The sequence below is a fragment of the Pseudomonas chlororaphis subsp. aurantiaca genome, assembly GCF_013466605.1.
GTDB classification, from domain to species: Bacteria; Pseudomonadota; Gammaproteobacteria; order Pseudomonadales; family Pseudomonadaceae; genus Aquipseudomonas; species Aquipseudomonas chlororaphis_I.
Genome location: NZ_CP059162.1, coordinates 1,597,108 through 2,498,101 on the forward strand (window position 1 = coordinate 1,597,108; position 900,994 = coordinate 2,498,101).

Annotated in this window: 851 protein-coding genes, 17 tRNA genes, 1 other RNA gene and 8 pseudogenes (2 of these 877 running past the window's edge); 558 read left to right on the forward strand and 319 right to left on the reverse strand. The window is 62.5% G+C overall.

The features are described from left to right. The 3 genes from H0I86_RS07315 to H0I86_RS07325 all read right to left on the reverse strand — a co-directional run. Window positions 1-399 carry the 5' end (the start) of a vWA domain-containing protein gene (locus H0I86_RS07315; RefSeq protein WP_007926886.1) on the reverse strand. It extends 780 nt beyond the left edge of the window, so the window shows 399 of its 1,179 coding nt (coding positions 1-399); it begins with the start codon at window positions 397-399; its stop codon lies beyond the left edge, outside the window. A 12-nt stretch (window positions 400-411) separates the two neighbouring features. Then, window positions 412-1,257: an AAA family ATPase gene (locus tag H0I86_RS07320; protein WP_016705272.1), complete on the reverse strand. Its 846-nt coding sequence runs from the start codon at window positions 1,255-1,257 to the stop codon at window positions 412-414. 143 nt (window positions 1,258-1,400) lie between these two features. Then, entirely contained in the window at window positions 1,401-2,474 is a 1,074-nt protein-coding gene (locus H0I86_RS07325) for a DUF748 domain-containing protein (RefSeq protein ID WP_180924534.1), read from the reverse strand. 133 nt (window positions 2,475-2,607) lie between these two features. Between H0I86_RS07325 and cysK the strand changes: the two genes are divergently transcribed. The 4 genes from cysK to H0I86_RS07345 all read left to right on the forward strand — a co-directional run bounded on the left by cysK (window position 2,608) and on the right by H0I86_RS07345 (window position 6,608). Beyond that, complete coding sequence (cysK, locus tag H0I86_RS07330; protein ID WP_180924535.1) at window positions 2,608-3,582, forward strand: cysteine synthase A; 975 nt, start codon at window positions 2,608-2,610, stop codon at window positions 3,580-3,582. A gap of 260 nt (window positions 3,583-3,842) precedes the next feature. After that, window positions 3,843-4,781 carry an aspartyl/asparaginyl beta-hydroxylase domain-containing protein gene (locus H0I86_RS07335; protein ID WP_180924536.1) on the forward strand — a complete coding sequence of 313 codons (939 nt, stop codon included), beginning with the start codon at window positions 3,843-3,845 and terminating at the stop codon, window positions 4,779-4,781. A 343-nt stretch (window positions 4,782-5,124) separates the two neighbouring features. Next, window positions 5,125-5,988, forward strand: coding sequence for a DMT family transporter (locus H0I86_RS07340; RefSeq protein WP_025805077.1), 864 nt, complete (start codon window positions 5,125-5,127; stop codon window positions 5,986-5,988). Window positions 5,989-6,221: 233 nt separating this feature from the next. After that, entirely contained in the window at window positions 6,222-6,608 is a 387-nt protein-coding gene (locus H0I86_RS07345) for a type 1 fimbrial protein (RefSeq protein WP_124314791.1), read from the forward strand. A 169-nt stretch (window positions 6,609-6,777) separates the two neighbouring features. Here the strand turns inward: H0I86_RS07345 and H0I86_RS07350 are convergent, their stop codons facing one another. Further along, a complete protein-coding gene (locus H0I86_RS07350) occupies window positions 6,778-7,710 on the reverse strand; it encodes an autotransporter domain-containing protein (protein ID WP_258019414.1) in 933 nt (310 codons plus the stop codon). Window positions 7,711-8,139: 429 nt separating this feature from the next. Then, on the reverse strand, window positions 8,140-9,054 hold the full coding sequence (locus tag H0I86_RS07355; RefSeq protein ID WP_124314792.1) for a DMT family transporter: 915 nt from the start codon (window positions 9,052-9,054) through the stop codon (window positions 8,140-8,142). Between the two features lie 197 nt (window positions 9,055-9,251). Between H0I86_RS07355 and aceK the strand changes: the two genes are divergently transcribed. The 6 genes from aceK to H0I86_RS07385 all read left to right on the forward strand — a co-directional run bounded on the left by aceK (window position 9,252) and on the right by H0I86_RS07385 (window position 19,249). Further along, window positions 9,252-10,973 carry a bifunctional isocitrate dehydrogenase kinase/phosphatase gene (gene aceK / locus H0I86_RS07360; RefSeq protein ID WP_180924537.1) on the forward strand — a complete coding sequence of 574 codons (1,722 nt, stop codon included), beginning with the start codon at window positions 9,252-9,254 and terminating at the stop codon, window positions 10,971-10,973. A gap of 221 nt (window positions 10,974-11,194) precedes the next feature. After that, complete coding sequence (gene hrpA, locus H0I86_RS07365) at window positions 11,195-15,106, forward strand: ATP-dependent RNA helicase HrpA (RefSeq protein ID WP_180924538.1); 3,912 nt, start codon at window positions 11,195-11,197, stop codon at window positions 15,104-15,106. 340 nt (window positions 15,107-15,446) lie between these two features. Continuing rightward, on the forward strand, window positions 15,447-16,568 hold the full coding sequence (locus tag H0I86_RS07370; RefSeq protein ID WP_180924539.1) for a beta-ketoacyl-ACP synthase III: 1,122 nt from the start codon (window positions 15,447-15,449) through the stop codon (window positions 16,566-16,568). Window positions 16,569-16,636: 68 nt separating this feature from the next. Beyond that, on the forward strand, window positions 16,637-17,251 hold the full coding sequence (locus H0I86_RS07375; RefSeq protein WP_180924540.1) for an RNA polymerase sigma factor: 615 nt from the start codon (window positions 16,637-16,639) through the stop codon (window positions 17,249-17,251). After that, window positions 17,245-17,478: an anti-sigma factor family protein gene (locus tag H0I86_RS07380; RefSeq protein WP_180924541.1), complete on the forward strand. Its 234-nt coding sequence runs from the start codon at window positions 17,245-17,247 to the stop codon at window positions 17,476-17,478. Before H0I86_RS07375 ends, H0I86_RS07380 begins: the two co-directional genes overlap by 7 nt. A 427-nt stretch (window positions 17,479-17,905) precedes the next feature. Then, the gene (locus H0I86_RS07385; protein WP_124310563.1) at window positions 17,906-19,249 is read left to right on the forward strand and encodes an OprO/OprP family phosphate-selective porin; all 1,344 of its coding nucleotides are present in this window, start codon (window positions 17,906-17,908) and stop codon (window positions 19,247-19,249) included. Window positions 19,250-19,346: 97 nt separating this feature from the next. Here the strand turns inward: H0I86_RS07385 and mtr are convergent, their stop codons facing one another. The 8 genes from mtr to H0I86_RS07425 all read right to left on the reverse strand — a co-directional run bounded on the left by mtr (window position 19,347) and on the right by H0I86_RS07425 (window position 28,319). Continuing rightward, window positions 19,347-20,624: a tryptophan permease gene (gene mtr / locus H0I86_RS07390; RefSeq protein WP_180924542.1), complete on the reverse strand. Its 1,278-nt coding sequence runs from the start codon at window positions 20,622-20,624 to the stop codon at window positions 19,347-19,349. A 97-nt stretch (window positions 20,625-20,721) separates the two neighbouring features. After that, window positions 20,722-22,065 carry an amidase family protein gene (locus H0I86_RS07395; RefSeq protein WP_180924543.1) on the reverse strand — a complete coding sequence of 448 codons (1,344 nt, stop codon included), beginning with the start codon at window positions 22,063-22,065 and terminating at the stop codon, window positions 20,722-20,724. Window positions 22,066-22,101: 36 nt separating this feature from the next. Then, entirely contained in the window at window positions 22,102-23,811 is a 1,710-nt protein-coding gene (locus H0I86_RS07400; protein ID WP_180924544.1) for an NAD(P)/FAD-dependent oxidoreductase, read from the reverse strand. A gap of 18 nt (window positions 23,812-23,829) precedes the next feature. Beyond that, window positions 23,830-24,300: an aromatic-ring-hydroxylating dioxygenase subunit beta gene (locus H0I86_RS07405; RefSeq protein ID WP_180924545.1), complete on the reverse strand. Its 471-nt coding sequence runs from the start codon at window positions 24,298-24,300 to the stop codon at window positions 23,830-23,832. After that, window positions 24,293-25,594 carry a Rieske 2Fe-2S domain-containing protein gene (locus H0I86_RS07410; protein ID WP_180924546.1) on the reverse strand — a complete coding sequence of 434 codons (1,302 nt, stop codon included), beginning with the start codon at window positions 25,592-25,594 and terminating at the stop codon, window positions 24,293-24,295. The genes H0I86_RS07405 and H0I86_RS07410 overlap by 8 nt, the downstream gene beginning before the upstream one ends. A 13-nt stretch (window positions 25,595-25,607) precedes the next feature. Then, window positions 25,608-26,555, reverse strand: a complete 948-nt coding sequence (locus tag H0I86_RS07415) for a flavin reductase family protein (protein WP_180924547.1) — start codon at window positions 26,553-26,555, stop codon at window positions 25,608-25,610. A 14-nt stretch (window positions 26,556-26,569) separates the two neighbouring features. Beyond that, complete coding sequence (locus tag H0I86_RS07420) at window positions 26,570-26,971, reverse strand: DUF4440 domain-containing protein (protein ID WP_180924548.1); 402 nt, start codon at window positions 26,969-26,971, stop codon at window positions 26,570-26,572. Continuing rightward, window positions 26,952-28,319, reverse strand: coding sequence for an MFS transporter (locus tag H0I86_RS07425; RefSeq protein WP_180924549.1), 1,368 nt, complete (start codon window positions 28,317-28,319; stop codon window positions 26,952-26,954). Before H0I86_RS07425 ends, H0I86_RS07420 begins: the two co-directional genes overlap by 20 nt. 118 nt (window positions 28,320-28,437) lie before the next feature. Between H0I86_RS07425 and H0I86_RS07430 the strand changes: the two genes are divergently transcribed. Next, on the forward strand, window positions 28,438-29,325 hold the full coding sequence (locus H0I86_RS07430; protein WP_180924550.1) for a LysR family transcriptional regulator: 888 nt from the start codon (window positions 28,438-28,440) through the stop codon (window positions 29,323-29,325). Between the two features lie 45 nt (window positions 29,326-29,370). Further along, entirely contained in the window at window positions 29,371-30,495 is a 1,125-nt protein-coding gene (locus tag H0I86_RS07435) for a GNAT family N-acetyltransferase (protein ID WP_180924551.1), read from the forward strand. Window positions 30,496-30,510: 15 nt separating this feature from the next. On the opposite strand, the gene aqpZ is transcribed toward H0I86_RS07435, so the two are convergent. The 5 genes from aqpZ to H0I86_RS07460 form a co-directional block, all read right to left on the reverse strand. Then, window positions 30,511-31,209, reverse strand: coding sequence for an aquaporin Z (aqpZ, locus tag H0I86_RS07440; protein ID WP_009047606.1), 699 nt, complete (start codon window positions 31,207-31,209; stop codon window positions 30,511-30,513). A 315-nt stretch (window positions 31,210-31,524) separates the two neighbouring features. Beyond that, window positions 31,525-33,357 (reverse strand): ABC transporter ATP-binding protein, encoded by a 1,833-nt coding sequence (locus tag H0I86_RS07445; RefSeq protein WP_180924552.1) that lies wholly within the window; start codon window positions 33,355-33,357, stop codon window positions 31,525-31,527. A gap of 88 nt (window positions 33,358-33,445) precedes the next feature. Then, window positions 33,446-34,009: a peptidylprolyl isomerase A gene (locus tag H0I86_RS07450; RefSeq protein ID WP_007920626.1), complete on the reverse strand. Its 564-nt coding sequence runs from the start codon at window positions 34,007-34,009 to the stop codon at window positions 33,446-33,448. Between the two features lie 3 nt (window positions 34,010-34,012). After that, complete coding sequence (locus H0I86_RS07455; RefSeq protein ID WP_180924553.1) at window positions 34,013-34,816, reverse strand: alpha/beta fold hydrolase; 804 nt, start codon at window positions 34,814-34,816, stop codon at window positions 34,013-34,015. Window positions 34,817-34,859: 43 nt separating this feature from the next. Beyond that, window positions 34,860-35,783, reverse strand: coding sequence for a PA3225 family LysR-type transcriptional regulator (locus tag H0I86_RS07460; RefSeq protein WP_007920628.1), 924 nt, complete (start codon window positions 35,781-35,783; stop codon window positions 34,860-34,862). A 49-nt stretch (window positions 35,784-35,832) separates the two neighbouring features. Here H0I86_RS07460 and H0I86_RS07465 point away from each other — a divergent pair, with 49 nt between their 5' ends. The 3 genes from H0I86_RS07465 to H0I86_RS07475 all read left to right on the forward strand — a co-directional run bounded on the left by H0I86_RS07465 (window position 35,833) and on the right by H0I86_RS07475 (window position 38,159). Continuing rightward, window positions 35,833-36,147: a 3-phosphoglycerate kinase gene (locus H0I86_RS07465; protein WP_180924554.1), complete on the forward strand. Its 315-nt coding sequence runs from the start codon at window positions 35,833-35,835 to the stop codon at window positions 36,145-36,147. A 149-nt stretch (window positions 36,148-36,296) separates the two neighbouring features. After that, window positions 36,297-36,896: an FMN-dependent NADH-azoreductase gene (locus tag H0I86_RS07470; RefSeq protein WP_180924555.1), complete on the forward strand. Its 600-nt coding sequence runs from the start codon at window positions 36,297-36,299 to the stop codon at window positions 36,894-36,896. Between the two features lie 399 nt (window positions 36,897-37,295). Then, window positions 37,296-38,159: a carboxylate/amino acid/amine transporter gene (locus tag H0I86_RS07475; protein ID WP_180924556.1), complete on the forward strand. Its 864-nt coding sequence runs from the start codon at window positions 37,296-37,298 to the stop codon at window positions 38,157-38,159. A 133-nt stretch (window positions 38,160-38,292) separates the two neighbouring features. Here H0I86_RS07475 and H0I86_RS07480 read toward each other — a convergent pair whose 3' ends face one another. Then, entirely contained in the window at window positions 38,293-39,591 is a 1,299-nt protein-coding gene (locus tag H0I86_RS07480) for a mechanosensitive ion channel family protein (protein WP_038581308.1), read from the reverse strand. 192 nt (window positions 39,592-39,783) lie between these two features. Here H0I86_RS07480 and H0I86_RS07485 point away from each other — a divergent pair, with 192 nt between their 5' ends. Further along, a complete protein-coding gene (locus H0I86_RS07485) occupies window positions 39,784-41,124 on the forward strand; it encodes a DEAD/DEAH box helicase (protein WP_180924557.1) in 1,341 nt (446 codons plus the stop codon). Window positions 41,125-41,180: 56 nt separating this feature from the next. Here the strand turns inward: H0I86_RS07485 and H0I86_RS07490 are convergent, their stop codons facing one another. Next, complete coding sequence (locus tag H0I86_RS07490) at window positions 41,181-41,456, reverse strand: hypothetical protein (RefSeq protein WP_180924558.1); 276 nt, start codon at window positions 41,454-41,456, stop codon at window positions 41,181-41,183. A 285-nt stretch (window positions 41,457-41,741) separates the two neighbouring features. Here H0I86_RS07490 and H0I86_RS07495 point away from each other — a divergent pair, with 285 nt between their 5' ends. Genes H0I86_RS07495 through H0I86_RS07505 form a run of 3 tightly spaced genes read left to right on the forward strand, consistent with a single transcriptional unit; the run spans window position 41,742 to window position 55,750 of the window. Beyond that, complete coding sequence (locus H0I86_RS07495) at window positions 41,742-43,448, forward strand: ShlB/FhaC/HecB family hemolysin secretion/activation protein (protein WP_180924559.1); 1,707 nt, start codon at window positions 41,742-41,744, stop codon at window positions 43,446-43,448. Between the two features lie 24 nt (window positions 43,449-43,472). Next, window positions 43,473-55,427, forward strand: a complete 11,955-nt coding sequence (locus tag H0I86_RS07500) for a two-partner secretion domain-containing protein (RefSeq protein ID WP_258019415.1) — start codon at window positions 43,473-43,475, stop codon at window positions 55,425-55,427. Between the two features lie 5 nt (window positions 55,428-55,432). After that, entirely contained in the window at window positions 55,433-55,750 is a 318-nt protein-coding gene (locus tag H0I86_RS07505; protein WP_180924560.1) for a hypothetical protein, read from the forward strand. A 255-nt stretch (window positions 55,751-56,005) separates the two neighbouring features. On the opposite strand, the gene H0I86_RS07510 is transcribed toward H0I86_RS07505, so the two are convergent. After that, entirely contained in the window at window positions 56,006-56,278 is a 273-nt protein-coding gene (locus tag H0I86_RS07510) for a hypothetical protein (protein ID WP_180924561.1), read from the reverse strand. A 409-nt stretch (window positions 56,279-56,687) separates the two neighbouring features. Here H0I86_RS07510 and H0I86_RS07515 point away from each other — a divergent pair. From H0I86_RS07515 to H0I86_RS07535, 7 genes and pseudogenes are all read left to right on the forward strand, one after another. Then, window positions 56,688-57,716: pseudogene (locus H0I86_RS07515) on the forward strand (DUF637 domain-containing protein); the annotation flags it as partial. A 77-nt stretch (window positions 57,717-57,793) separates the two neighbouring features. Then, window positions 57,794-58,945 (forward strand): annotated as a pseudogene (locus H0I86_RS07520) (IS3 family transposase). Between the two features lie 57 nt (window positions 58,946-59,002). Continuing rightward, the gene (locus H0I86_RS07525; RefSeq protein WP_258019454.1) at window positions 59,003-59,260 is read left to right on the forward strand and encodes a polymorphic toxin type 43 domain-containing protein; all 258 of its coding nucleotides are present in this window, start codon (window positions 59,003-59,005) and stop codon (window positions 59,258-59,260) included. Continuing rightward, complete coding sequence (locus H0I86_RS07530; protein ID WP_180924562.1) at window positions 59,257-59,514, forward strand: hypothetical protein; 258 nt, start codon at window positions 59,257-59,259, stop codon at window positions 59,512-59,514. Before H0I86_RS07525 ends, H0I86_RS07530 begins: the two co-directional genes overlap by 4 nt. Window positions 59,515-60,108: 594 nt before the next feature. After that, entirely contained in the window at window positions 60,109-60,540 is a 432-nt protein-coding gene (locus H0I86_RS32650; protein WP_444547652.1) for a cytidine deaminase-like fold-containing protein, read from the forward strand. Further along, window positions 60,518-60,673 carry a cytidine deaminase-like fold-containing protein gene (locus H0I86_RS32655; protein WP_444547653.1) on the forward strand — a complete coding sequence of 52 codons (156 nt, stop codon included), beginning with the start codon at window positions 60,518-60,520 and terminating at the stop codon, window positions 60,671-60,673. Before H0I86_RS32650 ends, H0I86_RS32655 begins: the two co-directional genes overlap by 23 nt. Continuing rightward, a complete protein-coding gene (locus H0I86_RS07535) occupies window positions 60,670-61,119 on the forward strand; it encodes a DUF6911 family protein (protein WP_180924563.1) in 450 nt (149 codons plus the stop codon). Before H0I86_RS32655 ends, H0I86_RS07535 begins: the two co-directional genes overlap by 4 nt. 61 nt (window positions 61,120-61,180) lie before the next feature. Here H0I86_RS07535 and H0I86_RS07540 read toward each other — a convergent pair whose 3' ends face one another. Continuing rightward, window positions 61,181-61,441 (reverse strand): hypothetical protein, encoded by a 261-nt coding sequence (locus tag H0I86_RS07540; RefSeq protein ID WP_180924564.1) that lies wholly within the window; start codon window positions 61,439-61,441, stop codon window positions 61,181-61,183. A 752-nt stretch (window positions 61,442-62,193) separates the two neighbouring features. Between H0I86_RS07540 and H0I86_RS07550 the strand changes: the two genes are divergently transcribed. Genes H0I86_RS07550 through H0I86_RS07560 form a run of 3 tightly spaced genes read left to right on the forward strand, consistent with a single transcriptional unit; the run spans window position 62,194 to window position 66,105 of the window. After that, the gene (locus tag H0I86_RS07550; RefSeq protein WP_506551577.1) at window positions 62,194-63,300 is read left to right on the forward strand and encodes an RLV_5639 family protein; all 1,107 of its coding nucleotides are present in this window, start codon (window positions 62,194-62,196) and stop codon (window positions 63,298-63,300) included. Between the two features lies 1 nt (window position 63,301). Further along, on the forward strand, window positions 63,302-64,726 hold the full coding sequence (locus H0I86_RS07555; protein ID WP_180924566.1) for a DUF6384 family protein: 1,425 nt from the start codon (window positions 63,302-63,304) through the stop codon (window positions 64,724-64,726). Beyond that, window positions 64,726-66,105, forward strand: coding sequence for a coiled-coil domain-containing protein (locus tag H0I86_RS07560; protein ID WP_180924567.1), 1,380 nt, complete (start codon window positions 64,726-64,728; stop codon window positions 66,103-66,105). Before H0I86_RS07555 ends, H0I86_RS07560 begins: the two co-directional genes overlap by 1 nt. 76 nt (window positions 66,106-66,181) lie before the next feature. Here H0I86_RS07560 and H0I86_RS07565 read toward each other — a convergent pair whose 3' ends face one another. After that, window positions 66,182-67,129, reverse strand: a complete 948-nt coding sequence (locus tag H0I86_RS07565; RefSeq protein ID WP_180924568.1) for an AraC family transcriptional regulator — start codon at window positions 67,127-67,129, stop codon at window positions 66,182-66,184. A 126-nt stretch (window positions 67,130-67,255) separates the two neighbouring features. After that, window positions 67,256-67,993: a DUF899 domain-containing protein gene (locus tag H0I86_RS07570; RefSeq protein WP_180924569.1), complete on the reverse strand. Its 738-nt coding sequence runs from the start codon at window positions 67,991-67,993 to the stop codon at window positions 67,256-67,258. Window positions 67,994-68,194: 201 nt separating this feature from the next. On the opposite strand from H0I86_RS07570, the gene H0I86_RS07575 reads away from it, so the two are divergent. Continuing rightward, window positions 68,195-68,587, forward strand: coding sequence for a transcriptional regulator (locus tag H0I86_RS07575; RefSeq protein ID WP_180924570.1), 393 nt, complete (start codon window positions 68,195-68,197; stop codon window positions 68,585-68,587). Between the two features lie 88 nt (window positions 68,588-68,675). Here H0I86_RS07575 and H0I86_RS07580 read toward each other — a convergent pair whose 3' ends face one another. The 3 genes from H0I86_RS07580 to H0I86_RS07590 form a co-directional block, all read right to left on the reverse strand. Further along, a complete protein-coding gene (locus H0I86_RS07580) occupies window positions 68,676-69,545 on the reverse strand; it encodes a DUF6279 family lipoprotein (RefSeq protein ID WP_180924571.1) in 870 nt (289 codons plus the stop codon). Window positions 69,546-69,625: 80 nt separating this feature from the next. Further along, window positions 69,626-70,339: a TorF family putative porin gene (locus H0I86_RS07585; protein ID WP_180924572.1), complete on the reverse strand. Its 714-nt coding sequence runs from the start codon at window positions 70,337-70,339 to the stop codon at window positions 69,626-69,628. A gap of 196 nt (window positions 70,340-70,535) precedes the next feature. Further along, window positions 70,536-70,724, reverse strand: coding sequence for a PFL_1563 family small protein (locus H0I86_RS07590; protein ID WP_016702300.1), 189 nt, complete (start codon window positions 70,722-70,724; stop codon window positions 70,536-70,538). Between the two features lie 350 nt (window positions 70,725-71,074). On the opposite strand from H0I86_RS07590, the gene H0I86_RS07595 reads away from it, so the two are divergent. The 3 genes from H0I86_RS07595 to H0I86_RS07605 all read left to right on the forward strand — a co-directional run bounded on the left by H0I86_RS07595 (window position 71,075) and on the right by H0I86_RS07605 (window position 74,872). Next, window positions 71,075-71,911: a CvfB family protein gene (locus H0I86_RS07595; RefSeq protein ID WP_023968236.1), complete on the forward strand. Its 837-nt coding sequence runs from the start codon at window positions 71,075-71,077 to the stop codon at window positions 71,909-71,911. Between the two features lie 436 nt (window positions 71,912-72,347). Further along, window positions 72,348-73,796 (forward strand): NCS1 family nucleobase:cation symporter-1, encoded by a 1,449-nt coding sequence (locus H0I86_RS07600; RefSeq protein ID WP_180924573.1) that lies wholly within the window; start codon window positions 72,348-72,350, stop codon window positions 73,794-73,796. A 152-nt stretch (window positions 73,797-73,948) separates the two neighbouring features. Further along, on the forward strand, window positions 73,949-74,872 hold the full coding sequence (locus H0I86_RS07605; RefSeq protein WP_180924574.1) for a DMT family transporter: 924 nt from the start codon (window positions 73,949-73,951) through the stop codon (window positions 74,870-74,872). Window positions 74,873-74,880: 8 nt separating this feature from the next. Here H0I86_RS07605 and H0I86_RS07610 read toward each other — a convergent pair whose 3' ends face one another. Further along, on the reverse strand, window positions 74,881-76,041 hold the full coding sequence (locus H0I86_RS07610) for an MFS transporter (protein WP_180924575.1): 1,161 nt from the start codon (window positions 76,039-76,041) through the stop codon (window positions 74,881-74,883). A 104-nt stretch (window positions 76,042-76,145) separates the two neighbouring features. Here H0I86_RS07610 and ptrR point away from each other — a divergent pair, with 104 nt between their 5' ends. Together ptrR and H0I86_RS32070 are read left to right on the forward strand one after the other, a co-directional pair. Continuing rightward, entirely contained in the window at window positions 76,146-77,027 is an 882-nt protein-coding gene (ptrR, locus tag H0I86_RS07615; protein WP_180924576.1) for a putrescine utilization regulator PtrR, read from the forward strand. 138 nt (window positions 77,028-77,165) lie between these two features. Next, window positions 77,166-77,294, forward strand: coding sequence for a PA1414 family protein (locus H0I86_RS32070; RefSeq protein ID WP_009042667.1), 129 nt, complete (start codon window positions 77,166-77,168; stop codon window positions 77,292-77,294). 143 nt (window positions 77,295-77,437) lie between these two features. Here H0I86_RS32070 and H0I86_RS07620 read toward each other — a convergent pair whose 3' ends face one another. The 6 genes from H0I86_RS07620 to speB form a co-directional block, all read right to left on the reverse strand. Then, window positions 77,438-77,689, reverse strand: a complete 252-nt coding sequence (locus H0I86_RS07620) for an acyl carrier protein (protein ID WP_180924577.1) — start codon at window positions 77,687-77,689, stop codon at window positions 77,438-77,440. Window positions 77,690-77,759: 70 nt separating this feature from the next. Further along, on the reverse strand, window positions 77,760-78,485 hold the full coding sequence (locus tag H0I86_RS07625) for an MBL fold metallo-hydrolase (protein WP_180924578.1): 726 nt from the start codon (window positions 78,483-78,485) through the stop codon (window positions 77,760-77,762). Between the two features lie 85 nt (window positions 78,486-78,570). Beyond that, window positions 78,571-79,950 carry a sodium:solute symporter family protein gene (locus H0I86_RS07630; protein ID WP_180924579.1) on the reverse strand — a complete coding sequence of 460 codons (1,380 nt, stop codon included), beginning with the start codon at window positions 79,948-79,950 and terminating at the stop codon, window positions 78,571-78,573. Between the two features lie 140 nt (window positions 79,951-80,090). Further along, window positions 80,091-81,602 (reverse strand): purine-cytosine permease family protein, encoded by a 1,512-nt coding sequence (locus H0I86_RS07635; protein ID WP_180924580.1) that lies wholly within the window; start codon window positions 81,600-81,602, stop codon window positions 80,091-80,093. Window positions 81,603-81,656: 54 nt separating this feature from the next. Next, window positions 81,657-82,079, reverse strand: coding sequence for a YybH family protein (locus tag H0I86_RS07640; RefSeq protein WP_180924581.1), 423 nt, complete (start codon window positions 82,077-82,079; stop codon window positions 81,657-81,659). 9 nt (window positions 82,080-82,088) lie between these two features. Next, window positions 82,089-83,039 (reverse strand): agmatinase, encoded by a 951-nt coding sequence (gene speB / locus H0I86_RS07645; RefSeq protein ID WP_007920678.1) that lies wholly within the window; start codon window positions 83,037-83,039, stop codon window positions 82,089-82,091. Between the two features lie 373 nt (window positions 83,040-83,412). Between speB and H0I86_RS07650 the strand changes: the two genes are divergently transcribed. Together H0I86_RS07650 and H0I86_RS07655 are read left to right on the forward strand one after the other, a co-directional pair. Continuing rightward, window positions 83,413-84,306, forward strand: a complete 894-nt coding sequence (locus H0I86_RS07650; RefSeq protein WP_180924582.1) for a LysR family transcriptional regulator — start codon at window positions 83,413-83,415, stop codon at window positions 84,304-84,306. 10 nt (window positions 84,307-84,316) lie between these two features. After that, window positions 84,317-84,934, forward strand: a complete 618-nt coding sequence (locus H0I86_RS07655; RefSeq protein ID WP_180924583.1) for a tRNA-uridine aminocarboxypropyltransferase — start codon at window positions 84,317-84,319, stop codon at window positions 84,932-84,934. Window positions 84,935-84,960: 26 nt separating this feature from the next. Here H0I86_RS07655 and H0I86_RS07660 read toward each other — a convergent pair whose 3' ends face one another. Genes H0I86_RS07660 through H0I86_RS07675 form a run of 4 tightly spaced genes read right to left on the reverse strand, consistent with a single transcriptional unit; the run spans window position 84,961 to window position 90,348 of the window. Then, the gene (locus H0I86_RS07660; protein ID WP_180924584.1) at window positions 84,961-86,316 is read right to left on the reverse strand and encodes an HlyD family type I secretion periplasmic adaptor subunit; all 1,356 of its coding nucleotides are present in this window, start codon (window positions 86,314-86,316) and stop codon (window positions 84,961-84,963) included. Between the two features lie 10 nt (window positions 86,317-86,326). Further along, on the reverse strand, window positions 86,327-88,486 hold the full coding sequence (locus tag H0I86_RS07665) for a type I secretion system permease/ATPase (protein WP_180924585.1): 2,160 nt from the start codon (window positions 88,484-88,486) through the stop codon (window positions 86,327-86,329). Between the two features lie 19 nt (window positions 88,487-88,505). Further along, the gene (locus H0I86_RS07670) at window positions 88,506-89,864 is read right to left on the reverse strand and encodes a TolC family outer membrane protein (protein ID WP_180924586.1); all 1,359 of its coding nucleotides are present in this window, start codon (window positions 89,862-89,864) and stop codon (window positions 88,506-88,508) included. Between the two features lie 58 nt (window positions 89,865-89,922). Further along, window positions 89,923-90,348, reverse strand: a complete 426-nt coding sequence (locus tag H0I86_RS07675; protein WP_180924587.1) for a hypothetical protein — start codon at window positions 90,346-90,348, stop codon at window positions 89,923-89,925. 104 nt (window positions 90,349-90,452) lie between these two features. Here H0I86_RS07675 and H0I86_RS07680 point away from each other — a divergent pair, with 104 nt between their 5' ends. Beyond that, entirely contained in the window at window positions 90,453-96,830 is a 6,378-nt protein-coding gene (locus H0I86_RS07680; RefSeq protein ID WP_180924588.1) for a retention module-containing protein, read from the forward strand. Window positions 96,831-96,892: 62 nt separating this feature from the next. Here H0I86_RS07680 and lapD read toward each other — a convergent pair whose 3' ends face one another. The 4 genes from lapD to H0I86_RS07700 form a co-directional block, all read right to left on the reverse strand. After that, on the reverse strand, window positions 96,893-98,833 hold the full coding sequence (gene lapD, locus H0I86_RS07685) for a cyclic di-GMP receptor LapD (RefSeq protein ID WP_180924589.1): 1,941 nt from the start codon (window positions 98,831-98,833) through the stop codon (window positions 96,893-96,895). Between the two features lie 18 nt (window positions 98,834-98,851). Further along, the gene (locus H0I86_RS07690; RefSeq protein ID WP_180924590.1) at window positions 98,852-99,559 is read right to left on the reverse strand and encodes a transglutaminase-like cysteine peptidase; all 708 of its coding nucleotides are present in this window, start codon (window positions 99,557-99,559) and stop codon (window positions 98,852-98,854) included. A gap of 108 nt (window positions 99,560-99,667) precedes the next feature. Next, entirely contained in the window at window positions 99,668-100,063 is a 396-nt protein-coding gene (locus H0I86_RS07695; RefSeq protein WP_016702286.1) for a YbaN family protein, read from the reverse strand. 10 nt (window positions 100,064-100,073) lie between these two features. Further along, window positions 100,074-100,661, reverse strand: a complete 588-nt coding sequence (locus tag H0I86_RS07700; protein ID WP_007929756.1) for a UPF0149 family protein — start codon at window positions 100,659-100,661, stop codon at window positions 100,074-100,076. 415 nt (window positions 100,662-101,076) lie between these two features. Between H0I86_RS07700 and recQ the strand changes: the two genes are divergently transcribed. The 3 genes from recQ (at window position 101,077) to H0I86_RS07715 (ending at window position 105,125) form a co-directional block, all read left to right on the forward strand. After that, a complete protein-coding gene (recQ, locus tag H0I86_RS07705) occupies window positions 101,077-103,203 on the forward strand; it encodes a DNA helicase RecQ (protein WP_180924591.1) in 2,127 nt (708 codons plus the stop codon). Between the two features lie 124 nt (window positions 103,204-103,327). Continuing rightward, complete coding sequence (locus H0I86_RS07710; protein ID WP_007929752.1) at window positions 103,328-103,762, forward strand: MarR family transcriptional regulator; 435 nt, start codon at window positions 103,328-103,330, stop codon at window positions 103,760-103,762. 73 nt (window positions 103,763-103,835) lie between these two features. Then, complete coding sequence (locus H0I86_RS07715) at window positions 103,836-105,125, forward strand: type IV pilus assembly protein FimV (protein ID WP_258019416.1); 1,290 nt, start codon at window positions 103,836-103,838, stop codon at window positions 105,123-105,125. Here the strand turns inward: H0I86_RS07715 and H0I86_RS07720 are convergent. Next, window positions 105,098-107,287, reverse strand: coding sequence for a patatin-like phospholipase family protein (locus H0I86_RS07720; RefSeq protein ID WP_180925801.1), 2,190 nt, complete (start codon window positions 107,285-107,287; stop codon window positions 105,098-105,100). The two genes, H0I86_RS07715 and H0I86_RS07720, sit on opposite strands and share 28 nt — an antisense overlap. 71 nt (window positions 107,288-107,358) lie before the next feature. Here H0I86_RS07720 and H0I86_RS07725 point away from each other — a divergent pair, with 71 nt between their 5' ends. Beyond that, a complete protein-coding gene (locus tag H0I86_RS07725; protein ID WP_180924592.1) occupies window positions 107,359-107,649 on the forward strand; it encodes an Rdx family protein in 291 nt (96 codons plus the stop codon). Here H0I86_RS07725 and H0I86_RS07730 read toward each other — a convergent pair. Both H0I86_RS07730 and H0I86_RS07735 read right to left on the reverse strand, forming a co-directional pair. Further along, window positions 107,643-108,533: a DMT family transporter gene (locus H0I86_RS07730; protein ID WP_180924593.1), complete on the reverse strand. Its 891-nt coding sequence runs from the start codon at window positions 108,531-108,533 to the stop codon at window positions 107,643-107,645. The two genes, H0I86_RS07725 and H0I86_RS07730, sit on opposite strands and share 7 nt — an antisense overlap. 93 nt (window positions 108,534-108,626) lie before the next feature. After that, window positions 108,627-109,385, reverse strand: a complete 759-nt coding sequence (locus H0I86_RS07735) for a helix-turn-helix transcriptional regulator (protein WP_180924594.1) — start codon at window positions 109,383-109,385, stop codon at window positions 108,627-108,629. Between the two features lie 132 nt (window positions 109,386-109,517). Between H0I86_RS07735 and H0I86_RS07740 the strand changes: the two genes are divergently transcribed. Then, on the forward strand, window positions 109,518-110,339 hold the full coding sequence (locus H0I86_RS07740) for a UDP-2,3-diacylglucosamine diphosphatase (RefSeq protein ID WP_101337141.1): 822 nt from the start codon (window positions 109,518-109,520) through the stop codon (window positions 110,337-110,339). A 94-nt stretch (window positions 110,340-110,433) separates the two neighbouring features. On the opposite strand, the gene H0I86_RS07745 is transcribed toward H0I86_RS07740, so the two are convergent. Then, window positions 110,434-111,024 carry an HD domain-containing protein gene (locus H0I86_RS07745; protein ID WP_180924595.1) on the reverse strand — a complete coding sequence of 197 codons (591 nt, stop codon included), beginning with the start codon at window positions 111,022-111,024 and terminating at the stop codon, window positions 110,434-110,436. 98 nt (window positions 111,025-111,122) lie between these two features. Next, window positions 111,123-111,434: an Mpo1-like protein gene (locus H0I86_RS07750; protein WP_007929744.1), complete on the reverse strand. Its 312-nt coding sequence runs from the start codon at window positions 111,432-111,434 to the stop codon at window positions 111,123-111,125. Window positions 111,435-111,595: 161 nt separating this feature from the next. Between H0I86_RS07750 and H0I86_RS07755 the strand changes: the two genes are divergently transcribed. Next, entirely contained in the window at window positions 111,596-112,657 is a 1,062-nt protein-coding gene (locus H0I86_RS07755; RefSeq protein WP_124337830.1) for an AraC family transcriptional regulator, read from the forward strand. On the opposite strand, the gene H0I86_RS07760 is transcribed toward H0I86_RS07755, so the two are convergent. Then, on the reverse strand, window positions 112,614-114,068 hold the full coding sequence (locus tag H0I86_RS07760) for a TrkH family potassium uptake protein (RefSeq protein ID WP_180924596.1): 1,455 nt from the start codon (window positions 114,066-114,068) through the stop codon (window positions 112,614-112,616). The two genes, H0I86_RS07755 and H0I86_RS07760, sit on opposite strands and share 44 nt — an antisense overlap. Window positions 114,069-114,188: 120 nt before the next feature. Here H0I86_RS07760 and H0I86_RS07765 point away from each other — a divergent pair, with 120 nt between their 5' ends. Beyond that, complete coding sequence (locus tag H0I86_RS07765; protein ID WP_180924597.1) at window positions 114,189-114,755, forward strand: nitroreductase family protein; 567 nt, start codon at window positions 114,189-114,191, stop codon at window positions 114,753-114,755. A 70-nt stretch (window positions 114,756-114,825) separates the two neighbouring features. Here H0I86_RS07765 and H0I86_RS07770 read toward each other — a convergent pair whose 3' ends face one another. The 6 genes from H0I86_RS07770 to H0I86_RS07795 form a co-directional block, all read right to left on the reverse strand. Further along, on the reverse strand, window positions 114,826-116,166 hold the full coding sequence (locus H0I86_RS07770) for a sensor histidine kinase (protein ID WP_180924598.1): 1,341 nt from the start codon (window positions 116,164-116,166) through the stop codon (window positions 114,826-114,828). A 208-nt stretch (window positions 116,167-116,374) separates the two neighbouring features. Next, complete coding sequence (locus tag H0I86_RS07775) at window positions 116,375-116,812, reverse strand: Spy/CpxP family protein refolding chaperone (RefSeq protein WP_180924599.1); 438 nt, start codon at window positions 116,810-116,812, stop codon at window positions 116,375-116,377. Window positions 116,813-117,044: 232 nt separating this feature from the next. Then, entirely contained in the window at window positions 117,045-117,722 is a 678-nt protein-coding gene (locus tag H0I86_RS07780) for a response regulator transcription factor (protein ID WP_009047656.1), read from the reverse strand. Window positions 117,723-117,729: 7 nt separating this feature from the next. Continuing rightward, complete coding sequence (locus H0I86_RS07785) at window positions 117,730-118,140, reverse strand: SH3 domain-containing protein (RefSeq protein WP_180924600.1); 411 nt, start codon at window positions 118,138-118,140, stop codon at window positions 117,730-117,732. 112 nt (window positions 118,141-118,252) lie between these two features. Then, window positions 118,253-118,552 (reverse strand): YciI family protein, encoded by a 300-nt coding sequence (locus H0I86_RS07790; protein ID WP_180924601.1) that lies wholly within the window; start codon window positions 118,550-118,552, stop codon window positions 118,253-118,255. Between the two features lies 1 nt (window position 118,553). Then, entirely contained in the window at window positions 118,554-119,150 is a 597-nt protein-coding gene (locus H0I86_RS07795; RefSeq protein WP_180924602.1) for a septation protein A, read from the reverse strand. Window positions 119,151-119,237: 87 nt separating this feature from the next. On the opposite strand from H0I86_RS07795, the gene H0I86_RS07800 reads away from it, so the two are divergent. From H0I86_RS07800 to rluB, 5 genes are all read left to right on the forward strand, one after another. Further along, window positions 119,238-120,101, forward strand: a complete 864-nt coding sequence (locus tag H0I86_RS07800; protein ID WP_180924603.1) for a PHP domain-containing protein — start codon at window positions 119,238-119,240, stop codon at window positions 120,099-120,101. Window positions 120,102-120,114: 13 nt separating this feature from the next. Continuing rightward, window positions 120,115-120,744, forward strand: coding sequence for an L-threonylcarbamoyladenylate synthase (locus H0I86_RS07805; protein ID WP_009042694.1), 630 nt, complete (start codon window positions 120,115-120,117; stop codon window positions 120,742-120,744). After that, the gene (locus H0I86_RS07810) at window positions 120,745-121,563 is read left to right on the forward strand and encodes a segregation and condensation protein A (RefSeq protein WP_490618442.1); all 819 of its coding nucleotides are present in this window, start codon (window positions 120,745-120,747) and stop codon (window positions 121,561-121,563) included. It begins immediately after the preceding gene. Window positions 121,564-121,575: 12 nt separating this feature from the next. Continuing rightward, on the forward strand, window positions 121,576-122,676 hold the full coding sequence (scpB, locus tag H0I86_RS07815; protein ID WP_180924604.1) for an SMC-Scp complex subunit ScpB: 1,101 nt from the start codon (window positions 121,576-121,578) through the stop codon (window positions 122,674-122,676). A gap of 313 nt (window positions 122,677-122,989) precedes the next feature. Further along, window positions 122,990-124,204 carry a 23S rRNA pseudouridine(2605) synthase RluB gene (gene rluB / locus H0I86_RS07820; RefSeq protein ID WP_016702275.1) on the forward strand — a complete coding sequence of 405 codons (1,215 nt, stop codon included), beginning with the start codon at window positions 122,990-122,992 and terminating at the stop codon, window positions 124,202-124,204. A gap of 113 nt (window positions 124,205-124,317) precedes the next feature. Here rluB and H0I86_RS07825 read toward each other — a convergent pair whose 3' ends face one another. Together H0I86_RS07825 and H0I86_RS07830 are read right to left on the reverse strand one after the other, a co-directional pair. After that, entirely contained in the window at window positions 124,318-125,277 is a 960-nt protein-coding gene (locus H0I86_RS07825; protein WP_180924605.1) for a CgnE/CgnB domain-containing protein, read from the reverse strand. Window positions 125,278-125,347: 70 nt separating this feature from the next. Then, the gene (locus H0I86_RS07830; RefSeq protein ID WP_180924606.1) at window positions 125,348-125,485 is read right to left on the reverse strand and encodes a hypothetical protein; all 138 of its coding nucleotides are present in this window, start codon (window positions 125,483-125,485) and stop codon (window positions 125,348-125,350) included. 1,042 nt (window positions 125,486-126,527) lie between these two features. Here H0I86_RS07830 and H0I86_RS07835 point away from each other — a divergent pair. Next, window positions 126,528-127,949, forward strand: a complete 1,422-nt coding sequence (locus tag H0I86_RS07835; protein WP_009042698.1) for an amino acid permease — start codon at window positions 126,528-126,530, stop codon at window positions 127,947-127,949. Window positions 127,950-128,053: 104 nt separating this feature from the next. Further along, the gene (arfB, locus tag H0I86_RS07840) at window positions 128,054-128,467 is read left to right on the forward strand and encodes an alternative ribosome rescue aminoacyl-tRNA hydrolase ArfB (protein ID WP_029526192.1); all 414 of its coding nucleotides are present in this window, start codon (window positions 128,054-128,056) and stop codon (window positions 128,465-128,467) included. Between the two features lie 22 nt (window positions 128,468-128,489). On the opposite strand, the gene H0I86_RS07845 is transcribed toward arfB, so the two are convergent. The 6 genes from H0I86_RS07845 to phhA all read right to left on the reverse strand — a co-directional run bounded on the left by H0I86_RS07845 (window position 128,490) and on the right by phhA (window position 132,844). After that, the gene (locus H0I86_RS07845) at window positions 128,490-129,689 is read right to left on the reverse strand and encodes an MFS transporter (protein ID WP_180924607.1); all 1,200 of its coding nucleotides are present in this window, start codon (window positions 129,687-129,689) and stop codon (window positions 128,490-128,492) included. Between the two features lie 113 nt (window positions 129,690-129,802). Next, complete coding sequence (locus H0I86_RS07850; RefSeq protein WP_180924608.1) at window positions 129,803-129,985, reverse strand: hypothetical protein; 183 nt, start codon at window positions 129,983-129,985, stop codon at window positions 129,803-129,805. Window positions 129,986-130,066: 81 nt separating this feature from the next. Next, complete coding sequence (locus H0I86_RS32075; RefSeq protein ID WP_258019417.1) at window positions 130,067-130,198, reverse strand: hypothetical protein; 132 nt, start codon at window positions 130,196-130,198, stop codon at window positions 130,067-130,069. A 230-nt stretch (window positions 130,199-130,428) separates the two neighbouring features. Then, complete coding sequence (locus H0I86_RS07855) at window positions 130,429-131,625, reverse strand: amino acid aminotransferase (protein ID WP_180924609.1); 1,197 nt, start codon at window positions 131,623-131,625, stop codon at window positions 130,429-130,431. Beyond that, the gene (locus H0I86_RS07860) at window positions 131,625-131,981 is read right to left on the reverse strand and encodes a 4a-hydroxytetrahydrobiopterin dehydratase (protein WP_180924610.1); all 357 of its coding nucleotides are present in this window, start codon (window positions 131,979-131,981) and stop codon (window positions 131,625-131,627) included. The genes H0I86_RS07855 and H0I86_RS07860 overlap by 1 nt, the downstream gene beginning before the upstream one ends. Before the next feature lie 71 nt (window positions 131,982-132,052). Continuing rightward, window positions 132,053-132,844, reverse strand: a complete 792-nt coding sequence (phhA, locus tag H0I86_RS07865; RefSeq protein ID WP_007930098.1) for a phenylalanine 4-monooxygenase — start codon at window positions 132,842-132,844, stop codon at window positions 132,053-132,055. A gap of 306 nt (window positions 132,845-133,150) precedes the next feature. On the opposite strand from phhA, the gene H0I86_RS07870 reads away from it, so the two are divergent. The 65 genes and pseudogenes from H0I86_RS07870 to H0I86_RS08190 all read left to right on the forward strand — a co-directional run bounded on the left by H0I86_RS07870 (window position 133,151) and on the right by H0I86_RS08190 (window position 202,868). After that, window positions 133,151-134,716 carry a sigma-54-dependent transcriptional regulator gene (locus H0I86_RS07870; RefSeq protein WP_180924611.1) on the forward strand — a complete coding sequence of 522 codons (1,566 nt, stop codon included), beginning with the start codon at window positions 133,151-133,153 and terminating at the stop codon, window positions 134,714-134,716. A 323-nt stretch (window positions 134,717-135,039) separates the two neighbouring features. After that, window positions 135,040-135,780: a flagellar basal body rod protein FlgF gene (locus H0I86_RS07875; protein ID WP_180924612.1), complete on the forward strand. Its 741-nt coding sequence runs from the start codon at window positions 135,040-135,042 to the stop codon at window positions 135,778-135,780. 45 nt (window positions 135,781-135,825) lie between these two features. Beyond that, complete coding sequence (gene flgG / locus H0I86_RS07880) at window positions 135,826-136,611, forward strand: flagellar basal-body rod protein FlgG (RefSeq protein WP_180924613.1); 786 nt, start codon at window positions 135,826-135,828, stop codon at window positions 136,609-136,611. A 51-nt stretch (window positions 136,612-136,662) separates the two neighbouring features. Further along, entirely contained in the window at window positions 136,663-137,358 is a 696-nt protein-coding gene (gene flgH, locus H0I86_RS07885) for a flagellar basal body L-ring protein FlgH (protein ID WP_180924614.1), read from the forward strand. Window positions 137,359-137,385: 27 nt separating this feature from the next. Next, entirely contained in the window at window positions 137,386-138,474 is a 1,089-nt protein-coding gene (locus H0I86_RS07890; protein WP_180925804.1) for a flagellar basal body P-ring protein FlgI, read from the forward strand. Window positions 138,475-138,484: 10 nt separating this feature from the next. Further along, window positions 138,485-139,747, forward strand: a complete 1,263-nt coding sequence (flgJ, locus tag H0I86_RS07895; protein WP_180924615.1) for a flagellar assembly peptidoglycan hydrolase FlgJ — start codon at window positions 138,485-138,487, stop codon at window positions 139,745-139,747. 10 nt (window positions 139,748-139,757) lie between these two features. After that, on the forward strand, window positions 139,758-141,809 hold the full coding sequence (flgK, locus tag H0I86_RS07900; RefSeq protein WP_180924616.1) for a flagellar hook-associated protein FlgK: 2,052 nt from the start codon (window positions 139,758-139,760) through the stop codon (window positions 141,807-141,809). A 13-nt stretch (window positions 141,810-141,822) separates the two neighbouring features. Continuing rightward, window positions 141,823-143,394 (forward strand): flagellar hook-associated protein 3, encoded by a 1,572-nt coding sequence (locus H0I86_RS07905; RefSeq protein ID WP_180924617.1) that lies wholly within the window; start codon window positions 141,823-141,825, stop codon window positions 143,392-143,394. A 119-nt stretch (window positions 143,395-143,513) separates the two neighbouring features. Next, window positions 143,514-147,086, forward strand: a complete 3,573-nt coding sequence (locus H0I86_RS07910; RefSeq protein WP_180924618.1) for a glycosyltransferase — start codon at window positions 143,514-143,516, stop codon at window positions 147,084-147,086. Window positions 147,087-147,404: 318 nt separating this feature from the next. Then, window positions 147,405-148,178 (forward strand): glucose-1-phosphate cytidylyltransferase, encoded by a 774-nt coding sequence (gene rfbF, locus H0I86_RS07915; protein WP_180924619.1) that lies wholly within the window; start codon window positions 147,405-147,407, stop codon window positions 148,176-148,178. Further along, entirely contained in the window at window positions 148,160-149,242 is a 1,083-nt protein-coding gene (rfbG, locus tag H0I86_RS07920; RefSeq protein WP_180924620.1) for a CDP-glucose 4,6-dehydratase, read from the forward strand. The genes rfbF and rfbG overlap by 19 nt, the downstream gene beginning before the upstream one ends. Beyond that, complete coding sequence (locus tag H0I86_RS07925) at window positions 149,239-149,799, forward strand: dTDP-4-dehydrorhamnose 3,5-epimerase family protein (protein ID WP_180924621.1); 561 nt, start codon at window positions 149,239-149,241, stop codon at window positions 149,797-149,799. Before rfbG ends, H0I86_RS07925 begins: the two co-directional genes overlap by 4 nt. Then, window positions 149,796-151,022 (forward strand): class I SAM-dependent methyltransferase, encoded by a 1,227-nt coding sequence (locus H0I86_RS07930; RefSeq protein WP_180924622.1) that lies wholly within the window; start codon window positions 149,796-149,798, stop codon window positions 151,020-151,022. The genes H0I86_RS07925 and H0I86_RS07930 overlap by 4 nt, the downstream gene beginning before the upstream one ends. A gap of 5 nt (window positions 151,023-151,027) precedes the next feature. Continuing rightward, complete coding sequence (locus H0I86_RS07935; protein WP_180925805.1) at window positions 151,028-151,885, forward strand: NAD-dependent epimerase/dehydratase family protein; 858 nt, start codon at window positions 151,028-151,030, stop codon at window positions 151,883-151,885. Then, window positions 151,875-152,945 (forward strand): class I SAM-dependent methyltransferase, encoded by a 1,071-nt coding sequence (locus H0I86_RS07940; protein ID WP_180925806.1) that lies wholly within the window; start codon window positions 151,875-151,877, stop codon window positions 152,943-152,945. Before H0I86_RS07935 ends, H0I86_RS07940 begins: the two co-directional genes overlap by 11 nt. 19 nt (window positions 152,946-152,964) lie before the next feature. Beyond that, the gene (locus tag H0I86_RS07945) at window positions 152,965-153,702 is read left to right on the forward strand and encodes a cephalosporin hydroxylase family protein (protein ID WP_124307930.1); all 738 of its coding nucleotides are present in this window, start codon (window positions 152,965-152,967) and stop codon (window positions 153,700-153,702) included. A 50-nt stretch (window positions 153,703-153,752) separates the two neighbouring features. Next, window positions 153,753-156,701, forward strand: coding sequence for a TIGR00180 family glycosyltransferase (locus H0I86_RS07950; protein WP_180924623.1), 2,949 nt, complete (start codon window positions 153,753-153,755; stop codon window positions 156,699-156,701). 30 nt (window positions 156,702-156,731) lie between these two features. After that, entirely contained in the window at window positions 156,732-157,733 is a 1,002-nt protein-coding gene (gene pseB / locus H0I86_RS07955; protein ID WP_180924624.1) for a UDP-N-acetylglucosamine 4,6-dehydratase (inverting), read from the forward strand. Then, window positions 157,730-158,902 (forward strand): UDP-4-amino-4,6-dideoxy-N-acetyl-beta-L-altrosamine transaminase, encoded by a 1,173-nt coding sequence (gene pseC, locus H0I86_RS07960; protein ID WP_180924625.1) that lies wholly within the window; start codon window positions 157,730-157,732, stop codon window positions 158,900-158,902. Before pseB ends, pseC begins: the two co-directional genes overlap by 4 nt. Beyond that, entirely contained in the window at window positions 158,899-159,606 is a 708-nt protein-coding gene (gene pseF, locus H0I86_RS07965) for a pseudaminic acid cytidylyltransferase (protein WP_180924626.1), read from the forward strand. The genes pseC and pseF overlap by 4 nt, the downstream gene beginning before the upstream one ends. After that, a pseudogene (gene pseG, locus H0I86_RS07970) lies at window positions 159,603-160,646 on the forward strand (UDP-2,4-diacetamido-2,4,6-trideoxy-beta-L-altropyranose hydrolase); the annotation flags it as partial. The gene pseF and the pseudogene pseG, both read left to right, overlap by 4 nt. An 82-nt stretch (window positions 160,647-160,728) precedes the next feature. After that, complete coding sequence (gene pseI / locus H0I86_RS07975; protein ID WP_096373369.1) at window positions 160,729-161,781, forward strand: pseudaminic acid synthase; 1,053 nt, start codon at window positions 160,729-160,731, stop codon at window positions 161,779-161,781. A 225-nt stretch (window positions 161,782-162,006) separates the two neighbouring features. Then, window positions 162,007-162,933 (forward strand): ketoacyl-ACP synthase III, encoded by a 927-nt coding sequence (locus tag H0I86_RS07980; protein WP_180924628.1) that lies wholly within the window; start codon window positions 162,007-162,009, stop codon window positions 162,931-162,933. Window positions 162,934-163,014: 81 nt separating this feature from the next. Next, window positions 163,015-164,307 carry a motility associated factor glycosyltransferase family protein gene (locus tag H0I86_RS07985; RefSeq protein ID WP_180924629.1) on the forward strand — a complete coding sequence of 431 codons (1,293 nt, stop codon included), beginning with the start codon at window positions 163,015-163,017 and terminating at the stop codon, window positions 164,305-164,307. Continuing rightward, window positions 164,304-164,573: a hypothetical protein gene (locus H0I86_RS07990; protein WP_180924630.1), complete on the forward strand. Its 270-nt coding sequence runs from the start codon at window positions 164,304-164,306 to the stop codon at window positions 164,571-164,573. The genes H0I86_RS07985 and H0I86_RS07990 overlap by 4 nt, the downstream gene beginning before the upstream one ends. 250 nt (window positions 164,574-164,823) lie before the next feature. Next, window positions 164,824-165,675: a flagellin domain-containing protein gene (locus H0I86_RS07995; RefSeq protein WP_023968304.1), complete on the forward strand. Its 852-nt coding sequence runs from the start codon at window positions 164,824-164,826 to the stop codon at window positions 165,673-165,675. 72 nt (window positions 165,676-165,747) lie between these two features. Further along, window positions 165,748-166,113: a flagellar protein FlaG gene (locus H0I86_RS08000; RefSeq protein ID WP_124350002.1), complete on the forward strand. Its 366-nt coding sequence runs from the start codon at window positions 165,748-165,750 to the stop codon at window positions 166,111-166,113. An 82-nt stretch (window positions 166,114-166,195) separates the two neighbouring features. Continuing rightward, a complete protein-coding gene (gene fliD, locus H0I86_RS08005; RefSeq protein WP_180924631.1) occupies window positions 166,196-167,614 on the forward strand; it encodes a flagellar filament capping protein FliD in 1,419 nt (472 codons plus the stop codon). Between the two features lie 128 nt (window positions 167,615-167,742). After that, complete coding sequence (fliS, locus tag H0I86_RS08010; protein ID WP_038581122.1) at window positions 167,743-168,138, forward strand: flagellar export chaperone FliS; 396 nt, start codon at window positions 167,743-167,745, stop codon at window positions 168,136-168,138. A gap of 10 nt (window positions 168,139-168,148) precedes the next feature. Further along, a complete protein-coding gene (fliT, locus tag H0I86_RS08015; protein ID WP_180924632.1) occupies window positions 168,149-168,445 on the forward strand; it encodes a flagellar protein FliT in 297 nt (98 codons plus the stop codon). Between the two features lie 173 nt (window positions 168,446-168,618). Continuing rightward, window positions 168,619-170,094 carry a sigma-54 dependent transcriptional regulator gene (locus H0I86_RS08020; protein WP_007922638.1) on the forward strand — a complete coding sequence of 492 codons (1,476 nt, stop codon included), beginning with the start codon at window positions 168,619-168,621 and terminating at the stop codon, window positions 170,092-170,094. 128 nt (window positions 170,095-170,222) lie between these two features. Continuing rightward, complete coding sequence (locus H0I86_RS08025; protein ID WP_180925807.1) at window positions 170,223-171,416, forward strand: sensor histidine kinase; 1,194 nt, start codon at window positions 170,223-170,225, stop codon at window positions 171,414-171,416. Between the two features lie 5 nt (window positions 171,417-171,421). After that, the gene (locus H0I86_RS08030; RefSeq protein WP_180924633.1) at window positions 171,422-172,831 is read left to right on the forward strand and encodes a sigma-54-dependent transcriptional regulator; all 1,410 of its coding nucleotides are present in this window, start codon (window positions 171,422-171,424) and stop codon (window positions 172,829-172,831) included. Window positions 172,832-172,959: 128 nt separating this feature from the next. Continuing rightward, on the forward strand, window positions 172,960-173,286 hold the full coding sequence (fliE, locus tag H0I86_RS08035; RefSeq protein ID WP_007922633.1) for a flagellar hook-basal body complex protein FliE: 327 nt from the start codon (window positions 172,960-172,962) through the stop codon (window positions 173,284-173,286). 15 nt (window positions 173,287-173,301) lie between these two features. Continuing rightward, window positions 173,302-175,089 carry a flagellar basal-body MS-ring/collar protein FliF gene (gene fliF, locus H0I86_RS08040; protein WP_180924634.1) on the forward strand — a complete coding sequence of 596 codons (1,788 nt, stop codon included), beginning with the start codon at window positions 173,302-173,304 and terminating at the stop codon, window positions 175,087-175,089. Beyond that, complete coding sequence (gene fliG, locus H0I86_RS08045; protein ID WP_007922630.1) at window positions 175,082-176,101, forward strand: flagellar motor switch protein FliG; 1,020 nt, start codon at window positions 175,082-175,084, stop codon at window positions 176,099-176,101. The genes fliF and fliG overlap by 8 nt, the downstream gene beginning before the upstream one ends. A 9-nt stretch (window positions 176,102-176,110) precedes the next feature. Further along, complete coding sequence (gene fliH, locus H0I86_RS08050; RefSeq protein ID WP_180924635.1) at window positions 176,111-176,932, forward strand: flagellar assembly protein FliH; 822 nt, start codon at window positions 176,111-176,113, stop codon at window positions 176,930-176,932. Next, a complete protein-coding gene (gene fliI, locus H0I86_RS08055; RefSeq protein WP_180924636.1) occupies window positions 176,922-178,280 on the forward strand; it encodes a flagellar protein export ATPase FliI in 1,359 nt (452 codons plus the stop codon). Before fliH ends, fliI begins: the two co-directional genes overlap by 11 nt. A 6-nt stretch (window positions 178,281-178,286) precedes the next feature. Continuing rightward, the gene (gene fliJ, locus H0I86_RS08060; protein WP_009047704.1) at window positions 178,287-178,736 is read left to right on the forward strand and encodes a flagellar export protein FliJ; all 450 of its coding nucleotides are present in this window, start codon (window positions 178,287-178,289) and stop codon (window positions 178,734-178,736) included. A gap of 119 nt (window positions 178,737-178,855) precedes the next feature. Next, window positions 178,856-179,161 (forward strand): STAS domain-containing protein, encoded by a 306-nt coding sequence (locus tag H0I86_RS08065; RefSeq protein WP_009047705.1) that lies wholly within the window; start codon window positions 178,856-178,858, stop codon window positions 179,159-179,161. Window positions 179,162-179,166: 5 nt separating this feature from the next. After that, window positions 179,167-180,873 carry an ATP-binding SpoIIE family protein phosphatase gene (locus H0I86_RS08070; protein ID WP_180924637.1) on the forward strand — a complete coding sequence of 569 codons (1,707 nt, stop codon included), beginning with the start codon at window positions 179,167-179,169 and terminating at the stop codon, window positions 180,871-180,873. A gap of 30 nt (window positions 180,874-180,903) precedes the next feature. Then, on the forward strand, window positions 180,904-181,248 hold the full coding sequence (locus H0I86_RS08075) for an Hpt domain-containing protein (RefSeq protein ID WP_180924638.1): 345 nt from the start codon (window positions 180,904-180,906) through the stop codon (window positions 181,246-181,248). 110 nt (window positions 181,249-181,358) lie between these two features. Next, complete coding sequence (locus H0I86_RS08080; protein ID WP_180924639.1) at window positions 181,359-182,723, forward strand: flagellar hook-length control protein FliK; 1,365 nt, start codon at window positions 181,359-181,361, stop codon at window positions 182,721-182,723. A 167-nt stretch (window positions 182,724-182,890) separates the two neighbouring features. After that, on the forward strand, window positions 182,891-183,394 hold the full coding sequence (fliL, locus tag H0I86_RS08085; RefSeq protein WP_053277964.1) for a flagellar basal body-associated protein FliL: 504 nt from the start codon (window positions 182,891-182,893) through the stop codon (window positions 183,392-183,394). A 9-nt stretch (window positions 183,395-183,403) separates the two neighbouring features. Continuing rightward, window positions 183,404-184,372 (forward strand): flagellar motor switch protein FliM, encoded by a 969-nt coding sequence (fliM, locus tag H0I86_RS08090; protein ID WP_009042741.1) that lies wholly within the window; start codon window positions 183,404-183,406, stop codon window positions 184,370-184,372. 54 nt (window positions 184,373-184,426) lie between these two features. Beyond that, window positions 184,427-184,894, forward strand: coding sequence for a flagellar motor switch protein FliN (gene fliN / locus H0I86_RS08095; RefSeq protein WP_124334229.1), 468 nt, complete (start codon window positions 184,427-184,429; stop codon window positions 184,892-184,894). Next, window positions 184,895-185,332, forward strand: coding sequence for a flagellar biosynthetic protein FliO (gene fliO / locus H0I86_RS08100; RefSeq protein WP_180924640.1), 438 nt, complete (start codon window positions 184,895-184,897; stop codon window positions 185,330-185,332). Continuing rightward, on the forward strand, window positions 185,332-186,081 hold the full coding sequence (fliP, locus tag H0I86_RS08105) for a flagellar type III secretion system pore protein FliP (protein WP_009042744.1): 750 nt from the start codon (window positions 185,332-185,334) through the stop codon (window positions 186,079-186,081). The genes fliO and fliP overlap by 1 nt, the downstream gene beginning before the upstream one ends. A gap of 24 nt (window positions 186,082-186,105) precedes the next feature. Then, the gene (gene fliQ / locus H0I86_RS08110; protein ID WP_003184009.1) at window positions 186,106-186,375 is read left to right on the forward strand and encodes a flagellar biosynthesis protein FliQ; all 270 of its coding nucleotides are present in this window, start codon (window positions 186,106-186,108) and stop codon (window positions 186,373-186,375) included. Between the two features lie 3 nt (window positions 186,376-186,378). Further along, window positions 186,379-187,161, forward strand: coding sequence for a flagellar biosynthetic protein FliR (gene fliR / locus H0I86_RS08115; protein ID WP_009042745.1), 783 nt, complete (start codon window positions 186,379-186,381; stop codon window positions 187,159-187,161). 3 nt (window positions 187,162-187,164) lie between these two features. Further along, window positions 187,165-188,301, forward strand: coding sequence for a flagellar biosynthesis protein FlhB (gene flhB / locus H0I86_RS08120; protein WP_009042746.1), 1,137 nt, complete (start codon window positions 187,165-187,167; stop codon window positions 188,299-188,301). A 167-nt stretch (window positions 188,302-188,468) separates the two neighbouring features. Beyond that, the gene (flhA, locus tag H0I86_RS08125) at window positions 188,469-190,598 is read left to right on the forward strand and encodes a flagellar biosynthesis protein FlhA (protein WP_180924641.1); all 2,130 of its coding nucleotides are present in this window, start codon (window positions 188,469-188,471) and stop codon (window positions 190,596-190,598) included. An 11-nt stretch (window positions 190,599-190,609) separates the two neighbouring features. Further along, window positions 190,610-191,926, forward strand: coding sequence for a flagellar biosynthesis GTPase FlhF (flhF, locus tag H0I86_RS08130; RefSeq protein WP_009047715.1), 1,317 nt, complete (start codon window positions 190,610-190,612; stop codon window positions 191,924-191,926). Between the two features lie 118 nt (window positions 191,927-192,044). Continuing rightward, window positions 192,045-192,875: a flagellar synthesis regulator FleN gene (gene fleN, locus H0I86_RS08135; RefSeq protein ID WP_007922506.1), complete on the forward strand. Its 831-nt coding sequence runs from the start codon at window positions 192,045-192,047 to the stop codon at window positions 192,873-192,875. After that, window positions 192,872-193,612 carry an RNA polymerase sigma factor FliA gene (gene fliA, locus H0I86_RS08140; protein ID WP_007922505.1) on the forward strand — a complete coding sequence of 247 codons (741 nt, stop codon included), beginning with the start codon at window positions 192,872-192,874 and terminating at the stop codon, window positions 193,610-193,612. The genes fleN and fliA overlap by 4 nt, the downstream gene beginning before the upstream one ends. Window positions 193,613-193,772: 160 nt before the next feature. Further along, window positions 193,773-194,144 (forward strand): chemotaxis response regulator CheY, encoded by a 372-nt coding sequence (locus tag H0I86_RS08145; RefSeq protein WP_003183998.1) that lies wholly within the window; start codon window positions 193,773-193,775, stop codon window positions 194,142-194,144. A 30-nt stretch (window positions 194,145-194,174) separates the two neighbouring features. Then, a complete protein-coding gene (locus tag H0I86_RS08150; protein WP_009042749.1) occupies window positions 194,175-194,963 on the forward strand; it encodes a protein phosphatase CheZ in 789 nt (262 codons plus the stop codon). A 27-nt stretch (window positions 194,964-194,990) separates the two neighbouring features. Beyond that, on the forward strand, window positions 194,991-197,276 hold the full coding sequence (locus H0I86_RS08155) for a chemotaxis protein CheA (RefSeq protein ID WP_180924642.1): 2,286 nt from the start codon (window positions 194,991-194,993) through the stop codon (window positions 197,274-197,276). A 49-nt stretch (window positions 197,277-197,325) separates the two neighbouring features. Next, entirely contained in the window at window positions 197,326-198,453 is a 1,128-nt protein-coding gene (locus tag H0I86_RS08160; protein WP_180924643.1) for a protein-glutamate methylesterase/protein-glutamine glutaminase, read from the forward strand. Beyond that, window positions 198,453-199,193, forward strand: coding sequence for a flagellar motor protein (locus tag H0I86_RS08165; RefSeq protein ID WP_007922500.1), 741 nt, complete (start codon window positions 198,453-198,455; stop codon window positions 199,191-199,193). The genes H0I86_RS08160 and H0I86_RS08165 overlap by 1 nt, the downstream gene beginning before the upstream one ends. 10 nt (window positions 199,194-199,203) lie before the next feature. Further along, window positions 199,204-200,088 carry a flagellar motor protein MotD gene (gene motD, locus H0I86_RS08170; RefSeq protein WP_009047719.1) on the forward strand — a complete coding sequence of 295 codons (885 nt, stop codon included), beginning with the start codon at window positions 199,204-199,206 and terminating at the stop codon, window positions 200,086-200,088. A 50-nt stretch (window positions 200,089-200,138) separates the two neighbouring features. After that, the gene (locus H0I86_RS08175) at window positions 200,139-200,927 is read left to right on the forward strand and encodes a ParA family protein (RefSeq protein WP_007922498.1); all 789 of its coding nucleotides are present in this window, start codon (window positions 200,139-200,141) and stop codon (window positions 200,925-200,927) included. 84 nt (window positions 200,928-201,011) lie between these two features. Beyond that, window positions 201,012-201,914 (forward strand): CheW domain-containing protein, encoded by a 903-nt coding sequence (locus tag H0I86_RS08180; protein WP_180924644.1) that lies wholly within the window; start codon window positions 201,012-201,014, stop codon window positions 201,912-201,914. 78 nt (window positions 201,915-201,992) lie between these two features. Continuing rightward, a complete protein-coding gene (locus tag H0I86_RS08185) occupies window positions 201,993-202,475 on the forward strand; it encodes a chemotaxis protein CheW (protein WP_007922496.1) in 483 nt (160 codons plus the stop codon). Continuing rightward, on the forward strand, window positions 202,476-202,868 hold the full coding sequence (locus H0I86_RS08190) for a DUF2802 domain-containing protein (protein WP_180924645.1): 393 nt from the start codon (window positions 202,476-202,478) through the stop codon (window positions 202,866-202,868). Between the two features lie 124 nt (window positions 202,869-202,992). Here the strand turns inward: H0I86_RS08190 and H0I86_RS08195 are convergent, their stop codons facing one another. Further along, entirely contained in the window at window positions 202,993-203,322 is a 330-nt protein-coding gene (locus H0I86_RS08195) for an EscU/YscU/HrcU family type III secretion system export apparatus switch protein (protein ID WP_016702240.1), read from the reverse strand. Then, window positions 203,319-204,890 carry a flagellar hook-length control protein FliK gene (fliK, locus tag H0I86_RS08200; RefSeq protein ID WP_180924646.1) on the reverse strand — a complete coding sequence of 524 codons (1,572 nt, stop codon included), beginning with the start codon at window positions 204,888-204,890 and terminating at the stop codon, window positions 203,319-203,321. Before fliK ends, H0I86_RS08195 begins: the two co-directional genes overlap by 4 nt. A gap of 198 nt (window positions 204,891-205,088) precedes the next feature. On the opposite strand from fliK, the gene ccmA reads away from it, so the two are divergent. The 11 genes from ccmA to H0I86_RS08255 all read left to right on the forward strand — a co-directional run bounded on the left by ccmA (window position 205,089) and on the right by H0I86_RS08255 (window position 213,724). Beyond that, window positions 205,089-205,724 carry a cytochrome c biogenesis heme-transporting ATPase CcmA gene (gene ccmA / locus H0I86_RS08205; protein ID WP_180924647.1) on the forward strand — a complete coding sequence of 212 codons (636 nt, stop codon included), beginning with the start codon at window positions 205,089-205,091 and terminating at the stop codon, window positions 205,722-205,724. Continuing rightward, window positions 205,721-206,389: a heme exporter protein CcmB gene (ccmB, locus tag H0I86_RS08210; RefSeq protein ID WP_007922033.1), complete on the forward strand. Its 669-nt coding sequence runs from the start codon at window positions 205,721-205,723 to the stop codon at window positions 206,387-206,389. The genes ccmA and ccmB overlap by 4 nt, the downstream gene beginning before the upstream one ends. A gap of 76 nt (window positions 206,390-206,465) precedes the next feature. Then, on the forward strand, window positions 206,466-207,221 hold the full coding sequence (locus tag H0I86_RS08215; protein WP_009047726.1) for a heme ABC transporter permease: 756 nt from the start codon (window positions 206,466-206,468) through the stop codon (window positions 207,219-207,221). Further along, window positions 207,218-207,394, forward strand: coding sequence for a heme exporter protein CcmD (ccmD, locus tag H0I86_RS08220; protein WP_180924648.1), 177 nt, complete (start codon window positions 207,218-207,220; stop codon window positions 207,392-207,394). The genes H0I86_RS08215 and ccmD overlap by 4 nt, the downstream gene beginning before the upstream one ends. Continuing rightward, on the forward strand, window positions 207,391-207,846 hold the full coding sequence (gene ccmE, locus H0I86_RS08225; protein ID WP_009047728.1) for a cytochrome c maturation protein CcmE: 456 nt from the start codon (window positions 207,391-207,393) through the stop codon (window positions 207,844-207,846). The genes ccmD and ccmE overlap by 4 nt, the downstream gene beginning before the upstream one ends. Before the next feature lie 3 nt (window positions 207,847-207,849). Further along, window positions 207,850-209,838 (forward strand): heme lyase CcmF/NrfE family subunit, encoded by a 1,989-nt coding sequence (locus H0I86_RS08230; protein ID WP_023968332.1) that lies wholly within the window; start codon window positions 207,850-207,852, stop codon window positions 209,836-209,838. Beyond that, entirely contained in the window at window positions 209,835-210,371 is a 537-nt protein-coding gene (locus H0I86_RS08235) for a DsbE family thiol:disulfide interchange protein (protein WP_180924649.1), read from the forward strand. The genes H0I86_RS08230 and H0I86_RS08235 overlap by 4 nt, the downstream gene beginning before the upstream one ends. Further along, the gene (locus H0I86_RS08240; protein WP_180924650.1) at window positions 210,368-210,838 is read left to right on the forward strand and encodes a cytochrome c-type biogenesis protein; all 471 of its coding nucleotides are present in this window, start codon (window positions 210,368-210,370) and stop codon (window positions 210,836-210,838) included. The genes H0I86_RS08235 and H0I86_RS08240 overlap by 4 nt, the downstream gene beginning before the upstream one ends. Then, on the forward strand, window positions 210,835-212,037 hold the full coding sequence (gene ccmI, locus H0I86_RS08245) for a c-type cytochrome biogenesis protein CcmI (protein WP_180924651.1): 1,203 nt from the start codon (window positions 210,835-210,837) through the stop codon (window positions 212,035-212,037). Before H0I86_RS08240 ends, ccmI begins: the two co-directional genes overlap by 4 nt. Before the next feature lie 11 nt (window positions 212,038-212,048). Then, the gene (locus tag H0I86_RS08250) at window positions 212,049-212,453 is read left to right on the forward strand and encodes a hypothetical protein (RefSeq protein ID WP_180924652.1); all 405 of its coding nucleotides are present in this window, start codon (window positions 212,049-212,051) and stop codon (window positions 212,451-212,453) included. A 128-nt stretch (window positions 212,454-212,581) separates the two neighbouring features. Next, a complete protein-coding gene (locus tag H0I86_RS08255; RefSeq protein WP_180924653.1) occupies window positions 212,582-213,724 on the forward strand; it encodes a hypothetical protein in 1,143 nt (380 codons plus the stop codon). A gap of 18 nt (window positions 213,725-213,742) precedes the next feature. On the opposite strand, the gene H0I86_RS08260 is transcribed toward H0I86_RS08255, so the two are convergent. Then, window positions 213,743-214,648, reverse strand: a complete 906-nt coding sequence (locus H0I86_RS08260; protein ID WP_180924654.1) for a LysR family transcriptional regulator — start codon at window positions 214,646-214,648, stop codon at window positions 213,743-213,745. Between the two features lie 71 nt (window positions 214,649-214,719). Next, a complete protein-coding gene (locus H0I86_RS08265) occupies window positions 214,720-215,928 on the reverse strand; it encodes an MFS transporter (protein WP_180924655.1) in 1,209 nt (402 codons plus the stop codon). Between the two features lie 262 nt (window positions 215,929-216,190). On the opposite strand from H0I86_RS08265, the gene H0I86_RS08270 reads away from it, so the two are divergent. Further along, window positions 216,191-216,820, forward strand: a complete 630-nt coding sequence (locus tag H0I86_RS08270; RefSeq protein ID WP_180924656.1) for a DUF5666 domain-containing protein — start codon at window positions 216,191-216,193, stop codon at window positions 216,818-216,820. 103 nt (window positions 216,821-216,923) lie between these two features. Further along, window positions 216,924-217,373, forward strand: coding sequence for a RidA family protein (locus H0I86_RS08275; protein ID WP_180924657.1), 450 nt, complete (start codon window positions 216,924-216,926; stop codon window positions 217,371-217,373). Between the two features lie 53 nt (window positions 217,374-217,426). On the opposite strand, the gene H0I86_RS08280 is transcribed toward H0I86_RS08275, so the two are convergent. The 8 genes from H0I86_RS08280 to gcl all read right to left on the reverse strand — a co-directional run bounded on the left by H0I86_RS08280 (window position 217,427) and on the right by gcl (window position 227,074). After that, on the reverse strand, window positions 217,427-218,425 hold the full coding sequence (locus H0I86_RS08280) for a sulfate ABC transporter substrate-binding protein (protein ID WP_180924658.1): 999 nt from the start codon (window positions 218,423-218,425) through the stop codon (window positions 217,427-217,429). Between the two features lie 108 nt (window positions 218,426-218,533). Further along, window positions 218,534-219,379 (reverse strand): ion transporter, encoded by an 846-nt coding sequence (locus H0I86_RS08285; protein ID WP_180924659.1) that lies wholly within the window; start codon window positions 219,377-219,379, stop codon window positions 218,534-218,536. Between the two features lie 21 nt (window positions 219,380-219,400). After that, window positions 219,401-220,324 (reverse strand): urea transporter, encoded by a 924-nt coding sequence (locus tag H0I86_RS08290; protein WP_180924660.1) that lies wholly within the window; start codon window positions 220,322-220,324, stop codon window positions 219,401-219,403. Between the two features lie 180 nt (window positions 220,325-220,504). Next, window positions 220,505-221,920 (reverse strand): pyruvate kinase, encoded by a 1,416-nt coding sequence (gene pyk / locus H0I86_RS08295; protein WP_180924661.1) that lies wholly within the window; start codon window positions 221,918-221,920, stop codon window positions 220,505-220,507. After that, window positions 221,910-223,190 (reverse strand): glycerate kinase type-2 family protein, encoded by a 1,281-nt coding sequence (locus tag H0I86_RS08300; protein WP_180924662.1) that lies wholly within the window; start codon window positions 223,188-223,190, stop codon window positions 221,910-221,912. Before H0I86_RS08300 ends, pyk begins: the two co-directional genes overlap by 11 nt. A gap of 186 nt (window positions 223,191-223,376) precedes the next feature. Beyond that, window positions 223,377-224,267, reverse strand: a complete 891-nt coding sequence (locus H0I86_RS08305; RefSeq protein WP_180924663.1) for a 2-hydroxy-3-oxopropionate reductase — start codon at window positions 224,265-224,267, stop codon at window positions 223,377-223,379. A 111-nt stretch (window positions 224,268-224,378) separates the two neighbouring features. Beyond that, entirely contained in the window at window positions 224,379-225,161 is a 783-nt protein-coding gene (hyi, locus tag H0I86_RS08310) for a hydroxypyruvate isomerase (RefSeq protein WP_180924664.1), read from the reverse strand. A gap of 137 nt (window positions 225,162-225,298) precedes the next feature. After that, on the reverse strand, window positions 225,299-227,074 hold the full coding sequence (gene gcl / locus H0I86_RS08315; protein WP_180924665.1) for a glyoxylate carboligase: 1,776 nt from the start codon (window positions 227,072-227,074) through the stop codon (window positions 225,299-225,301). A gap of 264 nt (window positions 227,075-227,338) precedes the next feature. On the opposite strand from gcl, the gene H0I86_RS08320 reads away from it, so the two are divergent. Next, on the forward strand, window positions 227,339-227,779 hold the full coding sequence (locus H0I86_RS08320; protein WP_180924666.1) for a GlcG/HbpS family heme-binding protein: 441 nt from the start codon (window positions 227,339-227,341) through the stop codon (window positions 227,777-227,779). Window positions 227,780-227,899: 120 nt separating this feature from the next. On the opposite strand, the gene H0I86_RS08325 is transcribed toward H0I86_RS08320, so the two are convergent. Further along, entirely contained in the window at window positions 227,900-228,508 is a 609-nt protein-coding gene (locus H0I86_RS08325; protein ID WP_180924667.1) for a TetR/AcrR family transcriptional regulator, read from the reverse strand. A 136-nt stretch (window positions 228,509-228,644) separates the two neighbouring features. Between H0I86_RS08325 and H0I86_RS08330 the strand changes: the two genes are divergently transcribed. Further along, on the forward strand, window positions 228,645-229,571 hold the full coding sequence (locus tag H0I86_RS08330; protein ID WP_180924668.1) for a DUF808 domain-containing protein: 927 nt from the start codon (window positions 228,645-228,647) through the stop codon (window positions 229,569-229,571). A 51-nt stretch (window positions 229,572-229,622) separates the two neighbouring features. On the opposite strand, the gene H0I86_RS08335 is transcribed toward H0I86_RS08330, so the two are convergent. Beyond that, complete coding sequence (locus tag H0I86_RS08335; protein WP_009047750.1) at window positions 229,623-231,038, reverse strand: aminotransferase-like domain-containing protein; 1,416 nt, start codon at window positions 231,036-231,038, stop codon at window positions 229,623-229,625. Between the two features lie 274 nt (window positions 231,039-231,312). On the opposite strand from H0I86_RS08335, the gene H0I86_RS08340 reads away from it, so the two are divergent. The 10 genes from H0I86_RS08340 to H0I86_RS08385 all read left to right on the forward strand — a co-directional run bounded on the left by H0I86_RS08340 (window position 231,313) and on the right by H0I86_RS08385 (window position 241,885). Further along, entirely contained in the window at window positions 231,313-232,317 is a 1,005-nt protein-coding gene (locus H0I86_RS08340; protein ID WP_180924669.1) for an SGNH/GDSL hydrolase family protein, read from the forward strand. 185 nt (window positions 232,318-232,502) lie between these two features. After that, the gene (locus H0I86_RS08345; RefSeq protein WP_180924670.1) at window positions 232,503-234,680 is read left to right on the forward strand and encodes an iron-containing redox enzyme family protein; all 2,178 of its coding nucleotides are present in this window, start codon (window positions 232,503-232,505) and stop codon (window positions 234,678-234,680) included. A gap of 16 nt (window positions 234,681-234,696) precedes the next feature. Then, a complete protein-coding gene (locus H0I86_RS08350) occupies window positions 234,697-235,740 on the forward strand; it encodes an inosamine-phosphate amidinotransferase 1 (protein ID WP_180924671.1) in 1,044 nt (347 codons plus the stop codon). A gap of 14 nt (window positions 235,741-235,754) precedes the next feature. Beyond that, window positions 235,755-236,381 (forward strand): LysE family translocator, encoded by a 627-nt coding sequence (locus tag H0I86_RS08355; protein ID WP_009047754.1) that lies wholly within the window; start codon window positions 235,755-235,757, stop codon window positions 236,379-236,381. Between the two features lie 65 nt (window positions 236,382-236,446). Next, on the forward strand, window positions 236,447-238,288 hold the full coding sequence (locus H0I86_RS08360) for a carbamoyltransferase family protein (protein ID WP_124312949.1): 1,842 nt from the start codon (window positions 236,447-236,449) through the stop codon (window positions 238,286-238,288). Window positions 238,289-238,322: 34 nt separating this feature from the next. Next, on the forward strand, window positions 238,323-238,466 hold the full coding sequence (locus tag H0I86_RS08365) for a hypothetical protein (protein WP_007931463.1): 144 nt from the start codon (window positions 238,323-238,325) through the stop codon (window positions 238,464-238,466). A 27-nt stretch (window positions 238,467-238,493) separates the two neighbouring features. After that, window positions 238,494-239,816, forward strand: coding sequence for an aspartate aminotransferase family protein (locus tag H0I86_RS08370; protein ID WP_180924672.1), 1,323 nt, complete (start codon window positions 238,494-238,496; stop codon window positions 239,814-239,816). Between the two features lie 61 nt (window positions 239,817-239,877). Next, entirely contained in the window at window positions 239,878-240,480 is a 603-nt protein-coding gene (locus H0I86_RS08375) for a formyltransferase family protein (protein ID WP_180924673.1), read from the forward strand. 80 nt (window positions 240,481-240,560) lie between these two features. Further along, on the forward strand, window positions 240,561-241,190 hold the full coding sequence (locus H0I86_RS08380) for a LysE family translocator (protein ID WP_007931466.1): 630 nt from the start codon (window positions 240,561-240,563) through the stop codon (window positions 241,188-241,190). Window positions 241,191-241,279: 89 nt separating this feature from the next. Beyond that, window positions 241,280-241,885: a LysE family translocator gene (locus H0I86_RS08385; RefSeq protein ID WP_009042782.1), complete on the forward strand. Its 606-nt coding sequence runs from the start codon at window positions 241,280-241,282 to the stop codon at window positions 241,883-241,885. Window positions 241,886-241,952: 67 nt separating this feature from the next. Here H0I86_RS08385 and H0I86_RS08390 read toward each other — a convergent pair whose 3' ends face one another. The 3 genes from H0I86_RS08390 to mlaY form a co-directional block, all read right to left on the reverse strand. Next, window positions 241,953-243,983, reverse strand: a complete 2,031-nt coding sequence (locus tag H0I86_RS08390; RefSeq protein ID WP_180924674.1) for an FUSC family protein — start codon at window positions 243,981-243,983, stop codon at window positions 241,953-241,955. Between the two features lie 166 nt (window positions 243,984-244,149). Next, window positions 244,150-244,938 carry an MlaA family lipoprotein gene (locus H0I86_RS08395; protein WP_180924675.1) on the reverse strand — a complete coding sequence of 263 codons (789 nt, stop codon included), beginning with the start codon at window positions 244,936-244,938 and terminating at the stop codon, window positions 244,150-244,152. Then, window positions 244,931-246,229 carry a lipid asymmetry maintenance lipase MlaY gene (gene mlaY, locus H0I86_RS08400; RefSeq protein WP_180924676.1) on the reverse strand — a complete coding sequence of 433 codons (1,299 nt, stop codon included), beginning with the start codon at window positions 246,227-246,229 and terminating at the stop codon, window positions 244,931-244,933. Before mlaY ends, H0I86_RS08395 begins: the two co-directional genes overlap by 8 nt. A gap of 242 nt (window positions 246,230-246,471) precedes the next feature. Between mlaY and H0I86_RS08405 the strand changes: the two genes are divergently transcribed. Then, window positions 246,472-246,843, forward strand: coding sequence for a hypothetical protein (locus H0I86_RS08405; RefSeq protein WP_081362322.1), 372 nt, complete (start codon window positions 246,472-246,474; stop codon window positions 246,841-246,843). A gap of 52 nt (window positions 246,844-246,895) precedes the next feature. On the opposite strand, the gene H0I86_RS08410 is transcribed toward H0I86_RS08405, so the two are convergent. After that, window positions 246,896-248,449 (reverse strand): glycoside hydrolase family 17 protein, encoded by a 1,554-nt coding sequence (locus tag H0I86_RS08410; RefSeq protein WP_180924677.1) that lies wholly within the window; start codon window positions 248,447-248,449, stop codon window positions 246,896-246,898. Window positions 248,450-248,790: 341 nt separating this feature from the next. Between H0I86_RS08410 and H0I86_RS08415 the strand changes: the two genes are divergently transcribed. From H0I86_RS08415 to H0I86_RS08425, 3 genes are all read left to right on the forward strand, one after another. After that, a complete protein-coding gene (locus tag H0I86_RS08415; protein ID WP_180924678.1) occupies window positions 248,791-249,642 on the forward strand; it encodes a glycine betaine ABC transporter substrate-binding protein in 852 nt (283 codons plus the stop codon). 192 nt (window positions 249,643-249,834) lie between these two features. After that, complete coding sequence (locus H0I86_RS08420; protein WP_007931481.1) at window positions 249,835-250,146, forward strand: DUF485 domain-containing protein; 312 nt, start codon at window positions 249,835-249,837, stop codon at window positions 250,144-250,146. Further along, on the forward strand, window positions 250,143-251,801 hold the full coding sequence (locus H0I86_RS08425) for a cation acetate symporter (protein WP_016702212.1): 1,659 nt from the start codon (window positions 250,143-250,145) through the stop codon (window positions 251,799-251,801). The genes H0I86_RS08420 and H0I86_RS08425 overlap by 4 nt, the downstream gene beginning before the upstream one ends. A 312-nt stretch (window positions 251,802-252,113) precedes the next feature. On the opposite strand, the gene gltA is transcribed toward H0I86_RS08425, so the two are convergent. Continuing rightward, window positions 252,114-253,403, reverse strand: coding sequence for a citrate synthase (gltA, locus tag H0I86_RS08430; RefSeq protein WP_124319858.1), 1,290 nt, complete (start codon window positions 253,401-253,403; stop codon window positions 252,114-252,116). 351 nt (window positions 253,404-253,754) lie between these two features. Here gltA and sdhC point away from each other — a divergent pair, with 351 nt between their 5' ends. The 12 genes from sdhC to H0I86_RS08490 all read left to right on the forward strand — a co-directional run bounded on the left by sdhC (window position 253,755) and on the right by H0I86_RS08490 (window position 268,164). Then, window positions 253,755-254,141 (forward strand): succinate dehydrogenase, cytochrome b556 subunit, encoded by a 387-nt coding sequence (sdhC, locus tag H0I86_RS08435; protein ID WP_169915034.1) that lies wholly within the window; start codon window positions 253,755-253,757, stop codon window positions 254,139-254,141. Continuing rightward, the gene (gene sdhD, locus H0I86_RS08440; protein ID WP_007931497.1) at window positions 254,135-254,503 is read left to right on the forward strand and encodes a succinate dehydrogenase, hydrophobic membrane anchor protein; all 369 of its coding nucleotides are present in this window, start codon (window positions 254,135-254,137) and stop codon (window positions 254,501-254,503) included. Before sdhC ends, sdhD begins: the two co-directional genes overlap by 7 nt. A gap of 3 nt (window positions 254,504-254,506) precedes the next feature. Further along, window positions 254,507-256,279, forward strand: a complete 1,773-nt coding sequence (gene sdhA / locus H0I86_RS08445; RefSeq protein ID WP_180924679.1) for a succinate dehydrogenase flavoprotein subunit — start codon at window positions 254,507-254,509, stop codon at window positions 256,277-256,279. 12 nt (window positions 256,280-256,291) lie between these two features. Then, window positions 256,292-256,996, forward strand: a complete 705-nt coding sequence (locus H0I86_RS08450) for a succinate dehydrogenase iron-sulfur subunit (RefSeq protein WP_011060051.1) — start codon at window positions 256,292-256,294, stop codon at window positions 256,994-256,996. Window positions 256,997-257,258: 262 nt separating this feature from the next. Continuing rightward, the gene (locus H0I86_RS08455; protein WP_180924680.1) at window positions 257,259-260,090 is read left to right on the forward strand and encodes a 2-oxoglutarate dehydrogenase E1 component; all 2,832 of its coding nucleotides are present in this window, start codon (window positions 257,259-257,261) and stop codon (window positions 260,088-260,090) included. A 42-nt stretch (window positions 260,091-260,132) separates the two neighbouring features. After that, window positions 260,133-261,356, forward strand: a complete 1,224-nt coding sequence (gene odhB, locus H0I86_RS08460; RefSeq protein ID WP_038581006.1) for a 2-oxoglutarate dehydrogenase complex dihydrolipoyllysine-residue succinyltransferase — start codon at window positions 260,133-260,135, stop codon at window positions 261,354-261,356. Between the two features lie 112 nt (window positions 261,357-261,468). After that, window positions 261,469-262,905, forward strand: a complete 1,437-nt coding sequence (gene lpdA / locus H0I86_RS08465; RefSeq protein ID WP_007931507.1) for a dihydrolipoyl dehydrogenase — start codon at window positions 261,469-261,471, stop codon at window positions 262,903-262,905. A gap of 224 nt (window positions 262,906-263,129) precedes the next feature. Then, complete coding sequence (sucC, locus tag H0I86_RS08470) at window positions 263,130-264,296, forward strand: ADP-forming succinate--CoA ligase subunit beta (RefSeq protein WP_007931510.1); 1,167 nt, start codon at window positions 263,130-263,132, stop codon at window positions 264,294-264,296. Continuing rightward, window positions 264,296-265,177 (forward strand): succinate--CoA ligase subunit alpha, encoded by an 882-nt coding sequence (gene sucD, locus H0I86_RS08475; RefSeq protein WP_007931513.1) that lies wholly within the window; start codon window positions 264,296-264,298, stop codon window positions 265,175-265,177. The genes sucC and sucD overlap by 1 nt, the downstream gene beginning before the upstream one ends. Window positions 265,178-265,536: 359 nt before the next feature. Continuing rightward, on the forward strand, window positions 265,537-266,850 hold the full coding sequence (gene brnQ, locus H0I86_RS08480) for a branched-chain amino acid transport system II carrier protein (RefSeq protein WP_180924681.1): 1,314 nt from the start codon (window positions 265,537-265,539) through the stop codon (window positions 266,848-266,850). A 175-nt stretch (window positions 266,851-267,025) separates the two neighbouring features. Continuing rightward, a complete protein-coding gene (locus H0I86_RS08485) occupies window positions 267,026-267,763 on the forward strand; it encodes a DUF599 domain-containing protein (protein ID WP_009047770.1) in 738 nt (245 codons plus the stop codon). After that, window positions 267,763-268,164 (forward strand): MAPEG family protein, encoded by a 402-nt coding sequence (locus H0I86_RS08490; protein WP_180924682.1) that lies wholly within the window; start codon window positions 267,763-267,765, stop codon window positions 268,162-268,164. Before H0I86_RS08485 ends, H0I86_RS08490 begins: the two co-directional genes overlap by 1 nt. Before the next feature lie 65 nt (window positions 268,165-268,229). Here the strand turns inward: H0I86_RS08490 and H0I86_RS08495 are convergent, their stop codons facing one another. Then, complete coding sequence (locus H0I86_RS08495; protein WP_007931529.1) at window positions 268,230-268,481, reverse strand: hypothetical protein; 252 nt, start codon at window positions 268,479-268,481, stop codon at window positions 268,230-268,232. 158 nt (window positions 268,482-268,639) lie between these two features. Here H0I86_RS08495 and H0I86_RS08500 point away from each other — a divergent pair, with 158 nt between their 5' ends. From H0I86_RS08500 to H0I86_RS08515, 4 genes are all read left to right on the forward strand, one after another. Further along, window positions 268,640-269,116 carry a PaaI family thioesterase gene (locus H0I86_RS08500; RefSeq protein WP_124298803.1) on the forward strand — a complete coding sequence of 159 codons (477 nt, stop codon included), beginning with the start codon at window positions 268,640-268,642 and terminating at the stop codon, window positions 269,114-269,116. Beyond that, the gene (locus tag H0I86_RS08505) at window positions 269,113-269,565 is read left to right on the forward strand and encodes a PaaI family thioesterase (RefSeq protein ID WP_180924683.1); all 453 of its coding nucleotides are present in this window, start codon (window positions 269,113-269,115) and stop codon (window positions 269,563-269,565) included. The genes H0I86_RS08500 and H0I86_RS08505 overlap by 4 nt, the downstream gene beginning before the upstream one ends. Before the next feature lie 88 nt (window positions 269,566-269,653). Further along, complete coding sequence (htpG, locus tag H0I86_RS08510; protein WP_180924684.1) at window positions 269,654-271,558, forward strand: molecular chaperone HtpG; 1,905 nt, start codon at window positions 269,654-269,656, stop codon at window positions 271,556-271,558. A 67-nt stretch (window positions 271,559-271,625) separates the two neighbouring features. Next, the gene (locus tag H0I86_RS08515) at window positions 271,626-272,354 is read left to right on the forward strand and encodes a dienelactone hydrolase family protein (RefSeq protein ID WP_180924685.1); all 729 of its coding nucleotides are present in this window, start codon (window positions 271,626-271,628) and stop codon (window positions 272,352-272,354) included. 93 nt (window positions 272,355-272,447) lie between these two features. On the opposite strand, the gene H0I86_RS08520 is transcribed toward H0I86_RS08515, so the two are convergent. From H0I86_RS08520 to H0I86_RS08535, 4 genes are all read right to left on the reverse strand, one after another. After that, window positions 272,448-273,626 carry a trans-sulfuration enzyme family protein gene (locus tag H0I86_RS08520; RefSeq protein ID WP_180924686.1) on the reverse strand — a complete coding sequence of 393 codons (1,179 nt, stop codon included), beginning with the start codon at window positions 273,624-273,626 and terminating at the stop codon, window positions 272,448-272,450. Beyond that, complete coding sequence (locus H0I86_RS08525) at window positions 273,623-274,999, reverse strand: pyridoxal-phosphate dependent enzyme (protein ID WP_124319868.1); 1,377 nt, start codon at window positions 274,997-274,999, stop codon at window positions 273,623-273,625. The genes H0I86_RS08520 and H0I86_RS08525 overlap by 4 nt, the downstream gene beginning before the upstream one ends. 211 nt (window positions 275,000-275,210) lie before the next feature. Beyond that, entirely contained in the window at window positions 275,211-276,098 is an 888-nt protein-coding gene (locus H0I86_RS08530) for a pirin family protein (RefSeq protein WP_180924687.1), read from the reverse strand. Between the two features lie 62 nt (window positions 276,099-276,160). Continuing rightward, window positions 276,161-276,577, reverse strand: coding sequence for an OsmC family protein (locus tag H0I86_RS08535; RefSeq protein ID WP_007931549.1), 417 nt, complete (start codon window positions 276,575-276,577; stop codon window positions 276,161-276,163). Between the two features lie 136 nt (window positions 276,578-276,713). Between H0I86_RS08535 and H0I86_RS08540 the strand changes: the two genes are divergently transcribed. The 4 genes and pseudogenes from H0I86_RS08540 to H0I86_RS32450 all read left to right on the forward strand — a co-directional run. Beyond that, window positions 276,714-277,715, forward strand: a complete 1,002-nt coding sequence (locus H0I86_RS08540; protein WP_180924688.1) for an amidohydrolase family protein — start codon at window positions 276,714-276,716, stop codon at window positions 277,713-277,715. Between the two features lie 112 nt (window positions 277,716-277,827). Beyond that, entirely contained in the window at window positions 277,828-278,304 is a 477-nt protein-coding gene (locus H0I86_RS08545) for a DUF3859 domain-containing protein (RefSeq protein ID WP_124350070.1), read from the forward strand. A gap of 200 nt (window positions 278,305-278,504) precedes the next feature. Continuing rightward, window positions 278,505-279,164, forward strand: a pseudogene (locus H0I86_RS32445) (MCP four helix bundle domain-containing protein); the annotation flags it as partial. Window positions 279,165-279,470: 306 nt separating this feature from the next. Further along, window positions 279,471-280,067 (forward strand): annotated as a pseudogene (locus tag H0I86_RS32450) (methyl-accepting chemotaxis protein); the annotation flags it as partial. 83 nt (window positions 280,068-280,150) lie between these two features. Here H0I86_RS32450 and fabB read toward each other — a convergent pair. From fabB to H0I86_RS08575, 5 genes are all read right to left on the reverse strand, one after another. Beyond that, complete coding sequence (gene fabB / locus H0I86_RS08555; RefSeq protein ID WP_038580984.1) at window positions 280,151-281,371, reverse strand: beta-ketoacyl-ACP synthase I; 1,221 nt, start codon at window positions 281,369-281,371, stop codon at window positions 280,151-280,153. An 11-nt stretch (window positions 281,372-281,382) separates the two neighbouring features. Continuing rightward, window positions 281,383-281,898, reverse strand: a complete 516-nt coding sequence (fabA, locus tag H0I86_RS08560) for a 3-hydroxyacyl-[acyl-carrier-protein] dehydratase FabA (protein ID WP_007931558.1) — start codon at window positions 281,896-281,898, stop codon at window positions 281,383-281,385. Window positions 281,899-282,146: 248 nt separating this feature from the next. Continuing rightward, window positions 282,147-284,048 carry an ATP-binding protein gene (locus H0I86_RS08565; RefSeq protein WP_009047784.1) on the reverse strand — a complete coding sequence of 634 codons (1,902 nt, stop codon included), beginning with the start codon at window positions 284,046-284,048 and terminating at the stop codon, window positions 282,147-282,149. Next, complete coding sequence (locus H0I86_RS08570; RefSeq protein ID WP_180924690.1) at window positions 284,045-284,974, reverse strand: ABC transporter substrate-binding protein; 930 nt, start codon at window positions 284,972-284,974, stop codon at window positions 284,045-284,047. Before H0I86_RS08570 ends, H0I86_RS08565 begins: the two co-directional genes overlap by 4 nt. Window position 284,975: 1 nt before the next feature. Beyond that, complete coding sequence (locus H0I86_RS08575) at window positions 284,976-287,099, reverse strand: TonB-dependent receptor plug domain-containing protein (protein WP_180924691.1); 2,124 nt, start codon at window positions 287,097-287,099, stop codon at window positions 284,976-284,978. Window positions 287,100-287,293: 194 nt separating this feature from the next. Here H0I86_RS08575 and H0I86_RS08580 point away from each other — a divergent pair, with 194 nt between their 5' ends. From H0I86_RS08580 to H0I86_RS08625, 10 genes are all read left to right on the forward strand, one after another. After that, window positions 287,294-288,319, forward strand: a complete 1,026-nt coding sequence (locus H0I86_RS08580; RefSeq protein ID WP_180924692.1) for an NAD(P)H-dependent glycerol-3-phosphate dehydrogenase — start codon at window positions 287,294-287,296, stop codon at window positions 288,317-288,319. A gap of 18 nt (window positions 288,320-288,337) precedes the next feature. Next, the gene (locus H0I86_RS08585; RefSeq protein ID WP_124319875.1) at window positions 288,338-288,685 is read left to right on the forward strand and encodes a DUF4389 domain-containing protein; all 348 of its coding nucleotides are present in this window, start codon (window positions 288,338-288,340) and stop codon (window positions 288,683-288,685) included. Beyond that, window positions 288,682-289,131, forward strand: a complete 450-nt coding sequence (sixA, locus tag H0I86_RS08590; RefSeq protein ID WP_023968385.1) for a phosphohistidine phosphatase SixA — start codon at window positions 288,682-288,684, stop codon at window positions 289,129-289,131. Before H0I86_RS08585 ends, sixA begins: the two co-directional genes overlap by 4 nt. A 225-nt stretch (window positions 289,132-289,356) precedes the next feature. Continuing rightward, on the forward strand, window positions 289,357-291,024 hold the full coding sequence (locus H0I86_RS08595) for an AMP-binding protein (RefSeq protein WP_180924693.1): 1,668 nt from the start codon (window positions 289,357-289,359) through the stop codon (window positions 291,022-291,024). A gap of 30 nt (window positions 291,025-291,054) precedes the next feature. Next, window positions 291,055-291,498, forward strand: coding sequence for a hotdog fold thioesterase (locus H0I86_RS08600; protein WP_180924694.1), 444 nt, complete (start codon window positions 291,055-291,057; stop codon window positions 291,496-291,498). 114 nt (window positions 291,499-291,612) lie between these two features. After that, the gene (locus H0I86_RS08605; protein WP_038580965.1) at window positions 291,613-292,419 is read left to right on the forward strand and encodes an alpha/beta fold hydrolase; all 807 of its coding nucleotides are present in this window, start codon (window positions 291,613-291,615) and stop codon (window positions 292,417-292,419) included. After that, window positions 292,416-293,270: an alpha/beta hydrolase gene (locus H0I86_RS08610; protein WP_180924695.1), complete on the forward strand. Its 855-nt coding sequence runs from the start codon at window positions 292,416-292,418 to the stop codon at window positions 293,268-293,270. The genes H0I86_RS08605 and H0I86_RS08610 overlap by 4 nt, the downstream gene beginning before the upstream one ends. A gap of 50 nt (window positions 293,271-293,320) precedes the next feature. Then, on the forward strand, window positions 293,321-293,980 hold the full coding sequence (locus tag H0I86_RS08615; protein WP_180924696.1) for a glutathione S-transferase family protein: 660 nt from the start codon (window positions 293,321-293,323) through the stop codon (window positions 293,978-293,980). Window positions 293,981-293,988: 8 nt separating this feature from the next. Next, complete coding sequence (locus tag H0I86_RS08620; protein ID WP_180924697.1) at window positions 293,989-294,795, forward strand: DUF4892 domain-containing protein; 807 nt, start codon at window positions 293,989-293,991, stop codon at window positions 294,793-294,795. An 83-nt stretch (window positions 294,796-294,878) separates the two neighbouring features. Continuing rightward, entirely contained in the window at window positions 294,879-295,931 is a 1,053-nt protein-coding gene (locus H0I86_RS08625) for an AI-2E family transporter (protein ID WP_180924698.1), read from the forward strand. Window positions 295,932-296,084: 153 nt separating this feature from the next. On the opposite strand, the gene H0I86_RS08630 is transcribed toward H0I86_RS08625, so the two are convergent. Continuing rightward, window positions 296,085-297,128 (reverse strand): sensor histidine kinase, encoded by a 1,044-nt coding sequence (locus H0I86_RS08630; protein WP_180924699.1) that lies wholly within the window; start codon window positions 297,126-297,128, stop codon window positions 296,085-296,087. Then, the gene (locus H0I86_RS08635) at window positions 297,128-297,892 is read right to left on the reverse strand and encodes a response regulator (RefSeq protein ID WP_180924700.1); all 765 of its coding nucleotides are present in this window, start codon (window positions 297,890-297,892) and stop codon (window positions 297,128-297,130) included. Before H0I86_RS08635 ends, H0I86_RS08630 begins: the two co-directional genes overlap by 1 nt. Before the next feature lie 316 nt (window positions 297,893-298,208). Between H0I86_RS08635 and pyrF the strand changes: the two genes are divergently transcribed. Next, complete coding sequence (pyrF, locus tag H0I86_RS08640) at window positions 298,209-298,907, forward strand: orotidine-5'-phosphate decarboxylase (RefSeq protein ID WP_007931610.1); 699 nt, start codon at window positions 298,209-298,211, stop codon at window positions 298,905-298,907. A gap of 85 nt (window positions 298,908-298,992) precedes the next feature. Here the strand turns inward: pyrF and H0I86_RS08645 are convergent, their stop codons facing one another. Further along, the gene (locus tag H0I86_RS08645) at window positions 298,993-300,000 is read right to left on the reverse strand and encodes an NADP-dependent oxidoreductase (RefSeq protein WP_180924701.1); all 1,008 of its coding nucleotides are present in this window, start codon (window positions 299,998-300,000) and stop codon (window positions 298,993-298,995) included. 233 nt (window positions 300,001-300,233) lie between these two features. On the opposite strand from H0I86_RS08645, the gene H0I86_RS08650 reads away from it, so the two are divergent. From H0I86_RS08650 to H0I86_RS32460, 3 genes and pseudogenes are all read left to right on the forward strand, one after another. Further along, a complete protein-coding gene (locus tag H0I86_RS08650; RefSeq protein ID WP_180924702.1) occupies window positions 300,234-300,995 on the forward strand; it encodes an SDR family oxidoreductase in 762 nt (253 codons plus the stop codon). A 1,209-nt stretch (window positions 300,996-302,204) separates the two neighbouring features. Then, window positions 302,205-302,255, forward strand: a pseudogene (locus H0I86_RS32455) (hypothetical protein); the annotation flags it as partial. 207 nt (window positions 302,256-302,462) lie between these two features. Next, a complete protein-coding gene (locus H0I86_RS32460) occupies window positions 302,463-303,167 on the forward strand; it encodes a methyl-accepting chemotaxis protein (RefSeq protein WP_371923087.1) in 705 nt (234 codons plus the stop codon). Between the two features lie 87 nt (window positions 303,168-303,254). Here the strand turns inward: H0I86_RS32460 and H0I86_RS08660 are convergent, their stop codons facing one another. After that, the gene (locus tag H0I86_RS08660; RefSeq protein ID WP_180924704.1) at window positions 303,255-304,025 is read right to left on the reverse strand and encodes a hypothetical protein; all 771 of its coding nucleotides are present in this window, start codon (window positions 304,023-304,025) and stop codon (window positions 303,255-303,257) included. 365 nt (window positions 304,026-304,390) lie between these two features. On the opposite strand from H0I86_RS08660, the gene H0I86_RS08665 reads away from it, so the two are divergent. The 5 genes from H0I86_RS08665 (at window position 304,391) to H0I86_RS08685 (ending at window position 306,300) form a co-directional block, all read left to right on the forward strand. Then, a tRNA-Glu gene (locus tag H0I86_RS08665) sits at window positions 304,391-304,466 on the forward strand. 2 nt (window positions 304,467-304,468) lie between these two features. Next, window positions 304,469-304,544: transfer RNA gene (locus H0I86_RS08670), tRNA-Gly, on the forward strand. Between the two features lie 106 nt (window positions 304,545-304,650). Next, a tRNA-Glu gene (locus H0I86_RS08675) sits at window positions 304,651-304,726 on the forward strand. 3 nt (window positions 304,727-304,729) lie between these two features. Continuing rightward, a tRNA-Gly gene (locus H0I86_RS08680) sits at window positions 304,730-304,805 on the forward strand. Between the two features lie 280 nt (window positions 304,806-305,085). Then, window positions 305,086-306,300 carry a sugar transporter gene (locus H0I86_RS08685; protein ID WP_180924705.1) on the forward strand — a complete coding sequence of 405 codons (1,215 nt, stop codon included), beginning with the start codon at window positions 305,086-305,088 and terminating at the stop codon, window positions 306,298-306,300. 129 nt (window positions 306,301-306,429) lie between these two features. Here H0I86_RS08685 and H0I86_RS08690 read toward each other — a convergent pair whose 3' ends face one another. Then, window positions 306,430-309,498, reverse strand: a complete 3,069-nt coding sequence (locus H0I86_RS08690; protein ID WP_180924706.1) for a two-partner secretion domain-containing protein — start codon at window positions 309,496-309,498, stop codon at window positions 306,430-306,432. A 1,325-nt stretch (window positions 309,499-310,823) separates the two neighbouring features. Here H0I86_RS08690 and H0I86_RS08695 point away from each other — a divergent pair. Both H0I86_RS08695 and H0I86_RS08700 read left to right on the forward strand, forming a co-directional pair. After that, entirely contained in the window at window positions 310,824-313,700 is a 2,877-nt protein-coding gene (locus tag H0I86_RS08695) for an ATP-binding protein (protein ID WP_180924707.1), read from the forward strand. Between the two features lie 431 nt (window positions 313,701-314,131). Continuing rightward, window positions 314,132-314,953, forward strand: a complete 822-nt coding sequence (locus tag H0I86_RS08700; RefSeq protein ID WP_180924708.1) for an alpha/beta hydrolase — start codon at window positions 314,132-314,134, stop codon at window positions 314,951-314,953. A 77-nt stretch (window positions 314,954-315,030) separates the two neighbouring features. Here the strand turns inward: H0I86_RS08700 and H0I86_RS08705 are convergent, their stop codons facing one another. From H0I86_RS08705 to H0I86_RS08715, 3 genes are all read right to left on the reverse strand, one after another. Continuing rightward, complete coding sequence (locus H0I86_RS08705) at window positions 315,031-315,669, reverse strand: LysE family translocator (RefSeq protein WP_180924709.1); 639 nt, start codon at window positions 315,667-315,669, stop codon at window positions 315,031-315,033. A gap of 1 nt (window position 315,670) precedes the next feature. Beyond that, a complete protein-coding gene (locus H0I86_RS08710; RefSeq protein WP_180924710.1) occupies window positions 315,671-316,441 on the reverse strand; it encodes a 2OG-Fe(II) oxygenase in 771 nt (256 codons plus the stop codon). Between the two features lie 101 nt (window positions 316,442-316,542). Then, window positions 316,543-317,169 carry an alanyl-tRNA editing protein gene (locus tag H0I86_RS08715; RefSeq protein ID WP_180924711.1) on the reverse strand — a complete coding sequence of 209 codons (627 nt, stop codon included), beginning with the start codon at window positions 317,167-317,169 and terminating at the stop codon, window positions 316,543-316,545. A gap of 91 nt (window positions 317,170-317,260) precedes the next feature. Here H0I86_RS08715 and H0I86_RS08720 point away from each other — a divergent pair, with 91 nt between their 5' ends. After that, on the forward strand, window positions 317,261-318,244 hold the full coding sequence (locus H0I86_RS08720; protein WP_180924712.1) for a LysR family transcriptional regulator: 984 nt from the start codon (window positions 317,261-317,263) through the stop codon (window positions 318,242-318,244). 76 nt (window positions 318,245-318,320) lie between these two features. Here the strand turns inward: H0I86_RS08720 and H0I86_RS08725 are convergent, their stop codons facing one another. Together H0I86_RS08725 and H0I86_RS08730 are read right to left on the reverse strand one after the other, a co-directional pair. Next, window positions 318,321-318,728: a PA2817 family protein gene (locus tag H0I86_RS08725; RefSeq protein WP_007931642.1), complete on the reverse strand. Its 408-nt coding sequence runs from the start codon at window positions 318,726-318,728 to the stop codon at window positions 318,321-318,323. Window positions 318,729-318,812: 84 nt separating this feature from the next. Next, a complete protein-coding gene (locus H0I86_RS08730) occupies window positions 318,813-321,260 on the reverse strand; it encodes an acyl-CoA dehydrogenase (protein ID WP_180924713.1) in 2,448 nt (815 codons plus the stop codon). A 245-nt stretch (window positions 321,261-321,505) separates the two neighbouring features. Between H0I86_RS08730 and H0I86_RS08735 the strand changes: the two genes are divergently transcribed. From H0I86_RS08735 to H0I86_RS08750, 4 genes are all read left to right on the forward strand, one after another. Further along, on the forward strand, window positions 321,506-322,165 hold the full coding sequence (locus H0I86_RS08735) for a transglutaminase-like domain-containing protein (RefSeq protein WP_180924714.1): 660 nt from the start codon (window positions 321,506-321,508) through the stop codon (window positions 322,163-322,165). Between the two features lie 42 nt (window positions 322,166-322,207). Beyond that, on the forward strand, window positions 322,208-322,831 hold the full coding sequence (locus tag H0I86_RS08740) for a glutathione S-transferase family protein (RefSeq protein ID WP_150085130.1): 624 nt from the start codon (window positions 322,208-322,210) through the stop codon (window positions 322,829-322,831). A 132-nt stretch (window positions 322,832-322,963) separates the two neighbouring features. Next, entirely contained in the window at window positions 322,964-323,896 is a 933-nt protein-coding gene (locus H0I86_RS08745) for an ABC transporter ATP-binding protein (protein WP_150085131.1), read from the forward strand. Beyond that, the gene (locus tag H0I86_RS08750; protein ID WP_007931651.1) at window positions 323,893-324,672 is read left to right on the forward strand and encodes an ABC transporter permease; all 780 of its coding nucleotides are present in this window, start codon (window positions 323,893-323,895) and stop codon (window positions 324,670-324,672) included. Before H0I86_RS08745 ends, H0I86_RS08750 begins: the two co-directional genes overlap by 4 nt. A gap of 50 nt (window positions 324,673-324,722) precedes the next feature. Here the strand turns inward: H0I86_RS08750 and H0I86_RS08755 are convergent, their stop codons facing one another. After that, window positions 324,723-325,238 (reverse strand): DUF2062 domain-containing protein, encoded by a 516-nt coding sequence (locus tag H0I86_RS08755; RefSeq protein WP_025804355.1) that lies wholly within the window; start codon window positions 325,236-325,238, stop codon window positions 324,723-324,725. Between the two features lie 148 nt (window positions 325,239-325,386). Between H0I86_RS08755 and H0I86_RS08760 the strand changes: the two genes are divergently transcribed. The 12 genes from H0I86_RS08760 (at window position 325,387) to H0I86_RS08815 (ending at window position 336,854) form a co-directional block, all read left to right on the forward strand. Beyond that, window positions 325,387-327,618, forward strand: a complete 2,232-nt coding sequence (locus tag H0I86_RS08760) for a DNA internalization-related competence protein ComEC/Rec2 (protein ID WP_180924715.1) — start codon at window positions 325,387-325,389, stop codon at window positions 327,616-327,618. Window positions 327,619-327,720: 102 nt separating this feature from the next. Beyond that, window positions 327,721-328,356, forward strand: a complete 636-nt coding sequence (gene pocA, locus H0I86_RS08765; protein WP_180924716.1) for a flagellar polar localization protein PocA — start codon at window positions 327,721-327,723, stop codon at window positions 328,354-328,356. After that, window positions 328,353-328,781: a flagellar polar localization protein PocB gene (gene pocB, locus H0I86_RS08770; protein WP_180924717.1), complete on the forward strand. Its 429-nt coding sequence runs from the start codon at window positions 328,353-328,355 to the stop codon at window positions 328,779-328,781. The genes pocA and pocB overlap by 4 nt, the downstream gene beginning before the upstream one ends. Then, window positions 328,781-329,791 carry a tetraacyldisaccharide 4'-kinase gene (gene lpxK, locus H0I86_RS08775; protein WP_180924718.1) on the forward strand — a complete coding sequence of 337 codons (1,011 nt, stop codon included), beginning with the start codon at window positions 328,781-328,783 and terminating at the stop codon, window positions 329,789-329,791. The genes pocB and lpxK overlap by 1 nt, the downstream gene beginning before the upstream one ends. 23 nt (window positions 329,792-329,814) lie before the next feature. Beyond that, entirely contained in the window at window positions 329,815-330,000 is a 186-nt protein-coding gene (locus tag H0I86_RS08780) for a Trm112 family protein (RefSeq protein WP_007931663.1), read from the forward strand. Further along, entirely contained in the window at window positions 329,997-330,761 is a 765-nt protein-coding gene (gene kdsB, locus H0I86_RS08785; protein WP_180924719.1) for a 3-deoxy-manno-octulosonate cytidylyltransferase, read from the forward strand. Before H0I86_RS08780 ends, kdsB begins: the two co-directional genes overlap by 4 nt. After that, a complete protein-coding gene (locus H0I86_RS08790; RefSeq protein WP_007931667.1) occupies window positions 330,761-331,225 on the forward strand; it encodes a low molecular weight protein-tyrosine-phosphatase in 465 nt (154 codons plus the stop codon). The genes kdsB and H0I86_RS08790 overlap by 1 nt, the downstream gene beginning before the upstream one ends. Further along, window positions 331,222-332,241, forward strand: coding sequence for a UDP-N-acetylmuramate dehydrogenase (gene murB, locus H0I86_RS08795; RefSeq protein ID WP_180924720.1), 1,020 nt, complete (start codon window positions 331,222-331,224; stop codon window positions 332,239-332,241). Before H0I86_RS08790 ends, murB begins: the two co-directional genes overlap by 4 nt. Window positions 332,242-332,489: 248 nt before the next feature. Next, window positions 332,490-332,960: a (2Fe-2S)-binding protein gene (locus tag H0I86_RS08800; protein ID WP_180924721.1), complete on the forward strand. Its 471-nt coding sequence runs from the start codon at window positions 332,490-332,492 to the stop codon at window positions 332,958-332,960. Continuing rightward, window positions 332,957-335,269: a xanthine dehydrogenase family protein molybdopterin-binding subunit gene (locus H0I86_RS08805; protein ID WP_180924722.1), complete on the forward strand. Its 2,313-nt coding sequence runs from the start codon at window positions 332,957-332,959 to the stop codon at window positions 335,267-335,269. Before H0I86_RS08800 ends, H0I86_RS08805 begins: the two co-directional genes overlap by 4 nt. Next, window positions 335,269-336,264, forward strand: coding sequence for an XdhC family protein (locus H0I86_RS08810; RefSeq protein WP_180924723.1), 996 nt, complete (start codon window positions 335,269-335,271; stop codon window positions 336,262-336,264). The genes H0I86_RS08805 and H0I86_RS08810 overlap by 1 nt, the downstream gene beginning before the upstream one ends. After that, window positions 336,261-336,854 (forward strand): nucleotidyltransferase family protein, encoded by a 594-nt coding sequence (locus H0I86_RS08815; RefSeq protein WP_180924724.1) that lies wholly within the window; start codon window positions 336,261-336,263, stop codon window positions 336,852-336,854. Before H0I86_RS08810 ends, H0I86_RS08815 begins: the two co-directional genes overlap by 4 nt. Window positions 336,855-336,956: 102 nt before the next feature. On the opposite strand, the gene rne is transcribed toward H0I86_RS08815, so the two are convergent. After that, window positions 336,957-340,148 (reverse strand): ribonuclease E, encoded by a 3,192-nt coding sequence (gene rne / locus H0I86_RS08820; RefSeq protein WP_180924725.1) that lies wholly within the window; start codon window positions 340,146-340,148, stop codon window positions 336,957-336,959. A gap of 716 nt (window positions 340,149-340,864) precedes the next feature. Between rne and rluC the strand changes: the two genes are divergently transcribed. Genes rluC through H0I86_RS08835 form a run of 3 tightly spaced genes read left to right on the forward strand, consistent with a single transcriptional unit; the run spans window position 340,865 to window position 343,483 of the window. After that, on the forward strand, window positions 340,865-341,821 hold the full coding sequence (gene rluC / locus H0I86_RS08825) for a 23S rRNA pseudouridine(955/2504/2580) synthase RluC (RefSeq protein ID WP_007928042.1): 957 nt from the start codon (window positions 340,865-340,867) through the stop codon (window positions 341,819-341,821). After that, window positions 341,811-342,473, forward strand: coding sequence for an HAD-IA family hydrolase (locus H0I86_RS08830; protein WP_180924726.1), 663 nt, complete (start codon window positions 341,811-341,813; stop codon window positions 342,471-342,473). Before rluC ends, H0I86_RS08830 begins: the two co-directional genes overlap by 11 nt. A 20-nt stretch (window positions 342,474-342,493) precedes the next feature. Beyond that, entirely contained in the window at window positions 342,494-343,483 is a 990-nt protein-coding gene (locus H0I86_RS08835; protein WP_180924727.1) for a S49 family peptidase, read from the forward strand. Window positions 343,484-343,537: 54 nt separating this feature from the next. Here the strand turns inward: H0I86_RS08835 and H0I86_RS08840 are convergent, their stop codons facing one another. Beyond that, window positions 343,538-344,116 carry a Maf family protein gene (locus H0I86_RS08840; protein WP_180924728.1) on the reverse strand — a complete coding sequence of 193 codons (579 nt, stop codon included), beginning with the start codon at window positions 344,114-344,116 and terminating at the stop codon, window positions 343,538-343,540. A gap of 105 nt (window positions 344,117-344,221) precedes the next feature. Here H0I86_RS08840 and H0I86_RS08845 point away from each other — a divergent pair, with 105 nt between their 5' ends. The 12 genes from H0I86_RS08845 to H0I86_RS08900 all read left to right on the forward strand — a co-directional run bounded on the left by H0I86_RS08845 (window position 344,222) and on the right by H0I86_RS08900 (window position 354,121). Beyond that, window positions 344,222-344,749: a YceD family protein gene (locus tag H0I86_RS08845; protein ID WP_009047832.1), complete on the forward strand. Its 528-nt coding sequence runs from the start codon at window positions 344,222-344,224 to the stop codon at window positions 344,747-344,749. 13 nt (window positions 344,750-344,762) lie between these two features. After that, entirely contained in the window at window positions 344,763-344,945 is a 183-nt protein-coding gene (gene rpmF / locus H0I86_RS08850) for a 50S ribosomal protein L32 (RefSeq protein WP_003179396.1), read from the forward strand. A 3-nt stretch (window positions 344,946-344,948) separates the two neighbouring features. Further along, a complete protein-coding gene (gene plsX, locus H0I86_RS08855; protein WP_180924729.1) occupies window positions 344,949-345,959 on the forward strand; it encodes a phosphate acyltransferase PlsX in 1,011 nt (336 codons plus the stop codon). A gap of 126 nt (window positions 345,960-346,085) precedes the next feature. After that, window positions 346,086-347,024, forward strand: a complete 939-nt coding sequence (fabD, locus tag H0I86_RS08860; RefSeq protein WP_180924730.1) for an ACP S-malonyltransferase — start codon at window positions 346,086-346,088, stop codon at window positions 347,022-347,024. Window positions 347,025-347,040: 16 nt separating this feature from the next. After that, on the forward strand, window positions 347,041-347,781 hold the full coding sequence (gene fabG / locus H0I86_RS08865; RefSeq protein WP_180924731.1) for a 3-oxoacyl-ACP reductase FabG: 741 nt from the start codon (window positions 347,041-347,043) through the stop codon (window positions 347,779-347,781). A 197-nt stretch (window positions 347,782-347,978) separates the two neighbouring features. Continuing rightward, the gene (gene acpP / locus H0I86_RS08870) at window positions 347,979-348,215 is read left to right on the forward strand and encodes an acyl carrier protein (protein ID WP_003175607.1); all 237 of its coding nucleotides are present in this window, start codon (window positions 347,979-347,981) and stop codon (window positions 348,213-348,215) included. Between the two features lie 111 nt (window positions 348,216-348,326). Then, a complete protein-coding gene (gene fabF / locus H0I86_RS08875; protein ID WP_180924732.1) occupies window positions 348,327-349,571 on the forward strand; it encodes a beta-ketoacyl-ACP synthase II in 1,245 nt (414 codons plus the stop codon). Continuing rightward, entirely contained in the window at window positions 349,571-350,386 is an 816-nt protein-coding gene (gene pabC / locus H0I86_RS08880; protein ID WP_180924733.1) for an aminodeoxychorismate lyase, read from the forward strand. Before fabF (H0I86_RS08875) ends, pabC begins: the two co-directional genes overlap by 1 nt. Before the next feature lie 3 nt (window positions 350,387-350,389). After that, window positions 350,390-351,622: an endolytic transglycosylase MltG gene (mltG, locus tag H0I86_RS08885; RefSeq protein ID WP_180924734.1), complete on the forward strand. Its 1,233-nt coding sequence runs from the start codon at window positions 350,390-350,392 to the stop codon at window positions 351,620-351,622. Between the two features lie 19 nt (window positions 351,623-351,641). Beyond that, window positions 351,642-352,274 carry a dTMP kinase gene (tmk, locus tag H0I86_RS08890; RefSeq protein WP_053278067.1) on the forward strand — a complete coding sequence of 211 codons (633 nt, stop codon included), beginning with the start codon at window positions 351,642-351,644 and terminating at the stop codon, window positions 352,272-352,274. Further along, a complete protein-coding gene (locus H0I86_RS08895) occupies window positions 352,267-353,253 on the forward strand; it encodes a DNA polymerase III subunit delta' (protein WP_180924735.1) in 987 nt (328 codons plus the stop codon). Before tmk ends, H0I86_RS08895 begins: the two co-directional genes overlap by 8 nt. A gap of 82 nt (window positions 353,254-353,335) precedes the next feature. Further along, complete coding sequence (locus H0I86_RS08900) at window positions 353,336-354,121, forward strand: TatD family hydrolase (RefSeq protein WP_180924736.1); 786 nt, start codon at window positions 353,336-353,338, stop codon at window positions 354,119-354,121. A gap of 217 nt (window positions 354,122-354,338) precedes the next feature. Here H0I86_RS08900 and H0I86_RS08905 read toward each other — a convergent pair whose 3' ends face one another. Continuing rightward, a complete protein-coding gene (locus tag H0I86_RS08905; RefSeq protein WP_180924737.1) occupies window positions 354,339-355,472 on the reverse strand; it encodes an aminotransferase class V-fold PLP-dependent enzyme in 1,134 nt (377 codons plus the stop codon). Between the two features lie 78 nt (window positions 355,473-355,550). On the opposite strand from H0I86_RS08905, the gene H0I86_RS08910 reads away from it, so the two are divergent. The 8 genes from H0I86_RS08910 (at window position 355,551) to H0I86_RS08945 (ending at window position 363,054) form a co-directional block, all read left to right on the forward strand. Further along, window positions 355,551-356,189 carry a TetR/AcrR family transcriptional regulator gene (locus H0I86_RS08910; RefSeq protein ID WP_007928069.1) on the forward strand — a complete coding sequence of 213 codons (639 nt, stop codon included), beginning with the start codon at window positions 355,551-355,553 and terminating at the stop codon, window positions 356,187-356,189. 139 nt (window positions 356,190-356,328) lie between these two features. Next, window positions 356,329-357,297, forward strand: coding sequence for a GTP 3',8-cyclase MoaA (locus H0I86_RS08915; protein WP_180924738.1), 969 nt, complete (start codon window positions 356,329-356,331; stop codon window positions 357,295-357,297). 235 nt (window positions 357,298-357,532) lie between these two features. Next, on the forward strand, window positions 357,533-358,135 hold the full coding sequence (locus H0I86_RS08920) for a DUF4823 domain-containing protein (protein ID WP_180924739.1): 603 nt from the start codon (window positions 357,533-357,535) through the stop codon (window positions 358,133-358,135). Between the two features lie 21 nt (window positions 358,136-358,156). After that, entirely contained in the window at window positions 358,157-358,720 is a 564-nt protein-coding gene (locus H0I86_RS08925; protein ID WP_180924740.1) for a DUF1285 domain-containing protein, read from the forward strand. 70 nt (window positions 358,721-358,790) lie between these two features. Further along, window positions 358,791-359,504 carry a GntR family transcriptional regulator gene (locus H0I86_RS08930; RefSeq protein ID WP_180924741.1) on the forward strand — a complete coding sequence of 238 codons (714 nt, stop codon included), beginning with the start codon at window positions 358,791-358,793 and terminating at the stop codon, window positions 359,502-359,504. Next, on the forward strand, window positions 359,501-360,499 hold the full coding sequence (locus H0I86_RS08935; protein WP_180924742.1) for an ADP-ribosylglycohydrolase family protein: 999 nt from the start codon (window positions 359,501-359,503) through the stop codon (window positions 360,497-360,499). Before H0I86_RS08930 ends, H0I86_RS08935 begins: the two co-directional genes overlap by 4 nt. 163 nt (window positions 360,500-360,662) lie before the next feature. Then, entirely contained in the window at window positions 360,663-362,129 is a 1,467-nt protein-coding gene (locus H0I86_RS08940; protein WP_180924743.1) for a purine-cytosine permease family protein, read from the forward strand. Next, window positions 362,122-363,054, forward strand: coding sequence for a PfkB family carbohydrate kinase (locus H0I86_RS08945; protein ID WP_180924744.1), 933 nt, complete (start codon window positions 362,122-362,124; stop codon window positions 363,052-363,054). Before H0I86_RS08940 ends, H0I86_RS08945 begins: the two co-directional genes overlap by 8 nt. Window positions 363,055-363,130: 76 nt before the next feature. Here H0I86_RS08945 and H0I86_RS08950 read toward each other — a convergent pair whose 3' ends face one another. After that, the gene (locus H0I86_RS08950; protein WP_180924745.1) at window positions 363,131-363,511 is read right to left on the reverse strand and encodes a termination factor Rho; all 381 of its coding nucleotides are present in this window, start codon (window positions 363,509-363,511) and stop codon (window positions 363,131-363,133) included. A 399-nt stretch (window positions 363,512-363,910) separates the two neighbouring features. On the opposite strand from H0I86_RS08950, the gene H0I86_RS08955 reads away from it, so the two are divergent. Beyond that, window positions 363,911-364,891, forward strand: a complete 981-nt coding sequence (locus H0I86_RS08955; RefSeq protein ID WP_180924746.1) for a DUF3829 domain-containing protein — start codon at window positions 363,911-363,913, stop codon at window positions 364,889-364,891. Between the two features lie 69 nt (window positions 364,892-364,960). Here the strand turns inward: H0I86_RS08955 and H0I86_RS08960 are convergent, their stop codons facing one another. From H0I86_RS08960 to H0I86_RS08975, 4 genes are all read right to left on the reverse strand, one after another. Then, window positions 364,961-365,215, reverse strand: coding sequence for a hypothetical protein (locus tag H0I86_RS08960; protein ID WP_009042865.1), 255 nt, complete (start codon window positions 365,213-365,215; stop codon window positions 364,961-364,963). 36 nt (window positions 365,216-365,251) lie between these two features. Next, window positions 365,252-365,560, reverse strand: a complete 309-nt coding sequence (locus H0I86_RS08965; protein WP_180924747.1) for a hypothetical protein — start codon at window positions 365,558-365,560, stop codon at window positions 365,252-365,254. An 86-nt stretch (window positions 365,561-365,646) separates the two neighbouring features. Beyond that, a complete protein-coding gene (locus tag H0I86_RS08970; protein ID WP_180924748.1) occupies window positions 365,647-366,858 on the reverse strand; it encodes an MFS transporter in 1,212 nt (403 codons plus the stop codon). 108 nt (window positions 366,859-366,966) lie between these two features. Then, window positions 366,967-367,617, reverse strand: a complete 651-nt coding sequence (locus tag H0I86_RS08975; protein WP_180924749.1) for an HD domain-containing protein — start codon at window positions 367,615-367,617, stop codon at window positions 366,967-366,969. A gap of 257 nt (window positions 367,618-367,874) precedes the next feature. On the opposite strand from H0I86_RS08975, the gene H0I86_RS08980 reads away from it, so the two are divergent. The 6 genes from H0I86_RS08980 to H0I86_RS09005 all read left to right on the forward strand — a co-directional run bounded on the left by H0I86_RS08980 (window position 367,875) and on the right by H0I86_RS09005 (window position 373,811). Further along, a complete protein-coding gene (locus H0I86_RS08980) occupies window positions 367,875-368,354 on the forward strand; it encodes a GNAT family N-acetyltransferase (RefSeq protein WP_180924750.1) in 480 nt (159 codons plus the stop codon). Between the two features lie 376 nt (window positions 368,355-368,730). After that, window positions 368,731-369,729, forward strand: a complete 999-nt coding sequence (locus tag H0I86_RS08985) for a 2-dehydro-3-deoxygalactonokinase (RefSeq protein WP_180924751.1) — start codon at window positions 368,731-368,733, stop codon at window positions 369,727-369,729. Between the two features lie 13 nt (window positions 369,730-369,742). Further along, window positions 369,743-370,363 (forward strand): 2-dehydro-3-deoxy-6-phosphogalactonate aldolase, encoded by a 621-nt coding sequence (locus H0I86_RS08990; protein WP_180924752.1) that lies wholly within the window; start codon window positions 369,743-369,745, stop codon window positions 370,361-370,363. Window positions 370,364-370,411: 48 nt separating this feature from the next. Beyond that, window positions 370,412-371,560 carry a galactonate dehydratase gene (gene dgoD, locus H0I86_RS08995; protein ID WP_180924753.1) on the forward strand — a complete coding sequence of 383 codons (1,149 nt, stop codon included), beginning with the start codon at window positions 370,412-370,414 and terminating at the stop codon, window positions 371,558-371,560. An 87-nt stretch (window positions 371,561-371,647) separates the two neighbouring features. Beyond that, the gene (locus H0I86_RS09000; RefSeq protein ID WP_180924754.1) at window positions 371,648-372,958 is read left to right on the forward strand and encodes an MFS transporter; all 1,311 of its coding nucleotides are present in this window, start codon (window positions 371,648-371,650) and stop codon (window positions 372,956-372,958) included. Between the two features lie 55 nt (window positions 372,959-373,013). Then, on the forward strand, window positions 373,014-373,811 hold the full coding sequence (locus H0I86_RS09005) for an IclR family transcriptional regulator (protein ID WP_180925808.1): 798 nt from the start codon (window positions 373,014-373,016) through the stop codon (window positions 373,809-373,811). Between the two features lie 100 nt (window positions 373,812-373,911). On the opposite strand, the gene H0I86_RS09010 is transcribed toward H0I86_RS09005, so the two are convergent. After that, window positions 373,912-374,964, reverse strand: a complete 1,053-nt coding sequence (locus H0I86_RS09010) for an NAD(P)-dependent alcohol dehydrogenase (protein WP_180924755.1) — start codon at window positions 374,962-374,964, stop codon at window positions 373,912-373,914. 180 nt (window positions 374,965-375,144) lie between these two features. Between H0I86_RS09010 and H0I86_RS09015 the strand changes: the two genes are divergently transcribed. After that, window positions 375,145-376,035: an AraC family transcriptional regulator gene (locus tag H0I86_RS09015; protein ID WP_023968450.1), complete on the forward strand. Its 891-nt coding sequence runs from the start codon at window positions 375,145-375,147 to the stop codon at window positions 376,033-376,035. A gap of 181 nt (window positions 376,036-376,216) precedes the next feature. Here H0I86_RS09015 and H0I86_RS09020 read toward each other — a convergent pair whose 3' ends face one another. Beyond that, window positions 376,217-377,881 carry an electron transfer flavoprotein-ubiquinone oxidoreductase gene (locus tag H0I86_RS09020; protein WP_096373456.1) on the reverse strand — a complete coding sequence of 555 codons (1,665 nt, stop codon included), beginning with the start codon at window positions 377,879-377,881 and terminating at the stop codon, window positions 376,217-376,219. Window positions 377,882-378,427: 546 nt separating this feature from the next. Between H0I86_RS09020 and H0I86_RS09025 the strand changes: the two genes are divergently transcribed. The 11 genes from H0I86_RS09025 (at window position 378,428) to H0I86_RS09075 (ending at window position 386,431) form a co-directional block, all read left to right on the forward strand. Then, window positions 378,428-379,177: an electron transfer flavoprotein subunit beta/FixA family protein gene (locus tag H0I86_RS09025; RefSeq protein WP_007928126.1), complete on the forward strand. Its 750-nt coding sequence runs from the start codon at window positions 378,428-378,430 to the stop codon at window positions 379,175-379,177. Then, entirely contained in the window at window positions 379,178-380,107 is a 930-nt protein-coding gene (locus H0I86_RS09030; RefSeq protein WP_038631151.1) for an electron transfer flavoprotein subunit alpha/FixB family protein, read from the forward strand. 81 nt (window positions 380,108-380,188) lie between these two features. After that, the gene (locus tag H0I86_RS09035) at window positions 380,189-381,013 is read left to right on the forward strand and encodes a substrate-binding periplasmic protein (protein ID WP_180924756.1); all 825 of its coding nucleotides are present in this window, start codon (window positions 380,189-380,191) and stop codon (window positions 381,011-381,013) included. Window positions 381,014-381,022: 9 nt separating this feature from the next. Further along, window positions 381,023-381,379: a DUF4398 domain-containing protein gene (locus H0I86_RS09040; RefSeq protein ID WP_180924757.1), complete on the forward strand. Its 357-nt coding sequence runs from the start codon at window positions 381,023-381,025 to the stop codon at window positions 381,377-381,379. Further along, window positions 381,376-382,188, forward strand: a complete 813-nt coding sequence (locus H0I86_RS09045) for an OmpA family protein (protein ID WP_180924758.1) — start codon at window positions 381,376-381,378, stop codon at window positions 382,186-382,188. The genes H0I86_RS09040 and H0I86_RS09045 overlap by 4 nt, the downstream gene beginning before the upstream one ends. A 200-nt stretch (window positions 382,189-382,388) precedes the next feature. Further along, window positions 382,389-383,828: an aminotransferase-like domain-containing protein gene (locus tag H0I86_RS09050; protein ID WP_009047866.1), complete on the forward strand. Its 1,440-nt coding sequence runs from the start codon at window positions 382,389-382,391 to the stop codon at window positions 383,826-383,828. Window positions 383,829-383,907: 79 nt separating this feature from the next. After that, window positions 383,908-384,420 (forward strand): translation initiation factor 2, encoded by a 513-nt coding sequence (locus tag H0I86_RS09055; protein WP_180924759.1) that lies wholly within the window; start codon window positions 383,908-383,910, stop codon window positions 384,418-384,420. Between the two features lie 168 nt (window positions 384,421-384,588). Beyond that, window positions 384,589-384,843, forward strand: a complete 255-nt coding sequence (locus H0I86_RS09060; protein ID WP_180924760.1) for a YkgJ family cysteine cluster protein — start codon at window positions 384,589-384,591, stop codon at window positions 384,841-384,843. A gap of 42 nt (window positions 384,844-384,885) precedes the next feature. Beyond that, window positions 384,886-385,494 carry an START domain-containing protein gene (locus H0I86_RS09065; protein ID WP_180924761.1) on the forward strand — a complete coding sequence of 203 codons (609 nt, stop codon included), beginning with the start codon at window positions 384,886-384,888 and terminating at the stop codon, window positions 385,492-385,494. A gap of 115 nt (window positions 385,495-385,609) precedes the next feature. Further along, complete coding sequence (locus H0I86_RS09070) at window positions 385,610-385,867, forward strand: hypothetical protein (protein ID WP_180924762.1); 258 nt, start codon at window positions 385,610-385,612, stop codon at window positions 385,865-385,867. 222 nt (window positions 385,868-386,089) lie between these two features. Next, window positions 386,090-386,431 (forward strand): ribonuclease E inhibitor RraB, encoded by a 342-nt coding sequence (locus H0I86_RS09075; RefSeq protein WP_009042886.1) that lies wholly within the window; start codon window positions 386,090-386,092, stop codon window positions 386,429-386,431. A gap of 405 nt (window positions 386,432-386,836) precedes the next feature. On the opposite strand, the gene H0I86_RS09080 is transcribed toward H0I86_RS09075, so the two are convergent. Beyond that, on the reverse strand, window positions 386,837-387,649 hold the full coding sequence (locus H0I86_RS09080) for a c-type cytochrome (RefSeq protein WP_180924763.1): 813 nt from the start codon (window positions 387,647-387,649) through the stop codon (window positions 386,837-386,839). Between the two features lie 686 nt (window positions 387,650-388,335). Between H0I86_RS09080 and H0I86_RS09085 the strand changes: the two genes are divergently transcribed. The 3 genes from H0I86_RS09085 (at window position 388,336) to H0I86_RS09095 (ending at window position 392,544) form a co-directional block, all read left to right on the forward strand. Continuing rightward, window positions 388,336-389,541 carry an acetyl-CoA C-acetyltransferase gene (locus H0I86_RS09085; RefSeq protein WP_180924764.1) on the forward strand — a complete coding sequence of 402 codons (1,206 nt, stop codon included), beginning with the start codon at window positions 388,336-388,338 and terminating at the stop codon, window positions 389,539-389,541. A gap of 25 nt (window positions 389,542-389,566) precedes the next feature. Beyond that, the gene (locus H0I86_RS09090; RefSeq protein WP_180924765.1) at window positions 389,567-391,711 is read left to right on the forward strand and encodes a 3-hydroxyacyl-CoA dehydrogenase NAD-binding domain-containing protein; all 2,145 of its coding nucleotides are present in this window, start codon (window positions 389,567-389,569) and stop codon (window positions 391,709-391,711) included. Between the two features lie 104 nt (window positions 391,712-391,815). Further along, on the forward strand, window positions 391,816-392,544 hold the full coding sequence (locus H0I86_RS09095) for an amidotransferase (protein ID WP_180924766.1): 729 nt from the start codon (window positions 391,816-391,818) through the stop codon (window positions 392,542-392,544). 78 nt (window positions 392,545-392,622) lie between these two features. Here the strand turns inward: H0I86_RS09095 and H0I86_RS09100 are convergent, their stop codons facing one another. The 3 genes from H0I86_RS09100 to H0I86_RS09110 form a co-directional block, all read right to left on the reverse strand. Continuing rightward, entirely contained in the window at window positions 392,623-393,594 is a 972-nt protein-coding gene (locus H0I86_RS09100; RefSeq protein WP_124319972.1) for a magnesium and cobalt transport protein CorA, read from the reverse strand. A 131-nt stretch (window positions 393,595-393,725) separates the two neighbouring features. After that, window positions 393,726-394,448 (reverse strand): 1-acylglycerol-3-phosphate O-acyltransferase, encoded by a 723-nt coding sequence (locus H0I86_RS09105; protein WP_180924767.1) that lies wholly within the window; start codon window positions 394,446-394,448, stop codon window positions 393,726-393,728. A gap of 214 nt (window positions 394,449-394,662) precedes the next feature. Then, window positions 394,663-395,352: a crotonase/enoyl-CoA hydratase family protein gene (locus tag H0I86_RS09110; RefSeq protein ID WP_180924768.1), complete on the reverse strand. Its 690-nt coding sequence runs from the start codon at window positions 395,350-395,352 to the stop codon at window positions 394,663-394,665. A 318-nt stretch (window positions 395,353-395,670) separates the two neighbouring features. Between H0I86_RS09110 and H0I86_RS09115 the strand changes: the two genes are divergently transcribed. The 9 genes from H0I86_RS09115 to H0I86_RS09155 all read left to right on the forward strand — a co-directional run bounded on the left by H0I86_RS09115 (window position 395,671) and on the right by H0I86_RS09155 (window position 399,800). After that, window positions 395,671-395,760, forward strand: a tRNA-Ser gene (locus tag H0I86_RS09115). A gap of 323 nt (window positions 395,761-396,083) precedes the next feature. Continuing rightward, entirely contained in the window at window positions 396,084-396,368 is a 285-nt protein-coding gene (locus H0I86_RS09120; protein ID WP_180924769.1) for a hypothetical protein, read from the forward strand. Window positions 396,369-396,410: 42 nt separating this feature from the next. Continuing rightward, entirely contained in the window at window positions 396,411-396,878 is a 468-nt protein-coding gene (locus tag H0I86_RS09125; RefSeq protein ID WP_232006531.1) for a cupin domain-containing protein, read from the forward strand. A gap of 224 nt (window positions 396,879-397,102) precedes the next feature. Further along, window positions 397,103-397,291, forward strand: coding sequence for a hypothetical protein (locus H0I86_RS09130; RefSeq protein WP_038580788.1), 189 nt, complete (start codon window positions 397,103-397,105; stop codon window positions 397,289-397,291). 347 nt (window positions 397,292-397,638) lie between these two features. Next, a complete protein-coding gene (locus tag H0I86_RS09135) occupies window positions 397,639-398,052 on the forward strand; it encodes a hypothetical protein (RefSeq protein ID WP_124319978.1) in 414 nt (137 codons plus the stop codon). 113 nt (window positions 398,053-398,165) lie between these two features. After that, window positions 398,166-398,324, forward strand: coding sequence for a hypothetical protein (locus H0I86_RS09140; protein WP_180924770.1), 159 nt, complete (start codon window positions 398,166-398,168; stop codon window positions 398,322-398,324). A gap of 42 nt (window positions 398,325-398,366) precedes the next feature. Further along, entirely contained in the window at window positions 398,367-398,555 is a 189-nt protein-coding gene (locus H0I86_RS09145) for a hypothetical protein (protein WP_180924771.1), read from the forward strand. After that, complete coding sequence (locus tag H0I86_RS09150; protein ID WP_180924772.1) at window positions 398,552-398,914, forward strand: hypothetical protein; 363 nt, start codon at window positions 398,552-398,554, stop codon at window positions 398,912-398,914. Before H0I86_RS09145 ends, H0I86_RS09150 begins: the two co-directional genes overlap by 4 nt. 190 nt (window positions 398,915-399,104) lie before the next feature. Then, entirely contained in the window at window positions 399,105-399,800 is a 696-nt protein-coding gene (locus tag H0I86_RS09155; protein ID WP_180924773.1) for an HAD-IA family hydrolase, read from the forward strand. A gap of 160 nt (window positions 399,801-399,960) precedes the next feature. Here the strand turns inward: H0I86_RS09155 and H0I86_RS09160 are convergent, their stop codons facing one another. Continuing rightward, on the reverse strand, window positions 399,961-400,707 hold the full coding sequence (locus tag H0I86_RS09160; RefSeq protein WP_180924774.1) for a 3-oxoacyl-ACP reductase family protein: 747 nt from the start codon (window positions 400,705-400,707) through the stop codon (window positions 399,961-399,963). Between the two features lie 125 nt (window positions 400,708-400,832). Here H0I86_RS09160 and H0I86_RS09165 point away from each other — a divergent pair, with 125 nt between their 5' ends. Next, on the forward strand, window positions 400,833-401,756 hold the full coding sequence (locus H0I86_RS09165) for a LysR family transcriptional regulator (RefSeq protein ID WP_180924775.1): 924 nt from the start codon (window positions 400,833-400,835) through the stop codon (window positions 401,754-401,756). A 57-nt stretch (window positions 401,757-401,813) separates the two neighbouring features. Here H0I86_RS09165 and H0I86_RS09170 read toward each other — a convergent pair whose 3' ends face one another. From H0I86_RS09170 to H0I86_RS09180, 3 genes are all read right to left on the reverse strand, one after another. Then, window positions 401,814-402,542, reverse strand: coding sequence for an aspartate/glutamate racemase family protein (locus tag H0I86_RS09170; protein ID WP_180924776.1), 729 nt, complete (start codon window positions 402,540-402,542; stop codon window positions 401,814-401,816). 55 nt (window positions 402,543-402,597) lie between these two features. After that, complete coding sequence (locus tag H0I86_RS09175; protein WP_180924777.1) at window positions 402,598-404,127, reverse strand: NCS1 family nucleobase:cation symporter-1; 1,530 nt, start codon at window positions 404,125-404,127, stop codon at window positions 402,598-402,600. Between the two features lie 525 nt (window positions 404,128-404,652). Further along, window positions 404,653-405,387: a phosphoadenylyl-sulfate reductase gene (locus H0I86_RS09180; protein ID WP_016704990.1), complete on the reverse strand. Its 735-nt coding sequence runs from the start codon at window positions 405,385-405,387 to the stop codon at window positions 404,653-404,655. Between the two features lie 169 nt (window positions 405,388-405,556). Here H0I86_RS09180 and thrH point away from each other — a divergent pair, with 169 nt between their 5' ends. Continuing rightward, complete coding sequence (gene thrH, locus H0I86_RS09185) at window positions 405,557-406,174, forward strand: bifunctional phosphoserine phosphatase/homoserine phosphotransferase ThrH (RefSeq protein WP_180924778.1); 618 nt, start codon at window positions 405,557-405,559, stop codon at window positions 406,172-406,174. Between the two features lie 99 nt (window positions 406,175-406,273). Here the strand turns inward: thrH and pabB are convergent, their stop codons facing one another. The 4 genes from pabB to rloA form a co-directional block, all read right to left on the reverse strand. Further along, window positions 406,274-407,617 (reverse strand): aminodeoxychorismate synthase component I, encoded by a 1,344-nt coding sequence (pabB, locus tag H0I86_RS09190; protein ID WP_180925809.1) that lies wholly within the window; start codon window positions 407,615-407,617, stop codon window positions 406,274-406,276. A gap of 224 nt (window positions 407,618-407,841) precedes the next feature. Further along, window positions 407,842-408,828 carry an alpha-L-glutamate ligase-like protein gene (locus tag H0I86_RS09195; protein ID WP_180924779.1) on the reverse strand — a complete coding sequence of 329 codons (987 nt, stop codon included), beginning with the start codon at window positions 408,826-408,828 and terminating at the stop codon, window positions 407,842-407,844. Beyond that, the gene (rloB, locus tag H0I86_RS09200; RefSeq protein ID WP_180924780.1) at window positions 408,828-410,360 is read right to left on the reverse strand and encodes an osmotic stress tolerance membrane protein RloB; all 1,533 of its coding nucleotides are present in this window, start codon (window positions 410,358-410,360) and stop codon (window positions 408,828-408,830) included. Before rloB ends, H0I86_RS09195 begins: the two co-directional genes overlap by 1 nt. 5 nt (window positions 410,361-410,365) lie before the next feature. Next, window positions 410,366-410,908 carry a retropepsin-like aspartic peptidase RloA gene (rloA, locus tag H0I86_RS09205; protein ID WP_007930640.1) on the reverse strand — a complete coding sequence of 181 codons (543 nt, stop codon included), beginning with the start codon at window positions 410,906-410,908 and terminating at the stop codon, window positions 410,366-410,368. Window positions 410,909-411,177: 269 nt separating this feature from the next. On the opposite strand from rloA, the gene H0I86_RS09210 reads away from it, so the two are divergent. From H0I86_RS09210 to prpD, 6 genes are all read left to right on the forward strand, one after another. Beyond that, the gene (locus tag H0I86_RS09210) at window positions 411,178-411,900 is read left to right on the forward strand and encodes a GntR family transcriptional regulator (RefSeq protein ID WP_180924781.1); all 723 of its coding nucleotides are present in this window, start codon (window positions 411,178-411,180) and stop codon (window positions 411,898-411,900) included. Then, window positions 411,897-412,793, forward strand: a complete 897-nt coding sequence (gene prpB / locus H0I86_RS09215) for a methylisocitrate lyase (protein WP_180924782.1) — start codon at window positions 411,897-411,899, stop codon at window positions 412,791-412,793. The genes H0I86_RS09210 and prpB overlap by 4 nt, the downstream gene beginning before the upstream one ends. A gap of 217 nt (window positions 412,794-413,010) precedes the next feature. Then, the gene (gene prpC, locus H0I86_RS09220; protein WP_180924783.1) at window positions 413,011-414,138 is read left to right on the forward strand and encodes a bifunctional 2-methylcitrate synthase/citrate synthase; all 1,128 of its coding nucleotides are present in this window, start codon (window positions 413,011-413,013) and stop codon (window positions 414,136-414,138) included. 186 nt (window positions 414,139-414,324) lie between these two features. Then, window positions 414,325-416,919 carry a Fe/S-dependent 2-methylisocitrate dehydratase AcnD gene (gene acnD, locus H0I86_RS09225; protein WP_180924784.1) on the forward strand — a complete coding sequence of 865 codons (2,595 nt, stop codon included), beginning with the start codon at window positions 414,325-414,327 and terminating at the stop codon, window positions 416,917-416,919. A gap of 60 nt (window positions 416,920-416,979) precedes the next feature. Continuing rightward, window positions 416,980-418,170, forward strand: a complete 1,191-nt coding sequence (gene prpF / locus H0I86_RS09230; protein ID WP_180924785.1) for a 2-methylaconitate cis-trans isomerase PrpF — start codon at window positions 416,980-416,982, stop codon at window positions 418,168-418,170. A 129-nt stretch (window positions 418,171-418,299) separates the two neighbouring features. Then, window positions 418,300-419,784, forward strand: coding sequence for a 2-methylcitrate dehydratase (gene prpD, locus H0I86_RS09235; protein ID WP_180924786.1), 1,485 nt, complete (start codon window positions 418,300-418,302; stop codon window positions 419,782-419,784). A 108-nt stretch (window positions 419,785-419,892) separates the two neighbouring features. Here prpD and ppsR read toward each other — a convergent pair whose 3' ends face one another. Further along, complete coding sequence (gene ppsR / locus H0I86_RS09240) at window positions 419,893-420,711, reverse strand: posphoenolpyruvate synthetase regulatory kinase/phosphorylase PpsR (protein ID WP_007927505.1); 819 nt, start codon at window positions 420,709-420,711, stop codon at window positions 419,893-419,895. A 173-nt stretch (window positions 420,712-420,884) separates the two neighbouring features. Between ppsR and ppsA the strand changes: the two genes are divergently transcribed. From ppsA to H0I86_RS09280, 8 genes are all read left to right on the forward strand, one after another. After that, window positions 420,885-423,260 carry a phosphoenolpyruvate synthase gene (ppsA, locus tag H0I86_RS09245; protein ID WP_009047902.1) on the forward strand — a complete coding sequence of 792 codons (2,376 nt, stop codon included), beginning with the start codon at window positions 420,885-420,887 and terminating at the stop codon, window positions 423,258-423,260. 100 nt (window positions 423,261-423,360) lie between these two features. After that, on the forward strand, window positions 423,361-424,350 hold the full coding sequence (locus H0I86_RS09250) for an alpha/beta fold hydrolase (protein WP_180924787.1): 990 nt from the start codon (window positions 423,361-423,363) through the stop codon (window positions 424,348-424,350). A 267-nt stretch (window positions 424,351-424,617) separates the two neighbouring features. Continuing rightward, the gene (gene rraA / locus H0I86_RS09255) at window positions 424,618-425,109 is read left to right on the forward strand and encodes a ribonuclease E activity regulator RraA (protein ID WP_009042919.1); all 492 of its coding nucleotides are present in this window, start codon (window positions 424,618-424,620) and stop codon (window positions 425,107-425,109) included. A 25-nt stretch (window positions 425,110-425,134) separates the two neighbouring features. Beyond that, window positions 425,135-426,130, forward strand: a complete 996-nt coding sequence (cmaX, locus tag H0I86_RS09260; RefSeq protein WP_180924788.1) for a divalent cation transporter CmaX — start codon at window positions 425,135-425,137, stop codon at window positions 426,128-426,130. 63 nt (window positions 426,131-426,193) lie between these two features. Continuing rightward, window positions 426,194-426,439, forward strand: coding sequence for a hypothetical protein (locus H0I86_RS09265; protein WP_007927518.1), 246 nt, complete (start codon window positions 426,194-426,196; stop codon window positions 426,437-426,439). 2 nt (window positions 426,440-426,441) lie between these two features. Next, entirely contained in the window at window positions 426,442-427,266 is an 825-nt protein-coding gene (locus H0I86_RS09270; RefSeq protein ID WP_007927520.1) for a mechanosensitive ion channel family protein, read from the forward strand. A gap of 88 nt (window positions 427,267-427,354) precedes the next feature. Continuing rightward, a complete protein-coding gene (gene sigX, locus H0I86_RS09275) occupies window positions 427,355-427,945 on the forward strand; it encodes an RNA polymerase sigma factor SigX (protein ID WP_009042922.1) in 591 nt (196 codons plus the stop codon). Between the two features lie 107 nt (window positions 427,946-428,052). Beyond that, a complete protein-coding gene (locus H0I86_RS09280) occupies window positions 428,053-429,039 on the forward strand; it encodes an OmpA family protein (RefSeq protein WP_007927525.1) in 987 nt (328 codons plus the stop codon). A 77-nt stretch (window positions 429,040-429,116) separates the two neighbouring features. On the opposite strand, the gene cobA is transcribed toward H0I86_RS09280, so the two are convergent. The 8 genes from cobA to H0I86_RS09320 form a co-directional block, all read right to left on the reverse strand. Next, complete coding sequence (cobA, locus tag H0I86_RS09285) at window positions 429,117-429,878, reverse strand: uroporphyrinogen-III C-methyltransferase (RefSeq protein ID WP_180924789.1); 762 nt, start codon at window positions 429,876-429,878, stop codon at window positions 429,117-429,119. A gap of 10 nt (window positions 429,879-429,888) precedes the next feature. Beyond that, the gene (locus H0I86_RS09290; RefSeq protein WP_180924790.1) at window positions 429,889-432,606 is read right to left on the reverse strand and encodes a nitrate reductase; all 2,718 of its coding nucleotides are present in this window, start codon (window positions 432,604-432,606) and stop codon (window positions 429,889-429,891) included. After that, entirely contained in the window at window positions 432,606-432,923 is a 318-nt protein-coding gene (gene nirD, locus H0I86_RS09295) for a nitrite reductase small subunit NirD (RefSeq protein WP_180924791.1), read from the reverse strand. Before nirD ends, H0I86_RS09290 begins: the two co-directional genes overlap by 1 nt. Then, a complete protein-coding gene (gene nirB, locus H0I86_RS09300) occupies window positions 432,920-435,388 on the reverse strand; it encodes a nitrite reductase large subunit NirB (RefSeq protein ID WP_180924792.1) in 2,469 nt (822 codons plus the stop codon). The genes nirD and nirB overlap by 4 nt, the downstream gene beginning before the upstream one ends. A gap of 436 nt (window positions 435,389-435,824) precedes the next feature. Further along, on the reverse strand, window positions 435,825-437,495 hold the full coding sequence (locus tag H0I86_RS09305) for a bifunctional protein-serine/threonine kinase/phosphatase (protein WP_180924793.1): 1,671 nt from the start codon (window positions 437,493-437,495) through the stop codon (window positions 435,825-435,827). Window positions 437,496-437,502: 7 nt separating this feature from the next. After that, window positions 437,503-438,714, reverse strand: a complete 1,212-nt coding sequence (locus tag H0I86_RS09310) for a nitrate/nitrite transporter (RefSeq protein ID WP_016704979.1) — start codon at window positions 438,712-438,714, stop codon at window positions 437,503-437,505. Window positions 438,715-439,048: 334 nt separating this feature from the next. Beyond that, window positions 439,049-439,624, reverse strand: a complete 576-nt coding sequence (locus H0I86_RS09315) for an ANTAR domain-containing response regulator (protein ID WP_007932173.1) — start codon at window positions 439,622-439,624, stop codon at window positions 439,049-439,051. Window positions 439,625-439,639: 15 nt separating this feature from the next. Next, window positions 439,640-440,851: a CmpA/NrtA family ABC transporter substrate-binding protein gene (locus H0I86_RS09320; protein ID WP_180924794.1), complete on the reverse strand. Its 1,212-nt coding sequence runs from the start codon at window positions 440,849-440,851 to the stop codon at window positions 439,640-439,642. A gap of 253 nt (window positions 440,852-441,104) precedes the next feature. On the opposite strand from H0I86_RS09320, the gene H0I86_RS09325 reads away from it, so the two are divergent. Beyond that, window positions 441,105-442,124, forward strand: coding sequence for a quinone-dependent dihydroorotate dehydrogenase (locus H0I86_RS09325; protein WP_180924795.1), 1,020 nt, complete (start codon window positions 441,105-441,107; stop codon window positions 442,122-442,124). A 129-nt stretch (window positions 442,125-442,253) separates the two neighbouring features. On the opposite strand, the gene rmf is transcribed toward H0I86_RS09325, so the two are convergent. Further along, the gene (rmf, locus tag H0I86_RS09330; RefSeq protein WP_002553055.1) at window positions 442,254-442,469 is read right to left on the reverse strand and encodes a ribosome modulation factor; all 216 of its coding nucleotides are present in this window, start codon (window positions 442,467-442,469) and stop codon (window positions 442,254-442,256) included. 556 nt (window positions 442,470-443,025) lie between these two features. On the opposite strand from rmf, the gene rlmKL reads away from it, so the two are divergent. Both rlmKL and H0I86_RS09340 read left to right on the forward strand, forming a co-directional pair. After that, the gene (gene rlmKL / locus H0I86_RS09335) at window positions 443,026-445,290 is read left to right on the forward strand and encodes a bifunctional 23S rRNA (guanine(2069)-N(7))-methyltransferase RlmK/23S rRNA (guanine(2445)-N(2))-methyltransferase RlmL (RefSeq protein ID WP_180924796.1); all 2,265 of its coding nucleotides are present in this window, start codon (window positions 443,026-443,028) and stop codon (window positions 445,288-445,290) included. 126 nt (window positions 445,291-445,416) lie between these two features. Continuing rightward, window positions 445,417-447,816, forward strand: coding sequence for a sensor domain-containing diguanylate cyclase (locus tag H0I86_RS09340; RefSeq protein WP_180924797.1), 2,400 nt, complete (start codon window positions 445,417-445,419; stop codon window positions 447,814-447,816). A gap of 61 nt (window positions 447,817-447,877) precedes the next feature. Here H0I86_RS09340 and dacB read toward each other — a convergent pair whose 3' ends face one another. After that, window positions 447,878-449,338 carry a D-alanyl-D-alanine carboxypeptidase/D-alanyl-D-alanine endopeptidase gene (gene dacB, locus H0I86_RS09345; protein ID WP_180924798.1) on the reverse strand — a complete coding sequence of 487 codons (1,461 nt, stop codon included), beginning with the start codon at window positions 449,336-449,338 and terminating at the stop codon, window positions 447,878-447,880. A gap of 233 nt (window positions 449,339-449,571) precedes the next feature. Between dacB and H0I86_RS09350 the strand changes: the two genes are divergently transcribed. Continuing rightward, window positions 449,572-449,916 carry a YggL family protein gene (locus tag H0I86_RS09350; protein WP_007932191.1) on the forward strand — a complete coding sequence of 115 codons (345 nt, stop codon included), beginning with the start codon at window positions 449,572-449,574 and terminating at the stop codon, window positions 449,914-449,916. Between the two features lie 230 nt (window positions 449,917-450,146). On the opposite strand, the gene H0I86_RS09355 is transcribed toward H0I86_RS09350, so the two are convergent. Then, complete coding sequence (locus H0I86_RS09355) at window positions 450,147-451,337, reverse strand: benzoate/H(+) symporter BenE family transporter (RefSeq protein WP_180924799.1); 1,191 nt, start codon at window positions 451,335-451,337, stop codon at window positions 450,147-450,149. A gap of 299 nt (window positions 451,338-451,636) precedes the next feature. On the opposite strand from H0I86_RS09355, the gene H0I86_RS09360 reads away from it, so the two are divergent. Then, window positions 451,637-452,401 (forward strand): GntR family transcriptional regulator, encoded by a 765-nt coding sequence (locus tag H0I86_RS09360; RefSeq protein WP_007932193.1) that lies wholly within the window; start codon window positions 451,637-451,639, stop codon window positions 452,399-452,401. Between the two features lie 66 nt (window positions 452,402-452,467). On the opposite strand, the gene guaD is transcribed toward H0I86_RS09360, so the two are convergent. From guaD to xdhA, 4 genes are all read right to left on the reverse strand, one after another. Next, the gene (guaD, locus tag H0I86_RS09365; RefSeq protein ID WP_180924800.1) at window positions 452,468-453,772 is read right to left on the reverse strand and encodes a guanine deaminase; all 1,305 of its coding nucleotides are present in this window, start codon (window positions 453,770-453,772) and stop codon (window positions 452,468-452,470) included. Window positions 453,773-453,796: 24 nt separating this feature from the next. Continuing rightward, window positions 453,797-454,639 carry a xanthine dehydrogenase accessory protein XdhC gene (gene xdhC, locus H0I86_RS09370; protein WP_180924801.1) on the reverse strand — a complete coding sequence of 281 codons (843 nt, stop codon included), beginning with the start codon at window positions 454,637-454,639 and terminating at the stop codon, window positions 453,797-453,799. A gap of 130 nt (window positions 454,640-454,769) precedes the next feature. Beyond that, the gene (gene xdhB, locus H0I86_RS09375) at window positions 454,770-457,169 is read right to left on the reverse strand and encodes a xanthine dehydrogenase molybdopterin binding subunit (protein WP_180924802.1); all 2,400 of its coding nucleotides are present in this window, start codon (window positions 457,167-457,169) and stop codon (window positions 454,770-454,772) included. After that, the gene (gene xdhA, locus H0I86_RS09380; RefSeq protein WP_180924803.1) at window positions 457,162-458,616 is read right to left on the reverse strand and encodes a xanthine dehydrogenase small subunit; all 1,455 of its coding nucleotides are present in this window, start codon (window positions 458,614-458,616) and stop codon (window positions 457,162-457,164) included. The genes xdhB and xdhA overlap by 8 nt, the downstream gene beginning before the upstream one ends. A gap of 268 nt (window positions 458,617-458,884) precedes the next feature. On the opposite strand from xdhA, the gene H0I86_RS09385 reads away from it, so the two are divergent. From H0I86_RS09385 to H0I86_RS09405, 5 genes are all read left to right on the forward strand, one after another. Continuing rightward, on the forward strand, window positions 458,885-459,544 hold the full coding sequence (locus H0I86_RS09385) for a GntR family transcriptional regulator (protein WP_009047920.1): 660 nt from the start codon (window positions 458,885-458,887) through the stop codon (window positions 459,542-459,544). Between the two features lie 2 nt (window positions 459,545-459,546). Then, window positions 459,547-463,035 (forward strand): chromosome segregation protein SMC, encoded by a 3,489-nt coding sequence (gene smc / locus H0I86_RS09390; protein WP_180924804.1) that lies wholly within the window; start codon window positions 459,547-459,549, stop codon window positions 463,033-463,035. 261 nt (window positions 463,036-463,296) lie between these two features. Then, window positions 463,297-464,145, forward strand: a complete 849-nt coding sequence (gene zipA, locus H0I86_RS09395) for a cell division protein ZipA (RefSeq protein ID WP_007922364.1) — start codon at window positions 463,297-463,299, stop codon at window positions 464,143-464,145. A 128-nt stretch (window positions 464,146-464,273) separates the two neighbouring features. Beyond that, window positions 464,274-466,640, forward strand: a complete 2,367-nt coding sequence (ligA, locus tag H0I86_RS09400; protein WP_180924805.1) for an NAD-dependent DNA ligase LigA — start codon at window positions 464,274-464,276, stop codon at window positions 466,638-466,640. Window positions 466,641-466,841: 201 nt separating this feature from the next. Then, on the forward strand, window positions 466,842-468,008 hold the full coding sequence (locus H0I86_RS09405; protein ID WP_180924806.1) for a zinc-binding metallopeptidase family protein: 1,167 nt from the start codon (window positions 466,842-466,844) through the stop codon (window positions 468,006-468,008). A gap of 111 nt (window positions 468,009-468,119) precedes the next feature. Here the strand turns inward: H0I86_RS09405 and H0I86_RS09410 are convergent, their stop codons facing one another. Further along, window positions 468,120-468,293, reverse strand: coding sequence for a hypothetical protein (locus H0I86_RS09410; protein ID WP_180925954.1), 174 nt, complete (start codon window positions 468,291-468,293; stop codon window positions 468,120-468,122). A gap of 447 nt (window positions 468,294-468,740) precedes the next feature. Between H0I86_RS09410 and ffs the strand changes: the two genes are divergently transcribed. Next, window positions 468,741-468,837, forward strand: an RNA gene (gene ffs / locus H0I86_RS09415) — signal recognition particle sRNA small type. A 92-nt stretch (window positions 468,838-468,929) separates the two neighbouring features. On the opposite strand, the gene H0I86_RS09420 is transcribed toward ffs, so the two are convergent. Further along, complete coding sequence (locus tag H0I86_RS09420) at window positions 468,930-469,796, reverse strand: LysR family transcriptional regulator (RefSeq protein WP_180924807.1); 867 nt, start codon at window positions 469,794-469,796, stop codon at window positions 468,930-468,932. A gap of 101 nt (window positions 469,797-469,897) precedes the next feature. Here H0I86_RS09420 and H0I86_RS09425 point away from each other — a divergent pair, with 101 nt between their 5' ends. Then, window positions 469,898-470,881, forward strand: coding sequence for a DMT family transporter (locus H0I86_RS09425; protein ID WP_180924808.1), 984 nt, complete (start codon window positions 469,898-469,900; stop codon window positions 470,879-470,881). On the opposite strand, the gene H0I86_RS09430 is transcribed toward H0I86_RS09425, so the two are convergent. Next, window positions 470,815-471,189 (reverse strand): VOC family protein, encoded by a 375-nt coding sequence (locus H0I86_RS09430; protein WP_180924809.1) that lies wholly within the window; start codon window positions 471,187-471,189, stop codon window positions 470,815-470,817. The two genes, H0I86_RS09425 and H0I86_RS09430, sit on opposite strands and share 67 nt — an antisense overlap. A 142-nt stretch (window positions 471,190-471,331) precedes the next feature. After that, window positions 471,332-471,646, reverse strand: a complete 315-nt coding sequence (locus tag H0I86_RS09435; protein WP_007922376.1) for a helix-turn-helix domain-containing protein — start codon at window positions 471,644-471,646, stop codon at window positions 471,332-471,334. Window positions 471,647-472,247: 601 nt separating this feature from the next. Here H0I86_RS09435 and H0I86_RS09440 point away from each other — a divergent pair. Next, window positions 472,248-473,948 (forward strand): putative bifunctional diguanylate cyclase/phosphodiesterase, encoded by a 1,701-nt coding sequence (locus tag H0I86_RS09440; RefSeq protein ID WP_180924810.1) that lies wholly within the window; start codon window positions 472,248-472,250, stop codon window positions 473,946-473,948. 3 nt (window positions 473,949-473,951) lie between these two features. On the opposite strand, the gene H0I86_RS09445 is transcribed toward H0I86_RS09440, so the two are convergent. Then, window positions 473,952-474,725 carry a substrate-binding periplasmic protein gene (locus H0I86_RS09445; RefSeq protein ID WP_180924811.1) on the reverse strand — a complete coding sequence of 258 codons (774 nt, stop codon included), beginning with the start codon at window positions 474,723-474,725 and terminating at the stop codon, window positions 473,952-473,954. A gap of 139 nt (window positions 474,726-474,864) precedes the next feature. Between H0I86_RS09445 and dnaX the strand changes: the two genes are divergently transcribed. The 5 genes from dnaX (at window position 474,865) to H0I86_RS09470 (ending at window position 480,528) form a co-directional block, all read left to right on the forward strand. Further along, complete coding sequence (gene dnaX, locus H0I86_RS09450) at window positions 474,865-476,961, forward strand: DNA polymerase III subunit gamma/tau (RefSeq protein WP_180924812.1); 2,097 nt, start codon at window positions 474,865-474,867, stop codon at window positions 476,959-476,961. A 66-nt stretch (window positions 476,962-477,027) separates the two neighbouring features. Then, entirely contained in the window at window positions 477,028-477,366 is a 339-nt protein-coding gene (locus H0I86_RS09455; protein ID WP_009047931.1) for a YbaB/EbfC family nucleoid-associated protein, read from the forward strand. Window positions 477,367-477,543: 177 nt separating this feature from the next. Beyond that, window positions 477,544-478,578, forward strand: coding sequence for an NADPH-dependent curcumin/dihydrocurcumin reductase (gene curA / locus H0I86_RS09460; protein WP_180924813.1), 1,035 nt, complete (start codon window positions 477,544-477,546; stop codon window positions 478,576-478,578). Between the two features lie 65 nt (window positions 478,579-478,643). After that, window positions 478,644-479,246: a recombination mediator RecR gene (recR, locus tag H0I86_RS09465; protein ID WP_009047933.1), complete on the forward strand. Its 603-nt coding sequence runs from the start codon at window positions 478,644-478,646 to the stop codon at window positions 479,244-479,246. 133 nt (window positions 479,247-479,379) lie between these two features. After that, on the forward strand, window positions 479,380-480,528 hold the full coding sequence (locus tag H0I86_RS09470) for an acyl-CoA dehydrogenase family protein (RefSeq protein WP_180924814.1): 1,149 nt from the start codon (window positions 479,380-479,382) through the stop codon (window positions 480,526-480,528). Window positions 480,529-480,615: 87 nt separating this feature from the next. On the opposite strand, the gene H0I86_RS09475 is transcribed toward H0I86_RS09470, so the two are convergent. The 18 genes from H0I86_RS09475 to ccoN (H0I86_RS09560) all read right to left on the reverse strand — a co-directional run bounded on the left by H0I86_RS09475 (window position 480,616) and on the right by ccoN (H0I86_RS09560) (window position 497,204). Further along, the gene (locus H0I86_RS09475; protein WP_180924815.1) at window positions 480,616-481,164 is read right to left on the reverse strand and encodes an adenine phosphoribosyltransferase; all 549 of its coding nucleotides are present in this window, start codon (window positions 481,162-481,164) and stop codon (window positions 480,616-480,618) included. Between the two features lie 83 nt (window positions 481,165-481,247). After that, complete coding sequence (gene fnrA, locus H0I86_RS09480) at window positions 481,248-481,982, reverse strand: Crp/Fnr family transcriptional regulator FnrA (RefSeq protein WP_009047936.1); 735 nt, start codon at window positions 481,980-481,982, stop codon at window positions 481,248-481,250. Between the two features lie 308 nt (window positions 481,983-482,290). Next, window positions 482,291-483,673: an oxygen-independent coproporphyrinogen III oxidase gene (hemN, locus tag H0I86_RS09485; RefSeq protein WP_180924816.1), complete on the reverse strand. Its 1,383-nt coding sequence runs from the start codon at window positions 483,671-483,673 to the stop codon at window positions 482,291-482,293. Between the two features lie 141 nt (window positions 483,674-483,814). Further along, on the reverse strand, window positions 483,815-484,498 hold the full coding sequence (locus tag H0I86_RS09490) for a sulfite exporter TauE/SafE family protein (protein WP_009042956.1): 684 nt from the start codon (window positions 484,496-484,498) through the stop codon (window positions 483,815-483,817). Then, window positions 484,491-484,721 carry a cbb3-type cytochrome oxidase assembly protein CcoS gene (gene ccoS, locus H0I86_RS09495; protein ID WP_009047938.1) on the reverse strand — a complete coding sequence of 77 codons (231 nt, stop codon included), beginning with the start codon at window positions 484,719-484,721 and terminating at the stop codon, window positions 484,491-484,493. Before ccoS ends, H0I86_RS09490 begins: the two co-directional genes overlap by 8 nt. A gap of 24 nt (window positions 484,722-484,745) precedes the next feature. After that, the gene (locus H0I86_RS09500; protein WP_180924817.1) at window positions 484,746-487,196 is read right to left on the reverse strand and encodes a heavy metal translocating P-type ATPase; all 2,451 of its coding nucleotides are present in this window, start codon (window positions 487,194-487,196) and stop codon (window positions 484,746-484,748) included. 90 nt (window positions 487,197-487,286) lie between these two features. Next, the gene (locus H0I86_RS09505; protein WP_180924818.1) at window positions 487,287-487,826 is read right to left on the reverse strand and encodes a FixH family protein; all 540 of its coding nucleotides are present in this window, start codon (window positions 487,824-487,826) and stop codon (window positions 487,287-487,289) included. 11 nt (window positions 487,827-487,837) lie between these two features. Next, window positions 487,838-489,253 carry a cytochrome c oxidase accessory protein CcoG gene (ccoG, locus tag H0I86_RS09510; RefSeq protein WP_180924819.1) on the reverse strand — a complete coding sequence of 472 codons (1,416 nt, stop codon included), beginning with the start codon at window positions 489,251-489,253 and terminating at the stop codon, window positions 487,838-487,840. A 205-nt stretch (window positions 489,254-489,458) separates the two neighbouring features. Next, the gene (locus H0I86_RS09515) at window positions 489,459-489,869 is read right to left on the reverse strand and encodes a type II toxin-antitoxin system VapC family toxin (protein ID WP_180924820.1); all 411 of its coding nucleotides are present in this window, start codon (window positions 489,867-489,869) and stop codon (window positions 489,459-489,461) included. Continuing rightward, complete coding sequence (locus tag H0I86_RS09520; RefSeq protein ID WP_007922405.1) at window positions 489,869-490,123, reverse strand: type II toxin-antitoxin system Phd/YefM family antitoxin; 255 nt, start codon at window positions 490,121-490,123, stop codon at window positions 489,869-489,871. The genes H0I86_RS09515 and H0I86_RS09520 overlap by 1 nt, the downstream gene beginning before the upstream one ends. Before the next feature lie 165 nt (window positions 490,124-490,288). Continuing rightward, window positions 490,289-491,266: a cytochrome-c oxidase, cbb3-type subunit III gene (gene ccoP, locus H0I86_RS09525; protein WP_180924821.1), complete on the reverse strand. Its 978-nt coding sequence runs from the start codon at window positions 491,264-491,266 to the stop codon at window positions 490,289-490,291. Beyond that, on the reverse strand, window positions 491,263-491,448 hold the full coding sequence (locus H0I86_RS09530; protein ID WP_003175465.1) for a CcoQ/FixQ family Cbb3-type cytochrome c oxidase assembly chaperone: 186 nt from the start codon (window positions 491,446-491,448) through the stop codon (window positions 491,263-491,265). The genes ccoP (H0I86_RS09525) and H0I86_RS09530 overlap by 4 nt, the downstream gene beginning before the upstream one ends. Before the next feature lie 6 nt (window positions 491,449-491,454). Then, on the reverse strand, window positions 491,455-492,063 hold the full coding sequence (gene ccoO / locus H0I86_RS09535; RefSeq protein WP_009042961.1) for a cytochrome-c oxidase, cbb3-type subunit II: 609 nt from the start codon (window positions 492,061-492,063) through the stop codon (window positions 491,455-491,457). After that, on the reverse strand, window positions 492,063-493,505 hold the full coding sequence (gene ccoN / locus H0I86_RS09540) for a cytochrome-c oxidase, cbb3-type subunit I (RefSeq protein WP_180924822.1): 1,443 nt from the start codon (window positions 493,503-493,505) through the stop codon (window positions 492,063-492,065). The genes ccoO (H0I86_RS09535) and ccoN (H0I86_RS09540) overlap by 1 nt, the downstream gene beginning before the upstream one ends. 477 nt (window positions 493,506-493,982) lie before the next feature. Then, a complete protein-coding gene (gene ccoP, locus H0I86_RS09545) occupies window positions 493,983-494,936 on the reverse strand; it encodes a cytochrome-c oxidase, cbb3-type subunit III (RefSeq protein ID WP_124310727.1) in 954 nt (317 codons plus the stop codon). Beyond that, on the reverse strand, window positions 494,933-495,157 hold the full coding sequence (locus H0I86_RS09550; RefSeq protein WP_023968526.1) for a cbb3-type cytochrome oxidase subunit 3: 225 nt from the start codon (window positions 495,155-495,157) through the stop codon (window positions 494,933-494,935). The genes ccoP (H0I86_RS09545) and H0I86_RS09550 overlap by 4 nt, the downstream gene beginning before the upstream one ends. 3 nt (window positions 495,158-495,160) lie before the next feature. Beyond that, the gene (ccoO, locus tag H0I86_RS09555) at window positions 495,161-495,769 is read right to left on the reverse strand and encodes a cytochrome-c oxidase, cbb3-type subunit II (protein ID WP_009047947.1); all 609 of its coding nucleotides are present in this window, start codon (window positions 495,767-495,769) and stop codon (window positions 495,161-495,163) included. A gap of 10 nt (window positions 495,770-495,779) precedes the next feature. Beyond that, on the reverse strand, window positions 495,780-497,204 hold the full coding sequence (gene ccoN, locus H0I86_RS09560) for a cytochrome-c oxidase, cbb3-type subunit I (RefSeq protein WP_180924823.1): 1,425 nt from the start codon (window positions 497,202-497,204) through the stop codon (window positions 495,780-495,782). A gap of 99 nt (window positions 497,205-497,303) precedes the next feature. Here ccoN (H0I86_RS09560) and H0I86_RS09565 point away from each other — a divergent pair, with 99 nt between their 5' ends. Beyond that, the gene (locus tag H0I86_RS09565; RefSeq protein ID WP_258019418.1) at window positions 497,304-498,002 is read left to right on the forward strand and encodes an alpha/beta family hydrolase; all 699 of its coding nucleotides are present in this window, start codon (window positions 497,304-497,306) and stop codon (window positions 498,000-498,002) included. Window positions 498,003-498,190: 188 nt separating this feature from the next. Here the strand turns inward: H0I86_RS09565 and aer are convergent, their stop codons facing one another. The 3 genes from aer to acnA form a co-directional block, all read right to left on the reverse strand. Then, complete coding sequence (aer, locus tag H0I86_RS09570) at window positions 498,191-499,756, reverse strand: methyl-accepting chemotaxis protein (RefSeq protein ID WP_180924824.1); 1,566 nt, start codon at window positions 499,754-499,756, stop codon at window positions 498,191-498,193. A gap of 171 nt (window positions 499,757-499,927) precedes the next feature. Then, window positions 499,928-500,719 carry a CPBP family intramembrane glutamic endopeptidase gene (locus tag H0I86_RS09575; RefSeq protein ID WP_180924825.1) on the reverse strand — a complete coding sequence of 264 codons (792 nt, stop codon included), beginning with the start codon at window positions 500,717-500,719 and terminating at the stop codon, window positions 499,928-499,930. 161 nt (window positions 500,720-500,880) lie between these two features. After that, window positions 500,881-503,622, reverse strand: a complete 2,742-nt coding sequence (acnA, locus tag H0I86_RS09580) for an aconitate hydratase AcnA (protein WP_180924826.1) — start codon at window positions 503,620-503,622, stop codon at window positions 500,881-500,883. A gap of 207 nt (window positions 503,623-503,829) precedes the next feature. Between acnA and rlmM the strand changes: the two genes are divergently transcribed. Together rlmM and tusA are read left to right on the forward strand one after the other, a co-directional pair. Next, the gene (rlmM, locus tag H0I86_RS09585; protein ID WP_180924827.1) at window positions 503,830-504,903 is read left to right on the forward strand and encodes a 23S rRNA (cytidine(2498)-2'-O)-methyltransferase RlmM; all 1,074 of its coding nucleotides are present in this window, start codon (window positions 503,830-503,832) and stop codon (window positions 504,901-504,903) included. 79 nt (window positions 504,904-504,982) lie between these two features. Continuing rightward, window positions 504,983-505,234 (forward strand): sulfurtransferase TusA, encoded by a 252-nt coding sequence (gene tusA / locus H0I86_RS09590; RefSeq protein WP_180924828.1) that lies wholly within the window; start codon window positions 504,983-504,985, stop codon window positions 505,232-505,234. On the opposite strand, the gene H0I86_RS09595 is transcribed toward tusA, so the two are convergent. After that, window positions 505,231-506,637 (reverse strand): MATE family efflux transporter, encoded by a 1,407-nt coding sequence (locus H0I86_RS09595; RefSeq protein ID WP_180924829.1) that lies wholly within the window; start codon window positions 506,635-506,637, stop codon window positions 505,231-505,233. The genes tusA and H0I86_RS09595 overlap by 4 nt on opposite strands. A 179-nt stretch (window positions 506,638-506,816) precedes the next feature. On the opposite strand from H0I86_RS09595, the gene pdxB reads away from it, so the two are divergent. Then, the gene (gene pdxB, locus H0I86_RS09600; protein WP_180924830.1) at window positions 506,817-507,962 is read left to right on the forward strand and encodes a 4-phosphoerythronate dehydrogenase PdxB; all 1,146 of its coding nucleotides are present in this window, start codon (window positions 506,817-506,819) and stop codon (window positions 507,960-507,962) included. Window positions 507,963-508,043: 81 nt separating this feature from the next. Here pdxB and H0I86_RS09605 read toward each other — a convergent pair whose 3' ends face one another. Further along, complete coding sequence (locus H0I86_RS09605) at window positions 508,044-508,223, reverse strand: PA1571 family protein (RefSeq protein WP_007921326.1); 180 nt, start codon at window positions 508,221-508,223, stop codon at window positions 508,044-508,046. A 346-nt stretch (window positions 508,224-508,569) separates the two neighbouring features. Here H0I86_RS09605 and H0I86_RS09610 point away from each other — a divergent pair, with 346 nt between their 5' ends. Then, window positions 508,570-510,354 carry an ABC transporter transmembrane domain-containing protein gene (locus tag H0I86_RS09610; protein ID WP_180924831.1) on the forward strand — a complete coding sequence of 595 codons (1,785 nt, stop codon included), beginning with the start codon at window positions 508,570-508,572 and terminating at the stop codon, window positions 510,352-510,354. Window positions 510,355-510,403: 49 nt separating this feature from the next. On the opposite strand, the gene H0I86_RS09615 is transcribed toward H0I86_RS09610, so the two are convergent. Further along, on the reverse strand, window positions 510,404-512,332 hold the full coding sequence (locus H0I86_RS09615; protein ID WP_180924832.1) for a transglycosylase SLT domain-containing protein: 1,929 nt from the start codon (window positions 512,330-512,332) through the stop codon (window positions 510,404-510,406). A gap of 213 nt (window positions 512,333-512,545) precedes the next feature. Here H0I86_RS09615 and H0I86_RS09620 point away from each other — a divergent pair, with 213 nt between their 5' ends. Beyond that, the gene (locus H0I86_RS09620) at window positions 512,546-514,465 is read left to right on the forward strand and encodes an ATP-binding cassette domain-containing protein (RefSeq protein ID WP_180924833.1); all 1,920 of its coding nucleotides are present in this window, start codon (window positions 512,546-512,548) and stop codon (window positions 514,463-514,465) included. A gap of 87 nt (window positions 514,466-514,552) precedes the next feature. Here H0I86_RS09620 and H0I86_RS09625 read toward each other — a convergent pair whose 3' ends face one another. After that, a complete protein-coding gene (locus H0I86_RS09625) occupies window positions 514,553-514,990 on the reverse strand; it encodes a universal stress protein (protein WP_007921319.1) in 438 nt (145 codons plus the stop codon). A 104-nt stretch (window positions 514,991-515,094) separates the two neighbouring features. Here H0I86_RS09625 and H0I86_RS09630 point away from each other — a divergent pair, with 104 nt between their 5' ends. The 7 genes from H0I86_RS09630 (at window position 515,095) to H0I86_RS09660 (ending at window position 523,676) form a co-directional block, all read left to right on the forward strand. Beyond that, entirely contained in the window at window positions 515,095-515,532 is a 438-nt protein-coding gene (locus tag H0I86_RS09630) for a hypothetical protein (protein ID WP_180924834.1), read from the forward strand. A gap of 565 nt (window positions 515,533-516,097) precedes the next feature. Continuing rightward, window positions 516,098-518,245 (forward strand): fatty acid oxidation complex subunit alpha FadB, encoded by a 2,148-nt coding sequence (gene fadB, locus H0I86_RS09635; RefSeq protein ID WP_009047961.1) that lies wholly within the window; start codon window positions 516,098-516,100, stop codon window positions 518,243-518,245. Window positions 518,246-518,274: 29 nt separating this feature from the next. Continuing rightward, window positions 518,275-519,450: an acetyl-CoA C-acyltransferase FadA gene (gene fadA, locus H0I86_RS09640; RefSeq protein ID WP_180924835.1), complete on the forward strand. Its 1,176-nt coding sequence runs from the start codon at window positions 518,275-518,277 to the stop codon at window positions 519,448-519,450. A gap of 89 nt (window positions 519,451-519,539) precedes the next feature. Beyond that, entirely contained in the window at window positions 519,540-519,776 is a 237-nt protein-coding gene (locus tag H0I86_RS09645) for a DUF1653 domain-containing protein (RefSeq protein WP_023968538.1), read from the forward strand. Window positions 519,777-519,890: 114 nt separating this feature from the next. Beyond that, window positions 519,891-522,503, forward strand: a complete 2,613-nt coding sequence (topA, locus tag H0I86_RS09650) for a type I DNA topoisomerase (RefSeq protein WP_009047964.1) — start codon at window positions 519,891-519,893, stop codon at window positions 522,501-522,503. A gap of 141 nt (window positions 522,504-522,644) precedes the next feature. After that, on the forward strand, window positions 522,645-523,169 hold the full coding sequence (locus H0I86_RS09655) for a DUF6586 family protein (RefSeq protein ID WP_009047965.1): 525 nt from the start codon (window positions 522,645-522,647) through the stop codon (window positions 523,167-523,169). A 273-nt stretch (window positions 523,170-523,442) separates the two neighbouring features. Beyond that, window positions 523,443-523,676 carry a hypothetical protein gene (locus H0I86_RS09660; RefSeq protein ID WP_009042980.1) on the forward strand — a complete coding sequence of 78 codons (234 nt, stop codon included), beginning with the start codon at window positions 523,443-523,445 and terminating at the stop codon, window positions 523,674-523,676. Between the two features lie 103 nt (window positions 523,677-523,779). Here the strand turns inward: H0I86_RS09660 and sulA are convergent, their stop codons facing one another. Next, window positions 523,780-524,253, reverse strand: coding sequence for an SOS-induced cell division inhibitor SulA (gene sulA / locus H0I86_RS09665; protein ID WP_007921302.1), 474 nt, complete (start codon window positions 524,251-524,253; stop codon window positions 523,780-523,782). A gap of 10 nt (window positions 524,254-524,263) precedes the next feature. Beyond that, window positions 524,264-524,872 carry a transcriptional repressor LexA gene (lexA, locus tag H0I86_RS09670; RefSeq protein WP_007921301.1) on the reverse strand — a complete coding sequence of 203 codons (609 nt, stop codon included), beginning with the start codon at window positions 524,870-524,872 and terminating at the stop codon, window positions 524,264-524,266. Window positions 524,873-525,124: 252 nt separating this feature from the next. On the opposite strand from lexA, the gene H0I86_RS09675 reads away from it, so the two are divergent. The 3 genes from H0I86_RS09675 (at window position 525,125) to H0I86_RS09685 (ending at window position 527,790) form a co-directional block, all read left to right on the forward strand. Continuing rightward, window positions 525,125-525,832 carry a TetR/AcrR family transcriptional regulator gene (locus tag H0I86_RS09675; protein ID WP_009047966.1) on the forward strand — a complete coding sequence of 236 codons (708 nt, stop codon included), beginning with the start codon at window positions 525,125-525,127 and terminating at the stop codon, window positions 525,830-525,832. 204 nt (window positions 525,833-526,036) lie between these two features. Then, window positions 526,037-527,035 (forward strand): beta-N-acetylhexosaminidase, encoded by a 999-nt coding sequence (gene nagZ / locus H0I86_RS09680; RefSeq protein WP_180925811.1) that lies wholly within the window; start codon window positions 526,037-526,039, stop codon window positions 527,033-527,035. Window positions 527,036-527,046: 11 nt separating this feature from the next. Next, on the forward strand, window positions 527,047-527,790 hold the full coding sequence (locus H0I86_RS09685) for an S-methyl-5'-thioinosine phosphorylase (protein WP_180924836.1): 744 nt from the start codon (window positions 527,047-527,049) through the stop codon (window positions 527,788-527,790). Window positions 527,791-527,823: 33 nt separating this feature from the next. Here H0I86_RS09685 and H0I86_RS09690 read toward each other — a convergent pair whose 3' ends face one another. Genes H0I86_RS09690 through mfd form a run of 3 tightly spaced genes read right to left on the reverse strand, consistent with a single transcriptional unit; the run spans window position 527,824 to window position 534,552 of the window. Next, the gene (locus H0I86_RS09690; protein ID WP_180924837.1) at window positions 527,824-530,517 is read right to left on the reverse strand and encodes a DEAD/DEAH box helicase; all 2,694 of its coding nucleotides are present in this window, start codon (window positions 530,515-530,517) and stop codon (window positions 527,824-527,826) included. An 11-nt stretch (window positions 530,518-530,528) separates the two neighbouring features. Beyond that, entirely contained in the window at window positions 530,529-531,092 is a 564-nt protein-coding gene (locus H0I86_RS09695) for a CsiV family protein (protein WP_180924838.1), read from the reverse strand. A gap of 10 nt (window positions 531,093-531,102) precedes the next feature. Beyond that, window positions 531,103-534,552, reverse strand: a complete 3,450-nt coding sequence (gene mfd / locus H0I86_RS09700) for a transcription-repair coupling factor (protein ID WP_180924839.1) — start codon at window positions 534,550-534,552, stop codon at window positions 531,103-531,105. Between the two features lie 350 nt (window positions 534,553-534,902). Between mfd and H0I86_RS09705 the strand changes: the two genes are divergently transcribed. Then, window positions 534,903-536,366, forward strand: coding sequence for a glyceraldehyde-3-phosphate dehydrogenase (locus H0I86_RS09705; protein WP_180924840.1), 1,464 nt, complete (start codon window positions 534,903-534,905; stop codon window positions 536,364-536,366). A gap of 79 nt (window positions 536,367-536,445) precedes the next feature. Here H0I86_RS09705 and H0I86_RS09710 read toward each other — a convergent pair whose 3' ends face one another. Beyond that, on the reverse strand, window positions 536,446-537,744 hold the full coding sequence (locus tag H0I86_RS09710) for an MFS transporter (protein ID WP_180924841.1): 1,299 nt from the start codon (window positions 537,742-537,744) through the stop codon (window positions 536,446-536,448). A 372-nt stretch (window positions 537,745-538,116) separates the two neighbouring features. Here H0I86_RS09710 and H0I86_RS09715 point away from each other — a divergent pair, with 372 nt between their 5' ends. Together H0I86_RS09715 and sthA are read left to right on the forward strand one after the other, a co-directional pair. After that, window positions 538,117-539,094 carry an FAD:protein FMN transferase gene (locus H0I86_RS09715; protein WP_180924842.1) on the forward strand — a complete coding sequence of 326 codons (978 nt, stop codon included), beginning with the start codon at window positions 538,117-538,119 and terminating at the stop codon, window positions 539,092-539,094. A gap of 201 nt (window positions 539,095-539,295) precedes the next feature. Continuing rightward, window positions 539,296-540,690, forward strand: coding sequence for a Si-specific NAD(P)(+) transhydrogenase (gene sthA, locus H0I86_RS09720; protein WP_007926939.1), 1,395 nt, complete (start codon window positions 539,296-539,298; stop codon window positions 540,688-540,690). Window positions 540,691-540,732: 42 nt separating this feature from the next. Here the strand turns inward: sthA and H0I86_RS09725 are convergent, their stop codons facing one another. Together H0I86_RS09725 and H0I86_RS09730 are read right to left on the reverse strand one after the other, a co-directional pair. Then, a complete protein-coding gene (locus H0I86_RS09725; protein ID WP_016704935.1) occupies window positions 540,733-541,455 on the reverse strand; it encodes a glycerophosphodiester phosphodiesterase in 723 nt (240 codons plus the stop codon). A gap of 60 nt (window positions 541,456-541,515) precedes the next feature. Then, window positions 541,516-542,103 (reverse strand): PilZ domain-containing protein, encoded by a 588-nt coding sequence (locus tag H0I86_RS09730; RefSeq protein ID WP_023968585.1) that lies wholly within the window; start codon window positions 542,101-542,103, stop codon window positions 541,516-541,518. A 93-nt stretch (window positions 542,104-542,196) separates the two neighbouring features. Between H0I86_RS09730 and H0I86_RS09735 the strand changes: the two genes are divergently transcribed. The 3 genes from H0I86_RS09735 (at window position 542,197) to H0I86_RS09745 (ending at window position 545,447) form a co-directional block, all read left to right on the forward strand. Next, window positions 542,197-543,447, forward strand: coding sequence for a lipoprotein-releasing ABC transporter permease subunit (locus H0I86_RS09735; protein WP_028682987.1), 1,251 nt, complete (start codon window positions 542,197-542,199; stop codon window positions 543,445-543,447). A 7-nt stretch (window positions 543,448-543,454) separates the two neighbouring features. After that, window positions 543,455-544,138, forward strand: a complete 684-nt coding sequence (gene lolD, locus H0I86_RS09740; protein ID WP_164485326.1) for a lipoprotein-releasing ABC transporter ATP-binding protein LolD — start codon at window positions 543,455-543,457, stop codon at window positions 544,136-544,138. A 64-nt stretch (window positions 544,139-544,202) separates the two neighbouring features. Next, complete coding sequence (locus H0I86_RS09745) at window positions 544,203-545,447, forward strand: lipoprotein-releasing ABC transporter permease subunit (protein ID WP_009047979.1); 1,245 nt, start codon at window positions 544,203-544,205, stop codon at window positions 545,445-545,447. A gap of 63 nt (window positions 545,448-545,510) precedes the next feature. Here the strand turns inward: H0I86_RS09745 and H0I86_RS09750 are convergent, their stop codons facing one another. Together H0I86_RS09750 and H0I86_RS09755 are read right to left on the reverse strand one after the other, a co-directional pair. Further along, window positions 545,511-546,872: a heavy metal sensor histidine kinase gene (locus H0I86_RS09750; protein WP_180924843.1), complete on the reverse strand. Its 1,362-nt coding sequence runs from the start codon at window positions 546,870-546,872 to the stop codon at window positions 545,511-545,513. Further along, a complete protein-coding gene (locus H0I86_RS09755; RefSeq protein WP_180924844.1) occupies window positions 546,872-547,552 on the reverse strand; it encodes a heavy metal response regulator transcription factor in 681 nt (226 codons plus the stop codon). The genes H0I86_RS09750 and H0I86_RS09755 overlap by 1 nt, the downstream gene beginning before the upstream one ends. A 155-nt stretch (window positions 547,553-547,707) precedes the next feature. Between H0I86_RS09755 and copI the strand changes: the two genes are divergently transcribed. Both copI and queF read left to right on the forward strand, forming a co-directional pair. Continuing rightward, window positions 547,708-548,262, forward strand: coding sequence for a copper-resistant cuproprotein CopI (copI, locus tag H0I86_RS09760; RefSeq protein ID WP_180924845.1), 555 nt, complete (start codon window positions 547,708-547,710; stop codon window positions 548,260-548,262). Between the two features lie 68 nt (window positions 548,263-548,330). Beyond that, window positions 548,331-549,161, forward strand: coding sequence for an NADPH-dependent 7-cyano-7-deazaguanine reductase QueF (gene queF, locus H0I86_RS09765; RefSeq protein ID WP_180924846.1), 831 nt, complete (start codon window positions 548,331-548,333; stop codon window positions 549,159-549,161). A gap of 45 nt (window positions 549,162-549,206) precedes the next feature. Here queF and H0I86_RS09770 read toward each other — a convergent pair whose 3' ends face one another. After that, window positions 549,207-549,470, reverse strand: coding sequence for a DUF4404 family protein (locus tag H0I86_RS09770; RefSeq protein ID WP_007926964.1), 264 nt, complete (start codon window positions 549,468-549,470; stop codon window positions 549,207-549,209). A gap of 113 nt (window positions 549,471-549,583) precedes the next feature. Further along, window positions 549,584-550,204: an HAD superfamily inactivated hydrolase PcrP gene (pcrP, locus tag H0I86_RS09775; RefSeq protein WP_180924847.1), complete on the reverse strand. Its 621-nt coding sequence runs from the start codon at window positions 550,202-550,204 to the stop codon at window positions 549,584-549,586. Between the two features lie 201 nt (window positions 550,205-550,405). Between pcrP and H0I86_RS09780 the strand changes: the two genes are divergently transcribed. Beyond that, the gene (locus H0I86_RS09780; RefSeq protein ID WP_180924848.1) at window positions 550,406-551,089 is read left to right on the forward strand and encodes an MlaA family lipoprotein; all 684 of its coding nucleotides are present in this window, start codon (window positions 550,406-550,408) and stop codon (window positions 551,087-551,089) included. A 60-nt stretch (window positions 551,090-551,149) separates the two neighbouring features. Here the strand turns inward: H0I86_RS09780 and H0I86_RS09785 are convergent, their stop codons facing one another. Further along, a complete protein-coding gene (locus H0I86_RS09785) occupies window positions 551,150-551,449 on the reverse strand; it encodes a PilZ domain-containing protein (protein ID WP_180924849.1) in 300 nt (99 codons plus the stop codon). A gap of 277 nt (window positions 551,450-551,726) precedes the next feature. On the opposite strand from H0I86_RS09785, the gene rssB reads away from it, so the two are divergent. Then, window positions 551,727-552,908: a two-component system response regulator RssB gene (rssB, locus tag H0I86_RS09790; protein ID WP_038583855.1), complete on the forward strand. Its 1,182-nt coding sequence runs from the start codon at window positions 551,727-551,729 to the stop codon at window positions 552,906-552,908. Next, a complete protein-coding gene (gene rssC, locus H0I86_RS09795; RefSeq protein WP_007926970.1) occupies window positions 552,908-553,390 on the forward strand; it encodes an anti-sigma factor antagonist RssC in 483 nt (160 codons plus the stop codon). The genes rssB and rssC overlap by 1 nt, the downstream gene beginning before the upstream one ends. A 72-nt stretch (window positions 553,391-553,462) precedes the next feature. Here the strand turns inward: rssC and tal are convergent, their stop codons facing one another. Together tal and dusA are read right to left on the reverse strand one after the other, a co-directional pair. Beyond that, entirely contained in the window at window positions 553,463-554,389 is a 927-nt protein-coding gene (gene tal, locus H0I86_RS09800; RefSeq protein ID WP_180924850.1) for a transaldolase, read from the reverse strand. A gap of 189 nt (window positions 554,390-554,578) precedes the next feature. Continuing rightward, a complete protein-coding gene (gene dusA, locus H0I86_RS09805) occupies window positions 554,579-555,517 on the reverse strand; it encodes a tRNA dihydrouridine(20/20a) synthase DusA (RefSeq protein WP_373369407.1) in 939 nt (312 codons plus the stop codon). 175 nt (window positions 555,518-555,692) lie between these two features. Between dusA and H0I86_RS09810 the strand changes: the two genes are divergently transcribed. Together H0I86_RS09810 and H0I86_RS09815 are read left to right on the forward strand one after the other, a co-directional pair. Then, entirely contained in the window at window positions 555,693-556,820 is a 1,128-nt protein-coding gene (locus H0I86_RS09810) for a tyrosine-type recombinase/integrase (RefSeq protein WP_180924852.1), read from the forward strand. Between the two features lie 51 nt (window positions 556,821-556,871). Continuing rightward, on the forward strand, window positions 556,872-557,450 hold the full coding sequence (locus H0I86_RS09815; RefSeq protein WP_180924853.1) for a hypothetical protein: 579 nt from the start codon (window positions 556,872-556,874) through the stop codon (window positions 557,448-557,450). Window positions 557,451-557,493: 43 nt separating this feature from the next. Here H0I86_RS09815 and H0I86_RS09820 read toward each other — a convergent pair whose 3' ends face one another. The 3 genes from H0I86_RS09820 to H0I86_RS09830 all read right to left on the reverse strand — a co-directional run bounded on the left by H0I86_RS09820 (window position 557,494) and on the right by H0I86_RS09830 (window position 559,684). Further along, window positions 557,494-557,769, reverse strand: a complete 276-nt coding sequence (locus H0I86_RS09820) for a pyocin activator PrtN family protein (RefSeq protein WP_180924854.1) — start codon at window positions 557,767-557,769, stop codon at window positions 557,494-557,496. Window positions 557,770-557,932: 163 nt separating this feature from the next. Further along, complete coding sequence (locus H0I86_RS09825) at window positions 557,933-558,922, reverse strand: phosphoadenosine phosphosulfate reductase domain-containing protein (protein ID WP_180924855.1); 990 nt, start codon at window positions 558,920-558,922, stop codon at window positions 557,933-557,935. A 15-nt stretch (window positions 558,923-558,937) separates the two neighbouring features. Next, complete coding sequence (locus H0I86_RS09830) at window positions 558,938-559,684, reverse strand: DNA cytosine methyltransferase (protein WP_180924856.1); 747 nt, start codon at window positions 559,682-559,684, stop codon at window positions 558,938-558,940. 71 nt (window positions 559,685-559,755) lie between these two features. On the opposite strand from H0I86_RS09830, the gene H0I86_RS09835 reads away from it, so the two are divergent. Then, the gene (locus tag H0I86_RS09835; RefSeq protein ID WP_180924857.1) at window positions 559,756-560,367 is read left to right on the forward strand and encodes a hypothetical protein; all 612 of its coding nucleotides are present in this window, start codon (window positions 559,756-559,758) and stop codon (window positions 560,365-560,367) included. A gap of 233 nt (window positions 560,368-560,600) precedes the next feature. On the opposite strand, the gene H0I86_RS09840 is transcribed toward H0I86_RS09835, so the two are convergent. The 5 genes from H0I86_RS09840 to H0I86_RS09860 form a co-directional block, all read right to left on the reverse strand. Continuing rightward, entirely contained in the window at window positions 560,601-561,005 is a 405-nt protein-coding gene (locus H0I86_RS09840) for a hypothetical protein (protein WP_180924858.1), read from the reverse strand. A gap of 49 nt (window positions 561,006-561,054) precedes the next feature. Beyond that, window positions 561,055-561,372, reverse strand: a complete 318-nt coding sequence (locus H0I86_RS09845) for a pyocin activator PrtN family protein (protein ID WP_180924859.1) — start codon at window positions 561,370-561,372, stop codon at window positions 561,055-561,057. A gap of 158 nt (window positions 561,373-561,530) precedes the next feature. Next, the gene (locus H0I86_RS09850; protein ID WP_180924860.1) at window positions 561,531-561,815 is read right to left on the reverse strand and encodes a phage antirepressor KilAC domain-containing protein; all 285 of its coding nucleotides are present in this window, start codon (window positions 561,813-561,815) and stop codon (window positions 561,531-561,533) included. 10 nt (window positions 561,816-561,825) lie between these two features. Beyond that, entirely contained in the window at window positions 561,826-562,416 is a 591-nt protein-coding gene (locus tag H0I86_RS09855) for a hypothetical protein (RefSeq protein WP_180924861.1), read from the reverse strand. Next, window positions 562,413-562,589 (reverse strand): hypothetical protein, encoded by a 177-nt coding sequence (locus tag H0I86_RS09860; protein WP_180924862.1) that lies wholly within the window; start codon window positions 562,587-562,589, stop codon window positions 562,413-562,415. Before H0I86_RS09860 ends, H0I86_RS09855 begins: the two co-directional genes overlap by 4 nt. Before the next feature lie 180 nt (window positions 562,590-562,769). Here H0I86_RS09860 and H0I86_RS09865 point away from each other — a divergent pair, with 180 nt between their 5' ends. After that, window positions 562,770-564,053, forward strand: coding sequence for a hypothetical protein (locus H0I86_RS09865; RefSeq protein ID WP_180924863.1), 1,284 nt, complete (start codon window positions 562,770-562,772; stop codon window positions 564,051-564,053). Window positions 564,054-564,132: 79 nt separating this feature from the next. Here the strand turns inward: H0I86_RS09865 and H0I86_RS09870 are convergent, their stop codons facing one another. Then, window positions 564,133-564,780, reverse strand: a complete 648-nt coding sequence (locus H0I86_RS09870) for a LexA family protein (protein ID WP_180924864.1) — start codon at window positions 564,778-564,780, stop codon at window positions 564,133-564,135. Between the two features lie 97 nt (window positions 564,781-564,877). On the opposite strand from H0I86_RS09870, the gene H0I86_RS09875 reads away from it, so the two are divergent. From H0I86_RS09875 to H0I86_RS09900, 6 genes are all read left to right on the forward strand, one after another. Further along, entirely contained in the window at window positions 564,878-565,111 is a 234-nt protein-coding gene (locus H0I86_RS09875) for a hypothetical protein (protein WP_180924865.1), read from the forward strand. Between the two features lie 332 nt (window positions 565,112-565,443). Further along, window positions 565,444-565,962 (forward strand): phage regulatory CII family protein, encoded by a 519-nt coding sequence (locus H0I86_RS09880; protein ID WP_162094743.1) that lies wholly within the window; start codon window positions 565,444-565,446, stop codon window positions 565,960-565,962. After that, window positions 565,955-566,182, forward strand: a complete 228-nt coding sequence (locus tag H0I86_RS09885) for a TraR/DksA family transcriptional regulator (RefSeq protein ID WP_041983184.1) — start codon at window positions 565,955-565,957, stop codon at window positions 566,180-566,182. Before H0I86_RS09880 ends, H0I86_RS09885 begins: the two co-directional genes overlap by 8 nt. Next, the gene (locus H0I86_RS09890) at window positions 566,172-568,391 is read left to right on the forward strand and encodes a VapE domain-containing protein (protein ID WP_180924866.1); all 2,220 of its coding nucleotides are present in this window, start codon (window positions 566,172-566,174) and stop codon (window positions 568,389-568,391) included. The genes H0I86_RS09885 and H0I86_RS09890 overlap by 11 nt, the downstream gene beginning before the upstream one ends. Continuing rightward, entirely contained in the window at window positions 568,384-568,743 is a 360-nt protein-coding gene (locus tag H0I86_RS09895) for a PA0613 family protein (protein WP_180924867.1), read from the forward strand. The genes H0I86_RS09890 and H0I86_RS09895 overlap by 8 nt, the downstream gene beginning before the upstream one ends. Before the next feature lie 532 nt (window positions 568,744-569,275). Next, window positions 569,276-569,623 (forward strand): phage holin family protein, encoded by a 348-nt coding sequence (locus H0I86_RS09900; RefSeq protein WP_180924868.1) that lies wholly within the window; start codon window positions 569,276-569,278, stop codon window positions 569,621-569,623. Between the two features lie 42 nt (window positions 569,624-569,665). Here the strand turns inward: H0I86_RS09900 and H0I86_RS09905 are convergent, their stop codons facing one another. Beyond that, window positions 569,666-570,109: a hypothetical protein gene (locus H0I86_RS09905; protein ID WP_180924869.1), complete on the reverse strand. Its 444-nt coding sequence runs from the start codon at window positions 570,107-570,109 to the stop codon at window positions 569,666-569,668. Between H0I86_RS09905 and H0I86_RS09910 the strand changes: the two genes are divergently transcribed. The 28 genes from H0I86_RS09910 (at window position 570,108) to H0I86_RS10045 (ending at window position 591,791) form a co-directional block, all read left to right on the forward strand. After that, window positions 570,108-570,347, forward strand: coding sequence for a hypothetical protein (locus tag H0I86_RS09910; protein ID WP_180924870.1), 240 nt, complete (start codon window positions 570,108-570,110; stop codon window positions 570,345-570,347). The two genes, H0I86_RS09905 and H0I86_RS09910, sit on opposite strands and share 2 nt — an antisense overlap. Before the next feature lie 161 nt (window positions 570,348-570,508). Further along, complete coding sequence (locus H0I86_RS09915; RefSeq protein WP_180924871.1) at window positions 570,509-571,033, forward strand: terminase small subunit; 525 nt, start codon at window positions 570,509-570,511, stop codon at window positions 571,031-571,033. A gap of 43 nt (window positions 571,034-571,076) precedes the next feature. Next, the gene (locus H0I86_RS09920) at window positions 571,077-572,963 is read left to right on the forward strand and encodes a phage terminase large subunit family protein (RefSeq protein WP_180924872.1); all 1,887 of its coding nucleotides are present in this window, start codon (window positions 571,077-571,079) and stop codon (window positions 572,961-572,963) included. Between the two features lie 12 nt (window positions 572,964-572,975). Next, a complete protein-coding gene (locus tag H0I86_RS09925; RefSeq protein ID WP_124373714.1) occupies window positions 572,976-573,191 on the forward strand; it encodes a hypothetical protein in 216 nt (71 codons plus the stop codon). Window positions 573,192-573,193: 2 nt separating this feature from the next. Beyond that, window positions 573,194-574,801, forward strand: a complete 1,608-nt coding sequence (locus tag H0I86_RS09930; RefSeq protein ID WP_180924873.1) for a phage portal protein — start codon at window positions 573,194-573,196, stop codon at window positions 574,799-574,801. A 2-nt stretch (window positions 574,802-574,803) separates the two neighbouring features. Next, window positions 574,804-576,024, forward strand: a complete 1,221-nt coding sequence (locus H0I86_RS09935; RefSeq protein WP_180924874.1) for a S49 family peptidase — start codon at window positions 574,804-574,806, stop codon at window positions 576,022-576,024. 11 nt (window positions 576,025-576,035) lie between these two features. Further along, window positions 576,036-576,386: a head decoration protein gene (locus tag H0I86_RS09940; RefSeq protein ID WP_180924875.1), complete on the forward strand. Its 351-nt coding sequence runs from the start codon at window positions 576,036-576,038 to the stop codon at window positions 576,384-576,386. Window positions 576,387-576,397: 11 nt separating this feature from the next. After that, window positions 576,398-577,429: a major capsid protein gene (locus tag H0I86_RS09945; protein ID WP_180924876.1), complete on the forward strand. Its 1,032-nt coding sequence runs from the start codon at window positions 576,398-576,400 to the stop codon at window positions 577,427-577,429. Window position 577,430: 1 nt separating this feature from the next. Next, window positions 577,431-577,610, forward strand: a complete 180-nt coding sequence (locus H0I86_RS09950) for a hypothetical protein (protein ID WP_009047516.1) — start codon at window positions 577,431-577,433, stop codon at window positions 577,608-577,610. A gap of 2 nt (window positions 577,611-577,612) precedes the next feature. Further along, the gene (locus H0I86_RS09955; protein WP_180924877.1) at window positions 577,613-577,933 is read left to right on the forward strand and encodes a head-tail joining protein; all 321 of its coding nucleotides are present in this window, start codon (window positions 577,613-577,615) and stop codon (window positions 577,931-577,933) included. Next, on the forward strand, window positions 577,930-578,592 hold the full coding sequence (locus H0I86_RS09960; RefSeq protein WP_180924878.1) for a hypothetical protein: 663 nt from the start codon (window positions 577,930-577,932) through the stop codon (window positions 578,590-578,592). Before H0I86_RS09955 ends, H0I86_RS09960 begins: the two co-directional genes overlap by 4 nt. Further along, the gene (locus H0I86_RS09965; RefSeq protein WP_180924879.1) at window positions 578,585-579,118 is read left to right on the forward strand and encodes a hypothetical protein; all 534 of its coding nucleotides are present in this window, start codon (window positions 578,585-578,587) and stop codon (window positions 579,116-579,118) included. The genes H0I86_RS09960 and H0I86_RS09965 overlap by 8 nt, the downstream gene beginning before the upstream one ends. After that, on the forward strand, window positions 579,115-579,696 hold the full coding sequence (locus tag H0I86_RS09970; protein WP_180924880.1) for a phage baseplate assembly protein V: 582 nt from the start codon (window positions 579,115-579,117) through the stop codon (window positions 579,694-579,696). The genes H0I86_RS09965 and H0I86_RS09970 overlap by 4 nt, the downstream gene beginning before the upstream one ends. 43 nt (window positions 579,697-579,739) lie before the next feature. Continuing rightward, a complete protein-coding gene (locus H0I86_RS09975) occupies window positions 579,740-579,955 on the forward strand; it encodes a hypothetical protein (protein ID WP_041983216.1) in 216 nt (71 codons plus the stop codon). A gap of 2 nt (window positions 579,956-579,957) precedes the next feature. Continuing rightward, a complete protein-coding gene (locus H0I86_RS09980; RefSeq protein WP_009047523.1) occupies window positions 579,958-580,284 on the forward strand; it encodes a GPW/gp25 family protein in 327 nt (108 codons plus the stop codon). Continuing rightward, the gene (locus H0I86_RS09985) at window positions 580,281-581,162 is read left to right on the forward strand and encodes a baseplate assembly protein (RefSeq protein ID WP_180924881.1); all 882 of its coding nucleotides are present in this window, start codon (window positions 580,281-580,283) and stop codon (window positions 581,160-581,162) included. Before H0I86_RS09980 ends, H0I86_RS09985 begins: the two co-directional genes overlap by 4 nt. 1 nt (window position 581,163) lies before the next feature. Beyond that, window positions 581,164-581,772 (forward strand): phage tail protein I, encoded by a 609-nt coding sequence (locus H0I86_RS09990; RefSeq protein ID WP_180924882.1) that lies wholly within the window; start codon window positions 581,164-581,166, stop codon window positions 581,770-581,772. Beyond that, the gene (locus tag H0I86_RS09995; protein WP_180924883.1) at window positions 581,765-583,312 is read left to right on the forward strand and encodes a phage tail protein; all 1,548 of its coding nucleotides are present in this window, start codon (window positions 581,765-581,767) and stop codon (window positions 583,310-583,312) included. The genes H0I86_RS09990 and H0I86_RS09995 overlap by 8 nt, the downstream gene beginning before the upstream one ends. Window positions 583,313-583,323: 11 nt before the next feature. Further along, window positions 583,324-583,749 (forward strand): tail fiber assembly protein, encoded by a 426-nt coding sequence (locus H0I86_RS10000; protein ID WP_180924884.1) that lies wholly within the window; start codon window positions 583,324-583,326, stop codon window positions 583,747-583,749. A 98-nt stretch (window positions 583,750-583,847) separates the two neighbouring features. Beyond that, window positions 583,848-585,014 carry a phage tail sheath subtilisin-like domain-containing protein gene (locus H0I86_RS10005; protein WP_180924885.1) on the forward strand — a complete coding sequence of 389 codons (1,167 nt, stop codon included), beginning with the start codon at window positions 583,848-583,850 and terminating at the stop codon, window positions 585,012-585,014. 12 nt (window positions 585,015-585,026) lie between these two features. After that, window positions 585,027-585,536, forward strand: a complete 510-nt coding sequence (locus H0I86_RS10010) for a phage major tail tube protein (RefSeq protein ID WP_009047528.1) — start codon at window positions 585,027-585,029, stop codon at window positions 585,534-585,536. Between the two features lie 27 nt (window positions 585,537-585,563). Continuing rightward, a complete protein-coding gene (locus H0I86_RS10015) occupies window positions 585,564-585,860 on the forward strand; it encodes a phage tail assembly protein (protein WP_009047529.1) in 297 nt (98 codons plus the stop codon). Between the two features lie 131 nt (window positions 585,861-585,991). Then, window positions 585,992-588,529 carry a phage tail tape measure protein gene (locus tag H0I86_RS10020; RefSeq protein WP_180924886.1) on the forward strand — a complete coding sequence of 846 codons (2,538 nt, stop codon included), beginning with the start codon at window positions 585,992-585,994 and terminating at the stop codon, window positions 588,527-588,529. A 9-nt stretch (window positions 588,530-588,538) separates the two neighbouring features. Further along, window positions 588,539-589,384, forward strand: a complete 846-nt coding sequence (locus H0I86_RS10025) for a phage tail protein (RefSeq protein ID WP_180924887.1) — start codon at window positions 588,539-588,541, stop codon at window positions 589,382-589,384. Next, the gene (locus tag H0I86_RS10030; protein ID WP_180924888.1) at window positions 589,359-589,565 is read left to right on the forward strand and encodes a tail protein X; all 207 of its coding nucleotides are present in this window, start codon (window positions 589,359-589,361) and stop codon (window positions 589,563-589,565) included. The genes H0I86_RS10025 and H0I86_RS10030 overlap by 26 nt, the downstream gene beginning before the upstream one ends. Window positions 589,566-589,621: 56 nt before the next feature. Further along, window positions 589,622-590,674: a phage late control D family protein gene (locus tag H0I86_RS10035; protein ID WP_180924889.1), complete on the forward strand. Its 1,053-nt coding sequence runs from the start codon at window positions 589,622-589,624 to the stop codon at window positions 590,672-590,674. A gap of 23 nt (window positions 590,675-590,697) precedes the next feature. Further along, entirely contained in the window at window positions 590,698-591,249 is a 552-nt protein-coding gene (locus H0I86_RS10040; RefSeq protein WP_180924890.1) for a glycoside hydrolase family 19 protein, read from the forward strand. Next, the gene (locus H0I86_RS10045; RefSeq protein WP_124301740.1) at window positions 591,249-591,791 is read left to right on the forward strand and encodes a lysis system spanin subunit; all 543 of its coding nucleotides are present in this window, start codon (window positions 591,249-591,251) and stop codon (window positions 591,789-591,791) included. The genes H0I86_RS10040 and H0I86_RS10045 overlap by 1 nt, the downstream gene beginning before the upstream one ends. Before the next feature lie 59 nt (window positions 591,792-591,850). Here H0I86_RS10045 and H0I86_RS10050 read toward each other — a convergent pair whose 3' ends face one another. Further along, a complete protein-coding gene (locus H0I86_RS10050; protein WP_180924891.1) occupies window positions 591,851-592,285 on the reverse strand; it encodes a hypothetical protein in 435 nt (144 codons plus the stop codon). 133 nt (window positions 592,286-592,418) lie between these two features. After that, a complete protein-coding gene (locus tag H0I86_RS10055) occupies window positions 592,419-593,990 on the reverse strand; it encodes a GmrSD restriction endonuclease domain-containing protein (RefSeq protein ID WP_124301738.1) in 1,572 nt (523 codons plus the stop codon). 305 nt (window positions 593,991-594,295) lie between these two features. On the opposite strand from H0I86_RS10055, the gene H0I86_RS10060 reads away from it, so the two are divergent. Continuing rightward, a complete protein-coding gene (locus H0I86_RS10060) occupies window positions 594,296-594,484 on the forward strand; it encodes a hypothetical protein (RefSeq protein WP_180924892.1) in 189 nt (62 codons plus the stop codon). A gap of 190 nt (window positions 594,485-594,674) precedes the next feature. Here the strand turns inward: H0I86_RS10060 and H0I86_RS10065 are convergent, their stop codons facing one another. Continuing rightward, on the reverse strand, window positions 594,675-596,054 hold the full coding sequence (locus tag H0I86_RS10065) for a Shedu anti-phage system protein SduA domain-containing protein (protein ID WP_180924893.1): 1,380 nt from the start codon (window positions 596,052-596,054) through the stop codon (window positions 594,675-594,677). Window positions 596,055-596,600: 546 nt separating this feature from the next. Then, complete coding sequence (locus H0I86_RS10070) at window positions 596,601-597,239, reverse strand: FMN-dependent NADH-azoreductase (protein WP_180924894.1); 639 nt, start codon at window positions 597,237-597,239, stop codon at window positions 596,601-596,603. Between the two features lie 94 nt (window positions 597,240-597,333). Here H0I86_RS10070 and H0I86_RS10075 point away from each other — a divergent pair, with 94 nt between their 5' ends. Beyond that, window positions 597,334-598,188: a LysR substrate-binding domain-containing protein gene (locus tag H0I86_RS10075; protein WP_180924895.1), complete on the forward strand. Its 855-nt coding sequence runs from the start codon at window positions 597,334-597,336 to the stop codon at window positions 598,186-598,188. 52 nt (window positions 598,189-598,240) lie between these two features. Here H0I86_RS10075 and H0I86_RS10080 read toward each other — a convergent pair whose 3' ends face one another. Next, window positions 598,241-598,729 (reverse strand): hypothetical protein, encoded by a 489-nt coding sequence (locus tag H0I86_RS10080; protein ID WP_180924896.1) that lies wholly within the window; start codon window positions 598,727-598,729, stop codon window positions 598,241-598,243. A 250-nt stretch (window positions 598,730-598,979) separates the two neighbouring features. Here H0I86_RS10080 and H0I86_RS10085 point away from each other — a divergent pair, with 250 nt between their 5' ends. Further along, window positions 598,980-600,542, forward strand: coding sequence for a sensor domain-containing diguanylate cyclase (locus H0I86_RS10085; RefSeq protein WP_180924897.1), 1,563 nt, complete (start codon window positions 598,980-598,982; stop codon window positions 600,540-600,542). Window positions 600,543-600,545: 3 nt separating this feature from the next. On the opposite strand, the gene H0I86_RS10090 is transcribed toward H0I86_RS10085, so the two are convergent. Beyond that, a complete protein-coding gene (locus tag H0I86_RS10090; protein WP_180924898.1) occupies window positions 600,546-601,136 on the reverse strand; it encodes a GNAT family N-acetyltransferase in 591 nt (196 codons plus the stop codon). A 187-nt stretch (window positions 601,137-601,323) separates the two neighbouring features. Between H0I86_RS10090 and H0I86_RS10095 the strand changes: the two genes are divergently transcribed. After that, window positions 601,324-602,160, forward strand: coding sequence for an arylamine N-acetyltransferase family protein (locus H0I86_RS10095; protein ID WP_180924899.1), 837 nt, complete (start codon window positions 601,324-601,326; stop codon window positions 602,158-602,160). Between the two features lie 166 nt (window positions 602,161-602,326). Here H0I86_RS10095 and H0I86_RS10100 read toward each other — a convergent pair whose 3' ends face one another. Beyond that, window positions 602,327-602,746, reverse strand: a complete 420-nt coding sequence (locus H0I86_RS10100) for a hypothetical protein (protein ID WP_180924900.1) — start codon at window positions 602,744-602,746, stop codon at window positions 602,327-602,329. Between the two features lie 237 nt (window positions 602,747-602,983). On the opposite strand from H0I86_RS10100, the gene H0I86_RS10105 reads away from it, so the two are divergent. Further along, complete coding sequence (locus tag H0I86_RS10105; RefSeq protein ID WP_180924901.1) at window positions 602,984-604,522, forward strand: nucleobase:cation symporter-2 family protein; 1,539 nt, start codon at window positions 602,984-602,986, stop codon at window positions 604,520-604,522. Window positions 604,523-604,576: 54 nt separating this feature from the next. On the opposite strand, the gene H0I86_RS10110 is transcribed toward H0I86_RS10105, so the two are convergent. Both H0I86_RS10110 and H0I86_RS10115 read right to left on the reverse strand, forming a co-directional pair. Then, the gene (locus H0I86_RS10110; RefSeq protein ID WP_180924902.1) at window positions 604,577-605,734 is read right to left on the reverse strand and encodes an MFS transporter; all 1,158 of its coding nucleotides are present in this window, start codon (window positions 605,732-605,734) and stop codon (window positions 604,577-604,579) included. A 562-nt stretch (window positions 605,735-606,296) separates the two neighbouring features. Further along, window positions 606,297-606,372, reverse strand: a tRNA-Asn gene (locus tag H0I86_RS10115). Between the two features lie 270 nt (window positions 606,373-606,642). Here H0I86_RS10115 and H0I86_RS10120 point away from each other — a divergent pair. Continuing rightward, entirely contained in the window at window positions 606,643-606,876 is a 234-nt protein-coding gene (locus H0I86_RS10120; RefSeq protein WP_007923734.1) for a hypothetical protein, read from the forward strand. A gap of 6 nt (window positions 606,877-606,882) precedes the next feature. Here the strand turns inward: H0I86_RS10120 and H0I86_RS10125 are convergent, their stop codons facing one another. Together H0I86_RS10125 and H0I86_RS10130 are read right to left on the reverse strand one after the other, a co-directional pair. Continuing rightward, window positions 606,883-607,077 (reverse strand): hypothetical protein, encoded by a 195-nt coding sequence (locus H0I86_RS10125; RefSeq protein WP_123412204.1) that lies wholly within the window; start codon window positions 607,075-607,077, stop codon window positions 606,883-606,885. 134 nt (window positions 607,078-607,211) lie between these two features. Continuing rightward, entirely contained in the window at window positions 607,212-608,408 is a 1,197-nt protein-coding gene (locus H0I86_RS10130; RefSeq protein WP_180924903.1) for an amino acid aminotransferase, read from the reverse strand. Between the two features lie 335 nt (window positions 608,409-608,743). Here H0I86_RS10130 and uvrB point away from each other — a divergent pair, with 335 nt between their 5' ends. The 13 genes from uvrB (at window position 608,744) to H0I86_RS10195 (ending at window position 620,502) form a co-directional block, all read left to right on the forward strand. Further along, on the forward strand, window positions 608,744-610,759 hold the full coding sequence (gene uvrB, locus H0I86_RS10135) for an excinuclease ABC subunit UvrB (RefSeq protein ID WP_180924904.1): 2,016 nt from the start codon (window positions 608,744-608,746) through the stop codon (window positions 610,757-610,759). A gap of 240 nt (window positions 610,760-610,999) precedes the next feature. Beyond that, window positions 611,000-612,481, forward strand: coding sequence for a glutamate--tRNA ligase (gene gltX, locus H0I86_RS10140; RefSeq protein WP_180924905.1), 1,482 nt, complete (start codon window positions 611,000-611,002; stop codon window positions 612,479-612,481). Window positions 612,482-612,706: 225 nt separating this feature from the next. Beyond that, window positions 612,707-612,782: transfer RNA gene (locus tag H0I86_RS10145), tRNA-Ala, on the forward strand. Between the two features lie 78 nt (window positions 612,783-612,860). Then, a tRNA-Glu gene (locus H0I86_RS10150) sits at window positions 612,861-612,936 on the forward strand. Between the two features lie 53 nt (window positions 612,937-612,989). Then, a tRNA-Ala gene (locus tag H0I86_RS10155) sits at window positions 612,990-613,065 on the forward strand. An 80-nt stretch (window positions 613,066-613,145) separates the two neighbouring features. Then, a tRNA-Glu gene (locus H0I86_RS10160) sits at window positions 613,146-613,221 on the forward strand. A gap of 180 nt (window positions 613,222-613,401) precedes the next feature. Then, window positions 613,402-613,941 carry a TetR/AcrR family transcriptional regulator gene (locus H0I86_RS10165; RefSeq protein ID WP_180924906.1) on the forward strand — a complete coding sequence of 180 codons (540 nt, stop codon included), beginning with the start codon at window positions 613,402-613,404 and terminating at the stop codon, window positions 613,939-613,941. A 29-nt stretch (window positions 613,942-613,970) separates the two neighbouring features. Next, window positions 613,971-614,804 (forward strand): alpha/beta fold hydrolase, encoded by an 834-nt coding sequence (locus tag H0I86_RS10170; protein WP_180924907.1) that lies wholly within the window; start codon window positions 613,971-613,973, stop codon window positions 614,802-614,804. A 48-nt stretch (window positions 614,805-614,852) separates the two neighbouring features. Then, window positions 614,853-615,290 carry an acyl-CoA thioesterase gene (locus H0I86_RS10175; protein ID WP_180924908.1) on the forward strand — a complete coding sequence of 146 codons (438 nt, stop codon included), beginning with the start codon at window positions 614,853-614,855 and terminating at the stop codon, window positions 615,288-615,290. Window positions 615,291-615,409: 119 nt separating this feature from the next. Further along, entirely contained in the window at window positions 615,410-616,369 is a 960-nt protein-coding gene (locus H0I86_RS10180; RefSeq protein ID WP_180924909.1) for a tRNA dihydrouridine synthase, read from the forward strand. Window positions 616,370-616,489: 120 nt separating this feature from the next. Then, window positions 616,490-616,936, forward strand: a complete 447-nt coding sequence (locus tag H0I86_RS10185; RefSeq protein WP_007922004.1) for an Hsp20 family protein — start codon at window positions 616,490-616,492, stop codon at window positions 616,934-616,936. 186 nt (window positions 616,937-617,122) lie between these two features. Next, the gene (locus H0I86_RS10190; protein ID WP_180924910.1) at window positions 617,123-617,821 is read left to right on the forward strand and encodes a DUF1266 domain-containing protein; all 699 of its coding nucleotides are present in this window, start codon (window positions 617,123-617,125) and stop codon (window positions 617,819-617,821) included. Continuing rightward, the gene (locus tag H0I86_RS10195) at window positions 617,818-620,502 is read left to right on the forward strand and encodes a DUF805 domain-containing protein (protein WP_180924911.1); all 2,685 of its coding nucleotides are present in this window, start codon (window positions 617,818-617,820) and stop codon (window positions 620,500-620,502) included. Before H0I86_RS10190 ends, H0I86_RS10195 begins: the two co-directional genes overlap by 4 nt. Here the strand turns inward: H0I86_RS10195 and H0I86_RS10200 are convergent. The 3 genes from H0I86_RS10200 to H0I86_RS10210 all read right to left on the reverse strand — a co-directional run bounded on the left by H0I86_RS10200 (window position 620,499) and on the right by H0I86_RS10210 (window position 626,549). After that, a complete protein-coding gene (locus H0I86_RS10200; RefSeq protein WP_180924912.1) occupies window positions 620,499-622,190 on the reverse strand; it encodes a molecular chaperone HscC in 1,692 nt (563 codons plus the stop codon). The genes H0I86_RS10195 and H0I86_RS10200 overlap by 4 nt on opposite strands. Window positions 622,191-622,298: 108 nt before the next feature. Continuing rightward, window positions 622,299-625,577, reverse strand: a complete 3,279-nt coding sequence (locus H0I86_RS10205; RefSeq protein ID WP_180924913.1) for a sensor domain-containing protein — start codon at window positions 625,575-625,577, stop codon at window positions 622,299-622,301. Between the two features lie 81 nt (window positions 625,578-625,658). After that, window positions 625,659-626,549 carry a LysR family transcriptional regulator gene (locus H0I86_RS10210; RefSeq protein WP_180924914.1) on the reverse strand — a complete coding sequence of 297 codons (891 nt, stop codon included), beginning with the start codon at window positions 626,547-626,549 and terminating at the stop codon, window positions 625,659-625,661. A gap of 145 nt (window positions 626,550-626,694) precedes the next feature. Here H0I86_RS10210 and leuC point away from each other — a divergent pair, with 145 nt between their 5' ends. The 6 genes from leuC to H0I86_RS10240 all read left to right on the forward strand — a co-directional run bounded on the left by leuC (window position 626,695) and on the right by H0I86_RS10240 (window position 635,250). Further along, a complete protein-coding gene (gene leuC / locus H0I86_RS10215; protein WP_180924915.1) occupies window positions 626,695-628,113 on the forward strand; it encodes a 3-isopropylmalate dehydratase large subunit in 1,419 nt (472 codons plus the stop codon). A gap of 10 nt (window positions 628,114-628,123) precedes the next feature. After that, window positions 628,124-628,768: a 3-isopropylmalate dehydratase small subunit gene (leuD, locus tag H0I86_RS10220; RefSeq protein WP_009048098.1), complete on the forward strand. Its 645-nt coding sequence runs from the start codon at window positions 628,124-628,126 to the stop codon at window positions 628,766-628,768. Window positions 628,769-628,996: 228 nt separating this feature from the next. Then, the gene (leuB, locus tag H0I86_RS10225) at window positions 628,997-630,079 is read left to right on the forward strand and encodes a 3-isopropylmalate dehydrogenase (protein WP_180924916.1); all 1,083 of its coding nucleotides are present in this window, start codon (window positions 628,997-628,999) and stop codon (window positions 630,077-630,079) included. 54 nt (window positions 630,080-630,133) lie between these two features. Further along, window positions 630,134-631,246 (forward strand): aspartate-semialdehyde dehydrogenase, encoded by a 1,113-nt coding sequence (asd, locus tag H0I86_RS10230; RefSeq protein ID WP_007921989.1) that lies wholly within the window; start codon window positions 630,134-630,136, stop codon window positions 631,244-631,246. 184 nt (window positions 631,247-631,430) lie between these two features. Further along, window positions 631,431-632,441 carry an aspartate-semialdehyde dehydrogenase gene (locus H0I86_RS10235; protein WP_180924917.1) on the forward strand — a complete coding sequence of 337 codons (1,011 nt, stop codon included), beginning with the start codon at window positions 631,431-631,433 and terminating at the stop codon, window positions 632,439-632,441. Window positions 632,442-632,643: 202 nt separating this feature from the next. After that, window positions 632,644-635,250: a motility hub landmark protein FimV gene (locus tag H0I86_RS10240; protein ID WP_180924918.1), complete on the forward strand. Its 2,607-nt coding sequence runs from the start codon at window positions 632,644-632,646 to the stop codon at window positions 635,248-635,250. Window positions 635,251-635,328: 78 nt separating this feature from the next. Here H0I86_RS10240 and H0I86_RS10245 read toward each other — a convergent pair whose 3' ends face one another. After that, window positions 635,329-635,988, reverse strand: a complete 660-nt coding sequence (locus H0I86_RS10245; RefSeq protein ID WP_180924919.1) for a M24 family metallopeptidase — start codon at window positions 635,986-635,988, stop codon at window positions 635,329-635,331. 230 nt (window positions 635,989-636,218) lie between these two features. Between H0I86_RS10245 and truA the strand changes: the two genes are divergently transcribed. The 12 genes from truA (at window position 636,219) to H0I86_RS10305 (ending at window position 645,663) form a co-directional block, all read left to right on the forward strand. Next, entirely contained in the window at window positions 636,219-637,043 is an 825-nt protein-coding gene (truA, locus tag H0I86_RS10250; protein WP_016704910.1) for a tRNA pseudouridine(38-40) synthase TruA, read from the forward strand. A 64-nt stretch (window positions 637,044-637,107) separates the two neighbouring features. Continuing rightward, a complete protein-coding gene (locus tag H0I86_RS10255; protein ID WP_180924920.1) occupies window positions 637,108-637,731 on the forward strand; it encodes a phosphoribosylanthranilate isomerase in 624 nt (207 codons plus the stop codon). 268 nt (window positions 637,732-637,999) lie between these two features. Beyond that, window positions 638,000-638,920: an acetyl-CoA carboxylase, carboxyltransferase subunit beta gene (accD, locus tag H0I86_RS10260; protein WP_180924921.1), complete on the forward strand. Its 921-nt coding sequence runs from the start codon at window positions 638,000-638,002 to the stop codon at window positions 638,918-638,920. After that, a complete protein-coding gene (gene folC / locus H0I86_RS10265) occupies window positions 638,917-640,224 on the forward strand; it encodes a bifunctional tetrahydrofolate synthase/dihydrofolate synthase (protein ID WP_180924922.1) in 1,308 nt (435 codons plus the stop codon). The genes accD and folC overlap by 4 nt, the downstream gene beginning before the upstream one ends. Next, on the forward strand, window positions 640,208-640,894 hold the full coding sequence (locus H0I86_RS10270; protein WP_180924923.1) for an SPOR domain-containing protein: 687 nt from the start codon (window positions 640,208-640,210) through the stop codon (window positions 640,892-640,894). Before folC ends, H0I86_RS10270 begins: the two co-directional genes overlap by 17 nt. A gap of 98 nt (window positions 640,895-640,992) precedes the next feature. Continuing rightward, entirely contained in the window at window positions 640,993-641,550 is a 558-nt protein-coding gene (locus H0I86_RS10275; protein ID WP_009048107.1) for a CvpA family protein, read from the forward strand. Between the two features lie 41 nt (window positions 641,551-641,591). Beyond that, complete coding sequence (gene purF, locus H0I86_RS10280; RefSeq protein ID WP_009048108.1) at window positions 641,592-643,097, forward strand: amidophosphoribosyltransferase; 1,506 nt, start codon at window positions 641,592-641,594, stop codon at window positions 643,095-643,097. A gap of 32 nt (window positions 643,098-643,129) precedes the next feature. Continuing rightward, on the forward strand, window positions 643,130-644,341 hold the full coding sequence (locus H0I86_RS10285; RefSeq protein WP_009048109.1) for an O-succinylhomoserine sulfhydrylase: 1,212 nt from the start codon (window positions 643,130-643,132) through the stop codon (window positions 644,339-644,341). A 5-nt stretch (window positions 644,342-644,346) separates the two neighbouring features. Then, the gene (locus H0I86_RS10290; protein WP_219733791.1) at window positions 644,347-645,114 is read left to right on the forward strand and encodes an SDR family oxidoreductase; all 768 of its coding nucleotides are present in this window, start codon (window positions 644,347-644,349) and stop codon (window positions 645,112-645,114) included. A 159-nt stretch (window positions 645,115-645,273) separates the two neighbouring features. Beyond that, window positions 645,274-645,349, forward strand: a tRNA-Val gene (locus tag H0I86_RS10295). Window positions 645,350-645,408: 59 nt separating this feature from the next. Further along, window positions 645,409-645,485: transfer RNA gene (locus tag H0I86_RS10300), tRNA-Asp, on the forward strand. A gap of 101 nt (window positions 645,486-645,586) precedes the next feature. Further along, window positions 645,587-645,663 (forward strand) — tRNA-Asp (locus H0I86_RS10305). A 210-nt stretch (window positions 645,664-645,873) separates the two neighbouring features. On the opposite strand, the gene H0I86_RS10310 is transcribed toward H0I86_RS10305, so the two are convergent. Continuing rightward, on the reverse strand, window positions 645,874-647,157 hold the full coding sequence (locus tag H0I86_RS10310; protein ID WP_180924924.1) for an NAD(P)/FAD-dependent oxidoreductase: 1,284 nt from the start codon (window positions 647,155-647,157) through the stop codon (window positions 645,874-645,876). A 183-nt stretch (window positions 647,158-647,340) separates the two neighbouring features. Here H0I86_RS10310 and H0I86_RS10315 point away from each other — a divergent pair. Next, window positions 647,341-647,417 (forward strand) — tRNA-Val (locus tag H0I86_RS10315). Window positions 647,418-647,551: 134 nt separating this feature from the next. Next, window positions 647,552-648,130, forward strand: a complete 579-nt coding sequence (locus H0I86_RS10320; RefSeq protein ID WP_180924925.1) for a hypothetical protein — start codon at window positions 647,552-647,554, stop codon at window positions 648,128-648,130. Here the strand turns inward: H0I86_RS10320 and H0I86_RS10325 are convergent, their stop codons facing one another. The 4 genes from H0I86_RS10325 to H0I86_RS32080 are packed head-to-tail and all read right to left on the reverse strand — an operon-like array spanning window position 648,131 to window position 650,258. Then, window positions 648,131-649,270, reverse strand: coding sequence for a tyrosine-type recombinase/integrase (locus H0I86_RS10325; protein ID WP_180924926.1), 1,140 nt, complete (start codon window positions 649,268-649,270; stop codon window positions 648,131-648,133). Further along, window positions 649,270-649,503 carry a hypothetical protein gene (locus H0I86_RS10330; RefSeq protein WP_039593925.1) on the reverse strand — a complete coding sequence of 78 codons (234 nt, stop codon included), beginning with the start codon at window positions 649,501-649,503 and terminating at the stop codon, window positions 649,270-649,272. The genes H0I86_RS10325 and H0I86_RS10330 overlap by 1 nt, the downstream gene beginning before the upstream one ends. Window positions 649,504-649,548: 45 nt before the next feature. Next, entirely contained in the window at window positions 649,549-649,797 is a 249-nt protein-coding gene (locus H0I86_RS10335) for a hypothetical protein (protein ID WP_180924927.1), read from the reverse strand. Then, complete coding sequence (locus H0I86_RS32080) at window positions 649,785-650,258, reverse strand: hypothetical protein (RefSeq protein WP_258019419.1); 474 nt, start codon at window positions 650,256-650,258, stop codon at window positions 649,785-649,787. The genes H0I86_RS10335 and H0I86_RS32080 overlap by 13 nt, the downstream gene beginning before the upstream one ends. A gap of 542 nt (window positions 650,259-650,800) precedes the next feature. On the opposite strand from H0I86_RS32080, the gene H0I86_RS10345 reads away from it, so the two are divergent. From H0I86_RS10345 to H0I86_RS10360, 4 genes are all read left to right on the forward strand, one after another. After that, on the forward strand, window positions 650,801-651,010 hold the full coding sequence (locus tag H0I86_RS10345; protein ID WP_180924928.1) for a hypothetical protein: 210 nt from the start codon (window positions 650,801-650,803) through the stop codon (window positions 651,008-651,010). Window positions 651,011-651,047: 37 nt separating this feature from the next. Further along, window positions 651,048-651,278, forward strand: coding sequence for a hypothetical protein (locus H0I86_RS10350; protein WP_096373587.1), 231 nt, complete (start codon window positions 651,048-651,050; stop codon window positions 651,276-651,278). A 244-nt stretch (window positions 651,279-651,522) separates the two neighbouring features. Then, complete coding sequence (locus H0I86_RS10355; protein ID WP_180924929.1) at window positions 651,523-651,834, forward strand: hypothetical protein; 312 nt, start codon at window positions 651,523-651,525, stop codon at window positions 651,832-651,834. Window positions 651,835-651,860: 26 nt separating this feature from the next. After that, window positions 651,861-652,100, forward strand: a complete 240-nt coding sequence (locus H0I86_RS10360; RefSeq protein ID WP_124303182.1) for a hypothetical protein — start codon at window positions 651,861-651,863, stop codon at window positions 652,098-652,100. Between the two features lie 45 nt (window positions 652,101-652,145). On the opposite strand, the gene rhuM is transcribed toward H0I86_RS10360, so the two are convergent. Continuing rightward, the gene (gene rhuM / locus H0I86_RS10365; protein WP_180924930.1) at window positions 652,146-653,174 is read right to left on the reverse strand and encodes a RhuM family protein; all 1,029 of its coding nucleotides are present in this window, start codon (window positions 653,172-653,174) and stop codon (window positions 652,146-652,148) included. 228 nt (window positions 653,175-653,402) lie between these two features. Here rhuM and H0I86_RS10370 point away from each other — a divergent pair, with 228 nt between their 5' ends. Continuing rightward, window positions 653,403-653,876: a hypothetical protein gene (locus H0I86_RS10370; RefSeq protein WP_180924931.1), complete on the forward strand. Its 474-nt coding sequence runs from the start codon at window positions 653,403-653,405 to the stop codon at window positions 653,874-653,876. A 149-nt stretch (window positions 653,877-654,025) separates the two neighbouring features. Next, window positions 654,026-655,188 (forward strand): IS3 family transposase gene (locus H0I86_RS10375; RefSeq protein WP_180921255.1). Its coding sequence is split into 2 segments (ribosomal slippage): window positions 654,026-654,281 and window positions 654,281-655,188, totalling 1,164 coding nucleotides; the frame shifts between segments, so codons are not numbered across the junction. On the opposite strand, the gene H0I86_RS10380 is transcribed toward H0I86_RS10375, so the two are convergent. Further along, on the reverse strand, window positions 655,181-655,564 hold the full coding sequence (locus tag H0I86_RS10380; RefSeq protein WP_180924932.1) for a hypothetical protein: 384 nt from the start codon (window positions 655,562-655,564) through the stop codon (window positions 655,181-655,183). The two genes, H0I86_RS10375 and H0I86_RS10380, sit on opposite strands and share 8 nt — an antisense overlap. 121 nt (window positions 655,565-655,685) lie before the next feature. Here H0I86_RS10380 and H0I86_RS32465 point away from each other — a divergent pair, with 121 nt between their 5' ends. The 4 genes from H0I86_RS32465 (at window position 655,686) to H0I86_RS10400 (ending at window position 658,198) form a co-directional block, all read left to right on the forward strand. Further along, window positions 655,686-655,766: an Nmad2 family putative nucleotide modification protein gene (locus H0I86_RS32465; protein WP_180925812.1), complete on the forward strand. Its 81-nt coding sequence runs from the start codon at window positions 655,686-655,688 to the stop codon at window positions 655,764-655,766. 661 nt (window positions 655,767-656,427) lie between these two features. Then, window positions 656,428-656,664, forward strand: a complete 237-nt coding sequence (locus H0I86_RS10390) for a hypothetical protein (protein WP_180924933.1) — start codon at window positions 656,428-656,430, stop codon at window positions 656,662-656,664. A 57-nt stretch (window positions 656,665-656,721) separates the two neighbouring features. After that, a protein-coding gene (locus tag H0I86_RS10395; RefSeq protein ID WP_180924934.1) for an IS5 family transposase occupies window positions 656,722-657,575 on the forward strand; the annotation gives its coding sequence in 2 pieces (ribosomal slippage) (window positions 656,722-657,070 and window positions 657,070-657,575; 855 coding nt in all). Continuing rightward, window positions 657,542-658,198: a hypothetical protein gene (locus H0I86_RS10400; protein ID WP_180924935.1), complete on the forward strand. Its 657-nt coding sequence runs from the start codon at window positions 657,542-657,544 to the stop codon at window positions 658,196-658,198. The genes H0I86_RS10395 and H0I86_RS10400 overlap by 34 nt, the downstream gene beginning before the upstream one ends. A 95-nt stretch (window positions 658,199-658,293) precedes the next feature. Here the strand turns inward: H0I86_RS10400 and H0I86_RS10405 are convergent, their stop codons facing one another. Continuing rightward, window positions 658,294-658,731, reverse strand: coding sequence for a helix-turn-helix domain-containing protein (locus tag H0I86_RS10405; protein WP_180924936.1), 438 nt, complete (start codon window positions 658,729-658,731; stop codon window positions 658,294-658,296). Between the two features lie 145 nt (window positions 658,732-658,876). Here H0I86_RS10405 and H0I86_RS10410 point away from each other — a divergent pair, with 145 nt between their 5' ends. The 5 genes from H0I86_RS10410 to H0I86_RS10430 all read left to right on the forward strand — a co-directional run bounded on the left by H0I86_RS10410 (window position 658,877) and on the right by H0I86_RS10430 (window position 660,997). Continuing rightward, the gene (locus H0I86_RS10410) at window positions 658,877-659,038 is read left to right on the forward strand and encodes an Arc family DNA-binding protein (RefSeq protein WP_016704884.1); all 162 of its coding nucleotides are present in this window, start codon (window positions 658,877-658,879) and stop codon (window positions 659,036-659,038) included. Further along, complete coding sequence (locus tag H0I86_RS10415) at window positions 659,019-659,417, forward strand: DUF3077 domain-containing protein (protein ID WP_029527292.1); 399 nt, start codon at window positions 659,019-659,021, stop codon at window positions 659,415-659,417. Before H0I86_RS10410 ends, H0I86_RS10415 begins: the two co-directional genes overlap by 20 nt. An 80-nt stretch (window positions 659,418-659,497) precedes the next feature. After that, entirely contained in the window at window positions 659,498-660,208 is a 711-nt protein-coding gene (locus H0I86_RS10420) for a phage antirepressor KilAC domain-containing protein (protein ID WP_258019420.1), read from the forward strand. Between the two features lie 133 nt (window positions 660,209-660,341). Next, on the forward strand, window positions 660,342-660,686 hold the full coding sequence (locus H0I86_RS10425) for a hypothetical protein (protein ID WP_062823026.1): 345 nt from the start codon (window positions 660,342-660,344) through the stop codon (window positions 660,684-660,686). Continuing rightward, entirely contained in the window at window positions 660,683-660,997 is a 315-nt protein-coding gene (locus tag H0I86_RS10430; protein ID WP_124304706.1) for a helix-turn-helix domain-containing protein, read from the forward strand. Before H0I86_RS10425 ends, H0I86_RS10430 begins: the two co-directional genes overlap by 4 nt. Before the next feature lie 53 nt (window positions 660,998-661,050). On the opposite strand, the gene H0I86_RS10435 is transcribed toward H0I86_RS10430, so the two are convergent. Next, the gene (locus H0I86_RS10435; protein ID WP_029527289.1) at window positions 661,051-661,476 is read right to left on the reverse strand and encodes a helix-turn-helix domain-containing protein; all 426 of its coding nucleotides are present in this window, start codon (window positions 661,474-661,476) and stop codon (window positions 661,051-661,053) included. Between the two features lie 98 nt (window positions 661,477-661,574). Between H0I86_RS10435 and H0I86_RS10440 the strand changes: the two genes are divergently transcribed. The 14 genes from H0I86_RS10440 (at window position 661,575) to H0I86_RS10500 (ending at window position 669,322) form a co-directional block, all read left to right on the forward strand. Next, entirely contained in the window at window positions 661,575-661,820 is a 246-nt protein-coding gene (locus H0I86_RS10440) for a transcriptional regulator (RefSeq protein WP_180924937.1), read from the forward strand. A 124-nt stretch (window positions 661,821-661,944) separates the two neighbouring features. Next, window positions 661,945-662,367, forward strand: a complete 423-nt coding sequence (locus H0I86_RS10445; RefSeq protein WP_180924938.1) for a phage regulatory CII family protein — start codon at window positions 661,945-661,947, stop codon at window positions 662,365-662,367. Between the two features lie 225 nt (window positions 662,368-662,592). After that, window positions 662,593-663,129 (forward strand): hypothetical protein, encoded by a 537-nt coding sequence (locus H0I86_RS10450; protein ID WP_180924939.1) that lies wholly within the window; start codon window positions 662,593-662,595, stop codon window positions 663,127-663,129. Further along, window positions 663,126-663,389, forward strand: coding sequence for a hypothetical protein (locus H0I86_RS10455; RefSeq protein ID WP_180924940.1), 264 nt, complete (start codon window positions 663,126-663,128; stop codon window positions 663,387-663,389). The genes H0I86_RS10450 and H0I86_RS10455 overlap by 4 nt, the downstream gene beginning before the upstream one ends. Next, window positions 663,386-663,607, forward strand: coding sequence for a hypothetical protein (locus H0I86_RS32085; RefSeq protein ID WP_258019421.1), 222 nt, complete (start codon window positions 663,386-663,388; stop codon window positions 663,605-663,607). The genes H0I86_RS10455 and H0I86_RS32085 overlap by 4 nt, the downstream gene beginning before the upstream one ends. 3 nt (window positions 663,608-663,610) lie before the next feature. Further along, the gene (locus tag H0I86_RS10460; protein WP_180924941.1) at window positions 663,611-664,372 is read left to right on the forward strand and encodes an LvrA C-terminal domain-related protein; all 762 of its coding nucleotides are present in this window, start codon (window positions 663,611-663,613) and stop codon (window positions 664,370-664,372) included. Window positions 664,373-664,661: 289 nt separating this feature from the next. Further along, window positions 664,662-665,159: an ATP-binding protein gene (locus H0I86_RS32090; RefSeq protein WP_258019422.1), complete on the forward strand. Its 498-nt coding sequence runs from the start codon at window positions 664,662-664,664 to the stop codon at window positions 665,157-665,159. Beyond that, on the forward strand, window positions 665,156-666,526 hold the full coding sequence (locus tag H0I86_RS10470) for a replicative DNA helicase (RefSeq protein ID WP_180924943.1): 1,371 nt from the start codon (window positions 665,156-665,158) through the stop codon (window positions 666,524-666,526). The genes H0I86_RS32090 and H0I86_RS10470 overlap by 4 nt, the downstream gene beginning before the upstream one ends. A gap of 17 nt (window positions 666,527-666,543) precedes the next feature. Beyond that, window positions 666,544-666,813 (forward strand): hypothetical protein, encoded by a 270-nt coding sequence (locus H0I86_RS10475; RefSeq protein ID WP_180925813.1) that lies wholly within the window; start codon window positions 666,544-666,546, stop codon window positions 666,811-666,813. After that, the gene (locus tag H0I86_RS10480; RefSeq protein ID WP_180924944.1) at window positions 666,810-667,196 is read left to right on the forward strand and encodes an antiterminator Q family protein; all 387 of its coding nucleotides are present in this window, start codon (window positions 666,810-666,812) and stop codon (window positions 667,194-667,196) included. The genes H0I86_RS10475 and H0I86_RS10480 overlap by 4 nt, the downstream gene beginning before the upstream one ends. A 203-nt stretch (window positions 667,197-667,399) precedes the next feature. Then, window positions 667,400-667,717, forward strand: a complete 318-nt coding sequence (locus H0I86_RS10485; protein WP_180924945.1) for an FxLYD domain-containing protein — start codon at window positions 667,400-667,402, stop codon at window positions 667,715-667,717. Between the two features lie 464 nt (window positions 667,718-668,181). Continuing rightward, window positions 668,182-668,502, forward strand: a complete 321-nt coding sequence (locus tag H0I86_RS10490) for a hypothetical protein (protein WP_180924946.1) — start codon at window positions 668,182-668,184, stop codon at window positions 668,500-668,502. 197 nt (window positions 668,503-668,699) lie between these two features. Beyond that, the gene (locus H0I86_RS10495) at window positions 668,700-669,026 is read left to right on the forward strand and encodes a phage holin family protein (RefSeq protein WP_124304718.1); all 327 of its coding nucleotides are present in this window, start codon (window positions 668,700-668,702) and stop codon (window positions 669,024-669,026) included. Beyond that, window positions 669,026-669,322, forward strand: a complete 297-nt coding sequence (locus H0I86_RS10500; RefSeq protein ID WP_180924947.1) for a hypothetical protein — start codon at window positions 669,026-669,028, stop codon at window positions 669,320-669,322. The genes H0I86_RS10495 and H0I86_RS10500 overlap by 1 nt, the downstream gene beginning before the upstream one ends. 174 nt (window positions 669,323-669,496) lie before the next feature. Here H0I86_RS10500 and H0I86_RS10505 read toward each other — a convergent pair whose 3' ends face one another. Continuing rightward, entirely contained in the window at window positions 669,497-669,634 is a 138-nt protein-coding gene (locus tag H0I86_RS10505; RefSeq protein ID WP_180924948.1) for a hypothetical protein, read from the reverse strand. Between the two features lie 32 nt (window positions 669,635-669,666). Here H0I86_RS10505 and H0I86_RS10510 point away from each other — a divergent pair, with 32 nt between their 5' ends. Beyond that, window positions 669,667-669,858 (forward strand): hypothetical protein, encoded by a 192-nt coding sequence (locus tag H0I86_RS10510; RefSeq protein WP_180924949.1) that lies wholly within the window; start codon window positions 669,667-669,669, stop codon window positions 669,856-669,858. 30 nt (window positions 669,859-669,888) lie between these two features. Here the strand turns inward: H0I86_RS10510 and H0I86_RS10515 are convergent, their stop codons facing one another. After that, window positions 669,889-670,173 (reverse strand): hypothetical protein, encoded by a 285-nt coding sequence (locus H0I86_RS10515; RefSeq protein ID WP_180924950.1) that lies wholly within the window; start codon window positions 670,171-670,173, stop codon window positions 669,889-669,891. On the opposite strand from H0I86_RS10515, the gene H0I86_RS10520 reads away from it, so the two are divergent. From H0I86_RS10520 to H0I86_RS10610, 19 genes are all read left to right on the forward strand, one after another. Further along, a complete protein-coding gene (locus H0I86_RS10520) occupies window positions 670,172-670,795 on the forward strand; it encodes a putative metallopeptidase (protein ID WP_180924951.1) in 624 nt (207 codons plus the stop codon). The genes H0I86_RS10515 and H0I86_RS10520 overlap by 2 nt on opposite strands. Before the next feature lie 31 nt (window positions 670,796-670,826). Continuing rightward, a complete protein-coding gene (locus H0I86_RS10525; RefSeq protein ID WP_180924952.1) occupies window positions 670,827-671,303 on the forward strand; it encodes a DUF2280 domain-containing protein in 477 nt (158 codons plus the stop codon). Beyond that, on the forward strand, window positions 671,278-672,597 hold the full coding sequence (locus H0I86_RS10530) for a phage terminase large subunit family protein (protein WP_180924953.1): 1,320 nt from the start codon (window positions 671,278-671,280) through the stop codon (window positions 672,595-672,597). The genes H0I86_RS10525 and H0I86_RS10530 overlap by 26 nt, the downstream gene beginning before the upstream one ends. Before the next feature lie 2 nt (window positions 672,598-672,599). Next, complete coding sequence (locus H0I86_RS10535) at window positions 672,600-673,979, forward strand: DUF4055 domain-containing protein (protein WP_180924954.1); 1,380 nt, start codon at window positions 672,600-672,602, stop codon at window positions 673,977-673,979. Next, window positions 673,979-675,055, forward strand: coding sequence for a hypothetical protein (locus tag H0I86_RS10540; protein ID WP_180924955.1), 1,077 nt, complete (start codon window positions 673,979-673,981; stop codon window positions 675,053-675,055). The genes H0I86_RS10535 and H0I86_RS10540 overlap by 1 nt, the downstream gene beginning before the upstream one ends. 148 nt (window positions 675,056-675,203) lie before the next feature. Further along, the gene (locus H0I86_RS10545) at window positions 675,204-675,947 is read left to right on the forward strand and encodes a DUF6651 domain-containing protein (protein WP_180924956.1); all 744 of its coding nucleotides are present in this window, start codon (window positions 675,204-675,206) and stop codon (window positions 675,945-675,947) included. Window positions 675,948-675,967: 20 nt separating this feature from the next. Continuing rightward, a complete protein-coding gene (locus tag H0I86_RS10550) occupies window positions 675,968-676,921 on the forward strand; it encodes a major capsid protein (RefSeq protein ID WP_180924957.1) in 954 nt (317 codons plus the stop codon). A gap of 42 nt (window positions 676,922-676,963) precedes the next feature. After that, on the forward strand, window positions 676,964-677,452 hold the full coding sequence (locus H0I86_RS10555) for a HeH/LEM domain-containing protein (RefSeq protein WP_180924958.1): 489 nt from the start codon (window positions 676,964-676,966) through the stop codon (window positions 677,450-677,452). Beyond that, window positions 677,452-677,823, forward strand: coding sequence for a hypothetical protein (locus H0I86_RS10560; protein ID WP_180924959.1), 372 nt, complete (start codon window positions 677,452-677,454; stop codon window positions 677,821-677,823). Before H0I86_RS10555 ends, H0I86_RS10560 begins: the two co-directional genes overlap by 1 nt. 1 nt (window position 677,824) lies before the next feature. Then, window positions 677,825-678,208: a hypothetical protein gene (locus H0I86_RS10565; protein ID WP_180924960.1), complete on the forward strand. Its 384-nt coding sequence runs from the start codon at window positions 677,825-677,827 to the stop codon at window positions 678,206-678,208. A 20-nt stretch (window positions 678,209-678,228) separates the two neighbouring features. Beyond that, window positions 678,229-678,825 (forward strand): hypothetical protein, encoded by a 597-nt coding sequence (locus tag H0I86_RS10570; protein WP_180925814.1) that lies wholly within the window; start codon window positions 678,229-678,231, stop codon window positions 678,823-678,825. After that, window positions 678,822-679,238: a phage tail terminator-like protein gene (locus tag H0I86_RS10575; RefSeq protein ID WP_180924961.1), complete on the forward strand. Its 417-nt coding sequence runs from the start codon at window positions 678,822-678,824 to the stop codon at window positions 679,236-679,238. Before H0I86_RS10570 ends, H0I86_RS10575 begins: the two co-directional genes overlap by 4 nt. A gap of 71 nt (window positions 679,239-679,309) precedes the next feature. Continuing rightward, window positions 679,310-679,966 carry a phage tail protein gene (locus H0I86_RS10580; protein ID WP_180924962.1) on the forward strand — a complete coding sequence of 219 codons (657 nt, stop codon included), beginning with the start codon at window positions 679,310-679,312 and terminating at the stop codon, window positions 679,964-679,966. Window positions 679,967-679,969: 3 nt separating this feature from the next. Further along, a complete protein-coding gene (locus H0I86_RS10585) occupies window positions 679,970-680,350 on the forward strand; it encodes a phage tail assembly chaperone (protein ID WP_009048053.1) in 381 nt (126 codons plus the stop codon). Window positions 680,351-680,394: 44 nt separating this feature from the next. Continuing rightward, on the forward strand, window positions 680,395-680,667 hold the full coding sequence (locus H0I86_RS10590) for a DUF1799 domain-containing protein (protein WP_180925815.1): 273 nt from the start codon (window positions 680,395-680,397) through the stop codon (window positions 680,665-680,667). After that, entirely contained in the window at window positions 680,664-683,948 is a 3,285-nt protein-coding gene (locus H0I86_RS10595) for a phage tail tape measure protein (protein WP_180924963.1), read from the forward strand. Before H0I86_RS10590 ends, H0I86_RS10595 begins: the two co-directional genes overlap by 4 nt. Beyond that, window positions 683,948-684,286: a phage tail protein gene (locus tag H0I86_RS10600; RefSeq protein WP_180924964.1), complete on the forward strand. Its 339-nt coding sequence runs from the start codon at window positions 683,948-683,950 to the stop codon at window positions 684,284-684,286. Before H0I86_RS10595 ends, H0I86_RS10600 begins: the two co-directional genes overlap by 1 nt. A 9-nt stretch (window positions 684,287-684,295) precedes the next feature. Then, window positions 684,296-685,045, forward strand: a complete 750-nt coding sequence (locus tag H0I86_RS10605; protein WP_180924965.1) for a phage minor tail protein L — start codon at window positions 684,296-684,298, stop codon at window positions 685,043-685,045. A 2-nt stretch (window positions 685,046-685,047) separates the two neighbouring features. After that, entirely contained in the window at window positions 685,048-685,815 is a 768-nt protein-coding gene (locus tag H0I86_RS10610; RefSeq protein ID WP_180924966.1) for a C40 family peptidase, read from the forward strand. Here H0I86_RS10610 and H0I86_RS10615 read toward each other — a convergent pair. Next, window positions 685,812-686,102, reverse strand: coding sequence for a HigA family addiction module antitoxin (locus tag H0I86_RS10615; protein WP_373369423.1), 291 nt, complete (start codon window positions 686,100-686,102; stop codon window positions 685,812-685,814). The two genes, H0I86_RS10610 and H0I86_RS10615, sit on opposite strands and share 4 nt — an antisense overlap. Before the next feature lie 23 nt (window positions 686,103-686,125). Beyond that, complete coding sequence (locus tag H0I86_RS10620; RefSeq protein WP_180925816.1) at window positions 686,126-686,404, reverse strand: type II toxin-antitoxin system RelE/ParE family toxin; 279 nt, start codon at window positions 686,402-686,404, stop codon at window positions 686,126-686,128. A gap of 138 nt (window positions 686,405-686,542) precedes the next feature. Between H0I86_RS10620 and H0I86_RS10625 the strand changes: the two genes are divergently transcribed. The 9 genes from H0I86_RS10625 to H0I86_RS10665 all read left to right on the forward strand — a co-directional run bounded on the left by H0I86_RS10625 (window position 686,543) and on the right by H0I86_RS10665 (window position 694,683). Beyond that, window positions 686,543-686,965, forward strand: coding sequence for a hypothetical protein (locus H0I86_RS10625; RefSeq protein WP_180924968.1), 423 nt, complete (start codon window positions 686,543-686,545; stop codon window positions 686,963-686,965). Window positions 686,966-687,017: 52 nt separating this feature from the next. Then, the gene (locus tag H0I86_RS10630; protein WP_180924969.1) at window positions 687,018-687,620 is read left to right on the forward strand and encodes a tail assembly protein; all 603 of its coding nucleotides are present in this window, start codon (window positions 687,018-687,020) and stop codon (window positions 687,618-687,620) included. A 57-nt stretch (window positions 687,621-687,677) separates the two neighbouring features. Beyond that, entirely contained in the window at window positions 687,678-691,136 is a 3,459-nt protein-coding gene (locus H0I86_RS10635; RefSeq protein ID WP_180924970.1) for a TipJ family phage tail tip protein, read from the forward strand. After that, a complete protein-coding gene (locus H0I86_RS10640; protein WP_258019423.1) occupies window positions 691,133-691,456 on the forward strand; it encodes a hypothetical protein in 324 nt (107 codons plus the stop codon). The genes H0I86_RS10635 and H0I86_RS10640 overlap by 4 nt, the downstream gene beginning before the upstream one ends. Next, on the forward strand, window positions 691,456-692,136 hold the full coding sequence (locus H0I86_RS10645) for a hypothetical protein (RefSeq protein WP_180924971.1): 681 nt from the start codon (window positions 691,456-691,458) through the stop codon (window positions 692,134-692,136). Before H0I86_RS10640 ends, H0I86_RS10645 begins: the two co-directional genes overlap by 1 nt. Window positions 692,137-692,199: 63 nt before the next feature. Continuing rightward, window positions 692,200-692,958: a phage tail protein gene (locus H0I86_RS32470; RefSeq protein WP_180924972.1), complete on the forward strand. Its 759-nt coding sequence runs from the start codon at window positions 692,200-692,202 to the stop codon at window positions 692,956-692,958. 380 nt (window positions 692,959-693,338) lie between these two features. Next, window positions 693,339-693,671, forward strand: coding sequence for a phage tail protein (locus H0I86_RS32100; protein WP_258019456.1), 333 nt, complete (start codon window positions 693,339-693,341; stop codon window positions 693,669-693,671). Window positions 693,672-693,730: 59 nt separating this feature from the next. Beyond that, window positions 693,731-694,156, forward strand: coding sequence for a structural protein (locus H0I86_RS10660; protein ID WP_180924974.1), 426 nt, complete (start codon window positions 693,731-693,733; stop codon window positions 694,154-694,156). After that, window positions 694,153-694,683 (forward strand): lysis system spanin subunit, encoded by a 531-nt coding sequence (locus tag H0I86_RS10665; RefSeq protein WP_180924975.1) that lies wholly within the window; start codon window positions 694,153-694,155, stop codon window positions 694,681-694,683. The genes H0I86_RS10660 and H0I86_RS10665 overlap by 4 nt, the downstream gene beginning before the upstream one ends. Here the strand turns inward: H0I86_RS10665 and H0I86_RS10670 are convergent. After that, the gene (locus tag H0I86_RS10670) at window positions 694,661-694,900 is read right to left on the reverse strand and encodes a hypothetical protein (protein WP_028682510.1); all 240 of its coding nucleotides are present in this window, start codon (window positions 694,898-694,900) and stop codon (window positions 694,661-694,663) included. The genes H0I86_RS10665 and H0I86_RS10670 overlap by 23 nt on opposite strands. 50 nt (window positions 694,901-694,950) lie before the next feature. Continuing rightward, on the reverse strand, window positions 694,951-695,658 hold the full coding sequence (locus tag H0I86_RS10675; protein WP_180925818.1) for an SOS response-associated peptidase: 708 nt from the start codon (window positions 695,656-695,658) through the stop codon (window positions 694,951-694,953). Window positions 695,659-695,745: 87 nt separating this feature from the next. Here H0I86_RS10675 and H0I86_RS10680 point away from each other — a divergent pair, with 87 nt between their 5' ends. The 8 genes and pseudogenes from H0I86_RS10680 to H0I86_RS10715 all read left to right on the forward strand — a co-directional run bounded on the left by H0I86_RS10680 (window position 695,746) and on the right by H0I86_RS10715 (window position 701,036). Continuing rightward, entirely contained in the window at window positions 695,746-696,084 is a 339-nt protein-coding gene (locus H0I86_RS10680; protein ID WP_258019424.1) for a hypothetical protein, read from the forward strand. A gap of 140 nt (window positions 696,085-696,224) precedes the next feature. Further along, window positions 696,225-696,294: transfer RNA gene (locus H0I86_RS10685), tRNA-OTHER, on the forward strand. A gap of 619 nt (window positions 696,295-696,913) precedes the next feature. Continuing rightward, window positions 696,914-697,243: a DUF3757 domain-containing protein gene (locus tag H0I86_RS32475; protein WP_373369424.1), complete on the forward strand. Its 330-nt coding sequence runs from the start codon at window positions 696,914-696,916 to the stop codon at window positions 697,241-697,243. Between the two features lie 201 nt (window positions 697,244-697,444). Continuing rightward, entirely contained in the window at window positions 697,445-697,807 is a 363-nt protein-coding gene (locus tag H0I86_RS10695; RefSeq protein WP_180924977.1) for an NUDIX hydrolase, read from the forward strand. A gap of 156 nt (window positions 697,808-697,963) precedes the next feature. Then, complete coding sequence (locus H0I86_RS10700) at window positions 697,964-698,314, forward strand: hypothetical protein (protein ID WP_180925820.1); 351 nt, start codon at window positions 697,964-697,966, stop codon at window positions 698,312-698,314. A gap of 324 nt (window positions 698,315-698,638) precedes the next feature. Next, the gene (locus tag H0I86_RS10705; protein WP_180924978.1) at window positions 698,639-699,268 is read left to right on the forward strand and encodes a lytic polysaccharide monooxygenase auxiliary activity family 9 protein; all 630 of its coding nucleotides are present in this window, start codon (window positions 698,639-698,641) and stop codon (window positions 699,266-699,268) included. A gap of 55 nt (window positions 699,269-699,323) precedes the next feature. Beyond that, window positions 699,324-700,439, forward strand: a pseudogene (locus H0I86_RS32350) (carbohydrate-binding protein); the annotation flags it as partial. 135 nt (window positions 700,440-700,574) lie between these two features. Continuing rightward, on the forward strand, window positions 700,575-701,036 hold the full coding sequence (locus H0I86_RS10715; RefSeq protein ID WP_180924979.1) for a DUF2214 family protein: 462 nt from the start codon (window positions 700,575-700,577) through the stop codon (window positions 701,034-701,036). A gap of 74 nt (window positions 701,037-701,110) precedes the next feature. Here H0I86_RS10715 and H0I86_RS10720 read toward each other — a convergent pair whose 3' ends face one another. After that, the gene (locus tag H0I86_RS10720; RefSeq protein ID WP_009048117.1) at window positions 701,111-701,359 is read right to left on the reverse strand and encodes a hypothetical protein; all 249 of its coding nucleotides are present in this window, start codon (window positions 701,357-701,359) and stop codon (window positions 701,111-701,113) included. 346 nt (window positions 701,360-701,705) lie between these two features. Beyond that, a complete protein-coding gene (gene csrA, locus H0I86_RS10725) occupies window positions 701,706-701,900 on the reverse strand; it encodes a carbon storage regulator CsrA (protein WP_007920550.1) in 195 nt (64 codons plus the stop codon). Between the two features lie 267 nt (window positions 701,901-702,167). Here csrA and H0I86_RS10730 point away from each other — a divergent pair, with 267 nt between their 5' ends. Next, the gene (locus H0I86_RS10730) at window positions 702,168-702,524 is read left to right on the forward strand and encodes an SPOR domain-containing protein (RefSeq protein WP_180925821.1); all 357 of its coding nucleotides are present in this window, start codon (window positions 702,168-702,170) and stop codon (window positions 702,522-702,524) included. 118 nt (window positions 702,525-702,642) lie between these two features. Here H0I86_RS10730 and H0I86_RS10735 read toward each other — a convergent pair whose 3' ends face one another. The 3 genes from H0I86_RS10735 to H0I86_RS10745 form a co-directional block, all read right to left on the reverse strand. Then, window positions 702,643-703,332, reverse strand: a complete 690-nt coding sequence (locus H0I86_RS10735; RefSeq protein ID WP_180924980.1) for an endonuclease — start codon at window positions 703,330-703,332, stop codon at window positions 702,643-702,645. Between the two features lie 4 nt (window positions 703,333-703,336). Next, window positions 703,337-703,579 (reverse strand): DUF1654 domain-containing protein, encoded by a 243-nt coding sequence (locus tag H0I86_RS10740; RefSeq protein ID WP_180924981.1) that lies wholly within the window; start codon window positions 703,577-703,579, stop codon window positions 703,337-703,339. 234 nt (window positions 703,580-703,813) lie between these two features. Further along, the gene (locus tag H0I86_RS10745) at window positions 703,814-704,902 is read right to left on the reverse strand and encodes an asparaginase (protein ID WP_062823040.1); all 1,089 of its coding nucleotides are present in this window, start codon (window positions 704,900-704,902) and stop codon (window positions 703,814-703,816) included. Between the two features lie 323 nt (window positions 704,903-705,225). On the opposite strand from H0I86_RS10745, the gene H0I86_RS10750 reads away from it, so the two are divergent. The 8 genes from H0I86_RS10750 (at window position 705,226) to H0I86_RS10785 (ending at window position 712,903) form a co-directional block, all read left to right on the forward strand. Beyond that, the gene (locus tag H0I86_RS10750) at window positions 705,226-705,681 is read left to right on the forward strand and encodes a hypothetical protein (protein ID WP_180924982.1); all 456 of its coding nucleotides are present in this window, start codon (window positions 705,226-705,228) and stop codon (window positions 705,679-705,681) included. Window positions 705,682-705,928: 247 nt separating this feature from the next. Then, window positions 705,929-706,885 (forward strand): sugar ABC transporter substrate-binding protein, encoded by a 957-nt coding sequence (locus H0I86_RS10755; RefSeq protein WP_009043052.1) that lies wholly within the window; start codon window positions 705,929-705,931, stop codon window positions 706,883-706,885. A gap of 57 nt (window positions 706,886-706,942) precedes the next feature. Then, on the forward strand, window positions 706,943-708,496 hold the full coding sequence (locus tag H0I86_RS10760; RefSeq protein WP_180924983.1) for a sugar ABC transporter ATP-binding protein: 1,554 nt from the start codon (window positions 706,943-706,945) through the stop codon (window positions 708,494-708,496). Continuing rightward, entirely contained in the window at window positions 708,493-709,470 is a 978-nt protein-coding gene (locus H0I86_RS10765; protein ID WP_007920531.1) for an ABC transporter permease, read from the forward strand. The genes H0I86_RS10760 and H0I86_RS10765 overlap by 4 nt, the downstream gene beginning before the upstream one ends. Before the next feature lie 3 nt (window positions 709,471-709,473). Next, window positions 709,474-710,493, forward strand: a complete 1,020-nt coding sequence (locus H0I86_RS10770) for a LacI family DNA-binding transcriptional regulator (protein WP_016704898.1) — start codon at window positions 709,474-709,476, stop codon at window positions 710,491-710,493. Between the two features lie 22 nt (window positions 710,494-710,515). Then, on the forward strand, window positions 710,516-711,433 hold the full coding sequence (gene rbsK, locus H0I86_RS10775) for a ribokinase (RefSeq protein WP_180924984.1): 918 nt from the start codon (window positions 710,516-710,518) through the stop codon (window positions 711,431-711,433). Then, window positions 711,430-711,834: a D-ribose pyranase gene (gene rbsD / locus H0I86_RS10780; protein ID WP_180924985.1), complete on the forward strand. Its 405-nt coding sequence runs from the start codon at window positions 711,430-711,432 to the stop codon at window positions 711,832-711,834. Before rbsK ends, rbsD begins: the two co-directional genes overlap by 4 nt. 40 nt (window positions 711,835-711,874) lie before the next feature. Continuing rightward, window positions 711,875-712,903: a nucleoside hydrolase gene (locus H0I86_RS10785; protein ID WP_180924986.1), complete on the forward strand. Its 1,029-nt coding sequence runs from the start codon at window positions 711,875-711,877 to the stop codon at window positions 712,901-712,903. A gap of 34 nt (window positions 712,904-712,937) precedes the next feature. Here H0I86_RS10785 and H0I86_RS10790 read toward each other — a convergent pair whose 3' ends face one another. Then, window positions 712,938-713,150 (reverse strand): hypothetical protein, encoded by a 213-nt coding sequence (locus H0I86_RS10790; protein ID WP_009043057.1) that lies wholly within the window; start codon window positions 713,148-713,150, stop codon window positions 712,938-712,940. A 163-nt stretch (window positions 713,151-713,313) separates the two neighbouring features. Here H0I86_RS10790 and H0I86_RS10795 point away from each other — a divergent pair, with 163 nt between their 5' ends. Further along, entirely contained in the window at window positions 713,314-713,619 is a 306-nt protein-coding gene (locus H0I86_RS10795) for a hypothetical protein (protein ID WP_180924987.1), read from the forward strand. Window positions 713,620-713,779: 160 nt separating this feature from the next. Beyond that, on the forward strand, window positions 713,780-714,091 hold the full coding sequence (locus H0I86_RS10800; RefSeq protein ID WP_180924988.1) for an I78 family peptidase inhibitor: 312 nt from the start codon (window positions 713,780-713,782) through the stop codon (window positions 714,089-714,091). A gap of 72 nt (window positions 714,092-714,163) precedes the next feature. Here H0I86_RS10800 and H0I86_RS10805 read toward each other — a convergent pair whose 3' ends face one another. Beyond that, entirely contained in the window at window positions 714,164-714,376 is a 213-nt protein-coding gene (locus H0I86_RS10805) for a cold-shock protein (protein ID WP_003179963.1), read from the reverse strand. A 293-nt stretch (window positions 714,377-714,669) separates the two neighbouring features. Then, the gene (locus H0I86_RS10810; RefSeq protein ID WP_009043058.1) at window positions 714,670-714,969 is read right to left on the reverse strand and encodes a hypothetical protein; all 300 of its coding nucleotides are present in this window, start codon (window positions 714,967-714,969) and stop codon (window positions 714,670-714,672) included. A gap of 385 nt (window positions 714,970-715,354) precedes the next feature. On the opposite strand from H0I86_RS10810, the gene thrS reads away from it, so the two are divergent. The 9 genes from thrS (at window position 715,355) to H0I86_RS10855 (ending at window position 722,820) form a co-directional block, all read left to right on the forward strand. Then, window positions 715,355-717,277 carry a threonine--tRNA ligase gene (thrS, locus tag H0I86_RS10815; RefSeq protein ID WP_009048132.1) on the forward strand — a complete coding sequence of 641 codons (1,923 nt, stop codon included), beginning with the start codon at window positions 715,355-715,357 and terminating at the stop codon, window positions 717,275-717,277. After that, entirely contained in the window at window positions 717,277-717,828 is a 552-nt protein-coding gene (infC, locus tag H0I86_RS10820; RefSeq protein ID WP_169914426.1) for a translation initiation factor IF-3, read from the forward strand. Before thrS ends, infC begins: the two co-directional genes overlap by 1 nt. 60 nt (window positions 717,829-717,888) lie before the next feature. Next, on the forward strand, window positions 717,889-718,083 hold the full coding sequence (gene rpmI / locus H0I86_RS10825; protein WP_002553160.1) for a 50S ribosomal protein L35: 195 nt from the start codon (window positions 717,889-717,891) through the stop codon (window positions 718,081-718,083). A 30-nt stretch (window positions 718,084-718,113) separates the two neighbouring features. After that, window positions 718,114-718,470: a 50S ribosomal protein L20 gene (rplT, locus tag H0I86_RS10830; RefSeq protein WP_007905879.1), complete on the forward strand. Its 357-nt coding sequence runs from the start codon at window positions 718,114-718,116 to the stop codon at window positions 718,468-718,470. 109 nt (window positions 718,471-718,579) lie between these two features. Beyond that, complete coding sequence (pheS, locus tag H0I86_RS10835; protein WP_007920512.1) at window positions 718,580-719,596, forward strand: phenylalanine--tRNA ligase subunit alpha; 1,017 nt, start codon at window positions 718,580-718,582, stop codon at window positions 719,594-719,596. A 34-nt stretch (window positions 719,597-719,630) separates the two neighbouring features. Then, window positions 719,631-722,009, forward strand: coding sequence for a phenylalanine--tRNA ligase subunit beta (pheT, locus tag H0I86_RS10840; RefSeq protein WP_180924989.1), 2,379 nt, complete (start codon window positions 719,631-719,633; stop codon window positions 722,007-722,009). Window positions 722,010-722,012: 3 nt separating this feature from the next. Beyond that, window positions 722,013-722,315 carry an integration host factor subunit alpha gene (gene ihfA, locus H0I86_RS10845; protein WP_002553164.1) on the forward strand — a complete coding sequence of 101 codons (303 nt, stop codon included), beginning with the start codon at window positions 722,013-722,015 and terminating at the stop codon, window positions 722,313-722,315. Beyond that, window positions 722,296-722,652 carry a MerR family transcriptional regulator gene (locus H0I86_RS10850; protein WP_007920509.1) on the forward strand — a complete coding sequence of 119 codons (357 nt, stop codon included), beginning with the start codon at window positions 722,296-722,298 and terminating at the stop codon, window positions 722,650-722,652. The genes ihfA and H0I86_RS10850 overlap by 20 nt, the downstream gene beginning before the upstream one ends. A gap of 91 nt (window positions 722,653-722,743) precedes the next feature. Beyond that, a tRNA-Pro gene (locus tag H0I86_RS10855) sits at window positions 722,744-722,820 on the forward strand. A gap of 76 nt (window positions 722,821-722,896) precedes the next feature. Here H0I86_RS10855 and H0I86_RS10860 read toward each other — a convergent pair. Next, window positions 722,897-723,340 (reverse strand): annotated as a pseudogene (locus tag H0I86_RS10860) (phage integrase Arm DNA-binding domain-containing protein). Between the two features lie 226 nt (window positions 723,341-723,566). Here H0I86_RS10860 and H0I86_RS10865 point away from each other — a divergent pair. Then, a complete protein-coding gene (locus H0I86_RS10865) occupies window positions 723,567-723,908 on the forward strand; it encodes a BRCT domain-containing protein (protein ID WP_258019458.1) in 342 nt (113 codons plus the stop codon). Window positions 723,909-723,998: 90 nt separating this feature from the next. After that, window positions 723,999-724,208, forward strand: a complete 210-nt coding sequence (locus tag H0I86_RS10870) for a hypothetical protein (protein WP_180924990.1) — start codon at window positions 723,999-724,001, stop codon at window positions 724,206-724,208. Window positions 724,209-724,822: 614 nt separating this feature from the next. Here H0I86_RS10870 and H0I86_RS10875 read toward each other — a convergent pair. Beyond that, window positions 724,823-725,985, reverse strand: a protein-coding gene (locus H0I86_RS10875; RefSeq protein WP_180924991.1) for an IS3 family transposase whose coding sequence is annotated in 2 segments (ribosomal slippage) — window positions 724,823-725,730 and window positions 725,730-725,985 — 1,164 coding nt in all. Because the reading frame shifts where the segments join, the coding sequence is not laid out codon by codon here. A 391-nt stretch (window positions 725,986-726,376) separates the two neighbouring features. Between H0I86_RS10875 and H0I86_RS32355 the strand changes: the two genes are divergently transcribed. Beyond that, complete coding sequence (locus H0I86_RS32355) at window positions 726,377-726,673, forward strand: hypothetical protein (RefSeq protein WP_180924992.1); 297 nt, start codon at window positions 726,377-726,379, stop codon at window positions 726,671-726,673. Window positions 726,674-727,099: 426 nt separating this feature from the next. Continuing rightward, a complete protein-coding gene (locus H0I86_RS10885; protein WP_232539760.1) occupies window positions 727,100-727,561 on the forward strand; it encodes a GNAT family N-acetyltransferase in 462 nt (153 codons plus the stop codon). Between the two features lie 318 nt (window positions 727,562-727,879). On the opposite strand, the gene H0I86_RS10890 is transcribed toward H0I86_RS10885, so the two are convergent. Both H0I86_RS10890 and fabF (H0I86_RS10895) read right to left on the reverse strand, forming a co-directional pair. Next, window positions 727,880-729,688: a calcium-binding protein gene (locus tag H0I86_RS10890; protein WP_180924993.1), complete on the reverse strand. Its 1,809-nt coding sequence runs from the start codon at window positions 729,686-729,688 to the stop codon at window positions 727,880-727,882. Window positions 729,689-730,108: 420 nt separating this feature from the next. Then, the gene (gene fabF, locus H0I86_RS10895; RefSeq protein ID WP_180924994.1) at window positions 730,109-731,377 is read right to left on the reverse strand and encodes a beta-ketoacyl-ACP synthase II; all 1,269 of its coding nucleotides are present in this window, start codon (window positions 731,375-731,377) and stop codon (window positions 730,109-730,111) included. Window positions 731,378-731,491: 114 nt separating this feature from the next. On the opposite strand from fabF (H0I86_RS10895), the gene H0I86_RS10900 reads away from it, so the two are divergent. Next, window positions 731,492-731,998 carry a winged helix-turn-helix transcriptional regulator gene (locus tag H0I86_RS10900; protein ID WP_180924995.1) on the forward strand — a complete coding sequence of 169 codons (507 nt, stop codon included), beginning with the start codon at window positions 731,492-731,494 and terminating at the stop codon, window positions 731,996-731,998. A 47-nt stretch (window positions 731,999-732,045) separates the two neighbouring features. On the opposite strand, the gene H0I86_RS10905 is transcribed toward H0I86_RS10900, so the two are convergent. From H0I86_RS10905 to H0I86_RS10935, 7 genes are all read right to left on the reverse strand, one after another. Further along, window positions 732,046-732,459, reverse strand: a complete 414-nt coding sequence (locus H0I86_RS10905) for a VOC family protein (protein ID WP_180924996.1) — start codon at window positions 732,457-732,459, stop codon at window positions 732,046-732,048. Window positions 732,460-732,675: 216 nt separating this feature from the next. Next, complete coding sequence (locus H0I86_RS10910; protein WP_180924997.1) at window positions 732,676-734,139, reverse strand: GDL motif peptide-associated radical SAM/SPASM maturase; 1,464 nt, start codon at window positions 734,137-734,139, stop codon at window positions 732,676-732,678. 152 nt (window positions 734,140-734,291) lie between these two features. Continuing rightward, complete coding sequence (locus H0I86_RS10915) at window positions 734,292-734,873, reverse strand: DUF1842 domain-containing protein (protein ID WP_180924998.1); 582 nt, start codon at window positions 734,871-734,873, stop codon at window positions 734,292-734,294. A 52-nt stretch (window positions 734,874-734,925) separates the two neighbouring features. After that, complete coding sequence (locus H0I86_RS10920) at window positions 734,926-735,570, reverse strand: DUF1842 domain-containing protein (RefSeq protein ID WP_180924999.1); 645 nt, start codon at window positions 735,568-735,570, stop codon at window positions 734,926-734,928. Window positions 735,571-735,604: 34 nt separating this feature from the next. Next, window positions 735,605-735,793 (reverse strand): DUF1843 domain-containing protein, encoded by a 189-nt coding sequence (locus tag H0I86_RS10925; RefSeq protein ID WP_038580430.1) that lies wholly within the window; start codon window positions 735,791-735,793, stop codon window positions 735,605-735,607. A 275-nt stretch (window positions 735,794-736,068) separates the two neighbouring features. Beyond that, complete coding sequence (locus H0I86_RS10930; protein ID WP_180925000.1) at window positions 736,069-736,665, reverse strand: TetR/AcrR family transcriptional regulator; 597 nt, start codon at window positions 736,663-736,665, stop codon at window positions 736,069-736,071. After that, a complete protein-coding gene (locus H0I86_RS10935) occupies window positions 736,658-737,509 on the reverse strand; it encodes a 3-hydroxybutyryl-CoA dehydrogenase (protein ID WP_180925001.1) in 852 nt (283 codons plus the stop codon). The genes H0I86_RS10930 and H0I86_RS10935 overlap by 8 nt, the downstream gene beginning before the upstream one ends. A 171-nt stretch (window positions 737,510-737,680) precedes the next feature. On the opposite strand from H0I86_RS10935, the gene H0I86_RS10940 reads away from it, so the two are divergent. Then, complete coding sequence (locus H0I86_RS10940) at window positions 737,681-738,694, forward strand: AraC family transcriptional regulator (RefSeq protein WP_180925824.1); 1,014 nt, start codon at window positions 737,681-737,683, stop codon at window positions 738,692-738,694. Between the two features lie 45 nt (window positions 738,695-738,739). On the opposite strand, the gene H0I86_RS10945 is transcribed toward H0I86_RS10940, so the two are convergent. After that, window positions 738,740-740,608 carry a sigma-54-dependent Fis family transcriptional regulator gene (locus H0I86_RS10945; RefSeq protein WP_180925002.1) on the reverse strand — a complete coding sequence of 623 codons (1,869 nt, stop codon included), beginning with the start codon at window positions 740,606-740,608 and terminating at the stop codon, window positions 738,740-738,742. Between the two features lie 342 nt (window positions 740,609-740,950). Here H0I86_RS10945 and H0I86_RS10950 point away from each other — a divergent pair, with 342 nt between their 5' ends. From H0I86_RS10950 to H0I86_RS10970, 5 genes are all read left to right on the forward strand, one after another. After that, complete coding sequence (locus H0I86_RS10950; protein WP_180925003.1) at window positions 740,951-741,937, forward strand: ATP-NAD kinase family protein; 987 nt, start codon at window positions 740,951-740,953, stop codon at window positions 741,935-741,937. Beyond that, window positions 741,915-742,892, forward strand: a complete 978-nt coding sequence (locus H0I86_RS10955; RefSeq protein ID WP_038580416.1) for a thiamine pyrophosphate-dependent dehydrogenase E1 component subunit alpha — start codon at window positions 741,915-741,917, stop codon at window positions 742,890-742,892. Before H0I86_RS10950 ends, H0I86_RS10955 begins: the two co-directional genes overlap by 23 nt. A gap of 30 nt (window positions 742,893-742,922) precedes the next feature. Next, window positions 742,923-743,939, forward strand: coding sequence for an alpha-ketoacid dehydrogenase subunit beta (locus H0I86_RS10960; RefSeq protein ID WP_009043079.1), 1,017 nt, complete (start codon window positions 742,923-742,925; stop codon window positions 743,937-743,939). Continuing rightward, entirely contained in the window at window positions 743,936-745,048 is a 1,113-nt protein-coding gene (locus tag H0I86_RS10965) for an acetoin dehydrogenase dihydrolipoyllysine-residue acetyltransferase subunit (protein ID WP_180925004.1), read from the forward strand. The genes H0I86_RS10960 and H0I86_RS10965 overlap by 4 nt, the downstream gene beginning before the upstream one ends. Window positions 745,049-745,132: 84 nt before the next feature. Next, window positions 745,133-746,206, forward strand: a complete 1,074-nt coding sequence (locus tag H0I86_RS10970; protein WP_258019459.1) for a 2,3-butanediol dehydrogenase — start codon at window positions 745,133-745,135, stop codon at window positions 746,204-746,206. 100 nt (window positions 746,207-746,306) lie between these two features. Here H0I86_RS10970 and H0I86_RS10975 read toward each other — a convergent pair whose 3' ends face one another. The 5 genes from H0I86_RS10975 to H0I86_RS10995 form a co-directional block, all read right to left on the reverse strand. Further along, a complete protein-coding gene (locus H0I86_RS10975; protein ID WP_180925006.1) occupies window positions 746,307-746,936 on the reverse strand; it encodes an HAD family hydrolase in 630 nt (209 codons plus the stop codon). A 150-nt stretch (window positions 746,937-747,086) separates the two neighbouring features. Further along, complete coding sequence (locus tag H0I86_RS10980; RefSeq protein ID WP_180925007.1) at window positions 747,087-747,701, reverse strand: hypothetical protein; 615 nt, start codon at window positions 747,699-747,701, stop codon at window positions 747,087-747,089. Between the two features lie 50 nt (window positions 747,702-747,751). After that, complete coding sequence (locus H0I86_RS10985; RefSeq protein WP_180925955.1) at window positions 747,752-747,895, reverse strand: hypothetical protein; 144 nt, start codon at window positions 747,893-747,895, stop codon at window positions 747,752-747,754. A gap of 117 nt (window positions 747,896-748,012) precedes the next feature. Beyond that, window positions 748,013-749,785: an acyl-CoA dehydrogenase C-terminal domain-containing protein gene (locus H0I86_RS10990; protein ID WP_180925008.1), complete on the reverse strand. Its 1,773-nt coding sequence runs from the start codon at window positions 749,783-749,785 to the stop codon at window positions 748,013-748,015. Between the two features lie 123 nt (window positions 749,786-749,908). Then, window positions 749,909-751,531, reverse strand: a complete 1,623-nt coding sequence (locus H0I86_RS10995; protein ID WP_180925009.1) for an acyl-CoA synthetase — start codon at window positions 751,529-751,531, stop codon at window positions 749,909-749,911. A 182-nt stretch (window positions 751,532-751,713) separates the two neighbouring features. Between H0I86_RS10995 and H0I86_RS11000 the strand changes: the two genes are divergently transcribed. The 3 genes from H0I86_RS11000 (at window position 751,714) to H0I86_RS11010 (ending at window position 755,093) form a co-directional block, all read left to right on the forward strand. Further along, window positions 751,714-753,603, forward strand: coding sequence for a PAS domain-containing sensor histidine kinase (locus tag H0I86_RS11000; protein WP_180925010.1), 1,890 nt, complete (start codon window positions 751,714-751,716; stop codon window positions 753,601-753,603). Then, complete coding sequence (locus H0I86_RS11005) at window positions 753,600-754,235, forward strand: response regulator transcription factor (protein ID WP_053260452.1); 636 nt, start codon at window positions 753,600-753,602, stop codon at window positions 754,233-754,235. The genes H0I86_RS11000 and H0I86_RS11005 overlap by 4 nt, the downstream gene beginning before the upstream one ends. A gap of 93 nt (window positions 754,236-754,328) precedes the next feature. After that, window positions 754,329-755,093, forward strand: coding sequence for a hypothetical protein (locus H0I86_RS11010; RefSeq protein ID WP_180925011.1), 765 nt, complete (start codon window positions 754,329-754,331; stop codon window positions 755,091-755,093). Window positions 755,094-755,541: 448 nt separating this feature from the next. Here the strand turns inward: H0I86_RS11010 and H0I86_RS11015 are convergent, their stop codons facing one another. From H0I86_RS11015 to H0I86_RS11045, 7 genes are all read right to left on the reverse strand, one after another. After that, the gene (locus H0I86_RS11015) at window positions 755,542-755,943 is read right to left on the reverse strand and encodes a type II toxin-antitoxin system HicB family antitoxin (RefSeq protein WP_103330829.1); all 402 of its coding nucleotides are present in this window, start codon (window positions 755,941-755,943) and stop codon (window positions 755,542-755,544) included. Window positions 755,944-755,978: 35 nt separating this feature from the next. Further along, window positions 755,979-756,161, reverse strand: coding sequence for a type II toxin-antitoxin system HicA family toxin (locus H0I86_RS11020; protein WP_180925012.1), 183 nt, complete (start codon window positions 756,159-756,161; stop codon window positions 755,979-755,981). Window positions 756,162-756,504: 343 nt separating this feature from the next. Beyond that, window positions 756,505-756,786 carry a hypothetical protein gene (locus H0I86_RS11025; protein WP_009048156.1) on the reverse strand — a complete coding sequence of 94 codons (282 nt, stop codon included), beginning with the start codon at window positions 756,784-756,786 and terminating at the stop codon, window positions 756,505-756,507. A gap of 419 nt (window positions 756,787-757,205) precedes the next feature. Continuing rightward, window positions 757,206-757,562, reverse strand: a complete 357-nt coding sequence (locus H0I86_RS11030) for a DUF7079 family protein (protein ID WP_037004592.1) — start codon at window positions 757,560-757,562, stop codon at window positions 757,206-757,208. Then, a complete protein-coding gene (locus H0I86_RS11035; protein ID WP_180925013.1) occupies window positions 757,547-758,329 on the reverse strand; it encodes a hypothetical protein in 783 nt (260 codons plus the stop codon). Before H0I86_RS11035 ends, H0I86_RS11030 begins: the two co-directional genes overlap by 16 nt. Before the next feature lie 10 nt (window positions 758,330-758,339). Next, window positions 758,340-758,885 (reverse strand): PAAR domain-containing protein, encoded by a 546-nt coding sequence (locus H0I86_RS11040; protein ID WP_124313179.1) that lies wholly within the window; start codon window positions 758,883-758,885, stop codon window positions 758,340-758,342. 295 nt (window positions 758,886-759,180) lie between these two features. Then, complete coding sequence (locus tag H0I86_RS11045) at window positions 759,181-759,729, reverse strand: YniB family protein (RefSeq protein ID WP_180925014.1); 549 nt, start codon at window positions 759,727-759,729, stop codon at window positions 759,181-759,183. Between the two features lie 338 nt (window positions 759,730-760,067). Between H0I86_RS11045 and H0I86_RS11050 the strand changes: the two genes are divergently transcribed. The 10 genes from H0I86_RS11050 (at window position 760,068) to H0I86_RS11095 (ending at window position 774,396) form a co-directional block, all read left to right on the forward strand. Continuing rightward, a complete protein-coding gene (locus H0I86_RS11050; protein WP_180925015.1) occupies window positions 760,068-762,191 on the forward strand; it encodes a TonB-dependent receptor in 2,124 nt (707 codons plus the stop codon). A 177-nt stretch (window positions 762,192-762,368) separates the two neighbouring features. Further along, window positions 762,369-763,022 (forward strand): peroxiredoxin, encoded by a 654-nt coding sequence (locus tag H0I86_RS11055; protein ID WP_180925016.1) that lies wholly within the window; start codon window positions 762,369-762,371, stop codon window positions 763,020-763,022. 264 nt (window positions 763,023-763,286) lie between these two features. Further along, window positions 763,287-763,955, forward strand: a complete 669-nt coding sequence (locus H0I86_RS11060) for an ABC transporter ATP-binding protein (protein WP_180925017.1) — start codon at window positions 763,287-763,289, stop codon at window positions 763,953-763,955. After that, a complete protein-coding gene (locus H0I86_RS11065) occupies window positions 763,921-766,437 on the forward strand; it encodes an ABC transporter permease (protein WP_180925018.1) in 2,517 nt (838 codons plus the stop codon). Before H0I86_RS11060 ends, H0I86_RS11065 begins: the two co-directional genes overlap by 35 nt. Continuing rightward, window positions 766,427-767,503: a lipocalin-like domain-containing protein gene (locus H0I86_RS11070; protein ID WP_180925019.1), complete on the forward strand. Its 1,077-nt coding sequence runs from the start codon at window positions 766,427-766,429 to the stop codon at window positions 767,501-767,503. Before H0I86_RS11065 ends, H0I86_RS11070 begins: the two co-directional genes overlap by 11 nt. A 203-nt stretch (window positions 767,504-767,706) precedes the next feature. After that, complete coding sequence (locus H0I86_RS11075) at window positions 767,707-767,844, forward strand: hypothetical protein (RefSeq protein ID WP_180925020.1); 138 nt, start codon at window positions 767,707-767,709, stop codon at window positions 767,842-767,844. Between the two features lie 122 nt (window positions 767,845-767,966). After that, a complete protein-coding gene (locus H0I86_RS11080) occupies window positions 767,967-769,136 on the forward strand; it encodes an efflux RND transporter periplasmic adaptor subunit (RefSeq protein ID WP_258019425.1) in 1,170 nt (389 codons plus the stop codon). After that, on the forward strand, window positions 769,133-772,315 hold the full coding sequence (locus H0I86_RS11085) for an efflux RND transporter permease subunit (protein WP_180925022.1): 3,183 nt from the start codon (window positions 769,133-769,135) through the stop codon (window positions 772,313-772,315). The genes H0I86_RS11080 and H0I86_RS11085 overlap by 4 nt, the downstream gene beginning before the upstream one ends. Then, window positions 772,308-773,690, forward strand: coding sequence for an efflux transporter outer membrane subunit (locus tag H0I86_RS11090; RefSeq protein WP_180925023.1), 1,383 nt, complete (start codon window positions 772,308-772,310; stop codon window positions 773,688-773,690). Before H0I86_RS11085 ends, H0I86_RS11090 begins: the two co-directional genes overlap by 8 nt. Window positions 773,691-773,808: 118 nt before the next feature. Beyond that, entirely contained in the window at window positions 773,809-774,396 is a 588-nt protein-coding gene (locus H0I86_RS11095; RefSeq protein WP_180925024.1) for a hypothetical protein, read from the forward strand. Window positions 774,397-774,795: 399 nt separating this feature from the next. Here the strand turns inward: H0I86_RS11095 and H0I86_RS11100 are convergent, their stop codons facing one another. The 3 genes from H0I86_RS11100 to hglS form a co-directional block, all read right to left on the reverse strand. Beyond that, window positions 774,796-775,086 carry an addiction module antidote protein gene (locus tag H0I86_RS11100; protein ID WP_038580367.1) on the reverse strand — a complete coding sequence of 97 codons (291 nt, stop codon included), beginning with the start codon at window positions 775,084-775,086 and terminating at the stop codon, window positions 774,796-774,798. A 1-nt stretch (window position 775,087) separates the two neighbouring features. Further along, complete coding sequence (locus H0I86_RS11105; RefSeq protein WP_180925025.1) at window positions 775,088-775,381, reverse strand: type II toxin-antitoxin system RelE/ParE family toxin; 294 nt, start codon at window positions 775,379-775,381, stop codon at window positions 775,088-775,090. 234 nt (window positions 775,382-775,615) lie between these two features. Beyond that, on the reverse strand, window positions 775,616-777,010 hold the full coding sequence (gene hglS / locus H0I86_RS11110; protein ID WP_180925026.1) for a 2-oxoadipate dioxygenase/decarboxylase HglS: 1,395 nt from the start codon (window positions 777,008-777,010) through the stop codon (window positions 775,616-775,618). 264 nt (window positions 777,011-777,274) lie between these two features. Between hglS and H0I86_RS11115 the strand changes: the two genes are divergently transcribed. The 3 genes from H0I86_RS11115 (at window position 777,275) to H0I86_RS11125 (ending at window position 780,402) form a co-directional block, all read left to right on the forward strand. Then, window positions 777,275-778,399: a diguanylate cyclase gene (locus H0I86_RS11115; RefSeq protein WP_180925027.1), complete on the forward strand. Its 1,125-nt coding sequence runs from the start codon at window positions 777,275-777,277 to the stop codon at window positions 778,397-778,399. An 89-nt stretch (window positions 778,400-778,488) separates the two neighbouring features. Then, a complete protein-coding gene (locus tag H0I86_RS11120) occupies window positions 778,489-779,733 on the forward strand; it encodes a M20/M25/M40 family metallo-hydrolase (RefSeq protein ID WP_180925028.1) in 1,245 nt (414 codons plus the stop codon). Window positions 779,734-780,003: 270 nt separating this feature from the next. Further along, window positions 780,004-780,402, forward strand: coding sequence for a carboxymuconolactone decarboxylase family protein (locus H0I86_RS11125; protein ID WP_180925029.1), 399 nt, complete (start codon window positions 780,004-780,006; stop codon window positions 780,400-780,402). Window positions 780,403-780,467: 65 nt separating this feature from the next. Here the strand turns inward: H0I86_RS11125 and aruG are convergent, their stop codons facing one another. The 8 genes from aruG to H0I86_RS11165 form a co-directional block, all read right to left on the reverse strand. Further along, the gene (gene aruG, locus H0I86_RS11130) at window positions 780,468-781,502 is read right to left on the reverse strand and encodes an arginine N-succinyltransferase (protein WP_180925030.1); all 1,035 of its coding nucleotides are present in this window, start codon (window positions 781,500-781,502) and stop codon (window positions 780,468-780,470) included. Window positions 781,503-781,560: 58 nt separating this feature from the next. After that, window positions 781,561-782,577, reverse strand: coding sequence for an arginine N-succinyltransferase (gene astA, locus H0I86_RS11135; RefSeq protein WP_180925031.1), 1,017 nt, complete (start codon window positions 782,575-782,577; stop codon window positions 781,561-781,563). A 191-nt stretch (window positions 782,578-782,768) separates the two neighbouring features. Next, window positions 782,769-784,112: an APC family permease gene (locus tag H0I86_RS11140; protein WP_180925032.1), complete on the reverse strand. Its 1,344-nt coding sequence runs from the start codon at window positions 784,110-784,112 to the stop codon at window positions 782,769-782,771. Between the two features lie 194 nt (window positions 784,113-784,306). Beyond that, on the reverse strand, window positions 784,307-785,059 hold the full coding sequence (locus H0I86_RS11145; protein WP_180925033.1) for an N-formylglutamate amidohydrolase: 753 nt from the start codon (window positions 785,057-785,059) through the stop codon (window positions 784,307-784,309). Further along, on the reverse strand, window positions 785,043-786,389 hold the full coding sequence (locus H0I86_RS11150; protein WP_180925034.1) for a type I glutamate--ammonia ligase: 1,347 nt from the start codon (window positions 786,387-786,389) through the stop codon (window positions 785,043-785,045). The genes H0I86_RS11145 and H0I86_RS11150 overlap by 17 nt, the downstream gene beginning before the upstream one ends. After that, window positions 786,386-787,030 carry a cysteine hydrolase family protein gene (locus H0I86_RS11155; protein WP_081362122.1) on the reverse strand — a complete coding sequence of 215 codons (645 nt, stop codon included), beginning with the start codon at window positions 787,028-787,030 and terminating at the stop codon, window positions 786,386-786,388. Before H0I86_RS11155 ends, H0I86_RS11150 begins: the two co-directional genes overlap by 4 nt. A gap of 2 nt (window positions 787,031-787,032) precedes the next feature. Then, window positions 787,033-787,887 (reverse strand): MurR/RpiR family transcriptional regulator, encoded by an 855-nt coding sequence (locus H0I86_RS11160; protein WP_180925035.1) that lies wholly within the window; start codon window positions 787,885-787,887, stop codon window positions 787,033-787,035. Between the two features lie 170 nt (window positions 787,888-788,057). Continuing rightward, window positions 788,058-788,924, reverse strand: coding sequence for a LysR family transcriptional regulator (locus H0I86_RS11165; RefSeq protein ID WP_180925036.1), 867 nt, complete (start codon window positions 788,922-788,924; stop codon window positions 788,058-788,060). A 94-nt stretch (window positions 788,925-789,018) separates the two neighbouring features. Here H0I86_RS11165 and H0I86_RS11170 point away from each other — a divergent pair, with 94 nt between their 5' ends. The 3 genes from H0I86_RS11170 (at window position 789,019) to cobF (ending at window position 791,077) form a co-directional block, all read left to right on the forward strand. After that, on the forward strand, window positions 789,019-789,582 hold the full coding sequence (locus H0I86_RS11170; RefSeq protein WP_180925037.1) for a DUF4865 family protein: 564 nt from the start codon (window positions 789,019-789,021) through the stop codon (window positions 789,580-789,582). Window positions 789,583-789,676: 94 nt separating this feature from the next. Then, window positions 789,677-790,240 carry a histidine phosphatase family protein gene (locus H0I86_RS11175; protein ID WP_180925038.1) on the forward strand — a complete coding sequence of 188 codons (564 nt, stop codon included), beginning with the start codon at window positions 789,677-789,679 and terminating at the stop codon, window positions 790,238-790,240. A 72-nt stretch (window positions 790,241-790,312) separates the two neighbouring features. Then, window positions 790,313-791,077, forward strand: a complete 765-nt coding sequence (cobF, locus tag H0I86_RS11180) for a precorrin-6A synthase (deacetylating) (RefSeq protein ID WP_180925039.1) — start codon at window positions 790,313-790,315, stop codon at window positions 791,075-791,077. Window positions 791,078-791,157: 80 nt separating this feature from the next. Here the strand turns inward: cobF and ftrA are convergent, their stop codons facing one another. Then, entirely contained in the window at window positions 791,158-792,135 is a 978-nt protein-coding gene (ftrA, locus tag H0I86_RS11185) for a transcriptional regulator FtrA (protein ID WP_180925040.1), read from the reverse strand. 101 nt (window positions 792,136-792,236) lie between these two features. Here ftrA and H0I86_RS11190 point away from each other — a divergent pair, with 101 nt between their 5' ends. From H0I86_RS11190 to H0I86_RS11205, 4 genes are all read left to right on the forward strand, one after another. Then, window positions 792,237-792,671, forward strand: coding sequence for a rhodanese-like domain-containing protein (locus H0I86_RS11190; RefSeq protein WP_180925041.1), 435 nt, complete (start codon window positions 792,237-792,239; stop codon window positions 792,669-792,671). Between the two features lie 385 nt (window positions 792,672-793,056). Continuing rightward, a complete protein-coding gene (gene aotJ, locus H0I86_RS11195; RefSeq protein ID WP_180925042.1) occupies window positions 793,057-793,836 on the forward strand; it encodes an L-arginine-binding protein AotJ in 780 nt (259 codons plus the stop codon). Between the two features lie 340 nt (window positions 793,837-794,176). Continuing rightward, window positions 794,177-795,289 (forward strand): succinylglutamate desuccinylase/aspartoacylase family protein, encoded by a 1,113-nt coding sequence (locus H0I86_RS11200; RefSeq protein ID WP_180925043.1) that lies wholly within the window; start codon window positions 794,177-794,179, stop codon window positions 795,287-795,289. Window positions 795,290-795,376: 87 nt separating this feature from the next. Continuing rightward, complete coding sequence (locus H0I86_RS11205; protein WP_180925044.1) at window positions 795,377-796,093, forward strand: alpha/beta hydrolase; 717 nt, start codon at window positions 795,377-795,379, stop codon at window positions 796,091-796,093. A gap of 47 nt (window positions 796,094-796,140) precedes the next feature. Here H0I86_RS11205 and H0I86_RS11210 read toward each other — a convergent pair whose 3' ends face one another. The 4 genes from H0I86_RS11210 to H0I86_RS11225 form a co-directional block, all read right to left on the reverse strand. Further along, window positions 796,141-796,716, reverse strand: coding sequence for a DcrB/PsbP domain-containing protein (locus H0I86_RS11210; RefSeq protein WP_180925045.1), 576 nt, complete (start codon window positions 796,714-796,716; stop codon window positions 796,141-796,143). Between the two features lie 140 nt (window positions 796,717-796,856). Continuing rightward, window positions 796,857-797,762, reverse strand: a complete 906-nt coding sequence (gene yddG, locus H0I86_RS11215; protein ID WP_180925046.1) for an aromatic amino acid exporter YddG — start codon at window positions 797,760-797,762, stop codon at window positions 796,857-796,859. Window positions 797,763-797,822: 60 nt separating this feature from the next. Next, window positions 797,823-798,599: an AraC family transcriptional regulator gene (locus H0I86_RS11220; protein ID WP_180925047.1), complete on the reverse strand. Its 777-nt coding sequence runs from the start codon at window positions 798,597-798,599 to the stop codon at window positions 797,823-797,825. Window positions 798,600-798,710: 111 nt separating this feature from the next. Then, window positions 798,711-799,496, reverse strand: a complete 786-nt coding sequence (locus H0I86_RS11225; protein WP_180925048.1) for a hypothetical protein — start codon at window positions 799,494-799,496, stop codon at window positions 798,711-798,713. A gap of 347 nt (window positions 799,497-799,843) precedes the next feature. Between H0I86_RS11225 and H0I86_RS11230 the strand changes: the two genes are divergently transcribed. After that, a complete protein-coding gene (locus H0I86_RS11230; protein WP_373369425.1) occupies window positions 799,844-801,100 on the forward strand; it encodes an Nramp family divalent metal transporter in 1,257 nt (418 codons plus the stop codon). Between the two features lie 57 nt (window positions 801,101-801,157). Here H0I86_RS11230 and H0I86_RS11235 read toward each other — a convergent pair whose 3' ends face one another. From H0I86_RS11235 to glcD, 4 genes are read right to left on the reverse strand one after another with little or no spacing between them, the layout of a single operon-like run. Beyond that, window positions 801,158-801,559 carry a heme-binding protein gene (locus tag H0I86_RS11235; RefSeq protein ID WP_180925050.1) on the reverse strand — a complete coding sequence of 134 codons (402 nt, stop codon included), beginning with the start codon at window positions 801,557-801,559 and terminating at the stop codon, window positions 801,158-801,160. A gap of 12 nt (window positions 801,560-801,571) precedes the next feature. Further along, window positions 801,572-802,822, reverse strand: a complete 1,251-nt coding sequence (gene glcF / locus H0I86_RS11240; protein ID WP_180925051.1) for a glycolate oxidase subunit GlcF — start codon at window positions 802,820-802,822, stop codon at window positions 801,572-801,574. A gap of 15 nt (window positions 802,823-802,837) precedes the next feature. Beyond that, window positions 802,838-803,902: a glycolate oxidase subunit GlcE gene (glcE, locus tag H0I86_RS11245; RefSeq protein ID WP_180925052.1), complete on the reverse strand. Its 1,065-nt coding sequence runs from the start codon at window positions 803,900-803,902 to the stop codon at window positions 802,838-802,840. Then, window positions 803,902-805,401, reverse strand: coding sequence for a glycolate oxidase subunit GlcD (gene glcD / locus H0I86_RS11250; protein ID WP_180925053.1), 1,500 nt, complete (start codon window positions 805,399-805,401; stop codon window positions 803,902-803,904). The genes glcE and glcD overlap by 1 nt, the downstream gene beginning before the upstream one ends. Before the next feature lie 255 nt (window positions 805,402-805,656). Here glcD and glcC point away from each other — a divergent pair, with 255 nt between their 5' ends. Both glcC and H0I86_RS11260 read left to right on the forward strand, forming a co-directional pair. Continuing rightward, window positions 805,657-806,421 carry a transcriptional regulator GlcC gene (gene glcC / locus H0I86_RS11255; RefSeq protein WP_180925054.1) on the forward strand — a complete coding sequence of 255 codons (765 nt, stop codon included), beginning with the start codon at window positions 805,657-805,659 and terminating at the stop codon, window positions 806,419-806,421. Between the two features lie 103 nt (window positions 806,422-806,524). Next, window positions 806,525-806,695 carry a metallothionein gene (locus H0I86_RS11260; protein WP_062822890.1) on the forward strand — a complete coding sequence of 57 codons (171 nt, stop codon included), beginning with the start codon at window positions 806,525-806,527 and terminating at the stop codon, window positions 806,693-806,695. 48 nt (window positions 806,696-806,743) lie between these two features. On the opposite strand, the gene H0I86_RS11265 is transcribed toward H0I86_RS11260, so the two are convergent. Then, complete coding sequence (locus tag H0I86_RS11265; protein ID WP_180925055.1) at window positions 806,744-807,970, reverse strand: MFS transporter; 1,227 nt, start codon at window positions 807,968-807,970, stop codon at window positions 806,744-806,746. Between the two features lie 339 nt (window positions 807,971-808,309). Further along, the gene (locus H0I86_RS11270; RefSeq protein WP_007930743.1) at window positions 808,310-808,537 is read right to left on the reverse strand and encodes a DUF6555 family protein; all 228 of its coding nucleotides are present in this window, start codon (window positions 808,535-808,537) and stop codon (window positions 808,310-808,312) included. 222 nt (window positions 808,538-808,759) lie between these two features. Between H0I86_RS11270 and H0I86_RS11275 the strand changes: the two genes are divergently transcribed. From H0I86_RS11275 to H0I86_RS11285, 3 genes are all read left to right on the forward strand, one after another. Next, window positions 808,760-809,539 carry an AraC family transcriptional regulator gene (locus H0I86_RS11275; RefSeq protein ID WP_180925056.1) on the forward strand — a complete coding sequence of 260 codons (780 nt, stop codon included), beginning with the start codon at window positions 808,760-808,762 and terminating at the stop codon, window positions 809,537-809,539. Window positions 809,540-809,911: 372 nt separating this feature from the next. Beyond that, on the forward strand, window positions 809,912-810,085 hold the full coding sequence (locus H0I86_RS11280; protein WP_007930748.1) for a DUF1427 family protein: 174 nt from the start codon (window positions 809,912-809,914) through the stop codon (window positions 810,083-810,085). A 43-nt stretch (window positions 810,086-810,128) separates the two neighbouring features. Continuing rightward, on the forward strand, window positions 810,129-811,085 hold the full coding sequence (locus tag H0I86_RS11285; RefSeq protein WP_180925057.1) for a quinone oxidoreductase family protein: 957 nt from the start codon (window positions 810,129-810,131) through the stop codon (window positions 811,083-811,085). Window positions 811,086-811,335: 250 nt separating this feature from the next. On the opposite strand, the gene H0I86_RS11290 is transcribed toward H0I86_RS11285, so the two are convergent. Together H0I86_RS11290 and H0I86_RS11295 are read right to left on the reverse strand one after the other, a co-directional pair. Then, window positions 811,336-812,379 carry a purine-nucleoside phosphorylase gene (locus tag H0I86_RS11290; protein ID WP_180925058.1) on the reverse strand — a complete coding sequence of 348 codons (1,044 nt, stop codon included), beginning with the start codon at window positions 812,377-812,379 and terminating at the stop codon, window positions 811,336-811,338. A 23-nt stretch (window positions 812,380-812,402) separates the two neighbouring features. Then, complete coding sequence (locus tag H0I86_RS11295) at window positions 812,403-813,377, reverse strand: nucleoside-specific channel-forming protein Tsx (RefSeq protein WP_038580286.1); 975 nt, start codon at window positions 813,375-813,377, stop codon at window positions 812,403-812,405. 537 nt (window positions 813,378-813,914) lie between these two features. Here H0I86_RS11295 and H0I86_RS11300 point away from each other — a divergent pair. The 3 genes from H0I86_RS11300 to mnmH all read left to right on the forward strand — a co-directional run bounded on the left by H0I86_RS11300 (window position 813,915) and on the right by mnmH (window position 824,404). Further along, on the forward strand, window positions 813,915-822,026 hold the full coding sequence (locus H0I86_RS11300; RefSeq protein ID WP_180925059.1) for an autotransporter domain-containing protein: 8,112 nt from the start codon (window positions 813,915-813,917) through the stop codon (window positions 822,024-822,026). A 240-nt stretch (window positions 822,027-822,266) separates the two neighbouring features. Further along, on the forward strand, window positions 822,267-823,301 hold the full coding sequence (gene selD, locus H0I86_RS11305) for a selenide, water dikinase SelD (protein WP_038580280.1): 1,035 nt from the start codon (window positions 822,267-822,269) through the stop codon (window positions 823,299-823,301). Next, complete coding sequence (gene mnmH / locus H0I86_RS11310; RefSeq protein WP_180925060.1) at window positions 823,301-824,404, forward strand: tRNA 2-selenouridine(34) synthase MnmH; 1,104 nt, start codon at window positions 823,301-823,303, stop codon at window positions 824,402-824,404. Before selD ends, mnmH begins: the two co-directional genes overlap by 1 nt. 155 nt (window positions 824,405-824,559) lie before the next feature. Here mnmH and H0I86_RS11315 read toward each other — a convergent pair whose 3' ends face one another. Further along, complete coding sequence (locus tag H0I86_RS11315; protein WP_180925061.1) at window positions 824,560-825,615, reverse strand: permease; 1,056 nt, start codon at window positions 825,613-825,615, stop codon at window positions 824,560-824,562. Window positions 825,616-825,808: 193 nt separating this feature from the next. After that, window positions 825,809-826,585, reverse strand: a complete 777-nt coding sequence (locus H0I86_RS11320) for an IclR family transcriptional regulator (protein ID WP_009043140.1) — start codon at window positions 826,583-826,585, stop codon at window positions 825,809-825,811. A gap of 166 nt (window positions 826,586-826,751) precedes the next feature. Between H0I86_RS11320 and H0I86_RS11325 the strand changes: the two genes are divergently transcribed. Genes H0I86_RS11325 through H0I86_RS11340 form a run of 4 tightly spaced genes read left to right on the forward strand, consistent with a single transcriptional unit; the run spans window position 826,752 to window position 830,259 of the window. After that, complete coding sequence (locus H0I86_RS11325) at window positions 826,752-827,513, forward strand: ABC transporter substrate-binding protein (protein WP_180925062.1); 762 nt, start codon at window positions 826,752-826,754, stop codon at window positions 827,511-827,513. 60 nt (window positions 827,514-827,573) lie between these two features. Continuing rightward, the gene (locus H0I86_RS11330; RefSeq protein ID WP_009043142.1) at window positions 827,574-828,230 is read left to right on the forward strand and encodes an amino acid ABC transporter permease; all 657 of its coding nucleotides are present in this window, start codon (window positions 827,574-827,576) and stop codon (window positions 828,228-828,230) included. Then, complete coding sequence (locus H0I86_RS11335; RefSeq protein WP_180925063.1) at window positions 828,227-828,973, forward strand: amino acid ABC transporter ATP-binding protein; 747 nt, start codon at window positions 828,227-828,229, stop codon at window positions 828,971-828,973. Before H0I86_RS11330 ends, H0I86_RS11335 begins: the two co-directional genes overlap by 4 nt. Further along, window positions 828,970-830,259, forward strand: coding sequence for an NAD(P)/FAD-dependent oxidoreductase (locus tag H0I86_RS11340; RefSeq protein ID WP_180925064.1), 1,290 nt, complete (start codon window positions 828,970-828,972; stop codon window positions 830,257-830,259). Before H0I86_RS11335 ends, H0I86_RS11340 begins: the two co-directional genes overlap by 4 nt. Window positions 830,260-830,269: 10 nt before the next feature. On the opposite strand, the gene H0I86_RS11345 is transcribed toward H0I86_RS11340, so the two are convergent. After that, window positions 830,270-830,944, reverse strand: coding sequence for a hypothetical protein (locus tag H0I86_RS11345; protein ID WP_025804059.1), 675 nt, complete (start codon window positions 830,942-830,944; stop codon window positions 830,270-830,272). 330 nt (window positions 830,945-831,274) lie between these two features. Here H0I86_RS11345 and H0I86_RS11350 point away from each other — a divergent pair, with 330 nt between their 5' ends. Both H0I86_RS11350 and H0I86_RS11355 read left to right on the forward strand, forming a co-directional pair. Then, window positions 831,275-831,979 carry a glutathione S-transferase family protein gene (locus H0I86_RS11350; protein ID WP_180925065.1) on the forward strand — a complete coding sequence of 235 codons (705 nt, stop codon included), beginning with the start codon at window positions 831,275-831,277 and terminating at the stop codon, window positions 831,977-831,979. A 213-nt stretch (window positions 831,980-832,192) separates the two neighbouring features. Next, window positions 832,193-833,035 (forward strand): PhzF family phenazine biosynthesis protein, encoded by an 843-nt coding sequence (locus H0I86_RS11355; protein WP_180925066.1) that lies wholly within the window; start codon window positions 832,193-832,195, stop codon window positions 833,033-833,035. A gap of 39 nt (window positions 833,036-833,074) precedes the next feature. Here H0I86_RS11355 and H0I86_RS11360 read toward each other — a convergent pair whose 3' ends face one another. Next, window positions 833,075-834,106: an AraC family transcriptional regulator gene (locus tag H0I86_RS11360; protein ID WP_180925067.1), complete on the reverse strand. Its 1,032-nt coding sequence runs from the start codon at window positions 834,104-834,106 to the stop codon at window positions 833,075-833,077. A 194-nt stretch (window positions 834,107-834,300) separates the two neighbouring features. Between H0I86_RS11360 and H0I86_RS11365 the strand changes: the two genes are divergently transcribed. The 10 genes from H0I86_RS11365 (at window position 834,301) to H0I86_RS11410 (ending at window position 845,332) form a co-directional block, all read left to right on the forward strand. Next, window positions 834,301-836,805, forward strand: a complete 2,505-nt coding sequence (locus H0I86_RS11365) for a flavin-containing monooxygenase (protein ID WP_180925068.1) — start codon at window positions 834,301-834,303, stop codon at window positions 836,803-836,805. A 335-nt stretch (window positions 836,806-837,140) separates the two neighbouring features. Next, on the forward strand, window positions 837,141-838,076 hold the full coding sequence (locus tag H0I86_RS11370; RefSeq protein ID WP_180925069.1) for a Ppx/GppA family phosphatase: 936 nt from the start codon (window positions 837,141-837,143) through the stop codon (window positions 838,074-838,076). A gap of 224 nt (window positions 838,077-838,300) precedes the next feature. Next, window positions 838,301-838,714, forward strand: a complete 414-nt coding sequence (locus H0I86_RS11375; protein ID WP_180925070.1) for an arsenate reductase ArsC — start codon at window positions 838,301-838,303, stop codon at window positions 838,712-838,714. A gap of 286 nt (window positions 838,715-839,000) precedes the next feature. Next, window positions 839,001-839,972, forward strand: coding sequence for a Bug family tripartite tricarboxylate transporter substrate binding protein (locus tag H0I86_RS11380; protein WP_373369408.1), 972 nt, complete (start codon window positions 839,001-839,003; stop codon window positions 839,970-839,972). A 1-nt stretch (window position 839,973) separates the two neighbouring features. Beyond that, complete coding sequence (locus H0I86_RS11385; protein WP_180925071.1) at window positions 839,974-840,468, forward strand: tripartite tricarboxylate transporter TctB family protein; 495 nt, start codon at window positions 839,974-839,976, stop codon at window positions 840,466-840,468. A gap of 23 nt (window positions 840,469-840,491) precedes the next feature. Further along, entirely contained in the window at window positions 840,492-842,000 is a 1,509-nt protein-coding gene (locus tag H0I86_RS11390; protein ID WP_180925072.1) for a tripartite tricarboxylate transporter permease, read from the forward strand. Between the two features lie 236 nt (window positions 842,001-842,236). Next, window positions 842,237-843,334: a carboxynorspermidine decarboxylase gene (locus H0I86_RS11395; protein ID WP_180925073.1), complete on the forward strand. Its 1,098-nt coding sequence runs from the start codon at window positions 842,237-842,239 to the stop codon at window positions 843,332-843,334. Window positions 843,335-843,360: 26 nt separating this feature from the next. Next, entirely contained in the window at window positions 843,361-844,596 is a 1,236-nt protein-coding gene (locus H0I86_RS11400) for a saccharopine dehydrogenase family protein (RefSeq protein ID WP_180925074.1), read from the forward strand. 109 nt (window positions 844,597-844,705) lie between these two features. Further along, window positions 844,706-844,846, forward strand: a complete 141-nt coding sequence (locus H0I86_RS11405; RefSeq protein ID WP_180925075.1) for a hypothetical protein — start codon at window positions 844,706-844,708, stop codon at window positions 844,844-844,846. An 81-nt stretch (window positions 844,847-844,927) separates the two neighbouring features. Then, on the forward strand, window positions 844,928-845,332 hold the full coding sequence (locus H0I86_RS11410; RefSeq protein WP_180925076.1) for a DUF1801 domain-containing protein: 405 nt from the start codon (window positions 844,928-844,930) through the stop codon (window positions 845,330-845,332). 120 nt (window positions 845,333-845,452) lie between these two features. Here the strand turns inward: H0I86_RS11410 and H0I86_RS11415 are convergent, their stop codons facing one another. Beyond that, entirely contained in the window at window positions 845,453-845,995 is a 543-nt protein-coding gene (locus H0I86_RS11415; protein ID WP_180925077.1) for an Hsp20/alpha crystallin family protein, read from the reverse strand. A 500-nt stretch (window positions 845,996-846,495) separates the two neighbouring features. On the opposite strand from H0I86_RS11415, the gene hemB reads away from it, so the two are divergent. Then, window positions 846,496-847,470 (forward strand): porphobilinogen synthase, encoded by a 975-nt coding sequence (gene hemB, locus H0I86_RS11420; protein WP_180925078.1) that lies wholly within the window; start codon window positions 846,496-846,498, stop codon window positions 847,468-847,470. A gap of 109 nt (window positions 847,471-847,579) precedes the next feature. Here hemB and H0I86_RS11425 read toward each other — a convergent pair whose 3' ends face one another. From H0I86_RS11425 to H0I86_RS11435, 3 genes are read right to left on the reverse strand one after another with little or no spacing between them, the layout of a single operon-like run. Continuing rightward, window positions 847,580-849,100, reverse strand: coding sequence for an FAD-dependent oxidoreductase (locus H0I86_RS11425; RefSeq protein ID WP_180925079.1), 1,521 nt, complete (start codon window positions 849,098-849,100; stop codon window positions 847,580-847,582). A gap of 52 nt (window positions 849,101-849,152) precedes the next feature. After that, on the reverse strand, window positions 849,153-849,773 hold the full coding sequence (locus H0I86_RS11430) for a LysE family translocator (protein WP_180925080.1): 621 nt from the start codon (window positions 849,771-849,773) through the stop codon (window positions 849,153-849,155). Between the two features lie 33 nt (window positions 849,774-849,806). Next, a complete protein-coding gene (locus H0I86_RS11435) occupies window positions 849,807-850,175 on the reverse strand; it encodes a VOC family protein (RefSeq protein WP_180925081.1) in 369 nt (122 codons plus the stop codon). Between the two features lie 186 nt (window positions 850,176-850,361). Here H0I86_RS11435 and H0I86_RS11440 point away from each other — a divergent pair, with 186 nt between their 5' ends. Further along, a complete protein-coding gene (locus H0I86_RS11440; protein ID WP_180925082.1) occupies window positions 850,362-851,459 on the forward strand; it encodes a DUF1615 domain-containing protein in 1,098 nt (365 codons plus the stop codon). Between the two features lie 112 nt (window positions 851,460-851,571). Here the strand turns inward: H0I86_RS11440 and H0I86_RS11445 are convergent, their stop codons facing one another. The 10 genes from H0I86_RS11445 to H0I86_RS11490 all read right to left on the reverse strand — a co-directional run bounded on the left by H0I86_RS11445 (window position 851,572) and on the right by H0I86_RS11490 (window position 865,298). Next, window positions 851,572-852,129: a phage infection protein gene (locus H0I86_RS11445; protein WP_180925083.1), complete on the reverse strand. Its 558-nt coding sequence runs from the start codon at window positions 852,127-852,129 to the stop codon at window positions 851,572-851,574. 132 nt (window positions 852,130-852,261) lie between these two features. Then, window positions 852,262-853,872, reverse strand: coding sequence for an ABC transporter ATP-binding protein (locus H0I86_RS11450; RefSeq protein WP_180925084.1), 1,611 nt, complete (start codon window positions 853,870-853,872; stop codon window positions 852,262-852,264). A gap of 1 nt (window position 853,873) precedes the next feature. Continuing rightward, complete coding sequence (locus tag H0I86_RS11455; RefSeq protein WP_180925085.1) at window positions 853,874-854,896, reverse strand: ABC transporter permease; 1,023 nt, start codon at window positions 854,894-854,896, stop codon at window positions 853,874-853,876. Further along, the gene (locus H0I86_RS11460; protein ID WP_180925086.1) at window positions 854,896-855,960 is read right to left on the reverse strand and encodes a microcin C ABC transporter permease YejB; all 1,065 of its coding nucleotides are present in this window, start codon (window positions 855,958-855,960) and stop codon (window positions 854,896-854,898) included. The genes H0I86_RS11455 and H0I86_RS11460 overlap by 1 nt, the downstream gene beginning before the upstream one ends. Before the next feature lies 1 nt (window position 855,961). Further along, the gene (locus H0I86_RS11465; RefSeq protein WP_180925087.1) at window positions 855,962-857,842 is read right to left on the reverse strand and encodes an extracellular solute-binding protein; all 1,881 of its coding nucleotides are present in this window, start codon (window positions 857,840-857,842) and stop codon (window positions 855,962-855,964) included. Between the two features lie 135 nt (window positions 857,843-857,977). Further along, window positions 857,978-860,698: a TonB-dependent receptor gene (locus H0I86_RS11470; RefSeq protein ID WP_180925088.1), complete on the reverse strand. Its 2,721-nt coding sequence runs from the start codon at window positions 860,696-860,698 to the stop codon at window positions 857,978-857,980. A 207-nt stretch (window positions 860,699-860,905) separates the two neighbouring features. After that, the gene (locus H0I86_RS11475; protein WP_180925089.1) at window positions 860,906-861,307 is read right to left on the reverse strand and encodes an ExbD/TolR family protein; all 402 of its coding nucleotides are present in this window, start codon (window positions 861,305-861,307) and stop codon (window positions 860,906-860,908) included. Further along, complete coding sequence (locus tag H0I86_RS11480) at window positions 861,307-862,014, reverse strand: MotA/TolQ/ExbB proton channel family protein (RefSeq protein ID WP_009048248.1); 708 nt, start codon at window positions 862,012-862,014, stop codon at window positions 861,307-861,309. The genes H0I86_RS11475 and H0I86_RS11480 overlap by 1 nt, the downstream gene beginning before the upstream one ends. Window positions 862,015-862,064: 50 nt before the next feature. Next, the gene (locus H0I86_RS11485) at window positions 862,065-862,886 is read right to left on the reverse strand and encodes an energy transducer TonB (protein ID WP_180925090.1); all 822 of its coding nucleotides are present in this window, start codon (window positions 862,884-862,886) and stop codon (window positions 862,065-862,067) included. Between the two features lie 1,623 nt (window positions 862,887-864,509). Further along, the gene (locus H0I86_RS11490) at window positions 864,510-865,298 is read right to left on the reverse strand and encodes a DUF4349 domain-containing protein (protein WP_180925091.1); all 789 of its coding nucleotides are present in this window, start codon (window positions 865,296-865,298) and stop codon (window positions 864,510-864,512) included. Window positions 865,299-865,494: 196 nt separating this feature from the next. On the opposite strand from H0I86_RS11490, the gene H0I86_RS11495 reads away from it, so the two are divergent. Continuing rightward, window positions 865,495-865,908: a PaaI family thioesterase gene (locus tag H0I86_RS11495; protein WP_180925092.1), complete on the forward strand. Its 414-nt coding sequence runs from the start codon at window positions 865,495-865,497 to the stop codon at window positions 865,906-865,908. Between the two features lie 38 nt (window positions 865,909-865,946). Here the strand turns inward: H0I86_RS11495 and rtcR are convergent, their stop codons facing one another. Next, on the reverse strand, window positions 865,947-867,554 hold the full coding sequence (gene rtcR / locus H0I86_RS11500) for an RNA repair transcriptional activator RtcR (RefSeq protein ID WP_180925093.1): 1,608 nt from the start codon (window positions 867,552-867,554) through the stop codon (window positions 865,947-865,949). 204 nt (window positions 867,555-867,758) lie between these two features. Between rtcR and H0I86_RS11505 the strand changes: the two genes are divergently transcribed. The 9 genes from H0I86_RS11505 (at window position 867,759) to H0I86_RS11545 (ending at window position 876,519) form a co-directional block, all read left to right on the forward strand. Then, the gene (locus tag H0I86_RS11505; protein ID WP_180925094.1) at window positions 867,759-869,309 is read left to right on the forward strand and encodes an RNA-binding protein; all 1,551 of its coding nucleotides are present in this window, start codon (window positions 867,759-867,761) and stop codon (window positions 869,307-869,309) included. 434 nt (window positions 869,310-869,743) lie between these two features. Further along, a tRNA-OTHER gene (locus H0I86_RS11510) sits at window positions 869,744-869,880 on the forward strand. A gap of 125 nt (window positions 869,881-870,005) precedes the next feature. Continuing rightward, window positions 870,006-871,232, forward strand: a complete 1,227-nt coding sequence (locus H0I86_RS11515) for an RtcB family protein (RefSeq protein ID WP_180925095.1) — start codon at window positions 870,006-870,008, stop codon at window positions 871,230-871,232. A 4-nt stretch (window positions 871,233-871,236) separates the two neighbouring features. Further along, window positions 871,237-872,580, forward strand: a complete 1,344-nt coding sequence (locus H0I86_RS11520) for an amino acid adenylation domain-containing protein (RefSeq protein ID WP_180925096.1) — start codon at window positions 871,237-871,239, stop codon at window positions 872,578-872,580. A 68-nt stretch (window positions 872,581-872,648) separates the two neighbouring features. Then, a complete protein-coding gene (locus H0I86_RS11525) occupies window positions 872,649-873,437 on the forward strand; it encodes a nucleotidyltransferase domain-containing protein (protein WP_180925097.1) in 789 nt (262 codons plus the stop codon). An 8-nt stretch (window positions 873,438-873,445) separates the two neighbouring features. Next, a complete protein-coding gene (rtcA, locus tag H0I86_RS11530; protein ID WP_180925098.1) occupies window positions 873,446-874,483 on the forward strand; it encodes an RNA 3'-terminal phosphate cyclase in 1,038 nt (345 codons plus the stop codon). 40 nt (window positions 874,484-874,523) lie between these two features. Beyond that, on the forward strand, window positions 874,524-875,456 hold the full coding sequence (locus H0I86_RS11535; protein ID WP_180925099.1) for a hypothetical protein: 933 nt from the start codon (window positions 874,524-874,526) through the stop codon (window positions 875,454-875,456). A 25-nt stretch (window positions 875,457-875,481) separates the two neighbouring features. Then, on the forward strand, window positions 875,482-876,111 hold the full coding sequence (locus H0I86_RS11540; RefSeq protein ID WP_180925100.1) for a glutathione S-transferase family protein: 630 nt from the start codon (window positions 875,482-875,484) through the stop codon (window positions 876,109-876,111). A 114-nt stretch (window positions 876,112-876,225) separates the two neighbouring features. Then, a complete protein-coding gene (locus H0I86_RS11545; protein WP_180925101.1) occupies window positions 876,226-876,519 on the forward strand; it encodes a DUF3144 domain-containing protein in 294 nt (97 codons plus the stop codon). Window positions 876,520-876,623: 104 nt separating this feature from the next. On the opposite strand, the gene lysA is transcribed toward H0I86_RS11545, so the two are convergent. Beyond that, window positions 876,624-877,862 (reverse strand): diaminopimelate decarboxylase, encoded by a 1,239-nt coding sequence (gene lysA / locus H0I86_RS11550; RefSeq protein WP_180925102.1) that lies wholly within the window; start codon window positions 877,860-877,862, stop codon window positions 876,624-876,626. A gap of 136 nt (window positions 877,863-877,998) precedes the next feature. Here lysA and H0I86_RS11555 point away from each other — a divergent pair, with 136 nt between their 5' ends. Next, window positions 877,999-878,925: a LysR family transcriptional regulator gene (locus tag H0I86_RS11555; RefSeq protein ID WP_180925103.1), complete on the forward strand. Its 927-nt coding sequence runs from the start codon at window positions 877,999-878,001 to the stop codon at window positions 878,923-878,925. Window positions 878,926-878,997: 72 nt separating this feature from the next. Next, window positions 878,998-880,203, forward strand: a complete 1,206-nt coding sequence (locus tag H0I86_RS11560; RefSeq protein WP_180925104.1) for an MFS transporter — start codon at window positions 878,998-879,000, stop codon at window positions 880,201-880,203. A gap of 21 nt (window positions 880,204-880,224) precedes the next feature. On the opposite strand, the gene H0I86_RS11565 is transcribed toward H0I86_RS11560, so the two are convergent. The 5 genes from H0I86_RS11565 to H0I86_RS11585 form a co-directional block, all read right to left on the reverse strand. Next, a complete protein-coding gene (locus H0I86_RS11565) occupies window positions 880,225-880,932 on the reverse strand; it encodes a hypothetical protein (RefSeq protein WP_180925105.1) in 708 nt (235 codons plus the stop codon). A gap of 22 nt (window positions 880,933-880,954) precedes the next feature. Further along, window positions 880,955-881,545 carry a hypothetical protein gene (locus H0I86_RS11570; protein ID WP_180925106.1) on the reverse strand — a complete coding sequence of 197 codons (591 nt, stop codon included), beginning with the start codon at window positions 881,543-881,545 and terminating at the stop codon, window positions 880,955-880,957. Window positions 881,546-881,889: 344 nt separating this feature from the next. After that, the gene (locus tag H0I86_RS11575; protein WP_180925107.1) at window positions 881,890-883,068 is read right to left on the reverse strand and encodes an acetyl-CoA C-acetyltransferase; all 1,179 of its coding nucleotides are present in this window, start codon (window positions 883,066-883,068) and stop codon (window positions 881,890-881,892) included. A gap of 14 nt (window positions 883,069-883,082) precedes the next feature. Further along, window positions 883,083-883,742 carry a CoA transferase subunit B gene (locus H0I86_RS11580; RefSeq protein ID WP_016703337.1) on the reverse strand — a complete coding sequence of 220 codons (660 nt, stop codon included), beginning with the start codon at window positions 883,740-883,742 and terminating at the stop codon, window positions 883,083-883,085. Between the two features lie 33 nt (window positions 883,743-883,775). Next, window positions 883,776-884,474: a CoA transferase subunit A gene (locus H0I86_RS11585; RefSeq protein ID WP_007920583.1), complete on the reverse strand. Its 699-nt coding sequence runs from the start codon at window positions 884,472-884,474 to the stop codon at window positions 883,776-883,778. Window positions 884,475-884,632: 158 nt separating this feature from the next. On the opposite strand from H0I86_RS11585, the gene H0I86_RS11590 reads away from it, so the two are divergent. Beyond that, window positions 884,633-885,538 carry a LysR family transcriptional regulator gene (locus H0I86_RS11590; RefSeq protein WP_180925108.1) on the forward strand — a complete coding sequence of 302 codons (906 nt, stop codon included), beginning with the start codon at window positions 884,633-884,635 and terminating at the stop codon, window positions 885,536-885,538. Here H0I86_RS11590 and H0I86_RS11595 read toward each other — a convergent pair. The 3 genes from H0I86_RS11595 to H0I86_RS11605 all read right to left on the reverse strand — a co-directional run bounded on the left by H0I86_RS11595 (window position 885,535) and on the right by H0I86_RS11605 (window position 890,029). After that, a complete protein-coding gene (locus H0I86_RS11595; protein WP_180925109.1) occupies window positions 885,535-886,374 on the reverse strand; it encodes an NAD-dependent protein deacetylase in 840 nt (279 codons plus the stop codon). The genes H0I86_RS11590 and H0I86_RS11595 overlap by 4 nt on opposite strands. A 130-nt stretch (window positions 886,375-886,504) precedes the next feature. Beyond that, window positions 886,505-888,730 carry an LTA synthase family protein gene (locus tag H0I86_RS11600; RefSeq protein ID WP_180925110.1) on the reverse strand — a complete coding sequence of 742 codons (2,226 nt, stop codon included), beginning with the start codon at window positions 888,728-888,730 and terminating at the stop codon, window positions 886,505-886,507. 222 nt (window positions 888,731-888,952) lie between these two features. Beyond that, entirely contained in the window at window positions 888,953-890,029 is a 1,077-nt protein-coding gene (locus tag H0I86_RS11605; protein WP_180925111.1) for an AbrB family transcriptional regulator, read from the reverse strand. Window positions 890,030-890,157: 128 nt separating this feature from the next. On the opposite strand from H0I86_RS11605, the gene H0I86_RS11610 reads away from it, so the two are divergent. Then, a complete protein-coding gene (locus H0I86_RS11610) occupies window positions 890,158-891,060 on the forward strand; it encodes a LysR family transcriptional regulator (RefSeq protein WP_180925112.1) in 903 nt (300 codons plus the stop codon). Between the two features lie 88 nt (window positions 891,061-891,148). Here the strand turns inward: H0I86_RS11610 and H0I86_RS11615 are convergent, their stop codons facing one another. The 6 genes from H0I86_RS11615 to H0I86_RS11640 all read right to left on the reverse strand — a co-directional run bounded on the left by H0I86_RS11615 (window position 891,149) and on the right by H0I86_RS11640 (window position 895,327). Next, entirely contained in the window at window positions 891,149-891,478 is a 330-nt protein-coding gene (locus H0I86_RS11615) for a type II toxin-antitoxin system RelE/ParE family toxin (RefSeq protein WP_180925113.1), read from the reverse strand. Then, window positions 891,475-891,705 carry a type II toxin-antitoxin system ParD family antitoxin gene (locus tag H0I86_RS11620; protein WP_180925114.1) on the reverse strand — a complete coding sequence of 77 codons (231 nt, stop codon included), beginning with the start codon at window positions 891,703-891,705 and terminating at the stop codon, window positions 891,475-891,477. The genes H0I86_RS11615 and H0I86_RS11620 overlap by 4 nt, the downstream gene beginning before the upstream one ends. A 192-nt stretch (window positions 891,706-891,897) precedes the next feature. Next, window positions 891,898-892,338, reverse strand: a complete 441-nt coding sequence (locus H0I86_RS11625; protein WP_007930897.1) for a CBS domain-containing protein — start codon at window positions 892,336-892,338, stop codon at window positions 891,898-891,900. A 174-nt stretch (window positions 892,339-892,512) separates the two neighbouring features. After that, entirely contained in the window at window positions 892,513-893,652 is a 1,140-nt protein-coding gene (solA, locus tag H0I86_RS11630) for an N-methyl-L-tryptophan oxidase (RefSeq protein WP_373369426.1), read from the reverse strand. Window positions 893,653-893,723: 71 nt separating this feature from the next. Beyond that, window positions 893,724-894,248 (reverse strand): DUF2867 domain-containing protein, encoded by a 525-nt coding sequence (locus H0I86_RS11635; protein ID WP_180925116.1) that lies wholly within the window; start codon window positions 894,246-894,248, stop codon window positions 893,724-893,726. A gap of 197 nt (window positions 894,249-894,445) precedes the next feature. Beyond that, entirely contained in the window at window positions 894,446-895,327 is an 882-nt protein-coding gene (locus tag H0I86_RS11640) for a LysR family transcriptional regulator (RefSeq protein WP_258019426.1), read from the reverse strand. A 139-nt stretch (window positions 895,328-895,466) separates the two neighbouring features. On the opposite strand from H0I86_RS11640, the gene H0I86_RS11645 reads away from it, so the two are divergent. Further along, window positions 895,467-896,984: an MFS transporter gene (locus tag H0I86_RS11645; protein WP_180925117.1), complete on the forward strand. Its 1,518-nt coding sequence runs from the start codon at window positions 895,467-895,469 to the stop codon at window positions 896,982-896,984. 404 nt (window positions 896,985-897,388) lie between these two features. Here H0I86_RS11645 and H0I86_RS11650 read toward each other — a convergent pair whose 3' ends face one another. From H0I86_RS11650 to H0I86_RS11665, 4 genes are all read right to left on the reverse strand, one after another. Further along, window positions 897,389-898,486, reverse strand: a complete 1,098-nt coding sequence (locus H0I86_RS11650; RefSeq protein WP_180925118.1) for a polyamine ABC transporter substrate-binding protein — start codon at window positions 898,484-898,486, stop codon at window positions 897,389-897,391. A gap of 161 nt (window positions 898,487-898,647) precedes the next feature. Beyond that, a complete protein-coding gene (locus tag H0I86_RS11655; RefSeq protein WP_180925119.1) occupies window positions 898,648-899,532 on the reverse strand; it encodes an ABC transporter permease subunit in 885 nt (294 codons plus the stop codon). Beyond that, window positions 899,529-900,410, reverse strand: a complete 882-nt coding sequence (locus H0I86_RS11660) for an ABC transporter permease subunit (protein WP_164486554.1) — start codon at window positions 900,408-900,410, stop codon at window positions 899,529-899,531. Before H0I86_RS11660 ends, H0I86_RS11655 begins: the two co-directional genes overlap by 4 nt. A gap of 41 nt (window positions 900,411-900,451) precedes the next feature. After that, window positions 900,452-900,994: the end of an ABC transporter ATP-binding protein gene (locus tag H0I86_RS11665; protein WP_180925120.1), read on the reverse strand. It continues 600 nt past the right edge of the window; the window shows 543 of its 1,143 coding nt (coding positions 601-1,143); its start codon lies beyond the right edge, outside the window — the gene reads right to left on this strand; the stop codon is at window positions 900,452-900,454.

The following is a 900,994-nucleotide window of genomic DNA, read 5'->3' on the forward strand; positions in this document are numbered from 1 at the left end:
GCCGATCCACTTGTTGCCGCCGGCGTGGCGTTCCTTCTGTTCTTCCAGGCGTTTCTTGAACTCTTCGATCAGCTTGTCCAGGCCGCCGAGGGACTGGATCTGCGCCCGTTCCTCATCGCTCAGCGAGCGCTCGAACTCCTTGCGCAGCCAATCCTCGGGGATCAGCGCCTGCAGGTGGTCGTCGAGTTTCTCCAGGCCGTTGAAGTAGGCGCCGAACGCACGGTCGAACTTGTCGAAGTGCCGCTCGTCCTTCACCAGGATCGCCCGGGACAGGTAATAGAACTCGTCCATGTCGGCGAAGGTCACGCGCTGCTTGAGCGCGTTGATCAGGTCGAGCAGCTCGCGCACCGACACCGGAACCTTGGCGGCACGCATTTCATTGAACAGGTTGAGCAGCATGACAATGCCCTCTCAGCGGGTGCCGCGACGGCTCATGAACGCCAGGCGTTCCAGCAGTTGCACATCCTGCTCGTTCTTCACCAGGGCGCCGGCCAGCGGCGGGATGGCCTTGGTCGGATCGCGTTCGCGCAGCACCGCTTCGCCGATGTTGTCGGCCATCAGCAGCTTGAGCCAGTCCACCAGCTCGGAGGTCGAAGGCTTCTTCTTCAGGCCCGGCACCTTGCGCACGTCGAAGAACACGTCCAGCGCTTCGCTGACCAGGTCCTTCTTGATGTCCGGGTAGTGCACGTCGACGATTTTCTGCAGGGTGGTGCGGTCGGGGAAGGCGATGTAGTGGAAGAAGCAGCGGCGCAGGAAAGCGTCCGGCAGCTCTTTCTCGTTGTTGGAGGTAATGATGATGATCGGGCGCTGCTTGGCTTTGATGGTCTCGTCGATTTCGTAGACGTAGAACTCCATCTTGTCGAGTTCCTGCAACAGGTCGTTGGGGAACTCGATGTCGGCCTTGTCGATTTCGTCGATCAGCAGGATCACCCGCTCCTCGGATTCGAAGGCCTCCCACAGCTTGCCTTTCTTCAGGTAGTTGCGGATGTCATGCACCTTGTCCACGCCCAACTGCGAATCGCGCAGGCGGCTCACCGCGTCGTACTCGTACAGGCCCTGGTGGGCCTTGGTGGTGGACTTGATGTGCCAGGTGATCAGCTTGGCACCGAAGGACTCGGCCAGTTGCTCGGCGAGCATGGTCTTGCCGGTGCCCGGTTCGCCCTTGACCAGCAGCGGCCGCTCCAGGGTGATGGCGGCATTGACTGCCAGCTTCAGGTCATCGGTGGCGACGTACGCGCTGGTGCCTTCGAACTTCATCTGCAATTCCTCGAACGGTAACGCCGACGTGCATCGAGCAGGTCGGAAGAATAAAACACGAATGGCCGACTATAGCGCGGGGCCCGGTCGACTGTGAACGCAGACGCCCCATTCAGTCTCTGAATGGGGCGTCACATGGTGACTCAGTCAGTGGATGGCTTGGGGCGCTCATACTGGGCATTGAAGGCCTCGATGAAACCATTACGTAAAATCTGCAAAAAAGCCTGGAATGCGCTGACATCACGCTGATGTACGCTGCCTTTGAGTTCGACCCGGGTGGCGAACTGGTTTTTTTCCTGGTTTTTCAGCACGGTTTCGCTGCCCCCCACCAGGGCTTCCCAGATCGAGCGGAATATCCCCTTGTCCTTGCTCTCGACATCCTGCCGCCAGTTGAACACATCGACATCGCGCAACAGCGGCTTGATGTAGCCAGTGAGCTGGCCCTTGTTGGCCTCGGCTTCGATCACCAGGTCACCGTGGCCGGCGTTGAAGTCGAATTTGCCATAGGCGCCGGCGAAGTCGTTCAAGCGCTTGAGTTCGATATCCCGCACGCGCAGGCGGAACTCGAAGTCCTGGAAGTCGCTCAGCGGGTCGAAGGTGGCGTTGGTTTCCAGGGGCGCATGGCCCAGCAGCAGGGCCTTGCCTTCGAGGCGGGCGTCGCGTTTGCCCTGGGTGTCGACCACATTGGTCAGGTTGTAGGCGCTGGCGTTGACCTGGGTGGCGCTCATGTTCACCGGCGGTTTGGAGTTGAAGTTACGGAAACTGATCTTGCCGTCGCTGACCTGTACTTCGTTGAGGGTGATGGGCAGCAGCTTGTTCAGCTGGGCCCGCCAGTCGGTGCCTTCGCCGGTTTGCGAGTTCTTTTTGTTGGAACCGTCGACGAAGTTGACCTGCGGCCCGACAAATTGCACTTCGGCCACCACCGCCTGGTCGTACCACAGGGAGTGCCAGCTCACCGACAGATCGACCAGCGGTGCATTGACGAACGGCACCGGCACCTTGCCGTCGACCTTGACGATTTTCAGACCATTGATCCGGTAGGCACCGCGCCACAGGGCCAGGTCGACATCGGCGATCTGGCCGCGGTAGTCGCCCATATTGGCGAGCCGGTCATTGAGGTAGTCGCGCACCAGATAGGGCAGGGCGATGTGCAGGGCGACCAGCAGCACCAGCACCCCGGAGAGGGTCCACAGAGGCCAGCTATAGCGACGTTTCATGAGCAAGAGTCTCCAGCCATGTGCCTTATAGCGATTGACTCCCTGGCATTGCAGTCGTTCGTCCCGACTGGACGCTCATGGGTGCGAGGCATACCCTTGGACACTTCCTTTCACGCTGTACAAGGACCCAGCCATGAGCCGCATTTTCGTCGACAACGCCCATTCCATTGGCAATACGCCGCTGGTGCAGATCAACCGCATCGCGCCCCGCGGCGTCACCATCCTGGCCAAGATCGAAGGGCGCAACCCGGGTTATTCGGTGAAGTGCCGGATCGGCGCGAACATGATCTGGGACGCGGAAAGCAGCGGCAAACTCAAGCCGGGCATGACCATCATCGAGCCGACCTCGGGTAACACCGGCATTGGCCTGGCATTCGTCGCCGCGGCCCGTGGCTACAGGCTGGTCCTGACCATGCCGGCTTCGATGAGCATCGAGCGGCGCAAGGTGCTCAAGGCCCTGGGGGCCGAGCTGGTGTTGACCGAGCCGGCCAAGGGCATGAAAGGCGCGATCGAGAAGGCCGCGCAAATCCTTGCCAGCGATCCTGAAAAATATTTCATGCCACAGCAGTTCGATAACCCGGCCAACCCGGCGATCCACGAGAAAACCACCGGTCCGGAGATCTGGAATGACACCGATGGCGCCGTGGACGTGCTGGTGGCCGGCGTCGGCACCGGCGGCACCATCACCGGGGTTTCCCGCTACATCAAGAAGACCCAGGGCAAACCTATCCTGTCGGTGGCGGTGGAGCCGAGCGTGTCGCCGGTGATCACCCAGAAACTGGCCGGCGAAGAGATCAAGCCCAGCCCGCACAAGATCCAGGGCATCGGTGCCGGTTTTGTGCCGAGCAACCTCGACCTGTCGATGGTCGACCGGGTCGAGCTGGTCAGCGACGAGGAGTCCAAGGCCATGGCCCTGCGCCTGATGCAGGAGGAGGGGATCCTCTGTGGCATTTCCTGCGGCGCGGCGATGGCGGTGGCGGTGCGCCTGGCGGAAACTCCCGAGATGCAGGGCAAGACCATAGTGGTGGTGCTGCCGGATTCGGGTGAGCGTTACCTGTCGAGCATGCTGTTCAGCGACCTGTTCACCGAACAGGAAAACCAGCAGTAAGGTTGAGGGCAGGCTCCGCAGGAGCCGGCTTACCGGCGATCGAAGGTACGGCGGCTGCGGCTGCTGGGCAGATTGCAATTGTCCTGACATGCATCAGCCGGCGTTCAGCCGGGGTGTGTTAATTAGCGTTTTATTGCACGACTGTTAACACTGATTGTCGGTTTGTGCGGGTTTTTCCAGGGGCCAGGAGTGTTTATCATGGCCGGCTGCCATGCCGGATGAATGCTGCCCCGCTGGTAACTATTTCAAGGAGATATTGCATGAGCCTTTCGTTTGCCGCCAAGTCCGCGGTATTGCTGCTATTCATCGGCAGCACTCTCTACGTGCATTTACGCGGTAAGGCTCGACTGCCGGTGCTGCGTCAGTTCGTCAACCATTCGGCGCTGTTCGCTCCTTATAACGCCTTGATGTACCTGTTTTCCGGCGTGCCTTCCAAGCCTTACCTGGACCGCAGCAAGTTCCCCGAACTGGATGTGCTCAAGGACAACTGGGAAGTGATCCGCAACGAAGCCATGCACCTGTTCGACGAGGGTTACATCCGCGCCGCCGAGAAGAACAACGACGCCGGTTTCGGTTCGTTCTTCAAGAAGGGCTGGAAGCGTTTCTACCTCAAGTGGTACGACAAACCGCTGCCATCGGCCGAATTGCTGTGCCCGAAGACCGTTGAACTGGTCAGCCGTATTCCCAACGTCAAGGGCGCGATGTTCGCCCTGCTGCCCGGTGGCAGCCACCTGAACCCGCACCGTGATCCGTTCGCCGGCTCCTTGCGTTATCACCTGGGCCTGTCCACGCCGAACTCCGACGATTGCCGGATTTTCGTCGACGGCCAGGTCTACGCCTGGCGCGATGGCGAAGACGTGATGTTCGACGAAACCTACGTGCACTGGGTGAAGAACGAGACCGACAAGACCCGGGTCATCCTGTTCTGCGACATCGAGCGTCCGCTGAGCAATCCGCTGATGACCCGTATCAACCGCTGGATCAGCGGCTGGCTGGGGCGTGCCACCGCGCCGCAGAACCTCGACGACGAGCGCGTCGGTGGGATCAACCAGGCCTATGCCTGGAGCAAGCGCTTCAGCGACCGCATCAGTGGTGTGGTCAAGCAATGGAAACGCCGCAATCCGAAGCTCTACCGGGTCATGCGTCCGGTGCTGGCGGTAGTGGTCCTGACCGCCCTGGGCTACTGGCTGTTCGGATAAGGCGTTGCAATGAATATCGGGTGCTGGTTATAGTCGGCGCCCGGTGTATCAGATTCACCTTCCTCTTCAGAAAGATCAGCACATGCCTCATTCCCTCATCAACGCGGTAGTCGATTCAGCGGTCAACGCTGGCGTCGTGCCGTGCGGGAACCCGCAGCCTGTGCAGATCAGTCATTACCCCCCACCTGTCAGTAGCACGCCGGTGTGCGCCGTCGTATCACCGCCGGGCGTTGTCGTACGGGGCTGATCAGCAACCTCTGCTGTTGCCCGCGCCCGCCAGAAAAAAACTACTGAATTTCAGCCTCGGCTGAGTTGGCTATTTGCCTGATTACAGGTGGTATTCATGTTGCTCATAGCAAAAAAGTCCGCGCTTGCGGCGGCTTCCACGAGCCTGTTCGTCCTGCTCTGGAGCAGTGGGGCGATCTTCTCCAAATGGGGTCTGGCCCACGCCTCGCCCTTTGCCTTCCTGCTGTTCCGTTTCGCCATCGCCCTGTGCGGCCTGGTGCTGTTGATTCCCTTGCTCAAGCTGCGTTTGCCCCGCGGGCGCAAGCCGATGCTGTACGCGGTGGCCACCGGGCTGGTGTTGCTGGGGGCGTATCAGATCTTCTATCTGCTGGCCCTGGACCTGAAGGTCACCCCGGGCGTGATGGCCACCATCATGGGGGTACAGCCGATCCTCACCGTGGTGATCATGGAGCGTCAGCGTTCCTGGAGTCGGATGTTCGGCCTGGCGCTGGGGTTGGCCGGGTTGATCATGGTGGTCTACCAGGGCATCGGCCTGGCCGGCATGTCGTTGGCCGGGATGCTCTTCGGCCTGCTGGCCCTGGTGAGCATGACCCTGGGCTCGATCATGCAGAAGCGCATCAGCGACAACCCGCTGGGCACCCTGCCGGTGCAATACCTGGCCGGGCTGTTGCTGTGCGCGCTGTTCGTGCCGTTCCAGCCGTTTCACTTCGAGCACAGCGTCGGCTTTATCGTCCCGGCGCTGTGGATGGGGCTGGTGGTCTCGGTGCTGGCGACCCTGCTGCTGTACCGGCTGATCGCTCGCGGCAATCTGGTGAATGTCACCAGCCTGTTCTACCTGGTGCCGGCAGTGACGGCCGTGATGGACTACCTGTTCTTCGGTAATCGACTGGCGCTGCTGAGCGTGCTCGGCATGCTGTTGATCATCGTCGGGCTAGTGTTTGTGTTCCGCAAAAACAGCTGATTCAGAAAGTGCCGGGCGCAGCTTTCGATTTGATCGAGGGCTGCGCCTTTTTTGTCTGGGACGCACCCTTCAGATTGAGCAGGACTGGCCGATAGCAATAGTGGCTCATTGCCATTAATTTGTATTCGCTTTTACCCTATTTGTTACTGTTTTGGGAATAGGACAAACCTTAAAAATTAAAGATTCCTTCTACACTGACGACATACTCTTCAGGCCCAATGGAGAAAGTCAGAATGAGTACCAAGCTGGTTTTGGCAGGTGTCGGCATGTTTCTAGGCTTGAGTGGAATCTGTTCCGCAGCCCCTCAAAGCATCCAGGGAACGATCTATTTTCACGGCAGCATCGTCGAGGAGCCTTGCACACCAAGCTCGACTGCCAATGGCGGGGCTGTATTGAGCCTGCGCCAGTGCCCACAACTGTCGCGGGGTAACGACATCCGGGTGCACGGTGTCGGTCCGTCGAGCACGGTGACGGCCGTCGGCCAGTCGCCGGTCAACGTCAAGCTGGTGACGGACAGCGGCAAGGACGGGCGCTACTACGATCAGCAATATGCGCTGGTCGATGGGGCAGGCAAACCGGTGAACTCGGGGACCTACCTGATTACCCTGACGTCGCCATGACGCAGGTATAGGCCAATGCCCAGCGCTAGAGCGCCGGGTATTGAATGGCCGTCACGGATGCCCCCGTTGTTGCTGGAGGCATGCCTTGACGAAGGCAAAAAAAAAAGACCGGCAAGTGTGCCTTGTCGGTCAATCCACAATACGCAGCGGCGGGGCCGCCGCTGCGTGATCAGTACAGGGTCAGAAGCGGTAGCTGGCGTTCAGGCTCAGGCCGTGTTCGCCGGCACCGCTGCCCAGTTGCCCGCTGTAGGCGGCGCCCAGGCTCAGCTCGGGAGTCCCCGGGTTTCCCCCCGGCTTCGACCACCGCGCTGTTGCGCGAGTAAGCCGCGCCTTCGGTGCGGAACGCATCGCTGCCGTCGAAACGGTGGGTGTTGGACGGCGTGATGCCAGCCAGGGCGTGTTTCCAGCCGGCGCTGCCGAACACGGTCAGCAACTTACCGTTATCCAGCTGCTTGTCGGCGCTGGCGCGCAGACCCAGGGTGGAGAGCGTCTGCTCGTCCGACGCGTGCTTGGCGCGCAGGGCCGCGGGGCCGCCATCTTCCTTGAAGCCTTCGCTCTTGACCTGCACATAGGCCAGGTTGGCGAAGGGTTCCAGCTGTACCGAAGGGCTGAGGTCGAAGCGCCGGCCCAGCTCACCGAAGGCTTGCAGGGTATTGGCGTCATGCTTGGACTTCAGGTGGTCGCTGTAGCCGCCGTTCGCGCCGGCACCCAGTTGCAGGGTGCCGTTGCTGATCAGCATGCCGCCGTTGTAGGTGTTTTCGCCGGTGAGCACGGTGCCGCCGCCGACTTTGGCCACGCCTAGGTCGGCAGCGATGATGCTGTCCTGGCTGTTGACCTGGCTGCCGTTCTTGACCAGCAGGGTGCCATTGCCGGCGCCGCCGACCATCAGGCGCTTGTCGCTGGTCAGGGTGTCGCCCTGGGAGTAGGCTTGGGAGCCGCTTTTGAGGTTCAGGTCGGTGGAGCCGCCTTTGCCGACGATCAGGTCGCCGCCGGTGTTCAGGGTCGCGCCGTTGTTGAAGGTGGCCTTGCCCGTGGCGCCCTGTACGGTGCCCAGGGTGAAGCCGTCAGCGACGTTCAGCTTGCCGCTGCCGCCGACATTCAATTGGCCCAGGCCGTTGTTGGCGGTGCCAACGTTCAGGCTGCCGACCGTTCAGGCGCTGTCCAGTTGCGCGACCTGGTTGCTCAGCCCGGGGAGCGGTCGATCGATATTGACCGCCTCATTGCTGGCGGGAGCGCCGTTGCTCCAGTTACCACTGTGGTTTGGACGAGGGGGTAAAAGAAGGGGGTAAAAAATAAAGACGGCGGGGTAATGATTTTTTTGCTTGAGGGGATGTTTTTATTGGGAGGGTAGTATTTGTTTTTTGAAGAAGGCGATGGATTTTTTATTGTTTTAAGTTCTTTTTGCCGAAGAGTGGAAGTTGCGGTGTCCGATAGGCAGTTCGGTTCCACCCAAGCCTGATCGAGACTGTCATGCAAGTGGCGAGCGCACCCATGTTGCAAGGCCGCTCGCAATGCCGGGGAATCGACGCGATCAGCGATCCGCCAGTTCCTGGGGCGAAGCGACCCGGGCTCCCGGTTTGAGTACCAGCCACAAGGCCGCGCCGATCAGTACGCCGCCATACACGTGGGCCATGGACAGCGGCTCGTCCAGCAGCAACGCGCCCCACAACACCCCGAACGGCGGGATCATGAAGGTCACGGTCATCGACTTGACCGGGCCGATCGAGCTCAGCAGGCGGAAATACAGGATGTAGGCAAAGGCGGTGCAGGCCAGTCCCAGGCCCAGCAACGACAGCCAGACGTTCCAGCCGCCCCAGCTGGCGGGCGGCTGGCTGATGGCGCTGTAGGCGAAGACCGGCAGCAGGAACAGGCTGGCGCCGAGCATGCTGCCCAGGGCCGAGAGGCGACTGTCGAGGCCGCCGGCCTGGTCCAGCCAGCGCCGCGCGAGGAAGCCGGCGAAGCCGTAGCAGGTGGTGGCGAGCAGGCAGGCCAGCGCGCCCAGCAGCAGTTCCAGGTCGAATGTCATGGGGCCGGCGCGGGTCAGGATGCCCACGCCGAACAGGCCCAGGCTGACTCCGGCGATTTTTGTCGAGGTCAGTTTCTCGTGGAAGAACAGCCCGCCGATCAGCACGCCCATCAAGGGCGTGGTGGCATTGAAGATCGCCGAATAACCGGCCGGCAGCACCAGGGCCGCCACCGAATACATAGTGGCGGGGATGCCGGAGTTGATCACGCCGAGCAGCAGCACGGTCTTGAACTTGCCCTGGAAGTCCCAGCTGATGCGCATCAGCGCGAGGATCACCAGCAGGCCGGTGGCGGCGATGGAGACGCGAAAGAATGCCGTGGGAATGCTGCCGATCACTGGAGCGATGATGCGCATGAACAGAAAACTCGCGCCCCAGATCGCGGCCAGGGACAACAAACGCAGGGTATCGACAAGTCTCACGGCGCAACTCCTTTGACGGCCCCTGCAACGGCCCTTTTTTCGGCAGGGCGAGAGTGTTGCCGAGAGACGGGGCGCGAGCAATCGCTATCTTGCGGTCGAATTGGCGGGATCCTTCTATCCACGGAAAAATTGCACTTCTCCTGCACCCGGTTCACTGGCTAAGCTCAGGCTTCTCGAATTCCCGCAGAGGTCTCACCATGCCGCAGAAATGGCCCGCCGCCGATATCGCTCGAACGATCCTCGATGGCTTCGACGATTACCGCGAGCACTTTCGCCAGATCACCGACGGTGCCCGGGCGCGCTTCGAACAGGCGCAGTGGCAGGAGGCGCAGAAGGCCTCGGCGGCGCGGATCAACCTGTATGAGGAAAAGGTCAGCGAGACCGTGGAGCGGCTGCGCACGACTTTCGACCTGGAAACCCTGCTCGACGTCAATCAGTGGCCGCTGGTGAAAAGCGCCTATATCAGCCTGATCGACCTGCGCTTCGACGATGAGTTGTCCGAGACCTGGTACAACTCGGCCTTCTGCGGTCTGTTCAGCCACGACCTGATCAGCGACGGCTGCATGTTCATCCACACCACGCGGCCGAGCCTGCGCCGCGCCCGGGCTGCTCAGACCCGTACCTACCGGCCGCAAGGTCATCTGTCGACGATGCTCGAACAGATCTTCGTCGACTACAGCTTCAGCGAGGCCTATGCCGACCTGCCCGGCGACTTGCGGCGCCTGGAGTCGCAGTTGCGGGAGAACCTGCCGGACTGGGTGTGCAAGGACCCGGAACTGGCGGTGGAGCTGTTTTCCTCGGTGCTGTACCGCAACAAGGGCGCCTACCTGGTGGGCCGCATCTATACCCACGACGAGCAGTGGCCGCTGGTGATTCCACTGCTGCATCGCGAAGGGCGGGGCATCCAGATCGACGCGTTGATCACCGACGAAGCCGAGGTGTCGATCATCTTTTCCTTCACCCGCTCCTATTTCATGGTCGACGTGCCGGTGCCGGCGGAGTTCATCGGTTTCCTCAAGCGCATCCTGCCGGGCAAGCACATCGCCGAGCTGTACACCTCCATCGGTTTCTACAAGCATGGCAAGTCCGAGTTCTACCGGGCGCTGATCAACCACCTGGCCAACACCGACGACCAGTTCATCATGGCCCCGGGCGTGCGCGGCATGGTCATGAGCGTGTTCACCCTGCCGGGCTTCAACACCGTGTTCAAGATCATCAAGGACCGCTTCTCGCCGTCGAAAAACGTCGACCGCGCCACGGTGATCGAGAAGTACCGCCTGGTGAAAAGCGTCGACCGGGTCGGGCGCATGGCCGATACCCAGGAGTTCGCCGATTTCCGCTTTCCCCTGGGCAAGTTCGATCCGGCGTGCCTGGCGGAGTTGCTGGAAGTGGCGCCGTCGACGGTGTCGGTGGAGGGCGATACGGTGCTGATCCGCCACTGCTGGACCGAGCGGCGCATGACCCCGCTCAACCTCTACCTGGACCACGCCAACCCGGCCCAGGTGCGCGAGGCGCTGGACGACTACGGCCTGGCGATCAAGCAGCTGGCCGCAGCGAATATCTTCCCCGGCGACATGCTGCTGAAGAACTTCGGCGTCACCCGCCATGGCCGGGTGGTGTTCTACGACTACGACGAGATCTGCTTTCTCACTGAAGCCAACTTCCGCCACATCCCGGCGCCGCGCACCCCGGAGGACGAGATGGCTTCCGAGCCCTGGTATTCCATCGGCCCGCTGGACGTGTTCCCCGAGGAGTTCCCGCCGTTCCTGTTCGCCGACGCCGGGCAGCGCAAGCTGTTCGACCAGCTGCACGGCGAGCTGTACAACGCCGATTACTGGAAAGGCCTGCAGGACGCCATTCGCGCCGGCAAGGTGATCGATGTGTTCCCGTACCGGCGCAAGGACCGGGACAACGAATAAGCCTGCACCGCGCGCCCCTGTAGCCACTGGCCAAGCCTGCGTCCGAAGACGAAGTCCGCGCAAAACCGCTGCTCGCGGTACATCAGGAATACTTGGGACGCAGGTTTTACGACAGCTTCGCAGCCGAACGCAGGCTACGCCAGCGGCTACAAGGATCTCGTTCGCTCGTTAAATCTGCGACAATCCGCCCCCTGCATAAATAGACGACCCTTGCGTACCCGATGACTTCCGAATCGCCTGCAATCGACCAACTGCTGAAAAACCTCGACCAAGCCATGCTCGCCGACCGCCACCGGTTGCGCCGGCAGCTGCTTGAGCTGCGCAAGAAGCCCGACGAGGCCAAGCTTGGGCAGTGGGTCGAACGCATGCAGGCGTCCTGCGCCCAGGTGGCGGCGCGGCGCGCCAGCGTGCCGTCGATTCGCTACGACGACAGCCTGCCGATCGCAGCCAAGCGCGACGAAATCAAGGCGGCGCTGCAAAAGCACCAGGTGCTGATCATCGCTGGCGAAACCGGCTCGGGTAAAACCACCCAGTTGCCGAAGATCTGCCTGGAAATCGGTCGCGGCCAGCATGGCCTGATCGGTCATACCCAGCCCCGGCGGATCGCCGCGCGCAGCGTGGCCAGCCGGGTCGCCGAAGAGCTGGCGACGCCGCTAGGAGCCCTGGTGGGTTATCAGGTGCGCTTCGAGGACCAGAGCGACTCGAACACCCTGATCAAGCTGATGACCGACGGCATCCTGCTGGCGGAAACCCAGAACGACCGCTACCTGGAGCGCTACGACACGATCATCGTCGACGAAGCCCACGAACGCAGCCTGAACATCGACTTCCTGCTGGGCTACCTGAAGACCCTGCTGCCGCGGCGTCCGGACCTCAAGGTCATCATCACTTCGGCGACCATCGACTTGGAGCGCTTCTCCAAGCATTTCGACGACGCGCCGATCGTCGAGGTCTCCGGTCGCACCTTCCCGGTGGAAACCTGGTACCGCCCGCTGACCCTGGAGCAGGACGAAGAGGGCAACCGGGTCGAGGACGACCTGACGGTGGACCAGGCGATCCTCGCCACCCTCGATGAAATCGCCGCCCATGAGCGCAGCGAGCGCCGCAGCCCGGGTGACGTGCTGGTGTTCCTGCCGGGCGAGCGGGAGATTCGCGACGCCGCCGAAATGCTGCGCAAGGCCCAGCTCAAGCACACTGAAATCCTGCCGCTGTATGCGCGCCTGTCGCCGGCCGAGCAACAGCGGATCTTCCAGTCGCACCCGGGCCGTAGAGTCGTACTGGCGACCAACGTCGCCGAGACCTCGCTGACCGTGCCGGGCATCCGCTACGTGATCGACAGCGGCACCGCGCGCATCAGCCGCTACAGCTACCGGGCCAAGGTCCAGCGCCTGCCCATCGAGGCGATTTCCCAGGCCAGCGCCAACCAGCGTAAAGGCCGCTGCGGCCGGGTCGAGCCGGGCATCTGCGTGCGCCTGTACAGTGAAGAGGATTTCAACGGTCGTCCGCAGTTCACCGACCCGGAGATCCTGCGCACCAACCTGGCGGCGGTGATCCTGCAGATGCTCCATCTGCGCCTCGGTGAAATCACCGCGTTTCCCTTTATCGAGCCGCCGGACGGCAAGGCCATCAGCGACGGTTTCAACCTGCTGCAAGAACTCTCGGCGGTGGACCGCAACAGCCAGCTGACGCCGCTGGGCCGCCAGTTGGCGCGGTTGCCGGTAGACCCGCGCATGGGCCGCATGCTGCTGGAAGCGGCGAAGCTGGGCAGCCTGCAGGAAGTGCTGATCGTCGCCAGCGCCATGTCGATCCAGGACCCGCGCGAGCGGCCGCCGGAGCGCCAGCAGGCGGCCGACCAGGCCCACGCGCAATGGAAGGACGCCGACTCGGATTTCGCCGGGCTGGTCAATCTGTGGCGGGGTTTCGAAGAGCAGCGCCAGGCGCTGACCGCCAGCCCGCTGCGTAACTGGTGCCGCAAGAATTTCCTCAACTACATGCGCCTGCGCGAGTGGCGCGACTCCCACCGCCAGTTGAGCCTGATCTGTCGCGACCTGCAGCTGAGCTTGAACAAGGAGCCGGCCGACTATCCGAAACTGCACAAGGCGGTACTGGTCGGCCTGCTGAGCCAGATCGGCCAGAAGACCGAGGAGGGTGATTACCTCGGTGCCCGTCAGCGGCGCTTCTGGGTGCACCCGTCGTCCGGGCTGGGCAAGAAGCGTCCGCAGTGGCTGATGACCGCCGAGCTGGTGGAAACCACCAAGCTTTATGCGCGCATGGTGGCGAAGATCGAACCGGACTGGATCGAGCCACTGGCCGGGCACCTGATCAAGAAGAACCACTTCGAACCCCATTGGGAGAAGAAGCGCGGGCAGGTGGTGGCCTACGAGCAGATCACCCTGTTCGGCCTGATCGTGGTCGGCCGCCGCCCGGTGCATTACGGCCCGGTGGACCCGGTGGTGTCGCGCGAGCTGTTTATCCGCGAAGGCCTGGTGCGTGGCGAGATCCAGTCGAAGGCCAAGTGCCTGAGTGCCAACACGCGCTTGCTGGAACAGCTCGACGAACTGGAGGCCAAGGCCCGGCGCCGCGACATCCTCGCCGACGAGGAAACCCTGTTCGCCTTCTACGACGCGCGCCTGCCGGCGGAAATCCACCAGACCGCGACCTTCGACAGCTGGTACCGGGTGCACAGCCAGAAAGACCCGCAACTGCTGATCATGCGCGAGGAAGACGTGCTGGCCCGCGAGGCCAGCGAAGTCACCGCCATGCAGTACCCGGATACCTTGCAGATCGGCGATCTGGAACTGGCCCTGAGTTACCACTTCGAGCCTAACCACCCAAGGGACGGCGTAACCCTGCGGGTGCCGGCGCCGCTGCTGCCGGCCTTGCCCGCCGAGCGTCTTGAATGGCTGGTGCCGGGGTTGGTGGAAGCCAAGTGCATCGCCCTGGTGCGCAACCTGCCCAAGGCGCTGCGCAAGAACTTCGTGCCGGTGCCGGACTTCGTCAAGGCGGCCCTGGCGCGTATCGATTTCGCCCAGGGCTCGCTGCCCCAGGCGCTGGGGCGCGAGCTGCTGCGCATGACCGGTGCGCGGGTCAGCGACGAGGCCTGGGCCGAGTCGGCGCAACAGGTGGAAAGCCACCTGCGGATGAACCTGGAAATCGTCGACGCCCAGGGCAAGTTCCTCGGCGAAGGCCGCGACCTGGCCGAGCTGACCGCGCGTTTCGCCGAAGCCAGCCAGGCCGCCCTGGCCGTGCCGCAAACCGCGAAAAGCCAGCAGCCGGTAGAGGCCAAGGTGTTCGCCGCGGTGGCGGAGAAAACCCAGCAGAAGATCGCCGGGCTGTCGATGACGGTGTATCCGGCGCTGATAGAAGAAGGCGGGACCGTCAAGGAAGGGCGTTTCTCCACCCCGGCCGAGGCCGAGTTCCAGCATCGCCGCGCCTTGCAGCGCCTGTTGCTGCAACAGCTGGCCGAGCCGGCCAAGTTCCTGCGCAACAAGCTGCCGGGGCTGACCGAGCTGGGCCTGCTGTATCGCGAACTGGGGCGTGTCGACGCCCTGGTGGAAGACATCCTGCTGGCCAGCCTCGACAGCTGCGTGCTGGAAGGCGAGGACAGCCTGCCCCGGGACGGCGCCGGCCTGGCCTCGCTGGCCGAACGCAAGCGCGGCAGCTGGACCGAGCACGCCGAGCGCCTGGCGCGCCTGACCCTGGACATCCTCAAGCTCTGGCATGGCCTGCAAAAGCGCTTCAAGGGCAAGATCGACCTGGCCCAGGCGGTGGCGCTGAACGACATCAAGTCGCAGCTTGGCCATCTGGTGTACCCGGGTTTTGTCCGCGAAACCCCGGCGCAGTGGCTCAAGGAACTGCCGCGTTACCTCAAGGCCGTCGAGCTGCGTTTCGAGAAACTCGGCAGCCAGGTGCAGAAGGACCGGGTCTGGAGTACCGAACTGGCCGGCCTGTGGAACCAGTACCAGGCCCGCGCCGGCAAACACGCCCAGGAAGGCAAGCGCGACCCGCAGCTGGAGCTGTACCGCTGGTGGCTGGAGGAATACCGGGTGTCGCTGTTCGCCCAGCAACTGGGCACCAAGGCGCCGATTTCCGACAAGCGCCTGAACAAGCAGTGGAGCCAGGTGGAAGCCTGATTTCTTGCCCCCCCTGTAGCCGCTGCCGCAGGCTGCGATCGACCGGAACGGTCGTGGCGATCGTTCCAACGCAGGAAGGCCTGCGGCCTTATCGCAGCCTGCGGCAGCGGCTACAGCGATCTGTGATGGCGGCGATTACGCTTGCCGATGGGGCCAAACGCCGGCGTTTATGGCAAACTTCGCCGTTATAAATGCCGGCCCCGCGGTTTTGAGCGTTCGCCGCCCGGGCAAAGCGGAATAAAGCGATGTCAGGTCCTATTCCGCCAGTCGGGATAGACCATTTACGGTTTGGTACGACGGTGCCAATACCTTCTGCCTGGAACAGAATAGAGGAACGACCGTGCATAACGTCGTCATCAGCGGCACTGGCCTGTACACCCCGGTCAACAGCATCTCCAACGAAGAGCTGGTGGAGTCTTTCAACACCTACGTGCATCAGTTCAACGCCGACAACGCACAAGCGATCGAGCGCGGCGAGGTTCAGGCCCTGACCGAATCCAGCGCGGCCTTCATCGAGAAGGCCTCTGGCATCAAAAGCCGCTTTGTCATGGACAAGGACGGTATCCTCGACCCGCAGCGCATGACCCCGCGCCTGCCCGAGCGTTCCAACGACGAATGGTCGGTGCTCTGCCAGATGGCCATCGGCGCCGCCGAACAGGCCCTGCAACGCGCCGGCAAGACCGCCGCGGACATCGACGGGGTGATAGTCGCCTGCTCCAACCTGCAACGCGCCTACCCGGCCATCGCCATCGAAGTCCAGGAAGCCCTGGGCATCGCTGGTTTCGGTTATGACATGAACGTGGCCTGCTCCTCGGCCACCTTCGGCATCCAGGCCGCCTGCAACAGCGTGCAGCTGGGCCAGGCCCGGGCGATCCTGATGGTCAACCCGGAAGTCTGCACCGGCCACCTGAACTTCCGTGACCGCGACAGCCATTTCATCTTCGGCGACGCGGCCACCGCGGTGATTATCGAGCGGGCTGACCTGGCCACCTCGCCGTACCAGTTCGACATCATCAGCACCAAGCTGCTGACCAAGTTCTCCAACAATATCCGCAACAACTTCGGCTTCCTCAACCGCGCCGCGGAAGAGGGCATCGGCGCGCCGGACAAACTCTTCGTGCAGGAAGGCCGCAAGGTGTTCCGCGACGTCTGCCCGATGGTGGCGGAACTGATCGCCGAGCACCTGCAGGAAAACCAGTTGAACGTCAGCGACGTGAAGCGCTTCTGGCTGCACCAGGCCAACCTCAGCATGAACCACCTGATCGTCAAGAAGCTGCTGGGCCGCGAAGCCACCGAAGAGGAAGCCCCGGTGATTCTCGACACCTACGCCAACACCAGTTCGGCCGGTTCGGTGATCGCTTTCCACAAGAACCAGGACGACCTGACCAGCGGCTCGCTGGCGGTACTCAGCTCGTTCGGCGCCGGTTATTCGATTGGCAGTGTGCTTCTGCGCAAGCGTTGACAGTCTTATGGATCGCAGCCGCTGAGCGCTGGCCGGCTGCGATCCCTGATTCCGATTACGAGGCATGAATGTCCGCAGCTGACGACACGCAACTGCTTGAACGCCTGTTGGCCGGCGAGCAAAAGGCCTACAAGGAACTGGTCGGCACCTACCAGAGCGCGATGCGCGCCGTGGCCTACGCCATTGTCGGCCAGCGCCATGCCGACGAAGTGGTGCAGGATGCCTGGTTGTCGGTGGTGCGCAACCTGGCCGGTTTCCAGGGGCGTTCCAGCCTCAAGACCTGGCTGTTGACCATCACCGCCAACTCGGCGAAAAGCCGCTACAAACAGAACCGCCGGGAAGTCCTGCTGGATGACTTGCCGTCCCCCCATGGCAGCATCGGCGACGAACGCTTTTCCCCGGCTGACGGTCACTGGCTGGTGGCGCCGTTCGCCTGGCACGCCGACACCCCGGAAGCCCTGCTCACCGAGGCCGAGTTGCGCGAATGCCTGGAGCACACCTTGGCGAGCCTGTCGGAACTGCAAGGCAGCGTGTTGACCCTGCGCGAGCGCCAGGGCCTGGAGCTGGAGGAGATCTGTAATCTTCTGGACATTTCCCTCTCCAATGTCCGGGTGCTGCTGCACCGGGCGCGGCTGAAGATTTTTGCCACCGTGGAGCACTTCGAGGAGACCGGCCAATGCTGACCTGCAAGGAACAAGTGGCACGCTCCAGCGACTATCTCGATGGTCAGCTGAGCTTTCGCCAGCGCCTGATCCAGCGCCATCACCTGTTGTTCTGCCCCAATTGCCGGCGTTTCCTGCGGCAGATGCGCCTGATGCAGGCCACCTTGCGCAAGATGCCGCAAGCGTCTGTCGCCGATATCGATGCGCTGGCCGAACGCCTGGCTGCCGAGCGCAAGAGCAACGCCTGATTTCCTCGACAATCCCCCCGTAGCCGCTGAAACCTCAAGAGCGCGACCGCTTCGCGCTCGATCGCAGGCTTCGCCAGCGGCTACACCAACGCCTGCAAGGCGTACGAATTCCTGTAGCCGCTGCCGCAGGCTGTGATAAGGCCGAAGGCCTTCAGCGATCTTGAAATCGCTGCGGCCGTTCTCCGAACGCAGCCTTTGGCAGCGGCTACATTGGATCCCGTTTTTTCCCGAATCCCCCGCCCAAGGCTCTAGTACAGGCTTTTTGCCTTATTTCGTTTGGAAGTAAAAAAGTTCCGCTGTCATCAAATCTTTATCTATCAGCAACTCCCCTGAAATAACCCGCCGCCAAGATTCCCTCCCAACACAAGCGGGCCTGACTCGCGTGTTTTTTCCAGCGCTACAGACCACCAATTAGGGGAAATCTTCGATGATCCGTAAGCACTTCGCCGGTTTTGCCGCCAGCGCCCTGGCCCTGGCAGTTACCGCCCAGGCTTTCGCTGGCACCGTCACCACCGATGGCGCCGATATCGTAGTCAAGACCAAGGGCGGCCTTGAGGTCGCCACCACAGACAAAGAGTTCAGCTTCAAGCTCGGTGGTCGCCTGCAAGCCGACTACAGCCGCTTCGACGGTGTCTACACCAAGAACGGTGACACCGCCGACGCCGCTTACTTCCGTCGCGCGTTCCTCGAACTGTCCGGTGTGCTGTACACCGACTGGGCCTACACCATCAACTACGACTTCTCCCACAACACCGGTGACTCCGATAACGGCTACTTCGACGAAGCCTCGCTGGCTTACAACGGCTTCAAGCCAGTGTCGATCAAGGTCGGTCGCTTCGACCCGGACTTCGGCCTGGAAAAAGCCACCAGCTCCAAGTGGGTGACCGCGCCGGAACGTAACATCGCCTACGACATGGTCGACTGGGCCAACACCCACCAGAACGGCCTGGGCCTGCAGGCTTCCAGCACCTTCGCCGATTCCTTCTATGCCTCGGCCGGCGTGTTCAGCAAGGACACCGACGACACCGACGGCGACAGCGTCAAGCAGGTCAACGGTCGCTTCGTCTTCGCTCCGATGCACGATGCCGGCAACGTCCTGCACTTCGGTGTGAACGTGGCTTCGCGTGATGTTTCCGACACCGCTTTCGACTCCCGTTATCGCACCCGCATGGGCATGCGTGGCGTCGAGACTTTGGGTGGTAACGATGCCGGCACCAACGGCAACCGTCCGGTGCTGGGCGGCAGCTCGACTTCGCCGGCCGGTTCCTTCGACCGCGACACCGCACTGGGTCTGGAAGCCGCGTTCGCCATGGGCCCGGCCTCGATCCAGGGTGAATACATCACCCGCAAGACCAAGGCTGATTCCAGCGCTTACGAAGACATCAAGGGCCACGGTTTCTATGTGCAGGGCGCCTACACCCTGACCGGCGAATCCCGCGGCTACAAGGTTGGCAAGTTCGACGCCATCAAGCCGGCCAACAAGGCCTTCGGCGCCTGGGAACTGTTCTATCGCTACGACAGCATGACCGTCGAAGACGACAACATCACCACCGCGAGCCTGACCCGCGACGTCGGCGATGCCGAAGTCAAGGTGCACAACCTGGGTGTGAACTGGTACGCCAACGAAGCGGTGAAAATCTCTGCCACCTACGTCAAGGCCAAGACCGACAAGGTCACCAACGCCACGGCCGCCAGCGGTGGTACTCCAGCCGCGCGTACCGGTGACGACGACGGCGACGGCTTCATCGTTCGCGCGCAATACGTGTTCTGATGTCGATGCACTCGCGGTAAAGAGCTCTTTCTCATCCGTTAAAGCTCCTTTCGTTTCAGCCCCGCTTCGGCGGGGCTTTTTTTTGCCCGGCTCCCGGCTAACGCCAGACCGGCAGCAGGTCGAAGCTGAACAGCAGGTGGGCCAGGGCGTTGGCCAGGCCGAACAGCAGCACCAGGACGATCATCGGCGTGCCGCCCCAGACCCGGTACAGCGGGCTGGCGAAGCGTTTGCGCGAGGCATGGGCGAGCAGGGCCGGGGTGATCACCGCCCAGACGGTCGCCGCCAGGCCGGCGAAGCCGATGGCGAGGATGAAGCCTTCCGGCCAGATCAGCGCGCAGCCGATCGGCGGAGCGAAGGTGATCAGCGCGCTTTTCAGGCGGCCCCGGGGGCTGTCGTCGAAGCCCAGGGAGTCGGCGATGTAGTCGAACAAGCCGAGGGTGACGCCGAGGAACGAACAGGCCACGGCAAAGTTGGAGAACAGGGTCAGCAGCAGGTCGACCCGGGCGCTGTTGAGCATGCCGCCCAGGGTGCTGATCAGCACATCGATGGTGCCGCCCTGGCGGGCGATGTCCTTGAACTGTTCGCGGGGCAGGGTGCCCATGGTGCAGAGCATCCACACCGTGTACAGGACCAGGGCGATCAGGGTGCCGATCAGCAGGCAGTTGCGGATGCGCTGCGGGTCCTTGCCGTAGTGCTTCATCAGGCTCGGTACGTTGCCGTGAAAGCCGAAGGAGGTCAGGCAGAACGGCAGGGTCATGAACAGATAGGGCAGGTAGTCCGGTTGTGGGTTGCCGCGATCGAGCAGGACTTGTGGCTGCACATGGCCGAGCAGGCCGCCGAAGGTCAGGAAGAAGGCAAGGATCTTGGCACCGAATACCAGGGTGGTGATGCGGCTGACCGCCGCGGTGCTGAGCCAGACCACCAGGGCCACCGCCAGGGCGAACAGCAGGCCGCCGTTGCGCGAGGAAATCTCCAGGCCCAGGGTGTGGGCGGTGTGGCGGATCACCGAGCCGCTGGCCGAGATGTAGGCGTAGGTCAGGATGTACAGGACGAACACCAGGGTGGCGCCGTTGAACAGGCTCCAGCGCCGGCCGATCAGGTCGCGGGTGATGGTCGAGAAGCTCGCCCCCGGCCGGTAGTTGAGGTTGGCTTCGAGAATCATCAGCCCCGAGTGCAGGGTGCAGAACCACGACAGCACCAGCACCGCGAGGGAGCCTTGGAACCACAGCCCCGACATCATCACCGGCAGCGAGAACATGCCCGCTCCGACAATGGTGCCGCCGATGATCATGGCGCCGCCGATGACCGAGGGCTGGCGTTCGGCGACCGTGCGATGGGAGGTTGAAGGGGATGAAGCGATGGACGTACCGCGCATGGCAAGGCCTGCAATGAAATTGTTATTGGAGGTAGCGAGGGTGCGCCTCGGGTAGCGGGAAACCGGCAGGCCGGCTCCCGCGCACCCGGGCGACGACTCAGCGCAGAGCCAGCAGGCGGCTCAGTTGCTGCGCCATTTGCAGCAGCCGGTCGTCCTGCCCGGGCAAGGCGTCGAACGACAGCCCGACTGGCAGGCTGCCGGCGGCGGCCACCGGCACGCTGACACTCGGCGCCGCCAGGTTGCTGGCCGGGTCGGTGTTGCGCACGAAACGCTCGAAATGCTCCTGGGCGCCGCTGTCGCTCAGCAGCGGCGCGGTGCAGCTGACGGTCGGGTAGGCGATCAGGTCGAGCCGGTGCTGCTGGAACAGCCCGGCGTATTCGCGATCCAGGCGGATCTTGCTCATCAAGGCCTGCACGTAGTCCTCATAGGAAATGGCCGGGCTCTCCAACTGCGCCATAAGGGTCTTCTTGATCTGTGGGTCGCGGATCTGCGCCAGGATCTCGAGGAACCGCTCGCCGCAGCCGGCCTTGAGCAGAAAGCGCGGGAAGTCGATGAAGAACTCGAAGATCGGCAGCGGGAACTGGATGCTTTCGTTGATCTCGCCGATCAGGCGGTCGTCCACCGGCACCATCTCCACACCCTGATCGGCCAGGCAATCGATCGCCGCGCGGCAATCGCCGTGCACCTTGCTCTCCAGCTCGGACCAGAAGAACTGCAGGGGAATGCCGATGCGCAGGCGCTTGGCTTCAGTCGGCGCGGCGCAGGAAGCGCCGGTCAGATGCCGATGCACGAACAGCGCGTCTTCCAGGCTGCGGGTCAGCAGGCCCGGCGAGTCCTTGGTCTGGGACACCGGGACAATGCCGTCGCCAGGGTAGACCCCGGTGCTCGGGCGGAAACCCACCACGCCGCAGAAGGCCGCGGGAATCCGCACCGAGCCGCCGGTGTCGGTGCCCACCGCGCAGGGCACCAGGCCGGCGGCCACGGCCGCGGCACAACCGCCGCTGCTGCCGCCGGCGCTGTGTTGCAGGTGGCGCGGATTGACCACCGCGCCGTAGCTCAGGTTGGCCGAGGTCACGCCGAACGACAGCTCATGCATGTTGTTCTTGCCGGCGACCCGCGCGCCCAGCGCCTTGAAGCGCTGGACGATACCGGCGTCCGCGGCCGGGTGGTAGTCGGCCAGGCCGGGCGTGCCGGCGGTGGTCGGCAGGCCGCTGGCATTGATGTTGTCCTTGAACGAAACCGGGATGCCGTAGAGCGGCGCCTGGCGCTGCTCTGGCGTACCGGTGTCGCCGCTGAATGCCTGCGGGGCGAAGCTGATGAAGCTGTTCAGGTGCCCGGCGTCGGCGTATTGCTCGAGCAGCGCGCGGTGCCAGGAGTCCAGGCAGAGCTTGCCCTGGCGAAACCCGTCAACGAGCGCTTCGATCGAAAGCTGGCTGTACATGAAAAAGTCTCAACGAAAGTCGGTGGGGGCCTGGGCTCAGCAATAGCGGAAGTGCGATTGCAGATCGAACAGCGGGTTGCCTTCGAGCAGTTCGCCACCGAGGCTGGCGATCACCGCGCAGGCGCTGTTCAGGGCGGTCTGCACCGCGCCTTCGGCCCAGCCGCCGGTAAACGAACTGCCGCAGCCGGCCAGGTACAGGCCGGTGTCCTGCTGCGGGTCGAGGGCGGTCTTGAACTGGTAGAACAGGCGCTGGGAGTACAGGTCGTCGCCCGGGAAATTCAGCTTGAAGGCGCCCAGGGCCTGCTTGTCGGTGAGCCAGTCATATTCCAGTACGTAACGCTGGTAGTCGCCGTCCAGCGGCACCAGGTGGCGGGCGAACTCCGGCGAGCTCATCGCCAGTTCGTCCACCAGGCGCTTGCAGCGCTGGACCTTGTCGGTCATCGAAACCATTTTGTGCGAGTCGTCTTCCCAGGTGTAACTGATCAGCACCACACCCCAGGAGTCGGGATCCTGCGGGGCGTAGTCCAGGCAGTAGACGCCCTTGACCAGGGTGTCGGTCTGGATGTTCTGCGCCAGGCCATGTTTGAGCCAGAACTTGTCGCGGGTCAGGATGAACAGCTTGGACGAGCCGACCATGTGGGTTTCGTTGATCGCCCGGGCGACATCGCGATTGACGAACTGCTCGGCCTGGGTCAGGCGCATGTTGACTTGCAGGGCGCGGGTGGTGGCGGTGGTGATCACCCGGTCGCAGCCATAGGTTTCACCGTTGCAGCCCTGCAGCAGGATCTGCCCGTCGGCGCCCTTGCTGATGGATTCGATGCGGGTGCGACAGATCCGGTCGCGCAGGGCGATGCCATGGAATTCCTCGTCGGCGATCCGCTCCCAGAGCGTGGAAATGCCGTTGGGCACCAGCCGTTGGTTGACCTCGAAGGCGTTGATCACCAGGCGCAGGATCTCGGTGAACGAGGCCCGGTACACCGACTGGAAACCACCCGAACCGATGCCCAGGGAACCGAACAGGTGGAAGTCTTCCGGCTTGCGCCAGCGTTTGCCGCCCGGCGGTTTTTTCGAGGTGAAGATCTGCACCATGGCCGAGTAGAAAGAGTGATCGCCAAAGCAGTCCAGGTAGCGTTGCCACTCCGGCTGCACCTCGGCGTACTGCTGTTTTTCCAGCAGCTCGGTGAGCAGCAGCGGCGGCGCCAGGAAGGTGCCGTCGTCCAGGCGCACACCCTCCTTGAGAAAGGCGTTCCAGCCGCGGTGCACGGTGTTGAAGATCGGCGGCGGATTCTCCCCGGCCGGCCAGTGGTGGGTTTCGCCGCGGTAGTGGATTTCGGTGTCGACCACGCCAGGGTCGGGGAAGGCCTCGGTGGTGCCGATGCCGAAGCGGTCCAGGTAATGGAACAGGCCGACTTCGCTCGGCGGGAAACGCATGGCGCCCATCTCGGCGATGAACTGCGGTTGTGTTTCGTCGAAGCACTGGGTCAGGAAACGCCCGCCAAGGTGGTCTTTCGAAGCTTCGAACAGGGTGATGCGGGTGGCGCCGGCGCGCAGCAGTTCATAGGCCGCGATCAGGCCGCTGAGGCCGGCGCCGACGATGCCGATGTGCTTGTCGGCGATCACCGGTGGCAGGTGACCGATGGCCTGGGTGGCACGGCGCAGGAATTGCCCATAGTCGTACAACAGGTCGATGTTGGGGAACGAGCGGGTGCCTTGGGTTTCTTCGAAACCGGAGTGGGAGGAGTTCACAGGTAAGGGTCTCGGAAATCAGATGATGAGCTGCAGGCTTTCAAACGCGCGGGACGGATTGAGCAGGAGGACTTTCTTGCGCTGGATTTTCCACTGGCCGGCGAGGCACAGCAGTTGGTGCTCCACGGTCACCGGGTAATGCCATTCGTTGTCGCCACGGGCCTCGCAATACAGCATGGGGGTCAGGCAACGGGCGCTGAGGCCGTCCGGGTCGAGGCTGATCGCCGGTCGCTGGGCAATGTGCAGGCTGCGGCTCTTGGGCTGCTGCGAGAAATTGCGGGCGCTGGCCAGGCGGTTGATGCGCAGGGTGGTGAGGAAGCGGTCCTCATACAGCAGGGAGGATTCGCGCAACGGGCAGGGTTGATCGTGGCGCAGCGGAATCCAGTAGTGGAAGTCGTCGCACAGCAGTTGTTGCCAGGCGTCGAAATCCTGTTGGTCGAGAAGCGCGATCTCTTGGTAGATCAGCTGTTCGAGGGGCGAGTTATCCATGGGCGGTCGATCCGTCTGGGGCCTGCATCAGCTGCTGCCAGGTGTTGTAGAAGTTGCGCATGGCCCGTTCGCTGGTGCCGGACACCACCTGGGTCTGCTCATGGGATTCGCCCGGTTCGAACAGGCGGGCGACATTCACCCAGTCGTTGGCCTGGCTGCGCAGCCCGTCCATGGCCCGTTCGTACATCTCCACGTCGTCGTGGGCGACCATCGAGCATGGCGAGTTGATCAGGTTGTTGTACTGCACGGTTCTTTCCAGCAGCTGCACCGGCGCGCCCACCAGTTCGAAGATCCACGACTCGACCACGGTTTCGCAGGCCGAGATCGGGCGGATCACCCGCAGAGTCTGGATCGGTCCCTTGACCATCAGGTTGGGGAAATACACGGTGTTGTGCCGGGTATCGTCGAGGATCGCCGCGGCCTGGGTTTCGCCGTAGCTCTCGACCATCAGCTCCCAGTAACCGGGAATACTGGAGTAGGCCTTGTGGATCGAGTTGCTGACGCCGGTGTGGCCGTGGCCGTTGGGCCAGGTGCGGATGCCCATGGCGCTGAAGAACTCGTAGGACGCCATGAACGGCGAGAACAGTTCCACGGCCATCGGCGGCTGGCCGTCGTGCCCGGTTTCCTTCCACAGGCGAATGGCTTCGCCGGCCGAGGATTCATGGGCGACCATCGGGTGGCAGGTGTCGGTCTGGTTGTCGACCACCATCTTCCAGTTGCAGCGATGGCGGTGCAGCAAGGGCTGGCCGATGGCGCGCAACTGCCCCTGGGGCGAGCGCATGACCATGTTGTCCAGGGTCGACAGCGAGTCGCCGAAGAACTCGCTGAAGCCGACGCCCTGTTCCTTCAGGCGCACGAACACGAAGCCCCGGTAGTTCTCCACCGCGGCCACCGGCTGCATGCCCTTGTGGGCGGCGCAGCTGCTGAGGTCGCAGTCGTCGTATTCCTTTTTCACCGGGATGCTCAGCAGCTGGCCGTCGGTCTTGAAGGTCCAGGCGTGATAGGGGCAGCGGATAAAGCGCCCGACATTGCCTTGCGGCTCGGCCAGCACTTTCACGCCCTTGTGCGGGCAGCGGTTGTGCAGCACGACGATCTCGCCGTTTTTCTGCCGGACCATGGCCAGCGGTTGGCCGGCGATGTCGCCGGTGAAGAAGTCGCCGGTTTCCGGGACCAGGCTTTCATGGCCCAGGTAGCACCAGCTGGCGGCGAATACCTGTTGTTGTTCTCGCTCGAAGAGCGACGGATCAAGGAACAGCGTGCGATGCACTTCCTTGCCGTTGAAGTAGTTGTCCAACGAGGTTCTCTCTTTAGATGACCAGTTTCAGGCTTGGGCCTTTGGCCCGGGATACGCAGGGGTAGATCTTGTTGCTGCAGGCGGCCTGCTGCGGGCTCATGATGAAATCGCGGTGATCGACTTCACCTTCCAGCACGTCCAGTTCGCACACTCCGCATTCGCCGCGACGGCAGTCGTAGAGCGGCTCCAGGCCGGCCTCTTCGAGGGCGTCGAGCAGGGACTGGCCGGGCTGCACCTGCAGGTCGATACCGGAATCCGCGGCATGCACGGCGAAGCCGGGTTCGTCTTCCGCCAGGGTGGTGTTGAAGATTTCGAAATGGATGCGTTCGCGAGGAAAACCCAGGCTCTGGGCATGGCTGAACACGTCGTTGAGCATGGCTTGCGGGCCGCACACATACAGGCGGTCCCGGGGTTGCAGCTGGCCCAGCACCGCGGCCACCGACGGGCGCCCCTCGGCCGAGTCGGAGCAGTGCAGGCTCAGGCTGTCCTGCAACAGCTCGCGCATCTGCGCGGCGTAGGCCGCATCGTCCGCGCTCTTGGCGAAATAGTGCAGTCGCGCCGGGCGCTGTCGGGCTCGCAGATGCCCGAGAATGCCGGTCAACGGGGTGATGCCGATGCCGCCGGCGAGGGCGATGTCGGCGCCCTCACTGTCGTCCAGTTGGTAGTCGAAGGCGTTGAATGGACCGTCGAGCCGCACCTGATCGCCGACCTTCAACTGGCGGATGTAAGTACTGCTGGGCGAGTCGGGGTTCAGGCGGATGGCGAACACCAGGCTGCCCTGGGGCAGCTCATGTTCGGCCAGCTCGACCCGGGAGTAGTGACGCCATTGCTCGAGCGTGGGAATCCACCATTTGAAGTGGGCCCCGGCGGTGGCTTCGCAGGGGGCCGGCACAAGAGGCGCCAGAGTGATTTCCTTGATGCTTGGCGAGAGCATCAGGCACTGGGTGATCTGGTAATTCATGGGGTGACTCGCTGTCAGCTTAACGGTGTTTCATGCAGGTACAGCCACTGGGCCGAGTGCTCATGGATCCGGATCACCACCACCGAGAGGCGCGAGGTTTCCTTCTGCTCCAGGCGATGGGTTTCCTTGTAGCGGATCGCCGCGCTGTGACCTTCATGCCAGACGGTGTGCATGTCGCTGACGATGATCTCCAGGCCGGGGCGGGCACCGACGGCGCCGCGGAACATCTGTTCGACCTGCTCGCGGCTGACGATGGCGCCGGCGGTGGTGACCATGCTGAAGTGCTCGGCGAAGGCCGGCAGCAGGCGGTCGATGGCGGCGGCGCCGTTGCCGTCCTGGTCGGTGAAGACCGCGTGGATCAGCTCGTGGACCGCATGGATGCTGTGTTTGGCCTGTTCAACGATTGTGTTGTGCATGACATTCCTTTTGCGTGGTCAGGTTGCTCATCTGCAACAGGGGTAACAGACCCATCACCGCCGCGATGACGAAGGTCAGGTGATAGGCCGGGGTAGACGCCAGGCTGGCGAGCAGCAGGTTGTAGATCATCAGGAACAGCGCGGCGCCGATGCTGAAGGACATCTGCCGGTTGATGTTCCAGATCACGCTGCCCTTGTGGGTATCGGCACCTTCGAAGTCCATCAGCGAAGTGGTTTGCGCGGTGTTGGCGCCGATGCCGCCGCCGATGCCCATCAGGCAGTAGGCGATGACGATGATCGGCAGGTCGGCGGCGCTGTCGACCAGATACAGGGTGGCGATGCCGGCGCTGTGCAGGAGCATGCCGAGGGTGAACAGGCGCCGGGCGCCGAAGCGGTTGTAGACCCGGCCGCAGACCAGCATGGCGATGAAGGCGCCGCTGGCGTAGAGGATCATGAACATGCCGGTCAGCCTGGCGCTGAAGTGCAGGCTGTTCTGCAGGAAGAAGATGCTCAGCAGGTTGACCCCGGTGAACACCCCGGGAATCGCGTAGTAGATGAAGATCGAGGTGCTGAGCTTCTTGCTCTTGAGCAGGCTCAACTCGACGATGGCGTTGTCGCAGCGGCGGTAGTGTAGGACATACAGCACCACGCAGGTGACGCCCAGCATCAGGCAGCCCAGGGCGGCCAGCGGCGGGTAGTCGCCGCCGTACAGCGACATGCCCATCAGCAGGTTGCCCAGGGCCGCGCTGACCAGCAGCAGGCCCTTGATGTCCGGGCGCGCCAGGCTGGCGGACCGGGCTTCCTTGATCCACAGCCAGGACAGGGCGGCGGCGATCAGCGAGAACGGAATGTTGCTGTGGAACACCCAGCGCCAGGAGCTGCTGTCGACGATCACGCCGCCGATGGTCGGCGAGATGGCCGGGGCGATCAGGGCGACGGCCATTACCAGGGTGGAGATCTTGGCCCGCTGCGGGCCCTGGAACAGATTGAAGGTCAGGGCCTGGCCCACCGGGATCAGCAAGCCGCCGCCGATGCCCTGGACGAAGCGCCAGATCACCAGCTCATGGAAGCTGCCGGCCATCCCGCACATCCACACGGCGGTGCTGAACACCAGCATCGAGGCGGTGAGGGTTTCGCGGCTGCCGAAACGTCCGGCCAGCCAGGTGCTTACCGGAATGATCAGGGTCAGGCCGAGAATATAGGCATTGGCCACCCAGGCCACGGATGAAGTCGAGACGTGCATATCATGGGCAATACTCGGTAAAGCCACGGCCGACATGAATATGTTTATACAGTCGATAAAGAATCCGATGAGGAATATAAGAGCCACTTTGTAGCGATAAGTCATATGATCTCCCTTTTGCGGCGGGATCATAGGAGCGATAGACCGAGGGTGTCGATACGCCTATACTTGAAACATTGTTTGATGGAATTTGACAATGATTTACAACACGGTGAGCTATAACATGCACACGCATCTAAATCGCGTCCAGACATTCCTGGCGGTTGTCGATTTCGGTTCCTATACCAAGGCGGCCAACTACCTGTGCATCAGCAAAGCCATGGCCAGCCTGCATGTCAAGGCGCTCGAGGAAGTTTTGTCGGCAACCCTGTTGATCCGCAATACCCGCAATATATCCCTGACGGAAATAGGCCAGGACTTTTATAACGAGTTCAAGGGCATTGTCGCGGATATCGACAATGCCTTCGAAAATGTCCTGCATGGGCATAATCGTATTTCCGGAAAGTTGCGTTTCAGTTCAACTAGCGAGTATGGCGAGCGCTATATACTGCCGATCATTTCCAAGTTCACCGAACGTTATCCGGAGATCCGTCTTTGTTATAACTTCAACTCTTCGTTGAATGATCTGGTGGCGGAAAAACTCGACCTGGTGATTCGCCTGGGCAACCTCGCCGACTCGGCTTTCAAGAGCCGCAAGCTGGCTGATTACGACATCGTCCTGGTGGCCAGCCCGGACTTTCTGGCGCGCCATCCGGTGGTCGAGCCCCTGGACCTGAACAGCGTGCCGTGGATCGCCAACAGCAACCTGCAAGGGCCCACCAACTGGACCCTGAGCCACCCGCAACTGGGCCAGGTCGAAGTCAACGGGCCCAATCATTTCGAGTCCAATTCCTCCACCGCCATCCGCGCCATGACCCTGTCGTCCCTGGGGGTGTCGGTACTGCCCGGCTGGGTGGTCGAGGACGACCTGGCGAGCGGCCGGCTGGTGCGCCTGCTGCCCGACTACGCCTTGCCTTCGCAGTCGGTGAACGTGGTGTTTCCCAACAGTTCGCACCTGCCGCACAAGTCGCGGGCGTTCATCGATTTCCTGTTGCTGCACCTGGGGCAGTGATCGGCGATACTCGGCGCGTTCGTGGACACACTTGCGGGGAACCCAATGCCGTTGCAATCCTTGACCAGCCTGGCCGCCGTCGATCCGCAGCAATGGGACGGCCTGCTCAGTGACGGCCAGCCATTTCTGCGCCACGCCTTTCTCAGCACGCTGGAAGACAGCGGCAGCCTCGGCCCGCGTTCCGGCTGGCAGGCCGAGCACCTGCTGCATGTGCAAGACGGGCGCCTGATCGCGGCGTTGCCCTGCTACCGCAAGTGGCATTCCTACGGCGAGTACGTGTTCGACCATGGCTGGGCCGACGCTTGCGCCCGGGCCGGCATCGAGTATTACCCCAAGCTGTTGAGCGCCGTGCCCTTCAGCCCGGTCAGCGGCGCGCGGCTGCTGGCGGCGACCCTGGAGGATGGCCTCGAACTGCTGCAAAGCCTGCCCGGTTACCTGGAGATCGAAGGGCTCTCCAGCGCCCACATCAACTTCACCGACGCCTTTACCGATGCCGCCCTGGCCGGGCAAGACGGCTGGTTGCAGCGCCTGGGTTGCCAGTTCCATTGGCAGAACCGCGGCTATCGGGACTTCCAGGACTTTCTCGATAGCCTCAGCTCGCGCAAGCGCAAACAGATGCGCAAGGAGCGCGAACAGGTGGCGGGGCAGGGCATCGAGTTCGAGTGGCTCGAAGGCCGGCAGCTCAGCGAAGCGCAGTGGGATTTTGTCTACGCCTGTTACGCCAACACTTATGCGGTGCGGCGCCAGTCACCCTACCTGACCCGGGCCTTTTTCAGCCTGCTGGCCGAACGCATGCCCGAGGCCATCCGCGTGGTGCTGGCCAAGCAGAACGCCAGGCCGGTGGCCATGGCCTTCAGCCTGATCGGTGGCGACAGTTTCTACGGGCGTTACTGGGGCTGCCTGGCGGAGTTCGATCGCCTGCATTTCGAAACCTGTTTTTACCAGGGCATGGACTACGCCATCGCCCAGGGCATGCAGCGTTTCGACGCCGGGGCCCAGGGCGAGCACAAGTTGATTCGGGGCTTCGAGCCGGTGATTACCCGGTCCTGGCACTACCTGCGCCACCCCGGCTTGAAAGCGGCGGTGGAGGATTTTCTCCGGCAGGAGCGGGCGGGCGTGCTGGCTTACGCCGAAGAGGCGAGGGCCGCGCTGCCGTATCGGCAGGCGTGACCCTCGGGGTGGTTTTCAGCTGTCTTCCTTGCCCAGCCAGCGATAGATACCGCCGCCGACCACCGCGCCGAGAATCGGCGCCAGCCAGAACAGCCACAGTTGCTGGATCGCCCAGCCACCGACGATCAAGGCCGGCCCGGTGCTGCGCGCCGGGTTGACCGAGGTGTTGGTCACCGGGATCGAGATCAGGTGGATCAGCGTCAGCGCCAGGCCGATGGCGATCGGCGCGAAGCCCACCGGCGCGCGTTTATCGGTGGCGCCGAGGATGATCACCACGAACATCCCGGTCATCACCAGCTCGCTGACAAAACCCGCCGCCAGTGAATAGCCTCCCGGCGAATGTTCGCCATAGCCGTTGGAGGCCAGCCCGCTGGCCAGCTCGAAGCCCGGCTTGCCGCTGGCGATGAAGTAAAGCAGCGCCGCGGCGATCACCCCGCCTAGCACTTGCGCGATGACATAGGCGGGCAGTTCCTTGAGCGGAAAACGCCCGCCGACCACCAGGCCGACGGACACCGCGGGGTTGAGATGGCAGCCGGAGATATGGCCGATGGCGAAGGCCATCGTCAGGACGGTAAGACCGAAGGCCAGCGCCACGCCGAGCAGGCCGATGCCGACCTCCGGGAACGCGGCCGCCAGTACGGCGCTGCCACAACCACCCAACACCAGCCAGAAGGTACCTAACAACTCAGTGACTGAACGCTTGAACAGAGACATGAAGTTATCCTTTTAGGTCGACTATCGATGCGATAAAGCCGTGATGCAGCCATGCAGGCTGGCTGCAGGCCCTGGTCCAGAACCTAGGCTCAGTACAGCAGGCTTTTTTTACAAATCCAGTGCGAAAAAAAACGCCAGGGCCCGAGGTAAAGGGCCCTGGCGTTTTGTGTAGCCGCTGCCGAAGGCTGCGATCGACCGCGCAGCGGTCGTAAATCTTGCAACCTTGGTCTGCCTGAAGGAGCGCATTCACCGGTTTGCGACTGCTTCGCAGTCGATCGCAGCCTCGCAGGCTCGACAGCGGCTACAGGGCTACGGTCAGTCGATACCGACAAAACCTCCGGTCTGGTGCTGCCACAAACGCGCATACAGGCCACCGTGGGCCAACAGCTCGGCATGGCTGCCGGTCTCGGCGATGCGGCCTTTTTCCAGGACCACCAGGCGGTCCATGCGGGCGATGGTCGAGAGCCGGTGGGCGATGGCGATCACGGTCTTGCCCTGCATCAGGGTCTCCAGGCTTTCCTGGATCGCCGCCTCGACTTCCGAGTCCAGGGCCGATGTAGCTTCGTCCATGATCAGGATCGGCGCATCCTTGAGCAGCACCCGGGCAATGGCGATGCGCTGGCGCTGGCCGCCGGAGAGTTTCACCCCGCGTTCGCCGACATGGGCATCGAAGCCGGTGCGGCCCTGGGCGTCGGAGAGCAGCGGGATGAACTCGTCGGCGCGGGCCTTGCGCACCGCTTCCCAGAGTTCCTCGTCGGTGGCGTCGGGCTTGCCGTAGAGCAGGTTGTCGCGGATCGAACGGTGCAGCAGCGAGGTGTCCTGGGTGATCATGCCGATCCGTTCGCGCAGGCTTTCCTGGGTCACGTCGGCGATGTTCTGGTTGTCGATCAGGATGCGCCCGCTCTCCAGGTCATAGAGCCGCAGCAACAGGTTGACCAGGGTCGACTTGCCGGCGCCGGACGGGCCGATCAGGCCGATCTTTTCCCCGGGCCGGATGGTCAGGTTGAGGTCGCTGATGACCCCGGTCTTTTTCCCGTAGTGGAAATCCACATGCTCGAAACGCACCTCGCCGCTGGCCACCGCCAGGCGTGGCGCCTGCTCGCGGTCGCTGACGCTGATGGGCTGGGCGATGGTCTGCCGGCCGTCCTGGACCATGCCGATGTTCTCGAAGATGCCGTTGACCACCCACATGATCCAGCCGGACATGTTGACGATGCGGATCACCAGGCCGGTGGCCAGGGCGATGGCGCCGACCGAGATCAGCGACTGGGTCCACAGCCACAGGGCCAGGCCCGTGGTGGAAACGATCAGCAGGCCGTTCATGGCGGTGATCACCACGTCCATGCTGGTGATGACGCGCCCGGCCAGCTGGCTTTTCTCGGTCTGCTCGCCGATGGCCTCGCGCGCGTAGTTCTGCTCGAAGTGGGTGTGGGCGAACAGCTTGAGGGTGGTGATGTTGGTGTAGCCGTCGACGATCCTGCCGACCAGCTTGGAGTTGGCGTCCGAGGAAATCACCGAACGTTCCTTGACCCGCGGCACGAAGTACCAGAGCGCGCCGATGTAGCTGGCGATCCAGATCAGCAGCGGGATCATCAGGTGCCAGTCGGCCTCGGCGAACAGCACCAGGGAGCTGACCGCGTAGATCAGTACGTGCCACAGCGCGTCCACCGCCTGCACCGCCGAGTCGCGCAGCGAGTTGCCGGTCTGCATGATGCGCTGGGCGATGCGTCCGGCGAAGTCGTTCTGGAAGAAGTTCAGGCTCTGCTTGAGCACATAACTGTGGTTCTGCCAGCGAATCAGGCTGGTCATGCCTGGGCTGATGGTCTGATGCACCAGCAGGTCGTGCAGGGCGACGAACAGTGGGCGAAAGATCAGCGCGACCACCGCCATCCAGGCCAGCTCGAGGCCGTGGGTCTTGAAGATCTCGACATTGGGCGTGCCCTGGGCCAGGTCGATGATCGTGCTCAGGTAGCTGAACAGCGACACCTCGATCAGCGCGACGAACAGGCCGACCACCAGCAGGGCGACGAAGCTCGGCCAGACCTGCTTGATGTAATAGAGATAGAAGGGCAGTACGCGGTTGGGGGGAGCGGCAGTGGGAGCGTCGCGGAAAATATCGATCAGTTGTTCAAAACGACGATAGAGCATGGGATCTGACGCCCGCGTGGCGGGCTCTCCTTATCAGTAAGCAGGCGGAGCACGGGTGCAGTGCTCCGCCGGGACTCCCGTTGACGCATTAGTCGATGCGCTTGGCCGACTTGATCAGCACGGGGTCGATCGGCACGTTCTGCATGCCTTGTTTGGTGGTGGTCTGCGAGTTGACGATCTGGTCGACCACGTCCATGCCGCTCACCACTTTGGCGAACACCGCGTAACCGGCATCGCGGCCCGGATCGAGGAAGGCGTTGTCGGCAACGTTGATGAAGAACTGGCTGGTGGCCGAGTTCGGGTTCGAGGTGCGGGCCATGGACAGGGTGCCACGTACGTTATGCAGGCCGTTGCTGGCTTCGTTCTTGATCGGGTCGCGGGTTTCCTTCTGCACCATCTGCGGGGTGAAGCCGCCGCCCTGGACCATGAAGCCCGGGATCACCCGGTGAAAGATGGTGTTGGTGTAGAAGCCGCTGTCGACGTAGTCGAGGAAGTTCTTGCTGGAGATCGGGGCCTTGACCGGGTCCAGTTCGACTTCGATCTTGCCGAAGCTGGTGTCCAGCAATACGTGAGGTGCCTTGGCCGGTTGGGCGGCCATCAGGTTGGCAGCGAACAGAACGGAGCCGGCGACGAGGGCGATTTTTTTCAGCATGGGTCAGTGATCCTGGGTGGTGGTGTCGACTGCGGTTAAAAACTCGAGCAGGGTTTGGTTGAAGCGTTGCGGCTGGTCCAGCGGCGTGGCGTGACGCGAATCGGCGATCACCACCAGGCGCCCGTCGGGCAGCAGTTTCACATAGCTTTCTTTCAATGCGACCGGGGTGTAGTCACGGTCGGCGCTGATGACCAGGGTTGGACAGGCGACTTGCGAAAGTCGTTCCTGGACCCCCCAGCCAATGATGGCATCGAAGCTTGCGAGATAAGCACGTTTGTCGTTTTTTGCCCAGCGCTCGGCCATCTTTTGCCGCAGCTCGGCCTGCTCCGGCTTGGGGAACAGTTTGCCGGCCAGGGCGATGCCAATGGCTTCGAGGCTAAGCAGGCGCATCAGGCTCCAGCGCTTGAACCATTGCCAGGCATCGTTGGCGCTGCGGATCTTTACCTCGGGCGCGCTGTTGACGATGCACAGGCTTTTCAGCAGCCCGGGCTGATCCACCGCGAGCTGGAAGGCGATCATGCCGCCCATGGACAGGCCCACCAGATGCACCCGCGACAGGTTCAGGTGCTCCAGCAGGGCGACCAGGTCGGCGCTGAAACCGGCGATGCTGTAGGGCCCGCGGGGCTTGTCGGAACGGCCATGGCCACGCATGTCGGGGAGGATCAGGCGGTAATGGGCGGACAGCTCGGCGATCTGCTTTTCCCAGTCCTGGGTGCTGGAGCCAAGCCCGTGGACCAGCACCAGCGGTTCGCCATGGCCGTATTCCTCGTAGTGCAGGGTGCATCCTTCGTGTTCGAAATAGGCCATGGCTGAATTCCTGTTCAGGCGCGTGGAGGTTTCAAGTGTCGGTTCAGGCTTGTTCCGGGGCGGCGAACGGCGCGTCCAGCGGCGCGGTGTCGAAGGTGCGCAGCAGCTCGACGAGGATCTGCGTGGCCGGGCCCAGGGGTTTGTCCTTGTTCGAATACAGGTAGAAGGTCGGGTGCCGGCTGCCGCCCTGGTCCAACGGTAGCACCTTGAGCAGGCCCTCCCGGAGTTCGCGTTCGATCATATGGCGCGGCAGCCAGGCAAAGCCCAGGCCGCTGCCGACGAAGGTGGCGGCGGTGGCCAGGCTGCCGACGGTCCAGCGCTGTTCGGCGCCGAGCCAGCCGACGTCTCGCGGCTGCTGGCGGCCGGAGTCGCGGATCACCACTTGCAGCTGGCTTTCCAGATCCTGGAAATTCAGCTCGCGGTTCAGGCGGTGCAGGGCGTGTTCCGGGTGGGCCACGGCGACGAATTCCACCGAGCTCATCTCGGTGCCCAGGTAGCCGGAGATATTGAAGCCACTGATGGCCAGGTCGGCCACGCCTTCGAGCAGCACCTCTTCGACCCCGGACAGCACCTCCTCGCGCAGGCGCACCCGGCAGCCGCGGCTTTGCGGCATGAAGGCGGTCAGGGCGCGGACCAGACGCGCGCTGGGGTAGGCGGCGTCCACCACCAGGCGTACTTCGGCTTCCCAGCCCTGTTCCATGTGGTGGGCCAGGTCTTCCAGCTGGCTGGCCTGTTTCACCAGTTGCCGCGAACGGCGCAGCAATACGCCGCCGGCCTCGGTGAGCACGGCCTTGCGCCCGTCGATACGCAGCAGCGGCACGCCCAGTTGGTCCTGCATGCGCGCCACGGTGTAGCTGACTGACGATTGCGAACGGTGCAGCGCCTCGGCGGCCTGGGCGAAGCCGCCGTGGTCGACCACGGCCTGCAGTGTTCGCCATTGATCGAGGGTAACGCGGGGCGCTTTCATGAGGAGCTCCTCTTGTCCTAAGCTGGCGCTCCTTATTGGAGACTGCCGAATGAGAAAATTCTGTTGTGTGTTGCTGGCCCTGCTGCCGCTCAGTGCGTTCGCCTATCCCATCGATGTGAAGAAACACCTCGAAGGCGTGAGCATCGACTACACCGCCTACGACACCGATGCCGACATCGGTTCGATCCAGGTGAACAACTACGGCACCACCGACGCCGCCTGCACGGTGGTCTTTCGCAACGGCCCCGAAGCCCCGCGTACACGCAAGGTGGAAGTGGCGGCCGGCAAGTTCAAGAACGCCACGGCCAAGTTCAACCGCAGCATCATCAAGCTGCGCATCGACCTGACCTGTATCGCCAAGTAAGTGCAAAGCGGAGCAGGGCGCGCGACCTGCTCCGCTTATAAACGAATTTATTGATTGGTTATAGCAGTTATTTGCGCTTTTTCATCGATATGACTCTGTTTAATCTGCGCTCCATCGACCTACAGCATTCCCGATGGAGGCTACATCCCATGTCCCGCGTTCTGATCATCGAAAGCAGTGCCCGTCAGCAGGATTCCGTTTCCCGCCAGCTGACCCAGACCTTCATCAAGCAATGGCAGGCGGCCTACCCGGCCGACCAGATCACCGTGCGTGACCTGGCGGTAACCCCGGTGCCGCACCTGGACAGCAACCTGCTGGGCGGCTGGATGAAACCCGCCGAGCAGCGTAACGAGATCGAAGAGGCCTCGCTGCAGCGTTCCAACGAACTGACCGACGAACTGCTGGCCGCCGACGTGCTGGTGATGGCCGCGCCGATGTACAACTTCGCCATCCCGAGCACCCTCAAAGCCTGGCTGGACCACGTGCTGCGTGCCGGTGTGACCTTCAAGTACACCGCAACCGGTCCCCAGGGCCTGCTCAACGGCAAGCGCGCCTACGTGCTGACTGCTCGTGGCGGCATCTACGCCGGCAGCACCGCGGATCACCAGGAACCCTACCTGCGCCAGGTGATGGGCTTCATCGGCATCCACGACGTCGAGTTCATTCACGCCGAAGGCATGAACCTGGGCGGCGACTTCCAGGAAAAGGGCTTGAACCAGGCCAACGCCAAACTGGCCCAGGTCGCCTGATCCGTTAATCGCCAGATAATCGCGCAGTGGTCTAGTAGGCCCTGCGCTCCCTTTCAAGTTTGTGTGCGCATCGAACCTCCCTTTGCACTTGTTGCTCCTGAGTGCTCCTGCCCGATTGAACGCTTTGCGAGATCGGGCTTTTTTTTGCCCGCGATTTTTGATGCTTCTGTAGCCGCTGCCGGGCCCCGGCGAGGCTGCGATCGACGGCGCAGCCGTCGCCAAACCAGGTGCCGCGATATTTCTGATACACCGCGGTTGCCGGGTTCGCGGCTGCTACGCAGCCGATCGCAGCCTCGCGAGGGCTCGGCAGCGGCTACGGCAAGCACGAGGAGGCGAGGTGTTTTGCACCGGGGGGGGCAAAACCGCTATCGTCGCCGCCTCTTCAAGACGAGGCGAGCCATGGGCTATCTACTTTTTGTCACGCTGATCCAGGCGTTTTCCTTCAGCCTGATCGGCGAATACCTGGCCGGGCATGTCGACAGTTATTTCGCGGTGCTGGTCCGGGTGCTGCTGGCCGGGCTGGTGTTCATCCCGCTGACTCGCTGGCGCCAGGTGGAGCCGGCGTTCATGCGCGGCATGCTGCTGATCGGTGCCTTGCAGTTCGGCGTGACCTACGTCTGCCTGTACCTGAGTTTCCGCGTGCTGACGGTGCCGGAGGTGCTGCTGTTCACCATCCTCACGCCGCTGCATGTGACCCTGATCGAGGACGCGCTGAACCGGCGCTTCAACCCCTGGGGCCTGCTGGCGGCGCTGGTGGCGGTGGCCGGGGCGGCGGTGATCCGCTACGACCGCATCAGCCCGGATTTCTTCATGGGCTTTCTGCTGCTGCAACTGGCCAACTTCACCTACGCCGCCGGGCAGGTGCTGTACAAGCACCTGGTGGCGCGCTATCCGAGCGACCTGCCGCATTACCGGCGTTTCGGCTACTTCTACCTGGGGGCGCTGGCGGTGGTGTTGCCGGCTTTCCTGCTATTCGGCAAGCCGGACTTCCTGCCCGAAGCGCCGTTGCAGTGGGTGGTGCTGCTGTTTCTCGGGCTGGTGTCCACCGCGCTGGGGCTGTACTGGTGGAACAAGGGCGCCTGCCTGGTCACTGGCGCGACCCTGGCGGTGATGAACAACCTGCATGTGCCGGTGGGGCTGCTGATCAACCTGTTGATCTGGAACCAACACGAAGCGCTGGGGCGCCTGTTCCTCGGCGCGCTGGTGATTCTGGCGGCGGTGTGGATCAGCCGTCGCGGCACGAAGGCCGCCTCGATCCCGTAGGAGCGGCCGGTCGACGCTCGATTGCCCGCGATCCGCGTAGCGGCCTGAGTTTGCGTTGCTTGCCAGATCGCGTCGACCGGCTGCTCCTACAGAAGAGGGGGATCGCCCCAGGGGATGGGGCGATCAGGCAGGATTACAGCGCGCGTTTTTCCGCCTCGGGGATATGGCTGGCGCCCAGCACTGCCGGCAGCAGGCCGGCGCGCAGGTCGTTGCCGCTCGGCTGCTGATACAGGCTCAGGCCGAACTCCGGCATCACCGCCAGCAGGTAATCGAAGATATCGCCCTGGATGCGCTCGTAGTCGGTCCACGCCGTGGTGCGGGTGAAACAGTAGATTTCCAGCGGAATGCCCTGGGCGGTGGTCTGCATCTGGCGGACCATGCAAGTCATGTTCGGCTGGATGTCCGGATGACTCTTGAGGTACGCCAGGGCATAGGCGCGGAAGGTCCCCAGGTTGGTCATGCGGCGGCGGTTGGCCGACATGGCGGCGACATTGCCCTGGGCTTCGTTCCAGCTCTTGAGCTCGGCCTGCTTGCGACTGATGTAGTCAGTGAGCAGGTGGACCTTGCCCAGGCGCGCCTCTTCCTCATCGTTGATGAAGCGCACGCCGCTGGCGTCGATGTACAGGCTGCGCTTGATCCGCCGGCCGCCGGACTGCTGCATGCCGCGCCAGTTCTTGAACGACTCGGACATCAGGCGCCAGGTGGGGATCGAGACGATGGTCTTGTCGAAGTTCTGCACCTTGACCGTGTGCAGGGTGATATCCACTACATCGCCGTCGGCGCCGACCTGGGGCATTTCGATCCAGTCGCCGACCCGTAGCATGTCGTTGCTGGTCAGCTGCACGCTGGCGACGAACGACAGCAGGGTGTCCTTGTAGACCAACAGGATCACCGCCGACATGGCGCCCAGGCCGGACAACAGCAGCAGCGGCGAGCGGTCGATCAGGGTGGCGACGATGATGATCGCGCCGAACACGAACAGCACCATCTTCGCCAGTTGCACATAACCCTTGATCGAACGGGTGCGCGCATGTTCGGTACGGGCGTAGATGTCCAGCAGGGCGTTGAGCAGGGCGCTGATGGCCAGTACCTGGAACAGGATGGTGAAGGCCAGGGCCAGGTTGCCGAGGAACACCAGGCTGGTCTTGCTCAGCTCCGGCACCAGGTGCAGGCCGAACTGGACCACCAGCGACGGGGTCATCTGCGCCAGGCGATGGAACACCTTGTTCTGTCGCAGGTCGTTGAGCCAGTGCAAGGACGGCTGGCGGCCGAGCAGCTTGACCGCGTGCAGGATCAGGTAGCGCGCCACTCGTCCGACGAGCAGCGCCACCACCAGCAGGATGACCAGGGCCAGGCTGGAATGCAGGAGCGGGTGCTCATCGAGCGCCCCCCAGAGGTCTTGAACGTTGAGCCAGAGCTGTTTGAAATCCATGGGGTCAGAAGCTTCCTCTATGAGACGAGACGGATCGATTAGAACATTTAAGCCGTCGAAAGTTACCGTTAAGGACGAATCGCTGACAAAAACCAGTTGTTTACCGTGGTTTGCGTGAAAGAAACTCGGCCTTCGCGCCCGAAACCGTTACCCTATGCAGCTGTTTTTTTGCATATCTTCGAGGTAGCACCCGTGTTTTCCCAATTCGCCCTGCACGAACGCCTGCTCAAAGCCGTGGCCGAGCTTAAATTTGTCGAGCCAACGCCTGTGCAAGCAGCGGCCATTCCGCTCGCGCTCCAGGGGCGTGACCTGCGGGTGACGGCACAGACCGGCAGCGGCAAGACCGCCGCGTTCGTCCTGCCGATCCTCAATCGCCTGATCGGCCCGGCGAAGATCCGCGTCAGCATCAAGACCCTGATCCTGCTGCCGACCCGCGAACTGGCGCAGCAGACCTTGAAGGAAGTCGAGCGCTTCTCGCAGTTCACCTTCATCAAGGCCGGCCTGATCACCGGCGGCGAAGACTTCAAGGTCCAGGCCGCGATGCTGCGCAAGGTGCCGGACATCCTGATCGGCACCCCGGGGCGCCTGATCGAGCAACTGAACGCCGGCAACCTCGATTTGAAAGAAGTGGAAGTGCTGGTCCTCGACGAAGCCGACCGCATGCTCGACATGGGCTTTGCCGACGACGTGCAGCGCCTGGTGGACGAGTGCCCGAACCGCCAGCAGACCATGCTGTTCTCCGCCACCACCGGTGGCTCGGGCCTGCGCGAGATGGTCGCCAAGGTTCTGAACAACCCTGAGCATCTGCAGCTCAACGCGGTCAGCCAGCTGAACGACACCACCCGCCAGCAGATCATTACCGCCGACCACAACCAGCACAAAGAGCAGATCGTCAACTGGCTGCTGGCCAACGAGACCTACCAGAAGGCTATCGTCTTCACCAACACCCGCGCCATGGCCGACCGCATCTACGGTCGCCTGGTGGCCCAGGAGTACAAGGCGTTCGTCCTGCACGGTGAGAAAGACCAGAAGGACCGCAAGCTGGCCATCGACCGCCTGAAACAGGGCGGGGTGAAAATCCTCGTCGCCACCGACGTCGCTGCCCGCGGCCTGGACGTCGACGGCCTGGACCTGGTGATCAACTTCGACATGCCGCGCAGCGGCGACGAATACGTGCACCGCATCGGCCGTACCGGGCGTGCCGGTAACGACGGCCTGGCCATCTCGCTGATCTGCCATGGCGACTGGAACCTGATGTCGAGCATCGAGCGCTACCTCAAGCAGCACTTCGAGCGCCGCACCATCAAGGAAGTCAAAGGCACCTACAGCGGGCCGAAGAAGGTCAAGGCCTCCGGCAAGGCCGCGGGTGTGAAGAAGAAAAAGACCGACGCCAAGGGCGACAAGAAAAAAGCCGTGGCCAAGGCCCCGACCAAACGCAAGACCGCCAACCGGCCGAAAAGCGATGCCCTGGTCAGCCAGGACGGCATGGCGCCGCTCAAGCGCCGCAAGCCGCAGGCCCCCGCTGCCGAATAAGCCGTAGCGCCACACAAAAAGCCCGGACCCCGTCCGGGCTTTTTATTGGCCGGCGATCAGCTGTCGGCCTTCTTCTCGGCCGCGCCCAGCTCCTTCAGGCGCTGATCGATCAACTGGCACTTGTCCGGCAGATCCTTGCTGGCCGTGCTCAGGTCCATCTTCTGCAACTCGTCGTTGATCTCCTTGGCCTTGGCCGGGTTCTGCTCGGTGAGCCTGGCCACTTCCCGGGCCAGTTGCTCACGCTTGGCAGTGGCCTCGTCAAGGGTGCAGGCCCAGGCGGGCAGGGCGCAGAGCAGGGCGGTGGCGATGTTGAGGGAGAGGAGCGCTTTCATGGAGGTGGCCTCTTGATCGGGGTGGCAGGGGTATGCGGTTGAGGGCCAGGCACTTGGAAAAGTTCAGCGCTTGATCAGGTGAGGGCGATCTTGAGTTCAGGGCGGAAGCAGGCTTGGCTGGGCCTTATCGGGTCAGGCCCCTCGACGACTTGAGTTCTTCGCTGGAACCCTCGTTGCAGAGCCGCTCTCCTGCGCCAGCCGGCAGGATGAATGATTGACGCCAAAATGATGGCCAATTAACATATTGATATCATTTTGATACTAATGCGTCTCGAGGGATCGAACATGTACTCACCCGCCCTCGCGGGGAGGTTGTGCCTGGCTTTGCTGTGCTTGACTCCGCTTCACCTCGTTCATGCTGCTCCCACCCCCGGTGACACCGACCTGATTCGCGAACGCCAGGACCGCCTGCTCGAAGAGCAGCGCCGGCGCCTGGAAGAACTCAAGGACCTGCCCGGCAAAGAGGCTGCCCCCACGGCGCCGACCGCACCTGCCGACACCCGTTGCTTCCCGATCCAGAATATCGAACTCAAGGGCGCCGACAGCCTGTCCGCCGCCGAGCAGGCGCGCCTGCTCAAGCCCTATATCGGTCAGTGCCTGGGCGTCAGCCAGCTCAACGAGCTGCTCAAGGTCATCACCGACTACTACCTGGAGAAGGGCCTGGTGACCAGCCGCGCCTACCTGCCGCAGCAGGACCTGTCTGGCGGCCACTTGAAGGTGCTGGTGGTCGAGGGCCGGCTCGAAGGCTTGAAAGGCGCCGCCGACAGCCAGTTGTCCGAGCGGGAGCTGGCCATGGCCTTTCCCGGCCAGGTCGGCGCGCTGGTCAACCTGCGGGAAATCGAACAGCTGGTGGACCAGCTCAACCGCCTGCCGTCGAACCAGGCGCAAATGGAGCTGGCCCCCGGCAAGGAGGTCGGCGGCAGCGAAGTGCTGGTCAAGAACACCGCGCAAAAGCCCTGGCGGGCCGGGCTGTCGCGCAGCAACGACGGCCAGCGCAGCACCGGCGAGCAGCAGTGGGGCACCACCTTCGACTGGGACAGCCCGCTGGGGCTGGCCGACCAACTGATGCTGCGCGGTGGCCACGATGCCATGAGCGACCACCAGCACACCTCCAACAACGCCATGCTCTCCTACAACCTGCCCTGGGGCTGGTGGAACTTCAGTTACACCTACAGCCAGAGCGAGTACCGCTCCCAGGCCCAGGCCAATGGTTTCAGCTTCAAGCAGACCGGCGACAGCCAGAACCACCAGCTGCGCGCCGAGCGGGTGATCCTGCGCGATGCGCTGAGCAAGACCTCGCTGAATGCCGGGCTGGCCTACCTACGCACCAACAACTTCATCGAAGACAGCAAGCTGGCCCTGAGCAGCAATCGCCTCAGCGAAGCCCAGTTCGGCATCAACCACGGCCGGCGTATCGGCGGTGCCTTCGTCAACCTCGACCTGGGCATGCAGCACGGCATCGGTGCCTTCGACGCCCAGGACAATGGCCACCCAGGACCCGGGGAGCCGAATGCGCGCTACCGCAAATACACCGCCACCCTCAGTTACCTGCAGCCGTTCAAGCTGTGGGGCGAGTCGTTCAGCTTCAGCAGCCTGATGACCGGCCAGCGCAGCGAAGACGTGCTGTTCAGCCCGCAGCGCACCAGCCTGGGCGGGCAGTCGTCGATTCGCGGCTACAAGGACCAATCGCTGTCCGGTGACAGCGGCGGCTACTGGCGCAACGACCTGCGCTGGAGCCGCCCGGTGACCCTCGGCTGGCTGCGCCCGGTGTTCGCCGAGTACGGCAGCAGCCTGGGCTACGACCAGGGCGTGATCCGTGGCGACCGCTACAACGGCGAGCAGCACGGACGTATGTCGAGCAATTCCCTGGAGCTGTTCGCTCGCGGCCAACACCTCGCCACCAGTGTGACCTTCGCCCATTCCCTTGAGCGTCCGGATGTCCTGACTGAGCGCGAAGCGCCGATCTACTTCCGCCTGGACTTTTTTCTCTAAATCGCGTTTTTTCGAGACTTCGACATGGACGTTCGCCAATTCGCCTTCCTGGCCCGTCAGCCTTCTGCTGCCCTGAAAACCCGCGAGCGCTTCTGGGGCATGCCCAAGCGCGGCCTGGCGTTCATCCTGGCCAATGCCATGTTCTGGCAACCGCTGTGGGCCCAGGCGGAAGGCATCGTGGTCAGCGCGCCGGGCACCAGCCTGGGGCAGGCGGGCAACGGCGTGCCCATCGTCAATATCGCTGCGCCCAATGGCAGCGGCCTGTCGCATAACCAGTTCCACGACTACAACGTCGGCCAGCAGGGCGTGATCCTCAACAACGCCACCGACCGCACGCAAAGCACCCAGCTGGGCGGGATCATCGTCGGCAACCCGAACCTCAAGGGCGTCGCGGCGCAAACCATCCTCAACGAAGTCAACGGTGGCAGCCCCAGCCAGCTGCGTGGCTATACCGAAGTGGCGGGGCAGTCGGCCCATGTGATCGTCGCCAACCCCTATGGCATCAGCTGCAATGGCTGCGGCTTCATCAACACCCCGAAAGCCACCCTGACCACCGGCAAGCCAGTGATCGAAAACGGCCAGCTCAGCCGATATCAGGTCGATCAGGGGCAGGTGACCATCGAGGGCGCGACGCTCAACGCCAGCAACGTCGACCGCTTCGAAATCATCACCCGCAGCGCCAAGATCAACGCCGAGATCCAGGCGAAAAACCTGAGCATCGTCACCGGGCGCAACGACGTCAACGCCCAGACACTGAACGCCACAGCACGTGCCGACGACGGCAGCGCCAAGCCGGAACTGGCGATCGACTCTTCGGCCCTGGGCGGGATGTATGCCGGGGCGATCAAGCTGGTGGGCACGGAAGCCGGGGTGGGGGTAAAACTCGACGGCAAGCTGATCGCCAGTGGCGGAGATATCCAGCTCGACGCCAACGGGCAGTTGCGCATGGTCGAGGCCTCGGCGGCCAACGGTGCGGTCAAGGTCAAGGCCGCCAGTCTCGATGCCCAGGGGCCGGTCTATGCCGGCGGCACCCTGAGCGTGCAGACCCAAGGCGATCTGAATAGCCAGCAAAACCTGGTGGCGCGCGACAGCATCAGCCTGAGCGCCGGCGGCCGTCTGACCAACAACGGCATCATCGAAGCCGGGGTCAACGCCGACAACAGCCGCAATGCCAGCGGCGACGTCAGCCTGAACGCGCAGACCCTCAATAACAGCGGCAAGAGCGTGGTCGCCAGCCGCAACCTGACGGTCAGCGCGGCGCAAGCCTTGAATAACCAGGGTGGCACCTTGAGTGCCGGGCAGAGCGCCAACCTCAGCGCCGGAACCCTGGATAACCAGAACAAGGGCCGGGTGCTGAGCAGCGCTAACCTGAATCTCAATGCCAACCAGTTGCTCAATAGCCAGGGCGGGCTGGTAAGCAGCAATGGCGAGCTGGTCGCCAACCTGGCCGCGCTGGGTAACGCGGGGGCCGAGATTTCCAGCCTTGCCGGGGTGACTTTGAGTGTTGCCTCCCTGGATAACGTCGCCGGCCTGATTGCGGCCGGCAGCGCTCTGAATATCAATGCCAGCGGTGCCTTCAACAACCAGGGCGGTCGCTTGACCGCTGGTGCCAGCCTGACATTGAACAGTCAGGGAGCGATCAACAATGCCTCTGGTTCGATGACTTCCGGCCAAGTGTTGAAGGTCCAAGGTATCAGTCTCGACAACACCGATGGCACGTTGGCCAGCGCCGGCCTGTCGAGCCTTAAAGCGGCCAGTCTGAACAACACCCAGGGGCAACTGACCGGGGATCTCGGGCTGAGCATCGAGCTGAGCGGGGCACTGAATAACCAGGGCGGGATGCTCGGGTCCGGCAAGGCACTGACGCTGAACGCTGGCAGTCTCGACAACCGCGCCGAGGGCGTGTTGCTGGCGGTCGATGGCTCCCTGACGGGCACGGTCGCCGGCGCTTTCGATAACCGTGAACGGGGAAAACTCAGAGCCGCCGGTGGCATCGACTTGACCACCGGTAGCCTGGATAACCGTGGCGGTAGCCTGTCTGGCAAGGATCGACTGACCCTGCGCAGCGACCTGGCGGATAACCGGGGAGGGCTGATCCAGGCCGATAAGGATCTGAAACTGCTGGTCGGACAGTTGGATAACCGCGATAAGGGCGTGGTGACCGGCAAGGCGGCGATGGGCTACGAAGGCGCGCGGCTGGACAACAGCGGCGGCCTGCTCAGTGCGGTCGGTCCGGTGACGCTCAAGGCCCGGGAAGTCACCAACAGCAAAGGTCGGATTGCCAGTCAGGTCGACCTGACCGCTGCTGTCGATACCCTGAACCAGCAGGGTGGTGCGCTGGTAGCCCAAGGCAGTCTGTTGCTGACGGGCAAGGCGCTCGACAACCGTAACGGTGGCCTGGTGGGCAGCACCAACGCACTGACCCTGAATGTCGATCAGGTCGACAACCGCGCCGGGGAAATCTCCAGTACCGAAAACAGCCTGAGCTATACCGGTCAGCGTCTGGACAACAGCGAGGGCGGCAAGCTGCTGTCCGCTACCGACCTGCAGTTGGCGGTGGCGCAGTTGATCAACCAGAGCAAGGGCCGGCTGTTCGCCAAGGGCACTGCTGGCCTGACGGGGACCCGGCTCGATAACACCAGCGGCAGTTTTTCCGGCCTCAAGGGGCTGGACATTCGTCTCGATGGGGCTCTGCTCAATAACGCCGGGTTGCTCAGCAGTGAAGAGGGGTTGACCCTCAATGTCGCCACCCTGGATAACACCACAGGCAAGCTCGGCAGTGCCGGTGCCTTGTCGCTCACCAGCCTGGGGGCGTTGCTCAACCAGGGCGGTTCGATTGTCACTGACCAGGGGCTGACCCTGGCCAGTTCCAGTCTCGATAACAGTCGGGGCGGTGTGATCAACGGCAAGGGCGCGACCCATGTCGCCACCGGCCTCCTGGACAACAGCCAGGGTGGCCACCTGACCAGCGACGATACGCTGGACCTCAGTGCAACCCAGGTCGACAACGGCGCCAGCGGCCGGATTGCCAGTGAAAAAGCCCTGACGGCCAACGTCACCGGCCTGGACCAACAAGGTGGTGAACTCTTCAGCAAAACCCGACTGAACCTGGACCTGAACAACGGTCGGCTCGACAACCGGGGCGGTCTGATCAATGGCCCCGTGCTGGTGCTCAACAACCTCAAGGACGTCGCCAACCAGAACGGTGAAATCTCCAGCGCCCAAGCCTTCACGCTCGCCGCGCAAAACCTCGACAACGGCGCTGGCAAACTGCTGAGCATGCAGGGCCTGATCTTGCGTATCGCTCAGGCCTTGAACAACCAGAACGGGTTGATTTCCGCCACGTCCCTCAACAGCCGAAGCACCAGCCTGGACAACAGCCACGGCCTGATCAGCAGCCGTGGCGATGTCGACCTGGGCGTGAGCCAATCCTTCATCAATGAAAGTGGCACCCTGGTCGGCGACGGGGCCGTGCTGCTGGCCGCCAACAGCCTCGACAACCGTAACGGCTCGGTCGCCGGCAAGGCCGACGTTACGGCCACCATCAGCACCCTCGACAACCAGAACGGGCAATTTGTCGCCAGTGGCGCCCTGGGCCTGACCGGCAGCGTGCTCGACAACCGCCAGAGTGGCCTGGTCGGCGCCACAAAAGCGCTGAAGCTCGAGGTGGGCAGTATCGACAACCGGGGGGGCGAGCTTTCCAGCAGCGCCGACATTGGCCTGACCGGCAAGCGCCTGGACAACAGCGACAGTGGCCAGATCATTGCGGCCATGGGCTTGACCATGACCCTGGATCAAGTGTTGAACCGCAATCAGGGCCTGATCAATGGCAAGAGCGGCCTGACCCTGGATGGCCAGATCCTGGACAACACCGCAGGTCAATTGCGCAGCGGGCAGGATGTGCGCTTGGGCCTGGGCGGCGACCTGACGAACAATCAGGGGTTGATCAGCAGCGAAGGCAAGCTCGACCTCACCAGCGCCAACCTGAACAACACCGCTGGCAGCCTGTCGAGTGCCGGCGCGTTGAAGGTCAAGGCCAGCGCAGCGCTAGGCAACCAGGGTGGACAGCTGGTCAGTGACAGTAGCATCGAGCTGAGCAGCGCCAGTCTCGACAATCGTCAACAAGGCGTGATCAGCAGCAAAGGTTCGATGGGGGTAACTACCGGCGCTTTTGACAACAGCCAGAACGGTCGCCTGAACAGTGGCGACAGCCTGACCCTGGCAGCGGGTCAGGTCACCAACCGCAACGGTGGCGTCATCGGCAGCGCCAAGGCACTGACAGCCAGCGTCACCGGCCTCGACCAGATGGGCGGCAAGCTCTTCAGCAACACGAGCCTCATGCTGGACCTGAACCAAGGTCAGCTGAATAACCAGACGGGCCTGATCAATGCCCCATCGCTGCTGCTGCGCAACCTCAAGGGCATTGACAACCAGGGCGGCGAAATCTCCAGTGCCCAGGCTTTCAGCCTCACCGCTGACAGCCTCGACAACAGCAACGGCAAACTCCTCAGCAACCAGGCGGTGACCCTGCGGGTCAATCAGGCCCTGACCAACCTCAAGGGCCAGATTGCCGCGGCTGCCCTCGATGTACGGGCTGACAGCCTGGACAACGCAGAGGGTAGCGTTAGCAGCCGTAGCGATCTGAACCTGACTGTCGCGGGGCTGCTGAGCAACCAGAATAAAGGCCTGATCAACGCAACACAGAACCTCACGCTTGACAGCGCTGACCTGAATAACCAGGGCGGTACCCTGCTCGGTGGCAGTGCCGTGACCCTCAATGCGATGGCGCTGAACAACAGCGCCAACGGTCTGATCAACAGCCAGGGCAGTCTGGCCCTGACCGCCAGCAACCTGAACTCCAGCAACGGTGGTGAGGTCTCGGCCAAAGGCGATATCACGCTGAACCTGGGGGCGCTGACTCAGAATGGCGGGCGCCTGCTGGGCGACAGCGGCGTGCGCCTCGACCTGGCCAACGCTGACCTCGACAATCGCAACGGCCTGCTGATCGCCAAAGGTCCGTTGAGCATCAGTCGCCTGCGCGACCTGAACAATCAGAACGGGGAGATTTCCAGCAGCCTGAGCACCAATCTTATTGGTCGCGTGCTGAACAATAACGGCGGCAAGCTGATCAGCAACAATCAACTGGGGCTGACCGGCGAGACCTTGCTCAACCAGGGCGGCCTGATCTCTGGCTGGCAGGGGCTGACAGTGAGTGGGGGCAGCCTCGACAACCGCAACAACGGTACGTTGTCCAGCCGCAGCGGCGACCTGAAGGCAAGCATCAGCGGTGCGTTGCTCAACAGCAGCGCCGGCGCACTGGTCAGCCAGAAAACGCTGAACGTCAATGCGGCCAGCCTGGATAACAGCGCCGGCATCCTGTCCAGCGGCGCCGGTCAGCAACTGACCGTTGGCGGCCTGCTGAACAACAGCCAGGGTGGATCGATCGACAGCGGCGCCGCCCTGACGATGCAAGCGATGACCTTGAACAACGCCGGGACAATCAGTGCACAACAGGCCCTGGGTTTTACCGGCACGACCCTGGATAACACCGGCGGCAGCCTGGTCAGCAACGGCGCAGTGAACCTCGACCTGCTCGGCAACCTGAGTAACACCAACGGCAAGCTCGCCAGTGGCGGGCCGCTGGTGATCAGCCGTAGCAGCCAGATCAACAACCAGGGTGGCCAACTGGTCAGCCAGGGGCTGATGAGCGTGCTCGCTGGCGGCTTGGACAACCGCAATCGCGGCACCGTAGCAGCCAACGGCAATCTGCTCACCCAGGTATCGGGCGCCGTGCAAAACAATGGCGACGGCCTGATATACAGCCAGAACGGCACCCTGGAACTCAGCGCCGCGAGCCTGGGCAATGCCAAGGGCACCCTGCAAAGCCAGGGCGCGATGGACCTGGCCGTGACGGGGGATATCGACAACCAGAGCGGCCGGCTCCTGGCCCAGAACGGTGATCTCAAGGTCAGCGCCACCCACCTCGATAACCGCGGCGGTACCCTCGCCAGCCTCAAGGGCGCGCTGGAAGCCCGTATCGTCGGCGTGTTGAAAAACGGTTACGACCTGAACAATAACCGCCAGGGCGGCATCGCTCAGGCCGAGCGCCTGAACCTCAGCGTATTGGGCGGTATCGATAACTACGGTGGGCGTATTTCGGCCCAGAGCGGCGATGCACTGATCACCACCGCCAACTTCGACAACCGCAACGGTGGCCTGTATGCCAAAGGCCTGGTCAAAGTCAGCGGCAATAATTTCGACAACAGCGGTGACAACGACGGCCAGATCGCCGGTAACCGGATCGACCTCAGCCTCAATGGTCACCTGAACAACCGCATGGGCATCATCGAGAGCGACAGCAGCCTCAGCGTGCGTGCCGCCAGTCTCGACAACCAGACCGGCCAGCTTCGGGCCCTGGGGGCCGGTGGCAAGACCGACTTCCAGATCGGCGGCTTGTTCGACAACCGCAACGGCAAACTGGAAAGCGCCAACAGTGACCTGACCCTGAATGTCGCGGGCTTCCAGAACCAAGGCGGCAGCTTGTTGCATGTAGGCAACGGCACCTTCGATATCTCCACGGCCAACGTCACCAATGCCGGTGGCAGCCTCGTCACCCGGGGCGGGCTGACGCTGGCTGCCGACAGCTGGACCAACAGCAGCGTGATCCAGGCCGGGCGCCTGACCGTCAACGTCAACAACCTGGTCCAGACCGGCAGCGGGCAATTGCTGGCCACCACCAGCCTGGTGGGCAACGGCGGCAACTGGACCAACGATGGCCTGATTGCCAGTGACGGCACGGCCAGCCTGACGCTGGGCGGCAGTTATAGCGGTAATGGGCGCTACAGCAGCCTGGGCAGTCTGGGGTTGACGGCGGCTTCGATGAGTCTGGGCAGTGCGGGCAGTGTGGCCGGTGGTGGGAACTCGACGATCAGGGTCGGCGGGCCGCTGACCAACGCCGGGCGGCTGACCTCCAATGCTGGTCTGACTGTCGAGGCCGGCAGCCTTGTCAACTCCGGGACCCTGGGGGCTGCGCAGAACCTCGATCTGAAAACCCCATCGCTGCTCAACGATCACGGCCTGATTTTCAGCGGCGCGGACATGGCGTTGGGCGTCGGCAATTTCACCAACCAGAACGGCGATCTGTACGGACTCGGCAACGTGGCGATCGGCGGTTACGGCGGAGCTGCCCGGGCCACGGGTATCTACAACGTCTCCGGTTCCATGGAAAGCGGTGGGGCATTCGCGCTCAATGCCGATGCGTTCCAGAACCGTACCGATGGCGCGGTGGCGTCGGGCAGTCGCAAGCTGGTATCAGGGTTTATCGCCAATATATGTAATGACTGCAAAGGGGGTAGTTACACCTTCACGCTGGCGGCCCGTGAGGTCTACGAAAGTGTCGATAACGACACCAGCGCCTCGGCGCTACTGACCGCGGGCAAGGATCTGGTTTTCCAGGGCGGCAGCTTTCTCAATAGCAAAAGCACGGTGAGCGCTGGCGGCAATATCAACATTACGGCCGACAGCCTGCAGAACATCGGCGCGCAGAACGGGACCATCGAGCGCACGCGTCTGTACAAGGTCTACGATATGGGCTCGGGCAGTACCGGGCAGCTGTTCTCCGATGTCCTGACGCCTTACAACCAGCGCAACAACCCTGATTTCCCTTATGTGTATTACCTGGATCTGGACGACAACATCCACAAGGCCATACCCAAATCGGGTTATTACAGAGAGCCGGGGCGAGACGGTCAATCGTACAAGGTGGTGTCTCTCAAAGACGCCGATACGGGGGCAACCGTCGATACACGCAGCGCCTATAACATTGTATTTCCTGGCCTGAAATATGGCTTCGAGAACACGACGTTATCCCAGTACGACCCGAACAACCTGCTTGAACTGCCGAGCCAGTTCTCTCAGTTCACCAAGCTCAGCGACGTTGAAATCGCCAAAGACAGTAGTGGTACCGTCAGTACCAGTGGCAGCCGCAATGCGGTGATCCAGGCCGGTGGCAATGTTTCGATCACCGCCACCCAGGATCTGCAGAACAGTGTCATCCACCAGGACTACAACGCCGCCGGTGGTACCAACAAAGTCGCCGATACCAGGGCAAGCGGTACCGGCACCACCGTTGTCAGGCTCAACAGCCAGCTACCTCCCGATCTGGCCCAGCAACAGGTCAACCCGCTGAGCCTGCCCGGCTTCACCTTGCCGACAGGGCAGAACGGCCTGTTCCGTTTGAGTGGCCAAGGCGGGTCGGCTCAACAGGCGACCCAGGCCAATATCGGGCCGCAAAGCTGGACCCTGGGCAGCGCCTCGGTCAGCAGTGCTCAGCGTCAACAGAACCTGCCGGATATCCAGGCGCGTAGCTTCCAGATCGATGATGTCGCCCCAGTGGCTTCCAGCGATCGACAACTGACCCGGGTCACCCGTCAAGCCACCGACAGCAACCTGAGCGCCAGCACGATCGATGTCAGCGCCCCTGTCGACAATGGCGGCACCCTGGCGTTGTCGGGGCATGAAGGCAATGCTGGCGCGATCACCCCGGTGGCCAGTCAGGCCGTGGCCCGTGTCCAAGGCCTGCCGGATAGCTCGTTCAAGCCGAACCCGCAGAAATACCTGATCGAAACCAACCCGGTACTCACCGACCTCAAGCAGTTCATGAGTTCGGATTACCTGCTGGCGGGCCTCGGTTACGACCCGGACATCAGCGCCAAGCGCCTGGGTGATGGCCTCTACGAACAACGTCTGGTGCAGCAAGCCATCACCGCGCGCACCGGCCAGGCGTTTCTCGCTGGGCAGACCTCCAACGAGGCCCAGTTCAAGTACCTGATGAACAACGCCATCGCCAGCAAGGAGCAACTCAACCTGTCGGTCGGGGTATCCCTGACTTCGCAACAGGTGGCTGCGCTCACCCACGACATCGTCTGGCTCGAAGAGCACGAAGTGAACGGCGAGAAAGTGCTGGTGCCGGTGCTGTACATGGCCCAGGCCAATGGTCGACTCGGCCCGACCGGCGCATTGATCGCCGGTAACGACGTGAGCCTGATCGCCGGCCAGAACCTCGACAACGTCGGGACCTTGCGTGCCACCCACAACTTGTCGGCCGTAGCGGGCAAGGACCTGGTCAACAGCGGGCTGATCGAGGCCGGTAATCGCCTGGACTTGCTGGCGGGCAACAACATCACCAACAAGGCGGGCGGCATCATCGCCGGGCGTGATGTGACGATGACCACGATCAGCGGCGATGTGCTCAACGAGCGCAGTGTCACCTCGGTGGACAGCGTGGTACGGGGCTATTCGCACAAGGACTATGCCAATAGCGCCGCGCGTATCGAGGCCGCCAACGACCTGAGCATGTCGGTCGGTCGCGACATCAATAACTCCGGCGGCGTGCTGCAAAGCGGGCGGGACATGGACCTGGATGCGGGGCGCGACGTCAATATCGTCTCCACCGAGCTCAGCAAGAGCCTGGTGCTGGGCAAAAAACACTACAGCAGCGCTATCACCCAGATCGGCTCTGAGGTCAGCGCCGGCCGCGATCTGACGGTGAAGGCCGGTCGCGATATCACCGCCATCGCCAGCGAGATCGAAGCCAAGCGCAACATCGCCATGGCCGCCACCGAGAACCTGACGCTGTCCTCAGCGGCGGACGAGCAACACTCCTACGAAAAAACCAAGAAAGTCACCCGCCAGGAAGACCATGTCAGCCAGATCGCCACGACCCTCAGTGCCGGTGGCGATGTGGACCTCAGCGCCGGCAAGGACATGGCGCTGATCTCCAGCCGTATCACCGCCGGCGATGAAGCCTACCTGGTAGCCGGCGAAAACCTGGAACTGCTGGCGGCGCAAGACAGCGACTACTCGCTGTACGACATGAAGAAAAAGGGCTCCTTCGGCGCGAAGAAAACCAAACGCGATGAAGTGACCGATGTGAAAAACATCGGCAGCGAAATCAAGACGGGAGGCGACCTGACCCTGGTCAGCGGCGGCGACCAGAAGTACCAGGCGGCGAAGCTGGAGAGCGGCCAGGACATCACGCTGCAAAGCGGTGGGCAGATCACCTTCGAAGGGGTGAAGGACCTGCATCAGGAGAGTCACGAGAAGAGCAGCAACAGCCTGTCGTGGACCAGTGCCAAGGGTAAAGGCAATACCGATGAAACCTTGCGCCAAAGTCAATTGGTGGCTCAGGGCCAATTGGCGATCAAGGCGGTCGATGGCCTGAAGATCGATATCAAGCACATTGACCAGAAATCGGTGAGCCAGACCATCGATGCCATGGTGCAGGCAGATCCACAACTGGTGTGGCTCAAGGACGCCGAAAAACGCGGTGATGTGGACTGGCGCAAGGTGCAGGAGGTTCACGAAAGCTTCAAGTACAGCCACTCGGGGCTCGGTCAGGGAGCGATGTTGGCGGTCATCATCATTGTGACGGCGTTGACCGCGGGTGCTGCAAGCGCTGCCTTGGGGTCAGCGGCTGGAGCAACGGCAGGTTCCGGATCTGCAATGGCAGCAGCCGGCACCTCGGTTGCTGGTACTGCGACTGCCGCTGGGTGGGCGAACGTCGCTGCTACTGCTGTGGTGACGTCTGCTGCCAGTGGCGCGGCGATCAGTACGATTAATAACAGAGGCAATCTGGGGGCAGTTGTTAAGGATGTCACTTCCAGTGACAGCCTGAAGAGTTATGTAGTAGCTGGCGTCAGTGGCGGTATTGCTGGTCAGAATATCGGTGTTCGGCTGGCTGTGAATTCGGCCTTGAAAACGGTGGTTAACGGCGGGAAGTTCAAAGACAACCTGAGCCAGGCCGCGATCGGTTTAGCCGCCGATGCCCTGAGCGGTGCCATCTACGAAAAGGTGGGCGACAGTCTGGCTGGCAGTGGCTTGCCAACCAAGGTCGCCGTACACGCCATCGTTGGCGGGCTGATCGGTGAGGCCGCCGGAGGAAGCTTTGCTACCTCCGCGCTGGCGGCTGGTGCCAACAAGGCCCTGATTCAGATGGTTGGGGACAAGATTTTCCCAGGTGTTGCTCATGAGCAAGTGCTGGCCATGACGTCTCAACTGCTCGGCATGACTGTTGCGGCGGCTGCGGGAGGAAATGAGAAGGATCAGCAGGTTGCAGGATGGGTGGCGCAGCAGGGGACGGCTTACAACTACCTGGAGCACAATCAAAAAGAGCAGCTGGCTAAGCAGATTGAGGAGGCATGCAAGGGTAAGGTTCAGTGTATTCATGACACGCTTGACCAATGGAAACCATTGGCCGATAAGCAAAATGCCTTTACGCCTGCCGAGCAGGCTCAATATGACCAGGCCCAAGGCATTCTCACCGAAAAGCTGCTGGGGAACTGTCAGTCGGACTTCTGTAGGGCCTACACGCTAATTGAAATGAAGCAGGCAGGACTCAATTGCGGGGATATCTCCTGTCTGCGTGAGTCAGCCGGTGCCACTCAGAAGGCGCAGTACCTCAACCAAGGGCAGTGGGGTAAGCTCCTTCTGGATGCTGTAGGCGATGGTGGAGCCATTGCGGGGGCATTAGCCCCTGTTCTAGCGGGGGGGGCGAAGGCTTTCTCTAATGTTGTGCCTAGTGGGTTTGCGAATGCAAAGGAGTTTTCTAGTTTCAGCAGTAGTATCAGAGATGGTTTATCGAAGGCTGGCTATGGAAGCGTTGAGCCCATTCTTCAGGGGAGCGCTGTAACAGGTAAAAGCTATCGAACTGGACAGGCCTTTGATGTTGGAAGAACTAGTGATTTTGATATTGCGCTGGCAAGTCCAGAACTTTTGCGAAAAGCAGAATCTTTGGGGATTGGGTTAAGAAGTGGTGGTTCACGAACTGGTCCGCTAGGTACAAGGGACCTACGCGCGTTAGGTTTGAATGATCTGGCTAGCCAGCTAAGTAAGCAGTCTGGTCGAGATGTTAATTTCATGATCTATGGCTCGACACCTTCCGCAACAAGTCGAGCTCCAAGTATTATTTTTCCTAAGTGATTAAAATGACTGCTTATGATTTGTATGGTTTTAAGGGGTTGGCTATTTTGGAGGCCAAGTCAGAGATTGAAGAGAAGTTGGGTTTTTATTTTGAGGAGAGGGAGAGCTCATATCAGGGGGGGATCTATTATAAGTTTGTAAGTGATGACTCGGAAACCTTTGTTCTAAAGGGTAATGTTGATCCTTTTGATGGAGGGCCTGTTGAGCAAATGTTCTCTGGTTATCCCGTTTTACTTTATGTGGATATGACGCTGCGTTCTGAAAAAATAAAGTCTTTATTAAGTTCAGGGTTTGATTTGCTCAGACATGAATTGTTTGACTAGAAAAATTCTCGGCCAATCCGTCGATGCTTTCTTACTCTGCGGTAATCACCAGACAACCCTTAATTGTCGAAGCTTTAGTGTTCTCGTCTACATGAGATCTGCCTGCGTAACTACAACCTCTTAGCCTGATCCAGTGCATAGGCCGTACGATGATGAGGTCTGATTGGTTTTAGAAATGGGCATGGGGGAGTTAACGACGGAGCACGTTAAACCTCGAAAGGAAAAGCGGGCGACTTTAAGATCGCCCGCTATTGCTTAGGCTGAAATCTGTTCCTGTAATCTTCGTCCAGTTACATCTAGAAGATCGCAACCGTCGCGCAACAGAATAGTGCAGACCAACGTCAACTCCTGAAGAACCACAGGGTGGCTTCCAGCATTTTCAGGTTCCGCAAAGTTTTCCAGCAACTGAGTCACCGCACGAATGCGATAAGCCGCTGCATCGTGCAGCACATCGACAGGTGCCTGGGTATCGATCAGCAGGTAGGGGATGTTGCAGTCGTGGCCGGTAATAGGTATGTAGCGGTTCATATGTGTAACTCCATTCAGTTGAAAAGAGCTATCACTCAAACGTCGCCAAACGAATGGTGGCAGCTGTACGCGGGTTGGCGAGCCGGGAATGGAAAACCGACAGGCCCGAAGGCCTCCCGCGCACAACTGCCATAAAGCAGCAGCTTTGCATGTGCAAAAGCTTCTGTAATCAGAAATCTTTTGCACTCCATTCACCAGGTCGCCAAACCTAGTCGCCATCTGGGCGACCGAACGACTGTAAACCGTACTGTGGTCGGCAGAAATAAGGGGAGTGCACTGCAGGCTGTAGGGCTTTTCTGATTAGTCGAGCGAGATGTATCTGTGAGTTGAGTGCATCTGCTTTATTGCAAGCAGTAGCTCAACTTATTGCTCTGCGTTGATCTGACTTCCGAGCAGGTCGCGGCCCTGAGGCGACCTGACGCTGGTCAGCGGCGGAGACCAGAAGTACCAGGCGGCGAAGCTGGAGAGTGGCAGTGACCTGACGCTGGTCAGCGGTGGGGAGATCACCTTCGAAGGGGTGAAGGACCTGCATCAGGAGAGTCACGAGAAGAGCAGCAACAGCCTGTCGTGGACCAGTGCCAAGGGCAAAGGCAATACCGATGAAACCTTGCGCCAAAGTCAATTGGTGGCTCAGGGCCAATTGGCGATCAAGGCGGTCGATGGCCTGAAGATCGATATCAAGCACATTGACCAGAAATCGGTGAGCCAGACCATCGATGCCATGGTGCAGGCAGACCCACAGCTGGCGTGGCTAAAAGACGCCGAGAAACGTGGTGATGTGGACTGGCGCTTGGTGAAGGAAACCCACGAGTCGTTCAAGTACAGCCACTCCGGCCTTGGCCAGGGTGCGATGTTGGCGATCATCATCATCGTGACGGTGTTGACTGCAGGGGCTGCGAGTGCGGCGGTGGGAACTGCAGCCAGTGCGACGGCGGGCTCTGGAAGTGCGATGGCAGCAGCGACCACTGCTGAGGCTGTTGCCGCTGGTTGGGGAAATGTAATGGCCTCAACTGCACTGACCTCGATGGCAAGCACTGGTGCCGTGAGTGTGATTAATAACAAAGGCAACTTGGGGGGAGCCTTCAGGGACACCTTCAGCTCCAATAGCCTTAAAAATGCTGCTATTGGAGGTTTGGCTGCTGGTGCGATCAGTTATGTCGACAGTAAATGGTTCCAGGCGCCCAGTGGGGCAACGAATGGTGGCTCGAAGGTTATAGGAGCTGGTCCAGTCCAAAATCCTGGGTATTCAGGAGACATGCTCAGCTGGAGCAATGCTGAGCAAACAGTGCTTCGCAGTGGTACTCATGCTCTTATCAACAGCGGCGTTTCCACGGCTATCAACGGTGGAAGTTTTGGCAAGAACCTTGGCAGTGCAATCGCCGGGGAGGGGCTTGATCTAGCGGCCGCTGCTGGGAACAAAGGGGTAGGGGATCTTGCCGCTAAGCTGAAAGTGTAGTGGTCTAATGAAACCGGACACCCATTTAGGCGAGAATGCTCGCCAGATAGAGGTGTCTGATGACCAAGCAACGTCGTTCCTTTTCCGCTGAATTCAAACGCGAGGCTGCAGCTCTCGTGCTCGATCAAGGCTATAGCCATATCGAGGCCTGCCGCTCGCTCGGGGTGGTCGAGTCCGCGTTGCGTCGCTGGGTTAACCAACTCCAGCAGGAGCGCAGTGGTGTTACTCCGCAGACAAAAGCGCTGACGCCCGAGCAGCAGAAGATCCAGGAGTTGGAAGCCCGGATCGCTCGTCTTGAGCGGGAGAAATCCATTTTAAAAAAGGCTACCGCGCTCTTGATGTCGGAAGAGCACGAGCGCACGCGCTGATTGATCAACTGAGCACCCAAGAGCCGGTTGATTGGCTTTGATATCACTCGTTCGTGCTACTACGCCCACCGCCTCAGATGTCGAACTCCGGACGTTGAACGACTTCGGTTACGCAGTCGAGTCAATGAGTTGTTCACGCAAAGTCGGAGCGCCGCCGGCAGCCGCAGCATTGTGTCGATGATGCAGGAAGATGGCGAGCAAATCGGACGGTTCAAGGTGCGTGGTCTGATGCGGGAGCTGGCGTTAGTCAGCAAACAACCTGGATCACATGCTTACAAACAAGCGACGGTTGAGCGACCGGATATTCCGAACATCTTGAATCGAGAGTTTGAAGTGCCGGCACCCAACCAAGTCTGGTGTGGCGATATCACCTACATCTGGGCCCAAGGGAAATGGCATTATCTGGCTGTCGTGCTGGATCTCTATGCGCGCCGAGTTGTGGGCTGGGCGCTGTCGAGCAAACCGGACGCGGACTTAGTGATCAAGGCTCTGGATATGGCTTACGAGCAGCGTGGCCGGCCTCAAGGACTGCTGTTTCACTCGGATCAGGGCTCGCAATACGGCAGTCGCCAGTTTCGCCAACGGCTCTGGCGTTACCGCATGCGCCAAAGCATGAGCCGTCGTGGAAACTGTTGGGATAATGCGCCGATGGAGCGTGTGTTTCGCAGTTTGAAAACTGAATGGATACCGACCGTGGGCTACATGACGGCTCAAGAGGCGCACCGAGACATCAGTCATTACCTGATGCATCGGTACAACTGGACTCGACCGCACCAGTTCAACGATGGGCTGGCCCCGGCTCAGGCCGAGAAAAAACTTAACGTCGTGTCCGGGATTAGTTGACCACTACAATCTTCAAATGCGGTAAAAAATCTAAGCAACTCTAAACCGATTGACTTTATCTTTGATCCACAAAGTCAAAGATTTATAATGGGTAAAAATCGATTTGGGCATGATGGGATTTTGGATGCAGGAAAAATTCCATCATCTGATAGCATTCTTGGTGGCGGAATTTGGCGAGAAAATGGTGCTCTCCGCACATATGAGTGGAGTGGGCATTATGGAACGAACTGGAATCCTGAACTTCGTGAGCAGTTTAAAAAATTCATGAGTAGTCATGGCGTGGAAGTTGTCCATACTCCAGGAATATCGAGATGAAAGAAAACCTAAAAGTGACGTTTGCTAAGGATCTGGAGGCGCTCGTTATTCCATGGAATAAAAGTCCTCAGTGCGATTCTGAAAAAGCGCAAGATTACTATTGGCTGCCGATTTTTGATTTGTCAGAAGGGCGAGCCAAGGTAGGCATTACCCTTGAAGGGGTGTGGGGGATAGCTAAAGATGGTTGTATTCGAATCTTGTCTGATGAAAGGTCCTATGTTTTCTTGCTTCCTATTCTAGAAAAAAGCCCTTAAGCTGCCTTCTCGTTAATAGCTGAAGGTTTTATAAATATTGGGCTGTCTAGAGGGTATTTAGATTTGTTCCCCTTCGAAGGCGTGATTCTTGCAGCTCTTAAAAGTAATAGTGAATATTGGTCGAGTATGGGGCTGCAATGGGTTGAGTTCTTTGTCAGGACTCCCGAGTTACAAGCTTCTTTAGAGGTTTTAAGCAGGGAAGGCGCTACTCAGAAAGTTCGTCATTGGGCCAAGAAGCTTGCCAGATATAGATAGTTTGGTCTTGTTTGTGTCGTGATCTTCTGAGTGAAGTATGACGTCCCTGAAGTCGATGCGCTGATAGTCAACTAGTTCGGTAATTATCCTTATGGTCAGCGGAATGTTGGATTTTTAAGTGGCTGATAGAGGGTGTCGAAAGGTAAAGCGAGCGACTTTAAGGTTCCCCGCTATTTCTTATGCTAAAAACTATTCCATATTGGTGGCCCTGCCATTTATGGTCTTTCAGGGCCGTTAGGCACAACGATCCGGATTGCTGCCGCAGCTAACGGAGTACTCCAAGCGGGCTATGGTGTAAACCAAGCGCTCAATGGTGATACTTGAAACGCTGTTGGCAATATGGTTGCCGGGGCTCTTGGTGTTGCAAGCCTAGGGATACCTAGGGCGAAGCCGGTTGTGGGAGCTGGGGCAGCGGGGCCGGCAGGGATTTCAGCTACCTCTCCAATAGCTAAGGAGGGCTTAAAAAATGATCTTCTTGCTGCGCAAGCAAGAGACTCACGGATTGGTACAACCTTGCCCGGGGCAAAAGCACCAGTTACTGTAACAGCGGAAAGTAGTATCGGAGGGAAAACCCTGGTTGATACTAACCAGACTGCAAGGCCTACGGTAATAGCTAACCCGAACAAACCAACTTTGATTGCGGATCTGATTCCACCAGGCAAACCAAACTCTACAATGGCTAATGCTCAAGCGGAAATAGGACTAATACAGCAAGCATTCCGACGCGGGTCTGACGCGAGACCAGAATATGACGATAGTCGTCAGAGGTGAGGAGGTGTGTTCATTCTGTAAGTCAAACTTAACTGCCGCTGCTGATCGGTCGGGATTAAATAATCTTAAGGTCGTTGATACAGTAAAAGGGCGAGTTTATGAGTGGGTGCGAGGAAGAGGTTGGGAAGAATGAGTGAGAAGTGTGCTGGTTTATTTTTGGAGTTGTGTGCTCTTGATAATTCGATGAGTCCACCTGCTGAGACTACAGACAGGCCTGTTTGGGAAAGAGTTTGTGCCGCACTTGGAAATGCGTTTGATAATGGCGGATTTGTCTATCTTAGAGTAATTGGTTCTGAATCTTCCTTTGTCAAAGAATTATGCATGAAGTCCTTGCTTGGCCAATATAGGTTAATTGTTCTAACAAATTCTTCTGACCCTAAAGCTGAGCTGCAAGAGTGGTGGGAGCCGGGAGACTCTCCATTTCGAGGAACCGTTCGTTTTGGTGATGATGATTGGGATGCGCGCACGGTGTGTTCGGATCTTTCAGTTGCGCAGGCTATGTTTAGAGAGTTTTTCAATTGTGGGGATCTGCGTACAGGATTACTACATATACGTTCTCAGTGGAACCCAAAACCTTAATCATTAAATGAAATAAGTATCCCCCAGTATTGCTGGGGGATACTTGCTGTCTAGACTAAAATTATTCTTGCAACCGTCGTCCAGTCACATCCATCAAATCGCACCCGTCGCGCAATAAAATGGTGCAGACTAGTGCCAGCTCTTGAAGAACTACTGGTCTAGTGTGTGGTAGTTCAGGCTCCGCAAAGTTTTCCAGCAACTGAGTCACCGCACGAATGCGATAAGCCGCTGCGTCGTGCAGCACATCGACAGGTGCCTGGGTGTCGATCAGCAGGTAGGGGATGTTGCAGTCGTGGCCGGTGATGGGCATGTAGCGGTTCATGGTTTCTATCCTTGTGCCTGTCTGAGTATCGCTACTCATTCGTCGCCAAACGAATGGGTGGCGGCTGTACGCAGGTTGGCGAACCGGCGACACAAGAAACCGGCAGACCCGAAGGTCTCCCGCGCACAGCTGCCATAAAGCCAAGGGCTGCGCTCGCAGCGGCGTATTCTGCCTCATTGCAGAATACGCAGCCTACTTGTGTCTCTCAGGTCGCCAAACCCGGTCGCCATCTGGGCGACCCATCGACTGTAAATCGCACTGTGGTTGGCAGGAATAAGGTGAGTGCACTGTAGGCTGTAGGGCTTTTCTGATTAGCCCAGAAGGAAGCTGTCGGCTTGGTGGGCAGCTCCAATATCCAATAAAACACCCCGTGCGTTTTCCAGAGTACGGCTTCCCGCAAAAGACTCCAGGCAATACTGGCACTTTGCTAAAAGTACCGGGCTCAGATGAGAACTTTCAGCCCCAAGCTCTGTTACCATTCGGCGCGCACATCCACTAGGCAGGGCCTGTGGCGGCTGTTTCAGCGGTTCTGCCCGCTGTCTGTCTCGGGTAACGCCCTGCGCGGGATGTGCACGCAAAGCCTCCAGATTTCCAGGCGGCATCGTCTCTTTCGCGATGCTTTCGATGCTCCTGTCTGTACCCGATTCCGAGGGGTGGAAGCCCCTTCGCTTATTCACCTGTCAAAGGATGATGGAGCTTTTGAACCAAGGCTCCACACTGGGAATACGCTCATGAACTACCTCGAACGCTCCATGTCCGCCCTTCGCTCGGTCGGTATCAATTTTCCCACCCAGGATGCACCCGTGCTGGCGTTGCTGGACAAGGTGGCGGTGTATGACGCCAACCGGGTGACCAATATCGCCGCCACCCTGCAACAGTCCACGGTCTTTAATGCCTCGGTGCGCGACAAGCTGCAGAGCATGGATATCAGTACCCGGTATGCCGACATCGCCGCCAGTTTCGATTCGATCCAGGCCGACGCGCAGCAGATGATGGAGTGGATGGCCGACGGCAAGCTGCAATTCTCCGAGCGTATCCAGCTGGCCTGGCTGAACATGCGCCGTGGATCGATTCCGGATCGCTTCGAGGACATTCGCAAGCATTATCTGGCGGTGGCCAAGTCGGCCAATGAGCAGATCCAGTTGGAAACCCTGATCCTGGAGGCTTACCAGGACTATCGGCTGGCCATGAAGACGGCCGAGGTCGATGCCTGTGAGGTGCAGAAAGTGGCGCAGGCGCAGCTCGATGCCGGGCGTAAAACCCTGGCGGATGTCGGCGCGGCGCTTGAGGTGGCCGAGCTTGAGGCGGCCGAGCGGGTGAAGCTGGAGTTGGCGCGGGATGTGGCGCTGCGCAATCTGCAGGACGAGGACAAGCGTTACCAGATCATCACCGACATCGCCGATCAGCTGAAGGCGGCCTACAACGCAGCCGAGCTGGTGTTTGCGCGTTTGAGCCAGTACCACTCGGTGAAGGAGCGCTTGTACCAGCGTGCCGTAAGCTTTTTCGCCACCAATGAGATCGTGCTCACCGGCCTGGCGGCGGGCTTCACGTCCTCCGGCGGGCTGGCTGAAGTCACCAATACCCTTAATGCGATGAACGAGGGGATCAACTCCAGTCTCGAGGCGCAGGCCAAAGTGGGCGGGGAGCAGCTCAATGCCGCGCTGAAGGCGGGCTACGGTACCAACCTGAAGGTCAGTTCGGTCAAAGCGCTGGCCGAGGCCGTGGTGGAGTTCCAGGCCAGCAGCCTGAGCCTGATCCAGGAGTTGCGCAAGGAGTCTTCTGCGGCGGCGGCCGAGATCGAGTCGATCACCGAGGACAGCAAGCGTCGTTTCAGCGCGCTCCTGCAAAAGGGGCTCTGAGGTGAGCCAGGTTTCCCTCACCGAACAGATGGGGGCCATGGCCCTCATCGATGAGCTGCGGCACAGCCAGGCCGAGGTGCAGAAACATCTGGACCTGCCCAGGCACCGGCAGTTGGTGGCTGAACGGATTCGCGAGTTCTATCGATCCCGGGGGATCGAGGTCGAGGATGCTCTGGTCGAGGAGGGCGTGCGAAGTTTCTTTGCCACTCGACTGACCTACGAGGCCCAGCCGATGGGCCCATGGTCGAAATGCTTGGCGCAGGCCTATATCACTCGTGCTCAATGGCTGATGCCCCTGGCGGTGTTCTCGATCGTGAGCCTGGGCGCGATTTTCATGGCGCGGCCGGTAGCCGATTTTTTTGCCGGGGTGCGCCTGCAGGCCACCCAGACTCAGGTGGATCAGGCACGGGCCCAGGCCGATGCTCGGGGCGTGCAGTTGGATCGCCTGGAAAAACGCCTGTCGGGCCTTGAGTCGGAGGCGTTGGCCAACAATGTGCCGGCCGCGGTCCGGCTGCTTAAACCTGTCCATGAGGCACTGGAGAAGGTTCGCCTGGCGCAGCCGGTCAGCCTGCCGCCCAAAGTCACCGCACAGAGCCGGGCCGAGGATGCCGCGCTGGCGGTTTCGGTGACTGAAAACCTGAAGAAGGAGGCTGCCGACCTGCAGGCGCTGGAGCCTCAGCTGAACACGGTTGCGCAGCTTCTGGCGGCGGATACCAAGTTGAAAACCCAGGTGACGGCTGGGTCGTTCGCGGTGCTCGGCACGACCTATCCGGCGCTTGCCGCCGCGGCAACCAAGGCGCGCTCCGCATTGGATCAGGCCGACACCCAAGGCCTGCCGGCGGTCCAGTCGGCGCTTGGCCAGCTGGATGCGCTGGTAACGCAAACAAGCGTGGTCAGCCCCTATCTCACGCAGTTGCAAGAGGCCCGGGGCAACCTGCGCAAGATGGGCTTGAGCAAGGTGGATGCCGAGCAGTTCCAACCCTTGTTCGCCAAGGTCGATCAGGCCGTCAAGGATATGAATACGGCGGCTGCCGAGCATGGCCTACAGGAGATCGAACGATTGCGGACCGTCGCGGCCACGCCCTTGACCCTGGAAGTGGTCAGCCGCACCGGCGAGAAGTCGATGATCGAACGCAACTATGATCCGACTGGAGGCAAGACCTGGTATCTGCTGACCGAGGCGAGCGATGCCTCAGGCAATGTGGTCCCGGTCCCCATCACCAGCATCGAGAGCGGGGAGCGGCGTTATGCCTCGATCTTTGGCGTGCGCGTCAGCCAGGCAACCTATCAGGCAGCCAAGAATGACAAGCTTCTGGATGGTCATGTCGATGATCGCTTGATGGGTAAAAAGGCGGCCAACTCGTTGACCTTCACCTTTGTTAAAGGGCCTGTCAAAACCAAACCTGATTACATCCTGGAGTGGTAATGAACTCGAGCAGCATGATTGCGTCCCTTGGCGAGAACTCTCGGCGATACGAGGCCGAACTGCGTAGGTTCCAGCTCGAGTTGTCCAATGCCCACGAGCAGGAGCTGCGCCTGCAACAGCAGATCGCTGACGTATTTCCACAGATCGCCAGTGTTCAATTGGCCGGTGGGGCTCAGCTGTCGGGCGAGGTTCAGCGTTTGCTGGACCAGCGGGAGCGGAGCGAGTCCGGGTTGCGTGAGCAATTGGCGGTGGCGGAGGCGGGGGTTGCCAAGCACTTGCAGGAGATGTCGACGGTTTCCCAGGAAATCGAGGCCCTCGTTGCCGATGTCGACCGGCAGTTGACGGTAGATCCAGCGTACCAACAGCAAGCCGCGATCCTCGCGGAGGCTGTCGAGCGTTGCAACGAGGCAGCTGCGTCTTACCAGGAGCTGCGTGATGAATGTCGCGGCAAGCTTCGGGCCTTTCAGACCGAGCCTCTGTACCTCTACCTGAAGGGGCGCGGGTTCGGTACGGATCGTTATGTTGGCCGGACGTTTTTTCGGGAGTTGGATCGGTGGATTGCCCGCCTGTGCAATTTCCCGCAGAACAGTGCGATCGAGCAGAGCCTTCTGGCCATGCAGGAAGCCAATGAAGGAACTCAGTGGCAACGGGACAGCCACCGGGCCGTTCAGGAGGCCGAGCTGGCGCGGTTGTATCAGCAAGCCCTGGCTGGCACCCTGTTGTCGGTGCTGGAGGCGCGCCTGAAGACGGAGCGCGAGGCCGTGGAGGCCGGCAAGGCTCAGGCCAATGCCGTTCATGAGCGCCTGGGGCTGTTCGTCTCCAAGGGGGACGAGCATTTTGCTCAGGTTGCTGAGCTGTTGTCCCGGCAATTGGCCGAGATGAGTGATGCCAAGCTTGAGCACCTGGCCGGGCAGACAGCGACGCCGCAGGACGACGAGCTGGTGCAGAGGGTGCGTGATTTACGCGCTGAACTCGATGATCTGCGGTTGCGCGTGCCGTTCCTGGAGATGAAGTGCAGGGATACCGAGCGCGACTATGCGAGAGCCAAGCAGCTTGAGCGTGAACTGCAGTCGAGTGGGTCTATCAGCGGTAGCTACAGCTACTCCGCAAGTATGAATCTTGACTCTCTGGTTGCCGGGTTCATGCAGGGCGCGCTGTCCCTCTCCCAGGTGGCGAATGAGGTGGGGAGCCATCGCCGCGCAAGCAGGCCGGCCCCGAGCTTTTGGAGCGGCGGTTCCAGCGGCAGCTCGAGTAGCCGTTCCAGCAGTCGCCCGAGCAGTTCCGCAAGTAGTAGCTCAGGTTCCAGCTCAAGTTCCAGCAGCTCGTTCAGCTCCTCCCGATCGACGGGCGGCGGGTTCTCTACCAGCGACAGCCTCTAGACCGAGTATTCCTGAGACGCAAAAAAACGGGGCAGCACAAGCTGCCCCGTATCGTTTCGCCCAAGCCCAGCGCGGCTTACAACGCCTTCACCGGAATACAGATCTCACACTCCAATTCCCCCGTCTTCATGTCGTATTTCGCGTCCACCGGATAACGCTCGAACGCCGGTCGGGCGTCGAACTGCATGCCGCTCTTGGGCAGCCAGTCGCGGCACAGTTCGGTCCAGGCGTCGGCGATGTCGGGGCCTTTGCCCTGGTAGTGGGCGACGGCGTAGAGGCCGCCGAGCAGGGTGGTGACGACGGCGGGGGCGCTGGCCTTGAAGTCGGCGGGGACTTCGACGCAGGCGTCGTAGCGGCATTTTTCCGGTGGGGTGAGGTAGGGATCGTCGTGGCCGATGCCGTAGCGCACGCGGCCCAGCAGGCCGTTTTCGACCATCCAGGGGGCGACGGTGTCGCGCCAGAAGGTGCCGATGCCCGGCCCGTAGGGGCCGATGTAGCGCAGGTAGGCGACGCGGACTGGAGGCAGTTCCTTGAGAGTGACGTTCATCGTGAGTTCCTTCAGGTGGATGAAGGCGTCAGGATCGTCGAAGGCCGGGATGTGCGTCTGATCAGGATTGCTCAATTCGCGCAGGCGCCGTTCGCGGACGTCGCTGAGGCGTCGGTGCCAGCGTTTGGGTTCAGTGCTGCGCCAGGTGCTCGGGGTGACCGAGAAATGCTGCTTGAACGCCCGGGAGAACGCTTCGCCGGAGCTGAAGCCGACCTCCAGCGCCACTTCCAGGATGCTCAACTCCGGATGGCTGGCCAGCTGATAGGCGGCACAGGCCAGGCGGCGCCGGCGCAGGTAGTCGCCCAGGGTTTCGCCGACCCAGGCGGTGAACAGGCGATGGAAGTGAAAGGGCGAAAAATGCGCGACCTGCGCGAGTTCGGCCAGCTCCAGCGGCTGGTCCAGGTGTTGGTCGATATGCTCCAGCACCCGGTTCATGCGTTGGGTGTATTCGTGGAGGCTGTGGTAGGCGGGGCTCATGGAGCCAAGTTTAGCCGGGGGCCAGGCCACGGGTTTGTGCCGGCCGGGTTTTTTCCGTCGGCCGGACGAACGTGATGGCGAGCCGGCTCTATAGCAGCAGGCTGGCTCGCGATCGCCGTCTAGCGCTCAGGAATCGCCATGGCAGCAACTGGCGGCCGGTTTGTCGTCATAACGATCATGGTGCCTGACCCAGTCCATGATCTGCTCTTCGTTGCGCCCCTTGGGCGTCAGGTCCAGGTAGTTGTAGGCCCCCACCAGCAGGTCCAGGCCACGAGCGTAGGTGGAGTAGGTGTGGAAGATCTCACCGTCTTCATTGCGGTAGAACACGCTGAGGCCGGGCAGCTCTTCTTCGGCGCCGTCGGTTTTTTCGTAGTTGTAGGTGGCGGTGCCGGCGGCGACCTCGTCGGCCCGGGCGCAGACCCCGAAGTCGTAGTTGAAATCACAGCCGGCGGACGAGACCCAGTCGAACTTCCAGCCCATGCGCCGCTTGAAGGCCTGGAACTCGGCGAAGGGTGCGTGGGACACCGCCACCAGCGCGATGTCGTGGTGGGCCAGGTGCTGGTTGGCACCGTCGATATGGTCGGAGAGGAAGGAGCAGCCCGGGCAACCTTCGTCCCAGCCTTCGGCGAACATGAAGTGGTAGACCACCAACTGGCTGCGACCGCCGAACAGGTCGGCCAGGCTCAGTTCGCCGTGGGGACCCTGGAAGCGGTAGGGCTTGTCGATTTTCACCCAGGGCAGGGCGCGCCGCTCGGCGCTGAGCTGGTCGCGCTGGCGGGTGAACGCCTTTTCGTGAATCAGGTGCTGCTTGCGGGCCTGTATCCATTGTTCCCGGGATACGACCGGATGATCGTTGAGGTGCATGACGTCTTCTCCTGCGGCAAAGGTGGCGCGGCGACAGTGCCTACACAGGCTAGTCGTTTCGCCCACGGGCAAATCGACAGTCGCCGGACGGTTCCGCCCAACGGTCGCCCGCCTGCTCGACGCCGCTGAACGGCTACCGGTGGCGCCTGTCACAACCTGGGTACAGGCATCTCTCTTTTTCATGAATGGAGGCGGAACAGGATGACGACTTATAACTGGGATCTGATCGAACGATTGCTGCACGAAGTGCAGAACGGCGCGGGCCACAGTTTCACGCCGCGGCCTTATGCCGAGCAGCATGCCGCGGCCAAGGCGGCCGAGGGTGAACCCACAGGCAATCTGGATGAGCTGAAAAGCACCGCCGCCGCGTACGAAAAACTGTTGCTGGACCGGGGGTTCATCGAGCCGCGTCCCGAGGAGGAAGGCGGCAACGGTGAGAACTTCAGGCTGACGCCGCGTGGTTCCAGCCTGCTGTGCATGATCGACAGCTGCATTCCGGGCAACGATCACCCGCGCCAGGTGCTGGACGAACAGGCCGATGCGCTGGAGCCGACGGTGTTCGATGAGCTGGCGAGCAAGGCGCAGATTGCCTGACGCGTATCACGAACATCACGAGCAAGCTCGCTGCTGCGGGGGACATGCCTTGCAGCAGCGAGCGCGTTGGCGCAGGCCGCGCCGGGCGTTACTTCTGGCGTGCCGTCCTCATGCATTTCAATGCCTCGAACTCATCGCGCACATTCTGCAGCTTGTTGCGCAGATGCTCGCGCTGGGTTGGCGTGCTTTGGGCCATCACGTCCACCAGCAGGTTGCGCGACGCCTGTTCGCTGTTGGCATAGGCTTGGCGATAAGCCGGTGTCCAGAAGCTTTCGCGATCCACCAGCAGGCGTTCGATGCGTTTGTCGAAGTCACTGTTCTGGCGTTGTTCCAGCGCGGCACTGAACTGCGCCTGCCAGTTGGCCCGGTTGGCGAGCCAGAGCTGGTTCTGTTCGCCGAGGGACGTTGACCAGTCCGTCACCCGCCGGGCCTGCTCGGGCGTGAGGGGGCCGAGCCAGGTAGTCAGGCGTTTGTCCATGCGTTGGGCGCGCAGCCTGATCTGTTGTTCCAGTGGCCGCTTGAGGTATTTGCTGCGGCGTTGGCGCATGTCCTTGGCGAAGGCCGCCTTCATTTCCGCGACCTGTCGGTCGTCCAGGCCCCGCAGCAACTCGATGGCCGAAGGCGCGATCGCGCGGGCGGTCTGGGCAATGGCCTGCTTGGCTTCGCGGGTGAACTCTTGCAGTTCGGCATCGTTGACCTGATTGCGCTCGACCACCTGCTGCAGGCGGTCCAGGTAGGCCAGGTAGCCGGGCAATTGCGTGCTGCAATGCCAGCTCAGGTGTTCCTTGAGGCGCTCGTTGAACCAGATTTTCTGCTCGCGGTTCATTTCCAGGTAGTCGTTGAGCGTCCAGGGAATGATTACATCGAGGTTGCGGTAAGCCAGGCCGACCCGATTGCAGGAGGTCAGCACCAGGCTCAACAGCACGAGCAGGGTGAGGTGTTGCAGCCGGCGAGACATGGCAAGTCCTTGCGAAGGCCTGGGTTTGTAAGGCATGGGTTTCTTATCTGAACCCGGAATGCTTCCGGCAGTTCAGCCGCTCAATAGAACGAGTGCTCGGCCTTGAAGGTGAGCAGACCGTCGCATTGCGCGTTATGTCCAGAATAGGCCGAACAATCGCTGCCATTGAGGTTGGAGTCGCTGTAGATCAGTTTCAGGTCGATGCCCATCCAGGGGCGGGAGAACTTGATCGACCAGTCGTTGAAGCTGCTGACATAGCCGCTGCTCACCGAAACCGGGTTGCCCAGCTGATGAGTGGTGTACTTGATGCTGACGCCGATGCCGAAAGGCTGGTTGCCGCCCAGGTCGGCGAACAGGGTGCTGTTGCGCTTGTCCGGCTCCTGGCTGAACGCGGCGCCGAAGCGGCTGCCCAGCAGCGTCAGGCCGCCGTAGAACTCCTGGCTGTCCTGCGGGGCCAGTTGCGGGTAGTTGTACTGGATCATCCCCACTTCATAACCCAGGGTCTTATCGAAGGGGCGCTTGAAGCCCAGGTAGGAGTCCACTTCCAGGTCGCTCTCGCCCAGGCCCATGCTCGGCGACCACTGGCCGATATACCAGCCGCTGTCGTGGGTCAGGTCCAGGCCGCCATGGAACGAACCGGTGGCCGAGGGGTTGACCAGGCCCTGGGCCATGCTGCGGCTCGGGGTGCTGCTGAGCTTGAGGTCGAAGTCCCCCAGTTCGCGCTGGAAGATCTGCCCGTGGACCAAGGGGCTGGCGAGAAGGCTGGCAAGCAGCACATGAGAGGGTTTGAGCATGCTTCACTCCATGAAACGCGAGGAGCAGGAACCGCGGAACCTACTGAAATGCTCGATCTAGAGGTGTGAAAGGATACCGGCGAAACCTCGGGGATGAGGGCCGTTCGTCGATTTTTACGGGAGGGGAGGGCTCAGGACTCTAGTCCTAGCGCTTTGAGGCTCAAAGCGCATAGGGACCAGGAGGTGTTGCGGGGGATTACTTCTTGCCCAGGCTGATCTGCTTGGACGGGCCGAAAGTCTGGCCGCTGACGCCTTTGGCAATTTGCTGGATCTCGCCGCCGGATTTCAGGAAAGCAGCAATTTGATCGTTGATCGATTCGCTGGTTTCAACGGCTGGAGCTGGCTTTGCTTTGCTGTTGGATGCTTTTACACGCATGGCGGCCATTAACCTTCAGAAAATTAATTTGGCCAGCCATCATACATGAAATGCTTGATAATTGCTTGGTAAATATCCTCCTGAAATAACAGCGGAAACTCCCGAATAATCCTAAGTTGATCTCGGGAATATCCCCATAAGCTGCTGTTTTAAATAAAGACAATGGCGCAAACAAAGGCTTGCTCGGCGGCGCTGAGGCAAAAGTCGCTGCTGGTTGGCCTGACGGGCGGAGCCGGTTGCTGGCGCAAAGCCATAAAAATCAAGGCATTCAGGAAAATATCCGTTGCTATCCGGCGACTCGGGCCAACCAGGCCCGGAAAAACGGGTAGAATGCCGCCCACGCAATGAGGGTATTGGAAATGGCTTTAGTCGGGCGCTACAACAGTTTGCAAGTGGTTAAACACACCAACTTCGGTTTATATCTGGACGGCGGGGCGGATGGCGAAATATTGCTGCCCAATCGTTATATTCCCAAGGATATTCCCAGTGAAGATGAAGACTGGTTGAATGTTTTTGTTTATCTGGATAGCGCCGACAAGTTAATTGCAACTACCGAAAAACCAAAAGTTCAAGTCGGTGAGTTCGCCAGTCTTAAAGTCGTGGAAGTTAACAGCATCGGTGTGTTCCTCGACTGGGGCCTGCCCAAGGACCTGCTGCTGCCGTACTCCGAGGAAAAGCGCCAACTGACCGCTGGCGAGTATTGCGTGGTGCACGTCTATCTCGACAAGCACACCCGTCGCATTACCGCCACGGCCCGCCTGGACCGCTACCTGGACAAGGCTCCAGTGACCTACAAGGTCGGCCAGGAAGTCGATCTGCTGGTGGCCGAGAGCACCGACATGGGCTTCAAGGCGATCATCAACAACAAGCACTGGGGCCTGATCCACAAGAACGAAGTGTTCAAGTTCCTGCGTCCGGGCAAACAGGAAAAGGGCTTCATCAAAGAGATCCGCGCCGACGGCAAGATCAGTCTCAGCCTGCAACCGGTGGGCGAAGAACTGGCCAGCAGCCTGAACGCGAAGATCCTCGCCAAGTTACGGGAAAACAACGGCACCCTGCCGGTCAGCGACAAGAGCGATCCGACGGTGATCAGTGGCCTGTTCGGCGTCAGCAAGGGCAACTTCAAGAAGGCCATCGGCGCCTTGTACAAGAATGGCCAGATCGTTATTCATGCCGATCGCATTGAACTGACCTGATCCGTTCCTGCCTGGCGTAGTTGCGGTCGAAGATAAGACCGCGCCACGAGGGCGTTACCGAACAACCGCTGCCGGTTCCGGCAGCGGTTTTTTATTGCCTTTTTTCTGGCTGCTTGAGGCGGGAGTCAGGGGCTGTGTATCCGAGCAATCCCATGGGCGATGTATACAATCGATCGAGCCTTGTCGATGCACTGATATCAGGCAGCCGTGCACAACCAACGGGCATGCCTGCCTCTGATCCTGCCTGCTGATCATCGTTGTGTAGCCAAGGTCCAGCCCTTGATGGACAAGCGATCCACACCGTTCGCCTACAGGTTTTTCCGGTATGGCACGCATTCTGCGTAGAACTTCGTATACAACTAGTGCCAGCTCCCGTACGCAGTGTGGTCGCAAGGTCAATCGCGGGGGCAGGGCCTGTCCAACAAGGAGCCTTGCAATGACCGAGCAACTACCGAAGGGCTACAGCCCGCGTTTGTATAACCAGGACCTGGGGCCGCTGCCGCAGAAGTGGAACTGGTACAACATCTTCGCCTTCTGGATGAGCGACGTGCACAGCGTCGGCGGTTATGTATTCGCCGCCAGCCTGTTCGCCCTCGGGCTGGCCAGTTGGCAGGTGCTGGTGGCCCTGTTGGCGGGGATCTGTATCGTGCAACTGATCGCCAACCTGGTGGCCAGGCCCAGCCAGCAGGCGGCGGTACCGTACCCGGTCATTTGCCGGCTGGCGTTCGGCGTGTTCGGGGCGAATATCCCGGCGGTGATTCGCGGCCTGATCGCGGTGGCCTGGTACGGGATCCAGACCTACCTGGCGTCCAGCGCCCTGATCGTCGTGGTGCTGCGCTTTTTCCCGGCCATGGCGGCCTATGCCGAGCCGCATTTTGCCGGGCTGTCCTACCTGGGCTGGTTCGGTTTCCTCGCGCTGTGGCTGGTCCAGGCCCTGGTGTTCTGGGCCGGTATGGAGTCGATCCGGCGCTTTATCGACTGGGCGGGCCCGGTGGTCTACGCGGTGATGTTCCTTCTTGCCGGCTGGATCGTGTGGAAGGCGGGCTGGAGCAACATCAGCTTCACCCTTGGGGAGAAGTCGCTGTCGGGCTGGCAGGCATTCGGCCAGGTGATCGTCGCCACGGCGCTGGTGGTGTCCTACTTTTCCGGGCCGACCCTGAACTTCGGCGACTTCAGCCGCTACTGCCGCAGCATGCAGGATGTGCGGCGCGGCAACTTCTGGGGCTTGCCGATGAACTTCCTGGCGTTCTCCCTGGTGACCGTGATCATCGTCTCCGGCACCCTGCCGGTGTTCGGTGAAATGCTCCATGACCCGATCGCCACCGTGGCGCGGATCGACAATGATGTCGCGGTGCTGCTCGGCGCCTTCGCCTTTGTCACCGCCACCGTCGGTATCAACATAGTCGCCAACTTCGTCTCGCCGGCCTTCGACTTCGCCAACGTCGCCCCGAGCCGGATCAGCTGGCGCACCGGCGGCATGATCGCGGCCCTGGCGTCGATCTTCATCACTCCCTGGAACCTGTTCAACAACCCCCAGGTGATCCATTACACCCTCGACGTGCTGGCCGCCTTTATCGGCCCGCTGTTCGGCATTCTGCTGGTGGACTACTACCTGATCAAAAAGCAGCAGATCGATGTCGACTCGCTGTTCAATGACGGCCCGGACGGGCGTTATTACTACAGCGGCGGCGTCAACTGGACCGCGGTCAAGGCGCTGGTGCCGGCGACCCTGATGGGTGTGGCGATCACCTTCACGCCAGCATTGCAGCCGATGGCCAACTTCGCCTGGTTCACCGGGTGTTTCCTCGGTGGCGCGCTGTTTTTCCTCCTCGCGCGTCGTGAGGCCTCGCCATCCCTGAGGCTGAGCCCGACAGCCTCGAGCTGACGGTCAGGATAAAGGTCTTTTTCCAGGCGTTTTTTTCTGTCCGTTTGGTTGATAATCGACAGCACATCAATTCTTCGCCCCGGACCGGTTCCGGGGCTTTGTCGTTTCTGTCGAGTAACTGCCATGTCTATGAATCTGCCCGAGGGGCCGCGGTGAGCATCGAGCGGCGCAGTGCCGATGGTTTCGCACTGCAAGTGATGTTGGGGCTGTGCCTGATCTGGGGCGTGCAGCAAGTGATGATCAAGTGGGCCGCGGCGGATATCGCGCCGGTGATGCAGGCAGCCGCCCGCTCGGGCATTTCGGCGCTGCTGGTAGCCTTGCTGATGTGCTGGAAGGGCGGCTGGTCGCAGATTGGCAGTACCTGGCGCGGCGGCTTGCTGGCCGGCAGCCTGTTCGGCCTGGAGTTCCTGTTTATCGCCGAAGGGCTCAAGCTCACCAGCGCCGCGCACATGTCGGTGTTTCTCTATACCGCGCCGATCTTCACCGCGCTGGGGGTGAACTGGCTGCTGCCGAGCGAACGCCTGAGGCCCCTGCAATGGTTGGGGATCCTGCTGGCGTTCATTGGCATCGGCGTGGCCTTCGCCGGCGGCATTTCACTGGAAAACCTGGACACGCGCATGCTGCTTGGCGACGCCCTGGGCGTGCTGGCCGGCCTGGCCTGGGGCGCGACCACGGTGGTGGTGCGCGCATCGCGTCTGTCCGAGGCGCCGGCGACCCTGACCCTGTTCTATCAGTTGATCGTCGGTTTTGTCGGCCTGCTGCTGATCGCCGCGCTGAGCGGCCAGGTTACCCATGTCAGCCTGACCCCGGTGGCGGTGGCCAGCGTGCTGTTCCAGGGGCTGGTGGTGTCCTTTTTCAGCTACCTGACCTGGTTCTGGCTGCTGCGCCGTTACCTGGCCGCCAACCTGGCGGTGTTTTCCTTCATGACGCCGCTGTTCGGCGTTACCTTCGGAGCCCTGTTGCTGGACGAACCCCTGAGCCTCAACTTCGTGATCGGCGCGGTGCTGGTGTTGCTGGGCATCACCTTCGTCAGCGCCGAGCAGTGGCTGCGCCGGCGGATCCGCAGTCTGTTGTAACCCCAGGCTCAGGCGGTGGCGTGGCACTCCCGGGCAAGCGGTTGTTGGGTCAACAGCAAAACCCCCGCCAGCAGCAGGCTGCTGCCGGCGATGATCAGCGCCGGTTGCAGGCTGCCACTGAAATGGCTGCTCAGGGCCGCCAGCAGTGGCCCGCTCAACTGGCCCATGGCGAAGCAGGCCGTGAGCAAACCGGCGTTGCGCTGGGTGGCGTGGGGCGCCAGTTCCCGCGAGCGCTGCATCACCAGTTGCATGCAGGCCAGGAACGGCGTGCCGCAGAGCATCACCCCCAGCGCCAGGCCGGCGCCATTACCCAGCAGACAGGCGAAGATCCCGGCGGCTTGTAGCCACAAGGTTGCCATCAGCCAGTGCCGGGTGGCGTTCGGGCTGTGCCGGCGCAGGCTCACCAGCCCCACCCCGATGGCTGCCGCCAGACCGAAGCACGGCCAGAACAGGTCGGCCTGCCATTGCCCTTGAAAGCGCGCGCTGGCCATCTGTGACAGGAAGGTTGCCGGGATGATGTAACCCAGGCCGTACAGCGCATAAACCAGCCCGAGGCGGGGGATGCCGCTGTGGTTCGAGGCGTGTGGCATCTGGGCGGTCAGCGCGGGCATGGCGGGTTGCGGCAGGATCGGCAGGATCACCAGCAGCATCAGCAGGCCGGCCGCGGCGTACACCAGCCACAGGGTCGCGGAGCTTTGCCCCAGCAGGTTCGAGCCCAGGGCCAGCAGGCCGGTGAGGAAAATCCCCAGCCCGGGCCCGGCGAACACCAGGGCGCCCAGGCGTGGCCGGTCGGTGGCGTGTGCCAGGGGCTGGCTCAGGGCAGTGATCATCACCAGCACCCAGGCACTGGCCAGTCCGGTGCCGAAGCGCAGTACCAGATGGGACCAGAAGCCGCCGGCCCAGAACGAGGCCAGGGTCAGCAGCACGCACAGCCACAGCCCGCCCAGCAGACGTCGGCGAACCTGGGGCGGGCGGTGGGCGAACATGGTATCCAGCGCGCCGATGAAATACCCCAGGTAGTTGGCGGCGGCGATCAGGCCGGTGTCGGTCAGGTCGACCTGGCCCTCGCTCAGCAGGTGCGGCAGTTGCGGAGTGAGGGCGAAGCGACCAATGCCCATGGCCATCATCAGGGCGATGAAACTGGCGAGTAAACGAATCAGCGGTGACATGGTCCGGGCTCCGTCGAGTGGGCAATGACCGTCAGGCTAGGACTGATTGACTTTCTATAAAAATGAATAATATTGAGTAACTTGTTCGTTTTTGGAGAATAGTCGTGGAGTTCAGCCAGTTGCGCATCTTCCAGGCGGTCGCGGAGGAAGGCTCTATCACCCGGGCGGCCGAGCGCTTGCATCGGGTGCCGTCCAACCTGTCGACGCGGCTCAAGCAACTGGAAGAGCAACTGGGCGTCGAGCTGTTCCTGCGGGAGCGTCAGCGTCTGCAACTGTCACCGGCGGGCAAGGTGCTGCTCGATTACGCCGCGCGCCTGTTTGCCCTGCGCGATGAGGCCCATGGGGCGGTGCAAGGCGGTCAACCGGCCGGGGATTTCGTACTGGGCACCATGTACAGCACGGCGGCGATTCAATTGCCGGCGCTGCTGGCGCGTTACCACCGCGCCTACCCGGCGGTGAACCTGCAGGTGCAATCGGCGCCCAGCAGCGAGCTGCTCGAAGGCCTGCTGGCCGGACGCCTGGATGCGGCGCTGGTGGACGGCCCTCTGGAGCTGGCCAGCCTGGACGGAGTGCCGCTGTGCGATGAAAAGCTGGTGTTGATCAGCGAGGCGGATCACCCGCCGATCCGCAGCGCCCGGGATGTCGAAGGGCGCGCGGTATTCACCTTTCGCCGCGGCTGTTCGTATCGCCTGCGCCTGGAGTCCTGGTTCGCCCACTACCATGCGGCCATGGGGCGGGCGATAGAAATCGAGTCCTACCAGGGGATGCTGGCCTGCGTGATTGCCGGGTCCGGGGTGGCGCTGATGTCGGAGTCGATGCTCGCCAGCCTGCCCGGTCGCGAAAGCGTGGCGGTCCATCCACTGGCCGAGCCGTTCGCCAGTGCCACCACCTGGCTGATGTGGCGCAAAGGCATGCTCGGCGCCAACCTCAATGCCTGGATCGAGCTGCAACAGGCGAGTCAGACGGATCTGCGGGCGACGGCCTGAAACGGGCAGGCTGATTCAGATTAATCCGGTAACAGATCATTGCCATCCAGGTTGAGCAATGCGTGGAACTTAGCGCTATTATCAGAGCTAAGCGGCTCCAGAACCCTGCCGCTGGGCACGACCCTTAAGGGGGGCACTATGAAAGAGAAACTGCAAAACTGGCTTCACGACCTCGGGGTCGCACTGGGACTGATCGAGCCGCCATTGCAGCCGGTGCCAATCCGCACAGACGACGAACAACGGCGTCGGCAACAGCGTCGCCGCTAACCTTCGACTCGGGAGTGGAGCAGGCCTTTTCAGCCTGCTCCCGTCATTTTTCAGCCGCGCGAGGGCAGGTTCACTCGTGATCGGTTGCCGTCTTCTGATCCAAACCCGTCAACCCGCCAATGGCGCCCGGTGCGATGAAATCTTCAGCGCCGTGAGATCTTCAGCAGAAACCGGCTCAAGTCATTGGCGCTGTTCGCCGCCTTGAGCATCTGGTCTTCTTCGTGGGTGAAGGCGGTCAGTCCAAACTGATCTTCCAGGTGGAAAATCAGCTCCTCGATATCCTGCTTGTCCAACCCCAGTTCCTGCAGACTCACATCGTCGGCAAATCCGTCTTTGCCATCCAGCAGGTGGCTGATGAAGTCGTGCACGGCTTGTCGGACTTCGGCTCTATTCATGTCGCTCTTTTCGCCAGGGGCCTGCGCAGGGCTTTGAAGCGGGCGGGATTGTGTGCAGTACAGCACAGCTTCAGGGGGGCCGACGGATCCAATCCTCGATCATCGTGCGCAACTGCGCTCCCGAAAAACTGCCGAAATGGCCGCCATGCACGGTACGCACCGGCAGCTGGTACAGGCGTTCCAGGCTGGTGGCGTAGTCCTCCAGATTCGAGTGGTAGGCGTCTTCGACCAGCGGGCCGTCGTAGATGATGTCGCCGCTGAACAGGGTGCCGCTGGCGGCCTCCCAGAGGCTGATACCCCCGGGGGAATGGCCGGGCGTATGCAACACCTGGAGGCTACGGTTGCCCAGGTCGAGCACGTCGCCCTCCTCGATCAGGCGCGTCGCCGGGGCGGCCTTGACCCGATATTCGGCGTAGCACAGCGGGCAATCCGGGTGGGCCTCGAACATCGCGTCGCCGACGTAGGCGGCAGACAGGGTATTGGCGCCGTCGGGCGCGGCGAGGATCTGCGCCTCGGCCGGGTGCACCAGGCGTTCGGGGAATTCGTGATGCCCGGCGATATGGTCGAAATGGCAATGGCTGGCCACCGCCAGCAGTGGCCGTTCGGTGAGCCAGGGCAACTGCTCGCGCAAGCTGACCAGACCGGAGCCGCTGTCCAGCAGCAGGTCCCTGTCGCGGCCCTGGATATGCCACAGGTTGCAGCGATAGAACGGCCGGATATAGGGCTCGTGGATCAGCCGAATCCCGTCGCTCAGGCTTCTGACTTCGAACCAGTGGTCGCGGCTGACAATCTTCATCGACTTTCCTCCAGGCGAAAAAAAAACGGGTGCAGCCACCGACGCTGCACCCGCCGAAGAAAAATGTACGGCGTCTGACCTGAGGTTAGATCGCGTTGGCCAGGGTTGCCGGACGACGAGACAACAGGCTCACCGCCACGAAGCTGACCAGGCCGACAGCCAGGCTGTAGTAGATCGGGGTGTTGGCATCCAGGCCGTCCTTGAACATGAACACCAGCGCGGTGAGGAAGCCCAGGCCCATGCTGGCGATGGCGCCGGCGGTGGTCGCGCGTTTCCAGAAGATGGCGCCAATCAGCGGGATCAGCATGCCGCCCACCAGCAGGTTGTAGGCCAGGGTCAGGGCGCTGATCACGTCGTTGACCACCAGGGCGATGCCCAGTACCAGGATACCGGTCAGCAGGGTGAACAGGCGGTTGATGCCCAGGCTCGACTGCTTGCCGCCGCGCAGCTTGGGCAGCAGGTCTTCGGTCAGGGTGGTGGAGGCGGCCAGCAGGCCGGCGCTGGCGGTGGACATCATGGCGGCCAGGGCCGCGGCGATCACCAGGCCACGGATACCGTCCGGCAGCGAGGCTTTGACGATGGCGGCGAAGGCGTTGTTGACGTTGTCCAGGTCCGGCAGCAAAACGTGTGCGGCCATGCCGATCAGGGCACAGGCCAGGCCGTAGAGGATGCAGTAGAAACCGGCGACGGTGCCTGCGTATTGCGCGACTTTTTCGGTCTTGGCGGTGAACACCCGTTGCCAGATGTCCTGGCCGATCAGGATGCCGAAGAAGTAGATCATGAAGTAGGTGACGATGGTGTCCCAGCCGATGGTGGTGAAGCTGAAGCTGGACGCCGGCAGCTTGGCCACCAGCTCGTCCCAGCCGCCGACGCGGTACAGGCAGATGGGCAGCAGGATGAACATCAGGCCGACGGTCTTGATCACGAACTGGACGATGTCGGTCAGGGTCAGCGACCACATGCCGCCGATCGCCGAATAGATCACCACCACGCCGCCGCCCAGCAGCACCGAGATCCAGAACGGCAGGCCGAACAGCACTTGCAGCACGGTGCCGATGGCGAGGATCGAGGTCACGCCGATCATCAGCGCGTAGGCCAGCATGATCACCGCGCTGGCCTGGCGGGCCATCGGGTTGTAGCGTTTTTCCAGGACCTGGGTAACGGTGAAGATCCGCAACTTGAGCAGGGGTTTGGCCAGCAGCAGGTTGAGGGCGATGATGCCCAGGCCCAGTGCCGCGCACAGCCAGAAACCGGAGATTCCGTGGACATAACCCAGGCGCACGGTGCCGACGGTGGAGGCCCCGCCCAGTACGGTGGCGGCCATGGTGCCCATGTACAGGCTCGGGCCCAGGTTGCGGCCGGCTACCAGGTAGTCCTCGTGGGTCTTGGCCTTGCGCATGCCGTAATAGCCGAGCACCAGCATGCCGGCGGCGTAGATGAGTACGACGAGTAGATCTAAAGCCATGATGGCGTGTCTCCGATTGTCTTTCTTATAGTGGCTTGCTGTAGAAGCGAGGCTTGCCGCAATCGAGGCGACGCGATCTGGCGGACCCGTCGTGTGAGGCGTGATTGCCGGCGAGCCTGCCGCTACAGGTCATGCTTGAGTCAGGCGGCTTGGCGCATGACCGGTTTACCGAGCGAATCCGTGCTCTTGCTACGTGGATCGTTGGGGCCGTAGACCGCGGGCGGTTCCGGGAACAGGTTGAGCAGGGCCAGGTACACCAGCGAGGCCAGGCCCAGGGTCACCGGCAGGCTGATATCGATGCCGTCGGCCAGGTTGCCCAGCGGGCCGACGAACTGCCCGGGCAGGTTGACGAAGCACAGGCCGACCAGCGCGCTGGGGATCCAGGCCCCCAGGCCACGCCAGTTCCAGCCGTGCTGGAACCAGTAGCGGCCACCTTGCTCGCCACGGGTGAAGACCTGCAGGTCGTCCGGGCAGTAGAAGCCGCGACGCACCAGCAGGCCGATCAGCATGATCACCATCCACGGGGTGGTGCAGGTGATGATCAGCACGGCGAAGGTCGACACGCTCTGCACCAGGTTGGCGGCGAAGCGCCCTATGAAGATGAAGGCGATCGACAGCACGCCGATCAGCAGGGTCGCCTTGACCCGCGACAGCACCCGCGGGAACACGCTGGACATGTCCAGGCCGGTGCCATACAGCGAGGTGGTGCCGGTGGACATGCCGCCGATCACCGCGATCAGGCATACCGGCAGGAAGAACCAGCTCGGCGAGACCGCCAGCAGGCCGCCGACGTAGTTGTTGGCGGCGATGTAGTCGGGGGCCTTGATCGCCACGATGGTGGCGGTGGCCAGGCCGAACAGGAAAGGAATCAGGGTGGCGATCTGCGCGGCGATCACCGCCAGCATGATCCGGCCTTTCGGCGTTTCGCGGGGGATGTAGCGCGACCAGTCGCCGAGGAACGCGCCGAAGGAAATCGGGTTGCTCATGGCCACCAGCGCGGCGCCGATGAAGGCTGCCCAGAAACCCGCCTGGCCGAGGGCCACGGTTCCGGCGAACTGGCTGTCGAAGGCCGGCGCGAAAGCGAAGATCCCCAGCAGGAACAGCAGGCTCGCCGCCCATACGGCAATGCGGTTGACCCACAGCATGAAGCGGAAGCCGTAGATGCACACCGTCAGCACCAGGATCGCGAACAGGCCGTAGGCCAGGCCCAGGGTCAGGTCGGTTTCCGGCAGGTCGATCAGGCGCTTGGCGCCGCCCACCAGGGCATCCCCCGAACTCCACACGGAGAGCGAGAAGAAGGCGATGGCGGTAAGCAACGACAGGAACGAGCCGACGATCCGCCCGTGCACGCCGAAGTGCGCACCGGAAGAAACCGCGTTGTTGGTGCCGTTGATCGGCCCGAACAGACCCATCGGCGCGAGGATCAGTGCCCCCAGGATCACGCCCAGCACGATCGCCCAGACACCCGCCTGGAAGGACAGGCCGAACAGCACCGGGAAACTGCCGAGCACGGCGGTGGCAAAGGTATTGGCGCCGCCGAAGATCAGGCGAAACAGGTCGCTGGGCCGGGCGTCGCGTTCATGGTCGGGGATCTGTTCGACCCCGTTTGTTTCGATGTGGCTAAGGCTTTTTTCTTTGTTGTTGTTATTCATGATCTGCTCCGATCACTAGGGCGCGCTCATCGTGCGTGAGCGTCACCTTTCTGGCTAAGGGGGTGGCAGCCCTTCCGGCATTGCGGACAAATGTTCGTGGCAGGCCAGCCATAGGCCTTGTTGTTGTGTGCCGGACCCTTGTCTGCAAAAAACAATGGTCTCGCGCTCCTGGCTGAAGTGTTGCTCCCCTTGCATGCGCAGCTCGGTGGCGACGTCATGAATGAATACCGCGGTGTCCCCCAGCAGGCTGACAAAGGCGTTGCTCGAAGTGCAGGACAGCACTTCGAAGCCATCCTCGCGGCGCCAGCTGTCCCACAGCGCCTGGTAGGCGTCGCGGGACAGCAGGGGCTGGGCGAGGGTGTAGAAGACGAAGCTGGCGTCAACGCTGAACGCACCGAAGTAGGCTTCGCGATCGTTACGGGCGAAGGCTGCCACCAGGTCGGCGGCGGCTTTGAGAACCTGCTCGCGCTCGTTCATGGCCGGGCCTCAGCGACGCGCCACGCCCGGCAGTACGCAGAGCATTTCATACAGCAGGTTGGCGCCCAGCAGCGAGGTGTTGCCGGTGGTGTCGTACGGCGGCGAGACTTCTACCAGATCGCAGCCGACCAGGTCGAGGCCCTGGCAGCCACGGACGATCTCGATCGCCTGGATGGTGGTCAGGCCGCCGATTTCCGGGGTGCCGGTGCCAGGCGCCCAGGCCGGGTCGATGCCATCGATGTCGAAGCTCAGGTACACCGGGCCGTCACCGACCTTCGCCCGTACTTCGGCCATCAGCGGGTCCAGCGACTTGTGCCAGCACTCTTCGGCCTGCACCACGCGGAAACCCTGCTTGCGGCTCCAGTTGAAGTCTTCGGCGGTGTAGCCCTGGGCGCGCAGGCCGATCTGCACCACGCGGTCGCAGTCCAGCAGGCCTTCTTCGACGGCGCGGCGGAAGGTGGTGCCGTGGGCGATCTTCTCGCCGAACATGTGGTCGTTGACATCGGCATGGGCGTCGATGTGCACCAGGCCGACCTTGCCGTGTTTCTTGTGGATGGCACGCAGGATCGGCAGGGTGATGGTGTGGTCGCCGCCCAGGGTCAGCGGGATCACGTTGTGCTCGAGGATGCCGTCGTAGGCTTCTTCGATGATGCGCACGGCGTCCAGCAGGTTGAAGGTGTTGATGGCCACGTCGCCGATATCGGCCACGTTCAGCGAGTCGAAGGGCGCGGCGCCGGTGGCCATGTTGTACGGACGGATCATCACCGATTCGGCGCGGATCTCTCGGGGCCCGAAGCGGGTGCCAGCGCGCAGCGAGGTGCCGATGTCCAGCGGTACGCCGACAAAGGCGGCATCCAGGCCGGCCGGGGTCGGCACATGGGGAAGACGCATCATGGTGGCGATGCCGCCGAAGCGCGGCATTTCGTTGCCGCCCAGTGGTTGGTGGAGAATCTTGTCCACGGGATTGGCCTCATCGTTGTTTTATTTATGGGGTTTACGGCGCGGCAATGACTGCCGGCGAAACCGAGTGGGGCCGATTCTGCGAAATGTAGTGGGTGGGAAGAATCGCTACGGGCAAATACTTAGTTCAGATTTTTCTAAACTAATGGCGCTCGTAAAGGATAGACTCTGGCCCTGTGAGAGCGGTACTACCCGGACCGGAGATCATTCGCGGGCAAGCCTCGCGCCTACAGAAGCGGGAGCGAGGCTTGCCCGCGATTGGCCGCTCAGCGGTCATGATCACCGTCGCGACGCTGTTCATGAAGGAACGCCAATGAGGTCTGGATGACCCTGATACCTGATCCCCGTTGTCGATTTTCCTTGTGGAGCTCCCATGGCCAACGCTTTACCTGATCTGAAACTATTGCGCATCTTCGTCAGCGTGGTGCGGCATCAGGGATTCGCCAATGCCCAGCACGAACTGAACCTCTCCACGTCGGCCATCAGCACCTACATGAGCCAGCTCGAATCGGCCCTGGGGCTGGTCCTGTGCCACCGTGGCCGCGGCGGTTTCAGCCTGACCAGCAAGGGCGAGCTGTTCCACCAGGAAACCCTGCGCCTGCTGGGCGAGCTAGAAGGCTTCGAGCAGTACGCCGCGGCGCTCAAGGGCGAACTGCGCGGCACCCTCAACCTGGGGGTGATCGACTCGACGGTGAGTGACAAAGCCCTGCCGTTCGCTGAAGCCATCGGCGCCTACAGCCAGGAACACCCGGCGGTGCATTTGCATCTGTCGGTGCTCAGCCCCTACGAATTGCAGCTCGGCGTGCAGGACAACCGTCTGGACCTGGCCATCGGCGCGTTCTCCACGCGCATGAGCGGGCTGGTGTACATGCCGCTGTACCGCGAGCAGCACTGGCTGTATTGCAGCAACCGGCACCCGCTGTTCAACGAGCGGCGCATCCCCGAGCAGGTGATCACCCAGCAGCGCATGGTCGGCCGTGGCTACTGGAGCCAGGCCGAACTGGCTCGCCACGGCTTCAAGCACAGCGCGGCGACGGTGGAGAGCATGGAGGCGCAGCTGATCCTGGTACTGTCCGGCGCCTACATCGGCTACCTGCCGGAGCATTACGCCCAGGCCTGGGCCGACAAGGGCGACTTGCGCGTACTGCTGCCGGCCACCTTCGGCTATCAGGCGCCGTTTTCGATGATCGTGCGCCGCGGCCGTAGCCGGGAGCCGCTGATCCAGACGTTCCGCGACCTGCTCAAGGCGCAGCTCAACCAGGTCTGAGGAGGCCACTATGTCGAGAGTCCAGTGCCCGCGTTGCCTGCGCCCGAAAACCCATTGCCTGTGCCCGCTGATTCCACGGCTGGACAGCCGCACCCGGATCCTGCTGTTGCAGCATCCCAGCGAAGTGAACCACGCGCTGAATACCGCACGGCTGGCGGCGCTGGGGCTGAACAATGCCGAATTGATCGTCGGGGAGGTGTTTGACGACCTGCCGAAGCTGTTGAGCTGCCCCGGGTATCAGGCGCGCCTGCTGTTCCCGGTGGAGGACGCGCAGCCGTTGCAGGCCTATTCCAGCGCGCCGGACGAGCAGCCCTTGCTGCTGGTGGTGCCCGACGGCACCTGGCGCAAGGCGCGCAAGTTGTTGCACCTCAATCCGCTGCTGGCGGCGTTGCCCCGGGTCACCCTGGCCGAAGGCGCGGTGTCCCGTTACCGGCTGCGCAAGGCGCCGGGACCTGGGGCCTTGTCGACCATCGAAGCCATCGTCCAGGCCCTGCAGACCCTGGAGGCGCCAGCCTCGTTCGAGCCCTTGCTGAAACCTTTCGAGGCCTTGATCAACGGGCAGATCGCGGCGATGGGGGAAGACACCTATCAGCGTAACCACCTGCGGGCGCAGGACGACTCCCTGTAGCCGCAGCCTGCGGCAGCGGCTACAGGTTAACGCTCGCGCATCGCCTCGGTCCGCGCCTTGAGCACCGGCTTGAGCAGGTAGTCGAGCACGCTTTTCTCGCCGGTGATGATGTCCACCGTGGCAACCATGCCGGGGATGATCAGCAGGGGCTTGAGGTCGCCGCCCAGGTGGTTCTTGTCGGTGCGTACCTGGATCAGGTAGAAGCTGTTGCCCTTGTCGTCGGTGATGGTGTCGGCGCCGATCAGTTCCAGCTTGGCGCTCAGGCCGCCGTATATGGTGTAGTCGTAGGCGCTGAACTTGACCATGGCTTTTTGCCCGGGATGGAGGAAGGCCACGTCCTGCGGCCGCACCTTGGCCTCGATCAGCAAGTTATCCTCCAGCGGCACGATTTCCAGCATGTCGCTGCCCGGCTGGACCACGCCGCCGATGGTGTTGACCTTGAGCTGCTTGATCACCCCATGCACCGGCGAGGTCACGGTGGTGCGGGTCACCCGGTCGTCGATGGCGATGCTCGAGGCGGTGATCTTCGACAGCTCGGTGCGTTTCTCGTTGAGTTCCTTGGCCGCATCGGAACGGAAGCCCTGTTCGGACTCGTCGATCTTGCTCCTGATTTCGTTGATCGCCGATTCCGCCCGGGGAATGGCCAGGGTCGTGGCATTCAGCGAGCCGCGGATTTCCACGGCGCTGCGCTTGAGACGCAGGATCTCCACCGGTGACACCGCGCCGGTACTCACCAGCGGCGCCGACATGTTCATCTCCTGGTTGAGCAGGGCCAGGCTGGAACTGAACTGCCCCTGTTTCGAGCGGAACTCCGCCAGTTCCTGGGTCTTTTGCCGCAGCTGTTCGCTCAGGGTCCGTTGTTCGCTGGCCAGGCGGCGCTGGCGCTGTTCATATAGCGAGCGTTCGTCCTCCGCCACCTGCGGCGCCTTGGCCACCACCTCGTCGGACGGCTTGAACGGCCGGCCCTCGGCTTCGGCGGACAGGCGTTCGACCTGGGCCATCAAGGCATAGCGGTCGGCCTCGCTTTCGCCCTTGTTCGACAAAAAACGCGTGTCGTCCAGGCGCAGCAGGGTGTCGCCCTTGTTCACCATCTGCCCTTCGCGCACGAAGATCTCGGTGACGATGCCGCCCTCCAGGTTCTGCACCACCTGCACCTTGCTCGACGGGATGGCCTTGCCTTCGCCGGTGGTCACCTCCTGCAGCACCGCGAATTTGGCCCAGAGCAGGGCACTGATAAGCAGCCCGGTGGTCAGCCAGACGACAATGCGCGAGCCGCGGGGCGAGTCCTGCAACGAGGCGCCGGCGGTTTCGGGCATGAACTCGCTTTCCGCGCTTTTGCGCAGGCTGGCGAAGTAGCCGCGTGATTGCGATGAGGCAGGCATGGAGCGACTCCTAGACCGCCGCAGAGCCGACACGGCCCTTGCGCAGTGCATCGATGACCGCTTCTTTCGGCCCGTCGGCGACGATCCGTCCGTTGTCCAGGACCACCAGCCGGTCCACCAGGCTGAGCATCGAGGTGCGGTGGGTCACCAGCAGCAGGGTCTTGCCCTGTACCCAGGCGTGCAGGCGCTGGCGCAGGGCGTCTTCGCTGCTGTTGTCCATAGCGCTGGTGGGTTCGTCCAGGAGCATGATCGGCGGGTCCAGCAGCAGCGCCCGGGCCAGCAGCACCGCCTGGCGCTGGCCGCCGGACAGCAACTGGCCACGCTCGCCCACCGGCCGGTCGAAGCCCTGGGGATGCTGGCGGGCCAGTTCGGTGACCCCGGTCAGCTCGGCGACCTCGAGCATGCGCGCATCGCTGATGTAGCGGGCGCCGAGGGTCAGGTTGTCGCGCAGGCTGCCGGCCAGCAGCGGCAGGTCGTGGGCGACATAGCCGATCTGCTGGCGCAGGTCGGCCACGTCGAGCTGGCGCAGGTCGAGGCCGTCCAGCAGCAACTGGCCTTCCTCGGGGGCATAGAAACCCATGACCAGGCGTCCCAGGGTGCTCTTGCCGGAGCCGCTGCGGCCGATGATGCCGATGCGTTCGCCGGGCTGCATGCTGAAGCTGATGTTGCTCAGGGCCGCGGCATTCTGCCCCTGATAACGGAAGGTCACCTGATTGAGCGCCAGCGCGCCTTGCAGTTGCGTGCGCTCCAGCGGGCGCTGGCGGGCATCGCGTTCCTGGGGCAGGGCCATCAGGGCGTCGGTGCTGCGCATGGTCAGTTGCGCCTGCTGGTAGCGGGTGATCAGCCCGGCGATCTGCCCCAGCGGCGCCAGGACGCGGCTGCCGAGCATGTAGGTGGCCACCAGCGCGCCGACGCTGAGGTTGCCGGCGATGATGCTGTAGACCCCGGCGACTATGGTCGCCATGCCGCAGAACTGCTGGATGAACAGGGTGCCGTTGGTGGCCAGGGCCGAGAGATTGCGCGCGTGGCTGTCGAGGCGGGTGAGGGCGCCGTGGGTGCTTTCCCAGCGGTGCTGGCGTTCGCTTTCGGCGCAGCAGGCCTTGAGGGTTTCCAGGCCGCCGAGGGTCTCGATCAGCAGCGCCTGGCGTTCGGCGCCCAGGCTCAGGCTCTTTTGCACGGTGTCGCGCAGGCGGGCCTGGATCAGCATGGCGAAGACGATGGTCAGGGGAAACGCCAGCAGCGGAATCACCACCAGCCAGCCGCCGAGCAGGCCGATCACCAGCAGCATCAGCACGGCGAAGGGCAGGTCGATCAGGCTGGTCAGGGTCACGGCGGTGAGAAACTCGCGCAGGCCCTGGAAGTCATGGATGCTCTGGGCGAAGCCGCCGATGGTCGCCGGCTTGGCTTTCATCGCCATGCCGGTGATGCGCTCGAACAGGGTGGCGGAGAGGATCACGTCGGTGCGCTTGCCTGCGCTGTCCAGCAGATGGGCGCGCACCACCCGCAACACCAGCTCGAAGCCGGTGCCGATCAACAGGCCGATGGCCAGCACCCAGAGGGTCGAGGTGGCCTGGTTGGGCACCACGCGGTCGTAGGTCTGCATGACGAACAGTGGCACCATCAACCCCAGCAGGTTGATCAACAGGCTGGCGAGGATCGCGTCGCTGTACAGCCAGCGCGAGAGTTTCAGGGTGTCGCGGAACCAGGCTTCGACCCGTGGCACCAGGGAGTTGCGTAGCTCTTCCAGTTCATGGCGTGGCCGGGCGAACAGCGCCTGGCCACTGTAGTCGTCGTTCAGCTCCGCCTGGCTGACCCACTGTTCGCCGCCCTCGGCTTCGCTGGGCAGGATCAGCGCCTGGCCGTCATCGCCCCAGCGGCGCAGGACCGCGCAGCGGCCATGCTTGAGGATCAGCAGCACCGGCAGGTTGAGCTTGGAGATCGCCGACAGCTCGCGGCGCAGCAAGCGAGCCTGCAGGCTGGCGCGGGCCGCGGCGCGGGGCAGCAGGTCCAGGCTCAGGCGTTGCTGGGCCAGGGGCAGCCCCGCGCTGAGGCTGGCACGGCTGACGGTGCAGTCGTGCAGTTTGCAGAGGATCAGCAATCCGTCCAACAACGGGTCATCAAAGCTCAGGCGCGGATCGACGCCTGAGCTCCCCGGTTCCATGCTGGTCACATTGAAGTCCTCCGAGGACTTAACGCATCTCCGGCAGACGGGCGTCGCTCTTCACTTCGGTCTGGGCGATCGCTTCGGCTGGCACCACGACTTTTTCCTTGTTCAACAGCTCGCCCATGTTCGCCAGCACGCGGTACATCGAGAACTCCTCGGTGTAGCGCACTTCGGTGTAGCGGCGGTTGGCGTTGTACAGCTCGTTTTCGCTGTCCAGCAGGTCGAGCAGGGTGCGCTGGCCGAGACCGAACTGGTCCTGGTAGGCGGCCCGTACGCGGGTGGTGGTTTCAGCGTATTCGCGAGCAGTGGGGGTCTGCTTCTTGGCGTTGAGCATGGCGTTCCAGGCCAGGGTGATGTTCTCGTTGAGCATGCGCAGCGCGTTGTTGCGGATGTCCATGGCCTGGTTGATCTTGTGCGCGTCCGATTGCAGGCGGGCCTTGTCGCTGCCGCCGCGGAACAGGTTGTAGTTCATCACCACGCCCACCCGCCATTCATTGTCGTGGCCCTTGTCGCCCTGCACGTTGTCGTTGGCGCCCACCGCGGCCTCGGCGTCGAAACGTGGGTAGAACGGCGACTTGGCGACCTCGTACTGGCTCTCGGCCGCTTGCACGTCGGCCTGGGCCGATTTCAGGTAGGGGTTGTTCTCCAGCATGCTCTGCCGGGCATCCGGCAGGCTGGCGGGCATCTCGCCGCGCACCGAAGGCAGGCTTTCCAGTTCGTCGGGCATACGGCCCACGGCGCTGAAGAAGTTGGCCTCGGCGTCGGCCAGGTCGACCTGTGCGGTGTCATAGTTGTTTTCCGCCAGGGCGCGACGGGCCTTGGACTGGTCGAGGTCGGCGGTGCTGCCGACGCCGCGTTCGCTGCGCAGGCCGATCTGGTCGTTGACCCGCAGGTGTGCCTGCAGGTTGTTCTTGGCCAGGGTCACCAGTTCGCGGCGCTTGAGCACTTCCAGGTACACCTCGATGGTGCGCAGGGCCAGGCTCTCGGCGGTGCCGCGGGTGTAGTAGGCCCGCGAGTTGGAGACCGACTGGGTACGCCCGACTTCGTTGGCGGTATTGAAGCCGTCGAAGAGCATTTGCCGCAGGCGCAACTCCGACTGGGTATAGGTCAGGGTCTCGGTGTGATGGTTGCCCAACGCGCGGGTGGTGGTGTTGTCGCTGTAGCCACGGCCATAGGCTGCATTCAGGTCCAGGGATGGATAAAAGCCCCCTTTGGCGACCTTGACGTCCTCATCAGCCGACAGACGGTTGTTCTGGCTCGCGCGCAGTTCCGGGTGGTTGTCCAGCGTGCTTTGAATCGCCTCCGTCAGAGACATGGCTTGGGCCTGATGAATACAGGCCATGGCTAATAAAATCGCGCTACTGAGGGGGGTAAAAACGCGCATGAGGTACATCTCCCTGGTCCATGTATGTGCTTTGCAGTCGCCAAAAAAATGACGAAATTTATAGATCAAACCGTTTCAGGCTTGTAACAACAGAGCTAAGAACATCCTGAGCGGAAGCTAAGAAGAATTTCTCATAAGGCTTATGCTGAAAAAAACTTATGCACTCTGTGAAATCCAGCACATTGTTCAGTTCGAAAACCCCGTATTTATAGGCTCTAGGGAGCTTTTTCGGGACTTGAAAAGGTTCAACAAAATTTGCGACATAGGGCGGGAAAGGAGCGGTGAGGAGGGTGCGATACGGATTTTTGAGCGACATTTTTTTGTCGCTTGCAGTGTTTGAATCCGTGTCGCGACTTTCGCGGGAGGGCTGTCCGGAGCCGGAATGCGCTTGATTGCATTCGGTTTTGCCTTCGGCAGAAACAGCAGGCCAGCGAGGGACGAGCGAGAGGGACAGGCCGGTGCGCAGGTTCGACTGAGCAGACATCAGCGAGCCTTCAGGCTGGCGTTTCCTGTCGGTGACCCGATAACGCCATAGCACTTTTCCGTGCAACCAGATGCCGATAGCGGTCGGCAGCGGAGGAAGTGCTCATGGCTAGGTTAATCGGCGTCGTCAGTAAGGTAATCGGGCAGGTGGTAGCGGTCGCGGCGGATGGTAGCCGGCGCGTCCTGGTAGAGGGCGATCGTCTGTTTGCGGGGGATCAACTGGTGACCGGTGCGCAGGGCGCGGTGGCCGTGCATCTGCAGAACGGCCAGGAACTGACCCTCGGGCGCGACAGCAGCCTGCAATTGACCCCGCAACTGTTGGCGCACCAGGCGCCCCATGTACAGACTCCGGAAGCCGTGCCCCCCAGCGAGGCGCAGCTGACCGATGTCGAACAACTGCAGAAAGCCATCGCTGCCGGCGCCGACCCGACGCAAACCGGCGAAGCCACGGCGGCCGGTCCTGGTGCCACGGGTGGCACCGCCGGTGCCCTGGGTGGCGGGCATACCTTTGTACTGCTCGAAGAAGTCGCGGGCCGGGTCGAGCCGGTCATTGGTTTCCCCACCGCGGGCTTCAACGGAATCCCCGAATTCGTGCCTGAGCGGATTGCCGCGGTACCGCCAAGCGACGACGACAGCGGTATTGCGCCGCCGCCCCCACCGAACAACCCGGTTACCCTGGGCGGCCTGTCGGTCGCCAATGGCGAGTTGACCCTCAGCGAAGCCAATCTGCCTCAGGGCTCGGCGAGCAATCCGGCGGCGCTGGTGCAGAACGGAACCTTCAGTATTTCTGCGCCCGACGGGCTGCTCAACCTCAGTGTGGGCGGGATCGTTGTGGTCAGTAGCGGGGTGGCCGCGGGCTTTCCGCAGTCGATCACCACTGCCCTGGGCAACACCCTGACCATCACCGGTTTTGATCCTGCCACGGGTACGGTCAGCTACAGCTATACCCTGGTCGGCAACGAAATCCATTCCGCCGCCGACGGCGCCAACAACCTGAGCGAGCATTTCACCGTGCTGGCCAGCGACAGCAATGGCGATTCGGCGAGCAACTCGCTGGATATCAACATCACCGACGATGTGCCCCAGGCGTTCAACGACAGCAATGGCGTCGCCTCGGAAAGCCAGCTGGTACTCACTGGCAATGTCCTGACCAACGATGTGCAGGGCGCCGACCGGGTGCCCAGCGGACCGATCATCGCCGGTACTTTCAATGGCACCTACGGCATCCTGGTGCTGGCGGCCGACGGTACCTATACCTACACCCTGCACACAGACGATCCGGCGTTCCTCGCCCTCCAGGGCGGCGGCAGCGGCACCGAGACCTTTACCTACACCCTGACCGATGCCGACGGCGATACCAGCAGCGCCAACCTGGTGTTGCAGGTGCACAACAACGATGACCCGGTGGTGATTCAAGGCCTCAATGCCGTAGGCGGAGAAGTCACGGTCTACGAGAAGAACCTGGCGGACGGCAGCAGCCTGGATGCGGGCGCGCTGACCCAGAGCGGCACCTTCACCGTGACCGCGCTGGACGGCATGCAGACCCTGACCGTGGGCGGGATCAACGTGGTGACGGGCGGGGTGGCCGCGGGCTTCCCGCAATCGCTTACCACCGCCTTGGGCAATACCCTGACCATCACCGGCTACAACGCGGCTACCGGCGTGATCAGCTACAGCTACACCCTGGCGGACAATGAGGATCATCCAACCGCCAATGGCGCCAACAGCCTCAGCGAACACTTCAATGTGGTGGCGACCGATGCCGATGGCAGCACCGCCAGCGGCTCGCTGGATGTGAACGTGGTGGACGACTTGCCAACGGCAGTCAATGACAGCAATGGCGTCGCCTCGGAAAGCCAGCTGGTGCTCAGTGGCAATGTGCTGACCAACGACGTGCAGGGCGCCGACCGCGTCCCCAGCGGCCCGGTGACCGCCGGTACCTTCAATGGCACCTACGGCACCTTGGTTCTGGCTGCCGATGGCACCTACACCTACACCCTCAATACCGAGGATGCCGACTTCAAGGCACTGCACGGCAATGGCAACGGCACCGAGATCTTCGCCTACACCATCACCGACGCCGATGGCGACTCCAGCAGCGCCAACCTGATGCTGAATATCCATAACAACGATGACAGCGTGACCCTTGATGGCCTGGATAGCAACGGCGGCGAACTGACGGTCTACGAAAGGAATCTGTCAGATGGCAGCAGCCCCAATGCCGCGGTCCTGACTCAGAGCGGCACCTTCACCGTCACGGCCCTGGACGGCCTGCAAACCTTGACGGTGGGGGGCATCAGTGTGGTCAGCGGTGGAGTCGCCGCCGGTTTCCCACAATCGATCACCACCGACCTGGGCAATATCCTGACCATCACCGGCTACAACGCGGCTACCGGCGTGATCAGCTACAGCTACACCCTGGTGGACAACGAGGACCACCCAACCTCCAACGGCGCCAACAGCCTCAGCGAACACTTCAATGTGGTCGCCACCGATACCGATGGCAGCACCGCCAGCGGTTCGCTGGATGTGAATGTGGTGGATGACCTGCCGACAGCGGTCAATGACAGCAACGGCGTCGCCTCGGAAAGCCAGCTGGTGCTCAGTGGCAATGTGCTGACCAACGACGTGCAGGGCGCCGACCGCGTCCCCAGCGGCCCGGTGACCGCCGGTACCTTCACCGGCACCTACGGCACCTTGGTTCTGGCTGCCGATGGCACCTACACCTACACCCTCAATACCGAGGATGCCGACTTCAAGGCACTGCACGGCAATGGCAACGGCACCGAGACCTTCGTCTACACCATCACCGACGCCGATGGTGACTCCAGCAGCGCCAACCTGGTGCTGAATATCCATAACAACGATGACTGCGTGACCCTGCACTGCCTGGATATCCCCGGCGGCGAGCTGACGGTCTACGAGAAGCACCTCAGCGATGGTACCAGCCCCAATGCCCCGGCCTTGACCCAGAGCGGCTTCTTCGCCGTTATCGCACCGGACGGCCTGCAAACCCTGACCGTGGGCGGGATCAATGTGGTGACCGGCGGAGTGGCCACGGGCTTCCCGCAATCGATGATGACCGCCTTGGGCAACGTCCTGACCATTACCGGTTACGACGCCAGCACCGGTGTCGTCAGTTACAGCTACACCTTGCTCGACAATGAAAACCACCCGACGGGGCAGGGGGCCAACAGCATCGCCGAGCATTTCACTGTGTTCGCCAGCGATGGCGACGGCAGCAGTGCCTCCGGGGTGCTCGATGTGAATATCGTCGATGACCTGCCCACCGCTCATCCCGATGTGGCGATGGCCGATGAAGGCACCACCATCAGCGGTAACGTGCTGGGTAACGACGTTGGGGGCGCCGATGGGCCGGCAGCCACAGGCGCGGTGGTCGGCGTGCGGGCCGGCAGCGATACCTCGACCCCGGCCATTGGCGGCTTGAATACCACCATCAACGGCCTGTATGGCACGCTGACCCTGGACGCCTTCGGCAACGCGACTTATCACAGCTATCCGAACTCGGTCACCGCTCACGATTCGGAAGATGTGTTCGTCTACACCGTGCGTGACGCGGACGGTGATGAAAGCACCACCACCATCACCATCCAGATCTGCGACAACGAATTCAGGGCGGTCAATGACGAGGATGTCACTGTCTTCGAAAAAGCCCTGGACCTGAACAAGGACGGCCAGGACCTGGCGGCCGGCACGGTGATCGGCAGTGACCCGGGCAACACCGGCGAAACCGCCACCGGCACCCTGGTCGGCTCGGTCATCGGCGGCAGTGGGGCGATCACCTACACCCTGGTCGGCAGCGCCACCGGTACTTACGGGCAGATCCTGCTCAACCCCGACGGCACCTACCGCTACACCCTGACCTCGGCGCCGAAAACCTCGCCGAACGCCAACGACGGCCCCAACGTGCTGAGCGAAAGCTTCACCTACAAGGCCACCGACGCGCTGGGCAATACCACCACCAGCACCATCCAGATCAGCATCGTCGACGATGTGCCCAAGGCGGTCGCCAGCGAGCGTGCGGTCACTGCGCTGGAAGTCGATTCCAACCTGCTGCTGGTGATCGACGTTTCCGGCAGCATGGCCGATCCGTCGGGCGTCCCCGGCCTGTCGCGCCTGGAGCTGGCCAAGCAGGCGATCAGCACCTTGCTCGACAAGTACGACGACATGGGCGATGTGAAGGTCCAGATCGTCACCTTCAGCAGCAGCGCCACGGACAAGACGCCGATCTGGGTCGATGTGGCGACGGCCAAGTCGATCATTGCCTCGCTGACCGCGGGCGGCGGCACCAACTACGATGCGGCCGTGGCCGCGGCGAAGCTGGCGTTTGTCACCAGTGGCCAGATCAGTGGCGCACAGAACGTCGGTTATTTCTTCTCCGACGGCAAGCCCAACGATGGCCAGGAGATCGGCACCGCTGACGAAACCGCCTGGAAAGCCTTCCTCGACGCCAACGGCATCAAGAACTATGCAATCGGCCTGGGCAGCGGTGTCAGCAACAGCAACCTCGACCCGCTGGCCTATGACGGCAGCACCCACATCGATACCAATGCCGTGGTGGTCACCGACCTGAACCAGCTCGACTCGGTGCTGGCCGGTACGGTACAGGGCACCCCGGTCACCGGCTCCCTGCTCGGCGAAGGCGGCTCGTTCGGCGCCGATGGCGGTTTCATCAAGACCCTGGTGGTCGATGGCACCACCTACACTTATGACCCCAGCGGCAATGGCAACCAGGGCTCGCTGAGTTTCAGCGGCGGGGTCAACCACGGCACCTTCAACACCCTGGACAACAGCCTCAGCATCGCCACCAACAATGGCGGCACGCTGGTAGTGAAACTCGACACGGGCGACTACACCTACACCTCGCAGAAAATCACCAGCGTGGTGCTGACCGAGACGGTCGGCTTCACCGTCAGCGACAACGATGGCGACCTGGCCAGCTCGACCCTGGTGGTCAAGGTCAACCCGAACACGGCGCCGGTGGCGGGCGACGACCACATCATCACCAACATTCTGTCGGGCACTATCGTGGTGCCGGCCGATGCCCTGCTGGCCAACGACAGCGACGCCAACGGCGATCCGCTGACGGCCGCGCCGACCAGCTTCAACACCGGCTGGCTGTCCCCAGGGGCGGACTTTACCGCCGGCAGCCTGCAGACCATCGGCTTCACCGGAGGGTCCAACCAGACCCTGACCGTCGCCCGGGCCTCGTTCAATGCCAATACGGCGGCGATGACGGCAGCGGTGGTGATCAGCGGCTTCCTGGGCAGCATCAACAACGGTAATAGCAACGACGAGGATGTGATCAGCGTCAACCTGAAGCAGGGCGAGACCCTGAACCTGGATCACAACCTGACGGCGGGCCGGGTGGGCATGGAGTACGCCTTCAATGGTGGGGCCTACACCGCGATCGCCGACGGCGGCACCTTCACCGCGGGGGCGGATGGCACTTACCAGATCCATATCACCAACCTGACCAACCCCAGCGGCGGCAACGCCAACGGTTCGGAAAACTACCAGCTGACCATGACCGTCAACTACGCTGGCGGCCAGGAGTCCACGCCGGATTACCACGGTACCTACACCGCCAGCGACAGCCATGGCGGCAGCGACAGTGCGGCGGTGAGCATCAGCTATCAGGGCGGCCATACCCTGACCGGTACCGCTGGCGACGATGTGCTGCTGGCCGGCAGCGGCGACAACCTGATCAATGCCGGCGACGGCAACGACGTGCTCGTCGCCGGCAGCGGCAACAACACCCTGCACGGCGACGCTGGCAATGACCTGTTGTTCAGCGGGCCGGGCAACGACCTGCTCGACGGCGGCACGGGCAACGACACCGCCAGCTACGCCCATGCCAGTGCCGGGGTCACGGTCGACCTCTCGCTGCTCGGTGCGCAGAACACCGGTGGCGCCGGGACCGATATCCTGACCGCCATCGAAAACCTGGTGGGCTCCAACTACAACGACAGCCTGACCGGCGACAACAATGCCAACATCATCACCGGCGGCCTGGGCAACGATGTGCTCAACGGCGGTGGCGGCGACGACCTGTTGATCGGCGGGCTGGGCAACAACACCCTGACCGGTGGCAGCGGCAGCGACACCTTCCAGTGGCAGCAGGGCAACAGCGGGCATGACCTGGTCACCGACTTCACGCCGGGCACCGACAAGCTCGACCTGTCGCAACTGCTGCAAGGCGAGAACGCCAGCAGCGCATCGCTGGACGACTACCTGCACTTCACGGTCACCGGCAGCGGTCCGTCGCTGGTCACCAGCATCGATGTCAGCGCGGCGGCGGGGGCCACGCCGACCCAGACCATCGACCTGGCCGGGGTCAACCTGGCGGCGCACTACGGGGTGACGCCGGGCGCGGGCGGGGTGATCGCGGGTGGCGCGGATACCGCGACCATCATCAACGGCATGCTCAACGACCATTCGCTGAAGGTCGATACCGTCTGAGACCTGGCGGGCCCGGCGCCAGTCTCGAGCGAGGCTGGCGCCGGGACTGAGCGGGGAAGGGCCTACATCGGTTGCGGCGGGCCGATCAGCCGCCCCATGACCCCGAACAGACCCAGGGCCTTGAGGGTGTCCAATTCGCCCTGGGTCTCGACCCGTTCGGCGATCAGCGGCAGGTCGATGCTGTGGGTGGCGCGAAATATGGCCTCGATGAACAGCTGTTTGTCGCTTTGCCGGTCGATGTCGCGGATATAGCTGCCATCGACTTTCAGGTAGGCCAGGCCGAGGTGGGCGAGGTTGCCGATCTGGCTGAAGTTGCCGCCGAAGTGCTGCAGGCCGATCCGGTAGCCGCTGTCCCGCAGGCGCTGGCTCAATTGCTGCAACTCGCTGGCCGAGGGCAGTTGGCGTTCGTCGATCTCCAGCGTCAGCAACTTGGCCAGGTCGGGCAGGGCCTTGAGCTGGTCGAGGATCCGCTGCAAGGCGTCGGGGGCGCGCAGGGTGCTGCCGGATAGGCTCAGGGCCAGCGGCCAGGCATGCTCGACCAGATAATCCAGGGTGTGTTCGAGCATGGCCAGGTCGAAGCGCGCCGACCAGCCGAGACGCTCGATCCAGGGCAGGAAATGCCCGGCGGCGATGGCTTCGCCCTGTGGGTCGAGCAAGCGCGCCAGCACCTTTTGATGCAGCACCTCGCTGGTGTCGGCGCACTGCACCACCGGCTGGAAATACAACTTCAACTTGCCGTTGTTCAGGGCGTCATCGATCCAGGCGCGCCAGTCATGCTGCGGCTGGCTGGGGCCGGCGGTGAAGTCCTGCAGCAACGCCCAGGGGCGCTCGGGGTGCTGCTGGGCCTGCGCCAGCGCCTGGTCCAGGCGCAACCATACGCCGCTCAGCGGGTCGCCCGGCCGGTAGGCGACGATGCCCAGGTGCGCCACCGGCGTGCAGTCGCTGGCTCCGGTCAGGCGCAGGTTTTCCAGGGTGGCGCTGATTTCCATGGCCAGGCGCTCGGCGCCGCGGCTGTCCAGGCCCGGTGTGAGCAGGCTGAATTCGCCGCCGCGATTGCGCGCCGCCAGCCAGTGACGCCGGTCGGCCTGGGTGCCGATGCGCTTGAGCAGGTCGCCGATGCTTTTGATCAGGGCGTCGGTGCGCTGGCCGCCCAGGCGCTGGTTCAGGCCACTGAGGTCGTTGACCCGCAGCATCAGCAGGTAACCATCGCCACTCTGCTCGTTGAGCAGCAGCTGATCGCCGAGCTGTTCGTCCAGCAGGCGCCGGTTGGCCAGGCCGGTCAGGCGGTCCTGATAGGACTCGGCCCGCAGCTTTTCGCTGCGCGCGGCCTCCTCGGCGAACAGGGCTTTGAGTTTTTCCACCATCTGGTTCATGGCCTGGACCACCCGCTTGAGTTCGGGGGGGCGTGGCACCGCCGGCAGGTTGATGAACTCGCGGTGGCTGATGGCTTCGGCCTGCCTGACCATGGCATCCAGCGGTCGCAGCTGGCGCCGCAGCAGCCAGCCGCCGAACACCGCGCTGAGCAGCCCGCACACCAGCAGCCAGAGCAGGCCACCGAGACTGCTGTCCCAGAGCCTGGCCAGGGCGAACTGCGGGTTGCTCAGCACTTCCACCCGCGCCACCTGTTCCCAGCCGCGCATGACCAGGGCGTCGCCGCCTTGCGGGTGCAGGTTCACCAGCCTGACGAACCACTGGGGGACGCCCTCGACGTTGGCGGGCACCGAACGCTCCACCAGAATGCTTTCGTCTTCGATGTTCACCACCCGGATGCTGTTGTAGTAGCCGCTGTCGAAGATCGAGCTGACCATCAGTTCCATCATCGCCGGGTCGTCGACCTGGCTGGTCAGGGACAGGCCCAGGGCGGTGGCCGCATCCTGGGCGTGGGAGCGCAGCTGGCTGAGCATCTGTTCGCGGGAGCTTTCCAGGCCGACAAAAAAACTGCCGCTGAAGGCCACCAGCAGGAACAGGCAGATGGCGAGAAACAGTTGCTTGAGTAGCGACATTCGGCACTCCTTGTCGGATCAGCCATTACCCACGGTGAAGCCCTCGTCCCGCATCTTTTTCAGCACGTCCTGCCAGCGCGAGAGTTTTTTCGGATCGATGCTGCGCGTATCGCCCGTGGCTCCGGGCAGGTACAGCCCCTCGGCATTGAAGGCGTATACCGGGTTCGGGTCCTGGCGCTGGGCGGCGGAACGAATGTCGTTGCTGAGGTTATCCAGTATCAGCGGTCCGGCGCCGGGGCTGGGGTAGTAGGCCAGGACCATGTGCGGCCGGTTGCCGCGCCTGGCCTTGACGTAGGTGAGGCGCAGTTTGTCGCTGGAAACCCCCAGGCTGCGCAGGCTGAAATACTTGGCCAGCGCATAGTCCTCGCAATCCCCGGCGCCTTTGAGCAGGGCCTCGATCGGCGTGGCCCAATAGTCGCCCTGCTGCCAGATGCGCTGGTCTTCCTTGAAGCTCAGTTGCTGGTTGAAGAAGCGGTTGATGGCATTCAGTTGTACGTCTTCCGGTTGCCCGTTCACGTCCTGCAATAACTGGTTCCAGGCGTCGAGACGCTCCCGGGCCGGGCCCAGGACCTGATGACGGTGCTCGAAGGTGCTCAGGACAGAAACGAATTCCCAGTTCGCCCGGACATTGCCCGGGTCGGTCCATAAACAGACCAGCAACAGCGACCAGCCGGCCAGCCGAAGCCGGAGCAGTGTCCACTCGGGGCGGCGCGAACGTGCGGGCATGGCGGGCTGCTCGAATGCAGGTTTCTGAAGTCTAGGCGGTATTTTTCGCGAGCATGGGCAACTGGTCGGGTTGCCACGAGCAGAGGAAGGAGACGCTCAGGGTCGGGCTCAAGGCCTGTGCAGGGTCTTCTGGCGCAGGATGTAGATCGTCACCAGCACCGCGCTGGTCAACATGAAACCACGGGCCCAGGGCAGGGGCACCAGGTAGCAGGACAGGCCGATGCTCAGCCACATCAGGCCGATGGCGTAGACCTTGCCTTTGAGCGGGATGCCGTGGCCATCCAGGTAATCGCGGATCCACGGGCCGAGCCGCGGATGGTCCACCAGCCACTGATAGAAGCGCGGCGAACTGCGGGCAAAGCAGGCGGCGGCCAGCAGCAGGAAAGGGGTAGTGGGCAATACCGGGAGGAAGATGCCGGTCACCCCCAGCACTACGCTCAGCCAGCCGATGGCCAGCAGAACGTAACGCAGGATCAGGGGGCGGTTGCCTATGGGCTTGGCCATAGGCAATGACTCAGTGGTGACGGGGCTTGAGAATGGCCGGTTTTTCGTCTGGCGCGTTGCACAGCAGGTACAGCGCGGTCAGGGCTTCCGGGATCTGCACGATCATGTCGTCCATCAGGTTGGCATCGCTGGCGATGTCGGAGAACTCGGGTTGTTCGTCGAACAGGCCGGAGCCGACCATGATCGGCAGGAGCATCTCGCTGACTTCTTCCTCGGCGGTCTCGAACCAGGCCGCTTCGCGCAGGAACACGCCTTCCATGAAGCCGATGCACCAGCCGCGCAGGTCGGAGTCGTCCGGCTCGTCGCCGAGGTCGAGGTCGCACGGCAGTTCGAACTCTTCGTCGGAGGCCAGCTGGCGGGCGATATGGGCCTTGAGGGCAATCAGGGTGGATTCGATCTCTTCGCGCTGGGCGGCGTCGCTGTAGTGCGGCTCCTCGGCGAACAGGGCGTCGATCCACTCACGGTCGGGAACGCTTTCGGAACAGATGGACAGCGCAGTCAGGTAGCCGTGGGCGGCCACATAGTCCAGCGCCTCGTCATGCAGCTCATCGGCGTCGAGGAAGGCTTGCAGGCGGGTTAATTGCTCAGCGAAGGACATTGAAGGACTACCTTGGGAATAAACGATGCTGAATTCTAGGCTTTCTTGAGCGCTCAGGCCAGCCGCAGCGCAGATTTGCGCGCTTCCAGGGTTTGCAGGAAAAGTCGGCGAGCGAAGGTCAGGCAAGGCAAAAACAGGCGAGGAAGCGGAGTTTAGGTTCCTAAATGAGCATTCCGAGCCTGTTTTTAACGCAGCATGGCCGAGCGCAGCCACTTTTCATGCAGAGCCTGAAGGTTACCGGCGGTCCATTGTCGGCACCCTTCGCCGGCAAGTGCTCGGGTATACTTGCGCGTTTTTGATGCCCGGCAGGCGTCGTAACGGTCCAGGAAAAGTCCGCTAACGGATTTGTCAGTGAAAACCGTGGTCTTTTCGGCCAGCCTGCGCACAGGGATTTCAGCGATTTTTGGAGTTTTTCATGCTCGAACAGGCTCAGCGCGTCCTCAAGGACATCTTCGGCTACGACAGTTTCCGTGGCCGTCAAGGTGCGATCATTGAGCGTGTGGCCAGTGGTGGCGACGCCCTGGTACTGATGCCTACCGGCGGCGGCAAGTCGTTGTGCTTCCAGGTCCCGGCCTTGCTGCGCGAGGGCCTGGCGGTGGTGGTCTCGCCGTTGATCGCGCTGATGGACGATCAGGTCGCGACCCTGGAGGAACTCGGGGTCGCCGCGGCGGCGCTGAACTCCACCTTGAGCGCCGAGCAGCAGCGCGACCTGGCCGCGCGCATCCGGCGGGGCGAAGTGAAGATGCTGTACCTGGCGCCGGAGCGCCTGGTGCAACCGCGGATGCTGGTGTTCCTGCAGAACCTCGACATCGCCCTGTTCGCCATCGACGAGGCGCATTGCGTGTCCCAGTGGGGGCATGATTTCCGCCCGGAATACCTGCAGCTGGGCCAACTGGCGGAAATGTTCCCCCAGGTGCCGCGCATCGCCCTGACTGCTACCGCCGACAAGCGGACCCGCGAGGAGATCGTCAATCGCCTGCACCTGCAGAATGCCGAGCGTTTCCTCTCCAGTTTCGACCGTCCGAACATCTTCTATCGCATCGTTCCCAAGGAGCAGCCGCGCAAGCAACTGCTGGCGTTCCTCAGCGAACGGCGCAGCGATGCCGGCATCGTCTACTGCCTGTCGCGCAAGAAGGTCGACGAGGTGGCCGCATTCCTCTGCGAGCAGGGCTTCCCGGCGTTGCCCTATCACGCCGGATTGCCCAGCGAACTGCGGGCCTATCACCAGAAGCGCTTTCTCAACGAGGAAGGGCTGATCATGGTCGCGACCATCGCTTTCGGCATGGGCATCGACAAGCCCAACGTGCGTTTCGTGGCGCATCTGGACCTGCCCAAGTCCCTCGAGGCCTATTACCAGGAAACCGGGCGCGCCGGACGTGACGGCCTGCCCGCCGATGCCTGGATGGCCTACGGCCTGCAGGACGTGCTGATGCTCAAGCAGATGCTGCAGAACTCCGAGGGCGACGAGCGCCACAAGCGCCTGGAGCAGCACAAGCTCGATGCCATGCTGGCGTTGTGCGAGGAAACCCGCTGCCGGCGCCAGACTCTGCTGGCCTACTTCGACGAAGACATGCCACAGCCATGTGGCCATTGCGACAACTGTGTCGATGGCGTGCAGACCTGGGATGCCACCGAGCCGGCGCGCCAGGCGCTGTCGGCGATCTATCGCACCGGCCAGCGTTATGGCGTCGGCCACCTGGTGGACGTGCTGCTGGGCAAGGACACGGAAAAGGTCCGCAGCTTCGGCCATCAGCATCTTTCCGTGTTCGGCGTGGGCAAGGCCCGTAGCGAAGGCGAATGGCGCTCGCTGTTCCGCCAACTGGTGGCCCGTGGCCTGGCCGACATCGATCTGGAAGGCTATGGCGGCCTGCGTCTGAGCGACAGCTGCCGGCCGCTGCTCAAGGGCGAGGTGACCCTGGAACTGCGCCGCGACATAAAGCCGCAGACTGCCGTCAAGAGCAGCACCAGCCAGGCCAGCCAACTGGTGCGTGGCGAAGAGCGCGAACAGTGGGAAGCCTTGCGCGCCCTGCGGCGCAAACTGGCGGAAGAACATGGCGTGCCGCCCTATGTCATTTTTCCCGACTCCACCCTGCTGGAAATGCTCCGCAGCCAGCCTGGCTCCCTGGCGGAAATGGCCCGGGTCAGCGGCGTCGGCGCGCGCAAACTGGAGCGTTACGGCGAGGCGTTCCTCGAAGTGCTGGGCGGGGAGACACAGGCGCCGAAAGTGGTGGCCGACATCCGCCACGAGCTGATTACCCTGGCCCGCGCCGGCATGACGCCGCTGCAGATCGCCGGGCAATTGCAGTGCTCGGAAAAGAACGTTTACACAATGCTCGCCGAAGCCGTGGGCAAGCAGCAGCTGTCCCTGGAGCAGGCGCTGGATCTGCCGGAAGACCTGCTCGGCGAGATCCAGGACGCCTTTCTCGATGGCGAAGGCGAGCTGCCTTCGGTGAGCGAAGTGGCTGAGCTGTTTGCCGGTCGCGTGCCGGAAGGTGTGCTGTATTGCGTGCGTGCGGCGCTGGAATCGGAATTCGAGATGTGAGTCGTCCGGCGGCAAGATGTAACGATTCAGTTCATGCCAAACCTTGCCACTCGGCAACTGTCATGCTTAGCTGACTAATAATTAGTTTTTCTTGATTTTCAGTCTACTAACTCATGAGTTGTTTATGCCGTTAACCGATCAACACCGTTTTGGCATGCAGTTGGCGCAGATGTCCCGAGGCTGGCGCGCCGAACTGGATCGCCGTCTGGCCGGGCTTGGCCTGTCCCAGGCCCGCTGGCTGGTGCTGCTGCACCTCGCCCGTTTCGATGAAGCTCCGACCCAGCGTGAACTTGCCCAGAGTGTCGGCGTCGAAGGACCGACCCTGGCGCGGCTGCTCGACAGCCTGGAAACCCAGGGCCTGGTGCAACGGCAGTCGGTGGTCGAGGATCGCCGGGCGAAGAAGATCGTTCTGTGCGCCCCGGCGCTGCCCTTGATCGAGCAGATCGAAACCATCGCCACCGCCTTGCGCAGTGAATTGTTCGTCGGTGTCGATGAAGAGGATATGCGGGTATGCATGCGGGTTCACGCGCATATCCTGGCCAATCTGGAAAAGTCTTGAGGCATAACTAGCGCCGCGGATTTTTGAGCTACCGACACCGGCGGACTATAAGAAATACCAGGTCCACAGCGGCATGCGCAGCCAGCGTATCGCCGCTGTGGTCGCTTTCGGTCCTCAAAAAAGGTTGCTCATGTTCCAGAGTCTGCTGGCCGCTCTGCGCGGCTCCGTCGGGTCATCTTGCCTGGGGAATCGTCCCTGGCTCCTTCTGCCGCTGCTGGCGACCCTGTATTCGTCCCTGGCCTCGGCGGTGGGCCTGGGCGAAATCACCGTGCATTCGGCGCTGAACCAGCCGCTGGAGGCGGAGATCGCCCTGGTGCAGGCACAAGGGCCGGAGGAGGGCGAGTTGTCGGTCAGCCTGGCGACGGCCAGCGAGTTCAAACAGGCCGGCGTCGAGCGCTTGCCGTTTCTCGAAGACTTGCGCTTTACCCAGGTTTTGCAGGGCGAGCGCAGGGTGATCCGGGTGGTGTCGAGCAAGCCGGTGAACGAGCCGTTCCTGGATTTCCTGTTGCAGGTGAACCAGGCCAATGGCCGGCAGTTGCGCGAGTACACGCTGCTGATCGATCCTCCGGGCAGTCCCGAGATAGCTCCTGCCCCGCTCAGGGAAATAGCGAAACCTGAACCGGCGATTGCCACCCAGGCTCCCCCTGTGGCGGCCAAGGTGACCGACCCTGTGGCCGGACAGTTGACGCAAGCCCAGCAGGCCAACCAGCAGCAGGACCAGGCCCGAGAGCTGCGGAACACATTGCAGCAACGGGACGAACAACTGGCACGCCAGCAGCAACAACTGGTGGAGCTGCAACGTCAGTTGACCGAGGTCCAAGGTAAGCCTGCTGATAATCCCGCTCCGGCTTCCGCACCTGTACCCGCGACACCCACCGCCGTCAGCCCACCCCCGCCAGCCGAACAGGCACCAGAGGCCGAAGGCTCGAATCCCTGGCTGATGCTTGCGGCCTTGTTGTTGATGGCTTTGCTGGTGCTGCTGGTCATGCGTCGCCGTCGTCAGCCCGCAGCCGTACCGGAGGCACAGATGCCGCCCGAGAGTCGGCCCACACGAACGCTGGCCACTGCTGTGACGACGGTGGCAGCCCAGGAGTCGTTCAGATCAACGTCCCCTGTTGCTCCGGTACAGCCCGTGGCAGGAGATCGGCTAGCCGATCGCGAGCCGTCGATCGATGTCGACTGGGACCTGATCGCACCTTCCGAACCCTCCAGCGCTCCGGCGTCTCCCGCTGCCACACCGGCGCCCTTCAGTGCCGACTCGATCGTCTGGCGCCTGGAGGAGCCAGACGAGCCGGGTTCCGGCACCAAGGCCGAAGCCGAGTCGGACGCCCAGCCTCAGAACGTCTGGCCCAGGTTGAGGTAGACCGCTTTCTGGTTGTCGTCGTTGATGCCATAACTGAAGTTCAGCGGCCCCAGCGGCGTGTCGAAACCGAGGAAGACGCTGGCGGCGTTGATGTAGCCGCTGTCGAACTCGTTGTCGTTGTTCCAGGCCCGCCCTCGCTCCAGGGAGCCGCCGATATACAGCGGGAAATCCAGGGGCAGGTAGGAGCGGGGTGTCAGCCGCCGGTAGTAGACGCCCCGCATCAGGCTGACGTTCTGGCCCGAGAGGGCATCCTGGCGGAAGCCCGACAGCTGGCGGGCGCCGCCCAGCACGAAGCTTGAGGTCACCACTTCGGCCTCATCCAGGGTCCGGCCATACCGACCACCGAGGATAAAGGTGTTCGGGCCGCTGCTCAGGGCCTTGTCCAGCTTGAACTCCCACTGCCGGTAGCGCTTGTCCGAGCCCAGGCTGGGTTCGAACTGGCGCAGCGACAGACCGATGTCCTCGCCCGCGTGGGGGAAGTAGACATTGTCCAGGGAGTCGAACGAGTAGCGCAGTTCGTAGTAGCCCTCGTTGAAGCTTTCGCTGGGCAGGTCCTGGTCGCCGACGCGCACATCGGCCTTGCCCCAGGCCTCGCCGACGCCGAAGCGGATCTCGCCGCTGTTGCCGATCTGGCGCCCGATATTGAGGCCGAAACCGTAGCGCTCCAGGCGGTATTCGGCGATCGGGTCGTTATCCAGCACGGCTTCGATATTCTGCGACTCGATGCCGATGTAAGGCGCGATGAAGTAGCGCGAGCCGACATCCAATGGCTGATAGAACTCGCTGTAGAGCTCCTGCTGATCGCCGATCTGCACCCGGGTCAGCCATTCGGCGCCGAGGCTGTTGATGCCGTTGACCCGGTAGCTGGCGCCCAGGTTGAAGGCGCTGTCGCCGCGCATGTCATCGGACAGGTTCAGCCCCAGGCGCAGGTAATCGGTGCCGCTGCGTTTGCCCCGGGCGTTGATCACCAGGGTGTGGTCATCGCCTTTGTGGACCACGCGGTATTGCACCTGCTCGAAGTAGTCCAGGCCATACAGCGTGCCCATGTCGGTCTGCAGCCGACCCAGGTCCAGAGGCTCGCCGATGTGCTGGCGGATGTAGTAGCGGATTACGTCGTCGCTGACCTTCGAATCGTTTTCCACCCGGATCGCGGTGATGATCGGGGTGCGCTGGCTGGGTGTGCGTGCGGCGCTGAGTTCGGCATCCATAGGTTCGGCCCGGCGCAGCGGCGCCAGGCGTGCGTCGAGGATGCGGGTGGCGCGATAACCGGCGTCGATCATTTCCCGGGCGCGGCCGAAGTCGGTGACCCCGAAGCTGGCCAGGGGGGGCTGGATCAGCACGTCACTCTTGTGCAGGGACGCCAGTTGTTCCTCGGAGTTGCGCCGGGTCATCAGGGTGATCGACTGGTTCAGCACATCGACCACGGTCGCCAGTTGCTGGCGCGAGCGCAGCGGGGTGCCGATGTCGACCACGATGGCGATGTCCACGCCCATGTCGCGGGCCACATCCAGTGGAATGTTGTCGGTCATGCCACCGTCCACCAGCAGCCGGCCATCCATCTCCACCGGGGCGAATACCGCCGGGATCGACATGCTGGCGCGAATCACCCGGGGCAGGTGGCCCTTGCGAAACACCACCTTTTCGCCGCTGGCGATGTCCGTGGCGACCGCACGGAAGGGGATCGGCAGCTTGTCGAAGTCCCGGGTGTCGCTGGCGTGGGCGAGCATGCTTTCCAGCAGCAGCGCCAGGTTCTGGCCCTGGATGACCCCCAGCGGCAGGCCGAGGCTGCCGTCGTCACGGAAGCTGAGTTTCTGTTTGACCAGGAAGTCGCGGTCATCCTGCTTGCGGCGGAACGGTATGTCCTCCCGGGGCGGCGCGTCGGACAGCGCCTGTTGCCAGTCGATGCTCAGGGCCAGTTTTTCCAGCTCGTCGATCTTGTAGCCCGAGGCGTACAGCCCGCCGATCACCGCGCCCATGCTGGTACCGGCAATCGCATCGATCTTCACGCCTTGCTCCTCCAGGGCCTTGAGCACGCCGATATGCGCCAGGCCACGGGCGGCGCCGCCGGACAACACCAGGCCGATCTTCGGCCGTGGCGCTTCGGCGGCGTGCAGGAACACGGGGAGCAAACACAGGAGCAGGCAGGACAGCAAACGACGCATCATGGATCTCGGGGCAAGCGATAAAGGCGGCTATTATAACGACGCCCTTGAGCCCAGGAGTCGGCAGCACCATGACAGAACGTAAACCCGAAGTGGTCATCACCTATTGCACCCAGTGCCAGTGGTTGCTGCGCGCCGCCTGGCTGGCCCAGGAACTGCTGAGCACCTTCAGCGACGACCTGGGCAAGGTGTCCCTGGAGCCGGCCACCGGCGGTACGTTCCGCATTACCTGCGACGGCGTACAGATCTGGGAACGCAAGGCCGATGGCGGTTTCCCCGAAGCCAAGGTGCTCAAGCAACGGGTGCGCGACCAGATCGACCCGCAGCGCGACCTAGGTCACAACGATCGCACCACTCAGTGAGACGGGGCTTGCGCCGCTACGGTTTTTTTGCTTGAGCCGGACAGGCTGCTGGAGACCACGATGGCGAAGATGATCAAGACGCCGCCGATCAGCATGCGCAGCGTCGGTGTTTCGTTGAACAGCAGCCAGGCCACGGTAATCCCGTAGACCGGCTCCAGGGCGAACACCACCGCCGCGGTGCGCGCCTTGATCACCGCGAGGCTGGCGACGAACAGGCTGTGGGCCAGGCCGGTGCAGAAGATGCCGAGCAGGCTGATCCACAACCAGTCGATGGCGCGCACCTCGCTCAACCCTGGCGCCGCCACCGGCAGCAGGCACAAGGCAACCACCACATTCTGGCACAGTGCCGCCTGTACCGCCGGGATGCGCGCCGAGCTGGCGCGGTTGTTCAGTGACAACAAGGCAAACAGCAGGCCCGATCCCACGGCCCAGAGCAGCCCGCTGGTGGCTTGGCTGGCGAGGTCGAAGTGCGGCGTGACCAGCACCAGGCCGACGCTGACCAGCGCCACCAAGACGATTTCGTTGAGGCGGATGCGCTCGCGGAAAATCAGCCCCTCGAGGATCACTGTGAAGGCCGGGAAGCTGGTGAACCCCAGGGTTGCGATGGCCACGCCCGCGACTTTCACCGCGATGAAGAAACTCACCCAGTGCCCGGCCAGCAACAAGCCGCTGAGCAGCAGTCGCCACCAGTCCGTGGCCTGTAGCCGTTGCCAGCGGATGCTGCTGGCGCAGCGGGCGAAGAACGCCAGGGCGAGCACCGCGAACGCCGCCCGCCCGAAGACGATGATGGCCGGCGAAGCGGCGGCGAGTTTGCCGAATACACCGGTGAGGCCGAACATCAGTGCGCCGATATGCAGGGCGCCAAGGGCAGTACGCGGAGTCATTTCAATCCTTCAAGACGGTTGAGCGGAGCGGTGCCAGTCTAAAAGCCTGGCGGGATCCGGTCTGTCGCGATCCTCGCGTTTTTTGTCGACAGCCTAGCGGCGGCCCGTCGCGCGTCGCAGCTTGCCGGGGGAGACACCGAACTCGCGCAGCACTGCCGCGGCGAAAGCACTCTGGGAGCTGTAGCCGACGCGGCTGGCGATTTCGCCGATGGGCAGTGCCGAGTCGCGCAACAGGCCGGCGGCCATGTGCAGGCGTCGGCTGCGGATGTAGTCCATCGGCGTCTGTCCGCATTCGGCGACAAACCGTGCATGCAGGCGAGCGCTGGACAGCCCGGCGATCCGCGCCAGGTCGGCCACCTGCAGCGGATGGGCGGCGTGTTGGTCGATATGGGCATTCAAGGCGGCATAGGGCAGGCGTCGGCCGCCGATGCTGGCGGGGCTGGCCTGGTTGAGGCTGGCCAGCAACAGCACCGCGCCTTGCTGGGCAATCAGCGGGTCGTTGACCGGGCTGCCGGCCAGCCAGTTGACCAGTTGGCTCTGCGCCGTATCCAGGGGCAGGCGCCCGGCGTTGTCGAGCAGGCGGCGACTGGCATCGGCGTGATCGCCCAGTGATTGCACCAGCCAATGTTCGTCGGGCACGTCGAGCACCAGGCAGCGGCTGCCGTTGGGGCTGCCACAGGCATGGTGGGCGCCGGAGGGTACCACCACGAAGCTCTGCTGGATCACCTGGCTGCCCTGGCCATCGACCTCGAAGTCGAGCTGGCCCGACAGGCCGAACACCAGTTGCGCGTGTTCGTGGCTGTGGACGATCAGGTCGTGGCTGTACTGGCGTAGCGTGAGGATCGGTCTCATCGCGGTCTCCTTGGCAGAGCGGCAGTCTACACCGGCGGCCCGGGATTCAGCGCTGTCATCGGACTGCCGTATTTCTGTCACAGGCGATTAATCGCCCGGGTGCAAGCTCGCAAAAAATGCAGGAGTGTGCCCATGACCAGTGCCGAACTCGCCAGACCCAGCCGTAAACAACGCGTGCGCACCTTGTGGATTTCCGATGTGCATCTGGGCACCCGGGACTGCCAGGCAGAGCATCTGTCGCAGTTCCTCAAGGGCTATCACGCCGACCGGATCTACCTGGTCGGCGACATCATCGACGGTTGGAAGCTGCGCGGCGGCATGTACTGGCCCCAGGCACACACCAACGTCATCCGCCGCCTGCTGACCATGAGCAAGCGCGGCACCGAGGTGATCTATGTCACCGGCAACCACGACGAATTCCTGCGCCGCTATTCGAAGCTGATCCTGGGCAATATCCAGTTGGTGGACGAGGCGGTGCATGTCACCGCCGATGGCCGCCACCTGCTGGTGATCCATGGCGACCAGTTCGATGTCATCACCCGCTACCACCGCTGGCTGGCCTTTCTCGGCGACTCGGCCTACGAATTCACCCTGACCCTCAACCGCTGGCTGAATCATTGGCGGGCACGCTACGGCTACGGTTACTGGTCGTTGTCGGCCTACCTCAAGCACAAGGTCAAGACCGCGGTCAGCTTTATCAGCGACTTCGAGGAAGCCATCGCCCACGAATGCGTGAAGCGCGAGCTGCACGGCGTGGTGTGCGGGCACATTCACCATGCCGAGATCCGCAAGGTCGGCGAGGTGGACTACCTCAACTGCGGGGATTGGGTCGAGTCGTGCACCGCCCTGATCGAGCACTGGGACGGCACCATCGAGCTGTATCGCCTGGCCGACGCCCAGGCGCGGGAGGCGCAGCGCAAGGCCGAACAGGCCAAGGTCGCGGAGTTGGCTTGAGCGGCAGGTTGCTGGCCGGGCGGACATCATCGCGGGCAAGCCTCGCTCCTGCAGAAGCAGGGGCGAGCTTGCCTGCAACGACCTGCGAAAGCGCTCAGGCCGGCGCGTGTTCTGCCATGGCCGCCTTGTAGATCGAGTTTTTCGGCTGGGCGAACAGGCGTTCGAGCATGGGTTCGAAAAAGCTCAGGGGCAGGCTGTCGTAGTCCGGATCGAACGCCGCGGCGTCGTACTTGGCACAGAATTCGGCGGTCCGCAGATACAGCGGGTGGTCCTTGAATTGCTCGCGCAGGTGCCGGTCCATGCCCAGGTGATGGAAGAAGTAGTAGCCCTGGAAGATTCCGTGCTTCTCCACCATCCACAGGTTTTCGGGGCTGACGAAGGGCTTGAGGATCGCCGCGGCGATGTCCGGGTGATTGTAGGAACCCAGGGTGTCGCCGATGTCGTGGAGCAGGGCGCAGACCACATATTCCTCATCGCGACCGTCATGCCAGGCCCGGCTGGCGGTTTGCAGCGAGTGGGTCAGGCGATCCACCGGGAAGCCGCCAAAATCGCCATCGAGCAGCTTCAGGTGCGCCACGATGCGCGCCGGCAACTGCTTGGCGTAGGCGCTGAAATCCGCGGCGATGATCGCCCAGTCTTCCTGGGTGCCATCCTTCATGTGGGTGAAACGGGCGTGAGCGTTCATCGGCAATCCTCTTGTTGTTTTTTGCGCAACGATTGGAGTCTATGCCTTGGATCCAATCCTGCACAGGCTGCGCGGGACGGCTTGGTGTCCGGCCAGGCCTAGAACGGGACCTTGCCGGTCAGCATGTCGCGGTACATGACGAAATCGCCCAGAAGGCTGTAGAGCGGATGCTGGAAGGTGGCCGGGCGATTCTTCTCGAAGAAGAAATGACCGACCCAGGCGAAGCTGTAGCCGGCCACCGGCAGGGCCAGCAGCAACAGCCAGGCGCCTTTGCCGATGGCGAAGGCGAGGATGAAGATCACCAGGGTCGTGCCCACGAAGTGCAGGCGGCGGCAGGTGCTGTTGCTGTGTTCGCTCAGGTAATACGGATAGAACTCGGCGAAGCTGTTGAATTGCTTGATGTTATCCACGACTGCGATCTCTGTGGTTGTTGTTCTGTCAGCGGGACGCTCTGCGGGGAGCTTATTTGAGTCTAGAGTCATCAATGGCTGGGGCCAGTGACAATAGGCGCCACTTTAGTATCCTTGGAAAATCGGCCGTGGCATGCGGCTCATCATGTAAAGAACCCACCATGAGCGAACGAACGACTTCTGCAAGCTGGGCGATGGGAATTGTCAAAGCTCTGGAGATGGACGGCCTGGATTGCCGTGCATTGTTCAAGCAGATCGGGCTCGACTATGCCGCGCTGGAGGACCCGGATGCGCGTTTCCCCCAGGACTCGATGACGCGTCTCTGGCAGCGTGCGGTGGAACAGTCCGGCAACCCGGCGATCGGCCTGAACATGGGCAAGGTGGTGCGACCGGCCTCCTTCAACGTGGCCGGATATGCCCTGATGTCCAGTCGTACCCTGGCCGAGGGGTTCCAGCGCCTGGTGCGCTATCAGCGGATCATCGCGGAAAGCGCTGATCTGAGTTTCCGACTTTTACCTGAAGGTTATGCGCTGATTCTGACGGTGCACGGCGATCATCTGCCGCCGACCCGGCAAAGTGCCGAAGCCTCGCTGGCCTGTGCGCTGGCGCTGTGTGGCTGGTTGACCGGGCGAACGCTGCAGCCGCGCCAGGTACTGATGCAGGGGGCTGTGCCGGTCGATCTGGAGCCCTACAAGCAGGCGTTTCATGCGCCGCTGGTGTTCAACGCGCCTTACGATGCATTGATTTTCGAGCGTGCCGATCTGGAAGCGCCATTGCCGACCGCCAATGAGGCCATGGCGCTGCTGCATGACCGCTTCGCCGGTGAGTACCTGGCGCGGTTCTCCGAAAGCCGGGTGACGCACAAGGCGCGCCAGGCGCTGTGCCGGCTGCTGCCCCAGGGGGAGCCGAAGCGCGAAGCCGTGGCCCAGACCCTGCACCTTTCCCAGCGCACCCTGCAGCGGCGTTTGCAGGAGGAGGGCACCAGTTTCCAGACCCTGCTCGACGACACCCGGCGTGAGCTGGCCGAGCAGTACCTGGCGCAGCCGAGCATGACCCTGCTGGAGATTGCCTATCTGTTGGGGTTTGCCGATCCGAGCAACTTTTTCCGCGCTTTCCGTCGCTGGTTCGATGCCACGCCCGGCGAATACCGGGCGCGGTTGCAGGAGTCCGGGGCCGCGATCAGTGACGCCAGAATGCCGGAATACACAACACGAATACGGTGATGATCTCTAGCCGGCCGAGCAGCATGCCCAGGGACAGAATCCACTTGGCGGCGTCCGGCAGGGTGGCGAAATTACCGGCCGGGCCGATGGTTTCGCCCAGGCCCGGACCCACCCCCGACACCGTACTGGCCGCGCCGGTCAGGGCGGTCATCCAGTCCACACCCAGCAGCGACAGCGCCAGGGCGATCACGCAGATGGTGATGGCGAAAAAGAACGAGAAGGTCAGGATCGAACGGACGATTTCCTCGTCGAGGCGGTGACCGTTGTATTTCTGCTTGATTACCGCGCGCGGGTGGATCAGCTGGTTCAAGTTGGCCTTGAGCAGGATATAGGCGACCTGGAAGCGGAAAATCTTGATCCCGCCGGCGGTCGAGCCGGAACAGCCGCCGACGAAGCCCAGGTAAAAGAACAGCATCAGCGAGAAGTTGCCCCACAGGCTGTAGTCGCCCAGGGCGAAACCGGTGGTGGTGACCACCGAGGTGACGTTCAGCGCGACGTGACGCAGGGCTTCCAGCCAATGCAGTTGGGTAGTCCACCAGTACCAGGTGCCGAGCACCAGCCAGGTCACCAGCAGCATCCCGAGCAAGCCCTGGACCTGCTGGTCCTTGATCAGCGCCCGGCGGTTGCCGCGCAGGGTGGCGACGTACAGGGTGAACGGCAGACTGCCGAGGATCATGACCACCACCGCCACCCAGTGCACCGCCGGCTGCGGCCAGTGCGCCAGCGAGCTGTCGGAGGTGGAGAAACCACCGGTGGAAATCGCCGACATCGCGTGGTTGATCGCATCGAACAGGTTCATCCCGGCCCACCAGAAGGCCAGGCTGCCGAGAATGGTGATGCCGACATAGGCCGCCACGATCAGCCGCGCCACCATGTGCGAACGCGGCATGACCTTTTCCGAGCGGTCCGAGGATTCGGTCTGGAACAGGCGCATGCCACCGATGCGCAGCAGCGGCAGGATCGCCACCGCCATGCCGATGAAGCCGATACCGCCGAGCCAGTGCAGCAGCGAACGCCACATCAGGATGCCCGGCGACATGTTGTCCAGGCCGCTGAGCACGGTGGCGCCGGTGGCGGTGATACCGGACATGCTTTCAAAGAACGAGTCGGTGTAGCTGATGTGCTGGGTCAGCAAAAACGGCAGGGCGGCGAAGATGCACACCACCAGCCAGCTGGACACCGTCAGCAGGTACATGTCCCGCGGGCGCAGGTGCACATGCTCCGGGCGCCCCGGTATCACCAGGGCCAGGCCGGCGACGAAGGTGATCATGCTGGCCCAGAGGAACGACGGCAGGTCGCCGGTGCGCTCGAACAGCACCAGCGTCGCCATCGGAATGACCATGGCGATGGCCAGGGTGATCAGGAAAATGCCGATGATGAAACCAATGATCCGTAGGGTCGGCAACGCCATGAGGTCCGCTCGGGGCTGATAAGGAGGGCGCCATTCTACCTGCGGCGCAGAGCATGTAAACCGGCACCCGGAAGGCACTTATCGGTAGAATGGCCGGACATTTTTTTCAGGAGGTGGCCGATGGAGGCTCTCGACGCATTGCTCAACCGTGTTTCCGTACCGCGTCTGGTGGACCCGGCGCCGACGGCGGCGCAACGCGAAGCACTGTTCGCGGCGGCATTGCGCGCCCCGGATCACGGCCAGTTACGGCCTTGGCGCTTTCTGACGGTGGAAGGCGCGGCCCGTGAACAGTTGGGCGAGCTGCTGGTGGAAGCGGTGCAATTGCAGGGTGGCGAAGCGACCCAGGCGGCCCTGGACAAGGCCCGCGCCATGCCACTGCGCGCGCCGTTGGTGGTGGTTGTGGTGGCCCGCTTGCAGGAGCACGTCAAGGTGCCGAAATCGGAGCAACGGCTGGCGGCCGGCTGTGCTGCCCACGGCATTCTGCTGGCGGCCTACGCCCAGGGGATCGGTGCGGTGTGGCGTACCGGCGAGCTGTCCTATTCGCCCCATGTCGCTAAGGGCCTCGGCCTGGGCGAAGGTGAGGAAATCATCGCCTTCCTGTACCTGGGCACGCCGCTGAACGAGCCGCGGGTCGCGCCCAAGGTGGATACGGCGGAGTTCGTCAGTGCCTGGTCGGGCAAGGCCTGATCGTAGAGTTGCGGTGTAGCGGATAGTTAATCGCGGGTAAGGCGGCGATCCGACTTGCCCGCGAAGCTTCTCAGGCCTGGGCAGTAACGTCAGGCACCAACGGCAACTCCAGGCTGGCGATAAAGCCGCCCTGGGGATGATTGTCCAGGGTCAGGCTGCCGCCGTGGCGTTCCGCAGCGCGCCGGGCGATGGCCAGGCCCAGCCCGTGACCCGGCGCGGTCTGGCCCGGGGCGCGGTAGAAGGGTTCGCCCAACTGACGCAAATGTTCGGCCTCCACCCCGGGGCCGTGATCGCGCACGCTGAGCACGATCCGCTCTCCCTGACGCAATGCCTGCACTTCGATCGGCTGTCCGGCCGGGTTGAAGCGCTGGGCATTGCGCAGCAGATTGTCCAGCGCCCGTTCGATCATGGTCGGCCAGCCCTTGAGGCTGAGCGGCGATTCGGCCTGTATTCTCACCGGCTGTTCCGGGCACGCCAGTTGGGCATCCTTCTGCAGGTTGTCGAGCAGGGCGTTGAGGTCCACCTCTTCGGCGCTGGCGTTGTCGGCATCGACCCGGGCCAGCACCAGGATTTCGCTGATCAGCGCTTCCAGGCGATCGCACTCGCGGGTCAGGCGCGGCCACAGGCGCTCGCGTTCCTCGGTCGTGGCGCGTTCGGCCAGCGCCAGGGCGATGCGCAGGCGCGCCAGCGGCGAGCGCAGCTCGTGGGAGACATCGCGCAGCAACTGGCGCTGGCTGCCGATCAGGCTTTGCAGGCGCGAACCCATGCGGTTGAAATCCTTGGCCAGCACGCCGAATTCGTCGCGGCGGGCGGCCAGGCGGGCCAGGCTGTTCTGTTGGTAAGTGGTTTGCCCCAGGTCATGCACCGCACCGCGCAAACGGCTGAGGGGGCGGGTGATGGACAGGGTCACCAGCAGGCTGAACAGGGTCAGCACCACCAGCGCGATGGTCAGGGCGCTCAGCGGCCACAGCAGGCTATCGCGGTGCCAGGCGTCCAGTTCCGGGTGGGGAATGCGGTAGATCAGCAGGTAGGTGTCGCCGGTTTTCGGGCTGGTGTATTCGGCGGTCAGGCGCCGCCAGGGCAGGCGCCGGTCATCGTTGTTCTGCCGGGCCTCGAGGGCCGCCGCGCGGCGCGGGAAGGTGCCGCGGACCACCGGGTCGCCGGCTTCGTTCAGCACCTGTACGTTGACGTGGTACTGGTGCTTGCGTTGCTCGAGGATCTCCTGAGCGGCGTCTTCGCCCTGTTCTTCGTAGGTGCGCGTCCACTCTTCGGCCAGGGTATTGAGGCCCGGATGGCGACTGAGGATCCAGGCATCCTGGTTCAGCATGTGGCCAAGCAGAATCGACAGCCCTGCAACCAGGGTGATGGCCAGCCAGAAGCTGGCGAGAATGCGCCAGAACAATGAACGCACGGGAAGTCCTCAAACAAGGAAAGCCCAGTGGGGCGCCACTGGGCTATGGGATAAGCGCTAGGTTCTGTACGTAAACTGCCTGCGCGTCGATCATGCTGCGTTAAAAACAGGCTCGGAATGCTCATTTAGGCCCCTAAACTCCGCTTCCTCGCCTGTTTTTGTCTTGCCTGATCGCCGCTCGGCGACTTTCCGTACAGAACCTCGAGCATTATTGCGTTTTTTGCGGCTGTTGCGCTTTCCAGGCCTTGAATTCGGCCCATTCGGCGCGGCGCTCGGCGTGTTTCTTCTGGATGGCGTCAAACTCTTTCTGTTGTTCCGGCTTGAGCAGGGCGCGGATATCCGCTTCGGTTTTCTGGCGCTTGGCGGCGATCTCGTCCTTCAGGGCCTTCTGGTCGGCCGGCGACAGTTTTTCCAGGTACTTCTGCACCAGCTCTTTGCGCTCGTGCATCTGCTCACCCATCAGCTTGCGGATCTGCTGGCGCTGTTCGTGGCTCAGGTCCAGCTGGCTGTAAGGGCCTTTGCCGCGCATGTGTTCGCTGTGGCGCGGGCCATCCATCGGACCCATGGGACCTGCGCCTTCCGGCATGGCCATGGCCACGGTCGGCAGGGCGGCGGCGAACATCAGAGCGATCAGGGTCTTGCGCATGGTGTATCTCCTTGTCTCATTCCCGGTCAGTTCCGGATGTGTGCAGATTACGGAGATCAAGGTCAGCGGCGGTCAGCGAAGGGTAAAGCTTGGGTAAAGACGTTTTTGGCGAAACTGACATAACCCCTGTAGCCGCTGCCGAGCCTGCGAGGCTGCGACCGACCGGCACGGCCGCAGGGATCTTGCGAATGCAGGAGGGCCTGTGGCAGCGGCTACAGGCTCAGGGATCTGTTCAGAGGCTGTAGTAGTAGCCTCGGCTGCGCAGGGCGACGATGCGCGGGCGGCCGTCGGGGTGCGGGCCGATCTTCTTGCGCAGGTTGCTGACGTGCATGTCCAGGCTGCGGTCGTACAGGGTCAGTTTACGGCCCAGGGCGATCTGCGCCAGCTCCTGCTTGTCCAGCGGCTCGCCTGGCTGCTTGAGCAAGGCTTCCAGCAGGCGGCTTTCGGAAACGGTGAGGGTGATGTCCTGTTCGTCGATGCTGACTACGCCGCGTACCGGGCTGAAACACAAGTCGCCCAGCTCCATCTGGCTGGACACCGCGGTCGGGTGGCTGCGGCGCAGCACGGCGCGCAGGCGGGCCGTCAGTTCGCGTGGGTCGCAGGGTTTGGCCAGGTAGTCGTCGGCGCCCAGTTCCAGGCCGAGGATGCGGTCCAGGGGCTCGCCGCGGGCCGAGAGCATCAGCACCGGCAGGTCCGGGTGGTCGTTGCGCAGTTGCTTGAGCAGTTCCAGGCCGCTGCCGTCGGGCAGCATCACGTCCAGCACCACCGCCGCCGGGGCGTGATCGGCCAGGGCGCGCCGGGCGCTCAGGCCATCGTGGCAGGCCCGTACCTGAAAACCTTCCTGGCCCAGCCAACTGGTCAGGAGCTCGCAGAGCTCCTGGTCATCGTCAATCAGTAACAGCTCGCTCATGAATCACTCAATTTAGCCATTGTCGACGCTTCCTATGTCCACCACTGGCGAAGATACCGCAGAGCAGGGCCAATAGCGCTACCCCGGCGCCGGTGACGAACCATTGCTGCTGATCGGTCAGCAGGCGCGGCGCAGAACTGGCCTGGGCCTCGCGCAGTTGCAGTTTGAGGCGCTGGTTCTCCTGGCGCAGGCGGCTCAGCTGGGCGCTTTCGCGCTCGCTGTCGGCGCCCTGCAATTGCCGGGTCAGCTCCTCGCGCTGGTGCTCGCTGTCTTTCAGGCGTTGCTGCAATTCGCTGATCTGGCTGCCGGCACTCAGGGGCAAAGGCGTGGAATGCCCCGGCTCCGTGGTTTCTTCGGCAGAGGCGCTCGCCCCAATCGTTAACATGACCAACAACAGGCACAACGGAGCTTGGCGCATCGGAACTCCTGATTCCAATCGAGTGTTGGGCAAGTTGTCGGCAGTCAAGCGAGAATAATGAGCGATTGAGAGCGCGATGAACCCATAAGGTTCACCGCGGGGGGGAGAGGATTTACGGCAGGACTTGCTTGAACGGCTTGACCACGACGCTGGCATAGACACCGGCGGCGACGTAAGGGTCGGCATCGGCCCAGGCCTGGGCGGCGCTCAGCGAGTCGAATTCGGCGACGATCAGGCTGCCGGTGAAACCCGCGGCACCGGGATCATTGCTGTCGACGGCAGGGTGTGGCCCGGCCAGTACCACGCGACCTTCGGCCTTGAGCTGCTGCAACCGCTCCAGATGCGCCGGGCGCGCGGCCAGGCGGTTTTCCTGGGAGTTGGCGACGTCTGTAGCAATGATTGCGTAAAGCATGTCAGTCCTCGGTTTTCGAAGTGGTGGGTTCGGTGTCGTGAAGATGGCGCGACAGGTAGATGCCCTGGCCGACCAGGAACAGCACGGTCATGCCCAGGCTGCCGAAGACCTTGAAGTCGACCCAGATGCTCTGGAAGGTGAAGGCGACGAACAGGTTGGCGGCGCCGCAGAACAGGAAGAAGGCGATCCAGGCGATGTTCAGGCGGGTCCAGACCGGATCCGGCAGGGTCAGCGCGTGGCCCATGATGCGCTTGATCAGCAGGCGTTCGCCGATGAAATGGCTGCCGATAAAGGCCAGGGCGAACAGCCAGTTGACCACCGGCGCCTTCCACTTGAGGAAGGTTTCGCTGTGGAAGGCCAGGGTCAGGCTGCCGAACACCAGGCAGGCGACCAGGGTCAGCCACTGGCTTTTCTCCAGCTTGCGCTGGGAGATGAACAGCGCGCCGTATACCACCAGGGAACTGATGATCAACACCGCCGTGGCGCTGTAGATTCCGCCTACGGTCAGTTGTTGACCGGCAATGTCGACGACTCGGGGATCGATTTTGTAGACGATGAAAAACAGGAACAGCGGGATGAAGTCGATGAATTGTTTCACAGTGGCAGCCAGAAGCAGGATGTGGCGGCATAATAACAAACATCCATGGCAGCGAAAGCGCCAGCTGACTTGAGGTTGAACAGTCCCGTGAATGTTGATTTGCACTGCCACAGCACGGCCTCCGATGGCGCCCTGGCGCCCGCGGCTCTGGTTGCGCGTGCGTTCGAGAAAGGCGTGCGAGTCCTGGCCCTGACCGATCATGACACCCTGGAAGGCCTCGACGAGGCTCGCCTCGCGGCCCAGGAACTGGGCATGCAGATGGTCAATGGCGTCGAATTGTCCTGCACCTGGGGTGGGGCAACCATTCATGTGCTGGGCTACGGTTTCGACGTCAATGCGCCGTCATTGGTCGAAGCCATCGGCAAATTGCACGATGGCCGCTGGCTGCGGTCCGAAGAAATAAGCCGCAAGCTCGCGCTCAAAGGCATGCCGGGCGCCCTCGAAGGGGCCCGGGCGATCCAGCAGGAGCTGGGCGACAGCGGCAATGCGCCGGCCCGGCCGCACTTCGCCGATTACCTGGTGCGCGCCGGTTTCGTGAAGGACCGCGCCGAAGCTTTTCGCAAGTGGCTGGGGGCCGGCAAGCTGGGCGACGTCAAGCAGCACTGGCCGACCCTCGAGGAAACCGTCGAGACGCTACGCGCGGCGGGGGCCTGGGTCAGTCTGGCCCATCCCTGGCACTACGATTTCACCCGCAGCAAACGTCGCCGCCTGATTGCCGACTATATTCAAGCAGGTGGCCACGCGATCGAGGTGGTCAACGGCCATCAACCCGCCGAGCAGGTGGGTAGCCTGGCCATCCTTGCTCGGGAGTTCGGTCTGCTGGTGAGCGCCGGCAGTGATTTTCATGGCCCTGGAGGCTGGTCCGAGATAGGCGAGTATCGCCCTGTTCCGGAGGATCTGCCGCCGCTCTGGTGTCGGTTCAAACATGACCCAATTATTGCCGCCGTCTGAACAGGTAGAGAATGTGAGTCAATTTTTCCAGATTCATCCGGAAAACCCGCAACCGCGCCTGATCAAACAGGCTGTCGAAATCATCCGCTCAGGTGGCGTGGTGATCTACCCGACCGACTCGTCCTACGCCATTGGCTGCCAGATCGGCGACAAGAGCGCGGTCGAGCGCGTGCGGCGCCTGCGGCAACTGGATGACAAACACAACTTCGCGCTGATCTGCAGCGACCTGTCGCAGCTGGGCCTGTTCGCCAAGATCGATACCGGTACCTTTCGCCTGCTCAAGGCGCATCTGCCGGGGCCTTACACCTTCATCCTCAACGCCACCCGCGAAGTGCCGCGGCTGTTGCTGCACCCGAAGAAACGCACCATCGGCCTGCGGGTGCCGAGCCATCCGATCGCCCTGGCGCTGCTGGCCGAGCTCGGCGAGCCGCTGATGAGCGTCAGCCTGATCATGCCCGGCGAAACCGAGCCGATGAACGATCCTTATGAAATGCGCCAACTGCTCGAACATCAGGTCGACCTGATCATCGATGGCGGTTTTGGCGGCATCATGGCCTCCACCGTGATCAACCTGGCCGATGGCGAGCCGGAAGTGATCCGTATCGGCTGCGGCGACCCGGCTCCCTTCATGGTCGAGGCCTGAATGTCCGCAGTGGAACACGTCGACGACCAGGCCGGAGCGCAGCAGGAGCTGCCCTTCGCGATGGTCTACGGCCAGGCGGTCATGGAAATGCCGCTGGACCTGTACATTCCGCCGGACGCCCTGGAAGTCTTTCTCGAGGCCTTCGAAGGCCCGCTCGACCTGCTGCTGTACCTGATCCGCAAACAGAACATCGACATCCTCGACATCCCGGTGGCGGAAATCACCCGCCAGTACATGGGCTATGTCGAATTGATGCAGTCGGTGCGCCTGGAGCTGGCCGCCGAGTACCTGGTGATGGCGGCCATGCTGGCCGAGATCAAGTCACGCATGCTGTTGCCGCGCTCGGCCGAGGTGGAAGAGGAAGAGGAAGACCCGCGCGCCGAACTCATCCGCCGCCTGCAGGAATACGAGCGCTTCAAGGCCGCCGCCGAAGGCATCGACGGCCTGAGCCGGGTCGGCCGCGACGTCATAGTGCCCAGGCTCGACGCCCCGGAAGCCCGGGCGCGCAAGCTGTTGCCGGATGTCGCCCTGGAAGAGGTGCTGATGTCCATGGCCGAGGTGCTGCGCCGTGGCGATATGTTCGAAAGCCATCAGATCAGCCGCGAGGCGCTGTCCACCCGCGAGCGCATGAGCGAGGTGCTGGAGCGGCTCAAGGGCGGAGGGTTTGTGCCTTTTGTCGAGCTGTTCACCGCGGAAGAGGGGCGCCTGGGGGTGGTGGTGACTTTCATGGCGATCCTCGAGCTGGTCAAGGAATCCCTGGTCGAGCTGGTACAGAATGAGCCTTTCACGGCTATCCATGTGCGGGCGCGAGCCGAATAACGAGCTGAAACAATGAATCTGAATGAACCCCGCGAGCTGGCGCCACTGCTTGAAGCCTTTCTGTTGGCCTCGGGAAAACCGCAATCCATGGAGCGTCTGTTCGAGCTCTTCGAGGAAGGCGAACGGCCGGACCCCGCAGTCTTCAAGAAGGCGCTGACGATCCTTGGCAAATCCTGCGAAGGTCGGGCCTTCGAACTCAAGGAAGTGGCCTCCGGTTATCGCCTGCAAGTGCGGGAAAAGTTCGCGCCCTGGGTTGGCCGGCTGTGGGAAGAACGGCCCCAGCGGTACTCCCGGGCGATGCTGGAAACCCTGGCGCTGATTGCTTACCGCCAGCCGATCACCCGCGGCGAGATCGAGGATGTGCGGGGCGTGGCGGTCAACAGCCAGATCGTCAAGACTTTGCTTGAGCGCGAGTGGATTCGGGTGGTCGGCTACCGTGACGTGCCGGGCAAGCCGGCGATGTTCGCCACCACCAAGGCGTTTCTCGATCACTTCAACCTGAAGAACCTCGACGACCTGCCGCCGCTGGCCGAGCTGCGCGAAATCGAAACCGAGCCGGTCCTCGACTTCGACGACGTGCCGGTGCCCGCCAGCCTGCAAGCCCTGGCCGACGCCAGCGCCGAGCCGGAAGAACCGAAGGAAGAGACCAGTTTCCACACCTTGCTGCTGGAACTGGACTCGATGGAGGAGGGAATCAAGACCGACTTCGACGATCTGCATCGCGATGGCGCGGTTGAGTCGTCCGGGGACGACTCTGTTGCCGACGCCGAGGTGGACGCCGAGATCGACCCCGAAGCGCAGACTGGTACCGAAGCCGAAGCCGAAGCTGAAGCCGAAGCCGAAGCCGAAGCCGAAGCCGAAGCCGAGGTTGCAGCGCAAGTCGAGCACCAAGCGGAGCTCGAAGCCGAGCACGAGGCCGAACTCGAAGCAGACGCTGGCGATGAGCAGGAGGCCGATGAGGATGTGCTCGGCGTCGCCGAAGCCCGCGCCAAGCTGCTGGCCGCCGTGGCGGCACTGGAACCGCCTGCTCCGGAGCTGAGCGACGAAGAGGCCGAAGCCCTGGCGCTGGCCGAGGCCATCGAGAACGAAAGACGCCTGCTGGAAGACGATTGAGTCCGCCTCTGTAGGAGCGAGGCTTGCCCGCGATAAAGGCTGATGCGGTGTGCCAGACATGCCCTGGCGTTGCCGATCGCGGGCAAGTCGGATCGCCGCCCGCTCGCTCCTACAGGTCAGCCGCCCAAGTGCCTGCGCTGCCACCGGCCAGCGGAAAAACCGGTAGGCCGACACTTATCGGCTAGTCTCTGATGCGCAACCGGCGCCATGAGCGTATGATTCGCGACCCTTTGGCGATCCCTTCGCCACAAGGCCTGTTTTTACTAGCGTTCAGGCCACTCAAGCCTGAATCGACACACCGGGAGGTGCCCAGATGAGTGAAGATCAGCAAGACCAGCAGGAAATCGGCCCAGCAGGCGAAAAGCTGCAGAAAGTCCTCGCCCGTATCGGCGTCGGCTCGCGCCGTGACGTGGAGTCCTGGATCAGCCAGGGCCGGATCAAGGTCAATGGCAAAGAGGCCACCCTTGGCCTGCGCGTCGACCTGCATGACGCCATCTCCATCGATGGCAAGGTGATCAAGCGCGAAGAAGCGTCCGAATCGGTCCGCCGCGTGATCATGTACAACAAGCCCGACGGCGAAATCTGCACCCGCGACGACCCGGAAGGCCGTCCGACCGTGTTCGACAAGCTGCCGCGTCCGCGGGAAGGCCGCTGGATCAATATCGGTCGCCTCGACATCAACACCACCGGCCTGCTGATGTTCACCACCGACGGTGAGCTGGCCAACCGCCTGATGCACCCGTCCTATGAAATGGACCGTGAGTACGCGGTACGTGTGCGTGGCGAAGTCGACGACGAGATGATCGAGCGCCTGAAAGCCGGCGTAATGCTCGAAGACGGCCCGGCCAAGTTCACCGACATCCAGCAGGCTCCAGGCGGCGAAGGCTTCAACCACTGGTACCACTGCGTGGTGATGGAAGGCCGCAACCGTGAAGTGCGTCGCCTGTGGGAATCCCAGGGCCTGGTGGTCAGCCGTCTGAAGCGCGTGCGTTTCGGTCCGGTGTTCCTCAACTCCGACCTGCCGATGGGCCGCTGGCGCGAAATGAGCCAGTACGAAGTGGACGTCCTCAGCGCCGAGGTTGGCCTGACCCCGGTGGCGCTGCCGCAGCTCAACGCCAAGAGCAAGGACAAGCTGGAGCGCATGCAGCGCAAATCCTCGCGCCCGGTGGGCAAGAGCGAGCGTGTGCGGACCCTGCGTCCGGCCCATGGCGCGCCTGCCGCCGGTGCTCCGCGCCCGTCGCGCGAGCCGCAGATCGAAGGCGAGCGTCCGGGCCGCAAGCCCGCGCCACGCCAGGATGGCGAGCGCGCTCCACGGGCGCCGCGTCCGGCTGCCGGGCGTGGTGAGTCGGGTCGCGGTACGCCAGTGGCGGATCGTCCGAGCGACACCAAGCGCCCGGCCAAGCCAGCGCCGAAGTCCAAGCGTCCGGGCATCGTCCTGGTCGACAAGGACGCACCGTCGGGCAAGCGCCGTGGTGCCCCGGCCGGTTCCGGCCAACGCCCGGGTTTCGGCCGCCGCAAGCCTGAGTGAGGCAGCCTTGAGCTGCAAGCTGTAAGCAACAAGAAAAAACGCCAACCTCAGGGTTGGCGTTTTTTTTGCCTCTATGTAGCCGCTGGCGCAGCGCTGCGCCAGCGGCTACAGGCTCAGAACACAAACCTGCCATCGAACACTGGCTTATCGTCCAGCGCCAGCACCCCGCTGGCAAAGATCAGGTCCAGGTGATGGCTGCCCTTGGCGCCACCGCCCAGTCCCAGGTGCAGGCCGCAATGGCGCTCCTCGAACCCCGAGTTGCGCGCGTAGAGGTCTTTCACCCCTTCGTTGGTGCCGATGCCCAGTTCCTCGATGCGCCGGTTGGACGGGTTGGCATCCAGGTACTTGTTGAAGTCCTCCGCCAGCCCCGGCACATCGGTGGCGATGCGGCTGATGGTGGAGTTCTCGATCCACAGTTCCAGCGGCGATTGCAGCACGCCGTATTTGCGCGCGAAGGGGATGGTGCCGAGGAAGGTGCCGACGAATTTCACCCGGCCATTGATGGCCTCGCTGTGGCTGGCGATCTCTCCGGGCGCCAGATCGTAGTTGCCCACGCCGTTGATGTTGGTCCACTTCTTGATGCTGTCCAGCGGCGCTTCGAAGTACGAACCGTGGTCGTCGCGAAAGCTCAGGGTGGTGGCCTCGGACATATGCTGGATCAGGGTCGCGTTGAGCTCGGCGATGCGTTGCGGCTCGACGCTGAAGGTGTCGTAGAAGTAGTCGCCGTAGTCCTTGAACAGCAGCGATTTCTTCCAGTTTTCGGCCATCACGCCCTGCAGCGCCTGGATGAATTCCGGGCCTTGCGGGCGGGGTGGCGAGAGGGTGGAGGAGTCGTAGAAGAAGATATACAGATCGCAGTCGGCGATGGCCTGGGTCAGCATCGAGGTGGTCTCGAGGTCGAGGCGCAGGGCGGTAAAATGGAAGGGGTCGCCGGCCTGCTCGATGATGGCGGCGCTGGTGGCGGTGTACTCGGCGGTGTGGCCGATCAGGACCCTGGCGCTCTGGCGGTCGGTCAGGGCCGGATGGTGTTCGAGGTAGTAAAGGAAATGCCGGATGGCTGCGGTGTTGTCCATGGATCCTCCCTGACGGACAGCGAGTGAAGGCAGGAGCGACCGCCGGGCCGCTCCTGTCTGATGGCCGTTTTTACAAAGGCCACATCGCCGTGCCGAACGGTACTATCGCATCGGCCTGCATCATTTCCACCGCGGCCTCGTGGGTCGCTGCTTCAAACCAATCGTCCAGTTGCAGTTCAGTGTCCAAGTCTTTTTCCAGTGCTTGCATCGTGAATCTCCTAGATGACTTTTTCGGATAAAAGCAGTCGGTGAGACGGCTCGGATGTTCCACGGGGAGTGCTTGAAAACCCCAGTTGCTCAACTTGGCCGCTCGGCTTGCCGGGGGTGTGGTCCGGCAAGTGGCTGGAAACCTAGTCCAGGGTTTCTTGAAATGCAAAAAAATAATTGAATTATTTTTATTGGACTTTTTTTTCTGTTTTTTGCACTGGAAAATTATCAAGGGAAAACAAAAAACTGAGCGAGCAGACAGATAAAAAAGCACTGGCCGTCAATTTGCAGTCGCCGCTGGCGCCGATCTGAAGTGGAAAAAATACGTTCCGCCTTGTAAAGAAATACTTACGAAAAAACCGCTGTCGAGTCATGGAATCGAGCCTCGTCCAGCGCTGTAAGAAAAACCTTCCGTCGCGGCTTCGATACCGCCTGCCACCGGGCTTCAAGCCGCTTGTTCCGCGGCCTCAAGGCGGGTGTGATGCAGCCCATGCCTGTGTGCAGGTGCATAACAAGAAGGAGGCGCAATGAACGCCGTGACTCACCTCAACCGATTCCCACCGAAGGACGATCCCTGTCGTACCTTCGTCGACGACCCCGACGGGTCTGTCCCGAACCTTGCCGCCGATGCCAAGCATCGAGCAGGCCCCGTGCGATTCCGGCACCCGACGCGCTGATAAGCCGCGTCTGGCGGCAGGGAGTCAGGGGTGTACAATGCGCGGCGTTTTAACTGTGACCCAACTGCGTATCCGCGCATTTTGCGCCCCAACGACTGCTTTCGACGCATGACGAGCCCTGGCTCGAATGCTTGAGACACGCTCCCAAGGCCAATAATTTCAAGGCTATCCGCCTTGTTCACTCCGCCGCGTCACAAGCGTGGTGGGTTCGATTTCGTCACAGATAAAAACAAACAGGTGACGCATGACCGTTAAACAAACGCTGAACTCCTGGTGCCTGCGCTGGGGTTTGATCCGCGCTGCTTAAGCCTGCTGTCGGCTGCAACGTCTATCGAACATCATCAAACCTTGCGTGAGACCCTTTTCATGAGTGGACAAAACTCGCATTCAGGCGAGCTGAAACGCGGCCTGAAAAATCGCCATATTCAACTGATCGCCCTGGGCGGCGCGATCGGTACCGGATTGTTCCTGGGCTCCGCTGGCGTGCTCAAGTCGGCCGGGCCGTCGATGATCCTCGGCTATGCCATCTGCGGCTTCATCGCCTTCATGATCATGCGCCAGCTCGGCGAGATGATCGTCGAAGAGCCGGTGGCCGGTTCCTTCAGCCATTTCGCGCACAAGTACTGGGGCGGTTTCGCCGGTTTCCTCTCGGGCTGGAACTGCTGGATCCTGTACATCCTGGTGGGCATGTCGGAGCTGACCGCGGTCGGCAAGTACGTGCACTACTGGTGGCCGGACGTGCCGACCTGGGCCTCGGCCGCAGCGTTTTTCGTGCTGATCAACCTGATCAACCTGGCCAACGTCAAAGTCTTCGGTGAAGCCGAGTTCTGGTTCGCGATCATCAAGGTGGTGGCCATCGTCGGCATGATCGCCCTGGGCAGCTACCTGCTGGTCAGCGGTCACGGCGGCCCACAGGCCTCGGTGAGCAACCTGTGGGAACACGGCGGGTTCTTCCCCAATGGCGTCAGCGGCCTGGTGATGGCCATGGCGATCATCATGTTCTCCTTCGGTGGCCTGGAGATGCTCGGCTTTACCGCGGCCGAGGCCGACAAGCCGAAGACCGTGATTCCCAAGGCCATCAACCAGGTGATCTATCGCATCCTGATTTTCTACATCGGTGCCCTGGTCGTGCTGTTGTCCCTGACCCCATGGAACAGCCTGCTGGAGACCCTGAATGCCTCCGGCGATGCCTACAGCGGTAGCCCGTTCGTCCAGGTGTTCTCGATGCTGGGCAGCGACACCGCGGCGCACATCCTCAACTTCGTGGTCCTGACCGCGGCCTTGTCGGTGTACAACAGCGGCACCTACTGCAACAGCCGCATGCTGCTGGGCATGGCCGAGCAGGGCGACGCGCCGAAAGTCCTGGCGAAGATCGACAAGCGCGGCGTGCCGGTGATGTCGATCCTGGCCTCGGCGCTGGTGACCTTCGTCGCCGTGGTGCTCAACTACCTGATCCCGCAGCACGCCCTGGAGCTGCTGATGTCGCTGGTGGTCGCGACCCTGGTGATCAACTGGGCGATGATCAGCTACTCGCACTTCAAGTTCCGCCAGCACATGAACCGTACGAAACAATCGCCGCTGTTCAAGGCGCTGTGGTACCCCTACGGTAACTACGTCTGCCTGGCGTTCGTGGTGTTCATCCTCGGCATCATGCTGATGATCCCGGGCATCCAGATCTCGGTGTACGCGATTCCGGTCTGGGTCGCTTTCATGTGGGTCTGCTACGGCATCAAGAACAAGCGCAGCGCGCAGCACAGCCTGCAGGCGGCCAACGCTTCGCTGAAGTGACGCCTGCGCAATAACGGAAAACCCGGCTTCGGCCGGGTTTTTTGTGGGCGCTGCAAATCCGCAGGCGCGGTATCCTGAACGCCCTGAACGCGGATTCCTTTTCCATGCTGGTGATTTCCAACAACGTGCATCTGCCGGATGCCGAGATCGAGTTGACCGCCATTCGCGCGCAAGGCGCGGGTGGGCAGAACGTCAACAAGGTCTCCAGCGCGGTGCACCTGCGCTTCGACATTCCGGCCTCGTCCCTGCCGCCGTTCTATAAGGAGCGGCTGCTGGCGCTGCGCGACAGCCGCATTACCAGCGATGGGGTGATCGTCATCAAGGCCCAGCAATACCGGACCCAGGAGCAGAACCGCGCCGATGCCCTGGAGCGCCTGGTGGCGTTGATCCTCGATGCGATCAAGGTGGAGAAAAAACGCCGCCCGACCAAACCGACCCTGGGCTCGAAGACCCGGCGCCTGGAGTCCAAGAGCAAGCGCGGCAATATCAAGGCCGGCCGCGGCAAGGTCGATTACTAGGCTCTGTACGACAAGTACCGACCTAGTGTTCGCCGCGCTCCTCGCGATACTTCGGCGCCTGGCGGTACAGATACAGGCTCAGCAGCAAACCGCTGCAGGCGGCGAGGGCGGCGAACAGGAAGATCGAGGCAAAGCCGAAACCGGCGGCAATCGCCCCGGCCAGCGGTCCGGTGATCCCCAGCGACAGGTCGATGAACAGCGAATAGGCGCCCACCGCCGCGCCACGGCTGGAGGCGGGGACCAGGTTGACCGCTTCCACCCCCAGCGCCGGGAACACCAGGGAGAAGCCGAAGCCGCTCAACGCCGCGCCGGCCAGGGCCCAATGGGCATCCGGCGCCAGCCACAACAGCAGCAGGCCCAGGGTTTCCACCGACAGGCAGGCGATCGCCACGCGAAAGCCGCCGAGGCGGTTGATCAGGTTGCCGAACAGCAGGCGCGCGCCGATAAAGCTGGCGCCGAACAGGCTCAGGCACAGCACCGCGTTGGACCAGTTCTGGGTGGCGTAATACAGGGTGATGAAGGTGGCGATGGTGCCAAAACCGATCGAGCCCAGGGCCAGGCCGCAGCCATGGGGAAATACCCGGCCCAGGACATGGATAAACGGCAGGCGCTCACCGGCGACGATCGGCGCCGCCAGTTTCGGCCAGGCCAGTGCCAGGCCGAGGAGTGCCAGGAGGATGATGCTCACGCCCATGCTCCACAGCCCCAGGCGATCCACCAGCAGCACCCCCAGCGGCGCGCCGACGGCCAGCGCGCCATAGCTGGCGATTCCGTTCCAGGAAATCACCTTGGCGGTATTCTGCGCGCCGACGCGGCCGATGCCCCAGCCGATGGAGCCCGAACCCACCAGGCTCTCGGCGCTGCCCAGCACCAGGCGCCCGACCAGCAGGCTGGCGAGGCTCAGCACCGGCAAGCTGCTCAGCCACGCCGACAGCAGCATGAACACGCCGCTCAGGCCGCAGCCGGCCAGGCCGTACATCACCGCGCGCTTGCTGCCCAGGTTGTCGATGATCTTCCCGGCATAGGGACGGCTGAGCAGGGTGGCCAGGTATTGCACGCTGATCACCAGCCCGGCGATCACCGCGCCGAAGCCCAGCTCGCTGTGCACGTAGCCCGGCAGCACGGCCAGGGGGATGCCGATGTTCAGGTAGCCGATAAAGGTGAAAAGGACGATGGAGACGACTTGCAGCGTGACCGCCAAGGGGCGCTGGGTATCTGGCATGGGAAAGGTCCACGGACGCGGCAGAGATAGATAGGCTGCTTATGATACCGAGGGTTGAAACGGTTCAGGTGGAGAAATCGATGGGTTGGCGCAAGTTTTTGCGCGCCGCGGGCTCAGGCTTGGGCTGGGGCCAGCAATTGCGTGGTGACCAGGGCGGCCAGGACGTTTTCCTGGGTACCGAAGCGCGCCAGCAGGGCGGCCTGTTTTTCCGGCGTCAGGCGGTTCCAGATCTCGATCATCTTTTCGGCGGTGCCGATCAGCACGCTGGCTTGAGTTTCGCTGAAGGTGTCGGTCATGGAGGTGGTTCTCGAAAGCGGGTTTCAGGCGGTGTGGAAAGCGCATCAAAGAGCGCTTTCCACACTGTCTGGGTGTTGCGGTCAGTCTTCGCTGTCGGCCTTGTGGCTGGCGGCGGCTTCTTTCGGCTCGGGCTGTTGGGCGCCGGCTTGTTGCGGGGTTGTCTGCTCAGTTTCGTGCAGGCTTGGGAAGGGGAGATTAGGAATCTCGTGCATGTTCGTTGCTCCTCGCAAGGTCTGTTTTTAAATCGCTGGGTAGATCCGCGCTTTTAAAAAGCCTCGGCAGGATACAGCACTGGAAATGACAAAAAGATTTTTATCTGGGGTTTTGGGATGAAAGGTGTTTCATCGGGCGGGGGATCTTTTAACGGCATCGCGGGCAAGCCTCGAGCCTACGGAATTCAGGTGACATCCGTAGGAACGAGGCTTGCCCGCGATAGCTTTTTTCAGTTTTTGCAGACTTCGGCGATGGCTTCGGCCAGCAAGTCCAGGCGGGTGGCGTCGATACCGGCGACGTTGGCCCGGCCGGAGCTGACCATGTACACGCTGTGCTGGCTACGCAGTTTGCCGACCTGTTCCGGCGTCAGGCCGGTGTAGGAGAACATCCCGCGTTGCACGCCGATGTGAGCGAAGCGTTCGGCCAGGCCGAAGGGTTGCAACGCTTCCACCAGGCCCGAACGCAACTGGGCGATGCGCAGGCGCATGGCTTCCACTTCGTCGGCCCAGAGGCTTTTCAGCTCCGGGTCGCCGAGGATGGTGGCGACCACTGCGGCGCCGTGATCCGGCGGGGTGGACCACAGGTTGCGGGCGATGTGGGCCAGTTGGCTGCGCACGTCCAGCAGCTTTTCCGCGTCCCGGGTGCAGACGATCAGCGCGCCGGTGCGGTCGCGGTACAGGCCGAAGTTCTTCGAGCAGGAACTGGTGATCAGCAACTCGGGCAGCTCGGCCGCGAACAGGCGGACCGCCCAGGCATCCTGCTCCAGGCCGTCGCCGAAGCCCTGGTAGGCGAAGTCGATCAGCGGCAGCAGGTTGCGGCTGCGCACCACGTCCAGCACCCGATGCCAGTCATCGTGGCTCAGGTCGAAACCGGTGGGGTTGTGGCAGCAGGCATGCAGCAGCACCACATCGCCCTTGGGTACCTGGTTCAGGGTCGCCAGCATGGCCTCGACGTCGAGGCGGTTGTCGCTGTCGACGTAGGGGAAGTGGCTGACCGGGATGCCGGCGGCGGCAAAGATGGTTTCGTGGATCGGCCAGGTAGGGTTGCTCAACCACACGCCACGGCCCGGCAGGCAGTGGGCGATGAAGTCGGCGCTCAGGCGCAGCGCGCCGGTGCCGCCCGGAGTCTGGGTGGCGCCGGCGCGTCGTTCGGCGATCAGCTTCGAATCGGCGCCCAGCACCAGTTCATTGATCACCTTGCCAAAGGCCGCGTCGCCGTGGCCGCCGATGTAGATCTTGGTGGTCTGCCGGTCGACCAGGCGCTGCTCGGCCAGCTTGACCGACTGCGGGATCGGCGTCAGGCCCTGGGAATCCTTGTAGACACCGACGCCGAGGTCGAACTTGCGTGGGTTGCTGTCCGACGCATAGGCCTCCATCAGGCCAAGAATCGGGTCGCCGGGTACTCGGCCTATGGCGTCGAAATGCATTACTTGCGTCCTTCTGCGGTCTGGGCCACTTCGTCGGTGCGAGCGGCCATGATGAAGTCGTTGCGGTGCAGGCCCTTGATGGAGTGGCTCCACCAGGTCACGGTGACCTTGCCCCATTCGGTGAGCAGGCCAGGATGATGACCTTCTGCCTCGGAAATTTCACCCACTGCGTTGGTAAAGGCCAGGGCGAATTTGAAGTTTTTGAACAGGAAGACTTTTTCCAGTTGCATGACGCCATCGCGCACTTCGATGTTCCAGTCGGGGATCTGCTTGATCAGTACCGGCAGTTCCTCGTCGCTGACTTGTGGGGCATCGGCACGGCAGGCTTCGCAATGGGCTTGGTTGAGAGCGGTCATGGTGGGTTCCTGAAATCGGTTCTTGTTGTGGAAATTACGGGGTTTATGAGCGCCGCGCGAGGGCAGGGTGCTCAGGCCGCCTTGGGTTTGGGCGGAAACTTGGGGGCGTGCAGGCCCATCTGCATGCCCTGGTGAACCAGGGCCATGATGTCTTCATGGGCCAGGTCGAACAGGCGCTTGAGGTTGGGCAGCACAAAGTAGATAGGTTGCAGGATGTCGATGCGGTACGGGGTGCGCATCGCTTCCAGCGGGTCGAAGGCCTGGTGTTCGGGCACGTCGGACAGGCAGTAGACGGTTTCCTTCGGCGAGGAGAGGATGCCGCCGCCGTAGATGCGCTGGCCCTGTGGGGTGTCCAGCAGGCCGAATTCGATGGTCATCCAGTACAGGCGCGCCAGGTACACCCGTTCTTCCTTGGTGGCCTGCAGGCCGAGCTTGCCGTAGGTGTGGGTGAATTCGGCGAACCAGGGGTTGGTCAGCAGCGGGCAGTGGCCAAAGATCTCATGGAAGATGTCCGGCTCTTGCAAGTAGTCCAGTTCTTCGCGGGTACGAATAAAGGTCGCGACCGGAAACTGTTTGCTGGCGAGCAATTCGAAGAAGGTCTGGAAGGGGATCAGCGCCGGCACCCGGGCTACCTGCCAGCCGGTGGTTGCGCCCAGCACCTTGTTGATTTCGCCCAGCTGCGGGATGCGGTCGTGGGGCAGGCCGAGCTTCTCGATGCCATCCAGGTATTCCTGGCACGCACGACCCTCGATCACTTTCAGTTGACGAGTGATCAGGGTGTTCCACACCGCGTGTTCTTCATCGGGGTAGTGGATAAAACCTTGCGCGTCGGGCTCGCGGGCCACGTACTGCGTCTGCTTCATGCTGCTCTCCTGTCAGGGGCTGCTTCTTGTTATCAGTTGACGCTAGAGATAACCCAAGGTTGCAGCCCATGCAGCAGGTTGACGTGAACGTAATGGGCGGATCGGGGTTGATTTCGTAAAGTTTTCGTTACGAAATCGTCGCAGGTCCGCTATTACTGAGAATAGTCGATTTGAAAAGGCCGGTGGCTGTCACATAATCTTGACGATTATCTGCGCGACACCGCAGAAAGTTCGTGCCGGACGGTGCCAAATAAAGCCGCTTTCTGGCGTTCACGCCCTCCATTACCTGTTTCGGGCCTTTCCTTTATGCGTATCAAAGTCCACTGCCAGAATCGCATCGGCATCCTGCGCGACATTCTCAACCTGCTGGTGGAGTACGGTATCAACGTCGCCCGGGGCGAGGTGGGCGGTGAGCATGGCAATGCCATCTATCTGCATTGCCCGAACCTGATCAACCTGCAGTTCCAGGCGCTGCGGCCGAAGTTCGAGTCGATCGCCGGGGTGTTCGGGGTCAAGCGGGTCGGGCTGATGCCCAGCGAGCGGCGGCACATGGAGCTCAATGCCCTGCTCGGGGCGCTGGAGTTCCCGGTGCTGTCCATCGACATGGGCGGTTCCATCGTCGCCGCCAACCGCGCGGCGGCGCAGCTGTTGGGCGTACGGGTAGACGAGGTGCCGGGGATTCCGCTGTCGCGCTATGCCGAGGATTTCGACCTGCCGGAACTGGTGCGGGCCAACAAGTCGCGGATCAACGGCCTGCGGGTCAAGGTCAAGGGTGACGTGTTTCTGGCGGACATCGCGCCGCTGCAATCGGAGCACGACGACAGCGAGGCCATGGCCGGCGCGGTACTGACGTTGCACCGCGCGGACCGGGTCGGCGAGCGCATCTATAACGTGCGCAAGCAGGAGCTGCGTGGCTTCGACAGCATCTTCCAGAGTTCGAAAGTCATGGCCGCGGTGGTGCGCGAAGCGCGGCGCATGGCACCCCTGGACGCGCCGCTGCTGATCGAAGGCGAGACCGGCACCGGCAAGGAACTGCTGGCGCGCGCCTGCCACCTGGCCAGCCCGCGCGGGCAATCGCCGCTGATGGCACTCAACTGCGCCGGCCTGCCGGAATCCATGGCCGAGACCGAGCTGTTCGGCTACGGGCCGGGGGCCTTCGAGGGCGCCCGGGCCGAAGGCAAGCTCGGGCTGCTGGAACTGACCGCCGGCGGCACGCTGTTTCTCGATGGGGTAGGGGAGATGAGCCCGCGCTTGCAGGTCAAGCTCCTGCGCTTTCTGCAGGATGGCTGCTTCCGCCGGGTCGGCAGCGACGAAGAGGTGTACCTGGACGTGCGGGTGATTTGCGCGACCCAGGTCGACCTGTCGGAACTGTGCGCCCGCGGCGAGTTCCGCCAGGACCTGTATCACCGGCTCAATGTCCTGTCCCTGCATATCCCGCCGTTGCGCGAATGCCTCGACGGCCTGACGCCGCTGGTGGAGCACTTCCTCGACCAGGCCAGTCGGCAGATCGGCTGCGCCTTGCCCAAGCTGGCGCCGGCGGCCATGGAGCGCCTCAGCCATTACCACTGGCCGGGCAACGTGCGGCAGCTGGAAAACGTGCTGTTCCAGGCGGTGTCCCTGTGCGACGGCGGCACGGTCAAGGCCGAACACATCCGCCTGCCGGACTACGGCGTGCGCCAACCCCTTGGCGACTTCTCCCTGGAAGGCGGCCTCGACGAAATCGTCGGGCGCTTCGAAAAGGCGGTGCTCGAACGCCTGTATTCCGAACACCCCAGCAGCCGCCAGCTGGGCAAGCGCCTGGGCGTGTCGCACACCACCATCGCCAACAAGCTGCGCGAGTACGAAGTGGGCAAGGGCAACGGTCCGGAGTAGCTGCTGCCGCAGGCTGCGATCGGCCTGGCTGGTATTCCGCCGAGCCTGAAGCCGCGATCGTGGCGCCAGCCTTGCGAGTCCTTCGGCCTCGATCGCAGCCTGCGGCAGCGGCTACATGGCGGTACAGAGGCCGAGCCTTGCCGTAAGCGGCATATCTGCGCCGGTTTTTCGTCTTCGACACAATCGCCCGATTCCCTTCGACCGCCCTCAAGCTCCCGGATTTCCTGCCTTCGGCCGCCCGAAAAACAAGTTGGTGCGCTTATTGCTTATGGCTCAGCAGTACAGCGGTGGACGGCAAACGTCCGACATGCAGAGGAAAGACTGTGGACAAGTACCTTTATGTGGCCATGACCGGTGCCAGCCAGAATGCGCTGGCGCAAAAGGCGCATGCCAACAACCTGGCGAACATCTCCACCAACGGTTTTCAGCGCGACCTGGAGCAGGCGCGTTCGATGCCGGTGTTTGGTGACAGCTTTCCGGCGCGGGCCTTTGCCATGTCCGAGCGTCCGGCTACCGATTTCACCCCGGGCTCGCTGGTGGAAACCGGTCGCGACCTCGACGTGGCGGTCAGCGGCAATGGCTGGATCGCCGTGCAGGCCCCGGATGGCGGTGAAAGCTACGTGCGCACCGGCAGCCTGAATATCGACGCCCTGGGCGTGCTGCGCGCCGGCAACGGCATGCCGGTGATCGGCAACGGCGGCCCGATCGCCGTGCCGCCGGAGCAGCAGGTGGAAGTCGGCCAGGACGGCACCATCAGCATCCGCGCCATGGGCGAAGGCCCACGGGTGATGGCCGAGGTCGACCGCATCAAGCTGGTCAACCCGGACCTGAAGAACATGACCAAGGGTCTGGACGGTTCGATCCACACCAAGGACGGCAAGCCGGCAGCGGCTGACGCCAATGTGCAACTGGTCTCGGGTTTCCTCGAGTCGAGCAACGTCAATGCGGTCGAGGAAATGACCTCGGTGCTGGCGCTCTCCAAGCAGTTCGAACTGCACATCAAGATGATGAACACCGCCAAAGAAGACGACCAGGCCATGGCTCGGGTCTTGCAGATCAGCTAATTACCAGTACGTCGCGCCGTAAAACAGGCGCACGAGGAGAATCGAATGCTTCCGGCTCTGTGGGTTGCCAAAACAGGTCTGTCCGCCCAGGACACTAACCTGACCACCATTTCCAACAACCTGGCGAACGTTTCGACCACGGGGTTCAAACGTGATCGCGCCGAGTTCCAGGACCTGCTGTATCAGATCAAGCGTCAGCCTGGCGCCCAGTCGACCCAGGACAGCGAGCTGCCATCGGGCCTGCAACTGGGTACCGGCGTGCGCATCGTCGGCACCCAGAAGAACTTCACCGCCGGCAGCCTGCAGACCACCGAGCAGCCGCTGGACATGGCCATCAACGGCCGTGGTTTCTTCCAGATCCTGCAACCGGACGGCACCACTTCCTACACCCGTGACGGCACCTTCCACCTGGACTCCAACGGCCAGATCGTCACCGCCAACGGCTTCGCGCTGGAGCCGGCGATCGTCGTACCGAACGATGCCCAGACCTTCACCGTGGGCCAGGACGGCACCGTCTCGATCACCACCGCCGGCAACCCGGCCTCGCAAGTGATCGGCAACCTGCAGACCGCCGACTTTATCAACCCGGCCGGCCTGCAAGCGGTGGGCAACAACCTGTTCCTGGAAACCGCCGCCAGCGGCGCGCCGCAGGTCGGTACCCCGGGCCTCAACGGTTTCGGCACCACCCTGCAGAACACCCTGGAAACCTCCAACGTCAGCACCGTTGAGGAGATGGTCAACATGATCACCACCCAGCGCGCCTACGAGATGAACTCCAAGGTGATCTCCACCGCCGACCAGATGCTCTCGTTCGTCACGCAGAATCTGTAATCAAGTCCTGGGGCGGCCCGGCGGCCGCCTGCAACACCATGAGGTAGGGTCATGAATCGCTTTGTATCTGTTCTCGCACTGAGTGGGTTCGTCGTGCTCGGAGGCTGCGTGGCCCCGACGCCGAAGCCCAATGACCCGTATTACGCTCCGGTGTTGCCACGTACTCCGTTGCCGGCTGCGGCCAACAACGGCTCGATCTACCAGGCAGGCTTCGAGCAGAACCTGTACAGCGACCGCAAGGCGTTCCGCGTGGGCGACATCATCACCATTACCCTCAACGAGCGGACCCAGGCGAGCAAGAACGCCAACTCGCAGATCGACAAGAACAGCAAGACCGGCATCGGCCTGACGTCGTTCTTCGGTGGTGGCCTGAGCACCAATAACCCGGTGGGCGGCGGCGACCTGAGCCTGGACGTCGGTTATGAAGGCGAGCGCGCGACCAAGGGCGACAGCAAGTCCGGGCAGAGCAACAGCTTGACCGGCTCGATCACCGTGACGGTGGCCGACGTGCTGCCCAACGGCATCATCGCCGTGCGCGGCGAGAAGTGGCTGACCCTCAACACCGGCGACGAACTGGTGCGGATTGCCGGCCTGGTGCGCGCCGACGATATCGCCACCGACAACACGGTGTCCTCGACCCGCGTCGCCGATGCACGCATCACCTATTCGGGCACCGGTGCCTTTGCCGATGCGAGCCAGCCGGGCTGGTTCGACCGTTTCTTCCTCAGCCCGCTGTTCCCTTTCTAGGTGGCTACGTTGAATTTCAAACGCCTCATGCTGGCCGCGCTGTTGCTCTCGGCGGCCTGCAACGCTCAAGCCGAACGGCTGAAGGACATCGCCAGCATTTCCGGCGTGCGTTCCAACCAGTTGATCGGCTACGGCCTGGTGGTCGGGCTTAACGGCACCGGCGACCAGACGACCCAGACACCCTTCACCCTGCAGACCTTCAACAACATGTTGTCGCAGTTCGGCATCAAGGTGCCGCCGGGTTCCGGCAACGTGCAACTGAAGAACGTCGCGGCGGTCTCGGTGAGCGCCGATCTGCCGGCGTTCGCCAAGCCGGGGCAGCAGGTGGATATCACCGTGTCCTCCATCGGTAACTCCAAGAGCCTGCGCGGCGGCACCTTGCTGCTGACGCCGCTCAAGGGGATCGACGGCAATGTCTACGCCATCGCTCAGGGCAACCTGGTGGTGGGAGGTTTCGACGCCGAAGGCCGGGACGGTTCGAAGATCACGGTCAACGTTCCGTCGGCCGGTCGCATCCCTGGCGGTGCCTCGGTGGAGCGCGCGGTGCCGAGCGGTTTCAACCAGGGCAACAGCCTGACGTTGAACCTCAACCGTTCCGACTTCACCACCGCCAAGCGCATCGTCGACAAGATCAACGACATGCTCGGCCCGGGCGTGGCCCAGGCCATCGACGGCGGTTCGATCCGCGTTACCGCGCCGCTCGATCCGAGCCAGCGCGTCGACTACCTGTCGATCCTCGAGAACCTGGAAATCGATCCGGGGCAGGCGGTGGCCAAGGTCATCATCAACTCGCGTACCGGCACCATCGTCATCGGCCAGAACGTCAAGGTGTCGCCAGCCGCCGTGACCCACGGCAGCCTCACCGTGACCATCACCGAAGACCCGATCGTCAGCCAGCCGGGGCCGCTGTCCAACGGGCAGACCGCGGTCGTGCCGCGTTCGCGGGTCAACGCCGAGCAGGAAGCCAAGCCGATGTTCAAGTTCGGCCCGGGTACCACCCTCGACGAGATCGTGCGTGCGGTGAACCAGGTCGGCGCGGCACCGGGCGACCTGATGGCGATCCTCGAAGCCTTGAAACAGGCCGGCGCGCTGCAAGCCGACCTGATCGTGATTTGAGGTAGGGGCCATGGATATTCGCAAGAGCGGTCTGGTCAGCAGCGGCGATTCGGGTTCCTACTCGGACCTCAACCGGCTTAACCAGCTCAAGGTCGGCGACAAGAACAACGACGCCAACATGCGCAAGGTGGCGCAGGAGTTCGAGTCGCTGTTCCTCAACGAAATGCTCAAGTCCATGCGCTCGGCCACCGAAGCGCTGGGCAAGGACAACCCGCTCAACACCCCGGCGGCCAAGCAATACCAGGAAATGTACGACCAGCAGCTGGCGGTTTCCATGTCCCGCGAGGGCGGCGGCATTGGCCTGGCCGATGTGCTGATGCGTCAGATGTCGAAGAACAAATCCACCACTGCGGCAGCGGCCTCGACCTTGCCCGGTGCCCAGGCTGAAAAGGTCGCGACGCCAACCGCCATCGCTGCCGGCACCACGGCATTGGGCGGCCCGTTGTCGCGGGTCAATGGCCAGCGTCCGCTGTGGGCCTCCCGTGCGCTGGAGCCACAGCGCGCCGCCGACAGCGGTAGCCATAACGATATGGCGCTGCTCAACCAGCGGCGCATTTCCCTGCCGAGCAAGCTGACCGATCGCTTGCTGGCGGGCATCGTGCCTTCGGCCGACAGTGCCGCCACCAACCGGACGGCCTTGCCGGAACGCACCACGGCCGCGACCGACGCGCTGGTCAAGAACAGCTCGCGCAGCTTTGCCGCGGTGCCGCACGGACGCATGCAGATCTATGGCCGCGCCGTGGCCCAGCCACCGTTGGCGCCGGCGAAGAAAGCCTTCAGCTCGGCGGACGAATTCGTCGCCACCATGCTGCCGATGGCGCAGCAGGCCGCCGACCGCATCGGGGTCGATCCGCGCTACCTGGTCGCCCAGGCCGCGCTGGAAACCGGCTGGGGCAAATCGGTGATGCGCCAGCAGGACGGCAGCAGCAGCCACAACCTGTTCGGCATCAAGGCCGGCAGCAGTTGGAAGGGCGACCAGGCGCGGGCGATCACCAGCGAATTCAGAAATGGGCAGATGGTCAAGGAGACGGCCGAGTTCCGTTCCTATGCCTCGTATCAGGACAGCTTCCACGATCTGGTGACCTTGTTGCAGAGCAACAATCGCTATCAAGAAGTGCTGAAGGTGGCCGATAACCCCGAACAGTTTGTACGTGAATTGCAAAAGGCCGGGTATGCAACCGACCCGGACTACGCAAGCAAGATTTCGCAGATTGCCAAGCAGATGAAGAGCTACGAGAACTACGCTGCGGCGGGCGCTTCCACGAATTTATAAGGTCTGAATCATGAGTTTGCTCAATATCGGGATGTCGGGGCTGTCAGCCAGCCAAACGTCGTTGATGACCACGGGTAACAACATCGCCAACGCCGATACCGCCGGTTATTCGCGCCAGCAGACCGTGCAGGGCAGCAAGGCTTCGAACCAGTACGGCAATGTCTTCATTGGCAGCGGTACCACACTGGCCGACGTGCGCCGGGTGTACAACAGCTACCTGGATGCCCAGCTGCAGACCACCACCTCGCTGAACAGCGATGCCGCCGCCTACCTGGGCCAGATCACCCCGGTGGACAAGCTGCTGTCGGACAGCGGCACCGGCATCACCGGCGCGCTGACCAAGTTCTTTGCCTCGATGCAGAACGTCAACGCCAAGCCGACCGACGATGCCTCGCGCCAATTGCTGCTCAGTGATGCGCAAGCCCTGAGCAACCGCTTCAATTCCGTTTCCAGCCAGTTGAACGAGCAGAACGCCAACATCAACGGCAACCTGAGCAGCATGGCTGACCAGGTCAACAGGCTGGCGGCCACTGTCGCCCAGCTGAACCAGAAGATTTCCGAAGTCTCCAGCGGCGGCGGCATGCCCAACGACCTGCTCGACGCGCGCAACGAGACGCTGCGCCAGCTGTCGACCTTCGTCAAAGTGGATGTCTCGGAGCGCGGCTCGAACATCGACCTGTACCTGGGCAGCGGCCAGCCGCTGGTCGTGGGTAACACCTCCAGCAAGCTGGAAGTGGTCGCCGGCAAGACCGACCCGACCCGTTCTTCGCTGCAACTCAATCGCGGCTCGAGCGTGATCGATGTGACCTCGGTGGTCACCGGTGGCGAGATCGGCGGCCTGTTGCGCTATCGCAACGAGGTGCTGGACCCGGCGATGAACGAACTGGGGCGCGTGGCTCTGGTGATCGCCGACCAGGTCAACAGCCAGCTCGGACAAGGTATCGACAAGAACGGTGAGTTCGGCGCGGCGCTGTTCAACAACATCAACAGTGCGGCCCTGATCAGCCAGCGCAGCATTGCCAGCGGCAACAACAGCGCGGGCTCCGGCAACCTCGATGTGACCATCAAGGACACCGGCAAACTGACCATCAGCGACTACCAGGTGACCTTCACCAGCGCCACCGACTACACCGTCAAGCGCTCCGACGGCACCAGCCTGGGCGCGTTCAGCACCACCACCACGCCGCCACCGGTGATCGACGGTTTCACCCTGAGCCTCAACGGCGGGGCGATGAGCGCCGGCGACAGTTTCAAGATCACCCCGACCCGCAACGCGGCGACCACAATCAAGACCGAACTGACCGACGCCAAGCGCCTGGCCATCGCCGCGCCGCTGAATGCCGAAGTGCTGCCAGGGGCCACCGGTTCGCTGAGCATTTCAGGCCTGCCGACAGTCAAGCCGGCGCTGGACATCTACAACTCGGCCGCCAACGCGGAGATGCAGACCGCGATCAAGAATTCGGTACCGGTCAAGCTGGTCTTCGACGCCCCCGCGGGCGGTAGCCAGGGCTACAAGTACTACGATGCCAAGGGCACGTTGATGGGCACCGGTTCGATCGTTCCGGGGCAGAACAACACCCTGAACCTGCAGATCAAGATGGTCGATGCCAGCGGCAACCCGATCACCGACGGCGGCACGCCGCCGGTGCAGAAAACCTTCACCGTGGAAATGAGCGTCGCCGGCTCGCCGAAGGACGGCGAAGGGCTGAACGTCAAGTTCAACGGCGCCGGTTCCACCGACAACCGCAACGGCATCGCGTTGGCGGGGCTACAGACCAAGCAGACTGTGGATACCGGTTCGGCCAGCAAGGGCATCACCCTGGTCGACGCCTACGGCAAGCTGGTGGAGAACGTCGGTGCCAAGGCCAGCCAGGGCAAGCTCGACAGCGCGGCCACCGAGGCGATCCTGGCCAACGCCAAGGGCGCGCGGGATTCGTTGTCCGGGGTCGACCTGGATGAAGAAACCGGCAACCTGGTCAAGTACCAGCAGTACTACACCGCGTCCTCGCAAATCATCAAGGCGGCGCAGGAAACCTTCGCCACCCTGATCAACAGCCTTTAAGGAGTCGTAGTCCATGCGTATTTCCACCGCCCAGTTTTACGAATCCTCGGCTGCCAACTACCAGAAGAACTTCGCCAATGTGGTCAAGAGCAGCGAAGAGGCCAGCAGCCTGATTCGCGTCAACACCGCGGCCGACGATCCGGTAGGCGCCTCGCGCTTGCTGCAACTGGGCCAGCAGGCTTCGCTGTTGAGCCAGTATTCGGCCAACACCACCTCGATCAAGGCCTCCCTGGGCCAGGCCGAATCGGTCCTGACCAGCATCACCAGCGTTCTGGCGCGTGCCCAGGAACTGGCGAGCGGGGCCGGCAACGCCGGTTACACCGACGACGATCGCAAGGCCAACGCCGCCGAGCTGGCGCAGATCGAAGAGCAGCTGTTGAGTCTGATGAACACCCAGGACGAAAACGGCAAGTACATCTTTGCCGGTTCCAAGGGCGACACCGTGCCGTTCAGCCGCAACTCCGACGGCACCTACAGCTACAACGGCGACCAGACCACGCTGAACCTGCCAGTGGGCGACACCATGTCCATGGCCACCAACACCACCGGCTGGGCCGCCTTCCAGCAAGCCATCAACACCAGCCGCAGCCAGGTCAGCATGACCGCCCCGGCGGTGGATGACGGCCGGGTGACGCTGTCCAACGGCCAGGTGTCTTCGAATCCGAAGTACAACAGTGAGTTCCGCAGCGGCGAGCCGTACACCATCAGCTTCCTTAGCAGTACTCAGTTCAAGATCACCGACAGCGCCGGCAACGACGTGACGTCCGAAGCCAGCCAGAATGGCTCCTTCACCTCCAGCAAGGGCGCCGAGGCACAGACTGTCAGTTTCCGTGGCGTCGATCTGCGCCTGAGCATCAACCTGAAGTCCGGCGATACCAACCCAGATGCGGTGATCTCCGGTCACAGCTTCACCCTGGCGGCCAAGCCCGATTCCTTCAACGTCTCGCGCAGCCCGGGCAACCCGTCGACCGCGGTCGTGACCGGAGCCAGCGTCAGCAACAGCAACGCCTACAACGCCAGCTTCCCGAGCGGCGGTGCGATCCTCAAGTTCACCAGCGCCACCGACTACGAGCTGTATGCGTCGCCGTTGACAGCCGACAGCAAGCCGGTTTCCACCGGTACCATGGCCGGCTCCACCGCCACCGCGTCCGGCGTGGACTTCGCCTTCAGCGGCACCCCGGCGGCGGGCGACCAGTATGTGGTGGCGGTCAACAACCACCAGACCCAGAACGTCCTCGACACCATTCACCAACTGCGTACCGTGCTGGATACCCCCACCAACGGTGATCCGGTCGCCATCCAGAAACTCAACGCCGGGTTGCAGGCGGGGATGGCCAACCTGGCCAGCGGCGCCAACCAGGTGGCGAGCGCGGTCAGCGACATCGGCGGTCGGGGTTCGGCGTTGGATATCCAGAACGAGACCAATCTGAGCCTGAGCGCGGCCAACACCCAGACCCAGTCGGCGATCCGCGATTCCGACCCGGCCGAGGTGATGACCCGCCTGACCCTGCAACAGACCATGTTGCAAGCCTCGCAACTGGCCTTCAGCAAGATTGCCCAGCTGGGCCTGTTCAACAAGGTCTGAGCCTGAGCCGGCCGCTCCTTTGGGAGCGGCCGCGCCGTCGAGCCGTCAACCGTCTTCATTAAGCGGTTCCGGGGCCCGCGCCTGACCAGGCCGGGACCGCCGCTCGAGAGTTTCCCGCCGTGAATCAACGCCCTCTAGTCAGCATCGTCATCCCTGCCTTCAATCCACGCTTCTTCAGCCAGGCGTTCGAGAGTGCGCTGGCCCAGACCTGGGAGCGGATCGAAATCGTCATCTGCGACGATTCGGCCGGTGATGAGATCCGCCAGGCGGTGGACGCCATCTCCGAACCGCCCCATCCGGTGCGTTATCTGCGCAACCCGCGGCGCCTGGGTATGCAGAAGAACCTGCTGCGCTGTGTCGAAGAGGCGCGGGGCGAGCTGATCAAGATCCTCTGTGACGACGACCGCCTGTTCGCCCCGAGCATTGCCATGCAGGCCCGGGTGCTGGTCGACCACCCCGAGATCAATCTGGTCTGCGCCCTGCGCATGATGAGCGACGCCGGCAACTTCATTCTGCCGCCGCGGGTCGAGAACGCCCGGCTGTCGCCGAACGACGCCATGCTCAAGGGCGACGACATGCTGGCGATCCTCGAGAGCACGCCGCGCAACTTCCTCGGTAATTTCAGTTCGACCCTGATGCGCCGCGCCGATGTGCTGGAGCTGCTGCCGGCCTTGACGCAAGAGGGCGCGGGGTTTGTCGCGCTGCTGGATCTGGCGTTGTTCGTGTGCCTGATGCGGCGTGGCAACCTGGCGCTGCTCAATACCGTGCTGAGCACCGAACGCTTGTATCCGGAACGCTTGAGCAAGCAGCCGGAAATGCTGCGGGCGGCGAAGCTCGAATGGGACTGGCTGGCGCAGATGCTCGCCGCGCGCAGCGGCGAGTCGGCCCCGGCCTCGGGCTGGGTGCGTTGCGTCGACCTGGCGAAAATGTCGGAGCCGTCCTGGCAGTGGGAAGAGCTCTGCGTGACCCGGGTACTCGGTAACCGCAACACCGTGGTCAGTGGTCGGGTCGGCGGCGAGAGCGAAAGTTATGCCGACTTCTACCAGGAGTGGCTGGCGATCCGGCGTTTCAGCGAGATCGAGAAACGCCACCTGCCACAACGTATCGCCAGCTGGCCGGTGCGGTCGCAGATCGTGCCCATCGTGATTGACCTGGACACCGATGGCACGGCCCTGGAGTCGACCCTGCGGAGCCTGGGGCAGCAGTTGTATGCGCCGCAGGCAATCCTGGTCCTGTCCAATGCCGAATGCGCGGAGCACGAACGCGTGTTGCAACTGCCGCTGGAAACGCAGTGGCCGCAGCAGCTCAATGCGCTGGTGCCGCAACTGGAAGGTTGCCACTGGTTTTACCTGCTGCGCGCCGGCGACATCCTCCAGGAATCGGCGCTGCTGATCCTCGCCGAGCGCATCGCCGCGACGCCGGGCGCGCTGTGCATCTACAGCGATGAAGGCGCGCGGATCGAGGGCGAGTCCAGCGACCCGGTGTTCAAGCCCGACTTCAACCTGGACCTGATGCGCGGTTACCCCTATGTCGGCCGGACGCTGGCGTTCGAGCGCCAGCGCTTTCTGGCCCTGGGCGGTTTCGATCCGGCCTTCGGCGAGCTGGCCCCTCATGACGTGCTGTGGCGCCTGGTGGAAGAGGCGGGGCCGCAGACCATCGGACACATTGCCGAGATCCAGGTCGAGAGCCCGTTCAATTTCGCCGACTGGCTGTCGCTGCCCCAAGTGATCGAGGGCAATGCCGGCCTGGTCGGTGCGCATCTGGACAGGATCGGCGTCGAGTACCGGATTCGTCATGACGAATTGCCGCTGCTCAACCACATCGACTACCTGTTCCCGCAGCGGCCGCTGGTGTCGATCATCATCCAGGCCGGCGATTCGCTGGCGGCCTTGCAGCGTTGCACCGAGAGCCTGATCGAAAAGACCGCCTACAGCCATTACGAGATCCTGATCGTCGACAGCGGCAGTCGCGACCCGGCCATGGCCGGCTGGCTGCAGGCCATGGCGCAGCTGGGCGCCGACATGTTGCGGGTGGTGCCGTTCGCCGGCAGCGGCACTGAGGCGGCGGTGCGCAATTACGCGGCGCAACAGGCGCGCGGCGAGTACCTGCTGTTGCTCAGCGCCAATGCCCTGATCTGCTCCGGCGACTGGCTGGACGAGCTGCTCAATCACGCCCAGCGGCCGGAAGTGGGCGTGGTGGGGGCGCGAATACTGGGGCCGGACGGCTCGATCGCGCATGCCGGGTTGATCCTCGGCCTGGCTGGAGCCGCCAGTTCTCCGTTCCAAGGCGAGGCCGCCAGCGCCCGCGGCTACATGCAGCGCTTGCAGGTGCCGCAGAGCTGGAGTGCGGTCAGCGGCGATTGCCTGCTGGTGCGCAAGGAAGTCTTCGACAGTGTCGGCCAGCTGGACGAGGCCAACTATTCCCAGGGGCTGAGTGACGTCGACCTGTGCCTGCGAATCAATCGCGACGGTTACCTGGTGGTCTGGACGCCCTATGCCAGCGTGGTGCTTGTGCCTGCCGAAAAGGGGTCGCCGGAACCCGAGGAGCTGGCAATACGGGAGCGCGAGCACGACACTTTTTACCGCCGCTGGATGCCCCAGGTCGCCCGCGATCCGGCCTACAATCCGGCCCTGAGCCTGGGGTATTCCAGCTTCAGCCTGGAAGTGGGGCTGCGCAATAACTGGAACCCGTTCTCGACCCGGGCCTTGCCGCTGGTGCTCGGCTTGCCGGTGAACAGCTCGGCGGTGGGGCATTACCGGGTGACCGCGCCTCTGGCCGCGCTGGAAGAGGAGGGGCGGCTGATCGGTCGGTTTGCCTACGAGTCACCCGCGAGCGTGGAGATCGAGCGCCTGTCTCCTGATTCGATCATCCTGCAGTGCCGCTACAGCGATGGCGCGGTGAGCGACATCCAGCGCATGAAAAAGTACTCCAGCGCTTTACGGGTATTCGAACTGGACGACTATGTGGTCAGTGCGCCGAAGAAAAATACCCATGCGCGCAATCAGCCACTGAATACCGAAGCCATGCTGCGCCAGGGCATCGCCCTGTGCGACCGGGTGGTGGTCACCACGCAACCGCTGGCCGATGCGCTGGCGGGCATGCACAGCGACATCCGGATCGTGCCGAACATGCTGCCGGTCGACCCCTGGGGCAGCCTGGCCAGTCGTCGCGGTACCTCGAGCAAGCCGCGGGTGGGCTGGGGTGGCGGCACCAGCCATACGGGCGACCTGGAAATCATCGCCGAGACAGTGCGCGAGCTGGCCAATGAAGTCGAGTGGGTGTTCTTCGGCATGTGTCCGGATGAATTGCGGCCCTACGTCCATGAGTTCCACCCAGCGATAGGCCTGCAGGCCTATCCGTTCAAGCTGGCCAGCCTCAACCTCGACCTGGCCCTGGCGCCGCTGGAGTTCCATATCTTCAACGACTGCAAGAGCAACCTGCGCCTGCTGGAGTACGGCGCCTGCGGTTACCCGGTGATCTGCACCGACACCGAGGCCTACCGCGGCTATCTGCCCTGTACCAAGGTCGTCAGCAACAGCACCCGGGAATGGATCGAGGCGATCCGCATGCACCTGGCCGACCCCGAGGCCAGCTACCGCATGGGCGATGCATTGCGCGAAGAAGTCCTGCGCGACTACATGCTGCGGGGCAACAACTTGAATCTGTGGCTGCAGGGTTGGTTGCCGGATTAATCCGGGACGGGAACTGAACAAGCCAGGCTTTCGACGCCTGGCTTTTTTATGGCGGCGATCCAGGGAAGGGCGCGCCGGTTTTTTCGCTGCTGAAGGCGGTCGTCGTTGCGTTGCCTCCCGGACTGTCCACGGCGCCAGGGCCATGAACTGGGACCCAGGAGCTGGCTCGTTTCCTGCAAGCCCCCCTCGATATCGCCATAAAACGAGCGTTTTCGCTGACCCGCGAGACGCCGTCAACGGCACAAGGTTTTATCCAGAAGGCCCGCAAAAAGCTCGGTACAGCTTGGCAGAGCCCTGTGACGAACAAGAGGGGAGACGATGAAGGCAGTTATTTTGGCGGGTGGCCTGGGTACGCGCATCAGCGAGGAGTCCCATCTCAAGCCCAAGCCGATGATCGAGATTGGCGGCAAGCCAATTCTCTGGCACATCATGAAGCAGTACTCCGCCCACGGCATTCACGACTTCGTGATCTGCCTGGGCTACAAGGGGTACGCGATCAAGGATTTCTTCGCCAACTACTTCCTGCACACCTCCGACGTCACCTTCGACATGCGGGAAAACCGCATGGACGTTCACCAGAACTACAGCGAGCCCTGGCGCGTGACCCTGATCGACACCGGTGAGGAAACCATGACCGGTGGCCGTCTGCGCCGGGCCGGACGCTACCTGGAGAACGAAGAAGCCTTCTGCTTTACCTACGGCGACGGCGTGTCCGACCTGAATATTGGCGCCCTGGTGGACTTCCACCTGGCCCACGGCAAGTACGCGACCGTCACCGCAGTGCAGCCGCCCGGCCGTTACGGCGCCCTGGAGCGCGATGGCGACAGCGTCCTGGGCTTTACCGAAAAGCCCCGCGGTGACGGTGGCTGGATCAACGGCGGCTTCTTCGTGCTGTCGCCCAAGGTGTTGCCGCTGCTGAGCGCCGACGACACGGTGTGGGAAGCCGAGCCGCTGACCACCCTGGCCCGGCAAGGCCAGTTGCACGCCTTCCAGCACGACGGCTTCTGGCATCCGATGGACACCCTGCGTGACAAGAACCACCTGGAGCAGCTCTGGCAGAGCGGGGAGGCCCCATGGAAGCAATGGGACTGAGCCCGCAATTCTGGCGTGGCAAGCGGGTCTTGTTGACCGGCCACACCGGCTTCAAGGGCAGCTGGCTGACCCTGTGGCTGCAAAGCCTGGGGGCCGAAGTCAGCGGTTTCTCCCTGGACCCTGCGACCGAGCCGAGCCTGTTCGAGCTGGCGCGGGTCGCCGAGGGCATCAACGACCAGCGGGGCGACCTGCGCGATCTCGGCGCCTTGCTGGAGCTGATCGCCGAGACGCAGCCGGAAATCGTCCTGCACCTGGCGGCGCAACCGTTGGTGCGCGAGGGCTATCGCGACCCGCTGGGCACATACTCGAGCAACGTGATGGGCACGTTGAACCTGCTGGAAGCGATCCGCCAGGTCGGCGGCGTGCGTGCCTGCGTGCTGGTGACCACCGATAAGGTCTACGCCAACCAGGAATGGCTGTGGCCGTATCGCGAAAACGAAGCCCTGGGCGGGCATGACCCCTACAGCAGCAGCAAGGCGTGCTGCGAGTTGCTGGCGCAGTCCTATGCCGCTTCATTCTTCCCGGCCGAGCGTTATGCCGAGCACGGCCTGGCCCTGGCCACGGCGCGCGCCGGCAACGTGCTGGGTGGCGGTGACTTTGCCCCCGAACGGCTGATCCCCGATGTGCTCAAGGCCTGGTCGGCCGACGAGCCGGTGACCCTGCGCTACCCGCAGGCGGTGCGCCCGTGGCAGCACGCCCTGGAGCCATTGGCCGGCTACCTGCAACTGGCCGCCGGGCTCTACGAACAAGGGCCGCAGTTCGCCGGGGCCTGGAACTTCGGGCCAAGCGAAGCGGACATGTGCAGCGTCGGTGAAGTGGTCGAATTGCTGGCCGCACGCTGGCCGGCAGCCCCCGGCTTGCGCATCGAACCGAGCGAGCTGCACGAGGCCGGCCTGCTGCGCCTGGACAGCAGCCGCGCACGCCAGCTGCTGGCCTGGCAACCGCGCTGGTCGCTGCAGCAATGCCTGGCGCAGACCCTGGACTGGCACCTGGCCTGGCAGCGTAGCGACGACATGCGCGCCGTCACCCTGGACCAGTTGAACCTCTATCGGGGGGCGCTGTGAGCGAGTTCCTGTTGCACGCCTTGCCCCTGGACGGCCTGTTCAGTGTCCAGCACAAACGCCATGAAGATCAGCGCGGGCAGTTCTCCCGCCTGTTCTGCGAAGGCAGCCTGAGCGCCTTCGGCCAGCCGTTCCATATTCGCCAGATCAATCATTCCTGCACCCGTTTACGCGGCAGCGTGCGCGGCCTGCATTACCAGACCGCGGCGCGTCCGGAAGCCAAGTTGATCACCTGCCTGCGCGGCGAAGTCTGGGATGTGGCGGTGGACTTGCGCCATGGCTCGCCGACCTTCCTGCAGTGGCACGCCGAGCACCTGCGCGCCGGCGACGGCCGCAGCCTGCTGCTGCCGGCTGGCTTCGCCCACGGTTTCCAGGCCCTGAGCGACGACGCCGAGCTGCTGTACCTGCACAGCGCCGATTACGCCCCGGAGCATGAAGCCGGGCTGTCGGTGCTCGACCCGCGCCTGGCGATAAGCTGGCCGCTGCCTGTCAATAATCTGTCGGTCAGGGATGAGCGTCATCCCTGGCTCGATGCCGAGTTCGCTGGAGTGCGTCTATGAACTGCCGCGGTTGTGGCACCCCGTTGAGCCTGCCCCTGATCGACCTGGGCACCTCGCCGCCGTCCAACGCCTACCTGCGGGCCGAGCAGCTCGAACAGGCCGAGCAGTGGGTGCCGCTGAAGGTCCAGGTGTGCCAGGCCTGCTGGCTGGTGCAGACCGAGGACTACACCCGCGCCGACAGTCTGTTCGATGCCGACTACGCCTATTTCAGTTCTTTCTCCAGCACCTGGCTCAAGCATGCCGAGCGCTATGTGGCCGAGATGGTCGAGCGTTTCGCCCTGGGGGCCGACAGCCGTGTGGTGGAAGTCGCGGCCAACGACGGCTACCTGCTGCAATACGTGGCCAAGCGTGGCATCGCCTGTTTGGGCGTCGAGCCGACCCACAGCACTGCGCAAGCGGCGCGGGAAAAGGGCCTGGAGATTCGCGAGCTGTTCTTCGGTCGTGAGGCCGCGCGGCGGTTGCGGCAAGAGGGCTGGCCGGCGGACCTGATGGCCGCCAACAATGTGCTGGCCCACGTGCCGGACATCAACGATTTCCTCGGCGGTTTCGCCAGCTTGCTCAAGCCGACGGGCGTGGCGACTTTCGAGTTTCCGCAGTTGCTGACGCTGATGGCCGGCCAGCAGTTCGACACCCTGTATCACGAGCACTATTCCTACCTGTCGCTGACCGCGGTGCAGGCGCTGTGCGAGCGCAATGGCCTGGAAGTCTTCGACGTCAGCCAATTGCCGACCCACGGCGGTTCGCTGCGGGTCTTCGTGCAGCGCAGCGACGGCTCTCGCCGCGAGGTGCAGGCGGCGGTGCAACAGCAGTTGCAGCTCGAGCAACAGGCCGGGGTCAAGACCCCTGAGTACTACACGACCCTGGCGCCGGCCGCCGAGCGGATCAAGCATGAGTTGCTGCGCTTCCTGCTCCAGGCCAAGGCCGAAGGCAAGCGCGTGGTGGGTTACGGCGCCGCGGCCAAGGGCAACACCTTGCTCAATTACGCCGGGGTCAAGCCGGACCTGCTGGCCTGGGTCGCCGACGCCAGCCCGCACAAGCAGGGCAAGTTCCTGCCCGGCAGCCGGATTCCGGTGGTCGCGCCAGAGCGTATCGACAGCGAGCGCCCGGACTATGTGCTGGTGCTGCCATGGAACCTGTTGTCGGAAGTCAGCGAGCAACTGGCCCACGTTCGCCAGTGGGGCGGGCGTTTCGTGATCGCCGTGCCCGAGTTGAAGCTGCTGTGAGTGGCTTGAAGGTACTGGTCACCGGGGCCAGCGGTTTTGTCGGCCGGCATCTGGTCGCCGCCTTGCTGGCCCGCGGCTGCCAGGTGCGGGCGCTGGCCCGTGATCCACAAAAGCTGGCCGCCATGCCCTGGGCTGGAGCGGTGGAGCGGGTGGCCGCGGACGTGCATGCCGCCGACAGCGATATCGCCTCCCTGGTCGAGGGCGTCGATGCCCTGGTGCACCTGGCCTGGCCGGGGCTGCCGAACTACAAGTCGCTGTTTCATCTCGAGTACAACCTGATGGCCGACTACCGGTTCATCAAGGCCGCGGTCGAGGCGGGCGTGCCCCAGGTCATGATCACCGGTACCTGTTTCGAATACGGTATGCAGAGCGGTCCGCTCGACGAGCAGACACCGGCGCAGCCGAGCAATCCCTATGGGCTGGCCAAGCACAGCCTGCGGCTGTTCCTGGAAAACTTGCAGCAGCAACGGCCTTTCACCCTGCAATGGGCGCGGCTGTTCTATCTGCATGGTGTTGGGCAGAACCCCAACAGTCTGCTGGCCGCCCTGGACCGGGCGATCGACGCTGGCGACGCGGTGTTCGACATGTCCGCCGGCGAACAGCTGCGCGATTACCTGGCCATCGAGGACGCCGCCGCCAGCCTTGCGGCGCTGCTGCAACGGCGGGATTTTTCCGGGGTGGTCAACTGTTCCAGCGGCCAGCCGATATCGGTTCGTGCGCTGGTCGAGCGACGGGTGCGCGAGCGCGGCTCGATGATCCGCCTGAACCTGGGGCATTACCCCTATCCCGCCCACGAACCCATGGCGTTCTGGGGGGCGAATGAGCGCCTGCAACAACTATTGGGAGCAGAACATGGGGCATGAGTTGTATCGGGTCATGGACCTGCCGGTGCTGCAGAACCGCACCTTCGCCGACGCGCAGAGCGCCAGGGCGTCGGCCTCTGCCGACATGGTGCTGGTGCAGGACGAGGAGAGCGGCCTGATCTTCAACCAGGCTTTCGACCCCGACAAGCTGAGCTACGACAGCGACTACCAGAACGAGCAGGCCCACTCGGCGCAGTTCCAGCGCCACCTGCAGGATGTCGAGGGCATCATCGCCCGGCATTTCAAGGGCCGCGAGCTGATCGAGGTCGGTTGCGGCAAAGGCTATTTCCTCGAACTGCTGCGTGAGCGGGGTTACCGCATCACCGGCATCGATCCGGCCTACGAGGGCGATAACGCCGATGTGATCAAGGCGCCCTTTACCCGTGGCCTGGGGCTGTCGGCCGATGCCGTGGTGTTGCGCCATGTGCTGGAGCATATCGCCGACCCGCGGGCGTTCCTGGCGGAGATGGCCGAGGCCAACCAGGGCGGGCAGATCTACATCGAAGTGCCGTGCTTCGACTGGATCGTCGAGCATCGCGCCTGGTTCGACGTGTTTTACGAGCATGTGAACTACTTCCGCCTGGATGACCTGCGGCGGATGTTCGGCACCGTGCACGAGGCTGGCCACCTGTTCGGCGGCCAGTACCTGTATGTGGTGGCCGACCTCGGCACCTTGCGCGAGCCCGGCGAGACAGCGGTCGAGCGTCTGGAGATGCCGCTGGATTTCACCGCCAGCATCGAGCGGGCCAAGCAGATCATCCAGGCCCGGCCCGAGGCGGGCTCGGCGATCTGGGGCGCGTCCTCCAAGGGTGTGATCTATTCGCTGTTCCTGCAGCGCGCGGGCGTTTCGGTGGACCAGGTGGTGGATATCAATCCGGCCAAGCAGGGCCGTTATCTGCCCCTGAGCGGTGCCCGCGTGTCGTCCCCCGAAGAGGTCATGGCGACCTTGCCCGAGGGCGCCAACCTGTTTGTGATGAATTCCAACTATCTCGACGAGATCAAGCGCATGACCGATGGGCGTTATGTCTATCACGCAGTCGACAGCGCTTCGTTCAAATGACGTTTATTGAGACCCGACCATGACCGACAACAGCATTATCCAAGCCTTCGAAGCCGAGTGTCAGGAGCAGATCCGCGCCCAGGGCGAAGACCAGAAACTCAAGGGCCTGGCGCGCGATTTCTTCAACGAGTCCGCCGGCCACAAGTACAGCTATCACTTCTCCTGGATGGGCCGCCCGATCATCCAGCTGCCCCAGGACATGATGGCCATGCAGGAGATCATCTGGCGGGTCAAGCCGGACCTGGTGATCGAATGCGGCATCGCCCACGGCGGCTCGATCATCTACTACGCCTCGCTGCTCGAACTGCAGGGCCACGGCGAAGTGCTGGGCATCGACCTGGATATCCGCGCCCATAACCGCGAAGCCATCGAAAGCCATCCGATGAGCAAGCGCATCAAGATGATCGAAGGCTCGAGCATCGATCCGGCGATTGCCGAGCAGGTGCGTGCCGCGGCCGCGGGCAAGAAAGTCATCCTGGTCCTGGATTCCAACCACACCCACGAGCACGTGCTCGAAGAGTTGCGCCTGTATGCGCCGCTGGTGTCGGTGGACAGCTACTGCGTGGTGATGGACACCGTGGTCGAGGACATGCCGGCGGACTTCTTCCCGGACCGTCCATGGGGCCCGGGCGACAACCCGAAAACCGCGGTCTGGGCCTACCTGGAAGAGAACCGCGACTTCGAAATCGACTACCAGATGCAGAACAAGCTGCTGATCACCGTGGCGCCGGATGGCTATCTGCGTCGCGTTCGTTGAGTTCAATGGTTTGCAGGTAACAGCACTTTGCCGGTTGTGGGGAAACACTGATGCAGGTTCAAGACAAGGCTCAAAACACTAGCGCACCGTTGAGCGAGCGTTTCACGCTGGTGGTGATGTCCCACAATCGCAAGGCGTTCTTGCGCCGCACCTTGCAGTACTACAGCACCTACCCCTGCAAGATCCTGGTGCTGGACTCTTCTCTGCACGCCGACGAAAGCCTGGCCGGGCAGTTCCCCCAGGTCGACTACCGGCATCTGCCGCAGTACACCTACAAGGGCCTGCAGGACAAGCTGACCTACGGTGTCGGGCAGGTGACGACGCCGTACATGGTGTTTGCCGCCGACGACGACTTCCTGCTGCATGGCGCGCTGACCGAGTCGGTGGAGTTTCTCGAAGCCAACCCCGACTACGGCCTGTGCCACGGCTACGGGATGATGTACCTGGCCCGCGCCGCCGAGGTGAACTACTACCGGCGCGATTGCCGGGTGATCGAGGACTACGCCTCGGAAGATGCCGGCGAGCGGGTCATGGCGTTCATGAGCCATTTCCTGCCGCCGTTCTACGCGGTGACCCGCACCGACCTGCTGCAACAGTGGTACAGCCTGCTGCCGCCGGGGACCAGCTTCGAATGGCAGGAAATCGGCCATACCTTCTTCCTGCTGGCCTCGGCCAAGGCGCGGATCCTGCCGATCCCGTTCGCCGTGCGGGAGGTCAACTACAATGCCTCGGAGCACAACACCGATGTGTTGACGGTGCTGACCTACGGCGACGCCAAGTCGGTGGCTCAGCGCGAGGAGTTCGCCGGGTTCCTGGCATCGTTGCCCACCGGCTTGAGCGCCCAGGGGCCGCAACAGGCCAAGCAGCTTGCCCTGGACAGCTTCAGGGCCATGGCCGAGTGTCTGCTCACCGGGCGCTCGCTCAATGGCAAGATGATTTTCCGTTCGGCCTGGGTCGAGCCCGGGGCCGAGCCGGTGCGTTCGTTCGGCCCGGAACAGTTCGTCGAGATGCCGTTCTACAACAAGCCGATGTTCGACCTGTTGACCGAGTTCGAATTCCTCATGCACGCGATGCCGGCTGGCCGCCTGCAGCTCCAGGAGCTTGAAGGCGTGCTGCTCAAGCAGCAGGAACTGATGCAGGTACAACCCAACGACACCGACCGCACCCTGCGCAGCCGCTTGTGGGAGGCGCTGTCGTGCAACCTGTTCAACCTTGAGGTAGTCCGGCGTCTGGCGGCCTCGCTGCAGGCTTCCACGGAACAGGACTCCGAGGAACAGAACGATGCCCGCAAATTGCAGGCCTGGGCCGAGCGCCTGGCGTCGGTGCCGTTCCAGGACAGCCCGGGGCTGCTGGAGAACATGCCTTCGGGGCGCCTGCTGAAGTGGCTGGAGGCGCGCAACCCCGAGGCGCAACAGCTCAAGTCGATCAACGAGCACCTGGCCCGGCACAACGGTGGGCCGAGCTTCGGCATCCTGCTGCTCGACCTCGACGCGGACATGGTCAAGTTGCAGGCGACCTTCGACAGCCTGGTCAACGGCCATTGCCGGTCCTTCCAGGTGGTGGTCTTCACCACGGGCGACCTGCCGGCGACCACCACCGCCCAGGACACCGTGCATTTCGTCAAGGTCAGCACCAGCAACTATGTGGAGCGGATCAACCAGGTCGCGGCGCAATCCTCCCGTGACTGGCTGCTCCTGGCCCGTGCCGGCGAGCGTTTCACCGCCAGCGGCCTGCTGCGCGCCAGCCTGGAACTGCTTGGCGCGCAAGGGTGCCGCGCGGTGGCCATGGACGAAATCCACTACGGCGCCGATGGCGCGCTGAAGGATGTGTTCCGCCCGGGCGTCAACCTTGACCTGCTGCAAAGCGTGCCGGACATGATGGCCGGCCACTGGCTGATTCGCCGGGATGTGCTGGCGGCTGCCGGCGGCTATTCGACGGCCTTTCCACAAGCCATGGAATACGACCTGCTGCTGCGTCTGATCGAAGACGGCGGGCTGGCCGGCCTGGCCCACTTGGCCGAGCCGCTGTTGATCGGCCAGGCCGCGACAGTGGAGGAGAACACCCAGTACAGCCAGGTGTTGACCCGTCATCTGGGCAAGCGTGGCTACCGGGCCCAGGTCAGCGCGGCGCAAACCGGCGTCTACCAGATCAACTACAGCCATGGTGAGCGTCCGCTGGTCTCGATCATCCTGCGCAGCGAAGACAACCTCGAGCAGCTGCAGCGCTGCCTGGTCAGCGTGCTGCAACGCACGCGCTACCAGCGTTACGAAGTGGTCATCGGCGACAACCACAGCCAGTGCGAAGAACTGGCCAACTGGCTCACCAGCCTGGAGCAGAAGGGCGATCGTATCCGCGTGCTGCGCAGCCCACAGCGCCTGAGCGTCGCGGCGCTGTACAACGCGGCGAGCCAGGAGGCCCGCGGCGACTACCTGGTGTTGCTGGCGGCCGACGGCGAAGTGGTCAATGCCGACTGGATGGAGAGCCTGCTCAATCAGGCGCAGCGGCCGGAAGTGGGGATCGTCGGCGCGCGCCTGGTGGACGCCAAGGGGGGGACCACCTCGGCCGGCCTGGTGCTTGGGCTGAACGAGCATCTGGGCGCGGCATTCGCCGGTGAGCCGAAAGGTGCCAGCGGCTACCTGAACGGCTTGCTCGCCGAGCAGAACTATTCGGCGGTCTCCGGGGCCTGCCTGATGATTCGCAAGGAGGTCTACAACGCCGTCGGCGGCCTGGACGAAGAACACTTCGCCGAAGCATTCGCTGATGTCGACCTGTGCCTGAAGGTCGCCGAAGCCGGGTTGTTGACGGTCTGGACCCCGCAGGTGCAGATCCTCCATCCGGGTACCCTGGCGGACGATACCCAGGCCGCGGCGGCGCTGCGTGACAAATGGCAGGCCCGCTTCGAGCACGATGTGGCCTACAACCAGAACCTGAGCCGGAGCGGCAAGGGCTTCACCCCTGGCGCTCCTGCCAGTGTCGACTGGGCGCAGCTGCTCGCATAAGCCTGGCTGACAGGAAAAAGGACTCAAGGCATGTTCAACGGCAAATCGATTTTCATCTCCGGCGGCACCGGTTCGTTCGGGCGCAATTTCATCCGGCGTCTGCTGGAGCAATACCAGCCCAAGCGGGTGGTGGTGTTCTCCCGCGATGAACTGAAACAGTATGAAATGCAGCAGACCTTCAATGCGTCCTGCATGCGTTATTTCCTTGGCGACGTGCGTGACGCCGAACGTCTGCGCCAGGCCATGCGCGGGATCGACTATGTGGTGCACGCCGCGGCCCTGAAGCAGGTGCCGGCCGCGGAATACAACCCCACCGAGTGCATCCGCACCAACGTCAACGGCGCGGAAAACATCATCGCCGCGGCCATCGACAATGGCGTGAAGAAAGTGGTCGCGCTGTCCACCGACAAGGCGGCCAGCCCGGTCAACCTGTATGGCGCGACCAAGCTGCTGTCGGACAAGCTGTTCGTCGCGGCGAACAATATCGCCGGCGACCAGCCGACCCGTTTTGCCGTGGTGCGCTACGGCAACGTGGCCGGCTCCCGAGGCTCGGTGGTGCCATTCTTCAGCAAGCTGATCGCCGAAGGCGCCCGCGAACTGCCAATCACCGACGCGCGCATGACCCGTTTCTGGATCACCCTGGATCACGGGGTGCAGTTCGTGCTCGACAGCTTCTCGCGCATGCATGGCGGTGAAGTCTTCGTGCCGAAGATCCCGTCGATCCGGATCGTCGACCTGGCGCGTGGCATGGCGCAAAACCTGCCGCACAAGCAGGTGGGCATTCGTCCGGGGGAAAAACTCCACGAGCTGATGGTGCCGCTGGATGACGCGCGCATGACCCTGGAGTTCGCCGATCACTACACCATCCAGCCGTCGATCCGCTTTACCAATGTCAACGTCGACTTTGCCGTGGACGGCCTGGGCGAGCGCGGGCGACCGGTGGACGAGCAGTTCGAATACCGCTCCGACACCAATCCGCATTTCCTCTCGGTGGGCCAGATCGCCGAGCTGCATGCCGGGCTGTCGGCATGATTCCCTACGGGCGCCAGAGTCTCGACCAGGCGGACATCGATGCGGTGGTCGCGGTGCTGCAGTCCGACTGGCTGACCCAGGGCCCGACCATCGAACGCTTCGAGCAGGCCATGGCGGCGCGCTGCGAGGCCGTCCATGGGGTGGCGGTATGCAACGCCACGGCGGCCTTGCACATTGCCTGCCTGGCCGCCGGGCTGGGGCCGGGAGACCGGCTGTGGACCACGCCCAATACCTTCCTGGCCTCGGCCAACTGCGGACGTTATTGCGGCGCCGAGGTGGACTTCGTCGATATCGACCCGCGCACCTGGAACATGGATGCCCGGGCGCTGGCACACAAGCTGGAGGCCGCCGAACGCACGGGCAGCCTGCCCAAGGTGGTGGTGGCGGTGGCGTTCTCCGGGCAAAGCTGCGACATGCGGGCCATGGCGCAGTTGGCGCAGCGTTATGGCTTCGTGCTGATCGAGGATGCCTCCCACGCGGTGGGTGCCTCCTATGCCGGGCGGCCGGTGGGCTGTGGCGAATTCGCTTCGATGACGGTGTTCAGTTTTCATCCGGTGAAGATCATCACCAGCGCCGAGGGCGGCATGGTCCTGACCAACAGCCCGCAACTGGCGGACCACCTGCGGCGCTTGCGCAGCCACGGCATGACCCGCGACCCGGCGCAGATGACCGAGCCCAGCCATGGACCCTGGTACTACCAGCAGACCGAGCTGGGTTTCAATTACCGCATCACCGATCTGCAGGCGGCCCTGGGCTTGTCCCAACTAGGCAAGCTCGACGCGTTCATTGCCCGGCGCCGGCAACTGGCGGCCCGTTATGACCACTTGCTGGCCGATCTGCCGCTGACCCTGCCGCAGGCTCAGGAGCAGGCGCAGTCGGCATGGCATCTGTACGTGGTGCGCTTGCAACCCGAACGCATCCGCCGCTCCCATCGCGAGGTGTTCGAGGCATTGCGCGAGGCCGGGGTCGGGGTCAATCTGCATTACATCCCGGTGCACCTGCAGCCGTATTACCGCGACCTGGGATTCGCCGTGGGGGATTTCCCCGAGGCCGAACGCTACTACGCCGAGGCCATCAGCCTGCCGCTGTTTCCGGCGCTGGAGGATGAGCAGCAGGTGTATGTGGTCGAGCAATTGCGCCAGCTTATCCAGGAGCCCGCCCAGCCTTGAGTGCCATCGCCATCATTCCCGCCCGTGGCGGCAGCAAACGCATCGCGCGCAAGAACCTCAAGCCGTTCGACGGCGTGCCGATGATTGCCCGCTCGATTGCGACGGCGCTGCGCTCCGGGTTGTTCGATCAGGTGCTGGTCAGTACCGACGACCCGGAGATCGCCGAGTTGGCCAGGGCCAGCGGCGCCACGGTGCCGTTCATGCGCCCGGCCGAGCTGGCGGACGATTTCACCGGCACCGGGCCGGTGATCGTGCATGCCTTGAATGTGTTGCACGAGCGTGGCGAGACCTTCGATTACGCCTGCTGCATCTATGCCACCGCGCCTTTGCTGCAGGTGCGCTACCTGCACCAGGGGTTCACGGCGCTGGAGGCCCATCCCGACAAGTCCTTCGCGTTTTCCGTGTGCAGCTTTGGGTTCCCGGTGCAGCGGGCCTTGATCCTCGACGAGCAGGGCGCGCTGACCTCGCTTTATCCGGAGTTTCGCAACACCCGCTCCCAAGACTTGCCGCCGGCCTATCAGGATGCCGGGCAGTTCTATTGGGGGCGTAGCGAGGCCTGGCTGCGCGGCGACCTGGTGTTTTCCCCGCTCAGCCTGCCGGTGATCCTGCCGCGCCATCTGGTGCAGGACATCGACACCGAGGAAGACTGGTTGCGCGCGGAATACCTGTACGCGGCGCTCAAGGCCGGTGGAGAACTGGAGTGAGGGTGCTGATCCGTGCCGATGCCTCGCCGGCCATTGGCAGCGGCCATATCGCCCGCTGCCTGACCCTGGCCAGGGCGTTGCGCGAGCAGGGCGCCACAGTGGCTTTCGCCTGTCGGAGCTTGCCCGGGCAGCAGTTGGACTGTCTGGCCGAACTGGGTTTCCTGACTTTCGCCCTGCCGGCGAATTATCCAGGTGAATGCGCGCAGGACATCGAGGCGCCGTTGCCCTGGCGGGTGGATATCGCTGCCTTGCAGGCAGTGTTGCAGGATCAGCCGCGATTCGATTGGGTGCTGGTCGATCACTACGGTCTCGACCGGCAGTGGCAGCAGGCGGCACGGCAATGGGCACCGCGGATTGCCGCCATCGATGACCTGGCCAACCGGCGGCATGCCGTCGATCTGTTGCTCGACCAGAACTTCAGCGGCACACCGCAGGCCTATGCCGGCTTGATCGACGCTGAGTGCCGGGCGCTGCTGGGGCCGCATTTCGCCTTGCTGCGCGAGGAGTTCCGCTGCCCGCCGATCGCCATTCGCGAGCGAGCGAATCGGGTGCTGGTGAATTTCGGCGGTTTCGATGCGGCCAGCCAGACATACCAGGCGATGCTGGCCTTGAGTGCGTTCGACGGCCTGCAAGTGGATTTTGTCGCCGGGGCCGGTAACCCGGCCTGGGCACAGATGCAGGAACTGGCGGCCGGTCGTGGGCATTGGCGCTTGCACGCCTATGTCAGCGACTTTTCCCGCTTGATGGCCGAGGCTGACCTGTTTATCGGTGCCGGCGGCGGCACCAGCTGGGAGCGCGCCGCCCTGGGCCTGCCAACCCTGTGCATCAGCGTCGCCGGCAATCAAGAGGCCAATGCCCGGTTGTTGGCCGAGGCGGGCATGCATGTCTACCTGGGGTCCAGCGAGCAGGTGAGCGTCGAGCAAATCCGCCAGGCGGTCGCGGTGCTCGTCGGCGATTACTCGCTGCGCCAGACCCTGGCGCAACGCTCCCGGCAACTGGTGGACGGGCAGGGTGCATCGCGGGTGGCGGCGGCCCTGTTCGAGATGACCCGCAATCCATTGCGTCGCACCGGGGATGATCCGGCCACCGGAGAATTTACGCTTGAATCGAAGGAAAACCCCAATGACTAGTTTCAAGATCGGCTCGCGCTCGATTGGCGCCGGTTCGCCGCCGTTCATCATTGCCGAGATGAGCGGCAACCATAACCAGTCGCTGGACGTTGCCCTGCAGATCGTCGAGGCCGCGGCCAAGGCCGGCGCCCATGCCCTGAAATTACAGACTTATACCGCCGACACCATGACCCTGGACCTGGAGCATGGCGAATTCTTCATCAAGGATCCGGCCAGTCTCTGGGCCGGTTCCTCGTTGTATGCCCTGTATGAAAAGGCCCATACGCCCTGGCAGTGGCATGCGCCGATCTTCGCCCGCGCCAGGGAGCTGGGGATGCTGGCGTTCTCCACGCCGTTCGATGAGAGCGCGGTGGACTTCCTCGAAAGCCTCGACGTGCCGGCGTACAAGATCGCCAGTTTCGAAAACACCGACCTGCCGCTGATTCGTCGGGTTGCGGCCACCGGCAAGCCGCTGATCATTTCCACCGGCATGGCCAGCATCGCCGAGCTGGACGAAAGCGTGCGCGCCGCCCGGGAGGCCGGCTGCAAGGACCTGGTGCTGCTCAAGTGCACCAGTACCTACCCGGCTTCGCCGGAAAACAGCAACATCCTGACCATCCCGCATTTGCGCGAGCTGTTCGGCTGCGAGGTCGGTTTGTCCGACCACTCCATGGGCGTCGGGGTTTCTGTGGCCGCCGTGGCGCTGGGCGCCACAGTGGTGGAGAAACACTTCACCCTCGACCGCGCCGCTGGCGGGGTGGATGCGAGTTTTTCCCTGGAGCCGGCGGAGCTGCACAGCCTGGTGGTGGAAACCGAACGCGCCTGGCAGGCCCTGGGCCAGGTACGTTACGGCGCGACCGAGGCCGAGCGGCAATCGGTGCTGTACCGCCGTTCCCTCTATGTCACCCGCGATATGGCGGCGGGGGAGGTGTTCAGCAGCGATAACGTCAGGGCCATTCGTCCCGGCCTGGGGTTGGCTCCCAAGCACATCGACGCGATCCTCGGGCGTTGTGCGCGCCAGGCCCTCAAGCGCGGTACCGCACTGGATTGGGCATTTGTCGAATAGCCGTTTGTATGGCTGATTCGGCAAAATAGCGTGACCTGCGAGTCATAACGCGCATCTTCACTGTATTGTATTGACCGGGGAGATGGCGCCTGGCCGGTAAACGGTGCAGTGATAGCCTTCTATTTCTTCCCGCTGTCGCCCGTCAGGGGCGCCAGGATGTCTGTTTGTCGGCAGCCCCGGTCCCGGTGGTCGGGGTATTCAGCTGTTTATTATTGGGAAGCCGTAATGATTGGCATAAAGAGCATTGCGAGCTACGTGCCTGTAGCCGGCGTAGACAATTACGCACAAGGTGCAAAATTCGAGAAGGATGAAGAATTCATCCTGGGCAAGATCGGTTCGGCCTTCCTGCCGCGCAAAGACGCCGCGCAGGAAACCTCGGACCTGTGTGTCGAAGCAGTCAATACGCTGTTCGCCAACAACCCGCAACTGTCGCGCGAGTCGATCGACGCGCTGATCGTCGTCACCCAGAACGGCGACGAAGAAGGCCTGCCGCACACCGCCGCCATCGTCCAGGACAAGCTGGGCCTGCCGACCCACGTCGCGGCCTTCGATATTTCCCTGGGCTGCTCCGGTTATGTCTATGGCATCTACGCGCTCAAGGGCTTCATGGAAGCCGCGGGCCTGAAGAACGGCCTGCTGGTCACCGCCGACCCTTACTCGAAGATCGTCGATCCGAAAGACCGTAACACCACCATGCTGTTCGGCGATGCGGCGACCGCGACCTGGATGGGCGAAGACGCTCCCTGGCAGCTGGGCAAGGCCAAGTTCGGCACCGACGGTTCCGGCGCTCCGCACCTGAAAGTCACCGATGGGGTGTTTTTCATGAATGGCCGCCAGGTGTTCAACTTTGCCCTGCTGAAAGTCCCGGCGCATTTGAATGAGCTGCTGGATGAGTCCGGCCTGAAGGAGGAGCAGATCGATGCGTTCTGTATCCACCAGGGCAGTGCGGCGATCGTCGATGCCGTGGCGCGCCGTTTCGAAGGCGAGCCGGAGAAGTTCATCAAGGACATGGTCGAGACCGGTAACACCGTGTCGTCGAGCATTCCGCTGCTGCTGGAAAAGCACGTGCTCGAATCGAAGTGGCAACGTGTGGCCCTGAGTGGCTTCGGTGTAGGGCTGTCCTGGGGCTCGGCGATTATCTATCGCCCATGAGTTGATCCCGCGGCATCCTAAAATAGCGCCCAGGGTGTACCCTGAGCGCTATTTTTTTTGCATGAAGATAGGCGAGACAGCATGAGCGAAAGCTTCGAGGGCAATGCCCAGGCAATACAGGCTCGCTGGCCACGACTGCTTGAACGGTTGCTGGCGGAAGACAGTGCCGGGTTGCAGGCGGATCTGGTCGAAGGCCTGGGTTCGACCTTGAGTATTTCCGGTATTCAGCTCACCAGCCGTCACGATCGCATGGCGGAAGCACGAACCCAGGCGGCGAGCCTGCCGGCCGACAGCCCGGTGATCCATCTGTACGGCACCGGCTTGGGCGACTTGCAGCAGATATTGCTGGAAAACCCGGCGCTGCAACGCTTGCAGGTGCACATCCTGAACGGCGCGGTATTTGCGCTGGTGCTGCAATTGCTCGATCAGCAGGCCTGGTTGAACGATCCTCGAGTCGAACTGGGCTATGCCGGCGATCTGGCGGAAATCCAGTTGCCATTCTTCGCCTTGCCTTCCGAGCTGGTGCTGGCGGATGACTACAACGCCAAGATCCGCGATCGCCTGGTCAGTGAGGTACACCTGGCCTTCAATAACCGTGACTTCGTGGCCGATTCCCCGGAGGTTACCCAGCGCCTGCAATCGAGTGCCGAGCTGGTGGCCGGCGACAGTGACGTGGCCCGGTTGTTCGGCACCCAGCCGGGGCGCGAGGTCTTTGTGATTGCCACCGGGCCGAGCCTGGAACGGCATTTCGAGCGCCTGCGCGAGATTCGCGCCCAAGCCCGGCGCCCTCTGTTTATCTGTGTCGATACCGCCTACCGGCCGCTGCTCAAGCAGGGGATCGAGCCGGACATCGTGGTCAGCATCGATCACCGGATTTCCGGCTTGCACCTGCCTCCAGAAAAATCGGCAGCCATCACTCTGGTCTACCTGCCGATGGTCGATCCGCAGATTCTGGCGCTCTGGCAGGGGCCGCGGTATGTCGGGTATTCCGCCAGCCCGATTTACACACGGATGCGCGAGCAACTGCCCAAGGCGCAGCTGTATGTCGGTGGCAGCGTGATTCATCCGGCGGTGGACCTGGCGGTAAAAATGGGGGCCGAGCAGGTCACCTTGTTCGGTGCCGACTTCGCCTTCCCGATGAACAAGACGCATGCCGGCTGGCTCGACGGCGAGCTGGGACCACAGCTGGGCGCAGCCAGGCACTGGGTGCTGGATGGGTATGGCCAGCGGGTCAGGACCCAGCTCAATTTCCGCAGTTACCTGTGCGAGCTGGAGCGTTTTATCGCCGGTCATCCACGGGTGCGCTTCTATAACAGCAGTCGGGACGGGGCGATGATCGCCGGGACGACCTACCATCCGGAGTTCAGCCAATGAGCGAAATCGAGGGGTTGATCACCCGCTTGCAGCAATGCGCCCAGGGTTTTCGCCTGGGGCGTGATGTCGAGGCGGCCATGACCATGGTCCAGTTGATGGGGGCGATCCAGCCGGTGATCGATACCGCGCCGCAAGAGCCGCGCCAGGACTGGGAGGTATTACTCGGCCTGATGTTCGAATGCCAGCAAGGACAAAACTGGCTGGCCCTGGCCGACTACCTGCAATACGAATGCGTTGAAGTGCTGCGTTCCCTCTCTGCTGGCTGAAATATTCCTGCCTGCCCGGGCGATCTCTACGCTCGGGCCCTCTCCGGCATTTTTCTGGCGCCATTTTTCCACGGTTTTAAAAACGCCGAGCCCTTGATTTACGAGGGGTGGCACGCTGATGGCAAATTTTTTTGAAAATCCCCTAAAGCAACTTGCATTGCCGACGATAACTATTACGAAGGTTCTCTAGGCCATACCCGGCGGTTGCCAGGGCCGGAAGCCGCAGTACCCAACCAACGAGGAATTCGTCATGGCTTTAACAGTAAACACTAACGTCACATCGTTGAACGTTCAGAAGAACCTGAACCGTGCTTCCGACGCTCTGTCGACTTCGATGACTCGCCTGTCTTCCGGCCTGAAGATCAACAGCGCAAAAGACGACGCCGCCGGCCTGCAAATCGCTACCCGTATGACCTCGCAGATCCGCGGTCAGACCATGGCGATCAAAAACGCCAACGACGGTATCTCCATCGCTCAGACCGCTGAAGGCGCGATGCAGGAATCCACCAACATCCTGCAACGTATGCGTGAACTGGCCGTTCAAGCACGAAACGACTCCAACGGTACTGCTGACCGTGTTGCACTGAACAAAGAATTCGCTTCGATGTCGGACGAGCTGACTCGTATCGCCAAATCGACCAACCTGAACGGCAAGAACCTGATCGACGGTACTGCTGGCACCATGACCTTCCAGGTCGGTTCCAACACCGGTGCTACCAACCAGATCACCATCACTCTGGCCAGTGGCTTCGACGCTACCACCCTGAGCGTTAACTCCGGTGCCATCGCCATTACCGGTAACAGCAGCGCCACCGCTGAAGCCAGCTCCAAGGCTTCGATCGACGCGATCGACAAGGCTCTGGCAACCATCAACGCCAGCCGTGCTGACCTCGGTGCTGCACAAAACCGTCTGACCAGCACCATCTCCAACCTGCAGAACATCAACGAAAACGCCAGTGCTGCACTGGGTCGCGTACAAGATACCGACTTCGCTGCTGAAACTGCGCAGCTGACCAAGCAACAAACTCTGCAACAAGCTTCCACCGCAGTTCTGGCTCAGGCCAACCAACTGCCGTCCGCTGTACTGAAACTGCTTCAGTAATAGCTGACTAAGCTCTAGCGGGGGAGTGCGCTGGTCGTGCTCTCTCGCTTTTTACTTTAAGAGGTGATGGACATGGATATGAGCATGAAGCTGAACTTGTCTTATCCAACGGCCAAGCCGGCAACGCCTGTTGCTGACAAGCCTGTGGAGAAGCCTCAAGCGGACGTTGTGGCGCTGTCGACTGTCAAGGAAGAGAGTAAGAGTGCGCAAGCCGAGCAGGACAAACTGAAAATGGCCATTAAGGAAATTGAAGAGTTTGTGCAATCGGTCAAACGTAACCTGGAATTCTCTATCGACGAGCCTTCTGGCAAGGTTGTCGTCAAGGTCATTGCCAGCGACTCCGGTGAGGTGATTCGTCAGATCCCCAACGAAGAAGTCCTGAAGTTGGCCAATAGTTTGAATGATGCGAGCAGCTTGCTGTTCAGCGCTAAAGTCTGACAGCTGGCATGAAAATTGTTGCTATGTTCTTTTGGGCGTTGTAATGGTCAAAAGACCGGCGACACACTGAAGGGAGATCTCCATGGCAAGTCCAATTCTACCGGGTACCGGTCTAGGCTCCGGCCTCGATACCGGTGCTATCGTCAAAGCCTTGGTGAACGCTGACAAAGCGGCCAAGCAAGGTCAGATCGACCGGGGAACTGCGAACAACACCGCAAGCATCTCCGGCATCGGCACCTTGAAGTCTTTGTTGTCGACCTTTCGGACCACCATTACCGAACTCAGCAGCAAGACCAACCCGCAATTTCCCGGCTATGCCGCCACTACTTCTGACAATAAGTATGTAACAGCGGTCGCTGGCAATGCCGCGGTCAATGGCAACTATGTTGTCGCTGTGCAGAATCTTGCGACTTCCTCGAAAGTCACCAGTGCTGCCTTCGCTGGCGGTACTACAAGTGCTATTCCGACTGGTACCCTGAAAATCAGTCAAAATGGCACTAACTACAACCTCGATGTAAAAGCCGGCGCTACCCTGCAGTCGGTGCGTGACTCGATCAACGCCGACGCATCGCTCAAAAGCGCGGGTATCAGCGCGAACATCGTGACCGATTCCTTTGGATCGCGTCTGGTGGTGGGCTCGACCACTACCGGTGCGGGCTCCGATATTTCCCTTAGCGGTATTGCTGGCCTGGAAATCGACGGCAGCAATGTCGTTGGCACTTCCGGCTCGCCGATGACCGCGACCTCTGCCGGTTCCATTGGTGCCCTGGCGGTGGATGCCAAGTTCACCGTCGACGGCATGGCGCTGACCAGCAAGAGCAACTCGGTGGACAAGGCGGTTTCCGGGATGACCTTCAACCTGGTGGCTCCAGGTACCTCGACCATTACCGTCGCGGCCAACACCGACGGCTTGAAGGCTTCGATCCAGAAGTTCGTCGATGCCTACAACGCGGTGGCCAACAGTGTTACCGCGCTGACCAAGCCGTCCCTGGATGACGACGGCAAGCCGACCATCCCGGCCCAGTTGACTGGCGACTCGTTGCCGCGCTCGATCCTGGCAGCGATTCGTGCGCCACTGTCGGAAGTCGGGGCCGGCGACAAGCTGACCGTTCTGGCGCAGTTGGGGATTACCACCAACCAGAAGACCGGGGCCCTGGACTTCGACTCCACCAAGTTCACCGCGGCGATGAACGACAAAAAGCTCGGTGGCGAAGTGCAGACCCTGTTCACTGGCGAAAACGGTCTGCTGGACCGCATGGACAAGGCTATCGCGCCTTTTGCCCAGACTGGCGGCGTTCTCGATCAGCGCACCACTGCGCTGAACAAGACCAAGACTAAGCTGGCTTCGGATCAGGCTGCCCTGGATCGTCGTATCGAGACCCTGACGGCAGTACTGACCAAGAAGTACAACGACATGGACACCCTGGTGGGCAAGTTGAAGGCCACCGCCAGCAACATCACCTCGATGTTCGAGGCGTTGACCGCGCAACAGAAAGGCTGATTGATACAAGGCGCCAAAAGCCCGGCAACGTTCGCAGCGTTCCGGGCTTTTGGCTTTTGATCTAAAGTTTTTTGACGCCGGGTCGATACGCTGGTTATACGAACCCTTGAGTTTTGATGAGGTAGAACATGAATCCGATGTTAGCCCTTCGGCAATACCAGAAGATTGGTGCCCAGGCGCAGACTTCCGAAGCCAGCCCCCATCGTCTGGTGCAGATGCTGATGGAAGGCGGCCTGGATCGTATCGCCCAGGCCAAGGGGGCGATGGAACGCAAGGATATTCCCAACAAAGGTGTATTCATCAGCAAGGCCATCGGCATTATCGGCGGCTTGCGCGAAGGGCTCGACCTGGAAAACTCACCCGACACCCTGGGTGATCTGGACAGCTTGTACACCTATATGATGACGCGCCTCACCGAGGCGAACATCAAGACCGATCCAAAGATTCTCGACGAGGTCGCCGATCTGCTGCGCACCGTCAAGGAAGGCTGGGACGCCATCGCTGCGCCGGGTCCGCAGTTCTAAGGAGGTCATCATGAGTCTTGTATTGCAGCGCATCGAAGAAACCCGTGAAGCACTGGTCACCGCCCTGGCCGAGCGTAACTGGGAGGCGATCGGTCAGTTGGATCTGGCCTGCCGTTCCTGCATGGAAGACATCTTGAGTGAAGCTCCGGAAGATGAAGCCGCGTTGCGCGAGAACCTGCAGGAACTGCTTGGGGTTTATCGGCAGCTTCTTGAGGTGACGACAGGGGAGCGTCAGGCGATAGTCGACGAGATGTCGCAGATCCATCAAGCACAGAACGCGGCAAAGGTTTACCATCTGTTCGGTTAATTGACCCCTAAGTTAATCCGAATCCAGTGCGCCATAAATTTGACTGTGCACGCTTTTTTGACTTAACTAGTGGCTGTTTTCAGATTTCAGACGTCTATCAGGCTCAAAATGCCTACAAGCGTCTAGCTTGCCCTGATTCCGGGCATTGAGTTGACTAGGGAAGTTGCTATTGCATGTGGCGTGAAACCAAAATTCTGCTGATTGATGACGATAGCGTCCGCCGCCGCGACCTGGCGGTGATTTTAAATTTTCTTGGCGAAGAAAATTTACCCTGTGGTAGCCATGACTGGCAGCAGGCTGTCGGCTCATTGTCATCAAGTCGTGAAGTAATCTGTGTCCTCATCGGGACTGTAAATGCTCCTGGTGCACTGTTGGGCCTGTTAAAGACACTCTCAACCTGGGATGAGTTCCTTCCAGTTTTGTTAATGGGCGATAATTCTTCCATTGACTTGCCGGAAGACCAGCGTCGTCGAGTGCTTTCCACCCTGGAAATGCCACCCAGCTACAGCAAGTTGCTCGATTCCCTGCACCGTGCCCAGGTCTATCGTGAGATGTACGATCAGGCCCGTGAGCGCGGTCGCCATCGCGAGCCCAACCTCTTTCGCAGTCTGGTCGGCACCAGCCGGGCGATCCAGCATGTGCGGCAGATGATGCAGCAAGTGGCCGATACCGACGCCAGCGTGCTGATCCTCGGCGAGTCCGGGACTGGCAAGGAAGTAGTTGCGCGTAACCTGCACTATCATTCCAAGCGTCGCGAAGCGCCATTCGTGCCGGTCAACTGTGGCGCGATTCCGGCCGAGTTGCTGGAGAGCGAACTGTTTGGCCATGAGAAGGGTGCCTTCACCGGAGCCATCACCAGCCGTGCCGGACGTTTCGAACTGGCCAATGGCGGCACCCTGTTCCTCGATGAAATCGGCGACATGCCGTTGCCTATGCAGGTCAAGCTGTTGCGCGTGCTGCAGGAGCGTACCTTCGAGCGCGTGGGCAGCAACAAGACCCAGAGCGTCGACGTGCGGATCATCGCGGCGACTCACAAGAACCTCGAGAGCATGATCGAGGTCGGCAGTTTTCGCGAAGACCTGTACTACCGCCTGAACGTTTTCCCGATCGAGATGGCGCCGCTGCGTGAGCGCGTGGAAGACATTCCGCTGCTGATGAACGAGCTGATCTCGCGCATGGAACACGAGAAGCGCGGTTCGATCCGCTTCAACTCTGCGGCGATCATGTCTCTCTGTCGTCATGGCTGGCCGGGCAACGTCCGTGAGCTGGCCAACCTGGTGGAGCGCATGGCGATCATGCATCCTTACGGCGTTATCGGCGTGGTCGAGTTGCCGAAGAAATTCCGCTATGTCGACGACGAAGACGAGCAGTTGGTAGACAGCCTGCGCAGTGATCTTGAAGAGCGGGTGGCGATCAATGGCCACACGCCGGACTTCGCTGCCACTGCCATGCTGCCGCCGGAAGGCCTAGACCTGAAGGACTACCTCGGTGGTCTGGAGCAGGGCCTGATCCAGCAGGCGCTCGACGATGCCAACGGCATTGTCGCGCGGGCTGCGGAGCGCCTGCGTATCCGTCGCACCACGCTGGTGGAAAAAATGCGCAAGTACGGCATGAGCCGTCGTGAGGGTGATGAACAGGCGGATGATTGACGCCTGTTTTTTAACCTGTTGAAAACCGGGCGGTTTTTTTTCGGCACGGGTATTGCTAAGTCTCTCTCAACGTTCCGTTTAACTGACGGTCAGCCAAGCGAGAGAGCACGATGCCCCAAGCCGCCCAGATGTCTCCTGTTCCTGAAATCCAGGGGCAATCGTCGTCCGTAGAGCAGGCGAGCCGGCTTGGCCTTGAGCAGGCGTTCGCCTTGTTCAACCAGATGTCGAGCCAGCTTACCGACTCCTACAGCATGCTTGAGGCTCGGGTGACCGAGCTCAAGGGCGAACTGGCCGTGGTCAGCGCCCAGCGCATGCAGGAACTGGCGGAAAAAGAGCGTCTGGCCAACCGTCTGCAAAACCTCCTCGATCTGTTGCCTGGCGGCGTCATCGTCATCGACGCCCAGGGCATTGTCCGCGAAGCCAATCCTGCTGCCTGCGACCTGCTGGGCCTGCCTCTCGAGGGCGAGCTGTGGCGGCATGTGATCGCCCGTTGTTTTGCGCCACGAGAAGACGACGGCCATGAAATTTCGCTGAAGGATGGACGGCGATTGTCGATCGCCACCCGTTCGCTGGATGCCGAGCCAGGCCAACTGGTGTTGCTCAATGACCTGACTGAAACCCGTCACCTGCAAGATCAGTTGGCCCGTCATGAGCGCCTGTCGTCCCTTGGGCGCATGGTGGCGTCCCTGGCGCATCAGATTCGTACGCCATTGTCCGCCGCGCTGTTGTACGCCAGTCACCTGACCGAGCAAGAACTGCCTGTTGCCACCCAGCAGCGCTTTGCCGGGCGACTGAAGGAGCGGTTGCATGAGCTGGAGCATCAGGTCCGCGACATGCTGGTGTTCGCCCGGGGCGAGCTGCCGCTGACCGACCGAGTGACGCCCAAGGCGCTGCTGCAATCGCTGCAGGCAGCAGCCTTGACCCATGTGCAGGACGTGCCCGTGCGCTGGCAGTGCGACAGCCATGCCGGCGAGTTGCTGTGCAACCGCGACACGCTGGTGGGGGCGGTGCTCAATCTGATCGAGAACGCCATCCAGGCGAGTGCCGGCCAAGTGCGCCTGAAAGTCCATCTTTATACCCGTGGCAACAACCTGCGGCTGTGCGTCAGCGATAGCGGCAGTGGCATCGATGCTGCGGTGCTGGCGCGCCTGGGTGAACCGTTTTTCACCACCAAGACCACGGGAACCGGCCTGGGCCTGACAGTTGTCAAGGCGGTGGCGCGTGCCCATCAGGGAGAATTGCTGCTGCGCTCGCGTCCTGGGCGCGGCACATGTGCGCTGGTGGTTCTGCCACTGTTCTGTGGCGCTCAAGGAGTGGAGTGAAGGTAATGGCAATCAAGGTTCTACTGGTTGAAGACGATCGCGCCCTGCGCGAGGCCCTGGCGGATACGCTGCTGTTGGCCGGTCATGACTACAAGGCGGTCGGCAGCGCGGAAGAAGCGCTGGAGGCGGTGTCTGGCGAGTCGTTCAGCCTGGTGGTCAGCGACGTCAACATGCCGGGCATGGACGGGCATCAGTTGCTGGGCCTGCTGCGTGCGCACCAACCGCAATTGCCGGTATTGCTGATGACCGCCCATGGCGCGGTCGAGCGGGCGGTCGAGGCCATGCGTCAAGGCGCCGCCGACTACCTGGTCAAGCCCTTCGAGCCCAAGGCCCTGCTGGATCTGGTGGCGCGACATGCCCTGGGTTGCCTGGGGGCGGCCGAGGGTGAAGGGCCGGTGGCATTCGAGCCGGCCAGTGCGCAGTTGCTCGAGCTGGCGGCGCGGGTCGCTCGCAGCGATTCCACGGTGCTGATCTCGGGCGAGTCCGGTACCGGTAAAGAGGTGCTGGCGCGCTACATTCACCAGCAGTCCCATCGCTCCAGCCAGCCCTTTATCGCCATCAACTGCGCGGCTATTCCGGACAACATGCTCGAGGCCACGCTGTTCGGTCACGAGAAGGGTGCCTTTACCGGCGCCATCGCCGCTCAGCCCGGCAAGTTCGAACAGGCCGATGGCGGCACCCTGCTGCTGGACGAGATCTCCGAAATGCCCCTGGCGCTGCAGGCCAAGCTGCTGCGGGTACTGCAGGAACGCGAAGTCGAGCGGGTCGGGGCGCGCAAGCCCATTGCCCTGGATATCCGGGTGGTGGCGACCACCAACCGCGACCTGGCCGGCGAAGTGGCGGCGGGGCGGTTCCGGGAAGACCTTTACTATCGGCTGTCGGTATTCCCGCTGGCCTGGCGCCCGTTGCGCGAGCGTACCGCCGATATCCTGCCGCTGGCCGAGCGTCTGCTGGCCAAACACGTCAATAAAATGAAACACGCTGCCGCCCGACTGTCCGCCGAGGCGCAGGCATGCCTGCTCGGCTATCCATGGCCGGGCAATGTGCGCGAACTGGATAACGCCATTCAGCGTGCGCTGATTTTGCAGCAGGGCGGCCTGATCCAGCCGGAAGATTTTTGTCTCGGCGGACCGCTGGCCTGTGCGCCGTTGCCGGCCGTGGCGCCCGCCGTGGTAGCGGCGGTGCGCAGTGCGTCGGTGGAGGTCGAGGTGCCGCCAGCCGAGTCGGCGGGGGGCTTGGGCGACGATCTGCGGCGTCGGGAATTCCAGATGATCATCGACACCTTGCGGGCCGAGCGCGGCCGGCGCAAGGAAGCGGCCGAGCGCCTGGGGATCAGCCCGCGAACCTTGCGCTACAAGTTGGCGCAAATGCGCGATGCCGGAATGGATGTCGAGGCGTATCTGTTTGCAACATGAGTCGTTTAAGACTGAAGCCGTGCAGGCTTTTGTTCGGTGTCTCCGCGGAGCTGGCACCCTTGTTGCTAACACCTCACTAACCGCTGCGTGAGTGTCAAAAAATTGCGGGTCGTCGGAGAGAGTAGACCATGAGCCAAGGTATTGAATTTAATCGGTTGATGTTGGACATGCGGGCCATGCAAATGGACGCCATGGCCCAGCCAAAATCGGCCGCGGTGCCGCAGGTGAGCGGCAGCAGTTTTTCCGACATGCTTGGGCAGGCGGTGAACAAGGTCAACGACACTCAGCAGGCGTCCAGCCAGCTGGCCAGTGCCTTCGAGATCGGCAAGAGCGGTGTCGACCTGACCGACGTGATGATCTCCTCGCAGAAGGCCAGTGTGTCCTTCCAGGCGTTGACCCAGGTGCGCAACAAGCTGGTTCAGGCGTACCAAGACATCATGCAGATGCCGGTTTAAGGACGAGATTGAGTCATGGCAGAAGCAGTCGCCGATAACGTACCGGCCAAGGCCACTCCGACAGAAGGCAAGCCGCCGCTGTTCGGGTTGTCTTTTCTGGAAAACCTCTCCGAGATGACCATGTTGCGTCAGGTTGGCCTCATGGTCGGTCTGGCTGCCAGCGTGGCGATTGGTTTTGCCGTGGTGTTGTGGTCCCAGCAACCCGATTACCGTCCGTTGTACGGCAGCCTTGCCGGCATGGACGCCAAGCAGGTCATGGACACCCTGGCCTCCGCCGACATTCCCTACACCGTCGAGCCCAACTCCGGTGCCTTGCTGGTCAAGGCCGACGACCTGCCGCGCGCGCGCCTCAAGCTGGCGGCTGCGGGCGTGGCCCCGGGCGACGGCAATATCGGTTTCGAGATTCTCGATAAAGAGCAGGGCCTGGGCACCAGTCAGTTCATGGAAGCGACCCGTTACCGTCGCGGCCTGGAAGGCGAACTGGCGCGGACCATTTCCAGCCTGAACAACGTCAAGGGCGCGCGCGTGCACCTGGCGATCCCGAAAAGCTCGGTGTTCGTGCGCGACGAACGCAAGCCCAGCGCTTCGGTACTGGTCGAGTTGTATTCCGGTCGTTCGCTGGAGCCGGGCCAGGTGGTGGCCATCGTCAATCTGGTGGCGACCAGCGTTCCCGAGCTGAGCAAGTCGCAGATCACCGTGGTCGACCAGAAGGGCAACCTGCTCTCCGACCAGGCGGAAAACTCCGAACTGACCATGGCCGGCAAGCAATTCGACTACAGTCGTCGCATGGAAAGCATGCTGACCCAGCGCGTGCACAACATCCTGCAGCCGATTCTGGGTAATGACCGCTACAAGGCTGAAGTGTCCGCCGATGTGGACTTCAGCGCCGTCGAGTCGACTTCCGAACAGTTCAACCCGGACCAGCCGGCCTTGCGCAGCGAGCAGTCGGTCAACGAGCAACGCTCCAGCAGCCTGGGCCCGCAAGGCGTTCCTGGCGCCCTGAGCAATCAGCCGCCGTCGCCGGCCAGCGCCCCGCAGACTACCGGTGGCGCCACCGCTGCCGCCGGCATGGTGCAGCCAGGCCAGCCGCTGCTGGATGCCAACGGCCAGCAGATCATGGACCCGGCCACCGGCCAGCCGATGCTGGCGCCGTACCCCAACGACAAGCGTCAACAATCCACCAAGAACTTCGAGCTGGATCGCTCCATCAGCCACACCAAGCAACAGCAGGGTCGTCTGAACCGGTTGTCGGTGGCAGTGGTGGTGGACGATCAAGTCAAGGTCAACCCGGCCAACGGCGAAACCACCCGCGCACCCTGGAGCGCCGACGAATTGGCACGCTTTACCCGCCTGGTCCAGGACGCCGTGGGCTTCGACGCCAGCCGTGGCGACAGCGTCAGCGTGATCAACGTGCCGTTCTCGGCCGATCGCGGTGAAGTGATCGCCGACATTCCGTTCTACTCGCAGCCCTGGTTCTGGGACATCGTGAAGCAGGTCCTGGGCGTGCTCTTTATCCTGGTCCTGGTGTTCGGCGTGCTGCGCCCGGTGCTCAACAACATCACCGGTGGCGGCAAGGGCAAGCAACTGGCGGGACTCGGCAGCGATGTCGAACTCGGCGGCATGGGCGGCCTGGATGGCGAGCTGGCCAACGATCGCGTCAGCCTCGGTGGCCCGCAAAGCATCCTGCTGCCTAGCCCGAGCGAAGGCTATGACGCACAGTTGAACGCAATCAAGAGTCTGGTGGCAGAAGACCCGGGTCGAGTGGCCCAGGTCGTGAAAGAGTGGATTAACGCAGATGAGTGATAACCGAGCCGCTACCGCCAAACTGACCCGGGTCGACAAGGCCGCGATTCTGCTGCTGTCCCTGGGCTCCACCGATGCCGCGCAGGTGTTGCGCCACATGGGCCCCAAAGAGGTCCAGCGAGTGGGCGTGGCCATGGCGCAGATGGGCAACGTGCATCGCGAGCAGGTTGAGCAGGTGATGAGCGAGTTCGTCGACATCGTCGGCGACCAGACCAGCCTTGGCGTGGGCTCCGACGACTATGTGCGCAAGATGCTCACCCAGGCCCTGGGCGAGGACAAGGCCAACGGCCTGATCGACCGCATCCTGCTGGGCGGCAACACCAGCGGCCTGGACAGCCTGAAGTGGATGGAGCCGCGCGCCGTGGCGGACGTGATCCGTTACGAGCACCCGCAGATCCAGGCGATAGTGGTCGCCTACCTCGATCCGGACCAGGCGGGCGAAGTGCTCGGCAACTTCGACCACAAGGCGCGCCTGGACATCATTCTGCGGGTTTCCTCGCTCAATACCGTGCAGCCGGCCGCCCTGAAGGAACTCAACCAGATTCTCGAGAAGCAGTTCGCCGGCAACTCCAACGCCTCGCGTACCACCCTGGGTGGTATCAAGCGCGCTGCCGACATCATGAACTTCCTCGACAGCTCGATCGAAGGCCAGTTGATGGACTCGATCCGCGAAGTCGACGAAGACTTGTCCGGTCAGATCGAAGACCTCATGTTCGTGTTCAACAACCTTGCCGATGTCGACGACCGCGGCATCCAGGCGTTGCTGCGCGAAGTGTCTTCCGACGTGCTGGTCCTGGCCCTCAAGGGGTCGGACGAAGGCGTCAAGGAAAAGATCTTCAAGAACATGTCCAAGCGGGCTGCCGAACTGCTGCGCGACGACCTCGAGGCCAAGGGCCCGGTGCGCGTCAGCGATGTGGAAACCGCGCAGAAGGAAATCCTCACCATTGCCCGCCGTATGGCCGAAGCCGGAGAAATCGTTCTCGGCGGGAAGGGCGGCGAAGAAATGATCTAAGGTCGCGTTATGTCGTCCAGCAGTGATGAGTCCCACAGCGACCTGATTCGCGCCCGGGACGTCGGTGGTTTCGACGTCTGGGCGCTGCCCAGTTTCGACCCCCATGTACCCGAGCCCGAGCCGGAACCGGTTGAAGAACCGCCAGCGGAGATCGAGGAAGTGCCGCTGGAAGAAGTCCAGCCACTGACCCTCGAAGAGCTCGAGAGCATTCGCCAGGAAGCCTATAACGAAGGCTTCGCCACGGGCGAAAAGGAAGGCTTCCACAGCACCACGCTGAAGGTCCGCCAGGAAGCCGAAGTGGCCCTGAGCGCCAAGCTGGCGGCGCTGGAAACGCTGATGGGCAATCTGTTCGAGCCGATCGCCGAGCAGGACACACAGATTGAAAAAGCCCTGGTCAACCTGGTGCGGCACATGACGCGCCAGGTGATCCAGCGCGAGCTGGCCATCGATTCCAGCCAGATCGAGCATGTCATGCGCGAAGCCCTCAAGCTGCTGCCGCTGGGCGTGGGTAATGTGCGCCTGTACGTCAATCCGCAGGACTTCGCTCAGGTCAAGAGCCTGCGCGAGCGCCATGAGGAAAGCTGGCGTATCGTCGAGGACGAAGCCCTGTTGCCGGGCGGTTGCCGGGTCGAGACCGAGCACAGCCGTATCGACGCGACCATGGAAACCCGGATCGCCAAGATCATGGACAAGCTGTCCGACCAGCTTCACGAACAGGCTTTGCATCCCGCCGAACCGGACCTGAGCGTCGAGCTGGGGGCCGCCACGGGCAAGCCCGCCGCGGATGTCGACCCTGTCGACCTCGCGCAGGACCCCGCCGATGCGCCTTGACCGCACCAGCTTCGGCAAGCGCCTGAGCAGCTACGCCGACGCCACCGAACTGCCGAACCAGCCCATTCTCGAAGGCCGCCTGCTGCGCATGGTCGGCCTGACCCTGGAGGCCGAAGGCCTGCGGGCGGCCATGGGCACGCGCTGCATGGTGATCAACGACGACAGCTATCACCCGGTGCAGGTCGAGGCCGAGGTGATGGGCTTCTCCGGCAGCAAGGTATTCCTGATGCCGGTCGGCAGCGTCGCGGGCATCGCCCCTGGCGCCCGGGTCGTGCCGCTGGCCGATACCGGCCGCCTGCCGATGGGCATGAGCATGCTCGGCCGGGTCCTCGACGGCGCCGGCCGTGCGTTGGACGGCAAGGGCGGGATGAAGGCCGAGGACTGGGTGCCGATGGACGGTCCGACCATCAACCCGCTCAAGCGCGACCCCATCAGTCGGCCGCTGGACGTGGGCATTCGCTGCATCAACGGATTATTGACGGTAGGCCGTGGCCAGCGCCTCGGCCTGTTCGCCGGTACCGGCGTGGGCAAGAGTGTGCTGCTGGGCATGATGACCCGCTTTACCGAGGCCGACATCATCGTGGTCGGGCTGATCGGTGAACGGGGCCGTGAAGTCAAGGAATTCATCGAGCACATCCTCGGTGAAGAGGGGCTCAAGCGCTCCGTGGTGGTGGCGTCGCCAGCGGATGATGCGCCGCTGATGCGCCTGCGTGCGGCCATGTACTGCACACGCATCGCCGAATATTTTCGCGACAAGGGCAAGAACGTTCTGTTGCTGATGGATTCCCTGACCCGTTTCGCCCAGGCCCAGCGGGAAATCGCCCTGGCCATCGGCGAGCCGCCCGCGACCAAGGGTTATCCGCCGTCGGTCTTCGCCAGGCTGCCGAAGCTGGTGGAGCGCGCGGGCAATGCCGAGGCCGGTGGTGGCTCGATCACCGCGTTCTACACCGTGTTGTCCGAGGGCGACGACCAGCAGGACCCGATCGCCGACTCGGCCCGTGGCGTGCTCGACGGGCACATCGTGCTGTCGCGGCGCCTGGCGGAAGAGGGGCATTACCCGGCCATCGATATCGAGGCGTCCATCAGCCGGGTCATGCCGGCGGTGGTGACCCCGGAGCACATGACCCGCGCCCAGTATTTCAAGCAGCTGTGGTCGCGTTACCAGCAGGCGCGCGACCTGATCAGCGTCGGCGCCTATGTACCGGGCGGCGATCGCGAAACCGACACCGCCATCTCGCTGCAGCCGTCGATGGTCACCTACCTGCGCCAGGGGCTCAACGACAGCATCAGCCTGGGTGAAAGCGAAGCCCATCTGGAGATGGTTTTCGCTCCGGCGCCGGGCGGTTAATCCATCATGGCCAACAGCCGTGCCGCGCGTCTGGCGCCCGTGGTCGAAATGGCCGAAAGCGCCGAGCGCACCGCCGCACAGCGCCTGGGGCATTTCCAGGGCCAGGTGCGCCTGGCGGAAAGCAAGCTGGGGGACCTGGAGCGCTTTCGTGCCGAATACCAGCAGCAGTGGATCGAGCGGGGCAGCGGCGGGGTTTCCGGCCAATGGCTGATGAACTACCAGCACTTCCTCAATCAGCTGGAAACCGCCGTGGGGCAGCAGCGACAAAGCCTGGCCTGGCACCAGAACAACCTCAACCGCGCGCGGGAAACCTGGCAGCAGGCCTATGCCCGGGTCGAGGGCTTGCGCAAGCTGGTGCAGCGCTACATCGATGAAGCCCGCCAACTGGAAGACAAGCGTGAGCAAAAGCTGCTCGACGAGCTGTCCCAACGCCTGCCGCGCCAGGATCCGTACTGAGCGCCATTCCGTTCGTCGCCGCCAGGTGCTCGTCAGCGACGCTTCGGCGGTTCGGGTTGCCCATGCTTGTACGGGGTGCTAAACCTTGTACAGATTGCCAATCACAAGGAAGCGGTATCATGTCAGTCGTTACTGAAGTATCACCGGACGGGCAAAAACTGACGATTTCGATCAAGGGACGTTTCGATTTTGGCCGACATCAAGAGTTTCGCGAGTCCTACGAGCGCCTCAACAAAAAGCCCGAATCCATAGTGGTGGACCTGAAAGATGCCACCTACCTCGACAGTTCCGCCTTGGGCATGCTGCTGTTGCTGCGTGATCACGCGGGTGGCGACGACTCCGACGTGCGAGTGATCAACAGCAACTCGGACGTGCGCAAGATTCTCGCCATTTCCAATTTCGACAAGCTGTTTGACATCAGTTGATCGACATGCAGTCGATCGAGGCACCTCTGTGCGTGCTGATCGCCGAAGACGGCACGAGCGACCGCATGTTGCTGTCGAGCATCGTCCGGCGCCAGGGGCACGAGGTGCTGACGGCGAGTAATGGCGCCGAGGCGGTGGAACTGTTCGTCCAGGAGCGCCCGCACCTGGTGCTGATGGACGCGATGATGCCGGTGATGGACGGTTTCGAGGCCGCCCGGCAGATCAAGCGCCTGGCTGGCGAAGCGCTGGTGCCGATCATTTTCCTGACGTCGCTCACCCAGAGCGAGGCGCTGGCGCGCTGCCTGGAAGCCGGTGGCGACGATTTTCTGGCAAAACCCTACAGCCCGGTGATCCTGGCGGCCAAGATCAAGGCCATGGATCGCTTGCGGCGCCTGCAGGAAACCGTGCTGCAGCAGCGTGACCAGATCACCCAGCACCATGACTACCTGCTCAACGAGCAGCGGGTGGCCAAGGCGGTGTTCGACAAGGTGGCGCATTCCGGATGCCTGAGCGCGCCGAATATCCGCTACCTGCAGTCGCCGTACGCGCTGTTCAATGGCGACTTGCTGCTGGCTGCCTTTACCCCGACGGGCGACATGCATGTGCTGTTGGGGGATTTCACTGGCCACGGCTTGCCGGCGGCCGTGGGCGCGATGCCCCTGGCCGAGGTGTTTTACGGCATGACGGCCAAGGGTTACGGGCTGCCCGAAACCCTGCGCGAGATGAATGCCAAGCTCAAGCGCATCCTGCCGGTGGGCATGTTCTGTTGTGCGACGCTGCTGTGCCTGAGTTTCCAGCGGCGGGCGGTGGAGGTGTGGAACGGCGGCATGCCGGATGGCTACCTGCATCGCCTGGCAAGCGGGGAGCGGGTGCCACTGGTGGCGCACCATCTGCCGCTGGGGGTGCTGGGCGCCGAGGCATTCGACGACCGCACCGAAGTCTTTCCCATGGCCCTGGGCGACCGGGTGTTTCTGTTGTCCGATGGGGTGATCGACACCTGCGACGCCAACGAGCAGTTGTTCGGTGTCGAGCGCCTGCAGCAGGTATTTGCCGCCAACCGCGAGCCGGACCTGCTGTTCGAGGAGATTCAGCGGGCCCTGGGCGAGTTTGGTGGCGATGCGCGGGACGATGTGAGCATGGTCGAGGTCAGCCTGCTCGAGGCTCGGCAGCTGACGCCGCCGGCATTGGTGTATTCCGACAGCGGTCAGTCCTGCCCGCTGGACTGGTCGGTGAGTTTCGAGTATCGCGCCGCTACTCTCAAGCGCTTCAACCCTTTGCCCTACCTGCTGCAACTGCTGCTGGAAGTGCATGGCCTGCGGGCGCAGAGCGGGGCGCTCTACAGTGTGCTGGCCGAGTTGTATTCCAATGCCCTGGAGCATGGCGTATTGCGCCTGGACTCCAGTCTCAAGCGCGATGCCCAGGGCTTTTCCCGCTATTACCGGGAGCGCGCGGTACGCCTCGAAGCGTTGCAGGAGGGTTTTGTACGGGTGCACCTGCAGGTGGAGCCCCAGGGTGCCGGCGGTCGTTTGCTGATCCGGGTCGAGGACAGTGGCAGTGGTTTCGATGTCGGGCGGGTGATGGCGCGGCCCGTCGATGGCGACCGCCTGTCCGGGCGCGGCGTCAGCCTGATCCGTCAGCTCAGCCAGCGTGCCAGCTGGTCTGACGATGGTCGTAGTGCCTGCGTGGAGTTTTCCTGGGAGCCTCTGGCATAATTCGCCGATTCTTGATCAAGGAGTGAGCAAGTGGCTGATATTCATCTGGATCACGAGGTGCTGAACGCATTGCAGGAAGTCATGGAGGATGAGTATCCGTTGTTGCTCGACACCTTCCTCTGCGACTCCGAAGAGCGTTTGCGCCAGTTGCACAAGGTCGACGACCCCCGTCAACTTGTCGCCACTGCCCACAGCTTCAAGGGCAGCAGCAGCAATATGGGGGCGATTCGCCTGGCCGAGCTCTGTCATCAGTTGGAGCAGCGTGCCCAGGACTCGTCGTTGCGCGGTATCGAGCAGCTGGTGGGCGAGATCGATGGCGAATTCGCCATTGTCCGGCAGCTGTGCAAGCAGGAACGCCAGCGTTTTCACTGCTGAAAAACCGCCGCAATCCAGGCTTTTTCCCGCGAGCCAGCAAAGCTGGCTCGACCTTTGCAGTCAAGTCTCCCAACTGTACCTACGATCCCAGTGCAGCGGAGACCGTTTTCATGCCCCTTACCCCGAACATGCTGCTTCAGGCCGCCTCCCAGGCCAAGACTCAAGCGGCTTCCGCCACCCCCCAGGCCAGTGCCGCCGAGCCCGGGGATAAAGGCGCAAGCTTTGCCCGGGTGTTCGCCAAGGAAGCGCTCGGCAAGCCGGTAGCGGCTGCCGACGGCCCCATCAAGCCGGCTCGCGACAAGGGTGTCGAAACCGCTGCCAAGGTGGATCCGGGCAAGGGCAAGGCTGCCGCCCCCGAGCCGGCGGTTGCCGATAGCGGCAAAACCTTGCCTGCCGACAAGGCCGCCGCCAGTGACGACAAGGTTGCCGATGACCAGGCCGCGAGCAGCGATCAGTCGCTGGTCGGCGGCACGCCGGTCGACCCGACCCTCGATCCGGCGCTGATGCAGGCGACCCAGCCGGTGCCATTGCCGGTGCCCGAGCCGGAAGTGGCGGCAACGCCTGTTCCGGCACCGCCGCCAGTGCAGCCGCAAACGCAGCCGGTTACGCCGCTGGTGGCCAGCACCGTGGCACCGGCGCCGGTCGATCCGGAATTCGACCCTGAGGCCGACCCGCTGGACGCGCTGCCGGTAGTACGCCTGGCGATGGAGCAGAGCGGTCATGTCTCGGCTTCCAGCCAGGCGCAGAACAAGGCGGCACCGACCGTGGTGGCCGATGACGGACCGACTTCGGCCCAGACCTTTGCCAGCGGCATGGCCAACATGCTGGACCTGCAGGTGGGCAAGGACAGCACTGAACAAGGTGGCGAAAAGGCCTTCAGCGGTCTGCTCGATGACGGTCTCAAGGACCTCAAGAGCGCTGCCAGCGACACCCGCGTCGATGATTTTGCCAACCGCCTGGCGGCCCTGACCCAGGCGGCCACGCCCAAGACCGCCAACGCCGTCCCGGTGAACCAGCCGCTGGCCATGCATCAGAGCGGCTGGACCGAGGAAGTGGTCAACCGGGTCATGTACCTGTCCAGCGTCAATCTCAAGTCGGCCGAGATCCAGTTGCAGCCAGCCGAGCTGGGGCGCCTGGATATTCGCGTGAACATGGTGCCGGACCAGCAGACCCAGGTGACCTTCATGAGTGCCCATGTCGGCGTGCGCGAGGCCCTCGAAGGGCAGATGCATCGCCTGCGCGACATGTTCCACCAGCAAGGCATGGGGCAGGTGGACGTCAACGTCTCCGACCAGTCGCGCAACTGGCAGGGTGGCCAGGAGCAGGCCCAGCAGGGGCAGCATCGCAGCAACGGCACCAGTGCCAGTGGCGGGCGCCTGGATGGTGTGGATGAAGAGTTGCCGCCGAGCGCCGCTGAAGTCGCCGCCAGCACCAGCACGGTCATTGGCACCAGCGCCGTTGACTATTACGCCTGACCCGCTTCAGGCGTCATTGAACAGAAGATCGCCCGTCGCGTGGTACCGCGGCTGGCGATCTTTTGCTTTGCGCTGCCCTATCCTTTCGGTTCAGACAAATCTGGCATAACACTTGCTCTTGCCTTGCCGTGCGACTGTGAAAACCCGATTAGTGACGGATTATTGGCATGGCGAAGAGCGAAGCAGCAGAGAAAACCCCCGCCGGGAAAGGCAAACTCAAGCTTATCCTCTTGATTGTTCTGGCCTTGTTGCTGGCGATCGGTTTGTCCGTCGGGGCTACCTGGTACTTCATGCACAGCAGTGCCCAGAGCAAGCCTGCCGAGACGGCCGAGGCGACCAGCAGCGTCAAGCCGGCGGCCATCTATGAGCCCATGGCGCCGGCCTTCGTGGCCAACTACACGCAGAACGGCCGCCAGCGCTACATGCAGGTGAGCATCACCCTGCTGGCGCGCAACCAGGCCGATCTGGACGCGCTGAAAGTGCATATGCCGGTGATCCGCAACAACCTGGTCATGCTGTTCTCCGGCCAGAGCTTCGACACCCTGGCGACTCCGGTCGGTCAGGAAATGCTGCGCCAGAAGGCCACTGCCAGCGTGCAGGAAGTGGCCCAGAAAGAGGTCGGCAAAGTGGTGGTCGAGCAGTTGCTCTTTACTAACTTCGTACTGCAGTAGGAACACGACATGGCCGTGCAGGACCTGCTGTCCCAGGATGAGATCGACGCGCTGCTGCATGGCGTCGATGACGGTCTGGTACAGACCGAACACGCCGCCGAGCCCGGCAGCGTCAAAAGCTACGACCTGACCAGCCAGGATCGCATCGTCCGCGGGCGCATGCCGACCCTGGAGATGATCAACGAGCGTTTCGCCCGCTACACCCGTATCAGCATGTTCAACATGCTGCGCCGTTCGGCGGACGTGGCGGTGGGCGGCGTGCAGGTGATGAAGTTCGGTGAATACGTGCACTCGCTGTACGTGCCGACCAGCCTCAACCTGGTGAAGATCAAGCCGCTGCGCGGTACCGCGCTGTTCATCCTCGACGCCAAGCTGGTGTTCAAGCTGGTGGACAACTTCTTCGGCGGCGACGGTCGTCACGCCAAGATCGAAGGCCGTGAATTCACCCCGACCGAATTGCGCGTGGTGCGCATGGTGCTGGAGCAGGCCTTCGTCGACCTGAAGGAAGCCTGGCAGGCGATCATGGAAGTCAACTTCGAGTACATCAACTCCGAAGTGAACCCGGCCATGGCCAACATCGTCGGCCCGAGCGAAGCGATCGTGGTCTCGACCTTCCACATCGAGCTCGATGGTGGCGGCGGCGACCTGCACGTGACCATGCCGTACTCGATGATCGAGCCGGTGCGGGAAATGCTCGACGCCGGCTTCCAGTCGGACCTGGACGACCAGGACGAGCGCTGGAGCAAGGCCCTGCGCGAAGACGTGCTGGACGTGGATGTGCCCTTGAGCGCCACGGTGGCCCGCCGGCAGTTGCGCCTGCGCGACATCCTGCACATGCAGCCAGGGGATGTGATCCCGGTGGAGTTGCCTGAAGACATGATCATGCGCGCCAACGGCGTACCGGCGTTCAAGGTCAAGCTCGGTTCGCACAAGGGCAACCTGGCCCTGCAAGTGATCGAGCCGATCGAGCGCCGTTGAGCGGCGTTGTTATGAATTCGCTTTGTTAATGATTTTTTGCCCGCCGAGGACAACATGGCTGACGAACACGAAATGACTTCCGCAGAAGACCAGGCCCTGGCTGATGAGTGGGCGGCCGCCCTGCAGGAAACCGGCGATGCCGGGCAAGACGATATCGATGCCTTGCTGGCGGCCGATGCGGCCAGCGCGCCGGCGTCCAATCGCCTGCCAATGGAAGAGTTCGGCAGTGTGCCGAAGAGCAACGAGCCGGTGACCCTCGACGGGCCGAACCTGGACGTGATCCTGGATATCCCGGTATCGATCTCCATGGAGGTCGGCAGCACCGACATCAACATCCGCAACCTGCTGCAGCTCAACCAGGGTTCGGTGATCGAGCTCGATCGCCTGGCCGGCGAACCGCTGGACGTGCTGGTCAACGGCACGCTGATCGCCCATGGCGAAGTGGTGGTGGTCAACGAGAAGTTCGGCATCCGCCTGACCGACGTGATCAGCCCGAGCGAACGCATCAAGAAGCTGCGCTAAGTGAGAAAGGCACTCGCGCTGTTCCTGGCCTGGCCGCTCTGGGCGCTGGCCGCCGAGCCGGCGGCCAGCACCGCCGCGCCAGTGGTTGGCAGTAGCGGCGTGGCCGGGCAACTGACCCAGTTGGTGCTGGGCCTGTTGCTGGTGGTGGGGCTGATCTTCTTCCTCGCCTGGCTGTTGCGCCGGGTGCAGCAGGCCGGACCGGCCGGCAAGGGGCAGGTCATCGAGCTGATCGGTTCGCGAGCGCTTGGCCCGCGGGACCGGCTGGTGCTGGTGCAGGTCGGCAACGAACAGATTCTGCTCGGCCTGACGCCGGGCACCATCACTGCGTTGCATGTGCTCAAGGAGCCGGTGCAGGTGCCGAGCACCGAGCAGGCGACTCCGGAGTTTGCCCAGCGCCTGATGGAGCTGCTGGGCAAGGATCAGAAGGATAAGAAGTAATGCCGTTGCGCCTCCTCTTGACGTTGGCCTTGATGCTGGCGGCGCCGCTGGCGCTGGCGGCCGACCCGTTGTCGATCCCGGCGATCACCCTCGGCACCAATGCCGACGGCCAGCAGGAATACTCGGTCAGCCTGCAGATCCTGCTGATCATGACCGCGCTGAGCTTCATTCCGGCGTTCGTCATGCTGATGACCAGCTTCACCCGGATCATCATCGTGTTCTCGATCCTGCGTCAGGCCCTGGGCTTGCAGCAGACACCGTCGAACCAGATCCTCACCGGCATGGCGCTGTTCCTGACGATGTTCATCATGGCTCCGGTGTTCGACCGGGTGAACCAGGATGCCCTGCAGCCGTACCTGGCGGAGAAGCTCAGCGCCCAGGACGCGGTGGCCAAGGCCCAGGTGCCGATCAAGGACTTCATGCTGGCCCAGACCCGCAGCAGCGACCTGGAGCTGTTCATGCGCCTGTCCAAGCGTACCGACATCGCGACGCCGGACCAGGCGCCGCTGACCATCCTGGTGCCGGCCTTCGTCACTTCGGAGTTGAAGACCGCGTTCCAGATCGGCTTCATGATCTTCATTCCGTTCCTGATCATCGACCTGGTGGTCGCCAGTGTGCTGATGGCCATGGGCATGATGATGCTGTCGCCGCTGATCATTTCCCTGCCGTTCAAGATCATGCTGTTCGTGCTGGTGGATGGCTGGGCCCTGATCATCGGTACCCTGGCGGGCAGTTTCGGTGGTGTTTAGAACCTTGTTGGCGGGTGACGCTCAATGACGCCTGAAGTCGCAGTAGACCTGTTTCGCGAAGCGCTCTGGCTGACCACCATGATGGTCGCCATCCTGGTGATTCCCAGCCTGCTGGTGGGCCTGCTGGTGGCGATGTTCCAGGCCGCCACCCAGATCAACGAACAGACCCTGAGCTTCCTGCCGCGCCTGCTGGTGATGCTGGTGACGCTGATCGTCGCCGGTCCCTGGCTGGTGCAAACCTTCATGGAATACATCCTGCAGCTGTACGGCAGTATTCCGCAGTTGATCGGCTAAGCCATGTCTCTGCTGGCGCTTACCGATACGCAGATCAGCACCTGGGTCGCGAGCTTCATGCTGCCGCTGTTCCGTATCGGCGCCGTGTTGATGACCATGCCGGTCTTCGGTACGACCCTGGTACCGACCCGTATCCGCCTGTATTTCACCCTGGCCATCACGGTCGTGGTGGTGCCGGGCCTGCCGCCCATGCCGGCGGTCAATGCGCTGGATCTCAGCGGGCTGCTGCTGATTGCCGAGCAGATCATCATCGGCGCCTTGTTCGGCTTTTCCTTGCAGCTGTTCTTCCAGGCTTTCGTGATCGCCGGGCAGATCATTTCGACGCAGATGGGCATGGGCTTCGCGTCCATGGTCGACCCCACCAACGGCGTTTCGGCGGCGGTGATCGGGCAGTTCCTGACCATGCTGGTGACCTTGCTGTTCCTCGGCATGAACGGTCACCTGGTGGTCTTCGAGGTGCTGACCGAAAGCTTCACCACCTTGCCGGTGGGCAGCGCGCTGCTGGTCAACCATTTCTGGGAAATCGCCGGCAAGCTCGGCTGGGTGCTGGGCGCCGCGCTGTTGCTGGTATTGCCGGCGATCACCGCGCTGCTGGTGGTGAACATTGCCTTTGGCGTGATGACCCGCGCGGCGCCGCAGCTGAACATCTTCTCCATCGGTTTTCCGCTGACCCTGGTGCTGGGCCTGGTGATTTTCTGGGTCAGCCTGGGCGACATTCTCAACCAGTACCAACCGCTGGCCGTCGAGGCCCTGCAGTTGCTGCGCAACCTGGCACAGGCGCGTTGAGCCATGGCTGAGAGCGAGAGCGGTCAGGACAAGACAGAAGACCCCACGGAGAAACGTAAAAAGGATTCCCGGGAAAAGGGCGAGATTGCCCGCTCCAAAGAGCTCAACACCCTGGCGATCACCATGATCGGGGCCGCCGGCCTGCTGATCTACGGCGCGGGGGTGGCGCAAGACCTGCTGGAAATCATGCGCCTGAATTTCTCCCTGCCGCGCGAGGTGTTGCTCAGCCCGGGCGCCATGGGCCTGTACCTGCTGCACTCGGGCAAGATCGCGATTATCGCCGCGATGCCGATCCTGCTGCCCCTGGTGCTGGCGGCGCTTATCGGTCCTATCTCCCTGGGTGGCTGGCTGTTTTCAACCAAGAGCCTGGCGCCCAAGTTCAGTCGCATGAACCCGCTCAGTGGCATGAAGCGCATGGTGTCGCCGACCTCGTTGATCGAGCTGCTCAAGGCCTTCGCCAAGTTCGTGGTGATCCTGATCGTGGCCTTGTCGGTGCTGTCCTCGGATATCGACGATCTGCTGCGGATCGCCCACGAGCCGCTGGAGCAGGCGATTATCCACAGCGTGCAAGTGGTGGCCTGGAGTACCTTGTGGATGGCCTGCGGGCTGATCCTGATCGCCGCGGTGGACGTGCCGGTACAGCTGTACCAGAGCTACAAGAAGCTGCTGATGACCAAGCAGGAAGTGCGTGACGAGCACAAGGACCAGGAAGGGCGCCCGGAGGTCAAGCAGCGGATTCGCCAGGTCCAGCGCGAGATGTCGCAGCGGCGGATGATGGCGGCGATTCCCGAGGCGGACGTGGTCATTACCAACCCGACCCACTACGCCGTCGCGCTCAAGTACGACGCCGAGAAGGGCGGGGCGCCGGTGTTGCTGGCCAAGGGCAGCGATTTCCTGGCGCTGAAGATCCGCGAGATCGCCGTGGCCAACGAAGTGCTGTTGCTGGAGTCGCCGGCGCTGGCGCGTTCGATCTACTACTCCACCGAGCTGGAACAGGAAATCCCCGCCGGGCTCTATCTGGCGGTGGCCCAGGTGCTGGCGTATGTCTATCAGATTCGCCAGCACCGGGCCGGCAAGGGCAAGCGTCCCGATCCGCTCAAGGACCTGCCGATTCCGCCGGATTTGCGTCGCGATTCCTGATCCGCGCCCGGGTGTCGACGGCTCTGGAATCGCCCTTTTAAGCCGATGATGGCGCAAAGCCATAAATCAGTTTGTGTTCCAGGCCAAAGTTGGAAGGCTTCTTGCAATACCCGCCCTGCGCCGCCTCCAGGCGTCAAAAGTTTGCTTCAAGGGAACGGGGAATACCGGTGGATCGCTCTCAGTTAATCAGTACGGCTCGCACTAACCTGGCTGACCTCAGTCGGGGGAACCTGGGTGTGCCGCTGTTGCTGCTGGTCATGCTGGCCATGATGATGCTGCCGGTGCCGCCGTTCCTGCTGGACGTGTTCTTCACCTTCAACATCGCCCTGTCGATCGTCGTCCTGCTGGTCTGCGTGTATGCCCTGCGGCCGCTGGACTTCGCGGTATTCCCGACCATCCTGCTGGTGGCGACCCTGTTGCGCCTGGCGCTGAACGTGGCCTCCACGCGGGTGGTGATGCTCCACGGCCAGGACGGTCACGCCGCCGCGGGCAAGGTGATCCAGGCCTTCGGCGAGGTGGTGATCGGCGGTAACTATGTGGTCGGTATCGTGGTGTTCGCGATCCTGATGATCATCAACTTCGTGGTGGTGACCAAGGGCGCCGGGCGGATTTCCGAGGTGAGCGCGCGTTTCACCCTCGATGCGATGCCGGGCAAGCAGATGGCCATCGACGCCGACCTCAACGCTGGCCTGATCGACCAGGCCCAGGCCAAGGCGCGGCGCCAGGAAGTGGCCCAGGAGGCCGAGTTCTACGGTTCCATGGACGGTGCCAGCAAGTTCGTCCGCGGTGACGCCATCGCCGGCCTGCTGATCCTGTTCATCAACCTGATTGGCGGCATGGCGGTCGGTATCTTCCAGCACCATATGTCCTTCGGCGATGCCGGCCGGGTCTACGCCTTGCTGACCATCGGTGACGGTTTGGTGGCGCAATTGCCATCGCTGCTGCTGTCCACCGCGGCCGCGATCATGGTGACCCGTGCTTCCGGTTCCGAAGACATGGGCAAGCAGATCAGCCGACAGATGTTCGCCTCGCCCCGGGCCCTGGCTGTCGCCGCCGGCCTGATGGCGGTGATGGGCCTGGTGCCGGGCATGCCGCACTTTTCCTTCCTGAGCATGGCGGCCTTGGCGGCCGGCGCCGCGTACCTGTTCTGGAAGCGCCAGAACGTGGTCAAGGTCAAGGCGCTGGAAGAGGTCAAGCGCCAGCAGGAGTTGCTGCCTTCGCCGGCCCGCGCCATGGAAACCAAGGAGCTGGGCTGGGATGACGTGACCCAGATCGACATGATCGGCCTGGAAGTCGGCTATCGCCTGATTCCCCTGGTGGACCGCAACCAGGGTGGGCAACTGCTGGCGCGGATCAAGGGCGTGCGCAAGAAGTTGTCCCAGGACCTCGGCTTCCTCATGCCGACCGTGCATATTCGCGACAACCTCGACCTGGCGCCCAGCGCTTACCGGCTGACACTGATGGGGGTGATTCTGGCCGAGGCCGAGATCTATCCGGATCGCGAGCTGGCGATCAACCCGGGGCAGGTCTACGGCACGCTCAACGGCATCACCGCCAAAGATCCGGCCTTCGGCCTGGAAGCGGTGTGGATCGAGATCAGCCAGCGCGCCCAGGCGCAGTCGCTGGGCTACACCGTGGTCGATGCCAGTACCGTGGTTGCCACCCACCTCAACCAGATTCTGTACAAGCACTCCAGCGAGCTGATCGGCCACGAAGAAGTCCAGCAGCTCCTGCAACTGCTGGCCAAGGGTTCGCCGAAGCTGGCGGAAGAACTGGTGCCGGGCGTTCTGTCGTTGTCCCAGCTGCTCAAGGTGCTGCAGGCGCTGCTGGCCGAACAGGTGCCGGTGCGCGACATCCGCAGCATTGCCGAGGCCATCGCGAACAATGCCGCCAAGAGTCAAGATACTGCCGCTTTGGTGGCCGCGGTGCGCGTCGGATTGTCGCGCGCCATCGTGCAAAGCATTGTAGGGACTGAGTCCGAGCTGCCTGTGATCACCTTGGAGCCCAGGTTGGAACAGATTTTGCTCAATAGTCTGCAGAAGGCAGGACAAGGCTCGGAAGAGGGTGTTCTGTTGGAGCCAAGCATGGCTGAGAAGCTGCAGCGTTCGTTGATCGAAGCCGCGCAGCGCCAGGAAATGCAAGGTCAACCGGTGATTCTGCTGGTAGCCGGTCCGGTCCGCGCGATGCTCTCGCGGTTCGGGCGCCTGGCGGTCCCGGGCTTGCACGTGTTGGCTTACCAGGAAATCCCTGACAACAAGCAAGTGACCATCGTTGCGACAGTAGGGCCCAACGGCTGAGGTAGTGGGTTATGCAAGTTAAGCGTTTTTTCGCCGCCGATATGCGTCAGGCCATGAAGCTGGTTCGCGATGAGCTGGGCGCCGACGCCGCCATCATTGGCAATCGCCGCATCGCTGGCGGTGTCGAGCTGACGGCTGCCCTGGATTACAAGCTGTCGGCGCTGGCGCCCCGGGTTCCGAACATGGAGCTCGAGGACGAACTGCGCAAGACTCAGTCGCGCATCGTCACCGCCCAGGCCGAGCTGAGCCTGCGTGGCGACGGCGATGGTAGCACCAATCGCCAGCTGTTCGCCGGCCTGCCGCTGACCGCCGCCGAGCCGCTGATCGAACCGACGTTCAACGAGCCCCATCGCCCGGCCCCGGTGGCCGCCGCGCCGGCTGTCGATCAGCGGGCACTGGACTCGATGCGTTTTGAACTCAACGGCCTGCGCGAGCTGCTGGAAGTCCAGCTCGGTTCCCTGGCCTGGAGCCAGCTGCAAGGCAGCCGGCCCGAGCAGGCCAACCTCTGGCGGCGCCTGCAGCGTATCGGCTTGTCCGGTCCGCTGGCCCGCGACCTGCTGGCGCTGATCACTGAAATCGACGAACCCCGCCAGGCCTGGCGCATGCTCCTGGCCCACCTGGCGCGGATGATCGTGACCCCGGAAGTCGAGCCGTTGGAAGAGGGCGGTGTGATCGCCATGGTCGGCCCCGCCGGCATGGGCAAGACCACCACCCTGGCCAAGCTGGCTGCCCGTTACGTACTCAAGTACGGCGCGCAGAACATCGCGCTGGTGAGCATGGACAGCTACCGCATCGGCGCCCAGGAGCAGCTCAAGACCCTGGGCCGGATCCTCAACGTCTCGGTGACCCATGTCGATCCGGGCCAATCCCTGGCGCAAGCCCTCGATCCACTGCTGCGCAAGCGCGTGGTGTTGATCGACACCGCGGGCCTGCAAGCCAGCGACCCGGCCCTGCGCATGCAGCTGGAAAGTCTGGCCGGACGCGGGATCCGGGCAAAAAATTATCTGGTATTGGCAACCACCAGCCAGAAACAGGTTCTAACCGCCGCGTACCACAGCTACAAGCGTTGCGGGCTGGCCGGCTGCATCCTGACTAAACTGGATGAAACCGCCAGCCTTGGTGAGGTGTTGAGCCTGGCGATCAGTCACGAACTCCCCGTTGCCTATCTGACCGATGGCCCGCGGATTCCGGACGATCTGCACTTGCCGCGCCGTCATCAGCTGGTCAGTCGTGCGGTGAGCGTGCAGATGCAGGAAGAACCCAGCGAAGAAGCCATGGCTGACATGTTCGCTGACCTCTACCACAACCCGACCAAGCGGGTTGGCTGAGGGAATCATGAAAAGATTGCAATGTACCTACATCGATGGTCTGCCAGGCATTGTTCCGTTAGTGAACGCGCAGCCAGTTATGTGGCCCCGTCTAAGTAAGACAAGGTAAAGAACGAACATGGGCAGCATGCATCCCGTACAGGTGATCGCGGTGACCGGCGGCAAAGGTGGCGTCGGCAAGACTAACGTGTCAGTGAACTTGTCCCTGGCCCTAGCGGAGCTCGGCCGGCGCGTCATGCTGCTGGACGCCGACCTGGGTCTGGCTAACGTCGACGTGCTATTGGGGCTGACCCCCAAACGGACCCTCGCCGACGTGATCGAAGGCCGCTGCGAGCTGCGCGATGTGCTGCTGCAGGGGCCGGGTGGAATCCGTATCGTGCCGGCGGCGTCCGGCACCCAGAGCATGGTTCATCTGAGCCCGGCGCAGCATGCCGGCCTGATCCAGGCCTTCAGCGACATCGGCGACAACCTCGATGTGCTGGTGATCGACACCGCTGCCGGCATCGGCGACTCGGTGGTCAGCTTCGTCCGCGCCGCACAGGAAGTCCTGCTGGTGGTCTGCGACGAGCCGACCTCGATCACCGATGCCTACGCGCTGATCAAGCTGCTCAACCGCGACTACGGCATGAACCGCTTCCGCGTGCTCGCCAACATGGCGCAAAGCCCGCAGGAAGGCCGCAACCTGTTCGCCAAGTTGACCAAGGTCACGGACCGCTTCCTGGACGTGGCCCTACAATATGTCGGCGCCGTGCCTTACGACGAATGCGTGCGCAAGGCCGTGCAAAAGCAGCGTGCGGTCTATGAGGCGTTTCCGCGTTCGAAGTGCGCGCTGGCGTTCAAGGCCATTGCGCAGAAAGTCGATACCTGGCCGTTGCCGGCCAACCCACGTGGACATCTGGAATTTTTCGTCGAGCGGCTAGTGCATCAGACAGCGGGACCGGTGCTATGAGCGCCAGCGGCTACAACCTTTACAAAAAGTCGGCACGTGACAGCCAGTACGAATTGATCGAGCGTTATGCGCCCCTGGTCAAGCGTATTGCCTATCACCTGTTGGCGCGCCTGCCGGCCAGTGTCCAGGTCGAAGACCTGATCCAGGCCGGGATGATCGGTCTGCTCGAAGTGTCGACCAAGTACGACGCGAGCAAGGGCGCGAGTTTCGAGACGTACGCGGGTATCCGTATCCGTGGTGCGATGCTCGATGAGGTCCGTAAAGGTGACTGGGCGCCGCGTTCGGTACATCGCAATACCCGGATGGTGAGCGATGCCATTCGCGCAATTGAAGCTAAAACCGGTCGTGACGCTAAAGATCATGAGGTTGCGGCCGAACTTCAATTGAGTCTCGACGATTATTACGGGATTTTGAACGACACCTTGGGCAGTCGCCTGTTCAGCTTCGACGACCTGTTGCAGGACGGCGAGCATGAAGGGCTGCATGAGGATGGCGCGAGTGCTCATCTCGAGCCGTCGCGCGACCTGGAGGACGAACGTTTCCAGGCTGCGCTGGCGGACGCGATTGCCAATTTGCCGGAGCGTGAGCGACTGGTCTTGGCGCTGTACTACGACGAAGAGCTGAACCTCAAGGAAATCGGTGAGGTCCTGGGGGTCAGCGAATCGCGGGTCAGCCAGTTACACAGCCAGTGCGCGGCCCGTTTGCGGGGGCGTTTGGGGGAGTGGCGAGCGCGCTGACAGGCAGTGTGGGGGACACTGCGGACGAGACTGGCACGACGTTGCCGGCCTCGCGGTGTGTATTCCATGCAGTCGTTGAGTGCTCTGCCTGATTGATTGAATGGCGCGTTCAGGTGCTGGACGCGTTTAAGACTGCTTGGAGGTCGAATTGGACAAGAACATGAAAATCCTCATCGTTGATGACTTCTCAACGATGCGGCGGATCATAAAAAACCTGTTGCGTGACCTGGGTTTCACCAACACGGTCGAGGCTGACGATGGCACCACTGCCATTCCGGTCCTCAACAGTGGGAGCATCGACTTTCTGGTAACGGACTGGAACATGCCTGGCATGACCGGTATCGATCTGCTGCGCCATGTGCGCGCCGATGAAAAACTCAAGCACCTGCCGGTACTCATGGTGACCGCTGAAGCCAAGCGCGAACAGATCATCGAAGCTGCCCAGGCCGGCGTAAACGGCTATGTGGTCAAGCCCTTCACGGCCCAGGCGTTGAAAGAAAAGATCGAGAAGATCTTCGAACGCATCGGTTGAGATGTGGAACCATTCCGCCACGGGGGAGCTATGGAGCACAACGAATCTTCATTGGGCGATTTCGAATCGACCCTGAAAAAACACGCACTCGAACTGGTCGACAGCCTTGAGAAAGGCAAGTTCGGCGAAGCCGTGCAACTGATCCATGAGCTCAACCAGACCCGTGACCGCGGCCTGTACCAGGAAGTCGGCAAGCTCACCCGCGAGCTGCATAGCGCCATCGTCAATTTCCAGATTGACCCGCATATGCCGCAAGCCGAGGAAGTTTCACAGATCACGGATGCCACCGAGCGCCTGTCCTATGTGGTCAGGCTGACCGAGGCCGCGGCCAACCGCACCATGGATCTGGTCGAGAGCGCTACCCCGTTGGTCAATGGCCTGAGCAGCGAAGCCCAGGCCCTGAGCGCCGACTGGGGACGTTTCATGCGCCGCGAACTGGGCGCCGAAGAATTCCGCGACCTGGCCCGCCGGGTGGACGGTTTCCTGACCCGCAGCGAGCAAGAGACGCGCGCGGTATCGAGCAACCTCAACGACATTCTGCTGGCGCAGGACTACCAGGACCTGACCGGTCAGGTGATCAAGCGCGTGACCCAGTTGGTCACCGAAGTCGAGAGCAACCTGCTCAAACTGGTCCTGATGGCCAGCCAGGTCGATCGTTTTGCCGGCATCGAACATGACCGTGAATCGATCCTCGCTGAAAAAGATCCGCAAAAACATCTGGCCAAGGGTGAAGGTCCGCAGATTCATGCCGATAAACGTGAAGACGTTGTATCCGGTCAGGACGATGTCGACGATTTGCTTTCCAGCCTTGGATTTTAGGCTCAGACCTAGTAGGAGCACCCATTAATGAGCTTCGGCGCCGATGAAGAAATCCTTCAGGATTTTCTGGTTGAGGCCGGCGAGATTCTAGAGCAACTGTCCGAACAACTGGTCGAGCTGGAAAGCCGGCCGGACGATGCGGATCTGCTCAACGCAATTTTTCGCGGTTTTCACACTGTAAAAGGGGGCGCCGGCTTCCTCCAGCTCAACGAGCTGGTGGAGTGCTGCCACATCGCCGAAAACGTGTTCGACATCCTGCGCAAGGGTGAGCGCCGCGTCGACGCGGAACTGATGGACGTGGTGCTCGAAGCACTGGACGCGGTGAATGGCATGTTCGGCCAGGTGCGCGAGCGCACCGAGATCACCGCCGCCACTCCGGAACTGCTGGCGGCCTTGGCCCGTCTGGCCGAGCCTGCCGGAGCCGAGGAGGTCGCCGCGCCGGTGGCCGAGGTTGAGACAGTTGTTGAAACCGTTGCCGAATCGGCCGAAAGCGAGTCCGGCGATATCACCGACAGCGAGTTCGAGCAGTTGCTCGATTCGCTCAATGCCGCCAAGGCCGAGGCCGAAGCCCCGGCCGCTGTTGCTCCCGCTGTTCCCGTTGCCCCCGCGGCCGGTGGCGAAGCGGCCAGCGACGAAATTACCGACGCCGAGTTCGAGTCGCTGCTCGATCAATTGCATGGCAAAGGCCAGTTCGCACCGGATGCGGTGGCACCTTCGGCCACGGCGCCCGCCGCGGAAAAAGTCGCGGCCAGCGACGAAATCACCGATGACGAATTCGAAGCACTGCTGGATCAGTTGCACGGCAAAGGCAACTTTGCGGTAGAGGCGCTGGACTCCGCAGTGGCTGCGGCGGTACCGCCGGCTGCGCCAAGCGCGGCTGCCGCCGGTAGCGACCTGATCACCGACCAGGAATTCGAATCCCTGCTCGACGAGCTGCATGGCAAGGGCAAGTTCTCTGAAGTACCTGCCGCCGCGACCAAGGGGAGCGCAACGGCGGTCACGGCCTCGGCGCCTGCCGCTGTCGCCAAGCCGGCAGTGAAGAAAGCCGAAGCCAAGGTCGAAGCACCGAAGCCGGCAGCCGCCGCTGCTCCGGCGCCTGCTCGTGCTCCGGCTGCCGCCCCGGCGGAAAAGCCGGTCAGCGAAGCCGAAACCACCGTGCGGGTCGATACCGCGCGGCTGGACGAAATCATGAACATGGTCGGCGAGCTGGTGCTGGTGCGTAACCGCCTGGTGCGCCTGGGGCTCAACAGCGGCGACGAAGCCATGTCCAAGGCCGTGTCGAACCTCGACGTGGTCACGGCCGACTTGCAGACCGCGGTGATGAAGACCCGGATGCAGCCGATCAAGAAGGTCTTCGGGCGCTTCCCGCGCCTGGTTCGCGACCTGGCCCGCCAGCTCAAGAAAGAGATCAACCTGGAGCTGGTCGGCGAAGAGACTGACCTCGACAAGAACCTTGTCGAGGCCCTGGCCGACCCGTTGGTGCACTTGGTGCGCAACGCCGTCGACCACGGTATCGAGTCGCCGGAAGAGCGCGAGGAGGCGGGCAAGCCCCGCGGTGGCAAGGTGGTGCTGGCGGCCGAGCAGGAAGGCGACCACATCCTGCTGTCGATCTCCGATGACGGCAAAGGCATGGACCCGAACGTCCTGCGCGCCATTGCGGTCAAGCGTGGGGTGATGGACAAGGATGCCGCCGATCGCCTGAGCGACACCGAGTGCTACAACCTGATCTTCGCCCCGGGCTTCTCGACCAAGACCGAGATCTCCGACGTGTCCGGCCGCGGCGTGGGCATGGACGTGGTGAAGACCAAGATTTCCCAGCTCAACGGTTCGATCAACATCTACTCGACCAAGGGCCAGGGTTCGAAGATCGTCATCAAGGTGCCGCTGACCCTGGCGATCATGCCGACCCTGATGGTGATGCTGGGCAACCAGGCGTTCGCTTTCCCGCTGGTCAACGTCAACGAAATCTTCCATCTGGACCTGTCGCGCACCAACGTGGTCGACGGCCAGGAGGTAGTGATCGTCCGCGACAAGGCGCTGCCACTGTTCTACCTCAAGCGCTGGCTGGTCAGCTCCGCCGCTCACGAAGAGCAGCGCGAAGGCCATGTGGTGATCCTTTCGGTCGGCACCCAGCGGATCGGCTTCGTCGTCGATCAACTGGTCGGCCAGGAAGAAGTCGTCATCAAGCCATTGGGCAAGATGCTCCAGGGAACCCCGGGCATGTCTGGCGCCACCATCACCGGTGACGGCCGCATCGCCCTGATTCTCGATGTTCCGAGCATGCTCAAGCGTTACGCCGCACGGCGTATTTGAATACCGGAGGGGCGGGGCCATTTGCCTTGCCCCGCCTAACGGAGTGTTTATGGCAGTCAAGGTCCTGGTGGTGGACGATTCGGGGTTCTTCCGCCGCCGCGTCTCGGAAATTCTTTCAGCGGATATCAATATCCAGGTCGTCGGTACCGCGACCAACGGTAAAGAGGCGATCGATCAGGCTCTGGCGCTCAAGCCGGACGTGATCACCATGGACTACGAGATGCCGATGATGGATGGCATCACGGCAGTGCGGCACATCATGCAGCGCTGCCCGACGCCGGTGTTGATGTTCTCCTCGCTGACCCATGAAGGCGCCCGGGTAACCCTGGATGCGCTGGATGCCGGCGCGGTGGATTTCCTGCCGAAGAATTTCGAAGACATCTCGCGCAATCCCGAGAAGGTCAAGCAACTGCTGTGCGAGAAGGTCCACAGCATCTCGCGCAGTAACCGCCGTTTCAGCAGCTACAGCGCGCCGGCGCCACAACCGGCGGCGGCACCTGCGCCTGCGCCATCGAGCACCAGCAGTTTCAGCAGCGCGGCCCCGGCGCGTCCGGCCCCGGCGCCGATTCCTGCCCGCGCGGCGGCCACTGGCTTGTCGTCGGCCCCCAAGCGCAAGGCCTACAAACTGGTGGCCATCGGTACTTCCACCGGTGGCCCGGTGGCCCTGCAGCGGGTGCTGACCCAGTTGCCGGCCAACTTTCCGGCGCCGATTGTGCTGATCCAGCACATGCCGGCAGCCTTCACCAAGGCGTTCGCCGAGCGCCTGGACAAGCTCTGCCGGATCAGCGTCAAGGAAGCCGAGGATGGCGACATCCTGCGTCCGGGCCTGGCGCTGCTGGCACCGGGTGGCAAGCAGATGATGGTCGACGGCCGTGGCGCGGTGAAAATCCTCCCCGGCGACGAGCGTCTGAACTACAAGCCGTGCGTGGACATCACCTTCGGCTCGGCGGCCAAGTCCTACGGCGACAAAGTTCTGGCGGTGGTGCTCACCGGCATGGGCGCCGACGGTCGCGAAGGCGCGCGCCTGCTCAAGCAGGGCGGCAGCGCGGTCTGGGCCCAGGATGAAGCGAGCTGCGTGATCTACGGAATGCCGATGGCGATCGTCAAGGCGGAGCTGGCGGATGCGGTGTACGGTCTGGACGAGATCGGCAAGCACCTGGTCGAGGCCTGCCTCTGATGGATGTTCTAAGCCTCATCGGGATCATCATGGCGTTCGTCGCCATCATCGGTGGCAACTACCTGGAAGGCGGTCATCTGTCGGCCCTGGCCAATGGTCCGGCGGCGCTGATCGTGCTGGGCGGGACCATCGGTGCGGCGTTGCTGCAGTCGCCGCTGAGCGCCTTCAAGCGGGCCATGCAGATCCTCGGCTGGATCCTGTTTCCGCCGCGGGTCGACCTGCCTGGCGGCATCGATCGCGTCGTCAACTGGAGCCTGACCGCCCGCAAGGAAGGCCTGCTGGGCCTGGAAGGCGTGGCGGATGCCGAGCCCGACACCTACTCGCGCAAGGGCCTGCAGCTGCTGGTGGACGGCGCCGAACCGGAGTCCATCCGCAGCATCCTGGAAGTGGATTTCTACACCCAGGAAAGCCGCGACATCGAAGCGGCCAAAGTCTTTGAAAGCATGGGCGGCTACGCGCCGACCATCGGCATCATCGGTGCGGTCATGGGCCTGATCCATGTCATGGGCAACCTGGCCGACCCGTCGCAGCTGGGCAGCGGTATCGCCGTGGCCTTCGTCGCGACCATCTACGGCGTGGCCAGCGCCAACCTGGTGTTGCTGCCGATCGCCGCCAAGCTCAAGTCCATAGCCTTGCGGCAGTCGCGTTATCGCGAAATGTTGCTTGAAGGAATCCTGTCGATTGCCGAAGGTGAAAACCCTCGTTCCATTGAGTTGAAGCTGCAAGGCTTCATGGACTAAGGGAATAGCCATGTCACGTCGTCGCCGGCATGAGGAACACGTCAATCATGAACGCTGGCTGGTGTCCTACGCGGATTTCATCACCTTGCTGTTCGCCTTTTTCGTGGTCATGTACTCGATCTCCTCGATCAACGAGGGCAAGTACAAGGTCATCTCCGAGGCGCTGATCGGCGTGTTCACCGATTCGGACCGCGCCCTCAAGCCGATTCCCATCGGTGAGGAGCGGCCCCAGACCGTGACCCCGGCCAAGCCGCTGGTCAAGGACAGCGAGCAGACCGATGCCGGTATCGCCGGCGCCAGCGACCCGCTGAAAAGCATCGCCGACGATATCAGCGCGGCCTTTGGCGACCTGATCAGCTCCAACCAGATGACCGTGCGCGGCAACGAGCTGTGGGTCGAGATCGAACTCAACTCCAGTCTGTTGTTCGGCAGCGGCGATGCCATGCCCAGCGACCTGGCATTCAACATCATCGACAAGGTGGCGGCGATCCTCAAACCCTTCGACAACCCGATTCACGTCGAGGGTTTTACCGACAACCAGCCGATCCAGACCGCGCAGTACCCGACCAACTGGGAGCTGTCGTCGGCCCGTTCGGCGAGCATCGTGCGGATGCTGGCGATGCAGGGGGTCAATCCGCAGCGCCTGGCTTCGGTCGGCTACGGCGAGTTCCAGCCGGTAGCCAATAACGCGACGGCCGATGGCCGTGCCCGCAACCGTCGGGTGGTGCTGGTGGTGTCGCGCAATCTCGATGTACGCCGCAGCCTGACAGGCACCGGCACCGCCCACGCAACACCGGATGCGGCATTGAAGCGGGCTGGCACACAAACTGCACCTACGCCAGTCAAGACGCCGGGACGCGAGAGTGCCGTCAATTCTCCGTCACCGGCTTTATAACTGGGTGCTATTTCTCGGTCGGCCCGCGCCTGCCGGGAGGAACAAACTGAATGAGAGTCTGGGCAGTTGCCAATCAAAAGGGTGGCGTCGGTAAGACCACCAGTTCCATCGCTTTAGCCGGATTGCTGGCCGAGGCGGGCAAGCGCGTGGTCGTGGTCGATCTCGACCCCCACGGCTCCATGACCAGCTATTTCGGCTATGACCCCGACAGCCTGGAACACAGTAACTACGACCTGTTCCTGCACAAGGGCAGCGTCCCTGAGGGCTTGCCCGGGCAGTTGCTGCTGTCGACCAGCGACGAACGTATTTCCCTGCTGCCATCGAGCACCGCGCTCGCCACCCTGGAGCGCCAGTCGCCGGGGCAGAGCGGCCTGGGCCTGGTGATCGCCAAGAGCCTGGCGCAGCTGTGGCAGGATTTCGACTATGCGGTGATCGACAGCCCGCCGTTGCTCGGCGTGCTGATGGTCAATGCCTTGGCGGCGAGCCAGCAACTGGTGATCCCGGTGCAGACCGAGCACCTGGCGGTCAAGGGCCTGGAGCGCATGGTCAATACCTTGGCGATGATCAACCGTTCGCGCAAACAGGCGCTGCCGTTCAGCATTGTGCCGACTTTGTTCGACCGCCGGACCCAGGCGTCCCTGGGCACCTTGCGGGTGTTGCGCGACAAGTTCCCGGATGAAATCTGGCAGGGCTACATCCCGGTCGACACACGCTTGCGCGATGCCAGCCGGGCCGGGCTGACGCCTTCGCAATTCGACGGCAAGAGCCGTGGCGTACTGGCCTATCGCGCCTTGCTCAAGCACTTGCTGGCCCAGCAACTTGTCCCGCAGGTGGCCTGACGTGGCGGAGCATTCAAGTCTGCTGTCGGTCTGGCCGATAAACCCTACAGGTCACTGTGCTGGGTTTTATCCGTGGGCATCCTCATGAACCGTCCTGTCGACGTTACATCCCGGCCGCAGCTGGCGTTGCAGTCCTACCTGGACGCGTTGTTGCAGGACGCCACCGAAGAAGAATTCGCGGTTCCCGAGGTGCTGCCGGAGGTTCAGTCAGCGGTAGAAGAGGTGGCGGTGTCGAGCGAGGTCCTGGATGAGTTCCAGGCCGCGGTGCTCGAAGAACAGGCTCGCGATGCCCAGGTCCAGCGTACGCCGCCAGCCGCGGCTGTAGTCGCGCCGGTAGCGCGGGTCGAGGAATCCGTGGTTGTCCCCGTGCTGGAGGCGCCCGCGCCATTGCCGGCCACCTTGTCGACCGTCGCGCCCTTGCTGCAAGGCCTGGTCGAGCCGGTGGTCGAGGTGCATCGGCCGCCCAGCAGCACACCACCCCCGGTGGCGGGTGACGACCGGCCGAGCTGGGCGGCGGAACCCTTCGAATGCCTGCTGTTCGATGTCGCCGGGTTGACCCTGGCGGTGCCGCTGGTCTGCCTGGGGTCGATCTACTCCCTGGCGGGGCATGAACTGACGCCGCTGTTCGGCCAGCCGGAATGGTTCCTCGGGATCCTGCCGAGCCAGGCCGGCAACCTGAAGGTGCTGGATACCGCGCGCTGGGTGATGCCCGACCGCTACCGCGACGACTTCCGCCAGGGCCTGCAGTACGTGATCTCGGTCCAGGGCTATGAGTGGGGGCTGGCGGTGCATCAGGTCAGCCGCTCGTTGCGCCTGGACCCGAACGAAATCAAATGGCGCAGCCACCGTGGCCAGCGGCCATGGCTGGCGGGTACGGTCATCGAGCACATGTGCGCGCTGCTGGACGTTTCCGAACTGGCCGAGCTGATCGCCAGCGGCGGGGCGAAACACATGGCTATCAGCAAACCGGCGCCGAAGCCGATATAGACCAACAACAGGCTGCGCCGACGGTGCAGCCACACAGAACACACACCGTTTCCAACGGTTTTTTGAGGGGTCAGGGGTATGAATAAGTCGTCGTCTGCACAGAGTTCCGAAGATCCGATCCTGCAATGGGTAACCTTCAAGCTGGATAACGAGTCCTACGGCATCAATGTGATGCGCGTGCAGGAAGTCCTGCGCTACACCGAGATCGCGCCGGTGCCGGGTGCCCCGAGCTACGTACTGGGCATCATCAACCTGCGCGGCAACGTGGTGACCGTGATCGACACCCGCCAGCGTTTCGGCCTGGTGCCGACCGAGGTCAACGACAACACTCGCATCGTGATCATCGAAGCCGACAAGCAAGTGGTCGGGATCATGGTCGACAGCGTGGCGGAAGTGGTTTACCTGCGTCAGTCGGAAGTCGAGACCGCACCGAACGTCGGTAACGAAGAGTCGGCCAAGTTCATCCAGGGCGTGTGCAACAAGAACGGCGAGCTGCTGATTCTGGTTGAGCTGGACAAGATGATGAGCGAAGAAGAGTGGTCGGAACTGGAGAGTATCTGATTGATTCTCGAGGTTGCGGTTATTGTCCTGTTCCTCTTGTGGGCAGGCACGCTGGCGATGTTCCTGGCCTACATCCGCGCTCAGCGGCAGATTGCCGCCCAGCAGGCCCATGGCGATGCGCTGCGCGATCAGCGCATCAAGGACCTGGCCAAGCGCGTCGACGATTACCAGAACGGTACGGTGCGCATGGGCGAGGACCTGCATGAGCTGCGCGCGGTGGTCGGCCCGTTGCCGGACAAGCTGGCCCAGCTGGAGCAGCGCGATCCGTCGAGCCTGTCCTTCGCCCAGGCCGCGCGCCTGGTGGGCATGGGCGCCAGCGTCGACGAACTCACTCAGTCCTGCGGCTTGACCCAGGCCGAGGCCGAGTTGATGAGCAAGCTGCACAAGAGCTGAAATCCCTCTGTAGCCGCTGCCGCAGGCTGCGCCAAGGCCGAAGGCCTTCAGCGATCCTGAGATCCCTGCGGCCGTTCCCCGAACGCGACCCGGGCCGATCGCAGCCTGCGGCGACGGCTACAGATCAGTAATCATCCCCGCTTTGCGTCACATCCTTCTCCAGCGCCGCTTCCTGCGGCTCATGCCCGGCCGGGAACTTGCCCTTGAGGTTCCAGGCGAAGGCAATGATTTCGGCGATGGTCCGATACAACTCCTCGGGAATGCTGTCGCCCAGTTCCATGCGCGCCAGCAGCTTCACCAGCTCGGCGTTCTCATAGATCGGCACTTCATAGTCGCGGGCGATTTTCAGGATGGCTTCGGCCAGTTCGTCGTCGCCCTTGGCGGTCAGCGTGGGGGCGTGCTGGCCGTCGTACTTGAGGGCGATGGCCTGGCGTGGCGGGTTGGGATTATTCATGCGGTTTCATCGACCCAGCGTTGTTCCAGTCGGGTTTTCGGGCCTTGCGGCGGTGTGCCGAGATGGCAGTCCAGGTCGCCGACATCCAGGCCGGATGCGAGCAGCCGTTCACGCAGGCTGCCCAGATGGCTTTCTATCAGGCTCGCGGTAAACGGCCGCTCGGCCCAGAGCTGGCTGGACAGGCGGCCCTTGAGCAATTGCGCCTGCACCTGCAGCGGGCCCAGGGGTTCGAGGTCGAACGCCAGTTCGACGCGCCACAGCTGCTGTTTCGGTTCGCGTTCCTGGCGTTTTTCCTCGGGTGGTTTTTCCGCCGGGTCTTCGCGCTGGAACTTGACCTGCAAGGGCACGACGTCCTGCATCGTGCGCATCGGGATTTCCAGCTGCCAGGTGGTCAGCAGTCGGCCGTCATCGGTCAGGCCGCTCTGTTCCAGGCTCGCCAGCTGATGGCTCTGCAAGCGCGAAACGGCAGCCGCGGCCAGGCGCAGCAGATGTTCCAGGTCGCCTTCCTCTTCGAGGCTTTGCAGCAGCCGCGAGGGCAGGGGAAAGCCACTCGGCTGGGGCTTGGCGCTGACCTGGCCGAGGGTGCCCAGGGCGCTGCGCACGAAGCTCGGCAGCACCTGGGCCAGGGTATTGGCGGCGATGATCGCGTTGAAACTGGTGCTGGCCGGCAGGCCAGGCGTCATCTGGGCGATCAGACGCAGCAGGTTGCCTTTCAGGTCGCCGGCCAGGGCCGGATTGTCGCCGGCCAGCAGCCGCGATTCGAGGAAGGTGCCGCTGTTGCCCAGGGCCTGGGCCAGCGCCTTGGGGTTGCTCAGTTGCTGCAGGTCGGGCAGGCCGGCGAGCAGCTTGTCCACCGCGGCGCGCAGCTCGCTGGAGGCTCTGTCGGACGGCGGCAGATTCTGCAAGGCATTGATCAGGCCGGTCAGCGAGGCCTGGCGTCTTTGCTGGGTGGCCAGTTGCTGGGCGATCGCCAGTTGCTCCTGGCGCCCGCTCAGCGGCACCAGGCTCAAGCTTTGCGAGCCCTGCACCAGGGCGCTCAGCAGGCTGCCGATGCGCAAGGGTTGCGGGCTGTCGATGCTCAGGGTGCTGCCGCTCAGGGCGGTGTTGAGCAGGCTCACCAGCGAGCGATAGACCGCCGGCTGTCCGGCTGCCTGGGGCTGCAGCTGGGTGGTCAGCACCTTGCCTTGCAGCAGGGTGCCCACTGGAAGCTGCGCGGTGTCGAGGCGGGTCAGGGTGGCGACGCTGGCGGCAATCGCCTGCTGCACGGTGATGGCCAGGTTGCCGGCCGACGGCTGGGTCACCGCCAGGCTGGTGCCCAGGGGCAGTGGCTGGCTGCTGGTGGCCTGGACGGTGGTTTGCCGGCCGCTGTCGAGGCTCAGCTTGAGCAACAGCTGGAACGTCTGGTCCGTCTGCTTGAGCGACAGCACTTCGGCCTTGGCCGATTGGCCGGCGGCGATCAGGCCCTCCAGCGGCTGCAGCAATTTGAGCAGCTCACCGCCGATCGGCAGCGCGCGCACGGTTCCCGGCGTCAGCTGTGGCAGCGGAGGAAGGGTGATTTCGCCTGTCATCTGGACACAACCTGTGGAGAAATAAGCCCTCTTGAGAGTAGGGCATCGCATGTATAATGCCGCCCGTCTTCGGGGGGCGTGGCGAAAACATCGCAAAAGTTTGACGCAGCTCTCTGGAACAGGCCGCCGATGCGTTTATTCTGCATCTCTTTAACGGCTGCTCCACTGCCGACTTGAACCGTAAAGGCCCGCGATCATTTGACCAGTCCTCTTCTAGAAGCCGTAGCGCTTGCCTGTGAGCGCGACCTGCGGCTGCTCTTCGAAAAGCTCGAACTGCGTCTGGCCAGCGGCGACATGTTGCAGATCAGCGGTCCCAACGGCAGCGGCAAGACCAGCCTGTTGCGCCTGCTGGCGGGGCTGATGCAGCCGACCAGCGGCCAGGTGCTGCTCAACGGCCAGCCGCTCAACGCCCAGCGTGCGGAGCTGGCGCGCAACCTGTTGTGGATCGGCCATGCGGCCGGGATCAAGGACTTGCTGACCCCCGAGGAAAACCTCAGCTGGCTGTGCGCCCTGCATCAGCCCGCCGGGCGCGAGGCGATCTGGCAGGCCCTGGCGGCGGTCGGCCTGCGCGGCTTCGAGGATGTGCCCTGTCACACCCTATCCGCCGGCCAGCAGCGCCGGGTGGCGCTGGCCCGGTTGTACCTGGACAGCCCGCCGCTGTGGATTCTCGACGAACCCTTCACCGCCCTGGACAAGCAGGGCGTGGCGCAACTGGAAGAACACCTGGCCGGCCATTGCGAACGCGGCGGCATGGTGATCCTCACCACCCACCACACACTGGGCCGCATGCCGGCCGGCTATCGCGACATCGATCTGGGGCATTGGGCCGTATGAGTGTTTTCGGACTGCTGGTTGCCCGCGAATCCCGGCTGCTGTTCCGCCGTCCCGCGGAACTGGCCAACCCGCTGGTGTTTTTCGCCATTGTCGTCTCACTGTTCCCATTGGCGGTGGGACCTGAGACACAATTGTTGCAAACCTTGTCTCCAGGGCTAGTCTGGGTAGCGGCCTTATTATCGGTTTTGCTCTCGCTGGACGGGCTTTTTCGCAGTGATTTCGAGGACGGATCCTTGGAACAGTGGGTCCTTTCGCCGCACCCCCTGCCTCTTCTGGTTCTGGCCAAGGTGCTGGCACACTGGGCCTTCTCCGGCCTGGCACTGGTATTGCTTGCGCCCCTGTTGGCACTGATGCTCGGTCTGCCCACAGCCTGTCTGCCGGTGCTGTTACTGTCCCTGTTGCTGGGCACTCCGGTGCTCAGCCTGCTGGGAGCGGTGGGCGCGGCGTTGACGGTAGGACTCAAGCGTGGCGGCCTGTTGCTGGCGCTGCTGATCCTGCCCCTGTACATCCCGGTATTGATTCTCGGCAGCGGCGCCTTGCAGGCGGCCTTGCAGGGCATGCCGGCGACCGGTTATCTGCTGTGGCTTGGTAGCCTGACCGCCCTGGCAGTAACCCTGACACCTTTTGCAATAGCGGCTGGCCTGAAGATCAGCGTCGGCGAATAATGAGGTCTGATCAAATTTTGATCAGTAAAGACCCTGGCCGTGCGTGACAACGCGCGGCACCCGTGATGGAAACAGTATGAACTGGACCTGGTTTCATAAGCTCGGCTCGCCCAAGTGGTTTTACGGCATCAGCAGCAGGCTGTTGCCCTGGTTGAGCATCGCAGCGTTGCTGCTGATCACCGTTGGCGTCATTTGGGGCCTGGCCTTCGCGCCGCCGGACTATCAGCAAGGCAACAGCTTTCGCATCATCTACATCCACGTTCCCGCCGCCATGCTGGCCCAGTCCATCTACGTGATGCTGGCGGTGTGCGGGGTGGTGGGCCTGGTGTGGAAGATGAAACTGGCCGACGTCGCCCTGCAATGCGCGGCGCCCATCGGGGCCTGGATGACCGCCGTGGCGCTGGTCACCGGGGCCATCTGGGGCAAGCCGACCTGGGGCTCGTGGTGGGTCTGGGACGCACGCCTGACCTCCATGCTGATCCTGCTGTTCCTGTATTTCGGCCTGATCGCCCTGGGCAACGCCATCAGCAACCGCGACAGCGCCGCCAAGGCCTGCGCGGTGCTTGCCATCGTCGGGGTGATCAACATCCCGATCATCAAATACTCGGTGGAGTGGTGGAACACCCTGCACCAGGGCGCGACCTTCACCCTCACCGAAAAGCCGGCGATGCCCGTCGAGATGTGGCTGCCGCTGTTGCTGACGGTATTGGGTTTCTATTGTTTCTTCGGCGCCGTGCTGTTGCTGCGCATGCGCCTCGAAGTGCTCAAGCGCGAAGCCCGCGCCAGCTGGGTCAGGGCCGAAGTGCAAAACAGCCTGGAGGCCGCATCATGAGTTTCGCTTCCTTCGCCGACTTTCTCGCCATGGGCCATCACGCCCTGTATGTCTGGTCAGCCTACGGCATCTGCCTGGTGGTGCTGGCCCTCAACGTGGCGGTGCCGTTGCTGGCCCGCAAGCGTTACCTGCAACAAGAGGCGCGTCGTCTGCGCCGGGAGAACAATCAGTGAATCCGCTGCGTAAAAAGCGTCTGTTGATCATCCTTGGCGTGCTGGGCGGCGTGGGCGTTGCCGTCGGCCTGGCGCTGAGCGCCCTGCAACAGAACATCAACCTGTTCTACACCCCGACCCAGATCGCCAACGGCGAAGCCCCCCATGACACGCGGATCCGCGCCGGCGGCATGGTGCAGATGGGCTCGCTGCAACGCTCGGCGGATTCGCTGGACGTGCGTTTCGTGGTCACCGACTTCAACAAGGCCGTGACCATCACCTACCGCGGCATCCTCCCGGACCTGTTCCGCGAAGGGCAGGGCATCGTCGCCCTCGGCAAGCTCAACGCCGACGGGGTGGTGGTGGCCGACGAAGTGCTGGCCAAGCACGACGAGAAGTACATGCCGCCGGAAGTGACCAAGGCCCTGAAAGACAGTGGGCAAATGGCGCCGGCTCCGGCCAAGGAGGGCTGACCGATGACATCCGCAATCTTCATTCCCGAGCTCGGCCATCTGGCGATGATCCTGGCTCTGTGTTTTGCCCTGGTCCAGGCCGTGGTGCCGCTGCTCGGCGCCTGGCGCGGCGACCGTCTGTGGATGGGCCTGGCGCAGCCCGCGGCCTGGGGCCAGTTCGCCTTCCTGACCTTCGCCTTCGGCTGCCTGACCTACGCCTTCATGGTCGATGATTTCTCGGTGGCCTATGTCGCCAGCAACTCCAACAGCGCCTTGCCCTGGTACTACAAGTTCAGCGCGGTGTGGGGCGCCCACGAGGGCTCGTTGCTGCTCTGGGCGCTGATCCTCGGTGGCTGGACCTTCGCCGTGTCGGTGTTCTCCCGGCAGTTGCCGCAAGTGATGCTGGCGCGGGTGCTGGCGGTGATGGGCATGATCAGCACCGGCTTCCTGCTGTTCCTGATTGTCACTTCCAACCCCTTCGCGCGGATCCTGCCGCAGGTGCCCGGCGACGGCCGCGACCTCAACCCGCTGCTGCAGGACATCGGCCTGATCGTGCACCCGCCGATGCTCTACATGGGCTATGTCGGTTTCTCCGTGGCCTTCGCCTTCGCCATCGCCGCCTTGCTCGGCGGGCGCCTGGACGCGGCATGGGCGCGCTGGTCGCGGCCCTGGACCATAGTCGCCTGGGCATTCCTCGGCATCGGTATCACCCTCGGCTCCTGGTGGGCCTACTACGAACTCGGCTGGGGTGGCTGGTGGTTCTGGGACCCGGTGGAAAACGCCTCGTTCATGCCGTGGCTGGTGGGCACCGCATTGATCCACTCGCTGGCGGTCACCGAAAAGCGCGGCGTGTTCAAGAGCTGGACCGTGTTGCTGGCCATCGCCGCGTTCTCCCTGAGCCTGCTGGGAACCTTCCTGGTCCGTTCCGGGGTGCTGACTTCGGTCCACGCCTTCGCCTCGGACCCCGAGCGCGGCGTGTTCATCCTGATTTTCCTGCTGTTCGTGGTCGGCGGTTCGCTGACTCTGTTCGCCCTGCGTGCGCCGGTGGTCAAGAGCCAGGTCGGTTTCAACCTGTGGTCGCGGGAAACCCTGCTGCTGGGCAACAACCTGGTGCTGGTGGTGGCGGCCTCGATGATCCTGCTGGGCACCCTGTACCCGCTGGTGCTGGACGCCCTGACCGGGGCCAAGCTGTCGGTCGGCCCGCCGTACTTCAACGCACTGTTCATCCCGCTGATGGCGCTGCTGATGGTGGTGATGGCGGTCGGCGTGGTGGTGCGTTGGAAAGACACCCCGGTCAAATGGCTGGTGAGCATGCTGACCCCGGTACTGCTGGGCAGCGCCGCGCTGGCGGTGGTGGCCGGTATTGCCTATGGCGACTTCAACTGGGCGGTGCTGGCGACCTTCATGCTGGCGGCCTGGGTATTGCTCGCCGGGGTCCGCGATATCTTCGACAAGACCCGCCACAAAGGCCTGGTCAAGGGCCTGCCGGGCCTGACCCGCAGCTACTGGGGCATGCAACTGGCGCACCTGGGCATCGCGGTCTGCGCCCTGGGCGTGGTGCTGTCGAGTCAGAACAGCGCCGAGCGCGACTTGCGCCTGGAACCGGGCGAGTCCATGGACCTGGCCGGTTATCACTTCATCTTCGAGGGCGCCAAGCATTTCGAAGGCCCCAACTTCACTTCCGACAAGGGCACGGTGCGGGTGGTCCGCGACGGCAAGGAAATCGCCGTGCTGCACCCGGAAAAACGCCTCTACACGGTACAGAACTCGGTGATGACCGAGGCCGGGATCGACGCCGGTTTCACCCGTGACCTCTACGTCGCCCTCGGCGAGCCGCTGGGCGAGGGCGCCTGGGCCGTGCGGGTGCACGTCAAGCCGTTCGTGCGCTGGATCTGGTTCGGCGGCCTGCTCACCGGTTTCGGTGGCCTGCTGGCGGCCCTCGACCGGCGTTATCGGGTCAAGGTGAAGACCCGGGTGCGCGAAGCCCTGGGCATGACAGGAGCCACTGCATGAGACGCTGGATAATGTTGTTGCCGCTGGCGCTGTTCCTGCTGGTGGCGGTGTTCCTTTACCGCGGGTTGTACCTGGACCCGGCCGAGTTGCCGTCGGCGATGATCGACAAGCCGTTCCCGGAGTTCTCCCTGCCGTCGGTGCAGGGCGACAAGACCCTGACTCGCGCCGACCTGCTGGGCAAGCCGGCGCTGGTCAACGTCTGGGGCACCTGGTGCATTTCCTGCCGGGTCGAGCACCCGGTGCTGAACAAGCTGGCGCAGCAGGGCGTGAACATCTATGGCGTCAACTACAAGGACGTCAACGCCGATGCCCTGAAATGGCTGGCCGAGTTCCACAACCCTTACCAGCTGGATATCCGCGACGAGGAGGGCACCCTGGGCCTGAACCTCGGGGTGTATGGCGCACCGGAAACCTTTTTCATCGACGCCAAGGGCATCATTCGCGACAAATACGTCGGGGTGATCGACGAAGCGGTGTGGCGCGAGAAACTGGCCGCCAAGTACCGGGCCCTGGCCGATGAGGCCAAGCCATGAAGCGCTGGCTGGCCGCGGCCGTCCTGGGCCTGAGCATCGCTGGCGTGGCTCAAGCCGCGATCGATACCTACGAGTTCGCCAACGATGCCGAGCGCGAGCGCTTTCGCGAGCTGACCAAAGAGCTGCGTTGCCCCAAGTGCCAGAACCAGGACATCGCCGACTCCAATGCGCCGATCGCCGCGGATTTGCGCAAGGAGATCTTCCGCATGCTCGGCGAAGGCAAGGACAACCAGCAGATCATCGATTTCATGGTCGACCGCTATGGCGACTTCGTGCGCTACAAGCCGGCCCTGACCGGCAAGACCGCCTTGCTCTGGTTCGGCCCCGCCGGCCTGCTGCTCGGTGGTGTGGTGATCATCGCCGTGATCGTCCGGCGTCGGCGCGTAGAGCGCAGCGACAGCCCGAGCACACTTTCCGCCGAGGAGCGTCAGCGCCTCGACCAACTGTTGGATAAAGACCGCGAATGATTGATTTTTGGCTCGCCGCAGGCCTGCTGCTCCTGGTAGCCCTGAGTTTTCTGCTGATTCCGGTTCTACGCGGCCGTCGCGCCCAGCGTGAAGAGGATCGTACCGCGCTGAACGTGGCGCTTTATCAAGAGCGTGTGGCCGAGCTGCAAGGCCAGCAGGCCGAAGGCGTGCTCAGCGCCGAGCAGATGGACAGCGGCCGCGCCGAAGCCGCGCGCGAACTGCTGGCCGACACCGAGGGCGCCGAACCGGCCCGGGTGTCCGGCCTGGGCAAGCCGCTGCCGTTGCTGGCGGCGTTGCTGGTGCCGCTATTGGGCCTGGGCCTTTACCTGCATTTCGGTGCCAGCGACAAGGTCGAGCTGACCCGTGAATTCGCCCAGGCCCCGCAATCCATGGAAGAGATGACCCGCCGCCTCGAGCGCGCGGTCGCCGCCCAGCCGGATTCCGCCGAAGGCCTGTACTTCCTCGGTCGTACCTACATGGCCCAGGACCGCCCGGCGGACGCGGCGAAGATCTTCGAGCGCACCGTGGCCCTGGCCGGCCGCCAGCCGGAACTGCTCGGCCAGTGGGCGCAGGCGCAGTACTTTGCCGACGGCAAGAAATGGTCGGACAAGGTCCAGGCCCTGACCGACGAAGCGCTGAAGGCCGACCCGAAGGAAGTCACCAGCCTCGGCCTGCTGGGGATCGCCGCCTTCGAAGGCGAGCGTTATCAAGAGGCCATCGATTACTGGAACCGCCTGCTGGCGCAACTGCCGGCGGACGACAACTCGCGCGCCGCGCTGCAGGGCGGTATCGACCGGGCGACCGAGAAGCTGCCGGCCAGCGGCGGCAAAGTGGCCCAGGCGCCCGCGCCCAAGGCCGCCGCGCTGCTCAAGGTGCGTGTCGACCTGGCCGCCGATCTGAAAGCCAAGGTGCAGCCGGGCGACAGCGTGTTCATCTTTGCCCGCGCCACCTCCGGGCCGCCGGCGCCGCTGGCGGCCAAGCGCCTGACCGTGGCTGACCTGCCGGTGACGGTGGAGCTGGGGGATGCCGACGCGATGATGCCGCAGTTGAAACTGTCGAACTTCCCGGAAGTCCAACTGGTTGCACGCATTTCCCGCGCCGGCCAACCGACTGCCGGCGAGTGGGTCGGTCGTAGCAAGCCTTTGGCCAGCAGCACCACCGTGCCGCAACAACTGACCATCGACAGCCCGGATAAATAAGAGAAGCCGCCATGACCACCATTGCCCGCATCACCCTGTTAACACTGGTCCTGGGGTTGAGCGCCTGTGCGGTCCGGGAGCCGACGCCGCCCGAGACTCTGCCGCCGATTCCGCCGGCGCAGCCCAGCACCAAGCCGACGCCGCCCAGCACCCCGAGCAAACCCGCTACGCCGATCAAGCCGGCCAAGCCTTTGCCGCGCACTTCCGCGAGCTTCGCGCCGCCACCGGGTGGCAACAGCCACTGGGATCCGCGCCTGGGCGTCTATGTGCTGGATAACCAGACCAACACCTTCTACCGCCAGCGCACCTACTACCGCTGGAACAACGGCTGGAGCCGCTCCATCAGCCCCGACGGGCCATGGGAAGAGACCGATATCCATGGTGTGCCGTCGGGGCTGGGGCGCCAGTTCCAGTAAACGGCTTCCAGTAAGCGGCTTTCGGTAAGCCGCGACCACTGAGCGGAGCGCGGGCGGGTCCGGTTCAAGCAGCCGGTTGGATGGCCGATACCCCGGGGTGTTCCTGAGTATCGCCATCCGAGCGCCCGATGAAGAAAAGCCTGAACAAACCCTATTTCGCGCCCATGGCCTTCTGGCTCTGTGTTGTCGTTGTCCTGCTCGCCCGGCATGGCTTCGCCGATGTCGAAGTGCCGCAGCTGATCTACTTCTCCCTGGCACCGGTGTACCTGCTGGTGCTGTTCATCTTCCTCTACTACTTCTTCTGCTGGAGCTTCATCTCGGTCTTTCCCCTGGGCGAGGTCGGCTGGAAGCGCGTGGATTATGGCTGGCTGCTGCTGGCCTCGCTGGCGCTGATCAGCGAGACCCAGAACGTCAGGACCGAATGGTTCCAGAGCGACTATCGACTGGCCGAATCCCGTGAAGCCGCGACCCAGAGGCGCCTCAAGGCCGAGATCGACGATCTGTTGGGGCCGGATCATTGCCGTGCCGCCGCGACTGCCCATAGCGCCGCCGATGCCGCGCAGGTGAACGAGCTCTGTCAGCGTTTTGCCGCCCTAGAGAGAACGGCGCAGGGACAGCTGACGGCGCTCTCGGTGGGGACGGTGGTCCAGGCGCTGGATGAGCTTCGCGCCCGGTATTCGGCGCCGCCCGTCTTGGCCTGGCTCGGTCGGCTGGATGAAACCCTGGGCGACCGGCGCAAGGCCCGGGGCGAGGTGTCCAGGCTGTACCCGCTGACCCGCGCCACCAACGCCGAGATCGTCTATCGCTACTTCGTTCCGGTATTGCTGGTAATCGCCCTGGCCCTGCGGGCCTCGAAGGTCACCGGCGAGGTGCTGCTCAAGGCCCCGCGCAAGCGCAAGGTGTGGATGATTATCAACCGGCGCATGGTGATCGACGGCCTGGGTTTTGTCCGCGGCGCCCGCAGCCGCTTCGACGAAGCGCTGCACAACTGGCGCGTGGCGAAATGGGACGTGGTGCACCTGGCCTGTCCGTTCCTGCCCGAGGTCAGCCCCCAGGACACCCGGGTCGCGGTGGCGCCGGGGTTCTATGAAAACGAGTTCCAGCTAGCGTCTGTCAGTACTTTCGAGCAGTGCGGCTTCGTCGAGTGGGCGGCCAGGCAGTCGATCGAAACCCTGTACCTGGTGGGCGAGACCGACCTGGCGCTGATCGAGCGGGTGCGCCAGTGGGGCGAGACAGCCAAGGTCGAAGTGCTGGTGCGCGAGCGGATCTGAATCCGCGCGCACCCCGGCTCAGCCTTGGGCAGCGTCTGGCCCGGGGTTGGCCAGCAACTGCTGGACAAACTCGACGAAGGCCCGGGCCTTGGCGCTGGTCAGCCGCCCGCTGGGAAACACCGCCCATAGCTCCTGTCGGGGCAGCGTCCAGTCCGGCATCGCCTCGCGCACCGCGCCGCTGGCCAGCTCGGGAGCGAACATCCATTGCGAGGCCAGGGTCAGCCCCTGGTGGGCCAGCACCGCCTCGCGCAACCCCTCCGCGGCACTCACGCGAATTCGCCCGCGGACCGTCACCGACTGCTGTTCGTCACCCCGTTCGAAGCGCCAGTGGGCACCGCCGCCGAGGCTGTAGATGATCGCCTGGTGCTTGCCCAGATCGGCGGGGCAGGCGGGTTCGCCGTGGCGGGCGAAGTAGTCGGGGGTGGCCAGCACCACGCGCCGGCATTCGCCGATCCGCCGCGCGGTCAGTCCGGAGTCGCCCAAGGGCCCCATGCGCAGGGCGACGTCGATACCGGCTTCCACCAGATTGATGTTGCGGTCATCCAGCACCACGTCGATGTCGAGGTCGGGATGGCGCTCGAGAAAGGTCCCCAGGTGCGGCACGACATGCAGGCGGGCGAAGGTCACCGCGGCGCAGATCCGCAGGGTACCGCTGAGCCCCGTACCGGCCCCGCGCGCCGCGAGATCGGCTTCGTCGGCCTCTTCGAGGGCCCGCTTGGCCCGCTCGAAAAACGCCATGCCGGCCTCGGTGGGCGTCAGGCCGCGGGTCGAGCGCAACAACAGCCGTACCGCAAGCCGCGCCTCCAGCTGGGCGATGGTTTTCGACACGGCCGGCTGGCCGATATCCAGAAGCCGGGCGGCGGCGGAAAAAGACCCGCTTTCCACCACATGAACGAAGGTTTGCATGGCTGCCAGCCGGTCCATCGAGACTCCTTGTGTTTGAACGATCGGGAATGACCCCTCGGTGTTGCGCCCTGAGGAGGGCCAGGATCCACTCAGGCGGTGACGGGCAGGGCCTTCTGCGAGGTGCTCAGGAAACGCAGCAGGGCCAGCAGCGGCAAGGCACTGCCGACACCGACTATGCCCAGCCAGCCGGCGTGTTCGTACACGGCGCTTGCAATCGACGAGCCGACGGCGCCGCCGATGAAGATGCTGGTCATGTACAGCGCGTTGAGGCGGCCGCGGCTATGGGCATCCAGCGCGTAGATCGCGCGCTGGCCAAGGACCATGTTCATCTGCACGCAGAAATCCAGGACCACGCCGGTCACCGCCAGGCCGATGACGCTGTAGGCCGGGTGGATAAAAGCCGGTAGAAAACTCAGGGCGGCGAACAGCATGGCCAGCAACGAGGCGACGCGGGTATGGCCGGCATCCGCCAGGCGTCCGCTGATGGGCGCGGCGATGGCGCCGATGGCCCCGACCAGGGCGAACAGGGCGATCTGGCTTTGCGACAGGCCATGGTTGCGCGCCAGTTCCAGCGGCGCCGCGGTCCAGAACAGGCTGAAGGTGGCGAACATACAGGCCTGGTAAAACGCTCGCTGGCGCAGCACCGGTTGCTGGCGCAGCAGAGTGCCCAGCGAACCCAGCAACTGGCCGTAGGTGGCGCTGTGGGCGGGCTGGCGCTTGGGCACGGTCAGCAGCAGGACCACACTGATGGCGGCCATCAGCACCGCGGCGGCGATAAACATGGCGCGCCAGCCGAACAGGTCGGCCACCACGCTGGACACCGGGCGCGCCAGCAGGATGCCCAGCAGCAGGCCGCCCATGATGCCGCCGACCACCCGGCCACGGGATTCCTCCGGCGTCAGGTGCGCGGCCAGGGGAATCAGGATCTGCACCGACACCGAGCTGAAGCCGATCAGCAGCGAGACCAGCAGAAAGGCGTTGGGCTGCTCGGTGAACGCGGCGCCCAGCAGACTGGCGATGGCCACCAGGCTGGTGAGGATCATCAGCCGGCGGTTTTCCAGCAGGTCGCCCAGGGGCACCAGGAAGAACAGGCCCAGGGCGTAGCCGATCTGGGTCAGGGACACGATCAGGCTGGCCATGGTGCTGCTCAGGCCGATGTCTGGGGCGATCAGCTCGATGATCGGCTGGGCGTAGTAGATATTGGCGACTATGGCGCCGCAGCAGAAGGCGAACAGCAGCACCATGCCGCGGGTCATGGTCGTGGTGGCGGCAGGCAGCCGCTGGGTCGTGGCAGTCATGGCGATTCTCGTTGCAGCGAAAGGGATGCGGGCGAGGCTAAGGGGCTGGCCCGTGACGCGGTAGAAGCTGACGAGCGATAGCATTCATGCCATGCAGGAATAAATGCCTGGCGAGACCGGCGCAGAGCGGCAGACGACCGGCCTCGCGTTGCGATGATACATTTACTTACATTCAGTTCCATAGCTCGCTGGTTGTTCCACCGACGCTGGAGTGCTTTCGTTTCGACGTCTGTGCCACCTTTCATCACAGGAAGCCCGTCCCATGAATCTGTGTCTTCGCCGCCTGCTCGGCGGCGCTCAAGCGATCACCCTCGGTGCACTGCTGCTGGCCGGCCCGGCCCAGGCCCAGGACGCGCCGGGCATGCGCATCGGCGTGCGCGGGGAAATCACCAGCATCGCTGGCGACGCGGTGCGGGTCCATGTCAACAGCGGCGAGAACGTCACCATCAACCTCACGCCGCAGACCCAGGTCCGCGCCGTGACCCTGGCCAATATCGAGGACATCAAGCCCGGCAGCTACATAGGCTCGGCCGCCGTGCCGCAGGCCGATGGCAGCCTCAAGGCGTTGGAGGTCCATGTGTTTCCACCGCAGATGGCCGGTACCGGCGAAGGCCATCGGCCCTTCGACCTGGTCGAGGGCAGCAGCATGACCAATGGCCACGTCGGCGACCTGGTGGTGAGCAACGGCCGGACCCTGACCGTCAACTACAAGGGCGGCCAGCAGACGATCCTGGTGCCGGACGACGTGCCCATCGTCAACCTGGTGCCGGGCGACCGCAGCCTGCTCAAGGCCGGGGTCAAGGTGGTGATGTTCGTGTCCCAGAGCGCGGACGGCACACTCACCGCGCAGTCGATCTCCGCCGGCAAGGATGGGGTGACGCCGCCGATGTAGCTGGCAGGCTGTTGTTGCCAGGTGTTTCAACGGCCTGGTTTCGGATGGCCTTGGGATGGGGCTTGGCTTAGGGTTTGCGGTCGTCTATCGCAGCGGAGTTCCCATGCATAAATCAGTCTTCAATCCGCCCAGTGTCTTCAATTCCATGCAGTACGGTTTCAGCCAGGCTGTGGAGGTGCGCGGTGGGCGGCGCCTGCTGCTGTCCGGCCAGGTGGGTGTCGATGAGCGCGAGGTCTGCGTCGGCCCGGGGCTGTGCGAGCAGACCGAGCAGAGCGTCGACAATATCGCCCGGGTCCTGGCGGCGGCGGGCGGCGACCTGAGCCACGTGGTCATGCTGCGGATCTACATCGCCGAAGCGGCCCGCGACCGGCAGGAGCAGATCAGCCAGGTCCTGTTGCAGCGTTTCCCGCAGCAGCCGCCGGCGTCCTCGTGGATCGTCGTCAGCGGCCTGTCCCTGCCCGAGTGGCTGATCGAGATCGAGGCCGAGGCGATGTTGCCTGAGCTGCACGAGGTTCGGGGCGCCGCCCTGGTCGATGTGGCCGCCGGGCTTTAGGCGCCGGCAATAAAAAAGCGACCCGAGGGTCGCTTCTTTCATGGGCCGGCTGGTTATTTCCCGCCGTAGATCTGGTCAAAGACCCCGCCATCGTTGAAGTGGGTCTTCTGCACGGTGCGCCAGTCGCCGAAGGTTTTTTCCACCGACAGGAAGTCGACTTTCGGGAAGCGGTCGGTGTATTTGGCCAGGACTTTCGGGTCCCGTGGGCGCAGGTAGTTGTTGGCGGCGATTTCCTGGCCTTCCGGCGACCACAGGTACTTCAGGTATTCCTCGGCCGCGGCGCGCGAGCCTTTCTTGTCGACCACCTTGTCCACCACCGACACCGGCGGCTCGGCTTCGGCGGAGACGCTTGGGTAGATGACTTCGAACTGATCGCGGCCGAATTCGCGGGCGATCATTTCCGCTTCGTTCTCGAAGGTCACCAGCACGTCGCCGATCTGGTTGGTCATGAAGGTGGTGGTGGCGGCACGGCCGCCGGTGTCGAGCACCGGCGCCTGCTTGAACAGCTTGCCGACGAAGTCCTTGGCCTTGTTCTCGTCGCCGCCGTTCTTCAGCACATAACCCCAGGCCGACAGGTAGGTGTAGCGGCCGTTACCCGAGGTCTTCGGGTTCGGCACTATCACTTGCACGCCATCCTTGAGCAGGTCCGGCCAGTCTTTCAGGGCCTTGGGGTTGCCCTTGCGCACGATGAACACGGTGGCCGAGGTGAAGGGCGCGCTGTTGTTCGGCAGGCGGGTCACCCAGTTGTCCGGCACCAGCTTGCCGTTATCCGCCAGGGCGTTGATGTCGGTGGCCATGTTCATGGTGATGACGTCGGCCGGCAGGCCGTCGATCACCGAGCGCGCCTGTTTGCTGGAACCGCCGAAGGACATCTGCAGGGTGATGTTCTCGTTGTGCTCGGTCTGCCAGTGCTTCTGGAAGGCCGTGTTGTAATCCTTGTAGAAGTCTCGCATCACGTCGTAGGAAACGTTGAGCAGGGTCGGGGCCGCCTGGGCGACGCTGCCCAGTGCCAGGCCGGCGGCCAGGAGAGAGGCGCTAACGAGTTTTTTCACTGCACATTCCTTTTTGTTGAGAGTGAAGTATTCGAGAGTGAAGGCAATTTGCCGCGACTATAGCCGGGGCGGTATATCTCTTTAAAGATTAAAAAGTGCTTTGCTTATTCAGTTTTCCTGAACCCCTTTCGGGAACAACGCATTGCCACACCGCGAGCAGAACGCGGCGCCGTGCTCATGGTCGTTCTTCCTGCACACCGGGCAGTCGTGCTTGAGCTGTTCGCCGCGCAGGGCATTGGCCAGTTCCGCGGTGAAGATCCCGGTGGGCACGGCGATGATTGAGTAACCGGTGATCATCACCAGGGACGAAATCACCTGGCCCAGCGGCGTCTTCGGCACGATGTCGCCAAAGCCCACGGTGGTCAGGGTGACAATGGCCCAGTAGATGCCCTTGGGGATGCTGGTGAATCCGTGCTCGGGCCCCTCGACCACATACATCAGGGTGCCGAACACCGTGACCAGGGTCGACACGCTGAGCAGGAACACGATGATTTTCTGCTTGCTGCCGCGCAACGCCGACATCAGGTAGTTGGCCTGCTTGAGATACGGGCTGAGCTTGAGCACGCGGAAGATGCGCAGCATGCGGATCACCCGGATGATCAGCAGGTACTGGGCGTCGCTGTAATACAGGGCGAGGATCCCCGGCACGATGGCCAGCAGGTCCACCAGCCCGTAGAAACTGAAGGCATAGCGCAACGGCTTGGGCGAGCAGTACAGGCGCAGGCCGTATTCGATGGCGAAGATCAGGGTAAAACCCCATTCGATATAGGCCAGCACATTGGCGTAGTTCTGATGCACCTCGTCGATGCTGTCGAGGATCACGATCACCAGGCTGGCGAGGATGATCAGCAACAGGGTGCTGTCGAAGCGTCGACCGGCCACGGTGTCGGTCTGGAAAATCATGACGTAGAGACGCTCACGCCAGTGCTTGTCGATGGCCGTGCTGTTGTCCATGTTGTTCGCCTGAATCGAAGGTCAGCGAAGCCTAGGGGGATTGCCCCCGGTAGCGCAAGGCGTGCTGTCCACGGTGGCCTGGCGCAGGACTCGGATTGCTGCACGGACCAGCCAGCAGGCGAGGATAAAGGGCGCGGTCAGAGCGGGCAGGCCCAGCGCGGCGAAGCCCGGGGTGAGCAGCAGCGCCAGGGCCATACCCGGCAGCGCCAGCCAGGACCGGCGGCGGTCCTGGCTCAGGGCCAGGGCCACCAGGGCGCTGTTGTAGCCGCCAAGGCCCAGCAGGGCGCCGATAGGTTCCTGTTGCAGCAGGGCGAAGCCCAGGCCCGCCGCCGAACCGAACAGCGCCCAGGCAGCCGCCCGGCGATCAGCCAGCAGCAACCCCAGGGCGATCAGCACTCCGGCCAGCGGATGCTCGAGGAACATCACCTGGCCGAGCCCCTGGATCAGTGCCTGCAGCAGCCCCGGTGCATCGGGCTCGACCCAGGGCACGTCGACGCTGGCGGGCAGCGGTGCGGCCAGGCCCAGCAGCAACCAGCCGAGGCCGACAAAGGGCGCGGTGTAGGCCGGCAGGCAATATTGATCGCGGGCGCGTTTGAGCCATTGCTGGGTGAGGATCGCGCTGAGGCCGCCGCAGGCGATGATCAGCGATGGCAGCAGCACCGACCAGTCGAAGCGCAGGCTCAGGAGCAGGCCGAGCAGGACCCCGTTGTAGCTGAACAGCCCGGCTTGCCGGTCGGCCTTGGCATAACCCCGGCGCTGTGCGGTGAGCAGCCCGGCCACGCCGCCCAGCAGCGCACCGCCGAGCAGCGCCGGAGCGGTCAGCAGGATGGCCAGCATGCACAGCAGGCCGCACAGCGGATGGCGCTGGAGGAAAATCTGGCTGAAGCCGTTGAGCAGGGCGGTGGCCCAGTCGGGGCATTGGACGTTGAAGTGTTCTGAAGGCATGAGGGTGGGCTCTTGTAGCCGCTGCCGAGCACAGCGAGGCAGCGATCGGGCGCGTAGCGGCCGTCAATCAGGCAATGCCGTGTTCCAGGCAAATCCAGTGCTCGGGCCTGGCGAGGACTGCGTCGGAATGCCGCCCACCTCGATCGCAGCCTCGCTGTGCTCGGCAGCGGCTACAGAGGCTCAGATCAGGGTTTCGATGCGCAGCGAGTTGGTCGAGCCCGGCTGGCCGAACGGCACGCCCGCGGTGATCAACAGGGTGTCGCCACGTTTGGCCATGCCTTGCGCCTGGGCGATTTCCAGGGCGGTGGAGCAGACTTCGTCGACCTGGCGCAGGCGATCGTTGACCACCGAGTGCACGCCCCAGGCCACTGTCAGGCGACGCGCCGTGGACAGGTTCGGCGTCAGGTTGAGGATCGGCACCGTCGGCCGTTCCCGGGCCGCGCGCAGGCTGGAGCTGCCGGACTCGCTGTAGTTCACCAGTACCGCCACCGGCAGGATGCTGCTGATGCGCCGGATCGCGCAACTGATGGCATCGGACACCGTGGCTTCGGCCTGGGGCCGGCTGACGTCGAGCTGGGCCTGGTAGTCCGGGCCGCTTTCCACCTGGCGGATGATCTTGCTCATCATCTGCACCGCCTCCAGCGGGTATTCGCCGGAGGCGGTTTCCGCCGAGAGCATCACCGCGTCGGCGCCTTCGGCCACCGCGTTGGCCACGTCCGTGACCTCGGCCCGGGTCGGGGCGGGGGAGAAGCGCATGGATTCGAGCATCTGCGTGGCCACCACCACCGGCTTACCCAGCTGGCGGCAGGTGCCGATGATGCTCTTCTGGATCTGCGGCACGCTTTCGGCCGGCACCTCCACCCCCAGGTCGCCACGGGCCACCATGATCGCGTCGCTCAGTTCGGCGATCTCGCGCAATTGGGTGACTGCCGAGGGTTTCTCGATCTTGGCCATCAGGAACGCCTTGTCGCCGATCAGCGCGCGGGCTTCATGAATGTCCTCGGGTCGCTGCACGAACGACAGGGCAACCCAGTCCACCCCCAGCTCCAGGCCGAAGTCCAGGTCGCGGCGATCCTTGGCGGTCAGCGGGCTGAGGTCGAGCACCGCTTGCGGGACGTTGACGCCCTTGCGGTCCGACAGTTCGCCGCCGTTGAGCACCGTGGTGTCGATGGCGGCGGCGTGCTTGGCGGTGACCCGCAGGCGCAGCTTGCCATCGTCCAGCAGCAGGTCCATGCCCGGCTCCAGGGCTTTGAGGATTTCCGGGTGGGGCAGGTTGACCCGGCGCTGGTCGCCCGGGGAGCTGTCCAGGTCCAGGCGCAGGGCCTGGCCACGGTGCAGCTGGACCTTGCCTTCGGCGAACGTGCCGACCCGCAGTTTCGGGCCTTGCAGGTCCATCAGGATGCCCAGCGGGTAGTTCAGCTGTTTTTCGACTTCGCGGATCCACTGGTAACGCTGGGCGTGATCGGCGTGGTCGCCATGGCTGAAGTTGAGGCGGAAGATATTCACCCCGGCCTGCACCAGCTCGCGGATGTCGTCGATGCCGTCGATGGCCGGGCCGAGGGTGGCGAGGATTTTGACCTTTTTGTCAGGCGTCATGTTTGGGGCTCTCGAGGATCAGGATGGCGCGGAAGTCGTTGACGTTGGTACGGGTCGGCTCGGTGACGATCAACCCGTCCAGGGCCGCGAAGTAGCCATAGCCGTTGTTGTTGTCCAGCTCGTCGCTGGCATTCAGGCCCAGGGCGGCGGCGCGGGCGTAGCTGTCCGGGGCCATGATCGCGCCGGCGTTGTCTTCGGAGCCGTCGATGCCGTCGGTGTCGCCGGCCAGGGCGTAGACGCCGGGCAGGCCCTTGAGGCTCTCGGTCAGGCTCAGGAGGAACTCGGCATTGCGCCCTCCGCGGCCATTGCCGCGCACGGTGACTGTGGTTTCACCGCCGGACAGGATCACGCAGGGCGCCGCCAGCGGCTGGCCATGCAGCACCACCTGGCGGGCGATGCCGGCGTGGACCTTGGCCACCTCGCGGGACTCGCCTTCCAGGTCGCCGAGGATCAGCGGGCTGAAACCGGCCTGGCGGGCTTTCACTGCGGCGGCCTCCAGCGATTGCTGCGGCCGGGCGATCAACTGGAAGTGACTGCGGGCCAGGCTCGGGTCGCCGGGCTTGACGGTTTCCGACTCCGGGCTTTGCAGCCAGGTGCGCACCGCCGCCGGTACCTCGATGGCATAACGCTTGAGGATCGCCAGGGCCTCGGCCGAGGTGCTGGGGTCGGCCACGGTGGGGCCGGAAGCGATGACCGTGGCCAGGTCGCCCGGTACATCGGAAATCGCGTAGGTGTAGACGGTGGCCGGCCAGCAGGCCTTGGCCAGGCGGCCGCCCTTGATCGCCGAGAGGTGTTTGCGCACGCAGTTCATCTCGCCGATGCTGGCGCCGGACTTGAGCAGGGCCTTGTTGATCGACTGCTTGTCCGCCAGGCTGATGCCCGCGGCGGGCAGGGCCAGCAGGGCGGAACCGCCGCCGGACAGGAGGAAGATCACCCGGTCCTGTTCCGTCAGGTCGCTGACCAGTTCCAGCACGCGCTTGGCCACGGCCAGGCCGGCGGCATCGGGTACCGGATGGGCGGCTTCGACCACTTCGATTTTTTCGCAGGGGGCGCCGTGGCCGTAGCGGGTGACGACCAGCCCGCTGACTTCGCCCTGCCAGCAGCGTTCGACCACCTGGGCCATGGCCGCGGCGGCCTTGCCGGCACCGATGACGATCACCCGGCCGCTGCGGTCGCTGGGCAAATGGGCTTCGAGGACGTGCTGCGGGTGGGCGGCGTCGATGGCTGTGGCGAACAGCTCACGGAGGAATTGTTGCGGATCGACCGACATGGCGGGCTCCCGGATTTCTTGTTATTCGAGGTGTGGCTGTAACGCAACCTGTAGCCGCTGCCGAAGGCTGCGATAAGGTTCGAAGAACCTTCCTGCGATGTGCAAGTGCACGCCTGCTGCGTCGGAGTGCCGCCCAAGTCGATCGCAGCCTTCGGCAGCGGCTACAGGGGATTTCCTGGCGTTCTCTTACTTGTCGCGGATCGAGAAGTTCGCCATGTGTTCCAGGCCCTTGATCAGCGCCGAGTGGTCCCAGTTGCTGCCGCCGATGGCCGCGCAGGTGCTGAACACTTGTTGGGCGTTGGCGGTGTTCGGCAGGTTGATGTTCAGTTCCTTGGCGCCTTGCAGGGCCAGGTTGAGGTCCTTCTGGTGCAGGCTGATGCGGAAGCCGGGGTCGAAGGTGCCCTTGATCATGCGCTCGCCGTGCACTTCGAGGATCTTCGAGGAGGCGAAGCCGCCCATCAGCGCCTCACGCACCTTGGCCGGGTCGGCGCCGTTTTTCGCGGCGAACAGCAGGGCCTCGGCCACCGCCTGGATGTTCAGGGCGACGATGATCTGGTTCGCCACCTTGGCGGTCTGGCCGTCGCCATTGCCGCCGACCAGGGTGATGTTCTTGCCCATGGCCTGGAACAGCGGCAGGGCGCGCTCGAAAGCCTGGCTGTCGCCGCCGACCATGATGCTCAGGGTCGCCGCCTTGGCGCCGACTTCACCACCGGACACCGGGGCGTCCAGGTACTGCGCGCCTTTTTCGTTGATCCTGGCGGCGAAGGCCTTGGTCGCGGTCGGCGAGATCGAACTCATGTCGATCACCACCTTGCCTGGGCCGACGCCCGCGGCCACACCGTCGGCACGGAACAGCACGTCGTCGACCTGCGGGGTATCCGGGACCATGACGATGATGAATTCGGCTTCCTGGGCCACTTCCTTGGGGCAGGCCAGGGCGACCGCGCCGGCGGCGACCAGGTCGGCCGGGGCCGCGTCGTGGTGCTGGGACAGGAACAGGCTGTGACCGGCTTTTTGCAGGTTGGAGGCCATTGGGTGACCCATGATGCCGGTGCCGATGAATCCGATTTTAGCCATGAGAAAATCCTCTCTTGTTATTGCTCTAAAGGTCGCGGGGTGCGCGGGCATTCGTCTCGCGAGCGGGCGGCGATCCGGCTTGCCCGCGATGAACGATGACGCGGTGCCCGATCAGATTGCGTTGTGGCTCTTGAGCCAGCCCAGGCCGGCTTCGGTGGTGGTCAGCGGCTTGTATTCGCAGCCGACCCAGCCCTGGTAGCCGATCTTGTCCAGGTGCCCGAACAGGAAGTGGTAGTTGATCTCGCCGGTCCCCGGTTCGTTACGCCCCGGGTTGTCCGCCAGCTGGACATGGTTGATCGCGTCCAGGTGGCCGGATAGGGTGCGGGCCAGATCGCCCTCCATGATTTGCATGTGGTAGATGTCGTATTGCAGGTACAGGTTGCTGCTGCCGACCTGTTCGCGGATCGACAGGGCCTGGGCCGTGTTGTTCAGGTAGAAGCCCGGGATGTCGCGGGTGTTGATCGCTTCCATCACCAGCTTGATGCCCGCGGCCTGGAGTTTCTCGGCGGCGTACTTGAGGTTGGCGATAAAGGTCTTTTCCACCGTGGCATCGTCGACGCCTTGTGGGCGGATGCCGGCCAGGCAGTTGATCCGGGTATTGCCCAGCACCTGGGCGTAGGCGATGGCCAGGTCGACCCCGGCGCGGAACTCTTCGACCCGGTCCGGCAGGCAGGCGATACCGCGCTCGCCTTTCGCCCAATCGCCCGCAGGCAGGTTGAACAGCACTTGGGTCAGGCCGTGGGCGTCGAGTTGCGCCTTGATTTCGGCGGAGCTGAATTCGTAGGGAAACAGGTATTCGACACCACTGAAGCCGGCCTCGGCGGCGGCCTTGAAGCGAGCGAGGAAGTCCTGTTCGGTGAACAGCATGGACAGGTTGGCGGCAAAACGCGGCATGGTGGTCTCCTGTAGAAGTATCAATCCCTGTAGCCGCTGCCGCAGGCTGCGATAAGGCCGAAGGCCTTTGACGATCCTGAGATCTTGCGCATCCTGCGGATGCGATCGCAGCCTTCGGCAGCGGCTACATAGGGGTGTCAGTCGAGCAGGGAAATCGCGGTCGGGGCGTCGTTGCCGACCAGAGCCAGGTCTTCGAATTCGTTGACCGCGTTGATCTCGGTGCCCATGGAGATGTTGGTGACACGCTCCAGGATGATCTCGACGATCACTGGCACCTTGAACTGTTCGAGCATTTCCTGGGCCTGGCGCAGGGCCGGCTGGATGCCCGCAGGCTCGAATACCCGCAGCGCCTTGCAGCCCAGGCCTTCGGCGACCGCGACGTGGTCCACGCCGTAGCCGTTGAGTTCCGGGGCGTTGAGGTTGTCGAAGGACAGCTGCACGCAGTAGTCCATGTCGAAACCGCGCTGCGCCTGGCGGATCAGGCCCAGGTAGGAGTTGTTCACCACCACGTGGATGTACGGCAGCTTGAACTGCGCGCCCACGGCCAGCTCTTCGATCATGAACTGGAAGTCATAGTCGCCCGACAGCGCCACCACCTTGCGGCTCGGGTCGGCCTTGACCACCCCCAGCGCCGCCGGAATGGTCCAGCCCAGCGGGCCGGCCTGGCCGCAGTTGATCCAGTGGCGTGGCTTGTACACGTGCAGGAACTGCGCACCGGCAATCTGCGACAGGCCGATGGTGCTGACATAGCAGGTGTCCTTGCCGAACACCTGGTTCATCTCTTCATACACACGCTGCGGCTTGACCGGCACGTTGTCGAAGTGAGTCTTGCGTTGCAGGCTCGACTTGCGCTGCTGGCAATCCTGCAGCCAGGCGCTGCGGTTCTTCAGCTTGCCGGCGGCCTGCCATTCGCGAGCGACTTCAATGAATACGGTCAACGCCGAACTGGCGTCGGAAACGATGCCCAGGTCCGGGGTGAATACCCGGCCGATCTGGGTCGGCTCGATGTCCACGTGGATGAACTTGCGGCCCTCGGTGTAGACGTCCACCGAGCCGGTGTGGCGGTTGGCCCAGCGGTTGCCGATGCCCAGGACCACATCCGACTTGAGCAGGGTGGCGTTGCCGTAGCGGTGGGAGGTCTGCAGGCCGACCATGCCGACCATCTGCGGGTGATCGTCGGGGATGCTGCCCCAGCCCATCAGGGTCGGGATCACCGGGATGCCGGTCAGTTCGGCGAACTCCACCAGCAGTTCGCTGGCATCGGCATTGATGATGCCGCCACCGGCGACCAGCAACGGCCGCTCGGCCTGATCCAGCAGGGCCAGGGCCTTTTCGACCTGGACCCGGGTCGCCGAAGGCTTGGCCAGCGGCAGTGGCTGGTAGGCGTCGATGTCGAATTCGATCTCGGCCATCTGCACGTCGAACGGCAGGTCGATCAGCACCGGACCGGGGCGGCCGGAGCGCATTTCATAGAAGGCTTTCTGGAACGCGTAAGGCACCTGGCCCGGTTCCAGGACGGTGGTCGCCCATTTGGTCACCGGCTTGACGATGCTGGTGATGTCGACGGCCTGGAAGTCTTCCTTGTGCAGGCGGGCCCGTGGGGCCTGGCCGGTGATGCAGAGAATCGGGATCGAGTCGGCCGAGGCGCTGTACAGGCCGGTGACCATGTCGGTGCCGGCAGGGCCGGAGGTGCCGATGCACACGCCGATGTTGCCGGCTTTGGTGCGGGTGTAGCCCTCGGCCATGTGCGAGGCGCCTTCAACGTGGCGAGCGAGGACGTGATCGATGCCGCCGACCTTTTGCAGGGCGGAGTACAGCGGGTTGATGGCGGCACCCGGGATGCCAAAGGCGGTATCGACCCCTTCACGGCGCATCACCAGAACGGCGGCTTCGATTGCTCTCATTTTGCTCATTGTTTTGTACCTCTTACGTTTTGTAATTGTATACAAGTGGCTTTTTGCGGAGTGTATTCACGGCGAGCGTTGCAGGTCAATCCATTTTCTCTCGAGCTTGGATGCGTTCGTCCGGTACCGATAAACAGGCGGCTTTTCGTCGGAATCAGGAATTTGCGAAAATTATTGTATACAAAATAAAAATTTGTTGTGCTCTATTTGTTGTGTGGATCTTCTTATCGGAACACCCCGATTTCTCCCAATAACAAAATAAGGACGGCACCCATGAGCGCTTTAACCTTGAACGTTGCAGTCAGCCTGGCCGGCAAGGCCCTGGCCTTTGGCCGTGAGATCAGCGCGGCACCCTTGACCATTGCGGTGCTCGATGCCGGCGGGCATCTGGTGACCTTGCAGCGCCAAGACGGGGCCAGCCTGCTGCGGCCACAGATCGCTATCGGCAAGGCCTGGGGCGCGATTGCCCTGGGCAAGGGCTCGCGCCTGCTGGCGCTGGATGCGCAGCAGCGGCCGGCCTTCATTGCCGCGCTCAATAGCCTGGGGCAGGGCAGCGTGGTGCCGGCACCGGGCGGGGTGTTGATTCGTGATCAGCAGGGGGAGGTGGTGGGGGCGATCGGCATCAGCGGCGACACCTCGGACATCGACGAGCAATGTGCGATCAGCGCCATCGAGGCGCAGGGCTTGCAGGCGGATGCGGGCGTGAGCGCCTGATCTGTAGCCGTGTAGCCACTGCCGTAGGCTGCGATCGCACACAACGTGTGCGCAAGATCTGAAGATCGCTGAAGGCCTTCGGCCTTATCGCAGCCTGCGGCAGCGGCTACAGGGGCTGGCTTACTTGTCCGTTTCGCAGCCCTTGAGCACCAGGCGGATGATGGTCTGGGCGGCGGCTTCGTAATCGGACTCGTCCAGCTTGGTCTTGCCGGTCACCACCGAGATCTGCCAGTCGAAGTCGGCGTAAGTCTGGGTCGCGGCCCAGATGCTGAACATCAGGTGGTGCGGGTCGATGGGCGCGATCTGGCCACGATCGATCCAGGTCTGGATGCAATCGATGTTGTGCTTGGCCTGGGCGTTGAGCTGCTCGACCTGGTCCGGGCTCAGGTGCGGAGCGCCGTGCATGATCTCGCTGGCGAACACCTTGGAGGCGAAGGGCAGGTCGCGGGAGATGCGGATCTTCGAGCGGATGTATCCGCTCAGTACTTCGCTGGGCACGCCGTCGGCGTTGAACGGGGTCGAAGCCTGGAGGATCGGCTCGATGATGCTTTCCAGGACCTCGCGGTAGAGGTTTTCCTTGGACTTGAAGTAGTAGTAGACGTTGGGTTTGGGCAGCCCCGCCTTGGCCGCGATGTCGCTGGTTTTGGTCGCAGCGAAGCCTTTGTCGGCAAACTCTTCACTGGCGGCACGCAGGATCAGTTCTTTGTTGCGCTCGCGGATGGTGCTCATAAACCAGGTGATTCCTTGCCTGTTCGGGCGGTTGCGCATGGTAGCACCGGCCTTGCGCGAGGCTCAAGAATGCCCCGCCGGCCCTCGTTGCGCGCTATGCTTCGCAACAATTTATGACCTCAAGGAACCCTGATCCATGGCCGGAAGCAGTTTGCTGGTGCTGATCGACGATATTGCCACGGTACTCGACGACGTGGCGCTGATGACCAAGGTGGCGGCGAAGAAGACCGCCGGGGTGCTGGGGGACGACCTCGCGCTCAATGCCCAGCAGGTTTCCGGGGTGCGCGCCGAGCGCGAGTTGCCGGTGGTCTGGGCGGTGGCCAAGGGCTCGTTCCTGAACAAGCTGATCCTGGTGCCCGCGGCGCTGGCCATCAGCGCCTTCGCGCCCTGGCTGGTGACGCCGCTGCTGATGCTCGGCGGTGCCTACCTGTGCTTCGAAGGCTTTGAAAAGCTCGCCCACAAGTTCCTCCACAGCAAGGCCGAGGATCAGGCCGAGCACCAGCAACTGATCGAAGCCGTGGCGGACCCGGCCACCGATCTGGTGGCTTTCGAGAAGACCAAGATCAAGGGTGCGATCCGCACCGACTTCATTCTCTCGGCCGAGATCATCGCCATTACCCTGGGCACCGTCGCCGACGCGCCGTTGATGCAGCAGGTGGTGGTGCTTTCGGGCATCGCCATTGTCATGACTGTCGGGGTGTACGGCCTGGTGGGCGGTATCGTCAAGCTCGACGATCTCGGCCTGTGGCTGGCGCAGAAGCCGGGCCAGGTGGCGAAAAGCATCGGTGGTGCGATCCTGAGCGCAGCGCCCTACATGATGAAAAGCCTCTCGGTGATCGGCACCGCGGCCATGTTCATGGTCGGCGGCGGCATCCTGACCCACGGTGTGCCGGCGGCGCATCACTGGATCGAGACTGTCACGGCGTACACGGCCGAGGCGGTTGGCGGGGTTTCGCTGATCATGCCGACGCTGCTCAATGCCGTGGCCGGCATCATCGCCGGCGCCGCGGTACTGGTCGTGGTGTCGCTGGGTGGCAAGTTGTGGCGCGCGGCCAGGGCCTGATTCGTTTAAAGCCCTCGCCGCTGCAGGACGAGGGGCGGTGGCGAGGGGCTGTCAGGCGGGGAGCAGTTGCGCGACCGCCAGGCCGATCTTGTTGATCGCCTGTTCGATCTTGCGATTGGGCACGCCGGCAAAGTTCAGCCTGAGGCAATTGCGGTACTTGCCGGCCGCGGAAAAGATATTGCCGTTGGCGATCTGGATGTCCTCGGCTTCCAGCAGCCGGTTCAGGGTGTAGGTGTCGAACTCGTCCGGCAACTCGACCCACAAGGTGAACCCGCCCTGGGGTTTGCTGACCCGGGTGCCTTCCGGCAGGTAGCGGCTGACCCACTCGGTCATCAGGTCGCGATGGCGCTGGTACTGTTTGCGCATCCGCCGCAGGTGCGGCAGGTAATGACCCTTGGCAATGAATTCGGCCACCGCCAGCTGTGGCTGGGTCGCGGTGGTGCCGGAGCCGACGTATTTCATGTGCAGCACTTGTGGCAGGTAACGCCCCGGGGCGATCCAGCCGATCCTCAGGCCTGGCGCCAGGGTTTTCGAGAACGAACTGCACAGCAGCACGCGCCCGTCGTCGTCGAATGACTTCAGGGTGCGCGGCCGCGGGTAGCGGAACGCCAGGTCGCCATAGATATCGTCTTCGATGATCGGCACGTCGTAGCGCTGGGCCAGGCGGATCATCGCGCGCTTGCGATCGTCCGGCATGATGTAGCCCAGCGGGTTGTTGCAATTGGGCGTGAGCTGGATGGCCTTGATCGGCCACTGTTCCAGGGCCATTTCCATGGCTTCCAGGCTGATGCCGGTGACCGGGTCGGTGGGAATCTCCAGGGCCTTGAGGCCGGCGGCCTTGAGCAGCTGGATGATGCCGTGGAAGCAGGGGGAGGCGATGGCCACGATGTCGCCGGGTTCGCACAGCGCGCGGATAGCGATGGACAGGGCTTCCTGGCAGCCGCTGGTGACGACGATTTCCGCAGGTGTCAGGCGGCAACCGGAGTCGACGCCGAGGCGGGCAATCTGCTCGCGCAGGCTCAGCACACCTTGCAGGTGGTTGTATTGCAGGCTTGGGCTGTCACTACGCCGGCTGATCCGCGCCAGGGCGGTCAGCAGCGGCTTGAGGGTCGGCGCCGTGGTGTCGGGCATGCCGCAGCCCAGTTGAATGGCATTGGCGTTCTGCTCCTGGCGCATCAGGTCCTGCACCAGGTCCCACTGGGAAATATCCACAGGCCGCAACGACGGCCGTCCCATCTTCGGCAGTTCCGGCAAACGCCGGCCGGCCGGGACGAAATAGCCCGACTTGGGCTTGGGAATAGCCAGGCCCGAGCTTTCCAGGACCCGATAGGCCTGTTGCACGGTGGTGAGGCTGACGCCGTGCTCGAGGCTCAGGGCCCGCACCGAAGGCAAGCGCTCCCCCGGCCCGTATAACCCTTGCTCAATGCGGCTGCTGATGTATTCGGCGAGATTCAGGTATCGAGTCATGCGGGGGACTGTAGCGACTCATCTGTCGTATAAAAAGTTACAGATTTCACTTTTTTTGAAAATTTTTCAGGGTGAAAAGGCAATCTGTACTGAGAAAAATCATCCGTCGTGTACCTATAAGACAGTGATTGCCTTTGGGAAGATGGCCCGCATCGCGCTGTACTGGTTGTTCTTAAATACAGTCGCGGCGCAATTCAGAGTCTCCCGGGCAACGTGTAACGGGCTTCCCCTTCAGGCTACTTTAGACGATGACTTCTCAAGGAAGAGCAGGGTAATGACGGCAAGGATCAAACTGACTCCGCAGATGGCTGAGTACGAGCAGAAGTTCACCGATGGTGGTGAGGTTCGCTGGCTGCCTTATTTGATGTATTTCCATCCTACCGACCACCGTTCGGAGGTGGTCAATACAGATGCCTCGGGCTTCCGTTATTCGGAACTGCTGGGCATACAGTATTCAGTGGCCAATAGCCGCCATGCCAAGAGCGTGCGGGTGCTGGCCGGTAGCTCGACCGTGTTTGGCATCGGTGCCAGTTCGGACGCCTGGACACTGCCGTCGCGCCTGGCCGAGAACGATCCGGACAGCAAGCCCTGGATCAACTTTGGCGGACGCAGCTTCAACTCGACCCAGGAACTGACGCTCTTCACCCTTTACCGTCATTTGCTGCCCAAGGTCGACGAGATCGTGCTGTTTTCCGGGTTCAACAACCTGGGGCTGGCCCGCCAGCCACAAAGCAGCCGTGGCGAACACGGCGCTTTCTTCAACTGCAACCAGTTCTTCGATGCCATGCGTCCGGAGTCCCAGGCGCCCAAGCGTGGCATGTTCCGCGCCTTGCTCGGCAAGGAACAGGAAGAGCCGGCGCCCGAGCCGCCACCGACCATGGAAGAGCAGATCGAATACGCCGCCGACCTGACCCTGCGTCACCTGGATACCTGGCGCGCGCTGGCGGTCGATATGGGCGCCAAGCTGACCTTCATTCTGCAGCCGCTGGCCGGCTGGGTCCGGGAAAAGGGCTGCGACGAGGAAGAACAGCTGTTCGCCGAGCTGGATCGCGCCGGCAGTTTCAGCGAGGTCTATGGCGACATCCTGCAACCCAGCGTCTGCGAGGCCTATGCCGCCCGCCTGCGCGAGGGCGCCCAGAAGATGGGCGTGCGCTTCGTGAACATCACGCCGCTGCTGTCCGAGGCCCTGCGGCCTGAACAGTGGTTGTTCGTCGACCGTATTCACTTCACCGACCAGGGGAATGATTTCGTCTCGAAAATCATCCTCGATGTTCTTTAAAGGAGTCTGCCATGAGTTACATCAAGAGCTTGTTCCAACGCCTCTTCGGCAAGAAGAAAAAGAAGAAGCCGGACTCTTCGATCTACCCGATGTTCTGATTTCGACACCCGATGTCATTGCTTGCCGATGACTGAGGGCCGGCAATGGATTGCCTTGGTCTCCAACCTGGAAGGGAAGTAAACAGTATGTGGCGCCAGTTTTATCGATCAGTCAGCAACCCCGAGAGCTTTCTGGGGGATGTCAGTATTCGGCGCCTGATGGGCCTGGCCGCACCGGGGGAAACCGGTGCGGAGGGGCTGCCCGGGTTGCGGGTGCAGATCGAGCACTGGCGTGACGAGCAGGCCCGGGTTTACCGCGAACTGGCCAGCCAGGCTGCGGAGCTGGGCAACCAACGGGAATTCGCCGAGGCCCTGCTGGTGCACTCGGCGCCATTGGCCTCGGTGCTGGGCTGCTGGCTGCAAGGCATGAGCGCCCCCGGGGTCTTCGAGGACAGCGCGCAGCTCAAGCTCATGGAGCTGCTGGCCCACGACGTGGGCGTGGGGCGGCCCCTGGCATCGCGCGCCGATCACTTCAAATCGCTGTTGGTGCAGGCGGGGCTGACCGCCTATGCGGTTTCGCCGTTCGAGCTTTCCACGCTCCCCGACCTGCCCGACGAACTGTTCGAATTACCGGCATTGCTGCAAGCGATCAGCCGCCGCAGCGATGCCTTTGGCGACACCCTATGCGGCATCGATTATGCCTGGCGCGCCCTGGGGCTGAGCCCCTGGTGGGCGGTGCTGGACGCGCAGCAGCTGGACGTCCGCCGACTCGACCTGAACCAACTGGATGAAGGCGCGGACGACAGCTCGGCGCTGGAGATCTCCCAGTGGGTCTGCGAGCAGGTCGCCAACCAGGGCAACATTCGCCGCCTGCAACTGGAGACGGGCGCCCAGTGGTTGTTCGCGGCCCTGAAGACTTTCAACGAGCAGCTGCTGGTGCATTGTCGGGCCGCGGTATCGCCCGAGCGCCTGATGGGCAAGATGATCCAGCGCATGGCTCGGGCCGGCGCGGTCTATCACCAGGATTACAAGATGGAAGGCCGCAGCCTGGCGCAGTGGCTGCGTGAGGCCCAGGTCGACCCCGTTCCGTTGCTGGAGATGCTTTCGCGCAGCCGCCTGATCGTGCCCGGCAACGCCGAGAAGAGCCTGCTGGTCAACACCCTGGTCGCGCCGAATGGGCGCATGTTCCGGATTTTCAGCGAGGCCGACCTGAGCGTCATCCGCAAATGGATCGATGGCCTGTCCGGCCCGATCCTGCGCGCAGAAGCGGTTGAAGTACCAGCGCCAAGCCCTTGCAATACAGTGGTTCCACAGGTGTTGGGCGAGGGCATTCTGGAGCAGGGCCAGTGGCCCAGGAGCCTGCGCGAGGCCTATTTCGTCTTGCAGGGCAGGGCGCTGGCGCCGCGTACCCAGGCTTTTGCCCAGGCGTATGTGACGCGCTGGCTGGAGCAGTCGCGCCGCTCGCTGCAAAACTCCGAACGCACCTTGCCCGAGTCCTGGAATGTCGGCGTATTGCGCGAATGGCTGCTGGACAAGCACGACCGCCACGGCCAGGAGTTCGAAGAAAGCGACCCGGCGGCCATGCCGTCACGCGAAGAAATCGTCGACTCCACCCTGCAACTGGCGCCGCTGACCCTGATCGATGGAGCCTGGCTGCAGGGCTTCACCGACCTGACTCTGGCTTCATCCCATGTCGGTTACGCATTGTTCCAGACCTACTGGGACGAGCTGGGCAACGGTTCCTATGCGTTGAACCATCCGAAAATCTACCGCGACGGCCTGCGCCAGATGGGGCTGGAGCTGGCGCCTACCGGTGCCCGCGAGTTCGCCGAAGATGAGCGGCTGCGCGAGGCGTCGTTCCGCTTGCCGGTCTACTGGCTGTGCCTGGGCAAGCTGCCGGTGACTTTCATGCCGGAAATCCTCGGCATGAACCTGGCGATGGAGCTGTCGGGGGTGGGCGGCAGCTACCGCTCGGCCCGGCGCTTCCTTCGGCACTACGGCTTCAGCACGGCGTTCGTTGACCTGCACAACACCATCGATAACGTCACCACCGGGCATTCGGCCTGGGCGGTGGACGCCATCGATGCCTACATGCGCCAGGTCGCCGCGTCGAAGCCGGCGGAACTGGCAGAACACTGGCAGCGGGTCCGCGTCGGCTACGAGTCCCTGGCACCGCAGCCGGACCGCCTGACGTCCTGGTTGCAGCGCCTGGGTATCGGCTCCGCGGGCGCGGTGCTGCCCCGGAGCAAGACGCGGGGCGAGGACCAGGCGCTGTTCCATCACGAACCTATTGTCCCTGCCGCGCCGGTTGGCGTAACGGCCTGAACATCAAGGAGTGTCCATGTCTCTGGTCAACGTGCACAACGAGTGGGATCCGCTGGAAGAAATGATCGTCGGCGTCGCCCAGGGCGCGCAGGTGCCGCGCCCCGACCGTGGCCTGTTCGCGCTGGATTACAGCGAGCAGCATGACTACATCGAGGACATTCCATCCGGCCCCTATCCGCAGCAGGTGATCGAGGAAGCCAGCGAGGACCTGGACGCCTTTGCCGCCTTCCTGCGTTCCCACGGGGTCATAGTGCGGCGCCCGGACGTCACTGATCATCGCGCGGTATTCGGCACCTCCGCCTGGAAAACCGACGGCGAATACAACTATTGCCCGCGGGATGTGCTGCTGCCCATCGGCCAGACCATCATCGAGGCGCCGATGGCGCTGCGCAGCCGCTACCTGGAACCGTTCGCCTATCGCCGACACCTGGCCGAATACTTTGCCAGCGGCTCCAACTGGATTTCCGCGCCCAAGCCGCAGCTGCTGGATAGCACCTACCGGATCAACCCCAAGAACGGCTCGATCATTGCCAATGACGAGCCGATCTTCGACGCCGCCAACGTGATCCGCGTCGGCGAGGACATCCTCTATCTGGTTTCGCGCAGCGGCAACGAACTGGGTTGCCAGTGGCTGCAGCGGGTGCTGGGCGATCGTTACCGGGTGCACCCGGTGAGTGGTGTGTATGACGGCACGCACCTGGACACCACCATCACCGTGGTCCGCCCGGGGCTGGTGGTGCTGTGTCCGGAGCGGATTCGCAAGGACCAGGTGCCGGCGCTGTTCAAGAACTGGGACATCATCTGGGCGCCGGAAATGGTCGACACCGGCTATTGCTGGTCCTACCCGCGCGCGTCGATCTGGCAGGGCATGAACTTCATCATGGTCAACCCGGCGCTGGCGGTGATCAACGACCAGCAGGTGCCGCTGATTCGCGCCCTGGAGAAACACGGTATCGATGTGGCGCCGCTGAAAATGCGCCATGCCCGCAGCCTCAGTGGCGGCTTCCATTGTGTGTCGGTCGACATTCGTCGCCGCGGCACCCTTGAAGACTATCGTTGAGCGGAGCCTGGGGCATGCAGAATCTGGACTACTACGCCGTCATCCTGTTCGCGATTTCCACCTGCGTGACGCCGGGGCCGAACAACGTGATGCTGATGTCCTCCGGGGTCAACTTCGGCATCAGCCGCACCCTGCGCCACGTTGCGGGCATCAATATCGGCTTTCCGCTGATGCTGATCGCGGTGGGGCTCGGCGCCGGCGCGGTATTCCATCGTTATCCCAGCCTGCACGACATCCTGCAGGTGATCGGTGCCCTGTACATGCTGTACCTGGCCTACCGGATCGCCACGGCGCCCACGGTCGATCTCGACGATCAGGGCGGGCGCCCGCTGGGCTTCACCGGCGCGGCGCTGTTCCAGTGGGTCAACCCCAAGGCCTGGATCATGGCGGTGGGCGCGGTCCTGGCCTACACCACGCCGGTCGGTTCCTACAGTGCGCAGATCCTGCTGATCGCCTTGATCTTCTTTCTCTTCGGTTCGCCCTGCTCGATGGTCTGGGTGCTGTTCGGACGTTATTTGCGGCGCTTTCTCAGTGAGCCGAACCGGCTCCGGCTGTTCAACATTTCAATGAGTGTGTTGTTGGTGGTGTCGTTGATTCCGGCATTAAAAAGCCTGCCGGTCTCAAGTTGGTTGCACGGATGACGGATTGTGCACAGACACAGGGAATTTCCATGGATTGGCATGAAGCTATGAGGATGAGCGTTTAAATGGCTACTTACGTATTAGGGATTTCGGCGTTCTATCACGACAGCGCCGCTGCGCTGGTGAAGGACGGGGTGCCGGTGGCTGCGGCCCAGGAAGAGCGCTTCACGCGGGTGCGGCACGACGCGGCGTTTCCGGCCAATGCCATCAAGTACTGCCTGGACGCCGAGGGGATCGGCCTCGATGAGCTGACCGCCGTGGTCTACTACGAAGACCCGCAGGAAAAGTTCTCGCGGATGATTTCCTCCTTCGCCAGTGGCGGCATCAGCGGCGCGCGCACTTTCATCAGCACCATGCCGGAATGGATCCGCTGGAAGCTCAACGTGCTCAAGTTCATCGACGAGAAGCTCGAGGAACTGGGACGTGGTACCGGACCGCTCACCATCGCCTCGCAGCACCACCGTTCCCATGCCGCGGCGGCGTTTTTCCCATCGCCGTTCGAACAGGCGGCGGTGTTGTGCATCGACGGCATCGGCGAATGGCATTCGACCACGATCTGGAAGGGCGACGGCTCCAAGCTCGACCTGATGAACTCGATTTCCTATCCGCACTCGGTCGGCCTGTTCTACTCGGCGTTCACCTATTACTGCGGCTTCAAGGTCGACTCCGGCGAGTACAAGCTCATGGGCCTGGCGCCTTACGGCCGGCCGATCTATGCCGACAAGATCCGCAAGGAACTGATCAACATCCGCGCCGACGGCTCTTTCACCTTGAACATGAAGTACTTCGAGTACCTGCGTGGCGAGCGCATGGTCGGCGAAGCGTTCGAGGAACTGTTCGGCGGTCCGGTGCGCAAGCCGGAGAGCCCGATCACCCAGCGCGAATGCGACCTGGCGGCCTCGGTACAGCAGGTGACCGAGGAAGTGGTGCTGGGGCTGGCCACTGCGGCCGTGCGGCAGACCGGTTACCGCAACCTGTGCCTGGCCGGTGGCGTGGCGCTCAACTGTGTGGCCAACGGTGTGCTCAGCCGTTCCGGACGTTTCGACGCGATCTGGATTCAGCCTGCGGCCGGCGACGCCGGTTGTGCCCTGGGGGCGGCCATGGACTATTCGGTCAAGCGCACCGGGCGTCCGCACCTGGGCAGCAAGAAGCTCGACGCCATGAGCGGCAGCCTGTTGGGGCCGGGTTTTGGCGATGAAGAGATCCAGGCGTTCCTCGACGCCAACCAGTATCCGTACCAGCGCTTCGAGGGTGCCGAGCTGTATGACGAAACCGCGCGGCACCTGGCCGACGGCGCCGTGGTCGGCTGGTTCCAGGGACGCATGGAGTTCGGCCCGCGAGCCCTGGGCGCGCGTTCGATCCTCGGCGATCCACGCAATCCCGAGATGCAGCGCACCATGAACCTGAAGATCAAGTACCGCGAATCCTTCCGGCCCTTTGCCCCGGCGGTGCTGGACGAGGATGCCCAGATCTACTTCGACATCTGCGAGAAGAGCCCGTACATGCTGATGGTTTCGCAGGTCAACGACTCGATCAAGACCGCCGAGTCGTTGCAGCCCGGCGGCCCCGAGCGTGGCCTGGGCAGCATCAACTCGATCCGTTCGCAGCTGCCGGCGGTGACCCACGTCGACCTGTCGGCGCGGGTGCAGACGGTGACCGAAGAAAACAACGCGCCGTTCACCCATCTGCTGCGCAGTTTCAAGAAGCGCACCGGCTGCTCGGTGCTGGTCAACACCTCGTTCAACGTGCGCGGCGAACCGATCGTGTGCAAGCCGGAAGAAGCCTACGCCTGCTTCATGCGCACCGAGATGGATGTGCTGGTGCTGGGCAGCTTCATTCTCGAGCGCACGACCCAGCCGGAGTTCGTCGAAGAGGTCGACTGGCGCAACGAGATCCCGCTGGACTGATCGCTCACTCACTTTTTATTCAGGAGACAAGGTCATGCTCAGGTTGCTTTCGTTGTTGATGTTCGCTGTGGTGTTGCTACCGATCGGCTGGGCGCGCCGGATATTCAATTCCTCGCGCTTCAGCCAGCGTTTCCATCAAGGCTCGACGGCGTGGGACCACCCGGAAAACACCCGTTAGGCCGCATAACTGCAAGGGCTCGGATCCATGTCAACGGTCATCTACAAGAACTTGAATGCCTCACCGATTCACGCCGTCAATGGTGCTGGGGTCTGGCTTGAGGATGCTTCGGGCAAACGCTACCTCGACACGTGCGGCGGGGTGGCCGTTTCCAGCCTGGGACATGGACATCCACGGATCGCCGCGGCCATCGAGCAGCAGGCGAAAAAACTCAGTTGGGCCCATGCCGGCAGCTTCACCACGGCCGCCGCCGAGGAGTTGGCGGACCTGCTGGTGGGGGCCTCCGGCGGGTTGGCCAAGGCGCAGTTTCTCTCCGGCGGCTCCGAGGTCATGGAGCTGGCGATGAAAATTGCCTACCAATATCAGTGCGAGCGCGGGCTGCCGGGCAAATCGATCTTTATCTCGCGGCAGCAGAGCTACCACGGCAGCACCCTGGGGACCCTGGCGATTTCCGGCAACCTCCAGCGTCGCGGGGTCTTCGAGCCGCTGCTCGGGCCCGCCGAATTCGTCTCGCCCTGTTATGCCTATCGCCATCAGGGCACCGATGAAAGCGATGAGCAGTACGGGACTCGCCTGGCGCTGGAGCTGGACGAAAAGATCAGGGCGCTGGGCAGCGACAGGGTGGCGGCGTTCTTCGCCGAGACCGTGGTCGGCTCCACCAACGGCGCGGTGCCGCCGGTGCCGGGGTACTTCCGCAAGATCAAGGCGGTGTGCGAGCGCCACGACGTGCTGCTGATCCTCGACGAGGTGATGGCCGGCATGGGGCGTACCGGCAGGTTCTTCGCCTACGAAGACGACGGCATCGTGCCGGACATGGTCGCGGTCGGCAAAGGCCTGGCAGCCGGTTACCAGCCGATCTCGGCGTTGCTGGTCAGCAGCCAGGTGCATGAGGCCATGGCGGGCAACTCCGGGGTGCTGGGCAACGGCCAGACCCACGTCAACCATCCGTTGGCCTGCGCCGTTGCGCTGGAGGTGCAGCGGGTCATCCAGGACGAGAACCTGCTGCCGGCCGTGCGCTTGCGCGGCGAGCAACTGCGCCACGGCCTGCGCGAGTGCCTGGCGCGCTTCGAGCATGTCGGCGATGTGCGCGGACGCGGCCTGTTCGTCGGCGTGGAGTTCGTTCAGGACCGGAACACCCGCGAGCCCTATCACGGTGGCGGCCGTTACGCCGCGAGCCTCAAGGCGCAGGCGCTGGAACAAGGGCTGCTGATTTATCCGGGCAGCGGAACCGCCGACGGTGTTCACGGCAACCACGTGCTGTTCGCGCCGCCCTTCATCTCCAGCGAGGCGGACATCGCCGAAATGGTCGAGCGCTTCACGGCGGTAGTCGAGGCCTGCCAGCAGGGTTAGCGGGGGAGGGCGGACCGGGTGTGTTTTCGAAATGTACCAACAGCCAATAGTGGAAAAGACTATGCAGACCATCGAACCATGCAAGGACAAAGTTCTATTGTCGGTGTGCACCATGGACTGGTGCGATCACGGCGTTGAATTCGCCAAGACGGTTTTTTCCAACCTGGAAGTGTTCTGTTGGGACCCGGGCGACCCCTATCCGTATCACCTGGAAGACTGGGAGGGCGACTGGATCATTTCCTATCGCGGCGACTTCATCTTCCCGCCGAGCATCTATCAGCGGGCCCGCAAGGGCGCGATCAACCTGCACCCGGCGCCGCCCAAGTACCGCGGCCTGGGCAGCCAGTACTACGCGATCTACTACCAGGACGAAACCTACGGTTCGACCTGCCATCACCTGGCGCCCTCGGTGGACAGCGGCGACATCATCCACGTCGCGCGTTTCAACATCGCCCCGGCGGAAACCGCGTCTTCGCTGCGCCTGCACGTCGGCGCCTATTGCCTGCAGCAGTTCATCCACCTGTTGACCGACTACATCCTGCAAGGCCGTCCGCTGCCGGTGTCGCCCGAGCGCTGGGGCGAGCGGCTGTACAAGCAATCCGAACTCAAACCCTGGATGGAAAAGATCCGGGCCGAAGAACCCGATCATCGCTGCTTCAAGTAGCGAGGATGGATGCCGGCCCGCGCGGGGCGGCATCCCGGTTGGTAAACCCTGCTCCCGCGACTTCTACGAGAGACCGTCAAATGTTTGATTTATCGAGCTTTGGTGCTGCTATGGCCGTTTACGTCATCGGAACCGCCAGCCCTGGCCCGGGTAACCTAGCGATTGCCAACACCTCGCTCAGCTACGGGCGTACCCCGGGGCTGGCGCTGGCGGCCGGGGTCATTTCCGGTTCGTTGTGCTGGGGCGCGATGACGGCCGCGGGCGTCTCGGCCTTGCTGATGTCCAACACCCAGGTGCTGGTCTGGCTGAAGATCCTCGGCGCCTGCTACCTGTTATGGCTGGCCTACAAATCCATCCGCGGCGCCCTGAGCTCGAGCGCGGTCAACCTCAATCGCGCCCGGGCCAAACAGAGCCGCACGCTGGGGTTCTACCTGCAAGGGCTGGGCATCCACCTGACCAACCCCAAGGCGGCCCTGACCTGGTTCACCGTGACCACTGTCGGCCTCAGCGCCACGGCACCCTCCTGGGCCAGCTTCGTGCTGGTGGGCAGCTGTGCGGTCGCCGGCTTCGTGATTTTCTGCGCCTATGCCCTGGCCTTTTCCGCGCGTTCGGCGGAGCCGTTTTTCGTCCGCACGCGCAAGGCTTTCGGCCTGGTCTGCGGCGCGTTCTACGCGATGGTCGCCGCGGGCTTCATCGGGTCCTTGCTGTAAGCGTGGATAAGCCTCGCCCGTGGCGATCGCCGGGGCGAAAACAATGACTCAGGGCTCTGTTCGGAGCATGTACTTCTCAGGATGACTGTATGCCGTTGTCGATCGACTTGTTGTTGGCTTTCGCCTTGTTTGCCTTTGTCACCTCGGTGACCCCCGGACCGAACAACACCATGCTGCTGGCCTCGGGGGTGAATTTCGGGTTCCGTCGCACGGTGCCGCATATCCTCGGGATCAGTTCGGGGTTCCTGGTGCTGGTGCTGGCCGTCGGCCTGGGCCTGGGCGCCGTGTTCGAAGCCTATCCGGTGCTGTACAAGGTGCTGCGCTACGTCGGTGCGGCCTATCTGCTGTACCTGGCCTGGAACATCGCCCGTTCCGGGCCGGTGTCCCAGGAAGTCGACGGCAAGGGCCGGCCGCTGGGGTTCTGGGGCGCCGCGGCGTTCCAGTGGGTCAACCCCAAGGCCTGGGTCATGGCGCTGGGGGCTATCAGCACCTACACGCCGTTGCAGGGTTACTTTTTCAACGTGGTGGTGATCGCCAGCCTGTTTGCCTTGATCAACGCGCCGAGCGTCGGGGTCTGGGCCGGGTTCGGCAGCGTGCTGCGCAATGTCCTGCGCGATCCGCGCTGGCTGCGCCTGTTCAACTACGGCATGGCCTTGCTGCTGGTGATTTCCTTGTTCCCGCTGCTGCAAGCCTGAGGGGCTTTCGCAGGGCGTTATGCCGCCACCCGCCGCAACCGGCGCGTGGCGTTTTTTTTTCCGCTCATTACCCCTGGGCGACAGCCGCCACGCCGGGTTCGTGGCGAGTCAGGCGGCACCATTTGTGCCAGGTGAATTGCAGTTGCAGCAGCGCCGCCCTGGCCATTTCCCGGTCCTGTTCCGGCAGTTGCGGCGCCTGCTCCAGGGCCTTGAGCAGGGCGACGGTCGGAGCATCCAGTCGATCGGTGCGGCGTGGCGTCGGTCCGCCCGACTTGAGCTGCGTGGCGATGTTCTGCAGGTAGTGCCCGCGCTCGATGCCCAGGGCGCCGGTCGCGGCGCCCAGGCTGGCGCGCAATTGCAGCAGTTCGTCGCCCAGGTCGAGCCCGAGCAGGCCGTTGTCCCAGTGCTGGCGGCGTTCCTGGGGCAGGCTTTCGGAGTAGCGCGCCAGGCGGATCAAGCGATCGGCCATGCGCCCGCCGAACCAGCTCTCGGCTTGCTCCAGCGGGCGCGAGGTGAGTTGCGCCAGGTCGAACAGCGAGGCGCGGAACATCCGCCGATAGTGATGTTCGCCGGGGTTGAGGCTGACCAGGCGGAACACCAGGACCGCGATGCCGACGCCGACCAGGGTCGCCATGGCCTTGTTGAGGAAGTTGGCCAGGTCGTAGGTCATCAGGTTGCCGGGGCCGACGTTGTTGACGAAAAAGATGCAGAACGCCGATGCGATCGGCGCCATCCGCGGTTTGCTCATGCACAGCGAAGCGCAAAACAGCGGCACCCCGAGCCCCACGCACAGCAGCGGGAAACCGTCCCAGCCGGGCAGCAACCCAAGGCTGACGAAGCCGGCGATCGGTATTGACAGGGCGATGCCCTTGAGAAAGTTGAGGCTGGAGGCGGAAGGGTTTTCCCGGCCGGCGAACAGGCTTAGCACCACCCCGCAGATCGATACCGCGCCCAGGCCGGAGGGCCAGGCCGAGAGCACCCAGAAGCCGGCCACGGCGAGAAACGCCAGGGCGCTGCGCAGGCCGCCGAGGATGCCTTGCTCGATATCCCGGTGCCAGGACAGGGCGCCAGGCGCGCCATGGGGGACTCGGCCCTGCTCGACGGCCTGCAGGGTCCGCGCGCTGCGTTCGAGCAGAGCCGGCACCTGAGCCAATTGCATCAGACACAGATGCGCATCCTGCGACAGGCTGCGGTCCTGCAGTGCTTCTTGAAGGCGTGCCGACAGCTGGGCGATGTCTTCCTCGTGGCTGTTATCCAGGGCCGTGGCCAGTCGTTCGATCAGCGGTGCCACCGCAGCATTCGCCGCGCTGTCGAGCATCAGCCGTTGGCGGGCCACGCCGCGAGCGGCGCGCAACAGGCTCAGCAAGTCGCGACTGAGCACCCGCAGGGCCTGGGAGCGCCGACGGCCCTGAGGCCCTTCGAACCAGGCGTGATCGCGCTGGGCATCGACCGCCACCAGTTTTCCGAGGGCTTCCAGCAACCCCTTGCGCTGGTCCTGGCCGATCAGCTCGGAGGCCGCGGCGCGCATGCCGGCTTGCCACGCGAGCTTGCCCTGGGTGGCCAGCGCCTGTTCGACCCGGCGCGGCCAGAGCACGGTGCTGGCGATCGCCGCGCAGATGATGCCCAGGCTGATTTCCGAACAGCGGGCCACGGCCTGGTCGAACACCAGCAGCGGATGGGCGGTGGCGGGCAGGGCGATGATCGCCGCGGTGTAGCCGGCCAGTACGAAGCCGTAGGAAGCATGATTGCGCAGCAGCGAGGCGCCGGTGGTGCAGAAGGCCAGCCACAGCGCCATCGCCAGCAGGAACAACAGGGGCGCCTGGCCGAACAGGCCGATCAGCAGGATCGAGGCCATGGCCCCGCTAAAGGTGCCGAGCAGGCGGAAGGCGCCCTTGGCCAGGACCATGCCGCTGCTGGGCTGGCTGACGATGAACACGGTGGTCAGGGCCCATTGCGGCTGTTCGAGGTTGAAACGAAAGGCCAGGTACAGAGCGATGCCCCCGGCGATCATGTTCCTGATGGCGAACAGCAGGTCGTTGCGGCTGGGAGCCAGGACGGCCAACCAGAAATCGGGGATTCGCAGGGTGAGGCTTTTCATCGGCAAGGCATGTAGATAGCTAGCTAATGATTAGCATCATATCTACTTGCCTGGAAAATTCCAATGAGGATTTTTCCGTTTCTGGAGGGTGCAGGTGCTGAGAGGGGCGAGGGTATCGGTGGGGCGAAGAAAAGGGCCCTGCGCGGATGGCAGGGCCCTGGAGGGATCACTCGGCGATTTGCAGCTTGCGCGATTCGGTGTAGACGTAGCGGACTTTCTCGTACTCGAACGGCGAGTCCAGCTGGCCATAGCGGAAGCTGGTCTGATAGCGCTTGTCGATACTGCGCAGCACCCAGAGCTCCGGGTGGTTCGAGCTGACCTCGGAAACATTGAGGAAGTTGATCGCCGACTCGGTGGTGTAGTCCACGGCCAATCCGGCGGTATCGCGAAGGTTCGAGGGGCCGAGGATCGGCAGGACGAAATAGGCACCGCCCGGCACGCCGTAGAAGCCCAGGGTCTGGCCGAAGTCTTCGCTCTGGCGTGGCAGGCCCATGCTGGTGGCCGGGTCCCAGAGACCGCCGATACCGATGGTGGTGTTGACCAGCAGGCGGGCGGTGGTGTTCAGCGAGCGCTGGCCCTTGAACTGCAGCAGGCTGTTGACCAGGTTCGGCACGTCGCCCAGGTTGTTGAAGAAGTTGCTCACACCGGTGCGCAGGAAGCTCGGGGTGATGTAGCGGTAACCGTCGACCACCGGCAGGAACACCCACTGATCGAAGCGGTAGTTGAAGTGGTACACCCGGCGGTTCCACGACTCCAGCGGGTCGTAGACGTTCAGCGCGTTGAGGGTCGAGCGCTCGAACTCGCGCTGGTCCAGGCCCGGGTTGAACTTGAGCTGCTTGAGCGGTTGGGTGAAGCCGTCCTCGTCTGCGACCACGGGTGTCGCGGTCTGGCCGTCGTCGGCATTGGCATAGCCTGCGCAGAACAACGCAGCGATGAGCAGGAGATGTTTAGCCACGGAAGAACTCCAGCATGGCGTCGCTGTTGACGCGGTAGTTGAGGTTGCCGCAATGGCCGCCATGGGGGTAGACCGTCAGCCGGTCGCCAAAGGTCTTGCGCAGGAAACCCAGGTCGCCGGGGCCGAGGATCACGTCGTCGGCGTTGTGCATCACCGCGATTTTCGGGCTGTCCTGCAGGTAATCCTTGAGTGCGTATAGGCTCACCTGGTCGATCAGTTGCAGCACGCTGCCGCCGTCGGTGCGGGCGCGCCACATCGGGATTACCTGCTCGGTGAGGTAACAGTCGAAGTCGCACTGCAGGGCGCGCTTGAGGAACGGCGTGAGGTTGGTGCCTTCGCTGATCGGGTACTTGGGCGGGGTGATCAGGCCCCGGCGGTTGATCAGGTCCGAGGTGAAGGCGATGTCGGCGGCGGAGAAGCGGAACGAGGTGCCGATCAGCATCGCCATCTGTTCGTTGCTCAAATGCTGCTTGGACTGCTGGAAGTCATAGAGCAGGGCATCGTTGAGATCGATGTAGCCCTTCTGCTGGAAGTAGCGGGTCAGCTTGTTCAGTACCAGCTCGTAGAAGGTGGTGGTGTTATTGATGCCCTTGACCTCGGTCTGCACCAGCTTGTCGAGGTTGGTGATGGAGGTATAGAGGTTGACCGGCGGGTTGAGCAGCAGGACCTTCTTGAAGTTGAAGCTGCGCCGGGTTTCGTCCAGCTTGCTGACGAAGGCCGCGTCCAGGGCACCGAGGCTGTAGCCGGTGAGGTAGAAATCGGTGATCGGCAGTTTCGGGTTCTGCGCGCGTACCGCCTGCATCACGCGGTATATGTCTTCGGCATCGTCCTTGGTCACGCCCGGCGTGGCGAACCGCGAGGCGGCGCTGATGAAGTCGAAGCTGGTGGGCGAGGACAGTTGCACCACGTGGTAGCCGGCCTGGTAATAGAGCTTCTTCAGGTACTCGTTGAGGCTGCTGTCATAGCGCGCGCCAGTGCCGGCGATGAGGAAGATCAGCGGTGCGGCATGGTCCTGCTCGGCGATGCGGTAGGTGAGCTTCTTCACGGCCCAGAAGTTGTCCGGCAGGATGAACTCGCGCTCGGGGCGCAAGGTCAGGCTGCGGTCGGACTGATTGATATCGTCGTCACTCGGCAGCTTCGGACGCAGGTCCGGCGGAGTGGTGGCAATGGTCGCCTCGAACGGATTGGTCAAGGGGTAGCCATAGCTGGCGGCGTCGATGTCGACCGCCAGTGCGGACGCACTCGAAATAAGGCCGCCAAACAGGGCAGCGAAGCGCAAGGAACGGAGCATGACTAAATCCCTGTAGAGGAAGGTGCCGGGTGAAGTTCGCAGGCTATGACCACCGGGTTGCTGCCGAAGTGCCATGGCACGGTACAAAAAACGATCAAGGCAGGGCAAAGCCGGATCGGCGGTAATAGTCGCCAGACGATACACTTTGTCGCTGTTTGCTCAACAGTTATCTGTGCAACACGCTTGCTTACCGGCCTCGGGCGATTATGCTGGGCGCCGTTTTTCGTTTATCGGAGTGCTTCATGTCCCGCCGTCTTCCCGTGATTCTGCTGCTTGTTGTCCTGCCGTTGTGGCTGGCCGCCAGTTATGGCGTGCGCTACGGCTTCATGGAGGACGCTCGATGGGTCGGCGTCTGTGTCGACGAGGCCAGCCGCTGGGAGTGCCAGGCGCGTTCCAGCCTGGGGTTGCTGATCCACTTCAAGGTCATGGGTTGGGCGGCGCTGGCGGCATCCCTGATCGCCTTCGTGGTGCCCGGCCGTTCCGGCTGGGGCCTGGCGGTGCTGGCGCTGCTGTTCGGCTTTCCGGCGCTGGCGCTCTACAACACCAGCCTGGCGGTGTTTGCCATCGTCATCGGCGCCTTGCGGCTGGTAAGGGCGCCTCGCGCGGTGGCGTGAGGCGAATCGCCGGTAATAAAAAAGGGATGACCATGGTCATCCCTTTTTTCTGTCAGGCTTTGCGAGCCCGCAAGCTGCGCCACAGGGCGGCGACCATCAGCACGCTGACCAGGGCCCAACCCCAGGCCTGCTGGTTTTCCAGGCCTTCGCGATACAGCTGAGGGGCGATGCCGGCGCCGACGATAAAGGTCAGCAGGGCGATTTCGCGACGCGGCACCCGCACCGGGCGGCACAGGTAGACCAGGGCCGGCAGGAGCAGGGCGGCGCTGGGGAAGCTGCGATAACGCGGGTCGAACACCAGCTCCAGCATCATTACCGCGGCGGCGAAACCGGCGGCGGCGAGCAGCCAGCCGGCACGTTTTTCCAGGCTGTCGAAAGCGCGTTGGCGCCAGCCGGTTTGGGGGCTCAGGCTCAGTGCCGCGTGGGCCAGCACCAACAGGTTCAGGGCCAGCAGCAGGCCCGCCCAGAACCATTCACCGGCAAAGCGGCTGGTGACCCGCGCCAGTTCGCCCCAGGCGCCGATGGAGCAGGCGGCGAGGGCGCCGAGCAAGGGCAGGACCAAGGCCGCGCGAGTGCCACGGACCCGGCCACCGAGGATCAGGGTGGCGAGGAATATCACCCCGCCCACGCCCAGCCACAATGGCCAGTAAGGCAGGTTCGATACCGGCCCGGCGAGCACGCCCTTGTCCTGGCGATCGGCATCGAACAGCCCCCAGTAACCGCCGACCGCACCTTCGCTGGCGCGTTTCCACGGCTGGTCGAAGGCCTCGATCAGGTTGTAATGCCAGCCATTCTGTTCGGCCATGGCCACAAAACCACGGATGAACTTGGCCTCGTTGACCCGGCTCGGCAGGGCGGTTTCGCGCTGGCGGCCTTCGCTGGGCCAGCCGGTTTCGCCGATCATCACGTCCTTGGGCGCGAACTTGTTGCCGAACACCTGGCGCACCTGGGCCACATGGTTCAGCGCGGCGTCGATGTTGGACGGATCGTCTTCCCAGTAGGGCAGCAGGTGGATGGTCAGGAAGTCCACCGCCGGCGCGATTTCCGGATGCTTGAGCCAGAACTCCCAGACATCCGCATAGGTGACCGGCTGCTTGACGTGAGCCTTGACCTTGTTGATCAGCCTGGCCAGTTGCGGACCGGTGACTTCCTTGCGCAGCAGGGCCTCGTTGCCGACGATCACCGAGCTCACCACATCCGGGTTGGCGTTGGCCGAAGCGATCAGCAGGTCGACCTCTTTTTCGGTGTCCACCGGGTTGCTGTTGACCCAGGCGCCGATCATCAGCTTCAGGCCGTGCTTGCGCGCCAGGTCCGGCAGGGCTTCGAGGCCGGTCATGGAATAGGTGCGGATGCATTCGAAACGCGTCGCCAGCAGCGCCAGGTCGGCGTCCATGCGCTCCGGGCGCAACTTGAACGGCTGGTCGAAGGGCGACTGGTCCTTGTCGAACGGGGTGTAGGACGCGCATTGCAGCTTGTGACTGGCGCTGGCGACATCCGGCAGCACCACCGGTTGGCCGAGGCCGTACCAGAAACCGCAGAGCGCGAAGACTCCCAGCAGGCAGGCGAATAGATAGGGCAGGAGCGGGAAGCGGGCAATCGAGGGCATGGTCAGGCCGTCAGGAAACAAAGCCGGGCATCTTACCCGGATTTGCCGCTGCCCAGGTGGCCTGCATGATTTTGACATGCAAAGTTCGGGCGGGATTGGGCGACTGTTTTGGGCATGCCCTGATTACTGGCGAACTGGTGTCGTTGCTGAATGTTTTGAGGTCGCAGTCAGAGCAGGTCGCCTTTGGCGTCAGGTTGATGATCGACGCGTCAGGGCTCTCATAGGGCAATCGCGCTGATGTTCGAGCAAGTTGGTGGGGCGTGATGAGGGCGCTGTGCACCATAACAACAGGTTGACGCGGCTCGGCACCCGTCGGGCGCAGTACTTTCGGGGAAGCAACGATGAAGATGCGACGACTCTTAGGCGCAGGTGCCGGTCTGGTACTTGCGATCAGTTCCACCCTGGCCAGCGCCGACAGCAAAACCCTGAGCATCGGCTATGTCGACGGTTGGTCGGATAGTGTGGCGACCACGTATGTAGCCTCTGAGGTGATCAAACAGAAGCTCGGTTATGACGTGAAGTTGCAGGCTGTCGCAACCGGGATCATGTGGCAGGGCGTGGCCACCGGCAAGCTGGACGCCATGCTCTCGGCCTGGCTGCCGGTGACCCATGGCGAGTACTGGACCAAGAACAAGGACAAGGTGGTCGACTACGGCCCCAACTTCAAGGACGCGAAAATCGGCCTGATCGTGCCGGAGTACGTCAAGCCCAAGAGCATCGCCGACCTGAAGGACGACACCACCTTCAAGAACAAGATCGTCGGTATCGATGCCGGCTCGGGCGTGATGCTCAAGACCGACCAGGCCATCAAGGACTACGGTCTGGACTACAAGCTGCAAGCCAGTTCGGGCGCGGCGATGATTGCCGAGCTGACCCGTGCCGAAGATAAGCACGAATCCATCGCGGTCACCGGCTGGGTGCCGCACTGGATGTTCGCCAAGTGGAAGCTGCGCTTCCTGGACGATCCGAAAGGCGTTTACGGTGCCGCTGAAACCGTCAACAGCATCGGCAGCAAGGGCCTGGAGAAGAAGGCGCCGGAGGTTGCGGCTTTCCTGAAGAAGTTCCAGTGGGCTTCCAAGGATGAAATCGGCGAGGTGATGCTGGCGATTCAAGAGGGCGCCAAACCGGAAGCAGCGGCCAAGGACTGGGTGGCCAAACACCCTGAGCGCGTTGCCGAGTGGACTGCTAACTGATCGCGAGGCGTCTAGCTCGCAGGTCTCGAGGCCGTCGGGTGTTCGCACCCGGCGGCCTTTTGTTTTGCCTGGCGCAAAAGTTCCTGTCAGGGGGGGCTGTCGTTCTAATACTAAGGTCGTCTGGAACCGGCCCGAGAGCCGCATAGAGTGGACTACGTTCCAACTAAAATCTGTGCTGCGAGGATAAAAACAATGAACGACAGCATTTACCTCTCGATTCAAAACAGCTCGCGTTTCAAGGAGCTGGTCAGCAAGCGCGAACGATTCGCCTGGATACTGTCGGCGGTCATGCTCGGGCTTTATTCGGGCTTCATCCTGCTGATTGCCTACGGACCCCATGTGCTGGGGGCAAAACTCAGTCCTGAATCATCCATCACCTGGGGCATTCCCATTGGTGTCGGGTTGATTGTCGCGGCCTTTGTCCTGACCGGTATCTACGTGCGACGCGCCAACGGCGAATTCGACGACCTGAACAATGCGATTCTCAAGGAGGCTCAGCAATGATCCGGCGTCTATTGGCCTTTTTTAGCGTCGCGGCCTTTGCTCCAAGTCTCTGGGCGGCCGACGCCCTGACCGGCGAAGTGCATAAACAACCCCTCAATGTCTCAGCGATCATCATGTTCGTGCTGTTCGTCGGAGCCACCCTGTGCATCACCTACTGGGCCTCCAAGCGCAACAAGTCGGCGGCCGACTACTATGCCGCGGGCGGCAAGATCACCGGTTTCCAGAATGGTCTGGCGATTGCCGGTGATTACATGTCGGCAGCGTCCTTCCTGGGGATTTCCGCCCTGGTGTTCACCTCCGGCTATGACGGGCTGATCTATTCGATCGGCTTCCTGGTGGGCTGGCCGATCATTCTGTTCCTGATCGCCGAGCGCCTGCGCAACCTGGGCAAGTACACCTTTGCCGACGTGGCGTCCTATCGCCTGGGGCAAACCCAGATCCGCTCGCTGTCGGCCTGCGGCTCGCTGGTGGTGGTGGCGTTCTATCTGATCGCGCAAATGGTCGGTGCCGGCAAGCTGATCCAGCTGCTGTTCGGCCTCGATTACCATGTGGCGGTGATCCTGGTGGGTATCCTGATGGTGCTGTACGTGCTGTTCGGCGGCATGCTGGCGACCACCTGGGTGCAGATCATCAAGGCGGTCCTGCTGCTGTCCGGTGCCTCGTTCATGGCGCTGATGGTCATGAAGCATGTCAACTTCGACTTCAACATGCTGTTCTCCGAGGCCACCAAGGTTCACCCCAAAGGTGAAGCGATCATGAGCCCGGGCGGCCTGGTGAAGGATCCGATCTCGGCGTTCTCCCTCGGCCTGGCGCTGATGTTCGGTACCGCGGGCCTGCCGCACATCCTGATGCGCTTCTTCACCGTGAGCGACGCCAAGGAAGCGCGCAAGAGCGTGCTGTATGCCACCGGCTTCATCGGCTACTTCTACATCCTGACCTTCATCATCGGTTTTGGCGCGATCCTTTTGGTCAGCACCAACCCGGCGTTCAAGGACGCGGCGGGCGCTCTGCTCGGCGGCAACAACATGGCGGCGGTGCACCTGGCCAATGCCGTGGGCGGCAGCGTGTTCCTCGGCTTCATCTCGGCGGTGGCCTTCGCCACTATCCTGGCGGTGGTGGCTGGCCTGACCCTGGCCGGTGCCTCGGCGGTTTCCCACGATCTGTACGCCAGCGTGATCAAGAAGGGCAAGGCCAACGAGAAGGATGAAATCCGCGTCTCGAAGATCACCACTGTGTGCCTGGGTGTGCTGGCGATTGCCCTGGGCATCCTGTTCGAGAGCCAGAACATCGCGTTCATGGTCGGCCTGGCGTTCTCCATCGCGGCGAGCTGCAACTTCCCGGTACTGCTGCTTTCCATGTACTGGAAGAAACTCACCACCCGCGGCGCCATGATTGGCGGCTGGCTGGGCCTGGTCAGTGCCGTTGGCCTGATGATCCTCGGCCCGACCATCTGGGTGCAGATCATGGGGCATGAAAAAGCTATCTTCCCTTACGAGTACCCGGCGCTGTTCTCGATGATCATTGCCTTTATCGGGATCTGGTTCTTCTCCATCACCGACAAGTCCACTGCGGCTGACAATGAGCGGGCGCTGTTCTTCCCGCAATTCGTGCGTTCGCAGACCGGCCTGGGCGCCAGCGGGGCGGTATCGCACTAAGGCCCTTGTGTATCGGCTTCTATATATAAGCTGAGTTGCAAACCGATGCCCCTGTCGAAAGACAGGGGCATTTTTGTTGGTACAGGTAGGCATCCGCCTTCTGTCGCCGCTGGTGCAGCCTGCGGTCGAGTGCGCAACGCTCGCAAGCTCTTCATCGTGAGAGTGGCGCGGACTTGGCGTTCTACATCCGCTGTGCGGCCTAGTACAGGCTGCTACAGGGAAATAGCGGGGGTGGGGAGGCACAAACAAATACGGCCTCTATAAAGAGGCCGTATCCGCTGCAGTCAAGACGTTAGCATAAGGCAACAGGTCTTACTTGCGGTCTTCCAGCTTGGTGATGTCGCGCGACTCGTAGCCGGTGTACAGCTGGCGAGGGCGGCCGATCTTGTAAGGGCTGGAGAGCATTTCTTTCCAGTGCGAGATCCAGCCGACGGTACGCGCCAGGGCGAAGATCACGGTGAACATGCTGGTTGGAATGCCGATGGCCTTGAGGATGATCCCCGAGTAGAAGTCGACGTTCGGGTACAGCGAGCGTTCGATGAAGTATGGGTCGGTCAGGGCGATCTCTTCCAGGCGCATGGCCAGTTCGAGTTGTTTGTCATGCTTGATGCCCAGCTCTTTCAGTACTTCGTCGCAGGTCTGCTTCATGACGGTGGCGCGTGGGTCGCGGTTCTTGTAGACGCGGTGACCGAAGCCCATCAGTTTGAACGGATCGCTCTTGTCCTTGGCCTTGGCGATGAACTTGTCGATGTTCGAGACATCGCCAATTTCGTCGAGCATGGTCAGTACCGCTTCGTTGGCGCCGCCGTGAGCCGGGCCCCAGAGTGCGGCGATACCGGCAGCGATACAGGCGAACGGGTTGGCCCCCGAGGAGCCCGCCAGGCGTACGGTGGAGGTCGATGCGTTCTGCTCGTGGTCGGCATGGAGAATGAAGATCCGGTCCATTGCCTTGGCCAGCACCGGGCTGATCGGTTTGATCTCGCACGGGGTGTTGAACATCATGTGCAGGAAGTTTTCCGCGTACGACAGGTCGTTGCGCGGGTACATCATGGGTTGGCCCATGGAGTACTTGTAAACCATCGCGGCCAGGGTCGGCATCTTGGCAACCAGGCGAATCGCGGAAATTTCGCGATGCTGCGGGTTATTGATATCCAGGGAGTCGTGGTAGAAGGCCGAGAGGGCGCCGACTACGCCGCACATGACCGCCATCGGGTGGGCGTCGCGACGGAAGCCGTTGAAGAAGGTCTTCAGCTGCTCGTGAACCATGGTGTGGTTCTTCACGTTGCCGACGAATTGGGCCTTCTGTTCTGCGGTCGGCAATTCGCCGTTGAGCAGCAGGTAGCAGGTTTCCAGGTAGTCCGACTTTTCAGCCAACTGTTCGATCGGGTAGCCGCGGTGCAGCAGAATGCCGTTGTCGCCGTCGATATAGGTGATTTTCGACTCGCAGGAGGCGGTCGACATGAAACCCGGGTCAAAGGTGAAGCGGCCCGTGGCCGTCAAGCCCCGAACATCGATTACATCGGGACCAACGGTGCCGGTTAAAATGGGCAGCTCGACGGGGGCTGCGCCCTCGATGATCAACTGCGCTTTTTTGTCAGCCATGTGGCCTCCTATTTATGCTTGAAATCATCAGACAGACCCCCCACGCAGGGCCCGCACCACTATAGTGAGATAAATCCGAATGTCAATTTGCCTAAAGTCTTGCCCCAGAAGGCTTTAACCGGACTTTTTCCTCGAAATTCCCCGCCATTTACGCCTTTTGTCCGCCTAACGCAATGAGCTATTAGGGGAAGGTGATTGCGTTGTCATTAGTAGCCTAACTGTCTATACTCGGCCACCGACCGCCATGGGCTTTCGGGCCCGGTTTGATGGGGGTCGTCACTCCCTGGGTGGTGGGTACCTGACCAGTGCACTCCCCAACAACTTTGCCCTGATTGTTAGGGGCTCTTCAGTGTGAAAAAAGCCGTGAATAGCCAACGACCTGTAAACCTAGACCTAAGGACCATCAAACTCCCAGTCACTGCTTACACGTCCATCCTTCACCGTATTTCCGGTGTCATCCTCTTTGTGAGCCTTGCCATCATGCTTTATGCATTGGACAAGTCGCTCAGCTCCGAGGAAGGCTTCGGCGAGGTGAAAGCGTGTCTGACCAGTCCGCTAGCCAAGCTAGTGATTTGGGGCATCCTGTCCGCCTTGCTGTATCACCTGGTTGCCGGTGTGCGCCACTTGATCATGGACATGGGCATCGGTGAGACGCTGGAAGGCGGCAAGCTGGGCTCTAAAATCGTTATCGCCGTATCCGTGGTGGTAATCGTTCTGGCAGGAGTTTGGATATGGTAACTAACGTCACGAACCTGTCGCGTTCGGGCCTCTATGACTGGATGGCACAACGTGTGTCTGCGGTCGTTCTCGCGGCTTATTTCATCTTCCTGATCGGATACCTCGTTGCGAACCCGGGCCTTGGCTACGAGCAATGGCACGCACTGTTCTCCAACAACTGGATGCGTATCTTCAGCCTGCTGGCCATGGTTGCTCTGGGCGCTCACGCCTGGGTCGGCATGTGGACCATCTCGACCGACTACCTGACGCCGATGGCGCTGGGCAAGTCGGCGACTGCAGTACGTTTCCTTTTCCAGGCAGTATGCGGCGTTGCAATGTTCGCCTACTTCGTCTGGGGTGTGCAGATTCTCTGGGGTATCTGATTCATGGCTAACATTCCAACGATTTCTTTCGACGCCATCATCATTGGCGGCGGCGGCGCCGGCATGCGTGCCGCATTGCAGCTGGCCCAGGGCGGCCACAAGACTGCAGTGATCACCAAGGTGTTCCCGACCCGCTCGCACACTGTGTCGGCCCAGGGCGGCATCACCTGCGCCATCGCGTCGGCCGACCCGAACGATGACTGGCGCTGGCACATGTACGATACCGTCAAGGGTTCCGACTATATCGGTGACCAGGACGCTATCGAATACATGTGTCAGGAAGGCCCAGCCGCGGTTTTCGAGCTGGACCACATGGGCCTGCCGTTCTCCCGCACCGAAACCGGTCGTATCTACCAGCGTCCTTTCGGCGGTCAGTCCAAGGATTACGGTAAAGGTGGCCAGGCTGCCCGTACCTGCGCAGCTTCCGACCGTACCGGTCACGCGCTGCTGCACACCCTTTATCAGGGTAACCTGAAAGCCGGTACCACCTTCCTGAACGAGTACTACGCCGTCGACCTGGTAAAGAACCAGGATGGCGCGTTCGTCGGTGTGATCGCGATCTGCATCGAAACCGGTGAAACCACCTACATCCGCGCGAAAGCCACCGTATTGGCGACCGGCGGTGCGGGTCGTATCTATGCATCCACCACCAACGCCCTGATCAACACCGGTGACGGTGTCGGCATGGCGCTGCGTGCCGGCGTGCCGGTACAAGACATCGAAATGTGGCAGTTCCACCCGACCGGCATCGCCGGTGCCGGTGTACTGGTGACCGAAGGTTGCCGTGGTGAAGGTGGTTACCTGATCAACAAGCACGGTGAGCGTTTCATGGAGCGTTATGCTCCGAACGCCAAGGACCTTGCCGGTCGTGACGTTGTTGCCCGTTCGATGGTTAAAGAGATCATCGCCGGCAACGGTTGCGGTCCGAATGGCGACCACGTGATGCTCAAGCTCGACCACCTGGGCGAGGAAGTGCTGCACAGCCGTCTGCCAGGCATCTGCGAACTGTCCAAGACGTTCGCCCACGTTGACCCGGTTGTTGCTCCGGTTCCGGTTGTTCCGACTTGCCACTATATGATGGGCGGCGTTGCCACCAATATTCATGGCCAGGCGATCACCCAGAACGCCGAAGGCAACGACGAAATCATCCCTGGCCTGTTCGCAGTGGGTGAAGTGGCTTGCGTATCGGTTCACGGCGCCAACCGCCTGGGCGGCAACTCGCTGCTCGACCTGGTGGTGTTCGGCCGCGCTGCCGGCCTGCACCTGGAAAAGGCGCTGACCGACGGTATCGAATACGACGACGCTACCGACGCCGACATCAATGCGGCCCTGGCACGTCTGTCCGCGCTCAACGAGCGTACCGATGGCGAAGACGTGGCTACCCTGCGTCGCGAGCTGCAAAACTGCATGCAGAACTACTTCGGCGTATTCCGTACCGGCGAATACATGCAGAAGGGCATTGCCCAACTGGCCGAGCTGCGTACCCGCATCGCCAACGTCAAGATCAACGACAAGTCGCAGGCGTTCAACACGGCACGTATCGAAGCGCTGGAGCTGCAGAACCTGCTGGAAGTGGCCGAAGCCACCGCCATCGCTGCCGAAGTGCGCAAAGAGTCCCGCGGCGCCCACGCCCGTGAAGACTTCGAAGACCGCGACGACGAAAACTGGCTGTGCCACACCCTGTACTTCCCGGGTGAGAAGCGCGTTGCCAAGCGTGCCGTTAACTTCTCGCCGAAGACTGTTCCGACTTTTGAACCAAAAGTCCGGACTTACTAAAGGGTGATCGATATGTTGCAAGTCGAAGTTTATCGTTACAACCCTGACACCGACTCCGCGCCGAAAACCCAGGTTTTCCAGGTCGACACCGGTGGCAAGGATCTGATGGTGCTGGACGTACTGGCGCTGATCAAAGAGCAGGACGAAGGTTTCTCCTATCGCCGCTCCTGCCGTGAAGGTGTTTGCGGTTCCGACGGCATGAACATCAACGGCAAGAACGGCCTGGCCTGCATCACGCCGCTGTCTGCCGTGGTGAAGAAGAACAAGCTGGTTGTTCGTCCGCTGCCAGGTTTGCCGGTTATCCGTGACCTGGTCGTCGATATGAGCATCTTCTACAAGCAATACGAGAAGGTGAAGCCATTCCTGCAGAACGACACGCCGGCCCCGGCCATCGAGCGTCTGCAGTCCCCTGAAGAGCGCGAAAAGCTCGATGGTCTGTACGAGTGCATCCTGTGCGCTTGCTGCTCGACTTCCTGCCCGTCCTTCTGGTGGAACCCGGACAAGTTCCTGGGTCCAGCTGCCCTGCTGCAAGCCTATCGCTTCCTGGCAGACAGCCGCGACACCAAGACGTCCGAGCGTCTGGCTTCGCTGGATGATCCGTTCAGCGTATTCCGCTGCCGCGGCATCATGAACTGCGTCAACGTTTGTCCGAAAGGCCTGAACCCGACTAAGGCCATCGGTCACATACGTAACATGCTGCTGCAAAGCGGCGTGTGATTCAGCTGTTGTACCCGTAGGACCGCTGTACCCGTAGAGGCTACGGCGCAGGCTTCAACCGGCGCCGTAGTTTTAAGCTGAGCAGCAGCTCACAAAGTTGCCGCTCGTATTTTGAAGAAATGAGACAAGCAGGGGCATCCGGGCTGGTACCCGGACTATCAGCGTGATCCTAAGTGGCTTGTTTTGGTCGCTGCACTCGGACTTTTGCAAGTTTGCTCGGTGTCTTCGCCGGTGGTGTTCCCCTAACCGAGGGTGACCAAGCATGCAAGAAAGCGTGATGCAGCGCATGTGGAACAGCGCCTACCTATCCGGTAGTAACGCTGCCTATGTGGAAGAGCTCTACGAGCTCTACCTGCACGACCCTAACGCTGTGCCAGAAGAGTGGCGCACTTACTTCCAGAAGTTGCCTACCGACGGCAGCACTGCCATCGATGTTTCGCACTCGACAATCCGCGATCATTTCGTGCTGCTGGCAAAGAACCAGCGCCGCGCCCAGCCGGTATCCGCCGGTAGCGTGAGCAGCGAGCACGAGAAGAAGCAAGTTGAAGTGCTGCGATTGATCCAGGCCTACCGTATGCGTGGCCACCAGGCAGCCCAGCTTGACCCGCTGGGGCTGTGGCAGCGTCCTGCACCTGCAGACCTGTCAATCAATCATTACGGCTTGACCAATGCCGATCTTGATACGACCTTCCGTGCCGGCGACCTGTTCATCGGCAAAGAGGAAGCGAGCCTACGCGAAATTCACGAAGCGTTGCAGCAGACATATTGCCGCACCATCGGCGCTGAATTTACGCATATCACCGATTCCGAGCAGCGCCAGTGGTTCCAGCAGCGTCTGGAAAGTGTACGCGGCCGTCCGACCTACTCCACGGATATCAAGGGTCACCTGCTCGAGCGCGTCACCGCAGCTGAAGGCCTCGAAAAATACCTGGGCACCAAGTACCCGGGCACCAAGCGTTTCGGCCTGGAAGGCGGCGAAAGCCTGATCCCGATGCTCGACGAGCTGATCCAGCGTTCCGGTTCCTACGGCACCAAGGAAGTCGTGATCGGCATGGCCCACCGTGGTCGCCTCAACGTCCTGGTCAACACCTTCGGCAAGAACCCGCGCGAGCTGTTCGACGAGTTCGAAGGCAAGAAGAAGGTCGAGCTGGGCTCCGGTGACGTGAAATACCACCAGGGCTTCTCGTCCAACGTGATGACCACCGGCGGTGAAGTTCACCTGGCCATGGCCTTCAACCCATCCCACCTGGAAATCGTTTCGCCAGTGGTCGAGGGTTCGGTGCGCGCCCGTCAGGATCGTCGCAACGACCAGACCGGTGACAAGGTTCTGCCAATCTCCATCCACGGTGACGCTGCGTTCGCCGGTCAAGGCGTGGTGATGGAAACCTTCCAGATGTCGCAGACCCGCGGTTTCAAGACCGGCGGTACCGTGCACATCGTGATCAACAACCAGGTCGGTTTCACCATCAGCAACCCGCTGGACTCGCGTTCCACCGAGTACGCCACCGACGTCGCGAAAATGATCCAGGCGCCGATCCTCCATGTGAATGGTGATGATCCGGAAGCCGTACTGTTCGTGACCCAGCTGGCCATCGACTACCGCATGCAGTACAAGCGCGATGTGGTGATCGACCTGGTCTGCTACCGTCGTCGCGGCCACAACGAAGCGGACGAGCCAAGCGGCACCCAGCCTCTGATGTACCAGCAGATCGCCAAGCAGCGCACCACCCGTGAGCTGTATGCCGATCGTCTGGTCCAGGCCAACGTGCTCGACGCCGAGCGTGTTCAGGCGAAAGTCGACGAATACCGCAACGCGCTGGATAACGGCCTGCACGTAGTGAAGAGCCTGGTCAAAGAGCCGAACAAAGAGCTGTTCGTGGACTGGCGTCCTTACCTGGGCCACGCCTGGACCGCGCGTCACGACACCACCTTCGATCTGAAGACCCTGCAGGAACTGTCCGCCAAGCTGCTGGAGCTGCCGGAAGGCTTCGTGGTTCAGCGCCAGGTCGCGAAGATCTACGAAGACCGTCAGAAGATGCAAGCCGGCGGCCTGCCGATCAACTGGGGTTATGCCGAAACCATGGCATACGCGACCCTGGCGTTCGAAGGTCACCCGATCCGCATGACCGGCCAGGACATCGGCCGCGGTACGTTCTCGCACCGTCATGCGGTCCTGCACAACCAGAAAGACGCCAGCACCTACATTCCGCTGCAGCACCTGTATGACGGCCAGCCACGTTTCGATCTGTACGATTCGTTCCTGTCCGAAGAAGCCGTACTGGCGTTTGAATACGGTTACTCGACCACCACACCAAACGCGCTGGTGATCTGGGAAGCCCAGTTCGGCGACTTCGCCAACGGTGCCCAGGTGGTGATCGACCAGTTCATCACCAGTGGCGAGCACAAGTGGGGCCGTCTCTGCGGTCTGACCATGCTGCTGCCGCACGGTTATGAAGGTCAGGGTCCGGAGCACTCTTCGGCTCGTCTGGAGCGTTACCTGCAGCTGTGCGCCGAGCACAACATCCAGGTCTGCATGCCGACCACCCCGGCCCAGATCTACCACCTGCTGCGTCGTCAAGTGATTCGCCCGCTGCGCAAGCCGCTGGTGGTCCTGACTCCGAAATCGCTGCTGCGTCACAAACTGGCCATCTCGACCCTGGAAGATCTGGCGGAAGGTTCGTTCCAGACCGTTATTCCGGAAATCGATGCCCAGGATCCAAAGGACGTGAATCGTCTGATTCTGTGCAGTGGCAAGGTCTACTACGACCTGCTGGAAAAGCGCCGTGCCGAAGGCCGTGACGACATCGCCATCGTGCGTATCGAGCAGCTGTACCCATTCCCTGAGGACGACTTGAACGAAGTCCTGGCTCCGTACACCAACCTCAAGCATGTCGTTTGGTGTCAGGAAGAGCCGATGAACCAGGGGGCCTGGTACTGCAGCCAGCACCACATGCGCCGCATCGTTGGCAATCACGACAAGTCGCTCGTACTCGAGTACGCGGGCCGTGAAGCCTCTGCTGCACCTGCATGCGGTTACGCATCGATGCACGCCGAGCAGCAGGAAAAACTGCTGCAAGATGCTTTCACTGTTTAACGCCTTCGCGCACCTGAAACCGAATTTAAGGAACCACAGATAATGGCTATCGAGATCAAAGCCCCCACTTTCCCGGAATCGGTTGCCGATGGCACCGTTGCCACCTGGCACAAAAAACCGGGCGACGCCGTCAAGCGCGACGAACTGATCGTCGACATCGAAACCGACAAGGTCGTGCTGGAAGTTCTGGCCACCGCTGACGGCGTGCTGGGCGCTATCGTCAAGAACGAAGGCGACACCGTTCTGTCCGACGAAGTACTGGGCTCCATCGCTGAAGGCGCTGCTGCCGCTGCTGCTCCAGCCGCCGCTGCCGCACCAGCTGCCGCTCAGGCCGCAGCTCCTGCCGCCGAAGGCGAAGACGATCCAATCGCTGCTCCTGCTGCGCGCAAGCTGGCTGAAGAGAACGGCATCAACATCGCTTCCGTTGCCGGTACCGGCAAAGGCGGTCGCGTGACCAAGGAAGACGTGGTTGCAGCCGTTGCTGCCAAGAAAGCCGCTCCGGCTGCCGCGCCTGCCAAGGCTGCCGCGCCAGCCGCCGCTGCTCCGGTATTCGCTGCCGGCGACCGTGTCGAGAAGCGCGTTCCGATGACCCGCCTGCGTGCCAAGGTTGCCGAGCGTCTGGTCGAAGCCCAGTCGAACATGGCGATGCTGACCACCTTCAACGAAGTCGACATGACCGAAGTCATGGCCCTGCGTTCGAAGTACAAGGATCTGTTCGAGAAGTCCCACAACGGCGTACGCCTGGGCTTCATGTCGTTCTTCGTCAAGGCTGCTACCGAAGCGCTGAAGCGTTTCCCGGCGGTCAACGCCTCGATCGACGGCTCCGACATCGTCTACCACGGCTACGCCGACATCGGTGTTGCCGTGTCCAGCGACCGCGGTCTGGTGGTTCCGGTTCTGCGTAACGCCGAACTGATGAGCCTGGCTGAAATCGAAGGCGGCATCGCCACCTTCGGCAAGAAAGCCCGTGACGGCAAACTGTCGATGGAAGAGATGACCGGCGGTACTTTCACCATCACCAACGGTGGTACTTTCGGTTCGATGATGTCGACTCCGATCGTCAACCCGCCGCAAGCGGCGATCCTGGGCATGCACAACATTCTGCAACGTCCTATGGCGATCAACGGTCAGGTGGTTATCCGTCCGATGATGTACCTGGCTCTGTCCTACGATCACCGTTTGATCGACGGCAAAGAAGCAGTGACCTTCCTGGTTACCATCAAGAACCTGCTGGAAGACCCGGCTCGTCTGCTGCTGGATATCTGATTTCGTAGCATGGGCCGATCAGCGATGATCGGCCTTTCGCCGAAACGAACAGCTTCGTCCCACGACGGCCTCCACAAGAGGCCGTCCGGTTTGATTCGAGAAGGAATGACACATGACTCAGAAATTCGACGTGGTAGTGATTGGCGCAGGCCCTGGCGGCTATGTAGCTGCCATTAAAGCTGCACAACTCGGCCTCACGACTGCCTGCATCGAGAAATATACCGACAAGGAGGGCAAGCTGGCCCTCGGCGGTACTTGCCTGAACGTCGGCTGCATCCCTTCCAAGGCGCTGCTGGACAGCTCCTGGAAATTCCACGAAGCCCAAGATGGTTTCGCGATCCACGGTATCAGCCATGCTGGCGTGTCCATGGACGTGCCTGCGATGGTCGGCCGCAAAGCCAACATCGTGAAAAACCTGACCAGCGGTGTTGCTACCCTGTTCAAGGCCAATGGCGTGACCTCCATCCAGGGCCACGGCAAACTGCTGGCCGGCAAGAAAGTCGAAGTCACCAAGCCAGACGGCTCGGTGGAAGTGATCGAGGCCGAGAACGTCATCTTGGCGCCAGGCTCCCGTCCAATCGACATTCCGCCGGCTCCGGTCGATCAGAAAGTGATCGTCGACTCCACCGGCGCCCTGGAATTCCAATCCGTACCAAAACGCCTGGGCGTGATCGGCGCTGGCGTGATCGGTCTGGAACTGGGTTCGGTATGGTCCCGTCTGGGCGCTGAAGTGACCGTCCTGGAAGCCCTTGACACCTTCCTGATGGCTGCCGACACCGCCGTCTCCAAGGAAGCGCTGAAAACCCTGACCAAACAGGGCCTGGACATCAAGCTGGGCGCTCGCGTCACCGGCTCCAAGGTCAACGGCGAAGAAGTGGTCGTGACCTACACCGATGCCAACGGCGAACAGAACATCACTTTCGACAAGCTGATCGTAGCCGTTGGTCGCCGTCCGGTGACCACTGATCTGCTGGCTGCCGATTGCGGCGTGACCCTCGACGAGCGCGGTTTCGTGCACGTTGACGATCACTGTGCCACCACCGTACCGGGCGTTTACGCGATCGGCGACGTGGTTCGCGGCATGATGCTGGCTCACAAGGCCTCGGAAGAGGGCATCATGGTCGTCGAGCGCATCAAGGGCCACAAGGCTCAGATGAACTATGACCTGATCCCTTCGGTTATTTATACTCACCCGGAAATCGCGTGGGTCGGCAAGACCGAGCAGGCCTTGAAAGCTGAAGGCGTTGAAGTTAACGTCGGCACCTTCCCGTTCGCAGCCAGCGGCCGTGCCATGGCAGCCAACGACACCGGCGGTTTCGTAAAAGTCATCGCTGATGCCAAGACTGACCGTGTATTGGGCGTCCACGTGATCGGCCCAAGCGCGGCGGAACTGGTTCAGCAAGGTGCGATCGGCATGGAATTCGGTACCAGCGCCGAAGACCTGGGCATGATGGTTTTCTCCCATCCGACCCTGTCCGAAGCTCTGCACGAAGCAGCACTGGCAGTGAATGGCGGCGCCATCCACATCGCCAACCGCAAAAAGCGTTAAGACAATAAGAAACCACGGCGGATTGCCCGTCGTGAGCCTTGCGAGCAAGACTCACCGCGGAACGTCCGCTGGACTCGACCTCACGGGAATCTTCATGCGTTGTGCCGCAGCCCAGGCTGCGGAGGCGGGGCAGGGGAGTCCGGTGAGGAGCGGTCACAGGTGGCGCGGCACTCATCAAGAGCGCAGCGCCGAATGCGCAGTACCTAACGAAGACGGTAAAAAGCATGAATCTTCACGAGTATCAGGGTAAGCAGCTGTTCGCTGAATACGGCCTGCCAGTATCCAAAGGCTACGCGGTAGACACCCCGGAAGAAGCAGCAGAAGCTTGCGACAAGATCGGCGGCTCCGAGTGGGTTGTCAAAGCCCAGGTTCACGCCGGTGGTCGCGGTAAAGCGGGCGGCGTAAAGCTGGTTCGCAGCAAAGAAGACGCTAAAGCATTCGCTCAACAGTGGTTGGGCAAGCGTCTGGTGACTTACCAGACTGACGCCAATGGTCAGCCAGTCACCAAGATCCTGGTTGAATCGTGCACTGATATCGCTAAAGAGCTGTACCTGGGCGCTGTCGTCGACCGTTCGAGCCGTCGCATCGTGTTCATGGCTTCCACCGAAGGTGGCGTGGACATCGAGAAAATCGCTCACGACACTCCAGAAAAAATTCTCAAAGCCACTATCGATCCACTGGTTGGCGCTCAGCCATTCCAGGGGCGCGAGCTGGCTTTCCAGCTGGGCCTGGAAGGCAAGCAAGTCACTCAGTTCGCCAAAATCTTCGTAGGCCTGGCCAAACTGTTCCAGGACCACGACCTGGCACTGCTGGAAGTGAACCCGCTGGTGATCAAGGCTGATGGCGACCTGCACTGCCTGGACGCGAAGATCAACATCGACGCCAACGCCATGTACCGTCAGCCTAAGCTGAAGACTTTCCACGATCCGTCCCAGGACGATCCGCGCGAAGCGCACGCTGCCAAGTTCGAACTGAACTACGTGGCCCTGGAAGGCAACATCGGCTGCATGGTCAACGGTGCCGGCCTGGCCATGGGTACCATGGACATCGTCAACCTGCACGGCGGCAAGCCAGCCAACTTCCTCGACGTAGGTGGTGGCGCTACCAAAGAGCGCGTGACCGAAGCCTTCAAGATCATCCTGTCCGACACCAACGTCGCTGCAGTACTGGTCAACATCTTCGGCGGCATCGTTCGTTGCGACATGATTGCCGAAGGCATCATCGGTGCAGTGAAAGAAGTCGGCGTGAAAATCCCGGTTGTTGTTCGCCTTGAAGGCAACAACGCTGAACTGGGCGCTAAAGTACTGGCAGAAAGCGGCTTGAACATCATCGCTGCTACCAGCCTGACCGACGCTGCTCAACAAGTTGTCAAAGCTGCGGAGGGCAAATAATGAGCGTCCTGATCAATAAAGACACCAAAGTTATCTGCCAGGGTATTACCGGTTCGCAAGGTAGTTTCCACACCCAGCAAGCCATCGAATACGGCACCAAGATGGTTGGCGGCGTAACTCCGGGCAAAGGCGGCACCGAGCACCTGGGCCTGCCTGTCTTCAACACCGTGAAAGACGCTGTAGCTGCCACTGGCGCCACCGCCAGCGTGATCTACGTTCCAGCTCCTTTCTGCAAGGACTCCATCCTGGAAGCGGCTTTCGGCGGCATCAAGCTGATCGTCTGCATCACCGAAGGCATTCCTACCCTGGATATGCTGGATGCCAAGGTCAAGTGCGACGAGCTGGGTGTTACCCTGATCGGCCCTAACTGCCCAGGCGTGATCACTCCAGGCGAATGCAAGATCGGCATCATGCCAGGTCACATTCACTTGCCAGGCAAGGTCGGTATCGTTTCCCGTTCCGGCACCCTGACTTACGAAGCCGTTAAGCAGACCACTGACGCCGGTTTCGGTCAGTCCACCTGCGTCGGCATCGGTGGTGACCCGATTCCAGGCTCCAACTTCATCGACATCCTGAAGCTGTTCCAGGAAGACCCGAAGACCGAAGCGATCGTGATGATCGGCGAGATCGGCGGTTCGGCTGAAGAAGAAGCGGCTGCCTACATCAAGGCTAACGTGACCAAGCCGGTTGTTTCCTACATCGCTGGTGTGACTGCTCCTCCGGGCAAGCGCATGGGCCATGCTGGCGCAATCATCTCTGGCGGCAAAGGCACTGCAGACGAGAAATTCGCTGCTCTGCAAGACGCAGGCGTGAAAACCGTGCGTTCGCTGGCAGACATCGGCAAGGCCCTGGCCGAGCTGACTGGCTGGGCTGTCAAGTAAGCCTCGCGCTTAGCTTGTAACTCTGCTGACAAAGGCCACCTTCGGGTGGCCTTTGTTCGTTAAGAGCAGTTGCCAGCCTCAAGCGGCAAGCTGCAAGAGAAGCTTGTTGCTTGCAACTTGTATCTTGCAGCTGCTTTTAATACGTAAACGCGACACACCAATGTCGCTTATCGGACAGTTCGCCCTCCAACAGTGCGTTTGTCTTACAAATTCGGTAGGCTAGCCGCCTCTTTTGCGTCTGCGTCCCACAAGGAAGCTGCGCGCTAAACGGGTCAGTCCTATACGGACCGACAGCATTTCCCTCACCCATAAGGGAAATCCCTCTCTAAATTCCGATTCAGTAGTGTGGTATTTCCTTAATGAAAGTGTTGAAAGGCCAGGACATTCTGGCACTGGGTTTTATGACCTTTGCCCTGTTCGTCGGGGCCGGCAATATCATCTTCCCGCCTATCGTCGGCTTGCAGTCCGGACCTAACGTCTGGATCGCGGCGCTGGGCTTCCTGATCACCGCCGTGGGCCTTCCGGTGGTGACCGTCGTTGCGCTGGCCAAGGTCGGCGGGGCGATGGACGCGCTGAGCAGCCCGATCGGCAAAATCGCCGGTGGCCTGTTGGCGGCGGTCTGCTACCTGGCGGTCGGCCCGTTGTTCGCGACGCCGCGTACCGCGACCGTGTCCTTCGAAGTAGGCCTGGCGCCCTTGACCGGCGAAAGTCCGCTGGCGCTGTTCCTCTATAGCTCGGCGTATTTCCTGCTGGTGTTTTTCATCTCCCTCTACCCGGGACGCCTGCTGGACACCGTTGGGCGTTTCCTCGCGCCGCTGAAGATCATCGCCCTGGCTGTACTGGGCATCGCCGCGTTCGCCTTGCCGGCCGGTGATATCGGTGTGGCGACTCCCGAGTACGTCGCGGCGCCGTTCTCCCAGGGCTTCATCAATGGTTACCTGACCATGGATACCCTGGGCGCACTGGTGTTCGGCATCGTCATCGTCAACGCCATCCGTTCCCGGGGTGTCGAGTCGCCGCGCCTGATCACCCGTTACGCGATCATCGCCGGGCTGATTGCCGGTGTCGGCCTGGCGCTGGTGTATGTCAGCCTGTTTCGCCTGGGTTCGGGCAGCCACGAAGTCGCGGCCGGCGCCACCAACGGCGCGGCGGTGCTGCACGCTTATGTGCAACACACCTTCGGCTCCCTGGGCAGCGGCTTCCTGGCCGTGCTGATTTCCCTGGCCTGCCTGGTAACCGCGGTCGGCCTGACCTGTGCCTGCGCCGAGTACTTCAGCCGCGTGCTGCCGCTGTCGTACAAGACCCTGGTGATCATCCTGGCGGCATTCTCGCTGCTGGTGTCCAACCTGGGCCTGACCAAGCTGATCGCTTTCTCCATCCCGGTGCTGACCGCTATCTACCCGCCATGCATCGCCCTGGTGGCTTTGAGCTTCTGCAAGGACTTCTGGCATGAGCAAGGCCGCATCGTCGGTCCGGTGATGCTGGTGTCCTTCCTGTTCGGTCTGATCGACGCCCTCAAGGGCGCCGGCCTGGCGGACTGGATGCCAACCCAGTTGATGCACCTGCCGCTGAGCGAGCAGGGCCTGGCGTGGCTGGTGCCTTCGGTCATGACCTTGGCGGTCGCGGTGGTCTGCGACCGCCTGCTGGGCAAGCGCAGCGAAGCGATGGCCTAAACCGCTATCTGCCCGATGCCCGTCACGAGCGGGCACCGAGTAGCCATGAAAATGCCCCGTATCCGGCGATACGGGGCATTTTTTATGGGCGACGGATGGTGTCTTTTTTCCTCGATCAACGTCGAAGCAGTGCCAGTTGTATCCGCACTCTGCCAACGCCTATCCGGGAACCTGCATGTCGTTCGTCGAAGCCAACCTGATCCATCTCATCGCCGCCCTCTGGTTTGTCATCTGCTGGGGCGGCTATACCCGCTACGCCACGTGGAAGGGGCGCGACACCGCGTGCCTGGCCAGCGTGCTGCACCTGTACCGGGAGGACTGGATGCGCCGCATGCTGCTGCGCGACAACCGCATCGCCGATGCCAGCGTGATCGGCAACCTGGAGCGCAATGCCTCGTTCTTTGCTTCCAGTACCCTGATTATCCTCGCCGGTATCCTCACCGTGCTCGGCGCTTCCGAGCGCGCGGTGTCGCTGCTGGCCGACATTCCCATGGTGCAGCAGGCCTCCCAGGGCATGTCGGAGATCAAGCTGCTGTGCCTGGCCCTGGTGTTCGTCTACGCCTTCTTCACCTTCAGCTGGTGCATGCGCCAGTACAACTTCGCCGCCATCCTCGTCGGCTCGGCGCCGATGATCGGTGAGCGGCATGTTTCTGAACAGGAGCGAAAAGCCTTTGCCTTGCGGGCCGCTCGGGTGATTTCCATGGCCGCCAACCAGTTCAACTTCGGCCTGCGTTCCTATTACTTCGGCATGAGCATGCTGGCCTGGTTCGTCAGCCCCTGGCTGTTCATGTTGATGAGCGCGGGCGTGGTGCTGGTGCTGTACCGCCGGGAGTTTCATTCCGACGTGTTGGACGTAATGGTCTATACCCCTACAGAGGCGCCATTGCCCGAGGCGAACAAGGAGATAGCCTGATGAGTATCGCGTTTTGGTGTGTGTTTATCAGCGCGTTGTTGATTTACGTGGCACGGATGCCGGTGGCCAGGGCCATGAAAGAGCAGGGCGGTTACGACAATCACCTGCCACGCCAGCAACAGGCGCAACTCACGGGGTTCGGTGCCCGGGCGCTGGCGGCGCACCAGAACAGTTTCGAAGCCTTTATGTTATTCGCGGTCGGGGTCCTGGTGGCCCATACCACCCAGACTCAGGGCTGGTTGATCGACGGCCTGGCGATCGTCTTCGTCATTACGCGAGTTATCTATCTGCTGTGCTATTGGGCGGACCTGGCCTGGCAGCGCAGCCTGGTCTGGTTTATCGGTCTGCTCTGCTCATTGCTGCTGATGCTTAGTCCGACTTTTCGCAGCCTGTTGGCTTAGAAGTTATTCCAGACAAAGTAAAGCCCGCACTAGGCGGGCTTTCTTTTTGCTGCACTAAAACCGGATTAGTTGGTTTTAGGAGCGGCTTCCTTGGCAGCTTCTTCAGCCGCTGCTTTGCTCGATTCAACCTGATCTTTGGCTGCTTCGGCGTTTTCTTTTGCGGCTTCGTTCACTTTATCCTGAGCTTCGTTCATTTTCTGTTGAGCTTGCTCAGCATGTTGGTTGGCATCTTGAGCTTTGTCCTCGGATTTTTTATCGCAGGCAGCGAGACCGAGGGAAGCGGTCAGCATCAGGGCAATAGCTAAAGTCTTACGCATGGGGTGTTTCTCCTTATTGAAGATATCTTCTGGCCTTTCGAGCGTGGCTCTACAGGTTAAGTTCCTTGAAAGCTAAAGATATATAAAGTGCCAGCAATATGGAACTTTTACCTGTCTCGTCAACTGAGCGGTTTTGACATCAACTAGAGAATTACCTTATGGAGCAAAACCCTGTTTTTGAGCGTGCGACGCGGTTTTTGTCGGCGCTGCGCCATTGCCAGGTATTGGCCATGAGCGTGCACAGCGCTTCAAAAGACGGCATCACCCTGATGCTGCCTTACAGTCCGCAGATAGTCGGCAACCCTCAGACCGGAGTGATCCACGGTGGCGCGCTGACCTCGTTGATGGACACCGCTTGCGGCATGGCCACCTTGTGCGTCCTGCCGGAGTTCGAGGTCTGCCCGACCCTGGACCTGCGCATCGATTACATGCACCCGGCAGAGCCGGGCAAAAGCGTGTATGGCTTTGCCCAGTGCTATCGGGTGACCACCGACGTGATTTTTACCCGCGGTTTTGCCTATCAGGACGACCCCGAGCACCCCGTTGCCCATGTGGTGGGCACCTTCATGCGCATGGGCAAGGGCATCAAGGGCAGCAAAGGTTTTGCCGGCGCCATCAAGGGTGAGCAGCCATGAGCGACGATTTCCAGGAACAAGTGCAGCGTGCCCACCGGCAAGGCGATTACGCCGCACTGTTGCAACGGATTCCGTACGCCAGGCTGATCGGCATCGAGTGTTCGCGACAGGGTGATGAGTTGCTGTTTCGCCTGCCCGCCAACCGCGACAACATTGGCAACCCGTTGCTGCCGGCCCTGCACGGTGGGGTGATCGCCGGTTTCATGGAGTTGGCGGCGGCCCTGCACCTGTTGATTGGCACCGGCTCGCCCGGAGTGCCGAAGATCATCGACTTCTCCCTCGATTACCTGCGCGCCGGGCAATTTCGCGATACCTATGCCAGGTGCCAGGTCTGCCGCCAGGGCCGGCGGGTGGCGAACGTGGCCATCACCGCCTGGCAGAGCAGCGCAGAGGAGCCGATTGCCACCGCCCGAGCACATTTCAAGCTCGAAGAAAGTCCAGGCCCTTGAAATCTCAGGTCTAGCCCCCAACTCTGTGGACATCCCGCCGTAAGCCCTCCGGGCGCGGCTTATGCCATCTGATTGGAGTTTGATGACCATGAGTGTGGAAACTCAAAAGGAAACCCTGGGCTTCCAGACCGAGGTAAAGCAACTGCTGCACCTCATGATCCATTCGCTGTATTCCAACAAGGAAATCTTCCTTCGCGAATTGATCTCGAACGCCTCTGACGCTGTCGACAAATTGCGCTTCGAAGCCCTGTCCAAGCCTGAGTTGCTGGAAGGTGGCGCGGAGCTGAAAATCCGTGTGAGCTTCGACAAGGACGCCAAGACCGTCACCCTCGAAGACAACGGCATCGGCATGAGCCGGGAAGATGTGATCACCCACCTGGGGACTATCGCCAAGTCCGGCACTGCCGATTTCATGAAAAACCTCACGGGCGACCAGAAGAAGGATTCGCACCTGATCGGCCAGTTCGGCGTGGGCTTCTATTCCGCCTTCATCGTCGCCGACAAGGTCGATGTCTTCAGCCGTCGTGCCGGCCTCGCTGCGAGCGAAGGCGTGCACTGGTCCTCCAAGGGCGAGGGTGAGTTCGAAGTCGCGACCATCGACAAGGCCGACCGCGGCACCCGTATCGTCCTGCACCTGAAGTCCGGCGACGACGAGTTCGCCGATGGCTGGCGCCTGCGCAACATCATCAAGAAGTACTCCGACCATATCGCCCTGCCGATCGAGCTGCCGAAAGAGGTCGCTGCCGCCGAGGGTGAAGAGAAACCTGCGCAGGAATGGGAAACCGTCAACCGCGCCAGTGCCCTGTGGACCCGTCCGCGTACCGAGATCAAGGACGAGGAATACCAGGAGTTCTACAAGCACATCGCCCACGATTTCGAGAACCCGCTGAGCTGGAGCCATAACAAGGTCGAAGGCAAGCTGGAATACAGCTCGCTGCTGTACGTGCCGGCCCGTGCGCCATTCGACCTGTACCAGCGTGAAGCGCCGAAAGGCCTGAAGCTGTACGTGCAGCGTGTGTTCGTGATGGACCAGGCAGAGTCCTTCCTGCCGCTGTACCTGCGCTTCATCAAGGGTGTGGTCGACTCCAACGACCTGTCGCTGAACGTGTCGCGGGAAATCCTGCAGAAAGACCCGATCATCGACTCCATGAAGTCGGCGCTGACCAAGCGCGTGCTGGACATGCTGGAAAAACTGGCGAAGAACGAGCCTGAGCAATACAAGGGCTTCTGGAAAAACTTCGGCCAGGTGATGAAAGAAGGCCCGGCCGAAGACTTCGCCAACAAGGAAAAGATCGCCGGCCTGCTGCGCTTCGCCTCCACCCAGGGCGACGACGGCGAGCAAGTGGTGTCCCTGGCCGAGTACCTGGCGCGCGCCAAGGAAGGTCAGGACAAGATCTACTACCTCACCGGCGAAACCTACGCGCAGGTCAAGAACAGCCCGCACCTGGAGGTCTTCCGCAAGAAAGGCATCGAAGTGCTGCTGCTGACCGACCGCATCGACGAGTGGCTGATGAGCTACCTGAGCGACTTCGACGGCAAGAGCTTTGTCGACGTGGCGCGTGGTGACCTGGACCTGGGCAACCTGGACTCGGAAGAGGACAAGAAGGCCGCGGAAGAAGTCGCCAAGAGCAAGGAAGGCCTGGTGGAGCGGATCAAGACCGCCCTGGGCGATACCGTCAGCGAAGTGCGGGTTTCCCACCGCCTGACCGACTCCCCGGCGATCCTGGCGATCGGCGAGCAGGACCTGGGCCTGCAGATGCGCCAGATCCTCGAGGCCAGCGGGCAGAAGGTGCCGGATTCCAAGCCGATCTTCGAATTCAACCCGGCTCACCCGTTGATCGAGAAACTCGACGGCGAGCAGAGTGACGAGCGCTTCGGCGACCTGTCGCACATCCTCTTCGATCAGGCGGCCCTGGCCGCCGGCGACAGCTTGAAAGACCCTGCCGCCTATGTGCGTCGTCTGAACAAGCTGTTGGTTGAACTGTCGGTTTAACTACGTTGCATAAAAACCCGCTTCGGCGGGTTTTTTCATTCCGGTGTTTTTGAATCAGGAGTCTGAAATGAGCCAAGTCACTGTTCGTTCCCTGGTCTACCAGATTGATGGTCAATCCTATGAAAGCCGCCTGGCGTTCGATTCCGGCCAGCAGGGCCCGCGTCCGGGGCTGTTGATGGCGCCGAACTGGATGGGTGTCAGCGCCGATGCGGAGAAGATCGCCGAGGCGGTGGCCGCCAAGGGGTATGTGGTGCTGATCGCCGACTTGTACGGGCAACAGGTCCGTCCGAGCAACGGCGACGAGGCGGGCGCCGCCATGATGCCGCTGAAGGATGACCGGGCCCTGCTGCGCAAGCGCATGCAGGCGGCTTTCGAGGCGCTGCAAAGCCAGCAGGAAGCTGCTGTGGACAAGGCCAGGCTGGCCACCTTCGGTTTCTGCTTTGGTGGTTGCTGCTCCCTGGAGCTGGCGCGCAGCGGTGCGCCGCTGAAAGCCACGGTGTCCTTCCACGGCACCCTGGATACGCCGAACCCGGCCGACGCCCAGAACATCAAGGGCTCGGTGCTGGTGCTGCACGGCGCTTCCGACCCGCTGGTGCCGAAAGAGCAATTGCCGGCCTTCGAAGCGGAAATGAATGCCGCGGGCGTGGATTGGCAGCTGCTGAGCTACGGCGGCGCGGTGCATTCCTTCACCGATCCGCACGCCAATGTACCGGGCAAGATGATGTACGACGCCAAGACCGCGGGCCGGGCCTTCACCTCGATGCACAACCTGCTGGACGAAGTGTTCAAGGGCTGAGCCCAGGGAACCACAAGCCCGCCTGGCGATGCAATGCGGCTCTCAGTGAGCCGCCTTGTACACCAAGCGGTTTTTTTTGTGCCTGTCAGCCATTCAGATTCGCGTCAGCGCCTGGGCCAGGTCGGCGCGCAGGTCCTCGACATCCTCGACCCCCACGGACAAGCGCACCAGAGCATCGCCGATGCCGAGCTGTGCCCGGGTGTCCGCGGGAATGCTGGCGTGGGTCATGATCGCCGGATGCTCGATCAGGCTTTCCACGCCACCCAGGCTCTCGGCCAGGGCGAAGATCCGCACGTTCTCGAGAAACCGCTTGGCACCGGCCAGGTCGCAGTTCAGATCGAGGGAGATCATCCCGCCGAAAGCCTGCATCTGCCGTCGCGCCAGTGCGTGCTGCGGGTGGGACGGCAGGCCTGGGTAGTAGACCCGCGCCACCTGCGGCTGGCGTTCCAGCCATTGCGCCAGCTCCAGGGCGTTGCTGCAGTGGCGTTCCATGCGCAGCGCCAGGGTCTTCACCCCGCGCAGGGTGAGGAAGGCGTCGAACGGCCCGGCGATAGCCCCCACCGCGTTCTGCAGGAAGCCCAGGCGCTCGGCCAGGTCGGGGTTCTGACCGACCACCGCGATACCGCCGATCACGTCGGAATGGCCGTTGAGGTACTTGGTCGTCGAGTGCAGCACGATATCGAAGCCCAGCTCCAGCGGGCGCTGGATCCATGGGCTGGCAAAGGTGTTGTCGGCGACGCAGATGATGCCCCGCGCACGGCAGATGCGCGCGATGGCGGCGAGATCGGTGAGGCGCAGCAGGGGATTGCTCGGGGTCTCGACCATCACCATTCGCGTGTCGTCCTGCAGCGCCGCTTCGAAGGCCGAGAGGTCGGACAGGTCGACGAAGCCGAAGCGATGCCCGGCGCTGCGCCGGCGCACCCGTTCGAACAGGCGGAAGGTGCCGCCGTACAGGTCATTGCCGGAAACGATATGCGCGCCGGCGTCGAGCAGTTCGAGCACGCTGGAAATCGCCGCCAGCCCGGAGGCGAAGGCGAAGGCCTGGGTGCCGCCCTCGAGGTCCGCCACGCAGCGCTCCAGCGCCCAGCGCGTGGGGTTGTGCGAGCGCCCGTAGTCCAGGCCCTTGTGCACCCCGGGGCTCTGCTGGGCATAGGTGGAGTTGGCGTAGATCGGCGGCATCAGCGCCCCGGTGGAGGGGTCCGGCGTCTGCCCGGCATGGATCACCCGGGTGGCGAAGGCGCGCGGCGCGCCGGTTTCATCCTGTTGGCTCATGGCAGTGATCTCCGTAGGTGGTTGAGCATGTCGACCCGGGTAATCAAGCCGTGGAAGCCCGAGGCGTCGGCGATGATCGCCACGAAGCCACGGTCGAGTTCCGCCTCCAGTTCGGCCAGGCTGGCGCTGGGAGGCAGGGTTTCCAGCTGATCGCTCATGGCGCTGGCCACGGTCTTGCGAAAGTGTGAAGCGTCTTCGTGCACGCCCAGCAGGATGTCCGACTCGTCGATTACCCCGACCAGCCGCTGTCCGTCCACCAGCACCGGCAGTTGCGACACGTCGGCCAGGCGCATGCGCTGGAAGGCGGTGAGCAGGGTGTCGTCCGGCCCCACGCTGATCACCCGGCCGTCCTCGAAGCGCCGCGCGATCAGGTCGCGCAGGTCGCCGTAGCCTTTGCGTTGCAGCAGGCCCTGGTCGTTCATCCATTGGTCGTTGTAGATCTTCGACAGGTAGCGGGTGCCGGTGTCGCAGACGAAGCTGACCACCCGCTTCGGTTCGGTCTGCTCGCGGCAGTAGCGCAGAGCCGCGGCCAGCAGGGTACCGGTCGAAGAGCCGCCGAGAATGCCCTCGGCGCGCAGCAGCTGGCGGGCGTGCTCGAAGCTTTCTTCGTCGCTGATGGAATAGGCCTTGCGCACGCTGGAAAGGTCGGCGATGGACGGAACGAAGTCTTCGCCTATGCCTTCCACGGCCCAGGAACCGGGTGTGCCCAGGGTGCCGCTGCGGCTGTATTCGGCCATCACCGAACCGACCGGATCGGCCAGGACCATGGCCAGGTCCGGCTGCACCCGGCGGAAGAACCGGGTCAGCCCGGTCAGGGTGCCGGCCGAGCCGACGCCGACCACTATGGCGTCCACATCATGTTGGGTCTGCGCCCAGATTTCCGGCGCGGTGCTGCATTCGTGGGCCAACGGGTTGGCCGGGTTGTTGAACTGATCGGCGAAGAAGGCGTCGGGAATCTCCTTGGTCAGCCGCGCCGCCATATCCTGGTAGTAGTCAGGGTGGCCCTTGCCGACGTCGGAGCGGGTGATATGCACTTCGGCGCCCATCGCCTTGAGGTGCAGGACCTTCTCGGTGGACATCTTGTCCGGCACCACCAGGACCACCCGGTAGCCCTTGGCGCGGCCGACCAGGGCCAGGCCGAGGCCGGTGTTGCCGGCGGTGGCCTCGACTATGGTGCCGCCGGGGCGAAGGCGGCCGTCGCGCTCGGCGGCGTCGATCATCGCCAGGCCTATGCGGTCCTTGATCGAACCACCGGGGTTTTGCGATTCAAGCTTGAGAAACAGCGTACAGGGGCCGGTATCGAAACGGCTGACACGCACCAGCGGCGTGTTGCCGATCAGTTCGAGCACGGCGGGACGGGAGTCGTTTGGCATGTCGTCACCTCGCTGCGCAAAGCTGCGCTGGATGGACAGCGACCCACGGCGAATCATCGCGCGGCGGTCGCAGGCAATGCATCGCTTGGACCATAGGCCGGGATCCGGCTACCCGCAACCGCTCGCGCCGGCCGGTACCTGCTTGCGCAACCTGGCGGCGGTGGAGCCTAGGCTGGGTGCTTGACCTGCCCAGGCCTCCGAACGCCCGGCGCTACAGGGGTGACGGCGAGCCCTTGCCCTTGGGCAGTTCGATTCGTTCGCTTTCTCCCGGCACCGTCGGCCAGTCGCCGGCGGCCCAGCGCTGGCGGGCTTCATCGATACGGGCCGGGTCGCTGGAGACGAAGTTCCAGTTGATCCGCCGTGGACCGTCCAGCGGCGCGCCGCCGAACAGCACGGCGTGGCAGTCGCTGTCGGCGAACAGGGTCGGGGTGGTGCCGGCCGGCAGGATCACCAGCGCATGCGGCTCGACGGGCTCGCCGTCCAGCTGGGCGTCGCCTTCGAGCACGTACAGGGCGCGCTCCTCATGTTCGGCGGGGATCAGCAGGGTGGTCGCGGTCTGCAGCTGTATTTCGGCATACAGGGTCGGGGAGAGCACGGGGACCGGCGATTCCAGGCAGAAACCGCTGCCGGCGATCATGCGGATCCTGACCCCGAGGTTGTCGCTGACCGGCAGGGTCGCGGCCGGGTGATGGCTGTAGTGCCCCGGGCCTTGTTCATGGGGCTTGGGGGAGGCCAGCCAGACTTGCAGGCCGTGCATGCTGAAGTCGCTGTCGATCAGCGCCTGCGGGGTGCGCTCGACGTGGGCGATGGCGCTGCCGGCGGTCATCCAGCTGACATCCCCCTGGTTCACCACCTGGTCGGAACCCAGGCTGTCCTTGTGCTGGATCTGTCCCTGGAACAGGTAGGTCAGGGTCGACAGGCCGATATGCGGATGTTGGCGGATATTCATGCCCTTGCCCGCGGGGTAGCGGGTTTGCAGCATGTGATCGAAAAACACGAAGGGCCCCACGCTGCGGCATTGGGCCGAGGGCAGCGGACGCAGGATGGGTTGGCCTTCGACGTCCTCGGCGCGAGGGCGAATCACGAGCGGTGTGTTCATGGTGCATTCCAGGCTGATCGGGTGATGCCCGGGAGCATAACCCGCTTGTGCGAGCCGTGGCGCTATTGGCTGAAGGCGCCTTCGGACAGGTGGGTCTCGATGCTCACCTCGGCGGTGGTCATCAGCTTGTGCACCGGGCAGCGGTCGGCGACACGATGCAGTTCTTCACGCTGGGCGTCGGTGAGCACGCCTTTGAGGGTCAGTTTGACGTGCAGCGCGTATTTGCCTTTCTGCTCCTGGCTGTTGTCGTGCTTGACCTCGACCGTGACGCCGGTGAGCGGAATCTCTTTTTTCTGCGCGTATAGCTTGAGGGTCAGGGCCTTGCAGGCGCCCAGGGCGGCATCGAAGAAGTCGTGGGGTTCCGGCGCGGAACCTTCGCCGCCCAGGGTCTTGGGTAGGTCGGCGAACAATTGGTGGTCATCGATCTGGATGCTGTGGCGAAAACCTTCGCTGGATTCGGTATTGACGGTGATAGTCATGACGGACCTCGGGCAATGAGCAGTCGTTGAAAGGTGGTGCAGTTATAGAGCATTACGCTGGTTGTGCGTTCCCCTTTTTCTGAACCGCCACATCCGGGGCAGGGTCTACCCAGCGTGAATCGACGGGAGCCCACCCATGCACTGGATCTACCTGAGCACCTTGCTGTTGCTGCTGCCGAGCGCCTGGGCCCAGGCCCGCGACTACGCCTACAGCGATGCCCACCTGCATTACGTCGACTTCTTCCAGGAGTCGGCGGGCATGGACAAGCTGCTCAAGGCCATGGCCGACAACCGCATCGAGCATGTGATGATTTCCGGTATCCCGGTGGCCAAGAAATGGCATGAAGACGAACCCAAGCGGCCGCGCTACTACGCCGGCGACGACGCCGATGCCTACTGGTACAGCGCTACCGATGTGATTGTCGCCGCCGCGGTGAACCGCCTGACGCCCGAGCAGCGCCGGCACTTCCATCCGTTCCTGTCCGGCTTCAACCCCAACGACAAGAACTCCGAGGCCCATATCCAGCGCATGCTCGACCTCAACCCGGGGCTGTGGCAGGGCATCGGCGAGGTCTTCACCCGCCACGACGACCTGACCGCGCTGACCTCCGGCGATACGCCACGGGCCAATAACGAGGCGATGACGCGGATCTATCATCTGGCGGCGGAAAACGACCTGCCGGTGATGCTGCATTCCAACATCACCTCCAAGCGCGAAAAGAACCCGCTGTACCTGGCGGAAATCGAAGAGCCGCTGCGCAATCACCCTCACACGCGTTTTATCTGGGCCCACGCGGGCACCAGCATGGAGATCCACCGGCACCAGGTGCAGTTGAGTTTTCTCCTGCCGACCCTGGCGCGGATGCTCGAGTCCTACCCCAACCTGTACATCGACCTGTCCTGGAGCGTGCTCCGGCCGTACCTGCTGGATAAGCAGGGCGTGCCCCGGACGGAGTGGGTAAAGCTGGTGGAGCGCTTTCCCGAGCGGTTCATGCTGGGGTCGGACGTTGTCGGGCGATTCAACAAGCTGGGGCGGGAAATGCGCGGCTTCGAGCCCTTCCTCGATGCCTTGCCGGAGGACGTGGCGCGCAAGGTGGCCCGGGACAACTTCCTCGCCGTGCTGCCGCGGGCACGTTGATCCAGGGTGGCTCCAGTGCGTGGGCGTTGCCAGGGCGCTGGCGATGCAGGTTTGTCATCAGCCTGTCATGCCTGCGTCATAGGCTCGCGCAATCTCAATCAAGGAGCGCGATATGCACCTCACCCGTTTAAGCGCATTGGCGGCGCTGATGATGCTCAGTGGCCTGGGCATTTCCGAAGTTCATGCCGAAGTCCGTGTCGAAGGCCCAGTGGAATATGGTGTGTTCGAGGGGCCGAAGGCCGCGTTGCAGTCGGGTGAGCGAGTGCTGCGGCGCAGTAACGAGAACATCGAGCAGACCGAGATCGTGCCTGCGCGGCTGGGCACCAAGTTCGGCCTGCGTTATCAGCTGGCCGGCAAGGTGGCCGAGGATGTGCCGCTGACCCTGCTGTATTTCACACCGGGTATCCGCACCCCGGATGGCCAGCGTCACGACAAGCTCGAAGTGACCCAGAAACTGGTGCCGGGCGCGCCGCAGGACATCATGGCCTACGAGTTCACCGAGAGTCATGAAGTGATCCCCGGCGAGTGGCGTTTCATGGTGTTCCAGGGCGACCGTTTGTTGGTCCAGCAGCGTTTTACCGTACGCTGAATCGTTTACGCCCAGGCATCGGAGTGCTTGGGCGTTTTGATATCACGTTTTCGTCTTAAGCAAATTTTCCGCGACCCGATACTTTCAACAGCAGCCCGCTGCATGGCGAATGCAGCGCTTTTGGAAGGAACCGGAGAATGAGCATCAGGAGTCTCAACATTGCACCGCGCGCAGGCCTGGGCTTCGGCCTGCTGGCGTTGATGGTGTTCGGCCTGGGGGCGTTCGCCCTGCTGCAGATGTCGAACATGCGCGCGCAGTCCGACGAGGTCGACAACAACTGGCTGCCCAGTGTGATGTCGGTGGGCGAAATGAATCAGGACCTGCTGCGGGTCCGCGCGCTGACCATGCGCTTGCTGCTCAACCGCAATCCCCAGGCCCTGGCGCAGAACGAAAGCAAACTCAATGAGATCAAGCGCGGCATGACGGTGGCCCAGGAGCGCTATAACGCGCTGATTGTGCTGCCGGAAGAGCGTGTGCTGTTCGATCGCTACAAAGCCGCCGAGAAGCGCTACCTCGAGCATCAGAACCAGGTGATGGCGCTGTCGCAACAGGGGCGGGTCGAGGATGCGGTCGCGGTGGTCAATGGCGAGATGAGCCAGCTGGCCGATGAGCTGGCGGGCACTCTCAATGAGCTGGTGGCCCTCAACCGGCACAACGCCAACCTGGCCACCGAGCTGGCCAGGGCGGTATTCAGCAACGCCAAGGTCTGGGTGGTCGTAATGGTCGTGGTGGCTGGCCTGATGACCATCGTCCTGGCGTTGTTGCTGACCCGCAGCATTGTGCTGCCGCTCTCGCAATCGCTGAACGTGGCCGAAGTAGTGGCCGGCGGCGACCTGACCGAGGACATCCGCATCAGCGGCAAGGATGAGCCGGCGCGCCTGCTGCAGGCGCTCAAGGCCATGCAGCACAGCCTGCGGGAGACCATCCGGCGCATCTCCGACTCTTCCAGCCAGCTGGCTTCCGCTTCGGAGGAGCTCAGTTGCGTGACCGAGGACGCCACGCGCGGCCTGCACCAGCAGAGCCAGGAAATCGAGCAGGCGGCGACGGCGGTGAACCAGATGACCGCCGCGGTGGAGGAGGTGGCCAGCAATGCCGTGGCGACGTCCGAGGCCTCCCGCCAGTCCGACCTGATTGCCCAGCATGGGCGTGAGCAGGTGCGGCAGACGGTGCAGTCCATCGAGTCCCTGGCCGACGACGTGACCGCCAACGCCTCCCAGGTCGAAGAACTGGCGCAGAAGGTCTATGGCATCAGCAAGGTGCTGGATGTGATCCGTTCGGTGGCCGAGCAGACCAACCTGCTGGCCCTGAATGCCGCCATCGAGGCGGCGCGGGCCGGGGATGCCGGCCGCGGGTTCGCGGTGGTGGCCGACGAGGTGCGGGCGCTGGCTCATCGCACCCAGCAATCGACCCAGGAGATCGAGCAGATGATCGGCGGCATTCAGCAGGGCACCGAGCAGGCCGTCAGCTCCATGCAGCAAAGCAACAGCCGGGCCCGCTCGACCCTGGAGCTGGCCAAGGCGGCGGGGGCGGCGTTGGAGGAAATCGCCGGGGCGATCACCCTGATCAACGAGCGCAACACGGTGATCGCCAGCGCTTCGGAGGAGCAGGCGGCGGTGGCCAGGGAGGTGGACCGCAACCTGATGAACATCCGCGACCTGGCCATGCAGACCTCGGCCGGGGCCAACCAGACCAGTGCCGCGAGCCAGGAGCTGTCACGGCTGGCGGTGGACCTGAACACCCTGGTGGCGCGTTTTTCGGTGTAAGTGCTTCGGGAAAACAGTCGCCCAATAAAAAACGCCCCGAACCAGTCGGGGCGTTTTTCATATAGCCAGCGAAGCGGCGGGGCTTACTTGCCCTGCCAGCGCTTCAGGACCAGGGTGGCGTTGGTGCCGCCGAAGCCGAAGCTGTTGCTCATCACGGTGTTGATGGTGGCGTCTTCGCGAGTCTTGGTCAGGATCGGCATGTCGGCCACTTCCGGATCCAGCTCTTCGATATTGGCGGAACCTGCCATGAAGTTGCCTTCCATCATCAGCAGGCAGTAGATCGCTTCGTGAACGCCGGCGGCGCCCAGGGAGTGACCCGACAGGCTCTTGGTGGAGCTGATGGCCGGAGCCTTGTCGCCGAACACTTCACGCACGCCTTTCATTTCCGCGACGTCGCCGACCGGAGTCGAGGTGCCATGGGTGTTCAGGTAGTCGATCGGTGCGTCGACAGTGGACATGGCCATCTGCATGCAACGGATTGCACCTTCGCCGCTTGGCGCCACCATGTCGTAGCCGTCGGACGTCGCGCCGTAGCCAACGATTTCGGCGTAGATCTTCGCGCCGCGGGCCAGGGCGTGTTCCAGCTCCTCGACCACCACCATGCCGCCACCGCCGGCGATGACAAAACCGTCACGCTTGGCGTCGTAGGCACGGGAAGCCTTGTCCGGGGTCTCGTTGTACTGGCTGGACAGGGCGCCCATGGCGTCGAACAGGAACGACTGGCTCCAGTGTTCTTCTTCACCGCCGCCGGCGAACACGATGTCCTGCTTGCCCATCTGGATCTGTTCCATGGCGGTACCGATGCAGTGAGCACTGGTGGCGCAGGCGGAAGCGATGGAGTAGTTCAGGCCCTTGATCTTGAACGGAGTGGCCAGGCAGGCGGAAACGGTGCTGCTCATGGTCCGCGTGACACGGTATGGGCCAACGCGCTTGACGCCTTTCTCGCGCAGGATGTCCAGCGCTTCCATCTGGTTCAGGGTCGAGGCGCCGCCGGAGCCGGCGATCAGGCCGGTACGCGGGTTGGAAACCTGCTCTTCGGTCAGGCCGGAGTCGGCGATGGCGTCTTTCATGGCCAGGTAGGCGTAAGCCGCCGCGTGGCCGACGAAGCGATAGACCTTGCGATCGATCAGCTCTTCGAGATTGAGGTCAATGGAGCCGGAAACCTGGCTACGCAGACCCATTTCGGCATATTCCGGGTTGAAGCGGATGCCAGGGCGACTTGCACGCAGGTTAGCGGAGACGGTCTCTTTGTCATTGCCCAGGCACGAAACGATGCCCAGACCAGTGATAACGACGCGGCGCATGCGGATAACCCTTAGAAGTTGTCAGTGGAGGTGAAAACGCCAACCCGGAGGCCTTCGGCGGTGTAGATTTCGCGGCCGTCGACGCTGACCGAACCGTCGGCGATGGCCATGTTCAGTTTGCCCTTGAGGACGCGCTTGATATGGATGTTATAGGTGACTTTCTTGGCGGTCGGCAGCACCTGGCCAAAGAACTTCACTTCGCCCGAACCCAGGGCGCGACCGCGGCCCGGCAGGCCTTGCCAGCCCAGGAAAAAACCGACCAGTTGCCACATGGCGTCGAGGCCCAGGCAGCCCGGCATCACCGGATCGCCTTCGAAATGGCAGGCGAAGAACCACAGGTCCGGGGTGATATCCAGCTCGGCGACCAATTCACCTTTGCCGTACTTGCCACCCTCTTGGCTGATATGAGTGATGCGATCCACCATCAGCATGTTCGGGGCGGGCAGTTGCGCGTTACCTGGGCCGAACAGCTCACCGCGACTGCAGCGCAGCAGATCTTCCCGAGTAAAGGCGTTTTGTTTGGTCATGCGAGCTCCTCAATAGTCCCATGCGGCAGGGTGGGGCAAATCTTCCCGGCCGATCGAAGCGTTCATGCCTCGAGCCGGCAGCCTACTCATAGACTATTGCGTTGTGGTGAAAGTCACAGCACAAGGGACATGAATGTACACTTGTGCACTGAAATTATTGTACAGACCCTGTGAGGGGCCTGTTCGGGTGCCTAAGACTGCCGCACTTTCGCCCTTCACGCCAGTCGCAGATGGTCGATAAATGGCCGCTACTGCACCCAACGTTGGAGAATTTGCTGCAGATCCGTGCGTTTGAACGGCTTGGCCAGGTAATCGTTCATTCCCGCCGACAAACACGCTTCGCGGTCGCCCTGCAAGGCATTGGCGGTCAAGGCGATGATCGGCAGGTCGGCGCATCCGGGCAGTTGGCGGATCTGCCGGGTGGCCTCGTAACCGTCGATCAGCGGCAGCCGGCAGTCCATCAGGATCGCCTCGAAAATCAGGCTTTCGGCGCTGCGAATGGCCTGGGCGCCGTCGGTGGCGATGCTGACCGTGAAGCCCAGGCTGCGCAGCATGGCCTGGATCACGGTCTGGTTGACCGGGTTGTCTTCCACCAGCAGCACGTTGCGTCCTTCGCCATGGGCATGCCCGCTGTGCACCCGCGGTGCCAGCACCGGCAGGCTTTGCTGGTACAGCGCCAGCGGGATCTCCAGGGTGAACACCGAGCCGCGGCCCTCCTCGCTCTGGGCGCGCAGGGTGCCGCCCATGCGTTCGGCCAGGGTGCGGGCGATCGGCAGCCCCAGGCCGGTGCCGCCATAACGCCGGGAAATCGAACTGTCGGCCTGCTGGAAGGCGTTGAACATCAGTTCCAGGCTTTGCGGGCTGATGCCGATCCCGCTGTCGCGCACGCTACAGGTGAACCACAGCAGTTCATGGTCCAGGGCCTGCCATTGCGGTTCGATGGTGACGCTGCCTTGTTCGGTGAACTTCAAGGCGTTGCCGATCAGGTTCACCAGGATCTGCCGGATGCGCGTCGGGTCGCCTTTGACTTGCAGCGATTCCATGCCGGGCGGCAGCCGCAGTTGCAGGTCCAGCCCGCGCTGCGCGGCGCTGTGCTGGAAGGCCTGGGCCGAGCTGCTGATGAGTTCGGCGAGATTGAACGGGATGTGCTCCAGCTCCAGGGCCGAACGCTCGATGCGCGAGAAGTCGAGGATGTCGTTGATTACCTTGAGCAGGTGCTCGGTGGACTCGGAGGCCAGCGCCGCGTACTCGTGCTGCTCATCGGTCATTTCCGTGGTTTCGAGCAGTTGCAGCATGCCCAGTACGCCGTTCATGGGCGTGCGCAGTTCGTGGCTCATCATCGCCAGGAAGTCCGACTTGGCGTTGTTGGCTCGCTCCGCTTCTTCGCGGGTCTGGATCAATTGCGCCATGGCCTGGTGCTGTTCGCGGCTGGCCTGCTCGAGGCCGGCCGCGAGGTTGTTGATATGCCGCGAAAGATCGCCCAGCTCGGCATCGTCGACGATCGGCAGCGGAGTCTTGAAGTCACCCTGTTGAATGGCCTTGACCGCGGTGCCCATGGCGCTGATCGGCTGCGACAGGCTGGCCGCCAGGCGGCGGGCCAGGAGGAAGGTGAACAGCAGGGCGAACAGCGCGAGGATGCCGGCCTTGAACAGGATCTCCTGCTGGCGCTGGCTGAAGGCGTCGTTGGACATGCCGACGATCACCCGCCCCAGGTAGTCCTCGTTCGGGCTCACGCTGGCGCTCGGGTCGTCCTGGAAAAAGTCGTTGCTGAGCTGGATACGCTGCAGGCGTACCGGGGCCTGGAACACTTCCACCTGCTGTGAGCGGTTGTGAGTCTCCGAAGGCTGCTCGACGTACACCAGGATCTTGTTGCGGCTGTCCTGGACTTCGAGAAAACGCACATGGGGCGTGGCCAGGGTGGCCTTGAGCAGGCTCTCCAGGCCTTCGCTGTTGCCCGAAATCACCCCGTACTCGGTGGCCGGCGCCAGCTGGTTGGCGATCAACTGGCCGGTGTGGTTGAGCTCCTGGCGCAGATCCTGGATCCGCACGAAGGTAAAGAAGCTGATCAGCAGCAGGGTCAGCAGCAGCGCCGGGCCGAGGCAGATGATCTGGGTGCGGGTACTGATGTCCCAACGGCGACGGAAGGTCATGGGCGTTTTTCTCCTTCGGCCAGCTGGGTCGCCACCGATTGTTCGTCAATCGGTTCGACACCCAGGGAGCGTGCCACTTGCGGGTTGCTCAACACCTTGAACGGTTGCGGATACAGGGTACGCGGCCAGTGGGGCGTGGGCCGGTCCAGCAAATCGTCGAGCACCTGCAGCCAGTCGTCCTGGTCGCTGTAGGTGCTGGCCAGGCTGCCGGCCTTGACGAAGCCGGCATTGGGGCCGATCAGCGCCAGTTGCCGGGCATAGCTGCTCAATAACAGGTTCTTCGCGGTTTTCGGGTTGTACAGGCGCGGGTCGTCCAGCCCCAGCAAGACGTCGCTGCTTTTCAGCAGGCTTTGCAGCGGGCGACTGTCATTGGTGTCGTCCCAGCGCTCGGCGACGATTTCCAGCCCCAGGGGATGGGCGGCCTGGTGCAGTTCCTTGAGCAGGAATTCACTGTCGGCGCCGTAGAGCACGCCGATCCGCCGGGCCTGGGGGAGAATCTTGCGGATCAGTTGCAATTGTCGAGCCAGCGGCGGGTCGCTCCATAACAGGCTCAGCCGGGGCGAGGTCGTTGCCCCAAGGCGCTGTTGGGCCTGGATCCGGCCGATGCGCAGCACCAGGGTGGCCGGGCCCTGGGCCTCTTGCTGGCGCCACTCCAGGCTGGCCGGGTCGAGCAGGATCAGCCGGGTCCCCGCCGGCAATTGACCGGGGGCAGGCAGGTTGGCCAGGAGTTCGAAGCGCACTTCGTCCTGTGGCCGCTGTTGCGCCAGTGCCTGGGCGAAGGCTCGCACGCCGGCGCTGTCTTCGGCGCCGGTCAGCAACACCTGGGCCGCCCATGCGGGGAATGCACCCCAGAGGCAACAGAACAGCAGCAGGCGAACCTGGAATCGGCTCAAGGCTGGCGTCATCCCTGACTGACGGTGGCTCATGCTAGAACGTCAACTCCGCACTGAAGTAGAGGACGTGTTGCGAGTCATAGTTGTTGTCGACAAAGGTGGTGGGCTCGTCGTCGAGCCGTTGCTGGAGCACGCCGGCCAGCTCCAGGCTGCCCTTGCCCAGGGGGATGCGCTTGGCGACGCGGGTATCGACCCGTTCGAAGCGGTAACCGTTGAGCGCGCTGGAACCATAGTAGAAGAGCGCGCTGGACCAGCCCTGGCCCCAGTCGCGCAACCAGCCCGCCGAGCCGCTGTGGCGCGCGGTCAATTGCTCGTCCAGCGGGTTGCTGGCCTCGGCGTCGACATAGGCGTACGTCAGGCGCAGCCGGTCCGCCGGGTTCAGGCGCCAGTCCAGCTGGGTTTCGGTGCCGGCGAAGCGTGAGTTGTTGCTGTTGCTGGCGATGTACTGGTTGTTGCGCAGCGGCTCGCTGATCATCCCGCTGATTTCGTCGTAGAACAGCTTCACATCGAGGTTCAGCCCGAGATCGGCGAAAAAGCCGTTGTAGCCCAGCTCCCGCGAGCGCATGCGCTCCTGGTCGAGGTTGCCCGGGCCGCGGGTCTTGACGAAGTACTGGGCGCTGGGCTGGCCGTAGGCGGTCGGGCTCAGCTTGGTGACCCGGTAGCTCCAGTTGACGTTGTTCTCGAACATGTCCGGCGAGCGGATCGCTTCCGAATACACCGCCCGCAGGCCGTGGCGCGGATTGATCAGGTAGTTGACCGCCACCCGCGGGGTCAGCGAGCTGCCGCTCAGCTGCGAGTCCTCGAACATGGCGCCGCCCTGCAGCAGCCAGTGCTCGGTGGCGCGCCATTCCAGTTGGCCGAACGCGCGCCAGGTGCTGTCGTCGAGGGTGCCGTTGAAATAGGTTTCCGAGTCGGCGCGGTCGTAGCGATAGTTCAGGCCGCTGACCAGGCGCACACCGTCGGACAGGCTCAGGGTGTCCTGCAGTTCGAGGTCGTAGCGCGATTCACGGGCGCTCTGGTCGATATCCCCGCAGACCGTGCGCTTGGCGCCGTCCTTCCATTGGGTCAGCACCTGGTTCGCCAGGGCCTGTTCGGCCGCGGTGCCCGGAGGGGCGCCGGAGCCGGTGAAATTGTCCATGTGCCGGGCCAGCAGTTCGGCATAGTTCGGGTTGAGCTGCCAGAGGCGGGTCAGTTCCGGGCTGAACGACACTTCGGCGTCACAGGCGCGCCAGTTCTGCTGGCGGTCCCAGTGCTGGGCCGAGCCTTGTATATAAAGGCTGTGGTCCGGGTTGATGTCCAGGTTCCAGCGCAGCGAGCCGGCATAGTCCTTGGCGATCACGTCGGAGTTGTAGCCGGCCGAGGTGATACCGGAGAACACCGGGCGGTAGGTATAGGGGCGCTGGTTGCTGCCTTCCTTGGCACTGAGCTGCCAGTCGATGCTCTGCTGCTCGTCGAGCATCTGGCTGACCGACAGGCTGAAGCGGTTCAAACGCCGGCTGTCGCGATAGTCGGTGCCGTTGCGATCGCTGTCGAAGCCATCGTCCTCCTGCCCGGACAGCGACAGGCGCAGGTCGCCGCTGTCCCAGCCGGTGCCCTGGCTGGCGTACCAGTCGCTGATGCCGCGCTGGCCGCGGGTGACCTTGACCCGCGTGCCGTGGCTGTTGGCGGGCGAGCGGGTAATGATGTTGATCACCGCCATCAGCGCGTTGGCGCCGTAACTGACGGTATTGGGGCCGCGGAACACCTCGATGCGCTCGATGTCCTCCATGGCCACCGGAATGTCGCTCCAGTCCACGGTGGCCAGGCCCGCCCGGTACACCGAGCGCCCGTCGATCAGCACCTGCATGCGCCGCGCTTCGCTGGCATTGGTGCCGTGATAATTCACCGCGGCCTGGTTGCCGTTGATATTGCCGACCATCATCCCGGGCACCAGGCGCAGCAGCTCGCTGATGTCGCGGGCGCCGCTGGCGTTGATCAGTTCGCTGTCGAGCACGGTCATGCTGCCGGGCACGGCCGCGGGGGACTGTTTCAGACGGGTGGCGGTGAGGATTTCCGGCAGCGGCTGGTTGTCCAGGAACAGATCGTCGGCCAACGCCGGGGTGCTGCAAAGCAGCGCCAGCAAGAGCGATGGGCGGGAGAGGGGAGGGCCAGGATACACGGCACAGCCTTGATAACGGATAATTGCCGCGCATGTTAACCGAGATGACCGGGTTTTCCAGTCGATAACCCAGACAATCCGGGGTCTAATCGGTGTTTTCCCGGCATTTGTGCCTAATTGTTCACGGGGCTGGCCGCCGCAGGGCCGCCCCGTATAATGCCGCCATCGCCACTGTATGGATTGACGGATTGCATATGACTGAACAGCGCCCTATCGCGGTCCTGGGAGGCGGAAGCTTTGGTACCGCCGTGGCCAATCTGCTGGCCGAGAACGGCCATCGGGTGCGGCAGTGGATGCGTGACCCGGAGCAGGCGGAAGCCATTCGCATTCATCGCGAAAATCCGCGTTACCTCAAAGGCATCAAGATTCATCCGGCGGTGGAGCCGGTGACCGATCTGTTGGCCACCCTGAACGACAGTGACCTGTGTTTTGTCGCCTTACCCTCCAGCGCCCTGCGCTCGGTGCTGGCGCCCCATGCGCGGCTGCTCGCCGGCAAGCTGCTGGTCAGCCTGACCAAGGGCATCGAGGCGCAGACCTTCAAGCTGATGAGCGAAATCCTCGAAGAGATCGCTCCGCAAGCGCGGATCGGCGTGCTGTCCGGGCCGAACCTGGCCCGCGAAGTGGCCGAACACGCCTTGACCGCCACCGTGGTCGCCAGCGAAGACGAAGAGCTCTGCCAGCGCGTGCAGGCGGCCCTGCATGGCCGTACCTTCCGCGTCTATGCCAGCGCCGACCGCTTCGGCGTCGAGCTGGGCGGGGCGTTGAAGAACGTCTACGCGATCATCGCCGGCATGGCCGTGGCGCTGGGCATGGGGGAAAACACCAAGAGCATGCTGATTACCCGGGCGCTGGCGGAAATGACCCGTTTCGCCGTCAGCCAGGGCGCCAACCCGATGACCTTCCTCGGCCTGGCGGGGGTCGGCGATCTGATCGTCACCTGCTCGTCGCCCAAGAGCCGCAACTATCAGGTCGGTTTCGCCCTGGGTGAAGGCCTGAGCCTGGAAGAGGCGGTGGACCGGCTCGGCGAGGTGGCCGAAGGCGTGAACACCCTCAAGGTGCTCAAGGTCAAGGCACAGGAAGTGGGCGTATATATGCCGCTGGTGGCCGGATTACATGCCATCCTGTTTGAAGGTCGCACGCTGAATCAGGTCATCGAACTGCTGATGCGCGGCGAGCCGAAAACCGATGTCGACTTTATCTCCCCCAGTGGTTTCAACTGAGCAGGACAGGAGCGAGACATGAACGATACGAATTCCGAAGCCAAGTACGAATCCATCCTGCTGCGTGTGCTGTGGATGCTGGTGTTCGTGCTGGTCTGGCAAGTGGCGCAATTCATCCTCGGCGCGCTGGTGCTGGTGCAGTTGATCTACCGGCTGATCTACGGTTCGCCGAGTGCCAGCCTGATGAACTTCGGCGACAGCCTGAGCCAGTTTCTGGCGCAGATCGGTCGCTTCGGCAGTTTCCACACCGACCAGAAGCCTTGGCCGTTCGCCGACTGGCCGGCCCCGCGCGCGCCTGAAGGCGAAGCGCCGCACGTGGTGCCACCGGCGCCCCATCCGGCGCGCGACGAGGAGCCCAAGCTGTGAAGCTCTGGGTGTTGCGTCACGGTGAAGCCGAGCCGCATGCGCGCAGCGATGCCGAGCGCAACCTGACCGAGCATGGCCGCCAGGAAGCGCTGCGCAGCGCCGCGCACCTGATCGGCCAGCCGCTCAGCGCAATCATCGCCAGCCCTTATGCGCGGGCGCAGCAGACGGCGAAGCTGGTGCGCGAAGCCCTGGGCTTCGAAGCGGAAATCCGCACCGTGTCCTGGCTGACGCCGGACAACAACCCGCTGTCAGTGGTCGCCCAACTCGATTCGGTGGACAACGTGCTGCTGGTCAGCCACCAGCCGCTGGTGGGCAACCTGATCGGCCTCCTGCAGCACGGCCATCTGCGCAATCCCCAGCCGATGCACACTGCAGGCCTGGCGGAGCTCGAAGGCGACTGGCCGCTGGCCGGCCTAATGACCCTCAACAGCATCAAGAATCCCTGAACCCCTGGACTGTAGGAGCGCGGTTTGCCCGCGATAAAAGAGTGCCGCGTAGTTTCAGGTACCCCGTGTCGCTGCTCTTCGCGGGCAAGCCTCGTTCCTACGACGATCTGTTCTTTTCGCTACATTTCTTAACTTGCAGCGTTCCTTTGTGCGTGGAATAGTCGCCCGAGCAAGTGCTTGGTTGGCTAGCCTCACGATCAGAACAAAAACAAAGGAGCGAGTCGCATGTCTGCTGCTTTTCGTTTGCCGCTGGAAGTGTTCTACGAGCGCGAAGCTCGTCATCCCCGCCAACGTTTCCTGGTCCAGCCCCTGGGGGGTGGCCGGGTCGAAGAGCTGACCTGGGCCGACGTCGGCCACCAGGCCCGCTGCGCCGCCCACTGGCTGCGCGCCCGCGAGCTGCCGCCGGGCAGTCATGTCGCGATCATTTCCAAGAACTGCGCCCACTGGATCATCGCCGACCTGGCGATCTGGATGGCCGGTCACGTTTCCGTGCCGCTGTATCCCAACCTGACCGCCGATTCGGTGGCCCAGGTGCTGGAGCATTCCGAGTCGGCCCTGGTGTTCATCGGCAAGCTCGATGACTGGCCGGCGATGGCCCCCGGTGTGAAGCCCGGGCTGCCGACCATCAGCCTGCCGATCTGCCCCGAAGGCCGCTTCGACTTCACCTGGGACCAGTTGCAGCGGTGCTCGCCGATCCAGGACGACCCCAACCCCGCCGCCGAACAACTGGCGACCATCATTTACACCTCGGGCACCACCGGCCTGCCCAAGGGCGTGATGCACAGCTTCGGCACCCTGGGTTTTGCGGCGACCCGCGGCACCCAGCTGTTCGGCCTTGGGCCGACGGACCGGCTGCTGTCCTACCTGCCGCTGTGCCACGTGGCCGAGCGCATGTTTGTCGAGCTGGCGGCGATCTATACCGGGCAGACGGTGTTTTTCGCCGAGAGCCTGGAGACCTTTCTCACCGACCTGCAGCGGGCGCGGCCCACGGCGTTGTTCGGCGTGCCGCGGATCTGGACCAAGTTCCAGATGGGCGTATACAGCAAAGTTCCGGCCAAGCGCCTGGACTTCCTGCTGGGCCTGCCGTTCATCGGCAAGCGGGTCGGACGCAAGGTACTGGCCGGGCTGGGGCTGGACGCCCTGCGGGTCGCCTTGTCCGGCGCCGCGCCGGTGCCGCAGACCCTGTTGGACTGGTATCAGCGCCTGGGCCTCGATGTGCTGGAGGTGTACGGCATGACCGAAAGTTGCGGTTATTCCCATATCGGCCGCAGCGGCCAGCATGTACCCGGCTGGATCGGCCGGCCCTGCCCGGACGTCGAGGTGCGGATCGACGAGGCCGGAGAGGTCCAGGTGCGCAGCGGGGCGACCATGCTCGGCTACTTCAAGGACCCGCAGAAGACCGCGGAAACCGTCACCGCGGATGGTTTCCTGCGCACCGGCGACAAGGGCGAGCAGGACGCCGACGGCAATCTGCGCCTGACTGGGCGGCTCAAGGAGATCTTCAAGACCAGCAAGGGCAAGTACGTGGCCCCGGCGCCGATCGAGAACCGGCTGGCGGTGCATTCGCGGATCGAGCAGGTGTGCGTGGTCGGCGATGGCCTGAGTGCGCCTCTGGGCTTGTGCGTGTTGTCCGCGGCTGGACTGCAGGACGCCGCCGGCGGTGCCCGTGGCGGCCTGCATGCGAGCCTGGAAAGCCTTCTCGATGAGGTCAACGGCGCGCTCGACAAACACGAGCGCTTGCACCGCCTGGTGGTGGTGAAGGACAGTTGGGCGGTGGAAAACGGCTTTCTGACCCCGACCCTGAAGATCAAGCGCAATGTCATCGAAGCCACCTACGGCGAGCGCTTCAAAGAGTGGAGCGAGCGCTCCGAAGCGGTGCTGTGGCAGGATTGAGCGCGGATAACCACCTTAAAGGATGCAGTGATGAGCTTATGGCGTACCACCCCGAACATCGAGCAACTGAACGCGATCCAGAAAAACACCATCGGTGAGGTGCTGGACATCCGCTTCGAGTCCTTCGACGACGAATCCCTGACCGCGAGCATGGTGATCGACCATCGCACCCACCAGCCCTATGGCCTGCTGCATGGCGGTGCCTCGGTGGTGCTGGCGGAGTCGGTCGGCTCCATGGCCAGCTACCTGTGCATCGACTCCAGCAAGTTCTATTGCGTGGGCCTGGAGATCAATGCCAACCACTTGCGCGGCCTGCGTTCCGGCCGGGTGACGGCGGTGGCCAGGGCGATTCACATCGGGCGTACCACCCATGTCTGGGATATCCGCCTGAGTAGCGACGAAGGCAAGGCCAGCTGCGTATCGCGCCTGACCATGGCCGTGGTGCCGCTGGGGCAGATGCCGCCGGCACGTTGAGCGGTAACCATAGGCTGAAGCGGAGTGTCATCATTCTTGACCGTTACTGTCATTGCCGCCGGGTAATGGCGTGCGGACAATCAGCCATCGTTTTTTGTTCATGAGTTAGCCGGTATGTCGCAACAGGTGTTTTTCGCTCACGCCAACGGGTTTCCCTCGGGGACCTACGGCAAGTTGTTCGCCGCCCTGGCGCCCGAATATCAAGTGGCGCACTTGCAGCAGCACGCCCACGATCCACGCTTTCCGGCGGATGACAACTGGCTGAACCTGGTGGACGAACTGATCCACCATTTGCAACAGCAGGCCGAGCCGGTGTGGGGCGTCGGCCATTCGTTCGGCGGCGTCCTGCATCTGCACGCGGCGCTGCGTTGCCCAGAGCTGTATCGCGGGGTGGTGATGCTCGACTCGCCGGTGCTGACCCGTGCCGATCAATGGGTGATTCGCGCCGCCAAGCGTTTCGGTTTTATCGATCGCCTGACCCCCGCCGGCCGGACCCTGGGCCGGCGCGAGGAGTTCAGCGACCTGGAGTCGGCGCGCAAGTACTTTGCCGGCAAGACCCTGTTCCGCGGCTTCGACCCCGAGTGTTTCGACGCCTACCTGCAACACGGCCTGCATCAGGTCGACGGCCGTTTGCGGTTGCGCTTCGATCCGGCCACCGAGATCAGCATCTATCGCGGCGTGCCGCACACCAGCCCGGGCCGCCCCCGGCAGTTGAAGGTGCCGCTGGCGGTGGTGCGCGGGCGCCAGAGCCGGGTGGTGATGAAGCACCACGCCAGCAGTGTCGGGCGCATGCCCCATGGCGAATCCCTGAGCATGCCGGGCGGGCACATGTTTCCGCTGGAGCGCCCGCAGGACACCGCGGCCCTGCTGAAAAAACTCTTCAGCCGCTGGGAAGCCCGCGCCGAACGGAGCTGCGCATGAGCGCCGCGGTGGAAGAAGTCCGCCTGAGCCTGCCGCATATCGAGCTGGCAGCCCACCTGTTCGGCCCCGAGGACGGCTTGCCGGTCATTGCCTTGCACGGCTGGCTGGACAACGCCAACAGCTTCGCGCGGCTGGCGCCCAGGCTGCGCGGCTTGCGCATCGTCGCCCTGGACATGGCCGGGCATGGCCATTCCGGGCACCGCCCCCTGGGTGCCAGCTATGCGCTCTGGGATTACGTGTATGACGTGTTGCAGGTCGCCGAGCAGCTGGGTTGGAAACGCTTTGGCCTGCTCGGGCATTCCCTGGGCGCGATCGTCTCGCTGGTGCTGGCCGGCTCGTTGCCCGAGCGGGTGAGCCACTTGGCATTGATCGACGGGGTGATTCCGCCGACCGCCACCGGTGAGAACGCCGCCGAGCGCATGGGCATGGCGCTGCAGGCCCAGCTGGACCTGCGGGAAAAGCGCAAGCCGGTCTACGCCACCCTGGACCGCGCCATCGAGGCGCGAATGAAGGGCGTGGTCGCGGTCAGCCGCGAAGCCGCCGAACTGCTCGCGCAACGTGGCCTGATGCCGGTCCCGGGGGGCTACACCTGGCGCAGCGACAGCCGCCTGACCCTGGCTTCGCCGCAGCGCCTGACCCAGGAACAGGCCATGACCTTCGTCCAGCGCCTGTCCTGTCCGACCCATCTGGTGGTGGCGGCCGACGGCATGCTGGCCAAGCACCCGGAGTTGCTGGAGCGGCTACCCTTTAGCCGGGAACAGCTGCCTGGTGGCCATCACCTGCACTTGAATGATGAAGCCGGCGCGAGCCTTGTTGCAGACTGTTTCAATAGGTTTTTCGCCGTTTCTTGACTTGCAGCGGGCAACTGTCGAGGCTGGGCGGGTTGAAATGGGAGACAACCATGATAGATCTCTACACCGCTGCGACCCCGAATGGCCACAAGGTCTCTATCGTGCTCGAGGAACTCGGCCTGCCTTATACGGTGCATGCCCTGAGTTTCGACAAGAAGGAACAAAAGGCTCCAGGCTTTCTCAAGATCAATCCCAATGGCCGGATTCCGGCGATTGTCGACCGCACCAACGGCGATTTCGCCGTGTTCGAGTCCGGCGCGATTCTCCTCTACCTGGCTGAACTCACTGGGCAACTGCTGCCGAGCGATCCCAAGGGCCGCTCCCGGGTCATCCAGTGGCTGATGTTCCAGATGGGCGGCATCGGCCCGATGCAGGGCCAGGCCAATGTGTTCTTCCGGTACTTTCCGGAAAAACTCCAGGGCGCTATCGACCGCTACCAGCATGAAACCCGGCGCCTGTACGAGGTGCTCGACACCCGCTTGCAGGAAGTCGAATTCCTCGCCGGCGACTACAGCATTGCCGATATCGCCACCTTTCCCTGGGTGCGCGGCCATGAATGGTCCGGGGTTCCGGTGGAGGGCCTGACGGCCCTGCAACGCTGGATGGCGACCCTCGAGGCGCGACCGGCGGTGCAGCGCGGGCTGCTGGTTCCGCAGCGCACGGATGACGCCAGTGTCATCAAGGGTGCCCAGGCCATGCTGATCCGATGAGAGCATCCATGCGTTTATTCAATGTCCTGCTGCTGTCCTGTGCCAGCCCCTTGCTCCTCGCCGCCGACTTGCCCGGCAGCCATGACTTGCCGATCGTGCCGCGCATGCCTGACGCGCAGATCGTCGACTACCGCCCGGCGGCCGAGATGGAGCGGATCTATCCCATGGGCTCGATCCGCAAGATCAGCGGCCAGCTGCGTTTCGATGGCCAGGTCGGCGCGCGCGGCACCGCGACGTCGGTGACCTACGAGTTGCCGCCGGAGCATTCCTCGACCGCGGCCTTTACCGCCGCCCGCGAAGCCTTGCAGAAGCAGGGCGCCGAACTGTTGTTCTGGTGCCAGGCCCGGGATTGCGGGGAAAGCAGCCTGTGGGCCAACGAGGTGTTCGGCAACGCCAAGCTGTACGGCGCCGATGCCCAGCAGGCCTACCTGCTGTTGCGCCTGGCCGCGCCCAACGACAACTCGCTGGTGGCCCTGTACAGCATTACCCGTGGCAATCGCCGGGCGTACCTGCATGTCGAGCAGTTCGACGCCAGTACTCCCCTGGGCGAGTTGCTGCCGACCTCGGCCACCCTGTTGCGCCAGCTCAAGGACACCGGCGAACTGGACCTGCCCAAGCTTGGCGGCGAGCCCCAGCCCACCTGGCTGACCTTGCTGTCGCGCGGGTTGAACCTCGATACCACCTTGCGGGTCAGTGTTTCCGGGCCGAATGCCGAGGCCTGGCGCCAGGCTCTGATTGGCCAGGGCGTGCGGGCGGCACGCATGGAAACCGGTGGCAGCGAGGCGCCTGGCTTGCGCCTTGAACTGCTGCGCTGAATTGCTGCATTGAACGGGCGCAGGCGAACGAGTGATCCGCCGTTCGCCTACGCTGGGTGAGTTGACCTTTCTCGAGATCCTACATGCTCAATAATGATCGCCTGTTGGTGCAGATCCTGCTTCTGGTGCTGTTCGGCGCCAGCTTCTGGGTCATGGCACCGTTCTGGTCCGCATTGTTCTGGGGGGCGGTCCTGGCGTTTGCCAGCTGGCCGCTGATGCGCCTGCTGACCCGCTGGCTCAATGGCCGCGAGTCCCTGGCCGCGGCCGTGCTGACCCTGGGCTGGATGCTGCTGGTGGCGGCGCCGCTGGTCTGGCTCGGTTTCAACCTGGCCGACCATGTGCGCGATGCCACCGCTTTTATCAAGGATGTGCAGGTCGATGGCCTGCCCGAAGCACCGAGCTGGCTGGCCGGCGTGCCCTTCGTCGGTGAACGCCTGGTGGGGCTGTGGAACAGCATCGACCAGCAGGGCGCGGCGATGATGCTGGCGATCAAGCCTTACCTGGGGCAGGTCGGCAACTGGCTGCTGGCCCGCAGCGCGCAGATCGGTGGCGGGATCCTCGAACTGACCCTGAGCATTGTCTTCGTGTTTTTCTTCTATCGCGACGGCCCGCGCCTGGCGGCGTTCGTCCATGGGCTGCTGGAGCGCCTGATCGGCGACCGCGCCGGCTACTACATCGAGCTGGTGGCCGGTACGGTGCAGCGGGTGGTCAACGGTGTGATCGGCACTGCGGCGGCCCAGGCGATCCTGGCCCTGATCGGGTTCCTGATCGCCGGCGTGCCGGGCGCGCTGGTGCTGGGGATCGTCACCTTCCTGCTCAGCCTGATTCCCATGGGCCCGCCGCTGGTGTGGATTCCAGCCACCGCCTGGCTGGCCTGGAAAGGTGAATACGGGATGGCGGTGTTCCTCGGTATCTGGGGCACCTTCATCATCAGTGGCGTCGACAACGTGCTCAAACCCTACCTGATCAGCCGGGGCGGCAACCTGCCGCTGGTGATCGTGCTGCTCGGGGTCTTCGGCGGGCTGATCGCCTTCGGTTTCATCGGCCTGTTCATCGGCCCGACCCTGCTGGCCGTGGCCTACAGCCTGTTGACCGACTGGAGCACCAGCCAGGCGCGGGTCGAAGACAAGCGCTGATGCATGCAGAACGCGGGCATCCGTGCCCGCAGTCCCTGTAGCCGCTGCCGAGCAGCGCGAGGCTGCGATCGGCTTCGGCGGCACTCCGACGCAGCGGCCGTAAATCAGGCAACGGGTATGTGAGCTTTGTACCGGTCGGTACACACGGACGGTTCAGGCGCGGGGCAGGCGCACCACGGTGGTCAGGCCACCGCCTGGGGTTTCTTCCAGGTGCAGTTGCCCGCCCAGGCGTTCGGCGGCCTCGCGGGCGATGGTCATGCCCAGGCCGACGCCGCCGGAGTTGCGGTTGCGCGAGCCTTCCAGCCGATAGAAGGGTTCGAACACCGCTTCGCGCTGGTCTTCGGCGATGCCCGGGCCGTGGTCGATGACCCGGATCAGCACCTGCTCGCGGCTGTCCTGCAGGCTGATGCGGGCGTGCCCGGCGTAGCGCAGGGCGTTGTCCAGCAGGTTGTTCAGGCAGGAGCGCAGGGCCATCGGCTGCACTTGCAGGGGCGCGCAATGGCCGCTGGTCTGCACGTCGGCGCCCTGGTCCTGGGCGTTTTCACAGAGCGATTCCACCAGCGCCTGCACGTCCATCCACTGCACGGCCTCGCTGGTGCGCTGTTCGTGCAGGTAGCTCAGGGTCGCGTCGAGCATGCTGATCATGTCGTCGAGGTCCTGGCGCATCTGGCCCTGCAGCTTGTTGTCTTCGATCTGTTCCAGCCGCAGCTTGAGGCGCGACAAGGGCGTGCGCAGGTCATGGGAAACCGCGCCGAGCATGCGCCCGCGCTGCTTGACCTGCTCCTGGATGCGCCGTTGCATCAGGTTGAAGGTATGGGCCGCCTGCCGCGCTTCCCGCGGGCCGGACTCGTCCAGCGGCGGGCTGTCGAGGTCTTCGCTGAGACGCTCGGCGGCATCGCTCAGGCGCTGGATCGGCCGGGTCAGCAGCTTGGCGCCGTACCAGGCGGCGATGATCAGCGAGATGAACTGGAAGGTCAGCGGCACGATCGGCCCGCCGAACCAGGGCCGTGGCGGCCGCGGTTCGAAGCGCCCGCTGCCGGGTTGTGGCTGGCCGCTGAATTCGCTGGCCGGCGGACGCGGATGCGGATGCGGGCCGTAGAGGCGGAACCAGAAGAAGGCGAGCAGGTGGGCGAGCACGATCGCGATCAGCAATACCCCGAACAGGCGGCCGAACAGCGTATCGAAGCGCCCACGCATCAGCCGATGTCTCGGGCGTCGAACAGGTAGCCTTCGCCGCGCACGGTCTTGATCAACTGTGGCGATTTCGGGTCGTCGCCGAGCTTCTGCCGCAGGCGCGAGACCAGCAGGTCGATGCTGCGATCGAAGGCTTCGATGGAGCGGCCACGGGCGGCGTCCAGCAGCTGTTCGCGGCTCAGCACCCGGCGCGGGCGTTCGATGAACACCCAGAGCAGGCGGAACTCGGCGTTGGACAGTGGTACGACAAGACCGTCGGCGGAGATCAGCTGGCGCAGCACGCTGTTCAGGCGCCAGTTGTCGAAGCGGATATTGGCCCGCTGTTCGGTGCGGTCGTCGCGGACCCGGCGCAGGATGGTCTGGATCCGCGCCACCAGCTCCCGGGGCTCGAAGGGCTTGGCCATGTAGTCATCGGCCCCCAGCTCCAGGCCGATGATCCGGTCGGTGGGCTCGCAGCGGGCGGTGAGCATCAGGATCGGGATGTCCGATTCGTTACGCAGCCAGCGGCACAGGGACAGGCCATCCTCGCCGGGCAGCATCAGGTCGAGCACCACCACGTCGAAGTGTTCCGCCTGCAAGGCCTGGCGCATCGCCGCTCCGTCGGTCACGCCGGTGGCGTGGATATTGAAGCGGGCCAGGTAGTCGATCAGCAGTTCGCGGATCGGTACATCGTCGTCGACGATCAGCGCCCGGGTGTTCCAGCGCTTGTCGTCACCCGTGCCGGGTGCTTTCTGATCGTCAGTGAGGGGAGCTGGAGTGTTATGCATGCGTGCGATCATCTGCCAGGTAGGCTGCCAGCCACAAAGATGGGCGGCGAGGTGGTGGCTTCAGCATAGGCGTCCGGCCCTGGGGCTGGAAGTGCTGTTCGGGAGTGTTGCGGCAGGCGAGGGTAGCCGGGCTGGTTGTTGCCGACGTGTCGGGAGTGTATCGGGCTAGACACAATTGCCGCCAGGGTCGGGCATTTGGACGGTTTTATCGATACGGGAGCTGCCGTTGGCGATGAATTACCGATCATCGGGTCCCGGAGCGCCGTCGCTTGCGCTACAATCCGCGCCGATTTCGACTTGCCTGAGAGCCCCCTTCATGTCCGCTTGCCAGACTCCTATCATCGTCGCCCTGGACTTTCCCACCCGTGACGCCGCACTGAAACTGGCTGATCAGCTGGACCCCAAGCTGTGCCGGGTCAAAGTCGGCAAGGAACTGTTCACCAGTTGCGCCTCGGAAATCGTCGGCACCCTGCGCGACAAGGGTTTTGAAGTCTTCCTCGACCTGAAATTCCATGACATCCCCAACACCACCGCGATGGCCGTCAAGGCCGCCGCGGAGATGGGCGTGTGGATGGTCAATGTGCACTGCTCCGGCGGCTTGCGCATGATGGCGGCCTGCCGCGAAGTGCTCGACCAGCGCAGCGGCCCGAAACCGCTGCTGATCGGCGTGACCGTGCTGACAAGCATGGAGCGTGAAGACCTGGCCGGCATCGGCCTGGATATCGAACCGCAGGAGCAGGTGCTACGCCTCGCCGCCCTGGCGGAAAAGGCTGGCATGGACGGCCTGGTCTGTTCGGCCCTGGAAGCCCAGGCGCTGAAGGCCGCGCACCCGTCGCTGCAACTGGTGACTCCGGGGATTCGTCCGGCGGGCAGCGCCCAGGACGACCAGCGGCGCATCCTTACTCCGCGCCAGGCGCTGGATGCCGGTTCCGATTACCTGGTGATCGGCCGTCCGATCAGCCAGGCGGCGGACCCGGCCAAGGCCCTGGCGGCCGTGGTGGCCGAGCTGGCGTAAGCCGCAAAGACAATCGCGGGCAAGCCGCACTCCTGATCTTCTGTAGGAGCACGGCTTGCCCGCGATGGGTTTCAACCCTCGATGATCAACTGACCTTCAGCACCAGCTTGCCGAAGTTCTCGCCGCTGAACAGCTTCATCAGCGTTTCCGGGAAAGTCTCCAGTCCCTCGACAATATCCTCCTTGCTCTTGAGCTGCCCCTTGGCCATCCAGCCGGCCATTTCCTGCCCGGCGGCGGCAAACCGGGCCGCATAGTCCATCACCACAAAACCTTCCATGCGCGCGCGATTGACCAGCAACGACAGGTAGTTGGACGGGCCCTTGACCGCTTCCTTGTTGTTGTACTGGCTGATGGCGCCGCAGATCACCACCCGGGCCTTGAAGTTCAGGCGGCTGAGCACGGCATCGAGAATGTCGCCGCCAACGTTGTCGAAATACACATCGACGCCTTTCGGGCATTCGCGCTTGAGACCGGCGTGGACGTCTTCGCTCTTGTAGTCGATGGCCCCGTCGAAGCCCAGCTCGTCGATCAGGAACTTGCACTTGTCCTGGCCACCGGCGATGCCGACCACCCGGCAGCCTTTGATCTTGGCGATCTGCCCGGCAATGCTGCCCACCGCGCCGGCGGCGCCCGACAGCACCACGGTTTCACCGGCCTTTGGCGCACCGACGTCCAGCAGGGCGAAATAGGCGGTCATGCCGGTCATGCCCAGGGCCGACAGGTAGCGCGGCAGCGGCGCCAGTTTCGGATCGACCTTGTAGAAGCCGCGCGGCTCGCCGAGGAAATAATCCTGCACGCCCAGGGCGCCATTGACATAGTCGCCGACGGCGAAGCCGGGGTTGTTCGAGGCGATCACTTGGCCCACGCCCAGCGCGCGCATCACTTCACCGATGCCCACCGGCGGGATGTAGGACTTGCCTTCGTTCATCCAGCCGCGCATGGCCGGGTCGAGGGACAGGTATTCATTCTTCACCAGGATCTGTCCGGCCGCCGGTTCGCCGACGGGAACCTGCTGGTAGGTGAAGGTTTCGCGGGTTGCCGCGCCCACCGGGCGTTTGGCGAGCAGAAACTGGCGATTGGTCAGGGTGGTCATGGCAGGCACTCGAGGATCAATGGAACCCTAGTTGATAGACCTTCGGCCCTGATGCCGCAAGGTCTGCCGCTGTAGCGAATAGGGCGCGATCCAGAGGCGTGATGGTCGTATGGCCGCCTTCATCACCATCGCGGATAAGTGGGCAACCGGCCCTCTGATAATGCTGCCGCGTGCCCGTTGCCTGTGCCTAGACTGGGCCAATCCGATCCATGCATTCCATCGAGGGCATCACCATGAGCATGACGTTTTCCGGCCAGGTCGTTTTGGTCACCGGCGCAGCGGCGGGTATTGGCCGGGCCACGGCCCTGGCGTTTGCCGCGCAGGGGCTGAAAGTGGTGGCGGCCGACCTGGACGTCGCCGGCGGCGAAGGCACGGTGCAATTGATTCGCGCCGCCGGTGGCGAGGCGTCGTTCGTGCGTTGCAACGTCACCGACGAGGCGGATGTGCAGAACCTGATGGCCCAGGTAGTAAGCATCTATGGTCGCCTCGACTATGCCTTCAACAATGCCGGGATCGAAATCGAGAAGGGCAAGCTGGCGGACGGCACCCTGGACGAGTTCGACGCGATCATGGCGGTCAACGTCAAGGGCGTCTGGCTGTGCATGAAGCACCAGTTGCCGCTGATGCTCGCCCAGGGCGGCGGGGCCATCGTCAATACCGCATCGGTGGCCGGTCTCGGTGCTGCGCCGAAGATGAGCATCTATGCTGCCTCCAAGCATGCGGTGATCGGCCTGACCAAGTCGGCGGCCATCGAGTACGCGAAGAAGAAAGTCCGCGTCAACGCGGTGTGCCCGGCGGTGATCGACACCGACATGTTCCGCCGCGCCTACGAGGCCGATCCGAAGAAAGCCGAATTCGCCGCGGCCATGCACCCGGTCGGGCGGATCGGCAAGGTCGAGGAAATCGCCAGCGCGGTGTTGTATCTGTGCAGCGACGGCGCAGCCTTCACCACCGGCCATGCTCTGGCGGTCGATGGTGGCGCCACTGCCATCTGAGGCTTGCTTGCCTTATGGACGGCCCTGGTGAGCGAGCGTTGCCAGGGCTGTACCGGATCGACCTCGACCATTCTGAATACGACCTGAACGTAGCTTTTTGCCATTATTCCGACGCCAGATACTTGTGCTCCAGTGCAGCCCATTGCGAACCTGCAAAACTGGACAATGGCCCTGTCGCCATTGGGGACTGGAAGGGGACTGAGCGCAATGAATTCGGCCACGAACGGACGTTTTGCCAACCTCGGCATGGCGAAAAAACTGGGTGTCGGTTTCACCCTGGTGCTGCTTCTGACGGCGCTGGTGGCGGCTATAGGCGTCTGGTCCCTGCAGACCATCAGCCAGCGTTTCGATGGCCTCAAGCAGATGTCGTCGCTCAACAGCGGTCTGCTCAAGGTCCGCCTGCTCGAACAGAACTATGCCTTGCACGGCGATGCAAAAACCGCGGACGCCTTGCACGAGGGCGTCGATGGCCTGCTGGGCCTGGCGGCGCAGCTCAAGGAACGCTCGGCGGCGAACGTGCCGGTGATGACCGATGTCGAGCAGGCGCTGGGGGCTTACCGCAAGGCCTTCGATGAGTTCGTCGAGCTGACCCAGGCCAAGGACCTGGCGCTGGAAATGGCCAGTTGGTCGGTGTCCAGCGTGGCCAACAACCTCGATGTGCTGCAGGCCGGTCTGGCCGACGACGGCACCTATAGCCTCAAGGAGTCCGCCGGCAAGGAGGGCAGCGAGTTCGTCGAGCAGGCCAATCAGGTCAGCCAGGTTTCGCGCCTGATGCTGCAAGCCATGAACGAAGCCCGGGTGCGCCTGGACCAGAGCCGCAAGGGCGAGGAAGAGGTCGAGCAGGGCAAGATCGAGCAGGCCGACCAGGCCCTGGTCCAGGCCGAGCAGCTCAAGACCGTGGTCAAGGACGGCGGTTATCAGACCGTGCTCAACGAAGTGGTCGGGCATATCGGTGGCTTCAGCGAAAAGCTCGCCGAATACACCGGCTTGCTGGCGCAGGAGAAAAAGGTCTATCAGCAGCTGCATGAGCGCGCCGCGCAAGTGATGGAGCGGGTCGACCAGGCATACGGCGCGCAGGATCAGTCGATGCAGGCGGAGCTGAAAAAGAACTCGCTGTTGATCGTCGCGTCCTCGGCCCTGGCATTGCTGGTGGGCGTGCTGGCGGCCTGGATTATTACCCGCTTGATCGTCACTCCGCTGCGCAGCGTGATGCGCGTGGCGCAGCAGATCGCCGCCGGCGACCTGAGCGCGACCGTGGAAGTGACGCGCCGGGATGAAATCGGCCAGTTGATGCTGGCGATGCAACAGATGGGCAGCGGCTTGAGCAGTATCGTCAGCGGCCTGCAGGCGGGCATCGAGCAGTTGGCCAGCTCGGCCCAGTCGCTGTCGGCGGTGACCGAGCAGACCAACCTGGAAGTCAGCAGCCAGAAGGAAGAAACCGAACAGGTGGCGACAGCGATGAACCAGATGACCGCCACCGTGCACGATGTCGCGCGCAACGCCGAAGAAGCCGCGCAAGCGGCGCAGACCGCCGACGACAAGGTCGAAAGCGGCCAGCAGGTGGTGCGCCAGAGCATGCAGCGCATCGAGCAGTTGGCGGATTCGGCCAGCAGCGCCAGTTCCAGCATCGAAAGCCTCAGCGCCGAGATCCAGAACATCGGCACCGTGCTCAGCGTGATCAAGAGTGTCGCCGAACAGACCAACCTGCTGGCGCTGAACGCGGCCATCGAAGCGGCGCGTGCCGGCGAGCAGGGCAGGGGCTTCGCGGTGGTCGCCGACGAAGTACGGGCCCTGGCCAAGCGCACCCAGCAATCCACCGAAGAGATCGAGCGCCTGGTCAGTGCCTTGCGTTCGGCGGCGCAGTCCTCGGTGCAGCAGATCCAGAGCAGCGGCGAACTGGTCAAGCTGGCGGTCAGCGATGCGCTGCAGACCGAAAGCGCATTGGGCAGCATCGCCACGGCGGTGTCGCTGATTCAGCAGATGAACCAGCAGATCGCCGCGGCCGCCGAGCAACAGAGTTCGGTCGCCGAAGAGATCAACCGCAGCGTCACCAGCATTCGCGCCAGCGCCGATCAGTCGTCACTGGCCATGCAGGGCAATGCAGCGTCGAGCATCGAGCTGGCGCAGTTGGGGGCGGAGTTGAAGGGGATGGTCGGGCATTTCCGGTTGTAATGCCGCGGGTGCTTGCTACAGGCTGCGCCGCCAGGGGCGCAGCCTTATAGGCCGTGCCGAGCGAGTTGCTCGCCCGGCTGTTGCCGATCAGTCGTAAATGGCTTTCTTCTTCCAGTCGGCGTCGGCTTCGACGACTTTCAGGCCTTCGGTCAATTGGTTGACCTCGCCTTCGACCGGCTGGATGTTGGTCAACACCATCGCGTTGGAGCGGGCCAGGAGTTTTTCCAGGTACTCCAGCTGTTCCCGATAGACCGCCGGGTCCGGCTGCTTGCGCAGATACTGCACGCCACGCTCGAACGCCAGGCGCGCCTGGCCGGGTTGCTCCTGTTGCAGGGCGTACTGGCCGAGGTTGTTGAAGAACTCGATGTGCAGCAGCACCAGGATGTGGCGGATTTCCCTGATCCAGTGCTTGGCTTCGTTGGTCGGCAGGAAACCGTCCTGGGCGGCGCGGGTCACCTGGCCATGCAGGGCTTCCAGGAGAAAACGCACGTCCTTGGCCTTGGCTTCGGTCTGGATCGGGCAGGGCGGGTTGTTGACCGGGATCGATTCGCCCTGGCCGACCAGCGCGTTCAATTCGGCGATACGCGCCTTGAGCGCGGCATCGGACTTGTTCAGATTCAACAGACGCTGAACGACGTTGAGCTCCAGGCGGGTCATCAGCAGCTTGAGCGCCGGCGACATGAACTGGCCGGGGAAGGTCTCGGTGATTTCGCCGCAGCGGCGCAGGCGGTCATTGAGTTCGACCTTGGTACGGGCCTTTTCCAGTTTGTTGTTTTCCACCACATGGTTCATGTAGCCAATGGCGATCAAAAGTACGATCCCGGCTACTACTAGCAGGGTGATCATGAGTGGTGTCACCGTGTAAGACCTCTTTCTGGGGTTCGCGTACGAGTGGCGAGTGTAGTGACTTAGCCTTGGGGCGCCTAGCGCAGGTCGACGAGCAGAAACAGGCCGATTCTCTGCTTATATAGGAAATGTCTGGTTGGTTTCATATTGCCATCACCTATGGATGTGGACTATAGCGCCTTGTCGAGTGTCAGAATATAGGCGTCAAGGCACAGGCTGTACAAATGCCCGAAAGGGCTCGCAAACCACCCCGAAGTCATTGATTTAAATAAATTTATATCAGGGGGTTGACGACCCTCCAATCCATCCATAGAATGCGCGCCACTTGCAGCGTAAAGCTCACAGCGAAACGCGGCAGGGAGTGAATGTTGTAGTGTGTCCCCTTCGTCTAGTGGCCTAGGACACCGCCCTTTCACGGCGGTAACAGGGGTTCGAGTCCCCTAGGGGACGCCAATGCGGGAATAGCTCAGTTGGTAGAGCACGACCTTGCCAAGGTCGGGGTCGCGAGTTCGAGTCTCGTTTCCCGCTCCAATTTTAAACGGCACTGCTTTCGGGCGGGGCTGAGTGAAACCAGAACCAAGTCTTCGGATGCGGATCTGGACACCGAAACACACACACCATGTGTTCCGGGTAGCGTGTCCCCTTCGTCTAGTGGCCTAGGACACCGCCCTTTCACGGCGGTAACAGGGGTTCGAGTCCCCTAGGGGACGCCATTTGCGGGAATAGCTCAGTTGGTAGAGCACGACCTTGCCAAGGTCGGGGTCGCGAGTTCGAGTCTCGTTTCCCGCTCCAAACATAGAGCTACAGATTTTCAAAGGTCTGTAGTTCATCGAAAAAGGGTCCCATACGGGACCCTTTTTTCGTTTCTGTCGACAGTGGCCGAGCTTCGGCCCATTTGTCCCCTGTAGCTCGGGATGACACTGTTTTTCCCCTTGTCCTGTACGCTGGCGCCGTCCTGTTCAGCGTCTGCATGCTCCTGACCGTGTGCCCAGCCTTTGTGAGTGTGCGCTTGGCACGGGGTTTGCGACGGTCCGGGTCTGATTGACCATCGATAGCGTGGTGCAACCTTTAAATGAGTATCTCCGTGGCGACAACTAAGGGTAATTGGCGGGCAGTCATCGCACTGGCCTTGGCGGCCTTTGTGTTCAACACCACGGAGTTCGTTCCCGTCGGGTTGTTGAGCTCGATCGGCAGCAGCTTCGATCTGTCGACGGACCGGGTCGGCCTGATGCTCACCCTCTATGCCTGGATAGTGTCCCTGACTTCGCTGCCGGTCATGCTGCTGACGCGCAACGTCGAGCGGCGCAAGCTGTTGCTCGTGCTGTTCGGGATGTTCATTGTCAGTCACATCCTGTCGGGGCTGGCCACGAGTTTCGGTATGTTGTTGCTGAGCCGGATCGGTGTGGCCCTATCCCATGCCCTGTTCTGGTCCATCACCGCATCCCTGGCGGTGCGTCTGGCACCACCGGGAAAACAGGTCCAGGCCTTGGGCTTGCTGGCCACCGGTACTTCCCTGGCGATGGTGCTGGGCATTCCCCTCGGCCGGTTGCTGGGCGAGGCCATGGGCTGGCGCACCACCTTTATCGTGATTGCCAGCCTGGCTGCTGTGCTGGTGTTCTGGCTGGCCAGGAGCCTGCCGTTGTTGCCCAGCCAGAACTCGGGTTCTCTCAGGAGCCTGCCGGTATTGTTCAAGCGGCCTGCGCTGGTGGCGCTCTATGTGTTGACGGCCCTGGTGGTCACCGCGCAGTTCACTGCCTACAGCTACATCGAGCCTTTCATCAAGGGGGTGGCCGGCTTGAGTGGCGATGTGGTGACCCTCATCCTGCTGCTGTTCGGCGGTGCCGGTATCTTCGGCTCGCTATTGTTCAGCAGGTTTCACCGCTACAGCCCGCAGCGCTTTCTGCTGGTGACCGTGGCCTTGCTCATTCTGTGCCTGGCATTGCTGTTGCCCTTGAGCGGTGAAGTCTCGTATCTGGGCGGGCTCAGCCTGATCTGGGGGATGGCGATCATGGGCTTCGGGCTGGCTCTGCAATCCAGGGTCCTGGTGCTCGCTCCGGACGCGACCGATGTGGCAATGGCGCTGTTTTCGGGGATCTACAACATCGGTATCGGTGGCGGTGCGCTGCTTGGCAGCTGGGTAGGAGGCCAACTCGGGTTCGCCTATATCGGCTTGGCCGGCGGCTTGCTGGCGACCTTGGCGCTGCTGTTCTACTGCGCATCCATCTACCGTCTCACCCGGTCCAGCGTTTTGGACACCGACTGTGCCGATGCCGCGGTCGAGAAATAGCGCCCGGGAGGAGGGCGTCGAGAGAAGCCAGATAAAAAGAGGGGCAATGATTCGGCTGAATCATTGCCCCCTTTTTTTCAATCAGACATCAAGCCCTGCCCCCTGTAACGGCGGGCAGAGTTTCTACTTTCAGAACTGCAGGCCAACCTGCGGCACCTTGGTCGCTTCACCAAAGACGCTGTTGTTGGTTTGCAGATTTGGCTTGAAGTCGATGCCGACCAGGCCGCCGTAGATCTGTCCGGAGTAATAAGAACCATCGATCTTGCCGCCTGCCGATGACAGGTGCACCTTGCCAAAGTTCATCCCCACGAGACCGCCCATGCGTGCGCCATAACCGCCGCTGACGTTGCTGGTGGTTTTGGCGTTGCTGATCTCTCCTTCATTCATCCCGGCCAAGCCTCCCACACTGCTATAGCGACCACCTTTGACCGAGCCTTTGGCGGAGGAGTTGCCGACCTTGCCCTGTTGCCTGCCGACCAGGCCGCCGACCTGGCTATCGTCACCGCCGCTTACCGTGGCGGATGCCGTGGCGTTGTTGATATCGCTATCTTGGCTGTGACCGACCAGGCCGCCGACCTGGCTATTGCCGCCACCGCTCACCGTGGCGGATACCGAGGTGTTGTTGATACGACCATCCTTGCTGTAACCGATCAGGCCGCCAATGTCGGCATTCTTGCCGCCTTTCACCGTGCCCGAGACCGAAGCGTTATCGATGCGGCCGCTCTGGTTGTGGCCAATCAGGCCGCCTACATTTTTACTGTAGAGATCGGACACACTGCTGCTGGCAGAGCTGTTGGCGATCGAGCCACCCTGATTTTTGCCTACCAGGCCGCCGATCGCTTCCGTGCCATAGCCGGTTACCTCGCCACTGGCATGAGAGTTGGCCAGGGAACCCTGGTTGGACCCGACCAGGCCTCCGACCCGACCAGCCCGGCTACCCGAGACATTGGTGCTGGAGTGGGAGTTGCTGATGCGGCCATCGGCAGTATTTTCACCGACCAGGCCGCCGACGTTCAGGTTGGCGCCGGCGACATTGATCATGCCGGTGCTGGAGGCGTTGGCGATGATGCCGCCGCGGTTCGAGCCCACCAGGCCCCCGACCCCCGTGGAATCACGACTCATCATTTGACCCGAGAGGGTGGCATCGGCATGGCTATTGGAGATTTTCGCCACGCCATCGGGGTTAGAGATGTTTTCACCCACCAGGCCACCCATTGCATAGGTGTATTTGTTGCCGATCACCAGGCCGCTGGCCGAGGAGTTGGCGATGTCGCCGTTCAGGTTGAGCGCGACCAGGCCGCCCAGGGAGTTGAGATGAGACGCCCCGGTTACCCGTACATCCTTGGCCTTGACGTTGCGGATGCTACCCATGTTCAGCGCGGCAAGGGTGCCGACCTGGGTGTTGTAGTGGGTGGAAGAGGCGCCACTGGCTGAAATGCGCTCGAGGTTCAGGTTGCTGATCTGCCCCAGGTTCGCGCTGAACAGCCCGACAAAGGCGGTGGTGCCATAGATCGACAGGTCGCTGATGGTATTGCCCAGGCCATCAAGCTTGCCAGTGAAAGATTTGTTTTCGCCAAGCGTCTTGAAACGGCCTTGGCCGGTGATCTGGTTACCCAGTACAAAACGGCCATTCAAGTTGTTTTCGATATCGCGCAGTTGCTTCAGGTTCTGCACCACCTGATAGGCCTCGCCGTTGGCGCTGAAGCGGGCATCCGCACCGGAGAGTGTGACGCTCTTGTCATCCGTGAGGCTGTGGCCGTTTTGGGAGTTCAGCTCCAGGCTGGCTCCCGATCCGCTCAACGCGACATTGTCGTTCAGGCGGATGCTGCCCTGCGCGGCATTCAGGGCCAGGGCTGTACCGGCGCCGGTGGCGCTCAATGCTGAATTTACCTGGACGTCGCCGCGTTCGGCGGTCAGGCCGAGCTTGTTGCCGCTGCTCCAGGAAACCGCCTTGTTAACCGACAGGTTGCCCTTGCTGCTCAGTTCGACGTTGGTCCGGTCCAGGTTCTGGGCCAGGGTATCGGCATGCAGGGTCGGGGCAGCGCTGGTGGTGCCACCTGTTGCATTGTTGCCGTTGAGGCCGCCACCGATGACCAGGCCGCGGGTGCTGCTGTCCGCCTTGGAAACGCTCACCTCGTCCGAGCTGATCTTCCAGGTACCGGTCGCGCCCTTGTCGGTGCGGGTGTCCACTTGCGCGGCCAGTTGCACTTCGACCCTGGCGCCGCGGTTTTCCACCACGCCGCCGTTGCCCTGGCCGCCCAGGGCGCTGGCGTCCAGGCGCCCGGCCACCTGGACGATACCGGTGTCGCCACCGTCGAGGACAATCTTGCCGGCCTTGTTCTGCAAGGTCTTGGCTTCGATCACGCCCTGGTTGCTCACCACGTTTTTCAGCAGGCTGCCGGCGCTGCTGGCGGTCATCAACACCTGGCCGCCGTCGGCCTTGAGCAGGCCACCGTTTTGCACCAGAGCATCCACCGCGGCACCGTTCACCTGCAGGTTGAGCAGGCCGTTGCCGTCGAAGTTGACGCTGAAGTCCTTGCCCGCGCCCAGCGCGACGCTACCCATCTGCGCCTGGATCACCCCGCTGTTGCTGACCTGTGCGCCGAGCAGGGCGACGCTGCCGCCTTCGCTGGCGGTGATCTGGCCGGCGTTGTTCACGGCAGCGCTGGAGTTACCGGTGAAGCGGTAGGTGCCGTCGAGGAAATCCTTGTCGCTGATGTTCTGGGTGGAGGCCACCAGGCCGCTGACGTTGACCTGGGCGGACTTGCCGAAGACCACGCCATTGGGGTTGATCAGGAACACCTGGCCGTTGGCGTCGATGCGGCCCTGGATGTCACTGCCGTTGGTGCCGACCACTCGGTTGAGGGCGACCGACTGGCTGCCGGGCTGATGGAAGCTGACGCTTTCGTCGCCGGCGACGCTGAAGTCGTTCCAGTGGGTGATCAGCTTGTTGCTCTGCTGCTCGACGGTCATGTGCTTGCCGTCGTTGGTGGTGTGAATGCCGGCCTCGCCCGCGACTATCGCCGCTCCTCCCGGCAGGGCGAAGGCCGGGGCCTGGGCCAGCAGGCCCAGCAGCGAGAAGCCGGCGGCGATCACGACCTTGAGTCGGCTTGATTTGCCTCGGCGCCGGGTCCCTTCGCTGGCGACGTTCCAGCGACCAGTGGCCTGGTTCCAGATCAATGCATAGCTTTTGTTCATGGTGCATCCTCTAAATGAATACTCTGCTGATCCCCCCAGCAGAACGGGTACTACGGGTGTGGAGCGGGAATGGCGGCCTGCTCCGAAGCGATCGTGAAAGGCGGTTTATCAGTCCTCCCAAGCCATGGGGTGAGGGGGAAGGAGGGAAGAACGCCTGGTCCGTCGGGTGCTGCGCCAATACGCAATTGCGGGCTGTTTTTCTCAATCAAATTGGATTTCGTGCACTTGGGACCGATTGTTTGGATGGGGCATGAAAACCTTTATCGAGTCATGGGCTTTAAAGGGTGTTTCGTACTTTCGATATTCGATTGATTTGTTTGCTTCAAAGCATTAGTTGGCGCGGCTGTGGAGTCTTCTGGGAGTTGCTTGTATTTGCTGGTTGGGCTGGGGTGATTAATTAAGCAAAAGGCAAGGGGCAAAAAAACCAGAACTTTCTTAACTGGTGGTTAGCCCTTTCCTGTTTGAATGGGGAGACAGGAGGCTCTTGCTCGCTGCTGTCGACGCTTGTCCTGCCTCACGCCTGCACAGGGGCCGCATTGACGGGCTTTGTGCCATGTCCCGCGCTGCTTTTGTTTTGGCTGCATGCTCGGACCGCTTCTGGCTGGCCTCTTTTTTGGGGGCGGGGCGCGGCGGTATTGGGAAGTTTCAGCGTCGCTGAAAGTTTTGCGTGGTGATTGTTGGAATTGAGGTTCGGATATAAATGGCGGGGGAGTTTATTTGTCTTGAGGGAGTCGACTTATATTCGCCGGACCTCCAGGGCTTGAAGATTCTTATATTGCGTTTGTTTTTATCGGTAGTCAGGTCGATGGGGCATGAAGTTAGTAGTCATGTTATTTAAACAACGGCCGCACATTCATATCGACCTGAAATTTCCGGATTGCAAATACCCGAGGAGTTGTGACGCTGCCTGTGCTTATGATTTCCGCGCCGGATATTGGCGCGACAGGGGGCGAGATGAAGCCAGGCAAGGGCGATGCGACCATGAACTTCGTTCTCAACTACAACTGATCGTTATTGGCGGCGGGGCCCATCCTTTTGCTCGCCGACCTCTTCCCAGCCTCGGTCGGATCGCTGTCGCCAGCCCGTTGTTATCCAGCTTTTCCGAGCGCGCCAGAGACCAAATAGAAGGGCACTCGAGAGAGGCTCTCGCCGCTCGATTTCACAACAGCCGGCGCCCGGCTAGAATACCGACGGATCACTCTTGATCCATCCCCTATTTGCCACAGATCAAAGCGTCACTTTCCATAAGAGGGTGACGCTGTTGTTCGTGGGGCAATGGCCAGCTTGCGCCGGTTGCCGGGGTTCGATTTCCAGGAAGGTACTCCATGATTCGAGCGTGCTGTCGGATAGTCGTTCTCTGCCTGTTACTTGTTCCATCGCCGCTACTGCTCGCGCAGGAATCAGACATCTCGCTTATCGCAAGGGTGGCAGTGACCAGCCGACCATGGCTGAGCGAAGCAGACCGCCAGTGGCTGGCAAGCAGAGGTCCGCTCACGATCGGGGTGGCACTGCCCGACTACCCGCCGCTGGGCATGCTCGACGTCAATCGCTTTCAGGGAATCACCGCGGACTACCTGGCCTTGCTGTTCGAAGTCCCCCCTCATGTCCGTCTGTTTGCTTCCCGGCAGGCGGCGTTGACCGCGTTGCACAATGGCGAGATCGACTTGGTCGGCGGCGGCTCCGCAGTGGATGCCGAGGACCACGGCCTGCTACTGACCCAGGCCTATGAACCGAACCAGCCCGTGCTGGTAACAGCCGAGAGCCGCTCTTTCGACCCAGAGAAACCCGGCACCCGGCTGGGCGTATTTGCCGGCTATCGTATCGAGGAAAAAGTCTCCGCCATTTATCCGAACAGCCAGGTCCTGCCATTTGTCTCGACGCTGCGCGCGCTCGAAGCGTTAAGCCTGGGCGAGGTCGACGGGGTGATCGACGATGCGGTGTCGGCTCACTACCTGATCAACATCAACTACCTGCTGGACCTGCATATCGAAAACTTCGCTCCGGTGGAAAGCCGTGGCTTCGGCTTCCTGGTGCGCGCCTCCGATACGCGATTGCATGGCGTGATCGAACGCGCCTTGCCATTCATACGCTCGCGCCATAGCGAAAATATTCTGCGTAATTGGAGTGCGGGGAGCAGCCTGCGCCTGACCCAGCAGCGCGTGAAACTGACGCCCGCCGAGAACCGTTGGCTGGCGGCACACCCGGAAATCCCGGTGAGCGTCAGTGACTCTCTCGGAGCATTGGGGCAACTGGACAGCGGTGGGCAGGTACGGGGTATCGGCCCCGACTACCTCAAGTTGATCAGCCAGCGAAGCGGCCTGACGTTCCGCCCTGTCCGGGCGCAGAACTATACCGAGATGAAAACCCAGATAACCCAGGGCCAGACCCTGATGACCTCGGTCACGTCGGCAGATCCTGATACCGAGGCCGATATGGATATCCTCCTTCCTTATCTGAGGAGCTCGGTCGTGCTGATGGCCGGACCACGATCCGCACGCACCCAGGGCAGTCCTTTTCATAGCCTTGAAGACCTGCAAGGCAAGCGACTGGCCAGTGTCCCCGGCTACTTCATCAACCCGATCATCCAGCAGGACTATCCAGACATCCGGCTACAGATCTATCCCAACTTCCTGGAGGCCATGCGCAGCGTGGATGACGGGCGTAGCGACGCCTTCATCGGCAGTGACTACACCGGCCGTTTCCTGTCCGCGCAGCGTTTCAACAACCGCTTGCGCGTGATCGGCATCCTCGACGAGTTCTCCCGCCCCGTCAGCCTTGGGGTGCTAAAAGGGCAGGAAGAATTGCGCAGCATCCTGGAAAAAGCCCAGGTTGCTATCACCCCGGAGGAAGTGGCTGATATCGTGCGACAGTGGGAACCACGATTCTCTAGTAGCGGCAGCAACTTCTGGCGCGATCATCGTAGCAAGATCCTCCGGCTTGGCGGGGTCTTCGGTTTGCTGGTCCTGCTATCGCTGATCTGGGGCTTCTACCTGACTCGACAGGTGCGCAAGACCCGTCAGGCCGAAGGAGAGCTGGCGCTGGCGCGCGAGAAGGCCGAGACGGCCAACGAGGCCAAGAGCGTGTTCCTGTCCACCATGAGTCATGAAATCCGTACCCCGCTGAACGCGATCATCGGCCTGCAGGAAGTGGTGCTGCAGAAAGCCGAGCGGGGCGAACTGGACCTGGCGTCGCTGGGGATTGCGCAAGAGGCCGCGCAGGGGTTGCTGTTGCTGCTCGGCAATGTGCTCGACCTGAACCGGATCGAGTCCGGCATGATCGACTCGGCGCCCGAGGCGGTGCTGCTCAAGGCCCAGATCGAAGCGATCGCGCCCCTGGTGGCCGGCATGGCACGACAGAAGCACCTGGCGTTCGAGATGCAGTTCGCGGGCGACATGGAGCAATGGGTGCTGATCGACCCGCTGCATTTGAAACAGGTGCTGTTCAACCTGTTGAGCAACGCCATTAAGTTCACTGAGCAAGGCGGAGTAACGCTGCGTGCCTCGGGGAGCCAAGATGGCGGATATCTGCGACTGCTGCTGGAGGTCATCGACACTGGCCTCGGTATTGCCGTGCAGGACCAGGCTCGGCTGTTCCAGCCCTTCTCCCAGGTCAGCTCAGCCCAGGTCGGGCAAAGCTTCGGCAGCGGGCTGGGGCTGAATATCACCCGGCGCCTAGTTGAGCTCATGGACGGTAGCATCGACTTGAACAGCGAGCAGGGCAAAGGTTCCTGCTTCAGCGTCACCCTGCAACTGCCCCTGGCCGAGGCGCCTGCCGAAGCCAAAGTAGAAATACCGGCGACCAGCACCGGGCAGCCTTCACTGAACATTCTCGTTGCCGAGGACAATGCGTTCAGCCGGTTGACGCTGGAAGAGCAATTATTGGTTCTGGGTCATCGCGTGACGCTGGTCGAGGATGGGCAGGCGGCGTGGGAAGCCTGGCTGGCTGCCGAGTACGATGTGTTGATCACCGACAGCCAGATGCCGCGCCTGGGCGGCTATGACTTGACCCTGCGCATCCGCCAGATGGAGCGCGAGGAGGGGCGCCGGCGTTGCTGGATCCTCGGTGCGACCGCCAGTGCCGAGGATGCGGAGATCCAGCGGTGCCTGTCCGCCGGGATGGACGATGTGGTGTTCAAGCCCCTGACGCAGCAGGTGTTGCGCCAGGCGCTGGAAAATACTCAACGCGATCCTGCGCGGGCTTGAGCACGACGAGCCGGCCTCCAGGAAAGTCCCATCACGAATAATTGCGGCGCTGTCTGAGCTGGCCGGATGCACTCAGCGCCGCTGTCGTCATACCTGCCTGGCCGGCCCCGCCGATACATCTCCCCGCGCTTCACTTGGATAGGCCGCTGCCCGTTCGCTCAAGGTGGGTGGTAAGAAAAATCCTAGAAGTTTTAAGATTCGACTGATTTACGTCTGACATGGGCTCCACTCACTCTTTAACGCATTCGAGCCGCGTTCTGCCCACCTCCCTGCCTGCAGCCCCCCAATCACGCGTGGCACTCCTCTCAGAGACCAGCCGTGGACAGCGAAGCCGATCCCCTGAAGTCACCCCGGCCAATGCCGGATAGGTCCGAACGAACCGCAGATCGCTGGCCAAGCCCCTTCAAACATTCCTTCCACCGGAGATGACAATGACCATCCTCTATCGCGACATGAATCAAGCCCAACTCGATGCGGCGTACAACAATACGCAAGCGGTGCCGGATTTCCCCAGTATCTACGCTGCCTTGCAGGCGCGTAGCGCCAGTTTCTATGCCTCTGCGGCCGGTCGCCTCAACCTGCCTTATGGCAGCGGTCCCAGGCAGCGTTATGACTGGCTGCCTTGTGGAAAAACCGACGCCCCGACGCTCATCTTCATCCATGGCGGGTATTGGCAGAATTGCAGCAAGGAAGACTTTGCATTCATCGCCGCCGGGCCCCTGGCGGCGGGGTTCAACGTCGTCCTGGCCGAATACACGCTTGCGCCGCAAGCCTCGATGACACAGATCGTCAGCGAGATTGGCAGCCTGCTCGAGCATCTCCAGGCCGACGCCGATCAGCTGGGGATCACAGGGCACAAGGTGGTCTTGAGCGGGCACTCGGCAGGCGGACACCTGGCGCTGCAGTTCCGCTCGCACCCATGGGTGACCGATGTCCTGGCCATCAGCGCACTGGTCGACCTGGAACCCATCAGCCTGTCGTGGCTGAACGAGAAGCTGAGTCTCTCGGATGCGGAAATCGATGCGTATAGCCCGCTGCACCATATCGACAAGGGCGCCCGTACATGGGTGGCGGTAGGCGCCGACGAGCTGTCGGAACTGGTCCGCCAGTCCGATGAATACGCCAAGCAGGCCTTGGCTCGAGGAGAGTCTGTGCAACTGATTCACGTGCCGGGCTGCACGCACTTTTCAGTACTGGATGAAATGGCAAAACCGCAGGGAGCCTTGCTTCAGGCCCTGTCATCCATCCGTTGACCGTGGATCTGCACTGAGCAAAGCCTGGATCGAGCCGCCAGTTACCGGCGGCTCGATCAAGCAGGGCGTTGGGAGGCTTACATCGACAGGATCAGGCGCCCGGCGAACAGAATCAGGATCACCCCCATGGTCCGTTCGAACCAATGGCCCATGCGCATGAACAGCAAGCGCACCCGCGGGCTGGAAAAGAACAGCGCGACGATCACGAACCACAGCGCGTTCACGCAACACATCCACACACCGTAGAGCGCCTGCACCTTGAGGGGCGTGGTGGCGCTGATCACCGTGGTGAAAATCGCCAGGAAGAACAGCGTGGCCTTGGGGTTGGTGGCGTTGGTCAGGAAACCGGTCATGAAGGCCTTGGGCAAAGTCTGCCTTTGCGCCTGATCGTTGCCCGCATCGCTGCCTTCGATCGAGGTCTTGGGCTTGCTGCGCAGCAGGCTGACCCCGAGATAAAGAATGTAGGCACCGCCCACCACCTTGGCCACGCTCAGCAGCCATGGCGTGGTGTGCATCAGCGCACCGACCCCCAGCAGGGTGTACAGCACATGCACGGAAATCCCCGCGCCGATGCCGATGGCCGTGCCCAGCCCGACCACCCGGCCAAAGCGCACGCTCTGGCGGATGGTCACGGCAAAGTCAGGCCCGGGAGCCACCACGGCGAGAAAGTGGATGGTCGCCAGGGCCAGGAATTCGCCTAGATAGTTGGAAAGCATTTCAACTCCAGAAGGTCAGGGGGGACGAGCTGCCGCGATAGCCGACAAAAAAGGAAAGGCTCAGGCGCGGGTTGGCCACCCCTGGGGTGACGGCATGCATGCGCCTTGAATTGAACATGATGAAATCCCCGGGCTCCGGGCGGATCTCCAGCGAGGGTGTGCCGAGCAGGGCGGGATCGATGCCGTAGCTGTCGCCGCGCATCTCGTCGAACTGATCGGGTGAAATATCGTGATTCCACATCTGCAGGGCGCCGCCGGCCTCGGGCATGTTCAGGTAGAGGTTGCAGGCGAACTGTGCTTCCAGGCTGTGGGCCTGGAAGCTGTCGGGGGCGTCCTTGGCGAAGATGTCGCGATGGGCGAGGAAACACACGCCGGGCTTCACCACCCGCGACAGGCCGACGTACATCTTGCGCCCGTACAGGTTTTCCAGGTGGGCGCCGGCCGGCCAGGACTCGTCGAGCATGCAGCGCAGGGTGTCGACAGGAGAGGCGTAGGGTGCGCAGCGCGAACGCAGTTCGTCGATGTTGGCTGTGGCGCGCTCGAAATAGTCCTCGATCAGCAGCGGCTGGTTTTCCGCTTCGTAAAACGCCATGCCGATACGCCCGATGCTGGGAGCGTTGATGTAGCCCTCGAAGCCGGGAGCGAGAATCTTGTCGCCCAGCTGGATCGCCTGGGCGTGCGGCAGGAAGTTCTTGATGCGCAGGGCGAGCACTTGTTCCTGGGCCAGTTTCTTTATGCACGTCTCATCGAGACGCTCGACGTCAAGCATCATCTGCAGATCCCTCTATCCGATAATCGTCGAACCCGCGCACGCGGGTTTCCCCTGTGTCAGGCGATGCGTCGCGTGATGTGCAAGGCAACACCGCCGATGAATCAGTCCACGTGGTAGTGAACTGAAAGCATTCCTTTCTTTTGCGAGAGGGAGGCGATAGTGACGCTGCCCAATTCCTTCAGGCGCTTCACGTGGGTACCACCGCAACCATAGGCGGGAAGCTCGCCGAAACCGATTTCCCGCGAGCCTTCACGCAGCGAGATCAGGCGCGGCAGGTCGGCGGCAATCCAGTGATCGATGCCACTCTGCAGGCTGTCGACGTCGAGTTCCTGCGGGCTGTCGCCGGGCTTGAAGGACACGCGGCCCTCGCCAGGCCAGTGATGGGCCTTGACCGGAACCCAGCCGCGGGTTTCGCCGAAATGGCCGATCAGGTGCCCGGCCGAATGCATGCGGGTATTGAACTGGCGACGCTGTTCATCGACCTGGACCTGGACCATGCCCGGTTGTACCGGCTGGCTGACGTAATGAACGATCCGCTCGGGTTCCTGGACCACGCGCAATACCTGGCTGTCGCCGATCCAGCCGGTGTCGCAGGGTTGGCCGCCGCCTTGGGGATGAAAAATCGTGGCACGCAGGACCACCGCGAATTCGTTGTCCTGCGGGGTGCATTCGAGCACTTCAACGTTGGCCTTGAGTTCATCATTATGAAAAAAGAGGCGAAGCGTCATATTCCGTGCCCTTATTAAAATGTCTTTTTTAATTATATGGTGCGGCGGAATTGCGTGATAATCCGTTCAAACCTCAAAGGACTGTTGTGCTGTGAGCATAAATCTTCCCCTTCCGTTGCTGGGTGAAATGGCGATTTTCGTCAAGGTCGTCGAGGTCGGCAGCTTCTCCGAAGCCGCCCGCCAGCTGGGCTCTTCACCGTCGGCGGTGAGCCGCAGTATTTCCCGGCTGGAGAAGGCGCTGGCGATTCGCCTGCTGCAACGCACCACGCGCAAGTTACGCTTGAGCGAAGGGGGCGAGGAGGTGTTCAAGCGTTGCAGCGAGATGGTCAGCGCCGCCAAGTCGGTGATGGAAATCAGCGGTCAGTTCACCCACGAGGCCGAAGGGTTGGTACGGGTCAGCGTGCCCAAGGCCGTGGGGCGTTTTGTCGTGCATCCTTATATGCCCGAGTTTCTGCGGCGTTACCCGAAGGTCGATGTCGAGTTGTTATTGGAAGATCGCAACATCGATCTGATCGACGACAACGTCGACCTGGCCATCCGCATCACCGATCGACCGCCGGCGGGGCTGGTCGGACGCCAGTTGCTGACCATCGACCATATGCTGTGTGCCACGCCGCAGTACCTGGCCGAGCATGGAACGCCGAGCCATCCCCATGACCTGCTCAACCACAGTTGCATTTACCTGGGCGAAACCCCCAGCGATGCGCGCTGGAAGTTCAAGAACGGCAGCAAGTCGGTGACCGTCGGCGTGCGCGGGCGTTATGCGGCCAATCACACCGGGGTGAGGCTGGGAGCAGTGCTGGAACATATCGGCATCGGCAGCCTGCCGTACTTCACTGCGCGGCATGCCCTGGAGCAGGGCTTGCTGGTACAGGTACTGCCGGACTGGACGTTTCTCGCCTCCTACCATGGCGGCGCCTGGTTGCTGCATTCGCCGACCCGTTACCTGCCGCCGAAGCTGCGGGTATTCATCGATTACCTGGTGGAGTGCCTGGCCAAGGAGCCGACCTTGAGCCGGCAGGGCAAGCAGGAGGCCAAAGGCTACGAACAGCCCGAAGGTGATGGCGCCGGCTGAGCCAGCCGCTCATGGGCAGGAAAACAAAAGGCCCGCCGGTTCAACCGTGCGGGCCTTTGTAGTGTCCGGGTCGGACTCAGTGCTTGCTGTCCTGGGCGGAGAGCGCCAGCAGCTGCTTTTCCTGGTTCCAGTCGAACGGTTCATCGTTCTGCTCGGCCTCGTAGCGGCGCTCTTCAAGCGCCTGGTACAGGTCGATTTCTTCGTCGGGCATGTAGTGCAGGCAATCCCCGGCGAAGAACCACAGTAGATCGCGCGGTACCAGATGGGCGACCTGTGGATAACGCTGCATCACCTGGCACAGCAGATCCTGGCCCAGGTACTGGCTTTCGATCGGGTCGATCGGCAGTGAGGCGCGCAGTTCGTCGAAGCGTTCCAGGAACAAGGCATGGCTTTCTTCGGGAACCTGCTCGGCTTCACCCACGGCGACCAGGATACTGCGCAAATGGTCGAGCAGGACGAGATGATCGGCGACGACGTTGGACATGACATGAGTCCTCAACAGCAAAACGGGCGCGGGAGTATATAGCTCCCGCGCCCGGTTTCATAATCCGCCTGACGGTCTTGCGCCTTAGCGGGTTTTCCCTTTGCTCAGGGTCAGCTCTTCCTTGGCGAAGTCATCGACGTCGATGACTTTGCGGCGGGCGGCTTCAGCCTCGCGCAGGGTCTGGGCTTCCACCGGTTGCAATACGCCGGCTTCCAGCGCGGCGTCGATGGCATGTTCGCCGGCGACCGGTTTGACCTGGCCGCTTTTCAGCGCCTCGTGCAGTTTTTTCTGCAGAGGATGGCTGGCACTCAACAAGTCGAAGGCCTGTTGCAGGGCGCCGACCGGGTCCTCTACCGATTGTGGGCGGTAGCAGCCAGCCAGCAGCTCTTCCAGGGTCGGGTCGCCCTTGGCCCGGCCGATGATCGCGGCGACCTCGGCGTCCAGTTCATCGGACGGGCCTTTGTGACGGCGGCCGAACGGGAAGACCACCACCCGCAGCAGGCAACCCAGCACCCGGTTCGGGAAGTTCTCGAGCAGTTCGTCCAGCGCCCGTTCCGACTGACCGAGGCTTTCTTCCATGGCCCAGGTGAACAGTGGCTGCAGATGCTCCGGCGAATCCAGGTCGTGGTAGCGCTTGAGGGCGGCGGAGGCCAGGTACATATGGCTGAGCACATCGCCGAGGCGTGCCGACAGGCGTTCGCGACGTTTCAGTTCGCCACCCAGCAGCATCATGCTCAGGTCGGCCAGCATGGCGAAGGCCGCGGCCTGGCGGTTGAGGGCACGGAAATAACTCTGGCTGAGCTTGTCCCCCGGTGCCTGTTCGAAGTGCCCCAGGCCCAGGTTCAGCACCAGGGTGCTGGCCGCGTTGCTCACGGCGAAACCGATGTGCTTGAGCAGCAGGCCGTCGAATTCCACCAGCGCCTGATCGTGGTCTTCGCGATCGGCCAGGGCCATTTCCTTGAGCACGAACGGATGGCAGCGAATGGCGCCCTGGCCGAAGATCATCAGGTTGCGCGAGAGGATGTTCGCGCCCTCCACGGTGATGAAGATCGGCGCGCCTTGCCAGCTGCGGCCCAGGTAGTTGTTCGGGCCCATGATGATGGCCTTGCCGCCGTGCACGTCCATGGCGTGGCTGATGCACTCGCGGCCGCGTTCGGTCAGGTGGTACTTGAGAATCGCCGACAGCACCGAGGGTTTTTCCCCCAGGTCGACGGCATTGGCCGTGAGCATGCGCGCGCTGTCCATCAGCCAGGCGTTGCCGCCGATGCGGGCCAGGGCTTCCTGGATGCCTTCGAAGGCGTTGAGCGGGACGTTGAACTGCTCACGCACCTGGGTATATTGGCCGGTCACCAGGCTGGTGAACTTGGCCGCGCCGGTGCCGACGGCCGGCAGGGAAATGGAGCGGCCGACCGACAGGCAGTTCATCAGCATCATCCAGCCCTTGCCGAGCATTTCCTGGCCGCCGATAAGGAAGTCCAGGGGGATGAACACGTCCTTGCCGGAGTTCGGGCCGTTCATGAAGGCGGCACCGAGCGGCAGGTGGCGGCGGCCGATTTCCACGCCGGGGGTGTCGGTCGGAATCAGCGCCAGGCTGATCCCCAGGTCTTCATCCTCGCCCAGCAGGTGGTCCGGGTCGTAGGCCTTGAAGGCCAGGCCGAGGAGGGTGGCGACCGGGCCCAGGGTGATGTAGCGCTTTTCCCAGTTCAGGCGCAGGCCGATGGTTTCCTCGCCTTGCCATTGGCCTTTGCAGATCACCCCGGTATCGGGCATGGCGCCGGCGTCGGAGCCGGCCAGCGGGCCGGTCAGGGCGAAACACGGGATATCGTCGCCACGGGCCAGCCGCGGCAGGTAGTGGTTACGCTGTTCGTCGGTGCCGTAATGCAGCAGCAATTCGGCCGGGCCGAGGGAGTTGGGGACCATCACGGTGGACGCCAGGTCGCCGCTGCGGGTTGCCAGTTTCATCGCCACTTGCGAGTGGGCATAGGCGGAGAAGCCCTTGCCGCCGAACTCCTTGGGGATGATCAGGGCAAAGAAGCCGTGTTGCTTGATGTGCTCCCAGGCGGCGGGCGGCAGGTCCATGGACTGGCCGATCTGCCAGTCGCTGACCATGGCACACAGCTCTTCGGTCGGGCCGTCGATGAAGGCTTGTTCCTCTTCGCTCAGTTGCGCTTTCGGGTAGGCCAGCAGTTTGTCCCAGTCCGGACGGCCGCTGAACAGTTCACCGTCCCACCAGACCGTGCCGGCATCGATGGCGTCGCGTTCGGTTTGCGACATCGGTGGCAGGACTTTCTGGAACCAGCTGAACAGCGGGGCGCTGAAGTATTTGCGGCGCAGGTCGGGCAGTAGCAAGGGCGCCGCCACCGTGGCCAGCAATACCCAGAAGATCAGCAGCAACCAGCCCGGTGCACGGCTGAAGGCGCCCATGGCCAGCAGGTAGACGGCCACCACGCCCAGGGCGGGCAGGGGGGCGATACGGCGGTGGGCCAGGTAGGCAATACCGACCAGCAGAACCAGTATCCACAACAACAGCATATTTAAACCTCCGTGAAGCCAGGGGCAAAATCACCCAAAGAGCTTAGTCGGCATCCGACAAAAGGGGTGACAGGCAGTGCGCTTGAAGCGGTAAGTAGAAGCGGACGCAGCGCGTCAGGCATCGGGTCAGCAGCTTGTCGATCTTGTCAGGCTCGAAGCGGCAGCCTCTGATGTTTGGCCGAAACGTCGTTATCGCTGGGATGAGGCCGTCGTTAGACTCGAGACTTCACTCGGAGATCATCCCCATGCACGAGTACTTGAGTCCCAGCCGCTTCATCGATAGTGACCATCCCGCGGTGGTGGAGTTCGCGGAAACTCATCGTGGCCCCAGCAGCGATCCGCTGGAGCAGGCGGTGAGCCTCTATTACGCGGTGCGCGAGGCCGTGCGCTACAACCCCTACACCTTCAGTCGCGACCCCGAGACCCTGCGTGGCAGCCATGCCCTGGCCGCGGGCGAAAGTTACTGCGTGCCCAAGGCCACACTGCTCGCCGGTTGCGCGCGGCATTGCGGGATCGCCGCGCGCATCGGCCTGGCGGACGTGCGTAATCACCTGTCGCCCCCGCGTTTGCTGGAATTGCTGCGCAGTGACGTGTTTGCCATGCACGGTTATACCGAGCTGTACCTGCAAGGACGCTGGGTCAAGGCTACGCCGGCGTTCAACCGGAAACTCTGCGAGCTGTACGATGTGGCGCCACTGGAATTCGATGGCCGTCATGACAGCGTATTCCATCCTTTCAATCGCCAGGGCGAGCAGATGATGGAATACGTGCTGGACCACGGACAATTCGCCGATGTCCCCGAGACCTTCTTCTTCAAACACCTGGAAACGTGTTATCCGCACTTGTTCGGCGAGCAGATGCCGATGCTGCTGGGCGACATGCAGAGTGATTTGAGTCAGGTCTGATCCGGCGTAGACTGCCTCGGCATTCATCACTGAGGAGCGGTCATGCTGAAGATCTGGGGTCGGAAAAACTCGTCGAATGTCAGGAAAGCATTGTGGTGCGCCGAAGAACTCGGCCTGACCTACGAGGCGGTGGATGCCGGTGGTGCCTTCGGCGTGGTGGATACCCCGGCGTATCGGGCGATGAACCCCAATGGGCGGATTCCGCTGATCGAGGACGACGGCTTCGTGCTGTGGGAATCCAACACCATCGTGCGTTATCTCGCCGCGCGCCATGCCGCCGGTACGGCCTGGTACCCGGACGATGTGCGGGCGCGGGCCTCGGCCGAGAAGTGGATGGACTGGACCACCTCGACCTTTGCCGAACCCTTCCGCCACCTGTTCTGGGGTGTGCTGCGCACGCCGGCGGAGCAGCAGGACTGGGGCAAGATCAATGCCGCGCTGAACAGCTGCGGCGAATTGCTGGCGGTGGTCGACCAGGCCCTGGCCGAACATCCCTACCTGTCCGGCGACGAAATCGGCATGGGCGATATCCCTCTGGGCAGCTTCATTTATGCCTGGTTCGAAATGCCCATCGAGCGCCCGCCATTGTCTAATCTGCAAGCCTGGTACGCACGCTTGCAGCAGCGTCCGGCCTATCGCAAGGCGGTGATGACCGCGTTGACTTAATACTGACTATCAACACAGGTGACTGTACTTGTGCGGTGTCGGCAAGCACCATTGGGTGTATCCGGCGCCGTTGCAATGCAGGCGAACCGCCCTTACCTATAATGTTCTCCCTTCTTGGTGCGTAAATCCGATATGAGTTCCGCTCTGTCCATCCGGCAGCTAACCAAAACCTACGGCAACGGTTTCCAGGCCCTGAGTGGTATCGATCTGGATGTCGCCGAAGGTGACTTTTTCGCCTTGCTCGGCCCCAACGGTGCCGGCAAATCCACCACCATCGGCATCCTCTCGACCCTGGTGAACAAGACCAGCGGCACGGTGAGTGTCTTCGGCCATGACCTGGACCGCGAGCCCGCCGCGCTCAAGCGTTGCATCGGTGTGGTGCCGCAGGAATTCAACTTCAACCAGTTCGAGAAGACCTTCGACATCGTCGTGACCCAGGCCGGTTACTACGGCATCCCGACCAAGGTCGCCAAGGAGCGGGCCGAGCAGTACCTGACCCAGCTCGGGCTTTGGGACAAGCGCGATGTGCCGTCGCGCTCGCTGTCCGGTGGCATGAAGCGCCGGCTGATGATCGCCCGGGCCCTGGTGCACGAACCGCGCCTGTTGATCCTCGACGAACCAACCGCCGGCGTGGATATAGAGCTGCGTCGTTCGATGTGGACCTTCCTCACCGAACTGAACCAGAAAGGCATCACCATCATCCTCACCACCCATTACCTGGAAGAGGCCGAGCAGCTGTGCCGCAACATCGGCATCATCGACCACGGCATCATCGTCGAGAACACCAGCATGCGCCAGTTGCTCAGCCAGCTGCATGTGGAAACCTTCCTGCTCGACCTGAAGACCGACATGAAGGTGGCGCCGCAACTGATCGGCTATCCGAGCAAGCTGGTCGACAGCCACACCCTGGAAGTCCAGGTCGACAAGGCCGTGGGCATCACCGCTCTGTTCAGCCAGTTGGCCCAGCAAAACATCGAAGTGCTGAGCCTGCGTAACAAAACCAATCGCCTTGAGGAGTTGTTCGTGTCCCTGGTGGAGAAAAACTTGTCGAAGGTGGCGGTATGAGTTCCGAGCTACGGCCCAACCTTGTCGCGCTGAACACCATCGTCTATCGCGAAGTCCGGCGTTTTACCCGGATCTGGCCGCAAACCCTGCTGCCGCCGGCGATCACCATGGTTCTGTACTTCGTGATCTTCGGCAACCTGATCGGCCGGCAGATCGGCGACATGGGCGGTTTCACCTACATGGAGTACATCGTGCCGGGCCTGATCATGATGTCGGTGATCACTAACTCCTACGGCAACGTGGTCTCGAGTTTCTTCGGCAGCAAGTTCCAGCGCTCCATCGAGGAATTGATGGTGTCGCCCGTGTCGCCGCACACCATCCTCATCGGCTACACCCTGGGCGGTGTGCTGCGGGGGCTGGCGGTGGGGGTGATCGTGACGCTGCTGTCGCTGTTCTTCACCCATCTGCAAGTGCACCACCTGGGCATTACCTTGCTGGTGGTGGTCCTGACCGCGACCATCTTTTCGCTGCTGGGTTTTATCAACGCGGTATTTGCACGCAACTTCGACGATATCTCGATCATCCCGACCTTCGTGCTGACCCCGCTGACCTACCTGGGCGGGGTGTTCTACTCCATCACCCTGCTGCCGCCGTTCTGGCAGACGGTGTCGCTGGCCAACCCGGTGCTGCACATGGTCAACGCTTTCCGTTTCGGCATCCTGGGGGTTTCCGATATCCAGATCAGCGTGGCCATTACCTTCATGCTGGTCGCCACCGTGGTCCTGTACTTCGGTTGTGCCCGCCTGCTGGTCAGTGGTCGCGGCATGCGCCAGTAAGCTCGCACAGATACAACAACGGCCTCCCTCGGGAGGCCGTTGTTGCGTTTCTACAGCCGGCTCTGCTTGCGGCGGCGCCATTGCCGGCTGACCCACCAGCGCCAGTACAGCATGGTCAGGCAATAGGCGAGGGCGCCCAGCACCAGGCCGGCCACCACCGAGCCCAGCAGGAAGGGTTGCCAGAGGGTCGAAAGTTCGCCGCTGATCCATTCCCAGGTCAGCTCGTCGGGCAGGGTCCGGGCGGGTACGTTCATCAACCAGGCACCGACCTGATAGGTGCAGAAGAACACCGGCGGCATGGTGATCGGGTTGGTCAGCCAGACCAGGCTCACGGCAATCGGCATGTTGCCGCGCACGGAAATGGCCAGCACCGCGGCGAGCAACATTTGCGCGGGGATCGGCATGAAGGCCGCGAACAGGCCGACCGCCATGGCGCGCGCCACGGAGTGCCGGTTGAGGTGCCAGAGGTTGGGGTCATGCAGCAACGTGCCAAGAAAGCGTAAGGACTTGTGTTCCCTGATGCTGGTCGGATCTGGCATGTAACGTTTGAATAGGCGCCGGGGCATAAGGCTTCTCGGTCAGTTCAAGCGGCAAGTATGCCCGGATTCTAGAAGGCGCCCATTCAGACTTTGTGACAAATGATAAAGCTGACGCCCGGTCCGCTGAGCTAAGCCAGAGAGTGGGAACACTCAAAAACTGCTCAAGGACGGGCTTATGCGCACAGGGATGCTGGCGTTGGCGGCGGGGCTTTTGAGCCTGCGCTTTTTGCCGGCGCTGCCAGCGATCGGATGGCTGGCCGTGCTGCCGGTAGTGGCCTTGATGCTGCTGCCGTTTCGCACCTATCCATTGGCTTTTTTCCTGTTGGGCCTGGCGTGGGCTTGCATGAGCGCGCAATGGGCGCTGGACGATCGTTTGCCGGAACCGCTCGACGGACAGACCCGCTGGCTTGAGGGCCGGGTGGTGGGACTGCCGCAGCAGGCCGAGGGCGTGCTGCGTTTCGAACTGGAAGGCGGGTGGGCACGGCGCGGACGGATTCCCCAGCGCCTGCGCCTGGCCTGGTATGGCGGGCCGCCGGTGCACAGCGGCGAACGCTGGCGCCTGGCGGTAAAGCTCAAGCGCCCTGCTGGGCTGGTCAATCTGCAGGCTTTCGATCACGAGGCCTGGCTGCTGGCCCAGCGCATCGGCGCCACGGGTACGGTCAAGGATGGGCAACTGCTGGCCGCCACGCAGGAGAGTTGGCGTGCGCGTATTCGCCAGCGCTTGCTGCAAGTCGATGCCCATGGGCGCGCCGGTGGCCTGGCGGCCCTGGTGCTGGGTGACGGCTCGGGGCTGAGCCGGGAAGACTGGCGTGTCCTGCAAGACACCGGGACCGTGCACCTGATGGTGATTTCCGGGCAGCACATCAGCTTGCTGGCCGCCGTGATGTATGCCCTGGTGGCGGGGCTGGCCCGCTACGGCCTGTGGCCCGGACGTTGGCCCTGGCTGCCCTGGGCCTGTGGGCTGGCGTTCGCTTCGGCCCTGGGGTACGGATTGCTGGCGGGCTTCGATGTGCCGGTGCGTCGTGCCTGCGTGATGGTCGCCCTGGTGCTGATCTGGCGCCTGCGCTTTCGTCACCTGGGGGCCTGGTGGCCGTTTCTGCTGGCGTTGAATACGGTACTGTTGTTCGAGCCGCTGGCCAGTCTGCAGCCAGGATTCTGGCTGTCCTTTACTGCGGTGGCGGTACTGATTCTGATCTTTGGCGGGCGCCTGGGAGGCTGGCGCTGGTGGCAGTCCTGGACCCGTATTCAATGGCTGATCGCCATCGGCCTGTGCCCGGTGCTGCTGGCGTTGGGGTTGCCCATCAGCCTCAGCGGGCCGCTGGCCAATCTGCTGGCGGAACCCTGGATCAGCCTGCTGGTGTTGCCGCCGGCGTTGCTCGGGACCTTGTTGCTGGCGGTGCCTTACCTGGGCGAAGGCTTGCTCTGGCTGGCCGGTGGTTTGCTGGACGTGCTGTTCCGCGGTCTGGCGCTGCTGGCTGCCCAATGGCCGGCCTGGATAGCGCCGGCCATACCGTTCTGGGCCTGGAGCATCAGCGCGCTGGGGGCCTTTCTGCTGTTGCTGCCCGCGGGTGTGCCGCTGCGTCCCTTGGGATGGCCGATGCTGCTGTTGATGGTGTTCCCGCCGAAAAACACCCTGCCATACGGCGAAGCGGAGGTCTGGCAGCTGGATGTCGGGCAGGGGCTGGCGGTGCTGGTGCGGACTCGCGAGCACGCGATGCTGTATGACGCCGGCCCGCGTTTTGGCGACTCCGACTTGGGCGCCCGGGTAGTGCTGCCATCGTTGCGCAAGCTGGGCGTCGAGCGCCTCGACCTGATGCTGCTCAGCCACGCGGATGCCGACCATGCCGGTGGCGCCGATGCCGTCCAGCGCGGCTTGCCGGTGGCCAGGCTGGTCAGCGGCGATCCCGAGGGCTTGCCGGCCTATTTGCCGGCAGAGCCTTGCGCCAGCGACGAGCAATGGCAATGGGACGGGGTACGTTTTGCCCTGTGGCAATGGGCGGATGCGCAGAACGGCAACCAGAAGTCCTGCGTGATGCAGGTCGAGGCCAAGGGCGAGCGTTTGCTGCTGACGGGGGATATCGATGCCCAGGCGGAACGCGCGCTGTTGAATACCCCGCTGGCCGTCGAGACCCACTGGTTGCAGGCGCCACACCACGGCAGCCGTAGCTCGTCGTCCCCAGCCCTGCTCAAGGTCCTTGCGCCTTCGGCGGTGCTGATTTCCCGGGGCCACGGCAACGGCTTCGGGCACCCGCACCCGCAGGTCGTCGAGCGTTATCGCCAGCAAGGGACCGCCATTTACGACAGTGCGCAGCACGGAGCGCTGCGGTTGATGCTGGGCTCCTACACCGAACCGACGAGCCTGCGGGCGCAGCGACGCTTTTGGCGCAAATGGCCACTATCTCCTTAAATAACCGGGAGATATTAAAGCCTGAAGGCATGCGACATCAGGTTCTTCGGTGCATTCGGCCCCTATGTTAGAGTGGCGCACTTTTTCGAGGGGACTGTCACTGTGTGGGAATTGGTCAAATCCGGCGGCTGGATGATGTTGCCGATCATTCTGAGTTCCATTGTCGCGGTCGGCATCATTGCCGAGCGTCTGTGGACCCTGCGGGCCAGCCGCGTTACCCCGCCACATCTGCTGGGCCAGGTGTGGCGCTGGATCAAGGACAAACAGCTGAACAAGGACAAGCTCAAGGAGCTGCGTGCCCATTCGCCCCTGGGCGAGATCCTGGCCGCCGGCCTGGCCAACTCCAAGCATGGCCGCGAGGTCATGAAGGAGTGCATCGAGGAAGCCGCTGCCCGGGTCATCCATGAACTGGAGCGCTACCTCAATGCCCTCGGCACCATCGCCGCCATGGCGCCGCTGCTGGGCTTGCTGGGCACGGTGCTGGGCATGATCGATATTTTCAGCTCGTTCATGGGCTCGGGCATGACCGGCAACGCCGCGGTGCTGGCCGGTGGTATCTCCAAGGCGCTGATTACCACCGCGTCCGGCCTGATGGTCGGTATCCCGGCGGTGTTCTTCCACCGTTTCCTGCAACGCCGGGTCGATGAACTGGTCGTTGGCATGGAGCAGGAAGCCATCAAGCTGGTCGAAGTGGTGCAGGGCGACCGCGACGTCGATCTGGCCGAGGGCAAAGCGTGAAATTCCGCCGCAAGCCACGGGAAACCATCGATATCAACCTCGCGTCGTTGATCGACGTGGTGTTTATCCTGCTGCTGTTTTTCGTCGTGACCACCACCTTTACCCGGGAAACCCAGTTGCGCGTCGAGTTGCCGGAGGCCGTCAGCGGCTCGCCGGCCGAAGACCAGCAGACCAAACAGCTGGATATCGCCATCAGCGCCGACGGGGTGTTTTCGGTGAACAACCAGGTGCTGCCCAAGAGCGACCTGGCCAGCCTGATCGACGCCTTGCAGAAGGAGTCGGCGGGTGACACCAACCTGCCGCTGTCCATCAGCGCCGACGGCAAGACCCAGCACCAGGCCGTCATTACCGCGATGGACGCCGCCGGCAAGCTCGGTTTCAGCCATCTGCGCATGACCACCGTCGAGGCGGCGCCAGCACCCTGATGGCCATGTCCGATCGTTTGCTCGCTGCCTGGTACAACGGCCACCCCGCGCTGAAACTGCTGCAGCCCCTGGAGTGGCTCTATCGCCGGGTGGTGGTGCGCAAGCGCGAACGCTTCCTGGCCGGCGAGGGCAATGTTTATCAGCCGCCGGTGCCGCTGGTGGTGGTGGGCAACATCACCGTGGGCGGTACCGGCAAGACACCGCTGATCCTGTGGCTGATCGAGCATTGTCAGCGCAGCGGGCTGCGGGTCGGCGTGGTCAGCCGTGGTTATGGCGCCAAGCCACCGCAGTTGCCATGGCGGGTCGCCGCCGAGCAGAGCGCCGATGTCGCCGGCGACGAACCCTTGCTGATCGTCCAGCGCACCGGCGTGCCGCTGATGATCGACCCGGACCGCAGCCGCGCCGTGCGGGCCTTGCTGGCCGCCGAGCCGCTGGACCTGATTCTCTCCGACGACGGCATGCAGCATTACCGCATGGCCCGCGACCTCGAACTGGTGTTGATCGATGCCGCGCGCGGCCTGGGCAACCGGCGCTGCCTGCCGGCCGGGCCGCTGCGCGAGCCGGTCGAGCGCCTGCAAAGCGTCGACGCGGTGCTCTACAACGGCGCCAGCGACGATCGCGAGGATGGGTTTGCCTTTCGCCTGGCGCCCACCGCCCTGGTCAATCTGCAAAGCGGCGAACGCCGCGGGCTTGAGCACTTCGCGCCAGGGCAGGCGGTACATGCGGTGGCCGGTATCGGCAATCCGCAACGTTTCTTCACTACCCTTGAAACGCTACACTGGCAGCCTGTCCCGCATGCTTTTGCCGACCACGCCGAATACAGCGCGCAGGCGCTGAGTTTCACCCCGTCGCTGCCGCTGGTCATGACCGAAAAGGATGCGGTGAAGTGCCGCGCCTTCGCGGCTTCCGACTGGTGGTACCTGGCGGTGGATGCTGTGCCATCCCCGGCCTTCGTGGCCTGGTTCGATACACAGCTGATGCGCCTGTTGCCCGCTCGTCTTTTGCCTTAAACGCTTCTATCCAGGGAATTCTCATGGACACCAAATTGCTCGATATCCTCGCTTGCCCGATCTGCAAGGGACCGCTGAAGCTCAGTGCTGACAAGACCGAGCTGATCAGCAAGGGCGCCGGCCTGGCCTATCCGATTCGCGATGGCATCCCGGTCATGCTGGAAAGCGAAGCCCGCACCCTCAGCACCGACGAGCGCCTGGATAAATGACCACAGCCTTTACCGTTGTCATTCCAGCCCGATTCGCCTCCACCCGCCTGCCGGGTAAACCGCTGCAGTTGATCGCCGGCAAGCCGATGATCCAGCACGTCTGGGAACAGGCCTGCAAGAGCGCCGCCCAGCGCGTGGTGGTGGCGACCGACGATGTGCGTATCGTCGAGGCCTGCCAGGGTTTCGGTGCCGAAGCGCTGCTGACCCGCGAAGACCACAATTCCGGGACCGATCGCCTGGCGGAAGTCGCCAGCCAGCTGGGCCTGGCGGCAGACGCCATCGTGGTCAATGTCCAGGGCGACGAGCCGTTGATCCCGCCGGCAGTGATCGATCAGGTGGCCGCCAACCTGGCCGCCCACACCGAAGCAAGCATGGCCACCCTGGCCGAGCCGATCGAAGACGTCGAGACCCTGTTCAACCCGAACGTGGTCAAGGTGGTCAGTGACATCAACGGCCTGGCCCTGACCTTCAGCCGCGCCACGTTGCCCTGGGCGCGCGACGCCTTTGCGAAAAACCGCGACCTGCTGCCGGAAGGCGTGCCTTATCGCCGCCATATCGGCATCTATGCCTACCGCGCCGGCTTCCTGCATGACTTCGTCAGCTGGGGCCCGTGCTGGCTGGAAAACACCGAGTCGCTGGAGCAGTTGCGGGCCTTGTGGCACGGCGTGCGCATCCATGTCGCCGATGCCCTGCAAGCACCGCCCGGTGGCGTCGATACCGCCGAAGACCTTGAGCGCGTTCGTCGCCTGCTGGAGGCCTGATGCGGGTTCTGTTTGTCTGCCTGGGCAATATCTGCCGTTCGCCGACGGCGGAAGGCGTATTGCGCCACAAGTTGCGCGAAGCGGGGCTGGCCGATCGGGTCGAAGTCGCGTCCGCCGGGACCGGCGAATGGCACATCGGCAAGGCGCCGGACAAGCGCAGCCAGCGCGCAGCGCTGTTGCGCGGTTACGATCTGTCGGCCCAGCGCGCCCAGCAGGTCAGCAGTGCGGACTTTGCCCGCTACGACCTGATCCTGGCCATGGACGAGAGCAACCTGCGCAATCTCAAGGCGCTGCAGCCGGCCCAGGGCAAGGCCGAGCTGGACCTGTTCCTGCGCCGCTACGAAGCGGCGGTGGACGAGGTGCCGGATCCTTACTACGACGGTGAGCAAGGTTTCGAGCAGGTGCTGGACTTGATCGAGTACGCCAGCGACAGGCTGGTCATCGAGCTGAAGGGGCGCCTATGAGCTTGCATCTGCAGTCCCAGGTTTCCCTCAAGCCCTTCAATACTTTCGGTGTCGATGTGCGCGCGCAGCTGTTCGCCGAGGCCCACAGCGATGCCGACGTGCGTGAGGCGCTGGCCTATTCGGCGCAGCACCGACTGCCGCTCCTGGTGATTGGCGGCGGCAGCAATCTGCTGTTGACCGCTGATATTCCGGCGCTGGTCTTGCGCATGAGTACCCGGGGCATTCGCCTGCTGAGCGACGATGGCCAGCAAGTGGTGGTCGAGGCCGAGGCCGGCGAGACCTGGCATCCGTTCGTGCAATGGACCCTTGAGCAGGGCTTGTCCGGCCTGGAAAACCTCAGCCTGATTCCGGGGACCGTGGGCGCCGCACCGATGCAGAACATCGGCGCCTACGGGGTCGAGATCAAGGATGTGTTCGCTGGCCTGACCGCGCTGGATCGGCAGAGCGGCGAGCTGCGTGATTTCAGCCTGGAAGAATGCCAGTTCGCCTACCGCGACAGCCTGTTCAAGCAGCAGGCCGGCCGCTGGCTGATTCTGCGGGTGCGGTTTGCCCTGGCCCGCAGCGAGCATTTGCACCTGGAGTACGGCCCGGTGCGCCAGCGTTTGAGCGAGCAGGGCATCGAGCAGCCGACGGCCAGCGATGTCAGTCGCGCCATTTGCAGCATCCGCAGCGAAAAACTGCCAGACCCGGCCGTGCTGGGCAATGCCGGCAGTTTCTTCAAGAACCCGGTGGTGTCCGCGGCGCAGGCGGCCGAGATCAGGCAGCGGCATGCAGGGTTGGTGGGTTATCCACAGGTGGACGGGCAGGTGAAACTGGCGGCTGGCTGGTTGATCGAACAGGCGGGCTGGAAGGGTTTTCGCGATGGCGATGCCGGGGTGCATCGCTTGCAGTCGCTGGTGCTGGTCAACTACGGCAGTGCCACGGGCTTGCAGCTGTTGAGCCTGGCGCGAAGGATCCAGCAGGATATCGCCGAGCGCTTCCATGTTCAGCTGGAGATGGAGCCCAATCTCTATTGAGCCCGTTGAGCTAAGCTCAGAACGCACCAGCAAAGCCTTGCACGGGTTCATACCCTGCAAGGCTTTTTTGTTAATTGCGGCTTAACTTAGCCTGCTAACAATGCAACTATTTGTACCTCCAAAGGCCCGGTGAAGACGTTCCGTCTTCATAAGAGAGCCTATTAGCCTGAGTCGATCTGCTCCTGCAAGTCGTTGTACTCAACGGCAGATTGCTCGACCCCATAAACGGAAAATATGCGGGCGTGCCCATGATTACTCTGAAACTCAACGGTCAAGATCACCAACTGGATGTCACCGAGGACATGCCGCTGCTCTGGGCTATCCGCGACGTGGCGGGCTACAACGGCACCAAGTTCGGTTGCGGCATGGGCCTGTGCGGCGCGTGCACCATCCATATCGACGGCTCCCCGGCGCGCAGTTGCATCACGCCGATCGGCTCGGTGGTCGGGCAGAACGTCAGCACCATCGATAACCTACACAGCGACCCGGTCGGTAAAGTCGTGCAGCAGGCCTGGCTGGACAGCGCAGTGGCCCAGTGTGGCTACTGCCAGGGCGGGCAGATCATGTCGGCCACCGCCTTGCTCAAGGTCAACCCCAACCCCAGCGACGAACAGATCGAAGCCGCCATGGTCGGCAACATCTGCCGTTGCGGCACTTACAACCGGATCAAGACCGCCATCCGCCAGGCGTCCACCCACCTGAAGGAGGCCCAGGCATGAGCCAGCTGCCGAATGCCTTGAGCAACCTCAGCCGCCGCGGTTTTCTCAAGGGCGTCGGCGCCACCGGTGCGCTGGTGCTGGCGGCCAGCTGGGGTTGGCAGGATGCCTTTGCCGAAGAGAAGAAATTCGGTGCCGACGGCATGCCCCATGGCTGGGTCGATGACCCCAAGGTGTACGTGAGCATCGCCGCCGATGGCAGCGTGACCGTGCTCTGTAACCGTTCGGAAATGGGCCAGGGTGTGCGTACCAGCCTGAGTATGGTAGTCGCCGACGAACTGGAGGCCGACTGGGCGCTGGTGAAGGTCAAGCAGGCGCCGGGCGACGAGGCGCTGTTCGGTAACCAGGACACTGACGGTTCGCGCAGCATGCGCCATTGGTACGAGCCGATGCGGCGCTGCGGCGCGGCGGCCCGGACCATGCTCGAGCAGGCGGCGGCAGAGCAGTGGAAAGTCCCGCTGGCCGAGTGCCGGGCGCAGTTGCATAAAGTGATCCACCAACCGAGCGGCCGCGAACTGGGCTACGGCGCCCTGGCCGCCGCGGCGAGCGCCCTGGCCGTGCCGGCCCGCGACAGCCTGCGCCTGAAGCAACCAAGCGAATTCCGTTACATCGGCAAGGAGGGCACCCGCGCCATCGACGGTGCAGACATCGTCAACGGCCAGGCGGTCTACGGTGCCGATGTGCATTTCGACGGCATGCTCTTCGCGACGGTTGCGCGTCCACGGGTCTATGGCGGCAAGGTCAAATCCTTTGATGGCAGTGCGGCGCTGAAGGTCCCGGGGGTGATCAAGGTGCTGCAGATCGAGAGTCGCCCGCTGCCTTCCGAGTTCCAGCCGCTGGGTGGCGTGGCGGTGATCGCCAGCAACACTTGGGCGGCGATCAAGGGCCGCGAGGCGCTGAAGATCGAATGGGACGATGGCGTCAACGCCGGCTACGACTCGATTGTCTACCGCAAGGAGCTGGAAGCCGCGGCGCTCAAGCCAGGCAAGGTAGTACGCAGCACCGGCAATATCGACGAAGCCATGAGCAGCGCCGACAGCAGCCTGGAGGCCTCCTACTACCTGCCGCATCTGGCACAGGCGCCGATGGAGCCGATGGTCGCCGTAGCGCGGTTTCAGGACGGCCAGTGCGAAGCCTGGGCCCCGAGCCAGGCGCCACAGGTGACCCGAGAACGTATCGCCGAGCGCCTGGGCATTCCCTTCGAGAAGGTGACGGTCAATATCACCCTGCTCGGCGGGGGCTTTGGCCGTAAATCCAAGCCCGACTTCATCATTGAAGCGGCAATCCTCGCCAAGGAAGTGCCGGGCAAGGCGGTGCGGGTGCAATGGACCCGCGAAGACGACATTCACAACTCCTACTTCCACACCGTGTCGGCGGAATACCTCAAGGCCAGCCTGAACAAGGACGGCATGCCGTCCGGCTGGCTGCACCGCACCGTGGCGCCGAGCATCACCGCGCTGTTCGCCCCGGGCATGAACCATGAGGCCGCCTTCGAGCTGGGCATGGGCTTTACCAACCTGGCCTATGCGATTCCCAACGTACGCCTGGAAAACCCCGAGGCCGCCGCGCATACCCGGGTTGGCTGGTATCGCTCGGTGTCGAACATCCCCCACGGTTTCGCCATCCAGAGCTTTATCGACGAACTGGCCCATAAGGCGGGCCAGGACCCGTTGAAGTACCAGCTCAAGCTGCTGGGGCCGGATCGCCGGATCGATCCACGGACCTTGAGCGAGGAGTGGAACTACGGCGAGTCCCCAGAGCGTTACCCGATCGACACCGCCCGCATGCGTGGTGTGCTGGAGACGGCCGCCAAGGCGGCGGGCTGGGGACGCAGCCTGCCCAAGGGCCGTGGCCTGGGGCTGGCGGTGCACTACAGCTTCGTCACCTATGTGGCGGCGGTGATCGAGGTCGAGGTCAAGGATGATGGCACCTTGATTGTGCATAAGGCCGATATCGCCGTGGACTGCGGTCCGCAGATCAACCCCGAGCGTATCCGCTCGCAATTCGAGGGTGCCTGTGTGATGGGCCTGGGCAATGCGGTGGTGGGCGAGATCAGCTTCAAGGACGGCAAGGTCCAGCAGGACAACTTCCATATGTATGAAGTGGCGCGCATGTCCCTGGCGCCGAAGGAGGTTGCCGTGCATCTGGTGACGCCGCCGGGCGATGTGCCGTTGGGCGGTGTCGGTGAGCCGGGTGTGCCGCCGATCGCGCCGGCCCTGTGCAATGCGATCTTTGCCGCCACCGGCAAACGCATCCGCAACCTGCCAGTGCGTTATCAACTGCAAGGCTGGCAACAAGCGAGCAAGGCCTGATGGACAGCGTTGATCTGAATGTCCTGCGCAGCGTGCTGGAATGGCGCCGCGCGGGGCAGCGCGTGACCTTGTACAGCGTGGTCCAGACCTGGGGCAGCGCGCCGCGGCCACCGGGCGCCATGCTGGCCTTGCGCGAAGACGGCATGGTGATCGGCTCGGTCTCGGGCGGTTGTATCGAGGACGACCTGATCGCCCGTCTGCACGATGGTCGCCTGCCTCAGGACGGGCCGCCGGTACAGCTGGTGACCTATGGCGTGACCCGCGAGGAGGCCGCGCGTTTTGGCCTGCCTTGCGGCGGCACCTTGCGCCTGACCGAGGAACGGGTTGGCGATCCGGCCTGGGTCGCCGAACTGCTGGCGCGTTGCGAGGCGCATGAGATCGTCGCCCGGGAGTTGAGCCTGAGCAGCGGTGAAGTGCTGTTGAAACCGGCCAGCAAGACCGACGTGCTGAGCTTCGATGACACGACCCTGCGGGCAATCTATGGCCCGCGCTGGCGGCTGTTGCTGATCGGCGCCGGGCAGTTGTCGAGGTATGTGGCGGAAATGGCGCGGCTGCTGGATTTCGAAGTGCTGATCTGCGATCCGCGCAAGGAGTTCGTCTACGGCTGGGAAGAGCAGCACGGGCGTTTTGTGCCGGGGATGCCGGACGATGCGGTGCTGAGCATCGAGACCGACGAGCGTACCGCCATTGTCGCGCTGACCCATGACCCGAGGCTGGATGACATGGCGCTGCTGACCGCGCTCAATTCCCGGGCGTTTTACGTCGGGGCGCTGGGCTCTCGGGTCAACAGTCAGAAGCGTCGGGAGAATCTGGCCCAGCTGGGGCTGGAGCCGCAGGCCATCGAACGCTTGCACGGGCCTATCGGCCTGCATATCGGCAGCCATACGCCGGCGGAGATTGCCCTGTCGGTGATGTCGGAGATCGTCGCCATCAAGAACGGCATCGACCTGTTGCAGAAAAAGCCGTCTCAAGTCACTGCGCAGGTGAGCGCTTGAGTCAGTCGCTGTGCGCGGTGGTCCTGGCCGCAGGGCAGGGCAGCCGTTATCGGCAGGCGGCAGGGGCCGAGCAGGACAAGTTGCTGGCTCCATGCCAGGGGCGGGACAGGGTGGTCAGGCCGGTAATCGAACAGGTCTTGAGGAGCTTGCCCGCACTGTTGGCCCGAAGAGTCCTGGTGACAACGCCGAATCGTCCCGAAGTGATTGCGTTGGCTGAAGCCTATGGCTGCCAGGTGGTACTGCTGGATTCGCCGGGCATGGGTGACAGCCTCGCGGCGGCCGTTGGGGCCTGCGCCGATGCCAGTGGCTGGCTGGTGGTGCTGGGGGACATGCCCTTTATCCTGCCGTCGAGTATCGAGAGCGTGGCGCGGGGGCTGGGCGAGCGGATGATCAGGGTCCCGGTCTTCGAAGAGGACTATGGTCACCCGGTGGCTTTTGGCGCGGCTTTTGGGCAGGCGTTGCAGGGCCTGTCCGGGGATCGGGGAGCCAGGCCATTGTTTGCCACGGGGCAGGTTGTCGAGGTGGAACTGGCGGATGCCGGTGTGTTGTGGGATGTGGATGTGCCGCAGGCGTTGGTTTTTATCGGTTGAGATCGCTGTGCTCGCTTTCGCAGTAGACATGCGGACGAAGAATGGCAGGCATAAAAAAGCCCCGCCTGGGTGACCGGGCGGGGCTTTTTATCGGGCTAGGAATCAGACGAGGGGTTTAGGCTCGTGCTCTTCTTCCAGGGCCTTGGGCTTGTGCTCTACCACTTCTTCGACGGAACGCGGGGCTTCGTCGGCGGCAGGGGCAGGTTGCTCGATGACCGGTTCGGCAGCAGGAGCAGCCTCGACCACCTCGGCAACCACCGGCGCAGGCTCGGCAGCCACTACGGCTTCTACCGGAGCTTCAGCGGCGGCAGCGGCAGCCAGTTCGGCTTCCTTCTGCAGACGCTCGGCTTCGCGCTTGCGACGACGCACTTCACGTGGGTCGTTTGGTGCGCGACCGGTGCTGGTCAGGGCGCTGACCGGAGCGGCCTCGACAACCGGTGCAGCCACTTCGGCGGCAGGTGCTTCAACTGGTGCTGCCGGTGCGGCAACCACAGGCTCGGCAACTACAGGCTCAGCAGCCACGACTTCTGCGACTGGCGCAGGCGCTTCGGCAGCGAACGCCTCGGCAGCACGCTCGAAGGCACGAGGCGCTTCCAGGGCTGGCTCTGCCAATGGTGCTTCTGCGACTGGCGTTTCGATCACAGGCTCGGCAACCACTGCGGGTTGTTCTGCAACAACGGCAGGTTGCGCGGCCTGTTCTTCGCGCTGTTCTTCACGAACCTGGGCGACTTCAACAGCAGGTGCTGCTGGAATCTCTACCGCAGTGGTGGCCTCGACGACCGGTGCTTCGACGGTCGGTGCGGCTTCCCGGACGGCAGCGGTCGCACGTTCGGCCTGCTCGTGAGCCTGGGCTTCGGCAGGGGCGCTGATCACGGTGCTGGCAACAGCGGCGGTTACCGCCAGGCCTGCGGCCAGATCGGCGCTGCTTGGCTCTTCGCTGTTTTCTTCCGAACCTTCGATCACATTGCCGTTGGCATCACGCTGGCGCTCACGACGGTTGCTGCGACGACGCTGGCCACGGGAGCGGCGGCGTGGACGATCGCCTTCGACGTTCTCCTGGCCGTCTTCCTGCAGTTGCTCTTCGTTCGGCAGCAGCTCTTCTTCAGCCACGGCAGCAGCCTGTTCGGCACGCGGTTGACGCTCTTCACGCGGTGGGCGCGGTTGACGCTCTTCGCGTGGCTGGCGAGCCGGACGCTCTTCAGCGGTAGCGGCAGGAGCGGCATCCAGCGGTTCGCGCAGTTCACGCACACGCTCTTCACGCTCACCACGTGGCTTGCGGTCTTCGCGCGGTGGGCGTGGTTGACGCTCTTCCCGTGGCGGACGTGGCGCGCGCTCTTCGCGAGCGGTGGCCTGGACTTCCTCGCGAGCCTCGCGGACTTCACGTGGCTGACGCTCTTCGCGGGCTTCGCGCGGTGCGCGTTCTTCACGAGGGGCACGTTCTTCGCGCGGCTTGCGTTCTTCGTCGCGACGACCGTTACGGTTGCGGCTCTGCTGGCGACCGTTGCGGCGTTCTTCGTTGCGCGCAGGGCGCTCGGTGGCCGGTTTTTCAACCACGACCGGAGCGGCTGGTTCTTCCTTGGTGGCGAACAGGCTGACCAGGGACTTCACCAGGCCCTTGAACAGGCTTGGCTCGGCAACGGTGGCCGGAGCGGCAACAGGAGCGGCGGCAACTTCGGTTGGGACCGGTGCGTTGGCGCGGGCTGGAGCGGTCTTGACGGCCGCTTCCTGGCGAACCAGGGTGCGGGTCGCGGCGGCTGGCTGGACTTCTTCGGCTTCGGCAGCGGCAGCGGCGATTTCGTAGCTGGACTGGTTGATGCTGGCTTCCGGGCTGTCATCGCGCAGACGCTGGACTTCGAAGTGCGGCGTTTCGAGATGGTCGTTCGGCAGAATGACGATACGAGCGCGGGTGCGCAGTTCGATCTTGGTGATCGAATTGCGTTTTTCGTTGAGCAGGAAGGCCGCGACTGGAATCGGCACTTGGGCGCGAACTTCGGCGGTGCGGTCTTTCAGGGCTTCTTCTTCGATCAGGCGCAGGATCGCCAGCGACAGCGATTCGACGTCGCGGATGATGCCGGTGCCGTTGCAGCGTGGGCAGACGATGCCGCTGCTTTCGCCGAGGGATGGGCGCAGGCGCTGACGGGACATTTCCAGCAGGCCGAAGCGCGAGATGCGACCGACCTGGACGCGAGCGCGGTCGGCTTCCAGGCATTCGCGGACTTTCTCTTCCACGGCGCGCTGGTTCTTGGCCGGGGTCATGTCGATGAAGTCGATGACGATCAGGCCGCCGATATCACGCAGGCGCAACTGGCGAGCGATTTCTTCCGCTGCTTCCAGGTTGGTCTGCAGGGCGGTTTCCTCGATGTCGCTGCCTTTGGTGGCGCGAGCCGAGTTGATGTCGATGGACACCAGGGCTTCGGTCGGATCGATGACGATGGAGCCACCGGAAGGCAGTTCGACGACGCGCTGGAAGGCGGTTTCGATCTGGCTTTCGATCTGGAAACGGTTGAACAGCGGAACGCTGTCTTCGTACAGCTTGATCTTGCTGGCGTACTGCGGCATCACCTGGCGGATGAAGGTCAGGGCTTCGTCCTGGGCTTCAACGCTGTCGATCAGCACTTCGCCGATGTCCTGGCGCAGGTAGTCGCGGATGGCGCGGATGATCACGTTGCTTTCCTGGTAGATCAGGAAAGGCGCTGCGCGGTCCAGCGAGGCTTCTTTGATGGCGGTCCAGAGTTGCAGCAGGTAGTCGAGGTCCCACTGCATTTCTTCGCTGCTGCGGCCCAGGCCGGCAGTGCGCACGATCAGGCCCATGTCGGCAGGGGCTACCAGGCCGTTCAGGGCTTCGCGCAGTTCGTTGCGCTCTTCGCCTTCGATGCGGCGGGAGATGCCGCCGGCACGCGGGTTGTTCGGCATCAGCACCAGGTAACGACCGGCCAGGCTGATGAAGGTGGTCAGGGCTGCGCCCTTGTTGCCACGTTCTTCTTTTTCGACCTGAACGATGACTTCCTGGCCTTCGCTCAGGACGTCCTTGATATTGACGCGGCCTTCGGGGGCTTTCTTGAAGTATTCGCGGGAAATTTCTTTGAGGGGCAGGAAGCCGTGGCGCTCAGAGCCGAAATCGACAAAGGCAGCCTCGAGGCTTGGTTCGATGCGAGTGATACGGCCTTTATAGATGTTGGCCTTCTTCTGCTCGCGTGCACCGGATTCGATGTCCAGGTCGTAGAGGCGTTGGCCATCTACCAGTGCAACACGCAACTCTTCGGGTTGGGTTGCGTTAATCAGCATTCTTTTCATGTAGTACCGTCGGTTTCCGGGCTGCCGGAAACGGCGTTCGGCACACACGACTTCTCACGGTCGGTGTCAGGTGCGTCAGGAGCGGTTGGCCGCTCCAGTGTCTAGCGAAATCCGGCCAGTTGGGGCGAACTCGCGACTCACGCGTCCTGCTTGCTGGGGTGACAAAAGGCACCTCTTAAGCAAAAGCTCAATCAGGAGGAGGAATCAACCGGCGACTGTGGACGAGATGAAGCGTCTTGATAAAGCCTAATGCTACACAGTCCGACGGTTGTGCATCTCCACCCTACACGTATCCCTGATAATTCGGGTGCTGCCGCGCGCAGAATCCGCAGCGGGTTGGCATTTACCGTGAGCTCCGAAAGGGGAGCTCACGCATCATGGCTAATTTAGGCGGTGTTTCCGAAGCGCTCGCTCGGGTTCGTTCGTAGCTGACTGCACTTTGTGAACTGGCCGTGAATATTTGCTCGAAAGGCGAGTGGAAACTCTGCTTCTCGGCGTGCTTCAGGCCTCATGTCACCTGCGCTTGTTACAACTGCAAAACTCCACCGTTCGTAGCGAAAGCCCCGTAGGACGGCCTCGCATCCTGGTGAATTGCGTTGGTCAGGGCCGGCTGTTGGCCGTTGGTCCGCTGTCCAGGCCGCTTTTGGCGGCGTTCGCGACTATAGCAGTAATCATTAAGTGCTTCAATTCCATAAAAAATTGTTATCATTTGCGCCATGACGACTACTGCCCCCTCGACCCCAGGCGTTCAACTGCTTGAGGTCTCGCCGGAATATGCCGGCCAACGAATCGACAATTTCCTCCTCGCTCGGCTCAAAGGCGTGCCCAAGACCTTGATTTACCGCATTTTGCGCAAAGGCGAAGTGCGAGTGAACAAGGGCCGGATCAAGCCCGAATACAAGCTGCAGGCGGGCGATATCGTGCGCGTGCCGCCGGTGCGCGTGCCTGAGCGCGACGAACCTGTGCCGGTGGCACAGGGGCTGTTGCAGCGCCTGGAGGCTTCGATTGTCTATGAGGACAAAGCCCTGATCGTGATCAACAAGCCCGCCGGCATCGCCGTGCATGGCGGCAGCGGTCTGAATTTCGGGGTGATCGAAGCCTTTCGTCAGTTGCGCCCGGACGCCAAGGAACTGGAACTGGTCCACCGCCTCGACCGCGATACTTCCGGTCTGCTGATGATCGCCAAGAAGCGCAGCATGCTGCGTCATTTGCATGAAGCCTTGCGTGGCGATGGTGTCGACAAGCGCTACATGGCGTTGGTGCGCGGCAATTGGGCGACCTCGATCAAGCAGGTTCGCGCGCCGCTGCTCAAGAGCAACCTGCGTTCCGGCGAGCGCATGGTCGAAGTGAACGAGGAGGGCAAGGAGGCCTTGACCGTGTTCAAGGTGCTGCGCCGCTTCGGTGACTTCGCCACTATGGTCGAAGCCAAGCCGGTAACCGGCCGTACTCACCAGATCCGTGTGCATACCCTGCATGCCGGGCATTGCATTGCCGGCGACAGCAAGTACGGCGATGACGATTTCACCAAGGAAATTCGTGACCTGGGCGGTAAGCGCCTGTTTTTGCATGCCTACATGCTGACCGTGCCGTTGCCCGATGGCGGCGAGCTGAAATTGCAGGCGCCGGTGGATGAAATGTGGGCCAAGACTGTGGAGCGCCTGAGTGCACCCTGATTACAAGCTGCTGATCTTCGACTGGGACGGCACCCTGGCTGACTCTATTGGTCGGATAGTCGAGGCGATGCATGTGGCCTCCGATCGCTCGGGGTTTGCCCGGTGCGACGATTTTGCGGTCAAGGGCATCATCGGCCTGGGGTTGCCGGAGGCGATCCGCACGCTGTATCCGCACATCAGCGATGCTGAGCTGGTGGATTTCCGCCAGCACTATGCCGATCACTACATTGCCCTCGAGGCTGAGCCTTCTCCGTTGTTTGCCGGGGTAGTGCAGTCTCTCGAAGCTTTTCGGCGCGAGGGATATCATCTGGCGGTAGCGACCGGCAAGGCGCGTCGTGGTCTGGACCGGGTGTTGAAGGCCCATGGCTGGGAAGATTATTTCGACATCACTCGTGCTGCCGACGAAACCGCGAGCAAGCCTCATCCGCTGATGCTCGAGCAGATCCTGGTGCACTGTGAGGTGCGCCCCGAGCAGGCGTTGATGGTCGGGGATTCATCCTTCGACCTGCTGATGGCGCGTAACGCGGGCATGGCATCGGTTGCGGTCAGTTATGGCGCGCAATCGCTGGAAGCCTTGCAGGCTTATGAGCCGCGCCTGTCTATCGATAGTTTTCCTCAGTTGCATGTCTGGCTCAGCCAGCGGGGCAATTGAGTCTTTTGGGGTAAAGAAGCATGAGTGACGAATGGAAAGCGCCGAGCAAATCGGCTGCCGACAGTGCTGACGACAAGAGCTGGAAGCTGCTGGAAAAGACCCTGCTGGCCGGTGTGCAGGAGCAGCGGCGTTCGCGGCGCTGGGGGATTTTCTTCAAGCTCCTGACCTTTGTTTATCTGCTTGTGGCCCTGGTGCTGTTTACGCCGTTGATGGATATGGAAAAAACCGCCACCCGCGGGGCCGGTTACACGGCATTGATTGAGGTGACGGGCATGATCGCGGACAAGGAGTCGGCGAGTGCCGACAATATCGTGACCGGCCTGCGTGCGGCTTTCGAGGATGCAAAGGTCAAGGGCGTTGTGTTGCGTATCAACAGTCCTGGCGGCAGTCCGGTGCAGGCGGGTTATGTCTATGACGAAATCCGTCGTCTGCGCAGCCTGCATCCGGATATCAAGGTGTATGCGGTGATTTCCGATCTGGGGGCTTCCGGTGCCTACTATATTGCCAGCGCTGCCGATCAGATCTATGCCGACAAGGCGAGCCTGGTGGGCTCCATCGGTGTCACGGCAGCCGGTTATGGCTTCGTCGGCACCATGGAGAAGCTGGGTGTGGAGCGTCGTACCTACACCTCGGGTGAGCATAAGTCGTTCCTTGACCCGTTCCAGCCACAGAAGCCCGAGGAAACCCAGTTCTGGCAGGGTGTGCTGGATACCACTCATCGCCAGTTCATCGCCAGCGTCAAGCAGGGGCGTGGCGAGCGTCTCAAGGACAAGGATCATCCGGAGCTGTTCTCCGGTCTGGTCTGGTCCGGTGAGCAGGCGCTGCAGTTGGGCTTGATCGATGGTTTGGGTAGTGCCAGCTCGGTTGCCCGGGATGTGGTCGGCGAGAAGGAGTTGGTGGATTTCACCGTCCAGGAGTCGCCTTTCGACCGCTTCTCGAAAAAGCTGGGTGCCAGTGTTGCCGAGCATCTGGCCATGTGGATGGGTTTTCAGGGGCCGGCGCTGCGTTGATTGCGCTGTTTTAGAAAGAGCCGGCCCTATGGCCGGCTTTTTTAGTACGGGCGGTCAGGGGATTTCCACACCTTCGGCGAGCAGCATGTCTACCAGGCGGATCAGTGGCAGGCCGATCAGGCTGCTGGCGTCGCTGCCCTCGGTGCTGCGGAACAGGCTGATGCCCAGGCCCTCGGCCTTGAAGCTGCCGGCGCAGTCATAGGGCTGTTCGGCGTGCAGGTAGCGTTCGATGCGGGTGGGGCTCAGCTCGCGCATATGCACGGTGAAGGGAATGCAGTCGACCTGACAGTGGCCGCTCTTGCTGTTGAGCAGGGCCAGGCCGGTGAGGAAGGTCACGCTGGCACCACTGGCGGCGAGCAGCTGTTCGCGCGCCTTTTCGAAAGAGTGGGGTTTGCCAATGATGCGCTCGTCGAGCACCGCGACTTGGTCCGAGCCAATGATCAGGTGCCCGGGATGGGTGGTGGCCAGCGCTCGGGCTTTCTCTTCGGCGAGACGCTTGACCAGGTCGGTGGCGGACTCCCCGGGGCGGTGGCTTTCGTCGATATCCGGTGAGCTGCAGGTGAATGGCAGGCGCAGGCGGGTGAGCAATTCGCGACGGTAGGCCGAGCTTGAGGCAAGTAATAAAGGCAGCATGCACATCTCCTGAGACTGGCCGCGAATTCTAGCGAGGCTTGCAAGTGACGGACAGGGCTGAATTTCCTTTGACATGGCCGGGGGCATCCCTATAATGCTGCGCCTATGTTGAATGACCCGATTCCACCTCACGTTGACCCGCGCAAATTGGCTGACCGTGGCACCACCCTCCAAGGTGAACTGCTGCTGGCTGATTTGGAGAGACTCTGCGACCCGCTTTCCGACAATGTCGGTACGGTGCAGGCTAAATTCGTTTTCGAGCGTGACGAGCGTAAAGCTGTAGTTATCCACAGCTCCATCGACGTCGAAGTCAAAATGGTTTGCCAGCGTTGTCTTGAGCTGGTCACCCTGCCGATCCATAGCGAGTGCAGTTATGCTGTGGTGAAGGAGGGTGCGAATACCCAGTCGTTGCCGAAAGGTTATGACGTGCTGGAACTGGGCGAAGATCCTTTGGATCTGCAGGCTTTGATCGAGGAGGAGCTTTTGCTCGCCTTGCCCATCGTGCCTGCTCATCATCCGGAAGAATGCCAGCAGCCGGCGGGTCTCGATGAGCCCGAACCGAGCGAGGACGAGGTAACGCGGTCCAACCCGTTCAGTGTATTGGCGCAGTTAAAGCGTGACCCAAACGTTTAGGAGTTAATCAATTATGGCTGTTCAGCAGAACAAAAAATCCCGCTCTGCCCGTGACATGCGTCGTTCGCACGACGCTCTCGAGGCTAGCACCCTGTCCGTAGAAAAGACCACTGGTGAAGTTCACTTGCGTCACCACGTATCGCCAGAAGGCGTATACCGTGGTCGTAAAGTGATCGACAAGGGCGCTGACGAGTAATCCTTGTCCGCTCAAGTCATCGCGATTGACGCAATGGGCGGGGACTTCGGTCCCCGCAGCATTGTTCAGGCCAGCCTTGCTTGCCTGTCTGCCACCCCCTCGCTGCACCTGGCCCTCGTCGGTCAACCTTTCCTTCTAGAAGAACTGATATCCGGTCATTCGGCTGTGGATCGCGCGCGCCTGACGGTTGTGCCCGCCGCAGAAGTCATTGGCATGGATGAAAAGCCTTCCCAGGCTCTGCGTGGCAAGCCGGATTCCTCCATGCGGGTGGCGCTTGAGTTGCTGCGTGACGGCAAAGTCCAGGCCTGTGTCAGTGCTGGCAATACCGGTGCGCTGATGGCGTTGTCGCGTTATGTGCTGAAAACCCTTCCGGGCATCGATCGTCCGGCGATGGTGGCGGCCATTCCGACCCAGCGCGGTTATTGTCAACTGCTGGATCTGGGGGCCAATGTCGATTGCAGCGCCGAGCACCTGTTCCAGTTCGCTGTTATGGGGTCGGTGGCGGCTGAGACGCTGGGAATCGTTCGTCCGCGAGTGGCATTGCTCAACATCGGCACCGAAGACATCAAGGGCAACCAACAGGTCAAGCTGGCAGCGAGCCTGTTGCAGAATGCCAGGGGGCTGAATTACATCGGTTTCGTCGAGGGTGACGGGTTGTATCGCGGCGAGGCGGATGTAGTGGTATGCGACGGTTTTGTCGGCAATATCCTGCTCAAGTCCAGCGAGGGGTTGGCGACCATGATTGCTGCGCGTATTGAATCGCTGTTCAAGCAAAGTGTGGTTTCCCGTGTGGTCGGCGCCCTGGCGTTGCCGCTGATGCGGCGTCTGCAGGCTGATCTGGCGCCGGCGCGGCATAATGGTGCGAGCTTTCTCGGCTTGCAGGGAATAGTCGTGAAAAGCCACGGTTCGGCAGGGGTTCAAGGCTTCCAGAGTGCGATTCAACGGGCGTTGATCGAGATCCAGGAAAACCTCCCGGAGCGCCTGCGCGGCCGGCTGGAAGATCTGTTGCTTTAGGCGTTTGCACTCGGAAATGCTTAAATGTGACCGCTCAGTTCAATTGGCCATCCAACTCTCAGTTTCTTGCGTCCACCACGGTGGGGCGTCAATTCTCCGACGACAAGATCATTAGGGGCTTGTTACATGTCTGCATCCCTCGCATTCGTCTTTCCAGGACAGGGCTCGCAGTCCCTCGGCATGTTGGCCGAGTTGGGCGCGCAGTACCCGTTGATCCTCGAAACCTTCAAAGAAGCTTCCGATGCTCTGGGCTACGATCTCTGGGCCTTGACCCAAGAAGGTCCCGAAGAGCTGCTCAATCAAACCGATAAAACCCAACCGGCCATTCTGGCCGCCTCCATCGCCCTGTGGCGGCTGTGGCTGGCGGAAGGCGGTGCGTGCCCGGCATTCGTCGCCGGACACAGTCTGGGTGAATACAGCGCACTGGTTGCCGCTGGCAGCCTGACTCTGGGCGAGGCCGTGAAGCTGGTAGAGCGTCGCGGTCAATTGATGCAAGAAGCCGTTCCTGCGGGGCAGGGCGGCATGGCGGCGATTCTCGGCCTGGAAGATGCCGATGTGCTGGCCGCTTGTGCCGAAGCCGCACAAGGTGAAGTGGTCAGCGCGGTCAACTTTAACTCCCCGGGCCAGGTAGTGATCGCCGGTGCCAAGGCCGCTGTCGAGCGCGCCATCGAGGGTTGCAAGGCGCGTGGCGCCAAGCGCGCCATGCCATTGCCGGTCAGCGTGCCATCGCACTGTGAGCTGATGCGTCCGGCCGCCGAGCGCTTCGCCGAGTCGATTGCCGCCATCAACTGGCAGGCACCACAGATTCCATTGGTACAGAACGTCAGCGCTGATGTGGCGCCGGATCTCGAAACCCTCAAGCGCGACCTGCTGGAGCAGCTGTACAAGCCGGTGCGTTGGGTGGAGTCGGTGCAGACCCTGGCCGCCAAGGGTGCTACCCAGCTGGTCGAGTGCGGTCCGGGCAAGGTCCTGGCGGGTCTCAACAAGCGCTGCGCCGAAGGCGTATCGACCTCTAACCTGAACACCCCAGACGCCTTCGCTGCCGCTCGCGCAGCGTTGGTCTGAATTAGGAGAAGCCTGCATGAGTCTGCAAGGTAAAGTTGCATTGGTTACCGGCGCCAGCCGCGGTATTGGCCAGGCCATCGCGCTTGAACTGGGTCGCCTGGGCGCGATCGTTGTGGGTACCGCAACTTCCGCTTCGGGTGCCGAGGGTATTGCTGCCACCTTGAAGGAAAACGGCATTCAAGGCACCGGCCTTGAGCTCAACGTCACCAGCGACGAGTCCGTTGCTGCCGTGCTGGCCAGCATCCAGGAGCAGTTCGGCGCGCCGGCGATCCTGGTGAACAACGCCGGCATTACCCGTGACAACCTGATGATGCGCATGAAAGACGACGAGTGGTACGACGTGATCGATACCAACCTGAACAGTCTGTATCGCCTGTCCAAGGGCGTTCTGCGCGGCATGACCAAGGCTCGCTGGGGTCGAATCATCAGTATTGGTTCGGTGGTGGGTGCCATGGGCAACGCTGGCCAAGTAAACTACGCCACCGCCAAGGCTGGTCTGGAAGGTTTCAGCCGTGCTCTGGCGCGTGAGGTTGGCTCGCGGTCGATTACCGTGAACTCGGTAACTCCGGGTTTCATCGATACCGACATGACCCGCGAATTGCCTGAAGCGCAGCGTGAAGCGCTGCAAACCCAAATTCCGCTGGGTCGTCTGGGGCAGGCTCAAGAGATCGCGCAAGTGGTCGCTTTTCTTGCATCCGACGGTGCGGCATACGTGACCGGGGCTACAATCCCGGTGAACGGCGGGATGTACATGTGAGTTAAATGTGACGGATTGCTTCAAAAAAATGTCATACGAGCTGTCTAAAATCCGTTATAAAGCTGCAATCAATTTATAGGGCAGATGGCCAAAGGGTTTGAGGAGTGAAGCTTTCAGTTGAAAAGCTGAAAAGCCTTTCTATACACTTACCCACTGGCCAGCTGCCTGAATTTGTCCATTAGGAGTGAAAACAAGGTATGAGCACCATCGAAGAGCGCGTCAAGAAAATCGTTGCTGAGCAACTGGGCGTTAAGGAAGAAGAAGTTGTTAACACCGCTTCCTTCGTTGAAGACCTGGGTGCCGACTCCCTTGACACCGTTGAGCTGGTGATGGCTCTGGAAGAGGAATTCGAGACCGAAATCCCTGACGAAGAAGCTGAAAAAATCACTACCGTTCAAGCAGCTATCGACTACGTTACCAGCCACCAGGCTTAATCGTATTTAGTCGTCTTTTGCTGTCATGGAAAAACCGCACTGCCGTAACGGCGTGCGGTTTTTTCTTTAGGCCTGATGCAAAGTGTCGTCATTAGAAAAAAGGAGAGTGCTGTGTCGCGTAGACGCGTCGTAGTCACCGGTATGGGTATGTTGTCGCCACTGGGTACGGATGTTCCGAGCAGTTGGCAGGGCATTCTGGCTGGCCGCAGTGGCATTGGTCTGATCGAACACACCGACCTTTCTGCCTATTCCACCCGTTTTGGCGGCTCGGTAAAGGGCTTCAATGTCGAGGAATACCTGTCGGTCAAAGAGGCCCGCAAGCTCGACCTGTTCATTCAATACGGCTTGGCGGCCGGTTTTCAGGCAGTGCGTAATGCCGGCCTGGAAGTGACCGATGCCAACCGTGAACGAATCGGCGTTGCCATGGGGTCGGGTATTGGCGGTTTGACCAATATCGAAGAAACCAGCCGCACGCTGCATGAGTCCGGCCCGCGTCGAATTTCTCCGTTCTTCGTGCCTGGCTCGATCATCAATATGATTTCCGGGTTCCTGTCCATCCATCTGGGTGCCCAGGGGCCGAACTACGCCATTTCCACGGCCTGTACCACCGGTACCCACTGCATTGGCATGGCGGCCCGCAACATTGCCTTTGGCGAAGCCGACGTGATGATCGCCGGTGGCGCTGAAATGGCCGCTTGCGGCCTGGGAATGGGCGGCTTTGGCGCATCCCGCGCGCTGTCGACCCGCAACGACGAGCCGACCCGTGCCAGCCGTCCTTGGGACAAAGGCCGTGATGGCTTCGTGCTGTCCGACGGTGCTGGCGCGCTGGTGCTCGAAGAGCTGGAGCACGCCAAGGCCCGTGGCGCCACCATCTATGCCGAACTGATCGGTTTTGGCATGAGCGGCGACGCCTACCATATGACTTCGCCACCCGCCGATGGCACCGGTGCGGCGCGCTGCATCGCCAATGCGCTGCGTGACGCCAAGCTGAACGTCGAGCAGGTGCAGTACATCAATGCCCACGGTACCTCGACCTCTGCCGGTGACCTGGCTGAAGCCGAGGCGATCAAGAGCGTGTTCGGCGATCATGCCTACAAGCTGGCGGTCAGCTCCACCAAGTCCATGACCGGCCACCTGCTGGGTGCGGCGGGGGCGATCGAGGCTATCTTCAGCGTGCTGGCGATCAACAGCCAGGCGGCGCCGCCGACCATCAACCTGGATGAGCCGGACGAAGGTTGCGACCTGGATTTCGTCGCGCACACCGCACGCAACATGGACATCGACGTGGTGCTATCCAACTCCTTCGGGTTCGGCGGTACCAACGGCTCCCTGGTGTTCCGCAGGTTCGCCGGCTGATGGACAGCTGGGTCGACGGTCAGCCGGCTGACGTTCTGTCGCTCAAGGACCGCGGTCTGGCTTATGGCGATGGTCTGTTCGAGACCATCGCCGTGAAAGCGGGCCAGCCCTTGTTGCTGGAGCGACACCTGCTGCGCCTGGCCGAGGGCTGTTCGCGTCTGGCCATCGCTGTCGATCACGCCTTGATCCGCAGCGAACTCACCGCCTACGCCTCGCTGTTGGGGGAGGGCGTGCTCAAGCTGATCCTCACCCGTGGCGACAGCCAGCGCGGTTATACCGCTGACCCGCGGGCGCAGCCTCGACGTATCCTCCAGGGCAATGCGCCAGCGGCTTACCCGGCAGCGCATGCCGAGCAGGGGATTCGACTGTTCCCTTGTTCCACCCGCCTGTCCGAGCAGCCCCTGCTTGCCGGCCTCAAGCACCTCAACCGACTGGAGCAGGTCCTCGCCCGTTCCGAGTGGCAGAACAGTGAGCACGCCGAAGGCTTGATGCTCGACCTTTCCGGACGGGTGATCGAGGGGGTATTCAGCAATCTGTTCCTGGTGCGCGACGGTGCCTTGTTCACGGCCGATTTGAGCCGTTGCGGGGTCGCCGGAGTGATGCGCGCTGAAATATTGTTTCAGGCCGCGTCGTTGGGGATCCCCACGGAAATCGCCGATATCAGTCTCGAACAGTTGCAACAGGCCGACGAAGTCTTTGTCTGCAACAGCGTTTATGGCATTTGGCCGGTGCTTGCCTGTGGCGCGCTGTGCTGGTCGGCCGGACCGCTCACCCGTAAACTGCAACGCATTGCCCGCACGCTACTGGATGCCTGATTTGTGAGACGTAAACTATTGCTTCTGCTGGAGACCGGACTGGTTCTGGCAGGTCTGGCGCTGGGCGCCTCGGCCTGGAAGTTGAATTCGGCGCTGGAGCAGCCTCTCAACCTGACCCAAGAGCAATTGCTCGACGTGCCGGCCGGTTCGACGCCAGGCGGTACCTTCAACCGTATGGAAGCCAATGGCGTTCTCAAGGACGCGTTCTGGCTGCGCCTGTATTGGCGCTTCAACATGGAAGGGCAGCCGCTGCACAGCGGCGAATACCGCATGACTCCGGGGATGACCGCGCAAGGCCTGATCGGGGTCTGGCAGCGCGGTGAAGTGGTGCAGTACAGCCTGACCCTGGTGGAGGGCTGGACCTTTCGCCAGGTGCGCGCCGCGCTGGCCAGGCATGACAAGCTCGAGCAGACCCTGAATGGGTTGAGCGACAGCGAAGTCATGGAAAAGCTCGGCCACGGCGGGGTTTTCCCCGAGGGCCGGTTCTTTCCCGATACCTACCGTTTCGTGCGTGGGATGACCGATGTCGAACTGCTGGAAAAGGCCTACAACCGCCTGGACGAGGTGCTGGCCAAGGAATGGAACAAGCGCTCGGCCGATGTGCCGTACACCGAGCCTTATCAGGCGCTGATCATGGCCTCGCTGGTGGAGAAGGAAACCGGCGTGCCTCAGGAGCGTGGGCAGATCGCCGGGGTGTTCGTGCGCCGCATGCAGGTTGGCATGTTGCTGCAAACCGATCCGACGGTGATCTATGGTCTGGGCGAGCGTTACAACGGTAAATTGACCCGCGCTCTGCTGAAGGAAGCGACGCCCTACAACACCTATGTGATCAGTGGCTTGCCACCGACCCCGATCTCCATGGTCGGTCGCGAAGCGATTCATGCCGCGCTCAACCCGGTGCCGGGCAGCAGTCTGTATTTCGTGGCGCGTGGCGATGGCAGCCACGTGTTCTCCGACGATCTGGAGGCGCACAACAATGCCGTGCGTGAGTTCCAGCTCAAGCGTCGCGCCGATTATCGTTCCAGCCCGGCACCGGCGGGCAGCCCGGCAGCTTCCGAGACTCCGGAGTCGGCTCCGGCGGCGTCACCCGATACGGCGCCCGAGGCGGTTCCGCAGGTGGTGCCTCAGGAGCCCGTTGAGGAACCCTCTCAGGAGGCTCCCGGGATGAGCCCGGAAGCACCGCCGCAAGCACCGGTCGAAACTCCCGTCGAACCCGAGCCGAAAAGCCCGCAATGACTTTGATTAAGGACTGCCTGTGACTGGCTTGTTTATTACTCTGGAAGGCCCGGAAGGCGCGGGTAAAAGCACCAACCGCGAATACCTGGCCGAGCGCCTGCGCGCCGCCGGCATCGAGGTCTTGCTGACCCGCGAGCCGGGCGGCACGCCTTTGGCCGAGCGGATCCGTGAGGTGCTGCTGACCCCTGGCGACGAGGTCATGAATCCCGATACCGAGCTGTTGCTGGTGTTCGCCGCGCGCGCCCAGCATCTGGCCGAGGTGATTCGCCCGGCATTGGCGCGTGGCGCGGTGGTGTTGTGCGACCGTTTTACCGATTCCACCTACGCCTATCAGGGTGGTGGTCGTGGCTTGTCCGTCGAGCGCATCGCGACCCTGGAGCAGTTTGTCCAGGGTGAGCTGCGGCCCGATCTGACCCTGGTGTTCGACCTGCCGGTCGAGGTGGGGCTGGCCCGCGCCAGCGCCCGTGGTCGCCTGGATCGTTTCGAACTGGAAGGGCGGGTGTTCTTCGACGCGGTACGCCAGGCGTACCTGAAGCGTGCGGCGGCCGATCCGGCGCGTTACCTGTTGGTGGATGCTTCGCAACCGCTGTCCCAGGTCCAGCAGGCGCTGGACGCCCTGTTGCCGAAATTGCTGGAGTTGCACCGTGGCTGAGGCCTTTCCCTGGCAGGACGAGCTCTGGCAGCAACTGGCAGGCCGTGCACAGCATGCCCATGCCTATCTGCTCCATGGTCCGGCGGGCATCGGCAAGCGTGCGCTGGCCGAGCGTCTGATGGCGCGCCTGCTGTGCCAGCACCCGGCGGGGCTGGATGCTTGCGGGCAATGCAAGTCGTGTTTGCTGCTGCAGGCCGGCAGCCACCCGGACAACTACGTGCTGGAGCCGGAAGAAGCGGACAAGGCGATCAAGGTCGACCAGGTGCGCGAACTGGTCAGCTTCGTGGTGCAGACCGCGCAGCTGGGGGGGCGCAAGGTGGTGCTGATCGAACCGGTGGAGTCGATGAACATCAACGCTTCCAACGCGCTGCTGAAAAGCCTCGAAGAGCCGTCCGGCGATACGGTGTTGCTGCTGGTCAGCCACCAGCCGAGCCGTTTGTTGCCGACCATCAAAAGTCGCTGCGTGCAGCAGGCCTGTCCTCTGCCCAGTGAGGCCATGAGCCTGCAATGGCTGAGCAAGGCCCTGTCGGACTGCTCGGAAGAGGAGCGGGTCGAGCTGCTGACCCTGGCGGCCGGTTCGCCCCTGGCGGCTGTCAGCCTGCAAGCCCAGGGCGCGCGCGAGCAGCGGGCGCAGGTGGTCGAAGGGGTGAAGAAGTTGCTCAAGCAGCAACAATCGCCGACCCAACTGGCCGAAGGCTGGAATGCGATACCCTTGTTGCTGCTGTTCGATTGGTTTTGCGACTGGTCGAGCCTGATCCTGCGTTATCAGCTGACGCAGGACGAGGAGGGGCTGGGATTGGCCGATATGCGCAAAGTGGTGCAGTACCTCGCGCAGAAATCCTCTCAGGCCAAGGTTCTGGAGATCCAGGGCTGGATCCTTGCGCAGCGCCAGAAGGTGTTGAACAAGGCCAACCTCAATCGGGTGCTGTTGCTCGAAGCCTTGCTGGTGCAGTGGGCCGCACTGCCTGGCCGCAACTGACGGCGGCGCCTGGAAACAAACCGAATCGCCGGCTGCTGCTCGGGCCGGCCTGTTCATTGACCGAATGTGGTTGTCGCTTCTTATGCTTGTAGATTCCCATTGTCACCTCGATCGCCTCGACCTCGCCGCGCACGACGGCTCCCTTGACGCCGCCCTGGACGCGGCTCGTCAGCGCGGTGTCGGGCATTTCCTGTGTATTGGCGTCAGTGCCGACAATGCGGCCGACGTCAAAGCCCTGGCCGAGCGGTATGGCGATGTCGACTGCTCGGTGGGTGTCCATCCCCTGGATGTCCAGCCCGGCGCCGCGCCAGCCCTCGACTGGTTGCTGCAGGAACTGAACCATCCGCGGGTGGTGGCCATCGGCGAGACCGGCCTGGATTACCACTACGAACCGGAAGCCGCGCAGTTGCAGCAGGAGTCCTTCCGCCTGCACCTGCAAGCCGCCCAGCAGACCGGCAAGCCGGTGATCGTCCATACCCGTGGCGCGCGCGCCGATACCCTGACTCTGCTGCGCGAAGCGGCGTTGCCGCAAGCCGGGGTCCTGCACTGTTTCACCGAAGACTGGGACATGGCCAAGGCCGCGCTGGACCTGGGTTTCTACATTTCCCTGTCCGGGATCGTCACCTTCCGCAATGCCGATGCGCTGCGGGACGTGGCGCGCCAGGTGCCGGCCGATCGTTTGCTGGTGGAAACCGATTCGCCGTACCTGGCGCCGATTCCTTATCGCGGCAAGCCCAACCTGCCGCAGTACGTACGTGAAGTCGCCGAGTTCCTGGCCATGTTGCGGGGGGAGCCCTACGAGCGTTTTGCCGAGCAGACCACCGAGAACTTCAAGCGTCTGTTCCCGCTGGCGCACGTCAAGGGCTGAATCGCAGGCAAAAAAAACCCGGGTTCTGGGGGGGGAATCCGGGTTAAGACCATTAGGAGTAAAACAAAGGCACGCCATCCCTTGGTACCTTCATCGGCGCTTCACTTGGGGGAGATGTCACGCCGACATTTCAAGTATTGATCACTATTGAATTCAGTCCAGTTGGCCTTGCTCGTTTTTTAAACAAATTTGGAATACGCGCGCTTCGCTTGAGTTCTCATTGCCGGGCGATGTCAGCCACAATGGCGAGAGTTTCGTCGATCACGCGCTTTTCGGTATAGAAATGCGGTGAAAATCTGACTCCGGGGCCACGAGGGATACACGCCACCTGCTGCTGTTGCAGCGCCTCATAAACCACCTGATTATCGATGCCATCGATACTGAACGAAAAAATTCCGCCGCGTCGGGCAGGGTTGAGCGGGGTGTGCAGGCGTACGCCGGGGATAGCATTCAAGCCGTCCTGAAGCCACTGGACCCGTTCGGCGATCAAGGTCGCCACGTGCTCCATGCCCACTTCTTCCAATAACGACAGGCTGGCTTCCAGGGCCATGGCGCCGAGCATGTTCGGGCTGCCGCATTCGAAGCGCCGGGCACTCTTGGCCGGCTCCCATTCGCTGCGGCTGTAATCGCCCATGTGTTCCAGCATGTGCCAGCCGAACTCATGGAGCTTGAGCTGCACGCGCAGCTCGCTGCGGCAATAGAACACGCCGAGGCCTTCAGGCCCGAGCATCCATTTGTGGCCGTCGGCCATGGCGAAGTCGCATTGATAGGCCTGGACATCGAAGGGTTGGGCGCCCAGTTGCTGGATGGCGTCGATGCAGAACAGCACGTTCTGTTGTTTGCAGCCGGCGCCCAGGCGTTGCAGGTCCAGGCGCAGGCCACTGGCGAACTGCACCGCGCTGATCGCCATCAGCCGGGTGCGCGGCCCGCAGGCGGCCAGCAGCGCGCCTTCCGGGTCGTCGCCCTTGAGGCTGACCTGAAGCACTTCCACGCCCTGGCTGGCCAGGGCTTCCCAGACGATACGGTTGGAGGGGAATTCTTCGTCGCTGATGACGATCTGGTCGCCTTTTTCCCAGGACAGGCCAAAAGCGACGAATGACAGCGCTTCCGAAGTATTTTTGACCAGCGCGATATCATCCGTTGACGGTGCATTTAGCAGGCGCATCAGGCGTTCGCGCAGGCGTTGTTCAAGGGCCATCCAGTCCGGATAGTCCCGCGCACCCAGCAAGACGTTCTCTTTGGCGAAGCGCGCCACGGCTTCGGCGGCCCGATTCGGCCAGGGGGCGACAGCTGCGTGATTCAAATAACGCAGGCCCGGGGCCTGTACAAATTCATCAAGAAACATAGTCATGGTCGGATGATCCGTGCATTTTGGCGCAATTTAGGCATAATACGCGGCTTCGATTTTGACCCCGACAGACCTTTTCTTATGCAGAAAGAACCTCGTAAGGTCCGTGAGTTTCGTCGCCGCGAGCAAGAAATTCTCGATACCGCGCTCAAGCTGTTCCTCGATCAAGGTGAAGACAGCGTCACCGTCGAGATGATCGCTGATGCCGTTGGTATCGGCAAAGGGACCATCTACAAGCACTTCAAGTCCAAGGCGGAGATCTATCTGCGCCTGATGCTCGATTATGAGCGCGACCTGAACGAGCTGCTGCACTCTGCCGATGTCGACAAGGATAAGGAAGCCCTGTCCCGGGCCTACTTCGAATTCCGCATGCGCGATCCACAGCGTTACCGGCTGTTCGATCGCCTGGAAGAGAAGGTGGTCAAGGGCAACCAGGTGCCGGAAATGGTCGAGGAGTTGCACAAGATCCGTGCTTCCAACTTCGAACGCCTGACCTTGTTGATCAAGGGCCGCATCAGCGAAGGCAAGCTCGAAGACGTGCCGCCTTACTTCCACTACTGCGCGGCCTGGGCGCTGGTGCACGGCGCGGTGGCGCTGTACCACTCGCCGTTCTGGAGCAACGTGCTGGAAGACCAGGAAGGCTTCTTCCAGTTCCTGATGGACATCGGCGTGCGCATGGGCAACAAGCGCAAGCGCGACCCCGATAGCTCCGGCAGCTGATTCATTCAGTCGCCTTATGGCGCCATGATTTCTCTATATGGCGCAGTGTCCCAGGAATATACTCAGGCATGGGACTTGCAAAAACCTGATTTTTGAGTCAGGTTTTGGCCGGTTCACTCTTCCTCCGCCGGAGTCATCCATGATCGTTGACCGTCAAGGCAGGCGTTTTCGCAATCTGCGTATCAGCCTGACTTCTGCCTGCAACTATGCCTGTACCTACTGCGTGCCCAACGGCAAGCGGCTGGTGGCTGCCCAGGACGAGTTGTCGGCCGAGGCCATGGCGCGCGGCGTGGCCTACCTGATCGAGGCGGCAGGCATCGAGCGCCTGCGGATCACCGGCGGCGAGCCCCTGGTCAGCCCGAAACTCGAAGCCTTTATGGGCGCGGTGGGGCAAATGGGCTTGGAAGACATCAGCCTGACCACTAACGGCCAATTGCTCGCACGCAAGCTGCCGCTGCTGGTGGATGCCGGTATCCGGCGCATCAACGTTTCCCTCGACACCCTGGACGCCTCGGCTTTTCGCGGCATCGCGCGTGGCGGCGACCTGGCAACCGTGCTTGACGGCGTGGACCAGGCTCGCGCGGCGGGCATGAAAATCAAGGTCAACATGGTGCCGCTGCGCGGGCAGAACCTGGACCAGGTGATGCCGCTGCTCGACTACTGCCTGGAGCGTGGTTATGAACTGCGCTTTATCGAGCTGATGCGCATGGGCCACCTGGCCAGTGATTCCAATGCCTTCCTGCAGCAGTTCGTCAGCCTGCAACAGTTGCTGAGCCTGATCGGTGAACGCTACGAATACCTGCAGGCCGATGCCCCGGTGGATGCCACGGCCGTGCGTTATGAAATTCCGGGGCTGGGCCACTTCGGCGTAATTGCCAACGAAAGCGTGCCGTTCTGCCGGACCTGCTCGCGCCTGCGGTTGTCGTCCACCGGCTGGCTGCACGGTTGCCTGTCGTCGAGCAACCGGCATTATGTCGGCGACCTGCTGGACAAGCCGCGCCATCAAGCCTTGCCGGCCTTGCAGCGCCTGCTGGTCAAGGCCTTGGGCGACAAGCAGGATGTGGCGTTCTCCGGTGGGGCGACGGTGATGAAAATCATCGGCGGCTAAACCCCATCTCCCTGATCCCCGTCCTCTGTAGCCGCTGCCGCAGGCTGCGATCGAGGGCGCAGTCCTCGCCAATCCAGACGACCCATTTCTCTCCAGCCAATAGCCTTCACCGGGTTTGTGGCTGCTGCGCAGCCATTCGCAGCCTGCGGCAGCGGCTGCAGGCACCTGAGCTGGCGCGGAAGCTGCATCTCGTGGCCATTCGCCGGTTTTCCGTCACCGGCTTCTGGAGGGAAGGATGCGTAGCCTGGTTTTGCTGCTGGCTTTTTTGGGGCTCGGCGGCTGCATGAATGTCAGCGATATGGGTGAGGGTGTTCGCTATCACATGGGCGATGCGGGTTTCCTCGATCACAGTAATACCCAGCGCTCCAACTCGTTCCGCGTTCAACCGGACTCGTTCATTTTCATCGCCCAGGGCGCCTTTGCGCCGCCGGGCAGCGCCTACCCGCGCCCCAACGTGGTGGCCGAGGAAGCCTTCAAGGGCTTTATCGAATACTTCCCCATGGTTCGCCGCGCCCGGGCGCCGGAAGGCCTGGACCAGGCCATGGCCGAGGCCCGTGAGGTGGGTGCGCATTACCTGCTGTACACCCGTTTCGCCAAGGCCGACGACCGTATCGGCAACTCCGATGAATGGTTCGACCAGCAAGCCGTGGATCGTCTGGGGATCGACAACGGCGTGATTCAGATCATGCTGATCGAGACCAGTACCCAGTATCTGATCGACACCGCGCGGATTCGCAGTCGTGGCGGTTTACTGACGTTCCACGACAACAAGCCGGAAGACCTGCTTGGCCCGCCGCTCGAACAATACGCCCGCAGCCTGTTAGGCTTGAGCGATTAAGCCAAGCACGAGGAAAGCAGCATGAGTGGTCCGGGCAAAGCCAACGATCTGTTGGCGCAGATTCCCAAGGCGGAGAAGGGCTTGCCGCCGGTCCACCTGTGGAATCCCGACTTCTGCGGCGATATCGACATGCGTATCGCCCGCGACGGCACCTGGTACTACCTGGGTACCCCCATTGGCCGCAAACCCATGGTCAAGCTGTTCTCCACCATCATTCGCCGCGATGGCGACGACTATTTCCTGATCACCCCGGTGGAAAAGGTCGGCATCAAGGTCGATGACGCGCCTTTTGTTGCCGTCACCCTGGAGGTCGAAGGCGAGGGCGAGGAGCTGGTCCTGCGCTTTACCACCAATGTCGACGAGCAGGTCAGCGCTGGCAGCGAACACCCGCTGCGGGTGGTGATCGACCCGCAGACCCAGGAGCCGGCGCCTTACATTCACGTGCGCAGCAACCTGGAAGCACTGGTGCACCGCAACGTGTTCTACCAATTGGTGGAGCTGGCGGTGAGCCGTCCGATCGACGGTCAGAACTGGCTGGGCGTCTGGAGCGGCGGGGTGTTCTTCCCGATCGGCCTGGAGCCCTGAGCTCCGAAATACCTTGTTTCCCGAATAAATATCTTGCGACGAAGATCCCGTTTCGGGTATCAATTTGTACATGATTAGACATGTTCGATTTGACAAGAAAAAACGCGTGGTCGATGAGCTGATCCGACGCATCGAAAGCGGCCTCATGGAGGACGGTTTCCTGCTGCCGGGCGAGCATCAGTTGGCCCAGGAATTCTCGGTGAGTCGTGGCACCCTGCGTGAGGCCCTGGCCGAACTCAAACGCCGCAACTACATCGCCACCCAGAGCGGGGTCGGCTCCATCGTCACCTTTGACGGAGTGGTGCTGGACCAGCAAAACGGCTGGGCCCAGGCCCTGGCGGACAGCGGGGCGCTGATCAACACCGAGGTGCTGCGCCTGGAAGCGGTGCAGCGTCCGGACCTGCTCAGCCGCTTCGGCACCGACCAGTTCATCGCCCTGGACCGGCGCCGGCGCTCTACCGACGGCACCGTGGTTTCCCTTGAACGTTCCCTGATGCCCGCCACCGGAGCCCTGGAAAGCCTGCCGCGAGTAGGGCTGATCGATGATTCCCTGACCATTACCCTGGCCGCCTACGGCTACATCGGCGAGCGTGGCGATCAATGGATCGGCGCCGAGCCACTGGGTGAAGAAGAGGCACGACTGCTGGGACGTCCGGCCGGCAGTGTGTTTCTCAAGGCCCTGCGGACCACCTATGACCGCCGCGGGCGTTTCATGGAACAGGTGGAAAGTTTTCTCGACCCGCTGCACTTTCGCCTGCACCTGGAATTCGGAGCGCAGAAATGATCCCGCTGGATCGCGCTCTGGGCGCCTTTTACGGGTTGGCCCTGGGTGATGCCCTGGGCATGCCGACCCAATCCTTGAGCCGGCAGCAGATCAAGCAGGGTTTCGGTGCCATCCACAGCCTGGAAGACGCCGGTCCCGATCAACCGATTGCCGCCAACATGCCCAAGGGCTCGATCACCGACGACACCGAGCAGGCGATCCTGGTCGGCGACCTGCTGGTCGCGGGCAAGGGCCGGATCGAACCGGCGGCGCTGGCCCACAGCCTGATCGAGTGGGAAGCGGCGATGCAGGCCAAGGGCTCCCAGGACCTGCTGGGCCCTTCGACCAAACGCGCGATCGAGATGATCCTCGCCGGGCATACCGCGGAAGAGGCCGGGCGTTACGGCACCACCAACGGCGCGGCGATGCGCATCACCCCGGTGGGTATCGCGGCGAATGTCGACGATGCCCAGGGCTTTATCCGCGCGGTGGTAGAGGCCTGCCAGGTCACCCATAACACCACGCTGGGCATCTCCAGCGCGGCGGCGGTGGCGGCGGTGGTATCCGCCGGGATCAATGGCGTGCCGCTGGGCGACGCCTTGCAGATCGGCGTGCAGATCGCCCAGGAGGCGGAGCGGCATGGCCACTGGGTGGCCGGCGGCCGTATCGCTACGCGCATCAGTTGGGCGCGCACCCTCAGTGTCGAAAGCGACAAGGCGCTGCTGGCCGATCTGCTGTACGACCTGATCGGTACTTCCGTCGCTTCCCAGGAATCGGTGGTGGTCTCCTTCGCCCTGGCGCATCAGGTGGCCATCGGTGAGTTGCAAGCGTTCGAGGCGCTGTGCATGGCCGCCAGCCTGGGGGGCGACACCGATACCATTGCCGCGATCCTCGGCGCGATGCTCGGTGCCTGCCAGGGGATGGAGTGCTGGCCGGCCGCCTTGATCGAGCAGATCAAGCAGGTCAACGACCTGGATCTCGAACCGCTGGTGCAGGGGCTGCTGGCCTTGCGTTAAGGGCCGCGAGGCTGCATGACCAAGGCTCCCACCCCCTGTGCGCGAGCCGTCGTCGCTGAGGCCTATTTGCCATGGATAGCAGGAATACGGCGAGGAATGCCGGGACGTCTGATCGACTTCCGAAATTGCCGACAATCACAACAAAGGCAACAGGAGTGTTTTCATGAGTGCATCGAACCCCGGGCAAAGTGCCGGGCAGCTGGAAACCCGCGGCATCGAGCCGGTGCCGGAAGGCGAGTGCAACGGCCATCCGCTGCAACTGTTCTGGGTCTGGTTCGCCGCCAACATCAGCATCCTCGGCTTGCCGCTGGGCGCGACCCTGGTGGCTTTTCGCGGCCTGTCGATCGGGCAGGCGATCATCGTCGCCATCCTCGGCGCCGCCGGTTCGTTCGCGGTGGTGGGGATCATCTCCATTGCCGGGCGTCGTGGGCGGGCGCCGAGCCTGACGCTGTCGCGGGCGATCTTTGGCGTGCGCGGCAATATCGGCCCGACCCTGGTGTCGCTGATGTCGCGCCTGGGCTGGGAAACCGTCAACACCACCACCGCCGCCTTCGTCCTGCTGTCGCTGTGTTCGATCCTGTTCGGCTCGCCAGTGGAGGCCAAAAGCGCGCCACTGCTGACCCTGCTGTTCATCGGCATTTTCGTGCTGCTGACCCTGGCCGTCTCCGGCCTCGGCCACGCGACCCTCTTGGTAATCCAGAAGTGGGCCACCTATGTGTTCGGCGCGCTGAACCTGCTGGTGGGTGGCTTCCTCTGCGCCACCATCGACTGGAGCGCGGTGTTCAACGCCACCCCGGCGCCGTTGAGCGCGATGATCATCGGCGTCGGCACCATGGCCGCGGGCACCGGTATCGGTTGGGCCAATGCCGGCGCCGACATGTCGCGGTATCAGCACCGCAGCGTCAAGGCCGCGCGCCTGGTGGCGTCGGCGGCCTTCGGCGCCGGCATTCCGCTGGTGCTGTTGATTACCCTGGGCGGCCTGCTGTCGGTGGGCAACGACGACCTGGCCTCGGCCACCGATCCGATCGTGGCGATTCGCGACATGCTGCCGACCTGGATGGCGGTGCCGTACCTGATCACCGCTTTCGGCGGCCTGCTGCTGTCGAACAACCTGTCGGTGTACTCGGCCGGCCTGACCACCCTGACCCTGGGGCTCAAAGTCAAGCGGGTGTATGCGGTGGTGGTGGACATCGTGGCGATCTTCGCCGGCTCCATCTACTTCATGCTGATCGCCGAGAGCTTCTACGGGCCGTTCATTACCTTCATTTCGCTGCTGGCGGTGCCCATCACCGCCTGGGTCGGGATCTTCGTGGTCGACCTGATCCACCGTCACTACTACAGCCCCAAGGACCTGCTGGACGTCACCCCGAGCAGCGCCTACTGGTATCGCGGCGGGGTCGAATGGCGGGCCTTCGGCGCCTGGGCGCTGGCCATAGTGCTGGGTTTCAGCTTCACCACCATCGGCACCACGGCCGAGAACGTCTGGTTCGCCGGGCCGCTGGCCGATTCCTGGCTGGGCCATAACGGCCTGGGCTGGATCGTCACCTTCCTGGTGGCCGGCGGCGTGTATGCCGTGCTGGGCGGGGCCAGGGACCGCCGCGCTGCCTTTGTCGAGAATGCCAATGCCTAGAATGCTGCACACCGGCCAGGTCATGGTCGACCTGGTGATGTCCGTGGACCGCCTGCCGAGCTCCGGCGGCGACGTGCTGGCGCAGTCCGCCAGCTTCGAGGCCGGCGGCGGCTTCAACGTGATGGCTGCCGCCCAGCGTAATGGCCTGCCGGTGCTGTACCTGGGGCGACACGGCAACGGTCGCTTCGGGGATCTGGCACGGGAGGCGATGCGCGCCGAGGGCATCCAGATCGCTCTCGAGGCCAGCCGTACCGAGGACACCGGCCTGTGCGTGGCGCTGACCGAAGCCACGGCCGAACGCAGCTTCATTTCCTACATCGGGGCGGAAGGCCAGCTGTCGGCCCAGGACCTGGCCGGTGTCGCGGTGCAGGCCGACGACTTTGTCTATGTCAGCGGCTACAGCCTGCTGCATGTGGGCAAGGCCGAGGCCTTGCTGGACTGGCTGCTGGCCTTGCCACAGGCGATCCGGCTGGTGTTCGATCCGGGCCCGCTGGTGGATTCGCCGGACTCCGCGGCCATGCGCCGGCTGCTGCCGCGTATCGATCTCTGGACCAGCAACAGCGTCGAGGCCTTGCGTTTCACCGGGACCACGACCATCGCCGCAGCCCTGCGACGTTTGCATGAGGGGCTGCCGCGGGAGGTGTTGCTGGTGGTCAGGGACGGGCCGCAGGGCTGCTGGGTCAGCCAGCATGGCCACAGCGCCCATGTGCCGGGCTTCAAGGTCCAGGCGGTGGACAGCAATGGCGCTGGCGATGCCCATGCCGGAGTTTTCGTCGCGGCCCTGGCGCAGGGGCTGGAGCCGTTGCAGGCGGCGCGCCGTGCCAACGCCGCGGCGGCCCTGGCGGTGACCCGCTGGGGGCCGGCCACCGCGCCGGGCGCGGCGGAGGTGGATGCGCTGGTCAACGGGGATAACGTCCGAGCCTAGGTGTTTACCGACTGAACGAGAGCGATCGCGAGCAAGCTCATTCCCGCTGGGAGTGGGCCTGCTCGCGATCCACGGTTTATCCCGCCTTGCGCAATGCGTCGATCAATTGCTGCTTGCTCATGGTCGAGCGGCCGCGGATATTCTTCACCCGGGCTTCCTTCAGCAGGCTGTCTTTCGTCTGGGTACTCAGCGAGGCCTGGCTGTTACGGGCGTGCCCCTCACGGCTGGCGGCGGCACGCTTGGCCGAGGAGTGGCGTGCGGCGGCCTTTTCCGAGGCCGGTGTGCGTTGCCCGGAGCCGCCAGCCCGTTCCCCTCCACCGGACTGCTTGTTCACCGTGGCCCAGGCGCGCGCTTCGGCCTCGTCCTTGGGCACGCCCTTGGCTTCGTAGCCGGCTTCGATATGCGCGGCCTTGCGCTTCTGTTCGGCGGTGTATTTGGCTTTGCTTCCACGAGGCATGAGGGCTCTCCTTTGGCAATGGATACCTGAAGTTGGGGCGGGGAAAGGGCCGATAAGTGCCCGGGAATCGACGAATGGGGCTCTCGACACCGGTGCCCGAGGGGTGTGATCGCGATCACAGAAGCACGGCATTTCGCACAAAAGCGGCAGGCAGGACGGCCCGAGGTTTGCCAGGGCGGAGGAAGTCTCGCACAATGCCTGCCCCGGAAATGGATGCGTCTGACGAGTTGTCGGGCCTTTTCGCGAGATTCTCATGGATGATTCTTACGCCCCAGATCAGGGGCGGCTGATCGACACAGTACGCCCGCTATCAATCCCCTGTTGCGCAAATCCAACCCCGTCACCGGTCTGCCGCTGCCGTGCGGTGTGGTCGTGGCCTGTTTTTAAAGGAATGAACCAATGAATACCCGGATGTTTTTGGCTGCGGCCCTGTTGGGCGGCAGCGTGCTGCTGGCCGGTTGTGGTGACAAGAGTGAAAAAGTCAGCCAGCCCGCGGCACAGGTCGATGCCCGGCAGCAGGAAATCGACAAATACAACCAGTACGTCGGTGCGGCGAACAGCATCAGCGAATCCTTCCAGACGTTCTTGCAGCGTTACCAGCAGTACGAGGTGCCGGCCCTGGCGGCCAAGGCGCCGATCACCGCTTTCAGCGTCGGCAACGATATCCTCATCGATCGCCTGAGCCGGGCCCTGGATGGCGCCCTGGCCATCGATACGCCCATCCCGGAAGTGGATCTGGCGGCCCAGGCCTTTTCCGCGGCCCTGAAAACCCTCTCGCCGCTGAGCCATGAACTGCAGAACTACGCCACTTCCAAGGGCTACCTGAGCGACAACGGCGAGCTGGCCCGTCGCCAGAGCCAGGCCTATCTGGCCGCCCTGACCGCGGTCAGCGAAAAGGAGCAGGACTTCTACGCCGGCCTGGGCGCGCGCGACCTGGCGCTGACCAAGCAGGCCTTCGATGAGGCGCCGAAAGACACCGCGGCCTATTACCGTGCCGGGTTGATCTACTACGGCAAACTCAACACCGCCGATGCCGAGACGCTGTTCGCCGAACCGAACGATCCGCAGGCACTGGCGGCTTTCGAGAAGTCCCTGGCACTGGTGGCCGACGCGGCCGCGGGCTGGAATGGCAAGGTCAGCGCCCAGGCGGCACAGAGCGGCAAGTCGTGCGGTGGCGGCATGCTGGAAATCAATGAGTTCATCGGCCAGTCGCGTTCGATCATCCGCGACGTCAAGGACGGGGTGTACAAGCGCGCTCCCGAGGGCGCGATGAAGAACCTGCCGGCGCATATGCAGAGCTCGAGCATCGTTCGCTCGGCCAACCGCTACAACCGCACCTACGGCAACATGATCAATCGCTTCAACCATCCGACCTGCTGAATCGGCGCTGTCGGCACCCGCGTCGTAACGCGGGTGCCGGTGGGCGCGAACGAACGCCCGGGTCTTCGGTCAGGCGTCCAGCTTGCGGGCCGCTTCCACTCCGGAAGCGGTCAGCTTGATCGGCAGGTTCAGGGCATGTTCGCCCGCCGGGTTGAGGGTGACATGGCCCTCCTTGATCAAGCCGCGTTCCTGCAACATTGCCAGGGTGCTGGCCACGACTCTTTCGCCGCGATAGTTATCCAGCACCTCCTTGCCCAGGCCGTTGGGGTGGGCGTGCAGCAAGCGGGTGAGCACTTCTTTTTCCAGCTCTTTGTCGACGTTCATGCGGACCTCTGTGTGGGGGAAGGGTGCGTGCCTGGTTTATTGATCGGTGCCGTGGCCTTCGGAGCCTGTGCCGCCGGTGGTGGTTTTCGGCTTGCTGTCCGGCGGGTTGGTGTCCAGGGTGCCGGCGCGGCCGGTGTCGTTGCCCTGGATGCGCGGATCGGTACCCGTGGCGGGGGGCAGGGTGCTTTCATCCACCTGCGGCGGGTTGATATTGATGCTCGGCGAGCCTTGGGTGGCCGGGGACTTTGGCCGTTCCACCGGATCGGCGGGGCCGCTGGCGCCGGCGAAGGCCGCCGAGGACAGCAGCCCGGCCAGGGCGAGGAGCGTCAGCCTGGATTTGATCATGATGTCGCCTCCATTCGTTTTTAGAGTCGCTACCTGATCTTGGGCTGCCGGTGATTTTGATTGGTGCCTGATGAACGACGAACGGTTCAGGCGTTCTGCGCCACCCCGCCGGGTTTCAGCCCGCGCCAGACCAGGCGCCCGACGCTGATCAGCCAGTTCAGCAGGGCGATGCCCAGCACCGTGAGCATCAGGGCTGGCATGCCCTGTTCGACGATGATCCGGCCGGCCAGCAGCGGAAAGCCGAACACCCCGATGAAATAGGCCAGGCTGAACAGCAGCAAGGCTTGCGAGGTGTCGCCGGGCGGCGCTTCGTTGGCGGCCAGGCCGTTGATCACCGAGTAGGTCAGGCCGTAGCCGACCCCCAGGACCACGGCGGCCAGCAGATAACTCTCCGCGTCATCGACCATCAGCTGGAACATCAGGATCGATCCCAGCATCAGCCCCGAGAGCAGGCACGCCGCGCGATAGGCGTCGCGCTTGACCACAAAGCCGGCGATCAGCAGGCGGCTGCCGATGGCGGCCGCCATAAAGCCGAGAAAGAACAGCGAATAGTCCAGCGATCGGGAGGCCGCGTAGCTGGTCTGGAAACTCGACAGGCCGCCGAATACGCAGCCGCCGAGACCGACCATGAGGATCGGGAACAAGGCCTTGGACGAGAGCACCCGGGCACTGCTGGCCCAACTGATTTTCGCCGCGCCGGCCCCCAGATGGCTGGGGTGTCTTTTCAGCTGCGCGCCCAGGCGCCAGAAGATCAGCACGCCGATCAGGCTGGCGGCCGCGGCGAGCAGAAAGGCCGCAGTCAACGGGTAACCCAGGGCGTTGGCCAGCCGCCCCAGCAGCGGGCCCGAGCCGATGCCGCTCATCATGCTGCCCGACAGCAGGGCGAAGAACCTGGCCCGCTGCGCCGGCGCCACCATCATTGCCACGATGATCGGCCCCAGGGTGTAAAACACGCCCCAGCCCAGGCCCAGGGTCAGGCCGAAAAACAGCAGGGCATCGCCGAAGCCCGGCGTCAGGGCAAAGCCCAGGCTGGCGACCACCAGCAGGCAACCGAACAGGGCAATCGAGCGCGCGGCGCCGAGCAGGTCCGACAGGTGCCCCGAGAAGATCACCGCGACCAAGGTGCTGAGCATGGCGACCGAAATCACGCTGCCGGCATCGTGCTCATTGCCACCGCGCGAGCCGATCAGCAGCGAGAGCAGGAAGGTCGAGCCATAGGACAGCGACAGCAGGTAGCTGGCGACGCAGAACAGCCCGAACAGCCTGGCTGGAACCATGGGGGGGGTAGCGCTGGGCATGCGCGGGCCTCGTCTGTTGTTGGATTCATGAGGCGCCGTTCTACCATGGGCGGCTGTCGCGTTAGTTGTGATCTTGCAGGCTTCAGGATTAGCCCACAGCGGAGTAAGTCAGTCGCCGATCTCGTCAATGAACTCGTCCATGAAGCGCTTCAGTCGGGCATGCCGCACCTGCGCCAGGCGCGCGCCGGTCACGGTCTGAAAGCCCTCGGCCAGGTGCAGCAGCTTGGTGTGGAAGTGGTCGAGGGTGAAGTTCAGGTCGTCGTAACCGCGGTGCTCAGCGTGCGGGTCGTGGGGATCGTAGAAGGCTCGGTTCAACCGGCCGCCGATATAGAAGGTGCGGGCCACGCCGAGAGCGCCCAGGGCGTCGAGACGGTCGGCGTCCTGCAGGATCTTCGCCTCCAGGGTGTCGGCCTGGATGGCGGCGGAAAAGCTGTGGGCTTCGATGGCGTGGGCCACTGCGGCGATCTTGGCTTCGGGCCAGCTCAGTTGATGCAGCAGGACCGCGGCCTTTTCCGCCGACAGGCGCGAGGCCTGGGCGCGCAGCGGTGAGCTCTTTTCCACGGCGACGCAGTCGTGCAACAGGGTGGCGGCCAGCAACACCTGCAAGTCGCCGCCGTCTTCCCTGGCGATACGCCGCACATTGGCCCACACCCGCTGCAGGTGCGACAGGTCGTGGGCGCCGTCGTCGACGGGCTCCAAGGCGTGGGGTAGCAGGGTGTTGGCGAGATCGGGCAGGGGAGCAAAAGCGTGGGCGGTCATCAGGGGGAGCCATCAGCGGGTGAATAACGCGCCACTGTAGCCGCTGTCGAAGGCGGCGATAAGGCCCATGGCGCTCACACCTGCGTCCTTTGGTGGCTGGCCGGTCGGTCAGTCTGCGGCGCTGGTGGCGGGAATCGGCAATTCCGACATGGACAATCTCCCGCCACGACCTCCAGGCATATCCCTGTGAAATACCCGTGCATGTCCTTCCCCTGTCGATCTAATATGGCCGCCTGCCTTCCAACCGAGACCCGCCGATGTCCGTCGAAATCCGTCCAGCCCTGCCCAGCGATGCACCGCAAATCCTTGCCTTCATCAGGGAGTTGGCCGATTACGAACGCGCGCGCCATGAGGTCATCGCCAGCGTCGCCGACATCGAGCGCAGCCTGTTCAGCGAGGGTGCCACGGCCCACGGCCTGATCTGCCTGCGCGATGGCATGCCGATCGGTTTCGCGGTGTTTTTCTTCAGCTATTCCACCTGGCTGGGCAGCAACTGCCTGTACCTGGAAGACCTCTACATCACCCCTGCACAACGTGGCGGCGGCGCAGGCAAGCAACTGCTGCGACACCTGGCGCGGATCGCCTGCGACAACGGTTGCGGGCGCTTCGAGTGGAGCGTGCTGGAGTGGAACGAACCGGCGATCCAGTTCTACAAATCCCTGGGCGCCCAGCCCCAGGAAGAGTGGGTGAGGTACCGCATGGATGGCGATGTGCTGCGCGCGTTCGCCCAAGGCTGAGTCCATCGTCAACGCTGTAGGGGCAACCGCTCGCTATCCGGTTGCTCGCGATTCCTTGCCAGATCCCTCGCTGCCAAGACCGCCCCGTGTACTCGGGGCGGCTGTCGTTTTCCTTCGGGCTTAGGCCCGCATTCACTGCCCAGGCTCAAAAACCGATCTCACTCGTTGCCGGTTCCTGTTCCCTTGTGGGGACAGGCGGTCGACGCCTGCCTGCTCCCATGAAAACCAGACAGCAGCGGCCTGTTCTCATGCAAATCAATAAATCCCATAATATGGGAGTGATATTTATATATTGAGATTTTATTTGGGTCGGGTTTATAGTCGCCGCCATCAGCTCTTACGCACTCACTGCCAAAAACAACTCACAGGTGAAGCGATGCAGGCGCAATTGATCGCGCTCGATTGGGGAACCACCTCCCTTCGTGCTTACAAACTCGCAGCAGGCGGCCAGGTGCTGGAACTGCGCGCGTTGACCTCGGGGATCATGCAGTTGCCGAAGGTGGCGCGGATGATTGCCGGCCAGCGCTGCGACGACGGTTTCGAACTGGCCTTCGACGACGCCTGCGGCGACTGGCTCGACGCGCAGCCGGGGCTGCCGGTGATTGCCTGCGGCATGGTCGGCAGTGCCCAGGGCTGGTGCGAGGCCAGTTACTGCGAGACTCCGGCGGATGTCGCCCAGCTTGGACAGGCCCTGGTGACCTTGCGCAGCCGGCGCGGGGTGGACGTGCATATCGTGCCGGGGGTGATCCAGCGTTCGCGCTTGCCGAACGTGATGCGGGGCGAAGAAACCCAGGTGCTGGGTGTGCTGCCGCAACTGGCGGGCGGGGCAGGGGACGACGTGCTGATCGGCCTGCCCGGCAGTCATTCCAAATGGGTGCAGGTGGCCGATGGTTGCATCCTGCACTTCGACACCTTCATGACCGGCGAGCTGTTCGCCGTGCTCAGTCAACACAGCATTCTCGGCCGCACCCAAGAGCGTGGCGCGGCGTTCGCTATCGACGCCTTCGACCGCGGCGTGCAGGTGGCCTTTTCCGCCGAGGGCGAGATCGGCCCGCTGTCGACCCTGTTCAGCGCCCGCAGCCTGGGGTTGACCGGCGAACTCAGCGGCCGCGCCCAGCCGGACTATCTGTCGGGCCTGCTGATCGGCCACGAACTTTGCGCACTGGCCGCCGTGCAGCGGCGCCGCCGCCACAGCGACCAATTGCCGTCGATCGTGCTGATCGGCAATTCCCAGCTTTGCGCCCGTTACAGCCGGGCCTTGTCCGCCTGTGGTTTTCCCCGGGCAATCCTGGCCGAACAGGCCACCGAACGCGGTTTATGGCACCTGGCTGAAGCGGCCGGGCTGCTGGCGCGCGTCCCTTGCGCTCACCCTTGAAAAGAGGTCCGACATGCTCAAGCAAGCACTGGTACATAACGGCCTGATCGCCATTCTCCGGGGGCTGCGTCCGCAAGAAGCGGCGGCCATCGGCGAGGTGCTGTATCAGGCCGGGTTTCGGGTTATCGAGGTGCCGCTCAACTCTCCACAGCCCTTCGACAGCATCCGCATCCTGCGCGACGCCGTGCCTGCCGATTGCCTGATCGGCGCCGGCACGGTGCTGACCCCGGAGCAGGTCGAGCAGGTCAAGGCCGCGGGCGGCCAGGTGATCGTCATGCCCCACAGCGATCCCAGGGTGCTGCGCGCGGCCAGGGCCGCCGGCCTGTATCTGTCCCCCGGCGTGGCCACGCCGACCGAGGCCTTTGCCGCGCTGGCCGAAGGCGCCGACGTGCTCAAGCTGTTCCCCGCCGAGCAGATGGGTCCGGCGGTGGTCAAGGCCTGGCTCGCGGTATTGCCGGCCGGCAGCGTGCTGCTGCCGGTGGGCGGGATCACCCCGGACAACATGCAGGTGTTCGTCGACGCCGGGGTCAAGGGCTTCGGCCTCGGTTCCGGGTTGTTCAAGCCGGGGATGAGCGCAGCCGAGGTGGCGACTCGCGCCAAGGCCTATGTCACCGCCTGGAACGCCCTGGCTTAAGACTTTTTCTGCGCCATCGGCGCTGCATCCGACAAGAGAGACAAGCAGATGAAAATCACCAAACTGACCACCTTTATCGTTCCGCCACGCTGGTGCTTTCTCAAGGTCGATACCGACGAGGGGGTCACCGGCTGGGGCGAGCCCGTGGTCGAAGGGCGGGCGCACACGGTGGCCGCCGCCGTGGACGAGTTGGCCGACTACCTGATCGGCAAGGACCCGCGCAATATCGAGGACATCTGGACCGTGCTCTACCGCGGCGGCTTCTACCGCGGCGGCGCCATCCACATGAGTGCCCTGGCCGGTATCGACCAGGCACTGTGGGACATCAAGGGCAAGGCCCTGGGCGTGTCGGTCAGCGACCTGCTGGGCGGCCAGGTGCGGGACAAGATTCGCGTCTATTCGTGGATCGGCGGCGACCGTCCGGCCGATACCGCGCGCGCCGCCAAAGAGGCCGTGGCGCGTGGTTTTACCGCGGTGAAGATGAACGGCACCGAGGAGCTGCAGTTCCTCGACACCTTCGACAAGGTCGACCTGGCCCTGGCCAACGTGGCCGCGGTGCGTGATGCAGTCGGCCCCAACGTCGGGATCGGCGTCGACTTCCATGGCCGGGTGCACAAACCCATGGCCAAGGTGCTGATGAAGGAACTCGATCCCTACAAGCTGATGTTTATCGAAGAACCGGTGCTCAGCGAAAACTACGAGGCCCTCAAGGAACTGGCGCCGCTGACCAACACGCCGATCGCCCTGGGCGAGCGGCTGTTCTCGCGCTGGGATTTCAAGCGGGTGCTCAGCGAAGGCTACGTTGACATCATCCAGCCGGATGCTTCCCATGCCGGCGGCATCACCGAGACCCGCAAGATCGCCAACATGGCCGAAGCCTACGACGTGGCCCTGGCCCTGCATTGCCCGCTGGGGCCGATCGCCCTGGCCGCCTGCCTGCAACTGGACGCGGCCTGCTACAACGCCTTCATCCAGGAGCAGAGCCTGGGCATCCATTACAACGAAAGCAACGACCTGCTGGATTACGTCAAGGACCCGCGCGTCTTCGACTACCAGCAAGGCATGGTGAAGATCCCCAACGGCCCGGGCCTGGGCATCGAGATCAACGAGGAATATGTCATCGAGCGCGCGGCCATCGGCCACCGCTGGCGCAATCCGATCTGGCGCCACGCCGACGGCAGCTTCGCCGAATGGTGAGTTGATTCATCTCTCCCCGCCGGAGCGAACTGGCTCGCTCCCGCAGGTTATGCATTGCCCTCAATAACCATAAGAAGAGGCATTCCCATGCAACCGGAAACCTTCACCGGGCAGGCGTCGCTGGTCGCGCCGAGCCGCAAGCGTTTTTTCATCATGCTGCTGTTGTTCATCACGGTGGTGATCAACTACCTGGACCGCAGCAACCTGTCGATCGCCGCGCCGGCGCTGACCAGCGACCTGGGCATCGACCCGATCCACGTCGGGCTGATTTTCTCGGCCTTCGGCTGGACCTACGCCGCCATGCAGATCCCCGGTGGCTGGCTGGTGGACCGGATACCGCCACGCATTCTCTACACCGCGGCGCTGCTGCTGTGGTCGCTGGCGACGGTGATGCTCGGTTTCGCCGCCAGCTTTATCGCCCTGTTCGTCCTGCGCATGGCAGTGGGCGCGCTGGAGGCGCCGGCCTATCCGATCAACAGCCGGGTGGTGACCACCTGGTTTCCCGAGCGCGAACGTGCCACGGCGATCGGCTTTTACACCTCCGGGCAATTTGTCGGGCTGGCCTTTCTCACCCCGGTGCTGGCCTGGTTGCAGCATGCCTTTGGCTGGCAGATGGTGTTTGTCGTCACCGGCGCGGTGGGCATTCTGTGGGCGGCGATCTGGTACGCGGTGTATCGCGAACCACGGGATTTCAAGGGCGCCAACCCGGCGGAAATCGACCTGATCCGCCAGGGCGGCGGCCTGGTGGATATCCAGCGCGAGACGGCCAAGAGCAAGGCGCGTTTCAGCTGGACGGACCTGGGGATTGTCCTGAGCAAGCGCAAGCTGTGGGGTATTTATCTGGGGCAGTTCTGCCTCAATTCGACCCTGTGGTTTTTCCTCACATGGTTCCCCACTTACCTGGTGAAGTACCGCGGCATGGATTTCATCAAGTCCGGCCTGCTGGCGTCGCTGCCGTTCCTCGCGGCCTTTGTCGGCGTGCTGTGTTCCGGGTTCTTCTCTGACTGGCTGATCCGGCGTGGCGCCTCGGTGGGTTTTGCCCGCAAGCTGCCGATCATTGGCGGGCTGCTGATTTCCACCTCGATCATCGGCGCCAATTTCGTCGAGTCGACGCCGCTGGTGATCGCCTTCCTGGCGCTGGCATTCTTTGGCAACGGCCTGGCCTCGATTACCTGGTCGCTGGTCTCGACCCTGGCGCCGGCACGGTTGCTGGGCCTGACCGGCGGGGTGTTCAACTTCATCGGCAACCTGTCGGCGATTGCCACGCCGATCGTCATCGGTTTCCTGGCCAGCGGCGACTCCTTTGCCCCGGCCATTACCTACATTGCCGTGCTGGCGCTGGCGGGGGCCTTGTCCTACGTGCTGCTGGTGGGCAAGGTCGAGCGTATCGAGTTGTAGTGGCAGGGGGCGGGCGACCATAATGCCGCCCGTTCTCACCCTCAAAAGGCTGGATATGCAGGACGACGCAGCAAAGACCGCCAAGGATACCGCCCCCACCGGTACCCAGACATTGCTCCGCGGCCTGGCGGTGGTGCAGGCCGTGGCCAGCGGCGCCCGCGACCTCAAGGAAATCGCCCGGCTGATCGGTACCACCCGCAGCACCACCCATCGCCTGGCCAGTTGCCTGGTGGACGAGCGTTACCTGAGGGTGGTGCCGCAGGTCGGCTACCTGCTGGGGCCGAAGCTGATCGAGCTGGGTTTCCAGGCCCGCGAAGCCTTGCCGTTGGTGACCCTGGCCAGGCCATTCCTCGATGAGCTGTCGGCGTTGACCGGTGACACCATTCACCTGGCGATCCGCGAAGACGACGATGTGCTGTACCTGCACAAGAACCCGGGGCGCAACGGCCCGGAAATGCGCTCGCGGGTCGGCCATCGCATGCCGCTGGCGCGCACCGGAATCGGCAAGGCGCTGCTGCTCGATAGCTCGCCGCAAGAGTGGCAGCGCCTATATGAAGTGAGCCTGCCAGCGGGGGGCAGGAATGCGCTCTGGCCACAGCATGAAGAGCCGACCTGGGAGCAGTTCCAGCAGCGCATGCAGGAATATGTGGCGGGCGGTTATGCCTTCGACCTGGAGGACAACGAACCATCGATCCGTTGCGTGGCGGCGCCAGTCCGCGATGCCAGCGGCAAGATCGTCGCCGGCATCAGTATCGCCAGCACCGTGCCGTACATGCCGCTGGAGAAGATGGCCGAGCTGATCCCGGTGATCAGGCAGGCCGCCGCTGGCATCTCCGCCGAACTCGGCGGCTGACTTAATTCCTCTGTAGGAGCGAGGTTTGCCCGCGAGGCGGTGTACCTGATGTACCGCTGCGTCCGTATCGCCGGCAAGCCGGACTCCTACAAGATTGTGCTTATTGCTTGAGGGTCGCCATGTCGATGACGAAGCGGTACTTCACATCGCCGGCGATCATCCGCGCGTAAGCCTCGTTGATCTGGCGGATGTCGAGCATTTCGATGTCGCAGGTGATGTTGTGCTCGGCGCAGAAATCCAGCACTTCCTGGGTTTCGGCGATGCCACCGATCAGCGAGCCGGCCAGCACGCGACGGCCCAGCACCAGCTTGGCCGCGTGCACGGGCGGGTCCACCGGTTCGATCAGGCCGACCAGGATGTGTACGCCGTCAAAACGCAGGGTATCCAGGTAGGGGTTGAGGTCGTGCTGCACCGGGATGGTGTCCAGCAGAAAGTCGAAATGGCCGGCCGCGGCTTTCATCTGCTCGGCATCGGTGGAGACGATCACATGATCGGCGCCCTGGCGACGACCTTCCTCGGCCTTGCTCGCCGAACGGGTGAACAGGGTCACTTCTGCGCCCAGGGCCTTGGCGAACTTGATGCCCATGTGGCCCAGGCCGCCCATGCCGAGAATGCCTACCTTGTCGCCGGCCTTCACCCCGTAATGCTTGAGCGGCGAGTAGGTGGTGATGCCCGCGCAGAGGATCGGCGCGGCGCTGGCCAGATCGAGTTTCTCGGGGATACGCACGACAAAATGCTCGCTGACCACGATGCTGTCGGAGTAGCCGCCCATGGTGTTGCTGCCGTCGACCCGGTCCGGGGTGGCGTAGGTCATGGTCGGGCCTTCCAGGCAGTATTGCTCCAGGTTGGCGGCGCAGGCTTCGCAACGCCGGCAGGAGTCGACCATGCAGCCGACGCCGACCAGGTCGCCGATCTTGTGTCTGGTCACTTGGGCACCGACGGCGGTGACCTTGCCGACGATCTCGTGGCCCGGCATCAGCGGGTACACGGCGATGCCCCATTCATTGCGGGCCTGGTGGATATCGGAGTGGCAGACGCCGCAGTAGAGAATCTCGATGGCCACGTCGTCGGGGCGCGGGCTGCGTCGCTGAAAGCTCATGGGGGCGAGGGGCGTGGTGGCGGACTGGGCGGCGTAACCGATGGCTGTGTACATGATGAACCTCGCAAAAGCACTGACAGGTGAGGCGGGCCATTCTCGGCGCCGCTGCCTGGCGCGAACATGGCGATTCCTCGGCATGTCATGCCTATTCCTCCGCCATCGGCCATTTGCGCACGGCATTGGCGTTCAGACCTGCGATGATGTTTTCATCCCTTTTTCCGTGAAGTTTTCCCCATGTTGTTGACCCGTCATCTCGATGCCAACGCCACCCTGGTGTCCCTGATCCAGCCCCTTGCGACCCGCGACGGTTTCGTTCCCACGGAGCTGCCCGGGGTCATGGTGCTGCGGGCCAGTTGCGATGTGGCTCGCGGCCCGCAGATCTATGAGCCGAGCCTGATGATCATCGTCCAGGGCAGCAAACTGGCGTACCTGGGCCCGCGGACCCTGGAGTACGGCGCCGGGCATTACCTGATCCAGGCGCTGTCGGTGCCTTTCGAGTGCGAGACCTTCGCCATGCCCGATGCGCCGTTGCTCGGGGTGTCCATCGCCCTTGACCGGGCGTTGTTGGGCGAGCTGGTGCTGGCGATGGGCGTTGCCGCGGGGCGCAGTGCCCAGGCGCAGACCCCGGAGTCCATGACCTCGGTGGTGCTCGACGACACCATGCGCGGTTGCGTGGAGCGCCTGCTGCGCTGCCTGCACGATCCTCTGGAGTGCAAGGTCATGGGCCAGGCGCGTTTGCGCGAGTTGATGTTCACCGTCTTGCGCGGGCCGCAGGCCGATGTGCTGCGCGCGCTGGTGGAGCAGCACGGGCAGTTCGCGCGGATTTCCGCCTCGCTCAATCACTTGCACGAGCATTACACCGAGCCGCTGAACGTCGAGACCCTGGCCCGTTGCGCGAACATGAGCGCCTCGACTTTCCATGAGCACTTCAAGCGCAGCACGCTGCTGTCGCCGGTGCAGTACCTCAAGCGCCTGCGCTTGCTCAAGGCGCAGCAGTTGCTGCTGGGGGAAGGGCTGGGCGTGGCCCAGGTGGCGCACCGGGTGGGTTACCAGAGCACCTCGCAATTCAGCCGCGAATACAAGCGCTACTTCGAGCGCAATCCTGGGGATGAGCGGGCAGCCTGACGGCGTGGAGCGACACTCCTCTGTAGGAGCGAGGCTTGCCCGCGATGAATTGCGACGCAGTCCGGCAGACGCACCACAGTGATTTCATCGCACGCAAGCTGTGCTCCTACAGAAGCGAGGCAGTGGCGCGGGCAATAAAAAAGGCCCCCGTTCGGGAGCCTTTTTTCTTCCAGCGGACGCCTTACATGTTCGGGTAAGTCGGGCCGCCCGCGCCTTCCGGCGCGACCCAGGTGATGTTCTGCGCCGGGTCCTTGATGTCGCAGGTCTTGCAGTGCACGCAGTTCTGGGCATTGATCTGGAAGCGCTTCTCGCCGTCTTCCTTGGTGATCACTTCATACACCCCGGCCGGGCAGTAGCGTTGAGCAGGCTCGTCGTACAGCGGCAGGTTCTTGCCGATCGGGATGCTCGGATCGGTCAGCTTCAGGTGGCAAGGCTGTTCTTCTTCATGGTTGGTACCCGAGATGAACACCGAGCTGAGTTTGTCGAAGCTGAGCTTGCCGTCCGGTTTCGGGTAGTCGATCTTCTTGCAGTCCGCCGCTAGCTTCAGGCAGGCGTAGTCCGGCTTGGTGTCGTGCAGGGTGAACGGCAGCTTGCCGCCGAAGATGTTCTGGTCGACCCAGTTGAAACCGCCGCCGACGATGGCGCCGTACTTGTGGATCGCCGGGCCGAAGTTGCGGCTGGCGAACAGTTCTTCATACAGCCAGCTGGACTTGAACGCTTCTACATAGGTGTTCAGCTCGTCGGCGCCTTCGGAACCGGCGAACAGCGCATCGGCCACGGCGTCAGCGGCGAGCATGCCGGACTTCATGGCGGTGTGGCTGCCCTTGATCTTGGCGAAGTTCAGGGTGCCCAGGTCGCAACCGATCAGCGCGCCGCCCTTGAACACCATCTTCGGCAGCGAGTTCAGGCCGCCTTTGCAGATGGCCCGTGCGCCGTAGCTGACGCGCTTGCCGCCTTCCAGGTACTGCTTGAGCACCGGGTGATGCTTGAGGCGCTGGAATTCGTCGAACGGCGACAGGTAGGTGTTGCTGTAGGACAGGTCGACGATCAGGCCGACCACCACCTGGTTGTTTTCCAGGTGATAAAGGAAGGAGCCGCCGGTGTTCTCGGTGCCCATGATGTCCAGCGGCCAGCCGGCGGTATGGACCACCAGGCCAGGTTGGTGCTTGGCCGGGTCGACTTCCCAGATTTCCTTGAGGCCGATGCCGTAGTGCTGGGCGTCGGCGTCACTGTCCAGGTTGAAGCGCTTGATCAACTGCTTGCCGATGTGGCCACGGCAGCCTTCGGCGAACAGGGTGTACTTGCCACGCAGTTCCATGCCGGGGGTGTACAGGCCTTCCTTCGGATTGCCTTCGCGGTCGACACCCAGGTCGCCGGTGATGATCCCGCGGACCACGCCGTTCTCGTCGAACAGCGCTTCCTGGGCGGCAAAGCCCGGGTAGATTTCCACGCCCAGGTTCTCGGCCTGCTGGGCCAGCCAGCGGCACAGGTTGCCCAGGGAGATGATGTAGTTGCCTTCGTTGTGCATGGTCTTGGGCACAAAGAAGTCAGGGACTTTGGTCGCGCTGTCGGCGTTTTTCAGGACATAGATGTCATCGCGCTGGACCGGGGTGTTCAGCGGGGCGCCGAGTTCCTTCCAGTCCGGGAACAACTCGTTCAGGGCGCGCGGTTCGAACACGGCGCCGGAAAGAATGTGAGCACCGACTTCGGAGCCTTTCTCGACCACGCAGACGCTGATTTCCTTACCGGCTTCGGCGGCCTTCTGCTTCAGTCGGCAGGCGGCGGACAAGCCAGCGGGGCCGGCACCGACGATGACCACGTCGAATTCCATGTATTCGCGTTCCACTAGGCTATCTCCTACTCAAGGCTCAACGGTTTTTTTCTAATTGGAGGTTGGGTGTCGCATCGATGGTTTTCTCCGCCAAACAGGGGAGGGGACAATGAACGACTCGCCTTTATCTCTAGGCGGCGCATTATATCTACACCACTCTTAGCGTCCAATACAAACGTTTGTTTGAATTTGCTGCAGCCCATGTAAATCAAAGAAGCGCGGCTTATGACTGGCCATTTTGGCGTATTGACCAGAATAGGCGTTCCGGTCAAGATACGGTCGGTTTTGCGCTCGCCGTAGGCTGACTGTTGGTTTCAAGAGCACCTCTAAAGACAGGGCGAAAGCAGTACAAGGTGACGCAACGCGCAGTTTACACGCCGCGATAAAGAATGACCGGCCAGTCGCTACTGACGAACGGTCATCATCCCGTGAGCAGGGTCATCTGTCTGCTGTCCCAAGGGGCAATGCCAGCGTTTTTAGAGGTGCCCTTGTGCCCGATGAGCATCAACCGCCAGGTTCGCCTAGGCGACTTTCTTTTCACCGGAGAGTAACGAGGAATCCATGAAGGTTCTTGTAGCTGTCAAACGCGTTGTCGATTACAACGTCAAGGTTCGCGTCAAGGCGGACAATTCCGGCGTCGACCTCGCCAACGTCAAGATGTCGATGAACCCTTTCTGCGAAATCGCAGTGGAAGAAGCCGTACGCCTGAAAGAAAAAGGCGTGGCGACTGAAATCGTCGTCGTCTCCATCGGTCCCGCTACTGCTCAAGAGCAACTGCGTACCGCCCTGGCGCTGGGTGCCGATCGCGCCATCCTCGTCGAATCCGCTGATGAACTGAACTCCCTGGCCGTGGCCAAGCTGCTCAAGGCTGTGGTCGACAAGGAGCAGCCTCAGTTGGTGATCCTTGGCAAGCAAGCCATCGACAGCGACAATAACCAGACCGGCCAGATGCTGGCTGCCCTGAGCGGTTACGCTCAAGGCACCTTCGCCTCCAAGGTCGAAGTGTCGGGCGACAAGGTTGCCGTGACCCGTGAAATCGACGGCGGCCTGCAAACCGTTTCGCTGAACCTGCCGGCGATCGTCACCACCGACCTGCGTTTGAACGAGCCGCGCTACGCGTCCCTGCCAAACATCATGAAAGCCAAGAAGAAGCCGCTTGAAGTGCTGACTCCTGATGCTTTGGGCGTTTCCACCGCCTCTACCAACAAGACCCTGAAAGTCGAAGCGCCGGCTGCACGCAGCGCGGGTATCAAGGTCAAGTCGGTCGCTGAACTGGTCGAGAAACTGAAAAACGAAGCGAAGGTAATCTAAATGACTATCTTGGTTATTGCTGAACACGACAACAAAGTACTGGCCCCGGCCACGCTGAACACAGTGGCTGCTGCCGCCAAGATCGGCGGTGATATCCATGTTCTGGTTGCAGGTCAAGGCGCTGGCGCCGTGGCTGACGCCGCTGCGAAAATCGCTGGCGTGAGCAAAGTCCTGTCCGCTGACAACGCTGCCTACGCGCATCAACTGCCGGAAAACGTTGCCCCTCTGGTAGCAGAGCTGGGCAAGGGTTACAGCCACATCCTGGCTGCCGCCACTTCCAACGGCAAAAACATCCTGCCGCGGGTTGCCGCGCAACTGGACGTCGACCAGATCTCCGAGATCATCTCGGTAGAAAGCGCCGACACCTTCAAGCGCCCGATCTATGCCGGTAACGCCATCGCCACCGTGCAATCGAACGCCGCCGTGAAAGTCATCACCGTGCGCGCCACCGGTTTCGACCCGGTTGCCGCCGAAGGCGGTTCGGCCGCTGTCGAAGCGGTTGCTGCCGCTCACGATGCCGGCAAATCGAGCTTTGTTGGCGAAGAGCTGGCCAAGTCCGACCGTCCTGAACTGACCGCTGCCAAGATCGTCATTTCCGGCGGCCGCGGCATGCAGAACGGCGACAACTTCAAACACCTGTACGCCCTGGCCGACAAGCTGGGCGCCGCCGTGGGTGCTTCACGCGCCGCGGTCGACGCAGGTTTCGTACCCAACGACATGCAGGTTGGCCAGACCGGCAAGATCGTTGCGCCACAGTTGTACATCGCCGTCGGTATCTCCGGCGCGATCCAGCACCTGGCCGGCATGAAGGACTCCAAGGTGATCGTTGCGATCAACAAGGACGAAGAAGCGCCGATCTTCCAGGTGGCCGATTACGGCCTGGTGGCGGACTTGTTCGAAGCCGTACCTGAGCTGGAGAAGCTGGTCTAATCCAGCGGCTTCACTTATAAAGAGCCCGGTCTTTTGGCCGGGCTTTTTTATTGTCTGGGATGTGAGTGGGAGAATTTCGCCATGGATCTGCGCCGCCTGGGTGGCCTGTCAGTGCTGCTGGGCCTGACATTGATGCCGTTGCCGTCGATGGCCGCCGGCAAGTGCGAACGCCTGGTGGTGACCGGCAGTCCGGATGCCCCGCCGTATCTGTGGCGCGACCCGCAGGACCCCAGCCACCTGATTGGCGCCAGCGCCGAACTGCTGCAGCACGTGGCGCAGGAGCTGGGGATCAAGATCGAGTTGTTGTATGCCGGCAAACGCTCCGCCGCCCTGGATGAAGTGCGCAGCGGGCGCATGGACATGCTGGCCGACGCACCGCTGACGGTGAATGAGCTGGAAGCGCTGGACTACATTCATCCGCCGCTGCTGGAGAACGATTTCCTGGTCTGGACCCGCAAGGGCTCGACTCTGAGCTACAGCCAGCCGTCGGACCTGCATGGGCATACCGGCGCAGTGTCGGAAAGGGCGCGCCTGACGTCGTCCTTCGAGGCCTTCGCCAAGGACCAATTGAGCCTGACCCGCATGCCGAATCTGACCCAGGCGTTCCAGAAACTGCTGCTGGGGGAGGTGGAGTACGTACTGGCCGGACGCTACGCCGGCATGGCCCTGGCCCAGTCGCTGGGCATGGCCAACGATCTGCTGGCCTTTGAACAACCCGCCGACAAACCCGGCCTGTTCCTGGCCGTCTCGCACAACTCCGCCTGCAATGACCCATGGTTGCGCGGACAGTTGGCGAAAAAGATGACAGAATTGCCCGCGTCCGGTCTGACGGAAGCCGTGCTGCAGCGCAATCTCGAGCGGTGGAAGGCACAGCTGCAGCAACCTGTCAGCACCCCCAAACAGTAGGGATTTCTAGTGAGTATTCGACCTCTTTTCGCTGCCCTGGCCGTCCTGGCTCTGGTGGGTTGCGCAGCCGATCCGGCGCCGAATGAACAAATGCGCCTGACCGAACAAACCCTGGCCCAGGCCAAGGCCGTGGGGGCCACGGCAGAGGATGTGCCGGAAATGAAACTGGCCGAGGACAAGTTCGCCCGTGCCCAACGCAACATGCAGGAAGAGTCGTTCAAGCACGCGCGCATGCGTGCCGAACAGGCGGAACTGGACGCGCGCCTGGCCGAGGCGCGAGTCCTGACCCTGAAAAGCCAGGAACAGCTGAATCTGATCCAGACCCGCATCACTCGCCTGCGCAAGCAGTTGGGAGATGCCCAATGAATCGTATGACTCGAGTATTGGGTGGCGCCCTGTTGATCGCCTGCACCGGTCTCTACGGCTGTGCCGGGCAGCGCAGCGAAGCAGCGCTGGAACAGGCCAGCGAGGACTTCCAGAAGGTCAAGGAAGACTCCAACGTGCTGCGTATCGCGCCCAAAGATGTGATCCGTGCCGGTGAGTCCCTGGCCCGGGCCGATCGTCTGTCCAGCTACTGGGGCAGCGGTTCGGATGTGGTGCATTACGCCTACCTCAGCCAGCGCTACAGCGAAATCGCCCGCGAGCACACCAACCAGGCGCTGAACCAGGAGCAGGCGGCCAAGCTCGAGCTCGAACGCCAGCGCCTGCAACTGGCCCTGCGCGAGGCCAAGCTGCTGAGCGTGCAGCAGCAGGGCAAGTGGCTGGAGGAGCAGATCATCAACCTGGCCACGACCCAGACTGATCGCGGGCTGGTGATGACCCTGGGCGATGTGCTGTTCGACACTGGAGAAGCGGAGTTGAAAAGCTCGGCCAACCGCACTGTGCTCAAGGTCGTGCAGTTTCTCCAGCTGAACCCCAAGCGCGTGGTGCGGATCGAGGGCTACACGGACAACACCGGCGACAAGCAGAGCAATCTGGAACTGTCCCGCGACCGCGCACAGGCCGTGGCCGATATCCTGGTGGACCTGGGGGTCGAGGAGAAACGGGTCCAGGTCGAAGGTTATGGTGACGAGTACCCGGTCGAGGCCAATGCCTCGGAACGTGGGCGAGCTCAGAACCGTCGGGTGGAAATCGTCTTCTCTGACGAGAAAGGCCAGCTGGGCGCCGCGCGCTAAGACGCGGATGGTCAAAACAACCCGGTTCCCTTTGGAACCGGGTTTTTTTGTGCCTGACGATTGGCACACAAAACAGTACAGTTTTTGCTGACACTGCCCTGTACGGTCGACTATTGTGGCAACTGTCCCAGTACACTTATGAACTGTTCCGGTATCGTCATCTACAAGAATAAAATGCCGGTGAAATCGAGTGCAGCGTCATGACCAATCTCTTGCTTTATCAACGTATCGCTCAGCAACTGGCTGAAGATATCCGTCGTGGTGTGTACCAGCCCGGGGAGCGCGTGCCTTCGGTACGCAAGATGAGTTCCCAGCTCAACGTCAGCCATGCCACGGTGCTCCAGGCCTACGCCAATCTCGAGGATCAGGGGCTGATCCGCGCCCGTCCGCAGTCGGGTTATTACGTGCACCAGACTCCGGCGCTGACCGCGCCGACCCCGGACATCGCCCGGGTCGAACGGCCGGGCCTGGTGACGCGCAGCAGCATCATTCATCAGGTACTGGTGGAATCGCGCCGTGAAGGCGTGTTTCCGCTGGGCGCTGCGGTGCCGAGCGTCGATTACCTGCCGGTGCGGGCGTTGCACCAGCAACTGGCCAAGGTCACCCGTTTCCATAGTCCGCGCGCCTTCAGCTACATGTTCAGCCCCGGTTTCGAGCCGTTGCGCCGCCAGGTGGCGATTCGCATGCGCGACGCCGGCGTGGTGGTCGATCCGTCCGAAGTGGTGATCACCCACGGCTGCGTGGACGCCCTGCAGATGTCGTTGCGCGTGCTGACCCGCCCGGGCGACCTGATCGCCGCGGAGTCGCCGACTTACTACGGCCTGTTGCAACTGGCCGACCTGCTCGGGCTCAAGGTCATCGAGATTCCCAGTGACCCTTCCACCGGCATGAGCCTGGAGGCGCTGCAACTGGCGGCCAACCAATGGTCGATCAAGGCCCTGGTGCTGACCACGCGCCTGAGCAATCCACTGGGCGGCACCATGCCGGAAGAGCGGCAAAAACAATTGCTGCGCCTGGCCTCGGATTTCGATATCCAGGTGGTCGAGGACGATATCTACGGCGAACTGATGTTCGAGGTCGGTCGTACCAAGGCGCTGAAAGCCTATGACCGGCTGGATCGGGTGATCTACTGCTCGAGTTTTTCCAAGACCCTGTCACCCGGCGTGCGCATCGGCTGGATGATTGCCGGCAAGTACCAGCAGGAAATCCAGCGCTTGCAGACCTTCAGCACCCACTCGGCCTGCAGCGTCACCCAGATGGGTGTCGCGGCCTATCTGGAGAACGGCGGTTACGACCGGCATCTGCGCTTCATCCGTCAGGAGTACCGCAAGAACCTCAGCGCCTTTCAGCTGGCGGTGCAGCAGTACTTCCCGGAAGGCACGCAGATTACCCGTCCGAACGGCGGTTTCATTCTCTGGGTCAGCCTGCCGGGGCGGGTCAATACCCAGGAATTGCATGTCCGGGCATTGCAGCAGGGCATCAGTATCGCGCCGGGGCTGATCTTCAGTAATACGGAGCAGTTCAACCACTGCATTCGCCTCAACTGCGGTACCCCGTGGAATCGTGAGGCCGAGCGGGCACTGATGACCCTGGGCATGTTGGCCAGCCAGCTGTGCCAGGAGGCCGCGGGCGGTTTTTGAAGGATCGGTTGCCGCGCTTGTTTTCGCGCGGTCAACAGGCGAGCATATGGCTCTTCGCCGCCAATCCTGTTGTCTCTCTATGAAAGCGATTTTTCCTGTTGCCTGGGTCTTGGTCAGTGTCTTGAGTGCTTTCGGCACGGCCAGCGTCCTGGCGGCTCCAGCCCAGGAAAAGATCGCGGCAAGCGCCACCGCGAATAAATCGCAGAAAACCGCAGCAGCCAAGAAAGCCGCGCCGGTAAAGAAGGCGGCAGCGGCCAGCAAGGTCAAACCCAAGGCCAAGGCCCAGAAAAGGCGTGCGCCGATCGCCTCCAAGTCCAAGGCTGCCAGTGAGATCGTGAAGACGCCTTTGCCTTCGGCCAATGTGGATCTGAGCCTGCCACCGGAAATGGTCAAGCAATTGCAGCCGATCGGTTCGGTCAACCAACCCAAGCGCACTCCGTTGCTGCCGCCAATGTTCGGCGAGAAACCCAAGGACGACAGTCCGTTCCAGCTCAACGGCCGCCTGCTGAGCAACGAAATGCAGTTGCAGCTGCGCAACGACGAGCGGCGCGACGTGGAAGGTGCGGCGCTGGATTTCGAGTTCAAGCAGTAAACCCTCATCCTGACTGTGACCCGCGACCCTGACGCTTTGTCGGAGACTGGTCAGTCACGCGAGCCTGAGAGTAAAAACCAGCGGGCGGCCAATTTCAAACGGCTGTTTTAGCGGTTACTCTAGTCCGCGTCATTTCAATACTTTGCCCGTCGCGAGGAGCTTGTCGTCATGAACTGCCGTGAAGGCTGTGGCGCCTGTTGCATTGCCCCTTCCATCAGTACCCCGATTCCCGGAATGCCCAATGGCAAACCGGCCGGAGAACGTTGCATCCATCTTTCTGCCGAACTGCTGTGCGGTTTGTTCGGCCAACCCGAACGGCCCGCCGTCTGTGGTGCGTTCCAGGCCGATGTCGAAGTCTGCGGCAGCAGCCGGGAAGAGGCTATTCGCTTGTTGGGCTGGTGGGAGCAAGTGACGGCGGCGTGAAGTGTTTCAATGAACGGAACTTCAACAATAAGGAATAAGACAATGGGTTCGCTGCATCGAATTGCTGTGCTCTGTGGGTTGACCGTTCTGCTCTCGGCAACCGCCCACGCCGAAGATTGGCAAACGGCCAAGGATGAAGACGGCATCAAGGTCTCCTTGAGTGAAGTGGCTGGTTCCAAATACAAGGCCTACCGGGGCATGACCACCATGAAAACCAGCGTGGCCAAGCTGCGCGCGCTGCAGGACGATGTCACGGGCGCTTGCGCCTGGATTCACGAATGCAAGTCGCAAAAACTGCTCAAGCACGAAGGTGATCAGAGCTGGACCTACACCCAGTTCAATACCCCGTGGCCGGTTGCCCCGCGTGATTCGGTGCTGCACGTCACCACCAGCGAAGCGGCCGACGGCAGCCTGACCCGCAAGCTCGAAGGCGTACCGACCTATGTTCCCGACGAGAAAGGTTTCGTGCGTGTCGCCCAGGTCGAAGGTTTCTGGAAATTCGTGCCCAAGGGCGCGGACCAGGTCGAAGTGACCTACCAGGTGCACACCGAGCCGGGCGGCAGCGTGCCATCCTGGCTGGCCAACAAGTTTGTCGTGGATGCACCGTTCAACACCCTCAAGGCATTGAGGGCGCGCGCCGAGAAGCCGTAAGCGCCGATCGTTGCCAAAAAAGGCTGCCCCAGGGCGGCCTTTTTTAATGGCGCCGCCGGACCCTTGGTTTGAACGATTATTGGCTCTTCAGGGTCGACATCTTGTGAGTCCATCCATGGGCTTCATCAAGGAGGCACTGATGCAAAAGTGGCAAGTCACTTTCGTTGACGATCATGGTGTCCAGTCAGTGGAGCAATTCGACTGTGAGCAGCAGCCCAGTATGGAGGAGGCGGCACAATTGATTCGCGCAAAGCTCCTGCCGGTTCCGGCCGAGCTTGACCTCAACGATCTGGAAGGGCGTACCGATGACCCTACGGTCAAGAGCCTGAAAGATCAGAACAGCATTCAAATCCTCAACATTACGCCGATTTAATCTTTAATGCGCAAAGCCCTACCGAGCTTGAACCCAGACCTTGGCAGCGTCTGTGTCTTGGCGCTACTCTGCATCCGAGATCAGCGAATGAATCGCTAAGGTCTGGTCTTGTCAGCTACATGCTTGTTTCCTGGCGGCGATCTTCTCGCCGCAAGCCTGCACCGTGCGGTGACAGGCAAGGGAGTACGGAAAGTCTATCCATCGGTTTGAGGAGGACGTTTCATGAGCACAGCCTATCAAGAAGACATCAGCAGCAGCGTGCTGCGCCGCATGAAAGAAGGCGGTTTCGACTTTTCACGATTCCACCCCATCGAGTTCTACGCCATTTTCCCGGACGAGGAGCGGGCACGCAGGGCGGCAGGGCAGTTCCGCGGTGAATCCTTGAATGCCCAGGTCAGCGTGCGCGATGACGGCGCCTGGTACCTGGAGCTGAGCAAGGTGATGTACGCCACCTACGGCGGCATCGGCGATTTCGAGCAGGACTTTGAAGCGGTGGTCGCGCCCCTGGGCGGGATCATCGAGGGTTGGGGCGTGAAGCAGGAGGTTCGAGGGCGACTCGTTTAGTGCATATGAATAGCGTCAAGACTCAGCATCGGCTGACCTTCGGGTCGGCCGATTTCGTTTCTGTCCCTGGGATCTGTAGGAGCGGGCAAAAAAAAGGCCACCTGCTGAGGGTGGCCAAAAGGGAAGACCGGTAGGAGAGGAAACCGGTCGGGACATTCCGGCCCCGGCTGCCATTGGCGCCATGAAGGGGGAGCGTCGACTGCGCACCCTGGTGGCGCTGAAGTCATCTGCGCTGTTGCAGCGAATTCTGCGCAGTTTTGCCCAGGCGGTGAAATCGAGTCTGGCTATGCCGTCGATAGCCATTGCATGGCGTGGCAATGGAGCGCTTGCCGGGGAGTGCGCTCGACGATAGGCGTGAGGCTTGCCCGCGATGGCATCCTGGAGAACAACCTCGCAAGGCCAGCTTTATTGCGCCGCCTGTTTACGCCCCGCCATATGCTTCAGATACCCCACCAGCAACTCCAGCTCGGCATCCGGCAATACGCTGCTTGCGAAGGCCGGCATCTTCGCCTGTGGCCAGCGGCGCAGGCTCTGTGGGTCGCGGATATAGCGCTTGAGGAAGTCCGCGCCGAAATACTCGGTGGGGCTGTAGGGGATATTCAGGTCCGGGCCGAACTGCGAGTCGCCGGCACCGTTGAGGCGATGACAAGCCAGGCAGTTCTTCTGGAACAGGGCGAAGCCCTGGTTCACCGGGTCGCCGGCCGCCAGCGTGGGGGCCGGGCGCAGGGTCGGGAAACGTTCCGCCACTGGCGCCAGGCGCTTGATGCTCGCCACTTCGAACGGCCATTGCTCGGGGCTGATATGACCGGCCTGCGGGTTGGTCCACACCAGGTAGAAAGGCCCGGCGCTGTGCTTGCCTTCAGCCAGGGGCGGCCAGGGCTTGGCCGGGTCTTCGATGGCCAGCCAGGCCTGGGCGCCATCCTGGTTGAGCAGGGGCGCGGCGGGCAGTTCGGCGGCAAAGCCGTCCAGGGCGACGGCCTGCAGATGGTCATCGGCCTTGACGCCGGTGAGCAGGGCCGAGATCGGCACCGCGCGGTAACTCATGTCGCGTTTGTACGACACGTCATCCTTGACGGTGACGGTCCGGGCCAGAGGGTGCTTGAGCAGTTCATCGGTCTGCCAGGTACGGCTGCCGGCCCCCAGTTCCAGGGTCAGCTGCGCGGCATGCACGGGCGTGGCGAGCAGCAGGGCGCTGCATAGAAGGATAAGAGATTTCACTTGATCGCTGTTCCGTCGCTGGGGTGGAGAGCACCGCGTAGGGCCTGTCTCCAGTTTTCTGATAAGCGCGACGACGCCCTGATTCAGCGTGGCCGCGGCGTCAGAAAGAGTGGCACACAAGTGCCGGCCCCGGTAGCGAACCGGAGCACAAAGATTCGATTGCGTGACGGGATGGCCACGCCTCTAGCCGATCACTTTGGTGAGGTTCGGCAGGATCAGAAGCAAGGTGGTTGCGAACAGAATGAGCCCCGCTTGACGGACTTTCGAATGCTTGAACATGGCTGAATGCCTTTTGTTGTTATTCCTGAACATCAATTGCATGCCTGCCGCTTCACTATGGCCAGGCGATGTGTCCCTTTTCTTGCACGTGCACCGGCAAGACCCGGCTGCAACGATTCACTGCCTACAGTCCTACCTTAGGGGCCTTGTAACCCTTGGCTTAGATCCATTTCATATCAGCTAATAGGCAGATGCTTTAAAAAACGCATGAGGCCTATTGCCATCTTCTTGCCCGCCCTTTGTCTAGACAGTTCCGTTATGCGGCGGGCGGAATCCATTAGCTCACTACCGTTCGTCTGAGCGTGACCGTCAAGGTCAGTGAGCGCATCGGTCATTGAATCCGGGGTCCTCGGGGCCAAGAGTGGGAGCCCTGTCATCATTCATCTGCACAGCGGTTCGAGGACGTCATGACCCAGGCTTTGATATTCGATGCATTACGCACCCCCCGTGGCAAAGGCAAGGCCGACGGCGCCCTGTACAGCGTCAAGCCGGTGAACCTGCTGGCCGGGCTGCTCGATGCCCTGCAGCGGCGCACCGGACTCGACACCAGCCAGGTCGACGACATCGTGCTTGGTTGTGTGACACCGATCGGCGACCAAGGGGCCGACATCGCCAAGACCGCGGCGCTGGTCGCCGACTGGGACGTTAGCGTGGCTGGGGTGCAAATCAACCGCTTTTGCGCCTCGGGCCTCGAGGCGGTGAACCTGGGCGCGATGAAAGTGCGCTCCGGCTTCGAGGACCTGGTGGTGGTCGGCGGCGTCGAGTCGATGTCGCGGGTGCCTATGGGCAGCGACGGCGGCGCCTGGGTGCTCGACCCGCAAACCAACATGCACAGCCATTTCACCCCGCAAGGCATAGGCGCGGACCTGATCGCCACCCTGGAAGGTTTCAGCCGCGAGGATGTCGATACCTTTGCCCTGCAGTCCCAGCAAAAGGCCGCGCGGGCCAGGGCGGCGGGGGCTTTCAACAAGTCCCTGGTGCCGGTGCAGGACCAGAACGGCATCGTCCTGCTGGATCACGATGAATTCATTCGCGCCGATTCCACCCTCGAGGGCCTGGGCAAACTCAAGCCCAGCTTCGAGATGATCGGCCAGATGGGCTTCGACGCCACCGCCTTGCGGGTCTACAGCCATGTCGAGCGCATCCACCACGTGCACACCCCAGGCAACAGTTCGGGCATCGTCGATGGCGCGGCGCTGATGCTTATAGGCTCCGAAGCCAAGGGCCAGGCGCTGGGCCTCAAGCCACGGGCGCGGATCGTCGCCACGGCGGTCACCAGCACCGATCCGACCATCATGCTCACCGGGCCGGCGCCGGCCACGCGCAAGGCACTGGCCAAGGCCGGGCTGCGGGTCGAGGATATCGACCTGTTCGAGGTCAACGAGGCGTTCGCCTCGGTAGTGCTGAAGTTCATCAAGGACATGGCCATCGACCCGGACAGGGTCAACGTCAATGGCGGCTCCATCGCCATGGGCCACCCGCTGGGCGCCACCGGCTGCGCGATTCTCGGCACCCTGCTCGACGAGCTGGAAGCGCGGCGCCAGCGTTACGGCCTGGCGACCCTCTGCGTCGGCGGCGGCATGGGTATCGCCACCATCATCGAACGCCTCTGAGCCCTGACTTCAAGGAAACACTTTCATGACCGAAGCTATCCGTTACGAAAAGGGCCAGGACCAGATCGTCGTTCTGACCATCGACATGCCGGGCCAGAGCGCCAACACCATGAACGCGGTGTACCGCGAGGCCATGGCCGCCTGCGTGGCCCGCCTGCAAGCCGAGCAGGAATCGATTGCCGGGGTGATCGTCACTTCGGCGAAAAAGACTTTCTTCGCCGGCGGCGACCTCAATGAGTTGATCAAGGTCGGCAAGACCGAAGCCCAGGCTTTCTATGACATGGTGCTGACCCTCAAGGGCCAGCTGCGGGCCCTGGAGACCCTGGGCAAGCCCGTGGTAGCGGCGATCAACGGCGCGGCCCTGGGCGGTGGCTGGGAGATCTGCCTGGCCTGCCATCACCGGGTGGCGCTGGACGACCCATCGCTACAGATCGGCCTGCCGGAAGTGACCCTCGGCCTGCTGCCGGGTGGCGGCGGGGTGGTGCGCATGGTGCGTTTGCTGGGGTTGGAAAAAGCCCTGCCGTATCTGCTGGAGGGCAAGAAGGTTCGACCGCAGCAGGCGCTGCAAGCGGGCCTGATCGACCAACTGGCCAGCGACCGCGACGACCTGCTGGCCAAGGCCAGGGCGTGGATTGTCGCCAACCCGGCGGTCAAGCAGCGCTGGGACGTGGCCGGCTACCAGATTCCCGGGGGCACGCCGTCGCACCCGAAAGTCGCGCAGATGCTGGCCATCGCACCGTCGATCCTGCGCAGCAAGACCCAGGGTTGCCTGCCGGCGCCGGAGAAGATCCTCTGTGCGGCAGTGGAGGGCGCCCAGGTCGATTTCGATACCGCGCAGTTGATCGAAGCCCGCTATTTCACCGAGCTGACCACCGGCCAGGTGGCGAAAAACATGATCGGCACCTTCTGGTTCCAGCTCAACGAGATCAATGCCGGTGGCTCCCGTCCCCAAGGCTTTGCGCCCTATGTGACCAGGAAGGTCGGGGTGCTCGGTGCCGGGATGATGGGGGCCGGGATCGCTTACGTCAGCGCCGTGGCTGGCATTGAAGTGGTGCTCAAGGACATCAACCTGGCGGCGGCCGAGAAGGGCAAGGCCCATTCGGCGGCGCTGCTGGAGAAGAAGGTCGCCCGTGGCCATTTGAGCGCCGAGCAGCGTGACGCCACGCTGGCGCGAATCCGCACCACCGAGCAGGACAACGACCTGGCCGGTTGCGACCTGATCATCGAGGCGGTGTTCGAGGATCGCGAGCTCAAGGCCAGGGTCTCGGCGGTGGCGCAGCAGGTGGTGGGGGCGCAGGCGGTGATCGCGTCCAACACCTCCACTCTGCCGATCAGCGGCCTGGCCAAGGCGGTGCCTGATCAAGGCAAGTTCATCGGCCTGCATTTCTTCAGCCCGGTGGAAAAAATGCCCCTGGTGGAAATCATCAGGGGCGAGCAGACCAGCGACGAAACCCTGGCGCGCGGTTTCGACTTCGTCCAGCAGATCAAGAAGACCCCGATCGTGGTCAACGACAGCCGCGGCTTTTTCACTTCGCGGGTGTTCGGCACCTTCACCAACGAAGGCATCGCCATGCTCGGCGAGGGCGTGGCCGCGCCGATGATCGAGACCGAGGCACGCAAGGCGGGGATGCCGATCGGCCCGCTGGCGATCTGCGACGAGGTTTCCCTGAGCCTGCTGAGCCATATCCGCCAACAGACCGCCAAGGATCTGCAGGCCGAGGGCAAGCCGCTGCTGGAGCATCCGGCCTTTGCCGTGATCGACCTGCTGCTCAATGAATACAAGCGCCCAGGCAAGGCGGCGGGTGGCGGTTTCTACGACTACCCGGCCGGGGGGCAGAAGCACTTGTGGCCGCAGCTGAAAACCCGCTTCGAGAAAGCCGATGGGCAGATTTCGCCGCAGGACGTGCGCGATCGGCTGTTGTTCGTGCAGGCCATCGAAACCGTGCGTTGTGTGGAGGAGGGCGTGTTGCGTTCGACGGCCGATGCCAATATCGGCTCGATCTTCGGTATCGGCTTCGCGGCCTGGACCGGCGGGGCCTTGCAGTTCATCAACCAGTACGGCCTGAAGGACTTTATCGCCCGTGCCCAGTACCTGGCCGAGCAATATGGCGAGCGTTTCGCGCCGCCGGCGCTGCTGTTGGAGAAGGCCGCCAAGGGCCAGTTGTTCTGAGGCTGAAGGGATTAAAGTGATGCATCGCGGGGCTTGCCTTGATCGGGCGTTTCAAGGCAGGCTCTGGGGTGTTCATTATTCCCATCACGTGTCAGGTATTTTTTATGTCGCTACGCATCTGCATTCTGGAAACCGACATCCTGCGTCCAGAATTGGTCGATCAATATCAGGGTTACGGACAGATGTTTCAGCGCCTGTTTTCACAGCAGCCGATCGCTGCCGAATTTACCGTCTACAACGTGATGCAAGGCCACTACCCGAGCGACGACCAAAGCTTCGACGCTTACCTGGTCACGGGGAGCAAGGCCGACTCCTTCGGTACCGATCCCTGGATTCAAACTCTCAAGACTTACCTGCTGGAGCGTTATAAGCGCGGCGACAAACTGCTGGGCGTCTGTTTTGGCCATCAGTTGCTGGCGTTGCTGCTGGGCGGCAAGAGCGAACGCGCGACCCAGGGCTGGGGCGTGGGCACCCACAACTACAAGCTGGCGGCCAAGGCGCCGTGGATGAGCCCGGTGGTGGAAGAGCTGACACTGCTGATCAGCCACCAGGACCAGGTGACGGCCTTACCGGAAAACGCCACGGTCATCGCTTCCAGCGATTTCTGCCCGTTCGCGGCCTATCACATCAATGACCAGGTGCTGTGCTTCCAGGGCCACCCGGAGTTCATCCACGACTATTCGCGGGCCTTGCTGGACCTGCGCCAGCAGCACCTGGGCGAGCAGGTCTATCAAAAGGGCATCGCCAGCCTGGACCGGGATCATCACGGCAGCACCGTTGCCGAGTGGATGATGCGTTTTGTGGCGCACAAGCCGCAGGCCGGATCGGTTTGAATCCATAGGCATCGCCAGCCGGCTCGCTTCTACAAAGGCCTCAAGGCCCTTGTAGGAGCGTCCTGCCTGGCTCCGCTGTCAGAGCCATCCCGAGCGCTTGAAGCTCGCCCACAACCCGGTACAGCCCAGTACCAGGAACGCCAGCACGCCGAAGTAGCCGTAGTGCAGCTTCAGCTCGGGCATGTTGTCGAAGTTCATTCCGTAGATCCCGGCCACCGCGGTCGGGAACGCCAGGATCGCCGCCCAGGCGGCGAACTTGCGTTGCACCACGCTTTGTCGCGAGGCCTCCAGCAGCACGCCGATCTCGATGGTCTGGCTGGCGATGTCGCGCAGGGTCGCCAGGTCTTCCATCTGCCGGGTGACGTGGATCTGCACGTCGCGAAAGTACGGGCGCATGTTCTTGTCGATAAAGGGGAAGCTGAGCTTCTGCAGTTCTTCGCTGATCTCCACCATGGGCGCCACATAGCGGCGCAGGCGCAGCACATCGCGGCGCAGGCTGTGAAGGTGCTGGATATCCCGCTCGTTGAGCGAGCTGCACAACACGCTGTGCTCCAGCGCGTCGATCTCGGCATGGATCGCTTCGCTGACCGGCTGGTAGTTCTCGGTGACGAAATCCAGCAGCGCGTAGAGCACGAAGTCTTCGCCATGCTCGAGCAGCAACGGCCGTGCTTCGCAGCGTTGGCGGACGAATGCATAGGATTTGGAATGGCCGTTGCGGGCGGTGATGATGTAGCCGTTGCCGGCAAAGATGTGGGTTTCGATGAACTCCAGCTTGCCGTTTTCGCGCACGGGGGAGTAGGTGACGATAAACAGCGCGTCGCCGAAGGTTTCGAGTTTCGGACGGCTGTGTTTTTCCAGAGCGTCCTCGATGGCCAGCTCGTGCAGGTTGAACTGGCGTTGCAGATTGGCCAGTTCCTGGGCGTTGGGTTCTTCGAGGCCGATCCAGACGAAGTGCCCGGGTTTGGCGGCCCAGGCTGCCCCTTCGTCGAGGGTGATATCAGTGACTTTTCTACCTGCGCTGTAGACAGCGGCGGCAACAACTCTACCCATGGTTCCTGTTCGCTTCTTCTTATCGAAATGAGGAGTGAGACTCCGTGCAGCTTAGCCCCATGACTGATCAGAGTCAGCCTGGTGGGTGGAGTTCGCCGGCAATAAAAAAGCCCGCACGCGGCGGGCTGTTTTCAGGCGGTCTGTAGCTGGCGGTCCATCGACTCGATGCACTCGCGCATCTGTTCGCGGCATTGCTCGATCAGCCTCGGCATGTCGTCCATGCTCAGCCCGGCGGTGGGAATCGCCGGCAGCGAACGGATCAGAATCCTGCCGCTGTGCCAGCGGTTGAGGCGCATGTGGCGGATGTAGCTGCTGGCGCACACCGGGACGATCGGCACGCCGGCGGCGATGGCCATCTGGAAGGCGCCTTTCTTGAACGGCAGCAGGTCTTCGCCGAGGTTGCGGGTACCTTCCGGGAACACCCAGATCGAGGTGTCCTTGTGTTGCAGGGTATGAGTGGTGGTCAGCATCGAGCGACGCGCCTTGTGCGCGTTGGCGCGGTCGATCAGCACGTTGCCCGCCAGCCAGAACAGCTGGCCGAACAGCGGCACCCATTTCAGGCTCTTTTTGCCGATGCACACGGTGCGCTGGGGCACCACGTTGCCGAACACGAACAGGTCGTAGTTGGACTGATGGTTGGCGATGATCACGCAGCTCTTGGGCTTGTCCATCAGCGGCCCGACTTCGGCCTTGACCCGCAGGCGCAAAATGCACATGGCAGGCAAGGCATACAGGCGCGCGCACAGGCGGCTGTTATCCGGGTTGAACGGACGGCACAGCCCCAGCACCACGCCGAGAATCCCCGCTGCAATAAAATGCAGGCCCATCAATAACATACGAAACAGATACAGCATCTACAGGCCCACCGGGGACAAAAGGTGGCGCAGTGTACGGATGTGCACTGTTTTCGGCAATTACCTGTATAGAAGGGGAAGATGGCCGATGTTTAAGCGCATGTTTCCGACTCTTTGCTCAGCGGCGAGCTAGAGCATCGCGCCGGTCTTTCTCGCGCTCGGGCATAAAAAAGCCCGACGCGCAGGTCGGGCTGGTGTGCGGCAGGAACGGGCCTCAGCCCAGGTGTTCCTGATCGAGGATGATCGCGTTGTCCAGGGTTTCCAGCAGCGCCTTGCGCACTTTCAGCTTGGTGTTCTTGTGGGCGGTCATGTTGATCTTCTTCAGTTGGCGCGCGGCGGCCAGGGCGGCGCCTTGCAGCTCTTCGGCGCTCACCACCTTGTCGAGGAAGCCGGCATCCACCGCGCCTTGCGGGTCGAACATCTCGCCATTGATCACCGAGCGGTGCAGCGCGGATTTGCTTAGACGGTCACGGGCCAGCTCGATGCCGGCGTGGTGCATGGTCATGCCGATCTGCACTTCGTTCAGGCCGATGCTGAACGGGCCTTCGACGCCGATGCGGTAATCCGTCGACAGCAGCAGGAACGCGCCCTTGGCCACGGCGTGCCCAGGGCAGGCGACGATGACGGGGAAGGGGTGCGACAGCAGGCGGCGGGCCAGGGTCGAACCCGAAGTCACCAGGCTCACGGCTTCCTTGGGGCCGGCGGTCATCACTTTCAGGTCGTAGCCACCCGACAGAATGCCGGGCTGCCCGGTGATGATCACCACCGCGCGATCGGTGATGGCCTGGTCCAGCGCGGCATTGAAGGCGGCAATCACGTCCGGGGAAATGGCATTGACCTTGCCGTTGCTCAAGGTCAGGGTCGCGATACCGTCTTCGAGGTGGTAAGAAATCAACTCACTCATGACGCAATTCCTTGTATTGAAGTGGGGCAGACGTTACCCACGGTCACAGGTCAGGTAAAGCGCTGTGACTGACTGGTGAGTCAGCCCTTTCTGGCCTGACAAGCGTAGCCGGCCGCCTGGGGCGCGTATCAGCTCTGCTATATAGCTGCCCGTCAGGCCAGAGATTGGCCGGTTTGCCATGACGCTGATGTCGTCGAAGTGCCGGAATCCAGAGAAATGTCTTAAGCGCATGAAAATTCTGAAAAAAACCTTTGCCATCAGAAAAGCTTTCGACTACATTAGCGCGCCTCGACAGACTGAATCGGTTTGCCGAGACACGGTTGGGTGTCCGAGTGGCTTAAGGAGCACGCCTGGAAAGTGTGTATACAGGAAACTGTATCGAGGGTTCGAATCCCTCCTCAACCGCCATATTCGATCGACGCAAAACCCCTGATTTCCTCGAGAAGTCAGGGGTTTTGTGCTTTTCGGGTCCTGCTTGTCGCAGCCGTTGGCGAGCGGTTTCTTTGCTGAACGCCGTTTCCCCGCAGCGGTCAAAATCATTACGAGTTCGCAACAGCCAAGGCTGCTCCAGCGAGGTATCGATCACGCTGGATACCTGAGTGGTCTTTGGCTTTGTTACCCCTGCGAAGCCTGGCGGTCCGGTCACCTTGAAGGTGAGGTTTTCCGCCGATATCAGGCGGGCACCAGCGTGCGGTTTTCTGTGCCCGGTACTGGCTACGAGGAGACGCGCAATGGTCATTCACTTCAAGGTCGCCGGGCATCTGGCCTGCGGCCACAAGGGTTCCAATCTCATGTCCAGCACCGAGCCGGCGCGGGTCAAATGCCGCAGTTGCCGCAATACCGAGGTGTTCAAGGAAGCCCGCAAGAATCAGCGCAATGCGGCACGTCGAGCGGCGCGCAAGGCGAAGGCTGTGCACACGGCAAGCGATTGGCGTGCAGCCTGGACCCAACGGCTGACGGCCATGGCCGGGTTGCAGCGCCTGCCTCGGGGCTTCGATGGGCAGCCTTACGTTTAGCGTTTGTCCCGGGTACCCCACGCTTTCAGGTCTAGAATGGTCATGCGCATCGAGTGGGGCGATGCTGGCGGTCTGCGGGCGTGGGGCGATGTTGCCGGCGTCGGCAGGCTTTGCAGCTACTCAATCGAGGGCACGATCATGTCCACGCACGAACAGGTCACCGAGCATAAATCCTTCTCCGAACCGGATGAGACCCGCGAGTTTTCCAATGGCAAGGCAGAGATCCTGAAGATCGGTCAATGCGAAGTGGGGCGCTTCACTTTCAAACCGGGCTGGCGCTGGTCGAACGATATCCGGCCGCTGGCGCAGACCCCCAGTTGCCAGGCACCACACTTTCAGTATCACGTGGCCGGCAGGCTGGCGATCCTGATGGATGACGGCACCGAAATCATCGCCGGACCGGGCGATATCACCTCCCTGCCTAAAGGTCATGACGCCTGGGTAGTGGGGGATGAAACCGTGGTAGTGGTCGACTGGTTCGGGGCCAGCAACTACGCTCGTAAGGTCTAGGCGAAACACAGTCGCAAAGGAGCTGATGCAGGCCATCAGCTCCTTTTTCGGCGACGATTCGCTCTCTTGGACGAAGAGCTCCGGCTTGGGCCATTCGTCGGTCTTTTTTCCTGTGAACTGCAAGTCCGTAAATGACCGTCTAGTCTGAAGCGCCGTGACGGTCGATATTTTCTAGGCAGTCAGGTGCTTGCCGGTATTGACCGGTTGTTGGAGGGAGCAGGGAGATGAGCGATCCTTATATCGAGGACAACGGGGATGAGTTCCCAATCAACAACCTGGTGCGCTGCGGTCAGGCAGCGTTTGACAGCGAGCCACCGATCAAGGCATCGGTAGGCAAGACCAGGACCAGTGCGTTACCCAGGGTGACCCAGACAAAGTTTTTCCCGAAAGCGGCGCTTCCTAAGAGAAGATAGCCTTCATACCGAACGACCCCGCTTCCGGGCGGGGTTTTTGTTACCTGAACAATGGGCCGCCACGGTCGATTTGAATGAAGTTGGACCTTTCGTCTTATTCGTTGCACAGGGTAGCGGGGTTTTCACAATTTATTCACAAACGACTGCGTAGGCTCGACTCATCCGTTAAAGCAAATCCTATTAGCCCGTCTCCCCAGCGGGCTTTTTTTTGCCTGGGTGAAAACTCTTTGCGCAAAAATGGTCCAACCCTTCGACTAAAAGGATCACAGCGTTCTGCTGTCGCCGCTCAGCTTTAGTCAGACACCGCTATAGAATGATTCTCCAGCATCTTTTTTGAGGTTTACATCATGCGTTTAACACTGCCTGCTCTGGTTTTGGGGCTTCTGGCTGCTCAAGGTGCGATGGCCGCCGGTGATGGCACTGCTGCGGTCGGCGGCGGTTTGGGTGGCGCGCTGGGCAATGTGGTGGGACAACAGATTGGCGGCAGCACAGGCGCGGCAGTGGGTGCTGGCCTTGGCGGCGCTGCCGGCAGTGCGGTCGGTGCCCGTAAAGGCAGTCGGACCGAAGCGGCCATCGGTGGCGGCCTGGGTTCGGCCGGCGGTTCGGTGATCGGCAACAAGCTGGGCGGCAAAACGGGCTCGACCATCGGCGCAGGCCTGGGTGGCGCGGCCGGTGGTGCCTTGGGCAGCAGCATGGGTGACGATGACCATCACTCCGGCGGCAGGAAGCACAAGAATAAACACAAGCACAAGCACGATTGATTCTGCTGCAGTGCGCAAAAAGCCCGGCCCCATACCGGGCTTTTTTATGGGAACGAATATTGCTCCAGCCCCTCGAATTCAATGATGGACACACTGTGTCGACGAGGTTTGCCATGACTCCGGAAACGGCTGACAAGAAAGAAGAAGATGCTTCGGGCGTGCCCCTGGTCAACGATCCGGGCAATGAAGACCCTGGCTCGCTGATGGATGACGCCCTGGTGCCACTGAGCGATGACGATGAGGCAGGCGAGTCGGAGGAAAAACACCCGTGAAGTCTGCTTCCTGCACGTCGGCGTGACCGGTGTGAGGTGCATATGAAGCATGATCCGAAACATATCGAGCGGGATGAAACGCCCGAATATCCGCTGCCGTCCCCCACGGATGCGCTGACTCCCGAGCAGATCCTCCCGGACGCCAACGCCGAGCAGGAGCTTTCTCGACCCGAGCCGCAGCGCAAGGCGGCCAGGGGCAAGCGTCGCCCCGCCCCGGGAGGCTTGTCGTGAGCCGGGCAAAACTGCTGAGCCTGGTGCTGGTCGCCCTGGTATCGATTTTCTGTTTCTCCAGCCTGGCAGAATCCGCTGACGGACGGGCTTCAACCCATCCTTCCGGGCGCTCTTTCGAGGGTGGCTCCGGCAACGATCTCATGCTGCGACCTGGGGCCCTGGGCGGGAATGGTGTAGGTGTCACGGACAGCCGTTCCCGGGCCGACAATCCGCGCGGTTCTTCCAGCCAGGGCGGCGGCATGGGTTCCACCGGGGTCAATGGTTCCATCATGGGCGGCGGCGGTGCCGGCGGCGGAACCGGCAGCGCGGGTGGCGGCACCGGCGGTCCGGGAGGCGGTAGCGGACGGGCGGGGCGCTAGTGGGCTTTGTTCATTCATGATGTCGAGACCATCGAGCCCGGCCTGTCCGGGCTTTCGTCTGCTTGCAAGCCGACCCGAGGTTGCTCCCCGTCATCCGCCGCGGCTATGCTGCTGAACCCTTTAATCGGGCAAAAAACTGGCCGTACCTGAGCCGCTCCCCGGGATGTTTTTTGTTAACGGATCAGATGCGATGAATGCACAGTTGAATGATGTGGGCCCGATCAAGGCCGTGATTTTCGATATGGACGGTTTGCTGCTGGACACCGAAGGCATCTACACCGAGGTGACCCAGCTGATCGCCGATCGTTACGGTCGCACCTTCGATTGGACGGTCAAGCAGAACATCATCGGCCGTGGCGCCGCGGACCTGGCCCGCTACGTGGTCGAAGCCCTGGATCTGCCGATCACCCCGGAGGAGTTCCTGCTGATTCGCGAGCCGCTGATGCGCGAGCGTTTTCCCCGCGCGCTGGCGATGCCGGGCGCACAGGAGCTGGTGCAACACCTCAAGGCCAATAACGTGCCGATCGCCGTGGGCACCAGTTCTTCGCGCCAGTCTTTCGCCCAGAAAACCACCTTGCACGGCGACTGGTTCGCGCTGTTCGACACCATAGTCACCGCCGACGACCCGGAAGTGGGCGCGGCCAAGCCGGCACCGGACATCTTCCTTACCGCCGCGCGGCGCCTGGGCGTCGCCCCCGAGGATTGCCTGGTGTTCGAGGATTCGCCCTTCGGTGTCACTGCGGCGAAGGCGGCGGGGATGACCGCGATCGCCATTCCCGATCCGGCGATGGCGGACGCCAAGTACGCCCATGCCGATGCCATTCTGCGTTCGCTGAAGGGGTTCCAGCCGGCGGCCTGTGGCTTGCCGCTGCTGCAATGGAGCTGAACCTGTAGCCGCTGCCGCAGGCTGCGATAAGCCCGACAGGGCTTTAGCGGTCTCAAGTGCCGCGCCTCCTGAGGAGTCGATCGCAGCCTGCGACGGCTCCTACAAAAAAACGCCGGGCCACCTGATGAAAGTGGCCCGGCGTTTTTCATGGGCGCAGGAATCAGGCGCTGAAGCCACCATCGATGCTCAGGCTGGCGCCGGTGATGTAACCCGCTTCCGGGCCTGCCAGGTAAGCCACGAAGCTGGCGATTTCTTCCGCGTGGCCGTAGCGCCCGATAGCCATCAGCGGGATCAGGCTTTCGGCGAAGTCGCCGTGGGCCGGGTTCATGTCGGTGTCGACCGGGCCGGGCTGCACATTGTTGATGGTGATGCCCCGTGGGCCGAGGTCGCGGGACAGGCCTTTGGTCAGGCCGACCAGGGCCGACTTGCTCATGGCATAGGTACCGCCGCCGGCAAAAGGCATGCGTTCGGCATTGGTGCTGCCGATGTTGATGATGCGCGAGCCTTCGCCCATGTGTCGGGCCGCTTCCTGGGTGGCGACGAACACGCTGCGGATGTTGATGGCCAGGGTCCGGTCGAAGTCTTCCAGCTTGAAGTCTTCCAGCGGGCCGACGGCCAGGACGCCGGCGTTGTTGACCAGGATGTCCAGGCGGCCAAAGGTTTCGACCGTGCTCTCGACCGCCTGGCGGATGGCCGCGGCATCGGCGCTGTCGGCGAGGATCGCCAAGGCCTTGCCGCCGGCCTGGGTGATGCTGTCCTGCAAGGCCTGGGCCTTGGCGGTGGAACTGACGTAGGTGAAGGCCACGGCGGCGCCTTCGGCTGACAGGCGTTGCACGATGGCGGCGCCGATGCCGCGGGAACCGCCTTGAACCAAGGCTACTTTGCCGCTGAGGGATTGGGTGGTCATGTCGTTCTCCAAAAGTCCAAGGCGGGCTGCCTTGTGGTTGGAGTCGAGTATCGACCTCGGATTAGGTGCTGTGTAGATAGGAATCGCTCTAGTCTGTATAAACCAGAAGTTTAGAGTGAGGCGCCATGGAAACCTTCAGCAGCATCGAATGCTTCGTGCGTAGCGCCGAAGTCGGCAGCTTTGCCGAAGCTGCGCGACGCTTGAGCCTGACCCCTGCGGCGGTGGGTAAAAGCGTGGCCAAGCTCGAGGCCCGGCTTGGAGTCAGGTTGTTTCAGCGCAGCACCCGCCGCCTGACCCTGACCGAAGCCGGCAAGCTGTTTCTCGATGAGGTCAGCGCCAGCCTGTACACCATCCAGAACGCCGTGGCCAACCTGGCCAGCGCCGAAGGGCGCCCGGCGGGTACCCTGAAAGTCAGCATGGGCACGGTGTTCGGGCGGCTGTACATAGTGCCCATGCTCGGCGAGTTCCTGCGGCGTTTTCCGGAGATCAGCCCGGACTGGCATTTCGATAATCGCCAGGTGGACCTGATCGGCCAGGGCTTCGACGCGGCGATCGGCGGCGGCTTCGAACTGCCTCAAGGGGTGGTGGCGCGACGGCTGAGCCCGGCTCATCGCATCCTGGTGGCCTCGCCGGAGTATCTGGCGCGCTGCGCGGCGGTCGAGCAGCCCGAGGATTTGCAGCATTGCGAAGGCATCCTGATCCGCTCGCCGCAGACCGGGCGGATACGTTCCTGGGCCCTGACCGGCCGCACCCGGCAGCAAAGCCCGCTGAACCTGAAGGCGCGGATGACCATGAGCGATTCGGAAGCGGCCTGCGCCAGCGCCGCCCAAGGCCTGGGGGTGGCGCTGGTGAGCATGCCGTTCGCCGTCGGTTATCTGAATGCCGGCACCCTGCAGCGGGTATTGCCGGACTGGTACGTCGACGACGGCAACATCTCGATCTACTACGCCGAACACAAACTCTTGCCGGGCAAGACCCGGGCTTTCGTCGACTTCGTGATCGAGCAGTTCGCCGAGCTGGGCCTGGAGCAGCGCTTCAGCGCGGTTTGAAGGTGCGCGCAAACCCGCGTCCCTCCAGGAGCGGGCTTGCTCGCGATCGGCGCTGGCTCAGCGCCCGAAACGCCCTGGCCAGCCGATGATGGTCTTCGGCCGCGGCGTGGCATAGGTGCGCACCTTGGAGGTGGACAGCCCCAGCCGTACCAGGGATTCGGCGATGGTCACCGCCGCGGTCACGCCGTCCACCACCGGCACGCCGGTGCGCTGGCGGATCTGCTCGTCCAGGCCGGCCATGCCGCCGCAGCCCAGGCAGATCACCTCCGCCTTGTCTTCGCTGACCGCCAGCTCGGCCTGGCGCACGATGGCTTCCACGGCGCGCGCCGGGTCCTCTTCCAGCTCCAGCACCGCCAGCCCGCTGGCGCGTACCGAAGCGCAACGCTCGTACAGGCCGGAGAGTTTCAGGCGATCCTCGATCAGCGGCACGGTGCGATCCAGGGTGGTCACCACCGAGTAGGCGTGGCCGAGGAACATCGCGGTGCTGGCGCCGGCGTCGGTGATGTCCACCACCGGCACATTGAGCAGCTCCTGCAGGCCTTCGCGACCGTGCTCGCCATAACCGGCCTGGATCACCGCGTCGTAGGGCTGGTCGTAGGACAGCACGCGGTCCATGACGGCGATGGCGGCCAGGTAGCTTTCGAAGTTGCCTTCGACGGAGTCGGCGCCGAAGTGTGGGGTCAGGCCGACGATTTCGGTGCCGGGCGCGGCCACGGCCTGGGCCTGACGCGCGATGGCCTGGGTGATGGAGTCGGTGGTGTTGACGTTGACCACGAGAATTCGCATGGGCTGTCCTTATCGGTGAGGCATTCGGGGCCCGCCGCACGCGGGCCGTTCAAGGTTAGTGGCAGACGTTATCGACTGCGATGGATTCGCCGCTGACATCCGCATAGTGCGGCTGGCGTTTGGCGATGATCAGGTACAGCAGGCCGGCAATGCCGGCGCCGATCAGCCAGGAGAAGGGCGAGATGCTGGCAAACCCCGGCACCAGGGCCAGGACAATGGCGATCAGCGCCGACGGAATGAACGCCGCCACCGCCCGCAGGTTGACCCCGCGGCTGTAGAAATAAGCGCCTTGCGGGTGCTCGCTGTACAGCTCGGGCACGTTGATCCGGCCTTTGCGCAGCAGCCAGTAGTCGACCATGATCACCCCGTACAGCGGCCCCAGCAGGGCGCCGAGCCCGGACAGGAAGTACACGATCACCAGCGGGCTGTTGTAGAGGTTCCACGGCAGGATCAGCACCGCGATAGTCGCGCTGATCAGCCCGGCGCGGCGGAAGGTCAGGTATTTCGGCGCCAGGTTGCTGAGCACGAAGGCCGGGGCGACGAAGTTGGCCATGATGTTCACCGCCACGGTGACGATCAGGAACGCCAGGCAGCCGAGTACCAGAAAGAAGGTATTGGGGATCGAGGCGATGATTTCGGTCGGGCTTTCGATGATCTTGCCGTTGATCTGGAACTGCGCGCCGCAGAGCAATACGGTGATGGCCGCGAACACCAGGATGTTCACCGGCAGCCCCCAGAAGTTGCCGACCTTGATGGTCCGGCGGCAGGGCGAGGAGCGGGCGAAGTCGCAGAAGTTGAGGATCAGCGTGCCGTAGATCGCCAGCCACAGCGCACCGCCGGCGAAGATCTGGCGCCACATCTCGCCACCGCTCAGCGGCTCGTGGATCGACCAGGCGATGCGGGCGTTGGCCTGGGTGAACATCCAGGCGGCGAGGGCAGCAACGGTCACCAGGATCACCGGGCCGGCGAAGGCCTCGTAGCGCCGGACCATTTCCATGCCGTAGGCGAGGATCGCCAGCTGGACCAGCCAGATCGCCACGAAACACACCCAGCCCAGGCTCGACAGGCCGAGGATCGAGTTGTGGTCGTAGTCGGCGAAGCCGGGATGGATGGCCGTGAGCAATACCCGGAACACCACCGAGGCCAGGTAGGTCTGGATGCCGAACCAGGCAATGGCGATCACCGCGCGGATCAGCGCCGGAATCTGCGCGCCATGGATGCCGAAGCTGATACGGCTGATCACCGGGAAGGGCACGCCGGTCTTCTGGCCCATATAGCCGGACAGGTTCATGAAGAAGTACACCAGCGCCGCGCCGATCCCCAGGGACAAGAGGATCTGCCAGCCGCCCAGGCCCAGGGCGTACAGGCCGATGGCGAAGGAGTAATTGGCGATGTTGTGTACGTCGTTGGTCCACAGGGCAAAGATGCTGTAGCCGCCCCAGCGCCGGCCTTCGACCTTGGTCGGCGCCAGGTCGCGGTTGTGCAGGCGTGGGCTGAGGTCGACCGTGGCGGCGGTGCCGGGGTCGAGGTTGGCGTGGGAGGAGGGCAAATCCAGTGCGATGTTGTTGGCAAGGCTTGTACGCATTCCGGCAGGCTCCTGATCGCGGACCAGCGCTGACTGTGCTTGAGCGCAAGGCTCGGCAGTCTTCGGCGCGGGTCCGGGAATCACTGGGTTCTGGGCATCTGCAGGCGGATTCGGGAACCCGGCTTGCGGATGTAAGTTGTATGTATTTTTTATTTAATTTGTATACAAGATGCGAGGCGACTTAAGCCACTTCCGTGCCAGAACCCAATCTAAGCAAATGGCCGATAATTTCGGTTTGTTCTTAATAATTTCTAAGTGACTGAAACTGCGAAACTATAAATTGACCGATTGAACAGGTATTTATTTTTCGTGGGGCGAGGTGTGAGAGACGCTGCCTGGCGATGCAGGGCGCGAGGTGTAACTTTTTGGGGCATTGAAGCAGAAAGTGCACACAAAAATGGCACCTGTAGTGACGCTTGTGTGTACAGAGTTGTCGCCGCTGTAGGAGCGAAGCTTGCTCGCGAGACGGCGTACCTGACACACCGCTTCGCTCCTACAGACCAGAGGAAAGAGGAATGGGGGGCTTTAGCCCTTGCTGATGATATTGCCGGCGTGCAGGCCGCATTCCTTCTGCGTGGCTTCTTCCCACCACCAGCGGCCTTCGCGCTCGTGCTGGTTCGGCAGCACCGGACGGGTGCAAGGCTCGCAGCCGATGCTGATGAAGCCGCGCTCGTGCAGGCTGTTGTACGGCAGCTCGAGCATGCGAATGTAACCCCAGATCTCTTCGCTGGTCATCTGCGCCAGCGGGTTGAACTTGTACAAGGTGCGTTCCGGGGTGGAGAAGGCGCTGTCGATCTCCAGCACCGCCACTTGGCTGCGGGTGCCCGGGCTCTGGTCGCGGCGCTGGCCGGTGGCCCAGGCGCTGACGGTGGACAGCTTGCGGCGCAGCGGTTCGATCTTGCGGATACCGCAGCACTCGCCGTGGCCGTCCTTGTAGAAGCTGAACAGGCCTTTCTCCTTGACGAAGGGGTCGAGCTTGGCGTGGTCCGGCGAAACCACCTCGATGTCGATCTTGTAGTGCTCGCGTACCTGCTCGATGAAACGATAGGTTTCCGGGTGCAGGCGACCGGTGTCGAGGCTGAAGACCTTGACGTTCTTGTTCAGCTTCCAGGCCATGTCCACCAGCACCACATCCTCGGCGCCACTGAAAGAGATCCACAGGTCATCGCCAAACTCGGCAAAGGCCAGCTTGAGAATGTCCTGGGCGGATTTTTGGGCATAGGTCGCGGCGAGTTCAGCGACATTGAACGATGGGCTCATCAGGGCGGTTTCCTACAGGTCGGTGGCGCTGAGCGCTCTAGATACAGGCGATGGTAACAAAATCCGCCCCCGGCTGGCGCGCTCCTTGCGTTGCGTGGGTTGGGGCGAATCGCTAGAGTTCGGCAGTCCTTTTGCTCGCTCGAATAACCAATACAAATGGGAGTGTCTCGTGGAAATTGCCTGTCTCGACCTGGAAGGTGTACTGGTCCCGGAAATCTGGATCGCCTTTGCCGAAAAAACCGGGATTGAATCCCTCAAGGCGACCACCCGGGATATCCCCGATTACGATGTGCTGATGAAGCAGCGCCTGCGGATTCTCGACGAGCACGGCCTGAAGCTCTCGGACATTCAGGAAGTGATCGCCACCCTCAAGCCGCTGGACGGCGCCATCGAGTTCGTCGACTGGCTGCGCGAGCGTTTCCAGGTGGTGATTCTGTCCGATACCTTCTATGAGTTTTCCCAGCCGCTGATGCGCCAGCTGGGCTTCCCCACGCTGCTGTGCCACCGCCTGGTCACCGACGACAGCGGCCGGGTGACCGGTTACCAGCTGCGCCAGAAAGACCCCAAGCGCCAGTCGGTGCTGGCCTTCAAGAGCCTGTACTACCGGGTGATCGCGGCAGGGGATTCGTACAACGACACCAGCATGCTCGGCGAGGCCGACGCCGGCATTCTGTTCCATGCCCCGGATAACGTGATTCGCGAGTTCCCGCAGTTCCCGGCGGTGCATAGCTTTGCCGAGTTGAAGCAGGAATTCCTCACGGCGTCGAACCGTGAGTTGAGCCTGTAGGTTCGCGGCGCAGCTATCGCGGGCAAGCCTCGCTCCTACAGGTCCGCGCCGTAACCCGTAGGAGCGAGCGGGCGGCGATCCGACTTTCCCGCGATACTTTTAAAGGCTCTGCAAGGTCTCCAGCAGCACCTTCACCTTGGTGATGGACTCCTGATACTCGGCCTGCCAGTCCGAGTCCGCGACAATCCCGCCACCGCCCCAGCAGCAGACCTGCCCGTCCTTGACCAGCAGGCTGCGGATGGCGATCGAACTGTCCATCTCGCCACGCACATCCAGGTACAGCAACGAACCGCAATACAGCCCGCGTCGAGTCGGCTCCAGTTCGTCGATGATCTGCATGGCGCGGATCTTCGGCGCGCCGGTGATCGAGCCGCCGGGGAAGCTGCCGGCGATCAGGTCCAGAGCGTCCTTGTCGTCCGCCAGCTCACCGGTGACGCTGCTCACCAGGTGATGCACGTTCGGGTAGCTTTCCAGGCTGAACAGCTCCGGCACCCGCACCGAGCCGATGCGGCAGGTGCGGCCCAGGTCGTTGCGCAGCAGGTCGACGATCATCAGGTTTTCCGCGCGGTCCTTGGGGCTGGCCAGCAGTTCGGCGGCGTTCGCCGCGTCTTCGGCGGCATCCTGGCTGCGTGGGCGGGTGCCCTTGATCGGTCGGGTTTCCACCTGGCGCTCACTGATCCGCACGAAGCGTTCCGGCGACAGGCTGAGTACCGCGCCACCTTCCGGCAGGCTCTGGAACCCGGAAAAAGGCGTCGGGCAGGCCGCGCGCAGTGCGCAGTAGGCGCTCCATGGATCGCCGACGCAGGGCGCGCGAAAGCGCTGGGCGAAGTTGACCTGATAGCAGTCGCCGGCCTGGATGTACGCCTGGATACGCTCGAACGCCTGTTGATACTGCGCGGCGCTGAGGTCGGGGCGCATCGGCCCGCTGAGCTTGAAGCTGCCGTCGGTGCTGGCTGGCGCCTGGCTGAACAGGGCGATCAGGCGCTGGCGTTCGGCGGCGGCAAGGGCCGGGTGGAACACCAGTTGGCTGGTGCACTGCTGATGGTCGCTGATCAGTACCCAGTCGTAGAGGCCGAAGCGCGCATCGGGCAGCTGCAGGTCGTCCAGGGCCTGGCTGGGCAAGCGTTCCAGGTGGCGTCCGAAGTCGTAGCTCAGGTAACCGATCAGCCCGCCGGCGAAGGGCAGTTGGTAAGGCGCGGGGATCGCCGCCTGGCCCAGTTGATCCAGGTTGAGCCGCAGGCGTTGCAGGAAATCTTCGCCGCTTTCGTCCTTGAGGACGGCCAGCTGGGTCCGTGGCCAGGCGCTGAGCAGGTCGTAGCGGCCGCGCTCGGCACTGGGCCGGCCGCTGTCGAGCAGGACGGCACCAGGGGCATGGCGGATCGCCGCGAAATACTCGGCGGGGTTGGGGCGATAGGGCAGCGGGTGTACGGAGCAGGTCGACATGCGGGGTGGATCAGCCATCGGAGGAGCGCGGCTGGCGATTGTAGTCCTCTCAAGGATTTGCTCCTAGTGGGGATGTCGGGGATTGCCCGGTTTACGACGCATCGCACTGTAGCCGCTGCCGCAGGCCGCGATAGGACCGAAGGTCCTCCAGCGCTTTTAAAGGCCGCGCCCGCTTTGTGGTCGGGCGCAGCCTGCGGTAGCGGCTACAGGTCGATGCCGGTGGATCAGCCTTCCACCGCCGGGATATGGCCGAACAGGTCCTGGGCAAACTGCACGCGCTGCTCGACGGTTTCGCTGATGCCACGGGCCTTCAGTTCTCCCAGGTGCGCTTCGACCGCATGGGTGCGCTGGGTCAGGCCGCAGTCGTTGGCGATCTGGATGTTCAGGCCGGGGCGGGCGTTGAGCTCGAGGATCAGCGGGCCCTTTTCCTGGTCCAGCACCATGTCGACCCCGATGTAGCCCAGGCCGCACAACTCGTAACACCCGGCCGCCAGCTTCATGAAGCCGTCCCAGTAGGGCAGTTGCACGCCATCCACCGCATTGGTGGTGTCCGGGTGCTTGGCGATGATGTTGTTCAGCCAGGTGCCACGCAGGGTCAGGCCGGTGGCCAGGTCGACGCCGACGCCGATGGCGCCCTGGTGCAGGTTGGCCTTGCCGCCGGACTGGCGGGTCGGCAGGCGCAGCATGGCCATCACCGGGTAGCCCATGAGCACGATGATGCGGATGTCCGGCACGCCTTCGTAGCTGATGCTCTTGAAGATCTGGTCCGGGGTTACCCGGTATTCGATCAGCGCCCGGTCACGGTGGCCGCCCAGGGAGTAGAGGCCGGTGAGGATGCTGGAAATCTGGTGCTCGATTTCCTCATGGCTGATGATCTTGCCCGACACCGTGCGGTAGCGGCCTTCGAAACGGTCGGCGATCACCAGGATGCCGTCGCCGCCGGCGCCTTGCGCCGGCTTGATCACGAAGTCGTTGCGCCCGCCGATGATCTCGTCGAGCTTGTCGATTTCCTTCTCGGTTGAGATCACGCCGTACAGTTCCGGCACATGGATGCCGGCCTCGATCGCGCGTTCCTTGGTGATGATCTTGTCGTCGACGATCGGGTACAGGCTGCGCTTGTTGTACTTGAGTACGTAGTCCGCGTTACGCCGATTGATCCCCATGATGCCCCGGGCTTCCAGGGCCTTCCAGGTCTTCCACAGGCCGAACATTACGAATCAGCCTTGACGAAGGCTTTGAAACGGATCAGCTCGGTCAGGCGGTAGCCGCGGTAGCGACCCATCGCCAGCATGAAGCCCACTAGGATCAGCAGCATCGCCGGGAAGGTGAAGACGAAGTAGATCAACTCCGGCACGCTCATGATCAGGTGGGCCAGGGAGGCGGCGAACAGCGTGCCGATGGCGACTTTCATCGCATGGCCGGCGCCACGTTCTTCCCAGGTGATCGACAGGCGTTCGATGGTCATGGTCAGGATCACCATCGGGAACAGGGCGACCGACAGGCCGCGTTCCAGGCCGAGCTTGTGGCTGAACAGGCTGATGGCGGCGATCAGCACCACGACGAAGGTCAGCACCACCGACAGCCGCGGCAGCATCTGCAGCTTCAGGTGTTCCAGGTAGGACCTGAGCGACAGCCCGAGCGCGGTGATCACGGTGAACAGCACGATGCCGAAGCCCAGCTGGGTTTCGCGGAAGGCCAGGGCGATCAGCACCGGGGTGAAGGTGCCCAGGGTCTGCAGGCCGATCAGGTTGCGCAGCACCAGGATCACCAGCACGCCGATCGGGATCATCACCATGATCATGAAGGTCTGTTGGGTCTGCAGCGGCAGGCCGTACAGCGAGTATTCGAGGAAGTTGGCGTCGGTGTTCTCGTCGGTCAGCTTGGCCAGGCGAATGGCGTTCATTTCGCTGTTGTTCAGGCTGAAGGTGACGGTGGCTTTCTTGCCGCCATCGACGGTGATCAGGTTGTCGTCACCGATCCACCACAGCAGGCGGTCGCTGGGCAGGCCCTGTTCGCCGGTTTCCGGGTTGAAGTACAGCCAGTCGGTACCGTTGAAGCTGCGCAGCCACAGTTCCGGAGCCTGCGGCTGGTCGGCCACCAGGCGAATGGTGTGGACCTTTTCCATCGGTACGTGGGCGATGGACAGCAGCAGGTCGACGATCTTGGCCTTGTTCGCCGGCGACGGATCGCCCGCCAGGAGCATCTTGGCGTTGTCGTCGTTGCTGTTGTTGACCCGCTTGATGGCTTCGCTGATGAAGGTCTCGACGTCGGCCGAGTGCTGGCGGATCGGCGCGAGCAGGGCTTCGGCGGCGATCTTTTCCGGGCCTTCGACGGCGATGCTGTCGCGGAAGGTCGGGCCCTTGATCTTGGCTTTTTCCGCGGTGTAGCGCTTGGTCAGGACCAGGCGGTAGTAGAGGGTCTGGTTGCCCTTGGCGCGGCGTGCCGACCAGGTGACCTTGCGGTTGCCGTCGACGCGGTTCACCGCCACCCCGTAGTTATTGGAGATGAAACTCTCGTTCAGGCTGACGTAATCGCGGCTCAGCGGCGGCACGAACATCTGGATCTTGATCGGGTCCTTGGCGTTGGCGACGAATTCGACCTTGGCGTCGATGTTCCACAGGTCGTCGGTGGCGTCTTCGGTCACCGGGATGCCGAGCACGAAAATCTGATAGGCCGTGATCGAGATGCCCAGCACCACCAGGATGGCGATCAGGATTTTCAGATGGAGGGTAAGAGAGCGCATTGGAGTTACTCTGCGGTATGAGCGTCGGTGGCGCAGGCAGGTTTGCCAGCAGCGTATTTAAGACTGGGGTCGACCAGTGCATCGAAGCGCTTGAGCGCTTCGGAGCCGATCAAGAGCGGGTATTGGAATGCACTGCGGTCGGTCAAGTTCACTTCTATGCTGCGCAGGGCTCCGCCCATGCAGATATCCAGCTCGATGACCGGGCGCGCGGTGTACTTCTTGTTGTTTTCCTCATCGGGGTCGTAGTCGCCGGCGCGGCGCTTGATCTTGCTGACGCGGGCCAGCGGACGTTCGATGGGGTGGGAATGGGCGGCGTCGATGGCCAGGTAGAAGCGTACCCAGGACTCGCCATTGCGCTTGAAGCGCTTGATATCGCGGGCGCTGAGGGAGGCGGTCTTGGCGCCGGTGTCGAGCTTGGCGGCGACTTCCAGGTCGATCCCGGACAGCCTGGCGTATTCATTCAGACCGTAAACGGTCTTGCCGGCGGCGGCACTCAGGCCCGGCAGGCCGAGCAGGCAGAACAGTATGGAGAAGGCCTTGAGTCTCATAGATCCTGGTGCGTTGCATGGGTTCTTCAGTTCAAGGCGACTGGCATTGCTGCGCAAGCTCCCTCGTGTGCTGCCTTATTAATGTGACAGGCAAATGCGGGCGGCATTCTAGCATGCTGGTTTTATGGCGCCAGCGGCGGGGCGGGGGCTTTTGTGCCGGTTTGGTGCAAAGGGTTATTAGACGATTGTCGACAATATCTATTTTTACTTTGACTGCATGGCTTGTATTGGCTAGTTTTTGTCGCATTGATTTTCAAGGTGTCGACAATATGCTGGATCAGCTCGATCCCCCCGCCGGGACGCAGGACGATTCGGAAACCTTGTCCGAAAACGTCTTCAGGCGCATTCAGGCGGCCATCGTCAAGGGCGAGATCGCCCCGGGCAGCAAGATCTCCGAGCCGGAACTGGCGCGCACCTATGGCATCAGCCGCGGCCCGTTGCGCGAGGCGATCCACCGCCTGGAAGGCCAGCGCCTGCTGGTGCGGGTGCCCCATGTCGGGGCGCGGGTGGTGTCCCTGAGCCATGCCGAGCTGATCGAACTCTACGAAATCCGCGAGTCCCTGGAAGGCATGGCCTGCCGCCTGGCCGCCGAGCGCATGACCAACGAGGAAATCGACGAGCTGCGCCGGGTCCTCGATACCCACGAGCGCGACGCGGCGTTCCAGGCCGGGGTCGGTTACTACCAGCAGGAAGGCGATTTCGACTTCCACTACCGGATCATCCAGGGCGCGGGCAACCGCACCCTCACGCAGATGCTCTGCGGCGAGCTGTACCAACTGGTGCGCATGTACCGCATCCAGTTTTCCGCCACGCCCAACCGCCCGCACCAGGCGTTCGCCGAGCACCACCGGATTCTCGATGCCATTGCCGATCGCGACGGCGAACTGGCCGAGTTGTTGATGCGCCGTCACATCGGCGCTTCCAAACGCAACATTGCCCGTCATTACCAGGACGGCGCCAAGCAGACAGCCACTCCACGAGGTGAGTCATGAGTTCCAATAACAAGAGCACTCCAGGCCAGCGCTTCCGCGATGCGGTCGCCAGCGAACGACCGTTGCAGGTGGTCGGCGCCATCAATGCCAACCATGCGCTGCTGGCCAAGCGCGCCGGGTTCAAGGCGATTTACCTGTCCGGTGGCGGGGTGGCGGCCGGCTCCCTCGGCGTGCCGGACCTGGGCATCACCGGGCTGGACGACGTGCTGACCGACGTGCGCCGCATCACCGACGTCTGCGACCTGCCGCTGCTGGTGGACGTGGACACCGGTTTCGGTTCGTCGGCGTTCAACGTGGCGCGCACCGTCAAGTCGATGATCAAGTTCGGCGCGGCGGCGATTCACATCGAGGACCAGGTCGGCGCCAAGCGCTGTGGCCATCGTCCGAACAAAGAGATCGTCTCCCAGCAGGAAATGGTCGACCGCATCAAGGCCGCGGTGGATGCCCGCACCGACGACAGCTTCGTGATCATGGCCCGTACCGACGCCCTGGCGGTGGAAGGGCTGGAGTCGGCCCTGGACCGCGCCGCCGCCTGCATCGAGGCCGGCGCCGACATGGTGTTCCCGGAAGCCATCACTGAGCTGGAGATGTACAAGATCTTCGCCAGCCGGGTGAAAGCGCCGATCCTGGCCAACATCACCGAGTTCGGCGCCACGCCGCTGTACACCACCGAACAACTGAAGTCCGTGGATGTTTCCCTGGTGCTGTACCCGCTGTCGGCGTTCCGCGCCATGAACAAGGCGGCGGAAAACGTCTATACCGCGATCCGTCGCGACGGTACCCAACAGAACGTGATCGACACCATGCAGACCCGCATGGAGCTGTACGACCGCATCGACTACCACACCTTCGAGCAGAAGCTCGATGTGCTGTTCGCCCAGAAGAAGGGCTGAACCCGAACGCGGTTCGACTGCTGATGCAAAACCTGTAGCCGCTGCCGAAGGCTGCGATAGGACCACAGGTGCTTGGTGTTGTACCGAAGCTCCTTTAGCGCCGATAAGGGCGCCACGGTCGTACCGGCCGATCGCAGCGTGCGGCAGCGGCTACAGAAAGCAGCATTGGTTTTGACGATTTGCCGATTCCCTAACAAATTCAAGATTGGAGAGAGCAATGGCCGAAGCAAAAGTATTGAGTGGCGCTGGCCTGCGTGGCCAGGTGGCCGGACAGACTGCCTTGTCGACCGTGGGCCAGGCCGGTGCCGGGCTGACCTACCGGGGTTACGACGTCCGCGAACTGGCGGCCGACGCGCAGTTCGAAGAAGTGGCCTACCTGCTGCTGTACGGCGAACTGCCGACCCAGGCGCAGCTGGACGCCTACACCCAGAAACTGAGCAAGCTGCGCGACCTGCCGCAGGCGCTGAAAGAAGTGCTGGAGCGCATTCCGGCCGACGCCCATCCGATGGATGTGATGCGCACCGGCTGCTCGTTCCTCGGCAATATCGAGCCGGAACAGGACTTCTCCCAACAGCGTGACGTCACCGACCGTCTGCTGGCCGCGTTCCCGGCGATCATGTGCTACTGGTACCGCTTCAGCCACGACGGCAAGCGCATCGATTGCGTGACCGACGAGCCGTGCATCGGCAGCCACTTCCTGCACCTGCTGCACGGCAAGAAGCCGAGCGAGCTGCACGTCAAGGTGATGAACGTGTCGCTGATCCTCTACGCCGAGCACGAATTCAACGCCTCGACCTTCACTGCCCGGGTCTGTGCCTCGACCCTGTCCGACCTGTACTCCTGCGTCACCGCGGCCATCGGTTCGCTGCGCGGCCCGCTGCACGGCGGCGCCAACGAGGCGGCGATGGAGATGATCGAGCGTTTCGCTTCGCCGGAAGAGGCGATCAAGGGCACCCTCGGCATGCTCGAGCGCAAGGACAAGATCATGGGCTTCGGCCACGCGATCTACAAAGACAACGACCCGCGCAACGAGGTGATCAAGGGCTGGTCGAAAAAGCTCGCTGACGAAGTGGGCGACAAGGTGCTGTTCCCGGTTTCCGAAGCCATCGACAAGACCATGTGGGAGCAGAAGAAGCTGTTCCCCAACGCCGACTTCTACCATGCCTCGGCGTACCACTTCATGGGCATCCCGACCAAGCTGTTCACCCCGATCTTCGTCTGCTCGCGCCTGACCGGCTGGGCGGCTCACGTGTTCGAACAGCGCGCCAACAACCGCATCATTCGTCCAAGCGCCGAGTACGTCGGCGTCGAGCAGCGCAAGTTCGTGCCAATCGAACGTCGCTGAATGGTGGCTGCTTGAACGCCCTGGCTAAACCCAGAGCCCTGTAGGAGCGAGGCTTGCCCGCGAAGACGGACTGACATTCAACATCGATGTCGACCGTTGCGCCGCCATCGCGAGCAAGCTTTGCTCCTATCGGGGAGCGGTTTCAGCAGCACCACCTTTTGCAATCACCGTGACCGAGCCCTGACGATGAACACTGAATTTCGTAAACCGTTACCCGGTACCCGACTGGACTACTTCGACACCCGCGCGGCCGTCGAGGCGATCCAGCCCGGCGCCTACGACAGCCTGCCGTACACCTCGCGCGTGCTCGCGGAAAACCTGGTGCGTCGCTGCGATCCGGCGACCCTGACCGATTCCCTGAAACAACTGATCGAGCGCAAGCGCGACCTCGACTTCCCGTGGTTTCCGGCCCGCGTGGTGTGCCACGACATTCTCGGCCAGACCGCCCTGGTGGACCTGGCCGGCCTGCGCGATGCCATCGCCGACCAGGGTGGCGATCCGGCCCAGGTCAACCCGGTGGTGCCGACCCAGTTGATCGTCGACCACTCGCTGGCGGTGGAGTGCGGTGGCTTCGACCCGGACGCGTTCGCCAAGAACCGTGCCGTGGAAGATCGGCGCAACGAAGATCGTTTCCACTTCATCAACTGGACCAAGAAAGCCTTCAAGAACGTCGACGTGATCCCGCCGGGCAACGGCATCATGCACCAGATCAACCTGGAGAAAATGTCGCCGGTGATCCAGGCGCGCGATGGCGTGGCCTTTCCCGATACCTGCGTCGGCACCGACAGCCACACCCCGCACGTGGATGCCCTGGGCGTGATCGCCATCGGCGTCGGCGGCCTGGAAGCCGAAAGCGTGATGCTCGGCCGGGCGTCCTGGATGCGCCTGCCGGAAATCGTCGGCGTCGAGCTGACCGGCAAGCTGCAACCGGGCATCACCGCCACCGATATGGTGCTGGCGCTGACCGAGTTCCTGCGCAAGCAGAAAGTGGTGGGCGCCTACCTGGAGTTCTTCGGCGCAGGCGCCGCGGCGCTGACCCTGGGCGACCGCGCGACCATCTCCAACATGGCGCCGGAATACGGCGCCACCGCGGCGATGTTCTACATCGACCAGCAGACCATCGACTACCTCAAGCTCACTGGCCGTGAAGACGAGCAAGTGCAACTGGTCGAGACCTATGCCAAACAGGCCGGCCTGTGGGCTGACAGTCTGAAAGACGCGCAGTACGAGCGCGGCTTGCAGTTCGACCTGTCCTCGGTGGTGCGCAACATGGCGGGCCCGAGTAACCCCCACGCCCGGGTGGCGACCAGCGACCTGGCGGCCAAGGGCATCGCCGGCCAGTGGGAAGAAGTGCCGGGGCAAATGCCCGATGGCGCGGTGATCATCGCGGCCATCACCAGCTGCACCAACACCAGCAACCCGCGCAACGTGATCGCCGCCGGCCTGCTGGCGCGCAATGCCAACAAGCTCGGCCTGACCCGCAAGCCCTGGGTCAAGTCGTCGCTGGCGCCGGGTTCCAAGACAGTGGCCATGTACCTGGACGAAGCCGGACTGACCCACGAGCTGGAGCAATTGGGCTTTGGCGTCGTGGCCTTTGCCTGCACCACTTGCAACGGCATGTCCGGTGCGCTGGACCCGGTGATCCAGAAAGAGATCATCGACCGCGACCTGTATGCCACCGCGGTACTGTCGGGCAACCGCAACTTCGACGGGCGCATCCACCCGTATGCCAAGCAGGCGTTCCTCGCGTCGCCGCCGCTGGTAGTGGCCTATGCGATTGCCGGGACCATCCGCTTCGACATCGAGAAGGACGTGCTGGGCCTGGACGCCAACGGCAAGGAAATCCGCCTCAAGGACATCTGGCCGAGCGACGAAGAGATCGACGCGGTGGTCAAGGCTTCGGTGAAGCCCGAGCAGTTCCGCAAGGTATACATCCCGATGTTCGCCATTCACGAAGACACCGGGCCCAGGGTCGAGCCGCTGTACGACTGGCGCGAAATGAGCACCTATATCCGTCGCCCGCCGTACTGGGAAGGCGCCCTGGCCGGGGCGCGCAGCCTGACCGGCATGCGTCCGCTGGCGGTGCTGCCGGACAACATCACCACCGATCACCTGTCGCCGTCCAACGCCATCATGCTCGACAGCGCGGCCGGCGAGTACCTGGCGAAAATGGGCCTGCCGGAAGAGGACTTCAACTCTTATGCGACCCACCGGGGCGACCATCTGACCGCGCAGCGCGCGACCTTCGCCAACCCGAAACTGTTCAACGAAATGGTCCAGGAAGGCGGCAAGGTCAAGCAGGGTTCGCTGGCGCGGATCGAGCCGGAAGGCCAGGTCACCCGGATGTGGGAAGCCATCGAAACCTATATGCAGCGCAAGCAGCCGCTGATCATCATCGCCGGCGCCGACTACGGCCAGGGTTCGTCCCGTGACTGGGCGGCCAAGGGCGTGCGCCTGGCCGGGGTGGAAGCCATCGCCGCCGAGGGCTTCGAGCGTATCCACCGCACCAACCTGGTGGGCATGGGCGTATTGCCGCTGGAGTTCAAGCCGGGCACCGACCGCAAGACCCTGGGCATCGACGGCACTGAAACCTTCGATGTGGTGGGCGAGCGCAAGCCGCGCGCGACCCTGACCCTGGTGATCCAGCGCAAGAACGGCGAGCGCATCGAGGTGCCGGTGACCTGCCGTCTCGACACCGCCGAAGAGGTGTCGATCTACGAAGCGGGCGGTGTGTTGCAGCGCTTTGCCCAGGACTTCCTCGAATCGGCTGTCGCCAGTTAAGTGACGTACCGGGGGCGGGCCGCAAGGCGCCGCCCTCGCTCTTTATCAGGACCGAAATCCATGGCTTTCGTAGCGCAAATCAAGATTCCCGCCACCTATATGCGTGGCGGCACCAGCAAGGGCGTGTTCTTCAGCCTGCAAGACCTACCCGAGGCGGCACAACTGCCGGGCGCGGCCCGCGATGCGTTGCTGTTGCGGGTGATCGGCAGCCCCGACCCGTACGACAAGCAGATCGACGGCATGGGTGGCGCCACTTCCAGCACCAGCAAGACGGTGATCCTGTCGAAAAGCATCAAGCCCGGTCACGACGTGGATTACCTGTTCGGCCAGGTCTCCATCGACAAGCCTTTCGTCGACTGGAGCGGCAACTGCGGCAACCTGTCGGCGGCGGTCGGTTCCTTCGCCATCAGCAGCGGCCTGGTGGATGCCGAGCGCATCCCGCAGAACGGCGTGGCCGTGGTGCGTGTCTGGCAGGCCAATATTGGCAAGACCATCATCGCCCATGTGCCGATGACCAATGGCGCGGTGCAGGAAACCGGCGACTTCGAACTGGATGGCGTGACCTTCCCGGCGGCCGAAGTGCAGCTGGAATTCATGGACCCGGCGGCTGAGGAGGAGGGCGCCGGCGGTTCGATGTTCCCCACCGGCAACCTGGTGGACGACCTGGAAGTGCCGGGCGTCGGGACTTTCCAGGCCACCCTGATCAATGCCGGGATCCCGACCATCTTCATCAACGCCCGCGACATCGGCTACAGCGGTACCGAGCTGCAGGGCGATATCAACGGCGACCCCAAGGTGCTGGCGATGTTCGAGACCATTCGCGCCCACGGCGCGCTGCGAATGGGGCTGATCCAGCACCTGGACGAAGCGGCCAAGCGCCAACACACGCCCAAGGTCGCCTTTGTCGCCCCGCCGGCGGACTACCAGGCGTCCAGCGGCAAGGCGGTGAAGGCTGCGGATGTCGATCTGCTGGTGCGCGCGCTGTCCATGGGCAAGCTGCATCACGCGATGATGGGCACCGCCGCGGTGGCCATCGGCACGGCGGCGGCGATCCCCGGCACCCTGGTCAACCTGGCGGCCGGCGGCGGGGAGCGCAGCGCGGTGCGTTTCGGCCATCCGTCAGGAACCTTGCGGGTTGGCGCCGAAGCCGTGCAGGACAACGGCGAATGGAGCGTGACCAAGGCCATCATGAGCCGCAGCGCACGGGTCTTGATGGAAGGTTGGGTGCGTGTGCCCGGCGACGCCTTCTAAGGAAAAACCGCTACCCGCAGGAAGCCGCCGACCAGCGCTCCTGCGAGGGATAAAATAAGTAGACATAACCCGATCAGCCTGACCTTGAGGATGCAACCCACACCTAACCCTTGATGGAGTGAACTGCCCATGAGCGCCAACGTTGATCTGAACGAACGCCCCGATTACGACCAGGTCCTGCAGGACATTGCCGATTACGTTCTGAACTACCGGATCGAGTCCCACGAGGCTCTGGATACCGCCCGCAACTGCCTGATGGACACCCTCGGCTGCGGTCTGCTGGCCCTGCGCTTTCCGGAGTGCACCAAGCACCTGGGGCCGATAGTGGAAGGCACGGTCGTGCCGTTTGGCGCGCGGGTGCCGGGCACCCGCTTGCGCCTGGATCCGGTCAAGGCGGCCTGGGATATCGGCTGCATCGTCCGTTGGCTGGATTACAACGACACCTGGCTCGCCGCCGAGTGGGGCCATCCTTCCGACAACCTCGGTGGCATCCTCGCCGTGGCCGATCACCTGTCGCAAAAGCGCGTGGCCAATGGCGAGGCGCCGCTGACCATGCGCGCGGTGCTCGAGGCCATGATCATGGCCCATGAGATCCAGGGGGTGATCGCCCTGGAGAACTCCTTCAACCGCGTCGGCCTCGACCATGTGCTGCTGGTGAAGGTCGCCTCGACCGCGGTCACCGCCAAACTGATGGGCGCCAACCGCGAACAGCTGCTGGCGGCGCTGTCCCATGCCTTTGTCGATGGCCAGGCGCTGCGCACTTATCGGCATGCGCCGAACGCCGGTTCGCGCAAGTCCTGGGCGGCGGGGGACGCCACGAGTCGTGGTGTGCGCCTGGCGGATATCGCCCTGCGCGGCGAGATGGGCATTCCGGGAGTGCTGAGCGCGCCGCAGTGGGGTTTCTACGACGTGCTGTTCAGCCACACCAACAAGGACTTGGCGCTCAAGCCCGAAGACCAGCGCCATTTCAGCCTGTCGCAGAAATATGGCAGCTATGTGATGGAAAACGTGCTGTTCAAGATCAGCTTCCCGGCCGAGTTCCATGCGCAGACCGCCTGTGAAGCGGCGGTGACCCTGCACCCGCTGGTACGCAATCGCCTGCACGAGATCGACAGGATCGTCATCACCACCCACGAATCGGCGATCCGCATCATTTCCAAGGTTGGCCCGCTGGCCAACGCCGCCGACCGCGATCACTGCATCCAGTACATGACCGCTGTGCCGCTGGCGTTTGGCAACCTGGTGGCCGAGCACTATGAAGACGGCTTCCATGCCGCCCACCCGATCATCGATCAGTTGCGCGAGAAGATGCAGATAGTCGAAGAACCGCGCTACACCCGCGAGTACCTGGAGGCCGACAAGCGCTCCATCGCCAATGCGCTACAAGTGTTTTTCAAGGATGGCTCGAGCACCGGGCAGGTGGCGGTGGAATACCCGATCGGCCATCGCCGGCGCCGCGCCGAAGGCATTCCGCTGCTGGAAGACAAGTTCAAGGCCAACCTGGCCACCCGCTTCACGGCCCAGCGTTCGGCGCAGATCTTTGCCCTGTGCAAGGACCAGGCGCAGCTGGAAGCCACGGCGGTGCACCGGTTCGTGGACCTGTTGGTGATCTGAGGGCAGGGCGGACCGTTGGTCCGATTGCGACTAGCTCGCTCCTACAAGATTTTGTAAGCCATGGAGGAGCGAGCTTGCTCGCGATAGCGTTCTATTGGTCAGAAAAAACTATTTGAAGCGCCGCTCGACGCCTTTTTCCACGAGGATCTTCGCCGAGATCTCTTCCACCGAGAAATGCGTGGAGTTGATGTGCGGAATGTTCTCGCGGCGGAACAGGTTTTCCACCTCGCGCACTTCGAACTCGCATTGGGCGTAGCTCGAGTAGCGGCTGTTGGGCTTGCGCTCGTTGCGGATGGCGGTGAGCCGGTCGGGATCGATGGTCAGGCCGAACAGCTTGTGCTGGTGGGCGCGCAGGGCGGTCGGCAGCTGCAGGCGTTCCATGTCGTCTTCGGTCAGCGGGTAGTTGGCGGCGCGGATGCCGAACTGCATGGCCATGTACAGGCAGGTCGGGGTCTTGCCGCAGCGCGACACGCCGACCAGGATCAGGTCGGCCTTGTCGTAGTAGTGGGTACGGGCGCCGTCGTCGTTGTCTAGGGCGAAGTTCACCGCCTCGATCCGCTCCATATAATTGGAGTTGCCGCCAATGGAATGGGACTTGCCGACCGAATACGACGAGTGCTCGCTCAACTCCAGCTCCAGGGGGGCGAGGAAGGTCGAGAAGATGTCGATCATGAAACCATTGGACGTCGCGAGGATCTCACGGATGTCCTGATTGACGATAGTGTCGAAGATAATCGGACGAAATCCGTCCTTTTCGGCGGCAATGTTGATTTGTTGTACCATGGCCCGCGCTTTATCTACGCTGTCGATATACGGTCGCGTGATTTTGCTGAAGGTGATGTTTTCGAACTGCGCCAGGAGGCTCTGGCCGAGGGTTTCAGCGGTGATGCCGGTACCGTCGGAGATGAAGAAAGCAGATCGTTTCATTTGCACCTTGGGCCTTAAGCTAGTGACGAATCTTGGATATGATAGGCGCGATTTGCCGGCCTCCAATGGCCTGCATTCTCACTTATTTTCCAGGTCCAGGCCATACAGCTGGCAAGCGCTCCCCGAGCAGCCGGCTTCTGAGCTTTTCCAACACAGTTAGTGGAGAGATCACCTTGGTAGAGTACGTAGTTTCCCTCGATAAGCTCGGCGTCCATGATGTAGAGCATGTGGGGGGCAAGAACGCATCCCTGGGCGAGATGATCAGTAACCTTGCAGGCGCCGGTGTATCGGTCCCTGGAGGCTTTGCCACGACGGCCCAGGCCTATCGTGATTTTCTCGAATTGAGCGGTCTTAACGACCAGATCCACGCCGCGCTCGACGCCCTGGACGTCGATGACGTGAATGCCCTGGCCAAGACCGGCGCCCAGATCCGTCAATGGATCATGGAAGCCGAATTCCCCGAGCAACTGAATACCGAAATTCGCACCGCGTTCGCCAAGCTGTCCGCGGGCAACCCTGACATGGCCGTGGCCGTGCGCTCCTCGGCCACTGCCGAAGACCTGCCGGATGCTTCCTTCGCCGGCCAGCAGGAAACCTTCCTCAATATCCGTGGCGTCGAGAACGTCATTCGCGCCGCCAAGGAAGTCTTCGCTTCCCTGTTCAACGATCGCGCCATTTCCTACCGCGTGCACCAGGGCTTCGACCACAAGCTGGTCGCCCTGTCTGCCGGCGTGCAGCGCATGGTGCGTTCGGAAACCGGTACCGCCGGCGTGATGTTCACCCTCGACACCGAGTCGGGCTTCCGTGACGTGGTGTTCATCACCGGCGCCTACGGCCTGGGTGAAACCGTCGTTCAAGGTGCGGTGAACCCGGACGAGTTCTACGTCCACAAGGGCACCCTGCAAGCCGGTCGCCCGGCTATCCTGCGCCGCAACCTGGGCAGCAAGGCGATCAAGATGATCTATGGCGACGAAGCCAAGGCCGGTCGCTCGGTCAAGACCGTCGATGTCGACAAGGCCGATCGCGCACGTTTCTGCCTGACTGATGCCGAAGTCAGCGAGCTGGCCAAGCAGGCGATGATCATCGAGAAGCACTACAAGTGCCCGATGGACATCGAATGGGCCAAAGACGGCGACGACGGCAAGCTGTACATCGTCCAGGCCCGTCCGGAAACCGTGAAGAGCCGCACCCAGGCCAACGTGATGGAGCGTTACCTGTTGAAGGAAACCGGCACCGTGCTGGTGGAAGGTCGCGCCATTGGCCAGCGCATCGGCGCCGGCAAGGTGCGGATCATCAAGGACGTGTCGGAGATGGACAAGGTCCAGGCCGGCGACGTGCTGGTATCCGACATGACCGACCCGGACTGGGAACCGGTGATGAAGCGCGCCAGCGCCATTGTCACCAACCGTGGCGGCCGTACCTGCCACGCCGCGATCATCGCGCGCGAGCTGGGGATCCCGGCCGTTGTCGGTTGCGGCAACGCCACCGAACTGTTGAAGGATGGACAGGGCGTGACCGTGTCCTGTGCTGAAGGCGACACCGGTTTCATCTTCGAAGGCGAGCTGGGCTTTGACGTGAAGAAAAACTCCGTCGACGCCATGCCGGAGCTGCCGTTCAAGATCATGATGAACGTCGGCAACCCGGACCGTGCCTTCGACTTCGCCCAGTTGCCGAACGCCGGTGTCGGCCTGGCCCGCCTGGAGTTCATCATCAACCGCATGATCGGCGTGCACCCCAAGGCACTGCTGAACTACGCCGGCCTGCCCCATGAAATCAAGGAAAGCGTCGACAAGCGCATCGCCGGTTACAATGAACCGGTCGGTTTCTACGTCGACAAGCTGGTCGAGGGCATCAGCACCCTGGCCGCGGCGTTCTGGCCGAAAAAGGTCATCGTGCGCCTGTCGGACTTCAAGTCCAACGAATACGCCAACCTGATCGGCGGCAAGCTCTACGAGCCGGAAGAAGAAAACCCGATGCTGGGCTTCCGCGGTGCTTCGCGTTACATCAGCGAATCCTTCCGTGACTGCTTCGAGCTCGAGTGCCGCGCCCTCAAGCGTGTGCGCAACGACATGGGCCTGACCAACGTCGAGATCATGGTGCCGTTCGTCCGTACCCTGGGCGAAGCCAGCCAGGTGGTGGATCTGCTTGCTGAAAACGGTCTCAAGCGCGGTGAAAACGGCCTGCGCGTGATCATGATGTGCGAGCTGCCTTCCAACGCGATCCTGGCCGAAGAGTTCCTCGAGTTCTTCGACGGTTTCTCCATCGGTTCCAACGACCTGACCCAGCTGACCCTGGGCCTGGACCGCGACTCGGGTATCATCGCGCACCTGTTCGACGAGCGTAATCCAGCGGTCAAGAAGCTGCTGGCCAACGCCATCGCCGCCTGCAACAAGGCCGGCAAATACATCGGTATTTGCGGCCAGGGTCCGTCCGACCACCCGGACCTGGCCAAGTGGCTGATGGAGCAGGGCATCGAAAGCGTATCGCTGAACCCGGATTCCGTGCTGGAAACCTGGTTCTTCCTGGCCGAGGGGCAGGGTGCGGTCTAAGCGGAATGAAGCACCGGCCAGCCTTCGGGCTGGCCGGTGCTTTGAGATTCAAGTAGGGCGGGCTCCATCTGGAAGCCGCCCTTTTTTGTGCAAGAGCATTATGCAAAGCAGCAGCAACCTATTTCCCGTCGCCTTGATCAGTGCTGAACGTCGAGGCGACCTGAGTGAAGACGTCTACCGCCTGAAGCCTGGCAACAGCCCGGACGCCACGGTCGAGCTGGCCGTTACCCGCCTGGGGATGGCGGACGAACCCGAATCCCGTGGCGTGCCGGTGATCCTGCTGCATGGCAGCTTCTCCAATCGGCGCTTCTGGTATTCGCCCAAGGGCATCGGCCTGGGCGCGTATCTGGCGCGCATGGGCTTCGATGTATGGATCCCCGAGATGCGTGGCCACGGCCTGTCGCGACGCAATGCCGACTACCGCAAGAATCGCGTCGCCGACTATGCGCAATACGATCTGCCCGCCATCGGCGCCTTCGTGCGGGAACAAAGCGGCCAGGTTCCACACTGGATCGGTCATTCCCTGGGTGGCATTACCCTGGCGGCGGCCCTGGGCGGCCAGTACCTGGGAGAGCCGGCAGTGGCGTCGGCGGCGCTGTTCGGTTGTCAGGTCAGCCGCACCTATTGGCCGTTGAAAATCCCGGCGGTGGAGTGGGGCGGTCGTTTCATTCTCAAGCGTTTTGCCCAGTTGTCCGGCTCGCGGCTCAAGCGCGGCCCCGAGGATGAACCCATTGGCCTGGCCCTGGAAGGCATGCGCTGGTATGGGCTGTTCGGGCGTTTCGGGGATGGGCAGAAGGACTGGTGGGCCGGTTTGTCCGATGTTTCGCTGCCGGTACTGGCGGTGAGCGCGGCCGGGGATCATCAGGATCCGACCTGGGCTTGTCGCAAGCTGTTTGACCAGTTGAGTTCCGAGCACAAACAGTTTGTCTGCCTGGGGCGCGAACAAGGGTTCAGCGGCAATTTCGGCCACGTCGAGATGCTGGTGAGCAAAGCCGCCCAGGCCGAAGTCTGGCCTTTGGTGGCGCGTTGGTTGAAGGATCAGCAGAGCCCGTTGTTGGCATCGAGTACCGAACTGGCTGCCGCGAGTTGAGCTGTCAGGCTCTGACAAGAGCATTTCGTTCCGCTGCGCTTGCGGCTAAGATATGACGAATTTAGCGGTTATGGTCATATTCGGTCGCTGGTTCGGCATCCCGTTCGTGCTCATTGCCCCTGCTGAAATTGGCGTATGGTGGTGGCTGCACGGGGGGGCGAGGGCCAAGGCAAGATGTTAAACATTCGCCGCCAGCGCTCGTCACTCAGCATGAACCCTGCGAATTCCGACACCGCGACGTGTTCTTTCCATTACAGGAGTTTCTCGATGAATCATTACCTCACTCCCGACCTGTGCGACGCCTACCCGGATCTGGTACAGGTGGTTGAACCGATGTTCAGCAATTTCGGTGGCCGCGACTCCTTCGGCGGCGAAATCGTGACCATCAAGTGCTTCGAAGACAACTCGCTGGTCAAGGAACAGGTCGAGCTCAAGGGCCACGGCAAGGTGCTGGTGGTCGACGGTGGTGGCTCCCTGCGCCGCGCGCTGCTGGGCGACATGCTGGCCGAGAAGGCCGCCAAGAACGGTTGGGAAGGGCTGGTGATCTACGGCTGCATCCGTGACGTCGATGTCATCGCGCAAACCGACCTGGGGGTTCAGGCGCTGGCCAGCCATCCGATGAAAACCGACAAGCGCGGCATTGGCGATCTCAATGTGGCGGTGACTTTTGCCGGAGTGACTTTCCGTCCGGGCGAATATGTCTATGCCGACAACAATGGCGTGATCGTTTCGCCAAGCCCGCTGAAAATGCCTGAATAAGCAGTCGACCAAGCAAGGGATAAGGATGTTCGAGGAAGACAACGCGCAATGGGGGCTGGTGCATGCCCTGGTGCTGGATGGTAAAGGTGGTGCGCGTGCGATTGCCCGAACTGAACTGGACGACCTACAGTTGCAAGCCCATGAGAGCCTCTGGCTGCATTGGGATCGCAGCCATCCTCAAACCCAGACCTGGCTGCGTAAATCCAGCGGTCTGAGCGAGTTCAGCTGTGACCTCCTACTCGAAGAAAACACCCGGCCGCGCCTGTTGGCGCTGCCGGACTCCGAGTTCCTGTTGTTTTTACGCGGTATCAACCTCAATCCCGGCGCCGAGCCGGAGGACATGGTTTCGGTACGCATCTTCGGTTCGGCCCAGCGAGTGATCTCCCTGCGCCTGCGCCCATTGCGCGCGACCGATGAGCTGCTGGTGCAGCTGGGCGAGGGCAAGGGGCCGAAGACTGCCTCCGAACTCATCCTTTATATGGCTGAGTACCTGACTCATAAGGTGCAGGACCTGGTCAGCGACCTGTCGGAAGTGGTCGATGCCGAGGAAGAAAAACTGGATGCCGACGAACGGTATACTCCCGAGCACAGCAACATTCTGCAGATCCGTCGACGGGCTGCCGGACTCAAGCGTTTCCTCGCTCCGCAGCGGGATATTTTCGGTCAGCTCAGCCGCATCAGGCTGTCTTGGTTCGCCGATGACGATGGCGATTACTGGAACGAATTGAACAACAGCCTGACCCGCTACCTGGAAGAGCTCGAATTGACCCGAGAGCGCGTGGGGCTTGTGCTGGAGGCCGAAGACCGGCGCCTGAGCGTGCGCATGAACCGCATCATGTTTCGCTTCGGGATCATCACCGGGATCTTTCTGCCGATGAGTTTTCTGGCCGGTTTGCTGGGGATCAACGTCGGAGGAATCCCGCTTTCCAACAGCCCCTACGGGTTTCTGGTGGCCTGCCTGTTGATGGCGCTGGTAGCGTTGGGGCAGTGGTGGTTATTCCGACGTTTGCGCTGGGTCTGATCATGAACTATGTGACCCGGGGAATTTTGATCGCGTCTTTCACAGACATATCGAGAGGTGCGTATGCACGATCCGTTTGAACAGTCGTTGCGTGACATGCTCAAGGCCACACCGTCCACCCGGGACGACGATGCGTGCCTGGGCCGCGTACTGAAAACCGCCAACCGGCAGGTGGGGGCGGGCGATCTGTTCAGCCTGCTCGGCCGCTGGTTGCCGGCGCTGATGATTGCTCTGAATAACGGATCGGCCCATATCTCGCCGGTTTCCCGTCGTAAACCTACTGCTCGCACTGCTGATAAGGCTGATTGAATATGGAACTTGATCTCTGGACTCAGAGCCTCGTCACTGCGATGACTGCGTTGTGGACCAAGGTAGCGAACTTCATTCCCAACCTGTTTGGCGCGCTGGTCGTGCTGCTGTTGGGGTTCGTGGTCGCCAAACTGCTTGATACCCTGCTTTCCAAATTGCTCGCCAAATTGGGCCTGGACCGCTTGATGGGCGGTACCGGTTTGACCAAACTGCTGTCCCGTGCGGGCCTGCAGGTGCCGATTTCTACCTTGATCGGTAAAATCGTGTATTGGTTTGTTTTACTGATTTTTCTGGTTTCTGCTGCAGAATCCCTTGGCCTGGAGCGGGTTTCGGCTACGCTCGACATGCTGGCGCTGTATTTACCGAAGGTTTTCGGGGCCGCGCTGGTGCTGTTGGTGGGGGTGTTGCTGGCGCAACTGGCCAATGGGCTGGTGCGTGGAGCGGCCGAAGGAGTCGGTCTGGATTACGCCAGTGGCCTGGGGCGAATCGCCCAGGGGCTGGTGATCATCATTAGTATTTCCGTTGCGATCAGTCAGTTGGAGGTCAAAACCGACCTGCTCAACCATGTGATCGTGATCGTTTTGATTACCGTTGGTCTGGCTGTTGCCTTGGCCATGGGGTTGGGAAGCCGGGATATTGCCGGTCAGATTCTTGCGGGAATCTATGTGCGTGAGTTGTATCAGGTTGGGCAACAAGTGCGAGTTGGCGAGGTTGAAGGGCAGATCGAGGAGATCGGCACGGTTAAGACTACACTGCTGACCGATGAGGGCGAGCTGGTCTCTCTCTCCAATCGGATCATGCTGGAGCAGCATGTAAGTAGCCGCTAACCCGGCAAACCCTGCTAATGTATGCCGCCGCAAAATGCCCTTGTCTGGGCTGCGGTGGACATTGACCTGACTGTCGGCCCGACTCGTTTTGAATAAAGCCCAATCGCTATCCACGCGCTATGACCCCCGTGAGCTCTCTGACGAGGAGTTGGTTGCGCGCTCGCACACGGAGCTGTTTCATGTGACGCGTGCGTATGAAGAGTTGATGCGACGCTATCAGCGAACCCTCTTCAACGTTTGTGCACGTTATTTAGGGAACGATCGTGATGCTGATGATGTCTGTCAGGAGGTGATGTTGAAGGTGCTGTATGGCCTCAAGAACTTCGAGGGGAAATCGAAGTTCAAGACATGGCTCTATAGCATCACGTACAACGAATGCATCACGCAGTATCGGAAAGAACGGCGCAAGCGTCGCTTGATGGATGCGTTAAGTCTTGATCCCCTCGAGGAAGCGTCTGAAGATAAGGCGCCGAAACCTGAGGAAAAGGGCGGACTTGACCGCTGGTTGGTGCATGTGAACCCGATCGATCGGGAGATTCTGGTGCTACGATTCGTCGCAGAACTGGAGTTCCAGGAGATCGCAGACATCATGCACATGGGGTTGAGTGCTACGAAAATGCGGTACAAGCGTGCGCTTGATAAATTGCGTGAGAAATTTGCAGGCATTGCTGAAACTTAGTTCGGCGCAAATATCTCTTACGTCTAGGTAAGTTCTGATAGACTTACCGCCGAGTTGTCCCCCGGTATGTGGGACTGCTTTACAATCACCAGATGGGGATTTAACGGATGAAACTGAAAAACACCTTGGGCATTGCCATTGGTTCTATTGTTGCCGTGACTTCGTTCGGCGTTCTGGCGCAAGGCCAAGGCGCGGTCGAGGGTGAACTGTTTTACAAAAAACAGTACAACGACAGCGTTAAGCACATCGAAGACGGCTTCAACCCAGGCGCTCGTATCGGCTACTTCCTGACCGATGACCTGTCGTTGGACCTGAACTACGACAAAACCAACCACACCCGTTCGAACGACGGCACTGGCAACCAGAAGATCAAAGGTGACACCGGCAGCCTGCTGGCTACCTACCACTTCGGTCAAGCTGGCGTGGACTCCCTGCGTCCATACGTTTCGGGTGGTTTCGGTCACCAGAGCCGTACCAACGTCCTGGCTGACGGCCACAGCGGTCGCGACCAGTCGACCCTGGCTATCATCGGTACCGGTGTTAAGTACTACTTCACCGACAACCTGTTCGCTCGTGCCGGCGTTGAAGCCGACTACGCAATGGACAACGGCAAGTGGGACTACTCCGCTCTGGTTGGTCTGGGTGTGAACTTCGGCGGCAACGCTGGCAAGGTTGCTCCTGCTCCTGCTCCAGTTCCAGAGCCAACTCCAGAACCAGAAGCTCCGGTTGCTGAAGTTGTTCGTGTTGAGCTGGACGTGAAGTTCGACTTCGACAAGTCGGTCGTTAAGCCTAACAGCTACGCTGACATCAAGAACCTCGCTGACTTCATGAAGCAGTACCCACAAACCACCACCGTTGTTGAAGGTCACACTGACTCCGTCGGTCCTGACGCTTACAACCAGAAACTGTCTGAGCGTCGTGCAAACGCCGTTAAGCAAGTTCTGACCAGCCAGTACGGTGTTGAGTCGAGCCGCGTTCAATCCGTTGGTTACGGTGAGTCCCGCCCAGTTGCTGACAACGCAACTGAAGCTGGCCGCGCTGTAAACCGTCGCGTAGAAGCGCAGGTTGAAGCACAAGCTCAACAAGCTCAGTAATCTGTAGCTTGCAGCTTTGAAAAACCCGGCCTAGGCCGGGTTTTTCTTTGTCCGCGATTTGCTGAAAGAGTCTGGCGTCAGGCCGAAATTGCTGCCACCAGGGCCGCCTCGGAAAGGGCCGGCAGTTGTGCGCCGCAAGCAGCCACCTCGCCAACCACCAGGATGGCCGGGCTTTTCAGCTGGAAGGCATGGGCATCGTCCTGCATGGCGTGCAGATCGCTCCGGCACAGGCGCTGCTCGAGCAGGGAAGCGTTTTCGATCATGGCCACCGGGGTGTGTGGTGTCAGGCCGCCAGCGATCAGCTGTTCACGTATCTCACCCAGTTTGGCCACCCCCATATAGATCACCAGCGTCGTACCGCTTTGCGCCAGGGCCTGCCAGTTCAGGCTGCTGTCGTCCTGGGTATGGGCCGTCAGCAGGGTGACGCCACGGGCAACACCGCGCAGGGTCAGCGGGATCCCGCACTGGGTAGCCCCCGCCAGGCCGGCCGTGATGCCGTTCACCAGTTCCACCTCGACGCCACGTTCCTGCAGCCACTGCGCTTCCTCACCGCCACGGCCGAAGATGCATGGGTCGCCGCCCTTGAGGCGTACCACGCACTTGCCATGCCGGGCGTAGCGCAACATCAGCCGATGAATGAACGCCTGGGGCGTCGAGCGGCAGCCGCCACGTTTACCCACGGCAATGACCCGTGCCCGAGGGCAGTGCTCCAGCACCGCCGGATTCACCAGATCGTCGATCAGCACCACATCGGCGTCGCCCAGGGCCCGCACGGCCTTGAGGGTCAGCAGTTCAGGATCGCCGGGGCCCGCACCCACCAGCCAGACTTTTGCGCTCATGTTTGTTTCCTCACAGGGGGATTGCGACCGGCTGTGCCGAGCTGGCCAGCAGACGTTTTATTTCGGGGACACAGGAGCCGCATTGAGTGCCGCAGCCCAACTCCTGTTTCAGGCCATCGAGGTCCAGCCCGCGGGAGATCCCGGCACAGACCGCGTTCTGGCTGACGTTCTTGCAGTTGCACAAGGTCTTGCCGCTCGCGGCGATCAGCCCGGTCGCCCCCGGTGGCGCACTCATCGGCGCCAGCAGCCAGCGACGCAGTTGCTCATCGGCCTTGCCTTCCAGCCACAGGTTCTGCAGCCAGTGCTGGGCCAGGGTTTCACCGGCCAGGCGAATGGCGGTGATGCGCCCCTGTTCGATGCGTACCCGCTTGCCGATGGAGCGCCGCGGATCGTCATAGGCCAGTACCGGGCCTTCGTTGAGCCCCAGCAACTGGTCGATGTCCTTGAGCAACTGCGGTGCCGGCGCCTCGGCATTGGCTACCCGCAGCAGCAGGGCCGGACGTTCGCGACCGGCCAGGCTCAGGCTGACGTAGGCGAAGCTTTCGCAGAGCGGGCGCAAGGCTTCGAAGTGCCGCTGCACGTCACCTTCGATCAGGGCGAACAGCTGCCACGGCAGTTGGACCGGCTCCAGGCGTACACCGCTATGCTTGAGTTCCGGCTGTTTGGACAGTAGGTCGAACGCCGGCTGGGTCACGGCATTGACGCCGCCCTTGAGGAACCGGTCGCCCCAATGCATCGGCAGAAAAGCCTGGCCCGGGCGCACGCTGTCGTCGTCCGCCACGGCGACTATCACGCTGCCACGACGGCTTTTCAGTGACACCAGGTCTCCCGCTTGCAGGTTCTGCCGGCGCAGTTCGTCCGGGTGCAGGCTGAGGACCGCTTCGCTGACATGCCCGAACAGCTGGGCCGCGGTGCCGGTACGGCTCATGCCGTGCCATTGATCGCGCAGGCGGCCGGTGATCAGGGTCAGGGGGAAGCGCGCATCCCGCTGTTCCTTGGCCGCGCGATACGGGTCGCTGATGAAGTGTGCCCGCCCGCTGGCGGTCGGGAAGCGGCCATCAACGTACAGCCGCGCTGTCCCTTGTTCGGCGCCGGCGGGGAAGGGCCATTGCTGTGGTCCCAGTTGGTCGATCAGCGCGTGACTGATGCCGGAAAGGTCCAGGTCGCGGCCGCGGGTCAGCAGTTTGTACTCATCGAACACTTGGGCAGGCGTGTCCAGGGCGAACAGGCTGGGTTGTTGCGGGCGTAGGCGCTGTTCCAGGCGCCGGGCGAAATCCAGGGTGATGGCCCAGTCCGGGCGCGCTTCGCCCGGCGCGGCCACGGCGCGGCGCACATGGGAGATGCGCCGTTCCGAGTTGGTCACGCTACCTTCCTTCTCGCCCCAACTGGCGGCGGGCAGCAGCAGGTCGGCAAAGGCCGCGGTCTCGGTGGTGCGAAAGGCTTCCTGCAGGACCACGAACGGGCAGGCCAGCAAGGCCTCCCGCACCGCGTTCTGGTCGGGCAGCGATTGCGCCGGGTTGGTGCAGGCGATCCACAGTGCCTTGATCTTGCCGCCGCGCAGCTGTTCGAACAGCTCGATCGCGGTCAGGCCGGGGTTGGCCGGCAATTGCTCGACGCCCCAATAGGCCGCGACTTCGGCCCGATGCTCCGGGTTGGCGGCGTCCCGGTGCCCTGGCAGCAGGTTCGACAGGCTGCCGGTTTCCCGGCCACCCATGGCATTCGGCTGGCCGGTGAGGGAAAAGGGGCCGGCCCCAGGACGACCGATCTGCCCGGTGGCCAGGTGCAGGTTGATCAACGCGCTGTTTTTCGCGCTGCCGGCACTGGACTGGTTCAGCCCCATGCACCACAGTGATAGGAAGCTCGGCGAGGTGCCGACCCATTCGGCGCACTGGCGCAGTTGCTCGACGCTGATGCCGCACAGCTGCGCGACCATATGCGGGGTGTAGTCGTGGACCAGGTTCTTCAGCTCGGCCAGGCCTTCAGTATGCGCCTGGATGAAGTCGCGATCGATCCAGTCCTGCCACAGCAGCAGATGCAGGATGCCGTGGAACAGCGCGACATCGGTGCCGGGCAGGATCGCCAGGTGCAGGTCGGCCAGGTCGCACGTGTCGGTGCGCCGCGGGTCGATGACGATTACTTTCATCTGCGGCCGCAGACGTTTGGCTTGCTCCAGGCGGCGGAACAGCACCGGATGGGCGTAGGCCATGTTGCTGCCGACGATCATCACGCAGTCGCTCAGTTCGAGGTCTTCGTAGCTGCAGGGCGGGGCGTCGGCGCCCAGGCTGCGTTTGTAGCCGACCACCGCCGAGGACATGCACAGCCGCGAATTGCTGTCGATGTTGTTGGTGCCCACCAGGGCCCGGGCCAGCTTGTTGAAGGCGTAGTAGTCCTCGGTGAGCAATTGCCCGGAGATGTAGAAAGCCACGCTGTCCGGGCCGTGTTCGGCGATGGTTTCGGCAAATACGTTGGCCGCGTGCTCCAGCGCGGTATCCCAGTCGGTGCGGCTGCGCGCCAGGGCCTTGCCCAGGCGCAACTCCGGGTACAGGGCGCGGGCCGCGAGGTCGCCGGTCAGGTGCAGGGTGGAACCCTTGCTGCACAATTTCCCGTGGTTGGCCGGGTGGCTCGGGTCGCCACTGACGTCGAGGATGCGTTCGCCGTCGTGCTCGATCAGCACGCCACAGCCAACGCCGCAGTAACAGCAGGTCGAGGCGGTCGTCTGGCGGTTCATCAACCGGCATCTCGCAGGGCCAGCAGCACCCGGCCGTTTTCCACCCGCGCCAGGTGGTGATGGGCGCAGCCGATATCCGGTGCCTGCGCCTGGCCGGACTCCAGGCCGATCTGCCAGTTGTGCAGCGGGCAGGCGACCTTCTTGCCGTAGATCAGCCCCTGGGACAGCGGCCCGCCCTTGTGCGGGCAACGGTCGTCGAGGGCGAAGACTTCGTCGTCGCTGGTGCGGAAGATCGCGATGTCGCCCTTGGGGCCATTGACGATGCGCGAGCCCAGGGCGTTGATCTCGTCCAGGGCGCAGATATCCAGCCAGTTCATAGCGGCACCTCCAGTTGCTTGACGCGGATCGGCTCGAACTCTTTTTTCAGCAGCGGCTGTTCCAGGCGCTCCTTCCATGGGTCCTGTTCGAACGACAGGGCGAATTGCAGGCGCTCGTTGAGGGCCTTGCGCCGTTGCGGATCTTCGATGATGGCTTGCTTGATGTGCGCCATGCCGACCCGTTGCAGGTAGTGCACGGTGCGCTCCAGGTAGAAGGCTTCCTCGCGGTACAGCTGCAGGAAGGCGCCGTTGTATTCGCGCACTTCGTCGGCGGTTTTCAGCTTGACGAAGAACTCCGCGACCTCGGTCTTGATCCCGCCGTTGCCGCCGATGTACATCTCCCAGCCCGAGTCGACGCCGATGATGCCGACGTCCTTGATCCCGGCCTCGGCGCAGTTGCGCGGGCAGCCGGAGACCGCCAGCTTGACCTTGTGCGGCGACCACATGTTGAACAGGTCATGCTCCAGTTCGATGCCCAGCTGGGTGGAGTTCTGCGTGCCGAAGCGGCAGAACTCGCTGCCGACGCAGGTTTTAACGGTGCGGATGGACTTGCCGTAGGCATGGCCGGAGGGCATGTCCAGGTCCTTCCAGACCCCGGGCAAATCCTGCTTCTTGATACCCAAAAGGTCGATGCGCTGGCCGCCGGTGACCTTGACCATCGGCACCTGGTACTTGTCCGCCACGTCGGCGATGCGCCGCAGTTCGGAGGGGGTGGTGACGCCGCCCCACATCCGCGGCACCACCGAATAGGTGCCGTCTTTCTGGATATTGGCGTGGGCCCGCTCGTTGATCAGCCGCGATTGCGGATCATCCTTGGCCTCGCCCGGCCAGGTGGAAATCAGGTAGTAGTTCAGCGCCGGGCGGCAGGTGGCGCAGCCGTTGGGCGTGCGCCAGTTCAGGTAGCTCATGGTGCCGGCGATGGTCAGCAGGTGCTGTTCGCGGATCGCCTGGCGGAGCTGCCCGTGGTTGAGGTCGCTGCAACCGCAGATGGCTTTCTCGCTTTTCGGCTTGACGTCGGCGGCGCCACCGACGGTGTTGATCAGGATCTGTTCCACCAGGCCGGCGCAGGAGCCGCAGGAGCTGGCGGCCTTGGTGTGCTTCTTGACCTCATCGACGCTGAACAGGCCATGCTCCTGGATCGCCTTGACGATGGTGCCTTTGCACACGCCGTTGCAGCCGCAGACTTCGGCGCTGTCGGCCATGCTCATGGCCTTGTCCTGGCCCTGGTGGCCGACGTCGCCCAGGGCCTGCTCCATGCAACTTGAGCCGCCGAACATCAGGTGGTCGCGGATCTCGCCGATGGCGTGGTTCTCGCGGATCTGCCGGAAATACCAGCCGCCATCGGCGGTGTCGCCGTACAGGCAGGCGCCGACCAGGACGTCGTCCTTGATCACCAGCTTCTTGTATACGCCGCCGATGGGGTCGGAGAGGGTGATGGTCTCGGTGCCTTCGCCGCCCATGAAGTCGCCGGCGGAGAACAGGTCGATGCCGGTGACTTTCAATTTGGTCGAGGTCACCGAACCCTGGTAGCGGGCGAAGCCCAGTTGCGCCAGGTGGTTGGCGCAGACCTTGGCCTGCTCGAACAATGGCGCCACCAGGCCGTAGGCGATGCCGCGGTGGCTGGCGCATTCGCCGATGGCGTAGATGCGCGGGTCGTAGGTCTGCAGGGTGTCGTTGACCAGGATCCCGCGGCTGCACGGCAGGCCGGCTTTTTCCGCCAGCTCGGTATTGGGCCGGATACCAGCGGCCATCACCACCAGGTCGGCGGGGATGATGTCGCCGCTCTTGAACTGCACCGAACCGACACGGCCGTTGCCTGAGTCATGCAGGGCCTGGGTCTGTTCGCTCAGGCGGAATTTCAGGCCGCGGCTTTCCAGGGCGGTTTGCAGCAGTTGGCCGCTGGTCTTGTCCAGCTGGCGCTCCAGCAGCCATTCGCCGATATGCACCACGGTCACGTCCATGCCGCGCAGCATCAGGCCGTTGGCGGCTTCCAGGCCGAGCAGGCCGCCGCCGATGACCACCGCGTGCTTGTGGGTCTTGGCGGTGTCGATCATCGCCTGGGTGTCGGCGATGTCGCGGTAGCCGATCACGCCCTGCAGGTCGTTGCCGGGAATCGGCAGGATGAACGGGGTCGAGCCGGTGGCGATCAGCAGGCGATCGTATTCGGCTTCGCTGCCGTCTTCGGCGATCACCCGGCGCTTGACCCGGTCGATCTCCACCACCTTGCGGTTGAGCAGCAGCTTGATGTTGTTGTCCAGGTACCAGCTCAGGTCGTTGAGCACGATCTCTTCGAAGGTCTGTTCGCCGGCCAGTACCGGGGAGAGCAGGATGCGGTTGTAGTTGGTGTGGGGTTCCGCGCCGAAGACCGTGATGTCGTACAGCTCATTGCTCAGCTTGAGCAGCTCTTCCAGGGTGCGTACCCCGGCCATGCCGTTGCCGATCATCACCAGCTTGAGTTTCTTCATTTCGCTCTCCGCGTAGACAGGCCGTCGGGCACGCCGGGCCTGGCTCGATAAACGTTGCGCAAACAAAAAAGGCGTCCCGCCAGTTGCCTGGCAGGACGCCTTTGTCCGGTCCCGTTCTCTCGGGAAAAACCCATCCTTCGTCGTTGAAGGCCGGGTCGTATGTGCTGTTGGGAGAGTTGATGCAGTGGTTGTGCCAAGTTCCGCCGATCGCGGTTTTAGCGGGGCTGAAAGCCTGTCTCAGGCTCGGGAGGAGGGATTTTCTGCACCGATTCAAAGCGTCTTGCCCGTTTCTGGAGCAACCTGTAGCCGCTGCCGAGCCCCGTAAACCTGGCAGCTCGGTGTGCCTGACCTGCACGGTCGTCTGGCTTGGCGCCCGCTACGCGGTCGAGCGCAGCCTCGCTGCCGTTCGACAGCGGCTACAGGGTTATAGGCGCTATCAGTGATGCAGGAACAGGTACAGCAACAGCAGGTTGAGCAGCAGCGAGACCAGCGCCAGGGTGCGCCAGACCTTCAAGGGCTCGCGTTCCAGCAGCGGCCTGGGGCGCACGCTGAGGCTGCGGCGTTCGCCCTGTTCCAGCACCAGCAACCACTCTTCGGCGGTTTCATAGCGTTGGGCCGGATCGGCCTGTACCGCGCGTTCCAGGCTCTGTTCAAGCCAGTCCGGCAGGTCCGGGCGATAGCGGCTGGCGCTGACCGGGGTGGTGAAGCGCGGGCGCTGGAAGGCTTCTATTTCGCCGTAGGGAAAATGCCCGGTCAGCAAGTGGTAGAGGGTCACGCCCACGGCGTACAGGTCCTGCCGCGGTGTTGGCGCCACGCCGGTGAAAGCCTCCGGGGCGATATAGCTCGGAGTGCCGGGCAGCAGATGCGCCTGGTCCTCGGACAGGCCGGGGCAATAGGCCAGGCCGAAGTCCAGCAGGCGCAGCTCGCCGTCATCGCCGAGCAACAGGTTGTCCGGCTTGATGTCGCGGTGCAGGATCTGCCGGCGGTGCAGCAGGCCCACGGCCCGCAGCAGACGCTCGGCCAGGTCCTGCCACTGCGCCAGCGGCAAGGGGCCCTGTCGTTGCAGATAATCGGCCAGGGTCTGCCCCGGGTATTCGCGCATCACGTAATACAGATGCTGGCGGACGGTCGCGGCATGCACTTCGGGAAAGTGCCGTCCGGCCACCCGCCGCAGGAACCATTCCTCTGACAGCAGCGATTGCCCGGCCTGGTGATCGTCGTGCAGATGACCGGGCAGGGTTTTCAGCAGCCAGGGTTGTTGTTGCGCATCGAGCACGCGGTACAGCAGGGATTGCTGGCTCTGTCCGAGCACTTCGGCGACCTGCCAGCCTTCGAAGTGCTGGCCCGGCTTGAGGGCTGGCGGCAGTGGCCATTGCTGCAGGTGAATCAGGGCATCGCCAATGGAGCTTTCGCCCAGGGCCTCGACCCGCACCAGCAGGGCGCTGGCGTTGTCCTGGCTGCCGGCCAGGTGCGCGGCGCTGACCAGGGTCTGCACCGCGCTGTCGAGATCGGGCTGGTCGCGCAGGATCGCGGCGATGGCGGTGTCGCCCAGGGTGGCCCAGACCCCGTCGCTGAGCATCAGGAAACTTTCGTTTTCCCGCAGCTCGCCATCGAGGAAGTCCACCACTAGGTGCTGGTCCAGGCCCAGGGCACGCTTGAGCACGTGCTGCATGCCAGGCTGATCCCAAACGTGGTCGTCGCTGATGCGTTGCAACTGATCGGCGTGCCAGCGATAGACCCGGCAATCGCCGACATGGGCCAGGGTAAAGCGCCGGCCGCGCAGCACCAGGGCGCTGACGGTGGTCAGCAGCGGCTGACCGCCACCGTTGGCCTGCAGCCAGCGGTTCTGCGCCAGCAGCAGGCGCTCCAGGGCCTGGGCCACGGCCCAGGTTTCCGGGGTGGCGTAGTAGTCCAGCGCCAGCGCCTGCAAGGTCGAGCGCGCGGCCAGGCCGCCGTCGGCGCATTGGCTGACGCCGTCGGCGATGGCGAACAACAGGCCCTTGCTGGCGGCCAGGGTCGGCGCCGGAGTGACCAGGCGCAAGGCGTCCTGGTTTTCCGCGCGCGGCCCGATAGCGCTAGCCTGGGCGTGGCTCAGTCGCAGGCTCATGGACGGCTCAGACCCGGGCCGCGGTGACGGCGGCGGAGCCCCAGGTGGTCCGCCAGCGGCGTTTCACCCCATGCAGGCCGAACCAGGCCAGTATGCCCAGGCTGGCGAACAGCCATAGCGCCAGCTGATAGCTGCCGGTGCTTTGCTTGATCGCGCCCATGCCCGCGGCCAGGGCGAAACCGCCAATGCCGCCGGCCATGCCGATCAGCCCGGTCATCACCCCGATCTCGCGGCGGAAGCGTTGGGGCACCAGTTGGAACACCGCGCCGTTACCGGCACCCAGGCCGAGCATGGTGCACACGAACAGGGCCAGGGCCGCATAGGAACTGGGCAGGTTGAAACCGACCGCGGCGATGCACACCGCCGCGACGCTGTACATCACCAGCAGGGTGCGAATGCCGCCGAAACGATCGGCCAGCGCGCCACCCAATGGCCGCATCAGGCTGCCACCGAACACGCAGGCGGCGGTGTAGTAGCCGGCGGTGACCGGGCTCAGGCCGTACTGGTCGTTGAAGTAGCCGGGCAGGGCGCTGGCCAGGCCGATGAAGCCGCCGAAGGTCACGCTGTAGAAGAACATGAACCACCAGCTGTCGCGGTCGCCCAGGGCCTTGAAGTAGTCGGCCATGGATTTGGCCTTGGGCCGTTCCGGGGCGTTCTTGGCCAGCCAGGCGAACAGCACCAGGGTCAGGACCAGCGGGATCAGGGCGAAGCCGAACACGTTGCTCCAGCCGAAGGCGCCGGCCAGCAAGGGCGCGAACAGGGCCGCGAATACCGTGCCGGAGTTGCCGGCCCCGGCGATGCCCATCGCCTTGCCCTGGTGCTGCGGTGGATACCATTGCGAGGCCAGCGGCAGGGCCACGGCGAACGAGGCGCCGGCCATGCCCAGGAACAGCCCCAGCAGCAGGGCCTGTTCATAGCTGTGGATGCCCAGCTTCCAGGCGCAGAACAGCGCGCCGATGACGATCACCTGGCCGATCAGTCCGGCGGTCTTGGGGGACAGGCGATCGGCCAGCAGGCCCATGGCGAAGCGCAGCACAGCGCCAGCCAGGATCGGCGTGGCCACCATCAGCCCGCGCTGCTGGGTGGTCAGTTGCAGGTCGGCGGCGATCTGCACGGCCAGCGGGCCGAGCAGGTACCAGACCATGAAGCTCAGGTCGAAGTAGAGGAAGGCCGCGAACAGTGTCGGGGTGTGGCCGGATTTCCAGAAGCTTGAATTCATCGCGCACCTCAGCTGTAAAGAGTCTCGAAAGGAGTCATGAGCTTTTGCGTGGGGCGCCATTACGGCCGCTCCACCGGCCCCGGGCTGTGGGGCCAGAACGAAAAAAACGCCGCAACCCGTTTCGCGTGGGGCGAGAAGGGTGTGCGACGTCTTTGTCGTAGGTGGGGCAACCGCCGTTGGTTACCTGTGTCGATTACATAGCCAGATTTGTGCCAAGAGTTGCAGTCCCGGCGTTCCTGATCGCGGGCAAGCCTCGCTCCTGCGGAAACTCACAATCTTCTTCCGTAGAAGCGAGGTTTGCCCGCGATGGGGCCCGCGCCGATACCACGAGCTTTCAGCCCAGCAACTCGCTCATGGCGATGATCTGCTCCGCCACCTGGATCAGCTTCTGCTGCCGGCTCATGGCCTGGCGGCGCATCAGGGTGTAGGCCTGTTCTTCGTTGCAGTCTTTCATCTTCATCAACAGGCCCTTGGCCAGCTCGATGCGCTTGCGCTCGGCCAGCTGCTGGTCGCGGGCCTGCAGCTGCGCGCGCAAGGCCTGGTCGCTCTCGAAGCGGGCCATGGCCACATCGAGAATGGGCTGCAGGCGCTGGGCCTGGATGCCTTCGACTATGTAGGCACTGACCCCGGACTTGATGGCGTGGCGCATCACATCGGGGTCGTGCTCGTCGGTGAACATCACGATTGGCCGTGGCTGGTCGCGGCTGACCAGCACCACTTGCTCCATCACATCGCGGCTCGGTGATTCGGTATCGATCAGGATCACATCCGGACGCACCGTTTCGACGCGCGTCGGCAGGTCGATGGTCAGCCCCGACTCGTCGATCACCTCGAAACCGGCTTCCATCAGAGCCGCCTTGAGCCGACCGACCTTCTTGGCGGTGTCGTTGATCAGCAGGATACGCAACATGGTCTCGGGCTCCTGTCAGCGGCTGGCGAGAAGAGGCGAGCTGTCGCTCATGGCGTGCAGTTTGAAGCTGCGGGCATAGGCGGCCGGGTCCGACCCGTCCCACAGCTTGCCGTCGATCAACTGGCTGCTGCGCATGTCCTGGCCCCAGGACGCGACACCGACGGCGGTGGCGGCTTGACGATAGAGCTCGAGTTGCTGCACCTGGCGCGCGATGCCCAGGTAGTCCGGGTCTTCGCGCAGCAGGCCCCAGCGGCGGAACTGGGTCATGAACCACATGCCGTCGGACAGATACGGCAGGTTGACCGTGCCTTCATTATGAAAGCGTAGCGCGTGCGGGTCCTGCCAGCGGTTGCCGAGGCCGTCGGCATACTCGCCGAGCAGGCGCGGCTCGATGCAGCCCAACGGCGCATCGAGATACTCGCGGGCGCTCAGCAGCTGCGCGGTGCTCTGGCGGTTTTCCCGGCTCTGCTCGATGAAGCGGCTGGCCTCGAGGATCGCCATGACCAGGGCCCGCGCGGTATTCGGGTACTGCTCGACGAAGGCGCGGGTGCAGCCGAGGACTTTTTCCGGGTGGTCGGGCCAGATCGCCTGGCTGGTGGCCAGGGTAAAGCCCAGGTTCTGGTTCGCCGCGCTGGCGCTCCAGGGTTCGCCGACGCAAAAACCGTCGATGCGCCCGGCCTGCAGGTGCGCGACCATTTGTGGCGGCGGCACCACCACGCTGTCGACGTCCTGCAACGGGTGGATACCCTGGGCGGCCAGCCAGTAATACAACCACATGGCGTGGGTGCCGGTGGGAAAGGTCTGGGCGAAGGTCAGTCTTGCCCGGCTTTGGTGCACATGCAGGTAAAGCGCTTCAGGACTGGTCACGTTCAGCGCCTGCAGCTCCTGCGAGAGGTTGATGCTCTGGCCGTTCTGGTTCAGGCCCATCAGCACCGCCATGTCGCTGGCGTTGACCCCGCCGATGCCCAGGTGCACGGCGTAGATCAGGCCGTACAGGCTGTGGGCGGCATCCAGCTCGCCGCTCACCAGCTTGTCCCGCAGGTTGGCCCAGGACGCCTGGCGCTTGAGGTTCAGGGTCAGGCCGTAAGGCTGGGCGAAGCCCTGGGTGGCGGCGACCACCACCGAGGCGCAGTCGCTCAAGGCCATGAAACCGAGGTTGATCGCGGTCTTTTCCGGGGCGTCGCTGCCGTTGACCCAGGCCAGCGGGCTGACGGGGAGTTCATTCATGGGGTGGCGTCCTCCATAAAAAGCGGCCATAAAAAGCTTCCATAAAAAAACGTCGCACCCGCGCCAGGCAGAGCCGGCGGGGTAACGACGCCTTTGTCTTTCGACCCACGCCGCCATTGGCCTGGGTGCTGATGCAGGTTGTGGTGCAAGGCATATGCCATTCACCGCTGATTTCGCCGCGTGCCTCGCCTGCGAGCCCCATGCCCGGCTATAATCGCCGCCTCATTTCGCCGCCACCGAGTCAAGCCCGCCCATGTATACCCTGGCCCGCCAGCTATTGTTCAAACTCTCCCCGGAAACCTCCCACGATCTGTCCCTGGACCTGATCGGCGCGGGCGGGCGTTTGGGCCTCAATGGCTTGCTGTGCAAGGCGCCGGCGCAGATGCCGGTGAAGGTCATGGGCCTGGACTTCCCGAACCCGGTCGGCCTCGCGGCCGGCCTGGACAAGAACGGCGCGGCCATCGACGGCTTTGCCCAATTGGGTTTCGGTTTCGTCGAAATCGGCACCATCACCCCGCGCCCGCAGCCGGGCAACCCCAAGCCACGGATCTTCCGCCTGCCGGAAGCCGAAGCGATCATCAATCGTATGGGTTTCAACAACCTGGGCGTCGATCACCTGCTGGCCCGGGTGGCGGCGGCCAAGTACAAGGGCGTGCTGGGGATCAACATCGGCAAGAACTTCGACACCCCGGTCGAGCGCGCGGTGGATGACTACCTGATCTGCCTGGACAAGGTGTATGCCCACGCCAGCTACGTGACGGTCAACGTCAGCTCGCCCAACACCCCGGGCCTGCGCAGCTTGCAGTTCGGCGAGTCGCTCAAGCAACTGCTCAGTGCCCTCAGCCAGCGTCAGCAGGAATTGGCCGTGCAGCATGGCAAGCGGGTACCACTGGCGATCAAGATTGCCCCGGACATGACCGACGAAGAAACCGCCGAAGTGGCGCAAGCCCTGATCGAAACCGGGATGGACGCGGTCATCGCCACCAACACCACCCTGAGCCGTGTCGGTGTCGAAGGCATGGAGCATGGCGACGAGGCGGGCGGCCTGTCCGGCGCACCGGTGCGCGACAAGAGCACCCACACCGTGAAGGTGCTGGCGGGCGAGCTGGCCGGGCGTTTGCCGATCATCGCGGTGGGCGGTATCACCGAAGGCAAGCATGCGGCGGAAAAGATCGCTGCTGGCGCCAGCCTGGTGCAGTTGTATTCGGGTTTCATCTACAAGGGCCCGGCGCTGATTCGCGAGTCGGTGGACGCGATCGCGGCGTTGCGTTGAGTTTTTTGCGCGGCCAGTAAAAAGGGCTCCTGTAAGGAGCCCCTGGGCCGCAGCCCGCCGTCCGGATGGGACGTGCGTGGTTTAAGTCGTTACGTATTCAGATTTTGGTGTCGGAATGTGTGCCCTGTTTTAGCCGACGGCGTGAAGTTCGTTGAGTCTGTGGATTCCCGCAGTGCCGGTCATACCGTCCCAGTTGTCGCCGCGTCCTTCGCGCCAGCCATTGATCCAGGCTTGGCGTACCGACGGTAGAGTAAATGGGCAAAGCTCACGGGACTTGCCATGAACGCCATACTGATATCCGCGCAAAAATGCTCTTTCCAACGGATCACGCTTAAGTCTTCTCATAGGGTGTTTCCCTCACTTGTTGACTGTCTTATGTCCCGTCGGCCTCGTTTGAGGCCGGGCAGAATGCTTCTGCCGTTGGTGCTCGCTGCCGGCGTCGCGAGCGTGGTGTTGGCGTCGTTGCGGCGCCAACCTGAGTTGATTTCTAACCAATGCGTCACAGCGTGGGAATGATCGTTTTGTCATAAGGACGTAACGATAATGATGCTAAGGCCATAAGAACGGCCTGCTTTACATCGGGTCAGTCAGGCAAACCTCGCTCTGATCAGCCTCTTACTGGATGATGGGCTTAATGCTTTAGTGAGAATTCCACTCCGTTGCACTCAGGTATTATTCGATGAAAGGTCGAGTTATGACCTTTTGTTTCACTGACTTATTTATCTGCCCCGGCATCTAAGCTCTTTTGGCCCCCGTGGTCACCGCTAGCGGCGAGCTGAACGGCAGGGGCGGGACGGCACAGATTTGTGCCACGCGAGCGCTCTTCAAGAAAAGCGCTTGATTGAAAACCGGGCGGACGATGCGTTGTCCGTTCACTTATTGCTAAAGGCCCTGAACTCCCATGTCGGATCGCTACGAACTCTTCCTCACCTGTCCCAAAGGCCTTGAAGGCCTGCTCATCGAGGAAGCCGCCGGGCTTGGCCTTGAAGACGCGCGTGAACACACCTCGGCCGTGCGCGGCATGGCCGACATGGAGACCGCCTACCGCCTGTGCCTCTGGTCGCGCCTGGCCAACCGGGTACTGCTGGTGCTCAAGCGCTTCCCGATGAAGGATGCCGAAGACCTCTACCACGGCGTGCATGATGTCGACTGGCAGGACCACATGCTGGCGGACGGCACCCTGGCGGTGGAGTTCAGCGGCCACGGCTCGGGCATCGACAACACCCACTTCGGCGCCTTGAAGGTCAAGGATGCCATCGTCGACCGGCTGCGCACGCCGACCGGCGAGCGTCCCTCCATCGACAAGCTCAACCCGGACCTGCGCATTCACCTGCGCCTGGATCGTGGCGAAGCCATCCTCTCCCTCGACCTGTCCGGCCACAGCCTGCACCAGCGTGGCTATCGCCTGCAGCAGGGCGCGGCGCCACTGAAGGAAAACCTCGCGGCGGCGATCCTGATCCGTGCCGGCTGGCCACGTATCGCGGCCAATGGCGGCGCCCTGGCCGACCCGATGTGCGGCGTGGGCACCTTCCTGGTCGAGGCGGCGATGATCGCCGCCGACATCGCTCCCAACCTCAAGCGCGAGCAATGGGGCTTCACCGCCTGGCTCGGTCACGTCCCGGCCCTGTGGCGCAAGCTGCACGAAGAAGCCCAGGCACGGGCCCAGGCTGGCCTGGCCAAGCCGCCGCTGTGGATTCGCGGTTACGAAGCCGACCCGCGGCTGATCCAGCCAGGGCGCAACAACGTCGAGCGCGCCGGTCTCAGTGAGTGGATCAAGATCTATCAGGGCGAAGTGGCGACCTTCGAGCCGCGTCCGGACCAGAACCAGAAAGGCCTGGTGATCAGCAACCCGCCCTACGGCGAGCGCCTGGGTGACGAAGCCAGCCTGCTGTATCTCTATCAGAACCTTGGCGAGCGTCTGCGTCAGGCCTGTCTGGGCTGGGAAGCGGCGGTGTTCACCGGCGCGCCGGACCTGGGCAAGCGCATGGGCATCCGCAGCCACAAGCAGTATTCGTTCTGGAACGGCGCCTTGCCGTGCAAGCTGTTGCTGATCAAGGTACAGCCGGATCAGTTCGTCACCGGTGAGCGCCGCACCCCGGAGCAGCGGCAGATCGAGCGTGAACAGGCCGAGGCCGACAAGGCGCCGCTGGTTCCGCAGGAGCGCCAGTACAATAAGAACGGCAACCCGATCAAGCCGGCGCCAGCCCCAGTGGTCGAGCAGGCGCGCCTGAGCGAAGGCGGGCAGATGTTCGCCAACCGCCTGCAGAAGAACCTCAAGGCGCTGGGCAAGTGGGCCAAGCGCGAAGGCGTCGAGTGCTATCGCGTCTACGATGCCGACATGCCGGAATACTCCCTGGCCATCGACCTGTACCACGACTGGGTGCACGTGCAGGAATACGCCGCGCCGAAATCCATCGACCCGGAAAAGGCCCAGGCCCGTCTGTTCGATGCCCTGGCGGCCATTCCGCAAGCGTTGAACGTCGACAAGAGCCGGGTGGTGATCAAGCGTCGCGAGCGCCAGAGCGGCACCAAGCAGTACGAACGCCAGAGCGCCCAAGGCAAGTTCACCGAGGTCAGCGAAGGCGGCGTGAAGTTGCTGGTCAACCTCACCGACTATCTCGACACCGGGCTGTTCCTCGACCACCGGCCAATGCGCCTGCGGATTCAGAAAGAAGCCGCCGGCAAGCGTTTCCTCAACCTGTTCTGCTACACCGCCACCGCCAGTGTGCACGCGGCCAAGGGCGGGGCGCGCAGCACCACCAGCGTCGATCTGTCGAAGATCTACCTGGACTGGGCGCGGCGCAACCTGTCGCTCAACGGTTTCTCCGACAAGAACCGTCTGGAGCAGGGCGATGTCATGGCCTGGCTGGAGACCTGCCGCGATGAGTTCGACCTGATCTTCATCGACCCGCCGACCTTCTCCAACTCCAAGCGCATGGAAGGGGTATTCGACGTGCAGCGTGACCACGTGCAACTGCTCGACCTGGCCATGGCCCGGTTGGCCAGCGGTGGCGTGTTGTATTTCTCCAACAACTTCCGCAAGTTCCAGCTCGAGGAAAACCTGGCGGCGCGTTACTCCGTAGAGGAGATCACCGCCAAGACCATCGACCCGGATTTTGCCCGTAACGGCAAGATCCACCGGGCCTGGAAAATCACCGCCCGCTGATGTTGATTGGATCCACAGAGCCTTGATTTTCAAGGCTCTTTGCTCTAGCCAAATTAGTGGCGAATAGCTATAACTCAATGCAAGCCCATGTGACGCTCACGTTCGCTGGCGTTATGAGTTTTGCTTATGTCGTTGCACTCGGTACGCCCGAAAATCTTGGGCTTCATCAGCGAAGACGCATCGGCCTGGCTGGTCGCGCTACTGGTATTGCTGTTTGGCTGTGTATTGACCGGGCTGCTGGCCTGGTCGACCCTCAACCTGTATCAGCAGCAGTTGCGCCAACGCTTCCAGCTGTTGGCCAGCGAACGTTATAGCCGCATCGAAGAGCGCTTCGAAGATCAGGAGCAGCGCCTGGATGGTCTCAAGCGCTTCTTCATCAATTCCGGTACGGTCTCGCGCCAGGACTTCGACGGCTACACCAAACCTCTCTTGCATCGCACCCAGGCCTACGCCTGGGCGCCGCGTGTCAGTGGTGTCGAGCGGGCGTCGTTCGAGCGCATGGCGCAGGAGCAGGGAGCGCCGGATTATTTCATTGCCGACCTGAATGCCGAGGGCAAGCTGCAGCGAGCCGCCGAGCGCGATGAGTACATACCGGTGCTCTACAGCCAGACCCAAAGCCCGCTGGGTTCGCCCCTGGGGTTCGACCTGCTGGCCCAGCCGATGCGTCGCGATACCCTCGAACGGGCGAGGCAGCGCGGGGGCGTGGCGGTTTCGCAGCCGGTGCGCTTGGTCGGAGTCGAGCCTTCCTATGCACGCGGCATCATCCTGGCGACTCCCGTCAGCCCGCGCGCCGATGGGGCCATGTCGCCCCCCGAGCCATACGGTTATGTGATCGCGGTGATCAGCATGCGCCAACTGGTGGTCGATGGCCTGCCCGAGCAGAGCCAGGACAACCTGTTCGTGCAGATCATCGACCTGTCGACCGCCGAGTCGTACGGCAAGCTCTATGAATCGAGCAACGGCCCGGGGGACAGCCCGCTGGCGGTGAGCCGGGTGCTGAGCCTGGCCGATCATGATTACCAGGTGAACATCCGCCCCAGCGCGGTGTTCCTCCAGGCCAACCATTCTTCGGTGTCCAGCCAGGTGGTCCTGGGGATTCTGCTCAGCCTGCTGCTCAGCGCCTTGCTGTATGTCCTGGTCAGCCAGCGGCAGCGCGCGCTGCGGCTGGTGGAACAGCGTACCGAGGAGCTGCGGGTCAGGGAGCAGGAACTGCGCGGCACCCATGGGCAGTTGCGCAGCGTGCTCAATGCGGCGACCCAGGTGGCGATCATCGCCACGGACCTGCGGGGCGTGATCAGCACCTTCAATGCCGGCGCCGAACATATGCTCGGCTACAACAGCACCGAGGTGGTGGGCCACCTGACCCTGGAAAGCCTGCACCTGCCCGCGGAGCTGAATGCGCGCGCGCAAGCCCTCAGCCAGCGTTACGGCCGGCAGATCCCGATGTGCCAGGCGATGCTGGTGGACGGTTCCGAAGAGCGTGGCGAGGAAACCCGCGAGTGGACCCTGGTACGCCGCGATGGCAGCCACCTGGTGGTGAACATGCTGGCCACCCCGGTCCTGGACGATCACGGTTTATGGGTCGGGCACCTGGCCGTCTGCATCGACATCACCGAACGCAAACGGGTCCACGAGGCGCTGGCGGCCCGCGATCGCCTGCTGAAGAAACTCAGCGCCCATGTGCCCGGCGCCATCTACCAGTTCCAGGTGGATGCCGAAGGCCATTCCAGCTTCAGCTACGTCAGTGATGGCATCCGCGACATCTACGAGATCGATCCGCAGCAGTTGCAGCGCGATGCCAACCCGGTGTTCGAGCGTATTCACCCGGACGATGTGGCCCGGGTGCGCGGTTCGATCTGGACCTCGGCACGCAACCTCAGCCCCTGGCGCGAGGAATATCGGGTGCAGTTGCCGCAGCGCGGCCTGCGCTGGGTGCGTGGCGAGGCGACCCCGGAAAAACTGGCGGGGGGCGGGGTGCTGTGGCATGGCTATCTGTCGGACATCTCCGACCTCAAGCGGGTCGAGGAGGAGTTGCGGGCGCTGTCGGTCACCGACTCCCTGACCGGTATTCACAACCGCCGCTATTTCCAGGAGCGCCTGCAGACGGAAATGGCGCGGGTCGAGCGCGGGGTGGGCAATCTGGCGGTGATCATGCTGGATATCGACCACTTCAAGCGGATCAACGACCAGCATGGGCATGCCATCGGCGATATGGTGCTGCGCGGTGTCTGTGAGCGCATCAGCCTTCGTCTGCGCCGCACGGATGTGTTCTGCCGCTTGGGCGGTGAGGAATTCATGGTGCTGTGCCCGGACACCGATGGTCAGCAGGCTTATGTCCTGGCCCAGGAGCTGTGGCGTGGGCTGCGCAGCTCGCCGATCGATGGCGTGGGCATTGTCACGGCCAGTTTCGGCATCGCCAGTTGGCGGGAGCATGAAGGGGCCGACGGGCTGTTGCTGCGGGCGGATTCCGGGGTCTATGCGGCCAAGCAGGCAGGGCGCGACCGGGTCCAGGCCGAGATGGATTGAGGCGGAAGGGGACTGAGGAGCGGGGTGGCGCGGGGTTGCCGCGCCACCTGCGAGTGACGGCTTACAGGGTCGAAGCGGTGGTCGCCAGTTTCGGCTGGCGATACAGATCCAGCAGCACCTGGTCGAGCACCGAGGACGCGCCCCAGGGCTTCGGATCGTTGAGGATCGCCACCACGGCCCAGGTGTTGCCGTTGCTGTCACGGCTGTAGCCGGCGATGGCGCGCACGGTGTTCAGGGTCCCGGTCTTCACGTGGGCTTCACCGGACATGGCGGTGCGCTTCAGGCGCTTGCGCATGGTGCCGTCCATGCCGGCGATCGGCATCGAGCTGATGAACTCCGCCGAGTACGGGCTTCTCCAGGCCGCTTGCAGCATGGAGGCCATTTCCCGGGCGCTGACCCGTTCGGCACGGGACAGGCCCGAACCGTTCTCCATCACCAGATGCGGCGCGGTGATGCCTTTCTTCGCCAGCCACTGACGCACCACTCGTTGTGCTGCCTTGGCATCGTCGCCATCGGCTTCGGTGCGGTATTGCGCGCCGAGGCTGAGGAACAGTTGCTGGGCCATGGTGTTGTTACTGTATTTGTTGATGTCACGGATGATCTCCGCCAGGTCCGGCGAGAAGGCCCGGGCCAGCACCTTGGCGCTGGATGGCACGGCGGCCAGGCGGTCCTTGCCCTGGATGCTGCCGCCCAACTCCTTCCAGATGGCGCGTACGGCGCCGGCAGTGTAGGTCGCGTGGTCGAGCAGCGACAGGTAGGTCTGCGAGCTGCAGCCGTCGCCCAACTGGCCGTTGACGGTCACGGTGACGCCGCCGTCCGCCTGCGGGACCGGGTTGTAGCGAACGTTGCCGGTGCACTGTTTGCCGCCGACGGCCTTGACCTGATTGTCGATGCGAATGCTGGCGATCGGCGGCTCGACGGAAATCAGCACCTTGCCCGAATCGTTGCGCGCCACGAAGCGCAGGGCCTTGAGGTTGACCAGCAGGGCGTCGGGCTTGACCAGGAACGGCTTGTTCTCGTCATTGCCGTCGTCGTTGAACTGCGGCAGTTGCGGCTGCACGAAGAAGTTACGGTCCAGCACCAGGTCGCCGGTCACTTGCTGCACGCCGTTGGCCCGCAGGTCGCGCATCAGCAACCAGAGCTTTTCCATGTTCAGCTTGGGGTCGCCGCCGCCCTTGAGGTACAGGTTGCCATTGAGGATGCCGCCGCTCAGGGTGCCGTCGGTATAGAACTCGGTTTTCCACTGGTGGGTCGGGCCGAGCATTTCCAGGGCGGCGTAGGTGGTGACCAGTTTCATGGTGGAGGCCGGGTTGACCGACACGTCGGCGTTGTAGACCGTGGCCGTGCCCGGGCCGTTGAGCGGGATCATCACCAGCGACAGGGCGTTGTCTTGCAGTTTACTGGCCTTGAGGGCCTGTTGAACCTTGGGCGAAAGGGTGGTGTTGACGGGGGCGGCGGAAACGGAAATGGCCAGGGGTAGAAGAAGACCGGCAAGAAAAAGTGGGCGCAAAGATTTGATCATGTGAAGTAAAACCCTACAGCCGAGGGGAGAAAAGACGAGGGCATGACGATAAATTCCCTCAGTGGTCACGAAAGTGTCGGCATTATGCCCCAAGGTATAGCGGCTTGTGCCGTGCCGCGTCGGGCGAATCCGCTATTTTTTTCCCAATGGCCGGCCAAGGCCCTCATAGAGTCAGGCAATCGGTTGCTTAAACTGGTAAAGTGCCGCCCGTTATTACTTATGAGGATTGTTCCATGGCCACTAACCGTTCCCGCCGTCTGCGCAAAAAACTGTGCGTAGATGAATTTCAGGAGCTGGGTTTTGAGCTGAACCTGGATTTCAAAGAAGATCTGGCCGAAGAGGCTATTGACGCTTTCCTCGACGCGTTCCTCAAAGAAGCGATGGAAGCCAACGGCCTCGGCTATGTTGGTGGCGATGACTTCGGCCTGGTTTGCCTGAGCAAACGCGGTTCGGTCAGCGAAGAGCAACGTGCCAAGGTCGAAGCCTGGCTCAAGGCCCGCACCGAGCTGACCAGCGTTGAAGTCAGCCCGCTGCTGGACGTCTGGTACCCGGAAAACTCGATCAATCCGGTAGCCTGATGTGCTGAGTCGGTGGCCCGTCCGGGCCGCCGACTCATGGCTGTCGCTGTACAGCCTTTATCTGTTTATTCCCCACAGAACCTTTATATGCCTCGGGCCTGTTTCCCGGGATTTCGCGTGGGCGGGTTGTGGCCGCTGCCGGAGGCTGCGATAAGCCCGAAGGGCTTCGGCGATCCTGAGGCCTTGCGCGCCCTTCGGGCTTATCGCAGCCTGCGGCAGCGGCTACAGGCTTATTCGTTGTTCCAGTTCAGGATCACCAGGGTCAGCACGCCGGCCACGATTCCCCAGAACGCCGAGCCGACGGAAAACAGGGTCAGGCCCGAGGCCGTCACCATAAAGGTGATCAGGGCCGCCTCGCGTTCCTTCACCTGGCTCATGGCGATGCTCAGGCCGTTGATGATCGAGCCGAACAGCGCCAGGGCGGCGATCGACAGCACCAGCTCCTTGGGCAGTGCCGCGAACAAGGCCGCCAGGGTGGCGCCGAAGACCCCGGCGATGCCGTAGAAAATCCCGCACCAGACCGCCGCGGTGTAGCGCTTGTTGCGGTCTTCGTGGGCATGGGGGCCGGTGCAGATCGCCGCGCTGATGGCCGCCAGGTTGATGCCGTGGGAGCCGAAGGGCGCCAGCAGCAGGGAAGCGATACCGGTGGTGGTGACCAGAGGCGAGGCTGGCACGTTGTAGCCGTCGGCGCGCAGCACCGCGACCCCGGGCATGTTCTGCGAGGTCATGGCCACCACGAACAGCGGAATGCCGATGCTGATGGTCGCCGCCAGGGAGAAGTGCGGAGTGGTCCACACCGGCGTGGCGACTTCCAGGTGGAACTCGCTGAAGTCCAGCAGGCCCATCACTCCGGCCAGCGCGGTGCCGATCAACAGCGCGGCGAGCACCGCGTAGCGTGGCGACAGGCGCTTGACCAGCAGATAACTGAAGAACATGCCCAGCACCAGGCCGGTCCGGTGCTGCGCCGCGACGAAGATCTCGCTGCCGATCTTGAACAGGATGCCCGCCAGCAGTGCTGCGGCGAGCGAGGCCGGGATGCGCTTGACCAGGCGTTCGAAACTGCCGGTCAGGCCGCAGATGGTCACCAGCACCGCGCAGGTGATATAGGCGCCGATGGCTTCGCCGTAGCTCACCCCGGACAGGCTGGTGATCAGCAGCGCGGCGCCGGGGGTCGACCAGGCGACGGTGATCGGGGTGCGGTAGCGCAAGGACAGACCGATGCTGCACACGGCCATGCCGATGGAGATGGCCCAGATCCAGGAGGAAATCTGCCCGCTGGTCAGCCCGGCGGCTTGTCCGGCCTGGAACATCAGCACCAAGGAGCTGGTGTAGCCGGTCATCATGGCGATGAAACCGGCGACTACGGCCGAGGGCGAAGTATCGGCCAGGGGGCGTAACGGCGCGAGGGAGGCGTCGGACATGGAGCACTGTTCCTTGTTCTGATGAAGATATCTGCCACCCGAAAGCCCGGCGCAGGGGCGTTGGGTGACGAAAGCAGGGGCCAAGCCTAAACGTAAAAGTAACTATTCATTGCAATACAGCCAGGGCGGCAAATGGCCGTACAGTCGTTGCGACAGCCTGCGGACCATACAGTTATTGCGAATGGACCCCATGGGTTGTGTACAATGTGCCATTGTTTTTACGCGATACTTGTCAGCGACCCACTGTGCCGTATTACAGTCACGGTCAATTCGCCGCAGTTCTCCCGACTCGAGTGCCCATGAACGAACAGTTGCAACCCCTCAAGAAACAACCGCGAGCAGGCAAGGCCGGGCGCAGCGGGACCCAGGACGATATTGTCTACGCGCATATCTTCGAGGCCATCCTCGAACAGCGCCTGGCGCCCGGCACCAAGTTGAGCGAAGAGGCGCTGGGGGAAATTTTCGGGGTCAGCCGTACCATCATTCGTCGTGCGCTGTCGCGCCTGGCCCATGAGGGCGTGGTGTTGCTGCGGCCCAATCGCGGCGCGGTAGTGGCCAGCCCGAGTGTCGAGGAAGCCCGCCAGGTGTTCATGGCGCGCCGGCTGGTGGAACGGGCGATCACCGAGCTGGCGGTGCAGCACGCCACGGCCGAGCAGCTTGCCGAGCTGCGGCAGATGGTCAACGACGAGCGCGACAGCTTCTCCCGCGGCGATCGCGGCGCCGGTATCCGGTTGTCGGGTGAATTCCACCTGAAGCTTGCCGAGGCGGCGAAGAATGCCCCGCTGATCAGCTTCCAGCGCAGCCTGGTCTCGCAGACGTCGCTGATCATCGCCCAGTACGAAAGCGGCAACCGCTCGCACTGTTCCTACGATGAGCACACCCAGTTGATCGACGCCATCGAGGCCCGCGACGCGGAGCTGGCGGTGACCCTGATGATGCATCACATGGATCACATCGACAGCAAGCTCAACCTCGACGAAGAAAGCGCTTCGGACGACCTGCACGCGGTGTTCTCGCACCTGCTGCAAACCAAGAAGCCGGGCCGTTCTCCCGCCAAGCTGTAAGCCTCTGGCAGACGAAAAAAATCCCCCGCCTCAGTGCATGAGGCGGGGGATTTTTCGTTTCCGGGATTAGCGCTGGTGCACCAGATTGCCCGCGGCATAGGTCTGCGCCACGGTGCGGTCGTCGCCCAGGGTCATCAGCACGAACAGGGTCTCGGCGATGCTCTTGGACTGCTTCAGGCGATAGCTCAGCAGCGGCGTGGCGTTGTAGTCGAGCACCAGGAAGTCGGCATCGGTGCCCGGCTGCAGGGTGCCGATCCGCTCTTCCAGGCGCAGTGCGCGCGCGCCGCCGAGGGTGGCCAGGTACAGCGACTTGAACGGGCTCAGGCGCGCGCCCTGCAACTGCATGACCTTGTAGGCCTCGTTCAGAGTCTGCAGCAGCGAGAAGCTGGTACCGCCGCCAACGTCGGTACCCAGGCCGACATTCAGTTTGTGCTTCTCGGCCATCGGCAGGTTGAACAGGCCACTGCCGAGGAACAGGTTCGAGGTCGGGCAGAAGGCCACGGCCGAACCGGTCTGCGCCAGGCGCGCGCATTCGTCGTCACACAGGTGCACGCCGTGGGCGAACACCGAGCGTTCGCCCAGCAACTGGTAGTGGTCGTACACATCCAGGTAACCCTTGCGCTCCGGGAACAGTTCCTTGACCCATTCGACTTCCTGCAGGTTTTCGCTGATGTGGGTCTGCATATACAGGTCGGGGTATTCACCGAGTAGCTGCCCGGCGAGGGTCAGTTGTTCCGGGGTGCTGGTCGGGGCGAAACGTGGTGTCACCGCGTAGTGCAGGCGACCCTTGCCGTGCCAGCGCTCGATCAGCGCCTTGCTTTCCAGGTAGCTGGATTCGGCGGTGTCGGTCAGGTAGTCCGGGGCGTTGCGGTCCATCATCACCTTGCCGGCGATCATCCGCAGGTCGAGCTTCTCGGCCGCTTCGAAAAAGGCATTCACCGATTGCGGATGCACGCTGCCGAAGACCAGGGCGGTGGTGGTGCCGTTGTGCAGCAGTTCCTTGATGAAAATCTCCGCCACTTCCTCGGCATGGGCTTGGTCGGCGAACTGGCTTTCGCAAGGGAAGGTGTAGGTGTTGAGCCAGTCCAGCAACTGCTCGCCATAGGCCCCGACCATGCCGGTCTGCGGCAGGTGGATATGGGTGTCGATAAAACCGGGCGTGATCAGCGCATCCTGGTAGTGAGTGATCTCGGTATCGGCGGGCAGGCTGGCGAGCAATTCGCTGGCATGGCCGAGGGCACTGATCTGGCCGTTGTCGACCACCAGCAAGCCATCCTCGAAGTACTCGTAAGAGGCTTCGATGCCGACCTCGGCGGGGTCGGCGATGCTGTGCAGGATGGCGGCACGGTAGGCTTTGCGAGTCAGAGGCATGAGGCAGTCTCGGTTCGTGGCTTTTTAATGGGAGGCATGGCTGCGGCGCGAGGCCGGCAGCAGCTTGGCAATGGGTTCGGCGCGGGCACTGTGCTGGCCGAAATTGGCGTTATAGGTGGCGATGATTTCGCCGGCGATGGAGATGGCGATTTCCACAGGCAACTTGCCTTTGACTTCGCCGAGCCCCATCGGGCAGCGCATGCGTTGCAGCACGCTGTTGTCGAAGCCGCGCTCGCGCAGGCGGTGTTCGAACTTCACCCGCTTGGTCTTCGAGCCGATCAGGCCGAAGTAGGCGAAGTCGTTGCGCTTGAGGATCGCGGCGGTGAGCTCCAGGTCGAGCTGGTGATTGTGGGTCATGACGATGCAGTAGCTGCCGGCGGGCAGGTCGTCGATTTCATCGATGGGCTCTTCGCTGACGATCTTGCGCACGCCCTGGGGGAGCTGCTCGGGGAATTCCTGTTCCCGCGAGTCGATCCAGCGCACCTTGCACGGCAGGCTGGCCAGCAGCGGCACCAGGGCGCGGCCGACATGGCCGGCGCCGAAGACGGCGATCTGCGCCTGGACCTGGCCCATGGGTTCGAACAGCAACACGGTCACGCCGCCGCAGCACTGGCCGAGGCTGGCGCCCAGGCTGAAGCGCTCCAGGTGGGTATCCTGCTTGCCGCTGGCGAGCATTTCGCGGGCGATCTGCATGGCCTTGTATTCCAGGTGGCCACCGCCGATGGTGTCGAAACTCTGGGTGGCGCTGATGACCATCTTCGAGCCGGCATTGCGTGGCGTCGAACCCAGCTCTTCGATGATGGTCACCAGCACGCAGGGTTCACCGCGGGTTTGCAGGTCGGCGAGGGCGCTGATCCAGTTGTACATGTTTCACCTCAACATCGCTGTCGTCTGTTCGGCCATCATCGCGGGCAAGCCTCGCTCCTACAGGTTGTGCGTCGTTCGCGCGTTACCTGTCCGCAGGGGCGAGGCTTGCCCGCGATGGGCGCACCTCGGTCTAGAGCGGCGCCAGTTCAGACTCGGCCTCGACGGCCTTCGTCACCTTCAACTGGCGCATCTGCTCGCAGCCCCACAACACCCGCTCCGGCGTGGCCGGCGCGTCGATCCTTGGCTGGTGCCGGTAATCGCCAAGGCTGGCCACGGCGTCCTTGATCGCGCACCAGACGGCGATGCCGAGCATGAAGGGCGGCTCGCCCACGGCCTTGGAATGGAACACCGTGTCTTCCGGGTTCTTGCGGTTTTCCACCAGCTTGACCCGCAGGTCCAGCGGCATGTCGGCCACTGCGGGAATCTTGTAGCTGGCCGGGCCGTTGGTCATCAATTTGCCCTTGGCGTTCCACACCAGCTCTTCCATGGTCAGCCAGCCCATGCCCTGGATAAAACCGCCTTCCACCTGGCCAATGTCGATGGCCGGGTTCAGCGAGGCGCCGACGTCATGCAGGATGTCGGTGCGCAGCATCTTGTACTCGCCGGTCAGGGTGTCGACTATCACCTCGGCGCAGGCGGCGCCGTAGGCGAAGTAGTAGAACGGCCGGCCACGGGCCTGGGCACGGTCGTAGTAGATTTTCGGGGTCTTGTAGAAGCCGGTGCTGGACAGCGAGACCTGGGCGAAATAGGCCTGCTGGATCAGTTCCTCGAAGCTCAGGATCTGGTCGCGGACCCGCACATGGCCGTTGTGGAATTCCACATCTTCCTCGCTGACCTTGTACTGCCGGGCGGCAAATTCCACCAGGCGTTTCTTGATGGTCTCGGCGGCATTCTGCGCGGCCTTGCCGTTCAGGTCGGCGCCGCTGGAGGCGGCGGTCGGCGAGGTGTTGGGCACCTTGTCGGTGTTGGTCGCGGTGATTTGCACCCGGTCGATTTCCACCTGGAACACCTCGGCCACCACCTGCGCCACCTTGGTGTTCAGGCCCTGGCCCATTTCCGTGCCGCCGTGGTTCAGGTGGATGCTGCCGTCGGTGTAGACATGCACCAGCGCGCCGGCCTGGTTGAGGAAGCTGGCGGTGAAGGAAATGCCGAATTTCACCGGGGTCAGCGCCAGGCCCTTTTTCAGGACCGGGCTATTGGCGTTGTAGCGGCGGATCGCTTCGCGACGCTCGGCGTACTGGCTGCTGGCTTCCAGCTCGGCGGTCATCTCTTCGAGCATGTTGTGCTCGACGATCTGGTAGTAGTGGGTGACGTTGCGTTCGGTCTTGCCGTAGTAGTTGGCCTTGCGCACCGCCAGCGGGTCGAGGGCCAGATGGCGGGCGATGGCGTCCATCACTTCCTCGATGGCGACCATGCCTTGCGGGCCGCCGAAGCCGCGGTAGGCGGTGTTCGACGCGGTGTTGGTCTTGCAGCGATGGCCGTTGATGGTGGCGTCGCCCAGGTAGTAGGAGTTGTCGGCGTGGAACATCGCCCGGTCGACGATCGAGGCCGACAGGTCCGGCGAGCAACCGCAGTTGCCGGCCAGCTCCAGCTGGATGCCGTGCAGGCGCCCGGTGCTGTCGAAGCCGACGTCGTACTCGATATAGAAGGGGTGGCGCTTGCCGGTCATCAGCATGTCTTCGACCCGCGGCAGGCGCATCTTGGTCGGCTGGCCGGTGAGGTGCGCGATCACCGCGCACAGGCATGCAGGGCTGGCGGCCTGGGTTTCCTTGCCGCCGAAACCCCCGCCCATGCGGCGCATGTCGACCACGATCTTGTTCATCGACACGTCCAGCACCTCGGCCACCAGCTTCTGCACTTCGGTGGGGTTCTGGGTCGAGCAGTAGACGATCATGCCGCCGTCTTCGGTGGGCATCACCGAGGAGATCTGGGTCTCCAGGTAGAAGTGTTCCTGGCCGCCGATGTGCAGCGTGCCCTGCAGGCGATGCTGGGCGCTGGCCAGGGCCTTGGCCGAGTTGCCGCGCTGGTGGGTGTGGCTGTCGAGGACGAAATGGCGTTTGCGCAAGGCTTCGACCACGTCCAGCACCGGCTCCAGGTCCTCGTATTCGATGACCGCGGCCATCGCCGCCTTGCGTGCGGTTTCCAGATCGCGGGCGGCCACCGCCAGCACCGGCTGGCCGACGAACTGCACATCGTCGATGGCCAGCAGCGGGTCGCCGGGCAGTAGCGGGCCGATGTCTTTCAGCCCCGGAATGTCCTTGTGGGTGATGACGATACGCACACCGTCGAAGGCGTAGCAGGGTGCGGTGTCGATGCTGAGGATCTTCGCGTGGGCACGGTCCGAAAGGCGCGCGTACACATGCAGTTGGTTGGGGAATTCCAGCCGGTCATCGATGTACACCGCTTCGCCGGACACATGCTTGGCGGCGCTGTCGTGCTTGACGCTGCGCCCGACGCCGGTGGTCAGGTCCTGCTGAAACAGGGCGCTCAGTTCGGCTTGAGTCTTCTCGACTTTGTGATGATTAGACATAAGCGGTCACCCGGGTCTCGATGTGCGGTGTTTGCAGTTCGATAAAGTATTTGCGCAGCAGGTTCTGGGCGCTGAGCAGGCGGTATTCCTTGCTGGCGCGGAAGTCCGAAAGCGGGGTGAAGTCCTCGCCCAGGGCGGCGCAGGCACGTTCGACGGTGGCCTCGCTCCAGGGCGCGCCGAGCAGCGCGGCTTCACAGTGCTTGGCGCGTTTCGGGGTGGCGGCCATGCCGCCGAAGGCCACGCGGGCGTCGGCGACCACACCGTTTTCGATGCGCAGGTTGAAGGCCGCGCAGACCGCGGAAATATCGTCGTCCAGGCGCTTGGACACCTTGTAGGCGCGGAACAGTTGCCGGGCACTGGCCCGCGGCACGATGATCTTCTCGATGAACTCGCTTTCCTGGCGCGCGGTGACGCGGTAGTCGATGAAATAGTCTTCCAGGGCCAGGGTGCGGCGGGTGTTGCCTTTGCACAGGACGATCTGCGCGCCCAGGGCGATCAGCAAGGGTGGCGAGTCGCCAATGGGCGAGGCGTTTCCGATGTTGCCGCCCAGGGTGCCCTGATTGCGGATCTGCAGCGAGGCGAAGCGTTGCAGCAGTTCGCCGAAGTCCGGGTACTCGGCCTTGAGGACGTCATAGCAATCGGAGAGGGCAGTGGCGGCGCCGATTTCCAGGCGGTCGTCGAAGCGCTCGATGCGTTTCATCTCGGCGACATTGCCGACGTAAATCATCACCGGTAGCGGGCGGTGGAACTGGGTGACTTCCAGCGCCAGGTCGGTGCCGCCGGCCAGCAGCCGGGCTTGTGGGTGGGCGTCATACAGGTCGGCCAGGTCAGACACGGTCAGCGGCACCAGGCAACGTTTGTCGCCACTGTTCAGCTCGCCGGTCTCGCTGGGGGCGATGGCTTTCAGGCGCGCGATGGTCTCGGCTTCGCGGGCGTCGAACTGGTCCGGCTGCTTGCCGCAACAGGCCTGCTCGGCAGCGGCGAGGATCGGGCGGTAGCCGGTGCAGCGGCACAGGTTGCCGGCCAGGGCTTCATGGGCCTTGTGCGAGTCGGGTTGTGCGGAGTTCTTCTGCAGGGCGAACAGCGACATGACAAAGCCCGGCGTGCAGAAGCCGCACTGCGAGCCGTGGCACTCGACCATGGCCTTCTGCACGCTGTGCAACTGGCCTTGGTGCTTGAGGTCTTCGACGCTGATCAACTGCTTGCCGTGCAGCGACGAGACGAAGGTCAGGCACGAGTTGAGGCTGCGATAACGGATGTGCTCCGCACCCGTGTCGTCGGTGTGCAATTCGCCGACCACCACGGTGCAGGCGCCACAGTCGCCACTGGCGCAGCCTTCTTTGGTGCCGGGCTTGCCCAGGTGCTCGCGTAGATAGTTGAGCACCGTCAGATTCGGGTCCAGGCTGTGCTCGCTACGGAGTTCCTGGTTGAGTAAAAACTGGATCACGGAAGGCCTCGCAGACTCATTATTGTTGGTAACCGACGTAGGCCGAATTTAGTCATGTCTGACTTTTTGGTCAATTAATTTCTGACCCAAGGGTCAGGAAATTGCTTTTTGCCGATCAACAAGCGCTTTCAAACAGTATTGACCCTCCCGGGCCGCAGTGCTTTTTGCTTATTCCGTGCCAAATTCAGGCCCTTGGGCACTCCGCCATGAGGTAGCAATTGCGCTACACTGCGCCGCTTGTATCGATCTAAGAGTTTGAAGGAAAACCATGACGTTCAAGGCGCCGGACAGCCTCGCCGAGCAAATCGCTCACCACCTCGCCGAACGCATCATTCGCGGCGAGCTCAAGCCTGGGGAGCGCATTCAGGAACAGAAGGTCACGCTGGCCCTCAACGTCAGCCGCGGCTCGGTCCGCGAGGCCCTGCTGATCCTCGAACGCCGCCACCTGATCGCCATCCTGCCGCGTCGTGGCGCCCATGTGACCGAACTCACTCCGCACAAGGTGCAGAGCCTGTGCACCCTGATGAGCGAGCTGTACATCCTGCTGGGCAACTCGGTGGCCAATGGCTGGGAGCTGCAAGCCGACATGGCGCCGTTCCTGCAGATCCAGCAACGGCTGATCGCCGCCTACGAGCGCCAGGACATCCGCAGCTTCGTCGAAGACAGCTTCAACGTGATGCGCGCCGCCTATCCGTTCGCCAACAACCCATACCTGCAGGAAACCGTCGAGAACCTGCAGCCGGCGATGAGCCGTGCCTATTTCCTGGCCCTGGAGCAGCGCAAGGCGGAAATGAGCGAATTCCTCGACCTGTTCGAGCAACTGCTGGCCGCCGTGCTGGCCCGTGACCTGTCGACGATCCGCCTGGTGTTGACGGCCTATGCCCGGCGCAGTTGCGACCTGGTAGTCGCCGCCTTGACGGTTGCCTGAGCGTGCGGCTCAAGTGCATCAAGCTGGCGGGGTTCAAATCCTTCGTCGACCCGACCACGGTGAACTTCCCCAGTAACATGGCGGCGGTGGTCGGGCCCAATGGGTGCGGCAAGTCGAACATCATCGACGCCGTGCGCTGGGTGATGGGCGAGAGCTCGGCCAAGAACCTGCGCGGCGAGTCGATGACCGACGTCATCTTCAACGGTTCCACCAGCCGCAAGCCGGTGAGCCAGGCCAGCATCGAGCTGGTCTTCGACAACTCCGACGGCACCCTGGTCGGGGAGTACGCGGCCTACGCGGAAATCTCCATCCGCCGCAAGGTCACCCGCGACAGCCAGAACAGCTATTTCCTCAACGGCGCCAAGTGCCGCCGTCGCGACATCACCGATATCTTCCTCGGCACCGGCCTGGGGCCACGCAGCTACTCGATCATCGAGCAGGGCATGATCTCCAAGCTGATCGAAGCCAAGCCGGAAGACCTGCGCAACTTCATCGAGGAAGCTGCGGGGATTTCCAAGTACAAGGAGCGCCGCCGGGAAACCGAAAACCGCATCCGCCGTACCCACGAAAACCTGGCGCGCCTGACCGACCTGCGCGAAGAGCTGGAGCGCCAGCTCGAGCGCCTGCATCGCCAGGCCCAGGCGGCCGAGAAGTACCAGGAATACAAAGGCGAGGAGCGTCAGCTCAAGGCCCAGCTGTCGGCGTTGCGCTGGCAGGCGTTGAACGATCAGGTCGGCCAGCGCGAGTCGATCATCGGCAACCAGGAAGTCGGCTTTGAAGCGCTGGTGGCGGAGCAACGCAATGCTGATGCCGCCATCGAGCGCCTGCGCGACGGTCACCATGAGCTGTCCGAGCGCTTCAATCTGGTGCAGGGGCGTTTCTATTCGGTCGGCGGCGATATCGCCCGGGTCGAGCAGAGCATCCAGCACGGCCAGCAGCGCCTGCGCCAGTTGCAGGACGACTTGCGCGAGGCCGAGCGTGCACGCCAGGAGACCGAATCCCACCTGGGCCACGACCGCACCTTGCTCGCCACCCTCGGCGAAGAGCTGGAAATGCTCGAGCCCGAGCAGGAAGTCACCAGTGCCGCCGCCGAAGAGGCTGCCGCGGCCCTGGAAGAAGCCGAAACCACCATGCACGGCTGGCAGGAGCAGTGGGACGGATTCAACCTCAAGTCCGCCGAGCCGCGGCGCCAGGCCGAGGTGCAGCAGTCGCGTATCCAGCAGCTCGAAGGCAGCATGGAACGCCTGGGCGAGCGCCAGCGGCGCCTGGTGGAGGAGCGCGCGTTGCTGGCCGCCGATCCGGAAGACGCAGCGATCCTTGAGCTCAATGAACAACTCGCGGCCAGCGAGGCAACCCTGGAAGACTTGCAGGCCAGCGAAGACGGTCAAGTCGAGCGCCTGGAGCAGTTGCGCCAGGAACTGCATCAGGCGACCCAGGCCCAGCAGCAGGCCCAGGGCGAACTACAGCGTCTCAATGGGCGCTTGGCCTCGTTGGAAGCTTTGCAGCAGGCAGCGCTCAATCCGGGCACCGGCGCGGCGCAATGGCTGCAGGAGCAACAGTTGGCCGAGCGTCCGCGCCTGGCCGAAGGCTTGAAGGTCGAGGCCGGTTGGGAGCTGGCGGTGGAAACCGTGCTCGGCGCCGACCTGCAAGCGGTGTTGGTCGATGACTTTGCCGGTTTCGACCTGGCCGGGTTCGAGCAGGGCGATCTGCGCCTGCTCCAGCTGGCGGGCGAGGGCGCGCGGATACCCGGCAGCTTGCTGGACAAGGTCGATGCCCAGGTCGATCTGGCGCCCTGGCTGGGCCAGGTCAAACCGGTGGAAAGCCTTGAGCAGGCCCTCGCTCTGCGCGGTCAGTTGGCGGCCGGCGAGAGCCTGATCAGCCGCGACGGTTTCTGGGTCGGTCGGCATTTCCTGCGGGTGCGCCGCGCCAGTGAAGCGGAAAGCGGCATGCTCGCGCGCAACCAGGAAATCGAGCAGTTGAGCCAGGAGCGCGACGAGCGCGAAGCCAGCGTGGAAGACCTGGAAATCCACTTGCAGAACCTGCGTGCGCAACAGCGCCAGCAGGAGAACGGTCGCGAACACCTGCGCCGCCTGCTGCAGGACGAAGCCCGTCAGCAGGGTGAATTGAAAGCCAAGCTTTCCGCCGGCAAGGCCAAGGCGGAACAGCTGGCTCTGCGCCGTACCCGTCTGGATGAAGAAGTGGCAGAGCTGGGCGAGCAGCGCGCTGTGGAGCACGAGCAGGTGGGCGAAGCCCGTCTGCAACTGCAGGAAGCCCTCGACAGCATGGCCCTGGACACTGAGCAGCGCGAGTTGCTGCTGGCCCAGCGCGACAGTTTGCGCGAGCACCTGGACCGGGTCCGCCAGGAGGCGCGCCAGCACAAGGATCATGCTCATCAGCTGGCGGTGCGCCTGGGGTCGCTCAAGGCCCAGCACGATTCCACCCGTCAGGCCCTGGAGCGCCTGGAGCTGCAATCGGAACGCCTGACGGAGAAGCGCGAACAGCTCAGCCTGAACCTGGAGGAGGGCGCCGCACCGCTGGAAGAGCTGCGCCTGAAGCTCGAGGAATTGCTGGAAAAACGCATGACCGTCGACGTCGAACTCAAGAGCGCGCAGATCGCCATGGAGGATGCCGACCGCGAATTGCGCGATGCGGAAAAACGTCGGACCCAGGCCGAGCAGCAATCGCAATTGATCCGTGGCCAGCTCGAACAGCAGCGCATGGAATGGCAGGCCCTGAGCGTGCGCCGCAAGACCTTGCAGGACCAGTTGCTGGAAGATGGCTACGACTTGCAGGGCGTGCTTGCCACGCTGACCGAACAGGCCAGCGAGAAAGAGGCCGAGGAAGAACTCGAGCGGATTGCGGCGCGCATCCAGCGCCTGGGGGCGATCAACCTCGCGGCCATCGATGAGTACCAGCAGCAGTCCGAGCGCAAGCGTTATCTGGATGCCCAGGATGCCGATCTGGTGGAAGCCCTGGAAACCCTGGAAAACGTGATTCGCAAGATCGACAAGGAAACCCGTAATCGTTTCAAGGATACCTTTGATCAGATTAACAGCGGTTTACAGGCACTCTTTCCAAAAGTTTTCGGTGGCGGTAGCGCTTATTTGGAACTGACGGGCGAAGATCTACTCGATACAGGGGTAACGATCATGGCGCGTCCGCCAGGGAAGAAGAACAGCACCATTCATTTGTTGTCCGGTGGTGAGAAAGCATTGACGGCCCTGGCGCTGGTATTTGCCATCTTCAAGTTGAACCCGGCGCCGTTCTGTATGCTCGACGAAGTTGACGCTCCGCTGGATGACGCTAACGTTGGACGCTACGCAAGGCTGGTTAAAGAAATGTCGCAGACGGTGCAGTTCATCTATATCACCCACAACAAGATCGCCATGGAAATGGCCGATCAATTGATGGGCGTGACGATGCACGAGCCTGGCTGTTCGCGCCTGGTAGCAGTGGATGTCGAGGAGGCGATGGCGATGGTGGACGCCTGATATCCGGGCGACCAAAGCCGGTATGTAAGTGACAAGTAAGAGGTTTTTACCTGCGCCGAGTACTGGCTGATCGACATATTGAATGAAGCCGTTGCGACAGACGGTGTAAAGTTGTCTTTGGTCGTGCTAGTTTAATGTCAATTTTTCCTATACGTGGGCAAAAGGCCAGTCAGAACATAGAGTTGGCGCCACGTTTTAAAGCGGTTTGCAGTTTGCTAAACCTCTTATTTTTCAGCATTTTTCATAGAGGCACGGGATTACATGGAAATCGGTCTGCGCGAGTGGCTGATCGTCATCGGCATCATTGTCATTGCCGGTATTCTTTTTGATGGCTGGCGCCGTATGCGCGGCGGCAAGGGGAAGTTGAAATTCCGTCTGGATCGTAGCCTGTCCAACCTGCCGGACGACGACAGCAGTGCCGAACTGCTGGGCCCGCCCCGCGTTCTGGATACCCATAAGGAACCGCAACTCGATGAGCACGACCTGCCGTCGATGAGCGCACCGGCGCGCGAACCGCGCGAGTCCGGCTCCAAGCGCGGCAAGCGTGCCAGCGAGCCACAGCAGGGCGACCTGAACCTCAACCTGGATCTGGACGGCGGCCCGAGCTTCAGCAGCCGTGACGACGACTTCCCGGATGAAACCAAGGCTTCCGGTTACGCCGACAAGGATCAGCCGCAAGCCGAAGAAGTGCTGGTGATCAGCGTGATCTGCCGTGATGCCGGCGGCTTCAAGGGCCCGGCGCTGTTGCAGAACATCCTGGAAAGCGGCCTGCGTTTTGGCGAGATGGATATTTTCCACCGTCACGAAAGCATGGCCGGTAACGGCGAAGTGCTGTTCTCCATGGCCAACGCGGTCAAGCCGGGCGTGTTCGACCTGGATGACATCGACCACTTCAGCACCCCGGCCGTGAGCTTCTTCCTCGGCCTGCCAGGCCCGCGTCATCCGAAGCAGGCTTTCGACGTGATGGTGGCCGCGGCGCGCAAGCTGTCCCAGGAACTGAACGGAGAACTGAAGGACGACCAGCGCAGCGTGCTGACCGCCCAGACCATCGAACACTACCGTCAGCGCATCGTCGAATTCGAGCGTCGCGCCCTGACCCAGAAGCGCTGAGCGCTTCGCGAGCCAGCCGCTCCGGCATAACCCTTGGCCTGCCGGAGCAGGCTCGCGACAGGGTCGCAAGACCCTACAGACAAATATTGAGCAGCCTAGGCTGCTCTTTTGCTTTTTGAGAGAACACCATGAACGCCGCCGAAACCCGCATTCTTGAGTTGCGCGCTGAGCTGGATCAGCACAACTACCGCTACCACGTCCTCGACGAGCCGAACATTCCCGACGCCGAATACGATCGCCTGTTCCACGAGCTCAAGGCGCTGGAAGCCGAGCACCCGGAGCTGGTCAGCAGCGACTCGCCTACCCAGCGCGTGGGCAGTGCGGCGCTCTCGGCCTTCACTCAGGTGCGCCACGAAATCCCCATGCTCAGCCTGGGCAACGCCTTCGAAGAAACCGACATGCGTGAGTTCGATCGCCGGGTGACCGAGGGGCTCGACCTGCCGGTGGGCGACCTGTTCGGTGGCGGGGCGGCGGTGGAATACAGTTGCGAGCCGAAGCTCGATGGCCTGGCGGTCAGCCTGCTGTATCTGGACGGTGTGCTGGTGCGCGGCGCGACCCGCGGCGACGGCACCACCGGCGAAGACATCAGCGTCAACGTGCGCACCGTGCGTAACATTCCGCTGAAGCTGCATGGCAGCGGCTGGCCGGCGACCCTCGAGGTGCGCGGCGAGGTCTACATGTCCAAGGCTGGTTTCGAGCGGCTGAATGCCGCGCAGCTGGAAGTTGGCGGCAAGACCTTCGCCAACCCGCGGAACGCTGCGGCCGGCAGCTTGCGCCAGCTGGATTCGAAGATCACCGCCAGCCGCCCGCTGGAATTCTGCTGCTACGGGATCGGCCAGGTCACCGCTGACATTGCCGACACCCATATCGGCAATCTGGAGCAGCTCAAGCACTGGGGCATGCCCGTCAGTCGCGAGCTGAAGCTGGCCAGGGGCATCGACGAATGCCTGGATTACTACCGCGATATCGGCGAGCGCCGGAATGACTTGCCCTATGAAATCGATGGCGTGGTGTTCAAGGTCAACAGCATTGCCTCGCAGCGCGAACTGGGCTTCCGGGCCCGTGAACCACGCTGGGCCATCGCCCACAAGTTCCCGGCGATGGAAGAGCTGACCGAGCTGCTGGATGTGGAATTCCAGGTCGGCCGTACCGGCGCGGTGACCCCGGTGGCGCGCCTGAAACCGGTCAAGGTGGCGGGTGTCACCGTCTCCAACGCGACCTTGCACAATATGGATGAAGTGGCGCGCCTGGGCCTGATGATCGGCGACACCGTGATCATCCGCCGCGCCGGCGATGTGATTCCGCAAGTGGTGCAGGTGATCGCCGAGCGCCGTCCGGAAAATGCGCGCCAGGTGCATATCCCGGAAACCTGCCCGGTGTGTGGTTCCCATGTCGAGCGTACGCAACTGATCAAGCGCAGCAAGGGCAAGGAAACCATCAGCGAAGGCGCGGTGTACCGCTGCGTCGGTCGCCTGGCCTGTGGCGCGCAGCTCAAGCAGGCGATCATCCACTTCGTTTCCCGTCGGGCGATGGACATCGAAGGGCTGGGCGACAAGACCATCGAACAGCTGGTGGACGAAAAGCTCATCGGCTCGCCGGCCGACCTCTACAAGCTCAAGTACGAGCAGATCATCGACCTGGAAGGTTTCGCCGAGGTCTCCAGCAACAAGCTGCTCAAGGCCATCGAAGACAGCAAGAAGCCGGGCCTAGCGCGCTTCATCTACGCCCTGGGCATTCCCGATGTGGGTGAGGAGACGGCCAAGGTCCTGGCGCGCTCCCTGGCCTCCCTGGAGCGCGTGCAGCAGGCCTTGCCGGAAGTGCTGACCTACCTGCCGGATATCGGCCTGGAAGTAGCTCACGAGATTCACAGCTTCTTCGAGGACAGCCATAACCGGCAGGTCATCGGTGCCTTGCTCGATCCGCAGCAGTGCGGGCTGCAGTTGCAGGATCAGGGCGACCTCGGCGCCGAATTCGCCGCCAGCACCACCCTGGGCGGCATGCTCGACAAGCTGAACATTCCGTCGGTGGGGCCGGGTGCGGCGCAGAAGCTGGCGGACAAGTTCGGGACCCTCGAGGGTGTGGTCAAGGCGGACTGGCTGGACATGCGCCAGACCCTGCCGGAGAAGCAGGCCAAGGCGGTGCGCGAGTTCTTCGATATCACCGAGAACGCCACGCGGGCGCTGGCCATCGAGGCGCAGTTGCAAGCCTTCGGCATGCACTGGCGGAGCGAGAAAAAGGTGGTGGAAGGGCTGCCGCTGGCCGGCCAGACCTGGGTGCTCACCGGCTCCCTGGAACTGATGAGCCGTGATGTGGCCAAGGACAAGCTGGAAAGCCTGGGCGCCAAGGTCGCCGGCTCGGTTTCGGCCAAGACCCACTGCGTGGTGGCCGGGCCTGGCGCCGGCTCGAAGCTGGCCAAGGCCAACGAGCTGAACCTGAAAGTGCTGGATGAAGACGCCTTCGTGGCCTTCCTCGGCCAGCACGGCATCGCGGTCTGATCCTGTAGCCGCTGCCGAAGGCTGCGATAAGGTCCGCAGGACCTTCAGGCGCCTGGCGGCGCAACGCCCGCTACGCGGTCGATCGCAGCCTGCGGCAGCGGCTACATGGAATGGCGTTCCCCCACAGGAACGCCTTGAAAACGATGGAACAATCGTCTCCTGCCCATGATCTAGTCTTGGCAAGCCCAGGGAGAGATCGCCATGTACCGCTTCTTCGAACAGCTCAGTTCCCGTATCGCCGCGCCCTTTGTCCGTGAGAACAGCCGCAACAGCAAGATCTGGTCGTGCCGCTGCGGGCAGTCGCTGTTCTTTCGCAACAGCCAGTGCCTGGCCTGTTCGGCGGCCCTGGGTTATCAGCCCGAGCAGAGTCGCCTGTCGTCGCTGCAACCAGGGCCGGAGCTCGATACCTGGCGGCTGGACGTCGACCCGCAAGCGGGGCTGTTCCGGCGCTGCGCCAACCTCGATACCCCGGCGGCCTGTAACTGGTTGCTGCCGGCTTATGGCGCCGGCACCTTGTGCATGGCGTGCCGGTTGAACCGGACCATTCCCGATCTTGGCGTGGCGGAAAACCCCGAGCGCTGGCGCAAGGTGGAAATCGCCAAGCGCCGCCTGGTGGCGCAACTGGTGAGCCTGGGGTTGCCGCTAATCGCCAGGACCGAGGATGAAGCGGCCGGCCTGGCTTTCGATTTCCTTGGTGTCGATCAGCAGGGCAAGGCGCCCATGACCGGCCACGCCAACGGCCTGATCACCCTCGACATCAAGGAGGCCGATGACGCCTATCGCGAGCAGGTGCGGGTGCAGATGCACGAACCCTATCGCACCTTGCTCGGCCACTTTCGGCATGAGGTGGGGCATTACTACTGGGATCGCCTGATCGCCGACAGCCATTGGCTGGAACCCTGTCGCGCGCTGTTCGGCGACGAACGCGCGAGCTACGCCGAAGCCCTGGATCGGCATTATCAACAGGGCGCGCCGAACGATTGGTCGCAGGCCTACGTTAGCGCCTATGCCACCATGCACCCCTGGGAAGACTGGGCGGAAACCTGGGCCCATTACCTGCACATGATGGACGCGGTCGACACCGCGCTGGGCTTCGGCATGAGCGCCCGGGAAATGGACTTCGACTATCAGCCGTTTCCGCTGGACACCCTGTATGACCCACGGCATCCCGACGGCCCGGCGTTCCTCTCTTTCGTCAACGCCTGGATCGAACTGGCGGGCATGCTCAACGAACTGTCACGCAGCATGGGTCAGCCGGACTTCTATCCCTTCATCCTGCCGCCAGCGGTGATCGCCAAGCTGCACTTCATCCACCTGGTGATCCAGCAAGCCGGCGGCAAGGCCGACGAAGTGCTCGAACAGGCCTGAATCCACCACCTGCCTCTGTAGGAGCAAAGCTTGCTCGCGATGGCATCTATGCGGTCCTCTACCAGACCGCGTCGTCTGCATCACGAGCAAGCCAGCTCCCGGATAAGGCCGTCAGCGGCTGGTGCGCACGCCATCGAGCAGGGCGTCGACCACCGCGCGAGCCATCTCCACGGAATGCACCATGGACCAGATCAGCCCGCGTTCGATGCCGCGGCCTTGTTCGGTGATTTCATCCCAGCAGTCGCTGTTGAGCGCTGTACCAATGACTCTTCCAGACTTCCACATCCGGGTCGTTGAAACTGCAACGACCCACGCAGACTGCCCGATCAAATTCAGGGGTACAACCCGCCCAAAGGCGTTCCAGAGTTTCTAGGAAACCCCTTACAAAACAAAGCGAAAAATCGACTGCCAGCTCGCCGCAAAACTGCCACCTCGCTCATGCGCGGTCCCCTGTAGCCGCTGCCGCAGGCTGCGATCGACTGCGAAGCAGTCGCTAGCCATTTGATTGCGCTCAGCCAAAATACGGTATCACCCGCGATTGCGGCCGCTGCGCGACCGAACGCAGCCTGCGGCAGCGGCTACAGGAATCGGCGAGTGGGCGGGGGAGAAGGGTAATGATCCAAGTACTTGAAGCCGTTCAGATTTTTTAATCTTTACAGAGCGGTTGTAACTTCGCCGCAGATAGGTACAATGGCGCGGCTCACCGTCAGGTGAGCGTCGTTATGGTGACCCCATTGGTCCCCTCGCAACGATCAGCCGTGAACCCGGTCAGGCCTGGAAGGGAGCAGCCGCAGCGGTGACATTGTGTGCCGGGGTGTGGCTGGTGGGGTTGCCTCCATAACGCCTTCTGTCGGTCCTCGACGAATGTTCTGAATTCCCCCCCCTTGCTTTCATCCTGATCTGGCTCGCCAGTCGCTCGTTTCATTTCCCCAATCGTTCCTGCAACAACTGCGCAAACGCGTCCCGTGCGGTGTGGCGTTCTATTTCCTTGTTCCAGACAAAACGAATGTCGATCGGCTGCAGATCGGCGAAGCGGTAGCGCGCCAGGCCTGAGGACAGGGTGTAGCGGTCGAGCACGCCTTCCGGAGCCAGGGTCATGCCGGCGCCGGCGCTGACGCAGTCGATGATGGTGCCCCAACTGGCATAGCCGATGATGGGCGCCGTCACGTCGTGGACGTTCAGCCAATGCTCCAGGGCACGGCGGTAAGGGCAGCCGCCGGGCCACATGAACAGGGTCTGGTCCTGCAGGTCGCGCGGGTTCAGTACGGGTGCCGCATCGGCGCTGGCGACCAGCACCAGGGGCTCGCTGTAGAGGGCGGTGCGCTCCAGCTTTGGCTGGGGCGTGTCGACCGCAACCAGCGCGCCGTCGATCCGGTGGTGTTGCAGCTCTTCGAACAGCTGCGACCAGGTGCCGGTTACCAGCTCCAGGGTGACCTGTGGAAAGCGCTGATGGAATTCCGCCAGTAGCGGCGGCAGGCGCCCACCGGCGCAGGACTCGATGGCGCCGATGCGCAGGATGCCACTGGGTTCGGCCTGGCGGTCGACTGCGCGTTTGGCCTCGTCCACCAGGGCCAGGATGCGCTCGCTGTAACCGAGAAAGATTTCCCCGTCCGGGCTGATTTTCAGCCCGCGGCCGGCGCGGATAAACAGCCGCGTGCCCAGCTCGTCTTCCAGCTGCTTGAGGCGGTTGGTGATGTTGGAGGGCACGCAATGCAGTTGTTCGGCCGCCCGGGCGATGCCGCCGGTGCGGGCGACTGCTTTCACCATCTTCAACTGGCTCAGTTCCATTGCTCATTTCCAGTGAGGTTTGGCTTCAGTATCCGTTAATTGTGGTGAGTTGTGACGAGCGAGAGACTGAAGGCCTTCCTTGTGCTGCCGAGTCCTGTCTCTTGAGTATCTCCCCTGCGTTAAAGCTGGTCCTGGCGACCACCGCGGTCATTTTGTGTTGGGCTTATTCCCCGGTGGGCATCCACATCGGCCTGGAGGGTTACGAGCCCGGCCATCTGGCGTTGCTGCGGTTTCTGATCGCTTCGCTGTTCATGGGTGCCATTGCCTTGGTGAAAAGAATCGCCTTGCCACGCTGGCGCGATCTGCCCTGGTTGTTGGTGCTGGGCTTTTTTGCCATCGCCTTGCATCACCTCAGCCTCAACTATGGCCAGCAGGGCTTGAGTGCGGGAGCGTCCAGTGTGTTGGCGCAGTCGGCGCCGATCTTCAGCACCCTGATTGCGTTTTTCTGGTTGAGGGAGCCGGTCAGCGGTTGGCGCTGGGGGTGTGTCGGGCTGGGGTTGCTCGGGGCGGTCGTGGTGGTCTGGGGCGACCAGGGCGTGGCATCGATCAAGCCCCAGGGGCTGCTGGTGCTGCTGGCGGCCTTCTCCTGGGGGTTGTACTTCGTGTTGCAGCGGCGTTATTCGGGGCGCTACGACCTGTTGACCACCGTGTGCTACATGGTCTGGGTCGGCACCTTGCTGTTGAGTCTGTATTGGCCGGGGCTGACGGTCGCGGTAGTCCAGGCGCCCTGGCGGGTGAACCTGGCGGTATTGCTGCTGGGGCTGTTTCCCAGTGCGCTGGCTTACCTGGCGTGGGCCTATGTGCTGGCGCGAGTCGAGGTCAGCCGGGCGTCCATCGCCATGTACCTGATACCGCCGATCGCCATGCTGCTGGCGGCGCTGGTCCTGCAGGAGCGGGTGCATGGCGCGGTGGTGGTGGGGGCGGCTGTCGTCCTCGGCAGCGTGATGGCGATGCAGCTGGAGGGGCGTTGGTCGCGGCGTCGCTCGTTACTGCCGGATGCTATCGTCGCGACGCCCGTTCACTCCAGGGCCAGGCACAGCACCCTGAGCCGATGCCCGTCCGGGTCCAGGGCGACGAAGGTGTAGCCGAAGTCCAGGCGGGTCGGGGCCTGGGCGATGCTCACGCCGGATTCGGCCCATTGGCTGTGCAGCCGGTCGACGGTCTGGTTGTCGGTCACCGCCAGGGCCAATTCGCTGCCACCACCGGCGACCTGGGTGGCTGGCTCGACATCCTGCCTGGACCAGAGGCCGAGCTTGAGTCCCGAATCGAGGATGAACAGGGCGAAGGTCGGCGACAGCTCGACCGGCGGCCTGTCCAGCAGGCGGCTGTAGAAATTGGCGCTGGTGGCGGGGCTGTCGACGTATAGCAGAAGGTAAGTGCTGGTAGCGATCATCTGGACTCCTGGAAAGGTTGGGCTGCGCACGCCAGCTTAAGGGGCGCCGTTGTCAGTTCCTGTCAGGAGTCATCTGGGGGAAATAAAGAGGAGGCAGGCTATCGGCTTCGATAGGGCTGCCTCCTCTGCGTGTTGCTCGGCTCTAAGGCTTGGACAAGGCCAGGTCTACCGCTGCTATCAGCTTTCCCAGGTCCTTCGGGGTGGCTTTGTGAATGACACCGAACAGATACGCCCGCTGTTCGTCTTCGTCGCCCAGATCTGCGAAAAAGGCTTTCAGCTTCACTCCCAGTACATCGGCCAGCAGGAACAGCGCTTCCACACTGGGGGTGTAGGTGCCGGTTTCGAAGCGGCTGATGGTTTTAGGGTCAAAACCGGTTTTTTCGCCTAGTTCAGCCTGAGTAAGCCCCGCTACCTTGCGGTAACGCCTGATGGCTGGACCCAAACTTGAAATTTGCATCGCTCAATTCCCATTTAGAATCAAGAACTTAACGATAAATCTTTGCATTAGGCAACGCCATGATTCATCACCTTGTCTTGCAAAATGTGATGCAATTCGTAGAATCGACGCTTCGGACAGGCATTTGGTGATCTAGTTTCAGAAGATGAACTGATGAAACAAGAGCTCATTGCATTTTCCTTGTTCACCAGAATCGAGGGTATGGCACAGGCGCGAACGTCTCGCTGATGATTGCCAGTGTCCCACCCGCCAAATTCGGCTGATCCTTAAGTGATTTTAGTTGGTCTTCGTCGATTCGAAGGTCAATGACGGTGTCGGTCGCTGTACGGTTGCAATTGTGTCAGGTGGGGCAAGACGGTGCGCCATTTTCCGTGAGTCGGCCTCTTGCCGGCTTGTCTGGGCTGGCATTGTCGAATGCTGTCTATGGAGTTTTAACGTGCGTCTGAATGTGCCGGTCACCTCTGTTGAGCAGATATTTTCGGACCAGCAGCCCAGGCCTGCCTGGGATTGCGAAAATATTGAGAGTGAACGCCCAAACATCTCTTCCGGGCCCCGTGCCCTGGTCGAGCGGTTCAACCGCTAGCGACAGTGAGTCAGACTCATGGATGAGAAATACCGCAGGGCCGTGGATGCAGCCGCCATTTTTTCCGAAACCGACCTGACCGGCCGGATCACTTACGTCAACGACCAGTTCTGTTCGATTTCCGGCTACAGCCGCGAAGAGCTGCTGGGCGCCAATCACCGGATCCTCGGCTCCGGTCTGCACCCTCCCGAGTTCTTCAGCACCATGTGGCGCACCATTGCCCTGGGCCAGGTCTGGAAGGGCGAGATCTGCAACCGGGCCAAGGACGGGAGCCTGTATTGGGTCGACAGCACCGTCGTGCCCTTGCTCGATGAGGCCACTGGCCGGGTCCAGCGTTATGTGGCGATCCGCTTCGATATCAGCGAAAAACGGCGCTTGTTGCACTCGCTGCAATGGCGGGTCGGGCACGACGTGCTGACCGGTTTGCCCAACCGTTCCTTCCTTTCCGACCTGCTCAACCAGGCGCTGGATTACTCGCGCAAGGAAAACATCGCGCTGGCGGTGTGCATGCTCGATCTCGATGGCTTCAAGGCGGTCAACGATGGCTACGGGCACGCCAGCGGCGATCTGTTGCTGGTGGAGGTAGCGGCGCGCCTGCGCTCGATCATTCGCGGCGAAGACGTGGTGGCGCGCCTGGCCGGGGACGAGTTCGTGCTGATCCTGCGCCATGTGCGCGACATTCGCGAGTTGCGGGCGGCGCTGCATCGGGTGCTGGGGGTGATCTCCACGCCTTATCTGATCCAGGACAAGGAGATCAATGTCTGCGCCAGTATCGGCGTGACGCTGTTTCCCGCCGACAACGATGACGCCGACACTTTGCTGCGGCATGCCGACCAGGCGATGTACGTGGCCAAGCAGAGCGGGCGCAATCGCTTTCACTTGTTCGACGTGTCGCGGGACCGCGAGGTCAAGGCCACCCACCAGACCGTGGAACGGGTCCGGCAGGCGCTGGCGGCCGGCGAGCTGTGCCTGCACTTTCAACCCAAGGTCAATATGCGCAGTGGCGAGGTGGTGGGCTTCGAGGCATTGCTGCGTTGGCAGCACCCGCAGCGGGGCATGGTCGCGCCTCGGGAGTTCCTGCCGCTGGTGGAGGAAACCGACCTGATCATCGATATCGGCGAGTGGGTGATGGAGCAGGTCATGGCTCAGTTGCGGCAATGGCAACTGACCGGGCAGCGCTGGCCGATCAGTGTCAACATTGCTGCCCGGCATTTCCAGCGGGCGGACTTCGTCGACCGGCTCAAGGCGGTGCTCGAGCGTCATCCGCAGATTGCCCCGCAGTTGTTGGACCTGGAAATCGTCGAGGCGGTGGCGGTGGAGAATATCCAGCACGTCAGCGCTTGCCTCGAGGCCTGCCAGGCGCTGGGGGTGCAGTTTTCCCTGGGAGATTTCGGCACCGGGCATTCGTCGCTGAGCTACCTCAAGCGCTTGCGCACCCAGACCATCAAGATCGACCGCATGTTTGTCCGCGACATGCTGCACGACAAGGGCGATCTGGCGCTGACCCAGGCCTTGATCGGCCTGGCCCGGGCGTTTGACCGGCAGGTGGTGGCCGAGGGCCTGGAAAGCATGGAACACGGCGAGTTGCTGATGTCGCTGGGCTGCGACGTGGCGCAGGGTTATTTCATCGCCCCGCCCATGCCGGCCAGCGAGGTGCCGGGCTGGGTGGCAACCTTCCTGCCGCCGCTGGAATGGTGTCCGCACGACGAAGTCGGCTGACGCCTAAGGTGCCTCGTAGCTCTGCGGGGCGCTCTCGGTCGGCCTGCGGCCGGTGTACAGGCCGATGAGGTCGTCGATCTCTCCCGACATTTTCATGCGCAACAAGGTGCGCAGCACTCGTTGCACCGGCAGCGCCGGATCGTTGCGGACGACGCAGCCGACCGCCTGTTCCTGCAGGACGGCCACGCTGTGCAGTTGCTGTTCGGGCGGCAAGGTCTGATTGAACCAGTCCAGCGTCCATTGGTTGCTCACTGCGTAGCGGTAGCGGCCGGCCCAGAGTTTTTGCAGCACCTGTTCCTGGTTGCGCGCGTCGTCGCGGAGTAACTGGTGGTTGTCGAACAAGGGTTGCAGGGAAGGGTAGGTGTAGCTGAGGACGGTGCCGATGGGCTGCGTCGGCAGGTCCCGGGGCGTGACCGGGAATAAGTGTCGCTCGCGGCTGACCAACAGGTCGCGCTGAATGAACAGCGGGATGCTCCAGATGTAATCGCCGGCCTGGTTGGGCAGCCAGGACTGGGCGGCATAACAGCGGACATCGATTTCCCCATGATCCATGGCCGCCTGCACGCGGGCCCGCGCCAGGACGTGGAATTCGGCCGGGGTGCCGACCTGGGTGGCGAGGCTGGCCATCATGTCGTGGAGAATGCCCTGAGTGGGCCGGCCACGTTCGATCTGTACCACGGGCATGGCCCAGCTATCGGGGATCGAGAAGCGCAGGGCCGGTTCTGCGGCAAAACCATTCATGGCAACCAGCAGAAAGGCGCCCAAGGCTAAACGCATAGAGTCTCCGCGCAGGAAAAGGCCGCTGACGAGCCTGACAAAAAGCAGCTTAGCCAGATTAGACGAGCGCACCGGATGCAATTTCGCCCTTGCTCCGCTAGCATTACGGGCTTCCGCTTCCCAGTTGCGACGGTTTTCGATGAGTTATCAGGTTCTTGCACGTAAATGGCGTCCGCGCTCGTTTCGCGAAATGGTCGGCCAGACCCATGTGCTCAAGGCTCTGATCAATGCCTTGGACAGCCAGCGGCTGCACCATGCCTATCTGTTTACCGGCACTCGCGGGGTGGGCAAGACCACCATCGCGCGGATCATTGCCAAATGCCTGAACTGTGAAACAGGCATTACTTCCACACCCTGCGGCACTTGCTCGGTATGCCGCGAGATCGACGAAGGGCGTTTCGTCGACCTGATCGAGATCGACGCCGCGAGCCGGACCAAGGTCGAGGACACCCGCGAGCTGCTGGACAACGTGCAGTACGCCCCGAGCCGCGGACGCTTCAAGGTCTACCTGATCGACGAAGTGCACATGCTGTCCAGCCACTCGTTCAACGCCTTGTTGAAAACCCTGGAAGAGCCGCCGCCCTACGTCAAATTCATTCTGGCGACCACCGACCCGCAGAAACTTCCGGCAACGATTCTTTCGCGCTGCCTGCAGTTCTCCCTGAAGAACATGACCCCGGAACGGGTGGTCGAGCACCTGACTCATGTGCTGGGCGTCGAGAACGTGCCGTTCGAAGACGACGCGCTATGGCTGTTGGGCCGCGCCGCCGACGGTTCGATGCGCGATGCCATGAGCCTCACCGACCAGGCCATTGCCTTCGGTGAAGGCAAGGTCATGGCCGCCGATGTGCGGGCGATGCTCGGCACCCTCGATCACGGCCAGGTCTACGACGTCCTGCATGCGCTGATCAACGGCGATGCCAAGGCCTTGCTCGAGGCTGTGCGCCACCTGGCCGAACAGGGGCCGGACTGGAACGGCGTGCTGTCGGAGATTCTCAACGTCCTGCACCGTGTGGCCATTGCCCAGGCCTTGCCGGACGGTGTCGACAACGGGCATGGCGACCGCGACCGGGTGCTGGCCCTGGCCCAGGCGTTGCCGGCCGAAGATGTGCAGTTCTATTACCAGATGGGCTTGATCGGCCGGCGCGACCTGCCGCTGGCACCGGACCCGCGCGGTGGTTTCGAGATGGTCCTGCTGCGGATGCTGGCCTTCCGGCCAGCGGACTCGGCAGATGCGCCGAGACAGCCGCTAAAGCCAGTGGGGATCAGCCAGGCCACAGTTGATTCCGCCCAATCCGTGGCTGGCGCAGCCGTTGCTGCTCCGGTAAGTGTTGCCGCCGCTCCGGTTGCGGCGCCGGTGGTCGAGGCCGCTCCAGCGGTTGCCCCTACGCCTGTTCCTGCAGTGCCCGTGGCGCCTGCGCCACAGCCTGTGGTCGAGACACCAGCGCAGGCAGCGCCTGTCGCCGCCGAAGAGGTGGTCGACCTGCCGTGGAACGACCCGGTCGAACCGGTCGTCGCGCAGCAGCCGGCCGTCGAGCCCGTGCTGGAGACCGCCGCGGAGCAGCCTGAGCTGACCCCGATGCCGACGCCGACCCCGGACAGCGTGGTGCCGGATGCGCCGGAATGGGTCAGTGCCCCGGTGCCGGAGCCCAGCGTTGCCGAGGTCGATGCCGCGACACCGGGCATTGACCTGGATGACGAGCCGCCGCTGGACGAAGACTACATCGAGCCGGACATGGATTCGGCCTACAGCTACCTGGACGAACTGGCCAGCGAACACGCCGCCGATCCCGAGCCGGAACCCGAGCCGCTGCCGGCTGCCCAGCCGGCCACCGGCCTTGCGCTGGAGTGGCTGGAACTGTTCCCGAAACTGCCGATTTCCGGGATGACGGCGAGCATCGCCGCCAACTGCACCTTGATCGCCGCCGAAGGCGACAACTGGTTGCTGCACCTGGACCCGGCCCACAGCGCCTTGTTCAACGCCACCCAGCAGCGGCGCCTGAACGATGCCCTGAACCAGTATCACCAGCGCACGCTGACGGTGAGCATCGAGCTGATCAAGCCCGAGCAGGAAACTCCGGCCCAGGCCGCGTCGCGCCGCCGTGCCAATCGCCAGCGCGAAGCCGAGGAGTCGATCCACGGCGATCCGTTCATCCAGCAGATGGTGCGGGAGTTCGGCGCGGTGGTCCGTCACGATACTATTGAACCTGTCGAGGCCCTGGTCAGCCAGGGTTAATAACTGAAGGGCGCCGGGCCCTGAGGCCGGGCGCTGTTTATATCCAAGTACTTTGAGGTGATTCCCATGATGAAAGGTGGCATGGCCGGCCTGATGAAGCAGGCGCAGCAGATGCAGGAAAAGATGGCCAAGATGCAGGAAGAGCTGGCCAACGCCGAAGTCACCGGCAAGGCGGGTGGCGATATGGTCACCGTGGTCATGACCGGTCGTCACGACATCAAGCGCGTGAGCATCGACCCAAGCCTGCTGGAAGGTGTCAGCGAAGATGACCGCGAAGTGCTGGAAGATCTGTTCGCTGCCGCCGTCAATGACGCCGTGCGCAAGATCGAAGCCAACAGCCAGGACAAGATGTCCGGCATGACCGCTGGCATGCAACTGCCACCGGGTATGAAACTGCCGTTCTGATTCGCGCCAGCGCATCGGACGGACTTAAAAATGCCAGGCATCGCGCCTGGCATTTTTGTTTGTGGCGCCTGTAGCCGCTGCCGCAGGTGAGGGTAGGAGAAACATCGAACGCCGGGCGCTGTGCGATGGTCTGCACTCTGTATGGCCCGATTCAATTCTCGATAAGGAGTTGCTCTGATGTCGCAAGCATTGACCCTCAACCAGCGCATCGTTCTGGTCTCCCGGCCCCAGGGCGCGCCCGTGCCGGAAAACTTTCGCCTGGAGCGGGTGGCGCTGCCGGATCTGGCGGATGGCCAGGTGCTGCTCAAGACCCTTTATTTGTCGCTGGACCCTTATATGCGCGGGCGCATGAGTGATGCGCCGTCCTACGCCGCTCCGGTGGAAATCAACGAAGTGATGACCGGCGGCGCGGTCAGCCGGGTCGAGCGCTCGCTGAATCCGAAATTCCAGGAGGGCGACCTGGTGGTGGGTGCCACCGGGTGGCAAAGCCACAGCATTTCCGATGGCCGTAATCTGATGCCGGTGCCGGCGGGCTTGCCCAGCCCCTCGATGGCCCTGGGTGTGCTGGGTATGCCGGGGATGACCGCGTACATGGGCCTGATGGACATCGGCCAGCCCAAGGCCAGAGAGACCCTGGTGGTGGCCGCGGCCTCGGGTGCTGTGGGCTCGGTGGTGGGGCAGGTGGCCAAGATCAAGGGGCTGCGGGTGATCGGTGTGGCGGGTGGTCCCGACAAGTGCCGCTATGTGGTCGAGGAACTGGGGTTCGATGCCTGTATCGACCACCACAGCCCGAATTTTGCCGACGAGCTGGCGCAGGCCTGCTCCGAGGGCGTGGACATCTACTTTGAAAACGTCGGCGGCAAGGTGTTCGATGCGGTGCTGCCGTTACTCAACCCCAAGGCGCGGATTCCGCTGTGCGGGCTGATCGCCCAGTACAACGCCCAGGAACTGCCGCCGGGGCCCGATCGCCTGCCACTGTTGCAGCGCCAGCTGTTGACCAAGCGCGTGCGCATCCAGGGGTTTATCGTGTTCGATGACTACGGCGACCGGCAACCGGAGTTTGTCAGCGCCATGGCGCCCTGGGTGCTGCAAGGCAAGGTCAAGTTCAAGGAGGATGTGGTCGACGGCCTGGAGCGGGCGCCACAAGCCTTCATCGGGCTGCTGGAAGGGCGCAACTTCGGCAAGCTGGTGGTGCGGGTCGCCCCGGACTGAGCATTTGACGCTAATCGGAGGCGCGGGTATAAACCGCGTCTCGTCGTTTTGTCGGACCTTTACCCATGAGCTTCAGCCCCCTGATTCGCCAACTGATCGATGCCCTGCGCACTTTGCCGGGCGTGGGTCAGAAAACCGCCCAGCGCATGGCCTTGCAGCTGCTGGAGCGCGACCGCAGCGGCGGTACGCGGTTGGCCCAGGCGCTGAGCCAGGCCATGGAGGGTGTCGGCCACTGCCGCCTGTGCCGCACCCTGACCGAGGACGATCTGTGCCCGCAATGCGCCGATCCGCGGCGTGACGACACGCTGTTGTGCGTGGTCGAGGGGCCGATGGATGTCTATGCGGTGGAGCAGACCGGTTATCGCGGTCGCTATTTCGTGCTCAAGGGCCACCTGTCGCCTCTCGACGGCCTCGGCCCGGAAGCCATCGGCATTCCCCAGCTGCTGGCCAGGATCGAAGAGCAGGGCAGTTTCACCGAGGTGATCCTGGCCACCAACCCGACGGTGGAAGGCGAGGCGACCGCCCATTACATCGCCCAGCTGTTGACCAACAAAGGCCTGATCACCTCGCGTATCGCCCATGGCGTGCCCCTGGGCGGCGAGCTGGAGCTGGTGGACGGCGGCACCCTGGCGCACTCGTTTGCCGGGCGTAAGCCAATCAGCCTGTAAGCGTTTCGGCCAGCAAGCTCGCCGTTGCCAGAGGGGCTTGCTTGCTGGCCGCGCTCTGTCGCTTAAACGCGACTTTTCTTGAAAACCAAGCAAGCGCTAGGTAAGTTTCCTCAACCTTCAGAGGAGCTTGCCGATGTCTGCCTGCCAGGAATACTTCGACCCTAGCCATCAGTTGGTCCGCGACAGCGTTCGACGTTTCGTCGATCGGGAAATCCTCCCGGACATCGATCAATGGGAGGAGGCGCAAGGATTCCCCCGCGAGCTGTACCTCAAGGCTGGCGCGGCCGGCATCCTGGGCATCGGCTATCCAGAAGCCCTGGGCGGGAGCCACGAGGGCGACCTGTTCGCCAAGATCGCCGCCAGCGAGGAGTTGATGCGCTGTGGCTCCGGTGGCCTGGTGGCGGGCCTGGACTCGCTGGACATCGGTTTGCCGCCGATCGTCAAATGGGCGCGCCCCGAGGTCCGAGACCGGGTGGTGCCGCAGGTATTGGCGGGGGAGAAAATCAGCGCCCTGGCGGTCACCGAGCCCGGCGGCGGCTCGGACGTGGCCAACCTGCAGACCCGGGCGCTGCGCGATGGCGACTGCTACCGCGTCAGTGGCAGCAAGACCTTTATCACCAGTGGCGTGCGCGCCGACTTCTACACGGTGGCCGTGCGCACCGGCGAGCCTGGTTTCGGCGGTATCAGCCTGCTGCTGATCGACAAGGGCACGCCGGGATTCACCGTTGGCCGGCAACTGAAGAAGATGGGCTGGTGGGCGTCGGATACCGCCGAGCTGTTTTTCGACGATTGCCGAGTGCCGGCCAGCCACTTGATCGGGGTCGAGAACATGGGCTTCGCCTGCATCATGGGCAACTTCCAGAGCGAGCGCCTGGCGCTGGCCCTGATGGCCAATATGACCGCACAACTGGCGTTGGAGGAGAGCCTGAAGTGGGCCCGGGAGCGCGAGGCGTTCGGCAAGCCCATCGGCAAGTTCCAGGTGATCAAGCATCGTCTGGCGGAGATGGCCACCGCGCTGGAGGTGTCCCGCGAGTTCACTTATCGCCAGGCAGCGAAGATGGCGGCGGGCCAAAGTGTGATCAAGGAGATTGCCATGGCCAAGAACTTCGCCACCGATACGGCCGACCGCATCACCCACGATGCCGTGCAGATTCTCGGAGGGCTGGGCTACATGCGTGAAAGCCTGGTGGAACGGCTGTACCGCGACAGCCGCATCCTTTCCATCGGCGGCGGCACCCGGGAAGTGATGAACGAAATCATCAGCAAGCAAATGGGGCTGTAGGCCCGCTGAAGGGGTAGGGCGCTATCTCCGTAGGCGCGCAGCTTGCTCGCGATAGCGCCGGCCCGGCCTCCTTTTCTGCCGTGTGGTTTACCGTTCGCTCAACGAGAACTGCGTCAGGCAGAAGGTTGGAATGTCCATGTCTCGCAGGCGTTGCGAGCCGCCCAACTCAGGCAGGTCGATGATGGCAGCGGCTTCGTAGACGCTGGCCCCCATGCGGCGCACCAGGTTGGCCGCGGCGATCAGGGTACCGCCGGTGGCGATCAGGTCATCGAACATCACCACCGAATCGCCTTCGCACAGGCTGTCGGCATGGACCTCGAGAAAGGCTTCGCCGTATTCGGTCTGGTAACCCTCGGCAAGCACATCGGCTGGCAGCTTGCCTTGCTTGCGGAACAGGATCAGCGGTTTGTTCAACTGGTAGGCGATGATCGAGCCGATCAGGAAGCCGCGGGCATCCATGGCGCCGATGTGGCTGAAATCTTCTTCGACATAGCGCTGGGCAAAACTGTCGGCCGCCAGGCGCAAGGCCTTGGGCGACTGGAACAGCGGGGTGATGTCACGGAAGATCACGCCCGGCTTGGGGAAGTCGATGACTGGGCGGATCAGGGATTTGATGTCGAAGGAGTCGAAGGCCATCGTGGCGGTGTCCTGGCGGGCATGAAGTGGAGCGCGCCAGTATAGCCCCGCCCGAGCCGCTTGGCTCGGGCGGGGGCTCTGCCTCAGCCTTCCAGGGAGCCGCCGGCGAGGGCGCACAGCTGGATCGGGTCGAGAATGTGCACCTCTTTGCCTTCAGCGGCGATCAACGCGTTCTGCTGGAAGCGGGTGAACACCCGGGACACGGTTTCCACCGCCAGGCCCAGATAGTTGCCGATCTCGTTGCGCGACATGCTCAAGCGGAACTGGTTGGCCGAGAAGCCACGGGCGCGGAAGCGTGCCGACAGGTTGACCAGGAACGTGGCGATGCGCTCGTCGGCGGTCTTTTTCGACAGCAACAGCATCATCTGCTGGTCGTCGCGGATCTCGCGGCTCATCACTCGCATCAGCTGGCGGCGCAGCTGGGGCAACTGCAGGGCCAGTTCGTCGAGGCGTTCGAAGGGGATTTCACAGACCGACGTGGTTTCCAGGGCCTGGGCGGAAACCGGGTGGATCTCGGTGTCCATGCCGGACAGGCCGACCAGTTCGCTGGGCAGGTGGAAGCCGGTGATCTGTTCTTCGCCGCTGTCGCTGAGACTGAAAGTCTTCAGGGCACCGGAGCGCACAGCATAGACGGAGTCGAATGCGTCGCCCTGGCGAAACAGGAACTCGCCTTTTTTCAGCGGGCGACCGCGTTTAACGATCTCGTCCAGCGCATCCATGTCTTCCAGATTCAGAGAAAGTGGCAGGCAGAGGGGGGCCAGGCTGCAATCCTTGCAATGGGCCTGGTTGTGAGCGCGCAGTTTTACTGGCTCGGACATTCAATAGAATCCTTGTGGGAAAACACACATAAGCCGTAAGGGTAACTCACGGGAGGAGGTTCCGGCCAGTCCGTGCCGTATTGGCGCTTAGTCGTAAAGCTGTCCGTTTGTGGCCTCCAGGCCACTTCGGAGAAGTGCGCTCGTGCAGTCCGTTCAGGGTATTTCCAGCGCTGACCGTCACTTGCACTCGCCGATTGTCTCGGCGTCAAGTATCAGGCTTGCTTGCGCCCTGTCTCTCCCGACAGTTTTTGCCCGCAATCTGCGACAAGTTGTCGCGCCTGGTGCTCAGGTTACCGCGCCTGATGCCCCTAGATGACCCGGGAAAAACGCTGTCGATTCTGTTGCTCCAGATAAGCGTCGAACACCATGCACACCGAACGCACCAGCAGGCGCCCGGCAGGCAGGACTTCGATGCCTTCGTTGCTCAGCTTGATCAGGCTGTCTTCGGCCATGGCTTGCAGCTGTGGCCACAGCTCGCCGAAGTACCCGCGAAAGTCGATATTGAACTGCTGCTCGATGGCCTCGAAGTCGAGGCTGAAGTTGCAGATCAACTGCTGGATCACCGCGCGTCTGACGCGGTCGTCCTGATTGCATACCAGGCCGCGGCTGGTGGCCAGTTGTGCGCCGCCCAGCAGGTTCTGGTACTGGGTCAGGTCGCTGCTGTTCTGGCAGTACAGGTCGCCGATCTGGCTGATGGCCGAGACGCCCAGGCCGATCAGGTCGCAGTGGCCATGGGTGGTGTAGCCCTGGAAGTTGCGTTGCAGGGTCGACTCTTCCTGGGCGATCGCCAGCTCGTCGTCGGGCAGGGCGAAATGGTCCATGCCGATGTAGCGGTAACTGGCGGCTGTCAGTTGTTCGATGGTGCGCTGCAGCATCTGCAGTTTTTCCGCCGGCGCCGGTAGTTCGTGGCTGTTGATCCGCCGTTGCGGCATGAAGCGCTCCGGCAGGTGCGCGTAGTTGAACACCGACAGCCGGTCCGGCTGCAGGTTGATGACTTCCTCGACGGTGCGGGCGAAGTTGTCCGGCGTCTGTTTCGGCAGGCCGTAGATCAGGTCGATATTGATCGAACGAAACTGCAGGGTGCGCGCCGCTTCGATCACCGCCCGGGTTTCTTCCAGGCTTTGCAGGCGATTGACCGCGCGCTGCACCGCCGGGTCGAGGTCCTGCAGGCCGATGCTGACCCGGTTGAAGCCCAGCTCGCGCAGCAGGCCCATGGTCGACCAGTCGGCTTCGCGCGGGTCGATCTCGATGCCGTAGTCGCCCGAATCGTCGTCCAGCAGATTGAAGTGCTGGCGCAGATGAGCCATCAGTTGCCGCAGTTCGTCATGGCTGAGAAAGGTCGGGGTGCCACCGCCGAAGTGCAGTTGCTCGACCTTCTGCCCGGGGTCGAGATGGCAGGCGATCAGCTGGATTTCCTGTTCCAGGCGTTGCAGGTAGGGCAGGGCGCGCCCGCGGTCCTTGGTGATGACCTTGTTGCAGGCGCAGTAGTAGCAGATGTTCGCGCAGAACGGCACGTGCACGTACAGCGACAGCGGGCGCAGCGCCTTGCGGCTTTCGCGCAGGGCGTGGAGCAGGTCGAAGGTGCCCACCTGGCTGTGGAATTGCACAGCGGTGGGGTAAGAGGTGTAGCGCGGTCCCGCCAGGTCGTAACGGCGGATCAGATCGGTGTCCCAACGAATGGCGTCGAGCATGCGGGAATTCCCCCGGTAGGCAGGCAGTGTTCGCGAGTCTAGGGGGTTGGCGCCCAGGCCATCTTGATTTGCATCAAGGCTGGCGGGTGCGCGCTGTCTGCCGGGCGGGGCTTGTGTGGTTGCTGGCGATGGCCGGCAGCCTCAGTGCCCCATCAACCAATGCTGATGCGGACCAGGCAAGGTCCAGATGCCGAACAGGATCACCAGCAGGCCACCGGCCATGCGCACGCTGCGCCGACGCAGCAGCGCGGTGACCCGCTCCGCCGCCAGTCCGGTCGCCAGCAGCACCGGCCAGGTACCCAGGCCGAAGGCCAGCATCAGCAGGGCGCTGTCGAGGGCATTGCCCTGGCTGGCGGACCACAGCAGGGTGCTGTAGACCAGGCCGCACGGCAGCCAGCCCCAGAGCGCGCCCAGCAGCAAGGCGCGTGGCAGGCTCGACACCGGCAGCAGGCGGTTGGCCACGGGCTGTATATGGCGCCACAGGCCGCGTCCGAGGCTTTCGATACGGGTCAGACCGCTCCACCAGCCGGCCAGGTACAAGCCCATGGCGATCAGCAGCAGGCCGGCCAGCACACGCAGGGCCATGGCCGCCGGGCTGCTGGCCACGGCCCAGCCAGCCAGGCCGATCAGCAGGCCCGCGGTGGCGTAACTGAGGATGCGTCCCAGGTTGTAGGCCAGCAGCAGGCGAAAACGCCGGCTGCGCTGCTCCTGGGGAATGGCCAGGGTCAAGGCGCCCATCAGGCCGCCGCACATGCCCAGGCAGTGGCCGCCGCCGAGCAGGCCGAGGATCACCGCGGAAACCAGCAGTGGCGCCAGCTCAAGCATGGGGCGGCGCCTGGTCTTTGTGCGGCGGCTGTTCGGCCGCCGGCTGGCCCTTGGCCTCGTCGATCGCGGCGGTGTGCTTGGGGTCCTGGTCGTCGAACAGAATGCTGTGGGCCGGGCCGTCGAGGTCATCGTACTGACCGCTGTCGACCGCCCAGAAGAAGATGTAGATGGCGATGGCCACGATCAGCAGCGCCGCCGGGATCATCACGTAGAGAGCTGGCATGGGTAGGCTCCATGCCCGCGCGGCTCAGGCCGGCAGCGGGCGGGTTTGGGTCGTGGCTTCGGCCTGGGGCTGACGCGGCAGGCGAGTCAGGCGCAGGGCATTGAGCACCACGGTCAACGAACTGATGGACATGCCGATGGCGGCCCATACCGGAGTGATCCAGCCGAGGGCGGCGAACGGCAGCATGAGGCCATTGTACAGCCCGGCCCACAGCAGGTTCTCGATGATTATCCGGTGCGTGCGACGGGCCAGGCTGAAGGCCTGCACCAATGCATCCAGGCGGTTGGACAGCAGTACCGCATCGGCGCTGGTCTTGGCCAGGTCGGTGGCCGAGCCCATGGCCACGCTGATATCGGCGGCGGCCAGCACCGGGACATCGTTGACCCCGTCGCCGAGCATCAGCACTTTGCGGCCCTGGCGATGCAATTGTTGCAGTACCTGCAGCTTGTCGTCCGGGCGCAGGCCGCCGCGGGCGTCGTCGATGCCCAGTTCGGCGGCGACACTGGCGACCATCGGCGAGCTGTCGCCCGAGAGCAGCAGGGTGTTCCAGCCCCGCGCCTTGCAGGCGGCCAGCAGCGCCGGCGCATCGCTGCGCAGGCGATCGTCGAGGACAAACCAGGCCAGTGGCCCCTGGGTATCGCCCAGCAGCAGCCATTGGCCGGCTTCGTCCGGCATTGCCGGGACCGCACAGGCGCTGAGCTCGCAGACGAAGGCGGGCTGGCCGATGCGCAGGCGTTGCTCGCTCACCAGGCCTTCCAGGCCCAGCCCGGGCATACTCAGGACTTCCTCGGCGGCCAGCGGCGCGCGGCCGAAGGCCCGGGCAATCGGGTGTTCGGAGCGGTTTTCCAGGGCGGCGGCCAGGCCCAGGCACTGCTGGCTGTCGAGGTCGCCCACAGGAAGAATCGAGCGCAAGGCCAGGCGCCCCTCTGTGAGGGTGCCGGTCTTGTCGAAAATCACCGTGTCGATCTGGTTCAGGCCTTCGAGCACGTGGCCGCGGGTCAGCAGCAGGCCGAGTTTGTGCAGGGTGCCGGTGGCGGCCGTCAGTGCGGTCGGGGTGGCCAGGGACAGTGCGCAGGGGCAGGTGGCGACCAGCATCGCCAGGACGATCCAGAAGGCCCGGGAGGCGTCCAGCTGCCACCAGAGCAGACCGATGGCGGCCGCGGCGACCAGGGAGAACAGCAGGAACCACTGGGCGGCGCGGTCGGCGATTTCCGCCAGGCGCGGTTTTTCCGCCTGGGCCCGGTCCAGCAGGCGGACGATGGCCGACAGGCGTGTGTCCTGCCCCAGGGCCAGGACTTCCACGGTCAGCGCGCCCTCGACGTTGAGGGTGCCGGCGGTGACCGCATCGCCGATGCTGCGCGGTTGCGGCAGGTATTCGCCGGTGAGCAGGGATTCGTCGATGCTCGACTGGCCATCGAGGATCTTGCCGTCCGCCGGGAGGATGGCACCGGGGTGCACCAGCACCTTGTCCCCCAGGCGCAGTTCGCTGAGCAGGATGCGTTCGCTCTGGCCGTCAGTACCCAGGCGCAGGCACGAGGCCGGCAGCAGGTTCACCAGTTGCGCAGTGGCGGCTGCGGTGCGTTCGCGGGCGCGGCGTTCCAGGTAGCGCCCGGCCAGCAGGAACAGGGCGAACATGCCCACGGCATCGAAGTACAGCTCGCCGACCCCGGTGATCGAGGTCCAGATCCCGGCGATGTAGGCGGCGCCAATCGCCAGGGACACTGAAACGTCCATGGTCATGTGGCGGGTGCGCAGGTCGCGCAGGGCGCCCTTGAAAAACGGCGCGCAGCTGTAGAACACGATCGGCGTGGTGAGAAACAGCGCGACCCAGCGCAGGATGGTGTGCAGTTCGGGGCTCAGGTCGATATTGAACTCCGGCCAGGTGGCCATGGTTGCCATCATCGCCTGGAACCACAGCAGCCCGGCCACGCCCAGCTGGCGCAGGGCCAGGCGGTTTTCGCTGGCCAGTTGTTCGGAGGCGCGGTCGGCCTGGTAGGGGTGCGCTGCATAGCCGATCAAGCGCAGTTCGCTGAGCACCTGGCTCAGCGGTAGCTGGCTGTCGGCCCAGCGCACATGCAGGCGATGGTTGGACAGGTTCAGCCGCGCCTCGGCCACCGCCGGCAGGCTGCGCAGGTGTTTCTCGATCAGCCAGCCACAGGCGGCGCAACTGATGCCTTCCATCAGCAGGGTGGTTTCGGCCAGTTCGCCTTCATGCCGGACAAAGGGTTGCTGCACATCCGCGCGGTCGTAGAGCGCCAGTTCGTCCACCAGTTGCACCGGCAGGGCCTCGGGGTTGGCCGAGGCTTCGCTGCGATGGCTGTAGTAGCTTTCCAGGCCGCCGGCGACTATGGCTTCGGCCACCGCCTGGCAACCCGGGCAGCAGAACTCGCGAGGGGCGCCGAGCACGACGGCGGTGAAGCGGCTGCCGGCGGGAACGGGCAGGGCGCAGTGGTAGCAGGGCAGTGGCGTGGTCATCGCGGGTCTTTGTTCCAGGGGCGGACCTCATCGCCGACAGGCTGCTGCCTGGGAGAAGACAGCAGCCTGCCGGCGATGTACGGAGGGCGCTTACTTGTCCAGGTGTTCCGCGCCTTGCAGTGGCTCGTCACCCAGCAGCAGGTTCTTGTCGTGGCTGACCTGTTCCTCTTCGAACATGCGCCAGGTCTTGTCGCCTTCGACGCCCAGCAGTTCGACAAAACGGCGGCCATCGACCTTGTCGCTCAACTGGCCAATGTAGCGGCCCTGGTCGGTTTCGCTGCGGGCGAGGGTGATCTTGCGGTCTTTTTCCGGCTGGGTCGGCGAGATCAGGTTCAGCTCCAGGGTGGCGGGCATGCTGTTGCCGCTCAGGCGCAGGTCGACTTCGCCGGTGAGGTCATCCAGGTGCATGCTGGCGCGCAGTTGCAGGGTCTGGGCCAGAAGTTCGCGGTCCAGGGAGCGGTTGATGCCTTTGCCGGCCTCGTAGTAGTTGTCATTGACCAGGTTGTCCGGGTTGTTCACCGCAATGGTCACCATGGACAGGGTCAGGGCCACCGAGCAGGCCAGGATGCCGATGATGATCCAGGGCCAGAGGTGCTTGTACCAGGGGCTTGTGGCGGTCGCTGCGGGCATGGTGACTTCTCTTAACGAATTTGTGGGCCGATGAACCGGCTCTTGGCTTCAACGTGGACGCTTTCGTCGTCGGCGTCCTTGAGGATGAATTTCACCTCGTTGGTGCTCGACGGCAGTTGCTCCGGCGAACTCGACAGCTCGACCGGCATGCTGACGATATCGCCGGCCGCCACCTTGATCTCGCGTCGGCCCTGCAGCTTGAGGTCCGGCAGGCCGGTGGCGTCCAGTACGTAGGTATGGTCGCGCTGGTCCTTGTTCATGATCTTCAGGCTGTAGACGTTTTCGATCCGGCCTTCGGCGTTCTCGCGATAGAGTACGCGGTCCTTGCTGACATCGAAGCCCACCAGCGAACGCATGAAGAACGCGGTGACCAGCAGGCTGATCATCGCCAGCAGCACCAGCGCATAGCCGATCAGGCGTGGCCGCAGTTTATGGGTTTTCTGCCCGGACAGGTTGTGCTCGGTGGTGTAGCTGATCAGGCCGCGTGGGTAGTCCATCTTGTCCATGATGTTGTCGCAGGCGTCGATGCAGGCGGCGCAGCCGATGCATTCGATCTGCAGGCCGTCACGGATGTCGATGCCGGTCGGGCAGACCTGGACGCACATGGTGCAGTCGATGCAGTCGCCCAGGCCCATGGCCTTGTAGTCGACACCTTTCTTGCGCGGGCCGCGACCTTCGCCGCGACGCGGGTCGTAGGAGACGATCAGGGTGTCCTTGTCGAACATCACGCTCTGGAAGCGGGCGTAGGGGCACATGTAGATGCACACCTGTTCGCGCAGCCAGCCGGCGTTGCCATAGGTGGCGAGGGTGAAGAAGCTGACCCAGAAGTACGACCAGCCATCGGCCTGGCCGGTGAAGAAGTCGATGACCAGCTCGCGGATCGGCGAGAAGTAGCCGACGAAGGTCATGCCGGTGACGAAGCCGATCAGCAGCCAGAGGCTGTGCTTGCTGAACTTGCGCAGGAACTTGTTGGCGCTCATCGGCGCCTTGTCGAGCTTGATGCGCTGGTTGCGGTCGCCTTCGGTGACCTTCTCGCACCACATGAAGATCCAGGTCCAGACGCTTTGCGGGCAGGTATAGCCGCACCAGACGCGCCCGGCGTACACGGTGATGAAGAACAGGCCGAAGGCGGCGATGATCAAAAGCCCCGACAGCAGGATGAAATCCTGGGGCCAGAAGGTGGCGCCGAAAATGAAGAACTTGCGCTCCGGCAGGTTCCACCAGACGGCCTGGTGGCCGCCCCAGTTGAGCCACACCGTACCGAAATACAGCAGGAACAGGGCCGCGCCGCCCGCCATCCGCAGGTTGCGGAAGAGGCCGGTGAAAGCGCGTGTGTAGATTTTTTCCCTGGAGGCGTAGAGGTCTACGCTGTTGTTCGAATTCTTGGCAGGCGGGGTAACGTCATGTACCGGAATCTGGTTGCTCATCATTGCATCCCACGGCAGTGGAGAAATGCCCCGGTCAGTACGTGCCGACCGCGATCAAATAGGGGTGTTGCAGTGGCGCAATGATACGCCTGTCGCTCTAGCTCAAGGGTGCGACCTTTGGTCGCGTTGGGGGAAATCAATTGATGGTGTAATGACTTGAATCAATTGACTTGTGAATTATGGACGCTTTTCGCCGCGACCGCGTTCAATCGTTCCACGGATTGAGCAGTTGCACACCGCTGGACTGGAAGTCGGCGATGTTGCGGGTAACGACTGTCAGCCCGTGTTCCAGGGCGGTCGCCGCAATCAGGGCATCGCATTCATTGCTGCGATCCGGAACGTGCAATCGGGCGCAGCGCATAGCGACAGCGTGGTCAATGGCCAGTATTCGTCCGTCGAAAGCGGGCATCACGCGCAGTTCCAGCCAGGCACGCAGTAGCGCCCCTTGGGTGCGATCGCGGCGTTCCAACCGCAGGATGCCGGTTTCCAGTTCCAATAACGTAATGACTGATAAAAACAGGCTGGTTGGCGCCACGGTCTGAGCCCAGGCCACTACCTGGCGATCAGCATTGGGCTTGCGTAATTCGGACACAACGTTGGTATCGAGCAAAAACATCAGGACAGATCGATCTCGCGAGGAATGATGGTTGCGCGCTCTGTTTCGAAATCGATTTCAGGCGCTTCAGGCATGACCAGCATGTCGACGATGCTGGTGTTCAGGCCGCTCAGTTTTTCGTAGTCCTCAATGCTTAGCAGCACATGGGCGGGCCTGCCACGGTCGGTGATGATGACCGGGCCGTTTCTTGAGGCTTTTTTGGCACCACTTGTGTCCTGATTGAATTCGCGACTGGAGATGGTGGTGGTAGGCATCGTCATACCCTCGACAAAAAATTTCATGTAGCAACGTTACTACTCTTGGCGGGGAGGGGCAATCTCAAGCGGGGGCAGAGCGACGGACGTGAGGGGAGAGGAAAATAAAAAGGCCCCGCCAATGGATATTGGCGGGGCCTTTTCTGTTACCCGAAGGTGTCTGCCTTACTCGGCGTCCGCCGGCTTGTCACTGTGGGACAGGCTGTAGACGTAAGCGGCCAGCAGGTGAACCTTGTCGTTGCCTTGCAGCTGTTCCTGGGCAGGCATCTGGCCCTGGCGGCCGTAACGGATGGTCTGCTGCAGTTGGGCGAAGCTCGAGCCGTAGATGAACGCGCCCGGGTGGGTCAGGTCAGGCGCGCCCATGGCTGGGGTGCCTTTGCCGGCCGGACCGTGGCACGCCACGCAGTTGGCGGCGAAGATCTTCTGGCCGTTGGCCGGATCGGCCTTGGCGCTTTCCGGCAGCTTGCGGCCATCGAGGTTGCTCAGCACATAGGCGGCCACATCGCTGACGCCTTGCTCGCCGATGACTTCGGCCCAGGCCGGCATCACCGCGTGACGACCGCCCATGATGGTGGTCTTGATGGTTTCCGGCTCGCCGCCCCAGCGCCAGTCGGCGTCGGTCAGGTTCGGGAAGCCATAGGCACCCTTGGCGTCGGAACCGTGGCAGACCGAGCAGTTGGAGGCGAACAGGCGGCCCCCCATCTTCAGGGCTTGCGGGTCCTTGGCGACTTCCTCGATCGGCATGGAAGCGAACTTGGCGAAGATCGGACCGAACTTGGCGTCCGACTTGGCCATTTCCTTTTCCCACTCGTGCACGCCGGTCCAGCCGGTCTGGCCGTTGGCGAAGGGGGTCTGCTTTTCGGTATCCAGGTAGTTGTAGCCTGGCAGCAGGCCTTTCCAGTTACCCAGGCCCGGGTACAGCACCAGGTAACCCAGGGCGAAGACGATGGTGCCGACGAACAGCATGAACCACCATTTCGGCAGCGGGTTGTCGTACTCCTCGATCCCGTCGAAGGAGTGGCCGACCGTCTCGTCGGTCTGCTCGGCGCGCTGGCCCTTGCGGGTCGACAGCAGCAGCCAGGTCAGGGCGAAAATGGTACCCAGACTGAGGACTGTGACGTACAGACTCCAGAACGTAGTCATTCTTTGTTACTCCTAGAAGCTTGCTCGACGTGCTTGATGGCTTCGGGATCATCCGCGAACGGCAGCAAGGTCGCGTCTTCGAACTCGGACTTGCGCTTGGGGCTGAACACCCACAGTGCCAGGCCGATGAAGGCCACCATCACCACTACGGTGCCCAGGCCACGAATCATCCCGATATCCATTAAGAATCACCGTTTGCTTTTGATGATGGTGCCCAGGCCTTGCAGATAGGCCACCAGCGCGTCCATTTCGGTTTTGCCCTTCACGGCATCCTTGGCACCGGCGATGTCTTCGTCGGTGTAAGGGACGCCGAGCGTGCGCAAGACTTCCATTTTTTTCGCGGTGTCTTTGCCGTCGAGCTTGTTTTCTACGAGGAACGGATAAGCCGGCATTTTCGATTCAGGTACAACGTTGCGCGGGTTGTACAGGTGCGCACGCTGCCAGTCATCGGAGTAACGACCACCGACGCGGGCCAGGTCCGGACCGGTACGCTTGGAACCCCACAGGAACGGGTGGTCCCAGACGCTTTCACCGGCGACCGAGTAGTGGCCATAGCGTTCGGTTTCGGCACGGAACGGACGGATCATCTGCGAGTGGCAGCCGACACAGCCGTTGGCGATATAGACGTCGCGGCCTTCCAGTTCCAGGGCGGTGCGCGGCTTCATGCCTTCCACCGGCTTGTTGGTGACGTCCTGGAAGAACAGCGGAACGATCTGGGTCAGGCCGCCGATGCTGACGGCGATGACCATGAAGAAGGCCAGCAGGCCGATATTCTTCTCTACTGCTTCATGCTTCATCAGTGAGCTCCAACTACAGAGATCTGAGCGGCGGCTTCAGCTTCAGCCGGGTTCGAGGCGCGAACGGTGCGGAACACGTTGTACGCCATGAACAGCATGCCGGCGGCAAAGAACGCACCGCCCAGGGCGCGCACGATGAAACCAGGGTGGCTGGCCTGCAGAGCTTCGACGAAGGAGTAGGTGAGGGTGCCGTCATCGTTGATTGCACGCCACATCAGGCCCTGGGTGATGCCGTTGACCCACATCGAGGCGATGTACAGCACGGTACCGATGGTAGCCAGCCAGAAGTGCGCGTTGATCAGGCCGATGCTGTGCATCTGCTGGCGACCGAAGACTTTCGGGATCATGTGGTATAGGGCGCCGATGGAGATCATCGCTACCCAGCCCAGCGCGCCGGCGTGTACGTGGCCGATGGTCCAGTCGGTGTAGTGCGACAGCGAGTTGACGGTCTTGATCGCCATCATCGGACCTTCGAAGGTCGACATGCCGTAGAACGCCAGGGACACCACCAAAAAGCGCAGGATCGGGTCGGTGCGCAGCTTATGCCAGGCGCCCGAGAGGGTCATCATGCCATTGATCATGCCGCCCCAGCTTGGCGCCAGCAGGATGATCGACATGGCCATGCCCAGGGACTGTGCCCAGTCCGGCAGGGCGGTGTAGTGCAGGTGGTGCGGACCGGCCCAGATGTACAGGGTGATCAGCGCCCAGAAGTGCACGATGGACAGGCGATAGGAGTAGATCGGACGCTCGGCCTGTTTCGGCACGAAGTAGTACATCATCCCCAGGAAGCCGGTGGTCAGGAAGAAGCCCACGGCGTTGTGGCCATACCACCACTGGATCATGGCGTCGGTCGCGCCCGAGTAGGCCGAGTAGGACTTGAAGAAGCTGACCGGCAGGGAAGCATGGTTGACGATGTGCAGCATCGCGGTGACCACGATGAAGGCACCGTAGAACCAGTTACCCACATAGATGTGCTTGGTCTTGCGCTTGACGATGGTGCCGAAGAACACCAGGCCGTAGGTGACCCAGACGATGGCCAGCAGGATGGCCAGAGGCCATTCCAGTTCCGCGTATTCCTTGGTGGTGGTGTAACCCAGCGGCAAGGTAACGATCGCGCCGACGATCACGGCTTGCCAACCCCAGAAGGTGAAGGCCGCCAGGCTGTCGGAAATCAGTCGCGTTTGGCAGGTTCGCTGCACGACGTAGTAAGAAGTGGCAAACAACGCACATCCACCGAAGGCGAAAATCACCAGGTTGGTGTGCAGCGGGCGCAGGCGTCCAAAGGTCGTCCATGGCAGGCCGAAGTTCAACTCCGGCCAGACCAGTTGCGAGGCGATGAAGACACCGAGCCCCATGCCAAGGATCCCCCAGACCACCGTCATGATGGCGAACTGGCGGACTACCTTATAGTTATAAGCAGTCGGACTGATTGCTGTGCTCATTCTAAGGTTCCACGGTTTGGGTGTTTTATTAGGAGTAAAAAACGGCCGCAAGTATGGAGAAAGCGGGGGGTCATTGCAACGCGCCATGACCTGGGTCAATGCTTTCAAAAGCTGATTCTGCGGCCTTTCCATGCGCGGAGTAAGGACAAAATCGGCCCCGGACAAAATGTCGCAGCGGATGAAAAAGGCGAGGGGTACAGGTCAGTTGTAACCGGGTGTGTGGAAAGCCCTTGAACGAGCGACAGACGGTAAGTGGCGCGACAGCCGGTATAACCAGCCTTTGCGGCCTGTCCTCGAACGACGGCTTCGAATGGAGCGGCTACTTCTGGTCTGTGACCGGCCATTGCCAGTCCACTGCGAAGCAGCTTAGACGCGAATCCGGAGAGTTGAAAGGCAGGGAGTAGAGAGGGTGCGACACTTGGTCGCGCAGAGGCAGGGAACTGCCGCATCCGAGCGATGCGGCAGTGGGTGGAGCGGTTATTGCTCGCTTGGGGTTTCAGTCTGCGGCTGGTTGGCCGCGTTGTGGGACAGGCTGTAGACGTAGGCCGCGAGCAGCTGCACCTTGTCGTTGCCGAGCAGTTCGTTCTGCGCGGGCATGTGGCCCTGGCGACCGTGGCGAATGGTCTGTTGCAGCTGGGTCAGGCTGGTGCCGTAGATGAAGCCCGCCGGTTGCGTCAGGTTCGGCGCGCCCATGATTTCAGTGCCCTGGCCGTTGGCGCCGTGACAGGCGACGCAGGTGGTGCTGAAGGCTTGCTTGCCAGCGACGAGGTCGGCGCTGCTGTCGGCGGGCAACGGCAGGCCGGCGAGTTCGTGACGTACGTAGGCCGCGACATTCTTCACCCCGTCCTCGCCCAGTACTTCACCCCAGGCCGGCATGGCCGCCATGCGGCCACCCATGATGGTGGCCTTGATGGTGTCGGCGTTGCCGCCCCAGCGCCAGTTGTTGTCGGCCAGGTTAGGGAAGCCGAAGGCGCCCTTGGCGTCCGAGCCATGGCACACCGAGCAGTTGGAAGCGAACAGGCGTCCGCCCATTTTCAGCGCCTGCGGGTCCTTGGCCACTTCTTCCACGGGCATGGCGGCGAACTTGGCGAAGATCGGGCCGAACTTGGCGTCTGCCTTGTCCATTTCCTTTTCCCACTCATGCACGCCGGTCCAGCCGTTTTCATAGCCGGGCAGGATGCCTTTCCAGTTGCCCAGGCCCGGGTAGAGGATCAGGTAGCCGACGGAAAACACCAGGGTGCCGGCGAACAGCATGAACCACCACTGCGGCAGCGGATTGTCGTACTCCTCGATGCCGTCGAAGCTGTGGCCCATGGTTTGGTCGACGCTGCCCTTGGTCTCGCCCTTGCGCGTGCCGATCAACAGCCAGGTCAGGCCGATCAGGCTGCCTATGGTCAGTACGCAGATGTACGTACTCCAGAAGGTGGTCATGGCCGAATGCTCCTTGTCGCATGCTCTTCGGATTGAGCGTCATCAGATGGATTGCCGGGCACTTCCGGCGAAGGTTCGTCGGCGAAGGGCAGCAGGCGCGCCTGGGCGAACTCCGGGTTGCGCTTGGCGTTGAAGACCCAGATCGACAGGCCGATGAAGGCAATCATCACCACCAGCGTGCCGAGCCCGCGGATCATGCCGCTATCGAGTTCAAGACCCATGGCTCACCTCTTGCTCTTGATAGCAGTGCCAAGCACTTGCAGGTAGGCGACCAGGGCGTCCATCTCGGTCTTGCCCTTGAGGGAAGCGACGGCACCGGCGATATCGTCGTCGTTGTACGGCACGCCGAGGGTGCGCATGGCGCGCAGCTTGGTCTCGGTGTGGCTGCTGTCGACCGCCTGGGTGACCAGCCATGGGTAGGCCGGCATCTTCGACTCGGGCACCACGTTGCGCGGGTTGTACAGGTGCGCGCGGTGCCAATCGTCGGAGTAGCGGGCGCCGACCCGGGCCAGGTCCGGACCGGTACGCTTGGAGCCCCACAGGAACGGGTGGTCCCAGACGCTTTCGCCGGCGACCGAGTAGTGGCCGTAGCGTTCGGTCTCGGCGCGGAACGGGCGGATCATCTGCGAGTGGCAGCCGACGCAGCCTTCGCGGATGTAGATATCGCGGCCTTCCAGTTGCAGGGCGGTGTAGGGCTTCATGCCTTCCACCGGCTTGTTGGTGACGTCCTGGAAGAACAGCGGGACGATCTGGGTCAGGCCGCCGATGCTTACGGCAAACACCATCAGCAGCATCAGCAGGCCGACGTTTTTCTCGATGACTTCGTGTTTCATGGCGGACTCCTCAGGCCATCTGCGCAGCGGCGGTGATTTCGGCGGGCTGGGCCGCGCGTACGGTGCGCCAGGTGTTGTAGGCCATCAGCAACATGCCGAAGAGGAAGATCGCGCCACCGGCGAAGCGCACGATAAAGCCCGGATGGCTGGCCACCAGGGTTTCGACGAAGGAGTAGGTCAGCGTCCCGTCTTCGTTGACGGCGCGCCACATCAGGCCCTGGGCGATGCCGTTGACCCACATCGAGGCGATGTAGAGCACGGTGCCGATGGTGGCGAGCCAGAAGTGCGCGTTGATCAGGCCGATGCTGTGCATCTGCTGGCGACCGAAGACTTTCGGGATCATGTGGTACAGGGCGCCGATGGAGATCATCGCCACCCAGCCCAGGGCGCCGGCGTGGACGTGGCCGATGGTCCAGTCGGTGTAGTGGGAGAGGGCATTGACGGTCTTGATCGCCATCATCGGACCTTCGAAGGTCGACATGCCGTAGAACGCCAGGGACACCACCAAAAAGCGCAGGATCGGATCGGTGCGCAACTTATGCCAGGCCCCCGACAGGGTCATCATGCCGTTGATCATGCCGCCCCAGCTTGGCGCCAGCAGGATCAGCGACATCACCATGCCCAGCGACTGTGCCCAGTCAGGCAGCGCGGTGTAGTGCAGGTGGTGCGGACCGGCCCAGATGTACAGGGTGATCAGCGCCCAGAAGTGCACGATGGACAGGCGATAGGAATACACCGGACGCTCGGCCTGCTTGGGCACGAAGTAGTACATCATCCCCAGGAAGCCCGCGGTCAGGAAGAAACCCACCGCGTTGTGGCCGTACCACCACTGGACCATGGCGTCGGTCGCACCGGCATACACCGAGTAGGACTTGGTCAGGCTGACTGGCAGCTCCAGGTTGTTGACGATGTGCAGGATGGCCACGGTGATGATGAAAGCGCCGAAGAACCAGTTGCCGACATAGATGTGCTTGGTGTTGCGTTTCATCACCGTGCCGAAGAACACGATGGCGTAGGCCACCCAGACGATGGTGATGAGGATGTCGATCGGCCATTCCAGCTCGGCGTATTCCTTGGAACTGGTGTAGCCCAGCGGCAGGCTGATGGCCGCCAGGAGGATGACCAGCTGCCAGCCCCAGAAGCAGAACGCGGCGATTCTTGGCGCGAACAGCTGGGTCTGGCAGGTGCGTTGCACCGAGTAGAAGGAGCTGGCGAACAGTGCGCAGCCACCGAAGGCGAAGATCACCGCGTTGGTGTGCAGCGGGCGCAGGCGGCCGAAACTGGTCCAGGGCAGGTTGAAGTTGAGTTCGGGCCAGACCAACTGGGCAGCGAGAAAAACCCCGAGCCCCATGCCGACGATGCCCCACACCACCGTCATAATGGCGAATTGGCGGACCACCTTGTAGTTGTAGGCGGTACTGATAGAAGTGTTCATGGTTCCCCATCCACGGTTCAGCTGAAGTGAAAGCGACTGCGCACGGCAAGGCGCGCTCACTTCTTCTGGAGTTATAGGCAGACTAAAAGCGAGGTAAGCATGGGCAAACGGCAAGGGGCTGTTATTGACGGGGATCAATGGGCGCAGTGCGTACGGGAACGGGGCTGGCTCTGGGATATCGCGCAGCAGTCGCTGGCTGGCGAACCCCTGACCCTGATCCTGGCCCATGGCGCCGGCGCGCCGATGGACAGCGCTTTCATGAACGATATGGCCGCACGCCTTGCGGCGCATGGGGTCAACGTCCTGCGCTTCGAGTTTCCCTACATGGCCCAGCGCCGCCTCGATGGTGGCAAACGGCCGCCTAACCCGTCGCCGAAGCTGCTGGAGTGCTGGCGCGAGGTGTATGCCCAGGTGCGACCTCATGTCGCTGGGCGGCTGGCCATCGGCGGCAAGTCCATGGGCGGGCGCATGGCCAGTTTGCTGGCCGACGAACTGGGCGCCGATGCGCTGGTGTGCCTGGGGTATCCGTTTTATGCCGCCGGCAAGCCGGAGAAACCGCGGGTCGCGCACCTGGCCGAGTTGCGCACCAGGACCCTGATCGTCCAGGGTGAGCGCGACGCCTTGGGCAATCGGGTGGCGGTCGAAGCCTATGCGCTTGCACCGACTATCGAGCTGTTCTGGCTGGCGGCCGCCGACCATGACCTGAAACCGCTCAAGGCCTCAGGCTTCACTCATGAGCAGCATCTGGAGGCGGCCACGCGGAGGGTTGCCGAGGTTTTGCGCAGCCTGAATGGCTGAGCGACTCTTCTGTAGGAGCGAAGCTTGTTCACGATGCGGCCTGGCAGTCGCCATCGTTGTTGCCTTGAAAAAACAATCGCGAGCAATCGAGCGTCGACCGGCCGCTCCTACAGAAGACGCATGCGTAGGCTTGAAAACAGGCAATAAAAAACCCGGAAGGCGAACCTTCCGGGTTTTTGTTTTGCGGCTTAGCGGTTGAAGCGTTCGACCAACGAGTACTGCGTGTTGGCGGTGCGGGTCAGCTCTTCGCTGAGTTGCGCCGAATGCTGGGCCTGCTCCGAGGTCTGGTCGGCCAGCTGGGCAATGGTGCTGATGTTGCGGCTGATCTCTTCGGCCACCGCGCTTTGCTCTTCGGTGGCGGCGGCGATCTGGGTGGTCATGTCGGTGATGTTGGCCACCGCTTCGCTGATACCCACCAGCGCCTGGTCGGCTTCCAGCACCCGGGCCACGCCTTCTTCGGCCTGACGATGCCCGGCGTCCATGGTCTGTACCGCCGTGCTGGCGGTTTGCTGGAGCTTGGCGATCAGGTTGTGGATCTGTCCGGTGGACTCGCTGGTGCGTTGCGCCAGTTGGCGAACCTCGTCGGCCACCACCGCGAAACCGCGGCCCATTTCCCCGGCGCGCGCCGCTTCGATGGCCGCGTTCAATGCCAGCAGGTTGGTCTGGTCGGCGATGCCCTTGATCACATCGACCACGCCGCCGATTTCGTCGCTGTCCTTGGCCAGCTGGGTCACGGTCAGGCCGGTTTCACCCACCACCACCGACAGGCGCTGGATCGCTTCGCGGGTTTCCCCGGCGATGTCGCGCCCGCGCCCGGTGAGGCGGTTGGCTTCCTGGGTGGCGTCGGCGGTGCGCTGCACATGGCTGGCTACTTCCTGGGTGGTGGCGGCCATCTGGTTGACCGCGGTGGCCACCTGTTCGGTTTCCATGCGCTGGCGTTCCAGGCCGCTGGAGCTGTTGTGCGCCAGGGTGTCGGACTGCCGCGCCTGCTCGTTGAGGTGCTCGGCGGTGTCCTGCAGACGAGTCAGGCAGGTTTTCAGGCGGGCTTCCTGGCTGAGGATCGACATCTCCAGGCGCGCCTGGGCGCCACGGCTGTCGGTGTACATCTGGGCGATCAGCGGGTCGGAAGTGGTCTGCTCGGCCAGGCGCAGCAAGCGCTTGAGGCCACGCTGTTGCCAGCTCAGCCCGAGCAGGCCGAGCGGCACGGAAAGGCCGGCGGCGAGGGCAAAGCCCCAGGAAGAATTGAGCCAGACGCCAATCAGGAAGCTCAGCTGGCTGACCAGGATGAACGGCAGCCAGTCCTGGAGCACCGGCAGCCATTTGTCGCGTTTCGGAATCGCCGACTTGCCCTGGTTGATGCGTTGGTAAAGCGCTTCGGCCCGGCGGATCTGCTCGGCGGTGGGTTTGACCCGCACCGACTCGTAGCCGACCACTTGCTGACCTTCGAAGACCGGTGTCACGTAGGCGTTGACCCAGTAGTGGTCCCCGGTCTTGCAGCGATTCTTGACAATGCCCATCCATGGCAAGCCTTGTTTCAGGGTGGCCCACATGTGCGCGAACACCGCGGCCGGAACGTCGGGATGACGAACCAGGTTGTGCGGTGCGCGGACCAGTTCCTCACGAGAAAACCCGCTGATTTCAACGAAGGCATCGTTGCAGTAGGTGATCACGCCTTTGGCATCGGTGGTGGAGATCAACCGTTGCTGAGCCGGAAAGGTACGTTCGCGCTGGGTGACGGGCTGGTTGTTACGCATGGTTTTTCTATCCGCAAGGCTTTGATAGGTTGTCGGCGGTCTTCGCCAATTATTGAAGTTTTTTTCAGGAATTTGAGAAGTGCCTCATTGACAGAGGCCTGACTCTGCAAGGAAGGGCGAGGGAGAGCGGCGAAGCCGAGACCCGTTCAGGGAGCCCCGGCTTGGCCAGGGTCAACCCGCGAGCATCGGATAGGTGAATAGCCCGAAGTGCAGCAGGTTCAAGCCGAAATGGGTAGCCACCGCGGCGCCCAGGCCGCCAAAACGGTAGGCGAGGCCGTAACCGACCCCGGCGATGCTCGCCAGCAGCCACCATTGCCAGCCGGCGCCCACATGCACCAGGCCGAACAGCAGGGCCGCGCACATCAGCGCCAGGTTTTCGCCATAGGGCAGGTGCTTGAAGCGACGGTTCAGGCCGCCCTGGATGTAGCCACGAAACAGCGCTTCTTCCACCAGGGTGACCAGCAGCAGGTTGTTCAGCACCCACAGCCAGGCCTGGTCCGGCCATTTCGGCGCCCAGTCGATGATGCCCAGCAACACCGCGCCGCCCAGTGCCGCCAGGGCGGTCAGGGTCAAGGCCAGGGCGGTGGTATAGAGGGACAGGCGCAACGAGCGGCGGCCGATGATCCAGGGGCAGACCAGCAACAGCCAGAAGCCGATCAGCGGCTTGTCCTGGTTCAGGTACATGGAAAACGGCACGGCATCGGCGGTCAAGCGTTCCGGACCGATCGCCCGGCCATTGTAGAAACCGGGCAGCCAGTGCATGGCCAGCGCCAGGGCCAGCACCACGAACAGGCCATGTCCCAGGTAACGCGCATAAGGGCTTTTCTGCTGGCGTACGGCAAGGCCCGCGCACAGCAGCAAGGCGACGGAAACCGCCGCCAGCAGGCCCAGTTGGCCGTAGCTCAGGGCCAGGGCGTAGCCAATGGAGAGAAGTGCCAGGTACATCCATGGCAGAACAGTCATGTGAAATCCTTGTTGCGAAAAGAATGGAATCAGCCGCTCGCGCCACCTGCGTCAGCGGTTACTGGATAGAACGAGCGAGGGGCCAGTATAACGAGGCGGAGGCGATGAATAAGTGAAACAAAAACACCGCCCGTAGGCGGTGTTGGTTTTGCAGCAAGGCGTTATGCGGCGATCAGTTGCCGCAGGACGTAGTGCAGGATCCCGCCGGACTTGAAGTATTCCACTTCGTTCAGGGTGTCGATGCGGCACAGCACCTCGACCTTTTCCTGGCTGCCATCCTCGCGGGTGATCACCAGGGTCAGGTTCATCCGCGGCGTCAGTTCGACGCCGGTCAGGCCCTGGATGTCCAGGATTTCCTTGCCGGTGAGGTTCAGGCTCTTGCGGTTCTGGTCGAGCTTGAACTGCAGCGGCAGCACGCCCATGCCCACCAGGTTGGAGCGGTGGATGCGCTCGAAGCTCTCGGCGATCACCGCCTTGACCCCCAGCAGGTTGGTGCCCTTGGCCGCCCAGTCGCGGCTGGAGCCGGTGCCGTATTCCTGGCCGGCGATCACCACCAGTGGCGTGCCCGCTTGCTGGTAACGCATGGCCGCGTCATAGATCGCCAGTTTCTCGCCGGTGGGAATGTACAGAGTGTTGCCGCCTTCCTCGCCGCCGAGCATTTCGTTGCGGATGCGGATGTTGGCGAAGGTGCCGCGCATCATCACCTGGTGGTTGCCGCGGCGCGAGCCATAGGAGTTGAAGTCCCGCGGTTCCACGCCTTGCTCGCGCAGGTAGCGGCCGGCCGGGCTGTCGGCCTTGATGTTGCCGGCCGGGGAAATGTGGTCGGTGGTCACCGAGTCGCCCAGCAGCGCCAGGACCCGCGCGCCCGTCACATCCTTGATCACCGGCAGAGGGCCGGAGATGTCGTCGAAGTAGGGCGGATGCTGGATATAGGTGGAATCCGCCTGCCACACATAGGTCGCGGCCTGCGGTACTTCGATGGCTTGCCACTGGGCGTCGCCGGCGAACACCTCGGCGTACTCCTTGTGGAACATCCGGGTGTTGACCTGGGTGACGGCCTCGGCGATTTCCTGGCTGCTCGGCCAGATGTCGCGCAGGTAGACCGGTTTGCCGTCCTTGCCTTCGCCCAGCGGTTCGCGGCTGATATCGATGCGCACGCTGCCGGCCAGGGCATAGGCGACCACCAGCGGCGGCGAGGCCAGCCAGTTGGTTTTCACCAGCGGGTGCACCCTGCCTTCGAAGTTGCGGTTGCCGGACAGTACCGAGGCGACGGTCAGGTCGGCTTTCTGGATGGCTTTCTCGATCGGCTCCGGCAAGGGGCCGGAGTTGCCGATACAGGTGGTGCAGCCATAACCCACCAGGTCGAAACCCAGGGCGTCGAGGTATTGGGTCAACCCGGCGGCCTTGTAGTAGTCGGTGACCACTTTCGAACCCGGGGCCAGCGAACTCTTCACCCAGGGCTTGCGTTTGAGGCCTTTTTCCACGGCCTTTTTCGCCACCAGGCCGGCGGCCATCATCACGCTGGGGTTGGAGGTGTTGGTGCAGGAGGTAATAGCGGCGATCACCACCGCGCCGTTTTTCAGGCGATAGGTCTGGCCATTGTGGGCGTAATCGACTTCGCCTATCAGATCGGCGCTGCCCACGGCCACGCCACCACCGCCTTCGCTTTCCAGGCGGCCTTCTTCCTTGCTGGTGGGCTTGAACTGCAGGTCGAGGAAGTCGGTGAAGGCCTGGCCGACATTCGGCAGCGAGACCCGGTCCTGCGGCCGCTTCGGCCCGGCCAGGCTGGCTTCCACCGTGCCCATGTCCAGCGCCAGGCTGTCGGTGAACACCGGCTCCTTGCCCGGCAGGCGCCACAGGCCCTGGATCTTGCTGTAGGCCTCCACCAGCTTCACCACGGCGTCCGGGCGGCCGGACAGGCGCAGGTATTCCAGGGTGACGTCATCCACCGGGAAGAAGCCGCAGGTGGCGCCGTATTCCGGGGCCATGTTGGCGATGGTGGCGCGGTCGGCCAGCGGCAGGTCGGCCAGGCCATCGCCATAGAACTCGACGAATTTGCCGACCACGCCTTTCTTGCGCAGCATCTGGGTGACGGTCAGCACCAGGTCGGTGGCGGTGATGCCTTCCTTGAGCTTGCCGGTCAGTTTGAAACCTATGACTTCCGGGATCAGCATCGACACCGGCTGGCCGAGCATCGCCGCCTCGGCCTCGATGCCGCCCACGCCCCAGCCGAGCACGCCGAGGCCGTTGATCATGGTGGTGTGGGAGTCGGTGCCGACCAGGGTGTCGGGGAAGGCGTAGGTACGGCCGTCTTCGTCCTTGGTCCAGACCGTGCGGCCCAGGTATTCCAGGTTGACCTGGTGGCAGATCCCGGTGCCGGGCGGCACCACGCTGAAGTTGTCGAAGGCGCTCTGGCCCCAGCGCAGGAAGGCATAACGCTCGCCGTTGCGCTGCATTTCAATGTCGACGTTCTGTTCGAAGGCGGTGTTGCTGCCGAACTTGTCGACCATCACTGAGTGGTCGATCACCAGGTCCACCGGCGACAGCGGGTTGATGCGTTGCGGGTCGCCGCCGGCCTTGGCCATGGCCGCGCGCATGGCCGCCAGGTCGACCACCGCCGGCACGCCGGTGAAGTCCTGCATCAGCACCCGCGCCGGGCGGTACTGGATCTCGCGATCCGAGCGACGCTCCTTGAGCCAGGCGGCGAGGGCCTTGAGGTCGGCGCCGGTGACGGTCTTTTCGTCTTCCCAGCGCAGCAGGTTTTCCAGAAGGACTTTCAACGACATCGGCAGCTTGTCGAGATCGCCAAGGCGCTTGGCGGCTTCGGGCAGGCTGAAGTAGTGGTAGGTCTTGTCGTCGACTTTTAATGTTTTAAGGGTTTTCAGGCTATCGAGGGACGGCATTGAATCACTCCTTTTGGTCCGCACGGCTACGGACCTGACGGGAAGGGCAGAGCTCTTAAGCTAGCCCTGTTTTCAGTAGCTGGCTAATAACTGGACTCTATGGACAAGTCCAAGGTTCCGAACTCGGCTATCATGCGCCGGTTTTCGTGACAGGCTTTGCTACAGCGGGTTTGCGCATGATTCATTGCCAATTGCCCAGGAGATTCGATGAACACCCTCTTTATGCACTGCCGGCCGGGCTTCGAAGGCGAAGTCTGTTCCGAGATCGCCGACCATGCCGCGCGCCTGAATGTGGCCGGATACGCCAAGGCCAAGCCGAGCACCGCCTGTGCCGAGTTTGTGTGCAGCGAAGAAGACGGCGCCGAGCGCCTGATGCGCGAGCTGCGTTTCGCCGAGCTGATCTTCCCGCGGCAATGGGCGCGGGGCGTCTTCGTCGATCTGCCGGAAACCGACCGCATCAGCGTGATCCTGGCCCATCTGGCGAGCTTCCCGACCTGCGGCAGCCTGTGGCTGGAAGTGGTGGATACCAATGACGGCAAAGAGCTGTCGAACTTCTGCAAGAAATTCGAAGCGCCGCTGCGCAAAGCCCTGACGGCGGCCGGCAAGCTGGTGGACGATGCCGGCAAGCCGCGCTTGCTGCTGACCTTCAAAAGCGGCCGCGAGGTGTTTGTCGGCCTGGCCGATGCCGGCAATTCGGCCATGTGGCCGATGGGCATTCCGCGCTTGAAGTTTCCTCGTGAAGCGCCCAGCCGCTCGACCCTGAAACTGGAGGAGGCCTGGCACCACTTCATTCCTCGCGATCAGTGGGACGAGCGCCTGCACGGCGACATGACTGGCGTCGACCTCGGCGCCGCCCCGGGTGGCTGGACCTGGCAACTGGTCAACCGCGGCATGCTGGTCACCGCTGTCGATAACGGGCCGATGGCCGAAAGCCTGATGGACACCGGCCTGGTGCAGCACCTGATGGCCGACGGTTTCACCTTCAAGCCCAAGCAGCCGGTGGACTGGATGGTCTGCGATATCGTCGAGAAACCGGCGCGCAACGCCGCCTTGCTGGAAACCTGGATCGGCGATGGGCACTGCCGCGAAGCGGTGGTCAACCTGAAGCTGCCGATGAAGCAGCGTTACGCGGAAGTGAAGCGTTTGCTCGAACGTATCGAAGACGGCTTCAAGGCCCGTGGCATTCGCGTGGCCATCGGCTGCAAGCAGCTGTACCACGACCGTGAAGAAGTGACCTGCCACCTGCGTCGGCTGGATGAAAAGAAGCCCAAGGCCCGTTGAGCGCAGTTGCGGCGCAATGTCACAGATAGCGTCGATGCCGGCATTGCGCGACAATGCCGGCCAGTTTCAGGAGTGAGTTATGAGTCAAATCATCGATACGCCGGTCGACGGCACGCTGGATGCCTCCGGGCTCAATTGCCCGGAGCCGGTCATGATGCTGCACCAGCATATTCGTGACCTGCAGCCCGGCGGCCTGCTCAAGGTGATCGCCACCGATCCCTCGACCCGCCGCGACATCCCCAAGTTCTGCGTGTTCCTCGACCATGAGCTGGTCGCCCAGCAGGAAGAGGCCGGCACCTATCTGTACTGGATTCGCAAGAAGTCCGATTAAGCCGCCGCTCGGCTGATGCGGATTCGCTTGCGCGCGCTACGTGCCAGGCGGATCGACAGCATCAGCGCCGCGCAGCTCAGGCCGGCGATCAGACCTTCCCACAGCCCGCTCGGGCCGCTGGCAGGGCCGAACCAGTCGGTCAGCCCCAGCATATAACCCACCGGCAAACCGATGCCCCAGTAGGCGAGCAGCGTCAGGACCATGGTCACCCGGGTGTCCTGGTAGCCACGCAGCGCGCCTGCGCAGATCACCTGGATCGCGTCGGAGAACTGGTAGAGCGCGGCGTACACGATCAGCATCGCCGCCACCTGGATCACCGCGGTGTCCGGGGTGTAGATCGAGGCGATGGATTCGCGCAGCAGGAGGATCAGGCTCGCGGAGAACAGGGCGAAGGCCAGCGCCGCACCCAGGCCGACGCCGGCGGCGAAGCGCGCCTGATACGGGTTGCCGGCGCCCAGGGCCTGGCCGACCCGCACCGTGACCGCCATGCCCAGGGAATACGGAATCATGAACAGCAGGGAGCTGATGTTCAGGGCGATCTGGTGCCCGGCCACCACCGTGGCGCCGAGGCTGCCGATCAACAGGGCGATCACCGCGAAGATGCTCGATTCGGCGAACACCGCGATGCCGATCGGCAGGCCGACGCTCAGCAAACGCTTGATCACCGCCCATTGTGGCCAGTCGAAACGCTTGAACAGCTGGCTGCTCTGGTAGGCCGGGGCCCAGCGGGTCCAGCCGGCCATGGCCAGCATCATCGCCCACATCACGATCGCCGTGGCCCAGCCGCAACCGACGCCGCCCATGGCCGGCATGCCGAGGTGGCCATAAATGAACACGTAGTTGATGGGGATGTTCAGGGCCAGGCCGAACAGACCGATGACCATGCTCGGCCGGGTGCGCCCCAGGGCATCGCTGCAGCAGCGCAGTACGTAATACAGCGCCACCGCCGGCAGGCCGCTGGCGATGCCGTGCAGGTATTCCATGCAGGGGTCGATCAAGGTCGGGTCGACCTTCATCAAGTGCAGCACCGGCTCGGCATTGACCAGGATCAGGCTGGCGCTCAGGCCGACCGCCAGGGCCAGCCACAGCGCCTGGCGCACGATCGGGCCGATCTCGCCGTAGGTGCCGGCGCCGACCCGCTGGGCCACCTTGGGCGTGGTGGCCAGCAGGGTGCCGGTCATCAACAGGAACACCGGGATCCAGATCGAGTTACCCAGCGCCACCGCCGCCAGGTCTCGTGGGCTGACCCGTCCGGCCATCACCGCATCGACGAAGCCCATGGCCGTGGTCGCCAGCTGAGCGATCATGATCGGCAAGGCCAGGGCCAACAGGCTGCGCAGTTCAAGGCGCACTCGGGCCGGGCGGTTGAGGGAAGTGGCAGGAGTATCGGTCACGGAATTCACAGGCGAAGCGTCCACAGGGTTGATGCGCAGGGCGGCGTATTCTACGCATTGACGGATGAGTCAGGAAAAAACCTCTGTTGTCGATTTGTAAGTGCTGGCGGCGGCCGGTGAGGTGGATTGCTCGCTGGCCGAAAACAGCCTTCTACGCCTAAACTGCGGCTCCGCGAAAGGAGCCTGCCATGCTGATTGTTGCCGATGAAAATATTCCCCTGCTCGATGCCTTTTTTGCCGGCTTCGGCGAGATCCGCCGTTTCCCGGGGCGGGCCATCGACCGCGCCGCCATCGAGGGCGCCGATGTGCTGTTGGTGCGTTCGGTGACCCAGGTCAGCCGCGCCCTGCTCGAGGGTAGCCAGGTGCGGTTTGTCGGGACCTGCACCATTGGCACCGATCACCTGGACCTCGAGTATTTCCACGAGGCGGGCATCCGCTGGTCCAGCGCGCCGGGCTGCAATGCGCGCGGGGTGGTCGACTATGTGCTGGGCAGCCTGCTGAGCCTGGCGGAAATCGAAGGCGCCGACCTGACACAACGCACGTACGGCGTGGTGGGCGCGGGTGAGGTCGGTGGACGGCTGATCGAGGTATTGCGCGGCCTGGGCTGGAAGGTCCTGGTCTGCGACCCGCCACGGCAGGTGGCGGAAGGTGGCGACTATGTCAGCCTGGAACAGATCCTCGCCCAGTGCGATGTCGTCAGCCTGCATACTCCCTTGACCAAGGCCGGCGAGCTGCCGACCTGGCACTTGCTGGACAAGCGGCGCCTGCGTCAACTGCGCCCCGGCGCCTGGCTGATCAACGCCAGCCGTGGCGCGGTGGTGGATAATAGCGCCCTGCGCGAGGTGTTGCTCGAACGCGAAGACCTGCAGGCGGTGCTGGATGTCTGGGAAGGCGAACCCCAGGTCGACGTGGCCCTGGCCGAACTCTGCGTGCTGGCCACACCGCATATTGCCGGTTACAGCCTCGATGGCCGGCAGCGCGGGACGGCGCAGATCTATCAGGCGCTCTGCGATTACCTCGGCCAGCCGCAAGCGATTCATTTGCGCGACCTGCTGCCTCGGCCGTGGCTGTCGGAGGTGAGTCTCGATGCCAATAGCGACCCGGCCTGGTCCCTGGCGATGATCTGTCGGGCGGTCTACGACCCGCGGCGCGACGATGCGGATTTCCGCCGCAGCCTGGTGGGCAGCGTGGCCGAGCAGCGCGCGGCCTTCGATGCGTTGCGCAAGGGTTATCCGCCACGACGTGAAATCGATGGGCTGGCCGTGCGTATCCAGGGCGAAGCACCAGGCTTGCAGCAGATCGTATCGGCCTTGGGGGCGGTGTCGGTTCGTTGATCGGGTCTTGGGCCGGGTCGTTTCCGGCAGGCATAAAAAACCCGGCTTCAGGGCCGGGTCAAGAGGACGTGAGGCTATGTGTCAATCTTGCTGCGCAGGCTTGACCAGTCGCTTTTCCAGTTCGCGGCAGGCGTTCTGGATCATGTCTTCGGTGATCGGTACTTCGCGACCCTGAGCGTCGATGATGGCGCATCCCAGAGACTGGTCGGGGTGGGTACGAATCACTTCAATCTTGTCATTGCTGCTGTTTTGCAAGGACATGGCCTGTCTCCTCATCAGGTTGTGCGCTTACTTTAAAACCGCCAGGTGACCAAGCTGTGACAACTCCCTGCAAGGTCCCACTACGGCGTTTTCTATCCGGGGAGTCCTCAGTCCAACAGAAATGCCTGTGGACTTCCACTCGGACCTTAGACCAATAGCATCTAGGCTCTAGTGTCAGAGGACATAATTAACCTGACTCATTGTGATTTACCGAAGTTCCAGGAAAAGAAGGTTCCAGAAAAACAGGCTTCAGGAAATCGGTTCCGACAAACAGGGCTTCGCCTCATCGCTCTGCTGGATCATCCAGCGGTGGATAGGGCGGGGCCGTTCCCAGGTGTGCTCCCGGATGAACTTCATGCTTTCTTCACGTCAACGCCGGGCGATTCGCCTGGCCAGTCGTTTCATCGCGCCTTATCGCTGGCAGGCCCTGGGGGCGTTGCTGGCGCTGGTGGTGACCGCGGGCATCACCCTGTCCATGGGGCAGGGCATCCGCCTGTTGGTGGACCAGGGCTTCATGACCGGATCACCGGACCTGCTCAACCAGTCCATCGGCCTGTTTCTGCTGCTGGTGCTGGGGCTGGCGGTGGGGACGTTCGTGCGTTTCTACCTGGTGTCGTGGATTGGCGAGCGCTGCGTGGCGGATATCCGTCGGCAGGTGTTCAATCATCTGATCTACTTGCACCCGGGCTTCTATGAGAACAATCGCAGCTCGGAGATCCAGTCGCGGCTGACCGCCGACACCACCTTGCTGCAATCGGTGATCGGCTCGTCGCTCTCACTGTTTTTGCGCAATGCACTGATGGTCATCGGCGGCATCGTGTTGCTGTTTGTCACCAATCCCAAGCTCACCAGCATCGTGGTGATCGCCTTGCCTCTGGTGCTGGTGCCGATCCTGATTTTCGGCCGCCGGGTGCGCAGCCTGTCACGCTTGAGCCAGGACCGTATCGCCGACGTCGGCAGCTATGTGGCGGAGACCCTGGGCCAGATCAAGACCGTCCAGGCCTATAACCACCAGCCCCAGGATGAGCGGCGTTTCGCCCTGACGGTGGAGGAGGCGTTCAACACCGCGCGGCGGCGTATCGTCCAGCGTGCCTGGCTGATCACCCTGGTGATCGTGCTGGTGCTGGGCGCGGTCGGGGTAATGCTCTGGGTCGGTGGCATGGACGTGATTGCCGGGCGCATTTCCAGTGGCGAGCTGGCGGCCTTTGTTTTCTACAGCCTGATCGTCGGCAGTGCCTTCGGCACCCTGAGCGAAGTGATCGGCGAGCTGCAACGGGCCGCCGGCGCGGCGGAGCGGATTGCCGAATTGCTGCGTTCGGAAAACCTGATCCAGCCGCCGAGAGACGGCCTGGCCACCTTGCCCGAGCGGGTGCGGGGCGAGTTGGTGCTGGAGAACCTGCGCTTCTCTTATCCATCGCGTCCGGACAGTTATGCCGTCGATGGCCTGAGCCTGACGGTCCGCGAGGGGGAAACCCTGGCGCTGGTCGGGCCGTCGGGGGCGGGCAAGTCGACCATTTATGATCTGCTGCTGCGTTTCTACGACCCGGAGCAGGGGCGCATCCTGCTCGATGGCGTGCCCTTGACCCAACTCGATCCGCAGGATGTGCGTCGCTGTTTTGCCCTGGTGTCGCAAAGCCCGGCGCTGTTCTTCGGCAGCATCGAGGAGAACATTCGTTATGGCAAGCCCTCGGCCACCCCGGAGCAGGTCAAGGAGGCGGCAAGGATCGCCTACGCCCATGACTTCATCGAGAAAATGCCCGAGGGTTACCAGACCCACCTCGGCGATGCGGGGCTGGGGCTTTCCGGTGGCCAGCGCCAGCGCCTGGCGATTGCCCGGGCACTGCTGGTGGATGCGCCGATCCTGTTGCTGGATGAAGCCACCAGCGCCCTGGATGCCCAGAGCGAGCATTTGATTCAGCAGGCCTTGCCGAGCCTGATGAGGAATCGCACCACCCTGGTGATCGCCCATCGCCTGGCCACGGTGAAAAACGCCGACCGGATCGCGGTGATGGATCAGGGGCGGCTGGTGGCGGTGGGTACCCACCAGGAGTTGATCGCCAGCAATCCGCTGTATGCGCGCCTGGCGGCGTTGCAGTTCAGCGATGGCCAGGCTCTCCTGAGCCCGCGCTGAAAACAAAAATGCCCGCATCGCTGCGGGCATTTTTATTGGGCGTTATCGCTTACTGATCGTCGAAATACCGCTCATGCCAATCCACCAGTGGCTGTGGCGAATTGAGTTTCTGGCCGTAGATCACCGAGTAGGACAGCACGTTCTGCACGTACTGGCGGGTTTCGTCGAACGGAATGCTTTCGACCCAGACGTCGAAACTCAGGTGGTCGGCGCCCCTGAGCCATTGGCGCACGCGACCGGGACCGGCGTTGTAGGCGGCGGACGCGAGCACCCGGTTGCCGTTGAACTGGCTGTGCACCTGGCTCAGGTAGGCGGCGCCGAGCTGGATGTTCTTGTCCGGGTTCAGCACTTGCTGCGGCGAGGCCAGCGGGATGCTGAACTTGCGCGCGGTTTCCTTCGCGGTACCAGGCATCAGCTGCATCAGGCCGGCCGCGCCGACGCCTGAGCGAGCGTCGTCCATGAACGCGCTTTCCTGGCGGGTGATCGCGAATATCCAGCTCGAGTGCAGGCCGCGGACCTTGGCTTCGCGCACCAGAGTGTTGCGGTGGGCCATCGGGAAGCGGATGTCCAGGTCGTCCCAGTACTTCGCTTGGCTGATGGTGCGGATGGCCGGGAAGTACCATTTCAGGTCGTAGGCCAGCTTGGCCTGGGCGACCATTTCGTCACGGCTGAAATGACGGCTGACGTGGTACCACTCACGCCGGCCATCGACGATCTGGCCGCGGGCATGGAACTCCAGGGCGCGCCGCACGCCAGGCGTATTGCGTACCTTGTTGATCACCTGCTGGCTGAGCACCAGCGGTTTGTTGTTCAACTGATAAGGCAGCTGGGTGCGGTCGGCCGCGAGGAAACCATAGAAGTCGCGCTCGTTGGCCAGGCCCTTGTAGAGGGTCTGGGCCTGAGGGTTCTGCGGCTCGGCCAGTTCCAGGCTGCGCGCCTGCCAGTAGCGCCAGCGGTTGGTGGTCGCCAGGTCCTGGGGCAGTTTGCGGGTCAGCTGGTAGGCATCTTCCCAGCGCGCCAGGCGCAGCAACAGGCGCAAGCGCCATTCGGAGACCGTGTTGTCGCGCAGCTCGGGATCGTATTTGGTCATCACCTCCAGGCCGCGGCTGTCGAAGCGCCGCGCCAGGGTCAGGCCGATTTCCCGGGCGATCGCCACTTTTTCGTCACGGGAGAAGTGCATGCTGCTGGCATAACCGTCGAGCAGGGCCATGGCCCTGTCCGGATCCTGGCGGGCCAGGCGGCGCAGACCCAGGCCGACCACGTCGGACATGGCTTCGCTGGCCGGAGTGAAGCGCGACGGCTGGCTGAGCAGCTCGGGCTTCTGGGCAACGTCCACCAGCAGCCGGCCCTGGGGGGCGAGGGTGGTCATGCTTTTGACCAGGCTATTGGCCAGCGGATAGTTGCGGGCTTCGGCGGCCAGCTTGGCGCGCTGCCAGCGCTTCTGTTCGGTCAACTGGCCTTCGGCGGCCCACTGGGCAAACAGCGCGTCGCAGGTGGCCGGCAGGGATTTGCCGCTGAGCCAGAGCTTGTCGGTGGCGGCGTAACCTTCGGCCTTGAGGTTATGGCCTAGCTGGTATTGCGCGTTCAGGCAGTCCAGTTCGGTGAAGTTGAGCTTGGGGTCGTAATACTTGACGAAGGTGGCCCAGTCGCCGCGTTCGGCCAGCCAGCGCAACCAGCGCAGTCTCATCCAGTTGGCCTGGGGCAGGTCGCCGTGTTCACGGAGAAACTTTTCGATCTCGGCGTTGCTGGCGGTCTTTAGCCGGGCGGTCAGTTCGTCGTAGGCCAGATAGGGCTCGAGCGGGTAGTCGGCCAGGACCTGGCGGTAGCGGAAATACGGGCCGGTGTCGCCCTTGGCCAGGGCGCGTTTGGCCTCGTCGTAATATTGACGCTGGAGTGAGAGGTCCGCGGCCTGAGCAGTGTGCACGGCAGAGGCAGAAAGAAGCAGGCAGGATAAAAGACTGAAAAGGCGACTGCGCATGAGACATCCGGGCAGAGAAATCATGACAAGTGCCGACAATGCCAACACTGATTATTTCCTAGCTTAGCCTTTTGCCAGCTACGGGTGAAAGCTTTGCCGGCCTCTTGTCGCCAGTTCGCTGCAAATGTTGTTCAGGGTGCTTCAGGAGCGAAAATGCCGGCCTTCTGAGGCCTCAACTCAGGTAGAATGCGCGCCCGGTTTTTGGAGAAGCTCATGACCCTGCTCAAATTCAGCGATGTGTCCCTTGCGTTCGGCGCTATGCCGTTGTTGGACAAGGTGTCCTGGCAGATCGCCCGTGGTGAGCGGGTGTGCATCATCGGCCGTAACGGCACTGGCAAATCCAGCATGCTGAAGCTGGTCAAGGGCGATCAGAAGCCCGACGACGGTTCCGTATGGCGCGCGCCCGGTCTGAAAATCGGCGAATTGCCGCAGGAATTGCCAGTGGCCGACGAGCGGACGGTGTTCGACGTCGTCGCCCAGGGCCTCGATGGCGTTGGCGAGCTGCTGGCGCAGTACCACCACCTGAGCCAGAACATTGTCACCGATGCCGATCTGGAAAAGCTCATGCATGTCCAGCACGACCTCGAAGCCCGTGATGGCTGGCGCTTGCAGACGCTGGTGGACAGCACCCTGAGCCGCCTGCAACTGCCGGCCGACAAGACCCTCGCCGAGCTGTCCGGTGGCTGGCGTCGTCGCGTCCTGCTGGCCCAGGCCCTGGTGTCCGAGCCGGACCTGCTGCTGCTCGACGAACCGACCAACCACCTGGATATCGGCGCCATCGCCTGGCTGGAAGAAGCCTTGAAGGACTTCCAGGGCGCCGTCCTCTTTATTACCCACGACCGTTCCTTCCTGCAGAACCTGGCGACCCGGATTCTCGAACTGGACCGTGGTGGGCTGATCGACTGGAACGGCGACTACGCCAGCTTCCTGGTGCACAAGGAGGCGGTACTGGCGGCCGAAGAGACGGCCAACGCGCTGTTCGACAAGCGCCTGGCCCAGGAAGAAGTCTGGATTCGCCAAGGCATCAAGGCCCGCCGTACCCGTAACGAAGGTCGCGTGCGCGCCCTCAAGGCCCTGCGGGTCGAGCGCAGCGAACGTCGCGAGCGCACCGGCAAGGCCAATATCCAGCTGGAAACCGCGGACAAGTCCGGCAAACAGGTCATGGTGCTCGAAGACGTGAGCTTTGCTCATCCGGGCGGGCCATTCCTGGTCAAGAATTTCTCCATGGTCCTGCAGCGCGGCGACCGTATCGGCCTGCTCGGCGCCAACGGCACCGGCAAGACCACGCTGCTCAAGCTGATGCTGGGCGGCCTGGTGCCGAGCGGCGGCAAGGTCGAGGAGGGCACGCGTATCGACGTGGCGTACTTCGACCAGTTGCGTCACCAGCTGGACCTGGAAAAGACCGTGATCGACAACGTCGCCGAAGGTCGCGACTTTATCGATATCGATGGCCAGAGCCGTCACGTGCTCAGCTACCTGGGCGATTTCCTGTTCAGCCCGCAGCGTGCCCGCACGCCGGTCAAGGCGCTGTCCGGTGGCGAGCGTGCCCGTCTATTGTTGGCCAAGCTGTTCAGCAAACCGGCCAACCTGCTGGTGCTCGACGAACCGACCAACGACCTGGACGTGGAAACCCTCGAGCTGCTGGAAGAAGTGCTGCTGACTTTCCAGGGCACCGTGCTGATGGTTAGCCACGACCGGGCATTCCTCGATAACGTGGTGACCAGCACCCTGGTGTTCGAAGGCGAAGGCAAGGTTCGCGAATACGTCGGCGGTTATCAGGACTGGCTGCGCCAGGGCGGTTCGCCACGTCTGCTGGGTGTGACCGAGAACAAGTCGGGCAAGGCCGAGCTGAACTCGGCGGTGGTTGCGCCCGTCGCGGCGGCTCCTGCTGCGGCACAGGAAGCGCCTGCGGCCAAGAAGAAGCTCAGCTACAAGTTGCAGCGTGAGCTTGAGGCGTTGCCTGGCCAGATCGAAGCCATGGAACAGCAGATCGCCAGCGTGGAAGCGGAGATGGCCGACGCCGGTTTCTATCAGCGTCCTGCGGCCGAGACCACGGCGGTCATCGCCCAGTTGGAACAGCTCAACGCTGAACTGGACGTGATGGTCGAGCGTTGGGCCGAGCTGGATGCCTGAATGACCTGGCGTCAATAAAAAAGCCCGACATTCATGTCGGGCTTTTTGCAGGGCCGGGGCAGGTGAAGAGTTCTGCGGGCAGCGGGCTCAGCGTTTGACCAGGTGCACGGCCAGCACGTCGCAAGGGGCGCCGTGCAGTACGTCGTTGGCGGTCGAGCCCAATAGCAGGGCCAGGCCGTGCCGGCCATGGCTGCCGACCACGATCAGGTCGCATTCCTGTTCCTTGGCCAGATGGTGGATTTCCTGGCGTGGTTGGCCATAGGTCAGGTGGCTGTATTCCTTGGACAGTTCAGGGTATTTGGTGATGAGGCGATCGAGGCGTTCCTTGGCCTGGTCGAACTGCTGCTGTTGCAATTGGGACAGGTCCATCGGCACGTCGCCGCCGAACGCCATGGCCATCGGCTCGACAATATGCACCAGGGACAATTTGGCGCTGTTGCTGACCGAAAGCTCGCGGGCCCGGTGGATAACAGGATCGCACTCTTCGGTTAGATCTACGGCGACCAGAATATGGTGGTAGGGCATGAGGTGCTCCTCCTGAGGATTGCAATAGCTTCAAGTATGGCTGGTTTCAAGCGGATTGGTCCCGACCTGGATCAAACGGCTCATCAAGAATCGGGAGTACAGATATGACGGTCTGGATAGTGGTGTCAATCCTCGCGGTGGTGTTGAGCCCGCTGGCCTGGCTGCGCCCGTCGCGCCGCCAGAGCGGGCAGATCGCCCTGCGCATGGAGGCGCGCCGCATTGGCCTGGGTATGCAGCTGGCGCCTCAGGAATGGCCACACTGGATGGATCCGCAGCCTCCAAGCCCCTGCGCGCAATACCATCGGCCACGGCGCGGCACTCAGCCGGCCTGCTGGGCCTACTGGCAAAGTGCGCCGGGGATGTGGGTCAACCAATGGCGGGAAGCCTGTGCGGACCCGGCCTTGCTCGAGCACTTTCGCACGCTGCCGGCCAATGTGTTCAAGGTCGAGGCCGACCGGCAGATGATCGTCCTGTATTGGGGCGAACGTGGCGAAGCCAGTGTTTTGCAAGACATTGCCGCGGTGCTCAAGGCGCTGGCGTGAAGCATGACCTGCGCTGCAATGGCCAGGTTATTGAAAAACAGGCAATAAAAAGCCCGACAGGGTCGGGCTGGGTTGGCCAGGCAGGCCGGTAAATCCTTTCTGATCCCCTGGTTCTGACCGGCGGGGATAGAGTTGTCGCTGATCTTACGCCTGGTTTTCGGCCAGGCATCCATATTTTTGTTCCAGGATTGTGCCAGCGTAGCCGCGAATCGATTGTGGGGGCTACGTATTAGGGCGACTTTTCTAAAGATTGATTCTATGAATGTCCTGAGATGAGCAAGCTTGTTGATGGTGCGTGCCCGTCTGGAATGACTAAGAAGTCGCGTTTTAAACAACCTTTTGGGCGATTGACAATTGTCGGATTTTGCCTGAATGTGGCGTACCCAAATCAAACGGGCGTATGAATTGAGCGTTTGTATTACCAGACGGCTCTTCCAGAATCCCGACTATCGCGTTGGCGGGTGTGCCTGGCGGATTGGCGTAGCATCGATGGAAACGTCTTTGCCGAGTCAGAAGTTAGCGTCCGACGTGTACTGTTCAGCTTCCATATCGTGGAGATCAGTTGATGATTTACGAAGGTAAAGCCATCACGGTTAAGGCTCTTGAAAGTGGCATCGTCGAATTGAATTTCGACCTCAAGGGTGAGTCCGTCAACAAGTTCAACCGTCTTACCCTGAACGAATTGCGTTCGGCCGTAGACGCCATCAAGGCAGATGCGTCGGTCAAGGGTGTGATCGTCAGCAGTGGCAAGGACGTCTTCATCGTCGGCGCCGACATCACCGAATTTGTCGACAACTTCAAGCTGCCGGATGCAGAGCTTGTCGCAGGCAACCTCGAAGCCAACAAGATTTTCAGCGATTTCGAAGACCTCAACGTTCCGACCGTTGCCGCGATCAATGGCATCGCGCTGGGCGGCGGTCTGGAAATGTGCCTGGCAGCTGACTATCGCGTCATGTCCTCCAGCGCCAAGATCGGCCTGCCGGAAGTCAAGCTGGGTATCTACCCGGGCTTCGGCGGTACCGTTCGCCTGCCACGCATCATCGGTGCCGACAACGCCATCGAATGGATTGCCGCCGGCAAGGAAAACCGTGCCGAAGACGCACTGAAAGTCGGCGCCGTCGACGCTGTCGTCGCTCCGGAAAAACTGCATGAAGCGGCTCTGGCCACCGTCAAGCGCGCCATCTCCGGGGAGTTCGACTACAAGGCCAAGCGTCAGCCGAAGCTGGAAAAGCTCAAGCTCAACGCCATCGAACAGATGATGTCCTTCGAAACCGCCAAGGGTTTTGTCGCCGGCCAGGCTGGCCCGAACTACCCGGCGCCGGTCGAAGCCATCAAGACCATCCAGAAAGCCGCCAACTTCGGTCGTGACAAGGCGCTGGAAGTCGAGGCCGCGGGATTCGTCAAGCTGGCCAAGACTTCTGCCGCGCAGAGCCTGATCGGCCTGTTCCTGAACGACCAGGAGCTGAAGAAAAAGGCCAAGGCCTATGACGAAATCGCCCACGATGTGAAGCAGGCCGCCGTACTTGGTGCCGGCATCATGGGGGGCGGTATCGCCTACCAGTCGGCGTCCAAAGGCACGCCGATCCTGATGAAAGACATCAACGAACACGGTATCGAGCAAGGCCTGGCGGAAGCCGCCAAGCTGCTGGTCGGCCGTGTCGATAAAGGTCGCATGACCGCGGCGAAGATGGCCGAAGTGCTCAACGGCATTCGCCCTACGCTGTCCTACGGTGACTTCGGTCACGTCGACCTGGTGGTCGAAGCGGTCGTCGAGAACCCTAAGGTTAAGCAAGCGGTTCTGGCCGAAGTCGAAGACCAGGTCAAAGAGGACACCATCCTCGCTTCGAACACCTCGACCATTTCCATCAGCCTGCTGGCCAAGGCCCTCAAGCGTCCGGAAAACTTCGTCGGCATGCACTTCTTCAACCCGGTGCACATGATGCCGCTGGTCGAAGTCATCCGTGGCGAGAAGTCCAGCGAGCTGGCCGTGGCCACCACTGTTGCCTACGCCAAGAAAATGGGCAAGAACCCGATCGTGGTCAACGACTGCCCGGGCTTCCTGGTCAATCGCGTGCTGTTCCCGTACTTCGGCGGTTTCGCCAAGCTGGTCAGCGCCGGTGTGGACTTCGTGCGCATCGACAAGGTCATGGAAAAATTCGGCTGGCCAATGGGTCCGGCCTACCTGATGGACGTGGTTGGCATCGACACCGGCCACCACGGTCGTGACGTGATGGCCGAAGGCTTCCCGGATCGCATGAAAGACGATCGCCGTTCGGCTATCGATGTGCTCTACGAAGCCAAGCGCCTGGGCCAGAAGAACGGCAAGGGCTTCTACGCCTACGAGGCCGACAAGAAAGGCAAGCAGAAGAAAGTGGCCGACCCGTCGGTTCTGGAAGTGCTCAAGCCTATCGTGTACGAGCAGCGTGAAGTCACTGACGAGGACATCGTCAACTGGATGATGATCCCGCTGTGCCTGGAGACCGTTCGTTGCCTGGAAGACGGCATCGTCGAGACCGCGGCCGAAGCCGACATGGGCCTGGTATACGGTATTGGTTTCCCTCCATTCCGTGGCGGTGCACTGCGCTACATCGATTCGATCGGTGTTGCCGAGTTCGTTGCCCTGGCCGACCAGTACGCCGATCTGGGCGCGCTGTACCACCCGACCGCGAAGCTGCGCGAGATGGCCAAGAACGGCCAGAGCTTCTTCGGTTAAGCGCCCCCTACTAGAGCGAGAGTGAATATATGAGCTTGAATCCTAGAGACGTCGTGATTGTCGACTTCGGTCGTACTCCGATGGGCCGCTCCAAGGGCGGCATGCACCGCAACACCCGCGCCGAAGACATGTCGGCGCACCTGATCAGTAAATTGCTGGAACGCAACTCCAAGGTCGATCCGGCGGAAGTCGAGGACGTGATCTGGGGCTGTGTGAACCAGACCCTGGAGCAGGGCTGGAACATCGCGCGCATGGCGTCGTTGATGACCCAGATCCCGCACACCTCGGCCGGCCAAACCGTCAGCCGCCTGTGTGGTTCGTCGATGAGCGCATTGCACACCGCCGCCCAGGCGATCATGACCGGCAACGGTGACGTCTTCGTGGTGGGTGGCGTCGAGCATATGGGCCACGTGAGCATGATGCACGGCGTCGACCCGAACCCGCACATGTCCCTGTACGCGGCGAAAGCCTCGGGCATGATGGGCCTGACCGCCGAGATGCTCGGCAAGATGCACGGCATTACCCGTGAGCAACAGGATGCCTTCGGCCTGCGCTCCCACCAGCTCGCCCACAAGGCGACCGTGGAAGGCAAGTTCAAGGATGAAATCATCCCGATGCAGGGTTACGACGAGAACGGTTTCCTGAAACTGTTCGACTACGATGAAACCATTCGTCCCGAGACCACCCTGGAAAGCCTGGCGGCCCTCAAACCGGCCTTCAATCCGAAGGGCGGTACCGTGACTGCCGGTACTTCGTCGCAGATCACCGATGGTGCTTCGTGCATGATCGTGATGTCGGCGCAGCGTGCCCAGGACCTGGGCATCCAGCCGATGGCAGTGATCCGCTCGATGGCGGTGGCGGGTGTGGATCCGGCGATCATGGGCTATGGTCCAGTACCGGCCACGCAGAAAGCACTGAAGCGCGCGGGCCTGGGAATTGCCGATATCGACTTCTTCGAGCTCAACGAAGCTTTCGCGGCGCAGGCTCTGCCGGTGCTGAAAGATTTGAAAGTGCTCGACAAGATGAACGAGAAGGTTAACCTGCACGGCGGCGCGATCGCCCTGGGTCACCCGTTCGGTTGTTCCGGTGCGCGTATCTCCGGCACCTTGCTCAATGTCATGAAGCAGAATGGCGGCACCTTTGGCGTGTCCACCATGTGCATTGGCCTCGGTCAGGGGATTGCCACCGTCTTCGAACGCGTTTAAGCGTTGCGTTGATGGAAGCCGGGGCCCTGTGCCCCGGTTTTTGTTTTTCTGAAGATTTATTATTTTTTATTTTGCGCGAGGGCCAGAACATGCAATTACAACCCGGGCTCTATCAGCATTACAAGGGACCGCAGTACCGCGTTTTCAGCGTGGCGCGGCATTCCGAGACGGAAGAAGAAGTGGTGTTCTATCAAGCCCTGTATGGCGATTACGGCTTTTGGGTGCGCCCCTTGAGCATGTTCCTGGAGTCGGTCGAAGTTGACGGCGAGCAGGTGCCACGCTTTGCTTTGGTGCAGGCCGAACCCAGTCTTTTTTCACGGCCATGAGCCGAGGTCGCGCAAAACCCTGCGCTTGACCTCACCTTGTTGCCACTATATATAGCGGTGCCGCGTCAGGCGCCAACCGCCTCTCACTTCTCGAATTCAGGAATTTTCCGATCCATGGGCAAATCGCTGGTCATTGTGGAATCCCCGGCTAAGGCCAAGACCATCAACAAGTACTTGGGTAACCAATACGTGGTGAAGTCGAGTATCGGCCATATCCGAGACCTGCCCACCAGTGGTTCGGCGAGCGCCGCCAAAGAGCCTGCCGCCAAGCGTGGCAAGGCGGCTGCTGGTGAAGCACCGGCGCTGTCGGCCAAGGAGAAGGCGCGCAAGCAGCTGGTCTCGCGCATGGGAGTCGATCCGGACCACGGCTGGAAAGCCAAGTACGAGATCCTTCCAGGCAAGGAAAAAGTCATCGAAGAGCTGCGCCGGCTCGCCAAGGATGCCGACACCATCTATCTCGCAACGGACTTGGACCGCGAAGGGGAGGCTATTGCCTGGCACCTGCGGGAAGCCATTGGTGGGGATGACAGCCGCTACAAGCGCGTGGTGTTCAACGAAATCACCAAGAAGGCGATCCAGGAAGCCTTCTCCCAGCCGGGCGAGCTGGATATCGATCGGGTCAACGCCCAGCAGGCGCGTCGCTTCCTCGACCGCGTGGTGGGTTACATGGTTTCGCCGCTGCTGTGGGCCAAAATCGCCCGTGGGCTGTCTGCCGGTCGCGTGCAATCGGTGGCGGTGAAGCTGGTGGTGGAGCGCGAGCGCGAAATCCGTGCCTTCATCCCTGAGGAATACTGGGAAGTTCATGCCGACCTCGGCACTGCCAAGGGCGCCAATGTGCGCTTCGAAGTGGCCCGGGAAAACGGTGAGGCCTTCAAGCCGCTGAACGAAGCCCAGGCCATGGCGGCGCTGGAGAAGCTCAAGGCTTCGACCTACACCATCGCCAAGCGCGAAGACAAACCGACCAGCAGCAAGCCGTCGGCCCCGTTCATTACTTCCACCCTGCAGCAAGCCGCGAGCAACCGCCTGGGCTTCGGGGTGAAGAAAACCATGATGATGGCCCAGCGTCTGTATGAAGCCGGCTACATCACCTATATGCGTACCGACTCGACCAATCTCTCGGCTGATGCCCTGACGATGGCGCGGACCTATATCGAAGAAGAGTTCGGCAACAAGTACCTGCCGTCCTCGCCGAACTTCTACAGCAGCAAGGAAGGGGCCCAGGAGGCGCACGAAGCGATTCGTCCGTCCGATGTGAATACCCACCCAAGCAAGCTGTCGGGCATGGAACGTGACGCCGAGCGCCTCTACGAGCTGATCTGGCGCCAGTTCGTGGCCTGCCAGATGCTGCCGGCGCAATACCTGTCGACCACCGTCAGCGTCGCCGCTGGTGGCTTCGAGCTGCGTGCCAAGGGCCGTATCCTCAAGTTCGACGGCTACACCCGTGTCATGCCGCAGATGAGCAAGCCGGGCGACGACGATGTCCTGCCGGACATGGCGCAGGGCGATGTGCTGAAGCTGATCAAGCTCGATCCGAGCCAGCACTTCACCAAGCCGCCGGCGCGTTACTCCGAAGCCAGCCTGGTCAAGGAAATGGAAAAGCGTGGCATCGGTCGTCCTTCGACCTACGCGGCGATCATTTCCACCATCCAGGACCGTGGCTACGTGGCGCTGCACAACCGTCGTTTCTATTCGGAAAAGATGGGCGACATCGTCACCGAGCGTCTGTCCGAGAGCTTCTCCAACCTGATGGACTACGGCTTCACCGCCGGCATGGAAGAGCACCTCGATGACGTGGCCCAGGGCGAGCGCGACTGGAAAAACGTCCTCGACGAGTTCTATGGCGATTTCAAGAAGAAACTCGAAGTGGCCGAAGGCAGCGACAGCGGCATGCGTGCCAACCAGCCGGTGATGACCGATATTCCGTGCCTGACCTGTGGTCGTCCGATGCAGATTCGCACCGCCTCCACCGGTGTGTTCCTCGGTTGTTCGGGTTACAGCCTGCCGCCGAAAGAGCGCTGCAAGGCTACCGTCAACCTGGTGCCGGGCGACGAGATCGCCGCGGACGACGAGGGTGAATCCGAGTCGCTGGTACTGCGCGGCAAGCACCGTTGCCCGATCTGCAGCACGGCGATGGATGCCTACCTGCTGGACGAGAAGCGCAAGCTGCACATCTGCGGTAACAACCCGGATTGCGCGGGCTACGAGATCGAAGAGGGCAGCTACCGCATCAAGGGCTACGAAGGTCCGAGCCTGGAGTGCGACAAGTGCGGCAGCGAGATGCAGCTCAAGACCGGTCGTTTCGGCAAGTTCTTCGGATGCACCAATCCGACCTGCAAGAACACCCGCAAGCTGCTCAAGAGCGGTGACGCGGCGCCACCGAAGATGGACCCGGTGAAGATGCCCGAGCTGAAATGCGAGAAGGTCAACGACACCTACATCCTGCGCGACGGGGCCTCGGGTCTGTTCCTGGCGGCCAGCCAGTTCCCGAAAAACCGTGAAACTCGCGCACCGCTGGTACTCGAGCTGATCCCGCACAAGGACGAGATCGATCCGAAGTATCACTTCCTCTGCGAAGCGCCGAAGAAGGACCCGGAGGGTCGTCCGGCGGTGATTCGCTACAGCCGCAAGACCAAGGAGCAGTACGTGCAGACCGAAGTTGACGGCAAGCCGACCGGCTGGCGTGCGTTCTACGACGGTGGTAGCTGGAAAGTCGAAGACAAGCGTTAAGGTCCGCATCGGACGCTTCTGACGGGCCGCGTAAACTTCTAAGGGTGCGCGGCCTTTCTTTTGGGCTTGCGGTGGGCTGGAATGTTCCACGACACTGTACGGCCAGCCCGCTGTTATCTATTCGTTGTGGAGATTGCCGTCATGGCCCACGAACTCTATACCCGTACCAACCAGAAAATTTACTTCGCTGGCCTGTCGCTGGAAGCCTTGGCGCGAGCCGAAGCGGGTGGGGCAATGAATGCTCAGGCGCTGGTGCAGGCAGGGCGAGAATCGGTGTTGTTTCATCTGTACGGCGCGCTGCTTGGCTTGTGTCACGAGATTGCTGGCTTCTATCGCCTCCCGCAGGCCAATGCGCCCCGTGCCGAGCTGCTGCTGACCCGCGAGGTGCTGGAAAGCATCGCCATCCCTGAGCTGGCTGAGTTGGTGGAGCTGGCCCATAACCCGGAAACCTGGTTGGCGAAGCTGCTGGCTGCCCATTCGGCGATGTTCCAGCCACCGCGAGTGCCGCATAAACCCAAGGGCGATGTTACCCAGCCGCTGATCGTCGCAGTGAACCTCGATGAAGAAGAGCAGGCGCCGGAGCTGAGCCGGGAAGAGCTGGAGCAATGGCGTCAGAACCTCAAGGCTTTGGCTATACGCTTCCGTGACGGTCTGAATGAGTGTTGAGTGCTGGTACGACCCCACCATTCAAGGATGAGTAGGCGTTCAACAACGGCGTCCAGATGTTCCCGGGCTCGATGGTCAGTGCGCCATCAACACGAAACAGGTCATTACGCGGTTTTTCCGATAAGGAAGCCGCTGCCAGTTCTGATTGCAAACCGAATTTCTGTGACAAATGCCTGCTCGTAACCCCGGGCAAATAAAGAAAACCGTTCGGGCCCGCGCGAGGTCGGGGTGATGACTGATATAATCCCGGCCTTTCGTGGAGAACAGACCTTTATGCCAACGTCCTTTCTAGAAATTGTCGAATTGCCAGACGGTCGTATCGAGCTGCGCAGGGCTGAGGACGAGGGTTCTCTGGTCACTCTGGACTTTTCAGAGGATGCCAAAGCCTTCTTGCAAGGCCAGCATGTCGAGGTGGCCAAGGCCATGTTGAGCGTGGGTGTGCAGATGGCGGGTCGCCTGGTTGAAGGCGAATTGGAGAAGGAAGAGGGGCCGCGGATTCTTCACTGAGTCCGTTTGTCGGTTTTTTGCTGTCGTTCGTCGCCTCCTTTCGGCTTCTCAATCCTGGAGAAGCCTTGTGTCATTCAAGCGTGTCCATCGACGCTTCTAGCGGTCAGCCCAGACGAATATTCAGGCTTTGTGCGTCGCCCGTGCGGGCTGCGCTGATAAGTTGCTGACGGGCGCTGCTGTTCAACGGATTGAGCCAGCTGACGACGGTGTGGCTACGTCCCAGGCGCAGAGCCTCGCAAGCCAGCTGTTGCGCGCTTTGGGCGCCGCGCGGGTGCAGCAGCAGGATCCGTTCGCGATTCAGGCCGGCATCCCGCAACCAAGCCTGGGTCAGGCTTGCCGGCGGGGCAATCAATGTCAGCCAGCGCGCGTCCTGGTCCTGGCTCAGTTCCCTGAGAATCGGCGCCAGCAGGCTCAGGCAGTTCCCGGCGGCACCGCGTAACGACAATTCACTGAAGGCTTCCGGTTCGTTGCTCCAGGGCGATTCGACTACCTCTTTGAGGATAGGCGCCAGAGGTTGGGCCATGAAGGCTTCGAACAGTGGCAGTTGTGCATGCTGTGGTGTGTGAGGGAACTGCATAGAGCCTCCTTTAGCGGCGAATGACGCCGACACTCAAGCCTTCGATCACCAGGTCCTGATCTTTCAGGTTGACTTCGATAGGGGCGAACTCAGGGTTTTCGGCAATCAGCCAGACTTTGCTGCCTTCGCGCTTGAAGCGTTTCACGGTGACTTCGTCGCCAATGCGGGCGACGACGACCTGGCCATTGCGGGCCTCGCGAGTGGTGTGCACGGCCAGCAGGTCGCCATCGAAGATGCCGATGTCCTTCATGCTCATGCCGTGAACCCGCAGCAGGTAGTCCGCGCGTGGATGGAAGAAGGCCGGGTTGATGTTGCAGGACTCTTCGATGTGCTGTTCGGCGAGGATCGGCGCACCGGCGGCAACCCGGCCGATGATGGGCAGGCTGGAGTCGTCTGGCTTGGCTTCGAACCCCGGGATGCGAATGCCGCGGGAGGCGCCTGGAGTCATTTCGATCGCGCCCTTGCGGGCCAGCGCCTTGAGGTGTTCTTCGGCGGCGTTGGGCGATTTGAAACCCAGTTCCTGGGCGATTTCCGCGCGGGTCGGTGGGTAGCCGTTGTCTTCGAGGCAACGTTTGATAAAAGCCAGAATCTCAGCTTGGCGTGGCGTCAGTTTTAGCATATCGATCGCTCTGTCTTTTTATACAGTGACTGGAATTATATACAGTGAATGGCGCTTGGCAATCCTCCTTTTTCCAGTCGCCGCTGGACGGTCGAGTCGCCGCTGCGCCTGCCTGGTGTCGCGTGGCTGGCTACAGGATGCGGTAGGTATGGTTAAATAGCTGACTGACCGGCCGCAAAACGGACAGGCAGGCTTGACAAGGCTGGGGCTGAAACGTATGTTTCAAACAAGTGTTTGTCAGGCGGAGTAGCCATGGCCCAGTCGGAAACCGTTGAACGCATTCTCGATGCTGCCGAGCAGTTGTTCGCGGAAAAAGGTTTTGCCGAAACCTCATTGCGGCTGATCACCAGCAAGGCCGGGGTCAACCTGGCGGCGGTGAATTATCATTTCGGTTCCAAGAAGGCTTTGATCCAGGCAGTGTTCTCGCGCTTCCTCGGGCCGTTCTGCATCAGCCTCGACCGTGAGCTGGAGCGGCGTTCGGCCAAGCCGGACAGCAAGCCAAGCCTCGAAGAGCTGCTGGAAATCCTCGTCGAGCAGGCCCTGGTGGTCCAGCCTCGCAGCGGCAATGACCTGTCCATTTTCATGCGCCTTCTGGGCCTGGCCTTCAGCCAGAGCCAGGGGCACCTACGGCGTTATCTGGAAGACATGTACGGCAAGGTATTCCGCCGCTACATGCTGCTGGTCAACGAAGCCGCGCCACGCATTCCACCGATCGAACTGTTCTGGCGTGTGCACTTCATGCTGGGGGCGGCGGCATTCAGCATGTCGGGGATCAAGGCGTTGCGTGCGATTGCCGAGACTGACTTCGGGGTCAATACCTCGATCGAGCAGGTAATGCGCCTGATGGTGCCGTTCCTCGCGGCCGGCATGCGTGCTGAAACCGGCGTCACCGACGATGCCATGGCCGCGGCGCAGCTCAAGCCACGCAGCAAATCGACTCCGGCGGTCGCCAAGGCCTGACCGTCCGGGTGGGCGCGGCAGCTTACATCCGCTAAGCTAGCCGCCCATGTCGACTCTCGTTTCCCACCTCTCTTCACACCCTTCGCCGACCGTCGCTTGCCGGGCTCTGCCGCCGGCAATGGACTCGTGCGTCCGCGCCACGCCAGCACCCTTTGCGATGCCGTGTGCGCACTTCGTTACTAAGGAATTGCTATGACCACAGGCCTGCAAGGCTCCTTGATGGTGGATGTCGCCGGTACCTGGCTGACAGCTGAAGATCGCCAACTCCTGCGCCAGCCCGAAGTGGGTGGGTTGATCATCTTTGCCCGCAATATCGAGCATCCGCGGCAGGTGCGTGAGCTGAGCGCGTCCATTCGGGCGATTCGCCCGGACCTGCTGCTGGCGGTGGACCAGGAGGGCGGTCGCGTGCAACGCCTGCGCCAGGGCTTCGTGCGGCTGCCGGCCATGCGTGCTATCGCCGATAACCCGAATGCCGAGTACCTGGCCGAGCAGTGTGGCTGGATCATGGCCACCGAGGTGCTGGCCGTCGGCCTGGACCTGAGTTTCGCGCCGGTGCTGGACCTCGATCATCAGCGCAGCGCCGTGGTGGGCACCCGTTCCTTCGAGGGCGACCCCGAGCGCGCCGCGTTGCTGGCGGGTGCCTTTATCCGTGGCATGAACAGCGCCGGCATGGCGGCCACGGGCAAGCATTTCCCCGGTCACGGCTGGGCTGAGGCGGACTCCCACGTGGCGATCCCCAATGACGAGCGCAGCCTTGACGAGATTCGCGCCAAGGACCTGGTGCCTTTCGCGCGCCTGAGCAAGCAATTGGCGGCGGTGATGCCGGCCCACGTCATCTACCCTCAGGTCGATGCCCAGCCGGCCGGGTTCTCCCGTCGTTGGCTGCAAGAGATCCTGCGCGGTGAATTGCAGTTCGACGGCGTCATCTTCAGTGACGACCTGTCGATGGCCGGTGCGCATGTGGTGGGCGATGCGGCGAGCCGGATCGAAGCGGCGCTGTCGGCCGGTTGCGACATGGGCCTGGTGTGTAACGACCGGGCAGCGGCCGAGCTGGCCTTGAGCGCGGCCCAACGTCTGAAAGTGACGCCGTCGGCGCGTATCGCGCGGATGCGTGGCCAGGCGTTCGCCTGCACCGACTATCGTCAGGATCCGCGCTGGCTGGTGGCGCTCGGCGCACTCAAGGATGCTCAACTGATCGACTAAGGGTCTTTGCGATGACGGTTTACGCAATTATCGGCGGCACCGGCCTGACCCGGCTCGAAGGCTTGAGCATTCGTCAATCCTTGCCCCTGGATACCCCCTATGGCGCTCCGTCGGCGGATATCCAGCTGGGTGAATACGCCGGGCGCGAGGTGTTGTTTCTGGCGCGCCATGGCCATCCGCATCGCTTCCCGCCGCATCAGGTGAACTATCGGGCCAACCTCTGGGCGTTGAAGCAGGCTGGTGCCGAGGCGGTCCTGGCGGTCAACGCGGTGGGTGGCATTCATCCGGCGATGGGCTCCGGGCATTTCTGCGTGCCGCATCAACTGATCGACTACACCAGCGGTCGCGAGCACACCTACTTTGCCGACGACCTGGAGCAGGTCACCCACATCGACTTCAGCTATCCCTACAGCGAGTCGTTGCGCCAGCAATTGATCGCCGCGCTGGAGGCCGAAGGATGCGAATTCAGCAGCCAGGGTGTGTACGCCTGCACCCAGGGCCCGCGTCTGGAAACCGTGGCGGAGATCGCCCGCCTGGAGCGTGACGGCTGCGACATCGTCGGCATGACCGGCATGCCGGAAGCGGCGCTGGCCCGTGAGCTGGAGCTGGATTACGCCTGCCTGGCGCTGGTGGTGAACCCGGCGGCGGGCAAGTCCGCGACGGTGATTACCATGGCCGAGATCGAACAGGCATTGCAGGACGGCATGGGCAAGGTGAAGTCGACGCTGGCGCGGGTCCTGGCGGCAAGCCTGTAGCCGCTGGTGAAGGCTGCGCCAGCGGCTACAGGATCAGCGTCCACCTTTCTTGTCGGGCAGCGGGGCGAAGAGGGCTTCGATGTCTTCGCTCTGCAGCTTCCAGTCCCCGGCCTTGCGCCCATCCAGCACGCCCGCCGCCAGGTCGGACTTCTCCTGTTGCAGGTGCTGGATTTTCTCTTCCACCGTACCGCGGGCAATCAACTTGTAGACGAACACCGGCTTCTCCTGGCCGATCCGATAGGCGCGGTCGGTGGCCTGGTTTTCCGTGGCCGGGTTCCACCAGGGGTCGTAGTGGATCACGGTATCGGCTTCGGTCAGGTTGAGGCCAACGCCGCCGGCTTTCAGGCTGATCAGGAAGATCTGCAGCTTGCCGCTCTGGAAGTCCCTGACCGGCGTGCGGCGGTCGCGGGTCTGCCCGGTCAACAGGGCATAGGCGACATTGCGCCGTTTCAGCTCGGCCTCGATCAGGCTCAGCATCGAGGTGAATTGCGAGAACAGCAGGATGCGTCGCCCCTCGTCGAACAGCTCCTCGAGCATCTCCATCAGGCTGTCGAGCTTGCCGGAGGTGCTGCCTCGCGTCGGCACCACATCCCCGTTGACCAGGCGCAGGTCGCAACACACCTGGCGCAGTTTCAGCAGCGCTTCAAGAATGATGATCTGGCTGCGGGTCACGCCTTTGCGAGTGATCTCGTCGCGGACTTTCTTGTCCATGGCCAGGCGCATGGTTTCGTACACATCGCGCTGGGCTTCATTGAGCTCCACCCAATGGATGATCTCGGTCTTGGGCGGTAGCTCGGTGGCCACCTGTTCCTTGGTGCGACGCAACAGGAAGGGCTTGATCCGCCCGTTGAGGTGCTGCAGGCGCACTTCGCTGGCGTGCCTTTCGATCGGTACGCGGTAGTCGCGATTGAAGCTCTTCACGTCCCCCAGCCAGCCGGGCAGCAGGAAGTGGAACAGCGACCACAGCTCGCCCAGGTGATTCTCCAGCGGCGTGCCGCTCAGGCACAGGCGCTGCCGTGCATTGAGCGCGCGCGCAGCCTGGGCCGCCTTGCTCGACGGGTTCTTGATGTATTGCGCCTCATCCAGCACCAGGACATGCAGGGGCAGGGTGGCGAGCTGCTCGACATCCTTGGGCAGCAGCGCATAGGTGGTCAGGATCAGGTCGTAGTCGGCCAGCCGGGGGAAGTGCTTCTTGCGGCCGGCGCCATACAGGGCCAGAACCTTGAGCTGTGGCGTGAAGTGCGCCGCCTCGTCGAGCCAGTTGGGGATCAGGCTGGTGGGCATCACCACCATGCACGGCCGGTCCAGGCGGCCGGCGTTCTTTTCGCTGAGCACATGGGCCAGGCTCTGCAGGGTTTTGCCCAGGCCCATGTCGTCGGCCAGGATGCCGCCGACTTCCAGCTGGCGCAGGGACTGCATCCAGCTCAGGCCTTCGAGCTGATAGGGGCGCAGGGTGGCGTTCAGACCTTCTGGTGCGGGGGCAGAGTAATCCTTGATATCTCGCAGCCGTTGGGCGAAGGAGCGGATATGTTCGCCGCCCTCCCAGAGCAGGGGCAGGTCTTCCAGCGGATTGAGGCGGGTCGCGTCGGCACTGCTCAGGCGTAGCGTGGTTTCGCCGGGCTCCTGTAGATAGAACTCACCGAGGGTGGCCAGCACCGGCTTCAGCCGGCCGTAGGGCAGCGCCACTTGCAGGGGGCCGTTGGGCGAGTTGGGACGCCCGGGAATGTTCACCAGGATCAGCTCGTCGTCCCGGCGTTTGGCCAGGCGTTCCGGGTTGAGAATCTCGGTATGGGAGCGCATCAGGTTGAGCAGGATCGGCAGCAGGCTCAGGCGCTCGCCGTTGACGATGATGCCCAGTTCCAGGTCGAACCAGTCGCGCCCCGGCGCTTCGTCCACCGTGGCGTACCAGTCGTCCACGGCAGTCAGGTCGAAGCCGAAGTCGTCGTCGATCTGCAGCTCCCAGCCCTGGCTGCGTAGCTTGGGCAATTCGTTGAGGGTGAAGGTCAGCCAGGCGCTGTCGTTGACCATTTCATACAGCTCGCCGGCGCTTTCCGGCAGGGCCTTGCTCTGCCGGGTGGCGATCTTGAAACCCAAGGCCCGCAACTGTTCGCGATAGCGTTGTTCGACTTCCGGCTGGCGCTTGATGCGCAGGGTCTGGTGTTCCTGGCGAATCAGCACATCGGCGTTTTTCTGCCCGCTGACGTATTCCTCCAGGTAGCTGAACGACAGCGCGGCACGGTGCTGGATGTAGCGCTGCATCTTGCCGTTGCGCGGTTCGAAGGCGCTGAACTCGATGCTGGCCAGCCACAGCCGGGGTACCGGCTGCACGTTGTCCACTATCTGTTGCGGCAGCGGGGCGGGGCTGCGGTTTTCCAACACGGCCTGTAGCTTTTCCAGCAGCTCGGCGTCTTTCGCTGCCGCCGGGTAGGCCAGGGTTTCCTCGATTTTCAGCAGCACCGCGGCGATGTGTTTGCAATTGCTGCGCACCGGGCAGGTGCAGGAGGCTTCGACCATCAGCAAGGTGTTCTTGGCCGACTCGCGCAGGCTGATGGTCTGTCGATAGACGTTGCCCCCCGAACCTTCGCAACTGGCGGTGATGACGCTGCCGCCGGCCTGGACGATCCTGACGCGGTTCTCCAGGGCGTAGCGGCGGCCACGCTCCAGGGCTTGCTCCTTGAATCGGCTGACCCAGGAAGGTGCCAGGGGTTTGGTCAGGGTCGGGGGCATAGGGACTTCTGTCAGTCCACGATTTCAGGAGGTGCCTCGCGCGGCGCGGGGGCCGACAGCGAGGTGATCTTGATCAGCAGGGCCAGGTGACCATTGTCGAGGTAGTTGAGCTGGCCGTTCTTGGTGTGGCTTTCCTGCTTCAGGCGTTCGCTGGCGGTCACCAGGCCGTTGCTGTCGATCTGGTTGACCCAGAACTGCGCATCCACATCGGTGAAGCGCCCGAGCTTGAGGGTCAGGGTGCCCTCGATCGGGAACTGGCCGAACTGTTCCTGGCCTTCGCTGACAGCAATTTTCACCGGGTTTTCGTCCAGCGCCTGCTGCCAGGCCTTGTGCATCAGCACGCTGTAGTCGCCGCTGGCGGTGAGTTTCTCCACCACGCTACCCAGCGCCGGGGTGCGCTGGCTGTCGGCGCCCAGGCGTTGGGCGCCGGCGGCCCAGTCTTCGGGGGCGGCGCGGCTGACGATGGCGGGAACCGCGTTCTGCCGGACCAGAATCATTTCGACCTGATACATGTCGGCAAACGCCGAGGGAGCGACCAGGGTCAGGAGCAAGGTCAGTGAGCGAAACAGGCGCATGGGGCGTCCTTCAAGCAGTTTTCGGGGTGAGGCGCTCGAGCAGCGCCTCCAATGTGTTGAAGCGTTCTTCCGGGCGTTCCATCGGCACCATGAATTTGAACAGCGTGGCGCCTTCAAATTTGTAGCGATTGGGTTGGCCCTGGATGAGTTTGATCAATGCCAGCGGGTCCACCGGGGTATCGGCGGCGAACTCGAGACGACCACCCTGCGGGCCGCCGTCGACCTTCTTGATGCCCAGTTGCTCGGCCTGCAGTTTCAGCAGGGTCAGGCGCACCAGGTTCTTGGTCGGTTCCGGGAGCAGGCCGAAGCGGTCGATCATCTCCACTTGCAGGTCTTTCAGGCCGTCCTCGTCGGTGGCCGAGGCGATGCGCTTGTAGAGGATCAGCCGCGCGTGCACATCCGGCAGGTAGTCTTCGGGAATCAGCGCCGGTAGGCGCAGGTTGATTTCCGGACCGCCACCCAGCGGCTGGTCGAGGTTCGGCTGCTCGCCCTTGCGGATGGCTTTCACCGCGCGCTCAAGCATTTCCATATAAAGGGTGAAGCCCACCGCCTGGATCTGGCCGCTTTGGCCATCGCCCAGCAGTTCGCCGGCGCCACGGATTTCCAGGTCGTTGGTGGCGAGCACGAAGCCGGCACCAAGGTCCTGGGTATTGGCGATCGCTTCCAGGCGCTTTTCCGCGTCCGGGGTGATCTGCTGGCGCGGTGGCGTCAGCAGGTAGGCGTAGGCCTGGTGGTGGCTGCGGCCGACCCGGCCGCGCAACTGGTGCAGCTGGGCCAGGCCGAACTTGTCGGCGCGTTCGATGATGATGGTGTTGGCGCTCGGCACGTCGATGCCGGTCTCGATGATGGTCGAGGCGATTAGCACGTTGAAGCGCTTGTGGTAGAAGTCGCTCATCACCTGTTCGAGTTCGCGTTCGCGCATCTGCCCGTGGCCGATGCCGATGCGCGCTTCCGGCACCAGTTCGGCGAGCTCGGCGGCGCATTTCTCGATGGTCTTCACATCGTTGTGCAGGTAGTAGACCTGGCCGCCGCGCAGCAGCTCGCGCAGCAGGGCCTCTTTGACCGTGCTCTTGTTCTGCTCCATGACGAAGGTGCGCACCGACAGGCGTCTGGCCGGCGGCGTGGCGATGATCGACAGGTCGCGCATGCCCGACACTGCCATGTTCAGCGTGCGCGGAATCGGCGTGGCGGTCAGGGTCAGGATGTCGACCTCGCTGCGCAGGGCCTTGAGCTGTTCTTTCTGGCGCACGCCGAAGCGGTGTTCTTCGTCGATGATCACCAGTCCGAGGTTCTTGATCTTCACATCGTCTTGCAACAGCTTGTGGGTACCGATGACGATGTCGATCTTGCCTTCGGCCAGGTCGGCCACCGCGGCATTCACTTCCTTGGCGGACTTGAAGCGGCTCATCACTTCCACGGTCACCGGCCAGTCGGCGAAGCGGTCGCGGAAGCTGTTGTAATGCTGCTGGGCGAGCAGGGTGGTGGGCACCAGGATCGCCACTTGCTTGCCGCCGTGCACGGCGATGAAGGCCGCGCGCATTGCCACTTCGGTCTTGCCGAAGCCGACGTCGCCGCAGACCAGTCGATCCATCGGCTTGGCCGCGAGCATGTCCTCGCGCACCGCTTCGATGGTGGTTTGCTGGTCGGGGGTTTCTTCGAACGGGAAGCCGGCGCTGAAGGTGGCGTAGTCGGCTTTCGGGTCGGCGAAGGCATAACCTTCGCGGGCCGCGCGGCGAGCGTAGATGTCCAGCAGCTCGGCGGCGACATCGCGCACCTGTTCGGCGGCCTTGCGTTTGGCCTTCTGCCAGGTTTCCGAACCCAGGCGGTGCAACGGCGCCAGGGCGTCGTCGCTACCGGTGTAGCGGGCGATCAGGTGCAGGTTGGCCACCGGCACATAAAGCTTGGCGCCCTCGGCGTATTCGAGGGTGAGGAATTCGGCGGCCTGGTTGTCGATTTCCAGGGTGGCCAGGCCCAGGTAGCGGCCCACGCCGTGATCGATATGCACCACCGGCGCGCCTTCGCGCAGCTCGGTGAGGTTCTTGATCACCGCATCGTTGTTGGCGTCGGCGCGTTTTTCCCGGCGCCGGCGCTGCATCACGCGCTGGCCGAACAGCGGGCTTTCGGCCACCAGCGCCAGGGCCGGATCGTCCAGCAGCAAGCCTTCGTCCAGCGGCGCGATGGTGATCGCCAGGCGATCCTTGCCGGCGACGAAGTCCGGCCAGCTGTCGACGGTCTTCGGCCGCAGCTTCAGGCGCTCCAGCAACTCCAGCAACACCTCGCGGCGCCCGGCGGATTCGGCGGTGAACAGCACGCGTCCGGAGAACTCGTCGAGGAAGTTCGCCAGGGCCGCCAGCGGCTGGTTGGCCTTGGCTTCGATGGCGAGGTTGGGCAGGGTCTGCGCCGGGAAGCGCTCGCGGCCGCCACCGGCCTCGATGTCCTGCTGGCTGGCGACTACCCGCGGCCAGCTTTTCAGGCGGGCGAAGCAGTCTTCCACCGGCAGGAACAACTCGGCGGGCGGCAATAAAGGACGGGACGGATCGACGCGGCGTTCTTCGTAACGGTTGCGCACATCGTTCCAGAAGTTCTCGGCCGCCTGTTCGATGCCCGGCAGGGAGAACACCTGGGTGTCCTGGGGCAGGTAGTCGAACAGGGTCGACGTGTCTTCGAAGAACAGTGGCAGGTAATACTCGATGCCGGCCGGGGTGATTCCGCTGCTCAGGTCCTGGAAGATCGGGCAGCGGCGGAAGTCGACGTCGAAGCGCTCGCGGAAACGAGCCTTGAAGCGGGTGACGGCCTCTTTTTGCAGCGGGAATTCCTTCGCCGGCAGCAGGCGCACCGAATCGACCTTGTCGATGGAGCGCTGGTTTTCCGGATCGAAGGTGCGCAGGGTCTCGATTTCATCGTCGAACAGGTCGATGCGATAAGGCAGTTTGCTGCCCATCGGGAACAGGTCGATCAAGGCGCCGCGCACCGCGAACTCGCCGTGCTCGTAGACCGTATCGACACAGCGATAGCCGCTGGCTTCCAGGCGGGTGCGCATCTGTTCGACATCCAGCTTCTGGCCGATGTCCAGCACCAGGCTGCTGCCCAGCAGGAACTTGGTCGGCGCCAGGCGATGCAGGGCCGTGGTGATCGGCACCACCAGCACACCGTGCTCCAGCTCCGGCAGCCGGTACAGGCTGGCGATCCGCTGGGAGATGATGTCCTGGTGCGGCGAGAACAGGTCGTAGGGCAGGGTTTCCCAGTCCGGGAAGTGCAGCACGGGCAAACCCGGGGCGAAGAAACTCAACTCCTGCTCCAGCCGTTCGGCACTTTGGCTGTCGGCGGTCAGCAGCAGGGTGAAGCGCTTGGCGGCGCTGGCAGCCTCGGCAATGGCCAGGCTGAGGGCGGCACCGGGCAGATTGCCCCAGTGCTGTTTGCCGGCGGCGGCAGGGAGTTGCGGTAGACGCAGAACGGGCACGGAAGGTTGAGCTCCAGCGTTGCGACAAAGTCGGTAATTGTAGCGGTCCGGCATGCCGGCTGTCAGTTGCTGATGTGTCTATTAGGCGGTTGCGGGAAATGTAGTGGTTATGACAAAAAAACGCGTTTTTTGGCAGGAAATGTAGTGCCGAATTGGGGCGGTGTTACGGAGGGTTACAGACAACGCTGGGTTGCCGCGCAAAATGAGGCCTTTCTGAAACCCGCGTATTTACTGGGCTGGAGCGGGGCGTGTTTTTTCTGGATGGAGTTTTGTTACGTTCTGCGCGACAGGCGCGCATTGCTACGCAGGGGACTCGGCTGCATAATGTAGCCCCTTTTTTCAGCCCCTACATGTGGAAGGTTCCCGTGACTCAGAAGCCCGACCAGTGTCTTGGTGAATGGATCGACCGTGAAGCGCTCGCAGAAGCGATGATTCCGCTTATCGGTCAGCTCTACCGCAATAACAATGTGGTGAGTTCGATCTATGGCCGCAGCCTGATCAACCAGTCTGTCATCGCGATTCTCAAAGCTCACCGCTTTGCTCGCCATCGCTCTTGCGACGATAGCGAACTCTCCGTCCACGAAACATTCCCACTGCTCAAGGCCATGAGCGAGCTCAAGCTCGGCGCGGCTTCGGTGGACCTGGGCAAGTTGGCGTTCAAATTCCGCAACGAAGGCAATGGCCGCACCGCCGAGCAATTCGTTCGCGAAGAGCTGGCTGATGTGGTTGGCCAGCAAAACGCTTCGCCCCGTAAAGGCACCGACGTGGTCCTGTACGGCTTCGGTCGTATCGGCCGTCTGCTGGCGCGCATCCTGATCGAGAAAACCGGTGGCGGCGACGGACTGCGCCTGCGTGCCATCGTGGTGCGCAAAGGCGCCGAGAACGACCTGACCAAACGCGCCAGCCTGCTGCGTCGCGACTCGGTACACGGTTCGTTCAACGGCACCATCACCATCGACGAAACCAACAACACAATCACCGCCAACGGCAACCTGATCCAGGTTATCTACGCGAAGAACCCGACCGAGGTGGACTACACCCAGTACGGCATCAAAGACGCACTGCTGGTGGACAACACTGGCGTATGGCGCGACGCCGATGGCCTGGGGCAGCACCTGGCCTGCCCGGGTATCGACCGCGTCGTCCTGACCGCGCCTGGCAAAGGCAAGCTGAAGAACATCGTTCACGGTATCAACCACGCTGACATCACCGCTGACGACAAGATCGTTTCCGCTGCTTCCTGCACCACCAACGCCATCGTGCCGGTGCTCAAGGCCGTGAACGACAAGTTCGGCATCGTCAACGGTCACGTCGAAACCGTTCACTCGTACACCAACGACCAGAACCTGATCGACAACTTCCACAAGGGCAATCGTCGTGGCCGTAGCGCCGCGCTGAACATGGTGATCACCGAGACCGGTGCTGCCACCGCTGCTGCCAAGGCCCTGCCTGAGCTGGCCGGCAAGCTGACCGGTAACGCGATCCGCGTTCCGACGCCAAACGTGTCAATGGCCATTCTCAACCTGAACCTTGAGAAAGCTGCTACCCGTGAAGAGATGAACGAGTACCTGCGCTACATGGCGCTGCACTCCGATCTGCACAAGCAGATCGACTTCGTCAATTCCCAGGAAGTGGTTTCCACCGACTTCGTCGGCTCGCGCCACGCTGGTGTGGTGGACGCTGAAGCGACCATCACCCAGGATAACCGCGTTGTTCTGTACGTCTGGTACGACAACGAATTCGGTTACAGCTGCCAGGTGGTTCGCGTGATGGAAGACATGGCTGGTGTGAACCCGCCTGCATTCCCGCGCTAAGGCTTAGTAGCCGCACATGAAAACGCCCCGACTTGTCGGGGCGTTTTTGTTTGTGGCGTCTGCTCGCGATAGCGTCCTGTCAGGCGCCATCGGCTATCGCCGCCTGTGCGCTGCGCAGTTCGTGGCGATTGCCGCGGAACAGCACCAGGGTCGCGATCAGGCCCAGCACCGCCGCGCCGCTGAGCCAGATACCCGGCGCCGCCTTGTTGTCCAGCACATGGATCAGGTAGGTGCAGGCTGCCGGCGTGAAGCCGCCAAAGGTGGCGGTCGCCAGGCTGTAGGCCAGGGAGAAACCGGTGGTGCGTACTTCCACCGGCATGATCTCGGTGAGGGCCACCACCATGGCGCCGTTGTAGGAGCCATAGAGGAAGGACAGCCACAGCTCGACGATCAGCAGGTGGCTGAAGCTCGGGTTGGCCACCAGCCAGGACAGTGCCGGGTAAGCCGTCAGGATTGCCAGGGCAGTTGCCGCCAGCAGCAGCGGCTTGCGCCCGACCTTGTCCGAGACGGCGCCCATCACCGGCAGCCAGAAGAAGTTCGACAGGCCGATGCACACGGTGACCAGCAGTGCGTCGAGGTCCGACAGCTGCAGCTCGGCCTTGCCGAAGGTCGGGGTGTAGGCGGTGATCAGGTAGAAGGACACGGTGGTCATCACCACCAGCGCCATGCCGGCCAGGACGATGCCGAAGTTCTGGCCGATGGAGCGGATGATTTCCTGCAGGGTAGGGCGATGCTTGCGTGCCTGGAACTCCGGGGTTTCTTCCAGCGAGCGACGGATCATGAAGATCGCCGGCACTATCATGCAGCCCACCAGGAACGGCACGCGCCAGCCCCAGTCGCCCATTTGCTCCGGGCTCAGCCAATGATTCAGGCCCACGCCCAGCAGTCCGGCGAATACCACGGCGGCCTGTTGGCTCGCCGATTGCCAGCTGACGAAGAAGCCCTTGCGGCCCGGGGTGGAGATTTCCGCCAGGTAAACCGAGACGCCTCCCAGCTCCACCCCGGCAGAGAAGCCTTGCAGCAAGCGGCCGAGCAGCACCAGCAATGGCGCGGCGACGCCGAGGGTGGCATAGCCCGGGACGCAGGCAATCAGCACGGTACCCGCGGCCATGAGCAGCAGGGTGATGATCAGGCCCCGGCGGCGGCCATGGCGGTCGATATAGGCGCCGAGAAAGATCGCACCCAGTGGGCGCATCAGGAAGCCGGCGCCGAAGGTCGCCAGCGACAGCATCAATGACGCGAAAGCACTGTCGGCAGGGAAGAAGGTCTTGGCGATGGCCGTGGCATAGAAGCCGTAGACCATGAAGTCGAACATCTCCAGAAAGTTGCCGCTGACAACGCGAAAGATCGCCTTGCCTTTGCCCGTGGTCGTGGACATTTTATTCACTCACTTTGGCTATTTTGATAGCAATCCCTGGTCGTTACCCGTCCTGGCTGTACGATCTGGAGCGGCTAAGCTGCAGATCAGACAGTTTGTAACAATATGTGTATGAGTCTGCCGAGGCAACAAAAACTCTTAGCTTGCTTGCTAAATGGATGGAAGGCTTGGGATTTACTGCCAGCCAGTTCGCTGAACAAACCCGCAGGAGCAGCTCGCGATGAGCTGGGTTCGGCCTGCATCAAATCCGCGGTGGCTGCCGCATAATGGCCCGCCCTGATCGGCGACTGCCGAGAGGGAAATCGAGTGTCGGGAGGCGAAGTCTTGCTGGGTGGATCTTGGGTGCGAGGGTGGGTTCCTGTCGTTTTGGTCATGGTCCTGGCCGGATGTGATCGGGGCGACTCGCTGGAAAGCTTCGGCGGCCCGACCATGGGCAGCACCTACTCGATCAAGTACGTGAGGTGGGCAGGCCTGGCTGCACCGAGTGCGGTGCAGGCCGAGGTCGAGCAGATACTCGCGCAGATCGATCGACAGATGTCGACCTATCGCAGCGACTCGGACATCGAACGCTTCAACGATCTGCCGGCCAATAGCTGCCAGGCGATGCCGGCGGCGGTCCTGCGCTTGATCGAGGTGGGCCAGCGGTTGTCGCGGGACAGCCTGGGCTCCTTCGATCTGACGGTCGAGCCGTTGCTCAATCTCTGGGGCTTCGGCCCGCAGGGGCGCGGGGAGGCGGTGCCGAGTGATGAGGCACTGGCGCAGGCGCGGCAGCGGGTCGGCTATACCCATCTGCGTATCGAGGGCGACCAGTTGTGCAAGGACGCAGCGGTCGAGGTGGATTTCAACAGCATCGCCGCCGGTTACGCAGTGGACCGGATTGCCGCCAGGTTCGCGGAAATGGGCATCGACAGTTACCTGGCCGAAGCCACGGGCGAACTCAAGGCGGTCGGCAGGAAACCCGATGGTTCGGCGTGGCGCATAGCCCTGGAGGAGCCGCGGGACGACCGACAGGTGGCCGAGCGGGTCATAGCCGTCGACGGTTATGGGGTTTCGACTTCCGGCGACTACCGCAATTATTTCCAGCGCGATGGGCAGCGTTATTCCCACACCTTCGACGCCCGCACCGGCAGACCTGTCGAGCATGGGCTGGCCTCGGTCACGGTGATTCATCCAGCGGCCGTGATGGCCGATGGGTTATCGACCCTGTTGCTGATCCTTGGCCCCAAGCGCGGCTGGGACTACGCAGAAAAACACGATATCGCCGCATTTTTTGTGATTCGCGCCGATACAGGCTTCGTCACACGCAGCAACCGCGCGTTTGATCGCCTGTTTGCCGGACAAAAGCAGTAATCTTGCGCAACGCCGCGGCGCGATGTCGCAGGCAAAAGTAGCCGGCGACGCGACCAAGGGTTAATGTGCGCGGCGTTGACGCTTCTATAGACTGTGCCCGGCTTCGTAACCGAGCCAAATTGATCCTTCATGCCGCTGGCCGCGACATGATTTAGCCGCAGGTGCCACATCGGGTGCCGCGGCCTGTTCTGAGGAGTACGCATGGCTGTCTACAACTACGACGTAGTGGTGCTGGGTTCAGGCCCCGCTGGAGAAGGTGCGGCAATGAACGCCGCGAAAGCAGGACGCAAGGTAGCGATGGTCGATAGCCGTCGCCAGGTCGGCGGTAACTGCACCCACCTGGGCACCATCCCGTCCAAGGCCTTGCGTCACTCGGTCCGGCAGATCATGCAGTTCAACACCAACCCGATGTTCCGGGCCATTGGCGAGCCGCGCTGGTTCTCGTTCCCCGACGTACTGAAAAGCGCCGAGAAGGTCATCTCCAAGCAGGTCGCCTCGCGCACCGGCTACTACGCGCGTAACCGGGTCGACGTGTTCTTCGGTACCGGCAGCTTCGCCGACGAGCAGACCATCGAAGTGGTCTGCGCCAACGGTGTGGTCGAGAAGCTGGTGGCCAAGCACATCATCATCGCCACCGGCTCGCGTCCGTATCGCCCGGCCGATATCGATTTCCACCACCCGCGTATCTACGATAGCGACACCATCCTCAGCCTCGGCCACACCCCGCGCAAACTCATCGTTTACGGCGCTGGCGTGATCGGTTGTGAATACGCCTCGATCTTCAGTGGCCTGGGGGTGCTGGTCGAGCTGGTGGACAACCGCGGCCAGTTGCTGAGCTTCCTGGACTCCGAGATCTCCCAAGCGCTGAGCTACCACTTCAGCAACAACAACATCACCGTGCGCCACAACGAGGAATACGACCGCGTCGAAGGCCTCGACAATGGCGTGATCCTGCACCTCAAGTCGGGCAAGAAGATCAAGGCCGACGCCTTGCTCTGGTGCAATGGCCGGACCGGCAATACCGACCGGCTGGGCATGGAAAACATCGGGGTCAAGGTCAACAGCCGTGGCCAGATCGAAGTGGACGAGAACTACCGCACCTGCGTGCCGAACATCTACGGCGCCGGTGACGTGATCGGCTGGCCGAGTCTGGCCAGTGCCGCCCATGACCAGGGTCGTTCGGCCGCCGGCAGCATCGTCGACAACGGCAGCTGGCGCTTCGTCAACGATGTACCGACCGGGATCTACACCATTCCGGAGATCAGCTCGATCGGTAAGAACGAACAGGAACTGACCCAGGCCAAGGTGCCGTACGAAGTGGGCAAGGCCTTCTTCAAGAGCATGGCCCGTGCGCAGATCGCCGGTGAGCCGCAAGGCATGCTGAAGATCCTGTTCCACCGCGAAACCCTGGAAGTCCTGGGCGTGCACTGCTTCGGCTACCAGGCTTCGGAGATCGTGCACATCGGCCAGGCGATCATGAACCAGCCGGGCGAACTCAATACCCTGAAGTACTTCGTCAACACCACGTTCAACTACCCGACCATGGCCGAAGCCTATCGGGTCGCAGCTTACGACGGCCTCAACCGGCTTTTTTGAGCGACTCCGGCCGGTGGCCTGAGCCGGCCGGGGAGACCGATTTCAGTAACTCTCGAGCGTGGCGCTGGCCAAACCGGGAAAGTCTGTAATCAGGCTGTCTACGCCGAAGTCGGCGAGCCTGCGCATCAGCGCGGGCTCGTTGACTGTCCACACCGACACATGCAAACCCTGACGCTGCGCCCGTTGCAGCCGCTCCGGGGTGCAGAGTGTCCAGTTCAACGCCAGAATCTCGCAGCCGTAGCTTTGCGCGACCTTCAACGGGTCGAGCCAGGCGTATTCGGCGACCAGTCCGCGCGACAGGTCCGGGGTCAATTCGACAGCCGCCTTGAGCACTTCCCGTGAACTGGAGGTGACGGTGACCTTGTCCAGCAGGCCGAAACGCTGCGCCATTTCGCGAATCGCCAACACCGTGGTGGCGGCACGGGTGCGCGAGGCACTCTTGACCTCCAACTGCCAGTGCTCGAAGTCGCACTTTTCGAACAGCTCTTCCAGGCGCGGGATTGGGCAGGGCGTGACCCAGCCCGGGCCACCCTTGCGGGCGTCATAGGTCACCAGCTCTTCGGCGCTGTGTTCGACCACCTTGCCGCGGCGGTCGGTGGTGCGCTTGAGGGTTGGGTCGTGGATCACCATCAGCTCACCGTCCATGGACAGGTGCAGGTCCAGCTCGCAACGGCGCACGCCATGCTTGAGGCACTGCTGGAAGCTGGTCAGGGTGTTTTCCGGTGCTTCGCCTTTAGCGCCGCGGTGGCCATAAATCAGGGTCACGATTGCTCCTTCACGGAAATTTTTCCATTAGATGGTCGGTGCTGCGCGATGGGGACAAGGTCAGTCGGCTGCCGGGTCGTTCTGCTCTCGGGCCTGGCGACGTTCCTGGGCCTGCCGCTGCAGGATATAGCGCGCCAGCAGCTGGCGTTGGGCGTCGGTCAATGATTCGAACTCGGTACCGATTTCGAATGTGCCGAAACTGCGGGTTTCACAGTGGGTAACCTTGGCCCGCAACAACAGGCCCAATGCCTGGGGCATCAGCAGCAGCTTGACTGCCAGGTGGGTGCCGGCCGGGTAGGACAGGTGATGTTCGAACTCGATGCCGCCCTCGGAGAGAATCACCCGCTGCGGTTCGCCGAACTTGCCGAGCACGGTCTGCGCCACCACCTGGCTGAGCAGGTCGATGCGCTTGTTCATGGTCTTGAGGTAGTTGGCCAGGGTCCGGTCGCGCTCGCTGACCTGGCGCAGCAGGTGCTGCGATTCGAATTCGCTCAGGTGCAGCTCGCTGAGCAGGTTGAACAGCGGCGACGCATCCTGCAACACTTCCTTGCTCGCCGCTTCGTGGGCGGACAAGGGGCTAATTTCCAGTGCGATCGTGTCCTCGATACGGTAGTATTCGCGGCGATCTTCTTCATCTAATGTCGACATGGCGAACCCATGGTAGCGGCGGTGGTCTGAGTGTAAAGCTGCTTACCAGGACTCGCCACAAGGACGTCTTCTTTTCCTCCGAACAAGCCCGACATGTTCAGACCTCTCTTCGTATTTATTGGCACGCGTTATACCCGTGCAAAGCGTCGCAATCATTTCGTGTCATTCATTTCCCTGACCTCGATGATCGGACTCGCCCTGGGCGTGGTCGTGATGATCGTCGTGCTGTCGGTGATGAATGGTTTCGACCATGAGATGCGTACCCGCGTGCTGGGCATGGTGCCCCACGCGACCATCGAGTCCGGTGAGCCGATCAGCGACTGGCAAGGCCTGGCCGACAAGGTCAAGCAGAACCCCAAGGTGCTGGCGGTTGCGCCGTTCACCCAGATGCAGGGGTTGCTGACCAATAACGGCCAGGTGCAGAAAGTCCTGCTCAACGCCATCGATCCGGCCAAGGAACGCCAGGTTTCGATCATCGATAACTTCATGAAGCAGGGCAAGCTGGACGACCTGGCGCCCGGCAGCTTCGGCATCGTGATCGGCGACAAGGCGGCGACCAAGCTGGGGGTTGGCCTGGGCGACAAGCTGACCTTCGTCGCGCCCGAGGTCACGGTGACCCCGGCCGGGATGTTCCCGCGCATGAAGCGTTTTACCGTGGTCGGCATCTTCCATGTCGGCGCCGGCGAGCTGGACGGCTACCTGGGCCTGACCAACCTCGACGACCTGGGCCGCCTGCATCGCTGGAAGCCGGATCAGGTTCAGGGTCTGCGCCTGAAGTTCGACGACCTGTTCCAGGCGCCACGCACCGCCTGGGAAATTGCCGAGCATCTGGGCGAGAACCAGTACTACGCCCGTGACTGGACCCGTACCCACGGCAACCTGTACCAGGCCATCCGCATGGAAAAAGCCATGATCGGCCTGCTGTTGCTGCTGATCGTCGCCGTGGCCGCCTTCAACATCATTTCCACCCTGGTGATGGTGGTGAACGACAAGAAGGGCGATATCGCGATCCTGCGCACTCTGGGCGCAACGCCGGCCAGCATCATGGCGACCTTCATGGTCCAGGGCACGGTGATCGGTGTGATCGGTACCTTGATCGGCGCCGTGGTCGGGATGTTCGCGGCGTTGAACGTCAGCGCGGCGATCTCCGCCCTCGAAGGCCTGATCGGGCACAAATTCCTCAATGCCGACGTGTACTTCATCGACTACCTGCCATCGCAACTGATGGCCGAAGACGTGTTGATGGTCTGCGGTGCGGCACTGGTCCTGAGTTTCCTCGCCACCCTGTATCCAGCCTGGCGTGCCGCGCGCACCCAGCCTGCGGAGGCGCTACGTTATGAGTGAGTTGGGCATGAGTGAAAAAGCAATTCTGAGCTGCCGCGACCTGGGCAAGTCCTACGAGGAAGGTCCGGAGTCGGTGGTGGTATTGTCCGGCCTGCAACTGGAGTTGCACCCGGGCGAGCGCGTGGCGATCGTCGGCACCTCCGGTTCGGGCAAAAGTACCTTGCTCAACCTGCTGGGTGGCCTCGACACGCCAACCAAGGGCAGCGTCTGGCTCGACGGTGAAGAGCTTTCGGCACTGAGCGAGAAGGGGCGCGGCCTGTTGCGCAACCGCTCCCTCGGTTTCGTCTACCAGTTCCACCACTTGCTGCCGGAATTCACCGCCCTGGAAAACGTCTGCATGCCGCTGCTGATCGGCAAGACCGCGATCCCGGAGGCCCGTCAGCGGGCCACGGCCTTGCTGGAGCGGGTAGGGCTGGCTCATCGTCTGGAGCACAAGCCGGCCGAACTGTCCGGTGGCGAACGCCAGCGTGTGGCCATTGCTCGCGCCCTGGTCAACAAGCCAGGACTGGTGATGCTCGACGAGCCGACCGGCAACCTCGATTCCCACACCGCGCAAGGCATTCAGGACTTGATGCTGGAACTCAGCACCTCGATGCGTACCGCGTTCCTGGTGGTGACCCACGACATGAACCTGGCTCGCCAGATGGATCGCGTCCTGCACCTGCAGGAAGGTTTCCTGACGCCCATCTGACTGGCTGCAACCCGGCGCCTGAAGCAGGCGCCGGGTCTTTAATTTCCATACGGTGCCCCAGCGAATGTTCAGACCGTTATCGATCTTTATCGGCACGCGCTATACCCGCGCCAAGCGCCGCAATCGCTTTGTTTCCTTCATCTCCATGACCTCGATGATCGGCCTCGCCCTGGGCGTGCTGGCGATGATCGTGGTGTTGTCGGTGATGAACGGTTTCCAGCGCGAAATGAGCTCGCGCATCCTCGGCATGGTGCCCCACGCCACCATCGTCGGCGTCAAGCCGATCGACGACTGGCAGCCGGTGGCCGCCGCGGCGATGAAAAATCCCGAAGTGACGGCCGCGGTGCCGTTCACCGAGATGGAGGGCATGCTTTCCTACAAGGGCTCGATGCAGCCGATCCAGATCAGCGGCATCGACCCGGCCCAGGAAGGCAAGGTCTCCATCGTTGCCCAGCACATCGTGCAGGGTCGTCTGGATGCCCTGAAGCCGGGCGAGTTCGGGGTGGTGATCGGTGAGATCACCGCACGGCGCTTCCGCCTGAATGTCGGCGACAAACTGACCCTGATCGTGCCGGAAATCAGCTCCGCGCCGGGCGGCATCACCCCGCGCATGCAACGCTTGAACGTGGTCGGTGTGTTCAAGGTCGGGGCCGAGCTCGACGGTTCCATGGGTCTGATCCATGTGGCCGATGCCGCCGAAATGCAGCACTGGCAGCCGAACCAGGTGCAGAGCGTGCGCCTGGCGGTCAAGGACTTGTACGCCGCGCCCAAGGTTTCCAGCGACATCGCGGCCAGCCTGGGTGCTGGCTTCAAGGCCGATGACTGGACCCACACCCAGGGCAGCCTGTTCAGCGCGATGAAGATGGAAAAGACCATGATTGGCCTGTTGCTGCTGATGATCGTGGCCGTGGCTGCGTTCAACATCATCGCCACGCTGATCATGGTGGTGAACGACAAGGGCGCGGACATCGCGATCCTGCGCACCATCGGCGCCACGCCACGGCAGATCATGGCGATCTTCATGGTCCAGGGCACGGTGATCGGTATCGTCGGCACCTTGATCGGTGGCGTGCTGGGAGTGATCGCGGCGTTGAACGTCAGTGCGCTGGTGGGTTGGCTGGAGCGGGTCAGCGGCCAGCACATCTTCAGTTCCGACGTGTACTTCGTCAGCAACCTGCCTTCCGAGCTGCAGGGCGGCGACGTGGCCCTGATCTGCACCGCGGGTTTTGTCCTGAGCTTCCTGGCGACCCTGTATCCAGCCTGGCGCGCGGCGAAGGTCGAGCCGGCGACGGCGTTGCGTTACTCGTAAGGCCCAAGCCCGCTATCGCGAGCAAGCTCACTCCTACGAGGAGCTTGCTCGCAAACCCTCTGCTCACTCCTGCCTTGGCAACTCAATCACAAAGCTCGTCCGGCCTCGCGCCGATTCGCAACGAATCTGTCCGCCATGGGCGCGGATGATCGATTGGGTGATGGCCAGCCCCAAGCCTGCATGTTCACTGCTGCCTTCATGGCGCGCCGGGTCGGCGCGGTAGAAGCGGTCGAACAGCCGTGGCAAGCGTTCAGGCGGAATACCTTCGCCGGTGTTTTCCACCCGCAGATATGAACCCCTGGCGGTCTCGCCAAGCCGCACCCGCACTTCGCCGCCAGCCGGGGTGAAGCGCAGGGCGTTGTCCAGCAGGTTGGAAAGGGCGCGGCGCAACATGCTGCGGTCGCCCTGGATCTTCGCGCTGCCTTCGCGCCCCAGGGCGATGCCGGCGTCTTCGGCCAGCGGCGAATAGAACTCCAGCAGCATGTCGGTTTCGTCACCCAGCTCCAGGGCTTCGCGCTTCGGCGTCAGCAGGCCATGATCGGCCTTGGCCAGGTAGAGCATGTCGTTGACCAGTTGGGCCATCCACTGCAGCTCTTCGAGGTTGCTGTGCAGCGCTTCGCGATAGTCTTCCAGCGCCCGTGGGCGGGTGAGGGTGACCTGGGTGTGGGTCAGCAGGTTCGACAGCGGGGTGCGCAGTTCATGGGCGATGTCCGCCGAGAATGCGGAGAGGCGCTGGAAGGAATCGTCCAGGCGCCCGAGCATGGCATTGAAGGCCTGGGCCAGCTCGGCCAGTTCGCCGGGCATCTGCTGCTCCGGCAAGCGCTGGGTCAGCGAGCTGGCGGACACACCCGCGGCGACCTCGCTCATTCGCCGTAACGGACGCAGGCCGCTGCGCGCGGCCCAGGCCCCGAGCAGCGCGGTGGCCAGGGCCGAGAGGCCGACGGTCAGCCAGATCAAATGCTGCATGCGTTGCAGGAAGTGCTGGTGGTGGGTGATGTCGAGCATCAGGGTCAGCTCTGGCGAGCCGGCCTGGCCAGGCTCCAGGGCTGCACTGTAGATACGGTAGGCGGTACCGTCGTGTTGCAGGCTGTGCAGCCCGGTCGGCTGGGCCGGAGTGGCCGGCAGCCCCTTGGCGCTGTCGAACCAGACGGTGCCATCCGCGCCTGTGACCCGCAGAGTCAGGTCCGGTTGATGGCTGAGTTCGTCCAGCAGCTGTGCCTTGCGTTCGGCAAAACGTTGCGGGTCATCGGCGTCCTGCAGCGCACTGCGCATGGCGATCAGCTTGCCTTCCAGCAGTTGCTGGTCGAGTTCGATGAAGTGCGCTTCGCTGGCACGGCTGAACAGCACCCCGGCGAGCAACGAAACCACCGCGGTGCAGCCGGCGAACAACAGGGCCAGGCGTCCACTCAGGGTCAAACGGCGCATTAGGCCTGGCGCTCTTCGAGCACGTAGCCCATGCCGCGCACGGTGTGGATCAGCTTGTTCGGGTAATCGTCATCAATCTTCAGGCGCAGGCGGCGGATCGCCACCTCGATGACGTTGGTGTCGCTGTCGAAGTTCATGTCCCAGACCTGAGAGGCGATCAGCGTCTTGGGCAGCACTTCACCCTGGCGCCGCAGGAGCATTTCCAGCAGCGAGAATTCCTTGGCGGTGAGGTCGATGCGCTGGCCATTGCGTTCGACCCGCCGGCGAATCAGGTCCAGGCGCAGGTCCGCCAGTTGCAGGGTGGTTTCCTGGGACGTGGAGCTGCCGCGGCGCAACAGGCTGCGGACCCGGGCCAGCAGTTCGGAGAAGGCGAAAGGCTTGACCAGATAATCGTCGGCGCCCAGCTCCAGGCCGTGAACCCGGTCTTCCACCGCATCGCGCGCGGTCAGGAACAGCACCGGTATATCCAGCCCGGCGCCACGCACGGCTTGCAGGATCTGCCAGCCATCGCGGCCCGGCAGCATCACGTCGAGAATCAACAGGGAGTAGTCGCCGGTCAGCGCCAGGTGTTGGCCGGTGGTGCCATCGGCCACCAGCTCGGCATTGAAGCCGGCCTCGCTCAGGCCCTGGCGCAGGTAGTGGCCGGTTTTCGGTTGGTCTTCGACGATCAGCAGTTTCATGGGCGACTCATGGTAAATGGAACGCGGGCTTTATACCGTGGGCGGCGGCCGCACGGTGCAAGCTGACAAAGTTGTAATCTAGCAGTCATCTGGCTGGCAGCGGTGCGGCCTTAGAGTTTCACGCAAGCTGAATCTCATCTTGTTGGAGTGCAATTATGTTTTTGCCCAAGGGTGTTTTGCCTCGTTCGTTGACGCTGGCTGCGTGTTTGCTGACATTGGGTGCGCCGGCCTGGGCATCGCCGGCGCAGACCTACGATTTCGGTCAGGCGGCCTCGGCGGCCAAGGCCACGCGTACGGTGGAAGTGGTCATGAACGACATGTCCTACACTCCCAAGAACCTGGACATCAAGGCTGGCGAAACCGTGCGTTTTGTCTTGATCAACAAGGGCCAGTTGCTGCATGAGCTCAATATCGGTACCGCGACCATGCATGCCGAGCACCAGCAGGAAATGCTGAAGATGCAGCGGAGCGGAATGCTCACGCTCACCACCGTCAAAGATATGCCCGCCGGAGCCATGGATCACACCGCCATGGGGCATGGCGCGATGCCCGGCATGAGGCACGACGATCCGAACAGCGTGCTGGTGGAGCCGGGCAAGACCGCTGAGCTGACCTGGACCTTCAGCAAGGCCGGCAGCCTGGAGTTCGCCTGCAATATCCCGGGGCACTATCAGGCGGGCATGGTCGGCAAGCTGACGGTCAGCCAGTAAGCGCCTGGGGCTCAAAGGCGGAGGCAAAGACTGATAGAATCGCCTGATTCTTCAGTCAGGTTTCCGCCATGCATCCCGCAGCCGAACATTCGCCGCTGGGCAAGTCCAGTGAATACGTCTCCACTTACACGCCGTCCTTGCTGTTCCCGATCCCGCGGGCGGCGAAATGGGCCGAGCTGGGCCTGAGCGCCGACACCCTGCCTTATAAAGGCGTGGACTTCTGGAACTGCTTCGAGCTGTCCTGGCTGCTGCCCTCCGGCAAGCCGGTGGTGGCCATCGCCGAATTCAGCATTCCGGCGGACTCACCGAACATCATCGAGTCGAAGTCGTTCAAGCTGTACCTCAACTCGCTGAACCAGACTCCTTTCGCGGATCGCCAGAGCCTGGAAGAAATCTTGCGTGCCGACCTCTCGGCGGCGGCTGGCAAGCCGGTGGGCGTGCGGATCCGCAGCCTGGGCGAAGTGGAGGCGGAAGGTGTGGTGGCGTTGCCGGGTACCTGCATCGATGAGCTGGATATCAGCGTCAGCAGCTATGAGCATCCACGTCCGGAGCTGCTGCAGTGCGACAGGTCGCGGATCGTCGAGGAGAGCGTGCACAGCCATCTGCTCAAGTCCAATTGCCCGGTCACCAGCCAGCCGGACTGGGGCAGCGTGGTGGTGGAGTACCGTGGCCCGGCGCTGGATCACGCCAGCCTGCTGGCCTACCTGGTGAGCTTTCGCCAGCACTCGGATTTCCATGAGCAATGCGTGGAACGGATCTTCCTCGACCTGCAACGCTTGCTGCAGCCGGAGAAGCTGACGGTGTATGCGCGTTATGTGCGTCGTGGTGGCCTGGATATCAACCCGTATCGCAGCACCGAAACCGCGAGTTTCGCCAACTTCCGACTGGTTCGCCAGTAATGAAAAGCCCCGCTCTGGTAGCGGGGCTTTTTTGTCTGTAAGGGGTTAAATCCCCATGTTGCCGAGGGTTTGCACGATGTTGCGCAAGGTGCCGGCAATGGCGGGGTGTTCAAGCTCGAAGCGTTCGACGGCGAGGTTGACCCCGTCGGCCAGGCTGGTGTCCTGGGTGGCGTTTTCCAGTTTGAGCTCGAGCTCGATCTGTTGCATCAATTCCTGCAGATTGGCGCGTTCTGCTTCCGAAAGCGGTGGGTTCTGCTCCAATTGCTCGCGCAGGGTATTGAGCTGTTCTTGCAGTTCGCGGGCAGGCATGGCGTTCTCCCTTCATTGATAGACACAGCCATGGACCGCGCCGGTTCGCTAAAGGTCCATGTCTGAGCCTTAGCGTAATCCACTCGCGGGCAATGTGCATGATCTTGATCAAGTCAGGGTTTTTCACCCTTCAGGCGACGCTGGCCGATGTCGGCCAGGCAGGTCGACAGCTCGCCCAAGTGGTCGATCACCGAGTGCACGCCGAGGCTGAATAGATGCAGGGTGGCCTTGCCACGCTTGAACTCGCGTTCCTGCTGACTCAGCGCCTGCCATTGCGTCGGGCTCATGCCGCAGAGCGAACCGCAGGACGCCAGGCCGATGGTCCACAGGCCGGCGTTGAGGCCCGATTGCAGCAGGCGCGGTTCGCCGCTGACCAGCACGCAGCCGTCCAGCCGGCTGACATTCAGGGCCATCAGCGCCTGCCAGCAGGCATCGGGAGCAGGCCAGCGGGAGCCTGTGTTGGGGGAGGCGATGACCCAGTCGGGCAGTGAACTCGCCAGGCGCTTGCTGAGACTGTCGGGCAATTCGTCGAGCCAGGCGCAAGGTACGCCTTGTTGTTGCAGGCTGTGCAGAATGTCCAGGGCACCGTGGGTGGCGTGGGCCTGTTCCAGGACCGGGTGATCGGCGCTGTGCAGGCGCATCCGCGCGCCGAAATCCACCAGGCAACCGCTGAGGCCAAAGAGCACGGCGGTCAAGGTGGGGGCGGATACAGGCAAGGCTTCGGCGTGAGGCATCGTGACGTCCCTGAAATACCTTACAAGAGTATCGACGGCAGATGACCGTTGGGTGACAGCTCCGTGAACAGGCCATGCAAACGAGGGGGAGAGGGCTAAGCACTGCGCCAATGCTGCATAAATGGATATATCCGACTTATACTAGCGCGCTTACCGCCAGGGCATAGCGCCCGCGACAGTACAATCCAAGGAGTTTCTGCTATGCGCTGGAGCAATCGTCTCGCTCAGCTTATGTGTGCCGGCATGCTGCTGGTGCCGGTTTTGGCCCACGCTGCGGAAGACGATCCGTGGGAAAGCATCAACCGCCCGATCTTCACCTTCAACGACACCATCGATACCTATGCGCTGAAGCCACTGGCAAAAGGTTATCAGGCCGTAACGCCGCAATTTCTCGAAGACGGCATTCACAACTTCTTCCGTAATATCGGTGATGTCGGCAACCTGGCCAACGATATCCTGCAGGCCAAGCCCCATGCCGCTGCCGTCGACACTGCGCGGCTGCTGATGAACACTACTATCGGCGTGGCGGGTTTCTTCGATGTGAGCACCAAGATGGGCTTGCAGCGTAACGATGAAGACTTCGGCCAGACCCTGGGTTACTGGGGCGTCGGCAGCGGTCCTTACGTGGTGCTGCCGTTCTTCGGTCCGAGCACCCTGCGCGACGCGCCGGCCAAGTATGTGGACAGCTTCACCGACGGTTACCGTTATGTGAACGACGTGCCGGTGCGTAACAGCGTGTTTGCCCTGGAGGTCGTCGACACCCGCGCCAGCCTGCTGTCGAGCGAGAAGCTGATCAGTGGCGACAAGTACACCTTCATTCGCAATGCCTACCTGCAGAACCGCGAATTCAAGGTCAAGGACGGCAAGGTCGAAGACGATTTTTAAGCGTTGACCCTGTCATGAAAAAGGCGGCCCCAGGGGCCGCCTTTTTTATTGCTTTCAGAATCAGTTCATCTTCAGGATTGTAAGCCCAAGTTTCTGGCCGTTGCCTTCCAGTTCGGTGACCCAGACCATTTCGGTGTCCGCTTCCAGTCCCCTGAGGGTTGCATGGTCTGAATCGATACGCACGCTGAGCTGGTCGCCGACCTTGAATGAGCGGGGTGCCTGGACTTGCATGCCACTGCTGGAAAGGTCGATGCAGACGACTGGAATCACCTGGCCCTGATGGATCGACGTGACCTCTGCATCCACCCGCATGCGGATGTAATCGCGCTTTTCACTGTAGTCACGATCGTTTGGGCTCATAGGCTCCATCCTGCGTTTAAGTTGCGGATTTGTCTGTTCTTATAACTCCCGGTGATTTGAGGTGTAAAGACGTCCAGCGACCATCGGCATGAGCTTGAAACGCCCCGCGGATGGGAGTACCGTCTGCGCCTTAGAAGGGCACCTCTGATGGTCGAGCGTGCAGGGCTACGGGCCCTGGCTCCGTTTCCAGAGTGGCTAGAAAGCGAATCCAGTAGTGTGTGTCCAGGCCTCGTGCCCAGCCACCTACGCCAACCTAATTCTGGCGCCGTTTGCCCACATGCCAAAAACCAGTGCCACGCTGCTGATAATCGATGACGACGAAGTAGTGCGCGCGAGCCTCGCGGCCTATTTGGAAGACAGTGGCTTCAGCGTCCTGCAGGCCAGTAACGGTCAGCAGGGACTTCAGGTGTTCGAGCAGGAAAAACCCGACTTGGTGATCTGCGATCTGCGCATGCCACAGATGGGCGGCCTCGAACTAATCCGTCAGGTAACCGACATCGAACCGCAAACCCCGGTCATCGTGGTTTCCGGTGCCGGTGTGATGAACGATGCCGTCGAGGCCTTGCGCCTGGGCGCGGCGGACTACCTGATCAAGCCGCTGGAAGACCTCGCGGTGCTGGAGCACTCGGTGCGCCGGGCCCTGGATCGTGCGCGCCTACTGCTGGAAAACCAGCGCTACCGGGAGAAGCTGGAAGCCGCCAACCGCGAGCTCGAAGCCAGCCTGAGCTTATTGCAGGAAGATCAGAACGCCGGGCGCCAGGTGCAGATGAATATGCTGCCGGTGAGCCCCTGGACCATCGACCAGTTCAAGTTCGCGCACCAGATCATCCCGTCTTTGTACCTGTCCGGTGATTTCGTCGACTACTTTCGTGTCGACGAGCGCCGCGTCGCCTTTTACCTGGCGGATGTTTCCGGACATGGCGCGTCATCGGCCTTTGTCACGGTGCTGCTCAAGTTCATGACCACGCGCTTGCTGTTCGAGTCCAAGCGCAACGGCACTTTGCCGGAGTTCAAACCGTCGGAAGTCCTTGGCCATATCAACCGTGGCCTGATCAGCTGTAAGCTGGGCAAACACGTGACAATGGTCGGTGGCGTCATCGACGAGGAGACGGGCTTGTTGACCTATAGCATTGGCGGACACCTGCCATTGCCTGTGTTGTACACGCCAGACAGTGTGCGTTATCTGGAAGGGCGCGGTCTGCCGGTAGGCTTGTTCAATGAAGCCACCTACGAAGACCACATTCTGGAACTACCTCCGAGCTTCAGCCTGACGCTGATGTCTGATGGTATTCTGGACCTTTTGCCGGAACCCACACTCAAAGAGAAAGAGGCCGCCTTACCTGAACGGGTGAGAACGGCAGGCGGCAGCCTGGATGGTCTGCGGCAGGTTTTTGGATTGGCCACGCTAGGGGAGATGCCGGATGATATCGCCCTGTTGGTGTTGAGCAGGAATCTTTAATGAGTACCGGTAGAATCCAGTTCGCCGAGCAGGACGGCACCTTTGTCCTGAAGTTTATCGGTGAAGTGCGCCTGACCCTGTGTTCGGCGCTGGATGCGACTATTGAGCGGATCTTCACGGCGCTGAACTTCTCGGCGATCGTGATCGACCTGACCGAAACCCGCAGCATCGACAGCACCACCCTGGGCCTGCTGGCCAAGCTGTCGATCCTGTCGCGGCAGAAGGTCGGCCTGTTGCCGACCGTCGTCACCACCCATGAAGACATCACCCGACTACTGCAGTCCATGGGCTTCGATCAGGTGTTCAATATCGTTGACCGTCCGATCCCATGCCCGGAATGCTTGACCGACCTGCCATCCCAGGACCAGTCGGAAGAGGTGGTGCGGCTCAAGGTGCTGGAAGCGCACAAGATTCTCATGGGCTTGAACGATTCCAACCGCGAGGCGTTCCACGATCTGGTGAATGCCCTGGAGCGTAACTGATCCTGTAAGCGGCAGCGCATAAAAAAGGGCGAACCCACGAGGGTTCGCCCTTTTGCGTTGGCGCTCGCTCGATCAGAGCTTGGCGGCCAGCAGTGCCTCGAGTTTTTCCTGGTCGCGGGCGAACTGACGGATGCCTTCGGCCAGTTTCTCGGTGGCCATCGCGTCTTCGTTGGAGGCCCAACGGAACTGCGCTTCGTTCAGGCTCTGGCGGGCTTCGCCAGCATGGCCCGGCGTCAGTTTGCGCTCCAGCTTGCCGGTATCGGCGGCCAGCTTCTCGATCAGGTCCGGGCTGATGGTCAGGCGGTCGCAGCCGGCCAGTTGCTCGATCTGGTTCAGGTTACGGAAGCTCGCACCCATGACCACGGTCTTGTAGTCATTGGCCTTGTAGTAGTTGTAGATGCGGGTCACTGATTGCACGCCCGGATCGTCGGCGCCGGTGTAGTCGTTGCCGCTGGCCTTCTTGTACCAGTCGTAGATACGGCCCACGAACGGCGAGATCAGGAACACGCCGGCCTCGGCGCAGGCGATCGCCTGGGCGAAGGAGAACAGCAGGGTCAGGTTGGTCTGGATGCCTTCGCGTTCCAGCTGCTCGGCAGCGCGGATGCCTTCCCAGGTGGAGGCGATCTTGATCAGTACGCGGTCACGGCCGATGCCGGCTTTGTCGTACAGCTCGATCAGGCGATGGGCGCGCTTGAGCATGGCGTCGGTATCGAACGACAGGCGTGCATCCACTTCGGTGGAAATACGGCCCGGGATCAGTTTGAGGATTTCTTTACCCACCGCGACGCCAAAACGGTCGCTGGCCAGGCCGACATCACCCTTGACGTCGCTGACGCAGGCGTTCAGCAGCTCGGCGTAACCCGGAATGGCCGCGGCTTTGAGCAACAGGGAAGGGTTGGTGGTGGCGTCTACCGGTTTGACCCGGGCGATAGCGTCGAAGTCGCCGGTATCGGCAACCACGGTGGTGCACTGCTTGAGTTGTTCCAGCTTGGAAGTCATGAGTGTGCTCTGTCCTGTGGGTCTGTTGACATTACCCGAGCGCTGACAGCCGCTCAAGGGCGTGAAGAGGTAAGCGGAGGCCTAAACAAGCCCCAAGGGCAACAACCTGAAAAACAGGTGTTTGAATGCAGGGGCGCTATCCGTTTACTACGATGCCAAAACACCCGTCAGGTTCAACCCGCGCGACCGTTAGCGGCCTTCGAGCAACTGCCCCGCCTGATCCAGCAGCGCCAGCGGATCCTTGGCCTTGTGGATGTCCACCGAGAGCAGCTGGCGGAACTTGCGCGCCCCCGGAAAACCGGTGCCCAGACCCAGTACATGGCGAGTGATGTGGTGCATGGCGCCACCCGTGGCCAGGTGTCTGGCGATATAAGGCCGCAACTGTGCCAACGCTTCGGCCCGGGAAATCACCGGCGCCGTGCTGGCGAACAACTGTTGATCCACCTCCGCCAGCAGATATGGGTTGTGATAAGCCTCGCGGCCCAGCATCACCCCGTCGAAAGTCTGCAAGTGCTCATGGCAGGCTTCCAGGGTCTTGATGCCCCCGTTGAGGATGATCTCCAGCTCGGGGAAATCCACCTTTAACCGCGCCGCCACGTCATAACGCAGCGGAGGAATATCCCGGTTTTCCTTCGGCGACAGCCCTTCAAGAATCGCAATCCGCGCATGCACGGTAAAGCTGGTGCAGCCGGCCTCGCGCACCTGGCCGATGAAATCGCACAGTTCCTCATAACTGTCGCGGCCATTGATGCCGATCCGATGCTTGACCGTCACCGGAATGCTCACCGCATCGCGCATCGCCTTCACGCAATCGGCCACCAGCCCCGGATGCCCCATCAGGCAGGCTCCGATCATATTGTTCTGCACCCGATCGCTCGGGCAGCCGACGTTGAGGTTCACCTCGTCGTAACCATGCTCCTGCGCCATCCGCGCGCAAGCCGCCAGATCCGCCGGCGTACTGCCACCCAACTGCAACGCCAAGGGATGCTCGGACTCGTCATGGCGCAGAAAGCGCTCATGATCGCCGTTGAGCAACGCCCCGGTGGTGACCATCTCGGTGTAGAGCAGCGCGTGCTTGGACAGCAGACGCAGGAAAAAGCGGCAGTGTCTATCCGTCCAATCCATCATCGGTGCAACGCTGAAGCGACGGGATGGCTCAGGCAGCGTATTCTCTGGCTTTGAGCTTGATTTTGCAGTGTTTTCGTTCAACGTGTTTTGTACCGATTTTCGGGGGTTTTGGGGCGTTTTCACCAAGCGCTTGGTACAATGTACCAATCGACAGACGGCGTGTACCAATTCTCATATGGCAACAATCAGAACGCGTAAAAAGGCCGATGGCACCCTCAGCTACCTCGCCCAGATCCGCATCAATCGCGACAAGGTGACAGTCTACCAAGAGAGCCAAACCTTCGCCCGCAAACAGGCCGCTCAGGCCTGGGCGAAGCGACGGGAGACCGAGTTGGCAGAGCCTGGTGCGATCGAGCGGGCCAGCCGTGTAGGTCACACCATCAAGCAGATGATCGATCGCTACCTGGTTGAAGCTGAGAAAGCTCGGCCGCTGGGAGAGACCAAGCGGCGGACGCTCAACGCCATCAAGAACAGTTACCTGGGCGAAAAAGTCGACTCCGACATCAGTCAACAGATGCTCGTGGATTATGCACTCTGGCGCATGAGTCCCGAGGGCGGCTCGGTCAAGCCTCAGACTGCTGGCAATGACATGGCTCACCTGGGCTCGGTGTTGTCCTTGGCCAGGGCGGCTTGGGGGTATGAGATTGATCCGCAGGCGATGTCTGATGCCCGCCTCGTACTGAAGAAGTTCGGCTACAACATGAAGAGCCGCGAGCGGGATCGGCGTCCTGCGCTTGATGAGCTCGATAAGGTGCTGGAGCACTTCTTCGAGATGTTGAAGCGTCGACCCACCGTGATTCATATGCCCAAGGTAATGGCGTTCGCGATCTTCTCGACACGGCGTATGGACGAGATCACTCGCATACTCTGGGAGGATCTGGACGAGCACCGGCAGGCGGTGAAAGTGCGGGATATGAAAAATCCCGGGCAGAAGATCGGCAATGATGTGTGGTGCCATCTGCCGGATGAGGCATGGAGAATTGTGCAGTGCATGCCGCGGGAGTGCCCGGAAATCTTCCCATACAATACAGACTCAGTAGGCACTGCATGGTCCAAGGCATGCAAGATGACTGGAATCGAAGATCTGCACTTTCATGATTTGCGTCATGAAGGGGTGAGCCGACTGTTCGAGATGGACTGGGATATTCCGAGAGTATCGAGTGTGTCCGGTCATCGCGACTGGAACTCGTTGCGGCGATATACCCATCTGCGCGGTCGCGGTGATCGGTACAAGGACTGGAAGTGGTTGGATGCTATCCTGCAATCTCGTGTAACGCTTGGGGCGAGGGTGAGCTACGAATAAGGGCTGGATTGTGTTTTTTTCTAATGGTATTGCTTCCGAGGGAGATGCTTAATGGATGAAAGTGCAGTGACCTTAGTAGTTGGGCTCGCAGGTATTGTTTCAACGTTGTTAGTGAGTGCGCTGGGCCTTTACTACACCGCCAAAGCTAGGGTGGCTCCGTTAAGGGATGCACTTTTTTCTCGGCAATTGGATGTGGCCGTACAGATCAGCCATCTTCAGTCAAGGATTCGTGTTTTCGCTACTATCCTGTCAGCGAAAGATGCCTTGTATTGCGATGAGGCAAGGGCGGATATTGGGGAGTATTACAAGCAATTCTCTGAGTTGGAGGCACGATCTGCCGTAATTCTCCCTGTTGAGCTTTGGCTTGAATTGAAAGAGTTGTCCAACGCTATATGTTGTTTGCTTCAAGAATATGATGAGCAAGGCGCGATAACCTCGCCATGTATGCTCAAGGTTGAAGCGAGAATGACGAAGGTGGCTTTGCTGTGTCGCACAATTACGGGTGCAGATCAGTTGTCAGAGCACGCGATTCGTCTATTTTCAAGTCGGAAGGACTATCAGCGAGTAGTTGATATGGAGATTTCTAAATTTGAATCCATGCATGGGGAAGTGAATCGCAGCGGTGCATAGGTTTAGGGCGCCAGAAATGGCGCCCCTGTGTACTGTGCTTATGTTAGTAGGCGCGGCGTACTTTATTGAGTTGTTGGTGTTCTTTCAATGCTAGGGCACGTTGAGTCTCTAAGTACTCAGCGAGGTCTGTTATGTGTATCCCTTTTGCGCTTTTCTGACTGGGCTCAAGTCTTGTGATAGGGATTTTTATTTGTCCTGCTAATACTTTTCGCAGAAACATTTCTGGCGTTAAGTGTGTGAAGTAGTCCTTACACACCCGTTCCAGAGGGATGATGGCCTGGCCGTTGTACTGCGCCATCAGGATGAAGGCGGTGTTCATGGATTGCCTCCTTCATAAATTAGGCCTTGGTACGCCATATCCCGGCGGCTACCAGTGCAGCAGGTAGGGATGTCGGTTGCTTCGGGATCATCCTTTCTTATTGGGTGCTGTATTTCTTTTTTGCAGACGCGGCAGGTGTAGCGGAAGTGAGTGGGTGTGAGCTTCATGCTGCCTCCGCGACATTTACAGGTTCCCAACTGGACTCGCACAGCCCATAGGCGCTTGAGCAGGCGGTCGCGTCGGTGGCTATCATCAGGTCGTATTGAATACCGCCTCGGGCAGTCTTGGACCATTCGACGGCCTGTCGGATGTTGGCGATCTCCATCACTTCAAGTGCGGTCATTTTGGCTATGGAACCGTTGGGATGTTTGGCATTGCTTCCGGCGAAAAAAGTTGCAGCGCCGCGTTTGCTAGCCTGCTTTACCAGTCGCTCCCAGCGATCAATTCGGTCGATTACCTCGGGGAATCGTAGGTCAATAGCCCGCAGTTCCTCCTTACGGCAATTGATACAGGGCATACAGCCGACGCGGCCCATATCTTGGGAGTAGAGCGGGTTCGGCCTGATGCCCATGTAACGGTGGGCCTCGAATACTGCTGGGATGTCCCACTTCAAGATCGGTCTGTAGTTGAACAGCCCCCCTCCGACTTCGTCGCATTCGGGCAGGTAGCGCCTGTTCAGCGACTCATCTGCACGGACACCTTGCCAACTGATCAGCATGTCACCGTTGCCCATCAGCGGCATGATTACCTGCTCAAGCATCGGATCTCGCTTGAGCTCCATAGTGCAGAACTGCGCCTTTCGGCTGGGGAAGCGTCCTTTCCAGAGGCAGAGATCAAGGAAGGGATTCCCTGTGGGTTGCAGTACATCAAGTGCTGCCAGGACCACGGCGTCTTCGATGCCTTGTTCGCGCCATTTGGTTTCGATGAACTTCCTTTTCCCGGCAATCTGCCGGCTGAAGTCCGCACGAACCCGTGTAATGGTTACTCCGGTGGCTTGTTCCAGATATTCTAGGTACTGGTAGGTCTGGTCGTGTTCATTTCCGGTATCGGCAAACACGGCCTGCAGGTTGGGTGTTTCCAGGGCGATGGCGACGAGCAGAGTGGCGGTGCTGTCCTTGCCGCCGCTCACGCTGACAATGTTATGAGTTGTCATTGATAGCCTCCAGCGTCAGTCACTATCGATCGAGAGAAGGGCGAATGCTGTTGCTGCCACTCGTGGAACTTGTCCATTTCCAACGGCTCGATGTCGGTCCATTGCAGTGGCCACCCCATCAACCACTCGCTGAACTCTGGGTTGTGAAGCCCTCCAGGCAATAACCCCAGCAGGGTTAAGTGTTCGGGGAGACGAACACCTCGCGAAGATTTTTCGGCTCTCTTCCTGGCGGCTTCTGGCAAAACACTGCCTTTCCCGTCCGAAGCCGTCGGCGTCGGCCACAATCCAGATACGTTCCCGCTTGTGACCCAGGCCGGCGTCATATGCGCTGAGCACTCCCCATCGTGCATCGAACCCCAGCTCGGCCAAGTCCCCGAGAACTCGGCCAAGTCCTCGAGAAGTGAGCATTGGCGAGTTCTCCACGTAGACGAAACGGGGTCGTACCTCATCGACGATTCGGCGCTGTTCCACCCAGAGTCTGCTTGCGCCACCGTCGAGGCCTGCTCCATCCCCGCAGATTGCGATATTGGTGCAGGGGAAGCCTCCCGAAACCACGTCAACAAGGCCTCGCCACAGTCTTCCGTCAAAACTGCACACGTCAGACCAAATCGGGAAAGCTGGGAGGGCTCCATCGTTTTGTCGTTGCGCCAGAACTTGTGCGGCGTAGGCATCACGCTCAACGGCGCAGACGGTGCGCCATCCCAGCAAGTGTCCACCGAGTATTCCGCCACCAGCGCCTGCGAAAAGAGCCAGCTCATTCATATGCCCTCCCTGAAATGAAAGGGGCGCATAGAATGGGGTTCAAAAGCCAAAAAGCTGAGGGGTAGATTTTTATGGCTGCAGGAAGCAGTAGCGGCAGTACCACGCCTCCTGAGGCGGTTAGAACGTTTCAGATTAAAACTGTCAGCGACATGCTGGCCAAGCTCGAGTGGGAGATTGAGCAGCTTCAGGCAACCCAGTTTTCGCAAAGCGCCAAGTCGGTAGACATCTCGAGTTACTTCGCGATTAACGCAGCTCTGACTGCATTTCACGTTTGCGAGTGGATATGGCATATCGGTACGCAACAGCAGAAGGATGCCTGGCTGCAAGCAGCGCCTGCCGCTTCCAAAGCTCAAGGTAAAACGCGTTTTCAGGTAGGTTTGAAGTATCAATGCCCAGAGTTTGGGGTATGCAGAGCAATAGCGAATTCGTTCAAGCACCTTGCAGATGATCAGTTTACGGATACCAATGTTTTGACTGACGTACCTGTGTTCGAACTCTCGGTTCCAGCCACTGCAGGCTCCATGAGAGCGGGTGATCCTCTGGCTCAATTTGCAAAAGTCTTGATGGTTCGAAGCAAGGGCGGAATTACTCCCGCGGCGCACGTTCTCTCCAGAACATATGGTTTTCTTGAGGATTTCTGCGAGAAAAGTGGCTTTTTGACTGGTAGTCAGGTGAGCCCTTGAAAGGTGCATATACCCCTCAGAAAGCTGCGCGGGCGGACGTTCCCGAGCGATTAGCGTTGCACCAACACTGGCTGCCTCGCGCAGCTTTTCGTGGGGTATAAGCGCCTCGGCAGTGGCGCTGACAGGATCACTAACGCCTGCTGCTTCGCAGCAGAGACTGTTTGTTTTTTGCGCGTTGACGCCACAAGCGTCGGCTGCCTCTGGGCTCAAACGCACCAATGGGATGGGACGCTTCATGCTGCGTCCTCCTGAGGCACCGGCTCCAACGCCTCGGCCATGGCAAGTACCTGGTCCTGCAGGGCGAGTGTTTCTCGGGTGATGGTCTTGCCGGTGCGTAGCGCGCCGAAGGTTGCGGCTGCAATCCTCAGCTTATCGGCGACGTCCAACAGAAACTCCCGCGACTGGCCAGCCTTGAGCTTTTTGCAGTGCTGAGCGAGGTGCAGGTGGTTAGCCTGGATGAATTGCAGGGAGGCCTTCAGTTCCCTGATGGTCTTGGCGTTTTCTGCTTGGGTGATTTCTTTCCCTTCCTGCAGGCCTTTCGCCTGGCCGTCTTTACGGCCGAAGAAGTAGCCAAGGTTGATCAGCAGTGCGGCAGCGAGTGTCAGGCCGATCAGGGCATAGATTTGAGTTGCAGTCATGTGGTGTGCTCCTGGTGGTTTTGCTGGGCCGGTGGTGGCGGCCGTTGGGTTACTCGGTTGCTTCGGTTTGGGTGCGAGGCATGTCTTCATCCGCTCTATAGGCTCGGATGTCTATCAGCGCGGCGACATGCCGGATGTGCACGTATTTCGGGGCCTTGCGACTGTTGTCCAGAGTGGTGACGGGTAGCTCGATCCGGCCGCTGGTGATCTCGGCTGCAAACGACTCCTTGTTGAGGTTACGGAAATACTGCTCGCGCAGCCTTTCCAGGGGGATCAGCACGTCACCGAAGGTTCGGTAGAGCAGCTCGACAGTGGATGAATCCGGTGCGGGGTGCAGTCGCAGTGGTGCTTGGCTGTTAATGCTCATGGTTCTGTTGGGCCTCCTTGCGTTTGTGGCGAGCTGGGTGGTTCCAGGCATTCAGGCAGTGGCGCTTGGTCAGTTCCCGCAGATGTTCTGGTACCTCGAGGAGCGCGGCGTTGCGCTCCTCTTTGGTACCCAGGGCTAGGATCTGGCGGGCGTACTCCCTAGGCCACGTCACGGCGGTCTGCCGGGATCGCCGGCATCTCAAGTCCCAGTTGTTCGGCGAGCCAGGGCAGGCCGGCTTGCTTCACCCGGGTGGATTGGCTGTATTGCATGCCCAGCTCCGGGTGCCACCACTGGCCGTCCTTGATCCGCAGGTATTCGCGGTCGCGGGTGGGATAGGCCGGCAGCTTTTTGTCGTTGATCAGACCTTTCTCGCGCATGAGCTTGATCAGCGTTGGGCGGGTGATGCCGAAGTACTTGGCGGTCTTTGCCAGGTCGCGTTCCATGGTTAACCCCCTATGCCGCATGTGCTGCAGGAGTTGCGACTGCAGCCAGGTGGTTGATGGATTCGACGATCTTCTCGTACATCTCGGTGTCGCTACCGAACACGGTGAAGCACTTGGTGCGGGGCTTTTTCACGCCAATGCTCATGATGGTGGTCACGGCTTTGCGCGTGATGTTGCGATGGAGGGCAATCTGAATGGGGAGATCGAAGCCCATATCCAGGCTGATGGTGCCGCCTGTGCGTACCAGCTCGAACACCTGCTGCCGTTGTTCGGCTTCAAAGGTTCCGAAGCGGCGGCTTGCATGAGGAAGTGTCAGCAGATCGGCTGAGCTGCTTGGATCGAAGGGGCCGTTAACGATCTCTTCGATGAAGTCGGCCAGCTTGAGGTGCATCTTCTTTTCGTTCGGCAGGGTGAGCGTGTGGCGCTCGCTTCCCAGCTCGACGGTGAAGAGCGTGTCGGATTGGCTGCGTTCAACCTTGAGGCGGAACGACAGCACATCGCGCCGCGGGGTGGACCGGAGCGTATGAGTAAAGGTTTCGGTCAGATTGACCTGGGCGTTCAGCAGCTGCAGCGTGCGGTTGTCGAGTTTGTACTTCCTCATGCTGCATGCCCTCCGCCGTTCGGGCCGAAGGGGGCGGGGGTGCCGCGGGGTTTCTGCTTGGGTTTGCTGGCGACGAACTCGCATCCGGCCTCACGGGCCAGGCGGCGGATTTCAAAGGTACGGGATGGATCGGCAGCGGCCGGGTGGACGTGCAGGGTTGCTGTGGTGTGCATGGTGTTGCCTCGCTCTGTGGTGGAAGAGTGAGGCAATAATTAACCCTAAAGGTTATTTTGGTCAACCATTTTATACCTTTTGGGTTGTTTTTTGTGTTCAATTCAAAATTGTCAATTTCCGTTTTGATTCTTTTTTCTTTAGTATTCTCTGATTCATTACACAACACAGGGAACGTAGAAATGGCCTCACCGCTCTGGGATTTAGATGAGCTTGTATTGAAATGTAGAGATGAAAAAGCAAAAAGCTATATAAAGGAGGCTGTTAGTTGCTATAGGTCAGGGGCTTTTCGATCTGCAATAGTTTCAACTTGGGTGGCGGTGGCATTTGATATAATTGATAAGTTAAAAGAGCTGGCATTGGCTGGGGATAAGGCAGCTGAAAGTCAGATGTCCGAGTTCGAAAAAGCGAGGCGCGCAGGAGATATTGGTTTTTCGTTGAAGTTTGAGCGGGATTTGCTGAAGAATGCGCGAGATCAGACTGAATTAATATCTCATACAGAACATACCGACTTAGAGAGGCTTCAACAAGATAGAAATCGTTGTGCTCATCCATCAATGACAATAGATGGTGAAATTTTTAATCCTTCTGCTGAACTAGCAAGGATGCATATTCGATCTGCTGTTGAGCACTTGCTTCAGCACCCTGCGGCGCAAGGTAAGTATGCACTTGATCTATTGCTCGCAGAAGTTGACTCCGGGTACTTCCCACTGGAACTGGATAAGGCGCTTGTGGCCCTTAGAAGTAGTCCAATGGTAAGGGGGAGAGCCTCGTTGATACGGAACTTTATTGTGGTATTGCTTAAGAAGTTGCTACGGACTGACCTAGATCCAAAAGAGCAAGGAAGGGCAGTTACCGCGCTCAATGCGGTTGAGGTTATGCACAAAGAAGTGTATGACGAAACCATCGATAATAGTTTCTCTAGTTTCGCTCGGGCCCTTGAACCTACCCATTTGTACAGGGTATTCCCACTGTTGACTAAGCTGACGGATGGATGGGATATGCTAGATGCAGATATCCAGCAAAAAATTGCAGCCTTCGTAGAGGATCTTCCCGAAAAGCTTTTCAATACTCTGGATCCTATCTTGAATTTTACACCCCTGGCTGAGTTCACCAATAAACGTGTTGCAAAAGCTGTTCGAACCGAGCTTGGTTTGAGTTTTTTCTCGACACCAAGCAGACCTTTAATAGATCGGGTGATTGAACTTTTTGGTGGTTCAGTGAATTTTGATCAGGCGAATGCCTTCGGTGCGGTGGTTTTGTCGTACATCGGTTTCTTCTCTAGGGAGCAAATTGAAGAAATAATTAAGGTTTCTGGTCAGAATGGTCAGGTGAAATATAGTCGTGTTATTCCAGCAGTGATTAAAAGGTTGTATTTGACAGGTAAAGCTACGGATGATGATGTAGATGCTTGGCTTAAAGCAGCTAAGATGGAAGATTATATTCAGGAAAGGGTAGCTGCTTAATTATTTAAGTAGAAAAAAAGAAGCGTGATGAGCGCTTCTTTTATATGTTTATATGATGTGGTTGCCAGCATTGGTGAGGCTACAAATCAGATATTTTCCAACGTGCCCTGCCGCAGATAGACCACTCCTCAGATAGTCGAATTATCCGCTCTGGCCAATCTGGGTTCAGGGCATATAGATATCTTTCACTTCCTTCTTGTTTCAATTGTTTCAACGTCGCAGCTTGATCACTGGTGCGTTTTGCTGCAACAAAATGACCGGGCAAAGCCTCTAGAGACGGATCAATAACTATTTTATCACCCTCTATAAACTTAGGCTCCATGCTGACGCCCTCAACACGCAGGATGAAGGCTCGTGGTCCAACTGGGCCTGGAGCATCTATCCATTCCTCTGCGTCCCTAGAGTCAAAATTGCCATGAAATTCGCACCAGGCACCTGCTGCGATCGATCCCATAACCGGTAGTTTTCGTCCGGTATGGCTCAGAACGGTGGCATTGTTAAACTCGCCTATGCCAAACGGCATATCAAGATATCCATCGTGGAGATGAAGTGCTTTTTCTATTTCACGGGCAATCTGATCGCCGATGCCTTTCGTTGGATTTTTGCCCCCGAATGCGCTGACCTGCGCGGGTGCTTTACCCAATAGCTCGGCAATGTCGATCAGGCGGAGCTTCTGCTCAGCCAAAACTCTTCGGAAATTCTGAAGGCGTGTGTCTGAAATTTTCATGCACCGATTTTGGCTTGATTAACCTGATAGGTGAATGTCCTACAGGGTATTGCAAAAAATAACCTTTAAGGTTAATTTTGCATCAGGAGGTACACCCATGAATCTACGCGAGTACATCAACCACTTAGATGCTGAAGGGCTAACGGCTTATGCCAAGCGGTGTGGCATTGCCATAAGTTACATGCGAGTTCACGTCAAATACGCAAGCAAAGATCCAAGTGTTTCTTTGATCAAGGCATTGGCTCGAGAGAGTGATGGTGTTGTATCCCTTGTCGATGTTCTTGAACATTACGGAGTTACTGAGGTAGCTACGCTAGGCAAAGCAGCATAGCAAGAAAAAAGGCGACCCAAGGGCCGCCCAGTTCCTCCCAGCACGCACCACCACAGCGCTGCCGGGTCGCGATAAAGGTAGGCGGGCACACCACATGCGAACCGCCGACCTTTACCGCGCTTTCCAAGGCTCGGAAGCCTTGGTGTTGCTGCCTTTCTCCACCACAGATAGGGCAGCTGTTGCGCCAGGGGTGAGCGACGGATCGCTTGCCCCGGCACGGTGCCGGTGTCGGTCTTGCGGACCTAGCCGGCGTTTGGGCCCTTTCAAGCCACGCGGCAAATGTATCACCACTGCATGTCGCGCGGCACTGGCAACTTATAAGGATTAATGCCATGAGCCGAATTGCTCTTAGTTGTGTTGACCGGGCGCAGCGGGAAGTCCTGCCGCTCGATCTAGCGCTTTACCATGCCGCACGGGACTACCCCGGCGGCGCAGCTGCCATCGCCGCCACCACCGGCAGAAACTCCACCACGCTGCAGCACAAGCTGTCTCCAACCCACCCAAGCCATACCGTAAACATTCAGGAATTCGGCGAGATCCTCGAACTGACCAAGGATCGTCGGATTCTGGATGCCGTACATGCCCTGGTCGGCGACACCATCTGGCAGGAACTGGCCGAGACCTACACCACCGATATGCCCGAAACCCTGACCTCTGGTATCGCAGAGTATTTCCGGCAGGTAGCTGATCTGGCCGAGACATGGGCCAAGAGCATCGGTGATGGGGTTGTGAGTGACCAAGAACTGGCAGCTATTCGGCTGCAGGTGTTCCGCGGTATTCAAGGGCTGCTGGGGTTGTTCAACCGCGCCACGTACGTCAACCAGACAACGCGGGGTGCTGCCCGTGGCTGACATTGCCGACTTTGCCAACGACCTAGTGCAGGAGCGAATCGACCAGGCGCTTGCTGCACGTAACGCCGCCAAGCCTGCTTTGGCGGCACATTCATTTTTGTTCTGTGAGGGTTGCGAAGAGCCGATTCCAGAAGCACGCCGTTTAGCTTTGCCCGGATGTACTCAGTGTGTGCGTTGCCAGTCCATCGACGAAGCGCGGGAGGCCCGCCATGCTCGATGAGGTATTGGGACAATTCGCGGACTACGGCCTTGAGCCCGCGCAACCGCTGGTTTTCGGCAAGCTGACACGCTGTAAAACATCGCAGGACAAGGGCAAGGAAAAAAACGGTTGGTACGTTGTGCACGAACACCGCACGGAGAAAGGCGACACGCTGATCTTCGGTAGCTTTGGTGATTGGCGCTCGGGTGAAACGCAGAAGATCAAGGTCAAGGCCGGGCGGATGTCGCCGGAGGAGCGCGAGGTTATGCGTGCTCGGCAGGAAGAGGCCAAGCGCCGCGCCGCCGAGATCGCGGCCAATGCTGCACGTCGTGCGGCGAAGCGGGCGGTGGGTATGTTCAAGCGTATGCCGGAAAAGGGGCGCAGTGACTATCTGGATCGCAAGCAGATCGTCGGTTTCGGCGTTCGCTATGCACCACGTTCCGGCGCGTTCCTGGTGCCGATGTGCAACACCCGGGATGAGATTGTCGGCCTGCAGGTGATCTTCCCATCGAAGCAGGAAGACACCGGCCGGGACAAGTCCTATTGGCCCTACGGGATGTCGAAGGAGGGAGCATTTCACCTGATTGGCCCGCATCCGGATCCGGGCGAGCCTGTTCTGGTCTGTGAGGGCTACGCCACTGGTGCGAGCCTGCATATGGCGACTTCGCTGACGGTTGCTGTCGCGTTCGATGCAGGCAACCTGTTGGTGGTCTGCAAGGCTATGCGTGAGCGCTTTGCAGGTTGCCCGCTGATCATCTGTCGAGACGATGACTGGAAGACCAAAAAGCCGAATGGTGATCCATGGAACCCTGGAGAGGAGAAGGCCAGCAATGCTGCGCTAATCGTGGGCGGCCAAGTGGTTGCGCCGATTTTCTCGGTAGAGCGGGAGGAGAAGTGGACCGACTTCAATGACCTGCATGTTGCGGAAGGTCTGGAGGCGGTACGTCGCCAGGTATTGGCGGTGGTCAAGCCGCCTGCAGCTGGTGGCTGGAAGGATCTGCTGGCTCGTAGCGAAAGCGGTGCCTTGATCGCGCATATGCAGAACGTCGAGCTGATTCTGGCCAATGACGAGCGCTGGGCTGGAGTGATCAGTTACAGCGCTTTCAGTTCGAAGATCGTCAAGCTGCGTGCAGCCCCTTATGGCGGTGGCACGGGCGATTGGGCCGACATCGACGATATGCGTGTCATGAAGTGGCTCGCGCAGCAGTACAACTTGCGGGTCAAGGCATCCCATGTGATCGAGGCGGTGAGTGTGGTTGCGCATGACCATGCCTTCCACCCGGTGCGCCAGTATCTGCAAAAGCTGGAGTGGGATCGAGTGCCTCGCCTGGAAAGCTGGTTGACCGACGTCATGGGCGTTAAGCCCAGCGACTACACGTCGAAGGTCGGCAAACGCTGGATGCTCTCGGCAGTAGCCAGGGTGATGAAGCCTGGCTGCAAGGCCGACTCGGTGATGATTCTCGAAGGGGCTCAGGGTGCTGGTAAGTCAACGGCGATGAGCATCCTCGGCGGCGAGTGGTTCATGGACACGCCGTTTGCCCTGGGCGACAAGGACGGTTTCCAGGCAATCCGCGGTAAGTGGATCGTTGAACTGGGCGAGCTGGATAGTTTCAACAAGGCCGAGTCGACCAAGGCCAAGCAGTTCTTCTCGGCATCCACTGATACCTACCGCGAGAGCTACGGCCGCAGGACTATGGACGTGCCACGCCAGTGTGTTTTCGTGGGTACGACCAACCAGGACGAGTACCTGAAGGACGCCACGGGCAACCGCCGCTATTGGCCGGTGGCGTGTACCAAGGTGGATCTGGAGCTGTTGCGCTCGATCCGCGATCAGCTGTGGGCCGAGGCGGTGTTCTGCTACGACGCGGGCGACCTTTGGTGGGTAACGTTGGATGAGGCAGCATTATTCGCGGAAGAGCAGGACGAGCGCTTCGTAGTGGATGAATGGGAAACGCCAATCTTGACCTGGCTGGAAGAGTCGCAGATTGGTGAGACCACGACCGGCAGCGAGGTGCTGACGCAGGCACTCAAGCTCGACCCGGGACATTGGGGTAAGCCGGAGCAGATGCGTGTGGGTGCGATCCTGCATCGGCTGGGCTGGAGACGTTTCAGGCTCGGTGCTATGACCAAGAGTCGGCAGCGGTTGTGGGGCTATAAGAAGCCAGCGGACTGGGGGAAGGCGGCTGACTCAGAACTAGAAGTTGTCGAGGAGCTTTGTTTCGATGATTAAGGCAATCGATTCGTTGCTTCAGTTATGGGCTCGGGAGCTGCACTCCGACCATTCGAAAGGCGGTCTGGCCGGTGGAAACATGGTCGCGATGATGATGGAGAGTAACGGCCAGTTAATCCGCGGGCGGCGTGCATTCCGAGCGCCGTTGGAGAGCTCGTTGGATATCGAGCTGATAGTGAACAAGCACCTCGCGCCCGAGCTGGTGACGGTTGTGCGGGAGCACTACTGCACCCTTGATGTCGACATGCGTTTGCGTTATGCGCACTGCGGCTGCGGGCGTGACACTTATTATCAGCGTCTTCATGACGCCCATTTGGTTATCTGGGGCATGTTGATGGGGGTGGCTGCTTGACCCTAGGCATGGTTCCGGCAGTTGCTGTCCCACCGTCCCGCCTTGTCCTACTATGTTTAGACGCAGTGGGACAGGTGCGGGCCTTGTCTTTACTGGGCTGTCCCACCGTCCCACCTTGCAACGTCACCCGCCCACATATGCGTAGCAGGCACGATGCACGCGCGTTTCACGCGCAAGCGTGTTTCTTAATTTTCTCTCTTTACACGAGAAAAGAGATAAATAAGTAGGGCGGTGGGGCTGAGCCCCGAATTTAGGCGCTCTCAGGCGTCCCACCTTAATTCTAAAAGGTGGGACAGATGGGACGCCGCTGAAACAACAGAATGCCGTGGGGAGATATTCGCCGACATTCGCCAGACATTCGCCCGGTGTAGCCCACTTATTCACCGGGTGGCATTAAACCGGGGTTGCTGCCACCGGAATCGACCTGTAAAAAGTAGTCATCTTCGATAGGTGCGACCCGCAGAGAGCGGCAGGCACCACACTCACCAAACCCGGCCCTTGCGCCGGGTTTTTGCGTTTAAGGGGCAGGGGAATGACGAACGAGCAGCAAACGCTGGTGGACATGCCGATCTGGATGGTGATTGTCCTTTCACTGGTCGGTGGTGTCTCCGGGGAGATGTGGCGAGCCGACAAGGCGGGCGCCCGGGGCTGGTCCTTGATTCGCCGCTTGGCATTGAGGTCTGGAGCCTGCGTGGTCTGCGGGCTCGGCACCATCATGCTGTTGCACGCCGCCGGGGTTTCGATCCTGGCAGCAGGCGGGATCGGATGCCTCACGGCAATGGCCGGCGCCGATGTTGCGATTGGCCTGTACGAACGCTGGGCCGCAAAGCGACTGGGCCTCGGGCAGGTGCCACCGCCCAGTCCCCCTGGTGCTGAGTAAGACGGACCATCTGGATGACGGAGCGCCTTGTTTCGGGATGATTTAGCTCGGTAACCCAAAGTGGGTGGCTACGAAGCGGGAGCCCACCGACAGTACCTCGCCCGCCAGGCTGCCCACGATGCTCTTGGTACCGCTTTTGGTGGCATCAACGAGTTGGTCGCCCAGGGATGGACCTACGGTAAGGCTAGCGGGAACAGCCTTGAGCGCTTCAAGGCCTTTTGCGGTTAGAACTACTTCATCAAACCCCGCGTAATCCAGTTTCTCGTGAAACCGCAGATATCCGGCCTCTGCCAGCCACTCGACGCAGGCGAAGAAAAACTCACCGTTCTGATTGGGAAAGTCTCCCTGCGCGCCCTCATCGTAAGAAAACCCGTCTTCCAGGAAGTCTTCGATCAGCAGATGTCTGGCTACCGGGAAGTTTTCATAGAGAGCACCAAACACCTGGCCGGTGATCTCATCAAATTTCTGAATGTTGGAGGTGGTCATGTCCTTGACTCCTGAACAAGAGAAAAAAAGCCCCCAAAGCTGGGAGCAAGTATTGCGTTTTATTGACATGCAGGTGCGTCGAGATTTCGACCTGCTGCGTGCGCGACATTACTGGGAGAAGACCCTGGAGGAAACCCCCAAGGAAGTGCTTGTAGAAGCGTTGAGCATGGCGTTGGCCACGGGCCGATACCAAGAGAAACCACGCGGCCGGTGTGGACGGTGTTGCTGGTCTTGCTGATGTCTCAGCGTTCCAGGCACGGTTGACCCCGCCGGGCAGGGGCGGGCGTGGTGAAATTTTGGGTCCTCCCCACGGCCCGCCCCCTACACGGGTGCGCAGACTCGCGGTTTCTCTGCAGCTGAGATTTTTGCAGGGATGTCCGTCTTTTCAAGGACTTAGTGATGGGCAAGACAGTTAGCAAGGTCGAGCTCGGCGAGATCGTCGGTCGAGACGAGCGCACGTTGAGCCGGTGGCAGAAGGAAGGCATGCCGGTGATCGAGTTCGGCGTGGGGCGTGGCAACGAAAACCAGTACGACACCCAGGCGGTGATCGAGTGGCTGCTGCGCCAGGCCGCGTTGAACGGCAAAAAAGAGTCCGCTCGGGACAGGTATGACAGGTTGCGGGGCGATGATCTGGAGGTGGAGCTGGCCAAGAAGCTCGGCCAAGTGGTGTTAGAAGCAGACATGGTCGAGCGCTTCGAGGCGGTGATCACTACTGCCAAGATCGAGCTGCTGAACACCCTCCCCGATGAGCTGGCGGCGACCTTGTCCGCGCAGTACGGCGTGCAGGTCGACGACCAGCTTATCCGCGCGCCTATCGAAGCAATACTGAGGAGGTTGTCCGCATATGACGAGGACGATGATGATCCCGACTGGGATGCTGACGAGCCGGACGATGAAGAGGGCTCTGAAGAAGACGGCGATTAAGGGGATCCGTCGAGCGTGTCGCAAATGGGCCCCGGCCCCGCGAATGAGCATCATCGAATGGGCTGACAAGTATCGTTATCTCTCGACTGAGGAGGCGGGCAAGCCAGGTAAATACCGGTTCGATGTTACGCCTCACCTGATCTGGCCTGGTGGCCCACTGGAAGCCCTAGACGATCCAAATGTGTTTGAGGTCGTTGGTCGCAAGTCTGCCCAGGTGGCCTGGACATCGGGGGTGATGGGTAACGCTATAGGCAAATGGATTGATCTGGACCCGTCCCCGATCTTGATCCTGTTCCCCAAGGCCGAAGCGGCCAAGCAATACGTGGCGGAAAAGCTTGGACCTATGATCGCCGCGACCAAGCGCTTGCGCAAAAAGGTCGACCTGGGCAGCCGCAAGCTGCAGCAGCGTCAGGACTTCAAGCGGTTCCCCGGCGGCTTCCTCAAGATGGTCGGCTCCAACAGCCCGGCCAGTGTGAAGTCCACCCCGGTCCCTCGGGTTGCGGTGGAGGAGCCCGACGACTGTAACCTGAACCTGCGGGGGCAGGGGGATAGCATCAAGCTGGCTAAGGAGCGTCTCAAGACGTTCCGGCGGTCGAAGATCATCATCGGTGGGACTCCGACCATCAAGGGGCTGTCCGCGATCGATGCCGAGTTGGAACTGTCGGACAAGCGCGTGGGCCTGGTCCCATGTCACGGCTGTGGCCACGAGCACGCGCTGAGCTTCGACCATCTGCATTGCGACGAGGACGAGCACTACCTCCACGAGGTGTACGGTAAGCGTCGTCCGGAAACAGCGTATTACGCCTGTCCACATTGCGGTGAGATCTGGGACGACCACCAGAAGAACACCAACCTCCAGCATGGGCGCTGGGAGGCCACCGCCGAATTCCGCGGCATTGCTGGTTATATCCTCAACGAGCTGTATGCGACGTTCCATGGCTCCCGCTTTGAAAAGTTGATGGAGAAGAAGCTGCAGGCTGAGCATGCCGCGTCGAACGGCAATAACGGTCCTATGATCGCTTTTACCAACAGCCAGATGGGCGAGTGCTACGAGTACAAGAGCAACGCGCCGAAGACGGACGAGCTGGAGAAACGTGCCGAACCTTACGCCGAATTGACGGCCCCGAAGGGTACGCTGCTGGTCACGGTCGGTGTTGACGTTCAGGGCGATCGTCTCGCTCTGGTTATCGTGGGGTGGGGGCGAGGAGAGGAGTCCTGGAGGTTGTACTGGGGCGAGCTGCCCGGCAACCCGATCGACCCGAATGACGGGGTGTGGACGGATCTCGACAGGATCATCGCGACGCCGATCCCCACCGAGAGCGGTGCGCAACTGGCCGTGTCGGCGGTCAGCGTCGACAGCTCCGACGGCAACACCAGCGATGCGGTGTACACCTACGTTCGGGATCGCCAGCGCTTCAACATCATGGCGATCAAGGGCGCGTCCAACGACAGCCGGGACCGGGAGATCTTCACCAAGCCGGCCCAGTCAGCGGACACCAGCCAAGACAACACCAAGGCTGCGAGGTATGGCCTACGTGTGTTCATCGTCGGTACCCACAAGGCCAAGACGCTGATCGATGGCCGGATGCGCCTCAAGGGCAGCGGGCCAGGGCGTATGCACTGGTACAGCGAGATCCGCGCGGACTACTACGAGCAGGTGACCAACGAAGTCCTGGCGCCGCACCCGCGCACCCCCAGCAAGATGGTCTGGCAGAAGAAGGCCGGCCGGCGCAACGAGGCGCTGGACTGTGAGGTGTATGCCTTGCACGCGGCCCGCAGCCTGAAGACCCACCTGCTGCGCGACAACGAATGGGACCAGCTGGAGCAGCAGCTGCTTCAGCCCACCCTCTTCACTACTGAACAGGCGGTGGCGCCGATTCCTCGTCGCGTGGTTTCGCGCGGCAGGGGCACGCGGAGCCGCGTCAGCTAACCGAGGTTCACCATGACAGATGCACAACAACGCCTTGCCGAAGTCCGGGCGGCGATCTCACGCGTCCTGAAGAACGGCCAGCGGCTGCGTCGGCAGGATCGCGAGGTCCAGCTGGCCGAGCTCAACAGCTTGCGCTTGCTGGAGAAACAGTACGCCGAGGAGGTTGCCGCAGAGCAGGCCCTGCTTCAGGGCCGGGGCCGTAACCGCATTTCCTACGTGGGGATCTGACCATGTGGCCGTTCCGAAAACAGGAGTCGGCTGCCGAGCAGTTGATGACCGAAGCGATCCGCGTGGCCAGGGCATCGGTCGATGGACAACAGATCGTCGCCCAGGGCGGCGGCGGTGGGGTTGAAACCCGTTGGCGCGGCGCGTCGCGGGTATTGCGCAGCGTAGCCAGCTGGCTGCCTGGCCTCGGCAGTCCGCGGCGCGACTTCAATCAGAGCGAGCGCCGCATGCTGGTGGCGCGCTCGCGTGATGCCATGCGTAACCACCTGGTGGCTCGCGCGGCAATCACCCGGCTACGCACCAACGTCGTGGGCACGGGGCTGGTCTGTCGCGCCCAGGTCGACCATGAAGCGCTGGGCCTGACCGAAGAGGAGGCCGAACAGCTCAACGCTAAGCTGGACCGGTTGTGGTCGCTGTATGCCGATGACCCGAGGGAGTGCGACGCCGAAGCGACGCTCAACCATTACCAGCTGCAAGCCCTGGTGCTGGTGTCGTCGATGGTGGCGGGAGATGTGTTCGTGGCCAGCCCGGACCAAGAGCGCCCCGGTTGCATCTTCAGTACGCGGCTGCAGCTGATCGAGTCCGACCGTGTCGGCAACCCGAACGGCGGCATGGACCGCACGGACTTGGTGGAAGGGGTCGAGTTCGACGGGCTGGGTTCGCCTGTGGCGTACCATGTGTGTTCCGGCTACCCCGGCGAGCATTTGGCGGGTAAGGCGCTGTATTGGGAGCGGTTGACCGTGTTCGGCGCTGAGACTGGGCGGCGTCGTGTGCTACACGTCATGGCCGACAAGGAGCGGCCTGGACAGAAGCGCGGCGTACCGTACCTGTCCCCGGTGCTGGAGCCGCTGCAGAAGCTGGAGCGCTACAGCAGCGCCGAGCTGATGGCGGCGGTGATCTCGGCGATGTTCACCGTGTTCATCAAGAAGAGCAATGACTTCAACACCGGCAACCTGCCGATGTCGGCTCTGACTGAAGAACAGCCCGGAGGTGATGACAGCTCTGACGGCACGCTGGCTCTGGGTGAAGGCGCCATCGTGGATCTCGGCGTGGGTGAGGAACCGATGGTGGCCAACCCCGGCCGCCCAAACGCCCAGTTCGACCCGTTCTTCACCGCGGTGGTGAAGGAAATCGGCGCGGCACTGGAGCTGCCGCTGGAAGAGCTGCTGTTGCACTACAGCAGCAGTTACAGCGCTGCCCGTGCTGCGATGCTCCAGGCCTGGCGCTTCTACAGCTTGCGCCGCTGGTGGCTGGCCTGCGACTTCTGCCAGCCGAGCCGCGAGCTGGTCATCGATGAGGCCGTGGCCAGGGGGTTGATCGACCTGCCCGGATACAACATTCCGGCCAGGCGCAAAGCCTATTGCCAAGCCATCTGGATTGGCCCGGCCCGTGGCGCCATCGATGAGCTCAAGGAAGCCAACGCTGCCGGCAAGCGCATTGAGATCGGCGTGAGCAACGAGACCCTGGAAACGGCGGCCATGACCGGTGAGCCCTGGCAGCAGGTCATTCGTCAGCGAACCCGCGAAGTCACCTATCGCCGTACACACAACATGCAGGCCCTGCCCAAGAGCGGGCTCGAAACCCCGCCCGACCCCAACCCCGAAGAGGAATAGAGATGCCTCGAGCACTTGAGCTGGCTGCCTCGCAGCCCTGGCTGATGCTGCCCGACGCGCTGGACAACTTGCTGACCATCTCCGACCGCATGGGCGATCCGGTGGCGCTGGCGACCAAGCGCGGCGAGCAGCTGGAGGACACCCGCAAGGTGACCATGCGCAACGGCGTGGCAGTGGTGCCCATCGTTGGGCCGATCTTCCGCTACGCAAACCTGTTCACCGAGATCAGCGGTGCGACCAGTACGCAGATCCTGGCCACGGACATTCAGCGAGCGCTGGATGACCCCAAGGTCAGGTCGATCGTACTCAACATCGACAGCCCTGGTGGCGTGGCGTCGGGTATCAACGAGCTGGCGGAGATGATCTATGCCGGCCGCGCTCGCAAACGCATCGTCGCGTACATCGGCGGTATCGGTGCCAGCGCGGCCTATTGGATTGCCTCGGCTGCCAGCGAAATTGTCATCGACGAGGCCAGCCTGGCCGGCAGCATCGGCGTCGTTGTTGAGGCGGTAGTCGAGAACGAGAAGGTGAGCGGGCGGACCCGTTACCAGATCGTTAGCCGCAATGCCCCCAACAAGCGCCCGGACCTCAACACCGAGGAGGGCCGGGCGAAGCTGGGCGAGACCATCGACGCCCTGGGCGAAGTCTTCGTGGGCAAGGTTGCCCGCAACCTCGGCGTGGCTGCCGAGAAGGTGCCCGAGATGGGCGATCACGGCGGGATCCGCGTCGGTGCCGACGCCGTCAAGCACGGCCTGGCCCATCGCGTGGGCTCGCTCGAATCCCTGATCACTGAACTGGCCAAGCCGGCCCTCAACTCCCCAAGGATACACACCATGACCACCGTCACTACCACGGCAGAACTGCGCACGGCGATTGCAGCTGGCACCGACCCCAACACCATCGAGATCGCTCAGGCGGCCCAGCCTGACACCGCGGCGATCCGCACCGAGGCTGCCACCGCCGAGCGTGAGCGCATCAAGGGCATCAACGCCCTGGCCGCCAAAGGCTTCGAGAAGGAAGTCGGGGCGGCCATCGACGATGGCAGCTCTGTAGAAGCCACCGCCCTGGTGCTGTTCAAAGCGGCCCAGGACCGCGGTATCTCGCTGGCTGCCATCAAGGGCGATGCCCAAGGCGTCACCAGCACTTCCCCATCCACTGACAGTAAGCAAGCTGACCGCAAAGCCGCTGTCAGCGCCATTGTGGCCGGCGCGTCGCGCCGCTGAAGGAGAGTTTCATGAGCAACCCCGAACGCAATACCTACCTGCCGAGCCAGCTCTCGGCGGGCGACTTCCCCATCGTGATGGACACCGGCGTTATTGCAGCTGGCCAGAAGCTGGCCCGCGGTGCGGTGCTGGGCCAGGTCACCACCACCAGTGAGTACCTGCTGTGCAAGGCCGCTGCCGAGGACGGCTCGCAGACGCCCGCGGTGATCCTCGACCAGGACGTCGACACCACCGACGGCGCCAAGAGCGCGCCGATCCGTCTGACCGGCCAGGTGCTGGGCAGCCAACTCACCTTTGGCGAGGGCCTGACCCTGGCCGCTGCGAAGGCCGCTCTGCGTCCTCTCTGCCTCTTCATTCGTTGATCGGAGCACCCATGACTGACATTTTCGACACCCTGACCATGCTGGAAGCCGTCGAACAGATGGCGACGCCGCGGCGCTTCCTCATGAACACCTTCTTCAACGGCGGCGCTCCCGAGACCTTCGGCACTGAAACGGTCTCCATCGACATCGTGAAGGGTCAGCGCAAGATGGCGCCGTTCGTACACCCGACCCTGCCAGGCAGTGTGTCGCAGCGTTCCGGCATCAATTCTTCGACCTATAAGCCGCCGTACATTCAGCCGAAGCGCGAAACCCGTGCAGAGTTGATCCTGAAGCGCGGGGCGGGCGAGACCCCGTTCTCGACACGCACTCCGCTTGAGCGGGCCGGTGAGCTGCTCGGCCGCGACCTGGTAGACCTCGATAACGAGATCACTCGCCGCGAGGAGTGGATGTGCGCCCAAGCGCTGACTACCGGACGTATCCGGGTAGTCGGCGACGGTGTGGATGACACCATCGACTTCCTTATGGAAGACACCCACAAGGTCACGCTGGCCACCGGTCGCTGGAACACCGAGGGCTCTGACCCGATCGCCAATATGCGCCAGTGGCGCCGTCTGATCGCCAAGGATTCCGGTCGATCGGCAAACGTGGCGGTGTTGAGCGCCGAGGCGCAGGACGCCTTCCAGAGCAACAAGACGGTGCTGGCACAACTGAACAGCCGGCGCGTGGACATGGGCATGATCAAGCCTGAAGAACTGCCGGACGGGGTGACCTACCTCGGTTACCTCAACGATCCGGGCATCGATCTGTACGTCTACGACGAGTGGTACCTGGACGCAGCCGATACCGAACAGCCGGTGATTCCAGCTGGCGGCTTGATTCTGGGTTCTACCTCGACCCGCAACGCCATGCTCTACGCGGCCATTCAGGATCTGGAAGCCATCGAGAGCGGTCTGGTCGAAGCGGCGCGCTTCCCCAAGAGTTGGGTCACCCAGGAGCCGAGCGTGCGTTGGTTGAAGCTCCAGTCGGCTCCTCTGGCCGGCATGCTGGAACCGAATGCTTTCCTCTACGCGAAGGTGGTGTGACATGGCTGCGAAAACGGAATACGTAGTGGTGGACGGTTGTCTTCAGGACGGCGCCAAGGTGATCCGCCAGGGTGAGGTCTACGACCCGCCCAGTAAGGAGGTCGCCGATCTGTTGGTGAGCGAAGGCAAGATCGCTCGCCGTGGCCAGTTGCCGAAGGATGCTCAGGAAGGCGGTGACTGACCGTGGCCTTCCGTGATCAGGTGGTGGGCATGGATGCTGCGCTATTGGAAGAGCTGGGTGATGAGGTCGAGATCGAGGGTTTCGACGAGCCGGTGAAGGGGTTCATGTCCGTGCCGTGGCAGCAGCCCAAGGTCGGCACGATCAACACCGGCCTTCGTCAACCTGTCTTCTCTGTGCGTGTGGGTGACGCCGCGGGTATCAAGGAAGGTCAGCAGCTGGTCTGCGATCTTGCGCCTGCGGATGGCGGTGGACGATACATCATCGCCAAGCGTGACCCGGACGGCACGGGCTGGATCAATTTCGCTTTGCGGGAGGTTCGATGAATGTTGGCAGCTATCACAAGCAGTCCTCCGACACCGGCCTGATAACGCTGCAGGCGAACCCTCGACAAGTGAAGGGGTTCGAGCAGTTTGCCGGGTTGGTACCCAAGGCCGTCAGCGCAGCCCAGCGCCGGGCCATCAACAAGACCTTGCGCTGGTTGCGCACCCATGTCGCTCGTTCGGTAGGCCAGCAGGAGCGCATTGCCATCGCGGCGGTGCGGCAGCGCCTGCGGGCCTACACGGTGGGCAGCAATGGACAGGGCAGACTCTGGTTCGGCCTCAACCCGATCGAGGCCAGCCGTGCTGGCCGGGCCAGGCAGACCCGCGCCGGTGTCTCGGTGGCGGGGCGTCGATACCAGGGCGCGTTCTATCGGCAGGTCTACGGCGGCACGCCGGATATCTGGATCCGCACGGCCAGCAAGCACTTCAGAGCCAGTGACTATCCCGAGAGCGAGGTTTCGAAAGCGGGTGGTGCCAGCTCGGGCTGGATCGCCGAGAACGACAGTCGTTTCCCGCTGGCCAAGGCCAAGATCTCGCTCGAGGAGGTGAGGCCTCACTTCGAGTCATGGACGAACAAGGCGCACCAGCGGTTGCTGGTGGTGATGGAGCAGGAGCTGAATTTCGAGATGCACAAACTCTCACGGAGAACTGGTAATGGCTGATGATCCGATCCCTCTGGCGAGGGTGTACGCCGCGATGGAGGAGGCCATAGCTCAGGCCATTCCTGGCCTGCATTACGTGGGCACGATGCCAGGGATGCTTCAAAGCATCGCCGTCCCTGGGATTGTTCTGGAGCTTTCCGGGTTCGAGCCCGCTGACCATGACCCAGGCACGGGCGAAGTGGCGATCGAGGCGCGTTTCGAGGCACGGGCGATTGTCGGTGCCGAGCATGACGATCATCTGCACGTCGCGGCGTATATCGCTGCTCAGTTGGCGGTGCTGTTGCGTATGCAGACCTGGGGGCTTGAGGTTGAGCCGGCCCAGCTTGTGCGTGCTGAGCCAGACTGGAGCAGGCCAGAACTGGATGGTCTGGCTGCGTGGGTGGTCGAGTGGACCCAGGTCATCTACCTCGGTACGGAAGAGTGGCCATGGCCCAATCAGCCACCGGGCTCGCTTGTCTGGGGTTTTGCTCCCGACACCGGCCCAGGCAGTGAAGGCAGTTACCTGCCACCGGAGGCCATGGAGTGAGCTTCGCATCGGCAATGCACGACCGCATGCTGGCCGGTCTGGTGATCCCCTGTCGGGTAGTCGCGGTCGATCTCGCCGCCGGCATGGTCCGAGTCTCGGACGGCGGCGACTGGACCAGCGCCTGGGTGCGTTGGCACAGCCAGGCAGCGGGTAAGGCACGTCACTGGCGGGCACCGAGCCTGGACGAGCAGGGTGCCCTGATCAGCCCGAGCGGCGATCCCGCTCAGGGCACCTTCGTGCCGGGGCTGTACGGCAACGCCGGTGCCCAGCCGGACAACCGCGACCACGTCGAGACCTGGCGCTTCGACGATGGCGGCTCGCTGATCTACGACTGGAAGGCCAAGAGCTACACCATTCAGTTGCCCAGCGGCACGGTGAGCGTTCGGGTGGGCGCCTCGCAGGCGGTACTGACGGACGCTGCCATCACGGCCAAGTCCAGCAGCATCAGCGCGCAGGCCGACACAATCACATTGACCGGCCAAGTGACGATCAACGGTCCGCTCACGGTGACGGGCGACATCAACGGAGGTGGCCGGATCATCGACACCGCCGGCAACACGGCAAATCACAAACACTGACCAGAGCCCGCCCAGCGCGGGCTTTTTTATGCCTGGAGGTTCCATGGCCAAGACACAAAAAGAAGCCGGTGAGGTTGTCGAGCCCTTACCGCAATCCAGCAAGGCAGTCACCTTCATCGACCAGGAGTACTCTCGGCGCACGCTGGTCCTGCCCGATTGGCTGGTGCTCGAGGTTGTACAGGGGCAGGTCACCCTCGCGGGCGATGATGCCCCTGGCCTGGCCTACATGCGCAACCGGCCCGACTTCAAGGAGGCCTGACTGTGATCGGTATGGATCGTCGAACGGGGCAGCCGGTCTCCGGCCTGGCGCACCTGCGGCAGTCCATTGAGGACATTCTCGGTACCACGGTCGGCAGCCGGCGGATGCGTCCGGAGTACGGGTGCCAGTTACGCCGCTACGTGGACTTGCCGGTGAATGAGGGCTGGAAGAGCGCGGTACAGGCCGAGGTCGCCCGGGCTCTGGGCCGGTGGGAGCCGCGGCTACGGCTGGAGCGCGTGCGCGTTGTGGCCGTTGTCGATGGGCAGATCAGCTTGCAGCTGACCGGCGAGTACCTGGGTGACAGCGCAGTGATGGAGGTGAGTGTATGAGCGCAGTGGACTTATCGCAGCTCCCGCCGCCGCAGGTGTTGGAAGGCCTGAATTTCGAAAGGTTGTACGAAGAGGAGCTGCAGCGGTTCCGCGAGTACATGGGGGACAAGTGGGATGCGTTTCTCGAGAGTGACCCGATTACCAAACTCCTCGAGCTGAGCGCGTTCCGCCGGATGCAGAACCGTGCGCGGGTCAACGATGCTGCGAAGTCTCTGCTACTGGCCTATGCAACGAAGGCCGATCTCGACCAGCTGGCCGCCAATGTGAACCTGCAGCGGCTGGTGGTGCAGGCTGAGGACTTGAACGTGGTGCCTCCGGTGGAACAGGTTCTCGAGGCCGACGATGCTCTGCGGGAGCGCGTGCAGTTGGTCTATGAGGGCCTGACCACCGCCGGCCCGCGAAACAGCTACATCCTGCATGCGCGCAATGCTTCGGGGCGTGTGGCAGACGCCACGGCAGAGAGCCCGGCCCCGGCCGAAGTGGTCGTCACCGTGCTGGATCTGGAAGGCACGGGACTGGCTTCTCCGGATTTGCTGGAGGCGGTGCGGGTGTATTTGAGTGATGACGATGTGCGCCCAGTAGCCGACCGGCTCACTGTTCGGGCTGCTGAGATCCTGCCGTACCGGGTGGACGCTGTTGTGTACATGTCGGGCACTGGGCCTGAGAACGAAGCCATCCTGGCTGAATGCAAGGAGCGCCTCGAGGCCTGGGTGAATCCCCGGCGCCGGTTGGGGCAAGAGGTGGCGCGGTCAGGGGTGGATGCCCAGTTGCACATTGCCGGCGTCCGCCGGGTGGAGCTGATGGGTTGGTCGGATATCCGCCCGACCAAAGCACAAGCGGCCTGGTGCGAAAGCGTCAGCGTGACGCGGGGTAGCTGACATGAAAAGTCTGCTGCCGTTGAACAGCACCCTGCTGGAGCGGGGCATTGAAGTCGCCACGGAAGAAGTGACCGAGATCCCGCTTCGAACGCTGTACAACCCCGACACCTGCCCGGTTCATCTGTTGCCGTACCTTGCCTGGGCCTGGTCGGTTGACAGGTGGGAGCCGAGCTGGAGCGAGCCGGTCAAGCGCGCGGCGATCAAGGCCTCGTATTACATCCATGCGCACAAAGGCACCATCGGGGCTCTGCGGCGTGTGGTCGAGCCGCTGGGTTACCTGATCGAAATCATCGAGTGGTTCAACACCGTGCCCGAAGGTGTGCCTGGAACCTTTGCGCTCAAGGTCGGTGTGCTTGAGACCGGGATCACCGAAGAAATGTATCAGGAGCTGGAGCGCCTGATCGATGACGCCAAGCCCGTCGGCAGGCACCTAACGGGACTTGCAATCAGCCTTGAAACTCAAGGGGCTTTGAACATCAGTGTCGCTGTGTACGAAGGCGACGAAATCGACGTTTACCCGCCCGTCATGCGTGACATTGAAGTCACCGGCGCTTTCGGCGTGGTCGGACGCGAACACTCCATAGACACCCTGGACGTTTATTATGATTGATGCGAATTCGCAGTTTTTCGCCATCCTCACGAACGTAGGCATGGCCAAACAGGCGAACGCCGACGCGCTCGGCATTCCCTGGAAAATTACAGATATGGGGGTAGGGGATGCCAACGATACCGACCCGATCCCCAATGCAGCGCAAACACGGCTGATTAACGAATGGCGCCGGCGACCGCTGAATCAGCTCAGGGTTGACCCGGTCAACCCGGCAGTGATCATCGCCGAGCAGATTATCCCGGCGGACGAAGGCGGGCACTGGATTCGCGAAATCGGTCTGTATGACGCTGACGGGGATCTGGTAGCGGTGGCCAACTGTGCGCCGAGCTTCAAGCCTGTGCTGTCGCAGGGCTCTGGCCGTACTCAAGTCGTGCGGATGAACTTTATCGTTTCCAGCACTGGCAATATCACGCTGAAGATTGACCCGGCCGTGGTGCTGGCGACTCGCGAGTATGTCGATCAGCGGATCCTGGAAGAGCTGTACAAGCTCGACAGCAAGCAGTCTGTCCGGGTGGCCACCACAGTCAACATCGCGCTGGCTGGGCTTCAGACCATCGACGGCATCGCCCTGGTGGCGGGCGACCGGGTACTGGTGAAGAGCCAGGCCGTGGCCAAGGATAACGGACTGTATGTTGCGGCGGCGGGGGCCTGGGCTCGGGCGGCGGATGCTGACGCCAGTTCCAAGGTTACTTCGGCCCTGATTGTATCTGTCGAGCAGGGTACGACCCTGGCCGACACGCGCTGGCAGCTGGTGACAGACGGGGCGATCGTCCTCGGCTCGACGGCCCTGGTGTTTCAGAACATCACTCAAGGTTTTGCGCCGCTCAACTCTCCGGCTTTTCAGGGTACGCCGACTACTCCCACACCGCCGCAGTTCGATAGCAGTCAGCGGTCTGCAACTTCGGAGTTTGTGCAGCGGTCATTGGGCAGTAAAGCTGGCGTGAGAATTATTGATGCAAGCGTCGCGCTAACGGCGGCTGATGCTGGCTTCGTGATTCTCGCAAATATTTTAGCTTCTAATGGCGTGATAACTCTTCCAGCATTTTCAACGGTGCGGCCCGGTGTTTCGTTTTACATACAGTGCGGTGCTGCAACGAATGCAATTACCGTAAAGGCGCCTGCTGGGATGGCTTTTGGTGCTCCCTTGGCGGGGGCTGATCCGAGTTCTGTCACGATCCAGCCGGGTTCGGCGATCGAATTTATCTATTTGTCTGCATCGACAATCCTGGCAACAAATGGCGCCGGCATTGCTCAGCTAACAAATTTTGGATTCCAGAAGATGCCGGGCGGCTTGGTTTTTCAATGGGGTCTCGGAACAGCTAATGCGTCTGGTACTGTGCTTGTTACGTTCCCTATCCAGTTCCCAAACGCGTGCCGTCGAGTGCTGACAACACCGAGGAACCAAGGGGCGTACAACGCGACAGCAAGTGTCGGCGATTACACCGCTCAAAACGCTACGTTCTATACAACGCTGTCGCCGTCAGGCCAGGCCGGTGTCGCCCAGGCCCTTTCTTTTGAATGGTTCGCCATCGGCTATTAAAGGGGGAATTTATGTTCGCATCAAAATCCACTCGCAGTTTTTTTGACGTGTCTATTCATGCTTCTATGCCAGATGACGTTGTAGAAATTTCTGCTGATGAACACGCTGCGCTGGGGGCTGGGCAGGCGGAAGGCAAGGTTATTGACTGGGGCGATGATGGGCGCCCGGTGCTTGCTGATCCGCCTCCGCCATCCCCGGAGTTTCTCGCGGCAGTTGAACGAGACTGGCGTGATGTGCAGTTAGCAGAAACGGATGGTGTTGTTTCGCGTCATCGCGACGAGATTGAAGAGGGTGTCGCAACCACGCTTTCAGCAGGCCAGTACGCTGCGCTTCAGGCGTATCGCCGGGCACTTCGCAACTGGCCGGAAGCGGGCGAATTCCCGTTGATCGAACATCGCCCGCCTGCGCCTGAATGGCTGGCTGACCAGCTCCAATAAACGCCCCGCACTGACGGGGCGTTTTCATTTCCGCCATTTGAAATTATCACCCACCCAAGCCTCGCTCATGCGGGGCTTTTTCGTATCTGGAGACTCTAATGAGTGGCTTCTTTCACGGCGTTACCGTAACGAACGTCGATACCGGAGCGCGCACCATCGCGCTGCCGTCGTCATCGATCATTGGCTTGGTCGACACCTTCACCCCTGGCGCGGATGCCACCGCCAAGGTCAATGACCTGGTGCTGATCACCAACGAGCGCGAGGCGGTTGCCGCGTTCGGTTTGAATTCGGACATCACCAAGGCCTGTCGCGCTATCTATACCCGCGCCAAAGCGGTCATCGTCGCCTGTGGCGTGGCCAAGATGGAGAGCGATGCCGAACAGGCTTCGGCGATCATCGGCGGTGTGCTGGCCGACGGCAGGCGTACCGGTATGCAGGCGTTGCTCGACGGTAAGAGCCGCTTCAACGCCCAGCCGCGGTTGCTGGTGACACCGAAGTACAGCGCAACACAAGCCGTGGGCACCGCGCTGGTGGCCTTGGCCGACAAGCTGCGCGGCCTCGCTATCCTCGACGGCCCGAACACCACCGACGAAGCGGTCATCGCTTATGCCGGCGAGTTCGGCGCCAGGCGGGGCTTTCTGGTCGATCCTGGTGTGCAGTACTGGGACACGGACACCAGCGCGACCGTCAACGCGCCCAGCTCGGCCTATGTCGCCGGCCTGTTCGCCTGGACCGACAGTGAGTACGGCTTCTGGGCTTCACCCTCGAACAAAGAGTTTGTCGGCATCACTGGTACAACGCGTCCGGTCGAGTTTCTCGACGGTGACGAGACGTGCCGGGCGAACCTGCTGAACAACGCCAACGTGACCACGATCATTCGCGACGACGGCTACCGCCTGTGGGGCAACCGCACGCTGTCGAGTGATCCGAAGTGGGCCTTCGTCACTCGCGTGCGGACCATGGACATCGTCATGGACGCGATTCTCTACGGCCACAAATGGGCCGTCGACCGCTCGATCACTGCCACCTACGTCAAGGACGTCACCGAGGGTCTGCAGGCCTTTATGCGCGACCTGAAGAACCAGGGCGCGATCATCAACTTCGAGGTCTTCGCAGACCCCGAGCTGAACACGGCCAGCCAACTGGGGCAGGGCAAGGTGTACTGGAACATCCGCTTTACCGACGTCCCGCCTGCTGAAAACCCAAACTTCCGCGTCGAGGTCACCGACCAGTGGCTGACCGAAGTACTCGACACCGCCGCATAAGGAGCGAACCCGATGGCAATGATTCCCGAAACGTTGGCCAACCTGAACCTGTTCGTCGATGGCGTCAGTTTCCAAGGCGACGTGCCCAGCCTGACCCTACCCAAGCTCACCCTGAAGATGGAAGAGCATCGGCCCGGTGGCATGGACATGCCGGTGGAGCTGGACCAGGGCATGGAAAAGCAGGAGGCCGGCTTCACCACCACCGGCGTGCGCCGCGAATCGCTGAAGTTCTTCGGCCTGGCTGATGGCACCGCCTTCAACGGCACTTTCCGCGGGGCCTACAAGGGCCTCAAGGGAAAGATCACACCGGTCATCGTCACCCTGCGCGGGGCGTTGAAAGAGGTCGACATGGGCGACTGGAAGCCAGGTGACAAGGCCGAGATCAAGCACAACGTCGCAGTGACCTACTACAAGCTCGAGGTCGACGGACGCGTGGTCTACGAGATCGATGCTCTGGGCATGAAGCGGGTCATCAACGGTGTCGACCAGCTCGCCGCGCAACGCCAGGCCCTGGGCCTGTAACCCCTCACAGATAAGGACAACACTTCCATGACCAAGAAAATCCCCGCTTTCCTGCAGGTCGACGTCGACCGTGTAGCCGTCAAATTGAGCAAGCCGAGCGAGTGCAACGGTGTCACGGTCGACACGCTGACCCTGCGGGCGCCGACTGTTCGAGATATCAGGGCTGCCCAGCTCACCGCCGATGGTGATGATGAGCAGCGTGAACTGAATCTGTTCGCCTCGCTGGCCGAAGTCAGTGTGAAGGATCTCGAAGGCTTGGCTCTGAAGGACTACACCCGTCTACAGGCCGGCTATTTTCGTCTGGTGCAAGACGACGAGCTTTGACCCGCAGACCCAGAAGCAGCTGGCCAAACGGCTGGCTGCGGAGCTGGGCTTCTCGGCGGCAGAGATCTCGGTGATGTCCTGGATGGACATCGTCTGGTGGCTCACGGATTGAGCCTGCAGGAGGGTAGCGCATGGCAAAGCTGGCGATAGCGCTGGAAATCGGCGGTGCCGTTGCAGCATCGCTTGGTGCGGCATTCGGCACTGCCCAGGGGCATATCAAGAAGCTCGAGGACAAGGGCAACCGGGCCAAGGTGTTGAAGAACACCATCGGCGAAACGATCAAGCTCAGGGACGAATGGAAGAAGGCCCATGACAGCGGGTCGGCAGCGGCATCTGGTCTGCTGCGTCGCCTGGAGGGCAATCTCGATGCCCTGAAGAAACAGGGTGTCGAGGTCGGGCGCCTTGCCCGGGAGTACCAGCGCCTTGGGCGTGAAGCGAAGGCAGCAGATCTGCAGCAGAAGGGACGGCAGCAGATCGATGCGGGCAAGTCTTCGCTGAAGTCAAACATCGGCGCCGCGGTTGTCGGCGTTGGCATGGCCGCGGTCCCGACGAAGATCAGCGCGGATTACCAGGCCGTGATCCGTGACATTGCGATCAAGGCCGACGTGGCCAACAAGCCCGAGGAGGCCCAGCTGACCAGGACGGTCATCGATACGGCCAAGGATACGGGCATGTCGCGCAACGACGTTGCTGACTTGGTTAACCAACTCGTCGGTGCCGGTATGGAGCTGGACAAGGCGCTGGTCTATGCCCCTACCGCAGCCAAGTTCGCGGTCGGGCAGGGCGCCAGTGGCGTGGATACGGCATCGATGATCATGGCGCTGCAGCAGAACGCCAAGATCACCGACCCCAAGGTCATGCAGCAGGCGCTCGAGGCCATCGCGTACCAGGGCCAGGCGGGTAGCTTTGAGGCCAGTGACATGGCTCGCTGGTTTCCGCAACTGTTGGCCGGCATGGAGAAGAGCGGCAGCACAGGGCTAGAGGCGGTGACGTCTCTGGGTTCGATGCTTCAGGTGCAGATGAAAACTGCCGGCAGCTCGGATGAGGCGGCGAACAACTTCAAAAACTGGATCGAGAAGATTGGGTCTGGTGAGGTAGTCGATGCCTACAAAAAGGCTGGCATCGACTACCAGGCCTCGCTGAACACCGGCATCCAGAAGGGCATGTCGACGATTGAGTCGTCGATGTCCCTGGCACTGAAGTATGTCGAAGCCACGGACCCGGCCAAGGCGAAAAAGATCAAGGATGCCCAAGCCGGAATCAGCAATGAAGCTGACCCGGAGAAGGCCAGGGCTGCCTTGGATGCGCTGGAGAAGTCCCTGCGTACCGGGGACTTGTTCGCGGACATGCAGGTCAAGGCGGCGCTCACGGCCTACGCGCAGAATAGGGGCCTGTATACCCAGCTCAAGAACGACTCGACCAAGGCCACCGGGATTCTGGATAAGAACCTGGCTGAGCGGCGCGAGACATCGTCGCAGATCTGGAAAGAGACACTGCAGTCGATCGATGACGGCATGCGCAGCGTCGGTAACGCTATCCGCCCGGTGACGGACAAACTCGGGCTGGGCATCAAGTTTGTGGCACGCAAACTGACGGAGCTGTCGGACAAGGCGCCGGGCGTAGTGATGGGCATTGCCAGCATCACTGCTGGTATCGGTGCGCTGATCACCCTGTACAGCACGGCGAAGATCGGGCGCGGCGTCTTGAATGTGGCGCGCGGTCGGCGGATGGGGCGCGGTGCTGGAGGTGGTCTTCCGGAGACTGGCAACAAGGCGGTGGATGCTGGCCTCGGTGTACTGGGGAAAGTGTTTGGTGGAGCTGCTGCAAACGATGCAGGAGGCGTGCTCGGCAATGAGCCGCAGCGAGTCTTCGTCGTCAATGCCAGGGATCTCGGCGGGCTAGGCTCGTCGGCAGGAGCTCCAGAGCCAGGCGGAAGGCGTCGCCGTCGGCGCCGACGAGGTCGTGTCGGTGGCGCGGCTGTATCGGCTGCGGTGAGCATGGCTCCGGCCTCGACGCAGGTCGGGCGGATGGGGCGGGTGCTAGGCGCCGCCGGCAAGGCTTCAAAGTTCGTTGGGAAGCTGCCGGGCGGGAAAGTGTTCGATGCCGGCATGACCTTTGTCGACACGGCCCTCAACGCGAAAACCCAGGACGAGAAAGCCGAAGGCTACGGCACCGCGGCGGGCGGTTTGGCCGGTGCCCTGGCTGGCGGTGCTGTAGGGGCGGCGATTGGCTCGGTCGTACCGATCATTGGTACCGCCATCGGGGGTGCCATTGGTGCGGCCTTCGGCGGTATGGGCGGGGAGGGCATAGGTGGTTGGCTCGGCAAGAAGCTGTTCGGCGAGGACGAGCAGTTGGCCAAGGCCGACAAGGACAAGGGCGCGGCGCCTGGTGACGTGGCTCGCTCGATTGCAGCTGCAGCGCCGGCACCGACAGCTCCGGCAGTCGCCCAGGCGCTCGAGCAGGCCAAGCCCAAGTCTGAACCGCCCAAAGTCGATCAGCAGTTCTCCTACATGCCGAATATGCCGATCACCGTTCAAGGTGATGCCAAGGATCCGCAACAGTTGTTCCGCTCGCTCGAAGGGCTCATCCGCAATAGCTGGGATACCTGGTCGCGGGAGAACCTCGCACGGAAGGCGGCTGGTCAATTGTTCGATGAACCCCATGTCTAAGGAGGTCCTATGGCCTACAGCGAGTCAATGCAGTCGACGCTGTCGTCGTTGATTGCCGCGGGGGAGGCTGGCCGTACCAGCCTTGACGGCATGCTCGGGCCGCTGACCGGTGCGGTGAGCGATATGACGGGTGCTGCTGCCGAGTTGGAGGGCTTGCCGATCATTGGCCCGGCCCTTGGCCAGAAGCTGCAGCGCACCATGCGGGCGATCAGCGCAGCCCAATCCAACGTAGGGCGGGTGGCTTCCACCTACAGCCAGGTGGTCAGTGGCGCCGCGGCGGTGCAAGACCGTCTCGGCTTGCTGAAAGAACAGGCCGGCAAGGCGTCGGCGGCAATCAACCGGATGGCCGGCCAGGTTAGTCCGTCGTTGGCCAACATCCTGCCGACTAGCGCGCTCGCATCGCTGGCGACGCCGGCGGCCGAGGCGATCAAGCCCTTCCCACATCTGCTGATCCTGCAGCCGCTCGATGCCAAGTTGCAGCCGTATTACTTCAATCTGGACACCGCTGCGTTCGACGAGCTGCGACGGCAAACGGCAGCGCGCTGGGCCGGCCAGGAACGCCTGACGCGGGATATCGCGCAACAGGCGGTGGGGCAGGGCGAGGACAAGATGACGTTGAAGGGGGTGATCTATCCCGGCTTCAAGGGGGGGATCAAGCAGTTGGACACCCTTCGCGCTATCGCTCGCCGGCTGCAACCGGTCAGCCTGGTCACTGGTTACGGTGACGTACTCGGCACCTGGTGCCTGCTGAGCGTCGATGAAGAGCAGGGCGCGCTGTTGGCTGGCGGCATCCCACGCAAACAGGGTTTCTCACTGGAGTTCGTGAAGTATGGCAACGACATGCAGAACGTCTGAGGGGGATCTGCTCGACACCCTGTGCTACCACCACTACGGGCACCTTAACGGCACGGTCGAGTTGGTGCTGCAGGAGAATCCGGGTCTGGCCGATGAGCCGCAGCCCTACCGCACCGGGGTGGTGATCGTGCTGCCCGACCTTGCTGCGCCATCGATCGAAACCATCGAGCTGTGGGGGTAACCCCCAGCCCTCAACGAGCCCCGCCCAGTGCGGGGCTCTTTCATTCTGGAGTGCATATGCAACCCACCTTTCGCATCGTCGCTGATGGCGCGGACATCACGGCGCTGATCAATGACCGGTTGTTGCTGCTGAGAACAACCGACAAGCCGGGGATGGACTCCGACGAGTTCGAGCTGCGGATCGATGACCGTGATGCCGCGGTCGCCTTGCCCGCTCGAGGCGCGCGGATCGAGGTCTACCTGGGTTATGCGGGGCAGGCGCTGGCTCGCCTCGGGCGGTACACCGTCGACGAGATCGAAGTCTCTGGGCCGCCGCGCGAGATGGTCATCCGGGGCAAGGCCAGTGACATGCGCGGCAGCGGTAAGACCACGCGCAGCGGCAGCTGGGAGGGCGTGCCGCTGTCGCAGATCGTCCGCGACATTGCGGCCCGCAACGGCTGGGCACCGGCCTGCCCCGTGCAGACAAAGGTCGACCGAGTCGACCAGCGTAACGAGTCGGACTTCAACTTCATCACCCGCCTGACCAAGCAGTACGACTGCACCGCGAAAGTCGCGGACGGCAAGCTGCTGGTCCTGCCCCGTGAAGCCAGTCAGGGTGCCAGCGGCAAGACCTTTGGGGTGGTCACTATCGCGCCGGCGGACGTGAGCCGGTGGCAGTTCCGCCTCGGGGATCGCAGCGCACAGAAGTCCGTGAAGACCCAGCACCAGGACAAGAAGACCGGGAAGTTGGTGGTGGTCGAGCTGGGTAATGACGACGCCCCCTCGGGGCTGCCGGGCGTGCACACCGATCGACACATCTACCCGAACAAGTCAGCAGCTGAGCAGGCGGCCAAAGCCAAGCTCGCGGCGTTCAACCGCACCACTGCCAGTGTGCGCTTGCAGATGCCCGGGCGCACCGACCTGTTCGCCGAGCGCTTGATCAATGCCCAGGGGTTCAAGCAGGGGCTGGATGGCCAGTACCTGGTCGACAGCGTCGAGCAGACCTTCGATGCCTCCGGCTGGTCGACCGCGGTGGAGTGCAACGGTGGCAAGAAGGGCAAGGCGAAGGCCAAGGGCAAGAAAAAGAAATCCGACAAGCCACTGAAGGTGGTCGATGTGAAACCGGCCTGAGTGGCCACAGCAGGAGATTCAAGATGACTGTCACTCTCAAGCAACTGCAACAGATCCTCCCCAACGCCGGCACCCAAGCCGGCGTTTTTCTTCCCGTACTGAACGCGTCGATGGTGAAGTGGGGCATCGTCACCCCGCTGCGCAAGCGTGCGTTCCTGGCTCAGGTCGGCCATGAGTCTGGCCAGCTGCGCTACGTCCGCGAGCTGGGCGGCGATCAGTACCTGGCCAAGTACGACACCGGCAAGCTCGCGGCGCGGCTGGGCAACACGCTCGAGGCCGACGGCGACGGCCAAAAGTATCGCGGCCGTGGCCTGATTCAAGTGACCGGTCGTGCCAACTACCAGCGTTGCGGCGAAGCGTTGGGCCTCGATCTGCTCAACCATCCCGAGTTACTCGAGCGTCCGGAGCATGCTGCCGACTCGGCTGGTTGGTTCTGGCACCTGGCCGGCCTCAACTCGCTGGCCGACAAGGGGCCGTCGGCGTTCGAGGCCATCACCCGGCGGATCAACGGCGGACTCAACGGGCTGGATGACCGCATGGCGATCTACAAGCGTGCCGAGCAGGTGCTGATCTGATGTCCCTGGACTGGAGATGGGGCGTGCTGGCCCTGGTGTTCGGCGCTGCAGTTGGTGCGCGCCTCGCGTGGTTGTGGCAGGCCGATGAACTGGAAAGGCAAGCGGCAGGGTATGAGCAACAGGTTGCGGCAAAAGACCTGGCGCACAGTCGAGAGCGTGAGGGTGCTGCAGAGGCGGCGCTCGGCCAGCTGGACGTTCAGCAGAAGGCCCGGCGCGCGCTGGAAGATCGCCTGCAGACGCAGGACCAAACCCACTGGAAGGAGATGAACGATGCTCAACAAGCCCAGGCTCGTTTACGTGATCGGCTGGCTACTGCTGATCTGCGGCTGTCAGTCCTACTCGACGCCGGATCCGTTGCCACCTCGAGTTGTGACGGTGGGATGCGAGCGCCCGCCGGCACCGGAGGCCTGGTGGATGGAGCCCTACGTGCCCAACTTGACCCAGCGCATGCTCGACGAATTGTCGGAATCACCGGAGAAGGCGACCAAGGATTGATCGCGTTAGCGGCGTGTCAGGCTTATGTTAGAGCTCTGTCCAACTGACTCAGTTAAAGGTCTGGAGGCTGAATAAGGGGAGTGGCCATCCTCGCTGCAAAGTGCGCTCAATCACTTGTGATGGTCGTGCTGGTCACTTTACCATCTGAAAAACCAACGGCAACTCCAGGGCACGGAACGTCACTTTGAGTGCAGCGATAGATCGCTGTTTTTCCAATATCTTCCCCCTTGGAGTTTTTTTGGATGATGATCTTGTATCGATCTAATCCATATGCTGCATAGGCCAGACACTCTGGATCGCCTGCTTGCACGTTTGCCCTAATGGCCCGCTGGGCTTGTTCGATTGTGAGTGCTCGAGATGTGACCAGGCGCTGCATCACGCTTGGATCTTGCATCCCTTTCTTAACCCGATAGACGCCGCAGGTTGCGTATGCATTTTCATTGGTGCTGTTTGTCCAGCCGCTTTCGTAGGCGCTGGATGGTTGGTTCGAGCATGCCATCAGTTGTGAAAGAAGCAATAATGCCAGTAATTTCTTGATCATAAAGGAAGCATCCTAAGCTAGCTTCGCTCGGCACTGACGAATTAAAAAAGGCGCTCAACTTCGATAAACATAGGTTGAGCGCATTCTTTTGTTAATGCTCGAACGCAGTTAAAGTAACTATCTGAACGTCTTGTTACGGATGTGTGCCGTTTTTGATAAGGTTTCTTGCGGCCGTTGTTAATAACTCAGCCCTTGCATTAATAAAGTCTGCATAGGGCCTATCGCCATTGTGAAAACCTTCTGGAATCAGCGCGGCCTCAAAGACTATCGCTTTAATCGCCTCGTTGATTTCTCCAAAGTACGCATCTGGGGCTTTGTCGGATATGGTTCGGTTGTCGGAGGAATTAAGTAAGCAGATGTTTGCTATGATATTTGACTCGTGGAACCCAATGCCCTGCCCAAGTAAGTACGATTTTGGATAAATGTGATGGAATTCGCGAGAGTTGTAAGATGCTAGAGTTGTCCCGAGTTCGATGTTCTGACCGTTCAGAAAACTCTTGGGCTGAAGTTGGGCCAGTAAGCAGATTGTAGTTTTTGCAGCCGTGGTATTGATGCGCCAAGACTTCTTGAAAAGGTTGCTTTCAATTTTATCATCTAAGTCATCGAAGGGGGTTTCGTTATTAGAAAGCTTTTCCATCTTATCAATGTCTGCCAAGACCTGCTTGTTGGTGCCGGCCTTGTATCTTTGCGTGAAGGCGCAATGCCAAAACCACTTTTTGAGGCCGATAACTTGCAGTGCATTGGGCTTCAGTGTACGAGAGAAGAAGGTGACGAGAGGTACGAGCATAATTGGGAATGGGATGAACACGAAGTTCTTGATGTGAAGCTGTTTTTCAAGAAAGTCGGTGCAGCAGAACATAGCCTGTTTGAGTTTTGACATCCCTTCAATTAGCTGCTCGGCCGGCACGTCCACCAGTTCGTCGGCGTCAATTCTGTTAAGAGTGATGGTTGCTAGGCATCGCATAAGCAGTGATTCTTCAATCTGCTCGAAACCTTTATCGGCGAGCGTATCTAGAAGCTGTTCGATTTCGTTCCGGAGGTCAAACTGCTCAGACCAGGTCCAGGCGGCGAGTAACTCTAGTGTGCTAAGACTAGTACCTGAAGAGTTGATTCTCTGGAAAACGCGGCAAACTTCTTGGTTCGTGCGGTCTTTTATTGTTACTACTGGAAATTCATAGTCTTTGAAGCGCTCTGTGAGTTCGGCAATTGTTTTGCCTTCCTCTTGACCAAATCTTGCCAGCTCTGGGAGTAGTTTGGTTGTGTCGAGGATGTTTCGAAGATTAATCGAATTGTTAGGGGCTATGGATGTGTGGATGAATTCGCCTGTTGAAGGGAGGAACGAAACATTAAAACGTGCTGCGAGCTCAGGGTCGGCAGTATCAGTGTCAGAGTTGAACACGCCGTAAAGAGTTGTTAAACGCTGCTGTCCGTCTAGAACATAGTTGACGGGATAATCTTCGGGTGTTATCGGAAGTTTAAACCCCCCGACATCTCGCTCATGATTAAGCTTTTCTTTAGTAGACCATAACAGTAGCGAGCCGACTGGATAGCCACGGTAAATGGAGTCCAACAGGCTCATAATCTGCTCATCGGACCAAACATACTCTCGCTGGAAGACGGGAATTTTGATGTTGCCGCGTGCCACATCTGAAAGGAGCGACGATAGGCGGGGGTTGGTTGGGGCAATTTTATGGGTAGCAGCCATGAGAGGTCCTTCGATGATGGCGCATGGAGGTTGCTGGCAAGATAATGGCAAGTGTGGAGGTGTGCAACCTACTGTAGGGGTAAATATGCGAGTAAAACGGAGCAGCGGTTAGGGCAAATTTAGGGCATAACTGGGGCCTAAATAGGCCGCGACAGCCCACAAGTACTGCTTTTTGACCCAGCAAATACAGGTCTATCGCGGCCTGCCGAGTCCTTCGGTCGGGTTCGAATCCCTATCTCTGGCTGTCGAATCAGGCTAGCTATAGTGGATGTCGGAGGCGACAGAATGAAAAAGATCTGACGAACATGATCCTGCTCGACGATCCGCTAATGCATAAAACGATCGAGGCGATACATCGGTACCATGATGCACAAGCATTGGACAGCACTGCTCAGGAAGTGGAGCGTCTTCGCGTCTTGGCCGAGTCACTCTTTAAAGCGATAGCGGACTTCAATCTGCAAACTTTAGGGCACCCTGCGGAAAGCTGGCACTAGATTTAGGCGTGGGGCAAACCGGTCGCCAATCTATGCCAATCCATTGCCGATTACAGTGTGCATACGCGGACGTAAAAAAGCCCCTTAAACCAAGCATTCGTGGGGTTGAGGGGCTTTACTGTTAATACGAGATCACAATCAGGATATGAATGCCTTGCTGAAACGATGTGATGACCCGAGAGCGCAGGTATCAGTATCCTGCTTGCTCTGGGGGCAATCCCGAAAGCATGGTATAGGCGGTAATTGCCCGCTCCAAGAGATCGTCAAAGGTTAGGAATTCATCGATGTTGAACTGCTCCATCATCAGTCCCATGTAATCTCGTGCATCGGATACGCTTTTAAAATGCTGCTGAGTAAAGCGGCTCATAATAACGGAAGTCTTGCATTTTGATTGGATGCCTGGATAGCGCGATGCAACAAGTTGGTAATGGGTTTTTATATAATGTTTCCACTCGGCTGTTTGGAAGACGGCTTGGCCAACCTCAGCTCTGGGTTGTCCCTGCGTCGTGGCGATTTGTTTTGAGGGGCGTTCGATTTCGATCATTTTGTAAGATTGATCGGGATATCGGATTATGAAGTCTGGCTGAAGCTTTGTCTTTCCGATGGGGGAAGTCTGGCCGTGAGGATAGCTAAGCTCAGGCTTGCTTTCGCAAGAGCCGTAAACGTCCAGTAACACAGGGTGCTTTTCTAAGATTTCGTGAAATACAGATTCAATGCCCTCAGGCTGAAATCTCAACGCATCTCCAAGGTCGCTGATAGCGGTTTTTAAAGAATCAAGCCGGTTATTATAGGACTCAAGCCATTGCGGTTCGCCGCCGAATGACATCGTGCCTCCGCCGGGTTCACGCCCAGCTGCAGCCAAGGCTGAACCGATATCTCGGCGGAGATCCTGCTGAACGCGCAGATTTATCAAACGTGTATCCCACGCAGATTCATCGGCATGACTATACACCTCAATATGCTCAAAAAACCTTCTATTGTTTAGATCTGCGGGAAAGAATCCTAAGTTTTTAAGTATGTGCGGGCTTCCAAAATCCACCGTGCCGTCATGAAAGTTTGGGTCAAGGATGGAGCCGAAGGCCCCAAAGGTCAGTATATTAACTACTTTTTTAAAGGGCGAGTTAATCTGCTTGAGATTAAGTTTTAAATCAAGCTCGTCGTTTGCGATTGTCAGTTCTTTTTCGATGTTTTGAATTCGACCGCGCCATATGCATGAGGCTAGAGGAACTTTGGTTACTATCCTGTAAATCCCAATAGGTTTTCCAAGAAGTTGGTGGTCGTTTAAGAATTTGGTAACTGCATTTGGGGTCTTGCTCGGCTCATAATCGACTTTAAGAGCCGGTCCGCCAGCAATGTACCATTGGTGTGAGGGTTCGTTTTCAACGGATATCACAACTCCGTCTTGCGCTACGTAAACCTGAAGATTCGTAGCGTCTAGGTAGGCGGATCTCACTAATTTTGGATAGCCAGGTCCTTCTGGTTGCGGTGCGGTGGCCTTGGCGTAAGCGCTACGATACTTCCGTGTATACGCGAAGATGAATTCGGCAACTTGCTCTATTGTGACTGACATGCGCTGTAGCCTCCTGAGTGACGTTCCCTAACCTCTAGCGCTTCGTATGTTTTGCTTGTACAGGGTATGCGGGACACGCAAGCCTGGCCACCTTGTCTCAAAAAGTGATGGTTCGTCGGCGGCGGATTTGATGGGGGGTCGCCAGCCATCAGTAGGTCCACTGCTAGAAGCTTGGTACAAAGTTGGTATAGACCTCGGGTGTCGAACTTGTAGGCCTTGTATGTCGGGGTCTCTATAGAAACTATGCCCAATCCATCATCGGTGCCACAGAGAAGCGGCGGGAGAGGGCTGGCGAGGCAGTTGGAGCAGGAGATAAGAGCATTGGGCAATCTGGATGGGTGAGGCGAAGGAGGGGAAGTTTATCAGGAATGGAGTTCCGGGGTTGGAAGGGCGCGCGTACCAGGAGGATGAATGGTCTTCGTTTCTTACATTTCGATTGGTTGTATGAACAGCGGCAGGCTAATAAAAAGCGGGCGGCCTTAAGGTCGCCTGCTTTTTGTGTGATTCGATAGCTACTCGGTTAGGCGAATTTTCTCTGCATTTGAATCACTTGAAGCTGTCCGCCAGCTCCTGAGCCCGATTCCCAGCCGCTTGCCGCGCCGCCTGATCCACCTCATACCCCAGGATGGTCTTTTCTACGATCAGCGCGTGCACCCGGGTGACTCCGACGAATTTCAGCCAGGCCTCGACGTAGGGCTTCTGGAAGTCGAAGTGCTTCGCAGGCGTGTCGGATTGCGGTGAGAAGTCGAGGCCGCGGGCGTAGGCGACGACCGCGGTTTTGTTGTGCAGCAGGCCGAGCAGGCCGTGTTCGGCGGTGAAGCTGAAGAGGATGTCTTTCTGTGTGACCAGGTCGATGAAGTGTTTCAGCTTGTAGGGGATGCTGTAGTTCCACAGGGGCACGGAAAGTACCAGCAGGTCGGCGGTGTGCAGGTGGGCGGCGAGGGTTTCAAGGGTGTTCCAGGCGTCTTGCTGGTCGGGGGACAGGGTTATGCCTTGCAGGCCGGCGTATTTGGCGTCCATGGCGTGCTGGTCGAACTCCGGCAGGTCCAGGCTCCACAGATCCAGGGTGCTGACTTCGGTATGGGGATGGTGGGTCTGGTAGCGCTCGATAAAACCGCGGGCGATTTGTTGCGAGGCGGAGCGCTCTTTGCGGGGGGAGCATTGGATATGCAGCAGGCGGGTCATGACGGCATCTCGGATGAGGAATGCCGGTATTGCAACATAGCGTATTACGGAATATAAATCGTAAATAAATGGTTGATTGATCACGTATCTCTATATGTTCGATGTTCTGTTGCTCAAGACCTTTGTGACGGTGGTGGACGAGGAAGGCTTCAGCCGTGCGGCTGAACGGCTGCATCTGACGCAGTCGGCGGTCAGCGGGCATCTGCGGCGCCTGGAAGAGCTGGTCGGCAAGCCGCTGTTGACCCGTACCACGCGTTCCCAGCATTTGACTGTCGATGGCGAGCGCCTGATGGCCTATGCCCGCGCCATCCTCGCCTTGAACCGCGATGCCTGGGCCGAGCTGACGCGTTTGCCGTTTCACGGCCGGGTGCGGATCGGCATGTCCGAGGACTTTGTAGAGCCCCGCCTGCTGCGCCTTTTGCAGGAGTTCGCGGCGCAGTACCCGGGCATGGAAATCGATATCCAGGTGAATATTCCCGGCACGCTGCTGGAGCGCATGCAGCAGGGCGGTCTTGAGGTGGTCATCGGTTCGCTGTGTGAAACCCGTGAGTCGGGCCTGCTGCTGTGGCAGGAACCGCTGGTGTGGGCTAGCTCCGCGTATCTGGCTGGTCGTTTTCCGACGCCGCTACCGCTGGCGCTGTTTCCCGAGCCATGCCCTTATCGGGCGGTGGCCCTGCAGCGTCTGGCGCAAGCGGGAATCGCCCAGCGTACGGCAATGCTTTGCCCCAGCAACGCGGCGTTGCGCACGGCGGCCCTGTCCGGGTTTGCGGTGGCGCCGATAGCGACCAGTCAGTTGGGGCAGGGGCTTGCGGTGTTAGGGGCAGAACATGGTTTGCCGGCATTGCCCGACGCGGAGTTTCGGCTGTTCACGGCCAAGGATGCCGATCAGGACATAGTGGCCGCGTTGTCCCAGGTGATAGTGGCCTATTGTGCGGCGCGGCGGGTCTAGCCTTCGGCTTCAGCAGCGCGACTGCCCGAAGGGGCAGTCGCTTGAGCGGAGGTCAGAGATCCAGGCCTTCCTGGATCACCGACAGCAGGGTGTCTTCATTGAGTTCGAGCGGGTCCGGCCTGGTTTTACCGGGACCTGGAACCGTCTGGATCAGCCAGTGCCCCTCGCCATGCTCGCTGCCGCTGCGCAGCATATAGCGCTCCGGGCCTTTGCCATGGATTTCGACACGCCCGGCGCCACCCGTGGTGAAGCGGGCGATGGGGTCGAGGAGGATGCTCTGATGGTTGCCCTCGATCAGCAGTTGATCGATGGCATAGTTGAAGGTGGCACCAGAGGGGTGGCTCTCGAACACGCGAGTGGGGACGCGCCGGATATTCAGGCCGACCTCTGACAGGGGGGTCAGCCAGGTCTCGACCTGGTGGTACATCTCATAGACCTGCGCAGGCCACAGCTCAATGGCTTTGTCTGCCGAGATGTCTTCCTTGGCCCAGCCGTCCTGTTTTTGTTTCAGCCTTGCGGCGAGTTCATCGACCTTACTCATTCCGATTTCCTATCGCGATGTGAGGGTAAGTGTAGTCTCTGAAGGTACTTTACCTTGGCGGACGGTGACCAGCGATTCATGACCATCTGCCGATGCTTGTATTGTGACGAGGTGTTTTCTATATATCCCTGATGGGCATCAGAAAAATGCTCTACATTTTCAGACGGTGCCACCCTGAATTGTCCGCTATTACCTCTTAGGATTGGCCAGCCCGGCTGCATCGCATGCCTTACCTTGCCAGGATGATGCTTTGCCTATCCCGATTCACGATCCTCACCATTCTTCCGATCGAACCTTGAAGCGGCTTCCGCTGCTCAAGGCCGCGGTAGTATTCATTTCGATGGTTTGCCTGTGCCTGTGCGGCCTGCTTTATCTGCAGCTGGCGCAGTCCTATCACTACGATATGGCGCGGGCGCAGGTCGCCTCGTCGAACCTGACCCGGGCCATGGCACAACAGGCCGAGGACACCTTCATCGAGGCCGACCTGGTGCTGGCCAGCCTGGCCGACTGGATTCAGAAAGACGGTTACGGCCCGGCGCAGAAGCCTTTCTTGCAGAAGATCTTTGCGCAGAGGGCGCAGGCGCTCAAACAGGTGCATGGCCTGTTCCTGTTCGACCGGGCAGGGCAATGGGTGGTCACCTCGTTCGATCGCTTGCCACGCGGCGAAGGCGTGGCCAATCGGGACTACTTCCGCTTTCATCAGCAGAACACTTCCTTGCTGGCTCATGTCGGGCCGGCGATCCGCAGCCGGGAAAACGGTGAGTGGATCATTCCGTTGACGCGGCGTCTGAACGACAGGCAGGGCAATTTCGAAGGCGTATTGCTGGCCGGCATCAGGCTGGCCTATTTCGACCAGTTCTTCAAAAGCTTCGATATCGATGACAGCGGCACCATGTTCCTCGCCCTGTCCGATGGCACCTTGCTGGCGCGGCGTCCGCTGGAGGAGCGGCAGATCGGCGCATCCCTGGCTCGCGGGGAGATTTTCAGCAAGTACTTGCCCGAGGCGCCCTCGGGCACGGCCATGATTCGTTCGCTGGTCGACAGAGAGATGCGGCTCTACGGCTATCGGCAGTTGGAGGCCTACCCGCTGGTGGTGGGCGCGGCCAGCTCGAAGGACGCGGTCCTCAAGGACTGGTATGCCAGCGCCTACCAGTCCAGCGCCATTGTCGCCCTGGTGCTGCTGGGCATCGGCCTGTTCGGCTGGGTGTTCGTGCATCAGCTGCGCAACGGCGAACGCATCGAGGCGGACCTGCGGGCCGCGCAGGCGGCGCTGGAGGTGATCGCGACCCATGACAGCCTGACCGGCCTGGCCAATCGCCGGCTGCTCGAGCGGGCGCTGGAGACCGAGTTCGGGCGCGGAGGGCGGCAGGCGAGCCCGCTGAGCCTGATCATGCTCGATATCGATTTCTTCAAGCGCTACAACGACACCTACGGCCATGTCGCCGGGGACCAGTGCCTGGCCGAGGTGGCGCAGGTGCTGAGGGATTGCTGCCAGCGCAAGGCCGACCTGGCGGTGCGTTATGGCGGGGAGGAATTCGTGGTGCTGTTGCCCGACACCGAGATGCCGGGCGCCCTCGCCATGGCCGAGCAGATTCGTCGTAGCGTCATGGAAAAACACATCCCGCACACCGGCTCGCCCTTTGGCCAGGTCACTCTCAGCCTGGGGTGCCACTGCTTCGTGCCGAGCGGGCGCGACAGCATCGAGGCGTTCCTCGAGCACGCCGATGCCGCGCTGTATCAGGCCAAGAAGTCCGGGCGCAATCAGGTGGCGATCGAGAGCGTCAACCAGCCGTTGGCGCGCTCGGACCGCTGACGGTCAGGCTTGGGCCTGATCCGGGTAGGCCAACTTGTGTTCGAGGTGTTGCCTCACCTGCGGCCACTCATCGTCGATGATGCTGAAGCGCACCGAGTTGCGCTTGCGGCCATCGGGCATGATCCGTTCATGACGCACGATGCCTTCCTGTTTAGCTCCTAGACGCAAAATGGCGTTGCGCGACTTCTCATTGATTTCGTCGGTGGTGAATTGCACCCGCACGCAGCCGAGTACTTCGAAGGCATGGCGCAGCATCAGGTACTTGGCTTCAGTGTTGACGAAGGTTTTCTGCCAGCGCGTGGCGATCCAGGTGCTACCGATTTCCAGCTTGCGGTTCTTGCGGTCGATCTTCCAGAAGCGGGTGCAGCCGATCACCTCGTTGCTGGCCTTGAGGACGGTGGCGAAGGGCTGGACTGTGCCAGCATCGCGGCCGCCGAGGGCTATCTGCAAGTAATCGTTCACAGTCTCGCTGGACGGCACCACGGTGAATGGCAGGTTCCACAACTGGCCATCTCCAGCGGCCTTGACTAGGGCGTCGGCGTCGGAGAGCTGCAGCGGTCGCAGGAGGATTCGCGGGCCTTCCAGTGTTTCCATGACAGGTTTTTCCGACAGTGAAGGAGGGGGCTTCGGCCGCCTATTACAGGTGCGCGCCCAAGCCTTGGCAAGGTCCGTTAATGGGCCGTTTCGAGTAGGGATATTGGCCAAATCAATTGTCGGTTCGGGGCGTTAATGGCTTATACATAGCGCCGATACGCGACACCTCATGCATAAGGACAACCCCATGAGTCAGCCCCACCTGATGAACTTCGCGCTTTACCTGCAACGGCTCGGCTACGACAGCGCACCGCCACCGACCCTGGCGACCTTGTGCGAGCTGCAGTTGCGCCACACCAGTACCTTCGCCTTCGAAAGCCTGTCGACCCTGTTGCGCGTGCCGGTACCGATCGACCTGGCTTCGGTGGAACACAAGGTCCTGCATGAGGGCCGTGGCGGCTACTGCTACGAACTCAACCAGATGTACCTGGTGCTGTTGCAGTACCTGGGCTACGAGGCGCGCGGCATTACCGGGCGGGTGGTGATGGGCGGGCCGGAAGATGCCTGGCCGGCGCGTACCCACCGCCTGGTGCTGCTGACCCTGGATGGCGTGCGTTATGTCTCGGATGTCGGCTTTGGCGGCATGGTGCCTACCGCGCCGCTGCTGCTCGATACCGGGGACGAGCAGGCCACGCCCCACGAGCCCTATCGCATCACCGAGCGTGACGGCAGCTACACCCTGCGCGCCAAGGTCGTCGGCGAGTGGCGGGCGATGTATGTGTTCGACTTGCAGCGGCAGGAAGCGGCAGATTACGAGATGGGCAACTGGTTCGTCTCGACCCACAAGGACTCACCGTTTCTCGGCCAGCTGAAAGTCGCGCTGATGGGCGAAGGCCTGCGCCGGACCCTCAACAACGGCAGCTACGCCGTGCATCGCCTGGGCCAGGACAGCGAGCGGCGGCAGATCACCGACCCCGACGAGTTGATTGCCCTGTTGCAGAACGAGTTCGCCATTCGGGTCCCCCGGCATCCGCGGCTGCGAGAAGTCCTTGGCGAATTACTGGCAGTGCCGCAATCGGCCTGATCGGCCCGGGCTTCAGGGTTCCTCGGTGTCGAGGCGTAGCTAGAAATCGTCGGTTTCCGCCCAGGTTTGGCGGCGATCGACGAAGGTTTCCATGGAACCCACGGATACGCTGTAGCCCAGCCGGCTGCCCGGGACTGGCGAATGCCGAGTAAAGAGGCGGCCCAGGTCAACGCCATAAAGGCATCTGCTCATAACCATTCTTCAGCTGCCGGCGATACGTCCAGTGAGTCAGCAGCGCAATCAATGCACTGTCCAGCAGCCAGAGCGGCATCAGCAAACGCAAGGCTGGGTGAAGGCAGAGCACTCCAGCAATCGTCAATCCCAGCAGCAGGCTGCTGAGCCAATTGGCAAGCCCCTTGGCGCAGAGCAGGGCGTACAGCGGGGTAAACACCAGCGCCATGGGCAGAAAGCCGAATATCGCGCCGCCGGCGACGAACAGGGCAAAGGTCCCGAGGCCAGCCCAGAACCCTTGCCATAGGCTGTCGGCGAAGCTGGCGCTGTACATGGCCAGGACAAAACCCTGCAAGGCCACGATCGTGCGGAAGCTGCCATAGGCGAGGCTGAAGCTATTGCGGAGATGATTCATTCAAGCGCTTCCATGCGTAGACGAAGGGCGTTGCCTGGGTAGGCGCCCTTTGGACGCGGGATTCTATCAGGGTGTCTGGCGCAGTGTTCGGGAGGTGAAAGGCGGGAGCTGGCTGTCGGGTATCGCGGTTTTATGAGGTTGGGCTGTGCTGAATAAAGTGTATACAACTCTATAGACATTTGTCTCTGCTGTTGAATACAGTGTGCCCCATAACAAAAACCAGGGAACCCCCCAACCATGAAAACGCCCTCTGTTTCACCGCAACGGCCTGAAGATGAAAACCTCGGTCTTGGCGCAAATATGGCTTACGGCCTGCAACATGTTCTGACCATGTACGGCGGTATCGTTGCGGTGCCTTTGATCGTCGGCCAGGCCGCCGGCCTGGCCCCGGCGGACATCGGTCTGCTGATTGCGGCATCGTTGTTTGCCGGCGGCCTGGCGACACTCCTGCAGACTCTCGGCCTGCCGTTTTTCGGTTGTCAGTTGCCGCTGGTCCAGGGCGTGTCCTTCTCGGGCGTGGCGACCATGGTGGCGATTGTCAGTAGCGGTGGCGAAGGGGGCTTCCAGTCGATTCTCGGGGCGGTGATCGCCGCCTCGCTGATCGGTCTGCTGATCACTCCGGTGTTTTCACGCATCACCAAGTTCTTTCCGCCGCTGGTCACAGGCATCGTGATCACCACCATCGGCCTGACCCTGATGCCGGTGGCCGCGCGCTGGGCCATGGGTGGCAACAGCCATGCGGAAAACTTCGGCAGCATGGCCAATATCGGCCTGGCGGCAATCACCCTGGTGTTGGTGTTGCTGCTGAGCAAGATCGGCAGCGCGACCATCTCGCGGCTGTCGATCCTGCTGGCCATGGTGGTGGGGACGATCATCGCGGTGTTCCTGGGCATGGCCGATTTCTCCATGGTCACCCAGGGGCCGATGTTCGGTTTCCCGGCACCCTTTCATTTCGGCATGCCGACCTTCCATTTCGCCGCCATCCTGTCGATGTGCATCGTGATCATGGTGACCCTGGTGGAGACCTCGGCCGACATCCTCGCGGTGGGTGAGATCATCGACACCAAGGTCGACTCCAAGCGCCTGGGCAATGGCCTGCGCGCCGACATGCTGTCGAGCATGATCGCGCCGATCTTCGGTTCCTTCACCCAGAGCGCCTTCGCTCAGAACGTCGGGCTGGTGGCGGTGACCGGGATCAAGAGCCGCTACGTGGTGGCCACCGGTGGGGTGGTCCTGGTGATCCTCGGCCTGCTGCCGTTCATGGGGCGGGTGATTGCGGCTGTGCCGACCTCAGTGCTCGGCGGTGCCGGTATCGTGCTGTTCGGCACCGTGGCGGCCAGCGGTATCCGGACCCTGTCCAAGGTCGACTACCGCAACAACGTCAACCTGATCATCGTCGCCACCTCGATCGGCTTCGGCATGATTCCCATCGCCGCGCCGAACTTCTACGACCATTTCCCAAGCTGGTTCGCCACCATCTTCCATTCCGGCATCAGCTCGTCGGCGATCATGGCCATCGCGCTGAACCTGACTTTCAACCACTTCACCCTGGGCAACTCGGACCAGCAATCGGTGTTCGCCGTGGCGTCCGAGCGCACCCTGCGCTACCAGGACCTGGCGGCGCTGCGTGAAGGCGACTATTTCAGCGGCGGCAAGCTGCACGATGCCGAGGGTAACGAGATCCCAGTGGTGGATACGTCCCATGGCGAGCATTCTGCGGCTACTCATCAGCCCTCGGCCCATGCCTCGGGCGCGGTCGAAACCAGCAAGGTCTAGGGCCGATTGATCGAGTCGCCAGGCTGGGCGCATCAGTCCAGGCCTGGCGGCTGGTTACTCCGCGACCCGGTCCGGCAGCCCTTGCCGGACCAGCGACAAGGCGAACAGCACCACCACGGCGGCGGCCGCTGATAGCGCCAAGGGCAGGCCGTGGACGCTACTGCTCATGGCGCCGCCGCTGAGCAGCGGCCCCAGCAGGCTGCCGATACCCCACAACAACCCCGCACTGGCGTTGGCCGTGACCAGGTCGGGGCCGCTGAATTCCTGGCCGATCAGGATGATCGCCAGGGTATACACCCCGCCGGCCGCCGCGCCGAGTATCACCAGGCTCGGCCAGAGCAGCGCCGGGTAGTTCATCAGCAACGGCAGCCCCAGGCCGATCGCCAACGACACCACGCCGCAGCCCAGGTAGATGGCGGCGCGTCCGGCCTTGTCCGACAGCCAGCCCAGGGGAAACTGGAACGCCGCATCCCCCAGCAGAATGATACTGACCATCAGCGCCGCGAGTTTGATGGCGTAGCCGTGAGTCGCGGCATAGACCGGAAACAGCGAGAGAATCACCGTATCGAAGAAGGCGAAGAACAGGATGCCCACGCACAGCGCCGGCGCCACCCGGATAAAGCCCAGTACCGAGAAGCTCTTGTTCTCGGCGTGGGCGGCGACAGGGCGCTGGCGTGGCAGGGTCAACCAGATCGCCGCAATGGCCAGCAGGTAACCCGCGCTGACGGTGGCGATCACCGCTGGACCTTTGGTGCCGAGCAGGGCCACCAGGCCCGGGCCAATCATTTGGAATACGGTGAAGCAGGTGGTGTAGACCGCGATCACCCGTCCGCGCACGGTGTCCGCGGCCATCTCGTTGACCCAGGTTTCCCCCAGGATGATGATCAGCCCGGCGCCGAAGCCCATGACGATCCGCGCCAGCCCCAGGCCGGTGAGGCTGATCCCGGGGATTTCCAGGGCGCCGATGCTGAAGGCGCACAGGCTGAAACACAGCAGGTAGATCTGCCGGCGGCTGAGTCTCCGGCACAGGCCGTTCACCAGGAAAGCCGACAGCATCATGCCGGCGGCGGGAAGGGCCGACATGATGCCGATCTGGGTGTTCGAGGCGCCGGCCTGGTACAGGCGCAAGGCAATGACCGGCACGGTGGAGCCGATGCTCAGGCCGACAATCGAGATGCCGAGGATCAGCGCGGCCAACAGGGTTTTGTTCATGGAAGACACCTGCGCCCGACGAGTCGGGCGCTCAAAAAACGGTTTGCGGTGGCGCGGCGCTTTGGCTTGGACAGGGTTCCGGTTCGACTTACGCAGGCGTAGGCCGGGCCGGGATTCTGCGGTGCAAAGCGGCGGATGAATCGATGCGCGGCAGGCAAGGGCCGCTGCGGCATCAGCTCCGCGCCGGGTTCGGGCGCAACGGTGGGGTCAGGCGTGAGGGGAGAAGGTGAAGGCGAACAGCACGCTGCGGCGGCGTCGATTGATCGCGCAGTCGGATTGCAACATCGCGAAGGTCTGCGATGGGCTCATCGAGAGAACACTGTGAGGGGGCTGTGCGGGGAAAAACATGAGTCGTGACGGCTGGCATGAGAAGGGGCACAGCCTACTTCAGGCGCTGACGTCAGGCAATCGGAGACAGGCTGGAGTCGGGTGCAGCGCAAACGCGTATCCGCATGCCGATCTGGCATGCGGTGAATCGATCTTGGGGGAGGGGACGCTGAACTGATTCGCCGTAGGAGCAGGGCGCTCCTGTAAGTAGTGCTGGCCAATCAGTGTAGGAAGATGGCTCCACGACCTGGACTCGAACCAGGGACCCAGTGATTAACAGTCACTTGCTCTACCAACTGAGCTATCGCGGAATTCGGCGTATCTTACTGATTAAAAAGGAGAAGTCAAGCATCCAAAAACAAAATTTCGCTTGGGTGGGCTTGTTTGGTCCTGGTCATGACGCCAATCCGCGGCTATTTGCCCGTTGGCGGTTACCGGAACCGCGGTACAGGTCTACCATGGCGCCCCGGCAGTGGTTTCACGCGCTCCCGGCTTCCTGCCGAAAAGGTAACGCTCATGACCCTGTTCAAGTTTTTACCCGCTGTAGTGCTTGCCCTGTCGCCTCTGTCTGGGGAGGCCCTATGAGCATCGAGCAAATCAGCCTGCCCAAAGGCGTCGGTCCCCAGGCCATGAAACTGTGGGACGCCATTACCCAGGCTGGATCGGCCGCTGAATTGAACCGTGCAGGTGGCAAGGCCGAGGGTTTTGTCCTGGGGCTGGAAAGCGCCAAGGCCATCAAGAGCCAGGTCGCCGAGTCGCTGTATGTGGCCTTCGATGATGCCGCCAGCCAGCGCAGCGCTGAACTGGCCGGTTGAGCGCTCTTAACCGCCGAAGGTAAAGGTGCCCAGCATGAGCTTCGCGGCCAGCGAGGTGGCGGCCAGTTGCACCAGCCATAGCGCCAGGCCGCCGAAAAATACCCCCAGGGCAATTTGCAGGACCAGGTTCTTTTCGCGTTTCTGCGGGCGGGGGAAGTGGTCCAGTTCGTCGCGGTCGGCTCGCAAGTCGTCGTGTCTCATGGGAATTCTCGATAGGGAAGCGATGGGGAAGAAGGAGAGCTGGATTCAGTCTAGTGGGCATCGGGCCGGCGAGGGCGGCCCACAAAAAAGGGGGAAGCCCTCAGGCTTCCCCCTTTTCATTCACCGCACGTGGCTCAGATCACCTGGATGATGGCCTTGGTCACGACGTCGATGTTGCTCTGGTTCAGCGCGGCCACGCAGATGCGGCCGGTGTCCAGGGCATAGATGCCGAACTCGTTGCGCAGGCGCGTCACTTGATCGACGGTCAGGCCGGAGTAGGAGAACATGCCGCGCTGACGGGCGACGAAGCTGAAGTCGCGCTGTGGCGCGCCCTTGGCCAGCAGGTCGACCATCTGCAGGCGCATGCCGCGGATGCGCAGGCGCATTTCGGCCAGTTCGGCTTCCCACTGGGTGCGCAGTTCCGGGCTGTTGAGCACCGCGGCAACGATGCTTGCACCGTGGGTCGGCGGGTTGGAGTAGTTGGTGCGGATCACGCGTTTGACTTGCGACAGCACGCGCGCGCTTTCTTCTTTCGACTCGCTGACGATCGACAGGGCGCCAACGCGTTCGCCGTACAGCGAGAACGACTTGGAGAACGAGCTGGAGACGAAGAAAGTCAGGCCCGATTCGGCGAACAGGCGTACGGCGGCGGCGTCTTCGGCGATGCCGTCACCGAAGCCCTGGTAGGCCATGTCGAGGAACGGCACGAGGTTTTTCGCCTTGACCACCTGCAGCACGTTTTTCCAGTCTTCCGGGCTCAGGTCGACGCCGGTCGGGTTGTGGCAGCAGGCGTGCAGGACCACGATCGACTGGGCTGGCAGGGCATTCAGGTCTTCCAGCAGGCCGACGCGGTTCACGTCGTGGGTGGCGGCGTCGTAGTAGCGGTAGTTCTGAACCGGGAAACCGGCGGTTTCGAACAGCGCGCGGTGGTTTTCCCAGCTTGGATCGCTGATGGCCACGACAGCGTCAGGCAGCAGTTGCTTGAGGAAGTCGGCACCGATCTTCAGTGCGCCGGTACCGCCGACGGCCTGGGTGGTAACCACGCGACCGGCGGCCAGCAGCGGCGAATCGTTGCCGAACAGCAGCTTCTGCACGGCCTGGTCGTAGGCGGCGATACCGTCGATCGGCAGGTAGCCACGGGAAGCATGTTGAGCGGCGCGGATCGTCTCGGCTTCGACAACGGCGCGCAGGAGTGGAATTCGCCCCTCCTCGTTGCAGTAAACACCGACCCCCAGGTTGACCTTGTTGGTACGGGTATCGGCGTTGAATGCTTCGTTGAGGCCCAGGATAGGATCGCGTGGTGCCATTTCGACAGCGGAGAACAGGCTCATTATTACGGCGGCTCTGAATGGAATGTGGAGGGACGTGTCGCGCTCCAGCCGAATGCACTAGAGCGGTGCACAAACGGGGAGCTAGTATAGAGGCCATCACTGTGCGCGGCGACAGCTGAAAGGGCTTTTCCGGCAAGTTTTTCGGTTTATTTTTCGACCGTTAGTCTTATTGCAACGTCAAAGTCGTAGAGGGGCTTAGGGCCTTTACCTTGAAAGCTGTGGAATTTGCCTCCACATCCAGCACAATCCAGTATTTTCCCCGCGACACTCGTCGTTTGCGGTCTTTCTCGTTCCTGTGCGGCGGCGTCGCGCTGGAGTGAATCCAGAGGTACGTTATGTCTGAATTCCAGCTAGTCACCCGCTTCCAGCCCGCCGGCGATCAGCCGGAAGCCATCCGCCTGATGGTCGAGGGCATCGAGGCCGGGTTGGCGCACCAGACGCTGCTCGGTGTGACCGGCTCGGGCAAGACCTTCAGCATCGCCAACGTGATCGCCCAGGTGCAGCGCCCGACCCTGGTGCTGGCGCCGAACAAGACCCTGGCCGCGCAGCTGTACGGCGAGTTCAAGGCGTTCTTCCCGAACAACGCGGTGGAGTACTTCGTTTCCTACTACGACTACTACCAGCCGGAAGCCTATGTACCGTCCTCCGACACCTTTATCGAGAAGGACGCCTCGATCAACGACCATATCGAGCAGATGCGTCTGTCGGCGACCAAGGCGCTGCTGGAGCGTAAGGACGCGATCATCGTCACCACGGTGTCCTGCATCTACGGCCTGGGCAGCCCGGAAACCTATCTGAAGATGGTGTTGCACGTCGATCGCGGCGACAAGCTCGACCAGCGCGCCCTGCTGCGCCGCCTGGCCGACCTGCAATACACCCGCAACGACATGGATTTTGCCCGCGCCACCTTTCGCGTGCGCGGCGATGTGATCGATATCTACCCGGCGGAGTCCGACCTGGAAGCGATTCGCATCGAGCTGTTCGATGACGAGGTGGAAAGCATCTCCGCCTTCGACCCGCTGACCGGCGAAGTGATTCGCAAGCTGCCGCGTTTCACCTTCTATCCCAAGAGCCACTACGTGACGCCGCGGGAAACCCTGCTGGACGCCATCGAGGGGATCAAGGTCGAGCTGCAGGAGCGCCTGGAATACCTGCGCAGCAACAACAAGCTGGTGGAAGCCCAGCGTCTGGAGCAGCGCACCCGTTTTGACCTGGAGATGATCCTCGAGCTGGGCTACTGCAACGGCATCGAAAACTACTCGCGCTACCTGTCCGGGCGGCCTGCCGGGGCGGCGCCACCGACCCTGTATGACTACCTGCCGGCGGACGCCTTGCTGGTGATCGACGAGTCCCATGTCAGTGTGCCGCAGGTCGGCGCCATGTACAAAGGCGACCGCTCCCGCAAGGAAACCCTGGTGGAGTACGGCTTCCGCCTGCCCTCGGCGCTGGACAACCGGCCGATGCGTTTCGACGAATGGGAAAGCGTCAGCCCGCAGACGATTTTCGTCTCGGCCACGCCGGGCAACTATGAAGCCGAACATGCCGGCCGGGTGGTCGAGCAGGTGGTGCGCCCCACCGGCCTGGTCGACCCGCAGGTGGAAGTGCGTCCGGCGCTGACCCAGGTCGATGACCTGCTGTCGGAAATCACCAAGCGCGTGGCCGTGGAAGAGCGGGTCCTGGTGACCACCCTGACCAAGCGCATGGCCGAGGACCTGACCGATTACCTCGCCGATCACGGTGTGCGCGTGCGTTATCTGCACTCGGACATCGACACCGTGGAGCGGGTCGAGATCATCCGCGACCTGCGCCTGGGCACCTTCGATGTGCTGGTGGGGATCAACCTGCTGCGCGAAGGCCTGGACATGCCGGAAGTGTCGCTGGTGGCGATTCTCGATGCGGACAAGGAAGGTTTCCTGCGTTCCGAGCGCTCGCTGATCCAGACCATCGGCCGGGCCGCGCGTAACCTCAACGGCCGGGCGATTCTCTACGCCGACCGCATCACCGGCTCCATGGAGCGGGCGATTGGCGAGACCGAGCGCCGTCGTGACAAGCAGATCGCCTTCAACCTGGCCAATGGCATCACCCCCAAAGGCGTGTTCAAGGACGTCGCCGACATCATGGAAGGCGCCACCGTGCCCGGTTCGCGCAGCAAGAAGCGCAAGGGCATGGCCAAGGCCGCCGAGGAAAATGCCCGCTACGAAAACGAACTGCGTTCGCCCAGCGAGATCGCCAAGCGCATCCGCCAGCTCGAAGAGAAGATGTACCAGCTGGCTCGCGACCTGGAATTCGAAGCCGCGGCGCAGATGCGCGACGAAATCGGCAAGCTGCGCGAGCGTTTGCTGACGGTCTGATCTGCAATTGTTGCCTGCAGCCGCTGCCGCAGGCTGTGATCGGCCGGTACGGCCGTGGCGTTCTTGAAATCGCTGGAGGTCCTGCGGACCTATCGCAGCCTGCGGCAGCGACTACAGATTCGTTTCGAATAGCCTCAACCTTGGCTTAAATGCCCTGCTCACTGGAGCGGGGTCGGCATCGCCTGTTACCATTCGCCTCTTGTTTGATCTTCGCTTTTCATCTTCTTTCCGAGACATGCCATGACCACCGTCCGCACGCGCATCGCGCCATCGCCTACCGGGGATCCCCACGTAGGTACCGCTTACATCGCCTTGTTCAACTACTGCTTCGCCAAGCAGCACGGCGGTGAGTTCATCCTGCGCATCGAAGACACCGATCAACTGCGTTCGACCCGCGAGTCCGAGCAGCAGATTTTCGACGCCTTGCGCTGGTTGGGCATCAACTGGAGCGAAGGCCCGGACGTGGGCGGCCCGCACGGCCCTTACCGGCAGAGCGAGCGTAGCGAGATCTACCGGAAGTACACCCAGCAGCTGGTCGACATGGGTCATGCCTTCCCGTGCTTCTGCACCGCCGAAGAGCTGGACCAGATGCGCGCCGAGCAGATGGCCCGTGGCGAGACGCCGCGCTACGACGGCCGCGCGCTGCTGCTGCCCAAGGAAGAGGTCGCCCGCCGCCTGGCCGCTGGCGAACCGCACGTGATCCGCATGAAGGTGCCGAGCGAAGGCGTCTGCGTGGTGCCGGACATGCTGCGTGGCGATGTCGAGATCCCGTGGGATCGCATGGACATGCAGGTGCTGATGAAGACCGATGGCCTGCCGACCTACTTCCTGGCCAACGTGGTCGACGACCACCTGATGGGCATCACCCACGTATTGCGTGGCGAGGAATGGCTGCCTTCGGCGCCGAAACTGATTCTGCTCTACGAGTATTTCGGCTGGGAACAGCCGCAGCTGTGCTACATGCCGCTGCTGCGCAACCCGGACAAGAGCAAGCTGTCCAAGCGCAAGAACCCGACCTCGGTGACCTTCTACGAGCGCATGGGTTTCATGCCGGAAGCCATGCTCAACTACCTGGGCCGCATGGGCTGGTCGATGCCGGACGAGCGCGAGAAGTTCTCGCTGCAGGAAATGGTCGACAACTTCGACCTGTCGCGCGTCTCCCTGGGCGGGCCAATCTTCGATATCGAGAAGCTGTCGTGGCTCAATGGCCAGTGGCTGCGCGACCTGCCGGTGGAAGAGTTCGCCAGCCGCGTGCAGACCTGGGCGCTGAACCCCGAATACCTGATGAAGATCGCGCCGCACGTGCAGGGCCGGGTGGAGACCTTCAGCCAGATAGCACCGCTGGCCGGGTTCTTCTTCGCCGGTGGCGTGACTCCGGATGCCAAGCTGTTCGAATCGAAGAAGCTGTCGGGCGACCAGGTACGGCAACTGATGCAACTGATCCTGTGGAAGCTGGAAAGCCTGCGTCAGTGGGAAAAGGACAGCATCACCGCGACCATCCAGGCCGTGGTCGAATCCCTGGAGCTGAAGCTGCGTGATGCCATGCCGCTGATGTTCGCCGCGATCACCGGTCAGGCCAGCTCGGTCTCGGTGCTCGATGCCATGGAGATTCTGGGGCCGGACCTGACCCGTTTCCGCCTGCGCCAGGCCATCGACCTGCTGGGTGGCGTGTCGAAGAAAGAAAACAAAGAGTGGGAAAAGCTGTTGGGCGCCATCGCCTGATTCAGCGCGCTGATTCGCGGGAGCCGGCACGCTGGCTCCCGCGGAACTGTGCAAGAAGTGAAATTGCGGTCGTTGGCGGAGGGCACAACGGTCCGCAAAAGCCCCGGATTTACGGGGGAGGGCGGTAAGTGGTTGTTATGCCGGCAAATTTTTTTAAAAAAAGCTGAAAAAAAATTTGACAGCCTTCCGATACGCCCTTAAGATTCGCCCCGTCCTCACCGACGAGGGGCTATAGCTCAGCTGGGAGAGCGCTTGCATGGCATGCAAGAGGTCGACGGTTCGATCCCGTCTAGCTCCACCAATTTACAGTTCAAGGTCTGGCCACACCGGCCTTGAATCGATCAGTTCTCAGCACTGATCAGTTGTTAGAAGGGTATGCGTCCCCTTCGTCTAGTGGCCTAGGACACCGCCCTTTCACGGCGGTAACAGGGGTTCGAGTCCCCTAGGGGACGCCAGTTTTACAGAAGCGATGTTGCAAGATGTCGCTCCGCCGCGAGGCGAAAAATCCGGGGCTATAGCTCAGCTGGGAGAGCGCTTGCATGGCATGCAAGAGGTCGACGGTTCGATCCCGTCTAGCTCCACCAATTTTACAGTTCAAGGCCTGGCCACACCGGCCTTGAATCGATCAGTTCTCAGCACTGATCAATTGTATAGAAGGGTTTGTGTCCCCTTCGTCTAGTGGCCTAGGACACCGCCCTTTCACGGCGGTAACAGGGGTTCGAGTCCCCTAGGGGACGCCACGATTACCCGCTTTGCGGGATTTATAAGGGTCATTCAATTATTGAATGGCCCTTTTGTTTGTCTGGCGTTTGGCCATTCTTCCTTTCTCCCCACACTGTTCTCTGACCGGCGGTCACACTAACGACTTGCGAAAATTTATTATGAGAATAATATTCTGATTGTAATATTCGGAGGCAACGATGAACGATAAAAAAGCTCAAACCCGCGAACGCATTCTCCAGGCCGCCAGCTCCGCGCTGGTGCAACGTGGCCCGGCCGAGCCGAGCGTGGGCGAAGTGATGGGCGCCGCGGGCCTGACGGTCGGTGGCTTCTATGCGCATTTCGAAAGCAAGGACGCCCTGATGCTGGAAGCGTTCAGCCAATTGCTGGCCCAGCGCCGGGGCCTGATCGCCGATATGGATGCGTCGTTGACCGGCGAAGAGCGGCGGGCGCTGGTGGCGGCGTTCTACCTGTCGCGCAAGCACCGCGATTCCAGCGAGCAGGCCTGCCCGATTCCCGCATCGGTCGGTGAGATGGGGCGCCTGCCGGACGATTTCCGCAAAGTCCTGAATGAACACATCGAGCTGATGCTGGCTCAGTTGGCAACCACCCCCGAAGACATCGACAAGGCTCTGGCCGACCTGGCCCTGATGGTGGGTGGCTTGTCTCTGGCCAGGGCGCTGGGAGCCGGTGAGCTGTCGGACCGTTTACTGCGCGCTGCCAAGTCGGCGGTGCTATGACCTGAGGCGCTGGCCTGAGGAGAGGAGCGATGAGCACGTTAAGTTGGGTTCGTGGCGTTAACGGCACCTTGGGCTGGGTTGCACCGAAGCTGGTCGCCAGCAAGATGCGACTGGCATTCATGACGCCGCGCGAGCGGCTGCCGCGTGACTGGGAGCTGCCGCTGCTGGCGCGTTCGGAGCGCATCACCCTGCGGTTCGGGCTCTCGGCATTGCGCTGGGGCCAGGGGCCGGCGGTGCTGCTGATGCATGGCTGGGAAGGGCGTCCGACGCAATTCGCCAGCCTGATCGATGCGCTGGTGGACGCCGGTTACAGCGTCGTGGCGCTGGATGGCCCTGCTCACGGACGTTCTCCCGGGCACGAGGCCAATGTGATGCTGTTTGCCCGGGCCATGCTCGAAGCCGCCGCGGAGTTACCGCCGCTGCGCGCGGTCATCGGCCATTCCATGGGGGGCGCCAGCGCCATGCTGGCGGTGCAACTGGGCTTGCGTACCGAGACCCTGGTCAGCATCGCCGCCCCGGCGCGGATACTCGGTGTATTGCGCGGCTTCGCCCGTTATGTGCGCCTGCCGCCCAAAGCGCGCTCGGCCTTTATCCGCCAGGTGGAGCAGGATGTCGGCATGCGCGCGGCGGCCATGGATGTCGCGCACTACCAGTTGGATATGCCCGGGTTGATCGTGCATGCCGAAGACGACAACTTTGTCCCGGTCAAGGAATCCGATCTGATCCACGAGGCCTGGTTCGACAGCCGCTTGCTGCGCCTGAAGGAGGGCGGGCATCAGCGTGTACTGGCCGATCCACGTGTGATCGAGGGCGTGCTGACGCTGTTGGCCGGCCGCAGCCTGCAAGCGCGCCAATCCGCCTGAGCAATCCGTTACACTGCCCCGGTCGAATAATCTGACCGGGAGTGGGGCATGGGCTGGGATCTGGCAACGCCATTTATCATCGATCTGCAGGTGGGTGCCGAAGACATCGACGGCTTGGGGCATGCCAACAACGCGGTGTATGTCACCTGGCTCGAGCGTTGCGCCTGGCGTCATTCCCAGCGCCTGGGCCTGGACCTGAGCGAGTACCGCCGCCTGGATCGGGCCATGGCGGTGGTACGCCACGAGATCGACTACCTGGCGGCGGCCTATGAAGGCGACGAGCTGCAACTGGCGACCTGGATCGTCGATTGGGACCAGCGCCTGAAGATGTCGCGGCGCTTCCAGCTGGTGCGTCCGAGCGACGGCACCACCTTGCTGCGGGCCCAGACCACCTTTGTCTGCATCGAGCTGTCCAGCGGCAAGCCCAAGCGCATGCCGGTGGAATTTCTTGAAGGTTATGGGCCGGCGTTGCAAGGCGCGAGCTGAGCCTTCGGCATGGCTTCATCGCCGCCGGTGACCATCCACCCGTTGAAATACCTGCTCCCCGGCGAAACCCAGTAAACTGCCGCACGTTTTTTTATCGCGTTTTACGTTGAGTGTGATTCATGCAAATTGCTTTGGCGCCCATGGAGGGGTTGGTCGATGACATCCTGCGGGATGTGCTGACCCGGGTCGGTGGTATCGACTGGTGCGTGACCGAGTTCATCCGGGTCAACGACCAGTTGCTTACGCCGGCCTATTTCCACAGGTTCGGCCCCGAGTTGTTGAATGGCGCGCGGACCGCGTCCGGCGTGCCGCTGCGGGTGCAACTGCTGGGTTCCGATCCGGTGTGCCTGGCGGAAAACGCCGCCCTGGCCTGTGAGCTCGGTTCCGAAGTCATCGACCTGAACTTCGGCTGCCCGGCCAAGACCGTCAACAAATCCCGGGGCGGTGCGGTGCTGCTCAAGGAGCCGGAGCTGCTCAGCCAGATCGTCGAGCATGTGCGGCGTGCCGTGCCGGCGCATATCCCGGTGACCGCCAAGATGCGCCTCGGCTTCGACAGCCCGGATGGCTCGCTGGTGTGCGCCACGGCGTTGGCCGAAGGTGGCGCGGAACATATCGTGGTGCATGCGCGGACCAAGGTCGACGGCTACAAGCCGCCGGCGCACTGGGAATGGATTCCGCGGGTGCAGGACGTGGTCAAGGTGCCGGTGTTCGCCAACGGCGATATCTGGAGCGTCGAAGACTGGCGCCGCTGCCGGGAAATCAGCGGCGTGGAAGACATCATGCTCGGTCGTGGCCTGGTGTCGCGTCCGGACCTGGCCAAACAGATCGCCGCCGCACGTGCTGGCGAGGAAGTCGTCGAGATGACCTGGGCCGAGCTGATGCCGCTGATCCAGGACTTCTGGCTGCAAGCCAAAGCTCAAATGACGGCGCGCCAGTCGCCTGGTCGTTTGAAGCAGTGGCTGGCGATGCTGACCCGCAATTATCCCGAGGCGGTGGAGCTGTTCACCGTCCTGCGCCGTGAAACCGAGCCGGATCAAGTCTCGCGTTTGCTGGGCTTGCCGGTGGCCGAGGCGGCCTGAAAAAAATCTGCAAAAAGTCTCTTGAAATGCAATCGGCGGTCCCTATCTAAGGGTTACGCGATGCCGAATTCGGGTCGCGGAGACAAAAAACTTGCTGATTGTTTTCAGGAGATTTGAACCATGAGTACTGCATTTTCCCTCGCGCCACTGTTTCGTTCCTCGGTGGGTTTCGACCGTTTCAACGACCTGTTCGAAACCGCCCTGCGCAATGAGCCAGGCAGCACCTACCCGCCCTACAACGTCGAAAAGCACGGTGACGACCAGTACCGCATCGTCGTGGCCGCCGCCGGGTTCCAGGAAGAAGACCTGGAGCTGCAAGTCGAGAAGGGCGTGCTGACCATCAGTGGCGGCAAGCGTGACGCGAACGAAGGCGTCACCTTCCTGCACCAGGGCATCGCCCAGCGTGCGTTCAAGCTGTCCTTCCGCCTGGCCGATCACATCGAAATCAAGGCCGCCGGCCTGAGCAACGGTCTGTTGAGCATCGACCTGTTGCGGGTGATCCCGGAAGAAGCGAAAGCCAAGCGCATCCCGATCAACGGGACGCAGAAGCCAGCCCTGCAGCATTGATCCCTGCGCCGCCACACCGGTGTGTGATCGAGCGCTGAGTCGCTGAAAAAGGCCCCGACCAGTCGGGGCCTTTTTTATGCCCGGGAAAATCATTGTTCGCCTTTGCCGCGTTGTGGCGCTTTCTCTACAATCCGCCGCAGTTTTGCCGACCCCCCATTCCTCACTGGTCGGCCTGGAGCCTTTTTCATGGATGAGATACAGCAGCACTGGCTGTGGAGCCTCTCTGCGCCGATGGTTGCGCTCAACCCTCGCGCCGGATACGACAACCCCGCGTTCTACCCCGGCTCGGACTCCATCGACCTGCAAGGCAGTTGGGGCATCAGTGACCGACGGCAGTTGCTGGGCATGCTGGAAAGGATGACTGACAACGGTCATGCCACCCACCTCGACGACGCGTATCGCGCCTGGCAGCGTTGTCTGCCGAGCGAATGGCAGGCCCTGCTCGAGACGCTCGAACCCCGTGAACGCATCCTGCATGGGTTTGCCAGCCGCACCTTTGGCGCTTGCGGCCCGGGTGGGATCCTGGCCTGGGATTACGGGCGCATGGGGTTTCTCTTGCGTTGTGGCGTGCGCAATCAGTGGATCGATCTGGCCGAGAGCCTGTGGTTGCACAGCCGGCTGGCGGTCAGGGCGCAATACCACTACGGCAGCTGGTTCGCCTATTTCAATGGATTCCTCGCTGGCCGCGCGTTCTGGGGTTGCCTGGGCAATAGCGATGACGAACTGGCTTACGAACTGGATCGACAGGGGGAGAACCCCCACAGCCAGATGATTGCCCGCGGGCTCGCTGAAAACATGGCGGATTGTCTGGCGGACTTGCCTTGGCACCTGGATCTCGACTTGCCGCAGCGTCCGGCGTCGCTAGAGGAGTTCGACTGGTCATGAGTTGCTGGATAAAGCTGGGCATCGACCCTACCACCGATGAAGCGCTGATTCGCAATGCCTATCGGGCCCGTCTGCCGGAGCATCATCCGGAGACCGATCCCGAAGGGTTCCAGGCACTGCGCCAGGCCTACGAAAGTGCGCTGCGGCTGGTGCGTGACAACGAGCAGGAGCTTGAGGCGTCGCAGGAGAGCGAGCCTGCGCCCGAGCAAGCCATCCTCGATTTCGATGCGCTGCTGAATGATCCGGTGCGCCGCTTCAATCCGGATGCCTGGCAGGCTTTTATCAAGGCGCTGGATCAACTGCCGCTCGGCCTGCTCGATGACCTGCGCTGGGAGTTGTTCCAGCGGACGGCCAACGCCGGGCCGCTTTCCTACCGTTGCGCGGGCCTGCTGGCCCAGCGCATGGGCTGGGAGCAGCAGTTGCTGGAGCTGGGTTTCGATCAGGCCCGCCATGTCGAGGACTATCTGAACCGGATCAAGGCCCCGGACCCATTCGACACGGCGCTGATGGGGGGCTGGTCGGAGCCGGCGCAGACCGAAAGCCTGTGGTTCGCGCGCAGCCTCGATTTCATCTTCGACCGGCGACCGCTCCACGAGTACGAAGGCTTCGCCAGCCAACACACCTGCCTGCCGTTACCGAACGACGCAGTGTTTATCAAGCGCCTGCTGGTGCAATTCACCCAGGCCGGCATCGGTGGCCAGGGGCTGCTGCAGTTGTGCATCGAGCAGCAGCGCGAAGCGCCGGATGATGTGGACTGGCTTTACCTGTTGGCGTGCCAGAACAGCCTGCTGGGGCTGGACGATCAGGCATTGCCTTGCTGGGTCCGGCTTTGGCAGGAACATCGTCATCCCAAGGCCGAGAGCCAATTGCTGGCGCTGTGCGCCAAACGTCAGCCGGACTTTTTGCCGCTGCTGATTCAGGCCTTTGATCGTCTGGAGCCTTTCAGCGACTGGTCCACCGATCTCGCCCACGTCACCCAGGAATACGGCAGCCCTTCGCAACGTCCCGAGACGCTGATCCGCTGGCTCGGCGTTGGCCGGCTCGAGCTGCAGGGGTTGGCGCAGGCCTTTATCGATTGGCGGATGAGCGGCGACGAGTTGCCCTTGCTGGCGCAGTTGCTTGGCCAGAACACCGATACCCGGTTGTTGCGCCTGTACCGGCATGCCTGGGTCTTGCACCGTGGCGCAGCAGACCTGTTGCAACAAGTGCTGGACGAGCCACAGCCGCTGGATGCCCTCGAAGCCCTGGTGCTGAGCGGGTTCAAGGACCAGGCCGGGCAGCACTTGCGCTGGTTGAGCCAGGCGCCGATTCCGTTAGCGATGAAAGCCTTCATCGATGAGGGGGGCGCTTCGGTGCAACTGGCCAATGCGCTGACAACCGGTGAGCCGCACCAGATCTGCCGTTTGTGGCTGCGCCGATTGCGTCCTTACGGTCATGCCGCCCTGGAGCGTATCGCCGAGTCTTTCGAATTGAGCGATACCGATGCCGCGAGCGATCTGTCGGAACTGAACCTGCTGCTGCAACTGAGCCAGCGCGGCGTCGTGTTGCCGCCACCAGGGACAGGCGAGGCGGTCTGGCACTGGTACGCCCATACGCTGTTCCTGATGGCATTGCTGGAGCAGCCGGAACGCTGGTGGCAATTGATCGACTCGCAGTGTCTGGCGCGTCTGGCGCTCAATCCGTCCCATCCGCTCAGCCGGCTGCAGCCGCAGCTTGCCCAGTTGCAGCGCGAACAGGGCGACCTGAGCGCTTTGCTCGGCTGGCTGCAATTGGACGATCCGGTGCATGCCTTGCTCGACCGGCAGGTGCTTGGCGTCCAGGAAGCGCTCGACAGTGCGCGATTGTTGAACAATGAGCGCTTGTACCAATGCCTGCGCAGTGACCTGCATGCTTTCGCGGACGATTTGCTCGGGCGCATGCTCTTGAGTGGCGTGTTGTATCACGACCCGGTAATCGATGCGCAACAGCGTCGATACCTGCTCGACCGGATTACCGAAATCACCAACCCCCAGGACTGGTTCGATGGCTTTCGCCACGGCTTGATCAAGGGCGAGCCGCCACGACCGCCGCATCAGACGCTGGCCGAAGACGAAGGGATCGACAGCGAGGCCTTTTACCTGGCCCTCGATGTGCTCAAGGGGCTGGTGCGTTACGGCAGTGCCGGTGTGCCACGGCAGAAAGTGCTGCTGCGCATGCAGCGAGCCAAGGACAACCCGGAGCACGGACTCGGCCTGCGCTTTGCCTTCAGTGCGCTGCTGTCCTGGAGCGAGCGTCTGCTGCTGGCCAAGGGCGACAGCCGTCCGACGCCGGCCACGGCTTTCTGGCGGCTGGGCACACGGCTGGGGCGTGGAGCGTTCTTCTGGCAGGTGCTGGGCGCTGCGCTGATCACGCCGCTGGCCGCGTTATTCAGCGGCACATCGCTGTCCGCGATCGTCGTGTCGTTGCTGGGCACTGTGTTTTTGCTCGGGGCGATGTTGCGCCGCCTGCATGACATGGGCAGTGGCATCCCGACCTTTCTGGTGCTGGGCGGTCTGTCGGTGTTCTTTCCATTCCTGGCGCTGATTCTGTTTGCCTTCCCTGGCGACAAACTGCCCAACCGCTATGGCGTACCGCCGGACAGCGCCGCTGAAGACGCGCTGCCTGGCGGTTTGCAGGCCAGCTTGCGGCGGCTCAACGGCTAGAGGCGCAGTTGATCCAGCGCCTTGTTCAACTGGGTTCGATGGCTGGCAATCTCCGCCGGTTGCTGGCCGCCGAGCACGGCGGTGAAGGTGCCCAGCCAGTCGGCGATTTGTTCGCGCTCGTCGCCCAGGCTTTGCGCCCACGCCCGTTCCAGCCGGGCCAGCAGAGTGCGGTTGGGCAGGGCGTCGCGAGGGTGGATTTTCAGCGCGGTCAGCCGCTCATGGCTGGCTTGCCGGGAGTGCGCATCGAGCCCGGTGGGGCTGCGGTCGATGCTGTGGCTATGGCGTTCGCCGCTGGCCAGCAGGGTGACGTCGACTTCGAGCAGGCCATTGATGTCATAGCTGAAGCGTACGTCCAGGGACTGGATCTGTTCGCTGGGCTTCAGGGGCACGTCGAAGGCGTCGATGAAAATATTGTCCTCTACCCAGGGCCGCTCACCCTGATACACCGCAATACGGATCAGTTCCTGATACGGATGGGTAGTATGAAACTGCTTCACCCGCGACGTCGGGATCACCGTATTGCGTTCGATAATCGGCGAAAAGGCGTCGCGGACGTGTTCGCGACGGTTGGTCGCAATCCCCAGGGTGTAGGGGCAGACGTCGGTCAGGATCAATTCTTCGATGGCCCCGTCCCGGGCCTTGCAGGCGGCCTGGGTGGCGGCGCCCAGCGCGACAATCGTATCCGGGTCGAGGTGACGGTAAGGCAGGCGCCCGAATAGGGTGGCGACCATTTGCTGCACCGCCGGCATCCGGGTGGCGCCGCCCACCAGCACCAGGCTGTCGAGATCGCGGGGCTTGAGGCGGGCATCGCGCAGGGCCTGCTCGATGGGTGCCCGCAGGCGGGCCAGCAGCGGCTCCCAGATCTTCAGCGCCAGCGCTTCGTCCAGGGTCCATTCATATGACCGGTCCCCATTACGCCAGCTCAGTGACTGAGTGCCGTCGGCGAGTTTGCACTTGAGCTGTTCCAGGGCGTCACCCAGGCTGGCCATGCCCTGGGCGTCGATCTGCGCCGGGGTGAGTTGCCAGTCCTTGAGGCAGGCCTGCAACAAGGCCTCGGTAAAGTCTTCGCCGCCGAGGAAGTTGTCGCCCGTGGAGGCGTGCACTTCAATCAGCGGCAGGGCGTATTCCAGCACCGTGACGTCGAAGGTTCCGCCGCCCAGGTCGAAGATCAGCGTGCGTTCGAACTTCTGTTCATGCAGCCCGTAGGCCATGGCGGCCGCGGTCGGTTCGTTGATCAGCCGCGACACCGTCAGGCCCGCCAGTTCGGCGGCGAATAAGGTGCGCTTGCGTTGTTCGTCGCTGAAGTAGGCCGGCACCGAAATCACCGCTTCCTGCACCGGATGGCCGAGAAAGGCTTCGGCATCCTGTTTGAGCGAGCCGATCACCAGCGCCGAAAGTTCTTCCGGGCTGAACGGCCGGCCGCCCAGTTCGAGGCGCTTGTCGCTGCCCATGAAGCGCTTGAAGGCGGCCACCGTGCGCTCCGGGTGGGTCGTCAGGCGGGCCCGCGCGGCTTTGCCCACCAGGATGCTGTCGTCTTCATCGAGGCTGACCACCGACGGGGTGAGGACATCGCCGAGGGCATTGGGGATCAGCTGGGCGCGGCCGTCCTGCCAGACGGCGATCAGGCTGTTGGTGGTGCCAAGGTCAATGCCCAGCAAAGCCGGGCGGGGGAGGGTTGCATCCTGCATGATCGATCTCGTGGGGCGTCACAAAAAACGCGACCCTACAGGTTGCGCCAGACACTGGCAATTGCTGCCCCGTTGATCTGTCAGACCGGCGATTGTGTCGTCGTCCATTCAGGCCAGCAGGGCTTTCAAGCCCTCCAGCGGCAGCGGTCGGCTGTGCAGGTAACCCTGATACAGATGGCAGCCCAGGCCTTGCAGGAACTCGAGCTGCTCCGCGGTTTCCACGCCTTCGGCGATCACATTCAAGTCCAGGCTGCGGGCCATGGCGACGATGGCGCGAACGATCTCCGCGTCGTTGGGGTCGTGGGTCGCGTCGCGGACGAAGGACTGGTCGATCTTCAGCGCATCCACCGGCAAGCGCTTGAGGTAGGTCAGCGACGAATAACCGGTGCCGAAGTCGTCCATGGCGAAACTCACGCCGAGTTTTTTCAGGCGCCGCATCTTGCTGATGGTGTCTTCCAGGTTCTGGATCACGATGCCTTCGGTGATTTCCAGCTTCAGCAGCGAAGACGGCAGTTGGTATTGGCTCAGGCTGCGCTCTATGCGTTCGACGAAGTCGTTCTGGCGGAACTGCCGCGGGCTGATGTTCACGCACAGGCTGAAGTCGAGCGGGTCCACCAGGCCTTCGGCGATCAGCTGGCTGAAGGCCTGGCAGGCTTCGTCGAGAATCCAGGTGCCGACCTCGAGGATCAGGCCGCTGTCTTCCAGGACCTTGATGAACTCGGTGGGCGATTGCGCCCCCAGTTCGGGGTGGTGCCAGCGCACCAGGGCTTCGGCGCCGACGATGCGGTTGTCGCGGGCGTCGACCTGGGGCTGGAAGTGCAGGCTGAACTCGCCCCGGGACAGGGCCAGGCGCAGGTCGGTTTCCATGCGCAGGCGCTCGCTGGCGGCTTTCTGCATGGTGTTGTGGAACATCTGGGTGGTGTTGCGCCCGGAGTCCTTGGCCCGGTACAGCGCGATATCGGCGCGCTTGAGCAGGTCGGTGGGGGTCGAGCCGTGATCGGGAATCAGGGCCACGCCTATGCTCGGGGTCACCTGCAGGCGCTGGCCGTCGAGGAACATCGGTTCGGACAGCAGTTCGCGCAGGGTATCGGCCAGCTCCCGTACCTGGTCGCTGACTTCGCTGCGGCTGCCCTCCAGGCCGCTGAGCAGGACCACGAATTCGTCGCCACCCAGGCGCGCCACCGTGTCTTCCATGCGCACGCTGGCCTCGAGCCGCGCGGTGACGATCTTCAGCACGGTGTCGCCCACCGGGTGGCCGAGGGAGTCGTTGATGTGCTTGAAGTGGTCCAGGTCGAGGAACAGCAGGGCGCCGCGCAGGTTATGGCGCTTGAGCAAGGCGATCTGCTGGCTCAGACGGTCCATCAACAGGGCACGGTTGGGCAGGTTGGTCAGCGGATCGTGGTAGGCCAGGTGGCGAATCTGCGCCTGGGCATTTTTCAGCAGGCTGACGTCCCGCGCGGTGAGCAGCAGGCAGGGGGTTTCATTGAGGGTGATGGGTTCGACCGAGACCTCGACCGTCAGGATGTCTCCGCGCTTGTTGCGGCCGAGCATTTCCAGGTGATTGACCCGGCCTTTGAGCTGCAGCTCGGCGAGCAGTATCGAGCGCTGTTTTTCCTCGGCCCAGATACCGACCTGATACACGGTGCGACCGATCACTTCTTCGGCGCGGTAACCGGTCAGCCGGCAGAAGCCGTCGTTGACCTCCAGGTAGCGCCCGGTGTCGCGCTCGGTGATGGTGATGGCGTCGGGGCTGGAGTGGAAGGCCTTGGCGAACTTCTCTTCGCTGGCCTTGAGCGCGGCCTCGGAGCGTTGTTGCTGGGTAATGTCGCGCAGCGTGGTGACAATGCAGGGCTGTTTGTCGACGGTGATCTGCCGGCTGGAAATGATGCAGGTCAGGGGTTGCCCGTCCTTGTGCCGGACCACCACCGCGACGTTGTTCAGCGCCTGTTCGCGGATCACCTGCTCGACCCGTTGCAGGCGCTGGGCGGAGTCGTCCCAGAGACCGATTTCGTCGGCGCTGCGATTGAGCACTTCGTCGGCGGTCCAGCCGAAGGTCTGGGTAAAGCTGGAGTTGATCTCGATGAGCTGTCCGGTTTCCTGGAGCGTGACGCAGATCGGGTCCGGGCTGACCTGGAACAGGCTGGCGAACTTCTCCTCGGACGTCACCAGGCGCTGCTCGCGCTCGACCTGTTCGGTGATGTCCAGCAAGGTCCCGGCCATGCGCAGCGGGTTGCCTTGCTCATCGCGATAGAGGCGGGCGCGGCTTTCCAGAAAGCGTGACGAGCCATCGGCCAGCTGTACGCGGTAGGTCAGTTGATAATTGCCGGCCGGGCCTTCGCGCAGGCTGCGGTAGGCATCGCGCATGCTGTTGCGCTCTTCGTCGGGCACGCCCTCGAAAAACGCATCGAAGGACTCATGGAACGGCATCGGCTCCAGGCCATGCAGCTGCGCGGCGCGGGCCGAACCGTAGAGCATGCCGCTGGGAATGTGCCAGTCCCAGGTGCCGAGCTGGGCCGAGTCCAGCGCCAGGTCGAGGCGCTCCTGGCTGTCCTTGAGGGCCTGTTCGGCGCGCTTGCGTTCGCTGGTGTCGAGGAAGGTGCTGAGCAGGTAGGCCTGGCCTTCCAGCTCGACTTTCTGGGCGCTGAGAATGCCGTCGTGAATCTGCCCGTTGCTGGCGCGCAGTTGCACCTCGAGGGTGGCGGCCTGGCCGCGCTTCTGGACCGCCTTGACCATTTGCGCGCGTTGTTCCGGGTCGACCCACAGGCCCAGTTCGAGGGTGGTGCGGCCGATGACGTGCTGCAGCGGCCAGCCGAAGAGGATTTCGAAGTACTGGTTGGCTTCGCTGATCAGGCCATCTTCCAGGCGGGTCAGCAGCACCATGTTCGGGCACAGGTGAAACAGCGTGGCAAAGCGTTTTTCCGAGCTGCTGAGGGCCTGTTCCCGCTGGCGTTGATGGGTGATTTCGCGAATCACCCCGATCATCCGCGGCTTGCCGTGCTTGTCCGGCAGTACGCTGCCATTGATTTCCAGCCAGTGCAGGCTGCCGTCGGGCCAGCGGATGCGGTGATGCATCGCCTGCTCCAGCGGCGCGCCGGCCAGCACCGAATGGAAGGCGCGAATGGTTTTGGCGCGATCTTCCTCGGGCAGCAGGTCGAGGTATTCCAGGTCTTTGGGCAACGGCTGGCGCGGATCGAAGCCAAACAGCGCCTGGGTGCCCCGCGACCAGCTGATTTGCCCGCTTTCGATGTCCCAGTACCAGGCGCCCAGCCGTGCGCCATTGAGTGCGGCGAGCAACTGCGGGGCGCTCTCCCAGCTTTGCTCCGACTGCTTGGGGTCGAGCGCGTGAATGCGCGGCATGGGCGGTAGACGGTCAGCGGGTTTGGGCATGAGCAGCGGGCCTTGGGCTGATAAGAGCGTTGGGCGCGGGTTCAGGCAATCAAGGAAGGGGCATAAGTCATGCCGGGACGCTTACGCCTTGGTCCCTGGCCAATCGACTTGTGCATCCAGTAAGGCCATGAAAGCCCGCGCGGCATTCGACAGCGTCCGTTCGGTATGCAGGATATAGCCTAGCTGGCGAGTGAGCTGTATGCCCGGTAAAGGAATGCGCGCCACCTGCTCGTCGAGCATGGTGCGGGGCAAGACGCTCCAGGCCAGGCCGATGGACACCATCATCTTGATGGTTTCCAGGTAGTTAGTGCTCATGGCGATGTTCGGGGTCAGGCCCTGGGCCTCGAACAGGCGCTGGACAATATGGTGGGTAAAGGTGTTGCCGCCGGGAAATACCGCCGGATGCAGGGCGATATCGGCCAGGCTGACCGTGCCGTTGCTCACCAGCGGATGCTCGGGGGCGGCGACGAAGTCCAGCGGGTCGTTCCACACCGGCGTGGCCTTGACCAGAGCATGGGGCTCGGGGGCCAGGGTGATCACCGCCAGTTCGGCGCGACCGTGGAGGATCTCTTCGTAGGCCACTTCCGAGTCGAGAAACTGGATGTCCAGGGCCACTTCCGGGTAACGCCGGGTAAAGGCGCGCAGCAGGGGTGGCAAGCGGTGCAGGCCGATATGGTGGCTGGTCGCCAGGGTCAGGCGACCGGTGACTTCGCCGGTCAGGTTGGTCAGCGCCCGGCGGGTGTCGTCCAGCACGTTGAGGATCTGATAGGCCCGTGGCAACAGGGCGCGTCCGGCCTCGGTCAAACCCACTTCGCGGCCCAGGCGATCGAACAGCCGCACATTGAGCTGTTGCTCAAGGCCGGCGATGCGCTTGCTGATGGCCGGCTGGGTCAGGTGCAGGCGCTCGCCGGCTCCGGAGAAGCTGCCGGTTTCGGCAATCGCGATAAAGGCATTGAGGTTGGCCAGGTCCATGGTTGCATTCCAGTTGGTTATCCAAAGTATAAAAAATATGAATTTGAGTTATTTAATGTAACGCCATAGCATCAGCCTCACAAGCCAAGGGGTTATTGACCGGTGTCAGAGACCCGCGGCATAGAAAATGATGAGGAACCGTCTGATGGCCGGCAAAACGCTCTACGACAAGCTCTGGGATTCGCATTTGGTCAAGCAGCGCGACGATGGCTCGGCGCTGATCTATATCGATCGTCACATCATCCACGAAGTGACCTCGCCGCAAGCCTTCGAAGGCCTGCGTCTGGCCGGGCGCAAGCCTTGGCGCATCGATGCCAATATCGCGACCCCGGACCACAACGTACCGACCACGCCGGAGCGCAAGGGCGGCATCAGCGCCATCGCCGACCAGGTCTCGCGTTTGCAGGTTCAGACCCTCGACGACAATTGTGACGAATACGGCATCGTCGAATTCAAGATGAACGACGTGCGCCAGGGCATCGTTCACGTCATCGGCCCGGAGCAGGGCGCGACCTTGCCGGGCATGACCGTGGTCTGCGGCGACTCCCACACCTCGACCCACGGTGCCTTTGGCGCCCTGGCCCACGGCATCGGCACCTCCGAGGTCGAGCACGTGCTCGCCACCCAGTGCCTGGTCGCCAAGAAAATGAAAAACATGCTGGTGCGGGTCGAGGGCAAGTTGCCATTTGGCGTGACCGCCAAGGACATCGTCCTGGCCGTGATCGGCAAGATCGGCACCGCCGGCGGTAACGGCCATGCCATCGAGTTCGCCGGCAGCGCGATTCGCGACCTTTCCATTGAAGGCCGCATGACCATCTGCAACATGTCCATCGAAGCCGGCGCCCGCGTGGGCCTGGTGGCAGCGGACGAAAAGACCGTGGAATACGTCAAGGGTCGTCCGTTCGCCCCTAAAGGCGCGGAATGGGACCTCGCCGTCGAAGCCTGGAAAGACCTGGTGTCCGACGCCGACGCCAAGTTCGACACCGTGGTCGAACTGGATGCCGCGCAGATCAAGCCACAGGTCAGTTGGGGCACTTCGCCTGAGATGGTGCTGGCCGTCGATCAGAACGTGCCGGATCCGGCCAAGGAAATGGACCTGGTCAAGCGCGACTCTATCGTCCGTGCCTTGAAATACATGGGCTTGACCGCCAACCAGGCGATCACTGACATCCAGCTGGACCGGGTATTCATCGGTTCCTGCACCAACTCGCGGATCGAAGACCTGCGTGCCGCGGCCGTCATCGCCAAGGGTCGCAAGGTGGCCTCGACCATCAAGCAGGCCATCGTGGTCCCGGGGTCGGGCCTGGTGAAGGCCCAGGCGGAGTCGGAAGGCCTGGACAAGATCTTCCTCGAAGCAGGCTTCGAATGGCGCGAGCCGGGTTGCTCGATGTGCCTGGCGATGAACCCGGACCGTTTGGAGGCCGGCGAGCATTGCGCCTCGACCTCGAACCGCAACTTCGAAGGTCGGCAGGGCGCCGGTGGGCGTACTCACCTGGTCAGCCCGGCCATGGCCGCGGCGGCCGCCGTCAGCGGTCGTTTCGTCGACGTCCGTGAATTGATCTAAGGAGCGCAGCATGAAAGCTTTCACCCAGCACACCGGTCTTGTCGCGCCTTTGGATCGTGCCAACGTCGACACCGATCAGATCATTCCCAAGCAGTTCCTCAAGTCGATCAAACGCACCGGCTTCGGCCCGAACCTATTCGACGAGTGGCGCTACCTGGATGTCGGCCAGCCGTACCAGGACAACTCCAAGCGTCCGCTGAACAAGGACTTCGTGCTCAACGCCGAGCGCTACCAGGGTGCCAGCGTGTTGCTGGCCCGGGAAAACTTCGGTTGCGGCTCCAGCCGTGAGCACGCCCCTTGGGCGTTGGAAGAATATGGTTTTCGCAGCATCATCGCGCCGAGCTACGCCGACATCTTCTTCAACAACAGCTTCAAGAACGGCTTGCTGCCGATCATTCTCAGCGATGCTGAAGTCGATGAACTGTTCCAGCAGGTCGAGGCCGAGCCGGGCTATCAGTTGCAGATCGATCTGCAGGCCCAGACCGTGACCCGTCCCGATGGCAAGGTGTTGAAATTCGAGATCGATGCGTTCCGCAAGCATTGCCTGCTCAACGGCCTGGACGATATCGGCCTGACCTTGCAGGATGGCGACGCGATAGCCGCTTTCGAGGCCAAGCATCGGGCCAGCCAGCCGTGGTTGTTTCGCGACGCCTGATCGGCGTTAAAGTGACGCAGTGATCGCGAGCAAGCTCGCTCCGGCAGGAAAGGACACACAACCTGTAGGAGCGAGCTTTTTGCTCGCCGGAACCGCCAAAAAAGCCATGGCGGGTTTGATATTCAGGCCAGCGTTTCGTTCTCTACAGGTGGACGGACGCCGCGGGCCAGGCAACAGTATTTTTCCGGGCGTGCCGACCAGCACACCGACAGAGCAAATGAGGAAAGCATGAGCAAGCAGATTCTGATTCTCCCAGGTGACGGTATCGGCCCGGAAATCATGGCCGAGGCGGTCAAGGTGCTGGAGCTGGCCAACGCCAAGTACAGCCTGGGCTTCGAGCTGAGCCACGACGTGATCGGTGGCGCGGCCATCGACAAGCACGGCGTGCCGCTGGCCGACGAGACCCTGGATCGTGCGCGGGCAGCCGACGCGGTCCTGCTGGGCGCCGTGGGCGGCCCGAAATGGGACAAGATCGAGCGTGATATCCGCCCTGAGCGCGGCCTGCTGAAAATCCGCGCGCAGTTGGGCCTGTTCGGCAACCTGCGTCCGGCAATCCTTTATCCGCAACTGGCCGATGCTTCCAGCCTCAAGCCGGAAATCGTCTCCGGCCTGGACATCCTCATCGTCCGCGAGCTGACCGGCGGTATCTACTTCGGCGCGCCACGCGGCACCCGCGAACTGGAAAACGGCGAGCGTCAGTCCTACGACACCCTGCCATACAGCGAGAGTGAAATCCGTCGCATCGCCCGTGTCGGCTTCGACATGGCCCGTGTGCGCGGCAAGAAGCTATGCTCGGTGGACAAGGCCAACGTCCTGGCGTCCAGCCAGCTGTGGCGCGAAGTGGTCGAGCAGGTGGCCAGGGATTACCCGGATGTCGAGTTGAGCCACATGTACGTCGACAACGCCGCCATGCAACTGGTGCGTGCGCCGAAGCAGTTCGACGTGATCGTCACCGACAACATGTTCGGCGACATTCTTTCCGACGAAGCGTCGATGCTTACCGGTTCCATCGGCATGCTGCCGTCGGCGTCGCTGGATGCCAACAACAAGGGCATGTACGAGCCATGCCACGGTTCGGCACCGGACATCGCCGGGCAGGGCATCGCCAACCCGCTGGCGACCATTCTGTCAGTGTCGATGATGCTGCGTTACAGCTTCAATCTGAACGACGCGGCGGATGCCATCGAGAAGGCCGTGAGCCTGGTACTGGACCAGGGATTGCGCACCGGCGACATCTGGTCGGTCGGTTGCACCAAGGTGGGTACGCAGGAAATGGGCGATGCAGTAGTCGCCGCGCTGCGGAATCTGTAATCTTTCGGGCCCACCGCTCAGACGGTGGCCCACTTTTGTATAGGTGTAGTTGCGATGAAACGTGTAGGTCTGATCGGTTGGCGCGGTATGGTCGGTTCCGTGCTCATGCAGCGGATGCTGGAAGAGCAAGACTTCGATCTTATCGAGCCGGTGTTTTTCACCACTTCCAATGTCGGTGGCCAAGGCCCGTCCGTGGGCAAGGACATTGCTCCGCTCAAGGACGCTTACAGCATTGAAGAGCTGAAGACCCTCGACGTGATTCTGACCTGCCAGGGTGGCGACTACACCAGCGAAGTCTTCCCCAAGCTGCGCGAAGCCGGCTGGCAGGGCTACTGGATCGATGCCGCTTCCAGCCTGCGCATGCAGGATGATGCGGTGATCATCCTCGACCCGGTGAACCGCAAGGTCATCGACCAGCAACTGGACTCCGGCACCAAGAACTACATCGGCGGCAACTGCACCGTCAGCCTGATGCTGATGGGCCTGGGCGGCCTGTTCGAAGCCGGTCTGGTGGAGTGGATGAGCGCCATGACCTACCAGGCTGCGTCCGGTGCCGGCGCGCAGAACATGCGTGAACTGATCAAGCAGATGGGCGCGACCCACGCCGCCGTGGCGGATGACCTGGCCAACCCGGCCAGCGCCATCCTCGATATCGACCGCAAGGTCGCCGAAGCCATGCGCAGCGATGCCTACCCGACCGAGAACTTCGGCGTACCGCTGGCTGGCAGCCTGATCCCGTGGATCGACAAGGAACTGCCGAACGGCCAGAGCCGCGAAGAGTGGAAGGCCCAGGCCGAGACCAACAAGATCCTCGGTCGCTTCAAGAGCCCGATCCCGGTCGACGGCATCTGCGTGCGCATCGGCGCCATGCGCTGCCACAGCCAGGCGCTGACCATCAAGCTGAACAAGGACGTGCCGATCGCCGATATCGAAGGGTTGATCAGCCAGCACAACCCTTGGGTCAAGCTGGTACCGAACCAGCGTGACATCAGCATGCAGGAGCTGAGCCCGACCAAGGTTACCGGCACCCTGAACATCCCGGTGGGCCGTCTGCGCAAGCTGAACATGGGCTCGCAGTTCCTCGGCGCGTTCACCGTCGGAGACCAGCTGCTGTGGGGCGCCGCCGAACCGCTGCGCCGCATGCTGCGGATCCTGCTCGAGCGTTGATCCTCTGATGCGTTGAAAGAGCCCGCGCCTTGCAAGAGGCGCGGGCTCTTTTATGTCGGAGCCACTCCTGATTACTGGCTATGAGCATGTTTGCGAAAAGTCTGATGTGTCAGGTCTGATAAATTGCCTCGCCCCCAAGCGCCGGGTAAAGTGCCGCTCCCCCCGTTTCGCCAGAGGTAGCACCATGAACCAGTCCTTCGATATCGCCGTGATCGGTGCCACCGGTACTGTCGGCGAAACCCTCGTCCAGATTCTCGAAGAACGCGATTTTCCGATCGCCAACCTGCACCTGCTGGCCAGCAGCGAGTCGGCGGGGCATTCGGTGCCGTTTCGTGGAAAGAATGTGCGGGTGCGCGAGGTCGACGAGTTCGATTTCAGCAAGGTTCAGCTGGCGTTTTTCGCTGCTGGTCCGGCGGTGACGCTGAGCTTCTCCCCGCGGGCCACGGCGGCCAATTGCGCGGTGATCGACCTGTCGGGCGCATTGCCTTCGGCCCAGGCGCCGAATCTGGTGCCGGAAGCCAACGAGCGCATGCTGGCCGGCCTGAAGAAGCCCGTTCAATTGAGCAGCCCCAGCGCCGCGGCCACGTCGCTGGCGGTAGTCCTGGCGCCCTTGCAGGCATTGTTCGAGATCCAGCGGGTCAACCTGACCGCCAGCCTGGCGGTGTCCACCCAGGGCCGCGAAGCGGTAACCGAACTGGCACGGCAGACCGCCGAACTGCTCAATGCCCGCCCATTGGAGCCACGCTTCTTCGACCGGCAGATGGCCTTCAACCTGTTGGCGCAGGTCGGCACGCCCGACGAGCACGGTCACACCTTGTTGGAAAAACGTCTGGTCCGGGAGTTGCGCGAGGTGCTGGCGCAGCCTTTATTAAAGATTTCTGTCACTTGTGTTCAAGCCCCGGTGTTTTTTGGCGATAGCTATAGCGTGACTCTGCAGTCAGCCACGGCGATCGACCTGGACGCGGTCAATGCCGCGCTCGAAGCGGCGCCCGGCATCGAACTGGTCGAGGCGGGCGACTACCCGACCGCGGTGGGCGATGCGGTCGGGCAGGATGTAGTCTACGTTGGTCGGGTGCGCGGGGGGATCGACGACCCGGAGGAACTTAATCTCTGGCTGACGTCAGATAACGTACGCAAAGGGGCTGCGCTCAACGCGGTGCAACTGGCTGAGTTGTTGATAAAAGACCTTCTGTAAAAGATACTTGGCAACAATTTGCAGAATGATTCTAGCTGGGCGCTATGCTTGGCTGGTTGCTGGAGGTGAGCTGTCGTCGCGCTCTTCCAAGGCATGCAGACATAATCGCGCGAAGCGGCCCTTCAGGCCGCACGCAATGCCTTACGGCAGCGCTACAACACCTTCTCGCTGGCCGAGGAATGTTCAAACAAAGGATGAGGCTATGGTTCAAGTTCGCAAACTGGTGTTAGCAATGGCGGCCGCGTCGGCGCTGTCCTCCGGTATGGCGCAGGCGCTTGGGCTCGGGGAGCTGACCCTGAAGTCGACTCTGAACCAGCCACTGGTTGCAGAAATCGAGTTGCTGGACGTCAAGGATCTCACCGCCGCCGAGGTGGTGCCGAGCCTGGCCTCGCCTGAAGATTTCGCCAAGGCGGGCGTCGATCGCCAGGCCTTTCTCAATGACCTGAGCTTTACCCCGGTGCTCAATGCCAGCGGCAAGAGCGTGCTGCGGGTCACTTCGAGCCAGCCGCTCTCCGAGCCGATGGTCAAGTTCCTGGTGCAGGTGATGTGGCCCAATGGCCGTCTGCTGCGCGACTACAGCGTCCTGCTCGATCCGTCCAAGTTTTCCCCGCAGACCGCTGAGGCGGCCGCGCAATCCGCGGCGCAGGCTCCAGCGGTTGCTGCGCCGGTCACCGGTGCCAGCAAGCCTGCCCAATACACCACCTCGGCCCGCGACACCCTCTGGGAAATCGCAGCCAAGGCTCGTAATGGCGGTTCGGTCCAGCAAACCATGCTGGCCATCCAGGCGCTGAATCCGGATGCCTTTATCGATGGCAACATCAACCGGTTGAAAACCGGGCAGGTATTGCGCCTGCCCGATGCCGTGCAGAGCACCAGCCTGCCGCAACCACAAGCGATCGCCGAGGTCGCCGCGCAGAATACGGCGTGGCGTCAGGGGCGTCGCCTGGCATCACGCGGTGCTCAGCAGCAACTGGACGGCACCCGGCGCGCCGGTGCGGACAAGGCGTCTGCACAAGGCGCGGTCAAGGATAATCTGAGCCTGGTGTCTGCCGAATCGGGCAAGGCGCGGGGCAAGGGTGCGGCTGGCGATAGCCAGGCGCTAAGCAACAAGCTGGCAGTGACTCAGGAAAGCCTCGATGCGGCCCGTCGCGATAACGCCGAGCTGAAAAGCCGCATGGCGGACCTGCAGAGCCAGCTGGACAAGCTGCAACGCCTGATCGAGTTGAAGAACGACCAGTTGGCCAAATTGCAGGCGGAAGGGGCGGGTGCCGTGGCGCCAGCACAGCCAGCCGCGGCCATGCCGGCGCAACTGGCCGAGCAGCCTGCGACCCCGGCGGCGCCCGTGACCGATCCTGCGGCAACTGCGGGCGAGGCCCCGGCTGAAGCGGCACCGGCCCAGGCGCAAGCGCCGGCGTCCGATGAAGACAAATTCAACGACCTGCTGACCAACCCGATCCTCTTGGGTCTGGCGGGTGGCGGGGCGATATTGGTGCTGTTGTTGCTGCTGTTGCTGGCTCGTCGCCGCAAGGCCCAGCTGGAAGCAGAAAAACATCTGCGCATGGCGCGTGCCCTGTCCGAAGAGGCTGAGCTGTCCAAGGACCTGGATCTGCCGGAAAGCAGCTTCGAAGGCCTTGAAGTTCCACCGCCGAGCGTCAAGCTGGCTCCAGCTCCAGCTCCAGCTCCAGCTCCAGCTCCAGCTCCAGTCGTGGCGCCTGTGGTGGTCGCGGCGCCGGTGGCTGCCGTGGTCGAGCATCCGGTCGATGTGCTGGATCAGGCCCAGTCCCATATCGATGGCGGTCGCCTGAACCAGGCGGCGGCGATCCTGGAGGAAGCCGTCAAGCTTGAGCCGCAGCGTAGCGAGTTGCGTTTGAAGTTGATGGAGGTCTATGGCCATCAGGGCGATCGCAGCGCCTTTGTGGCCCAGGAACGTCAGCTGGTGGCCAATGGCAAGAACCACGCTGAAGTCGAGCAACTGAAAAGCCGTTTCCCGGCAATGGCTGCGGTGGCGGCTGCAGGTCTCGGCGCGGCTGCTGCAGCGGCGCTGGATGCTCAATACGTCAAGGAACTGTTGCTCGACGAGCCGCAGGAGCCTGCGCCGGCAGCGGCTGTCGACGACCTGGATACCGATTTCGATCTGAGCCTGGACGATCTGGAGGCGGCCTCTCCAGCGGTGTCGGCTGCTCCTGCTGCTTCGACTCAAGCTGAGCCCGAGCTGGACGACTTCCCGCTGGATGACGACCTGAGTTTCGAGTCGGTGCTGCAGCAGCAAACCGAGGCCAAGGAAAGCCTGGACGACCTGTCGGATTTCGACCTGGATCTGGGTGAGGACCTTCCTGCCGCGGCGCAAGCCGATGAGGATTTCCTTCTCAGTCTGGATGACGACCTGAAGGATCTGCCGGCTGCCGAGGCGCCGACGGTGACCGAAGCTGCGCTCGACGATCTTGAACTGCCTGCGGATTTCGACTTGTCCCTGGCGGACGAGATGGATGCGCAGCCCGCTGCCAAGGATGCTTTCGCGTCCGAGCTGGACGATGTCAACGCCGAGCTGGATCGCTTGTCGCAAAGCCTTGAGCAGCCGGAATTGGCCGAGCCGACCTTTACCGCGGAAGACGCCGCGGGCAGTGCCGACGAAGGGGATTTCGATTTCCTTTCCGGCGCCGACGAAGTGGCGACCAAGCTCGATCTGGCCCAGGCCTACATCGATATGGGCGACAACGATGGCGCGCGGGATATTCTCGGCGAAGTCATCAGCGAAGGTAACGACGGTCAGAAAAGCGAAGCCAAGGAAATGCTCGCGCGTCTGGTCTGAGTCGGCAGTAGCAGCAAAAAAACGGCAGCCATCGAGGCTGCCGTTTTTGTTTCTGGGTCAATGGCAGCGCTTGTGCTGTCAGGCCAGCAGGTCTTCGTAGAAAGCGCCGAACGGCCGGGTAGGGTGGGCGATCTGGATTTCCAGAATCCACAGGCCGACGTTGGGGCACGCCTCGAAGTTTCCCAGGTCGCCCGCTCGATAAATGGCATGGGGGAAGTCGCTGACCCGGTGCCCCTTGATCTCCAGATTCAGCACCCAGCCCATGGCGCTCGCCTGTTCTTCGGCATAGCGATACAGGGCGGTGCCGGCCACCTTGTGCTCGCACCAGTGATCGCGAACCCGTTCGAACAGGGTTTGGGCTGCCGCGGCGCAGGCTTGCATCTCGGGATCGTTGCCGGTGACGAAGGTCGCGCCGCAATCGCCTTCGTGGCAGTCCCAGACCACCCCCAGGTCGATAAAGAAGATGTCGTTGTCACCCAGTACCGGATCGCCTTCGGAGCGTTGCTTGAAGGTTTTCAGGGTGTTTGCGCCAAAGCGCACCAGCGCCGGGTGCCAGATCCTGTCCATGCCCAGCTCTGCAAGCACCTCCAGCCCCAGCGCGCGAGCCTGGGACTCGAGCATACCTGGCCGGATGCGTGCGGCTATCTGCGTGATGGCTTCCCAGGTCTTGTGCTTGGCGTGGAGCATGCCTTGCAGGCTGTAGGTGAGGCCTACGGCCTCCTTGTTGATGGCAGTCATTGGTCGGGTTCCGGTCGAGTGGATTTATGCTTATCGCTATATATTTTTCTATATAGCGTTTTTCCTGGTTTTCACGCAATCCTGTTTGCGTTCGCCGGCGCATAATCGGCAAACCTCAACTAAAAGCGGGCCGCGCATGGCGTCTGTCTGCGCGCGCCTTATAATGGCCGCCTTTGCGCATATCAGCAGGCTGTAAGTTCTTGGCAAATATAGATAACGCGGCCGCCGAAATGGCGGCCGCAGGCTTTTTCAGAATCGCGTTGGGTGTCGAATACAAGGGCTCGCGTTATCGCGGCTGGCAGCGTCAGGCTTCCGGTGTCCCTAGTGTCCAGGAAACCCTCGAGAAGGCGCTGTCCCGGGTGGCGGATTCGCCGGTGCTGCTGTCTTGCGCCGGGCGTACCGACGCCGGCGTGCACGCCTGCGGGCAGGTGGTGCACTTCGATACCCAGGCCGAGCGTTCGATGAAGGCGTGGGTAATGGGGGCCAATATCAATCTGCCCCACGACATCAGTGTGAGCTGGGCCAAGGTCATGCCGGCGCATTTTCATGCACGGTTCAAGGCGATTGCCCGCCGCTATCGCTACGTGATCTACAACGACCAGATCCGTCCGGCGCACCTGAACGAGGAGATCACCTGGAATCATCGTCCGCTGGATGTCGAGCGGATGGCCGAGGCCGCCCAGCATCTGGTGGGCACCCATGATTTCAGCGCATTCCGCGCCGGGCAGTGCCAGGCCAAGTCGCCGATCAAGGAAATCCATCATCTGCGGGTCACCCGCCACGGCAAGATGATTGTCCTGGATATCCGCGCCAGCGCGTTCCTGCATCACATGGTGCGCAATATCGCCGGGGTGCTGATGACCATCGGCGCGGGCGAGCGTCCGGTAGAGTGGGCCAGGGAGGTGCTGGAGAGCCGGATTCGCCGCACGGGCGGGGTGACGGCGCATCCTTTCGGCCTGTATCTGGTGCAGGTCGAGTACCACGATGAGTTCGAGTTGCCCGAGCGATACATCGGGCCACATTTCCTCACCGGCTTCTCGGAACTTGACGGCTGACGCCCGGAAAAGCATTTGCTACCATCCGGGACTTTCCCTGGATTTGCCCTGAGGTTTAAACGACATGTCAGCCGTTCGCAGCAAAATTTGTGGGATTACCCGCATTGAGGATGCGTTGGCGGCGGTCGAGGCCGGGGCCGATGCCATCGGGCTGGTGTTCTACGCCAAGAGCCCGCGAGCGGTGAACGTCCAGCAGGCGCGGGCAATCATTGCCGTGCTGCCGCCGTTCGTGACCACCGTGGGCCTGTTCGTCAATGCCAGCCGCTGCGAGCTGGGCGAGATCCTCGATGCGGTGCCGCTGGACCTGTTGCAGTTTCATGGCGATGAAACTCCGGCGGACTGCGAGGGCTATCACCGGCCTTACATCAAGGCGCTGCGAGTCAAGGCCGGCGACGATATTGCCGGCAGTTGCGCGGCTTATGCGCGGGCCAGTGGCATCCTGCTCGATACCTATGTCGAGGGCGTGCCCGGTGGAACCGGCGAAGCCTTCGACTGGTCACTGGTACCGCAAGGCTTGAGCAAGCCGATCATCCTGGCCGGTGGCTTGACCGTCGAGAATGTCGGCCAGGCGATAGCGCAGGTTCGCCCGTACGCGGTGGATGTCAGCGGTGGGGTGGAGCAGAGCAAGGGCATCAAGGATCACGCAAAGATTCGCGCATTTATGCAGGCCGTTCGCGGCAGCTGTTAGTCGATGTGACGGCTGGCAGTCTGCCGCCGTCCATAACACCACTGTACAAAACAGGCCGGCACCGTCGCTGGGCGGGCCGAAATCGAAGTGGCAACCGCTCTATCCGGGGGTTGCCGGGATGGCTGAGGAACCGTTCGGTACAGGCAGGTCAAGCTCGCGCTGACCGCGGTAGCGAACAGATCATCGCCGCACACATGAATTTAGCTCAAGGGCATACGCGGGGCCGCGAACCAGAGCGTTCGGGCCGCCGGTACTGGAGAAAGAAAGCATGAGCAACTGGTTAGTAGACAAACTGATCCCTTCGATCATGCGTTCCGAGGTGAAGAAAAGCTCGGTGCCTGAAGGTCTGTGGCACAAGTGCCCATCCTGCGAGGCGGTGCTGTATCGTCCGGAGCTGGAAAAGACCCTGGACGTTTGCCCCAAGTGCAACCATCACATGCGCATCGGCGCTCGCGCCCGCATCGACATTTTCCTCGACGCTGAAGGCCGTGCCGAACTGGGTGCCGACCTGGAGCCGGTAGACCGTCTGAAGTTCCGCGACGGCAAGAAGTACAAGGATCGCCTGACCGCGGCCCAGAAGCAGACCGGTGAAAAGGACGCGCTGATTTCCATGAGCGGTACCCTGCTGGGTATGCCGGTAGTGGTGTCGGCGTTCGAGTTCTCCTTCATGGGCGGTTCCATGGGTGCCATTGTCGGCGAGCGTTTTGTGCGTGCCGCCAACTACGCGCTGGAAAAGCGTTGCCCGATGGTCTGTTTCTCCGCTTCCGGCGGTGCGCGGATGCAGGAAGCGCTGATCTCCCTGATGCAGATGGCCAAGACCTCCGCGGTGTTGGCGCGCCTGCGTGAAGAAGGGCTGCCATTCATTTCCGTGTTGACCGACCCGGTCTACGGTGGCGTTTCCGCCAGTCTGGCCATGTTGGGTGACGTGATTGTCGCCGAACCCAAGGCCCTGGTCGGTTTCGCCGGGCCTCGCGTGATCGAGCAGACCGTGCGTGAAAAACTGCCGGAAGGTTTCCAGCGCAGCGAGTTCCTGCTGGAGCATGGCGCCATCGATATGATCGTCCCGCGTCAGGAACTACGTCCGCGCCTGGGCAATCTGCTGGCTCAACTGATGGGCTTGCCGACGCCTGAATTCGTGGCCGCGCCTGTCGAGGCGATCGTGGTGCCTCCGATGCCTGCAAACATATGACTGAGCGTACCCTTGGCGACTGGCTTGCCTACCTTGAGCAGTTGCATCCGTCAGCCATCGACATGGGGTTGGAGCGCTCGCAAGAAGTAGCATCCCGCATGGGATTGGGCAGGCTGGCGCCTCGGGTCATCACGGTGACCGGTACCAACGGCAAGGGTTCTACCTGTGCGTTCGTGGCGTCTTTGCTGCGAGCCCAGGGGCTGAAGGTCGGTGTCTACAATTCTCCCCATCTGTTGCGCTACAACGAGCGCGTACAGATCGATGGCGTCGAAGTCAGCGATGCCGAGTTGTGCGAGGCTTTTGTCGCGGTCGAAGCCGGGCGTGGTGAAATTTCCCTGACTTATTTCGAGATGGGTACTTTGGCGGCCTTCTGGCTGTTCCAGCGTGCCGGTCTCGATGCGGTGGTGCTGGAGGTCGGCCTGGGTGGGCGCCTGGATGCGGTCAACCTTGTGGATGCCGATCTGGCGCTGGTCACCAGCATCGGTGTCGATCATGCCGATTACCTGGGCGACACCCGTGAATCCGTAGCCTTCGAGAAGGCCGGCATTTTCCGCCAGGGCGCGCCTGCGCTCTGCGGTGACCTGAATCCTCCCCAGCCCCTGCTGGACAAAGCGCGTGAGTTGAGCTGCCCGTTCTTCCTGCGCGGTCGTGATTTCGACCTGGGGATTACCGATGCGAACTGGCAGTGGCGTGGCCTCGATGCGCAGGGCAATGCCGTCGAATTGTGGGATCTGCCGCTGCTCGATCTGCCCATGGAGAACGCTGCGCTGGCCTTGCAGGCCTATTTGCTGCTGGGGCTGCCTTGGCAGGCCGAGTGCATCGCCGGAGCCTTGCAGCAGACGCGTGTGGTCGGGCGCCTGGATCGCCGTCAGTTCGAATGGCAGGGCAAGCGCCTGAGCCTGTTGCTGGATGTCGGGCACAACCCCCATGCCGCAGAATATCTGGCCGAGCGCCTGATGCGCCGACCTGTGGCGGGCAAGCGCCTGGCGGTATTCGGCTTGTTGGCGGACAAGGATCTGGAAGGCGTGGTTGCCCGTCTGGATGCCTGTGTCGAGCGTTGGGCGGTGGCGCCGCTGGATTCTACTCGCGCGCGTCCCGTTGCGGACTTGCAGGCGGCACTGGAGAACCTTGGGGCTTCGGTAACGTCTTACGAGAGTGTCGCCGCTGCCTTGGAAGGGCAGTGTGCGCAGGCTACGGCCGAAGACGAGATTCTGCTGTTCGGATCTTTTTATTGTGTTGCCGAGGCGCTCGAGTGGCTCGCTCGGCGCTCCACGGAGGAAGCTGCACATGGCTATGCTGGATAACGTCTACAAGCAGCGAATGGTTGGGGCCCTGGTTCTGGTGGCGTTGGCGGTGATTTTCCTGCCGATGCTGTTTTCCCGCGAAGATGAGCAGCGGCATGTCAATGTCGAGGCGCCGGCAGCACCTCAGTTCCCCGCGGTAACCCAGATCCAGGTCGAGCCTGTGGCGGTGCCCGAGCCGCAGGCGTTGCCACAAGAGCCGGTACCCACCGATGAAGAGGTAGCTCAGCAGGCCGCGCCTTCGATGCCGATTGCTCCAGGTGCCCCGATTGCTTCAGTTCCAGCCCCGATTCCGACTCCGGCGCCGCCAGTCGCTGCGAGCAAGCCAGTGGCTCCGCCGCCTGCACCCGCGCCCAAGCCGGCTCCGGCCCAGCCGATTGCCGCAGCGCCAGCCAAGCCCGATGCGACCCCAAGCCGTGTCGATGCGAATGGCCTGTCGGTCAGCTGGTCGGTGCAACTGGCCAGCCTGTCCAGTCGGGAAAGTGCTGAAAACCTGCAGAAAACCTTGCGCAGCCAGGGTTACAACGCCTATATCCGTTCCGCCGATGGCAAGAACCGGGTATTCGTCGGTCCGTTGATCGAGCGGGCCGAGGCAGACCGCCTGCGCGATTTGCTGAGCCGTCAGCAGAAACTCAAGGGTTTTGTCGTGCGCTTCCAGCCTGAACGCGGTTAAGGCTATCGCCTTGATTTGCAAAGCACAGTGAATCGCAGCTTACCGACGGCCATGCGCTCTGTTAAAATGCGCCGCCTTATCCGTCTGTAGGCTGCACTGTGCCATTTACCTGGGTTGACTGGGCGATCGTTGCAATCATCGCCATCTCCGCTTTGATCAGTTTGAGCCGCGGCTTCGTCAAAGAAGCGCTGTCGCTGCTTACCTGGATCGTCGCAGGAGTCGTTGCCTGGATGTTTGGTGGCTCTCTGTCCGAATACCTCGGCGGATATATCGAGACTCCCTCGGCTCGCGTGATCGCGGGCTGTGCCATCATGTTTGTCGCCACTTTAATCGTGGGCGCAATGATCAATTATCTTATCGGCGAATTGGTTCGCGTCACCGGGCTATCCGGGACCGATCGATTCCTCGGCATGGCCTTCGGCGCAGCGCGTGGCGCGTTGCTGGTGGTCGTGGCAGTCGGGCTATTGAGCCTGGGGCCGGTACAACAGGATTCCTGGTGGCAGCAGTCGCGACTGGTGCCACAATTTCTATTGGTTGCAGACTGGTCAAAAAACCTCATATTGGGGTGGAGCAGTCAGTGGCTGGCCAGCGGTATCAGCGTACCCGCTGAAATACCGTTCAAGGAACAACTCTTACCGGCCAAAACGCCTCAGTAAGATGTGTTCAGTTCAGTTTCATTAAGTAGGGGTTGTGTCGCATGTGTGGCATCGTCGGTATCGTCGGTAAGTCGAACGTCAATCAGGCGCTGTATGACGCGCTAACCGTCCTCCAGCACCGCGGCCAGGACGCTGCCGGTATCGTGACCAGCCATGATGGCCGGTTATTCCTGCGCAAGGACAACGGTCTGGTCCGTGACGTTTTCCATCAACGGCACATGCAGCGCCTGGTCGGTCACATGGGTATTGGCCATGTGCGTTATCCGACCGCTGGCAGCTCGACTTCGGCCGAAGCTCAACCGTTTTACGTCAACTCGCCTTACGGCATTACCCTGGCGCATAACGGTAACCTGACCAATGTTGAACAGCTGGCCAAGGAGATCTACGAATCTGACTTGCGCCACGTCAACACCAATTCCGATTCGGAAGTCCTGCTCAACGTCTTCGCTCACGAGCTGGCCCAGCGCGGCAAGCTGCAGCCGACCGAAGAAGACGTGTTCGCCGCCGTGACCGACGTGCACAACCGTTGCGTTGGCGGTTATGCAGTAGTGGCCATGGTCACCGGTTATGGCATCGTCGGCTTCCGCGACCCGCACGGTATTCGCCCGATCGTGTTCGGTCAGCGTCACACCGACGAAGGCGTCGAATACATGATCGCCTCCGAAAGCGTGTCCCTGGATGTACTGGGCTTCACCCTGATCCGCGACCTGGCGCCGGGCGAAGCGGTCTACATCACTGAAGACGGCAAGCTGCATACCCGCCAGTGCGCGACCAATCCGAAACTGACTCCATGCATCTTCGAACACGTCTACCTGGCGCGTCCGGACTCGATCATCGACGGTGTGTCGGTGTACAAGGCACGCCTGCGCATGGGTGAGAAACTGGCCGAGAAGATCCTGCGCGAGCGTCCGGATCACGATATCGACGTGGTCATCCCGATTCCGGATACCAGCCGCACCGCGGCGCTGGAGCTGGCGAACCACCTGGGCGTCAAGTTCCGTGAAGGCTTCGTGAAGAACCGCTACATCGGCCGGACCTTCATCATGCCGGGCCAGGCTGCGCGGAAAAAATCCGTGCGCCAGAAACTCAATGCCATCGAGCTGGAGTTCCGCGGCAAGAACGTGATGCTGGTGGATGACTCGATCGTTCGCGGCACCACCTGCAAGCAGATCATCCAGATGGCCCGTGAAGCCGGCGCGAAGAACGTCTACTTCTGCTCCGCGGCGCCTGCCGTGCGTTTCCCGAATGTGTACGGCATCGACATGCCGAGCGCGCATGAGCTGATCGCACACAATCGTTCGACTCAGGATGTGGCCGATCTGATCGGCGCCGACTGGCTGATCTATCAGGATCTGCCTGACCTGATCGAGGCGGTCGGTGGTGGCAAGATCAAGATCGAGAGCTTCGACTGCGCGGTATTCGATGGCAAGTATGTCACCGGCGACGTCGATGAGGCCTACCTGAACAAGATCGAAAACGCACGTAACGATGCCTCCAAGGCCAAGACCCAGGCGGTCAGTGCAATCATCGATCTGTACAACAACTGATCTAGAGCATTAAAGACATAGGAGTAGGCGGCATGAGTCAGGATTGGGATGCCGGTCGGCTGGACAGCGACCTTGATGGCGTAGCTTTCGATACCCTGGCCGTGCGCGCCGGCCAACACCGTACCCCGGAAGGGGAGCACGGTGATCCGATGTTCTTCACCTCCAGTTACGTGTTCCGTACGGCCGCCGATGCGGCTGCGCGGTTCGCCGGCGAGGTGCCGGGCAATGTCTATTCCCGCTACACCAACCCGACCGTGCGGGCATTCGAAGAGCGCATTGCCGCCCTGGAAGGCGCCGAGCAGGCGGTGGCCACGGCCACGGGCATGGCGGCGATTCTTTCGGTGGTCATGAGTCTGTGCAGCGCGGGTGACCATGTATTGGTTTCGCGCAGTGTGTTCGGCTCGACCATCAGTCTGTTCGAAAAGTATTTCAAGCGCTTCGGTATCGAGGTCGATTACGTACCCCTGGCGGACCTGTCCGGCTGGGATGCGGCAATCAAGGCCAATACCAAGTTGCTGTTCGTTGAGTCGCCGTCCAACCCGCTCGCCGAGCTGGTGGATATCGCTGCGCTGTCCGAAGTGGCTCACGCCAAGGGCGCGATGCTGGTGGTCGACAACTGTTTCTGCACGCCGGCGCTGCAACAGCCGCTGAAGCTGGGCGCGGACGTGGTGGTGCACTCGGCAACCAAGTTCATCGACGGCCAGGGTCGTTGCATGGGCGGTGTGGTGGCTGGTCGCAGCGAACAAATGAAAGAAGTGGTGGGTTTCCTGCGTACCGCGGGGCCGACCCTGAGTCCGTTCAACGCCTGGATTTTCCTCAAGGGCCTCGAGACCCTCAACCTGCGTATGCGCGCCCATTGTGCCAATGCCCAGGCCCTGGCCGAATGGCTGGAGCAGCAGGACGGCATCGAGAAGGTGCATTACGCCGGTCTGCCAAGCCATCCGCAATACGAGTTGGCCAAGCGTCAGCAGCGTGGTTTCGGTGCGGTGGTGAGCTTCGAGGTCAAGGGTGGCAAGGAAGGGGCCTGGCGTTTTATCGACGCCACTCGCCTGATCTCCATTACCGCCAACCTGGGCGATAGCAAAACCACCATCACTCACCCGAGCACCACCTCTCACGGCCGTCTGGCGCCGCAAGAGCGTGAAGCGGCGGGCATTCGTGACAGCCTGATTCGTATCGCTGTCGGCCTTGAGGATGTGGTAGACCTGCAAGCCGATCTGGCGCGCGGCTTGGCAGCCTTGTGATCGAGTTGTCCGAGCAGCAGAGTATTGCCAACGGCCGCGTTGCGCTGGTGACCGGCGCGGCACGCGGTATCGGCCTGGGCATTGCCGCCTGGCTGATCAGCGAAGGCTGGCAGGTGGTGTTGACTGATCTGGACCGCGTACGCGGCTCCCAGGTGGCCAAGGTCCTGGGTGACAGTGCCTGGTTCATCGGCATGGATGTGGCGGATGAGGCGCAGGTCGCCCTGGGTGTCGCCGAAGTGCTGGGGCAGTTCGGGCGCCTCGATGCACTGGTGTGCAATGCGGCGGTCGCCGATCCACGCAATATCACCCTGGAAAGCCTCGACCTGGCTTACTGGAATCGCGTGCTGGCGGTGAACCTCAGCGGTCCGATGCTCCTGGCCAAGCACTGTGCGCCGTATCTGCGTGCCCACGGTGGAGCCATCGTCAACCTGGCGTCTACCCGTGCCCGGCAATCGGAACCCGACACTGAAGCCTATGCGGCGAGCAAGGGCGGCCTGCTGGCCTTGACCCATGCATTGGCCATGAGTCTGGGGCCTGAGATTCGGGTCAATGCGGTCAGCCCTGGCTGGATCGATGCCCGGGATCCGGCGGCGCGTCGGGCCGAACCTTTGAGCGATGCCGATCATGCCCAGCATCCGGCAGGCAGGGTAGGCACGGTCGAAGATGTGGCGGCGATGGTGGCTTGGCTGTTGTCGAAGAACTCCGGTTTTGTCACTGGCCAGGAGTTTGTGGTCGACGGCGGCATGAGCAAGAAAATGATTTATCGCGATTGATGGCGTGTGAAGGACGCAGCGAGCGCGGCTTGAGGTCGCCGGTGTTGTCGATCCCTTCTGCAGGTGTTGTCGTGATTTTGTCTTTTTCAGAAAAACTTCAAGCAGGGTATTGACTTAGCATCGGTATCTGCGTAAATTTCGCGGCCTCAACGAAGCAAAGGGTGATTAGCTCAGCCGGGAGAGCATCTGCCTTACAAGCAGAGGGTCGGCGGTTCGATCCCGTCATCACCCACCACTTCTTGAGTATCTTTCGAAAGAAAGGCGGAGGCTTCCACGGAAGCATCCAACCGACGCGCAGCGGTAGTTCAGTCGGTTAGAATACCGGCCTGTCACGCCGGGGGTCGCGGGTTCGAGTCCCGTCCGCTGCGCCATATTTTCCAGATCAGGGATTCCTGCTCTGAGATTGAAAAGCCTCGAAGCTTACCAGTCAGACGATTTAAACGGTTCACATGGACGCAAGTCCAAGCGATACGCAGCGGTAGTTCAGTCGGTTAGAATACCGGCCTGTCACGCCGGGGGTCGCGGGTTCGAGTCCCGTCCGCTGCGCCATATCTACTTGAGGGAGCACTGAACGCCCTCAGGTGACGAAGAAGCCAAAGGCTCTTCGGATCGATAGCAAAGACCCTGGTCGAAAGATTGGGGTTTTTTGTTTTCGGAATCCGCTTTTTCCGGTGCCACTCAGGCAATCGATATTCCCCCTCTGCAAAGCTCAAAAAACCGCCTTATGGGCGGTTTTTTATTTGGAGAGGGGCAGGGTTATCAGAACCCCAGCTTGTCCCGCAGGCTGTAATACCAGGCGCCCATTGCAGTGAATGGAGTGCGCAACAGTTGGCCGCCAGGGAAGGGGTAGTGCGGCAGCTCGGCAAAGGCGTCAAAACGCTCTGCCTGGCCGCGCAGGGCCTCTGCCAGTACCTTGCCCGCCAGATGGGTGTAGGTGACGCCATGGCCACTGCAGCCCTGGGAATAGTAGATGTTGTCGCCCAGGCGTCCGACTTGTGGCAGGCGCGACAGGGTCAGCAGGAAGTTGCCGGTCCAGGCGTAGTCGATCTTCACGTCCTTGAGTTGCGGGAAGGCCTTGAGCATCTTCGGTCGGATGATGGCTTCGATATTTGCCGGGTCGCGAGCGCCGTACACCACGCCGCCGCCAAAGATAAGGCGCTTGTCGGCAGAAAGGCGGTAGTAATCCAGCAGGTAGTTGCAATCCTCGACGCAGTAGTCCTGAGGGAGGAGACTTTTTGCCAGCTCATCGCCCAGTGGTTCGGTAGTGATGACCTGGGTGCCGCATGGCATCGATTTAGCGGCCAGTTCCGGCACCAGGTTGCCCAAGTAGGCGTTGCCCGCGACTATGACGAACTTGGCCCTGACTTTGCCTTGTGGGGTGTGTATCACCGGATTGGCGCCGCGTTCGATGCGCACCGCGGGGGATTGCTCATAGATAACGCCACCCAGGGATTCCACGGCCGCCGCTTCACCCAGCGCGAGGTTGAGTGGATGGATATGCCCGCCGCTCATGTCGAGCATGCCGCCCTGATACAGGTCACAGGCGACGACTTCGCGAATGCGACGCTGATCCAGCAACTCCAGCTGGGTGTGGCCGTAGCGCTCCCACAGGCGCTTCTGCGACTCCAAGTGGCCCATCTGCTTGCCGGTGATGGCGGCGAACACTCCGCCATCCTTCAAGTCGCACTGGATTTGATACTTGGCGACCCGCTCACGAATGATCCTGCCGCCTTCGAAGGCCATCTGGCCAAGTAATTGAGCCTGCTTGGGGCCGACACTGCGTTCAATCACATCAATGTCGCGGCTATAGCTATTGACGATCTGCCCACCGTTACGCCCGGAAGCGCCGAAGCCAACCCTGGCCGCTTCCAGGACGGTGACTTTAAAACCGTTCTCAAGCAGGAACAGGGCGCTGGAGAGGCCGGTGTAGCCGGCACCGATCACGCAGACATCGATTTCCACATCATCTTGCAGCAGCGGGCGGGCTGGAGCAGCGTTGGCTGATGCCGCGTAATACGACTGTGGGTAAGGAGTGTTCGCCATCCTGCAACCTCTGTTTAATATTCTTGACGATTGCGTGGATCCTACCTGAGTTGAAAAACGCCTACCAGCCATCGAAAAATCTTCTTGGCAGGCTCAAAAAATAAAAATTCGCATATTCAGAGGGTTAGCTGCAAAAAAGGTGTTGACACCCCTCCGGAATTCCGTAGAATGCCGCCTCACAGCAGGCACGTAGCTCAGTTGGTTAGAGCACCACCTTGACATGGTGGGGGTCGTTGGTTCGAGTCCAATCGCGCCTACCAAACAAAATCCGCTCTGCTGGGCGGTCTAGAAGGGCTCACCGAAAGGTGGGCCCTTTTTTGTTGTCTGCGGTTTGGGCAAACTTTGGGAATACTTTGGGAAAACGTTTCCCGATAGAGCCAAAGCGGATCCTTGAATGCAGCATTCTCCGGCGCCAAAAAGTGAGCTAGATAAAGCAGGTGTGTTCATCGTAGAGATGGAGCGCGCAAAAAGCCTTGATGACTTTGAAGAGGCATGGAAAGGCTTTCTATCCAGGCTTGAGCGTTGCTTTAACAAGGCCCATGCCCACTTCAAGAAAAGCCCGAAGTGGGATTGCTGGTGGGGGAAATACAAGCGACTGCGAAATACTGATGAGCTTTTGTCGTATCTGATAAATGCTCGAGGTGCTGAAGAGCACTCAGTTGAACAGATTGTTCAGCGTCATGCGGGTGGCATCGGAATAAACCCTGCGGCGGGAAAATCACTCTATATCGAAAAGATGACGTTTGATGATTCTGGAAACGTCTCTATTCTCTCGCCTCAGAAGTTGTCAGTTGTGTTCATTCCAGAAAAGATGACGCTTCTTCCCATCATGAATAGAGGCGTCATGTATCCCGTTCCAAGGTTCCATCTTGGCATAGCAATAAACTCGGCTGATGTGTGTGGAATCGCAAAGCTGGCACACGATTTTTATTCTAAGTTCCTTTCATCGGCCGAAGAATATTTCGTGAAGTGACTACGCTTTAAGTTCGGCGCTGACTTTCATATACACGACTGCATCATCGCCATGGCCCGCCTGGTAGTGTTCAGTCATTTTGACGTCGGCGTGACCCATCAGGCCTTGGATGTATTCCTGCGGGAAACCCTGTTGCTCATATAACCAGGCACCCAATGCACGAATTTCGTGAAAGGTGGGGCGCTCGCCGGCCGGCATGTCCTTGTAGGCCTCGGAATCGTCCCGCGCCTGGGCGAATGACTTGGTCAGGTAGTCAGGTGTTACTGCGTTCCAGTGGAGCTTGGCGTCGAGCTGCGTGCGCTTGCGGGCCTTCGGCGAGTAGTGGATCAGGTACGGGCACACAACCGGAGATCGCACGCACTCGGCAACGACCTCGCGTAATGCTGGGCCCATGGCAATCTCCAGGTGCACAGGCTTGCCATAGTTCTGCGTCTTTCCGGGTGACACCTTGATGGTGTTCTGTTCGAGGTCGACGGCCGACTTCGGCCACATCACGATATCTTCCCGCCGCTGAAGACTCAGCAACCCCAGCCGGATGGCGCGCTTCAGCCAGATCGGTGTCCCCACGTAATTCAAAATCGTGTTCAAACCATCGACGGTGTGGCGCTGGCGCTTCTTCTCGGCCTCCTTTTTGACCAGTGTCAGCTCAGCCGAGTTACGCTCGCACAGGCCCTTGGCCACGGCGAAGGCGAATATCTGGACGAGCAGCCCGCGGTGCTTGGTGTAGGCGTTGTTCTCGAAGCCGTCCAGGTATTCCGCCACGGTCAGCACGTCCAGTTGCCCCATCATCAAATCGCCCAGGTCTTCCCGATACCGGGCCAGCTTGAATTTGATCTCCTTCAGCGTCCGCTCGGCGTAGTTCCGGGTGCCCAGCCATTCCTTCTCGAAGCGCTCAAGGCAGCCGCTGAACTTCGGCGCGGCCTCGCCGGTGAGCATTGCCAGCAGCGCGCCATCGTCGGCCAGCAGGGGCAGCAACTTCGCGTTGGCGGCATTGGCCAGCTTGATGGCCTCCGCCATCGGCTTGTTTATGCTGGTCTTCTTGCCGGTGATCGGGTTCTTGTATTGCCAATATTTCCCGTTTGGGTAAAGGTTGGCCGGCAGATCCCGGTTTTTGATTGTCCTGGCGCGCGGCGGAGCCATCAGCCCACCTCCATCATCTTGGCGAGCAGGGGGTCATTCGACCCCAGCACAACCGCCTGCAGGTCCACGAAATACATCCCGCCTTTTACCTCTCCCACAACTTCTCCTTCTTCAATCCACTTTTTTAACTGTTGCAGGCTCGGCTTCCCGCCAGCGTACCGCAGCTTCCTGTATTCGCCGGCCTCCATGAGGCGGGGTAGCCTGGCCGTAATTTGGGCAATGACTTTTGCCATGATGTTGCTCCAGGCCGCTCGTGGCGGCAGAAGGTGGTGATGGGATTACGTGGGCAGCAGACCTTTGTCTTTAGCTTCCTTCTGGCATTGCTCTCGGAACAGGCGGGCCGATTCGATGGCCTCCCGCCTGGTGGTAGATCTCCAGTTAGCGCCGATTTTGATGAACTCGCCGCGCAGCTTCCCGCACCAATAGGTGACGATTTTTCGATTCTCGATCTGGCGGATGGGGCCGGCAGAGGCTTTGGGTGCTGTCGCGTAGTGGATCAGTTTCTGGTCGTACGTTAATTCGGACATGCAGGAATCCCTCGCCCGCCGTCGGCAGGCTTCTGAAAGTTGAGTTGGGGTTTCGGATGTTTCTGATGGCTGCCGGCGTTGCGCGCGGCTACTGTTGAGTTGTTCGCCCGGCCCGTTGTCAGGCAAGAGCCGACTACTCGCGGGCTGTGGCGAACTCCTTCTGAATTACCAGCGGCCACGCCTATCCGATAAGGAAATGCCTTGCCTTCCCATTTACCAGGCTTACCGCGGATTGCTCCATGACGCTCATAACGATGAGGTTTCTTGCTGCTGAATAGCGCCTCACAAGCTTCGAGCAAGGCTATCTCTCCCTGAATCTCCATCAACTCCCTACCAGCAATCGAACCCACTTGAATCCAGCCCGACTTTTCGCGGCCGTAATTTTCCGTCTTGAATAGACGGTAGCGATTCCGGTGCCCGGTATTGGGGGATGAGGTTTCAGAGTTCAGGTAGAAGGCCACACCCTTGCTTCGGGCCCGAAGGAGTGTCCTAGCCATTCTGGGGCTCTCCCTGTTCCGCAGTAGCTTTCAGCTTGAAGCTGATACCGCATGCTGCTGCCAGGGAGGTGAGCTCACCTACGGTTGTTGAGCCTTCCTGTAGCGCCTGGCCGAAGCGAATCAGACGAGCGCCAAGGTTGGCGAATTCATTTCCTTGGGAGGGTGTTGTGGCCGTGTGCATGCTTTTCTCCAGGCAAGCCGGTGGCCTGCCGCGTTGTTGGCTGTCGCAAAAATGGATGGGGTGGGTCAGCGTCTTGAGTGACGTTAGCTAAATTAGCATAATGTAATTTTTATGCAATGCATTTTGCTAAATTTCAGTTTGCTAATTTTTCGAGCAGGTCAGGGAAGGGGCGTTGCTAATCGTAGTGGCGAAGTAATGGTGCTAGATTTCGTACCGAAAAATTCGTATTGACGCCAGCTTCAGGGCTTTCAGATCTGATGGAGGCCTGTGTTCTGATAGGCGATGTTTTTGCGCTGATCCCCCAGCGCCGCGGAAGTGTTATTGAATGGCAAAGAAACAGCCGGCGGATACCAAAGCAGCAACTGCTGCTGATATCGAGCGATCCATCCAGGCCCTCAACAAAATGGCTGAGCGGCTTTGGGGCGATGGACGAGAGACTGAGGCGCAGGCCCTGCTTAACGCCCTGGACGCGTTAAACCGGGCGCTGGATCGGATAAGGATTGGAGAAAGTCGCAAGGTTGTGACTCTCCATTAAGAAGGACTGGCGCGGCGGGGATTTTTAGGAGTTCACCATGGGCCTCACTAAACCGAATCAAAAGCTACGCCGTGACTTGAAAGCCGCTGCATTTTCCCTCGAAGAAGCTGCCCTGGAAATGTTCAGGTTGGCAAAACAGCGCGGGGATGTAGAGCTTCTGGAGGCTATGGATACAATCGAAAAGCTGCATGAGCAAGCGGACCGACTGAAGGCTTATGCGGATGAGGTGAAAGATCAACGTATCACCAGGGCGAAGGCTAATAGCTGATGGGGCTGCTCGATTTTTTATCCGACCTTCTCGGCGGTCTCGCTAATCTCCAGCCTTACGAAAAGCCTCGCAGGGTCTTCACGCGAGGCTTTGTTGCATTCTGCGTGATGGTGGCTGTTATTGAGCTAATAGCACTGAACCTATACTACTCGAAGGTCGGGTGAGGCTTAGGGCGCGTGCTCTGGCAGGCAATGTACTCACGGCAAGGCAGTCACGTCGCACACACAAAATCGGAAAGGACTCCATGAAAAAGCTGATAACTGCTGGATTTGTTGCCCTGATCGCGGTAGTGATCTACACCCAGATCACTATTTTTGTCGTGCCACCGATCGGCGCGGTGCCCGAGGGCCGCACTGTGATAATGCTGCGTTTGAATAAGACCAACTTTATCGACAGCGCGGACGCAATGTGCGATCGACTGCAGGGCGGTGTTAGCCTGCTTTGCCGAGGCGTCACCATGGGCGCGGTGGTGAGTAAGACGAAAATTATTGTGCGCCTACCGTATTCAGAGTGGCTTTACCTAATCTCTACCGGCGGGAAGAAATACGAGCGGTAATGCAGATACGCCGCTATGGAGACGCCATGCCCCTCCCGAAACCTAACCAAGAACTACGCCGCGACCTGAAACAGGCGGCAGCCACTCTAAAGTGGGCAGGCGTTGACCTGTTCGGTGTGGCAAAGCGCCTACTGGCCGCCGGCGACGAGCAAGGCGCCAACGATCTGATGGAGATCGCCCTACAGTTTCAGGAGACTGAAGACAAGCTTGAGGGGTATTCGGAAGAGGTGAAGGCGGGAAGGATTGTGCGTGCTGGATTAGAATAGCTTTGCGTTAGGCGAGATATCTGACAGATGCTCCCGCCCATCGCCTCATAAATCTTCGATCAACAGATCGTCATACTCACCGGCGGCTAGGGCTTCTTCGTTGTATTCATAACCTAGTGCTTCAATCTTTTTGCGTTTTTTGAACAGGCCAAGCTCCTGCCTTGCATGACTCAAAGCTTCGTCTTTTATGAAGTCTTCATACCCACTAAAGACTGGGTAGTCGTTGAAAATAAGAAGCTGATCGAGCTTTTGGTGAAGCGAGCTCATGGTCATTTCTTTCTTTGTGAGCGCTGTGCTTTCTGCATAAAGCATGAACTGCTCAGATAAAAGGTGTAGCCGGTACAACTCATCGCTATTGAGGTAGTTTTTTCCTGTCTTAGCCTCTTCAAGCGTTGGAAAGTCACCACGTGTCGTCTGCATGCCCATTGATTCGGATTTATGATCTGCCCTATCCAGGATCAGCTTCGAGCTCGTCATGCCCGTGACCGCGTGGTGAAACTTGTCCTGCAGCAAGGCGTAAAAACTTCTGACTGTTTTTGAGTTTGGGTCGTAGTCCGAAGAGCAAATCTTGAAGCACTCACGAACCTTCGCGTAGACCTGTTTCTCCTCCGACCGAAGGGCTCGAACTGCCGCTGCGAGTTTGTTTAATTTCTCAGGAGACTCACGGAGAGCCTTCTCGTTAATCACATACCCTTGCTCAAGATAGGTCTTGAGGGTTTGCGTAGCCCATTGCCTAAATGCAATGGCATTTTTGGCGTTAACACGGTATCCGACCGACAGAATCGCATCGAGGTTGTAATGCTTTAATGTCCGCTCCACGAAGCGACCACCCTCCCTGCGAACTACCGAGAAATCCTCGGTAGTTGCCTTTTCTTCAAGCTCGCCAACCGCAAAAATGTTCTTTAGGTGCAGCCCTACGTTGTCTGCTGTTGTTTCAAAAAGGTCCGCCATGTTTTGGGTTGTAGCCCACATTGCTTGCTGACCCGGCTCGAACTTCAGCTTTACTTTGGAACCATCGCGCACGAACGAGACTGTGTTTTCGCTCGGTTTTATAGAATCATCTTCCATCGTCATGCGTTACTCCTTGGGACGGCGTTTCCAGCAACGATGCCACTTCACTTGAGTCGCAGCAACAAACCCGTGCGGATTGACAAAGCACGGCCCAGCGCCGGGCTTTTTGTTTCTCGCGTCCCCACCAAGACAATCGATGAGTAGCTGAATGAACAGTGTTCGCCACTTTGAGAGGGGACGACATACCAAAGTGATACGATCACCAGTCTCCACTGCCAGGATCTGCTTCCAGTGACTCCTATCATCTGCGCCAATGAGTTCGATATCTGTGTCTCAATGCCCGACTTTGTCACCTGGATAGAGGACGAGCACATTCCCAACGCTGACCTATCAGCAGCATTGAGCGCTATGGGAGTCCCGCTCAACATTGGCGACCTGTATGACGCTTATTTTGACGACACTCCTGTTGGCACTGGTGATGTCCACGTCTATCCGTCCGATAAAAATAAGAGCTTCCTGATCATCGACCTGTATCGGGACCCCACCGATCAACTGGACATCGTCACCATCTCGTTGAAAATTGAGTCAGAGCTACTCACATTGGTCCTGCCGCATCTGAGGCGTTTTTTTGATGCCGCCGAGTGCCAGGTTGCATTTAGGCAATCGAGCCATTCACAACAGCTACGTTCACTGATCGATGAAGGCAGGTACCCGGTCCTGATAGATGAGAGTGGGTATCGGCAGCAGCTAATTGCCCACATTTGATGCCTTTCTCTTCCCCCCTAGACGGAAGTCGATCCACCGCCAATGAGCGGGCTTTTTGCTTTAGGTTGAGGGGAGGGCGGCAACCTGTAGTGGTCTAATGAAACCGGACACCCATTTAGGCGAGAATGCTCGCCAGATAGAGGTGTCTGATGACCAAGCAACGTCGTTCCTTTTCCGCTGAATTCAAACGCGAGGCTGCAGCTCTCGTGCTCGATCAAGGCTATAGCCATATCGAGGCCTGCCGCTCGCTCGGGGTGGTCGAGTCCGCGTTGCGTCGCTGGGTTAACCAACTCCAGCAGGAGCGCAGTGGTGTTACTCCGCAGACAAAAGCGCTGACGCCCGAGCAGCAGAAGATCCAGGAGTTGGAAGCCCGGATCGCTCGTCTTGAGCGGGAGAAATCCATTTTAAAAAAGGCTACCGCGCTCTTGATGTCGGAAGAGCACGAACGCACGCGCTGATTGATCAACTGAGCACCCAAGAGCCGGTTGATTGGCTTTGTGTCGTCTTTGATATCACTCGTTCGTGCTACTACGCCCACCGCCTCAGATGTCGAACTCCGGACGTTGAACGACTTCGGTTACGCAGTCGAGTCAATGAGTTGTTCACGCAAAGTCGGAGCGCCGCCGGCAGCCGCAGCATTGTGTCGATGATGCAGGAAGATGGCGAGCAAATCGGACGGTTCAAGGTGCGTGGTCTGATGCGGGAGCTGGCGTTAGTCAGCAAACAACCTGGATCACATGCTTACAAACAAGCGACGGTTGAGCGGCCGGATATTCCGAACATCTTGAATCGAGAGTTTGAAGTGCCGGCACCCAACCAAGTCTGGTGTGGCGATATCACCTACATCTGGGCCCAAGGGAAATGGCATTACCTGGCTGTCGTGCTGGATCTCTATGCGCGCCGAGTTGTGGGCTGGGCGCTGTCGAGCAAACCGGACGCGGACTTAGTGATCAAGGCTCTGGATATGGCTTACGAGCAGCGTGGCCGGCCTCAAGGACTGCTGTTTCACTCGGATCAGGGCTCGCAATACGGCAGTCGCCAGTTTCGCCAACGGCTCTGGCGTTACCGCATGCGCCAAAGCATGAGCCGTCGTGGAAACTGTTGGGATAATGCGCCGATGGAGCGTGTGTTTCGCAGTTTGAAAACTGAATGGATACCGACCGTGGGCTACATGACGGCTCAAGAGGCGCACCGAGACATCAGTCATTACCTGATGCATCGGTACAACTGGACTCGACCGCACCAGTTCAACGATGGGCTGGCCCCGGCTCAGGCCGAGAAAAAACTTAACGTCGTGTCCGGGATTAGTTGACCACTACACATCCTGGACCTGACCAGATCAGGATTGCTTCAGGGAAAGCTACGCCTGATGCGTTTTCGCTCGGGTTGCCAGGGTAGTAGCGAACGAGGGAAGGGGAGCCAAAGAAGGCCTTGGCCCAGCTCCTAGTCGAGGGTGCGACACCTTTATTTTGCAGCCCTATCACCAGATCCAGGTCACCACACGTCATTGCACCGCGGGCATAAGATCCCACAACCCAGATCAACGTTATTTCGAGCTCACAAGTGAACTCACGGTAAATGTGCTTGTGGGTGATGCTACGGATGGAATGCTCATCAAGCCTCTGGCAGATCCGGATCAGCTTTTTGGTGAACGACTCACGGGGATGACGCTTTTCGAGTGCGGCCATGCTCTCATCTCTGCAGGCGGGGCGAGGAGAACGACCGTATCATTCGGAGTGTTTGTAACACCATTAGCAACGGGTACAGCGGGTTCCTTCTTTCAGGGAGGGCAAGCAGGGAGCACTACACATGACTCGAATCTATGGCTATGTCATCACCCATGACACTGGCTTTGCCCCGAATCCCTATGGAGGCGTTCTAACTCTATAGGGGATCTGGGGAAAGGCCTTTCGGAAACTGGTCGTAACCATCAAGTCGAATCGGCCGGAAGAGCATCCTCATGAGTGCCATTGATGCCTCCTTGGCATGAGGAAAACCTCTCTCAAGCTCTCTCCACATTTGTCTTGCTAGGGGCCTTAGCTCTAGTCGTGCTCCGACTCGTGAAGTGTGGAGCCAAATCATCACAGCAGCGGCCTCTTGAAGGCGTCCTTCAGTTTGGAGGGTTCTGATCATCCCGTTGAGGGCGGAAGGGGTTTCCGGCTGAACTGTGTAAGCTCCAATTGGATCACTCAGAAGGAAACCTGTTTCCTCTAGTCGGTTTCGAGTGTCCGCGGCCAAGGCGACGATCATGCCGATCTCATCGGAGTCCATTTGGCTGAGCTGTGTAGTAAAAGCTGATAACTCGCGTTCTTGAATGCGAAGGTATCGAGCGAGCCTCCATTTTGTGAACAGTCCCATTTTTCCTTCCCTGATGATCGGTGCTCGGGGTTGGTTGACGATAACCCACCTCATGGGCCTATGCCATGACGGCATTCCCGGTTGTGTTCCTGGGTTGTGCAGCGCTGGCTGTTACCTTTTGCTAACTGGCGATAGACTGAGTGCTATTGCTGGTTGGATAGACAGCTAAAAGGTGCTGCATGCGGAGTAGGACATGAGCTTCAGCGGATTTTTGGCTGTGGATCCTTATTTAACCTTCGCTGAAGGCAAGCCAGGGTTTAAGGAGAAGTTGTTTATAGGACTCGATGGTGTGCCAAGCGATAAGTCTTGGTATGGCAAGGAATGGAGTGGGCTGTCTTCGCTTCCGTCTGTTTGGCGTCTTGGGCGTGAGGCATACGTCGTGGTTGCAAAAAAACTAGGCTCTGTACGAAATCCGCTGAAACCAATTTGAATTCCACCGGCGTCGAGATTCAGTAAAGTCCGCGTCCATCAAAGGCAGGAGCCCACGATGGCCAAACGGTACGAACTCCCCGACGCAGCCTGGGATTTGGTTGCGGACATCTTCAATGAACCGCGCCGTAGCGGGCGACCGCGAACAAATGATCGCCTGATGCTCAACGGCATACTTTGGGTGCTCTGCTCCGGCGCTGCCTGGCGCGACATGCCTGAGCGCTTCGGCCCCTGGTCAACGGTCTATCAACGTTTTCGTGATTGGCGCAATCGTGGAGCGTTTGACCAGATGCTTAAGCGGCTTCATATCAAGCTCAACGAGCAAGGGTTGATTGATCTGGAGACCTGGATGATTGACTCCACCGCAGTACGCGCAACCCGGGCCTCTTCTGGTGCTGGGAAAAAAGGGGGCCTGAAGAACCGCAAGATCACGCGCTCGGGCGCAGCCGGGGCGGCCTGACGACCAAGATCCACATGCTGTGCGACGCGAATGGTGTGCCACTGAAATTTCTGTTGTCGGGCGGGCAAGCCAGCGATATCGCTTATGCCCAGCCGTTGCTGGATGAGGCACACATTCCAAGTTTGCGCGGTCGTCCCCGCAAACGCTGTCGGTGGTTGCTTGCAGATAAAGGTTATGACGCTGAAGCTTTGCGTCGTTACTGCGACCGGTATCGGATGCAGCCGGTGATCCCTCTGCGCAGCATGAAGCGCAAACCCAAACCGGGGTTGCCGAGACTGTTTGATCGTCCCAAGTACCGGCAGCGCAATATCATCGAGCGTATGTTCGGCTGGCTGAAGGAGAATCGCCGCATCGTTACGCGGTTCGACAAGCTTGCGAAAAGTTATGCAGCGATGGTCTCGCTGGCCTGCGCCATGCGGTGTTTACGACATTACTTTTCGTACAGACCCTAGGACGAAATCCAACGATTCAGGACTTTAAAGAGATTTATGGGGAAATTTCTGACATTGAAGAGGAATTTGCACCAGTCGTGCAAAGTTGGATTGATGCAGATGTATTAGTTTTATACTCAAATGCGGATGAGGCGCCTGTAAAAAATTTAGTCTCAGAAATTACAGATGCCCCATTTGGTTGGCTTTTAGATGTTTTCATGAGGGTGTCAAAAGACTCAATAATTAGTGGTGAAATATCTGCGGATAAATTTCCTGATTTTGAGAAATTGCTTGCTGCGATAGCGGTTATGCACGTGGATAGTTGTGTCATTGCAAGTCATATAGATGGGCGGGGGCTGGATGAAGCAATTGATATCGTCCAAACGAATTTATCGTCTGCGAAACTATATAGGGAGTGCATAGATTCGGTTAGCCTTGCTTTGGGATCTAGAGCCAAAAAAGCAAGTAAGAGTAGGCATGCTCCTACAAATCTACTCAAAAGCAAGCTCGTCAACGAGTGGGCTGAATCAAAGCACGAATACAAAAGCCGTGCTGATTTTGTACGGATTGTTGCTCGGGTTAACGGCGTAAAAGAAAGAACGTTATACGAATGGATTGGTCAGTACGAGCAATCACAACGGTAGGCTTACGGTCTGCGCGCATACCGTACAGTCTGCGTGTAAGCAGGACTATTTCGCTTTGGGATATTGATCTAGTCTGTGCTGATGGAGATGCGGGACTATTCGTTCAGGTCCTTGGCTAGTAGTTTCAGAAGCTTTTCGTATGCACCTGGCATGTCTGCCTCCAACTGTGCACGCATATCAGGGTTCTTGTCGTACCTCATTTTGAGTCCCATAGCCATTATCCTTTGAACGGCATCATTGAAATTTAGGCTTTCTGACTCAGCAAACCTTTCAATTTCTTTGGTTTCTTGGTCAGTAAGCATAAGAGTAATCTCACGACCGTTATCATCCTCGGCATCTCCAGATAGTGTCTCAGACGTTGTCCCTAGCGCATCGGCTAACTTGAGCAGAACGGCAAGGCGTGGCTTTGCTTTACCAGCTTCATATCGAGAAATCTGGGACCAAGTAATCCCGACGGCATCGGCGAGCTCTCTTTGAGTCAGATTTTTTTCTGCGCGAGCGTGGGCTAGACGCTTTCCAAAACCGTTGTCCATCAAGCACCCCAAAGCTATAGAAGGTTTTGAAAATACACCTACAGCGTTAAAAGTGCAAAAAAAGCAACAAAAGCATTTACAAAGGCAACAAAGGCCAATAAAGTCGCTTTAGGCAACAGGTTGGAACCAGCAAAGGAGAGATGAGATGCAAGAGAAGAAGGTCATAGGGATAAGAATCGAAGATGCGATGCGTTCTCTCTTGGCTGATAAGGCCCGGAAAAATGATCGGAGTCTCAGCAAGGAGATTGTTTCGCGGCTACGAAAGTCACTGGAACAGGAGTTAGCGCATGAAAAACGGCAGGCATGAAAAAGCCCCAAGCGCGCCAACGCTTGAGGCCGATGAAGCAGAACGTCAATCTACTAGGAAAAACGTCATGGATAAGCATACCGAAGTAACCGGAAAACTCAATGCTAGCACTAGCAAGGTGCCGGTCACCGTTGAGAGCACCTTCACAATCTGTAATGTCGAGCAGCAAGAGCTGTTTGCTGTTCGGCCAGGTATCCCCGCAGTGGATGCGCTTGTGGAGGCTTCTTGCATTCTCAGCGAGCTGAAAGGCCAACTCGAATTCATGGCGATGGGGAGGGATGCCATCCCTTCAAGCAATGCTTGGTCCTTGTTTCGGGCCGTGAATTCCGCGAAGGCAGTAATCGACTCTGTCCAAGAAGGTCTGGAGAAAGCTCGATGAATATCTCCTCCAGTCAACATGGGCAGCCGTTGGGCGCCGCGACACATTTTCAGATTCAATAAAGTGCACCACCTACCGCCATGTCCTCTCGCGAGATCGCAGATCTGGTTGGCTCTCGCCATGACAAGGTCAAGCAATCCATCGAAAGGCTGGCGGAGCGTGGCGTGATTCAACTTCCCCCAATGGGGGATGTTAAAAATCATCAGGGGCAGACCGTTGCCGAGTACCAAATCTGCAAGCGTGATACCTACATCATCGTCGCTCAGCTCTGCCCTGAGTTCACGGCCCGCCTGGTTGACCGCTGGCAAGAGTTGGAGGAGCAGGTCGCCAAGCCAGCCTTCGACTACATGGCGGCTCTACGCGATCCTCGAACCCTATTGGCGTTGCTTAATGAAAACGTGACAAAGGTTGTCGCGTTGGAGGCTGACAACACCGAGCTGACCAAAGAGAACCATCTGCTGGAAGTGAAGGTGGAGCAGGACGCGCCGAAGGTGGCTTTCCACGACATGGTTGTGGTGTCACACAAGACGTACAACGCTGCCCGGGCTGCAAAGATCATTGGCACTGGCCGCACTCGATTGCTGCAGTTCATGCGGCAGAAGGGCTGGGTGACCAGGACCAATGAGCCGTACCAAGCGAAGATTGAGGCCGGGTTGCTCGATGTGAAGCTGGGTACCTTTGATCATCCGACCCAGGGCACGATCCCAACGTGCTCGACGCTGATCACCGGCAAGGGGCTGACTAAGCTGCAGGCCATGTGGCAGAGCAGGGAGGCGGACTTGTTGGAGTAGGAGACAGAGCCCGGCCCAGCGCCGGGCTTTTGTTTGGAGTGTTGATTAATCTCGATGGCGCATCAGCGGGCCAGGAAAAGGGGTGTGCGGCTGCGCTGTTTAAATGTAGGCAATTTGCGTATACTTACCCCCAATGAAAACAGTCTTCTTTGAAACTACAAGCTTTACCGCCACGGTAGGTGACTATCTGACTGACGATGAATATCGGCAGCTTCAGGCGGAGATGCAGGCGAACCCTACGGCTGGCGACGTGATGCCGCGTACGGGGGGATTCAGAAAGCTTCGTTGGCATGACTCCCGTAGAGGAAAGGGGAAGCGTGGTGGGCTTCGTGTCATCTACTACTGGCTGCTTGATAACGATCAGTTTTGGATGTTTTCGATCTACGACAAGGACGAGGTTACAAAGCTGACTTCCGACCAGGAGAAGGCACTGAAAGCTGCGATAGATGCAGAGCTGAAAAAGCGAGGTGGGAAATGAAAAAGCGCGATCTATTTGCTGAGTTGATGCAGGGTGTGGAAGAGATGGGCGAGCACCGGAAGGGGAAGATCACTCTTCGTCAGTACGAGATGGAACCTCTCCCTGCACCAGAGGTGACTGCCGCTGAGATCATTTCTATCCGTGAAAAGCTTCATATGTCGCAGCCAGTATTCGCCAGGCAGATCAGGACCAGTCCGGATACTCTGAAGAATTGGGAGCAGTCGAAGTCAAAGCCGAATGCCCAGGCAGCATTGCTGATTAAGCTGGTCCAGCGTTTCCCTGATATGGTCGAGCGCCTTAACACTGTTTGAAGCGTTGACTACCCCATAAGCCCGGCCTAAGTGCCGGGCTTTTTGCATCTGGCTTAAGGCTTTTCGGCGTTTGCCTTCTCGAGCAGGCCGGCGATGCCTTCCAGCAGCACCAGATCAGACTCTTTGAGCTTGCCCTTTGCCGCGGCTCTGGCCAGTTTTTCGATCACGGCGATCGCCCTGGGCGAGGCGGTTTGCTGCAGGGCTTTGTAGGCAGGGGATGGCTGATCTCGAACTTCGTGGCGGGTGAACTCACCCTCGATGAGGTTTGAGCCGTAGCCGTTCGGGTTGACCAGGACGCCTGGTGCCAGGCCGATCTTCTGCTCGAGATTGAGGGCTGCCTTTTCGCCCAGGCCTCGATGCCCGTTGAGGATCTGGGACAAATAGGAAGCGTCCAGATCGTGCTGGTCGGCGAAGTCTTTCTGACTGAGTGGGCCGATGACACGCCGCAGCGCTTCGGCCCGAAGAGTTTTCATATCCATAGGCGAATAGTGTCCCTGAATTAGCAAATGGTAAATGACAAATAGCTATTGCGCGACGAATTAGCAATGTGTAATCTGAAGTCCTTAGGAGGATGACCATGACGCTAATCGAATTCATGCGCTCCCTGGACGCCGTTTCGCTGGAAGCCCTGGCTAAGCGTTGCGATACCAGTGTGGGCCAGCTCAAGCAAGTTGCTTACAACGTACGCCGGGCTAATCCAGCTCTCGCTATCAAGCTCGAACGCGAGTCGGGGAGGGAGGTGACCTGTGAGGAGCTCAGGCCTGATGTCGATTGGGCGTATTTGCGAAATACCGCGACCGAAACGAAGCAATCCGCCGCCTGATTTCGGCCTCGGCTAGCCCAGAAACTCAGTCTTTAAACTTGATTAAAAGCCTTCCTGCGGCGGTGAGCTCATTGTGCTCATCAGGCGAAAACACTGCCACGACAACTCCAAAGAGGTTTCCCGAATGGAACAGGTACATCGCGCAATTCATGAGGCAGTGCTGGAGGCGGGGCCGAAGCAATTGGCCCACCTGATGGGTATGAGCCACACCGCGCTGCTCAACCGCAGTAACCCGAACGACGACTCGCACCGGCTGAACCTGGAGCAGTTCCTACAGATCTTGGTGCACAGCAAGAACCCTGAGCCGCTTCAGCTTCTGGCAAGTGCCTTGGGCTATGCGCTGGTACCTCAAGTGAGACCTGAAGGGGTCAGCCTGGTTCAGGCATTGGTGCACTTGGCTGCAGAGTCAGGTGACGTCTCTCGCGCTGTTCACGACGCCCTGGCGGATGGTCGTGTAACGCAAATCGAGAAGGCAGGCATCCAGAAAGAAATCGGCCACGTGCGGCAGAGCTTGCTGGTACTGGAGGAGTCGGTGAAGGCGGCTTGAGCAGGCCGAGGACAGTCTTAAACGGTGCTGATACTCAACTGATCCATCGCATCAGTGACCATGAGATTGCTCACCTGAAACAGCTCAGCAGAGCAGGACTTGCATTATTTCAAAAGGGTGGATGATGAGATTCGCCCGGCCCAGAAAGCAACAAACCCGGCGGGAACCGGGCTCATTAATCGTCCTGTGCAACCAGGACAACACATCTCGAAGAGGTACCTAATCATGGCACACGCAATCCGTAGTGAACAAGATCAATCGAATGTGCGGGCGCTTGCGACTCGGAAACTTACCGTTGTTAAAGGGGGGAAGGCCACGAAGCTCGTTGCTGAACTCAAGCTAAATCCGCGCGCCAAAATTCCCTGCCATCGCCTTCCGTTTGTTGGCAGAAGTACTCCTAAAGGTGAGTTCAGTTTTTGGAATGTTCCTATGACCGGAGGCTACGGCGGAGGATGTGACGCAGGAGGGTGGCTTGCCATGTTCATGTTGATTCATTTACGCGAACAGTCGCAGAGCGATATGGCGATTCCCCTCCTTGGGCAGGTAGCAAGTAGTTGGCTAGAAGCTGCTCGAACAGCATCCGACGAAGAGTTTGATGCTCTGCAAGGCCAGGCGATTGGATTCATGACGCGTCTATCTCCTTGGTTGATGTTGGCTGCTAGAGAGGCGGGTAGGAACCTTGATCGTGTTAATCAGAAAGAAGTCTTGCTCAAAGCAAATGCTGGATTGGCTGTATCTATCAATGGGGAGATTGCTCAATGAGCCAGCAAAACCTCTCTTTGAAACGCATCGCTAATGAAGCCGAGTCGATGCACTACGCAGGCTACTTCGTCGATGCCCTTGGTCGTCTCTTCAACGACTTGGCTACTGAAGCACCTTGCTCTGTCGAAAGGATTCTCAATGGCTACACCCTAGGAGGAATGGCTGCTGGGCTGCAGGTCGTTGGTACCCAACTGATGGTTCGAGCAGAAAAGCTGCAGGACCTACTGGGAAAGCAGACGAGCGAGGAGGGTGCTCTATGAGCATTTTACGGCAACCTCATGTCGAGCCCTCTACAGCCTGCAAGATCGCCGGCCCTTGGCCCAACTATGCCAGCTTCCGAAGTCTGCCTGAGCGCGATCGCTGGGTGCTTTACGGGAGTGCAAAGGCATACAGACAGGCTCTGGAAGATCAGGGCTTCGTCATGGCTGAGTCGTATGACGCGTTCATCAAACGAGTCACTGACGAGATGGAGCTCTGAACTATGGGGATCATTCGGGCGCCTCGTCCTGAGGTGAACTTCTACCTACTCGACAAAGGGATCAGCGAGGACGCCCGGCTTAGCTGGGCGGCCCGCGGGTTGCTGGTATTCCTTCTGGGTAAGCCTGATCACTGGGAAATTTCGGTCGCGCATCTTCGTGGGGAGACTGTGCGGTCAACAAAACCAACTGGACGGGACGGTGTGTATTCCCTGCTGCAGGAGTTGATCAGCGCTGGCTATGTGCGTCGTGAGCAGAATCGCTCTGACACTGGAGTGCTTGGCGAAATCAACTATTTGGTCTCTGAAACACCGCTTCCGGCTTTACCGGAAACGGCTCAGCCGTATACGGCAAATCCGACACTAGTAAGTATTGATATTAAGCAAGGACTGAAAAAACCAGTAAGGACTGAAGAACCTTTGTCCAAAACTGACCTGGCGGAAGGTTTTGACCAATTTTACAAACTCTACCCTCGTCGACAGAAACGACCGGCTGCTGAACAGGCTTGGAAGAAGCTTGCGCCATCGAGTGAGCAACAGGTCGTGATACTCAAGGCTCTAGCTGAACACTGTAAGCAACCTGAATGGCAGAAGGACGGTGGCCAGTACATACCGTTGCCCGCCTCCTGGCTGAATGCTCGCCGTTGGGAGGATGAGCTCCTTCCAAGTGTAGGTTCAGTTGCTTCCAAAAGTTCGGCCTATCACGGCCTGCCGAACCATACCCAGGAGATGTATCCGGAGGTGCCGAATGGCCAAGCTAACTTCTAATTTTTGTCGGCAGCCTCGTGTTCGTTTCTTTGATATCGAATGCCCGATCCATAGCTCGGTGAACAGTTCAGAGATAGAGCAGTTCGATGGTTCTGTGCTTGCTCGGGGGTGTAAGCACTGCCACTGGGAGGCCCTGCATACAGCACCAAGGCCGAGTGAGGCATATACCCAGGCGAGTGGTAGGAAGAAGGCTGAGGACCTCAACAGGCTGCTCGTAGGCGCCGGTATTGCACCACGGTTCCAAGGGTGCACATTCGACAGTTACAGGACTACTGCGGGGGACGTTGGCATGGCCAAGGCCCTCAGCGCCTGCAAGGACTACGTTGCTCAGTTTTCCGATAACTACGCTGCCGGTCGTTCACTCATTCTTTCGGGCAACGTCGGTAATGGGAAGACTCATCTGGCATGCGCGTTGGTTCAGGCAGTGATCCGTGAGCATGGCGCTCAAGCAGTTATTACTACAGCAGCCGAGATCATTCGTGTCTTCAAGGGAGCTATGGACCGAGATGCTGAGTATTCGGACAGAGATGTTCTGAGCGAGCTCTCAAGCTTTGATCTGCTAGTGATCGATGAAGTCGGTGCCCAGAGTGGTAGCGCATACGAGCTAGGGGTTCTTCATGAAGTGATTGATCGACGCTACCAGCTCGTTCTGCCGACGGTTGTGGTTTCAAATTTGGTCACTGCAGATTTGAGCCGTTATATCGGTGATCGAGCGGTGGACCGTTTGCGCCAGGGTGGTGGGCAAGCTATCGGTTTCACCTGGGCCTCGGCACGAGGTGCTGTATGAGTCGCGAACTGTTCAGCACTGAGGCCGAGCACGGGGTGCTTGGCGCGCTTCTGCTCGAGGGCGGTCTGTTCGATCTCATCACCGACAAAGTAAAGGTTTCCGACTTCCACGATCTGGAGAATGCCGCGTTGTTCCAGGCAATGGTCGATTGCAACGCCGCCGGCCAACCGATTGACGTGGTCACAATTTCCGACCAGTGCCGGGTTTTGCCCAGCGGCGAGACGACCCTGGCCTATGCCGGTGAAATTGCCCGGAACGTGCCCAGTGCGGCGAACTGGTCGGCCTATGCCCGCATCATGCGCGAGCGAGCGGTGCTGCGGCAGGTCATCCAGGCCGCTGACGTGATCCGTGAGGAAGCCAGCGCTGATCGTCCGGTCGCTGAGATCGTGGCCATGGCCCAGCAGGCCACGGCCGACCTGCGCGACCTGGACGATGGCGCGCCGAAGTATCAGCGCCTGGACCAGATGATGGGCCGCGCGGCTGACATCATCGACGACAAGTTCAATGGCCGCATGCCGTCGTGGCCCTCGACCGGGCTGAAGGATCTGGATGAACTGGTGCAGGGCGTTCGGCCAAAGAAGGTCACGGTCATCGCGGGGTTGCCGGGTAGCGGCAAGACCACCTTGGCCCTGCAGATCGCCCAGCACAACGCGATTGCCAAGCGTAAGCCTTGGCTAGTGTTCTCCATCGAAATGCCCGGCGAGGAGCTGGGCGTACGGGCCATTGCCTCGCTGGGTGGGGTCGACCTGCGCCGGCTCGATAACCCGACGAAGATGCAGGATGACGACTGGTCGAAAATGGTTGGTGCCGTGGCCCAGGCTGCGAGTGCGCCGCTGTTCATCTGCGATGACCCAGTGCAGACGCCGGCGAGTATCCGCACCACCGCGCGCCAATGCCAGCGAGAGCATGGCTTGGCGGGCATCGTTGTTGATTACCTGGGCCTGATCCAGCTGGAGAGGAAGGGCCGCAGCCGTACCGAGGAGGTCGGCGCGATCAGCAAGGCACTTCTGCGGCTGGCCAAGGAGCTCGATGTGCCGGTGATCGAATTGGCCCAGCTCAACCGCGATTCAACCAAGCGCCCCGGGAAGAAACCCCAGGCCAGCGACCTGCGCGACTCCGGCGAGATTGAGGCAGATGCCAGCTGCATCATCTTGGTTCACCGCGACATGGACAGCGAGGCGGGCCAGAACGGCGTCACAGAACTGCTCATGCCTAAGTGTCGTCACGCCAAGGTCGGCAGTTGCATTGTCCAGCAGCAGGGCGAGTACGGGCGCTTTGTCGACTTCGCGCGTAACTCATTTCCATCCGACGAGGAGGTCGAGATGAATCGCCGTCCTTTCGCCAGCAAATACAAGGGGACCGTATGAGTAGCCGAGTAGCGGCAATGCTTCCGCGCAAAAGCATGAGCGAACTGGAGCGTCAGTTCTTGAGGATTGCTGGTGAGGAACTGGCGAAGGTTAAGGTCGGAGGACCTACAGCTTTGGCGTACCTGCTGGACATGGTCGCGACCTGGCATGGCCTCCGAGCTGAGATCGGTTTCCACGATTTTGGTCAGCGTTGGCTGATTGAGGGGAATGCGAAGAACAAGCCTGCAGATCGACTTCTTCGTGATCTATTTGGCTTGAGCGATCCTGCCCCGAGGAAAGCGGCATGAAGAAACGAACGTATGCTGACAAGCCGCTGGGTGACACTGAGTACTTGCTTGAACAGTGGGGGTGGTGGCGTATGGATGGAATGGGGGTACCCAGGTATGTCTCGCAGCTTGCTGTGATCATGAGCCAGAACAACCCGGTCCCCAGTACCAAGTCCTACGTGATCACCGATGACGTTGCCACTCTGGTCGACGGCGTGCTGGCCAGGTTGATCAAACGGAACCAGCAGATGGGGGATTTCGTTTGGTTTTACTTCGGCGCCAAGTGGCCCGCGAACCGGATCGGGCGGGAAAACGATATGTCGGAGCGCAAGGCTTGGGAGTTGATCAAGGCCGGAGTTGCATGGATCGACGGCGCCTTGGATGGAGAATTGGACGCGGCATGAAAAAAAGCTTTCCGTACAGATAAACACCTGTTTTGATGGCACGGTGTTCAGCTGTTTCAGCGCACACCACAGAGAAAACCCGGCCAATGAGCCGGGTTTTTTGTGGGTGATAGAATCAAGTGTCTAAATGTTGTCGCCATTATCTTGACATCACTGAAGGGGCTAGGCGAAATTGGGATCCAATCCACAATAGAGTTTTACTGATGCGTAAAATTATTGCCTTGGCCGTACTTTTTCTTTCGACTGCTGTGATCGCTGATGATCGGGTCACCGTGTCAGGTCTTCAGGTAGGTAAAGCTGATGCGGGATATCCGGCTGTTTTGGGTATCGCGCACAACAACACGAATGCAACACTGGAAAACGTGTTCGTTAAGTTCAAGCTTTATGATTCGGCCGGAAATGTGGTTGGTAACACTGTTGCTCATGGCCAAGACATTGGCCCGGGTGAGAGTTGGAAATTCTCTGCCCCAGCGACCCAGAGGTTCGAAAAAGTTACGCTGAGCGATGTGAAAATTTACTGATCTGCTCGTTCGATAGAGCCCTGCTAGCCAGGGCTTTTTTACGCATCGATTTTACCTGTTGCCAGGACAGCCCCTCGGGAAGACCTGGACGTCGATAGCCGGAAAGTGCGACGAACTGAATCAACACCGGCAGCCCGCGCACCCTTACCTCACATGCTCTCGGGGTGGCGCGAGCTATTTTTCATGGCGCGACGATAGATCCTGCTGGGCTTGGTCCAAGCAAAACCATCCTTCTGGACTGAGTCTGGAGAGGTAGAGAATGAATTACAAAATACTGGTTGTGCATACAGTGTTTTGTTGAGATAGTCATTCCACTCCTCGGGTGGATCAGAAGTGAAAACACAGCGTGTCTCCGGTGTTTACCTTCTCCGACTCGCGTGAAGGCCTTGAGCTTCGAGTAATCGCCAAGAGCGGCTATATGCGGCATCGGCCGTGATCATTAAAAAGCTCAGGGAGATCCAATCATGCAACCAGTTAAGATCGGTGAAAAATTCTATCAATCGAAAGGCTATACAGAAGCCTATGTCACTGTGATTGATGCCTCACAAAACACCGCAGGGGCAACTATTCGAACCTGCTCAGTGAATGGCGGAACCCTCTTCACAGGTACGGTAAAGCCCACCAAGCCCAGTGGATACCTTCAGTATCACGCATTCTATGTGGGTAAGCTCGAAGCGTGGTCAACTATTCCGTATGAGGTGTTCGTGCCGGCTGGCCAAGGTGTGTACTGGGCGCCAGAAAACGACAGGGCGTGGTTTATGATGACCTACGATATGCAGCCCTAAGCAGCCATTTGTGCTCGGAACCAAATGAGCTAGTTACAGGCTGCGCTTAATCGAAGAGCCTCGGCATCCGCCGGGGCTTTTTCGTTTTCGGCTCCCCACACCCATTGCTCCGAGCTGGGAGTGCTGATGGGGCCGATTCAAATCCGCAGGTGGTTGTCTGCCAATTGACCATCACTCCCTGACGGGGAGGAACAGAGATGCCGAACATGCCAGAAAAAGACCCTTCGTTCTGGGTGTTGGTCCTAACCGCCCTGAGGGACAACGGCCTCGCTATGGGGCTGACCTTCGCACTGACCTGGCTTCGCATCCAGTATGACGCCAAGGAGACCAGCCCCTGGCGCCAATTCATCGAGGCGGCGCTGGGTGCACTGATTGTGATGGTGGTGGGGCTGGTTGTGAAGGAGCTCGGCTTCAGCATCGCCTGGTCATTTGCCACTGCCGGCTTTATCGGTGTCCTGGGCGTCGAGCAGGCTCGCCAGCTCGGCAAGCGCTGGGCTGAACGGAAAGTGGATGAGGTGGGGTAGTGGACTACGTCATCGGCGGCCGCGAGTACTCGGCCAGCTACCGAGAGCTTCGCGAGGAGCACGCTCGATTCGTCGGGATGACCGACAAGCGCTTCTTGAAGGAGCTGCCCGCGGCATTGCACTTCGCGGTGTTCGTGTGTTGGTTAAAAGAGCTGCCGTCGAGCGTTGTCCTGTCGGATGAAGGGATCGTTCACCAACTGGCCCACCTGATTCATTTGAAGGGCGAGCCGCTGGTGATGACCAGGCTTGGCGAGATCCGCGAGCTCTTCAACAAGCAGCTGCAGCTAGCAGCGTAGGTCGCGACACGTTTCGCGAATCATCAAATTGTGTCGCGTCATGCGGCAAAGGAGAAAGGCATGAGCAGTGGTTACTCGAACCCGGTTTGCAAAGGCGATTGGGCGCTGGGCTCTGCGTGCGGTCGGTGCGAGCGCTGTGTAGCGGGTCGTCCTGGTACAGCCAGCGTCACGCGCTTACACCATGTCTTGCCGATAAGCACAGACGTCAGCAAGGCTCTGACTGATCTGGATGGCGCGATCGCCAAGGCCATCGATGCTGCCAAGGCTGCTGGTCTGCCCCAGGGCCTGATCGTCGCAGAGCTGCATGGGCATGCCCACGCACAGACCCACAGCATGGTAATTCGATGACCGCAGACATCCATGACATCGCTGACCAGCGCCCGCACCTGACGGTTGCGGCTGATGACGGTGTCCATGTGCTGCCCTGCGACCTGGTGCGCTCGGTGATCGCCGGCGACAAACCATCAGTCAGCCTGACTGAGCAGGTTCTGCGCCGGATCATTGAAGAGTGGTTCGAAAAGGTGACGGCGCAGTAGGTGTGCCGCAGGTGGGTGCGGCACTTTGTGTTACCGAACTTCAAGCGCTTGCTGAATGAGATCAGCGTACGAAGAAAGACGCTTCAATTCCTCATCAAGGATTGTAGAGCGCTCCGGCGAGTTGCCAACTTTTGCCTGGATAAGTACCAGGGCGGCTGCCACTGCTGCTTCTCGAGCATCTGCCGGGGTCTCGCTGTTGTACCCGTCGCGGGCGCGTAGGTTCTTAAAAAACTCAGACATCTCAGTTGCCTCTGGGTGATTGGATCCATACCAATACCGGCAAGCCGCCACTATTTCAAGCTCAAGGTGATCCATGGATAGGCCATACCCTCCATCGTCACTGCTTGAGCTGTCCGATCTATCCGACTTTGGTATCCGCCTCATCCCTGCACCCAAGGTATGGGAATGGCTACAGGCGGAGATCCTTGCCGAAACCGGCAGCATCCATAACGAAGACCACTCCCACCTACTGGATGCGGACATTCAGGTCATGTGGGCATCGTCGGGCTTCGAGAAGCAGAGCAGGACAGTACTCGGCCAGGCCGAACAGGTCGCGTTCCGTGCCGGTGGCTGGCAGAAAGCCCGGATGGAACAGCAGATGCGTGACTGGTTCGGCGAGGTGCCGGCTTTCATCATCACCTTGGCTGCCGACTACTGTGCCCAGTGCTCCGACGCTGAGTTCTGCGCACTGGTTGAGCACGAGCTTTATCACATCGCCCAAGCGACCGATAAGTACGGTCAGCCGGCCTTCACTGAAGAAGGCGCTCCCAAGCTGAAGCTGCGCGGCCACGACGTCGAGGAGTTCGTCGGTGTGGTCCGGCGCTACGGCGCGAGCCGAGAAGTGCAGGCCCTGGTGGATGCTGCAAACAATCCTGCCGAGGTGGGGAAATTGAACATATCGAGGGCCTGCGGAACCTGTCTGCTCAAGTCGGCCTGATTCTGGACAGGCTCTGGACGGATGAAAATCTATGGCAGCCCTTCAAAACGACGTGAAGGCCTTTATTGTTCAGGCCCTGGCGTGCTTTGACACGCCATCACAGGTGGTTGAAGCAGTCCAGAAAGAATATGGGTTGACGGTTACTCGCCAGCAGGTGGAGACGCACGACCCAACCAAGACGTCAGGCAAAGGCCTGGCAGCCAAGTGGCAAACCCTTTTCCATGACACCCGCAAGCGCTTCCGCGAAGAGACGGCCGAGATCCCGATCGCCAACCGTGCGTTCCGGCTTCGCGCCATGAATCGCTTCGTGGAGAAGGCTGAGACGATGAAGAACATCGGCTTGGCTATGCAGATCCTGGAGCAGGCCGCGAAGGAAGTCGGCGACGTCTACGTGAACCGAAAGATCGAACCCGATAAGCCCCTGGGCTCCCAGGCGGACCAGCAGCACGCAGTTGCTGAGTACACCCTGGAGCCAGACGAACGTGTCCCGACTACCCCGCACCTATGACCCGCCGGTAAAGCTGACGCCGAAGCAGGCGAACATTTATGTGTGGGGATTCCAGCCTGAGGCGCGCTTCCGCGATGCGGTGTGTGGTCGCCGGTTCGGCAAGACCTTCCTCGGCAAGGCGGAGATGCGCCGAGCTGCACGCCTGGCTGCTGAATGGGGTGTGAGCGTCGAGGATGAGATTTGGTATGCAGCCCCGACGCAGAAGCAGGCCCGCCGGGTCTTCTGGCGCCGACTGAAACAGGCTATCCCCCGCGAATGGCGTGAGTGCAAGCCGAACGAGTCGGACATGCTGATTACGCTGAAGAGCGGTCACTTGATCCGCTGCGTGGGTTTGGAGAACTACGACGACCTGCGGGGATCTGGCCTGTTCTTCGTCCTGGTGGACGAATGGGCGGACTGCAAGTGGGCGGCCTGGGAAGAAGTCCTGCGTCCCATGCTTTCGACGTGTGAGTACGTCGTTCCAATTGTCGGCAAGTGCAAGGGTGGCCACGCGCTGCGCATCGGCACCCCGAAGGGCTTCAACCACTGCTTCGATACATACCGCGACGGGCAGCCAGACGGCGAGCCTGACCATAAGAGCTGGCTCTACACCTCGCTGCAGGGCGGCAACGTCCCGGCGGAGGAGCTGGATGCGGCGCGCCGGAAGATGGACCCGCGCACGTTCCGGCAGGAGTACGAAGCCAGCTTCGAGAACTACGCCGGGGTCGTCTACTACACGTTCAGCCGTAGCGAGAGTCGCACCAGCGAGCGCATCAAGCCCGGCGAGGCCTTGCACATCGGCATGGACTTCAACGTCATGAAGATGGCCGCAGTGGTCTACGTGGTGCGGGAAGGCCTGCCCTTGGCCCTGGATGAGTTCCACTCGGTGCGCGACACGCCCGAGATGATCGAGAAGATCCAGGCACGATTCCCAGGGCACGGCATCGCGGTCTATCCCGATGCCAGCGGCCAGAACACCAGCAGCAAGAACGCCAGCGAATCCGACCTGTCCCTGCTGCGCAAGGCTGGCTTCACGGTGATCGTGGACAGCCAGAACCCCAGCGTCAAAGACCGGGTGAACTCGCTCAACGCCATACTCATGAACGCCTACGGCGAGCGCCGGCTGAAGGTCAATATCGACCAGTGCCCGCAACTGACCTTGTGCCTTGAGCGGCAGACCTATGACAAGCATGGCGATCCCGACAAGGATCCGAAGAAAGGGCACGACCACATGAACGATGCCGCCGGCTACTTCATTTGCAAGCGCTACCCGATCAACGTCGATATGACTGCAACCCAACCTTTGAGAATGTGACCATGTCCAACAGCCCCGATGCCACGCTGCCAGCGGTCAACGCCATGCGCGTGTACTGGGAGCGGATTACCCCTCTAATGCTTGGAACGCTGGCCATGCGCGCGGCGGGCAAGACGCTGCTGCCGCAGTACCCGGCCGAGGATGGCGAATCCTACAAGGAGCGCCTGCGCCTCTCGACGCTACTGCCGGCATACTCGGAAACGGTCGTAAACATGACTTCTCGAGTCTTTGCCGAGCCGCTGCAGCTGGGCGACGACGTTCCAGCGCAAATCGCCGAGATGGCCAGGAGCATCGACAACGCTGGCAACGACCTCAACTCGTGGTCGGTCGCCTTCTTCGGTGAGGGGCTGAGCCATGGCCTGTGTCATGCCTTTGTAGACCACGCCCGTGTTGAAGGCTTGCGCACCCAGGCCGACGAACAGGCCGCAGGGGTTCGCCCCTACGCCGTGCTGGTGAAGCCAGAGCAGGTGCTGGGTTGGCGCTCCAAGGGTGGCGTTCTGACCATGATCCGGTACCGGGAAGTGGTTGAAGAGGAGGAAGGCGATTTTGGTGCCAAGTGTGTCGAGCAGATTCGCGTCCTCGAGCCTGGTTCCTGGCGGATATTCCGCAAGGGCGAGAAGGCCGGCGACTGGGTCGTGTACGACGAAGGCGTGACTAGTCTCAAGGAAATCCCTTGGGTCACCTTCTACACCGGGCGTACCGGCTTCATGACGGCCAAACCACCGTTGATGGAGTTGGCCCACCTGAACGTCAAGCACTGGCAGAGCCAGAGCGACCAGGACAACATTCTGCACGTTATCCGTGTGCCTATCCTGGCCCGAATCGGCGTACAGCAGCAGTACGACAACCAGGGCAAGCCGCTGCCGAGCGAATTCAAGGTTGGTGTCGGCGCGCTGACTGACCTTCCGAAAGATGGCGACATGAAGTACGTCGAGCACACCGGCAAGGCTGTCGAGGCGGGCCGCACCGCGCTGAAGGATCTCATCGACGAGATGCGGATGGCCGGGGCCAAGCTGCTTATGCCTGAGAAAGGGGCGACCAAGACCGCCACGCAAGCGGAGGAGGACGCGGCGCAGGAGCTTTCGCCATTGGAGCGCATGGCGCACCAGTTCGGCGACTGCCTGGCGCAGCTGATCCAGTACATGGCCGACTACCGCAGCCTGGGCGAAGGCGGCACCGTTGAGATGCGCGGCAACTTCGACGTGGACTACATGCCAGAGGTGTCGCTGCCGACCCTAGTATCCATGGCTAACGCTGGCATGCTCTCGAAAGAAACCCTCTTCACCGAGATGCAGCGCCGCGGCGTGATCAGTGATGAATACGACTGGGCAGAAGAGCTGGCCAGGATTGATTCGCAAGGCCCAGCCCTCGGAGCGATCTGATGAAGACCGCCAACGAGAAGCTGCTGGACGAGTTGATCGGGCATGAGGTCGACCTGTCCCGCCTGAGCAATGCCCAGGTGATAGCGATCATCAAGATCCTGAACAGTCGCGATGCTGAGCTGCGTGCCGCGCTGATCGAGGCGCTCGACAACCTGGGCACCGACCTCTCGGCGGCAGCGGTTGATCTGGCACTGTCCGCCGTGCTGCGCCTGAATCAGGCCATCTTCATCGAGATCCGCCAGGCGCTGGATCAGACAGCTGACGGACTGATCAGCTACGAGATCGCCTTCCAGCATGGCGCGCTGCGGGCTGTGTTGCCGGTAGTGGTGCCGGAGGCCTTTCCGGTCGCGGCTCCAGTGTTCAGCCAGGTCAAGGCGATTGCCCAGGCCAGGCCATTCCAGGGGCGGCTGCTCAGAGAGTGGATGGCCGGCATTGAGTCGAACCGCGCCGCTGCGGTGCGTGATGCCGTCCGTGCTGGCGTGGTGGAGGGTCGCACGACGGCGGATATCGTCCGCACGGTCATGGGCACCCGGGCGCAGAACTACGCCGACGGCATCCTGCAGAAGTCCAGGCGCGAGGTTGAGGCGGTCGTCAGGTCTGCTGTATCGCACACTGCTGAGGCGGCCAGTGATGCGGTTTATGAGGCGAACAGCGACATCATCAGTCACGTTGAGTGGCTGAGCACCTTGGATAACCGCACCTCGACAGACTGCCGGATCCGTGATCGAAAGCCCTACACGCTGGGCACCTACAAGCCCATCGGTCACAAGATCCCATGGCTGGCTGGACCTGGCCGCATTCACTTCTGCTGCCGCTCGACCAAGCTGCCGATCCTCAAGAGTGCCTCGAAGCTTGGCTTCAGCGATAGCGCCACGCGGGCCTCGATGGACGGCCAGGTGCCGCAGTCGACAACCTACGCCGAATGGCTTGGCCGGCAGTCGGCAGTGCGCCAGGACGAAATCCTTGGGCCTGAACGCGGCAAGCTGTTGCGCCAGGACAAGCTGAAGCTGGATGACTTCTACAACGACAAAGGCAAGTTCCTGACGCTCGACGAGCTGAGGGAGCGCCTGCAATAACCTGCGACACGAAATGCCGACATTCGATTTTGTGTCGTAACCCAGGCCTCGCCAAGTGCGGGGCTTTTTTCTGCCTGCGGTTCGGATGGACGGGGCGCAACAGGGGCCGGATGGCTCACCAACTGGCCGGATGGCCCAGAGAGACGAGATGAGACTCAAGACTGTTGAAGTGGATGGCAAGCAGTACGCCGAGATCCAGGATGGCAAGCCCGTATATGTCGAAGACGACGGTAAGGAGGTCGCCTTCGATGCACCTGGAACCCGCGCCACCATCACCCGACTGAACTCCGAAGCCAAAGACAACCGCCTGCGCGCCGAGACTGCCGAGAAGACCGTAAGGGCCTTCGAAGGCATCGACGACCCGGAAGCGGCCAAGAAAGCTCTCGGTATCGTCGCAAATCTCGATGCAAAAACACTGGTGGATGCCGGTGAAATCGAGAAGGTGAAGACCGAAATCAGCAAGGCCTACCAAACGCAGCTGGACGAAGCCAACGGTAAGGCGCAGACCTTCGAGCAGCAGCTGTATGCCGAGAAGATCGGCGGCAGCTTCGCCCGCTCCCAGTTCATCGCCGAGAAGCTGGCGGTTCCGGCCGACATGGTTCAGGCCACCTTCGGCAACAGCTTCAAGATCGAGGAAGGCAAGGTCGTCGCCTATGACGCCCAGGGTCAGAAAATCTTCAGCCGTTCCCGCCCAGGTGAGCTGGCCGACTTCAACGAAGCGCTGGAAACCCTCGTTACTCAATACCCCCATCGCGACCACATCCTGAAGAGTTCCGGCGCCAATGGCGGCGGGGCTCCGCACGGCGGTGGTGGCAACACCCAGACCCACAAGAAGCTCTCCGACTGCAAGACCGACGCCGAACGTGTGGCGTGGGCTCAGTCGCAGGCTTAATCGATCACTGAGAGGCCTATATGCCATTCGATCTTCAGGTATTCAACAAACAGACCTATGCCGCCATGACCGAGGTCGTGGATCAGCAGGTCAACGCCTTCAACGAGGCATCCGGTGGCACTCTGGTGCTGACCGCCGGCCAGAACCAGGGCGACTTCTCCATGGAGGCGTCGTTCAAGCAGATCGCCGGCCTGGTGCGTCGCCGCAACGCCTATGGCACCGGTACCGTCGCAGCCAAGCGCCTGGAACACCTGCTCAACGTTTCGGTGAAGGTTGCCGCCGGCACCCCGCCGATTGAATTCGAGAAGCAGCAGTACACCTGGATTCTCCAGAACCCGGAACTGGCCGCAATCAAGATCGGTGAGCAGTTGGCTATCGCTCAGGTGCAGGACCAACTGAACGCTGGTATCCGCGCACTGGTTGCCGCCACCTCCGGCAATGCGGCAGTAGTTCACGACGACTCTTCGGCGGCCCCGACTTTCCGCGTGCTGAACAAGGGGGCAGGCAAATTCGGCGATCGTGCCGGCTCGCTGCGTGCGTGGGTCCTGCACTCCACCACGCTGCATTCGCTGTACGACAACGCACTGGCCAACGCCGAGCAGCTGTTCACCTTCGGCACCGTAAACGTCATGCGTGACGCCTTTGGTCGTCTGTTCGTGGTCACCGACTCCGACGCCCTGATCAATGCCGGCGCGACTCCTACCTACAACACTCTGGGCCTGGTTGAGGGTGCCGGCATCGTTCAGCCGAACGGCGACTTCCATGCAGTGCTGTCGGATACCGTGGGCGGCGAAAACATCAAGACCACCTATCAAGCTGAGTGGACCTACAACGTGGGTCTGAAGGGCTATGCCTGGGATACCGCCGCCGGCGGCAAGTCCCCGACCGATGCTGCCATTGGCACTTCGGCCAACTGGGACAAGGTGGCCACATCGAACAAGGACACCGCTGGCGTCCTGGTCAAGACACTCTAACCCTGATAGGCGCCGGGCTCGCTCGGCGCCACCGAGGTGATCATGAGCAAGAAAAAGATTCTGTGGTTCGTCCCGGGCGCGACCACTCCGGAACTGAAGGAACTGGCCAAGTCCAAAGGCCTGACCATCCGAAATCCGCTGGCCTACAGCGAGGGTGCCGGCCTGGAGGACTGTGACGCGGTCACTGGCATGGTGCCAAAGGCCTACGCGGACAACTGCAAGGTGATCGACGAACCGGATGGCTGTTCCTGGCAGGCCGTTACTCAGTATCAAGACGGCTCAGCCGCGGAAGAGGGCTCCGGTAAGGTCAGGGCGCCGGGTATTGATGACCTGCGCGCAGCATTGACCGCCAAGAACATCACGTTCGACCCCAAGGCCAAAAAGCCCGATCTGCAAAAGCTGCTCGACGAGGCTAACGCCGTCGAAGAGCTGAAAGCCAAGCTGAAGGGCGCGCTGACCGAAAAGGGCATTCAGTTCGAACCTGAAGCCAGCCTGGAAGACCTGCAGAAGCTGCAGGATGGTGCCGCGTAATGACCACCTACATCAGCATCGAGCAGGTGGACGCACTGCTGGGCCCGGCCTGGGCACCGGACGACAAGAAGCCGCGCGCGGTACTGATGGCCAACACCTGGCTCACCAATCTGCGCTTGCCTGAATTCGATCCGGTTCCGGAGGATGTGGCCCAGGCAGGCGCGGAGGTGGCCAGGGAAGCCGCGGCCGGCAATCTGTACGGCGCCAAGGAAACCGGCGTACTGAGCAAGTCGGTCAATGCCGATGGCGTGTCCAGCAGCAAGACCTACGCCGAATCGTCTCGTTCTATCAGCGCTGGCGAGTCGTTCGCCCTAGCCCTGCTGGCGCACTACCTGAACAACAGCGGTCAGACCAAAGTCGTGAGGTGCTGATATGGGCCTTCGAGATGAGCTGCAGGCCGACCTGGCCGAGGCATTCGACACCGACCTGGCCGATGCCGTAGGCGCGGTGGATGGTAGCAGGTCGGTGAAGGGGGACTATGACCCAGCGATTGGGGGCGCCCCGGAGGTGATTGTCTTCTATACCGGGCGCGGCGTGTTCGGGCAGTACAAGGACCGGGAGGTCGACGGAACTCGCATTCTGTCCACGGACGTGCGTCTCAAGGCACTGCAGAACGAACTGTTCATGAAAGAGGGTGGGGTGGTAACTGCAGTGCCGGCTGTACCCGTCATCGGCGACCGAATCAGCGGTTATCGCGTAATCAACGTCGCTCAGGACGCCGCCAAGGCCACCTGGGCCGTTCAGCTGAGGAAGTGAATATGCCGCGTGGTTCGCACATGACAAAGCGGTATGGCGGGCAGTCCGGCAGCTTCGCCCTAAGCCTTGCCGAGTTCGCAGCCCAAGCCACAGAAGCCATCGATGCCAGCCTGCGCGAGATCATCATCGAGGTCGGCAGCAGCCTGATTCGTATGTCACCTGTAGGTAACCCGGAGATCTGGGCACAGAACGCTGTGGCGACCCAGTACAACAAGGCTGTCGACGAACACAACACCGCGCTGCGTAGCGACCCGGCCAATCTGACGAAGGCCGGCCGGCTGAAGCCTGGGCGTAAGCTGAACGACGGCATGGATATCGTTGCACCTGAAGGCTACGTCGGCGGCCGGTTCCGGTCGAACTGGCATCTCTCGATAGACGTGGTCGAGAACGTCACCTTCGACGAGGTTGACCCGGACGGCCAAGAGACGATCGCAGCGCTGGTTTCGGCGGTTAGCGACTTCACCGCCGGCCAGGTTGCCTACCTCATCAATAACCTGCCATACGCCATCCCGCTGGAGTTCGGACATTCGACCCAGGCCCCTAGCGGCATGGTCCGCGTCACCGTAGCCCGCTTCCAGCAGATCGTGCAGGAAGCCATCAGGAACAATCAGGTATGAGCCACAACGTGATTGCCTCGATCTACGAGGCCAGGGTTATCGGCTGGGCGAAGGCTTTGCCTGCACCGCTGAAGGTTGTGGTCGAGAACGAGGCCTACCAACCTGCTGATGGAGAAACCTATCTACGGGTATTCACCTTGCCTGCTGATACTGCGAGCAACACGCTCGGCGGCGATCACCGGCTATACACCGGCGTGTTCCAGGTCAGCATTGTGACGCCTGCTGGCAAGTATCGCGGCGTGGGCGGCACGCTGGCCGACCAGATCGCCGCGCTGTTCCCGCTGTACGAGCGAAATACGAAGAACGCGTTGACCGTGGTGACTATGACCCCAGTCGATCAGGGGCCAGGAGTTCCCAGCGACACAACCTACACAATTTCGGTTTCGTTCGCGTACCGCGCCGACACCAACTAATCCGCCCATTGGGCAAACCACTGAACCCGCCATTGAGCGGGTTTTGTCATTTCTGCAAAGAGGAAAAACCCATGGGCTACAAACTCCCGAACGGCGGCACCTTCCAGCACGCCGCGACCTATGCTACTGCGCTGGCATTCACCGCGATCACCAACGCATCCGAGGCAGTGGCCACGGTCGTCGGCGCCACCTTGTCCGCCGGCGATATCGTTCTGCTCAGCTCTGGCTGGAGCAAGCTCGATAACAAGGTGGTGCGTGTGAAGGCAGCCACTGCAACTGCGATCACCCTGGAAGGGATCGACACCACCGACACCCAGATTTTCCCGGCCGGTGGTGGGGCTGGCAGCATGAAGAAAGTGTTGACCTGGGTGCAGGTTCCGCAAGTAACCGACCTGGCCTTCTCCGGCGGTGAGCAGAACTACCTGGACGTGGTGTTCCTGGAGAATGATCAGGGCAAACAGATCCCGACCGACAAGTCCGCCGCCAGCATGGTGCTGACTATCGCCGATGACCCGGCCCAGGCTTTCAACGCGGTGCTGCTGGCGGCTGACGCTGGCAAGCAGGTGCAGGCCGCACGCCTCAATCTGCCGGGCAATGACTCTCTGCTCTACGGCGCCTATACCTCGTTCTCCAAGCAGCCTGCAGTTTCTCGCAACAATCTGCTGACCCGCACCGTAAACCTGGCACTGCAGGCAGAACCGACCCGCTACCTGATAGCGGTGGTGTAACCCATGGCTAAGTTCACGCTGATCCAGAACCCGACCTTCAAGGCCGACGTAATGATCCCGCGCGTCGGCGGCGAACCGGTGAAGGTGGAGTTCGAGTTCAAGTATCTCGATCGAACCGCACTGGCGGCTCTGTACGCTGAGTGGGGCGAGCGTCACAGGGAGCTGGGGCTGAAGGTCGAGGAGATGGACCTGAAAGAGTTCACCGCTGCCAAGATCGACCTGGAAGTCGACCAGATCAAGGCCGTGGTAGCTGGCTGGGACATCAAGGAAAAGTTTACCGAGCAGAACATCCGCATCTTGGTCACATCGATCGTATCGGCGTCCGGTGCGGTGCTTGCTGCGTACTCTGAAGCCTTCAACCAGTCCCGCCTGGGAAACTCCTAAGCGCCGCGCGCGCCCTCTATGAGCAGGAGCCTTCCGCTGATGAGCTGAGGTCCTTTGGCTTCTTGGCGGGAGATCTGAATGGTCAGGATTGCGAGGTTTGGCCGGACAACTGGCCGGCCTTCACCGTCTTCGAGGCGATGAGCACTCAGTGGCGGGTGGGCGCGTGCGGCGCTACCGGCCTGGACTACGGCGTCTTGCCGAGCGTCATCCGAATGTGTGGCGTGCCGGCGAATTCCAGGCAAAGCATTTTCAGTGACATCCGGCAGATGGAGGCTGAGGCCCTGGCCGTAATGGCTGAACAGAGAGACGACAAATGAGCACTACCTTCGCTTCGCTTGGCATTGCGGTTGAGTCATCCCAGGCAGTCAAGGCCGCTGATGATCTCGACAAACTGGTCGATTCGGCGGTTGATGCCGAGAAGGCTATTGATGATCTCGGCAAGTCTGGCGAGGGCCTGGCCAACACAGGCAAGAAAATCAGCCAAGCGGAGGCGGAGGCCGCCCAGGGTATCGATAAGGCCACTGGCGCGAAGGAGCGCCAGGTCGACGCCAGCCGCAAGGCCGGGGCAAGTGCTGCCAGCGAAATCGCGATTATCAGCCAGCTTGATAAGGCGATGTCCGGCAACATCGGCAGCATTGAGCAACTGATTCAGGCTGAAGGCCTCCTTGAGCGCGCTCGCAAGGGCGGTCTTGTCACCGCTGAGCAGCAGGAGGCGTATCAGGATCGCCTTGGCAAGGCTTACGAGAAGATCGAGAAAGCCGAGGCCAAGGAGTCAGCTCAAAAGCAGCGGCTGATCGAGGCTGAAAATCGCCAGATCGAAGCGCTGAAGCGCACGGTCAACAGCATTGATCCGGTCACTGCGAGGTTGGCCAAGCTCGAGGCCCAGGAGATGGCGCTGGAGGCTGCGCATAAGGCGGGTGTGATCGATGCGAACCGTTACAACGAGGCGCTGGCCAAGATCGGCAAGGACCGTTCCGCACTTACGGCCACAGAGACGGCTTTCGACAAACTGAAGCTCGGTACCCGCCAGGCTCAGGAAAACGTTACCCAGCTGGGCAACGCTTTGGCCTCTGGCGACTTTGGTAGCGGCGCGCGGGCGATCGCGCAATTGGGGGTAGGGGCTGGGGCTTCGGCCAAGAACATGGCCGCGCTGTTGCTTCCTGCGGGTGCTCTTGCCGGCGTGATCGGTGGCTTGGGCTACGCCTACTTCGATGCGATGAAGCAGGCGCGCGAGTTCAATGCTGCTATCAATGGCGGCTCGAACGATGCTGGCCAGACCATCGGCGGTCTCAAGTCCATGAGCGAGTCGGCAGGCGTGCTGACTGGCAACCTGTCAGGCGCACGGGAGGCCGTCATTGCCCTGGCATCTGGCGCGGCCACCAGCAGCACCCAAATGCAGAACTTGGCACAAGCTGCGGCAGCCATCGGCGAGGTAACAGGGAAGGGCGCTGGTGACATTGCGAAATCGCTGGCCAATGCTGGTGACACCGCTACGGAAGCCGCTTCGAAGATCAGCGACCAATATGGCCTGCTGACCTACGAGCAGTACCAGGTCATCAAGGCGATCGACGAGCAAGGAGATCATCAGCGCGCCCTGGACACCCTCAGTGAGAACCTCAACCAATCAGCGCAGGAGCGGCTGAAGAACTATCGCGGCTCGCTGTCCGATATCGAGCGCGATTGGGATCGGGTCAAAAACGCGATCAAGGGCGCTTACGCGGAAATTCGGTCGGAGATATTCCCTGACCTGGCCAAGCAGATCGAAATCACCCAGCGGGTACTGGACACCCGGAAAGGTGGCGGCGTTGCTGGTGCGGTATCGAACGGGCTCAGCTCGCTCAACTCCTTCCTGGGGTTGAACGATGGCGAGAACGACGACTCGACGCTGGCATTGGAGGCAAAACTGGCTTCGCTCAAGGCGCGCCAGACTGCGAGTGAAGGGCTTACCGCTTCCACCGGTGAAGCAACTCATGCGAACAAGGAACTGATCGCGGTCCAGAAGGAACTGGACAAGCAGCTCGATAACTTGAACCCGCTGGCTAAGCGCCAAGAGGCCTACAAGAAGCTCGACGACCAGTTCACCAAGCTTTACCAGAATGCCGAAAAGACAGGGCAAAAGTCGGCGACCCTTGATGGTGTGCAGTTCGACGGGAAGAAGTTCTCCGGCGGTGCCTACGACAAGTTGCGCAAAGCAATCGACGACCAGAACAAAGACCCTAAGTCAGCATCTGGCACCGTCGACCTGACCGGCTTCAACGACTCGAAAAACGCGCTCACCGGCATCCTGTCCGAGTACAAAAACGCTCAGAAGGAACTGGACGCAGCGCAGAAGGCCGGCCTGGTCTCCCAGGCCGACTACCTGCTCAAGCGCCAGGCCATGATCGGCAACGAGCGCGACGAGGTTACCGCGGCTTACGAGGCGGAAATCTCGGCGCTCGAGGCGACCAAGGGCAAGGCCGGTACCTCGGCGGCTCAGCGCATCCAGCTGGACCAGAAGATCGCCGATGCCCGCGCCTCCATGGTCAAGGCGCAGAAGGATGCTGACTCGGAACTGGCTGTGCTGGCCTCGAACGAGGAGGGTAGGCTCAAGAAGCAGGCCCTGGCCGTCAGCACCTATACCGGCGCCTTGCAGCAGCAAGTCGACACTCTGCGCAGGCAGGGGCAGCGTGCGGCCGCCGGCCTTGGACAAGGTGACCGGCAGCGCGGCCTGACCGACCAGCAGAACGCCATCGACGATCGCGTCAATCAGCAGCGCCTGGACTTGGCCAACCAGTACGGTGACGGTTCCCGAGGCATGAGCCTCGACGAGTACAACCAGAAACTGGCGGCCCTGGACAAGGCGCAGCGGGACCTGCAGGAAACGGCGATTGCCAACTACGACGAGATGACCGCTGCCCAGGGTAGCTGGAGCGCCGGCGCTACATCGGCGTGGCAGAACTACCTGGAGTCGGCTCGGGACGTCGCAGGGCAGACGAAAAGCTTGTTCACCAATGCCTACAGCTCCATGGAGGACGCGGCCGTCAACTTCGCGGTGACCGGAAAGGGCTCGTTTTCCGACTTCACCAAGTCGGTGCTGGCGGATATGGCGCGGATTGCGACCCGTCAGGCCAGTTCAGCATTGCTGGGCAGCTTGGTAGGTGCAGCAACCAGCTATTTCACCGGTAGTGGTACCGGGGCGGCCTCGGCTGGTAGCACACAGGCTGGTTATACCGGGGTCGATTTCTCTGGATATCGAGCTGCTGGTGGTCCTGTCGCGCCCAACTCCCTGTACGAGGTCAACGAACTGGGGCCGGAGTTGTACAACGAGGGCGGTCGGTCATTCCTGATGACTGGGGCAAATGGAGGCAGCGTTACGCCCCTGAGCTCTGGAGGTGGGGCTGGAATAGCGGCTATGAGTGGTAGCGGCGGGCCAAACATCCAGATCAACGCACCGGTGAGCATCGTCACGCAGGACCGTAGCGGGGAGGGCATGCAGCTCGACCAGCAAGCTCTTCAGCAAAGCCTTCAGGCTCAGATGAAAGCGGTAGCCGAAAAGGCTGTGGCGGATTCGTGGCGCGCCGGTGGTACCAGTTTCAGGAACACAAACGGGAGGGCCTGATGGCTATCGAAACATTCATTTGGCCAACCCAGAACGGGGATGCACCCGAGATCACTTATCGGGTGCGCACCTCTCAATTCGGTGACGGCTACAAGCAGGAGGCCGGCGACGGTCCCAACAACAAAGTGGACTCCTACCCAATCACCTTCAGCGGCACGAAGGCCAGGGTGTTGGAGATCATGGCTTTCCTCGATCGGCACGCTGGAGCGAAGGCTTTCCTTTGGACAACGCCACTTGGCCAGCCTGGCCTTTTCACCTGCAAAAACCCTGTTCCCACCCCGGTGGGCGGGGGCGTTTTCAAACTCACGGCCACCTTTGACCGTGCCTTTCATCCATAAGGGGCAACCATGCCACTGATCAGCGATATCCAGTCCCTCGAGCCTGGCAGTGAGGTACTGCTCTTCGAACTGGACGGTTCCGACTACGGGGCGGACGTGCTGCGCTTCCACGGGCACGCCATCCCGCACACACCGGAGGAGCTGTTGGCGGCGGGGCCAAACGCCGACCAGCTTCCGGCCAAGGCGATCTGGTGGCAGGGCAACGAATACGGCGCCTGGCCCATGCAGATCGACGGCATCGAAGCCAACGGCGACGGCACCGCGGTACGCCCTACGCTGTCGGTCGGCAACGTCAACGGCCGCATCACTGCCTTGTGCCTGGCTTTCGATGATCTGCTCGAGTTCAAGCTGACCATGCGCCACACCCTGGGCAGCTACCTGGATGCGCAGAACTTCCCAGGCGGCAACCCAACGGCTGATCCAACCCAGGAGACGATCGAGGTCTGGTATATCGACCAGAAGACGAACGAGGACGGGGAAACGGTCAGCTGGGAGCTGGCCAGCCCTGGCGATGTTGGTGGCGAATCCATCGGCCGGCAGGCGACCACGCTTTGCCACTGGTGCCTCACCGGTGGTTACCGCGGGCCGAACTGCGGCTACACCGGCGGCTACGTCGACAAGGACGGTCTGCCTACGGACGATCCCGAAAAGGACGAGTGCGACGCCACCCTGGGCAGAGGGTGCATTCCGCGCTTCGGTGAGGGTAACGAACTGCCTTTCGGTGGTTTCCCCGCTGTATCCCTTATTGCCCGGAGCTGATCATGCGCAAACACATCCTGAGCGCGATCCAGGCGCATGCGGCAGCCGAGTACCCGAAAGAGTGCTGCGGCCTGCTGCTGGCCGTTGGGCGCAAGCAGCAGTACTTCCCGTGCCGCAACATCGCCTCGGAGCCGAACGAGGAGTTTCGGCTGGAGCCTGAGGACTACGCCGCGGCCGAGGACCTGGGTGAGGTGATCGGCATCGTGCACTCGCACCCTGACGCCACCAGCCGGCCGTCGCCGCGCGACCTGGCCATGTGCGAGGCTACGGCGCTGCCCTGGCACATCCTGAGTTGGCCCGAAGGGGATCTCAGGACTATTACGCCGGCGGGCAACACGCCGCTGCTCAAGCGTCCATTCGTCCACGGCGTCTGGGACTGCTGGCAGGTCTGCGCGGACTGGTACAGGCGCGAGTGGGACTTGGAGTTCGAAGCCTTCCAGCGTGCTGATGGCTGGTGGGAAGACCCGGCCGGGCCGAGTCTCTATGAGCAGGCCTATGAAGCGGCGGGATTTGTGCGGGTAGACCAACCGCAGCGCGGCGATATGATCGTCATGTCCGTGGGGCGCACCGCGCATCCGAACCACGCGGGGGTCTACCTCGGTGCCGATCCGGAGCTGCCCGGGGAGTCAGCCGAGGTGTTCGGCCCTGGGCCTTTCCTGCTGCACCACCTGTACGGCCGACCAAGCGAGATCATCGTATTTGGCGGGCCTTGGCTCGATCGAACCCGCCTGATTCTTAGGCATAAAGCAGCTAAATTGGATTTTGCCTAAGCTGGCTCTGGGGCTCGTTCAACTTGCCTTAGAATATCCGCGCCATGGTCAATTTCGGCTCGACGAAGATCATACGCAGACTGAAGATTCGTCCAAAATTGTGCGCTGGTATTCAAGCAAGCAGCCAAACGCAGCGCAACGTCAGCAGTAATGCCGCGTTTCTCACGAACAATTTCATTCACCGTTGGCGGGGATACGTGAAGCATTCTCGCAAGAGCCGTCGGCGTTAAATCCATTGGGAGAAGAAATTCTTCCCTGAGAATTTCGCCCGGATGTACAGGGCGCATGCCGTTATTAAACACAAGTCACCTCAGTGGTAGTCTACAATTTCAACGTTTTCTGGCCCCTGAGCATCCCAGGTGAAGCAGATACGATATTGATCATTGATTCGGATGCTGTATTGGCCTTGTCGGTTCCCTTGTAGTGCTTCCAGCCGATTGCCGGGCGGCGAACGCAAGTCCTGTAATGCGATCGCCTGGTCTAGCATGGTCAGCTTCCGTTGTGCCACAGGCAGGATAGCCCTCCATTTTCGGGAGGATCCGGTGGTGAACAGGGTCTCGGTGTCGCCACAGCGAAAACTGATAATCATCATTAACGCTTAACGTTATTCGTTAATGAGGATTGTAGGTCTGCAAAAAATCATAATTTATTTATTCGATGAACGGCATCCCAGGGACATTTTTGCGAGTGGTGGTACATTGCGCCACTTTCAGGACGAGGAAAAGTCATGCGGATTTTGATTGGTGCGGCGATGGTAGCGTTGCTGGCTGGGTGTGCGTCTTCGGCCATCCCGGTTAACCAGGCGGAGCCGGTGCCGCACGATGAGCTTTACGCGTTTCAGGCTAAGCCGGCAGGAGAAAGCGGCAAGGTCACTGTTGTCAGAGACTCAGGGGCGGTCGGATCAGGCTGTGACATCGTGGTGTATGTTGATGGTCGAAAGGCAGCAAAAATCGGAACCGGTCAGCGCGCCTCGTTCTATCTGCCGCCCGGAAACCCGAATATTGGTGCAGGCTTGGCTGGCTCTGGGTTGTGTGGCGGGGCGGCGATTCGAACAATCTCCGCCAATGTGCAGAGCGGGAAAGAGAGCCTTTACAGAATCAGTGGGGACATGGGCGGGTTTTACATAGGCCCGTATGTCGATTACCAATAAATGAAATTCAAGTAGCCGCCTTCGGGCGGCTTTTTTGTGTCTGGAGGAAAGCATGCTGGCAACTGCTGCTCATTATCAGCCGATGACTACGATTAAGTTGTCTGGATCACTCGCCACAAAGTTTGGTCGGGTTCATCGGCGCTTGCTCGACTCCGGGCAGGCCTGGGAGGCATTCAAAGCGCTGAAATCCACGCTGGAGGGGTTCAAGGAAGAAATTCAGCGCCTTGATCGCCTGGGTATGCGCTTTGCAGTGTTTCGCAACCGAAAGAACGTTGGCGAGGAAGAGTTTGGGATGGGCGGTGCTACTGAAATTCGAATCGTGCCGGTCATTCATGGAAGCAAGAGGGGCGGGCTCATTCAGACCATTGTCGGTGCAGTTTTGATTGTGGCCGGTACGTTTCTTTCAGCCACGCCGTTCGGTGCCCCTCTGATCGGCGCCGGTATTGGTCTGGTCGCCGGTGGCGTGATCCAAATGCTCAGCCCCCAGGCCTCTGGCCTCAAGCAGAGCGCATCCCCCGAAAACCTACCTTCGTATGCCTTCGGCAGCGCCAAGAACACCACCGCCAGCGGCAACCCTGTCCCGATCTGCATCGGTGAACGTCGGTGGGGCGGGATGATCATTTCTGCATCGATCTACGCCGAAGACAAAACGTAACCAGAACACCGCACACAGGCCGCCCATGAGGCGGTTTTTTTATGCCTGGAGGAAAGCATGGGCGCAGCAGCACAGATCGAGATCCGCGGGGAAAAGGGCGGCAGCAGCAAGCCGAAGTCGCCGACCGAAGCCAACGACAGCCTGCGCTCGACCAACTTGGCCAAGATGCTTATCGCTGTGGGCGAGGGCGAATTCGATAGCGTCCCGACCGACTACGACATTTACCTGGACAACACGCCGATCAAGGACGCGAGCGGGAACATCAACTTCCCGAACGTGAAATGGGACTGGCGCTCGGGCTCTGTCGATCAGTCGTATATTCCGGGTATCCCCTCGGTTGAAAACGAGACCACGTTGAACATCGAGCTGCGCAGCGATACCCCGTGGGTGCGCTCGATCACCAACACCCAGCTGTCGGCCGCGCGCATCAGGTTCGCCTGGCCGGCCCTTCAGCGTCAGGACGACGAAGGGAACGTTGGTGGCTATCGCATCGAATACGCGATTGACGTGGCCACCGATGGTGGCGCCTATCAGCAGGTTCTGCTCGAGGCCGTGGACGGCAAGACCACCACTCGCTATGAGCGGTCCCGCCGCGTCGATCTGCCGCCTGCCACCAGCGGCTGGCTGATTCGCGTGCGCCGGCTGACGCCCAACCAGAACAGCAACAAGGTCGCCGACACCATGCTGATCGCCGGCCTGACCGAGGTGATCGACGCCAAGCTGCGGTACCCGAACACCGCGCTGCTGTATATCGAGTTCGACGCCGAGCAGTTCACCAACATCCCGGCCGTCACCGTGAAGTGCAAGGCGCGCAAGTGGCAGGTGCCGAGCAACTACGATCCCGTGGCCCGCACCTACACCGGTACCTGGGACGGCACCATGAAGCAGGCCTGGACCAATAACCCGGCCTGGATCACCTACGGGGTTTGCACTGAGGACCGCTTCGGTCTGGGCAAGCGCATCAAGCCCTGGATGGTCGACAAGTGGGAGCTGTACCGGATCTCGCAGTACTGCGACCAGAACGTGCCGAACGGCCTCGGCGGCCAGGAGCCGCGCTTCCTCTGCGACATGAACCTGCAGGGCAAGGCCGATGCCTGGTCGCTGCTGCGCGATATCGCCGGCATCTACCGGGGCATGACCTATTGGGCCCAGGGTCAGCTGGTGATGCAGGCCGACATGCCGCGCGCCCAGGACTATGACTATGTCTTCACCCGGGCCAACGTCGTCGATGGGAAGTTCTCCTACGGCAGCGCCTCGGCAAAGACCCGGTACACCCGGGCCCTGGTCAGCTACGACAACCCGGCGAACAACTACGACACCGACGTCATTCCGTTCGCGGACCTGGAGCTGCAGCGCCGCTTTGGCGACAAGCCCACGGAACTGACGGCCATTGGCTGCACCCGTGCCTCGGAGGCACAGCGCCGCGGTAAGTGGGTGATCCTGAGCAACAACCAGGACCGGACCATCAGCTTCAAGACCGGTATGGAAGGCGTGATTCCGTTGCCTGGGCACATCATCCCGGTGGCTGACTCGCTGCTCGCCGGTAGGGCTGTTGGCGGACGGATCTCGGCGTCTGCTGGCCGCGTGGTAACGCTCGACCGCGATACCCAGGCCAAAGCCGGCGATCGGCTGATTATCAACCTACCAGGTGGGCGCGCCGAAGGCCGGACCGTGCAAAGCGTCGCCGGGCGCGCCGTCACGGTGACTACGGCCTACAGCGAGCCGCCATCGCCGCAGTTGCAGTGGGCGCTCGATGCTGACGACCTGGCGATTCCGCTTTACCGAGTGCTGAGCACCAAGCGCACCACCGAGGGTGACTTCGAGATCAGCGCGCTGCAGTACGAGCCCGGCAAGTTCGCTTTCATCGACACCGGCGCTCGCCTCGAGGAGCGGCCGATCAGCGTGATCCCGATCACTGTCGTACCGCCTCCGGCGAGCGTGACCCTGACCTCGAACTATGCGGTCGACCAGGGCATCGCCGTCAGCACCATGAACATCTCCTGGCCAGCCGTGAACGGCGCTGTGGCCTACGACGTGGAGTGGCGCAAGGACAACGGGAACTGGATCAAGCTGCAGCGCACCGGCGCGACCAGCGTGGACGTGACCGGGATTTATGCCGGCGCCTACCTGGCGCGGGTGCGGGCGGTGAGTGCCTTCGATATCTCGTCGATCTGGAAGGCGTCCAACCTGACCCAGCTCAACGGCAAGGAAGGTCTGCCACCGTCGGTGTCGTTCCTGACTACCACCAGCGAGCTGTTCGGGATCGGCATCAAGTGGGGATTCCCGGCCGGCGCCGAGGACACCCAACGGACCGAGATCTGGTATGGACCTGCGAACGACCTTGGCGCCGCCACGAAGCTTGCCGATCTTGCGTACCCGCAGGCCGACTACCGCATGCAGAGCTTGCTGGCAGGCGCAACCTTCTTCTTCTGGGCGCGCCTGGTGGATCGGACCGGCAATATCGGGCCGTTTTATCCGGTCGTGAACGGGGTAATGGGCCAGGCCAGTTCGGAGGCCGGGCCGATCCTCGACATGCTCGCGGGCAAAATCAGCCGCACGGAACTTGGCCAGGACCTGATCTCGGAAATCGACGGCCTGCAGGACCAGATCGACGCACTGGACAACATCCTGCTGTACGACGCCGAGAAGACGTATATCAAGGACGATATCGTCCAGCAGGGGCAGCGGCTGTATCAGGCCCTGCAGGCGGTGCCGCTCAACACGCCACCGCCGAACCCGACCTACTGGCTCGATGTGGGCCAGTCGATCGAGACGGCCAACGGCCTGGCTCAACAGGTGGCGACCAACACCGCCGACATCACCGAGCTGGACGGGGTGGTAACGGCGCAGGCGAACTCCACCAACACGCTCCGCGCGTCCTGGCGGGAAGATGATGGCGCCGGCGATCTGGCCGATGCCATGAAAGGCTGGGACAACACCGCGGCGATCGTTACCGAGGAGAAGGTCCGAGCTTCTGCGATCGAGGCCGAGGCCACTCGCACCACACAGCTGCAGGCCACGGTGGGTGCGAACACTTCGGCGATCCAGGAAACGTCTTCAGCCCTGGCGAACACCAACGGCCAACTGTCCACCATCTGGTCGGTGAAGATGGAGACCACCACCGGCGGCCAGAAGTACGCGGCCTCGTTTGGCCTGGGCCTGCAGGTCGATCCGTCCGGGGTTTCGTCGCAGTTCGTTGTGCGTGCTGACACTTTCATGCTGCTGAACCTGGCCAACGGCACGCCGGTGTCGCCGTTCGCGGTAACCGGCGGCCAGACATTCATCAACTCGGCGTTCATCCAGGACGGCACGATCACCAACGCCAAGATCGGCAACTACATCCAGTCGAACAACTACGTCGCCGGCAGTACCGGGTGGCGGCTGTGGTTTGACGGGACGTTCGAGATCAACAGCGCCCTGGGCGCCGGCGCGCGCCAGGTCATCAATAACAATGGCGGCAAGGTGTTCGATGAGAACGGCGTGAAGCGCTATCAGTGGGGGAACTTGGCCGCATGAGCTATGGCATTCGGATCTGGGGCGCGGATGGTTCGCTCCAGGTCGACGAGAACTCCTTCACCATTCGTGTGGCACTGTCGACGCTGGTCACCTTCGCGGTGGGGGCTCCCAAGAGCAGTCAGGATTTTGCCGTGCCTGGCGTAGGCCCAAGCAACGGAACAGCCATCGTCGTTCCTGTCGGCACCTACGGCGACAGCAACCTGCAGTTTGAAACCGAGGTGCTGAGCGGGGTGGTGCGGGTCTACAACCACACCCGCACCTTTGCTGCCAGCACCACGTCCTCTGGGACTATGCGCTTGATCGTGATGAGGTGGAGCTGATGAGCTATGGAATGCAGTTCACGAACAACGGCGACGTGGTGGCGCTCGACTCGGAGTTCGCACGGCTGATGGTGATCTCCACGGGGCGTTATGCGCCGACGGAGGAGGGTGGGCTTGGCTCAACTACAACCTTCGTTCGGCCTGTCACGTCCCAGGAACCGCCGCTGGTGTTCATCAGGCCTGACACGGTGAATGGCGTTGCTGGCCTCTGCCGGATGCGCCTGACGGGATCTGCGGGGAACTGGACCGGATTCTATGTCCGGGCCTATAGCGCAGACACCGCGCAGCCGAACGGGCGCTACTTCGTTGCGGCCTTCGCGGCTCAGCCAGTGGCGCAGTACGGGGCTCGTCTATGGGATGGTGCCGGGAAGTTGCTATTCGATTCTGGCACCTCCGCGGCGACCTTCACTCGCGCCTTCCAGAACTGGAGCTATGTCAAGGACGACAAGGACCCGCAGGGCCTGACGCGGATCTACTACACCGTGCCGTTCAACTTCCCGCAGAACGAGTTCCTGCTGCTGAACAACTTCGGCATGAACATGACTTCGGGTAGTGGCATTCCTCGGAACCTCTACTGCTGGTGGGACTTCCCGAACAACACGCTGTATGCGATCACGATTTCCTCGGCGAACCCGATCGCCTTCTTCCTCCCGGCGGTCTTCGCCAAGATGAACAACTGAGAACAACCCGATAACCAGCCGGCCATGAGCCGGTTTTTTATTGCCCAACGAAAGGATAAACCCATGGCTTGGCTTCGAGCAGGGACCGTGGCCGTCACGAACGGCTCAACGACGGTTACCGGAACCGGAACTGGTTTTGCTGCAAACACCCGGGTGGGGGATGCGTTCATCGGCCCTGATGGCCGCCAGTACGAGCTGGCAAACGTCGCAAGCGATACGGTGATCTCGATCACCCCGGCTTACCAGGGCGCCACGGCTTCCGGCGCCTCCTACGCGATCATGCCGGTACAGGGTTACCAGAAAGGCCTGGCCGACCAGGTGCGAGACTGGGTGAACACCTATGGCGCGAAAATGGCTGCGCTGGGCACGACCGGCAACTACGATATTTTGCCCTTGGCCAAGGGGGGCACCGGCAATACCACCGGCACCGCGACAAAGCTGGCCGCTGCCGCCATTGTTGGCCCTGTCTCCCAAAGCGGCGGGGTTCCTACCGGCGCGATCATCGAGTCGGGGAATGGGGTGAACGGTCGGTATACGCGCTGGGCAGATGGGACCCAACATTGCTGGATCACCATGAACTACTACACCGCGATCGATGCCCCGCAGATGGGTGTGTATGTGTCTGGATGGATTACCTGGAGTTTCCAGGCTCCCTTCATCGCCCGGCCGAATGTGCTCATCACTGCTCGCGACGACACGTTCCTTTTCGGCTCGAGCGTAAGTGGGACCACTGCGGGGGAGGTCGTGAGGTTTGCATCGGCAACCCCGCTTGCTGCTGGCGCAAAGCTTGCGACTCTTTTTGCCGTTGGGAGGTGGTTCTGATGATTATTAAACTCTGCCCACAGCGCGGCGATGAGCCGTACAACGTTGTGAAGGATGGCAACACGCTGACGATCAACGGGGTTCTTTTCGATTTCTCGAGGATGAAGCCAGGTGACACGCTGCCCGGCGAAGCCGTTGAATCCATGTGGTTCAAGCCCGGCCCGGTCGAGATGATCGACAGTGAGCTGGTGGTCACGCTGCGCTTCCCGTTCCCTGCGAACTTCAGCCAGGAGCAGATGTTTCCGCGCGATCTGATCGCCGTTCAGGACGGGAAGGTTGCATTTCCTGAGCCGCTGCCAGGTGGCGAGCCCGTGGCTGTAGATGACACGTCGACACCATCAGTTGGGCAGATCGATTGGTCACAGCTGATCACCGCAGAAATGAAGGCAGCGGAGGCCCAGTCTGAACGCCTGGCTGAATCTAAGGCGCAACTGGCTGCCAGAAACGCCACGGCCGCGGCGCAGATCGACCGCATCACCGACCGTATCGAAACCCTGGGCTACGGCATCGAGGCCGGCGAAGCCACGCCCGAGGATGAAGCCGAGCAGGCCGCATTGATCGTGAACTTGAAAGGTTGGAAGGCATACAAGTTCGCCCTGGGTAAAGTCACTGCGCAAGCGACCTGGCCGACCACGCCGGTCTGGCCCACGGAACCGCCAATCCCGGAGATTGCAGCAGCGCCAATGCTGGCCGCCGAAGCCGAAGCCGAGTAGCGCAATACCGAATGCAAAGCGCCCGCCTTGAGCGGGCTTTTTTTCGCCTGGAGAAAAGTATGCCGAACACAGAAACGCGCGGGGTGCGCAATAGAAACCCCGGCAACATCGACTACAACCCCGCCAACCAGTGGCAGGGCCAGCTCCCACCCAACCCAGCGCTTGAGAAGCGGTTCGCCAGGTTCGATACACCGGAGAACGGGATCCGAGCCCTGGGCAAGGTGCTGCTTACCTACCAGCGCAAGCACGGGTTGAAGACCGTGAAGGCGATCATCAGTCGCTGGGCACCGGCAGTAGAGAACGACACGGCCGCCTACGTGCGCGCCGTCGAGGCAAGCACTGGCACCCGGCCTGGGGCGGAGATCGACCTGAACCAAGCCCAGGTCATGGCCGGATTCGTCAAAGCGATCATCCATCACGAAAACGCAGGGTACGAATACCCGGCCGACGTGCTGGATGAGGGCGTGCGGCGGGCGCTGGCATGAGCGCGGTACAAAAGCTGGCCGCCCTGATGGCGCTGGCCGGCCTGCTGATCGCCGCCGGCGCCGCATCTGCCTGGAAAGTCCAGGACTGGCGCTATGGCAAGCAACTGGCCGAGCAGGCGCAGCTTCACCAGGATGACCTGGCCGCTATCAGCAGCGCGGCAGCTGCCCAGCAGCGTGCTGAGCAAGACAAACGCCTCGCCCTGGAGCAGCAGCTTCAGGCCAGCGATCAAACCCATCACAGAGCCCTGACCGATGCCCAACGTAATCAAAGCCGCCTGCGTGACCGCCTTGCTACTGCTGACCTGCGGCTGTCAGTCCTACTCGACGCCGAAGACAGTGCTGCCGGCTGCCCAGTGTCTGCCACCCCCGCCACCGGCGGAGTGGTTCATGGAACCGCACGCGCCCGACTTGACCCGGCGCATGCTCAACGAATTGTCGGCATCACCGACGACGGCGACCAAGGACTGATAGCCCTGCAGGCGTGCCAGGCGTATGTACGGGCAATTAATCCGGGTTTGAGTCAATGATTCGCTGAACCTCAAGTTGCTTTGCTCGACGCACCAAGACAGGCTCAAAGCGAGATTCATATATATGCTTTTGCCTTGGTGACATGGAGTCAAAGCCCTGATCAATGACCTGTCTTGCCACTCCCGCCTCATCTGATGCGGGGTCAATCAGACCTTCATCAACGAGATCGTCATACGCGAGGCGCAGCTCTTCATTGCCGTGATCGTTAAGTCCCATTTTCCACCTCATTCCGTTGAGTTTATCTGTCAGCCAATACTGCAGCAGTATCAGCCGTTATTCACGAACGCGCCGCCATGAATCTCGCCGACAGGGTCGATCAAGTGCGCTCCCTGGTTCTTTGTGTTGCCCGCGGCGTGGTCGACCTTGAACCACTCGAACGCTTCGGACGGTTCGCCCTGGTGCATCAGCATCAGCTCGGCCCGCTCCTTGGGTGTCGCCGGGTCAAGCCATTCCCGTGCCAGCTCAGGCGCCAGGACTACTGGCCGCCGATCGTGAATATCGACCATGCCGCCGGCGGAGTCCGCTGTGATGATCACGAAGCCATCGTGCTCCCGAGGTGGCTCATCAGCATGCGGCCAATGGCCAATCGACGCGCACAGGCTGGGCAAGCCATCGCGTCGCCGGATGTAGTAGGGTTGTTTTCCGCCTTCATCTGCCAGCCATTCAAACCATCCGTCTATCGGCGTGATCGCTCTATTTGGCCAGGCAGCCCGGTAATAGGGGTTGTGCGCGACCTTTTCGGAGCGGGCATTGGGTTCGGCTCGATTGGTTGCCCAGTGCGGTTTCCAGGACCACCTGAGCAGGTCAGCATGTAGCGCGCCGTTTTCCATGTGGAGCAGGGCGATCTGCGTTGTTGGCGGCACGTTGTACCGCCCCAGCGGTTGATAGCCGACGGTGTTGACCAGAGCCCCTGGCATGCTGAGGACGGCCACGAATTCGTGAATGCCGCGGTACTGCGCGATACGTCCGCACATGCTCGCCTCCGAAGTGATGGTCCACTTCATTCAACGTAGACCAACGGGCGGTCCGCTCGTCAGCACCCGATTGATGGTCGGGGCACCATGGGTAATATGCTGTGTTTTTATACAGTGTTGAGGCTTGCGATGTACTTCAAGATTGTCCCGATGAGAGATCGAGGGATAGCAAGGTCCTGGGAGGCGATAGGCAGGGATAAGCCGATCCGTGGCGACGTGAATATCCGCCATGAGATGTGCAAGATCATGAACCGTGATAGCAACATAGCGAGGATTCGGCCGGTGATGCCGCTTGATCCTGAGCTGCTTCCACCATTGATTGACGCTTTTCTGTCTGGGATGGCAACCAACGCTTTCACGCTGAGCGGTATCGAAGAGGTAGACGGGTGCCTGTATGCGCAGTCGTGGTACTGCAGGCCGGAGTAGGGGGGATGGTGTTTGGTCGGCAGAACGCCGGAGGAGGGGAAGTACTGTAGGAATATACAACGCTAAGTTCTTGATTCTTATAGGCTGATATGCTGACTTTTTGTCTTGCCTAAATCATATATTTTTCTTTGTATATCAGTAGGTTGCGTTGATTTTGTGGTCACCTTGACATGGTGGGGGTCGTTGGTTCGAGTCCAATCGCGCCTACCAAACAAAATCCGCTCTGCTGGGCGGTTTGGAAGGGCCCACCGAAAGGTGGGCCCTTTTTTGTTGTCTGCGGTTTTTCAAAGCCTTGGCAAAGCTTTTGTAAAACCCTACCACTCAAAAGGCCAAATCGGCACCCACCTCCAGGTACACGATCTTTTTTTCGGTGTGCCCCTAGTGTTTCGTCATCTTCTCGTCGACATGACCACCAAGAGGCTGGATATATTCCTGTGGGAATTTCTGCTGTTCGTACCGCAATGCTCCTCAGGTATGAATCTCATGAGGAGCAGGGGCTCACCGGCGGGAATGTGGTCATACGTATGCGCAGCATCCCTGTTGCTGCTGACCACCAAGGTCAAGTGCGTCGGCGTGGAGACCGCTGATCTTAAGAGAAGAATCTAATACTTTAGGAATCGTCCTACAGTCTAAAATTGTTCTAGCTGATAGAACCTTCCTTCTGATATTCACGAGGGAATGGAACGTGTTGAGATTGTTGGGTTGGATGCTGCTGTGTTCATAGCAGTTCACATTCGTGCATGCCGCGCCCGGTAGCAATTACTTCAATATCCCTGACTGGTCGGGTGACCAGGAATCATGTCCTTCGCCACGAGATATCAAGGGCAAGATGGGGGGGAGCGCGCCAGCTAAAAGTGAGGGTGCTGAATGGGTAGGTGTGTTGGTGGATGGTGTCATGGAAGCCGTTACCAACTTCGAGAAAAGCTACTTTGTGCTGACTCACCAAGGTGTCGATAAAGTTGGTTTTATAAATAGCTATATCTATGTGACCTCCGGGGGTAGATATTTGAATATGCATCTTGATCTCGGTGGCAATTACAAACAGGTCATGTGGATTGGGAGCTCGTTGTCATGGAAAGAGTCCCGAGATTTCTCCTCATCTATAATCCTGGAATGCACTGATACCTATAGAGATGCATGCAGTTTTTACTTGAGGTAAATGTCTCTGTTTGTGTGGATAGGCTTTGCCGTTCTTTGAGTCGCCGACATGCTTCCTCCCTCCAGGCGATGCCGTTGTCTTTTTGGCATCCTTAATGCTTACGTATTTAATGACATTTTTGTGACATTTTTAAGTCGATTGCGGTCTGTATGTACGTTCCCTGTGCAATGCGGGCAGGGCGTGGTCGGGTAGGGTGCAGGTATGAAGAGCAGAGCGACGGTTATTTGTGCACACGGAGGGCACATTCTTTTTGTACGCAAGGATCGCTCCAAATGGTCTTTACCGGGTGGCAAGGTCGAGCCTGGGGAGTCTCTCGCTGCTGCCGCGATACGTGAGTTGCGGGAAGAGACAGGGTTGGATGCCAGTGAGCCTCTTTATATCCTGGAGTTCGAAGCTGGCAATGTGCGGCATCACGTGTTCGAGGTGGCCGTGGCCAATGCCGGGGATGCCCGTCCCTTGAATGAAATTGCGGCCGTCGCTTGGCATGCCTATGGGGCTGCCAGCGAGCTGGATGCAACGGCCGCTACCAAAAATATTGTGAGTTCGTTTTTACGTCGTCTTTAACCGAGGTGTTATCGATTCATGAAGAAGCCCGCCTTGTGCGGGCTTTTGCTTTTGCAGCCAGTGGGCGAAATGGTTGGCGAGCGGTTTTCTCGCAGCCGAGTGCCAATCGCTTGCCATGTGAGTGGTACAGTCGCGTTTTCACGGCGAGGTAGCATGATGCGGGTGTTGATGGCGGTAATGGTCGCGGCGTTGCTGGCGGGATGTGCCGGCTCGGTGATGAATGAGGCGCGTTCGAAGAGCCCCTACAAGGTGCTCTCGTCGGCCAAGTCGGAGCAGATCGTGGCGCAGTGTGTGCAGTTTGCCTGGCAGGACGAAGCTGTGTTCGGTGTGGATGCGTCGGCCTATCTGGAGTCTGCCAAGGTGGGTGGATACACGGTCTATACCCGTTCGGCGGAGTCTTTTACCGATATTCGGGGACAGGCTTCGGGTACCACCGTCAGTTATTACGCGACCCAGGACAACTGGGTTGCCAAGCGTAGACTGGCAGCATTGGCGACTTGCCTGTAATTCCTTTCTGAACATTATCCAGTAAGCAGATCATGGACCCGGCTTTTGTCGGGTTTATGCTTTCTTGGGGATACTCATTGGTTGTCCTGAACGGTTAGTTAACACAAGGCTAGTTGAATTCGTTCTTTTATTTGCTTGTGTAAGTTATTTGCCTTCTCTCTGTAGGTTTGCGCTGTAATTATTTTCTGATGTCCCGGCTTTGTTGAGGTGCGACAATTGGCTTGGCATTCTGTGCGCGGGAGTCAGTAGACAAAATATTAATTTTGACTAGTTTAAAAGTTCTCCTCAAGAAGGAGTTTTATTTCATCGATGGAGTGAAGAATCATGAATAAACCATTAGTTCAACTGAAGCACGGGCGTGTCCTGTCTCCCTCCAGTCGTGGCGCTGTCGCCGTCGAGCTGGGGCTGCTCGGCATCTGGCAGGTCAACGAGATGGAAGGTGGCAAAAACTTCCCGGACCTAGTGGGTGGACCTTTCCAGAAACCATACGAGAGCGATGTCGCCAGCGTTGTGCCACCGGCTGATGGGCATATCCTCAGCGGCGGCAAGACCGACGAGCGTGATTGCCTCAACTTCACCAATGAAGAAATGTCGAAGAAGCTTGGCCGTGCATTCTCCTGGCCGTTGCTCAACGTCGACCCGGGGCAGGTGTTCCAGGTCAAGTGGGAGTACACCGCTTCTCATGTGACCCGCGGCTACAGCTGGTTCATCACCAAAGATGGCTGGGATCCGAAACAGCGTATCAGCCGTGCGCAACTGGAGCCGCAAGCCTTTTTCAAGGACTTCTATACGCAAGTTCCCTTTGACCAACACGGCGATGAACTGAAGGCCAAGGTCGAACATCAAGTGACCCTGCCCAGGAACAAGAAAGGCCATCACGTGATTGTGCTGGCGTGGATTGTCGCCGACACCGGCAATGCGTTCTATCAGGCATTCGACGTCGACTTCAAATAACGGCAGAAGTCGTCACTCTCTTTAAATGGTTCTGAAGGATTAGAACGTGAACAAGAATGAACAACCACTGGCCGCCGAGATCATTCGCCTGGTAGAAACCTATGGTTTCGACGGCCTGGACATCGACCTCGAACAGAGCGCCATCGATTTTGCCGACAACAAGACCGTGTTGCCGGCGGCGCTGAAGCTGGTGAAGGATCACTACGCAGGCGAGGGCAAGCATTTCATCATCAGCATGGCACCGGAGTTTCCCTACCTCGCCGCAGACGGTAAATATGTCGGTTACATCCAGGCACTGGAGGGCTATTACGACTTCATCGCGCCGCAGTACTACAACCAGGGTGGTGACGGTGTATGGGTTCAGGAAGCCAATGGAGGACAGGGTGCCTGGATCGCCCAGCACAATGATGAGATGAAGGAAGACTTTCTGTTTTATCTGACTGAAAGTCTGGTTACTGGTACTCGCGGATTTACCTCTATCCCCGCCGACAAATTCGTGATCGGTTTACCAACCAACGTCGACGCGGCGGCGACCGGGTACGTTATCGATCCTGCGGCAGTGAGCAATGCCTTCAAGCGTCTGGATGCTGCCGGCTTGCCAATCAAGGGCCTGATGACCTGGTCGGTCAACTGGGATAACGGCCTCAACAAGTACGGCGTCCGTTACGACTGGGAGTTCCGTGATCGGTATGCGCCGCTGATCCATGGCGGTGGTGGCGGCGAGGAGCGCCCCTCAGCCCCAGGTAACCTGTTCTCTCCGACACAGACGGAAAACAGCGTGACCTTGAACTGGAGCGCTGCCCACGGCGTTCGTCCGATCGAGTTCTATACGCTATTCCGCGATGGCGAGCCGGTGGCCCAGACCGCCTCGCTGACCTTGAAAGACGAGGGTCTGAAAACCGATACGCTGTACAGCTACTTTGTCAGCGCCACGGACGTTCAGGGCAATCAGTCGTTGCCAAGCAGCAACCTGAACATCAAGACCGCCGGTGGTGTACCTGACCCGCAATACCCGGAATGGCTGTTGAACCATCACTACCGCAAGGATGACGGTGTGACTTATCAAGGCAGTCTGTATCTGTGCCTCCAGGAGCACACCTCGAATGCCGGCTGGACTCCGGATGTCGCCTTTACCCTTTGGGCCAAGGTGGCGGTTCAGCGTCGTGCGTGAGCACTGGTAGAGGCAGTACAAAGGCGCCCCGATGACGGGCGCCTTTTTTGTTGGGCACTGAGCACAGCAAAGCTGCGGGTTATGGGCTAATACTGACAGGCCGTTTTTTGTCATCCGTCAATGGAGAGTGGAGCGATGCTCATGCACTGGTTTCTCGCAGCCGTACACCTGTTGGCCTTTGCTGTCGCCTTTGCGGCGGTGCTCAATCGTGGTACGGCGTTGCGTCGCGTGGTCACCGAGGGGGCGGACGTGCGCCGGGCGCTGCTGGCCGATAACGGCTGGGGGCTGGCCGCGGCAGTGTTATTGATTACGGGTTTGTTGCGGGCCTTCGCCGGCTACGAAAAAGGTACGGATTACTACCTGCATCAGCCGCTGTTTCACATCAAGATGACCTTGTTCGTCATCATCCTGTTGCTCGAAATATTGCCGATGGTGGTGCTGATCAAATGGCGAATCGCCCTGGGGCGCGGGGCGTCGATCGATACCGGCCGCGCCACGTTGTTTGCGCGCATCAGCCACCTGCAGGCGCTGCTGATTGTGCTGATGGTGGTGGCGGCCAGCGGCATGGCGCGTGGAGTCATGCTCGGCCAGTCATGAGGCGAGCAAGGGCAGCGAGTCAAGCGTTCTCGGGCTCGATACGGGCTGTTGCGCGGTAGCGAGCACCGCGCGTTCTAGCAGAGTTGGCTGAAAGCCTTGCTAATGGTGGCCCGGTTGGTTTTGAACTCGGCCTGTTGCACGGGAATGATGCCGAACTCGTCGCTGACGATGGCCAGCGCACGGTGCAGGTAGTCGACGTTGGCCTGGGAACGGAAGGTGAATATTCCGCGTTTGACTTCGTAGAGCCCCTCCGTCGAGCAGGCGGCAATGGTCCGCATTGCATTCAGGTCGTTGGTGATCAGAAGGTAAGCGAACTCTTGCATATGACCGCTCCTTGTTCGTAAAGCGTCTGCCGGTGGCAAGGGGGGAGCCTCGGCAGGCTCGCGGAGGCGGTAGGTCTTGAAATTACTCCTCCTGTTCGTTGCCACGCTACTGAGTATTTATACAAAAACGAGGGAGGGCTTTCTCCCGGCCGCGTCGTATCGACAGATTGCCGGGATGGAGCGCTATCGGTGGAGGGCTTGGGTAACGCACTTTGCCAGGGCTGGCGCTGGCGGCCTGAACTGCGCCGCTGCCATTTGAAGAGGGGAATGTACTGCGGAGGAATCAATCAACGACGACGCTGCGCCAGCCATTGTGATGAGACAAAGGGCTGGTCGCTCATGATGCTCAAGGGGTTTCGCGTTTGTCCGGGGCGGTGAGGCCGGCTTGGATCCGTTGGTAGATTTCTTCGCGATGGACTGCAACGTCTTTCGGGGCATTGATGCCAATCCGGACTTGCTGGCCGCTAACGCCCAGAATGGTGATCGTGATGTCGTCACCGATATTTATGCTTTCACCGACTTTGCGGGTGAGTATCAGCATGATCTTCTCCTTGATTGCTTTGTAGGGCACCTGATTCAGACAGTGCAGATGTCGGTAGTAGTGCGTATAGATTACTGCGAAGTACCACTGTGTGGGTGCCTCTTTCTGACGCGCAGACGCGGTATTAATTCCCGAGCTGCAACTATACAGAGGCGATAAATATCATTCTCCTTGTTTTGCGCTGATTTTGTGGCGTTTGCGCAGGGGATTGGGGTGCTAAAATCGCCGCCTCAGACTTTCAAGGGGTAGGTTGTGCGCACAGTAGCGATGATGATGGCGGTCCTGGCATTGGCGGGATGCGGTGAGGGCAAGAAGGTCGAGGTCGACAAGAAGGTGGCGCCGGTCGTCCAGGCACAGCCGCCGCAGGCCGCCACGAAACCGCAATGGGATGTGCTGGTCGTCGGCACCCTGCCTCAGGCGACGAGCGATCTGGCCGGCTGGCTGATCGAACACGGGATCATTTCCTATGTCGTCGTCGAAAAGGGCAAGGATCGGGTGCTGATCGGTCCGTTCGATTCCCAGGCCGAAGCCGAAGCCAAGAAAGCCGAACTGGTCGAGAAGCTGACCAAGGCCAAGAAGCGCAATATCGAACCGCAAGTGATCGAGCACCGCGTCGCGCAGTAAGCCGCTCTTCTGAGTGCCGGGCCAGGTCGTCGCTGCGGCGTTGGGCGACCGGCCTTGTCGGCGCTCGGTTATCTTGAAGGGGCTGGCCCCAGGCGTTTATCGGCAAGCTGAACGGGGATCAGCCGCAGGCGTTCAGGTTCACCGGGCCGACAAACTCGTTGCCGCGCCCCATCACACAGGCCACGCTCTGATTGCGCTGGCGCTCCCAGGGTTGTACCGGATAGGTCTTGTTCCAGGCTTCGTACAGCTGGCGATCCTGTTTCGACAGGCGCAGGTTGTACTGCTTGCTCATATAAAAGTAGGTCCGGGCGATCATGCCGCGAATGGACGGGCGCGGCATGACCTTCTTGGCCTTGAAGTCGACCTGGGTCAGGCATGAACCGTACTGGCCGGACTGCGCTGGCAGCCACCCGAAGCTGAAGTTGTTACGGTCGCCATTGACCTCGCCGATGCTCGGCACCAGGTTGTGCAGGTCCGCTTCGGCGCGTTGATAGATCGGGTCGTGGCGAGTGCAGTTCTTGCGCCCGCCTTGCTGCCAGCATTGGCGTTGATGGCCGATCTGCCAGGCAGGAACTATGTGTTCCCACTCGATGCGCGCGGCGCGGTTGGCATTCTTGCGTGGTACGTAACCGCAGGCGGCGAGGTTGACCCGATTGCCGCTGTACTTGCAGCCGCAGTAGAACTCGGTGGATTGCGGGGCGTACAGCTTCCAGGCGATTTTCTTCGCTTCGTTGAAGGTGCGGGGCGCATCGGCGTGGGCATTCAGGGCAACACAAAACAGCAGTACAGCAAAACAGCGGACACTCATCGACTCAGTCTTCCTTCGGCACGACCCAGAAAATCTGCACGCCGCCGTCATCGCGATAGGCGAGGGTGACGTTGTCGTTCTCGGCGATTTCTTCGAGCAGGCGCTCCCACTCGTCGACCGCTTCGTCGGGCTGACGGAAGATCAGGGCGGCCTTGGTTTTTTGCGCGTTGGGCGAATTGATGATTTTCTGAACGCGCAAACCGAGGCGTTCATAAGAGCTTGGTGGGGTAGTTGCTGCGGCGAGCACGGAACATTCCTTATTAAGCTGTATGCGCGTACAGTATTTTACTGTAGGAAATTTCGCAACCGCTTAAAATTCAAGAAGTTCTTCTGACAGCGATATCCGCGGATTGCTGCAAAACGATTGAGTTTTTTATCGGCGGGAAAGGAAGAGAGTCGGCCAGCTGGGGCGGAGCACTCGCCCGGGGCGGGCGAGTGCGGGGTAGAGCGGTGCCCGACCTGAGCAGGTCGGGCGGGTCAATCAGTATTCCCAGAACATCCGCTGCAGTTCCTTGCTGTCCTGGGTCTTGGTCAGGGCGACCATGGCCAGGATGCGGGCTTTCTGCGGATTCAGGTCGTTGGCCACGACCCAGTCGTATTTGTCGTCAGGCTGTTCCGCGTTGCGCAGCACGAAGCCGCCGGCATTGACGTGGGACGAACGAATGATTTGCACGCCATTCTTGCGCAGCTCTTGCAGGGCAGGCACTACGCGGGAAGACACCGAGCCATTGCCGGTACCGGCGTGGATGATGGCTTTGGCGCCGGACTGGGCCAGGGCCTTGTAGGCGGTGTCGCTCACGTTGCCATAGCCATAGGCGATTTCGACGTCAGGCAGGCTCTTGATGGTCTTGATGTCGAATTCCGAATCCAGGGTGTGACGCTTGGCCGGCAGGCGGAACCAGTAGGATTTGCCTTCCACCACCATGCCCAGCGGGCCCCATGGGCTCTTGAAGGCTTCGGTCTTGATATTGATCATTTTGCTGACGTCGCGACCCGACTGGATCTCGTCGTTCATGGTGACCAGCACGCCCTTGCCATGGGCTTCCTTGCTGCCGGCCACGGCGACGGCGTTGTACAGGTTGAGCATGCCGTCGGCCGACATGGCGGTGCCTGGACGCATGGAGCCGACCACTACGATGGGCTTGTCGGTTTTTTCCACCAGGTTCAGGAAATAAGCGGTTTCTTCCAGGGTGTCGGTGCCGTGGGTGATGACAATGCCATCGACGTCCTTGCTGTCGGCCAGTTCGGCGACGCGGCGGCCCAGTTGCAGCAGGTTTTCGTTGGTGATGCTTTCAGAGGCGATCTGCATGACCTGTTCGCCGCGCACGTTGGCGACCTGGCTCAGCTCGGGGATTCCGGCGATCAACTGCTCGATGCCGACTTTGGCGGCCTGGTAGGTGGCGCTATTGGCGGCACTGGCACCGGCGCCGGCAATGGTGCCGCCGGTGGCGAGCACGACCACGTTGGCCAGCTTCTGTTGGGTTTCGACTTCCTTGGCCTGCAATGCAGTCGGAAGGAGCAAGAGGAGGGCCAAGGCGCCCGGAACAAGGGTGTTGAAAGCAGATTTCATTATTTTCTCTCTAGTAGTGAGACGGTGCTGGTGCAGGTTCATCTAGATACACCCGAGACAGATCTGAATGCCGCGGGCGAAAAGGAAGAGCAGGATCTGTACCAGCCGGACTGTGGCCGCAAAACTCTTTTAACTTAATGATTTATATCAATTTATTTTTATTTACCAGGTGCACGGGGCGTTTTGCTGTCCGGTTTTCCGAATAGTCGGAAGATTCGCGTTCGGTTGTCCGACAGTTCTGATTGGCATGAGGAAAACCCTGAATTAAAGAGCTGCTCCTTGCAGCCGATGCCCTTCAAGGATCGTTTCTTTATGGAGCTCACATGTCTATTTCTGTCGGTTTCCCTGCTGCCGGGGCCATCACCATCAACGGTAAATCGCCGGCCACTATCGATGCCCTGAGCCAGGGCGCCGCTGATAACGCTGCGCAAGCCCTGGGGCTGGACGAAGACGGAAAACTGCGGGTGGCGTCCGGTGCCGAAGCCGAGAAGGCCGAGACTCAAGACTCCGAAGGGGGCAATCAGAGTCTGGTGGTGAAAATGCTGCTCAAGCGCATGAAAGAACTGCAGGCGCAATTGCAGGAGCAACAGCAGCAGTTGGCCGCAGCACAGACGGCGAGCTACCCGACCCCGGAAGCCAAGGCGACTGTGGTGATGGCGATTCAAGGCCAGATCGCCGATACCAGCGGTGCGTTGCAGGAGGTGGTGGGCAATCTGGTCAAGGAGTTGAGCAAGGATTCTTCGTCGGGCGCGGGCGGGCTGGTCAGCACCACCGCATGATTGCGCGATGTTCTGGCGGGGCGCCTGTCCTGGCGTTCCGCGGTGCTCATGGGCGCTGGCTTTCCCGTTGACAAATCCCGGCAGGGTTCGCATAGTTCGTTCTACGCAAACGTTTGCGCAGGCCCTGGGTGATAAGAGTCACACCCGCCTCAGGTTCGCTTCAAGCCGCGCTCATCGGGTCTGAAGGTCGTCGAGCGTACTCCAGCGCAAGCGTTGCTCACAATAATCATAAGATCGGAGTGAACCCATGAAGCTGCCATTCGCTGGACGTCTTCTCGCTGTCGCTGTTCTGGCTGCCGCATCCGCTACGCTTCCCCTCTCTTCGGCATTCGCCGAGACCCCGGAAAAACCCAAGGTCGCCCTGGTCATGAAGTCCCTGGCCAACGAATTCTTCCTCACCATGGAAGACGGCGCCAAGGCGTATCAAAAAGACCATGCCGCCGATTTCGACCTGGTCTCCAACGGCATCAAGGATGAAACCGATACTGCCAACCAGATCCGTATCGTCGAGCAGATGATCGTTTCCAAGGTCAACGCGCTGGTGATCGCCCCGGCGGACTCCAAGGCCATGGTGCCGGTGATCAAGAAGGCGGTGGACGCCGGTATCACCGTGATCAACATCGACAACCAGCTGGACCCGGCGGTACTCAAGAGCAAAAACATCAGCGTGCCTTTTGTCGGCCCCGACAACCGCAAGGGCGCGCGTCTGGTGGGCGAGTACCTGGCCAAGGACCTGAAGGCTGGGGATGAAGTCGGCATCATCGAAGGCGTGTCCACCACCACCAACGCCCAGCAGCGCACCGCAGGCTTCAAGGATGCAATGGAGGCCGCGCAGATCAAGGTGGTCTCGCTGCAATCCGGTGACTGGGAAATCGACGCCGGCAACCGTGTCGCCGCCGCCATGCTCAGCGAATACCCGAACCTCAAGGCACTGCTGGCCGGTAACGACAGCATGGCCGTCGGTGCCGTCTCGGCGGTGCGTGCGGCGGGCAAGGCCGGCAAGGTCAAGGTGGTCGGCTACGACAACATCAATGCCATCAAGCCGATGCTCAAGGACGGTCGCGTGCTGGCGACCGCCGACCAGTTCGCCGCCAAGCAGGCAGTCTTCGGTATCGAGACGGCGCTGAAGATTCTCAAGGGCGAGAAGGTGGACGGCGGCGCCAATGGCGTGATCGAAACTCCGGTTGAGCTGGTCACCCAGTAATCTTTCTGGCGGCGCAACGGCGCCCGCCTGAACAGGCGGGCGCATGGAGAGTTTCTTATGTCAGTTTCCGCTGTGAACGCTGTCCTTTCGGTCAGCGGCATCGGCAAGACCTATGCGCAACCGGTATTGACCGGCATCGACCTGACGCTGATGCGCGGGGAGGTGCTGGCGCTGACTGGGGAAAATGGCGCGGGCAAAAGCACCCTGTCGAAAATCATCGGTGGCCTGGTGACCCCGACCACCGGCGAGATGCGCTTCAACGGCCAGGCTTACCGTCCCGGCAGTCGCACCCAGGCCGAGGAGCTGGGCATCCGCATGGTCATGCAGGAGCTCAACCTGTTGCCGACCCTGTCGGTGGCCGAGAACCTGTTCCTCGATAACCTGCCCAGCCTTGGCGGCTGGATCAGTCGCAAGCAGTTGCGCAAGGCGGCGATCGAAGCCATGGCCCAGGTCGGCCTGGAAGCGATCGATCCCGATACCCTGGTCGGCGAACTGGGGATTGGCCACCAGCAGATGGTGGAGATCGCGCGCAACCTGATCGGCGATTGTCATGTGCTGATCCTCGACGAGCCGACCGCGATGCTCACGGCTCGCGAAGTCGAGTTGCTCTTCGAGCAGATCACGCGTCTACAAGCCCGTGGCGTAGCCATCATCTACATCTCCCATCGCCTGGAAGAACTGGCCCGGGTCGCCCAGCGCATTGCGGTGCTGCGTGACGGTTGCCTGGTCTGTGTCGAGCCGATGGCCAATTACAACAGCGAGCAACTGGTCAACCTGATGGTGGGCCGCGAGCTGGGCGAACACATCGATCTCGGTCCGCGCAAGATTGGCGCGCCGGCCCTGACGGTCAGCGGCCTGAGCCGTTCCGACAAGGTCCTGGATGTGTCTTTCGAGGTGCGCAGCGGTGAGATCTTCGGTATCTCCGGGTTGATCGGCGCCGGGCGCACCGAACTGCTGCGCCTGATCTTCGGCGCCGACAAGGCTGACAGCGGCACGGTTGCCCTGGGTTCTCCGGCGCAGGTGGCGAATATCCGCTCGCCGGTCGACGCGGTGGCCCACGGCATTGCCCTGATCACCGAGGATCGCAAGGGCGAAGGCCTGCTGCTGACGCAATCCATCAGCGCCAACATCGCCCTGGGCAACATGCCGGAAATCTCCCGTGGCGGCCTGGTCAATGGCCGTGACGAATCGGCGCTGGCGCAGCGGCAGATCGATGCCATGCGCATTCGCAGTTCGGGGCCGGCGCAACGGGTGTCCGAACTGTCCGGGGGCAATCAGCAGAAGGTGGTCATCGGTCGCTGGCTGGAGCGCGATTGCGCGGTGCTGCTGTTCGACGAGCCGACCCGTGGCATCGATGTCGGCGCCAAGTTCGATATCTATGGCCTGCTCGGCGAGCTGACTCGCCGGGGCAAGGCGCTGGTGGTGGTTTCCAGTGACCTGCGGGAGCTGATGCTGATCTGCGATCGCATTGGCGTGCTGTCCGCCGGGCGCCTGATCGATACCTTCGAGCGTGACAGCTGGACCCAGGATGAACTGCTTGCCGCCGCTTTCGCCGGCTATCAAAAACGTGATGCGTTGCTCAACGAAGCGGCGCCTAGGGACCTCCCATGAAAACTGCATCTTCGGCCGGCAAACGTGGCGGCAACTACTACGGCCTGGGCACCTACCTGGGGCTGGCCGGTGCCTTGCTGGCCATGATTGCGCTGTTCTCGACACTGAGCAGCCACTTTCTTTCCTACGACACCTTCAGCACGTTGGCCAACCAGATTCCGGACCTGATGGTGCTGGCGGTGGGCATGACCTTTGTCCTGATCATCGGCGGCATCGACCTGTCCGTGGGTTCGGTGCTGGCCCTGGCGGCCTCCACCGTCAGCGTGGCGATTCTCGGCTGGGGCTGGAGTGTCATCCCGGCGGCACTGCTGGGCATGGGCTGCGCGGCATTGGCCGGGACCATCACCGGCTCGATCACCGTGGCCTGGCGTATTCCTTCGTTCATCGTCTCCCTCGGCGTGCTGGAAATGGCCCGCGGCGTGGCTTACCAGATGACCGGTTCGCGCACGGCCTATATCGGTGATGCCTTCGCCTGGTTGTCGAACCCGATCGCCTTTGGCATCTCGCCGTCCTTCATCATCGCCTTGCTGATCATCTTCATCGCCCAGGCGGTGCTGACGCGCACGGTGTTCGGCCGTTACCTGATCGGTATCGGCACCAACGAGGAAGCGGTGCGCCTGGCGGGCATCAATCCCAAGCCCTACAAGATCCTGGTGTTCAGCCTGATGGGGCTGCTGGCGGGCATCGCCGCGCTGTTCCAGATTTCGCGCCTGGAGGCGGCGGACCCGAATGCCGGCTCCGGCCTGGAGCTGCAAGTGATCGCGGCCGTGGTGATCGGCGGTACCAGCCTGATGGGCGGACGCGGGTCGGTGATCAGCACCTTTTTCGGGGTATTGATTATCTCGGTGCTGGCCGCGGGGCTGGCGCAGATCGGCGCGACCGAGCCGACCAAACGCATCATCACCGGCGCGGTCATCGTGATTGCGGTGGTGCTGGATACTTATCGCAGCCAGCGCGCAAGCCGGCGGAGCTGAGTCATGGCAACGATCAAAGATGTGGCGGCCCTTGCGGGGATCTCCTACACCACGGTTTCCCACGTGTTGAACAAGACACGCCCAGTCAGCGAGGAGGTGCGGATCAAGGTCGAGGCGGCGATCCAGCAGCTCGACTACGTGCCCAGCGCCGTGGCGCGCTCGCTGAAGGCCAAGACCACGGCGACCATCGGCCTGTTGGTGCCCAACAGCCTCAACCCGTATTTCGCCGAACTGGCCCGGGGGATCGAGGATTATTGCGAACGCAACGGTTACTGCGTGATTCTCTGCAACTCCGACGACGACCCGGAAAAACAGCGCAGCTACCTGCGGGTGCTGTTGGAAAAGCGCATCGACGGCCTGATCGTGACCTCGGCCGGTGGCGACGGTGGGCTGGCCAAGGGCCTGGCGGCTGTGCGCACGCCGATGGTGATCGTCGACCGTGGGCTGGAAGGAGTGGATGCGGACCTGGTGCGTATCGATCACGAATACGGCGCGTACCTGGCGACCCGTCATCTGCTCGAGTTGGGCCATCGTGATATCGCCTGCATCGGCGGCCCGGACTACACCAGCGTGGCGCAGCTGCGTCTGGCGGGGTTCCAGCGGGCGTTGCGCGAAGCCGGCGTGGAAGTGCCTGCGGAACGTATCCTGCAGAGCGACTTCACCAGTACCGGTGGTTATCACGCGGCGGCCCAGTTGCTGGAGCGCAACCCGCCCAGCGCGATCTTCGCCGGCAACGACATGATGGGCATCGGTGTGCTGCGCGCGGCGGCGGAGCGCAATATCCGGGTGCCGAGCGAGCTGTCGGTGATCGGCTTCGACGATATCCAGATGAGCCGTTATGTGTATCCGGCGCTGACCACGGTCGGCCAGTCGATCCTGCAACTGGGCGAGCAGGCGGCAGAGCTGTTGCTGCGTCGTATCGCCGCCCCTGGATTGCCGACCGACCAGCGTATCGTCACGCCAAGCATTGTCCTGCGCGAGTCGACGGCGCCCGTGGCCGGCGCATTCGCCGAGTACCGTTGAATCGAATTGTGAGTATCGATGTATGCCAGCAAAAGTAGTGGTAGTAGGCAGCCTCAACATGGACCTGGTCACCCGGGCCGAGCGGCTGCCGCGTGCCGGTGAAACCCTGATCGGCCAGTCGTTCGCCACGGTTTCCGGTGGCAAGGGGGCGAACCAGGCGGTGGCGGCGGCCCGCCTGGGGGCCCAGGTGTCGATGATCGGTTGCGTCGGTGATGATGCCTACGGCGAGCAATTGCGTTCGGCGTTGCTCGCCGAACAGATCGATTGCCAGGCCGTCACCGCTGTCGCCGGCTCCAGTGGCGTTGCCTTGATCGTGGTGGACGACAGCAGCCAGAACGCGATCGTGATCGTGGCCGGCGGCAATGGTCAGCTCACGCCAGAAGTCGTCAGCGGCTTCGACAAGATGCTGCAGGCGGCCGACGTGATCATCTGCCAGCTCGAAGTGCCGCTGCCCACCGTGGGGCATAGCCTCAAGCGCGGTCGTGAACTGGGCAAGACAGTGATCCTCAACCCCGCACCGGCCAGTGGCCCGTTGCCGGCGGACTGGTACGCATCCATCGACTATCTGATTCCCAACGAAAGCGAGGCCGCGGCCCTCAGCGGCTTGCCAGTGGATTCCCTGGCGAGCGCCGAAGCCGCGGCCGGCCGTTTGATCGCTGCCGGGGCCGGCAAGGTCATCATCACGCTCGGGGCCCAGGGTTCGCTGTTCGCCAATGGCACGAGCTTCGAGCATTTCCCTGCGCCCAAGGTCAAGGCGGTTGATACCACGGCCGCCGGCGACACCTTCGTCGGTGGTTTCGCCGCCGCCCTGGCTGCCGGCAAGAGCGAGGCCGAGGCGATTCGTTTCGGCCAGGTCGCGGCGGCGCTGTCAGTGACCCGTCCAGGCGCGCAGCCTTCCATTCCCACGTTGTCCGACGTACAGGCGTTCTCTCCCGCATGAAAAAGACACCCTTGCTCAATGTCGCCCTGTCGCGACTGATTGCCTCCCTGGGGCACGGCGATATCGTGGTCATCGGCGATGCCGGCCTGCCCGTGCCACCGGGCGTCGAATTGATCGACCTGGCCCTGACCCAGGGCATTCCGGATTTCCTCAGCACCTTGCAGGTGGTGCTTTGCGAGATGCAGGTGGAGGGCCATGTGCTGGCGCAGGAGATCCTGGACCGACAGTCCCCGGCCTTGCAGGCACTCGAGGCGCTGAACGCCGAGGGGGCGCTGGGTGCGCGCAAGCTGTTGGGCCACGATGAGTTCAAGGTACTCAGCCGCCAGGCACGGGCAATCGTCCGGACGGGGGAGTGCCAGCCTTATTGCAACATCGCTTTGATTGCCGGGGTGACGTTCTGAGCGTTGCCTCTCTCTGTTCAACCACGCAAAGGAGTGCGCCATGCACCGCTATGCTCAGCTACTGAAGCACCTGATCCGGAGTGTTCTGCTCGTGTCCCTGTTCACTGCTACCAGCGCCCATGCGGCAGAAAAAATCGATCTGATCATCGATACCGATCCGGGTGCCGATGATGTGGTGGCGTTGCTGTTCGCCCTGGCGTCGCCGGAAGAGCTGCAGATCCGCGCGCTGACCACGGTGGCCGGCAACGTGCGCCTGGACAAGACTTCGCGTAATGCGCGCCTGGCCCGTGAGTGGGCGGGGCGCGAAGAGGTGCCGGTGTACGCTGGCGCGCCGAAGCCGCTGCTGCGCACGCCGATCTATGCCGAGAACATTCACGGCAAGGAAGGCATTTCCGGGGTCACGGTGCATGAGCCGAAAAAAGGCCTGGCCGAGGGTAGTGCGATCAATTACCTGATCGACACTCTGCGCGCTGCCAAGCCCCACAGCATCACCATTGCCATGCTGGGGCCGCAGACCAACCTGGCGCTGGCGCTGATCCAGGCACCGGATATCACCCAAGGCATCAAGGAAGTGGTGGTCATGGGCGGGGCGCATTTCAATGGCGGCAATATCACTCCGGTGGCCGAGTTCAACCTGTTCGCCGATCCGCAGGCCGCCGAGGTGGTGCTCAAGAGCGGCGTGAAGCTGACTTACTTGCCGCTGGACGTCACCCACAAGGTGCTGACCAGCGATGCGCGCCTGCAGAAGATCGCGGCCTTGAACAACAATGCCAGCAAGGTGGTGGGCGATATCCTCAATGAATACGTCAAGGGTGACATGGAGCACTACGGCATCCCGGGTGGCCCGGTGCATGACGCGACCGTCGTTGCCTACCTGCTCAAGCCCGAGCTGTTCAGCGGGCGCCAGGCCAACATGGTGATCGACAGCCGTGAGGGCCCAACCTTCGGCCAGACCATCGTCGATTGGTACGATGGCCTGAAGCAGGAGAAGAATGTGTTCTGGGTGGAAGATGGCGATGCCCAGGGCTTCTTCGATCTGCTGACCGAGCGCCTGGCTCGCCTGAAATAAGTGATATTCCCGGCAGGTGCCAGCCTGTCGGGCGTTACGCCTTCCCTGTATCCGGCGTGCCCGAGTGCTCGCCGGGATACTTCTCGAATATCTGCTCGATGAACGTCTGGGCCGCTTCGGTGCCCAGCTCCCTGATCAGTAAGTCGATGCCGATGATCGCCAGCTCTTCGGGGCTGCCGGGGCTGTAGGAGCAATGACCTTCGGGCCATTTGGCTTTGATGTCGGCGTCGATCGTCACGGTGGCCATGGATGTCTCGCAAGCTCGGAAATGGGCGGGCCGGACAGGCGCTTGTCGAGGGCTTCCGGTCTTGTAGAGTTAAACACCTTGGCGGGCTTTTCGCACTCCGACTTAGGCATGAGGGAAGGGCTGTGCGACACTTGGTCATTGTCTGTTTTCAAAGGGTGCCAGTGTGCAGATCGATTTGAACAACCCTGATGCCTTGACCTTCGAGGCGGTACGCCAGTTGCTGGCGTCGGCCAGTGACGATGTGCATACCCAATTGCGAGTGACCAAGACGGGCATTGCCTATATCTCGTCGGGCGTGGTCGGTGGTGCGGAAATCGACGGCCTGTTGTTCAGGCTGGAAACCTGGGCCGCTGGCTCCGGTTATGTCGGGCGGGTAGCGGCCAGCGATGAGGTCTGGGTGACGCAGATTCTTAACGCACTGAAACAGAACTGGCCGAAGCCACCGTTCGATTACATCGATATTTACTGAGGCTGTTCATATCCGGTCACGATTGCTGCATGAAACGTGGCCGTACCTGATGCAGACTTGCCCGCTATCTGGCCAAGAGGCCATTGGCCAGTCCGTTTGTGAAACCAATAGTCAGAGTGGTTGTCGCACTATCTCTGCTTATTTTTGAAAAGGAGGCTTCATGCCTTGGAAGCTCGCGTCATTCGGTACCTTGTTGGCTGCAGTCGTTTTGGCAGGGTGCAGCACTTCTTCGCCGGATAAGGATCCGGTAGCGACCGAGAGAGGCCATAGCCGCTGTGAGGCTAAGGCGGCCGAATTCGCCATCGGCAAAAAAGCTTCGCCTGAGCTGCTGGAGCAGGCACGCACTCGCGCAGGTGCGCAGAACGCCCGTATTCTCAAGCCGAATGACATGATTACCCTGGAATACCGTTCCGATCGGCTGAACCTCAACACCGATAACAACCTGGTGGTCACCCGGGTCAACTGCGGCTGATTCTGTCAGCGCTTTTGCACCGTGCATAAAAAACCCCGTCACATGGACGGGGTTTTTTAGCTCGCTGAGAAATTACTCAGGACGAACTTGTGCAGCTTGCATACCCTTTTGGCCTTTCTCAGCCACGAAGGAAACGGTCTGGCCTTCTTTCAGGCTTTTGAAACCGTCGCTTTCAATAGCTTTGAAGTGTACGAACAGGTCGTCACCGCCACCTTGAGGAGTGATGAAGCCGAAGCCTTTTTCATCGTTGAACCATTTTACGGTGCCGGTTTGGCGATTAGACATGGTGTATCTCCAAGAAACATATATTTTCAGTAGTACTGTGCTGCTCAGGCCAACTGGGCACACCGGGCTATCATAGTCGAAATGTTCGACTTGGGAGCCCCCCGGACATGCCGATTCCCAGGTGCTTGAGTCCGTTTTGTTGCTCCGATCCGCTGAAGGCCCCGGTTTAAGGGGCTTTCACCGAAAATATCCGGTGATAAAAAAAGCCGTAAAAGCTGCGTAAATTGTGAAAAAAGGCCGGTTTTCAGATCGCATCGAACCTGATTCAAGGCCCTCTCTCGCGCTTTAAAGACTTATTTCACCACCCGGCAAGCGGCAATAGCATCCAGCGCCTTGGTTCTCAGCGCCGGATCCGGTTGAGTCTGCTTGCTCATGAGTTGTTTGATTTCGTCGGTAGTGAATTTCTCATTGAGCTTGTCCGCACCACAGGCGCAGTGCTTTTCCGCACTTTTCACATCAACGCTCTGGCTGGCGGCAGCCGTGCAATCCTTCATGTATTCGGCGCGTACCCCGGCTGGCCAGGCGGCTTGCGCGCTCAGTGGCAGCAGCAGGGCGAAAGGGGCGGCAAGGGCGAATAGTTGGGTGAGGCGCATGAGTCGGGCTCTCCTGGGATTGGTACAAGAATGGCGATTCTCGGTGTATTTGAGACGTTGCGTACACATCAAGTTCACTTTGTAGCTTAGAAAGCGCTGCTACGCTGCTTCCGGTGGGAAGTACGGCGCGATGACCGTTCATCTGTGCTAGCATGCCCGGCTTGGGTGTTTTCAGGCTCTGGGCGAGTTTCAATCCCACCGCGGTCTATGCCTCTATTTTTCTGATTTGAACTCCAGTCACTCTGGTTCGTTTTACCGGTTGGCCGCAAGGCTCCTGCCACTGTGAGGCAGGCGTTCGTCATGAACGGCCTGGATCGAACCGCGTACTGGCTCATCCCAACCCACGTGACCTTTGGTAGGGGTCACCACTAGGAGAGGAGGCGCCATGCCCACCATTACTCTTCCCGACGGCAGTCAACGTTCATTCGATCATCCGGTTTCCGTAGCCGAGGTCGCCGCATCCATTGGTGCAGGTCTGGCCAAGGCCACCGTGGCCGGCAAGGTCAATGGCAAACTGGTCGACGCCTGCGATCTGATCGACAGCGACGCGACCCTGCAAATCATCACGCCAAAGGATGAAGAGGGGCTGGAGATCATTCGCCACTCTTGCGCTCACCTGGTTGGCCACGCGGTCAAGCAGCTGTATCCGACGGCGAAGATGGTTATCGGTCCGGTGATCGATGAAGGCTTCTATTACGATATCGCCTACGAGCGTCCTTTCACCCCGGATGACCTGGCGGCCATCGAGCAGCGCATGCAGCAACTGATCGAGAAAGATTACGACGTCATCAAGAAGGTCACTCCGCGTGCCGAAGTAATCGAAGTGTTCAAGGCTCGCGGCGAAGACTACAAGCTGCGTCTGGTCGAGGACATGCCGAACGAACAGGCCATGGGGCTGTACTATCACGAAGAATACGTCGACATGTGCCGCGGTCCGCACGTGCCGAATACTCGCTTCCTCAAGTCCTTCAAGCTGACCAAACTGTCCGGCGCCTACTGGCGTGGCGATGCCAAGAACGAGCAGTTGCAGCGCGTCTACGGCACTGCCTGGGCGGACAAGAAGCAACTGGCGGCCTACATCCAGCGTATCGAAGAAGCCGAGAAGCGCGACCATCGCAAGATCGGCAAGCGCCTGGGCCTGTTCCATACCCAGGAAGAAGCGCCGGGCATGGTGTTCTGGCATCCGAACGGCTGGACCCTGTACCAGGTGCTCGAGCAGTACATGCGCAAGGTTCAGCGCGACAATGGCTACCTGGAGATCAAGACTCCGCAGGTGGTCGATCGCAGCCTGTGGGAGAAATCCGGGCACTGGGCCAACTACGCCGAAAACATGTTCACCACCGAGTCGGAAAGCCGCGACTACGCCATCAAGCCGATGAACTGCCCGTGCCACGTGCAGGTGTTCAACCAGGGCCTGAAAAGCTACCGCGAGCTGCCGATGCGTCTGGCCGAGTTTGGTGCCTGCCACCGTAACGAGCCGTCCGGTGCATTGCACGGCATCATGCGTGTGCGTGCCTTCACCCAGGACGACGCGCATATCTTCTGTACCGAAGAGCAGATGCAGGCCGAATCCGCGGCGTTCATCAAGCTAACCATGGATGTCTATGCTGATTTCGGCTTCAAGGACATCGAAATGAAGCTTTCGACCCGCCCTGAAAAGCGTGTGGGTTCCGACGAGCTGTGGGATCGCGCTGAAAATGCCTTGGCCGCCGCGCTTGATAGCGCCGGGTTGCCATATGACCTGCAGCCTGGGGAGGGTGCGTTCTACGGCCCGAAAATCGAGTTCTCGCTGAAAGACTGCCTGGGGCGTGTCTGGCAGTGTGGTACCTTGCAGCTCGATTTCAATCTGCCGATCCGTCTGGGCGCTGAATACGTTTCCGAAGATAACAGCCGTAGACATCCGGTGATGTTGCACCGGGCGATCCTCGGTTCCTTCGAGCGTTTCGTCGGGATTCTGATCGAACATTACGAAGGCGCATTCCCTGCGTGGCTGGCTCCGACCCAGGCCGTGGTGATGAATATCACTGATAAACAGGCAGATTTTGCCCTCGAAGTGGAAAAAACACTCAACCAAAGCGGATTTCGTGCCAAGTCCGACTTGAGAAATGAAAAGATCGGCTTTAAAATCCGCGAGCATACTTTGCTCAAGGTTCCCTATCTCTTGGTTATTGGAGATAGGGAAGTCGAGACGCAGACTGTCGCTGTGCGTACCCGTGAAGGTGCTGACCTGGGCTCGATGCCCGTTGCTCAGTTCTCGGAGTTCCTTGCACAAGCGGTTTCCCGGCGTGGTCGCCCAGATTCGGAGTAATTATTATTAAGCGTGAAATGAGACAAGATAAACGAGCTGCACCGAAAGCCCCGATCAACGAGAATATCTCGGCACGCGAGGTTCGGTTAATTGGCGCTGACGGCGAGCAGATTGGCATCGTCTCGATTGATGAAGCGCTTCGTATTGCTGAAGAAGCCAAGCTTGATCTGGTGGAAATCTCCGCCGACGCAGTCCCACCGGTCTGCCGTGTGATGGACTACGGCAAGTCGATCTTCGAGAAGAAGAAGCAGATTGCTGCGGCGAAGAAGAACCAGAAGCAGATTCAGGTAAAAGAAATCAAGTTTCGTCCAGGGACGGAGGAAGGGGATTACCAGGTAAAACTGCGCAACCTGGTACGTTTCCTGAGTGACGGGGACAGGGCCAAGGTATCCTTGCGATTCCGCGGCCGTGAGATGGCCCACCAGGAGCTGGGGATGGAACTCCTCAAGCGGGTTGAAGCTGACCTGCAAGAGTACGGTTCGGTCGAACAGCATCCTAAGATGGAAGGACGCCAGCTGATCATGGTCATCGCCCCGAAAAAGAAGAAGTAATCAACAGGGCACGGCAGGCCTTCTGATTATGTTTATCAACTGAATGCGGAGTATCCGAACATGCCAAAGATGAAAACCAAAAGTGGTGCTGCTAAGCGGTTTCTGAAAACTGCTAACGGTATCAAGCACAAGCACGCTTTCAAGAGCCACATCCTGACCAAAATGTCGACCAAGCGTAAGCGTCAACTGCGCGGTAGCAGCTTGCTGCATCCGTCTGACGTGGCAAAAGTCGAGCGCATGCTGCGCCTTCGTTAATTTTTGGATCAAGAATAGAGGAAGTAACTCATGGCTCGTGTAAAGCGTGGCGTCATTGCCCGTAAACGTCACAAAAAAATTCTGAAACTTGCTAAAGGCTACTACGGCGCGCGCTCCCGCGTATTCCGTGTTGCCAAGCAAGCGGTAATCAAGGCAGGCCAATATGCCTACCGTGACCGTCGTCAGAAAAAACGTCAGTTCCGCGCTCTGTGGATCGCTCGTATCAACGCGGGTGCTCGTATCAACGGTCTGTCCTACAGCCGTTTCATCGCAGGCCTGAAAAAAGCGTCCATCGAGATCGACCGTAAGGTTCTGGCTGATCTGGCAGTGAACGAAAAAGCGGCGTTTGCTGCGATTGTCGAGAAAGCTAAAGCCACTCTGGCTTAAGTACCCCCGACAGTCACCCGGGCTCACCTCTGTGGGCCCAGGTGTTAAACGTCATAAATAGGGGAAGAGCCTACAAGCTCTTCCCCTATTTTGTATCTGGAGTCTGTACATGGAAAACCTGGATGCGCTGGTCTCTCAAGCACTAGAGGCTGTGCAAAGCGCTGAAGATATCAATGCCCTGGAGCAAATCCGGGTTCAGTACCTTGGCAAGAAGGGTGAATTGACTCAGGTGATGAAGACCCTGGGGAATTTGCCGGCAGAGGAGCGCCCGCAAGTCGGCGCCCTGATCAACGTTGCCAAGGAGCGTGTTACAGAGGCTCTCAATACGCGTAAGGCTTTGTTTGAAGAAGCCGAACTGGCTGCCAAACTGTCCGCCGAGTCCATCGATGTGACCCTACCTGGCCGCGGTCAGGTCTCCGGCGGTCTGCATCCTGTGACCCGGACTCTGGAACGTATTGAACAGTTCTTCACCCATATCGGCTACGGCATCGCCGAAGGCCCTGAGGTCGAAGACGACTATCACAACTTCGAGGCGCTCAACATCCCAGGCCACCACCCGGCCCGTTCGATGCATGACACCTTCTATTTCAATGCGAACATGCTGTTGCGCACCCATACCTCGCCGGTACAGGTCCGCACCATGGAATCGCAGCAGCCGCCGATCCGCATTGTCTGCCCAGGCCGCGTGTATCGTAGCGACTCCGATATCACCCACTCGCCGATGTTCCACCAGGTCGAAGGCCTGCTGATCGATCGCGACATCAATTTCGCCGACCTCAAGGGAACCATCGAAGAGTTCCTGCGGGTGTTCTTCGAAAAAGAACTGGCGGTGCGTTTCCGCCCTTCGTACTTCCCGTTCACCGAGCCGTCCGCCGAAGTCGACATGGAATGTGTGATGTGCAGCGGTAAAGGTTGCCGTGTCTGCAAGCAGACCGGTTGGCTGGAAGTCATGGGCTGCGGCATGGTTCACCCGAACGTGCTGCGCATGTCCGGGATCGATCCGGAAGAGTTCCAGGGCTTTGCCTTTGGTATGGGCGCCGAGCGTCTGGCCATGCTGCGTTACGGCGTGAATGACTTGCGCCTGTTCTTCGACAACGACTTGCGGTTCCTCGCGCAATTTCGCTAGGTCGCACCCGTAACGAATCTTTCAGGAGAGCAGGATGAAATTCAGTGAACAATGGCTGCGCGGCTGGGTAAGCCCGCAGGTAAGTCGCGATGAGCTGGTTGCTCGTCTGTCGATGGCCGGTCTTGAAGTCGATAGCGTGACGCCGGCCGCCGGTGTTTTCAGTGGCGTGGTGGTGGGCGAGGTACTGAGCACCGAACAACACCCCGATGCCGACAAGCTACGTGTTTGCCAGGTCAGCAATGGCACGGAAACCTTCCAGGTCGTGTGCGGTGCGCCAAACGTGCGTCCGGGCCTGAAGATCCCTTTCGCCATGATCGGTGCGGAGCTGCCTGGCGACTTCAAGATCAAGAGGGCCAAGCTGCGCGGCGTCGAGTCGAACGGCATGCTGTGTTCCCAGGCAGAACTGCAGGTGGGAGAGGGCAATGACGGTCTGATGGAATTGCCGGCCGATGCGCCGGTAGGCAAGGATTTCCGTGAGTACCTGGAGCTAGACGACGCCAGCATTGAAGTCGACCTGACTCCTAACCGCGGTGACTGCCTGTCGTTGGCGGGTCTCGCCCGTGAAGTCGGCGCGCTCTATGCCGCACCAGTCACCCGGCCGGTGGTGCTGTCCGTCGCGCCTGCGCACGACGAAGTGCGTCCGGTTGAAGTACTGGCGCCCGCGGCTTGCCCGCGTTATCTGGGCCGAGTCGTCCGCAATGTCGATCTGTCCAAGCCGACCCCACTGTGGATGGTCGAGCGTCTGCGTCGTGCTGACGTACGCAGCATCGATGCGGCTGTGGACATTACCAACTACGTAATGCTCGAATTGGGGCAGCCGCTGCATGCTTTCGATCTTGCCGAAATCAACGGTGGCATCCAAGTACGGATGGCTGAAGAGGGTGAGAAGCTGGTCTTGCTCGACGGCCAGGAAGTGGCCCTGCGTAGCGATACCCTGGTTATCGCCGACCATACCCGGGCTCTGGCGATTGCCGGTGTCATGGGTGGTGAGCACAGTGGCGTAACCGCGACTACTCGCGACGTTTTCCTGGAAAGTGCATTCTTCGACCAGATCGCTGTCGCTGGTAAAGCTCGCTCCTATGGCCTGCATACCGACGCCTCGCATCGCTACGAGCGTGGTGTGGACTGGCAACTGGCCCGTGAAGCCATGGAGCGTGCCACTGGCCTGCTGCTGGAGATCACTGGTGGCGAAGCCGGCCCGATCATCGAAGCGGTCAGTGAACAGCACCTGCCGTCGATCGCTCCGATCACCCTGCGTGCCGAGCGCATTACCCAGATGCTGGGCATGGAAATCGAGGCGCCGGAAGTCGAGCGCCTGCTCGGCGCCCTGGGCCTGAAGATTTCTGCCGATGGAGCAGGGCAGTGGCGCGTTGAAGTGCCAAGCCATCGCTTCGATATCAGCCTGGAAGTCGATCTGATCGAAGAACTGGCTCGTCTATACGGCTACAACCGCCTGCCGGTCCGCTACCCACAGGCGCGCCTGGCTCCACAAGCCAAGGCCGAAGCTCGTAGCGATCTGCCTGAGCTGCGTCGTTTGCTGGTGGCCCGCGGTTATCAGGAGGCTATTACTTACAGCTTCATCGATCCGAAACAGTTCGAGTTGTTTAATCCAGGTGTCGAGCCGCTGTTGCTGGCCAATCCGATTTCCAACGATATGGCTGCCATGCGTTCGTCGCTGTGGCCGGGGTTGGTCAAGGCGCTTCAGCACAACCTGAACCGTCAGCAGGACCGTGTCCGTCTGTTTGAAAGCGGTCTGCGTTTCGTCGGTCAACTGGAAGGCTTGAAGCAAGAGCCGATGCTGGCCGGTGTGGTGTGCGGCACTCGTCTGCCGGAAGGCTGGGCACAAGGTCGCGATGTCGTGGACTTCTTTGACGTCAAGGCCGACGTGGAAGCAGTGCTGGGCTTTGCCGGCGCACTCGATGCGTTCACTTTTGTGCCTGGCAAGCACCCTGCGTTGCACCCGGGTCAAACCGCGCGCATCGAACGTGAAGGTCGTTTGGTTGGCTATATCGGTGCTATCCACCCTGAATTGTCGAAAACCCTCGGTCTCGACCGTCCGGTCTTCGTTTTCGAGCTGGTTCTGGCCGAAGTAGTCTCGGGAAAAATGCCTGAATTCCGTGAGTTGTCGCGCTTTCCTGAAGTACGTCGTGACTTGGCCCTGCTGGCTGATCGCGATGTTGCCGCCAGTGCGGTGCTGGATGTAATCCGTGAGAATGCAGGCGAATGGCTGACAGACCTCAGGTTGTTTGACGTGTACCAAGGTAAAGGCATTGATCCTCATAGAAAAAGCCTTGCGGTTGGCTTGACCTGGCAGCATCCATCGCGCACTCTTAATGACGATGAGGTGAACTCCACGACGCAAAATATCCTCACCTCGCTCGAACACAGGTTGAACGCCACGTTAAGGAAGTGACGTATGGGGGCTCTGACGAAAGCTGAAATGGCCGAACGTCTCTACGAAGAGCTGGGCCTGAATAAACGTGAGGCCAAGGAATTGGTCGAGCTGTTTTTTGAGGAAATCAGGCACGCTCTCGAAGATAACGAACAGGTCAAATTGTCCGGTTTCGGTAACTTCGACCTTCGGGATAAACGCCAGCGACCTGGCCGCAACCCGAAGACGGGTGAAGAAATCCCGATCACGGCACGCCGTGTGGTCACCTTTCGTCCAGGGCAGAAGTTGAAGGCCCGAGTTGAGGCTTATGCTGGAACCAAGTCATAACGACGAGCTCCCGGTCATTCCGGGCAAGCGCTACTTCACCATTGGTGAAGTCAGCGAGCTCTGTGCGGTCAAACCGCATGTGCTGCGTTATTGGGAGCAGGAGTTTCCTCAACTCAACCCCGTCAAGCGCCGCGGAAATCGCCGGTATTATCAGCGCCAGGATGTGCTGATGATCCGGCAGATCCGCGCGTTGCTTTATGATCAGGGGTTCACCATCGGTGGAGCGCGCCTGCGCCTTTCCGGTGATGAAGCCAAAGACGACACCACCCAGTACAAGCAATTGATCCGCCAGATGATCTCCGAACTGGAGGACGTTCTGGTGGTACTCAAGAAGTGATTTTCGGCTTTTAAAATACTTCCAAATTTCAAAAGCTTGCGATATATTCTTGAACGCTTCGTTAAGAAGCAAACCCAGTAACACGCCTAGTCGGGGCGTAGCGCAGTCCGGTAGCGCACTAGCATGGGGTGCTAGGGGTCGAGTGTTCGAATCACTCCGTCCCGACCATATTTCTGAGTAAAATCAGACACTTAAGCCGATCAGAAGATCGGCTTTTTTGTGCCTGCGCAATACCCGCGCAAAACTACCCGGTGATTTCGCTGATATTCAGGTCTGGAATCGCCTCGGACCAGACGCTTTCCGCATGGTCGCGCTGGTAGTTTTTGGTCATGCTCTCGCTCGCGTGACTGGCGATTTTCTGCCCGTCCTTTCCAGCTTTCTGATACAGGTGTAGTGATAGCGCTCGCACTTCGGGAAGCCTGGCATCTCCTCTTCTTTCCAGCCTTTGTAGCAACCCGCCAGTTCCCGGGCCCCTTTGAAGGCTCGCGTCAACGCCGATCAGATCTGCACCACGCATGAACTCCAGGTTCAGCTGCTTCGCTGCGTCGATTGCTTTCAGGCGACCGGAGCCGAACGGGAAAAACTTCCCGTCGGTCGGCCTCCGGTAGCGATATGTCCCGCGCCGCGCATCGAAGTACAGATTCTGCGGAAGGCACTTGTTTGCAGTTTTACGCGGCCTTGGTGCCATCATGCAGCTCCTTTCAATACCATCGCGACGAGATCGTTTCCGGCTGACTTGGTGAGCGCGGCCCAGTCAACGTACCAGAGCTTGCCTATTTGCTCGCCTGGGAGTTGTCCATTTCGGATGTAGTTGCGGATCGCCTGGGGGCATCCAAGGGCGATCTGCCGAAGATACTTTCCCCAAAACATTTCGGAAGGATCGAATTATCGAGTTCCTTCAGGGGGCAAATTTGTTGCTAAATGAGGCTGCTCCGCTAGCTCCAAGGCTACGGCCAAAGCCTTCTGCTCTCGCGGCATTCGAAGCTGCCTCCCGCACTCCGCAGCCCAAGACACCGTCTGGTGGACTAAATCAAATTCTCTTTACTGGATTCCTAGCTGCGCACCGTGCCGAGCTTGAGCAAAAAGCTTCGGATTTTGGGTTGAAGGTTATGAAGACTCCTGGCAAAACGCTCACCTTCCTCTGTTATGGCGATAATGTTGGACCGACTAAGGTTGCGAAGGCGCAGGAGGCAGGGGCTTTTATCATTGATTCAGACCAGTTTCTGAGTTTGATCACGACCGGCGAGCTGCCTTAGCGAGTCCTGGCGGGGCAAGAGTTTGCAGATATTTCACCGTGGTAGCATATGCTCTTGCGCTGACTCTCCAGTGCCGCGGAAATGTTACGAATGACAAAGAAAAAGCCGGCAGATACCAAAGCAGTAACTGCTGCGGACATCGAGCGATCCATCCAGGCCCTCAACAAAATGGCTGAGAGGCTTTGGGGTGATGGACGAGAGGTTGAGGCGCAGGCCCTGCTTAACGCCCTGGACGCGCTAAACCGTGCGCTGGATCGGATCAGGATTGGCGAAAGTCGCAGGGTCGTGACCCTTCATTAGCAAGGGCCCTCTAGCTAGGCAGGGGATCTTTAGGAGCAGACATGGAAGCCTTTGCAAACACTGAATCGCCCGGGACTTTCTAGGCACTCATCGCATGTCACTTTTCAAACTCCATCCATGACTCAGTGAGTGATGCAGGGCATCCTGCCATAGCGCGGCCGGCTCTGTGATAGTCCGCACAAGTGCTAAATGCCTCGAGCTCCGTGTCTTATCGCCTTCTCAGATACTCAAGGGAGTGCCGTTCGCGCTGGGGTCTTGGTATGGCCCGGTTGAGTAGTATTCACGGAGCTGCGCCTCAAGGCTGCGAAGGATCTCCACATCAATCCGAAGGCCGGCCTCACCTGGTCGGTTTTGAGTTAGACCCTGAACATAACCACCGGCTATGAGCGAGTTGAGTGTGTTTCGAGCGTACTCGGCAGATTTGTCAGCCATCTCTAGACTCCAGAAACTCATGAGGGGAGGCCCTCCGCCAATGTAGAGGCTGTGGGCGCTCATAACAGCTTAGCCCTTCGCAAGCCTGCGCCTGGGTTGTGTGGCTTTTGGCTATTACCTTTCGCTAACTGGCGATAGACTGAGTGTTATTGCTGGTTGGATAGACAGTGTGTGTGTAGTGGTCAACTAATCCCGGACACGACGTTAAGTTTTTTCTCGGCCTGAGCCGGGGCCAGCCCATCGTTGAACTGGTGCGGTCGAGTCCAGTTGTACCGATGCATCAGGTAATGACTGATGTCTCGGTGCGCCTCTTGAGCCGTCATGTAGCCCACGGTCGGTATCCATTCAGTTTTCAAACTGCGAAACACACGCTCCATCGGCGCATTATCCCAACAGTTTCCACGACGGCTCATGCTTTGGCGCATGCGGTAACGCCAGAGCCGTTGGCGAAACTGGCGACTGCCGTATTGCGAGCCCTGATCCGAGTGAAGCAGCAGTCCTTGAGGCCGGCCACGCTGCTCGTAAGCCATATCCAGAGCCTTGATCACTAAGTCCGCGTCCGGTTTGCTCGACAGCGCCCAGCCCACAACTCGGCGCGCATAGAGATCCAGCACGACAGCCAGGTAATGCCATTTCCCTTGGGCCCAGATGTAGGTGATATCGCCACACCAGACTTGGTTGGGTGCCGGCACTTCAAACTCTCGATTCAAGATGTTCGGAATATCCGGCCGCTCAACCGTCGCTTGTTTGTAAGCATGTGATCCAGGTTGTTTGCTGACTAACGCCAGCTCCCGCATCAGACCACGCACCTTGAACCGTCCGATTTGCTCGCCATCTTCCTGCATCATCGACACAATGCTGCGGCTGCCGGCGGCGCTCCGACTTTGCGTGAACAACTCATTGACTCGACTGCGTAATCGAAGTCGTTCAACGTCCGGAGTTCGACATCTGAGGCGGTGGGCGTAGTAGCACGAACGAGTGATATCAAAGACCACACAAAGCCAATCAACCGGCTCTTGGGTGCTCAGTTGATCAATCAGCGCGTGCGCTCGTGCTCTTCCGACATCAAGAGCGCGGTAGCCTTTTTTAAAATGGATTTCTCCCGCTCAAGACGAGCGATCCGGGCTTCCAACTCCTGGATCTTCTGCTGCTCGGGCGTCAGCGCTTTTGTCTGCGGAGTAACACCACTGCGCTCCTGCTGGAGTTGGTTAACCCAGCGACGCAACGCGGACTCGACCACCCCGAGCGAGCGGCAGGCCTCGATATGGCTATAGCCTTGATCGAGCACGAGAGCTGCAGCCTCGCGTTTGAATTCAGCGGAAAAGGAACGACGTTGCTTGGTCATCAGACACCTCTATCTGGCGAGCATTCTCGCCTAAATGGGTGTCCGGTTTCATTAGACCACTACAACTGGCTCTCATCGATCTACCGTTCACCTTTGTAGCTGATACCGCTTCGCTCTCGTTCTGTTGGTATTGACGTGGTGTGGCGTCGTCGGCCACGCATTGATCCTGCTGTCACCTTTGTCTTGCGTTGCCGAGCGCCATCACCTGCTCAACGTACTGGCGGTGCTCGCCCGTCATTCCTGCATGCGCAGGGTTGACCGAATAGAAACCCGGCCATCGAGCCGGGTTTTTTATTGACCGCCGTTTATCCATTTCTCGGCACTTGCAAGGCTCTGTCGTTTCTCACGTTTAAGGCACGGATTTCCCGAGCATTGAGAACGGAGAGCCAGCATGAACATTAACGATAATGCACCTGGTAGCTGGTCGCAGCAGGGCGTAACGCGAGCCACGGACAGCGACGCAGGCCATGATCCAAAGCGTAAGGAGCCTGAGGTTCCATTGCCTGCGAACGATGAAGCGCCGGTCGATGAAGAGATGATCGACGTAGATGTAAACAACTCGGTGTCGAGTGAGCACCCGGAAGCAGGCAAAAGTGGTCGCGTCGATGATCCTGATGCAGGCACACAGGACGAAAAGGACAATGAGCCTCGTGGCATGCCCGCGAGTGACCCTGAGTCAGGGGCGTGAAATTCAGATCATCCCTTTGCCCGCTCAGTTGCTGCCCAGAACCTTGGTGACTGCCCGGGCCTGCTCGGCGGTCATGCCCATCTGCAGGCCGAACGGCCCGTTTTAGGCACACCTCTTGTTTGCAGCCGCCTCGCCCTGGTGCAACGCCATCTGCTCGGCGCGCTCATCAACCTTCGTCCAGTGATCCTGGGTTTGCATGGGCTTGTGCCTCAGGTGACCAGGACCTCTTTTCAAAACATGGCTATCGCTTGCGTCGTTAAAGTGAAGTTTTCTAGAATTTCGCCGCCGCTTGGCCGGATCAGCCAATCGGTTTCCATCCGCGAGAAAAAAGGAGGTGCCCTATGACCCAGATTCCAACGATGTTTTCGCTACTGAACCATCAACGAAATTCTGGAGGGGCGATCACCGCCCCGCGGAGAAAACCCAATGCGTACGCTTTACCCTGCTGTGCTTCTTGCTCCGATATCCACTCGCGATGAAGAAGCAGAATGTTGCGCTCTGCAAGTGCGTGACGAACAGATCGACTTTATTGCCAGCAACGCCGAATCATTGGAAGAAGCTGCCGAATGTCCTTGGTGTGAACCCTTAGCGGTGCGCGCCGTTCATTCTGGAGAAATGGTCGGCTTCCTTATGCATGCCCTCGACCCGGACGATAACGGTCGCTGGCTCTATCGCCTGATGATTGACCGTCACCATCAAGGTTTAGGGTATGGACGCGCAGCTCTGCGCGCGCTAGTGGCATACCTGAGAGGCTTGTCGGGAGGTCCTGACATCACTCTGGGCGTCGCGCCGGAGAATATTGGGGCACGCAATCTTTATGCTTCTGAGGGGTTTCTAGAGACGGGCGAAGTGCTTGATGGCGAGCTCGTGATGCGCCTGAGAACATAGTGCTCGCGGTTGCTGATCGGTATTGCGAGTGCAGGATTGACTAAACAGAAACCCGGCCATCGAGCCGGGTTTTTTCTACCCGCGAGAAACCATCCAGCGTATCCGGAGCGGCCTGACGGAGCAGACCGATACAGGCTCAAGAGCAGAGCCTTCGTCGGATGTGTGTGGGGTGAGCTTGCCGATGGCTCAAGTGCCCTAAATGAAGAATGGACGATCAAAAAAAGGGCCCACCCCAAGGTGGACCCTTTGTGTTTCTGACGTGGCCAAAGCCGGCTGGAGCAACACCCTCACACGAACGGAGGGCGTGCCCATCGAGCGTCAGACCAGGCTGATCATGTCCGCACTGAGTTGCGCGGGGTTGAACCCTACCAGGGTGATGCTGCTGTCTCCCGCCACGATCAGGCTGTCGCTGCCTTGTTGGCTGGTGGCGCTGATGACCGCGGCCGTTGAGGCGAACAGGGATTTGGAGAACACCAACTGATCGAATCCGTTCTGGTGAACGTTGAAATCGCTGATCAGGTCATGGCCGAACCCGCCCTGGTCGAAGACAAACAGATCGCTGCCCACGCCACCACTGAGGGTGTCGTTGCCCAGGCCGCCCACCAGGATGTCGTTCTGTGCGCCGCCGTAGAGTGCGTCGTTGCCATTGCCGCCGAGCAGGGTGTCGTTGCCACTTCCACCGTGCAGCAGATCATGGCCCGCGTCGCCTTCAATAAGATCGTCACCGCCCTGGCCGAAGATCAGGTCGCGGCCGGCGGTCCCCTTCAGGAGGTCTGCCAACTGCGTGCCTTCGGTGGCCTTGGCGTAGCTCTTGTCCGATCCGAACAGGCCTTCGAAGTCGAGCTTGCCGCTGGTCACGGTATAGGCCGGGGTCAAGGTCTGGCCCAGGAGCCCTTCGAACTCGACATGCTCGACGTCGTGCAGCTCCTTGAGGCCGTAACGCCCGCCGGTATCGTTGAGAAACAGGCTGCCATCGCTCAGGCGCACGGCTTCGTAGCTGGTGACCGTACCCTGCAGGAAGACTTTGTCGTCGCCCACCCCGGCCGCGACGATGTCGGTGCCGGTGCTGACCCTGAAGCTGTCGTTGCCGGCGAAGCCGTCCAGGAAGTCATCGTTCCTGCCATCCTGCAGCTTGTCCGCGCTGTCCGTGCCGAGGAGAAAGGCCGGAGTGCCGAAGTGGTTGGAGGTGGCGGAGTACTTGTCGCTGACCCAGGTAAAGCTGCGGCTGACCGGGTCGAGGTTGCTGATGATGATGGTGCTGTCGCGTTCGATGTAGTCGTAGAACGTCGACTGGCCGATGCGCTGGATAGGGTTGATGAAGATGCCTTCGAGGTGCGCCACCCAGCCGTTGGGATTGACCACGGAGAAGGGGCCGTTGGGCCAGGTGGGCAGGGCGTAGACCGTGTCGAACAGCACGATGTTGTCGGTGGTCGAGGTGTAGTTGGCGTCACTGCCTTTGAGGGCCGCGAGAATGGCGCCGCTCAGGTCGGTCTGTTCGCCGATCAGCCGATGCACGATGTCGTTTTCGAAGCCGAAGTTGAAGATGCCGTCACTATTGCTGGCCTTTGGCGAGGCCATGCCGAAGTAGTCCGAATCCTTGAAAAAGCCGTCGGCCAGGGTCTCCCTGCCCAGGTACATGCTGTTGGTCACGGAGCCGCCCTGGCTGTAGCCGGTGACCAGCACGTCCTTGCCCGTCAGGTTATGGTGGGTGGCGTAGTTCTTGATCGAGTCGAGCAGGTAGTCGTAGCCGTGGATATAGGAGTTGTCGATCATTGCCGGGTAGCCCAGCAAGTCCATCGGCGAGTTGGTGCCGGCAATCGAAAAGCCCATTTTGACCAGCTTGCCGCTCTCGTCGTACTGGCCGAATACCTTGGCCTGGGAGCCGGATACGTTCTCGCCCTTGAAGCTGCCTGTCAGGTCGAGGTGGCTGCCGTCGATGCCCAGGTCGCTGGCGCTGATCTCGCGCCAGCCCTTGGGCAGGACAAAGGTGTTGCCTTCGCCCAGGACCGCCCCGGGCAAGTGGTAGAGCGCGCCTATGGTCGCTACGCCGCTGGTGTAGGTGGCCAGGTTCCAGGCATCTGAAATGAGCACGCGGCCGTCTTGGCCCTTGTAGTCGAATATCGCCATGGTTCGTTTTCCCTCACAAACTAAAAAGTCATGAAAAAAAACAAGAGCTGAAGTCTTCTTGTTCTTCTTCGCTCGGATTGCGGAGCCTGGTGACTGCGTGCTCCGGAATCTGCGCCCAAGCTACTCATTCATTTGGAGGACGTGGGCCAGGCAAGGGGGTGTTGGCACGATCGTCCTGGGAAAAGCCCGATCCAGCCGCTAAAAATTCAGCGTCATTACAGTTTGGTTAGCTCGAGGATGGTTCGCAGCCGTCCACCCTCCCTACCTTTGAGATCGGATGCATGCACGACAACCTGGCGAAGGTGCCGGACGTGTCGACATCCGACTGAAAATACCCAGTTGCACAAGGCTGGCCGGGCACATTGAGGTTCCAGTGAAGCCGCACTGAAACCGTGTTATGCCCGGCGAACAATCCCTGCCTTATACCCAGCGCCGGAACAGCACGCTGGCATTCACCCCGCCAAAGCCGAAGCCATTGGACAAGGCGTATTCCATCGCCAGCGGCCGCGCCTGGCCACGAATCAGGTTGAGGCCTTGCGCGGCGGCATCCGGGTTTTCCAGGTTGAGGGTGGCGGGGGCGATCTGGTCGCGCAACGCCAGGATGGTGAAGATCGCTTCGATCCCGCCGGCGGCGCCCAGCAGGTGGCCGGTGGCCGACTTGGTCGAAGCGATGGCCAGCTCGCTGCTGTTGCCAAACACACTCTTGATCGCCGCCAGTTCGCCTTTGTCACCCACCGGGGTCGAGGTGGCGTGGGCGTTCAGGTGCTGGACCTGGGACGGCTCGACGCCAGCCTGACGCAACGCCTGTTGCATGGCGCGGCGGGCACCGTCGCCGTCTTCTGGGCCGGCGGTCATGTGATAGGCGTCGGCACTGGTGCCGTAGCCCACCAGCTCGGCGATCGGCGTGGCACCCCGGGCCAGGGCGTGTTCCAGCTCTTCGATCACCAGCAGGCCGGCGCCTTCGCCCATCACAAAGCCGTCGCGGGCCTGGTCGAAGGGCCGCGAAGCGCGTTCCGGAGTGTCGTTGAAATCGCTCGACAGGGCGCGTGCGGCGGCGAAACCGGCAAGGCTGACCCGGTGAATCGTGGCTTCCGTGCCCCCGCAGACCGCGACGTCGATCTCCCCGGCACGAATCATCCGCGCGGCATCGCCGATGGCCTGGACACCCGCGGCGCAGGCTGTCACCGGCGTGCCCAGTGGGCCCTTCAGGCCATGCTGGATCGACACATGACCGGCGGCCATATTGCTGAGGAAGGATGGAATGGTGAACGGCGAAAGACGACGCGGCCCCTTGCTGTCGGTGGTGCGCACGGCGTCGACGATGGCCGGGAAACCGCCCACGCCCGAAGCGATGATGGTGGCGGTACGTTCCTGCGCCTCCGCCGTCTGCGGAGCCCAGCCGGCCTGGGTCAATGCCTCCTGGGCCGCGGCGAGGGCGAACAGGATGAAGCGGTCCATCTTGCGCTGTTCCTTGGGCGCCAGCAGCGCGTCCGGATCGAAGCCGGCCTGCGGGTCCTGGATGCGGTCCGGAACCTGGCCGCCGATGCTGATCGGCAGGTCGCCGATCAGTTCTTCCGGTAGCCGGCGGATACCCGATTGTCCGGCCAGCAGGCGTTGCCAGACCTGTTCGACGCCGCAGCCCAGCGGGGTCAATGCGCCCATGCCGGTGACGACAATGCGTTTGTTCATGACCTTCAGCTCCTTCATCTCGAGTAGGGTGTGTCGCTCTATGGACGTCACTATCATCATGAAAGTAACATGGCCGGACCACAAATACGCAACTGTGAAATTCGAGGAACCGCCATGCAACGCAAGACCCTCCTTCACGACGAATGCCCGATTGCCCGCAGCCTGGAGCGGGTGGGCGAGTGGTGGAGCATCCTGATCATGCGCGACGCCCTGCATGGCCTGCGGCGTTTCGAGGAGTTTTCCCGCAGCCTGGAGATCGCCCCCAACATGCTCACCCGACGCCTGAATTCGCTGGTCGAGGCCGGCTTGCTGGAGCGCCAGGCCTACAGCCAGCGGCCGCTGCGCTACCAGTATGTGCCGACGGCCCGGGGCGAGGACTTCCGTGTGGTGCTGATGGCGTTTGTCGCCTGGGGCAATCGCCATTACGCGCCGGAAGGGGAAAGCGTGCAGATCGTCGAGCGCGCCACCGGCCGGCCGGTGCGGCCGATGATGGCCGACCTGGTCGATGGCCGCCCGGTGCCGCTGGAGCACTGCACGGTCCAGGCCGGGCCGGTGGCCAGCGAAGGCATACGTCAGCGCCTGGGAGCGTTGCAGGTGATGGAGGCCAAGGGCGAAGCCTGAGGTACCGCGGATCGCCACGGCACCCTTGGCTTAACCACCAGCGCCTGTCACTGGTCCTTTTCGCAGTTGACCATCCACGAGGCGCCGAAGCGGTCGACCAGCATGCCGAAGCGCGCCGCCCAGAAGGTGGCGTCCAACGGCATCTGGACAGTGCCCTGGTCCGCCAGCGCGGCGAACACCCGCTCGGCCTCGGCGATGCTGTCGACATTCAGCGATATCGAGCAGCCGTGGATCCCCGCGTAAGGCCGATCGGGCGTGCTGTCCGAGCCCATGATGGCCTGGTCGCCCACCAGCAGGCGGGTGTGGATGATCAGGTTGTGATACTCGGCGGGAACATGCTCGCGGGCAGGGCTTTCGCCGAAGGTCATCATCACTTCGAGGGTGCCTTGCAGGCTCTGGGCGTAGAACTTGAAGGCGGCTGCGCAATCGCCGTTGAAGATCAGGTAGGGATTGATTTTCATGCTGGGACTCCCGGATGGCAGGGCCGCGGGCGCGCCGGATAAGCCGGCCCGCTGGCAAAAAACCGATGGATTGAGACCTCCACTAGCAAAGCCTAAACCGGTGTGGCAGTGGGCTTGTTCTTAGACGGTTTTTTCATGGGGCGGTGGCGGGTTATCGCCCTTGGTGCACCCCTTGTCAGGCCCGCCGCCGCAGTCGGCGGCGAGCCTGGGGTAGCGCTACACCAGCCGGGTCTGGGGCATGCCCAGCAGGCCGGTCAGGCGATCCATGATTGCCTGCTGCCGGGCGCGGTCGGCCAGGTAGTCGGCCTCGGCGCTGGCCACATCGGCCGAGCAGTGCGGGCAGGTGGTTTCGTGGCTATGGATGTACTGCCAGCAACTGCGGCACAGGGCCAGACGGGTGGGCAGGCGTCCTTCCTCGGGGGATTTCTGCCCCTGGTTGATCCACGCCAGCTTGATCACCTGGCCGCTGTCGCTGACGCTACTGACCGTCTCGCCGGTGTCGATGCGTTCGGTGATCAGGTCGAAGCGCCCGACCGCGAACGAGGCTTTGGCGGCATCCTCGAGTTTGACGATGCGTTCGCGCAGGCCCTTTTTCTGCAGGTCCAGGGCGCGGTAGTGGCAGTACGGATTGTTGCCGGGCTTGCCCAGCAGCGAGTGCGAGGTCCAGGTGCAGCCGCCGCGGCACACGTCGTTGTAGTAGCAGCCACGGCAATAACCCCAGAGGTCGTCGACCGAGCGCAGGCGGCCAAAATGCATGCCTTCGCTGTAGTGCCAGATGTCGTGCAGGTTCATGTCGCGCACATTGCCGCCGGAGAACCCCACCGTCGCCAGTGACGGGCAACCCTTCACCGTGCCGTCGGCCTCCAGGGCCAGCACCGTTTGCCCGGCGGCGCAGCCGCTCCAGTGCACGCGCTCGTCGCCGAAGCCGCGCCACATATGCTCGTAAGGGCCGTAGTAACCGATGTTGTTGCCCACGTTCATCAGCAGGCCGCGTTCCTGGCCTTCGCGGTAGAGGCGCGCGAGCAGCGGCATGACTTCCAGCAGTTGATAGGGTTGCAGCAAGAGTTCCGGGTGATCCACCGCGTTACCCATGGCCACCGTCAGCTGGATCTGCCAATGGGTGGCGCCCAGCTCGATGATCAGGTTCATCAGCTGTGGCAAGTCGGGCAGGGTGGCCGCGCCGATCTGCGTATTGACGCTGACCGCGAGCCCGGCCTGCTTGGCCCGGCGCAGGGTATCCACGGCCTTGTCGAAGGAGCCCGGGACGTTGCGCACGGCGTCATGCAAGGGCGCCAGGCCGTCCAGCGAAACCCCCACGCCGTTGAGCCCGGCCTCCACCGCGGCCTGCATTTTCGCCGGGGTGAGGTTGCGCCCGCCGGTCTGGATCGCGCAGTAGATGCCGTGGTCGTGGATGGCCCGGATCAGGCGGGTCCAGTCCTTGCGCAAATAGGCTTCGCCGCCGATCAGGGTGACCTCCCGCGTGCCGAGGGCGGCGAGGGCGTCTATCACGTCGAGGCATTCCTGGGTGTTCAGTTCGTTGGGGCGTCGATGGCCGGCGCGCGAGCCGCAATGCAGGCATTTGAGGTCGCAGGCGAGGGTGATTTCCCAGACCACATGCACCGGTACGTAACGCTTGAGGTCGGTTTCGCTGAGGTAGCGGGCGGGGCGATTGGCTGACATGGACAGTCCTTTGGGCGCACACAGGCGCGCAGCACGAACCTGGCGGATGTCCGCGCCGTCCCTGGCGATGCCGGCCCGAGCGGACATAGGGTTTGCCAGTGGCGAGCCAGGCCTGGCCCCGGGGAAGGAAGGCCAGGCCCGGACGCCACTGCTCAGCGAGCTTCGAGGCGGGCGATCTCGGCGTTCAGCTGCTGCAAGGCGCTGCGCAGCGCATCGCTGCTGGCCAGTTGCTGCTCGCCCTGGCGGACGACCGCCTTGAGCTGCGCCAGGTCACCGCTGCTTTGCGCCTGCTGCACCGCCACCGCATACAGCGGCACAGGGTGATGGGGCACAGGCTCGGGGTGCGGGATCGACGCCTGGCTGACCGTGGCGTGCTGCACGTCCTGCCAGTTGCCCTGGTAGCAGTATTTGTAGCTGGCGAAACCGCTGACCCAGTCGAGCCCGAGAATCCCGTGCAGGTGGAAGGTCGCGGCGATCTGGCTGGTCGGGCCGCTGGGGTTGCCGGTCAGGCTCAGGATGATGTGGCCTTCGGTCGATGGGTGCAGTTGTGCCTTGGAATAGTCGCCCCACACGTCGGCGAAGAAGTTCACCGGCGGGTAGGTGCTCTTGAACACTCGGGCCACGCCGCTGACTTTTTTCTGCACGGTGTTGACCAACAGGTCGAGGGTCAGAACCGGGGCGCCCAACAGCCCCGTGGTGGCTTGGATGCGGGTATGGAACAGTCCAGTGTGCATGGTGCAACTCCTTGTTCTTGTTCAGGGAAGTCGGTGGGTTGGCACGCCGTGGTCAGCGCCGCTCGAGCCGGCCGATCTCGTTCTTGGCCGCATCCAGCGCGCTGCGCAGCTGGGGCAACTGGTCCAGTTGCTGCTGGGCCAGGCTGGCCAGGCTCTTCATCTGGGTCAGGTCGCCGCTGGCGATGGCGCCATGGATCGGTGCGGCATACAGCGGGGTGATCGGTGGATACGGCAGCAGGACCGGACCGGGTTCCAGCGGTATTGGCAGGGCTGACAAGGCGTAGGAGGGCACCGACTCGACGAGGTGGGCGGGTGCGTTCTCCACCGATACCCAGCGCTGGCCGTTGTAGTACTGGTAGTTGGCGATGCCGTTCTTCCAGTCGTGGTCCACCACCAGCTGAATCTTGAAAGTGACGATCGAGTTCGAGCCCGGCCCGCCCTGGTTACCCTGGGCGGTGACCAGGATCTTGCTCGAGCTGGGTGGCATGACGGTGAGGTAAGTGTATTGCCCCCACACATCGGACTGCAGGTCCAGCGGCGGGTTGCTGGCCTGGGTCACCACCGAGGTGCCGCGCACGGTCTGCTCGGGGGTGTAGACCAGCAGGTCGAGGGTAAGGCTCGGCGCGCCCGGGGTCGGATTGCCGATCCGGTAGCTGAGGGGAAACAGGCCAACAGGGGACGTAGTGGAACCGGACATGATTGCCTCCATTGCATTAGAAAATGGAACAGCCTTAGCGCCGTTCCAGACGGGCGACTTCCTGTGCCAACTGCTCGTAAGCGCTGCTCAGTTCTTTGGATTCCTTCTGGGATGAATCGCGTTGTTTGAGCAGGGACTTCATCTGCGGCAGGTTGCCGAGGGAGATTGCTTTCTGAATCGCCACTCCATAGGGCGGAATGACATGTTGCGAGGATGAACTCATGGCGTTGCCTTCCGTGGGAGGTTGTAGAGACTGCGCTATCCGGCAGCTTTTGCAGTTAAGCAGGCCGGGCACGGGGCAAACGCAAGGGCCACCGAATAACTTTGAATAGCCGTTATCGGGAAAAAATATATTCAGGCGGGACAAGCAACTGGCGCGGCGACATAGCGCGTTTGGCAATCAGCAGGACGCGGCTTACGAAGAATAGATACAAGCGGCGCTGCGCACTTCGACTCTCGGAAGTGGGCGGAAAAGGGCAGGATCGCCCCGGCCCGGCGTCAGGCCACGGCACTCTGCGGCGCGCTGTTCAACAGTCGCTCCAGGGCGCCGCTGAGCAGGTGTTCCAGCAGGGTTTCGCGCTCGTGTTCGGCCAACGGCTGTTCGGCCAGCCAGCCGGGCGCACTGTTGAGCAGGCTGGCGATGGCATGCCCGGTGGCCAGCAGCGCCGCGTCGCCGAGCCGCGGCAGCGGGCCGAGGAGCATCAGCAGGCGGCGTTCATATTGCTCGCGCAACTGGCGCACCCGTTGCTGCTGGTCCGGGTTCAGGCAACCGCTGTCGCGCTCCACCAGGCGGAAATGCCGGGGCAGTTCCCGGTGCAGTTTCAGGTGGGCGCGGATCAGCGTGCGCAGGCGATCGTCCGGCGCCTTGCGCCGCCGTTCGATGCGCCCCAGGGTGCCGAGCAGTTCGTCGTAGAACTCTTCGATCAGGTCCAGCAGCAGGTGCTGCTTGCTCGGGTAATGGTGATACAGCGAGCCCGGGGTCAGCCCCAGATGGCTCGCCAGCTCGCGCATGCCGACCTGGCCGAAGCCCTTGCTGGCGAACAGCTCCAGGGCCCTGTCGCGGCTTTCGGCGAAACGCGAGCAACGCTCAGCCATAGCGGTGGAAGCCGCGTTCGGTCTTGCGCCCCAGGTAACCGGCGGCGACCATTTCCTTGAGCAGCGGCGCGGGCCGGTATTTGCTGTCGTTGAAGCCATCGTAGAGGGCCGCAAGGATCGCCAGCAGGGTGTCCAGGCCGATCAGGTCGGCCAGGGCCAGCGGGCCGATCGGCTGGTTGCAGCCCAGGCGCATGCCGGCGTCGATGTCCTCGGCGCTGGCCAGGCCTTCCTGCAGCACCAGGATCGCTTCGTTGATCATCGGCACCAGGATCCGGTTGACCACGAAGCCCGGGCGGTTGCCGGCGGTGATCGCGACCTTGCCCAGGCGCGTGGCCATGTCCAGGGCCAGGGTGTGGGTCGCGTCGCTGGTCTGCAGGCCGCGAATCACTTCGATCAGGCCCATCACCGGCACCGGGTTGAAGAAGTGCAGGCCGATAAAGCGCTCGGGCGCGCTGACGCTGGCGGCGAGCTGGGTGATCGACAGCGACGAGGTGTTGGAGGCAATGACACAGGTGCTGGCAACCTGGGCGGCGATCTGTTGCAGCACCCGCAGTTTCAACTCGAGGTTTTCCGTGGCCGCCTCGATCACCAGATGTGCCTCGACCAGGCTGGCGTAGTCGGTGCTGGTGCGGATGCGCCCCAGCGTCGCCAGTTTCTGCGCTTCGTCCAGGCTGCCCTTGGCGATCAGCCGGTCGAGGTTCTTGCTCACCGTGGCCAGGGCCTTTTGCAGGGAGCTGTCGCTGATGTCCAGCAAGGTCACTTCGAACCCGGCCTGGGCACAGACCTGCGCGATACCGTTACCCATGGTGCCGGCGCCGATCACGCCGATATTCTGCAGATTCATCTTGGCTTCTCTTTCTTCGTCCGGGCGTGTCGCAGAGCAGCGCGAACGCGTCTTGCAATGCAACCTTCGAGGCGCGAGTCTAGTGCCCGCGCCACCCCCGGCCTATGCCAAAAGCGCTCAGCCGCGCTGGCGTTTTTTGCCATGTTCACAGCCACAGAGAGCAGTCATTCCATGCGGGAAAAGGATTCGGTCGCGGTCTACTTCGTGCAGGTCATGGTCCACGCCTTGCGTGAGCGGCCCGAGCGCCTGGCCGCGGTGCTGGCCGAGGCGGGCATCGATCCGACCTTGCTCGGCCAGCCCGAGGCGCGGGTGCCGGCCAGCGCGTTCGCGGCCCTGTGGCTGATCCAGATCCGCGAACTGCGGGACGAGTTTTTCCAGCTCGACTCCCACGGCCTGCCGCCGGGAGCTTTCGCCCTGATCTGCCGGGGGCTGATCCAGGAGCCGACCCTGGAAAAGGCCCTGCGCCAGTGCCTGGCCAACTTCGGCCTGTTCCTGCGCGACTTTCGCGGCAGCCTCAGTGTGCGTGGCAAGCGCGCGGTGCTGAGCCTCGACAGCCAGCCTGGCGATGAAGCCACCGGGCGTTTTGGCGAAGAGACCTTCCTGGTGCTGATGATCAGCCTGCTGTGCTGGCTCGGCGGGCGGCGCATTGCCATCGACCGCGCCGACTTCCGTTATCCGCGCCTGTCCCTGAGCGACGATGCCTTGCTCTGGGGGCCGAACCTGACCTTCGGCGCCGAGCGTACCGAAATCGAATTCGCCAGTCGCTTCCTGCGCTTGCCGGTGGTCCAGGACCTGGCCTCGCTCAAGGTCTTTCTGCGCAGCGCGCCGCAATGGCTGGTGATCCGTTTTCGCAACCAGCACGGCCTGGCGACCCAGGTCTATCAACGCCTGCGCCGCAGTCACTACAGCCAGTGGCCGACCCTGGAGGCCTTCGCCGGCGAGGTGCAGGTCAGCCCCAGCACCCTGCGGCGGCGCCTGGAGCGCGAAGGCGTGTCGTATCAGGAAATCAAGGACGAAGTGCGGCGCGCCATGGCCGTCGAACTGCTGCGCCAGAGCCGCGCGAGCATCGGCGAAATCGCCGAGCGCACCGGCTTCCAGGAGCCCAGCGCCTTCCACCGCGCGTTCAAGAAATGGACCGGCGAAAGCCCCGGCCGCTACCGCGCGCGGTACCAGCCGACGACCTGACAGGCTGGCGCGCCCGTACCCACTTACGGGCGGCCCGAGGTTGATTCAGGCCGGGCTGCGTCCGGGCATCTGGATGCCGTGCTGCTGCACCCGGCGATACAGGGTCGCGCGGGAAATACCCAGGGCCCTGGCTGCCGCCACTGGTTTCCAGCGATGGCGCACCAGGGCATCCAGCAACACTTGGCGCTCGGGGCTGCCGCCGGTTTCCTGGGCGGGCAGGGCGTCTGCGGCCTCGACCCCGCGCACCTGTTCCGGCAGGTCGTGCAGCTGGATCAACGGCCCCTCGCACACCGCACAGGCATAGCGCAGTACATGCCGCAATTGCCGCACATTGCCCGGCCAGCGATAACCCAGCAGGCATTCCAGGGCCGCGTTGCCCAGTTGCACCGGCGCCCCGCAGCGCTTGGACTCCTCCTCGACAATCCGCGTGATCAGCGCCAGCCGGTCGCTGCGTTCGCGCAGGGGCGGCAACTGAAAGCGCGCGCCGCCCAGGCGGAAATACAGGTCCTCGCGAAAGCTGCCCTCGGCCACCAGGCTTTCCAGGTCGCGGTGCGTGGCGCAGATCACCTGGATATCCACCGACCGCCGCTGTGACGCCCCCAGCGGCGCCACTTCGCCTTCGGCCAACACCCGCAGCAGTCGGGTCTGCAAGGCCAGGGGCATGTCGCCGATCTCGTCGAGAAACAGGGTGCCGCCATCGGCCTGTTGCAACAGGCCCTGCATGCCCTTGCCGGAAGCCCCGGTAAAGGCCCCGGCGACATAGCCGAACAGCTCGCTCTCGATCAGGCTTTCCGGGATCGCCGCGCAGTTCACCGCCACGAACGGCCGTTCGCGGCGCTGGCTGGCCTGGTGCAACTGGCGGGCGAAGACCTCCTTGCCGGAGCCGGTCTCGCCCTGGATCAGCACCGGCAGGTGGCGGTCCTTGACCCGCACCGCCAGGCGCAGGCTCTGTTCCACCCGCGGGTCCAGTGGCTCGCCGGCCAGGCTCAGGCGCGGGCGGTTCAGGGGCCGTCGTGGCGCCCGCAGCCGTCCATGCAATTCTGCGGACAGCGGGTACAGCGCTTCATCCCGGGCGCGATGCAGCAGTTGCGGGTCGAACACCTGGGCGATATGCCGGGGCAACTGGCCATAACGTTGCAACAGGTAGGCCCGGGCCGCCGGGTTCAGCGCGCGCAGGCTGCCGTCGTCGTCCCAGGCCAGCAGGTAGTCGGGCTGGCTGTCGACATAACCGGGGCTGGCATGGGCCCGCAGCACCCAATACCCCTGGGCGCTGCTCATGAAGAACGCCTGCTCGATCTCCCGCGCGCTCTGCACCACCATCTGCCGGATCAGGTGCTGGGAACGGCGCTCGTCCGGAGAGCGCACCGCCGACACGTCCAGCACCCCCAGCAGCTCGCCCTGGGGATCGAACACCGGGGCGGCGGAGCAGGTCAGGCCGATAAAGGCCGCGCGAAAGTGGTCGCGCTTGTGCACCGTGATCGGCGCGCGGGCGGTGAGCACCGCGGCCACGCCGCAGGTGCCTTCCTCGCCCTCCGACCAGCAGGTGCCCAGGTACAGGCCGGCCTTGCGGCAGTCGTTGCGAATGGTCGATTCCACCCGGTAGTCGATGGTCCGGCCCTGGGCGTCGGTGAGCAGCACGCAGTAATCGGCGTCGCGCACCCGGCCATGGAGGCGCGCCACTTCTTCGCTGGCAATGCGCAGGAACAGTTCGGAGCGCTCGCGGCATTGCTTGAGCACGTCCTGGGACAGGATGCGTGGCCCCTGCAGCGAACCGGGGTCCAGGTGGTGCTGCTCCATGGAGCGGCGCCAGGAGTCGAGGATCAGGCTCGGGACCGGCGCCTGGGGCAGGTGCGCGGCGTTTTTCAGGACCCGGCTGACGCAGTCCACGTGGGCTCTCGAGTGTGCGGAAAGCATGAAGGCCTCCGGTTGCAGCTTCTTATCGTTGTGGGCGCAATTAAGCGCCGATCCGCCCGCCTCGACAAGCGCCGGCTGCCCCGGCGGCGGGCGTGAGACGCAACGTCTCAAGGTCTCGCCAAGGCCCCGTGCAACCTGACATGCCACGTCTCATCGGCGACGCTGGCCAAGCCGTCCTCACAGCCGCGGCAAGCGCTCTGGATCGGCCCTGTCCGGGTTTTCCAGGGTAATTGGCACCGGCCTTGCTCTATCCCTGGATAACCAGCCCAGACTGGCCCATCCAAGAATAACAACGAGGTGCCCCATGTCTTGTCCTGCCTGTGATCCGCCCGCGGTGGCCTTATGAGTCGCCGCCCCCTGAGCGTGGGGATCATCGCCAATCCGGCCTCGGGCCGCGATGTGCGCCGCCTCACCGCCAACGCCGGGCTGTTTTCCAGCACCGACAAGGTCTCGGTGATCCAGCGCCTGCTGGCGGCCTTCGGCGCCACCGGCGTCGAGCAGGTGCTGATGCCCACCGACACCCGCCAGGCGGCGCGCTGGATGGCCCAGCGCGAGGTGGCGCTGATTGCCGTGCTCGGTGGCGACGGCACCCACAAGGCGGTGGCCGCCGAGGTGGGCGATATCCCCTTGCTGACCCTGTCCACCGGCACCAACAACGCCTTCCCGGAACTGCGCGAAGCCACCAGCGCCGGGCTGGCCGGCGGCCTCTACGCCAGCGGTCGGGTGCCCGCTGCAATCGCCCTGCGGCGCAACAAGCGTTTGCTGGTGCGCGAGCCGTCCCGGGGCCTCTGCGAAGTGGCCCTGGTGGACGTGGCGGTGTCGCCGTTGGCCTTTGTCGGTGCCCGGGCCATCAGCCGCGCCAGCGATCTGGCCGAGGTTTTCGTGACCTTCGCCGAGCCCCAGTCCATTGGCATTTCCGCGCTCTGCGGGTTGTGGCTGCCGGTCACCCGCCAGGCGCCCCACGGCGCCTGGATGCGCCTCGACCCACAGTCCCCCGAGGCGCTGCTGGTGCCCCTGGCCCCCGGCCTGTTGCAGGGCTGCGGCGTGCTGGACGCCGGCTACCTGCCACCCGACGTGCCCCAGCCGCTGTGCCTGAGCGCCGGCACCCTGGCCCTGGATGGCGAGCGCGAGATTGAATTCAACGTCCATGACCGGCCCACGGTCACCCTCGATGGCGGCGGCCCGCTGAGCATCGACGTCAACGCGGTGCTGGACCACGCGGCGCGCCAGCGCCTGCTGGCCATCGATCGCCAGCACCGGCAACACCCCGTGAACCTTCAGTCCCAAGACACCCTGGAGAATAAAAATGTCGACACCTTTGACCACTGAGCAGTTGCTGCATGCCTACCGGGTGATGCGCACCATCCGCGCATTCGAAGAACGCCTGCACGTGGAATTCGCCACCGGCGAGATCCCCGGTTTCGTCCACCTGTACGCCGGCGAAGAGGCCTCGGCCGCCGGGGTCATGGCCCACCTGCGGGACGATGACTGCATCGCCTCCAACCACCGTGGCCACGGCCATTGCATCGCCAAGGGCGTGGACGTGTACGGCATGATGGCCGAGATCTACGGCAAGAAGACCGGGGTCTGCCAGGGCAAGGGCGGCTCCATGCACATCGCCGATTTCGAGAAGGGCATGCTCGGCGCCAACGGCATCGTCGGCGCCGGCGCACCGCTGGTGGTGGGCGCGGCCCTGGCGGCGCGGTTGCAGGGCACCGACGGCGTGTCGGTGGTGTTCTTCGGCGACGGCGGCTCCAACGAAGGCGCGGTGTTCGAGGCCATGAACATGGCCTCGGTGTGGAACCTGCCGTGCCTGTTCGTCGCCGAGAACAACGGCTACGCCGAAGCCACCGCGTCCAACTGGTCGGTGGCCTGCGACCACATCGCCGACCGCGCCGCCGGCTTCGGCATGCCCGGGGTGACGGTGGATGGCTTCGATTTCTTCGCCGTGCACGAGGCCGCCGGCGCCGCCGTGGAGCGGGCCCGGGCCGGCGAGGGCCCCTCGCTGATCGAGGTCAAGCTGACCCGCTACTACGGCCACTTCGAGGGCGATGCCCAGACCTACCGCGCGCCCGACGAGGTCAAGCATTACCGCGAGCACAACGACTGCCTGATGCAGTTCCGCGAGCGCACCACGCGCTCGGGATCGGTCCAGGCCAGCCAACTGGAACGGATCGACCAGGAAGTGGACGCGCTGATCGAGGATGCGGTGCGCAAGGCCAAGTCCGACCCCAAGCCGAGCCCCGCCGACCTGCTCAGCGACGTCTATGTCGCCTATCCCTAACGCCCTCCAGAACAACAAGAGATCACCATCATGGCGAGAAAAATCAGTTACCAGCAGGCCATCAACGAAGCCCTGGCCCAGGAAATGCGCCGCGACCCCAGCGTGTTCATCATGGGGGAAGACGTCGCCGGCGGTGCCGGCGCCCCCGGCGACAACGACGCCTGGGGCGGCGTGCTGGGGGTGACCAAGGGCCTCTACCATCAATTCCCCGGACGGGTGCTGGACACGCCGCTGTCGGAAATCGGCTACGTCGGTGCGGCGGTCGGTGCCGCCACCCGCGGCGTGCGCCCGGTGTGCGAACTGATGTTCGTCGACTTCGCCGGCTGCTGCCTGGACCAGATCCTCAACCAGGCGGCCAAGTTCCGCTACATGTTCGGCGGCAAGGCCCAGACCCCGCTGGTGATCCGCACCATGGTCGGCGCCGGCCTGCGGGCCGCGGCCCAGCACTCGCAGATGCTCACTTCGCTGTGGACCCATATCCCCGGCCTCAAGGTGGTCTGCCCGTCGTCGCCCTATGACGCCAAGGGCCTGCTGATCCAGGCCATCCGCGACAACGACCCGGTGATCTTCTGCGAGCACAAGCTGCTCTACAGTCTGCAGGGCGAAGTGCCGGAGGAGTCCTATGCGATCCCGTTCGGCGAGGCCAACTTCCTGCGCGACGGCAAGGACGTGACCCTGGTGTCCTACGGGCGCACGGTCAATACCGCGCTGGAGGCGGCGCGCAGCCTGGCCGGGCGCGGCATCGATTGCGAGGTCATCGACCTGCGCACCACCAGCCCGCTGGACGAAGACAGCATCCTGGAAAGCGTGGAGAAGACCGGGCGCCTGGTCGTCATCGACGAAGCCAACCCGCGTTGCTCCATGGCCACCGACATCTCGGCGCTGGTGGCGCAGAAAGCCTTCGCCGCCCTCAAGGCGCCCATCGAAATGGTCACCGCGCCGCACACCCCGGTGCCGTTCTCCGATGCCCTGGAAGACCTGTACATCCCCGACGCGGCGAAGATCGAACAGGCCGTGCTGAACCTGATCGAGTGGAGCCGCCGATGAGCCAGATCCATACCCTGACCATGCCCAAGTGGGGCCTGTCGATGACCGAGGGCCGGGTCGATGCCTGGCTCAAGGAAGAGGGGCAGAGCATCAGCAAGGGCGACGAAGTGCTGGACGTGGAGACCGACAAGATTTCCAGCAGCGTCGAGGCGCCGTTCTCCGGGGTTCTGCGCCGGCAGGTCGCCCGCCAGGACGAGACCCTGGCGGTGGGCGCCTTGCTCGGCATCGTGGTCGAGGGCGAGGCCAGCGACGCCGAGATCGACGCGGTGATCGAGCAGTTCCAGGCGTCTTTCGTGCCCGGCGATGCCGCCGACGAAGACAGCGGCCCGGCGCCGCAGAAGGTCGAGCTGGATGGCCGGCTGATCCGCTACTTCGAGCGCGGCGAAGGCGGCACGCCGCTGGTGCTGGTGCACGGTTTCGGCGGCGACCTGAACAACTGGTTGTTCAACCACGAGGCCCTGGCCGCCGGGCGCCGCGTCGTCGCCCTCGACCTGCCGGGCCACGGCGAGTCGGCCAAGGCCCTGCAACGGGGCGACCTGGACGAGTTGAGCGACGTGCTGCTGGCCTTGCTCGATCACCTGGAGATTCCCGCGGCCCATCTGGTGGGGCATTCCATGGGCGGCGCGGTGTCGTTGAACACCGCGCGCCTGGCGCCGCAGCGGGTGCGCTCCCTGAGCCTGATCGGCAGCGCCGGGCTGGGGGCCGAAATCAACGGCGATTACCTGCGCGGTTTTGTCGAGGCCGGCAACCGCAATGCCCTCAAGCCACAGCTGGTGCAACTGTTCTCCAACGCTGAGCTGGTGAACCGGCAGATGCTCGACGACATGCTCAAGTTCAAGCGCCTGGAAGGGGTGGACGCGGCCCTCGGGCAACTGGCCGGCCAGCTGTTTGCCGAGGGTCGCCAGCAGGCCGACCTGCGCCCCGTGGTGCAGGACGGCGGGCAGCCGGTGCTGGTGATCTGGGGCAGCGACGACCGGATCATCCCCGCCGCCCACAGCGAGGGGCTCAAGGCCCGGGTCGAGATCCTCCCGGGGCAGGGGCACATGGTGCAGATGGAAGCGGCGGAGCAGGTCAATCGCCTGATCCTGGAATTCGTCCAGCAGCACTGACCTTCACGGCGGCGGCCGCTGGGCCGCCGCCCAACCGATTCAGGAGCAAGCCTTATGAGTCTTTCCTTCAAGCCCACCTCGAGCATGCGCGCGGCGGTCTGGCATGGCCGTCACGATATCCGCGTCGAAGATGTGCCGCTGCCCGAGGCGCCGCCCGCCGGCTGGGTGCAGATCCGTGTCAACTGGTGCGGCATCTGCGGTTCCGACCTGCACGAGTACGTGGCCGGGCCGGTGTTCATTCCGGTGGAAGCGCCGCACCCGCTGACCGGGATCAAGGGCCAGTGCATCCTCGGCCACGAGTTCTGCGGCGAGATCGTCGCCCTCGGCGCCGGGGTCCAGGGGTTCAGCGTTGGCCAAGCGGTGGCCGCCGACGCCTGCCAGCATTGCGGCAGCTGTTATTACTGCACCCACGGCCTGTACAACATCTGCGAGAACCTGGCCTTTACCGGGCTGATGAACAACGGCGCCTTCGCCGAGCGGGTGAACGTGCCAGCCAACCTGCTGTATGCCCTGCCGGCCCATTTTCCCGCCGAGGCCGGGGCGCTGATCGAGCCCTTGGCGGTGGGCATGCACGCGGTGAAAAAGGCCGGCAGCCTGTTAGGGCAGAACGTGGTGGTGGTCGGCGCCGGCACCATCGGCCTGTGCACCATCATGTGTGCCAAGGCCGCCGGCGCGGCCCAGGTGATCGCCCTGGAAATGTCCGGCGCGCGCAAGGCCAAAGCCCTGGAAGTCGGCGCGACTCATGTGCTCGATCCCAAGGAGTGCGATGCCCTGGCCGAGGTCAAGCGCCTGACCGGCGGGTTGGGGGCGGATGTCAGCTTCGAATGCATCGGCAACAAGCACACCGCCAAGCTGGCTATCGACCTGATCCGCAAGGCCGGCAAATGCGTGCTGGTGGGTATCTTCGAGGAGCCCAGCGAGTTCAACTTCTTCGAGCTGGTGGCCACCGAGAAGCAGGTGCTGGGGGCGCTGGCCTACAACGGTGAATTCGCCGACGTGATCGCCTTTATCGCCGACGGCCGCCTGGATATTTCGCCGCTGGTGACCGGGCGTATCCAGCTGGAACAGATCGTTGGCCAGGGCTTCGAGGAACTGGTCAACAACAAGGAACACAACGTCAAGATCATCGTTTCACCCGGACCGTTGCAACGCTCCTGAGTTGGGCGATTTGGCGATGGCCGGTAGCGGCCATCGCCTTTTTTTATCGCAGATCGGTTGATCCCCGCTGTCACTGCGGCAACGGCTTCATCCCGCTATTTCACATCCCACCCAGCAGCCCCAAGACCTGCAACTGGCGACGGGTTTCAGCCGCCGACTGGTGGTGAATCGCATTCCAGCCCAGGGCCTTGGCGGCGACGATATTCGGCGCGTGATCGTCGATGAACACCAGCTCCTGAGGCGCCACATCCGGCAGGTGCGCGCGAATGCGTTGCAGGGTGGTGTGGTAGATCTCCGCGTCAGGCTTGATCTGCCGCTCCTGCCCGGACACCACGATGTCGCGAAAACGCCGCAGGAACGGATAGTTGTCCCAGGCATAGGGGAAGGTTTCCCGGGACCAGTTGGTCAGCCCGAACAGCGGCATCTGCGCCTGATGCAGGTCTTCCAGCAAGGCCACGCCATCATCCAGCTGGCCGCGGAGCATTTCCGGCCAGCGCCCGTAATAGGCTTCGATCAGGGGCGCATGTTCCGGGTGTTCGGCCACCAGGCTGCGGGTCGCTTCGGCCAGCGTTCGCCCGGCGTCCTGCCGGGTGTTCCAGGCCTGGGTGCAAATGGTGTCGAGGAACCATTGGCGGCGGGTATCGTCAGGGATCAGTTGGCGGTACAGATGGTGCGGATTCCAGTCGAACAGCACGCCACCAAAATCGAAAACCACAGCACGAATTGTCATGAGCACTTCCTTTGAGCGGTTGTGGGTCAGGGCAGACATCCTGCGACGGTAGGCGACGCAATGCAATTTGCCGACGGCCCGGGCCCGGTTTCCGGCGCACTGACATGCGGTGTTCGTCGGGCTGTTCGAGCCGGGGGCCACAGCCCTCTTTCAGTCGACCATCACTCGCTCGTTCGGGTCATCGCCCAGGCACACCGTCAGCTGTTGCCCGGCCTTGTTGAATGCACAGTTGGGCAGGGCCTGCTGCTTGATGAAGTTCAGCGGTGGGAGGAGGAACAGGCTGGCGAGGATCAGCGCGCCGACGGTCCGAGGCAGCAGCACATCCGCGCCAGTGGCGACCGGGCGGGGCTTGAGGCGCCCGCGCCGGCACCAGTACAGCCCGCTGAAGATAAAGCCGCAGCCGATCGCCATGGCGTAGTCCAGCTCCCAGGCTTGCGGGCTGAAGATCAGGTTGCCGTCGGCGTCGTCCGGGTAATTGATCCGCCACCAGGCGCCCAGCAGCAGCGGCACCAGACCAGCGACTATCCAGGCCAGGCGGGCGCCGGGCATGCGCGTGAGCAGGGCGATACCCAGGCCGAGGGCGCAGAGGAGCCAGATGCCGAGGTACAGCTGAAAGCCCATGGCCCCGCCGAACAGGGTGCCGCTGACGTCCCGGGGGACGATCAGTTGCAGGTCGGCAAACACCATCACGGACAGCGGGGCCGCCACGGCGATTCCGCTCAGGAGAGCGTTGATCCATAACCACAAAGTGAACAGGCGATGCATGGGCGTACTCGGCAAAGACAGGGAAGGGGATTGCACGGGGCGTGCCGGATTCAAGGCAATGGCAAGCCACTGCCGGTGGCGGACGGGGCCGGATCACCAGGCTGGAATAGACGGGTAGCGAAGGTGCGGATCAGGTGCGCAGTGCCGGGCAGCAGCATGGCTGGACCGGCAATGATCGGGGCAGGCGCCAACACGTTTCTTCCTTGGGCGGTGTTCGGGGCGCGCAGTATGCAAGGCCGCCGCCGGTTTTGCACCAGCAGCCGTGCAGTGCCGGGCAGCAGGGCGGGGCACAGGGGCTCCGCCCGAGGGGGTTAGAACTGCTCCGCTTCCAGGCCGAACAGCGAGGAGCTGCCGGCGCGGATGCTCTGCTCCAGGCTGAGGATGCGCGGCAGCAGACGGCTGAAGTAGAAGCGCGCCGTGGCCAGCTTGGCGCCGTAGAAACTTTCGTCCTCGGCGTGCTTGTGCTCGGCCACCTGGGCCATGCGCGCCCACAGGTAGGCGTAGGCCACGTAGCCGAACAGATGCAGGTACTCGACACAGGCGCTGCCCACCGCGTTGGGGTTCTGCACCGCCTGTTCGCGCAGCCAGTCGCTGAGGTCTTCCAGGCGCTGCACGGCGTCCAGCAATTCGGCGGCGTAGGCGGCGCCGGGCAGGTAGGCGTAGTCGCGGATCTCGCCGGTGAACAGGCGCAGGGCCACACCGCCGTTGGCCACTACCTTGCGGCCCAGCAGGTCCAGGGCCTGGATGCCATTGGTGCCTTCGTAGATCTGCGCGATGCGCACATCCCGCACCAGTTGCTCCTGGCCCCATTCGCGGATATAGCCGTGGCCGCCGAAGACCTGCTGGCCGAGGATGCAACTGTCCAGCCCGGTGTCGGTGAAGAACGCCTTGGCCACCGGAGTCAGCAGTGCCACCAGGGCCTCGGCGTTGTGCCGCTCGTGGGGCTGGTCGGCGAACTTGGCCAGGTCCAGCTGCTGGCCGACGTAGCTGGCGAAGGCCCGGCCGCCCTCGGTCATGGCTTTCATGGACAGCAGCATGCGCCGTACATCGGGGTGGACGATGATCGGGTCGGCGATCTTGTCCTTGGCCACCGGGCCTGCGGGCGAGCGGCTCTGGATGCGCTCGCGGGCGTAGGTGCGGGCGTTCTGGTAGGCGTTCTCGGCGCAGCCGATGCCCTGGATGCCGATCGACAGGCGCTCGTAGTTCATCATGGTGAACATCGCCGCCAGGCCCTTGTTGGCCTCGCCGATCAGCCAGCCAGTGGCGCCGTCGAAGTTCAGCACGCAGGTGGCCGAGGCCTTGATCCCCATCTTGTGCTCGATGGAGCCGCAGCTCACCGCGTTGGCCTGGCCCAGGTTGCCCTGGGCGTCGACCTGGATCTTCGGCACCAGGAACAGCGAGATGCCCTTGGGCCCGGCCGGGGCGTCCGGCAGCTTGGCCAGGACCAGGTGGATGATGTTTTCGGTCAGGTCCTGCTCGCCGCCGGTGATGAAGATCTTGCTGCCGCTGATCCGGTAGCTGCCGTCGGCCTGGGGTTCGGCGCGGGTGCGGATGATCCCCAGGTCGGTGCCGGCATGGGCCTCGGTCAGGCACATGGAGCCGGCCCAGCGGCCTTCGTACATGGGCGGCAGGTACAGCGCCTTGAGCGCCTCGCTGGCGTGGGCATCGATGGCCAGGCAGGCGCCGGAGCTCAGGGCCGAATACAGGGCGAAGCTGGAATTGGCGGCGTAGAGCATCTCTTCGAACTGCACCGCGAGCATCTTCGGCATGCCCATGCCGCCGTAGGCCGGGTTGCCGCTCAGGCCGACCCAGCCACCCTGGATATAGGTGCCGTAGGCCTCCTTGAAACCGGCGGGGGTGCGCACCTGGCCGTTGTCCCAGGTGGCGCCTTCCTCGTCGCCGCTGCGGTTGAGCGGGGCGATCAGCTGGCCGGTGACCTTGGCCGCCTCTTCGAGAATCGCATCGGCGGTATCGGCATCCACCGTCTCGGCCAGGGCCGGCAGCCGGGCCCAGAGCCTGGGCGCGTTGAACACCTCATGGAGAACGAAGCGCATGTCGCGCAGGGGAGCGTTGAATTCGGGCATTGCAAGAACCTCGGGCAAAAGTGGAGGTTGAACGGCCGGGGCCGGGTGATTCAAAAAGGGTAGACCCCGCCGTGCCGACTCCCAGCAGGACAACGACGTGCGCGGGGTTTCTGTCTATTCAAACTAGAGGTTTTTCGCCATGTCGCGCAGGACGAACTTCTGGATCTTGCCGGTGGAGGTCTTGGGCAACTGGCTGAACACCACGGTGCGCGGCACCTTGAAGCCCGCCAGGTGTTCCCGACAGAAGGCGATGATCTGCGCCTCGCTGACCTGCTGGTGATCGGCCTTGAGGGTGATGAAGGCGCAGGGCGTCTCGCCCCATTTTTCGTCGGGGCGGGCTACTACCGCGGCCTCCAGCACCGCCGGGTGGCGATAGAGCACGCCCTCCAGTTCGATGGTGGAGATGTTCTCGCCGCCGGAAATGATGATGTCCTTGAGCCGGTCGCGAATCTCCACATAACCGTCCGGGTGGGTCACCCCCAGGTCGCCGGTGTGGAACCAGCCGCCCTCGAAGGCCTCGGCGGTGGCGCTGGGGTTCTTCAGGTAGCCCTTCATCACCGTGTTGCCGCGCATGAAGATCTCGCCGATGGTCTGGCCGTCGCGGGGTGTGGGTTCGAGGGTTTTCGGGTCGGCCACCATCACCCCTTCCAGGGTCGGGTAACGCACGCCCTGGCGCGACTTGATCTGCGCCCGTTGTTCCAGGGGCAACTCGTCCCAGGCCGCGTGCCAGGCGCACAGGGTCACCGGGCCGTAGACCTCGGTCAGGCCGTAGACGTGGGTCACCTTGATGCCCATTTCCTCCACCGCGCCTATCACCTTGGCCGGTGGCGCGGCCCCGGCGACCATGGCGTTGACCGGGTGGTCGATGGCGGCCTTGGCCGAGTCCGGCATGTTCACCAGGGCATTGAGCACGATCGGCGCGCCGCACAGGTGCGTGACCTGGTGCTCGCGGATCAGGTTGAGGATCTTCTGCGGGTCGACCCGGCGCAGGAACACATGGACCCCGGCCAGGGCGGTGACGGTCCAGGGGTAGCACCAGCCGTTGCAGTGGAACATCGGCAGGGTCCACAGGTACACCGGATGGTTGCCCATGGCCCAGGTCATCTGGTTGCCCAGGGCGTTGAGGTAGGCGCCGCGGTGGTGATAGACCACGCCCTTGGGGTTGCCGGTGGTGCCCGAGGTGTAGTTCAGGGCGATGGCCTGCCATTCGTCATCCGGCCACTGCCAGGCGAATTCCGGGTCGCCCTCGGCGAGGAAGGCCTCGTAGTCCAGCTCGCTGACCGGCTGGCCCTCGCCGTACTCGGGGTCGTCGAGGTCGATCACCAAAGGCGGCTGGTCGAGCATGGCGACGGCGGCGTGGATCACCTCATGGAACTCGCGGTCGGCGATCAGCACCTTGGCCTCGCCGTGGGCCAGCATGAAGGCGATGGCCTCGGCGTCCAGGCGCACGTTGAGGGCATTGAGCACGGCGCCGATCATCGGCACGCCGAAATGGGCTTCGAGCATGGCCGGGATATTCGGCAGCATCACCGCCACCGTGTCGTTCTTGCCGATCCCGCGCCCGGCCAGGGCCGAGGCCAGGCGCCGGCAGCGGCGGTAGGTCTGGGCCCAGGTGCGGCGGATCGAACCGTGGATCACCGCCGGGTAATCGGGGTAAACGGCGGCGGTGCGCTCGATGAAGCTCAAGGGGGACAGGGCGATATGGTTGACGGCCGTCGGCGCGAGGCCTTGCTCGTAGATGGACATGGTTCGGGTATCCGGTGGCTGATTGTTAGCTCTATTGGCCGAGACCGTTTTTAACGGTGCTCGGTGACTTATCCGGAGGCTTTTATATACTGCTTGGCAATGGATATGGAAGTACTACCTGAGTTGTATAGTATTTCTACTATATCAATAATTCGCTGATCCGGCCCGCAGGTTTATCGACGATGCCCACCTCCACCCACTTGAATCGCTGGCTGCGCCTGCAGCGCGAAGGCCGGCTGCCGGACTCGCCCTGGCTCGGTCATGACCCGCAACCCAGCCTGTTGCTGGACGCCGAGGCGCGGCCGGTGGACCTGAACCCGGCGCTCTTGCAATGGCTGGATGCCGAGGCGTCGAGCGAGGTCGCGGCGCTGCTGCCGGTCAATCACCCGACCCTGGTCCGCGCGTGCCTGGAGCAGCAGCGGGCCATTGAAGAGGTCGAGGCCCAGTGGGGCGAGCGGGTGCTGCTCTGGAGCTTTATCCCCGACCCGCACCGGCAACGGGTCCTGGCCCGCTGCCGCGAAGCCACGGCGCAGATCCTCGCCGAGCGCGAGTCGGCCACGGCCCGGCGCCTGTACCGGCTGATCACCGAGAACACCACCGACCTGATTTCCCGGCATACCCCGGACGGCACTTTTCTCGACGCCTCGCCAGCCTCCTGGACCCTGCTCGGCTACTGGCCCGAAGAGTTGCGCGGGCGCCTGGCCCGCAGCCTGTTCCACAGCCAGGACCTGGCCGGGCTGACGCAGCGCACCCGGGACGCCCTGGAGCAGGACGGCTACCACACCATGACCTACCGCATCCGCCATCGCGACGGCCATTACCTGTGGTTCGAGACCGCCTGCCGGGCGATCCGCGAAACCTACACCGGGGCGGTGGTGGAAGTGGTGGCGGTGTCCCGGGACATCACCTCCCGGGTCCAGGCCGAAGAGAACAAGCGGCGCCTGGCGGAAGTGGTGGAGGCCAATCCCGACCCGGTGCTGTTCATCCAACCCGGCGGCGCGGTGACCTACCTCAACCCGGCGGCCCGGCGCACCCTGGGCCTGGAGGCCGGGCAGCCGATGCCGGACCTGGCAAGCATCCTCACCCCGGAGGTGCTGCACAGCCTGCAACGCGAAGGCTGGCACCGCGCCGAACACACAGGCCGCTGGAGCATCGAAGCGCGCCTGCAACCGCCGGCCGGCGGCGCTTCGGTGCCGGTGTCGCTGATGCTGCTGGCCCATCGCGCGGCCAGTGGCGAGCGCTTCTATTCCCTGGTGGCTCACGACCAGAGCGAACGGGAGTTGCGCGAGGCCCAGCAGCGCCATCACCAGGACGAACTGGCCCACACCGCGCGCCTGGTGACCCTGGGCGAACTGGCCTCGGGCATCGCCCATGAGATCAATCAGCCGCTGGCGGCGGTGGTCAACTACGCCAACGCCAGCCAGCGTTATTTGCAAAACCTCGAGACCCAGCCCCAGGCCGCGCAAAAGGTCGCCCAGGGCCTGGAACGGATCGCCGAACAGGCCACCCACGCCGCCGAAGTGATCAAGCGCCTGCGGGCCTTCCTGCGCAAGGGCGGGCGCCGGGTCCAGGCCCTGGACCTCGCCGAGGTGGCCCGGGAAACGGTGCGCCTGTGCGCCTGGGAAGCGCAGGCCTGCCAGGTGACGATCGAGCTGCGCCTGGCGGATAATCTGCCGCCGGTGTACGCCGACCGGATCTTGCTCGAGCAGGTCCTGTTGAACCTGTTGCGCAACGCCATCGAGGCCAATCGCGAGGTGCATCCGCAGCAGGGTTCGCAGATCGTCCTCGGCGCCCAGGCCAGTGGCGAGGGCGGGGTCGAGGTCAGCGTCAGCGACCAGGGCCCGGGCGTCTCCACCGAGCAGCTGGCGCAGCTGTTCACCCCGTTCTACACCAGCAAGGCCAACGGCCTGGGGCTCGGGCTGTCCATGAGCCGCAGCATCGTCGAAGGCTTCGGCGGCGACTTGCAGGCCCAGCCCCAGAGCCGCGGCCTGAAGATGTGCTGCCACTTGCCGGCGACGGCCCCGGCGCAAGCCGATTCACCGACCCAACTGACAACAGGAGCAAGGCAATGACGAGTGCGGCGCAGCAGCTGGTGTATGTGGTCGACGACGATCCGGGCATGCTCGATTCCACCGTCTGGCTGCTGGAGTCGGTGGGCCTCAAGGCCGTGCCCTTCACCAGTGGCCGGGAGTTCCTTGAACACTGCGACCCGAGCCTCGACGCCTGCGTGCTGCTGGATGTGCGCATGCCCGGCATGGGTGGGCTGAATGTCCAGGAAGAGCTGCGCCAGCGGGATATCCACCTGCCGCTGATCTTTGTCAGCGGCCATGCCGATGTGCCCATCGTGGTGCGGGCGTTCAAGGCCGGCGCCGTGGACTTCATCGAGAAGCCCTACAACGAACAGCTGCTGCTGGACAGTGTGCAGCAGGCCCTCAGTCGCGCCGACGACCGCCACAGCCGCAACGCTGGGCAGGCCCGGGTCGAAGCGCGGCTGGAGAGCCTCACGCCGCGGGAGAAGGATGTGTTGCTGCCGTTGGTGCAGGGCTACAGCAACCGCGAGATCGCCGAGCAGTTGGGGGTCAGCGTCAAGACCATCGACCTGTACCGGTCACGGGTGATGAAACGCATGCAGGCCGAACACCTGCCGGAACTGGTGGGCATGGCCATCGCCGTCGGCCTGGTGGACCCGCTGCAATTGCGCTGAGGCTGCGGCCACCGCACTTTTTGCGTTTTTGCGGTTCTATTCAGGGCCAGGCCGCGCCGATCCCCCGCGCGACCAGAGTCCAGAACGGTGCCGATGGTTTATCCGCTTTCTCGTTGTTTCCTGCGCGTCTTTTGCCTGCGTATAGCGCGCCAGCCGTTGTGGCTGGCCGCTGTCTTGATGGTCTGCGCCAGTGGCTGCAGCCAGCAGCAGGGGCGTGACATGGTCCACCAGTTCAGCAATGGCAAACCCCAGGAATTCTTCCAGACCAGCGTCGACCGCATGGCCACCCTGAGCATGCGCGACAACCTGCAAAGCCTGTACCTGCTGATGAACAAGCTCTACCTGCGCAACCCCAGCCAGTGGCGTGAGTGGGGGTATACCGATGCCACCAGCGCCGCGCGGGATATCCGCCAGGCCATCGAGCAGCAGAAGGCCTTGCCGGCCCTGGGCAACCGTCGCGACCTGGCGGCGTTGAGTTATGCCTTGAGCCCGGAGTTTCGCGGCGACCGGGTCGGCGCCTTTATCTATGCCATCGGCAGCATGCTGGTGACTGCCCATGGCGGGCGTACCGAGTTTTTTATGACTGACACTATCGATCCGCGGTTTGTCAGTAACGCTGCGCGCAATATTGAAAAGGCCACCTGGATGCTCAGCCAGCGGCAGGGGGCCAATGGGGAGTTGTTGCTGTTTTCCAATGAGATTTCGGAGGAGGGCAGCAATCTGAGTTTTGCTGTGGAGTTTGGGAAGATCGTTGCGCGGTTGGATTTGTTGACGCAGATGCTGGATGAGCGTTATCGGCGTATTGGTCTGAACTATGCGCAAAGCCTGTTGCTGATGAATTTTTTGCCGGTGCAGTAGGGGGTTGTCGTTCGCGGGGCCTCCGTTGCTGCGGGGGCTTCTGTAGGAGCAGCCGGTCGACGCTCGATTGCTCGCGATGGCGTCGGTTCTGGCGCTGCATTTTTGGATGTGTACATATCCATTCCTGCGGTAACGGCTGCTTATGGTTTCGCCCTTACGGCGAGTCCCTTTTTACAAACGCCTAAAAAGGAACCAAAAACGCTTGCCCCACCACTCGGTGCCTCGCTAAGGCTCGGCATACCCTCACTCCGGCATTGATCCGTGGGCCGCCGCCACAGGCCATCCATGGCCTGGGGCGGCTAACCCGGCATCCCTGCCGGGTTACCCACGGCTCAATACCTGCGTTCGGCCATCGTGGTTAACGGGGCGTTCAGATCAAAAGCCAAAGCAAGGCGGCCTACCGGCCGGCCTGGAATCTTGGGCTGTGTGTAGAGAGAGCTTGAGGTGTTTAACGTCCCAGCTTTTCCATCGCCGCATCCGCCAGGAAAGACGACCGGCTCTTGATGTTGTGCTCCCGTACAAAGCGGTCGATTCGTTGAATCACGTAGCCCGGCAGGGTCACATTGACCTTTTCGGTTTTGCCCAGGTAAGGCGTGATATCGATATCCAGCATGCCCCAGCCCATGCCCTCGAAGTCGGGGTTGGCGCGGTGCGTGCCGGTGGGCGAGGGCAGGGGAATGGCTTGCCCGTCACGGGCCAGCTCTTCGAGCATGACGTGGGCGATCTCGATGGCGGCGCTGTACGCGGCCTCGAAGGTGTCGCCGGCGGTGACCGCGCCAGGAATGTCAGGAATCTGGATGCCGGTAGCAGTGTGCTCGTCGCCCCACTCGATGCAGATGGGATATTGCACGGGGATCTCCTCAAAAGGTGCGAAGGCTGAAAGGGCTATATCAGCCCGGCCAGTTTCTGGATGGCCCTGACCGTCCCCCGTGGCAGATCCTTCTTCGGGTGAGGCACCGGAACGGTCTCGGGCCGGTAGGGATGCTTGAACAGATGATGGCTGCCGGTAACGCGCTCCAGCACCCAGCCTGTGGCTTCAAGCTCCTTGATCAACTGTCTGCTTTGCACCTCCATCTCCTTATCGGGGCGAGAGGTGCTTTATAACTCCAGGCGCATAGTAGCGCAGGTTGAATTGTGTGTCTGGAGTTATGTATCGGGACCTGTCGTTGTAGCCGCTGCCGAAGGCTGCGATCGGGCTGGGCGGCACTCCGACGAAGCGCCCGCCAAACCTGGCCACGCGGTGTAACGGATAAGTCCGGGGAGGCCGAATGTGCGTCTGCTACGCAGCCGATCGCAGCCTTCGGCAGCGGCTACAAATAGCGTTTCAGGCAGTGAGGGCTGTGCTTTGGCTTTGATCAGAGACTCAAGTGTCGGGGCCGCAACGCGGCCCGAACACACCATTCAATAGCGCTCAGGACTCCTGCGCCGTGCGCCACTGAATCACCTCCAGCACCGCACACCCTTCCCGGGTCAGCAGATGCACTCCTCGGGTCACCCGCGCCAAGTCGCAGTCGGAAATATCTTTCAGGTTAAGCGTGGACAGGCTGTCCATCAGGTCGCGCACCACGGTGAAACGATGGGCTGCGCAAGCCGCCAGATCGCTCAAGGGGGCGTCGGTATCGAGGTAGAAAACGGGAGCGTCGGCGTCGTGGGTATCGACGGGGGTGAAGCGGGAAGTTTGATGGTCAATCATCGGTGCAGCTCCTATGAATAGAGCAACCACCTTTCGCGGCCAAGCGAATAAGGGTGGCAGCTGTACGCGGGTTGGCCGACCGGGCATAGGACACCGGCACACCCGAAGGTGTCCCACGCACAGCCGCCATGACACAAAATCGCAGGCACAAAAAAAGCGCCTGCAATGGTGTTTGGACGCTGATGCGTTCCTATGCTCGGCCGGCCAAGGTCGTTCGCGGATTTTGCCGCGAGCGCGAACTATAGGGGCGACGGTTTAACGGCGCAACCGAGTATTGGTGGGGATGTTTGAGTGGTTGTGTCGGGCGGTGTTGGTGGCGACGGTGGCGGGGCGTAATTACATGGACTTGACGCCCCCTTGTTGGTGTCGATCCTTTTTTATTTCTGTTGTCGATCGTGGATGTCAGTTCATCACCGACCTCAAAGCCTGCAAGCAATTTCCTTCCACATGTAGTCGTAGTTGTACTTCAGCCATAGAACCAGCACCTTATCAAACTGCCTGCGTAACCAATTACGCTTCCGCGCCGCCAGCCTTTCCTCGATCCTGGCTCTGAGCCAGTCGGGGTCAAAGCCTGTCCAGACAGAGGGCAAGACTGCTGCAAGGTTAGAGAAGCACACGGGCGCCACTTCTGAATAAAAGATTTCGTAGAGTACGTCAGGATCGACGCCTTTGACCTGTCGCGCGATGTAGTCGTAATCGGTCGGAAAATAGTTGAATGGCTCAGACAGTGCGGTTCTGACTTCTGTCAGTTGTGGCTCGGTCAGAAAATGTCCCAATGCGAAAACTCCTCCAGTTCCTCATCAAGCGAGTCCGCGACCACGCCGCCTGCGACGCTACCAGCCACTGACCCCGCCAAGATGACCGCAATTGCACAGATCGGAGCTCCAGGGCCACACAACGCACTGACGCCCATCCCAGTTAGTACGCCGCCTAACGCACCTCCTCCGACGAGGATGCCTTGTCGGGCCGTTTCTTTTGGTTTGTTCTCAGCATTCAGGATTTGATAAGTCGCCAGCGCAGCGGTCACGAGAACGCCGAGTTTGCCCATGATCAGCATTTTTTTAGTGCCTTTCGTAAACTTGGCATCATCCCGGCCGGCGGCTTCCAAAATGGTGTAATGAACCTTCTTTTGCTCTGCGGCTGAAAGGTTTTCATAGCTCTTTTTGAAGAGATCGTTGGAGTAACGATCCAAAAGCCATTTTAGTGTCCTACCGTCTTTTTTCTTCCTTTGAACGACCGCCAGGCCCTGCGCAGAAGTCCACTTACGATGTTCTATCAAAATTTTGTTTCGCATTTCATGGCTGAACGCTACACCTTCTTGCGCCGTAATTTTTCCTGCTTTCACGTCCTCCATTGTTTGCTGAGACATGCGTTTGATATTCCTGAGATAGCTAGCCCTGATTTTTTCATCAGAGATAGCATCCAAAGAAAATCTCAGCGCAGCGCCCTCCATCAGCTCTAAGGCCCTATCGAGTGGAGAGTCTTTTAAAGCATGCTCGCGCTGAACAATATAGCTGCCAGTGACGATGTACGGTTCTGTCACAGGATGTTCCTTATCCTAGAATTTTGTTCAATAAGCTCTCAGTGAGAGAGGGGGTCTCAGCAGGCGCTTCATCTTCGAACTTGAGCATCAAGCACGTCTTGCCCGATGGGTTCGAAAACTTCACGGTATTTTCTTTATTAAACACGCCAGGGAGTGATGAGCCATCGTCAAAATGAGCGGTGCACGATAAGCCCTCATAGCTTTCGTCAGCAGGAATTCTGAAGCCGATCCATCTTGCATGGCCGGCTAAAAGCTCAGGAGAAATGAATTCGCAGGGTATATGGGTATCACCAATGATCACCGTACTCGATCCACCGATGACGATGCTGCCATGGGTTCCCCCCGTATCGATGGTGGCGGCATTTTTGCCGTTTATGAAGACGCTTGAAGACAGACCCGACGACAACGTACTGCCACAAGTACAAGTGTCGCCCTGGCGTGCAGCGGGTAGGCCATCGAAAAGCACATCAGAAGAGCCTGTCGCGATAGGGTTGGTACCGTGCCCTGGCATAGGGCAACTAGATGGGTCGCTCTTACGCGCCGCTGGTTTAGCCATGATGACCTCCTGTCAAAAACTCGTGAGCGTCACAACCTATCACGAATGCCAAGCCCAATTAGTAACCCTCGCATAGGACGCTAGAGACAGAAACGCACAAAATGCTCCACTTTTAAAAACTACGAGTCCGCTTTCGGCTGTGGATTATGATCATTGCCGCATGCGGACCATTTTGTGTTTTGGCTCCCATGCGACTTCATACATTAGAAGCGCTCTGAAAAGGCCTCCGTGATTTGGCGCAACCCATGAACATCTATCACCGAGCACAGAGAACTCAATCCGCCGCCACCGGACATTACAGAATGCGCAACATCCACAGCACACCCAAATAAACCACGGCTATCCCCAACGGCAGCACACAAAGCAGTCGAACCTGCGAAAAGAACGAAGGCACGGCTTCCACCGGAGTCGACTCCTCCAGTTGCTGCAACGTCATGACCGCGACACCTTCTTCTGCTGGCGCGTTGAGTCGAGCCTGGATCAGCGGTTCGACTTCTTCGACTTTGCGCATCAGGGTCCGGCCCCAGGTGAACAGGGCCGCGCCGACGAAGATCAACAGGTAGATCACCAGGAATTTCCAGTGGGGCGGGTTGCTCAGGCGGATAAAGTCCGGGGTGGGGCTGTTGTCCCAGAACCAGTCCAGGGGCCGGGTGTTTTCATAGACGGTGAACATGAAGTTCTTGATCGGGCGGTTGATGGTCGCCGCGGCGGTGGTGTAGCTGTCCAGGCGCCAGTGGAGCATTTTCAGGGTGGAAAACACGGTGGAGATCAAGGCGCCGGTAAACAGCAACGCGCCTGCGGCGATGGACAGCCGGTATTTCAGTTGGGCCTGGGTGTAATTCATCTTTGCGTCCTGCGATGAAGAAAAGGGGCGCAATACTATAGCCCGTCGCCTCTGGTCGATAGGGCGGCGCTGGTTCCGAACCTCGAAGGTTTCAGCCGGCACGGCTGTGACAAATGCCACCGGTACCTCGGCCTGAACCACGGGCAAAGCCTGCCGCCAATGAATTTCCTGCCGATGCAATAAGCGCCGTACCAGCACGAGCTAAAGCTGACCAGCGCACCCGCCAAATCGAGACGCCCGTCCCAAACGCTGTCAATATTAAAAATTGTAATCATTTGTATTTACATACAAAAGATAATCGTTATCATTCGCGCGATAATTCCTACAAGAAGGTGTCCATGGTGGTTTCATCGCGCATTTACCCAGCCTCTCTATCGTTGCTGGGCATTCTGGTCGTACCTGATCTACAGGCAGAAACGGAGTCTGCTCTAACCCTTCCGGCCACCGCTGTGAACAGTGAGTACAGCGAGCAGAGCTACATGCCGACCGAGAGCAGGAGTGCGTTGAAGATCGATGCGCCGCTGCGTGATATCCCGCAAACCGTCAACGTGATCCCCCAGAGCGTGATCAAGGATCAGGGCGCGCAGTCGATGGAGGACGTGCTGAAAAATGTCCCCGGTGTCGGCCTGTCCAACGGCGATGGTCAGCGCGATCAGGTCACCATCCGCGGTTTCAGCGCCATTGGCGACATGTACGTCGATGGCATTCGCGACGACGCCCTGTATTTCCGCGACCTGTCCAACGTCGAGCGGGTGGAGGTGATCAAGGGGCCCGCGGCGGTGCTTTATGGCCGCGGCTCATCCGGCGGTCTGATCAACAGCATCAGCAAGAAGCCCAACTTCGCCCCCAAGCAGGAAGTGGGTGTCAGCTTCGACAGCGAGGGTAAAAAGCGCACGCAATTCGACGCCGGTTGGGCCGACCAGCAGCACAACGACAAGGCGTTCCGGGTCACGGGGGCGCTGGAGAACAGCGACACTTTCCGCGATGACGGTTATATCGACCGCAAGGCCATCGCGCCGTCGGCCTACTTCAAGCTCTCGGACGATCTGGAACTGAACCTGGGCGCTACCTATCTGTACGACAAGCGCCTGATCGACTTCGGCATCCCGGCGCGTGGCAATCGCCCGGTCGATGTGGACCGTGACAAGCGCTTCGGTTCCGCCGACCCGGATGACGACTACACCCGCAGCGAGGTGTTTTCGTTCACGGCGGGTATCGACTACCGCATCAACGACGACTTCAGCCTGAGCAACACCAGCCGTTACTACCACTACGATCTGGATCGCAACAACACGCTCGCCGACTCCAGTCCGACTCGCTTCGTCACCGCGCCCAATGGCGAACTGCTGGTAAAGCTCAACCGCGGCAATGTGCAGCGCAAGGAAGATGGCTGGTTCAACCAGACCGAGCTCAAGCAACAGGCGGTGCTCGCCGGGATGAACCACAGCCTGCTTTATGGCGTGGAGCTGGGGCGCCAGGTGAAGGACCAGTCGGTGTTCAGCCAATCCAATGTGGCGCGGGTGCCGGTATATCGCGATGCCCTGGTCGATGTGCCGTTCCAGGCCAACCGGCAGACCGCCAAGGGCAGCAACACCCAGGACACCGCCGGCTTCTATGTGCAGGACCTGATCGAACTGACGCCCCACTGGAAAGCCCTTTTGGGCGTGCGCTATGACGTGTTCGACCAGGAGTACTCCGACGACCTGACCCACAGCAGCCTGTCCCGCACGGATACCACCTGGAGCCCGCGCGTCGGCCTGGTGTATCAGCCTGACCAGATCCAGTCCTATTACATCTCGGTCAGCCGTTCCTACCAGCCGTCCGCGGAAATGTTTGCCCTGAGTACCAGCAACCAGGACCTGGAGCCGGAAGAGACCACCAACTTCGAGATCGGCGGCAAGTGGGACCTGTTCGACAACCGGCTGGCCTTGACCGCGGCGCTGTTCCGTCTGGAACGCACCCATATGAAAACCACCGATCCGGCGAACCCGAGCAAGCTGGTGCTGGCGGGTGAGCAGCGTACCGATGGTCTGGAACTGACCGCCAGCGGGCAGTTGAGCGACAAATGGCAGGTCTATGCCGGCTATGCCTATCTGGATGCCGAGATCACCAAGTCCAACAGCCGTACCAACGGGGTCGCCAACGAAGGCCAGACTCCGACCCTGACCCCGCGCCACAGTGCCAATCTATGGTTGGTGCGTTCCCTGACCCAGGAATGGCGGGTAGGCATGGGGGCGAACTATGTCGATGAGCGTTACACCGCCCTGGACAACCAGGTGGTCATGCCGGCCTACACCACGGTGGATGCGGCCTTGCTGTATAACCTGCCGAAATGGGACATGGCCCTGCGCCTGCGTAACGTTTTCGACAAGGACTATTACGCCTCGGCGCATGGCTCGGTGGACCTGATCACGCCCGGCGCGCCACGGACCCTGGAGCTGAGCGCCAACTATCGGTTCTGAAGGCGGACCTGAGAGCAAAGCCCGGCAGTGCGAACACTGCCGGGCTTTTTTTATGCCGGTCACTCGGCCCTGGCGGGTCTCCTATACTGATTCGCGCCGACAGGTTCCAGATACCCGAATGCCGCCCCGTCGGCACCCTCACAGCTCCCCCTCCCAGTCACTGCAAGGAGACCAACCATGGCAATCCGCATTGGCGACGAAGCACCCGATTTCACTGCCGACACGACCGAAGGTCCGCTGCATTTCCACGAGTGGATCGGCGATAAATGGGCAATCCTGTTCTCCCACCCCAAGGACTTCACCCCGGTGTGCACCACCGAGCTCGGTTATATGGCCAGGCTCAAGCCGGAATTCGACAAACGCAACACCAAGATTGTCGGGCTCAGTATCGACCCGGTCAGCGACCATAAGGCCTGGATTGGCGACATCCAGGAAACCCAGGGGCATGCGGTCAACTACCCGATGATTGGCGACGAAAACCTGGTGGTGGCCAAGCTCTACGACATGATCCACCCCAATGCCAGTGGCGGCGCGCGCACCGCCGTGGACAACGCCACCGTGCGTTCGGTGTTCATCATCGGCCCGGACAAGAAGGTCAAGGCCATGCTGGTCTACCCGATGAGCGCCGGGCGCAATTTCGATGAGGTGCTGCGCCTGCTCGATTCCCTGCAACTGAATGCCAAGCACACCGTCGCCACCCCGGTGAACTGGCGCCCGGGCGAGGACGTGATCATTCCCACCTCGGTATCCGACGAGGACGCCAGGAAGAAATATCCGCAAGGCTTCAAGACGTTGAAGCCTTATCTGCGCACCGTGCAGCAACCGAAGTAACCACCACCGACAAGGGCTTGCTCACGGAGCTGGCCTGCGGGGATGACGCGACGCCGGACAGGGCTCACCCGGCAAACCTCCGTGGCGCCGCAGTTACTTCCATGGGTGCGCTTTTAGCCAGGATGGGCAGCCACTGCCCATCCGCGGTTCGAACCGTCCGTCTTGCCTATCGATACCGCTGAGTGCCGGGCGGGGTGCGCCGCGAACCCTCGTGGCCTGACAAGCGCTATCCTTGAGCCTTCCTTCCGTTGCCAGAGCCCACCCATGCTCGATGTTCAAGCCGTCTGCAAAAGCTACGCCACGCCCCAGGGCCCGTTGACGGTGTTGCAGGGGGTCGACCTGCACCTGGAGCAGGGCGGCAGCCTGGCGCTGATGGGCGAGTCGGGCAGTGGCAAGAGCACCTTGCTGCACTTGATCGCCGGCCTGGACAAGGTCGATCGCGGCAGCATCCGCATCGGCGAGCAGCAGCTGGAGCGGATGAACGAAAACCAGCTGGCCAACTGGCGGCGGACCGAAGTCGGGCTGGTGTTCCAGCAGTTCAACCTGATCGGCAGCCTGCGGGTGGAGGACAACCTGGGGTTCCAGGCGCGGCTGGCCGGGCGTTTCGATGAGCGCTGGCAGGCGCAACTGGTGGAGCGCCTGGGCCTGGGGGATCTGCTGCTGCGTTATCCGGAGCAACTGTCCGGCGGCCAGCAACAGCGGGTGGCCCTGGGCCGTGCCCTGGCCGGCAAACCGCGGCTGCTGCTGGCCGACGAACCCACCGGCAGCCTCGACGAAGCCACCAGCGATGACGTGCTGCAACTGTTGCTGGAGCTGCTGGCCGATACCCCCACCAGTCTGTTGATGGTCACCCACAGCCAGCGCGTGGCCAGTCGCCTGGGGCGGATCGCGGTGCTGCATGGCGGGCGTCTGGCCGGCGCGGGCGAGCACTGAGGTGCGGGTTTTCTGGCACAGCCTGCGGGCGCTGCTCAGCCATTGGCGGCGGCACCCGGTGCAGTTTTTCAGTGTGCTGACCGGGCTGTGGCTGGCCACCAGCCTGTTGACCGGGGTGCAGGCGCTCAACAGTCAGGCGCGGGACAGTTACGCCAAGGCCAGCCAGCTGATCGGCGGCGCGCCCCAGTCCAGCCTGGCCACGACCAATGGCGCGCCGTTTTCCCAGGACGTGTTCGTCGGCCTGCGCCGGGCCGGCTGGCCGGTGTCGCCGGTGGTGCAAGGCCGGTTGACGCTCAAGGGCCATGAGCAGCAGCGCCTGCAATTGCTGGGGATCGAGCCGCTGTCGTTGCCGGCCGGTTCGGCGGTCGCCGGCCAAGTGCTGGATTCCGCGCGGATGGTCGAATTCGTCAGCCCGCCGGGCAACACCTGGATCGCCCCGCAGACCCTGCAAGCCCTCGGCTATCGCGAAGGCGATCGGCCGACCACCGCGAGCGGCCAGCCACTGCCGCCGCTGCACAGCCAGGCGGACATGGCGCCGGGGCTGCTGCTGGTGGATATCGGTTTTGCCCAGTCGCTGCTGGGCTTGCCGCAGCAGCTCTCACGGCTGCTGTTGCCGGCGGATTTCGCCGCCAGCGCGCCGGCCTTGCCCGATGAATTCAAGGGCCTGCTGGTACTCAAGCGCGGCAGTGAGGAAAACGATCTGGCGCGCCTGACCGAGAGTTTTCACCTGAACCTCGATGCCCTGGGGTTCCTGTCGTTCCTGGTCGGCCTGTTTATCGTGCATGCGGCCATCGGCCTGGCCCTGGAGCAGCGGCGCGGCCTGCTGCGGACCCTGCGCGCCTGCGGGGTCAGCGCGCGGATGCTGATTGCCTGCCTCTGTGTCGAACTGGGCGGCCTGGCCTTGCTCGGCGGCCTGGCCGGGGTGCTCAGCGGCTACCTGCTGGCCAGTGTGCTGCTGCCGGATGTCGCCGCCAGCCTGCGTGGCCTGTATGGCGCCGAGGTAGCGGGGCAGTTGAGCCTGAGCCCCTGGTGGTGGTTCGGCGGCATCGGCCTGAGCCTGCTCGGCGCCTTGCTGGCGGGGGCCAACAGTCTGTTGCGGGCCGCGCGTTTGCCATTGCTGGCGCTGGCCGATCCCCAGGCCTGGCACCAGGCGTATGCGCGCTGGCTGCGGCGCCAGGCCTGGGTGGCGACGGCCCTGGCGGCGCTGGCGGGCGCGGCCTGGATCTGGGGCGACAGCCTGGGCAGCGGTTTTGTCCTGATGGCGGGCTTGCTGTTGGGGGCGGCCCTGGGGCTGCCGGTGTTGCTCAATGGGTTGCTCAGCGTGCTGCTCGGGCGCAGCCGGTCGGTGCTCGGGCAGTGGTTTCTCGCCGATTGCCGGCAGCAGTTGCCGGCCCTGAGCCTGGCCTTGATGGCGCTGCTGCTGGCCCTGGCCGCCAATATCGGCGCCGGCAGCATGACCGCCGGTTTTCGCCAGACCTTCGACGACTGGCTCGACCAGCGCCTGAGCGCCGAGCTGTACATCAATCCGCAAACCCCGGCACAGGCGCGGGAACTGCAACGCTGGCTGCCCGAGCAACCCGCCATTGCCGCGGTACTGCCGGTCTGGCAGGTGGCGCCGCAACTGCAAGGCTGGCCGGCGGACCTGTACGGGGTGATCGACCATGCCAGCTACCGCCAGCATTGGCCCTTGCTCGAGGCCCTGGGCGAGCAGCCCTGGACCCAACTGGCCAGCGCCGACACCCTGATGCTCAGCGAGCAGACCGCGCGCCGGCTCAAGGTGCGCCTGGGCGATCGGCTGGAGATTCCCGTGCCGGTGGGGCAGTGGGCGCCGCAAGTGGTGGCGATCTATGCCGACTACGGCAACCCCAGGGGCCATCTGCTGGTGAATGCCGAGCACCTGCTGGCGCATTGGCCGCAGCTGACGCCCAACCGCTTTAATCTGCGCATCGAACCCGCCGCCGTGGCGCCGCTGGTAAGCGCCTTGCAGCAGCGCTTTGGCCTCGACGACAGCCGCATCGTCGAGCAGGCGCAGCTCAAGGGCTGGTCGAGCCAGATATTCGAGCGCACCTTCGCCGCCACCGCCGCGCTCAACAGCCTGACCCTGGGGGTGGCCGGCGTGGCGCTGTTTATCAGCCTGCTGACCCAGAGCCAGAGCCGCCTCGGCCAGCTCGCGCCGCTGTGGGCGCTGGGGGTGAGCCGGCGCCAGTTGATGCTGCTCAACCTCGGGCAGACCTGGCTGCTGGCGCTGCTGACCTTGCTCCTGGCGCTGCCGCTGGGCATTGCCCTGGCCTGGTGCCTGGACACGGTGATCAACGTCCAGGCCTTCGGCTGGCGCCTGCCGTTGCGGGTGTTCCCGCTGCAACTGGTGCAACTGCTGGCCCTGGCGGTATTGGCCACCTTGCTTGCGTCGGCCTGGCCGTTGCTGCGGTTGTATCGCAGCCAGCCGGCGGATCTGCTCAGGACTTTCGCCCATGAAGATTGAACTGCTGCTTGGCCTGTTACTGGTGTCAGCCCTGTGCGGTTGCGATAAAGGCGCCGAGCCGGCGCAAGGTTTCGCTGGCCTGGGCGAGGACGCCGCGGCGTTCACCCAGGTGGTGCCGGGGCGGGTGTTCAGCTTCCCGGCGGACCATGGTGTGCATGACGGTTTTCGCATCGAGTGGTGGTACCTCACCGCCGACCTCAAGGCCAGCGACGGCCAGCGCTTGGGCGTGCAGTGGACGCTGTTTCGCAGCGCCTTGCGCGCCGAGCCCGACCAGCCTGGCTGGCAGGCGCCCAATGTCTGGCTCGGTCACGCCGCCGCGACTTCGGCCAACACCCATCACGCCACCGAACGTTACGCCCGTGGTGGAGTGGGGCAGGCCGGGGTGACCGTGCAGCCGTTCAAGGCCTGGATCGACGACTGGAGTTTTACCAGCCAGTCCGCCGGTGCCGATCCGCTGGCCCATATGCAATTGCAGGCCAGCGGCCCGGGTTTCGCCTACCGCTTGCAGCTGCGCAGCGACCGGCCCCTGGTGCTTCAGGGCGAGGGCGGCTACAGCCGCAAGTCCGAGCAGGGCCAGGCGTCCTATTACTACAGCCAGCCGTTTTTCCAGGCCACCGGCAGCCTGCAGATCGATGGCCAGACCTATGAGGTCAGCGGCCCGGCCTGGCTCGACCGCGAATGGAGCAGCCAGCCCCTGGCGGCCGGGCAGAGCGGTTGGGACTGGTTCTCCCTGCACCTGGACAGCGGCGAGCGGCTGATGCTGTTCCGCGTGCGGGAAAACCACAAGCCGCCCTATATCACTGGCACCTGGATCGAGCCCAACGGCCACACCCAGACCCTGCACAAGGACGATATCCAGCTCACCCCGCTGGAGGATTCCAAGGTGGCCGGGCGCACGCTGCCCACCCGCTGGCGTCTGCGCATTCCCGGCCGCGGCCTGGATATCAGTGCCGAGGCACTCAACCCCAAGGCCTGGATGAACCTGCGCATTCCTTATTGGGAAGGCCCGGTGCAACTGAGCGGCAGCCATACCGGCAGCGGTTATCTGGAGATGACCGGTTATTAACGAGGTATTCGTGAGTACCACTCATTAGTTATTTGCCCAATATTCATTTATCTCTTGCGTCAAACTGTGAGTGGTTTTCTGTTGAACTAATAAAGTGTCGATTCATGATTTCGACTCAATATTCTTTTCCCCTGCGCAGCATTTATCTTTTTTCTCAAAGACGGAGAATTCGCTCAACTTAAATATCACTGAGGTTCTCCGTCATGTTCAGCCTGAAAAAATTCGCAGCCTTGTTCCTTGCCTTGCTGGCCTTGTCTTCCGTGCTCAGCGTGCAGGCCGAGGAGTCCGGCGCCTTTGTCGAAAGAAACCGCGTACTGAGCGCGGGCTCGGCACAAAACTGAAGTTTCAAGTTCAAGCGGCCGCTGCTGGAAAGTAGGCGGCCGACTCTTTTGTGTGCCTGAAAACTGGGTTGCAAAGTTGTTCGCCAGCCCCGGAGAAAGTTATGAAACCAGGATTATCCGCGATGAAGTCCAAACCCTTGAAGTTTGCCGCATTGTCGGCCGTCGGCCTGGCGCTGCTGTCGGCGTTGTCCGGCTGCGGTCCGGACCAGGTACTGGCCCCGCCCGCGCCGCCGACGGTTTCGGTGAGCCAGCCGGTGAACCGGCAGATCATCGATTGGGACAGTTTCACCGGACGTTTCGAGGCTACCGATTCGGTGGAAGTGCGTTCGCGGGTCAGCGGCTACCTGGAAGAGGTCGCCTTCACCGACGGCGCCATCGTCAAGAAGGGCGACCTGCTGTTCGTCATCGATTCGCGCTCCTTCCAGGCCGCGGTGGTCCAGGCCCAGGGCAAGCTGGCCCAGGTACGTTCGCAACTGGCCCTGGCCGAGCAGGAGTATGCCCGGGCCAAGGTGCTGATCGAGTCGAAGACCATTGCCCGCAGCCTGTATGACCAGCGCTTGCAGGCGCGGCAGGCGGCCCAGGCCGAAGTCCTGAGCGCCGAAGGCGCCTTGAGCAATGCCCGGCTCGACCTGGAGTTCACTCGCATCACCGCGCCCATGAGCGGGCGGATCAGCCGCAAGCTGATCAGCGAAGGCAACCTGGTCAATGGCGGCAACAACAATGCGACCCTGCTGACCACCATCGTGTCCCTGGACCCCATCGACATCTACTTCGATATCGATGAGCAGAGCTACCTCAAGTACCGCCGCCAGGAGCAGGGCGCCGTGGGCCAGAACCCGGTGCGCATCGCCTTGCCGGGGCAGAGCGAGCCGACCCTGAGCGGGCGCATGGACTTCATCGACAATCGCCTCGACCCGTCCACCGGCACCCTGCGCCAGCGCGCCCGGGTGGCCAACCCGGATTTGCGCCTGAGCCCGGGGCAGTTCGGGCGTGTGCAGTTCTCCGGGCGCCCGAGCTATCAGGCGCTGTTGCTGCCGGACACGGCGATCAGCGTCGATGCCACGCGCAAGGTGGTCTATGTGCTCAATGCGCAGAACCAGGTGGAACTGCGTCCGGTGCAACTGGGCAAGCTGCATGACGGCCTGCGCGAAGTCGCCAGCGGCCTGCTGCCCGAGGACCGGGTAATCGTCGACGGCATCCAGCGGGTGCGCGTCGGCGAGACCGCGACCGCCAGCGAGCAGGCCCTGGCGCTGGCGCCGAAGGCCTCGGCCAGCGAAGGAGCGCCGCTATGAACCTGGGGAAAATCTCCGTCGAACAGCCGGTGCTGGCGATCGTGCTGTCCATCGTGCTGATGATCGTCGGCGGCCTGGCCTACCTGATCCTGCCGACGTCCGAGTACCCGGACATCGCGCCGCCCACCGTGGTGGTGCAGGCGACCTACCCGGGCGCGTCGGCGCAGACCGTGGCCGAGACCCTGGCGATCCCCCTCGAACAGGAGGTCAACGGCGTCGAGGACATGCTTTACATGTACAGCCAGGCGACCTCCGATGGCAGCCTCAACCTGACCGTGACGTTCAAGAGCGGCACCGATGTCGACAAGGCCCAGGTGCTGGTGCAGAACCGTGTGGCCCTGGCCACGCCACGCCTGCCGGAGCCGGTACAGCGCAGCGGCGTGTCGGTGCGCAAGTCGTCGCCGACCCAGCTGTCGACCATCTTCATTTCCTCGCCCAAGGGCACCTACGACCAGCTCTACGTTTCCAACTTCGCCATCCGGACCGTCGCCGATACCCTCAAGCGCATCGACGGCGTGGGCGACATCAATCCGCTGGGCGCCCGTGAATACTCCATGCGCATCTGGCTCGACCCGGAACGCGTGGCGTCCTTCAACCTGACACCGGCGGACATCATTGCCGCGGTGCGCGCGCAGAACACCCAGGTGGCGGGCGGGGTGATCGCGCAACCGCCGGTGGCGTCCCAGGCCTTCCAGCCGAACCTGATTTTCGAAGGCCGCCTGAAAGAGCCGGCAGACTTCGACAACATCGTCATCAAGTCCGGCAGCGCCGGGCGCCTGGTGCGCCTGAAGGATGTGGCGCGCACCGAAATCGCCGGCCTGGCCTACGTCAACAACACCTATTACCTGCGCCACCCGGCCATCGGCTTGCAGGTGCTGCAACGTCCCGGCGCCAATGCCCTGGCCACCATGAAGGTGGTCGAGCAAACGATGCAGGACCTGAGCAAGGAATTCCCCGAAGGCATCGAATACAGCATCGGCTATAACCCCACCGCGTTCATCGCCGACAGCATCGGCGAGCTGGGCAAGACCATCTACGAGGCGGTGATCCTGGTGGTGCTGGTGATCCTGGTATTCCTGCAAGGCTGGCGTCCGTCGATCATCCCGATCCTGGCGATTCCGGTGTCGCTGGTGGGGACCTTCGCGGTCATGGCCATGCTCGGTTACTCGATCAACAACCTGACCCTGTTCGGCCTGGTGCTGGCGGTGGGCATCGTGGTCGACAATGCCATCGTCGTGGTGGAAAACGTCGAGCGTCATCTGGCCGAAGGCAAGAGCCCGTTGCAGGCCACGCTGATCACCATGCAGGAAATTGGCGGCGCGCTGGTGGCGATCACCCTGGTGCTCTGCGCGGTGTTCATTCCCACGGCGTTCATTCCGGGGATCTCCGGTGAGTTCTTCCGTCAGTTCGGCATCACCATCGCGGTGGCCACGGCGATCTCGCTGTTCAACTCGGTGACCCTGTCGCCGGCGCTGGCGGCGATGATTCTGCGACGCCACGACCCCAAGGCGCATCAGGCGCCACGGCGCGGCGTGTCCGGCCTGCTCAAGCGCGCAGCGGAAGGCTTCAACCGCGGCTTCCTCAAGCTTTCGGTGGGCTATGCCGGCAGCGTACGTGGCCTGGTGGCGCGCACTCCATTGATGCTGGCGATCTACGCGGTATTGATCGCGGCCACGGCATACCTGCTGGTGTCCACGCCCAAGGGCTTCATTCCGGCCCAGGACCGCGGTTACCTGGTGGTGATCGTGCAACTGCCGGAAGGCGCTGCGCTGGAGCGCACCAATGAGATTTCCCGGCAGATCGAAGCCATCGCCCTGCAGGTGCCGGGTGTCGACCGGGTGCCGACGTTCTCCGGGTTCTCCATGGTCACCGGTACCAGCTCTTCCAACTCGTCCGGCCTGGCGCCGGTGTTCGAACCCTGGTCCAAGCGCAAGCTGCGCGGCCTGACCTCGGACAAGATCGCCGCCGACCTGCGTGAGCGCCTGAAAGTGGTCAGCGGCGCGTCGGTGATTGTCGCCACGCCGCCTCCGGTCCAGGGCCTGGGCAGCACCGGCGGCTTCTCCATGCGCCTGCAGGACCGTGCCGGCCTGGGCAGCCAGGCCCTGGCCAAGGCCACCGAGCAACTGATCGCCGCGGCCAATGCAACCCAGGGCATGACCGGTGTCTACTCGCCGTTCTCGGCCCGTACGCCGCAGGTGTTCGTCGAGCTGGACCGTGAGCGCGCCGAGATGCTCGGGGTGCCCAGCAGCCAGATCAACCAGGCCATCGAGACCTATTTCGGCTCGACCTACATCAACGACTTCAACTTGGTGGGGCGCACCTATCGGGTGACGGCCCAGGCGGACTTGCCGTACCGGGTCACGCCAGAGGACCTGGCGCGGGTCAAGGTGCGCAACGAGGCCGGTGACATGGTGCCGATCGCCAGCGTCACGCGGTTGCACGAGTCGCTGGGGGTCGAGCGTTTCCCACGCTACAACCTGTTCCCGACCGCGGAAATCAACGGCGACACCTTGCCCGGGCTGGGCTCCGATTTCGCCCTGCAAACCATGGAGCGCCTGGCCGAGCAGACCCTGCCTCCGGGCATCACCTACCAGTGGACCGACCTGAGCTACCAGCAGACCACCGCCGGCAACATGGGCCTGCTGGTATTCCCGCTCTGTGTGATCTTCGTCTACCTGGTGCTGGCCGCGCAGTACGGCAGCTGGAGCCTGCCGCTGGCAATCCTGCTGATCGTGCCCATGTGTCTGCTGGCCGCCGCCGGTGGCGTGCGCCTGATGGGCCTGGACATCAACATCCTGACCCAGATCGGATTCATCGTGCTGGTGGGGCTGGCGGCGAAAAACGCCATCCTGATCGTCGAGGTGGCGCGGCAGCAGGAGCAGGACGGGCAGGGCATCGTTGATGCCGTGGTGGAGGCGTGTCGCCTGCGCCTGCGACCGATCCTGATGACCTCCCTGGCCTTCATCCTCGGTGTGCTGCCGCTGGTGCTGTCCGAGGGCGCCGGTTCGGAAATGCGCCAGGCGGTCGGTTCGGCGGTGTTCTTCGGCATGATCGGCGTGACCCTGTTCGGCCTGCTGTTCACCCCGATCTTCTATGTCCTGATCCGCCGTCTCGCCGGGGGCGAGCGGCGGTTGCAGGCCCCATCCAGCGTCTCTGCTTCGGGAGTGGTCCATGAATAACCTGCTGCGTTTTCCCGCCCTGGCCTTTACCGCGGCGCTGCTTGCGGCCTGCGCCGCGCCGACCTTGCCACCGGCTGTCGAGGCGCCCGCCGGGCGTTTCGTCAATGCGCCGCAAATCCCGACGGCGGGCATTGCCGAGCAATGGTGGACGCTGTACCACGACCCTTTGCTCGACCGCCTGGTGGCGCGGGCGCTGGAGGAAAGCCTCGACCTGCAGATCGCCCTGGTGCGGATCGATGCCAGTCGTGCCTTGCGCGGCGTCGCGGCCGCCGGCGCGAGCCCCGAGCTGAACCTGGGGGCCAGTGCCGCCCGGCAACGGATCTCGGCGGACCAGGCCGGGTTCAGCGAACCCTTGATTACCGAGCCGCTGAGCCTGGGTCTCGACGCCTCCTGGGAGATCGACCTGTTCGGGCGGATTCGCGAAGGCGTGCGGGCCGCCGATGCCGACCTGCAGGCCAGCGCGGAAGAGGCGCGCGGAGTCAAGGTGGCGCTGGTCACCGAGGTGGTGCAGGCCTATGCCCAGGCACGGGGGCTGGAAGAGCGCCTGAGCATCGTGCGGCAGAACGCCGAGAGCCAGAGCCGCACCCTGCAACTGACCGAGCAGTTGTATGCGGCGGGCAGCAGCCCGCAGGCCGATCTGCTGCGGGCGCGTTCCCAGTCGGAATCCACCGCGGCCCAGGTGCCGGCCCTGCAACTGGAGTGGCAGCGTTCGCTGCACCGCCTGGCAGTGTTGCTGGCGCAGCCGAGCGAGGCGCTGTACCAGCAGTTCGCCGCCAGCCCGGCGCAACTGAGCGAGGTGGATCTGGTGGATGCCGGCACCCCGGCCGACCTGCTGCGTCGGCGCCCCGACATCCGCGCTGCCGAGGCCCGGCTGATCGCTGCCTACGCGCGGGTCGGGGTGGCCAAGGCCGACCTGCTGCCGCGCCTGAGCCTGTCGGCGGCCCTGGGCTCGCTGGTCGACGGTGTCAGTGCCGCGAACCTGGCCAGCTCGACCTTCTGGCTGGCCGGTATCAATGCCAGCGTGCCGCTGCTGGACGGCGGACGCCGGCGCGCGGTGGTGGAACTGCGCGATGCCGAGGGGCGCCAGGCCTTGCTCGGCTATCGCCGTACCGTGCTCGGCGCAGTGGCGGAAGTCGAGTCGGCCCTCGCCGCGGCTCGGCGCAATGCCGAGAGCCAGCAGCATCTGGCCAGTGCCGCGGCGCAGGCCAGTTCGGCGGCGCAGCAGATCCAGCGTTCCTGGGCCGCCGGCGAGGCGCCGTTTCTCGATGTGTTGCAGGCCCAGCGGGTCGAGCTCACGGCGCAGAACGCGCTGTCGCGGATCAAGACCGCGCAGTTGCAGAACCAGGCTGTGCTGGTGCGGGCGCTCGGTGGTTGAACGGGGAGCAACGAATCTGTGGTTCGCGGCGGCGTGGGCATTTACAGCGTCTATGCTCAAGCGGCACCGCGCATCTGAAAGGCGCGGGTCTTGTCTTCAATTACAAGGATGAATGTCTATGAAGCCGCTTCACTCTCTGGCCAAAGCCGTTGCCTTGGCCACTCTGTTGTCCGCTGCCAGCCTGCATGCCCATGCCGCCGACATTCCGTTGGCCGGTACCGTGGAGGCCGATGAACTGGTGACCAAGGTGCTCTCCGTGGATGCCGCCAAACATCGCGTGGTGCTGGAAGGTGCCCAGGGCCAACCGGTGCATGTGCAACTTAGCGATCAGGCCAAGGACCTGGGCAATTTGAAGGTGGGCGATCAGGTCAATGTGCGGGTCACCCACGCAGTGGTGGCGGTGCTGGATACCGATGTGGAAAAAGGCCTGCCGAACTCCGCTGAACGCGCCGGGGTGGTTCGCGCCACCAAGGACAACCCCAACCCGGGCGGTGAAGCCTATCGCCAGGTGCAGGTGCAACTGAAGATCACCGACATCGACCTTAAGAACAACCAGCTGACCTTCCAGGGGCCGGCGGGCAACAAGAAGGTCCTGGACGTGGAAAAACCGGAAGTCCAGGCCCGGTTGAAAGACCTCAAGATCGGCCAGAGCGTGGTGGTGACCTACACCGATGTATTGCAAGTCACGACCCAGCACGAAGGTTGACTGAGACCGGGCGCTGGTCGTTGTGGCGGCCGGCGTGCCGGATCTCGAAAGGTCCGTGCGGGGAGTTGAACGAAAGTGAGCGGAATGAAAAAATTTCCGCCAGCTTTGTGTTCAGAATTCTTCAGAAGATGTGCACGGACTTTCTTTTGTCGTTCGATTAAAATAGTTCTCGTTCGCCCGGTGCAAGGGCTCTTTACCGGTGCATGGATTGCCAGGCCAGAGCACTGGGCGAACACCCTCTCCAGGGTTCCCGCCCCACGATTTCCGTAACGCCGCTCATGCCACCCGCACAGGTTCGACGCCTGTTGCCAGCGGTTGCCAAGAGCGCTCGGCTCCCCCTCCAGCAAGACGCCTTAGCGACACAGCCGCCTGCTGCATTGCCTGCCGCCTTGGCCAGCTTCAGCCTCGGGATACGGTGGTGCACAGCTGCAGGCCCAGCGCGCGCATGACCTTGACCACGGTATCGAAGCGCGGCTTGGCCCCCGGGGCAAAAGCCTTGTAGAGGCTGGCCCGGCCCTGGCCGGTGGTCTTGGCAATCTGCGTCATGCCCCGGGCCCTGGCGACGTGGCCCAGGGCGCGGATCAGTTCGTCGGTATCGCCATCGGCCAGGACCTGGGACAGGTATTCGCTGATCGCCTGATCGCTGTCGAGCAGGGCGGCGATGTCGAAGGGAACCAGTGTGTCGGACATATCAGAACTCCTTGGCCAGGGAACGGGCCTGGCAGATATCGGCGGGCTGGCTGGACTTGTCGCCACCCAGCAGCAGGACGATCAGGGTATTGCCGCGAACCGTGAAATAGAGGCGGTAGCCGGCGCCTGTATTCACGCACATTTCCGGGAGGCCGCCACCGAGGTTTTTCACATCGCCCAGGTTGCCCGCCGAAGCCCGCTCGATACGCCGAGCGATGGCTATCCTGGCGCGCAGGTCCCGTAGTGTGGTGTGCCATTGGGCAAAGACGGTCGTCTGCAGGATCTCGTAATCCATGAGAACTGTATCCATATAGAGACAAAATAAAAAGGGGTAATGACCCCCAGGCGACTGACGGTGCACCTGAAGACGTCATGGGAAGGTAAGCAGGAGGGGAGTGGGCGAGGCGGGCTGTTTCGTATCGGCATGTTGTCGACCAGGGCTAGCGAAACACCCTTTAGCCATTGCCCTGCGGCGGCTGCCGGAAAGGGCCAGCATCAGCCGTTCTGGCTGATGCTGTGGGACGCAAAATCAGAGAGCGGGCAGGTTCAGTGCCGTAGCGCATTCCTGGAGCGAGCGCTGTTGGGTGTCGGCGTACAGCTGCAGTTCATCGATGGTCGGGCGCCCCAGGGCCCGCTCGAAAGCCTGCCGGTTGGAGTGACCGGCGTAGTGGCTTTGCGCATCGTCGCCCAGGTTGGACTGGAAGATCCCGGCGGCGCTGACCGGCAGGAAGTCCTCGTACACCAGCGGCTCGGCCCGCACATGCCCGGCGCGGATCAGCGCCTCCAGGCTCGTCGGCCGATCCGCCTGCTGGCGCGCGGCCAGGCCCTGGTCGCTGACGAAGTAGCGGAAGTACGCCAGGCCCTGTTCACGCATGGCCTCGTGGTTGTCGGGAAAGACGCGAAAGTGCTCGGCCATCAGTGTGTTGTAACGCTGGGCGTTGGCTTCGTTGGGGAAGTCACCCAGGGCGTCGCGGGCGGCGTTCAACAGCTGGTCGTACAGCGCCCGGCCTTTGGGGGTGAGGGCGGCGCCGCGCTGTTCGATCTCGCCGAAGCGCGCGCTGTGGCTGCCGCGGCTGTCGGGCTGGTCGGTGAAGGCCACGGGCTCTTCCAGCGCCTTGAAGCTGGTCTGACGCAGCAGGATCGGGCATTCCCGGCGCGGCGGGCCTTCGATCACCGCCTTGGGCGTGATGCCGTGGGCGGGCATCAGCGCTTGCACCTGGTCGATGTCCAGGGTGCGTGGCGTCAGGTGGTTGATATGCGGCCCCTTGAACGCCACCACGTCGGCGATCAGCCGGTGCTGGGCGCTCAGTTGCTGGTACTGCCCGGCCGTGACCGTGGCGCTGTGGTGCCAGCGGAAGGTTTCCAGGGCCTGCTCGACGAATTCCTCGGCGGCGCGATCGTCGAGGCCGCCCTGGGTTTCGGCCTGCTCGATCAGGGCCAGGGCGCGCGGGGTGAAAATGCTTCGGCGCGCCAGCACCGATTCGGCGAAGCTACGCAACTGCGGATTGTCGATCAGCTCCAGGCGCAGCAGCGAGGTGAAGACCCGGAACGGGCAGACCTGCAGGGCGCTTTCATGCACCGCGCGAAAGGCCGTGGAATGCACCGGCACCCCGGCCGGGGTGAGGTCGTAGTAACCCACCGGCTGCATGCCCATGACCGCGAACAGCCGGCCCAGGGTCGCCAGTTCCGTGGCGGTGCCGACGCGAATGGCGCCGTGGCGTTCCAGGTCCAGGCGCTGGATTTCGCCGGTGCTGCGCAGCTGGCGGGCGATCCTCTCGTCGCTGCCCAGGACCCCGGCGTTGACCTGGGCCACCAGTTCCATCAGGGCGCCGTACAGCGGTACTTCCTCGCGGTACATGTCCGACATCGCCCGTGAAAAACGTTGGCGGATCAGGTCTGGGCTGACGAAGCTCTGCAGGCTCATAAACAAGGATTCCCGGCGTAGTGAGACAAAGAGGGTAGCGGTGTTGGCTGGGCCTGATTCTGGTCGGCGCGGGGTGTGCTGACAAACGAAGTTTCTTCCGGACTTCATTCTGCAAATGAATGCAGGCGGGCAGGACGGCTGCACGGTTTGCCCTGGGCGGGCATGGGCCCTCGCGGCCAGGCGAGCCGTAGCGGTTTCCGGGGGGCTGAGCGGTGATGGCTATTTGCCGTTGCGCTGATAGACTTCTGAACACGACCGCATCCCATGGCTTGCGTACCGTTCAACGGAGGCGACTTGGCCTTGACGCCGCACAATGGAGGAAAGGGACTTTCACTGGCCAGGAGGCTGTACAAAACGCGAATTCTGGGGCTGGCCCTCGGTTTCCTTTGCGTGTCCGCGGGCATGTACCCGCTGCACCCGCCGCCCTGGGCCTGGGCGTTCATGCTGTTCAATGCCTTCATCTGGCCGCACCTGGCGTACCAGTGGGCGCGCCGCTCGCCAGTGCCGTTTCGCGGCGAGCATCGCAACCTATTGTTGGATGCCTTCCTCGGCGGGTTCTGGGTGGCGGCCATGCACTTCAACCCGCTGCCGACCACCACCACCCTGTCGCTGATGGCGATGAACAATATCGCCCTGGGCGGCGTGCCCTTTTTCCTTGCCGGTTGCCTGGCGCAAGCGCTGGGGATCGCTGTCGGGCTGCTGCTGTTCGGCGTCGGGTTCGTGGCCCAGAGCAGTGCGCTGCAACTCTATGCCTGCCTGCCGATGCTGACCCTGTATCCGCTGGCCCTGGGTTTTATCTGCTACCAGCAGGCCAATGTCCTGTCCCGGCACAAGCGCGAGTTGCTGGCCCTGAGCCGCACCGACAGCCTGTCGGGCCTGCTCAATCACGGGGCCTGGAAGGACCAGCTGGAAATCGAGTTCCAGCGCTGCCGGCGCCAGGCCTCGACCCAGGGCCAGGGCGGCGCCATCGCGCTGATCGATATCGACCATTTCAAGGCCATCAACGACACCTACGGCCATGTCGCCGGCGACATCGTGTTGCGCCAGTTGAGCAAGCTGCTCAGGCAGAACCTGCGGATCAGCGACCAGGCCGGACGCTACGGTGGCGACGAGTTCTGCGTGATCCTGCCGGACGTGCCGCTGGAGCATGCCGCCGAACTGATGGAGGCCTTGCGTTGCCGTTTCGGCGGGTTGGGCTATGAGCAGAGCCCGGCCCTGCAGGTCAGCCTGAGCATTGGCCTGGCCGCCTATTCTTCGGACCACAGCGATGCCTTGGACTGGTTGAACGATGCCGACCAGGCCTTGTACGAGGCGAAAACCACCGGCCGCAACAAGGTCAGCTGTCGCCGCGGCGACCACTCGCCAAAGGCCCTGCTGAACTCCTTGTGAGGTCGCTCACAGAGCATTGCGCCAGCATGGAGGGGGGCGAATTTGTCAGGTAGGGTGGGCAGCTTCCGACACGAAACAAGGACCGATTCATGACGCAGACTTCCCCTCGCTCATTGCTGGCCGCCCGTATCGGCCTGACCCTCGCCCTTGGCCTGCTGGCCACCCACGCCAGCGCCGCCCCCCACCCCCAAGTGCAGAACGATGCGCAGCAATACCAGGGCGATGCCCTGAAACTGCTGGAGCGCCTGGTGAACATCGACTCAGGCTCCGGCTACGAGGCGGGGCTGAACCAGGTGAGCGACATCGCCATCGCCGAGCTGGAAAAACTTGGCGCCAGCATCGAAAAAGTCCCCAACGGCGCTGCCGGCGGCAACCATGTGCTGGCCAGCCTCAAGGGCACCGGCAAGGCCAGGATCCTGCTGATGGCGCACATGGACACGGTGTTCAAGGAAGGCACCGCGGCCGAGCGGCCGTTCCGCATCCAGGACGGTCGCGCCTACGGCCCCGGGGTGATGGACGACAAGGGCGGTATCGTCGCCGGGATCTATGCGCTGAAGGTCCTGGATAACCTCAAGTTCAAGGACTACGCACAGATCACCTTCCTGCTCGACGCCAGCGAGGAAACCGGTTCCGAGATTGCCACCGAGCTGATCAAGAAAACCGCCAAGGCCCACGACGTGACCTTGAACCTGGAACCGGGGCGCCCGGCCGACGGCCTGGTGGTATGGCGCAAGGGCAGCGCCACGGCGCTGGTCGAGGTCAAGGGCAAGGCGGCCCACGCCGGCGTCGCGCCGGAGCTGGGGCGCAACGCGGCGATGGAAGCGGCGCACCAGATCCTGCAACTGGGCAAGCTGGGGGATGAAGCGAAGAAAACCACCATCAACTTCACCGTGCTCAAGGCCGGCGACCGCACCAACGTGATTCCCGACCAGGCCACCGCCAAGGCGGATGTGCGGGCGGCGGTGCCGGAGGAGTTCGACCGCATCGAGAAGGACCTGGCGCGGGTTTCGGCCAACAAGCTGATCGCCGACACCGAAGTCAAGACCACCTTGCAACGCGGTTTGCCGCCGATGCCGCAGACCGAGCAGTCCGACGCGCTGGTGGCCATGGCCCAGGGCATCTACGGCGAGCTGGGGCGCAAGCTGACCATCGAGGGCAGCGGTGGGGCGGCGGACTCCAGCCTGTCGGCCGGCGTCGGTACGCCGACCCTGGATGGCTTCGGCATCGTCGGCGGCAATATCCACACCCCCGAGGAATACGCCGAAGTCGAGAGCGTGGCGCCGCGCATCTACCTGCTGGCGCGGATGATCATGGAGCTGTCGGCCAAGCACTGATCGCAGGAACAGACGCACTGCATTGTCTGCATGGCCGGACCCTGTAGCCGTGTAACCGTGTAACCGTGTAACCGTGTAGCCCTGTAGCCGCTGCCGAGCCCGCGAGGCTGCGATCGACTGCGCAGCAGGCGCAAGGATCTCAAGACCGCTGGAGGACCTGCGGTCCTGTTGCAGCCTCGCAGGCTCGGCAGCGGCTACAGGGGTGGCGACAGGCGCCCCCGATCCCTCTGCCTATACTCGAAAGCCTCGTCCCCCACCGCGGAGCTTTCAATGAGCAACAACCACCTCACCGAATACTTTGATGCCAGCCCCGAAGTGCGGGCGGTGTTCGATGACATCATGCGTACCCGTCAGGTCGACCAGGTGAACAACTTCTGGAAATGCCTGGCGGCCCATCCGCCGACCCTGCGGCGTACCTGGGACAGTCTCAAGGAGATCATGGCGCCGGGGGCGCTCGATCCGTTGACCAAGGAGCTGATCTACGTGGCGGTCAGCGTCACCAACAACTGCCCGTATTGCATCGCTTCGCACACTGCCGCGGCGCGCAAGGCGGGGATGACGGAGGCGATGTTCGGCGAGTTGCAGGCGGTGGTCGGCATGGCCAACGAAACCAATCGCCTGGCCAACGGCTACCGGGTGCCGCTGGATGATGCGTTCAAGCTTGAATGAGTCTGTGACCCACAGGGATGCGGCCCTCGGCGCTGCTCGTATCGGCCAGCGCCGTCATCAGGCTTTCAGGCCGCCGCTGCCTTGGCCTGGGTGGCGAGCAGCGGCACGGCGCGCACCAGGTCGCCGGGTTGCAATTGCAGGCGCTTGGCGCTGAGGCGGTCCACCAGCAGGCAGCCGGACACCAGGCGGCCGCGGGCGCTGGTGACGCGGCAGCTTTCCAGGCGGCGGTTGTGGATCAGCCAGATCGGCGCATCGTCGTCCGGGGTGCCCACCAGCAGCGGCAGCACCTGGCTTTCGCGCACCGCGCGGACTTTGCCCAGCTCGGCCTCGATCACCGGCCCGCCGTCGAAGATGTCGATATGGCCCTGATGGGCAAACCCTTCGTGGCGCAGGATGGCCAGCGCCGCCTCGGCGTTTTCGTGAGCCTGGCCGATCGCGGCCTGGGCCGGTTCGCTGAGCAGGCAGGTGTACAGCGGCTGGCGCGGCAGCAGTTCGGCGATAAAGGGTTTGTGGCCGAGGCTGGACAGGTGGTCGGCCTGGACGAAATCCATCTGCAGAAAGTGCCGGCCCAGGCTGTTCCAGAAGGGTGAGCAGCCGTTCTCGTCGCCCTTGCCGCGCAGCTCGGCGATCAGCTTGTCGCCGAACAGGTGCGGGAACTCGGCGACGAACAGCAGGCGCGCCAGGGACAGCAGGCGGCCGTTGGTGTCACGGCGCTGGTCGGGGCGCAGGAACAGCGAGCAGAGTTCCGATTGGCCGGTCATTTCATTGTTCAGGAACAGGGTCGGGATCTGCCGCCGGATCCCCAGGTTCGGCGCCGAATTGACGGTCATGCCGACCCGGTAGCTGTACCAGGGTTCGCGCAGGCCCACGGCGCCGGTCAGGGCGCTGATGCCGACCACTTGCTGGTCGTCGTCTTCGAGCACGAACAGGTAGTCGGCGTCGGCCCGTTCCACCTGCTCGGCAAAGGTCCGCTGGGCCCAGCGAATCCGATGGGTCAGGCGCTCCTGGTTGGCTGGCAGAGTGGTGAGCCCCAGGCCCGCGCGCTGGGCCAGGGCCATCAGCGCGGGCAAGTCAGTCATGCGTACCGGGCGAACGATCATGATGCAGCTCCTTCTGCGCACCTGTTGCGGCGGCGAATGCAAACGTGTCCGGGATTCTTCATAGGGCGACCAGCCGTACCGGGTCGCCGGTTTGCAGTTGCAGGGCGTGGAAGGTTTCCGGGTTCAGGTTGACCAGGTCCCCCGGCGCTTCGTCCAGGTGCACCAGGGCCGCCCGGTATTGTCCCAGCCGCTCGTTGCTCGCCAGCCAGGCCCGGCCGCTGCCGCTCTGCGGGCCCGGGCAGGCGTTGGCGATCAGGCTGTGGCGGATGGAGCGAACGCCGTTGTGGCGGGCGTACAGCGTCGGGCCACCGTCGAACAGGTCGACATAGTGGTTGGCTTCGAACCCCTCGCGCAGCAGGATCTCGTAGGCCTCGCGACCCTGCGGGTGAACCTGGCCGATGCAGTCCTGGGCCGCTTTGGGCAGCATCGGGATGTAGATCGGGTATTGCGGCATCAGGTCGGCGAGGAAGCTGCGGCTTTGCAGGCCGCACAGGCGCTCGGCCTCGACATAGGGCAGGTCGAAGAAGTGCTTGCCCAGGGCATCCCAGAACGGCGAGTGGCCGTCGTCGCTGCTGTAGCCGACGATCTCGGTGATGCTGGTGTCGGCGAAGCGCGCGCCATGGGCGGCGATAAACAGCAGGCGGGCCCTGGAGAGCAGCTCCGCCATGGGCGTGCCGACCAGGTCCGGGTCGATATGAAAGCCGCGCAGCAGGCTGTGGTTGCTCAGGTCCTGGCACAGCGACAGGGTCGGCACGCCATGCTGCACGTTCAGCTCCCGCGAGCTGCTGACGAAAGGCCGGTTGCGCAGGCTGTAGAAGGGCGCGGAAAACCCGGCCATGGCGAGGATTTCCGAGCAACCGCGCAACTGGCCGCGGGCCGGGTCGTGCAGGACAAAAAAATAGTTCTCCGGCCCCGGCGCCTGCACGTTGGCGGCGAAGGAGGCGCAAGAGTCGAGAATCTTGTCCAGCAGGTGCTGTCGATCGTCCGGCAGGGACGTCACCCCCACCAGGCTTTCACGGGCCAGCCGTTGCAACTCCGGCAAATCGTCTGGCGCAACTGGGCGTAAGACCAGCATGGATGTACTCCTGTATCAAAATGATCGACGCCTGGCCGCGAGACCTGGGCGCCGAACCTGACAATCACTGTCGGTTTCCACGCATTACTGCCACGGCCCGCGACGGCGGGCGGTGGCACGCAGGCACCTGTCGGCGCCCGCTCGGATTCGCCGGAGCACCTTCATGGTGCCGCGGCGGCCGGGGGTGTTGATTAAAGTGGATCGGCCAGCGCCGTATTGGCGCCCAGCCTGTTGAGGAAAAACAGGTAGACCAGGCCGATGGCGATCCAGATGCAACCGAGTTTCTGCGCATCGACCCCCATGTTGTACATGATCGCGCAGACAATTAGGAAGCCGATCACCGGACAAATCAGATGACGCAGCACCTGGGCCGACTTGTTGCGGCGCCAGTAGTGATTGATCACGGTCAGGTGCAGCAGCATGAAACCGCTGAGGGCGCCGAAGTTCACCAGGGAGGTGAGGGTGTCCACCGAGTTGATGAACAGGTAGCAGATCAGCAGCGACAGCACCGCCACCAGGTAGATGCTGACATGCGGCGTGTTGTGCCTGGGGTGGACCTTGGCCAGGATCTTCGGCAGCTTGCCGTCGCGGGCCATGCCGAACAGCAGGCGCGACACCGCCGCTTGCGAGGTGATGGCCACCGCCACGCCCCAGGCCAGTGCAGTGGCCACCGCGGTCAGGGTCGCCAGCCAGCTGCCGCCGGCGATTTCGGCGATCTCGTAGAAGGCCGTGTCGGCCGACTTGAAGCCCATGCCGGCGGCCAGGTCGGTGGCGATCCAGGTCTGCGCCACGAAGATCGCGCCCATCACCAGCAGGGTGATCAGCGCGGCGCGGCCGACGCTCTTGCCCGGCTCGCTCTTGATCTCTTCGGCCAGGGTGGAGATGGCATCGAAACCAAGGAACGACAGCACGGCGATCGACACGCCCTGCATCAGCATGCCGAAGTGGAAATTCTCCGGGCTGTACAGCGGCGCCAGGGTCAGCTGGCCGTTACCGGTGCCGCCATGCAGGGCGTTCCAGGCGTAGAACAGGAAGATCCCCAGCACCACCAGCTGCGCCAGGAGAAATACGATATTCATCCGCGCGGTGAAGGTGATGCCGCGCAGGTTGACGAAGGTGGCGCTGACCAGGAACGCGAGGATGAAGCCGACCTTGGGAATGTCCGGGTACAGGTGGTTCAGCGCCATGGCCGCGTAGACATACAGCAGCGGCGGGATCAGCAGGTAGTCGAGCAGCATCAGCCAGCCGGCGATGAAGCCGACATGGGGGTTGAGCCCGCGCTGGGCGTAGGAGTAGACCGAGCCGGCGATGGGAAAGGCGCGGGCCATGCTACCGTAGCTGAGGGCCGTGAAGAGCATCGCCAGCATGCCGATGATGTAGGCCAGCGGCACCATGCCCGGTGCTTCCTGGTTCACATAGCCATAGACCCCGAACGGGGCGATGGGGATCATGAAAATCATCCCGTAGACCACCAGGTCGCGCAGCGTCAGGCCGCGCTTGAGTTCCTGTTTGTAGCCGAATTCTTCAATCTCCATGAAGAGGTTCTCCTTGTCAGCCAAAGGGGGGGCGGATACCTGTCGCTGATGTCGATGGACGACCTGATAGCGGCAGGCAATGTATTTGAACCTGGCAGGTTTAAAGACACGCCACGGCGGTTTTTATAGTTGTTGTACCGGTACAGCAAACAGCTTTTTTACAACGACAGCTCTATCCTGGTTCACAGCCTTTTCTACAACAGCGGTGCCAGATAATCCGTCCAGCACTGTATGGCCTGCGGGGTGCGCAGCAGGTCGTTGCGCACCTCGATCAATACCGAATCCAGCCCGCGGGCATCGCCGTGGGCCGGCACGGTCATGTCGCCCAGGGCGTCGATCTTGTACGGTTCGTTGCCGGCGATCTTCACGTCGTGGACCGACATGCCTGCCAGCAGGCGCCGGGCGTAACCCTCGGCGCGATCGAACAGGACGCCCATCTCCAGCGTGCGGCGCTGGCCGTAGTACAGCGGGGTAAAACTGTGGATGCCCACCACCCGCACCGGTCGGCCGGCGGCCAGGCGCGCGTCGATCAGCCCGCTCAGGCGCGCATGGAAGGGCCTGAACAACTGCTTGCGGCGGTACTCGCGGGTGGCTTCGTCGAGGTACTGGTTGCCCGGGATCTGGTAGATCTCGCTCTGCAACGGAATGCTGTCGTGGGCCTGGCACGGGCGGTTGAGGTCGATCAGCAGCCGCGAATAATTGGCCGTCAGCAGGGTGGCGCCGAGGGTCTGCGACAGGTTTTCCGCCAGCTCCAGGGCGCCGGGGTCCCAGGCGATATGTTCGCGCGCCGCTTCCGGGTCCAGGCCGAGGTCGTTGAGCGCCGCCGGGATATAACGGCTGGCGTGTTCGCAGACGAGGATCAGCGGGTGCGCGGAGTCTTCCCGCAGCAGCCGGTAGGCCGGTCGGGTGTACAGCCCCAGTTCAGCGGTTTCAGTACAGGTGTGCATAGTGCTCACAGAGTTGGGCAGGGGTCAGGTGCTCGGTCAGTTTCACTTCCTGGTGTTTGACGGCGAAATAGGTTTCCAGCAGCGGGGCTGGCAGTGCTTGCAGCAGTTCCGGGCAGTTGCGCAGGCAATCCAGCGCCTGCGGCAACGAGGCCGGAAGGGCGACGATGCCGCGGTCCTGACGTTGCTCTGCGTTCAGTTCGTCCGGCACTTCGTCGGTCACGGCGCGCAGTGGCAACTTCTGTTCGATGCCCAGGCGCCCGGCGATCAGCACCGCGGCCATGGCCAGGTGCGGCGAGGCGGTGGCGTCCAGCGCGCGAAATTCCAGGTTGTACTGCGGCGCCACGGGCTTGCCGCCGATGCTCACGGTGGGGCAGATGCGCAGCGAAGCTTCGCGGTTGCGCTGGCCCAGGCAGGCATAGGAGGCGCTCCAGTGATGGGGCTGCAAGCGCGCGTAGGAAATCGGTGTCGGCGCGGTAAAGGCGCAGAGCGCCGGCAGGTACTTGAGCACCCCGGCCGCCCAGAATTGGCCGAGGGACGACAGGCTGTTGGCCCGTCCTTCCTCATACAGCACCGGCGTGCCATCCAGGTCCTGCAGGCTCAGGTGCAGGTGCACGCCGTTGCACACCGCGTGCTCCGCGGTCTTGGGCGCGAAGCTCAGGCCATGGCCGAGTTGCCGGGCGATCTCGCGGGTGATTTCGCGCACGTTCACCGCGCGGTCGGCGGCGGCCACGCCCTGGGTCGGGCGGCAGGTGATTTCGTACTGGTGCTTGCCGTATTCGGGCAGGAACATTTCCGGCTCGACGCCCGCGGCGCGCAAGGCGCTGAGCAGCCAGCCACCGAAGTCCGCGCCCTGGCGCTGGGCTTGCAGGGAGAAGGCCAGGCGCTCCGGTTGCGCGGTGGCGCTGTGCAGGTTGAATTCGTGCTCGAAGGCGGCGGTGATCTGCAGCCCCAGCTCGCTGGCGTAGCGCTGCACCTCGTTGCGCAGCAGGGTGCGCGGGCAGGCGGCCCAGGGCTGGCCGTCGGTCTCGCAGATGTCGGCGTGGATAAAGTCCAGCGGCGAGGCGCTGGCGTCCGGGCCGTTGCCGACCTGGACCCGGCTGGCCAGGTCGGGGATCAGTCGCAGGTCGCCACGGGCGCCCCAGGGATTGGGCTCGGCAATGATGTCCTGCGGGGTCAGCGCGCTGTTGGCCGGAACCCAGCCGCAGCCGGCGCTGGTGTAGCTGTCCAGTTCGTCGCTGGGGAACGAGCGGCCACGGCTGACGCCGATCAGGTCGGTGGTGAGCAGGGTGGTCATGGCCACCGGGGTCAACAGCTCGTTGTTCCGGCTCATGCCTGCATCTCCCGCAGGCGGCCGAGCACGGTCCGGGTGTCGGTGATCCAGCAGTAGCCCTTGATCGCATTCAGGCAGGCCTGGTGCCGGGCGTCGGTGTAGGTGGCGCAGGCGTCTTCCACCAGGGTCACCAGGTAACCGCGGTCGGCGGCGTCGCGCACCGCCATGTCGACGCACTGGTCGGTGACGATGCCGGCGACGATCAGGTGGCGGGTCTGCAGGTTGCGCAGCACGTAGTCGATGTTGGTCGAGTTGAAGACCCCGGAGGAGGTCTTGGGCAGGACGATTTCGTTCTCCTGCGCCGCGAGTGGCTCGATGATCGCCGCCTGCGGGCTGCCCTTGGGCAGGTGCATGTCCGACAGCTTGTGGTCCAGCGAGCGGTCGCGGCCATCGGCGGTCAGGCTTTCGATAATGGTGTGCAGCACGTTCTGCCGGGCGCCACGCATGGCCGCCAGGAGCTTCTGCTGGTTGGGAATCACCTGCTCACGGGTGCGCTTGATGAAGTACTCGGCGTCCGGCACCTGCAAATGCGGGTCGAGCTGCGGATCGAGCCAGGCCCGTTGCATGTCCACCAGCAGCAGGGCGGTGTGATCGAGGGTGAATGGCAGGTCGCGGGGCGAGTGATGGGGAAGGCAGACCATCCTTATTTGTCCTCCAGCAGGTGAGTGGCGAATTCGTTGCGCAGGGCGTCGATGCCTTCCAGGCGTCGGTCCAGGTCGGTGCTGCGCAGGCTCAGGCTGGCGACCAGCGCCTCGACCTGGGCCAGGGCCGGCACCAGGGTGTCGAAGGCCGAGGCCGACTCCACCGGGGCGCTGATGATCAGGTCCGCCAGCTCCCGCAGGGGCGAGGCGTAGATGTCGGTGAACAGCACCACCCGCGCGTGCCGCGCCTTGGCCGCGCTGGCCACGCGCAGGGCCTGGCTCTGGTAGCGGCGGTAGTCGAACAGCAGCACGATGTCCTGGCGCTGCACGTCATACAGGCGGTCGGGCAGTTGCGCATTGTCGTCCAGGGCCATGCAGCCGGGGCGCATCAGGCGCAGGTGATTGAGCAGGTAGCTGGCGAGAAAGTTGCTGAAGCGCCCGCCGTAGCAGTACAGCGCGTGCCGGCTGTCCAGCAGCCAGTCGACCAGGATGCGCACGTCTTCGGGCTGGGTCAGGGCCTGGGTCTGTTCCAGGCTGCGCAGGCTGCCTTGCAGGTAATGGCTCCAGGCGTCGTCCTGGGGCACATGGGCCCGTGGTTGCAACAAGGTGCTGGGCGAACGCAGGCGATCGTCCATGTCGCTGAGCAGCGCTTCCTGGAACTGCGCATAACCGCCGAAGCCGAGTTTTTTCACCAGCCGCACGATGGTCGGGTCGCTGACGCCGGCGTGTTCGGCCAGCCGCGACATGGGCCCCAGGCCGTTGCGCGGGTAATGGTCGAGCAGGGCACGGATGACCTTGCGCTCCGAAGGCGTGAGGTCGAGGGCCGGGTCGGTGATCTGGTCTCTGAGAGACGGCATAAAAACGCCTTCGCGAGTGGAATGTCGTTTTTGTTTCACTGAAAGTGAAAACAGTATTTATGTAATTTACGCTACATGTCTAGTGAAAAATGGAAGCGCCCGCGAACGCCCCAAAAGGGGGCGCAAAAGCCCCGGTTTATCGGCTGCTCGAAGTTTTTTGGGGCGCGGCGTCAGCGCGGCAGGGTGCCGCGAAAGGCCACGCTCAGGGCGCGCAGGGTTTCCTCGGAGCGGGCGTCGGTGGGCCGCGCGAGCAGGACGATTTCGCTGACCGGCAACAGCGGCAGGCCGAGGCGTTCGCCAACCTCCACCGCGCCGGCCGGCGCCACCCGATGGGCCAGCGCCGCCACCCCGAGCCCGGCGCTGACCGCGGCGCAGACGGCCATCACGCCACCACCGATAAAGACTTCGGTCCAGGGAATGCCAGCCTCGTCCAGCACGCGCACGGCGATATGCCGCACGCCACAGGGCGCGGCCATGGTCGCCAGCCGTAGCGGGGTGCCCGGCGCCTGCTGCCAGGCCGGCGCGGCAAACCAGCCGAAGCGCTCGACCACCAGCACCTCACCGTCCTGGCGCGCGCCTTCGTTGCGCACGATGACTGCGTCCAGTTCCTCGCGGTCGAAGGCCGCCGTCAGGTCCCGGGAGGAGGCGATGCGCACCTCGATGATCAGCAACGGATCGTAGGCGGCGATGCGGCTCAGCAGCTGCGGCAGTTCCGCGCCGGCCACGTGGTCGCTGATACCGATGACCAGCCGCCGCGCCGGCGCCGCCTGCATGTCGCCCAGGGCCCGCTCATGGGCACGCAGCAGGTCGCGGGCGGCCTGCATGAACTGCTCGCCGACCGGGGTCAGGCGCACATGCCGCGGCGTACGCTCCAGCAGGCGATAGCCGAGGCGTTCCTCCAGGCGCTTGAGCTTGAGGCTGATGGCGGCCTGGGAGGTGTCCAGCGCCTGGGCGGCGCGGGTGAAGCTGCCGAAGTCGGCGATCAGCACGAAGGCGTGCACGGTGTCGATGTCCAGCGGCCTGAGGGGTTCGCTCATATCGGATACTTATCGCAGATATATTTGCCGATATCTTGTTGTAATGGCTGGCCCTGCGCAAGCTGGCAACACCTTCACGCACAGGAGCATCGCCATGTTGGCCAAACAGTATTCGCACCGCCTGCCCACCGATTACGACATGGGCGTGATCCGCCATCGCGCCGCGGATCGCGGGCCCTTGTGGGACGAGGTCGACGGTTTGCTGTTCAAGGTCTTCGCCGGGCAGGAGCGGGGCGTGCACGGCGCGCGGCATAACCTGTACGCCTCGATCTACCTCTGGGCCGATCCGGCGGGCGCCGCGCGGTTTCTCATGGGCAGCGGTTTCGACAGCGTGATCGACTCCTTCGGCCGTCCGCAGATCGAGTCCTGGCTGCCCCTGGACTGGCGTCGCGGCCCCGGCGGCCAGGCACGGACCCTGTACCGCGAGCATCTGGCGATCGATCCGCTGGCGGACCGCGCCAGGTTGCTGGCCGAGCTGGTCGAACACAACCAGCGGCTGGCCGATGACCCGGACACCTTCGCCGTGTTCGTCGCCCTCGACCTGCAGGCCTGGGAACTGGTGCGCTTCACCCTTTCGGCCAGCGCGCCCGACCGCACACGCGGCGCCGAGCGCTACGAGGTGCTGTACCTGGCCCGGCCGGGGCTCGCCAGCGCTTAAGTCTGGCGGCGACAAGTTGGGAATCCCCCGGCGACAAATGATACAAACGCAGCCACATTGCCCACTGCGTCCATTCAACGTCGAGAGATTCCCCGTGCCGGCCACCCGCTTGACCCTGATCTGCCATGCCCGAACCGTCGCCCAGAAGCTGGCGCGTTTTCCGCTGGATGAGCCGCTGGAGATGGACTGGCAGGCGCTGGCGGGCTCGCGGGCCGGGGCGTTCAAGCGTCCGCCGCGCCTGCTCAGCGCTCCTGAGCAACGGGCGCGGCAGACCGCTGCCTTGTATGGCCCCGCCGTGGAGACGGTGCCGGCGCTGCGCGACTGTGACATGGGGCACTGGCAGGGCCTGTCCATTGAGTATCTGCACCGTGAGCAGCCCGAGGCGCTGCAAACCTGGCTGGCCGACAACCACTCGGCGCCCCATGGCGGCGAGTCGGTGGCGCAGCTGTGCGAGCGGGTCGCGGCGTGGCTGGCGGCGCTGAGCGAGCAGCCCGGGCATGTGCTGGCGGTGACCCATCCGCTGGTCATCCGCGCGGCGCTGTTGCACGCCATGCAGTGCCCGCTGGCCAGTTTCAACGCCATCGATGTCGAGCCGCTGGCCCAGGTCGAACTGCGCTTCAATGGCCGCTGGAGGTTGCGCCTGGACCGGCGTGATTGACGCAGCCGCCCTGTGACGCCACCCGCCAAGCCGGCCATACTCGACCGCAGTATCGACTCCGAGATTTCTTCCATGAAAACCCTCCTGATCATCGGCATCGGCGCCGGCAACCCCGACTACATCACCCTGCAGGCGGTCAAGGCGCTCAATCGCACCGATGTGTTCTTCCTGATGGACAAGGGCCAGAGCAAGGACGCGCTGATCGACCTGCGCCGGGAAATCTGCGAGCGCTACATCGAGCAGCCCGGCTACCGGTTTGTCGAAGCGCAAAGCCCGGAGCGGCTGCGCGGTGCCGAGGTGGATTACCGGGCCAGCGTCGCCGAGCTGAACCGCGACAAGCAGCGCACCTTCGAGCGCCTGATCGACGAGGAACTGGCGGACGGCGAAACCGGCGCCTTCCTGGCCTGGGGCGATCCGGCGCTGTACGACAGCACCATTCGCATCCTGCAGGCGATCCTGGCCAGCGGCCGCTGTGCGTTCGAGTTCGAGGTGATCCCCGGTATCACCAGCGTCCAGGCCCTGGCGGCGCAGCACAAGGTGCCGTTGAACCGCATCGGCCGCTCGGTCGAGATCACCACCGGCCGGCGGCTGGCGGCGGGGCAGGTGAGCGATGCCGACAGCCTGGTGGTGATGCTCGATGCCGAGGATTCCTATCGCCAGGTTGCGGACCAGAATTTCGAGATCTACTGGGGGGCCTACCTCGGCACTCCGCAGGAAATCCTGATCGCCGGCCGGCTCAAGGATGTCGCCGGGCAGATCCAGCAGGTGCGCAAGGCAGCGCGGCAGGCCAATGGCTGGATCATGGACACCTATCTGTTGCGCAAGCCGGAGGATTGAGGAGGGCTGGGACATGCTTCTGTAGGAGCGAGCGGGCGGCGATCCGACTTGCCCGCGATAACGTCCTCCCAGTCACCGCCTCACTTGGCAACCACCTTCTCCCTACGCCCGAACCGTTCGCGATACGCCGACGGCGGCAGGCCCACCACGCTGCGAAAGGCCACGCGAAAACTCTCCACCGAACGGTAGCCGCAGCGCAGGGCGATGGTTTCGGTGTGCTCGCTGCCGCTCTCCAGCAACTCTCGCGCCCGGGCCAGGCGTTCGTGCTGCAGCCAGGCCTTGGGCGAGACGCCGGTGGCCTGGTTGAAGCGCCGCAGGAAGGTGCGCTCGCTCATCAACGCCTGGCTGGCCAGGTCCCGGACTTCCAGCGGTTCATGCAGGCGTTCGCGGGCCCATTGCATGACCCGCGACAGGTCGTTGCGCGGCGTGCGGCTGACCGGCGTGGGAATGAACTGCGCCTGGCCGCCGGTGCGCTGCGGCGACATCACCAGGCGCCGCGCCACCGAGTTGGTGACGTGGGTGCCGAAGTCGCGGCTGACCAGGTGCAGACAGGCATCGATCCCGGCGGCGCTGCCCGCCGAGGTGATGATCTGCCCCGAATCGACATAGAGCACGTCCGGGTCCACCAGGATGGCGGGAAAACGCTCGGCCAGTTCATCGGTGTATTGCCAGTGAGTGGTGGCGCCGCGGCCGTCCAGCAGCCCGGTGGCCGCCAGGGCGAACACCCCGGAGCAGATCGACAGCAGCCGCGCGCCGCGTTCATGGGCGCGCACCAAAGCCTCGCTCAGCCCGGGCGGCAGCGGCTCGTTGCGGTTGCGCCAGCCGGGGATGACAATGGTCCGCGCCTGTTCCAGCAGCTCCATGCTGCCATCGGCCAGCACCTGGATACCGCCCATGGCCCGCAGCGGCCCGGGCTCGACGGCGACTATGCGGTGTTCGTACCAGGGGAAATCGAACTCCGGGCGGGCCAGACCGAAGATTTCCACGGCGATACCGAACTCGAAGGTGCAGAGGCCGTTGTAGGCCAGGATCGCGACTAAACCGGGGGCATTGTGCATTTGGCGGGAAGTTACCAGTCAGTGTCTTGTGCGCCACTGTAGCGGCGTCGGCCGGGTCGATAAAGTCCTGTCACACCCACTGTTGTTCTGGAGACGCTGCAATGACCAGCCTGGTTCGTGACATTCCCGCCGCCCCCTCGGCCATCGCCCTGATGCATTTCTCCAACCGCCTGAGCTTCGAGACCGACTGCTCCGATGTCTTCGGCAGCCAGGAAGCCGGGGAGGTCGACTTCGTCCTGCTGGACGTGCGTGGCCCCCTGGCGTTCGAGCGCGGCCATGTGCCGGGGGCGATCAACCTGCCCGGGCGCCTGATCAACGCCGAGCGCCTGGCGGGCTACCCCCGGGACACCCTGTTCGTGGTCTATTGCGCCGGCCCGCACTGCAACGGCGCCAACAAGGCCGCGGTCCGGCTGGCGGCCCTGGGCTACCCGGTCAAGGAAATGATCGGTGGCGTGACCGGCTGGCTGGACGAGGGCTTCAAGCTCAGTGTGGAGCCCGAGCGGCCGGCGAGTGCGGTGGTGGAGTGTGCTTGTTAGGTGTTTTCGCGGGGTTTCTAAACGCTGGAGGCCCTGCGGGCCTGGCGCAGGCTTCGCCAGCGGCTGCAGGTATTGTGCTTGTGGCTGTTGGAGAGGCCTGTCTGATAGGAGGAATGACGCCGCCCAGGGCGTTTGCAGCGCGACTTGTGGGTCGCAATACAGGCGCGGAAACCCGGGAAAGTGCAGGGATAGAAGGCATTTCCGGCGCCATTGCACCACCGCGGGGCGGCTCGCCCGACGCCTGAATGCGGGCGTGGATTTTATATAAGTATTTGTCGCATAAACACAATTTGCCTCCCGGGCGCCGCTCTAGACTGCTGGCCACTTCGATTTCCCCCAATCGAACCTTTCTGCCAATAAGAGCCTCCGTCTACGGGAGTTATAAATGAAGAAGCTTGTGATGTTCGGTGCCCTGGCACTGTCCATGCTGTCCCTGACCGCCGTGGCTGACGATGCCAAGCCGATCCGCATCGGTATCGAAGCCGGCTACCCGCCATTCTCGATGAAGACCCCCGACGGCAAGCTCACCGGCTTCGACGTGGATATCGGCGATGCGCTGTGCGAGCAGATGAAAGTCAAATGTACCTGGGTCGAGCAGGAGTTCGACGGCCTGATCCCGGCGCTGAAGGTGCGCAAGATCGACGCCATCCTGTCGTCCATGACCATCACCGACGACCGTAAGAAAAACGTCGACTTCACCATCAAGTACTACCACACCCCGGCGCGCTTCGTGATGAAGGAAGGCACCGAGGTCAAGGACCCGCTGACCGAACTCAAGGGCAAGAAAGTCGGGGTGCTGCGCGCCAGCACCCATGACCGTTTCGCTACCGAAGTGCTGGTGCCGGCCGGGATCAACCTGGTGCGTTACGGCTCCCAGCAGGAAGCCAACCTGGACATGGTGTCCGGCCGCATCGACGCGCTGCTGGCCGACTCGGTCAACCTCGACGACGGCTTCCTGAAAACCGACGCCGGCAAGGGCTTCACCTTCGTCGGTCCCGAGTACAACGATCCGAAATACTTCGGTGGCGGTGCCGGCATCGCCGTGCGCAAGGGCGATACCGCCCTGGCCGAGAAATTCAACACCGCCATCACTGAAATCCGCGCCAACGGCAAGTACAAGGCCGTGCAGGACAAGTACTTCAAGTTCGACGTCTACGGCGAGTAATTCGCTGAGCTGAAAAAGGCGGCTACCGTGAAGACGGCGCCGCCTTTTTTGTTGGCGTTGTTGTGCCGGTTTGGGCAATGGAGCGCCTGGATGCAGCATTGTCGAGGAGCAGGGCGATCCCCTGTAGCCGCTGCCGCAGGCTGCGATCGGTCTGGGCCGCATTCGGAGTACGGCCGTGACGCCCTCAAGATCGCTGAAGGTCCTGCGGACCTTGGCGCAGCCTGCGGCAGCGGCTACAGAAGCTCGCATCAACTGGCAGCGGACGACGACCTTTTCACGGCCACGCAAATGCCTCAGGCTACGGCCCCCGCCGAACTCCATTTTTCTTCCGGAGCCCTTCATGCAACGCATCGACCATTCCTTGCCCTGGAGCCACCTGGGCACCCAGCGCCAGCTCAGCGTGTTCCGTTTTGGCAGCGACAGCCGCAAGGTCTATATCCAGGCCAGCCTGCACGCCGACGAACTGCCGGGCATGCGCACCGCCTGGGAACTGAAAAAACGCCTGAGCGAACTGGAAGCCCAGGGGCAGCTCAAGGGCGTGATCGAGCTGGTGCCGGTGGCCAACCCCATCGGCCTCGACCAGCACTTGCAAAGCAGCCACCTGGGGCGTTTTGAAAGCGGCAGCGGGAAGAATTTCAACCGCGCCTTCGTCGAACTCAGCGGCCCGGTGGGCGACCTGATCGGTGACCGCCTGGGCAGCGATGCGGCGACCAACGTCGCCTTGATCCGCCAGACCATGGGCGAAGTCCTCGACCGCCTGCCGGCCCCGGCTTCGCAACTCCAGGCCCTGCAACGCCTGCTGCTGCGCCATGCCTGCGACGCCGACATCACCCTCGACCTGCACTGCGATTTCGAGGCGGCGATCCATCTGTACGCGTTGCCCCGGCACTGGCCGCAGTGGCAGTCCCTGGCCGCGCGGCTGAAGGCCGGGGTGGCGCTGCTTTGCGAAGACTCCGGCGGCAGCTCGTTCGACGAATCCTGCTCCACGCCCTGGCTGCGCCTGGCCCGCGACTTCCCGCGGGCGGCGATTCCAGCGGCCAACCTCGCCACCACCCTGGAGCTGGGCAGCATGGGCGACACCCGGGTCGAACAGGCCCAGGCCAACTGCGAAGCGATCCTGGGGTTTCTCGCCGAGCAAGGGTTTATCGACGGCCAATGGCCGGCCACCCCGGACGCCTGTTGCGAGGGCATGCCGTTCGAAGGCACCCAATACCTGTTCGCCCCGCACCATGGGGTGGTCAGCTTCCTGCGCGAGGCCGGTGAGTGGGTGGAGCGGGGCGATGCGATCTTCGAGGTGGTCGACCCGCTGAACGACATCGTCACCGTGGTGCGCGCCGCCACCAGCGGCGTGCTGTTCGCCCTGGACCGCGGCCGCTACACCGAGCCGGGCATCTGGCAGGCCAAGGTTGCCGGCCGCGAGCCGATCCGCAGCGGCAAGCTGACCAACGATTGAGGCGCTTGCCGCCGATGACGGTCGAGGGTTTTCCCTGATTGCAGGCCAGGCCACACCGCCAGGCCTGCCCACCCGTAAGGACGTCCTATGTTCAAGTTCCTGGCCCTGTTGCTGCTAAGTGTTTGCGCCACCGTCCAGGCGCAGACGGCGCTGCACGACGACCTGCCGCTGCTCTATCTGGAACAGGCCCCGGCCGACTCCCGCGATCGACCCCTGGTGATTTTTCTCCACGGCTACGGCAGCAACGAAGAGGATCTGTTCGGCCTCAAGGACGGGTTGCCGGCGGATTACACCTACCTTTCGGTACGGGCACCGCAAACCCTGGAAGAGGGCAGTTACCAGTGGTTTCACAAGCAGGGTGAAGGGGCTTATGACGGGGTGACCGCCGAGCTGGCCGACGGTGCGAAGCTGATCGACGCGTTCGTCCGGCAGGCGGTCGCCAAGTACCACACCCGCGCCGACCGGGTGTTCCTGGTGGGCTTCAGCCAGGGCGCGATCATGTCCTACGAGCTGGGCCTGCGCCATCCCCAGGCGGTCCGCGGGATTGCCGCCCTGAGCGGGAAGATCCTGCCGGTGCTGCGCTCGCAGCTCAAGAGCGGCGCGGGCCTGGAGCGGCTGGCGATCTTCATCGCCCATGGCACCGCGGATATGCGCCTACCTTACAGCGACGGCTCCGAGGCCGACAGCCTGTTGCGCGGGCTGGGCCTGGCTCCGCAATTCCATGCCTACCCGGGCATCGGCCATACCATCAGCGACACCGAGCTCCAGGACCTGAACCGCTGGTTGCTCAGCCTCAACCCTTGAAACGGATGAACCCGTAGCGGCCGCTGTCGCTGCGGGTTCCTAAGGGGTTACTTGCCGACGATCTGGCTGACCAGCTTGTCGTGATTGGCCTTGTCGTTGATCCGCGAAATCACCTGCACCACCGCCATGCGGTTGCCGGAGCCGGCGAGCAGGGTGGAGCTTTGGGTCATGCCGCCGCCCTGGGTCGCGGTGCTGTCGATCTGGCGCAGGCCGAGGCCGCCGCGGGTCATGCTTTTTTCGCTCTGCTTGCTGAAATCCGGCAGGGCCGCCGCCTGTTGCGAGAGGAAACCCGAGACCGCGCTGTCGAGGAACTGCGCGTCGTTGTCCTTGGCCTGCGCCGCATCGGGGATCAGATTCTCCGCGGCGATGACCACGGTCTTGGTGCTGGCGTTGGTGTACAGGGTGCCGGTGGCACCGGCGGTGCCGCTGGCTTCGTCGCCGGCCGGCAGCGGGTTGGCGATGAAGCCCTTGGGCAGGCTGAACTTGAACTTGCCGCCGAGCATCGAGACGGTCTCGACCTTGGCCTTCTTGTTCGTCGGCTGGGCCGCGGACACGTCCAGGGCGCTGAAACCGGCCAGCGCCGCCAGGACCAGGACCGCGGCGTGTTTACCGAACAGGGACATGCAGATTCTCCAGAGTGAACGCGTTGGGGGCGCGCATCTTCCCACGGCTGTCGCGGGGCACTCCAGCGGGATATGCGGTGGCACGAAATTTCGGATAAAAGGGCGCGGGAGCGGCCTTTGTGGCGCTTATCGGACGCTCCTCAACCCTGGAGGGAACGCCCCCCCGAAGTCGCCAGCACCGCCCCGGCGATGATCAACAGCGCCGGCACCAGCAGCCACGCACTGGCCGGGCTTTGCCCGATGACGATCAGCAGCAGGGTGGAGATCAGCGGCGCCAGGTACGACAGCGCGCCGAGCGTGGCCAGGTTGCCGTGTTTGGTGGCGTGGTCCCAGGCGAAAAAGGCCAGGCCGACCGGGCCCAGCCCCAGGCCGATGATCGCCAGCCATTGCTTGAGGTCTGGTTGCGCCGGGGTTTCGAACATCAGGTGGCAAAGCAGCCCGGCCAGCGCCACCAGCCCGCAGATGCCGCCGATCAGGCTGCTGGGCACGCTGCTGAAACGGCGGTTGAGCACCGAGTAGCCGGACCACACCAGGGCGCAGCCGAACGCCGCCAGGTAACCCGCCACCGGCATCGCGCCGACCTGGCTGGAAGCGCGCTGCTGCATGATGAACGCGGTGCCGGCCAGCCCCAGCAAGGCGCCGCTCAGTTGCCGGCCGCGCAGCGGTTCGCCGCCGGCCCGGGCCGCCAGTAACACGATCAGCAACGGCCAGAGGTAGGCGATCAGGCTGGCCTCGGCGGCCGGCGCGGCTTTCAGGGCGAAGAAATACAGCGCGTGGTAGGCAAAGATCCCGCCGAACCCCAGGGCCCAGACCGGCCAGGGCTGGCGCCAGCCACGAAAACCGGCGCGCCCCCGCAGGCCGAGCAATACCAGGCTGGCGCCGCAGGCCACGGCGAAGCTCAAGGCCAGCAACTGGAAGGGGGGAATGCCGGCGGTGAGGGTGGTCAGCAGCGCCAGGCATGACCAGAGGAACACCGCGATCACGCCGATGGCGGTGGCGGCGCCGCTGCGGGAGGGGGCGAGGCGGGTTGAGTGGATTACAGTCATAGGCACACCGAGGCAAGGGCGGTGTGGCCAGCATAGAAGCCGCCGCGACGGCGGTATTGATCAGGCCTGCCGAACTCTTGTCGCAGCCTGCGCCTGGGTGTCGCGAGCGGCCTTGCGCAGGGCCGCCGGGGTCTGGTTGCGCGCCTTCTTCAAGGCGTGGGTCAGGGCACTCTGATCGGCGTAGCCGACCCGCTGGGCGATCTCGCTGATGGGCAGCAGGGTACGGCCGAGCAGGTCGATGGCACGGTCCAGGCGCAGGGTCGAAATGTAGGCGAAAGGCGTGCTGTGCATGTCCCGCTCGAACAGCAGGTACAGGCTGCGCTCGCTGACCCCCGCGGCCTGGGCGATGGCGTGGGCGCTCAGCGGGCTGCCCAGGTGCTGCTCGATATAGGCCAGGGCCCGCGCCAGCGCCTGGCGCTGCGGCGCGCTTGGTGTCGGGCGGGCCAGGCAGGCCAGCAGCAGGGCGCTCCAGGCGCTGGCGACCTGGCTGCAAGAGCTGAGCAAGGCGCCGCTGTGGCTGGCATAGCCGAGCAGATGGCGGATCTGCGGGTCGATGGCGAAGAAGCGGGTATCGGCCAGAGGTGCCTCGTTGCCGGGGCCATCCAGGTCGAGCACCAGAAAGGTATTGCGGCGCTCGGCCAGGAACGCATGCCGGGCGCCCGGGGCAATCACCACGCCCTGGCTGGCGTCGACCTTGCCGCCGCGGCCCTCCACCTCGATCTCCATCGCCCCCGACTGCGGCAGCACGATCTGCGGAAAATCGTGATCGTGCAGCTCGACCTGCCCGGAATACGAACGCGTCGCCAGGGCGACAGTGGGTTGGGCTGGAGTGTTCATGGCGCTGCTCCGCGGATGGCTGCCCTGCATCATGCCTGAAAATCCCCGCCCGGCAGGAGTCGCCGGGCGGAGCTTGATGGCTTGCGATGGGTGTCGGGCTGAGCGGTGCTCTCAGGCATCCGCAGACGATAGGCGGGCCGGTGTCGACGAGCGCGCCAACAACCGCTTGCTAATGCCCAGCACGGCCAGCGACACCGCCACCCCCAGGGCAAACGCCGTGAGCCCCAGGCTCGGCAACGCCAGCGCCAGGACCAGGCAAAACGCCGCGAAGGAATACAGGCCGGTAGCCGTTGCCCGCAACAGCACGGCAGTAAAGGCCGGCCCCTGGCTCCGATGCGAGAACACCGCGAGCACGCTGGTGAGTACGGGGAACACTGCGAGCAGGCCGCTCCAGCGATAGCCGACGGTGCTGGCCAGCCAGGTGACGGCCAGGGTCAGCAGGGCACCGGCAAGCATGCGCTGGATCAGCTTGTCGGACCTCGGCGCCGATGTCGGCACCAGCGGTTGTACCCGGGGAAACAGATAAGGCGCTGCCAGCAGCCCGATGGTGGCACAGAGGATGGAGAACGCCAAAGAGCCAGGAGCCCAGGAGATCAAGGTCGCCAGGATGGCCCAGACCAGCACCGCGATCGTCAGCGCCCAGGGCCATGCCAGTTTTTGCGCGGCCTGGGCGTAGGCGATGCCGAATGCAATCATGGCCAGCAGCGCCGACAGCGCCGCGACCGATGCCTGGGCGGCAAAGGCATGGCCCTGCTCGACGGCGAGAAAGAACAGGATCGGCCCGACCACCACCGGGAAGCCCGCCAGCCAACCCGCGATACTTGGCCCCCAGCGCCGACTGGCCAGGGATATGAGCAACAGAAAGCCGGGGACCATTATTATTTTCAGCAGCAGCACGCGATCACTCCTTTGTCAGCGAGCCGCAACGCTAACACCCATTCAACGGTCGTCGTGTTTTTTCGTAGGGAAAATTTCCGGCCAACGCTGCCAGTGTCGGTCTGCTGACGGGCAGGAACATCAGGCTTTGCGCCTGGCCGTCGGCAAAGACACCGAGGCGAGTACACAGCCGATCCAGCATTCCATGCCCGGCGCAAAAGGCCCGAACAGGGCGCTATCAAGGCTTGGGCCGGTTCGCTGAAACGTCTAAGCTGGGCCACCGTTCCAGCCTTCCGGATGCCCGCGTGAAATTCACTCTCCCCAAAGTCGGTACCGCCCCGTTCTGCCCGCCGGAAGTCGCCGGCACCATTGTGGTCGATCCCTCCGCGCCACTGTTCAAGCGCATCCTGCGCTTCGCCGGTCCCGGCCTGCTGATTTCCATCGGCTACATGGACCCGGGCAACTGGGCCACCGCCATCGAGGCCGGTTCGCGCTATGGCTACAACCTGCTGTTCGTGGTGCTGCTGGCGAGCCTTGCGGGCATGGCGGTGCAGTGCCTGTGTTCGCGCCTGGGCATCGCCACCGGGCGCGACCTGGCGCAGCTTTGCCGGCAGCGCTACAGCACCCGCACGGCGCGTACCCAGTGGCTGCTGGCGGAGGTGTCGATCATCGCCACCGACCTTGCCGAGGTCCTGGGTTGCGCCCTGGCGTTCCACCTGTTGCTCGGGGTCTCGCTGACCACCGGGATAGTCATCACCGCCTTCGACACCCTGTTGATTCTCGCCTTGCAGAACCGTGGCTTTCGCCGCCTGGAGGCGATCATGCTGGTGCTGGTGGGCACCATCGGCCTGTGCTTTTTCGTCGAGCTGCTGCTGATCAAACCCTACTGGCCGGACGTGGCGCGGGGTTTCACGCCATCGCTGGCGGCGATCGGCGAGGCAGCGCCGCTGTACCTGGCGATCGGCATCCTCGGCGCCACCGTGATGCCGCATAACCTGTACCTGCACACCTCTATCGTGCAGACCCGCCTGGTAGGCAAGGACGAGGCCAGCCGGCGGGATGCGATCAAGCTGGCGCGCATCGACACCATTGGCTCCCTGGCCTTGGCGCTGCTGGTCAACGCGGCGATCCTGATCCTCGCCGCCGCGGCTTTCCACGGCACCGGGCACACCGAGGTGGTGGAGTTGCAGGACGCCTATCACCTGCTCGATCCGCTGGTGGGCGGGGCGCTGGCCAGCGTGCTGTTTGGCGTGGCCTTGCTGGCGTCGGGGCAGAGCTCGACCTTCACCGGCACCATCGCCGGCCAGGTGATCATGGAGGGCTATCTCAACCTGCGCCTGCCGTGCTGGCAGCGGCGCCTGATCACCCGCGGCCTGGCGCTGGTGCCGGCCTTCGTCGGCGTGTGGCTGATGGGTGACGGCGCGGTCGGCCAGCTGCTGGTGCTGAGCCAGGTGGTGCTCAGCCTGCAACTGCCATTCGCCCTCTACCCGTTGATCCGCATGACCTGCGACCCGCAGTTGATGGGCGTGTTCGTCAACCGCTGGCCGACCCGCATCCTCGCCTGGAGCCTGTTCGCGATCATCAGCGGCGCCAACGCCTGGCTGATCGCGCAGCTGGTAGTGTAAGCCCGCTTCTGTAGGAGCGAAGCTTGCTCGCGATGGACCGCGCAGCGGTCCCGATCTTCAATCCAACGCCTGGGCAGCGAACAGCGCGACCTGGGCATCCTCCCCGGACTTGACCCCGGACACACCGACGGCGCCGATCACCTGGCCGTCGAACACCACGGGCACGCCACCTTCCAGCGAAGTCAGCAGCGGCGCCGAGAGAAACGCCGTGCGTCCGCCGTTGACCATTTCTTCATAGCCCTTGGACTCGCGCCGGCCGAGGGCCGCGGTGCGGGCCTTTTCCACGGCGATATAGGCGCTGATCGGCGAGGCGCCGTCCAGGCGTTCGAGGGCCAGCGGGTGGCCGCCGTCGTCGACGATGGCGATGCTCACCGGCCACTGGTTGCGTTCGGCCTCGTCCCGCGCGGCGAGCAGGATGCGCTGGATTTCGCGATGACCCAGGATGGCTTTGCTGTGCATGGCGTGCTCCTTTCAGGGGGTAGCTGGTTGAGGGGAAGCGTTCAGGGGCGGCAGGGCGGCCTCGACCCGTTCGATCCAGTGTCGCACCGGGGTGCGCCCGGCGCCGTCGAGGTGAGTCTGGCAGCCGATATTGGCGGTGACTATGACCTCGGGCCGGCCGCTTTCCAGGGCATTGAGCTTGTTGTCGCGCAGTTGCCGCGCCAGTTCGGGCTGGGTCAGCGAGTAGGTGCCCGCCGAGCCGCAGCACAGGTGGCTGTCGGGCACTTCGGTGAGTTCGAAGCCCAGGCGCTTGAGCACTGCCTCCACCGCGCCGCCGAGTTTCTGCGCGTGCTGCAGGCTGCACGGGCAGTGGAAGGCCAGGCGCTGGTCGCTGTGGGCGTGCAACTGTTCCAGCGGTTCGTCGCGCAGCACCTCCACCAGGTCCCGGGCCAGGGCGCTGACCCGCTCGGCGCGGGCGGCATAACGCGGGTCGTGGGCCAGCAGGTGGCCGTAATCCTTGATAAAGGCACCGCAGCCGCTGGCGGTCTGCACCAGGGCTTCGGCGCCGTTTTCCAGGTGCGGCCACCAGGCGTCGATATTGCGCCGGGCCCGTTCCAGGCCGGCGTCCTGGGCGTCCAGGTGGTAATCCACGGCGCCACAGCAGCCAGCCTCGCTCACGGCTTGCACGGCAATGCCCAGGCGGTCGAGGACCCGCGCCGTCGCTGCGTTGGTGTTGGGCGACAGGCTCGCTTGCACGCAGCCTTCCAGCAGCAAGACACGCCGCGCGTGAGCCGTGGTCGGACGCGCCTTGGCCGGCTGTACCTGACGCGGCAGCTTGCCCTGCACGGCCTCGGGCAGCCACGGGCGCAAGGTGGTGCCGGTGCCGATCAGTGCCTTGAACAGCGCCGGGTTCGGTGCCAGGGCGCGCAGGCCCTGGCGCAACAGGCGCTGGCCGAGGGGCCGGGGGACGGCGGCATCGACCACGGCGCGGCCGATGTCCAGCAGGTTGTGGTAATCCACCCCGGACGGGCAGGTGGTTTCGCAGTTGCGGCACGACAGGCAGCGGTCCAGGTGCAGCTGGGTCTTGGCCGTGGCCTCGTGGCCTTCCAGCACCTGCTTGATCAGGTAGATGCGCCCCCGCGGTCCGTCCAGTTCGTCCCCCAGCAACTGATAGGTGGGGCAGGTGGCGTTGCAGAAACCGCAATGCACACAGGTGCGCAGGATGCTCTCGGCTTCCGCCGCGCGGGGCAGCTGGCGCGCCTGTTCGCTCAAGGTGGTTTGCATGCTTCGGGTCTCCGTTCAGAGCTCGGCGTAGAGCCGGCCGGGGTTGAAGATCCCTTGCGGGTCCAGTTGCGCCTTGAGCTGGCGGTGGTAGCGCAGCAGCACCGCCGGCAATGGCTGGAACGGGCTGTCCACCAGGCCGTGGCTGTAGCAGGTGGCGTGGCCACCGACGCGCTCGACCAGGCTGCGGATGCGCTCCGCAGGCGCCGCGGATTTCAGCCAGCGCTGGGCGCCGGCCCAGTCGATCAGCTGCTGGCCGGGCAGCTCCAGGACGCTGGTGTTATTGGGCAGCGACAGGCGCCACAGCGGCAGGCCTTCGTCGAAGAACGCCAGGCGTTGCTCGTTGAGGTCGGCCCAGTAATCGGCGGCCAAGGGCTCGCCACCGAGGCGATCGCGGGCCGCGGCCACCGAACCTTCGCCGCCCTCCAGGCGCAGGTGAAGGCGCTGGCCGTCATGGCTGGCGGCGCTGATGGGCAGCGGCTGCTGGCCCCAGTCGGCGAGCCGGGCCAGGGCCTTGGCGCTGTCCATTTCCAGGCTCAGGCTGAGGCACTGGCGGGGTTTCGGCAGGACCTTGAGCGACACTTCGGTGAGCACTCCGAGGCAACCGTAGCTGCCCACCAGCAAACGCGAGAGGTCGTAGCCGGCGACGTTTTTCATCACCTCGCCACCAAAGCGCAGGAGCTTGCCGGTGTCGGTGATCACCCGGCTGCCAAGCACGAAGTCGCGCACCGAACCGGCCCAGGGCCGCCGTGGCCCGGACAAGCCGGTGGCGACCATACCGCCAACGGTGGCGCCGTCGCCGAAGGTCGGCGGCTCGCAGGCCAGCATCTGCCCGGCGGCGTCCAGCGTTGTCAGCAGTTCCGAAAGCGGCGTGCCGGCGCGGACCGTCACCACCAGCTCGGTCGGGTCGTAGCTGACGATGCCGCGATGGCCGCGGGTGTCGAGCACCTCGCCGGCGCTCAGGCGGCCGAGAAAGGCCTTGCTGTTGCCACCCTGGATCAGCAGCGGCGTGCCGTCGGCCAGCGCCTGCCCGACCTGTTCCAGCAGTTCGCCGCTGGCGTCGTTATCCGCGTGTGCCGTCATCAGAAACGCTCCAGCTCGGGGAAGGGCAGTTGCCCGGCGTGCACGTGCATGGCGCCGAATTCGGCGCAGCGGTGCAGGGTCGGGATGTTTTTGCCGGGGTTGAGCAGGCCGCCGGGGTCGAAGGCCGACTTGACCGCGTGGAACAGGGTCAGCTCGTCGCTGTTGAACTGCGCGCACATCTGGTTGATTTTCTCCCGGCCGACCCCGTGTTCGCCGGTGATGCTGCCGCCGACCGCGACGCACAGTTCGAGGATCTTGCCGCCCAGGGCTTCGGCGCGGTCCAGTTCGCCGGGCTGGTTGGCGTCGAACAGGATCAGCGGGTGCATGTTGCCGTCGCCGGCATGGAACACGTTGGCCACCCGCAGCTGGTACTCGGCGGCCAGCGCGGCGATGGCCTTGAGCACCCCCGGCAGTGCGCGGCGCGGGATGGTGCCGTCCATGCAGTAGTAGTCCGGCGACAGCCGGCCCACCGCCGGGAAGGCGTTCTTGCGCCCGGCCCAGAAACGCACCCGCTCGGCTTCGTCGCGGGCCTGGCGGACCTCGGTGGCCCCGGCCCGTTCGAGCACCGCGCGGACCCGGTCGCAGTCGTCGTGGACATCGGCTTCGACGCCGTCCAGCTCGCACAGCAGGATGGCCTCGGCGTCCACCGGGTAGCCGGCGTGAATGAAGTCTTCGGCGGCGCGGATCGCCAGGTTGTCCATCATCTCCAGGCCGCCGGGGATGATGCCGGCGGCGATGATATCGGCCACCGCGTGGCCGGCTTTTTCCTCCGAGTCGAAGGCCGCCAGCAGCACCTTGGCCAACTGCGGCTTGGGCAGCAGCTTGACCGTGACCTCGGTGATGATCCCGAGCAGGCCTTCGGAGCCGGTGAACAGCGCCAGCAGGTCGAAGCCCGGTGCGTCCAGGGCGTCGCTACCGAGGGTCAGGCGTTCGCCTTCGACGCTGAGGATTTCCACCTTGAGCAGGTTGTGCACGGTCAGGCCGTATTTCAGGCAGTGCACGCCGCCGGCGTTTTCCGCGACGTTGCCGCCGATGGAACAGGCGATCTGCGAAGACGGGTCGGGGGCGTAATACAGGCCGAACGGCGCGGCGGCCTGGGAGATCGCCAGGTTGCGCACCCCGGGCTGGACCCGCGCGGTGCGGGCGGCGGGGTCGATATGCAGGATCTGGTTGAAGCGCGCCATCACCAGCAGCACGCCCTGTTCCAGGGGCAGGGCGCCGCCGGACAGGCCGGTGCCGGCCCCCCGGGCGACCACCGGCACGCGGCGTTCATGACAGATTCGCAGCAGTTCCTGCACCTGCTCGATATGCCGCGGCAGGGCCACCAGCATAGGCGTGGTGCGGTAGGCCGAAAGGCCGTCGCATTCGTAGGGTTTGAGGTCTTCGCTCTGGTGCAGGAGGTCCAGGTCGGGCAGGCGCTGGCGCAGCACCTGGAGCAGTGCCGTTTTATCGACTGGGGGCAGCGCGCCGTCGACGCGTTCGTCGTAGAGGATATTCATGGGTGGCTAACGACCCTGAGTTGTTTTTATGGGCGCTCGGCTGGCTAGGATCTGTTCCCGTTGGGTGACAGGCCGCTCAGTTGCATCATTGGCCCGGCTGGCCTTACTGTCCACGGGGCCGGGCGCTGGTCGAACCAGTTTGTTTCGCCAGCGATGCCGGGATTCTTATAAAAACTGAAGCATTTCAGCGGGATGGCTTGGCGATCCGGTTGATCGGGTTTTTTCTTCGCGGCTGGTCCTACCAGTGGAGGGCGCATGCACAGAAGCGATTCGGGGCGGCACCAGGTGGCGGACGTGGTCTGTGAGCGCATCGAGCGCCTGATCGTCGACGGCGTACTGAAGACCGGCCAGTTGCTGCCCTCGGAGCGGCGCCTCACGGAAAAACTCGGGGTCTCGCGCACGGCCTTGCGCGAGGGCCTGAAACTGCTGCGGGCGCGGGGCATCATCGAAACCGAGCAGGGCAAGGGCTCGTTTGTCGCCCAGTTGTCGGGGCAGGGCGCGACCTCGGCGCTGATGCATCTGTTCAGCTCCCAGCCGCGCACCCTCTACGACCTGTTCGAAGTGCGCAGCCTGCTGGAAGGCGAGTCGGCGCGGCTGGCGGCGTTGCGTGGCACCGATGCCGATTTCGTGCTGATCGGCCGCGCCTATCAGGCGCTGCTGGACGCCCATGGCCAGGAGCTGGAGGCCTCGGCCCACGCGCGGCTGGACCACGCGTTCCACCTGGCGATCTGCGAGGCCTCGCACAACCCGGTGCTGGTGCAGACCCTGCGCTCGCTGACCGACCTGCTGCTCAACTCGGTGTTCGCCTCGGTCAACAACCTCTATCACCGCCAGGCGCAGAAACGGCAGATCGACCGCCAGCACGCGCGGCTCTACAACGCCGTCACCGGACGCCTGCCGGAGCAGGCGCGCAAGGCCGCCATCGCGCATATCCAGGGCCTCTGCGACAACCTGCGGGAGATCGAAAACGAAGAGCAGCGCCTGGTGCGGGCGACCTTGCGCCTGGAAGGCTGGAACTGAATCCGCCGCGACCAGGGGTCAATGACGGCCACAGGCAGCCACTACACTGCTAGAGACGCGGCAATATTCGCGTCGTCGACGACCACCACAAAGGAGTCACCCCATGTCCAACGAGACTTGTGCCTGCCCGGGCTGCACCTGCAAGGTCGGCGCCCATGCCATTGTCCGTCACGGCAAGCACTACTGTTGCCAGGCCTGCGCCAGCCACCACGCCAACGGCGAACCCTGCGCCTCTACCAAAGGCTGCGATTGCGCCAAGGGCGCGCATCACTGAGCGCCCGCGGTAGGGGGGCGCGAACGCAGAGCCGAGGCGGCTCCACGTTCAACTGCCAGCCTCCTGGTCGGCCTCGAGGATCGAGGCGGCGAGGGGGCTGCGTACCTTGGCGAACCACCACAGGGCCGCCGCGCCCAGCAGCGTGGTCAGCACCGCCAGGATCAGGATCACCCGTTGCGTGCCCAAGGGCGCGGCCAGCAGCGCCACCAGCAAGCCGGCCAGGGGTTGCGAGAGGTTGTTGAGCAGGGTGATCACGCCCACGGTCTTGCCGAAGTCCCGGGGCGGAATCACCCGCTGGCGGGTGCTGCGTATGTAGATGTTGAACATCTTGTCGAAGCCGACGATCAGCAGGAACCCCAGCACATAGCCGGCCAGGTTCGGGCTCAGGGCGCTGATGAAGGCGCCCGCGGCGATCATCGAATAGGCCAGGCTACCCAGTACCCGCAGGGGCAGTACCACCCGGGCGAGGAAGAACAGGATCAGGATGGTGGTCAGCGCGCCGGCCGCCTGCAGCCAGGCGTAGGCGTCCTTGCCGGCGCTGTACTGGCCGATCACCATGGCCGCCGAGGTGGCCAGGGTGACCCCGACGATCAGGTTGACCCCCACGGCCAGGGTGATGATCTTCTTCAGTTCCGCCAGCTCGCGGATATGCTTGAAGGCGATGCGCAGGGGCTGGATCCAGAGGTCATGATGCTGCTCGAACACCTCCAGGGTGATGTGGCTCAGGCGTTGCCACAGGCGCATGCTCAGGTCGGCCAGCAGGAACAGCCCGGCGATCCACAGCACCACCCAGTGCCAGGCCCAGACCTCCAGCAGCAGCGCCGCCAGCAGCGGCCCGAGGACCAGCCCGGTCTGGTCGGCGATCTGCGAATAGGACAGGGTCTTGGTGTAGCTGTAGTGCTGGAAGACATGTGGCATCAGCACTTCGCGGGCCATGATGCCCTGGGTGGTCAGCACCCCGCACAGCGCCGACAGCGCTACCACCCAGGCGATGCCGCCGAGGAGCCCGTGGAGCAGCACCGCCAGCACGCAGAGCAGCGCCCGGTAGACCTGGCTGATGTGCAGGATGAGGATCGGCGAGAACTTGTCGCACAGCGCCCCGCACAGCGGGAACGCGAGAAAGCGCGGCAGCGATTCGACGAAAAACGCCAGTCCGGCCCAGGACGCGCTATGGGTGGTCTGGAACACCACCAGCGGCACGATGAACAGCAGGATCTGATCCGCCAGCCGCGACAGAAACAGCGAGATGAAAAAAGCCAGGTAATCCTTGCGCATGGTGACTCCTGTCGGTGGGCGGCGGGGCGGCCAGCGATGAAATAACACGCCTCCAGGGGCTGGCGATAGTGCAGCGGCGATTCAGTCTGGGCGCAGGGTCATGACGCGCCATGGCGGCGAGTCGGGCAGGCTCGGCGGGTAGGGCGTCGACGAGCGGTGCCAGATCGATGATCGAGGGGATGAAGTAGGGCGCCCAGGGACGGTCGCGGTAATCGAGGCCCGGCTGAGAGGGAGATGTTCGGGGCGGGCCCGCGGCCAGGCCATGGCTTTAGCCCGGGCACCCTGCCGGTGCGCGGTGACCGACAAGGTGCCCGGGAGCTGCCGCGAGGGGAGGCGAGGTCAGGTCGACGGTCGCCAGGTGACGTTCTCGATACCGAATTTTTCCGCCAGGGGTTTGCTGGTCTTTTTTACCCGTTCCAGGCCGAAGCGGCCGATGCGGCCGACACCGGCGTCACAGCTTGCCCAATGCCACGCCTCGGCATTGTCCATCTTCTCCGAGCGGATGATGAAGGACTTGGGGGTGCCGTGCAGGGTGTATTCGATGACGAAAAGTTTTGCGTTGTTCATAAAGCTATCAATCCTCCCTGTGATGGTTTAGTGACCCGCGCGGGCAGGGAAAAATTCACTCGGATTGTCGAGCAAGGGTATCAGCGGTCGGGCAGTGGTCGGGCAAGCATCCGAACGGGTTATCGCCTGGCGCTGCGGCGTCCGTTCGGATGTTTTTTCGCGGTTTTCCAGGCGGATCGACGGGGTTACCATGGGCCCCCTGCTTGACGACGATGCCCGGCCATGGCCCTTGCCGCACCTCCCGACCTCAGCGACACCGATATGCCGGTGCAACCCCTGGCGCGCACCTATCCGCGCGGCCTGTTCATCGAGCCCCACGAACATGCCTGGGGGCAGCTGCTGTATGCCATGAGCGGGGTGATGTGGGTCGAGACGCCGAACGAGGCGCTGGTGGTGCCGCCGCAACGGGCGGTGTGGCTGCCGCCGGGCGTGCCCCACGGGATCCGCGTGGTGACCGACCTGCAGATGCGCAATATCTATCTGCGCCCGAGCCTGGCGGCGACCCTCGACAGCCAGGTGCAGGTGTTGCAGGTGGACAACCTGTTGCGCGAGCTGATCGTGCGCCTGGTGGAGCAGGCCGGGGCGCCGCAACCGGAGTACTACGACGCGCTGGTGGGCCTGGCCCTGCTGGAGTTCAAGCGCGCCCGGCGCTCGCGGTTGAAGATCGTGCTGCCGGACAGTTCCGACCGGCGCCTGATCAACCTTTGCCAGGCGGTGATGGCCGCGCCTTCCCTGGATATTCCCTTCGAGCGCCATGCCGAGGCGGCGGGCGCCAGCGTGCGCACCCTGGCGCGGCTGTTCAAGGACGGCCTGGGCATGGGCTTCGCCGAGTGGCGCCGCCAGGTGCAACTGGCCACGGCCGCCGCCGAGCTGATCCAGGGTGTGCCGGTGAGCACCATCGCCCGCGAGCTGGGGTATTCCCCCGGCAGCTTCAGCGACATGTTCCGCCGCGAGCTGGGGCTGGCCCCGTCGCAATACGCGGCCGGAGAAGCCCGCACCTGAGTGTGTAGCCGCTGCCAAGCCCCGCGAGGCTGCGATCGACTGCGTAGCAGGCGCAAAGCCTGAGAATGCAGTCGGTCTGGATAAACGCGGTGCTCCGGTCGCAGCCTCGCAAAGCTCGGCAGCGGCTACAGGGCTTTGCGGCATCCATTGTGTGGGCGCTGCAATCCCGTAGGAGCGAAGCTTGCTCGCGATAGCGCCGTATCTGGCCCGCCACAGTATCTGCATCGCGAACAAACCAGGCCGCCACGGCGTCCGCCAGCAGATTGGCCGAAATCCTGAAGTGCTTGGCCGGTTGCGCAGGTTTTCGCTCCCTACACTCCCGGTATGCCCAATCGCCGCCGCCCAGGCGCGGCGCACTGCCCGGAGTTCGTTATGCATTACCTCATCTCCCTCGCCATCGGCCTTGGCGTCGGCCTGCTTTATGGCGCCCTGAACTTTCGCTCGCCGGCGCCGCCGGCCATCGCCCTGGTCGGGCTGCTCGGCATGCTTGCCGGCGAACAGCTGTGGCCCATGGGCCGGCAACTGGTGAGCAACTGGTTGTCCTGAGGCCTTTCGATCCTTTTATTTATTCCTGTTCATGGAGGCGCTTATGCACGCCCTGCAATTTTCCAAGACCGGCGATCTGTCGTCGTTGCACTACGTCGAGGTGCCGACCCCGGTGCCGGCCGCCGATCAGGTACTGGTGCAGATCAAGGCCGCCGGCCTCAACCCCAGCGATGTGAAGAACGTGCTCGGGCGTTTTCCCTACACCACCGTTCCGCGCATTCCCGGGCGGGATTTTGCCGGGGTAGTGGCGGACGGGCCCCGGGAGTTGGTGGGGCAGGAAGTCTGGGGCACCGGCAAGGAGCTGGGGTTCTACGCGGACGGCTCCCATGCCCAGTACGTGGTGCTGTCGGCCAAGGGCGTGGCGCACAAGCCGACACACCTGAGCTTCGCCCAGGCCGCCAGCCTGGGCGTGCCTTACACCACTGCCTGGGATGCCCTGGAGCGCAGCGGGGTGGGCGCCGGAACCACCTTGCTGGTGATTGGCGGCGGGGCGGTGGGCAGCGCCGCCCTGGCCCTGGCGAAGATTCGTGGAGCCCGGCTGCTGGCCGCCGCGCGGCGCCCGGAGCAGGTCAAGGCGTTGCAGGCACAAGGGTTCCAGACCGTGCAGCTGGACCAGCCGGAAGACCTCGGAGCCCAGGTCAATGCCGTGTTTGCCGGCGGTGCCGAGGTGATCTTCGACACCACCGGCTTCTGGCTGCCGGCCTCGGTCGCGGCCCTGGCGCCGTTCGGCCGCATCGCCATCATCGCCGCGCCGGTGGACGGCCATGTGCAGTTGCCGGCCCTGGGCCTGTACCGCAAGGGTGGCTCGGTGGTCGGGATCAACTCGCTGCTGTATGGCGTGCAGGCCTGCGCGGCCATGCTCGAGCAGTTCGGCCGGTTCTTCGATGAGGGGTTGTTGCCGTTGCCGCAGGGGTTGTTCGAATCGCCGCTGGAGCAGGGCGTCGAGCGCTACCACGAGATCAATCGGGGCAGCGGCGAGAAGGTGATTTTGCTGCCATAAGGGTGGGGCCTTGTGCGGGTCAGAGGATTGGCGTGGCTTGTTGTAGCCGCTGCCGAAGGCTGCGATCGCCCCGAAGGGGCGCGGCGATCTTGCGTTCGCCGAGGTCCTGCGGAGCTTATATTGAGCTCCTGCGGACCTATCGCAGCCTGCGGCAGCGGCTACAGGTTGGGGGCTGTGTCGTGCCTGGGGCCTTGCTCGCGATGACGTCAGCCCAAACAACCTGGCAACAAAGGTTGCAGAGCTTTTCCGATCACGCCTCCGGCACACCTTTCTCCCACACCGACCAGTTCTTCAGGATGTCCTGCACCAGCGGGTTTCCGGTGCGATAGAGGTTCTCCAGGGCCGGGACAAAACCGCCCTGGTCGGCGTACTTGAGCAGGTTGTCGACCTCGCTGCCGCCCGGTTCGGGGCGGTCGAAGTCGGAGCCGGCGCGGACCACCGCCAGCCGCTGCACGTCCACCCGGCCTTCACGGCTGGCGCGCAGCAGGGCCTCGTAGGTCGAGTTGTCTTCCTGCTGGGTGGTGCAGTACTCGCCCTTGTTGTCGGTCAGCAGGCGGGTCCAGACCTCGGCCCGTTCGCTCAGGCGCGTGCCGGAGAACCAGGTATTGCCCGCCAGGGTATCGCACCGGGTCACCACCGGCGGCTGGTTGGCCGGGGCCGCCGGGTACTTGAGGCGCCAGGCCGCCGATTCCTTGCTTTCGCTCAGGCTCACCCGGCGCGACAGGGCGAAGGCCTTGGCCTGCAGTTTCGGGTTGAGTTCGAAGACTTCGGTCTTGTAGTCCAGCGGCGGTTTCTCGTTCGGGCCCTTGGTGTTGATGCCCAGGTAGCCGGTCGGCCAGTCCTTGGGCGCGTCCCGTGAATCCAGTTCCCACTGGGTGCCGAATTCCACCAGGTAATGGGCCCAGGCGGTGGTGCCGAGGGTGCCGTATTTGGGGCTGATGCCGGCGATCCCGGCGACCAGGAAATAGCTTTTGCGCAGGTCGAACTTCGGCGACAGCGCCAGTGCCAGAGTCGAGGCCGCGGCGTTGGTCTGGCCCATGCCGGTGACCAGCAGGCAGACGTCCTTGGTATTGCAACGTATCGCCGGGTACTCCGCCGACAGCCCCGGGACGCGCACTTCCTGTTTCAGTTCCAGGCGCTCGATCCAGTGCTGGGCCTCGGGGGCGAACATGGTGATCAGCATCACCTTGGGTTTGATCGGTGTGGCCGGGGCCTCGGCGGCCCAGGCCGTCGAAGCGAGCAGGGTGCCACAGGCCAGGCCCACGGAAAGGGAAAGACGGGTCATCGCGTGCATGAAAGCCTCCATTGCTTGAGTGATCAGAACTGGTAACCGATGCCGGCGTAATAACCCCAGCCATTGGACCGGGCGCGGAAATCGCCATCGCCGAAATTCAGCTCGCTGCCGTCCTGCCAGTTGCCGCCGTTGTGGAAGTAACGGCCGACCAGGGTGAACCGCAGGTGGGTGAAGGAATACAGCAATACGTTGGTGGACACCGTGGCGTTGGCCGTGCGGGCCGGGTTGTCCTTGTGCAGGTCCGAGCCGAAATCGAAGTTGGTGAAGCCTATATAGGTCAGCGACGCACCGTTGCTGAATTTGTCTATGGGCACGATGTACTTGAGCTGGGCCCGGTAGCCGTCCCATGAGTATTCATTGCTGGCGCCATAGTTTTCCCACTGGTAGCGACCGTAGAAGTTGGCCGACAGGTTGACCCGCGAATGGGTGTCGATGTCGGTGCCCAGGCCGCTGTACAGGGTATTGGCGCGGTTGGCGCTGTTGCTGCCGTGGTCGTAGATCCAGTCGAAGGCCACGTACCACTCCTTGAACGGGCCGATGGCCAGGCTGCGTCCGGCCAGGTAGTCGATGGAGATCCGCGGCTCGTGCTCCATGAACACCGGCGAGCCGTGGTCCCACACGCCTTTGTCATGGCTGTTGCCGATGTTGAAGATCTTCGGGATGTCGATGTAGCCGTACAGCTCGAACGGCCCCTTGCGGCCGAAGTACTCGTACTCCAGGTAGATATCGTCGGCCGGCTGCGGGCCGAAACTGATGTCCTTGCTACCGATCAGGGTCAGGTCCTGGTTGTACCAATCCGACAGGTATGCACCTTTTTTGGGCGGATTGGCGTCCGGGCTGAGGGTTTCGCCTTGGGCCGAGTCATCAACGCTTTTTTGGACGTCGACGGTTTTTTCCTGGGCCTGGGCAGCGCTGCTGAGTACTCCCGTAACGGCAGTCAGTAGCAGGGAAACAGCCAGGGTGCGACAGGAGGCCGAAGGTGTAAGAGGTCGATGCATTGAAAATCCCTGTTCATGCGGTAGGAAAGCCATGGCTGGCCGGGTTGAAGCGAACCTGTATTGATTATCGGTTTAACGGGTTCGCGCAAACGTTTGCATATGCTGTACCAACGTCGATCAGGTATTTGAAACAATGAAGAGTCGGCGCCGAAACTGACTGTCTTGTTAGGAAATATCCGGAAAATTAATTCAGATACTTCTGAAATCGCTGGATGGTAAGGAGGGTGGGCAGAAGGCGGGGCAGTTGCGAGGGAACGTATCTGATTTGACAAAAAAGCTGTTTTTTAAATATTTGATAAATAACGAATTAGTAAATTTTTCCGAAGTTTTATCGGTCAATTCTTACCATAGTATTAATGCTATTTAATCCCGCGGTTTCGTCTCTGCCCTCGCAAAGCTCGTCTACGTTTCTGACACGTAGCAATTTTCGCCACGGTCAGGCATTCGAAGTCAGTGCGTATCGACTCAGGACGTTGCTGAGCGAGCAGTACACGCATTCATGGATGAACGGCTTGGCCCCTTAGCAAGGAGTTGAGCGTGGACAAAGTTCAGGTCAGGGACGCCGTCAATCATCTTTCCCCCCTCTCTTTGGCAGTTCGCCTGGGGCTTACCGGGTTGCTGCTCAGCCTGGTCAGTCCTTCGGCCATGGCCACCTGTTCCACCGTCGGCAGCGTAGTGACCTGTACCGGAGTGCCGGGCCTGCCGCTGTTCCTCAACAACTTTTCCAGCGCCACCGATGGCCTGACGGTCAACGTCAACAGCGGCGCGCAAATGAACGCGACCCTGGGCGGCAGGGTGCTGGACCTGACCGGCAGCACCATCACCCTGAACAACGCCGGGACCATCGACCCGGCGCTGCTGGGCCTGGTCTCGGTATTGAGCGGCGGGGCCTTCATCGGCAACGGCGCTGCGGGCGTGGTCAACGTCACCAACGCCGTCACCGGGATCATGCGCGGTACCGGGCAATTGCTCGGCCTGAACCTGAGCAGCCTGGATGGCGCCGCGCTGAACATCAACAACGGTGCTGGCGGCACTACCACCATCGTCAACGACGGCACCATCACCTCGACCGGCCTGTCGCTGCTCAGCGTGACCCTGGCGGACACGCCAGTGGTGGCGGTTTACGGCGGCTCCCAGGTGAACATGACCAACAACGGCACGCTGCAAGGCCGGGTCGCCTTCGAGAGTTCCAGCGGCGGCAACACCTTCCTCAACACCGGCACCATCCAGGGCGGGGTGTCGATGGGGGTGAACAGCACCAACACCTTCACCGCGGTCACCGGTTCCAGCGTCAGCGTCGGTGATGGGATCAACATCAGCCTCGGCCTCGGTGGCCTGCCGGGGATCGACCTGACATTCGCCCCCACCGGCAAGGTCGACGGCGGCGCGGGCGGTACCAACACCCTGATCCTGCAGAACACCATCGGTCCTGGCGGCGGCACCAGCGGCAGCGGCACGCTGTCGAGCGACAACTACATCAACTTCAACAACCTCATGCTCAACAGCGGGACCTGGACCCTGCAGGGAGCCCTGGTCAGCGGTAGCACCACCCTCAACGGCGGCATCGCCCAGTTCGATAACAGCGGCACCTTCGGCAGCGGTGTGCTGACCAGCAATGGCGGGATCCTGCAGGCCAGTACCGGCGGCCTGACCCTGAGCAACCTGGTGACCCTGGGCGCCGGCGGCCTGACCGTGCAGGGCGGCAACGACCTGAGCCTGGCCGGGGTGATTTCCGGCACTGGCGGCCTGACCAAGAGCGGCGCTGGCCAGTTGAGCCTCGACGGGGCCAACACCTACAGCGGCAACACCAGCATCAGCGCAGGCTCCGTGCAGCTGGGCAACAACCTGGCCTTCGGCAGCGGCACGCTGAGCATCGATGGCGCGGCCACGCTGTCGACGCCCGGCACCATCACCCTGAACAACCTGGTCACCCTCAACAACAGCATGATCGCCACCGGCGCCGGCAGCCTGACCCTGGCGGGGCTGATCAGCGGCAGCGGCGGGCTCACCAAGAGCGGCACTGGCAGCCTGGCCCTCAACGGCATCAACAGCGGTTATTCCGGCACCACCACCCTGAGCGCCGGTACCCTCAGCGTGAGCAACGACAATGCCCTGGGCAGCGGCGGGTTGACCGTGAGTGGCAGCGCCAGCCTGGACAGCAGCGCCGGGGTGAACCTGAGCAACGCCGTGACCCTGAATGCCAACCTGACCACCCTCGGCAGCAATGCCCTGACCCTGGGCGGTGTGATCAACGGCGCTGGAGGGCTGATCAAGGACGGGGCCGCAGCCCTGACCCTGAACGGTGTCAACGGCTACCTGGGCGATACCGCCCTCAACAGCGGCTCGCTGATTCTCGGTTCGAACACCGCGCTGGGCCTCGGCGCCCTGAACACCGCCGCCGGCACCACCCTGGATGCCAATACCGCGGTGACCCTGGGCAACACCCTGAACCTGGTCGGCAATCTGAACCTCGGCGGCAGCGCCGACCTGACCCTGGGCGGCGTGGTCGGCGGCAGCGGCGGCCTGACCAAGAACGGCACGGCCAACCTGATCCTCAACGGTGCCAACACCTTCCTCGCCGGCACCACCCTCAATGGCGGCACCCTGACCCTGGGCAACGCCGGTGCGCTGGGCAGTGGCGCCCTGACCGTGGGCGGCGCGGCGACCCTGGACAATGCGGCCGGCATCAGCCTGACCAACGATGTCACGCTCAATGCCGACCTGACCCTGGCCGGCAGCAATGCCCTGACCCTGGACGGTCTGGTCAGCGGCACCAGCGGGCTGATCAAGAACGGTGCGGCCGACCTCACGCTCAACGGTGCCAACACCTTCCAGGGGGGCACCACCCTCAATGCCGGTGGGCTGATCCTGGGCAGTGGCACGGCGCTGGGCAGCGGTGCCCTGACCGTAGCCGGCGCCGGGACCTTGAGCGGCAGCGGCGCACTGACCCTGAACAACGGTGTGCACCTCAACGCCAACCTGACGCTGGACGCCAGCAACCCCCTGGTGCTGGGCGGGGTCATCGACGGTACCAGCGGCTTGATCAAGAACGGCACCTCGAGCCTGACCCTGAGCGGCAACAACAGCTACCAGGGCACTACCGCGCTGAATGCCGGCTCGCTGATCGTCGGTTCCAATACCGCCCTGGGCACCGGAGCGCTGAATGCCGCCGCCGGCACCACCCTCGATGCCAGTGTCGCGGTCAACCTCGGCAACGCCATCAACCTGGGCGGAAACCTGACCCTCGGCGGCACTCAGGACCTGACCCTGGGCGGGGTGGTCAACGGCGTCGGCGGGCTGATCAAGAACGGTGCGGCCGACCTGGCCCTCAATGGCGCCAACGGTTATCTGGGCGACACCGCGCTCAATACCGGCACGCTGATCGTCGGGGCCAACGGCGCCCTTGGCGACGGTGCGCTGAACGCAGCCGCGGGCACCACGCTGGATGCCAATACCGCCGTCACCCTGGGCAACCAGGTGAACCTGGCCGGTGCCCTGAACATCGCTGGCAGCGCCGACCTGACGCTGTCCGGCACAGTCAGCGGCGCCGGCAGCCTGGTCAAGGACGGTAGCGCCAACCTGGTGCTCAATGGCAGCAATGGCTTCCTCGGCGGCACCACGTTGAATGCCGGCACCCTGACGGTCGGCGCCGACGCGGCGCTGGGCCTCGGCGGCTTGACCGTCGGCGGTGCGGCGACCCTGGACAGCAATGCCTCGGTGACCTTGAACAACGGTGTGGCGCTGAATGCCAACCTGACCCTCGGCGGCAGCAACGGCCTGACCCTGGACGGCGTGGTCAGCGGCACCGGTGCGTTGATCAAGAATGGCACGGGCGAGCTGCAGCTCAACGGGGTCAACCTCTTCGCCGGCGGCACCAGCCTGAATGCCGGCACCCTGAGCCTGGGCAATGCCGCGGCATTGGGCAGCGGAGACCTGACCGTGGGGGGCGCGGCCACCCTGGACAACAGCGCAGCCTTTACCCTGGGCAACGACATCGTGCTCAACGCCGACCTGAGCATCGCCGGCAACAACAACCTGACCCTGGGCGGCGTGCTCAGCGGCGGCGCAGCCCTGATCAAGAACGGCCTGGGCGACCTCGCCCTGTCGGGCAACAACAGCTTTACCGGCGCCCTGAACATCAACGCCGGTAGCGTCAGCACCCTGAGCACCGGCGCCCTGGGCAACACCTCGGGAGCCAACGTCAGCGCCGGGGCCAGCCTCAACCTGGGGGCCGACAGCAGCCTGGCGAGCCTGACCGGCAGCGGCGGGGTGCAGATCGGCGCGGGCACCACCCTGAGCGTCGGCGGCGTCAGTTCCAGCAGCACCTTCGAGGGCAGCCTGAGTGGCAGCGGCCTGTTGAGCAAACTTGGCAGCGGCACCCTGACCCTGGGTGGCAGCAACGCCCTGACCGGCGACACCAGCGTCAATGCCGGCACCCTGAACGTCAGCGGTTCCCTGGCCAGTACCAATGTGGTGGTCAACAACAGTGGCACCCTGACTGGCACCGGCAGCCTGAGCGGCGCAGTGACGGTGGCCGACGGCGGCCATCTGAGCCTCAGCAGCGGCAACAGCCTGACGCTGGGTTCGCTGGTACTGGCGCCGAACGCCAACCTGGATGTCGGCCTGGGCACGCCAGTGGTGGGGGGCGGGACTTCGCTGCTCAACGTCGGCGGCAATCTGACCCTTGACGGCACGCTTAACGTCAGCGATATCGGCGGCTTCGGCAGCGGCGTGTATCGCCTGATCGACTACACCGGCAGCCTGACCGACAACGGCCTGGTGGTCGGCAGCGTGCCGAGCAGCGTGGTGCCGGGCGACCTGCAGGTGCAGACCGCGGTGGGCAGCCAGGTCAACCTGCTGGTGACCGCGCCCAACACCCTCGTGCTGTTCTGGGACGGCGGCCAGCTGACCGGCAACGGCGTCATCGAAGGCGGCAGCGGCACCTGGGCCAGCGGCACCAGCAACTGGACCAATGTCGATGGCACCCTCAATCAGGCCTGGGGCAACAGCTTCGCGGTGTTCCAGGGCGCGGCAGGCAACGTCACGCTCAACGGCACGCAAAGCATCACCGGCATGCAGTTCGTCACCGACGGCTACAACCTGATCAATGGCACCTTCGGCGCGTTGAACGCGGTGAATGGCGCCACCGGCAATACGGCGATTCGGGTCGACCCGAACGTCACCGCCACCATCGGTGTGGACATCAACGGCGTCGGCACCCTGGCCAAGCTCGACAGCGGCACCCTGGTGCTCAATGGCAGCAATGGCTATACCGGCGGCACCGCGCTCAATGGCGGCACCCTGGTGGTGGGCAGCGACAGCGCCCTGGGCAGCGGTGTGCTGACCGCGGCCAACGGCACCACCCTGGACAGCAACGGCGCGGTCAGCCTGGGCAACGCGGTAGTGCTGAACGGTGGGTTGAATGTGGCCGGCTCCAACGACCTGACCCTGGCTGGCGTGGTCAGCGGCAGCGGCAGCCTGATCAAGAACGGCGCGGCGAACCTGACCCTCGACGGCAGCAATAGTTATCAGGGCGGTACCCAGCTCAATGGCGGCGAACTGACCTTGGGCAACAACGCAGCCATTGGCAGCGGCGCCTTGAGCGTCGGCGGCAATGCCCAGCTCGACAGCAGCACAGCCTTGCAGCTGGCCAACGCCATCAACCTGGGCGCCCAGCTGACCCTGGCCGGCACCCAGGACATCACCCTCGGCGGCGCCATCGGCGGCAGCGGCAGCCTGGTCAAGAATGGCAGTGGTGCCTTGCTGCTCAGTGGCGCCAACAGCTACACCGGCGGCACCACCCTCAATGGCGGCAGCACCACCGGCGATACCTCCAGCCTCAAAGGCGCGATCCTCAATAACGCAGCGCTGACCTTCGCCCAGAGCAGCGACGGCACCTACAGTGGCAACCTCACCGGTAGCGGCACCCTGACCAAAAGCGGCAGCGGCGAATTGCTGCTGACTGGCAGCAACGGCTTCACCGGTACCACCAGCGTGCAAGCCGGCTCGCTGCAGGTCGACGGCACCTTGAACAGCGCCACGGTGAATGTCGCCTCCGGCGCGGCCATTGGCGGCAGTGGGGAAATCGGCGGGACGCTGCAACTGGCCAGTGGCGCCACCCTGAGCGCCGGCGGTGCCGCCACGCCATTGTCGGTGGGCGCCTTGAGCCTGGCCTCCGGGACGACGCTGGACTTCACCCTGGGGCAAGTCGGCAGTTCGACCACAGTGGTCGATGTGGCGGGCAACCTGACCCTCGACGGCACCCTCAATGTCACCAATGGTGGCGGGTTCGGCGTCGGTATCTACCAGCTGTTCCGCTACGGCGGCAGCCTGACCGACAACGGCCTGCTCTACGGCACGCTGCCAACGGGCGTGCTGCCTGAGAGCCTGACGTTGCAGACCGCCCTGGCCAATCAGGTCAACCTGCTGGTGCAGGGCACACCGGGTGAAGTGCAGTTCTGGAACGGTGGCAAGACCACCGCCGACGGCAGCATCACCGGCGGCAGCGGTACCTGGGGCCCGGGCACCAACTGGACCGACCCGAACGGCACCCAGAGCCTGGGTTCCAACAATCAGTTCGCGGTCTTCGGCGGGCAGGGCGGCACGATCACCGTGGTCGGCAACCAGGGCTTCACCGGCTTGCAATTCCTCGACGCCGGCTACAACCTGGTCGCCGGGGAGGGCGGTAGCCTGAGCCCGACCAATGCCGCCGATGGCACCCTGGCCGCGGTGCGGGTCAACGCCGATGTGACGGCGCAGATCGATGCGCCGCTGGTGGGCAGTGGCGGGATCAACAAGCTCGACGCCGGCACCTTGCTGCTGACCGGTGCCAATACCTACACCGGTGGCACCACCGTCAGTGGCGGCACCCTGGCCGGTAGTACCACCAGCCTGCAAGGACGCATCCTCAACAACGCGCACCTGCTGTTCGTGCAGAACAGCAACGGACGCTTCAACGGCGTGCTCAGTGGCACCGGCAGCCTGGTCAAGCAGGGCAGCGGCCTGTTGCTGCTCACCGGCGACCAGCCGTTCAGCGGCGCAGTCGCGGTGGAGCAGGGCGAGTTGCAGGTCGGCGACCGCAGTACGCCAAGCGTTTTCGCCGGGCAGGTCACGGTGGCCAACGGCGCCGCCCTGAGTGGCAACGGCAGTGTCGGTTCGCTGGACAACCACGGCCTGACCCAGTCCGGTGGCGCCGCCGGGACCCTGAGCGTGGCGGGCAACTTCAGCAACACCGCCGACGGTGTGCTGGACCTGACCGTGACGTCGCCTACCAGCACCGTGCTCGCCGTGGGCGGGACCGCCACCCTCGGCGGCGGTCTGCAAGTGCGCTCGCTGGCGCCTTACACCGGCAACACCACCTACTCGCTGATCACCGCCGGTGGCGGGGTCAACGGTACCTTCAGCAGCACCCGCCTGCCGTCCCTGGCCTTCCTCGACACCTCGCTGGTGTATGGGCCCAACCAGGTCGGCCTGGCGGTCAGCCGCAACCAGACCACCTTCGCCGAAGTGGCGGCCACCCCCAACCAGCGGGGTGTCGCCAGGGCTCTGGAGAGCTACACCGGCGCCGAAGGCTCGGCGGGCGATGTGCTCAGCGACCAGGTCGTCAACCTGGATCGCGACTCGGCCCGTGCCGCGTTCGACAGCCTGTCGGGCGAGATCCACGCCAGTACCGCCAGCTCGCTGCTCGAGGACTCGCGCCATGTGCGCGATGCCCTCAACGACCGCATGCGCCAGCCCGGCTGCGGTACCGAGGAGGATGAGCTGCGGCGCACCCTGGCGCCTGGGGAGAACCGCCTGAGCCGCGAAGGCTGCCAGGACCAGGACGAGATGGTCGGCTGGTTGCGGGTGCTCGGTTCCTGGGGCGACATGGAAGGCGACAGCAACACCGCCGGCCTGGACCGCAACCTGTCCGGCTTCATGCTCGGCACCGACCGCCAGCTCGGCGACCAGTGGCGCGGCGGCGTTGCAGCCGGCTATACCCACAGCGATATCGACGCGCAGCGGCGCCAGTCCGATGCCACGATCAACAGCACCCACCTGGCGGCCTACCTCAACTCCCAGCATGACGCCCTGGCGGTCCGCCTCGGCGCGGCCTACAGCTGGCACCGGATCAGCACCAAGCGCAACGTCAGCGTCGGCAGCTACAACGATCGCCTGAAAGCCAACTACGACGCGCGCAGTGCCCAGGTGTTCGGTGAGGTCGGCTATGCCCTGGAAGCGGCGGGTGTGGCGCTGGAGCCCTTCGTCGGCCTGGCCTATGTCAACTACGACAGCGATACCGGCCGCGAAAAAGGCGGCGCCGGACGCCTGAGCGCCAAGTCGAGCCAGGACATCACCTTCTCCACGGTGGGCCTGCGGGCCGGCAAGCGCATCACCCTGGGCAACGGTTCGCAGATCACACCGCGCGCCGCCCTGGGCTGGCGCCATGCCTACGGCGATACCAAGCCCGATGCCGACCTGACCTTTATCGAGGGGGGCGGTTCGTTCACCACCCAAGGCGTACCGATCGCCAAGGACAGCGCCCTGGTCGAGGCCGGCCTGGACTACCAGATCAGCCCCACGGGCAAACTGGGCATCGGTTACTCGGGCCAGCTGTCCCACGACAACCGCGACCATGCGATGACCCTCAGTTTCACCCTCGGTTTCTGATCACCGCCGAGGTTTCTTGCAACCGCCCGAAAGGGCGGTTTTTTTTGCCGCTATGCTTGCGGGCTGGATCGACTGGAGGGCAGGCAGGCGGCGCCGGTGGTCGATGGCTCAGGACACGATCAGCGCGCAGGGCTCTCTATTAGCGCCGGGGCTCAGCGCTGAAGGTTCTCTATTAGCGCCGAGGGCTCAGCGCTGAAGGCTCTGCTAGAATCGCCGCTCCACGACTTTCAGAGGTGCCTCATGAGCGAGCCGATTCGCCTGACCCAGTACAGCCACGGCGCGGGTTGCGGTTGCAAGATTTCTCCCCAGGTCCTGGAGGTGATTCTGGCCGGCAGCGGCGCGCAGAACCTCGACCCGAAACTCTGGGTCGGCAACGCCTCGCGCGATGATGCGGCGGTATACGCCATCGACGAAGAGCGCGGCGTGGTCTCGACCACCGACTTCTTCATGCCGATCGTCGACGACCCGTTCGACTTCGGGCGCATCGCCGCCACCAATGCCATCAGCGACATCTACGCCATGGGCGGCGATCCGTTGATGGCCATCGCCATCCTCGGCTGGCCGGTGAATGTGCTGGCCCCGGAAGTCGCCCGCGAGGTGATTCGCGGCGGGCGCGCGGTGTGCGACGCGGCCGGCATTCCCCTGGCCGGCGGCCATTCGATCGACGCGCCGGAACCGATCTTCGGCCTGGCCGTCACCGGCCTGGTGGAAAAACGCCACATGAAGCGCAACGACACCGCCACCGCCGGTTGCCTGCTGTACCTGACCAAACCCCTGGGCATCGGCGTGCTGACCACGGCCGAGAAGAAGGGCAAGCTGCGCAGCGCCGACGTCGGCCTGGCCCGTGACTGGATGTGCACCCTGAACAAGCCCGGCAGTCGTTTCGGCAAGCTCGACGGCGTGACCGCGATGACCGACGTCACCGGTTTCGGCCTGCTCGGGCACCTGGTGGAAATGGCCGACGGCAGCAACCTGACCGCGCGCATTCACTACGATCGCGTGCCGCGCCTGCCAGGGGTCGAGTATTACCTGGACCAGGGCTGCATACCGGGCGGCACCCAGCGCAATTTCGACAGCTACGCCAACAAGCTCGGGCGTATCCAGGCCCTGCACAAGCTGGTGCTGTGCGACCCGCAGACCAGCGGCGGGCTGTTGATCGCCGTCACCCCAGAAGGCAATGCGGCCTTCCTCGCGCTGGCCGCCGAACTCGGCCTGGAACTGGCGCCGATCGGTGAGCTGGTGGAGCGACAGAGCAACGCGGTCGAGGTGATCTGATGCCCATCGATATCACCGACTACCGCGAAATCTTCCTCAACGACCGGCCGATGATGGATACCCGCGCGCCGATCGAGTTCGCCAAGGGCGCCTTTCCCGGCGTGGTCAACCTGCCGCTGATGACTGACCACGAACGGCAGCGGGTCGGTACCTGCTACAAGCAGCAGGGCCAGCAGGCGGCGATCGTCCTCGGCCATCAACTGGTGTCCGGGGCGATCAAGGCCGAACGCATCCAGGCCTGGGCCGACTTCGCCCGGGCCCACCCCGACGGCTACCTGTATTGCTTCCGCGGCGGCCTGCGTTCGCAGATCGTCCAGCAGTGGCTCAAGGATGAGGCCGGCATCGACTACCCGCGGGTCGGTGGCGGCTACAAGGCCATGCGTACCTTCCTGCTCGACACCCTCGAGGGCGCGGTGGCCGAGTGTGATTTTGTCCTGCTCGGTGGCATGACCGGCATCGGCAAGACCGAGGTGCTCAATCAACTGGCCAACGGCCTGGACCTGGAAGGCCACGCCAACCATCGCGGTTCCAGTTTCGGCAAGCACGCCAGCGGCCAGCCGTCGAACATCGACTTCGAGAACCGCCTGGCGGTGGACATCCTGAAAAAGCGCGACCGTGGCATCGCCGGGTTCGTGCTGGAAGACGAGAACCGCATGATCGGCAGCTGCGCCTTGCCGTTGCCGCTGTACCAGGGCATGCAGCGTTTTCCCATGGTCTGGCTGGAGGATGGCCTGGAGGGGCGAATCGAGCGGATCCTGCGCGACTACGTGATCGACCTGTGCGCGGAGTTCGTCGCGGTGCATGGCGAGGATGGCTTCGCGCGGTTTTCCGAGCGCCTGCTGGAAAGCCTGAACAACATCCGCAAGCGCCTCGGTGGCGAGCGTCACCAGCGCCTGTACCAACTGCTGGAGGCTGCCCTGGCCGAGCAGGCCCGCAGCGGCAGCGTGGACCTGCACCGGGCCTGGATCGAAGGGTTGCTCAAGGAATATTACGACCCGATGTATGCCTTCCAGCGCGAAAGCAAGGGCGCGCGCATCGAGTTCGTCGGCGAGCAGGCGGCGGTGTTGGAGTATTTGCGCGAACGGGCCCGTCAGCGCGGCTGAGTCGATGGAAGGGCGGGGCCTTTGGCCCCATCGCGGGCAAGTCGGATCGCCGCCCGCTCGCTCCTACAGAAGAAGATCATGAGTTTCTGTAGGAGCCGCCGGGCGACGTTCGATTGCCCGCCATGACGTCCAGGCGGACGCCATCGAACCTTGGCTTACAGCAGCGCCGCGCCAATCAACCCGCACACCACGCCGATCAGCATGGTCAGCCCGGCGACGGTCACCAGCACCCGCGCGTCGAAATCCTTGCGCAGCATCAGCAGCGACGGCAGGCTGATGCTCGGCAGGGTCATCAGCAAGGCCACCGCCGGGCCGGTGCCCATGCCCAGGGTCATCATGGTCTGCACGATAGGGATTTCCGCGGCGGTGGGAATCACGAACAACGTGCCGACAATCGCCAGCGGCACCAGCCACAGCAGGCTGTCGCCAATCGCGCCCTCGACATGGGGGAACAGCCAGACCCGCGCCGCGCCCAGCACCAGCACCGCCAGCACATAGATCGGAATGGTGCTCCAGAACAGCTGCCACAGGCTGCGCGCCCAGCGGCTGAAGAAGGCGCCGTCGTTACCTGAGCTGGCCTCGACCACAGCTTCCACCGCCGCCTCCGGCAATTGCTCGGGACGGGCGATGCGCTGGGCCACCAGCGACACCCCCAGCACCAGCACGATGCCCGCCACCAGCCGCAGCGCGGTAAAGCCCCAGCCGAGGACGAAACCCATGAACACCAGGGTCGCCGGGTTGAGCACCGGGTTGGCGATCCAGAAGGCCAGCGCCGCGCCGACCGAGACATTCTGCCGACGCATGCTCGCCGCCACGGGCGCGGCGCAGCAGGAACACATCATGCCCGGTAGGGCGAACAGTCCGCCGCGCAGGGTCGAGCCGAAGCCGGCGCGACCGAACAGGCGCAGCAGCCAGTCCCGCGGGATCAGCACTTGCAGCAGTGAGCCGAGGATCACCGCCAGCACCGCGGCTTTCCAGATCGCCAGGAAATACACCTGGGCGTAGGCCAGGGCGGCGCTCAATGGCGAGGAGGGCTGATCGTTGATGATCGAGGCACCGATGCTGTGGCTGTCGGCGGCGATAAAGGCCTTGGCGTAGTAGGGCGACCACTTGACGAAGTAGAGGCCGACACACGCCACCAGGACGAACAGGGCGGGTTTCCACCAGAACGACCAGCCCCGGACGGGGCTGGCAGGAGCAAGGCTGGACATGAACAATGATTCCGGGCAGTGACGTTAGGCCGCGAATCTTAGCCTACTCGCGCACCTTGCGCGCCTCTGTAGCCGTTGCCGAAGGCTGCGATCGACCGCGCAGCGGTCGTAGAACCTTGCAACGCCGAGTGCCGGGCCAAATCCCGGAGTCCGCACCGGCGATCGCAGGTGTCTACAACAGTGTCGTAGCCACTCAGAGCGTACGAATCGAGGTCCGAATCGCCCGCGCGCACTCGATCACCGAGGGCGCCAGCTTGCGTTCGGCTTCTTCCAGGGTCCAGCGGCTGCTGGGGATCACCACGTGTACGGCGGCTACCGGCAGGCCCTGGCTGCCGATAATCGGCGCGGCGATGCTCATGTCGCCGAGAAACAGTTCTTCCTGGTTCAGGGCGTAACCGCGCTGGCGGGTGGCGACGATTTCCCCATGGATCGCGTCGATCCCGGTCAGGGTGTGCCGGGTATGGGCCTGGCGGTCGCTGGCCTGGAGCATCGCCAGGGCTTCCTGGTCGGGCAGGGCGCTGAGGTAGGCGCGGCCGGAGCCGGTGCAGTACATCGGAATGCGGCTGCCGATGGGCATGTGGATCGGGATGAACTTGGGCGCCACGAAGCGCGCGACATAGACCATGTCCAGGCCGTCGGGCTCGGTGAGGTTGGTGGTTTCGCCGGTGACCTGCGCCAGTTCGGCGAGGAACGGGTTGGCCACGTCCACCAGGGTGTCGGCGGCCAGGTAGTTGTAGCCGATCTCCATCACTCGCGGGGTCAGCTGGAAGCGTTTGGTCTGCGGGTGCTTACGTACGTAACCGAGCTGCTCCAGGGTGTGGATCATGCGTTGCGCCGAGCTTTTGTTGATCTCGGCGGCCTCGGCGATTTCCGCCAGGTTCATGGTCCGTTGGGCGGCGTTGAAGGCACGCAGGACCGCCAGGCCTTTTTCCAGTGACTGATTGAACAGGCTATTGGGGGTATCGCTCATGGCGGTTCCTTTGGACATTTTGTGTTTTAAATATCGATATTCGATATTTATAAATCTCTTTACGATTTTTGTAAATTGTTTATAGTCGGTTCCATGCCTCCTGCCACCTCCAGAGGCCAGCCATCACGGACTTCAAACAATAAAATCGTCCAATGGGAGATTCGCCATGCAAAAGCGTTTTCGTGTCCTTGCATTGTGCTGCGCACTCACCGCCGGCCTCGTCGGTTCCGCCAGTGCCGGCGCCGCGCCGGTGTACAAGGTCGGCGCCACCGCCACCGGCATTCCCTTCACCTTTCTCGACGTCAAGAGCCAGAGCATCGAAGGCATGATGATCGACGCCGCCCGGGCGGTGGGCCAGGCCGGCGGCTTCGAGGTGGACATCCAGCAGACCACCTTCGCCTCGCTGATCCCCTCGCTGACCTCGAACAAGATCGACATCATCTCCGCCGCCATGCTGCGCACCCCGGCGCGGGAGAAGGTGGTGCAGTACTCCACCCCGGTGTTCAGTTACGGCGAGGGGCTGATCGTGCGTGCCGACGACAACACCGCCTACACCCGCATGGAAGATTTCAAGGACCAGGTGGTTGGCGCCCAGGTCGGCACAGTGTTCATCGATGAGTTGAACAAGCGCGGGATCTTCAAGGAAGTGCGCGGCTACGACTCGATCCCCGACCTGCTGCGCGACCTGGCGCTGGGGCGGATCAAGGCCGGTTTCGCCGACCGGCCGATCGTCGCCTACCAACTGGCCCAGGGCACCCAGAACAAGGTGCAGCTGGTGAAAAGCTACCAGCCGGTGGTGATGGGCGATGTCTGCCTGATCGTGCGCAAGGGCGATGCGCAGACCCTGGACGAGGTCAACCGCGGCATCGCGGCGATCAAGGCCGACGGTTCCCTGGAGCGGATCATCGAGAAGTGGAAGCTCAACTGACCACCCCGCGGCCCGGCTGCCCGGCGGGGTCGCTTCACTCCTGATTGCGCAGGTCCTCCTATGTTTCTCCAGAACGCTCTGGACTTCCTACCCATTCTGCTGAAAGGGGCGGTGGTCACCTTGCAGGTCACGGCCGGCTCCTTTGTGCTCAGCTCGCTGATCGGCCTGGTATTCGCCTTGATGATGGTATCCAAGGTGCGCTCGATCTCGCTGTTCGCGATTGGCGTGGTCAACGTCATTCGCGGCCTGCCGATCATCGTGCAACTGTTCTACATCTACTTCGTGCTGCCGGATTTCGGCATCCAGCTCACGGCCATGCAGGCCGGGGTGATTGGCCTGGGCATCGCCTACTCGGCATACCAGGCGGAGAACTTCCGCGCCGGCATCCAGGCCATTCACCAGGGGCAGATCGAGGCGGCCGAATCCATTGGCATGCGCGGCGGCATGATCATGCGCCGGGTGGTCCTGCCCCAGGCCTTTCGCATCGCCTTGCCGCCCTACGGCAACACCCTGGTGATGATGCTCAAGGACTCCTCGCTGGTGTCCACCATCACCGTGGCCGAGATGACCCGCGCCGGTCAGCTCATCGCTTCCTCGACCTTCGAGAACATGACCGTCTACACCCTGGTGGCCTTGCTCTACCTGGCCCTGAGCCTGCCGTTGTCCTTTGCCCTGCGTCGCCTGGAGGCGCGCTTCAGCACCCGGAGAAAGTCATGATCGAGATCAAGGGCGTACACAAGAGTTTTGGCAACGTGGCGGTGCTCGAAGGTATCGACCTGAGCGTGCAGAGCGGTGAAGTGGTGTGCCTGATCGGGCCCTCGGGGTCCGGCAAGTCAACCCTGCTGCGCTGCATCAACGGCCTGGAAAGCTACGAGCAGGGCGACATCCTGGTCAGCGGCGAACGGGTCGACCGCCACGGCAAGACCATTCACCAGTTGCGCACCCAGGTGGCCATGGTGTTCCAGCGCTTCAACCTGTTCCCCCATCGCACTGCGTTGCAGAACGTCACCGAAGGGCCGATCTACGTGAAAAAGCAGAACCCGCAGCAGGCCCGGGAGCGGGCCGAGGCGCTGCTGGAAAAGGTCGGCCTGGCCCATCGCATGCACGCCTATCCGGACGAGCTGTCCGGCGGCCAGCAGCAGCGGGTGGCGATCGCCCGGGCCCTGGCCATGGACCCGCAGGCGATCCTGTTCGACGAGCCGACCTCGGCGCTGGACCCGGAGCTGGTGGGCGAGGTGCTGGCGGTGATGCGCAAGCTGGCCGACGAAGGCATGACCATGATCGTCGTCACCCATGAAATGGGCTTTGCCCAGGACGTGGCGGACAAAGTGTGCTTCCTCCACAGCGGCAAGATCGTCGAGGCCGGCCCGGCGAAGCAGGTGCTGAGCACGCCGCGCCATCCGCGCACCCAGGACTTCCTCAAGCGCCTGCTCAACCAGGGCGCGGAGGTGCAGGCATGAAGGCCGCCGAAACCTTGCGCCTGCCGCCTTCCTTGTGGGCCGCCACGGCGACTGCGGCGGTCGAGACCCCGGCGCTGGTCGAAGACCTGCGGGCCGACGTGGCCATAGTCGGCGCCGGTTATACCGGGCTGGTGACCGCGTTGCGCCTGGCCGAGGCCGGGGTCAGCGTCTGTGTGCTGGACGCCGGGGAACCGGGTTGGGGCGCTTCCGGCCGCAACGGCGGGCAGGTGATTCCCGGGCTCAAGTACGACCCGGATCAACTGCTGGCCAGGTTCGGCCCGGCCCGCGCCGAGGCCATGCTGGAGGCGGCCGGCTCGGCCGCCGATGAAGTGTTCGCCCTGATCGAGCAGCATCGCATCGCCTGCGATGCCACGCGCAAGGGCTGGATTCAGCCGGCGTTTTCCGCCAGCTCCCTGCAGGCCATCGAGCAGCGCGCTGAGCAGTGGCGCCGGCGTGGGGTGGCGGTGGAATTGCTCGATCGCGCCGCCGTCGGTCGGCGCATTGGCAGCCAGAACTACCTCGGCGGCTGGGTCGATCCGCGCGCCGGCAGCCTGCACCCGCTGAACTATGCGCGCGGCCTGGCGAGGGTGGCGCAGCAGCGGGGCGTACGGATTCACGGGCAGACTCGGGTCGAGGCTTTGCAACGCGAAGGCGGGCAGTGGCAGCTGCGCACCGCCCAGGGCCATCGGGTCCAGGCCCAGCGCGTGGTGCTGGCGACCAATGGCTACACCGACGACCTGTGGCCACGGCTGCGACAGACGGTGATCGCCGCCAACAGTTTCATCATCGCCACCCGCCCGCTGTCGGCCGAGCTGCGCCAGAGCATCCTGCCGAACGGCGAGGTCTGTTCAGACGCCCGGCGCCTGCTGCTGTATTTCAAACAGGATGCCCAGGGACGCTTGTTGCTGGGGGGACGCGGGCCGTTTTCCGAACCGACTCACAGTGGCGACTGGCGTCACCTGGAGCGTTCGTTGCTGGGCTTGTTTCCGCAGTTGGCGGGCACGCCCATCGAGTATCGCTGGAGCGGGCGGGTGGCGTTGAATCAGAGTTTCCTGCCGCAGCTGCATGAGCCACAGCCGGGGTTGTCGATTCTGCTCGGCTACAACGGCCGTGGCATCGCCTTGTCCACGGCCCTGGGCAAGCACCTGGCGGCGCGGCTGTCGGGGGCGAGCAGTGAATTTCCGTTTCCGGTGACGCCGATCCGGCCGATTCCGCTGCATGGCTTGCAGCGCCTGTACCTGGGGGCGGGGATCGCCTGGTACCGCCTGCTGGACGCCCTGCGCTGAGGGCGGTGCATCAGGTCGGGCAGCTTTCCTCGCCGTTATCCAGGCCCTGCTTGTAGCTGCGGCTGTCGAGGGTGGCCTTGCCGTTGTGCCAGGTCAGGGTCAGCACGTACAGCGAGTCGAAATCGTTGGAGGCCCAGTCGTCGGTGATGGTGCGTTTTTCGCCGACGGCTTCCCGCGCCACTTTGTTGATCAGTTCCGGCAGGTAGCCGTGGGACCAGGCGGTGTAGATGATCGAGTTGTGGTAGCGGTCGTGCAGCAACTCGTCGGCCAGGGCGCTGGTGTCGTTGGCCGAGAACTCGATGTTCACCGGCAGGCCGAGCTTGATGGCGCTGGGGCTGATGGTCATCAGCGGACGGATGTAGCTGTAGGAGTTGTCGAGTTCGCCTTCCTCGACATTGCGCGTCGGGTTGGCGGCGAACACGTAGTTGGCCTTGCCGAATTTTTCCGGCAACAGGGACGCCAGGTCGATGGCGCGGTTCAGGCCCTGGCAGTTGAGCTGGCCGAGGCCGCCGGCGGGTTTTTCCGCGTGGCGCAGGAAGATCAGGGTCTGGGTGCCGTCCACCGGCTGGGCGCGACTTTCACTGGATTCCAGCGACAGCAGCAGCGCACTGGTCAGCATCAGCGCCGGAAAAAACACATAGGACCGGCGTTGCAGGCGTTGGGTGAAACTCAGCAGATTCTTCATTTGATTGTGGGTACTTCAGCGCAATCGGTTAAGGCTGACAAACCTTTCCACGGCGAGCTCCCGGCTTCGCGTGGTTTTCCCTGTCATTGAACGAGTGTTCTACCCGCAGGTAGCTCAGAGTCCCAGGACGCCTTTTGGTTCGATCCGGGCGTGGGACGGCGAGTATGGGCTCGTTACTTTATCCGCACCGCTGTCTGGCTGCCGGGAAGCTTAACCACCGGATGTTTCGAATTTAAGAATGCGCGCCGCGAACCGATGCCTGTAATCTAGCGCCGTCGTCGCCCGGCCCGGGGCCACGGCCTTTCATCTGACTGTCATTGGAAGCCTGTCATGACCGATCTCTCCGCATTCCCCATCACCCAGAAATGGCCTGCGCAGTACGCCGACTGGATTCAGCTGTATTCCTTGCCGACTCCCAACGGCGTCAAGGTCTCGATCATGCTCGAAGAGATCGGGCTGCCCTACGAGCCGCACCGCGTCAGTTTCGAAACCAATGACCAGATGTCCCCCGAGTTCCTTTCGCTGAACCCGAACAACAAGATCCCGGCAATCCTCGACCCCCACGGTCCGGGCGACCAGCCGCTGGCGCTGTTCGAGTCGGGGGCGATCCTGATCTACCTCGCGGACAAGAGCGGGCAACTGCTGGCCCAGGAGTCCGCCGCGCGCTACGAGACGATCCAGTGGCTGATGTTCCAGATGGGCGGCATCGGCCCGATGTTCGGCCAACTGGGCTTCTTCAACAAATTCGCCGGCAAGGACTACGAGGACAAGCGCCCGCGCGACCGTTACGTCGCCGAGTCCCGCCGCCTGCTGAGCGTGCTCGAAGGCCACCTGCAAGGTCGCGACTGGATCATGGGCGAGCGCTACACCATTGCCGATATCGCCACCTTTCCCTGGGTGCGCAACCTGATCGGCTTCTATGAAGCCGGCGATCTGGTGGGCTTCAAGGACTTCCCCAACGTGCAGCGCGTGCTGGAGCGTTTCCTCGCGCGCCCGGCGGTGATCCGCGGCCTGGAAATTCCCAAGCCGGTCTGACTGCCTCCCTGTAGCCGCTGCCGCAGGCTGCGATCGGCGACGCAGTCGGCGCAAGACGGCCTGATGCGTTGTGCCAGGCAGAGCGTGTCGCCAGGTTTTACGATGACTGCGTCATCGATCGCAGCCTGCGGCAGCGGCTACAGAGGTTTCACAGGCTTCGTGCAGGTCAGGCCGATCCAGGCCTGACCGCGTTCATTCAGACAAGGACCCGTAATGAGCCGATTCGATTTCAAGCAGGTGGATGTCTTCAGCAACGAGCCGCTCAAGGGCAACCCGCTGTCGGTGGTGTTCGGCGCTGACCAGCTGAGCGACGCGCGCATGGCGGCGTTCGCCAACTGGACCAACCTCAGCGAAACCACCTTTATCCTCGAACCCCGGGACCCGCGGGCCGACTATCGCCTGCGGATTTTCACCACCCTGCAGGAGCTGCCGTTCGCCGGCCATCCGACCCTCGGCAGTTGCCATGCCTGGCTGGAGGCCGGCGGCGTGCCCAAGGGCGAGGAGATCGTCCAGGAGTGCGCGGTGGGCCTGGTGCGCATTCGCCGCAACGGCGCCGAGCTGGCGTTTCTCGCGCCGCCCTTGCTCAAGTCCGGGCCGGTGGAGGCCGGGTTGCTGGAGCAGGTGCGCCAGGGCCTGAGGCTGGCGCCCGACGCCATTGTCGACGCGCAATGGGTGGACAACGGCGCCGGCTGGCTGGCGGTGCTGCTGGCCGAGCGCGGTCAGGTGCTCGACCTGCAACCCGACTATTCCCAGCTCAAGGGCCTCGCGGTCGGAGTGATCGCACCCTGGAACCCCGAGCGCGATGGCGACGCGGCGCAGTTCGAAGTGCGCGCCTTTATCGCCGGCGACGGCATGCCGGAAGACCCGGCCACCGGCAGCCTCAATGCCGGCATCGCCCAATGGCTGCTGGGCGCGGGGTTGGCGCCGGCGACCTACGTGGTCAGCCAGGGCTTGAGCATGGGCCGGGCCGGGCGCATCCAGGTCGAGCGGATCGGCGATGAAATCTGGATCGGCGGTTCGGCGGTGACCTGTATCGAGGGCAGCCTGCGGTTGTAGGCGAGGGCGCTCCCCGGTCAGGCCCGGCCCGTCTGTTGCCTAAGTGGCCTTGGACGCATGGCGATAGGTTCTGGGGGACACGCCGTACCAGCGTTTGAAGGTCTGGGAGAAACTCGACAGGTCGCTGTAGCCCAGTTTTTCGGCGATGTCTGTCAGTTTGAGCGCCGGGTCGCCGAGTAACTCCAGGGCCGCGGCGCTGCGTGACTGCTCCAGCAGGTGCCGGTAACAGGTGCCTTCGTCGTGCAGGCGACGTTTCAAGGTGCGTTCGCTGACATTGATCAGGCTGGCCATGCTCGGCAGGTCTGGCGGTGCGCCCTGGGGGGTGATGTTCAGGTACTGGCGGACCAGGTTGGCGATGCCTGTGCGGGGGATCCGGCGCTCCATCAATTGCGCGCACATCTGCTCGCACATCGAGACGGTGACGGTGTTTGCCTGGGGTAACGGACGGTTCAGCAGCGAACGATCGAAAGCCAGGCTGTTGCTGTCGGCAAGGTAGTCGGGGCGCACGCCAAGAATATTGCCGGCACTGGCGGCCGACTGATCGACCGGGCGTTTCTTCTTCAGGGTAAAACCCGCCAGCGAGAACTCACTGCCAGCTATTTCCTTGAGCAGCACCGCGGCGGCGGCCATGTCGCGCTCGATCACAAAGTCTCTGAGCGAATCATCCGCCAGTGGCGGTTCGGTGAATGTCAGGATGCCGAGCGACGGTTGCTCATGGTAGGCGATCCGGGTGACCGCGTAGGTCAGCGGCAAGAACCGCAGGGCCAGCTGCAAGGCATCGCCCACGGTCGCGCTGCTGATCAGGCCATAACCGAACAGCCCGTAGGTCGAGAAGTGATAGCGGGCGCCCACTTGATAGCCCAGCCCCTGCGGGTGCCCCGACAGGTTGAGCAGGTTATTGATCAGGCGCAGTTCCTGGGTGCATGACAGTTCGAAGTTGGGGTCTGCCAGCCGGGTCAGCGACAGGCCAGAACCGGCCAGCAATTGCGCAGGCGAGAACCCTCTTTCGCGACCGAAATCCACCATCAGCAGGGCACTGGCCGGTCCCCGCAACAACTCCAGCATGTTCATGCTCGCTACCCGGGTCAGGGAAAGGGATTGGCCTGAATACTAAAGTAACTGTCCCTTTACGTCATGGGCCTGTCGAGGCTGGGCAAGCATGATGGGCGCACAGGCTACGCTGATCGGGATTGCCGGGAAGGCCGTGGACCCCATCATGCGAAGACCTGCGCCTGCCCATGAAAAAACAAGAAAAGAGGTACTTCATGCCCCAACTCGAACCCGGCCTGCAATCGACGTCGCCGCTCACCGCCGTGATCATCGGCAGCGGTTTTGCCGGCATCGGCATGGCCATCGCGCTGCGCAAGGCCGGTGTCACGGACTTCATCATTCTGGAAAAACAGCAGGATGTCGGCGGCGTCTGGCGGGACAACAGTTACCCGGGCGCGGCCTGCGATGTGCCGTCGCATCTGTATTCGTTTTCATTCGAACCCAACCCCGGCTGGACGCGGATGTTCGCCCCGCAAGCGGAAATACAGCGTTATCTGCAGCACTGCGTGCGCAAGTATGAGGTGGCGCGGCACATCCGCTTCGGCGCTGAAGTACAGGCGGCGCGATTCGACGAGGCCAACGCGCAGTGGTGCGTCACCGAAGCCGGTGGGCGGGTGCATCGCGCCGCCCTGCTGATCAGCGCCACTGGCCAGCTCAGCCAGCCGGCGCTGCCGATGTTCGAAGGCATGCAGGCGTTCAAGGGGCAGGTGTTCCACTCCGCAAACTGGGATCACGGCTACTCGTTGGCGGGGAAACGGGTGGCGGTGATAGGGACGGGCGCTTCGGCCATTCAGTTCGTGCCGGCCATCGCCGACTCGGTGGCGCAGCTCAAGGTATTCCAGCGCTCGCCGGCCTACATCCTGCCCCGGCCCGATCGCGCCTACAGCGACGAAGAAAAGCAGCTGTTCGCCAGGAGGCCCTGGCGCATGGCGCTGCATCGCGCCGCCATCTACCTGCGCTACGAATCCAGGGCCTTGGGTTTTACCCGCCTCAAGGGGCTGATGAAGTGGGCGGTAGGCCTGCCGTTCCGCCGCTTGTTGAACCAGTCGGTGGGCGACCCGCAGCTGCGCCGGCAGCTGATCCCGGACTACCCCATCGGCTGCAAGCGCATCCTGCTGTCCAGCGATTACCTCAAGACCCTGGCCAGGCCCAATGTGCAGTTGATCACCGAGGGCTTCGGGCGCATCACCGAGCAGGGCATCGAGACGCTGGACGGCAAGCACCACCCGGTCGATGCGATCATCTACGGGACGGGTTTCGCGGCGACGCAATTTCTTGCGCCGATGACAATCGTCGGGCGCGACGGGGTAGCGCTGCAGCACGCCTGGGAGCAGGGCGCCCGGGCGTATCTGGGGCTGGCGGTGCCGGGCTTTCCCAACTTTTTCATGTTGTATGGCCCCAATACCAACCTGGGGCACAACTCGATCGTCTACATGCTGGAAAGCCAGATATCCCATGTCATGCGCTGCTGGCGCGCGATGCACAAGGCTTCGGCCACCACCGTCGAGGTCGATGAGCAGACGGAGCAGCGTTTTCATCAACGGATACAGCGCCGCCTGGCCGGTTCCGTGTGGAGCGGTTGCAAGAGCTGGTATGTCGACGCAGCGGGCAACAACAGCACCAACTGGCCGGGTTTCACCTTGTCCTATCGCTGGCTGACCCGTTATTCGGCATTGCGTGCCTATGGTTTTTCCAGGGCGCTGGCCAGCGAGTCGGGCCAGGTCTACGGGCGGCTGGTTGCCGAGCCCCGCGATGGCCTCGAAGTCCTCAGTGCCGGCGTGTTGCGCCAACTCTTGCGGGTGAGCTTCCGGGCGCTGATCGGTCCGCCGCGAAGCGTTGCCGCACAGCGGCGTATCGTCAACGGCCTGTCGTGGTCGATGCCGGGCTGCGCGGGCGTGAGCCAGGCACAGGCGCACGTCTGGGGCGTACCGCTGCGGGTCCTGACACCGGACCACACCGAGGCGGGTGGGGTGATGCTTTATCTGCATGGCGGTGCCTTCTGCCTGGGCGGCCCTGCCACTCATCGTAGCGTTACCAGCCGCCTGGCTCGGGAAGCGGGGATGGCCGTCTGGGTACCGGACTATCGGCTGGCGCCGGAACACCCGTTTCCCGCGGCCCTGGAAGATGCGTTGGCCTGTTACCAGGCGATCCGGGCGCAAGGCTATTCGGCGCGGCAGATCCTGCTGGCCGGCGACTCCGCGGGTGGCTCTCTCGCCCTGGCCCTGGCGCTTACCCTGCAACAGCGGGGCGAGCCCTTTGCCGCGGGCCTGCTGTTGTTGTCCCCGGTGACGGATGCGACGCTGAGCGGGCCGACCCTCATCACGCGCCAGTACGCCGACCCCATGCTGCGCCGTGATTGGCTCGAGCAAGGGCTGCGTGCCTACGCAGCGCCTGCCGATAGCCCGTTGCACAGCCCATTGACCGTCGACTTGCGCGGCCTGCCGCCGATGCTGATCCAGGTGGGGGATCAGGAATTGCTGCTGGCGGACTCCACACGCCTGGCCGAGCGCGCGCTGCTCTGCGGCGTGGCATGTCGCCTGGAGGTGCATGCGGCGAGGTGGCATGTGTTCCAGTTGCAGGCGTTCTACCTGCGTTCGGCCAGGCAAGCCCTGCGTTCAGCGTCCCTGTTCGCTCGCAGCCGCCTGGAGGATCGTGGCGAGCCTTGTGCCGATGCGGTTGCAGAAGCAGCGGTGGTGGATGTCGCAGCCCTTGATGGATAGGCAGGCTTTCTCGGTCTGGCAAGGTTGTCGCCAGGATTTTCGGGCAAAAAAAAGCCGCCCAAGATGGCAGCGTTAAAGGAGAGCACGCGTTGTTGATAGCGCGAGTATCACTGCGGAAAATGACCGAATGATGACAGGCCCCTTGCCGCCGAAAAGCCTTTCGTGACCGGGCTGCGGCAGGGCAAGGCCTGTTTGAGCGCAACTGGAGGGCAGGGCGTATCAAGGCGGGGGCTGTCATCTTGGCGTCATCGAAGGAATGGCAGGATCGCCGCAAACCGTCTTTAGTCTTCGACAGGCCGCGGCCTGCCGGTCGATGAATCTGCCAGGAATCCTCCATGAAAGGCGACGCCTCTCTGTTCGCGGCCATTGATCTTGGGTCCAATGCGTTTCGCCTGATGATCGGCCAGCCGGTCAGGCGCAGCCAGGGGTTCATGATCCAGGAGGTGAAGACGCTGCGGGAGCCGGTGCGCCTGGCCGAAGGCTTTCAGGAGGGTGCGCTGGACGAGCTGGCGCTGGACCGGGGCTGGCAGGCGCTGGCGCGCTTCGGCAAGAAACTGCGCGGTTTCGAGGCCGGGCGGGTGCGGGCGGTGGCCACCAGCGCCGTGCGCGAAGCCGACAATGCGCCGCTGTTCCTGGCCAGCGCGGAGCGTCACCTGGGGTTTCGCATCGATGTCATTTCCGGGCATGAAGAAGCGCGGCTGGTGTACGCCGGCGTCGCCCATACCGTGCCAGGCAGTGAAAGCATGCGGCTGGTAGTGGACATTGGCGGCGGTTCCACCGAGTTGATCCTGGGGCAGGGCGCCCAGCCCTTGCTGACCGAGAGCATCGCCATTGGCAGCGCGACCTTCGGCGCGCGCTACTTTCCGGGCGGCGTGGTCTCGGCTCACGCCCTGCAGGAAGCCGAGCGCCTGGCCAGCCTGAAGTTCGAGAAAGTCGCCCGGCGTTATCGCCAGCTGGGTTGGCAGCAGGCCATAGGCTCCTCGGGCACCACCCGGTTCCTGGCCAAGGTGCTCAAGGCCAACGGCCTGAACGACGATGGCCAGGACGGCATCACCTACGGCGGGTTGTTGCGCCTGTCGCTGCGCCTGCTGCAAGCCGGGCATGTCAAACGCCTGAGGCTGGCGGGACTGCAATCCCATCGCCTGAGCATCCTGCCCGGCGGCTTGGCGGTGATGCTGGCGGCGTTCAAGGTGTTTGGCGTCACCCATATGACGCCTTCCGAGCCGGGGCTGCGCTTCGGCGTGCTGCATGGCCTGATATGTAACAACTGATTACCAATCGTCATCTGCAAGCCGCTGGCCTTCCTCCGGCCAGCTGTTCCCGCCAGTGTGTTCCGTCGCTCTATTTCAGTCCTTTACAGGTCACGCCGGAATCAGCCGACGGGCAACGCGTGAGCGCCGTCGCCGCGGCATCCCGCCGTCGAAAAACAGGCTGTAATAAAAAGTGCGATTTTCCTCGGCACTATCCCAGCAGTCTGAAAACAGGGGAATGAACCATGAGTGACAAACGCCGCGTGCTGTTCGTTTGCGCCAGAAACGATGCCCGTTCACTGATGGCCGAAGCGCTGCTGCGCCACGCCGACGCCGAAGATTTCGACGCCTTCAGCGCCGGCCTGGAGGCCAGCGAGATCGACCCGCGCACCCTGGAGTCTCTCGAACATATCGGCATCGACACCGTGGGGCTGCGCAGCAAGGCCCTCGACGAGTTCGCGGGGCAGCAGTTCCACTATGTCATCACCCTGTGCGACAAGTCCTCGGAAGAGGCTGCGCGCATGCCGTCCTCCGGCGAGGTGATCGTCTGGAACTTCGAGGACCCGGTCACCAGCGACAAGCATGAGCCGTTCCGCCACACCCTCCAGGAAATCCACGATCGGCTGCATATGTTCATCACGGTGAAGACCCGTTCGTGATGGGCAAGGATCGCAGATCCCTCTCTTGCTGAATCGCTGATCTTCTCTCGCTGATAAGCACGGCCGGGCTTCTATTCCGGCCAACTGCTTTCCACCCCGAATCAAGACTCCCCAGGCGCGCCCCTGGCGGGAGCGTCGGGCCCTGGGCGCATTCTTTACCCGGGGTTCCCTCCTCGGGCGGTCGCCAACCGCCGGCCGTCTACACTTAACCGCAGGCCACACAGGGCGACTGCCCTGGGCGCATTCAACCGGTATCAACAAAAACAATAGTCTCGGGAGAAACCTGATGTTTACAGCACTGCGTCGATTCAGGCGCGGCATGGCCATTGCCGCCAGCCTCGCCACGCTCACCCTCGCGACACCGACATTCGCCCTGGATACGGTCAAGTTCATGGCCCCAGGCTCCGTGGGCGGCGGTTATGACCAGACCGCGCGGGTTTTGGGCAAGGCCTTGCTCGAGGCCGGCACGGCCAAGTCCGTGACCTTCGAGAACAAGGGCGGAGCTGGGGGTACCCTGGGGCTGGCGCAGTTCGCCAACAGCACCAAGGGCGACCCGAATGCGCTGCTGGTGGTGGGGGCGATCATGGTTACGGCGGTGGAGCAGAACAAGCCGCAGATCAGCCTCAAGGACGTGACGCCGATCGCCCGGCTGTTCACCGAATACAACGTGTTCGCCGTGCGTGAGGAGTCGCCCTACAAGACCCTCGAGGACCTGCTCAAGGACTTCAAGGCCAACCCGGCCAGCATCAAGTGGGGCGGTGGCTCCAAGGGCTCCATCGACCATATCGGCATCGCCGAGCTGGCGAGCAAGATGGACGTGCCGGTGAACAAGGTGAACTACGTCGCCTATGCCGGCGGCGGCGAAGTGGTGGCCGCGACCCTGGGCGGGCACATCACGGTGATCACCGGCGGTTATGCCGAACTGGCCAAGTACGTGCAGTCCAAGCAGTTCCGCCTGCTCGCCATCGGCGCTCCGGAGCGTGTCCCGGGCATCGATGCGCCGCCTCTCAAGGAGAAGGGCTACGACGTGATCATCGGCAACTGGCGCGGTGTCTATGGCGCGGCCAACCTTACGGCCGAGCAACGCAAGGAAGTCACCGACGCGGTCCTGGCCGCCACCAACAGCAAGGTCTGGCAGGACAATGTGAAAGCCAACGCCTGGTCGCCGAGCATTCTCACCGGCGATGAGTTCGGCAAATTCGTCGACGAGGAACACCAGCGCCTGCGGGCGATGCTGGTCAAGGTCGGGCTGCTTTGAGATGGCCGGGCGCAGCAGGGTCGTGCTGTCGCAGTTGGCGATTGGCCTGGGGCTGATCGCCATCAGCCTGGTGCTGGTCATCGGCGCCTTGCGCTTTCCGCCCGAGATGGGCTTCGTCATCCTCGGCGCCCATGTCTATCCCTGCGCTGTCGGCGCCTTTCTGGGCGCCGTCGGCCTGCTGTTGAGCTACCAGGCCTGTACCGGTGGTTTGCGCGAGTTGGGCGAGCCCGGCGACGACAGCGCCCAGGCCCAGCCCGGCGGCAGGCTGGGGGCGGCCTGGGTCACCGCCGGCCTGGTGGCGATTGCCGTGTTGATCAACCTGATCGGTTTCGTCCTGGCCGCCGGCTTGCTGTTTGCCTGCTCGGCACGGGGTTTCGGCAGCCGGCGTCCGCTGCGGGACCTGGCCATCGGCATCGCCCTGACCCTGCCGATCTACTGGCTGTTCAACGCCGGGCTGGGCGTGGCCCTGCCACCCCTGGTCAATGCCTGGATCTGAGCCGGGCCGAAGGAGGTCACACGGTGGACATTCTCTTGAGCCTGGCGACAGGTTTCTCCGCGGCGCTGGCGCCGATCAATCTGCTCTGGGGGTTTATCGGCTGCCTGCTGGGCACGGCGATCGGTGTGTTGCCGGGGATCGGCCCGGCGCTGACGGTGGCCCTGCTGTTGCCGATCACCGCCAAGGTCGATCCCACCGGCGCACTGATCATGTTCGCCGGCATCTATTACGGCGCGCAGTTCGGTGGCTCGACCACCTCGATCCTGCTCAATACCCCGGGTGAGTCGTCGTCCATGGTCACCGCCCTGGAGGGCAATCTCATGGCCCGCAACGGCCGCGCCGGGCCGGCCCTGGCCACCGCGGCGATCGGCTCGTTTTTCGCCGGCACCATCGCCACCGTGCTGCTGACCCTGTTCGCCCCCCTGGTCGCCATGTTGGCGCTGAAGTTCGGCCCCGCGGAGTATTTCGCGATCCTGGTGCTGTCCTTCACCACGGTCTCGGCGGTGCTCGGCGCGTCCATGCTGCGCGGTTTCGCCTCGCTGGGGATCGGCCTGGGCATCGGCCTGATCGGCCTCGACTCGACCTCGGGCATTGCCCGCTACACCCTGGGCGTTCCCGAGCTGGTCGATGGCATCGAAGTGGTGCTGGTGGCGGTCGGCCTGTTCGCCGTGGGGGAGGCTTTGTACAGCCTGCTGTATCAGAAGGAGGAAGCCTCCGGCCGCCATCGCCTGACCTCCTTGTGGATGACCCGCGCCGACTGGAGGCGCTCGATTCCCGCCTGGCTGCGGGGCACGCTGATCGGATTTCCGTTCGGCTCGATCCCGGCCGGTGGCGCGGAGATTCCGACCTTCCTGTCCTATTCCACCGAGCGCAAGCTGAGCAAGCACCCGGAAGAATTCGCCGCCAGCAAGGGGCAGGGCGCCATCGAAGGGGTGGCCGGCCCGGAAGCCGCCAACAACGCCAGCGCCACCGGTTCCCTGGTGCCTCTGCTGACCCTGGGCATTCCGACCTCCGCCACCGCGGCGATCCTGTTGGCGGCGTTCCAGAACTACAACCTGCAGCCGGGGCCGCTGCTGTTCCAGACCTCGGGTGACCTGGTCTGGACCCTGGTGGCCTCGCTGTACATCGGCAACCTCATCCTGCTGGTGCTGAACCTGCCGCTGGTCGGGCTCTGGGTGAAGCTGCTGCAGATCCCCCGGCCGTACCTCAATGCCGGGATCCTGGTGTTCGCCTCCATCGGCGTGTACGGCATGCGCCACTCGTCCTTCGACCTGTTGCTGATGCTGGCGATCGGCTGGGGCGGGGTGCTGATGCGGCGTTTCGATTTTCCCGTCGCGCCGGTGATCGTCGGCATGCTGCTGGGGCCGATGGCGGAAAAACAGCTGCGCAACGCCTTGTCCATCAGCCAGGGCGACTGGTCGATATTCGTCACCCAACCGATAGCGGCGGCCTTCCTCGGCTTGACCCTGCTGGTGCTGGTGGTGCCCCACCTGCTGCACGCCCGGGGCATCAAATTGCAAGAGGACGATTGAGCACACGGCGATGCGTGCCAGTCGGCGTGGCACGTCACTTCAGAATGTCATGGCAGGCCCCTAGGATGGGGGCTGCCAGGCGATTTGCGTCCTGGAGCATTGCCTGCAATAGAGCCGATCCGGGTGCGGTGCCGAGACACTGACCCGGCGAGCGGTGCTTTCTGCCCTTTCGATACGCGGCAAGTGAAGGCACAATGCGCATCCTTTTTTTGGCTGGCCTGGCCGGAGGCCTCGAAATGATCAAAACGCCGTACTACCTCATCGACAAACAGAAACTGCTCGGCAACATGCAGAAGATCGCCTATGTGCGCGAGCAGTCCGGCGCCAAGGCCCTGCTGGCGCTCAAGTGCTTCGCCACCTGGTCGGTGTTCGACCTGATGCAGCAGTACATGGACGGCACCACCTCGTCGTCGCTGTACGAGCTCAAGCTCGGCCGGCAGAAGTTCGCCGGCGAGACCCACGCCTACAGCGTGGCCTGGGCCGACGACGAAATCGAAGAGATGCTCGACAACTGCGACAAGATCATCTTCAACTCCATCGGCCAGCTGCAGCGCTTCGCCGCGGCGTCCGAAGGCAAGGTCCGCGGTCTGCGGGTCAACCCCCAGGTGAGCAGTTCCGATTACCTGCTGGCCGACCCGGCGCGTCCGTTCAGCCGCCTGGGCGAGTGGGACCCGGTGAAGGTCGAGGCCGTCATCGAGCAGATCACAGGCTTCATGTTCCACAACAACTGCGAGAACAGCGACTTCGGCCTGTTCGACCAGATGCTGGGCACCATCGAGGAGCGCTTCGGCCACCTGCTGCACAAGGTCGAATGGGTCAGCCTCGGCGGCGGCATCCACTTCACCGGCGAAGGCTATGCCCTGGATGAGTTCTGCGCGCGCCTCAAGGCGTTCTCCGAGAAGTACGGCGTGCAGGTCTACCTGGAGCCGGGCGAAGCGGCGATCACCCAGAGCGCCTCGCTGGAAGTCACCGTGCTCGACACCCTCTATAACGGCAAGCACCTGGCGGTGGTCGACAGCTCCATCGAAGCGCACATGCTCGATCTGCTGATCTATCGCCTGAACGCCAAGCTGGCGCCCAGCGCGGGCGAACATACCTACATGGTGTGCGGCAAGTCTTGCCTGGCCGGAGACATCTTCGGCGAGTACCAATTCGATCGTCCGCTGGCCATCGGCGATCGGCTGTCGTTCATTGACGCGGCGGGTTACACCATGGTCAAGAAAAACTGGTTCAACGGCCTGAAAATGCCGTCCATCGTAGTGAAACAACTCGACGGTAGTGTCGAGGTGGTTCGTGAATTTGGGTTCGAAGACTACCTGTCCAGCCTCTCGTAAGCTGGCGGAAAGGAGAGATAAAGAAATTGAAGAAGAACGTTCTTATCATTGGTGCAGGAGGTGTCGCCAAGGTGGTGGCCCACAAGTGCGCGCAGCACAACGACGAACTCGGTCGTATTGCTATCGCGTCGCGCAACATCTCCAAATGCCAGGCCATCATCGACAGCGTCAAGGCCAAGGGCAGCCTCAAACAGCCCGCGCAAATCAAGGCCTACGCGCTCAATGCGCTGGACATCGAGGCGACCAAGGCGCTGATCCGCGAGACCGAATCGCAGATCGTCATCAACGTCGGCTCCGCCTTCCTCAACATGTCGGTGCTGCGTGCCTGCATCGATACCGGCGTGGCCTACCTGGACACCGCCATTCACGAAGAACCGGGCAAGATCTGCGAGACGCCGCCCTGGTATGGCAACTACGAGTGGAAGCACCTCGAGGAATGCCAGCAGAAGAACATCACCGCCATTCTCGGCGTGGGCTTCGACCCGGGTGTGGTCAACGCCTATGCGGCCCTGGCCAGACAACAGTATTTCGACCGCATTGATTCGATCGACATTCTCGACGTCAATGCCGGTTCCCATGGCAAATATTTCGCCACTAATTTCGATCCGGAAATCAATTTCCGCGAATTCACCGGACAGGTGTGGAGCTGGCAGGACAGCCAGTGGACCAGCAACACCATGTTCGAAGTCAAGCGTACCGACGACCTGCCGGTGGTGGGCGCGCAGAACCTGTACCTGACCGGCCACGATGAAGTGCACTCGCTGTCGAAGAACCTCGACGTGCCCAACGTGCGCTTCTGGATGAGCTTCGGCGAGCACTACATCAACGTCTTCACCGTGCTCAGGAACCTCGGCCTGCTCTCCGAGCAACCGGTCAAGACCGCCGAAGGCCTGGAAGTGGTGCCGCTGAAAGTGGTCAAGGCCGTGCTGCCCGATCCCGCCTCGCTGGCACCGGGCTACACCGGCAAGACCTGCATCGGCGACCTGGTCAAGGGCACCAAGGATGGCCAGCCGCGTGAAGTCTTCATCTACAACGTGGCCTGCCACGAAGAAGCCTTTGCCGAAACCGACAGCCAGGGCATTTCCTACACCGCGGGCGTACCGCCGGTGGCCGCGGCTCTGCTGGTGGCCCGTGGCGAATGGGACGTGCAGCGCATGGTCAACGTCGAGGAGCTGCCGGCCGAGCCGTTCCTCAAGGCGCTGGACGTGATGGGCCTGCCGACCCGCGTCAAGGACGAGAACGGCGACCGTCCCTGGAACTGATTCACCTCCCGCTGTAAAGAAACCAGGTGCGCATGGATGGCGTGCCTGGCTCTCGATTCCCGCTACTCCCTCCTGCCAAGACAATTGCGCCCTGCATGTAACCTCAGGCGTGCGACCGTACCCGACCGACGCCAGAAGCAAGCCCCGGCAGTTCCAGATCAAGCACCTGGCCCGCATCAAGGGCGTGCAGAGCCTGAAGACGGAAATCCCCATGCAGAAAATCAAACTGAGTACCGAACTGCCGGTGTGACGCTCGTCGGTTACCTGGAGGGAAATGGCCCGTCAGCGATACTCAAGGGTCGGAACGACACCCCTCCAGAGGATGACCAGGATGAAGAAACAGACCAGCGACACCACGCCGGCAGAGCAGAGTGGTGCCGCTTCACTGCTGATAGATGGGCGCATCGAGGAACTGGGCGATTGGCGCGGCGAGATGCTGGCCCGGGTCCGGAGGCTGATCAGGCAGGCCGATCCGCAGGTGGTCGAGGAGTGGAAGTGGCGCGGGGTGCCGGTGTGGTCCCACGGCGGCATCCTCTGCACCGGCGAGACCTACAAGAACGTCGTCAAGCTGACCTTCGCCAAGGGCGCCGCGCTGGACGACCCGGCGGGCCTGTTCAACGCCAGCCTCGAGGGCAATACCCGCCGGGCGATCGATCTGCATGAGGGTGACAGCCTGGACGAGGCCGCCTTGCAGGCGCTGATCCTGGCGGCCGTGGCGCTCAACCGCTCGTGCTGAGCGGGCATTCGCGTCTGATTGTCATGCGCCTTGCCGACACGATGGATGCACGGTCTCTATTGTTGGCCGGCCAAAAAAAGCCCCTTGCCGATTTCCCGGCAAGGGGCTGGCTGGCCTGGGTCATTCGCCTTTGATCTGCACGACCTTGTCCGCATTCAGGGCGGCAGGTTTTTTCGGCAGCGAGATGCTCAGCACGCCTTTGCTGAAGCTCGCCTCGATCTTCTCGGCATCGACCCCTTTGGGCAGGTTGAATACCCGCTCGAAGGAACCGTAATGACGTTCGCTCAGGTGATAGCCTTTTCTGTTTTCTTGTGTTTCCTCTCTCTTTTCACCCTTGATGATCAGGCTGCCGTCGGAGAGTTTGATCTCGATATTCTTCTGATCCATGCCGGGCAATTCGGCAGTGATTTCGAAGCTTTCGTCTTTCTCGGTGATGTCGACGGCAGGCATGCCACGGCCGATCAGTTCGCGCCGCCAGAACGGGTCCACATCGAACAGCCCACGGCTGAAGGGAGACAGGCCGGGGCCGCGATTGAAGTCATCGAACAGGTGATCGACCTGTTGCCGCAGCTTTTCCAGAGGTTGCCACAGGTCGCTCATGCTCGAACGCCGGGTGGCCTTGTCTTCAGTCTCGATCGGCATTTTTTTCACGGAGTTGGCCATTTTCGCTTCTCCTCCCGGGTTGAGGGCGGGCCGCGAGCCTTCCCTGGGGCGACCCGCCACGACAGAACGGCAACCGGGTCCGCAGGCCTGCAAACCCGGTCTTTGCGCCCACGACAGCCATCCCGCGAAACGTGCTGCCAAGGGGCTCGATCTGAGTGCTCGAGGATGCCCGGCAGGCGATCCGCCAGGGCCGTCTCCATGGGGCGGGCGGTCCTGCACACGCGAGCAATTCCTGCCGCAGGCACTGGCCTTCAAGGCTCGCGCGAACGGCTCGGGCGTGTATTGGTTAGATCGAAAATCGGTCCGACAGTTGCACCTCGGGCCATTTGTCTGACAGGCGTAACACCCGCGTTCACGGGCATTGTTACCAAAGCGGCAACGCAGTCTTGGCGACGCGGTGTTTGTGCCGGTCGCGGCTTCGGGCATAAGCTTCGCTCTTTTTAGCTGCGGTCGTTATTGCTCCCAGCCTTGTCTCACGTGGCCTGCCCTGAGGAAATCCCATGTCCAGCCAGTTCCCCCAAGCCCGTCCCCGTCGCCTGCGCCGCTGCGAACAGATGCGCAGCCTGTTCCAGGAAACCGAGTTCACCCTCAACGACCTGGTGCTGCCGATTTTCGTCGAGGAAGAAATCGACGATTTCGTGCCGATCAAGAGCATGCCGGGGGTGATGCGCATTCCGGAATCGAAGCTGGCCGGGGAGATCGAGCGTTACGCCCGCGCCGGGATCAAGTCGGTGATGACCTTCGGCGTGTCTCACCACCTGGACAGCAACGGCAGCGACACCTGGAACGACAACGGCCTGGTGTCGCGCATGTCGCGGATCGCCAAGGACGCGGTGCCGGAGATGATCGTGATGTCCGACACCTGCTTCTGCGAGTACACCGACCACGGCCACTGTGGCGTGCTGCACGGCCATGAGGTGGACAACGACCAGACCCTGGTCAACCTCGGCAAGCAGGCGGTGGCCGCGGCCCGTGCCGGCGCCGATGTGATCGCGCCGTCGGCGGCCATGGACGGGCAAGTCCAGGCCATTCGCCGCGCCCTGGACGAGGCCGGCTTTACCCAGACCGCGATCATGGCCTATTCCACCAAGTTCGCCTCGGCGCTCTACGGTCCGTTCCGCGAGGCCGGCGGCAGCGCGTTGAAGGGCGACCGCAAGAGCTACCAGATGAACCCGATGAACCGCCGCGAAGCGGTGCGCGAGTCGCTGCTGGACGAGCAGGAAGGCGCGGACTCGCTGATGGTCAAGCCGGCCGGGGCTTACCTGGACATCATCCGCGACATCCGCGAAGCCTCGCGCCTGCCGGTGACCGCGTACCAGGTCAGCGGCGAGTACGCGATGATCAAGTTCGGCGCCCAGGCCGGGGCCATCGACGAAGCGCGGGTGGTGCGCGAAAGCCTGGGCTCGATCAAGCGCGCCGGGGCGGATCTGATCTTCACCTACTTCGCGATGGACCTGGCGTTGAGCGGGATCTGACGCGTTTTATATAGCCTCATCGCGGGCGACGCTCGATTGCCCGCGATGACGTCAGCGCTAACACCACAAAAAATCCCTGCGGCCCAGTCGACTGCGGCTGCAACGCTACTCACAACGCAATCTTGCGCTCCTCGAAATACCGCTCCAGCACCTTCGGGTCCGCCGATTTTTCCGCCAGCGCCACATAAGTGTCCGGCCGCAGCAGGTAGAAGCCGTTGCGCGCCAGGCCGGCGGCCTGGTGCGCCGGTTCCCAGTCGAACACCGTCAGCGGCAGTTGCCGCTCGGCGCACCAGGCGCGCAGGGCGTCGCTGGTGACGCCGTACACATGCACCTGCCACCCCAGGTGGTCGAGGCTGGCGAAGTTGTCGGTGACGGCGCCATGGGCCCAGGGCAGGCGATCGCCGCCGTGGACATGACCGGCGCTGCCGCAGCTCAGGGGCGTGTCGCGGTAGTTGAGGGTGATCTGCGACACCGTGCGGAACAGGAACTCGCGCGCCGCTTCCACCGCGGTCACCTTGGGAATCAGCAGCGGCGCCAGGCGGGTGCGCAGCAGGTTGGCGATCGGCCCGTCGGCGGTGACGAAGCTGAACACCCGGTCGGTGGTGGCCACCAGGCGCCGGGCGAATTCGATGCGTTCGAACTCATAGGTCGCCAGCAGGTGCTCCTCGGCCTTGCCGCTGAGCACCGCGGCGAGTTTCCAGGCCAGGTTGATGGCGTCGCCGATCCCGGTGTTCATGCCCTGGCCGCCGGCCGGGCTGTGCACGTGGGCGGCGTCGCCAAGCAGGAAGGCGCGGCCGCTGAAGAAGCGCTCGGCCACCCGGTGATGCACGCGGTAGGTGGAGAACCAGTTGACCCGGTCGACCTGGACCTTGAGGTTGTCCATGGCGCGACGGCTGACGTCCTCGAATTTCAGGGTTTCCGCCTGTTCGGCGCGTTCGTCGCGCACCGTGCCGATCAGCCGTGCCCGGCCTTCGCCGGCCAGCGGAAAGACCGCGAGGAAATCCGCCTCGTCGAGGTCGGCGTGCAGTTCGCCATTGAGCGCCGGGCCCCTGGCGTCGACGTCCGCCACATAGAACACCTGCTGATAGGTACCGCCGGGAAAGTCGATGCCCAGGGTCTTGCGCACCGTCGAGCGGGCCCCGTCGCAGCCGGCCAGGTAGAAGGCCTGGCAGGTTTCCTCCTGGCCGTCGGCGCCGCGCAGTTGGGCGCTGATCAGGTGGCCGTGGTCGGTGAAGCTCAGCAGTTCGGTCTGGCGCTCGACCGTTACGCCGAAACGCTGCAGGCGCTCGATCAGTAATTGTTCGTGCTGGTCCTGCGGGTAGATTTCCAGGAAGGGGTAGGGCGTCAGGTCCGCGCCGATGCTGCTCAGGGGCAGGTGGGCGGCCTGTTCGCCCTTGACCCAGAGGTTGGCGGCCGGCACCCGGTGGCCCTGGTCGAGGATGGCCTGGGTCAGGTCCAGCTGGCGGTACAGCTCAAGGGTCCGCGCCTGCACCGCCAGGGCCCGGGAAGTGGTGCCGGGGCCGGCGGTCTGGTCGAGGATGCGCACCTTGACCCCCTGCCGGCTCAACCACAGCGCCAGAACCAGCCCGGTGGGGCCGGCGCCAATGATCAGTACGTCGCTGCGGTTCATGTCCTTGTCCTCGTCGAGAGATCAATGTCATGCCGGTGTCGTGTACCAGGTTTCAGCGCTGGGCGAACGCCAGGTTCAGGCCCAGGGCGGCGAAGCTGGCGGCAAAGCTGCGGCGCAGCCAGTTCTGCACCTGGGGCGACTCGATCACGGCCTTGCGGAACAGGTTGGCCAGCAGGCCGTAGGCCACGAACACGGCGAAGGTCATCGCCATGAACACGCCGCTCAGGCCGAGCATCTGCATGGCCGGCGAGGGGCCGTCGTGGCTGATGAACTGCGGCAGGAAGGCCAGGAAGAAAATCGTCAGCTTGGGGTTGAGGATGTTCAGCAGGCAGGCCTTGAGCACCAGGCCGCCAGCGCTGGCGCTGGTGGCAGGAGCGCTGGTGTCCACGGCGAAGGCCGAGCGGTCGCGCCAGGTGGCGTAGGCCAGGTGCAGCAGGTAGGCGACCCCCGCGAACTTCAGGCCCTGGAAGGCCAGCGCGCTGGTGTGCAGGATGGCTGACAGGCCCAGCACCGAGGCCAGCAGGTGCGGGACTATCCCGGCGGTACAGCCGATGGCGGTGAACAGGCTGGCGCGCTTGCCGGCCACCAACGCCGTGGAAATGGTCAGGATCACGCCGCTGCCGGGGATCAGCACGACGATCAGCGAGGTGATGAGAAAATCCAGTGAGAGCATGGCGCAGGGGACTCCAGAGCAGGTAAAGGAGGCTCAGGTCTGGCTGAACACTTCCAGCAGGTGGCCGTCGGGGTCATCAAAATACACCCGGCGAGCGCCTTCGTGGCGGTTGATTTCGTTCGGGCGTTGCTTGCCCGGGTCGGCCCAGAAGGCCAGGCCGCGCTGGCGAATGCGCTGCAGGATCGGCTCGAAGTCGTCGGCGGCGACCAGAAAGGCATAGTGCTGGGAGGCGATGGGCGGGTCGTTGTCGTAGTAATCCAGGGACACGCCGTTATCCAGCTGCACCACCAGCATCGGGCCGAAGGGCGTGGGTGGCGGCAGGCCGAGCAGTTGCACGAGAAAGTCCGCCGACCGTTGCTTGTCGCGGCACCAGACGATGGTGTGGTTGAGTTGCACGCTCATGATGGGCCCCGCCTGTTGTTTTCCTGTGGGCGATGAGGTTTCAGATTAGGTGAAATTCGCCGTCGGTCACGGGGAATGCTCAAATGGCCCGTCGCTGGTACGGAACAGTGCGGCGCCTTGAGGGTCGATATCCGCGGCGACGCGCCTCCCTCGGGCGCGGGCCACCTTCGGAATTACTGGGAAGCCATGTCTATAAAACCTCTGCATTCACTTCGCTGGGCCGCTGTCGTGGCCTCGCTGGCCCTGGCTGGCTGTGCCGGCCAGCTCGGTTCAAAGGCGCCGGCGCCAAGCCCGGCGCAGGTCCAGGCCCAGGTGGCGCGCCTGCTGCCGGCCAAGGTCGCCGACCGCCAGGGCTGGGCCCGGGATATCCAGGTGGCCTTTACCGCCCAGGGCATCGAGCCGAGCAAGAGCAACCTCTGCGCGGTATTGGCGGTGGTCGAGCAGGAGTCCACCTATCAGGTCGACCCGCCGGTGCCGGGGCTGGGCAAGATCGCCCGCAGCGAAATCGACCGCCGCGCGGCCAAGGTGCATGTGCCGTCGATGCTGGTCAGCGCGGCGTTGCAGGTGCGTTCGCCGAACGGCAAGTCCTACAGCGAGCGCCTGGCCGGGGCGCGCACGGAGAAGGAACTGAGCACGATCTTCGACGACTTCATCGGCAGTGTGCCCATGGGCAAGACCCTGTTCGGCGGCTTCAACCCGGTGCACACCGGCGGGCCGATGCAGGTCAGCATCGACTTCGCCGAGCAGCAGGCGCGCAATTACCCCTACAGCGTGGACGGCTCGATCCGCCGTGAGGTGTTCAGCCGGCGCGGCGGCATGTACTTCGGCGTCGCCCACCTGCTCGGTTACCCGGTGAACTACCCGCAGCCGCTGTACCGCTTCGCCGACTTCAACGCCGGCTGGTACGCCAGTCGCAATGCCGCGTTCCAGAACGCCCTGAGCGTGGCCTCGGGGATTTCCCTGGCGCTGGATGGCGACCTGATCCGCTACGACTCGATCATGCCCGGCAGCACCGAGCTGGCGGCGCGCGCCCTGGGCAAATCCCTGGACATGCGCAACCCGACCATTCGCGACCAGCTGGAGAAGGGCAACAGCCTCGAATTCGAGGACACCAAACTGTACAAGCGGGTATTCGCCCTGGCCGATCAGGCCCAGGGCAAGGCGTTGCCGCGGCAGATCCTGCCGGGCATCCAGCTGAAGAGCCCGAAGATCACCCGCAAACTGACCACCGCCTGGTTCGCCAAACGGGTGGATGAGCGTTATCAGCGCTGCATGGCCAGGTGAGCAGGGCGCTGAGCCGGGTGATGGCGACCGATCGGGGAATCCCGACGCGCTGAAATGAAAAAAGCCCGGCTGATAAGGCCGGGCTTTTTTTCGAGTACCGCGGACCGCGCAATCATACGGCGCGACGCTCGATCAGACGATCAGCACCACCTTCAGCGACGCGACGTTCGATCAGACGATCGGCGCCACCTTCGGCAACACGGCGTTCGATCAGACGGTCGGCGCCACCTTCGGCAACGCGGCGTTCGATCAGACGATCGGCGCCACCTTCGGCAACGCGACGTTCGATCAGACGATCGGCGCCACCTTCGGCAACGCGACGTTCGATCAGACGATCGGCGCCACCTTCGGCAACGCGGCGTTCGATCAGGCGGTCGGAGCCACCTTCGGCAACACGGCGTTCGATCAGACGGTCGGAGCCACCTTCGGCAACACGGCGTTCGATCAGACGGTCGGAGCCACCTTCGGCAACACGGCGTTCGATCAGACGGTCGGAGCCACCTTCGGCAACGCGGCGTTCGATCAAACGATCGGCGCCACCTTCGGCGACACGTTTTTCAATCAGGCGATCCGAGCCGCCTTCGGCGACTACCGGGTAGGCCGAGGACGCGGCAAAAGCGTTTGCTGCAAGAACCGAGAAAGCGATGCTGAGAAGGATCTGGCGTTTCATGGTGGTGTGCTCCGGGTGTTGTTGGTTGGTATGGAGCAGATGTTACGCGGCGGATTTTTTTTGAGAATTTCATTGGGTCGATGGTGACCATCGACGCCAATGATAGCCGTGCCAACCCCCCGGAACAGAGCCTCAGGCCGGCTCTTCGCAGGTCTGCGGCGGGCTCCATTGCAGCCCCGAAGCCTGCAACAGTTCCCGGGTATAGGGGTGTTGCGGCGCGCTGAAGATCGCCTGCGACGGCCCCTGTTCCACCACCTTGCCGTCCTTGATCACGATCAGGTCGTGGGCCAGGGCGTGGACCACCGCCAGGTCGTGGCTGATAAACAGGTAGGTCAGGCCGTGGCGTACCTGCAACTCCCGCAGCAGTTGTACCACCTGCTTTTGCACGGTGCGGTCGAGGGCCGAGGTGGGTTCGTCCAGCAGGATCAGCGCCGGCTCCAGCACCAGGGCGCGGGCGATGGCGATGCGCTGGCGCTGGCCGCCGGAAAACTCGTGGGGGTAGCGGTGGCGGCTCTGCGGGTCGAGGCCGACTTCCTCGAGCACGCGGATCACCGCCGCCTCGCGTTCCTCGGCGGTGCCGATACCGTGGGTCAGCAGGCCCTCGGCGATGATCTGCTGCACCGACATGCGCGGGCTGAGGCTGCCGAAGGGGTCCTGGAACACCACCTGCAACTGCCGGCGCAAGGGGCGCATCAGGCGCTGGTTGAGGATGCTCAGTTCCTTGTTGCCGAAGCGGATACCACCCTCGGACTCCACCAGCCGCAGGATCGCCTGGCCGAGGGTGGACTTGCCCGAGCCGGACTCGCCGACGATGCCCAGGGTCTTGCCTCGGTGCAGGCTCAGGCTGACGCCGTCCACCGCCTTGATGTAGTCGCGCTGGCGGCTGAACAGGCCCTTGGGCAGGGGAAACCAGACCTTGAGTTCATCCACTTCCAGCAGATTGTGCGAGTAGGCGCTGGGCGCCGGGGCGCCGCTGGGCTCGGCCTCGATCAGCAAGCGGCTGTAGGGATGCCGTGGGGCGCGAAACAGTGCCTCGCACTCGGCCTGCTCGACGATCTCGCCCTGGCGCATCACGCACACCCGCTGGGCGATGCGCCGCACCAGGTTGAGGTCGTGGCTGATCAGCAGCAGCGACATGCCCAGGCGTTGCTGCAGCGCGATCAGCAGTTCGAGGATTTTGCGCTGCACCGTCACATCCAGCGCCGTGGTCGGCTCGTCGGCGATCAACAGCTCCGGCTCGTTGGCCAGGGCCATGGCGATCATCACCCGCTGGCGCTGGCCGCCGGACAGCTGGTGCGGGTAGGCCTTGAGGCGTTTGTGCGGCTCGCCGATGCCCACCTGCTCCAGCAGTTCCAGGGTCCGCGCCCGGGCCGCGCGACCGCGCAGGCCCTTGTGCACGTCCAGCACTTCGCCGATCTGTTTCTCCACCGTGTGCAGCGGGTTCAGCGAGGTCATGGGTTCCTGGAAGATCATCGCGATGCGGTTGCCGCGCAGGGTGCGCAACTGGGCGTCGCTGGCCTGCGCCAGGTCCAGGCCGGCGTAGCGGATGCTGCCCTGGGTCTGCACCTTCTGCGCCGGCAGCAGGCGCAGGATCGAGTGGGCGGTCACCGACTTGCCCGAGCCGGACTCGCCCACCAGGGCCAGGCATTCGCCACGGCGGATATCCAGGTCCAGGCCATGGACCACTTCGGTGCCGGCGAAGGCCACCTTGAGGTTGCGGATTTCAATCAGGTTGTCGTGCATGTCAGCTCCGGGGATCGAAGGCGTCGCGGCAGGCTTCGCCGATAAACACCAGCAACGAGAGAATCAGCGCCAGGGCGAAGAACGCCGTCAGGCCCAGCCAGGGGGCTTGCAGGTTGCGCTTGGCCTGGCCGATCAGCTCGCCCAGGGAAGCAGTGCCGGCGGGCATGCCGAAGCCGAGAAAATCCAGGGCGGTGAGGGTGGCGATGGCGCCGGTGAGAATGAACGGCAGGTAGGTCAGGGTGGAGGTCATGGCGTTGGGCAGGATGTGCCGGCGCATCAGCTCGCCGTCGCTCAGGCCCAGGGCCCGCGCGGCCTTGACGTACTCCAGGTTGCGGCCACGCAGGAACTCGGCGCGCACCACGTCCACCAGGGCCAGCCAGGAGAACAGCGCCATGATCCCCAGCAGCCACCAGAAGCTCGGCGAGACGAACCCCGAGAGAATGATCAGCAGGTACAGCACCGGCAGCCCCGACCAGATTTCCAGCAGGCGTTGCCCGAACAGGTCGACCCAGCCGCCGTAATAACCCTGCAGGGCGCCGGCGGTGATGCCGATCAGCGCACTGATGGCGGTCAGTACCAGGGCAAACAGGATCGACATCCGCGTGCCGAAGATCACCCGCGCCAGCACGTCCCGGGCCTGGTCGTCGGTGCCCAGCCAGTTCTGCGCCGAGGGCGGGCTGGGCGCCGGTTGCGCCAGGTCGTAGTTGACCGTGTCGTAGCTGAAGGGGATCGGCGGGAACAGCATCCAGCCGCCCTGGCCCTCGATCAGTTCGTGCACGTAGCTGCTGGCATAGTCCGGCTGGAACGGCAGTTCGCCGCCGAACTCGGTTTCGTCGTAGTCGCTGAGGATCGGGAAATACCAGGCGCCGTGATAGCGGATGACCAGGGGCTTGTCGTTGGCGATCAGTTCGCCGCCCAGGCAGACCAGGCACAGGCCGATAAACAGCCACAGCGCCCAGCGACCCCGGCGGTTGGCCTTGAAGTGTTCGATGCGGCGACGGCCCAGGGGAGAAAGTGTGAACATCAGGCAGTCCTCGCCGAGAAGTCGATGCGCGGATCGACCAGGCTGTAGCACAGGTCGCCGATCAGCTTGATCAGCAGGCCGAACAGGGTGAACAGGAACAACGCGCCGAACACCACCGGGTAGTCCCGCGACACCGCCGCCTCGTAGCTCATGCGCCCGAGGCCATCGAGGTTGAAGAGGGTCTCGATCAGCAGCGAGCCGGCGAAGAACACCTCGATCAGCGCCGTGGGAATGCCGGCGATCACCAGCAGCATGGCGTTGCGAAACACATGGCCGTAGAGCACCCGATGTTCGCTCAGGCCCTTGGCCCGGGCGGTGACCACGTACTGGCGGCTGATCTCGTTGAGGAAGCTGTTCTTGGTCAGCAGGGTCAGGGTGGCGAAGCCGCCGATCACCAGGGCCGACACCGGCAGCACCAGGTGCCACAGGTAGTCGCCGACCTTGGCCAGGGGCCCGAGGCTGGCGAAGTTGTCCGAGACCAGGCCCTGCACCGGGAACCAGTCCAGGTAGCTGCCGCCAGCGAACACCACGATCAGCAGGATGGCGAACAGGAACGCCGGCATGGCGTAGCCCAGGACGATGGCGCTGCTGGTCCAGGCATCGAAGGCGCTGCCGTTGCGGATCGCCTTGCGCGCCCCCAGGGGAATCGACACCAGGTAGGTGATCAGGGTCGCCCACAGGCCGAGGGACAGCGAGGTCGGCAGCTTCTGCAGGATCAGGTCGGTGACCTTGGCCCCGCGAAAGAAGCTGTTGCCGAAGTCCAGTTGCGCGTAGTTCTTCAGCATCAGCCACAGGCGCTGGTGCATCGGCTTGTCGAAGCCGTAGTGGTGCTTGATCTCCTCGATCAGCGCCGGGTCCAGGCCCCGGCTGCTGCGTCCGCCGCCGCCCACCGCGGCGACCTCGGCGCCACCGCCCATGGCATGCCCGCCGAAGCCTTGCAGGCGGGCGATGGTCTGTTCCACCGGGCCGCCGGGCGCGGCCTGGACGATCAGGAAGTTGACCACCAGGATGCACAGCAGGGTGGGGATGATCAGCAGCAGGCGACGACTCAGGTAACGGCCCATGTCAGTGCGCCCCCACAGTGCCGCGCAGGGCGCTCATCTGGCTGGCGGTCAGCGCCTTGGGGCTGACCTCCCACCAGGTGTTCAGGCCCTCGTCGTAGATCGGCGCGATGGCCGGCCGGCCGAAGCGGTTCTGGAACACCGTGGGCGTGCCCTTGGAGTAGTAGTTGGGAATCAGGTACTGGCCCCATTGCAGTACCCGGTCCAGGGCCCGGGCGTAATGCACCATCTCGTCGCGGCTATTGGCCTGGACCAGGCCGTCGATCAGGCGGTCCACCGCCGGGTTGGCCAGCACCATGGAATTGGAGCTGCCGACCTGGGTCGCGCTTTGCGAGCCATACAGGCTGTACAGCTCGCGACCCGGGGAGACGATGGGGTCGCCGCTGCGGGGGAAACTGGTGACGATCATGTCGTAGTCCCGGGCGTTGAGCAGGTTGATGTACTGCGCCGAATCGATGCGCCGCAGGTTGAGGGTGATGCCGATCTGCGCCAGGGTGCGTTTGTACGGCAGCAGCATGCGGTCGAAGCCGCCCTGGCCATCGAGAAAGGTGAACTCCAGCGGCTCGCCGGCGGCGTTCACCAGGCGGTTGTTGCGGGGTGTCCAGCCGGCCTCGGCCAGCAGGCGCAGGGCCTGCAGCTGCTGGTCGCGGATGCGGCCGCTGCCGTCGGTCTGCGGAGCCCGGTAGACCTGGCTGAAGACTTCGTCGGGGATCTGCCCGCGCAGGGGTTCGAGGATCTCCCGCTCGCGGGCGTCCGGCAGGGCGCTGGCGGCCATTTCGCTTTTCGGCCAGTAGCTCTGCTGGCGCACGTAGAAGCCGCGCATCATCTGCTTGTTGGTCCACTCGAAATCCCACAGCAGGGTCAGCGCCTGGCGCACCCGGCGGTCGTGGAAGACCGGCCTTTGCAGGTTGAACACAAAACCCTGGGCGGCGGTGGGTTTGTCTGGTGCGAGGATCGCCTGTTGCAGGCGGCCGTCGCGCAGGGCCGGGCTGTCGTAGCCGACCACGTAACCGGACGAGGAAAACTCGCGGTTGTAGTCGAAGGCGCCGGCCTGCAGCAGCTGGCGGGCGACGTCGGTGTCGCCGTAGAAATTCACCGTCAGGCTGTCGAAGTTGTACATGCCGCGGCTGACCGGCAAGTCCCTGGCCCACCAGTTCGGATCGCGCTCGAAGCTGATGCTGCGCCCGGCGTCGACCTTGCCGACTTTGTACGGCCCGCTGCCCAGGGGCGGTTCGAAGCCGCCGCCGTTGGCGAAGTCGCGGGTCTTCCACCAGTGTTCGGGCAGCACGCGCAGGGTCGCCAGGTCCAGGGCCAGGGTGCGGTTGAGGTTGTTCTTGAAGTCGAAGCGCACCTGCCCGGGGCCTTCGATCACCACGTCCCGCACGTCGCCGTACTGCTGGCGATAGCTCAGGCTGCCCTTGCTCAGCAGCAGGTCGAAGGTGTAGCGCACGTCTTGCGCGGTGATCGGCGTGCCATCGGCGAAGCGCGCCCTGGGGTCGAGATAGAAGCGCACCCACAGGCCGTCGGGGTCGCGTTCCATGCGTTCGGCCACCAGTCCGTAGACGGTGTAGGGCTCGTCCAGGGAGCGAAAGGCCAGGGGCGAATACACCCAGTCGTTGACCTGGGCCACCGCGATGCCCTGGTCGGCATAGGGGGTGATGTAGTTGAACTGGCCGATCTCCATCGAGGCGCGACTCAGGGAGCCGCCCTTGGGCGCATCGGGGTTGACGTAGTCGAAGTGCTGGAAGTCCGGCGGGTACTTCGGCGGCTCGCCATAGACCGTCATGGCATAGCTGCCGTGGGCGGCGGCCAGGGTCTCGCCGGCGGCGCCAAGCAGCGCGGTGGCAAGCGCCAGCCCAGCCAGGGTGCGGGTCAGTGCAGACATGATCGAAAGATTCCTCGTGATGCCGGAAAGCCTGGGTCGGCAGGGCGAAAAGACCCACGGCGGCGGGCCGCCATGGGGCGCGAATTCGCAATGCGGCCGGGGCCGGCCGGAGTCTTGCGCGGCCCCGGCGGTGACTCAGAAGTGGTACGTCATGCGCGCGAACAGGGTGCGACCCAGCGGGTCGGTGTAACGGGGGTCGTAGCCGCTCTGGAAGTTGTAGGCCTGGTTGGAGAACGGCGGCTCTCGGTCGAAGACGTTCTTCACCCCGGCGTCGACGTCCAGCACCTTGTCGAAGGTGTAGCCGGCCGCCAGGTCCCACACCGAGTACGAGGCCACGCGCGCATTGGTGGTGCGGTCGTAGTCGTTGTAGCCGGTGGTGAAGCGGTTGCTCAGCGAGGCCCGCGCCGCGCCCAGGGTCCAGGTGCCGGTGAGGTTGTGTTTCCAGCGGGCGATCACGCCATCGCCCTCGAAGTCGCCGACCTTGTCGGTGAACGGCCCCTTGATGGTGCTCTGGAAGTCGTAGCTCTTGACGTAGGTGCCTTGCAGCCCGAGGTCGAACTGGCCGTAGGGGGTATTGGGGAAACGGTAGTCCAGGGACACGTCGACACCGTTGGTTTCGACTATGCCCAGGTTGGCGTTGCCGGTGACGATGTAGTTCAGCGAACCGTCGGCGTTGCGCACGAAGCGGTCGGCGTAGGCACCGGACTGGTCGAACACCGTGGATTCGGGGAACGGCTGGATCTGGTTGGAGATGTGAATCCACCAGAAGTCCAGGCCCACCGACAGGTCGCGGATCGGCTGATAGACGAAGCCCAGGGTCACGTTGCGGGCCTTTTCCGGCGCCAGGTCGGTGTTGCCGCCGATCTGGTTGAGGAACTGCTGGCCGCAGTCGCGCCCGCCGTTGCCGCCGGGCTGCACCACGCCGCCGGTACAGAGCACCGGGTCGTTGTAGTAGCCCTGGGTGTAGGTGATGCTGCGCGGCGCATACAGCTCGTACAGCGATGGGGCGCGGAAGCCTTCGCTGTAGGCGCCGCGCACCACCAGTTCCTTGAGCGGCTGGTAGCGGAACGAGTATTTCGGGTTGGTGGTGCTGCCGAAGTCGCTGTATTTGTCGTGGCGGATGGCGACGGACAGCTCCAGGCTGTCGAGCACCGGTACGTTCAGTTCGGCGTAGGCCGCCCTGACACTGCGATTGCCCTCGACGCTGCCGGACGGGTCGATGCCCAGGCTCTGGATGTCGCCGGCGAACTCTTCGTAGTCCTGGTGGAATTTCTCCTTGCGGTACTCGCCGCCCAGGGCCAGGCCGGAGGGCCCGGCACCGAACCAGTCGCCGATCTCGCGGCTGACGCGCCCATCGAAACCGACGACCCGACCGACTGCCGTGGAGTAGGCGCCGTGGTAGGCCGCCTGCTCGATGTAGTCCTGGCCGGCCTGGGTCTGCGGGCCGAACGGGTTGAGCAGGCCGCTGGCCAGGCCGGCGATCATCGCGCGGTCGCTGACGTAGCCGTTGGTGACGCTGGAGACCACCTTGTTCTGGTTGTAGGAGGCACCGAGGTTGTAGTCCCAGCCGGCCACCAGGCCGTCGAAGCTCAGGACGAAGCGCTGGCTGGTGTTCTGGTCCTTGGATTCCCGGGCACCAGCGGCGGTTTCACGCCAGTTCACGCCGATCGGCTGGCTCGGGTCGAGGCTGAAGCCGGTCGGCGCCGGAGTGATGCCGTTGCCCGGGTAGTAGGGCGAGGAGGCGTCCAGGCTCAGGCCGGTGAGGGGCGCCGGGCCGACCGCCGTGGCGTTGTTGTTGCGCGACCAGAAGTACTCCAGGTTGACGTTGTGGTCGTCGGCCAGCTTGGCGGTGCTCTTGCCGAAGAACGAGGTCTTTTCGGTCTCCGGCAGCAGGTCGATGTACTCGCGGGTACTGAAGCGGCACAGGCCCTGGCGGGCAATCAGGTTCGGCCCGTTGCAGTTGCTGCCGGCCAGCGGGTTGGTGGCGTTGTCGCCCTGGGTGTAATTGCCCGGAAAGGCCGTGCCCGAGGTCTGGTCGAGGCCACGGCCGGGGCGGTAGTCGGTGGCGAAGGAGCGGTCGTTGGCGTCGAGGTTCTGCTGCTTGTTGTAGTTGAACACCCCGAGCACGTTGAAGCGGTCTTCTTCCAGGTCGCCGAAGCCCCAGCTGGCGCTCATATCCTTGCTCGCACCGCCGCCGCTGTGGGTCGGGGTTTCGCCGCCCAGGGTCAGTTGGCCGTCGGTCAGGGATTTCTTGGTGATGAAGTTGATCACGCCGCCGATGGCGTCGGTGCCGTAGAGGGCCGAGGCGCCGTCGCGCAGCACTTCGACGCGGTCGATGGCGGCGAAGGGGATCATGTTCAGGTCCACCGCGCCGCCGGCCGAGTTGGTGCCCGACAACGCGTTGTTGGCCAGGCGTCGGCCGTTGAGCAGTACCAGGGTCTTGTTGGCGCCGATGCCGCGCATGTCGGCGAAGGAAGCGCCGCCGGTGGCGGCTCCCACCGAGCCGGCGCTGTTGTTGATCGACTGGCTGCCGGTGATGCGCTGCACCAGTTCGGCGGTGGTGCTCACCCCCTGTTTGCGCAGCTCTTCGGCGCGCAGGATGGTGATCGGCACGGCGGTTTCGGCATCGACCCGGCGGATCGCCGAACCTGTCACTTCGACCCGTTGCAGCTGGGTGGTGGGCGCCACGGCCGCGGCACTGGCGGCCGGGACGACGCTGCTGTCAGCGTCCTCTTCGGCGGCTTGCGCGGTGCCGGAGCCCAGGCCCATGGCCATCAGGTACAGCGGGACAAAACGGTGCCGTTGCAGCGTGGTCACCAGTGGCTTGAGCGTGAAACGTGGAATGTTCATCAGCATGATTACTTCCGACTCTTTCAGACGTTTATCGAAATGGCCTTGTGGGCCCTCATTGCTCCGGCTGGGTTGTACCGACCCCGGAAAACCACTTTCTTCAAGCAAGCCGATCCCCTCCGCAGGCGCGTGGCGTCTTGCGGTCGGCCGATTGCGACGGGATTTTTCGAGGCAGTGCCTGGCGTGTCCCTCAGGGGGCGCCAGGCACTGCCTTCATCGGGTGGTCATCACGGATATCCTGGTGATCCCCGAACGTTCGATGGAGGCCATGGCCTTGGCCACCTGGCCGTAGTTGACGGCGGCGTCGGCCTGCAGCTGCACGCGCACCTCGCTGTCCTTGGCCTTGACCTCCTTGAGGCTGCTTTCCAGCAGCTCGGGGGCCATTTCGGACTTGGCCAGGTAGAACTTGCCGTCCTGGTCGACGCTGACCACCACCGGGTCTTTCTTCTCGGCGGGGGCCACGGCGTCGGTCTTCGGCAGGTTGACCTTGATCGCGTTGGTCATCAGCGGGGCAGTGACGATGAACACCACCAGCAGCACCAGCATCACGTCCACCAGTGGCGTGACGTTCATTTCACTGAGTACTTCGTCGCTGTCTTGAGTAGAGAAGGACATCAGCTGGCCTCCCGTACGGCGTGGGCGGTCTTGCTGGCGATGGCCTGGCGGCTGATGGCGAAGGCGCTGCGCTGGGCCAGGGCGTCGAAGTCATGGGCGAAGTCGTCCATGCTGGCCGAGGCCAGCTTCAGGCGGCGCAGGAAGAAGTTGTAGATCAGCACCGCCGGCACGGCGACGGCGATGCCCACGCCGGTGGCGATCAACGCATGGCCGATCGGCCCGGCCACGGTTTCCAGGCTGGCCGAACCGCTGGCGCCGATGCTCTGCAGGGCTTCCATGATCCCCCAGACCGTGCCGAACAGGCCGATGAAGGGCGCGGTGCTGCCGATACTGGCGAGCACCGCCTGGCCGCTTTCCAGGGCCCGGCGTTCCTTCTGGATCTGCTGGCGCAGGTTGCGCTCCAGGCGATCGGCGCGGTTGATGGTGTGGGCCAGTTGCTGGGTGGTGCGTGGCGACTCCTCCACCAGCAGGGCTTCGAAACCGCTGCTGGCGATGCGCGCCAGGGAGCCGGGGTACTGGCTGGCGTGTTCGGCGGCGGTGAGCAGGTCCGGGGCGCTCCAGAAGGCTTTGCTGAACTGTCGGTTCTGGGTCTTCTGCCGCAGGTACTGCGCCGACTTGACCAGCAGCAGTGCCCAGCTGACCACGGAAAACAGCACCAGGGCCCAGAGCACACCGGGGACAATCAGGGATGTCAGGGAATCGTTCATGGCTACACCTCGCATGCGTAAACAGGTTGTGAGTTCAGGTCAGGCCGCGGTCATTGCGGCAATTTGAAATCGATGGTCTGGGTGGCGAAGCCTTCGATCGGCGTGTCGCCGCGCTTGGCCGGGATGAATTTCCAGTTCTTCACCGCGGCCACGGCGGCCTCGTCCAGTTGCGGCTTGCCGCTGGAACGGGTGACTTCCACACTGCCGGCGCGGCCGTTGGGCAGCACCTTGATGCGCAGCACCACCGTGCCTTCCCAGTTGCGGCGCAGGGCCAGGGACGGGTATTCCGGCGGCGGGTTGCCGAGGCTGGCCAGGCCGGAAACTGCCGCCGATTCCTTGACCGGCCCGGGGGCCGCGGCCGGTGCCGGAGCGGCGGCCGGCTGGCTGGGCGCTGTGGGCGCGGCCGGTGGCGCGGGGGCGGCTGGAGCCGGTGTTTTCGGTGGTTCGGGCTTTTTCACCGGCTTGGGTTTCTCGACCGGTTTGGGCTTTTCGATGGGCTTGGGTTTCTCCACCGGCTTGGGTGGCGGCTTGAGCGCGTCTTCGTCTTCCACCGGTTGCTCGGGTTCGGGCGGCGGCGGAGGCGGCGGGGGTTCCGGGGCGGGCGGCGCGGGCGGGGTCGGGCTGCTCAGCTCGACGGTCATTTCCGGGATTTCCGGGGGCGTTTCCAGTGGCGCGGCGCGGGTCTGCTGGAAGAACCACCAGGCGCCACCATGGAGCAGGGCCGAGACCGTCACCAGCAATAGCACCTGACGGTTGCTCAGGCCTCCGGGTTTCGATGCATTGCCCTTATAAGGACGGCCCCGCGCAACCTGGACGACGGCTTCATCGTCCAAGGGCCTCGGCAGGGTTCTGTTCTTTACCGCATCGTTCATTAAAGCTCCCTCGGTCGGATGAAGGGCAATAAGGCACCGTTCGAACATTGGCTGGAATGTTCGAAAGTCGGGTTTAACTTTTTCAAGGGTGAGCAAAAGCCGATAGTTGAACTATCCAGTTGAACGGCCTTGTGCAAACGAGTGGCTTAACGCCTTCGACTTAGATTGTTCATTACCACTCCCTGGAACATTGTTATGGGATGAGCCGGTGTTTGTGGTGCACCTGTCTCGTACTCGTTACATATAGCAACCGCTATGCCAGATTGTGTCGCTTGTTATGCAATTGGCGACGGCCCGTAGTGCATGTCGCATTTATATAAATTTGCGAGAAAAACTGGCGCAGCCATATATATTCAGCGTCTCGAAAAGTTGACCTTAAATGCTTTTTACGGGCGAGCCTGCCTGCCCTGGGTTATCCGTTTTTCAGCCGGAAACAGGGGCGATCAATACCCTGGCCAACGCACTAAAAAGCGTCTGGCGAATTGATTTGGTGCAAATAAACAGTGACTAGCCGGTCATTGCCTGGAGGTCCTTGATCTTGTTGTTTTCAGGGCTCTGCGTGGGGCTTCTGTAGTCTTTACGGCCCGCTCGGGGAGCATTCTTGAGTATCCATGGCGCGCTCGCCTGCCCGCCATTGAGCAGGGCGATGACGGAGCTCTTATTAACCTGCTGGGGGTATAAATAATTAACCGGTACGTACATTGAGTGTATGTAAATAGCGGTCCGCTCATTACCCCGTGGTCGATGCCTTGATATTGAATTGCCTTATTGTCGGGCAATGCGTTGATCATCCAGTTTTAACGCGCTTGGCGCGTTTGTTTGTTGTCGAGTACGCAACAATAGAAATACGGATTTCGCTCGGTGAAATGTCACCGAGTGCAAAATGAAGTTGGCCGCTTAGTGGTTCAAAAACAATCGACGATAGGTCTTGTCGAAGGTTCTTCCGCCGACGCTACTTGAACAGTGGCGAGACCGGGCTGGGGGCGAATGTTTGTGTCGGGATGCCCTGGGCAGTACCCGGGAAGACGGGCTTGGATATCGGCACCGGGACAGGGTCGGCCTTATAACAGCCGCTGCCGCCAGCCTGGAAGTTGTCCTGTCGACTGGAGCGAGGGGGATTACCGGAGGCCGGCACAGGCAGTGCCGCGTAGCGTGCGCAAGGTCGACCGTCGATGACGCGCAGGGCGCGAGGGCTGGTCCGGGCAGGGCTGCCGGACGAGGCGGAACCAGGGGCGAAACGGTGGAGCCAATAGCGGAAAACGCCGGTGAACATGACTGCACATCGCACATGAGACTTCCTTATCGCCAGTCTCAGCTCAACGAGCTTTTGGCTCGCCGTCTGCACTTTATAGGGACGCGGATAGCGTCCGATGATTGCTATTGGTGCGGGTAGGCACCGTCGATGCGGCTCTTGCGGTGGGTCGATTCGCAAGCTGCAGGTGCATGGGAAAAACGTGCCAGTTTCAGGTACGTTCGTGCAGTTTTCTTCGTCAGTGCTCGCCAGGCCTTGTTTAGCGGGGCTTGGCGGTGGGCAGGGGATGCTGGTGAGGCGAGGCTGATCGTGCCCATGAAAAAGCCCGGCACATCAGGCCGGGCTTCTCGGGTTTTGCAGAGTGCTGCGACTCAACGACGGCGTACGAACCGGCGCCACAGCCAGACCCAGATCATCGCCAGCGGGAAGGCCAGGATCAGGAACGGCAACACGTAGCTGCCTTTCTCCAGGGCTTCGGCGGTGCCGTAGGCGAGGTTGTCCAGCAGGTTGTCGAAGGCCCGTTGCAGTTTCGAGCCGCGCTGGCTGCTGTCGGTGGGCACGAAGTTCAGGGTCAGGCGATTGGTGTCGAGCCGCCGCTGGTGCCCGGCGGCGGCCTGGGCCAGGGCTTGCAGGTCGTTCTCGATGCTCGCCTGTTCCTTGCTCAGGGCGATCAGGTCGCTGACGGTGATGTCCTTGCGCGCCGCCAGCTGGTCGAGGCGTTGCTGCTGGGCCTTGAGCCGTTCCTGCTGGCGCTGCACGTCGGCCACGGCGTCGGCCAGGTCTTCGGCGCTGGTGATGCGTTCGCCGATTTCGGCGCCCTGGGCGGCCAGCGCGACTATCGGTTCGACGCCGTCGGGCACGATGCGCAGGATCACTTGGGCGTGGTACTGGCCTTGTTGCAGGCGCAGGATATTGCAGGCGCCGAACCTGGCGTTTTCGCAGGCTTCGCGGGTGGCGGCCAGGCGCGGTGCGATCTGCGCCGAGGGTAGCGACAGGCTCAGCTCGTGTTCGTAGGCCAGTTGCGCACCGGCCTTGCCCTGGGCGCCGCCGACCGCCACCGAGGACGAACGATCGCTGGGGGAACAGGCGGCCAGCAGCGTGCTGAGCAGCACCACGGCGAGGCTGCGCAGCGGGGTGGGGGTGTCGTCCTGAGGGTGCATGGTCGCTCCTTGAAATAAATGATCGTGCCCGGGGCTGGCGGGACGGCTGCGTATCTTATCGTCGATTGCCCGGGGAGGGGCGAGGATGACGTGTCGCCGCGGCTTATCGCCAGGGATTTGCCGGATGGATACGGCTGGTCGCCGGCGCCGCTTCGGGGTACACCTCGGTCATCGCCATCGGCAACGGAGACCCGCCATGAGCACGCCCGAGCTACCCGAAGGTTATGCCCCCTTGTCCCGCAGCAGCCCGCTGCTGGAGTTGATTGGTCCGGTGTATTGCCGTGGCAGCGGCTTGCAGCTGGAGATCGGCCTGCGCGCCGACAGCCGTCACGCCAACGGGCGTGGCACCATGCACGGCGGCATCCTCGCCACCCTGGCCGATATCGGCATGGGCTACGCCATGGCCTTCGCCAGTGACCCACCGTTACCGCTGATCACCGCCAGCATGCACCTGGACTACCTCGGCGCGGTGCAGGTCGGCGAATGGATAGATGTACGCCTGGAGCACTCCAAGCGCGGCCGGCAGATGGCCTTCGCCACCGTCACCCTGCAGGTCGGCGAGCGGGTGGTGGCCAGGGCCAATGCGGTGTTCGCGGTGCCGGGTGGCTGAGGGTAGGTCAAGTGTGTGGGGCGCTTTTGCGAGCGCTCTTAGTCCGCTGGTACAACTATCTGCTTCCACTCCAGGCCGAAGCGCGCCAGGTACTTGCGCAGGCGGTCGGCGTCATTGGGCTGGGCCTTGGTCTGGCGAGACACGCCAAACAGTTTGCGTCCGGCATCGGACAGGCTGTCGGCCTGGCGGCAGACCTCGATCACCGCCTGCAATTGCAAGCGGTCGAACAGGTCGAGTTCGGCCGTGTCGCCCAGCAGGGTGGCCAACGGATCCTGCGCCTGGCTCAAGCCCCAGGCATAACGTAGCCGCTCGATTTCTTCCTCGGCCTGGGCTTCGTCGATGCGTCCGCTGTCGGCCAGGGTGGCCATGCGGGTGATGGAAGCCGACAGCTCGCGGAAGTTGCCCAGCCACGCCGCTTCGCTGGAGCTGGCAAACGCCAGGTAGCGCCGCCGCGCCTCGAGGTTGAAGCGCACCAGGCGACCTTGTTCCCGGGCGTGGCGTTCCAGTTCGAAATCGATGTTCGGCTCGATGTCCTCGCGCCGCCCGGCCAGCCCCGGCAGGTTGAAGGTCCAGAGGTTGATCCGCGCATACAGGTCCTCGCGGAACAGGCCCTGGGCGACCTGGCCGCGCAGGTCGCGGTGGGTGCCGGCGATGATCAGGAAGTCGCTGTCCACTTCCTTGTCCGAGCCCATGGGGAAGAAGCGTTTTTCCTCGATGGCCTTGAGCAGCATCGCCTGTTCGTCGAGCCCCAGTTCGCCGATCTCGTCGAGAAACAGCATGCCGCCGTCCGCCGCCCGCAGCAGGCCGTCGCGGGCGTTCTGGGCGCCGGTGAAGGCGCCCTTGATATGCCCGAACAGCGCCGACATGGCGCCGTCGCCGCGCAGGGTGGCGCAGTTGACCTCGACAAAACGCCCCTGGGCCTGGTGCCGGCCGCGCTTGAGTTCATAGATGCGCCGGGCCAGGAACGACTTGCCGGCACCGGTGGGGCCGATCAGCAGCATCGGTGCCTTGGAGCGTACGGCCACCCGCTCGATCTGTTCGATGGAACGGTTGAACGCGGCGTTGCGGGTGGCGATCCCCGACTTGAGGAAGGCCAGGCCCTCCAGGCGCTTGCCGGCGAAGCGCGAGGCGATGCGGTCGTAGCGCGACAGGTCGAGGTCGATCAGGGCATGGGTGCCGGTGGCGTGCTGCTCCGGGTCGCGACGCCGCGCCGGGGAGGTCTGGATCAACCGCGCCGGCATGTAGCGCGCCTCGGTCAGCAGGAACCAGCAGATCTGCGCCACGTGGGTCCCGGTGGTGATGTGCACCAGGTAGTCCTCGCGCTCGGTGTCGAAGGGGTAGGCGCTGGTGAAGTCGTGCAGGGCGCCGTACACCTCTTCGAAGTCCCAGGGGTTCTTCAGGCCCATGGGGTGCAGGCGCACCGTGGTTTGCGGCGATACCTGGCGAATGTCGTTGGCCACCCGCTCGGCCAGACTGACGTCCCGGGCGTCGACGCCGTGGATCAGCTCCAAGCGATTGATCAGCACGTCCTGCTGCTGGCACAGGCCGACACTGGGGCGCCAGTGGCTCCAGCGGTTGGCGCCCTTGCCGACGCGATCGAGGGTGGAACCGACAAAACCTATGGCGACCGTGGGCTTGCCTGACATGTTTATACCTGAAGATAAATAGCGATAAATAAAGATATAAAATTATCAGCAGTTTTGTCTCGAAGATTTGCAAAGGAAAAAGTATTTAAAAATAAAATTGTTATAAATCAATTGGTTAAAAAATAACTCGCAGGAAAGAATAAAACTGGCATAGCGGCTGCAATCTCTCTGGCAACGAACAAGACAACAGAGCGAGATGCCAAGATGGCCAACTTCCAGCTGTTCAACACCCAACAGGCAAAAGCGCCGGCGAGCAACACCCTGAACGCTGCCCAGGCCCCGGCCTATGCCTACAACGCCAAGCATCGCCTGGCCCAACTGACGGTGACCGGTTGTCTGAACTCGACCTTCTACACCTCGCCTGAAGGTCAGCTGGACGCGGTGTTGCAGCTGGTGAACGAAGTCGACAGCCGTTTCGTCGCCCAGGCCGCGCGTTACGCTCGGCAGCAGGGTCATATGAAAGACATGCCGGCCTTGCTGCTGGCGGCGCTGACCGCGCAACGCTCGGCCCTGGTGCCGGAGCTGTTTGCCCAGGTGGTGGACAACGGCAAGATGCTGCGCAACTTCGTGCAGATCCTGCGCAGCGGGGCGACCGGGCGTAAATCCCTGGGGTCGCAGCCCAAGCGCCTGGTGCAGAACTGGTTGAACAGCGCCAGCGAACGCCAGCTGTTGCAGGCCTCGGTGGGCAACCAGCCGTCGCTGGCGGACGTGGTCAAGATGGTTCACCCCAAGCCAAGCGAGGCCTGGCGCGCAGCCTTCTTCGCCTGGTTGATCGGCAAGCCGGTGGATGCGCAGGCGCTGCCCGAGCTGACCCGCGCCTTGCTGGCCTTTCGCAGCGGGGCGACCAGGGCTGTGCCGCAGGTGCCGTTCCAGTTGCTCGGCAACGAACCCCTGAGCCGCGAGCAATGGGCCGAACAGGCGCACAATATGGGCTGGCAGGGGCTGCGCATGAACCTCAACACCCTGGCCCGCCATGGCGCGTTCCAGGTGCCGGGTTGCACCGAGTATGTGGCGGCGCGGCTGGCGGATGCCGCCGAAGTGGCCAAGGCCCGGGTCTACCCGTACCAGTTGCTGGCGGCCTACCGCATGGCCGGGGACGAGGTGCCGCAGCCGGTGCGCGAGGCGTTGCAGGATGCCCTGGAGCTGTCGCTGGCCAACGTGCCGGCGCTGCAAGGCGCGGTGGTGGTGTGCCCGGATGTCTCGGGGTCGATGCACAGCCCGGTCACTGGTTATCGCCAGGGCGCCACCACGGCGGTGCGTTGCATCGATGTGGCGGCGCTGGTGGCGGCAGCGGTGTTGCGCAAGCAGCCGGCGGCGCGGGTCATGCCGTTCGAGGTCGGGGTGGTGGATATCCGCCTCAACCCGCGGGACAGCGTGATGAGCAATGCGCAGAAACTGGCGGCCATCGGCGGTGGCGGGACCAACTGCTCGGCGCCCCTGGCACAACTGGCCAACGCCAAGTGCAAGGTGGACACCCTGATCCTGGTCTCGGACAACGAGTCGTGGATTGATGCGCGGCGCCATGGGGCGACCGAAACCCTGCGCCAGTGGGAGCGGATCAAGGCCATCAACCCACAGGCGCGGCTGGTGTGCATCGATATGCAACCCGGGGCCACCACCCAGGCGCCGGACCGCGAGGACATCCTCAACGTCGGCGGCTTCAGTGACGCGGTGTTCGATGTGATCCAGCAGTTCACCGCGGGCAACTACGGTGCGCAGCACTGGGTCGAGGCGATCGAGGCGATGGCGCCTTGATCGGCAAGACATGAGATAAACCGTGCGCCGCTCACCCGGCGCACGCCGAAGATTTTTTGTTCATTGGCCCCGAATGCCGCTGTGACTACATCCAAAGACGTCCCAGCAGATTTAGTCAGGGCCTGTGAAGGCACGAATGCCGGTGGCTGTACATCCTGGTTATGCCGGTTCGATTCCGGCGATCAGTCACTCCTTTTGTCGTGCCACCTTTTTTTGCAGTTTCAGCGACGAATGCTGATGGAACTACATCCCAGATTCGTGATGCGGGTTCGAGTCCCGCCGGTGCCCGAAAAGGCGCCGTAGTTCAACGGTCAGAACACGAGTGCACGGTTTCATCGACCCTTGTCGTCGCAGGTTTTTCTCCCGCCCGAGCGGGATGGCAGCGAATGCCACAGGTACTACATCGTGTCGCGGGTTCGAGCCCCGCCAGCCGCAAGGCTGTAGCTCAGTCGGTAGAGCAAAGGTGCCTGTTCTCTTGTCGCTGCCCGCAGGCCTGGCCTGCACCGATTGACCCGGCGAATGCCGGTGGAACTACAGGACAGCGTGGTCGCGGGTTCGATTCCCGCCAACCGCAAGGGGCTAGCTCAGTGGCAGAGCGCGCTGCATGTTTCACCTTCACTGGTCGCCGTTTTATGCCGGACCACCCGGCCACCGAACAGGGTCGAAATGTCGACCACAGAAAAAAGAGCCGAGAACATGGAACACAAGACCTACCAACTGCTGGAAGTCGCCAACGGCAAGCCGATCAAGATGTGGACCGAGGGCGTGCCCGTGGAAAACGAAGCCCGCCAGCAGTTGATGAACACCGCGAAGATGCCGTTCATCTTCAAGCACCTGGCGGTGATGCCGGATGTGCACCTGGGCAAGGGCTCGACCATCGGCAGCGTGATCCCCACCGTGGGCGCGATCATCCCGGCGGCGGTCGGGGTGGATATCGGCTGCGGCATGATCGCCGCCCGCACCTCGCTGACCGCCGCCGACCTGCCGGATAACCTGCACGGTTTGCGCAGCGCCATCGAACAGGCGGTGCCCCACGGTCGTACCTCGCCGCGCAGCGGTCGCGACAAGGGCGCCTGGGGCGACGTGCCGCGCCAGGCCGACCACACCTGGGCGGCCTTGCACCCACGCTTCAAGGCGATCACCGACAAGTACCCGGCGCTGGCCAACAGCAACAACCGCCAGCACTTGGGAACCCTCGGCGGCGGCAACCACTTCATCGAGGTCTGCCTGGATGAAGCCAACCGGGTCTGGTTCATGCTCCACAGCGGTTCCCGTGGCGTGGGCAACGCCATCGGCAACCTGTTCATCCACCTGGCCCAGGCGGACATGCGCCAGCACATCGCCAACCTGCCGGACCGCGACCTGGCCTACTTCGAGGAAGGCAGCCAGCACTTCGACGATTACGTCGAGGCCGTGGCCTGGGCCCAGGATTTCGCCCGGCACAACCGTGAACTGATGATGCAGTTGGTGATCCAGGCCACCCGCAAGGTGATCGACAAGCCCTTCGACGTGGCGCTGGAGGCGGTGAACTGCCACCACAACTACGTGCAGAAGGAGCGCCACTTCGGTGAAGAGGTGTTGGTGACCCGCAAGGGCGCGGTGTCGGCGAAGAAGGGCGAGCTGGGGATCATCCCCGGATCGATGGGCGCCAAGAGCTTCATCGTTCGCGGGCTGGGCAACGAGGAGGCGTTCTGCTCCTGCAGCCACGGGGCCGGGCGCACCATGAGCCGCACCAAGGCCAAGAACACCTTCACCCTGGCCGACCAGATCCGCGCCACCGCCCATGTGGAGTGCCGTAAGGACAGCGCGGTGATCGATGAAATCCCGATGGCCTACAAGGACATCGACCAAGTCATGCACGCCCAGCGCGAGCTGGTGGAAGTGCTGCACACGCTGCGTCAGGTGGTGTGCGTCAAGGGGTAGAAAAATGCACGACAGGGAAGCAGTGGTACAGGTCTCGCTCAGCTGGCATGACCAGTTGAGCGACTATGAAGCCCGCCGGGTGCGGGAAGTGCTGGAGGCACAAGACGCGCACAGCGCCTGGCTGGAACTGAGCCGATTCGGCAACGGGTTCGTGCGTCAGGCCGCGGTGCGCGGCCTGGCCGCACAACCTTCGGCAGAGGCCCTGGCCGCCTTGCTGGAGCGCCTCAACGATTGGGTGCCCCAGGTTCGCCAGGAAGCGGCTGCGGCGGTCGAGTTTTACCTGGTGCCGGAGCGCGCCGGCTTGCTGTTACAGGCCCTGGTGCCGCTACTGGTCCTGGCCGACAAACAGCGGGCGGACCATGGCGCCACCCTGGAACGGGCGCGTGCGGTGTTGCTGATGGCCCAGGTACGGCCCGAGGTGGAAAGCGCCTTTGGCCGCTGCCGGGGCAAGGCCGCGCGCTTTGTCTTCGAGCTGTTGCTGGAGGGCGTGGAGGATCGCGCAGCGCTGCTGGCGATCGCCCTGGGCCACAGCGAGGTCAGCGTGCGGCAGAGGGCGGTGGATGCCTGCGCCGGGTTGCCGGCAGAACAGGCGGTGCCGTTGCTGGAACAGGTGATGCGCAGCCGCGGCGCCAGTGTCCGGGTCAAGGCGTTGCGGCTGTTGCTGCCGTTGCTGGCCGACCCGGGCACGCATCTGCGCCAGGCCTTGCTGGACCCTTCGGCGGCCCTGCGTTGCCTGGCTCACTGGGCGGCGCCGCGTTATCGGCTCGAGCCGCGGGAGGTATTGCTGGCCCGGTTGCTCGAGCCGGCACCGCTGAACAAGCGCCAGTGGCTGGGCCTGCTGGGGCTGGCCAAGGAGCTGCGGGAGCCACGGGCCGACGCCATGCTGCACCAGGCCCTGGCCTCCAAGGCGCTGACGGTGCGCCTGCTGGCCCTGCAAACCCTCGGCGAGCGTGGCCTGGCCCAGCAGCTGGCGGCCCTGGACGATCCGTCGGACAAGGTCTTCGACTGCGCCCTCGGCCTGCTGCGCGAGCAGCCCTGGGCGGCGTTCGAGGAGGCCCTGGAACAGCGTCTGGACCAGCATTGGCATGCGCTGCCGAAGGCGCGTCGCTGGGCCTTGCTGGGGCTCAAGCCGGGCTGGCGCCAGTTGCAATACCTGCTGCATCGCCTGGACCAGGCGGGCAGCCAGGCGGCTTATTGGCGCGAGGCCCTGGCCTGTTGGTGCGATGCCCGCTACGCGATGTTCGACCCGGTAACCCCCAAGCCACTGCGAGAAGCACTGGCGCAGCGGTTGCAGGCGATGGAGGAGGCCGGTGAAGTGCCTCGGGGATCGCTCAAGCGCCTGCTGTGAACGAAGCAAGACGATCAGGCCAGCGTGAGAAGTGGCTGGCGATCGTCGATTGAACAGGACAAGGAACCATGGAACTTCATGAACGTCACCCGCTGAGCAGCGCCATGCGCGCACGGGTACTGGATGAGCTGGCGCGGATCGAGCGCGAGCGCAATGTGCGGGTGCTGTATGCCTGCGAATCGGGCAGTCGGGCCTGGGGCTTTGCCTCCACCGACAGTGATTACGATGTGCGTTTCGTCTATGTGGAAAAGCCCGAGTGGTTCATCCAGGTGGACACCGGGCGGGACGTGATCGAGCGGCCGCTGGACGACGAACTGGACATCAGCGGCTGGGAACTGCGCAAGACCCTCGGGTTGCTGCGCAAGTCCAACCCGACCCTGCTGGAGTGGCTGGATTCGCCCCTGGTGTATCGCAGCGAGCCGGCGGCAACCGCGCGCCTGCGCGAGCTGGCGGAGGCGTTCTACAGCCCGCCGGCGGCCCGTAATCATTACCTGTCGATGGCCAGGAAGAACTTTCGCGGTTACCTGCAAGGCGACAGCGTGCGGTTCAAGAAGTACTTCTACGTGCTCCGGCCGTTGCTGGCGGTGCGCTGGATCGATCAGGGGCGCGGCCGCCCGCCGATGACCTTCGCCGACCTGCTGAGCACCGTCGACCATCGGCCACTGCTGGACGAGGTGGATGAGTTGCTGGCCTTGAAACGCAGCGCCGACGAGGCCGCTTACGGTCCGAGGCGCCCGGCGCTGCACGCCTTTATCGCCGCCGAACTGGAGCGCCCGGTGCCCAAGCTGGCGCGCACCCATCAAGACAATGCTTTGCTGGATGCCTACTTGCGAGACAGCGTCCGGCGCTACGCCTGAGGAATGTAATGAAACAGGATGTCATCGAACTGGACGGCGCCATTGGCGGCGGCCAGGTCCTGCGCAGTGCCCTGAGCCTGTCGATGCTCACCGGCAAGACCCTGCGTATCCACAACATACGGGCCCGGCGCGCTCGCCCGGGGCTGCTGCGCCAGCACCTGACCGCGGTGCTGGCGGCGGCGCAGGTCTGCGCGGCCAGGGTCTCGGGCGCCGAGCTGGGCTCCCGGGAGCTGACCTTCGAGCCGGGGCCGATTCGCGGCGGCGACTACCGCTTCGCCATCGGCACCGCCGGCAGCTGCACCCTGGTGTTGCAGACCCTGCTGCCGGCCCTGTTGCAAGCCCCGGAGCCCAGCCGCGTGAGCATCAGCGGCGGCACCCACAACCCGCTGGCGCCGCCGGTGGACTTCCTCCAGCAGGCCTGGCTGCCGCAACTGCGGCGCATGGGCGGGCAGGTGGAGTTGCAGCTGCTGCGTCATGGCTTCGTTCCCGCTGGCGGTGGCGAGCTGGAGGCTTTTATCCAGCCTTCGACCCTGCACCCCCTGCACCTGGAACAGCGTGGCGAACTGCTCGGGCGTCGGGCCTGGGCCCTGAGTGCCGGCCTGCCGGAACATGTGGCGGAACGCGAATTGCGCCGGGTCGGCACTCGCCTGGACCTGCCTCGGGAACACCTGAGCCCGGTGCGGCTGGAGGAGCAATACGGCCCGGGCAACGTGCTGTTGCTGGAGTTCGCCTTCGAGCACCTGACCGAGCTGTTCAGCGGGTTTGGCCAGAGCAGCCTGCGGGCCGAAAGCGTGGCCGATCGGGCCATCGACCAGGCCCGCGACTGGCTGGACTCCGGCGCGGCGGTGGCCGAGCACCTGGCCGATCAACTGCTGCTGCCCATGGCCCTGGCCGGCGGCGGGAGCTTGACCACTCCACGCATGAGCGAGCACCTGCAGAGCAATATCCGGGTGATCGAGGCATTTTTGCCGGTGCGTATCGACTGTTCGACGAGTGCTCACGGAGTGCTGCGCGTCGAGGTTCTCCCCCCAGCGTCATTGAGCTGAATGTCTGCGTTGCCGGACCTACTGAACACGAGAATATTGGATGAATTTCACTGAAGTCTTTTTGCAGAAGAAACTGCGCCTTACCGAACAGCTGTTGCAGGGGTTCGATATTGCCAATGATCTGGTGGTTTACCGGCAGAAAACCGCGATCAAGGACGGGGTGTCGCATAGCTATACCGATGCACGCAGCCACCATCCGTTGTTAGTCCGCAAGTCCTTGGACAGCCATGAGCATCTTTCGATGTTCCCCGTGGTCTTCGACTACCTGGACCTGATGGTCGACCAGAACCATAGGACGACCAATATGCGGTTCGAGGAAAAGCTCAAGGTTTTCCGCCGCAAGAACCAGCAGCCCGATCCGTTGCTCAGGCATATCGAGATCATGGTCTTCGATTACGCGATCACCGTCCGTAACAAGCTTGTCCATCACAAGACCCGGTTTTCTGTGTGCGGCAAGTTTTTAGAAGTAAAAGGCGGCATGAGGCTGGAGATCGAACGCTTCGGGCTGCTCAATCGACTGATCTGTTTCCTGGTGCGACGCATGCGGGCTCCCGAGCCGCTGAGCCTTTATCGGCGGGCGCTGCTGGTAAGTGTTTATCGTGCGATATTCGGGCATCTGGATAACAAACTGGATGGGCTGGTCGCTAGCGGCCCACGGTTACCGTCGATGAATATCGAGCGGCCCCGTTATCTGTTCGATATGGCTCAAGAGAACATTGCCGAGGATGTGGTGATGTTCGATAAGTTGGCACTGTTCCCGGACCCTAGCGGTTATCCCGACCACCAGGCCTTCCTCAAGGTGCATCCGGACCCTGACCGCAAGATCCTGTATGGCAATTACACCTATCTTCTGAGCTATCGTGGGAGCGTGTTGCGCGTGCCGGCCGAGGCTATCAATCAGCATCCGAACTATCGCCTCGCGGACTTCCGGCACTGGAAGGAACAAGCCACGCAAGCAACCCGTCAGATGTAAGGCCCAGTCAAGCGAGGGGATGGTCATGTATCAACTTTATGGGACACAAGGCTCCGGCTCGGCCATCGTCGAGATCGCCCTGGAGTGTTGCCAGGTGCCGTACCGCATCGTCGAAGCCTCGTCCTGGGCGCCGTCGCCCGGGGCCGACGAGCTGGCGCGGCTCAACCCGCTGAAACAGGTCCCGACCCTGCAACTGCCGGACGGCAGTGTCCTCACCGAGAGCGCGGCGATCCTGATCGAGCTGGGCTTGCGTTATCCGCGCTCGGCGCTGCTGCCCGAGGATGAGAGCGCCCGGGCGCAGGCGATTCGCGGCCTGGTGTTTATCGCCGCCAATTGCTACTCGGCGATCAGCGTGATCGATTACCCGGAACGCTGGCTGCGTGACGCCGATGAAGCGCTGAGGGCGCGGGTACGCGACGCGGCCCATGAGCGCCTGCACCGCAACTGGGAGGTGTTCGCCGATCAGTTCGCCACACAGTTGTACGCCAGCGGTTCGCCCCTGGCGGCCCTGGATTTCCAGGCGGCGGTGGTGTCGCGCTGGTGCGGCACGCGCGAGCATCTGCGGCGCGAACGCCCCGAGTGTTGCGATCTGCTGGAGCGCATCGACCGCCATCCGCAGGTGGCGCAGGTGCTGGCGCGGCATTGGCCGGACTGAATACGGCAGGGCGCGGGGCAGCAAAAGCCGTCGATGGTTGAGCGCGAGGCTCTTATACTCGCCGGCTTTCTTTATGCCTACTACTCACCGCCTACTACTTAAGAGGAATGCCCCTTGGCCAACGAACCGGATCAGGACTTCTACAACCGCGCCGATGCCATCATCGAACTGGCGAACACCCATATCAGCGACAGCAGCCGCGACAAGGCCAGTGCCTCGCTGATGTACGCCAACTCGCGGTTTGCCGCCTGGGTCAGCGCCTGCGGTTGCCGCAACGCCGAAGAACTGGCGGCGGCCAAGCAGCAGGCGGTGGATTACTTCGTCGAGGAGTTCCGCCTGATGCTGGAAGAGAACCTTACCGACTATATCGAGAATTTCAGCCTGTACATGACGCCTCAGGACAGCTGAAAAGCATCGCGGGCAAGCTCTGCTCCTACAGAAGACCGTGAGCTTCTGTAGGAGCGGAGCTTGCCCGCGATAGCGTCAGTGATGTCGCCGCAAAAAAAGCGGACTTACAACCCCATTTCCAGTTCCAGCAGATCCGCCAGCGGCTGGCGGCGGCGGATCAGTTTCACCTGGCCATCCTCGAACAGCACCTCCGGCAGCAGTGGCCGGCTGTTGTAGTTGGAGGACATGCTGGCGCCGTAGGCGCCGGTGTCGTGGATCACCAGCAGGTCGCCGACCCGGGCCTGGGGCAGCAGCTGCGGGGTCAGGCTTTCGTCGTCCTGGGTAAAGATATCGCCGGACTCGCACAGCGGGCCGCCGACCACGGTGGGACGCGGTTCGCGCTGGACCGACTGGCCGTTGGCGTCGATCAGGCTCATGGCGTGATAGGCGCCGTACATGGCCGGGCGCATCAGGTCGTTGAAGCCGGTGTCGGCCAGCACGAAGTGATGATTGCCGGCGTCTTTCACCACCCGCACTTCGCTGACCAGGCAGCCGGCCTCGGCCACCAGGAAACGCCCGGGTTCGATTTCCATGCGCACGCCGTGGCCGAGCCAGGCTTCGATTTCTTCGCGGGCCTGGCGCCAGGCGTTGGCATAGCGGCGCACGTCCACCGGCTCGTCGCCGGCGCGGTAGGGGGTGGACAGGCCGCCGCCGATGGAGAAGGCCTCGATGTCGTGGTCCAGGGACTTGACCGCCGCCACCATGGCCGCGCCGACCTGCTCCAGGTGCCCGTAGTCCACGCCGGAGCCGATGTGCATGTGCAGGCCCACCAGTTTCAGGCCGTACTGGCGGATCACCGCCAGGGCTTGGTCGACCTGTTCGTGCCAGATGCCGTGCTTGCTGTTTTCGCCGCCGGTGTTGGTCTTGCGGCTATGGCCGTGACCGAAGCCCGGGTTGATCCGCAGCCACACGCGGTGGCCCGGGGATTTCTCGCCGAGCTGGCGCAGCATGTCGATGGAACCGGCATTGACCTCGATGTTCAGCTCCACCACCCGTTGCAGGGTGGCGGTGTCGAACAGGTCGCAGGTGAAGACGATGCCGGCCGGGTCGCCCTCCGGGCTGAACCCGGCCAGCAGCGCCCGCTCGATTTCCCCCAGGGACACCGCATCCACCCGCACCCCGGCCTCGCGGATCAGGCGCAGCACCTGCAGGTTGGAGCAGGCTTTCTGCGCGTAACGCACCACGTCGAAGGCCTTCAGTTGCTGGATGCGCACCTTGATGGTCCGCGCGTCGTAGCACCACAACGGGGTGCCGTACTGGCGGGCGGCGGCGGTCAGTTGCTCGGGAGAAAAGGGAATGGCCATGGCAATCGTCTGTGGCGAGGAAAGAGGCCTGCATGATGCCGAGGGTGGTGTATTCAATAAAATATCTATTCTTTGTATCTCGATTCAGTTTTGATATGAGGTGAATGAATCAACGTCTCAAACCAAGGAGCAAGCGGTGGACATTTCCCTGCGCCATATCGAGGTGTTCCGCGCCATCATGCAGGCCGGCAGCGTCACCGGCGCGGCGCGCCTGCTGTTCACCTCGCAACCCACGGTCAGCCGCGAGCTGGCGCGGCTGGAGAGCCTGTCCGGGCTGAGCCTGTTCGATCGTGAAGGCGGCCGCCTGCTGCCGACCGCCCAGGCCATGCTGTTGCTGGAGGAGGTGGAACGGGCCTATGTCGGCCTGGAGCGGATCAACAGCGTGGCGCAGTCGATCCGCCGCTTCGAGCACGGCCAGCTGAGCCTGACCTGCCTGCCGCTGTTCTCCCAGACCCTGCTGCCACGGGTGTGCAAGCACTTCCAGCAGCGCCACGCCGGCATCGGCCTGAGCATCACCGCCCAGGAATCGCCCTTGCTCGAAGAGTCCCTCAGCGCCCAGCGCCACGACCTGGGCCTGACCGAAAGCGAGCACCTGCCACGGGGCACCCAGGGCGAACTGCTGTTCTGCGCCGACATGGTGTGCATCCTGCCGGAAGGGCATCCGTTGCTGGCCAAGCCGCTGCTGCACAGCGAAGACTTTCGCGGGGTGGATTTCATCAACCTGTCGGGCCTGGACATCTATCGTCAGACCCTCGACGAGCACTTTCGCCAGGCCGGCATCGACCGCCGGGTGGTGATCGAGACCACCAACGCCGCCTCGGTCTGTGCCATGGTGCGCCAGCAACTGGGGGTGGCGATCATCAACCCGCTGAGCGCCATGGAGGAGGCAGGCAGGGGCCTGGCGATCCGGCCACTGCAGTTGTCGGTGCCGTACCGGGTGATGCTGATTCGCCCGGATTACCGGCCGTCGTCGATTTTCGTCGAGGCCTTCTGCGCCTCCTTGAAACAGGAGGCGTCGGCCCTGGCCGCGGCCCTCGAGCGTCGATTGCAACGGGGGCCATGACAGGCATTGCCGCCGTTGTCGGCCTAGGCTTGGAGCAACCGGATCCTTTGTAAACCCTGGGGGATGTCTGTCATGGCGGGACCTGCAACGAGCGAATCCGGGAAGCACCTGAGCCGCGGTATTCCGCGCACCGTCTGGGCGCTGGGGTTCGTCAGCCTGTTCATGGACGTGTCGTCCGAGCTGGTGCACAGCCTGTTGCCGCTGTACATGGTCGGTACCCTGGGGATCAGCATGCTGGTGGTCGGCATCATCGAGGGGGTGGCGGAAGCCACGGCGCTGATTGTGAAAGTCTTTTCCGGGGCCCTCAGCGATTTTATCGGTCGGCGCAAGGAACTGCTGTTGCTCGGTTACGGCCTGGCGGCGCTGACCAAGCCGCTGTTCCCCCTGGCGGCTTCGGCGGAGCTGGTGTTCAGCGCGCGCCTGCTGGACCGCATCGGCAAGGGCATTCGCGGCGCGCCACGGGATGCCCTGGTGGCGGATGTGGCCCCGGCGGAAATTCGTGGCGCCTGTTTTGGCCTGCGCCAGTCGCTGGACACCGTGGGGGCGTTCCTCGGGCCGATCCTGGCCATCGGCCTGATGCTGTGGCTGGCCAACGATATCGCCCATGTCCTGTGGCTGGCGGTGATCCCCGCGGCGCTGGCCGTGGCCCTGCTGGTCTTCGCCATCCGCGAACCCGAGCACGCCCCCGGCACCCGGCACTTCCAGTCGCCATTGCGCCTGGCCTCGCTGCGGCGGTTTTCCCGGCATTACTGGTGGGTGGTGGCCATCGGCGCGGCCTTCACCCTGGCCCGTTTCAGCGAGGCGTTCCTGGTGCTGCGGGCCCAGCAACTGGGCTTCTCCGCCGCCTGGGTGCCGCTGGTGATGGTGGTCATGGCCGGGTTCTACATGGTCTCGGCCTATCCGGTCGGCAAATGGTCGGATCACACCAACCGCAGCGCCTTGCTCAGCGTCGGCCTGCTGTTGCTGATCCTCGCCGACCTGGTGCTGGCCTATGCCGACTCGGTGCCGATGGTGCTGCTCGGCGTCGCCCTGTGGGGCCTGCACATGGGCTTCAGCCAGGGCATCCTCGCCACCCTGGTGGCCGACACCACGCCCGCCGACCTCAAGGGCACGGCCTTTGGCGTGTTCAACCTGCTGAGCGGGATCGCCCTGTTACTGGCCAGCGTGATCGCCGGCTGGCTGTGGCAGGTCCATGGCGCGGCGCTGACGTTCTACGCCGGGGCGGGGTTTGCCGGCTTGTCGCTGCTGTTGCTGATGGGCAAGCCGAAGTTGCAGTGACGGCGCTTGCGGTTGGCCCGCTTAGGGCAGGTTGGGATGAAACAGGTCTTTGCGAATGGCAGCCTGGATCTCGCTATAAGGCTTGATCATTCCGGACATGAAATTGCTGCTGTTCGCTGGCCTGACGCAGTTATCCAGTAATGGAAAGTCACTGATAGGGAGGGTGAGAAGAGTTCCGATGAATTTCTGTCGAGAGTCTTCATATTCCGTTATCAGCTCCCCCAGATAGCTATCCATCGTGTGCAGTTTTTCAATCAGTTTTTCGGGGGTGGTAATGGTCTTGGAGATAGTTCTGATATCCCGTTTGAGATTCTCCAGCTCCAGTTGAGCCTCGTTGACCAAGTCAAAAAAAACGTCATATTGGGCCAGCGAAAGCTGGCGTGTCGTCCCTGTGAGCGTCATATGCGCCCTAGTCATTCGCCGGGCTTTTTTTGCCCTACTGTAGGCGTTCGCGGCTCGGGAAAGCACGGAGATCAAAAGCGACTCTCGATATTCGAAATGCTTTTGCTGTTGGTCGCGCTTTTTTTCGCTGGCTTGTCGTTCTTGCTGATACTCAAAGACCAGCAGCGAGACAATCGTGCCGATCACGGATACCACCAACAGATGCAGGGCCGATTTACCTATTTCGGGGCGTAAGTCTTTTATGCCGACGGGCAAATAGAGGGCCAGTAGTATGCAGACACTCCCGAGAAAGATGCCGGAAAGAACAAAAACAATCCTTTTTTTCATGACTCGATCCTTGATAAATGGCTTAGCTACTCCCGCCGGGCTGATCGGCCGACAGGCTCCAGACAATGGAGCTGAGGATGCCCAGGTCGAGCAACAGGGCCTGCGAGCGCAGGGCCTTGCGCAAGGATGGGTAGTCGGCCTTGGTCGCCTTGAAGCTGGACCTTTCCAGCGCATGGATATGCCTGGTCACCACAGTGACGGCCAGATTGGCCAACTGTTTCTCGGTGCCGGGCACCGCGATATCCAGCTCTTTCAAGCGGTTCTGGAAGGCGGCGATGGCTTCTTTTTCACTGTCATCCCGGGGCTGGTAGACGATCTTCTGCTCGGGAGCGCTCGCAGTGACTTTCTTGTACAGGGCAACCGACTCGTTGAAATGTTCCAGGGCCGCTGCCTTGGCCTCGGTGGCGTGCAGGGTGTCCCGCAGTTCGAGGTACATCAGCATTTCGTGGAATTTCTGCAAGCCTCGATGCAGCTCGGCGCCGGCGTTGGCCGAGAGCTTCTCGAGTCCTTTCCTGTCCGCATCGAAGGAGGGGCCGGCCGTGGCCGGGAGGCTGGCCAGCCCCGCCAGCACTATGCAAAAGCCGGTGTAGAGCAGCCATCTGGTCAGGTGCATGTTCCGCTCCTCGTTATCGGGTCGATGAAGCAGGCGAAGGGTTGGGTGGCAACCGGGCGCTGCCCGTGCAGGCTTGAGCGCTGTGATCCGGCTTCGACAGATAACGCACCGCGCACCGGCCTGGACTGTTTCAGCCGTGAGTCAGTGGGCAGGAAGGCGTGGAAAATGGGGCTCGCCAGCCGTATGAGTTGAATGTAGCTGACGGATGGGCGGCTGCCAGCGGCCTCTGTTCAGCGTCTGCCGGGCCGCAGAATGAACCCGGCGCACCATGAGGTGCGCCGGGTGTGTTGCCGGCCAGCCGCCGGATGTCGTGGGTCCGAGGGCCGGCCGTGGTGCGCGGTAAGTTAGCGTTCGATGGCCAGCGCCACGCCCTGGCCGCCGCCGATGCACAAAGTCGCCAGGCCTTTTTTGGCGTCGCGCTTGAGCATCTCGTGCAGCAGGGTCACCAGCACCCGGCAGCCCGAGGCGCCGATCGGGTGGCCGAGGGCGATGGCGCCGCCGTTGACGTTGACCTTGCTCGCGTCCCAACCCAGTTCCTTGCCCACCGACAGCGACTGGGCGGCGAAGGCTTCGTTGGCTTCGATCAGGTCCAGTTGTTCCAGGGACCAGCCGGCCTTGTCCAGGCAGCGGCGGGTGGCCGATACCGGGCCGATGCCCATGATCGCCGGGTCGACGCCGGCGTTGGCGTAGGCGGCGATCTTCGCCAGTACCGGCAGGCCCAGGGCCTTGGCCTTGGCGGCGCTCATCAGGATCACCGCGGCGGCGCCGTCGTTCAGCGACGAGGCGTTGCCGGCGGTGACCGTGCCGTCTTTCTTGAAGGCCGGCTTGAGCTTGCCCAGGGACTCGGCGGTGGTGCCGGCGCGTGGCTGCTCGTCGGTGGCGAAGGCCACGGGGTCGCCCTTGCGCTGGGGAATCAGGATCGGGGTGATCTCATCGACGAAACGCCCGCCTTCGATGGCGGCCACGGCCTTCTGCTGCGAGGCGGCGGCAAAGGCGTCCTGGGCTTCGCGGCTGATGCCGTATTTTTCCACCAGGTTCTCGGCAGTGATGCCCATGTGATAGTCGTTGAAGGCGTCCCACAGGCCGTCGCTGATCATGGTGTCGACGATCTGGCTATGGCCCATGCGCAGGCCGGTGCGTGCACCGGGCAGCACGTAGTTGGCCAGGCTCATGTTCTCCTGGCCGCCGGCGATGATCACCTCGGCATCGCCGCAGCGGATCGCCTGGGCGCCCAGGTGCAGGGCCTTGAGGCCGGAGCCGCAGACCTTGTTCAGGGTCAGCGCCGGCACGGCGTGGGGCAGGCCGGCCCTGATCGCGGCCTGGCGCGCGGGGTTCTGCCCGGCGCCGGCGGTGAGCACCTGGCCCATGATCACTTCATCGACCTGGGCGCCGTCCAGGCCGGTCTGGGCCAGCAGCTGGCGGATCACCGCGGCGCCGAGATCGACCGCGGGGATATTGGCCAGCGAACCCTGGAAACTGCCGACCGCGGTGCGGGTGGCGGCAACGATTACGACGTCTTGCATGGTCTGGTTGCTCCTCAGGCGAACTGCATTTCAGGCACGTGGGCCGGCACGATCAGCTTGCCGGCGGTCTTGCTGACGATTTCCTCGACGCTCACGCCCGGGGCGCGCTCCTTGAGGATGAACGCGCCGTTCTCGATCTCCAGGTAAGCCAGGTCGGTCAGCACGCGCTTGATGCAGTTGGCGCCGGTCAGCGGCAGGCTGCAGCGCGACAGCAGTTTCGACTCGCCGTCCTTCGAGGCGTGGGTCATGGTGACGATGATGTTTTCCGCGCCGGCCACCAGGTCCATGGCGCCGCCCATGCCCTTGACCAGCTTGCCGGGGATCATCCACGAGGCGATGTTGCCTTGCACGTCGACCTCGAAGGCGCCGAGCACGGTGAGGTCGATATGGCCGCCACGGATCATCGCGAAGGATTCGGCGGAAGAGAAAATCGACGCGCCGATGCGCGCGGTGACGGTCTGCTTGCCGGCGTTGATCATGTCCGCATCGACTTCGTCGTCGGTGGGGAAGGCGCCCATGCCGAGCAGGCCGTTTTCCGATTGCAGCATCACTTCCATGCCGTCGGGGATGTAGTTGGCGACCAGGGTCGGGATGCCGATGCCGAGGTTCACGTAGAAGCCGTCCTGCAGTTCACGGGCGACGCGTTGAGCCATTTGTTCGCGGGTAAGAGCCATTTTTTTATTCTCCGTCAGTCGTTGGGCGGGCGATTACTTGCGCACGGTGCGCTGTTCGATGCGTTTTTCGAACGTGCCGCAAATGATCCGGTCGACGTAGATGCCGGGGGTGTGGATCTGCGTCGGGTCCAGTTCGCCCGGCTCGACGATCTCTTCGACCTCGACCACGGTGATCTTGCCGGCGGTGGCGGCCAGCGGGTTGAAGTTCTGGGCGGTGTGACGGTAGACCACGTTGCCGAAGTGGTCGGCTTTCCAGCCTTTGACGATGGCGAAGTCGCCGGTGATGGACTCTTCCATCAGGTAGGCGCGGCCGTTGAATTCACGGGTTTCCTTGCCGTCGGCGACCGGGGTGCCGACGCCGGTGGCGGTGAAGAAGGCCGGGATGCCGGCGCCGCCGGCGCGCATTTTTTCGGCCAGGGTGCCTTGGGGGGTCAGCACCACTTCGATTTCGCCGCTCAGCAGCTGCTTCTCGAACAGGGCGTTTTCACCGACGTAGGAGGCCACCACCTTGCTGATCTGCCGGTCTTCCAGCAGCACGCCGAGGCCGAAGCCGTCGACGCCGCAGTTGTTGGAGACCACGGTCAGGTCGCGGGTGCCGCGACGCTTGATCTCGGCGATCAGGTTTTCCGGAATGCCGCACAGGCCGAAGCCGCCGGAGATCACGGTCATGCCGTCCTTGAGACCTTCGAGGGCTTCCTCGTAGGACGCCACGCGCTTGTCGAAACCTGCCATCTGCACATCCTCTTGTTATTGGTATTTGCATTGCCAGCCGGCTGGCCGGCCGTATGAATAGAGTGAGCGGCAGTGTTGCGTCACGGGATTGATTTGTTAAGTTGATTTTTAAGGTTGATTGATAGATAAAACTCAACAGTCGATCCCGAGGGCAGAGCATGACCGTCAAACAGATCCGCGCCTTCCTGGCCGTGGCCCAGAGCCTGAGTTTCGCTGTGGCCTGCGAGCGCCTGCACCTGTCGCAGTCGGCCCTGAGCCTGACCATCAAGGCCCTGGAGGACGGCCTGGGCGGGCGGCTGTTCAGCCGCAACACGCGCAACGTCGCCCTGACCCCGGAAGGCGAGGCCCTGGTGCCCCTGGCGCGGCGCCTGATCGCCGACTGGGACAACGCCGAGGACGAACTGCGCCAGCGCTTCACCCTGCAGCGCGGGCGAGTGACCCTGGCGGCCATGCCGTCCTTTGCCGGTAACCTGCTGCCGCCGATCCTCAAGACCTTTCGCGCGCGTTATCCGCAGGTCAATGTCACGGTCAACGACGTGATCAACGAGCAGGTGCTGGAAATGGTTCGCGACCGCCAGGTGGAACTGGGGGTGGCCTTCGAGCCGCAGCAAAGCGCGTCGCTGCAATTCACCCCGCTGTACATCGATCGTTTCGTCGCCGTGGTGCCCAGCGACTCCCCCCTGGCCGACCTGAAGGACATCGACTGGCAGTCGCTGCTGGAACAGCCCTTTATCACCCTGCAACGGCCGTCCACGGTACGGGTGATGCTCGAAGAACATTTGCTGGCGCGGCAGATGAAGTTGCCGGTGGAATTCGAAAGCCATCAGTTGGCGACGGTGGGGCGCATGGTCGCCAGCGGCCTTGGCGTCAGCGCGGTGCCGGCCCTGTGCGCCGGGCAGATGCGCGAGCTGGGTGCGCGCTGCATCACCCTGCGCGACCCGGTGGTGGAACGCGCCATCGGCGTGCTGACCAAGCCCGGGCATGAGCTGTCGAGCGCGGCCCAGGCGCTGTTCGACATTCTGCGCGGGGCCAATCTCGCCGAGCGCCTGGCGGTGCTTTCCTAGGAGGTCAAGCGTTCGGCGAGCAGCGGCAACAGCTGCTCGCAGGAGGCGGCGATCTTCAGGTCCAGCAGCTCGTCGGCGCGGGTCTTGCCGAAGTTGATGGCGATCAGCGGCTTGCCCTGGCCGGCCATGACCTTGCACAGGCGAAAGGCCGAATAGGCCATCAGGGACGAGCCCACCACCAGCAGGCCAGCAGCCTGCTCGACGCTGTGCATGGCCTTGGCCGCGGTGGCCTGGGCCACGTTTTCGCCGAAGAACACCACATCCGGTTTCAGCCGTTCGCCATCGCAATGGGGGCAGCGGGGCACCTGGAAACGTTCTTCGAACACCGGGTCGAGCAGGGTATCGCCGTCGGGGGCCTGCACCGCATCGATGCCAGCCAGGTAGGGGTTGTGCAGTTCCAGCAACTGCTGGATCGCCTGCCGATCGCTGCGTTGCGTGCAATCGAGGCAGACCACCCGGTGCAGGTTGCCGTGCAGTTCGATCACGTCGCGGCTGCCGGCCTGGTCGTGCAGGGTATCGACGTTCTGGGTGATCACCCCGGCGATCTTCTGTCGTGCCTGCAAATGCGCCAGGGCTTCGTGGGCCGCGTTCGGCCGGGCCTGGCGGATCCGCGGCCAGCCGAGCATGGCTCGCGCCCAGTAGCGGCGCCGGGCCTTGGGCTCGGCCAGGAACTCCTGGTACATCATCGGCTGGCTGCCGCGACGCACACCGTCATTGTCGCGGTAGTCGGGAATCCCCGAAGGGGTGCTGATGCCGGCGCCGGTGAGCACCATGAAGGGGCGCTCGGCCATCAGTCGCTGCAACTGCTCCAGAGGGGTGTCCAGGGTGTCGGTCATGTGCGTCCTCATGCTCTGGCGGTGGCGCTGCGGACCGCAGCGAGGCCATACCTTGTGCCTGACGAGGAGTTTAGACAAGGGCGCGGAAGCTGGACGGTGGCGCCGCCATCCTGCTTCCCGGGGAGGACATTCAGGAGGACTGCGCGCTGTCGTCCTGGGGGTCTTCGCTGCTTTCTTCTTGCCCCGGCAGTTCGGTGATCACGCTGAAGTCACTGACTTCCACCGCGCCCAGGCCGTAGCCCAGCAGGTGGAAGGAGAAGGCCTTGCGCGATTCCGGGTTGGCGAAGCTGAAGTCCATTTCCAGCGGCTGGTCGGGGGTGACCAGCATCTCTTCCGGCAGGCCCAGGGGCACGTCCTGCTCGCGCTCCTTGCCCTTGAGCAGAATGTAGGCGTTCTGCTGCGGGTCGGCCGAGCGCACGGTGAAGCGCACGCGGGTCAGCGAGCCCTTGGGCATTTCCAGGTACTGCGCGCCGATCAGGTTGTCGGCCCAGTCATCCTTGATCTGTGCTTGCAGCGGGATGATCGCCGGGCTGCCGAACTGATAGTGCAGGTTCAGCGGCGATTGCAGCAGGGTGCGGTCCAGGCCTTCGGCCCGGGCGCTGATCTGGCGCGCGCGCAAGCCGCCGTACTGGCCCTTGAAGGTGGCGCTGTCGGCGATGAAACCGGTGCTAGCGTAGTAGCGGCAGCGCTGCTGGAAATCGCACTCGGTCAGGGTGCCCTGGCCATCGTGATAACGCAGCTTGCCGTTGGTGTAGGACATGATCTCCCGGCCCAGGGCGTAGTCGCGAAATAGCGAGCGACCGCTGAGGCTGTCCGGCACCTGGAAACCGAAGTAGTCGAGCACCGAGGCGCTCAGGTCGACATGGCCGTAGGTCCCGGACTTGAGTCTGGGCAATTGTGCCTGTTCCGGGGCGAGCATCAGGTTGAAGCCCCAGGACGACGCCAGCCGCACGCCATCGATGCCGTGGGACTCGTCCGAGGTGATCACCACCAGGGTGTCCTTCAACACGCCCTGGCGCTCCAGCTGGTCCATGAACTGGCCGATGGCGTCGTCCAGGTAGGCCACCGCGGCCTGCTTGGGCGTGTCGAAGCGGTTGAGGTATTCCTCGGGCGCGGAGTAGGGCTGGTGGGTGCCGACGGTCAGCAGGGTGAGCATCCACGGCTGCTTCTGCTTTTTCAGCTGGCCGACATAGTCCAGCGTGCCTTCGAAGAAGGCCTTGTCGTCCTTGCCCCAGGGGAAGTCCAGGTAGTTGGCATTGCTGAACCACTCCAGGCCGTGGGTCGAGTCGAAGCCGATGTGCGGCATGATCTTGTCTTTGGCCATGAAGCGCAGGCCGGCGCCTTGCAGGTAATGGGTGGTGAACCCTTGCTTGCGCAACTGGGCCGGCAGGCAGGCCTGGTTGCGCTGATTCTGGGTCAGCAGCTCGATGCCCTTGGGCGTACCGTTGTCGAGCTTGTCATAGTCGCCGCAGAGCATGGCGTACAGGCCGCGGATGGTCTGGTGGCTGTGCAGCACATAGTCCGGGGTGTTCATGCCGCGCTCGGCCCAGGCGCTGAGCTTGGGCATCAGGTTGTCCTGGTAGCGGCTGTGCAGGGCCTGGCGGTTGGTGCCGATGTAGGCGCCGGGAATGCCTTCCAGGGCGATCACCAGCACGTTGCGCGCCTGGCCCGGGGCGGCCAGCAGCGGCTCGCCGTCGAGGTCGAGCTGGGTCAGGCCGGCCATCTGCACCGGCAGTTCGGGCACATCGCCTTCCAGCCATTGTTCCAGCTGCACCTGGCCCTGGCCGGCCGCGGCCGCGAGCAACTGGTGCGGCAGGTTGAACAGGCGCCACTGGTCGGCTTCGCTGGGGTTCAGGTATTGCACGCCGCCATGGGCCAGCCACAGCAGCGCCGGGGCGGTCCAGGCATGGCGCGGCAAGCGCGGGGCGCGGGTGCCACGGGCGGCCCATTGCACGGCCAGCCACAGCCCCAGGCCGGACAGTAGCGCGGCGGCCAGCCAGGGGTGGGCCAGGCCGCCGCCGGTGGAGTTGCCGACGAACTGCGGGTCGAACAGATAATGCAGGTCGGCGGCATTGGGCAGGCGGCCCACGGCGCTGACCAGCTCGGCGCTGGCGATGCTCAGCAGCGTCCACACCAGCAGCACCGGCAAGGCCAGCCACCAGGGGCGGCGGTACAGCAGCAGGGTCAACAGGCCCGCGGTGCCCAGGTCCGAGAGATAGCCCAAAGGGTCGGACCAGCCGAGCAGCGCACGCGCCACCAGGGGCACGAGCAGTACCAGGCTCAGCAGTGCGCCGAGGGGAGCCAGGGGATGATGGAAAACACGCCGGATGAAATTCACGAAAAACCTGCCAGTCATTAAATCGTCATGCAAATGTGCGCCATGGTAGCAACAGCCGGCGGCAAGACGTTTCTTATTCGAGAGAGAAATAAGCTCCCGGGCCGCTGCTGAAACGGCCCAGGGTGCTGCAGGACGGTGGCTTGAAGCCCGTATTCAGGCGCCTGGCGGCGGGGCCAGGAAAGGGGGGGTGGCGCTCGGATTTACTATTTCAGAGTGTTTAAAGACGCGCGGCTCCAGGGTTCAGCGCGACCACTTGATGATCAGCCGGGCGAAAAAAGCCCCGCTGACGATCACCGCGAACAGCCGCAGAGTCTGCATGGCCAGCACCAGGCCGACGTCGGCGTGGGTGTCCACCGCGATGATCGTCATGGCGTCCAGGCCGCCGGGGCTGGTGGCGAGGTAGACCGAGAGGAAATCCTTGTCCAGCCAGTGCGCCAGCAGCCAGGCCGACAGCGCGCAGAGGGCGATCAGCAGCACCGCGCCGAAGATCATCGCCGGTAGGCGGGTCCAGACGTAGCGCAGGGTCGGCCGGTCGAAGCGCAGGCCGATGTAGCAGCCGATGGCGCCGTAGGCCAGGGCCAGCAGCCAGCCGGGCAGGGTGATGTGCAGCAGCCCGGAGATCTGCAGCGCGCCGCCGATCAGCAGTGGCACCAGCAGGGCCCCGGCCGGTACCTGCGAACCAAGCAGCACGCCCAGCACTATGGTGCCCAGGGTCAAGCCGAGGTTGAGCAGGGTGAAGGTCTGCAGGACCACCTCGGTGCTGTGGGCCTGGCTGCCGCCGGCCGGGACGCCGATCCAGTGGCTGGCCAGGGCGCCGATCATCACCACGCAGACCACTCGCACGTACTGCATGGTGGCCACCACCCGTGAGTCGGCGCCGAAGTCGTCGGCCATCGCGACCATGGCCGAGGCCGCCCCCGGCGCGGTGCCCCAGGCCGCGGTGCTGGGTGGCAGGCCGCCGAGGCGTACCAGCGCCAGGCCGACCAGGGCGCTGAGGCAGACGGTGAGCAGGGTGGCGAACAGCATTACAGGCCAGGACTGGGCCATCGAGGCCAGCACCGCCATGGTCATGGAGTGGGCGGCCAGGACCCCGACCGAGCCCTGGCCGAGGCGGAAGGCCTGGCGCGGCACGCGGATGCTGGCGCCGCTGACGCCGAAACCGATGGCCACCAGCATCGGCCCGAGGAACTGCCCGGCAGGAACTTCGAAATGTTTCAGCAACTGCCCGGCGCTGCCGGCGAGGATCAGCAGCGCCAGCCATTGCAGGGCAAGGGGCCAGGCGGACAGGGATAAAGGCGAGGGACGAGGCAAGGGCATTCTCCAGCGCGCTGGCCGCTCCTGTTGCGGGACCGTTGCTACCAGCGCTTCGGAGCAAATTATTGATAGCGCAATTGATCAAGTCCAGTTTCTAATTGTGATCAACCAATAACTCTGGTTTATCGATCATGGACCTGCGCGACCTGACCTATTTCGAAACCATCGCCGAGCTCGGTCACCTCGGGCGCGCGGCGCAGAAGCTCAACCGCAGCCAGCCGGCGCTGACCAAAAGCATCCAGCGCCTGGAGGAGTCCTTCGGCACCAAGCTGTTCGAGCGTGACGGGCGGCGGATCAAGCTGACGGCGGTGGGCCTGTTGCTGCAACAGCGCGCCCGGCAGTTGCAACAGAACATCGCCGAGACCCATCGCGAGGTGCGCGATTTTGCCAGCGGCGTGCTCGGCAATATCCGCCTGGGGTGCGCCGCCAGCATGGCCGAGCACCTGCTGCCGCAGATGACCGCGACCTTGCTGGAGCGCGCCCCGGACATCACCCTGAACCTGGTGATCGGCCAGGACGACGTACTCCGCGAGTCCCTGCGCTCGGGGCGCCTGGACATGGTGATTTGCCCGCTGTTCGAGGGCGACCCGCACCTGAGCCACCACACCCTGTTCGAAGACCAGGCCGTGGTGGTGGCCAGCCGCGACCATCCGGTGTTCGACACGCCGATGCGCCTGCGCGACCTGTGCGACTACCGCTGGGTGCTGCCGGGAACCGGGGTCTCGGCCCGCCGCTGGATCGACAACGTGTTCCAGAGCCACAAGCTGCCGTTGCCCTCGGTGCAGATCGAGACCAACACCATCTCCCTGCTGCCGCGGCTGATCGCCAAGACCGGGCTGCTGAGCTTCCTGGCCCGGGAAACCCTGGACGACTTCAAGGGCATCGCCCACCTGCGGGAAGTGCCGCTGGCGCAAACCCGCATGCATCGCAGCATCGTGGTGCTGGTACGGACCGAAGGCTACCTGTCGCCGGCAGCCCAGCTGCTGCTGGATCTGCTCAAGCGCGATGGGCGGCAGTTTTTCACCGCGGGTTAAACACCGACTGTTAACGGGCTACGCATTGCGGAGCGAAGCTTGCTCGCGATAGCCGGCAAAGCCGGCGCAATTAAACGACGCTGGTCGTTCAGTGTGCGGGGCTTTCCGTCAGCGAGGCGGGAATGTCCCGCATGGCGTGCAGGACGCGCCACACGTCAATATGGTCGTCGTGCCGGGCGTAGAACACCAGATAGGGATAGCGACTCAATGGCCAGTAGAGAAGCCCTGGCAAATCGAGCTCATGGGTGTAGCGGGCAAGACCTGAGGCAGGATGCCGGGCGATATGGGCGTAGGCGGCTTGCAGATCGTCGATGAAGCCCAAGGCCGCCTGCTCGGCCTGTTGAGTCAGGTAGTAATCGATAGCGTCTTCTACATCCTGATTGGCCAGGGCCCTGGGAATGACCCGCTGTGCCTTCATTCCTTGCGGACCCTGGTGCGTAGAGCGTCGAAGTAACGATCATCCACAGGAGCGCCAGGCGCCGATTCAGCACCCGCCAGCAGCAGACCGCGCAGGTGCTGTCGATCCTGATCCTTGCGGATCAGCTCCCGGACGTACTCGCTGCTGGTGCTGTAGCCCCGCTGGCTGACCTGATCGTCGACGAAGGCCTTGAGCGCTTCTGGCAGGGAAATGTTCATGGTGCTCATGGTTTTGTCCACGTTTGACAAAATTTGCCAAAGTATACGCCGCTAACCAGGCCTTGCCACAGTCGATGAAGCGGATCCCACTGTGCCCGATTGTGGCGAGCGAGTCGGCGGGATGTTTGCGATGCAGGAGCCGGCTTGCGGGCCTCTTCGCCGGCAAGCCGGCTCCTGCGGGGAGGGTATCGGGGAGAGGGCTTACTCGCCGCGAATGTACTGTTCCAGCTGGCGGATCAGGTCGGCCTGTTCGGCGATGGCTTCCTTGACCAGGTCGCCGATCGACAGCAGGCCCAGCAACTGGCCGTCTTCCACCACCGGCAGGTGCCGCAGGTGGCTGTCGGTCATGATGCCCATGCAGGTTTCCACGCTCTGGTGCGAGTCCACGGTGATCACCGGCGAACTCATGATCGCGCTGACCGGCGTGCCCACCGAGGAGCGGCCGTGCAGCACCAGCTTGCGCGCGTAGTCGCGTTCGCTGATCACCCCGACCACTTCGCCGTTCTGCATCACGGGCAGGGCGCCGACGTTCTTCTCGGCCATCAGCATCAGCGCCTCGAGCACCATCTGGTGGGGCGCGATGGTGTGCACTTGCTGGTTGTGCTTGGCCTTCAACTTCAGTACTTCAGCGACGCTCTTCATGGGGCGCTCCTGTTGTTTTGCCTGGGACAGCCTGGCGCCGCCCCGCGGGGGTCTCTACAGAATCGTAGAGAGTGAACGAAGGGGCAAGGTTGAAAGCGGCGCCCACAGGAGGAAAAACGTCACTGAATCGTTTCTGCCTGGAAAGCGCCCCGTCACAAGGCATCCAGGCACCGCTCAATGGCCGAAACGCGCCAGGGAAAACGCGCTCAAATCGATCTCGCTGCGTCCGTCCACCAGCCGCTGGGCCAGGGCTTCGCCAATCGCCGCCGAGTGCTTGAAGCCGTGGCCGGAACAGGCGCTGACCACCGTGACGCTGGCCAGGCGCGGGTGCTCGTCGATGATGAAGTGCGAGTCCGGGGTCACGGTGTAGGCGCAGACCGCGGACTTCACCAGTTGCGGCGTGACCCCGGCGATATTGGCCAGCACCAGGTCGCGGTACATCGCTTCGCTCTGCGCCGCGCTGACCTGGCGGTCCAGGTTGTCCGGCGTCGAGGTCTCGCTGTACTGCTCGGTGGCGATCTTCATGCTGCCTTCGCCGGGGATCGGCGGGAAGCCGTAGCAGGTCTGCTCGTCGCTGGCGCCGTGGACGATAAAGCTCGGCGAGTGCTCGGGGAAGATCAGCGGTTCCGCCAGCTGGTACCAGTACAAGGTCTGCCGGCACACCCGCAGCAACTTGTCGAACGGCGCGCCGAGCAATTGGCTGGACCACATGCCGGCGCAGACCACCACTTTGGCCGCGCTGATGCGCCGGTTCTGGCTGGTGATATGCACCAGATCCTGCTCGTTTTTGATATCCAGCACCGTCTCGCCGGTGATCAGCGTCGCGCCCAGCTGGCGGGCCAGGGTCAGCTGCGCATCGATGCAACGCTCCGGCCGCACATAACCGCCGCCGGGTTCGAAGTAACCCACGGCGCTGTCGTGGATCGGCGCGAACTGTGGGAAGCGCTGGCGGATCTGCGCGGCGTCCAGCGCCTCATGCTCGATGCCGAACTGGCGAGCCAGGGCCAGGGTGTTTTCGGTGAAATCCGGTGTGGCGTCCTGTCCGCTCGGGGTGGCGCTGGAGGTCATCACCAGCACGCCGCACTGTTCGAACAACGGCTGCTCTGTCGGTACATCCAGCTGCGCTTCCAGCTCGCGCCAGATCTGCTGCGCGCGGATCGCCAGCGGCACATAGGCCGCGCCTTCGCCCACCGCCTGGCGCGTGATGCGGGTGTCGCCATGGCTCGAACCCTGGTCGTGGGGCGGGGCAAAACGGTCGATGCCGGCCACCTTCACGCCACGCTTGGCCAACTGGTACAGGGTCGCGGCGCCCATGGCGCCCAGGCCGACCACCACCACATCAAAATGCTGTTCTTGCACGGTAAAGTCCTTGTCAGGCAACAACGTTAGCGCTGATTGAGCATGGCCAGCATGCGTGGCGCGATAAACCGGTGGAACGGCGCCACCGGCAGCATGTACAGGCGGCCCAGCCGGTTGTGCGGATGGACCAGGGTCGAGAGCACCACCGGCCGTTCGCCCTGCGCATCAAGCGGCAGGCGGTTGATGGCCAGGTACACATCCAGATGCCGGTCCTGGTCGACCAGTAGCACTTCGTCAGGAGTTTGCGATACCAGGGTGAAAATCCCCACCCGATCGCCGGGCTGATAGTCGTCGTCCTGGCGCTCGAGATCAATGCGCGTCAGACGCCCCAGGTCCTTGAGCCCAAACGGCTGTACCAGCCGATTGCGCAGGCTCATCAGGTGGTCGATCCAGGCCGGAGTGCGGGCCATCAACCGCAGCGCATGACGCAGGGCGCTGCGCTCGCGGTCAACGGCCAGGGTGCGCTGGCAATCGATAAAGCTTGCGCCCGGCGCATGGCGGGCAATGCTCGAACCAGGAGGCAAGGAACAGCGGCTGACGCTGGATTTCATAAGGCGAGTCCGAGGAGAAGGTTGCGACTCGTTTCCCTGACTGAGCCACGCAGGGGGTTGTGCTCAAAGGCCTTCGCGACACTTTGGGATTCGGCTATTTGTGCGGCCACTCTGGTGGTTACGTAGGCGGTCCAGGGGGGGTGTTTGGCTCATTGAACGCTGTCCTGTGTGGGCTGGCCGGCCTGGCCAAAGGTTGGTTATGGCGCGCGCAGTGGCCGCTCCGCCATCTCAACCAGTAACTGGCCGAACTGGCGCGCCGCCGGGGTCTTTTCGCCGGCGCTCCAGGCCAGCAGGAAGTGCGCCTTGGGCAGCGCGGGCAGGCCGTATTGGCCGTCGACGATGCGCATGCCGGGTTTCAGGTCGCTGGCCATTTGCACTGTTGCGCCGAGGCCGCCGAGCACCGCCGTGCGGATACCTTCCTGGCTGGGTGAGGTGAATGCCACGTGCCAGTTGACGGGCGTACCCTGCAAGGCCTCGACGGCTACCTGGCGGTTAACGCAGGGTGCCGGCGCCAGTGCCAGCGGCAGCGATGCGCCGGGGGCGAGGTCGAAGTGCTCGGCCGCGACCCAGACGAACTGCGCCTCGCGCAGCAGCGTGCCACTGTCCGCCGCGAGCGGGTCCGCCAGCACCACTGCCAGGTCGAGTTCGCCGGCACCGAGCAGGGCGCGCAGGTCCAGATAGGTGCCGACATTCACATCCAGGCGTACGCCGGGGTAGGCCCGCGAGAACTGGCACAACAGGGGCGGCAGGCGCTCGCCCATGAAGGTCTCGGGCACTCCGAAGCGCACGATGCCCGATAGCGGCGACGGCTGGAAATGCCGGGTCAGGGCGTTCATTGCGCCGAGCACGGCGTGGGCGTGGCGCAGCAGTTCGTTGCCGTCTTCGGTCAAGGTCAGGTGCCGTGTGGTGCGGTACAGCAAGGGGCGGCCGATTTGCGCCTCGAGGCGCCGGATCTGATGGCTGACAGCCGACTGAGTGAGGTTCAGGCGTTCGGCTGCACGGGTGAAACCACCGGTTTCCTGCACGGCGACAAAGGCGCGGAGCAGGCTGGGGTCGATGTCCATGTGCGGTCTGTCCATGATGAGAATTACTGGATCCTACAAAATTAAATCATTTCCGTCATTGAACCGGCTTGCCCAGACTTGAGGTCTCAGCAAGCCCGGGGGTTGCCCGGGCCTTGGCTGGTTCCTGCCTACGAGCCCTTCGGAAACCCTCTCGATGCCCAAGTCCGCCTCCCGTAACCCCCTGGCTTTGCTCGCCATCTGCCTGGCTTCGCTGATGTTCGGCCTGGAAATCTCCAGCGTGCCGGTGATTCTCCCGGCGCTGGAAAGCCGCTTGCAGGGCGACTTCAAGAACCTGCAATGGATCATGAATGCCTACACCATCGCCTGCACCGTGGTGCTGATGGCCACTGGCGCCCTGGCAGATCGTTTCGGTCGCAAGCGGGTATTTCTCCTCAGTATCCTGGCGTTCGGCCTGGCTTCGTTGCTGTGCGGCCTGGCCGACAATCCCACCTTTCTGATCGCCAGCCGGGCGATTCAGGGCCTGGCCGGTGGCGCGATGCTGATCACTCAGGTGGCGATCCTGTCCCAGCAGTTTCGCGAGGGCCGGGAGCGCAGCCGGGCGTTCGCCGCCTGGGGCATGGTGTTCGGCATCGGCCTGGGCTTCGGGCCGATCATCGGCGGGGTGATCCTGGCGCTGTCCAGCTGGCCGTGGATCTTCCTGGTGCATGGTCCCCTGGCGTTGCTGACCCTGGGGCTGGCCATGGGAGGGGTGCAGGAGTCTCGCCAGGCCCGGGCCGGCAAGCTCGATGGCGCAGGCATTGTCCTGCTGTCCCTGGCGGTGTTCGGCCTGACGTTTCTGCTGACCCAGGGGCCGACCCTTGGCCGTTCGAGCGCCATGACTATCCTCCTGGCGACTGTGGTTTGCTTCATTGCCTTCATCAGGGCCGAAGCCCGCAGCCCGCAACCGATGTTCGACCTGCGGGTGCTCGGGAACCGGCGGTTTTCCGGGGCGCTGCTGGGGGCTGTGGGCATGAACTTCAGCTTCTGGCCGTTCATGATCTACCTGCCGATCTACTTCCACAGCGTCCTGGGTTACTCCAGCCTGCACAGCGGCCTGGCGCTGCTGGCCTATACCTTGCCGACCCTGGTCTTTCCGCCGCTGGGCGAACGCCTGGCCCTGCGCTTCGAGCCGGGACGGGTGATTCCTTTGGGACTGTTCTGTATCGGCCTGGGCTTTGTGGCGATGTACGCCGCCAGCCAACTGAGCGCGGCCAATGGCCTGGCCATGCTGCCCGGCGCCCTGTTGGCGGGGATCGGCCTGGGTATCACCAATACACCGGTGACCAATACCACCACCGGCTCGGTGCCGGCAGACCGTGCCGGCATGGCCTCGGGCATCGACATGAGCGCGCGGATGATTTCCCTGGCTCTGAATATCGCCTTGATGGGGTTGATCCTGGTGGCTGGGATTGGCGCCTATCTACGGCGCAGTTTGAGTGGCGTCCTGGATGCCGGGCAGTTGCGCAACTGGGCGGAACAGATTGCTGCCGGCCAAGGTCCGGCGCAGGGCATGCAGTGGCTGGTGGACTGTTCGGCACAGGTCGCGCTGGCCCATGGTTTCGGTTGGGTCATGCTGTATGGCGGGCTGAGTGTCTGGGGGCTGGCGCTGCTCAGCGCCATGACATTCGCCCCATGGCGGCGTCCGGAACGCAGTGCCCCTGCACCCCTGTAGCTGCAGGCTGTGATAGGCCGGGATCGCGCTCGGCACGCAGGACCTTCCGGGCCTCCCAAGAGCGGCGCCTCCTTCGGAGCCGATCGCAGCCTGCGGCAGCGGCTACACGAAGCCAGACCCCGATCCTGTAGCCGCTGCCGAGCCCGCGAGGCTGCGACAAGGCCCGCAGGGCCTTCATCGGTCTCGAGATCGCCGCATCCCTTCGGGACGTGCGCAGCCTGCGGCAGCGGCTACAGGGTTTTGTGCGGCCTGAAAGCAAAAAAGGCGCCCGAGGAGGGCGCCAAGGAGTCACCTGAACCGAGGGAGCCAGGCGAGCCCGTTCGCAGGGGTGTCGCGGTGGTAAGGCGCGACTGAACGGAAGAGGGCAGCGGCGCCCGCCGCGATTACCGGGCGGGCGCGGGGTGTCATTTGCCGAGCTTGATCCGCGTCCAGCCGCGGTTCATCACGCGCTGGATGGCGATCGGCTGGTCCGGCACCGCGTACAGGGTGGCGAGCACCGCTTGCGGCGGGTACGAGGCCGGGTCGTTGCGGATGGCTTCGTCCACCAGCGGCGTGGCGGCGGCATTGGCGTTGCTGTAGCCGAGGCTGTTGGTGACCTCGGCGATGATGTCCGGGCGCATCAGGAAGTTCATGAACAGGTAGGCGTTGTCGACGTTGGCCGCGTCCTTGGGCATGGCCATCATGTCGTAGAAGCTGCCGGCGCCTTCCTTGGGAATGCTGAAGACGACCTTCTCCTGGTTGCCGGCCTCTTCGGCGCGCGAACGGGCCTGCAGCACGTCGCCGGAGTAACCCACGGCCACGCAGATGTTGCCGTTGGCCAGGTCGGAGATGTACTTGGAGGAATGGAAGTAGGTCACTGAAGGGCGGATCTTCATGAACAGCGCCTCGGCCTCGAGGATCTGCGCCTTGTCCTTGCTGGTCACCGGGTAGCCCAGGTAGTGCAGGGCGGCGGGGAGCATTTCCGTCGGCGAGTCGAGGAAGCTGATGCCGCAGGCCTTGAGCTTCTCGGCGTTCTCCGGCTTGAACAGCAGGTCCCAGGAGTTGGTCGGCGCATCGCTACCCAGCACCGCCTTGACCTTGTCCGGGTTGTAGCCGATGCCGATCGAGCCCCACATGTACGGGAAGGCGTGGGCGTTGCCCGGGTCGCTGGCGGCGGCGTTCTGCAACAGCACCGGATTGAGGTTCTTCCAGTTCGGCAGCCGCGACTTGTCCAGCTCCTGATAGACCCCGGCCTTGATCTGCTTGGCCAAAAAGCTGTTGGACGGCACCACGATGTCATAGCCGGACTTGCCGGTGAGCAGGCGCGCTTCCAGGGTTTCGTTGCTGTCGAAGACATCGTAGGTGACGTGGATGCCGGTCTCGGCCTCGAACTTTTTCAGGGTGTCGGGGGCGATATAGTCCGACCAGTTGTAGACACGCAGCTCCTTGTCGCTGGCTTGAGCGCCGGTCACCATTGCGCCCATCAAGGACAGTGTTAGCAGAGTCCTGCCAAGCATTTTCATCACTACAACTCCATTTCTTATTGTGCAGAATTGCTGCATTCGCAATGCGGTGTGCCAGGGCGGACGCCATCGCCCGCAAGCGGGTTTCTACAGAGATTGCCCCTGTAGGAGTCCGCTTGCGGGCGATCCGGGCGTCGCGGTGTATCGTGAAACATGACGACTCAGGCCGTCGCTTGCATCCGTGGGGAGCTCGCCGGTTGATAGGCTTCGTTGGCGGTGTATTCCATGGCTTCCTGGATCGCCCGCTTGCGGGCCGCTTCGGCGCGACGGCCGAAGTACCAGACCAGGAAAGTCACCAGCGACACCGCCAGCAGGATCAGGCTGGCCACCGCATTGATCTCCGGCTTCACGCCGAGGCGCACCGCCGAGAACACTTCCATCGGCAGGGTGGTGGAACCCGGACCGGAGACGAAGCTCGCCAGCACCAGGTCGTCCAGGGACAGGGCGAAGGACATCATGCCGCCGGCCGCCAGCGACGGCGCGATCATCGGGATGGTGATCAGGAAAAACACCTTCCACGGCCGCGCCCCCAGGTCCATGGCCGCCTCTTCGATGGACAGGTCCAGCTCACGCAAGCGCGCGGAGACTACCACGGCCACATAGGCGGCGCAGAATGTGGTGTGGGCGATCCAGATGGTGACGATGCCACGCTCCTGCGGCCAGCCGATCATCTGCGCCATGGCCACGAACAGCAGCAACAGCGACAGGCCGGTGATCACCTCCGGCATCACCAGCGGCGCGGTGACCAGGCCACCGAACAACGTGCGGCCCTTGAAGCGGGTCACCCGGGTCAGCACAAAGGCCGCGAGGGTGCCCAGGGCCACCGCGGCAATCGCGGTGTAGCAGGCGATCTCCAGGGAACGCACCACCGAGCCCATCAACTGCTGGTTGTCCAGCAGGCCGACGTACCACTTCACCGACCAGCCGCCCCAGACCGTCACCAGCTTGGAGGCGTTGAACGAGTAGATCACCAGGATCAGCATCGGCAGGTAAATGAACGCCAGGCCGAGCACCAGCATCAGGCTGGAAAATCCGAAACGTTTCATGCCCGTCCCTCCATCTCTTTGGCCTGGCTGCGGTTGAACAGCAGGATCGGAATAATCAGGATCGCCAGCATCACCACCGCCAGGGCGGAGGCCACCGGCCAGTCACGGTTGTTGAAGAACTCCTGCCACAGCACGCGGCCGATCATCAGGGTCTCCGGGCCACCCAGCAGTTCGGGGATCACGAACTCGCCGACCACCGGGATGAACACCAGCATTGCTCCTGCGATGATGCCGTTCTTGGCCAGGGGCACGGTGATTTTCCAGAAGTTGTTGAAGTTGCTCGAACCCAGGTCCGACGCCGCTTCCAGCAGGCTCTGGTCGTGCTTGACCAGGTTGGCGTACAGCGGCAGCACCATGAACGGCAGGTAGGCGTAGACCACCCCTATATAGACCGCGGTGTTGGTGTTGAGGATTTCGATCGGCTCCGAGGTCAGGCCGCTCCACATCAGGAAGCCGTTGAGCAAGCCGTTGTTGCTGAGGATGCCCATCCAGGCATAGACGCGGATCAGGATCGCGGTCCAGGTCGGCATCATGATCAACAGCAGCAAGACGTTCTGCGTTTCCTTGCTGGCCTTGGTGATCGCGTAGGCCATGGGGAAGCCGATCACCAGACACATCAGGGTGCTGAGCAGGGCGACTTTCAGCGAGCCGAGGTAGGCCGAGATATACAGCTCGTCACCCACCAGCAATGCATAGTTGCCGACGTTGAGCAGCAGCTGGAATTTCTGTTCGGCGAAGCTGTAGATCTCCGAGTAGGGGGGAATGGCCAGGGCCGCTTCCGAGAAGCTGATCTTCATCACCAGGAAAAACGGCAGCATGAAGAACAGGAACAGCCAGAGGAAGGGAATGCCGATCACCAGCTTGCGACCGCTGGGCAGCACACGGGTCAAACGCTGATTGAGAGTCATGGTGGAAGTACTCATGTGCGCAGTACCACGCCGCTGTCGTCTTCCCACCACACGTACACCTGGTCGTCCCAGGTCGGCCGCGCGCCACGGCGTTCGGCGTTGGCCATGAACGACTGGACGATCTTGCCGCCAGGCAGTTCGACGTAGAACACCGAATGCCCGCCGAGGTAGGCGATGTCATGCACCTTGCCCTGGGACCAGTTGTAGCGGTGCTCGGGCCGGGTGGTGCTGACCAGCATCTTTTCCGGGCGGATGGCGTAGGTCACCGACTTGTCCTGCACCGAGGTGCTGACACCGTGGCCGACGTAGATCTTCTGTTCCAGCTCCGGGCAGTGGATCACCGCGTGGCCTTCCAGGTCTTCGATGACGGTGCCGTCGAAGGCGTTAACGTTGCCGATGAACTCGCAGACCATGCGGCTGACCGGGGCCTCGTAGATGTCCACCGGGCTGCCGATCTGGGCGATCCAGCCCAGGTGCATGATGGCGATGCGCTGGGCCATGGTCATGGCCTCTTCCTGGTCGTGAGTCACCATCACGCAGGTCACGCCGACGCG

Bases quoted from the DNA above. Each gene is read 5' to 3' on its own strand.
- H0I86_RS07320 (WP_016705272.1), bottom strand. From the start codon at position 1,257: ATGAAGTTCGAAGGCACCAGCGCGTACGTCGCCACCGATGACCTGAAG.
- H0I86_RS07325 (WP_180924534.1), bottom strand. From the start codon at position 2,474: ATGAAACGTCGCTATAGCTGGCCTCTGTGGACCCTCTCCGGGGTGCTG.
- cysK (WP_180924535.1), top strand. From the start codon at position 2,608: ATGAGCCGCATTTTCGTCGACAACGCCCATTCCATTGGCAATACGCCG.
- H0I86_RS07335 (WP_180924536.1), top strand. From the start codon at position 3,843: ATGAGCCTTTCGTTTGCCGCCAAGTCCGCGGTATTGCTGCTATTCATC.
- H0I86_RS07340 (WP_025805077.1), top strand. From the start codon at position 5,125: ATGTTGCTCATAGCAAAAAAGTCCGCGCTTGCGGCGGCTTCCACGAGC.
- H0I86_RS07345 (WP_124314791.1), top strand. From the start codon at position 6,222: ATGAGTACCAAGCTGGTTTTGGCAGGTGTCGGCATGTTTCTAGGCTTG.
- aceK (WP_180924537.1), top strand. From the start codon at position 9,252: ATGCCGCAGAAATGGCCCGCCGCCGATATCGCTCGAACGATCCTCGAT.
- hrpA (WP_180924538.1), top strand. From the start codon at position 11,195: ATGACTTCCGAATCGCCTGCAATCGACCAACTGCTGAAAAACCTCGAC.
- H0I86_RS07375 (WP_180924540.1), top strand. From the start codon at position 16,637: ATGTCCGCAGCTGACGACACGCAACTGCTTGAACGCCTGTTGGCCGGC.
- H0I86_RS07380 (WP_180924541.1), top strand. From the start codon at position 17,245: ATGCTGACCTGCAAGGAACAAGTGGCACGCTCCAGCGACTATCTCGAT.
- H0I86_RS07385 (WP_124310563.1), top strand. From the start codon at position 17,906: ATGATCCGTAAGCACTTCGCCGGTTTTGCCGCCAGCGCCCTGGCCCTG.
- mtr (WP_180924542.1), bottom strand. From the start codon at position 20,624: ATGCGCGGTACGTCCATCGCTTCATCCCCTTCAACCTCCCATCGCACG.
- H0I86_RS07395 (WP_180924543.1), bottom strand. From the start codon at position 22,065: ATGTACAGCCAGCTTTCGATCGAAGCGCTCGTTGACGGGTTTCGCCAG.
- H0I86_RS07405 (WP_180924545.1), bottom strand. From the start codon at position 24,300: ATGGATAACTCGCCCCTCGAACAGCTGATCTACCAAGAGATCGCGCTT.
- H0I86_RS07415 (WP_180924547.1), bottom strand. From the start codon at position 26,555: ATGAATTACCAGATCACCCAGTGCCTGATGCTCTCGCCAAGCATCAAG.
- H0I86_RS07420 (WP_180924548.1), bottom strand. From the start codon at position 26,971: ATGCACAACACAATCGTTGAACAGGCCAAACACAGCATCCATGCGGTC.
- H0I86_RS07425 (WP_180924549.1), bottom strand. From the start codon at position 28,319: ATGACTTATCGCTACAAAGTGGCTCTTATATTCCTCATCGGATTCTTT.
- H0I86_RS07430 (WP_180924550.1), top strand. From the start codon at position 28,438: ATGCACACGCATCTAAATCGCGTCCAGACATTCCTGGCGGTTGTCGAT.
- H0I86_RS07435 (WP_180924551.1), top strand. From the start codon at position 29,371: ATGCCGTTGCAATCCTTGACCAGCCTGGCCGCCGTCGATCCGCAGCAA.
- aqpZ (WP_009047606.1), bottom strand. From the start codon at position 31,209: ATGTCTCTGTTCAAGCGTTCAGTCACTGAGTTGTTAGGTACCTTCTGG.
- H0I86_RS07445 (WP_180924552.1), bottom strand. From the start codon at position 33,357: ATGCTCTATCGTCGTTTTGAACAACTGATCGATATTTTCCGCGACGCT.
- H0I86_RS07450 (WP_007920626.1), bottom strand. From the start codon at position 34,009: ATGCTGAAAAAAATCGCCCTCGTCGCCGGCTCCGTTCTGTTCGCTGCC.
- H0I86_RS07455 (WP_180924553.1), bottom strand. From the start codon at position 34,816: ATGGCCTATTTCGAACACGAAGGATGCACCCTGCACTACGAGGAATAC.
- H0I86_RS07460 (WP_007920628.1), bottom strand. From the start codon at position 35,783: ATGAAAGCGCCCCGCGTTACCCTCGATCAATGGCGAACACTGCAGGCC.
- H0I86_RS07465 (WP_180924554.1), top strand. From the start codon at position 35,833: ATGAGAAAATTCTGTTGTGTGTTGCTGGCCCTGCTGCCGCTCAGTGCG.
- H0I86_RS07470 (WP_180924555.1), top strand. From the start codon at position 36,297: ATGTCCCGCGTTCTGATCATCGAAAGCAGTGCCCGTCAGCAGGATTCC.
- H0I86_RS07475 (WP_180924556.1), top strand. From the start codon at position 37,296: ATGGGCTATCTACTTTTTGTCACGCTGATCCAGGCGTTTTCCTTCAGC.
- H0I86_RS07480 (WP_038581308.1), bottom strand. From the start codon at position 39,591: ATGGATTTCAAACAGCTCTGGCTCAACGTTCAAGACCTCTGGGGGGCG.
- H0I86_RS07490 (WP_180924558.1), bottom strand. From the start codon at position 41,456: ATGAAAGCGCTCCTCTCCCTCAACATCGCCACCGCCCTGCTCTGCGCC.
- H0I86_RS07495 (WP_180924559.1), top strand. From the start codon at position 41,742: ATGTACTCACCCGCCCTCGCGGGGAGGTTGTGCCTGGCTTTGCTGTGC.
- H0I86_RS07500 (WP_258019415.1), top strand. From the start codon at position 43,473: ATGGACGTTCGCCAATTCGCCTTCCTGGCCCGTCAGCCTTCTGCTGCC.
- H0I86_RS07505 (WP_180924560.1), top strand. From the start codon at position 55,433: ATGACTGCTTATGATTTGTATGGTTTTAAGGGGTTGGCTATTTTGGAG.
- H0I86_RS07510 (WP_180924561.1), bottom strand. From the start codon at position 56,278: ATGAACCGCTACATACCTATTACCGGCCACGACTGCAACATCCCCTAC.
- H0I86_RS07530 (WP_180924562.1), top strand. From the start codon at position 59,257: ATGAAAGAAAACCTAAAAGTGACGTTTGCTAAGGATCTGGAGGCGCTC.
- H0I86_RS32650 (WP_444547652.1), top strand. From the start codon at position 60,109: ATGGTTGCCGGGGCTCTTGGTGTTGCAAGCCTAGGGATACCTAGGGCG.
- H0I86_RS32655 (WP_444547653.1), top strand. From the start codon at position 60,518: ATGACGATAGTCGTCAGAGGTGAGGAGGTGTGTTCATTCTGTAAGTCA.
- H0I86_RS07535 (WP_180924563.1), top strand. From the start codon at position 60,670: ATGAGTGAGAAGTGTGCTGGTTTATTTTTGGAGTTGTGTGCTCTTGAT.
- H0I86_RS07540 (WP_180924564.1), bottom strand. From the start codon at position 61,441: ATGAACCGCTACATGCCCATCACCGGCCACGACTGCAACATCCCCTAC.
- H0I86_RS07550 (WP_506551577.1), top strand. From the start codon at position 62,194: ATGTCCGCCCTTCGCTCGGTCGGTATCAATTTTCCCACCCAGGATGCA.
- H0I86_RS07560 (WP_180924567.1), top strand. From the start codon at position 64,726: ATGAACTCGAGCAGCATGATTGCGTCCCTTGGCGAGAACTCTCGGCGA.
- H0I86_RS07565 (WP_180924568.1), bottom strand. From the start codon at position 67,129: ATGAGCCCCGCCTACCACAGCCTCCACGAATACACCCAACGCATGAAC.
- H0I86_RS07570 (WP_180924569.1), bottom strand. From the start codon at position 67,993: ATGCACCTCAACGATCATCCGGTCGTATCCCGGGAACAATGGATACAG.
- H0I86_RS07575 (WP_180924570.1), top strand. From the start codon at position 68,195: ATGACGACTTATAACTGGGATCTGATCGAACGATTGCTGCACGAAGTG.
- H0I86_RS07580 (WP_180924571.1), bottom strand. From the start codon at position 69,545: ATGTCTCGCCGGCTGCAACACCTCACCCTGCTCGTGCTGTTGAGCCTG.
- H0I86_RS07585 (WP_180924572.1), bottom strand. From the start codon at position 70,339: ATGCTCAAACCCTCTCATGTGCTGCTTGCCAGCCTTCTCGCCAGCCCC.
- H0I86_RS07590 (WP_016702300.1), bottom strand. From the start codon at position 70,724: ATGGCCGCCATGCGTGTAAAAGCATCCAACAGCAAAGCAAAGCCAGCT.
- H0I86_RS07595 (WP_023968236.1), top strand. From the start codon at position 71,075: ATGGCTTTAGTCGGGCGCTACAACAGTTTGCAAGTGGTTAAACACACC.
- H0I86_RS07600 (WP_180924573.1), top strand. From the start codon at position 72,348: ATGACCGAGCAACTACCGAAGGGCTACAGCCCGCGTTTGTATAACCAG.
- H0I86_RS07610 (WP_180924575.1), bottom strand. From the start codon at position 76,041: ATGTCACCGCTGATTCGTTTACTCGCCAGTTTCATCGCCCTGATGATG.
- H0I86_RS32070 (WP_009042667.1), top strand. From the start codon at position 77,166: ATGAAAGAGAAACTGCAAAACTGGCTTCACGACCTCGGGGTCGCACTG.
- H0I86_RS07620 (WP_180924577.1), bottom strand. From the start codon at position 77,689: ATGAATAGAGCCGAAGTCCGACAAGCCGTGCACGACTTCATCAGCCAC.
- H0I86_RS07625 (WP_180924578.1), bottom strand. From the start codon at position 78,485: ATGAAGATTGTCAGCCGCGACCACTGGTTCGAAGTCAGAAGCCTGAGC.
- H0I86_RS07630 (WP_180924579.1), bottom strand. From the start codon at position 79,950: ATGGCTTTAGATCTACTCGTCGTACTCATCTACGCCGCCGGCATGCTG.
- H0I86_RS07635 (WP_180924580.1), bottom strand. From the start codon at position 81,602: ATGAATAACAACAACAAAGAAAAAAGCCTTAGCCACATCGAAACAAAC.
- H0I86_RS07640 (WP_180924581.1), bottom strand. From the start codon at position 82,079: ATGAACGAGCGCGAGCAGGTTCTCAAAGCCGCCGCCGACCTGGTGGCA.
- H0I86_RS07650 (WP_180924582.1), top strand. From the start codon at position 83,413: ATGGCCAACGCTTTACCTGATCTGAAACTATTGCGCATCTTCGTCAGC.
- H0I86_RS07655 (WP_180924583.1), top strand. From the start codon at position 84,317: ATGTCGAGAGTCCAGTGCCCGCGTTGCCTGCGCCCGAAAACCCATTGC.
- H0I86_RS07660 (WP_180924584.1), bottom strand. From the start codon at position 86,316: ATGCCTGCCTCATCGCAATCACGCGGCTACTTCGCCAGCCTGCGCAAA.
- H0I86_RS07670 (WP_180924586.1), bottom strand. From the start codon at position 89,864: ATGCGCGTTTTTACCCCCCTCAGTAGCGCGATTTTATTAGCCATGGCC.
- H0I86_RS07675 (WP_180924587.1), bottom strand. From the start codon at position 90,348: ATGTCTGCTCAGTCGAACCTGCGCACCGGCCTGTCCCTCTCGCTCGTC.
- H0I86_RS07680 (WP_180924588.1), top strand. From the start codon at position 90,453: ATGGCTAGGTTAATCGGCGTCGTCAGTAAGGTAATCGGGCAGGTGGTA.
- lapD (WP_180924589.1), bottom strand. From the start codon at position 98,833: ATGTCGCTACTCAAGCAACTGTTTCTCGCCATCTGCCTGTTCCTGCTG.
- H0I86_RS07690 (WP_180924590.1), bottom strand. From the start codon at position 99,559: ATGCCCGCACGTTCGCGCCGCCCCGAGTGGACACTGCTCCGGCTTCGG.
- H0I86_RS07695 (WP_016702286.1), bottom strand. From the start codon at position 100,063: ATGGCCAAGCCCATAGGCAACCGCCCCCTGATCCTGCGTTACGTTCTG.
- H0I86_RS07700 (WP_007929756.1), bottom strand. From the start codon at position 100,661: ATGTCCTTCGCTGAGCAATTAACCCGCCTGCAAGCCTTCCTCGACGCC.
- recQ (WP_180924591.1), top strand. From the start codon at position 101,077: ATGCTCGAACAGGCTCAGCGCGTCCTCAAGGACATCTTCGGCTACGAC.
- H0I86_RS07710 (WP_007929752.1), top strand. From the start codon at position 103,328: ATGCCGTTAACCGATCAACACCGTTTTGGCATGCAGTTGGCGCAGATG.
- H0I86_RS07715 (WP_258019416.1), top strand. From the start codon at position 103,836: ATGCGCAGCCAGCGTATCGCCGCTGTGGTCGCTTTCGGTCCTCAAAAA.
- H0I86_RS07720 (WP_180925801.1), bottom strand. From the start codon at position 107,287: ATGCGTCGTTTGCTGTCCTGCCTGCTCCTGTGTTTGCTCCCCGTGTTC.
- H0I86_RS07725 (WP_180924592.1), top strand. From the start codon at position 107,359: ATGACAGAACGTAAACCCGAAGTGGTCATCACCTATTGCACCCAGTGC.
- H0I86_RS07730 (WP_180924593.1), bottom strand. From the start codon at position 108,533: ATGACTCCGCGTACTGCCCTTGGCGCCCTGCATATCGGCGCACTGATG.
- H0I86_RS07735 (WP_180924594.1), bottom strand. From the start codon at position 109,385: ATGAGACCGATCCTCACGCTACGCCAGTACAGCCACGACCTGATCGTC.
- H0I86_RS07740 (WP_101337141.1), top strand. From the start codon at position 109,518: ATGACCAGTGCCGAACTCGCCAGACCCAGCCGTAAACAACGCGTGCGC.
- H0I86_RS07745 (WP_180924595.1), bottom strand. From the start codon at position 111,024: ATGAACGCTCACGCCCGTTTCACCCACATGAAGGATGGCACCCAGGAA.
- H0I86_RS07755 (WP_124337830.1), top strand. From the start codon at position 111,596: ATGAGCGAACGAACGACTTCTGCAAGCTGGGCGATGGGAATTGTCAAA.
- H0I86_RS07760 (WP_180924596.1), bottom strand. From the start codon at position 114,068: ATGGCGTTGCCGACCCTACGGATCATTGGTTTCATCATCGGCATTTTC.
- H0I86_RS07765 (WP_180924597.1), top strand. From the start codon at position 114,189: ATGGAGGCTCTCGACGCATTGCTCAACCGTGTTTCCGTACCGCGTCTG.
- H0I86_RS07775 (WP_180924599.1), bottom strand. From the start codon at position 116,812: ATGCGCAAGACCCTGATCGCTCTGATGTTCGCCGCCGCCCTGCCGACC.
- H0I86_RS07780 (WP_009047656.1), bottom strand. From the start codon at position 117,722: ATGAGCGAGCTGTTACTGATTGACGATGACCAGGAGCTCTGCGAGCTC.
- H0I86_RS07785 (WP_180924600.1), bottom strand. From the start codon at position 118,140: ATGCGCCAAGCTCCGTTGTGCCTGTTGTTGGTCATGTTAACGATTGGG.
- H0I86_RS07790 (WP_180924601.1), bottom strand. From the start codon at position 118,552: ATGCTTTACGCAATCATTGCTACAGACGTCGCCAACTCCCAGGAAAAC.
- H0I86_RS07810 (WP_490618442.1), top strand. From the start codon at position 120,745: ATGTCCGCAGTGGAACACGTCGACGACCAGGCCGGAGCGCAGCAGGAG.
- scpB (WP_180924604.1), top strand. From the start codon at position 121,576: ATGAATCTGAATGAACCCCGCGAGCTGGCGCCACTGCTTGAAGCCTTT.
- rluB (WP_016702275.1), top strand. From the start codon at position 122,990: ATGAGTGAAGATCAGCAAGACCAGCAGGAAATCGGCCCAGCAGGCGAA.
- H0I86_RS07825 (WP_180924605.1), bottom strand. From the start codon at position 125,277: ATGGACAACACCGCAGCCATCCGGCATTTCCTTTACTACCTCGAACAC.
- H0I86_RS07830 (WP_180924606.1), bottom strand. From the start codon at position 125,485: ATGCAAGCACTGGAAAAAGACTTGGACACTGAACTGCAACTGGACGAT.
- H0I86_RS07835 (WP_009042698.1), top strand. From the start codon at position 126,528: ATGAGTGGACAAAACTCGCATTCAGGCGAGCTGAAACGCGGCCTGAAA.
- arfB (WP_029526192.1), top strand. From the start codon at position 128,054: ATGCTGGTGATTTCCAACAACGTGCATCTGCCGGATGCCGAGATCGAG.
- H0I86_RS07845 (WP_180924607.1), bottom strand. From the start codon at position 129,689: ATGCCAGATACCCAGCGCCCCTTGGCGGTCACGCTGCAAGTCGTCTCC.
- H0I86_RS07850 (WP_180924608.1), bottom strand. From the start codon at position 129,985: ATGACCGACACCTTCAGCGAAACTCAAGCCAGCGTGCTGATCGGCACC.
- H0I86_RS32075 (WP_258019417.1), bottom strand. From the start codon at position 130,198: ATGCACGAGATTCCTAATCTCCCCTTCCCAAGCCTGCACGAAACTGAG.
- H0I86_RS07855 (WP_180924609.1), bottom strand. From the start codon at position 131,625: ATGCATTTCGACGCCATAGGCCGAGTACCCGGCGACCCGATTCTTGGC.
- H0I86_RS07860 (WP_180924610.1), bottom strand. From the start codon at position 131,981: ATGACCGCTCTCAACCAAGCCCATTGCGAAGCCTGCCGTGCCGATGCC.
- phhA (WP_007930098.1), bottom strand. From the start codon at position 132,844: ATGAAGCAGACGCAGTACGTGGCCCGCGAGCCCGACGCGCAAGGTTTT.
- H0I86_RS07870 (WP_180924611.1), top strand. From the start codon at position 133,151: ATGCGTATCAAAGTCCACTGCCAGAATCGCATCGGCATCCTGCGCGAC.
- flgG (WP_180924613.1), top strand. From the start codon at position 135,826: ATGCTTCCGGCTCTGTGGGTTGCCAAAACAGGTCTGTCCGCCCAGGAC.
- flgH (WP_180924614.1), top strand. From the start codon at position 136,663: ATGAATCGCTTTGTATCTGTTCTCGCACTGAGTGGGTTCGTCGTGCTC.
- H0I86_RS07890 (WP_180925804.1), top strand. From the start codon at position 137,386: ATGCTGGCCGCGCTGTTGCTCTCGGCGGCCTGCAACGCTCAAGCCGAA.
- flgJ (WP_180924615.1), top strand. From the start codon at position 138,485: ATGGATATTCGCAAGAGCGGTCTGGTCAGCAGCGGCGATTCGGGTTCC.
- flgK (WP_180924616.1), top strand. From the start codon at position 139,758: ATGAGTTTGCTCAATATCGGGATGTCGGGGCTGTCAGCCAGCCAAACG.
- H0I86_RS07905 (WP_180924617.1), top strand. From the start codon at position 141,823: ATGCGTATTTCCACCGCCCAGTTTTACGAATCCTCGGCTGCCAACTAC.
- rfbF (WP_180924619.1), top strand. From the start codon at position 147,405: ATGAAGGCAGTTATTTTGGCGGGTGGCCTGGGTACGCGCATCAGCGAG.
- rfbG (WP_180924620.1), top strand. From the start codon at position 148,160: ATGGAAGCAATGGGACTGAGCCCGCAATTCTGGCGTGGCAAGCGGGTC.
- H0I86_RS07930 (WP_180924622.1), top strand. From the start codon at position 149,796: ATGAACTGCCGCGGTTGTGGCACCCCGTTGAGCCTGCCCCTGATCGAC.
- H0I86_RS07940 (WP_180925806.1), top strand. From the start codon at position 151,875: ATGGGGCATGAGTTGTATCGGGTCATGGACCTGCCGGTGCTGCAGAAC.
- H0I86_RS07945 (WP_124307930.1), top strand. From the start codon at position 152,965: ATGACCGACAACAGCATTATCCAAGCCTTCGAAGCCGAGTGTCAGGAG.
- H0I86_RS07950 (WP_180924623.1), top strand. From the start codon at position 153,753: ATGCAGGTTCAAGACAAGGCTCAAAACACTAGCGCACCGTTGAGCGAG.
- pseB (WP_180924624.1), top strand. From the start codon at position 156,732: ATGTTCAACGGCAAATCGATTTTCATCTCCGGCGGCACCGGTTCGTTC.
- pseC (WP_180924625.1), top strand. From the start codon at position 157,730: ATGATTCCCTACGGGCGCCAGAGTCTCGACCAGGCGGACATCGATGCG.
- pseI (WP_096373369.1), top strand. From the start codon at position 160,729: ATGACTAGTTTCAAGATCGGCTCGCGCTCGATTGGCGCCGGTTCGCCG.
- H0I86_RS07980 (WP_180924628.1), top strand. From the start codon at position 162,007: ATGATTGGCATAAAGAGCATTGCGAGCTACGTGCCTGTAGCCGGCGTA.
- H0I86_RS07985 (WP_180924629.1), top strand. From the start codon at position 163,015: ATGAGCGAAAGCTTCGAGGGCAATGCCCAGGCAATACAGGCTCGCTGG.
- H0I86_RS07990 (WP_180924630.1), top strand. From the start codon at position 164,304: ATGAGCGAAATCGAGGGGTTGATCACCCGCTTGCAGCAATGCGCCCAG.
- H0I86_RS07995 (WP_023968304.1), top strand. From the start codon at position 164,824: ATGGCTTTAACAGTAAACACTAACGTCACATCGTTGAACGTTCAGAAG.
- H0I86_RS08000 (WP_124350002.1), top strand. From the start codon at position 165,748: ATGGATATGAGCATGAAGCTGAACTTGTCTTATCCAACGGCCAAGCCG.
- fliD (WP_180924631.1), top strand. From the start codon at position 166,196: ATGGCAAGTCCAATTCTACCGGGTACCGGTCTAGGCTCCGGCCTCGAT.
- fliS (WP_038581122.1), top strand. From the start codon at position 167,743: ATGAATCCGATGTTAGCCCTTCGGCAATACCAGAAGATTGGTGCCCAG.
- fliT (WP_180924632.1), top strand. From the start codon at position 168,149: ATGAGTCTTGTATTGCAGCGCATCGAAGAAACCCGTGAAGCACTGGTC.
- H0I86_RS08020 (WP_007922638.1), top strand. From the start codon at position 168,619: ATGTGGCGTGAAACCAAAATTCTGCTGATTGATGACGATAGCGTCCGC.
- H0I86_RS08025 (WP_180925807.1), top strand. From the start codon at position 170,223: ATGTCTCCTGTTCCTGAAATCCAGGGGCAATCGTCGTCCGTAGAGCAG.
- H0I86_RS08030 (WP_180924633.1), top strand. From the start codon at position 171,422: ATGGCAATCAAGGTTCTACTGGTTGAAGACGATCGCGCCCTGCGCGAG.
- fliE (WP_007922633.1), top strand. From the start codon at position 172,960: ATGAGCCAAGGTATTGAATTTAATCGGTTGATGTTGGACATGCGGGCC.
- fliF (WP_180924634.1), top strand. From the start codon at position 173,302: ATGGCAGAAGCAGTCGCCGATAACGTACCGGCCAAGGCCACTCCGACA.
- fliG (WP_007922630.1), top strand. From the start codon at position 175,082: ATGAGTGATAACCGAGCCGCTACCGCCAAACTGACCCGGGTCGACAAG.
- fliH (WP_180924635.1), top strand. From the start codon at position 176,111: ATGTCGTCCAGCAGTGATGAGTCCCACAGCGACCTGATTCGCGCCCGG.
- fliI (WP_180924636.1), top strand. From the start codon at position 176,922: ATGCGCCTTGACCGCACCAGCTTCGGCAAGCGCCTGAGCAGCTACGCC.
- fliJ (WP_009047704.1), top strand. From the start codon at position 178,287: ATGGCCAACAGCCGTGCCGCGCGTCTGGCGCCCGTGGTCGAAATGGCC.
- H0I86_RS08065 (WP_009047705.1), top strand. From the start codon at position 178,856: ATGTCAGTCGTTACTGAAGTATCACCGGACGGGCAAAAACTGACGATT.
- H0I86_RS08070 (WP_180924637.1), top strand. From the start codon at position 179,167: ATGCAGTCGATCGAGGCACCTCTGTGCGTGCTGATCGCCGAAGACGGC.
- H0I86_RS08080 (WP_180924639.1), top strand. From the start codon at position 181,359: ATGCCCCTTACCCCGAACATGCTGCTTCAGGCCGCCTCCCAGGCCAAG.
- fliL (WP_053277964.1), top strand. From the start codon at position 182,891: ATGGCGAAGAGCGAAGCAGCAGAGAAAACCCCCGCCGGGAAAGGCAAA.
- fliM (WP_009042741.1), top strand. From the start codon at position 183,404: ATGGCCGTGCAGGACCTGCTGTCCCAGGATGAGATCGACGCGCTGCTG.
- fliN (WP_124334229.1), top strand. From the start codon at position 184,427: ATGGCTGACGAACACGAAATGACTTCCGCAGAAGACCAGGCCCTGGCT.
- fliP (WP_009042744.1), top strand. From the start codon at position 185,332: ATGCCGTTGCGCCTCCTCTTGACGTTGGCCTTGATGCTGGCGGCGCCG.
- fliQ (WP_003184009.1), top strand. From the start codon at position 186,106: ATGACGCCTGAAGTCGCAGTAGACCTGTTTCGCGAAGCGCTCTGGCTG.
- fliR (WP_009042745.1), top strand. From the start codon at position 186,379: ATGTCTCTGCTGGCGCTTACCGATACGCAGATCAGCACCTGGGTCGCG.
- flhB (WP_009042746.1), top strand. From the start codon at position 187,165: ATGGCTGAGAGCGAGAGCGGTCAGGACAAGACAGAAGACCCCACGGAG.
- flhF (WP_009047715.1), top strand. From the start codon at position 190,610: ATGCAAGTTAAGCGTTTTTTCGCCGCCGATATGCGTCAGGCCATGAAG.
- fleN (WP_007922506.1), top strand. From the start codon at position 192,045: ATGGGCAGCATGCATCCCGTACAGGTGATCGCGGTGACCGGCGGCAAA.
- fliA (WP_007922505.1), top strand. From the start codon at position 192,872: ATGAGCGCCAGCGGCTACAACCTTTACAAAAAGTCGGCACGTGACAGC.
- H0I86_RS08145 (WP_003183998.1), top strand. From the start codon at position 193,773: ATGAAAATCCTCATCGTTGATGACTTCTCAACGATGCGGCGGATCATA.
- H0I86_RS08150 (WP_009042749.1), top strand. From the start codon at position 194,175: ATGGAGCACAACGAATCTTCATTGGGCGATTTCGAATCGACCCTGAAA.
- H0I86_RS08155 (WP_180924642.1), top strand. From the start codon at position 194,991: ATGAGCTTCGGCGCCGATGAAGAAATCCTTCAGGATTTTCTGGTTGAG.
- H0I86_RS08160 (WP_180924643.1), top strand. From the start codon at position 197,326: ATGGCAGTCAAGGTCCTGGTGGTGGACGATTCGGGGTTCTTCCGCCGC.
- H0I86_RS08165 (WP_007922500.1), top strand. From the start codon at position 198,453: ATGGATGTTCTAAGCCTCATCGGGATCATCATGGCGTTCGTCGCCATC.
- motD (WP_009047719.1), top strand. From the start codon at position 199,204: ATGTCACGTCGTCGCCGGCATGAGGAACACGTCAATCATGAACGCTGG.
- H0I86_RS08175 (WP_007922498.1), top strand. From the start codon at position 200,139: ATGAGAGTCTGGGCAGTTGCCAATCAAAAGGGTGGCGTCGGTAAGACC.
- H0I86_RS08180 (WP_180924644.1), top strand. From the start codon at position 201,012: ATGAACCGTCCTGTCGACGTTACATCCCGGCCGCAGCTGGCGTTGCAG.
- H0I86_RS08185 (WP_007922496.1), top strand. From the start codon at position 201,993: ATGAATAAGTCGTCGTCTGCACAGAGTTCCGAAGATCCGATCCTGCAA.
- H0I86_RS08195 (WP_016702240.1), bottom strand. From the start codon at position 203,322: ATGAATAATCCCAACCCGCCACGCCAGGCCATCGCCCTCAAGTACGAC.
- fliK (WP_180924646.1), bottom strand. From the start codon at position 204,890: ATGACAGGCGAAATCACCCTTCCTCCGCTGCCACAGCTGACGCCGGGA.
- ccmB (WP_007922033.1), top strand. From the start codon at position 205,721: ATGAGTGTTTTCGGACTGCTGGTTGCCCGCGAATCCCGGCTGCTGTTC.
- H0I86_RS08215 (WP_009047726.1), top strand. From the start codon at position 206,466: ATGAACTGGACCTGGTTTCATAAGCTCGGCTCGCCCAAGTGGTTTTAC.
- ccmD (WP_180924648.1), top strand. From the start codon at position 207,218: ATGAGTTTCGCTTCCTTCGCCGACTTTCTCGCCATGGGCCATCACGCC.
- H0I86_RS08230 (WP_023968332.1), top strand. From the start codon at position 207,850: ATGACATCCGCAATCTTCATTCCCGAGCTCGGCCATCTGGCGATGATC.
- H0I86_RS08235 (WP_180924649.1), top strand. From the start codon at position 209,835: ATGAGACGCTGGATAATGTTGTTGCCGCTGGCGCTGTTCCTGCTGGTG.
- H0I86_RS08240 (WP_180924650.1), top strand. From the start codon at position 210,368: ATGAAGCGCTGGCTGGCCGCGGCCGTCCTGGGCCTGAGCATCGCTGGC.
- ccmI (WP_180924651.1), top strand. From the start codon at position 210,835: ATGATTGATTTTTGGCTCGCCGCAGGCCTGCTGCTCCTGGTAGCCCTG.
- H0I86_RS08250 (WP_180924652.1), top strand. From the start codon at position 212,049: ATGACCACCATTGCCCGCATCACCCTGTTAACACTGGTCCTGGGGTTG.
- H0I86_RS08255 (WP_180924653.1), top strand. From the start codon at position 212,582: ATGAAGAAAAGCCTGAACAAACCCTATTTCGCGCCCATGGCCTTCTGG.
- H0I86_RS08260 (WP_180924654.1), bottom strand. From the start codon at position 214,648: ATGGACCGGCTGGCAGCCATGCAAACCTTCGTTCATGTGGTGGAAAGC.
- H0I86_RS08265 (WP_180924655.1), bottom strand. From the start codon at position 215,928: ATGACTGCCACGACCCAGCGGCTGCCTGCCGCCACCACGACCATGACC.
- H0I86_RS08270 (WP_180924656.1), top strand. From the start codon at position 216,191: ATGAATCTGTGTCTTCGCCGCCTGCTCGGCGGCGCTCAAGCGATCACC.
- H0I86_RS08275 (WP_180924657.1), top strand. From the start codon at position 216,924: ATGCATAAATCAGTCTTCAATCCGCCCAGTGTCTTCAATTCCATGCAG.
- H0I86_RS08285 (WP_180924659.1), bottom strand. From the start codon at position 219,379: ATGGACAACAGCACGGCCATCGACAAGCACTGGCGTGAGCGTCTCTAC.
- H0I86_RS08290 (WP_180924660.1), bottom strand. From the start codon at position 220,324: ATGCCTTCAGAACACTTCAACGTCCAATGCCCCGACTGGGCCACCGCC.
- pyk (WP_180924661.1), bottom strand. From the start codon at position 221,920: ATGACGCCTGACAAAAAGGTCAAAATCCTCGCCACCCTCGGCCCGGCC.
- H0I86_RS08300 (WP_180924662.1), bottom strand. From the start codon at position 223,190: ATGTCGGTCGATCCGCAACAATTCCTCCGTGAGCTGTTCGCCACAGCC.
- H0I86_RS08305 (WP_180924663.1), bottom strand. From the start codon at position 224,267: ATGGCTAAAATCGGATTCATCGGCACCGGCATCATGGGTCACCCAATG.
- hyi (WP_180924664.1), bottom strand. From the start codon at position 225,161: ATGCCGCGTTTTGCCGCCAACCTGTCCATGCTGTTCACCGAACAGGAC.
- gcl (WP_180924665.1), bottom strand. From the start codon at position 227,074: ATGAGCAAAATGAGAGCAATCGAAGCCGCCGTTCTGGTGATGCGCCGT.
- H0I86_RS08320 (WP_180924666.1), top strand. From the start codon at position 227,339: ATGAGCGCTTTAACCTTGAACGTTGCAGTCAGCCTGGCCGGCAAGGCC.
- H0I86_RS08325 (WP_180924667.1), bottom strand. From the start codon at position 228,508: ATGAGCACCATCCGCGAGCGCAACAAAGAACTGATCCTGCGTGCCGCC.
- H0I86_RS08330 (WP_180924668.1), top strand. From the start codon at position 228,645: ATGGCCGGAAGCAGTTTGCTGGTGCTGATCGACGATATTGCCACGGTA.
- H0I86_RS08335 (WP_009047750.1), bottom strand. From the start codon at position 231,038: ATGACTCGATACCTGAATCTCGCCGAATACATCAGCAGCCGCATTGAG.
- H0I86_RS08340 (WP_180924669.1), top strand. From the start codon at position 231,313: ATGACGGCAAGGATCAAACTGACTCCGCAGATGGCTGAGTACGAGCAG.
- H0I86_RS08345 (WP_180924670.1), top strand. From the start codon at position 232,503: ATGTGGCGCCAGTTTTATCGATCAGTCAGCAACCCCGAGAGCTTTCTG.
- H0I86_RS08350 (WP_180924671.1), top strand. From the start codon at position 234,697: ATGTCTCTGGTCAACGTGCACAACGAGTGGGATCCGCTGGAAGAAATG.
- H0I86_RS08355 (WP_009047754.1), top strand. From the start codon at position 235,755: ATGCAGAATCTGGACTACTACGCCGTCATCCTGTTCGCGATTTCCACC.
- H0I86_RS08360 (WP_124312949.1), top strand. From the start codon at position 236,447: ATGGCTACTTACGTATTAGGGATTTCGGCGTTCTATCACGACAGCGCC.
- H0I86_RS08365 (WP_007931463.1), top strand. From the start codon at position 238,323: ATGCTCAGGTTGCTTTCGTTGTTGATGTTCGCTGTGGTGTTGCTACCG.
- H0I86_RS08370 (WP_180924672.1), top strand. From the start codon at position 238,494: ATGTCAACGGTCATCTACAAGAACTTGAATGCCTCACCGATTCACGCC.
- H0I86_RS08375 (WP_180924673.1), top strand. From the start codon at position 239,878: ATGCAGACCATCGAACCATGCAAGGACAAAGTTCTATTGTCGGTGTGC.
- H0I86_RS08380 (WP_007931466.1), top strand. From the start codon at position 240,561: ATGTTTGATTTATCGAGCTTTGGTGCTGCTATGGCCGTTTACGTCATC.
- H0I86_RS08385 (WP_009042782.1), top strand. From the start codon at position 241,280: ATGCCGTTGTCGATCGACTTGTTGTTGGCTTTCGCCTTGTTTGCCTTT.
- H0I86_RS08390 (WP_180924674.1), bottom strand. From the start codon at position 243,983: ATGAAAAGCCTCACCCTGCGAATCCCCGATTTCTGGTTGGCCGTCCTG.
- mlaY (WP_180924676.1), bottom strand. From the start codon at position 246,229: ATGCTCCGTTCCTTGCGCTTCGCTGCCCTGTTTGGCGGCCTTATTTCG.
- H0I86_RS08405 (WP_081362322.1), top strand. From the start codon at position 246,472: ATGTCCCGCCGTCTTCCCGTGATTCTGCTGCTTGTTGTCCTGCCGTTG.
- H0I86_RS08410 (WP_180924677.1), bottom strand. From the start codon at position 248,449: ATGCCCTCGATTGCCCGCTTCCCGCTCCTGCCCTATCTATTCGCCTGC.
- H0I86_RS08415 (WP_180924678.1), top strand. From the start codon at position 248,791: ATGAAGATGCGACGACTCTTAGGCGCAGGTGCCGGTCTGGTACTTGCG.
- H0I86_RS08420 (WP_007931481.1), top strand. From the start codon at position 249,835: ATGAACGACAGCATTTACCTCTCGATTCAAAACAGCTCGCGTTTCAAG.
- H0I86_RS08425 (WP_016702212.1), top strand. From the start codon at position 250,143: ATGATCCGGCGTCTATTGGCCTTTTTTAGCGTCGCGGCCTTTGCTCCA.
- gltA (WP_124319858.1), bottom strand. From the start codon at position 253,403: ATGGCTGACAAAAAAGCGCAGTTGATCATCGAGGGCGCAGCCCCCGTC.
- sdhD (WP_007931497.1), top strand. From the start codon at position 254,135: ATGGTAACTAACGTCACGAACCTGTCGCGTTCGGGCCTCTATGACTGG.
- sdhA (WP_180924679.1), top strand. From the start codon at position 254,507: ATGGCTAACATTCCAACGATTTCTTTCGACGCCATCATCATTGGCGGC.
- H0I86_RS08450 (WP_011060051.1), top strand. From the start codon at position 256,292: ATGTTGCAAGTCGAAGTTTATCGTTACAACCCTGACACCGACTCCGCG.
- H0I86_RS08455 (WP_180924680.1), top strand. From the start codon at position 257,259: ATGCAAGAAAGCGTGATGCAGCGCATGTGGAACAGCGCCTACCTATCC.
- odhB (WP_038581006.1), top strand. From the start codon at position 260,133: ATGGCTATCGAGATCAAAGCCCCCACTTTCCCGGAATCGGTTGCCGAT.
- lpdA (WP_007931507.1), top strand. From the start codon at position 261,469: ATGACTCAGAAATTCGACGTGGTAGTGATTGGCGCAGGCCCTGGCGGC.
- sucC (WP_007931510.1), top strand. From the start codon at position 263,130: ATGAATCTTCACGAGTATCAGGGTAAGCAGCTGTTCGCTGAATACGGC.
- sucD (WP_007931513.1), top strand. From the start codon at position 264,296: ATGAGCGTCCTGATCAATAAAGACACCAAAGTTATCTGCCAGGGTATT.
- brnQ (WP_180924681.1), top strand. From the start codon at position 265,537: ATGAAAGTGTTGAAAGGCCAGGACATTCTGGCACTGGGTTTTATGACC.
- H0I86_RS08485 (WP_009047770.1), top strand. From the start codon at position 267,026: ATGTCGTTCGTCGAAGCCAACCTGATCCATCTCATCGCCGCCCTCTGG.
- H0I86_RS08490 (WP_180924682.1), top strand. From the start codon at position 267,763: ATGAGTATCGCGTTTTGGTGTGTGTTTATCAGCGCGTTGTTGATTTAC.
- H0I86_RS08495 (WP_007931529.1), bottom strand. From the start codon at position 268,481: ATGCGTAAGACTTTAGCTATTGCCCTGATGCTGACCGCTTCCCTCGGT.
- H0I86_RS08500 (WP_124298803.1), top strand. From the start codon at position 268,640: ATGGAGCAAAACCCTGTTTTTGAGCGTGCGACGCGGTTTTTGTCGGCG.
- H0I86_RS08505 (WP_180924683.1), top strand. From the start codon at position 269,113: ATGAGCGACGATTTCCAGGAACAAGTGCAGCGTGCCCACCGGCAAGGC.
- htpG (WP_180924684.1), top strand. From the start codon at position 269,654: ATGAGTGTGGAAACTCAAAAGGAAACCCTGGGCTTCCAGACCGAGGTA.
- H0I86_RS08515 (WP_180924685.1), top strand. From the start codon at position 271,626: ATGAGCCAAGTCACTGTTCGTTCCCTGGTCTACCAGATTGATGGTCAA.
- H0I86_RS08520 (WP_180924686.1), bottom strand. From the start codon at position 273,626: ATGAGCCAACAGGATGAAACCGGCGCGCCGCGCGCCTTCGCCACCCGG.
- H0I86_RS08525 (WP_124319868.1), bottom strand. From the start codon at position 274,999: ATGCCAAACGACTCCCGTCCCGCCGTGCTCGAACTGATCGGCAACACG.
- H0I86_RS08530 (WP_180924687.1), bottom strand. From the start codon at position 276,098: ATGAACACACCGCTCGTGATTCGCCCTCGCGCCGAGGACGTCGAAGGC.
- H0I86_RS08535 (WP_007931549.1), bottom strand. From the start codon at position 276,577: ATGACTATCACCGTCAATACCGAATCCAGCGAAGGTTTTCGCCACAGC.
- H0I86_RS08540 (WP_180924688.1), top strand. From the start codon at position 276,714: ATGCACTGGATCTACCTGAGCACCTTGCTGTTGCTGCTGCCGAGCGCC.
- H0I86_RS08545 (WP_124350070.1), top strand. From the start codon at position 277,828: ATGCACCTCACCCGTTTAAGCGCATTGGCGGCGCTGATGATGCTCAGT.
- fabB (WP_038580984.1), bottom strand. From the start codon at position 281,371: ATGCGCCGCGTCGTTATCACTGGTCTGGGCATCGTTTCGTGCCTGGGC.
- fabA (WP_007931558.1), bottom strand. From the start codon at position 281,898: ATGACCAAACAAAACGCCTTTACTCGGGAAGATCTGCTGCGCTGCAGT.
- H0I86_RS08565 (WP_009047784.1), bottom strand. From the start codon at position 284,048: ATGACCTTCCGTCGCCGTTGGGACATCAGTACCCGCACCCAGATCATC.
- H0I86_RS08570 (WP_180924690.1), bottom strand. From the start codon at position 284,974: ATGAGCCACCGTCAGTCAGGGATGACGCCAGCCTTGAGCCGATTCCAG.
- H0I86_RS08580 (WP_180924692.1), top strand. From the start codon at position 287,294: ATGACTGAACAGCGCCCTATCGCGGTCCTGGGAGGCGGAAGCTTTGGT.
- H0I86_RS08585 (WP_124319875.1), top strand. From the start codon at position 288,338: ATGAACGATACGAATTCCGAAGCCAAGTACGAATCCATCCTGCTGCGT.
- H0I86_RS08595 (WP_180924693.1), top strand. From the start codon at position 289,357: ATGTCTGCTGCTTTTCGTTTGCCGCTGGAAGTGTTCTACGAGCGCGAA.
- H0I86_RS08600 (WP_180924694.1), top strand. From the start codon at position 291,055: ATGAGCTTATGGCGTACCACCCCGAACATCGAGCAACTGAACGCGATC.
- H0I86_RS08605 (WP_038580965.1), top strand. From the start codon at position 291,613: ATGTCGCAACAGGTGTTTTTCGCTCACGCCAACGGGTTTCCCTCGGGG.
- H0I86_RS08610 (WP_180924695.1), top strand. From the start codon at position 292,416: ATGAGCGCCGCGGTGGAAGAAGTCCGCCTGAGCCTGCCGCATATCGAG.
- H0I86_RS08615 (WP_180924696.1), top strand. From the start codon at position 293,321: ATGATAGATCTCTACACCGCTGCGACCCCGAATGGCCACAAGGTCTCT.
- H0I86_RS08620 (WP_180924697.1), top strand. From the start codon at position 293,989: ATGCGTTTATTCAATGTCCTGCTGCTGTCCTGTGCCAGCCCCTTGCTC.
- H0I86_RS08625 (WP_180924698.1), top strand. From the start codon at position 294,879: ATGCTCAATAATGATCGCCTGTTGGTGCAGATCCTGCTTCTGGTGCTG.
- H0I86_RS08630 (WP_180924699.1), bottom strand. From the start codon at position 297,128: ATGCGTGGGCGCTTCGATACGCTGTTCGGCCGCCTGTTCGGGGTATTG.
- H0I86_RS08635 (WP_180924700.1), bottom strand. From the start codon at position 297,892: ATGCATAACACTCCAGCTCCCCTCACTGACGATCAGAAAGCACCCGGC.
- pyrF (WP_007931610.1), top strand. From the start codon at position 298,209: ATGTCCGCTTGCCAGACTCCTATCATCGTCGCCCTGGACTTTCCCACC.
- H0I86_RS08645 (WP_180924701.1), bottom strand. From the start codon at position 300,000: ATGACCACCCTGACCAATCGCCAGTTTCTGCTCGCCAAACGCCCGGTG.
- H0I86_RS08650 (WP_180924702.1), top strand. From the start codon at position 300,234: ATGAGCATGACGTTTTCCGGCCAGGTCGTTTTGGTCACCGGCGCAGCG.
- H0I86_RS32460 (WP_371923087.1), top strand. From the start codon at position 302,463: ATGACCGCCACCGTGCACGATGTCGCGCGCAACGCCGAAGAAGCCGCG.
- H0I86_RS08685 (WP_180924705.1), top strand. From the start codon at position 305,086: ATGAGTATCTCCGTGGCGACAACTAAGGGTAATTGGCGGGCAGTCATC.
- H0I86_RS08690 (WP_180924706.1), bottom strand. From the start codon at position 309,498: ATGAACAAAAGCTATGCATTGATCTGGAACCAGGCCACTGGTCGCTGG.
- H0I86_RS08695 (WP_180924707.1), top strand. From the start codon at position 310,824: ATGATTCGAGCGTGCTGTCGGATAGTCGTTCTCTGCCTGTTACTTGTT.
- H0I86_RS08700 (WP_180924708.1), top strand. From the start codon at position 314,132: ATGACCATCCTCTATCGCGACATGAATCAAGCCCAACTCGATGCGGCG.
- H0I86_RS08705 (WP_180924709.1), bottom strand. From the start codon at position 315,669: ATGCTTTCCAACTATCTAGGCGAATTCCTGGCCCTGGCGACCATCCAC.
- H0I86_RS08710 (WP_180924710.1), bottom strand. From the start codon at position 316,441: ATGATGCTTGACGTCGAGCGTCTCGATGAGACGTGCATAAAGAAACTG.
- H0I86_RS08715 (WP_180924711.1), bottom strand. From the start codon at position 317,169: ATGACGCTTCGCCTCTTTTTTCATAATGATGAACTCAAGGCCAACGTT.
- H0I86_RS08725 (WP_007931642.1), bottom strand. From the start codon at position 318,728: ATGTCCAACGTCGTCGCCGATCATCTCGTCCTGCTCGACCATTTGCGC.
- H0I86_RS08730 (WP_180924713.1), bottom strand. From the start codon at position 321,260: ATGCTGTTGTTGTGGATACTGGTTCTGCTGGTCGGTATTGCCTACCTG.
- H0I86_RS08735 (WP_180924714.1), top strand. From the start codon at position 321,506: ATGCACGAGTACTTGAGTCCCAGCCGCTTCATCGATAGTGACCATCCC.
- H0I86_RS08740 (WP_150085130.1), top strand. From the start codon at position 322,208: ATGCTGAAGATCTGGGGTCGGAAAAACTCGTCGAATGTCAGGAAAGCA.
- H0I86_RS08745 (WP_150085131.1), top strand. From the start codon at position 322,964: ATGAGTTCCGCTCTGTCCATCCGGCAGCTAACCAAAACCTACGGCAAC.
- H0I86_RS08750 (WP_007931651.1), top strand. From the start codon at position 323,893: ATGAGTTCCGAGCTACGGCCCAACCTTGTCGCGCTGAACACCATCGTC.
- H0I86_RS08755 (WP_025804355.1), bottom strand. From the start codon at position 325,238: ATGCCCCGGCGCCTATTCAAACGTTACATGCCAGATCCGACCAGCATC.
- H0I86_RS08760 (WP_180924715.1), top strand. From the start codon at position 325,387: ATGCGCACAGGGATGCTGGCGTTGGCGGCGGGGCTTTTGAGCCTGCGC.
- lpxK (WP_180924718.1), top strand. From the start codon at position 328,781: ATGGCCATGTCCGATCGTTTGCTCGCTGCCTGGTACAACGGCCACCCC.
- H0I86_RS08780 (WP_007931663.1), top strand. From the start codon at position 329,815: ATGGACACCAAATTGCTCGATATCCTCGCTTGCCCGATCTGCAAGGGA.
- kdsB (WP_180924719.1), top strand. From the start codon at position 329,997: ATGACCACAGCCTTTACCGTTGTCATTCCAGCCCGATTCGCCTCCACC.
- H0I86_RS08790 (WP_007931667.1), top strand. From the start codon at position 330,761: ATGCGGGTTCTGTTTGTCTGCCTGGGCAATATCTGCCGTTCGCCGACG.
- murB (WP_180924720.1), top strand. From the start codon at position 331,222: ATGAGCTTGCATCTGCAGTCCCAGGTTTCCCTCAAGCCCTTCAATACT.
- H0I86_RS08800 (WP_180924721.1), top strand. From the start codon at position 332,490: ATGATTACTCTGAAACTCAACGGTCAAGATCACCAACTGGATGTCACC.
- H0I86_RS08805 (WP_180924722.1), top strand. From the start codon at position 332,957: ATGAGCCAGCTGCCGAATGCCTTGAGCAACCTCAGCCGCCGCGGTTTT.
- H0I86_RS08810 (WP_180924723.1), top strand. From the start codon at position 335,269: ATGGACAGCGTTGATCTGAATGTCCTGCGCAGCGTGCTGGAATGGCGC.
- rne (WP_180924725.1), bottom strand. From the start codon at position 340,148: ATGAAAAGAATGCTGATTAACGCAACCCAACCCGAAGAGTTGCGTGTT.
- rluC (WP_007928042.1), top strand. From the start codon at position 340,865: ATGACGACTACTGCCCCCTCGACCCCAGGCGTTCAACTGCTTGAGGTC.
- H0I86_RS08835 (WP_180924727.1), top strand. From the start codon at position 342,494: ATGAGTGACGAATGGAAAGCGCCGAGCAAATCGGCTGCCGACAGTGCT.
- H0I86_RS08840 (WP_180924728.1), bottom strand. From the start codon at position 344,116: ATGCTGCCTTTATTACTTGCCTCAAGCTCGGCCTACCGTCGCGAATTG.
- H0I86_RS08845 (WP_009047832.1), top strand. From the start codon at position 344,222: ATGTTGAATGACCCGATTCCACCTCACGTTGACCCGCGCAAATTGGCT.
- rpmF (WP_003179396.1), top strand. From the start codon at position 344,763: ATGGCTGTTCAGCAGAACAAAAAATCCCGCTCTGCCCGTGACATGCGT.
- fabD (WP_180924730.1), top strand. From the start codon at position 346,086: ATGTCTGCATCCCTCGCATTCGTCTTTCCAGGACAGGGCTCGCAGTCC.
- fabG (WP_180924731.1), top strand. From the start codon at position 347,041: ATGAGTCTGCAAGGTAAAGTTGCATTGGTTACCGGCGCCAGCCGCGGT.
- acpP (WP_003175607.1), top strand. From the start codon at position 347,979: ATGAGCACCATCGAAGAGCGCGTCAAGAAAATCGTTGCTGAGCAACTG.
- pabC (WP_180924733.1), top strand. From the start codon at position 349,571: ATGGACAGCTGGGTCGACGGTCAGCCGGCTGACGTTCTGTCGCTCAAG.
- H0I86_RS08900 (WP_180924736.1), top strand. From the start codon at position 353,336: ATGCTTGTAGATTCCCATTGTCACCTCGATCGCCTCGACCTCGCCGCG.
- H0I86_RS08905 (WP_180924737.1), bottom strand. From the start codon at position 355,472: ATGACTATGTTTCTTGATGAATTTGTACAGGCCCCGGGCCTGCGTTAT.
- H0I86_RS08910 (WP_007928069.1), top strand. From the start codon at position 355,551: ATGCAGAAAGAACCTCGTAAGGTCCGTGAGTTTCGTCGCCGCGAGCAA.
- H0I86_RS08915 (WP_180924738.1), top strand. From the start codon at position 356,329: ATGATCGTTGACCGTCAAGGCAGGCGTTTTCGCAATCTGCGTATCAGC.
- H0I86_RS08920 (WP_180924739.1), top strand. From the start codon at position 357,533: ATGCGTAGCCTGGTTTTGCTGCTGGCTTTTTTGGGGCTCGGCGGCTGC.
- H0I86_RS08925 (WP_180924740.1), top strand. From the start codon at position 358,157: ATGAGTGGTCCGGGCAAAGCCAACGATCTGTTGGCGCAGATTCCCAAG.
- H0I86_RS08930 (WP_180924741.1), top strand. From the start codon at position 358,791: ATGATTAGACATGTTCGATTTGACAAGAAAAAACGCGTGGTCGATGAG.
- H0I86_RS08935 (WP_180924742.1), top strand. From the start codon at position 359,501: ATGATCCCGCTGGATCGCGCTCTGGGCGCCTTTTACGGGTTGGCCCTG.
- H0I86_RS08940 (WP_180924743.1), top strand. From the start codon at position 360,663: ATGAGTGCATCGAACCCCGGGCAAAGTGCCGGGCAGCTGGAAACCCGC.
- H0I86_RS08945 (WP_180924744.1), top strand. From the start codon at position 362,122: ATGCCTAGAATGCTGCACACCGGCCAGGTCATGGTCGACCTGGTGATG.
- H0I86_RS08950 (WP_180924745.1), bottom strand. From the start codon at position 363,511: ATGCCTCGTGGAAGCAAAGCCAAATACACCGCCGAACAGAAGCGCAAG.
- H0I86_RS08955 (WP_180924746.1), top strand. From the start codon at position 363,911: ATGAATACCCGGATGTTTTTGGCTGCGGCCCTGTTGGGCGGCAGCGTG.
- H0I86_RS08960 (WP_009042865.1), bottom strand. From the start codon at position 365,215: ATGAACGTCGACAAAGAGCTGGAAAAAGAAGTGCTCACCCGCTTGCTG.
- H0I86_RS08965 (WP_180924747.1), bottom strand. From the start codon at position 365,560: ATGATCAAATCCAGGCTGACGCTCCTCGCCCTGGCCGGGCTGCTGTCC.
- H0I86_RS08970 (WP_180924748.1), bottom strand. From the start codon at position 366,858: ATGCCCAGCGCTACCCCCCCCATGGTTCCAGCCAGGCTGTTCGGGCTG.
- H0I86_RS08975 (WP_180924749.1), bottom strand. From the start codon at position 367,617: ATGACCGCCCACGCTTTTGCTCCCCTGCCCGATCTCGCCAACACCCTG.
- H0I86_RS08980 (WP_180924750.1), top strand. From the start codon at position 367,875: ATGTCCGTCGAAATCCGTCCAGCCCTGCCCAGCGATGCACCGCAAATC.
- H0I86_RS08985 (WP_180924751.1), top strand. From the start codon at position 368,731: ATGCAGGCGCAATTGATCGCGCTCGATTGGGGAACCACCTCCCTTCGT.
- H0I86_RS08990 (WP_180924752.1), top strand. From the start codon at position 369,743: ATGCTCAAGCAAGCACTGGTACATAACGGCCTGATCGCCATTCTCCGG.
- dgoD (WP_180924753.1), top strand. From the start codon at position 370,412: ATGAAAATCACCAAACTGACCACCTTTATCGTTCCGCCACGCTGGTGC.
- H0I86_RS09000 (WP_180924754.1), top strand. From the start codon at position 371,648: ATGCAACCGGAAACCTTCACCGGGCAGGCGTCGCTGGTCGCGCCGAGC.
- H0I86_RS09005 (WP_180925808.1), top strand. From the start codon at position 373,014: ATGCAGGACGACGCAGCAAAGACCGCCAAGGATACCGCCCCCACCGGT.
- H0I86_RS09010 (WP_180924755.1), bottom strand. From the start codon at position 374,964: ATGTACACAGCCATCGGTTACGCCGCCCAGTCCGCCACCACGCCCCTC.
- H0I86_RS09015 (WP_023968450.1), top strand. From the start codon at position 375,145: ATGTTGTTGACCCGTCATCTCGATGCCAACGCCACCCTGGTGTCCCTG.
- H0I86_RS09025 (WP_007928126.1), top strand. From the start codon at position 378,428: ATGAAGGTTCTTGTAGCTGTCAAACGCGTTGTCGATTACAACGTCAAG.
- H0I86_RS09030 (WP_038631151.1), top strand. From the start codon at position 379,178: ATGACTATCTTGGTTATTGCTGAACACGACAACAAAGTACTGGCCCCG.
- H0I86_RS09035 (WP_180924756.1), top strand. From the start codon at position 380,189: ATGGATCTGCGCCGCCTGGGTGGCCTGTCAGTGCTGCTGGGCCTGACA.
- H0I86_RS09045 (WP_180924758.1), top strand. From the start codon at position 381,376: ATGAATCGTATGACTCGAGTATTGGGTGGCGCCCTGTTGATCGCCTGC.
- H0I86_RS09050 (WP_009047866.1), top strand. From the start codon at position 382,389: ATGACCAATCTCTTGCTTTATCAACGTATCGCTCAGCAACTGGCTGAA.
- H0I86_RS09055 (WP_180924759.1), top strand. From the start codon at position 383,908: ATGAAAGCGATTTTTCCTGTTGCCTGGGTCTTGGTCAGTGTCTTGAGT.
- H0I86_RS09060 (WP_180924760.1), top strand. From the start codon at position 384,589: ATGAACTGCCGTGAAGGCTGTGGCGCCTGTTGCATTGCCCCTTCCATC.
- H0I86_RS09065 (WP_180924761.1), top strand. From the start codon at position 384,886: ATGGGTTCGCTGCATCGAATTGCTGTGCTCTGTGGGTTGACCGTTCTG.
- H0I86_RS09070 (WP_180924762.1), top strand. From the start codon at position 385,610: ATGGGCTTCATCAAGGAGGCACTGATGCAAAAGTGGCAAGTCACTTTC.
- H0I86_RS09075 (WP_009042886.1), top strand. From the start codon at position 386,090: ATGAGCACAGCCTATCAAGAAGACATCAGCAGCAGCGTGCTGCGCCGC.
- H0I86_RS09085 (WP_180924764.1), top strand. From the start codon at position 388,336: ATGACCCAGGCTTTGATATTCGATGCATTACGCACCCCCCGTGGCAAA.
- H0I86_RS09090 (WP_180924765.1), top strand. From the start codon at position 389,567: ATGACCGAAGCTATCCGTTACGAAAAGGGCCAGGACCAGATCGTCGTT.
- H0I86_RS09095 (WP_180924766.1), top strand. From the start codon at position 391,816: ATGTCGCTACGCATCTGCATTCTGGAAACCGACATCCTGCGTCCAGAA.
- H0I86_RS09100 (WP_124319972.1), bottom strand. From the start codon at position 393,594: ATGGGTAGAGTTGTTGCCGCCGCTGTCTACAGCGCAGGTAGAAAAGTC.
- H0I86_RS09105 (WP_180924767.1), bottom strand. From the start codon at position 394,448: ATGCTGTATCTGTTTCGTATGTTATTGATGGGCCTGCATTTTATTGCA.
- H0I86_RS09110 (WP_180924768.1), bottom strand. From the start codon at position 395,352: ATGAGTGAGTTGATTTCTTACCACCTCGAAGACGGTATCGCGACCCTG.
- H0I86_RS09120 (WP_180924769.1), top strand. From the start codon at position 396,084: ATGGTCATTCACTTCAAGGTCGCCGGGCATCTGGCCTGCGGCCACAAG.
- H0I86_RS09125 (WP_232006531.1), top strand. From the start codon at position 396,411: ATGCGCATCGAGTGGGGCGATGCTGGCGGTCTGCGGGCGTGGGGCGAT.
- H0I86_RS09130 (WP_038580788.1), top strand. From the start codon at position 397,103: ATGAGCGATCCTTATATCGAGGACAACGGGGATGAGTTCCCAATCAAC.
- H0I86_RS09135 (WP_124319978.1), top strand. From the start codon at position 397,639: ATGCGTTTAACACTGCCTGCTCTGGTTTTGGGGCTTCTGGCTGCTCAA.
- H0I86_RS09140 (WP_180924770.1), top strand. From the start codon at position 398,166: ATGACTCCGGAAACGGCTGACAAGAAAGAAGAAGATGCTTCGGGCGTG.
- H0I86_RS09145 (WP_180924771.1), top strand. From the start codon at position 398,367: ATGAAGCATGATCCGAAACATATCGAGCGGGATGAAACGCCCGAATAT.
- H0I86_RS09155 (WP_180924773.1), top strand. From the start codon at position 399,105: ATGAATGCACAGTTGAATGATGTGGGCCCGATCAAGGCCGTGATTTTC.
- H0I86_RS09160 (WP_180924774.1), bottom strand. From the start codon at position 400,707: ATGACCACCCAATCCCTCAGCGGCAAAGTAGCCTTGGTTCAAGGCGGT.
- H0I86_RS09165 (WP_180924775.1), top strand. From the start codon at position 400,833: ATGGAAACCTTCAGCAGCATCGAATGCTTCGTGCGTAGCGCCGAAGTC.
- H0I86_RS09170 (WP_180924776.1), bottom strand. From the start codon at position 402,542: ATGCGAATTCTCGTGGTCAACGTCAACACCACCGACTCCATCACCCAG.
- H0I86_RS09175 (WP_180924777.1), bottom strand. From the start codon at position 404,127: ATGCGTACAAGCCTTGCCAACAACATCGCACTGGATTTGCCCTCCTCC.
- H0I86_RS09180 (WP_016704990.1), bottom strand. From the start codon at position 405,387: ATGAGCCCATCGTTCAATGTCGCTGAACTCGCCGCGACCTATGCCCAA.
- pabB (WP_180925809.1), bottom strand. From the start codon at position 407,617: ATGTCGACCTGCTCCGTACACCCGCTGCCCTATCGCCCCAACCCCGCC.
- H0I86_RS09195 (WP_180924779.1), bottom strand. From the start codon at position 408,828: ATGTTCGGCCTGTGGAAGACCTGGAAGGCCCTGGAAGCCCGGGGCATC.
- rloB (WP_180924780.1), bottom strand. From the start codon at position 410,360: ATGCGCTCTCTTACCCTCCATCTGAAAATCCTGATCGCCATCCTGGTG.
- rloA (WP_007930640.1), bottom strand. From the start codon at position 410,908: ATGAGACTCAAGGCCTTCTCCATACTGTTCTGCCTGCTCGGCCTGCCG.
- H0I86_RS09210 (WP_180924781.1), top strand. From the start codon at position 411,178: ATGCTGGATCAGCTCGATCCCCCCGCCGGGACGCAGGACGATTCGGAA.
- prpB (WP_180924782.1), top strand. From the start codon at position 411,897: ATGAGTTCCAATAACAAGAGCACTCCAGGCCAGCGCTTCCGCGATGCG.
- prpC (WP_180924783.1), top strand. From the start codon at position 413,011: ATGGCCGAAGCAAAAGTATTGAGTGGCGCTGGCCTGCGTGGCCAGGTG.
- acnD (WP_180924784.1), top strand. From the start codon at position 414,325: ATGAACACTGAATTTCGTAAACCGTTACCCGGTACCCGACTGGACTAC.
- prpF (WP_180924785.1), top strand. From the start codon at position 416,980: ATGGCTTTCGTAGCGCAAATCAAGATTCCCGCCACCTATATGCGTGGC.
- prpD (WP_180924786.1), top strand. From the start codon at position 418,300: ATGAGCGCCAACGTTGATCTGAACGAACGCCCCGATTACGACCAGGTC.
- ppsR (WP_007927505.1), bottom strand. From the start codon at position 420,711: ATGAAACGATCTGCTTTCTTCATCTCCGACGGTACCGGCATCACCGCT.
- H0I86_RS09250 (WP_180924787.1), top strand. From the start codon at position 423,361: ATGCAAAGCAGCAGCAACCTATTTCCCGTCGCCTTGATCAGTGCTGAA.
- rraA (WP_009042919.1), top strand. From the start codon at position 424,618: ATGAATCATTACCTCACTCCCGACCTGTGCGACGCCTACCCGGATCTG.
- cmaX (WP_180924788.1), top strand. From the start codon at position 425,135: ATGTTCGAGGAAGACAACGCGCAATGGGGGCTGGTGCATGCCCTGGTG.
- H0I86_RS09265 (WP_007927518.1), top strand. From the start codon at position 426,194: ATGCACGATCCGTTTGAACAGTCGTTGCGTGACATGCTCAAGGCCACA.
- H0I86_RS09270 (WP_007927520.1), top strand. From the start codon at position 426,442: ATGGAACTTGATCTCTGGACTCAGAGCCTCGTCACTGCGATGACTGCG.
- H0I86_RS09280 (WP_007927525.1), top strand. From the start codon at position 428,053: ATGAAACTGAAAAACACCTTGGGCATTGCCATTGGTTCTATTGTTGCC.
- cobA (WP_180924789.1), bottom strand. From the start codon at position 429,878: ATGAGCGCAAAAGTCTGGCTGGTGGGTGCGGGCCCCGGCGATCCTGAA.
- H0I86_RS09290 (WP_180924790.1), bottom strand. From the start codon at position 432,606: ATGAACCGCCAGACGACCGCCTCGACCTGCTGTTACTGCGGCGTTGGC.
- nirD (WP_180924791.1), bottom strand. From the start codon at position 432,923: ATGAACTGGCTGGATATCTGCGCCCTGGACGAGATCAACGCCCTGGGC.
- nirB (WP_180924792.1), bottom strand. From the start codon at position 435,388: ATGAAGAAACTCAAGCTGGTGATGATCGGCAACGGCATGGCCGGGGTA.
- H0I86_RS09305 (WP_180924793.1), bottom strand. From the start codon at position 437,495: ATGAGCCTGCGACTGAGCCACGCCCAGGCTAGCGCTATCGGGCCGCGC.
- H0I86_RS09310 (WP_016704979.1), bottom strand. From the start codon at position 438,714: ATGAATTCAAGCTTCTGGAAATCCGGCCACACCCCGACACTGTTCGCG.
- H0I86_RS09315 (WP_007932173.1), bottom strand. From the start codon at position 439,624: ATGTTGCGTATCCTGCTGATCAACGACACCGCCAAGAAGGTCGGTCGG.
- H0I86_RS09320 (WP_180924794.1), bottom strand. From the start codon at position 440,851: ATGAATGAACTCCCCGTCAGCCCGCTGGCCTGGGTCAACGGCAGCGAC.
- H0I86_RS09325 (WP_180924795.1), top strand. From the start codon at position 441,105: ATGTATACCCTGGCCCGCCAGCTATTGTTCAAACTCTCCCCGGAAACC.
- rmf (WP_002553055.1), bottom strand. From the start codon at position 442,469: ATGAGAAGACTTAAGCGTGATCCGTTGGAAAGAGCATTTTTGCGCGGA.
- rlmKL (WP_180924796.1), top strand. From the start codon at position 443,026: ATGTCGGATCGCTACGAACTCTTCCTCACCTGTCCCAAAGGCCTTGAA.
- H0I86_RS09340 (WP_180924797.1), top strand. From the start codon at position 445,417: ATGTCGTTGCACTCGGTACGCCCGAAAATCTTGGGCTTCATCAGCGAA.
- dacB (WP_180924798.1), bottom strand. From the start codon at position 449,338: ATGATCAAATCTTTGCGCCCACTTTTTCTTGCCGGTCTTCTTCTACCC.
- H0I86_RS09350 (WP_007932191.1), top strand. From the start codon at position 449,572: ATGGCCACTAACCGTTCCCGCCGTCTGCGCAAAAAACTGTGCGTAGAT.
- H0I86_RS09355 (WP_180924799.1), bottom strand. From the start codon at position 451,337: ATGTCCGACGCCTCCCTCGCGCCGTTACGCCCCCTGGCCGATACTTCG.
- H0I86_RS09360 (WP_007932193.1), top strand. From the start codon at position 451,637: ATGAACGAACAGTTGCAACCCCTCAAGAAACAACCGCGAGCAGGCAAG.
- guaD (WP_180924800.1), bottom strand. From the start codon at position 453,772: ATGCCTCTGACTCGCAAAGCCTACCGTGCCGCCATCCTGCACAGCATC.
- xdhC (WP_180924801.1), bottom strand. From the start codon at position 454,639: ATGTACAACTGGATCAGCGCCCTCGCCGACCTGCAAACCCGCGGTGAA.
- xdhB (WP_180924802.1), bottom strand. From the start codon at position 457,169: ATGTCTAATCATCACAAAGTCGAGAAGACTCAAGCCGAACTGAGCGCC.
- H0I86_RS09385 (WP_009047920.1), top strand. From the start codon at position 458,885: ATGACGTTCAAGGCGCCGGACAGCCTCGCCGAGCAAATCGCTCACCAC.
- zipA (WP_007922364.1), top strand. From the start codon at position 463,297: ATGGAAATCGGTCTGCGCGAGTGGCTGATCGTCATCGGCATCATTGTC.
- ligA (WP_180924805.1), top strand. From the start codon at position 464,274: ATGAACGCCGCCGAAACCCGCATTCTTGAGTTGCGCGCTGAGCTGGAT.
- H0I86_RS09405 (WP_180924806.1), top strand. From the start codon at position 466,842: ATGTACCGCTTCTTCGAACAGCTCAGTTCCCGTATCGCCGCGCCCTTT.
- H0I86_RS09410 (WP_180925954.1), bottom strand. From the start codon at position 468,293: ATGTGGAAGTCTGGAAGAGTCATTGGTACAGCGCTCAACAGCGACTGC.
- H0I86_RS09420 (WP_180924807.1), bottom strand. From the start codon at position 469,796: ATGGAACTGAGCCAGTTGAAGATGGTGAAAGCAGTCGCCCGCACCGGC.
- H0I86_RS09430 (WP_180924809.1), bottom strand. From the start codon at position 471,189: ATGATCGCTACCAGCACTTACCTTCTGCTATACGTCGACAGCCCCGCC.
- H0I86_RS09435 (WP_007922376.1), bottom strand. From the start codon at position 471,646: ATGCAAATTTCAAGTTTGGGTCCAGCCATCAGGCGTTACCGCAAGGTA.
- H0I86_RS09440 (WP_180924810.1), top strand. From the start codon at position 472,248: ATGGATGAGAAATACCGCAGGGCCGTGGATGCAGCCGCCATTTTTTCC.
- H0I86_RS09445 (WP_180924811.1), bottom strand. From the start codon at position 474,725: ATGCGTTTAGCCTTGGGCGCCTTTCTGCTGGTTGCCATGAATGGTTTT.
- dnaX (WP_180924812.1), top strand. From the start codon at position 474,865: ATGAGTTATCAGGTTCTTGCACGTAAATGGCGTCCGCGCTCGTTTCGC.
- H0I86_RS09455 (WP_009047931.1), top strand. From the start codon at position 477,028: ATGATGAAAGGTGGCATGGCCGGCCTGATGAAGCAGGCGCAGCAGATG.
- curA (WP_180924813.1), top strand. From the start codon at position 477,544: ATGTCGCAAGCATTGACCCTCAACCAGCGCATCGTTCTGGTCTCCCGG.
- recR (WP_009047933.1), top strand. From the start codon at position 478,644: ATGAGCTTCAGCCCCCTGATTCGCCAACTGATCGATGCCCTGCGCACT.
- H0I86_RS09470 (WP_180924814.1), top strand. From the start codon at position 479,380: ATGTCTGCCTGCCAGGAATACTTCGACCCTAGCCATCAGTTGGTCCGC.
- H0I86_RS09475 (WP_180924815.1), bottom strand. From the start codon at position 481,164: ATGGCCTTCGACTCCTTCGACATCAAATCCCTGATCCGCCCAGTCATC.
- fnrA (WP_009047936.1), bottom strand. From the start codon at position 481,982: ATGTCCGAGCCAGTAAAACTGCGCGCTCACAACCAGGCCCATTGCAAG.
- hemN (WP_180924816.1), bottom strand. From the start codon at position 483,673: ATGCTCGACGCCATTCGTTGGGACACCGATCTGATCCGCCGTTACGAC.
- H0I86_RS09490 (WP_009042956.1), bottom strand. From the start codon at position 484,498: ATGCTTGAGCTGGCGCCACTGCTGGTTTCCGCGGTGATCCTCGGCCTG.
- ccoS (WP_009047938.1), bottom strand. From the start codon at position 484,721: ATGCCAGCTCTCTACGTGATGATCCCGGCGGCGCTGCTGATCGTGGCC.
- H0I86_RS09500 (WP_180924817.1), bottom strand. From the start codon at position 487,196: ATGACCACGCCACTGCCCTGCTACCACTGCGCCCTGCCCGTTCCCGCC.
- H0I86_RS09505 (WP_180924818.1), bottom strand. From the start codon at position 487,826: ATGCCCGCAGCGACCGCCACAAGCCCCTGGTACAAGCACCTCTGGCCC.
- ccoG (WP_180924819.1), bottom strand. From the start codon at position 489,253: ATGAGCAACCAGATTCCGGTACATGACGTTACCCCGCCTGCCAAGAAT.
- H0I86_RS09515 (WP_180924820.1), bottom strand. From the start codon at position 489,869: ATGTTTTTGCTCGATACCAACGTTGTGTCCGAATTACGCAAGCCCAAT.
- H0I86_RS09520 (WP_007922405.1), bottom strand. From the start codon at position 490,123: ATGCCTACCACCACCATCTCCAGTCGCGAATTCAATCAGGACACAAGT.
- ccoP (WP_180924821.1), bottom strand. From the start codon at position 491,266: ATGACTACGTTCTGGAGTCTGTACGTCACAGTCCTCAGTCTGGGTACC.
- H0I86_RS09530 (WP_003175465.1), bottom strand. From the start codon at position 491,448: ATGGATATCGGGATGATTCGTGGCCTGGGCACCGTAGTGGTGATGGTG.
- ccoO (WP_009042961.1), bottom strand. From the start codon at position 492,063: ATGAAGCATGAAGCAGTAGAGAAGAATATCGGCCTGCTGGCCTTCTTC.
- ccoN (WP_180924822.1), bottom strand. From the start codon at position 493,505: ATGAGCACAGCAATCAGTCCGACTGCTTATAACTATAAGGTAGTCCGC.
- ccoP (WP_124310727.1), bottom strand. From the start codon at position 494,936: ATGACCACCTTCTGGAGTACGTACATCTGCGTACTGACCATAGGCAGC.
- H0I86_RS09550 (WP_023968526.1), bottom strand. From the start codon at position 495,157: ATGGGTCTTGAACTCGATAGCGGCATGATCCGCGGGCTCGGCACGCTG.
- ccoO (WP_009047947.1), bottom strand. From the start codon at position 495,769: ATGAAACACGAAGTCATCGAGAAAAACGTCGGCCTGCTGATGCTGCTG.
- ccoN (WP_180924823.1), bottom strand. From the start codon at position 497,204: ATGAACACTTCTATCAGTACCGCCTACAACTACAAGGTGGTCCGCCAA.
- H0I86_RS09565 (WP_258019418.1), top strand. From the start codon at position 497,304: ATGGGCAAACGGCAAGGGGCTGTTATTGACGGGGATCAATGGGCGCAG.
- aer (WP_180924824.1), bottom strand. From the start codon at position 499,756: ATGCGTAACAACCAGCCCGTCACCCAGCGCGAACGTACCTTTCCGGCT.
- H0I86_RS09575 (WP_180924825.1), bottom strand. From the start codon at position 500,719: ATGACTGTTCTGCCATGGATGTACCTGGCACTTCTCTCCATTGGCTAC.
- acnA (WP_180924826.1), bottom strand. From the start codon at position 503,622: ATGCCGTCCCTCGATAGCCTGAAAACCCTTAAAACATTAAAAGTCGAC.
- rlmM (WP_180924827.1), top strand. From the start codon at position 503,830: ATGAACACCCTCTTTATGCACTGCCGGCCGGGCTTCGAAGGCGAAGTC.
- tusA (WP_180924828.1), top strand. From the start codon at position 504,983: ATGAGTCAAATCATCGATACGCCGGTCGACGGCACGCTGGATGCCTCC.
- pdxB (WP_180924830.1), top strand. From the start codon at position 506,817: ATGCTGATTGTTGCCGATGAAAATATTCCCCTGCTCGATGCCTTTTTT.
- H0I86_RS09605 (WP_007921326.1), bottom strand. From the start codon at position 508,223: ATGTCCTTGCAAAACAGCAGCAATGACAAGATTGAAGTGATTCGTACC.
- H0I86_RS09610 (WP_180924831.1), top strand. From the start codon at position 508,570: ATGAACTTCATGCTTTCTTCACGTCAACGCCGGGCGATTCGCCTGGCC.
- H0I86_RS09615 (WP_180924832.1), bottom strand. From the start codon at position 512,332: ATGCGCAGTCGCCTTTTCAGTCTTTTATCCTGCCTGCTTCTTTCTGCC.
- H0I86_RS09620 (WP_180924833.1), top strand. From the start codon at position 512,546: ATGACCCTGCTCAAATTCAGCGATGTGTCCCTTGCGTTCGGCGCTATG.
- H0I86_RS09625 (WP_007921319.1), bottom strand. From the start codon at position 514,990: ATGCCCTACCACCATATTCTGGTCGCCGTAGATCTAACCGAAGAGTGC.
- H0I86_RS09630 (WP_180924834.1), top strand. From the start codon at position 515,095: ATGACGGTCTGGATAGTGGTGTCAATCCTCGCGGTGGTGTTGAGCCCG.
- fadB (WP_009047961.1), top strand. From the start codon at position 516,098: ATGATTTACGAAGGTAAAGCCATCACGGTTAAGGCTCTTGAAAGTGGC.
- fadA (WP_180924835.1), top strand. From the start codon at position 518,275: ATGAGCTTGAATCCTAGAGACGTCGTGATTGTCGACTTCGGTCGTACT.
- H0I86_RS09645 (WP_023968538.1), top strand. From the start codon at position 519,540: ATGCAATTACAACCCGGGCTCTATCAGCATTACAAGGGACCGCAGTAC.
- topA (WP_009047964.1), top strand. From the start codon at position 519,891: ATGGGCAAATCGCTGGTCATTGTGGAATCCCCGGCTAAGGCCAAGACC.
- H0I86_RS09655 (WP_009047965.1), top strand. From the start codon at position 522,645: ATGGCCCACGAACTCTATACCCGTACCAACCAGAAAATTTACTTCGCT.
- H0I86_RS09660 (WP_009042980.1), top strand. From the start codon at position 523,443: ATGCCAACGTCCTTTCTAGAAATTGTCGAATTGCCAGACGGTCGTATC.
- sulA (WP_007921302.1), bottom strand. From the start codon at position 524,253: ATGCAGTTCCCTCACACACCACAGCATGCACAACTGCCACTGTTCGAA.
- lexA (WP_007921301.1), bottom strand. From the start codon at position 524,872: ATGCTAAAACTGACGCCACGCCAAGCTGAGATTCTGGCTTTTATCAAA.
- H0I86_RS09675 (WP_009047966.1), top strand. From the start codon at position 525,125: ATGGCCCAGTCGGAAACCGTTGAACGCATTCTCGATGCTGCCGAGCAG.
- H0I86_RS09685 (WP_180924836.1), top strand. From the start codon at position 527,047: ATGACGGTTTACGCAATTATCGGCGGCACCGGCCTGACCCGGCTCGAA.
- H0I86_RS09690 (WP_180924837.1), bottom strand. From the start codon at position 530,517: ATGCCCCCGACCCTGACCAAACCCCTGGCACCTTCCTGGGTCAGCCGA.
- H0I86_RS09695 (WP_180924838.1), bottom strand. From the start codon at position 531,092: ATGCGCCTGTTTCGCTCACTGACCTTGCTCCTGACCCTGGTCGCTCCC.
- H0I86_RS09705 (WP_180924840.1), top strand. From the start codon at position 534,903: ATGTGGAAGGTTCCCGTGACTCAGAAGCCCGACCAGTGTCTTGGTGAA.
- H0I86_RS09710 (WP_180924841.1), bottom strand. From the start codon at position 537,744: ATGTCCACGACCACGGGCAAAGGCAAGGCGATCTTTCGCGTTGTCAGC.
- H0I86_RS09715 (WP_180924842.1), top strand. From the start codon at position 538,117: ATGGTCCTGGCCGGATGTGATCGGGGCGACTCGCTGGAAAGCTTCGGC.
- sthA (WP_007926939.1), top strand. From the start codon at position 539,296: ATGGCTGTCTACAACTACGACGTAGTGGTGCTGGGTTCAGGCCCCGCT.
- H0I86_RS09730 (WP_023968585.1), bottom strand. From the start codon at position 542,103: ATGTCGACATTAGATGAAGAAGATCGCCGCGAATACTACCGTATCGAG.
- H0I86_RS09735 (WP_028682987.1), top strand. From the start codon at position 542,197: ATGTTCAGACCTCTCTTCGTATTTATTGGCACGCGTTATACCCGTGCA.
- lolD (WP_164485326.1), top strand. From the start codon at position 543,455: ATGAGTGAAAAAGCAATTCTGAGCTGCCGCGACCTGGGCAAGTCCTAC.
- H0I86_RS09745 (WP_009047979.1), top strand. From the start codon at position 544,203: ATGTTCAGACCGTTATCGATCTTTATCGGCACGCGCTATACCCGCGCC.
- H0I86_RS09750 (WP_180924843.1), bottom strand. From the start codon at position 546,872: ATGCGCCGTTTGACCCTGAGTGGACGCCTGGCCCTGTTGTTCGCCGGC.
- H0I86_RS09755 (WP_180924844.1), bottom strand. From the start codon at position 547,552: ATGAAACTGCTGATCGTCGAAGACCAACCGAAAACCGGCCACTACCTG.
- copI (WP_180924845.1), top strand. From the start codon at position 547,708: ATGTTTTTGCCCAAGGGTGTTTTGCCTCGTTCGTTGACGCTGGCTGCG.
- queF (WP_180924846.1), top strand. From the start codon at position 548,331: ATGCATCCCGCAGCCGAACATTCGCCGCTGGGCAAGTCCAGTGAATAC.
- H0I86_RS09770 (WP_007926964.1), bottom strand. From the start codon at position 549,470: ATGCCTGCCCGCGAACTGCAAGAACAGCTCAATACCCTGCGCGAGCAA.
- pcrP (WP_180924847.1), bottom strand. From the start codon at position 550,204: ATGCCTCACGCCGAAGCCTTGCCTGTATCCGCCCCCACCTTGACCGCC.
- H0I86_RS09780 (WP_180924848.1), top strand. From the start codon at position 550,406: ATGCGCTGGAGCAATCGTCTCGCTCAGCTTATGTGTGCCGGCATGCTG.
- H0I86_RS09785 (WP_180924849.1), bottom strand. From the start codon at position 551,449: ATGAGCCCAAACGATCGTGACTACAGTGAAAAGCGCGATTACATCCGC.
- rssB (WP_038583855.1), top strand. From the start codon at position 551,727: ATGCCAAAAACCAGTGCCACGCTGCTGATAATCGATGACGACGAAGTA.
- rssC (WP_007926970.1), top strand. From the start codon at position 552,908: ATGAGTACCGGTAGAATCCAGTTCGCCGAGCAGGACGGCACCTTTGTC.
- tal (WP_180924850.1), bottom strand. From the start codon at position 554,389: ATGACTTCCAAGCTGGAACAACTCAAGCAGTGCACCACCGTGGTTGCC.
- dusA (WP_373369407.1), bottom strand. From the start codon at position 555,517: ATGATGGATTGGACGGATAGACACTGCCGCTTTTTCCTGCGTCTGCTG.
- H0I86_RS09810 (WP_180924852.1), top strand. From the start codon at position 555,693: ATGGCAACAATCAGAACGCGTAAAAAGGCCGATGGCACCCTCAGCTAC.
- H0I86_RS09815 (WP_180924853.1), top strand. From the start codon at position 556,872: ATGGATGAAAGTGCAGTGACCTTAGTAGTTGGGCTCGCAGGTATTGTT.
- H0I86_RS09820 (WP_180924854.1), bottom strand. From the start codon at position 557,769: ATGAACACCGCCTTCATCCTGATGGCGCAGTACAACGGCCAGGCCATC.
- H0I86_RS09825 (WP_180924855.1), bottom strand. From the start codon at position 558,922: ATGACAACTCATAACATTGTCAGCGTGAGCGGCGGCAAGGACAGCACC.
- H0I86_RS09830 (WP_180924856.1), bottom strand. From the start codon at position 559,684: ATGAATGAGCTGGCTCTTTTCGCAGGCGCTGGTGGCGGAATACTCGGT.
- H0I86_RS09835 (WP_180924857.1), top strand. From the start codon at position 559,756: ATGGCTGCAGGAAGCAGTAGCGGCAGTACCACGCCTCCTGAGGCGGTT.
- H0I86_RS09840 (WP_180924858.1), bottom strand. From the start codon at position 561,005: ATGACTGCAACTCAAATCTATGCCCTGATCGGCCTGACACTCGCTGCC.
- H0I86_RS09845 (WP_180924859.1), bottom strand. From the start codon at position 561,372: ATGAGCATTAACAGCCAAGCACCACTGCGACTGCACCCCGCACCGGAT.
- H0I86_RS09850 (WP_180924860.1), bottom strand. From the start codon at position 561,815: ATGGAACGCGACCTGGCAAAGACCGCCAAGTACTTCGGCATCACCCGC.
- H0I86_RS09855 (WP_180924861.1), bottom strand. From the start codon at position 562,416: ATGAGGAAGTACAAACTCGACAACCGCACGCTGCAGCTGCTGAACGCC.
- H0I86_RS09860 (WP_180924862.1), bottom strand. From the start codon at position 562,589: ATGCACACCACAGCAACCCTGCACGTCCACCCGGCCGCTGCCGATCCA.
- H0I86_RS09865 (WP_180924863.1), top strand. From the start codon at position 562,770: ATGGCCTCACCGCTCTGGGATTTAGATGAGCTTGTATTGAAATGTAGA.
- H0I86_RS09870 (WP_180924864.1), bottom strand. From the start codon at position 564,780: ATGAAAATTTCAGACACACGCCTTCAGAATTTCCGAAGAGTTTTGGCT.
- H0I86_RS09875 (WP_180924865.1), top strand. From the start codon at position 564,878: ATGAATCTACGCGAGTACATCAACCACTTAGATGCTGAAGGGCTAACG.
- H0I86_RS09880 (WP_162094743.1), top strand. From the start codon at position 565,444: ATGAGCCGAATTGCTCTTAGTTGTGTTGACCGGGCGCAGCGGGAAGTC.
- H0I86_RS09890 (WP_180924866.1), top strand. From the start codon at position 566,172: ATGCTCGATGAGGTATTGGGACAATTCGCGGACTACGGCCTTGAGCCC.
- H0I86_RS09895 (WP_180924867.1), top strand. From the start codon at position 568,384: ATGATTAAGGCAATCGATTCGTTGCTTCAGTTATGGGCTCGGGAGCTG.
- H0I86_RS09900 (WP_180924868.1), top strand. From the start codon at position 569,276: ATGACGAACGAGCAGCAAACGCTGGTGGACATGCCGATCTGGATGGTG.
- H0I86_RS09910 (WP_180924870.1), top strand. From the start codon at position 570,108: ATGTCCTTGACTCCTGAACAAGAGAAAAAAAGCCCCCAAAGCTGGGAG.
- H0I86_RS09905 (WP_180924869.1), bottom strand. From the start codon at position 570,109: ATGACCACCTCCAACATTCAGAAATTTGATGAGATCACCGGCCAGGTG.
- H0I86_RS09915 (WP_180924871.1), top strand. From the start codon at position 570,509: ATGGGCAAGACAGTTAGCAAGGTCGAGCTCGGCGAGATCGTCGGTCGA.
- H0I86_RS09920 (WP_180924872.1), top strand. From the start codon at position 571,077: ATGAGCATCATCGAATGGGCTGACAAGTATCGTTATCTCTCGACTGAG.
- H0I86_RS09925 (WP_124373714.1), top strand. From the start codon at position 572,976: ATGACAGATGCACAACAACGCCTTGCCGAAGTCCGGGCGGCGATCTCA.
- H0I86_RS09930 (WP_180924873.1), top strand. From the start codon at position 573,194: ATGTGGCCGTTCCGAAAACAGGAGTCGGCTGCCGAGCAGTTGATGACC.
- H0I86_RS09935 (WP_180924874.1), top strand. From the start codon at position 574,804: ATGCCTCGAGCACTTGAGCTGGCTGCCTCGCAGCCCTGGCTGATGCTG.
- H0I86_RS09940 (WP_180924875.1), top strand. From the start codon at position 576,036: ATGAGCAACCCCGAACGCAATACCTACCTGCCGAGCCAGCTCTCGGCG.
- H0I86_RS09945 (WP_180924876.1), top strand. From the start codon at position 576,398: ATGACTGACATTTTCGACACCCTGACCATGCTGGAAGCCGTCGAACAG.
- H0I86_RS09950 (WP_009047516.1), top strand. From the start codon at position 577,431: ATGGCTGCGAAAACGGAATACGTAGTGGTGGACGGTTGTCTTCAGGAC.
- H0I86_RS09960 (WP_180924878.1), top strand. From the start codon at position 577,930: ATGAATGTTGGCAGCTATCACAAGCAGTCCTCCGACACCGGCCTGATA.
- H0I86_RS09965 (WP_180924879.1), top strand. From the start codon at position 578,585: ATGGCTGATGATCCGATCCCTCTGGCGAGGGTGTACGCCGCGATGGAG.
- H0I86_RS09975 (WP_041983216.1), top strand. From the start codon at position 579,740: ATGGCCAAGACACAAAAAGAAGCCGGTGAGGTTGTCGAGCCCTTACCG.
- H0I86_RS09985 (WP_180924881.1), top strand. From the start codon at position 580,281: ATGAGCGCAGTGGACTTATCGCAGCTCCCGCCGCCGCAGGTGTTGGAA.
- H0I86_RS09990 (WP_180924882.1), top strand. From the start codon at position 581,164: ATGAAAAGTCTGCTGCCGTTGAACAGCACCCTGCTGGAGCGGGGCATT.
- H0I86_RS09995 (WP_180924883.1), top strand. From the start codon at position 581,765: ATGATTGATGCGAATTCGCAGTTTTTCGCCATCCTCACGAACGTAGGC.
- H0I86_RS10000 (WP_180924884.1), top strand. From the start codon at position 583,324: ATGTTCGCATCAAAATCCACTCGCAGTTTTTTTGACGTGTCTATTCAT.
- H0I86_RS10005 (WP_180924885.1), top strand. From the start codon at position 583,848: ATGAGTGGCTTCTTTCACGGCGTTACCGTAACGAACGTCGATACCGGA.
- H0I86_RS10010 (WP_009047528.1), top strand. From the start codon at position 585,027: ATGGCAATGATTCCCGAAACGTTGGCCAACCTGAACCTGTTCGTCGAT.
- H0I86_RS10015 (WP_009047529.1), top strand. From the start codon at position 585,564: ATGACCAAGAAAATCCCCGCTTTCCTGCAGGTCGACGTCGACCGTGTA.
- H0I86_RS10020 (WP_180924886.1), top strand. From the start codon at position 585,992: ATGGCAAAGCTGGCGATAGCGCTGGAAATCGGCGGTGCCGTTGCAGCA.
- H0I86_RS10025 (WP_180924887.1), top strand. From the start codon at position 588,539: ATGGCCTACAGCGAGTCAATGCAGTCGACGCTGTCGTCGTTGATTGCC.
- H0I86_RS10030 (WP_180924888.1), top strand. From the start codon at position 589,359: ATGGCAACGACATGCAGAACGTCTGAGGGGGATCTGCTCGACACCCTG.
- H0I86_RS10035 (WP_180924889.1), top strand. From the start codon at position 589,622: ATGCAACCCACCTTTCGCATCGTCGCTGATGGCGCGGACATCACGGCG.
- H0I86_RS10040 (WP_180924890.1), top strand. From the start codon at position 590,698: ATGACTGTCACTCTCAAGCAACTGCAACAGATCCTCCCCAACGCCGGC.
- H0I86_RS10045 (WP_124301740.1), top strand. From the start codon at position 591,249: ATGTCCCTGGACTGGAGATGGGGCGTGCTGGCCCTGGTGTTCGGCGCT.
- H0I86_RS10050 (WP_180924891.1), bottom strand. From the start codon at position 592,285: ATGATCAAGAAATTACTGGCATTATTGCTTCTTTCACAACTGATGGCA.
- H0I86_RS10055 (WP_124301738.1), bottom strand. From the start codon at position 593,990: ATGGCTGCTACCCATAAAATTGCCCCAACCAACCCCCGCCTATCGTCG.
- H0I86_RS10060 (WP_180924892.1), top strand. From the start codon at position 594,296: ATGATCCTGCTCGACGATCCGCTAATGCATAAAACGATCGAGGCGATA.
- H0I86_RS10065 (WP_180924893.1), bottom strand. From the start codon at position 596,054: ATGTCAGTCACAATAGAGCAAGTTGCCGAATTCATCTTCGCGTATACA.
- H0I86_RS10070 (WP_180924894.1), bottom strand. From the start codon at position 597,239: ATGACCCGCCTGCTGCATATCCAATGCTCCCCCCGCAAAGAGCGCTCC.
- H0I86_RS10075 (WP_180924895.1), top strand. From the start codon at position 597,334: ATGTTCGATGTTCTGTTGCTCAAGACCTTTGTGACGGTGGTGGACGAG.
- H0I86_RS10080 (WP_180924896.1), bottom strand. From the start codon at position 598,729: ATGAGTAAGGTCGATGAACTCGCCGCAAGGCTGAAACAAAAACAGGAC.
- H0I86_RS10090 (WP_180924898.1), bottom strand. From the start codon at position 601,136: ATGGAAACACTGGAAGGCCCGCGAATCCTCCTGCGACCGCTGCAGCTC.
- H0I86_RS10095 (WP_180924899.1), top strand. From the start codon at position 601,324: ATGAGTCAGCCCCACCTGATGAACTTCGCGCTTTACCTGCAACGGCTC.
- H0I86_RS10100 (WP_180924900.1), bottom strand. From the start codon at position 602,746: ATGAATCATCTCCGCAATAGCTTCAGCCTCGCCTATGGCAGCTTCCGC.
- H0I86_RS10105 (WP_180924901.1), top strand. From the start codon at position 602,984: ATGAAAACGCCCTCTGTTTCACCGCAACGGCCTGAAGATGAAAACCTC.
- H0I86_RS10110 (WP_180924902.1), bottom strand. From the start codon at position 605,734: ATGAACAAAACCCTGTTGGCCGCGCTGATCCTCGGCATCTCGATTGTC.
- H0I86_RS10120 (WP_007923734.1), top strand. From the start codon at position 606,643: ATGAGCATCGAGCAAATCAGCCTGCCCAAAGGCGTCGGTCCCCAGGCC.
- H0I86_RS10125 (WP_123412204.1), bottom strand. From the start codon at position 607,077: ATGAGACACGACGACTTGCGAGCCGACCGCGACGAACTGGACCACTTC.
- H0I86_RS10130 (WP_180924903.1), bottom strand. From the start codon at position 608,408: ATGAGCCTGTTCTCCGCTGTCGAAATGGCACCACGCGATCCTATCCTG.
- uvrB (WP_180924904.1), top strand. From the start codon at position 608,744: ATGTCTGAATTCCAGCTAGTCACCCGCTTCCAGCCCGCCGGCGATCAG.
- gltX (WP_180924905.1), top strand. From the start codon at position 611,000: ATGACCACCGTCCGCACGCGCATCGCGCCATCGCCTACCGGGGATCCC.
- H0I86_RS10165 (WP_180924906.1), top strand. From the start codon at position 613,402: ATGAACGATAAAAAAGCTCAAACCCGCGAACGCATTCTCCAGGCCGCC.
- H0I86_RS10170 (WP_180924907.1), top strand. From the start codon at position 613,971: ATGAGCACGTTAAGTTGGGTTCGTGGCGTTAACGGCACCTTGGGCTGG.
- H0I86_RS10175 (WP_180924908.1), top strand. From the start codon at position 614,853: ATGGGCTGGGATCTGGCAACGCCATTTATCATCGATCTGCAGGTGGGT.
- H0I86_RS10180 (WP_180924909.1), top strand. From the start codon at position 615,410: ATGCAAATTGCTTTGGCGCCCATGGAGGGGTTGGTCGATGACATCCTG.
- H0I86_RS10185 (WP_007922004.1), top strand. From the start codon at position 616,490: ATGAGTACTGCATTTTCCCTCGCGCCACTGTTTCGTTCCTCGGTGGGT.
- H0I86_RS10190 (WP_180924910.1), top strand. From the start codon at position 617,123: ATGGATGAGATACAGCAGCACTGGCTGTGGAGCCTCTCTGCGCCGATG.
- H0I86_RS10195 (WP_180924911.1), top strand. From the start codon at position 617,818: ATGAGTTGCTGGATAAAGCTGGGCATCGACCCTACCACCGATGAAGCG.
- H0I86_RS10200 (WP_180924912.1), bottom strand. From the start codon at position 622,190: ATGCAGGATGCAACCCTCCCCCGCCCGGCTTTGCTGGGCATTGACCTT.
- H0I86_RS10205 (WP_180924913.1), bottom strand. From the start codon at position 625,577: ATGCCCAAACCCGCTGACCGTCTACCGCCCATGCCGCGCATTCACGCG.
- H0I86_RS10210 (WP_180924914.1), bottom strand. From the start codon at position 626,549: ATGGACCTGGCCAACCTCAATGCCTTTATCGCGATTGCCGAAACCGGC.
- leuC (WP_180924915.1), top strand. From the start codon at position 626,695: ATGGCCGGCAAAACGCTCTACGACAAGCTCTGGGATTCGCATTTGGTC.
- leuD (WP_009048098.1), top strand. From the start codon at position 628,124: ATGAAAGCTTTCACCCAGCACACCGGTCTTGTCGCGCCTTTGGATCGT.
- leuB (WP_180924916.1), top strand. From the start codon at position 628,997: ATGAGCAAGCAGATTCTGATTCTCCCAGGTGACGGTATCGGCCCGGAA.
- asd (WP_007921989.1), top strand. From the start codon at position 630,134: ATGAAACGTGTAGGTCTGATCGGTTGGCGCGGTATGGTCGGTTCCGTG.
- H0I86_RS10235 (WP_180924917.1), top strand. From the start codon at position 631,431: ATGAACCAGTCCTTCGATATCGCCGTGATCGGTGCCACCGGTACTGTC.
- H0I86_RS10240 (WP_180924918.1), top strand. From the start codon at position 632,644: ATGGTTCAAGTTCGCAAACTGGTGTTAGCAATGGCGGCCGCGTCGGCG.
- H0I86_RS10245 (WP_180924919.1), bottom strand. From the start codon at position 635,988: ATGACTGCCATCAACAAGGAGGCCGTAGGCCTCACCTACAGCCTGCAA.
- truA (WP_016704910.1), top strand. From the start codon at position 636,219: ATGGCGGCCGCAGGCTTTTTCAGAATCGCGTTGGGTGTCGAATACAAG.
- H0I86_RS10255 (WP_180924920.1), top strand. From the start codon at position 637,108: ATGTCAGCCGTTCGCAGCAAAATTTGTGGGATTACCCGCATTGAGGAT.
- accD (WP_180924921.1), top strand. From the start codon at position 638,000: ATGAGCAACTGGTTAGTAGACAAACTGATCCCTTCGATCATGCGTTCC.
- folC (WP_180924922.1), top strand. From the start codon at position 638,917: ATGACTGAGCGTACCCTTGGCGACTGGCTTGCCTACCTTGAGCAGTTG.
- H0I86_RS10270 (WP_180924923.1), top strand. From the start codon at position 640,208: ATGGCTATGCTGGATAACGTCTACAAGCAGCGAATGGTTGGGGCCCTG.
- purF (WP_009048108.1), top strand. From the start codon at position 641,592: ATGTGTGGCATCGTCGGTATCGTCGGTAAGTCGAACGTCAATCAGGCG.
- H0I86_RS10285 (WP_009048109.1), top strand. From the start codon at position 643,130: ATGAGTCAGGATTGGGATGCCGGTCGGCTGGACAGCGACCTTGATGGC.
- H0I86_RS10310 (WP_180924924.1), bottom strand. From the start codon at position 647,157: ATGGCGAACACTCCTTACCCACAGTCGTATTACGCGGCATCAGCCAAC.
- H0I86_RS10320 (WP_180924925.1), top strand. From the start codon at position 647,552: ATGCAGCATTCTCCGGCGCCAAAAAGTGAGCTAGATAAAGCAGGTGTG.
- H0I86_RS10325 (WP_180924926.1), bottom strand. From the start codon at position 649,270: ATGGCTCCGCCGCGCGCCAGGACAATCAAAAACCGGGATCTGCCGGCC.
- H0I86_RS10330 (WP_039593925.1), bottom strand. From the start codon at position 649,503: ATGGCAAAAGTCATTGCCCAAATTACGGCCAGGCTACCCCGCCTCATG.
- H0I86_RS10335 (WP_180924927.1), bottom strand. From the start codon at position 649,797: ATGTCCGAATTAACGTACGACCAGAAACTGATCCACTACGCGACAGCA.
- H0I86_RS10345 (WP_180924928.1), top strand. From the start codon at position 650,801: ATGGCAAAGAAACAGCCGGCGGATACCAAAGCAGCAACTGCTGCTGAT.
- H0I86_RS10350 (WP_096373587.1), top strand. From the start codon at position 651,048: ATGGGCCTCACTAAACCGAATCAAAAGCTACGCCGTGACTTGAAAGCC.
- H0I86_RS10355 (WP_180924929.1), top strand. From the start codon at position 651,523: ATGAAAAAGCTGATAACTGCTGGATTTGTTGCCCTGATCGCGGTAGTG.
- H0I86_RS10360 (WP_124303182.1), top strand. From the start codon at position 651,861: ATGCCCCTCCCGAAACCTAACCAAGAACTACGCCGCGACCTGAAACAG.
- rhuM (WP_180924930.1), bottom strand. From the start codon at position 653,174: ATGACGATGGAAGATGATTCTATAAAACCGAGCGAAAACACAGTCTCG.
- H0I86_RS10380 (WP_180924932.1), bottom strand. From the start codon at position 655,564: ATGGCCGCACTCGAAAAGCGTCATCCCCGTGAGTCGTTCACCAAAAAG.
- H0I86_RS32465 (WP_180925812.1), top strand. From the start codon at position 655,686: ATGACTCGAATCTATGGCTATGTCATCACCCATGACACTGGCTTTGCC.
- H0I86_RS10390 (WP_180924933.1), top strand. From the start codon at position 656,428: ATGAGCTTCAGCGGATTTTTGGCTGTGGATCCTTATTTAACCTTCGCT.
- H0I86_RS10405 (WP_180924936.1), bottom strand. From the start codon at position 658,731: ATGGACAACGGTTTTGGAAAGCGTCTAGCCCACGCTCGCGCAGAAAAA.
- H0I86_RS10410 (WP_016704884.1), top strand. From the start codon at position 658,877: ATGCAAGAGAAGAAGGTCATAGGGATAAGAATCGAAGATGCGATGCGT.
- H0I86_RS10415 (WP_029527292.1), top strand. From the start codon at position 659,019: ATGAAAAACGGCAGGCATGAAAAAGCCCCAAGCGCGCCAACGCTTGAG.
- H0I86_RS10420 (WP_258019420.1), top strand. From the start codon at position 659,498: ATGTCCTCTCGCGAGATCGCAGATCTGGTTGGCTCTCGCCATGACAAG.
- H0I86_RS10425 (WP_062823026.1), top strand. From the start codon at position 660,342: ATGAAAACAGTCTTCTTTGAAACTACAAGCTTTACCGCCACGGTAGGT.
- H0I86_RS10430 (WP_124304706.1), top strand. From the start codon at position 660,683: ATGAAAAAGCGCGATCTATTTGCTGAGTTGATGCAGGGTGTGGAAGAG.
- H0I86_RS10435 (WP_029527289.1), bottom strand. From the start codon at position 661,476: ATGGATATGAAAACTCTTCGGGCCGAAGCGCTGCGGCGTGTCATCGGC.
- H0I86_RS10440 (WP_180924937.1), top strand. From the start codon at position 661,575: ATGACGCTAATCGAATTCATGCGCTCCCTGGACGCCGTTTCGCTGGAA.
- H0I86_RS10445 (WP_180924938.1), top strand. From the start codon at position 661,945: ATGGAACAGGTACATCGCGCAATTCATGAGGCAGTGCTGGAGGCGGGG.
- H0I86_RS10450 (WP_180924939.1), top strand. From the start codon at position 662,593: ATGGCACACGCAATCCGTAGTGAACAAGATCAATCGAATGTGCGGGCG.
- H0I86_RS10455 (WP_180924940.1), top strand. From the start codon at position 663,126: ATGAGCCAGCAAAACCTCTCTTTGAAACGCATCGCTAATGAAGCCGAG.
- H0I86_RS32085 (WP_258019421.1), top strand. From the start codon at position 663,386: ATGAGCATTTTACGGCAACCTCATGTCGAGCCCTCTACAGCCTGCAAG.
- H0I86_RS10460 (WP_180924941.1), top strand. From the start codon at position 663,611: ATGGGGATCATTCGGGCGCCTCGTCCTGAGGTGAACTTCTACCTACTC.
- H0I86_RS32090 (WP_258019422.1), top strand. From the start codon at position 664,662: ATGGCCAAGGCCCTCAGCGCCTGCAAGGACTACGTTGCTCAGTTTTCC.
- H0I86_RS10470 (WP_180924943.1), top strand. From the start codon at position 665,156: ATGAGTCGCGAACTGTTCAGCACTGAGGCCGAGCACGGGGTGCTTGGC.
- H0I86_RS10475 (WP_180925813.1), top strand. From the start codon at position 666,544: ATGCTTCCGCGCAAAAGCATGAGCGAACTGGAGCGTCAGTTCTTGAGG.
- H0I86_RS10480 (WP_180924944.1), top strand. From the start codon at position 666,810: ATGAAGAAACGAACGTATGCTGACAAGCCGCTGGGTGACACTGAGTAC.
- H0I86_RS10485 (WP_180924945.1), top strand. From the start codon at position 667,400: ATGCGTAAAATTATTGCCTTGGCCGTACTTTTTCTTTCGACTGCTGTG.
- H0I86_RS10490 (WP_180924946.1), top strand. From the start codon at position 668,182: ATGCAACCAGTTAAGATCGGTGAAAAATTCTATCAATCGAAAGGCTAT.
- H0I86_RS10495 (WP_124304718.1), top strand. From the start codon at position 668,700: ATGCCGAACATGCCAGAAAAAGACCCTTCGTTCTGGGTGTTGGTCCTA.
- H0I86_RS10505 (WP_180924948.1), bottom strand. From the start codon at position 669,634: ATGCCCATGCAGCTCTGCGACGATCAGGCCCTGGGGCAGACCAGCAGC.
- H0I86_RS10510 (WP_180924949.1), top strand. From the start codon at position 669,667: ATGACCGCAGACATCCATGACATCGCTGACCAGCGCCCGCACCTGACG.
- H0I86_RS10520 (WP_180924951.1), top strand. From the start codon at position 670,172: ATGGATAGGCCATACCCTCCATCGTCACTGCTTGAGCTGTCCGATCTA.
- H0I86_RS10515 (WP_180924950.1), bottom strand. From the start codon at position 670,173: ATGGATCACCTTGAGCTTGAAATAGTGGCGGCTTGCCGGTATTGGTAT.
- H0I86_RS10525 (WP_180924952.1), top strand. From the start codon at position 670,827: ATGGCAGCCCTTCAAAACGACGTGAAGGCCTTTATTGTTCAGGCCCTG.
- H0I86_RS10535 (WP_180924954.1), top strand. From the start codon at position 672,600: ATGTCCAACAGCCCCGATGCCACGCTGCCAGCGGTCAACGCCATGCGC.
- H0I86_RS10540 (WP_180924955.1), top strand. From the start codon at position 673,979: ATGAAGACCGCCAACGAGAAGCTGCTGGACGAGTTGATCGGGCATGAG.
- H0I86_RS10545 (WP_180924956.1), top strand. From the start codon at position 675,204: ATGAGACTCAAGACTGTTGAAGTGGATGGCAAGCAGTACGCCGAGATC.
- H0I86_RS10550 (WP_180924957.1), top strand. From the start codon at position 675,968: ATGCCATTCGATCTTCAGGTATTCAACAAACAGACCTATGCCGCCATG.
- H0I86_RS10555 (WP_180924958.1), top strand. From the start codon at position 676,964: ATGAGCAAGAAAAAGATTCTGTGGTTCGTCCCGGGCGCGACCACTCCG.
- H0I86_RS10560 (WP_180924959.1), top strand. From the start codon at position 677,452: ATGACCACCTACATCAGCATCGAGCAGGTGGACGCACTGCTGGGCCCG.
- H0I86_RS10565 (WP_180924960.1), top strand. From the start codon at position 677,825: ATGGGCCTTCGAGATGAGCTGCAGGCCGACCTGGCCGAGGCATTCGAC.
- H0I86_RS10570 (WP_180925814.1), top strand. From the start codon at position 678,229: ATGACAAAGCGGTATGGCGGGCAGTCCGGCAGCTTCGCCCTAAGCCTT.
- H0I86_RS10575 (WP_180924961.1), top strand. From the start codon at position 678,822: ATGAGCCACAACGTGATTGCCTCGATCTACGAGGCCAGGGTTATCGGC.
- H0I86_RS10580 (WP_180924962.1), top strand. From the start codon at position 679,310: ATGGGCTACAAACTCCCGAACGGCGGCACCTTCCAGCACGCCGCGACC.
- H0I86_RS10585 (WP_009048053.1), top strand. From the start codon at position 679,970: ATGGCTAAGTTCACGCTGATCCAGAACCCGACCTTCAAGGCCGACGTA.
- H0I86_RS10595 (WP_180924963.1), top strand. From the start codon at position 680,664: ATGAGCACTACCTTCGCTTCGCTTGGCATTGCGGTTGAGTCATCCCAG.
- H0I86_RS10600 (WP_180924964.1), top strand. From the start codon at position 683,948: ATGGCTATCGAAACATTCATTTGGCCAACCCAGAACGGGGATGCACCC.
- H0I86_RS10605 (WP_180924965.1), top strand. From the start codon at position 684,296: ATGCCACTGATCAGCGATATCCAGTCCCTCGAGCCTGGCAGTGAGGTA.
- H0I86_RS10610 (WP_180924966.1), top strand. From the start codon at position 685,048: ATGCGCAAACACATCCTGAGCGCGATCCAGGCGCATGCGGCAGCCGAG.
- H0I86_RS10615 (WP_373369423.1), bottom strand. From the start codon at position 686,102: ATGCGCCCTGTACATCCGGGCGAAATTCTCAGGGAAGAATTTCTTCTC.
- H0I86_RS10620 (WP_180925816.1), bottom strand. From the start codon at position 686,404: ATGATTATCAGTTTTCGCTGTGGCGACACCGAGACCCTGTTCACCACC.
- H0I86_RS10625 (WP_180924968.1), top strand. From the start codon at position 686,543: ATGCGGATTTTGATTGGTGCGGCGATGGTAGCGTTGCTGGCTGGGTGT.
- H0I86_RS10630 (WP_180924969.1), top strand. From the start codon at position 687,018: ATGCTGGCAACTGCTGCTCATTATCAGCCGATGACTACGATTAAGTTG.
- H0I86_RS10635 (WP_180924970.1), top strand. From the start codon at position 687,678: ATGGGCGCAGCAGCACAGATCGAGATCCGCGGGGAAAAGGGCGGCAGC.
- H0I86_RS10640 (WP_258019423.1), top strand. From the start codon at position 691,133: ATGAGCTATGGCATTCGGATCTGGGGCGCGGATGGTTCGCTCCAGGTC.
- H0I86_RS10645 (WP_180924971.1), top strand. From the start codon at position 691,456: ATGAGCTATGGAATGCAGTTCACGAACAACGGCGACGTGGTGGCGCTC.
- H0I86_RS32470 (WP_180924972.1), top strand. From the start codon at position 692,200: ATGGCTTGGCTTCGAGCAGGGACCGTGGCCGTCACGAACGGCTCAACG.
- H0I86_RS32100 (WP_258019456.1), top strand. From the start codon at position 693,339: ATGAAGGCAGCGGAGGCCCAGTCTGAACGCCTGGCTGAATCTAAGGCG.
- H0I86_RS10660 (WP_180924974.1), top strand. From the start codon at position 693,731: ATGCCGAACACAGAAACGCGCGGGGTGCGCAATAGAAACCCCGGCAAC.
- H0I86_RS10665 (WP_180924975.1), top strand. From the start codon at position 694,153: ATGAGCGCGGTACAAAAGCTGGCCGCCCTGATGGCGCTGGCCGGCCTG.
- H0I86_RS10670 (WP_028682510.1), bottom strand. From the start codon at position 694,900: ATGGGACTTAACGATCACGGCAATGAAGAGCTGCGCCTCGCGTATGAC.
- H0I86_RS10675 (WP_180925818.1), bottom strand. From the start codon at position 695,658: ATGTGCGGACGTATCGCGCAGTACCGCGGCATTCACGAATTCGTGGCC.
- H0I86_RS10680 (WP_258019424.1), top strand. From the start codon at position 695,746: ATGGGTAATATGCTGTGTTTTTATACAGTGTTGAGGCTTGCGATGTAC.
- H0I86_RS32475 (WP_373369424.1), top strand. From the start codon at position 696,914: ATGGGGGGGAGCGCGCCAGCTAAAAGTGAGGGTGCTGAATGGGTAGGT.
- H0I86_RS10695 (WP_180924977.1), top strand. From the start codon at position 697,445: ATGAAGAGCAGAGCGACGGTTATTTGTGCACACGGAGGGCACATTCTT.
- H0I86_RS10700 (WP_180925820.1), top strand. From the start codon at position 697,964: ATGCGGGTGTTGATGGCGGTAATGGTCGCGGCGTTGCTGGCGGGATGT.
- H0I86_RS10705 (WP_180924978.1), top strand. From the start codon at position 698,639: ATGAATAAACCATTAGTTCAACTGAAGCACGGGCGTGTCCTGTCTCCC.
- H0I86_RS10715 (WP_180924979.1), top strand. From the start codon at position 700,575: ATGCTCATGCACTGGTTTCTCGCAGCCGTACACCTGTTGGCCTTTGCT.
- H0I86_RS10720 (WP_009048117.1), bottom strand. From the start codon at position 701,359: ATGCAAGAGTTCGCTTACCTTCTGATCACCAACGACCTGAATGCAATG.
- csrA (WP_007920550.1), bottom strand. From the start codon at position 701,900: ATGCTGATACTCACCCGCAAAGTCGGTGAAAGCATAAATATCGGTGAC.
- H0I86_RS10730 (WP_180925821.1), top strand. From the start codon at position 702,168: ATGATGATGGCGGTCCTGGCATTGGCGGGATGCGGTGAGGGCAAGAAG.
- H0I86_RS10735 (WP_180924980.1), bottom strand. From the start codon at position 703,332: ATGAGTGTCCGCTGTTTTGCTGTACTGCTGTTTTGTGTTGCCCTGAAT.
- H0I86_RS10745 (WP_062823040.1), bottom strand. From the start codon at position 704,902: ATGAAATCTGCTTTCAACACCCTTGTTCCGGGCGCCTTGGCCCTCCTC.
- H0I86_RS10750 (WP_180924982.1), top strand. From the start codon at position 705,226: ATGTCTATTTCTGTCGGTTTCCCTGCTGCCGGGGCCATCACCATCAAC.
- H0I86_RS10755 (WP_009043052.1), top strand. From the start codon at position 705,929: ATGAAGCTGCCATTCGCTGGACGTCTTCTCGCTGTCGCTGTTCTGGCT.
- H0I86_RS10760 (WP_180924983.1), top strand. From the start codon at position 706,943: ATGTCAGTTTCCGCTGTGAACGCTGTCCTTTCGGTCAGCGGCATCGGC.
- H0I86_RS10765 (WP_007920531.1), top strand. From the start codon at position 708,493: ATGAAAACTGCATCTTCGGCCGGCAAACGTGGCGGCAACTACTACGGC.
- H0I86_RS10770 (WP_016704898.1), top strand. From the start codon at position 709,474: ATGGCAACGATCAAAGATGTGGCGGCCCTTGCGGGGATCTCCTACACC.
- rbsK (WP_180924984.1), top strand. From the start codon at position 710,516: ATGCCAGCAAAAGTAGTGGTAGTAGGCAGCCTCAACATGGACCTGGTC.
- rbsD (WP_180924985.1), top strand. From the start codon at position 711,430: ATGAAAAAGACACCCTTGCTCAATGTCGCCCTGTCGCGACTGATTGCC.
- H0I86_RS10785 (WP_180924986.1), top strand. From the start codon at position 711,875: ATGCACCGCTATGCTCAGCTACTGAAGCACCTGATCCGGAGTGTTCTG.
- H0I86_RS10790 (WP_009043057.1), bottom strand. From the start codon at position 713,150: ATGGCCACCGTGACGATCGACGCCGACATCAAAGCCAAATGGCCCGAA.
- H0I86_RS10800 (WP_180924988.1), top strand. From the start codon at position 713,780: ATGCCTTGGAAGCTCGCGTCATTCGGTACCTTGTTGGCTGCAGTCGTT.
- H0I86_RS10805 (WP_003179963.1), bottom strand. From the start codon at position 714,376: ATGTCTAATCGCCAAACCGGCACCGTAAAATGGTTCAACGATGAAAAA.
- H0I86_RS10810 (WP_009043058.1), bottom strand. From the start codon at position 714,969: ATGCGCCTCACCCAACTATTCGCCCTTGCCGCCCCTTTCGCCCTGCTG.
- thrS (WP_009048132.1), top strand. From the start codon at position 715,355: ATGCCCACCATTACTCTTCCCGACGGCAGTCAACGTTCATTCGATCAT.
- rpmI (WP_002553160.1), top strand. From the start codon at position 717,889: ATGCCAAAGATGAAAACCAAAAGTGGTGCTGCTAAGCGGTTTCTGAAA.
- rplT (WP_007905879.1), top strand. From the start codon at position 718,114: ATGGCTCGTGTAAAGCGTGGCGTCATTGCCCGTAAACGTCACAAAAAA.
- pheS (WP_007920512.1), top strand. From the start codon at position 718,580: ATGGAAAACCTGGATGCGCTGGTCTCTCAAGCACTAGAGGCTGTGCAA.
- pheT (WP_180924989.1), top strand. From the start codon at position 719,631: ATGAAATTCAGTGAACAATGGCTGCGCGGCTGGGTAAGCCCGCAGGTA.
- ihfA (WP_002553164.1), top strand. From the start codon at position 722,013: ATGGGGGCTCTGACGAAAGCTGAAATGGCCGAACGTCTCTACGAAGAG.
- H0I86_RS10850 (WP_007920509.1), top strand. From the start codon at position 722,296: ATGCTGGAACCAAGTCATAACGACGAGCTCCCGGTCATTCCGGGCAAG.
- H0I86_RS10870 (WP_180924990.1), top strand. From the start codon at position 723,999: ATGACAAAGAAAAAGCCGGCAGATACCAAAGCAGTAACTGCTGCGGAC.
- H0I86_RS32355 (WP_180924992.1), top strand. From the start codon at position 726,377: ATGAACATTAACGATAATGCACCTGGTAGCTGGTCGCAGCAGGGCGTA.
- H0I86_RS10885 (WP_232539760.1), top strand. From the start codon at position 727,100: ATGCGTACGCTTTACCCTGCTGTGCTTCTTGCTCCGATATCCACTCGC.
- H0I86_RS10890 (WP_180924993.1), bottom strand. From the start codon at position 729,688: ATGGCGATATTCGACTACAAGGGCCAAGACGGCCGCGTGCTCATTTCA.
- fabF (WP_180924994.1), bottom strand. From the start codon at position 731,377: ATGAACAAACGCATTGTCGTCACCGGCATGGGCGCATTGACCCCGCTG.
- H0I86_RS10900 (WP_180924995.1), top strand. From the start codon at position 731,492: ATGCAACGCAAGACCCTCCTTCACGACGAATGCCCGATTGCCCGCAGC.
- H0I86_RS10905 (WP_180924996.1), bottom strand. From the start codon at position 732,459: ATGAAAATCAATCCCTACCTGATCTTCAACGGCGATTGCGCAGCCGCC.
- H0I86_RS10910 (WP_180924997.1), bottom strand. From the start codon at position 734,139: ATGTCAGCCAATCGCCCCGCCCGCTACCTCAGCGAAACCGACCTCAAG.
- H0I86_RS10915 (WP_180924998.1), bottom strand. From the start codon at position 734,873: ATGCACACTGGACTGTTCCATACCCGCATCCAAGCCACCACGGGGCTG.
- H0I86_RS10920 (WP_180924999.1), bottom strand. From the start codon at position 735,570: ATGTCCGGTTCCACTACGTCCCCTGTTGGCCTGTTTCCCCTCAGCTAC.
- H0I86_RS10925 (WP_038580430.1), bottom strand. From the start codon at position 735,793: ATGAGTTCATCCTCGCAACATGTCATTCCGCCCTATGGAGTGGCGATT.
- H0I86_RS10930 (WP_180925000.1), bottom strand. From the start codon at position 736,665: ATGGCTGAGCGTTGCTCGCGTTTCGCCGAAAGCCGCGACAGGGCCCTG.
- H0I86_RS10935 (WP_180925001.1), bottom strand. From the start codon at position 737,509: ATGAATCTGCAGAATATCGGCGTGATCGGCGCCGGCACCATGGGTAAC.
- H0I86_RS10940 (WP_180925824.1), top strand. From the start codon at position 737,681: ATGCGGGAAAAGGATTCGGTCGCGGTCTACTTCGTGCAGGTCATGGTC.
- H0I86_RS10945 (WP_180925002.1), bottom strand. From the start codon at position 740,608: ATGCTTTCCGCACACTCGAGAGCCCACGTGGACTGCGTCAGCCGGGTC.
- H0I86_RS10950 (WP_180925003.1), top strand. From the start codon at position 740,951: ATGAGTCGCCGCCCCCTGAGCGTGGGGATCATCGCCAATCCGGCCTCG.
- H0I86_RS10955 (WP_038580416.1), top strand. From the start codon at position 741,915: ATGTCGACACCTTTGACCACTGAGCAGTTGCTGCATGCCTACCGGGTG.
- H0I86_RS10960 (WP_009043079.1), top strand. From the start codon at position 742,923: ATGGCGAGAAAAATCAGTTACCAGCAGGCCATCAACGAAGCCCTGGCC.
- H0I86_RS10965 (WP_180925004.1), top strand. From the start codon at position 743,936: ATGAGCCAGATCCATACCCTGACCATGCCCAAGTGGGGCCTGTCGATG.
- H0I86_RS10970 (WP_258019459.1), top strand. From the start codon at position 745,133: ATGCGCGCGGCGGTCTGGCATGGCCGTCACGATATCCGCGTCGAAGAT.
- H0I86_RS10975 (WP_180925006.1), bottom strand. From the start codon at position 746,936: ATGACAATTCGTGCTGTGGTTTTCGATTTTGGTGGCGTGCTGTTCGAC.
- H0I86_RS10980 (WP_180925007.1), bottom strand. From the start codon at position 747,701: ATGCATCGCCTGTTCACTTTGTGGTTATGGATCAACGCTCTCCTGAGC.
- H0I86_RS10990 (WP_180925008.1), bottom strand. From the start codon at position 749,785: ATGCCCGAATTCAACGCTCCCCTGCGCGACATGCGCTTCGTTCTCCAT.
- H0I86_RS10995 (WP_180925009.1), bottom strand. From the start codon at position 751,531: ATGTCCATCTACGAGCAAGGCCTCGCGCCGACGGCCGTCAACCATATC.
- H0I86_RS11000 (WP_180925010.1), top strand. From the start codon at position 751,714: ATGCCCACCTCCACCCACTTGAATCGCTGGCTGCGCCTGCAGCGCGAA.
- H0I86_RS11005 (WP_053260452.1), top strand. From the start codon at position 753,600: ATGACGAGTGCGGCGCAGCAGCTGGTGTATGTGGTCGACGACGATCCG.
- H0I86_RS11010 (WP_180925011.1), top strand. From the start codon at position 754,329: ATGGTTTATCCGCTTTCTCGTTGTTTCCTGCGCGTCTTTTGCCTGCGT.
- H0I86_RS11025 (WP_009048156.1), bottom strand. From the start codon at position 756,786: ATGATTGACCATCAAACTTCCCGCTTCACCCCCGTCGATACCCACGAC.
- H0I86_RS11040 (WP_124313179.1), bottom strand. From the start codon at position 758,885: ATGGCTAAACCAGCGGCGCGTAAGAGCGACCCATCTAGTTGCCCTATG.
- H0I86_RS11045 (WP_180925014.1), bottom strand. From the start codon at position 759,729: ATGAATTACACCCAGGCCCAACTGAAATACCGGCTGTCCATCGCCGCA.
- H0I86_RS11050 (WP_180925015.1), top strand. From the start codon at position 760,068: ATGGTGGTTTCATCGCGCATTTACCCAGCCTCTCTATCGTTGCTGGGC.
- H0I86_RS11055 (WP_180925016.1), top strand. From the start codon at position 762,369: ATGGCAATCCGCATTGGCGACGAAGCACCCGATTTCACTGCCGACACG.
- H0I86_RS11060 (WP_180925017.1), top strand. From the start codon at position 763,287: ATGCTCGATGTTCAAGCCGTCTGCAAAAGCTACGCCACGCCCCAGGGC.
- H0I86_RS11065 (WP_180925018.1), top strand. From the start codon at position 763,921: ATGGCGGGCGTCTGGCCGGCGCGGGCGAGCACTGAGGTGCGGGTTTTC.
- H0I86_RS11070 (WP_180925019.1), top strand. From the start codon at position 766,427: ATGAAGATTGAACTGCTGCTTGGCCTGTTACTGGTGTCAGCCCTGTGC.
- H0I86_RS11075 (WP_180925020.1), top strand. From the start codon at position 767,707: ATGTTCAGCCTGAAAAAATTCGCAGCCTTGTTCCTTGCCTTGCTGGCC.
- H0I86_RS11080 (WP_258019425.1), top strand. From the start codon at position 767,967: ATGAAGTCCAAACCCTTGAAGTTTGCCGCATTGTCGGCCGTCGGCCTG.
- H0I86_RS11085 (WP_180925022.1), top strand. From the start codon at position 769,133: ATGAACCTGGGGAAAATCTCCGTCGAACAGCCGGTGCTGGCGATCGTG.
- H0I86_RS11090 (WP_180925023.1), top strand. From the start codon at position 772,308: ATGAATAACCTGCTGCGTTTTCCCGCCCTGGCCTTTACCGCGGCGCTG.
- H0I86_RS11095 (WP_180925024.1), top strand. From the start codon at position 773,809: ATGAAGCCGCTTCACTCTCTGGCCAAAGCCGTTGCCTTGGCCACTCTG.
- H0I86_RS11100 (WP_038580367.1), bottom strand. From the start codon at position 775,086: ATGTCCGACACACTGGTTCCCTTCGACATCGCCGCCCTGCTCGACAGC.
- H0I86_RS11105 (WP_180925025.1), bottom strand. From the start codon at position 775,381: ATGGATTACGAGATCCTGCAGACGACCGTCTTTGCCCAATGGCACACC.
- hglS (WP_180925026.1), bottom strand. From the start codon at position 777,010: ATGAGCCTGCAGAGCTTCGTCAGCCCAGACCTGATCCGCCAACGTTTT.
- H0I86_RS11115 (WP_180925027.1), top strand. From the start codon at position 777,275: ATGGCTTGCGTACCGTTCAACGGAGGCGACTTGGCCTTGACGCCGCAC.
- H0I86_RS11120 (WP_180925028.1), top strand. From the start codon at position 778,489: ATGACGCAGACTTCCCCTCGCTCATTGCTGGCCGCCCGTATCGGCCTG.
- H0I86_RS11125 (WP_180925029.1), top strand. From the start codon at position 780,004: ATGAGCAACAACCACCTCACCGAATACTTTGATGCCAGCCCCGAAGTG.
- aruG (WP_180925030.1), bottom strand. From the start codon at position 781,502: ATGATCGTTCGCCCGGTACGCATGACTGACTTGCCCGCGCTGATGGCC.
- astA (WP_180925031.1), bottom strand. From the start codon at position 782,577: ATGCTGGTCTTACGCCCAGTTGCGCCAGACGATTTGCCGGAGTTGCAA.
- H0I86_RS11140 (WP_180925032.1), bottom strand. From the start codon at position 784,112: ATGGAGATTGAAGAATTCGGCTACAAACAGGAACTCAAGCGCGGCCTG.
- H0I86_RS11145 (WP_180925033.1), bottom strand. From the start codon at position 785,059: ATGCACACCTGTACTGAAACCGCTGAACTGGGGCTGTACACCCGACCG.
- H0I86_RS11150 (WP_180925034.1), bottom strand. From the start codon at position 786,389: ATGAGCCGGAACAACGAGCTGTTGACCCCGGTGGCCATGACCACCCTG.
- H0I86_RS11155 (WP_081362122.1), bottom strand. From the start codon at position 787,030: ATGGTCTGCCTTCCCCATCACTCGCCCCGCGACCTGCCATTCACCCTC.
- H0I86_RS11160 (WP_180925035.1), bottom strand. From the start codon at position 787,887: ATGCCGTCTCTCAGAGACCAGATCACCGACCCGGCCCTCGACCTCACG.
- H0I86_RS11165 (WP_180925036.1), bottom strand. From the start codon at position 788,924: ATGAGCGAACCCCTCAGGCCGCTGGACATCGACACCGTGCACGCCTTC.
- H0I86_RS11170 (WP_180925037.1), top strand. From the start codon at position 789,019: ATGTTGGCCAAACAGTATTCGCACCGCCTGCCCACCGATTACGACATG.
- cobF (WP_180925039.1), top strand. From the start codon at position 790,313: ATGAAAACCCTCCTGATCATCGGCATCGGCGCCGGCAACCCCGACTAC.
- ftrA (WP_180925040.1), bottom strand. From the start codon at position 792,135: ATGCACAATGCCCCCGGTTTAGTCGCGATCCTGGCCTACAACGGCCTC.
- H0I86_RS11190 (WP_180925041.1), top strand. From the start codon at position 792,237: ATGACCAGCCTGGTTCGTGACATTCCCGCCGCCCCCTCGGCCATCGCC.
- aotJ (WP_180925042.1), top strand. From the start codon at position 793,057: ATGAAGAAGCTTGTGATGTTCGGTGCCCTGGCACTGTCCATGCTGTCC.
- H0I86_RS11200 (WP_180925043.1), top strand. From the start codon at position 794,177: ATGCAACGCATCGACCATTCCTTGCCCTGGAGCCACCTGGGCACCCAG.
- H0I86_RS11205 (WP_180925044.1), top strand. From the start codon at position 795,377: ATGTTCAAGTTCCTGGCCCTGTTGCTGCTAAGTGTTTGCGCCACCGTC.
- H0I86_RS11210 (WP_180925045.1), bottom strand. From the start codon at position 796,716: ATGTCCCTGTTCGGTAAACACGCCGCGGTCCTGGTCCTGGCGGCGCTG.
- yddG (WP_180925046.1), bottom strand. From the start codon at position 797,762: ATGACTGTAATCCACTCAACCCGCCTCGCCCCCTCCCGCAGCGGCGCC.
- H0I86_RS11220 (WP_180925047.1), bottom strand. From the start codon at position 798,599: ATGAACACTCCAGCCCAACCCACTGTCGCCCTGGCGACGCGTTCGTAT.
- H0I86_RS11235 (WP_180925050.1), bottom strand. From the start codon at position 801,559: ATGCACAGCAAAGCCATCCTGGGTCATCGCGAAATCCAGCGCATCCTG.
- glcF (WP_180925051.1), bottom strand. From the start codon at position 802,822: ATGCAAACCACCTTGAGCGAACAGGCGCGCCAGCTGCCCCGCGCGGCG.
- glcE (WP_180925052.1), bottom strand. From the start codon at position 803,902: ATGACGGCACACGCGGATAACGACGCCAGCGGCGAACTGCTGGAACAG.
- glcD (WP_180925053.1), bottom strand. From the start codon at position 805,401: ATGAATATCCTCTACGACGAACGCGTCGACGGCGCGCTGCCCCCAGTC.
- glcC (WP_180925054.1), top strand. From the start codon at position 805,657: ATGCACAGAAGCGATTCGGGGCGGCACCAGGTGGCGGACGTGGTCTGT.
- H0I86_RS11260 (WP_062822890.1), top strand. From the start codon at position 806,525: ATGTCCAACGAGACTTGTGCCTGCCCGGGCTGCACCTGCAAGGTCGGC.
- H0I86_RS11265 (WP_180925055.1), bottom strand. From the start codon at position 807,970: ATGCGCAAGGATTACCTGGCTTTTTTCATCTCGCTGTTTCTGTCGCGG.
- H0I86_RS11270 (WP_007930743.1), bottom strand. From the start codon at position 808,537: ATGAACAACGCAAAACTTTTCGTCATCGAATACACCCTGCACGGCACC.
- H0I86_RS11275 (WP_180925056.1), top strand. From the start codon at position 808,760: ATGGCCCTTGCCGCACCTCCCGACCTCAGCGACACCGATATGCCGGTG.
- H0I86_RS11280 (WP_007930748.1), top strand. From the start codon at position 809,912: ATGCATTACCTCATCTCCCTCGCCATCGGCCTTGGCGTCGGCCTGCTT.
- H0I86_RS11285 (WP_180925057.1), top strand. From the start codon at position 810,129: ATGCACGCCCTGCAATTTTCCAAGACCGGCGATCTGTCGTCGTTGCAC.
- H0I86_RS11290 (WP_180925058.1), bottom strand. From the start codon at position 812,379: ATGCACGCGATGACCCGTCTTTCCCTTTCCGTGGGCCTGGCCTGTGGC.
- H0I86_RS11295 (WP_038580286.1), bottom strand. From the start codon at position 813,377: ATGCATCGACCTCTTACACCTTCGGCCTCCTGTCGCACCCTGGCTGTT.
- selD (WP_038580280.1), top strand. From the start codon at position 822,267: ATGAGCGAGCCGATTCGCCTGACCCAGTACAGCCACGGCGCGGGTTGC.
- mnmH (WP_180925060.1), top strand. From the start codon at position 823,301: ATGCCCATCGATATCACCGACTACCGCGAAATCTTCCTCAACGACCGG.
- H0I86_RS11315 (WP_180925061.1), bottom strand. From the start codon at position 825,615: ATGTCCAGCCTTGCTCCTGCCAGCCCCGTCCGGGGCTGGTCGTTCTGG.
- H0I86_RS11320 (WP_009043140.1), bottom strand. From the start codon at position 826,585: ATGAGCGATACCCCCAATAGCCTGTTCAATCAGTCACTGGAAAAAGGC.
- H0I86_RS11325 (WP_180925062.1), top strand. From the start codon at position 826,752: ATGCAAAAGCGTTTTCGTGTCCTTGCATTGTGCTGCGCACTCACCGCC.
- H0I86_RS11330 (WP_009043142.1), top strand. From the start codon at position 827,574: ATGTTTCTCCAGAACGCTCTGGACTTCCTACCCATTCTGCTGAAAGGG.
- H0I86_RS11335 (WP_180925063.1), top strand. From the start codon at position 828,227: ATGATCGAGATCAAGGGCGTACACAAGAGTTTTGGCAACGTGGCGGTG.
- H0I86_RS11340 (WP_180925064.1), top strand. From the start codon at position 828,970: ATGAAGGCCGCCGAAACCTTGCGCCTGCCGCCTTCCTTGTGGGCCGCC.
- H0I86_RS11345 (WP_025804059.1), bottom strand. From the start codon at position 830,944: ATGAAGAATCTGCTGAGTTTCACCCAACGCCTGCAACGCCGGTCCTAT.
- H0I86_RS11350 (WP_180925065.1), top strand. From the start codon at position 831,275: ATGACCGATCTCTCCGCATTCCCCATCACCCAGAAATGGCCTGCGCAG.
- H0I86_RS11355 (WP_180925066.1), top strand. From the start codon at position 832,193: ATGAGCCGATTCGATTTCAAGCAGGTGGATGTCTTCAGCAACGAGCCG.
- H0I86_RS11360 (WP_180925067.1), bottom strand. From the start codon at position 834,106: ATGAACATGCTGGAGTTGTTGCGGGGACCGGCCAGTGCCCTGCTGATG.
- H0I86_RS11365 (WP_180925068.1), top strand. From the start codon at position 834,301: ATGCCCCAACTCGAACCCGGCCTGCAATCGACGTCGCCGCTCACCGCC.
- H0I86_RS11370 (WP_180925069.1), top strand. From the start codon at position 837,141: ATGAAAGGCGACGCCTCTCTGTTCGCGGCCATTGATCTTGGGTCCAAT.
- H0I86_RS11375 (WP_180925070.1), top strand. From the start codon at position 838,301: ATGAGTGACAAACGCCGCGTGCTGTTCGTTTGCGCCAGAAACGATGCC.
- H0I86_RS11380 (WP_373369408.1), top strand. From the start codon at position 839,001: ATGTTTACAGCACTGCGTCGATTCAGGCGCGGCATGGCCATTGCCGCC.
- H0I86_RS11385 (WP_180925071.1), top strand. From the start codon at position 839,974: ATGGCCGGGCGCAGCAGGGTCGTGCTGTCGCAGTTGGCGATTGGCCTG.
- H0I86_RS11395 (WP_180925073.1), top strand. From the start codon at position 842,237: ATGATCAAAACGCCGTACTACCTCATCGACAAACAGAAACTGCTCGGC.
- H0I86_RS11410 (WP_180925076.1), top strand. From the start codon at position 844,928: ATGAAGAAACAGACCAGCGACACCACGCCGGCAGAGCAGAGTGGTGCC.
- H0I86_RS11415 (WP_180925077.1), bottom strand. From the start codon at position 845,995: ATGGCCAACTCCGTGAAAAAAATGCCGATCGAGACTGAAGACAAGGCC.
- hemB (WP_180925078.1), top strand. From the start codon at position 846,496: ATGTCCAGCCAGTTCCCCCAAGCCCGTCCCCGTCGCCTGCGCCGCTGC.
- H0I86_RS11425 (WP_180925079.1), bottom strand. From the start codon at position 849,100: ATGAACCGCAGCGACGTACTGATCATTGGCGCCGGCCCCACCGGGCTG.
- H0I86_RS11430 (WP_180925080.1), bottom strand. From the start codon at position 849,773: ATGCTCTCACTGGATTTTCTCATCACCTCGCTGATCGTCGTGCTGATC.
- H0I86_RS11435 (WP_180925081.1), bottom strand. From the start codon at position 850,175: ATGAGCGTGCAACTCAACCACACCATCGTCTGGTGCCGCGACAAGCAA.
- H0I86_RS11440 (WP_180925082.1), top strand. From the start codon at position 850,362: ATGTCTATAAAACCTCTGCATTCACTTCGCTGGGCCGCTGTCGTGGCC.
- H0I86_RS11445 (WP_180925083.1), bottom strand. From the start codon at position 852,129: ATGAAACGCCAGATCCTTCTCAGCATCGCTTTCTCGGTTCTTGCAGCA.
- H0I86_RS11450 (WP_180925084.1), bottom strand. From the start codon at position 853,872: ATGCACGACAACCTGATTGAAATCCGCAACCTCAAGGTGGCCTTCGCC.
- H0I86_RS11455 (WP_180925085.1), bottom strand. From the start codon at position 854,896: ATGTTCACACTTTCTCCCCTGGGCCGTCGCCGCATCGAACACTTCAAG.
- H0I86_RS11460 (WP_180925086.1), bottom strand. From the start codon at position 855,960: ATGGGCCGTTACCTGAGTCGTCGCCTGCTGCTGATCATCCCCACCCTG.
- H0I86_RS11465 (WP_180925087.1), bottom strand. From the start codon at position 857,842: ATGTCTGCACTGACCCGCACCCTGGCTGGGCTGGCGCTTGCCACCGCG.
- H0I86_RS11470 (WP_180925088.1), bottom strand. From the start codon at position 860,698: ATGCTGATGAACATTCCACGTTTCACGCTCAAGCCACTGGTGACCACG.
- H0I86_RS11475 (WP_180925089.1), bottom strand. From the start codon at position 861,307: ATGTCCTTCTCTACTCAAGACAGCGACGAAGTACTCAGTGAAATGAAC.
- H0I86_RS11480 (WP_009048248.1), bottom strand. From the start codon at position 862,014: ATGAACGATTCCCTGACATCCCTGATTGTCCCCGGTGTGCTCTGGGCC.
- H0I86_RS11485 (WP_180925090.1), bottom strand. From the start codon at position 862,886: ATGAACGATGCGGTAAAGAACAGAACCCTGCCGAGGCCCTTGGACGAT.
- H0I86_RS11490 (WP_180925091.1), bottom strand. From the start codon at position 865,298: ATGCACCCTCAGGACGACACCCCCACCCCGCTGCGCAGCCTCGCCGTG.
- H0I86_RS11495 (WP_180925092.1), top strand. From the start codon at position 865,495: ATGAGCACGCCCGAGCTACCCGAAGGTTATGCCCCCTTGTCCCGCAGC.
- rtcR (WP_180925093.1), bottom strand. From the start codon at position 867,554: ATGTCAGGCAAGCCCACGGTCGCCATAGGTTTTGTCGGTTCCACCCTC.
- H0I86_RS11505 (WP_180925094.1), top strand. From the start codon at position 867,759: ATGGCCAACTTCCAGCTGTTCAACACCCAACAGGCAAAAGCGCCGGCG.
- H0I86_RS11515 (WP_180925095.1), top strand. From the start codon at position 870,006: ATGGAACACAAGACCTACCAACTGCTGGAAGTCGCCAACGGCAAGCCG.
- H0I86_RS11520 (WP_180925096.1), top strand. From the start codon at position 871,237: ATGCACGACAGGGAAGCAGTGGTACAGGTCTCGCTCAGCTGGCATGAC.
- H0I86_RS11525 (WP_180925097.1), top strand. From the start codon at position 872,649: ATGGAACTTCATGAACGTCACCCGCTGAGCAGCGCCATGCGCGCACGG.
- rtcA (WP_180925098.1), top strand. From the start codon at position 873,446: ATGAAACAGGATGTCATCGAACTGGACGGCGCCATTGGCGGCGGCCAG.
- H0I86_RS11535 (WP_180925099.1), top strand. From the start codon at position 874,524: ATGAATTTCACTGAAGTCTTTTTGCAGAAGAAACTGCGCCTTACCGAA.
- H0I86_RS11540 (WP_180925100.1), top strand. From the start codon at position 875,482: ATGTATCAACTTTATGGGACACAAGGCTCCGGCTCGGCCATCGTCGAG.
- lysA (WP_180925102.1), bottom strand. From the start codon at position 877,862: ATGGCCATTCCCTTTTCTCCCGAGCAACTGACCGCCGCCGCCCGCCAG.
- H0I86_RS11560 (WP_180925104.1), top strand. From the start codon at position 878,998: ATGGCGGGACCTGCAACGAGCGAATCCGGGAAGCACCTGAGCCGCGGT.
- H0I86_RS11565 (WP_180925105.1), bottom strand. From the start codon at position 880,932: ATGAAAAAAAGGATTGTTTTTGTTCTTTCCGGCATCTTTCTCGGGAGT.
- H0I86_RS11570 (WP_180925106.1), bottom strand. From the start codon at position 881,545: ATGCACCTGACCAGATGGCTGCTCTACACCGGCTTTTGCATAGTGCTG.
- H0I86_RS11575 (WP_180925107.1), bottom strand. From the start codon at position 883,068: ATGCAAGACGTCGTAATCGTTGCCGCCACCCGCACCGCGGTCGGCAGT.
- H0I86_RS11580 (WP_016703337.1), bottom strand. From the start codon at position 883,742: ATGGCTCTTACCCGCGAACAAATGGCTCAACGCGTCGCCCGTGAACTG.
- H0I86_RS11585 (WP_007920583.1), bottom strand. From the start codon at position 884,474: ATGGCAGGTTTCGACAAGCGCGTGGCGTCCTACGAGGAAGCCCTCGAA.
- H0I86_RS11590 (WP_180925108.1), top strand. From the start codon at position 884,633: ATGACCGTCAAACAGATCCGCGCCTTCCTGGCCGTGGCCCAGAGCCTG.
- H0I86_RS11595 (WP_180925109.1), bottom strand. From the start codon at position 886,374: ATGACCGACACCCTGGACACCCCTCTGGAGCAGTTGCAGCGACTGATG.
- H0I86_RS11600 (WP_180925110.1), bottom strand. From the start codon at position 888,730: ATGACTGGCAGGTTTTTCGTGAATTTCATCCGGCGTGTTTTCCATCAT.
- H0I86_RS11605 (WP_180925111.1), bottom strand. From the start codon at position 890,029: ATGCCCTTGCCTCGTCCCTCGCCTTTATCCCTGTCCGCCTGGCCCCTT.
- H0I86_RS11610 (WP_180925112.1), top strand. From the start codon at position 890,158: ATGGACCTGCGCGACCTGACCTATTTCGAAACCATCGCCGAGCTCGGT.
- H0I86_RS11615 (WP_180925113.1), bottom strand. From the start codon at position 891,478: ATGAAGGCACAGCGGGTCATTCCCAGGGCCCTGGCCAATCAGGATGTA.
- H0I86_RS11620 (WP_180925114.1), bottom strand. From the start codon at position 891,705: ATGAGCACCATGAACATTTCCCTGCCAGAAGCGCTCAAGGCCTTCGTC.
- H0I86_RS11625 (WP_007930897.1), bottom strand. From the start codon at position 892,338: ATGAAGAGCGTCGCTGAAGTACTGAAGTTGAAGGCCAAGCACAACCAG.
- solA (WP_373369426.1), bottom strand. From the start codon at position 893,652: ATGGGCGCCGCGACCCTGTACCAGTTGGCCAAGCGTGGCGTGAAGGTG.
- H0I86_RS11635 (WP_180925116.1), bottom strand. From the start codon at position 894,248: ATGAAATCCAGCGTCAGCCGCTGTTCCTTGCCTCCTGGTTCGAGCATT.
- H0I86_RS11640 (WP_258019426.1), bottom strand. From the start codon at position 895,327: ATGGACAGACCGCACATGGACATCGACCCCAGCCTGCTCCGCGCCTTT.
- H0I86_RS11645 (WP_180925117.1), top strand. From the start codon at position 895,467: ATGCCCAAGTCCGCCTCCCGTAACCCCCTGGCTTTGCTCGCCATCTGC.
- H0I86_RS11650 (WP_180925118.1), bottom strand. From the start codon at position 898,486: ATGAAAATGCTTGGCAGGACTCTGCTAACACTGTCCTTGATGGGCGCA.
- H0I86_RS11655 (WP_180925119.1), bottom strand. From the start codon at position 899,532: ATGAAACGTTTCGGATTTTCCAGCCTGATGCTGGTGCTCGGCCTGGCG.